Below are 658,588 nucleotides of genomic sequence, written 5' to 3' on the forward strand. Positions count from 1 at the left end.
AGACCCGGTCTACCGCAAAATGGAAAGCGATATGCATAACCTGCAACCCGCGATTGGCGAAGTGAATGGCGATCGCGGCAACTTTATGTATAGCCAGTGGAACGGCGGCGAAGGTCAGTACGGGCAGTGCGCCATGAAAGTAGATTTCAAAGCGAAGCTCGCCGAGCCGCCCGCCCGCGCCCGTGGCGCAATCGCCCGCACTTATTTTTATATGCGCGACCAATACCAACTGAAACTTTCCCGCCAACAAACGCAGCTTTTTAACGTCTGGGATAAGCAGTACCCCGTTACCGCCTGGGAGTGCGAGCGCGATGCGCGTATCGCGAAGGTCCAGGGTAATCATAATCCCTATGTGCAACGCGCTTGCCAGGCGCGAAAGAGCTAACCTACACTAGCGGGATTCTTGTTAACCCATGCCCTGGATAGCCAAACGCCGGGGCCATGACGCGGATTTTTTTATTATGCGTATTCCCCGCATTTATCACCCTGAATTGTTAACGTCCGGTACGCAGATTTCGTTATGCGAAGATGCGGCCAACCATATTGGTCGTGTACTGCGCATGGGAGCGGGACAAGCGTTACAGCTGTTTGACGGCAGTAATCAGGTATTCGATGCTGAAATCATTAGCGCCAGTAAGAAAAGCGTTGAAGTGCAAGTGATGAAAGGCGAAATCGACGATCGTGAATCGCCGCTACATATCCATCTGGGCCAGGTGATGTCGCGCGGTGAAAAAATGGAATTTACTATCCAGAAATCGATCGAACTAGGTGTAAGCCTCATTACGCCACTGTTCTCTGAGCGCTGCGGCGTTAAACTGGATAATGAACGTCTGAACAAAAAGCGCCAGCAGTGGCAAAAGATCGCCATCGCCGCCTGCGAACAATGCGGGCGTAACCGGGTGCCGGAAATTCGCCCGCCGATGGCGCTGGAAGCCTGGTGCGCCGAGCAAGATTCCGGGCTGAAGCTCAATCTTCATCCGCGCGCCCATGCCAGCATCAACACTCTGCCGCTGCCGGTTGAACGCGTCCGACTGCTGATCGGCCCGGAAGGCGGGCTGTCGGCGGACGAAATCGCGATGACCGCGCGCTATCAGTTTACTGATATTCTGTTAGGACCTCGCGTTCTGCGTACTGAGACAACCGCGCTCACCGCCATTACCGCGCTACAGGTGCGTTTTGGCGACTTAGGATGAAGCGTTAACGGAGAAAATAATGATCAAGCTCGGCATCGTGATGGACCCCATCGCACACATCAACATCAAGAAAGACACCAGTTTCGCTATGCTGCTGGAAGCCCAACGTCGTGGTTATGAACTTCATTATATGGAGATGGCCGACCTTTATCTGATTAACGGCGAAGCCCGCGCCCGCACGCGAACGTTGAGCGTGGAGCAAAATTACGATAAATGGTACGAGTTCGGCAGCGAGCAGGAGATTAAACTCGCCGATCTGGACGTCATTTTGATGCGCAAAGATCCGCCGTTTGATACCGAGTTTATTTATGCGACCTATATTCTGGAACGCGCTGAAGAAGAAGGGACGCTGATCGTCAACAAACCGCAAAGCCTGCGCGACTGTAATGAAAAACTGTATACTGCCTGGTTTGCCGACCTGACCCCGGAAACGCTGGTAACGCGCAATAAAGCGCAGCTCAAAGCGTTTTGGGAAAAGCACGGCGATATCATTATGAAACCGCTGGACGGTATGGGCGGCGCGTCCATTTTCCGCGTTAAGGAAGGCGATCCTAACATAGGCGTTATCGCCGAAACGCTGACCGAGCTGGGCAACCGCTACTGCATGGCGCAGAACTATTTGCCCGCGATCAAAGATGGCGATAAGCGCGTACTGGTCGTCGACGGCGAGCCGGTGCCTTACTGCCTGGCGCGTATTCCGCAGGGCGGCGAAACCCGCGGCAACCTGGCGGCTGGTGGTCGCGGCGAACCCCGTCCGTTGAGCGAAAGCGACTGGGAAATCGCCCGCCGCGTTGGACCAACGCTTAAAGCCAAAGGGCTTATTTTCGTCGGTCTGGATATTATCGGCGACCGCTTAACGGAAATTAACGTGACCAGCCCAACCTGCGTGCGTGAAATCGAAGCGGAATACCCGATCTCTATCACCGGGATGTTGATGGACGCCATCGAAGCGCGTCTGGCGAAGTAAACGTTTATTGCCCGGTGGCGTGCGCTTACCGGGCCTGAGCAATCACGCCGCCCCGGTCGGATAAGGCGGCGCGTCAGCATCGCCATCCGGCAGTCTATTGCCCGATAAGGCCGCCGTCCTTTGGCAAAAGACGGCTTATATGAGTGACAACCGTCCGCTTTCCCCACATACTGAACGCTGTCGTTTTTTTGAACCAGGAAACAGAACCTCTGACAATGAATTTACAGCATCACTTTCTTATTGCCATGCCTGCGCTCCAGGACCCGATTTTCCGCCGTTCCGTAGTGTATATTTGCGAGCACAACCAGGACGGCGCTATGGGGATTATTATTAATAAGCCTTTGGAAAATCTGCAAATTGAAGGGATTCTGGAAAAACTAAAAATTACGCCGGAACCGCGCGATTCGGCAATTCGTCTTGATAAAGCCGTGATGCTCGGCGGCCCGCTGGCGGAAGATCGCGGATTTATTCTCCATACTCCGCCGTCACGTTTCGCCTCCAGCATTCGTATCTCAGACAATACCGTGATTACCACCTCCCGCGATGTGCTGGAAACGTTAGGTACCCAACAACAGCCTTCCGATGTGCTGGTCGCGCTGGGCTACGCCTCCTGGGATAAAGGCCAGCTTGAACAAGAGTTGCTTGATAACGCCTGGCTTACCGCGCCCGCCGATCTCAATATTTTGTTCAAAACACCCATTGCCGAGCGCTGGCGCGAAGCGGCAAAACTTATTGGCATTGATATTCTGACCATGCCTGGCGTTGCGGGGCACGCCTGATGAGCGACACCTTACTGGCCTTTGACTTCGGCACAAAAAGCATCGGCGTTGCAATAGGACAACGCATTACCGGCACCGCCCGTCCGCTTCCGGCAATCAAAGCACAGGACGGCACGCCCGACTGGATGCTCATTGAGCGTTTGCTGAAAGAGTGGCAGCCGGACGAAATTATTGTCGGGCTACCGCTCAATATGGATGGCACTGAACAACCGCTGACGGCGCGCGCCCGTAAATTCGCCAACCGTATTCATGGGCGCTTCGGGGTAACTGTCACGCTGCACGATGAACGACTCAGCACCGTTGAAGCACGCTCCGGTCTGTTTGAACGAGGTGGGTATCGCGCGCTGAACAAAGGCAAAGTGGACTCGGCCTCCGCCGTGATTATCCTCGAAAGCTATTTTGAACAGGGGTATTAAAGCCGTTTTTGTCAGCAGGCGGGTAACGCGGTCACGGTTGCCAGGCTTACTGGGCAATAAGCTGGTTTAGTGCCTTCAGCGCCTGTAAACGCGCAGCCGCCTCCGCCTCCGCCTCATCAATCCGCCACATTCCCGCAAAGGCCAGCGCTGCGGCGTGCTTGCCTAGCGGTTGCGCCATAGAAACTTCACCATCAGCGTGATGCCACAGCACGTATCCCCGCTGGCGCTGCTGCGCCACATGCGGCGCCAGATTACGCCATTGCTCCGGAGTAAAACGCTGCATTAGCGCCTCATCGCTTTCTGCCGCCAGTAACACCACCCCAGGTACCGACTGCCAGGCAGGGTACATGCGAAACCCCGCCAGCGCCTGACTTCCCTGCGAACCCGGCGTAGAGTGATAAATATAGATAATCTGGTCTTCCCATAGCACGCCTAATGCCACCACGATGTCTTTGGGCGCATGGCGCTCAAGGATAGGCAACGCATGGGAGAACAGCGCTGAACCGCGAATCGCCTGCGCCGCCAAAGCATGAATGCCTGGCCCGGGTAAATAGCGTCGGTGCTCATCCTGCATCGTGAGTCCAATAGAGGCCATCGTCATTAACAGGCGATTAACGCGCGTGGTATTAATATCCATCAGCCGGGCAAGCTCGCGACATCCGATAGCACGGTCGCTGGAGACCAGATATTGCAGACAGCGAATGCCATCTATCAGGCTTTGATTCGGTTGTGATGACATCGTTAAATGGCTTCGCTGTGGTTTTAACAAAGCTGCGATTTTAACGCCGGTTCGCCAGGATACAAGCCTGCATGCCGTTCAATCCACCGCGCCAGTCAACACTTTACACCCCCCCTACGCCGCCATCTTCGCTACAGTCGTCCCTGCGCCTGACGCCATTGCGCGCTCTGGGCGAATGTCATCATCCCCTGCTGCTGCCCGGTTTGTATCACGTGGGCCAACTGATGGAGTTTGCCTTCACGGATCAAATTCCCTGTGGCTGGCGTATTAATCAGTAATTCAAACAACGCCACGCGCCCATCCTGTCTGTCGACCTCCAGTTTTTGTGATAGTACGGCGCGCAGACTACCCGCCAGTTGGCTGCGTACCGGTTCTTTTTCCTGCGCCGGAAAACTATCCACTAATCTTTCCACCGCCTGCGCCGCACCGCGAGTATGCAGGGTTGCCAGTACCAGATGCCCCGTTTCCGCCGCCGTCAGCGCCAGGCGAATGGTCTCGCTGTCACGCAGCTCTCCCAGCAAAATGACATCAGGATCTTCACGTAACGCTGCGCGCAGCCCGGCGGCAAAAGTGGCGCAATGCTGGCCGATTTCCCGCTGCTGTATCAGGCAACGCTTGCTGGTGTAACGGTACTCAATAGGATCTTCCAGCGTCAGGATGTGTTTATCGGCATGTTGATTAAGATATCCCACCATCGCCGCCAGCGTGGTGGACTTCCCGCAGCCAGTAGCGCCAGTGACCAGAATCAGTCCGTTCTCGCTGGCAAGCAGTGCGGGTACTATCGGCGGCGTCTGGATTTTCGCCAGATCAGGACAGCGCTCGGGCAATAGCCGTAGCGCCAGCGACGTTCCCTGTTGATGTGTGAACGCACTGGCGCGCAGGCGCCGCGTGCCAGACAGCGAGACGGCGAAATCAAGCTGGCCGTGCGTTCGCCACTGATATTGTTGCGCGTCATTAAGCCAATCAAGCAGAAGCCTGTCGACATCTGGCGCGGTAAAAGGCGCTGTCTCCATGCGTCCTTGTTTGCGCCATCGCGCAGGCCAGGCGTTACACAGGTGTAGATCCGAGACGTTATGCTTTACACTAAGCGTCACAATTTCTTCCATATTCATATAAACATCCTCGGAAAATGAACGATATCGCGCATAACCTGGCATACATCCGGGACAAAATCTCCGCCGCGGCGACGCGTTGCGGCCGCTCTTCAGAAGAAGTTACGTTGCTTGCAGTGAGTAAAACCAAACCTGCGAGCGACATCGCAGAAGCCATTGCCGCCGGACAACGGGCATTTGGTGAAAATTATGTACAAGAGGGGGTGGAAAAAATCCGCCACTTTCAGGAAGCGAAAGTGGAAGGCCTGCACTGGCACTTTATTGGCCCTTTACAGTCCAACAAAAGTCGGCTGGTGGCCGAGCATTTTGACTGGTGTCATACCATCGATCGCCTGCGTATCGCCTCGCGGCTGAGCGAACAGCGCCCGGATAATCTGCCGGCGCTAAATGTTCTGATCCAAATTAATATCAGCGATGAAAACAGCAAATCAGGCATTCCGCTGGCGGAACTGGATGAGCTGGCCGCTGCGGTGGCTACACTGCCGCGTCTGCGGCTTCGCGGACTGATGGCGATCCCGGCGCCAGAGTCAGATTATGTAAGGCAGTTTGAAGTCGCACGTCAAATGGCTGTAGCATTTGCCGGGCTGAAAGCGCGCTACCCTGACGTTGATACCTTATCTCTGGGTATGAGCGACGATATGGAAGCCGCGATTGCGGCAGGTAGCACAATGGTGCGCATCGGCACCGCTATCTTTGGTGCTCGTGATTACACAAAAAATTAAGGAAAACTGAGGAACGCCATGAATACGTTGACCTTCCTGCTCTCAACGGTAATTGAGCTGTATACCATGGTGCTATTATTGCGCGTGTGGATGCAGTGGGCCCGCTGTGACTTTTACAACCCTTTCTCCCAGTTCGTGGTGAAAATTACGCAGCCCATCATCGGACCGCTGCGTCGTATTATCCCGCCAATGGGGCCGATTGACAGCGCTTCCCTGCTGGTGGCGTTTATTCTTAGCGTTATTAAGGCGATAGTGCTGTTTAAGGTCATTACGTTTCAGGCGATTATCTGGATTGCCGCGGTGCTTATCTTGCTTAAAACAATCGGCCTGCTGATCTTCTGGGTGCTGCTGGTCATGGCTATCATGAGCTGGGTGAGCCAGGGTCGTAGCCCGATTGAATATGTATTGATTCAGCTTGCCGAGCCGCTGCTCAGCCCGATTCGCCGTATACTGCCTGCGATGGGCGGCATCGACTTCTCGCCGATGGTTCTGGTGCTGCTGCTGTATGTCGTTAATATGGGGATCGCTGAAGTCTTACAAGCGACAGGCAACATGTTGCTGCCGGGGCTGTGGATGGCGCTATGAGTGCTGTGACTCGCTGCGAAGACGGTCTGGTGTTACGGCTTTATATTCAGCCGAAAGCCAGCCGCGACAGTATTGTGGGCTTACATGGCGACGAGGTGAAAGTCGCCATTACTGCCCCGCCGGTTGACGGTCAGGCAAACAGCCATCTGACCAAGTTTCTCGGTAAACAGTTTCGCGTGGCGAAAAGTCAGATCGTCATCGAAAAAGGCGAGCTGGGCCGTCACAAACAGGTAAAAATTATTCACCCGCAACAGATCCCGCCGGAAATTGCGGCGTTAACTGAGTAGGTACTCCATGCAAAAAGTTGTTCTCGCAACCGGCAACGCCGGTAAAGTGCGCGAGCTCGCGTCGCTGTTAAGCGATTTTGGGCTTGATGTGGTAGCGCAAACGGAACTGGGCGTTGACTCCGCGGAAGAAACCGGCCTGACGTTTATTGAAAACGCGATTCTCAAAGCGCGCCATGCCGCCAAAATGACCGGTCTGCCCGCCATTGCCGATGACTCCGGTCTGGCCGTTGACGTTTTAGGCGGCGCGCCGGGTATCTATTCCGCGCGCTATTCTGGCGAAAACGCGACAGATCAGCAAAATCTGGAAAAACTGCTGCATACTCTACGAGATGTTCCGGACGACAAACGCCAGGCGCGATTCCATTGTGTACTGGTTTATTTGCGTCATGCCGAAGATCCCACACCGATAGTCTGTCACGGTAGTTGGCCTGGCGTCATTACTCGCCAGGCGGCCGGAAATGGCGGATTTGGCTATGATCCCATTTTCTTCGTACCGTCTGAAGGCAAAACCGCCGCAGAACTGACCCGTGAAGAAAAAAGCGCGATTTCCCACCGTGGACAAGCGCTCAAGCTGCTGCTGGATGCGTTACGCAATGGCTAAACTACCGCCGCTCAGTCTTTATATTCATATTCCCTGGTGTGTACAAAAATGTCCATATTGCGACTTCAATTCCCATGCGTTGAAGGGCGAGGTGCCGCATGACGACTACGTCCAGCATCTGTTAAGCGATCTGGACGCCGATGTCGCCTGGGCGCAAGGGCGTGAAGTAAAGACCATTTTTATTGGCGGCGGTACGCCAAGCCTGCTTTCCGGGCCGGCGATGCAAACGCTGCTGGACGGCGTGCGTGCGCGCCTGAATCTGGCGGCGGATGCGGAAATTACCATGGAAGCGAACCCCGGCACGGTCGAAGCCGACCGCTTCATCGACTATCAGCGCGCCGGCGTAAACCGGATCTCCATTGGCGTGCAGAGCTTTAGTGAGCCTAAGCTGAAACGTCTTGGCCGTATTCACGGTCCACAAGAGGCGATGCGGGCAGCAAGACTGGCAAATGGGCTTGGGCTACGCAGCTTTAACCTCGACTTGATGCATGGATTGCCGGACCAAACGCTGGAAGAGGCGCTGAACGATTTGCGACAGGCGATTGCGCTTAATCCGCCGCATCTCTCATGGTATCAATTGACGATTGAACCCAACACTCTGTTCGGTTCGCGTCCGCCGGTTTTACCGGACGATGATGCTCTGTGGGATATCTTTGAGCAGGGCCACCAGTTATTAACCGCCGCGGGCTATCAGCAATACGAAACGTCGGCCTATGCCAAACCCGGTTATCAGTGCCAGCATAATCTGAACTACTGGCGCTTTGGCGACTATCTGGGTATTGGCTGCGGCGCCCACGGTAAAGTCACCTTCCCGGGCGGCAGGATCTTGCGCACCACCAAAACCCGTCACCCACGCGGTTATATGCAGGGACGTTACCTGGAAAGCCAGCGTGACGTGAGTGATGACGATAAACCCTTTGAGTTCTTTATGAATCGTTTTCGGTTGCTGGAGCGCGCGCCTCGCGCCGAATTTGTCGACTACACCGGGCTTACGGAAGCGGTTATTCGTCAGCCAATCGACGAGGCTATTGCCCAGGGCTACCTGACCGAATGCGAGCAATACTGGCAGATTACCCGTCACGGTAAACTGTTTTTAAACTCTCTTCTTGAGTTGTTTCTCGCGGAATAACAAGGAATAAGCCTGTCGCGCCAGCGGGTAAAATACCTGATGGCGCGACGCTTACCGACCTGTGGCGGTTAATGCGCCGCCGGCAAGCGCATTATTTAATAACCCCTTTACGACGCAAATCGTCCGTATCTTTTTTCCAGCGCTCGTAACCGTCATTAATATCCATAATTTTCAGACGGATATCACTCTGTTGCATCTGAAGTTTCTGTACCGCTATATTCAGCGGATATTGTCCTTTCTCTAACGTTATCCAGTCATTCTGCGCTTTTCGACGCAGCTCTTCTGATTTCAAAAATACCTGCCGCCGTTGCTCGTGTATGTCTAAATCTCTTTTCTGCTGAATAGCCGCTTCATTGCACGGCTCACTCTGCTTACGGCACGCGTCTAATGCCGGTTGATAGACCTCTTTTTCGTATTTCTCGGCATATACGCTGCTATCGTTGGCTTTTACATAATCATCGCGCTCTTTTAACGTCTTTTTAAACGCCTCGGCGCGGGTCAACGGTTTCCCATCAGCGCCTTTTCCCCAATACACGTCCGCTTCTTTTTTAGCTACCGCTATTTTCTTATCCAGGGCAGAGAGTTGTTCTTCAAGACCGGGGATCGACGCTTTCTGCGCACGCCAGGAGGCTTCAATGTTGCCAAACCGATAGTTAAAGTCATCACTGTTGACGATCAGGTATTTATCATTCGTTTTAATGTCGTCAATAGCCCGGCCCTGATCGCTGGCTGCCATTTGTAATGAGTAATAGTTCACCGTCCAGCCAGAGGCTGGCGTCCCTTTACTGGTTAACATGGCAGAAAATTTAACGGGACGATCTTTGGTCCAGGTTTTTTCAACAAAATAATAATCCGCCGCCATACCAACGCCGGTATACATATCTTCACGGGAAGAAATATCCCCTTCGGCAGACCAGGTGGCCTGATTGCCCGTCGAATCAAGATTTTTTAAGGTAATGGAATCCAGTTTAAGTATGCCGTGGTACTGCTTACTAAACTGTTCTTTTAAGATGTTATCGGAGGGTTGAGCAACCTCTGCCCAACTATAGCCTGAAATCAGGGCAAACAGCGCTGCGCCAGCAATCCATTGTCGAACCACTTGTGGACCTCCCGTCCAGAGACATGACACCCACGATTATCATAACCAGGATGATAATTAGCAAGATAATAGTGTTGGTTGTGCGAGAGGTCTTCCAAAGATGGCCCCGGCCTTCCGACCGGGGCATTATCTTTAATACTGATTGAACATCGTCTGGATCTGTTTTGGATCTTTAGTCTGGGTTAACGCCAGTTGCAGTAAGACACGCGCTTTTTGCGGGTTCAGCGTGCCGGAAGCGACAAAGCCGTATTTTGCATCGTCAACTTCCACATCCTGCGTGGTTGCGCCAGTCGGCACACGTGAAGAACGCACCACTACCGTACCGTTGTGCGCGGCGGTCGCCAAGGTATCAAAGACCGTTTTATACAGGTTGCCGTTACCCACGCCTGCGCTCACGATCCCGTCATAACCCGCATCTACCAGCGCTTTTGCCGGCAGATCGGACGCATTCGCATAGTTATAAACGATACCGACTTTCGGCAACGCGGTCAGCTTCGACACGTCGAACGGGGTGGAGGTGGTATGTTTACGCTCTGGCGTACGCTGGTAGTCAATTTTACCGTTGTGGATATAACCCAGCGGGCCGTAGTTAACCGCTTTAAACGTCGCCACGTCAGTCGTATTGGTCTTAGTGACGTCGCGTCCGTCCATAACGGTATCATTCATTACCACCAGCACGCCGCGGTTGGCAGACTGTTTATCAGCCGCTGTTACTACCGCATTATAGAGGTTGAACGGGCCATCTGCGCTCATTGACGTGGAAGGACGCATCGCGCCGACCAGTACCACCGGTTTATTGCATTTCACGGTCAGATCGAGGAAATAAGCGGTCTCTTCCATCGTATCAGTACCGTGGGTGATCACGAAACCGTCGGTGCTGTCGCACTCGGTATTGATTTTTTTCGCCAGCGTGAGCCAGACTTCATCGTTCATATCCTGCGAGCCAATGTTAACGACCTGCTCGCCTTTCACTACCGCAATGTCCTTCAATTGAGGAACGGCATCCACCAGATTTTCGACGCCGACTTTACCTGCCGTATAATTTGATTTTGTTGCTGAATCACCACCGCCAGCGATCGTTCCGCCGGTCGCTAAGATGGTGATATTCGGTAAAGCGAACGCTGCGCCGCTGAAACCCATTACCAGAGCAGCTAATGCCGTTTTCCTGAAAAACTCCATGTTATATCTCCAGTTATGTCAACTGGTCGCATTATCTCTATATTGCAGACGAATAATGTGACGCCATACGATTAACCAGAGATATATATCCGACAGAGAGTATTTTTTAGAGATGGATAACAAAATGCAGGAAAAAACAGAATAAAAAGGCGCAGATACGATCTGCGCCATTGTTTAAAAAGAAAAGATTACTTCAGGCTGCCAACCAGCGCTTTGCGGCTATCTTCTAAGGTCACTACGCGGCTACAGACATCTTTGCCAAACTGCTGGAAATCTTTCTCCTGGTTTTTCCATTCGTTCTGGATAGCGGTTTGCAAACCACCGAGGCTGCCCATCACACCCTGTAAAGGATTGCCGCCGCCTTTAAGCACCGCTTTGGCGCCCATTTCGTTAATGCTGTCCTGCAAAATACCGCCCATCGCCTGATTCACCAACTGCTGACCGTCGGCACGCACCTGGTCGATAGCTTTATAGTGGAACGTCAGGCCGTCCGTACGATGTTCGATAATGCGGTTCATTTGCGCTTTTAATTGCGCATCAAGCTTCGTCAGACGGCTACGCATGTTGCTGCTTTCGCCCACCTCTTTAGCGATGATTTTATCCAGCGCCACGCGGCCTTTTTCGACGCGCGATCGGGCGCCCTCATCAATCCACGGCAGCGCGCTTCGCAGCTCCGCCTGGTAATCTTTCGCTTGCTCGCGCTGCGCGGCGCTAAGGGTGTACTGCTTACCGTTGTACATCACATTGCCGTCCGGCGTGATCACCAGGTTGCCATTTTCACCTTTCACCTGCACCGTTTGTGGACTCAGGATCACATCGTCACGCGGCGTGACGCTGCATTTGTAATCTGCATGAGCGGCCATCGCCGTAAAAGTTAGCACTGCCGCCAGCAGCGTTTTGCGCATCATAACTTTCCCTCAAGACAAAGCGGGCCGGCATTTGCCGACCCTGTACTTATTAGTCCCACCAAACGTCGAAAAGTTCGCTGGTTCGGACTTCTTCAAGGTTGCGCGCTTCCAGCCACTTACGCACAATCGCCTGATGTTCTTCGGTACATTTACCGATTTCCTGCATACAAATCAGCCCTTCCCAGGCCAGGTAGCCGCTGCCGTCAAACGCCAGTTTATTAGGCTCAATAACGTCATTAATAAAGTCATCGACAGTCTTATCGACCTGCTCTTCAGATGTACCTTCCGGAAAACGCCATGCCACCGAAAATCCTAATTCCTGGAATTCGTCAATGTGCATTTTTTTACGCAGACGACGACTACGGTTCTTTGCCATTATTTCACCCTCTCGAACATTAAGTCCCATACGCCATGACCAAGACGATGGCCACGTTGTTCAAATTTCGTTACCGGGCGCGATTCCGGGCGCGGTACATAATCATTGCTCTCTGACAGATTTTTGTACCCGTCGATAGAAGACATGACTTCAAGCATGTGTTCCGCATACGCTTCCCAGTCGGTCGCCATATGGAAAACGCCGCCCAATTTCAGCTTGCTCAATACCAGTTCAGCAAACGGCACCTGAACGATACGGCGTTTATTATGACGCGCTTTATGCCACGGGTCAGGGAAAAAGAGCTGAACCATCGATAAAGAATTGTCAGGAATCATTTTATGCAACACTTCTACCGCGTCGTGGCACATGACGCGCAGGTTTTCAACGCCCTCTTCATGAGCGGACGCCAGACACGCGCCGACACCGGGTGAATGCACTTCAATGCCGAGGAAATTCTGCTCCGGGCGCGCTTTCGCCATCGCCACGAGAGACGCCCCCATGCCAAAACCAATCTCCAGCGTCACCGGCGCTTCGCGACCAAACAACGTGGCGAAATCTACCGGCGCTTCGCTGAACTCGACGCCCATCACCGGCCAGTAGTTTTCCAGCGCGTGTTCCTGCCCCTTTGTCAGTCGCCCCTGGCGACGAACAAAACTACGAATACGGCGCAGCGGGCGACCGTTTTCATCAAATTCCGGTGAAATGACGTCGTTTTTCATAAAAGTGTAGTCTGCTGTGTTTGAGTTCTGAAAACGGGCATTATCCAAAGTTAGTTGCCGGATGCAAGCATGAAGCGCACTGCGGAAAGTTCCGGTTTACACCCTGCGGCCTCTGTGCTGCAATCTTGCCCCCGGCAATAATGAATGAGTTTCCATGCAAGCGTCTCAATTTTCAGCCCAGGTTCTGGACTGGTACGACAAATACGGGCGGAAAACGCTGCCCTGGCAAATTAACAAGACGCCTTACAAAGTATGGCTCTCGGAAGTCATGTTGCAACAAACGCAGGTGACGACGGTGATTCCTTACTTTGAGCGATTTATGGCGCGCTTTCCCACAGTGACGGATTTAGCGAATGCGCCGCTGGATGAAGTACTCCATTTATGGACCGGGCTCGGCTATTACGCCCGCGCACGTAATTTGCATAAAGCGGCGCAACAGGTGGCGACGCTTCACGGTGGAGAATTCCCACAAACTTTTGCCGAAATCGCCGCGCTACCCGGCGTCGGGCGTTCAACCGCCGGCGCAATTCTCTCCCTCGCGTTAGGTAAACATTATCCGATTCTTGATGGAAACGTTAAACGTGTGCTGGCTCGCTGTTATGCTGTTAGCGGCTGGCCTGGAAAAAAAGAGGTGGAGAATACGCTGTGGACGCTGAGCGAGCAAGTGACGCCCGCACACGGCGTGGAGCGTTTTAATCAGGCGATGATGGATCTGGGCGCGATGGTTTGTACGCGTTCAAAGCCAAAGTGCACCCTGTGTCCGCTGCAAAACGGTTGTATCGCCGCTGCGCATGAAAGCTGGTCATGCTATCCGGGTAAGAAACCGAAACAGACGTTGCCGGAGCGGACGGGTTACTTTTTATTGTTACAGCATAATCAGGAGATTTTCCTGGCGCAGCGCCCTCCCAGCGGTTTATGGGGCGGACTCTACTGCTTTCCGCAGTTCGCCAGCGAAGATGAATTACGTGAATGGCTGGCGCAACGGCATGTTAACGCTGATAATTTGACCCAGCTTAACGCGTTTCGCCACACATTTAGCCATTTCCACCTGGATATTGTGCCTATGTGGCTTCCCGTGTCGTCACTGGACGCCTGCATGGATGAAGGCAGCGCGCTCTGGTATAACTTAGCGCAACCGCCGTCAGTCGGACTGGCGGCCCCCGTGGAGCGCTTGTTACAGCAGTTACGTACCGGAGCGCCAGTTTAACGCCCCGGTCGATGAAGAGGATGACTTATGAGTAGAACGATTTTTTGTACTTACCTGCAACGCGACGCTGAAGGGCAAGATTTTCAGCTCTACCCTGGCGAACTAGGAAAACGTATCTATAACGAGATCTCTAAGGACGCGTGGGCGCAGTGGCAGCATAAGCAGACCATGTTGATTAACGAGAAAAAGCTCAACATGATGAACGCCGAGCACCGTAAGCTGCTGGAACAGGAGATGGTGAGCTTCCTGTTCGAAGGCAAAGACGTTCATATCGAAGGTTATACGCCGGAAGATAAAAAATAGGCCCGTTGCTGAATGAAGCTGCGCTTATTCGGCCTGTGAGTTATGCCGGATAAGCCCTTAGCGCCGCTGCCCGGCAACATGGCATAACGACAACACAACATGCACTCCCGGAATGATGAAAAAATTACTCGCGCTTGCTGTTATTGCGCCGTTGCTCATCTCCTGCTCCAGTTCGACCAAAAAAGGCGAGACGTATAATGAAGCCTGGGTCAAGGATACCAACGGCTTTGATATTTTGATGGGGCAATTTGCCAACAATATTGAAAATCTGTGGGGATATAAGGAAGTCCTGATCGCCGGGCCGAAAGACTACGTCAAATATACCGATCAGTTCCAGACCCGTAGCCACATCAACTTTGATGATGGGACCATTACCGTTGAAACCATCGCCGGGACGGAACCTACCGCACATCTGCGCCGGGCCATTATTAAAACGTTGCTCATGGGTGACGACCCAACCTCCGTCGATCTTTACTCCGATGTCGATGACATAAAAATTTCTAAAGAACCCTTCCTGTATGGTCAGGTCCTCGACAATACCGGCCAGCCTATTCGCTGGGAAGGCCGCGCCACGGCATTCGCGGATTACTTGCTGAAAACGCGGCTCAAAAGCCGCAGTAACGGCCTGCGTATTATTTACAGCGTCACCATTAATCTGGTGCCGAACCACCTTGATAAACGCGCGCATAAATACATTGGCATGGTACGCCAGGCCTCCCGTAAATACGGCGTTGACGAGTCGCTGATTCTGGCGATTATGCAAACGGAGTCCTCGTTTAACCCGTATGCGGTCAGCCACGCGGATGCGCTGGGCCTGATGCAGGTGGTGCAACACAGCGCCGGGAAAGATGTTTTCCGTTCTCAGGGTAAGTCCGGCACGCCAAGCCGTAACTTCCTGTTCGACCCCGCCAGCAATATCGATACCGGCACAGCGTATCTGGCAATGTTGAATAATGTCTATCTGAGCGGTATTGAGAATCCGACGTCGCGGCGCTATGCGGTCATTACCGCCTACAATGGCGGCGCAGGCAGCGTATTACGCGTATTCTCGAACGATAAGATTCAGGCCGCGAATATGATTAACCGCATGTCGCCGGGGGATGTGTACCAGATATTAACCACCCGACATCCATCTGCGGAGTCGCGCCGCTATCTGTATAAGGTGAATTCCGCCCAGCGATCGTATCGCCGCCGATAAACCATCGCATCCCGCCTCTGGTTGGCAAATGACAGAGGCGGGAAAGATAAAAGTGTTAACTCCGTCACCCTTTTGCTTTGCAATCAGAAATTGTTTGCAAATATTTGTCACAGGTAACAAAAAAAGCCCGCCTCTCATTGATAGAATCACACCAAATCACAACGGCAAATGTGCCTTTTAAAACATTCATTCGCTCTCAGGCGTGAGGAAATTAACATGAATCTTAAGCTGCAGCTTAAAATACTCTCTTTTCTGCAGTTCTGTCTGTGGGGAAGCTGGCTCACTACCCTGGGCTCGTATATGTTCGTCACCTTAAAATTTGACGGCGCATCTATTGGCGCAGTTTATAGTTCATTGGGGATTGCCGCCGTCTTTATGCCGACCTTGCTAGGCATTGTGGCTGACAAATGGCTGAGCGCGAAATGGGTCTATGCCCTGTGTCATGTTGTCGGCGCCATCACGCTATTCATGGCCGCGGAAGTCACTACGCCTGGGGCGATGTTCTTTGTGATCCTGCTTAACTCGTTGGCCTATATGCCGACGTTGGGCTTGATCAATACCATATCGTATTACCGCCTGCAGTCTGCCGGCATGGATATTGTGACTGACTTCCCGCCTATCCGTATCTGGGGCACCATTGGCTTTATTCTGGCGATGTGGGGCGTGAGTTTCTCCGGTTTCGAGCTGAGCCATATGCAGCTTTATATCGGCGCGACGCTTTCCGTTCTGCTGGTACTGTTTACCTTTACCCTGCCGCACATTCCGGTGGCGAACCAACAGAAAAACCAGAGCTGGACATCAATGCTGGGCCTTGACGCTTTTGCGCTGTTTAAAAATAAGCGGATGGCGATTTTCTTCATCTTCTCCATGATGCTGGGCGCGGAACTGCAGATCACCAACATGTTTGGCAACACCTTCCTGCATAGCTTTGATAAAGATCCGCTATTCGCCAGTAGCTTTATCGTGCAGCACGCCTCGGTGATGATGTCGATTTCGCAGATTTCTGAAACGTTATTCATCCTGACCATTCCGTTCTTCCTGAGCCGTTATGGTATTAAGAACGTTATGCTTATCAGTATTGTGGCGTGGATGCTGCGTTTCGGCCTGTTCGCTTATGGCGACCCGACGCCGTTTGGTACCGTTCTGCTGGTATTGTCGATGATTGTGTACGGCTGCGCCTTCGACTTCTTCAACATTTCTGGCTCGGTGTTTGTCGAAAAAGAAGTACGCCCGGAAATCCGCGCCAGCGCGCAGGGGATGTTCCTGATGATGACCAACGGCTTCGGCTGTATCCTGGGCGGCATTGTGAGCGGTAAAGTGGTGGAGTATTACACTCAAAACGGCATTACCGACTGGCAGACCGTGTGGCTCATCTTCGCAGGCTACTCGCTGGTGCTGGCCTTTGCGTTCGTAGCCTTGTTCAAATACAAACACGTTCGCGTTCCGGCAAGTTCGCAACCCGTTGCACATTAATCCTTGCCCTGTTTCGCAGGCCGGATAAGGCGTAAATGCCTTATCCGGCCTGCAGGCAACGTTACTTTAAAACATATCCGTACAAGCGTTGAATTCCATCGGCATCGGTCTCGCTATATACCCCCTGCAATTCCGGCGAAAAACCGGGCAACAGATTGATGCCCTCTTCCAGCGCCAAAAAATAACGCTGCGCCGCGCCGCCCCAAATCTCCCCGGGCACCACGCACAGTACGCCCGGCGGGTATGGCAATGCCCCCTCGGCAGCAATACGCCCGCCCGCCTCGCTGATACGCACCAGTTCTACATCGCCGCGAATAAAGGCGCTGTTGGCGTCCTGTGGGTTCATCGCCACATGCGGCAGGCTTTCTTTGCGGAACATCGCTTTTTGCAGATCCTTAACGTCAAAGCTAACGTACAGATTGTGCATCTCCTGACATAGCTCACGCAGGGTGTAATCGCGGTAGCGCACCGGGTATTTCTGAAAAACCGTCGGCAATACATCCGCAAGCGGCGTATCGTCTTCAATGTGCCGTTCAAATTGCGCCAGCATCGCGACCAGCCGCGCCAGTTTCTCTTCGCTCTCGGCGGGTGTCAGCAAGAACAGAATCGAGTTGAGATCGCATTTCTCAGGCACAATACCGTTCTCACGCAGATAGTGGGCGAGAATGGTCGCCGGGATGCCGAATTCGGTGTACTGCCCGCTATCGGCATCAATACCTGGCGTGGTCAGTAACAGTTTACAGGGGTCGACAAAATACTGGTCATCCGCATAACCCTCAAAGCTATGCCATTTCGCCCCGGGCTCAAAACTGAAGAAACGACGATTGCTGGCAATGGTCTCCGTCGGATATGCCTGCCACGGCTTGCCGTCAACCACCAGTGGGATAAAGGGCTGAAGCAGTTTGCTACGGGCGAGAATGGCTTTACGCGCGTCAATGCCCAGCGCAACGCACTCCGCCCACAGGCGGCGACCGCTCTCCCCTTCGTGGATTTTGGCATTGATATCCAGCGCCGCAAACAGCGGGTAGAACGGACTGGTCGAGGCGTGCAACATGAAGGCGTTGTTCAGGCGTTTGTGCGGGCAAAAACGCGCCTGGCCGCGAATATGGTTATCTTTTTTGTGGATCTGCGAGGTTTGTGAGAACCCCGCCTGTTGCTTATGTACCGATTGGGTCACAAAAATCCCAGGGTCGTTTTCATTAAGCTCCAGCCGCAACGGCGAGGTATCCGCCATCATATTGATAAACTGCTCATAGCCTACCCACGCGGAGTCAAACAGAATGTAATCGCAGAGATGCCCGATTTTATCCACCACCTGACGGGCGTTGTAAATAGTGCCGTCATAGGTACCCAGCTGAATGATCGCCAGGCGGAACGGACGCAGCGCATCGGCGCTTTCCGGCATCACGTCACGAATCTGGTCGCGCAGGTACGTTTCATCAAAACAGTGCGCATCAATACCACCGATAAAACCAAACGGGTTACGCGCCGCTTCAAGATAGACCGGCGTCGCCCCGGCCTGAATCAGGGCGCCGTGGTGGTTGGATTTGTGATTATTACGATCAAACAGCACCAGATCGCCGCGCGTCAGCAGGGCGTTGGTGACCACTTTATTCGCCGCCGAAGTCCCATTCAGCACAAAGTAGGTTTTATCCGCATTAAACACTTTTGCCGCAAATTTCTGCGCGTGTTTGGCAGAACCTTCATGTATTAGCAGATCGCCAAGTTTCACATCGGCGTTACACATATCCGCACGAAACAGGTTTTCACCAAAAAAGTCATAAAAATAACGGCCTGCGGGATGTTTTCTAAAAAACTCGCCATGCTGGTGCCCCGGGCAAGCAAAGGTACTATTCCCCATGTCGACATACTGGGTCAGGGTGCCATAAAAGGGCGGCAGAAGTTCCGCTTCGTAGCGACAGGCAGCGTTTTCCAGCTCCAGCCATTCCTGCGCGTTCCCGCCGATTACCGCCGTAACGCCGACAGGCGCGCTGACGGGTTCATCCGCAAGCATAAATACCGGCAGGTGAAAACCGGTGCGTTTAAGCAACGCCAGAATACCGCTACGGCTGTCGGCAGTGGTAATGACGACTGCGGCCACATCGGTAAAGTCGGTACTGTCCAGCGCCACTACGTTTCGGTGGGTGGAGAGACGGGGAATGAGTTCACCGCTGGCGGCAATATTCATTGATTTCATAAGCGCAAATACCCGTTTCGGGAGTAGAGTAACCCCAGACAAGGCCCGATGCCTTGCCCAACGAGATGCCGGGTCAAACTGGATACCAGCTCCGACCGCCAGACATCAGTAAAAACAGACTGTTTCTGATTTTACTGTTGTCCTGCAGTGAGCGTGCGCTGCCCTCACCGCATAGCGGGGATGACAAAAAAAAGGAAAGAAAGGGGCAAACCTCGCGCAGTCAGGCGACAGTGAAGACAATATAAAGGCGCTATGTTCATCCCGGCGAGCCCCATGCTGGCAGGAGAAATTTCGCGCAATCATGGCACCTTTCACCAGACGGCGCAAGGTAAAATCAGCGCTCTATACGTCACAGATAATCAAGCTATTAACAGCTTAATCGCGTGATAATAAGGCAATTTGAAAGACAAATAACAGGAGTCATTGTGGTAATTGGACCTTTTATTAACGCTGGCGCAATTTTATTCGGCGGCGTTATTGGCGCGCTGTTAAGTCAGCGTCTGCCAGAACGGATTCGCGTCTCAATGACGTCTATTTTTGGTCTGTGCTCTCTGGGAATTGGCATTCTGCTGGTGATGAAGTGCGCTAATCTCCCGGTGATGGTGCTGGCGACGCTGGTCGGCGCGCTCATCGGCGAGTTTTGTTTGCTGGAAAAAGGCATTAATGGCGCAGTCGCGAAAATCCAACAATTATTTATAGCATCGGGTAAGAAGCCGACACACGACTCATTTATTCAAAGTTACGTCGCTATCATTGTACTTTTTTGCGCCAGCGGCACCGGTATTTTCGGCGCGATGCATGAAGGGATGACCGGCGATCCAAACATTTTGATCGCTAAATCTTTTCTGGATTTTTTCACTGCCATTATTTTCGCCTGTTCGCTTGGCATCGCCGTTTCGGCGATTTGCGCACCGATGTTGATTATCCAGTTAACGCTTGCCGCCTGCGCCACCCTCATTCTTCCACTGACCACGCCGGCAATGATGGGCGACTTTAGCGCCGTGGGCGGACTGCTGCTGGTGGCGACCGGCTTGCGTGTATGTGGAATCAAAATGTTTCCGGTAGTGAATATGCTCCCGGCGCTGTTGCTGGCGATGCCGATCTCCGCCGCATGGGCGATGTTTTTTGCCTGATTCTGCGTGCAATAACAACAAAGTGGTGATAGATTGTGCAGTCTACGTTGATTTGAAGAAATTTCATTGACGAAGCGAGGCGATTACGGTTTAATGCGCCTCGTTGCCCGGATAGCTCAGTCGGTAGAGCAGGGGATTGAAAATCCCCGTGTCCTTGGTTCGATTCCGAGTCCGGGCACCACCTTTCTTTTTTTATGCTTTCTTATGAATACCTCGATGTCTTCAAGTCAATAAGTTTGAACATAGACTCTTTCCAGAAATTATTGCCATATGATCTCCATTAGACCAATATAAACGAATGCGTGATCATAATAAAGGCAGTAATAGTAAGTTTTAACATTAAACATACTGCGAAATTTCAATTAAGTTTCCATCAGGGTCCCTGATGTAGATAGACATTATCTCGCCTGTGGCTCCAGTTCTCTCAACCGGGCCTTCAACAATGGGAATGCCTGCCTGTAAGATCTCAGACACAACATCATTTATCGGTGTCGATGTAATAAAACATAAATCGGCAGATCCCGGCGTTGGTCTACTCGCTTTTGGTTCGAACTCCATTTCTTGCTGATGGAGGTTAATTTTTTGCGCTCCAAATATTAACGCTTTTCTGTTTTGTTTAAATGTTACCGCAGAAAAACCAAGTACCTCTTCGTAGAATCTTATTGTGGTTGATATATCAGATACCGTTAATACAAGGTGATCAATTCTGTCAATTATCATTTGAATAGACTCATGATGTTTATATTTTAGGGATGCTACATTAAAAAATAGCATTAACCTACTTTTAAATCAGATGCATTTTTTTTGCATCTACTCTAAGTTGCTGCCGAAAATTGGGATGTGCCAATTCAATGATGCTGAGCGCACGCTCGGTTGAAGAGAGCCCCTTCAGGTTTACGGAGCCAAATTCAGTGACTATCCAGTGCGTATCCGTTCGTGGGGTTGTTACAGGCCCCTCAAGGCGGGGAACAATACGAGAAATCGTATCATTCGCGGCCGTTGAGCGGGTCGTAATAATGGAACGACCTCCTTTAGATGCATATGCGCCTCTGACAAAATCCAATTGCCCTCCTGAAGCGCTGTACTGGTGTCCAAACAAATATTCAGAGTTACAGGCACCAGTGAGATCGATTTGTAAGGTAGCGTTAATGGAGACAACATTCTCATTTTGCGCAATGATCCCCGGATCGTTAACATAATCGACAGGCCGACTAAAAAAAGAGGGGTTGTCGTTGAGATAGTCATACATATCCTTTTGTCCCATAGCAAAAGTAAATACAGACATTCCCCGGTCGATATTTTTACGCTGGTTGGTAACGACGCCTTGTTGAATCAAACTTACCAACCCCGGATTCAGTGCCTCTGTATGGACCCCCAGATCATTATGTTCCTTGAGCGCATTACAGATGAGCTCCGGTAATGCGCCGACCCCCATCTGGAGACAAGCGCCATCTGGCACAAGAGAGGCGATAATCTGACTGATAGCAATATCTTCGGCTACGGCAGTACGTATTGGTAGTTCAATTAAAGGGACATGGTTTTCAACAATGGCGTCAATTTCTGAAATATGGATTGCAGCACCTTCTCCATGAACGCGTGGCATATATTTGTTAACTTCGACAATAAGCTTTTTAGCTGTCCTCGCAATCCGGGTGGAATAATCGTTTCCAGTTCCAAAATTAAAATAGCCATACTTATCCATAGGGGACACGGTGTGAATAAAGGTATCAATACCAATATCATCAGCCAGTAATCGCGTCGCCTGATGAAAATTTGAAGGTACATAGTTAACTATTTTTCGCCCGGAACTCTCAATCCCCTGACGTATTAAAGCCCGTTCAATACCGGTAATAAACATACTGTAGAGATGAATATAGTCACTTAGCTCATAACGGAAAATAGTGTTCCCGGCAATGCTGGCTGTTTCATAACAGTAAACCCGCAGATCGTTGATTTCTCCCCTTTTCGCTCGCTTTGCCAGCGCATTCAGCAAAGCTGGAGGCTCTGCTGCAAACATTCCCATAGAGAGGTGACTGCCGGAGGTAATTAAAGTAACCGCCTCGTCAGGCGTCACGCATTTTTCGGCATACACTGCATTAACATTCATCATGACTCTAAACCTCAGGGCGATTTCTCAATAAGCGGCGTCTTCTTCAGGCGAACATCCACAGCAATAAACTAACATTGTTCGTTCGAAGCGCATGACCTCTACACCATTCTGGTTAATACCACATGTCCGAACGGTAACGATGCCTTGTCCCGGGCGACTATTTGACAGGCGTTTGCTGAGTACAGTGCTTTCAGCATAAAGTGTATCCCCTGCGAAAACCGGATGGACGGCTTGTACCTTATCCCAGCCAAGATTGGCCACGACCTTGGCGCTGACAGTACGCACGCTCATACCGGTTAAAAGCGCCAGAGTGAACGTTGAATCAACCAGTAACTTTTTCCATTCCGTTTTGCTGGCGTAAGCCGCATCGAAATGGACCGGCTGCACATTGAGAGTGAGCAGGGTAAACCACACATTATCAGCGTCCAGAACCGTCCGGCCGGGACGATGTTCAAAAACATCACCGGGATGAAAATCCTCCCAGTAAAGACCCGAAATTTCTCGGTAGCGCCCCTCGCTAATGGTTTTATAAGCGGGTAATAACGTGTTCATAATCAATTCCTCTGTTAATAAAATCAGGAAAAGATCCCTGCCCGGGCGAGTAATCTCCGGGCCTGACGGGCAACGGCTGCATCTATCATCATGCCGCTAACGATCCCGACGCCTTTGGCATTCTCTGTCAGTACTGCACGAGCATGATTAATTTCTGCCGTTGTAGGAGTAAATGCGGCGTTGATTACACTAATCTGAGCGGGGTGAATAGCCGATTTTGCAGAAAAACCAAAACTGAGCGCCTGCAGCGTTTCCTCTTTCAGACCTGAAAAATCGCCTATATCAAAGAAGGGAGCATCTATTGCAAGAAGCCCTTTCATAGCGCAGGCAGCCACTATTCTGGCCCGCGCCAGCGCAAGAGGCTCCCAGGCGGGTGTGGCGCCAATGTCAGCCGCCATATCTGCGGCGCCAAACATCAACCCGCAGAGTCTGGGGGTGGCGTCCGCAATAGACTCTACGGCATTAAGCCCAACAACTGACTCAATAATGCCAATAAGGCGAGTATCAGAACCAGCCATCATGATAAGACTATCCACGATTTGCAGGTGCGCGGCTGACTCTGTTTTCGGAAGAATAATGTAATCAGGAAAAAAACGGCATTCCAGTAACATATGCAGGTCTTCAATGCCAGCATGAGTATTCATTCCATTAATTCTTAATGCTATTTTCAGCGATGAGTTTGGTCGGGATGAAAGGAACTGCATCGCAATTTTCCGGGCCTGCGCCTTGTCATTCGGGGTGACGGAATCTTCAAGATCGATAATAGAAATGTCCGCCGCACTTTCAACTGCTTTTATGAAACGTTCTGGTCGAATTGCTGGGGTAAAAAGCCAGCTACGTGTCGGTGTATGAGAAATATCGGGCATATTGCACCTCCTGTTAACCTCACTATGCGCTCGCTGGTTTCATTCTTCCAATATATGATGGTGCCATTCTTAATTGCTTTTGGAGATGAGGATGGAACTGCGCCATATTCGCTATTTTCTCGCCGTCGCTGAAGAGCGGCATTTCACGCGGGCTGCGACAAAATTAGGCATAGGTCAGCCGCCGCTAAGCCAACAGATTAAGGATCTGGAAAGAGAGCTGGGAGCGCAGCTATTCCGGAGAGTGCCTCATGGCGCGGAATTAACCGAGGCTGGAAAAGCATTTTATGATGTTGTTAAAGGGATGCCTGCTACCGCGACAAAAGCCGTGCTGGCGGCGCAGCGTGTCGCCAGGGGGGAGTCGGGCGTGTTAAAGGTGGGGTTTACTGCCTCTGCGGCATTTAACAGTGTGGTGCCCGGCGCAATCCGTACTTTCAAGCGGGCTTATCCTGACGTTCGTTTGCAGCTTGAGGAAGGAAATACAACCCAACTGGCTAATGAATTGAATGAAGGATCGCTGGATGTTGCCTTTCTGAGACCCGGTTTTACAGGCAATGAACGGTTCCAGCTCAGGTTACTGTCTGAAGAGCCAATGGTTATTGTGCTGGCAGAAACGCATCCTGCTGCGGCGTGTAAACAGATTGCACTCTCGATTCTCAAAGATGAGTTTTTTTTACTCTTCCCACGTGAAATCGGCCTGTCGCTTTATGACGCAGTGATCAAGGCCTGCGGTAAAGCGGGCTTTGAACCGAAAATTGGTCAACTCGTGCCGCAAATTTCGTCAGTCATTAACCTTGTGTCGGCAGAGATGGGCGTGTCGATGGTTCCAGATTCAATGAGACAGGTTAATGTCAAGGGAGTAGTATACCGCCCCGTTGCAGACCAGATGCCCGTCGCAAAACTGGCTCTGGCATACCGGCGCGGCGATACATCGCCAACGCTGAGAAACTTCATCCTGAAAGTCACTGGCTGAATGCAGTTACGTGAGCGTTGAATAATCATTTGAAACGTAACCAATAATTATTGGTCCGATTTTGTGTCTAAAGGAATCGCTAACGGAGCAGGAACTGGCTGCAATGTCTGTGGATCGACAGCCAGATAACGCCCGGTTTTACTGTCGATACCCACATAATCGATAAGCTTGCCTTTGGCATAAAGCACCATTGTCTGTTTTGCAAATGCCTCATATGCACTGCTCAGTATTTTCACTTTATCCACATAATCTGCTGCGAGATTATGCGTTTCCAGGGGGTCACGTTGCAGGTTGAATAATTCCCATGGAGCATTACCCGCCTGTGGGAATACTGTGACAAGACGACGCAATTTCCATTCCCCATCTATCCAGGCCGCCTGATTATGGAGTTCAACACCATATTGTGTGCGAGGCGCGTGCAGACTTTCACCGGTCAGATAGCGTTTAAAACTCACGCCGATCATTGGCAGTGTCGGTCTTTCAGATAATGATTTACTGGCATCAATACCTGCAAATTCATAGAGCGTGGGCGCAACATCATACGCCGCCATCGTGGCGTTATCTATGGCGCCATGATGGATGATACCAGGACCGGAAATCATAAAACTGGTATTAATTCCCCCCTGACCGCTGGTCGTTTTGTGATAGCGACCATAAGGCGCATTGCTGACATCAGCCCAGTGGGGACCATAAGAGATAAATGAATTTTTACGACCAATATTTTCGTAACGATTATCGAATTGCTTCCAAAAATCTGGTTCAGATTCATAGTGAAAGCCCTCTGCCGGATTCACCCCATTATCACTTAAGAAGACCAGAATCGTGTTTTTATCGCGCCCGGTCTTTTTTAATGTCTCAATAACGGTGCCAATCTGTGCATCCATATTGGCGATCATAGCAGCGTAAACCTGCATCACCTTCGCCGTATATTTCTGCTGTTCCCGGGTCATCGCCTGCCATTCTTTATCAAGTTCCAGTCCTGGCAGAGGTATGTCATCACGCAGGAAACCCAGTTTCTTCAAACGAGCAATACGCTGACGATAGACGTCTGCATAGCCCTGTTCATACTGACTTTTAAAACGACTAATCCATTCATCCGGCGCCTGCAGAGGATCATGTGGCGCAGTAAAGGCCAACCACGCGAAGATAGGTTGTTCCCGTGGCGTCTCGCTGATCCAGCGATTAATCTGGCTGGCATAGGCTTCGCTGGAGTAAAAACTGGAGGGCAGTGAAATGCGCTGATTGTCACGGGTATAATAGGTATGAAATATCTCCACGGTTCCCAGCGGCACGGCATCATCAAAGTGACTGGCGCCTCCCCCCATCAAGGCGAAAGAATGACGAAAGCCCCGCTCTTTTGGCGTCGAGCCTGGCGTAAAACCAAGATGCCATTTACCCGCCATCAGCGTATTGTAACCAGCATCTTTAAAGCGTTCAGCCATGGTCGTCACCCGATCAGTCAGGCGCAATTCATAGCCTTCCTTACCTATGGTATTTTCATACCACCACATACCGCCTATACCCGCTTGCTGACTGGTGTTCCCGGTTAATAGCATCGCACGGGCGGGAGCAGACATGGGAGACGTGTAATATTGACTCATCCGCACGCCGTTCTCAGCCATCGCCTGCAAATTAGGCGTTGGGATTTCCCCACCGAAGGAAGTGATATCAGAATATCCCATATCATCAGCGATAATCACGATAATATCAGGACGTTCGTTTTGCGTACTGTGTGCCGTACCGGAGAAGATAATGCTGAGTGTGGCAAGTGTTACTTCTTTTTTCACGGCTTATTCTCCATTTCAGACTACGGATGTTGTACAAGAGCGGCAGGCAAATGCGGCAAGAGGGACCATCAGCCCGAAAATCTGCCCATAACGTCAGCACGCCAGGCCTTCAGTCCATTCAGATTCCGGGGCCAGGCGCGTAGCGGAGCCAGAATCTCCGTGAAAAAAGAGTAATAGCCGCTACAAAGTCGGTTGTAGCCGGCACTGTTGATATGTGCGGGGCAGCCTCCCTGGCAGACTATTTTCACAGAACACCGTTGACACTCCCGGCGCTGGCTTTTCTTGATACCAAAGGGAAGCCGGGTTGCGGAATCTACGGCTGGCGCTAACGTATTATTAGCAAGCTGTCCCAGGTAATGCTGGCTATTAATCAGATGATCGCAGGCATAGAGTTTGCCGTCCGGCTCCATGACCAGATTCGTTCCGCAGCGGGCGGAATGGACACAGGTGGCGCTGATATGCGTAAAATATTGTGCCCATGCCTGGTCAATGTTGATCACAAAAACCCGTCCCATATCACCGCGTTTGCGCCATTGACGCCAGATATCAATCATGAAACGTCCCCAGTTATCCGCACTCAATTGGTAACGTTGCTGTAGGGCGTTGCCTTCGTTCATCAGTGGCTGAAATTGCAGATAACGAGCGCCAAGGCTAACAACATGATCGTAGATGGCTGCCGCATGGCGAGCCATGTCATCATGCACGACAATCAGTACATTAAAATCGACTCGATAGTGTTGTAACAATGTGATTCCCCGCAACACCGCCGGATAGCTGGCCTCGCCGCGTTTGCCCGGACGATGATGATTTTGCAAGTCTTCACTGCCCTCAAGACTGATGCCAATAGTAAAATTATTGTCGCGAAACAGACGGCACCAGGCATCGTTTAACAACGTCGCATTCGTTTGCAGACTATTACTGATCGTCACGCCGTCAGGCGCATATCGTTGTTGAAGCGCTATTACCTTTTTATAAAAACCGATTCCGGCTAAAAGCGGTTCACCGCCTTGCCAGACAAAATTAATTTCACGCGCACTGGCAGGTTGCGCCGCAATATAGCGACAAATAAAAACCTCCAGCGTTGATTCATTCATTTTTTCTACGGGCGTTTCGCCCTGTGGGTAATAACAATAGCGGCAGGCCAGATTACATGCAGGGCCTATGGGTTTTGCCAATATATGAAAGGGTATCTGCGCGCGATATTCCGTCATTACGGGGATTTGTTGTTGCCGTAATGTGTTGAGATTCAACATTATTCTGTCCTGTAATTATCATTTCTGATGCGGAGACATGACTCACATTTCGCAATAGCGTTCGTCTGGCGCTGCGGGCAGAATGCCGAGAGCAGGCTGTATCTATTGATACGCCGGTTTTCTGCATAGCGCATGACGCTATTGAAATGTTATTTAGCAAATCCTGTCTGAGCCAGAAATTAAGTCTCTGTTAACCTGCGCTATTACAGAAAATCATAGAACAGGCGTCTCAAAAGAATATCGTCCTGAAGGACGAGAACTCACGGCATTTTCAGGAGATGAGTCAACCGCGACAGAAAAAATTATATTAATAATTTTAAATTATTTTTTAGAAAACCAGACAGGATTTAAATTAAAATCATTTATTTTCAATATGTTATAAAAAATACCGCAACATACGTCACATTATTAACATGTGAATGATTGTGTTAACCGAATGTAAATTGTATGTTTCAACATACCACTATTTTACTGCGCCCCGACGCGCTCATCCGGATGGAAGGAGATAACATGTCAGCCTTATCAACTACTGGCCATAATGACGGGATCACTCTCCATTGCTTACAGAGCATTGCGCAACTCATTCCTCTGTCGTCGGCGGTTTTTTATCGTGTTAATGCTTATTTAAAGCCGGAAGCCTATGTTTTACATAATATTTCTAATAGCACACACCAACAATATCTGGAGCATTTTCAACCATTAGACCCGCTATCGCCTTCCCGATTCGGCCAACAGGTTATTACAGTAGCGACGATGACGCCCGGCATCTGTGCTCGTCATCGCCATTATTATCATGAATTTATGCTACCTAATCATGTGTGCGACATGATTGAGATCTTTATTCGTCGGGGCCATCGTATTATCGCGGGCATTTCATTAATGCGCGATATACCTTTTTCCAGCGAAGAGCGTTTGCGAGCCCAGGCAGTACAACCATTACTGGGACTGGCAATTCATGATTCTCTTCAGGAAAACAACGATCTGGCGTCAATATTGACCGCCAAAGAGCGTGAAATTGTGGGAATGGTCTGCGAAGGGGCCAGCAACAAATTGATTGCCCGTCAGTTGAATATTTCTCTCTCAACAGTGAAAACGCATTTACGTAATATTTTTGCTAAAACAGAAGTGATAAATCGCACGGAACTGGTTTCCCGAACCAGAATGTCCTCGGTACAACATTCACTGAATATGTGAAAGCGTTCTTTTTAACCCGCGTCAATTGCGGGTCTTTTCCCCATATGTCATATATGCCTGAATTAATACCACCCTCTGAGCTGATGCCGCAATAAAATGTCATATTATCTGGCGTCGGTATCCTGTTGCAGCCATTGATTCATGGCCTGATTGATCATATTTATCACACTAAGCAGAAGAACACGCTGGTGCCGCTCAAGCCGCAGATAACGGCGCAGCGGCGGCATTTTACAAACCACTTCGCTCGCAGCCCATAGCTCAACGCTGCAATACCATTCCTTATGATGTAAAACCAGCGTGAACCGACGATAATCCAGTTCACTCAGAGCCTGTTGTAAATTGGGGAAACGATTAAGATAGTTAATCAGCCCGGCGGAACTTTTGCTGCCAGTAAAAATGACGGGATAACGTTTCAGCCATCCGGGCTGATGAACGCGAATTTTGCCCTGCAAAGGATAATTGATTGTGCCTTTCACCCTGAATTCACAACTGTGAATACTGGCCATGAATAACCGTTTTTGCTGAACATGGCAGATAACCTGGGTAAATGCATTCAGATGCAGCACGGCGCTATGTTCGGTCAATTTTTCACAACGCCAGCCGCTCAAATCACGTAACACCATATTCATTAATGCGTTCTTAAACCAGGGGACGGAGGACATCTGGCGTCATCTCTTCATTGTTTCGCTTTTCATAATTGCCCATCGCCCGTTCCACGACCTCTTCTACCGGAAGCGGGAGGAAAGGATTAACCCGTTGCACACATAATGTCCAGAATAAGGCATAGGCGGCAGTCAATCCAAGCATAATACCGAATGGTATAAGTACATCCCGACTGTTCATTCCTGGAGGCGCGATATTAATAATGGCGATAATAATACCCACGCTCGAAATAATCTGAGGTAAGGGAAACCAGGGGGCCCGGTAAGCGCGTGGTAAATCGGGGCGCCGAATACGTAAGATAACGACCGATAACGTTACCAGCAGATAAGCTACTCCCCAGGCGCAGACCGCAGCGAGGATCAGCGGAACAATGTGGTCGATATCACCGTTCAGATACCAGGCATGTAAACAGGGAATCGCAACACCGAATGCGATGGCGATAACCGGTGTTTTAAAGCGGGGGTGCAACCAGGTCAGAAACCGCGGCAAAGCGCCGTCCAGCGCCATGCCGTATATAATACGCGGTACTGCCGCCATTAGCGTATTAATCGTCGCACATCCCGCTAACAACAACCCCACGCCCAGCCAGTATTGCCCGACATGTCCCATGACACGATTGGCAAAGGCGGGAATAGCCATCGGCGTATCCAGTAAAAAGATATGGTTTGCCGCATCGACCACCACATTATTTACCTGCCGGTTAATCGCAGCGCCATAGAGGAACATACAACCTGCCACCGCTAAAAGGCCAAGCGCCATTGCTCTGGGAATCGTACGATGCGCTTTTTTAATTTCCGGCGCCATTGGCGTGACCAGTTCACAACCGACGAACATAAACATCGCCATGCCTATATAACCAAACAGACCAGAAAGATTACTGACATCAAGCGGTGCGCCAAACCACCCGGAATGATGAGTGACCGGGGATAACAGGATCCCGCATAAACCGAAGATGGTCAGGGTAGTCCACATACCGAATGTAAGAAACACTTCCACCTTGCCAAATACTTCAACACCAATGGCATTCAGTAACCCGAAAACCACTACCATGCCGACGCCAACCATCCAGGTATTGTGCTGCATGGCCACGTGTTCGCTAACAGACTCAAAGTTCACCAGCGCCATGACGCCAGCGAGAATCGTTTCTGCCGTGCCGGCAAAAATGTGTACGATCAGGTAAGCGCAAAGCGCACCGGTGATAGCGAAAAAACGCCCCATCCCGCAGGAGATATAGTCGTAGACGGAGCCAGTCGTGGGAATGAGCGTTGCCGCTTCGGCAAAGGTGGTAATCTGCGCTTGCATCATAATAAATGCCAGTAATACCGCAAGAGCAAAGGTATCTCCCCCTGAGCCAAAACCACTGGTCACGGTCAGGATCACCGGGCTTGCCATAATCAGCCCAACGGAGCTGGCAAGCGTCGTGGGGAAACCAATAACGCCACGTTCAAGATGGCTGGCAAGTCTGTTTTTAAACATGGTCAACCTCTTCACTATTATTACAACAATAAATTACCGCTCCGGAATAACGCTTATTTATGGCAGGCACCGTATCTAACAGGTATCGTCCTGAAGAGGGATAACGGTAAATAACGTTGTGACGCCGTCCCCGCATGCGTTAATAGCAAGTGGGGAGCGCGTTATTCTCCCCAGTGATGCCAACGCTACTGACGAACAATTAAAGGATTCAACCCTGTTTATGGCTTTCAACGTTTGCCAGATAATGTTTTACAAAACGGGGCGTTAAAACTTTCCATGCCACTTCGGTTCCCTGTTCAACAAACCAACTATCGCCCGGTGAAAAACGTATCGGTTCCTGACCCGCGACAGTGAGTTCCACTTCCCCTTCCAGCACGGTTGCGTGCTCGGTAAAGGGATAAATCATCGTGAAACCGCCGCGGGTCGATGAAAACAGTCCACAGGTAAATACGTCCTCAGGTTTACCGTAAATCATCGCAACGGCGACCTGGGGATCGCCTTCTGTTGGCAACGCCCCCAACAGGCTGACACTCCCGATTGGCTGTAATTCAGGAACAGGTTGATTGAGTTTAAAAGCGTGCATTAATGTTCTCCTGGTTAATTCCGGCCTTTCCAGAAACCGGCTGTTTGATGTATCAGTTTTCCCGCACTGACCAGCAATAGACGTAGACTGTCGCGACCATAAATTGTCGCGTGGGGAATGCTACTCATCAGACGATACCGCTCGGAACCGCCATTTACTCCTTCGGCCAGGATTTTGCATACAATATGGGAAGGCGTGACGCCAAATCCGGAATAACCCTGAACATAAAAAACATTATTGTGTTCACGAAGCGTGCCAATCTGCGGAAACAGATTCGCGCTACAGGCCATCGGTCCGCCCCAGGCAAAATCGATTTTAACGTCTTTCAAATAAGGGAAGACCTCCGTCAACAGAGTGCGGTTCCAGGCAGCAAAATCGTGCGGGGTATATTCAAGAAACCTTGTGGCGCTGCCAAACAGCAGACGGTTTTCTTTTGTGAGACGGTAGTAATTTATCACCGGGCGGATATCGCTAAAAGCCCCGCGCAAGGGACTGATCCGCTCAACAAGCTCGCTGGAGAGAGGTTCTGTAGAGACCTGATAAGAATAAGTAACCAGCGTTTTCTTATAAATTTCTGGTTCCAGATTATTGAGAAAACTATCACAGGCCCACAGCAATTTGGCTGCTTTTACGCTGCCCATCGCAGTACGTACCCGCACAGTTTTACCGTAACTGACCTCAACCACAGGTGAATATTCGAATATCTTCACCCCCAGCGAATTCGCAGCCTGAGCGGAGCCCAGCAATAAATTCAGCGAGTGGACATGCCCTCCCCCCATATGCTTGAGAACACCGCAGTAGACGTCGGAACCGATAACCTGCTGCACGTCTTTACCGGTATAGAGTTCAATATCGTCTTCCGGCGTAGCGGCTTTGAATTCTTTTTCCCATTGTTGCAGCGTTTTTAACTGCCGCTGGTTGTAGGCCAGATAACCATATCCGGGGACAAAATCAGCATCAATATGGTATTTACGAATTCGCTCCCGAATAATGCCTGCGCCGAGGTTCGAGATTTTAAACAGCGTCTCCATTCCCGCTGCGCCTACATATTTTTTAACGGCTTCGATGTCGTGACCTATACCGGCCATTACCTGACCGCCGTTTCGTCCGGTGCCGCCATACCCAAGATGACGGGCTTCCAGAACGACAACATTAGTGATCCCCTGCTCCGCCAGTTCCAGCGCTATATTGATGCCTGAAAAGCCACCGCCAATGATCACCACATCGGCATCAATATCGTCTTGCAGAGCAGGAAAATGCAACGGGTATTTTTTCGTCGCGCCGTAGTAATTCAACGCATCGATTTTTGTATTCATCGCGTTACCTTGTCATCACGCTTGACTAAGACCGCTATCACAGCACGGTAACGTTTTACAAAATATCGTCCGGAAGAATGACGTTCTTTGGAACGATATTCAGTTCCAGGCAAGTATGTTGAGATAGAAAAACGTACATTCCTGACCTACAGGCACTTCTGATGAGCGACGTGACATTACTTGCCGAAGTAACGACTTTTTTACGCCAACGACACGGACAATTTATTGCAGGTGAACGTCAGGCCGGAAACGGCACGAACTTCTCGGTCACTAACCCAGCCACCGGCAAAATCATCGCCGACGTTGTGTCGGCAACCCCTGCGCAGGCAGAAGAGGCCATGCAGAGCGCCAGACGGGCGTTTGATGTCTGGCGTAAAATGCCAACGTTACAACGCGGCGCATTACTGCTGAAACTGGCTGATATTCTTGCCGCTCATCGTGAAGAGTTAGCTCAACTGGAAAGCGTCTGTTCAGGTAAAACGATTACGCTGTCGCGCGGTCTTGAACTCGCTCAGTCAGTGGCCTTCCTGCGTTACTTTGCCGGTTGGGCAGGAAAAATAACCGGTGAAACGCTGAATGTCTCCCTGCCATCAATGGGAGAAGAGAGATACACCGCGTTTACCCAACGCCAACCCATTGGTGTGGTCGTCGGTATTGTGCCGTGGAATTTCTCAATTATGATTGCTATCTGGAAACTGGCCGCAGCGCTGGTATGTGGCTGCACCATCGTCATTAAACCAAGTGAATATACCCCGCTGACACTGCTGCGAGTCGCTGAACTGGCGAAAGAGGCAGGTTTCCCTGATGGCGTAATTAACGTGGTAAACGGTGCTGGCGGTGAGATAGCGCAACAGCTGATCGCGCATCCAGATTGCGCCAAAGTGAGTTTCACCGGGTCAGTCGCGACAGGTGAGAAAGTCCGGCGTTCGGCAACATCGTCAGGAAAACGCGTTACCCTCGAACTGGGAGGGAAAAATGCGGCGCTGTTTCTCAATGATCTCACGGCACAAGCCATGGTCAACGGTATTCTTGAAGCCGGTTATCTGAATCAAGGGCAAATTTGTGCTGCCGCAGAGCGTTTTTATCTGCCCCAGGAAAAACTGGATACGGTCATGACGCTCCTCAGACAACGGTTATCGGAGATCGTGCCCGGCTCGCCTTTAGATGAAAAAACGGTGATGGGCCCGCTGGCGAATCAGGTTCAGCTTGAAAAAGTGCTGCGTCTGATTCAACGTGCACGGGAAGAAGGGGATACCATTGTTTATGGCGGTGAAACTTTACCCGGCGGAGGGTTCTTTTTACAGCCGACAGCGGTAAAAGTGCGTAGTAAAAACAGTACGCTGATGCACGAGGAGACCTTTGGCCCTGTCTGTAGCTTTATTGGTTATCAGAATGAAAAAGAGGCGCTTTCGCATATCAACGCTTCGCCATTCGGCCTTGCTGCAAGTGTGTGGTCGGAAAATATGTCTAAGGCATTACGCTACGCTGAAGATATTGATGCTGGCATGGTGTGGGTCAATATGCATACCTTCCTCGATCCCGCGGTACCCTTTGGAGGGATGAAAGGATCGGGTAGTGGTCGTGAATTTGGCAGCGCGTTTATTGATGACTATACCGAACTTAAATCGGTCATGGTCCGTTATTAACCATCCTGAAAATGATGCAGGCAGATCAACCATACCGAAAGGTGGACTGTCTGCCTGATTATCAGGTTCGCTCGCTGCGTTTTTTTGCTTTTGGGATAATGTTAAACGCCCGGCCCGGCGTTCCTTCCTGCATTACTAGCGCCATCTACCGTTAGAGTAGGCTATCTCCAGCCTTAACGGTTCAGACTCGTCCTGTAACGTCGCTTCCAAAGACAACGCCAGCGTCTGATGATGGGCATCTTTTACACTGACTTTCAGCATGTTGATGCTCGGTTCATAACGTAAAATAGCAGCGCGAAGCTCACGGCAAAACCAGTTGAGAACCCGTTTGTCACCCACATTCACCTCGTGCCATTCCGGCATACCCTGAGTGAGCAGCGGCGGTAATGTCTCGCCACCTGCCACAACGCAAGAGTTGAATAAACACATTAACTTGCGGCGTACCAATTCATGTGGGCTTATCCCCTCAACCAAGAGCCTGTCGAATAGCGCGACCGGAATGGCTGGTGTCATCATCATTTCCCTATCTGGCCCATCGCCAGATCCCATACTGACGTTCTGGACTCCTGTTGAGCGCTGTCTGATTTCTCGGCAGTGATTTGCCATTTGATTTTCGTGAAGTTCAGCGACATCGTTTCCACCGGCTTACCGCCGGCGCCGCCGCTAACACTGAGTTGTGATATCAGCACGTTTGTCAGGGTATAAACGATAAGCGACCGCATTTTGCCGTCGTCATTGCGGCACAACGTCAGCACTGCGGTTCTAATTAGCCTCCCGCTACAGCAGTACTCATTGAGCACAGGCGTGGCGAGGTCGACAAATTTGGTGAGCGACATTTCACCAACATGCGCACGCCCGGAAGTCCGCTCAGTGAGGCTAACATCGTTATTTACCTGCATTGCCACATTGTGGCTATAAGACATGATCTCTATCTGATCTTCAAAGCCTTCAATCTGGCTTTCGCCTTTGATATTGTCGAGCTTTAAAAAAATCGCATCCATGATTTATCTCCTTGTTGATCAGGTGGCAGTTCCGCAGCCAGACGAATACCGGCGGCCAACGCTTGTGACTCTTATTAAAAGCGCAACTACCAAAAAACACAGCGTGAAAAGCGCCAGGTTTGCAGGGATTTTGCCAACGTTTACCCACGTCTGATGAACGTTATTCCACTGGTTGCAATGCAATAGAGGGTTTTGGCCCGCTGTGGCCAAATACAATTGAGGTTATACTGAACGCTCTCTGCCATATTCAATCCCTTTTATCGCAAAGTATCCCTGGTGCCGGTATCACAGCGTCATTATTCAAAAATTGACATTTCAGAATAATAATCAGTTATATATAAAAAACACATCAAAAAGCAAATATCAACTTAATTTTTACTTATTTAATAAAAAAATACAAATTGATTTATATCAATTAACACATATAAAAACATTAAAAATCAAAGCGTTAAATAAAAATCAATCACTATGAAAATTTTATTTTTCTTAATACTCACATTATAAATGTTATTTGCTTATTTTCCTGTAAACACTAAAAAATGATTTAAATCAAAAAAACAAACTATTCTCGTTGATTAACGTTTTGACCGAAATAAAAAAGATTTTATACGTCCCGGGATAATCTCCCTTTCTGATGGACAATATGCATTAACAAGCGGGCAAACAGGTAACTTCTGCCCGGGTAATCCGTTACCCGACTGATATTAACATTGTCATGAGGTGATATCATTTGCCTGGCCAGCCATAATCATCCGGAACCGGCGCTACGCCACGAACATCAGGACGGAGCATTTTTTGTCGATCCTCTTCGTCATCCACCCAGACACTGGCTATCTCTTCACAGGTTGCAAACCATACGCCATCATGCCCTTTAATATGTTCAATCAAACGTGACAACATCATCATATGATGCCCATGACCGATTATCTGCGGATGAAGAGCCATCGCATATAAACCGTTTTCCTGATGGTTATAAGCATAGGTAAAAATATCCTTCCAGCGTCGCAGAACACCGTCAGTATCGCTCATCCCCTCCTGGTTACCGGTATACGCCAGTGCGGGAAAATCATCCAGATACCAGCTAACAGGAATTTCCAGAATCGCGCTGGCCGGGCCTGCGATATTTCCCGTTTCCCAATTCACCTGCCAACGTTGAGGATGGTAAGGCACAAGATCTCTCGCCATCAGGCTACTGTCATAGAGAAAACCGGCTTCCTCCAGAAGATCCAGCGTATTCTCGCTATAATCCCAATAGGGAGAACGGTATCCCACAGGGCGTATGCCGAAATGTCTTTTATAACAGGCGAACGCCAGATCCATAAGTCGGCGTTCTGTATCACGATTCACCAGAGTCGGATTTTCATGATAGTAGCCATGGTGAGCGATTTCATGCCCGGCATCAAAAATTGCTTTACTGATTTCCGGGAAGGTGTCTACAGTGTGTCCGGGAATAAAAAAGGTGGTTTTGATATTATTTTCTTTGAACAATTTCAGAAGCCTTGGTACGCCAACTTGTGCACCAAACTCTCCTCGTGACATAAAGGATGGCGATGGTCGATTAAATCCGCCCAGCCATAAAGACTGAGCATCTACATCGACACCAAGATTGACCGCAATCCTTTTACCCTCAGGTAATTTTAAATATCCCATAACGACCTCCAGCTAATACATAGAAGGGACACATTCTGTTATTTAATGTGTGATGGCCAGATATTATATATGCCTGCTTTTCTGCGTCTGTCCTTGAACGTTGTTGCTGCCCCCCCAAGTCTATTTTCATATAGAACATCGAGGTTAATTTCTCCTGAAATGACATCCTCTTGATTGACGTGCGCCTCTGCGATAATACCTTGTGGATTTTTCCACACGACATCACAGGGGCTTAAAATTGAACTTCGGGCCCAGCAGCCTGGCAGTGGCCCGCCCGGGTTTCCGCCCAGGCAACAGTGAACAAGATAAATTTGATTTTCAATACAACGTGCATGGCAACAATGCCTGACTCGCCAAAATCCCTGTTCAGTAAACGTAGCGGAAGGCGTTAAAATTAACTCTACACCCTGTTCCGCCAGCGTCGCGGCACACTCCGGTATTTCTGCTTCATAACAAATATTAAAACCCACCCTTGCAAATGGCAGTTGAAAAACAGCCATTTTATCGCCTTCCTGAGTATACCAACCCCGTTCAGCCGGGAAGATATGCGACTTACTGTGAGCATAATGTTCGCCATCGGGTCCCCATATATGCGCAACATTCTCATAGCGATCTGCTCCGGTCTGCTCCAGATGAGAGCCAGCAATAATGAACTGTCCTCTTTCTTTCGCTTCCTGTTGAAAAAGCTGCTTATAGGCATCCGTGAACTGATCAATTAAAGTAAGGTGTGAAATGGGTCTTTCTTGCCATTTTTTCAATAATGTAAATAACTCAATGGTAAATAGCTCCGGGAAGATAACGACATCAGCCCCCTGACTTTTATTAAGAAGTATCCTTACCTTTGTTATGAAATCTTCAAAAGTGTTTATTTCGGTAACAATATACTGACAGGCTGAAACAGTAAAATTACGTGACATCGTGATATCCCCGGCATGAAATTTAAACTTAAATTAACGTATAGAGCATGGAGAATATTAGGGAGTGGACATTACGACATCAGGTTATTTTTTGTGAAGCTGCGCAAAATATATGGAGAAAAGAGTAGAAGCATTGAACCTTTATTTACATAAAGGGGACTTTATCGATGATCGCAGCGAGACAGAGAGTCGATAAAAATCCAGGCGAAAAACAATAACCCTTACCACAATATTATTTTCAGCATCTGAAAATAATCAGGCAAACTAAATGATAACGCGCTGGTATAAAACCAACGCGTATTTTTACCGATAAGGGTAATGAAGACGGCCACCCGAAGGTGGCCGTTAGAACCCGGTAGCGCTTCGCTTATCAGGCCAGTGAAACCGAGACAGCTTTAGCGGTGAGACGCCAGCGGCTGTTCCGTCATTGGCGGGTGGTGCTTTTCTGGATCTTTAATCAGTACCCACAGGATGATGGCGCCGATAATATCGAACAGACTGAGTGCAATGAAGAACGGGCCGTAACCGATAATAGCGACCAATGCCCCCATAAACAGGTTGAAGCTTAACTGTCCCATCCATGCCGCAGATCCTGCCAGACCGGCAACCGTCGCGACCTCATTTTTCTTGAACAGGTCAGCGCTCATGGTAATCACGACGGTAGACAGCGTCTGGTGCGCAAAACCGCCAATACTCATCAATGCAATGGCGACATACGGGTTAGTCGTAATGCTGACAAAACCGATCGAAATCATCAAAACAGCGCCGATGGTAAAGCTACAACGACGCGCATTGATCGTGGTCATGTGCATCTTTTCCATGAAGAACTTCGCCAGGAAACCGCCTGCAACGCAGCCAAAGTCCGCCGCCAGGAACGGCAGCCAGGCAAACATGGCGATCTCTTTTAACGGCAGATGCATCACGTTAATCAGATACAGCGGCATCCAGAAACTCAGCGTTCCCCATGCCGGGTCAGCCAGAAAACGGGTAATCGCCAACGCCCAGAAGTTACGCTTTTTAACGATCTCTTTAACGGCCGGTTTTTTATTATCGTCCTGGAGATAGCTTTCCTGGCCGTCTTCGATATAACGCAGCTCTTTGTGGGTGATCCACGGGTGTTTATTTGGCGAGTTATAAATCAGGAACCAGGTGATGGCGAACAGCACGCCGATCCCACCGGTAATCACAAACGCCATTTCAGTACCGATGCCGCTATCAGCAAAGGTCAGCATCGCCCAGACCACCAGCGGCGGCGCCAGCATCGCGCCAATTGAAGTACCGATATTAAACAGGCCCCCCGCAATACCGCGTTCTTTCGTCGGGAACCATTCGGCGCTGGCTTTAATCCCGGCCGGAATCGCTGACGCTTCGGTTAGCCCCATCAGACCACGCAGAAATGCCAGACTTATCCAGCCGCCGGCCAGCGCGTGCGCCATGTTAATCAGCGACCATAACAAGGCAAAGATAAAGAAGCCGATTTTCAGTCCGATGACATCCATCAAATAGCCGGTGATCGGCTGCGCAATGGTGTAACAAAGCTGGAAGGCGCTCACCACCCAGGAATATTGTTGCTCATCAAAATGGAGTTCTTTCATCATCGCTGGCGCCGCAACGCTAAGCGAGCTACGGGACAGGTAGTTTACGATGGTCCCTACGCAGACCAGGCCGATAATCCACCATCTTAATTTTGTCATCTTCATGATAAAGCCTCGTTAAAAAACATTAGCTCCGCGCCGTCTGACCTGTAGCGGGAAAACTGAAATCACAAAATTGGTTGACCAATCAATATTTTCTCATCCGGACCGGTCAAAATCTGGCGGCAACTCCCGCCCTTAATATTCTTGAAATAAATACATCAACTCATTTCAAGTTGAATGGTGAATGCTTTTCACCCAGCAAAAATTGACACAGATCAAATAAATAAAATTGGCAGACCGTGAATGATGATATTTGTGATTTGGTTAGCCAATTTAGACAATAAGGTTGACATGAGAAAAATTTTGGTTGAATTTAGGGGGCAGAACGGGTTTACAAAGCACGTTTCGATGTTGGCTGGCAATGGGTCAACCACGAAGACGTTATCGCAAGAAGAGGAAACGAGATATGAAACAAACCTGGCGCTGGTACGGACCTAACGACCCGGTAACGCTGTCAGATGTACGCCAGGCTGGCGCAACCGGCGTGGTAACGGCGTTACACCATATCCCGAATGGAGAAATTTGGTCGGTAGACGAGATCCAGAAACGTAAAGCTATCGTTGAAGAGGCGGGTCTGGAGTGGTCTGTGGTAGAGAGCGTACCTATCCACGAAGATATCAAAACCCACACCGGTCAGTACGATTTATGGATCAAAAACTACCAGCAAACGCTGCGTAACCTGGCGCAATGCGGTATCTATACGGTTTGCTATAACTTTATGCCGGTACTGGACTGGACACGTACGGATCTGGAATACGTATTACCGGATGGTTCCAAAGCGTTGCGTTTTGACCAGATTGAATTCGCCGCGTTCGAACTGCATATCCTGAAGCGTCCGGGAGCAGAAGCCGACTATACGGCAGAAGAGATTGCTCAGGCAGAGCGGCGTTTCGCCACCATGAGCGAGGAAGACAAAGCACGTCTGACCCGCAACATTATTGCCGGTTTACCTGGCGCGGAAGAAGGCTATACGCTGGATCAGTTCCGTCAACACCTGGCGACGTATAAAGATATCGATAAAGCAAAACTGCGTGAACATTTTGCCTATTTCCTGAAAGCCATTATTCCGGTTGCCGACGAGGTTGGCGTGCGTATGGCCGTTCACCCTGACGATCCGCCGCGCCCTATTCTCGGCCTGCCGCGCATTGTCTCTACCATTGAAGACATGCAATGGATGGTGGAAACCGTTAATAGCATGGCGAACGGCTTCACCATGTGTACCGGATCTTACGGCGTGCGCGCCGACAACGATCTGGTTGATATGATCAAACAGTTTGGTCCGCGCATCTACTTTACGCATCTGCGCTCTACGCTGCGCGAAGAGAATCCGAAGACCTTCCACGAGGCCGCCCATTTGCACGGCGATGTGGATATGTATGAAGTCGTTAAAGCGATTGTGGAAGAAGAGCACCGTCGTAAAGCCGAAGGTAGCGACGATCTGATCCCAATGCGCCCGGACCACGGTCATCAGATGCTGGACGATCTGAAGAAGAAAACGAATCCGGGTTATTCCGCCATTGGCCGTCTGAAAGGGCTTGCGGAAGTCCGCGGCGTCGAACTGGCTATCCAGCGCGCTTTCTTTAGCAAATAACCTTCTTTCGCATGGCGCGACGCGTCATGCGATTTCCCCTACTCAATGCAATAGCAACATGCCTCGCCCCGGAGATCGCGGGCGAAGACGTCGAATGACAGGAGTTTGCAATGGAACAGAATATCGCCACCGCCCAGGTTTCCGTCGCCCGCCCAAACTGGGACAAATCACGTCTGGTATCCCGTATTGTGCATCTGGGCTGCGGGGCGTTTCACCGCGCGCACCAGGCGCTCTTTACCCATCATCTACTGGAAAAGAGCGACAGCGACTGGGGCATTTGTGAAGTGAACCTGATGCCGGGTAACGACGCGCGGCTGATCGCGAACCTGAAAGCGCAAAATCTGCTGTACACCGTTGCAGAACGCGGCGCAGAAAGCACCGAACTGAAAATTATCGGTTCAATGAAAGAAGCGCTACACCCTGAATTCGACGGTCATGCAGGGATTCTGGCGGCAATGGCGCGCCCGGAAACCGCCATCGTCTCCTTAACCGTGACCGAAAAAGGCTACTGCACCGACCCCGCCAGCGGCGAGCTTGATGTCAATAACCCGCTGATCCAAAACGATCTTGCCCATCCACAGCAGCCTAAATCCGCCATTGGCTATATTGTCGAAGCGCTAAACATGCGCCGGGAGCAAGGACTGAAAGCTTTTACCGTGCTGTCGTGCGATAACGTGCGCGAGAATGGTCACGTCGCGAAGGCTGCCGTCCTCGGCCTGGCAAAAGCTCGCGATGCCGCCCTCGCCGCATGGATTGCCGACAATGTGACCTTCCCCTGCACCATGGTTGACCGCATTGTTCCGGCAGCGACCGAAGAGACGCTACAACTGGTTGCCGACCAGTTAGGCGTTTATGATCCCTGCGCTATCGCCTGCGAACCCTTCCGCCAGTGGGTCATCGAAGATAACTTTGTGAATGGTCGCCCGGACTGGGATACCGTCGGCGCGCAATTCGTTGCAGATGTCGTACCGTTTGAGATGATGAAGCTGCGTATGCTTAACGGCAGTCACTCTTTCCTCGCCTATCTGGGTTATCTCGGCGGGTATGACACTATCGCCGATACTATGACTAACCCGGCTTACCGTCGCGCGGCGCTGGCGCTGATGCTTGATGAACAAGCGCCGACGTTGTCAATGCCGGAAGGCACCGATCTGGAAGGGTATGCGAATTTGTTGATTGCGCGTTTCACTAACCCCTCGTTGAAACACCGCACCTGGCAGATCGCGATGGATGGCAGTCAGAAACTGCCGCAGCGTTTGTTGGACCCGGTACGTCTGCACTTGCAACAGGGCGATGACTATCGCCGCCTGACGCTGGGCGTCGCCGGATGGATGCGTTATGTCGGCGGTGTCGATGAGCAAGGTAAAACCATTGATGTCGTCGATCCGCTGCTTGCACAGTATCAGGCGATTCATCAGCAATATCAGACGCCGGAAGAACGCGTTCGCGGGCTACTGGCCATCGAGTCTATCTTTGGCAACGACCTGCCGAAGAACCACGAATTTGTGCAAGCCGTTACCGACGCTTACCAACAGCTATTGCAGAATGGCGCGAAAGCCACGGTAGAAGCGCTGGCTAAGTAAGGAGATAAATCATGGCTACGTTTATGACTGAAGATTTTCTACTGAAAAACGACATTGCCCGCACGCTGTACCATAAATACGCCGCGCCCATGCCGATTTATGACTTCCACTGCCATTTAAGTCCGCAGGAAATCGCCGACGATCGCCGTTTCGATAACCTCGGTCAGATCTGGCTGGAAGGCGACCACTATAAATGGCGAGCGCTACGAAGCGCAGGCGTGGATGAGTCGCTGATCACCGGCAAAGAGACCAGCGATTATGAAAAATATATGGCCTGGGCCAATACCGTACCAAAAACTCTGGGTAATCCGCTGTATCACTGGACGCACCTTGAACTACGCCGTCCATTTGGCATTACAGGTACGCTGTTCGGACCGGATACCGCGGAAAGTATCTGGACGCAGTGTAATGAGAAACTGGCGACACCGGCCTTTTCCGCGCGTGGTATTATGCAGCAGATGAATGTGCGGATGGTCGGAACCACCGACGACCCGATAGATTCTCTGGAATATCACCGCCAGATAGCCGCCGACGACAGCATTGATATTGAAGTCGCGCCAAGCTGGCGCCCCGACAAAGTTTTCAAAATCGAACTGGACGGCTTTGTCGATTATCTGGGGAAACTGGAAGCGGCGGCAGATGTCAGCATTACCCGTTTCGACGATTTACGTCAGGCGCTCACTCGCCGTCTCGACCATTTCGCCGCCTGCGGCTGCCGCGCGTCCGATCATGGCATTGAAACGCTGCGATTTGCGCCGGTGCCCGACGACGCGCAGCTTGACGCCATTCTGGGCAAACGTCTGGCTGGCGAAACGTTGAGCGAACTTGAGATCGCCCAGTTTACCACGGCGGTGCTGGTCTGGCTGGGCCGTCAGTACGCCGCGCGCGGCTGGGTGATGCAGCTACATATTGGCGCGATCCGTAACAATAATACCCGTATGTTCCGCCTGCTGGGGCCGGATACCGGCTTTGACTCCATTGGCGATAATAACATTAGCTGGGCGCTCTCCCGTTTGCTCGACAGTATGGATGTGACCAATGAACTGCCCAAGACTATCCTCTATTGCCTGAACCCACGTGATAACGAAGTCCTGGCGACCATGATCGGTAACTTCCAGGGGCCGGGAATTGCCGGAAAAGTACAGTTTGGTTCCGGCTGGTGGTTTAACGATCAGAAAGACGGGATGCTGCGCCAACTGGAGCAACTGTCGCAAATGGGACTGTTAAGTCAGTTTGTCGGGATGCTGACCGACTCCCGCAGTTTCCTTTCTTATACGCGACATGAATATTTCCGTCGTATTCTCTGTAACCTGCTGGGACAGTGGGCGCAGGACGGAGAGATTCCTGATGATGAAGCGATGCTAAGCCGTATGGTTCAGGATATCTGCTTCAATAATGCCCAGCGTTATTTCACGATTAAATAATCGCTATTAATCTGTGAGCACAGGTTTCAGGTATTTCGAGGAGCAGGAAGGCGGTAAGAGAGTGAGAAATTTAGCAGTAACGCACTTTTCCAGCCAAAGTCTGGCCGCCGATAAAAAGCAAAGAGGTTGCTGATTAATCCCGAATCACTTACTAAAGTAAGTGATTCGGGTAAACAAACACAGCCATCTTCTGCGTCATGCTTTTTTTCTCTGTCCGGAATAACTCCAGTGCAGAAAGTGTGATACATCAGTCCTGTTGATGATGGCTCCTGTTGGTTATACGGTAATAACTCATGACTTCACAGTGTGGTTTCTTTTAATAAATCGACAGCCAGCATTTCCAGCTGGTTAACCACCTCATGACTGGAACGCTCCATTCTGTCGAGTTCTTGCGACATCGCATTCATATCGCCTGCGGTAAAATAGTTCAGCGCAGAGTGACCAGCGCTATGCACCTCTTTATGCGGCGCTTCCAGACTACGGAAACTGTAGTAATTGCTAAACTGCTGCCCTTCAAAACCGTAGTACCATTTCCCCAGCCGACACTGATCGTGCATCGTTATTTTGCTGTTTATGTCTTTATTTAAGAGTAATTTGTAGACTTCCATTTTCCAGATAACATGGTCAACTTTAACAATATTCAAAAACTGCACCGTAGAGATGTACTGCATGACCGATTTCATGCTCAGCGATTTATCGATGACGATGCCAATAGACTCCACAATTTGATTTATGTTAGTCGTAATATTATCAATAACCGGCTGTTGGTTATCCAGCACCTCACTCACTCTGGCCGTATTATCTTTGATTACAGAGGTTAACGTACTGACGCTTTTCGAACTGTGTTTAACATCTTCGGACAGGTTTTTCACTTCTTTCGAAATAACGCTAAAACCACGCCCGGCATCCCCTACGCGCGCGGCCTCGATCGCGGAGTTAATCGCTATCAAATTGGTCTGGTTAGCGATCTTCTGTATCTCTTTAATACACGCATTAATTTGCGTTAAGGAGGTATTTAAGTCGCCCATACGACAGCCAATATCCGATGAAGTCGTGCCAATTTCGGTGATAAATTCCACGAGCGATTTTAATGAACTTCTGGCTTTATCATTCTGTTCGTTAAGTTCATTAATGCGTTCTTTTTCAATGTTGAGCTGCTCACAGGACTTAATGATGGCATTACGAATGATATCGATCGTCGAGATCCCCATCAGAATTTTTTGACACAGTATCCGCTCATAAGGCTCAGGAGTATCCACCACCACGTCAGACGCATTAGCGCCAGATTCTGCTGCTGGCGGCGGTATTTTTACAACATTATTATTCCAGTGGCGCAAGCCTAATACTTTTTTAAACATATACCATTCTCCTTATTATATGTGGACATCCTGATCTATGCCTGGATAAAGTATTATCAACTCATGCTAACATAATGAAAAATCGGCTGTCATCTGCCATAACCATACGCTCACCAGAATAAGACAAAACGTCCACCAAACTTAAATAATTACAAGGTAAACTATTCAACAATACCATTAATAGTCATGATGGAAGTCGCTTCGCTTTATACGGAAATATTATTTACAAGGCTGACAACAATAGCTGAATAATAATTAACTGCATTTACTTAGGTGTAGCTATATCTCGCCACGAAGATTGCAGACAGGGTTTAAACGCAAACTTTTGCAATAGAAAAATAACCTAACGTAAACTTTTTATATGACCAATAATATCATTTGGACTCATCAATATATTATGCTGTCCGTTTACCAGCCAAACAGGCATGACCTAAATCCAAAGGAATGGGGGCAGCGTAACCAGCCGCAAAAAGTATCGAGTAGTCGAAAATCAGGAAACGGATGCGCCAACGCGGCGAGCGTCACCGCCTGCGTCAGAAAAGTTAAGAATAATTTGTGATATTATTTCTCATATGTTACCAGTAAATGGCAGGCTGATAGCCGTTCGCTGGTAAACACAACAGGCGGGATATCGGCACCCACGCCGATATCCCGACGAGAATGACCCCGTTACGCTTTGATGACGATTAACGGTTCAATATCGCTCTCTTTTTTAATGACTAATGAATCATCGCCGCGCAGGCACGTACCGCCGTAGTTACCGCCCACGGTAAACGTACAGACCTGAATATACTTCCCGGCGACCTTCGGCAGGCACCACAACTGCTGATAGATATTTTTCTGCGTGGCGAACTTGCCGCTGGTTTTATCCAGGAGCTCTTCCTGATGGCTCACCAAATCAATATTACTACCGCAACGTCCGGCAATCGGTTTTACCGCATAGCCGGTCTGCACCAGCTCATCGTTAACGGTAAAATCCGTGTCGAGCAAATAGCGATGATGCGGGAAGAGCGACCACAGGATGGGCAGGATCGCTTTGTTACCCGGGATCACCGTCCACAGCGGTTCAAACACCAACACTTCCGGGCGCAGTAATACATCAATCAGCCGGACTTCATTTTCCGGGTGCCCGGTACGAATAGGCACTGCGGCATACTCCGTCTCGCTGACTTCGCGTATCTGCTCCATCGCCGTTTCCCACGCCCAGGTTTTCCAGACACAATTCACCAGCCGTCCGTCGCCATCGATCAACTGCCCGGCGTCATCCCAGCGCAACTCGCCCAGCCCGCGGAGAATTTTGCTCGCGAAACCGGCCTGATGCAGCGCCTGCTGCATAAACTGCGCGTGATAGTCCTCCTCGATATCATCATCCTGCATGATATGGACGAAAGGACGCGCTTTACTGTGTTTCCAGGCGCCTGCCAGCTCGTTAATTAAGCCCTCCGCCGGGTTATGCCCTTTACCGGTATAGCCCTGCTCAGCCCATTTTTCGAGAATTAATCCCGCTTCGGTATGGCATGATGCGGAATCGGCATTGTATTCATAGACTTTCAGCCCGCGTTCATCCATGCAGAAATCCATACGACCGGTGATCATATGGTGACGACGGCGCTGCCAGGAGAGACGCAGGCGCGGCCAAAGAATTTTGGGGATATCGAATAGCGCCAGCAGATTATCGTCTTTTAAAACTTTGTCCGTGGCGTGCAGGTACATCAAATGCAACTCATTGGTCGCTTTGATAAGCTCCTGTTCAGCGCTCTCGGTGATGGTAAAATACTGGTACGGGTCCTGATTGATAACGTGTCCGTTCGCCTGTACATAGGCTTTTTGTAACGGATCGCGCTCATCCAGCCACTGACCGTCAAACTGACCTTTCTCTGGCAGTCTTGCGCCACGAATCGCCAGCGACTGATTCGCGATGTCAGGCTGTGACAAACTGTATTGCGTGTCGTCGGTCTGGATCATCCAGCCTAAAATCGTCGTGTCATCAAAGGTGTCGCGCAGGGTGTAACACCCGTTTTCTACGACCATTTCCAGTTCGCGAGTCCACTGCTGCCCTGGAGGCAATGGCGTGTGGATAACGTTTTGCTCAGCAATACGAATTTTGTTATCCAGGAGTTGGGTGATAATCGCGACGTGCCCGGTTTCGTTAAACTCGCCACCCTTTTGCCAGATGAGCAGCGCCCCGGCCTCCGGCGCGCGCGGCGAACCGTTCGGGAAGGCCTGCAAAGGTAAAATATTGTCATTCACGACCTCGCGCAGAAAACGCAGCGAGAAGATCTCCCAGGCCATGCCGACGTCAGTAAAAACAACGCCATAATTCAGAAAGAGAAAACGGCGGGCAAATTCCACGCACTGCCATTTATGCCCCATGTATTCATCGTCGATGTAGCTACGAAAAGCTGCGTCGTCGTCCCACGGATCGAGGGAATTGTAATCTGAAGAGTAGATCGCTACGCCGCCGGGGGCGTAACCCAATAATGTCCCGAAGGGGGCATCCTGACTGGTGGTTCCTTTGCTCATGCACTTACCTCAAAACAAGACCGCCTGAGCAGCCTGGCGTGATTTCGCTCTGATTGTCTGCTCTGTGACACTAACCGGACAGAGGTCGACATAATCATACACCTCAATAAGGCACACTGAGGCCAGAAGGTTAAAATTTCACTCGCCGGAATGTCCCAATAGGTTAAATGTCCGGTTAGCAAGCTGCTACACTGCTTCAACACCACCACTGTGAAGGCAGGTCAATATGGCAGATAATACTTATCAACCCGCAAAAGTCTGGACGTGGGATAAATCCGGCGGCGGCGCGTTCGCTAACATTAATCGCCCGGTTTCCGGCCCGACGCACGACAAAACGCTGCCCGTCGGCAAACATCCGTTACAGCTTTATTCGCTGGGGACGCCTAACGGCCAGAAAGTGACCATTATGCTGGAAGAGCTCCTGGCGCTGGGCGTGACCGGCGCCGAATATGACGCCTGGTTGATTCGCATCGGCGAGGGCGATCAGTTCTCCAGCGGCTTTGTTGACATCAATCCGAACTCAAAAATTCCGGCGCTGCGCGATAACTCACACAACCCGCCGATTCGGGTTTTTGAGTCGGGCGCAATTCTTGTTTATCTGGCGGATAAGTTTGGCCATTTCCTGCCGCAGGATCTGGCTAAGCGCACAGAAACCCTTAACTGGTTGTTCTGGCTACAGGGCGCGGCGCCGTTCCTCGGCGGCGGTTTCGGTCACTTCTATCATTATGCGCCGGTAAAAATTGAGTACGCCATTAATCGCTTCACCATGGAAGCCAAACGTCTGCTGGACGTGCTGGATAAGCAGTTAGCTCACCACCCGTATGTCGCGGGAGAAGAGTACACTATTGCCGATATGGCCATCTGGCCGTGGTTCGGCAACGTGGTGCTGGGGAATGTCTATGATGCAGCGGAGTTTCTGGATGCCGGAAGTTATCAAAACGTACAACGCTGGGCGAAGCAGGTAGCCGAACGTCCGGCGGTAAAGCGGGGGCGCATTGTCAACCGGACCAACGGCCCATTGAACGAACAGCTTCACGAACGCCATGACGCCAGCGACTTCGAAAACAATACCGAAGATAAACGTCAAAGTTAAACCATGATGCCGGATGAGGTAGTAATGTCGTCATCCGGCATGGTATTCCCTGCTGACGCTTCGCTTATCAGTTCTGCGAGTGTGTCATATTCGGCGCTTCACTAAACCCATGTTGCATGAGAATCAACCTCGCCCGTGCTGACAGTAAAAAGTCGGCAAGCGTTTTTCCCTGCTCGCTCAGGCAGGCAAAGCCATATTCAGCCACGGGATTATAAGGTTCCGGGATATCAACCACTCGCAGCGAATTAACCTGCCGTAGCTAGGGAGCATAGCTGGCATAGCCGATAAAGATATCGGTGTAATCATGATTGATGAGCCATTCCGCTGCCAGCCGGCCCGCCGGTAACGGCAAAGTCTGCCTGCCGCCAACCAGCGCTACCGCGCGTTTTCGGACCGCTTCGCCCTCCTTGCCCATCCGCGAAAAAAGCTGCTGCGTATAATCGCCGGAAGGATCGCAACCTGCTGTTGAGGTGCCGATCCGCAGATCCCGCCGGGTTAATAGCGACAGCCAGTCCTCGCCTTCACGCATCGCCTGTGCCCGCACGCTCAGACACAAACGGTTCGTCGTAAAAGGCGCGACCCGCAGCGCCCGCCCGCTTTCCAGCAGCGCCTGCGGATGCGCCAGGTTCGCCGAAGCAAAAAAGTCGCACGCTTCGCCCGCTTCGATGCGTTCACGTAACAGCCCCGCCGGACCGAAATCACATACCGCATCCGCCTGAAACGCCGTCATTAGCTGCGGCCAGACGACGCGCAAGCTCCCCGCAGCCAGTATTCGCATCACTGTACGCCCTGATAGTCAGTACGGTAAAAACGTTGATACCAGTCGTTAGCGGCCTTTTGCATGTCAATATCGTGGAATTTTTCCGGATAGAGTTTTTTCGCCATCCATAGTTCGCCGATTCCCACCGCCTCCGGCATCGGATATCCCCAGGCTTTGGCATAATCCGGCATCAGGTAAACCCGATGATGCTTCACCGCGTCAATGACCTGCCACTGGGGATTGTGCAGGATCTCATTGACGACCTTTGGATAGCGATTCTGGACAAAGATCACCTGCGGATCCCAGGCGATCACCTGCTCCATTGTCACCTGCTTAAAGCCTTTCACCGAGGATGCCGCTACATTCAGCGCCCCCGCATGGGCCATCATCAGACCGGTATATTTACCGGAACCGTAGGTGGTCAGCTCCGGATTCGCCATATAGGCGCGAACCCGCTCATTTTCAGGAACCGACTGCAAACGGTCGCTGACCATCTTGCGACCTTTATCCATCGCCTCAATCAGCGCTTTCGCCTCTTGCGGTTTATTGACGATATCGCCAATCAGCGTTATTCCTTCACGCAGCCCGCGATTATAAGCCTGCTCTTCATCGGCCAGGGTCGGGTTCATTTTAGCCTGCTCGCCAGCAATATCATGGCGCAGCGAAATCGCCACTACCGGAATGCCAAGACGGCTGATCTTGTCGATCATCTCCTGCGGAGCGTAATTCGTGACAAACACCACCTGCGGGCGCAGCGCCACCAGTTTTTCAGGATCAACGTGCGTTAGATCGCCCAGCGAGGCTTTTTGCGCCAGTTCCGGCGCCAGACGCGCATAGCCGTCGCCTAATTGCTGTTTCCAGTTCGCCATGACCCCAACGATTTTGTCAGTGGCATTCATCTGTACAAGGAGATTGAGCGTTTGATGCTGGAGCACCACCACTCTGTCGACGGTGTCCGGAACCGTGACCTGGCGGCCAATTTGATCGGTAAAAGTACGCGCCGCCTGTGACATTAACGGCCAGCAAAAAAGCAACGCCAGCAGAGAGAGCTGGCGCAAAAATTTATTCATAGGTTTCGCCCCATAATCGATATATAAATAATTATATAACGATTATAGAGCGATATAATAGAGGTGATTAAGGGATCACGCGCTGGTTATGTCGTACTCCATGCGGCGCAGCGCATCTAACGTGGCTTTCGCTTCGTCTTCGTCAATGATGCTCATCGCAAAACCAACGTGTACCAATACCCATTGCCCTATCAGATCGGCTGGCTTACCTTCACAAATCAGAGCAATATTGACATCACGTTTGATGCCACACACTTCCACCTGCGCAAGCTGGTGAATATCATCTCCGACGGCCAGCACCTGACCGGGGACGCCAATACACATAATTAACCACCTGAAATAAAATGCGGGTTATTCGACCTCAATACTTTTTACTTTCAACGAATCGCCGGTATCCACCCGCAGGCGATCGCCATGACAATGCGGACATTGCGCGTCATGCCTGAGAATTTCCACCACCTGACTGCAATCCCAGCACCAGGCCTGGGCCGGTCTGTAGTCGATGTGCAATTCGCACCCTTGCGCTAAAGTCCCCTGGCAGGCGATGTCAAAGCTGAAACGAACCGCGCGCTCTTCAACGCACGAAAGCGCGCCTATCTCCAGCCATACGCCGGTGACGCGCGCCACGCCGTGCTGTTCTGCCTGCTGCTGAATAATTTCAACGGCGCTTTGGCAAAGAGACAGCTCATGCATTCTCACAGCTCCGACGGCCAAACAGCAACGCACGCCGGCTTGTCTGCGGCGCATCAGGATTGCTTACCGGCAGGGATAACAGCATCCGCGCGCAGTCATCCGCCAGCCGGACGCCCTCTTCCGGCGACAGGCTACGGGAAAGCGGCGACATCAACGAGCAGGCAAGATATTGCGAAACGCCTTCCAGTTCGCCAACGGTAAAGGTCATCGTGCCATAAGGCAGTTGCAGACCGAGTTTTTCACCGACGGTACGCCCGGGCCAGATCTGGTCCGGGCCAGGGAGGATTAATGCGCTTAACATCCACGGCGTAATTACCGTGCCCGTCCATTGTCCTTCAAACAACGTAAAATCAGAGACATGCACAGGCATAGTCGGATGCAGAAACGAAAGATCGTGCATCGAACGATGGGCTATCTCTTCAAATGCCGCCTGAACCCGGGCGACGGGCGCCGTGTCGAATCCGGAAAACGTTTCAGACATGCGCCGTCTCCTTAGGAATTGCTTCGACGCCGGACTCACGCAGCGCAGCAAGAACCTGCTCAAGCGCAGGTTCAATCATCGCTTCTACGGTTGGCGTTAAGCCGATGTGCGGTTCCAGCGACTGTGGAATAACGCCGACCAGGGTCAGTTTCTTCGGAAACTCGCCGGTAAAGCGGAGGGCCGACAATACGTCGGCCAGTCCAAGCTGATGGGGGGAGATTTTGTTGGTGAACAGCGCCGGAACTTCATCGTCGCGCAGTACCATAATGGTTCCCGGCGCGTTCTTTTTCGACACGATGGCGTCGGCAATGATCAAATGATCACGATTCGCCATATCGCCAAGAAGTTCCATTCCCGCCGTACCGCCATCCAGAATCTCAACGAAATCCGGCAGGGTGTATCGTTGCTCTAACGCTTCAACAATACGCACCCCGATGGCTTCATCGGTCAGCAAAATATTGCCGACCCCTAAGACTAATATCCGCATTACAAAACCTTCACCGAGACCACTTCATTGCCATCGGCGTCCACCACGTGTACCGCGCACGCCATGCAAGGGTCGAAGGAGTGGATGGTACGTACCACTTCCAGCGGCTTCGCCGGATCGGCGATCGGCGTACCGACCAGCGACTGTTCGTACGGCCCCACGTCATCGTTGAAGTTACGCGGACCTGAGTTCCAGGTCGATGGCACCACTGCCTGATAGTTACTGATAATACCGTCTTTAATCACCATCCAGTGAGACAGCATACCGCGCGGCGCCTCCAGGAAGCCCACGCCCTTGAACTCGCCCGTCGCCGGAATGTTCGGCTTCACAAACGTGGTGTAATCACCTTTGCCGATATTTACAATCAGCGCGTTGTATTGATCCTGCAATATGTTTTGCAGTTCACAACAGTGAACGGTACGCCCGATGATACGACCCAGCGTAGAGTGAAGTTGCGCCATTTCCAGCGTTTTGCCGGTCAGCTTCTGATAAAGCGCAATGATTTCATTGAGCTTGGTCTGGGTGGATTCACGACCTGCAGCCAGTTTACACAGCATGTTCGCCAGCGGCCCGACTTCGACGGTTTTGCCGTAGAATGTCGGCGACTTGACCCATGAGTATTTACCGTCATCCGACCAACCGTCGTAAGCCGGGATCGTAGTGCCTTCCCACGGCGCCTGCGGCGCTTCATCTTTGTACCAGGCGTGCTTCGCGCTCTCCTGAATACCTTTAATCAGGAACTCGTCGGAGTGAGAGGTGATCGGACGGTATGTCGACAGATCGGCATTGGTAATGTAACCGCCCGGGAACAGGAAACTGCCGTTTTTACCGTCGGTCGGGAATTCCGGCGCGCTCAGGTAGTTCACCGCGCCTTTGCCGCGCTCCAGCCATTCCGGATAGTAGGCCGCGATGACTGCGGTATCCACTTTATACACCTGCTCGACAAAATCGCTCAGCTTATCGATAAACGATTTGATGTACATCAGGCGTTCAAGGTTCAACGTACCGATACTGTCGAGATTGATCGGGTTCGCCACCCCACCGACCGCCAGGTTCTGGATATGCGGCGATTTACCGCCCAGCAACGCCACCACGCGGTTAGCGTCACGCTGACATTCCAGCGCCTGCAGATAGTGGGCGACCGCAATCAGGTTGACCTCCGGCGGTAACTGCATTGCCGGGTGCCCCCAGTAGCCATTGGCGAAAATACCTAACTGACCGCTGGCGACAAGATCCTTGATCTTGTTCTGAACTTTCGTGAACTCTTGCGCGCTGTTCAGGTGCCAGCTCGACACGCCATCCAGCATCGCAGAAGCTTTTTCCGGATCGGCTTTCAGCGCAGAGGTAATGTCCACCCAGTCCAGCGCAGAGAGCTGGTAGAAATGGACAATGTGGTCATGGGTGGTATGCGCCGCCAGAATAATATTACGGATATACTGCGCGTTGACGGGAACATCAATATTCAGCGCGCTTTCTGCCGCACGAACAGAAGAGATCGCGTGAGTTGTCGTACAAACGCCGCAAATACGCTGCACAATCATCCACGCATCGCGCGGATCGCGGTTCTTCACGATCTCTTCCATACCGCGCCACATGGTGCCGGACGCCCATGCTTTGGATACGACGCCGTTCTCAATTTCGCAATCAATGCGTAAATGACCCTCAATACGGGTTACCGGATCAATAGTAATTCTCTGGCTCATGCTTTGCTCGCCTCATGACGATTATGATCGTTTTGTTTTAAAGGAGGAAGTATCGGCAGTAGACGAATGAGTACGATGTATGCACAAATCTCAATAGCCACAAAACCAATAGAAATCAACAATTCTTCCCAGGTTGGGAAGTAGTGGTAGCCGCCACCCGGGTTGAATGCCACCAGCGAATAGGTCAGACGCCACGTCGCGCAGCCCAACAGCGCGCTCAGCGCCGACAGGTACAGCATACGAGAGTCATTACGCAGTTTCGCCACACGCAGCACCACTAACGGGAAGACCATCAGGACGACTTCAATCCAGAACATAGCGGAGTAAAAATCGCCGGCAAACGCATAGGACAGCTTGTCGCGATAAATCAGTTCGCCAAAACGCAGGACGACGAAAATCGCCAGCAGCACGCTGATGGTATTCGTCAGCTTAACAAACAAATTTTTCTCATCCGGACCGTTTCCTTTCAGGCCTGCCTGAACCAGCGACCCCTCAAATATGACAATGGAGAAGCCCATGATAAACGCGGTCAGAACCGAGAACAGCGGCAGCATTTCATAGCTTTGCCATAGCGGATGCACTTTATAGCCCGCCGAGATCATCAATGACCCCATTGAGGACTGGTGCATCGTCGGCAGCAGCGCGCCCAGCGCGATAATAAAGAACATCACCTTATTCAGACGCTTGAGCGACACTTTCCAGCCCAGACGTTCAAACAGGGCAGGCGCAAACTCCAGCGCCATCACGCCGATGTAGATGGTCATACAGACCGCCGTCTCAAACAGTACCGAGTTCACGTTGAAGTGACCTGGAATGTAGAAGTACGGCAGGTTCCAGTAACGACCGACGTCGATAGTGATCGACAGACCGCCCAGCGAGTAACCAAACAAGCTTGCCAGCAACGCCGGGCGCACCAACGGATGGTATTGCCCACGGTTAAAGACATATACCGCCCATGCCAACGCCCAACCGCCGCAGGCAAAGCCGGTGCCGATCAACAGGTCAAAGGCAATCCAGACGCCCCACGGGAAACCGCCGTTCAGGTCGGAAACGGAGCCCAACCCGAAGACCAGACGCTTCACGATAAGGAGCATACACAGGACGATTAACGGTCCAAAAATAATGACCGGTTTACTGATGATTTTTCCGCCCAGCGGTTTTGGATCATGACTCATGATCGTCTCCTCCATCGTGATGGTCGTTTTTGCTATTACGACGAACCAGCACGGTTAAGCCCGCCAGCGCAGCCAGGGGTAGTATCATGCCTTTATAAAGCGTGTGTTGAACATGCTCGGAGCGCGCTCCGGTTGAAAGGTCATCCAGCTTCGGCAGATCCAGATCTTCATAAGGAACGCCTGTCAGCACCAGCACCTGAGTACCACCGCCCTCTTTTTCACCGTAGAGGTGTGGGTAGTATTTAGGCACCGTATGCAGATAGGTGTCGTCCGTTTTCAACGTCTGGCGCGGATAGTGATATTCACTGCCTGGTTTGAGGGCCAGACGTTTTTTCGCTTCCGCCATCAGCTCTTCACGAGTACCGAAAATGACGGCCCCTGCCGGACAAACTTCCACACACCCAGGCAAACCGCCTTTATCCAGACGCTCAACGCCTTTCTGGTTACACAACTCACACTTGTGAAGCGCGCCAAACGGGTTGTTGTAGTCGTACTTAGGTACGTTATACGGGCAGGCAACCATACAGTAACGGCAGCCGGTGCAGACATCTTTGTCATAGTGGACGATGCCGGTTTTCGGATCTTTTTTCAGCGCCGACACCGGGCAAACGGAAACGCAGTTAGGATCGACGCAGTGCATACACTGTTTCTTGATGTAGGCATAGCCGTTCTCTTCCTGATCTTTGTTCACGCCCGTACCGCTACGCCATACCTGAATAATGTTATTGGTATACGGCGACAGCTTGTCGTTGTTCGACCAGGTCTGCTCCCCTTCCGGGTTACGCGCCGGGAAGTTGATATCCTGACACTTTGTGACGCAGGCCTGACAGCCCACGCACAGAGTGGAGTCATACAGCATACCCAGCGAACCTGGAATCGGCGGACGGTTTTCTGCAGCCGCATGGCTGACAGACGGCGCGGCGCCCAACAGCAATGCTCCACCGGAGGCTGCTTTAATAAAGTCACGTCTGTTCACGGTTATTCTCCCCGTGAGTCAGCGTTATCTTTCTTTTGCTGACGCCCCAGTTCACGTACCGCCATCACGCTGACGCCGGCAACCAGACCGACTACGCCGCCAAGCAGACCGACAGCGCCCGCAGAGATATTGCCGCCTTCTTTCATATTGACGTCAGGTTTCTCTGAACGCGGAGTTTGGTTTTCGACATGAGCAAGCTGGTGAATGCCCTTATGGAAGCCGATACCTTCTTCGTTACAGCCATAGCAAGGATGACCGATCGCCACTGGCCAGACGCCGCCAACGTCACAGAACTGTAACGTAGAACAGTTGCCCCAGGTTTCCGGCCCTTTACAGCCAAGATGGTAGAGACACCAGCCCTGACGGTGGCCTTCGTCGCCAAATTCTTTGGCAAAACGGCCTGCGTCGAAGTGTGGACGACGTTCGCAATGCTCATGAATCAGACGGCCATAGGCAAAGGTTGGACGATTTTTCGCATCCAGCTTCGGCGGCGTGCCGTAAGTGATGATATGCGCGACGGTCGCCAGGAAGTTATGCGGGTTTGGCGGACAACCTGGAATATTGATAACCGTTTTGCCCGGTAAGACTTCCTGCAGACTGACAGCGCCGGTTGGGTTTACGCCAGCCGCAGCAACGCCGCCCCATGCCGAGCAGGAACCGATAGCGATAATCGCGGCTGCGCCATCAGCGGCTTTGCGGATGTGATCCACGATCGGCTCGCCGGCAACCATGCAGTAGATACCGTTATCTTTTAGTGGGATAGAACCATCCACCACCAGAACATATTGCCCTTTATACTTCTCCAGAGCGTTATGTTTGTTTTCTTCGACCTGGTGACCGAATGCGGCGGAAAGTACCTCGTGGTATTCCAGAGAGATAGTCTCCAGAACGAGGTTTTCAACGGTTGGGTGTGTAGCACGAAGCAGTGATTCGGTACAACCGGTACACTCCTGAGCGCCAATCCAGATAACGGGCGGACGCTGTGGATTGGATACCGATTCTGCCATTTCTGCGGCGGCTTTGCTACTGAGCCCCATAGTAGCGGCCAGTGCTGCACAAAGCTTCATGAAATCACGACGGTTAATGCCGTGAGAAGTGATGAGAGTATTATCTCCAGTCATTTTATAGTTATTCCGTTACGAAGACCTGGCTTTTATTTTGCACTGTTCGCGAAGAAGTTATTGCGATCGGTACGCCATTTACCACACTTTTTTTATGGTTATGTGCGCCATAATACTTCGACGGAACAGTAAAACGAAGGGAAGAGGCGATAGTGTAATTAATTAAAGCAAGATAATACCCCTGTTGGATCAACCTTCGAGTCGATAACCGGCCATAAAGAAGCGAACCGCCATCCCGGAATGATTCTCTTTAAAGAAATCCATCACCATTTCTTTATCCAGACCATAGCGACGCGTTAGAATTCCGGCCTCCCACGCGCTAAGTTGACGATCGCCGGTCTTTTCGAACATACGGTGTGTAAAACCCAATACAAAGCCACGTTTATACTCAGAACAGAAATTCACCGCATGATGCGCGCTATATGCATATGGCGCGTGCAACCCAGCCATTAACCCTTTCCCAAAATGATTATTCATCTGACCTCCTTAGTCGCTATATAATAAATTATATAGCGACTAATTAAATGAAGGCCAGCGCATTACGCGCTTTTTTGCTTCACATCAGAAGGAAACCCATTCATCAGTAGACTGTGCGGGAGCCGACGCCATTCTCTGAACGCCAGGCGCCGCTTTCGCCGTTACGCGTTGTTGCGGCTCACTAGCGGAAAGCCGGAACTGCTGTACGGAGCGTTGCAAATCCTCCGTCTGCCGTTCCAGCGCCGCCGCCGCCGCGGAAACCTGCTCAACCAGCGCGGCGTTTTGTTGCGTAACGCTATCCATTTGCGTGATCGCCACGCCAACCTGAGAAATACCTTTACTCTGTTCTTCGGAGGCGGACGCGATCTGTTTCATAATCGTCGTCACTTCCGTGACGCCGCGCAGGATGGCGTCCATCGTCGCGCCGGTCTCCTGGACCAACTGCGCGCCCTGCGCTACGCGACGTACCGATTCGCCAATTAAGGCTTCAATTTCTTTCGCCGCCCCCGCGCTGCGGCTGGCCAGGTTACGTACCTCACCGGCGACCACCACGAAGCCGCGTCCCTGCTCGCCCGCTCTGGCCGCTTCTACCGCTGCGTTCAAGGCCAGAATATTGGTCTGGAAAGCAATACTATTAATTACGGTAGTAATTTCCGCGATCTGCTGCGAACTGGCGGAAATACCGTTCATTGTTTCTACCACATCGGAAACCAGTTCACCGCCTTTTCCTGCCGTTAGCGAGGCGGCATCCGCAAGCTGACTCGCCTGGCGAGCGTGTTCGGCGTTCATTTTCACCGTTGCGGTAAGCTGTTCCATGCTGGCGGCAGTTTCTTCCAGCGCGGCGGCCTGTTCTTCCGTTCGGGAAGAGAGATCGTTATTACCGGTAGAAATTTCCGTCGCGCCGCGCCAGATATTGTCGCTTCCGGCGCGGATCGTACTCACGGCTTCGCGTAAACTGTCCTGCATCGCGCGCAGTAGCGGCACCAACCGGCCTACGCAGTTACGCCCCAACGCTTCAATCGGCTGGCTAAGATCGCCTTGCGCGATACGCTGAAACTGCTGACGGATACGCTCCAGCGGTTTCACCATCATTGCAACCAGATAGCGATCGGTAAAAATCAGGATAGCAATGCCCAGAATCACCGCCGTGATAAGCAGGATGCGGATGGTATAGGTTTTACCATCGACCATCACACGTGTGTTATCCAGCATGGCGCCAGCTTCATGACTAAACCGTTCCGCGCTGGCGCCGAACGCGCGACTGAGTGCGGGCGTGACCGTACTGGCATGTTCGCTCCAGGCGGTCAGCGATCCTTGCTGCGCCAGTTGCATTTGAGGAACGACGCCTTTCTCCAGCAAGGCCTGCCAGTTGGACAAGACCTCCCTTGAGATATCAGGGTTCATCGGCCCTGGCGATAGCGCTTTCATCTCCTCCAGCTTCTGACGCATATTCTCGAGCGACTGCCGGGCGGGCGCAAAATCGGGCGTGCCGCCGCCGATTTTTACATCCATCGCGCGGCTAAGGCGGGTAACAAAGCGGAAATATTGATCGTTACCCTGGCTTAGCACCGTCATTTGCCGCACAAGATGCCGGTCAATATCATTTCCTTCCGAAACTTCGGATAAAGCATGGACGCTGTATAACCCCACCCCCGACCAGAGTAGACAAAAAAGTCCCAGTATCGTCAGCATGACCATACGAATAATAAAGTTTTGCAGCAAACGCATATGAATTTCCTTGCTGAATATAAGAGATTAGTCATCAGACGATGACGCACTCTCGTTATCGGCAAGGCGCGGAGAATATATAATGCATTCTCCATTTTTTTACAGTTATCGCCGTTCACGTACCCGCAGATGTTATATATCTGTGAACGCAGAGAAAATCTTTTAGTCTTATTACTGGGTAAATGAATAGATGTAGTAAAAATATTGCGTAAGGCTGCAGGAAGACGGTTATCCGCCGTTAAAGAAGCGCTGTTTTACAGCCGGGCTCAGCGTCCTTTGCCCAACTGCCCCGCCGTTGACGGCGGCTCAATGGTTATGCCGCGTCAATCTGTCCAGATAGCCCATCACAAACGCCGACAGGACAAAGGTCAGATGGATGATGACATACCACATTAATTTGTTATCCGGGACGTTTTTCGCGTCCATAAACACGCGTAACAGGTGAATGGAAGAGATAGCGACTATCGATGCCGCCACCTTATTTTTTAGCGACGTCGCATCCATTTTCCCCAGCCAGTTCAGCTTCTCCTTGCCCGCAGAGATATCCAGCTGAGAGACAAAATTCTCATACCCGGAGAACATGACCATTACCAGCAACCCGCCGACCAGCGTCATATCAACCAGCGATAACAGCACCAGGATCAGATCGGCCTCCGCCAGGGCAAAAACGTTCGGCAGAACGTGTAGAATTTCCTGGAAAAATTTTAGCGCTAAAGCGATCAGCGCCAAAGAGAGGCCAAAATACACCGGCGCGAGCAGCCAGCGAGACGCATACATTACATTTTCAAGAAAGCGTTCCATAGGGACCTGTCAGGTAACTAAAACCAGCAACAGTATATCTCAACCATGCAACATCAGATCAACATGCAGTTAAGAGCCTATCCCACCAGGCGTTATTGGCGCAGCCAGTTTGGACACGGACAGCGCGCAAAAACCGGAGCGTACACGTAGTACGTGAGGTTTGACTCGCTACGCTCGCCCTTCGGGCCGCCGCAAGCGGCGTTCAAAACGCTAACGCGTTTTGGCGAGCACTGCCCAGGTCCAAAATGGCAAGTAAAATAGCCCTAATGGGATAGGCTCTAAGTCTCATCCGGGTTAACCTGTGGGCGCTGATATTCCGGCCATACCAGCTCGACCAACGCCGGGTAGGCTTCAAGACTGAACTCACGAAAACACTGGCGTAAATTAAGGACGTCCAAATCCGAATACGGCACCTTTTCTCCGTTCAGACAACGCTTCTTAATATTGTCGTAATACTTATAAACGGCAGAGTTAAGGTCGCTGCAACGACGCTGTGCGTCAAATAATCCAGGCGTTTCATTCAACTCAGTCATTGTCATTCGTTTTATCGTTGCATGAAGGAAATCGATATATTCATGGTTAACGCGCCAGTACCATACCGGCGTTATCGAATTCATTAATACTGAGAAATGATCTTCGCCCTCTTCCTTTGTCATGGGTTCAGTTTGATTTAAATTTACGATTTTTCCACCAGGACGTTTTTTATTAACCTCCCACATCAGGAAGATGTATCGCGCCGGTCAGTAATAGCAATATAATAACAGAATAAAAAATACTGTTCATAGCAGGCTCCATTTTTTTTGATTTTAAAATTACGCCATGTTATTGTCAACGAAACCTACACTATTAAAAATAGTATACCACTGATCGTAAAGGATATTTAGTCATGCTTCCTGAGCATCTGGTTTCCTCTCATTTTCGCCTGTCATCGCCGCCCCCTGAAGCCACAGAAAACAGTAAAAATTTGCCTAAGGGAAAGACAAAACTCAGCGATTACGAGCCCGATATTTTAATTAGCGCTAACGCTGCCGGGCAACACAGAAACGTATTATTTGAAGAACGCGACCGTCATATTAAAGAACGTCTGTATTGTGTGGCTAAAATTGAAACGTTTGCCCGCCTGATAAACGCACTACAGGCAGAAGGCGATATTGATGCCCAAACGCTAAGTAAAATACTGGCGGATAAAACCGCAATGATAAATGAAAAAGGCAATGCCATTTGGCTTAATTTAATCACTCGCGAAACCGATATGCCGCTATTTTATTCACTGGAAGATAAAGATGAAAGAAGTTGAAGACAATAACGTTTATTTGGCTTTAGACAACCATAAAAGTGATGAATTTATCTTAAAGCAAAATCTTGCAGCGCTAATCGCCAGCAAAAATGCCACCCTGGAAAAGGTAACGCAGGAGGTGGTATCCATACCGGCGGCGTTAGTACGCCTGAAGTGGCAAAACCGACGGGAGATGTATGCGTTACAGGTCAAAGAGGAGATTTATGGCGCGACCATCAATGCCATTATCGAGCAGCATCCTGAATTACGAGACAAAATTATGTCTCGTCTTGAAAGTGACTGGCAGCATCTGCTGGCTCGCGAGACGGCAACCCTACGTCTGACGCGTAAGCTTTCCGATGGCGACTACCGGACGCGCAACGTCACCACCGTCGCACGGCGAGAAAAATAACCTTCATGGCTAGTTAACTCTGTTGTGAATACGGGCGAAGCATAAGGATCGTTCTGATTCTCCCTCTTACGGTAGTAAAAGTGTCTACGCTTAAAGGGTGTTCAACCTGAAGGGAGAAGCTCAATGTCTCATCTATACGACCCTACCACGCAGTATTACACCGGCGAGTATCCTAAGCAAAAACAGCCGGCGCCCGGCGTCCAGGCGAAAATGACGCCTGTTCCTGACTGTGGTGAAAAAAGTTATGTCGGCAGTGGTCGCCTTAAAGATCGTAAGGCGCTGGTGACAGGGGGCGACTCCGGGATTGGGCGCGCTGCCGCTATCGCTTACGCGCGTGAAGGCGCAGATGTCGCGATCAACTATCTGCCAGCGGAAGAAGAGGACGCCCAGCAGGTTAAAGCGCTGATTGAGGAGTGCGGCCGTAAAGCGGTGTTATTGCCAGGCGATCTTAGCGACGAATCTTTCGCCCGTTCGCTGGTCCATAAGGCGCGTGAAGCGCTGGGCGGGCTGGACATTCTGGCGCTGGTGGCCGGTAAACAGACGGCAATCCCGGAGATAAAAGATCTGACCAGCGAGCAATTTCAGCAAACCTTCGCCGTTAACGTTTTTGCTCTGTTCTGGATAACCCAGGAAGCGATTCCGATGCTGCCAAAAGGCGCCAGTATTATCACAACGTCGTCTATCCAGGCGTATCAGCCCAGTCCGCACCTGCTGGATTATGCGGCAACCAAGGCGGCAATCCTCAATTACAGCCGTGGCCTGACGAAACAGGTGGCGGAAAAAGGAATTCGTGTGAATATTGTCGCGCCTGGCCCTATCTGGACAGCGCTGCAAATTTCCGGCGGTCAAACCCAGGATAAAATTCCGCAGTTTGGTCAGCAGACGCCAATGAAGCGGGCCGGCCAACCGGTAGAGCTGGCGCCGGTGTATGTCTATCTGGCAAGCCAGGAATCCAGTTACGTTACCGCAGAAGTGCACGGCGTGTGCGGCGGGGAGCATTTAGGCTAACGCATGAAGTCGATTAAGGTGGCGCAATTCTGTTAAGCAAGGCGCCACTTTAGGCAATAAAAAAGCCGGGTGGCGACTTCGCCTTACCCGGCCTACAGCGTCAGCAGAATACTTATTTCGCTTTCGCGGTCTCTTCGCCGACCAGACCAATTTTGAGATAGCCCGCCTGATGCAGCATATCCATCACTTTCATCAGGGTTTCATACTCTACGGTTTTATCCGCGCGGAAGAAAATCGTAGTATCCTTTTTCCCTTCCGTCAGGGCCGTTAGCTCGGCAATCATAGTATCATCCGTCACCGGATCGTTACCGATAAACATGGTGTTATCCGCTTTCACCGACAGATAAACCGGTTTTTCCGGACGCGGCTGTGGCGTACTGGTAGAAGCGGGCAGATTCACCTTGACGTCCACCGTCGCCAGCGGCGCAGCCACCATAAAGATAATCAGCAGAACCAACATGACATCGATAAACGGCGTCACGTTGATTTCATGCATTTCGCCGTTGTCATCCAGGTTCTCGTTAAGACGCATTGCCATGACGCATTACCCTACCCGTAATTTCTGCGCGGCGCGTACCGGCTGCGCACTGGCGCTCGCATTCAGATCGAGATCGCGGCTTTGCAGCAGCAATACCTGCGCCGCCACGTCGCCCAGCGTCGCTTTGTAACTGCCTATCTGACGTGCGAAGATGTTGTAAATGACGACCGCCGGGATCGCGGCTACCAGCCCAATCGCCGTCGCCAGCAGCGCTTCCGCAATACCAGGAGCAACCACCGCCAGGTTGGTGGTCTGCGTTTGCGCAATACCGATGAAGCTATTCATAATGCCCCATACGGTGCCAAACAACCCGACGAAGGGGGAAATGGCGCCGATCGTCGCCAGATAACCGTTGCCTCGTCCCATGTAGCGGCCAACTGCCGCGACGCGACGTTCCAGACGGAAGCCGGTACGTTCTTTAATCCCTTCGTTATCTTCGCTGCCCTGAGAGAGTTCCAGTTCATTCTGCGCTTCATTGATGAGTTGTGCGCTGAGGCTTTTTGCGCTGAAACCTGCCGCAATGTCGGAAGCCTGATCTAAGGAGCGCGCATCGGCTAATTGCAATTGTTCGCGCTTTAAGCGGCGCTTTTGCGTGAAAAATTCAACGCTTTTACTGAAGAAGATAGCCCAGGTGACGACTGACGCCAGAATCAAACCAATCATCACGCACTTCACGACAATATCGGCGTGCTGATACATGCCCCAGACGGAAAGATCCGTCTGCATCAAATTATTACCCACTCTGTATCTCCAGGACGCAAATCACAAAATCTGAGCATAATAATATCAAAACAACGTCGAATTGATAGTCGTTCTCATTACTATTTACATACTGCCGCACCTTTACTGCTTTTTCTTTGCGCTTACGCATTAAAAAAGCCACCTGTTTTTATTTTGGCAAATGACCCGTCCTGAATAGCGTTGACACGTTCCAGACTTAAATCCGGAGAACGTGATGATGACTGAGTTCAAACGCACCCAACGCGATTATCCTCTATCCTTTAAAATAGCCGTCGTTGAGCAGGTCGAAAAAGGCGAGATGACCTATAAACAGGCCCAGCAGCGATATGGCATTCAGGGGCGCTCCACCGTACTTGTCTGGCTGCGTAAATATGGCCGGCTTGACTGGAGACCCGGACTTCCTGACCTGGTGAAGAGGAAACTGCCTGTGGCTCAGACAACTATCCCGCTGACACCCGAGCAAAGAATCAGGGAACTTGAAGAACAGCTTGAGCTGGCAAACCAGAAAGCTGAGTTTTTTGAGTCCGTTATCAACGTCCTGAAAAATGATTACGGGGTAAGTGTTGTAAAAAAGCGGCCCGGCAAGTCCTCACGCAAAGTCAGGCCCCCAAAATAACAGTTACGCGTGCATGTCAGTTCCTGGGGCACAGCAGACAGGCGTGGTACCAGTACAATACAAGATGTAATAAACGGCAGGAGCATCATGCTCAGGTTCTTGATTTTGTTGCCCGTACCCGGTGCCGCCAGCCGCGAATCGGTACGCGTAAACTGCACTATCTGCTGAACATGCAGGCCGATAAAACGCTGAATATCGGACGGGACCGTCTGTTTAATCTGCTGGGTGAATACCGGCTCCTGGTCCCCGTGAAACGGGCATATCACAAAACCACCAACAGCCATCATCGCTTTTACCGGCATCCTAATCTGCTGAAACCCGGCCCTGAACAGGTTACCGCCCTTGAGCCAGAGCAGGTCTGGGTCGCCGATATTACTTACCTTCCACTACGCAGCGGCACGGCCTATCTGAGTCTGGTCACCGATGCCTGCTCCAGAAAAATCGTGGGTTACCATGTCGGGGAAAACCTGCAGACAGAAAATGTGGTAAAGGCGTTCAGGCAGGCTCTGAGGCGGAGAAAAACGACAGGTCCGCTGGTACATCGCTCTGACAGAGGACTGCAATACTGTTCGGTACTTTATCAGTCAGTTCATGAGCGAAACGGAATAACCTTTTCAATGACCGATGGTTACGACTGCTACCAGAATGCGCTGGCTGAGAGAATAAACGGGATACTGAAAAATGAGTTTTTACTCTCGCGTCCTGCAGACCTGGAGCAAGCGCGGGAAATAGTAAAAGAGTCCGTGGCAATTTATAACCATGAACGGCCACACCTGGCCCTGAAATACAAAACGCCCGATGATGTTCATCAGGCGTTTTACAGACAAAAAACTGTCAACCTATATCAGGACTAGTCAAAAATTTTCATCTGTATCACACGTCGCCAGGGTGCAGATGGTTATATTCATGCTAGTTTAGACATCCAGACGGTTAAAATCAGGAAACGCAACATGACGGATAAACAGTTGGATACCAAACTGGTAAACGCAGGACGCAGCAAAAAATACACGCTTGGCTCAGTGAATAGTGTGATTCAACGCGCTTCTTCACTGGTGTTTGACACCGTCGAGGCCAAAAAACACGCTACCCGCAATCGCGCCAACGGCGAATTATTTTACGGACGCCGGGGAACGCTGACCCACTTTTCGCTCCAGGAAGCCATGTGTGAACTGGAAGGCGGCGCCGGATGCGCGCTCTTCCCGTGCGGCGCGGCGGCGGTCGCCAACACCATTCTGGCATTCGTTGAGCAGGGCGACCACATCCTGATGACCAACACAGCCTATGAACCCAGCCAGGATTTCTGCAGCAAAATTCTCGGCAAACTGGGCGTGACGACAAGCTGGTTCGACCCGCTCATCGGCGCTGATATCACGCAACATATTCAGCCGAACACGAAAGTCGTATTTCTGGAATCCCCCGGTTCTATTACCATGGAAGTACATGATATTCCTACCATTGTCAGTGCGGTCAGACGCGTCGCGCCAGAAGCCGTCATCATGATTGATAATACCTGGGCGGCTGGCGTTCTGTTCAAAGCTCTGGAATTCGATATTGATATCTCTATCCAGGCGGGCACTAAATATCTGATTGGTCATTCTGATGCGATGGTCGGGACTGCCGTTGCAAATGCGCGCTGCTGGGAACAATTGCGGGAAAACGCCTATCTGATGGGGCAAATGCTCGACGCCGACACGGCTTATATGACCAGCCGCGGTCTGCGCACACTCGGTGTCCGACTGCGCCAGCATCAAGAAAGCAGCCTCAAAATCGCCGCATGGCTGGCGAACCATCCTCAGGTCGCGCGCGTTAATCATCCGGCCCTGCCGGGTAGCAAAGGTCATGCGTTCTGGAAACGAGACTTTACAGGCAGCAGCGGTCTGTTCTCCTTTGTGCTCAATAAAAAGCTGACCGAGGCAGAATTATCAGCCTATCTGGATAACTTTTCGCTGTTCAGTATGGCCTACTCCTGGGGAGGCTACGAATCGCTGATTATTGCTAATCAGCCGGAACAGATCGCCGCGATTCGTCCCGCAGGCGGCGTAGATTTTACCGGTACGCTGATTCGGGTGCATATTGGTTTAGAGAGTGTTGATGATTTGATCGCTGATTTAGCCGCCGGCTTCGCCAGAATTGTGTAAAGTTGCCGGGGATGGACATATATGCAGACAATTTCCGTGGAAAAGTCTGCGTTTGTTGCGTCCGGGATCAAGGCATCCCGGACGATTCAGGAGTACAATAGGCAGATAAAAGCGTAAATGCTGTTCCACAGGAAAGTTCATGGCTGTCATTCAAGATATTATCGCTGCGCTCTGGCAACATGATTTTGCCGCGCTGGCGAATCCACACGTTGTTAGCGTCGTCTACTTTGTCATGTTCGCCACGCTATTTTTAGAAAACGGTCTGCTGCCAGCGTCATTCTTACCTGGCGATAGTCTGCTGCTACTGGCAGGCGCGTTGATCGCCCAGGATGTGATGCATTTTTTGCCGACGATTGGCATTCTCACCACCGCGGCCAGTCTCGGCTGCTGGCTAAGTTATATCCAGGGACGCTGGCTCGGTAATACGCGTACCGTCAAAGGCTGGCTGGCGCAGCTTCCGGCAAAATATCATCAGCGCGCCACCTGCATGTTTGACCGTCACGGTTTGTTAGCGTTACTTGCCGGGCGCTTTCTGGCGTTTGTCCGCACTCTGCTGCCAACAATGGCGGGTATTTCCGGCCTGTCCAACCGCCGGTTTCAGTTTTTTAACTGGTTAAGCGGCCTGCTGTGGGTGACTGTCGTGACCAGCTTCGGCTACGCGCTCAGTATGATCCCGTTTGTTAAGCGCCATGAAGACCAGGTAATGACATTTTTAATGATCCTTCCCGTCGCGCTACTGGTCGCCGGGCTGTTAGGTACGCTGGTCGTGGTGATTAAAAAGAAATACTGTAACGCCTGACGTATCCATAATCGGCCAGGATGGCCCGATTACGCTTCGTTGACCCGTGGCGGGATGCCCCACTTAGCTCCCTTGCATTGTCCGCATTCTTGCCGCATCTTCGCCCGGCGTAACGTCAAAATAACGTTTAAACTCCCGGCTAAACTGCGATGCGCTCTCATAGCCGACCCGCATCGCCGCGGCGCTGGCCTTCATACCATCGTGAATCATCATCATCCGCGCTTTATGCAGTCGGTAGCTTTTTAAATACTGCAACGGCGAGGTGCTGGTGACCGCCTTAAAATTATGGTGAAACGCCGACACGCTCATGTTCGCTTCTGCCGCCAGTTGCTCAACGTTCAGGTTCTCGGTGTATTTCATTTCGATCTGTTTAAGTACGCGACTGATCAGGCTAAAGTGCGTCTGGCGACTAACCAGCGCAAGCAGCGCCCCGCCGCGCGGCCCCATCAGCACATGATAAAGAATTTCGCGAATAATCTGTTTTCCCAGAATCCGCGCATCCAGCGGGCGCTCCATCACATCCAGCAATCTTTCCACCGCGCATAAAATCTCGTCCGACAGCGTGGCGGAGTTAATCCCGCTGGCCGCCATCGGCAACTGGAAACGCTCATCTTCGCCAATGTCCATGAGCAACTCTTGCAGTTGCAGCACATCAATGTCGAGCCGAATACCGGCCAACGGTACCTCCGGCGTCGCCCAGGTCTCGCATTCAAAAGGGAGCGGCACGGTCAGTAAGAGATATTCATTAGCGTCATAACGAAACTTGCGCTTGTTAATATAGCCAATTTTATGGCCGGAAAAGAGAAATATGATGCCAGGCTGATACATGACCGGCGTGCGCGGCCCCGGTTCAACACCATACAACAGACGAATGCCCGCCAGCCGCTCGCTGATTATTTTATCATTATTTTTTAAATGATTAATTTTATCAGCCAACTGTAAGCAAATTGCTTCACGATTCATAACGCGCCATTTTTTTATCAAATCCACTCCGCTGGATTGTGCGCATTTTTAGCGATTTTCTCCAGCATTCTGGAGAAATAGGCAAAACATTGGCAGAAATGTGCATTGAGAGACATCTCTCACAAGACCACAATGATGACCATCAGGCAGACAGCCGCCTGCCCTCTTTTTACCCACATAAGGGAATGAGCAATGAAAAATTTCAAATTACATACCCCTACCCGCATTCTGTTTGGTAAAGGCGCTATCGTCGATCTCCGCGATCAGATCCCGCAGGACGCCCGCGTGCTGATTACCTATGGCGGCGGTAGCGTGAAAAAGACCGGCGTACTGGCGCAAGTTCAGGACGCGTTAAAAGGACTGGATGTTCGGGAGTTTGGCGGTATTGAACCGAACCCGTCCTATGAAACGCTGATGAAGGCCGTGCAGCTTGTGCGCGACGAAAGTATTACCTTCCTGCTGGCCGTTGGCGGCGGTTCCGTACTGGACGGCACCAAATTTATCGCCGCAGCGGCGCAGTATACGGACGGCGTCGATCCGTGGCACATTCTGGAAACCGGCGGTACTGAGATTCGTAGCGCAATCCCGATGGGGTCTGTGCTGACCCTACCGGCAACCGGCTCAGAATCGAACGCCGGCGCAGTCATTTCCCGTAAAACTACTGGCGACAAACAGGCCTTCCACTCCTCGTTCGTGCAACCGGTGTTTGCCGTACTGGATCCGGTCTACACCTATACATTGCCGCCGCGCCAGGTTGCGAACGGCGTCGTGGATGCTTTCGTCCATACCGTTGAGCAGTACGTCACTTACCCGGTTAACGGCAAAATTCAGGATCGTTTCGCCGAAGGCATTTTACTCACACTGATTGAAGAAGGTCCCAAAGCGCTGCAAGAGCCTGAAAACTATGACGTCCGCGCTAACGTGATGTGGGCCGCTACTCAGGCGTTAAATGGCCTGATTGGCGCTGGTGTTCCGCAGGACTGGGCGACGCATATGCTGGGCCATGAGCTTACCGCGATGCACGGTCTCGATCATGCCCAAACGCTGGCTATCATTCTGCCTGCGCTATGGAACGAAAAACGAGACGTTAAACGCGCAAAACTCCTGCAATATGCTGAACGTGTATGGAATATCACCGACGGTTCCGACGACGAGCGTATTGATGCCGCCATTGCCGCCACCCGCCGTTTCTTTGAACAGATGGGCGTGCCTACCCACTTGTCCGATTACGGTCTGGATGGCAGCACTATTCCGGCGCTACTGGCTAAACTTGAGGCGCATGGATGCACAAATTTAGGTGAAAATCAGGATATTACGCTGGATGTCAGCCGTCGGATTTATGAAGCGGCGCGCTAAGGTTTTTTCGCCTCTGACTTTCGTTTTTGGCCATTTCGTCCAGACTTAAGTCACTTAGTCTCGCCGGACCCGACTCCGGCGAGCCAATTAAAAGAGGAACACATCATGGCTAATCCAACCATTATCAGGCTACAGGATGGCAACGTAATGCCACAACTTGGGCTGGGAGTCTGGAAAGCAAGCAATGAAGAGGTGATCGCGGCGATTCATAAAGCGCTGGAGGTGGGCTATCGATCGATTGATACCGCCACAGCATATCAGAATGAAGAAGGCGTCGGCAAAGCGCTAAAAGCAGCGAGCGTGGCGCGGGAAGAGCTGTTTATCACCACTAAGTTGTGGAATGACGATCAAAAACGTCCCCGCGAAGCCCTGCAGGAGAGTCTGAAAAAACTGCAACTTGATTATCTCGATCTCTATCTGATGCACTGGCCCGTACCGGCTATCGATCACTATGTCGACGCCTAGAAGGGCATGATCGCGCTGCAAAAAGAGGGGCTGGTAAAGAGTATCGGGGTCTGTAACTTTCAGATCCATCACCTCCAGCGTCTGATCGATGAAACCGGCGTTACCCCTGTGATCAACCAGATCGAGCTTCACCCCTTGATGCAACAGCGCCAGCTACATGCGTGGAATGCGACGCATAAAATCCAGACCGAGTCCTGGAGCCCGCTGGCGCAGGGTGGCGAAGGCGTATTCGATCAGAAAGTGATTCGCGAACTGGCGGATAAATACGGCAAAACGCCCGCCCAGATTGTTATTCGCTGGCATCTGGACTGCGGGCTGGTCGTCATTCCGAAATCCGTCACCCCTTCCCGTATCGCGGAAAACTTTGCTGTCTGGGATTTCCGTCTCGATAAAGATGAATTAGGCGAGATCGCAAAACTGGCTCAAGGAAAACGCCTCGGCCCCGATCCGGATCAGTTCGGCGGTTAAGCCGGATTTATCGCACGCCATGCCCGACGATGTCGTCGGGCTTTTTTGCATTCCGAAACATTAAGAAACAATTACGCGCATTTAACAGTATATTTCCCCCACACACAAGCGCATAATTATTCTAATTTTGTGAATAATTATTCATATTTATTATGAATTTACTTAATGCATATAAAATATTTATGGATGTGTGATTGTGGCGGAAAAAAAATCTCAGGGCGTCAAATGGCTCCCATTCATTCTTATTCTGGTTATCGCCGCCGGACTGTGGCAGCTAACGCCCCCTTCCGGGTTAAGCGCGCCGGCCTGGCATTCCGCGATTATTTTTGTCGCGACGATCGCCTCTATCGTGGCGAAAGTGCTGCCTATTGGCGCGGTCGGTATTATTGGTATCACCGTCTTTGCGCTCGCCTATGCTGCCGGCGACAAAACGGCCAGCGGCGCGATTACCACGGCCTTGAGCGAGCTGAACAGTTCGCTGATCTGGCTTATCGTCGTCGCCTTTATGATTGCCCGTGGGTTTATCAAAACCGGGCTGGGTCGGCGTATCGCCCTACAAATGATCCGTCTGTTAGGTAAACGAACGCTGGGTCTGGCTTATGGTCTGGCGTTTGCCGATCTGATCCTCTCCCCCGCGATGCCCAGTAACACCGCGCGCTGCGGCGGCGTGATTTACCCGATCGCCGACTCGCTGGCGCGCAGCTTTGATTCACATCCGGAAGATGAGTCTCGCAGCAAAATCGGCACCTTTCTGATCACCTGTATTGGCAATGTTAACGACGTCACTGCCGCACTGTTTATGACCGGTTATACGGGTAACCTGCTGGCGGTAAAACTGGCGGCGAACGCCGGCGTTACGTTGAGCTGGGGAAGTTGGTTTATCGCCGCGCTCCTGCCTTGCCTGGTCTCTTTTCTTATCGTCCCGCTGCTGGTCTACTGGCTGACGCGTCCGGAAATTAAACATACGCCGGATGCGCCGGATTTGGCGCGCAAAGAGCTGGCGCAAATGGGCAGTATGACGCGCGGCGAGTGGCTCATGCTGGCGACCGTCGGCGTGTTGCTGGTGCTATGGATTTTTGGCAGCTCGCTCGGCGTGGATGCCACGACGGCCTCTTTTGTCGGTCTCTCGATTTTATTACTGAGCGGCGTGCTCACCTGGGAAGACGTTAAAAGCGAAAAAGGCGCCTGGGATACGTTGATTTGGTTTGCCGCGCTGCTGATGATGGCTAACCAGTTGAAGAAACTAGGATTCACCAGTTGGTTTGGCAACCTGATTGGCGACAGCATCGGCAGTACGATGCATGGAACCAGTTGGATAATCATCCTGCTGCTGCTTAACGCAGCCTATTTTTATACCCACTATTTTTTCGCCAGCGGCAACGCGCAAATCGCCGCGCTGTATGCGGTGTTTCTGGGTGTCGGTCTGCATCTGAATATCCCGGCGGCGCCGATGGCGCTCATGCTGGCGTTTACCAGCAGCCTGTACTGCTCTCTTACGCAGTATACCCACGCACGCGGCCCCATTCTATTTGGCGCCGGCTATGTACCGACGGGCGTCTGGTGGCGAACGGGATTTATTATCAGTCTCTTTAATCAGGCGGTCTTTTTGACAGTCGGCCTCGCATGGTGGAAAGTGTTAGGGTTGTATTAAACGCTTAACTCATCGATAAGCCCCTCGGTTAACGGAGAAATGGAATGACCTGCATTTTCTGTCAAATAGTTGAAGGTAAAGCACCTTGTCATAAAGTTTGGGAAGATGAGCATCACCTGGCTTTTTTGTCGATTTTTCCGAATACCGATGGGTTTACCGTAGTGATCCCGAAAAAACATTACCCCAGCTACGCGTTCGATCTACCGCCGCAGGCGTTAGCGGACCTGATGCTGGCGACCCAAAAAGTGGCTAAGAAACTGGATAAGGCTTTCCCGGATGTCAGTCGTACGGGAATGTTCTTCGAAGGTTTCGGCGTAGACCATGTGCACAGTAAATTAAGCCCCATGCACGGTACTGGCGATTTAACCCACTGGAAACCGATTGAATCGCGGCAGAATAAATTTTTCGAACAGTATGAAGGATATCTGTCGTCACACGATCATGAACGGGCTGATGATGAAAAACTGGCCGCGCTGGCGGCCAGAATTCGTGAGGCATAAATACGGAGCACTTCTGCCGGATGGCGGTGTAAGCACCTTATCCGGCCTACAAAACTGTGCTATTCATAGACCTGATAAGCGCAGCGCCGTCAGGCATTATACCTTAGATTATATACTTCTTATCTATTTTAATATATCAACCCTGGTAGGTTAAATATTACGGCGCGTGGCTAAATATTTCGTACAAAAACCATCCAGGAATAGCGGCAATAACACCCATTAAAATTATCCCTGCAAGAGTCATTTGCCTGTCTTCACGTTTTTCCATATTACATGCTTTAATAGCCATTATGAATATAACAACAGCTATTATAGCAATTACGATAAAACAGGGAATAATAATCATACCCATGATATCCCCTCCTCTGGGGCTGTATACAAGCATCATGCCTTAATCATTAAGGTAATATATAATTAATTTATACAATCAATAATATTTAAATAAAATATAAAGCTCCCCGTAATTTAGCAATTACTAAAGACCGACACAATATATTTAGATGTCTGTTACTTCCAGAAACATTAGCTTCCAGAAGCAACAGATTCAAAGGTAATTAACGCCCTGCGCCTTTCCCGCGCTTCTTATTCGCAGCAAGCCCCTGCCGCTGATGTTCCACCGGCGTATGCTTGGTCAACGCCGGGCGCGTGTTGCGGTTCTGGCGACGCGCTTCGCGCATCTCTTCAATGGTCGGCGCAGGCACCAGACACTCACGGCGACCGCCAATCAGGTGCTTTTTCCCCATCGCTTCCAGCGCCTGGCGAATCAGCGGCCAGTTCGCCGGATCGTGATAACGCAGCAGCGCCTTATGCAGGCGACGTTGCCTGTCTCCCTTCGGCACCACCACTTCTTCACTCTTATAACCAATTTTACCCAGCGGGTTTTTGCCGGTGTAATACATGGTGGTCGAATTCGCCAACGGCGACGGGTAGAAGTTCTGCACCTGATCCAGACGGAAGCGGTGGCGCTTGAGCCACAGCGCCAGATTCACCATATCCTCGTCCCGCGTGCCCGGATGCGCGGAGATAAAATACGGGATCAGATACTGCTCTTTTCCGGCCTGTTTAGAGTAAAGGTCAAATAACTCTTTAAAGCGATCGTAGCTGCCCATACCCGGCTTCATCATTTTCGACAGCGGACCTTCTTCAGTATGCTCCGGCGCAATCTTCAGATAGCCGCCCACATGATGGCTCGCCAGCTCTTTAATGTAGCGAGGATCTTCTACGGCGATGTCGTAGCGCACGCCGGAGGCAATTAAGATTTTCTTAATGCCTTTCAGCTCACGGGCGCGGCGATAAAGATTGATCGTCGGCGTATGGTCAGTATCCATATGCGGACAGATATCCGGATAGACGCATGACAGGCGACGACAGGTCTGCTCCGCACGCGGCGACTTACAGCGCAGCATATACATGTTCGCGGTAGGACCGCCCAGATCGGAGATCACGCCGGTAAACCCCGGCACCGTGTCGCGGATCGCTTCGATCTCGTTGATAATAGAGTCTTCCGAGCGGCTCTGAATGATGCGCCCTTCATGTTCAGTGATCGAGCAGAAAGAGCAGCCGCCAAAGCAGCCGCGCATGATATTGATCGAAAAGCGGATCATCTCATAGGCCGGAATACGGGCATTGCCGTAAGCCGGGTGCGGCACACGCTGATACGGCAGCGCAAACACGCTATCCATCTCTTCAGTGGAGAGCGGTATGGCGGGCGGGTTGATCCAGACATAGCGGTCGCCGTGTTTTTGCATCAGCGCCCGCGCGCAGCCAGGGTTAGTTTCGTGATGCAGAATACGCGACGCATGGGCGTACAGCACCTTGTCGCCTTTCACCTTTTCAAAGGATGGCAGCAGGATATAGGTTTTTTCCCACGGCTTCGGACGCGGCGGCTGCACGGTAATCGCTTTAGCTTCCTGCTTTTTCGGCGCGACCGGCTTGTTATCCGCGCACGGCAGATCCTCACCATAGGGATGGGGAATTGGATCGATTTTACCCGGCGTGTCCAGACGAGTGGAGTCGACGCCGCTCCAGCCAGGCAGCGCTTCTTTAACCATAATCGCAGTGTTACGCACGTCGCGAATCTGATCGATGGTTTCGCCCATTGCCAGACGGTGCGCCACTTCCACCAGCGGACGCTCGCCGTTGCCAAACATCAGCATGTCGGCTTTGGAATCGACTAACACCGAACGACGCACAGTATCAGACCAGTAGTCGTAATGCGCGGTACGGCGCAGACTGGCCTCAATGCCGCCAAGGATCACCGGGACATCTTTCCACGCTTCTTTGCAACGCTGGGTATAGACCAGCGTGGCGCGGTCCGGGCGTTTGCCCGCGACGTTATCCGGGGTGTAGGCGTCGTCATGGCGCAGCTTACGGTCGGCGGTGTAGCGGTTGATCATCGAGTCCATGTTGCCGGCGGTGACGCCGAAGAACAGGTTCGGTTTTCCCAGACGCATAAAGTCGTCTTTGCTGTTCCAGTCAGGCTGGGCGATGATCCCCACGCGGAAGCCCTGCGCTTCCAGCATACGACCGCAAATCGCCATGCCGAAGCTCGGATGGTCGACGTAGGCGTCGCCGGTTACCAGAATAATGTCGCAGCTATCCCAGCCAAGTTGATCCATCTCGTCACGTGACATCGGCAAAAACGGCGCCGGCCCAAAGCAGGCGGCCCAGTACTGCGGCCAGGAGAAAAGGTCGCGATCCGGTTGGATCAGGGAGATAGCGCTCATATTGCTTCCAAAACGATTGGCAAAAAAATAATCAAAGGTCGGGGATTATAAGCCGTATCTATAGCGAAAATGAAGGAGATTATCGCCTTATATGCAGGGCTGGCGCGAAATAGAAACAACTTTAAACGGCCTGGCCTGATGTGTTTGAAATTGGTCTTATGAATATCTCCAAATTGGTATGCAATTAATTATACCCACGTCTAAAAACGCAGTATCGCCATAACAACAAAAAGTAAAAAAAATATCATATCATCAGTAATATATAAAAAAACTTCGCTGAATTGCTCACGGCACTGTTTTTACCATGACTTTCTTCTGTGAACCAGATCTCTTTCTTTGGTCTATTGATTAAATTAAATTGGCTGACAGAGTTCAGGGGATAAAGAACACCATCACCACGCCTTTCCCCTACGCAATACCTTACGTATCAGCAGGTTATTAATTAATCAACGATAACCACAGGAATCCCAACCTATAAGGAAGCAGATATGAAAAACACACGTTCATTCACAACATCAGCGGTATTACTGGCCGGCTGTTTGCTACTGGCATTTCCAGCGCTCGCCAAAACCACGCTGAAACTGAGCCACAATCAGGATAAAAGCCACGCCGTTCACAAAGCGATGAGCTATCTGGCCGATAAAGCGAAAGCCTATTCGGACGGCGAATTAAATATTCGTATTTACCCCAACGCCACGCTGGGCAACGAACGTGAATCGCTGGAATTGATGAACTCCGGCGCTCTGCAAATGGTGAAAGTCAATGCGGCATCGCTGGAGTCTTTTGCGCCGGAATATAGCGTGTTTAGCCTGCCGTTTTTATTCCGCGACCGCGATCACTACTACAACGTACTGAAAAGCGACTTAGGGAAACGCATTCTCGCGTCCTCCGAAAGCAAAGGCTTCGTCGGCTTAACCTGGTACGACGGCGGCGCCCGCAGTTTTTACGCTGGTAAGCCCATCACTCAACCCGACGATTTAGCCGGTATGAAAATCAGAGTGCAGCAAAGCCCCAGCGCTATCGCGATGGTGAAAGCGCTCGGCGGCGTGCCGACGCCGATGGCGCAAGGCGAACTCTATACCGCGCTTCAGCAAGGCGTGGTCGATGGCGGCGAAAACAACCCCGTGGTTTATGCCGATATGCGTCATGCGGAGGTGGCGAAATTCTATTCCCGCGACGAGCACACGATGGTGCCGGATGTCCTGGTCATCAGTACCAAAGTACTTAACAAATTGAGCGATAAAGAGCGGAAAGCGTTATATAAAGCCGCAGATGAATCCATGCAGCAAATGAAAGACGTCATCTGGCCCGCCGCGGAAAAAGAGGCTTATGAGAGCATGAAGGCCATGAATGCGACCGTTGTTGATATTGATAAATCCGCGTTCAAACAGCGTGTTAAGCCCTTGTTTGATGAGTTCCGCGCGAAAGATGCTCAATCAGCGAAGGATCTGGAATACATCGAGAATATGTAAATCTGCCGGGCAGGGTTCTCCTGCCCTTTACAGGATGTAATATGCGAATACTCACCAATGCACTGAACAAAATACTGGCCGGGTGCTGCTGTATTATTCTGGCGATCATGGTTGCCTGCGTATCCTGGCAGGTGGCGGCGCGCTTTATATTCAACGCGCCAAGCAGCACGCTCGACGAATTCACCCAGATTCTTTTTATGTGGATGATTCTGTTAGGCGGCGTCTATACCGCCGGATTAAAAAAACATTTAGCTATCGATTTGTTAGCGCAAAAACTCTCCCGAACGCCCGCCCTCGTGCTCGACAGTATCATTCAGGTGATTATTACCGTGTTCGCGCTGATTTTTATGGTGTACGGCGGTGATATTATTGTTGAAAAAGCGGCGCACGTCAGCCAAATGTCCCCGGTATTAAAATGGCCTATGGATAAAGTCTATTGGGTCATGCCGATTAGCGGCGTCATCCTGGTGTACTACACCATTGTGAACGTTATTGATAATTATCATCAGCGCCATCTTCGCTAACGAGGGGTATATGGACTTTGAATATATTTACCCAATAATTGTTTTATTTGGCAGCTTTGCCATTATGCTGGCGGTCGGCGTTCCTATTACATTCGCTATCGGGCTGTCGTCCTTATTCTCAATCCTGATAGCCCTTCCCCCGGATGCGGCAATCTCGGTTATTTCGCAAAAAATGACCGTCGGTCTCGATGGCTTTACGCTGCTGGCGATCCCCTTTTTTGTGTTAGCCGGCAATATCATGAATACCGGGGGAATCGCCCGGCGCCTGGTGAATCTGGCTCAGGCGTTAGTTGGCCGCCTTCCCGGTTCGCTGGCGCACTGCAATATTCTGGCGAACACCCTGTTTGGCGCGATATCCGGCTCGGCTGTCGCTTCTGCGGCCGCGGTGGGCGGCATCATGTCGCCATTACAGGAAAAAGAGGGCTACTCTCCGGCGTTCTCTACGGCGATCAACGTCGCTTCGGCGCCGATTGGCCTGATGATCCCGCCCAGCAATGTGCTAATTGTCTATTCGCTGGCTAGCGGCGGCACCTCTGTCGCCGCCCTGTTTTTGGCGGGCTACCTGCCCGGCATCTTAACCGAGCTGGCTTTAATGACGGTAGCGGCGCTGTATGCCCATCGCCACCATTACCCGGTTGCCGAACGCATCAACCTGCGGCAGTTTCTGTCGGTATTCCGCGATTCATTGCCCAGCCTGTTGCTGATATTTATTATTATCGGCGGCATTATCGGCGGCGTATTTACGCCAACAGAGGCCTCTGCGATCGCGGTAATCTATAGCCTGGCGCTGGCGGCCATTTATCGAGAAATTAATGTGAGTAAGTTGCGCGATATTCTGCTGGATTCGGTAGTAACCAGCTCTATTGTTCTCTTACTGGTCGGCTGCTCAATGGGAATGTCATGGGCGATGACCAATGCTGATGTTCCTGAACTGATTAATGAAATGATTACCAGCGTGTCCGAAAATAAATGGGTCATCTTGCTGATTATCAATCTCATTTTGTTACTCGTCGGGACGTTTATGGATATTACCCCGGCTATTCTGATCTTTACGCCTATTTTCCTTCCCATTGCTCAACATCTGGGAATCGACCCTGTCCATTTTGGCATTATTATGGTTTTCAATTTAACCATCGGACTGTGTACGCCCCCGGTAGGCACTATTTTGTTCGTCGGTTGCAGTATCGGCAAAATCAGTATTGATAAAGTCGTCAAACCGCTATTACCGATGTTTCTGGCACTCTTTGTGGTCATGGCGATGATTTGCTACTTCCCGCAGTTGAGTCTGCTGCTTCCCACGCTGTTTGCTCCTTCCTGAAAACCCTGACGGGTCTGCGCTATTCAGACCCGTACTCGGACGCTTTACGACGCCGGATTCACCAGCATTTGCCCAATCGAGCCGCGGTCAGCCATTTCCAGCGTCTGGCTGTTGAAATAGAACGGGAAGTGCGGCCAGGACGGCTGACCGTAATAGACCAGCAATTCGACTTGCCCATCCACCCAGACGGTATCTTTCCAGCCTCTATCTTCCGGGAACGGCATAGCGCCGTTGACGTTACGAATCAGGAAAGAGACGCCCTCAATATGGAACGACTGCGGCATATCGGCGCGTACCGTCCAGCGCTCCCAGGTGCCTTGTTGGGCGGTAATATCAATGCGATTCACATCCCACAGTTGGCCGTTAATCCCCGGATCGTCGCCAAGACTGATGTCCCGACTGCGGACAGGCGCGCCGCTCATGATCTCCGTCGGCAACAGACGCATCGGCAGATTATCGGTCACCAGCGGCAGCAATCCGGTTGGCCGTAACGTCAGCACCAGGGTCGAAACCAGAATACTGGAAGGCTCAAAGAAACCGCGAATCCGATCGACTATGCTGGCCGCTTCCCCGCAGGTGATCGAGACTTCGTCGCCGTTGGTCATATCAACCAGGATTTCACGTCGCTCGCCGGGCGCCAGTGACAACTGTTTGACGGAAACCGGCGCAGGTAAAAAGCCCTGATCGCCTGAAATCACATGCAGCGCCCGGCCATCGCTCATCTGAAGCTGATAGCGCCGCGAGTTCGAGGCGTTCAACAACCGTAACCGCACCCAGCCGCGGGACACTTCGACATAGGGGCTTTGCGCGCCGTTCACCAGCAGCGTATCGCCGACAAAACCACCGCTTCCCGGTTCGCTGTACTCCGGCGTCCCAAAGTTATCCAGCCGTTTATCCTGGATAATGACGGGAAAATCATCCACGCCGTAATGGTTCGGAATGGGCAGCGTTTTACTAATGTCGTCTTCGACCAGCCACATTCCGGCCAGGCCGTTATACACCTGCTGCGCAGTGCGGTTAGGCGTGTTAGCGTGATACCACAGCGTCGCGGCGCTCTGACGAATCGGCAACACCGGCGCCCAGTCCGCGTTCGGCGACATCATACGCGCCGGGCCACCCATCAGCGGCCCCGGCACCAGTAAACCAGCAACCGTCATGGAGACATTTTCCGCCAGGCGGTTGCTATAGATGAGTTTAACGTCATCGCCTTTCCAGACGCGGATTGTCGGCCCCAGATAACGACCGTTCACTCCCCAGACCGGCGCGCGCGTGCCTTGCGTAAAGGACCAGTGCGCTCGCTGTAGCGTCATAAACAACGGCTGCCCGCGACGGGACTCCAGCAACGGCGGAACAGGCAACGGCTGTTGCTGACCGGCAGCATTCGCCCTGAGGGGAATCGCGCCTGCACATAGTGCGATTCCCGATGCCTGAAGAAACTGACGCCGACTGAATGACATATAAGCTCCATGTAAAACAGGCTAAAGAGTTGTGCCTGAAAAAATGATTTCTACAATAACAGAGTAAGACTGCTTAAACCTTACCGGTCGCTTCACGTTCCGCAACCTCTTTATCAAGTTCCGCGATTTTTTGCTCCATTAACGCACGACAGTGGGCCGCCAGCTCGCGAACCTGATCTTTACCATATTCGCTGACGTCGACTGGCGGCAGCATTTCCACAATAACCAGTCCGTTGTTCAGGCGGTTTAGATTGACTTTGTTAGAGGTGTTGGAAACGCAGACAGGAATGATCGGCACACCAGCCGCGATAGCCGCATGAAACGCGCCGGTTTTAAACGGCAGCAGACCGCGTCCCCGGCTACGCGTACCTTCAGGGAACATCCAGATAGAAATACGGCGCTTTTTAAAATGGTTAACCACTGCCGCAATGGTGCTATGCGCTTTGGCGCGGTTATTACGGTCAATCAACAGATTACCGGTCAGCCAGTACAGTTGCCCAAAAAACGGGATCCAAAGCAGGCTTTTTTTCCCCACCGTCACCGTTGGCGGCTGCACAATATTCGCCGCCGTGACCATATCATAATTATTCTGGTGGTTAGCAATATAGATAGCATTGCCATAGTTTTCCGCGTCGGCGGGTTTGCGGCACTCCACTTTCAGGCCAAACAGCGGGGCCAGACGGCCGAACATATGTCCAAACGTCGCCACGTGTTTTGGGTTACGTGGGCTGAAAAGGCAGTAAATAGAACCGAAAACACAGACCAGAATGGAGTAAATAACGGTAACAATAAGACGAAAAATATATAGCATAACAACCTCTGAAGGTCTAAGAGCCCGGCATTCTACGTCACCTGAAATTCAGGTTAGGATTTTGGTAAGTGTGGCTCTCTGGAAAAACGTATTGTTAATCGCAATGCACGAATAAACAACGGTTTTACGGGAAATTTTAATGTTAATCCGATCTGAAACCGTAGGCCGGATAAGACGCTACTGCGTCGTCATCCGGCAACGGCAGAGCGCCGGATGGCGGCTTAGATGCCTTGTCCGGCCTACGGGCGCCCCTCTCTTACTCTTCGCTGTCGCCATGACTTACGCGATGCGGCGAATCAATCTCAATGCGATCGATACGCTGCAGGCCGCGCATTAATGTGCCACGGCGTCCGCGTTCGCCGACCACCTTTTGTAACTCTTCAGGGCGCAGTTTGATTTTGCGCTTCCCGACATGGATAGTCAGAGTGCTTTGTGGCGGCAGCACGTACAGGTGCGCCAGTCCATCATCGCCTTTCGCCGCTTCCGCAGAGGGGATATTAATAATCTTATTCCCTTTGCCTTTCGACAGCTGCGGCAGAGAGTCTACCGGGAACATCAACATCCGTCCGGCCTGGGTAATCGCCAGCAGCATATCGTGCTCGTCTTCAATCACCAGCGGCGGCATGACGTGCGCATTTTCCGGCAGTGTAATCAACGCCTTACCGGCACGGTTACGGGCAACCAGATCGTTAAACGTACAAACGAAGCCGTAGCCCGCATCCGACGCCATCAGCAGTTTCTGGTCATCGCCTTCCATCAGCATATGCTCTACGGTCGCCCCCGGCGGCAGCGTGAGTTTGCCGGTCAGCGGCTCGCCCTGCCCACGCGCCGACGGAAGCGTAATGGGATCAATAGCATAGCTGCGCCCGGTGGTATCAATAAACACCACCGGTTGATTACTCTTACCTTTCACCGCGGCTTTAAAGCTGTCGCCCGCTTTATAGTTAAGCCCCGGCGCATCAATATCATGACCTTTGGCGCTGCGCACCCAGCCCATCTGCGACAGCACGATAGTCACCGGTTCGGACGGCAGCATGTCGTGTTCGCTCATCGCTTTAGCTTCTTCGCGCTCACGCAGCGGAGAACGGCGATCGTCGCCATAGGCATCGGAATCTGCCTGTAGCTCTTTTTTCAGCAAGGTATTCATTTTGCGTTCGGACGCGAGAATGCCCTGCAACTGGTCACGCTCTTTTTCCAGCTCGTCCTGCTCGCCGCGAATTTTCATCTCTTCCAGTTTGGCGAGATGGCGCAGTTTCAGTTCGAGAATCGCTTCCGCCTGGGTTTCGCTGATGCCGAAACGCGACATCAGCGCGGGTTTCGGCTCATCCTCGTTACGGATAATCTCAATCACTTCGTCGATGTTGAGAAACGCCACCAGCAAACCTTCGAGGATATGCAGGCGCTTAAGCACTTTCTCCAGACGATAGTTCAGACGACGGCGCACCGTGTCGCGGCGGAACGCCAGCCACTCGGTGAGGATCTCCAGCAGGTTTTTCACCGCCGGACGACCATCCAGACCGATCATGTTCAGGTTAATACGGTAGCTTTTTTCCAGATCGGTGGTGGCGAACAGATGGTTCATCACCTGTTCCATATCCACACGGTTGGAGCGTGGCACAATCACTAAACGCGTCGGGTTTTCGTGATCCGATTCATCGCGCAGATCGTCCACCATCGGCAGTTTTTTATTACGCATCTGCGCAGCAATCTGCTCCAGCACTTTCGCGCCAGAGACCTGATGCGGCAGCGCGGTGATCACCACGGCGCCGTCTTCTTTGGTCCATACCGCGCGCATACGCACGGAGCCACGCCCGTTTTCGTAAATTTTACGAATTTCCGCACGTGGGGTAATGATCTCCGCTTCGGTCGGGTAATCCGGCCCCTGGACGATATCCAGCAACTGATCCAGCGTCGTTTTCGGCTGCTCAATCAGCGTAATCGCCGCTTTCGCCACTTCGCGCAGGTTGTGCGGCGGGATATCTGTTGCCATGCCCACCGCTATACCGGTGGTGCCATTCAGCAGGATGTTCGGCAGACGCGCCGGTAACATTTTCGGCTCCTGCATCGTGCCGTCGAAGTTTGGCACCCAGTCCGCCGTCCCCTGACCGAGTTCGCTTAACAGCAGCTCGGCATATTTGGACAGGCGAGATTCGGTATAACGCATTGCCGCGAATGACTTCGGATCATCCGGCGCGCCCCAGTTTCCCTGGCCATCGACCAGCGGGTAACGGTAAGAGAACGGCTGCGCCATCAGCACCATGGCTTCATAGCAGGCGCTGTCGCCGTGCGGATGATACTTACCCAGTACGTCACCGACGGTACGGGCGGATTTTTTAAATTTAGCGCTGGCGTTCAGCCCCAGCTCTGACATCGCATAGACGATGCGGCGCTGTACCGGCTTCAGGCCGTCGCCAATAAACGGCAACGCACGATCCATGATCACGTACATGGAGTAGTTTAAGTAGGCGTTTTCCGTAAATTCATGTAGCGCAAGGCGCTCTGCCATATCGCTCATTAACAGGGGATCCTCAATCTGCATGCTGACCGTTCGGACGGCAATATTGCCGCAGATAATACCCTATCTCACGGTCTGAGTCACAAACCGTGAGCCAGGTGACGAGGAAGTTAACGAAGCGGCAGATAGATATCCGTCAGCAGCTCATGTTCCGCCACCTCATTGACGAAATTCAGGTACTGGAAGAAGACCGGAAAATCGCGCAGCGTCTCGCCGCTGGCCGGTAGCCATTCGCGGAATAAATACCACACGCTCTCCGGGAGGCTGTCGAGCGATCCCTGATGGCGTACCACCGCGCAGCGCCCGCCAGGAATCTCGCTATTCACCACGCCAACGTCATTTTCGGCTATCGGCTGGTGGACGCTGCCGCAGATATCAAAGCGGAATTGATCCGGCGGCGTCGTCTGCGGGTCGTGCCAAGCAATACCAAAAGTTTGACTGCTGGCAATCGGCGACTGCCCCGTTTCGCGCCGCCATGCAATAAATTTCGCCGCGCTGGCGTTGACCTTATCCGGATGCCCCAGATGCGTCAGCATCGCGACGCGGGTAGGTGGAAATTCAACGATTTTTACGTCCATGACATGCTGCTCCTGTAACGCAAGTTTAGGAACGCGTTGGTGCCAGGCCAGCCAGTCCGGCGATTGCCGAAACCGGCGCGGGCTTTGACCAAACGCGGTTTTGAAAGCACGTGTGAACGACTCCGGATTCTGAAACCCGGCATCCAGCGCGATATCGATAACTTTATCCTGCGGGTTAAACGCCAGCCGCCATGACGCGCGGCGCAAACGCAACCACTGGATATAGCGATAGAGCGGAAGCCCGCTCCAGGTGGTAAACTGCCGGTGAAAATGAAACGGCGAGCTGTGCGCCATCCGGCTTAACGCCTCAAGCGACAGAGGCTCATCCAGATGACGCTCAATGTGGTCGCAAACGCGCCGCAGACGTTCGGAATAAGCCGCGCTGATCAGGTCATTCATCACTGCCTCCTTGTGGCCTATTCTGCCCACCGGGCGGCTGTGAATCCTGACCGATCTTGCGCAATGTGGGATTACGGATTCACTTTACGAATCTGTTTTACGTCGATTTCGACAGAGTTCCAGTCTTTATCCACTTCGCCCTGAATTTCAACGGTATCCTGCGGGGTTACGGTCAGGCCGTTCCAACACTTGTGGTCAATATCCACATTGATAGTACCGGTCGCATCTTTAAACACATACAGGTCGTCGGAAATGCGCTCGACGATATTCCCGCGCAGCGTTACCCACGCATCGTCACGCAGCGATTTAGCGCTCTCTACCGTCGTGCTGCTGCCGTTCGGGCCGACAAATCCGCCGCCTTGCGTTTGCGTCGCCGACGGGCCGGAGAAACCGCCCTGCTGAGCCGCCAGAACCGGGGTAGAACACAGTGCCATAACGGCAACGATTGCAGCTAATTTTTTCATGATTACTTTTCCCTTTCATGTCGTTTCAGATCCATTTAATAATGGTAATCCTTAACAACTTCTTAAGGCAAAAAAAGAATCTTTTTTTCTGTACATCGTCTGCGGCGACAAGGTTAACTGACGGTAACGCGAGTTACCGCAAGGAAGAACAGATGCGAATTTTACTGGTAGAAGATGACACACTTATTGGCGATGGCATAAAAGCGGGCCTGAGTAAAATGGGTTTCAGCGTCGACTGGTTTACCGAGGGACGCCCGGGCAAAGAGGCGCTTTACAGCGCGCCTTATGATGCGGTTATTTTAGATTTGACGCTGCCAGGCATGGACGGACGGGATATTTTGCGCGAATGGCGCGAAAAGGGTAAACAGGAACCGGTACTGATCCTGACGGCGCGCGACGCGTTAGCAGAGCGCGTCGAGGGGCTACGTCTGGGCGCCGATGACTATTTATGTAAACCTTTCGCGCTCATTGAGGTCGCCGCCCGTCTGGAGGCGCTGGTACGCCGCGCCAGCGGTCAGGCCAGTAGCGAATTGCGCCACGGCCAGGTGACGCTCAATCCAGGCAATCTCGTCGCGACGCTTGCCGGCGAACCGCTGGCCTTAAAACCAAAAGAGTTCGCGTTGCTGGAACTCTTACTGCGCAACAAAGGTCGCGTGCTGCCGCGCAAGCTTATTGAAGAGAAGCTGTATAACTGGGATGACGACGTGTCCAGCAATGCAGTGGAAGTCCATGTTCATCATTTACGCCGCAAGCTCGGCAGCGAATTTATTCGCACCGTACACGGCATCGGCTACACCCTGGGTGACGCATGAAATTGACGCAACGTCTCAGCCTGCGCGTCAGGCTGACGCTTATTTTCCTGATTCTGGTCTCCATCACCTGGGCAATCTCCAGTTTTGTGGCCTGGAGAAAGACGACGGATAATGTCGACGAGCTGTTTGACACACAGTTGATGTTGTTCGCCAGACGGCTTAGCACCCTTGATCTTAACGAGATCAACGCCCCGCAGCGCATGGCGCATACGCCAAAGAAATTAAAACATGGGCATATCGATGACGATGCGCTGGCGTTCGCCATCTTTTCCGCTGATGGCAAAATGTTGCTGCATGATGGCGACAACGGCCAGGATATTCCGTATCGCTATCGCCGGGAAGGTTTCGACAATGGCTATCTGAAGGATGACAACGACCTCTGGCGTTTTTTGTGGTTGAACTCGGCGGACGGCAAGTATCGTATCGTCGTCGGTCAGGAGTGGGATTACCGCGAAGATATGGCGCTGGCGATCGTGGCGGCGCAATTAACGCCGTGGCTGATCGCCCTTCCCTTCATGCTGCTGATTTTATTGCTCCTGCTTCACCGCGAGCTCAGACCGTTGAAAAAACTGGCGCAGGCGCTACGCTTCCGGTCGCCGGAATCGGAAACGCCGCTCGACACCAAAGGCGTACCGAGCGAGGTTCGCCCACTGGTCGAAGCGCTTAATCAGCTTTTTAGCCGCATCCACTCCATGATGGTGCGCGAACGGCGATTTACCTCCGACGCCGCCCATGAATTGCGCAGCCCGCTGGCCGCGCTGAAAGTACAAACCGAGGTGGCGCAGCTCTCGGGCGACGATCCGCTATCGCGTGATAAAGCGCTGACCCAGCTCCATGCGGGGATCGATCGCGCCACGCGGCTGGTCGATCAGCTACTGACGTTATCGCGTCTCGACTCGCTCAATAATTTGCAGGATGTAGCGGAGATTTCGCTGGAAGAGCTACTGCAGTCCGCGGTAATGAATATTTATCATCCGGCGCAGCAGGCGAATATCGACGTGCGTTTACAGCTTAACGCCCATGACGTCATACGTACCGGCCAGCCGCTACTCTTAAGCCTGTTAGTGCGTAACCTGCTGGATAATGCGATTCGCTACAGTCCGCAAGGCAGCGTCGTCGACGTTACCTTACATGCCCGCAGCTTCACCGTCAGAGATAATGGCCCCGGCGTAGCGCCAGAGATTCTGACGCATATCGGCGAACGTTTTTACCGCCCGCCTGGCCAAAGTGTGACCGGCAGCGGTCTGGGATTATCAATCGTCCGTCGCATCGCTACGCTGCACGGCATGACGGTGTCGTTTGGCAACGCCGCGGAAGGTGGATTTGAGGCCGTAGTACGCTGGTAGCAGAGATTTTTGCCAAAAACGCAAAAGACTTTGCACATTTTGCTAATTTCACCGCACCGCCCGTCAGCGTAGAATCAGCAGCAAACGCATTTCTTGAGGACACAAAATGAGTAACATCCTGATTATCAACGGGGCGAAAAAATTCGCGCACTCCAACGGCCAGTTAAATGACACCCTGACCGAAGTTGCCGATGGGCTGCTGCGCGATCTGGGTCATCAGGTTAAGATCGTCCGCGCCGACAGCGACTATGACATTAAAGAAGAGGTGCAGAATTTCGTCTGGACTGACGTGGTGATTTGGCAGATGCCAGTCTGGTGGATGGGCGCGCCATGGACAGTAAAAAAATATATGGATGATGTCTTTACCGAAGGTCACGGCACGCTCTATGCCAGCGATGGCCGCACGCGTTCCGATGCCGCTAAAAAGTACGGTTCCGGCGGTCTGGTGCAGGGGAAAAAATATATGCTGTCACTGACGTGGAACGCGCCGATGGAAGCATTTACCGAAAAAGATCAGTTTTTCCACGGCGTAGGCGTAGATGGCGTCTATCTGCCCTTCCATAAAGCCAACCAGTTCCTGGGCATGGACGCGCTGCCAACGTTTATTGCCAACGACGTGATTAAAATGCCGGATGTTCCGCGCTATACCGCAGAATATCGCAAGCATCTGAGCGAAATTTTTGCTTAACTGGTCATCCTGGAATTAGAAGGAGTTAACCATGCTTACCGTCATTGCCGAAATTCGCACGCGTCCGGGCCAACATCACCGTCAGGCCGTCCTCGACCAGTTTGCGAAAATTATTCCAACCGTTCTTAAAGAAGAGGGGTGCCACGGTTACGCGCCGATGGTGGATCATGCCGCGGGCGTGAGTTTTCAGACTCTGGCGCCTGACTCGATCGTGATGATTGAACAGTGGGAAAGCGTTGCGCACCTTGAGGCGCATCTGCAAACCCCGCATATGAAAGCCTACAGCGACGCGGTAAAAGACGATGTGCTGGAAATGAATATTCGTATTCTGGAATCCGGCGTTTAAGTTATTACCCTCGTCTGACGTCTCCCTGATGCGATGCGCAAGTGTCGCCATCAGGCTGCGGCGTCATGTCGGATTCGCTTATCCGGCCTGCGCCACGCAGACCGGATAAAGCGTGCAACAACCGTTACACGTCGAGATCCGCGAGATCGCCTTTTTCCTGTAGCCAGTTGCGTCGATCTTCAGAACGTTTCTTCGCCAGCAGCATATCCATCATCGCGTTAGTACGCTGATCGTCTTCATCGCTAATGGTGAGCTGCACCAGGCGGCGAGTATTTGGATCAAGCGTGGTTTCGCGTAACTGCATCGGGTTCATTTCACCCAGGCCTTTGAAACGCTGTACGTTCGGCTTGCCTTTCTTACGCTTCAGTTGTTCCAGTACGCCCGCCTTCTCTTCTTCCGTCAGCGCGTAATAGACCTCTTTACCCAAATCGATACGGTATAGCGGCGGTAGCGCGACATAGACATGACCATTCTTCACCAGCGCGCGGAAATGTCTGACAAACAGCGCGCAAAGCAGCGTAGCGATATGCAAACCATCGGAGTCCGCATCCGCCAGGATACAGATCTTGCCGTAGCGCAGCTGACTCAGATCGTCGCTGTCCGGATCGATACCGATCGCCACGGAAATATCATGCACCTCTTGCGAGGCCAGCACTTCATCGGAAGAGACTTCCCAGGTGTTAAGGATCTTACCTTTGAGCGGCATGATCGCCTGATATTCGCGATCGCGCGCCTGCTTGGCGGAACCGCCTGCCGAATCCCCTTCCACAAGGAACAGCTCGGTCCGATTAAGATCCTGCGCGGTACAGTCCGCCAGTTTCCCCGGCAACGCCGGACCGCTGGTGAGCTTTTTGCGCACCACTTTTTTTGCGGCGCGCAGTCGCCGCTGCGCGCTGGCAATCGCCATCTCTGCCAGTTGTTCCGCCGCCTGCACGTTCTGGTTCAGCCACAGGCTGAAGGCATCTTTCACCACGCCGGAAACAAATGCCGCACATTGACGCGACGACAGACGCTCTTTGGTCTGCCCGGCAAATTGCGGGTCCTGCATTTTCACGGAAAGCACATAAGCGCAGCGATCCCAGATATCTTCCGCCGACAGTTTGACGCCGCGCGGCAGAATATTGCGGTATTCGCAAAATTCGCGCATCGCGTCGAGCAGGCCCTGGCGCAGACCGTTGACGTGCGTCCCCCCCTGCATGGTCGGGATCAGGTTGACGTAGCTTTCCGTCAGTAATTCGCCGCCTTCCGGCAGCCACAATAGCGCCCAGTCAACCGCTTCCGTTTCACCGTTAAAATTACCGATAAACGGCTTTTCCGGCAGCGTCGGCAGGCCGTTTACCGCTTCGCCCAGATAGTCGTTCAGACCATCCTGGTAGCACCAGCGCTGCTCGCTGTTATTCACTTCATCTTTAAAAGTGATTTCCACGCCGGGACACAGCACCGCTTTTGCTTTCAGAACGTGCATTAAGCGAGAGACAGAAAAACGCGGGCTGTCGAAGAAACTTTCGTCCGGCCAGAAATGGACGCTGGTTCCAGTATTACGTTTACCGCAGGTGCCGACAACCTGCAAATCCTGCACTTTTTCGCCGTTTTCAAACGCGATGTTATAGACCTGACCGTCGCGGCGCACGGTCACTTCCACGCGCTTTGACAGGGCATTTACTACCGAAATCCCCACCCCATGCAGACCACCAGAGAACTGATAGTTCTTATTGGAGAATTTACCGCCGGCATGAAGTCGACAGAGGATCAGTTCTACCGCCGGAACCCCCTCTTCCGGATGGATATCCACCGGCATCCCGCGTCCGTCGTCAATCACTTCCAGCGATTGATCGGCATGTAAAATGACATCCACGCGTTTGGCGTGACCTGCCAGTGCTTCATCCACACTATTATCAATCACTTCCTGACCCAAATGGTTGGGGCGGGTCGTATCGGTGTACATCCCCGGGCGGCGGCGTACCGGCTCAAGCCCAGTGAGTACCTCAATGGCATCAGCGTTATAAGTTTGCGTCATGGTTTAATTAGCAATTCGAATTGATTGTCAGCAACTGTGCAGTCCAAGAAAATCGACAATCTGGTTGAAATAATCTTCGAAGCCCGTGAATGCGTGATTACCACCCTCGGTCACTGTCTGACGGCAGGAGGCGTAATATGCCACCGCCTGGCGGTAATCCAGCACTTCATCGCCCGTCTGTTGCAGTAGCCAGATCAGGTCCGGCGCTTCCAGCGGGTCAATCTGCATGACTTTAAGATCATAAATATGGCGAGACTCTAGCACATATTGCTGCCCGGTGTAGGGGTTCTCGTTCTGACCGAGATAGTCGGTCAGTAATTCAAAGGGCCGCACGGCGGGATTCACCACCACAGCCGGCAGCATAAAACATTGCGACAGCCAGGTGGCGTAATAACCACCCAGCGACGATCCTACCAGCCCTAATGGCGCACCGCCATGCTCAAGCACGAGAGATTCCAGCAACTCCGCCGCATCGGCAGGATACGGCGGTAGTTGAGGGACGATCATCTCAACATGCGGATGACGCTCCGCCAGCCAGTTTTTTAGCTGGCACGCTTTTGCCGAGCGAGGGGAACTGTTGAATCCGTGCAAATAGAGAAGCGTAGACATCAGTATCCTTCCGAAGCGGTATCGGGTCGGAACCGGGTATCCTGCAGGCGATGCACTTCCGTCTCCAGGACGCCGTTCGCCCGGAGCTCCAGCGTACGCCAGCCCGGCGCGATAGTATCCAGCGTAAAGTTCGCGCAGTGCGGTTTGAACTGTACGCAGGTTGACGGCGACGCCAGCAGACGGCGTCCGTTCCAGTCGAGATCCAGCTCCTGGTGAATATGTCCGCATAACAGATATTTTACACGCGGGAAATTCGCCAGCACGCTATCCAGCTCGCCGGCATTACGCAAGCTGTGCTGATCCAACCAACTGCACCCTGCCGGCAACGGATGGTGGTGCAAAAGGAGCAATGTCTGTCTCTCTGGCGCATCGGCGAGCTTACGCTCAAGCCATTCCAGTTGGAACTCGCTCAGTTCGCCATGCGGGACGCCAAACACCTGGCTATCCAGCAACAAAATCTGCCATTGTTCACCGATTAACACGCGTTTAGCCGGGGAAATCCCCGCCTCTTGCAGCGCGCTGTACATTGCCGGCTGAAAATCATGATTGCCCGGTAGCCAAACGCAAGGCGCGCGAAAGCTTGCGATACCCTCAGCAAAATGCTGATAAGCCGCAGCGGATTGATCCTGCGCCAGATCGCCGGTGGCCACGATCAGATCATATTCATACTGTTGCGCCCGAATAGCCTCCAGCACGGCCTGGTAACTTTCCCAGGTATTGACGCCTAACAGCGTTTCATGCTTTTCGGCAAACAGGTGAGTATCTGTAATTTGTAAAATCCTGACTCGGGCCTCACCAGCCAGAGGTAGGGTTAACAGGCTTTCCAAATGGTGTCCTTAGGTTTCACGACGCTAATAAACCGGAATCGCCATCGCTCCATGTGCTAAACAGAATCGTAGCCAGTCGGCCAGAAACTGATTAATTTGATGCTTTTCGTCGCGTTGATGCAACTTTTTATTTGGATAATCATACCGCGCTTTGAAGCGAAAGATCTGCTGGCTTGAACACACTTCAGCCACCATCGCATCATGGTAGAGGCGCACCGTCAGCGACGGCAGGCTCCAGTAGGTGATGGCTGGCGCCGTTTGCTCGATCGTTACAAGCGTAGTGTATCGGGTCGATTCCACAATCGTTAACCGATATTGTACGTTGCCCACCTGATAGCTCACCGTTTCACCGGGGGCGTCATTGCGCGGCAGCAGGCGGCGCAATTGCGAAAAATTGGTTTCGCACAAACGCATCATTTCTGGGAAGTCAGGTGTATAACGCTTCATTTTTTCCACTCGTTTTTTAACTCTTGATGATGCAACTGAAGCCATTGCAAAGCGATGACTGCGGCTGCGTTGTCGATTTTCCCCTCTTCTACCCACTGGTATGCCTGTTCCCGGCTTACCACATGAACCCGAATATCTTCGTTTTCATCCGCCAGACCATGAATACCTGCCGCGGTCGTGGCGTCCACTTCACCCACCAGAATAGATGAGCGCTCGCTGGTTCCTCCTGGGCTCGCCAGGTAACTGATGACCGGTCGGGTGCGGCCTACGGTCAGCCCCGCTTCTTCCATCGCCTCCCGCCGGGCGACCGCCTCAATGGTTTCGCCTTCTTCTATCATGCCAGCGACCATCTCCAGCAGCCACGGCGTAACGCTTGTGTCATACGCGGCAATACGAATCTGTTCGACCAGCACCACCTCGTCGCGTTCAGGGTCAAAGGGTAGCAAGACGGCGGCGTGCCCGCGCTCAAAAATTTCGCGCTTTACCTCGCCACTCATTTCTCCGTTGAATAAACGATGGCGGAATCGATACACATCCAATGAAAAAAAACCGCGATAGCGCGTTTCCCGTGCAATAATTTCTACATCGCTTTTGGTGAAAGTAACTGGCAAGTTGTCTGATTTACGCATTGTGCTGCCCTGCTAGCAATAATGATTAAATGATGAATTTCAAGGGTGGTTGACTGCTGTTTTATCACCCTTGTGGTAAATTGGTGCCAATTAAGGCTCGTATGGCACGTAACGCCAACTTTTTGCAGTGGCGGATTCTGCTAGAATCAGCAATTATTTTTACAAATTGATCAGCGCTAAATACTGCTTCACAACAAGGAATGCAAATGAAGAAATTGCTCCCCATCCTTATCGGCCTGAGCCTGTCGGGGTTCAGCACACTAAGCCAGGCAGAGAACCTGATGCAAGTTTATCAGCAAGCACGCCTGAGCAACCCGGAATTGCGTAAATCCGCTGCCGATCGCGATGCTGCATTCGAAAAAATTAACGAAGCGCGTAGTCCTTTACTGCCGCAACTGGGTTTAGGTGCCGACTACACCTACAGCAACGGTTATCGCGATGCGAACGGTATCAACTCCAATGAAACCAGCGCTTCCCTGCAATTAACGCAGACGCTATTTGATATGTCGAAATGGCGTGGGCTCACCCTGCAAGAAAAAGCAGCAGGCATTCAGGATGTCACCTATCAGACCGATCAGCAGACGCTGATCCTCAATACCGCGAACGCGTATTTTAAGGTATTGAACGCTATTGATGTGCTTTCCTATACCCAGGCGCAAAAAGAGGCTATCTACCGTCAGTTAGATCAAACGACGCAACGTTTTAACGTGGGTCTGGTCGCCATTACCGACGTGCAAAACGCCCGTGCGCAATATGATACCGTACTGGCGAATGAAGTGACCGCCCGCAACAACCTGGATAACGCGGTAGAAGAGTTGCGCCAGGTGACCGGCAATTATTACCCGGAGCTGGCGTCGCTTAACGTCGAGCATTTTAAAACCGACAAACCCAAAGCTGTTAATGCGCTGCTGAAGGAAGCGGAAAACCGTAACCTGTCGCTGTTGCAGGCGCGTTTAAGTCAGGATCTGGCGCGCGAGCAAATCCGTCAGGCGCAGGATGGCCATCTGCCGACGCTGAATTTAACGGCCTCAACCGGCATTTCTGATACCTCTTATAGCGGTTCTAAAACCAACTCCACCCAGTACGACGATAGCAACATGGGGCAGAATAAAATCGGCCTTAACTTCTCCCTGCCGCTGTATCAAGGTGGAATGGTTAACTCGCAGGTAAAACAGGCGCAGTATAACTTCGTCGGCGCAAGCGAACAGCTGGAAAGCGCGCACCGTAGCGTGGTGCAGACCGTACGTTCTTCCTTTAACAATATTAACGCCTCCATCAGCAGCATCAACGCGTATAAACAGGCAGTCGTTTCCGCGCAAAGTTCTTTGGATGCAATGGAAGCCGGTTACTCGGTCGGTACACGTACCATTGTTGATGTACTGGATGCCACCACCACTCTGTATGATGCCAAGCAGCAACTGGCCAACGCGCGTTATACCTATTTGATTAATCAGTTAAATATCAAATATGCGCTCGGTACGCTGAACGAGCAGGATCTGCTCGCGCTTAACAGTACGTTGGGTAAACCTATCCCGACGTCGCCGGAAAGCGTAGCGCTGGAAACGCCAGATCAGGATGCCGCCGCAGACGGTTATAATGCCCATAGCGCCGCGCCGGCAGTACAGCCGACCGCCGCTCGCGCCAACAGCAATAACGGCAATCCATTCCGGCATTGATAAGTTATTCGCTGGCGCTGCGCTTATCAGACCTGTGCCCTTGTAGGTCTGGTAAGCGCGGCGCTACCTGTCATAAAGCCGCACCTGAACGTAAGACAACGTAAAGATCCTGCTATTCCGCCGCATTCTCGCCTTTTCTCGCTTCAATTTCGACCAGTCATCCTCTATTCTGAACGCATGTTGTATTTACCACTGGGTCCTGGAAGACAAATATGAAACGGACAAAATCCATCCATCACGCATCATTTCGCAAAAGCTGGAGCGCGCGGCATTTAACGCCGGTCGCCCTGGCGGTTACGGCTGTTTTTATGCTGGCTGGCTGTGAAAAAAGCGATGAAACCGTATCGCTGTATCAAAACGCTGATGACTGTTCAGCGGCGAATCCGGGCAAAAGCGCGGAATGTACAACCGCGTATAACAATGCGCTGAAAGAGGCCGAACGTACTGCGCCTAAGTACGCTACACGCGAAGATTGCGTCGCTGAGTTTGGCGAAGGCCAGTGCCAGCAAGCGCCCGCACAGGCTGGCATGGCGCCGGAAAATCAGGCGCAGGCCCAACAATCCAGCGGCAGTTTCTGGATGCCGCTTATGGCAGGTTACATGATGGGGCGTCTGATGGGCGGCGGCGCAGGCTTTGCGCAACAGCCGCTGTTTAGCTCGAAAAACCCGGCCAGCCCTGCATACGGCAAATATACCGATGCGGCAGGTAAAAACTACGGCGCGGCGCAACCGGGCCGGACAATGACCGTACCGAAAACCGCGATGGCGCCGAAACCTGCCACCACAACAACCGTTACCCGCGGCGGTTTTGGCGAATCCGTCGCCAAACAGAGCACCATGCAGCGTAGCGCTGCCGGTACTTCAACACGTTCGATGGGCGGCTGATACGCATGGAAAGAGTCAGTATTACCGAGCGCCCGGACTGGCGCGATAAAGCGACTGAATACGGGTTTAATTTTCACACTATGTATGGTGAACCGTACTGGTGTGAAGACGCTTATTACAAGTTAACGCTCGCCCAGGTGGAAAAACTGGAAGACGTTACCGCCGAGCTGCACCAGATGTGCCTCAAGGTAGTAGAACGCGTCATCGCCAGCGATGAGCTGATGACGAAGTTTCGTATTCCAAAACATACCTGGGGTTTTGTTCGCCAGTCCTGGCAAACGCAACAACCGTCGCTCTATTCCCGCCTCGATTTGGCCTGGGACGGCATCGGCGAGCCTAAGCTGCTCGAAAATAATGCCGACACGCCAACATCGCTGTATGAAGCGGCGTTTTTTCAGTGGATTTGGCTGGAAGATCAGATCAACGCGGGCAATCTGCCGGAAGGCAGCGATCAGTTTAATAGCCTGCAGGAAAAGCTGATTGAACGCTTTGCTGAACTTCGCGAGCAGTACGGTTTTCAGTTGCTGCATCTCACCTGCTGTCGCGATACGGTTGAGGATCGCGGCACCATTCAGTATTTACAGGACTGCGCGGCCGAAGCGGAAATCGCCACCGAATTTCTCTATATCGACGATATTGGTCTGGGGGAAAAAGGCCAATTTACGGATCTGCAGGATCAGGTCATTGCGAACCTGTTCAAGCTCTATCCGTGGGAATTTATGCTGCGCGAGATGTTTTCCACCAAGCTGGAAGATGCCGGCGTGCGCTGGCTGGAACCGGCCTGGAAAAGCATTATCTCCAATAAAGCGTTATTGCCGCTGTTGTGGGAGATGTTCCCGGACCATCCGAATCTGTTGCCTGCGTATTTCGCCGAAGACGAACATCCACAAATGGATAAATATGTCGTGAAACCGATCTTCTCCCGCGAAGGGGCGAACGTATCGATTATTGAGAACGGTAAAACGATCGAATCCGTGGAAGGCCCGTATGGTGAAGAGGGTATGATCGTGCAACAGTTCTATCCGCTGCCAAAATTCGGCGACAGTTACACCCTGATTGGTAGCTGGCTGATTAACGATCAGCCCGCCGGAATTGGTATCCGTGAAGATCGGGCGCAGATCACCCAGGATCTCTCCCGCTTCTATCCGCATATTTTTGTCGAAGGATAGATTCTCCTGTAAGCCCGATGCGCGTAGCGCCATCGGGCAATCATTCAGCGCCTTATCCGGCCTACCCCACCTGCACCGACAACATACTTATACTGCCCATCTCAATACCGTCGACCGGGATGGTGATAGGTTCCTTGCCGTCCCAGGCGCCAAGTACATACAGCAAAGGTAAAAAGTGCTCCGGCGTCGGGTTCGATAAGGCCCCCCCTTCATGTTGCAGATAATTCACCAGCGGGTGCTGTTCTACCGGCCCCTGCCACGTCAGATTGGCTTTCACAAAGTCATTAAATGACGCCGCCCAGGGATACGGTATATTGTCACCGTGCCAACGCACAGTCCGCAGGTTATGAACTACATTCCCGCTGGCCACCAGCATCACGCCTTCGTCACGCAGCGTCGCCAGTTTACGGCCCACCTCAAAATGCCATGCCGCCGGTTTGGTACTATCAACACTAAGCTGCACCATCGGGATATCCGCATTCGGGTACATCTTGATCAATACGCCCCAGGAGCCGTGATCAAATCCCCACGCTTCTTTATCGAGCGCGACGGGAACGGGAGCCAACAGTTCAACCAGACGCTGCGCCAGCGCAGGCGATCCAGGGGCCGGATAATGCGTGTCATACAGCGCCTGCGGAAAACCGCCAAAATCATGGAGAGTTTGCGGCCTTTCCATCGCTGTGACGCCCGTCCCGCGGGTATAATCATTATCGTCCAGCACGTTCATCGGGCTGCCATGCCCCAAAAACAATGCTGGCATACACGTTAAAGACATGATGTTATCCTTACAGGAAAGACATTTTGTTAACATCACCATACGCTTTCTTCACAGAGGAAGAACTCAGATAACTATGATGAAGATCATCAGTTATTTTGAAGGTCAGGTTCGGACGGCAAATTGATAAGGAGTAATGGATGTCAGTACCACTTATTCTGACCTTACTGGCGGGCGCCGCCACCTTTATTGGCGCGTTTCTTGGCGTTCTCGGCCAAAAACCGTCTAACCGCGTGCTGGCTTTTTCGCTGGGCTTCGCCGCAGGGATCATGCTGCTCATCTCGCTGATGGAGATGCTGCCCGCCGCGCTTGATACCGAGGGGATGTCGCCTGTACTGGGCTACGGAATGTTTATTATCGGCCTGTTGGGCTACTTCGGGCTGGACCGCCTGCTTCCTCACGCTCATCCGCAGGATCTGATGCAAAAAAGGCAGCAGCCGCTTCCCGGCTCGATAAAACGCACTGCGATTTTATTGACGCTCGGCATTAGCCTGCATAACTTTCCGGAAGGGATCGCCACCTTTGTCACTGCCAGCAGCAATCTTGAACTGGGTTTCGGCATCGCACTGGCGGTGGCGTTGCACAATATTCCTGAAGGTCTGGCGGTTGCCGGTCCGGTTTATGCCGCGACGGGCTCAAAACGTACCGCGATTTTTTGGGCCGGTATCTCCGGCATGGCGGAAATTCTTGGCGGCGTGCTGGCGTGGCTGATTTTGGGCAGTCTGGTTTCGCCAATCGTTATGGCGGCTATCATGGCGGCAGTCGCCGGTATTATGGTGGCGCTCTCCGTCGATGAACTGATGCCGCTGGCAAAAGAGATCGATCCTAACAATAACCCCAGCTATGGCGTGCTTTGCGGTATGTCCATCATGGGGCTCAGTCTCGTCATTTTGCAGACTATAGGTATCGGTTAAGAGAAACGTCGCGCCGGATGCAGGCCTTTAGCCAGGCAACATCCGGCTTCCCGTCAAGGATATGCGCTATTTCTGCTCATTCATCACGCTGTCGCCTTCGCTCGTCTGGCGAAAACGTTTCGTTCGCGCTTCAAGTAATGCATCTCTGTCTTGCCGAAACGCTCTGCAATAACGCTTCATATGGCAAATATACCCTACTACCACCAGAACGATTAATATTATCCAATACCAGGCAATAAACATCCTTTTTACCCTTAAAATTTAACATCACTAAACATTTAACGTTAAAATTCTACATACCCTTATTTTGACGTATTCATATACTGGCATATTTGTGGAACAAATAAATGATTTTGATCATATAAATCAGTGGTGAAACACAATAATGAAAGAGGTATTAAGCAGAAAACAATGTCGATAAGATCACACTTCGTACTAATTTATATTGTTCTTAAAATATCACACTCCTACTATCGACTCACTCAGGCAATTAAAAAATATTGATACAGAATATACTTTAAAATAAGTAACAGCATCATGACTTATATTTAAAGACCAATCATTTACCTCATTTATTATTCATAAAAACATAGTATATTCAGAAGTATTATATTTAGAAGTTGTATATAAGGAGATATATCCATGTTTGACCAATACCGGAAAACAATACTTGCCGGCGCCGTCGCACTGACATGCGGACTCACCGCAGCCAGTACGTTTGCCGCAGGTTTTCAACCGGCGCAGCCCGCAGGGAAATTAGGCGCAGTCGTTGTCGATCCTTACGGTAATGCCCCTCTCACCGCACTGGTGGAATTAGATAGCCACGTTATTTCAGACGTTAAAGTTACTGTACATGGCAAAGGGGAAAAAGGCGTTCCTGTTACTTATACCGTTGGGAAAGAATCTTTAGAAACCTATGACGGTATTCCTATTTTTGGCCTTTATCAGAAATTTGCCAACAACGTCACGGTAGAATATAAAGAAAACGGCAAAGCCATGAAGGATGACTATGTGGTGCAGACGTCCGCCATCGTCAACCATTATATGGATAACCGTTCTATTTCAGATCTCCAGCAAACGAAAGTTATTAAAGTCGCGCCAGGATTTGAAGATCGCCTTTATCTGGTAAATACCCATACCTTTACGCCGCAGGGCGCTGAATTTCACTGGCACGGCGAAAAAGATAAAAATGCGGGCATTCTTGATGCCGGTCCGGCGGGCGGTGCTTTGCCTTTCGATATCGCCCCTTATACGTTTGTGGTCGACACCCAGGGTGAATACCGCTGGTGGCTGGATCAAGATACCTTCTACGACGGCCACGATATGAATATCAACAAACGCGGCTACCTGATGGGTATTCGTGAAACGCCTCGCGGCACCTTTACCGCGGTGCAGGGCCAACACTGGTACGAGTTTGACATGATGGGGCAAATTCTTGCCGATCATAAACTGCCGCGCGGGTTCCTGGATGCGTCTCATGAATCCATCGAAACCGTGAACGGCACCGTACTGCTGCGCGTCGGCAAACGCGATTACCGCAAAGAAGACGGCATACATGTTCATACTATTCGTGACCAAATCATTGAGGTCGATAAGTCTGGCCGCGTAGTAGACGTTTGGGATTTAACCAAAATCCTCGACCCTATGCGTGATGCGCTGCTCGGCGCGCTGGATGCGGGCGCAGTATGCGTGAACGTCGATCTGGCCCATGCCGGACAGCAGGCGAAACTTGAACCGGATACGCCGTATGGCGATGCGCTTGGCGTTGGTGCCGGTCGTAACTGGGCGCACGTCAACTCTATCGCTTATGACGCGAAAGACGACTCCATCATCCTTTCTTCCCGCCATCAGGGTATTGTAAAAATTGGTCGCGATAAGCAGGTGAAATGGATACTGGCACCGTCTAAAGGCTGGAATAAGCAGCTAGCCAGTAAATTGCTGAAACCGGTAGACGATCATGGTAAGCCGTTGACCTGTGACGAAAACGGCAAGTGTAAGGACACCGATTTCGATTTCACCTATACCCAACATACGGCATGGCTTTCCAGCAAAGGCACGTTAACGGTCTTTGATAACGGCGATGGTCGCGGCCTGGAGCAACCGGCTCTACCGACCATGAAATATTCCCGTTTTGTCGAATATAAGATCGATGAGAAGAAAGGCACCGTACAACAAGTTTGGGAATACGGTAAAGAACGTGGATATGATTTCTATAGTCCTATTACCTCGGTTGTTGAATATCAAAAAGACCGCGACACCATGTTCGGCTTTGGCGGTTCTATTAACCTGTTCGACGTTGGTAAACCAACAGTCGGCAAACTGAATGAGATTGACTATAAAACGAAAGAAGTGAAAGTTGAAATTGATGTGCTGTCGGATAAGCCCAACCAGACTCACTATCGTGCGTTACTGGTTCATCCAACGCAAATGTTTAAATAAATCACGGGAAGGAATTAATATGTCATCTAAATGGATTACCTCTTTATTTAAAAGCGTAGTATTAACCGCGGCATTGGTCACTCCTTTTGCGGCATCGGCTTTTACCGAGGGCACAGATTATATGGTTCTGGAGAAACCGATTCCTAATGCGGATAAAACGCTGATTAAGGTATTTAGCTACGCCTGCCCTTTCTGCTACAAATATGACAAAGCCGTAACAGGTCCGGTTTCTGATAAAGTAGCCGATCTCGTTACGTTCACTCCGTTCCACCTGGAAACAAAAGGCGAATATGGCAAACAGGCCAGCGAAGTATTTGCAGTCCTGATCGCCAAAGATAAAGCTGCCGGGATTTCGTTATTTGATGCTAAATCACAATTCAAAAAAGCGAAGTTCGCCTGGTATGCGGCTTACCATGATAAGAAAGAGCGCTGGTCAGATGGGAAAGATCCGGCGGCATTTATTAAAACCGGGCTGGACGCCGCAGGCATGAGCCAGGCTGATTTTGAAGCGGCGCTGAAAGATCCTGCCGTTCAGGAGACGCTGGAAAAATGGAAAGCCGCCTATGACGTTGCCAAAATTCAGGGTGTTCCGGCTTACGTCGTCAACGGCAAGTACCTTATCTATACCAAAAACATCAAATCCATCGATTCTATGGCTGAACTCGTTCGGGAACTGGCCACTAAAAAATAAGCAGGGAAACGATTATGGATTTTATTAAGGGATTATGGCGAGACCTACGCGCAAGACCAGTAGATACGCTGGTGAGATGGCAGGAACAGCGCTTTCTGTGGCTGTTAATGGACATCGCGATGGGAAGGTTAATTATCCTGGCGCACTCGTTCTTCCAAATCTATCTCTACATGGCGCCGTGCGAACAGTGTGTTTACATTCGTTACGCGATGTTTGTGATGGTAATTGGCGGGGTGATTGCGGCGATAAATCCCAAAAATATCGTGCTGAAGCTGATTGGCTGCATCGCGGCGTTTTATGGCAGCATTATGGGCATTAAGTTTTCTATTAAGCTTAATGGTATCCATCATGCGGTACATAATGCGGACCCCGATTCACTTTTTGGCGTGCAAGGATGTTCGACTGACCCGACCTTTCCTTTCAACTTACCGTTGGCGGAATGGGCACCGGAGTGGTTTAAACCTACCGGAGACTGCGGTTATGACGCGCCTATCGTCCCTGATGGCGTAACGCTCAGTAGCGTACAGCAGTGGTTTGTCGATCTCTACCAGCAGTCCGAAGGCTGGTATCTGCTTCCGCCCTGGCACTTTATGAACATGGCGCAGGCATGTATGTTGGCCTTTGGGTTGTGCCTGATTCTGCTGCTGGTGATGAGCGGCGCCTGGGCATTGAAACTGGCCAGAGGCAAATAACCTGAATAGATAAACCAAAGCAGAGGTCTGCATTCAGGCCTCTGCTTTTCTCACAATAATTTTACCATTCAGCTTATTCGTCGTTCTTTGAAACTGAACAATATGGCACCGAAGGAATACAAAAAAGCCGATGACATCTCATCGGCTTTTTTCAACCATGTGACCCGTCCTGAATAGCGTTGACACGTTCCAGACTTAAATCCGGAGAACGTGATGATGACTGAGTTCAAACGCACCCAACGCGATTATCCTCTATCCTTTAAAATAGCCGTCGTTGAGCAGGTCGAAAAAGGCGAGATGACCTATAAACAGGCCCAGCAGCGATATGGCATTCAGGGGCGCTCCACCGTACTTGTCTGGCTGCGTAAATATGGCCGGCTTGACTGGAGACCCGGACTTCCTGACCTGGTGAAGAGGAAACTGCCTGTGGCTCAGACAACTATCCCGCTGACACCCGAGCAAAGAATCAGGGAACTTGAAGAACAGCTTGAGCTGGCAAACCAGAAAGCTGAGTTTTTTGAGTCCGTTATCAACGTCCTGAAAAATGATTACGGGGTAAGTGTTGTAAAAAAGCGGCCCGGCAAGTCCTCACGCAAAGTCAGGCCCCCAAAATAACAGTTACGCGTGCATGTCAGTTCCTGGGGCACAGCAGACAGGCGTGGTACCAGTACAATACAAGATGTAATAAACGGCAGGAGCATCATGCTCAGGTTCTTGATTTTGTTGCCCGTACCCGGTGCCGCCAGCCGCGAATCGGTACGCGTAAACTGCACTATCTGCTGAACATGCAGGCCGATAAAACGCTGAATATCGGACGGGACCGTCTGTTTAATCTGCTGGGTGAATACCGGCTCCTGGTCCCCGTGAAACGGGCATATCACAAAACCACCAACAGCCATCATCGCTTTTACCGGCATCCTAATCTGCTGAAACCCGGCCCTGAACAGGTTACCGCCCTTGAGCCAGAGCAGGTCTGGGTCGCCGATATTACTTACCTTCCACTACGCAGCGGCACGGCCTATCTGAGTCTGGTCACCGATGCCTGCTCCAGAAAAATCGTGGGTTACCATGTCGGGGAAAACCTGCAGACAGAAAATGTGGTAAAGGCGTTCAGGCAGGCTCTGAGGCGGAGAAAAACGACAGGTCCGCTGGTACATCGCTCTGACAGAGGACTGCAATACTGTTCGGTACTTTATCAGTCAGTTCATGAGCGAAACGGAATAACCTTTTCAATGACCGATGGTTACGACTGCTACCAGAATGCGCTGGCTGAGAGAATAAACGGGATACTGAAAAATGAGTTTTTACTCTCGCGTCCTGCAGACCTGGAGCAAGCGCGGGAAATAGTAAAAGAGTCCGTGGCAATTTATAACCATGAACGGCCACACCTGGCCCTGAAATACAAAACGCCCGATGATGTTCATCAGGCGTTTTACAGACAAAAAACTGTCAACCTATATCAGGACTAGTCAATGATCCGTTCGATCAGCTGGCTTTGCGCTCATGCGCCTGGCGGTAAGCCACCAGATCTTCAATCGTGACTACCGCCATATTATGCTGGCCTGCAAACGCGATACACTCCGGCGCGCGCGCCATCGTCCCATCGTCGTTAGTCAACTCGCACAGTACACCTGCAGGTTTAAAACCGGCCAGCGTCATCAGATCGATGGTCGCCTCCGTATGACCGCCGCGCGTCAGCACGCCGCCCGCCTGAGCGCGCAGTGGGAAAACGTGCCCCGGACGGTTAAGATCGGACGGTTTTGCGCCATCCTTAATTGCCGCACGCACCGTAGTGACACGGTCAGCGGCGGAAACGCCGGTGGTCACGCCTTCTGCGGCTTCAATGGTCACGGTAAAACCGGTGCCGTAGGCGCTGGTGTTGTTTTCCACCATCATTGGCAAGTCGAGCTGCTTACGACGATCTTCAGTAATACACAGGCAAACAATACCGCTACCGTGACGAATGGTTAACGCCATCTGTTCTACGGTCATCGTCTCTGCGGGGAAAATCATATCGCCTTCGTTTTCACGATCTTCATCATCAAGCACCATCACACCGCGTCCTTCACGCAGCGCATCCAGTGCAAGTTCAACACGTTCAAAAGGCGTACCAAAAGAGGAAAGTAGCGTCTGATTCATGGTAAAAAAACCTCATTAACATTATGGTTACCAGAATCAGGGCAGTCTTAGGAGTGCCGACAAGCGGCAAAAAAATAACGTGAGCGGGTCCATGCCCGACTGGATCGTTACCCTCTCCCATCCGGACTTTAACCGTCGGCCCCGGAATTACACCGGATCTGCTGACCTTTTCGCTATGGCAAAAAGCGCTCGCGGGCTTTCAACCTGCTCTCCGCGTTCCGTCACGGCGCGCCGTGATGAGAAATGCGTTAAACATCGCTGATTTACCGCCGGTGGGGAATTTCGCCCCGCCCTGAGAATAAGCGGGTTAACTATAACGCTATTGATTACCTTCATCAACGCCTTTACTCCGTATGACGTCACACAATTCTGGTTTATGGCGTCCACATATCGCACTACAATAAGAGCTAACACTTACCAGTTCAGGGAAACCACAATGATTGACCCGAAAAAAATTGAGCAAATCGCACGCCAGGTTCATGAGTCAATGCCGAAAGGTATTCGCGAGTTCGGGGAAGATATCGAGAAAAAAATCCGTCAAACGCTGCAATCTCAGCTGACGCGTCTCGATCTGGTGAGCCGCGAAGAGTTTGATGTCCAGACTCAGGTCTTGCTGCGCACCCGGGAAAAACTGGCGCTGCTGGAGCAACGCCTCAGCGAACTGGAAGCTCGCGACAAACCTGAAGAAGTAAAACCTGCGCCCGCCATCCCGCCAGTCGATCCACAAGAGTAAAAACGTGAACGGGCCTGACGGCCCGCTCATATAAGATCTGAATAATGCCCTGCACCTGTAAAGGGAGCCTGCATTAGTGTTCTAATTCTAACCTTTTCGCCTGAGTCGCCTGCTGGCAGTAAAGCGCGTAACGCTTGCAAAACCAGTCGCGGTGCTCCTCGTCCATATTGCCGGTTACCGCCTGGATATCAACAGGACGCCCCTCCGCCTGCATTCTGGCAAAACTGCGCGCCAGAAAATCGAAATTATTTAATGAATAGACGTTATTGTTGTTCATCAGCATACCCTCCAGTTATTGAATTCTGTTAAGGCTATATGCTTTTTCTAATTTCAGTATTTCCCTATATGTACGGCGGTTTTATACATAACGTGCGCAAATTTAATGCGCAAAATCACAATATTCACCAAAGATAACGACGGATAAATCGCTTTTCGGACTTAAGGAGATATGGGTCACATGATATTGTAACGCAATGAAATAACAAGCATGAAAATTATCACGCGAACCCCCTTCTGAAGGCGGCGACAAGGATAGAAAATATGACCTTATTTGCGGAGTATAACAGCCCCTATCTGTTTGCCATCGCGTTCGTTTTCTTTATCGGCGTGCTGGAGATGATTTCGCTGATTTTTGGCCACTTTCTTTCAGGCGCGCTCGACGCCCATCTCGATCATTATGACGCCCTGTCATCCGGCCCTGCGGGCCAGGCGCTTCATTATCTGAATATTGGACGCGTTCCCGCCCTGGTCGTCCTCTGTCTATTGGCCGGTTATTTCGGCCTCTTCGGTATCCTCATCCAGCATGGCGGGATCATGCTCTGGCAAGCGCCGCTCAGCAATCTGCTGCTGGTCCCGTTGAGCATTGTCCTGTCGGTCTTTGCCGTGCATTACAGCGGAAAAATCCTCGCGCCCTGGCTACCCAGAGATGAAAGCTCCGCCCTCCGGGAAGAGGAATTTATCGGCGGCATGGCGATAATTACCGGCCACGCCGCCGTCGCCGGTACACCTTGCGAAGGAAAATTTACCGATAAGTTCGGCCAGATTCACTATTTACTGCTGGAACCTGAAAAGGGAAAAGAATTTAAAAAAGGAGACAAAGTGCTGATTGTCTGCCGACTTTCCGCAACGCGTTATTTGGCTGAGCGTAACTTCTATGTCTAATTGAGAGGAACTTACATAATGGATGATGTTTTTGGCATATTGCCATCATGGATGTTTACCGCCATCGTTGCGGTTATCGTCTTACTAATTATCGGGATCATTTTTGCTCGCCTCTATCGCCGCGCATCTGCGGAACAGGCGTTTGTCCGTACCGGGCTTGGCGGGCAAAAAGTGGTGATGAGCGGCGGCGCTATTGTGATGCCAATCTTTCACGAAATTATTCCGATCAATATGAATACCCTAAAACTTGAAGTTAGCCGTGCTACCGTCGATAGCCTGATCACCAAAGATCGTATGCGCGTTGACGTGGTCGTTGCTTTCTTCGTGCGTGTAAAACCCTCTGTTGAAGGTATTGCTACCGCCGCACAAACGCTTGGCCAGCGAACGCTGTCGCCGGAAGATCTGCGTATGCTGGTTGAGGATAAATTCGTTGACGCCTTACGCGCTACCGCGGCCCAGATGACGATGCATGAGCTACAGGATACGCGTGAAAACTTCGTTCAGGGCGTACAAAACACCGTTGCGGAAGATTTGTCGAAAAACGGCCTGGAACTGGAAAGCGTCTCATTAACCAACTTTAACCAAACGTCCAAAGAGCATTTCAACCCAAACAACGCCTTTGATGCCGAAGGTCTGACGAAACTGACGCAGGAAACCGAACGCCGCCGTCGTGAACGTAATGAAGTGGAACAGGATGTGGAAGTGGCGGTGCGCGAAAAGAACCGCGACGCGCTTGAACGCAAGCTGGAAATCGAGCAGCAAGAAGCCTTTATGACTCTGGAGCAGGAGCAACAGGTTAAAACCCGCACCGCCGAACAAAACGCCAAAATTGCCGCTTTTGAGGCCGAGCGCCATCGTGAAGCAGAACAGACGCGCATTCTTGCTGAGCGGCAGATCCAGGAGACGGAGATCGAACGTGAGCAAGCAGTACGGTCCAGGAAAGTTGAGGCCGAGCGTGAAGTACGTATTAAAGAGATAGAACAGCAACAGGTGACAGAAATCGCCAACCAGACGAAATCTATCGCCATTGCCGCCAAATCCGAGCAGCAATCGCAAGCGGAAGCGCGCGCCAACGACGCGCTGGCCGATGCGGTTCGCGCCCAGCAAAACGTAGAAACCACCCGCCAGACCGCCGAAGCGGATCGCGCCAAGCAGGTCGCTCTGATCGCCGCGGCGCAGGATGCGGAAACCAAAGCGGTCGAACTGACCGTTCGGGCAAAAGCAGAGAAAGAAGCGGCAGAATTGCAAGCCGCCGCCATCATCGAACTGGCGGAAGCAACGCGTAAAAAAGGTCTGGCGGAAGCCGAAGCGCAACGGGCGCTGAATGACGCTATCAACGTGCTTTCTGACGAACAAACCAGCCTCAAATTTAAACTAGCGCTCTTACAATCGTTGCCTGCTGTTATTGAGAAGTCTGTTGAACCGATGAAATCCATCGACGGCATTAAGATTATTCAGGTCGATGGCCTCAATCGCGGCGCGACGGCGGGCGACGTCGCCGCTGGCGGCGCTAACGGGGGAAACCTGGCGGAACAAGCGTTATCTGCCGCGCTCACCTATCGTACCCAGGCACCGCTGATCGATTCGCTGTTAAACGAGATTGGCATCGCTGGCGGCTCGCTAAAGGCGCTGACCACGCCGTTGGTTTCATCGGCAACGGATGAGATTAATCGCGAAGCAACGATAAAAGAGCAATAACCCCCCGCCATATCTCCTGTCCCTGGTCATAAGACCGGGGATTTTTTTATCTTTTTTCCACCTTGTCTGTACAAAGCGTTATGACCAGCAGGCCATTTTGCGTGGGCGATCCAGTAACGCAAAATCGGCGGGAGAAAGCCCTTGCGCCAGACAGGCACTCACCAACAATCGCGATGTCAGCAAGGGGCTGAAACGGGAAAGCCCCTCCCGAGGAAGGGGCTTTAATAAGGAAAGGGTTATGATGCACCAGGTCATCATACTGATTGTTCTGTTACTGATAAGTTTCGCAGCTTACTAACAGACAATCAGAGGGGGGAGAGATCCCCTCTCACCCTTATTCCTTTACTTTAGGTCGAAAAAAAAGCAGCGTCAACCGCGAGATACGCGTCGAAACAAAATGTCCGACGCGCCTTCAAAATCAGCGCCCGCCGCGTCTGTAACGCCTGATGTCGCGGTTTTACTTCTCGCTCTCGGTCTGGATCTTTTTGATGATATTGGTCGTGGAACAACCATCTTCGAAGTTCAGCACCATGACTTCGCCGCCGTTGGCCCAGACCTCTTCGCTGCCCGCGATCTCTTCCGGCTTATAGTCGCCGCCTTTTACCAGCAGATCCGGCAGAATACCGGCAATCAGTCGTTGCGGCGTATCCTCTTCAAAAGAGACAACCCAGTCGACCGACTCCAGCGCGCCCAGCACGATCATACGCTGTTCGAGCGGATTAACCGGACGGCTTTCGCCTTTCAGGCGTTTAGTCGAGGCGTCACTATTGACCGCAACAATCAGGCGGTCGCCCAATTTGCGCGCGTTCGCCAGATAAGAGACGTGGCCCGCGTGCAGAATATCGAAAACGCCGTTGGTCATGACCACTTTCTCGCCACGCTTACGCGCGCTGGCGACGGCCTGTCTCAACTCCTCTTCGGTCATGACGCCGAAGCCGGTATCCGCGCGTCCGCGCACTGCGTTTTCCAGCTCAATAGGGGAAACCGTTGACGTCCCGAGTTTACCTACCACTACGCCCGCCGCCGCATTGGCGAAATAACACGCCTCTTCCAGGGTATTTCCCGCCGCCAGCGTCGCCGCCAGCACGCCGATCACCGTATCGCCCGCACCGGTAACATCATAAACTTCCTGCGCCTGCGTCGGCATATGTAGCGGCGCTTTATTCGGTTGCAGCAGCGTCATTCCCTGTTCGGAACGCGTGACCAACAGCGCGGAAAGGTCGTAATCGGCAATGAGTTTCATGCCACGTTCAACCAGTTCGTCTTCGCTTTTACATTTCCCCGCGACCGCCTCAAATTCAGAAAGGTTTGGCGTCAGCAGCGTGGCGCCGCGGTAACGTTCAAAATCCGTTCCTTTCGGATCGATGAGCACCGGCACGCCCGCCTGGCGCGCCAGGGAAATCATAGTCTGCACGCTGGTCAGAGCGCCTTTGGCATAATCGGACAATACCAGCGCGCCGATCGATCCCAGCGCCTGGTTGATACGCTCATGCAACGGCTGCGGGTCCACCCCCTCAAAGCCTTCTTCAAAATCAAGACGAATGAGCTGCTGATTACGTGATAGCACGCGCAGTTTGGTAATCGTCGGATGCGTCGGCACCGAGACGAAGTCGCACTTCACATTGACCTCCGCCAACGTTTTGCTCAGCGCGCGCGCGGCGTCATCAATACCCGTCAGGCCGACCAGACGGGCGTTCGCTCCCAGAGACGCAATGTTCATCGCCACGTTCGCCGCGCCGCCCGGACGTTCCTCAACGGTATTTACCTTAACCACGGGCACCGGCGCTTCCGGTGAAATACGGCAAGTGGGGCCATACCAATAGCGATCCAGCATTACATCACCCACAACCATGACGCCTGCACGTTCAAACGCTGGCAGATTTACTTTCATTCCTGTCTCCTGAGAGATTCAAAATTTGCGCGCGATAATAGCATAATTCAAACGGCTACCAGCCACTTCCGCCAGCTTGCCTGCACCAGCGCGCGCTCTTTGCTAAAACACGTCTGCGCCACATGACCGGGAAGCTCCTGCAACGCCAGGTGGTGCAGTTCATCACGCAGTGTGGTGTAGGCTACCGTCAGCGCCTGCGCCTCGTGTTCATCCATAATGCCGTTTTGCGCCAGAAGCTCCAGGATGCGCACGTTATCAGACCAGCGCGTTAATTTAGGTTTTTCATGAGCGTAGCGCAGTACCAGATATTGCGCGATAAACTCAATATCCGTAATACCGCCTTCATCAGCTTTAATATCAAAACGATCACGATGCTTATTGCCGAGATGCGCCCGCATTTTCTCGCGCATTTCACGCACTTCAGTCTGCAATGTCTTGCCGTCGCGCGCCGTCGTCATGATAGTGCGGCGTACCGCATCAAACTGTGAGGTAAGCTGCGGGTCGCCATATACCACGCGAGCGCGTACCAACGCCTGATGTTCCCAGGTCCAGGCTTCATGCTGCTGATAATCGGCAAACGCGTCCGCTGAAGTCACCAGCATTCCCGCCGCGCCAGAGGGGCGTAGACGCGCATCCACCTCATACAAAATGCCGGAGGAGGTGCGCGTACTGAACAGATGCATAATGCGCTGCGCCAGGCGCAGATAAAACTGCCGCCCGTCGATTTCGCGTTCGCCGTTGGTCATGACGTCCATCGGACAGTCATGCAGGAAGATGAGATCCAGATCGGAACTGTAGCCCAGCTCCCATCCGCCCAACTTGCCATAACCGACAACCGCAAACCCCCGCCCCTGGCGCTCGTCCAGATGCGCTGGCTGACCATAACGCGCAACCATTTGCGTCCACGCCTGCTGCACCACAGCATCAATCATCGCCTCCGCCAGCCATGTGAGGTGATCGCTCACTTTCATCACCGGCAGCGTACCGGCAATATCCGCCGCCGCAATCCGCAAAAGCTGTGCCTGTTTAAACTGGCGTAATGCCTCCAGTTGTTGTTCTTCGTCTTCTTCCGGCACGCGCAGTAAATATTGACGTAATTCGTCGCGGTAAGCGTCGGTAGCCGTCGGCTGATAAAGCGTGCCGGGGTCGAGCAGTTCATCAAGCAACAACGGATAACGCGCCAATTGGCTCGCTATCATTGGCGAAGCGGCGCAGAGCATAATCAGGTGTTTCAGCGCGCCGGGAAATTCGCTCAGCAGCTCCAGATAGGTGGTGCGAGTGACAATCCCCGCCAGCAACGGCGTTATCCGCGATAGCGTAACAGCGGCGTCTTCGCGAGAACAGACATCAGCAAGCAGGTGCGGCATCAGTTGGTCCAGCACTTGCCGCCCGCGCGGGCCGATAGGGCGTTTATCCAGTTCCTTACGGAAGTCAGCGATGAGGGTCAGAACCTGTCGCCGATCCTCATCGGCTAAATGCGCCAGCACTGGCGTCGAATCATCCTCCTGTAGCGCATCCTGCCATACTTCACGCCACGGCTCTGAACGTTCTTCCTCCTGCGGGGTATCGGCTTCATCATCGCCAATTAATTCGTTGAATACGCGGCGTACATTAGCCATATGATCCGTCAGTTCGCCAACAAGCTGCGGCCAGTTCTCCGCCTTCATTCCCCAGGCCAGCCGCGCCCGATTCAGATCGTCGGCAGGCAACGTTTGCGTCTGTTCGTCATTGATGCTTTGCAGCAGATTCTCCAGACGACGTAGAAAAAGATAGGCCACGCGCAGTTGCGCCACGTCATTCTCAGGCAGCAAATGCAGCGCAGCGATAGCATCCAGCGTTGGCAGTAACGAACGCGACTGTAGCGACGGCTCGCGTCCGCCGCGGATGAGCTGGAATACCTGCACGATAAACTCAATTTCACGAATACCGCCCGCGCCAAGTTTAATGTTGTCTTTCAAACCGCGGCGTCGCACTTCGCGGGCGATCATCCCTTTCATATTACGTAGCGACTGGATGACGCTGAAATCGATATAGCGGCGAAAAACGAAAGGCCGCAGCATGGCGCGTAATTCACGAGACCAGGCGTCGTCGTTATCGCCCATTAGCCGCGCTTTCACCATGGCGTAGCGTTCCCAGTCGCGTCCTTGCTCCTGATAGTAATCCTCCAGCGCGGCAAAACTCAGTACCAGCGGGCCGCTGTCGCCAAACGGTCGCAGGCGCATGTCCACCCGATAGACAAAACCATCCATTGTGGGCTGATCCAGCGCTTTGATCAGCCGCTGCCCGAGACGCGTAAAAAACTGGGCGTTATCGAGTTCACGACGCCCGCCCCGGGTCTCGCCATGTTCCGGCCAGGCGAAAATCAGATCGATATCAGACGAAAAATTCAGTTCGCCGCCGCCCAGCTTGCCCATGCCTAAAATCAACAGCGGCTGCGGAACGCCCTGCGGGTTACAGGGGGTTCCCCATTCGCGGCAACAGGCGGCATACAGCCAGTCGCGCGCCCCCACAATGAGCGTCTCCGCCAGATGGCTCAACTGTTGTAAAATAGTCTCATCGTCCACCAGCGACAGCGTCTGCGCCCAGGCGATGCGTACCATGATGCGACGACGAAAAAACCTCAGTTCACGCATCAGCGAGGCGTCGTCACAGACACCTGCCAACGCCTCCTGTAACCAGCCAGCATAATGTCGCCATTCATCAGCCTGCGGCGATGCGGATTCCAGTTCGGCAAGCCACTCCGGATGCGCTATCACGCTATCCAGCGCAAAATCGCTAAATGTAAGTACTGACTTCGCCTGCACGCTAAGCGATGTCTCAGTAAATCCTTCTGGTAGGCGCTCAACAACGGTCTGCCAGTACTGCGATAAGGGTGAAGAGAGCGGCGTCATTTAGGGGATATCCTTTAAATAATGCCGGATGGCGGCGTTTCGCCTGACCCGGCCTACAAGTCCGCATACCGTAAGCCTGATAAGCGCAGCGTCATCAGGCGCTTTCTACGGTTCTGATTATCGTTTTCCGCTGTGCAACCAGAACGGCTGCTGGTTAATGGCCTCATTACGGAAATGTTCAATTTCAATACGTTGCCCGGTAATAATAGCGTGACGCAATCCCTGCCAGTTCTCCAGCCATGCCTGCGCGATCATCGCATCATAATACCCAGCCAGCAGTAAAACGCTGTCGATATCGCGAGTCAAACGCGGCAACTGGTCGCGATACTTATCACCCAGCGGTTGTCCAAAAACTTTTTTTAATTCAGCAGCATGACGAGAAAGATGAATGTCGGCGAAACGCTTAAAAGAATCGGCCATTTTGGCCTGCGCCTTCGCGTCCAGAAATGGCTGCCAGGCTTTCGTCACCAGCCATTCCGTCAATGCCAGTTTCGCCATCGCCGTTTGCGTACTATAAACGGCTGTGACGGCGGACACCGCGGATGTCATCGTCGCTTCCGCCAGGGTAAGTAGATCACGTAAGTGAGCGCTCGCTTTACGCGGAACAATGCCACCAAAAAGCATTAAGGCATGGCGCACTAATCCCATAGCATCCAGCACGTGTTCTTTCGCCGACTCGTCGCCGCGCAGCCAGAGCTCTTCATGGTACTGCCACTGTGACAACGCCAGATCCAGCGAGGCCTCCAGCCCTTGCTCTACCGTGGCTTTCGCGGCAGTCCGCAGAATTGCCGTTGGTGTATTCTCTCGCGGCGCATTCCCCTGCGCCAGGTGATAACCTCGCGCCGCCTTACTCAGACTGCCCTGACGCAAACCGGTTTGCGACAGCAGTTGCTTCGCCAGTTTTAACACGGCGCGCGTATCGCCGCGAAGCAACTCAAGCTCCAGCTCACAAATCGGTTCGGCAAACTCGCCCGCTTTTACGTCGCCGAGATCGAGCGCAATTTCAATCCTGCTGCCGTCAACGTCCAGACACCATTTTTCCCGGTAAAAATCGGTACTGAACAGCGGCTGTACGCTTGATGCCAGGCCGACAGGCAGTTTGCCATCCGGCCAGACCTCCGCCGGAAGTTGCGTCAGATCCAGCACGGGTTCGCTTAGCGCAACATTGTATTCGGGTCGCTGGTGCAGCCCGCCCGTTACCCGGCCGGCAATTTTCATGGTCATTTCATAGCGCCCATTTTCACCACGAATACGCAGCCCCATATCATGGCGGCGTAGCCAGTTATCAGGCGTTTCGAAGTAGATATTCAGCAACTGGCTGGGCGCATGATGCTCGCCGCCGAGCGTATGAAGATGATTTCGCAGCGCATCTACGGCGTCGTGATTGACGATAAACTTTAATTCGATTTCCTGAGCCATGGCCTTGTACTTATGGGTTATGTCACATCTGGGAAGATTCTTGGCGAACTTACCCGCATTATTTTTGTCAGTAGATAGTATTTTGCGCCAAATTGCCATGCAACGAGCAATTTGACGGGCGTAAAAGTTTGACGTAGCGGCAAAGGCGACACAGATGATTCCGATTGATGTCGACTACTTTGCGTAGCGACACTGATGCCGTTACTATCGTTCCACTTTCTCTGACAATAACGACAGCCTGATGCCAAAATTACGCCTGATTGGACTAACTTTACTTGCGCTTAGCGCCACCGCCGTCTCTCATGCTGAAGAGACGCGTTACGTTTCTGATGAACTGAATACCTGGGTCCGCAGCGGTCCGGGAGATAATTATCGCCTTGTGGGTACCGTCAACGCCGGCGAGGAAGTCACGCTCTTACAGAGCGATGCCAACTATGGTCAAATTAAAGACAGTTCTGGTCGTACTGCCTGGATACCGTTAAAAGAACTGAATACCACGCCAAGCCTGCGTACCCGCGTGCCGGATCTGGAAAATCAGGTCAAAACGTTGACCGATAAACTCAACAATATTGATACCACGTGGAATCAGCGCACCGCCGATATGCAGCAGAAAGTGGCGCAAAGCGACAGCGTCATCAACGGGCTAAAAGAAGAGAACCAGAAGCTGAAAAACGAGCTGATTGTCGCGCAGAAAAAAGTTAGCGCCGCGAATCTGCAACTGGATGACAAACAGCGCACCATTATTATGCAGTGGTTTATGTATGGCGGCGGCGTATTGGGTATTGGCTTGCTGTTAGGGCTGGTGCTGCCGCATATGATCCCAAGCCGTAAACGCAAAGACCGCTGGATGAACTAAATCGCCTTCTCTGCGGCACTGTCTTATCATTAGAGGATGATCGTTTTTAAAAGGAAAGTGGCGTGAAGATTTATCTGGTCGGTGGTGCGGTTCGGGATGCGTTGTTAGGGCTACCGGTTAAAGATAAAGATTGGGTCGTTGTCGGCGCCACGCCGCAGGAGATGCTTGATGCGGGCTACCAGCAGGTAGGCCGTGATTTTCCTGTGTTTCTCCATCCGCAAACTCACGAAGAATACGCGCTGGCGCGTACTGAGCGTAAATCCGGTTCCGGCTACACGGGCTTCACCTGTTATGCCGCGCCGGACGTTACCCTGGAAGCCGATCTCCAGCGTCGCGATCTGACCATTAATGCTCTGGCGCGCGACGATGACGGCCAGATTATCGACCCTTACCACGGGCGCCGGGATCTGGAGGCGCGTCTACTGCGCCATGTCTCTCCCGCGTTTGGCGAAGATCCCTTGCGCGTATTGCGCGTGGCGCGTTTTGCCGCCCGTTACGCTCATCTTAGTTTCCGTATCGCCGATGAAACACTGGCGCTAATGCGCGAAATGACCGCGGCAGGCGAGCTGGAACATCTGACGCCGGAACGGGTATGGAAAGAGACGGAAAATGCGCTTACCACCCGCAATCCGCAGGTTTACTTCCAGGTATTGCGCGACTGCGGCGCCCTGCGCGTCCTGTTTCCGGAAATCGACGCCCTGTTTGGCGTGCCCGCGCCGGCAAAGTGGCATCCGGAAATTGATACCGGAGTTCATACGTTGATGACGCTGTCGATGGCCGCCATGCTCAGTCCGCAGCTTGATGTCCGTTTCGCCACGCTTTGTCATGATGTGGGCAAAGGCTTAACGCCGAAAAACCTCTGGCCACGCCATCATGGCCACGGCCCGGCGGGCGTGAAACTGGTCGAACAGTTATGCCAGCGTTTGCGCGTCCCCAATGACCTGCGTGATTTAGCTAAACTGGTCGCCGAGTACCACGATCTGATCCACACCTTTCCGATACTCCAGCCGAAAACGATCGTTAAGCTGTTTGACGCCATTGATGCATGGCGTAAACCGCAGCGCGTCGAGCAGATTGCGCTGACCAGCGAGGCCGATGTCCGTGGACGTACCGGCTTTGAAGCGTCGGATTACCCGCAGGGGCGCTGGCTGCGCGAAGCCTGGCAGGTAGCGCAGGCGGTACCGACTAAAGAGGTGGTGGAGGCCGGATTTAAGGGCATCGAGATTCGCGAGGAGCTGACCAAGCGACGAATTGCAGCGGTCGCCAACTGGAAAGAGAAGCGCTGCCCGAACCCCGCCAGCTAAACGCCATCCGGCACGATAAATTGCCTGATGGCGCTGCACTTATCAGACCGACAAAACAGTTAGGCCGGACAAGGCGGTACGCCGCCATCCGGCAGGTCAATCATCAGAAGAAAACAACGTAAACGGCAGCCGCCACCACAAAGCGGTAAATCGCAAACGGAATAAACGAGATACGCTTAATCAGTTGCAGGAAGGTCTTGATGGCGATCAGCGCCACCACAAACGCCGTCACAAAGCCCACTGCGAACATCGGAATATCCGCTGCGGTCAGGAATGACCAACTTTTGTAGAGATCCAGAACCGTTGCGCCCATCATCATCGGCACAGCCAGTAAGAACGAGAACTCAGAGGCGGCGTAACGGCTGACGCCCATCAGCATCCCACCGGAAATGGTCGCTCCGGAACGCGAGAAGCCCGGCCACAGCGCCAGACACTGGAAACAGCCAATCATAAACGCCTGACGATACGTCATATCATCCAGCCCCGGCGCGCGCGGTTCTTTCGGCTTCAGGCACTCGGCGGCAATCAGCAACAGACCGCCTACCACCAGCGCGTACATCACGTTAATCGGGTTAAATAGCGACTTGATCGTGTCATGAAAGACTAACCCCAGCACCACCGCCGGAATCATGCCCAGCAGGATGTGAATCAACGTTAATCGACCTTTACTTTCACCTTCACGCTGTAGCGGGCGGCCAAAGTGAATACCGATGAGGCCAAACAACCGCCGCCAGAACATCACCACGACCGCCAGAATAGATCCAAGTTGAATCACCACTTCGAATGTCTTGGCCGTATCGCCTTCAAACCCCAGCAGATGACCCACAATAATCATATGGCCCGTGCTGGATACCGGCAAAAACTCCGTCAATCCTTCGACCACACCCAAAATTGCCGCTATCAGCAGCGAGTGCATATCGCTCATCAATAAACCCCTAAAATGAAAAACACTGCAAAAATGGATCTCGCGTTAAGACCCCATATATAACCGTTTGGTTTAAAAAATATAAAATTATTTATTTTTATTTCAGATTATTGCCACGCTCAATAATTACCCCTACGTTCGCCGCGCGCGCGACGGCGCCAGGCTTGCTCAGTTTGATGCGAACCCACGGAGAATTGAATCGGCTAAGCAGCAGATCCGCCACCTCTTCCGCCACGCGCTCGACCAGAGCAAAACGCCCGCCTTCGACATGATTTCTCACCGTGTCGGCGATATCCGCGTAACTTAGACAATCTGCGACATCATCGCTTTTCGCCGACTTGCGGTTATCCCATGCCATTTCGATATCGAACACCAGTTTTTGCTCGATAGTCTGTTCCCAGTCGTAAACACCGATAGTGGTGATTACCGAAAGTTGCTCTATAAATACAATATCCATCACGACCTGCCTGCTTTTTGGCTAACCCGGATACCACTTCCGGCGAAATGTGCGTATTATCCACAGAAATAGTAAATAAAACGACACTTTCAATACGGAACAGCTTATGAGTGCAATCGCGCCTGGAATGATCCTCTTCGCGTACCTCTGCGGCTCAATTTCCAGTGCCATTCTGGTTTGCCGCATCGCCGGGCTGCCCGATCCGCGAGAAAGCGGCTCCGGCAACCCGGGCGCGACGAACGTATTACGAATCGGTGGCAAGGGAGCGGCTGTCGCGGTACTTATTTTTGACATCCTTAAAGGCATGTTGCCCGTCTGGGGCGCGTATGCGTTAGGCGTTACCCCTTTCTGGCTTGGGCTTATCGCTATCGCCGCCTGTCTGGGGCATATCTGGCCGGTCTTTTTTGGCTTTAAAGGCGGGAAAGGCGTAGCAACCGCGTTTGGCGCCATTGCGCCCATCGGCTGGGATTTAACCGGCGTCATGGCTGGCACCTGGCTGCTGACGGTCCTGTTAAGCGGTTATTCATCGTTAGGGGCGATTGTCAGCGCCTTGATTGCGCCGTTTTACGTCTGGTGGTTTAAACCGCAGTTCACCTTCCCGGTATCGATGCTGTCATGTCTCATTTTGCTGCGCCATCATGACAACATCCAGCGTCTGTGGCGTCGCCAGGAGACGAAAATCTGGACGAAGCTGAAAAAGAAACGCCAGAAAGATTGAGCTGGAACTGCGTCTGGAAGAGGGCCTCAACCGTCTGGGGATCGGCTCACAAGGGTTGACCGGCAATAGCTTGGTGATGGGCGTACATATCGAATCCGCCGCGCGTCCCCCTTCCACCATTGGCGTGGTTAGGCGCGATTTTCGGCCTGATCTTCCTGGTGCTGCTGATCGTCTCCAGGCTGTTGTGGATGCCCGTCGTTTTGCTGTAAACCCGTTGGGGCGGCATGATGTCGCCCCCTTTCTCCGCTTTTACGCCGCCGGCAGCTCGGCCAGCGGCCAGCGCGGACGTACCGTTACGCCAAGATCCGCCGTAACGCCCGCCTTAAACCGCACCATTCCGGCATAGGCGATCATCGCCCCGTTGTCAGTACAAAACTCCGGACGCGCATAGAACACTTCGCCGCGGCGTTTTTGCATCATTTCGGCAAGCTTCGCACGCAGCGTGCGGTTAGCGCTGACGCCGCCCGCCATGACCAGACGCTTAAAACCGGTGCTTTCCAGCGCGCGCTTGCACTTGATCATCAGCGTATCCACGACCGCATCTTCAAAAGCGCGCGCGATATCAGCGCGAGTTTGTTCGTCGCCGCCATTACTACGAATGGTGTTAGCGGCAAAGGTTTTCAGACCGGAAAAACTAAAATCCAGCCCCGGGCGATCGGTCATCGGGCGCGGAAAGACAAAACGTCCCGCCGTCCCCTGCGACGCCATTTTCGACAGCATCGGGCCACCAGGATAATCCAGCCCCAACAATTTGGCAGTTTTATCAAACGCTTCGCCGGCGGCATCGTCAATCGACTCGCCCTGCAGTTCGTACTGACCAATTCCGGTCACGCTAATGAGCTGCGTATGTCCGCCGGAGACCAGCAGCGCCACAAACGGGAAATCCGGGGGATTATCTTCCAGCATCGGCGCCAGCAGATGCCCTTCCATATGGTGTACAGGAATGGCCGGCACATTCCAGGCAAATGCCAGCGAACGCCCGACGGTTGCGCCGACCAGCAGCGCGCCGACCAGGCCCGGGCCTGCGGTATAGGCCACCGCGTCGATATCGCTCGCCGTCAGACCGGCTTCTTTTAATGCCGCCTGAATCAGCGGCACGGTTTTACGCACATGATCGCGGGAAGCCAGTTCAGGCACTACGCCGCCGTAGTCAGCATGTAATTTCACCTGACTATACAATTGGTTGGCTAACAGACCCTTTTTGTCGTCGTAAATAGCGATGCCGGTTTCATCGCAGGATGTTTCAATACCCAGTACACGCATGACTTGTTTTACCTCGCTCTAATACCGCGCAGTGTAGGTCGAATGCGGGTGGATGTATACCCTCAGTCCCGACTTCGTGTATACTCCCTCACCTTATAAAAGTCCCGTTCAAAAAAGGCCGCGGTGCTTTACAAAGCAGCAGCAATTGCAGTAAAATTCCGCACCATTTTGAAATAAGCTGGCGTTGATGCCAGCGGCAAACCGAATTAATCAAAGGTGAGAGGCACATGCCGGTAATTAAAGTACGTGAAAACGAGCCGTTCGACGTAGCTCTGCGTCGCTTCAAGCGTTCCTGCGAAAAAGCAGGTGTTCTGGCGGAAGTTCGTCGTCGTGAGTTCTATGAAAAACCGACGACCGAACGTAAGCGCGCTAAAGCTTCTGCAGTGAAACGTCACGCGAAGAAACTGGCTCGCGAAAACGCACGCCGTACTCGTCTGTACTAATCTTTTGAGAGCGGGCTGCTCTCAATTCAGATCGAGTTGTAGTTGTAAGGCCGTGCTTCCGAAAGGAATGCGCGGCTTGTTTTCGTTTATGCATTAGCATATACACAAAATCATTCATGCTGCGTCCAGGCGGCAAGAGAGCAAGTCCCGGCGCTTACGCAAGTCAGCGACAGGGGTGAGCAAACGTAGCCAACACTACGGCAGCCTGAAGAATGACGTGTATAAAAGGGGCATATGGCTGGACGAATCCCACGCGTATTCATTAATGACCTGCTGGCGAGAACCGATATCGTCGATCTGATCGACGTGCGCGTAAAACTCAAGAAACAGGGCAAGAACTATCACGCGTGTTGTCCATTCCATAATGAGAAAACCCCTTCTTTCACCGTAAACGGTGAAAAACAGTTTTATCACTGCTTTGGATGCGGCGCGCATGGCAATGCGATCGACTTTTTGATGAATTACGACAAGCTCGAATTTGTCGAAACCGTCGAAGAATTAGCGGCCATGCATAACCTGGAAATTCCCTATGAAGCAGGCACCGGGCTTAGCCAGATAGAGCGCCATCAACGGCAAAACCTCTATCAGTTGATGAATGGTCTGAATGACTTTTATCAGCAGTCGCTTACCCATCCTGCGGCAAAACCTGCGCGTGACTATCTGCAAAAGCGCGGTCTGAGCGCTGAAATTATTCAGCGTTTCGCCATTGGCTTCGCGCCGCCTGGTTGGGATAACGCGTTAAAGCGCTTCGGTAATAACAGCGATAACAAGGCATTGTTGCTGGATGCCGGAATGCTGGTCAATAACGAGCAGGGCAGCACTTACGATCGTTTCCGTAATCGGGTCATGTTCCCTATTCGGGACAAACGCGGCAGGGTGATTGGTTTTGGCGGTCGAGTACTGGGGAACGACACGCCGAAATACCTTAACTCTCCGGAAACGGACATTTTCCATAAAGGCCGCCAGCTATATGGTCTTTATGAGGCTCAGCAATATAGTGCTGAACCGCAACGCTTGCTTGTGGTCGAAGGTTATATGGATGTCGTCGCACTAGCGCAATACGACATTAACTATGCGGTCGCTTCGCTGGGTACCTCAACCACGGCAGACCATATGCATATGTTATTCCGGGCGACGAACAACGTGATTTGCTGTTACGACGGCGACCGGGCTGGCCGTGATGCCGCCTGGAGAGCGCTGGAAACAGCAATGCCTTATATGACCGACGGTCGGCAGGTACGCTTTATGTTTTTACCTGACGGCGAAGACCCGGATACGCTGGTGCGTAAAGAAGGCAAGGCGGCTTTTGAAGCGCGGATGGAGCAGGCGCAGCCGCTCTCTACGTTTCTGTTTAATAGCCTCCTGCCGCAGGTGGATTTAAGCTCGCCGGATGGCAGCACGCAGTTAGCCGCGCTGGCGCTGCCGCTCATTAATCAGGTGCCTGGCGACGCGCACCGTATTCAGCTGCGCCAGACGTTGGGGCTGAAGTTAGGCATTTTCGATGATAGTCAGCTTGATCGTTTAGTGCCAAAACAGGCGGAAAGCGGCGTTTCCCGCCCGGCTCCGCAGCTAAAACGCACGACCATGCGTATACTGATAGGATTACTGGTGCAAAATCCGGATCTCGCGCCGTTAGTGCCGCCCTTAGACGCGCTGGATCAGAATAAGCTGCCTGGACTTGGCTTATTTAAAGAATTGGTCAAAACTTGTTTGGCTCAGCCAGGTCTTACTACCGGACAACTTCTGGAACTCTACCGTGGCACAAATGATGCTGCGACCCTTGAAAAATTATCGATGTGGGACGATATAGCAGACAAGGCGATTGCCGAAAAGACCTTTACCGACTCACTCAACCATATGTTTGATTCGCTGCTGCAACTGCGACAAGAAGAGCTGATCGCTCGCGATCGCACTCACGGTTTAAGCAACGAAGAACGCCGAGAGCTCTGGACGTTAAACCAGGAGCTGGCCAGAAAATGAATTTAACGGCTTAAATGCCGCATATCGATCGGGAAGCCCCCGACAGCCGCAGTGAGAGGCAGCGGCCAAAATATAAGTATGCCCTCGCTTTAAATGTCGACAGCTATACCGTCGACACCAATCAAACGAATAAGTGTGGATACCGTCTTATGGAGCAAAACCCGCAGTCACAGCTGAAACTTCTTGTCACCCGTGGTAAGGAGCAAGGCTATCTGACCTATGCTGAGGTCAATGACCATCTGCCGGAAGATATCGTCGATTCAGATCAAATTGAAGATATCATCCAAATGATCAACGACATGGGTATTCAGGTAATGGAAGAAGCGCCTGATGCCGATGATCTGCTGCTGGCTGAAAATACCACCAGCACCGATGAAGATGCGGAAGAAGCTGCTGCACAAGTTCTGTCCAGTGTTGAGTCTGAAATCGGTCGTACGACTGACCCGGTACGCATGTATATGCGTGAAATGGGCACTGTTGAACTGTTGACCCGGGAAGGCGAAATCGACATCGCTAAACGTATCGAAGACGGGATCAACCAGGTTCAATGCTCCGTTGCCGAATACCCGGAAGCCATTACCTATCTGCTGGAACAGTACGATCGCGTTGAGGCTGAAGAGGCTCGTTTGTCCGATCTTATCACCGGCTTTGTCGATCCGAACGCGGAAGAAGAGATGGCGCCGACCGCAACTCACGTCGGTTCTGAACTCTCCCAGGAAGACCTGGATGATGACGAAGACGAAGATGAAGAAGACGGCGACGATGACGACAACAGCATTGACCCTGAACTGGCACGCGAAAAATTCGCTGAGCTGCGCGCGCAATACGTCGTTACGCGCGACACCATCAAAGCGAAAGGCCGCAGCCATGCTGCCGCGCAGGAAGAGATTCTGAAGCTGTCTGAAGTGTTCAAACAGTTCCGTCTGGTACCGAAGCAATTCGACTATCTGGTCAACAGTATGCGCGTGATGATGGATCGCGTGCGTACCCAGGAACGTCTGATCATGAAGCTCTGCGTCGAGCAGTGCAAAATGCCGAAGAAGAACTTTATCACGCTGTTTACCGGTAACGAAACCAGCGAAACCTGGTTCAACGCCGCTATCGCGATGAACAAACCGTGGTCGGAAAAACTGCACGATGTCGCGGAAGAAGTGCAACGCTGTCTGCAAAAACTGCGGCAGATTGAAGAAGAGACCGGTCTGACCATCGAACAGGTGAAAGACATCAACCGTCGAATGTCCATCGGGGAAGCGAAAGCCCGCCGTGCGAAGAAAGAGATGGTTGAAGCGAACTTACGTCTGGTTATTTCTATCGCTAAGAAATACACCAACCGTGGCTTGCAGTTCCTTGATCTGATTCAGGAAGGCAACATCGGTCTGATGAAAGCGGTAGATAAGTTTGAATACCGTCGCGGCTACAAGTTCTCCACCTATGCAACCTGGTGGATCCGTCAGGCGATCACCCGTTCTATCGCGGATCAGGCGCGCACCATCCGTATTCCGGTGCATATGATTGAGACCATCAACAAGCTCAACCGTATTTCTCGCCAGATGCTGCAAGAGATGGGCCGCGAGCCAACGCCGGAAGAGCTGGCTGAACGGATGCTGATGCCGGAAGATAAAATTCGTAAGGTGCTGAAGATTGCCAAAGAGCCAATCTCCATGGAAACGCCGATCGGCGACGATGAAGATTCGCATCTGGGTGATTTCATCGAGGATACCACCCTCGAGCTGCCGCTGGACTCTGCCACTACCGAGAGCCTGCGTGCCGCCACTCACGACGTTTTGGCTGGCCTGACCGCTCGTGAAGCGAAAGTGCTGCGTATGCGTTTCGGTATCGATATGAACACCGACCACACGCTGGAAGAAGTGGGTAAACAGTTCGATGTTACCCGCGAACGTATCCGTCAGATCGAAGCGAAGGCGCTGCGTAAACTGCGCCACCCGAGCCGTTCTGAAGTGCTGCGCAGCTTCCTCGACGATTAATTCGCCCCACACGTATAAACGCCGCCGCAAGGCGGCGTTTTTTTATCAGGCCATGCGCAAGCGCCCTATTTGGCCTGCAGAATTTCTACACAGCGCGAGTATTCGCGCCCTCATTCCCCATTGCTATAGCCCACGCATAATGAGCGCTTGATCCAGTTCGCGATAGGCCTCGACCAGTTTTTCCGTTTTAATTCGGTTTAAGCCACTGGGATTCGGCAACACCCACACCATCGTCGCGCCAATGGCGATCTTTTGTTTACCCCAGGCGATACCGCGCTGGCTGAATCCCTGTTCAAAAGCCTGTTTACCAAGCACTGCCAGCGCCGCGGGCTGGTAGTCCTCTATCTTTTCAATCAGGTTTCGTCCGCCGCTACGTAATTCATGCAACTTCACCTCAGTCGCTTGTACCGTCGGTCGATCGACGAGTTTCGTTACCCCGCAGCGAAAATCCAGTAATTTTTCCGCCTCTTCTGGTTTCAACTGTCGATCGGTGAAACCGGCCAAATGAATAACTTTCCAAAAACGATTCGCGGGATGCGCAAACGGAAAGCCGGTATTCGCCGAGGAGAGTCCCGGATTGATGCCGCAAAAAACCACCCGTAGCCCTGGCGCCAGTATGTCCTTAACCATTATTACTCCTGAGCAATACAACGTTCTTTAAGTATAACGGGTTGAAAACACATTGTTTATAAAAACAGCACCCGCACGGTTACGGCTGGATTACAGCGTAAAGTTACATTATAATCCACCGCCACGGCCCCTTAGCTCAGTGGTTAGAGCAGGCGACTCATAATCGCTTGGTCGCTGGTTCAAGTCCAGCAGGGGCCACCAAATTTTAGCTTTAAAATCATATAATTAAGCCACTCTAAAGAGTGGCTTTTTTGTTTCTGACAGGGCTCGCCCCATACCGCTATTTACGATGCCAATAGGCTGCCGCACGTACCAGGTGTGGATCAAACCCCTTTTCAAAGCACTGACTTAAACGTTTTACCGTTTTGCCTTCGCCAGTAATCCAGATGAAATAGTCTGATTCTGGTATTGTCAGCTGCGACAGGCGCGTTTGCATTGCCTGTTCATCGCCGCCAACAACATATTCCACAGTAATATCCGTCAAATGGGCGAGATAATCGCGGTATGCCGCATCCTGAATGCTCACCAGCGCGGTTACCGCAGGGCGCACAGGCAGACGGCTAAGCGATTCCAGACGACGACGTAGCGCAGGCATACCGGACTCATCGCAGACATAAACCTGACAGGCATACTCTTCCGGCACCACCAGCGAACCGCGCGGCCCGCCGATCGTCAGTGTATCGCCTTCACGGGCTTCCATTGCCCAACGGCTGGCTACGCCGCCATCGTGGATAAAGAAATCCAGCGCCAGCTCGCGACGCGCCTCGTCATACAGCGGCGTGTAATCCCTGGAGACCGGGCGAACGCCCTCCCCCCAGATAATGCCTTCCTCAGTGACTGTCGGAGGCGTAAAGCGACAGCCTGGCTCAGGGAAAAAAACTTTCGTGTGATCGTCAAAGCCCAGGGAGATGAAACCGTCCAGCGCCTCGCCGCCAAGTACGATCCGCTGAAATCCTGCGCTAATACGTTCTACCCGCAGAACGATCAGCTCGCGAAAACGCAGCTCATTACGAACACGCTGTGGGTAGCGTACGGATGATGTCGTCATTTTTTGCCTTCGTGAAGTAATACGATATATCTAAATTAAAATTTTAAATGATAATGATTGTTAATCAGTAAAAATGCAACTGTTTTTTGATAGTGTTCTGGCAACACATCGCTAATCACAACTTCAAAATAAAACGTTATAAATTAATAGATTATATCAACAAGCGCTTTTATCCTTGCTAAAAACCATCATTTAGATATAAATTAGATATATCTAAATAAGCAGGAGGCAATGATGCAAAATCAACATGAAGGGTGTTGCAAAAACCGGGATCATATGCACGATGGTTGCTGCAAAGATCGAGAACATCAGCATGAAGGCTGCCATAGCGCGCATCAGCATGAGAACGCCAGTTGCGGCGGCGAGCACCGTCACGGACACGGCTGTGGTCGTCATGGACAGGGCGGTGGTCGACGTCAGCGATTTTTTGGCCACGGGGAACTTCGGCTGGTCATTCTTGATATCCTGACCCGGGACGCCAGCCACGGCTATGAACTGATTAAAGCGATAGAAAACCTGACGGGGGGCGGCTATACGCCAAGCGCTGGCGTGATCTACCCTACGCTGGATTTTTTACAGGATCAGCAATTTATCACGATTAGCGACGAAGAGGGCGGGCGGAAAAAAATCGCGATTACCGCGAACGGCGCGCAATGGCTTGATGAAAATCGCGAACACCTGACGCATATTCAGGCGCGGCTAAAAGCCCGTTGTGTGGGCATGGAGTTACGTAAAAATCCGCAGATGAAGCGGGCGCTGGATAACTTCAAGGCCGTGCTGGATCTGCGGATAAACCACAGCGATATCAACGACGCGCAAATCAAACGCATTATCGGCGTGATTGATCGCGCGGCGCTGGAAATCGCCGAACTGGATTAAGCGGGCTGCGTGTCCTCTTCGCGGACGCGGAACACGTTAACCAGCTCTTTTAAATGTAACGCCTGTTCGTTCAGCGACGCCGCGGCGGCAACAGACTCTTCCACAAGGCAGGAGTTTTGTTGCGTGGCGGCGTCAATCAGGCCAATCGCGCTGTTAATCTGCGAAATACCGTCAGTTTGCTCGCGGCTGGCCTGCCCAATCTCACGTAATATCACATCCATCTCTTCGACGTTATCCACCATGCCATTAATCAGGGCGCTGGCTTTCTCCACCAGGTGCATCCCTTCCTGAGTCTGACTGGTTGAATCTTCAATCAAATTACGGATTTCACTGGCTGACGAGGCGCTCTTTTGCGCCAACTGGCGAACCTCTCCGGCGACAACGGCAAAACCACGTCCATGTTCGCCCGCGCGCGCCGCTTCAACCGCCGCGTTCAGCGCCAGAATATTGGTCTGAAAGGCAATGGAATCAATGATATTGATGATATCCGACATACGATTTGCCGTATCGTTAATGACGCGCATTTTCTGCGTCACTTGATTCATCATCTCCCCATTGTTTTTCACTACGCTGGCGGCGCCGGCAGAGAGTTTGGTCGCTTCACTGGTATGGTCAGCCGTATTTTTAACCGTGGCGGTAATCTGTTCCATCGACGCCGCCGTTTCTTCAACCGGGCTGGCCTGCTCTTCCGTACGCGCCGCCAAATCCTGGTTACCGGCGACAATTTGCGCCGCCGCTGTGGAGATACTTTCCGAACCGTTTTGCACTTCCTGTACGATATCCAGTAGACGCGTTTTCATCGCCATTAACGCTTGCAGTAGTACGCCTGTTTCATCTTTATAGTCGGTGGTGATATGGCGAGTCAGATCGCCATCGGCAATCGCCTCGGCAAAGCGTACCGCTTCATCAAGCGGCCGGGTAATGGAACGTACGATATACCATCCCATTACGCATCCGGCAGCGATGCTTATCAGCGCCAGGGTAATTAACAGCGTCCGGTTAGTTTTAAAATCTCCTTCGACCTGCACGCCCGCGTTGTGCATCTGCGCATCCTGAACGGCGATAAGTTCCTGAACTTTGTCCTTATAGACCTTTTGCACCTGCACCGTTCTGGTCATCATCTCCTGAATGGCCGCCTGACGATTATTGCTTTGAATATCTTTCAAAATACGGAATCTGGACTCCAGGTATTGCTGGCGCGCTTCACGGATCTCGGTAATGATTTTCTGCGAAGCCGCATCGTGACGATTGCTGGAAAGCTCATCCAGTAACGCCGTAATACGCTGGCTTATTTCATCCAGCTCTTTCTGCGAACTCTGGCTCCAGCGCCCCTCTTCATCCAGTAACATGAGCTGCTGCGCGATGATGAAATCATTAAAATTATCGATTAACAGATTGGCTTTTACCGTGGTGGGATAATCATTGGTAATAATGTTCTGCATACCCGTATTAGCCCGATCAAGGCTAAACAAAGACAGAGCGGAACTCACCACCATGAGAACAATGAATAAGCCAAAGGCCATAAATAATTTTGAACGTATTTTAATGTTATGCAAAAACATATTTTCTCCCTGGGATTGCATATCCTCATACAGGAAGATTTATCGGCAATAATGTTACTAACTTTATGATATTGATCGCTTTTTATTTCGGAACATTATTAGTAAGTAATATTTATTGTTCACAGAAAGATGAACCAAAAGTGACATAAATTGGCACTAATAATGAAAGAAATACGCTAAAAGGTTAACCATTTCTTATTTATTAACTGAGTTTATACCTATTAATAGGTAGACAAGGGAGAAGGAATAAATATCACATTATTTTTAACATCACAGGCCACTGGTACTCTCTATGATGGCAGGCACCGCCTTCTATCAGAGCACATCCGCCCGGTAAGCTTGTTGCTACCGGGCGGATGTCATTACCGTTGCAACCTACAAATAAACTTAATGCAGTACCGTGACCGCATCCTCCAGCCGGCTGGCACGGTGTTTTACCATCGCGGAGACTTGTGCGCTCTCTTCCACCAGCGCCGCATTCTTCTGGGTTATGCGGTTCAACTCGTCCACGGCGCGAGTCAGGCTGGAAAGCCCATCTGTCTGTTCCTGCGTCGACTGGCTGATCCGTGCGATAAGCAGGGTGACATTTTGCACCTGGGCTACAATGTCATCCATGGTACGGCCTGCGGCGTGAACCTGCTCGGAGCCTGACTGCACCTTTGTTGCACTGGCGTCAATTAATTTACGAATATCGTTCGCCGCATTAGCGCTACGGCTGGCAAGATGGCGTACCTCGCCAGCAACCACGGCAAACCCTTTCCCCTGCTCGCCCGCTCTCGCCGCTTCTACCGCCGCATTCAGCGCCAGGATATTCGTCTGAAAAGCGATATCGTTAATTAGCGTGGTGATCGTCCCGATACGTTGCGTACTGTGAGCGATATCATCCATCGTTTTAATCACCGTATCCATCGCCTCACCTCCCTGAGTCGCCGCGCTACTGGCCGCCATGGAAAGCTTATCCGCAGCGGAAGCCGTCTCGGAATTGAGCTTCACGGACTCCGCCATCTGGTTCATGGTCGTTACCGTTTCCTGAACATTCTCCACGGTCTGACGGGTGTGTTCGTTCAGATCATTGTTACCCTTCGCCAGCCTTTCACTGCCGTTTCTGACGCTGGAAACCTGACTTGATACGTCATTGATCAGCCAGCGGCACATCAAGCCAAGCTGCCCCACGGCCCTCAGCGTCAGCCCCAACTCATCGCTACGATTAAGGTGTTGTACGCTGTTGCGTTCGCCGGTCGCCACTTTCAGCGCCTGCGTCGCCACATTTTCAATGGGACGCACAATTTGCCATTCAAATAGCGCCGTACCTGCCAGCATCGCCAACGCGCCCAACAGCAACGCCTGCCATGACGCATCCGTACCGAACAGCGCCAACACCAGCATTACGGCCATTAGCCCCATAATGCTACGCACTCGCCAGCGAACAGGCATAGCGGGCAGTTTGCCCAGCAAGCCCTGACGAACCACCAAGCCTTTATGAATACGTTTACTACACCGCCCTTCATTTAGCGCCTGATATAAAGGCTCGACGGCGGCAATCTCATCATCCGTGGCGCGGGTACGGATCGACATATATCCCGTCACACGCCCTTCACGTATCATCGGTACCGCGTTGGCCCTCACCCAATAATGGTCGCCGTTTTTACGCCGGTTTTTCACAATGCCGCTCCACGGTTCGCCCTGTTTTAGGGTATACCACATATCTGCGAAGGCAGCTTTCGGCATATCCGGATGACGCACCAGATTATGTGGCTGCGCCAGTAACTCGTTTAACTGATAGCCGCTCACCTGGACAAAAGTGTCATTGGCGTGAGTGATATAGCTTTCCAGGTCGGTCGTAGACATCAGAGTGGTATCATCATCCAGCGGGGTATTTAGCTGGCTGACGTAGGGATGAGAAGACATGATAGCGTCCTGTGCAGGTTATCTGGATGTTAATTTTTCGCTCAGATGTTATTTCGGCGCTAATCTATTTATCTTTAGTTGTTAAAATTGCTCTGGATCGCAATTTGCGATTAATCCTTAATATTTGTACGATTTTCACCTCATCCTGCGCCTTATTTTCATTATGAAATTGTTTAGCGTGGACAACCTTTTTCTTTAAAATATGCCCTGGCTCACCTTTTTCTCACGCCGCCTCTAACGCAACACACCGTAAAACAAGATCTGCTCAAAATGCATCCAATTGTTAACACATGACATTAAATGTTGTGTAAATGTGATTATTCCTGGTGTTTATCCCGATTTTCACTATGGGCTTAGACCCCCGCTAATCCCTGCAATACTTAATTCAGTATCATGTGATACACGGCCCTCTGGAGCTCATTTTGAACAGGTTACCTTCCAGCGCATCGGCTTTGGCCTGTAGCGCGCACGCACTGAATCTCATCGAGAAGCGAACGCTAAACCATGAGGAAATGAAAGCACTAAACCGAGAGGTCATTGACTACTTTAAAGAGCATGTAAATCCAGGATTTCTGGAATACCGGAAATCTGTTACCGCCGGCGGGGATTACGGAGCCGTAGAGTGGCAAGCGGGCAGTTTGAATACGCTTGTCGACACCCAGGGGCAGGAGTTTATCGACTGTCTTGGGGGGTTTGGCATCTTTAACGTGGGGCACCGTAATCCTGTTGTGGTATCCGCCGTCCAGAATCAACTCGCAAAACAACCTCTCCACAGCCAGGAGTTACTTGATCCCTTGCGGGCGATGCTGGCAAAAACGCTGGCGGCGCTGACACCGGGGAAACTCAAGTACAGCTTTTTCTGTAACAGCGGCACCGAATCCGCCGAAGCGGCGCTAAAACTGGCAAAAGCGTATCAGTCGCCGCGCGGCAAGTTTACCTTTATCGCCACCAGCGGCGCATTTCATGGCAAATCATTGGGCGCGCTCTCCGCCACGGCCAAATCCACCTTCCGCAGACCCTTTATGCCTTTACTGCCGGGCTTCCGCCATGTGCCGTTTGGCAATATCGACGCGATGAGCATGGCATTTAGCGAAGGCAAAAAAACGGGCGACGAGATAGCAGCCGTGATTCTGGAGCCTATTCAGGGTGAAGGCGGCGTGATCCTGCCGCCGCAGGGATACCTGACAGAGGTACGTAAGCTCTGTGACGAATTCGGCGCGCTGATGATTCTGGATGAAGTACAAACCGGCATGGGGCGTACCGGCAAGATGTTTGCCTGTGAGCACGAAAATGTGCAGCCTGATATTCTGTGTCTGGCGAAAGCCCTGGGCGGCGGCGTGATGCCGATTGGCGCCACCATCGCGACTGAAGAGGTGTTTTCGGTTCTGTTCGACAACCCCTTCCTGCATACCACCACTTTTGGCGGTAATCCGCTGGCTTGTGCTGCCGCGCTGGCGACCATTAACGTCCTGCTGGAACAAAATCTCCCGGCCCAAGCGGAACAAAAAGGCGATACGCTCCTGGATGGTTTTCGACAACTTGCGCGTGAGTATCCCAATCTGGTACACGATGCGCGCGGCAAAGGTATGTTGATGGCCATTGAATTTGTCGATAACGAAACGGGCTACCGTTTTGCCAGTGAGATGTTCCGTCAACGCGTGCTGGTCGCTGGTACGCTGAATAATGCGAAAACAATTCGTATTGAGCCACCGCTCACGCTAACCATTGAACTGTGCGAACAGGTATTGAAATCAGCGCGTAATGCGCTGGCGGCGATGCAGGTGAGCGTTGAAGAGGTTTAAAAACGATGCCGGATGGCGCTATGCTTATCCGGCCTGTTTTCCCCGGGTCGCGGCCTCTTTTTTGAATCCCATCACAATCACCACATTCCCCTTTTCCCTTTTACCTCGCGACGGCTACAGTAGTAACTCATCCGACCACATAACAATAATTTTACATACTGGATACGCTTATGAGCTACCCGTCGCTGTTCGCCCCGCTCGATCTGGGCTTTACTACTCTCAGAAACCGCGTGCTGATGGGATCGATGCACACGGGTCTGGAAGAACATCCTGATGGCGCTGAGCGCCTGGCGGCATTTTATGCCGAGCGCGCGCGACACGGCGTAGCGTTAATCGTCACCGGCGGTATTGCGCCCGTTCCCTCCGGGGTCGTGATGACCGGCGGCGCGATGCTGAACGATGCCAGCCAGTTAACGCCTCACCGCGTGGTGACCGATGCAGTACATGCGGAAGGAGGTAAAATCGCGCTGCAAATTCTGCACACCGGGCGTTACAGCTATCAGCCGCACCTGGTCGCGCCGTCGGCAATTCAGGCGCCAATCAACCGCTTTATGCCGCATGAACTGACGCATGATGAAATCTTGCAGTTAATCGACGACTTCGCGCATTGCGCGCAACTGGCGCAGGAAGCAGGCTACGACGGCGTAGAGGTGATGGGATCAGAGGGCTATCTGATTAATGAATTTATCACGCGGCGAACTAACCATCGCGATGACGAATGGGGCGGCGACTATGCCAGCCGTATGCGCTTCGCGGTTGAGGTAGTACGCGCGGTACGCCAGCGGGTAGGGAACGACTTTATTATTATCTATCGCCTGTCGATGCTCGATCTGGTGGAAAATGGTGGCACGTTCGACGAAACGGTACAACTGGCGCAAGCCATTGAAGCCTCAGGCGCAAGCCTAATTAATACCGGCATTGGCTGGCATGAGGCGCGAATCCCGACCATCGCCACGCCAGTACCGCGTGGCGCCTTTAGCTGGGTGACGCGGAAACTCAAAGGTCATGTGTCGGTTCCACTGATCGCGACCAATCGCATTAACGATCCGCAGGTCGCCGAGACGATCCTGACGCGCGGCGATGCCGATATGGTGTCGATGGCGCGTCCCTTCCTTGCCGATGCTGAATTCCTGACTAAAGCGCAATCCGGACGCGCAGATGAGATCAATACCTGTATCGGCTGTAATCAGGCCTGTCTGGATCGGATCTTCATCGGCAAAGTGACCTCCTGTCTGGTGAACCCGCGCGCCTGTCACGAAACCCACATGCCGATAACGCCGGCCATACGCAAAAAGAACCTGGCCGTTGTCGGCGCAGGCCCGGCGGGGCTGGCTTTCGCGATTAACGCCGCGTCGCGCGGCCATCATGTCACGCTGTTTGACGCTCAGAGTGAAATTGGCGGTCAGTTTACTATCGCCAGGCAGATCCCGGGTAAAGAGGAGTTTTACGAAACGCTGCGCTACTACCGTCGAATGATCGATGTTACTGGCGTTACGCTGAAACTGAACCAACGGGTGAACGCAGAGGATCTTCAGCCGTTTGACGAAGCGATCCTCGCCTGCGGAATAGTACCGCGCCGCCCGCCGATAGACGGTATCGATCATCCAAAAGTATTGACCTACCTGGAGGTATTGCGCGATAAAGCGCCGGTTGGTAAGCGAGTGGCGATCATCGGCTGCGGCGGGATCGGTTTTGACACGGCCATGTATCTGAGCCAGCACGGCGAATCCACCAGCCAAAATATTGCTGAGTTTTGTACGGAATGGGGAATTGATACCAGCCTGCAGCAGGCAGGCGGTCTGCGTCCGGAAGGCCCGCGCCTGGCACGTAGTCCACGGCAAATCGTCATGCTGCAACGCAAAGCCAGCAAGCCGGGCGAAGGATTAGGAAAAACCACCGGCTGGATCCATCGCGCGACGTTACTGGCGCGCGGCGTGAAGATGATCCCGGCGGTCAGTTACCAGAAGATCGACGACGACGGATTACATCTCTTGATCGGCGGCGAACCGCAGTTGCTGGAAGTGGATCATGTGGTGATCTGCGCCGGACAGGAACCTCGCCGCGAGCTGGCGGACCCGTTACGCGCCGCAGGTAAAACGGTACATCTTATCGGCGGATGCGATGTCGCGATGGAGCTGGATGCCCGACGGGCGATTGCCCAGGGCACCCGACTGGCGCTGGAGATTTAACGACTTTGCCTGATGGCGCTGCGCTTATCGGGCCTATGCCGTCATACCGGTTTTATAGGCCGGTATGACGCTTGAGCGCCTTATCGACGGCGTCCCTGCTTCACCGCTTTCAAAATAACAAACTTATTGTTGGTTGCTATCGTCGCGCAATTACCGAAAATCTTCTTCAGCTTGTGGAAATAGTCCAGATGGCGGTTCGCCACAATATACAGTTCGCCGTTGATTTTCAGGCAGCGGCGGGCGTGATGGAACATCTCCCAGGCGATATTGTCCGTCAGCGCATGTTTCTGGTGGAACGGCGGGTTGCAGAACACAGCGTTAAAACGGAACGGCTCCACGCCGGAGAGCGCGTTGTTGATCATAAATTCGCAGCGTTCGAATGCTTCCGGCAGGTTCGTTTCTACATTCAAACGGCTGGAATCTACCGCCATCGGCGATTCATCGACAAATACCACGTTCGCCTGCGGATTTTTCGCCAGTAAGCCCAGGCCAATCACCCCATTGCCGCAGCCGAGATCGACAATCTCCCCGTCGAGGTTTTCCGGCAAATGCTGCATAAAGAAGCGCGCGCCGATATCCAATCCGGTACGAGAAAACACATTCGCGTGGTTGTGAATCGTCCAGCCTGTATCTTCCAGTTTCCAGCTTAGCGTTTGCGGCGCGTCGGCCAGTTGCGGATGACTGAAGGTACAGTTAATCAGGCGCGCTTTCTTCCACGCCAGCGTCGTCGTGGTTGGGCCCAGCACTTTTTCAAACAGTTCCAGCGTAGAGGTATGAATATCACGCGCTTTCGCGCCGGCGATAATACGCGTTTGCGCCGTAACGACCTTACGCAAAGCGCGTAACTGCTGTTCCAGCAACGCCAGCGTTTTCGGTACCTTAATCAATACCACGCCCGGCGCCTGCGGGTAGTCAGCGGTACTGTCGAGAAACGTTACGCTGGACTCCGCGATGCCGTTATGGCGTAAATTCTCTCGCGTACCCAGTTCGCTTAAATACGAATCGCCAATACTGTATGGCGAATGCTCCGCCAGCGCACAGCTTAGCGCGCCAAACGTATCATTCAGGATCAGCACCGGGCCGCGAATTTCCGTCTCATCCAACTGTTGCAGCAGATACTCATCGGCCGCCTCCCACGCCAGAAGCGGGTTAACATCATCCGTTTGCGGAAAACGTTTCAGCGTCAGTGAACGGAAACCGTCGTCTACGTGGCTCATTAGGCCTCCTGAATGGTAAAATTGCGGCGTTATCCCTGAAAAGGGTGCGTGAGTATACACTTTTTATCAGCAACATGGAGCTTTGATGACCTCACTAACTTACCTTCAGGGGTATCCGGAACATCTCCTTGCCCTGGTGCGCACCTTAATCGCCGAGCAGCGCCTGGGAGCGGTGCTGGAAAAACGTTATCCCGGCGCGCATGATTACGCCACTGACAAAGCGCTATATCACTATACTCAGGAACTGAAAAGTCAGTTTCTGCGCAATGCGCCGCCCATCAATAAAGTGATGTATGACAGCAAGATCCATGTGCTGAAAAATGCGCTGGGACTGCATACCGCTGTCTCGCGCGTTCAGGGCGGCAAGCTCAAGGCAAAGGCGGAGATCCGCGTCGCTACCGTGTTTCGCAACGCTCCGGAGCCATTCTTACGGATGATTGTGGTTCACGAGCTGGCGCACCTGAAAGAGAAAGATCATAACAAAGCGTTTTATCAGCTCTGCTGCCATATGGAGCCGCAGTACCATCAACTGGAGTTTGATACGCGACTGTGGCTGACGCATCAGGCGCTGTCGGCACAATAAATTCTGAAAATGCCCCTTCCCCCGTATCTTTTTAACGGCGTGGGCATAAAATCGGCGCGTTCACATTTCGCTCATTTCCTGCCGCCACGTCAAGGATGACGATCTGTAGAGGGTATTTTTTATCCACCGCCAACGGAACCGCGCAACAACCATGCTCTCACAATGTGCCCGTTTTATCCGCCGCCTCTGTTTTACACGCCGGGCGTTAACAGTGGCGTGTTTTCTGCTTGTCGCAGCAGGCGTCGCGCTTTTCTATTCCAACTGGCTTATCGTCAACGCCTCGCAGCATCTGACATGGAATGATATTCAGACCGTTCCCGCCCGCAACGTCGGGCTGGTGTTAGGCGCTAAACCCGGCAATCGGTATTTTACCCGGCGGATTAATACTGCCGCCGCGTTGTATCACGCCGGTAAAGTGAAGTGGCTGTTAGTCAGCGGCGATAATGGCAAAAAAGAGTACGATGAACCTTCGGCGATGCAGCAGGCGCTGATAGCGAAAGGTGTGCCGGAAGCGGCCATTTTTTGTGATTATGCCGGATTCTCCACGCTGGACTCCGTAGTTCGCGCCCGGAAAGTGTTTGGCGAAAGCCGCATTACGATTATCTCGCAAGCATTCCATAATCAACGGGCGATCTGGCTGGCGCAACAATATGGCATTGACGCTATCGGCGTTAACGCGCCGGATCTGAATAAAAGGCACGGAACCTACACACGACTTCGGGAAAAGCTGGCGCGGGTTAGCGCGGTGCTGGATGCCAAAATTTTGCACCGTCAGCCTAAATATCTGGGCGCTGGCGTCACTATTGGGGCTGATAGCGCACACGGGTGCCCTTCTCGCCAGTAAAATGCCAGAGTGCGTCGCAGCGCACTGGCAAGGGCGGAAAGGCGTGCTACATTGACGAAAAATCCCTTTCTGGAGTCCGCTGACGTTTATGATACGTTTCGCTGTAATTGGGACTAACTGGATCACGCGCCAGTTTGTCGACGCCGCCCATGAAACCGGCAAATTCAGGCTCGCCGCCGTTTACTCCCGTAGTCTTGAACAGGCGCAGTCTTTCGCAAATGATTATCCCGTCGAGCATCTGTTTACCTCGCTGGAAGCGATGGCGCAAAGCGACGCGATTGAGGCGGTTTATATCGCCAGCCCGAATTCCCTGCATTTCTCCCAGACGCAGCGCTTTTTGCAGCATAAAAAACATGTCATGTGCGAAAAGCCGCTGGCTTCTAACCTGGCGGAGGTTGATGCCGCTATCGCCTGCGCGCGCGATAATCAGCGGGTACTGTTTGAAGCCTTTAAAACCGCCTGCCTGCCCAATTTCCTGCTGCTGGGGGAATCGTTGCCGAAAATCGGCAGAATGCATAAAGCATTCCTAAATTACTGCCAGTACTCTTCTCGTTATCAGCGCTATCTGAACGGTGAAAACCCGAATACATTTAATCCGGCCTTCTCCAATGGTTCGATTATGGATATCGGGTATTACTGTCTGGCGTCGGCGATCGCGCTATGGGGCGAGCCGCGCAGCGTTCAGGCGTCGGCGAATTTATTGGAAAGCGGAGTAGATGCGCACGGCGTCGTGGTTATGGATTACGGCGATTTTAGCGTCACGCTACAGCATTCCAAAGTCAGCGACTCGGTACTGGCCAGTGAAATTCAGGGCGAGAGGGGATCGCTGGTCATTGAAAAGCTGTCGGAATGCCAGAAAGTGTGTTTTGCGCCGCGCGGCGCGCTGATGCAGGATCTGACCCAGCCTCAGCATATTAATACCATGCTGTATGAAGCCGGGGCGTTTGCCCAGCTTATTGAAAACCACGCCGTGGAACATCCGGGGTTGTCGCTAAGTCGCGCCACGGCAAAATGGCTGACAGAAATACGCCGTCAAACCGGGGTCATCTTCCCGGCGGACGATCTGACTCATCCCCTTACTGCGTAAAATTATGTAAATCATATGTTACAAGCCATTGACTCTACGCGTGGCCTGTCATACTTTGTTACGCGCAAAGGGGAGTAACTTCATTGCCGGTCGATCGTCATTACGATGTATGCAAAACCACATCCGGTCACCGGGCAGCCATAAAGGAATGCGTCAGCGTATTCCTTTATTGTTGTAAGTGAGACCTTGCCGAATGGCAAGGTCTATGCATAAAAGCAGCGGCTAATGCCATTCGGCGTTAGCCGTTTTTTTTGCATAGGGAGAAATAATGAATACTGTCGGTACGCCATTATTATGGGGTGGATTCGCGGTTGTTGTGGTGATAATGCTATCCATCGACCTGTTGTTGCAGGGGCGCCGCGGCGCACATGCGATGTCGATGAAACAAGCGGCAGGATGGTCAATCCTGTGGGTAACGCTCTCGCTACTGTTTAACGCCGCTTTCTGGTGGTATCTGGCTGAAACGCAAGGGCGCGAAGTTGCTGACCCGCAGGCATTGGCGTTCCTTACCGGCTATCTGATTGAGAAGTCGCTGGCCGTAGATAACGTCTTTGTCTGGCTGATGCTGTTTAGCTATTTCTCCGTCCCTCCGGCTCTGCAACGCCGGGTGCTGGTGTATGGGGTTCTTGGCGCGATCGTGTTGCGTACTATCATGATTTTCGCCGGTACCTGGCTTATCACTCAGTTCGAATGGCTGCTGTATGTGTTCGGCGCCTTCCTGCTGTTTACCGGCGTAAAAATGGCGCTGGCGAAGGAAGACGAATCCGGCATTGGCGAAAAACCGATGGTGCGTTGGCTGCGCGGGCATCTGCGCATGACTGATACGATCGAGAACGAGCACTTTTTCGTACGTAAAAACGGCCTGCTGTATGCCACGCCGCTGCTGCTGGTGCTGATTATGGTTGAGTTCAGCGATGTGATCTTCGCCGTTGACAGTATTCCGGCGATCTTTGCGGTCACCACCGACCCGTTCATCGTACTGACCTCTAACCTGTTTGCCATCTTAGGACTGCGCGCGATGTACTTCCTGCTGTCCGGCGTGGCGGAACGCTTCTCGATGCTGAAATATGGTCTGGCGGTCATTCTGGTCTTTATCGGCATTAAGATGCTGATCGTCGACTTCTACCATATTCCTATCGCGATTTCGCTGGGCGTAGTGTTTGGTATTCTGACCATTACGCTGGTGATTAACGCCTGGGTTAACCATCAGCGCGATAAGAAACTACGGGCGCAATAATCTTTTATCGGGGTAAACCTGCCCCGTCAAAAACGCCCGACAGCGCACACCTGTCGGGCGTTTTTGTTTAACATGTCACAATACTGTTAATATAAAGTTATAAAACATGATCACAGCAAAAAATCCAGGATATTTCGCTTCCCGAACCTTCAACTTTCCTTATACTCAACCAGGCAAACACTTTGTTACATCCTGAAAGATGCGCCGTAAGAGCGTGCAGGGGATGACCAGCAACACAATACAAGGAACATGAAATGGCTACGCAACGAGCATCAGGGCTACTGCAGCGTTTAGCGCAAGGCAGTCTGGTTAAACAAATTTTAGTGGGTCTGGTACTGGGGATTTTACTGGCATGGATTTCTAAGCCTGCGGCAGAAGCGGTTGGCTTGCTTGGCACCCTGTTCGTCGGCGCCTTAAAAGCGGTCGCCCCCGTTCTGGTGCTGATGCTGGTAATGGCCTCGATCGCCAACCACCAGCACGGCCAAAAAACCAATATTCGCCCTATTCTCTTTCTTTACCTGCTAGGCACCTTTTCAGCCGCGCTGGCGGCCGTTGTGTTCAGCTTCGCCTTCCCTTCAACCCTGCATTTGTCCAGTAGCGCCCAGGATATCGTGCCGCCGTCCGGCATTGTAGAAGTCCTGCGCGGTCTGCTGATGAGCATGGTGTCGAACCCCATCGACGCGCTGCTGAACGCTAACTATATCGGGATTCTGGTATGGGCCGTCGGTCTGGGATTTGCCCTGCGTCATGGTAATGAAACCACCAAAAACCTCGTGAACGATATGTCTAACGCCGTGACCTTTATGGTGAAACTGGTGATCCGTTTCGCGCCAGTCGGTATTTTTGGTCTGGTTTCATCAACGCTTGCAACCACCGGCTTCTCCACCCTGTGGGGCTATGCGCACCTGCTGGTCGTCTTGATTGGCTGTATGCTGCTGGTCGCGCTGGTGGTCAACCCGCTGTTGGTATTCTGGAAAATTCGTCGCAACCCTTATCCGCTGGTGTTCGCCTGCCTGCGTGAAAGCGGCGTTTATGCCTTCTTTACCCGCAGCTCTGCCGCCAATATTCCAGTGAATATGGCGCTGTGCGAAAAGCTGAATCTGGACAGGGATACTTACTCCGTTTCCATTCCGCTGGGCGCCACTATCAATATGGCCGGCGCGGCAATTACCATTACGGTTCTGACGTTGGCGGCAGTTCATACGTTAGGCGTCCCGGTGGATCTGCCTACAGCGCTGCTGCTGAGCGTGGTGGCCTCGCTGTGTGCTTGCGGCGCCTCCGGCGTGGCAGGCGGTTCATTGCTGCTGATCCCGCTGGCGTGCAACATGTTTGGCATCCCGAACGATATCGCGATGCAGGTAGTAGCGGTCGGCTTTATTATCGGCGTATTGCAGGATTCGTGTGAAACGGCGCTGAACTCATCTACCGATGTTCTGTTCACTGCGGCAGCCTGCCAGGCAGAGGACGAACGTCTGGCGAATAACGCCTTGCGTAGCTAAGTGATTATCGATGCCGGATGGCGTATGCCATCCGGCGTAACGATAGATCTGAATCTCCCAATCCGTAGGCTGTGACGTAAAGCGAATTTATATCCACACGCAACATCCTCGCGTAACGTTATATGTAGATGGCGTCTGCCGCGGCGCTCGGTCAGCGTAAAGTATAAAGTGTCAGCCTGTGTAAATCCTCTCGCCACCCTCCCTTGCGATAAGCAAAATCAAAGCTCAACGACGCGTAATTTCTATAACGGACTTCGTTGACCTTTGTTACAATTAGATGCATTTTGAATTTTTGTGTGTTAGTGCTTGCTTACTTCACAACTTAACAAGGAATAGTTCAGGCCGCGAATTTGCCGTTTCCGCAACGCTGATAAAAACTCCAACTCTGTTGCGGCAGTGCAAACCTCAGATCACCGGCGTGACGTTAACCGATTCTCCAGGAATACTGAATGGAACTACTGACTCAATTGCTGAATGCCCTGTGGGCTCAGGACTTTGAAACACTGGCCAATCCTTCCATGATTGGCATGTTATATTTTGTGTTATTTATGATTTTGTTTCTGGAAAATGGGCTGCTCCCTGCCGCCTTTTTGCCTGGCGACAGCCTGTTGATCCTGGTCGGCGTGCTGATCGCCAAAGGCGCGATGGGTTATCCACAAACCATTTTGCTGCTTACCGTCGCGGCCAGCCTGGGTTGCTGGGTCAGCTATATTCAGGGCCGCTGGCTGGGGAATACCCGCACCGTGCAAAACTGGCTCTCTCATCTCCCCGCACATTATCATCAACGCGCCCATCACCTTTTCCATAAACACGGCCTGTCGGCACTATTGATAGGCCGTTTTATCGCGTTTGTCAGAACGCTGCTGCCCACCATTGCCGGCATATCCGGTCTGAATAACGCGCGCTTTCAGTTCTTCAACTGGATGAGCGGCTTGTTGTGGGTGCTTATCCTGACGTCGCTGGGCTATCTGCTGGGCAAAACGCCCGTCTTTATGAAGTATGAAGATCAGTTAATGTCATGCCTGATGCTGCTGCCCGTGGTGCTGCTCTTTTTTGGCCTGGCGGGTTCACTGGTCATGCTGTGGAAAAAGAAGTATGGGAGCCGGGGATAACTTATGCTTAAACCACGCATAACTGCCCGACAACTCATTTGGATCAGCGCTTTTCTACTGATGCTGACCATACTCATGATGACGTGGTCAACGCTGCGTCAGCAAGAGTCGACGCTGGCCATTCGCGCGGTTAACCAGGGCGCCAGTATGCCAGACGGCTTCTCAGTTCTGCATCATCTGGATGCGAACGGCATTCATTTTAAAAGCATTACGCCTAAAAATGACATGTTGCTCATTACCTTCGATTCCCCTGCGCAAAGCGCCGCAGCAAAAACAGTGCTTGATCAAACGTTACCACACGGTTATGTCGTCGCTCAGCAGGACGATGACAACGAAACGGTACAGTGGCTGTCCCGCTTACGGGAAAGCTCACACCGCTTTGGCTAATCTCCAGGAATCCGAATCATATCACTCACTTTGGTGATTTCATTGTTTAATGACTATGATTAATAAAGCGGTGTTTAACCCACCGCGTTATTATCGGGATCACCGCCCCGGACAACGGGTCCGAACATAAGGGAAAGTTCAGGAATGAAATACCGCATCGCTTTGGCTATCACGCTTTTTACGCTTAGCGCCGGCAGCTACGCTAATTCGCTTTGTCAGGAAAAAGAGCAGGATATACAAAAGGAAATTAGCTACGCTGAAAAGCACAACAATCAGCGCCGTATTGAGGGTCTGAACAAGGCGCTCAGCGAAGTACGCGCCAATTGTACTGACAGCAAGCTGCGCGCCGAGCATCAGAAAAAGATCGCTGAGCAAAAAGAAGAGGTAGCCGAACGCCAACGTGATTTAGCCGAGGCAAAAGCAAAAGGCGATGCGGATAAAATAGACAAACGTGAACGTAAGCTGGCCGAGGCTCAGGATGAGCTAAAAAAACTTGAGGCCAGAGACTACTAAATTAACGCCGAATGTAAATACTCACTCACCTGGAGAAAACTATGTCGAAAGATAACACTACGGAACATCTGCGCGCTGAGTTGAAATCCCTGACCGATACGCTTGAAGAAGTGCTGAGCTCTTCGGGCGAAAAGTCGAAAGAAGAGTTGAGTAAGATTCGTAGCAAAGCCGAGCGCGCGCTGAAAGAGAGCCGTTACCGCCTGGGCGAAACGGGTGATGTGATTGCCAAACAGACTCGCGTCGCCGCCGCCCGCGCCGATGATTATGTGCGCGAAAATCCCTGGACAGGCGTAGGCATTGGCGCCGCTGTCGGTCTGGTGTTGGGCGTACTGCTGACGCGTCGTTAATTATGGCGGACTCTCGACAGGCACAAGGACCAGGCAAAAGCGTACTGGGTATCGGGCAGCGGATTGTCACCATTATCGTTGAGATGGTGGAAACCCGGCTGCGACTGGCGGTAGTAGAACTGGAAGAAGAGAAAGCGAACCTCTTTCAGCTTTTGCTGATGGTAGGTCTTACCATGCTCTTCGCGGCGTTTGGCTTAATGAGCCTGATGGTTCTGGTCATCTGGGCTATCGATCCTCAGTACCGTTTGAACGCGATGATCGCTACCACAGTTGTGCTGTTAGTGCTTGCGCTAATCGGCGGCATCTGGACTTTGCGCAAAGCGCGTCAGTCCACGCTATTGCGCCATACGCGGCACGAACTGGCTAACGATCGGCAAATTCTGGAGGACGATCAGTCGTGAGCAGCAAAGGCGAACGCGAAAAACGTAAAGCGCTGCTTCTCAGTCAGCTCCAGCAGCAACGGCTGGATCTGTCCGCCAGCCGTCGCGACTGGCTGGAGACCACCGGCGCGTACGATCGCGGCTGGAATACGGTGTTAAGCCTGCGCTCCTGGGCGCTGGTCGGTAGCAGCGTAATGGCCATCTGGACCATCCGTCATCCTAATATGTTGGTACGCTGGGCGAAACGCGGCCTGGGTATCTGGAGCGCCTGGCGCCTAGTAAAAACTACCCTCCGTCAACAACAGCTCCGCGGTTAATATCTTTTCTTTTATAGCATCGCGCCATCAGGTTATCACCTGGTGGCGCGATACTTTTATGCATATCGTCTCTTTAGCAATCACTCAAATTTTTTGAAAAAATTTGGCAATTTTCCTTGCTAACAATTCCTGCACGCCACGTTTATGATTCTCTCCAGCGATAACAATGATGCGCCAAACCGCGTCATTGCTCATGAAAATAGCAGCAGCCGCCGAATCGGCCCTCTGGAGAATAAAATGAAAAAATTAGAAGATGTTGGTGTACTGATAGCGCGTATTTTAATGCCAGTTCTGTTTATTACCGCAGGATGGGGAAAAATTAGCGGCTATGCGGGCACACAGCAGTATATGGAAGCGATGGGCGTACCAGGATTCCTGCTGCCGCTCACCATACTGCTTGAGTTCGGCGGCGGTCTGGCGATTCTGCTGGGGTTCCTCACCCGCACCACTGCGCTTTTTACCGCTGGTTTTACGTTGCTGACGGCATTGATCTTCCATAGCAATTTTGCAGAAGGTGTAAACTCGCTGATGTTTATGAAAAACCTGACCATTGCCGGCGGATTCTTATTACTGGCGTTAACCGGGCCTGGCGCGTTCAGCCTTGACCGTCTGCTGAATAAAAAGTGGTAAGCAATCTATACTCAATTAAAAAGCGAGGGAATAGCGCCTCGCTTTTGTCATCTGAAGGAGAGAGACATGGGACAACTGATCGATGGCGTCTGGCACGACACCTGGTATGACACCAAATCTTCCGGGGGGAAATTTCAGCGTTCAGCGTCGGCTTTCCGCAACTGGCTTACCGCTGACGGCGCGCCCGGACCTTCCGGCGAAGGCGGATTCGCCGCAGAAAAAGATCGTTACCATCTGTACGTTTCCCTTGCCTGCCCCTGGGCGCATCGCACGCTCATTTTCCGTAAACTGAAAGGTCTGGAGCCGTTTATTCCGGTTTCCGTCGTGAATCCATTGATGCTGGAAAACGGCTGGACGTTTGATGATACTTTTCCGGCGGCCACCGGCGATACCCTCTATCAGCATGAATTTCTCTACCAGTTGTATCTGCACGCCGATCCACACTACAGCGGCCGCGTCACCGTACCGGTCTTATGGGATAAAAAAAATCATACTATCGTCAGCAACGAGTCCGCCGAAATCATTCGTATGTTTAACTCCGCCTTCGATGGGCTGGGCGCTAAAGCCGGGGATTACTATCCCCCCGCGCTGCAAAGCAAAATTGACGAGTTAAACGGCTGGATTTATGACAACGTTAATAACGGCGTTTATAAAGCAGGCTTCGCCACCAGCCAGCAAGCGTATGATGAAGCGGTAGACAAGGTATTTACTGCGCTGGCGCGCCTGGAACAGATTCTCGGACAGCACCGCTATCTGACGGGCGACCAGTTGACCGAGGCGGATATCCGCTTATGGACGACTCTGGTACGCTTTGATCCGGTTTACGTGACTCATTTCAAATGCGACAAATACCGAATCAGCGACTACCTGAATCTGTACGGTTTCCTGCGCGATATCTATCAAATACCGGGCATTGCTGAAACCGTTAATCTTGACCATATTCGTCACCACTATTTCCGTAGCCATAAAACGATTAACCCCACAGGTATCATTTCTGTCGGACCGTGGCAGGATCTGCTCGAACCTCACGGGCGCGACGTGCGCTTTGGCTAATTTCAGGCGTCCTCCGGGATGCCTTATTAATAAATACCACAAATATTTACCAACATTTCATTCGCGGCTATTCTTAGTTTGATTACTTTAAAAACAAGTGATTGAACCATTATTGAGGCGAAAATGGATTGGTATTTAAAGGTTTTAAAAAATTATCTGGGATTTGGCGGCCGCGCGCGACGCAAAGAGTACTGGATGTTTATTCTGGTCAATATCATCTTTACCTTTGTGTTGGGCCTGCTGGACGCCATGCTTGGCTGGCAACGCGCCGGGGGTGAAGGCGTTCTGACCACCATTTACGGCGTTCTGATCTTTTTACCGTGGTGGGCCGTGCAGTTCCGTCGTCTGCATGACACTGACCGCTCCGCATGGTGGCTACTGTTGCTACTTATCCCCATTATCGGCTGGCTTATCATCATCGCGTTCAACTGCCAGAATAGTACGCCGGGCAACAACCGCTTCGGCCCCGATCCGAAACGTTTTTCCTGAGGGCGGCGCGGCGCCGCTTTTAAAGCGCCGCGCGCTATTTATTTTCCGGCGAATAGCTTAGGTATTTCCCGCAGGCACCAGGCTTTTGCCTCTCCCATACTGTCGCGCCGCCAGGCCATAATAATATCGATTTCGCTGGTCGATTCCGGGCTTACCACGCGTAGCCGCCCTTCGGCAATATCCTGTTCCACCATCGAATATGGCATGGTCGCGACGCCAAGCCCGGCCAGCAGCGCCTGACGTTTATCTTCAATCGTGCTTACCGTCAGACGTGGCTGCTTATCCAGCAGTTGCACCGTTAATACCGGCCGCTCGCGCGCGGTATCCGCTACCGCTACGCCGCGGTATTTAACCCGCGTCACTTCCGAAAGCGGCTCCGGCTCCTGATGAATAGGGTGGTCAGGCGCGGCGACATACACATTCATTAACGTATACAACTTACGGGAGTTAATTTCCGACGACGATCGAAAATGCATATCCGGGGCGATAACGATATCCGCCCGTCCCTGCTCAAGCCGCTCCCATGCGCCAGCCAGTACTTCGGTAATCAATGAAAGCTGCGTATTGGCTTTAGCGGCCAGCCGGTCGATCAGCGGAAAAAAAGCAGGCGTCGGTACCAGAGCTTCAGTGACCAGCGTCAGATGCGTTTCCCAACCGCGGGCCAACGCTTCAGCATCCGTCGTTAACTTGTCTGCCGCTTCCAGCAATACCCGCCCGCGTTCCAGCAGCATACGTCCGACGTTGGTGAATTTTGTACGATGGCCGGAGCGATCGAACAGTACAACGTCCAACTCTTCTTCCAGCTTCTGCATGGTGTAACTCAGCGCGGAGGGCACCCGCCCCAACTCATCAGCCGCTGCGGCAAAACTGCCCCGGCGGTCAATGGCGTCCATCACACGCAATGCTTCAAGCGTCAGCGCTCTCTCTTTAGCCATAACGTTCTCATTCAGGAAATTTGAACATACCGGGCAGAATATCTGGCTAACAATGCAGCGTCCAGCCCCTTAACATAAAAGGAAGTAAAGAGAGGTTAATAACGATGATTACGACCCGAACCGCCAAACAATGTGGACAGGCAGACTACGGATGGCTACAGGCCCGCTATACCTTCTCCTTTGGACACTACTTCGACCCTACACTGCTGGGCTACGCGTCGTTGCGCGTACTGAACCAGGAAGTGCTGGCGCCGGGCGCCTCTTTTCAGCCTCGAACTTATCCAAAGGTGGATATTTTAAACCTGATTCTGGACGGCGAAGCGGAATACCGCGACAGCGACGGCAACCATGTACAGGCTAAAGCGGGCGAAGCGTTGCTGCTCGCCGCGCAGCCGGGCATTAGCTACAGCGAACATAACCTCAGCAAAGTTAAGCCGTTAACCCGAATGCAACTGTGGCTTGACGCCTGTCCTGAACGGGAAAACGCGCTGGTACAAAAAATCCCACTCTCGACGGCGCAACAACAGCTTCTTGCCTCGCCCGACGGTGAGCAAAACAGCTTACAACTGCGCCAACAGGTCTGGGTACATCATATTACGCTGGAGAAAGGCGAATCGCTTAATTTCCAGCTTCACGGGCCGCGCGCCTATTTGCAGTCGATTCACGGTACGTTCCACGCGATGACGCACAACGAAGAACGCGAGGCGTTAACCTGCGGAGATGGCGCATTTATTCGTGATGAACCTAACATTACGCTGGTTGCCGATACGCCGCTGCGCGCATTACTGGTAGATTTACCGGTGTAGCCAGCCAGAAAAGGAGTCGCAAGATGAGCAAAAAATCGGCGAAGAAACGTCAGCCCGTGGTAAAACCTGCCGTACAGGAGGCGATGAGCGCCACTGTGCCGCTGGGCTATGAAGAGATGCTAACCGAACTGGAAGCCATCGTGGCGGACGCCGAAGCCCGGCTGGCAGAAGAAGAGGCCGCAGCCTGAAATCATGCCGGATGGCGGCGCAAGCGCCCGCTCCGGCTGATAACAGGTAGACCCGATAAGCGCAGCGCCATCGGGCAACACGCTGCCCCGACGTCATGCCGGGGCGTGATTATTAATGCGCTTTACTGGCCATAATCTCGATGATCTGCTTGTCGGTCTGCTGCATTGAGCGACACGCCAGCGAACACAAATTCGCAATAGATTGTTCGACATTGTGCGCCACAATCCCTTCGTTTCCGGTCACCGCCGTATCATCCAACGCCATCAGTACGGCTTTCCACGCCGCCGACGCGCTGGTAGAGACTTTCATCGCGCAGCTATTCGACGCGCCATCGCAAATCATCCCGCTGACATCGCCAATCATACTGCTGATAGCCATTGCGATAGTGTCGTAACGACCATCTATCAGCCACGCCATACCCGCTGCCGCGCCCATCGCCGCCGTAGTTGCCGCGCACAGCGCCGACAAACGCGGAAGCTGATGGTGAATATAGATAGCGCTCAAATGCGATAACATTAGCGCGCGCGCCAGGCGTTCGTCATCGGCGCCGACATGTTCAGCAACCACCATGACTGGCACCGTGGCGGTAATCCCCTGGTTGCCGGAGCCGGAGTTGCTCATCGCGGGCAACGTGGCGCCGCCCATTCTGGCGTCTGACGCCGCGCTGGTACGGATCAAAATCGCCGTGGAGAGATCTTTCGCCAGCAGACCGCGATCGCACTGTTTGGCCAGCGTCGAACCAATATGCAGCCCCCAGGAACCACGCAGTCCCTCCTGCGACAACGCGCCGTTTAGCCTGGCCGCATCGAGAATAAAGCGGATAGCGTCAAAGGGCACCGCATTCACAAACGCCAGGATCTCTTCCAGCGAGGTATGAGACAGCACTCCCAGTGGCGAGGTTTTTTCTTCTTCCTGCGCATTATCGGCCTGGGTAAATACCACGCCCTTGTCGGTTTCTATCCGCACAATGTTTGTATGATCGCCGACGATCGTGACACATGCCCAGCTATCGCCGCTATACACTTTCGCCCGTGAAAACAGGATATCGTTACATGGCTCCTGCAACATCACTGCGACATGTCCGGCGGCCAGCATCGCTTTTGCATCGGCAACGGCTTTAGCGGAAGCGTCTTTTAACACCTCCAACCCGGCTTTCGCATCACCGCCCAACGCGCCAAGCGCCGCGGCGATCGGTAGCCCTACCATTCCCGTTCCTGGAACGGTAACGCCCATACCATTTTTCATCAGATTAGGCGAAACCCACGCGTCAATGCGTTCAACTGTGCCGTCAAGTTCAGCCGCCGCCGCCGCTGCCGCCAGCGCCAGTGAAATTGGCTCAGTACACCCCAGCGCCGGTTTTACTTCTTCCTGTACGGCCAAGATAAAACTTTGCCACAATGGATTTATTTTAGATTCAAACATAACAACAACCTTAATCTCAGGTATATCAAGAGAATGCCAGGAACGGAGAAACGCATAGCAGCAGACCGGTAATAATAATCAGGTACAACGAAGCGCCTTTATATTTGTGCAATGCGGGAACCTTGTAGACCAACCATGCCGGAATTAAACAGCCCACCATACCGATTTAATCAGCAGGGCCATCGGCGGCAGCGCGCCAATGTTATACAGATGCCACATACCCACCATAGAGACGCCCAGCGCCGCCACTACCAGTAGCTTGGTCAGCACCATGCCGGTGGAGATTTTGAACAGTAATTTTTCACCGCGTGAGGAAATCGCTACCAGGATGCAGATCAGCACCAGACCATAAAATGGACTATCGGAAAGCAATCCTTCCGTTACGCCGAAAGTATGCAGATAAGAGGCGCTGTCGTTAGTAATCGCCGTAGAATAGACGAACATCCAGATGACGAGCATCACAAAGTACAGCGCGCCTAATAAAATACCCCAGTTTTTGCCCAGATAGCCGCTGATCACGCAGGGGTAGTCTTTACATTCCGGGGATTCCGCCAGCGTATTAATAAACAGCCGCTGGAACAGGTACATGGCCGGATAGCCAATAATAGAAGAGAGTAAAAAGACCCAAAGTCCCATCAGGCCAACCTGGACAGGAAGAAAAACGATCCCTGCGCCGATCGCCATCCCGATACTCATAATAACCCAACCGGTGTCGGTACTATCAAATTTGATGGCTTCACGCCATTCGCTTTCTGTCATCCCTGCCCGACGCGCCGGGGCTGATGCGTCGAGGATTACGCTGGTATTACTAGCCGATTCCATAGAATTCTCGCTCAATGTGTAGGTAGAGGTTTTTTTATTTTTCGTGCCGCAGCAAGGCGATATGCAGAACGTGAGGTGCAGGTACTTTCTTGTAATAAGAAAATCATACGGCACCGATTTTTCTACGTCGTGCGACTGACCAAAACGCTCCTCTTCGACAATAAAGCCGCCGCCAATAGAGTAATACGTTTTGTGTAAAAGCGGCGCTTGTCCGTTCCAGGCGGTAATACGCATACCGTTTTCATGGCGCGCCAGGGTTTCAGCGTGAAAGAGAATACTGTCGGCGACGGGAAAATCCACCACATGCGCGCCACCCGCCACCGATAAACGGCTGCTGCGGGCAACCTCCTGGATAAACGCCGGAATGCTATCAATATTGACATCCTGCGGCGTATTGCCCGCAAGCCCCATAATGATGGCGGTATCGGTCGCGTGGCCTTTGCCCGTCAGCGATAGCGATCCGTAAAGATCAACCGTGATGCGCGTCGTTCGCGGCAGGTCGCCGCTGTCGATCAGCCGATCGATAAAACATTTTCCTGCATTCATTGGCCCTACGGTATGGGAGCTTGAAGGTCCAATGCCAATCTTAAAAATATCAAATGCGCTAATCATATCTCCCCCTAAGATTACCGTTCAGTGAAGATCCGTCGCGGGGCGATCCACACGATCGCCCCGTTCACGTTACATCGCCTGAGTAAAGGTGCGCGAAATAACGTCCTGTTGCTGCTCACGAGTCAGCGCATTGAAGCGCACGGCATAGCCGGAAACGCGGATCGTCAGGTTCGGGTAGTTTTCCGGATGTTCAATCGCATCCAGCAACATTTCACGGTTCATGACATTGACGTTCAGATGCTGCCCGCCTTCTACCTGTGCTTCATGATGGAAATAGCCGTCCAGCAGGCCGACAAGATTGGTTTTCCGCACCGCATCTTCTTTCCCGATCGCCGCAGGCACAATCGAGAAGGTGTACGAAATACCGTCTTTGGCGTAGGTAAACGGCAGTTTCGCCACCGACGTCAGCGAGGCTACCGCCCCTTTGCGGTCACGACCGTGCATCGGGTTCGCCCCCGGCGCGAACGGCGTTCCGGCGCGGCGTCCATCCGGCGTATTGCCGGTCTTCTGCCCGTACACGACGTTCGAGGTGATGGTCAAAATGGACTGCGTCGGCACCGCATTGCGATACGTCGGCAACACGCTAATTTTTGCATAAAGCGTTTCACCAGGTCGCAGGCGATGCTGTCCACGCGCTCATCGTTGTTGCCGTACTGCGGATACTCGCCTTCAATAGCAAAGTCGATGGCAAGGCCATTTTCGTCGCGAATCGGCTTCACCTGAGCGTACCTGATGGCGGACAGGGAATCCGCCGCCACCGACAGTCCGGCGATGCCGCACGCCATCGTCCGATACACATCACGGTCGTGCAGCGCCATCAGCGAAGCTTCATAGCTGTACTTATCGTGCATGTAGTGAATGATGTTCAGCGCGCTAATGTACTGCACCGCCAGCCAGTCCATAAAATGGTCGAGGCTCTCCATTACTGCGTCATAATCCAGCACCTCATCCGTTAACGGCGCGGTTTTCGGCCCGACCTGGATTTTCAGTTTCTCATCAACGCCGCCATTGATAGCGTACAGCAACGTTTTGGCAAGGTTGGCGCGCGCGCCGAAGAACTGCATCTGCTTACCGATGACCATCGGGCTGACGCAACAAGCGATGGCGTAATCGTCGCTGTTAAAGTCGGTACGCATTAAATCGTCGTTTTCATACTGCAAAGATGAGGTCACGATGGAGACCTGCGCAGCATATTTCTTGAATGCCACCGGCAACGCTTCTGACCACAGTATGGTCAGGTTCGGCTCCGGCGCTGGTCCCATCGTGTGCAGGGTATGCAGATAACGGAAGGAGTTTTTCGTCACCAGAGTGCGGCCATCGAGCCCCATCCCTCCAATAACTTCGGTGGCCCAGATCGGATCGCCGGAAAAGAGCGAATCAAATTCCGGCGTGCGCAGGAAGCGCACCATGCGGATCTTCATGATGAAATGGTCGATCAGCTCCTGCGCCTGCTGCTCTGTCAGAAGGCCCGCGTTGAAATCGCGCTCAATGTAGATATCAAGGAACGACGCGGTTCTTCCCAGCGACATTGCACCGCCATTTTGCGATTTTACCGCTGCCAGGTAGGCGAAGTAGAGCCACTGTACCGCTTCCTGCGCGTTCCGCGCCGGGCGGGAGATATCATAGCCGTATTTCGCCGCCATCTCCTGCATTTGCAGCAGCGCGCGACGGTGCTCCGCCAACTCCTCACGCAGGCGAATCGTCGCCTCAAGATTCTGTCCCTGCTCCAGATTCGACTGCAGGTCGGCGAATTGCAGCTCGCGTTCGCGTACCAGATAACGGATGCCATACAGCGCGACGCGACGATAATCGCCAATAATGCGCCCGCGACCATAACCATCCGGCAAACCGGTTAATACGCCGGATTTACGGCAGCGCAGCATATCCGGCGAGTAAACATCGAATACGCCCTGATTATGGGTTTTCCGCAGGTCGGTAAAGGTATATTCAAAATCGGCGTCCATTTCGCGGCCATAAGCGTGGAATGAACTTTTGATCATGTTAACGCCGCCAAACGGATGCAAAGCGCGTTTAAGCGGCTTATCCGTTTGTAAACCGACGATTTTTTCCAGATCTTTTTCAATATACCCCGCATCGTGCGCGGTAATCGTCGTCGCGATGTTGGTATCGAAATCCACCGGCGCATGGGTCGCGTTCTCGATACGTATTCCCGCCATCACCTTTTCCCACAACGCCGTGGTCGTTGGCGTCGCGTCGGCGAGAAAAGATTCATCCCCCTCATAGGGCGTATAGTTATGCTGAATAAAATCACGGACATTAATTTCTTCTTTCCAGTCCGTACCTTTAAAATCACGCCATGCTTCGGCATACAGCATATCGCTGGTATCGATATTTACCTTCATGAAAAATAATCTCTCTACAGAACAGCCGTTAAGTTATGCAAATTCCACTGGTGCTTTCACGTTGCCTAAATGAATGGCATCAAGGGCAATCATTTTCTCTTCATTCGTGGGAGTAACAGCGCAAATAACCTGAGAAGGGTTAGCGGAAATAATGCGCTCGCCGTGAGAATTCGGCTGCTTATTCATTTCAACGTCTAACGTAAGCCCCAGCACGCCCAAATGTTCAATGACCAACTGGCGAATTAATACTGAATTTTCACCAATACCGCCGGTAAAAATAATGCCATCCAGCCGATGTAACGATGCCGCGTGACCGGCAATATGACGGGCGATACGGTGGACAAACGTTTTTATCGCTAACCGGGCGCGCTCATGTCCTTCGTGCCATGCTTTTTCCAGGGCTCTAAGGTCGGATGACAACCCGGAGATGCCGAGCAAACCGGACTCTTTATTCACCACTCGCTCCAGATCGCTCAACGTCTGCCCGGTTTCTTTGGCTATCCACGTCATCGCGCCGAAATCAACGTCGCCGCTGCGAGTGCCCATCATCAGCCCCTCAAGCGGCGTCATCCCCATTGAGGTATCCACGCTCTGACCATTGCGTACCGCGCAGATAGACGCCCCATTGCCCAGATGCGCGACAATCAGACCCGAGTTTTTTTCATCGAGGTCAAGCAGTTCATACGCGCGCCGCGAAACATAGCGATGCGACGTACCGTGAAAGCCGTAGCGACGCACACCCAGGCTGGAAAAATATTCCCACGGCAATCCGTATAAATAGGCTTCCGGTGCCAGCGTCTGGTGGAAACTGGTATCAAATACCGCCACCTGACGCACGGCCGGGAAAAGGCGCCGCGCCGCGTCAATGCCGCTTAAATTAGCGTAATTATGCAGCGGCGCTAAAGGTGATACCCGACGAATATTATCGATAATCTCATCGGTAATAATGACGGACTGCGTAAATAGCTCTCCACCGTGCGCGATACGGTGGCCAATTAATGCCACGCTATCCGTTAAATCACGTTTTTCCAGCTCAAAGGCAATGGCTTTTAACGCGTCCTCATAATTAGAGTGCGCGAGGTTTATCGGCTTATCGCCATTAATAGATAAAAAGGCGTTTTCAGTATTCATTCCATCTGCTATTCCCGCCATTAAAACATCACAGGTAGCGACATCCAGTACAGAGAATTTGATAGAAGATGATCCGCAATTAATGACCAGAACGACCGGAAATTCATTCATGTAGTGCCTCCGTCGATGTCAGCCTGCGTCCGCGCCCTGGGGCGGAACGCAAGCTAAACGTGAGGATTAGAACAATTTGTAGACAATATTCAGGATGGTCAGCAGACCAATCAGGGTGACGAACACGTTATCCAGACGACCACGGTACTTCGCCAGCGACGGCGCTTTACGAATGGCGTACATCGGCAGCAGGCATAACAGCGAGGCGATAATCGGCGCGCCCATCGCTTCAATCAGGTCCAGAATGTTCGGGTTTGCGTAAGCTACGACCCAGGTAGACCCCATAATGAAGATCATGCTGATGGTATTAAGCTTGCCCATAGAAACTTTGGTTTTATCGCCTTTATAACCGAATTTCAGCACCAGGCCGTTCAGCCCTTCCAGCGTCCCCAGGTAGTGACCGAAGAAAGATTTGAAAATAGCAACCAGCGCGATGATAGACGCGCCATACTCCAGCACCGTTGCAAAAGTAGATTTTGTCCCCGACAAAGAGGCGAAATGGTTGGCCAGGTAGGAAAGTACCGGAATGTTCTGCGCTTTCGCATCCGCCATGTTCTGTGGAGAGAGCGTAAACAGGCAGCTAAAGGCGAAGAACATCACCACGGCGACCATCAGCATACTGGCGCGCGAGATGATCTGTGAACATTTACGCTCGGTAAATTCGCGGCCAAACTCTTTCTCATACTCTTCCCGCTTAGACACCACGAAGGAAGAGACGATGGGCGAAAAGTTAAAGGAGAACACCATGATAGAGATTCCCAGCCACACCGTAACCAGTATGCCATCGTGCCCGGTCAGCGCGATATTACTGAGATCAACCTGATCGATAACCGCCGAGTTCCAGTAAGGAATCAGCGATAATGAGATTAGTACCAGACTGGCGATAAACGGCCATACCAGGTAACTCATCACCTTAACCATCAGATCTTTACCAAACCAGATCACAAAGGCCATCAGCAGCAGCAAGAACAGCGCCACGAAACCGCGATTCAACGCTGGCATCTGCAGCTGGTTTTCCCAAAACGTCATGAACGTGTTAGTAATGGTGACGCCATAAATCCACAGCAGCGGACAAATCGCAAAGAAGTAAAGGAACGTGATAACTACCCCGCCCGTTTTACCAAAGTGCTCTTCGACCGTTTCCGTAATATTGCCGGACGGATTAGATCCGGATAAACACAGACGCGCCAGCGCCCGGTGACAATAGAACGCAATGGGGTAAGCTAAAACCAGCATCAGAAGAATGGGGATAAGCCCGCCAAACCCGGCGCGGATAGGGAAAAACAGCACCCCGGCGCCGATGGCGGTACCAAATAAACCCAGCGTCCACGTCGTGTCCGATTTACGCCATGACGACTGTTTTGCCTGGCTGGATACAATGCTATCAGTAGTACTCATATCCTATCCTCACGAAAAGATTAAGCGTCAACTAAACCCGTAATTTGTGATACACGAGAAAGATCGATATTGCCGCCAGAAATAATACTGACCGTTTTTCTGTTCTGAATATGGCTATCTAATTTCCCACTTAATAGTGCGGCGCAAGCCAGAGCGCCAGCGCCTTCAGTAATAACCTTATTGCGCTGAATTAAAGCGATCATGCTGTTACGAATTTCATCTTCGCTAACCAGGACAATGTCATCGACTAATTCACGAACGATTTCATAGGTTAAATTACCCGGGCGGGAGACATCACAACCATCCGCCAGGGTGCCGGTCGTTCGGTGCGTGGTTATTTCGCCAGTGTAATAAGACGCCGCCATACCGTGAACATTTTCGGCCTGTACGCCGATAACTTTAATGGTCGGGTTAATCGATTTAATCGCAATGGCAATACCTGCAATTAAACCGCCGCCGCCAATAGGCACGATGACATTATCGACATCGTACAGATCTTCCATAATTTCCAGACCAATAGTGCCCTGTCCGGCAATGACTTTTGGATCGTCGTAAGGCGGAATAAAAATGCGGCCTTCGGTTTCGACAATTTCACTCACCTTAGCAATGGTGTCATTGAAGTTGTCACCGTGGAGCACCACTTCCGCCGAATAATCACAGGTGGCCGCCACTTTTGACTTTGGCGCGCCCTTCGGCATCACGACTTTGCCGTCAATACCCAGCATTGCGCAAGAAAGAGAAACGCCCTGTGCATGATTACCTGCGGAACAGGCCACGACGCCTTTACGTTTTTCCGCCTCCGTTAACGAGCTAAGTTTGTTAAAAGCGCCACGAATTTTAAATGAACCCGTACGCTGCATATTTTCAAACTTGAGAAATATTTCGCCTTTGCAACGTTCACTAAAATAGTTAGAGCGAGGCATTCCCGTTTTATATATCTTCCCCGCCAGTCTTTTTTTCGCTTCGAGGATATCTTCAATTGCAACCGGGAGATCGTATGTAATGTGCATTATAACCTCTTAACCTGGGTATTAAAAATAAGTTACCGTTGCCCACTGTTCAAAAGAACCAGGTGGCGTCAATTTCGCTAAATATGTTTATTCCATATCATTCAATTTCTATTAACTGCCTGCGTCTGCATCCATTATATGATGAATATTGCTTAGCCAATTCTACTAATACTGAAGCAGCTTTTTTGATACGATAATTTTTAGACCATACCGCCGCATAACGTGCGACGGGTAACGTGTCTTTGATTGGTATCGTGATAAATTGATTAGAGCCAAAAGGCGTGGTCATATCGCAGGGAATAACAGTTAAGAAATCAGCATTGAGAACAAGATTATATATTGTGACAACGGAATCTGTTTTAACAATGTTTTCGATGCTGATGCCATTTCGTTGTAGAGTGGTGAGTAATTCGCTGTAGTAGCCCATATTCGTTTGCGGCAACACCCACTGTTCGTCCTTTAACGATTCCAGTGTGATGGTGCCGGTGCATGTTCGGGGCTTGCTGGCTACCAGGACAAACTCTGATTCAAACAGCGGCTCGACATGCAGATCCTGTAGTTGCATTTCATTACTGAGCGTACCGATAGCAAAGTCCAGCCGCCCGTCGCGCAGGGCCGGCAGGAATGAAGAGAGCTGGGCTTCGTACATGGATACCTGCGCTTTTGGAAAGACCTCTTTGAACTTATGAATCATATCGGACATGAAGGTAAAGCCAATCAGCGAAGGAAAGCCAAACGAGACGTCGACAATGGTATTGCACGTCATACTGTTCATCTCGTTGATCATGTTTTTCATTTCGCGGGTGATAGATTCAGACTAGGAAAGCAGTACCTGTCCCGCTTCGGTCAACGTAACGCCGGTATTTTTACGTACAATTAGCTCAACGCCAAAATAGGCCTCAACATCGCTAATGATTTTACTGACGGCGGGTTGGGTTAACCCTAACGATTTTGCGGCAGAACCGATAGAACCACTTCTAATGACTTCCTGAAAGACCACCAAATGCTGTGTTTTAGGGAGAGCAAGAGTATTCATATCTACCTCTCTGAAATAACATTGTGAACGGCAGGAAGTGTAGCAAATTAAATCTTAAAGGTTATGTGAGACCACTCACAAATTAACTTACCACAATTTTTACATGGTTTTTATTAAATAAAGAAAACCTGATATTTCAATAGGTTACAAAAATAAAGCAGTAACTTAGCCTGATTTCAATCAAAAAACAGGGGCGGGATAACGATATATTATGGCGATAACCAGCCTATTTTATCTCCTATTTTTGATATCCCATGAAGACGATATTTCAATCAATTACGGGACATTTTATCGGCAATTCCAGCGTTAAATTTAAAGCATAATTTCTCAAATTTAAGTATAAACCGAAGGTAAATGCGCTTAAAAACCGTTACGCGTCACATTTTTTTACCTTATTTGTTTGTAAAGAAACATTTAATAAAATTTTAACCAAAATATTTCATACATTTAATTTTCATTTACAACAAATAATTTACACCGCTTTCTTGCTGTTTTTCAGGATGTAATTTTGTGAAAGAAATAGATTGCTTTTCACTTCAACTAAAAATAGCGCAATCCATAGCGTTTTGTGTTTCTCATCACAAAAACGAATAATATTATGTCACCACGGCTGTCAATTAATTGCCGGATGGTGACGCTGGCGTCTTCTGCAACCTCTATACCCTTCACCGGCCTGATAAGCAAAAACCCGCCAGCTTACACTGACGGGTTTTATGAAGAGATGATACTGACCGATAAGCCGCTTTCTTTTGGGTATAGCGTCGTGGACAGTCATTCATCCTGTCGCCCGGTAAAAGCAAAAACCCGCCAGCTTACACTGACGGGTTTTATGAAGAGATGATACTGACCGATAAGCCGCTTTCTTTCGGGTATAGCGTCGTGGACAGTCATTCATCCTGCCGCCCTGTAAAAGCAAAAACCCGCCGAAGCGGGTTTTATGAAGAGGTGAAACTGACCGATAAGCCGCTTTCTTTTGGACATAGCGTCGTGGACAGTCATTCATCCTGCCGCCCTGTAAAAGCAAAAACCCGCCGAAGCGGGTTTTATGAAGAAGTGAAGCTGACCGATAAGCCGGGTTCTGTCGTGGACAGTCATTCATCTAGGCCAGCAATCGCTCACTGGCTCAAGCAGCCTACCCGGGTTCAGTACGGGCCGTACCTTATGACCCCCTATTTGGCCTTGCTCCGGGTGGAGTTTACCGTGCCACGGACTGTTACCAGCCGCGCGGTGCGCTCTTACCGCACCCTTTCACCCTTACCTGATCCCACTTGCGTGGGCCATCGGCGGTTTGCTCTCTGTTGCACTGGTCGTGGGTTTCCCCCCCAGGCGTTACCTGGCACCCTGCCCTATGGAGCCCGGACTTTCCTCCCCTCCGCCCGTCTCCCCGAAAGGACGACGACGAAGCGGCGACTGTCTGGTCAGCTTCGGCGCGAAGTATAGAGGGTTCGCGCGACTTTGTCACCCTGCGCTGCGCATTCCTATCGCCAGAGCGGCAGCAACATTTCTGGATGCCCGATAAATATTGTCAAAAGCGCCCCGAAAAGCCTCCTCCAGCGTCACGATGCGCGTGAGTACGCTAAAGACAGCGTCGATGCCATAATGATGCACTATCCCTACATCGTGCGTCAGGCTGCCGGCAATGCCAATCACTGGCTTATGATATTTTTTCGCCACATTCGCGACGCCAATCGGCACTTTACCGCGAATACTTTGGCTATCAATCCGCCCTTCTCCCGTCACCACCAGCGTACAGTCGTGGATATGCTCCTCCAGGTTCAGTGCCGCCGTGACAATTTCGATCCCGCTGCGTAATTCCGCACCGAGAAAAGCCATTAACGCCGCCCCCATACCGCCTGCCGCGCCTGCGCCGGGCGCCGCCTTTACGTCGACATTCAGCGATTTTTTTATGATGTCGGCATAGTGAGCAAGATTTCTGTCCAGCTCAACAATGTTCTCTTCGGTCGCGCCTTTCTGCGGCCCAAAAATTCGTGATGCGCCGTTGTCGCCGATCAGAGGATTAGAGACATCGCAAGCGACACGAATAGCGCAGAGTTTTAAACGGGGATCGAGCTCTGAAATATCAATGTCACTTAGACAATGAAGGCTTCCGCCACCGTAACCAATATCCGCGCCGTTTGCATCGCGCAGTTTTGCGCCTAACGCCTGCATCATCCCTGCGCCGCCGTCATTTGTCGCGCTGCCGCCAATGCCGATAATGATATTGCTTGCGCCGCTTTCCAGCGCCTGCAATATCAGCTCCCCCGTTCCCCGCGAGGTTGTAATCAAAGGGTTGCGTTTTTCTGGCGGAACCAGCGCCAGTCCGCTGGCCGCCGCCATTTCAATAAACGCGGTTTTACCATCCCCGGACATTCCCCAGCAGGCTTTCACTTTTTCACCCAACGGCCCGGTCACCCATGCGGCGCGTTCAACGCCCTGCGTCGCGGCAATCATGGCTTCGACCGTTCCTTCGCCGCCATCGGCAACCGGAACAGAGACATATTGCGCATCGGGGAAAATTTCCCGAAATCCTTTTTCTATCGCCTGCGCTACCTCGGCGGCAGAAAGGCTTTCTTTGTAGGAGTCGGGGGCAATTACGATTTTCATAGCGGTAGCCTGTTACTGCACAACGCCGGATGGCGTTTCACTTATCCAGCCTGAAATTCAGGCCCGGATCGCTACACGCCATCCGGGCACAACGTCGTTAGCGAGTGACTTCCACTTTCGCCAGTTTTTCGTAGTAGCACGCCAGCGCGCTATGGTCGTCATTACCGTGTCCATCCGCGCGTAACGCCTGCATCATTTCCATAACGGCGGCGGTCAGCGGGAGCTGCGCGCCAACGCCGTGGGAGGTATCCAGCGCATTCGCCAGATCTTTAATGTGCAGATCGATACGGAAACCTGGTTTAAAGTTTCGGTCCATGACCATCGGCGCTTTCGCATCCAGTACCGTGCTGCCAGCCAGACCGCCGCGAATCGCCTGATAGACCAGATCCGGGTTGACGCCCGCTTTAGTCGCCAGCGTCAGCGCTTCAGACATGGCGGCGATATTCAACGCCACGATCACCTGGTTAGCCAGTTTTGTGACGTTGCCTGCGCCGATATCGCCGGTATGCACCACGGAACCCGCCATCGCTTTCATCAGGTCGTAGTACTTGTCGAAAATGGCTTTATCGCCCCCCACCATCACCGACAGCGTGCCATCAATCGCCTTCGGCTCGCCGCCGCTGACCGGCGCATCCAACATCTCAACGCCCTTCGCCTTCAGCGCATCGCTGATTTCACGGCTTGCCAGCGGCGCGATAGAACTCATATCAATCAATACGGTTCCCGGCTTCGCGCCTTCGATGATACCGTTCTCGCCCAGCGCAACCTCTTTCACATGCGGAGAGTTAGGCAGCATCGTGATGATGACGTCACACTGTTCAGCGATCGCCTTCGCCGTAGAGGCCGTTTCCGCGCCTGCGGCAATGACGTCAGCAATCGCTTCAGGATTACGATCGGACACCACCAGCGAATACCCTGCTTTCAGTAAGTTTTTGCTCATGGGCTTACCCATGATGCCTAAGCCAATAAAGCCAACTTTCATCGTCATAGCGTTCTCTCTTTCCATACCAGGATTATTTTTTAAAGGTGTCGGCAAGCTTCTGCGTGCTGGCGCGGAAGGCGCCTAAATCGCTGCCAACGGCGACAAAGGTCGCGCCCCATTCCAGATAACGGCGGGCATCCGCCTCTACCGGCGCCAGAATGCCGCACGGTTTACCGTGCGCTTTAGCGCGGGCGAAAATATGTTGAATCGTCTGCTGCACGTCAGGGTGAGAAGCATTGCCGAGATGACCCAGCGCGGCGGCCAAATCGCTTGGGCCGACAAAAATGCCATCAACGCCTTCCGTTGCGGCGATGGCATCAACATTGTCGACACCCAACTGGCTTTCGATTTGAACAATAATGGTGATGTTTTTGTTCGACTGCGCAAAGTAATCAGGCACCGTACCGAACATATTCGCGCGGTGAGAAACGGAGACGCCGCGAATGCCTTCCGGCGGGTAACGCGTCGAGGCGACGGCGCGAGCCACTTCCTCTTGCGTTTCAACAAAGGGGATCAGGAAATTATAAAACCCAATATCCAGCATCCGTTTGATAATGACCGGTTCATTGGTTGGCACACGTACCACAGGCGCGCTGGCGCTGCCTTTCAATGCCATTAACTGCGGAATTAAGGTGGTCACATCGTTCGGCGCATGTTCGCCATCCAGCACCAGCCAGTCAAATCCCGCCAGACCAAGAACTTCGGTGGTGATTGGGCTTGCCAGTGCAGACCAGCAGCCAATCTGCACCTGTTGCGCCGCCAGCGCCGCTTTAAACTTATTCGGGAAAATAGCGTTATTCATCGCTTATACCTTCGCTTATTTCTTTAATTCTCTACATGTGATGCCGCCACCATAACTTATAGCAACGACAATAAAATGCTTATCTGAAATCAGAATGGGTCTCCGCATTCTATTTCTAATGTGGTACACATCCTGTAGCACAATATACCGTTCTGATATCTTTATCGTCTTTTATTATTATCATGGTATTTTCAAATAACTCGTCAGATACACTGAATTCGCCATTCAGTATAAACAGCCTATGGCGGATAATCATTGTGCAAACGCTCATTAAAAAGGGATTATTTAACGCTTATTTTTGAGCATACGCCCATGATACTGGGCGCTAATGCACACATTTACGCTTTACCCGGCCTACATAAAAAATTTCATAATTTGCGGTGATCTGGATCACATTCTTATATTTATACTCCTGTCATTCTTATTTCATTATGCATGAACTTTATTTCTTATATTGAGATTTAACGATTTAACCATAACCAAAATAGATAATCCTATTTCTATCATCCAGGCTGGAGAATGTTGAACAATGGCCAATATCGAAATTCGCCAGGAATCGCCATCGGCGTTTTATATAAAAGTACATGAAACCGATAATGTCGCAATTATTGTTAATGACCACGGTCTTAAAGCCGGGACACGTTTTCCGGATGGCCTGGAACTGACTGAACATATTCCGCAAGGCCATAAAGTCGCTCTGACGGATATCCCCGCTCACGGCGAAATCATCCGTTATGGCGAAGTCATCGGTTATGCGGTACGCGACATCCCGCGCGGAAGCTGGATCGACGAGTCGCTGGTTGAACTGCCAAAAGCGCCGCCGCTGAATACGCTACCGCTGGCGACCAAAGTACCGGAACCGCTGCCGCCGCTGGAAAACTACACGTTTGAGGGCTATCGTAACGCCGATGGCAGCGTCGGCACCAAAAATCTGCTTGGCATTACCACCAGCGTGCACTGTGTGGCGGGCGTGGTCGATTATGTGGTGAAAGTAATTGAGCGCGATCTCCTGCCCAAATACCCGAATGTCGATGGCGTTGTAGGGCTAAACCATCTGTACGGCTGCGGCGTGGCAATCAACGCGCCGGCGGCGGTCGTGCCGATTCGCACGATTCATAATATCGCGCTCAACCCCAATTTTGGCGGCGAAGTGATGGTGATTGGCCTCGGTTGCGAAAAACTGCAGCCGGAACGACTGCTGGAAGGCACCGAGGATATTCCCGCCATCGCCGTTGAAAGCGCCAGTATTGTGCGTTTACAGGACGAGCAGCATGTCGGTTTTAAATCAATGGTCGACGATATTTTACGGGTCGCCGAACGCCATCTGACGAAACTGAACCAGCGCCAGCGCGAAACCTGCCCGGCCTCCGAGCTGGTCGTCGGGATGCAATGCGGCGGCAGCGATGCGTTTTCTGGCGTCACGGCAAACCCGGCGGTGGGTTATGCTTCCGATCTGCTGGTACGCTGCGGCGCGACCGTCATGTTCTCGGAGGTCACCGAAGTGCGCGATGCCATTCATCTTCTGACGCCGCGCGCCATCAACGAAGCCGTGGGTAAACGCCTACTGGATGAAATGGCCTGGTACGATAACTACCTTGATATGGGGAAAACCGATCGCAGCGCTAACCCGTCCCCCGGCAACAAAAAAGGCGGCCTGGCGAACGTCGTGGAAAAAGCGCTGAGCTCTATCGCTAAATCGGGTAAGAGCGCCATTGTCGAAGTATTGTCGCCGGGCCAGCGCCCCACCAAACGCGGCCTGATTTACGCCGCGACGCCCGCCAGCGATTTCGTCTGCGGCACGCAGCAGGTCGCTTCCGGCATTACCGTACAGGTCTTTACCACCGGACGCGGCACGCCGTACGGGCTGATGGCGGTGCCGGTCATTAAAATGGCGACGCGTACCGAGCTGGCGAACCGCTGGTATGACTTAATGGATATCAATGCAGGCACCATCGCCACGGGTGAAGAGACAATCGAAGATGTGGGCTGGAAGCTATTTCACTTTATTCTCGATGTCGCCAGCGGCCGGAAAAAGACTTTCTCAGATCAATGGGGATTGCATAACCAGCTGGCAGTGTTTAACCCGGCACCTGTGACCTGATCTATTCTGGAAAGCGCCTCGCAAAACATGGCTTAAGGGCCATGTTTTCATATGTTTGATAAACTGCGCCATGTTCATACCGGATATGGCAAAAACATCTAACCCACCATAAAACCATTCAAATTCAATAAATTGAAATTCTATGCCAGGCGCAACCTTACGTTTCTCACTAATTTGAGTCGCAGCACATGCAATTTGAGGTATGTCGAATATAACGACAGCCTATTAATCACCTTTACTTAATTCTGCTGCCTCATCAATTCTTTAATTTGTGCCAGCGTGGACGTGCCTTCCATCGGCCCACGCGCAGAGATAGCCAGCGATCCTGCGGCATTAGCATGGGCTAAAGCATCGGGTACGGAATATCCCGCAAGAAACAGGCTGACAAAGGTTGCGCCAAAGCAATCGCCAGCGCCTGTAGGATCAACCACCTTCACCGGATACCCAGCCACATGATGTTGTTCGTCTTTTGAATAGTAACTGGCTCCACGGGCGCCACGTTTAATGATGACATGGGCAATTCCACGCTTGTGAAGCCTTGCGACAATTTTCTCTTCATCGCGGGATTTGCTCAGGCCGAAATAATCCAGTTCGCCATCGCTTGGCAGGAAGAAATCCGTGTAGTCAAGAATATATTCAAAGGCCTGCGACATTTCGCGGATCTTTAGCATCTCTTTACGGATATTAGGATCGAAAGAAATTGTGCCACCATTTTCTTTTACAATGCTAATCGCCTTGCGTACGGCATCGATCAAACGAAAGGAAAATAATGACGATCCCATAATATGAAAGTGGCGATATTGCCTGAGTAATGTTTCATCAAGGTGGTCGGCACTCAGCAAACCGCACGCACTGTCCGGCATGTTGAAAATAAAATCTCGCTGGGCCTGGCTTCGGTAGCTGACAAAAGCACTACCTGTTGTGGCGTTCGGCAGTACGGAAATTCCCTGTACATTTACGCCATCGCGCGACAATCGGGTAATATTCATAACGCCAAAGGCATCGTTGCCAACACAGCTAAACAACAATGAACGAAAACCAAGTTTAGCAACCTGATCGGCAAATATGGCAGGCGCCCCACTGGGATACGGCCCCCAAAATTCCCCCGGTGAGGAAAATCCTTGGTTCTCTTTTTTTGCCAGAAACTCGACGAGCAATTCACCCAATGTTGCGATTGTTATGTTCATGCGTTGTCCTTCATCTTGCCTGATGCAGGGTCGGGTTTATCCAGGTCAGACATTCGTTATTGGTATAGCTGTTGGTTAAGCCGTCGGCCAGAAACCGTGAGTGGTACTCAGCGGCGACAATCTGTGGCGTAATAATCGCGCTCAGCGTATTCAGTTTTCCTACCGGATAACGCGCCACATCATGAATCGGACGCTGCGCCACCACGGCAATACTCTGTCCACTAAGGCGCAGGCATTCACTTAGCAAAGCAGCTGCACTTTCGTTTTTCACGTTGAGCGTGCCATCCTCGCTGATATGGTCCACCATCACCAGACAACATGACGGTTGAAATTGTTGCAAAGATTGGATGGCGATTTCGCCCCCCAGCGCCTGACCACTGCGCCCCAGTACACCGCCCAACAACACAATTTCACCATCGATATAATCACGGGCCGGTGCAACATGGCTAAGATCGTTGATGATAAGGCACAGATCCCGATAATCGCCCAGGAAAGGAAGCGCTTTACGCAACACCTCTCCGGCCCCCAGAAACACGGTATCGTCGTCGCAGACCAGACGGGCAACTTGCTTAGCCAGTTCAAGCTCGACGCTATGCTCTAACGCCTGCGACTGCACCACTTCATGGCTTACCGCTGCTCTGACGGGTTGGGCCGTGTAAATCGCTCCGCCAAAGGAGCGTTTCAGATAGCCTTGCTGCTCCAGGTAATTGAGATCATTACGGATCGTTACCCCTGAAACCGATAACATTTCAGCCAAATCGTCTACTTTTATTTCGCCGTTTTTACGGACGATTTCGGCAATGTCCAGACGCCTTTTCAACAGGCTGGTAGATGGTTTTGCCACAACATACCCTTTTTTTCCGCTTCGTCGGGAAGTTATCCCGTGCTTTAACTTTCATTTTTAAACTTCTGACAGGGGATGTCAATTTTGCACCACGTCACCGAATGCTCAATGGGAAACATCACAATAAAATCAATCAATTATAGAATTTTCACATCCCCTATTTACTTACAAAACAAAATTTAAATCCACATATTTGCTTTCATTTAAGAAAAATTATCCTGCTTTTGTGTTGATGATCACAATCATGTGTGGCAATGATCGTTACATTACTTTCAAAACGAAGGTTATTTTTATTTTGGACTTTAATTTCGAAAGTTATAAACGGAGACCACTATGTTCATTATTTCCAGTAAAAATATGCTCCAGAAGGCCCAGCATGCAGGCTATGCCGTGCCAGCCTTTAACATCCATAACCTGGAAACCTTGCAGGTGGTGGTAGAAACCGCCGCAGAAATGCGCTCACCGCTGATCGTTGCCGGAACACCAGGCACGTTTAGCTATGCCGGAATGGGTAACATTGTGGCGATCGCGGGCGATCTGGCTCGTGAATACAATCTGCCACTGGCCATTCATCTGGATCATCATGAATCGTTAGCCGATATTGAAAGCAAAGTTATGGCAGGGATCCGTTCAGTCATGATCGATGGTTCCCACTTTCCCTTTGAAGAGAATGTGGCGCTGGTGAAAAGCGTGGTCGATTTTTGCCATCGCTACGACACCAGCGTGGAGGCAGAACTGGGCCGCCTTGGTGGGATCGAAGATGATTTAGTGGTAGACAGCAAAGATGCCCTTTACACCAATCCACAGCAAGCACGTGAGTTTGTGGCGCGCACCGGCATTGATTCGCTGGCGGTTGCTATCGGCACGGCACACGGCATGTATGCCGCTGAACCTAAACTTGATTTTGAGCGACTGGCAGAAATACGCGCTCTGGTGGATATCCCTCTGGTATTGCATGGGGCATCTGGTTTGCCGGAAAGCGATATTCGCCAGGCCATCAGCCTTGGGGTATGCAAAGTCAATGTTGCCACCGAACTGAAAATCGCCTTCTCCGACGCCTTAAAAGAGTATTTCCTACAAAACCCGAAAGCCAATGATCCCCGCCACTATATGCAACCAGCAAAACAGGCGATGAAAGAGGTGGTACGCAAAGTAATTCATGTTTGCGGCTGTGAAGGGCAACTGTGAGGAATCGCCTGTGATCTACACGCTAACACTTAATAGCGCGATTGATATGAATATATTTAGCGATCCTTTACAGCCAAATATTGTCAATCGCACTCACCACACCGAGTTTTGCCCAAATGGTAAAGGGGTAAATGTTGCGCTGGTTCTGGATCACTTTCAAATACCTGCGCATATATTAGGCATTTTTGGTGGTTTCACCGGGCATTATATTGTAGAAAGCCTGCGTACCCGAAAAATGCCAGTCACACCAGCATGGGTAGAAGAACCCACGCGGATTAATATTTTCATTCATGACGGTAAGCAGGAATATAAACTGGTCAACCCTGGCTCATATATTCCAGATGAATGTAAACAACAAATTATCACGATTATTTCGCAACTGCCCGATGCAGACTATCTGGTGATAAGCGGCAGCCTGCCACAAGGTATTGAAAGCCGCTTTTACGCAGAAATTATGCATATTTGTCAGCAAAAAAATATCGGCGTAATTTTAGATATTAGTCATCCGTCATTACGTCAGTTACTGGAGTTCAAACCGTTATTAATTAAACCAAATGATGAAGAGGTTAAAGCAATATTCGGTTTAACTGTCTCTGACGACAATGATGCGAAAAATACTCTAACCACTTTACATGCACTTGGTGCACAAAATGTTCTGCTAACCCTTGGCGCTAAAGGAATGTATTTCTCCAATGGGATTGATTACTGGTTTTGTAGCGCGCCAACGGTTGATTTGGTGAGCTCCGCCTGTGCAGGCGATGCTGCACTGGCCGCCTTTCTCAGCCAGTGGTTATCTACAGGAGAAGTGGAATATGCCTTATCTCTTGCCAGTGCAACAGGAGCTGATGTCGCAAGTTCTGCCGGACTAGGCCAACTTGCGGCAATAGAAACCTTACTTTCGCAAATCCACGTCAGAAAGCTGTAGGTTAAATTACAATATAAGGTCTGCTTATGAAAAAGATCATTGCAGTGACCGGCTGCCCTACCGGTATTGCGCATACATTTATGGCTGAAGAAGCCTTAAAAAATGCCGCGAAAAAATTATCTGTTGAAATAAAAGTTGAAACCAATGGTGCCAGTGGCGTTGAAAATGCTATTCAACCTGCTGATCTGGTAGATATTGCCGGAGTCATTATTGCGGCGGATAAAGATGTCTTACCTGATCGCTTTAATGGTTTACCGGTTATTGAAGTACCGGTAAAAGAAGCAATCCATCATCCTGCGGAGCTGATTAACAAAGTTATTAATGGTGAAGCCCCAATACGTAAAGGCGAATCAACCACCAGCACGGAAATTATCGAAAAAGAATCACTGGGGCGACAAATTTATAAGCACCTGATGAGTGGTGTTTCAAATATGCTACCTTTTGTAGTTGCCGGAGGCATATTAATTGCGGTGTCGTTTTTATGGGGGATTTATTCCGCTGATCCTAATTCAGCTGAATACAATGCAACCGCCGCAATGCTAATGAAAATCGGTCAGCAAGCCTTTTCGATTATGGTTCCGGTCTTTACCGCTTATATTGCATTCTCTATTTCTGGCAGACCAGGGATGGTGGCTGGATTTGTCGGCGGCTTACTGGCAAATGCTACCGGCGCAGGATTTCTTGGTGGGATAATTGCCGGATTCGCCGCCGGTTACCTGATGTTATGGGTAAAGAATCGACTCGAAGGCTTACCGCGTCAGTATGAAGGCCTGAAATCGATTTTTATTATGCCGCTCATTGGCGTACTGGTTATTGGCGTGTTGATGTCGCTGCTTGGGCAACCTGTCGCAGCTATCAATAATAGCATGATGAACTGGCTGGCATCGCTACAGGAAGCGAATCCAATATTGCTGGGTATTGTGGTGGGTGCAATGTGCTCCTTTGACTTTGGCGGCCCGGTAAACAAAGCCGCTTATGTCACCGGCACGCTTTTACTGGGCCAGGGCAACTTCTACTTTATGGCTGGTGTGTCTGCCGCATGTATTACTCCACCACTGGTAATTGCTCTGGCGACCACCTTCTTTCCAAAAGGTTTTAGCGAGGAAGAACGTGCCGCAGGCATGGTTAACTATATCCTCGGTTGTACACACATCACTGAAGGCGCGATTCCTTTCGCAGCGAAAGATCCTTTGCGTGTCATCCCGATGATGATGATTGCTTCCAGCATTTCCGCAGTACTTAGCTACAGCTTGCGTATTCAGGTTCCGGCTCCTCACGGCGGCTTCTTAATTTTACCTTTGGTGAGTCAGCCGCTGGCCTGGGTGTTATGTATCCTTGCGGGCTCTGCATGTGGTGCGGTGATGCTTGGCCTATGGAGATTGTGGGCTGTGCGCAAAAATTCAGTCAACACAACTCCTGTAGCAAAGGCTGGAGGTCAGAATGCAGCTCTGTGAACACGATATTTTTATCAGCGATGAGCGCCTCGATAAAGTCACCGCTCTGCACCGTGTGGTGGAAAAGTTATCTGCGGCTGGCAATACCACGACTGACTATTTACGCGGCATGTTGGATCGCGAAGCACAGATCTCCACTTATCTGGGAAATGGAATCGCGATCCCACACGGTACGCCAGAGTCTCGCGATGCGGTATTACAAACCGGTGTAAAGGTAATCGTTTTTCGCCACGGCGTTGACTGGGGTGACGGCAATACCGCGTATCTGGTCACCGGAATTGCCGCGCGCTCCAATGAACATCTTGAGATTTTGCGCCAACTGACTCGCGTGCTCAGCGATGACGCTATTCTGCAAGCACTGGCTAAAGCCGAATCCCCCAGTCAGGTTTTAGCGCTACTGACTGGATCGACGACCAATACGCCAGCAGCCGTGGAGTTGCAGGAGGGTGAGCAGGCAACGTTTGTCATCCATAATCCGCATGGTTTACATGCCAGACCCAGTGCGGTACTGGTGAAGTTTATCAAACAGTTTCAAAGCCACATTACGGTAGAAAATCTGGATAGCGCCTCCGGCCCGGTGGACGGGAAAAACCTGATGCGAGTGGTGTCGCTCGGCGCGAAAAAGGGGCATCGCTTGTTGTTCCGGGCGCAGGGCGAAGATGCACAGCAGGCACTACGTGAAATCGGGGAGCTTATCGCCTCTGGTGCAGGCGAGATGATCACCGTTCCCGTTACCCCACCACCAGAAGTCATGCAGCCAAAGCGCAGTTGGCTATCTCGATTGTTTAATTAGCCTTCATTTGTTCCTCCGTGCCCGCTCCGGCGGGTACGGTTTTTCATGACAAAGTGAAGTTACAGACATTACACACCATTTCGTTACCTTACATTTCCTTTCGCAACTTTCATTTATCAGATCAAAATCACAAAACAACATTACGAAAGCCTATAAATTCTTTCGAAGAAGAAAAACGAAAGAACTCGGAGATAAAAGTGAAAGAAATAATTGCTCGTCATAAAGCAGGAGAACATCTGGGCATCTGTTCAGTTTGTTCTGCTCATCCCCTGGTTATCGAATCAGCTCTGCTTTTCGATCTCAATACTGACAACAAGGTATTGATTGAAGCCACATCCAATCAGGTGAATCAGTTTGGCGGTTATACCGGAATGAAACCGGCTGATTTTCGTGATTTTGTTTATGGCATTGCTCAGGAAGTGGGATTTCCACGTGAGCGGTTGATTCTTGGTGGCGATCATTTAGGGCCTAACTGCTGGCAGAACGAACCGGCAGCGGCGGCAATGGAAAAGTCGGTTGAGTTAATAAAAGCGTATGTCGCCGCTGGTTTTAGCAAAATTCACCTGGACGCGTCAATGTCCTGCGCTGACGACCCGACACCGTTGGATCCGATGGTCGTTGCACGCCGTGCCGCCGTGCTTTGTAAAGCAGCAGAAGAGACCGCAAACGAAGAACAAAAATGCCATCTGACTTATGTCATCGGCACGGAAGTGCCCGTTCCTGGCGGTGAAGCCAGTACCATCGGCAGCGTTCATGTCACCCGCGAAGTCGATGCTGCACGTACGCTGGAAACTCACCAAATCGCGTTTCGTGAATCAGGTCTGGAAGAAGCACTGTCACGCGTGATCGCCATTGTGGTAAAGCCGGGCGTTGAATTTGATCATACCCAGATTATTCATTATCAGCCGCAGGCGGCACAGGCGCTCTCCGCATGGATAAAAGAAACGCCGATGGTCTATGAAGCGCATTCGACTGATTATCAGACGCGACAGGCCTACCGTGCGCTGGTACGCGATCATTACGCCATTCTGAAGGTCGGCCCGGCGCTCACTTTCGCGCTGCGCGAAGCCATTTTCGCACTTGCGCAAATGGAAAACGAGCTGATCTCCCCGGAACAACGTAGTCGGGTACTGGAGGTCATTGATGAAGTTATGCTAAACGAACCGGGCTACTGGAAAAAATACTACCGTCCAACCTGGAGCCAGGCGATGGTCGACATCCACTTTAGTTTGTCTGACCGTATTCGCTATTACTGGCCGCACCCGCGTATTCGTCAAAGCGTAGAGAAGTTAATCGCCAATCTGAACAACGTCACATTGCCGCTGGGATTAATTAGCCAGTTTATGCCCGTACAGTTTGAACGCCTGTCTGAGGGCGTGCTCACCCCTACGCCGCATAACCTGATTATTGACAAAATTCAGGATGTTCTGCGCGCTTATCGCTTCGGTTGCACGCCGGATGTCGCCTGAATAATGGAGAATTTATGAGCCAACTATTTGTCCGAACCGGAATCACATTCGACTCGAGCCAACAGGCGCTGGCGCACATTGGCAAAGAGATGCTGGCGAAAGGCGTGGTACATGATAGTTATCCGCAGGCGCTGGTGGAACGTGAAGCGTCTTTTCCTACCGGCATTGCGCTGGAGCGTCACGCCGTCGCTATCCCTCATTGCGAGGCGGTTCATGCGAAATCACCCGCTATCTATCTGATTCGTCCAGATAAGCCGGTCATGTTTCAACAGGCGGATGATGACGAAGAGATTTCCGTTTCGTTAATCATCGCCTTAATCGTTGAAAACCCGGCGGCACAGCTAAAACTTCTGCGCCGCCTGTTCGGGGCATTACAAATCCCGGACACCATAGAAGCCTTACTGAGCGCCCCGGATGCCGAACTGGCGTCGTGCTTTGAGCACAAAGTCCTTACGGCTGAGCAGTGCGTCCAGGTTTGATAATAAATTGATAATAATGAGGAATACCCTATGAAACGTAAAGTAATTGTGGCCTGTGGCGGTGCGGTTGCAACCTCAACGATGGCTGCGGAAGAAATTAAAGAGCTGTGTGATGCCAACCATATTGAGCTCGACTTAGTGCAATGCCGGGTCACCGAAATCGAAACCTATATGGACGGCGCCGATCTTATCTGTACCACTGCCAGGGTCGATCGCGCCTTTGGCAATATTCCCGTCGTTCACGGTATGCCTTTTGTTTCCGGCGTGGGTATTGAAGCATTACAGCAAAAAATTCTGTCCATTCTCATGGGGTAACGTATGTTTAGCGAAATAATGCGTTATATCCTCGACTTAGGCCCAACGGTGATGCTGCCTCTGGTGATCATCGTGTTCTCTAAACTGCTGGGAATGAAGCTTGGGGATTGTTTTAAATCGGGTTTGCATATTGGTATCGGCTTCGTGGGTATTGGTCTGGTCATCGGCCTGATGCTGGATTCTATCGGCCCCGCGGCGAAAGCCATGGCGGAACATTTCCAAATCAATCTCCACGTTATTGACGTCGGCTGGCCGGGTTCATCGCCCATGACCTGGGCGTCACAAATCGCGCTGGTCGCGATCCCTGTCGCCATCGGGGTTAACGTCCTGATGCTAGTGACCCGCATGACCCGCGTGGTGAATGTCGATATCTGGAATATCTGGCACATGACCTTCACGGGCGCCATGCTGCATCTGGCGACCGGTTCATACTGGCTGGGGATTCTGGGCGTTGTGGTTCATGCCGCCTTTGTCTACAAACTGGGGGACTGGTTTGCCAAAGATACCCGCGACTATTTTGGCCTCGAGGGGATTGCTATCCCACACGGCTCATCCGCGTACCTGGGCCCCGTGGCGGTGCTCGTTGATACCATTATCGAAAAAATTCCGGGCCTCAATCGTATTCACTTTAGCGCAGATGATGTCCAGAAACGCTTCGGACCGTTTGGCGAGCCGGTGACTGTCGGCTTCGTGATGGGGCTGGTGATTGGTGTACTGGCAGGCTACGACGCTAAAGCCGTTCTGCAACTGGCGGTCAAAACTGCAGCGGTGATGCTGCTTATGCCACGCGTCATTAAACCTATTATGGATGGCCTAACGCCTATCGCGAAACATGCGCGTAAACGTCTACAGGCCAAATTTGGCGGGCAGGAGTTCCTGATAGGCCTTGATCCAGCGCTACTGCTCGGTCATACCTCTGTTGTCTCCGCGAGCCTGATATTCATTCCGCTGACCATCCTGATTGCCGTCTTAGTACCGGGAAACCAGGTGCTGCCGTTCGGCGACCTCGCCACCATCGGTTTCTTTATTGCGATGGCGGTCGCGGTACACCAGGGCAACCTGTTCCGCACGCTGATTTCAGGTGTCATTATCATGGGTATCACCCTGTGGATAGCCACCCAGACGATTGGCCTGCATACCCAACTGGCTGCCAATGCCGGAGCGCTAAAAGCAGGCGGACAAGTCGCCTCGCTGGATCAGGGCGGTTCTCCCATCACCTGGCTGCTGATTCAACTTTTTACCTGGCAGAATATCGTCGGCTTCGCCGTCATTGCCATTATCTATCTGGCCGGCGTACTGCTGACCTGGCGTCGCGCCCGACAGTTTGTCGCGGCTGAGAAAGCCACGGCGCTACAGCAAAGTCAAATCGCCTCTTAATTTTAGGGGAGCAATCGCTCCCCTCACCTTCCTGGAGAATGTTATGAAATCAGTGGTTATTCACGCTGAGGGAGACGTGCGCGTTGAAGAACGTCCCTTACCACAACTGCAAGCCGAGGACGATGTGTTGGTCAAAGTCGTTAGCTCAGGGCTTTGCGGGTCGGATATCCCGCGTATTTTCGCGCAGGGCGCCCATTATTATCCTATTACGTTAGGTCATGAATTCAGCGGCTACGTTGAATCCTACGGCACAGGCGTAACGGATATGCAGCCCGGCGATGCCGTCGCTTGTGTCCCGCTTCTTCCCTGCTTTCACTGTCCGCAATGCGAACGCGGTTACTTTTCTTTATGCAAACAGTATCAGTTTGTAGGATCGCGCAGCGAAGGCGGTAATGCGGAATATGTGGTGGTCAAACGGGCCAATCTTTTCCGCTTGCCGTCTGATATGCCAATTGAAGATGGCGCGTTTATCGAACCGATTACCGTGGGCTTACACGCCTTTCATCTGGCGCAGGGCTGCGAGGGGAAAAACGTAATTATCGTCGGGGCCGGGACAATTGGCCTGCTGGCCTTACAGTGCGCGCGGGAACTGGGCGCGCGAAGCGTAACGGCGATTGATATCAATCCGCAGAAACTGGAACTGGCGAAAGCGCTCGGCGCAACGCATACCTGTAATAGCCGGGAAATGACCGCCGACGACATCCAGACCGCGTTGTCCGACATTCAGTTTGATCAACTGGTTCTCGAAACGGCAGGAACTCCCCAGACCGTCTCGCTGGCTATCGATATCGCCGGGCCGCGCGCGCAACTGGCGCTGGTGGGGACGTTACATCACGATCTCACCCTGACAACGCGTACATTCGGGTTAATTTTGCGTAAAGAGCTCACGCTCCTCGGCAGTTGGATGAACTACTCCGCGCCATGGCCAGGAGAGGAATGGGAAACCGCAGCGCGCCTGTTGGCTGAAAAACGTCTTCAACTGGCCCCTCTCATTGCCCATCGCGGCGATGCGGAAAGCTTTGCAGAAGCAGTCAAAGCGCTTAATGGCGCGCCCATGCAGGGCAAAATTTTACTTCAACTTTCCTGATGGTACGAGCCAGCAACCTGCGCTGGCTCACATTTCCTTTCGAAATTTAGCGTTCACCTTTCGCAATCCTTCGTTTAAACTAGTTACAGTTAATTATCAGGCAAATCAATATGAACTCATTTGAGCGAAGAAATAAAATTGTCGACCTGATTAATACGCAAGGCAGCGTGCTGGTGATGGACCTTTCAAATACCTTTGGTATTTCTGAAGTGACTATCCGTGCTGACCTGCGTCTGCTGGAAGAGAAAGGCCTTGTCACCCGTTTTCATGGCGGCGCGGCAAAACCGGGAAGTCATCTGGCGGAAGGCGACAATCAGGAAGTCATTCTGGAAGATCGGTATCAACTCGCCAGCGATCCGAAAAAGCGGATTGCCCAGGCGGCTGCGGCAATGGTTGAAGAAGGAATGACCATCATTCTGGATAGCGGGAGCACAACATTACTGATTGCGGAAGCGCTCGCGCGAAAAAGCAATATTACGGTGATCACTAACAGCTTGCCTGCCGCTTTTACGCTATCAGAAAATAAAGATCTCACGCTGGTGGTCTGCGGCGGTACGGTACGGCATAAAACCCACTCAATGCACGGCACGATTGCGGAACGATCGCTACACGGCATCAGCGCCGATGTCATGTTTGTCGGGGCGGATGGTATTGATGCGACAAACGGTATTACCACGTTTAACGAAGGTTATTCCATTAGCGGCGTCATGGCGGCGGCGGCACACAAAGTTATCGCGGTACTGGACGCGACCAAATTTAACCGTCGCGGCTTTAACCAGGTATTGCCGATGGACAAGATCAACTGTGTGATAACCGATGACACCATCAGCAAACAGGATAAAGCGGCATTAGCGAAAACAGGCGTGGAACTAATGATCGTCTAAAAAGGAGTCGGTTATGCGTTGCTGATCGCGAGAGTAAGCCCGAAGGAAAGGTCCGGTCCGCTATCACCGCCCAATGCCCCCATCACTTTACCCACATCAATCACCTGATTGAGTATTAACGCGATGGCGATAAAAGGCGGTTCCCGGGCGCTCGCTTTTATTCTTCCTGCTGCTCCAGCGCATACTTATACAGCGCATTTTTCTTCACGCCGTGAATTTCTGCTGCCAGCGCCGCCGCTTTTTTCAGCGGCAGTTCTGCCTGTAGCAGCGCCAGCGTGCGCAGCGCGTCGGCGGGCAGGTCGTCTTCTTGCGCTTTATGGCCTTCGACAATCAGCACCATTTCGCCTTTGCGACGGTTTTCATCCTCTTTGACCCACGCCAGCAGCTCGCCGACCGGCGCGCCGTGAATGGTTTCCCAGGTTTTGGTCAGCTCACGCGCCAGCACCACATAACGGGATTCTCCCAATACCGCGACGATATCTTCCAGGCTATCTAACAGGCGGTGGGTTGACTCATAAAAAATCAGCGTTCGCGGTTCCGTTTCAATGGCTTTTAGCGCATCACGGCGGCCTTTGGATTTCGCCGGTAAAAAGCCTTCATAGCAGAAACGGTCAGATGGCAGGCCAGCGGCGCTCAGGGCGGCAATCGCCGCACACGGCCCCGGTAGCGGCACCACGCGAATCCCCGCTTCACGGCAGGTACGCACCAGGTGGTAGCCGGGGTCATTAATTAGTGGCGTACCGGCGTCGGAAACCAGCGCAATGTTCTGCCCTTCTTTTAGCTTCGCGACCAGCGTTTCCGCTTTTTGTTGTTCGTTATGGTCGTGCAGCGCGAACAATCGGGCATTAATCCCAAAATGTTGCAGCAATAAACCGGTGTGACGAGTATCCTCGGCGGCAATCAGATCTACAGCCTGTAACACCTCCAACGCACGCTGGGTAATATCCGCCAGATTACCGATAGGAGTAGGTACAATAAAGAGTTGGCCCTGAGAATTATCCGCCGATTCGTTTTGTTTCATTGTGTCGTCCGTATTGCCGATTTAATATTGAGCATTGCGTAAAAAAATATCACTGGATACAGTATGGTACCCTCAACATTTTCTCGTTTGAACGCCGCACGCGCGCTGCCTGTCGTCCTGGCTGCGCTACTTTTCGCCGGGTGCGGCACCCAGGCGCCAGATCAAAGCGCAGCCTATATGCAGGGTTCAGCGCAAGCTGACTCCGCCTTTTACCTGCATCAGATGCAGCAAAGCGCAGATGATAGCAAGACCAACTGGCAATTACTCGCCATTCATGCACTGCTGAAAGAAGGAAAAAGCCAGCAGGCCGTCGACCTGTTCAACCAACTCCCGCAAAATCTGAACGATACCCAGCGTCGCGAACAGTCTTTATTAGCGGTAGAAATCAAACTGGCGCAAAAAGATGTCGCAGGCGCGCAGGCCTTGCTGGATAAACTAAAACCCGCCGACTTTGCGCCACATCAGCAAGCGCGTTACTGGCAGGCGCAGATCGTTGCCAGCCAGGGACGCCCGTCGCTTACCCTGTTGCGGGCGTTAATCGCCCAGGAACCGCTACTGGCGGCGAAAGATAAACAAAAAAATATCGACGCCACCTGGCAGGCGCTCTCCGCCATGACGCCGGATCAGGCCAGGACGCTGGTTATCAACGCCGATGAAAATGTGCTTCAGGGCTGGCTGGATCTGCAACGCGTCTGGTTTGACAACCGCAACGATCCGGACATGCTGAAAGCCGGGATCGCCGACTGGCAAAAACGCTACCCGCAAAATCCGGGGGCGAAAATGCTGCCGACGCAGCTCGTCAATGTACAACGTTTTAAACCAGCTTCCACCAGCAAAATCGCTCTGCTGCTGCCGCTGAACGGTCAGGCTGCCGTGTTTGGCCGTACCATCCAGCAAGGTTTCGAAGCCGCGAAAAACCTCGGCACCCAGGCGGTGGAGATGCAGCCTGCCGCCGCTCCTGACGCGCCGGTCGAACCTGGCGTGGAGGAGACGCAACCACAAATGACCAACGGCGTCGCCAGTCCGTCGCAGGCCTCGATGAGCGATCTGACTGATGACGCTCCATCCCAGTCCGCTACGCCAGTCAGCGCGCCACAGACTCCCCCTGCTACAGCAAGCGCGCCGGCGGATCCCTCCGCTGAATTAAAAATCTATGATACCTCTTCCCAGCCGTTGGATCAGGTGCTTGCTCAGGTTCAGCAAGACGGCGCCAGTATCGTGGTCGGGCCGCTGTTGAAAAACAATGTGGAAGCGCTGATGAAAAGCAACACGCCGCTCAACGTGCTGGCGCTCAACCAGCCGGAAACGGTACGTAGCTTCCCTAATATCTGCTATTTCGCGCTCTCTCCAGAAGATGAAGCCCGTGACGCGGCGCATCATATTTATGACCAGGGCAAGCAGTCGCCGCTACTGTTGATCCCACGCAGCACGCTTGGCGATCGCGTGGCGAACGCCTTCACCCAGGAGTGGCAAAAACTGGGCGGCGGCATCGTGTTACAGCAAAAATTCGGCTCCGTAGCCGAGCTGAAAATGGGTGTGAACGGCGGCGCGGGTATCGCGTTGACGGGCAGTCCGGTCGCCGCCAGCGTGCCTGCGCAGCCTGGCGTCACCATTGGCGGTCTGACCATCCCTGCGCCGCCGACCGACGCGCAAATCACCGGCGGCGGACGCGTAGACGCGGTCTATATTCTGGCTACGCCGGAAGAGATTGGCTTTATCAAACCGATGATCGCCATGCGTAACGGCACTCAGAGTGGCGCGACGCTGTATGCCAGCTCCCGCAGCGCGCAAGGCACCTCCGGCCCCGACTTCCGTCTGGAAATGGAGGGTTTACAATACAGTGAAATTCCTATGCTGGCAGGCGGCAATATGCCGTTGATGCAGCAGGCGCTGAGCGCTGTACATAACGACTATTCTCTGGCGCGGATGTACGCCATGGGCGTGGATGCCTGGACGCTGGCGAACCACTTTTCGCAGATGCGTCAGGTGCAGGGGTTTGAGATCAATGGTAATACCGGCGCATTAACCGCCAGCCCGGATTGTGTGATTAACAGGAAGTTATCATGGCTCAAATACCAGCAAGGGGAGATTGTTCCCGCCAGCTAACGCGTAAACAGGCTGGCGACGCGTGGGAAGCTGCCGCGCGTCGCTGGCTGGAAAGCAAAGGACTGCGGTTTATCGCCGCCAACGTGCGCGAGCGCGGCGGCGAAATCGATCTGATCATGCGCGACGGAAAAACGACGGTTTTTGTTGAGGTCCGCTATCGGCGCTCCGGGCTTTATGGCGGCGCGGCGGCTAGTGTGACCCGCAGCAAGCAACACAAATTATTACATACTGCCCGCTTGTGGCTCGCCCGCCAGAATGGGAGTTTTGATACTGTGGATTGTCGGTTCGATGTGTTAGCCTTCACCGGAAATGAGATTGAGTGGTTTCGGGATGCGTTTAACGACCACCCATAATTGAAGATTTTAAGGATTAGCGTGCTCGAAAGAATCAAAGTTTGCTTTACAGAAAGCATTCAAACTCAAATTGCTGCGGCGGAAGCGCTTCCGGATGCCATTTCCCGCGCCGCCATGACGCTGGTTCATTCCCTGCTTAACGGCAACAAAATCCTCTGTTGTGGAAACGGGACGTCCGCGGCCAACGCACAGCATTTTGCTGCCAGCATGATTAACCGCTTTGAAACGGAGCGACCCAGTTTACCCGCCATTGCACTAAATACCGATAATGTGGTCTTAACTGCGATCGCTAACGATCGCCTGCACGATGAAGTTTATGCAAAACAAGTCCGGGCGCTGGGACATGCAGGCGATGTTTTATTGGCGATCTCTACGCGTGGTAATAGTCGCGATATCGTAAAAGCCGTTGAAGCAGCCGTCACACGTGACATGACCATTGTGGCGCTAACCGGGTATGACGGGGGCGAGCTGGCCGGACTATTAGGGCCGCAGGATGTCGAAATTCGTATCCCTTCACACCACAGCGCGCGCATTCAGGAAATGCATATGCTGACGGTAAACTGCCTGTGCGATTTGATCGATAACACGCTTTTTCCTCACCAGGATGATTAAGGAGTACACATGAAGGCATTTTCGCCGCTCGCAGTCCTTATTTCTGCGTTGCTATTGCAAGGTTGCGTCGCCGCCGCGGTAGTGGGTACGGCAGCCGTCGGCACCAAAGCCGCAACCGACCCGCGTAGCGTGGGCACCCAGGTGGATGACGGAACGCTGGAACTGCGTGTCAGCAGCGCGCTGTCGAAAGATGAGCAAATCAAAAAAGAGACGCGCATCAATGTCACGGCTTATCAGGGCAAAGTTTTGTTAGTGGGCCAGTCGCCAAACAGCGAACTCTCCGCACGCGCGAAACAGATAGCGATGGGCGTTGAAGGCACCACCGAGGTCTATAACGAGATTCGCCAGGGTCAGCCTATCGGCCTGGGGACCGCCTCTAACGATACCTGGATCACCACGAAAGTTCGCTCACAGCTACTGACCAGCGATCAGGTAAAATCGTCAAACGTGAAAGTCACCACCGAAAATGGCGAAGTGTTCCTGCTGGGCCTGGTGACTGAACGTGAAGGTAAAGCGGCAGCGGACATCGCCAGCCGGGTGAGCGGCGTGAAACGCGTGACCACCGCCTTTACGTATATTAAGTAACCGGTGTGCCGGGTGGCGATAAAAATGTGTAAACCGCGTCGCCATCCGGTAAATCATCCGGCTTCGCTATTCCGCTTTTTCCCGCAGTTGCGATGAGGTCAGAATCGTCACGCCTTCTTGTGCTGGCGCCAGCGCTTCCGCCAGCATGGCCCGCGCCACATCCCGCACATCAATCGATTTCCAGTTTCCGGGCAGCAGCCGGAATAGCGGAGCGAAAAGCGTTTCATTCACCCGCCGCGTTGTTCTGTCGCCGAGCAGCATAGAAGGCCGGGCAATCGTCAAACGAGGCCAATTTTGCGCGATTAACGCCTCTTCCATTTATCCTTTCACCCGATTGTAGAAAAACGGAGAGTGCGCGTTTGCTCCCATTGCGCTGACCACCAACATGTGCTGCGCGCCCAGTCGACGCCCGGTCAGCGCGGTATCAACCACCAGCGTATAATCCGCATGAATAAACGCCGCTTTACTTCCCGCTTCACGCCGGGTCGTGCCCAGGCAGCAAAAAACAATATCCACCGGGTCGGTCACCTGAGCTAACGCGTCGGTAAGCTGCGGATCGTGAGGGTTATAAACGCCGACAATATCCGTCAGCGGGCGACGCGTCGGCGCGGCGATAGCGCTCACCTGCGGCGTGTTGATTAACATTCTCAGCAGATGTCCGCCGACCAGTCCGGTCGCGCCGGTAATCAGTACCTGACTCATCCTCGCTCCTTTACAGATTTGTCCACCTTGCACTCTCGGCCCTATCGACCAAGCTTAATAATCTACGAGGTAAGTATCCATCATTGTGGAAAATTTGCCTTACCCGACGCCACCACTGCGGAGGAAACGCATGAGTAAGAAAATTGCCGTTTTGATTACCGATGAATTTGAAGATTCAGAATTTACCTCGCCGGCAGCAGAATTCCGTCAGGCCGGCCATGAGGTCATCACCATCGAAAAAGAGGCGGGTAAAACGGTGAAAGGAAAAAAAGGCGAGGCCAGCGTCACCATTGATAAGGCTATTGATGACGTTCGTCCCGACGAGTTCGACGCCTTGCTATTGCCGGGAGGTCATTCGCCGGACTACCTGCGCGGCGACAGCCGTTTCGTGGATTTTACCCGCGATTTCGTTAACAGCGGTAAACCGGTTTTTGCCATTTGCCACGGCCCGCAGTTGTTGATCAGCGCCGATGTCATTCGTGGCCGCAAACTCACGGCGGTGAAACCGATTATTATCGATGTGAAGAACGCGGGCGCGGAATTTTACGATCAGGAAGTCGTCGTCGATAAAGATCAGCTGGTGACCAGCCGCACGCCTGACGACCTGCCGGCATTTAACCGCGAGGCGCTACGTCTGCTGGGCGCGTGAGTCGCGTAACCAGTGCAGTTTTTTACCAAACCCCAGCGTGTTGTCGGTGAATTTAATTTCATCCAGCCGGATTTCCCATACCGGCGCTGGCAGCACCCTGGCGACCGGGAAGCGACGAAGGTAAGCTTTACGCGCGGCGTCGCTCTCCTGCCCCTCCAGACGGCGAATTTCCCCTTTAAACTGTACGCCGCGAATGCGCGCCACCGTTTTCGGCTGACCATTGACCGTTCCCGCAACTGGCGCGCACGCGCCGGACATTTGCGCATGGCGGGTTTTATCATCCGTTAACAGATACAGCGCGACGTTTTGCGCATCAAACAAATAAAACGCATTGGCGCACCACAGCTCTCCCTCATGGTGTACGCACCAGGTCACCACGTGTTGTTTCGCCAGCCAACGGCCAATAGCGGTAAGTGTGTCCATCTTTATTCTCGCTTATACTGGGAACCTGAAAATTATCATGCTGATGGCGACAATGACACCCTGGTATCTGTATCTGATTCGTACTGCAGACAATGCGCTTTACACCGGAATAACCACCGATGTGGCGCGTCGTTACAGGCAGCATCAAACGGGAAAAGGCGCAAAAGCATTACGGGGAAAAGGCGAGTTAACGCTGGCGTTTGCGGCGCAGGTTGGCGATCGCTCGCTGGCCCTGCGCATAGAGTATCGCATCAAACAGCTCACAAAGCGCCAGAAAGAGCGCCTTGTGACGGAACGCGAAGCGTTTGAGGCGCTGCTGTCCAGCCTGCAAACGCCGGTGCTTAAAAACGATTGAAGTGGTCGTGATACTCCACCAGCCCCGTCACGCCCTCCAGCGCATCCTCAGCCAAACGGTGTACCTGGAAAGCGCTTTCCGTACCGGGCCAACGGCAGTGAAGATCGTAATGTGCGGCCAGTTCAAAACCGAAGCGGCTATATAACGCCGGATCGCCCAGCGTCACGACCGCCGCGTAGCCGAACTCGTTGAGCGAATCCAGCCCTTCATACACTAACTGGCGCGCCAGCCCTTGCCCGCGATACTTTTCATCGACCGCCAGCGGCGCCATGCCGACCCACTGTAAATCTTCGCCCTGCACATCAACCGGGCTAAAGGCGACATAGCCCACCACCTGACCTTCATCATCCGTGGCCACCAGTCCGAGCGTCAGAAAACCATCTTCACGCAAATCGTGAACCAGCTTCGCTTCCGCATCGCTTTCGAATGAACGGCGTAACAGCGCATCAATACCAGGCGCATCAATAGGAATTTCTACTCGAATTAGCATGGTTCACCTACCGAGGTCTGTTTGGTTTCCGGCGAGTTTTTCATTCCCGCCTCAACAAAATCCGCCAGTTGCAGCAGCATAACGCGTAACGCTTTCGGCATCTGCTCCAGTTCGATGGCGTCCATCAGATTCTTCACATACAACCCTAACTCAGTATCGCCTTCAATGACCAGTCGACGCTGGAAAAAGAGCGTATCCGGGTCCTGTTTACGGGCAGCTATCATTAGCAGATCGCTGGCGTCGGCGCTAAAACTGACGTCAGCATCCGCCTGCTGGCTAACGATCAGCTTTTCATTTTCAACCGTGGTATACCATTTTAAGTCGATGTCACGAACATGAATGCTTAACCAACGACCTTCGAGGAATTCCAGCTCTCCATCGGCCAGCGCCTGACGAAACTGCCAGCTCAGAACCTGTTCCAGAACCTGGCGCTTTAGCGCAAAGGGCGTCAGTTTAACCGGTACACTCATCAGAGACGGGCCAGCATGGACTAAGCGTGAACGCAGTTTATCTAACACGAGCTTTACTCCCTGTTTCAATAGTCCTGTTATTTTGCCATATCCAATAAATCACATGGCGGCGTAAATCAACAATTGGGTCTGATTTTCTACCCCATTATTGGTGTTACCAATACGCCTTTAACTGCCTTAAATCAAAAATTGTCGCAGCAAGGTTAACTAAAATCCCTGTTCGTTAACAATTTTGCGTCTCAGACGTAACCCTCAGGATAAATTATGGAGCTGCTCTGCCCTGCCGGAAATCTCCCGGCGCTGAAGGCGGCCATCGAAAACGGCGCTGACGCCGTTTATATCGGGTTAAAAGACGATACCAATGCCCGTCATTTTGCCGGCCTTAACTTTACCGAAAAAAAATTGCAGGAAGCGGTGAGTTTTGTTCACCAGCATCGCCGCAAATTACACATCGCCATTAATACTTTTGCGCATCCGGACGGCTATGCCCGCTGGCAGCGCGCCGTGGATATGGCGGCGCAGCTTGGCGCCGACGCGCTGATTCTTGCCGACCTCGCTATGCTGGAATATGCCGCAGAGCGTTACCCACATATTGAGCGCCATGTTTCCGTTCAGGCCTCGGCAACCAACGAAGAGGCGATTCGCTTTTATCACCGCAACTTTGATGTCCACCGCGTAGTACTGCCGCGTGTACTGTCGATTCACCAGGTAAAACAACTGGCCCGCGTCACGCCGGTGCCGCTGGAGGTATTCGCGTTTGGCAGCCTGTGCATTATGGCGGAAGGTCGCTGCTATCTTTCTTCCTACCTGACGGGGGAGTCGCCCAATACCGTCGGCGCCTGCTCTCCCGCCCGCTTTGTCCGTTGGCAGCAAACGCCGCAGGGGCTGGAATCGCGCCTGAATGATGTCCTGATTGACCGTTACCAGGATGGCGAAAACGCGGGCTACCCAACGCTGTGCAAAGGCCGCTATTTAGTGGACGGCGAGCGCTATCACGCGCTGGAGGAGCCAACCAGCCTGAACACGCTGGAACTGCTGCCGGAGCTCATGGCGGCGAACATCGCTTCGGTGAAGATCGAAGGCCGCCAGCGCAGCCCGGCCTACGTCAGCCAGGTGGCGAAAGTGTGGCGCCAGGCGATCGATCGCTGCAAAGCCGCCCCGCAAAACTTCGTTCCACAGCGCGACTGGATGGAGACGCTCGGCGCGATGTCCGAAGGCACCCAAACCACGCTTGGCGCATATCACCGTAAATGGCAGTGAGAGGAGCTATGAAATATTCCTTAGGACCGGTGCTTTATTACTGGCCGAAAGAGACGCTGGAAGATTTTTATCAGCAGGCCGCAAAAAGCAGCGCTGATGTCATTTATCTGGGCGAAGCGGTGTGCAGCAAGCGTCGCGCGACCAAAGTCGGCGACTGGCTGGAAATGGCGAAATCCCTCGCCGCCAGCGGTAAGCAGGTGGTGCTCTCCCCCCTGGCGCTGGTACAGGCGTCATCTGAATTAAGCGAGCTGAAACGCTATGTGGACAACGGCGATTTTCTGCTGGAAGCCAGCGATCTTGGCGTGGTGAATCTGTGCGCCGAGCGCAAACTGCCGTTTGTCGCCGGCCATGCGCTGAATTGCTACAACGCGGTCACGCTGCGCCGGTTGCTGAAAGAAGGCATGGTACGCTGGTGTATGCCGGTGGAGCTCTCCCGCGACTGGCTGGTGAATTTGCTTAATCAGTGCGATGAACTGGGCATCCGCAATCAGTTTGAAGTGGAAGTGTTGAGCTACGGGCATCTGCCGCTGGCCTACTCCGCTCGCTGCTTTACCGCCCGTTCGGAAGACCGCCCGAAAGATGAGTGCGAAACCTGCTGTATCAAGTATCCAAACGGTCGTGACGTGCTCTCGCAAGAGAATCAGCAGGTGTTTGTGCTTAACGGTATTCAGACCATGAGCGGCTATGTCTATAACCTTGGCAACGAACTGACGTCGATGCAGGGATTGGTCGATATCGTGCGGCTGTCGCCGTTGGGGACGGAGACATTTGCCATGCTTGATGCCTTTCGCGCTAACGAAAACGGCGGCGCGCCATTACCGCTTGCCGCGCATAGCGACTGTAACGGCTACTGGAAGCGGCTGGCAGGTCTGGAGCTACAGGCCTAGCCGGATGGCGGCATAAAGACCTTATCTGGCCTACAAATAGCGATCCCGTAGGCCCGATAAGCGCAGCGCTATCGGGCATTGTTTTTGCCGTCAGTCTCATAAAGCTCACTTTGTTAACAACATTCGCTAATCTTTAATGCAGTATTAAAAGATTAACCGGTAACAAAGTGAGCCGTTATGACTGACAAAACTATTCCGTTCTCGGCGCTGGATCTGGCGCCGATCCCTGAAGGAGCTTCGGCAAAAGAAGCCTTCACGCACTCGCTGGATCTCGCACGGCTGGCTGAAAAGCGCGGTTATCACCGCTACTGGCTGGCAGAACATCACAACATGACCGGTATCGCCAGCGCGGCGACCTCGGTATTGATTGGTTATCTGGCGGCCAATACCACAACATTACATCTTGGCTCCGGCGGCGTGATGCTGCCTAACCATTCACCGCTGGTGATTGCCGAGCAGTTCGGCACGCTGAATACGCTCTATCCGGGACGTATCGACTTAGGGTTGGGACGCGCGCCGGGTAGCGATCAGCCGACGATGCGCGCGCTACGTCGCCATATGAGCGGCGATATCGATAACTTTCCACGCGATGTCGCAGAGCTGGTGGACTGGTTCGACGCTCGCGACCCTAATCCGCATGTGCGCCCGGTGCCCGGCTACGGCGAGCAGGTCCCGGTCTGGCTGCTGGGCTCCAGCTTGTATAGCGCACAGTTGGCGGCCCAGCTTGGCCTGCCGTTCGCCTTTGCTTCGCATTTCGCGCCGGATATGTTGTTCCAGGCGCTGCATCTGTACCGTACCCAGTTCAAACCTTCAGCGCGGCTGGAAAAACCGTACGCGATGGTGTGTATCAATATTATCGCCGCCGACAGCAACCGCGACGCCGAATTCCTGTTTACCTCCATGCAGCAGGCTTTCGTGAAGCTACGCCGTGGGGAAACCGGCCAACTGCCGCCGCCGATTGAGAATATGGAGACCTTCTGGTCGCCATCCGAGCAGTATGGCGTGCAGCAGGCGCTGAGTATGTCGCTGGTCGGTGATAAAGCGAAAGTCCGCCACGGGCTGGAATCCATCCTGCGGGAGACCCAAGCGGATGAAATTATGGTAAACGGGCAGATTTTCGACCACCAGGCACGCCTGCATTCGTTTGATTTAGCGATGGATGTTAAGGAAGAGTTGTTGGGCTGATTTTATAACGCCGATTTTCAACGGTGATGGTTGGCAATCGGCGATTTTTTTCGAAGTAATCATAGCCGGGCTTCAACATACGCCAGAAATTATATTCCGGCCATGCTTGCGCCTGGCGCATATTTTCGTCATTCATCGTAAATGGGAAGATATGGACAGGCACGCTCTTCTGCCCGCTGTTTAGCGCCTGCGCCACCAGTTGATAAATCTCTTCAATACCGGCATCGGTCATGGCATAGCAACCGGCCGAAACGCAGTTCCCGTGAACCATAATGAAATCACCGGTGTAGCCATTTGCCCGATCGTAAGCATTCGGGTAGCCAATATTAAATGCCAGATGATAGCGGCTGTTTGGGTTAAGCAACCCTTTGTTGGTGGCATAAAAGCCTTCCGGGCTTTTACCATCTCCCTGTTTATGTTTTGGCCCTAAGCCACCAGACCATGCGCATATAGTCCAGGTTTTGTAGAGTTTGTAAGGCTTGTTATTGGCGCTTGCCCACAGTTCCAGCTTATCTTCCGCTTTCAGAATGCGGATAAATAACTGGTCGCCGGGGTGAATGATTTTTAAAGACGATGCGACAGGTTTTTCCACTGGCAGGTAAACGTCTTCATCGTACGGAGTGAGCCAGAAAAATTTTAAAATAAAAGCGATAAACAGGCTCAATAATACAATAGCGAGTAGTCCTTTACACCCCATTTTCGTATTCCGCTTATTCTGAACCAGTTCAAGTATATATTTTCCTATGATATGAAATAGAGGAAAGGTCCAGTTCTGTACTTTTATAAAATAGTAATCGTTTTATCATGGCCGAACAGGGATATGAATAAATCGACTTATTACCAGAGAAAATCATCATGAGTGAACCTGCTTCCTTTTTTCTTCATGCACATATTACCGAGAGTAACCTCAAGAAATTTTTCCGTTCACCGGCAACAAATATTAAAGACTATGACGACTGGTTGCCATGGTTTACTGAGGAGCAAAGGTTGTACGGCGATCCTGCAAAAATGCTTAACAATCTTGCCACATGTAATTCTGGTGAAAGTGAAAAGAATATTTATGCTGAACATATCAACTTTAATAAAGAAACACAGATAGTCACGATGGATCACATATTTCTCTCAGAGAGCTATGAAATCTTCATGCCACTCATGGCCTGTGTGCGGGGAATCGAGAAATTTATTACGCCAGGGGAAAATAATTTTGCGCTAATTTATTATTACTGGTGGGGTTCGGAGATCGCCATCGCGCTCGAATTTGACGCCAATGGTAGCAGAATAACGGCAAATCCTAAGGCAGAAAATTTAACTATCGCCGATGCTTTTTTCGATGAACACGGGGAAGCACTCGCCGAAGAACTTTATAATAAACAGGGTTTTATTTGATACCATTTCGCGGACTTGTGAAATATTGCCGGATGAAAACAGCTCATCCGGCTCGTTCAATTACTGGTACACCGGCAGCAAATTAAAGCTCGACAGAATATGGATAACCGCGTTGCCAACACCGAAGACCAAAATCAGGGCAATCATCGGTTTACCGCCCCAGACGCGGAATTTCGGGCTGCCGAAACGTTCGCGAGATTTACGTGCCAACAGCGCAGGCACAATGGCCGCCCAGATAGTTGCAGCTAAACCTGCATAGCCAATGGCGTACAGAAAACCGTTCGGGTACAGCAGGCCACCAATCATCGGCGGCAGGAAAGTCAGCAGCGCCGTTTTAAAACGCCCCATTGCCGAGTCATCAAAACCAAACAGATCCGCCAGATAGTCAAACAGCCCCAGCGTCACGCCAAGGAAGGAACTGGCGACCGCAAAGTTAGAGAACACCACCAGCAGCAGATCCAGGCTGCGGCTGTTCAGCACGCCGCTCAACTCCTGTACCAGCACATCAATATTGCCGCCTTTCTGCGCAATGCCGATAAATTCCGGACGCGGGATGTTGCCCATCGTCCCCAGCAGCCAGACGGAATAGAGCACCAGCGCCAGTAACGTCCCATAAATCAGGCATTTGACGATGGTACGCGGATCTTTGCCGTAATATTTCATCAAGCTCGGTACGTTACCGTGATAACCAAAAGAGGCCAGACAAAATGGCAGCGTCATCAGCAGGTACGGCGTATATGACGCGTGGCTTTCAGCCACGTTAAACAACGTGGCAGGCTGAACGTGCCCCAACAGGCTGCCGAAGGTCAGGAAGAAGGTAATCACCTTCGCGCCCAGTACGATGGCCGTCATGCGGCTCACCGCTTTAGTACTCAACCAGACAACAAACGCCACCAGCAGCGCGAAGACAAAGCCTGCTGCTCGTGCCGGCACGTTCAGCGACATCTCAGCAAAGGTATGGTGCAGAATCGAGCCGCTCGCCGAAATGTAGGCGTAGGTCAGGATATAGAGCACAAAGGCAATAGAGATGCCGTTTACCACGTTCCAGCCTTTGCCCAACAGGTCTTTGGTGATGGTGTCGAAACTCGAACCAATGCGGTAGTTAAGGTTGGCTTCGAGGATCATCAGCCCGGAGTGCAGCATACAAAACCAGGTAAAGACCAGCGCCGCCATCGACCAGAAGAACCACGCCCCGGACATGACCACCGGCAGGGAGAACATCCCCGCGCCAATGATGGTGCCGCCGATAATCACCACGCCGCCAAGCAGCGAAGGTGACGTTTGGGTGGTGGTAAGTGTTGCCATTCAGCTCTCTCTCCAGTCATTTATAATGTGACTATCTCTCAATACGTTGCACTGTACCAGTACACGAGTACAAAAGAAATAAAAAAAAGCCCCGATTGTGACGATCGGGGCTGTATATTTTACTTTACGCTGTGAATGCGCAGGTCAGCGAGAGTTACGCATCACCGCCGAAACGACGGCGACCGGTAGAGTCATCACGACGCGGACCACGGCTTTCACGACGTTCGCCGCCCGCGTGCGGAACCGCATCACCCAACAGCTGCATATTCATCGGCTTGTTCAGAATGCGGGTACGCGTGAAGTGCTGCAACACTTCGCCCGGCATACCTTTCGGCAGCTCGATGGTGGAGTGAGACGCGAACAGCTTAATGTTACCAATGTAACGGCTGCTAATGTCGCCTTCGTTAGCGATAGCGCCCACGATATGACGAACTTCAACGCCGTCATCACGGCCCACTTCAATGCGGTATAACTGCATATCGCCAACGTCACGACGTTCACGACGCGGACGTTCTTCACGATCGCCACGCGGGCCACGGTCATTACGATCGCGCGGACCACGGTCGTCACGGTCACGGAATTCACGCTTAGGACGCATCGGCGCATCCGGCGGCAGAATCAGCGGACGCTCGCCCTGCGCCATTTTCAGCAGTGCGGCGGCCAGCGTTTCGAGATCCAGCTCTTCACCTTCGGCAGACGGCTGGATTTTCGCCAGCAGCGCACGGTACTGATCCAGATCGCTGCTTTCCAGTTGCTGCTGAACTTTCGCGGCGAATTTTTCCAGACGGCGTTTACCCAGCAGTTCTGCGTTCGGCAGTTCCACTTCCGGAATGGTCAGCTTCATGGTGCGTTCGATGTTGCGCAGCAGACGACGCTCGCGGTTCTCAACGAACAGCAGCGCGCGACCGGCGCGACCCGCACGACCGGTACGACCGATACGGTGAACGTAGGACTCGGAGTCCATCGGGATATCGTAGTTCACCACCAGGCTGATACGTTCAACGTCCAGACCACGTGCCGCAACATCGGTGGCGATCAGGATGTCCAGACGACCATCTTTCAGGCGTTCCAGAGTCTGCTCACGCAGCGCCTGGTTCATATCGCCATTCAACGCGGCGCTGTTGTAGCCGCTACGTTCCAGCGCTTCTGCTACTTCCAGGGTCGCGTTTTTGGTACGTACGAAGATAATCGCCGCATCAAAGTCTTCCGCTTCCAGGAAACGCACCAGCGCTTCGTTTTTACGCATGCCCCAGACAGTCCAGTAGCTCTGGCTGATGTCAGGACGGGTAGTCACGCTGGACTGAATGCGCACTTCCTGCGGCTCTTTCATAAAGCGGCGGGTAATGCGACGAATCGCTTCCGGCATGGTGGCGGAGAACAGAGCGGTCTGATGACCTTCCGGGATCTGCGCCATAATAGTTTCAACGTCTTCGATGAAGCCCATACGCAGCATTTCGTCGGCTTCATCCAGCACCAGACCACTCAGTTTAGAGAGGTCGAGAGTGCCACGTTTTAAGTGATCAAGCAGACGTCCCGGCGTACCGACAACGATCTGCGGCCCCTGACGCAGGGCGCGTAACTGCACGTCATAACGCTGACCGCCGTACAGGGCAACCACGTTTACGCCGCGCATGTGTTTAGAGAAATCCGTCATGGCTTCGGCAACCTGTACCGCCAGTTCGCGGGTTGGCGCCAGCACCAGAATCTGAGGTGCCTTCAGCTCAGGATCAAGATTGTTGAGCAGCGGTAAAGAGAACGCTGCGGTTTTGCCGCTACCGGTCTGGGCCATGCCCAGCACGTCGCGACCGCCCAGCAGATGCGGAATGCACTCTGCCTGGATTGGAGATGGTTTTTCGTAACCCAGATCGGTAAGGGCTTCAAGGATAGGAGCCTTCAGCCCCAGATCTGCAAAAGTGGTTTCGAATTCAGCCATGTAGTACGTGTGCCTCAAAATTAATGGCGGCCAGTCTACATAACTCATCATGAAATTGATCTGCAATTTTCATTGAAAAGTGTGAACCGGCTCAAAGTAGGTGTATTAACGAACAACAACGCCCTCACCCGCGAAGGTGATGGCAATCAAAAAGATTACGGGCTGATATGTTCGTCAGCTATTGCTGGTCCGATTCTGCCAGGTCATCTTGGTCCTGGCCCAGGAGCGATAATTCCAACAATGCGTATCGGTGCTCAACAAAGTTATGAACGTTGTTGGCCACCGCCAGTTTGAACAGAGCCGTGGCGCTGTCCAAATCCCCCAGACTTAGGTAATACTTACCTAAATAGAAGTTGGTTTCACTGAGATGCTCAGCGAGCGAGGTGTTATCCGTTGCGTCCGCCTTGAGCCTTTCCATCAGCGTTGCTTCGCTAATGTCGCCCAGGTAGAACTCGACAATGTTCCATCCCCATTGCTCTTTATCCGATTTTTCAAAGCGTGCTTTTAACGCTTCTTTCGCCTGCTTCTCATTAAGCTTCTGCTCAACAAGATACAGCCACAGGCTGCGGTAAGGATCATTGGGATCGTCTTGATAAAACGCCAGCAGATCATCTTGCGCTAACTTATCACGGCCGCCGTAATACAATGCGATACCGCGGTTTAAGTGCGCGTAGTTGTAAGTTGGATCAAGCTCTAGTACAGAATCAAACGCTTCATAGGCAGCATCAAAATTGCCTGCCTGCGTTAAATAAATGCCTAAGTAATTGAATACTTCAGGCATATCCGGTCTGATTGCCAGCGCTTGTGAAAAATCATTTCGCGCTAATGCCCTCAAACCAAGACTATCATACAACACTCCGCGCTCATATAAAAGCTGTGCGCGTTCGTCATCGGTTAAAGCCCGACTGGCAAGAATCTGTTCCATACGCGCCAGAATCACTTCCTGCTGTAAAGTCGGTTGCAATGGTACTGCGAGGACTTCACTTTTACGCCAGGCGGAATTACTGCATCCTGCAAGCGTAAGTGCTGTCGCAACGAAACACCAGCGCAAAAAAGGCTTCATTTCCCACTCCCGAAGACAACGATTGAATGAACGTCCTGTTCCCCGGTGGCTCAACAAGGCGTCCAGCCAGGTCTAAAGCCCTCCGCACTGCGGAGGGCAAAAGGCTACCTTACTCGGCCTGTTCGCTCGCCGGAGCTTCCGGCGCAGCCGCAGGTTGAGACTGCTCGGTTGCTTCTTTAATGCTCAGACGTACACGGCCCTGGCGGTCAACTTCCAGAACCTTAACCGGGACTTCCTGACCCATCTGCAGATAATCGGTCACTTTCTCTACACGCTTATCCGCGATTTGAGAGATGTGAACCAGACCTTCTTTACCGCCGCCGATGGCAACAAACGCGCCAAAGTCAACGATACGGGTCACTTTACCATTGTAGATACGGCCGACTTCGATCTCCGCGGTAATCTCTTCGATACGACGGATAGCGTATTTCGCTTTTTCACCGTCGGTCGCCGCGATCTTCACAGTACCGTCATCTTCGATTTCGATGGTGGTGCCGGTCTCTTCAGTCAGCGCGCGGATCACAGAACCGCCTTTACCGATCACGTCTTTGATCTTGTCCGTGCTGATCTTGATGGTATGGATACGCGGCGCGAATTCAGAGATATCGCCGCGCGGCGCGTTGATCGCCTGTTCCATCACGCCCAGGATGTGCAGACGCGCGCCTTTAGCCTGGTTCAACGCAACCTGCATGATCTCTTTGGTGATACCTTCAATTTTGATATCCATCTGCAGCGCAGAGATACCGTCGCGGGAACCCGCCACTTTGAAGTCCATATCGCCCAGGTGATCTTCGTCGCCCAGAATGTCAGACAGTACAACGTAGTTGTCGCCTTCTTTCACCAGACCCATAGCGATACCTGCTACGGCGGCTTTAATTGGCACGCCAGCGTCCATCAGCGCCAGAGAAGCGCCGCACACGGAAGCCATAGAAGAAGAACCGTTGGATTCGGTGATTTCAGACACCACGCGAACGGTGTACGGGAATTTATCCATGTCCGGCATCACTGCCAGCACGCCGCGCTTCGCCAGACGACCGTGACCAATTTCACGACGCTTCGGAGAACCGACCATGCCGGTTTCGCCTACGGAGTACGGAGGGAAGTTGTAGTGGAACAGGAAGCTGTCAGTACGCTCGCCCATCAGTTCATCAAGCACCTGCGCGTCACGGGCAGTACCCAGAGTTGCGGTAACCAGCGCCTGCGTTTCACCACGGGTAAACAGAGCGGAACCGTGAGTACGCGGCAGTACGCCAGTGCGCACGTCCAGACCACGGATCATGTCTTTTTCACGGCCATCAATACGCGGCTCGCCTGCCAGTACGCGGCTACGCACCACGTTTTTCTCGATAGCGTGCAGGATTTCGCCCAGCTCGTTAGCATCCAGAGTTTCATCTTCTGCAATAAGCTGCTCGATGGTTTCGGATTTGATTACGTCAACCTGAGCATAGCGCTCTTGTTTATCGGTGATGCGGTACGCGTCGCTCAGACGAGATTCAGCCAGCGCAGCAACACGCGCGTTCAACGCGTCGTTGACGGCTTCCGGCTGCCAGTCCCAACGCGGTTTACCGGCTTCTTTCACCAGATCGTTGATCGCCTGGATAACAACCTGCTGCTGCTCGTGACCGAATACCACCGCGCCCAGCATAGTGTCTTCGCTCAGCAGTTCAGCTTCGGATTCCACCATCAGCACAGCCGCTTCGGTACCGGCAACCACCAGGTCCAGCTTGCTTTCTTTCAGCTCGTCCTGGGTCGGGTTCAGCACGTACTGGTCATTGATGTAACCTACGCGCGCCGCGCCGATTGGGCCGTTGAACGGAATGCCGGACAGCGACAGCGCAGCAGATGCGCCGATCATGGCAACGATGTCTGGGTTAACCTGCGGGTTAACGGAAACGACGGTCGCAATAACCTGCACTTCGTTAACGAAGCCTTCCGGGAACAGCGGACGAACCGGGCGGTCAATCAGACGCGCGATCAGGGTTTCGCCTTCGCTTGGACGGCCTTCACGACGGAAGAAGCTGCCCGGGATACGACCAGCAGCGTAGGTACGCTCCTGATAGTTAACGGTCAGTGGGAAGAAGTCCTGGCCTGGCTTGGCTTTTTTCTGGCCGACAACGGTAACGAATACGGCGGTGTCATCCATGCTTACCATAACAGCGGCAGTGGCCTGACGCGCCATCATGCCAGTTTCCAGCGTAACGGTATGCTGACCGTACTGGAATTTACGAACGATCGGATTAAGCAAAATAATATCCTTTCCAATTTTTGACGGCATAATACGCGCCGTCGTTAATACCCGATCTTCTGCGCATCCTCGCGACTAATGACAACCCTAACCCTGATATGGGTAAAGCCTCTCATTAGCCGCGCGAACCTCTGCAACGGAAGATCATTCATAGCAACAATACATTAGTTTCCAGCGAATTGCTGCCATCTGCTGGAAAAAAGGGGCCATGAAGGCCCCCTCTTTCTGAAACTCGAAAGAATTAGCGACGCAGACCCAGACGCTCAATCAGCGCGGTGTAGCGTGCAACATCTTTACGTTTCAGGTAGTCGAGCAGTTTACGACGCTGAGAAACCATACGCAGCAGACCACGACGGCTGTGGTGATCTTTTTTATGCTCTGCAAAGTGACCCTGCAGGTGGTTAATCTGTGCAGTCAACAGAGCAACCTGAACATCGGTAGAACCGGTGTCGTTTGCGTCACGACCGAACTCAGAAACGATTTTAGCTGTAGCTTCAGTACTTAGAGACATTTTAAAACTCCAAAGTATTTAAGAATGAGAGGACGCCGATCTCTAATTCAGCGATCCCAGTGTACGCCGCGTAAACTGTTAAATAATTTACGCGACGTTAAGCGGCGGTATTCTACTCGCAGCGCTCTCTTATCGCAAGACGAAGCGACATTACGCTGGGTACTCTACTACCAGCCGACGAGGCGCGACACGGCCTTCGTCGTCAATTTCGCCCATACCGATAAATTTATCGTCTTCACCTTCCGTCACACGAACCAGTCCCTTCAACGGCGCGCCCGTGGTACGAACCGGGTTGCCATTTTTGAAGTATACCGAAGATGTTAACGGCAGATTAACAACAGGATAGTCCGAAGCTGGACTGTCCATTGGCATCAATAATGGATCGAGCAACTGCGCCGCCGGAACGCCCTGCTGCTCCGCCTGTGCTACCAGCGTCTGCAAATGCTCCAGCGTCACCATACGATCCACCGGATACTTGCTGACCGTCAGACGACGCAGGTACGTTACGTGCGCGCCACAGCCCAGTTTCTCACCTAAATCATCAATAATGGTACGAATATAGGTGCCTTTGGAGCAATGAACTTCCAGCTCCAGCTCGTTACCTTCATGGCGAATAAACAGCAGCTCATAGACGGTAATCGGGCGGGCTTCGCGCGGCACTTCGATACCCTGGCGGGCATATTCGTACAGCTTCTTGCCCTGATACTTCAGCGCCGAATACATCGAGGGAATCTGTTCGATATCCCCACGAAAGGTCTCCAGCGCGCTCGCAAGCTGCTCAGCGCTGAAAGTCACCGGACGCTCCTGCACGATTTGACCATCGGCGTCAGAGGTATCCGTGCGCTGCCCCAGACGGGCAATAACACGATAGCGTTTGTCAGAATCCAGCAGGTACTGCGAAAATTTTGTCGCTTCGCCGAGGCAAATCGGCAACATGCCGGTCGCCAGCGGGTCCAGCGCGCCGGTATGCCCGGCGCGGTTGGCATTGTAGATGCGCTTAACTTTCTGCAGCACGTCATTGCTGGACATACCCTGCGGCTTATCCAGCAGCAGAACGCCGTGAATGTCGCGGCCACGACGACGAGGACGACTCATCAGTCCTCCTTGCTGTCGTCCGGGTTCACACGACGTTCTTCGTCATGTTTCACCACGTTAGTTACCAGGTTGGACATACGCATCCCTTCCACCAGCGAGTTGTCGTAGAAGAAGGTCAGTTCCGGCACGATGCGCAGACGCATCGCTTTACCCAGCAAGCTGCGGATGAAACCAGACGCTTCCTGCAACGCTTTGATGCCCGCTTTTACTGCGTCTTCATCTTTGTCGTTCAAAAAGGTGACAAACACTTTGGCATAGGCCAGGTCACGGGACATTTCGACACCGGAGACGGTAGTCATCATGCCCAGGCGCGGGTCTTTAATTTCGCGCTGCAGGATGATTGCGATCTCTTTTTGCATCTCTTGCGCTACGCGCTGAGGGCGACCAAATTCTTTCGCCATAATAAATTCTCCAGACAAAAAAGGGGCTATCAGCCCCTTTTTGAAATTAATACGGTATTCAGGCTGTAGACCTGATAAGCGCTAGCGCCATCAGGCATAACATTGCCGGATGGCGACGTAAACGCCTTATCCGGCCTACACCCAACCAACCTTAAGCGATGGTACGTTGGATCTCGATGATTTCGAATACTTCAATCATATCGCCAACGCGAACGTCGTTGTAGTTCTTCACGCCGATACCACATTCCATGCCGTTACGGACTTCGTTAACGTCATCTTTGAAGCGGCGCAGGGATTCCAGCTCGCCTTCATAGATAACCACGTTGTCACGCAGAACGCGGATTGGGTTATGGCGTTTAATCGTACCTTCGGTAACCATACAGCCCGCGATCGCGCCGAATTTCGGCGATTTGAACACATCGCGCACTTCAGCCAGACCGATAATCTGCTGTTTCAGTTCCGGAGACAGCATACCGCTCATCGCCGCTTTCACTTCGTCGATCAGGTTATAGATGACGGAGTAGTAACGCAGATCCAGGCTTTCAGATTCGATCACTTTACGCGCAGAGGCATCGGCACGAACGTTGAAGCCCACCAGAATGGCGTTGGACGCCGCAGCCAGGGTCGCGTCGGTTTCGGTGATACCACCTACGCCAGAACCGATGATCTTCACTTTCACTTCGTCGGTAGACAGTTTCAGCAAGGAGTCGGAGATCGCTTCCACAGAACCCTGTACGTCGGCCTTCAGCACGATGTTCACTTCGTGAACTTCGCCTTCGGTCATGTTGGCGAACATGTTCTCAAGTTTAGATTTCTGCTGACGCGCCAGTTTAACTTCACGGAATTTACCCTGACGATACAGAGCAACTTCACGCGCTTTCTTCTCGTCGCGAACGACGGTCACTTCGTCACCCGCAGCCGGAACGCCGGACAGGCCGAGGATTTCCACCGGAATGGACGGCCCCGCTTCCAGCACTTCCTGACCCAGTTCGTTACGCATCGCACGCACGCGGCCGTATTCGAAGCCACACAGCACGATATCGCCCTTATGCAGCGTACCTTCGCGTACCAGAACGGTAGCCACCGGACCACGACCTTTATCCAGGAAGGATTCGATCACCGCACCGCTCGCCATACCTTTACGAACGGCTTTCAGTTCCAGAACTTCGGCCTGCAGCAGGATAGCGTCCAGCAGTTCGTCGATACCGGTGCCCGCTTTCGCAGACACGTGAACGAACTGGCTCTCGCCGCCCCACTCTTCCGGCAGAATGCCGTACTGGGACAGTTCGTTCTTAACGCGATCCGGATCGGCTTCCGGCTTATCGATTTTGTTCACCGCAACCACGACCGGCACACCTGCCGCTTTCGCGTGCTGGATAGCTTCGATAGTCTGCGGCATCACGCCATCGTCTGCCGCTACCACCAGAACCACGATATCCGTTGCCTGCGCACCACGAGCACGCATCGAGGTAAACGCGGCGTGACCCGGGGTGTCCAGGAAGGTGATCATCCCGTTGTCAGTTTCAACGTGGTAAGCACCGATGTGCTGGGTAATGCCGCCCGCTTCGCCAGAGGCCACTTTCGTGGAACGAATGTAGTCCAGCAGAGAGGTTTTACCGTGGTCAACGTGACCCATGATGGTCACAACCGGGGCGCGCGGTTCAGCCGCAGCGCCGGTATCACGGTCGCTCATTACCGCCTCTTCCAGTTCGTTTTCACGACGCAGGATAACTTTGTGGCCCATCTCTTCGGCAACCAGCTGTGCGGTTTCCTGGTCGATGACCTGGTTGATGGTGGCCATGGCGCCCAGCTTCATCATCGCTTTGATGACCTGAGAACCTTTCACCGCCATCTTGTTCGCCAGTTCGCCAACGGTGATGGTTTCACCGATCACCACGTCGCGGTTAACGGCCTGAGCGGGCTTCTGGAAGCCTTGCTGTAAAGAAGACCCTTTACGCTTGCCGCCTTTACCGCCGCGAACCGCAGCACGCGCTTCTTCGCGATCGGCTTTGGATTCGGCATGTTTGCCTTTTTTCGCCGGACGCGCCGCTTTTGCATTACGGCCACGACCACGACCGCCTTCTACTTCACGATCGTTTTCGTCTTCGGCCTGGCGAGCGTGCTGAGAAGTGGTGACATGATAGTCACTGGTGTCTTCTACTGGCTCAGGCGTTGCGGTCCATTTGTTTTCTTCCGCCATGCGGCGAGCTTCTTCTGCTACACGACGCGCTTCTTCTTCGAGTTTGCGACGTGCTTCTTCTTCCGCTTTACGCTTCAGCTCTGCAGCTTCATTCTCACGGCGGGCTTTTTCGGCCTGGGCGGTTTTGGTCATATCGTCAGTCTGTTGATTGCTCACTTTGTCTTTTTCCGCAGCTTCACGTTTCGCTTTTTCAGCGGCTTCACGCTTAGCTTGTTCTGCGGCCTCGCGTTCAGCTTTTTGTTGCGCCTCGCGTTTGGCCTGTTCTTCTGCCTCACGACGGGCTTGCTCTTCCGCTTCACGCTGCGCCTGCTCTTCCGCGGCCAGGCGTTCAGCCTCTTGCGGATCGCGTTTCACAAAGGTGCGCTTCTTGCGGACTTCGATTTGTACCGATTTACTTTTTCCACCGGTACCTGGAATGTTCAGGGTGCTGCGCGTCTTACGCTGCAGCGTCAGTTTATCGGGACCAGAAACCGCTTCGCGGTTCAGGTGCGCCAGTAAAGTCTGTTTTTCTTGTGCGGACACAGAGTCGTCAGCAGATTTCCGGATACCTGCATCAGCAAACTGCTGTACCAGGCGATCCACGGAAACCTGTCTCTCTGCGGCCAGCGCTTTTAGGGTTACATCTGTCATGCTGTTCCTTCCTGCTACAGTTTATTACGCTTCGTCGCCGAACCAGCAAATATTACGGGCAGCCATAATCAGCTCACCGGCTTTTTCGTCGGTCAACCCTTCGATATCAGCCAGATCATCAATGCCCTGGTCGGCGAGATCTTCCAGCGTACAAACACCACGAGCCGCCAGTTTGAAAGCCATATCGCGATCTAATCCTTCCAGATTCAGCAGATCGTCAGCCGGTTTGTTATCACCGAGGCTTGCTTCCTGGTCCTGCGCCAGAGTGGCCAGTGCGTTTTTAGCACGCTCGCGCAGTGCTTCAACGGTCGGCTCATCAAGGCCGTCAATTTCCAGCAGTTCTTTCATTGGCACATAGGCCAGTTCCTCGAGCGTGGAGAAACCTTCTTCTACCAGAACGGTCGCGAACTCTTCATCAATATCAAGATATTTAGTAAAAATCTCGATAGCGGCATGTGCTTCAGCCTGATGTTTAGCCTGCAAGTCATCAACGGTCATTACGTTGAGTTCCCAGCCGCTCAATTGCGAAGCCAGGCGGACGTTCTGACCATTACGTCCGATCGCCTGCGCCAGATTACCGGCTTCAACGGCGATATCCATGGTATGTTTATCTTCGTCCACCACGATAGACGCGACGTCTGCCGGCGCCATCGCATTAATGACGAACTGCGCCGGGTTATCATCCCACAGCACGATATCAATACGCTCACCGCCCAGTTCGGTAGAGACCGCCTGAACGCGCGCGCCGCGCATCCCCACGCAAGCGCCGACCGGATCGATACGTTTATCGTTGGTTTTCACTGCGATTTTCGCACGAGAACCCGGATCGCGAGCCGCCGCTTTAATTTCAATCACTTCTTCGCCGATTTCCGGCACTTCGATGCGGAACAGTTCGATCAGCATTTCCGGCTTGGAACGGGTGACGAACAGCTGCGCGCCACGCGCTTCCGGTCGAACAGCATACAGCACGCCGCGAATACGGTCGCCAGGGCGGAAGTTTTCGCGCGGCAGCATATCTTCACGCAGAATCACCGCTTCAGCGTTACCGGCCATCCCTTCGGATTTAATTTCCAGAGAGATATTGTCGCGGTTCACTTTCTTCACCACGCCAGTGACAATTTCGCCTTCCTGGTCGCGGAACTGATCGACAACCATCGCGCGTTCAGCTTCACGGACCTTCTGTACGATAACCTGTTTCGCAGTCTGCGTGGTGATACGGTCAAAGGTGACAGATTCAATCTGATCTTCAACATAGTCGCCGACATTCAGGCTTTCGTCTTCAAAACGCGCCGCTTCCAGCGTAATTTCCTTCGTCGGCATGGTCACTTCTTCAACGATCAACCAACGGCGGAAAGTATCAAAATCACCGCTTTTACGATCGATTTCTACACGAACATCGATCTCCTGCTCATATTTTTTCTTTGTTGCTGTCGCCAGCGCACTTTCCAGCGCTTCAAAAATTTTTTCGCGTGGCAGCGCTTTTTCGTTGGAGACGGCTTCAACAACAGCCAAAATTTCTTTGTTCATCGCGGGCTTTTCACCTCATCCAGACTGTTAAAAGTGGGGAACCAGGTTCGCCTTCTGGATATTACTCAGCGCGAACACTTCATCTTTGCCTTCGACTGTGACGGTAATCATTTCACCGTCCACCGCTTTGATAATGCCCTGCCACTTGCGACGGTTCTGTACCGCCATGCGAAGAACCAGCGCGACTTCTTCACCCTGGAAACGCGCATAATGATCGGCAGTGAACATAGGACGGTCGAGACCCGGTGACGAGACTTCAAGGTTGTAAGCCACGGAGATAGGATCTTCAACGTCCAGCACCGCGCTTACCTGGTGGCTCACATCAGCACAATCATCAACATTGATGCCATCTTCACTATCAATATAGATGCGCAGTGTGGATGTGCGACCGCGAATAAATTCGATGCCGACCAGCTCGTAGCCTAAGGCTTCAACTGGCGCTGTAATCATCTCTGTTAATTTTTGCTCTAATGTGGACAAGCCCACCCCCAAGACATAAAAAAAGGGCCTAAAGCCCAGTTATTCTGTAGTCAGATAACAAAAAACCCCGATAAATCGGGGCTTTAGATAACTGAACCCTATAACCGCAACGGCGGTCTGGTGTACCTTCCGAAAGAATTTTTTTCAAATCCAGCTACGAAGGACATAATCTTCACAGTATATTTGAAAAAGAACTCTAAGGGAAAGTGGTTGCAGGGGCCGGATTTGAACCGACGACCTTCGGGTTATGAGCCCGACGAGCTACCAAGCTGCTCCACCCCGCGCCTGAAACGTGGCAAATTCTACTCGTTTTGGGCAAAATTTGCAAATACTGCTGGGATTTGGTACCGAGGACGGGACGTAAAATCTGCGCACAGTATAGTGACCAGGCATGAGTTATGTCAACCCTATTCCCAATATGCAGATGAATGAATATCACTCTTCGTTATACTCATCCCACCTCTCCGGCTTATACACGCATTTCACAACGTTATTTCAGTAAACCTTCACTAAACGCTTCCTGTTTCTGCTAAAAGATGATTAAATGAAAACTCATTTATTTTGCATAAAAATGCACTAAAGCAGAAACCGATCTCATTATCAGTCAATCAAGCAGGGTTCTATTCTATGACGACGATTCTTAAGCATCTTCCAGCAGGTCAACGTATTGGTATCGCTTTTTCCGGCGGTCTGGACACCAGCGCCGCGCTGCTGTGGATGCGACAAAAAGGAGCTGTCCCATATGCCTATACTGCGAATCTGGGACAACCGGATGAGGATGACTATGACGCCATTCCTCGTCGCGCAATGGAGTATGGCGCAGAGAATGCTCGCCTGATTGATTGCCGCAAGCAGTTGGTTGCAGAAGGGATCGCAGCGATTCAGTGCGGCGCTTTCCATAATACGACTGGCGGACTGACCTATTTCAATACCACGCCGCTGGGCCGTGCCGTGACCGGCACGATGCTGGTCGCCGCGATGAAAGAAGATGGCGTAAATATCTGGGGCGACGGCAGCACCTATAAAGGCAACGATATTGAACGTTTCTATCGTTACGGCTTGCTGACCAACGCCGAGCTGCAGATTTACAAACCGTGGCTGGATACCGACTTTATCGATGAGCTGGGTGGTCGCCATGAGATGTCTGAATTTATGATTGCCTGCGGCTTCGACTATAAGATGTCAGTCGAAAAAGCCTACTCCACCGACTCCAACATGCTCGGCGCCACGCATGAAGCGAAAGATCTGGAGTTTCTTAACTCCAGCGTCAAGATCGTCAACCCGATTATGGGCGTGAAGTTCTGGGACGAGAGCGTGAAGATCCCGGCAGAAGAGGTGACCGTCCGCTTCGAGCTGGGCCACCCTGTTGCCCTGAACGGTAAAACCTTCAGCGATGATGTTGAGATGATGCTGGAAGCAAACCGCATCGGCGGCCGTCACGGCCTGGGCATGAGCGACCAGATCGAAAACCGCATCATTGAAGCAAAAAGCCGCGGTATTTATGAAGCCCCGGGGATGGCGCTGCTGCACATCGCTTACGAGCGTCTGTTGACCGGTATTCACAACGAAGACACCATTGAACAGTATCATTCTCATGGTCGTCAGCTGGGTAAACTGCTGTATCAGGGCCGCTGGTTCGACTCTCAGGCGCTGATGCTGCGTGACGGCCTGCAACGTTGGGTCGCCAGCCAGATTACCGGTGAGGTCACACTCGAGCTGCGTCGCGGCAACGACTACTCCATCCTGAACACCGTGTCTGACAATCTGACCTATAAGGCTGAACGTCTGACCATGGAGAAAGGCGAGTCCGTGTTCTCACCGGACGATCGTATCGGTCAGTTGACCATGCGTAATCTGGACATTACCGATACCCGCGAGAAACTGTTCGGCTACGCGAAAGCCGGTCTGTTAACCGCCTCTTCCGCGACCGGTCTGCCGCAGGTTGAGAATCTGGAAAACAAAGCGAAGTAAACATTTATCATTTTAAGGCCGCGAAAGCGGCCTTTTTTATGCGCGGAATATAAGGTGTCTGTAGGCCTGATAAACGTAGCGCCATCAGGCGTTGTAATAATGTCGGATGGCGGCGTAAACGCCTTATCCGACCTACAGAAAATCACAAATAACAGACGAAAAAAAAGACGCTTTTCAGCGTCTTTCTTTCGGAATATTGGTACCGAGGACGGGACTTGAACCCGTAAGCCCTATTGGGCACTACCACCTCAAGGTAGCGTGTCTACCAATTCCACCACCTCGGCACGGATACTGCTATTAGCGCGGGATATCACTGGTCGGCTGGGCCGGTGCAGCAGGTTGAGTCTGCTCGGTCTTCGCCGGCGCGCTCAGATTTTCCCACTCGCTTCCTTTATTGGTTTTGTTGCTATTGATATTACCCAACACCAGACTGATGATGAAGAACAACGTCGCCAATACCGCCGTCATTCGGGTCATGAAGTTACCAGAACCACTTGAACCAAATAGCGTAGCGGAAGCGCCTGCTCCGAAGGAGGCTCCCATATCAGCGCCTTTACCTTGCTGCAGCATGATCAGACCTACAAGGCCAATTGCCACAATAAGGAAAACAACTAAAAGAGCTTCGTACATAATCAACCTGTTCCTTGCGGAGTTGCCGCGTACCAATGCTTCTACCAATAAAGCGGGATTTTTACTGTTTCCCACTGAAGCGGGTGTGAATACTAACCAAAGCGAATGACCTTCGCAAGGGCAATTTAAGCGCATTGTATCAACTGCGGAAAAAAACAGCAAAAGCGTTGTTTTTTGCGGGCAGTAAGGCGGCAACCGCCGCCTTTTTAGTCACTTAAACGCTTAAACGGCTTTTACCGCATCCGCGATACGATGGGCGAAAGCCGTAACCTGCGCTTCATCCTCGCCTTCAACCATCACGCGAATCAGCGGTTCGGTACCGGATTTACGTAGCAGTACCCGCCCACGATTGCCGAGCGTGGCTTCTACGTCCGCCGTTACCGCTTTCACCGCATCATTTTCCAGCGGATCGCCGCTACCGGCGGTGTAACGCACGTTAACCAGAATCTGCGGGAACATTTTCATACCGCTGCACAGATCGTGCAGACTCATATGATTACGCACCATCGCCGCCAGAACTTGTAGCCCCGCTACAATACCGTCGCCAGTGGTCGTTTTATCCAACAGAATAACGTGACCAGAGTTTTCCGCACCGATGCGCCAGCCTTTTTCCTGCAATTTTTCCAGCACGTAGCGGTCGCCCACTTTCGCCCGGGCAAACGGAATGCCAAGCTGCTTGAGCGCCAGCTCCAGCCCCATATTGCTCATCAGCGTCCCCACCGCGCCGCCGCGCAGTTGCCCCTGGCGCAGCCCTTCGCGCGCGATGATATACATGATCTGATCGCCATCGACTTTATTGCCTTCATGGTCAACCATGATGACCCGGTCGCCGTCGCCGTCAAGCGCGATGCCGAGGTCCGCCTTCTCCGCCAACACGCGCGCCTGCAACGCGCGCACGTCGGTCGCGCCCACTTCTTCGTTAATGTTGACGCCGTTTGGCTCACAGCCGATGGCGATAACGGTCGCGCCCAGCTCGCGCAGCACATTCGGCGCGATATGGTAGGTAGCGCCGTTGGCGCAATCCACAACCACTTTCAGGCCGTTGAGGCTCAGTTCGTTCGGGAAGGTGCCTTTACAGAACTCAATATAGCGTCCGGCGGCATCGACGATGCGGCTCGCTTTCCCCAGCTCGGCGGAGTCTACGCAGGTGATCTCTTTTTCCATTTCGGCTTCGATGGCTTCTTCCACATCGTCAGGCAGTTTCGTACCGTCGATAGAGAAGAATTTAATGCCGTTATCATAGAACGGGTTATGCGAAGCCGAGATAACGATACCCGCCTCCGCGCGGAAAGTCCGCGTCAGATAGGCGACGGCTGGCGTTGGCATAGGTCCGGTAAACGAGGCCGACAGTCCCGCAGCGGCAAGGCCCGCCTCCAGCGCGGACTCCAGCATATAGCCGGAAATACGCGTATCTTTACCGATAATGATTTTACGCGAGCCATGACGCGCCAGCACTTTTCCGGCAGCCCAACCCAGTTTAAGCACGAAATCAGGTGTAATGGGGGCATTGCCTACACGTCCGCGAATCCCATCGGTACCGAAATATTTACGATTACTCATAGCGTTTGTTTCCCTTTGCAGACAGAGTGGCTTCCACCACCCGCATTGCCTCTACGGTTTCTTTGACGTCATGGACGCGAATGATCTGCGCGCCCTGCATCGCGGCAATTACCGCGCACGCAAGGCTACCGTTCAGACGGTCTGATGGTCCCACGTTAAGTAACTGACCAACCATCGTTTTACGTGACATGCCCACCAGCAGCGGCAGGTTAAAATGATGAAACTCACCCAGTCGCGCCAGTAAGGTATAATTGTGAGAGAGATTTTTACCGAAACCGAATCCTGGGTCGAGCAACAATTTCTCTTTTGCGATGCCGGCCTTCTCACAACGTGCTATTTGCTCAATAAAGTAGCGATTCACCTCGGCAAAGACATCGTCATATTTCGGCGCCTCCTGCATGGTTTTGGGGTTGCCCTGCATGTGCATAAGACTGACCGGCAAGCCGGTTTCCGCTGCCGCTTCCAACGCGCCGGGTTCGGAGAGTGAACGGACATCATTGATAATATGCGCGCCCGCCCTTGCCGCTTCACGGATCACCTCGGGTTTAGAGGTATCCACAGAAATCCACACTTCAAAACGTTGCGCGATTGCTTCCAGTACCGGAATAACGCGAGCCAGCTCTTCTTCCACGCTCACTTCTGCCGCGCCTGGTCGCGTTGATTCCCCCCCCACATCAATAATTGTCGCCCCGGCATTCACCATTAAATTCGCATGTTTCACCGCCTCAATCAGCGTGTTATGCGCGCCGCCGTCGGAGAACGAATCCGGCGTTACGTTCAGGATCCCCATAACATGCGGATGAGTGAGATCGAGCGTGGCGCCCTGAGCGAAGAGTTTCATGGTCAAAATCCCTGTTTTATTTATGGTGAGTTAAAAAAAGAAAAACCCCGGGGCAAGCCCCAGGGTTTCGGTGAGCGCTAAACATAATGTTGTAAAACAAATACTTATTTGTCGCCCAGCTGCTCTGACATCGTGTTGCCCGGGTTCGGCGTGCGTGGTTCATCAACCGGACGCGGCGCCTGAGGCGTACCATTGCTGTCAGAGTTATTGGTGCCGTTTGGATCTTCCCAGCCCGCAGGCGGACGCACTTCACGACGCGCCATCAGGTCATCAATCTGCGGCGCATCGATGGTTTCATATTTCATCAGCGCATCTTTCATCGCGTGCAGAATATCCATATTGTCAGTCAGGATCTGACGAGCGCGATTGTAGTTACGTTCAATCAGCGCTTTCACTTCCTGGTCGATGATACGCGCAGTTTCATCAGACATATGTTTCGCTTTTGCGACGCTACGGCCGAGGAACACTTCGCCCTCTTCTTCCGCGTACAGCAACGGACCGAGTTTCTCCGAGAAGCCCCACTGGGTGACCATGTTACGCGCCAGGTTAGTCGCGACTTTAATGTCGTTCGACGCGCCGGTAGAAACATGCTCAACGCCGTAGATAATCTCTTCCGCCAGACGGCCACCGTACAGCGTGCTGATTTGGCTTTCCAGCTTCTGACGGCTGGCGCTGATCGCGTCGCCTTCAGGCAGGAAGAAGGTCACGCCCAGCGCACGACCGCGCGGGATAATCGTCACTTTGTGCACCGGATCGTGTTCCGGCACCAGGCGACCGATAATCGCGTGGCCCGCTTCGTGGTACGCGGTCGACTCTTTCTGCGCTTCCGTCATCACCATGGAGCGACGTTCGGCGCCCATCATGATTTTGTCTTTCGCTTTCTCGAACTCAACCATCGACACAACGCGCTTGTTACCACGAGCCGCAAACAGCGCCGCTTCGTTCACCAGGTTCGCGAGGTCAGCACCGGAGAAGCCCGGCGTACCGCGCGCAATGATCGCCGCATCAATATCCGTCGCTAACGGTACGCGACGCATATGCACCTTCAGAATCTGCTCACGACCGCGAACATCCGGCAGGCCTACCACCACCTGACGGTCAAAACGACCTGGACGCAGCAGCGCCGGGTCCAGAACGTCCGGACGGTTGGTTGCCGCGATAACGATGATACCTTCGTTACCTTCGAAGCCGTCCATCTCAACCAGCATCTGGTTCAACGTCTGCTCACGTTCATCGTGACCACCGCCCAGACCTGCGCCACGCTGGCGGCCTACGGCGTCGATTTCATCGATGAAGATAATGCACGGCGCCGCTTTCTTGGCCTGTTCGAACATGTCACGCACTCGAGACGCGCCGACACCGACGAACATTTCCACAAAGTCAGAACCGGAAATCGTAAAGAATGGCACCTTCGCTTCACCCGCAATGGCTTTTGCCAGCAGGGTTTTACCGGTACCCGGCGGGCCGACCATCAGGACGCCTTTCGGAATTTTACCGCCCAGCTTCTGGAAACGGCTCGGTTCACGCAGGTATTCGACCAGTTCCGCCACTTCTTCTTTCGCTTCGTCACAACCCGCGACGTCAGCAAACGTGGTTTTGATCTGATCTTCCGTCAGCATACGCGCCTTGCTCTTACCGAACGACATGGCGCCTTTGCCACCGCCGCCCTGCATCTGACGCATGAAGAAGATCCAGACGCCGATCAGCAACAGCATCGGGAACCAGGAAATGAAGATAGAAGCCAGCAGGCTTGGCTCTTCAGGTGGTTCGCCAACAACCTTGACGTTTTTAGTCAGCAGGTTATCAAGCAGCTTCGGATCATTAATCGGAATGTAAGTCGTGTAACGGTTACTATCTTTCTTGGTAACGTTGATCTCACGTCCGTTGATACGCGCTTCGCGAACCTGGTCCTGATTGACCTCTTGCAGGAAGGTAGAGTAATCCACCTTACGGCCATTAGACTCGCTGGGCCCAAAGCTCTGGAATACTGACATCAGCACAACGGCAATGACCAGCCAGAGTATTAGGTTTTTCGCCATGTCACTCAAGGGATTAACCTCTTATTACAACTGTGTTAAAAACAGCGTCAGGATACTCTATATCCAGTTTCTTTCAAACCTTACGTCTGAAATCTGCCGGTTATCACTTTCGCCCGGTCGCTACAATGTACACTTCACGCGAACGCGCACGCGAAGAGTCCGGCTTACGAACTTTAACCTTCGTAAACAGGGAGCGAATTTCCCTTAGATACTCATCGAAACCTTCGCCCTGGAACACCTTCACTACAAAACTTCCGCCTGGCGCCAGCACATCGCGGCACATCTCTAACGCCAGCTCCACCAGATACATGGCGCGGGGGATATCCACCGCCGGTGTTCCGCTCATGTTTGGTGCCATATCCGACATGACAACTTGTACTTTACTGTCACCCACGCGTTCCAGTAACGCTTTCATGACAAGTCCATCACGAAAATCGCCCTGAAGAAAGTCCACACCAACGATAGGATCCATAGGTAAAAGATCACAAGCGATGATGCGGCCTTTGCCGCCAATCTGCGTGACCACATACTGTGACCAGCCTCCTGGCGCAGCGCCGAGATCGACTACCGTCATTCCCGGCTTAAAAAGTTTGTCACTTTGCTGTATTTCATCAAGTTTAAACCAGGCACGGGAGCGTAGCCCCTTTTTCTGCGCCTGTTGAACATATTTATCGCTAAAGTGTTCCTGAAGCCAGCGGCTTGAGCTGGCAGAACGCTTTTTACCTGTCATTTAACTTTCCCGTCGGGGCAGTTCATCGTAGCCAATGGCGTAAATTTCTACACGCCTATTTGGCGATATAAGGGAGATGGCGGTAGAATGACCCGTTTTCAATCCCAACGTAAGCAAAAATATACGATGAATCTGAGTACTAAACAAAAACAGCACCTAAAAGGTCTGGCACATCCGCTCAAGCCTGTTGTTATGCTTGGCAATAATGGTTTGACCGAAGGGGTACTGGCCGAGATTGAACAAGCGTTAGAGCACCATGAACTTATCAAGGTGAAAATCGCCTCGGAAGATCGCGAAACAAAAACCTTGATCGTGGACGCTATCGTGCGCGAAACCGGCGCCTGTAACGTACAGGTCATCGGTAAAACGCTGGTGCTGTATCGCCCAACTAAAGAGCGTAAAATCTCGCTGCCGCGTTAAGGATATCCTAAAGTCGAACACAAAATCTGTGTAAAACGAGGGGTTTTCCACGAGCAGGAGAGCAAAATGCCACGCTCTCTCCGTTGATAAAAGGCCGCTATGCGGCCTTTTTCCTTTCTTTACAATACACCAACAATTTGCGTATTGAGTACTACTTAAAGGTATTCCACTTTAAGCACTTCGTATTCCACATCGCCGCCAGGCGTTTTAATCACCACGACGTCATCCTGCTCTTTGCCGATCAGGCCGCGAGCGATTGGCGAGTTTACCGAAATGAGATTTTGCTTAAAATCCGCCTCATCATCGCCAACAATACGATAGGTCTGCTCTTCGTCGGTGTCCAGGTTCAGCACCGTGACGGTAGCGCCGAAAATCACGCGACCATTGTTCGGCATTTTGGTAACGTCAATCACCTGCGCATTCGACAGTTTTGCTTCGATATCTTTAATGCGCCCTTCGCAGAAACCCTGCTGTTCGCGTGCAGCATGATACTCCGCGTTTTCTTTTAAATCGCCATGTTCGCGCGCTTCGGCGATAGCGGCGATGATTTCAGGACGGCGCACAGATTTCAGAAAATCCAGCTCTTCGCGCAGTTTTTCGGCTCCGCGTAAGGTCATCGGAATAGCTTGCATTTGTTATACCTCTTGAACATTCCTGTAGGGGGCAATGAACTCTACCCCGGCTGCTAAGCCAGCCCCGGCATATGCCATACTAGGGTCAGAAGCAAAAAAACACCAACCCGGGCGCGCAGTCCCAGGTCAGCTACAATTTCCTCTTTGATAACCATTTTACCCTGGAGTTCCCTATGGGTCATCGTTTACTTTTTAGGGCGTTGCGCCGTAGTATGACGGCTTGTTTCCAGGGTGTTAGCGCGAGATTATGCGATTTTCCAGATTTATCATCGGATTGACCACCAGTATAGCGTTCAGCGTTCAGGCCGCGAATATTGACGAATACATCAAACAGCTTCCGGCCGGCGCCAACCTCGCGCTGATGGTGCAAAAGATTGGCGCGCCCGCGCCGGCTATTGATTATCATAGTCAGCAGATGGCGCTTCCCGCCAGTACCCAAAAAGTGATTACCGCGCTGGCGGCGCTGATTCAACTCGGCCCGGATTTCCGTTTTACGACCACGCTGGAGACTAAAGGCAACGTCGATAACGGTATCCTGAAAGGTGACTTAATTGCGCGCTTCGGTGGCGATCCAACGCTAAGACGTCAGGATATTCGCAATATGGTCGCGACGCTGAAAAAGTCCGGCGTCACGCAAATCGACGGTAATGTGCTTATCGACACGTCGATTTTCGCCAGCCACGATAAAGCGCCAGGCTGGCCGTGGAACAACCTGACGCAGTGTTTCAGCGCGCCTCCCGCCGCCGCCATTGTTGACCGCAACTGTTTTTCTGTGTCGCTTTATAGCGCGCAAAAACCAAACGATTTAGCCTTTATTCGCGTGGCCTCTTATTATCCGGTAACGATGTTCAGCCAGGTACGGACTCTGCCGCGCGGTTCGGCAGAAGCGCAGTATTGCGAGCTGGATGTTGTGCCTGGCGATTTGAACCGTTATACGCTTACCGGCTGTTTACCCCAGCGCGCCGACCCGCTGCCGCTGGCCTTTGCTATTCAGGACGGCGCCAGCTACGCGGGCGCGATCCTCAAGCAGGAACTGAAAGAGGCCGGGATAACTTACCGCGGCACGCTGCTGCGCCAGACGCAGGTTAACGAGCCCGGAACGATCGTCGCCAGTAAACCGTCGGCGCCACTGCACGATCTGCTTAAGATTATGCTGAAAAAGTCAGACAACATGATCGCCGATACTGTTTTTCGGATGATTGGTCATGTCAGGTTTAACGTGCCTGGCACCTGGCGGGCGGGATCGGATGCCGTTCGCCAGATCCTGCGCCAACAGGCGGGAATTGATATCGGCAATACCATTATTGCCGACGGTTCCGGTCTTTCTCGCCATAACCTGATCGCTCCCGCCACGATGATGCAGGTGCTGCAATATATCGCCCAACACGATAACGAGCTGAACTTTATCTCTATGCTGCCGCTGGCGGGCTATGATGGTTCATTACAATACCGCGCCGGGCTGCATCAGGCGGGCGTAGACGGTAAGGTTTCGGCGAAAACCGGATCACTGCAGGGCGTGTATAATCTGGCGGGCTTTATTACCACCGCAAGCGGACAACGGATGGCATTTGTACAGTATTTGTCCGGCTACGCGGTTCCACCTGCCGATCAGCGTAATCGCCGAATCCCGCTGGTACGCTTCGAGAGTCGGTTGTATAAGGATATTTATCAGACTAACTGAGTGCATTATTGCCGGATGGCGGCGCTAACGCGTCTTATCCGGCCTACAACGAACATAATAAAATGGGCCGCAAATGCGGCCCGTTGGCTTTTGTAGGCCGGATAAGCTTTAGCGCCATCCGGCTACGAGATTAACGTTTGTAGATGAATTCGACGCCTTCTTCGTCGTCTTCATCCCAGTCGTCATCCCAGTCATCGTCTGCGTCTTCTTCCACTTCAGCCAACTGCTGGCGATGATAATCGTCCCACATGAACTCGACTTTTTCCGGCTGTTTTGCTTCTTCAGCCTGCGCGATCGGATTCTCGATGATAAAGGTCATCACATCCCAGCAGAGATCTTTCACCCCTAGCTGACTGGCGGCGGAAATCAGATAGTATTTCCCTTCCCAGCCCAACGCTTCGGCGATCGCTTTCGCTTTCTCTTCCGCTTCGGTTTTATCCATCAGATCGATCTTGTTGAACACTAACCAGCGCGGTTTAGCCGCCAGATCCTGGCTGTATTTTTCCAGTTCGCCAATAATGATACGGGCGTTTTCCACCGGATCGGAACCGTCGATCGGATCGATATCAATGAGGTGCAGCAGTACGCGGCAACGTTCGAGGTGCTTCAGGAAGCGAATCCCCAGGCCCGCGCCTTCCGCCGCGCCTTCGATCAACCCCGGAATGTCGGCCACCACAAAACTCTTTTCGCTGTCCATACGTACCACGCCCAGGCTCGGCACCAGCGTGGTAAACGGATAGTCCGCGACTTTCGGTTTTGCTGCCGATACCGCGCGAATGAACGTTGATTTACCGGCGTTTGGCATCCCCAGCATCCCGACATCCGCCAGCAGCATCAGTTCCAGCAGCAGGTCGCGCTTATCGCCCGGCGTACCATTGGTTTTCTGGCGCGGCGTACGGTTAACCGAGGATTTAAAACGGGTATTGCCTAGCCCATGCCAGCCGCCCTTCGCGACCAACAGACGCTGACCGTGTTTGGTCATGTCGCCCATCGTTTCACCGGTTCCCTGGTCGATAACGCGCGTACCGACCGGCACTTTGATGGTCACGTCTTTACCGCGTTTACCGGTACAGTCGCGGCTCGCGCCATTCTGACCACGTTCAGCGCGGAACGATTTTTCAAAGCGGTAATCGATCAGCGTATTCAGGTTTTCATCGGCTTCCATCCAGACGTCGCCGCCGTCGCCGCCATCACCGCCGTCCGGGCCGCCTTTCGGGATATATTTTTCGCGGCGGAAGCTCACACAGCCATTACCGCCATCGCCTGCAACGACCAGAATCGATGCTTCATCAACAAACTTCATTTTATTCTCCGTAAATCATTCGCCTGAGCGGGGTTGCGAAACCACCGTTTCATGCTTGCGTAAACCGCCCCAAATACGATGACCAATGGCGGAATACATCGCGCCCGCAACCACGACAAACGCACCGAGATAACCTAAAAGGTTTAACATCGGTCTGGCGAAGAAATCGGGCCAGGCCATAGATAAAAGATCTGAAAACAGCAGGGTAAATAGCGGTGTAAGCGTGATTATCGCGCTCACCTGCGCCGCCTGCCAACGCGCCATCGCTTCCGCCAGGGCGCCATATCCTACCAGCGTATTTAGCCCGCAGAAAATCAAACAGGCGAGCTGCCAGTCGCTCAGTTGCGCTATCACCATCGGTTTTGCCAGCGGCAAGAGCGCTATCGTACATAAAGTGTACAGTAAAAACAGGATCTGCTGCGAGGCCAGACGTCGCAATAATACTTTTTGCGCCACGCCATAGCTCACCCACACCATCGCCGCGCCTACGCCAAAAATAACGCCCCAGGTGTAGTCGGTCAGTCGGGTAAAAATCTCGATCAGACTGGTGTTAAAAAACATCACCAGCCCGCTCAATAACATCAGCGCGCCAATCACCTGCGTACCGCGCATCTTTTCTTTCAGAATAAAGACGCTGGCGACCATCATGCCAACCGGCGAGAGCTGGCCGATAACCTGCGACGCGGTTGGGCTTAAATATTGCAGGGAAGAACTGAACAAAATGAAATTACCGAACAGTCCGCAGGTCGCTATCGCCAATAACACCAACCAACGCGGCTTACGAAAAATACGCAGCGGCGGCAGCTTTCTTTTTACTGCCAGTATCGCCCCGAGGCCAATACTGGCCATTAAGAAGCGGTAGAAGACAATGGTTGAAGGCTCCATCACCTCCAGCACTTGCTTCATTGCTATTGGCAACGCTCCCCAGCACATCGCGGTAGTGAGCGCTAAAAGAATGCCAATGCCTGCCTGCTGCTTCATGCCGTGTTCCCTGCAAAGACCCGTTAACGGCATTCGCACAGCCACACGGGTATATTTTAGTCGGCCATCGAATGTAAAAAGCCCCGCAACAGGTGCGGGGCTTTCATCCGTTACCGGACCACAAAAAACTTACTCAGCAACGATGCTGATGTATTTACGGTTTTTCGGGCCTTTAACTTCGAATTTCACTTTACCGTCTGCTTTAGCAAACAGAGTGTGGTCACGACCGCAACCAACGTTGGTACCAGCGTGGAATTTAGTACCACGTTGACGAACGATGATGCTGCCTGCCAGAACTGCTTCACCGCCAAAGCGTTTTACGCCCAGACGTTTAGCTTCAGAATCGCGACCGTTACGAGTCGAGCCGCCAGCCTTTTTATGTGCCATTTAATCTGCTCCCCTAATCTTAAGCGCTGATGCCGGTAATTTTCACATCAGTGAACCACTGACGATGGCCCTGCTGCTTACGGTAGTGTTTACGGCGACGAAACTTAACGATTTTAACTTTCTCGCCACGACCGTGGGCAACAACTTCAGCTTTGATTACGCCGCCATCAACGAAAGGAACGCCGATTTTGACTTCTTCACCGTTTGCGATCATCAGAACTTCAGCGAACTCGATAGTTTCGCCAGTTGCGATGTCCAGCTTTTCCAGGCGAACGGTCTGACCTTCGCTTACTCGGTGTTGTTTACCACCACTTTGGAAAACCGCGTACATAAAAAACTCCGCTTCCGCGCACACCTTTCAATGATTCAGAGCGCGCTATAAATATTCACAATAGGGCGCGAATATTACGCAAATTGCACGGCTTTGACAAGTGCTACCATCAATACATGAAGAAAAAAAACACAACGCATACGGTAACGTTTATCTGCGGCGTTTTTTCAGTACAATCAGGGTATATTTCTAACCATAAACCCTACGTTACCTCATTCAGACATGGGATAATCGGGGCGATAAGCCCGGCTTTTGCGATGAATTTAGAAAAAATCAACGAGTTAACCGCGCAAGATATGGCGGGTGTCAATGCGACAATCCTTGAACAGCTTAATTCCGACGTTCAACTGATTAATCAGCTAGGATATTACATTATTAGCGGCGGCGGAAAACGCATTCGTCCGATGATTGCCGTTCTTGCCGCGCGCGCGGTGGGTTATCAGGGTAACGCGCACGTGACTATCGCCGCTCTGATCGAGTTTATCCACACGGCGACGCTGCTACATGATGATGTGGTGGATGAATCTGATATGCGTCGCGGCAAAGCGACGGCAAATGCCGCTTTCGGTAATGCCGCCAGCGTGTTGGTCGGCGACTTTATCTATACCCGCGCCTTCCAGATGATGACCAGCCTCGGCTCGTTAAAAGTGCTGGAAGTGATGTCGGAAGCGGTCAACGTGATTGCAGAAGGCGAAGTGCTGCAATTGATGAACGTGAATGACCCGGACATTACCGAAGAAAATTACATGCGGGTGATTTACAGTAAAACGGCCCGTCTGTTCGAAGCCGCCGCCCAGTGCTCCGGTATTCTTGCCGGTTGTACGCCTGAGCAAGAGAAAGGGTTGCAGGACTATGGCCGCTACCTTGGTACGGCTTTCCAGCTCATTGACGATGTGCTGGATTACAGTGCCGACGGCGAGCATCTCGGTAAAAATGTGGGTGATGACCTCAATGAGGGCAAACCTACCTTACCGTTGCTTCACGCCATGCGCCACGGTACGCCAGAACAGTCAGCGATGATCCGTACCGCTATTGAACAAGGCAATGGCCGTCATCTTCTGGAACCGGTTCTGGAAGCGATGACCACCTGCGGTTCGCTGGAATGGACGCGTCAGCGAGCGGAAGAAGAAGCCGACAAAGCGATATCCGCGTTGCAGATATTGCCGGATACTCCATGGCGTGAGGCGCTAATCGGTCTCGCACACATCGCGGTGCAGCGCGATCGTTAATGCCATTCTCTTATCCCGCGCACTGCGCGGGATATCCCATTAAGTTCTAATAAACTCCAGATACCCTATTGCCTGTCTTTTCGTATATTCATATACGGCTTCCCCTGGCATATTCTGAATATTGCCGCCACTTACATGAACTTTTTAGAATATTCCTTCACGAAGCGTTATAGTATCGAACGTCGTCGGGTTGTTAAAACCGTAAGTGATTAACCTAAGGAGTGATGGATGTATGGAAAGCAAGCTTATTGACTGGCATCCGGCCGATATCATTGCCGGACTACGTAAAAAAGGGACTTCAATGGCCGCTGAGTCACGTCGGAATGGATTGAGTTCATCCACGCTGGCCAATGCATTAACGCGCCCGTGGCCGAAAGGAGAGTTGATTATTGCGAAAGCATTGGGAACGGAACCCTGGGTTATTTGGCCATCGCGTTATCACGATCCGCGCACGCATGAGTTTATCGACAGAACGCGGCTTATGAGAGCGCGTAATAAAGACAAACAGAATGTAGAGTAAGCGCCTGTAAAATAACCCCCGCAATCGCGTTCGCGGGGGTTATTCAGCGTACAGAAGGTTATTCGCCTTTCACGCGTTCAATATTCGCGCCTAGCGCGCGCAGTTTGTCTTCGATGCGCTCATAACCGCGATCGATGTGATAAATGCGATCCACAATCGTCGTGCCTTCCGCAATACAGCCCGCCAGCACCAGGCTCGCAGATGCTCGCAGATCTGTCGCCATGACCTGGGCGCCAGAGAGCGTTTCTACGCCATGGCATATGACGGTATTGCTTTCAATTTCCGCACGCGCGCCCATGCGACTGAGTTCAGGCACGTGCATAAAACGGTTTTCAAAGACGGTTTCAGTGATAAAGCCCGTCCCTTCCGCCACCAGGTTCAGCAACGTGAACTGCGCCTGCATATCGGTCGGGAATGCCGGGTGTGGCGCGGTACGGACATTGACCGCCTTCGGTCGTTTGCCGTGCATGTCCAGACTAATCCAGTCCTCGCCCACTTCGATATCCGCGCCAGCATCGCGCAGTTTCGCCAGTACCGCGTCCAGAGTGTCCGGTTGCGCGTTACGGCAGAGGATTTTGCCGCGAGAGATCGCTGCCGCCACCAGGAAAGTCCCCGTTTCGATACGATCCGGCAGCACACGATAAACGCCGCCGCCCAGACGCTCTACGCCCTCGATCGTAATACGATCGGTGCCCTGCCCGGCGATCTTCGCCCCCAGCGTAACCAGGAAGTTAGCGGTGTCGACAATTTCCGGCTCGCGCGCGGCGTTTTCAATGATGGTCGTCCCTTCCGCCAGCGTAGCGGCGCACATAATGGTGACGGTCGCGCCGACGCTGACCTTATCCATCACGATATGCGCCCCTTTAAGACGCCCTTCTACGGAGGCCTTTACGTAGCCCTCTTCCAGCTTGATGGTCGCACCCAGTTGTTCCAGACCGGTAATATGCAGATCAACCGGACGCGCGCCGATAGTACAGCCCCCCGGCAGAGAGACTTGTCCCTGACCAAAACGGGCAACCAGCGGCCCCAGCGCCCATATCGAGGCGCGCATGGTCTTAACCAGATCATAAGGCGCGCAGAACACGTTCACCTGGCTGGCGTCAATGTGTACCGATCCATTGCGTTCCACTTTCGCGCCTAATTGGCTCAGGAGCTTCATCGACGTATCCACGTCTTTCAGTTTTGGAACGTTTTGGATCTCTACCGGTTCTTCTGCCAGCAGAGCGGCGAACAGGATCGGCAGCGCGGCGTTTTTGGCGCCGGAAATTGTGACTTCGCCCTGGAGCGTCGTTGGCCCCTGTACACGAAATTTATCCATTATTGTATTCTCAGTTAAGCATTCATCTCCGCTACCGGCAGGTTACCCGTAGCTTAAAATCCGTTAAGTTTACGATCGCGCGCCCATTCCGCCGGGGTATATGCTTTGATCGATACGGCATGGATACGGTTGTCCGCAATGTACTCCATTAGCGGCCCATAGACCGTTTGCTGTTTCTTGACCCGGCTCATGCCGTCAAACATCTCTCCCACGGCAATAACCTGAAAGTGACTGCCATCGCCGGAGACGTGGACTTCCTGGAGGGAGAGGGCATTCATCAGCACACTCTGAATTTCATGATTTTCCATGGGTTCTTTATTCGTCAAATAGTGAAAACAGCCCAACATCTTAGAGCAAAGTCGCGCCGTCTTAAATAAGCAAAAGATTACGCTGATAAATCAGCGCGGTAAAAGTGCCGGATGGTGCTGCTAACGCAACTTATCCGGCCTACGGGGATCATGCGAAGTGTAGGCCGGATAAACCATCCGGCATTCATTACATACGGGGAAGTACGTCTTCGGGCAAGTTATATAATTGCGCCAGCGCGTAAACCTTGTCGTTAACGCCAGACAGCGACACGGCATTGCCCTGCTTTTTTGCCTGGTTCACAAGGTGCGCCAGCAGCGCCAGTCCCCCCGTATCTACCCTGGAGATCTGGCTCAGGTCGATACGGGTAACGCCATTCATCGCTTCTACGCGCGCGTCCCATAGCGGCGCCAACACGTCCTGATCCAGCTCTCCCGCCAGCACCAGAGTGTCCGCCTCACGCGTCCAGGTGAGTTGCGGCGTCATTACTGTTTCTCGTCCAAAGTAATTTTCTGTTGAGAGATAGATTTCAGTTGTGCGGTCAGGCCGTCGATGCCTTTAGTACGCAGCAGATCGCTCCACTCATTTTGCTTGGTGGTGATCATGCTGACGCCTTCCGCAATCATGTCATACGCCTGCCAGTTGCCGGTCTGGGTGTTTTTGCGCCACTGGAAATCCAGGCGTACCGGCGGACGACCGTTGGGATCGATAATCGTTACACGGATAGGCACAATGGTCGCATCGCCCAGCGGTTGCTCAGGCGCTATCTGGTAAGTCTGGCCGTGGTACATCGCCAGCGCCTGACCGTATGCCTGTTTGAGGTATTCGCGAAACGCGGCAAAATAGGCTTCACGCTGCGCCGGAGTCGCCTCTTTGTAATAGCGGCCCAACACCAGCGCGCCGGCATATTTTACCTGCACGTACGGCAGAAGTTCCTGATCAACAACGTCGCGCAGGTAATCCGGATTGGCACGAATTTTCGGCTGTTCGTTTTTCAGGCGATCAAACGTTTTCTGCGCCGCCTCGTTCATCAGTTTATAAGGATTGCTCTGATCCGCTGCCGTTGCTGCGCTTAATGGCGCAATGACCAGCAGGGCCACCATCATCAGTCGTTTAAACATGCCTCAATTCTCCTGAGATTATTTCGTTTCGCCCGCGGGCGTTGTGGCTTCAGTATGGCCTTCCGTTGCGGCTGGCGCATCGCCAGAATTCTTATTGTCGTCGCCTTTGCTGTTATAAAGGAACTGGCCAATCATATCTTCCAGCACCATTGCAGACTTGGTGTCCTGAATCGTACTCCCATCTTTGAGAATAGACGTTCCCAGCTCAGGATCTTCAAAACCGACGTTTAATGCCAGATATTGCTCCCCCAGCAGTCCGGAAGTTCGAATACTCAACGAGCTGGTATCGGGAATATGGTTATAACGCTCTTCGATGTCGAGCGTTACGCGCGGCAGGTATGTTTTCGGATCAAGCGAGATATCTTCAACCCGCCCGACAACCACCCCGCCGATGCGTACCGGGGAACGCACTTTCAGACCGCCGATGTTATCGAAGGTCGCATAAACCTTATAGGTCGGCTCCGTGCGCATAGAGGTCACATTTGCCGCCTTCAGGCAAACAAACAGCGCCGCCAGCAACGCTACCAGCAAAAAAACGCCTACCCAAATTTCATTTTTTTTCGTTTGCATGAACTCAATTCCCAAACATCAGTGCGGTCAGCACAAAATCCAGCCCCAGAACGGCCAACGATGCGTGAACCACGGTACGCGTCGTTGCCCGGCTAATCCCGGCAGAAGTCGGTATTGCGTCATAACCGTTGAATAACGCAATCCATGTTACCGTAATGGCGAACACCACGCTCTTTATCAGACAGTTCACCAGGTCCATACGCCAGTCGACGGCATTCTGCATCGCGGACCAGAAGAACCCGGCGTCGATTCCCTTCCAGCTTACGCCGACCAGCGAGCCGCCCCAGATACCGACCGCCACAAAGATAATGGTCAGTAGCGGCAATGAAATCACGCCCGCCCAAAAGCGCGGCGAAATCACCCGGCGCAATGGATCGACCGCCATCATCTCCATACTGGAGAGCTGCTCCGTCGCCCGCATCAGGCCGATTTCCGCCGTCAACGCCGACCCGGCCCGCCCGGCAAACAGCAACGCCGCGACCACCGGCCCCAGCTCGCGCAGCAGCGAAAGCGCCACTAACATGCCAAGACTGGTCTCCGCGCTGTAAGTGGTCAGAACCAGATAGCCTTGCAGCCCCAGCACCATACCGATGAATACGCCGGAGACAATAATGATAAGCATCGACAAGACGCCCACATTATAAAGCTGGCGCACCAGCAGCGGCGCATGTTTGCGAAACTCCGGCTTACCGATAATCGCATTGAATAACATTAACCCGGCGCGCCCGAACGTCCTGACGGTTTTGATCCCGCTGTGTCCGAGTGCTGCCAGCGCATTTAACAGCATGAGTGGCTTAACTCCCTGTTTCGAGTAAATCAAGGTGATAGTCGCCCGCCGGATAGCGGAACGGAACCGGCCCGTCGGCAATGCCGTCAAGGAACTGACGCACGCGCGGGTCCGTATTCTCCTGCAACGCCTGAGCGCTACCGTGAGCGACGATTTTTTTGTCCGCCATGATCCAGGCGTGATCAGCAATACTGAGCACCTCTGGCACATCATGCGAGACCACCACGCAGGTCACGCCCAGCGCGCTGTTCAATTCTGAAATCAGCTTCACCAGAACGCCCATGGTAATCGGGTCCTGGCCGACAAACGGCTCATCGAACATGATGAGATCCGGTTCCAGAGCGATGGCGCGCGCCAACGCGGCGCGGCGCGCCATCCCACCGGAGAGCTCGGAAGGCATCAGTTTTGCCGCGCCGCGCAGCCCGACAGCTTCCAGTTTCATCATCACGACGCTTTTTAGCAGCGGCGCGGGTAAATTGGTGTGCTCCCGTAGCGGATAGGCCACATTGTCAAACACGTTCATGTCGGTAAACAGCGCTCCCGACTGAAACAGCATACTCATACGTTTGCGGACGGTGTAGAGCCGCGAACGGGACATGGCCGACACATTCTCGCCATCAAATAAGATCTCGCCCTTATCCGGCGGGATCTGTCCGCCAATCAGGCGCAACAGCGTGGTTTTACCGATGCCCGACGGCCCCATGATCGCCGTGATCTTCCCGCGCGGCACCGTCAGGGAAATATTATCGAAAATGCAGCGTTCGCCACGGGAAAAGCTGACGTCGCGCATATCGACTAAATTGGCCGCAGACTGACCCATTGATTCATCCTTCGTATTTCCTTGTTGAGGTAACCATGGCGCTGAATTTAACCATGGGTTCGACATAATTACAGAATATTAACTGACAGGGTTAGCGAAAGCTGGCATTCGTTTTACTTTTTAGCCGCATAAAGTCAAAATTAGGACTTCGTTACGGCTTCCAGATATCCCTTCCAGGGGACCGGCGAGTATACCTGAAGAAAGGACTTTAGATGCTTTTAGCGATGGCGCTACTCATAATTGGTTTGCTTCTGGTGGCCTACGGCGCCGATCGTCTGGTGTTTGCGGCCTCTATTTTATGCCGTACATTCGGTATTCCCCCGCTGATCATCGGGATGACGGTCGTGAGTATCGGCACCTCGCTGCCGGAAATTATTGTGTCGGTCGCCGCATCGCTACACGGTCAGCTCGATTTGGCCGTCGGCGCGGCGCTCGGTTCTAACATCACCAATATTTTGCTGATCTTAGGGCTGGCGGCGCTGGTTCGTCCATTTACCGTGCATTCCGATGTTTTACGTCGCGAATTGCCATTAATGTTATTTGTTAGCGTGGTAGCCGGTTCCGTACTGCATGACGGACAGTTAAGCCGCAGTGATGGTATCTTTCTCCTGCTTCTGGCTGTGCTATGGCTGTTATTCATTGTTAAAATCGCGCGTCTGGCCGAACGCCAGGAGAATGACAGCCTCACCCGCGAACAACTGGCGGAGCTGCCACGCGAAGGCGGGCTCCCCGTCGCGTTCTTATGGCTGGGCATTGCGCTGGTCATCATGCCGATGGCGACGCGCATGGTAATCGATAACGCTACGGTGCTGGCGAACTATTTCGCCATGAGTGAATTAACGCTCGGTCTGATAGTCATCGCTGTCGGCACCAGTCTGCCAGAGCTGGCGACGGCGATTGCCGGCGTGCGAAAAGGCGAAAATGATATTGCCGTTGGTAATCTCATTGGCGCCAATATTTTTAATCTCGCCATCGTGCTGGGACTGCCTGCGCTGATCGCGCCGGGGGAGATCAACCCGCTGGCGTTTGGGCGAGATTATAGCGTGATGTTGCTGGTTAGCGTGGTTTTCGCTTTACTTTGCTGGCGGCATCCGCGCCAGATTGGTCGGGGCGCAGGTATACTGCTGACCGGCGGGTTTATCGTATGGCTGGCGATGCTCTATTGGCTATCGCCACTTCTTGTTGGATAACTGGAAACGGATTATGTCGCATTTAGCGTTGCAACCGGGGTTTGACTTTCAGCAGGCAGGCAAAGATGTCCTGGAAATTGAACGTGAAGGCCTGGCGGAGCTTGATCAATACATCGATCAGAATTTCACCCTGGCCTGTGAAAAAATGTTCAACTGCACCGGAAAAGTGGTGGTCATGGGGATGGGAAAATCCGGTCATATCGGACGGAAAATGGCCGCCACGTTCGCCAGTACCGGCACCTCTTCCTTTTTTGTACATCCGGGCGAAGCCGCGCACGGCGATTTGGGGATGGTTACGCCGCAGGATGTGGTTATCGCTATCTCCAACTCCGGCGAATCCAGCGAGATCGCGGCGCTAATACCGGTACTTAAACGTCTGCACGTGCCGTTAATTTGCATTACCGGGCGACCGGAAAGCAGCATGGCGCGTGCGGCAGATGTGCATCTGTGTGTTAAAGTGCCCAAAGAAGCGTGTCCGTTAGGCCTGGCGCCTACCAGTAGTACCACCGCAACGCTGGTGATGGGCGACGCGCTCGCCGTGGCGTTATTAAAAGCGCGCGGCTTTACCGCCGAGGATTTTGCTCTGTCGCATCCTGGCGGCGCGCTGGGACGTAAGCTACTGCTGCGCGTAAGCGATATTATGCATACTGGCGATGAGATCCCGCATGTTAATAAACATGCCACCCTGCGTGATGCGCTGTTAGAAATTACGCGTAAAAATCTCGGTATGACCGTCATTTGCGATGAATCCATGAAGATCGACGGTATCTTCACCGACGGCGATTTACGTCGCGTGTTCGATATGGGCGGCGATATGCGCCAGTTGGGGATCGCCGAGGTGATGACGCCAGGGGGCATTCGCGTGCGTCCCGGTATTCTCGCTGTCGATGCGCTGAATTTAATGCAGTCCCGCCATATCACCTCCGTACTGGTTGCTGATGGCGACCAGTTACTCGGTGTGTTACATATGCATGATCTCCTGCGTGCAGGCGTCGTGTAGAAACTCAAGGATAATTAACGATGAGTAAAGCAGGTGCGTCGCTTGCGACCTGTTATGGCCCCGTCAGCACCCATGTCATGACCAAAGCGGAGAATATCCGCCTGCTCATCCTGGACGTGGATGGCGTATTGTCTGACGGCCTGATTTATATGGGCAATAACGGCGAAGAGCTGAAGGCTTTCAACGTTCGTGACGGCTATGGTATTCGCTGTGCTTTGACCTCCAATATCGAGGTTGCCATTATTACCGGACGAAAGGCTAAACTTGTAGAAGATCGCTGCGCCACGCTGGGGATTGTCCATCTTTATCAGGGACAGTCGAATAAGCTGATCGCCTTTAGCGATCTGCTGGAAAAACTGGCCATTGCGCCGGAAAATGTTGCCTATGTCGGCGATGATCTGATTGACTGGCCGGTGATGGAAAAAGTGGGGTTAAGCGTTGCCGTTGCGGATGCGCATCCGCTGCTGATCCCCCGCGCTGACTATGTGACGCACATTGCCGGCGGGCGCGGCGCGGTACGTGAGGTGTGCGACTTGCTGCTGCTGGCGCAGGGCAAGCTGGATGAGGCCAAAGGGCAATCGATATGAGTAAAACCAGACGTTGGGTTATCATTCTACTGTCGCTGGCCATTCTGGTACTGATTGGTATCAATCTGGCGGATAAAGACGATCCTGCTGCCGTGATGGTCAACAGCAACGATCCCACGTATAAAAGCGAGCATACGGATACCGTCGTGTACAGTCCGGAAGGCGCGTTAAGCTATCGTCTGATCGCGCAGCACGTTGAATATTTTTCCGATCAGGCGGTCTCATGGTTTACGCAACCGGTATTAACCACCTTTGATAAGGATAAAGTGCCGACATGGTCGATCAAGGCCGATAAAGCCAAATTGACTAACGATCGGATGCTCTATCTGTATGGCCATGTTGAAGTCAACGCCCTGGTGCCTGACGCTCAATTACGCAGAATTACCACCGATAACGCGCAGATTAATCTGGTGACGCAGGATGTTACCTCGAACGATCTGGTGACGTTATACGGCACAACATTTAACTCCAGCGGACTGAAAATGCGCGGTAACTTACGCAGCAAGAACGCCGAGCTGATTGAAAAGGTTAGAACCTCTTATGAAATTCAAAACAAACAAACTCAGCCTTAATCTTATGCTTGCCGGCTCGCTGCTGGCCGTCAGCATTCCGGCTTTCGCCGTCACGGGCGATACCGAACAGCCTATTCATATTGACTCGGATCAACAGTCGCTGGATATGCAAGGCAACGTCGTGACCTTTACGGGCAACGTGGTGATGACCCAGGGCACGATTAAGATCAACGCCGATAAAGTCGTGGTTACCCGCCCTGGCGGCGAACAGGGGAAAGAGGTGATCGACGGTTACGGCAATCCGGCCACCTTCTACCAGATGCAGGACAACGGTAAGCCGGTGAAAGGCCACGCTTCCCATATGCACTACGAGCTGGCGAAAGATTTTGTGGTGCTGACCGGCAACGCTTATCTGGAGCAGCTTGACAGCAACATTACCGGCGACAAAATCACCTACCTGGTGAAAGAGCAGAAAATGCAGGCCTTCAGCGAGAAAGGCAAACGCGTCACCACCGTTCTGGTGCCGTCGCAGTTGCAAGACAAAAACAAAGGCCAGACTCCGGCGCAAAAGAAGAGTAACTAATTCGTTATGGCAACATTAACTGCAAAGAATCTGGCGAAGGCCTATAAAGGCCGTCGCGTAGTGGAAGATGTCAGTCTGACCGTTAACTCCGGGGAGATTGTCGGGCTGCTCGGTCCAAACGGCGCGGGTAAAACCACCACCTTTTATATGGTCGTCGGTATCGTGCCGCGTGACGCGGGCAATATCATCATCGATGATGAAGATATCAGTCTGCTGCCGCTGCACGCGCGCGCGCGCCGCGGTATCGGCTATTTGCCGCAGGAAGCCTCTATTTTCCGCCGTCTCAGCGTATTTGATAACCTGATGGCGGTACTGCAAATTCGTGACGATTTGACCGCAGAACAGCGAGAAGACCGCGCCAACGAGCTGATGGAAGAGTTTCATATTGAGCATCTGCGCGACAGCATGGGACAGGCGTTGTCCGGTGGTGAACGCCGTCGTGTAGAAATTGCCCGCGCGTTGGCCGCTAATCCCAAATTTATCCTGCTGGATGAACCCTTTGCCGGCGTTGACCCGATTTCCGTTATCGACATCAAACGCATTATCGAGCATCTGCGCGATAGCGGGCTCGGCGTGCTGATCACCGACCATAACGTCCGTGAGACGCTGGCAGTCTGTGAACGTGCCTATATCGTGAGCCAGGGCCACCTTATTGCCCACGGTACGCCGACAGAAATCCTGCAAGACGAACACGTTAAGCGTGTATATCTTGGGGAAGACTTCAGACTCTGATAGGGTAGAGGGCTATGCTGCTCTAGCGGGAGAAAACGACTCTGAATATGAAGCAAGGTTTGCAACTCAGGCTTAGCCAACAACTGGCGATGACGCCTCAGCTACAACAGGCCATCCGTCTGTTGCAGTTGTCTACGCTGGAACTTCAGCAGGAACTCCAGCAAGCGCTGGAAAATAACCCGCTGCTTGAGCAAACCGATCTTCATGACGAAATCGACACTCAGCAACCTCAGGATAACGATCCTCTCGATACCGCCGACGCGCTCGAACAAAAAGAGATGCCGGAAGAGCTGCCGCTTGACGCCAGTTGGGATGAAATTTACACCGCCGGGACGCCGTCCGGCCCCAGCGGCGATTATATCGACGATGAGCTGCCCGTCTATCAGGGCGAAACGACGCAGTCGTTGCAGGATTATCTGATGTGGCAGGTTGAGCTAACGCCCTTCTCGGATACCGATCGCGCTATTGCGACATCCATTGTCGATGCGGTAGATGATACCGGTTATCTCACCGTATCCCTGGACGAAATTCGCGAAAGCATGGGCGATGTAGAGGTGGATCTCGATGAGGTCGAAGCCGTCCTGAAGCGTATTCAGCGTTTTGATCCGGTAGGCGTCGCGGCAAAAGATCTTCGCGACTGTCTGCTGATCCAGCTTTCACAATTCGACAAATCCACGCCGTGGCTGGAAGAGGCGCGGCTTATTATCTGCGATCACCTTGATCTGCTGGCCAACCACGATTTCCGCACGTTGATGCGCGTTACCCGACTGAAAGAAGAGGTGCTGAAAGAGGCGGTAAACCTGATTCAGTCGCTCGATCCCAGACCCGGTCAATCGATCCAGACCGGCGAGCCGGAGTACGTTATCCCGGATGTGCTGGTACGCAAGCATAACGGTCGCTGGACGGTGGAGCTTAATAGCGACAGTATTCCCCGTTTACAGATTAACCAGCACTATGCCGCCATGTGCAATAGCGCGCGCAACGATGCCGACAGCCAGTTCATCCGCAGTAATTTACAGGATGCGAAGTGGCTGATAAAAAGCCTTGAAAGCCGCAACGACACGCTGCTGCGTGTCAGTCGCTGCATCGTCGAGCAACAGCAAGCCTTTTTTGAACAGGGCGAAGAATATATGAAACCGATGGTACTGGCGGATATCGCCCAGGCCGTCGAGATGCACGAATCCACTATATCCCGCGTGACCACGCAGAAGTATTTGCACAACCCGCGCGGTATTTTTGAACTCAAATATTTCTTTTCCAGCCACGTCAATACCGAAGGCGGAGGCGAAGCCTCTTCCACCGCGATTCGCGCGCTGGTGAAGAAGTTAATTGCGGCGGAAAACCCCGCGAAACCACTGAGCGACAGCAAGTTAACCTCTCTGCTGTCAGAACAAGGTATCATGGTGGCACGCCGCACTGTTGCGAAGTACCGAGAGTCTTTATCCATTCCGCCGTCAAACCAACGCAAACAGCTGGTTTGACCCAACCGATAAGGAAGACACTATGCAGCTCAATATCACCGGACATAATGTCGAAATTACTGAAGCCCTGCGTGAATTTGTGACGACAAAATTCGCCAAACTTGAACAGTATTTTGAGCGGATTAATCAGGTATACGTGGTGTTGAAAGTGGAGAAGGTCACGCACATCTCGGATGCGACGCTACACGTTAACGGCGGCGAAATTCACGCCAGCGCGGAAGGCCAGGATATGTATGCCGCCATTGACGGCTTGATTGATAAACTGGCAAGGCAGTTAACCAGGCATAAAGATAAACTGAAACAACACTAATTGTCCGGGCAGTTAGCCAGTGCAGGACGGCCTGTTGTGTGACACAACGGGCCATTTGTACAGTTAGCGCTCCGAACCTGGCCATCAACCTGACAGGACAGGTTCTTAGGTGAAATTATGATAAATAACGATACGACTCTACAACTGAGCAGTGTACTTAACCAGGAGTGTACGCGTAGCGGCGTTCATTGTCAGAGTAAGAAACGCGCGCTGGAAATCATCAGCGAACTGGCGGCAAAACAGCTCAGTTTACCTCCTCAGGTCGTGTTTGAAGCCATTCTGACACGCGAAAAAATGGGCAGTACCGGTATTGGTAATGGTATCGCCATCCCGCACGGGAAACTGGAAGAAGATACCTTACGCGCCGTCGGCGTGTTCGTTCAGCTCGAAACGCCGATCGCGTTCGACGCCATCGATAACCAGCCGGTCGATCTCCTCTTCGCCCTGCTGGTGCCCGCCGATCAAACTAAAACGCATCTGCACACGCTGTCGCTGGTGGCGAAACGTCTGGCGGATAAAACGATCTGCCGCCGCCTGCGCGCGGCGCTGAATGATGAAGAGCTGTATCAAATCATTACTGACACCGAAGGTGAGCAGAATGAGGCATAACAACTCAATGGCATTTATTTCTGTCGTTGTGAGGAGAAACGGTACATGGTACTGATGATCGTCAGCGGGCGTTCCGGATCAGGTAAATCTGTCGCTCTGCGCGCGCTGGAAGATATGGGATTTTACTGCGTGGATAACCTCCCCGTCGTGCTGTTGCCCGATCTGGCGCGAACGCTGGCCGATCGCCAGATTTCCGCCGCCGTCAGCATTGATGTGCGCAATATGCCTGAATCACCTGAGATTTTTGAACAGGCGATGAATAATCTGCCTGGCGCTTTCTCGCCGCAATTGCTGTTTCTTGATGCCGACCGCAATACCTTGATTCGCCGCTACAGCGACACGCGCCGTTTGCATCCGCTTTCCAGCAAAAATCTTTCTTTAGAGAGTGCGATCGATAAAGAGAGTGACTTGCTGGAGCCGTTACGCTCACGTGCGGATCTGATCGTCGACACTTCAGAAATGTCCGTCCATGAGCTGGCGGAGATGCTGCGTACCCGGCTGTTGGGCAAACGCGAGCGCGAACTGACGATGGTATTTGAGTCCTTCGGCTTTAAACATGGTATCCCGATTGATGCGGACTATGTGTTCGATGTCCGCTTTCTGCCCAACCCGCACTGGGATCCAAAACTGCGCCCCATGACCGGGCTTGATAAGCCGGTAGCCGCGTTTCTTGACCGACACACAGAAGTTCACAATTTTATCTATCAGACTCGCAGCTATCTTGAGCTATGGTTACCGATGCTGGAGACCAACAACCGCAGCTACCTTACCGTCGCTATCGGTTGTACCGGCGGGAAACACCGTTCGGTGTATATTGCAGAACAGCTGGCAGACTACTTCCGCTCGCGCGGTAAAAATGTCCAGTCTCGCCATCGCACGCTGGAAAAACGCAAAACATGACCGTAAAGCAAACAGTTGAAGTCACCAATAAGCTGGGCATGCATGCCCGGCCTGCCATGAAGCTTTTCGAACTGATGCAGGGTTTTGACGCCGAGGTGCTATTACGCAATGACGAAGGCACCGAAGCAGAAGCAAATAGCGTCATCGCTCTGTTAATGCTCGACTCCGCCAAAGGGCGTCAGATCGAAATTGAAGCCACCGGCCCGCAAGAAGTTGAAGCGCTGGCGGCGGTTATCGCGCTGTTCAATTCCGGCTTTGACGAAGACTAAACCTCCCCCTCTATACCCTATTTTCCCCCAACGCCGTCCCGGTATTTGATGACAGTCACCCCAAAACCGGGCGTGTTACGCCTGCCTGCCACTTGTCCCGCAGCCCCACCCTTTCGTAAGATTTGTACATTTCGTGCGCTTTACCTATGCATAAAAACATTAATAAAACCTTAAAAAATTTCGTTTAGGTTTTGTTTAAGTTCTTTGTCCATACTAAATTTATGTGAATAAATTTTTCCAGGACTTGCCATGATCCTTTTATCCGAACAGACTCCGCTGGGCGCTGGTCGACATCGTAAATGCTATACGCATCCGGATAATGCCCGGCGTTGCATAAAAGTTATTTACAACCGTGACCACGGCGGTGATAAAGAGATTCGGCGTGAACTGAGCTACTATGCGCATCTGTCCCGCTACCTGACGGACTGGAGCGCTATCCCCCGTTATTACGGCACGGTAGAAACCGATTGCGGCACCGGCTATGTCTACGACATGATTACCGATTTCAACGGCGCGCCCTCTATTACCCTGACCGAGTTCGCCGCGCAATGTCGTTATGAAGAGGATGTCGCTGTCCTGCGGCGGCTACTGAAAAAACTGAAACGTTACCTGCTGGATAACCATATTGTGACGATGTCGCTGAAGCCGCAAAATATCCTGTGCCAGCGTATCAGCGAGTCAGAAGTGGTTCCGGTGGTTTGCGACAATCTGGGGGAAAGTACCTTTATCCCGCTGGCGACCTGGTCAACATGGTGCTGTGAACGCAAACTGGAGAGAGTGTGGCAGCGGTTTATCGCCCAGCCTGCGCTGGCCGTTGCCCTGGAGAGGGACGCGCAGCCAAAAGACAAGAAACGGCTGGCGCTTACTTCTCACGAAGCTTAATGACCTGTGCTTATCAGGCCTGGACGACACAGATCGCAGGCCGGATAAGGCGTTCGCGCCGCCAATCGGCAAAATTAATTAAGCTGGTTGCGCGTCATAAAAGATTCCCCGCCCAGTTGGCGCATCTGGCGCATAATCCACGCCTGCCGGCTACGCACATAGCCGGAAGGCGCATTCGCCTTATAGCGTAACGGATTTGGCAATACCGCCGCCAGTAACGCGGCTTCGGACATATTTAAGCGGCTGGCGGGTTTATGAAAATACCGTTGTGCCGCAGCCTCCACGCCAAAAATACCATCGCCAAACTCCGCGATATTCAGATAAACCGTGAGAATGCGTTTTTTGCTCCAGACAGTTTCAATGCCCAGCGTTAGCCCAGCCTCCAGACCTTTGCGCACCCAACTGCGTCCATCCCATAAAAAGAGATTTTTCGCCGTTTGCTGCGAAAGCGTAGAGGCGCCGCGAATACGGCTCTCATTCCGCTCATTATGCGCCAACGCTTTTTCAATCGCCGGAACATCAAAGCCCCAGTGCTCAGGGAACTTCTGGTCTTCCGCCGCAATTACCGCCAGCCCCATCCACGGCGAGATATCCGCCATACTGACCCAGTCAGAATGCGCCACATAACCAAATTCTCCACTTAGCCAGGCGCTAATCTGCCGTTCCGCCATCACCGCCGAAAAAGGCACCGGAACCACGCTAAACAGCGCAATGCCGCCGCCCCAAAAGACGGCGAGCGCAGCAAGGATACGTAAAAGTAGACGGCGCAAAAACGTTAACGGCGCGATGCGTCGTTTGCTCATTCCGCCAGAACCAGCACGCGCGACACTAATTTATCAATGCCGCTTGCCGCCTGAGCGATATCCTGCGCCAGCATATAGGCAGGGGTGGTCACGACCTTGTTATCCTCGTCCACAACGATATCATCAACCGGGCAAGGTACGTGTTCGGCGCCCATCTCTTCAAGTACTTCAGCGGTATCAATATCCGTCCCTATTGTCAGACGTAGCGGGAAGTCAAAGATTTTCGGCAACATTGCGGGCGCGATACAGATGAATCCCAGCGGCTTGCCGGACTGGTGCATGGCCTTCGCCAGCGCGACGACATCGCTATCCACCCGGCATTCGCTCCCCTGGCTGGCGAAATTACTCAGGTTCTTCGCCGCGCCGAAACCACCGGGCACAATGAGCGCATCCAGTTCCTCTGGCTGCGCCTGGGACAGGGGACGAATATCGCCCCGCGTAATACGCGCCGCCTCAATCAGAACGTTACGCGTTTCCGCCATCGCTTCGCCGGTCAGGTGATTAATAACATCCGCTTGTGGTTTATCCGGCGCGAAGCAGACAGCCTGCGCGCCGCTGCGGGCAATGGCCAACAGCGTCAGAACGGCCTCATGAATTTCGGTGCCGTCATAGACGCCGCATCCGCTGAGCACTACGCCAATTTTTTTCATGGTGAACATCCTCCTGCAACCGACTCAAGCCCATTAATAATTTTGATTAAAATGCTACGCTTCACACATTTAAATGATTCATGTAACAAATCATTTAGGATTTGCTATCTTAACTGCGTGCGGCCTGAAAACAGGACTGCGCCTTTGACATCATCATAATAAGCACGGCGCAGCCACGATTTCCCTGGTGTTGGCGCAGTATTCGCGCACCCCGGTCAAACCGGGGTCATTTTTTTTCCGCGTTTGCCACCCAGGCTTTCAGCACCGCGACATCGTGCTGCCACTCCTGCTTCATCTCTTCAATCCATTCCGCGACATTATCTTCCCAGGCGGGAAGATCCGGCGACTGGATTTGCTGGCCAAGCTGTTGCAGATGACGCAGCCCTACCGAACCGGCGGCGCCTTTAATCTTATGCCCTTCCTCAACGACGCCTTTTTTGTCACGCGCCGTCAGATTGGACTCCAGCACGCTTAAATAGCCAGGCATCATTTTTTCAAACACCGCGAGACCGTCGGTGATCAATTTAGGCCCAACCAACTCGATGTATTGTTCCAGCATCGGGATATCCAGCAGCGCTTGCGCTTTATCGCTCTCTTCAGGCGTCACGGTACTCTCCTCTTTATCGGTGGCATCCCAGAATTTTTTAATCATCGCGGTTAAGGCTGGCACCGACAGCGGCTTACTCAGCACATCGTCCATACCAGCGTCCAGATACTCTTTTTTATCTTTCAGAACGTTAGCCGTAAGCGCTACCAGCGGCGGTAAATCTTCCCGCGTGTGGCGACGGGTCAGTTCTCTGGCAATATCCAGACCCGTCATATCCGGTAGCTGAATATCCAGTAAGACCAGGTCATATTCGCCCGGCGCGAACATCTCCAGCGCCGCCTTGCCGGTCATCGCGACATCCACGCTGTTACCCAGTTTTTCCAGTACTGAACGCGCCACAATCACGTTCAGTTCAATATCTTCGACCAGCAGAACATGCAGCGCGGGCAGCGGCATGTCGTCTTCATCAAAGGCGTCCTCCACCTCTTCCGCCACCGCTGGCGCATGAACCGTTAGCGTAAAGGTCGATCCTTTGCCCGGCAGACTGGAAACGGTAATATCGCCGCCCATATTTTTCGCCAGCCGACGGGAGACCGCCAGCCCGATACCGGTCCCCGTCGCCGGCTTACCGCCATGACTGTCTTTTACCTGATAATACATGGCGAAAATTTTATCCTGCTCATCCTGCGGAATGCCGATCCCGGAATCTTCCACTTCAAAGTGCAGCATGTCGCCTTCATCATAGCGCGCCCGCACCGTCACCTGGCCCTGCTGAGTAAACTTCACCGCATTGCTGATCAAATTCCATAAAATCTGGCGCAGACGCGTTCCGTCGGTAATGACTTTGTGCGGCAGCGGCAGCGTCGGCTCAAGCACAAAACGTAGCCCTTTTTGCTGCGCCTGCAAACCGGAAAGGTTTTCCAGATCGGCCATAAAGCTGGTGAAATCAACCGGTTGGTTATCAAGCTGAGCCTTACGCCGCTCCATCTTATCCATATCAATGATATCATTGAAAATATTGCCTAACGTCACGGCGGAGACATGGATTGTTTTAAGGTATTTTTCCTGTTCGACGGTGAGATCGGTATCCAGCAGGATGCGGCTTAAACCGACGATGCCGTTAAGCGGAGTGCGCAGCTCATGACTGATGGTAGAGATAAATGTGGTCTTGTCGCGGCTGGCGCGCTCCAGCGCGTCCTGATAACGCTTACGTTCGGTAATATCACGACCAAATCCCATCAGGCCATGACGTTTACCGACACGGTCGTAATAAGGCACTTTACGAATTTCAAAGCAGGCCTTTCGTCCGTCCGGATAATCCAGCCACTGTTCGTAGGTCAGGGAGACGTTATGGCGGAATACTTTTTCATCGGTTTCAATGACTTTCTCCGCCGCTTCGGGAGAGTACACATCTTCCGGCTTCAAATGCACCAGCTGTTTTTCGCTCTTGCCGGTTAGCAATTCCATTGCGCGGTTACAGCCGGAAAATTCTTTATCCTCATTACGATAAAAAACCAAATCCGGCGAGGCGTCCAGAAAGGAGCGCAGAAAAGAGGATTGCTGTTCTAGCTGGATTTGCGCCTCTTCACGCTCTTTAATTTCTACTTTTAGCTGTTCAAATGTCTCTTGCAGCTCCGCTTCCGCTTTTTCGCGATCGGCAATTTCCTGATTAAGCTGGGCAATATTGTCCTTCAACTGTACGTTAAGCTTGAGATCGCGCTCGCGCATCTCCTCCAGCTTTTGCACCAGACGCGACAGTCGCTGCCTTGACTCTTCCAGTTGTTCAACAACAACGGATAAGAAATAGACCGCCCAGGGCGTAATTAACAGGCCAAAAAAGATGGAGCGAATAACGTCGATACTTTCAACCTGACCATGCAACACCATGGTCACCGCCATCTGCACGACAATCGCCAGCACCACCAATGCCAACGCCAGGAGCATGGAAAAGCGCACCAGACCCAATTTCATCATCAGGTCGACATAGTATTGCGCCAGCATACGAATTTGCTTCATAGAGGATTCCTTCACCACAACTTCGCACATAATACCCAATTATGGGAACCGCGTTGAATATTGTGCGAAATATGCGTAGCGCCCCTCATCACGCTACGCTACAGGTGGTATCCAGGGACGGGCCAGCGCAGAGCCCTGTACGCCATGCTCATTCAGGTATTTGTCCAGCTCAACCATCCCCGTCCAGCGATTCTCGCACCACAGCGGGGCAAGCAGCGTCGGACGGCGAGCGCTGGCTGAAATTCGGTGATAAATCACCTCCGGCGGCGTATGACGAATCATCTCACCTGCCGTTAGCGTGTAGTCGTCCAGTTCGATGCCGTTCAGCCGCCCCGCTTCCCAGGCTTTGGCCATCGTACTGCCTTTCACAATATGCAGCGGATGCAGCTTAAGGCCGTCAACGCCCGTCTCCACCACACGCTCCATGGTTTGCAGGCATTCACTCTGGCCTTCGCCCGGCAGCCCCACAATCAGATGCGCGCACACTTTCAGCCCGCGCTCCCGGGCAATCCGGGTGGTACGCTGATAGCAGGCGAAGTCATGCCCGCGGTTAATTCGGTGCAGGGTTTTATCGTGCGCGGTTTGCAATCCCAGTTCCAGCCACACCTCGTAGCCTTGATCTTTATATTCACACAGTAAATCTACTACTGACTGCGGGACGCAATCCGGACGCGTACCGACGCATAACCCGACGATACTGGCCTGGCTGACCGCCTGTTGATACATGGAACGCAGCACCTGCACTTCTGCAAAGGTGCTGGTGTAGGCCTGGAAATAGGCCAGATAGCGTTTAGCGCGGTTCACCAGATGCGCCTGATGCGCAAGCTGCTCGGCAATCGAATGATGCTGCTGCGCCTCATCGGCAAAAGAGGCGACATTACAGAAGGTGCAACCGCCACGCCCGATGGTGCCGTCGCGGTTAGGGCAGCTAAAACCGCCATGAAGCGTCAGCTTATGAACCTTTTGCCCATACCGACGTAAAAGATCCCCACCAAACATATTGACTAATTTCTGTAACTGCATAATCTGATAGACCGCCTCTTAAAAAGAGGCCAAAGCCTGCCATTTTTAGTCTCCTTTGGCGATGACCTGGATCAATCGTCCCGGAAGGCTTTTACCCATTGCATAATCAAGCAAAATAAACGACATTTCATTCATAATCCCGCTGATGATTTTTCCTGATATTCCCCTCTTTTTTCAGCGTCTGCTGGGTCATCGATAAAAACAGTAGCATTCAATACTGCTCACGCTTAAAACAGCATAAAATGCCAAGATTTTTGAAAAAACAAGGTCAGATAACGTCTGGCGAGCGGCCCTTATAGTGAGACAGATCACAGGCTTTCTGCCGCTCCGTATTAGCAGCCACTCTATAAAAAACCTTTTAATTTCAATAGATTCAAAAAGTTATCTGTGCTACAGCACACTTTTGCATAAATCAGTTTGCCATTTGACCTGGGTGTGGATTCCCGATAAGTTGGGAATCCGCTGGAAGCTTTCTGGATGAGCCGTCTGCTCATCATATTTATGCAGTAATTGAGATTCCCTCTTAACCGTATTTACCAATGCGCAAAGGACACAAAGAGGGCGAATGCGAGGTAAGCGTATGATGCGCCAGCCCCGTCGCCATGCTCTTGCTGTGCCCGCGCGCCATCGGTTGGGAGAGCGTCCCGTAGAGCCTGGGGAGGTTCACTGATATGTTGTACGATAAATCCCTTGAGAAGGATAACTGTGGTTTCGGCCTGATCGCCCACATAGAAGGCGAACCTAGCCACAAGGTAGTGCGTACCGCCATACACGCGCTGGCCCGGATGCAGCACCGTGGCGCGATCCTTGCCGACGGTAAAACCGGCGACGGTTGCGGCTTGCTGTTACAAAAACCTGACCGTTTCTTTCGCATCGTGGCCGAAGAGCGCGGCTGGCGCTTAGCCAAAAACTACGCCGTCGGGATGATCTTTTTAAATAAAGATCCTGAACTGGCCGCCGCGTCACGCCATATTGTCGAAGAAGAATTACAGCAGGAAACCCTGTCGATTGTCGGCTGGCGCGATGTGCCCACCAATGAAGGCGTGCTCGGTGAAATCGCCCTCTCCTCCCTGCCGCGTATTGAGCAGATTCTTGTCAACGCTCCGGCGGGCTGGCGTCCGCGTGATATGGAGCGCCGTCTGTTTATCGCCCGCCGACGCATTGAAAAACGCCTGCAGGACGACAAAGATTTCTACGTATGCAGCCTGTCGAACCTGGTCAACATTTATAAAGGTCTGTGTATGCCGGCGGATCTGCCGCGCTTCTACCTGGATCTTGCGGATCTGCGTCTGGAATCGGCCATCTGCCTGTTCCACCAGCGCTTTTCCACTAACACCGTGCCACGTTGGCCGCTGGCGCAGCCGTTCCGCTACCTGGCGCATAACGGCGAGATTAACACCATCACCGGCAACCGCCAGTGGGCGCGCGCCCGTACCTATAAATTCCAGACGCCGCTGATCCCGGACTTACAGTCCGCTGCGCCGTTTGTTAACGAAACCGGTTCGGATTCCAGCTCGCTGGACAATATGCTGGAACTGCTGCTGGCAGGCGGGATGGACATCATCCGCGCCATGCGCCTGTTGGTGCCGCCCGCCTGGCAGAACAACCCCGATATGGACCAGGATCTGCGCGCCTTCTTTGACTTTAACTCCATGCATATGGAGCCGTGGGACGGTCCGGCAGGCATCGTGATGTCCGACGGGCGCTTCGCCGCCTGTAACCTTGACCGTAACGGCCTGCGCCCGGCACGCTATGTCATTACCAAAGATAAGCTGATCACCTGCGCCTCCGAAGTCGGTATCTGGGACTATCAGCCGGATGAAGTGGTCGAGAAAGGCCGCGTCGGCCCAGGCGAGCTGATGGTGATCGACACCCGCGGCGGACGTATTCTGCATTCCGCGGAAACCGATGACGATCTGAAAAGCCGCCATCCATATAAAGAGTGGATGGAGAAAAACGTCCGCCGCCTGGTGCCGTTTGAAGAGCTGCCTGATGAAGAAGTTGGTAGCCGCGAACTGGACGATGACCTGCTCGCCAGCTATCAGAAACAGTTTAACTACAGCGCCGAAGAGCTGGACTCGGTTATCCGCGTATTGGGCGAAAACGGCCAGGAAGCCGTCGGTTCAATGGGCGACGATACCCCCTTTGCCGTGCTCTCCAGCCAGCCGCGTATTATTTACGACTACTTCCGCCAGCAGTTCGCGCAGGTCACTAACCCGCCTATCGACCCGCTGCGTGAAGCGCACGTCATGTCGCTCGCCACCAGCATCGGTCGCGAAATGAACGTCTTCTGCGAAGCGGAAGGTCAGGCCCATCGCCTGAGTTTTAAATCGCCAATTCTGTTGTACTCCGATTTCAAACAGCTCACCACCATGAGCGAGCATCACTACCGCGCCGACTGGCTTGATATTACCTTTGATGTCACCGAAACCACACTGGACGCGACGGTTAAAGCGCTGTGCGATAAAGCGGAACAGATGGTGCGTAACGGCACCGTGCTGCTGGTCCTCTCGGATCGCAATATCGGTAAGAATCGCCTGCCGGTCCCCGCGCCGATGGCGGTGGGCGCGGTGCAGACTCGTCTGGTAGAACAAAGCCTGCGCTGCGACGCCAACATCATCGTAGAAACCGGAAGCGCCCGCGATCCGCATCACTTTGCGGTACTGCTCGGCTTTGGCGCAACGGCTATCTATCCGTACCTGGCCTACGAAACGCTGGGGCGTCTGATTGATACCCAGGCCATCGCCAAAAACTACCGTACCGTGATGCAGAACTACCGTAACGGCATCAACAAGGGGCTGTACAAGATTATGTCCAAAATGGGCATTTCGACCATTGCCTCTTACCGCTGCTCCAAACTGTTTGAAGCGGTCGGACTGCACGATGATGTGGTAAACCTGTGCTTCCAGGGCGTGGTCAGCCGTATCGGCGGCGCGAGCTTTGATGACTTCCAGCAGGATCTGCTGAATCTCTCCAAACGCGCCTGGCTGGCGCGCAAACCCATTAGCCCGGGCGGCCTGCTGAAGTACGTCCACGGCGGCGAATATCACGCCTATAACCCGGATGTCGTGCGTACCCTGCAACAGGCGGTACAGAGCGGCGAGTACAGCGATTATCAGGAATACGCCAAACTGGTCAATGAGCGTCCGGCGGCAACGCTGCGCGATCTGCTGGCGATACATCCAGACGGCGAGGCGGTGACTATCGACGAGGTTGAGCCCGCCAGTGAGCTGTTTAAACGCTTTGATACCGCAGCCATGTCTATCGGCGCATTAAGTCCGGAAGCGCACGAAGCGCTGGCGGAAGCGATGAACAGCCTCGGCGGCAACTCCAACTCCGGCGAAGGCGGCGAAGACCCGGCGCGCTACGGCACCAATAAAGTGTCGCGTATCAAACAGGTGGCCTCCGGTCGCTTTGGCGTGACGCCGGCCTACCTGGTCAATGCCGATGTGATTCAGATTAAAGTCGCGCAGGGCGCGAAACCGGGCGAAGGCGGTCAGTTGCCGGGGGATAAAGTCACTCCGTATATCGCTAAACTGCGCTATTCAGTGCCGGGCGTGACGCTGATCTCCCCGCCGCCGCACCACGATATCTACTCTATCGAGGACTTAGCGCAGCTCATTTTCGACCTCAAACAGGTCAACCCGAAGGCGATGATCTCCGTGAAGCTGGTGTCCGAACCGGGCGTCGGCACCATCGCGACCGGCGTGGCGAAAGCCTATGCGGATCTGATCACCATCGCTGGCTACGACGGCGGTACCGGCGCCAGCCCGCTCTCTTCGGTGAAATATGCGGGCTGTCCGTGGGAACTCGGACTTGTTGAAACCCAGCAGGCGCTGGTCGCCAACGGTCTGCGTCACAAGATTCGTCTGCAGGTGGACGGCGGTCTGAAAACCGGCGTCGATATCATTAAAGCGGCAATTCTCGGTGCGGAAAGTTTCGGCTTCGGCACCGGCCCGATGGTGGCGCTGGGCTGTAAATACCTGCGCATTTGCCATCTGAACAACTGCGCAACCGGCGTGGCGACGCAGGATGAAAAACTGCGTAAGAACCACTATCACGGCCTGCCGTTCAAAGTAACCAACTACTTTGAATTTATCGCCCGCGAAGTGCGCGAGCTGATGGCTTCGCTTGGCGTGACCCGCCTGGTGGATTTGATTGGCCGCACCGACCTGCTGAAAGAGCTGGAGGGCTTCACCGCTAAACAGCAGAAGCTGGCGCTGTCTCGTCTACTGGAAACCGCTGAACCTCATCCGGGTAAAGCGCTGTACTGCACCGAGAATAACCCGCCGTTTGATAACGGCGTGCTGAATGCGCAACTGTTACAGCAGGCGAAACCGTTTGTCGATGCGCGCCAGAGCAAAACCTTCTGGTTCGACATCCGCAACACCGATCGTTCCGTCGGCGCGTCGCTTTCCGGCTACATCGCACAGACCCACGGCGATCAGGGGCTGGCTTCCGATCCGATTAAAGCACACTTCAGCGGTACCGCAGGCCAGAGCTTTGGCGTGTGGAACGCGGGCGGCGTAGAGTTATATCTGACTGGCGATGCCAACGACTATGTCGGTAAAGGTATGGCAGGCGGTTTGATCGCCATCAGACCACCGGTAGGTTCCGCCTTCCTCAGCCATAAAGCCAGCATCATCGGCAACACCTGCCTGTATGGAGCGACCGGTGGCCGTCTGTACGCGGCGGGGCGCGCGGGCGAACGTTTCGGCGTGCGTAACTCCGGGGCGATTACCGTAGTAGAGGGCATCGGCGACAACGGCTGTGAATACATGACCGGGGGCATCGTCTGCGTGCTGGGTAAAACCGGCGTTAACTTCGGCGCGGGGATGACCGGCGGCTTCGCCTATGTGCTGGACGAAGATGGCGAATTCCGTAAACGCGTGAACCCGGAACTGGTAGAAGTACTGGACGTTGATTCGCTGGCTATCCACGAAGAGCATCTGCGCGGCCTGATCACCGAGCACGTGCAACATACTGGTTCGCAACGCGGCGAAGAGATCCTGTCCAGGTGGTCAAGCTTCTCAACCCAATTCGCGTTAGTTAAGCCCAAGTCCAGCGATGTCAAAGCCCTGTTGGGCCACCGTAGTCGTAGTGCGGCAGAATTGCGCGTGCAGGCGCAGTAAGGAATTGAAATGAGCCAGAATGTTTATCAATTTATCGACCTGCAGCGCGTTGATCCGCCGAAGAAACCGCTGAAGATCCGTAAGATCGAGTTTGTTGAAATCTACGAACCGTTTTCCGAAGGTCAGGCGAAAGCCCAGGCGGATCGCTGTTTGTCCTGCGGTAACCCCTACTGCGAGTGGAAATGCCCGGTACATAACTACATCCCGAACTGGCTGAAACTGGCTAACGAAGGGCGTATTTTTGAGGCGGCTGAGCTATCGCACCAGACCAACACCCTGCCGGAAGTGTGTGGCCGCGTCTGCCCGCAGGACCGCCTGTGCGAAGGCTCCTGTACGCTGCACGATGAGTTCGGCGCAGTGACCATCGGTAACATTGAGCGCTATATCAACGATAAAGCGTTTGAGATGGGCTGGCGCCCGGATATGACCGGCGTACGCCAGACGGACAAACGGGTAGCGATAATCGGCGCAGGTCCGGCAGGGCTGGCGTGCGCCGACGTGCTGACCCGCAACGGCGTGAAGGCGGTGGTCTTTGATCGCCATCCGGAAATCGGTGGTCTGCTGACCTTCGGTATCCCGGCCTTCAAGCTGGAGAAAGAAGTCATGACCCGCCGCCGTGAGATCTTCACCGGCATGGGTATTGAGTTCAAACTTAATACCGAAGTGGGTCGTGATGTACAGCTTGAAGATCTGCTGAAAGATTACGATGCGGTATTCCTTGGCGTCGGCACCTATCAGTCGATGCGCGGCGGGCTGGAAAATGAAGATGCGGACGGGGTTTTCGACGCTCTGCCGTTCCTGATCGCCAATACGAAGCAGATCATGGGGTTTGGCGAAACCAGCGACGAACCATATGTCAGCATGGAAGGCAAACGCGTGGTGGTGCTGGGCGGCGGCGATACCGCAATGGACTGCGTACGCACTTCCATACGCCAGGGCGCAACGCACGTAACCTGTGCTTATCGTCGTGATGAAGAGAACATGCCGGGTTCCAGACGCGAAGTGAAGAACGCGCGCGAGGAAGGTGTCGAATTTCAGTTTAACGTTCAACCGCTGGGCATTGAAGTCAATGCCAACGGCAAAGTGAGCGGCGTAAAAATGGTGCGCACTGAAATGGGCGAACCGGATGCCAAAGGCCGTCGGCGGGCGGAGATCGTCGCCGGTTCCGAGCATGTGGTTCCGGCTGATGCGGTGGTGATGGCGTTTGGTTTTCGTCCACACAGCATGGAATGGCTGGCGAAACACAGCGTGGAACTGGACTCGCAGGGACGAATTATCGCGCCGGAACGCAGCGATAATGCTTTCCAGACCAGCAACCCGAAAATCTTCGCCGGTGGCGACATCGTGCGCGGTTCCGATCTGGTGGTGACGGCGATTGCCGAAGGCCGTAAGGCGGCTGACGGGATTATGAACTACCTCGAAGTGTAACCCTTCCGGCTCCCCGGTCGATGCCTTGTGCTGATGGCTGGGGAGCCGATATTCCTCTCCTCAATATCTCTCCTGCCGATTCTGGAAACCCGCTCGTAAATCGAGATGTAATGCCATGTAAAATCCGTTCATGGATTGATCCGTTTACGCCTGAAGCGTATTGATAGCGTTCTAATTTCACAATGAAACTATCACGTAAGGGATGACATGACGAATCCAACTTTAGCGCCACAGTCTGATGAATATCAGCAAATTCATGACGGTATTATTCGTCTGGTCGATACGGCACGTACCGAGACCGTGCGCAGCATCAATGCCATTATGACTGCCACCTACTGGGAAATTGGCCGACGTATTGTCGAATTTGAACAGGGAGGAGAAGCGCGAGCGGCCTATGGCACCCAGCTTATCGAACGATTATCGGTAGATTTAAGTCAGCGCTATAAGCGCGGTTTTTCCACCAGAAACCTATGGCAAATTCGTACATTTTATCTTTGTTTTCAACACATTGAAATTCCGCAGACACTGTCTGCGGAATTTTCAAATCTCATACCGCTCGCCAAAACATTCCCACTCCCCTGGTCGGCGTATGTCCGCCTCTTGTCGGTAAAAAATCCCGATGCCCGCACTTTTTACGAGAAAGAGACGCTACGTAACGGCTGGTCCGTACGGCAGCTCGACAGGCAAATCGCCACTCAGTTTTACGAACGAACGCTACTGTCCCACGACAAATCCGCCATGCTGCAGCAACCTGCACCCGCCGAGCCAAACGTTTTGCCGGAGCAAGCTATACGCGACCCGTTCATTCTGGAATTTCTTAACCTGAAGGACGAGTATTCCGAATCAGATCTCGAAGACGCGCTGCTCAGCCACCTGATGGACTTTATGCTGGAGCTCGGTGACGATTTTGCTTTTGTTGGCCGCCAACGCCGACTACGCATAGACGATAGCTGGTTCCGCGTCGATCTGCTGTTCTTCCATCGTCGCTTGCGCTGCCTGTTGCTCGTTGACCTGAAGGTAGGCAAATTCGGTTATGCGGATGCCGGGCAGATGAATATGTACCTGAACTATGCCAAAGAGCACTGGACAATGCCCGGAGAAAACCCGCCAGTCGGCCTGGTTTTGTGCGCAGGGAAAGGCGCGGGGGAAGCGCATTACGCGCTGACTGGCCTGCCAAACACCATCATGGCGAGCGAGTACAAAGTGCAGTTGCCCGACGAAAAATTACTCACAGACGAACTTATTCGTTCGCAAACCATGCTGGAAACTCAACTCACACGCGGTGGTTCACTGACAACGGAGAAAAACTAGCGAACAATTAATGCCATGAATAATTATCAAAAAAATATCATACGAAAACGTTTGCTTTATTCTGAGAACTGTATATTATGCGGCGGATTTTTTGGGCAAAATTCATGGAGGCGTTGTGTCGCAGGACAACAATTATAGCCAGGGCCCCGTCCCTCTGGCGGCGCGGAAGGGCGTGATTCCACTGACGTTTGTCATGTTGGGTTTAACGTTTTTTTCCGCCAGTATGTGGACCGGAGGGACACTCGGCACCGGTCTTTCTTATAATGATTTCTTCCTCGCAGTTCTCTTCGGTAATCTCCTCCTCGGTATCTACACTGCATTTCTTGGTTACATCGGCGCAAAAACCGGACTCTCCACCCACCTCCTTGCACGTTACTCCTTTGGCGTTAAAGGATCATGGCTTCCCTCGCTGCTGCTAGGCGGCACACAGGTAGGCTGGTTTGGCGTTGGCGTAGCGATGTTCGCTATTCCGGTCAGTAAAGCGACGGGCATTGATGCCAATATTCTGATTGCCGTTTCGGGTCTACTGATGACCCTGACCATTTTTTTCGGCATCTCGGCGTTGACCATTTTGTCTATCATTGCCGTACCCGCGATCGTTATACTGGGCAGCTACTCCGTCTGGCTGGCGATCAGCGGCGTGGGTGGGCTGGAGCATTTAAAAACGATAGTGCCGCAGACGCCGCTGGATTTTTCCAGCGCGCTGGCGCTGGTGGTGGGATCGTTTGTCAGCGCCGGTACATTGACCGCCGACTTCGTCCGCTTCGGGCGTCATGCCAAAAGCGCCGTACTGATTGCGATGATCGCTTTTTTCCTCGGCAACTCGCTGATGTTTATCTTTGGCGCGGCAGGCGCTGCCGCCGTCGGTCAGGCGGATATCTCTGACGTGATGATAGCGCAGGGGCTGCTGCTGCCCGCGATTGTGGTGCTTGGCCTGAATATCTGGACCACCAACGATAACGCGCTGTACGCATCGGGTCTGGGCTTCGCCAATATTACCGGTCTTTCCAGCCGCACGCTGTCGGTGGTGAACGGGATTATCGGTACCGTGTGCGCGCTGTGGCTTTACAATAATTTTGTCGGCTGGCTGACGTTCCTGTCATCTGCCATCCCACCGATTGGCGGAGTGATTATTGCCGACTATCTGTTGAACCGCCGCCGCTATGCCGACTTCAACACCGTGCGCTTTATTCCCGTTAACTGGATTGCTATTCTTTCCGTCGCGCTGGGCATCGCCGCCGGACATTATGTTCCTGGTATTGTGCCCGTCAACGCCGTACTCGGCGGCGTCTTCAGCTATATCCTGCTGAATCCACTTTTCAACCGCAGCCTTGCTAAATCACCAGAGGTCAGCCATGCAGAACAATAACATCACTATTCGTCAGACGCGTCTGCAGGGACACGAAGGATTATGGCAGATTACGATTGAAAACGGGCGCTTTAGCCGGATTGAGCCTCAGGAAGCCGCATCGTTACCGCAGGGCGAAGTGCTTGATGCCGAAGGCGGCCTGGCTATTCCACCGTTTGTTGAGCCACATATCCACCTGGATACCACGCAAACGGCGGGTGAACCGAGCTGGAACCAGTCCGGCACACTGTTTGAAGGGATTGAGCGCTGGGCAGAACGTAAAGCAATGCTCACGCATGAAGATGTGAAAGCGCGCGCGATGCAGACCCTGAAATGGCAGATGGCTAACGGCATCCAGTACGTTCGTACTCACGTTGACGTTTCAGATCCTACGCTCACCGCGCTGAAAGCCATGCTGGAAGTGAAGCAAGAGGTTGCGCCGTGGGTAGACCTGCAAATTGTCGCCTTTCCGCAAGAAGGTATTCTGTCTTATCCTAACGGTGAAGCGCTGTTAGAGGAAGCCGTGCGTTTGGGCGCTGACGTTATTGGCGCCATTCCGCACTTTGAGTTCACGCGGGAATATGGCGTTGAATCGCTGCACAAAACCTTCGCCCTGGCGCAGAAATACGATCGCTTGATCGATGTGCACTGCGACGAAATTGATGACGAGCAGTCTCGCTTTGTCGAAACGGTCGCGGCGCTGGCGCATCGTGATGGCATGGGGGCGCGCGTGACCGCCAGCCATACCACGGCTATGCACTCGTACAACGGCGCGTATGCGTCACGCTTGTTCCGCCTGTTGAAAATGTCGGGGATTAACTTCGTTGCCAACCCGCTGGTGAATATTCATCTGCAAGGACGGTTTGACACTTACCCGAAACGTCGTGGCGTCACGCGGGTGAAAGAGATGCTGGAAGCGGGGATCAACGTCTGCTTTGGCCATGATGACGTCTTCGACCCGTGGTATCCATTAGGCACCGCCAATATGCTGCAGGTGCTGCATATGGGGTTACACGTTTGCCAGTTGATGGGGTATGGGCAAATCAACGACGGGTTAAATCTGATCACTATCCACAGCGCAAAAACTTTGCACCTGCAGGACTACGGTCTGAGCGTCGGCAATGCCGCGAATCTGGTTATCTTACCCGCTGAGAATGGATTCGACGCGGTACGTCGCCAGACGCCTGCCCGTTACTCGATTCGCCACGGGCGGGTAATTGCCGAGACGGTGCCGAGCCAGACGACGCTGCACCTGACCCAGCCGGAAGCCGTGACGTTTAAGCGTTAACCCGTCATACCCGCGCTCTCCGGCACATTCACCACGCAGCCCCGTAAGGGGCTGCGTTCGGAAGACTGCTCCGGCAAGAGATTCAGGCCGCCAGCAGACTGGCGCGTACTTTCACTACCACTTTCTTGATGTCATCCGGCTCACCCACTGCACATCCCGGTTTATGCGGTTCTCCCGGCATAAACACAGCAAACATCCCCGCTTGCAGCGTAATAGTCTGCTCGTCGACAATTTGACTACAAAGCTGGTAATCCTCTTCAACGTGCATCTCCTCGCACTGGCGAGCGGCACCGGACATCCCAAACGCAATACGCTCGACGCCGGTTAGTAGTAGCTGAATATCAATGTATTGTTCATGCAATTCCGCTTTCTTCTCGGCCGGCATTTGCGTCGTTAACTGCATTACATTCATAAAGACATTGTCGCCCTGCAATTCATAGCGCCCCGGCGCTTTCTCCTGCGGCCTTGCCGCCAGCGCGAGAGTCAAGGCATCCAACAATCGCGGATGCAACCCGCAAGAAGGCAACGACTGTACTTCCCCCATCATCATAATGTGTCTCCTTGAGCTAACAACGCAGCGCCTAATAATCCTGCGTCATGCCGATAGCGAGCGGCGCTCAGCGCCACGTGATAAGGCGCAGGCTCTTGCATCAAAAACGCGCGAACCTGCTCCAGGTATCCCTCAGCTAACCCTACGCTGCCGCCAATGACCACACACTGGCAGTCGGTAGTCGCTTTCACATCGGCGATCATTCGCGCTATTACCTGCGCGGATTGGCTTACCAGATGTCGCGCCTGCTGATGACCTTCGCCAGCGCGAATAAATAGGGTTTTGGCGTCGCATCCCGCCAGATCGTCCCGCGCCGCCGCGGCCATCCCTCGTCCAGAGGCGATGGCCTCTACGCAGCCAACGCGTCCACAGCCGCATACGGGCCCGTGTGGGTCCGCCAGGGTGTGTCCCAGGTGCCCGGCCAGACCGCCTTTTCCGGTAAGGAGCTTGCCGTCGCAGACAACGCCGCCGCCAACGCCGGTTGAAACGGTGATAAATACCATATCGCGGATATCATCAGGGAGCGCGTGATACTCCGCCCAGGCCGCCGCCTGCGCGTCGTTCACCGCCAGCGTCGGCAGGCCAGCGATCGTTTCCAGTGTTTGCACTAACGGAAAGTGTAGCAAGCCGCCCAGATTATGGGGGTTTAGCGCCAGCAGCATCCCTTCCTGAATGATCCCGGTAGAAGCTATCGCTACCTGACGCGCCTCTGTCCGTAGCGGTTCAACCAGCGCCTTTAATGCTTCACGTAATGCGTCCGGCGTTTTGCTCGCGGGGGTCGGCAGCTCGCGACGCTGGCTAATGCGCAAGTTGTTGTCGATGAGCGCGGCGGCAAGTTTAGTCCCGCCAATATCGATTGCTAACGTAGTCATGACGCCGCCTTTTTTAATGCGTCGTTATACCATCCACAGATATGTTCCAGACGGGTAATGGCGGACCCTACCGTCACCGCCCATGCGCCATAACGGATCGCCTCCGCCGCCAGTGCTGGCGAGTTATAGCGTCCTTCGGCTATCACCCGACATCCGGCGTCATGCAACGCTTTGACTAAGGGCAGATCGGGTTCCTCCGGCGTATCGGGGGTGGTGTAGCCGGACATCGTCGTGCCGATAATGTCCGCGCCCAACCGTTGGCAGGCAAGTCCATCGTCCACGGATGAGCAGTCGGCCATCGCCAGTAGATGGTGGTGATGAATGCGCGCCAACAACGCCTCAACGGCTACCGGCCGTTGCCGAGCGGTTCCATCAACGGCGATAATATTTGCGCCGGCCTGCGCCAGCGCATCTACATCGTCGAGAAAAGGGGTAATGCGCACTGGAGAGTCGTCCAGATCGCGTTTGATAATACCGATAATGGGTACCGAAACGAGCGAGCGGGCCATACGCAGGTTGTCTATGCCTTCAATACGCACCGCAACCGCGCCCGCCTGTTCCGCTGCCAACGCCATTGCCGCTACAATCTCCGGCTTATCCAGCGGACTGCCCGGAACGGGCTGGCAGGAGACAATCAGGCCGCCAGAAGCGGCAATATTTTTATCCAGTTGTTCAAGTAACGACATACTACTCCCTTACAAATATTGCCCGGTTGAAAACCGGGCAAGCGGATTAACTTTTCGTTTTTACAAAGGCACCTTTACCACTGCCAAGCGGTACGGCTCCGCTGAACGGTTTGTCGTCGATAGCATCGTGGGTGCGTAACGCTTCCGGACGTAGCCAACGCTGTACGCGAGACGGCATATCAAGCCCAATAAGCAGGATCACGACAAACGTCAGGCTGAAAGAGAGCGATGCCAGCGCAGTGCCCAAATCCAGACGTTGAGCGATCAGCGCTCCCAGGATCGGCGCCAACGCGCCGCCGAGCGCGCCGACGTTATAAGTAAAGCCCAGCCCCGCCGCGCGCTGATCGGTATCGAAGTAACCGCCGATCAGTTTCGGCAGAATCCCGGCAATCCCCTGCCCCAACATCTGTTGGAAAAACAGTAGCAGACCCAGAACCCAGACGTTTGTGCCGCCAATCGCAAAGACCGGAATAATGAGGATTTGCGAGGCCAGCAGGCTACAGACATATGCTTTACGCGTTCCCAGCCAGTCGCCAAGAAAACCGCCTACGCAGCAACCAACCGCCGCGCCAAATCCGCTAAAGAACAGGACATTCGCCACCGTATGCGGATCGTAGGCCAGCTCGGTTTTCAGATAAGTGGGTAATAGCGCCTGAATCGGCCAGGAATAGAGGAAAGCAAACAGTACCACCAGCATCAGCATGACGCCAGTGGGCCAGCGTTTACCGCTGCTCTGCACCATAAAGCTGGTAAAGATAACCGCGCACAGTAGTCCCAGCCCCGCCACAATCGCAGCATTTTGTAGGTTACCGGCAAAACAGAACCACAGCGCAGCGGCGGCGGCGAAAGTCATTAAAATGTTGATGATGCGATGTTCGCCCCGATAAAGAATGTCGACCATCGTACGTACCGGCGCTTTACCCGCGTGTTTCTCTTTCCAGTCTTCCGCTTCCGGAATGTTTTTCCGCAGCCAGAGAGCGAAGATAATTGGCAAAATGCCAATGAAAAACAGCGCGCGCCAGCCCCAGACAGGCACCACCAGGCTGTACACCTGCGCGGCAACGACCGCGCCGACGGAGAAGCCGGAAATCAGAAAACCGCTGGCTTTATTGCGTAAATGTTTTGGCCAGCTTTCAATCACATAGGTCGCGCTGGAACCATATTCGCCCGCCATGCCCATACCAATCACCAGTCGGGCGATGAACATGGTGGTGTAACCGGGCGCAAACCCGCATGCCAGGGTTCCCACCGAAAACAGAATGATGCTGCTGACCATCGCCAGACGACGCCCATAGCGATCGCCCATCGCGCCCAGTAATAACCCGCCGAACCAGCGAGAGATAAAAGCCGCAGAAATCAGGCTTGCCGCCTGTACCGTCGTCAGCCCAAATTCGCTTTGTACCTCAGTCAGTACAAGAGCAATCAACACAAAATCAAAACCATCAAGCAGATATCCCAGCCAGGCAGCGGAAAATGCCCGCCATTGCGCCCGGTTGAGATGGCGATACCACGGGATGTTCTGGGTAGAAGTACTCATTTTACTCTCCCGACGATTTTTGTTGTCGTTATGCCGAATGGCGGCTCCGCCTTATCCGGCCTACTGTTCGCACTGTTGTAGGCCGGGCAAGCGTAGCGCCCCCGGCATTATGCTGTTACGCCTTTTCTTCCATCAGTTGTTGAGCCAGCGCCTTGAGCGCCGGCAGGTATTTTTCATCAACAGGCGCAAACGGTTCACGACACAGCGGCACCGATAGCACGTCCATATAATGCAGGACCGTTTTCAGGCCGCGGAATACGCCGGTTTTAATCAGTAAATCAATAACCTTATTGCACTCGGTTTGCAGGCGCTGCGCTTTCGCCACATCGCCCTCACGTAATGCCTGAACAATCCCATGATAACGCCAGCCCATAATGTTGTATGTGCTGCCGATACCGCCGTCCGCGCCCGCCAGCAGGCCGGAAGCGAAGATTTCGTCATAACCGTTGTACAGCACCAGATCCGGATGCGCGCGGCGGATCTGCTCCATCTGGAAGAGATCGCCGGAGGTTTGCTTCAGCGCGCTCACGCCCGGTAATGTCACCAGCGTATTGATCTGATCGAGGGTAAGTTTTACGCCGCTTAACGCCGGAATGTTGTATACCACCATCGGCAATCCATCTGCGGAATCAATGATTGCCCGATAGTGGTCACAGTGCTCTTCAAAACTGAAAGGGTAATAAAAAGGCGTCACCGCAGAGACCGCATCAAAACCGTAACGCTTTGCGGCGCTGGCAAGCTGCTGGCTTTCTGCGGTGCTTACCGTCCCGACATGGGCGATCAACGTGATTTTTCCCTTCGCCTCTTCGGCGACAATCTCCAGTACCTGCTCTCTTTCAGCAAGGCTCTGTACGAATGCTTCCCCGGTGGAACCGCCAACGTACAGCCCGTCGATACCCTGCCCGATGTTAAAACGCACCAGACGGCGCAGGCTTTCGCTATCCAGTTGCTGCTGATAATCAAATGGGGTCAACAACGCCGCCATTACGCCTTGCAATGCTTTTGCCATACCTACCTCTACGGATGATGAATATATTAACTACCTACCTTTATACCTGTTATACCAGATCAAATAAGCAGCAAATAATACAGAACGCTTATAGTGCGATCTGCTTCACTAAACCGGGATCGGAGGTGCGATCGCTACCGCATTTTTTGACTTTTTTTACCGAGCGCGTGCCAGGTAGCGGAAACGCTATTGAGGTGGGTTTGCAGAGCGCGATCCGCTTTATCGGGATCTCGCTGGCGAATGGCATCAACAATCACAATATGTTGTTGATAACTCACGTTATTATGTTCATGCAGCTCACGATCGGGAACGCTTGGGCGAGCGGCGATTAGCCAGTCCAGCAGAGCAACATGAATAGCCATAAAGATCGGATTGCCGGGAATTTCAGCCAGCACCCGGTGAAACTCGACATCTGAACGAATAAACAGCGCGTTGTCATCCAGCGACTGGCTATTAATTTCCAGCGCTTTCGTTAACAACGCGATCTGCTCGTCGGTAGCATGTTCCGCCGCATAGCGTACCAGGCTGGATTCAAAGAAAAGCCGTAGCTGTTCAAAGTGAGCGATGCCGCCAGGATGAGTAAGAAAATCTTTCGCCATACCCGACAGTTCACTGATGATGGTATCAGCGGAGGGGCGCGAGACGCGGGCGCGTTCGCCGTTATTGATTTGCACCAGACCTTTACGCTTCAGCGCAGCTAACGCTTCACGCACGGAGGGACGTCCCACATTGAAGAAGGCCATTAATTCACGTTCAGACGGTAGCTGTTCTCCCTCGCCAAACTCATGACGGCGGATCATCTGCTCCAGCTCTTCCTCAACCATTTCAGACAGTTTTTTACGCGCCAGCGGGCGGCGGCGCAAACTACGCCCGAGGGATGTCGGAGAATCTTCTGCTTGCGAATCAAATGCGTTCATAACGTCCATTCATGAGTGGTCGGTGGCAAATAATAGCAAGCTTATCGTAACACAGCTTTAAAAGCAGGGTGAACCCGAGAGGAGACCAAACAAAACAGGCCCTTCAGGGCCTGTTGATTATTTTACTACACGCAGCGCCGGACGTCCGCCACGCGGCGGAGGCGGCTCGTCATCAGGACTACTGTCGTCATCGTGGTCGGGCTTATCACCATCAATGACGGACATCACGGTCTCGCTTTCCGCGCCTGCGGTATTGTCATCATCATTTAAGCTGACAACGTCTTCATCATAGGCGGCTTCAGGCTCAAACATGGTGCCTGCGCCATTTTCACGGGCGTAAATCGCCAGCACCGCAGCCAAAGGCACAGAAACCTGACGGGGAACGCCGCCGAAGCGCGCATTAAAACGCACTTCATCATTAGACAGCTCCAGATTACCTACCGCTCGCGGCGCAATATTGAGGACGATTTGCCCATCGCGCGCATATTCCATAGGGACATGCACGCCAGGCAGCATCACATCCACCACCAGATGCGGGGTCAACTGGTTATCCAGCAACCACTCGTAGAAAGCACGCAACAGATAAGGACGACGCGGCGTCAACTGTGACAAATCCATACAGGTTAACCCCGACCGAGGCGCATTTCACGTTCAGCTTCGGTTAAAGAAGCCAGGAAAGAATCACGTTCAAAGACGCGGGTCATATAGCCTTTCAGCTCTTTCGCCCCTGCGCCGCTGAATTCAATACCCAACTGCGGTAAACGCCACAGGAGAGGCGCCAGGTAGCAATCAACCAGGCTGAATTCGTCGCTCAGGAAATACGGTTTCTGACCAAATACCGGCGCAATCGCCAGCAGCTCTTCACGCAGTTGTTTACGCGCAGAGTCGGCCTCGGAAGCAGACCCGTTTACGATGACGTTCATCAGCGTATACCAGTCTTTTTCAATACGGTGCATGTACAGACGGCTTTCACCGCGCGCGACCGGATAAACCGGCATCAGCGGCGGATGAGGGAAACGCTCATCCAGATATTCCATAATGATGCGAGATTCCCACAGGGTCAGCTCACGATCCACCAGTGTCGGAACGCTTTGATTCGGGTTGAGGTCAATCAGATCCTGAGGTGGATTGTCCTTTTCCACATGTTCGATCTCAAAACTAACACCCTTTTCAGCCAACACAATGCGGACCTGATGGCTATAGATGTCAGTAGGACCAGAAAACAGCGTTATTACCGAACGTTTGTTGGCAGCGACAGCCATGAAAACCTCCAGGTATATTCAGAATTTTTACTGCTACCAGCCACAATGTGACCAGCCAGATGTTATGTCACCCAAGGCGAAAAAAGCCATCATTGCTCAGAAACGAGACAAAAAATGAACATTCCCCGCTATTTGGGCAGAAAATTGGATGATAGTTTACCAGATTTTGTGACCTTTGTGGTGAGTCGATTCTGGAAATGAGGAAAAAGAGATATTCCTGGTCTGAAATGCTCGCCCCACCTGAGATATTGTCTTTCGCCTGTTATGCCTGTACTACCGGTGCGCCCCAGCCATCAAAACTGCCGCCATGTTTTTCAGCCAGATCGGTAAGCTGGCAAGTGATTTCTGTCATATGCCATTGTTGCGGAGCATCGGTGCTGATAAAAGACGCCATAAACTCCTGTTGCGGGTCATTCATTCGAATACTGACCAGCGTTATGCCATACGGTAATGCAGCAATATCTTGCGCCAGGTCGCGCGCGGCGACTTCTGTAGGCAATGTCGCATAATAATCAATAGCGCGCGGAAGCGTCAGATCATCACCTTGTTCCTGTAATCCCCGGCACACGCGGGAATCGTGTATCCAGTTCCAGTCGTATCGGGTTGGATACAAGAACTGGCGGTAAAAGTTTCCTTTATCATTGTGACTCTCTCTATAACTAAAAGAGATTTCCGGGCCACCAGCGAGCAATTTATCCAGCGTCTTTTCCCAGTTAAGATCCTCTTCCGACATGAACACAAAATCGCGCCAGCCTTGTTGGGTAACCACACCCACCAGCCAGATCGGAAACGTCTTCCCCTTTTCATCAAGCCAGTCCTCTATACGATTTAAACGCTGTGTTTCATCGGGCTGCGGCAAACCATTTTCATAACAGTTGGTGTAATGAACACGTAAGAACCCGGTATGGATAAGGCGATCAAATTTTTCATCCTGGATGGCGCCGATATCCACACGTATCCCCGTAACATGGTCATCCACCGTTGTTATAAAGAATTCCCATTTATTCGACAGCATTAACGACTCTTTCTTAGTAAACAATGCGTTAAAAAATCCCACTGTGACTTCCTTTTCTCTGAGCGTGCATGAAAAATGAATAAGATGAGAATAATGCTAAAGATAGGGAGGAAAAGAGACTGGATTCGGACTTTAGCCATAAAAAAACCCGCCGAAGCGGGTTTTTTCGCTAACAGTTGTCTGCCGAAGCAGAACCCCATTAACGTTTGGAGAACTGCGGACGACGACGTGCTTTACGCAGGCCGACTTTCTTACGTTCAACCTGACGAGCGTCACGAGTAACGAAGCCAGCTTTACGCAGTTCGCCACGCAGGGACTCGTCGTACTCCATCAGAGCGCGGGTGATACCGTGACGGATCGCACCAGCCTGACCAGAGATACCACCACCTTTAACAGTGATGTACAGATCCAGTTTCTCAACCATGTCGACCAGTTCCAGCGGCTGACGAACTACCATGCGGGCAGTTTCACGACCGAAGTACTGTTCCAGAGAACGTTGGTTGATAACGATTTTACCGTTGCCCGGTTTGATAAACACGCGAGCTGCGGAACTTTTGCGGCGACCAGTGCCGTAGTATTGATTTTCAGCCATTGCCTATAATCCCGATTAGATGTCAAGAACTTGCGGTTGCTGTGCCGCGTGGTTGTGCTCGTTGCCCGCGTAAACTTTCAGTTTACGGAACATAGCACGACCCAGCGGGCCTTTTGGCAGCATGCCTTTAACCGCGATTTCAATCACACGCTCAGGACGGCGGGCAATCATCTCTTCAAAGGTCGCTTGTTTGATACCACCGATGTGGCCGGTGTGGTGATAGTACACTTTGTCAGTACGCTTGTTGCCGGTTACAGCAACTTTGTCAGCGTTCAGAACAATGATGTAATCACCGGTATCTACGTGCGGAGTGTATTCCGCTTTGTGCTTACCGCGCAGGCGACGAGCCAGTTCAGTAGCCAGACGGCCCAGAGTTTTACCGGTCGCGTCAACAACATACCAGTCGCGTTTTACGGTTTCTGGTTTAGCTGTAAAAGTTTTCATTAAAAGCTTACCCAAATAAATAAGTTACACGTTGGTGAACACCCAAACGTTTTAAATAGTTGAGGTTCACACGACAAAGTCCGGTAAACCTACCCCCTCGGATATGTTTGGCCGGCACAGAGAAAGTTTGGGAAAAAACTCTCTTGTAACGTGGGGTCGCAGGATTATAGAGAAGTCCAGGTCAAAGATCGACCCCTTTTTGCGATTTGCCGCGGGTTTTGTTCAGGCCTGGTTCCCCCTCGGTCGGGGAGGTTGCACAGATATAATACCGCATAATGCCGGGGCGCTGCGCTTGTCCGGCTTACGGCATATGCTCCCGCTTGAGGTACTCCGCACTCTGCATCTCTTGCAGGCGTGACAGACAGCGCTGAAATTCAAACTTGAGCCGTTCCCCCTGATAAATTTCATATAACGGTGCGGCGGCGCTGACCACCAGCTTAACGTGGCGCTCGTAAAACTCATCCACCAGCGCAATAAAGCGGCGCGCTTCGTTCTCCATCAGCGGCGTCATGACCGGCACGTCAAACAGCAGAACCGTGTGAAATAACCTTGAGAGCGCAATGTAATCATGCTGGCTGCGGGCCTCGACGCACAGCGTAGCGAAAGAGACCGCTAGCGTTTGGTTTTCAACGCCCAGGGTGGATAAAGAGCGATGATTGATTTCCAGCGTCGGAGCGTGCTCGCGCGCGGCCCCCGCTAACGCCAGCCACAGTTTATCCATTTGCCGCCGGGTTTCATCATTAAGCGGCGTTAGCCATAAATGGGCCTGCGTCAGCGTCCGCAGCCGGTAATCGACGCCGGCGTCCACATTCATAATGTCGCAGTGCTGTTTAATGGCATCGATAGCCGGCAGGAAGCGGGCGCGTTGCAAACCGTTGCGGTAGAGTTCATCCGGCGGAATATTGGAGGTCGCGACCAGCGTAATGCCGCGTGCAAACAGCGCTTTCATTAAACCGCCCAGCAGCATGGCGTCGGTAATATCGGTGACGAAAAACTCATCGAAACACAGTACGTCCGTCTCGGTTTTAAACCGATCGGCAATAATGTCTAACGGATCGATCTGTCCCTGTAGCGCGGTAAGTTCTTCATGCACGCGCAGCATAAGCCGATGAAAATGCAGGCGTAATTTTCGCTCACCCGGCAGGCTGTGGTAGAAGAGATCCATGAGCCAGGTTTTGCCGCGACCCACGCCCCCCCACATATACAGCCCGCGAACCGGTATTTGCGCGTCCGGTTCGTTTTTGCCTAATAATTTCCCCAGTCGCGCTATCAGTCCGCCGGGTGGCGTAGCCGACGATTTTTTCGCGGTGAGCGCCTGATAAAGGGTTTCCAGACGGTCGACCGCCTCTTTCTGTACGTCGTCAGGCTGATGGGTGCCTTCGTTGAGTGCCTGGAGATAACGCGATGTAGGGGAAAGGCTTTGCATAATGTTATTGTTATTCCTTGAAAATCGATGTGCCGTCGTTCACGGCTGACGAAAAAAAGGCCGTTCTACACTACGCGATATGCTGTCGGGATTCCACTTCTACGGAATTAGCGGTTATAGTGGCATAATCAGGCGCGGGCATGGAGCCTGGAGCCAACACCCTACGGAAACATAAGACAACGGGAGATGTTCATGACCTGGGAATATGCGCTAATTGGATTAGTCGTCGGTATCATCATTGGTGCCGTGGCCATGCGTTTTGGTAATCGTAAGTTACGTCAACAGCAGGCATTGCAGTACGAACTGGAAAAAAACAAAGCTGAGCTGGAAGAGTACCGTGAAGAGCTGGTTAGCCACTTTGCTCGCAGCGCGGAACTGCTGGATACCATGGCGCATGATTACCGCCAGCTGTACCAGCATATGGCGAAAAGCTCCAGCAGCCTGCTGCCGGAAATGTCTGCGGAGTCGAATCCGTTCCGTAACCGTCTGGCGGAGTCTGAGGCGAGCAACGATCAGGCGCCAGTACAAATGCCACGTGATTATTCTGAAGGCGCGTCTGGCCTGTTACGTAGCGGCGCAAAGCGCGATTAATCGCACGCCGTTAAGAAATTTATCGGGCGCATCGCTTGCGCCCTCTCTCTATCTTTCCTGTCCCAGCTATTATCATTGTTACCAGGCTGAAAATTCAATAACATCAATCTGTTTTGAATTGTCTATCCGTTCATTCAAGGTACGAGAGCAGCATCCATGAAAAAACACACCCAGCTGTTAAGTGCATTAGCGTTAAGTGTCGGGTTAACTCTTTCGGCGCCGTTTCCAGCCCTTGCATCGATACCAGGCCAGGTGCCAGGCCAGGCGACGCTGCCAAGCCTTGCCCCTATGCTGGAGAAAGTGCTGCCTGCTGTCGTCAGCGTAAAAGTCGAGGGAACCGCCGCCCAGAGCCAAAAAGTGCCGGAGGAGTTTAAAAAATTCTTTGGCGAGGATCTGCCAGACCAGCCGTCCCAGCCGTTTGAAGGACTCGGTTCGGGGGTGATTATCGATGCCGCGAAAGGCTATGTATTAACCAATAATCATGTGATTAATCAGGCACAGAAGATCAGTATTCAACTGAATGACGGACGCGAATTCGACGCGAAGCTGATCGGCGGCGACGACCAGAGCGATATCGCTCTGTTACAAATTCAGAATCCCAGCAAGTTAACGCAAATTGCCATCGCCGATTCCGACAAACTCCGCGTCGGCGATTTCGCCGTGGCGGTCGGTAATCCGTTTGGTCTTGGACAAACCGCCACCTCCGGGATTATTTCAGCGCTGGGACGCAGCGGGCTTAATCTGGAAGGGCTTGAGAACTTTATTCAAACCGATGCCTCTATTAACCGCGGCAACTCCGGCGGCGCGCTGCTTAACCTGAACGGCGAGCTGATCGGGATTAATACCGCGATCCTCGCGCCAGGGGGCGGGAGCATCGGCATTGGCTTTGCTATTCCTTCCAATATGGCGCAGACGCTGGCGCAGCAGTTGATTCAGTTCGGCGAAATCAAACGCGGATTGCTGGGAATTAAAGGCACTGAAATGACCGCTGATATCGCCAAGGCATTCAAACTGAACGTTCAGCGTGGCGCTTTTGTCAGCGAGGTTTTACCCAATTCAGGTTCGGCGAAGGCCGGGGTGAAATCCGGAGACGTGATTATCAGTCTTAACGGTAAGCAGCTGAATAGCTTTGCCGAACTGCGTTCACGTATCGCCACCACCGAACCGGGCACGAAAGTGAAGCTGGGCCTGCTGCGCGATGGTAAGCCGCTGGAGGTGGAAGTCACGCTGGATTCCAATACCTCTTCTTCCGCCAGCGCCGAAATGATCGCCCCGGCGTTGCAAGGCGCGACGTTGAGCGACGGCCAACTGAAAGACGGGACGAAAGGCGTTAAGGTTGATAGCGTCGAAAAAAGCAGTCCTGCCGCGCAGGCCGGTTTGCAAAAAGATGATGTTATCATCGGCGTTAATCGCGATCGCATCAGTTCTATCGCCGAAATGCGCAAAGTGATGGCGGCAAAACCGTCCATCATTGCTCTTCAGGTAGTACGCGGCAACGAGAACATTTATCTATTGCTGCGCTAATCCTGTCTTAAACCGGGCATCAGCCTGCGATGTGATGTCCGGTTAACTCATGGTATGCTGCTGCCGTTCCCTTTTTTAACGACGCCTCCATCATGTTTGTGAAGCTCTTACGTTCGGTCGCAATAGGTTTAATTGTCGGCGCTATTCTGTTGGCCGTCATGCCTTTTTTGCGCAAAATTAATCCTATCACCGTCCCGCAATTCGACAGTACCGATGAGACGCCAGCCAGTTATAATTTTGCGGTTCGCCGCGCCGCGCCTGCCGTCGTCAATGTCTATAACCGCAGTATGAACAGTACCGCGCATAATCAACTGGAGATCCGCACGCTGGGTTCCGGCGTGATCATGGATCAACGCGGTTATATTATTACCAACAAGCACGTGATTAACGATGCCGATCAGATTATCGTCGCGCTACAGGATGGCCGCGTCTTTGAAGCGCTACTGGTTGGCTCCGATTCGCTTACCGACCTGGCGGTGCTGAAGATCAACGCCACTGGCGGGCTGCCTACCATCCCGATTAATACAAAGCGTACACCGCATATTGGAGACGTCGTACTGGCTATCGGCAACCCATATAATCTGGGACAGACCATCACCCAGGGGATCATCAGCGCAACGGGTCGTATCGGCCTGAACCCGACGGGGCGACAGAATTTTCTCCAAACCGACGCCTCGATTAACCACGGTAATTCCGGCGGCGCGCTGGTCAACTCGTTAGGCGAACTGATGGGGATCAACACCCTCTCTTTTGATAAGAGTAACGATGGCGAAACGCCGGAAGGCCTTGGTTTTGCGATTCCCTTCCAGCTAGCCACGAAAATTATGGATAAGCTTATCCGCGACGGTCGCGTGATTCGCGGCTATATCGGTATTGGCGGACGAGAAATCGCGCCGCTGCACGCGCAGCAGGGTAGCGGCATGGACCCGATTCAGGGCATTGTCGTTAATGAAGTGACGCCAAACGGCCCCGCCGCGCTTGCCGGTATTCAGGTTAATGATTTGATTATTTCGGTCAATAATAAACCCGCCGTGTCCGCGCTGGAGACGATGGATCAGGTGGCGGAAATTCGCCCGGGCTCCGTCATTCCGGTCGTGGTAATGCGGGATGATAAGCAGCTCACGTTCCAGGTGACGGTGCAGGAATACCCGGCGTCGAACTAAAACGACGCGGCTTTTGCCCGCGTCGTTCGACGACTAGTCAATAAAGACTGGCCCTGCCGGAAAATGCGCCAGGAAACTCGTGAAGATCAGCAGAGCGGGGAGACTTTTCTCCCCGACGGCTTCTTCACGCAGCGCCTTATCCAGTACAAGCAGGCTATGCTCCCCCCCTTCCCCCAAAATGCCGCCCATCCAGAGCAGTCGTTGCGCCTGTTGACGCGCATACTGCGATGCGCTTTTCCAGGCGACCAGATGCAGCAACGTTTGTAACAGCAGGACCCGAGACGCGTGACCATCGCGTTGCAATCGCCTGAATACGGGTAATGCAATACTACGTACCGTCGAGAAACCGCTCGCCGCCTCCCCCTCAATCGGCGATAAACCAACAGCCGCCTGTTTGACGAAATCGCATAACTGATTGTGTGTTAATGGCCGCTCGCCTGCGCTCATATACCCTGCGGCAAAACAGAGTAACCCGATACCCTGAGCCCAATCGGTTGATGGCAGAATCCCCTGCGGAACATTCGGTGCCGACGTCTGTGCGGCACAAAGCCCCTCGTCGTAACACTGTGCAAAACGTTGCTCATGTATTGCTGAGTTGACGCCGGACCACGGCAGCAAATGCAGCGCTGGCTCAAGCTCAGTTATCTGATTCACCGTCTCAACAACATAGCGCAAGATGGTTTCTCTGGATGGCATGGATGTACCTTGCCGAAACGCAACCATTTCACTCATTACTGTGTCCTCATTTTGCGGGAGCAGAATCACTGCCCCCGGTTAGATTGGATTACATCGCCAGCACGTATTTCAGCATCACGCCCGCCGCAATGGCCGAGCCAATCACCCCGGCCACGTTCGGCCCCATCGCGTGCATCAGCAGGAAGTTCTGCGCGTCTGATTCCAGGCCCACCTTGTTCGATACGCGGGCCGCCATCGGCACCGCCGACACGCCGGCCGAACCGATAAGCGGGTTGATTTTGTTCTTACTGCACAGGTTCAGCAGCTTCGCCATCAGCACCCCGGCCGCCGTCCCGATACCGAACGCAATCACCCCCAGCAGCAGAATGCCCAGCGTCTGCGGCTGCAGGAACTTATCCGCGACCAGCTTCGCGCCCACCGACAGCCCGAGGAAAATGGTGACGATATTAATCAGCCCGTTCTGTACCGTGTCGCTCAGACGCTCCACCACGCCGCTTTCGCGCATCAGATTGCCAAAGCAGAACATCCCCAGCAGCGGCGCGGCGTCCGGCAGCAGCAGCGCCACCAGCAGTAACAGCACCACCGGGAAGAGGATTTTTTCCCGCTTACTCACCGTGCGCAGCTGCACCATGCGGATTTTCCGCTCTTTCTCGCTGGTCAGCGCGCGCATAATCGGTGGCTGGATTAACGGCACCAGCGCCATATACGAGTACGCCGCCACCGCGATGGCTCCCAGCAGCTCCGGGGCCAGCTTGCCCGACAGATAAATCGCCGTCGGGCCGTCCGCGCCGCCGATAATGCCGATGGCCGCCGCCTGCGGCAGGGTGAAGGAAATCAGGCCGAAGTAGTTCAGCGTCAGCGCCCCCAGCACGGTGGCGAAGATGCCGAACTGCGCCGCCGCGCCGAGCAGCAGGGTGCGCGGGTTGGCCAGCAGCGGGCCGAAGTCGGTCATCGCGCCCACGCCCATAAAGATGACCAGCGGCGCGACACCGGAGCCAATCGCCACTTTATAGAACAGCGCCAGCACCCCCGGCGTGTAGCCCATGTCCACCGCCAGGTTCTCCATCTGGCTCTGCACCGACGGCAGCGCCAGCGCTAATGCCTCTTTAATGGCGTGCACGTCCGGCGCGCAGTTCAGCTTCGCGGCAATCACCGCCAGCTGCCCGGCGTCGTGATGCGCCAGCAGGCTTTCCAGCGCGGTCAGCGCCATGCCCGCTTCCGGGATGTTGGAGAGCAGCCCGCCGAAGCCTATCGGCAGCAGCAACAACGGTTCGAACTTCTTCGCTATCGCCAGCCACAGCAGCAGCAGGCTGACCAGCAGCATGATGGCCTGGCCTGCGCCAAGGTGCATCAGCCCCATGCCCTGAAGCAGGGCGTTCAGACTTTCCATTTCCGCTCCTCGTCCTTACGCCAGCGTCATCAGGGTGTCGCCGACGGAGACCGCATCGCCGGACTTCACCGCGATACCGCGTACCGTCCCGGCCTGCGCGGCGCGAATTTCGGTTTCCATCTTCATGGCTTCCAGAATCAGCAGCACATCGCCTTCGGCCACCGTCTGGCCCTCGGTGGCAATCACCTTCCAGATGTTGCCCGCCAGCGGCGCGGTGACCGGGGTGCCGGCGCCTGCGGGAGCGGCAGCCTGAACCGGTGCGGAAGAGGCTGCCGGAACAGCCGCAGTAAGCTGGCTGATATCGCCGCCGTCGCTGACCTTCACCACAAAGGCTTTGCCTTCCACTTCCACGGTGTAGATACCGGAGGCGGCAGGCTTCTCTGCTTTTGCCACCGGCTGCGCGGCTTCCGCCTGCGGCACCGGCTCAAACGCCGCCGGGTTGTGGCGGTTCTCAAGGAATTTGAGGCCGATTTGCGGGAACAGCGCCACGGTGAGCACGTCGTCGATGGCGTTTCCCGCCAGAGTGATGCCCTTCTCCTGCGCCTGGCGCCTGACGTCCGCTTCCAGTTCAGCCAGTTCCGGTTTGAGTAAATCCGCCGGACGGCAGGTCACCGGAGCGCCCCCTTCCAGCACGCGGGCCTGTAACGCGGAGTTCACCGGCACCGGGGTGTGGCCGTATTCGCCTTTCAGAATGCCAGCGGTTTCTTTGGCGATGGTTTTGTAGCGCTCGCCGGTCAGGACGTTGAGCACCGCCTGGGTGCCGACAATCTGTGAGGTGGGGGTCACCAGCGGGATAAAGCCGAGGTCCTCGCGCACGCGGGGGATTTCCGCCAGCACCTGGTCGAGTTTGTCCGCCGCGTTCTGCTGCTTCAGCTGGCTTTCGAGGTTGGTGAGCATTCCGCCCGGTACCTGGGCCACCAGAATACGGCTGTCGTAGCCCTTCAGCTGGCCTTCAAAGGCGTGATACTTTTTGCGCACCTCGCGGAAGTACGCGGCGATATTTTCCAGCTTCAGGATATCCAGCCCGGTGTCGTGCTCAGTACCTGCCAACGTCGCCACCAGCGCTTCGGTGGCCGGGTGGCCGTAGGTGGCGCTCATGGACGAAATTGCCGTGTCGACGCCGTCGACGCCCGCCTCGATAGCCTTCAGCAGGGCCATCTCCGCCATCCCGGTGGTGGCGTGACAGTGCAGGTGCAGGCGCACGTCATAGCGTTTTTTGATTTCGCTGACCAGGTCATACGCCGCCACTGGCGTCAGGATACCGGACATATCCTTGATGGCAATCGAGTCAACGCCGGTTTCCAGCAGTTGCTCCGTTAAATCCAGCCAGGTCTGCAGGGTGTGCGCCGGGCTGGTGGTGTACGAGAGCGTGCCCTGGGCGTGCGCGCCGTGGCTGCGCACCGCCTGCAGTGCGGCTTTCATATTGCGCGGGTCGTTCATGGCATCGAAGACGCGGAACACGTCCATGCCGTTTTTCACCGCCCGCTCAATGAAGCGTTCCACCACGTCATCGGCGTAGTGGCGATAACCGAGCAGGTTCTGACCACGCAGCAGCATCTGCAGCGGGGTTTTGGGCATGGCTTTTTTGAGTTCGCGCAGGCGCAGCCACGGGTCTTCGCCGAGAAAGCGGATACAGGCGTCAAAGGTGGCGCCGCCCCAGCACTCCAGCGAGCCGTAGCCCACGTCGTCGAGCTGAGCGGCAATCGGCAGCATGTCATCAAGGCGCAGGCGGGTGGCGAACAGGGACTGGTGGGCGTCACGCAGGACGACGTCGGTAATGGCAATGGTCATGGATCCCTCCGGGAAATTAAACGTGGTGGCGGTGATGGTGAATGGCGGCGGCAATCACCGGCTTTAAGCGGGTGAAGTCGTCCACGGCGGGAACGGCGCGCGGTGCGGGCGCGGCGACGGGTTCCGGGAAGAAGCGAGTAATCACGGCAGACATGCCGCGAATGGCGAAAATCAGCAGGAACAGAAACGCCAGCACGAACCCCATGCCGAGGAACATCAGGGTGAAGCCTTCACCTAATAGCAGAGCTGCATTAGTCATAAAATAGCCTTCAGGCAGGAGGCACGATAATGGGGCTATTTATGACGATGAAATAATAAGGGTGGATTTCCCTGAGCCGCCCCCGGCCAGAGCCCTTGGTTATTATTATCGTCATAACGTATTACCACCATTATCGTGCAATTTACGTAATCAGGTTTATTTGATGAAACTTACGTTCTGGCATATTTCATCAGCGACGATCTCTTTACGCTGATTAAAAATAATTTTGTTCTGTTCAAACAGATTATTCCCATGGGTATCAATAGAAACAATCAGCGGGCCAAACTCTTTAACCCGACAGACCCACAGAGTTTCCGGCATCCCCAGATCGCGCCATTGGGCATCTTCAATTTCTTCCACGCACACGGCGGCTACAACCGCACAACCGGCAGGGAATACGCAGTGCAGCGCTTTGTGTTCAGCACAGCCCTCTTCGGTACCTTTACCCATACCGCCTTTACCAACAATTAATTTCACGCCGGTCTGCGCAATAAATTCTTTTTCGAATTTCTCCATACGCATGCTGGTGGTTGGTCCAACGGAGACCATTTCAAACTTATCGTCTTCGCCTTTAATTGGGCGGACAATGGGGCCAGCGTGTAAAATAGCGCCGCCGCGAACATCTACCGGAAGCTCGCGACCACCTTCAATTAAACGGCGATGGGCTACGTCACGGCAGGTAACAATATGACCATTGAGATAAATAATATCGCCAGCCTTAATATCCGCTAAATCTTCATCTTTAATTGGCGTAGTCAGGATTTTTTTAGTCATCAGAAATTCACTCCGCTGTGAGACGTAATGGTGTAATTCAAATCTTTATCGAAAACGATATGCCCTTTACGGTGCGACCAGCAGCCGACGTTTACCGCCACGCCGATGGTAGAAGGATGACGCGCGGTGTTTTCAATGTTCACGCCCATAACGGAGGTATTACCGGACATCCCCTGCGGCCCCAGGCCAATTTTGTTAATGCCGTCTTCCAGCATTTTTTCCAGCGAGGCTGCACGCTCATTCTCGTTATGCGAACCGATCGGACGCATCAGCGCTTTTTTCGATAGCAGTGCCGCCGTTTCAACAGAGGTCGCTACGCCCACGCCAACCAGCAGCGGCGGACAAGCGTTGAGGCCGTAGCTGGTCATCACATCCAGTACAAAGCGGGTCACACCTTCATAGCCTGCACCCGGCATCAGCACCATCGCTTTCCCCGGCAGAGAACAACCACCGCCCGCCATATAGGTATAAATGCTGCACTGATCGGAATTGGGAACGATTTCCCAGAAGACCGTCGGCGTACCTTTACCCACGTTTTTACCGGTGTTGTATTCATCAAAAGTTTCTACGCTGTTGTGGCGCAGCGGAGAATCTACAGTTGCTTTGATCACCGCCTCACGCAACAACGCTTCCAGCTCGCCAATCAGCGGAAAGTTCGTCCCGCACTCCACCAGAAACTGAATGACACCGGTGTCCTGGCAGGAAGGTCGATCCAGCTCTTTCGCCAGACGCTGGTTCTCAATCATGGTAGTAAAGATGACGTCGGCCAGTTTACTGGTCTCTTTCTTATGCAAATCTTCCAGTTTTGCAGTGACATCATCAGGCAAAACTTTGCCGGTATATCCCACAAACTTGGCCATAACGTCGGTCATATGGGATATCTGTTCACTTTTACTCATAAATGCTCCTTAGTCAGAACAGCTTCAGTTAATTACGGATGAAAAGGGAAAAGGATTGGCAGCAGGATCAAGCTGACAATGGTTGAAACGATAATCAGGGGGATACCGGCCTTAGCGTAGTCGACAAATTTATAGCCACCCGCGGAGAGCACCATCATGTTGGCAGGCATACCGATAGGGGTTGCGTAGGCGCAGGAACCGCCAATGACCGTCGCCATCAGAACCGCACGCGGGTCGGCCCCCATGCCTGCGGCAATGGACAAACTCACCGGCACCAATAGCGCTGTCGTTGCGGTATTGGACATAAAGTTGGTCATCACAACGGATAAGGCGAAAACGGCGATCAGCAACATGAACGGTGAGGAGTTTTGCCCCAGCATGCCGATTACATAGTCCGCAACCAGCTTGCCTGCCCCGGTCATTTCCAGCGCTTTTGCCAGCGCCAGGGTGCCGCCAAAGATAAAAATAGTCTGTGAATCAATGGCTTTATAGGCCTGTTTTCCCGTGAGTACGCCGCTTACTACCAGCACAAGAGCGCCAATACAACCGGTCACGGCCAGGCTGACACCGATCTTCTTCTCAAAGATCATGCCGAGGATCGTTGCGATCAACACCACCAGTGAGAGCCGTTGTTTCCACTGTGGAACATGGCTGTAGTCACGTTGCTCCCCGACGCTCCCCACCTCACCGCCGGTCGCATTATTCGGCAGAAAGCGATAGCCAATAGTCAGGAAGTAGAGAATGCCGCAGATGAGCATCGGGAGACCGATTTTTGCGTATTCAAAAAAGCCAAAGCCGCCGCCAATATTCTGTAGCGCAGACTGCGCGATAAGATTTCCCGGCGCGCCAATTAACGACAGGTTACCGCCCAACGCAGCGGCGAAAACCAGCGGCATCAGTAGACGAGAACGCGAGAAGCCCGATTTTGCCGCCACGCCGATCACCACCGGAATCAAAACCGCAGCGGTACCGGTGTTAGAAAGGACGCCAGACATCAAACCCACCACCACCATAATGGTGAAGATCAGCTGTTTTTCTGTTTTCGCGAAGCGCGTGATGACGCCGCCCACTTTGTTTGCCATACCGGTCTCGAACAACGCGCCGCCCACGATGAACATCGCGACAAAGAGGATGACGTTAGTGTCGATAAAGCCAGCAAAGGCCTGTTTGATATTCAGAACTCCGGTGATCACTAAGGCCACGCAGACAATCATGGAAGTGACGGCCAGTGGCACTTTTTCCCATACAAACATGACGATAGCGAACACCAATAAACATAAGGTAAGGGTAATGGGTTCCATATTTATAATTATCCAATCAATGATATATGATATTGTATCCAATGTTGACAGGGAGAAATTATTCCCATACAAAAACTAAGTCAAATCGTTTCTCAGGAAAGATGCAGGAGTGGGATCTACATCAAGATCGTGGTTAGATCGTTACTGGACGTGATTAATAGAATTGAAGAATTGGTTGAAGCGCCTGCGATGCTCACGCAGGCGAAAAGATCAGGCAGAAGGGTCACCAACATAGCGGGTCAGCATATTCTCCATTGAGCGAATAATGTGTTCGCGCATGCGCTGGCGTGCCAATGTTTCATCATGAAGTTCAAGAGCTTGCAGAATACTTTTATGTTCCTGAATGGAAATCACGGCATACTCTTCTTCGGTGACCTTATGGCCCATCGACAGGCCGTTCCACATATTACAGAGCAACATTTTCATTTTTTCGTTGCCAGCAACATTCCATATTTCCATATGAAATGCCTGATTCAGGTCGGAGTATTCCGCCGAGTTATTTTCCGCGAGAGCCTTTTCAGCGGCATAATGCACCTGGGCTATCCGCGAGATATCGGTGCCAGGACGAGAAGCTTTAGCCACCGCCTCACTTTCTAACAGCGCGCGAATTTCATAGTGTTCACGGATCGTTTGTTCATTGATGCCCAACACCACCGCCCCTTTATTAGGGCGCACTTTTATCAGCCCATCCGCCGCCAGAATCTGAAACGCCTCGCGCACTGGCATACTGGACACGCCGACCATTCTGGCAATGCCTTCTAACGTAATCTCTTGCCCTTCCACTAACTCCCTCGAAAGAATCGCTTTACGCAGCACTGCCGCGACCTGTTCTTTCGCTGAAAGAAGCTTAATCTTCCCTAACTTAGGCTTCTGCACTTTCCCAATCCTTCATATGTTGACGCATTATTTCTGCTAAAGAGAGGAAATAACGCTGCATAACTTGCCCAATCTCATCACGCCGCCCCTGGCGTATGACGTCAGCCAGTTCAGCGAAAAGCTGCGCCGACTCCTGATTATCTTTTTTCAGATGCAAAATAACATAAGAGACATAACCGTCCAGGAACTGCTGATACACCTTTTCCAGATAGCGGTTATTCACATAAGAAATCAGCATCGCATGACACTCCAGTTCGCAGGATTTGTCTTCTGCGACAGCCAGCGCTTGCGCACGTATCAGGAGGGCATCGCCTACTTCGCTGGGTATCAGCGAAAACATTTCGGCGGCCATCGCGGCAATCACGCGAAAAATATGACTCACGCGATCGGCCTCAAGATGCGCGACCTGCATGTGCCTGTTGGGCAGTCGGATTAAAAAACCTTCCTGTTCGAGTGACTGTAGCGCTTCTCGAACCGGCATTCGTGAAAGACCAAGCTGCTCCGCAATACTTTCCTGCGCGAGTTCTTCTCCCGCTTTTATATTGCCGGAAAGAATTTCATAGCGAAGCATTTGCGTAATGTGATCGCGGGTTTGCGTTCTTTGGATCTTTTTCACGACGTTCTCGTTAATAACCGATAAGACGTGAGGAGTTTAGCAGATTTAGTACTTGATTTCGTGGCTTGTTTACAGTCAAAGAAGCCGGAGCAAAAGCCCCGGCATCGGGCAGGAACAGCTTATTTATTAATAAAATCTTCACCCAACTGAATATCTTTTTTCAGCGTATCCAGCATAGCGTCCAGCGAATGTTGCTCGAAAGCGCTCAGTGTGCCGATGGATTTACGCTCTTCTACACCGTTTTTACCCAGCAGCAGCGGCTGAGAGAAGAAACGGGCATACTGACCGTCGCCTTCCACATAGGCGCATTCCACCACGCCTTTTTCGCCCTGCAGAGCGCGAACCAGAGAAAGACCGAAACGCGCGGCAGCCTGGCCCATAGAGAGGGTTGCCGATCCGCCGCCGGCTTTCGCCTCGACGACTTCAGTACCGGCGTTCTGAATACGTTTAGTCAGCTCGGCCGCTTCTTGTTCGGTAAAACTTACGCCTGGAATCTGCGACAGCAGCGGCAGAATCGTCACGCCGGAGTGTCCGCCAATCACCGGAACTTCAACTTCCGTTGGCAGCTTACCTTTCAGCTCTGCGACAAAGGTATTAGAGCGGATGATATCCAGCGTGGTAACGCCAAACAGTTTGTTTTTGTCGTATACGCCTGCTTTTTTCAGCACTTCCGCCGCAATCGCAACGGTGGTGTTCACCGGGTTGGTGATAATGCCCACGCACGCTTTCGGGCAGGTTTTAGCGATCTGCTGCACCAGGTTTTTCACGATGCCAGCGTTAACGTTAAACAGGTCGGAACGGTCCATACCCGGCTTACGCGCCACACCCGCAGAAATCAGTACTACGTCAGCGCCTTCAAGCGCCGGGGTTGCGTCTTCACCGGAGAAACCTTTGATTTTTACAGCGGTGGGGATGTGGCTCAAATCAACGGCCACACCGGGAGTCACTGGAGCGATGTCGTACAGGGAGAGTTCTGAACCTGAAGGCAGTTGGTTTTTTAAAAGTAATGCCAGCGCCTGACCGATACCACCAGCAGCGCCGAGGACTGCGACTTTCATCCTAAACTCCTTATTATATGATTAGCTAAGTGTCTATTGCTCCGCGGCGGCGACCTTAATTCACAAATTCAATGATTACAATCCTCACTCATCAAGAATGCGGAGTCGCGCAATTTTGGCTTTTATGCATTTAATTTGCGTAATCCGGATCGACTGCAACCAGAGAGCAACGTTCCTACAGGTGGTGACAATATACCCTACTATCCTCTCAAAACAACATCATTTTGATAACAATTAATTTACTTTTAATCTTATTTGCGAGGCGTGACACAGGCATGTTTCTTGATAACGAAATTTGATAAAATTCCGCTCTTTCATAACATTATTTCAGCCTTAAACAAGGCAGACTGTTTGCATAAAAATTCATCTGTATGCACAATAATGTTGTTTCTACTGCCATATTACGGGTGACTTATGCGAAGCTCGGCTAAACAAGAAGAACTAGTAAGAGCGTTTAAAGCGCTCCTCAAAGAAGAAAAATTCAGCTCACAGGGCGAAATCGTCCTCGCGTTGCAGGATCAGGGCTTTGAAAATATCAATCAGTCCAAGGTCTCGCGCATGTTGACTAAGTTCGGCGCAGTGCGTACACGTAACGCAAAAATGGAAATGGTGTACTGTCTTTCGGCTGAACTGGGCGTCCCAACAACATCCAGTCCGTTGAAAAATCTGGTGCTGGATATCGACTATAACGACGCTGTCGTGGTGATTCATACCAGCCCCGGCGCGGCACAACTCATCGCGCGCCTGCTGGATTCACTGGGGAAAGCAGAAGGTATTCTCGGCACGATTGCCGGCGACGATACTATCTTCACTACGCCTGCCAGCGGCTTTTCCGTAAGAGATCTGTACGAAGCCATTCTGGAACTTTTTGAACAAGAGCTTTAGTCCCACTTCCTCCGTCGTCGTACGGCGGAGGCACCTTTTTGTCCTCTCCCCTCGCCGCTTTCCTGTACAGCTATCATTTGGCAAATCATGCCCTTAAACATTCACCACATGAATGACAAATCAAAAAAACGCACAAAATGTCAAATTTTTTAACCGATTGATTTTCTTTTATTTTTTAAACAGCAGCGGCGAAAAACAGCAATTTTAATTCCATAACGTTATAAAAAATAAAATTTTTAATGTCTTTAAAAAGCAGAAACAATTAGCGTGGTATTAATTAATCACGTGATTAGTGTATACTTAATTTTGTGATGAGAGTCACGAAACAAAGACCCCAGTAAAGGAATTCGACGAGGTAAAAATCATGAAAATCAAAACCACTGTTGCAACATTAAGTATTCTGTCCGTTCTCTCTTTTGGCGCTTTCGCCGCAGAACCTATCAGCGCAGAGCAAGCGCAAAACCGTGAAGCAATCGGATCGGTTTCAGTCAGCGCTATCGGCTCATCGCCTATGGATATGAACGCCATGCTGAGCAAAAAAGCGGATGAACAAGGCGCTACGGCCTACCACATTACCGAAGCGCGTAGCGGCAGCAACTGGCATGCCACTGCCGAACTGTACAAATAAAATTCATCTGCCATCGCATATAACGTGTCGTTACTTCGCGGAGATATCGCATAAGAAAAGCCCATTAATCCGCGAGGTTGACCCTATAAAGGAATAAAAGACCATGAAAACGAAATACATTATCGCATCACTCGGCCTGGCCACTCTGCTCTCTTTCGGCGCAAATGCCGCAGTACACCAGGTCAACGCGGAACAGGCGCAGAATCTGCAACCGATAGGCACCATTTCCGTCTCGCAGATTGGCAGTACGCCAATGGATATGCGCCAGGAGATCGTCGCTAAAGCCGAAAAAGCAGGCGCTAATAGCTATCGCATCATCGAATTAAAAGAAGGTGATAACTGGCACGCCACCGCCGAGTTGTATAAGTAAACCCTCGTCGTCTAACCCGACGACTTGCCCCCGCCTGTCGGGGGCTTTTTTATGCTTTTTCAATGCCGGACATTAAACCGTAGCCGCCCCTCCAGCTCTTCTTCCGCTTCATCAAAGAGTAAAATCAGCGCCCCGTAGCGCCTGCGCAGTTTATCAGGCAGGTGAACGAACTCAATCTCTAGCGGTAGGGGTAAGATATCGCTCATTACCGCATCCCATAATGTATCAAGATCGCTTACTTTCTCACTGGCAAGACCAAACGTCTGCGTAAACTCGCGATAAAAATCGCTTTGGTTTTTAATATCATTAAAATCAAAAGTATAGACATTCATAGCCAGCCACCATCCCCGACAGACAATTGTCTGTTTTACTACTAAGCATCATTATGCAGAGGTTTCACTTCCAGAAACGCTTTTAGCCCCGGAGCACTCTTGCGCTGTTTTTGTATCTCAAATAAGTATAGTCATAAAAAAACCGACGCTTTTGGCATCGGTTCTTGTGGGTTAGCTATCGGTAAGCGCGTTCTGGTATTTATGTAACATGCCCGTCAGGCGTTTAACCGGTTCCGTCACCTGCGGCGGCGCCTCCCAGATACGTAATTTCTCCTGATAGATATCCAGCTCATCCAGCAACTGACCAAAGTAGCGTCGCCGTTTATCATCGCTTCCGGCGGAAATAACATGGTCTGCGGTACGACGAAGCTGGCGGTGGAACACTGACAGGTCTTCATTAACCGGTATCGGCGCGTCGCGCAGACGTTGATGAGCAATGATCATCGTTAGCGCCAGGCGAAACTTCGGCAAATCGCCTGGGAATTTATTCATCAGCAAAAAGAGTTGCTGATATAACGCAGGCAGACGGTTTTCTTTACGACGTACCACGTTAGTCGTCATTGCCGAGACCGCAGCGGAAACAAACTGATTAAGCAGCACGCGACCGGTTCGATCTTTGGATTTATCACGCACCAGCAGGATGACGATAAACGCCAGCATACAGCCGACTATTTGCCCCAACGCGCTATCGAGGAACTGGCTGAAATGGAACGTCATCGGATTATCCAACACAATAATGTTAATCGTACTGGCCAGCGCCCCCATTGACCCCAGACGCCGTTTCTGGACCTCAATGCCGATAAAGAACCCCAATACCGCCAGGCTCAAACATAACAACAGCATACTTTGCTGCGTATTGGGAATAATCACCAGGAAATAGAGCAATCCCAGCGGCAACGCCGCCAGAGTGCCATAAATAAAATCAATGCAGACCATGCGCGGATTGGGTAAACGCATCGCCAGCGAGGTCACCACGGCAATCATCACCATCGCGCCATTACCCGATGTCCAGCCGGTCCATAGCCAGAATAATGTCCCCAGAATGCAGGAAAGCGTGGTGCGCCAGAAGTTCACCATCGCATGGTGGCGTTCAGCGGATTCCACTTTAACTACGGGCTCGCCTTGCAGGATCTCTTCTTCCGTCGCGCTGATTTTGGTGTTACTGATCACGCCGCGTTTAAGCAATAGATAGCGCGTCGCAGCGCCTACCCAGCTATAAAGCGTGACGGGCGTTTCGCGCTCGCCGGTCCAGACAATGACACGCCGCATCCGTTTTAACTGTCTGTGGACGTCCTGTACCGTTTCAACCGGCGTCTCGAACAGTTCCCGGAATGTATCGGTAATCAGTTCCGGCCGCGTGTTTTGAATAAGATAAGTTTCACAGGATTGCGTAATCAGCGTGAGCGAAAGCGTATTCAACGCTTTCAGGCGGCGGTTAGCGCGTACCCAGCGCGAAGATTCCATATTCAGATTACTTCGCATCCCCTCCAGCGCCGCCGTGCGTCGCACCAGATCGCCCCAGGCGTTGTCGACTTCTTCGCTGTCGCCATGCTTAATACAAAGTTGCATTAGCTGATATTGCGCTACCAGTAAACTGTCCAGTTCGCGATCAACCTCCTGCTTTATCGATCGCGGCGAGAAAAGCAGATCCGCTAAAATAGCGCAGCCAATGCCGATGACGATTTCGCTACAGCGTTCAAGCGCAAATTGCGGCGTGAGTAGCGGCTCCGTCTGAATGGTAATCACAATGATCAGCGCAGTATAACCTGACAGTCCCCACGCATAAGAGTTTTCGATCCGTACTAAAGAGGAGATCCAGGTACAAAAACCGGCCCAGACACAGCACACCAAAATCATCAATAGCGGCGCGCGGATCATAGAGATAATAATGATAAGCGCGGCGATACAGCCAATAAACGTCCCGATAATACGCAACATTCCGCGATAACGGATAGCGCCGGAATAGGGTTCCCCGCCGGCGGCAAATGCCGGGCCTGCCGCCACGATCGCGGCGGTCAGCACCGCCCAACGCGGCGTCTCCAGTTGAAAATGGAAGCCGATAAATAATGCCAGCACAATGGCGCACGCCAGCTTTACCGCAAAACGAATGTGCTGGTTGGCAATGGAGAAAATGCCCATGACGATTAACCGAATTCGCGCAGCCGGTGCGCCAGTTTACGGAAGAAGGAGTCCTGGCTTGCGTCACGATCCTGCTTACCGGTGATCACGACGGTTGCCGTCGTACCGGCAGGCCACAAATTCCCCTGCTGCTCGTCGAGCCGGATACGCACCGGGACACGCTGGGCCAGACGCACCCATTCGAGGTTAGAGTCTATCGTCGCCATCCCTTTCGCATCGCTGGTACTGCTGGCATTCGTTACCCCTGCCGCCACGCTATCGACGGTACCTTTTAATACCCGGTTGCTGCCAAGCGGCGTGATTTCGGCACGATATCCCGGACGCACGCCTTCCAGCTTGGTCTCTTCCATATAGGCCTGCACATAAAAAGAGTTCTTTTTCACCAGGGCGACGGCTGTGGAACCGCGGGTAATAAATTCACCGGCATAAACATTAAGGTTAGTCACCCAGCCGTCGGCAGGCGCGCGAATGACGGTACGCTCCAGATCGAGTTTAGCCAGATCGCGCGTCGCCTGGGCTTTAGCCAGTTGATGCAGTACCGTCTGCAAGACGTTGTTCGCCTGATCGATCTCTTCCCGGGACATCGCCTGTACGCCGAGGCGATTACGGCGACCGGCTTCCTGGCGTTTTTCCTGCGCCAGTACCTGATAATAGGCTACATCAGCTTCCGCTTCCGCCAGCGCTTTTTGATAGCGTGGCTGATCGATGGTAAACAGGACCTGATCCTTTTTCACCAGTTGGTTATCATGCACGTTTACATGGGTAATCAGGCCCGCGACATCCGGGGCAATAGCGACGGCATCGGCGCTAAAACGCGCGTCGCGCGTCCAGGGAGATTCGGTGTAATACACCCAGGCGCGGAAAATGGCGATAAAGGCCAGAATAACCAGTACGAGGGTAATGGCCGTACGGGAGAGTTTTCTTGTTAGTGTTTTCACTTCAACCTCAAACGAACAGGCGCGATATTAAATAAAACAGACAACAATACAGCGCGGTATTGAACAAAGCCGGATGCCAGACAAAATCATAGATACCCGTCGGCACAAGCATCCGACGCACCAGCCAAAAAATAGCCAGTGACAAAAGCAATTCGAAAAATATCGGTGGGAAGGAAAGACCAAACACCACGATAACGGGAAACAGACTCATGTTGACCTTGATTTCTGAGAGAGAGCAGGCGATAGCTTGTTAAGCTACATCGCCGCAGAGAAGGGCAAGAGACGCCAGGCGAGAGCGACATAGCTCTTATTCGAATAATAGTATATTAACGTAATTGTTATGCTGTTATCTATATTATGTGATCTAAATCACTTTTAAGCCAGAGTGAATAATGGAACGATTAAAACGAATGTCGGTATTCGCCAAAGTTGTCGAGTTTGGCTCTTTTACCGCCGCAGCCAGACAGCTGCAAATGAGCGTATCGTCCATCAGCCAGACTGTGGCGAAACTGGAAGATGAGCTTCAGGTTAAATTGCTCAACCGCAGCACACGCAGCATTGGGCTCACCGAGGCTGGAAAAATCTATTATCAGGGCTGTCGTCGTATGCTGCATGAAGTGCAGGATGTTCACGAGCAGCTTTACGCTTTTAATAACACGCCTATCGGTACATTGCGTATCGGCTGTTCTTCAACCATGGCGCAAAATGTGCTGGCCGGGCTTACCGCAAAATTATTAAAAGAGTATCCCGGTCTGGCGGTCAATCTGGTGACAGGAATTCCGGCCCCGGATTTAATTGCCGACGGGCTGGACGTGGTGATCCGCGTGGGCGCGCTGCAAGACTCCAGCCTGTTTTCCCGTCGACTCGGCGCGATGCCGATGGTTGTGTGCGCCGCCAAGCCGTACCTCGCTCAGTACGGCGTCCCGGAAAAACCCGCCGATCTCAGTAGCCATTCCTGGCTGGAATATAGCGTGCGCCCGGATAATGAGTTTGAACTTATCGCGCCGGAAGGAATTTCTACCCGACTGATTCCACAGGGGCGGTTCGTCACTAACGATCCGATGACGCTGGTACGCTGGCTGACCGCCGGAACCGGAATCGCCTATGTGCCGCTGATGTGGGTGATCGATGAGATCAATCGTGGCGATCTGGAGATCCTGCTGCCTCGCTATCAGTCCGATCCTCGTCCGGTGTACGCGCTGTACACCGAAAAAGATAAGCTGCCGCTTAAAGTGCAGGTAGTGATTAACGCGTTAACTGACTATTTTGTCGATGTCGCACACCTGTTTCAGGGAATGCACGGGCGAGGGAAAGAAAAATAAAAACACCGGGTAATTGCTGAAGACGATTGTAGGTCAGATGCCACCCGACGCAGACATTGCCTGGTGGCGCTGCGCTTATCAGGCCTGGGGGCACATACCACAGGCCTGATAAGGCGGACAGTTATGCGGTGCCGCCAACCGTCAGGTTATCGACTTTCAGCGTCGGCTGGCCTACGCCTACCGGCAGGCTTTGGCCCTCTTTACCGCAGACCCCCACCCCGTTATCCAGCTTAAGGTCGTTGCCGACCATGGAGATCTGTTGCATCGTTTCAATGCCTGATCCAATCAACGTCGCGCCCTTCACCGGCGTCGTGACTTTGCCGTTTTCAATCAGATACGCTTCCGAGGTAGAGAACACAAACTTGCCGGAGGTGATATCCACCTGACCGCCGCCAAAGTTAGGCGCATAGATGCCGTACTCAACGGATTCGATAATTTCCTGCGGCGTTGACTGCCCCGCCAACATATAGGTATTCGTCATACGCGGCATCGGCAGATGCGCATAAGATTCGCGACGCCCGTTACCGGTCGGCGCAGCGCCCATCAGGCGCGCGTTCAGCTTGTCCTGCATGTATCCTTTCAGTACGCCATTTTCAATCAATACGTTGTACTGGCCTGGCGTACCTTCATCATCGATAGCAACGGAGCCGCGACGGTTCATCATTGTGCCGTCATCCACTACGGTGCAAAGCGCGGAGGCAACCTGCTCGCCGATCTGACCGCTAAACACAGACGTTCCACGACGGTTGAAATCACCTTCCAGCCCGTGCCCGACCGCTTCATGCAGCAATACGCCCGGCCACCCGGCGCCCAGAACCACCGGTAACGTCCCCGCTGGCGCAGCGACCGCGGAGAGATTAACCAGCGCCATGCGTACCGCTTCTTTCGCCCACGCGTCGGCGCGAATCTCGCCGTCGAGATCGGCAAGAAAATACTCATAACCAAAGCGACCGCCGCCGCCGCTGGCGCCGCGCTCGCGTTTACCGTCTTCTTCCACCTGCACGCTAACGGACAAACGCACCAGTGGACGGACATCCGCCGCCAGCGTCCCGTCGGTCGCCGCCACGAGGATTAATTCATATACGCCGGTCAGGCTGGCGTTAACTTCCTGCACGCGTTTATCGGCTTCTCGCGCCGCTTTATCAACGCGTCTGAGGATATCCAGCTTCTCTTCGCGGCTCATACTTTGCAGCGGATCAAGGGGGGTGTAGAGCGGCTGATGCGCTACGGCGGCGAGCGTTTTTACCTTGCCTTCGCCGTTCTCGCGTACAATGGTTCGCGCTGCCTGCGCACTCTGCTCCAGCGCGAGGAGGCTTATCTGGTCAGCATAAGCAAAACCGGTTTTTTCGCCGCTAATGGCGCGAACGCCAACGCCCTGGTCGATATTATATGAGCCATCTTTAATGATGCGGTCTTCTAAAACCCAGGATTCGTGATAGCTCGACTGAAAATAGAGGTCGCCATAATCAAGACGGCGTTCGGCCAGTTGGCCCAAAATAGCGAACAGATCCTGATGGTTCAGGCCATTCGCCGCTAGCAATTGTTCACTTACCAGGTTCAGACTCATCGTTTTTGCTACTCGTTGATTTCTGCCGGATGGCGGTTCACGCCTTATCCGGACTACGTTGTTAGATTGTACAAACCGGATAAACGCAGCGCCGTCCGGCATGACTATTTACTGAGAGTGGGGCAATTCCTCGCCCCCGTCAAATCATTGCTGGCTTTCTTTTCTCGGTTGGCGCAGAACTTCGTTGATCTGCGGCGCATCGACCGGGCCGGTAATGCGATAACGCAGAATGGAGACCTTGCTCCATAGCGGCCCCAACACTTTACTGGCGGCAAATACCGCCGCGCCGACAATCGGGTTAACGGCAAACGCGGCGGCGACGCCCACGGTGGCGGAAATTTCCGGCGCGACAACGGCCTCCATATCAAGACGACGACGCACCAGATCAACAGAACCTTTCATTGCAATATCCGCTTCCAGCCCATCCACCAGCGTATCGTCAGTATGCAGGACGCCATCTTTAATCCACGCGGTACTATGAATAGAGTCGAAATAGAAGCCCTCGCTAAAGGTATCTCTGAAGTCAAACCGAAGCTTACGCAGCAACGCATCAAAACTGAGCAGCCGCAGTAGCTGTCCGGCATGGCCGCTACTGAGATCAGTAAACTCGCCTTTGCCCAGACGCGTACGTAAAATCCCGTTGAGCGTGGCTTCATCAGGTTGCCAGGGCGGGTTTCGCCAGTGCAGATCGTAATCTACGTTAAAAGACGCGTTCTGGATTGGCGTCGAGATGCCGAAGAACCCGGCAGCCGTGTCGAGGTTACTACCATGCAGACTACCTTTCAGCGAGGTTCGTTCATTACCCGGCGCATTCACCCACTCGCCGTTCGCTTTCAAACGGGCGAATCCGGTATCGATCAGGCCATTCGCCAGAGTCAGCGTATTGCCTTTGATGGCGAAATCGCCATCAATACGCCCATATTTTTGCCCCCACAGCCAGCACTCTTCGCAGCGAAGCTGTAAGTCCGGCCAGCCGCGGAAGCTAATCGTGTTCGCCGAAGCCAACGGCGATGTCGGCGTTGGTGACGAGGCGTGCGTTTTTGCGACGCCAGGGTTGTAGTACAGGTACTTAATGTTCGCCAGCCACGGCGCATGGTTGCGCATGAGCAGCGTGGCGTTCACCTCACGGCCCTGCGCTTCAATTTTTGTTCCGTTCAGCGAGGGGGCTGAAACGACGCTCAAATTGTTCCACTGCTGGCCGCCCAGCGATAGCGCGGGAGTACGCAACGTGACGCGTTGAGGAAACTCGGCCGAACTGCTCACGTTATCCGCCGCGCCTTTCTGGAATAACGCCAGCCATTGCGCGCCATCCAGCGCCGGCAGATTGAGTTCAACGCCTTGTTGAGCAGGTAATGGTGGAATCGTCCGGCTGTCCGTCGTCCAGATAGCCCGATCCAACGTCAGCTTCTGATTTAATAACCAGCGGCTGTTAAAGTGATTTTTACTCCCTGCGCTCCCCGTTAGCGCAAAACTTTTCAGGTTGCCGTCAGCCTGAATGTTCACCGGAATGGCTTCGCCTGCGGGTTTATTTAGCGGAGAAGGTAAGTGACTACTCACATTTCTCAGATCGCCGTTCAGCTCGATGTGATAAGTGGTGTCAGCGTGATACGGAAGATCGATGCCGACTTTACCATTCCACGTCACGCTGCCGCTCAGGGCATCATTCAGTTGCGGCGGTAAGACGCCCATACGCGTTGGCTGCCAGTTACCGTTCAGGTTGACGGCGACCTGATAGGCTTTTGCCCCTTCCGTCGTACTGAAATCCAGGTTCAGCGGCTGATTAAACCAGTTTGCCGTCAGCGGCCCGCTTTTTAGCGCGCCATTCACAAAGCTGAATTTACCGTTCAGATTTTTGAGCGTGCTGTTTAGCGGCTTAATAAACAGGCTGTTGTTACGCAACGAGACATCGCCCTCAGCGGTAACCTGTTCGCCATCCAGCGGAATATCAAGATGTAAGCGAGCATTCACATCGCCATCTAATTGGAGCTCCGCCAGCGTCGAGCCAAGCGAGTCTTTTAGCGGAGTCTCGTCAAAATAAGGCCCAACGGCTTTTCCCGGCCCGTTAATATCGGCATCAATGAGCAGTTTCTCTTTGGAATAATCCGGAATCGCCGCCGCGAGTTTACTGGCCTTCACCCCGCCCAAATCGACGCTATCCGAACGCATCCACAGGCCGTCGTTCAGGAAATCCAGTTCAATGTTGAGATTTTTTAGCGCCGGCCAGTCGGGTTGAAAAGCAAACGTCGCATTGCGTAGCGGCACCAGCACTTCAAACTGACCTTCGTTATGCTTATAGGGAAAGAGGTGCGGGTTACCACCGTAAACCAACGTGGCGTTATCCGCCTCGCCGCCCTGAATCGCGCCGCTAAGGTAATCGACCAGCGCTTTGCCCATCAGGTTTTCCGGAAAATAGCGCCACGCCTGAGATCCATCGTCGGTACTGATTCCGGCCAGAATACCCAGCCACGGTTCGTCGCCCGTCGGTTGCAGATAGCGGAACCCGCCGCGCGCATGTACCGCCTTTGCTTTGACGTCAATGTCGCGGCCATCAAGCTGAAAGCCGTTCTCATTCTTCAACCAGCTAAGCGTCGCGACGCCATTTTCAATTTCCAGCGGCGCGCGAAAAACGGTTTCATAGGGCATCTTAGCCTGCTGCATCGCAACCTTCATCTGCCCGTCTTCTACGCTTCCCGCCAGCGTACCGGAAAAATGTTCCGCGCCGGGCAACAGCTTCCACTGTTTCCAGGCAAGATTTTCCCACGATGCCTGAAAACGCGTTTTTTCGGTCGCCTGTAGCGGAATATCCAGCGCCAGTGTGGCGATCTTTCCGCTCGGCTGCGTAGCCTGCCATATTTCGCCCAGCACAGGCGACAGTTTAGCCGCCAGCGGACGTAATGCTTCCAGCCCCGCCAGTTCAAGATTACTGGCGCGAATGCGTAGCTCATCGCTACGTGTGTGATTCTCGCCGCCGACGTCCTGCTGCGGGAGCCAGGCCACGGTTAAGGCTCCGCTCGGCCAGGGTTTGCCATCAAGCGTAATCCGTGTGTCCGGAATATAAAACTGCCAGCCCGGCTGCTCGCGGCTAATCTGCGCCGTCAGGTTATCGACATACAGCGTGTGCGTCGTGTTATCGCCCAGCCAGCTTGCGCCGCCCTGTTTCAGCCAGACGTCTCCTCCGGCGATTTCGCCTTTACTGAGCGTCATCCAGCCTTCCAGACTGAAACGCGCCGTCTGGAGCGCCACATTATCCTGCATCCATTTGCCCAGCCACGGCTTGACGTCAATATCGTCGGCCTGTAACCAGACTCTGCCGTTATTCAGCAAACCGTCGTCATCGCGTAAATCCATCCGCACCTGCATCACGCCGTGCTGCCCGGTCAGGCTGGAGAGGCTGACCTCGCCTTCGGCGCGGTGCCGCTCTTTGCCGTTTAGCCAGGTAAGCTGTAGGATCGCCAGCTCCGCGCGTTGTCCGGAAAGCGTCAGAAAACTGATTTGGCTATCGCGCAGATCGAAATGATCGAACTGACGCAGGAAAAGATCGCTTAAACGGCTGGTTTCGATGCCTTCGCCGTCGCTGCTTTGAAGAGGCGTGTTGGTGCGGAAATTGAGTTGCCAGAAGGTCAGGTCGCGAAACTGCCAGCGCATATGCAACAGGCTTTGCCAGACGTCCAGCGCCAGCGTAACGCGTTTTATCGACAGTTCGCCGCCATCTTTCAGGGCGGCATGAATATTATGCGCTTCCAGCGTAGGGCCAAAATTTTGCCAGCTTGCGGAGAGTTGGCTGGCGGCCACCGGCACGCCGGTCACAGACTCAATTTTATTCAGGATAGCCGGACGCCAGGCGTCAAGATGAGGCAACGCCAGGCGCAGCCCGCTAACCAGCAGCGCTGCAATGACGATGAGCGCGGCTCCAGTGAGCAATAAAATCCCCGGCAATCGCCTCACGCGTCTCTCCTTGTCTGCCAAAAAATACGACTCACAACCTTGCTTTGCCGGACGGCGGCGTGAACGCCTTATCCGGCCTGCAAATGCTCGTACGGGTCGCGGTCTTTTACATCATTACGACGTCAAACTGCTCCTGGTTATAAAGCGGTTCGACCTGAACTTTAACCTGTTTGCCGACAAAGATTTCGACTTCCGCCAGCGCGTGTGATTCTTCGCCTTTCAGCGCTTCCGCCACCGCAGGAGAAGCATAAACCAGGAAGCGATCGGAGTCATAAGCGTGATGAACACGTACAATTTCACGCATGATCTCATAGCAGACGGTTTCCACCGTTTTTACCGTCCCGCGGCCATGACAGGTTGGACATTCGTTACAAAGCACATGTTCCACGCTTTCACGAGTCCGTTTACGGGTCATTTCCACCAGCCCCAGCGGCGAAAAACCGTTAATACTGGTTTTCACGCGATCCTTACTTAACGCCTGTTCCAGCGAATGCAGCACCCGGCGGCGATGATCTTCATTATTCATGTCGATAAAATCGATAATGATAATGCCGCCCAGATTACGCAGGCGTAGCTGGCGGGCAATGGCCTGAGTCGCTTCAATATTGGTATTAAAAATGGTGTCGTCGAGATTACGGTGTCCGACAAACGCGCCGGTATTGATATCTACCGTCGTCATCGCTTCGGTTTGGTCGATAATCAGATAACCGCCGGACTTGAGTTCAACCTTACGCTCCAGCGCGCGCTGGATCTCATTTTCCACGTCATAAAGATCGAAGATCGGCTGATGGCCACTGTAATGCTCCAGCTTACTGGTCATTTCCGGGATGTATTCTGCGGTAAACTCCAGCAGCGACTCATAGGTCAGACGTGAGTCGACGCGAATTCGGTCCAACTGCGCATCGGCGAAATCGCGCAGCACGCGCTGCGCCAGCGCCAGTTCGCCATACATCTGGTAGCGTGTTTGCGGACGCTTTTTGCGCTCCATGACTTTCGTCCAGACGCGCTTGAGATAGGCGGCGTCAGACGCGAGATCCTCTTCACACACGCCTTCCGCCGCGGTGCGGATAATAAACCCGCCCTGTTCGTCGCAGTATTCCGCCACCACCTTTTTCAGGCGCTCGCGTTCACTTTCGCTTTCGATACGCTGGGAAACGCCAACGTGTGACGCGCCGGGCATAAAAACAAGGTAACGGGAGGGCAACGTGATGTCCGTGGTCAAACGCGCGCCTTTCGTGCCGAGCGGATCTTTCACTACCTGCACCATCAGATCCTGTCCCTGACGCACCAGTTCGGAGATATCGCGCACGGTAAACTGTTTTTGCTCGTCGCCCGCCACGCATTCGGTATGCGGCATAATGTCGGAAGCGTGAAGAAATGCGGCCTTATCCAGCCCAATATCTACAAAAGCCGCCTGCATACCTGGAAGTACACGACTTACACGACCTTTGTAGATATTGCCTACGATTCCGCGTCGCGCTTCGCGCTCAATATGGATTTCCTGAAGAATACCGCCATCAATGTACGCCACGCGCGTTTCCGATGGCGTTACGTTTACCAACAATTCAGCCGTCATGTTTATCCCTTTTATCACGCAGTGCGTTAAAATGACTCAACAACTCATACGTTTCAACCAGCGGTAAGCCGACCACGGCGTGGTAGCTGCCATTTATCTTCCTGACAAAACAGCCACCCTGCCCCTGAATACCGTATGCACCTGCTTTATCTAAAGGCTCGCCGCTGGCGACATAGCCAGTAATATCCTGCGCAGAAAGCGTGCGGAAAGTCACCTCCGTTACCACCACACAATCCAGCGTCTGCTGCGAGTCCGCAAGCGCAACAGCAGTCATCACCTGATGCGTATTTCCGGAAAGCAAACGCAGCATTTCTGCGGCATGAGCGGCGTCGCGCGGCTTTTCCAGCACCTCGCCGTTTAACACGACTATCGTATCCGCGCCCAACACCGGCAGATCACGGGGAACCAGCGCCACGCCAGCCTGCGCCTTTTCGCGCGCCAGCCGAACAACATACTGCTGCGCGCTTTCCTGAGCACGCCGTTGCTCTTCAATACCAGGCACGACCTGCTCGAATGAAAATCCAAGTTGAGTCAATAATTCCTGGCGACGCGGGGAACCGGAAGCAAGATACAGAGTTGTCATATCGACCTTTATTGCACAGCAAACTGCTGGCGTACTTTACGCATCAGCAAAAAGAGCCAGGGCCACAGCACGCCATTGACTACACTACTCCAGAACACTTCCGGTCTGAAAGAGACGTTGATCACTAAAAACTCGGCCCAGAAAACAATAATGTCCACGGCCAGTGAAAGCAACATTACCACCAGCGCCTGCTGCCAGAGCGCCAGGTTACGGAAGAGCTGGAATTTCAGAGCGACCAGATAGGCGACAATACTCATCGACAGAGCGCGCACGCCAAGTGTGGAACCGCTGATGAGATCAAGTATGACACCCATCACAAATCCCGTCCCCACATTTACGCGGTGCGGCAGGGCCAGAATCCAGTACAGTAAGATGAGCAAAACCCAGTTTGGCCGGAAAACAATGATGTCGTCCGGCCAGGGCATGATTTGCAGCAACAGCGCAATAAGAAACGAGAGCCAGATAACCCAGCGCCCCTGGCTACGATAGCTCGCCACCATTACCCTCCCGGCGCACGCGCAGGCGGCGTGGTCGCGCCCGAAGGCGATGGTTGCGTTGATACCGGCGCAGTCTGGCCCGCAGATGGCTGAGTAATCCCCGTCGCCGGGTCCGGCACTGGCGCCGGCGGCCCCATCGCATCCGGAGAAGGCAACACCTGCGGCATCATCTGCATCAGGCGCTCATTGGCGACGCGGTGAACCTCTTCCGGCGTCATCGGATTGGCGCCGTTACGATCGGCTCCCCACAACAGCAGCAGATAGCGTAAACGCTGCAAACCCGCGGTTGGACGTGCCTGAATGACGGTATAGGCGCGCTGAGTGTCCAGCTTGACGGAGGAGACCACCGCCACCGGATACCCTTCCGGGAAACGCCCACCAAGTCCGGACGTTACCAGCACATCGCCGACGCGAATATCGGTATTGGCGGGCAGATGTTCAAGCTGAAGATCGTCAGTGCAGCCGTTACCGGCGGCAATCACGCGGATGTCATTGCGCAGTACCTGAATCGGCAGCGCATGAGTCGCATCGCAAATCAGCAGTACGCGGCTGGTCAGTTTCGCCACGGCGACAACCTGCCCTACGACGCCTTTGTCGCTAATGACCGGTTGACCTTCATATACGCCATTAACGCTGCCTTTATCGATAACGACCTGATCGCTGTAAGGATCGTTAACCGTTGAAATAACCTGCGTCACCATTTTCTGCTCGTCCTGACGCAGCGGCGACCCCAGCAGCTCGCGCAACCGCGCGTTCTCCTGTTTGTACTGCCCCAGCATCAGCAGGTCGCTGTTTTTTAGCAGTAATTCCTGGCGCAGCGCCCGGTTTTCCAGCTCAAGCTGGTCGCGAGAAGCCAGCGTTTGCGACACGCTGTCGAGCAGTTCACGAGGGCCGTTTGAAATAAAATAGAAAGGACTGACGGCAGTGTCCATGTACGTTCGGATTTGACTGAACGTCCCCAGGCGGCTGTCGGCAATGATAACGCCGAGCGCCACCAGCACCGCCAGAATAAGGCGAATCTGTAGCGACGGGCCACGGCTAAAAATTGGCTTCATAGGCTATGCGTATTCTCGCGTCGGAGAGGCAGGATAATCCAGGGATAATCCTGCCCGTATCCAACTACTCTTCGCTGAACAGGTCGCCGCCGTGCATATCGATCATTTCCAGCGCCTTGCCGCCGCCGCGCGCCACACAGGTCAGCGGATCTTCAGCAACCACGACAGGAATGCCCGTCTCTTCCATTAACAGACGGTCAAGGTTACGCAACAGCGCGCCGCCGCCGGTGAGCACCATACCGCGCTCGGAGATGTCTGACGCCAGCTCCGGCGGACACTGTTCCAGCGCCACCATTACCGCGCTGACGATACCGGTCAACGGTTCCTGCAACGCTTCCAGAATCTCGTTTGAGTTCAGGGTAAAGCCGCGTGGAACGCCTTCCGCCAGGTTACGGCCACGCACTTCGATCTCGCGGACTTCGTCGCCCGGATAAGCGGAACCGATTTCGTGTTTAATACGTTCTGCGGTGGCTTCACCGATCAGAGAACCGTAGTTACGACGAACGTAATTAATGATGGCTTCGTCGAAGCGGTCACCACCAATACGGACAGAAGAAGAGTAAACCACGCCGTTCAGGGAGATCACGGCAACTTCAGTGGTACCACCACCGATATCCACAACCATTGAACCGGTTGCTTCAGAAACTGGCAGACCTGCGCCGATCGCGGCCGCCATCGGCTCCTCGATCAAAAAGACTTCACGGGCGCCTGCGCCCTGAGCGGATTCACGAATCGCGCGGCGTTCTACCTGCGTCGCGCCGACCGGCACGCATACCAGTACGCGCGGGCTTGGGCGCATAAAGCTGTTGCTGTGCACTTGTTTAATAAAGTGCTGGAGCATTTTTTCGGTCACAAAGAAGTCAGCGATAACGCCGTCTTTCATCGGACGGATCGCAGCGATATTGCCCGGAGTACGGCCCAGCATCTGCTTCGCATCATGACCGACTGCAGCCACACTTTTCGGCGAACCGGCACGATCCTGACGAATGGCCACAACGGAAGGCTCATTCAATACGATGCCTTGTCCTTTTACATAAATGAGGGTATTCGCGGTACCCAGGTCAATGGACAGGTCATTGGAAAACATGCCACGAAATTTTTTCAACATACTAAGGGATAATCCTGAAAGCTGGGGCGGAAAACAAAATCCGCTTACTTTACCAACCACACGCAGCAGCGACAAGGCGCAAAAATCATCTGCTACGGTGAAAATTAGTGCAGTTCGTTTCCTTTGTTACAAATCTCGGCCTGAGTCCCTCAGGGCTGAAAAAATCAGCAGCAATCCTCGCCTTCGTTTGCAACCTGTCAAAGGTCATTCACCTGCATATTTGCTGCAACAATCTGGCGAGCAGACAAGCCCCCCCCCATGAGGCGCAGCGCGCGTTATTCTACGTGAAAACAAATTAAACGGCAGGTTAAACCGAGTATCTTTGCGAATATTTTTCACGTTTGTGTCAAGTAGTTGGGAGGAGGCAAAAAAATCACCCTGCCCGCCAGCCACGCCGCGTTTTGTCAGCGTCTGCCACTCGCCGCGCGAACGGACGCCCGTCGCGTAAACCTGCGTAGGCGTGCCCGCGCAGGCCTCTACCAGACTTTGAACCAGAAGCTGGTTTTCCGTTCGCTTCTCAATGTTTCTGACCAGACTCGGATGCAGCTTGAGTAATTCCACATTGAGCGCTTTAATCCAGCTCGTGCTAACCAGCGTCAAACCCGCCTGTGTCACCGCCACCCGAACGCCAAGCGCATTGACTAAGCGAAGGATGGGTTGTAACCGGCTGATGTGTTGACAAACATCTGCCTCCGCAAGTTCAATAATTATGCGATTTCGCTGTGATTTTTCACACTGCATTAACGTATCGCGCAACCAGCGCTGAAAACGCGGACGAATCAGCGACTCAACCGTCAACTGCATTGCCAGATTTTCATCCGGCCAGTAGCCCAGCAACGTAATCAGGCGGCTAATTTGTAATCTGTCATACTCTTCCGATAAACCAAATTGCAGCACCATCGGCATATACTCCGCCGAGCTCACCTCTTCTTTACCGTCATAGATACGACACATCAATTCCCGATGATGTACGCGACCTTCTCGCGTGACCGCTGGTTTTTGATAAAGTCGCGGTCCGCCCCGGTTCAGCATCTGCTCAATCAATGTGCGCCAGCGCACATTGCCGCGCCCTTTTTCCGGCAGAGTGTCGTCGTAGATAGCCCAGCTATTTCCCCCCTGCAGGGCGGCATTCCGCGCCGCGGCTTCAGCATGTTCCATCACCTGCTCGGTGGACTGTCCGCTGCGCCAGGCGCAAATGCCGATATGTACCATATCGTCACGATCGAGCATTTTGTTAGCCGGTAGCGCATCGACAGCTTTTAAAAGTTGTCCGGCAATACTTTCCGCTTCTTTCAGCGTTCGATGCGGTAGCAGCACGGCAAAGTCGCTGCGGTGATAACGCGCCAGCAGCGAGCCTGGGTAACGCATAATAAATGTCGATAGCAGATTGATAAGCATAAACATCTGCTCTTCCGCCTGATTGCCTCCCAGGCTGTCGCGCAGAAGATTGAAGTCTGGCAAGCGGATCATCATCACCACGCCATGCACTCCCACTTTTTCCTGATCTTCCAGCAGCGTCGCCAGTTGGTTATCAAAGAACAGTCGGTTACCGAGTCCGGTTTTGGTGTCCTGCGCGGCGTAGGAGCGAATGAGGGTGTCCAGGCGACTACGCTGTTCGTGAGCAAACTGAATTTCGGAAAGCAATACATCAAGCGCGCTACTGGTGCGCGCTGGCCATTCGTAAACAGAACCGCGGACATTCGCCCCGCGTTCGCCGTTCAGAATACGCGTTGAGCGAATTTCCAGAAGCTCCTGCCCGGAAAGCTGCCGCTGCAGCCAGCGCACCGATAAAAACAAAATCAGAACGATAAAACCGATCGCCAGCGTCAGCGGCGCCGTGGTGATCAGTGAGTGAAAATAGTTACCCATCGGGTCCTGATAAACCAGACGTAGCGACATTCCTGGATGTTTTATCAGCGGTACGACCAGCTCGCGATACATGTCGCTGGTGCCGGCTGGCCGATAACCTCTGGCGCGAGAATGGCTGTAGACGCTGCGCTCCCCCTGCAACAGATCGACACGCACAATATCGGAAGCGATCATGAGTTCGTCGATTCGCGGCGTCAGCGAGACAATATCATGGGTCACCAGGTGCGTATCAATGGCTGTCGCCGTCGCCTGCACACGGCTGACATACTTATACTGTACGGCGTTATAAAAGCTTAGCGAACAACCTATCAGAGTCACGAAGATCGTTAACCCCGTGAGCAGCGTGATAAAAGCTGAGAATTTCGTCGTTAATCGCATCCTTGAGTTAACTCCGACGGTTATAAACAGTATGAAAAAGCGAATCTGAAGGCGGAATTCGCCACGGCGCGCAATGAAGCAGGCATACTACCAAAATAGATCTATCTGGCAATTTATTGCGTTGCATCGGCATCACGTTTTAATTAGCGAGTATAGTCTTCGTAGCTATTTTTCCAATCTACCATGTAAAGTGAGGACAGGTTATGCAGGCGTTGATCTTAGAACAGCAGGACGGTAAAACCCTCGCATCCGTGCAACATCTCGAAGAGAGTCAACTGCCGGCAGGTGATGTGACGGTGGATGTCCACTGGTCCAGCCTGAATTATAAAGATGCTCTGGCTATCACCGGAAAAGGGAAAATTATCCGTCATTTTCCGATGATTCCTGGTATTGATTTCGCCGGCACCGTTCACGCAAGCGAAGATCCTCGCTTTCATGCAGGCCAGGAAGTACTACTGACTGGCTGGGGCGTGGGCGAAAACCACTGGGGCGGCCTGGCCGAACGCGCACGCGTTAAAGGCGACTGGCTGGCCGCGCTGCCTGCAGGACTGAGCAGCCGTAACGCCATGATCATCGGCACCGCCGGTTTTACCGCCATGCTGTGCGTCATGGCGCTTGAAGATGCAGGTATTCGCCCGCAAGACGGTGAGGTTGTCGTCACCGGTGCCAGCGGCGGCGTGGGCAGCACTGCCGTTGCATTACTGCATAAGCTGGGCTATCAGGTTGCAGCAGTATCAGGACGTGAAAGCACCCACGGCTATCTTAAGAGCCTGGGAGCTAACCGTATTCTCAGCCGCGATGAGTTTGCTGAATCTCGCCCGTTGGAAAAACAGCTGTGGGCCGGTGCAATTGATACCGTTGGCGATAAAGTGCTGGCGAAAGTGCTGGCACAGATGAACTATGGCGGTTGCGTGGCCGCCTGCGGCCTGGCGGGCGGCTTCGCGCTGCCGACCACCGTTATGCCATTCATTCTGCGTAATGTGCGTTTGCAAGGGGTGGACTCGGTGATGACCCCACCGGCACGTCGCGCAGAAGCCTGGGCGCGTTTGGTTAAGGATCTGCCGGAATCGTTCTATGCTCAGGCCGCCACAGAGATTACGCTGGCGGATGCGCCGAAGTTCGCCGATGCCATCATCAATAATCAGGTTCAGGGGCGTACGCTGGTGAAGATAAAATAACGTCACGTATAAAAAAATTTACACTTAATTAACTATTTATTTTTACACATTGACACACTCCCTGTCATATTCACTACACGCCATGTTGTGGTGGGTAGACCGGGAGTCTGTGATGAAAAAGATACGTCCATTAACAGAAGCCGATGTGACTGCGGAATCGGCTTTTTTTATGCAGCGCCGACAGGTGCTAAAAGCATTAGGCATCAGCGCGGCCGCCTTATCCTTACCCTCAACGGCGCAGGCCGATCTCTTCAGTTGGTTTAAAGGCAACGATCGTCCGAAAGCGCCTGCCGGTAAACCGCTTGAGTTTAGTCAGCCTGCCGCCTGGCGAAGCGATTTAGCGTTAACGCCGGAAGATAAGGTGACGGGCTACAACAATTTCTATGAGTTTGGCCTTGATAAAGCCGACCCGGCGGCCAATGCCGGAAGTCTGAAAACCGAACCGTGGACGTTGAAAATCAGCGGGGAAGTCGCGAAGCCATTTACGCTGGATTATGACGATTTAACACATCGTTTCCCATTAGAAGAGCGTATCTATCGAATGCGCTGCGTCGAAGCGTGGTCCATGGTCGTGCCGTGGATTGGTTTCCCTTTATATAAGCTACTCGCGCAGGCACAGCCCACCAGCCACGCTAAATATGTGGCATTCGAAACGCTATACGCGCCGGATGATATGCCAGGACAGAAAGATCGTTTTATTGGCGGCGGACTGAAATACCCTTATGTCGAAGGGCTACGTCTGGACGAAGCCATGCATCCGCTGACTCTGATGACCGTTGGCGTCTATGGTAAGGCGTTACCCCCGCAAAACGGCGCGCCTATTCGACTCATCGTTCCATGGAAGTATGGTTTTAAAGGTATTAAATCTATTGTCAGCATTAAACTCACCCGCGAACGTCCGCCAACCACCTGGAATTTGTCGGCTCCCAACGAATATGGTTTTTACGCCAATGTGAACCCGCATGTGGATCATCCACGCTGGTCTCAGGCTACCGAACGCTTTATTGGTTCAGGCGGTATCCTCGATGTACAAAGGCAGCCGACGCTGCTGTTTAACGGCTATGCCAATGAAGTCGCTTCGCTGTATCGCGGTCTCAATTTGCGGGAGAATTTTTAAGTGCGTCTGACAGTAAAACAGATAACCTGGCTAAAAGTTTGTCTGCATCTTGCCGGTTTTTTGCCGCTTCTATGGCTCTTTTGGGCGATAAATCACGGTGGACTCAGCGCAGACCCGGTAAAGGATATCCAACACTTTACCGGTAGAACCGCGCTCAAATTTTTGCTCGCCACCTTGCTGGTTTCACCGCTGGCGCGCTACGCTAAACAGCCATTATTGATACGCACACGCCGCCTGTTAGGATTATGGTGTTTCGTTTGGGCGACACTGCATTTAACCAGCTATGCCTTGCTGGAACTGGGGATACATAACCTAGCGCTGTTAGGAAGCGAGTTGATTTCACGCCCTTATTTGACGCTTGGGGTCATTAGCTGGCTGGTGTTACTAGCGCTGACGTTGACCTCAACGCAATTTGCGCAGCGTAAATTGGGCAAACGCTGGCAAACACTGCATAACGTCGTCTATCTTGTCGCGATCCTGGCTCCCATACATTACCTGTGGTCGGTAAAGATTTTATCACCGCAACCGGTCATCTACGCGGCATTAGCGTTAGCCCTTTTAGCGTTGCGTTACCGGAAGTTTCGCCAGTGGTGGCGCTAGTTTGGTGAACTGTACGGTCGATTGCAAAACGCAAAACAGGTAATGTCCTTTTTATGTTTCGGGTTGATTATCTTCCCTGATAAGACCAGTATTTAGCTGCCAATTGCGACGAAATAGTTATAATGTGCGACTTTACATTGCCCAACGGCGATTTTCGTTCGCAGAAAGGGTGACAATCGAGCAATGAAGGTATATTTTGTTTTTTGCCCGAAAATGGCAGAAGATAGCCACACAATGACTGGCAAATCATGAATTTCACCTTCGGGTGCTACGGCATAACAGGCAAATCAAAGATGCGCGGTATTTTACCCGCGGCAGTCATTCACATGCTTTACAGACGGCGCTAAAACGCCTGTCACAATCACACTAAACAAAGAGTACGGAACCCACTCATGGATATTCGTAAGATTAAAAAACTGATCGAGCTGGTTGAAGAATCAGGTATCTCCGAACTGGAAATTTCTGAAGGCGAAGAATCTGTTCGCATCAGCCGCACAACGGCAAACGCCGGTTTTCCGGTGATGCAGCAGGCTTATGCGGCGCCGATGATGCAGCAACCCGCTCTGTCTAACGCTGTCGCGCCAGCGGCTACTCCAGCAATGGAAGCGCCTGCCGCAGCGGAAATCAGTGGTCACATCGTACGCTCCCCAATGGTTGGTACTTTCTACCGCACCCCAAGCCCGGACGCGAAAGCGTTCATCGAAGTGGGCCAGAAAGTGAACGTGGGCGATACCCTGTGCATCGTTGAAGCCATGAAAATGATGAACCAGATCGAAGCTGACAAAGCAGGTACTGTGAAAGCGATTCTGGTCGAAAGTGGTCAACCGGTAGAATTTGACGAGCCACTGGTCGTCATCGAGTAACGAGGCGAACATGTTGGATAAAATTGTCATCGCCAACCGCGGCGAGATCGCACTACGTATTCTTCGAGCCTGTAAAGAACTCGGCATCAAGACCGTCGCTGTGCACTCAAGCGCGGATCGCGATTTAAAACACGTATTGCTGGCGGATGAGACGGTCTGTATTGGCCCGGCACCGTCCGTAAAAAGTTATCTGAACATCCCGGCTATCATTAGCGCCGCTGAAATCACCGGCGCGGTGGCAATCCACCCGGGTTACGGCTTCCTTTCTGAGAACGCCAATTTTGCCGAGCAGGTTGAACGCTCCGGCTTTATCTTTATCGGCCCGAAAGCGGACACCATCCGCCTGATGGGCGATAAAGTGTCCGCGATTACCGCGATGAAAAAAGCGGGCGTGCCGACCGTACCAGGATCTGACGGCCCGCTGGGCGACGATATGAATGCGAACCGCGCTCATGCCAAACGTATTGGCTATCCGGTGATCATCAAAGCGTCCGGCGGCGGCGGCGGCCGCGGTATGCGAGTGGTTCGTAGCGATGCTGAACTGGCGCAGTCCATCTCCATGACCAAAGCGGAAGCGAAAGCGGCTTTCAGCAACGACATGGTATACATGGAAAAATACCTGGAAAATCCACGCCACATCGAAATTCAGGTGCTGGCGGACGGCCAGGGCAACGCTATCTATCTGGCGGAACGCGACTGTTCCATGCAGCGTCGCCACCAGAAAGTGGTTGAAGAAGCCCCGGCGCCAGGCATTACGCCGGAACTGCGTCGCTATATCGGCGAACGCTGCGCGAAAGCGTGCGTAGACATCGGCTATCGCGGCGCAGGGACGTTCGAATTCCTGTTCGAAAACGGCGAGTTCTATTTCATCGAAATGAACACCCGTATTCAGGTTGAACACCCGGTGACTGAAATGATTACCGGCGTCGATTTGATCAAAGAGCAGTTGCGCATCGCGGCGGGTCAGCCGCTGTCGATCACACAGGACGAAGTTGTCGTTCGAGGCCATGCGGTAGAATGCCGTATCAATGCCGAAGATCCGAACACCTTCCTGCCAAGCCCAGGCAAAATCACGCGCTTCCATGCGCCTGGCGGCTTTGGCGTTCGTTGGGAATCCCATATCTACGCGGGCTACACGGTGCCGCCGTACTATGATTCCATGATCGGCAAACTCATCTGCTACGGTGAAAACCGCGACGTGGCGATTGCCCGTATGAAAAATGCCCTGCAGGAACTGATTATCGATGGTATCAAAACCAATATCGATCTGCAGACCCGCATCATGAATGACGAGCACTTCCAGCACGGTGGAACCAACATCCACTATCTGGAGAAAAAACTCGGTCTTCAGGAAAAGTAATCGCACGTTAATCTCAAAAGGCCGGTGAATCCGGCCTTTTTTATTTCTGGGGATAGCGATGCCCCATCATGTACAATTCCCGCTTTCTTCACCCATAAGGGACAAAAAATGGACGCTCGTTTTGTTCAGGCCCATAAAGAGGCGCGCTGGGCGCTGTGGCTGACCCTTTGCTATCTGGCGGCATGGTTAGTGGCTGCTTACTTACCTGGAGACTCTCCGGGAATTACCGGTCTGCCGCACTGGTTCGAGATGGCCTGCTTATTGACGCCGCTGGTCTTTATTTTGCTGTGCTGGGCGATGGTGAAATTCATTTATCGCGACATTCCGCTGGAGGATGACGATGCAGCTTGAGGTCATTCTACCGCTGGTAGCCTATCTGGTCGTGGTCTTCGGGGTCTCGATTTACGCTATGCGCAAGCGTACCGCCGGCACCTTTTTAAACGAATATTTTCTTGGCAGCCGTTCGATGGGCGGGATCGTGCTCGCGATGACGCTTACCGCCACCTATATTAGCGCCAGTTCATTTATCGGCGGTCCCGGCGCGGCTTATAAATACGGTCTGGGCTGGGTCTTGCTGGCGATGATCCAGCTTCCCGCCGTCTGGCTTTCACTGGGTATTCTGGGTAAAAAATTCGCTATCCTGGCGCGTCGCTATAATGCCGTCACGCTTAACGATATGTTATTCGCTCGTTACCAAAGCCGCCTGCTGGTGTGGTTGGCAAGCCTGAGTTTATTGGTCGCGTTTATTGGCGCAATGACCGTACAATTTATCGGCGGCGCGCGACTGCTGGAAACTGCGGCGGGAATTCCCTACGAAACCGGCCTGCTGATATTTGGCGTCAGTATCGCACTCTATACGGCGTTTGGCGGCTTTCGCGCCAGCGTACTTAACGATACGCTACAGGGCCTGGTGATGCTGGTCGGCACGATAGTGCTGCTGGTGGGCGTGGTGCATGCGGCGGGCGGTCTAAGTCAGGCCGTTGACACGCTGCACGCTCTCGACCCCAAACTGGTAACGCCGCAGGGCGCCGATGACATACTTTCTCCCGCCTTTATGACCTCTTTTTGGGTACTGGTCTGTTTTGGTGTGATTGGCCTGCCGCATACGGCGGTGCGCTGCATCTCCTATAAAGACAGTAAAGCGGTACACCGGGGCATTATTATCGGTACGATTGTCGTGGCGATTTTAATGTTCGGGATGCACCTTGCCGGCGCGCTGGGTCGCGCGGTGCTTCCGGATCTGACGGTGCCGGATCTGGTGATCCCAACGCTAATGGTGAAAGTTTTGCCGCCGTTTGCCGCCGGGATCTTCCTTGCTGCGCCAATGGCGGCGATCATGTCAACAATTAACGCCCAACTGCTGCAAAGTTCCGCGACGATCATTAAAGATCTCTATCTCAACCTGCGCCCCGATCAGATGCAAAATGAGATCCGGCTGAAGCGTATGTCGGCAGTGATTACATTACTGCTAGGCGCGCTGTTGCTACTGGCCGCATGGAAACCGCCAGAGATGATCATTTGGCTCAACCTGCTGGCGTTTGGCGGCCTGGAAGCGGTGTTCTTATGGCCGCTGGTATTGGGTCTTTACTGGGAGCGGGCAAACGCGGCAGGCGCATTAAGCGCCATGATCGTGGGCGGCGTGCTATATGCCCTGCTTGCCACATTTAATATTCAGTATCTGGGCTTTCATCCGATTGTGCCCGCGTTACTGTTAAGTTTATTGGCTTTTTTGATCGGAAACCGATTCGGCTCTTCCGCTTCGCAAGCCACCGTATTGTCTACTGATAAATAAAGAGTTTTGCCATGCCATGGATCCAATTGAAACTGAATACCACCGGCGCGAATGCTGAAGAGCTGAGTGATGCGCTGATGGAAGCGGGCGCCGTTTCCATTACCTTTCAGGATACGCACGATACGCCGGTTTTTGAGCCGTTGCCGGGCGAAACCCGTCTGTGGGGCGATACCGATGTGATCGGTCTGTTCGACGCCGAAACCGACATGAAAGACGTTGTCGCGATTCTGGAGCAACATCCGCTGCTGGGTACCGGATTTGCCCATAAAATCGAACAACTGGAAGATAAAGACTGGGAACGCGAATGGATGGATAATTTCCATCCGATGCGTTTTGGCGAGCGTCTGTGGATCTGTCCCAGCTGGCGTAACATTCCGGACGAGAATGCCGTCAACGTGATGCTCGACCCGGGACTGGCGTTCGGTACGGGTACGCACCCCACCACCTCTTTATGTCTGCAATGGCTGGACGGGCTCGATCTCAACGGCAAAACAGTGATCGACTTTGGCTGCGGTTCAGGCATTCTGGCAATTGCCGCGCTGAAACTGGGAGCGGCAAAAGCGATTGGTATTGATATCGATCCGCAAGCTATTCAGGCCAGTCGCGATAATGCCGAACGCAACGGCGTGTCTGACCGGCTGGAGCTGTACCTGCCGAAAGACCAGCCAGAAGCCATGAAAGCCGACGTGGTCGTCGCTAACATCCTGGCAGGCCCATTACGCGAACTGGCCCCGTTAATCAGCGTACTGCCCGTTGAGGGCGGTCTGCTGGGGCTTTCAGGTATTCTCGCCAGCCAGGCGGAAAGCGTCTGTGATGCTTACGCCGAGCTTTTCACTCTCGACCCGGTCGTCGAAAAAGAAGAGTGGTGCCGCATTACTGGCCGTAAGAAATAATTCTTGTCAGCGTGGTCGCCCGGCCACGCTTTTCTCCACACAACTGCCTTAACGCCTTTCAGGCACCGAGACATCATTAAATTCATCAAATGAATGCCTGAAATGACTTCTTTGTCACTATCCGTCTGGATAAACAGCTGCTACCAGCGGACAAAAGGTACTGGCGTTTTAACGGGTCGCAGCCATCGCCCTCGTACTTAGTAATGCTGTCCGGGTTGTTCTGCAGCATCCGCTAACGCGCTCTTCAGCACAGCTGGAAAAATTTATGCGTGCCATTCATGAACACAAAAGCGCATCTGTGCGCCCCCTTCCGACTGGCAATGGAGAAAAGTCACGCGCAGCGGGAAGTGATCTTGTCCTGAAACGAGACGGCGATCCCATTCATTTGGGGTAATTAGCTTATAAAAAAAGCAGATTATTCCGCTTATCTTGTTTCTGGACGAAGAAATAGAGAGAAGTTACGGGAATTTGTAAGCGCGTACAAAACCGCCGACAATAAATAACCCTATGATTTTACTGAATTATAAATTTATTTTGCTGTTTTTAAGCACGATTCATTGATCTACAACAGTGGATTGTTCAAAGTTTGGCCTTTCATCTCGTGCAAAAAATGCGTAATATACGCCGCCTTGCAGTCACAGTATGGTCATTTCTTAACTCATGCGCATCGGACAATATCAGCTCAGAAATCGCCTGATCGCAGCGCCCATGGCTGGCATTACTGACAGACCTTTCCGGACGCTGTGCTATGAGATGGGAGCAGGATTGACAGTATCCGAGATGATGTCTTCTAACCCGCAAGTGTGGGAAAGCGATAAATCTCGTTTACGGATGGTGCACGTTGATGAGCCAGGAATTCGCACGGTGCAAATTGCCGGTAGCGACCCTGTTGAGATGGCCGATGCCGCACGTATTAACGTGGAAAGCGGCGCCCAGATTATTGATATCAATATGGGGTGCCCGGCGAAGAAAGTGAATCGTAAGCTGGCAGGTTCAGCCCTCTTGCAGTACCCGGATTTAGTGAAGTCTATACTCATCGGGGTCGTAAACGCAGTGGACGTTCCTGTGACTCTCAAGATTCGCACCGGCTGGGCGCCGGAACACCGTAACTGCGTAGAGATTGCCCAACTGGCTGAAGATTGTGGTATTCAGGCTCTGACCATTCATGGCCGCACCCGCGCCTGTTTGTTCAACGGAGAAGCTGAATACGACAGTATTCGGGCAGTTAAGCAGAAAGTTTCCATTCCGATTATCGCGAATGGCGACATTACTAACCCGCATAAAGCCAGAGCTGTTCTCGACTATACAGGGGCGGATGCCCTGATGATAGGCCGCGCAGCTCAGGGAAGACCCTGGATCTTTCGGGAAATCCAGCATTATCTGGACACTGGGGAGCTGCTTCCGCCGCTGCCGCTGGCAGAGGTAAAGCGCTTGCTTTGCACGCATGTTCGGGAACTGCATGACTTTTACGGTCAGGCAAAAGGGTACCGAATCGCGCGTAAACACGTCTCCTGGTATCTCCAGGAGCACGCTCCAGACGACCAGTTTCGGCGCACATTCAACGCTATTGAGGACGCCAGCGAACAGCTGGAGGCGTTGGAGGCATACTTCGAAAATTTTGCGTAAACAGAAATAAAGAGCTGACAGAACTATGTTCGAACAACGCGTAAATTCTGACGTACTGACCGTATCTACCGTTAACTCTCAGGATCAGGTAACCCAAAAACCCCTGCGTGACTCGGTTAAACAGGCACTGAAGAACTATTTTGCTCAACTGAATGGTCAGGACGTTAATGACCTGTATGAGCTGGTACTGGCTGAAGTAGAACAGCCCCTGTTGGACATGGTGATGCAATACACCCGTGGTAACCAGACCCGTGCTGCTCTGATGATGGGCATCAACCGTGGTACGCTGCGTAAAAAATTAAAAAAATACGGCATGAACTAATTTCGATTAGCTAACTGCTTGTTTAAAAAGGCGCTACTCGGCATGGGGAAGCGCCTTTTTTATACGCATCACATGGAATTTGGTCATGAAAGCGGAATGTGAACCTCAGTACTTTGGCGATGAATCGAAGAAGATTATTCACGGTGACGCGCTAACAGAACTTAAAAAACTGCCTTCTGAAAGCATTGACTTAATTTTTGCCGATCCGCCTTACAATATCGGAAAAGATTTCGACGGTATGGTGGAATCCTGGGACGAAACGTCTTTTCTGGCCTGGCTGTATGAATGCATTGATGAGTGCCACCGCGTACTGAAGAAACACGGCACCATGTACATCATGAATAGCACAGAAAATATGCCGTATATCGATCTCAAATGCCGAACGCTTTTTACCATCAAAAGCCGTATCGTCTGGTCCTATGATAGTTCCGGGGTGCAGGCGAAAAAATACTTTGGTTCTATGTATGAACCGATCCTGATGATGGTAAAAAACCCGAAAAGCTATACCTTTAACCGTGATGCGATTCTGGTCGAAACCACCACGGGCGCTAAGCGCGCGCTAATCGATTATCGAAAAAACCCGCCCCAACCATACAATCAGAAAAAAGTGCCGGGCAACGTTTGGTCATTTCCTCGCGTACGTTATCTGATGGATGAATATGAAAACCATCCTACGCAAAAGCCCAGCGCGCTGTTAAAACGGATCATACTGGCCTCTTCTAACCCGAGCGATACCGTATTGGACCCTTTCGCAGGCAGTTTCACCACAGGCGCTGTCGCAGCGGCGTCAGGTCGTAAGTTTATCGGTATTGAACTCAATAATGAGTACGTAAAAATGGGGCTCAGAAGATTGAGCGTCACTTCGCATTATTCAGAAAATGAACTTGCAAAAGTCAAAAAGCGAAAAACACAAAACCTGTCCAAAAAGCAGCGAAATGTCGGGATAAACGCGCTATCTTCAGAGAAGTAAAAGCATTGTAAGTCCGCTTTTCAGCGTCAAAATTTCATGTATATTCCCAGCACGCATGGGCATGAATACACAGGATTTGACGATGATACGTAAGTATTGGTGGCTGGTTGTTTTTGCCGTCTCCGTTTTTCTTTTTGATGCGCTTTTGATGCAATGGATCGAATTGATGGCGACTGAACAGGATAAGTGCCGAAACATGGATTCGGTTAACCCTCTTAAATTGATCAATTGTACCGATCTGGAGTAGCGAACCGGGCGATTTAACCTATGATTATTTATCACCCGGATTTCTTTTATCCCTTATAAAAACAGGGAATTAAAACACGTTGAGGATAAAAGAAGGGGTGATACTGTCTCGTCCTGTTCTTTTCCTGCATAACCAATGAGCTAATGATACATGCCGGTTAGTGAGTACAACCACATCCTTGTGGCGGTTTCATTTGCTGTCGCTATTTTTGCGTCCTATACCGCATTAAATATGGCCGGACGCGTAGCCGGAAGCGCCCGATCAAACGCCAGAATATGGCTAATGGGCGGCGGCTTCGCGCTGGGCGTCGGTATTTGGGCGATGCATTTTGTCGGGATGCTGGCGATGGATCACGCGATGAACATGCGCTTCGATCCGTTCCTCACCGGCCTCTCCATGCTGATCGCGATCGGCTCCTCCCTGTTTGCGCTATGGCTGGTTAGCGCTGAAAAACTGCGCCTGCGCCGTTTACTGCCGGGCGCGCTGGTGATGGGACTGGGCATCAGCGCAATGCATTATACCGGGATGGCGGCGCTGCAATTTGCTTCCATTATCGTCTGGAATAGCGCGTGGGTTGCCCTCTCTATCATTATCGCGCTACTGGCGTCCTGCGGCGCGCTGTGGCTCACGTTCCGCCTGCGTCATGAGGGAACAGATGTCGCCCTGAGGCGAGCAGGCGCCGCGGTATTAATGGGGATAGCTATCGCCGGCATGCATTACGCCGGCATGAAGGCCGCACACTTTCCCCAAAACTGGCCGATGGAGCATCGTGGCGTCGATAGCAACTGGCTGGCCGTTCTTGTCAGCGTGGTCGCGCTGACTATCCTGGGTATTACTCTGCTGGTTTCTTTATTTGACGCCCGGCTTCAGGCCCGTACCGCACTACTTGCCTCTTCGCTGGCGCAGGCGAACCAGGAACTGGCGCAGTTGGCGCTGCATGATACGCTCACCCGTTTACCAAACCGGGTACTCCTTGAGGATCGTCTGGAACAGGCCATCAGCAAAGCGAATCGGGAAAGCACGTCTTTCGCGCTACTGTTTATGGATCTGGATGGCTTTAAAGCCGTTAATGACGCTTATGGTCATGATATCGGCGATAAGCTACTGGTAGCGGTCACGCATCGTCTGAACCAACCGCTGAGCGGTCAGTTTACCCTGGCGCGGATTGGCGGCGACGAATTTGTGCTGCTTGCAGAAGTCAGCGCGCCTGACGAAGCGGCTTCCCTTGCCAGCGCGCTGGTACATTCGATAGATGCGCCCTTTACGATAGATCCGTATGAACTGGTCGTCACCCTTAGCGTGGGAATAGCGCTCTATCCGCTGGACGGAAAAAACGAACGGGAACTGATGTTCAACGCCGATGCCGCAATGTACCACACGAAACATACGGGGCGTAACGGATACCATTTCTTTCAGCCATCAATGAATATGCTGGCGCAAACCCAACTTCAGCTAATGAATGACCTGTGGCTGGCGCTGGAAAGACAAGAGCTCAGGCTGGTGTACCAGCCTAAATTTCAGGCCCCTGCCGGCCCCATTGTAGGATTTGAGGCCCTGTTGCGCTGGTATCATCCAAAACAAGGCGTACTGAATCCTGACCAGTTTTTACCGCTGGCGGAAAAAACGGGTCTTATCGTCACTATCGGTAGCTGGGTGATAGACGAGGCGTGTCGACAGCTCCGCGAGTGGCACTTACAGGGATACGCCTTATGGTCAGTGGCGGTAAATCTGTCCGCCTTACAATTTGAGCAGCCCGGGCTTGTGGACACCATTACGCGGAGCCTGGCCCGACACAGTATCCGTCCCGATTTATTGATTCTGGAAATCACCGAAACCACGGCGATGAACAAGCCAGAGCAAAGCGTCGCTATACTCACCAGATTAACGGAAATGGGGGTTAAGGCCTCTATTGACGACTTTGGCACCGGTTATTCCAGCCTTCTCTATCTGAAACGTCTTCCGGCGTGCGAACTAAAAATTGATCGCGCTTTCGTACATGAACTCAGCGAGGCAGGCGACGGCGCGACCATTGTTGCGGCTATTGTCGCGCTGGCGAAAGCGTTAAATCTGCAAATTGTGGCAGAAGGGGTAGAAAATGAAACGCAGCAACAATTTTTGACCCAGTTAGGATGCCATACGCTTCAGGGGTTCCTGCTTGGCAAGCCGCGTACGGCAGAGGAAATTGCTCGCGATATTCGGGACCCTGCCAATATATTCACAAGGTCAATATATAATATCAACTCAAAATAATCTCAGGCTTCTTCCGCCTGTTGTTCATTTGGCATTAATTGCCTCACACTGCCATCCGGGCTTAGCATTTTTAATACATTATCGACTAATGCAGGCGCCTGCTTATAAAGATCATAACTTGTGGGATTCATTAACCAGTTCTTTACTATTCCGCTAAAACTACCATGCAGAATAATTAATATGACATCCAGATCAAGACTGCCTGAGATCAGCTTTTTATCCATACATCGCTGTAATACTTCAAGCAGCGACTGATGATGGAAACCCATCTTCTCCCGAATGGCCTGTTCCGATATCATACCATTATGGAATTCACATTTATGATATAAAATCTGCATTAATGCCTGCTGACGAGGCACTGCCGCAATATATTGTAAGGCTGCAATAAATTTCTCTCGTAGATCCTGTAAAGGATTATCATTCCAGCATCCCGTAAGCCTATCCTGAATAAGTTCGCGTAAAGGTGGTTGCTGTAACCAAACCTCATTAAACAACTGCGTTTTATTCTCAAAGTGCCAGTAGATGGCGCCCCGCGTGACATCAGCGGCATCAGCGATATCATTCAACGTCGTGTTGGCAACGCCGCGCAAAGCGAACTGCGCAATAGCGGTTTCAATCAAATGTTGCCGCGTTTTAAGCGCATCCGCCTTCGTTTTCTTCGCCATAATTAAGATATCCTGGACCATAAAAACGATAAATACGCTGATAAAATACTCAGCACAAAAAACAACTTTACCATGTCCTTTTTAGTCAGACGAGAGACAGCCATTTTTATTTCGCACAATATCGCCAAATCAATAATAAAAACAAATAAATCAATAAAACATATTCATATAAAATATATATTTCTAATTATGTTATTCAACATCATGATTTTACTAATCGGGACATTATGAAACGACAGGGAATAGTTCTTTTTTTTTGCTTTTATGTGCCGTGAACCCCATCCCAAAATAAGTATTGCTTACATCACAAGCTAATAATTTGTAGGATACCCCACTGCTATTCTATTTTTCGCGCGTTAACGCCTTACCGTTATCCGGTGAATAACGAGCTTTCGGTTTTTTAAGGAACAGTAATGACGAAACATGCCAGGTTTTCACTCCTGCCCTCATTCATCATATTCTCTGCTGCGCTGCTGGCCGGTTGTAATGACCAGGGAGATACCCAAGCTCATGCCGGCGAGCCGCAAGTCACCGTCCATGTGGTCGAAACAGCGCCGCTAGCCGTAACGACCGAACTTCCCGGACGTACGTCCGCATTTCGCATTGCGGAGGTTCGCCCCCAGGTGAGCGGGATCGTGCTTAAAAGAAACTTCACCGAAGGTAGCGATGTAGAGGCCGGACAGTCGCTTTATCAGATCGATCCTGCCACTTATCAGGCCGATTATGACAGCGCTAAAGGCGAACTTGCTAAAAGCGAAGCGGCTGCGGCTATCGCGCACCTGACGGTCAAACGCTATGTTCCACTGGTCGGCACAAAATATATCAGCCAACAGGAATATGATCAGGCGATTGCCGACGCCCGCCAGGCCGATGCCGCCGTTGTGGCGGCAAAAGCCGCTGTTGAAAGCGCGCGTATTAACCTTGCGTATACCAAAGTCACCTCACCCATCAGCGGGCGTATAGGAAAATCTAATGTGACTGAAGGCGCGCTGGTGACTAATGGTCAGTCAACTGAACTGGCTACCGTGCAACAACTCGATCCGATTTATGTCGACGTGACGCAATCAAGCAACAACTCGATCCGATTTATGTCGACGTGACGCAATCAAGCAACGACTTTATGCGACTCAAGCAATCCGTCGAACAAGGTAACCTGCATAAAGACAGCGCCAGTAGCACGGTTCAACTGGTAATGGAAAATGGTCAGGTCTACCCGATTAAAGGCACGCTGCAATTTTCCGACGTTACCGTAGATGAAAGCACCGGCTCTATCACGCTCAGGGCGGTGTTCCCTAACCCGCAACACAGTCTGCTTCCCGGTATGTTTGTTCGCGCCCGCATTGATGAAGGCGTCCAGCCCAATGCCATCCTTGTCCCCCAGCAGGGCGTGACCCGCACGCCGCGCGGCGACGCAATGGTGATGGTGGTTAACGATAAAAGCCAGGTCGAAGCCCGCAATGTCGTGGCGGCGCAGGCTATTGGCGATAAATGGCTCATCAGCGAAGGGTTAAAACCGGGCGATAAGGTCATCGTCAGCGGCTTACAAAAAGCGCGACCGGGCGTCCAGGTGAAAGCCACTACCGATGCTCCTGCAGCGAAAACGGCGCAATAAGGTAACCGTACATGGCAAACTTTTTTATTAGACGTCCTATTTTCGCCTGGGTTCTGGCCATTATCCTGATGATGGCTGGCGCACTGGCAATAATGCAACTTCCCGTTGCGCAGTATCCAACCATTGCGCCGCCAGCGGTTTCTATTTCTGCAACCTATCCTGGCGCGGATGCGCAGACGGTACAGGATACGGTTACTCAGGTTATCGAACAAAATATGAACGGTATCGATAACCTGATGTATATGTCCTCTACCAGCGACTCTGCTGGTAGCGTGACCATCACCCTGACCTTCCAGTCCGGAACCGATCCGGATATCGCGCAGGTTCAGGTGCAAAATAAATTGCAGCTCGCCACGCCTTTACTGCCGCAAGAAGTCCAGCAGCAGGGGATTAGCGTTGAAAAGTCCAGCAGCAGCTTTTTGATGGTCGCCGGATTCGTCTCGGATAATCCGAACACTACCCAGGACGACATCTCTGACTATGTCGCCTCTAACATTAAGGATTCTATCAGCCGTCTGAATGGTGTGGGCGACGTTCAGCTCTTTGGCGCACAGTACGCCATGCGTATCTGGCTGGATGCGAATCTGCTAAATAAATACCAACTCACGCCAGTTGACGTCATCAACCAGTTAAAAGTACAGAACGACCAGATTGCGGCAGGCCAACTGGGCGGTACGCCAGCATTACCGGGCCAGCAACTTAACGCCTCAATCATCGCCCAAACGCGTCTGAAAGATCCGGAAGAGTTCGGCAAAGTTACGTTGCGTGTCAATACCGACGGTTCTGTCGTCCATCTCAAAGATGTCGCGCGTATTGAGCTTGGCGGTGAAAACTATAACGTTGTAGCGCGCATTAACGGTAAACCGGCCTCCGGTCTCGGTATTAAACTGGCGACCGGCGCTAACGCGCTGGATACCGCAACCGCAATCAAAGCGAAACTGGCGGAGCTGCAGCCTTTCTTCCCTCAGGGAATGAAGGTGGTTTATCCTTATGACACAACGCCCTTCGTAAAAATATCTATCCACGAAGTGGTAAAAACGCTGTTTGAAGCGATTATTCTGGTGTTCCTGGTAATGTATCTGTTCTTACAGAATATCCGGGCACCCCTGATTCCTACCATCGCTGTTCCTGTCGTGTTGCTAGGCACTTTTGCGGTACTCGCCGCCTTTGGCTATTCCATCAATACCCTGACGATGTTTGGTATGGTACTGGCGATAGGGCTGTTGGTTGACGATGCGATAGTGGTCGTAGAAAACGTTGAACGTGTAATGATGGAGGATAACCTTTCTCCCCGAGAGGCGACGGAAAAATCCATGTCGCAGATTCAGGGAGCGCTGGTTGGTATCGCGATGGTACTGTCTGCGGTATTTATCCCGATGGCCTTTTTTGGCGGCTCGACCGGGGCAATTTATCGCCAGTTCTCTATTACTATTGTTTCAGCAATGGCGCTATCCGTTCTGGTTGCGTTGATTCTGACGCCAGCACTGTGCGCTACGCTGCTTAAACCCGTATCTGCTGAACATCACGAGAAAAAAAGCGGCTTCTTTGGCTGGTTCAATACCAGGTTTGACCACAGCGTTAACCACTATACTAACAGCGTAAGCGGCATCGTGCGTAATACGGGTCGCTATCTCATTATCTATCTACTTATTGTAGTCGGAATGGCGGTTCTGTTTTTACGCCTCCCGACCTCCTTCCTGCCGGAAGAAGATCAGGGGGTATTCCTGACCATGATTCAGCTCCCCTCTGGCGCTACGCAAGAACGTACGCAGAAAGTGCTGGATCAAGTCACTCATTACTACCTGAATAATGAAAAAGCGAACGTCGAAAGCGTGTTTACCGTAAACGGCTTTAGCTTTAGCGGTCAGGGACAAAACTCAGGGATGGCATTTGTCAGCCTTAAACCCTGGGAAGAGCGTAACGGTGAAGAAAATAGCGTCGAAGCCGTTATCGCCAGAGCGACACGCGCCTTCAGCCAGATTCGCGACGGGTTGGTGTTCCCCTTCAACATGCCGGCAATTGTCGAGTTAGGTACCGCGACAGGTTCCGACTTTGAACTGATTGATCAGGGAGGACTCGGTCACGATGCGTTAACAAAAGCGCGTAATCAACTCCTGGGTATGGTCGCGAAGCATCCTGATCTATTAGTGCGCGTACGCCCGAACGGGCTGGAAGACACGCCACAGTTCAAGCTGGATGTCGATCAAGAAAAAACGCAGGCGCTCGGTGTTTCGCTGTCTGATATCAACGAAACCATCTCCGCGGCGTTGGGCGGCTATTACGTTAACGACTTTATCGATCGCGGACGAGTGAAAAAAGTATACGTTCAGGCTGACGCTCAGTTCCGTATGCTGCCGGGAGATATCAACAATCTTTATGTACGCAGCGCCAATGGCGAGATGGTGCCCTTCTCTACCTTTAGCTCAGCACGGTGGATTTATGGTTCGCCACGCCTGGAACGCTATAACGGGATGCCGTCAATGGAACTGCTCGGTGAAGCAGCGCCCGGACGAAGTACCGGTGAAGCCATGTCGTTAATGGAAAACCTGGCTTCACAGCTGCCAAACGGTATTGGCTATGACTGGACAGGTATGTCGTATCAGGAACGGTTGTCAGGTAACCAGGCGCCGGCGCTGTACGCAATCTCACTCATTGTCGTTTTCCTCTGCCTTGCCGCTCTGTATGAAAGCTGGTCAATTCCGTTCTCGGTAATGCTGGTCGTACCGCTCGGCGTGGTTGGCGCTCTGCTTGCAGCGTCATTGCGCGGTCTGAACAATGACGTTTACTTCCAGGTTGGCTTGTTAACCACTATTGGCCTTTCTGCTAAAAACGCCATCCTGATTGTTGAGTTCGCCAAAGATCTCATGGAAAAAGAAGGACGTGGATTGATTGAAGCGACGCTGGAAGCATCCCGTATGCGTTTACGTCCTATTCTAATGACCTCGCTGGCCTTTATTCTCGGGGTAATGCCGTTAGTTATCAGTCGTGGCGCAGGTAGTGGTGCACAGAACGCAGTAGGCACAGGGGTTATGGGGGGAATGTTAACCGCAACCTTATTAGCTATCTTCTTCGTGCCAGTATTCTTCGTTGTTGTAAAACGCCGATTTAATCGCCATCATGATTAACCGGTAAACAGAGGCGTCTTCGGACGCCTTTTTAAACGGTACGTCTTTATCTCCGCTATTCCCCCTCTCCGCTTACCTCTGCATTCTCCATAGTTTTTACAATTCACATGAATTGAGATGATTCCTCATGTCGGCCATTTTTTCTGTGGTGGTAAAATAACTCTCGTTTTCGCAGCGGTTAGAGCCAGCATTTACGTTGCTGTACTTTGCGAAACGCTGATTAATGAGGTAACACCATGAAAAGACTAATTCCAGTTGCATTGCTTACCACCTTATTGGCAGGTTGTGCACATGATTCTCCCTGCGTACCGGTTTATGACGATCAAGGGCGACTGGTTCATACCAATACATGTATGAAAGGTACAACGCAGGATAACTGGGAGACAGCAGGCGCTATTGCTGGCGGCGCTGCGGCGGTAGCAGGGTTGACGATGGGTATCATTGCGCTTTCTAAATGATACATGCAGGCGCGGCAATGCCGCGCTTTCAGTAATAATATAAAGGTCGTAAGGATACTCAGCGACGTAATCTGTTCAGCCTATCCCCCGAAAGTTAACACGATAAAACGCTCTCTTTTCTTACTCGCCCATCCCGATGGTATTTATTCTATTCCTTGTCCGATGCAGACAAAATTGTAGCTTGATAGCATCGTAAGCCGCATTACAAACACGCTTTATACAGTAAGACTTAGAGCGTGGTCATTAGGCGTAAATTATTACAGACAGTCTGGATATAAACCGGAGCATACACGTAATACATGAGGATTTTGAGCACTGCCCCAGGGCCAAACTGGCAAATAAAATAGCCTAATGGGCCAGATTCTTAGTCCTCAGCGAATATCTCTATTGCTTATTAGAGGCGTAAGTAAAAGCCGTTTGTACATCTACTTCAGCACGGTTCACATTCGATGGTTCAGGCGGATATATGGCGGGAAATCACGTTGACTAAAACGGTTTTTATCTACTCTACGAAGATGTTTAAAACGCGTCGGCGTCATTACCCGATAACTTTTTCCATAGAGAGATATGACTAGTCCTGATATAGGTTGACAGTTTTTTGTCTGTAAAACACCTGATGAACATCATCGGGCGTTTTGTATTTCAGGGCCAGGTGTGGCCGTTCATGGTTATAAATTGCCACGGACTCTTTTACTATTTCCCGCGCTTGCTCCAGGTCTGCAGGACGCGAGAGTAAAAACTCATTTTTCAGTATCCCGTTTATTCTCTCAGCCAGCGCATTCTGGTAGCAGTCGTAACCATCGGTCATTGAAAAGGTTATTCCGTTTCGCTCATGAACTGACTGATAAAGTACCGAACAGTATTGCAGTCCTCTGTCAGAGCGATGTACCAGCGGACCTGTCGTTTTTCTCCGCCTCAGAGCCTGCCTGAACGCCTTTACCACATTTTCTGTCTGCAGGTTTTCCCCGACATGGTAACCCACGATTTTTCTGGAGCAGGCATCGGTGACCAGACTCAGATAGGCCGTGCCGCTGCGTAGTGGAAGGTAAGTAATATCGGCGACCCAGACCTGCTCTGGCTCAAGGGCGGTAACCTGTTCAGGGCCGGGTTTCAGCAGATTAGGATGCCGGTAAAAGCGATGATGGCTGTTGGTGGTTTTGTGATATGCCCGTTTCACGGGGACCAGGAGCCGGTATTCACCCAGCAGATTAAACAGACGGTCCCGTCCGATATTCAGCGTTTTATCGGCCTGCATGTTCAGCAGATAGTGCAGTTTACGCGTACCGATTCGCGGCTGGCGGCACCGGGTACGGGCAACAAAATCAAGAACCTGAGCATGATGCTCCTGCCGTTTATTACATCTTGTATTGTACTGGTACCACGCCTGTCTGCTGTGCCCCAGGAACTGACATGCACGCGTAACTGTTATTTTGGGGGCCTGACTTTGCGTGAGGACTTGCCGGGCCGCTTTTTTACAACACTTACCCCGTAATCATTTTTCAGGACGTTGATAACGGACTCAAAAAACTCAGCTTTCTGGTTTGCCAGCTCAAGCTGTTCTTCAAGTTCCCTGATTCTTTGCTCGGGTGTCAGCGGGATAGTTGTCTGAGCCACAGGCAGTTTCCTCTTCACCAGGTCAGGAAGTCCGGGTCTCCAGTCAAGCCGGCCATATTTACGCAGCCAGACAAGTACGGTGGAGCGCCCCTGAATGCCATATCGCTGCTGGGCCTGTTTATAGGTCATCTCGCCTTTTTCGACCTGCTCAACGACGGCTATTTTAAAGGATAGAGGATAATCGCGTTGGGTGCGTTTGAACTCAGTCATCATCACGTTCTCCGGATTTAAGTCTGGAACGTGTCAACGCTATTCAGGACGGGTCAATAAATGCAAAAAGGCCCAATCTTTCGATTGAGCCTTTTGCTTTATTTGATGTCTGGCAGTTTATGGCGGGCGTCCTGCCCGCCACCCTACGGGCCGTTGCTGCGCAACGTTCAAATCCGCTCCCGGCGGATTTGTCCTCCTCAGGAGAGTACTCACCGACAAACAACAGATAAAACAAAAGGCCCAGTCTTTCGACTGAGCCTTTTGTTTTATTTGATGTCTGGCAGTTCCCTACTCTCGCATGGGGAGCCCCCACACTACCATCGGCGCTACGGCGTTTCACTTCTGAGTTCGGCATGGGGTCAGGTGGGACCACCGTGCTACTGCCGCCAGACAAATTCTTTTTCAAATGCCGAACTTTAACCGTATTAAGTGGTGCTGATACCCAGAGTCGAACTGGGGACCTCACCCTTACCAAGGGTGCGCTCTACCAACTGAGCCATATCAGCACACTAAATTTGATGCCTGGCAGTTCCCTACTCTCGCATGGGGAGACCCCACACTACCATCGGCGCTACGGCGTTTCACTTCTGAGTTCGGCATGGGGTCAGGTGGGACCACCGCGCTAGTGCCGCCAGGCAAATTCTTTGTGCTCTGTACGCAATTCTTTATCGCATCAGCGGCGTTGCCTGCGCTCGTAAACTCAGTCACATACTTCTGTATGCTCCTTCCTTTCCTTCGCTTGCCGCCTTGCTGCTGCGCAAATTATTGCGTACTCAACTCTGAATCAGTGCTGAAAATCATCTCTCAACCGCCAAAACATCTTCGGCGTTGTAAGGTTAAGCCTCACGGTTCATTAGTACCGGTTAGCTCAACGCATCGCTGCGCTTACACACCCGGCCTATCAACGTCGTCGTCTTCAACGTTCCTTCAGGAGACTTAAAGTCTCAGGGAGAACTCATCTCGGGGCAAGTTTCGTGCTTAGATGCTTTCAGCACTTATCTCTTCCGCATTTAGCTACCGGGCAGTGCCATTGGCATGACAACCCGAACACCAGTGATGCGTCCACTCCGGTCCTCTCGTACTAGGAGCAGCCCCCCTCAGTTCTCCAGCGCCCACGGCAGATAGGGACCGAACTGTCTCACGACGTTCTAAACCCAGCTCGCGTACCACTTTAAATGGCGAACAGCCATACCCTTGGGACCTACTTCAGCCCCAGGATGTGATGAGCCGACATCGAGGTGCCAAACACCGCCGTCGATATGAACTCTTGGGCGGTATCAGCCTGTTATCCCCGGAGTACCTTTTATCCGTTGAGCGATGGCCCTTCCATTCAGAACCACCGGATCACTATGACCTGCTTTCGCACCTGCTCGCGCCGTCACGCTCACAGTCAAGCTGGCTTATGCCATTGCACTAACCTCCTGATGTCCGACCAGGATTAGCCAACCTTCGTGCTCCTCCGTTACTCTTTAGGAGGAGACCGCCCCAGTCAAACTACCCACCAGACACTGTCCGCAACCCGGGTAACGGGTCCACGTTAGAACATCAAACATTAAAGGGTGGTATTTCAAGGTCGGCTCCACGCAGACTGGCGTCCACGCTTCAAAGCCTCCCACCTATCCTACACATCAAGGCTCAATGTTCAGTGTCAAGCTATAGTAAAGGTTCACGGGGTCTTTCCGTCTTGCCGCGGGTACACTGCATCTTCACAGCGAGTTCAATTTCACTGAGTCTCGGGTGGAGACAGCCTGGCCATCATTACGCCATTCGTGCAGGTCGGAACTTACCCGACAAGGAATTTCGCTACCTTAGGACCGTTATAGTTACGGCCGCCGTTTACCGGGGCTTCGATCAGGAGCTTCGCTTGCGCTGACCCCATCAATTAACCTTCCGGCACCGGGCAGGCGTCACACCGTATACGTCCACTTTCGTGTTTGCACAGTGCTGTGTTTTTAATAAACAGTTGCAGCCAGCTGGTATCTTCGACTGACTTCAGCTCCGTGAGTAAATCACTTCACCTACGTGTCAGCGTGCCTTCTCCCGAAGTTACGGCACCATTTTGCCTAGTTCCTTCACCCGAGTTCTCTCAAGCGCCTTGGTATTCTCTACCTGACCACCTGTGTCGGTTTGGGGTACGATTTGATGTTACCTGATGCTTAGAGGCTTTTCCTGGAAGCAGGGCATTTGTTGCTTCAGCACCGTAGTGCCTCGTCGTCACGCCTCAGTGTTAAAGTGAACCGGATTTACCTGGAACACACACCTACACGCTTAAACCGGGACAACCGTCGCCCGGCCAACATAGCCTTCTCCGTCCCCCCTTCGCAGTAACACCAAGTACGGGAATATTAACCCGTTTCCCATCGACTACGCCTTTCGGCCTCGCCTTAGGGGTCGACTCACCCTGCCCCGATTAACGTTGGACAGGAACCCTTGGTCTTCCGGCGAGCGGGCTTTTCACCCGCTTTATCGTTACTTATGTCAGCATTCGCACTTCTGATACCTCCAGCATGCCTCACGACACACCTTCACAGGCTTACAGAACGCTCCCCTACCCAACAACACATAGTGTCGCTGCCGCAGCTTCGGTGCATGGTTTAGCCCCGTTACATCTTCCGCGCAGGCCGACTCGACCAGTGAGCTATTACGCTTTCTTTAAATGATGGCTGCTTCTAAGCCAACATCCTGGCTGTCTGGGCCTTCCCACATCGTTTCCCACTTAACCATGACTTTGGGACCTTAGCTGGCGGTCTGGGTTGTTTCCCTCTTCACGACGGACGTTAGCACCCGCCGTGTGTCTCCCGTGATAACATTCTCCGGTATTCGCAGTTTGCATCGGGTTGGTAAGCCGGGATGGCCCCCTAGCCGAAACAGTGCTCTACCCCCGGAGATGAATTCACGAGGCGCTACCTAAATAGCTTTCGGGGAGAACCAGCTATCTCCCGGTTTGATTGGCCTTTCACCCCCAGCCACAGGTCATCCGCTAATTTTTCAACATTAGTCGGTTCGGTCCTCCAGTTAGTGTTACCCAACCTTCAACCTGCCCATGGCTAGATCACCGGGTTTCGGGTCTATACCCTGCAACTTAACGCCCGGTTAAGACTCGGTTTCCCTGCGGCTCCCCTATTCGGTTAACCTTGCTACAGAATATAAGTCGCTGACCCATTATACAAAAGGTACGCAGTCACCCCACCACTAAGCCCCCTCTGCTTCTTTTGAGGTTGAACGTCGCTTTCGCTCCGTTAACCGTATCCTCAGCAAAGGATGCGTATGTGGAGTTCACCACTGGCTTAGTGGTGGGGCTCCCACTGCTTGTACGTACACGGTTTCAGGTTCTTTTTCACTCCCCTCGCCGGGGTTCTTTTCGCCTTTCCCTCACGGTACTGGTTCACTATCGGTCAGTCAGGAGTATTTAGCCTTGGAGGATGGTCCCCCCATATTCAGACAGGATATCACGTGTCCCGCCCTACTCATCGAGCTCACAGCACATGCGCTTTTGTGTACGGGGCTGTCACCCTGTATCGCGCGCCTTTCCAGACGCTTCCACTAACACACATGCTGATTCAGGCTCTGGGCTCCTCCCCGTTCGCTCGCCGCTACTGGGGGAATCTCGGTTGATTTCTTTTCCTCGGGGTACTTAGATGTTTCAGTTCCCCCGGTTCGCCTCATTAACCTATGGATTCAGTTAATGATAGTGTGACGAGTCACACTGGGTTTCCCCATTCGGGTATCGCCGGTTATAACGGTTCATATCACCTTACCGGCGCTTATCGCAGATTAGCACGCCCTTCATCGCCTCTGACTGCCAGGGCATCCACCGTGTACGCTTAGTCGCTTAACCTCACAACCCGAAGATGTTTCTCGCGATTCATCATCGTGTTGCGAAAATTTGAGAGACTCACGAACAACTTTCGTTGTTCTGTGTTTCAATTTTCAGCTTGATCCAGATTTTTAAAGAGCAAATATCTCAAACGTGACTCGTAAGTCAGTTTTGAGATATTAAGGCAGGTGACTTTCACTCACAAACCAGCAAGTGGCGTCCCCTAGGGGATTCGAACCCCTGTTACCGCCGTGAAAGGGCGGTGTCCTGGGCCTCTAGACGAAGGGGACGTATCAGTCTGCTTCGCAAGACGCCTTGCTATTTACTTTTCATCAGACAATCTGTGTGAGCACTGCAAAGTACGCATCTTTAAGGTAAGGAGGTGATCCAACCGCAGGTTCCCCTACGGTTACCTTGTTACGACTTCACCCCAGTCATGAATCACAAAGTGGTAAGCGCCCTCCCGAAGGTTAAGCTACCTACTTCTTTTGCAACCCACTCCCATGGTGTGACGGGCGGTGTGTACAAGGCCCGGGAACGTATTCACCGTGGCATTCTGATCCACGATTACTAGCGATTCCGACTTCATGGAGTCGAGTTGCAGACTCCAATCCGGACTACGACGCACTTTATGAGGTCCGCTTGCTCTCGCGAGGTCGCTTCTCTTTGTATGCGCCATTGTAGCACGTGTGTAGCCCTGGTCGTAAGGGCCATGATGACTTGACGTCATCCCCACCTTCCTCCAGTTTATCACTGGCAGTCTCCTTTGAGTTCCCGGCCTAACCGCTGGCAACAAAGGATAAGGGTTGCGCTCGTTGCGGGACTTAACCCAACATTTCACAACACGAGCTGACGACAGCCATGCAGCACCTGTCTCACAGTTCCCGAAGGCACCAATCCATCTCTGGAAAGTTCTGTGGATGTCAAGACCAGGTAAGGTTCTTCGCGTTGCATCGAATTAAACCACATGCTCCACCGCTTGTGCGGGCCCCCGTCAATTCATTTGAGTTTTAACCTTGCGGCCGTACTCCCCAGGCGGTCTACTTAACGCGTTAGCTCCGGAAGCCACGCCTCAAGGGCACAACCTCCAAGTAGACATCGTTTACGGCGTGGACTACCAGGGTATCTAATCCTGTTTGCTCCCCACGCTTTCGCACCTGAGCGTCAGTCTTTGTCCAGGGGGCCGCCTTCGCCACCGGTATTCCTCCAGATCTCTACGCATTTCACCGCTACACCTGGAATTCTACCCCCCTCTACAAGACTCAAGCCTGCCAGTTTCGAATGCAGTTCCCAGGTTGAGCCCGGGGATTTCACATCCGACTTGACAGACCGCCTGCGTGCGCTTTACGCCCAGTAATTCCGATTAACGCTTGCACCCTCCGTATTACCGCGGCTGCTGGCACGGAGTTAGCCGGTGCTTCTTCTGCGGGTAACGTCAATTGCTGTGGTTATTAACCACAACACCTTCCTCCCCGCTGAAAGTACTTTACAACCCGAAGGCCTTCTTCATACACGCGGCATGGCTGCATCAGGCTTGCGCCCATTGTGCAATATTCCCCACTGCTGCCTCCCGTAGGAGTCTGGACCGTGTCTCAGTTCCAGTGTGGCTGGTCATCCTCTCAGACCAGCTAGGGATCGTCGCCTTGGTGAGCCGTTACCTCACCAACTAGCTAATCCCATCTGGGCACATCTGATGGCAAGAGGCCCGAAGGTCCCCCTCTTTGGTCTTGCGACGTTATGCGGTATTAGCCACCGTTTCCAGTAGTTATCCCCCTCCATCAGGCAGTTTCCCAGACATTACTCACCCGTCCGCCACTCGTCAGCGAAGCAGCAAGCTGCTTCCTGTTACCGTTCGACTTGCATGTGTTAGGCCTGCCGCCAGCGTTCAATCTGAGCCATGATCAAACTCTTCAATTTAAAAGTTTGATGCTCAATGAATTAAACTTCGTAATGAATTACGTGTTCACTCTTGAGACTTGGTATTCATTTTTCGTCCGGGGACGTTAAGAATCCGTATCTTCGAGTGCCCACACAGATTGTCTGATAAATTGTTAAAGAGCAGTGCAACGCGGCTTTCGCTCACCGTTGCGAGGTGGCGTATATTACGCTTTCCTCTTTCAGAGTCAACCCTGAATTTCAGGATTTTTCTCTTCAACCGACCGGCTGTTTGTGTGAAGTGATTCACATCCGCCGTGTCGATGGAGGCGCATTATAGGAAGTTCTCTGCTGACCGCAATAGAAAAATTGCAGAAAAATGACTGTTTGCTGCATTCCCCAGCAACCCCCCTGGTTATACCCATTTACGCACAGACTTATCCACATAATGCGTGTTCATTTCCTGGATCTTCTCACTCTGCAAACGATCTTTCAGGGATAAAAGCCGGGCCAGAATTTAAAAAGAAAAATTCGCGAGCGTTGCGCAAACGTTTTCGTTACAATGTCGCCGCAAAATGAGAATGCCCCATAAGGGGCGTTAGCTGAGTTTTTCACGAAAAATTCAGCTAACGCTCTCTGTAATCGTCAAATCCAGGGGATTTACCATGCAACAACGTCGTCCAGTCCGCCGCGCTCTGCTCAGTGTTTCTGACAAGGCCGGTATCATCGAATTCGCCCAGGCACTTTCCGCACGCGGTGTGGAGCTGCTGTCTACGGGGGGCACCGCCCGCCTGTTAGCAGAAAAAGGCCTGGCGGTGACCGAAGTTTCCGATTACACCGGTTTCCCGGAAATGATGGATGGACGCGTAAAGACCCTGCATCCAAAAGTACACGGCGGCATCCTCGGTCGTCGCGGCCAGGACGATGCCATTATGGAACAGCACCACATCGCCCCTATCGATATGGTTGTCGTTAACCTGTATCCGTTCGCCGAAACCGTAGCACGCGAAGGTTGCTCGCTGGCAGATGCAGTAGAGAACATCGATATCGGCGGCCCGACCATGGTGCGCTCCGCCGCGAAGAACCATAAAGACGTCGCTATCGTGGTGAAGAGCAGCGACTACGACGCCATTATTAAAGAGATGGATGCTAACGAGGGCTCTCTGACCCTCGACACCCGTTTCGATCTCGCGATTAAAGCCTTCGAACACACCGCCGCCTACGACAGCATGATTGCCAACTACTTCGGCAGCATGGTTCCGGCTTATCACGGTGAGAGCAAAGAAGCCGCCGGTCGCTTCCCGCGTACGCTGAACCTGAGCTTCATTAAGAAGCAGGATATGCGCTACGGCGAGAACAGCCACCAGCAGGCTGCCTTCTATATAGAAGAAAATGTGAAAGAAGCGTCCGTTGCCACCGCAACCCAGGTTCAGGGTAAAGCCCTCTCTTATAACAACATCGCCGATACCGATGCGGCGCTGGAATGCGTGAAAGAGTTCAACGAGCCGGCCTGCGTGATCGTCAAGCACGCCAACCCGTGCGGCGTGGCGGTAAGTACCTCTATTCTCGACGCTTACGACCGCGCATACAAAACCGACCCGACCTCCGCCTTCGGCGGCATCATCGCCTTCAACCGCGAGCTGGATGCCGAAACCGCGCAGGCCATCATCTCCCGTCAGTTCGTGGAAGTGATCATCGCCCCATCCGCAAGCGAAGAAGCGCTGAAAATTACCGCTGCCAAGCAGAACGTCCGTGTTCTGACCTGCGGACAATGGGCAAGTCGCGTTCCGGGCCTGGATTTCAAACGCGTTAACGGCGGCCTGCTGGTTCAGGACAGGGATCTGGGTATGGTGAGCGAAGCTGAACTGCGCGTGGTTTCCAAACGCCAGCCGACCGAGCAGGAACTGCGCGATGCGCTGTTCTGCTGGAAAGTGGCGAAGTTCGTGAAATCCAACGCCATTGTGTATGCCAAAGAGAACATGACTATCGGCATAGGCGCAGGCCAGATGAGCCGCGTGTACTCCGCCAAAATCGCTGGCATTAAAGCAGCTGACGAAGGTCTGGAAGTGAAAGGCTCCGCGATGGCCTCTGACGCCTTCTTCCCGTTCCGTGACGGTATTGATGCCGCTGCCGCTGTCGGCGTGAGCTGCGTTATCCAGCCTGGCGGCTCTATCCGTGATGATGAAGTCATTGCCGCCGCCGACGAACACGGCATTGCGATGATCTTCACCGACATGCGCCACTTCCGCCATTAATTCAGGGAGCAGACGATGAAAGTTTTAGTCATTGGTAACGGCGGGCGCGAGCACGCGCTGGCCTGGAAAGCCGCACAGTCGCCGCTGGTTGATACCGTTTTTGTCGCACCGGGTAACGCCGGTACCGCGCTGGAGCCTGCGTTGCAGAACGTGGCTATCGGCGTCACCGATATTCCGGCGCTGCTGAGCTTTGCCCAGAACGAGAAGATTGATCTGACCATCGTCGGCCCGGAAGCGCCGCTGGTGATTGGTGTGGTCGATGCGTTCCGCGCGGCGGGTCTGAAGATCTTTGGTCCAACCGAAGGGGCCGCGCAACTGGAAGGCTCCAAAGCGTTCACCAAAGATTTCCTCGCTCGTCACCAGATTCCGACGGCGGAATACCAGAATTTCACCGAGATTGAGCCTGCCCTGGCTTATCTGCGTGAGAAAGGCGCGCCGATCGTCATCAAGGCCGATGGTCTGGCTGCGGGCAAAGGCGTTATCGTGGCGATGACGCTTGAAGAAGCCGAAGCCGCCGTTCATGACATGCTGGCAGGCAACGCCTTTGGCGACGCGGGCCACCGCATCGTGATTGAAGAGTTCCTCGACGGCGAAGAAGCGAGCTTTATCGTGATGGTCGACGGCGAGCACGTGCTGCCGATGGCCACCAGCCAGGACCACAAACGCGTAGGCAACAGCGATACCGGCCCGAATACTGGCGGCATGGGCGCCTACTCACCGGCGCCGGTGGTGACTGATGAAGTGCACCAGCGCACCATGGAACGCATCATCTGGCCAACCGTGAAAGGCATGGCGGCGGAAGGTAACACCTATACCGGCTTCCTGTATGCGGGTCTGATGATCGACAAGCAGGGTAATCCGAAGGTTATCGAGTTCAACTGCCGCTTCGGCGATCCGGAAACCCAGCCGATCATGCTACGCATGAAGTCGGACCTGGTGGATCTTTGCCTCGCCGCCTGCGACGGCAAGCTGGATGAGAAAACCTCCGAGTGGGACGAGCGCGCTTCATTAGGCGTGGTGATCGCCGCGGGCGGTTATCCGGGCAACTACAACACTGGCGATGAGATCCACGGCCTGCCGCTGGAGGAAGTGGCTGACGGCAAAGTCTTCCACGCTGGCACTAAGCTCGCCGACGACGACCGCGTGCTCACCAGCGGCGGACGCGTCCTGTGCGCGACCGCGCTGGGTCACACCGTGGCTGAGGCGCAGAAACGCGCTTACGCCCTGATGACCGACATTCGCTGGGACGGCAGCTTCAGCCGTAACGACATCGGCTGGCGCGCCATCGAGCGTGAGCAAAACTAACGGCTGAGTTTAGCCAGCAGCGTTTTGCGCGTAATGCCCAATTGGCGGGCGGCTTCCGTTTTGTTGCCGCCCGTTTTTTCCAGCGCCGCCAGAATCACCTCTTTTTCGACGTCCACCAGCGGTTGGATCTCACCACTGTATTCCGTTTTTATCGGCGTCGCGGCAATGGCCATTGGCAGCTCGCGTTCAGAAATATATTCCCCCGTTAGCAGCACCACCGAGCGCTCAATCGCATTTTCCAGCTCACGAATATTGCCCGGCCAGTCGTAGTGGATCAGCAGATCCATCGCCTGCGGAGTAAAGCCTTTCACCGCTTTTCGGTTACGTGCGGCAAAGCGCTGGAGAAAATATTCGGCTAACAGCGGAATATCTTCACGACGCTGGCACAGCGCTGGCATTTCGATGGTGACCACGTTCAGACGGTAGTAGAGATCCTGACGAAAGCGTCCGGCACTCACCTCTTCCGCCAGGTCGCGGTGGGTAGCGGCAATCAATCGAACATCTACAGATATCGTCTGGTTACTTCCCACGCGTTGCACTTCGCGCTCCTGAATCGCCCGCAGCAAACGTACCTGCATTAACGGCGAGATATCGCCGATTTCATCAAGAAACAATGTCCCGCCGTCAGCTTCGACAAAGCGTCCTTCCCGACGTTTATCCGCGCCGGTAAACGCGCCTTTTTCGTGTCCGAACAGCTCGGACTCCAGCAGCGATTCATGAAGCGCCGCGCAGTTGAGCGTGACCAGCGGTTTATCGCTCCGGGCGCTACAGGCGTGTAGCGCCCGCGCCACCAGCTCTTTACCCGTGCCGGAGTCTCCGTGAATCAATACCGTGGCGTCTGATGGTGCGACCATCGCGATTTCATTCAGTAAATGTTGCATCGCCGGACTGCTGCCAATCATGCCAAATTGCGCAGCCGACGCCGATGGCAATTCAGCGCCCGTTTCCCGCGTATGCGCCAACGCCTTTTCCAGCGTCTCCTGCAGACGGTCAAAATCCAGCGGTTTAATTAAATAGTCGAGCGCGCCGGCTTTCAACGCCTCTACCGCCGTTTCCACGCTGGAGAATGCCGTCATAATCAAAATCGGAATGGCGGGGTTGAGCGCTTTAATCTCCTTCAGCGTGGCGATACCGTCCATCTCCGCCATACGCACATCGCACAGTACCAGATCAAAGACTTTCTCACGCACCTGAGCCAACGCATCATGCCCACTGTAGGCCAGAGCGACGTTATAGCCCCAGCCCCGAAGCAGCGCCTGTAAAATCGTGCAGTGGCTTACATCATCATCCACAACCAGAATATCGATTTTTCCGCGTATCACCCTTGTTAATCCTGTTGTCTCGCTATCACTGGCAACCAGATAGTAAAGACCGCGCCTTTACCCTCAATACTTTTCACCTTAATCGCACCGCCATGCTGTTCGATGATATTTTGCACCACCGCCAGCCCCAGGCCTGTCCCGTCAGCTTTGGTCGTAAAATAAGGTGTAAAAATCGCCTCCAGCTGATCCGGGGCGATCCCTTTCCCGCTATCGGTAACAGTGATGATAACGCGGTCGGTCCCACTTTCTTTTGCCTCTACGGTAATCGTTCCCTGGCGGCCAATCGCATGAATAGCGTTCAGGTACAGATTCAACAGCACCTGAGTCAGCCTGTCCGGGTCAGCCTGAATACGCTTAAGCGTCTCATTCGCCGTGAATCTCAACTGAATCTCTCTGCTTTGGGCATCCTGACTGACCAGATTCAGGGAGTGAGTAATAATATCATTGAGGTTAACCGTCTGGAGCGTCAGATGCGCGGGCTTTACCAGTTCGAGCAATTCGCTTACCACCCGGTTCAAACGGTCGGCCTCTTTGGCCATCACCTGCGCCAGTTCATGCGACTCGCCGCCGGCAGGCGTGCGCTCGGCAAAGTATTTCGCCAGCCCTTTGATGGACGAGAGCGGGTTACGAATTTCGTGCGCGACGCCCGCCGCCAGATGCCCCATCGCCACCAGCTTTTCTTTACGCTTCATTGCATCAAGCAGTTCTCTGTGCGAGCGCTGATAACGCTGATGCCAAAAAAACGCCAGTAACGTTGCCAACAGCACCGCCGCTAACGCAGACAAAACAATCAGCGTATTACGCCACTCCCTTGCCTGTGTTGCGGCCAGCTCGCTGGCGTCAAAGGCAATAAAAATAGTTTGTTTCGCTGGTTCGTCGTCATTGGCGCTACGCGCCATGCCGTGCCCCCTCATACCGTGACCTCTCATACCGAAAAGCGGCTGGAACTGACGGTAAATTTCCAGCGCAGGCACCGTCTCGCCGTTAGCAGCAACGTCGACACGCCGCCAACGCTCCTGCGGCCCGGGGTTTAGTTGATGCATTTCAGATGCGGAATAGAGCGATTTGCCCACCATGCCAGGGTTGCTATGAGTGATGATTACCCCCTGCGCATCCGTTACAGCGAACCACAACACGCCTGGCTGACCCGCCATCTCTTCCAGCAATGTCTGCTGCTGCGCGTGATGCATCCGCATTCCCATACCTACTCGCGTGCCGGACTCCAGTGCGCGAATGAGTACATTTCCCTTTTCCAGCAGCGTCTGCCTGGCGGCAGCGCTCTCACGGCCATAGTCGCGAATGACCATAATGGAAAATAGCCCCACCAGAATGAAGATCGCCGCAGGTAACAGCCGACTCAACCACATTGCAGCGGCATCTTTATGTAATCGTATAAAACTCACAGGCTTCCCCGGCTCGTTTTTATTTTCCTTACTTAAGCAGAGATCATGCCATTCTTCGCTCCGCATAACCGCGCGGTGTCGCACACCCTTTCGGATACGGGTGGGTAAAAATGACTCGCCAGGCGGGTCATGCGAGTCATTTTTACTCGCTTTTTGCCGCCTGAAGCGGGTTAACTCGCTGCCCGACAAGGAATAGTTACCTGGCACGGAAGATGCAAGAGAGAGGATAAGATGAGCAACAGGAGAACGCAAAATGAAACGGAACAATAAATCAGCTATCGCGCTAATCGCCCTCTCTCTTTTGGCCCTGAGCTCCGGCGCCGCCTTCGCTGGGCATCACTGGGGCAACAATGACGGTATGTGGCAACAGGGAGGTAGCCCGTTAACTACGGAACAGCAGGCGACGGCGCAGAAGATTTATGATGATTACTATACGCAGACCAGCGCGCTGCGCCAGCAACTGATATCCAAACGTTATGAATACAACGCGCTACTGACCGCCAGTTCGCCGGATACTGCGAAAATTAACGCGGTTGCCAAAGAGATGGAGTCATTAGGCCAGAAGTTAGATGAGCAACGCGTGAAACGGGATGTCGCGATGGCGCAGGCTGGCATACCACGCGGCGCAGGAATGGGCTATGGCGGTTGCGGCGGCTATGGCGGCGGTTATCATCGCGGCGGCGGTCATATGGGTATGGGAAACTGGTAAAGCATGTTTGCCGAATGGCGGCTTCGCCATTCGGTATTCCATCAAAAGGTTTTCGCTTGCGGCTGCCAGTGACAGAAATCTGAATTCGCCACCAGCAAAAGTTGCGAGCCTTCCGGCGCCTCCAGCCATGCTACGCTCACCTCTACCGATGAGTGGTTCTGGCGGCGCTCAATGTGGCTTATTGCCCAGGAATCCAGATCCGGTTTCAGCGTTTCACCTTCACAGGTGGTTACCGTATGGTCGGCGTGCCAGCGTCCCTGGCGTAGTATGACCCGCCCCAGGCGCAAGGCGTCGCTGGTCTGACGGATTTGTTCGGCGCGATAGCGATACAAGGCAATCTGATCGTTGGAAAGCTGCTGCTTCTGCCCCCCGACTTCACGCTGCATAAAACTGAGTTCGCCATGAGCGTCGAAACGCGCGCGAATATGTTCTGGCGGTTTGCTGTAAATATTGAGTTCAATAAGCGAAAGCGTATCACCCTGCCAACGATATTCGCTGGTCGTCGTGCTGCCGCTATGCCACGGGCTAAAAACAGAAAGCAGATGGACTTCATCGTTCGTATCTTTACGCCAGATACGCACCGCGCCGTGATCGCCGGCAAAGCCGCTGGCAGTAAACGGAGGCGGTGAAGCGTTATGACTACAGGCAGTCAGCAACAGCGCGCCAGAAAACAGAAACGCGCGACGCCAGACAGACAAAAGGGGCTGACGAGCCCCTTCGATAAAACTGTTCACAGCTACGCGTCTTACTTAACTGCGTCTTTCAGAGCTTTACCAGAAACAAACGCCGGTACGTTAGCGGCGGCGATTTTGATTTCTTTACCGGTCTGTGGGTTACGGCCAGTGCGCTCAGCACGGTGGTTCACTTTGAAGGTACCGAAACCAACCAGTTGTACAGCATCGCCTTCTTTCAGAGACTCAGTAATAGCAGCCAGAGTGGATTCCAGAGCAGCTTTAGCCTGGGTTTTGGACAGTTCTGCTTTGTCTGCAATTACATCAATCAGTTGAGTCTTGTTCATAAGTTATCCTTACAATGTGTTTATCGCTTGCTAAGCATCGAGTGCGACGGAAATGCCAGAAAAGCACTCTCCTGCATACACGCACCGATAGCCACTTTTTTTCGCCTCCCAAATGTAGACCAGACGGGGGGCATAAGGGAAGCCTTATGGCACGACAAATCAGACGTTAAATCACGTTTTCTGGTGTCATTGCTGAAAATTTATACCGATATTGCTCTCACCAGCCTCGCGCAGGTCTGCCCTGAGCCCTTTTATCAGTTCAATATCGCGTTCTTCGCAGTCGGCTAAAAGTCGGAATATTTCCCACTGAATATCCCATTCCTGTTCAACGGCAGGGTTCGTTTTGAGCTCCTCATCGGTCATTTCCCGACCAGCCTGAGTCATTTCCAACATCGCCACCGTAGTAATGGAAGTCTTACTAACCTCAATAGCGTGTTCCAGCGTTTCGCCGCTAAGACGAGAATGCATTAATTCGCTTAATGCGACGCAGGCATCAATCGCCGGGTAAACGCCGTACAGATCATAGTCGTCAGCTGCCGGAATTGCCTCTTCAAACTTCTCCAGTTGGCTATCGAAATTGACCTTTGCATCTTTCACCGTCAGGGTTTCCCAGATCAGATCCAGAATGCGACGGTAGATCTGTCCGTCGCCGAATTCCGTCTGCTTGCAAAACATGGCGTAGTTCGGGTACATGCGCTCGCACAAGCAGGCCATAAAAGTAACGTGCTGCCAGCTTTCCAGCCGCTCCAGACGCAAATGAATCGGGTTTTGTAACATGATGGAATCTCGAATCGGAAATTAGCGGCAGTTTACCTGAATCAGCGCTGAATTTCTTGCCAACGAACAAACGCCGGACGCCCGGAAGCGACGGCATCCGCCCAGCGCGTCGGCTCCGGCAGGCGATACCCTTTCATACAGCGCTGTACCCACGCCAGCGCGCTGTCAGTACTGACCCGGTGCCCCGTCGCGATAAACAGCGGATTACAGCGCGCCTTGCTGCGCCATACCCACGCCAGTTGCTCGCCTTTATCCATTAAGGGGCTAAGTGCGCCAGGTTCGGTGGAAAGTGGTTCAAATTTACCGCATAGCCGTTTTTTCGCCACGCCGATGGTCGGCACGTCCACCAACAGTCCAAAATGACTGGCGACGCCAAGCCGACGCGGATGCGAAATACCGTGACCGTCCACAAACAGCAAATCGGGCTTTTGCGAGAGCTGTTCCCACGCCGCCAGCAGCGCAGGATATTCACGAAAAGAGAGGAAGCCGGGGATATACGGCATGGTGGTGGCAATACGTGCCACCTTGTACTCTACCAGTTCAAGCGACGGATATTTCAACAATACCATCGCCGCCCGCGTCACCTCGCCCCCCTGCTCAAAACCGACGTCCGCCCCGCCGATAAACGCTGGCGGATCTTTGTCCAACCGATCTTCGCGGCAAACCGATGAAGCAAGTTCTATCTGTTGAGCGCGTAGCGACGCGAGATCCATACTAACTCCTTAGTTGTGATACTGCGCAGAAAGTCGGTGCACTGCCTCCACAAATGCGCCAGCATGTTCTGGCGGCACATCCTGATGGATGCCATGTCCAAGGTTAAAGACGTGCCCTTCTCCCTGACCGAAACCAGCAAGTATAGTCGCTACTTCGTCTTCGATCCGTGCCGGCGGCGCATACAGCATCGAGGGGTCCATATTGCCCTGCAGCGCCACTTTATGACCAACGCGACGGCGCGCATCGGCGATATCTGTCGTCCAGTCGAGACCCAGCGCGTCGCAGCCGGTTTCCGCCATCGCCTCCAGCCACTGACCGCCACCTTTAGTGAACAGCGTTACCGGCACGCGGCGACCGTCGTTTTCACGCAGCAGGCCATCGACGATTTTATGCATGTAGTAGAGGGAGAATTGCTGGTAATCGCGGCCAGTCAGCACGCCGCCCCAGGTATCGAAAATCATCACCGACTGCGCACCCGCTTTAATCTGCGCGTTGAGGTACAGCGTGACGCTTTTCGCCAACTTATCCAGCAGCAGATGCAACGCCTGCGGGTCAGCGTACATCATCTTTTTAATCACCGTGAAGGCTTTGCTACTGCCGCCTTCCACCATGTAAGTCGCCAGCGTCCACGGGCTGCCGGAGAAGCCGATCAGCGGAACCTCGCCTTTTAGTTCGCGGCGAATCGTACGCACCGCATTCATCACGTAGCCCAGTTCACCTTCTGGATCCGGAATCGGCAGTTTTTCAACGTCGGCTTTGCAGGTGACAGGGGCTGTAAAGCGCGGGCCTTCCCCAGCTTCAAAATAGAGCCCCAGGCCCATCGCGTCCGGAATCGTCAGGATATCCGAGAAAAGGATCGCCGCATCAAGCGGATAACGGCGCAGCGGCTGTAAAGTGACCTCGCAGGCCAGTTCGGCATTTTTGCACAGCGACATAAAATCGCCCGCCTGAGCGCGAGTGGCTTTGTACTCCGGTAGATAACGGCCCGCCTGGCGCATCATCCACACTGGCGTAACATCAACGGGCTGGCGCAGCAGCGCACGTAGATAACGATCGTTTTTGAGTTCGGTCATTTTTACATTCCTTTAGCGTTGATGCGCCCAGTGTAACATGTCAATCATATTCAGCCCGACACATTGCCACCGTATCTTCGATCAAACGGCGCGCGACGGTGCCCGGTGGCGGTAGTAGCGGCAGATCGTCATAACGGTACCAATTTGCTTCCAACAGTTCTTTCGGGTCGATGACAATCTCGCCGCTGTCATACTCCGCCATAAAAGCGGTCATCAACGACTGCGGGAAAGGCCACGGCTGGGAAGTCACATAGCGCAGATTTTTCACCTTAATCCCGCTCTCCTCCATTACCTCTCGCGCGACCGCCTGTTCTAAGGTTTCGCCGACTTCAACAAACCCGGCCAGCACGGTATGCACGCCGTTGCGGTGGCGAACGTGCTGGGCAAGGAGGATCGAATCCTCACGGCGGATCGCGACGATAATGCAAGGGGCGATTTGCGGGTAGTAACGCTCGCGGCAATGGCTGCACAGCATCGCCCATTCGGTTTTACTCGGGTGCATAGGGTGCCCGCAATAGCCGCAAAATTTATGCGATCGGTAAAACTCCGCCAACTGTACGCCACGTCCCGCCAGTTGGAACAGCCCTGCATCCTGATCGATAACCTGGCGAACCGATCCCATATCATGGCGTCGATGCTGTAACACCAGCCAGACGGGCTCGCCTTGCCATTCACCTATCCGGAGTGCGCGCTGCCCCACAAGATCGAAATTTGCTGCCAGCCCGTGTGGTAATTCCCCATACGGCAACCATAATTTTTGTTCATGGCTGACGATCCACCAGCCACTCTCTAATTTTTCAATTATACGATCCATAGCTCTTGCACTACCTTTGCTTCACTGGCATGTTGTTAACATTATTTTTACATTCATGGCGAGCAGCCTTTATCTAACTTGCGGAGACAATCATGCTAAACCAGCTGGAAAACCTGACGGAGCGCGTTGGCGGAAGCAACAAACTGGTCGATCGCTGGCTGGATGTACGTAAGCACCTGCTCGTGGCTTACTACAACCTGGTTGGCATTAAGCCTGGCAAAGAATCGTACATGCGGCTGAATGAAAAAGCGCTGGATAATTTTTGTCAGAGCCTGGTCGATTACCTTTCCGCCGGGCACTTCAGTATTTATGAACGTATTCTCCATAAATTGGAAGGAAACGGTCAGCTTTTACATGCGGCAAAAATCTGGCCGCTGCTGGAAGATAATACGCAGCGCATTATGGATTATTACGATACCAGCCTGGAAACTGCCATCGATCACGATAATTGTCTCGAATTTCAACAAGCTCTGTCAGATATCGGCGAAGCGCTGGAAGCCCGCTTTGTGCTGGAAGACAAGCTGATTATGCTGGTGTTTGACGCGATGCACGACGGCGCCAGAGTCAAACGTCCCGCTTGAGTTCTGCGCGAGTAACGGGTAGTTTACTTCAGCCCCCTCTTCGGAGGGGCGGTTATCTTGTCGGAGTGCTAATTTTCCACAAAAGCGTTCGTGATGCGTCAAGGCGGCAAGTCGGTGAATCTCCAGGAGCTTACATAAGTAAGTGAATGGAGTGAGCGGACGAAGCCAACGAAGAGGCAGCGCGAAGGATGAAGTGGAAAAGGCTGAGACCGTTAATTCGGGATCCGCGGAACCTGATCAGGTTAATACCTGCGAAGGGAACAAGAGTAATTCTGCTTTATGCTGCTGCCTTTACGGGCGGCGCACATCCATTACTCCATCCGTCGTCTGACAAGCCACGTCCTTAATTTTTTGGAATGAGCTATGTCTACAACAACGTTAACCCGCCGCGAGCAGCGCGCTAAAGCCCAGCATTTTATCGATACGCTGGAAGGCACCGCGTTTCCCAACTCGAAACGCATCTACGTGACCGGTTCGCAGCATGATATTCGCGTACCGATGCGCGAAATTCAACTTAGCCCCACGCTCATCGGCGGCAGTAAAGACAACCCGCAGTTTGAAGAGAACGAAGCCGTACCGGTATACGACACCTCCGGCCCCTATGGCGATCCTGAGGTGGCGATTAACGTCCAGCAGGGTCTGGCGAAACTGCGCCAGCCATGGATTGACGCACGTAACGATAGCGAAGAATTAGACGACCGTAGCTCGGCTTATACCAGAGAACGTCTGGCCGACGATGGCCTGGACGATCTGCGTTTTACCGGCCTGCTGACGCCAAAACGCGCTAAAGCGGGCAAGCGCGTCACCCAGTTACACTACGCCCGCCAGGGGATCGTCACTCCCGAAATGGAGTTCATCGCCATCCGTGAAAATATGGGCCGCGAGCGCATTCGCAGTGAAGTGCTGCGCCACCAGCATCCGGGGATGAACTTTGGCGCGCGCCTGCCGGAAAACATCACCCCGGAATTCGTGCGTGATGAAGTCGCCGCGGGCCGCGCGATTATTCCCGCCAACATCAACCACCCGGAATCCGAGCCGATGATTATCGGCCGCAACTTCCTGGTGAAGGTCAACGCCAATATCGGTAACTCGGCGGTCACCTCCTCCATCGAAGAAGAGGTGGAAAAACTGGTGTGGTCAACCCGCTGGGGCGCGGATACGGTTATGGACCTCTCCACCGGCCGCTATATCCACGAAACCCGCGAATGGATCCTGCGTAACAGCCCGGTACCGATCGGCACCGTCCCGATCTACCAGGCGCTGGAGAAGGTCAACGGGATCGCCGAAGATCTTACCTGGGAAGCGTTCCGCGACACGCTGCTGGAGCAGGCCGAACAGGGCGTCGACTACTTCACCATTCACGCGGGCGTGCTGTTGCGCTACGTGCCGATGACCGCCAAACGCCTGACCGGTATTGTCTCGCGCGGCGGTTCGATCATGGCGAAGTGGTGCCTCTCGCATCACAAAGAGAACTTCCTGTTCGAACATTTCCGCGAGATCTGCGAAATCTGCGCCGCCTACGACGTTTCCCTGTCGTTGGGCGACGGCCTGCGCCCCGGCTCCATTCAGGACGCCAACGACGAAGCGCAGTTCTCCGAGCTGCATACGCTGGGCGAGCTGACCAAAATCGCCTGGGAATACGACGTGCAGGTGATGATTGAAGGCCCGGGTCATGTACCCATGCATATGATTCAGCGCAACATGACCGAAGAGCTGGAGAGCTGCCATGAAGCACCGTTCTACACCTTAGGGCCATTGACCACCGATATCGCGCCGGGCTATGACCACTTCACCTCCGGGATCGGTGCCGCGATGATCGGCTGGTTTGGCTGCGCGATGCTGTGTTATGTGACGCCGAAAGAGCATCTCGGCCTGCCGAACAAAGAAGATGTGAAGCAGGGGCTAATCACCTACAAAATCGCCGCCCACGCCGCGGATTTAGCCAAAGGACATCCGGGCGCGCAGATCCGCGATAACGCCATGTCGAAAGCGCGCTTCGAATTCCGCTGGGAAGATCAGTTTAACCTCGCGCTCGACCCGTTCACCGCCCGCGCTTATCACGATGAAACCCTGCCGCAGGAGTCCGGCAAAGTCGCCCACTTCTGTTCCATGTGCGGGCCGAAATTCTGCTCGATGAAAATCAGCCAGGAGGTCCGCGACTACGCCGCCGCGCAAGCCATTGAAGTCGGCATGGCGGATATGTCGGAGAACTTCCGCGCCAAAGGCGGCGAAATTTATCTCAAACGGGAGGAAGCCTGATGTATCAGCCTGATTTCCCGACCGTGCCGTTCCGCCTCGGGCTTTACCCGGTGGTGGACAGCGTTGCATGGATTGAGCGTCTACTGGAGGCGGGCGTGCGCACGATCCAGCTGCGTATCAAAGATAAACGCGATGAAGAGGTGGAAGCGGATGTTATCGCTGCCATCGCGCTGGGGCGTCGTTATAACGCCCGTCTGTTTATCAACGACTACTGGCGTCTGGCAATTAAGCACCGCGCTTACGGCGTGCATCTGGGTCAGGAAGACCTTGAAACCACCGACCTGAAAGCGATTCAGGCGGCGGGCTTACGCTTGGGCGTATCTACCCACAATGATATGGAGATAGACGTCGCGCTGGCCGCTAAGCCTTCTTATATCGCGCTGGGTCATGTCTTCCCCACGCAAACCAAGCAGATGCCTTCCGCCCCGCAGGGGCTGGCGCAGCTGGCCAGTCATATTGAACGACTGGCGGATTACCCGACCGTGGCAATTGGCGGCATCAGCCTTGAACGCGCTCCGGCGGTACTGGCGACCGGCGTCGGCAGCATTGCCGTGGTCAGCGCTATTACTCAGGCTGCAGACTGGCGTGAAGCCACTGCAGAGCTGCTGGCAATCGCAGGAGTCGGCGATGAATGACCATGATTTTATGCGTTATAGCCGCCAGATCCTGCTCGGCGATATCGCGATTGAAGGCCAGCAAAAGTTGCTCAATAGCCATGTATTGATTGTCGGCTTAGGCGGATTGGGTTCGCCTGCCGCGCTGTATCTGGCGGGAGCAGGCATCGGCAAACTAACGCTGGTAGACGATGACGACATTCATCTGAGCAATTTACAGCGCCAGATTCTATTTACCACTGATGATATCGCGCGTTCAAAATCTCAGGTTGCCCAGCAGCGCCTGACACGGCTCAACCCGGATATCGAACTGGTCTCGCTCCAGCAGCGACTAAAAGGCGATGCGCTCCGGCATGCGGTCTCGCGAGCCGACGTGGTGCTCGACTGTACCGATAACATGGCCACGCGCCAGGAAATCAACGCCGCCTGCGTAGCGCTCAATATCCCACTCATCACCGCCAGCGCCGTCGGCTTTGGCGGTCAGTTGATGGTACTCACGCCGCCGTGGGAACAAGGCTGTTACCGCTGCCTGTGGCCGGACGATGTCGAGCCTGAACGCAACTGCCGTACCGCCGGTATCGTCGGACCGGTTGTTGGCATGATGGGCACTTTGCAGGCGCTGGAGGCGATTAAATTACTCAGCGGTATTGAGACGCCCAGCGGAGAGCTACGCCTGTTTGACGGTAAAACCAGCCAGTGGCGCAGCCTGGCGCTGCGTCGTGCCAGCGGCTGTCCGGTATGCGGAGGGCGACATGCAAATTCAATTCAATGACGAGCCGATGCAGTGCGCCGAAGGGCAAACCGTCAGCAGCCTGCTCGCTACGCTTAATCAGCTTAAACCGGGCGTGGCGCTAGCGCTCAATCAGCAGATCCTGCCGCGCGAGCAGTGGCAGCAGCAAATCGTGCAGGAAGGCGACCAGATCCTGCTTTTTCAGGTTATTGCAGGGGGTTGATATGTTACGTATTGCCGACAAAACGTTTGATTCACATCTGTTCACCGGTACCGGGAAGTTTGCCTCATCGCAACTGATGGTCGAGGCAATTCGCGCCTCCGGCAGCCAGTTGGTGACACTGGCGATGAAGCGCGTGGATTTACGTCAGCACAACGACGCTATCCTGGCGCCGCTGATTGAAGCGGGCGTCACGCTGCTGCCCAATACCTCCGGGGCGAAAACCGCCGAAGAGGCAATCTTCGCCGCCCAACTGGCGCGCGAAGAGCTGGGAACCCACTGGCTGAAATTAGAAATCCATCCGGACGCCCGCTGGCTGCTGCCGGATCCGATCGAAACGCTAAAAGCCGCCGAGGCGCTGGTGAAGCAGGGTTTTGTGGTGCTGCCCTACTGCGGCGCGGATCCGGTGTTGTGCAAGCGGCTGGAAGAGGTCGGCTGCGCGGCGGTGATGCCGCTCGGCGCGCCTATCGGTTCGAATCAGGGGCTGGAAACCAAAGCGATGCTGGAGATTATTATCCAGCAGTCCACCGTGCCGGTGGTGGTTGATGCGGGCATTGGAGTGCCCAGCCATGCGGCGCAGGCGCTGGAAATGGGCGCTGATGCGGTGCTGGTCAACACGGCGATTGCCTTGGCGGACGATCCGGTAATGATGGCAACCGCTTTCCGCCTGGCTGTAGAAGCGGGAGTACTGGCGCGTCAGGCGGTGCCGGGTAATCGTAGCACCTACGCCAGCGCCACCAGCCCGTTCACCGGATTTCTGGAGGCCCTGTCATGAAAACCTTCAGCGACCGTTGGCGGCAACTGGAGTGGGACGATATTCGCCTGCGCATCAACGGTAAAACCGCCGCCGACGTGGAGCGCGCGCTAAACGCCGCGCATCTTAGCCGGGACGATTTGATGGCGTTGCTCTCCCCCGCCGCCGCCGATTATCTGGAACCGATGGCGCAGCGGGCACAAAGGCTGACCCGACAACGCTTTGGCAACACCGTCAGTTTCTACGTGCCGCTTTATCTCTCAAACCTCTGCGCCAATGACTGTACCTACTGCGGTTTTTCGATGAGCAACCGCATTAAGCGTAAAACGCTGGATGAGGTGGATATTCAAAGGGAGTGCGATGCTATCCGTAAACTGGGCTTTGAGCATCTGTTGCTGGTGACTGGCGAACATCAGGCCAAAGTAGGAATGAACTATTTTCGCCGCCATTTACCGGCTATCCGCCGTCAATTTTCATCATTACAGATGGAAGTCCAGCCCTTGTCGCAAGAAAACTACGCGGAGCTCAAAACGCTGGGGATCGATGGCGTGATGGTTTATCAGGAAACTTACCATGAGGCAATCTATGCACAGCATCACCTGAAGGGAAAGAAACAGGACTTTTTCTGGCGGCTGGAAACGCCGGATCGGTTAGGCCGGGCAGGTATCGACAAAATCGGTCTTGGAGCGCTAATTGGTCTGTCGGACAACTGGCGGGTGGATTGCTATATGGTGGCGGAGCATCTGTTGTGGATGCAGAAACACTATTGGCAGAGTCGCTATTCTGTTTCCTTCCCGCGTCTGCGTCCGTGTACTGGCGGTGTGGAACCCGCATCTGTGATGGATGAAAAGCAACTGGTGCAAACGATTTGCGCTTTCCGGTTACTGGCGCCAGAAATTGAGCTATCGCTTTCTACCCGCGAATCGCCCTGGTTCCGAGACCATGTGATTCCTCTGGCAATCAACAACGTCAGCGCCTTCTCAAAAACGCAGCCCGGCGGCTACGCTGACGATCATCCGGAACTGGAGCAGTTTTCTCCCCACGATGCCCGTCGGCCTGAAACAGTAGCAAGCGCGTTAAGCGCGCAAGGATTGCAGCCCGTCTGGAAAGACTGGGACAGTTGGCTGGGGCGCGCTTCGCAAACGCGGTGAACCCGTATGTAAACGCATTAGTATTTCACGAACGAGTACATAATGCGAAAAACGGGAGATTGTTATCGACCTCCCGTTTTTTTATGTCCGTTCTGAACAGCACTGCGATTTTAAAGTTGGCTGTAGTAGAGAAAACTGAGCATCAAATATTTTTTCGCCGAAACTTGATAGTTTATGCCAATATTTTATGTATTCAATAGCATGATTATTGCCATTTCCACTACTGCACATGCCTAGCCCATGAACTTTGCGTAAACTGACTGGTATTCATTATAATGTTATCATGCTTAAACTCAATAAAATCGCAAAAAGAATTATAATCTTCATTTAAAGAATAATTAAAATGTTTTCTAATTCCATTACATACACCATCGGAATAGGGATCAGCATCAAATTTAGTATGCATTATTTCCAATCCAGCAAGTAAAGCCGGGTGGTTATTGCGATCAACAGCTATTATCCCGTTCTCCATAGAAGCACGGCCATCTATCCTTTCTACATGAACAGCGATTCCATCCGGAATATATATACCCCCCAGTTTTTCCGTGATAATCATATCAGCATCGAGATATATACACCCACTATTTGTTGATAAATCATAACACCCAACCTTATCCGCCTCCAAAAATAACTGACCAGCCTTTAACATAGCCATATTCCTGTAAAAATCAAACCATCCATGGCCTTCATCCAGTAAGTAAGATTTAATTAATGAATCATTACCCTCTTGAATATCACTCAATTCTTTTTTTAATAGCTGCAGTAAATGATAATCCCTTTTTTCTTCTGGCATGGACTATTGCTTAGAAATATTTTCCATATAAATTTCTGATAATTTTTTATCGTACATGCTAAAGTCAATATCATTTCTATATATGACTTTTATGTTTTCATAGTCATACTCAAGTTTTGAAAAAGCATCCTTTTGTCCTGGAAAAAAATCACCATCTACAAAAATACCTATAAGACGTTCTTTTTCAATTGTTGCTGCTTTAATGATATTGTTAAGGTAGGGGTTTTTCTCTGTGTTAATTATAGGTATATCATTTTTCCCAAAGCGAGTAGGATTCCGCTCAAACCACTGGAAAAGAAGAGGGGTTTTCTCATCTAAAAAGCACAAGGGATAATCTTTTCCATTAAAACTTGTAAACTGAATGCCCCTGTTGGTAACAGTTTTAACCAATTCATTTTTTGAAAGCGCGGGAACATATCTATTTAATGGTGGAATCATAACAATTAAATGCTCCATGCTTACTTCATTACATATTTTACATGATGATTATTAGCACATGTTTTTTAGCGTTGCAATCGCTGTCAGCTAAAAGATGCTAAATTAAGCATTAACCGGTGGATACATAAATACCCTACTAGTGAGCAATTAAATAAATAGCTTGTTAACTTTATTTTTATTCCAGAAATGACATCATATTTATAATTCCTGTAATAAGGTAAAACAAAGACCTTAATGGAATTAAATGCTTCATTTAATGATTTAAAATTTCCCGCGTAAACAACCAATAAAACAGGTTTATCATTTAATGTATGAACAGCAGGCATTTTATAATGGCGAGCCAATAGACTTTAATAACTTAGATTTATGGGATAAATTTAAAGTCACATTTGGACACAATGTTACAGAAAAAATCAAACCCAATGGTAAAAAATTTCAATTTTGAGTATTGTGGATTCTCTACTTTTATTACGCCGGTTGATGGCGTTGGCGGGATTTTAGCAAAGTGGCTCTCAAACAAACATAATGTGATTGTCCCAACGCCTTATACATTCGGTCAAGACCCCATTCCTGGCGTCAATCTTTATCGTAATACAAAAGCAAAATTTGTTATGGCTAACGGCGGTAATAGTCTTCCCTGTGCGATGGCAAAATATAATGCAACAACTGGACAATTTATTCATATAACCAGTGACAATGAGTTTTCACAAATAATGCGAGAAACAAGAGTCATGAAAAAATAATTCATTTATTCATTAAATTTATAATTACAGATAAAATCAAGAGCCAGCATGGCATTGAAAAATAAAATACGGCTTTTTTATCCGCGCTGGTTTTGACTTGATGAAGAATAACGGTGGCGACAATAATAATAAGACAATAAATAAATATAAGTAATGATTTATGGTGAAGTATATATAACGATAGAAACAATAAAAAAGCGGACAGAACGTTTGAAATGGTTATCTTTTTTGTAAATACCAAAAGACTAAACATTAAATAGATTAATGAAATAATCGCTGGCATTTTCTTTCCTTGTAGGCAAGCGACCCGGAATTCGGCATCCAGCATGAAGCTGGTGGAGGGACAAATACCCCTCCACCATTTAACGATTACTCGTTATCAGAACCGCCCAGACCTGCGTTCAGCAGCTCTGCCAGGCTTGCAGATGCATCTTCCGCAGTGACCTGCGGTGTTGCTGGCTGCTCGCCCGCGGCGCGACGGCGCATACGATCCTGGTGGTACGCATAACCGGTACCGGCCGGAATCAGACGACCCACGATAACGTTCTCTTTCAGGCCGCGCAGTTCGTCGCGTTTACCCGCAACGGCTGCTTCGGTCAGGACACGCGTGGTCTCCTGGAACGATGCGGCAGAGATGAACGATTCGGTTGCCAGAGACGCTTTGGTGATACCCAGCAGATCGCGGGAGAAGGTAGCCCCCACTTTGCCGTTCGCTTCCAGCTCGCGGTTAGCGATCTTGACGCGAGAGTATTCAACCTGTTCGCCTTCCAGGAAGTCGGAACTACCGGCGCTTTCGATGGTCGCTTTACGCAGCATCTGACGAACGATAACTTCGATGTGTTTATCGTTAATCTTAACGCCCTGCAGACGGTATACATCCTGAACTTCGTTAACAATGTAACGCGTCACAGCATGAACGCCACGCAGACGCAGAATGTCGTGCGGCGCTTCCGGACCATCGGAAATCACATCACCACGTTCTACACGTTCACCTTCGAACACGTTGAGCTGACGCCATTTCGGAATCATCTCTTCGTACGGGTCACTACCATCAACCGGCGTAATCACCAGACGACGTTTGCCTTTGGTTTCTTTACCGAAGGAAACGATACCTGCGATTTCAGCAAGGATTGCCGGTTCTTTCGGACGACGCGCTTCGAACAGGTCGGCAACGCGCGGCAGACCACCGGTGATATCCTTGGTACCGCCGGATTCCTGCGGAATACGCGCCAGGGTGTCACCAGAACTGATCTGTACGCCATCTTCCAGCTGTACAATCGCTTTACCCGGCAGGAAGTACTGCGCAGGCATATCGGTACCCGGGATCAGAACGTCATTACCCTGAGCATCAACGATTTTCAGCGCCGGACGCAGATCTTTACCACCGGTAGTACGTTCAGCCGAATCCAGAACCACCAGCGAAGACAAACCGGTCAGTTCGTCGGTCTGACGCGTAATGGTCTGACCGTCGATCATGTCAGTGAAGCGGATGAAACCACTCACTTCGGTGATAACCGGCATGGTGTGCGGGTCCCAGTTTGCCACGGTTTCGCCGCCGGCAACCTGCTCGCCATCACCTTTCGCCATGACAGCGCCATAAGGCACTTTATAGCTCTCTTTGGTACGACCGAATTCGTCGATCAGCTTCAGTTCGGTGTTACGGGAAGTGATAACCAGTTTACCGCTGGAGTTCACAACCGACTTCACGTTGCTGAGCTTGATGCTACCTTTGTTCTTAACCTGGATGCTAGATTCAGCAGCCGCACGCGATGCCGCACCACCGATGTGGAACGTACGCATCGTCAGCTGTGTACCCGGTTCACCGATGGACTGTGCCGCGATAACGCCGATAGCTTCACCTTTGTTGATGATGTGGCCACGCGCCAGGTCACGACCATAGCAGTGCGCACATACACCAAAGTCGGTGTCGCAGGATACAACGGAACGCACTTTAACGGCGTCAACGGAGTTTGCTTCCAGCAGGTCACACCACTGTTCGTGCAGCAGCGTGTTGCGTGGAACCAGAATGTCCGCGGTACCCGGTTTCAGCACATCCTCCGCCGTCACACGACCCAGAACGCGGTCACGCAGCGGCTCTTTCACGTCGCCACCCTCGATAACCGGGGTCATCAGGATACCTTCGTGCGTACCACAGTCATCTTCGGTCACCACCAGATCCTGCGCGACGTCAACCAGACGACGGGTCAGATAACCGGAGTTCGCGGTTTTCAGTGCGGTATCCGCCAGACCTTTACGCGCACCGTGCGTGGAGATGAAGTACTGGAGTACGTTCAGACCTTCACGGAAGTTCGCGGTGATTGGCGTTTCGATGATGGAGCCATCCGGCTTCGCCATCAGACCACGCATACCGGCCAGCTGACGAATCTGTGCCGCAGAACCACGCGCACCGGAGTCGGCCATCATGTAGATGCTGTTGAAGGAAACCTGCTGCTCTTCCTGGCCATCACGGTTAATCACGGTTTCGGTTTGCAGGTTATCCATCATCGCTTTGGATACACGATCGTTCGCCGCAGCCCAGATATCGATAACTTTGTTATAGCGTTCGCCAGCGGTTACCAGACCGGACTGGAACTGCTCCTGGATCTCAGCAACTTCAGCTTCCGCCTCAGAGATGATCTCGTGTTTTTTCTCCGGGATGACCATGTCATCAATACCAACGGACGCACCTGAACGCGCTGCATAAGCAAAGCCGGTGTACATCGTCTGGTCCGCAAAAATAACGGTCGGTTTCAGGCCCAGAATACGGTAGCAAGTGTTCAGCATTTTGGAGATCGCTTTCTTGCCCAGCGCCTGGTTGACGATGGAGAAAGGCAGACCTTTCGGTACGATCATCCACAGAATGGCGCGACCAACGGTCGTGTCTTTCAGGCTGGTGTGCGCAACGAATTCGCCGTTTTCATCTTTTTCATATTCAGTGATACGCACTTTAACGCGCGCATGCAGAGAGGCCAGACCTGCGCGATAGATACGCTCAGCTTCTTTCGGGCCAGTCAGCACCATGCCTTCGCCTTTGGCGTTAACACAGTCACGGGTCATGTAGTACAGACCCAGTACCACGTCCTGAGACGGAACGATGATAGGTTCGCCGTTCGCCGGAGACAGGATGTTGTTGGTAGACATCATCAGCGCACGCGCTTCAAGCTGGGCTTCCAGCGTCAGCGGTACGTGAACAGCCATCTGGTCACCATCGAAGTCGGCGTTATAGGCCGCACACACCAGCGGGTGCAGCTGGATAGCTTTACCTTCGATCAGTACCGGTTCAAATGCCTGGATACCCAGACGGTGCAGAGTCGGCGCACGGTTCAGCAGTACCGGGTGTTCGCGGATAACTTCGTCCAGGATATCCCAAACGACAGCTTCTTCACGCTCAACCATTTTCTTCGCGGCTTTGATGGTGGTGGCAAGGCCACGCAGTTCCAGCTTGCCGTAGATGAACGGTTTGAACAGCTCCAGCGCCATTTTCTTCGGCAGACCGCACTGGTGCAGACGCAGGTATGGACCTACGGTGATAACAGAACGACCGGAGTAGTCAACACGCTTACCGAGCAGGTTCTGACGGAAACGACCTTGTTTACCTTTGATCATGTCGGCCAAAGATTTCAGAGGACGCTTGTTAGAACCGGTGATCGCACGACCGCGACGACCGTTATCCAGCAGGGCGTCAACCGCTTCCTGCAGCATACGTTTTTCGTTACGTACGATGATGTCCGGCGCAGCCAGATCCAGCAGACGCTTCAGACGGTTGTTACGGTTGATCACGCGACGATACAGATCGTTCAGATCTGACGTGGCGAAACGACCACCATCCAGCGGAACCAGCGGACGCAGATCTGGCGGCAGAACCGGCAGAACGGTCAGGATCATCCACTCTGGCTTGTTGCCAGACTGTACGAACGCTTCCAGCAGTTTGATACGCTTGGTCAGCTTTTTACGCTTGGTTTCGGAATTGGTTTCATTCAGCTCTTCGCGCAGAGTTTCACACTCTTGCTCCAGATCCATGCTCTTCAGCAGGGCCTGGATAGCTTCCGCACCCATCTTCGCGTCGAATTCGTCACCGAACTCTTCCAGCGCGTCCAGATACTGCTCTTCAGTCAGGATCTGTTGACGTTCCAGGTTGGTCATACCGCCTTCGATAACCACATAAGATTCGAAGTACAGTACGCGTTCGATATCACGCAACGGCATATCGAGCAGCAGACCGATACGGGACGGCAGCGATTTCAGGAACCAGATGTGAGCAGTCGGAGACGCCAGCTCGATGTGGCCCATACGCTCACGGCGTACTTTGGTCTGGGTCACTTCAACGCCGCACTTCTCACAAATAACACCACGGTGTTTCAGGCGCTTGTACTTACCGCACAGGCACTCGTAGTCTTTTACCGGCCCAAAGATACGGGCGCAGAAAAGGCCGTCACGCTCAGGTTTGAACGTACGGTAGTTGATGGTTTCCGGCTTTTTAACTTCACCGAAAGACCATGAACGGATCATGTCTGGCGAAGCCAGAGCAATTTTGATCGCATCAAACTCTTCGGTTTTAGTCTGCGCTTTCAGAAACTTTAATAAATCTTTCACGGATTTGCTCCCGTCGGAGTTAGCACAATCTGGTGTCGGGTTTTATCCCGACACCAGTGACCTGTTTGAGCGAGAATTACTCGTCTTCCAGTTCGATGTTGATGCCCAGCGAGCGGATTTCTTTCAACAGAACGTTGAAGGATTCCGGCATACCCGGTTCCATCTGATGGTTGCCGTCCACGATGTTCTTATACATCTTGGTACGACCGTTCACGTCATCAGACTTAACGGTGAGCATTTCCTGCAGGGTGTAGGCGGCGCCGTAAGCTTCCAGCGCCCACACTTCCATCTCCCCGAAGCGCTGACCACCGAACTGCGCCTTACCACCCAGCGGCTGCTGAGTAACCAGGCTGTAAGAACCGGTAGAACGCGCATGCATCTTGTCATCAACCAGGTGGTTCAGTTTCAGCATGTACATGTAACCGACGGTTACCGGACGTTCGAACTGTTCACCCGTACGGCCATCGAACAGGGTGATCTGACCGGAGGTCGGCAGGTCACCCAGTTTCAGCAGCTCTTTGATTTCCGCTTCTTTCGCACCGTCGAACACTGGTGTGGCAATCGGCATACCTTTACGCAGGTTTTCTGCCAGACGCAGCACTTCATCATCGCTGAAGGTGCTCAGGTCGACTTTCTGACGAACGTCGGCGCCCAGATCGTAGGCACGCTGGATGAATTCGCGCAGTTTGGCGACTTCCTGCTGCTGTTTCAGCATGGCGTTAATCTTGTCGCCAATACCTTTCGCAGCCATACCCAGGTGGGTTTCCAGAATCTGACCGATGTTCATACGAGACGGTACGCCCAGCGGGTTCAGTACGATGTCTACCGGCGTGCCGTTTTCATCGTAAGGCATGTCTTCGATCGGGTTGATCTTAGAGATAACACCCTTGTTACCGTGACGACCTGCCATCTTATCACCCGGCTGGATACGGCGTTTAACGGCCAGATAGACCTTCACGATCTTCAGCACGCCCGGCGCCAGATCGTCGCCCTGGGTGATTTTACGGCGCTTCGCTTCAAGTTTTTTCTCGAACTCGTGTTTCAGTTCGTCATACTGCTCAGCCAGTTGTTCCAGCTGATTTTGTTTCTCTTCGTCGGTCAGACCGAGTTCCAGCCAGCGGTCGCGCGGCAGTTTGTCGAGCTTCTCAGCTTCAACGCCGCCGGACACCAGCACCGCACGGATACGGCTAAACAGGCCCGCTTCGAGGATCTGCAGTTCTTCAGACAGGTCTTTTTTCGCCTGCTTGAGCTGCATCTCTTCGATTTCCAGAGCACGTTTGTCTTTTTCTACGCCATCGCGAGTAAAGACCTGAACGTCGATAACCGTACCGGAGACACCGTTAGGTACGCGCAGAGAAGAGTCTTTAACGTCAGACGCTTTCTCACCGAAGATCGCACGCAGCAGTTTCTCTTCCGGCGTCAGCTGGGTTTCACCTTTCGGCGTCACCTTACCGACCAGAATGTCGCCGCCGGTCACTTCCGCGCCGATGTAAACGATACCGGATTCATCCAGTTTGGAGAGCGCAGCTTCACCCATGTTCGGGATATCAGCGGTGATCTCTTCCGGCCCCAGCTTGGTGTCACGGGACACGCACGCCAGTTCCTGAATGTGGATGGTGGTGAAACGGTCTTCCTGAACCACACGCTCGGATACGAGGATGGAGTCTTCGAAGTTGTAGCCGTTCCACGGCATGAACGCCACGCGCATGTTCTGACCGAGCGCCAATTCACCGAGGTCGGTGGACGGACCGTCTGCCAGCACGTCGCCGCGTTCAACCGGCTCGCCCAGAGACACACATGGCATCTGGTTGATACAGGTGTTCTGGTTAGAGCGGGTGTATTTGGTCAGGTTATAGATGTCGATACCCGCTTCGCCCGGGTACATCTCGTCTTCGTTAACTTTGATAACGATACGGGATGCATCCACGTACTGAACAGTACCGCCACGTTTAGCTACTGCAGTAACACCGGAGTCGACGGCGACAGCACGTTCCATACCGGTACCCACCAGCGGCTTATCAGCACGCAGAGTCGGAACCGCCTGACGTTGCATGTTCGCACCCATCAATGCACGGTTGGCGTCATCGTGTTCCAGGAACGGGATCAGGGACGCACCGACGGAGACCACCTGCTGGGTGGAAACGTCCATGTAGTCAACCTGGTCACGGCTGAACAAGCTGGATTCGCCTTTGCTACGGCACGTTACCAGGTCTTCTACAAAGTGGCCTTCGTCATCCAAGTTGGAGTTCGCCTGAGCGATAACGTAGTTGCCTTCTTCGATAGCAGACAGGTAATGAATTTCGTCAGTGACCACGCCATCAACCACACGACGGTACGGCGTCTCAAGGAAGCCATATTCGTTAGTCTGTGCGTACACGGACAAGGAGTTGATCAGACCGATGTTCGGACCTTCCGGAGTTTCGATAGGACATACGCGACCGTAGTGCGTCGGGTGTACGTCTCGAACTTCGAAGCCTGCGCGTTCGCGGGTCAGACCGCCTGGGCCGAGTGCGGAGATACGACGTTTGTGCGTAATCTCAGACAGCGGGTTGTTCTGGTCCATAAACTGAGACAGCTGGCTGGAACCAAAGAACTCTTTCACTGCGGCGGAAATCGGCTTGGCGTTGATCATATCCTGAGGCATCAGGGTATCCAGATCGCCCAGAGACAGACGCTCTTTCACCGCACGCTCTACACGCACCAGGCCAACGCGGAACTGGTTTTCCGCCATTTCGCCGACGGAACGGATACGACGGTTGCCGAGGTGGTCGATATCATCCACTTCGCCTTTACCGTTACGGATATCGATGAGCTTCTTCATGACATCAATGATGTCGTCTTTGCTCAGGATACCGGAACCTTCGATTTCGTCGCGCAGCAGAGAACGGTTGAACTTCATACGACCCACCGCAGACAGGTCATAGCGGTCTTCGGAGAAGAACAGGTTCTCGAACAGGCTTTCAGCCGCTTCGCGTGTCGGCGGCTCACCAGGGCGCATCATGCGGTAGATTTCTACCAGCGCGCTCAGACGATCGTTGGTTGGGTCGACGCGTACCGTTTCAGAAATGTACGGGCCGTGGTCCAGATCGTTGGTAAACAGCGTTTCGATACGCTTGTGGCCGGACTGGCTCAGCTTAGCCAGCAGATCCAGGCTCAGCTCCATGTTCGCCGCGCAGATCAGCTCGCCAGTGGATTCGTCAACGTAGTCTTTAGAGACGACTTTACCTGCGATGTACTCAACCGGAACTTCGATATGCTTGATATCGTCTTTTTCCAGCTGACGGATATGACGCGCGGTAATGCGACGGCCTTTTTCAACGTACACCTTGCCGTTAGCTTCGATATCGAACGACGCGGTTTCGCCGCGCAGACGTTCTGGAATCAGCTCCATCTGCAGCTTGTTGTCGCGAATTTCGAAGACGACTTTCTCAAAGAACAGGTCAAGGATCTGCTCAGTGGTGTAGTTCAGCGCACGCAGGATGATGGTCGCAGGCAGTTTACGGCGACGGTCGATACGCACGAACAGGTTGTCCTTCGGATCGAATTCGAAGTCCAGCCAGGAACCACGGTAAGGAATGATGCGCGCGTTATACAGCACTTTACCCGAAGAGTGGGTTTTACCTTTGTCGGAGTCAAAGAAGACGCCCGGACTACGGTGCAGCTGAGAAACGATAACACGCTCAGTACCGTTGATAACAAAGGTACCGTTGTCGGTCATGAGCGGAATTTCGCCCATGTAGACTTCTTGTTCTTTAATGTCTTTAACGGTGCCTTCCGGCGCTTCGCGCTCGTAGATCACCAGACGCAGTTTTACGCGCAGCGGTGCGGAATAGGTCACGCCACGGATCTGACATTCCTGAACGTCAAACACCGGTTCGCCAAGGCGGTAGCTGACGTACTGCAGCTCGGAATTACCGCTGTAGCTCTGAATCGGGAACACGGAACGGAAGGCTGCTTCCAGGCCGTACTGCCCTTCAGGATCTTGCTCGATAAACTTCTGAAACGAGTCAAGCTGGATAGAAAGGAGATAAGGTACATCCAGAACTTGTGGACGTTTACCAAAATCCTTACGAATACGTTTTTTCTCGGTATAGGAGTAAACCATAGGGTTCCTCAGCTCGCTGACAAGTCGACCCATCTGTCCTGCGGGGGACAGTTTGTGCAACACTATTTTGTTGACCGGAAAATGGATACTTTCCGCAATGCCTGTTGCTATCACGCTTAAACCATTTCATTGCGATTTACACAGAACGTACGCTCTGTCGCAGTATATTAAGTCGTCGATAGAAACAAGCATTGAAAGGCACAGCAGTAGTCAAACAGTGTGAAACGCTACTGGCGCCTTACAGCGCAAAAAGGCTGGTGACTAAAAAGTCACCAGCCATCAGCCTGATTTCTCAGGCTGCAACCGGAAGGGTTGGCTTATTTAACTTCAACTTCAGCGCCAGCTTCTTCCAGAGATTTTTTCAGTGCTTCAGCGTCATCTTTGCTCACGCCTTCTTTCAGAGCGGCCGGAGCAGATTCTACCAGGTCTTTAGCTTCTTTCAGACCCAGGCCAGTTGCGCCACGTACTGCTTTGATAACAGCAACTTTGTTAGCGCCAGCAGCTTTCAGAATTACGTCGAATTCAGTTTTTTCTTCAGCAGCTTCAGCCGGGCCAGCAGCTACAGCTACAGCAGCAGCAGCGGAAACACCGAATTTTTCTTCCATTGCAGAAATCAGTTCTACAACGTCCATTACGGACATAGCGGATACTGCTTCAATGATTTGATCTTTAGTGATAGACATTTAAATTGTTCCTGAATATCAGAATAAGTTTATACGTAAGCAAATGCTTGATAAAGACAACTGCGATTACGCAGCTTCTTTTGCATCGCGTACAGCAGCCAGTGTGCGAACCAGTTTGCCAGCCGAAGCTTCTTTCATGGTTGCCATCAGGCGTGCAATTGCTTCTTCGTAGGTCGGCAGAGTTGCCAGGCGGTCGATCTGAGACGCCGGGATCAGCTCACCTTCAAAGGCTGCAGCTTTGACCTCAAATTTTGCATTCGCTTTCGCGAACTCTTTGAACAGACGAGCAGCAGCGCCCGGGTGTTCCATAGAGTATGCAATCAGGGTCGGACCAACAAACGTGTCTTTCAGGCACTCGAACTGAGTACCTTCAACGACGCGGCGCAGCAGGGTGTTACGAACAACACGCATGTATACGCCAGCTTCACGACCTGCTTTACGCAGTTCAGTCATTTTATCTACAGTTACGCCACGGGAATCCGCAACTACTGCAGACAGCGCGCCTTTGGCTACTTCGCTGACTTCAGCAACAATCGCTTGTTTGTCTTGAAGATTTAAAGCCATTAGCTTTGCTCCTGGATGTTTGCCGGAACTCATGTTCCGGAACTCACTTCACTCATCTCAACGAGAAGAGCGTCTTAATACGGTGAGCAGAAACAAGCCAGAGTATCAAAAATAATCTTAGCGTTCTGTCACCGTCTACGCAGGGGATTAAGCCTCTTGCGAGACGCCTGCGGTCTTCGACGGAGGCCTGGATAGGCCAGGCTCCAACGAACAAATTCTTTCTATGACTTCATCCTTTGAACCGCAGCTGTGTTAGCTGCGCTCGTTCACACCAGTCACATAGTTAACTATGCTCCTGGCGACTCACTCACTTGCTGCCTTGCTGCAATTCAAATGACTCGTATAGTGCTCTGTTATATTTCAACAGAATCGTGGGGGTAATATTGTAGACAAAATCACCGCCCACGTAAAGACTAATCTTAGTTCGCAGATGCGCTCAGACCAGCCTGATCAACGGCAACGCCAGCACCCATGGTGGTGGAGATGCTAACTTTCTTGATGTACACGCCTTTCGCCTGGCTCGGTTTTGCTTTTTTCAGCGCAACCAGCAGAGCTTCCAGGTTTTCTTTCAGTTTGTCAGCGTCAAAGTCCACTTTACCGATGGTGGTGTGGATGATGCCGTTTTTGTCGTTACGGTAACGAACCTGACCTGCTTTAGCGTTCTTAACCGCTTCAGCAACGTTCGGAGTTACGGTACCGACTTTCGGGTTTGGCATCAGGCCGCGCGGACCCAGAACCTGGCCCAGCTGGCCAACAACGCGCATTGCATCCGGGGATGCGATAACAACGTCGAAGTTCATTTCGCCTTTCTTGATCTGGTCAGCCAGATCTTCCATACCTACCAGCTCAGCGCCAGCAGCTTTAGCTGCTTCAGCGTTCGGGCCCTGGGTAAATACGGCAACGCGAACAGAACGGCCAGTACCGTGCGGCAGTACAGTCGCGCCACGAACGCTCTGGTCAGATTTACGAGCGTCGATGCCGAGGTTAACGGCAACGTCAACGCTTTCGTTGAATTTAGCAGTGGCCAGCTCTTTCAGCAGGGCAATAGCTTCGTTGATGTCGTACTGTTTGGTCGCATCAACTTTTTCACGGATCACGCGCATACGCTTGGTCAGTTTAGCCATTTCTTAGTCCTCCACTACCAGGCCCATGGAACGTGCAGTACCTTCGATGGAGCGAGTCATCGCTTCAATGTCGGCACCAGTCATGTCGGCAGCTTTGGTCTGCGCGATTTCCTGCAGCTGAGCGCGGGAAATTTTACCTACTTTGTCTTTGTTCGGCTTGCCGGAACCAGACTTGATACCAGCCGCTTTTTTCAGCAGAACAGCTGCCGGAGGCGTTTTGGTAACAAAGGTGAAAGAACGGTCAGCGTAAACGGTAATAACAACCGGAATCGGCAGACCTTTTTCGATGGAATCCGTTTTTGCGTTGAACGCTTTGCAGAATTCCATGATGTTCACACCCTGCTGACCCAGTGCTGGACCAACCGGCGGACTCGGGTTCGCCATACCAGCTGCAACCTGCAGCTTGACGTAGGCTTGTACTTTCTTAGCCATTCTAAATTCCTCGAATTGGGTAGTATCGCTTCAAAGAAGCTCCCCGTGATAAATATCGCTTTATGGGCATAAGGCCCATAAAAACAAAAGGCGCGAAATTGTATGTCAATTTCGCGCCCTATGCAACGATTAGATCGCTGCTTTTTTGATCGCAGCCTTACGCTTTCTCAACCTGGCTGAAGTCCAGCTCTACCGGGGTCGCACGACCGAAGATAGAAACAGACACTTTCAGGCGAGACTTCTCATAATCAACTTCTTCGACAACGCCGTTAAAGTCTGCGAACGGACCGTCGTTAACACGAACCATTTCACCCGGTTCAAACAGAGTTTTCGGCCGCGGCTTATCGCCAACCTGCTGCAGGCGGTTCATGATCGCATCGACTTCTTTGTCGCTGATCAGCGCCGGACGGTCAGAGGTACCGCCGATAAAGCCCATCACACGCGGCACGCTGCGCACCAGGTGCCAGCTTGCGTCGTTCATGACCATCTGGACCAGAACGTAACCCGGGAAGAATTTGCGTTCGCTTTTGCGACGCTGGCCGCCACGGATCTCAACGACTTCTTCAGTCGGCACCATGACTTCGCCAAACAGCTCTTCCATATTGTGTAATTTGATATGCTCGCGCAGCGATGTGGCTACGCGGCCTTCAAAACCGGAAAACGCCTGAACGACGTACCAGCGCTTTTTAGGTGCTTCAGACATCTCAGAACCTCAGGCCAGTGATAAAGGATACCAGGCGAACCAGAATACCATCCAGTCCCCACAGGATCAGTGACATAACTGCGGTAACCGCAGCGACGATCAGCGTGGTGTGCAGCGTTTCCTGGCGAGTCGGCCAAATGACCTTACGGACTTCGGTTCTCGCTTCACGGGCAAAAGCAACGGTTGCTTTACCTTTTGTCGTCAACAGCGCGACACCACCCGCTGCAGCAATCAGAATTACTACGGCCAGCGCACGCAGCGGCAGCATCATGTCGCGATAGAGGTAGTTGCCGACGATTGCGACGATCAGCAATATGGCAACAACTATCCACTTCATCGCTTCCAGGCCGCGCCCGCTCCCTTGAGCTTCGGTATTCGCACTCATAAACCAACCTGTCAGAAGTATTCTACAAACATTTTCACCCCGCAATCGCGAGGCAATCCAAATCGAAACGCTTATTCGCCTTTCGGATTATACGCCCTCTACAGAGCCTGTCTCAGCAATGATTATGACAAATAAAATCACTGATGAGCCAGGTTCTGGTGTGAAAGCGTGCAAAAAGGGCATCAAATGATGCCCTTTTATTGCGCATTGCGTCAAATGTTATCAGCGATTAGCCGAGAACTTTAGCAACAACGCCCGCGCCAACGGTACGGCCGCCTTCACGGATTGCGAAACGCAGACCGTCGTCCATCGCGATCGGGTGGATCAGGGTAACAACCATTTTGATGTTGTCGCCCGGCATTACCATCTCTACGCCTTCCGGCAGTTCGATGGTGCCAGTCACGTCAGTAGTACGGAAGTAGAACTGCGGACGGTAGCCTTTGAAGAACGGAGTATGACGGCCGCCTTCATCTTTGGACAGAATGTACACTTCAGATTCGAACTTGGTGTGCGGCTTGATGGTGCCCGGCTTAGCCAGTACCTGACCACGTTCGATTTCTTCACGTTTGATACCACGCAGCAGAACACCTACGTTCTCACCGGCACGGCCTTCGTCCAGCAGTTTGCGGAACATTTCAACGCCAGTACAGGTAGACTTCTGAGTCTCTTTGATACCAACGATTTCAACTTCTTCGCCCACTTTGATGATACCGCGCTCTACACGACCGGTAACAACGGTACCACGACCGGAGATGGAGAATACGTCTTCGATCGGCAGCAGGAACGGCTTGTCAATCGCACGCTCTGGTTCCGGAATATAAGAATCCAGGAAGCCAGCCAGTTCGATGATTTTCGCTTCCCACTCTGCGTCGCCTTCCAGCGCTTTCAGAGCAGAACCACGAACGATCGGAGTGTCGTCGCCCGGGAAGTCGTACTGAGATAGCAGTTCGCGAACTTCCATTTCAACCAGTTCCAGCAGCTCTTCGTCATCAACCATGTCGCATTTGTTCAGGAACACGATGATGTACGGAACGCCTACCTGACGACCCAGCAGGATGTGCTCACGGGTCTGCGGCATCGGACCGTCAGTCGCAGCAACAACCAGGATCGCGCCGTCCATCTGAGCAGCACCGGTGATCATGTTTTTAACATAGTCGGCGTGCCCCGGGCAGTCTACGTGTGCGTAGTGGCGGGTCGGGGTATCGTATTCAACGTGAGAAGTGTTGATGGTGATACCACGCGCTTTTTCTTCCGGCGCGTTATCGATCTGGTCGAATGCGCGAGCGGCACCGCCGTAGGTTTTAGCCAGTACGGTAGTAATGGCAGCGGTCAGCGTTGTTTTACCATGGTCAACGTGGCCGATAGTACCGACGTTAACGTGCGGTTTTGTACGTTCAAACTTTTCTTTAGACATCGATTGTCCCTCTAAGACACGGATAAATCGGTGATATCACCACATCAACCAGGCAACACGCCCGACTTGTTGAATGCTAATAAACAGAAGAGAAAAACAGGAAGGAGAAAAGAAGTGGTGCTGATAGGCAGATTCGAACTGCCGACCTCACCCTTACCAAGGGTGCGCTCTACCAACTGAGCTATATCAGCACATCTTGGAGCGGGCAGCGGGAATCGAACCCGCATCATCAGCTTGGAAGGCTGAGGTAATAGCCATTATACGATGCCCGCATCCTGGAACTCGGCTACCTGATTTTCATTCTGCACTGAATATCGAGAGAAACTCTCTTTATTCGAGCCGGTAAGCGAACTTATCGTCTCGGGCTGCGCCATCGCGCGGCCGAAAATGGTGGTGGGGGAAGGATTCGAACCTTCGAAGTCTGTGACGGCAGATTTACAGTCTGCTCCCTTTGGCCGCTCGGGAACCCCACCGGACTTGATGGTGCCGACTACCGGAATCGAACTGGTGACCTACTGATTACAAGTCAGTTGCTCTACCTACTGAGCTAAGTCGGCATCAAGTAGCGCGCATTCTATGGAGACCTGCGTGCTCATGCAACTAAAAAATTGCATAAAATGTTCTATCGCTCACATTTTGCGCTATAAGAGACAAAAATGCTCTAATTTCAAACAAGAGAGCATAAATTTTCGGCATTTTACCGACCGTCTGACCAGGATACGACGCGGCATTTCAACGTTCCGTCGATAGAAAGCAATCTTCTGTATCTGGTATATTCGTCACATTGCTTCTCAGGGATAGCTTTCACAGCGAGATTTTTTCTTATTATTCCTCCCCATCTGGTGTTACCCTCCTGCCCATTGTCCAAATTAACTTAAATGTGACGTGCCGTTGCATGTCAGGGATGGCCCTCGTTCATCGCTGAACTGATGTAGCAATAGCAGCCAGAAACATGCTTATGAGTATAAAAGAGCAATCGTTAATGACGCCTTACCTACAGTTTGATCGCAGCCAGTGGGCTGCGCTTCGCGATTCTGTGCCGATGACCCTGACCGAGGATGAGATCGCGCAGTTAAAAGGCATTAATGAAGATTTATCGCTGGAAGAAGTTGCAGAAATATATTTACCTCTCTCCCGTTTGCTAAATTTCTATATCAGTTCAAATCTGCGTCGTCAGGCTGTCCTGGAACAGTTTCTGGGCACTAACGGCCAGCGAATCCCTTACATCATCAGTATCGCGGGCAGCGTCGCAGTGGGTAAAAGCACGACAGCACGCGTTCTGCAAGCGTTGCTGAGTCGCTGGCCGGAACACCGCCGTGTTGAATTGATTACCACAGACGGCTTCCTCCACCCAAACCAGGTGTTGAAAGAACGCGGGTTAATGAAGAAAAAGGGGTTCCCCGAATCGTATGATATGCACCGACTGGTGAAATTCGTTTCTGACCTCAAGTCGGGCGTACCGAACGTGACGGCGCCAGTCTATTCTCATTTGATTTACGATGTTATTCCTGAAGGGGATAAAACCGTCGCTCAACCTGATATATTGATTCTTGAAGGTTTGAATGTTTTACAAAGCGGTATGGATTATCCTCACGATCCGCATCATGTATTTGTCTCTGATTTCGTTGATTTCTCTATTTACGTTGATGCGCCAGAAGAACTTCTTCAGACGTGGTATATCAATCGCTTCCTGAAATTCCGCGAAGGGGCGTTTACCGATCCTGACTCTTATTTCCACAATTATGCGAAATTATCTAAAGAAGAAGCTGTTAATACAGCGACTTCGCTTTGGAAAGAAATTAACTTGTTGAATTTAAAACAAAATATTTTACCCACGCGAGAACGTGCCAGCCTTATTATGACCAAGAGCGCTAACCATGCGGTGGAACAGGTAAGATTGCGGAAATAACAGAAAAAAGGGGAGCACCGACTCCCCTTTTTTACTATTCGGCGCTTCGCAGCGATATTTCTCCGCCCATCCAGGGTTTTATCACGCCATCCTGTTCAAGCAATAATGCGCCTTGAGTATCAATGCCGCGAGAAATACCAAATATTTCTTTGTCGCCAATAATTAGTTTTACCGGACGATCAATAAAATTATCCAGTTTTTTCCAGCGCGAAAGATAAGGAGAAAGTCCTTCTTGCTCAAAAAGCTCAAGCGCAGCACGTAACTTATAAATCAGCTTTGCGGCCAGCATATTGCGGTCGAGCGTAATTCCGGCCTCTTGTAGTGTGATCCATCCCTGATTTATCACGTCCTCTTCTACGCGACGCATTGCCATGTTAATACCAGCGCCAATCACTATTTGTGCGGCATCGCCCGTTTTACCGGTTAACTCGACCAGAATACCCGCCAGTTTGCGGTCCAATAGGTAAAGGTCGTTAGGCCACTTCACACGAACTTTATCTGCGCCCAGTTCACGCAGCACTTCCGCCATCACAATTCCAATGACCAGACTCAAGCCTATTGCCGCCGCAGGCCCCTGCTCCAGACGCCAGTACATTGAAAGATATAGATTCGCACCAAACGGTGAGAACCATTTACGCCCGCGACGACCACGCCCCGCCTGTTGGTATTCTGCTACACAGGCATCACCTGAACGCAGCTCGCCAATTCGATCAAGTAAATACTGATTGGTTGAATCGATAACGGGCAATACCTCCACGTTTCCGCTATCCAGTTGGCTATGTATACGGTCAGCATCCAGTAACTGGATGGGTTCCGGTAAGCTATATCCTTTCCCGGGAACGGTAAATACATCTACTCCCCAGTCGCGTAATGTCTGGATATGTTTATTAATAGCCGCGCGGCTCATTCCCAGCCGTTCACCCAACTGCTCGCCTGAGTGAAACTCTCCGTCGGCAAGTAGTGAGATCAGCGTCAGGGGAACGGTAGTATCTTTCATGCAATGCTCTCCACAGCGTTCACCTCTCCGGACCGACCAATAAAGCGAACCTCAGGCTCCAGCCAGACATTAAATTTTTCACCCACTTTTTGCCGGACATGATGCGCCAGCGCCACCACATCTTTACTTGTCGCATCATTCGCATTAATCAATACCAGCGCCTGTTGGCGATGCACCGCAGCGCCGCCAATGGTGACGCCTTTCAACTGACATTGATCTATCAGCCAGCCTGCCGCCAGCTTCACTGAGCCGTCTGCCTGAGGGTAATGCGGCGCGTTGGGAAATCGTTCTAACAGTTCCATAGCGATATCGGCTGCGACAACGGGATTTTTAAAAAAGCTGCCCGCATTGCCATTCACTTTAGGATCCGGCAATTTTGTGGTGCGCATATGGCATACAGCATCAAACACCTGTTGCGCGGTGACCGTTTTCGGGTCCAGACGAGTAAGATCGCCATAGGTCAACACCGGCTGCCATTGCTTTGACAAACGCAGACCCACCGCGACGATCGCAACGCGATCCTGATATTCATTTTTGAAGATACTGTCACGATAGCCGAAACGGCATTCCGCCGCGGACAAACGCAGACGTTTTCCCGTTTCCAGTTCAACGCAGTCAACGTAGTCGCAGACGCGCTGTAGTTCTACGCCATACGCGCCAATATTCTGTATAGGCGAGGAACCAACGCAGCCAGGGATGAGCGCCAGATTCTCCAGGCCGGGCATGTTGTTGTCCAGCGCGTAGCGAACCAGCTGATGCCAGTTTTCGCCTGCGCCGACGTGTAGGTGCCAGGCGTCCGCGGTTTCATTGACCTCAATGCCTTTCAGGCGGTTAAGGATCACGGTGCCGGCGTAATTTTCCAGAAACAGGACATTGCTTCCTTCACCCAGGATCATAACCGGCAGTCCCTCACGAGTTGCTTGCTGCCAGGCGCTCAGTAGTTGTTGTTCGTTTTCAGCGCATGCGATGTGCTTTGCACAATGATCAATGCCGAAGGTATTCCAGGGTTTTAGGGAGTGGGTCATGGCTGCTTTCCTGATACTCAATCGGCAATAGTTTACCGTATCTGTGTTGGGAAGGCTTGTGGTTATATTGAGGGTGGATCGGCGCGTCCCTGTAGGCTGGATAAGGCGGAGCCGCCATCCGGCAGACTACAGATAAAACAAAAGGCCCTGTCTTCCGACAGGGCCCTTCGTTTTATTTGATGCCTGGCAGTTCCCTACTCTCGCATGGGGAGACCCCACACTACCATCGGCGCTACGGCGTTTCACTTCTGAGTTCGGCATGGGGTCAGGTGGGACCACCGCGCTAGTGCCGCCAGGCAAATTCTTTGTGCTCTGTACGCAATTCTTTATCGCATCAGCGGCGTTGCCTGCGCTCGTAAACTCAGTCACATACTTCTGTATGCTCCTTCCTTTCCTTCGCTTGCCGCCTTGCTGCTGCGCAAATTATTGCGTACTCAACTCTGAATCAGTGCTGAAAATCATCTCTCAACCGCCAAAACATCTTCGGCGTTGTAAGGTTAAGCCTCACGGTTCATTAGTACCGGTTAGCTCAACGCATCGCTGCGCTTACACACCCGGCCTATCAACGTCGTCGTCTTCAACGTTCCTTCAGGAGACTTAAAGTCTCAGGGAGAACTCATCTCGGGGCAAGTTTCGTGCTTAGATGCTTTCAGCACTTATCTCTTCCGCATTTAGCTACCGGGCAGTGCCATTGGCATGACAACCCGAACACCAGTGATGCGTCCACTCCGGTCCTCTCGTACTAGGAGCAGCCCCCCTCAGTTCTCCAGCGCCCACGGCAGATAGGGACCGAACTGTCTCACGACGTTCTAAACCCAGCTCGCGTACCACTTTAAATGGCGAACAGCCATACCCTTGGGACCTACTTCAGCCCCAGGATGTGATGAGCCGACATCGAGGTGCCAAACACCGCCGTCGATATGAACTCTTGGGCGGTATCAGCCTGTTATCCCCGGAGTACCTTTTATCCGTTGAGCGATGGCCCTTCCATTCAGAACCACCGGATCACTATGACCTGCTTTCGCACCTGCTCGCGCCGTCACGCTCACAGTCAAGCTGGCTTATGCCATTGCACTAACCTCCTGATGTCCGACCAGGATTAGCCAACCTTCGTGCTCCTCCGTTACTCTTTAGGAGGAGACCGCCCCAGTCAAACTACCCACCAGACACTGTCCGCAACCCGGGTAACGGGTCCACGTTAGAACATCAAACATTAAAGGGTGGTATTTCAAGGTCGGCTCCACGCAGACTGGCGTCCACGCTTCAAAGCCTCCCACCTATCCTACACATCAAGGCTCAATGTTCAGTGTCAAGCTATAGTAAAGGTTCACGGGGTCTTTCCGTCTTGCCGCGGGTACACTGCATCTTCACAGCGAGTTCAATTTCACTGAGTCTCGGGTGGAGACAGCCTGGCCATCATTACGCCATTCGTGCAGGTCGGAACTTACCCGACAAGGAATTTCGCTACCTTAGGACCGTTATAGTTACGGCCGCCGTTTACCGGGGCTTCGATCAGGAGCTTCGCTTGCGCTGACCCCATCAATTAACCTTCCGGCACCGGGCAGGCGTCACACCGTATACGTCCACTTTCGTGTTTGCACAGTGCTGTGTTTTTAATAAACAGTTGCAGCCAGCTGGTATCTTCGACTGACTTCAGCTCCGTGAGTAAATCACTTCACCTACGTGTCAGCGTGCCTTCTCCCGAAGTTACGGCACCATTTTGCCTAGTTCCTTCACCCGAGTTCTCTCAAGCGCCTTGGTATTCTCTACCTGACCACCTGTGTCGGTTTGGGGTACGATTTGATGTTACCTGATGCTTAGAGGCTTTTCCTGGAAGCAGGGCATTTGTTGCTTCAGCACCGTAGTGCCTCGTCGTCACGCCTCAGTGTTAAAGTGAACCGGATTTACCTGGAACACACACCTACACGCTTAAACCGGGACAACCGTCGCCCGGCCAACATAGCCTTCTCCGTCCCCCCTTCGCAGTAACACCAAGTACGGGAATATTAACCCGTTTCCCATCGACTACGCCTTTCGGCCTCGCCTTAGGGGTCGACTCACCCTGCCCCGATTAACGTTGGACAGGAACCCTTGGTCTTCCGGCGAGCGGGCTTTTCACCCGCTTTATCGTTACTTATGTCAGCATTCGCACTTCTGATACCTCCAGCATGCCTCACGACACACCTTCACAGGCTTACAGAACGCTCCCCTACCCAACAACACATAGTGTCGCTGCCGCAGCTTCGGTGCATGGTTTAGCCCCGTTACATCTTCCGCGCAGGCCGACTCGACCAGTGAGCTATTACGCTTTCTTTAAATGATGGCTGCTTCTAAGCCAACATCCTGGCTGTCTGGGCCTTCCCACATCGTTTCCCACTTAACCATGACTTTGGGACCTTAGCTGGCGGTCTGGGTTGTTTCCCTCTTCACGACGGACGTTAGCACCCGCCGTGTGTCTCCCGTGATAACATTCTCCGGTATTCGCAGTTTGCATCGGGTTGGTAAGCCGGGATGGCCCCCTAGCCGAAACAGTGCTCTACCCCCGGAGATGAATTCACGAGGCGCTACCTAAATAGCTTTCGGGGAGAACCAGCTATCTCCCGGTTTGATTGGCCTTTCACCCCCAGCCACAGGTCATCCGCTAATTTTTCAACATTAGTCGGTTCGGTCCTCCAGTTAGTGTTACCCAACCTTCAACCTGCCCATGGCTAGATCACCGGGTTTCGGGTCTATACCCTGCAACTTAACGCCCGGTTAAGACTCGGTTTCCCTGCGGCTCCCCTATTCGGTTAACCTTGCTACAGAATATAAGTCGCTGACCCATTATACAAAAGGTACGCAGTCACACAGGTAAACCTGTGCTCCCACTGCTTGTACGTACACGGTTTCAGGTTCTTTTTCACTCCCCTCGCCGGGGTTCTTTTCGCCTTTCCCTCACGGTACTGGTTCACTATCGGTCAGTCAGGAGTATTTAGCCTTGGAGGATGGTCCCCCCATATTCAGACAGGATACCACGTGTCCCGCCCTACTCATCGAGCTCACAGCACATGCGCTTTTGTGTACGGGGCTGTCACCCTGTATCGCGCGCCTTTCCAGACGCTTCCACTAACACACATGCTGATTCAGGCTCTGGGCTCCTCCCCGTTCGCTCGCCGCTACTGGGGGAATCTCGGTTGATTTCTTTTCCTCGGGGTACTTAGATGTTTCAGTTCCCCCGGTTCGCCTCATTAACCTATGGATTCAGTTAATGATAGTGTGACGAGTCACACTGGGTTTCCCCATTCGGGTATCGCCGGTTATAACGGTTCATATCACCTTACCGGCGCTTATCGCAGATTAGCACGCCCTTCATCGCCTCTGACTGCCAGGGCATCCACCGTGTACGCTTAGTCGCTTAACCTCACAACCCGAAGATGTTTCTCGCGATTCATCATCGTGTTGCGAAAATTTGAGAGACTCACGAACAACTTTCGTTGTTCTGTGTTTCAATTTTCAGCTTGATCCAGATTTTTAAAGAGCAAAACTTCGCAGTGAACCCTTTCAGGTACACTCTGAAGTATTTTTTCGTAAACACTCACGAGATGGTGGAGCTATGCGGGATCGAACCGCAGACCTCCTGCGTGCAAAGCAGGCGCTCTCCCAGCTGAGCTATAGCCCCATCGTGTAGTCAGAACCTCTTTACCGATAATTTTTCCTGAGACAAGGCGTGGAATAACGAAGCATACATCAGTATGTGAGTTATTTCACAACGCAGTATTCAGGGAAAATTTGGTAGGCCTGAGTGGACTTGAACCACCGACCTCACCCTTATCAGGGGTGCGCTCTAACCACCTGAGCTACAAGCCTGTAGAGGTTTTACTGCTCGTTTTTCATCAGACAATCTGTGTGAGCACTGCAAAGTACGCATCTTTAAGGTAAGGAGGTGATCCAACCGCAGGTTCCCCTACGGTTACCTTGTTACGACTTCACCCCAGTCATGAATCACAAAGTGGTAAGCGCCCTCCCGAAGGTTAAGCTACCTACTTCTTTTGCAACCCACTCCCATGGTGTGACGGGCGGTGTGTACAAGGCCCGGGAACGTATTCACCGTGGCATTCTGATCCACGATTACTAGCGATTCCGACTTCATGGAGTCGAGTTGCAGACTCCAATCCGGACTACGACGCACTTTATGAGGTCCGCTTGCTCTCGCGAGGTCGCTTCTCTTTGTATGCGCCATTGTAGCACGTGTGTAGCCCTGGTCGTAAGGGCCATGATGACTTGACGTCATCCCCACCTTCCTCCAGTTTATCACTGGCAGTCTCCTTTGAGTTCCCGGCCTAACCGCTGGCAACAAAGGATAAGGGTTGCGCTCGTTGCGGGACTTAACCCAACATTTCACAACACGAGCTGACGACAGCCATGCAGCACCTGTCTCACAGTTCCCGAAGGCACCAATCCATCTCTGGAAAGTTCTGTGGATGTCAAGACCAGGTAAGGTTCTTCGCGTTGCATCGAATTAAACCACATGCTCCACCGCTTGTGCGGGCCCCCGTCAATTCATTTGAGTTTTAACCTTGCGGCCGTACTCCCCAGGCGGTCTACTTAACGCGTTAGCTCCGGAAGCCACGCCTCAAGGGCACAACCTCCAAGTAGACATCGTTTACGGCGTGGACTACCAGGGTATCTAATCCTGTTTGCTCCCCACGCTTTCGCACCTGAGCGTCAGTCTTTGTCCAGGGGGCCGCCTTCGCCACCGGTATTCCTCCAGATCTCTACGCATTTCACCGCTACACCTGGAATTCTACCCCCCTCTACAAGACTCAAGCCTGCCAGTTTCGAATGCAGTTCCCAGGTTGAGCCCGGGGATTTCACATCCGACTTGACAGACCGCCTGCGTGCGCTTTACGCCCAGTAATTCCGATTAACGCTTGCACCCTCCGTATTACCGCGGCTGCTGGCACGGAGTTAGCCGGTGCTTCTTCTGCGGGTAACGTCAATTGCTGCGGTTATTAACCACAACACCTTCCTCCCCGCTGAAAGTACTTTACAACCCGAAGGCCTTCTTCATACACGCGGCATGGCTGCATCAGGCTTGCGCCCATTGTGCAATATTCCCCACTGCTGCCTCCCGTAGGAGTCTGGACCGTGTCTCAGTTCCAGTGTGGCTGGTCATCCTCTCAGACCAGCTAGGGATCGTCGCCTTGGTGAGCCGTTACCTCACCAACTAGCTAATCCCATCTGGGCACATCTGATGGCAAGAGGCCCGAAGGTCCCCCTCTTTGGTCTTGCGACGTTATGCGGTATTAGCCACCGTTTCCAGTAGTTATCCCCCTCCATCAGGCAGTTTCCCAGACATTACTCACCCGTCCGCCACTCGTCAGCGAAGCAGCAAGCTGCTTCCTGTTACCGTTCGACTTGCATGTGTTAGGCCTGCCGCCAGCGTTCAATCTGAGCCATGATCAAACTCTTCAATTTAAAAGTTTGATGCTCAATGAATTAAACTTCGTAATGAATTACGTGTTCACTCTTGAGACTTGGTATTCATTTTTCGTCTTGCGACGTCAAGAATCCGTATCTTCGAGTGCCCACACAGATTGTCTGATAAATTGTTAAAGAGCAGTGCCGCTTCGCTTTTTCTCAGCGGCGCGGGGTGTGCATATTACGCTTTCCCGCTTCAGAGTCAAGCGTTTATTTTCGCTTTTCTCCGTGAGGTTCTGGTCTGAACCCCGCTGACCCGGCGGCCTGTGTGCCGTTGTTCCGTGTCAGTGGTGGCGCATTATAGGGAGTTATTTCTGCCTGACAAGAGGAAATTTAAAATAATTTCTCAAGTGCCTGGTATTTACCCAAAACGCCATTAAACCGCCAGTTTTTCGAGCGTTTCAAAGCCATAACGCTGTAAAACGGGTAATAATTGTTCAGCTCCTGGCGTCATTGCCATGCAATAAGCAATATTGGCATCGGTTGATTTCGCATCCGGCGCTTCATGTTCCAACAGCCAGGCTGTACGACGCGCTATCGCCGCGCCGGAATCCACTAACCTCGTCCCTTCAGGCAGGACTTGCAAAAGCTCGTCCCGTAATAGAGGGAAATGCGTACACCCCAGAACGACCGTGTCAGGCGGCTCCGGCATTCGTAGCCATGGGCGTAATATGCGGCGCAGCTCTTCCAGCGATACCGAGTCGCCATGTAGTTTAGCTTCCGCCAGTTCCACCAGTTCTGCCGACCCCAACATCGCTATCTGACATTCATTGGCGAAGCGCGCAATCAGCTCGTGAGTATAAGGACGTTTGACCGTGGCTCTCGTCGCCAGTAGCCCGACGACGCCATTTGCGGTCAGCCGCGCCGCTGGTTTAATCGCAGGCACAACGCCCACCACCGGGAAGGCAAACTTTTCACGTAATGCGGGAAGTGAGACCGTACTGGCGGTATTACAGGCAATCACCGCCAGTGAAAGGGGATAGCGCTGCTGTACCGCGGTCACAATCTCGACAACGCGCTCAACGATAAACGTTTCGCTCTTTTCCCCGTAGGGGAAAGCCACGTTATCGAAAGCATATATATAGTGGAGATCCGGCAGGAGCCGCCGAATCTCATCATAGACCGACAATCCACCGACGCCGGAATCAAATACCAGCACGGTGGGACGTGGTTCAGAAGGTGTAGCTGCCAGACAAGGTGTATTCTCGTCCTGCAGTTTGGTAGCCATAAACTGTCTCGTAATCTTTGTCGAACAGGTTGGCTATTTTACCACGAACTGTCAGATGTGAGGTGACCGGATATGCAACCGTAAGATCCCATAAACTGACGCCGCCCATTTTTACTGTCCGGTATGGGTAAGCGGAGTAATCCGAATCATAGCGGGAACCAAGGTATTGATATGTCACCCCCCAGTCAAAATCGTAAACGTCCCAGTCAAGTTGATATTTTGCCATCTGTTTGGAACGCCGCGGTAATGGCGTATCGGTAATCGCATTACGCGCATCAACGTAATCGTAACTGACCGTATGCGTTAACGGTCCGGTATCGAAATTCGCCGTCGCCTCAATACCTTTAATGCGCGCCTTACCTTCGTTGTAATATTTTTGCAGATGATCGTCATAATCGATCATGTCATTAATATCGTTACGATAACCTGAAATACGCCAGCTGACGCCAGCGGTTAGCCCTTCAAATGCGCCTTCCCACTGTTTACTCTTTTCAGGATTCAGGTTCGGATTACCGTAATAACCATACAGTTGGCCCAAATTAGGCGCTTTGTAGGAGGTTCCGTAGGAGGCAATAAAGCGATAACCTTCTATAAACTCCCATCCCGCGCTGGTTTGCCATGTACCATGACGACCAAACTGGGAGTTGTCATCACTGCGCGCCGCCGCTTCCAGAGTGAAGTCACCCAACTGTTGTAATCCTGTCAGGTAAACCCCGGTATTACGCTGGTCATATCCCTCGGGCACATAGCCGGTACCTGGCGTGGTAGTCTGTTTCTGCCAGTCTACGCCCGCCCCAACATTATCGTGCCCCACGACCACACTGTTGGTCCATTGAACATTGTACTGTTTCATCTCATCCAGCGTGGCGGAGGTATCATACCGGCCATAGTGCGGATCATAGTTGTAATCTTTACTGTGGCTATAGCTTGAAACCAGCTGAGACTGAATACGTTCGCCATTAAAGCGCAGCCCGGCGTCCCAGCTTTGGCTATAAAGTTTGCGTGTATCAATCAGCGGCGAGCCCGGCGAGTAATAGGCGTCGTAATCGGTACGGTTATCGTAGCCATAACCACGCACGAATCCGCTCCAGCGATCAGAAAAAGTATGCTCTAACGCGCCATAAAGCGTTTTACTCAAAAAGCCGTCCCGGTCAGGCTGCGCCTGCATCCCGGTACCGCCTTTCGCTACCACGTCAAACCCTTTGGTGTATTCGTAATCGCCGATCAACGTCGCCCGCGTGTTTTCGCCAAGTTGCTGTTGCGTCGAGAGGTCGTAATTCTGGTAGCTATTGCTTCCCCATCCAGCGGTTAATTCTGTGCCTGGGTTATCGCGCGTCGTAATGATATTCACTACGCCGCCGATAGCATCGGAACCATAAATAGCGGAGCGCGGACCGCGAATATATTCAATGCGCTGTACCAGCGACACCGGGAACTGGCTGAGATCGGCGGACCCGCTCACGCCTGCTAAATTCAGACGCACGCCGTCAATCAATACCAGTACATGGCTGGAGTTGGTGCCGCGAATGAAAATGGAGGAGTTTTGTCCGGCGCCGCCGCTCTGCGCAATATCGACGCCAGGCAAACGGCGCAGAACATCATTTACGGAGGTCGATTGCCAGCGTTCAATATCCTGACGCGTCACGATGGTAACGGGCGCCAGAACCGCGCTGCGCGGCTGCTGAAAACGGTTGGCGGTGACAACCAGGGTATCCGGGCTAGTGTCCTGCGCCCAAGCGGAAAAGGCCGTGACGGAGAACGCCGTCAGCAGCGTAGCTTTTTTAATCATTGTAAAGCATCCACAATATAAGAAGGATGCCGCAGGCTTCATCGATAGTACGCGATGATGAAAAACCAGATGCGACGTTAGCCGGCAGGTCTTCGGGCTTGGAGGGTTATCCGTTGACTGGATAGCAGAAATGATGACTTCCCGCCGGAGGCAGTGTCTGCTTACGCTCTCATCTCACCTTTCCTTACCGCTGCGCGTCAGCTCCAGATTTTCACTGAATTCCCTATTAACTCACAGGACCGGCCCACGGATGCTACCGTCTGTCACAACACCCTGTCCAGACCGCGCATCACAAATCAGAAATCATCAATAGCTGGACATCCACTGAGCAATCCCTACAATCCCCGCGTACTTTTATTATTCAGGATGCGATATGACCCCCGAACATCTTCCGACAGAACAGTATGAGGCGCAGCTAGCCGAAAAAGTGGCGCGCTTGCAGAGTATGATGGCGCCGTTTTCTGACCTGGTTCCGGAAGTATTTCGCTCGCCGGTCAGTCACTATCGTATGCGTGCGGAATTTCGCCTGTGGCATGACGGCGATGACCTGTACCACATTATGTTTGATCAGCAGACCAAAAGCCGGATTCGCGTTGACACCTTCCCGGCGGCCAGCCAACTGATTAATACCTTAATGAAGGCGATGATTGCCGGCGTGCGCGATAATCATGCACTGCGGCATAAGCTGTTCCAGATGGATTATCTCACGACCTTGAGCAACCAGGCGGTAGTGTCGTTGCTGTACCATAAGAAGCTGGACGAAGAGTGGCGTGAAGCTGCCACTGCGTTACGCGATGCTTTACGCGCGCAAGGTCTGAACGTACACCTGATTGGCCGGGCCACTAAAACCAAAATCGAATTGGATCAGGATTATATTGATGAGCGTCTGCCTGTGGCAGGTAAAGAGATGATCTACCGCCAGGTCGAAAACAGCTTTACGCAGCCAAACGCCGCCATGAATATTCAGATGTTAGAGTGGGCGCTGGAGGTGACGAAAGACTCAAAAGGCGATCTGCTTGAGTTGTATTGCGGCAACGGCAATTTTTCTTTAGCGCTGGCGCGCAATTTTAACCGCGTGCTGGCAACCGAAATCGCCAAACCGTCCGTCGCTGCCGCACAGTACAATATTGCCGCTAATCATATTGATAATGTGCAAATTATTCGCATGGCGGCGGAAGAGTTTACCCAGGCGATGAATGGCGTTCGTGAGTTTAACCGCCTGCAGGGGATCGACCTGAAGGGCTATCAGTGCGAAACCATTTTTGTCGATCCGCCGCGCAGCGGTCTGGACAGCGAAACGGAAAAAATGGTGCAGGCTTATCCACGTATTCTGTACATTTCCTGCAATCCGGAAACGTTGTGCAAAAACCTGGAAACGTTAAGCCAGACGCACACGGTGTCTCGCCTGGCGCTATTCGATCAGTTCCCGTATACACATCATATGGAATGCGGGGTATTACTCACCGCAAGGTAAAATGTACGTCGGATGGCCGGTTATACCGCCATCCGGCATTCGCACACTATTCCGCGGTGTCCTCCTTGCGGTTACGCAGTTTAAAGCCAATCCAGAATACCAGAATCACCGACAGCACCGCCGGGAAGAAATTAGAGCCAATATCCGGATATTCTGCACGCACGACGGTGCTATACAGTAAAACGCCAAGAATGAAACAAGCGGCGGCCAACCCCGGCAAACCTACCGGCATAGTACGATTTTGGTAGCGCTGATGCAGGCAATATACCGTCAGCACCAGCGAGATAACCGGGAATACGGAGAACGGCACAATAGCGCTAAACAGCGCCGCGAATGTGCCGTTAATCGATAAGCCAGCGATGAGCGCCAGCAACAGCGTACCTTTATCTTGACCTGACTGTTTCATTACTCGTCCTTCACGTTATTCGGAATGATGTGCTATTTTCTCTTGCTCACGGCGATACCAGTAATACGCCCCTTTCGCAATCATGCGCAGTTGCAATACCAGCCGCTCTTCTAATTGCCGACGCTGTTCAGCGCCGATGTCCAACGCCTCTGCGCCCGCGCTAAAGACAATAGTCACCATCGCTTCGGCCTGGGCTTCAGTAAACGCGCGCGGCATATGGTTTTCGAGTTCCAGATAGTCGGCAAGTTCCGCAATAAAATGCTGAATCTCCCGCGCGACGGCGGCACGAAACGCCGCTGAAGTGCCGGAACGCTCGCGCAACAACAGACGGAAGGCGTTGGGGTTGTTGCCGATAAACTCCATAAATGTGGAGACCGACGTGCGAATGACGCTGCCGCCTTTCGCGATGCGCTGTCGCGCCTGACGCATCAACTGACGCAGCATCAGACCGCTTTCATCCACCATCGTCAGACCGAGTTCATCGACATCGCGAAAATGACGGTAAAACGACGTTGGCGCAATGCCCGCTTCACGCGCCACCTCACGCAAACTCAGGCTGGCAAAACTCCGCTCAGCGCTCAGTTGGCTGAATGCGGCTTCCACCAGCGAACGCCGGGTTTTTTCTTTTTGTTGCGCTCTAACACCCATCACAATGTCTGAATCCTTCCATATGCCTTATTCGGCACTATACCAGAGAATAAAAGTAACGGGTTCACACTGGATTGTGAATGATTGTTTACAGACAGTTTGTGCTCCGGCTTCGCAAAAAAGCACAACGATAATTGGGTTAAAGCTGGGCAAATGTTATCATCGTGTTTATTTTATGTATAAAAACAGGTGAGTAATACCATGCCACATTCCTGGGATTATGATGCAGTCGTCATAGGGTCAGGCCCCGGCGGTGAAGGCGCTGCAATGGGTCTGGTTAAGCAAGGAGCACGCGTCGCGGTGATTGAGCGTTATCATAACGTTGGCGGCGGATGTACCCACTGGGGCACCATCCCATCCAAAGCCCTTCGCCACGCCGTCAGCCGCATTATTGAATTTAATCAAAACCCGCTCTATAGCGACCACTCCCGTCTCCTTCGTTCTTCTTTCACCGACATCCTTAATCATGCCGATAACGTGATTAATCAACAAACGCGTATGCGTCAGGGGTTTTATGAGCGTAACCACTGTGAAATATTGCAGGGCAACGCCCATTTTATTGACGAACATACCCTGGAGCTGGAATGCCATGACGGCACGGTTGAAACCCTGACGGCAGAAAAATTTGTTATTGCCTGTGGTTCGCGTCCTTACCATCCCAGTGATGTGGATTTCTCGCATCCGCGCATTTATGACAGCGACTCAATCCTGAGTCTCCACCATGAACCGCGCCACGTTATTATTTACGGCGCCGGCGTTATCGGCTGCGAATATGCGTCCATCTTCCGCGGTATGGATGTGAAAGTGGATCTGATCAACACCCGCGATCGCCTGCTGGCCTTTCTCGATCAGGAGATGTCCGACTCTCTCTCTTACCATTTCTGGAATAGCGGCGTGGTTATTCGCCACAATGAAGAGTATGAGAAAATCGAAGGCTGCGATGATGGCGTCATCATGCACCTGAAATCCGGCAAAAAACTGAAGGCTGACTGCCTGCTCTATGCTAATGGCCGTACCGGTAACACCGATTCGCTGGCGCTGGAGAATATTGGTCTGGAAACAGACAGCCGTGGACAGCTCAAAGTCAACAGTATGTACCAGACCGCCCTGCCGCACGTCTATGCGGTGGGCGACGTGATTGGCTATCCCAGTCTGGCCTCCGCCGCTTACGATCAGGGGCGTATTGCAGCGCAGGCGCTGGTGAAAGGCGAAGCGACCGCACATCTTATCGAAGATATCCCCACCGGGATTTATACCATTCCGGAAATCAGTTCTGTCGGCAAAACCGAGCAGCAGTTAACGGCAATGAAAGTGCCTTACGAAGTGGGCCGCGCGCAGTTTAAGCATCTGGCGCGAGCGCAAATCGTCGGCATGAACGTCGGCACGCTAAAAATTCTCTTCCACCGCGAAACCAAAGAAATTCTGGGGATTCACTGCTTTGGCGAACGCGCCGCCGAAATTATTCATATCGGCCAGGCGATCATGGAGCAGAAAGGTGGCGGTAACACCATTGAATACTTCGTTAACACCACCTTTAACTACCCAACCATGGCGGAAGCTTATCGGGTTGCGGCGTTGAACGGCTTAAACCGCCTGTTTTAACGCCTTGTCGAAATGGCCATCCATTGCGCCACGGATGGCCTCTGCCAGTTGCTCATAACGGCTACGCAGCGGCGATCCCGGGCGATAAACCAGCCCCACGGTACGACGCGGCTCCGGCTTAATGCATGGCAGATAAACCACGCCGTCGCGCTTACGCTCCTGCGGTACGGCCAGCGCGGGGAGTAGTGTAATACCACTGCCCGCCGCCACCATGTTGCGCAGCGTTTCCAGACTGGTCGCCCGGAAATGGGTATCTTCATCCGCTCCCGCTTCAAAACAGAACCCCATCGCCTGATCGCGCAGACAGTGGCCATCTTCCAGCATCAGCAATTTCTCGCCCGCCAGATCGGACATCGGCACGCGATCGCGATTCGCCCACGGATGATCCTCATAAATAGCCAGCATCATGGGCTCATCAAACAGCGGCACTTCGATAAACGCCTCGCTCTCTTTCACCAGCGCCAGAATAGCGCAGTCAAGCTTGCCGCTATCGAGTTGCGCTAACAGCTGATGCGTTTGCGCCTCATGCAGATACATTTCCAGCTTCGGGAAAGTCTGGTGCAACATTGGAATGATAAGCGGCAGCAAATAGGGACCAATTGTTGGGATTAAACCAATATGCAGCGGGCCGGACATCGTCTCGCCTTGTTGGCTTGCCATCTCCTTGAGCACCTTGACCTCACGCAGTACGGTACGCGCCTGATCCACCAGCAGTAAGCCCGCCTGGGTAAACAGCACTTTACGGCTCGTACGCTCCAGCAGCATAACGCCCAGCTCATCTTCCAGCTTACGTATTTGCCCACTAAGGGTTGGCTGGCTGACGTGACAGGAGTCCGCCGCTCGCCGGAAATGGCGATGTTCGGCTAACGCCACCAGATATTCAAGATCACGAATATTCATTATTCATCCTCCGTCGCCACGATAGTTCATGACGATAGGTAGCATAGCAACGAACGATTATCCCTATCAACCTTTCTGATTAATAATACATCACAGAACGGAGCGGTTTCTCGTTTAACCCTTGAAGACACCGCCCGTTCAGAGGGTATCTCTCGAACCCGAAATAACTAAAGCCAACGTGAACTTTTGCGGACCTCTGGTCCGCTTTTTTTTTGCGTAAAAAAGCCCGGCGTCGCTGATGCTCGGCCGGGCAGTATTGCCTGATAGCGCTACGCTTATAAGGCCTACAACGCGAGGCGCGCCCTGGCATCGTCGATGGCCTGCGCCACCTGCTGCGGAGAAACGCCGCCTTTTGCCGCCCGTTTATCCAGACACGACTGCAAAGACAATATCGGATACACATCGTCGCCAATCACGCGGCTGAATTTCTGTAAATCGGCCAGCGGCAACGCTTCCAGCGGCTTACCCTGGCGAATAGCTTCTACCACCGCTTCGCCGACAATATGGTGCGCTTCGCGGAACGGCACGCCTTTCGCGACCAGGTAATCCGCCAGCTCCGTGGCGTTGGCATACCCCTGTTGCGCCGCGTCCTGACAACGTGGGCGTTTCACCTGAATACCGTCCAGCACCAACGCCGCCATATGCAGGCAGTCAAGCCAGGTATCGAGCGCATCGAACAGCCCTTCTTTGTCTTCCTGCATATCTTTGTTATACGCCAGCGGCAGACCTTTTAAAGTCATCATCATGCCGGTTAGCGCCCCTTGTACGCGACCGCACTTACCGCGAATCAGCTCCAGCGCGTCCGGGTTTTTCTTCTGCGGCATTAACGATGAACCGGAAGTCACGCGGTCAGAAAGCTCTACAAAGCCCGCTTCACCAGAATTAAAGAAAATCAGATCTTCCGCGAAGCGTGACAGATGCACCATGCCGATAGCCGCATCAGAAAGCAGTTCCAGTACGTGGTCACGATCGGACACGCTGTCCAGGCTGTTGCGGGTCGCAGACGTAAAGCCCAGCCAGCCTGCCAATTGTTCACGGTCAATTTCATAGGCCGTGCCCGCCAATGCGCCGCAGCCTAGCGGACTCACGTCCAGACGTTTAAGCGTGTCCTGCAGGCGGCTTTCATCGCGCGCCAGCATTTCGACATACGCGAGACACCAGTGGGCGAAAGTCACTGGCTGCGCGCGTTGCAGATGGGTATATCCCGGCATTACCGCGTCCTGGTTCGCCCGCGCGTTTTCCACCAGCGCGCTCTGTAGCTGGCGGTTAGCGGTAAGCAGTTCCCTCACCGTCTCTTTGCACCACAGTTTCAGGTCCGTCGCCACCTGATCGTTACGGCTGCGTCCGGTGTGCAGCTTTTTACCCAACTGACCCACTTTGTCGATGAGCTTACCTTCCACCCAGCTATGGATATCTTCCGCATCGCTTTGCAGGATTTGCTGCGGATTCGCGCGAACCTCTTCCAGCAACACGTTCAGCGCTTCTTCCAACTGTCGTTGCTCATCGGCAGTCAGTACGCCTACCGTGACCAATGCTTTAGACCAGGCCACAGAACCGATAATATCCTGCTCCGCCAGACGGTAATCGAAGCGCAACGAATCATTGAATTGTTTAAACCGCTGGTCTGCCGCCTGTGTAAAACGCCCACCCCAAAGTGCCATAATAGACTTCCTTAAATTCTTCGAATTTCACTGCCGGATGGCGCTACGCTTATCCGGCCTACAATTTCTGTTCACGCAGGCCCGATAAGGCGCAGCCGCCATCGGGCGAACAAATAGTTAAGCCAGAATACGCGTGCCAATCGGCGTACCGTTAAACAGCGCCGGCAGTTGCTCCGCATGACGCCAGGAAGCGATATCCACCGGGCGACCCAGCGCCCGCGCAGCATCGAGAGCCGCATTCACTTTCACAATCATCCCGTCGGTAATAATGCCCTGGTCGATAAGCTGCTCGGCTTTGGACGCCGTCATTTCGGCGATACGCTGGCCTTTGCCGTCCAGAATACCGCTCACGTCGGAAAGCAGGATCAGATCGGCCCCCAGCGTCGCCGCCAGCGCGGTTGCCGCCTGATCGGCGTTGACGTTCATCAGTTGACCGTCGTCTGTTACGCCAATGGAGCTGACCACCGGCAGAAAGCCGTTTTCCAGCAGCATGTTAATCAGCTTCGGCGACCCCGGCTGCGCCAGCCCGACGTGGCCTAACGCTTCATCGAGTTGAGTCACGTTTACGCTGTCGCCATCGCCCAGAAACAGACCAACAGAGGCGATATGGTGTTTCTTCGCCCAGGCCAGCAGAGTTTTGTTAGCGGTTCCCGCCAGCGCGCCGGTAATGATGCCAATCTGATCGGCAGGCGTCACGCGCAGGCCGTCTTTCTTTTTCACTGGCAAATTAAGCCCTTTCATCAGCTCATCCACCACGCAACCGCCGCCGTGAACAATCACCAGCGGACGCTGATGGGACTCACGATAGTTGACCAGCGCGGTAAAAAGACGTTCCAGAGCCTCTTCGCTATCCAGTAATACGCCACCCAGCTTGATAATTAATGGATTCATCATTTCACCCTTAAATAAGAGACTGCGTTTCAGCGAAGCCAAAACGAATATTAGCGCACTGCACCGCCTGCGCCGCTGCGCCTTTCAACAAGTTGTCTTCGGTTGCCACCACAATCAGATGTTCGCCCTGGACGGCAAAACCAATATCGCAGAACGGCAGCCCGACGACGTTCTTTAACGCCGGAACGCCTTTGTCATACAGGCGCACCAGCGGTTTGTCGCCATAGGCTTTTTGCAACACGTCGGCGACCTGCGCATGGGTTACTCCCGCTTTCAGGCGGCAGGTAATGGTTTCCAGAATCCCGCGCGGGAAATTCCCCAGATGCGGGGTGAAGATGACCTCCGCGCCCAGATGGGCAGCGATTTCCGGCTGATGACGATGCGTAAACACGCCATACGGTTGCAAACTCACTTCACAGAAACTGTTCGATATTGCCGCCTTGCGCCCCGCGCCGCTCACCCCGCTGGTGGCATTAATTACCGGCCACTGCGTCAGATCGAGAAGCCCGCCGTCAATCAGCGGTTTTAGCGACAACTGCGCTGCGGTTGGATAGCAACCAGGAACCGCAATCAGATTCGCCGTGTTCAGTTTATCGGCATTCCACTCCGCCAGACCGTACACCGCCTGCTCCAGCAGCTCAGGATATTGATGAGTAAATCCGTAGTACTTTTCATAGAAGGCGCGATCGTTTACCCGAAACGCGCCGGAAAGATCGAATACGACGCATCCGGCCTGTAAAAATTGCGGCGCCAGATCGTGGCTCACTTCATGCGCTGTCGCCAGGAACACCACATCAACATCTGCACTAAAATCACGTACATCCGACATCGGTTGCAATGGCAGGTCGACAATCCCTTTTAACTGCGGATGTAAATCAGAAATTAACTTTCCTGCATCATTGCTTTGCGCTGAGACGGTCAAAGCGGTTATGGTCATATGTGGGTGGCGATTTACGTAGCTTACAAGCTCTGCGCCCGCATAACCGCTAGCGCCTACAATCAGCGTATTCAACATCGGGTTCCTTTATGCTCAACGTTAATGTATTTTTATTCATAATTAATGCATGAATATTGATACTATCATGACCTGAGGTGTGTCAACAATGAAAAACGTTTTACCGCCATTTATCGAGATTTACCGCGCTTTGATTGCCACACCGTCGATAAGCGCAACCGAAGAATCCCTGGATCAAAGTAATGCGTCTTTAATCACTTTGCTTGCAGGCTGGTTCAGCGATCTTGGTTTCAACGTAGAGGTTCAACCGGTTCCAGGAACGCGAAACAAATTTAATATGCTCGCCAGCACCGGACATGGCGCGGGCGGTTTGCTGCTGACCGGCCATACCGACACGGTTCCCTTTGATGACGGACGCTGGACGCGCGACCCGTTCACGCTGACCGAGCATGACAATAAGCTCTATGGCCTGGGCACTGCGGATATGAAAGGCTTCTTCGCTTTTATTCTGGACGCGCTACGTGACGTTGACGTCACAAAGTTGAAAAAGCCGCTCTACATTCTGGCGACCGCCGATGAAGAGACCAGCATGGCGGGGGCGCGTTATTTTTCCGAAACTACGGCATTACGTCCGGACTGCGCGATCATTGGCGAACCGACGTCGTTGCAACCGATACGCGCGCACAAAGGGCATATCTCTAATGTCGTTCGCGTCCTGGGGCAGTCCGGTCATTCCAGCGACCCGGCGCGTGGGGTTAACGCCATTGAACTGATGCACGATGCGATTGGCCATATCATGCAACTGCGTGACTCGCTGAAAGCGCGGTATCACTACGAGGCGTTTACCGTTCCGTATCCAACGCTGAATCTGGGCCATATTCACGGCGGCGATGCCTCAAACCGTATCTGCGCCTGCTGCGAATTGCATATGGATATTCGTCCACTGCCGGGCATGACGTTAAACGACCTTAATGGACTGCTTAACGACGCGCTGACCCCGGTAAGCGAACGCTGGCCGGGCCGCCTGACGGTGGCGGAATTACATCCGCCGATTCCAGGTTATGAGTGTCCACCGGACCACCAACTGGTTGAAGTAGTAGAAAAACTGTTGGGAACAAAAACCGACGTGGTGAACTACTGTACTGAAGCGCCGTTTATGCAGACATTATGCCCAACGCTGGTGCTTGGTCCGGGCTCAATTAATCAGGCGCATCAGCCGGATGAATATCTCGAAACGCGTTTTATTAAGCCAACCCGGGAATTGATTACCCAGGTAGTACACCATTTTTGCTGGCATTAATGCATATTGCCCGGTGACGTGATGTTTACCGGGCCTCCCCCGTCTTGTAGGCCGGATAAGCGCAGCGCCATCCGGCATCTCTACGCCACATGTTCATAAGCATTTCTTATTTGGCACGATGCGAATTAACTTTAATAAATTACCGCCATTTTTTCGTTTGCTGAACCGATTTCGCAGTAATTGACGCCACGGGTTTTACGTGGCTTTATAAAAGACGGCTAAAAAGCAAAGTCCGAAAAATTTCACGTTACAGCAAGGCGGCAAACGAGCCCATTCCGCAGAACTGGCATACGGGCGAGCGCAGCCACTGCCGCTGTGGCATGAAAGAGACAGGGCAATTACATTAAAGATGGGGTGTCTGGGGTCATATGAACGAACAATATTCCGCGTTGCGTAGTAATGTCAGTATGCTCGGCAAGGTGCTGGGAGAAACCATCAAGGATGCGCTGGGAGAACACATTCTTGATCGCGTAGAAACAATCCGTAAGCTATCCAAATCTTCACGCGCCGGCAATGAAGCTAATCGCCAGGAGCTGCTCACCACGCTACAAAATTTGTCTAATGACGAGCTGCTGCCAGTTGCGCGCGCGTTTAGTCAGTTCCTGAACCTGGCCAATACTGCCGAGCAATACCACAGCATTTCGCCAAAAGGCGAAGCCGCCAGCAACCCGGAAGTGATTGCCCGCACTCTGCGTAAACTGAAAAACCAACCGGACCTCAACGACGCAACCATCAAAAAAGCGGTAGAGTCGCTGTCTCTGGAGTTGGTGCTAACCGCCCATCCGACAGAAATTACCCGCCGTACGCTTATTCACAAAATGGGTGAAATCAACAACTGTCTGAAACAGCTTGATAATACCGATATCGCCGACTACGAACGCCACCAGGTAATGCGTCGCCTGCGCCAGTTGATTGCCCAATCCTGGCATACGGATGAGATCCGCAAGCAGCGTCCAAGCCCGGTGGATGAAGCCAAATGGGGCTTCGCCGTGGTTGAGAACAGCCTGTGGCAGGGCGTACCTAACTATCTGCGTGAACTGAACGAACAGCTGGAAGAAAATCTCGGCTACAAATTGCCGGTGGATTTTGTGCCGGTACGTTTTACCTCCTGGATGGGCGGCGACCGTGACGGCAACCCGAACGTGACGGCGGATATCACCCGCCACGTACTCTTGTTAAGCCGCTGGAAAGCCACCGATCTGTTCCTGAAAGACATTCATGTTCTGGTATCAGAACTGTCGATGGTCGATGCCACGCCGGAGCTGCTGGCGTTAGTGGGCGAAGAAGGCGCGTCTGAGCCGTATCGCTATCTGATGAAAAAATTGCGCGCCCGTCTGATGGCGACCCAGTCCTGGCTGGAAGCGCGTCTGAAAGGCGAGAAGCTGCCCAAACCGGCTGGCCTGCTGACGCAAAACGAGCAGCTCTGGGAACCTCTGTACGCCTGCTACCAGTCGTTACAGGCCTGCGGCATGGGCATTATCGCCAACGGCGAGTTACTCGACACGCTCCGCCGCGTGAAGTGTTTCGGCGTACCGCTGGTGCGTATTGATATCCGTCAGGAGAGCACCCGCCATACCGAAGCGCTGGGCGAAATTACCCGCTACCTTGGTATTGGCGACTACGAAAGCTGGTCGGAAGGCGACAAGCAGGCCTTCCTGATCCGCGAGCTGAACTCCAAACGTCCGCTGCTGCCGCGTAATTGGGAGCCGAGCAACGATACCCGCGAAGTGCTTGAAACCTGCAAGGTTATTGCCGAAGCGCCAAAAGGGTCGATCGCCGCCTACGTAATTTCAATGGCGAAAACGCCGTCTGATGTGCTGGCTGTGCATCTGCTGCTGAAAGAGGCTGGTATCGGCTTTGCCATGCCGGTCGCGCCGCTGTTTGAAACCCTCGACGACCTGAACAACGCCGACGACGTGATGACCCAGTTGTTGAATATCGACTGGTATCGCGGGCTGATTCAGGGTAAGCAGATGGTCATGATCGGCTACTCCGACTCGGCAAAAGACGCCGGCGTCATGGCCGCGTCATGGGCGCAGTATCAGGCGCAGGACGCCCTGATCAAAACCTGTGAAAAAGCCGGCATCGAGCTTACCCTCTTCCACGGCCGCGGCGGTTCTATTGGCCGTGGCGGCGCGCCAGCCCACGCGGCGCTGCTTTCGCAACCGCCAGGCAGTCTGAAAGGCGGTCTGCGCGTGACCGAGCAGGGCGAGATGATCCGCTTCAAATACGGCCTGCCGGAGGTCACCGTCAGCAGCCTCTCGCTCTACACCAGCGCAATTCTGGAAGCAAACCTGCTGCCGCCGCCGGAACCGAAAGACAGCTGGCGTCATATTATGGATGAGCTTTCCGTCATCTCCTGTGAAACCTACCGCGGCTACGTGCGCGAAAATAAAGACTTTGTACCGTACTTCCGCTCCGCGACGCCGGAGCAAGAGCTGGGCAAATTGCCGCTCGGCTCACGTCCGGCGAAACGTCGTCCAACTGGCGGCGTCGAATCGCTGCGCGCGATTCCGTGGATCTTCGCCTGGACGCAAAACCGCCTGATGCTGCCAGCCTGGCTGGGCGCGGGTACTGCGCTGCAAAAAGTGGTGGAAGACGGTAAACAAAGCGAACTGGAAGCCATGTGCCGCGACTGGCCGTTCTTCTCCACGCGTCTTGGGATGCTGGAAATGGTATTCTCGAAAGCCGACCTGTGGCTGGCCGACTATTACGATCAGCGTCTGGTGGCGAAAACGCTATGGCCGCTGGGCAAAGAGCTACGAGACCTGCTGGAAGAAGACATTAAAGTGGTGCTGGCGATTGCCAACGATTCGCACCTGATGGCCGACTTACCGTGGATTGCGGAGTCCATTCAGTTAAGAAACGTTTATACCGATCCATTAAACGTGTTGCAGGCCGAGTTGCTGTATCGTTCCCGTCTGACTGAAGAGCAGGGCAAATCGCCCGATCCTCGCGTCGAACAGGCGTTGATGGTCACGATTGCGGGCGTCGCTGCCGGTATGCGCAACACCGGCTAACGCCAAAAGAAAGCCGCCCTCACGCAGTTATGTGGGGGCGGCATGAAATACTGCTGTCATCCTCGTCATTTTTTCAATATATTCCTGTCTGCATTTTATGCATTTATAAATCTTTCTTAGCAAAACGTGCGGCATAAAGCAGGTTTGCTTCAGATTCTTTTAAGGTTCAGGCGTTACGTTTGGCGCTACGATTAAAGACAGGCTCTCATTATGCAATCCACATTACTCCAGACTAAACCCGCGTTTAGCTGGAAAGCCTTGGGCTGGGCACTGCTCTACTTTTGGTTCTTTTCCACCCTCCTGCAGGCCATTATTTATCTCACCGGATACAGTGGGACAAACGGTCTGCGGGATTCGCTACTGTACAGCTCACTGTGGCTGATCCCGGTCTTTCTGTTTCCAGGCCGCATCCGGGTTATTGCTGCCGTTATTGGCGTCATACTCTGGGCCGCCTCGCTGGCGGCGCTGAGCTATTACGTAATCTACGGGCAGGAGTTCTCGCAAAGCGTGCTGTTTGTGATGTTTGAAACCAACGCCAATGAAGCCAGCGAATATTTAAGCCAATATTTCAGTCTGAAAATTGTTCTTGTCGCCCTGGCTTATACGGTAGCGGCGATTCTGCTGTGGACACGTCTGCGCCCGGTTTATATTCCATCCCCCTGGCGCTATCTGGTGTCGTTTGCCCTGCTGTACGGGCTGATCCTCCATCCCATCGCGATGAATACCTTTATCAAGCATAAGTCGATGGAGAAAACGCTGGATAGCCTGGCGTCACGAATGGAGCCCGCCGCGCCGTGGCAATTTATTACTGGCTACTATCAGTACCGTTTACAGCTCGCTTCGCTGAATAAACTGCTGAATGAAAACGATGCCCTGCCGCCGCTGGCTAACTTCAAAGACCACTCCGGCGATGCGCCGCGCACGCTGGTACTGGTGATTGGCGAATCGACCCAGCGTGGCCGTATGAGTCTGTACGGTTATCCGCGCGAAACCACGCCGGAACTGGACGCGCTGCATAAAACCGACCCCGGGCTGACCGTGTTTAATAACGTGGTAACTTCGCGACCGTACACCATTGAGATTCTGCAACAGGCGCTAACGTTCGCGGACGAAAAGAACCCGGACTGGTATCTGACGAAGCCATCGCTGATGAATATGATGAAACAGGCCGGGTATAAAACCTTCTGGATCACTAACCAGCAGACGATGACGGCGCGTAATACCATGCTGACCGTGTTCTCTAAGCAGACTGATAAGAAGTTCTATATGAACCAGCAGCGCACTCAAAGCGCACGCGAATATGACAGCAACGTGCTGGCGCCGTTTAAAGCGGTGTTAGCCGACCCGGCGCCGAAAAAATTCATTATTGTGCATCTGCTGGGAACGCACATTAAATACAAGTTCCGCTATCCAGAAAACCAGGGCAAGTTTGATGGTAAAACCGACCATGTTCCGCCGGGATTAAGCAGCGACGAACTGGAATCGTATAACGATTACGACAACGCGAACCTGTATAATGACTATGTTGTCGCCAGCCTGATTAAGGACTATAAAGCGACCGATCCGAACGGTTTCCTGCTCTACTTCTCCGATCACGGTGAAGAAGTGTATGACACGCCGCCGCATAAGACGCAGGGACGAAACGAAGATTCGCCAACCCGTCATATGTATACGGTGCCGTTCCTGCTGTGGACCTCAGAGAAATGGCAGGCAGCGCATCCGCGCGACTTCTCACAGGATGTCGATCGTAAGTACAGCAGTTCCGAGCTTATCCATACCTGGTCGGACTTAGCGGGCCTGACCTATGATGGCTACGACCCGACGCGTTCCATCACCAACCCGCAGTTCAAAGAGACCACGCGCTGGATTGGCAACCCGTATAAGAAAAACGCGCTGATTGATTATGATACGTTGCCGTATGGCGATCAGGTCGGTAATCAATAGCCTATATGCTGCCCGATAACGCTAACGCTTATCGGGCCTGGCGTTCTTCTCTCCCGTAGTCCGGATAAGGCGCAAAGCGCCGCCATCCGGCAATAATCGCTTGAGGACATCGGTTTTCGACGTTACTGTTTCCTCTGTTTGCGATCGGCAGGGGATTATCATGTATCACGACGTCAGCCACCTTCTCTCCCGTCTCATCAACGGCCCGCTGCCGCTGCGCCAGATTTATTTTGCCAGCGCCAGCGGCCCAGCGCCGGAACTGGCGTACCAGGTGGATTTTCCGCGGCTGGAGATTGTGCTGGAGGGCGAGCTTACTGACATGAGCATTACCGCCCCGCTCATTCCTTGCGATGTTCTCTACGTTCCGGCTGGCGGCTGGAACATCCCGCAGTGGCAAACGCCCGTCACCACCCTGAGCATTCTGTTTGGCAAACAGCAGTTAGGTTTCAGCGTAGTCCACTGGGATGGTCAGCAGCATCAAAACCTCACGAAACAGCACGTTGCGCGCCGTGGCCCGCGTATCGGCTCTTTCCTGTTACAAACGCTTAATGAGATGCAGATGCAGCCGCAAGAGCAGCAAACGGCCAGATTGATTGTCGCCAGCCTACTAAGCCATTGCCGCGATCTGCTCGGCAGCCAAATCCAGACCGCCTCCCGCAGCCGCGCGCTTTTTGAAGCCATTCGGGAGTATATTGATGAACGCTACGCCGCGCCGTTGACGCGTGAATCGGTAGCACAGGCGTTTTATATCTCGCCAAATTACCTCTCGCACCTGTTCCAGAAAACGGGGGCCATCGGCTTTAACGAATACCTGAACCATACGCGACTGGAACACGCCAAAACGTTGCTGAAGGGCTATGACCTGAAAGTGAAAGAGGTGGCGCACCGTTGCGGCTTTGTCGACAGTAACTATTTCTGCCGCCTGTTTCGCAAAAATACGGAACGCTCGCCGTCGGAGTATCGCCGCCAGTATCACAGCCAGCTAACGGAAAAGCAGATTACTCCAGGATAAGGTGGGTATGTTGCGGCGCGGAAAGGAGTTTACGCACAGCGCTCATTACCCGCTGTGGCTCCCGCAAAAAAGCGCTGATCCCCGACTGGACATAGCGACTCCGGGTAAATCGCTCCACGCCCGCCAGCTCGATATCGGTAATGAGCAACACGACATCGGCACGGCGGATATCCTCTTCCGTTAAGCGGTTCTCTGTACCGAGTGCCCCCTGGGTTTCAATCTTGATGCTCCACTTCTCCTGCTGGCAAAGTTTTTCCAGCCGTTCAGCAGCCATATAGGTATGCGCTACACCGCTCACGCAGGCGGTCACTGCCACCAGATGCCGTACAGGTACTGCCATATTAGCCTCCTGTGGTGACCTGAAATCCTGCTTGCTCCGCCATCTCCCGAAACAGAGCGATCTCTTGCACCGACGGCGCGGGAATATCTTTCATCATCCATGATTTTCCAAGCAGCCGGTATTTCGGCTCGCCGTACTGATGAAACGGTAGCAGGTGAACCTGCTTTATTCCTAATGATCTCAACAATGTTAACGCGCACTGCAGATTCTCTGCGTTAAGCGTAAAGCCAGGAATCAACGGCAAACGAGGGATCACCGTGATTCCCTCGCTAACCAGTAACCGTAAATTCTCCAGTACGCGCGGCAGATTCATGTTGATCACCTCGCGCGCCCGCTCCGCATCCATAATTTTCAGATCAAACAATACCTCATCACACGCCCTTGCCAACGGCAGTAGACGGCTGGCCGACGTATCGCCAGCCGTTTCAATAGCACAAGGAACGCCCCAACGCCGCAATCGCTGTAAGAAGCGCGTGGCGAACGGCGCCTGCATCAGCACTTCGCCGCCAGAAAGCGTCACCCCGCCGCCGGAAGTACGAAAGAAGATGTCGTCTTTCAGCACTTCGCGTTCCAGTTCATCCAGCGTAATATCACGCCCAATACGCTCAAACGCGCCGGAAGGACATTCGTCGGCATCCCGCAGACACGGCGTGCAACGCAGGCATTTATTTTCCCGGCGCACCGTTTCAATGCGCGGCGAGATAGATTCCGGATTAGCGCACCACGGACAGGTATGCGGACAGCCCTTAAAAAAGACCACCGTACGAATCCCCTGCCCGTCATTCAGCGAATAGCGCTGGATATTGAAGATACGCGCGGTCTCCTCATCGCGCGCCCCCACAACCTCACAACTGATGCGCGGTGCGGCGAATAATGTCATCCTGAATCTCCTTCGACAGCTCGACAAAGAAGGCGCTGTAGCCCGCCACGCGCACCACCAGCCCAGCGAAATCCTGAGGCCGTAGCTGCGCTTCGCGCAATGTGTCGGCATTCACCACATTAAACTGGATGTGCTGCAGTTTGAGCTGGGTAAACGCGCGCAGGAAATCCGCCAGCTTGCGCAGTCCCGCCTCTCCTTCCAGAGTCGCAGGAGTAAACTTCACGTTCAGCAACGTACCGTTCGACAGCAGCGTGTTATCCAACTTACTTACTGATTTTAGTACCGCCGTCGGCCCTTGCATATCCTGTCCGAGCATCGGCGACAGGCCGCCATCCGCCAGCTGTTCTCCGGCAACACGCCCGTCCGGTGTCGCGCCGACCACCGCTCCCAGCGGCACATGCGCGGAAACCGTGTATGAACCCGGCGTAAACTGGCCGCCGCGCGGATTCTGGTATTTTTCCACCTCTTTGCAGTAATACCGCAGCAGTTCGGCGCTGATGTTATCGACATTATCAATGTCGTTGCCATATTTTTCGAAGCGGTTGATAAGCCTGGCGCGGATCTTTTCCCCTTCTGGCGTGGCGAAGTTGTTTTTCAGGATCGACAGCAGCGCATCAAAACTCAGGCGCTGCTGATCGAATACCAGCCCATTGAGCGCATGAAGGGAATCACTCAGGTTGGCGATACCGATGCCCTGTACGCCCGAAAAGTTATAGCGCGCGCCGCCGTCGGTGATGTCTCGCCCTTTCTCCAGGCAGTCGCTGATAAACGAAGAGAGCAGCGGCACCGGCGCCCAGTCACGATGGCCGATATCGCAAATATTGCTGCCTTCTACCATTAGTGTAATGTAGTGACTGATTTTGGCGCGAATATGCGCCAGCAACGCCTCATAAGTAAGAGTGTCGTTGCCCTCATTTTCATACAAGCTGATTTCCATCACTTTCAGCAGATTAAACATGGCGATGTCATGCAGCCCGTAGGTTCTGCCCGGAATCGACAGCTCAACACATCCCACCACCGCATAATCGCGCGCATCCTCCAACGACACGCCACGGTTAAGGAACGCGGGAACCACCACTTCGTCATTGAAAATCTGTGGAATGCCGGTACCGAGGCGAATGGTCTCGGCGGTCTTGAGCAGGAACGGCGTATCAATCAGCGCGTTAGTGCGCACGCCGAGATTCGGCTGCGGCAACTGCACGCTCTGGTAGGCATCCAGGCAGAGAAAAGAGAGCACGTTTACCGCGCTGCGTCCGCTTTCCGTCAATCCGCCCAGCAGCGCGGTGTAACCCGTCGGGAAACCGGCAAAATAGCGCGCGCTACTGGTGGAACGCAGCAGCACGATATCGTTGCATTTCACCCACAGCGACTCGAGCAACTCTTTCAGGAACGCCGGATCGTCGCCCTGAGTGAGCGAAGTCTGATAAAACGGCAGCATGTACTGGTCGAAGCGCCCGAGCGACAGCGAACTGGCGTTGGACTCGTACTGCAAAATAATGTTCATGTACCAGAACAGCTGACATGCTTGCCAGAACGTCTGTGGTTTGTGCTGCGCGTTATGCCGCGAATTGGCGGCAATGGTGAGCAGTTCCTGACGACGACGAGCGTCCGGGCAGCGCTCCGCCTGCTGTTCCGCCAGTACGGCATAACGCAGGATGTGGCGTTGCGATGCCTCAAGTAACAACAGCGCGGCCTGATAAAAGTCGTTTTCCGGCTGTTGCTCGCAGCGCGCGCGCATCTGCGCCGCCAGTTCACCCAGCCCGTTATTGAGCAAGCGTGGATAATCAATAATGATATGCCCCTGCCCTTTATCCGTCTGGTTAATGCTAAAAATCTGGGTGCTGACGGCGGCTTTCACCTCATCGGTCATCTGCCCGTTAATAAAATCTTTCATCGACCGTTTTTCCCAGTACGGGAATAGAACCTCACGATAGAGGCGCTTATCCTCTTCGCTGATATCAAAACGGTCCTGCGGACGCGTCGGGAACCGATCCAGCTCGTTAAGCAGCCAATACGGGTCCATTTCCGGCGACATAATACCCGCGCGCGGCTTAACGGTTCGGTTTCCGGCAATCAGCTCCTCGTCACGAATCGAAATTTCAACATGTTCAAGGATATACGCCGTCGCTTTGGCGCGGCGCAAAATGACCGGTTCGCCCTCCGTCTGCTGATGGCTGGCGGTATAAAGCAGCGCGCGCTCCAGAGAAATTTCACGGTGATTCTGAAACAGAGCGGCTTTGAGGCGTTGAATACGATGGGTCATGAGGAGCTCCTGTGGACACGAGCGCCGGATGGCGGCATAAATCTCTTATCGGGCCTGTGAGCAGGCCCGATAAACTTGCGCCATCGGACATTTTAACGTTACGCGGTTTGCGAAAGATGGGCGTCAATCTTGTTCATAATGGCGTCGGCGCGTTTTACCGCGTCGCTGATATTGACGCGAACGATAGTTTTACCCGCAAACCGCTCTTCGAACTTGATGCCGATATCTTTAGTCAAAATCACCATATCGGCGCTCGCCACATCCTCTGCCGTCAGTTCATTTTCCAGCCCAATCGAGCCCTGAGTCTCCACTTTTACATCCCAACCTTTCGCTTTGGCTGCGCTTTCCAGCGCTTCAGCCGCCATATAGGTATGCGCAACACCAGAAGGACACGCGGTTACTGCAATAATTTTAGTCATGGCTTATTCCTCGCTTAATTCATCTCAAAATCTAAATCCAGGTCGTCTTCTTTTTCGTCAACTTGCGACACATTCTTACGCGTCAGGCTTTTCAGCACGTTAACGCAGACTGCCGTTACCACCGCGCCCACGGCGACTGCCGCGACATAACCCAGCTTGCCTTCCACGACTGGCAGAACAATTAAACCGCCCCAACCGGCATAACACTGCGCGCCAAACAGCGCGGCCATTACCGCACCGCAAGCGGAGCCCACCATAATGGATGGGATCACGCGCAGCGGATCGGCAGCGGCGAAAGGAATCGCCCCTTCCGTTACGCCCACGCAGCCCATGACCAGCGCGGCTTTACCGGCTTCGCGCTCTTCAACAGAAAAATTCTTGCGGCCAATCAGCGTCGCCAGCCCCAGTCCCAGTGGCGGTACGCAGATGCTCACCGCGGCGATAGCCACCACGGTATATACGCCCTGCGCCACGCAAATCAGCATGAACGCATAAGCGACTTTGTTAACCGGGCCGCCCATATCAAAAGCCAGCATCAGCCCCATGATCACCGCCAGCAGCACGATGCTGCCCTGCTGCATCCCTTGCAGCCATTGGGTCAGGCTGCTTGTCAGCGCACCGATCGGTTCGCCCAGCCCCCACATCATGATGCCCGCGGTGATAAAAGTGCCAACGATGGGAATCACAAAAATAGGCATCACAGAACGCAGCACCTTATGCACCGGGATTTTCTTCAAGTAATGCACCACGATCCCGCCGATAAGTCCGGCGATAAGTGCCCCGAAAAAGCCCGCGCCGAAGCTGTTACCCACCCAGGCACCAATCGCGCAAGGAGCCAGCGCGGAGCGTTCGGCAATGGAGTAGCCGATGTATGCGGCGAGGAAAGGCACCATCAGCGTCAGCCCGGCGACACCGATATCAAACAGTTTTTTAAGATTCGGATCGGTGGCGGCATCGGGTACGGCGCCCTTGCCATATAGCATGACGGAGACTGCCAGCAAAATTCCGCCAGCCACCACAAAGGGGATCATATGCGAAACACCGGTCATCAGGTGCTGGCGGGTATTTTTCAGGATCTGTACCAACTCTTTCATAAGTCGCTCCCGGGCTGGATAAAGCCCATGTCCATAAAGTTACTGCGGAAAACAATAGGCAATCCATTGTCGCGCAGACAGTGGATAAAAAGGCCATTTACTGGATTTTTGTAATATCAGTATAAAAATGCGATCCGCTTCATAACTTCTGAAAAAGGTAAAACCTGCGCTACCACGCTAAGTTGTGAGACAACTCGCACTTTTTGCGCTACATTACATTTATCCAGCTTTTGACAGATTTGTCACATGGCGTATTCCGGCTACCTCCTTTTATGCTGTAGCGAGAGAATCGTTATGGGAGAGAGGCAATGCCCCTGATTGTGGAATTTACCTGTGAACTGCCGAATGGCGTACATGCGCGCCCGGCAAGCCACGTAGAAACGCTGTGTAATACCTTCACGTCGCAAATTGAGTGGCACAACCTGCGCACCGATCGCAAAGGCAGCGCCAAAAGCGCGCTGGCGCTGATTGGCACCGACACGCTGGCTGGCGACCACTGTCAGCTGGTGATTTCCGGTGCCGATGAACAGGTTGCCTGCCAGCGTCTGAGTCAATGGCTGCGCGATGAATTCCCACTCTGCGACGCGCCGCTGGCGGAGATTAAAAACAGCGAACTGGAGCCACTTCCGGCGTCGTTGACCCAGCTGAATCCGCAGATTTACCGCGCCCGTAGCGTGTGTAGCGGCAGCGCGGGCGGCGTACTGACGCCACTCTCTTCCCTGGATCTCAATGCGCTCGGCGAACTCCCGACCGCCAACGACACAGAGACGGAACAAGCCGCGCTGGACAATGGCTTAGCGATGTTGATAAAGCATATTGAGTTTCGTCAGCTCGACAGTGACGGTGCCGCCAGCGCGATTCTGGAAGCCCATCGTTCGCTGGCAGGCGACGCTTCACTGCGTCAGCATTTACTGGACGGCGTTCTGCGCGGTTTAAGCTGCGCGCAGGCAATCGTGGAAAGCGCGAACCATTTCTGCAATGAGTTCGCTCGCGCCAGCAGCAGCTATTTACAGGAACGCGCGCTGGATGTTCGTGACGTTTGCTTCCAGTTACTGCAACACATTTACGGTGAGCAGCGCTTTCCGGCGCCGGGCCAGTTGACCCGGCCATCTATCTGTATGGCGGAAGAGTTGACGCCAAGCCAGTTCCTCGAACTGGATAAAACCTTTCTCAAAGGTCTGCTGTTAAAAAGCGGCGGCACCACTTCGCACACGGTGATTCTCGCCCGCTCATTCAACATTCCCACCCTGGTTGGCGTGGAGATTGAGGCCTTAACACCGTGGCGTCAGCAGACGGTTTATATTGACGGCAACGCAGGCGCGATTGTCGTTGCGCCTGACGAGCCTGTCACTCGTTACTATCAGCAGGAAGCCCGCGTGCAAGACGCCCTGCGCGAACAGCAGCGCATCTGGCTGACCCAGGAAGCGCGCACCGCTGACGGCATCCGCATGGAGGTCGCCGCCAACATCGCGCACTCCGTCGAGGCGCAAGCGGCCTTTAGTAACGGCGCGGAAGCGGTTGGCCTGTTCCGCACAGAAATGCTGTATATGGACCGCGCCTGCGCGCCGGACGAAAACGAGCTGTACAATATTTTTTGCCAGGCGCTGGAGTCCGCAAAGGGACGCAGCATTATTGTGCGCACAATGGATATAGGCGGCGATAAGCCCGTTGATTATCTGAATATTCCTGCCGAAGCCAACCCATTCCTCGGCTATCGCGCCGTCCGTATTTATGAAGAGTACGCTTCTCTGTTTACCACCCAGCTACGCTCGATCCTCCGCGCGTCCGCCCACGGCAACCTGAAAATCATGATCCCGATGATCTCCTCTATGGAAGAGATTCTGTGGGTCAAAGAGAAGCTGGCGGAAGCCAAACAGCAGCTGCGTAATGAACATATCCCGTTCGATGAGAAGATCCCACTCGGCATTATGCTGGAAGTGCCGTCGGTGATGTTCATCATCGATCAATGCTGTGAAGAGATTGATTTCTTTAGTATTGGTAGTAACGATCTAACACAATACCTGCTGGCGGTAGACCGTGATAACGCCAAAGTCACTCGTCACTACAACAGCCTGAATCCCGCCTTCCTGCGCGCGTTGGATTTCGCGGTGCAGGCGGTACATCGTCAGGGCAAATGGATTGGTCTGCGCGGCGAACTGGGGGCCAAAGGTTCGGTTCTGCCATTGCTGGTAGGTCTGGGGCTGGACGAGATCAGCATGGGCGCGCCGTCGATTCCCGCCGCCAAAGCGCGGATGGCACAACTCGACAGCCGAGCCTGCCGCCAGTTGTTGAATCAGGCGATGGCCTGCCGCACCTCGCTGGAGGTGGAGCATCTGCTGGCGCAGTTCCGCATGTCGCAGCAGGATGCCCCGCTGGTTACCGCCCAATGCATAACGCTTGATAGCGACTGGCGCAGCAAAGAGGAGGTGATTAAAGGCATGACCGACAATCTGCTGCTGGCGGGCCGCTGCCGCTACCCGCGCAAACTGGAAGCCGATCTATGGGCGCGCGAGGCGGTATTCTCCACCGGACTGGGCTTTAGCTTTGCCATTCCGCACAGCAAATCGGAACATATCGAACAGTCCACCATCAGCGTGGCGCGCCTGAACGCGCCGGTACGCTGGGGAGATGACGAGGCGCAGTTCATCATTATGCTGACGCTTAACAAACACGCCGCGGGCGACCAGCATATGCGTATTTTCTCGCGCCTGGCCCGCCGCATCATGCACGAAGAATTCCGCAACACGCTGGTTAACGCCGCTTCCGCCGACGCTATCGCCAGCCTGCTGCAACATGAACTTGAACTGTAAAGGAAAGACTATGGAACTCTATCTGGATACCGCTAACGTGGCGGAAGTTGAACGTCTGGCGCGCATTTTCCCGATTGCCGGCGTCACCACCAATCCAAGCATTGTGGCAGCCAGCAAAGAATCTATCTGGGATGTGCTGCCCAGGCTGCAAAACGCCATCGGCGAAGAAGGCACTTTATTTGCGCAGACCATGAGCCGCGACGCGAAAGGGATGGTGGAAGAAGCCAAACGACTGAATAACGCCATCCCCGGCATTGTGGTTAAAATTCCGGTGACCGCCGAAGGTCTTGCAGCGATTAAATTGCTGAAAAAAGAAGGCATCGTGACGCTGGGCACCGCCGTCTACAGCGCATCGCAGGGCCTGCTGGCGGCGCTGGCGGGCGCAAAATATGTCGCTCCCTACGTCAACCGCGTTGATGCGCAGGGCGGCGATGGCATTCGTATGGTTCAGGAGCTGCAAACGCTACTGGAACATCACGCGCCCGACAGCATGGTACTGGCGGCCAGCTTTAAAACGCCGCGGCAGGCGCTGGATTGCTTACTGGCAGGTTGCCAGGCGATTACCCTTCCTTTAGATGTAGCGCAACAAATGCTCAATACGCCTGCGGTAGAGTCGGCAATAGAGAAGTTTGAGCAAGACTGGAAAAACGCTTTTGGTAATCTGAACCTGTAGGAGAGAAATGTATGGATCGCATTATTCAGTCACCAGGTAAGTATATTCAGGGTGCAAACGTCATCGCGCGTCTTGGCGATTATTTAAAACCAATGGCGAACAACTGGCTGGTTGTGGGCGATAAATTCGTGCTGGGATTTGCCGAAGAGACGCTGCGCAAAAGCCTGACGGATGCCGGTTTGTCAGTAGAAATCGCCCCGTTTGGCGGCGAATGTTCGCAAAATGAGATCGACAGGCTGCGCGCCGTCGCCGAAAAAAGTCAGTGTGGCGCCGTACTGGGTATCGGCGGCGGTAAAACGCTGGATACCGCCAAAGCGCTGGCGCACTTTATGAACGTCCCGGTCGCTATCGCGCCGACCATCGCCTCTACCGACGCACCGTGCAGCGCACTCTCGGTTATTTATACCGATGCCGGTGAGTTTGACCGTTATCTGCTGCTGCCGCATAACCCGAATATGGTTATTGTCGATACGCAGATAGTGGCGGGCGCGCCGGCGCGTCTGCTGGCAGCCGGTATCGGCGATGCGCTGGCGACCTGGTTTGAAGCGCGCGCCTGCTCACGCAGCGGCGCCACCACAATGGCGGGCGGCAAGTGTACACAGGCCGCGCTGGCGCTGGCGGAGCTATGCTATAACACGCTGATCGAAGAAGGCGAAAAAGCCATGTTGGCCGCCGAACAGCACGTCGTCACGCCAGCGCTGGAACGCGTCATCGAAGCCAACACCTACCTGAGCGGGGTCGGTTTTGAAAGCGGCGGTCTGGCCGCAGCGCACGCGATTCATAACGGTTTAACGGCGATTCCGGATGCGCACCACTATTATCACGGTGAGAAGGTCGCTTTCGGTACGCTGACGCAACTGGTGCTGGAAAACGCGCCGGTCGAAGAAATCGAAACCGTTGCGGCGCTGTGCCATTCCGTTGGCCTGCCGATTACGCTGGCGCAACTGGATATTAAACAGGATATCCCGGCCAAGATGCGCACCGTCGCGGAAGCCTCCTGCGCAGAAGGTGAAACTATTCATAACATGCCTGGCGGCGCAACGCCGGATGAAGTGTACGCCGCGCTGCTGGTCGCCGACCAGTACGGTCAACGCTTCTTGCAGGAATGGGAATAAGGTCTGAGCAATACTCCTGACGATAGTCAGGAGTATTTCAGCTTGCTGACACAACAGAATTCATTTGCCGAATGTCGACACAGGCACCTTATCTGGCCTTGTTATCCAATCATCCAGGCCAGGTAAGCGAAGCGCCATCATCAGGTATTCCATAGCCTGGAATCAGTCCATTTTGTCCTGAAATAGACTTTTTTATCACGCACCATTCTCTCCGCGGAAAGTCAAATGACGTACTGACACACTTCACGGACGAAGAAGATGAAATTCGCACAGGCGCTTATCGGTATTCTTGCTGCTTTTTTTATTAGCCATATCTCTCATCATTCGCCACGCTCTGATACCAGACCAATAACCGTTCAGGCGCAAACTAATGCTGCAATCGCCCAAAGTGCCGGGACGCAAATAGGTAAGACGCTATTTTATGATGCTGCCTATGTTCGTCTGGATTATCCGAATGGCGATCTTCCGCTGGAGCGTGGGGTATGTGCAGATGTCGTCATCCGCGCGCTACGCAGTCAGCAGGTTGATTTACAGAAACGGGTACATGAAGACATGCAGGCACATTTCTCTGCCTACCCGAATAACTGGAAGCTGAAACGCCCGGACAGCAATATCGACCATCGCCGCGTTCCGAATCTGGAAACCTGGTTCCAGCGCCACAACAAAGCGTTGCCGGTGACAGATAAATATAGCGATTATCAACCGGGAGATATTGTCTCCTGGCGACTGGATAACGGCCTTGCGCATATTGGCGTGGTATCCCTGAACGTCACGCCTGAAGGGGTGCCGCTGGTTGTGCATAACATAGGCGCGGGAGCACAGGAGGAAGATGTATTATTTAACTGGAAAGTCACGGGGCATTTTCGTTATTTTTCGCATTAAACGCGGAAAACGTCAGCGACTACCGAATAGCAGCCGCTGACGAATTAACCCATCAGATTATTGCAGATCGAAACGGTCCAGGTTCATCACTTTCACCCATGCCGCGACGAAGTCCTTCACAAACTTCTCGTGCGCATCGCTACACGCGTAAACTTCCGCCAGCGCGCGCAGTACGGAGTTGGAACCAAACACCAGATCGGCGCGGGTCGCCGTGTATTTCACCTCGCCAGTCAGACGATCCCGGCCTTCGAACAGCTCATTAGATTCGTCGGTCGGTTTCCACTCGTAACGCATATCCAGCAGATTAGCGAAGAAGTCAGTGCTGAGCACGCCCGGTCTGTCAGTAAAGACACCGCTCTGGCTGCCGTCAAAGTTGGTTCCCAGCACACGCATCCCGCCAACCAGTACCGTCATTTCCGGCGCGGTCAACGTTAACTGCTGCGCTTTATCAATCAACAGCGATTCGGTCGTCGACACATCCAGACGCGCACGATAGTTACGGAATCCATCGGCAATCGGTTCAAGCAGCGAGAACATCTCGATGTCGGTCTGATCCTGACGCGCATCCACCCGGCCCGGCGCAAAAGGTACGCTGATGCTGACACCCGCAGCAGCGGCCGCCTGCTCGATACCGACCACGCCCGCCAGCACAATAATATCGGCCAGCGAAGCTTTATTCGTCGTTTTCTGGAGCGCTTCTAATACCGGCAGAACGCGAGCCGCAACGGCGTTGACCTCCCAGTCGCGCTGAGGCGCTAATGCCAGACGCGCGCCGTTAGCGCCGCCACGCTTATCGCCGCCGCGGAAAGTAGACGCGGATGCCCAGGCAACCGAAACCATCTCGCTAATAGAAAGCCCGGATGCAGCGATCGCCGCTTTCAGGTTGATAATGTCTTCCTGCGTTGGCTGGTAGAGCGGTTGCGGCAACGGGTCCTGCCAGATCAGATCTTCTTTCGGCACTTCCGGTCCGATGTAACGCGCTTTTGGTCCCATATCTCTGTGCGTCAGTTTGAACCAAGCACGAGCAAAGGCTTCATTAAAGGCCTGCGGATCGTTAAGGAAACGACGGGAAATCTTCTCGAACTCCGGATCAAAACGCAGCGTCAGGTCGGTGACCAGCATGGTTGGCTTACGTTTTTTCGACGGATCGAACGGGTCCGGGATGATATCCGGCGCGTCTACCGCTTCAAACTGGATAGCGCCAGCCGGACTACGGGTTTGTACCCACTCATATTTGAACAGGTTCTCGAAGAAATAGTTGCTCCACTGGGTCGGCGTCTGCGTCCAGACCACTTCCAGCCCGGAGGTGATAGCATCCGCGCCAACGCCGCTACCATAGCTGCTGGCCCAACCTAAGCCCTGCGCTTCAATCGGCGCGGCTTCCGGATCGGCCCCTACATGGGATGCCGCTGCCGCGCCGTGGGTTTTACCGAGGGTATGCCCGCCAGCGATCAACGCCACGGTTTCTTCGTCGTTCATCCCCATATTGCCAAAGGTAGCGCGAATAGCGGCGGCGGCAGAAAGTGGTTCGCCGCTGTGATCCGGCCCTTCCGGGTTAACGTAGATAAGGCCCATCTCGGTCGCGCCCAGCGGCGCTTTTGCCAGCGCTTCAGGGTGTCGGTGAGTCAACCAGGCTTTTTCATCGCCCCAGTTCACATCCAGATCCGGTTCCCAGACATCTTCACGCCCGGCGCCAAAACCGAAGGTACGGAAGCCGGAGTTTTCCAGCGCCACGTTACCCGCCAGAATAAACAGGTCGGCCCAGGAAATTTTCTGGCCATATTTCTGCTTAATCGGCCACAACAAACGACGCGCTTTATCCAGGCTGACGTTATCCGGCCAGGAGTTAAGCGGCGCAAAACGCTGTTGACCACGACCCGCGCCGCCACGACCATCAATAGAACGGTAGGTGCCAGCGCCATGCCAGGCCATACGAATAAACAAACCGACATAGCTGCCCCAGTCGGCAGGCCACCACGGTTGTGAATCGGTCAGCAGCGCCTTGAGATCCCCTTTCAGGGCGGAGTAGTCTAACTTGCTAAACTCTTTGCGGTAGTCAAAGTCTTCACCCAGCGGGTTAGAACGGTTGGAATGTTGATTCAAAAGATCCACGCGAAGCTGGTTCGGCCACCAGTCGCGGCTGGCAGTCCCTGCGCCTGCGCTTCGGTCATGCCCCCCCTGATGGAAAGGACATTTTCCAGTGGATAACGTGTTATGGGTATCGTCGGTCGTGCTCATATCTCAGCTCCCTTTTAAAGTGTTACCGTTACGATATACACCAGGAGCAAATAGATATAGTTGAATTAATCCACAGATTCGATAGCTAATACCTTTTATATTTTTAGTTACAGAGATGTAGATCAATATGAGTTGTAATAAAGCTCCCGGCAGGGAGCTGGAGGTTATAAACCCGGTCTTACGCCCAACGTGTGGCAAATGGCATAACTCATTTCCGCACGATTCAACGTGTAGAAGTGGAAATCCTTCACTCCTTCACGGCTTAAAATTTTCACCATGTCCATCGCAATGTTAGCGCCCACCAGCTTGCGGGTTTCTGCGTCATCATCCAGCCCCTCAAACATCAGCGACATCCAGGACGGAATGCGGACATTGGTCATATCGGCAAATTTTTTCGCCTGTTTAAAGTTAGACACCGGTAAAATGCCGGGAATAATTTCTACGTCGATACCGGCGGAAACACAGCGGTCACGAAAACGCAGGTAGCTTTCCACATCGAAGAAAAATTGGGTTATCGCGCGGTTAGCGCCAGCATCCACTTTACGCTTCAGATTAAGCAGATCGGCCTGCGCGCTTTTCGCTTCCGGATGTACCTCCGGATAGGCCGCTACTGAAATATCGAAATCGGCCACCTCTTTGAGCAAACCAACCAGATCGGCGGCGTACATCTCCGGCTTACCGCTGCCCGGCGGCAAATCGCCGCGCAAAGCGACAATGTGGCGGATACCGTTATTCCAGTAGTCGCGGGCGATGGTGCGCAGTTCATCGCGCGTGGCGTCAATACAGGTAAGGTGCGGCGCGGCCTCAAGCCCAGTACGCTCTTTAATGCCTTTAATAACGCTATGGGTGCGGTCGCGTTCCCCGGAGTTGGCGCCATACGTTACCGAAACAAACTTCGGTTTCAGACTGCTCAGGCGATCGATGGAGTTCCACAGGGTTTGCTCCATTTCACTGGTGCGCGGCGGGAAAAATTCAAACGAAACGTTAATCTGACCCTGTACTTCCGCCAGGCTCTGATTCAGGGCTTCCCGCTGGTTGGCGTGAAAAAAGCTCATACCTTACCTCATCAATCGCATGTTATTATTTGTTGTGTTGTAAACATCTATCCGTTTAGACGTCCAGATGTAAAAATGACGGAAAAGCGGAAGGACGTCAACTGAAAAATCACGCCAAAGAATGAGGAATATTCAGCAAAGTTGAATTTTCTTCATGTCACGCCGCGGCACTGAACGCGCCGCGGCAGGGGAAATTACTTCTTCACATCCGCAACGCGCATCCCTTTGAGCTGCTCATCCGTGATGGTGTTGCCCGCCTTAAAGTAATCGACTATCGCATTCGACACATAGTAGCCGCCGGAGGTATTCCGCGCCTGGCCTTCCGTGAATGCCGCAAAACCGTCGCCGCCGTCGGCAAGGAAGCTGTTGGTAGCGATGTGATAAACCGCCGCATCATCAATCGGCTTGCCATTGAGCGTCAGCACGGTAACCCGCTGGCCGACAGGTTTGCTGCTGTCATACTTCATCTCCAGCCCTTTAGACACCTGCAATACGCCGTTGCTTAAGCCAGCGCCATGCTCCATCAGGCTGCGCAATTGCTTACCGGTTAAATCCATCGTGACCAGTTCATTAGGGAACGGGAAGGTACTGATTACCGCCCCCATCGTCACCGCGCCAGCCGGGATTTCGTTGCGGATACCGCCAGAGTTAGTAAGCGCTAACTGGGTGTCTTTCCCCGCCGTAAAAAGCAGCGCATCCGCCGCCAGATTCCCCAGCGACGACGATTCGCCATACGCGCGGGTCAGCTCAACCGGCGACTGGGCCACCGTTTGCTGCACGACTTTATCGAGCTTTTTATTCCAGCCGTCGATCACCTGTTTCGTTTGCGGATCGGGCTTCCACTCATCAGCAAAAATGGTCTTCAGCTCGAAGTTCTTCACGGTAAAGTGGTGTGGTTTCTCTTTGTAATCCAGCACCAGTTTACCCACATCAATACCGCCGCTGTCCGTTGAGAGGATCAGCGTATTACCGACTTTAATCGGTTCCGGCGTACCGACATGCGCGTGGCCGGTAATCAAAATATCCAGCCCTTTTACCTGACTTGCGGTCTGAATATCTTTATCCAGCGCGCGTCGCACATCGGTATTCCCCATGCTGGACTGGCGGGCCGGGGTGCCTTCGTGGATCAGCGCGACGGTCAGATCGACTTTACCTTTAAGTTCATCAATGTAACGTTGCAGCCACTTAATTTCATCGCGTGCCTCAATGCCCACGCGCGTCGCGGCAGAAACCGTATCATTAAAAGCAAAGACACCGTGTAAGCCGATTACGCCAATCTTGACGCCATCTTTTTCAACAATGGTGTACGGCTTATCCCAGAAGGATTTACTGCTGTCCTCATAAAAAATATTGCCCTGTACGATAGGGAATTTCGCCCGGCTCAGTTGCAACAATGTATTGTCCCAGCCATGATCGAACTCATGATTACCGATAGTGGCAGCGTCATACTGCATGGTATTCAAAATATCGATAATCGCTTTACCCTTCGTCAGGCTGCTGATATACGGTCCGGTAAAGTAATCTCCGGCATCAAAAAACCACGTCGCCTTATTTTTGGCTTTTTCCTGCTTCACCAGCGTGGTGATATTGGCCCAACCGCCAATATCGCGTTTACCGTCAGCAATCCACGGTACTTTATAAGGCTCCACATGGGCGTGTAGATCGTTGGTGTAAATAATGGTGACATCTTTGGCGCAGGCCCAGAACGGCAGCGTGAACAAAATACCGGCAGCAAGCAGTTTTACTTTCATAAATAAGTCCCTTTCAGTCATATAAAGATTCGCTACGTTACGTTCTGAAAGGTTTTTTTATGTGAGAGTCCTCACACCCGCGTACCGTTTTATGAAGGCAGAATCAACGACCTGCCAAAATCGTTGGTAAAATGTATGCCGCCTCTGTTCACCATTAATGCCTGCAAAAGCGCTGGTTGTCGCAATCTTGGGCTGCCTGACTCGCCGGATTATGTGTGGCCGGACTATCGCCTGGGTTATCCGGCATTGCATTGTCGAGCCTGCGGCAGTTATCCGCCGCTCTTCAACGAGGGGGAATTTCGCCGCTGGGCGTCTGCTTATATCGCGCAATATGCCAAAGAGCATGGTCACTTTTGCCCCGACTGCTATCAAAAAACATGGATTCGTTATGGACGTAATCCCGGCGGAACGCAGCGACTTCAGTGCCAGTACTGTAAGAAAGTCTGGACGCCAAAACAGCACGCGCTGAATGTCGCCGAAACGCCGGAACAGATTTGCAGTATTCCGCTGCTCGTACCGTTTCAGGGAGCGAATGCCTTCCAGCAATTGTACTTTTTATTCAGTTTTGATGCTGTTCGCGGCAATATTCTTCACCTTTCCAGCAATTTCACGTTACTGTCTGCCGGAAAAAGTTTGCATTACCACTGGAAAGGAATTGCGCCGCCCGAGGGCGAGAAGGGCGATATTATTCACCGTATCGCCATTAAAGAACGGCAATTTTTACAGCGCAGTCAGTTCGATGAGATTCAGTATGGCCCGGCGGCGCTTAAACGTAACGCGCAAGGAACAATACTTCGCCCGGTCATTACGGCGCATGGTCATTTTCGGGTGCTGAAAAACCGCTTTCCTGATGTCGCGACACACATCATTGCCCATGAGTGTTTTTTGCGCGGCGCGGTCATTACGGCATGGGCGGAGCGGTTTCGCCAGCGTCTCTCCTCGCTGTGGTTCGTTGAGGAAGAGATAAACGATGACGATTGCCGCGCAGAGTGGCAACTGTTAGGCAAAACATGGCAGGGATGGTGGCAAAATCAGTGGCAACTCTGGGGGCAAGGTCACAACCGCAAAATGGTCTGTTCGTTAACCGGTTCCCACTTAGAACAAGGTGTCGCCGTTAATCTGGCGGCCAGTCGCCGCTTTGTTACCTGGCTATGGCAACAACCTGAATTCCAGCAAAGCGCCCACTATTCCGCCAAACGCGTCACACAAATTCTGTATTTGCTGACGGAAAAATATAACTCACAATGGAATCACATTTAACCCAATGATGTAATGCCACGCATAAAAAATCACAGATTATCATTCAGAAGGCGCTATAGATTTAATCACCTCACATCCTGCTTTTACACGCTGAAAAAGAATAGAACTATTTGATAAAATGGCCCTTCGTTTTAAGTTAAGATCGGCTATAAACGTTATTCACATAATCAATATTTATTATCAATTTGAATAGCTCTATACATTCTTATTTTCTATGGAAAACAAGGGATAAATATGGAAATTACTTTACCGTCAATGTCAGATAAAAAATGGACCTGCGCCGATCTCCTGAGTAGCTATCGATTCTGGGGGATCACTTTTTTCTTTTTGGTGCTCTCTTTTATCGGTTCGCTGGGATCGTCGTATGGTGTTTATTTTTGGAGTAAATCTCTGTCTATTCCAGCCGATCATATTGGCGCCATTCTCGTTGGCGGCCAACTGGGATACCTCCTGGGTATGGTTGCCAGCTGGTTTGTCTGCCGTATAAAAAATTGTTACCCCTTCTACTTTGTTGCGCTCCTGTTAATCATTGGCGTGGTCTGTTCCTTCTGCATAAATGGCCCGTCTGACGTAGTCAGGCTTATCATAGCGCAGTTTTTAATTAATCTGGGTGTGGGGATCATAACGCTGTTAGTCCCCATGCTGCTTTTCAGCGCTATCGGCAGTGCTCAGACATTTGTTATTTTATTTAGCCTCTGCTTACTGTTCAAATTTATCATCGCTGGCTATCTGTCTATATTTATATACTCAATTCCTTATATAGGAATAATCGTAATTACTTTAGCGGTTATCGCGCTTTTGCTACTATTACCGCTCAAAAAAGAACTTTTCTATATTGCACCGCCCAAAAGGTTCTCATCAACCCAGCGACCTGAGTACGCAGAACCCCTTGTCGTCGCATTATTGGCCTTTTTCATTCCATTTTATATTATTTATTGGTTCTTCAGAATTCACCGGGAAATGCAATTTGTGGCGCCTTCGCCCCGACTCATGACCGCATGTGGCGCGGGATGGCTGTCAGCCATTATGCCGTTTGGCACAGCCATATTGTGTCTGACGCTTAGCGACGAAATCCGCGATCTGATACGAACCGGCTGGACACTATTCTGGGCGTTACTGCTACCACCCGTCGGCGCGGCGATTATCCAGGCAAAAATGAACCGTTTTATTACCGCTAATACCGCGGATACTGCTGACAGAGGATAAACATGGAAGGTTTTGAGCTATTTCCAAAAATTAAAGGCGCGATCAAATGGATGGCCGAGCACAGTGACTCGGTAATTCATTTTGGCTGGAATGTTGTTGCCGCCATCATTCTACTTTTCATCGGTAAGTTAATAGCTCGCTTACTATCGAGGGGGCTGGAAAAATTACTTCTCAGGCGGCAAGTGGATGCCACTATTGTCCACTTTTTCTCCGCGCTGGTTCGCTACATCACGATAGCTTTCACGGCAGTAGCCGCTCTTGGCCGTATCGGTATAGAAACCTCCTCAATTATTGCCGTTATCGGCGCGGCGGGTTTAGCCATTGGTCTGGCGTTGCAAGGGTCACTTTCCAACTTTGCCGCAGGCGTACTGCTTGTCTCCCTGCGTCCTTTCCGCGCCGGGGAAATTGTACAAATTGGCCTGGTTATCGGCACAGTAGAAAAGGTCCATATTTTCTCCACCACTCTGCTCACTGCGGATAGCAAAGAAGTTGTCATCCCGAATGGTAAAATTATTGCTGATAATATTATCAACTATTCACGACACCCCTATCGACGTATTGATCTGATTATTGGCGTGGATTACCAAAGCCGTATTGCTGACGTAAAAAGCGTGATACATCGTATTATTGAGCAAGATCAGCGCATTGATAAAACCCGCGATATTACGGTCCGCCTGGGCGAACTTGCGCCCTCTAGCCTGAATTTCTATGTTCGCGTATGGGTGCCCAACGCTCAGTACTGGAGTACTTACTACGATCTTCTGGAAAATATCAAGGAAGCAATGGATGAAAATGGCATCAATATTCCTTACCCCCGGATGGATGTCCGGGTTGAGAATGTAAAAAGCATCACGCCATAATGTTTCGTCAGCAATCGGATGGCGCTTCGTATATCAGTATCTACAGAATGACAGCATAACGTATTGAAACGTATTGATGAGGGAGCGAAGCGCAACCCGGCGCTTCGCTCACGAACTTGCCTTTATTACAGCAACTGCGCCAGGCGGTTGATATCCGACTGAATCGCCCCGGCGGTCACATCGCGACCCGCGCCCGGCCCACGGATCACCAGCGGGTTATCGCGATACCAGCGGCTTTCAATAGCAAAGACATTATCGCACGGCAGCAGCGCCGCCAGCGGATGTTCCGGACGCACCGCTTCAACGCCGACGCGCGCTTTGCCATTGGCGTCGAAACGCGCCACGTAACGCAACACCAGCCCCAGTTCGCGGGCTGCCTCCAGACGCTGCACCATCTGTTCATTCAGCGCGTCGCCGTTTTCGAAAAAGTGATCGATAGACCCTTCTTCACAATGCGCCGGCACCAACGATTCTACACGCACCTGATCCGGCTCGATGTCGTATCCCGCCTCGCGCGCCAGAATCACCAGCTTACGCATGACATCTTTTCCGGAAAGATCGACGCGCGGATCGGGTTCGGTCAGCCCCTGCTGCCAGGCCTGATCCACCAGATCGGTAAACGGCACCGTACCGTCAAATTGCAGGAACAGCCAGGATAGCGTCCCGGAGAAGATCCCGCTGATCGAGAGAATCGTATCGCCGCTGTCAATCAGATCCCGCACCGTGTGGTTGATCGGTAATCCCGCGCCCACGGTGGCGTTATACAGCCAGTAACGCCCGGTTTTTTCAAACGCGTCATGAATCTGGCGATACTTATCGCTGGCGCTTGCGCCCGCCAGTTTATTGGCGCTAATCACATGAAAACCGTGGCTGGCGAAATCCAGATACTGATCGGCCAGTTGCTCGCTTGCTGTCACATCCAGCACCACTAAATCATCATACGGATGCGCACGCATCCACAGGAATAGCGACTCTTCGTCCTGCTCAACGGCTTCATCATCAAAGAATGCCAGCGCGCGGCTGGCGTCCAGCCCCTCATAATTCAGCAGGCTACGGCGGCTATCCACCACGCCCGCCAGCACAAATTCAAAACCAGTACGCGCGGAAAGCGTGCTTTGTTCACGGGCAAACAGTTCCAGCCAACGGGAGCCGATGTTCCCCTTACCGAACAGCATCAGGCCAATGCGTTTTTCGGCGCGGAAAACAGACTGGTGCAGCCCCTGAATCAGGCTCTCAGTCGGGCCGGTACGCAGCACCGCCACCAGACTGATGCCCTCCTCCGACTGCCAGGTAAACTCCACTGGCTGACCTTTCAACTGCTGCCAGAAGCGATGGCAGTGTAGCGGATTGCGAGTGACGCCCGCACCGACCATCGCCACCAGCGCCAGCCCCTGCCGCAGGCGCAATTCGCCCGGCAGCCCGACATCGTCAAGGAGTTTCAGTACGCTATCCGCTACCTCGGCGGTATAACAGAACTGTAATAACTGGCGATCGCGATGCACGCCCACCGCCAGAGGACGCACCTGCGCCCGTTTTAAAATGTGGTCGAGCTCTTTATGCGCCAGCCTGAAATCCTGGCTGGCAGGCACCTGAAACTCAATCAGACAGATATCATCGTGACTGGTCACGATACGCGCGCCCGTCCCGGAAGCCAGCACTCGTTCAATTCGGGTTGACCCTTGATCCGGCGTGTAGCTACAGCGCAACTGCAAATCGATATCGCTGCCGGACACTGGCTGTAGCGTGCGGGCGTGCAGAACAGGCGCCGCCAGACGCGCCAGCTCGCTGGCTTCGTCCAGACGCAGCAACGGCAGCAGGCAGGCATCTTTCACTTTGCGCGGGTCGGCGCTATAAACGCCCGCGACATCGCTCCAGATGGTCACGCGGGAAACGCCCGCCAGCGCGCCGATTTGCGTGGCGGAATAGTCGGAACCGTTCCGGCCTAACAGGACTGTTTCGCCGTCATGATTGCGGCTGATAAAGCCGGTCACGACCAGACGTTTGCCCGGATGCTGCGCCAGTAGCTGCTGCAATAAAGGATAAGATAGCCCTTCATCAACCTGCGGCTGTGCGGCGCGTTCGGCGCGTAAAAATGCGCGCGCGTCCAGCCAGGCGGCATCCAGCCCCTGCTGATTCAGGACGGCGGACATCAATCTCGCCGACCAAATTTCGCCGTGTCCGACGATCTCAGCATAGACGGCATCCGTTACGCCGCCGTCGAGCAAGGCGGCAAGACGTTCCAGATCGCTAATAAAAGCGCTGGTTAAATCATCTGCCGCGTCGGCGGGAAGCAGCCCGCTAATCAGATCGCACTGATAGCGGCGTAACGTCTGTAATACCTGATGCGCAGAAAGGCGATCGGTCTGGCTTAACTTGAGCCAGCTAATCAACTGGTTGGTGGTACTGCCTGCGGCGGACACTACCATCATATCGTCAGGCTGCGAATACTCCGCCATAATGCCTACGACACGCAGGTAACACTTCACATCCGCCAGACTACTGCCGCCAAATTTATGCAGTTGACGACCTTTCGCCCCTGCCTGCGCAATCACACTCATGTTTACCCCTTGTTTGCAGCCCGGAAGCCATTTTCCAGGTCGGCAATTAAATCTTCGCCATCTTCAATACCGGTGGAGATACGCAGTAGCGTTTCGGAGATCCCGGCGGCGGCACGCGCCTGCGGCGACATACCGGCATGCGTCATGGTGGCGGCGTGAGAGATCAAACTTTCCACTCCCCCTAAAGATTCCGCCAGCGTAAACAGCGACAGCCCGCCCAGAAAACGACGCAGCGTCTCCTCATCCCCATCCAGTTCAAAACTCAACATTGCGCCAAAGCCTTTTTGCTGGCGCGCGGCAATTTCATGCCCCTGATTTTCCGGCAGCGACGGGTGATACAGTTTTTTCACCAACGGCTGGGTTTGCAGATATTTCACAATCGCCTGCGCGTTGCGCTGCGCCAGCTCCATACGCGGCACCAGAGTTCGCAAACCGCGCAGCAGCAGATAGCTATCAAACGCCCCGCCGGTCACGCCAATATTATTCGCCCACCACGCCAGTTCAGTGACCACTTCCGGATCTTTCGCAATCACCACGCCGGCCACGACATCCGAATGACCGTTGAGATATTTCGTGCATGAATGCAACACCAGATCGGCACCCAACGCCAGCGGATTTTGCAGCGCCGGGCTTAAAAACGTGTTATCAACGACGCTCACTGCGCCCGCCTCGCGCGCCAGCCGACAGATTTTCGCAATATCCACCACGCGTAACAATGGATTACTTGGACTTTCTACCAGTACCAGCTTCGGTTTTTCTTCCAGCGCCGCCTGTAAGGCGCGTTCATCGCCCTGATCGACAAACCGCACACGATAACAGCCGCGTGTCGCCAGACTGTCAAACAGACGATAACTGCCGCCATAGCAATCATGCGGCGCGACCAGCAGATCGCCCGGCTTGAGGAAAACGGTGGTGACCAGATGAATCGCCGACATGCCGGTATTCGTCAATACCGCGCCCGCGCCGCCTTCCAGTTCCGCTAATGCGCGCTGAACAACATCACGCGTGGGATTACCGCGGCGGGAATAATCATGCGCGCGCGGCTCATTGAAACCGGTAAAGTTATAAGTACTGGAGAGATGGATTGGCGGCACAACGCAGCCGTATTGTTCGTCATCGTTTAATCCGCTACGCACTGCGATAGTGGCCTGTTTACGCGTCATATGAAGATATTCCTGGCTGAGTCGGTGAAAGTCAGGCCACAGATTAACCACTACCACAATAGACGTCAATACATCTGGACATCTAAACTTCTTTGCGTATAGATTGAGCAAACCGCAAATAGCCGTTAAAATTATATGCATTAGCGCACATCTGCGACCGCTAACTTCGTGTCAGGGCCGCGCCACTACGGTAAACTACGCGCGATTATGGTCCGGGCTCAGGTTCAGACCTCAATATTAATGACGAAGAGGATTAAGTATCTCATGGCTGAATGGAGCGGCGAATATATCAGCCCATACGCTGAGCACGGTAAGAAGAGTGAGCAAGTCAAAAAAATTACGGTTTCCATTCCTCTGAAGGTGTTAAAAATCCTCACCGATGAACGTACGCGTCGTCAGGTGAACAACCTGCGCCACGCCACCAACAGCGAGCTGTTGTGTGAAGCATTTCTGCACGCCTTTACCGGGCAACCCTTGCCGGATGATGCCGATCTGCGAAAAGAGCGCAGCGATGAAATCCCGGAAGCGGCAAAAGAGATCATGCGTGAGATGGGGATTGACCCGGAAACGTGGGAATACTGATAACAAAGCATGCGGTCAGAACGCCTCTGGCCGCGCTTTTTTAACGATTTCCCCTGTACACGGCTATCTCCGACATTGTTCTAAACGTTCATCTTCCCGAATAGCCCTCGGTGGATAAATTTGTCAGACATGATAAGTTTCTCTTCGTTATTTTCCTGAAAAAATTCCCGGCATGCCATAATCGATATAATTTTATTATATTTAAACTTCCAATATTTATTTAATGTTTCACGTAGCAAAGCGTACATGAATAATAATACACCGCCATATATTTACTGAATAAATAGTACAACGATGATTATTGTTAAAAAGACCATGAACACCTCATATTTGTGACCAACATCATTATTCCCCTCCGCGGATTGTTTTACTTTTTTAAATGTTTTTTCATCTCCGATAAATAAGAAGGTTAATATACATTCATTTTATCGATAATATCGAATGGGGAAATAAATATGTTATTTACAAGGAAAGTCTTACCTGTATTATGCTGCCTGTGTTTGAGCGGCAGCGTTTTGGCCTCAGGTGTTTTAGACCCAAACAGGCCAATGGTCGCATCAGCAGATGTCATTCCAGTCCATGAGGGGCCATTAGGTATGGTCGATGTCGCCCCCTACGGCGGCGTTTTCCCATTAACAGCAATCATTAATAAAGCCAATCATAATGTACAGAACGTGAAGGTTACCGTTTTAGGGAAAGGGGAAAAAGGTATCCCGATCAGTTATGATGTCGGCCCGCAGGCTATAAATACCCATGACGGCATACCTGTATTTGGCTTGTATCCAGATTATGTCAATAAGGTTAAAGTTGACTGGACTGAAGAAGGTAAAAAACAAACTTATACGTGGTCCATTTACGCCGCACCGGTATCATTACCCTCTACTACCGGGCAAACTGCCGTTCTTCCTACGGTAGAACCGGTTAAAGTCGATAGCTCGCTTAAAAATCGCTTATATCTTTTTAACCATATAACGGGGATGCCAAGAGCCGGCCACATTATGCATGTCGCAGGCGGCGCGGCGAACTGGGATTATACCGGTATCAACTGGATTAGCGATACGAATGGCGATGTTCGTGGCTATATGAATATTGATAAATTCCGTAACCAGGATGATATAACGCGTTTTGGTTCCATGATGAGCTTCCATCAGGTTAACGATGGCAATCTTATTTTTGGCCAGGGTCAACGTTACTTTAAATATGATTTCTTAGGCCGCGTTATTTCTGATAAACGACTGCCAAAAGGATTTATTGATTTTTCGCACGCCATTACCGAAACGCCGAAAGGCACCTACCTGCTGCGTGTCGCAAAAGAAAATTATCCATTAAATGGTAAATACACCATCAATACTGTGCGTGATCATATTCTTGAAGTTGACCAGAACGGCGATACCGTCGATTACTGGGATCTGCCAAAAATCCTCGACCCCTATCGTGACGACGTTATTCTGGCGATGGATCAGGGAGCGGTATGTTTGAGCGTCGATGCCGAACATTCCGGTCAGGTCATGACCAAAGAGCAGCTTGCAAAACAACCCTTCGGCGATATCGCGGGCTCCGGCCCGGGCCGCAACTGGGCGCATGTTAACTCCGTCAGCTACGATCCTCGCGACGACAGCATTATCATTAGCTCGCGCCACCAGTCTGCCATCATCAAAATTGGCCGCGATAAAAAAGTGAAATGGATACTCTCCGATCCATCCGGCTGGAAAGGCGAACTGGCGAAAAAAGTGCTGAAACCCGTAGACAGCAACGGTAAACCGCTAACCTGCGAAGCTCACCACTGCGACGGTGGATTTGACTGGACATGGACACAACATACCGGTTGGTTAGTGCCATCCAAAAGCACCGGAGGTAAAACCGTCGTGACCGCCTTTGATAACGGCGATGCGCGCGGCATGGAACAACCGGCCATGCCATCAATGAAATATTCCCGCGGCGTGGAATATCAGATTGACGAAAAAAATATGACGGTTTCCCAAATGTGGGAATATGGTAAAGAGCGCGGTTTTGACTGGTACAGCGCCATTACTTCCGTCACGGAATATCGCCCGGAAACCAAAACGATGTTCATGTACTCGGCCACAGCGGGAATGAGCGGTACAAAACCGATCGTTTCCGTTCTGGATGAAGTCAAAGACGGTACTCAGGATGTGATGCTGGAGCTAAAAGTACACAGTAACCGTGCCGGTATGCTAGGTTATCGGGCGCTGATTATCGATCCAGAGCAGATGTTTAAAAAATAAAGCGAGATAGTAAAAGTAAAACAGGCGGAAGCTAACTTCCGCCTGAATGGTTAAAACGTATTGTAGTTATGACATTCGCCTTATTGCCCTCGAAGAGGAATGCAAAAATATCAATGAATTACCAATCCGGCACCGACCCGATAAGCGCAGCGTCATTAGACAAACGCCACAACATACCGCGCCTTTGCTGGTGATATGTCATGAAAAATCTCTTTATCGCCTGGTTAAGTTTATTGCTATATGGCTGCACAACCTTTCCACAAGCCGTAAAACCTACGACAGGCGGACAGCCCTACCCGACGGAAATCTATATCGTCAGTCATGGCTGGCACACGGGAATTATTGCGCCGGCCCATGATGTTAATACCGTTCTGCCACAGCTTAAAAAACGGTTCGCTCAGGAGACGCAGTGGTATGAAATCGGCTGGGGCGATAAGGGCTTTTATCAGTCACAAGAAATAACCACCGCGCTTACGCTCCAGGCCATGTTCTGGTCATCCGGCGCGGTTATGCACATCGTCGCCTTTTCCGGTAAACCAGAACGCTATTTCGCCGGTAGCGAGATAAAATCACTGCTCCTGCACACAAACCAGCGTAACAGTCTGATGCGCTATCTGGGCCGCAGCTTTGCGCGTGACGAAGAGGGTAATCTGATTCCGTTAAAACAAGGAATTTACGGCGATAGCCAGTTTTACGCCGCGAATGGCCGCTACGGCATACTCAATACCTGCAATAAATGGACAGCGAAGGGGCTGGAAAGCGCGGGACTAACTATAAATCCTTCGTTAAAACTCACGGCAGGAAGCGTAATGAAAGCGATTACGGATCACAGAATGTGTCTGAACAAATACTGTTATCCCTAGAAAACAAAAAAAGCGCCCTGCGGCGCTTTTTTTCTGGCGGTAACTTATTTGCTGCCAGGGATGCTGAAGCGCTTGTTGAAGCGCTCAACACGACCACCGGTATCAACAACACGCTGCTTACCAGTGAAGAACGGGTGGCATTTGCCGCACACGTCCAGGTTCAGGTCGTGACCCACGGTAGAGTGGGTTTTGATAACATTACCGCAAGAACAGGTTGCAGTAATTTCTACGTAATTCGGGTGAATACCTTTTTTCATGGGGAACCTCAGTGTAAGGCCGCGTCGCTCTTCCAGCCCTAACGCCAGACACCACGCGAAGTTAATAGTAAAGGGTTTGATGCTCACAACACGCACCAAAGGCGGCGAATCATACAGAATTTGACCACCGTATGCAAACTGATCCGCGCTCCCTTATCGTAATGTGTATACTACCCGACGAAATTTCAAGTCAGGAAGATGCTATGTCCGTCGCGCACGTTGCCTTGCCCGTTCCGCTTCCCCGAACCTTTGATTACCTGCTGCCGGAAGGCGGGGTCACCAAAGCCGGGTGCCGCGTGCGCGTGCCGTTCGGCAAGCAGCAAGAGCGCGTGGGCATTGTCGTCTCGGTTAGCGACCACAGCGAATTGCCGCTTGATGAATTAAAATCGGTCATTGAAATCCTGGATAACGAGCCAATCTTTTCTCCCTCCATCTGGCGCTTACTCCTCTGGGCGGCGGATTACTACCACCATCCCCTCGGCGACGTTCTGTTTCACGCTCTGCCGGTTTTATTACGTCAGGGAAAACCAGCCAGCAACGCGCCCCTGTGGTATTGGTTCGCCACCGAAGAGGGGCAAGCCGTCGACATCAACAGCCTGAAACGCTCCGCCAAACAACAACAGGCGCTGGCGGCGCTACGGCAAGGAAAGATCTGGCGCTATCAGGTAGCCGAGCTTGATTTTACTGACGCCACGCTGCAAACGCTGCGGCGTAAGGGGCTTTGTGAGCTTGCCAGTGAAGCGCCCGCGTTTACCGACTGGCGGGAGCATTATGCCGTCGCAGGAGAGCGCCTGCGGCTGAATACCGAACAGGCGACAGCAGTCGGCGCGATTCACAGCGCGTCGGACGGTTTCTCCGCCTGGTTGCTGGCAGGCGTAACCGGTTCCGGCAAGACCGAAGTGTATCTGAGCGTGCTGGAAAACGTCCTCGCCCAGGGCAAACAGGCGCTGGTGATGGTGCCGGAAATCGGCCTGACGCCGCAAACGATCGCCCGTTTTCGCGAACGTTTTAACGCGCCGGTGGAAGTGCTGCATTCCGGGCTAAACGACAGCGAGCGTCTTTCGGCATGGCTGAAAGCGAAAAACGGCGAAGCGGCGATTGTCATCGGCACGCGTTCCTCGCTGTTTACGCCGTTTAAAAATCTTGGCGTGATTGTCATCGACGAAGAGCACGACAGCTCTTATAAACAGCAGGAAGGGTGGCGCTACCACGCCCGCGATTTGGCAGTGTATCGCGCCCATAGCGAGCAGATCCCGATTATTCTCGGCTCCGCCACCCCAGCCCTGGAAACGCTATGTAACGTGCGGCAGAAAAAATACCGGATGCTGCGTCTGACGCGGCGCGCAGGCAACGCCCGCCCAGCTCTGCAGCATGTGCTGGATTTAAAAGGCCAGCGTCTTCAGGCGGGACTGGCGCCCGCCCTTATCGCCCGTATGCGCCAACATCTCCAGGCCGACAATCAGGTAATTTTATTTCTTAACCGCCGGGGATTCGCGCCCGCGCTGCTTTGCCACGACTGCGGCTGGATTGCAGAGTGCCCGCGTTGCGATCACTACTACACGCTGCACCAGGCGCAGCATCATTTACGCTGTCATCACTGCGACAGCCAGCGTCCGGTACCGCGTCAGTGCCCCTCCTGCGGCTCCACACATATGTTACCGGTTGGGTTAGGGACGGAACAGCTGGAGCAGGTGCTGGCGCCCTTCTTCCCCGGCGTGCCGATCTCACGAATCGACCGTGATACCACCAGTCGTAAAGGCGCGCTGGAGCAGCATCTGGCGGAAGTTCACCGCGGCGGAGCACGCATCCTGATAGGCACACAAATGCTGGCGAAAGGCCATCACTTTCCGGATGTCACGCTGGTGGCGTTGCTGGATGTCGATGGCGCGCTTTTTTCCGCAGATTTTCGTTCGGCGGAACGCTTCGCCCAGCTCTACACTCAGGTTTCCGGCCGCGCCGGGCGCGCGGGCAAACAGGGCGAAGTGGTGCTCCAAACGCACCATCCTGAGCATCCCCTGCTGCAAACGTTACTGTATAAAGGCTATGATGCGTTTGCGGAGCAGGCGCTGGCGGAACGGCAAACGCTCCAGCTTCCGCCGTGGACCAGCCACGTCATTATTCGCGCAGAGGATCACAACAATCAGCAGGCGCCCGTCTTTCTCCAACAGTTGCGTAATCTGATTCAGGCCAGCCCGCTATCAGACGATAAGCTGTGGATCTTAGGTCCGGTTCCAGCCCTCGCGCCAAAACGCGGCGGCCGCTATCGCTGGCAAATTTTACTTCAGCATCCTTCACGGATTCGCCTGCAACACATCATCAGCGGCACGCTGGCGTTGATCAATACGCTCCCGGAAGCGCGGAAAGTTAAATGGGTTCTGGACGTCGATCCGATTGAAGGATAGTCCTCACGATGCGAGGCGGATCGTAAAATTAAAGATCCATCACACTTTTTATGAAAATTCTGTAACCGCTTCCACGCACTATCTGATAAAAATGTTTTCGATGAGTGTTACCAGGGATAGATCTGCGCCAGCAGTTCCCAGGCGAGGAGAAAGAGTGAAATCGAACAAGCAGGTTACTGCCGCTACGATGAAGGATGTTGCGTTGAAGGCGAAAGTCTCTACAGCAACCGTATCCCGCGCGTTAATGAACCCCGATAAAGTCTCCCAGTCGACCCGTAGCCGGGTTGAACAGGCCGCGCTTGAAGTGGGTTATTTCCCGCAGTCGATGGGGCGAAATGTAAAACGCAATGAATCCCGTACGATTCTGGTGATTGTCCCGGATATTTGCGATCCCTTCTTCAGTGAAATTATCCGCGGTATCGAAGTGACCGCGGCAGAACAGGGGTATCTGGTGCTGATTGGCGATTGCGCCCATCAAAACCAGAAAGAAAAAACCTTTCTTAATCTCATCATCACCAAACAGATCGACGGCATGGTACTTCTCAGTTCCCGACTGCCCTTTGACGCCAGCGTTGAGGAGCAGCGCAATTTGCCTCCGATGGTGATGTCGAATGAGTTCGCGCCGGAGCTTGAACTGCCGACGGTACATATCGATAACCTCACCGCCGCGTTCAATGCCATGAACTACCTGTTGGATTTGGGCCACAAGCGGATTGGTTGTATTGCGGGGCCGGAAGATATGCCGCTCTGTCACTATCGCTTACAAGGTTACGTACAGGCATTAAGACGCAGTGGCATTGTGGTCGATCCGCATTACATCGCCCGTGGCGACTTTACCTTTGAAGCCGGGGCAAACGCATTAAAGCAGTTGCTTGAGCAACCGTTGCCGCCTACCGCCGTCTTTTGTCATAGCGACGTAATGGCGCTGGGCGCCCTCTCCTGGGCCAAGCGCCAGGGTCTGAAAGTGCCTGACGATCTGTCGATTATCGGCTTTGACAATATCGCGCTGGCCGAGTTTTGCGACCCTCCGTTGACAACCGTGGCGCAGCCGCGTTTTGACATTGGTCGCGAGGCGATGCTGCTGTTGCTCGATCAGATGCAGGGGCAAAATGTGAGCAGCGGCTCGCGTTTAATGGATTGCGAGCTGATTATTCGCGGTTCTACGCGCGCTTTACCCTAAAGTAAATAGCTTTAAGACTCACCTGTCTGGTCAAAGGCCCGCCGCTTCAGTAACATGACGGGCTGACGAACGAATAAATACAGCGAAACGATAGTGGCACAACGAGATTATGTACGTCGCGGCCAACCGGCTCCTTCGCGGCGCAAAAAGAGCACCTCACGGAACTCACGGAAGAAGCAAAGCAACATGCCTGCCGTCTCGCCGGCAATGGTCGCGATTGCGGCAGCCGTCCTTGTGACCTTTATCGGCGGTCTGTACTTCATTACTCACCATAAGAAAGAAGAGTCCGAAACGCTACAAAACCAGAAAGTCACCGGCAATGGGCTTCCGCCAAAACCGGAAGAGCGCTGGCGTTACATCAAAGAGCTGGAAAGTCGCCAGCCGGGCGTGCGTACGCCAACGGAACCGTCCGCCGGCGGCGAAGTCATGAATCCGAATCAGCTCACCAGCGAGCAGCGTCAACTCCTGGAACAGATGCAGGCGGATATGCGTCAGCAGCCGACGCAACTTAACGAAGTGCCGTGGAACGAGCAGACGCCAGAACAACGCCAGCAAACGCTACAGCGCCAGCGTCAGGCGCAGCAGCAGCAGCAGCAGCAGCAGCAGCAGCAGTGGACTCAAACGCAGCCTGTTCAGCAACCACGCACGCAGCCGCGGGTAAACGAGCAGCCGCAAACGCGCACGGTACAGTCCGCCCCGGCGCAACCCGCGCGCCAAAGTCAGCCGCCGAAGCAGACGGCCTCGCAGCAACCTTATCAGGATTTGCTGCAAACGCCGGCGCATACCAGCGCGGCAGCGCCAAAAGCCGCGCCAATTACGCGCGCGCCTGAAGCGCCGAAGGCGACAGCAGAGAAAAAAGATGAACGTCGCTGGATGGTGCAATGTGGTTCATTCAAAGGCGCTGAGCAGGCAGAAAGCGTCCGCGCTCAGCTGGCATTTGAAGGCTTTGACTCCAAAATTACCACCAATAACGGCTGGAATCGCGTGGTTATCGGGCCGGTGAAAGGTAAAGAAAATGCCGACAGCACCATTAACCGTCTGAAGATGGCGGGCCATACAAACTGCATTCGACTCGCCACCGGGGGTTGAAACCCTCAAAATCTCCCCCATCTATACTTGCATTATGCCCCGTACGCCGTACGGGGCCGCAATTCAGCATTAGTAACCAAGGGGTCTGCTCGTGACAACAATAGTAAGCGTACGCCGTAACGGCCACGTGGTAATCGCCGGTGATGGTCAGGCCACACTGGGTAACACAGTAATGAAAGGCAACGTGAAGAAAGTCCGCCGCCTCTACAACGACAAGGTCATTGCGGGCTTTGCGGGCGGTACTGCGGATGCATTCACGCTGTTCGAGCTGTTTGAACGTAAACTGGAAATGCATCAGGGGCACCTGGTCAAAGCTGCCGTTGAACTGGCGAAAGACTGGCGTACCGACCGTATGCTACGCAAACTGGAAGCGTTGCTGGCCGTCGCGGATGAAACCGCCTCGCTCATCATCACGGGTAACGGCGATGTCGTGCAACCTGAAAACGATTTAATTGCTATCGGCTCCGGCGGTCCTTATGCCCAGGCTGCCGCTCGCGCTCTGTTGGAAAATACCGAGCTCGGCGCGCGCGAAATTGCTGAAAAGGCGTTGGATATTGCAGGCGATATCTGCATTTACACCAACCATTTCCACACCATTGAAGAATTGACCGCCAAAGCGTAAGGACCTCTCATGTCTGAAATGACCCCACGCGAAATTGTCAGCGAACTGAACAAACACATTATCGGCCAGGATAACGCAAAGCGTTCCGTGGCGATTGCATTGCGTAACCGCTGGCGTCGTATGCAGCTTGATGAAGAGCTGCGCCACGAAGTGACGCCGAAAAATATTCTGATGATTGGCCCGACCGGCGTCGGTAAAACCGAAATCGCCCGTCGTCTGGCAAAACTCGCCAACGCGCCGTTCATTAAAGTCGAAGCCACCAAATTCACCGAAGTGGGCTACGTCGGGAAAGAAGTGGACTCTATCATCCGCGATCTGACCGATGCCGCGGTGAAAATGGTTCGCGTACAGGCTATCGAGAAAAACCGCTATCGTGCGGAAGAGTTGGCGGAAGAACGTATTCTCGACGTGCTGATCCCACCCGCAAAAAATAACTGGGGCCAGGCCGAACAGCAGCAGGAGCCTTCTGCCGCCCGTCAAACGTTCCGCAAAAAACTGCGCGAAGGCCAGCTCGACGATAAAGAGATCGAGATTAACCTCGCCGCCGCGCCGATGGGCGTAGAGATTATGGCGCCTCCGGGCATGGAAGAGATGACCAGCCAGTTGCAGTCTATGTTCCAAAACCTGGGCGGTCAGAAACAGAAACCGCGTAAGCTGAAAATTAAAGACGCGATGAAACTGTTGGTTGAAGAAGAAGCGGCTAAGCTGGTCAACCCGGAAGAGCTGAAACAGGACGCTATCGACGCGGTTGAACAGCACGGCATCGTGTTTATCGATGAAATTGACAAAATTTGTAAGCGTGGCGAAACCTCCGGCCCGGATGTTTCACGCGAAGGCGTACAGCGCGACTTACTGCCGCTGGTAGAAGGCTGCACGGTTTCGACCAAACACGGGATGGTCAAAACGGATCATATTCTGTTTATCGCCTCTGGCGCGTTCCAGGTGGCGAAGCCGTCTGATCTGATCCCGGAACTGCAGGGCCGCCTGCCGATTCGCGTTGAGCTTCAGGCGCTGACCACCAGCGATTTCGAACGCATTTTGACCGAGCCAAACGCCTCCGTCACCGTGCAGTATAAAGCGCTAATGGCAACTGAAGGCGTCAATATCGAGTTCACCGATTCCGGTATTAAACGTATTGCCGAAGCCGCCTGGCAGGTTAACGAAACCACCGAAAACATCGGCGCGCGCCGTCTGCATACCGTACTGGAGCGTCTGATGGAAGAAATTTCCTATAACGCCAGCGATCTGCACGGCCAAAACATCACAATTGATGCGGAATATGTGAGCAAACATCTGGATGCGCTGGTCGCAGATGAAGATCTAAGCCGTTTTATCTTATAATCGCGTCCAATGCATTTTCATCACTGTTGATGGGGCTGAAAAGCCCCATTTTTATTGGCGCTAAATATGACTGAACAACAACAAATTAGCCGCACCCAGGCCTGGCTGGAAAGCTTACGACCCAAAACCTTACCCCTCGCCTTCGCGGCGATTATCGTCGGTACGGCCCTGGCATGGTGGCAAGGCTATTTCGATCCTCTGGTTGCACTGCTGGCCCTTATCACCGCCGGGCTGTTGCAAATTTTATCCAACCTCGCCAACGATTACGGCGACGCTGTCAAAGGCAGTGATAAACCAGATCGCATCGGGCCGCTGCGGGGGATGCAAAAAGGCGTCATCACCCGGCAGGAGATGAAGCGGGCGTTAATCATTACCGTCGTGCTGATCTGTATCTCCGGACTGGCGCTGGTGGCGGTCGCGTGCCATACGTTAACCGATTTTGTCGGCTTCCTGATTTTGGGCGGGCTGTCGATTATCGCCGCCATCACCTACACCGTGGGTAATCGGCCCTACGGCTATATCGGGCTGGGTGATATCTCTGTCCTGGTATTCTTTGGCTGGCTAAGTGTCATGGGGAGCTGGTATCTCCAGGCGCATACGCTGATTCCGGCGCTGATTCTCCCGGCCACCGCCTGCGGTTTACTGGCGACGGCGGTGCTGAATATTAATAACCTGCGCGATATTAATAGCGACAGAGAGAACGGCAAAAACACCCTTGTGGTACGACTGGGCGATGTCAACGCGCGTCGTTATCACGCCTGCCTGTTGCTAGGCGCGCTGCTCTGTCTGGCGCTGTTTAATCTGCTCTCGCTACACAGTCCGTGGGGATGGTTGTTTATTCTGGCCGCGCCATTGCTCATTAAACAAGCGCGCTACGTAATGCGCGAAAGGGAGCCTGCGGCAATGCGCCCGATGCTTGAACGTACCGTTAAAGGCGCGTTGTTAACCAACCTGTTATTTGTGATTGGGATACTCTTAAGTCAGTGGGCCGTTTAACTGACAAATATCAATTAACAATTGATGATTTTGCCAACAGTATACTTAGCGCGATATACTAAAAATTCTCGCAGCAACTGAACGTTAAGCCTATGAAATACGATACTTCCGAGCTTTGTGACATCTATCAGGAAGATGTCAACGTCGTGGAACCGCTGTTCTCTAATTTTGGAGGGCGGTCGTCGTTTGGCGGACAAATCATCACGGTAAAATGTTTCGAGGACAACGGGTTGCTGTACGATCTGCTCGAACAAAATGGCCGTGGTCGGGTTCTGCTGGTCGATGGCGGCGGTTCTGTCCGTCGTGCATTAGTCGATGCGGAGCTGGCGCGTCTGGCCACGCAAAATGAATGGGAAGGGCTGGTTATCTATGGCGCGGTGCGTCAGGTGGACGATCTGGAAGAGCTGGATATCGGCATTCAGGCGATCGCCGCCATTCCGGTTGGCGCCGCAGGTGAAGGCATTGGGGAAAGCGATGTGCGCGTCAATTTCGGCGGCGTGACGTTCTTCTCCGGCGATCATCTCTATGCCGACAACACCGGGATTATCCTTTCCGAAGACCCACTTGATATCGAGTGATCAAAAAAGGCGCCGTAAGGCGCCTTTTTTATGCGTTGTCGCTGATTGCCGGATGGCAGCTTACGCCTTATCCGGCCCACCGGTGTCCGCATTCTAAATCCTCTATAGATTTCGCGTCAGGGCAAGGCGGCAAGTAAGTGAATCCCCAGGAGCATAGGCCACTATGTGACTGGGGTGAACGCACGCAGCCAACGCAGCCATAACGTGAAATATGACGAGGATTAGACTTCTTCCATACGACCAAGCAGCGCCTGCAAACGTTCCTGCCAGCCGCTCTGCTGTTCCTTCAGAGAATTATTTTCACGCTCGAGTTCTTCACGCTGATGCTGTGCAGACTGCACTTCCTGCGTCAGGCTGTTGTTCTTTTCTTTCAGCTCTTCAATTTCCATCTGTAACAGGGTGATGGTGTCAATCGCCTGCTGTACTTTTGCTTCCAGTTTCTCAAACACTTCTAAAGACATGATCTTACCTCTCCTGAATTGCAAGGCGACGCTTCACGTAAACGCGCACAATATATAGTGTCGATTGTATGAAGCCCCGCTCTCGCTGTCCAGCGACATACCGCGTAGATCGCGGTTTGCAGCAATTTTCATCCATCTCCTGGTAACATTCATTCAATAACTTAAAAGTGTTAACATATTGGTTAATGAAATGATTCAATTCACTCTCTTCTGCTGTCTCAAAATGCGCTTCATGGCGCGATAACGCTCATTTTATTGACGCAGTACACACATTTTGATTTTGATATTTCTCGTTTTTGCTCGTTAACGATAAATTAACAGTGTGCCTACAGGGCATCGTGGATGTCCATGACCTCCTCGCATACCAATAATCATTACATACTCTTCAGGATCCGATTATGAGTCAAACATCAACCTTAAAAGGCCAGTGCATTGCTGAATTCCTCGGTACCGGGTTGTTGATTTTTTTCGGTGTGGGTTGTGTCGCTGCGCTTAAAGTTGCCGGAGCTACTTTTGGACAGTGGGAAATCAGCGTCATCTGGGGTCTGGGGGTAGCGATGGCTATCTACCTGACGGCAGGTGTTTCTGGCGCACACCTGAACCCAGCAGTGACCATCGCACTCTGGCTATTTGCCTGTTTCGACAAACGTAAAGTTGTTCCTTTTATTATTTCTCAAGTTGCCGGCGCCTTTTGCGCAGCGGCGTTAGTTTACGGGCTTTATTACAATCTTTTTGTGGACTTCGAACAAACCCACCATATCGTCCGTGGCAGCGTTGAAAGTCTCGATCTCGCAGGCATTTTCTCAACTTACCCGAATCCTCATATCAATTTTGTGCAGGCCTTCGCGGTTGAAATGGTGATTACCGCTATTCTGATGGGGCTGATTCTGGCGCTGACCGACGACGGTAACGGCGTACCTCGCGGTCCGCTTGCGCCACTGCTCATTGGTTTACTGATCGCCGTTATCGGTGCCTCTATGGGGCCGTTGACCGGGTTTGCGATGAATCCGGCGCGTGACTTTGGCCCCAAAATGTTCGCCGGGCTTGCCGGCTGGGGTGAAATTGCGTTTACCGGCGGTAGAGACATTCCTTACTTCCTGGTGCCACTGTTTGGCCCCATCGTCGGCGCCATTCTGGGCGCGTTTGCTTATCGCAAATTTATTGGCCGTCATTTGCCGTGCGATATCTGCGTCGTGGAAGAGAAGGACTCCACCGCGACCACACAACAAAATGCTTCGCTGTAATCTGATTACGGGACAAAATTATGACTGAAAAAAAATATATCGTTGCGCTCGACCAGGGTACCACCAGCTCCCGCGCGGTCGTTATGGATCATGACGCGAATATCGTCAGCGTATCACAGCGTGAATTTGAGCAAATTTATCCTAAGCCAGGCTGGGTAGAACACGACCCGATGGAAATTTGGGCGTCTCAAAGCTCAACGCTGGTAGAAGTGCTGGCTAAGGCCGATATCAGTTCCGATCAGATTGCCGCTATCGGTATCACCAACCAACGTGAAACCGCGATCGTCTGGGAACGTGAAACCGGCAAACCGATATACAACGCTATTGTCTGGCAGTGCCGTCGTACTGCCGATATTTGCGAACAGCTTAAACGCGACGGCCTGGAAGATTACATCCGCGACAATACCGGTCTGGTCGTCGACCCGTACTTCTCTGGCACTAAAGTGAAATGGATCCTTGACCATGTGGAAGGTTCGCGCGAACGCGCGAAGCGTGGCGAGCTGCTGTTCGGTACGGTGGATACCTGGCTTATCTGGAAGATGACGCAGGGCCGCGTCCACGTTACGGATTACACCAACGCCTCACGAACCATGCTGTTCAACATCCATGATTTGGACTGGGACGATAAAATGCTGGACGTGCTGGATATCCCACGCGCGATGCTGCCCCAGGTACGTAAATCCTCCGAAGTCTACGGCCAGACCAATATTGGCGGTAAAGGCGGTACACGTATTCCTATCGCCGGGATTGCCGGGGATCAGCAGGCTGCGCTATTCGGCCAACTGTGCGTAAGGGAAGGAATGGCAAAGAATACCTACGGCACCGGCTGCTTTATGCTGATGAACACCGGCGAGAAAGCGGTAAAATCGGAAAACGGCCTGCTGACCACCATCGCCTGCGGCCCAAGCGGCGAAGTCAACTATGCGCTGGAAGGCGCGGTGTTTATGGCGGGAGCGTCCATTCAATGGCTGCGTGATGAAATGAAGCTCATCAGCGACGCGTTCGACTCCGAATATTTCGCCACGAAAGTGAAAGATACCAACGGCGTCTACGTGGTTCCGGCCTTCACCGGTCTGGGCGCGCCGTACTGGGACCCGTATGCCCGCGGCGCCATTTTTGGCCTGACCCGCGGCGTGAACTCTAATCACATTATCCGCGCGACGCTCGAATCCATCGCTTACCAGACCCGCGACGTACTGGAAGCAATGCAGGCCGACTCCGGTATCCGCCTGCACGCTCTGCGTGTGGACGGCGGCGCAGTAGCCAACAACTTCCTGATGCAGTTCCAGTCAGATATTCTCGGCACGCGGGTGGAACGCCCGGAAGTGCGCGAAGTGACCGCGCTGGGCGCCGCCTATCTGGCTGGTCTGGCCGTCGGTTACTGGCAGAACCTGGACGAGCTGCAGGAAAAAGCCGTCATTGAGCGAGAATTCCGCCCCGGCATTGAAACCACCGAGCGTAACTACCGTTATAGCGGCTGGAAGAAAGCGGTTAAACGCGCAATGGCGTGGGAAGATCACGACAAGTAAGGTCGCCATCCGGCAAAATCTTTGTGCGGGGGCAACTCCGCACACACATCAATTATTCCCTCCTTCCCCTGTGCTACACTGCGCGCCACTCCTTTTTGCTACGAGTTTGTTATGAGACGAGAACTTGCCATCGAATTTTCCCGTGTGACCGAAGCGGCGGCGCTGGCTGGCTACAAATGGCTGGGACGCGGCGATAAAAATACCGCGGACGGCGCGGCGGTCAACGCCATGCGTATCATGCTCAACCAGGTCAACATTGACGGCACCATCGTGATTGGCGAAGGCGAAATCGACGAAGCCCCGATGCTCTATATCGGCGAGAAAGTCGGTACCGGCCACGGCGATGCGGTAGATATCGCCGTCGATCCGATTGAGGGCACGCGCATGACGGCGATGGGTCAGGCGAACGCGCTGGCGGTGCTGGCGGTCGGCGATAAAGGCTGTTTCCTGAATGCGCCCGATATGTATATGGAAAAACTGATTGTCGGTCCGGGTGCCAAAGGGGCGATCGATCTCAATCTGCCGCTGGCGGATAATTTGCACAACATCGCGGATGCGCTGGGTAAACCGCTTGGCGATCTGACCGTGACCATTCTGGCAAAACCGCGTCATGACGAGGTCATCGCAGAGATGGCCAAACTGGGCGTACGCGTGTTTGCCATTCCTGACGGCGACGTCGCGGCCTCAATTCTGACCTGTATGCCGGATAGCGAAGTCGACGTGCTGTACGGGATTGGCGGCGCGCCAGAAGGCGTGGTATCCGCAGCGGTGATCCGCGCGCTGGACGGCGATATGCAGGGTCGTCTGCTGGCGCGCCATGATGTGAAAGGCGACAGCGAAGAAAACCGCCGCATTGGCGAACAGGAACTGGCGCGCTGCAAAGCAATGGGCATTGAAGCGGGCAAGGCGTTATGCCTGGGCGACATGGCGCGTAGCGATAACGTTATTTTCTCCGCGACCGGCATCACGAAAGGCGATCTGCTGGAAGGAATTAGCCGAAAAGGCCATATCGCCACGACGGAAACGCTGCTGATCCGCGGCAAATCACGCACCATCCGCCGCATTCAGTCGATCCACTATCTTGATCGTAAAGATCCGGATGTGCAGGCGCATATTCTCTAGCGCATTTGTTAGTTAGAGCCTTCCAGCCTCGCGGGGCTGGAAATCTTTCTCCTGACGAACGAAGATAAGGTTAGCGATTCAGAACAGGAGAAAACCATGGCCGATTGGGTAACAGGTAAAGTCACTAAGGTGCAAAACTGGACTGACGCACTGTTCAGCCTGACCGTTCACGCCCCCATTAATCCTTTTACTGCAGGCCAATTTACCAAACTCGGACTGGAGATCGATGGCGAGCGCGTTCAGCGCGCGTATTCCTATGTCAATGCGCCTGACAATCCGAATTTAGAGTTTTATCTGGTGACGGTGCCGCAAGGAAAGCTCAGCCCGCGGCTGGCGGCGCTAAAACCTGGCGATGAGGTGCAAGTGGTCAGCGACGCGTCGGGTTTCTTTGTACTGGATGAAGTGCCTGACTGCGAGACGCTATGGATGCTGGCAACCGGAACCGCTATTGGCCCGTATTTGTCTATTCTGCAATATGGCCAGGATGTCGCGCGCTTTAAAAATCTGGTCTTGGTCCACGCCGCACGCTTCGCCGCCGATTTAAGCTATCTGCCGCTAATGCTGGAACTGCAACAGCGTTATGAAGGCAAGCTGCGCATCCAAACGGTGGTCAGCCGGGAGAGCGTGCCAGGCTCGCTTACCGGGCGCGTGCCTGCGCTCATTGAAAACGGCGAGCTGGAAAAAGCCGTTGGATTGCCGATGGATAAAGAGACCAGCCACGTCATGCTGTGCGGGAACCCGCAGATGGTGCGCGATACGCAGCAACTGCTGAAAGAGACCAGACAGATGACTAAACATCTGCGCCGCCGACCGGGGCAGATGACGGCTGAACATTACTGGTGATGTTTTACCGAATGGCGGCTGGGGCTTATCCGGCCTGCAAATCATCACCAATCTGTGGGCCCGGTAAGCGTCAGCGCCACCGGGCAAATTACGGTTTACCGCCCGTTACAGCTCTGCCTTAAACTTCACGTCCTGTGTCGCTTTCCCAAACTTATTTTCCCCCTGAACACCGACAAACGCGCCCAGATCGATAAGCATCATCACCAGGATCAGCGTCGGAATAAATCGCCCGACGACCCACTGCCACATCCCCGGCAGCATCACCCAGTTTCCGGCCAGCAGCATCCACGCCAGAATCATTAGCAACGCCCACGCGCCGGAACGTCCCCGGTCATGCAGACGTTTGACCATGACGGCGGCGGTCGGCCACAGCAGACACACCAGGCAAAATGCCGCCGTTTGGATATCAAGCAGGTTTTTCCCCGCCAGCGAAAATAGCGCCAGCATCCCGGCAAACCAGAGGCCGATCCAAATCCAGAAGTCACGGCGTCCGATACGCCCTTTAAATGAGAATAACCATTGCTGTATGGTCATGTAAGTTCCTTATATTTTGCCTTCCGCTACAGTTTACCCTTTTGACAAGCCCGACAGTTATCGTTTTAATCGTGAGCAGTCCTAACGAAAGGTAAGATTGATGAAGCCAGGATGTACTCTGTTTTTACTGTTGTTTTCTGCTCTCACCGCCAGCATAACGGCGCACGCGCAGCTCTCTTCATCGACCACGACAGCGCCCTATCTGCTGGCGGGCTCGCCAACCTTTGATCTTTCTATTAGCCAGTTTCGTGAGAACTTTAACCGCCAGAATCCCGATCTGCCGCTCAATGAATTTCGCGCCATTGAGAATAGCCGCGATAAGGCGAATCTGACCCGCGCCGCCAGTAAGATTAACGAAAATCTGTATGCCTCCACGGCGCTGGAGCGCGGTACGCTCAAAGTGAAAAGTATGCAGATTACCTGGCTGCCCATTCAGGGGCCGGAACAGAAAGCGGCGAAAGCGAAAGCGCTGGAATATATGGCCGCCATTATTCGCACTGTCGCCCCGTTGCTGACAAAAGAGCAAAGCCAGAAAAAACTGCAAAAGATGCTTATCGCCGGTAAAGGTAAACACTATTACGCCGAGACCGAAGGCGCGGTACGTTATGTTGTCGCAGATAACGGCGAAAAGGGGCTGACCTTCGCGGTTGAACCGATTAAGCTGGCGTTATCTGAAAATCTGGAAGGGGCGAATTGATGACAAAAAGCAAAGCCTTTCCGGGGATGAATCTCTATACTGTTTCACAGACCATGCTGCTCTGACGAGCGGCCATCTTCCTTAATTCGCTGACTAAGCGTGGAGAAATGAAATGCGACATCCTTTAGTGATGGGTAACTGGAAACTGAACGGCAGCCGCCACATGGTAAACGAACTGGTGGCTAACCTGCGTAAAGAACTGGCGGGCGTAGCAGGCTGCGACGTGGCAATCGCTCCGCCGGAAATGTATATCGATCTGGCGAAACGCGCTGCTGCCGGCAGCCACATCATGCTGGGCGCGCAGAACGTTGATCTGAATCTGTCTGGCGCATTCACCGGTGAAACTTCGGCTGAAATGCTGAAAGATATCGGCGCGCAGTACATTATTATCGGCCACTCCGAGCGTCGTACTTATCACAAAGAATCTGACGAGCTGATCGCCAAAAAATTCGCCGTACTGAAAGAACAAGGTCTGACGCCGGTACTGTGCATCGGTGAAACCGAAGCGGAAAACGAAGCGGGCAAAACAGAAGAAGTGTGCGCACGCCAGATCGACGCGGTACTGAAAACGCAGGGCGCGGCAGCCTTTGAAGGCGCGGTTATCGCTTACGAACCCGTATGGGCGATCGGTACCGGTAAATCTGCAACTCCTGCGCAGGCGCAGGCAGTTCACAAATTCATCCGTGACCACATTGCTAAAGCTGACGCAAAAATCGCTGAACAGGTCATTATCCAGTACGGCGGTTCTGTTAATGCCTCCAACGCAGCCGAACTGTTCGCGCAGCCGGACATCGACGGCGCACTGGTAGGCGGCGCTTCTCTGAAAGCTGACGCCTTCGCGGTGATCGTGAAAGCAGCAGAAGCGGCTAAGCAAGCTTAATTGCCAATCAATGTCTGATGGCGCTGCGCTTATCAGGCCTACCAGCCAAGTGCTTATGTAGGCCTGATAAGGTAAAGCCGCCATCCGGCATTTATGCTGTGGAGGGTAAGAAAGTAGTATCCCCGGCAACCTTAAACATCGCCCTCCAGCTCCGCGTATTCTCAACCAGCCGATCATCACGAAATAACGCACTACCAGAAACAACACGATCGATGCCCTGTGCAATCAACGAAGGCAATTGATCCTGCGTTAACGACCCATCAATAACGATAATTTTACCTTCGCGTTTATCACCAAGTAGACAGAGAAGCTGTGCCACGCGCTCATGCAAATCACTGGAGCGCATTTTACTGCCGTATCCAGGGTTCACTGCCAGTAGTTGAATAACCTCAACGTCGCTCAGAATAGGGATAATGACATCCAGAGGCGTTGCCGGGCATAAACTAATCCCCCGAATCACCGGCATTTCACCGCCGATAACGGGCACGGTCTGCTGACCAAGCCAGCTTAGCGTATGATGCAGATGAATATCGCCTTCAGCCTGAAGCGTGATGCAGTGTGCGCCCGCCTTCACGCAGGCTTGCGCCGCCGTCCATTGATCCGCTACCATCAAATGAACATCTTTGATAAAGGTTTGCGGCAGTTGCCCAACTGCCCATGGCCCAACGGTAAACTGCGGGCAAAATTGACCATCCATCAAATCCAAATGCAACAGCGGCTGGTTTAACGCTTCCAACTGTTGCAGATAGCGATGCAACGCAATCCACTGCCCTGCCAGAATACCCACACTAAGCGGATATGACGCTAACAATGCCACACATGCTTCGCGCGTTAATCCGGCAAACTGGCTGTTCATGAGCACTCCTTAAGGCATCAAACCCATAAAAACTTTTTTTGTCCGCGGACCGGTCATCAACGGTTCAAGCTGCTCCACGCAAGTTTTATAGTGTGGCGTTGTCTTGTGAAAAGCGACGGCCTGTTCATCAACGTAGGCTTCATAAATATAAAATCGCGTAGGCACCTGCGGATCCTGCAGAACATCAAAACGCAAGTTACCCAGCTCTTTAATTGAGCCCAGATGATTCTGCCGAAAAACATCGATAAATTGTTCAACCTTGTCATCATGAACGTTAATTTCAACCAGCGTAACGTGCATCATTAACCCTCTGATTATTCCAAATAAAATAACAGTCATCCCCATCTCCTCGCATCGGTAAAAGATGGGGAAGCGATCTCATTTAACCTTTCTCACTCAAAAACAGCTCATAAGCACGCTCTGCTGTTTCGTTATGATGAACGACAGCATGTACCGCTTTAATCATGGCTACCGGATCTTCTGACTGGAATATATTACGCCCCATATCTACGCCAGAAGCCCCCTGGTCAATCGCCTGATAGCACATTTCCAATGCTTCACGTTCAGGCAGTTTTTTACCGCCGGCGATGACAATCGGCACCGGACAACCTGCCGCAATACGCTCAAAACCTTTATCGACATAATACGTTTTGATAATTTGCGCCCCCATTTCCGCAGCGATACGCGTTGCCAGTGAAAAATAACGCTGGTCGCGAGCCATATCTTTACCCACCCCGGTCACTGCCATTATTGGCATCCCGACGCGTAACCCGGCATCAATCAGTTGAATAATATTTTTAATCGACTGATGTTCATGCTCACTACCAATATAAACCTGTGCGGCAGCAGCACAGCTATTCAACCGCACAGCGTCATCCATCGCCACCGCAACCGCCTCATTGCTTAATTCAGTGAGAATAGAATTCGCCCCGGACGCACGTAAAACGACTGGTTTATTGATTGCCGGAGGTACCACACTGCGTAATATGCCGCGAGTACACATTAAGACATCAGCATATTCAAAGAGCGGCGCAATATTGATATCAATACGCTCAAGTCCGGTTGTCGGCCCCTGGAAATATCCATGGTCAAAGGCCAGCATGACCGTTTTTCTGGTCTTGGGATTAAAAATCCTCGCCAGTCTGGACTGCATTCCCCAATCCAGCGCGCCACAGCCTTTTAATGCGAACAAAGTGTTAGTTTGTGGTTTATCGGTGTGAAAATCTTTGCCATCTTTAATATCATCTAAATCAGCCATTCTTTACTCCGTCGATACATAACAGTTATCAGAAATCATATTTGTCGATATTGTCTTTGTTGAAAATGACACGCTCCGGCAATAACACAATGCCGTTACCTTTTGCCTCATAGTGATATCCCTGCTCACTATTAGGTGAAACGGTGACTTTGCCGATGCCGGGAATATCCAGTGAATCACCGACATTCATTGGCATATTTTTCAGCAACGCATTGGCGACATATACGGAAATTTTTCCCTGTTGGACGACATCCCACAGGCCAAACTCTTTAACAGTGCCGCGCTGAACATAAGGGCGCATTACATTCGGCGTACTAAAACCAACAATCGCGAGATTATTGCGTTTAAGGTTCTCCGCCGCCTGTGCCGCAGCAGGTAAAGCGTTAGCGTCAGGCGCGATGATGGCATCCAGATCGGGATACGCTTTGATGATACCTTCCGCCGTCTGGAGCGATTTCGTGGCATCGTTATAGCCAAACTGGGTAGTGACTATCTCCCACCCCGGATGTTCCTGGCTAATTTTGGCTTTAGCTTCTTTTACCCACTGGTTCTGGTCGGTCACCGTTGGGCTGGAATAGAAGAAAGCGACTTTCGCTTTCTCTTTGTCCACCTGATGAGCGGCCATCTCTACCAGCATGCTGCCGAGCTGTTTTGGCGTCCCTTGATTAATATAGTAAGAACGGCACTCCGGCTTGGTATCGGAATCCCAGGTTAATATTTTCACGCCTCTTTGCATTGCCCGCTTCAACGCCGGGCACAGGCCGTCAGGCGAAACGGCAGAAACGATAATGGCGTCATACCCCTGATTGACAAAGTTATTCACCAGTTGAACCTAGCCTGAGACGCTGGGCTCTGTAGGGCCATCGTAAGTTACGTCAATGCCCAGCGCTTTTCCCGCTTCCTGCGCGCCATTGCCGCCGCTGGTAAAAAAGCCCACGCCAACCAGTTTGGGAATAAAAGCAATCCGCTCTGCCGCCTGCACGGTCATTGCCGCAGATGCCAGACCAAACGCAGTGAGTAAGGCGATCATTTTAATGCTGTGTCTTGCCATTTTTTTCTCCATAAATTTCAAAAGGAAATCATGCCTGATGCGCATTGCGACGGCGTGAGCACCATTCAAGGATTTGGTGACGATGCAAACTGACGGAACGACCAACGACAACAACAATGAGAAGCGCACCGGACAATGCGCTGGAAATTTGATTCGGCACTCCGGCCATCTGTAGCCCCTGCTGTAAAAATCCCACCAGCAGCGCCGCCAACGCGGACCCCATAATCGACCCGGAGCCGCCATAAATATTGGCGCCTCCCAGCACAACCGCCGTAATGGCCGGCATCAGGAAAGAGGCGCCCAAATCCGAACGTGCGGAGCCAAAGTAAGAAACCAGTAATACGGCGGCGATAGCGGAGGCGCATCCGGTCATGGCATACACGGTATACAACGTGCGATTCACCGGGATCGCGCTGTACTGCGCGACACGGGCGCTCTGGCCAATCAGGAAAACGTTGCGTCCCATATGCGTGCGATGCATGAGCAGCCAGAAAAACAAACAGCACACAAGAAAAAAAATAAGCGGCATAGGAATACCAAGAAATGAAATATTGGCAAAGTCAGTGAACGCTGTGGGAAATCCACCAATACCTTCATAACCTGTGGCGCCAGCCATACCAGATAACAATAATGCGCTACCACCAAATAAATACATGGTTCCCAGGGTAATCACCAACGGGTTTACGCCGGTATAAATAATAAGTCCGGCATTTATCAGCCCACATATTGCGCCAAGTAGTAGGGTAATAATAATCGCTAAAGGTAGCGGCATACCGAGCTGAAACAGCACACCCAGGGTAATCGCGCATAGCCCGATTGTAGAACCAAATGAAATATCCATACCACCGCTGACAATAACCATTGTTAGCGGCAAAGCGACAATACCGATACAAATAAAATCGCTAGTGCTAAAAAGTAAGACATTAATATCTAATAAACGTGGATTAATCACACCGAAAGCCAGAATTTCAAAGATCAATAAGGCTGCCAGCGCAATTTCCCAGCTATAGCGTCGCCATGGATTCATCATGCCACCTCTTTGTTTTTATTCTGTTGTGCGTGCGTTTTTGCTTCCGCCTGTAGTGGAGTGGGTGGTGATATAAAACGGGCATATTTCTGGCGGCGCAGATTGCGTTGTAATGCGCAACGCAGCCGCCCATCGAATACCAGTACGCCCAACAATACCAGGCCAGCAATAAAATCGTTCCACCAGGCGGGGATGCGCAGCAGCACTAACACACTATCGATTTGCGTAAGAAAATAAGCGCCGAGAATAGCGCCGATGACCGTGCCTGACCCGCCTAACAGGCTAATTCCCCCCAATACGCAGGCCGCGATGGCTTTCATTTCCAGCCCCGTGCCGGTTTGATTGGGAATGAAGCCAATCTGCGAGGCAAACACGATTCCAGCCAATGCCGCCATACCGCCATTAAGTGAAAATGCCATGATGCGTACCATCTCGGTACGGACACCCAATTGCCGGGCGCCCTGCAGGTTATCGCCGGTGGCGTAAAAATTGCGGCCAAAGGCGGTTTTCGCCAGGAGCCAGGCCATAAGCAGCGCTAACACCAGGGTAAACCAGCCGATTGCGGAAATTCCCAGAAACACCGGAGCAGAGAGTTGCTTTAAGCCTGCGGGTAATCCTTCAATCCATTTTCCCCCTGTCCATAGCAGCATGATCCCACGATACAAGCCCAGCGTTCCCAGCGTGGCGACAATGGCGGGTATCTTCAACCAGGCAACCAGTACGCCATTAAAAAATCCGGCGACAATTCCTAATATTAGTGTGGCCAGGCAGGCGACCGGCAGGCTATAGCCGGCGTTTAACATCACTCCCAGCAATACCGCGCACATTCCTGTCGTCGAGCCCACCGATACATCAATATTGCGGGTGAGCATTACCATCGTCGCGCCAATCGCCAACAGCATCAAAATTTGCGCGCTACTGAAAACCATTGTCAGCGTTTGCACGCTCAAATACTGGCTATCCAGCGCGCCAGGAAACACGAATAAACAGACTATTGCCAGCAGTGCCGTCGCTTCCCGGTTATTTTGGATGAATTTCAACATGTTGCCTCCGACGCACCATGTTCGCCAAACGCAACGTGCATGATGGTATCAACGTTAATTTCCTCGCCGCATAACGCAGGCCCCCCCAGTTCCCCCTGGTGCATGACATATACGCGATCGGCCATCTGCTCTATCTCTTCCAGATCGGAGGAAATAAACAGCACCGCGACATTTTGTTGCGCGATACTGCGCAACAGCTGATAAATATCGCTGCGGGCGGAGACATCGACACCGCGGGTCGGTTCATCGACAATCAGTAATTGCGGAGAGGCCTCCAGGCATTTGGCAATCAATACTTTTTGCTGGTTACCGCCGGATAAAGTACGCGCCGCCTGTTCGGCATTATTGAGTTTGATATTTAACGCGCGGTGGTAACGTTCAAGGGTGGCGTTATCCCGCTGGGGCTTTATCCAAAATCCTTTTTGGTTGTGGGTCAGCGAACAGACATTCCATGTCAGGGAAGCATCAAGATACAGCCCGGATGACTGCCGATCTTCCGGCAAATAGACCAGGCCGAGTTGCAACCGCTGTTGGGTTGTCAGGGCGTTAATTTCTTCACCATTGAACAGCATCCGCCCCGCATTGACCGGTCTAATACCGTACAGCGTTTCAGCCAGTTCTGTGCGTCCCGCGCCGACCAACCCGGCCAGACCAAGGATTTCGCCTGCCCGCACCTCAAGGTTGATATTCATAAAACCTTCGCCCGTCAGTGACTCCAGCGCTAATACCGTCGCACCACGTTCGTTCTGCGGGCGGCTGCCAGGCAATTCCAGCCACAACTTTTGATTCGCGGAAAGACTGACGCCCTGCGTTGCCGGGGTGATAGCTTGAATAATCTCGTCGGTAGAAAGGTCATGCGTTTTTCCGAATAATGCGATTTTACCGTCACGCATCACGCTAACGCAGTGAGCTAACTGTCTAATTTCTGGTAGCTTATGAGAAATAAATACAATTCCGACACCCTTTTTCAGCAACTCTTGCAGACGCGTAAATAACCGATCAGTTTCGGCTGGCGTTAACGACGCCGTGGGCTCATCAAGAATTAAGATTCGCGAGTCGCGCATCAAGCCGCGCATAATTTCAACGATCTGGCGGTCTGCAACATCAAGCGTACCCGCAGCGCTCGCCGGATCGAGTTGGCATCCCATCGCCTTTAATAGCTGCTGCATTTTTTCCGTGGAGGCCTGACGTCCCTGCAAGCCAAACAAGATATTTTCCCGCACAGATAAACTCGGAAATAACAGAGGCTCCTGGGGAACCAGGTAAATGCCATACTGGTGCGCCTTCAGAGGCGTTAAATGACTGCAACGCACACCAGCAATATCGATAGTCCCTCCATCTGGCGGGACTATACCGGCAATAATCTTCATTAATGTTGATTTACCCGCACCATTGCCGCCAAGCAATGCGTGCACCTCTCCCGCATGCAGAGTAAAGTCAATTCCCTTTAGTACTTCGACGCCGGAATAACTTTTATAAATGTTCTGCACACAAATCAGAGGGGATGCAGTATTGTGACTGATTTGCATGTTGCCTCCGCTCCCTCAATGTTGACTGACGGGACTGAACAAATGTTTTTTGAAAAAGAAATTGTTCAAAACGGTAGTAGTTATTTGGTCAAAAAACTCTCATCCAGATCACGTTTTCTGAATAAATGAATTTTTAGATGATAAATGTTCAGACTTGGCGCGTTTTTGTGGCGTTAATCACGGTTATTTCGGAGTGATAACTGAACAATTGTGTTAATGATTTAGAAATGTTCAAAGTAAAGCCAGGTTATGACAATGAGCGATAATACGTTGGTATCTGATTATGGAATGTGCGAAGAAGAGCAGGTGGCGCGTATTGCCTGGTTCTACTATCACGATGGATTGACGCAGAGTGAAATCAGCGAGCGTCTGGGGCTAACCCGGCTAAAGGTTTCTCGTCTGCTGGAGAAAGGGCATCAGTCCGGTATTATTCGCGTACAAATCAACTCCCGTTTCGAAGGGTGTCTTGAGTATGAAAATGCCTTGCGTAACCACTTCGCATTGCAGAATATCCGCGTGCTGCCGGCATTACCCGATGCCGATATTGGTCTGCGCTTAGGAATCGGCGCCGCCCATATGTTGATGGAGTCACTGCGGCCACAGCAACTGCTGGCCGTCGGCTTTGGCGAAGCCACGATGACCACATTAAAACGCCTCAGCGGATTTATCTCGGCGCAACAAATCCGCCTGGTCACGTTATCCGGCGGCGTGGGGCCGTATATGACCGGAATAGGCCAGCTTGATGCCGCTTGTAGCGTAAGTATTATGCCCGCGCCGCTGCGCGCATCATCGCAGGAAATTGCCTGCACGCTGCGCAATGAAAATAGCGTGCGGGATGTGATGCTCACAGCGCAAGCTGCCGATGCCGCCATCGTGGGGATTGGGGCAATTAACCAGAAAGATCAAGCCAGTATCTTAAAATCCGGCTATATCACTCAGGGTGAACAACTCATGATTGGCCGCAAAGGCGCAGTAGGCGATATTCTGGGCTATTTTTTTGATGCTCATGGCGAAATTATTCCAGACATCAAAATCCATAACGAATTAATTGGCCTGAAGTTAAATTCACTTTCCACGATCCCAACCGTGATTGGCGTCGCCGGCGGCGAACAAAAAGCAGAAGCTATTATTGCCGCTATGCGCGGTAACTATATCAATGCGCTGGTTACCGATCAGAAAACCGCAGGGAAAATAATTCAACTTATTGAAAAATAAAAAATAAAATAACACTTACCTCAATTCAATAAACAATAACTGACAGGATTTTATGTAACGATGTAAAAATAGCCGAGGATAAAAAAATGGCTCGACTCTGTACCCATACTGAATCAGGACATTACCTGATGGCTCTTGACGCCGGTACCGGTAGCGTCAGAGCAGTAATTTTTGATCTACAAGGAAAGCAAATAGCTGTCGGTCAAGCGGAATGGCAGCATCTGGCCGTGCCGGATGTGCCTGGTTCGATGGAGTTTGATCTTGCCAAAAACTGGCAACTGGCTTGCCAGTGTATCCGTCAGGCACTACAGAAAGCCGCCATCCCTGCAACGGCTATCGCTGCCATATCGGCCTGTTCGATGCGTGAAGGCATTGTTATTTATGACAGTAACGGCGAACCCATTTGGGCCTGCGCTAATGTTGACGCCCGCGCGGCGCACGAAGTCAGTGAATTAAAAGAGCTGCACGATAACACCTTTGAGGAGGAAGTTTATCGTTGCTCCGGGCAAACGCTGGCGCTCAGCGCTATTCCGCGTCTGCTCTGGCTTGCCCACCATCGTCCGGATATTTATCATCGCGCGTCAACCGTCACTATGATCAGCGACTGGATGGCCTTTATGCTCAGCGGCGAACTGGCGGTCGATCCCTCCAACGCAGGCACGACGGGGTTATTGGATCTGGTGACCCGCAACTGGAAACGTAGCCTGTTACAGATGGCGGGCCTGCGTTCTGACATTCTCTCGCCGGTAAAAGAAACCGGGACGCTGCTCGGTCACATTTCACAGAAAGCGGCTGAACAGTGCGACCTGCAAGCGGGTACGCCGGTCATCGTTGGCGGCGGCGATGTGCAGTTAGGCTGTCTGGGGCTGGGCGTCGTACGCCCGGCGCAAACGGCCGTGCTGGGCGGAACCTTCTGGCAACAGGTCGTCAATCTTCCCGCGCCGGTCACCGACCCAAACATGAACGTTCGCATCAATCCTCATGTGATCCCCGGTATGGTACAAACCGAGTCTATTAGCTTTTTTACTGGGTTAACGATGCGTTGGTTCCGCGACGCCTTTTGCGCCGAGGAAAAACTAATCGCTGAAAGGTTAGGTATTGATGCGTATTCCCTGCTGGAAGATATGGCCAGCCGGGTGCCTCCCGGCGCGTACGGTGTGATGCCCATCTTCTCTGACGTTATGCGTTTTAAACGCTGGTACCATGCCGCGCCGTCGTTTATCAATCTGTCTATCGATCCTGAAAAGTGTAATAAAGCGACCCTATTTCGCGCGCTGGAAGAGAATGCCGCCATTGTTTCCGCCTGCAATTTACAGCAAATTGCCGCGTTTTCCGGCGTACAGGCCGACTCGCTGGTTTTTGCCGGCGGAGGATCTAAAGGCAAATTATGGAGCCAAATCCTTGCCGACGTTACGGGACTCACCGTTCACGTACCTGTCGTCAAAGAAGCTACCGCGCTAGGGTGCGCTATTGCCGCAGGCGTTGGCGTGGGTGTCTGGCCATCGCTGGCGGAAACGGGAGAAAAGCTAGTGCGCTGGGATCGGGAGCATAAACCTAATCCTGAAAATTTCGCTGTCTATCAGCAGGCCAGAGAAAAATGGCAGGCCGTTTATCAGGATCAACGCGCGCTGGTCGATGGTGGCTTAACGACATCCCTCTGGAAAGCGCCAGGCCTGTAACAGGAGAATAAGCATGCAAAAAACGAATGAGAAGAATCATGAATACCGCTTTGGCGATAATGGTCCTAAATACTTAATCCGTGGGCCGGGCTGCGATATGGGCGTCGTCATACTACAACCAGGGCAGTCATTCCCTAACCATCGCCATAATACCGCTTGTGAGGTTTTTTATACCCTAAGCGGTGAAGTGTGCCTGTATCTGGAAGGAACACCTCATATCCTGCAAACTGGAGATGTTTTACAGTGCGAACCTGGGGAGGCGCATTATCTCATTAATAACGGCGATAAACCCTGGAAAGGCGTGTTTATTAAATCGCCCCATCTGGAAAATGACAGCCACCCCGCAGATCCACCGGCCTGGTAACGCCCGCGCCATCGCCAGATTTTGCCGGATAGCGCCACGAGAGCCTTGTCCGGCCTCCAAACGGTATTCGTTAATGCAATATCAAGCTGTCATTTGATGACCTGTTGGTTCAAGATATCACACTGATGATCCTGAATTTCCTCGACAGAAGCGCGATTGAAGATCAGTAAATTACGCTCGGTCGCCAGCAGGACAAAAGAGCCATCGCTTTGGCGTACCACCGCCAGCGCGATACATCAATGATGAAAGGAAGGAACAGAGGATGGGACAACCAGAGCGACATACCTGTCTCCTGACGATTTTTTCAGCAAGAATACGACGGACAGTCAGGCAGGTAAACGCCAGATATAGTGGGGTTATCGCAAGATTAAGCGGACAGATCAGTGATAATGAATTTCACCAAAGTATTCAGACAGCACGTAATAGCGGCAATACTCAAAAGGGCTGTCCTTCCCGGCCTGAAACGTCTGTCTGGCGACGGATAACAGCGGTTTATTGGCGGCGATTTGCAATTTTTCGCACAGGTCAGCGGAAGGTAAAATCGCCTCAACTTTTTCTATCGCCGAGTCGCTTGTGACGTTTAATAACGAATAAAGCGACGTATGCTCCAGCGCCTGCGGTGTGAGTTGCAGATTGGGAAAGAAGCTAAGATCGAGATAGATCTTTTCATGGTTAAACGGACGGTTATTCAGGCAACGAATACGCGAAATATAGAGATAGTGATGCTGTGCGGGCAGGCTCAAGCCGTCTGCCTGAGCGTCGCGCGCGCGGCGCGGCGCGATTTCCAGAATACGGTTCTCAATCGCCACGCTGGCGTCCTGGAGATCGCGGGTAATACCGCGAAACGTGTGCCCGTAGCTCACGCCTTCCGGTACCGAGCACACCACCGAACCGCTTCCGCGCTGGGAGGAAATAATGCCCGCATTGATTAATTCGCTCCAGGCCTGTTTAACCACAATCAGCGAGACGTTGTAGGCTCTGGCAATCTCTTTTTGCGTCGGCAGTTGGCTGCCTAAAGGCAGGGATCCATTTTGGATCTGCTGACAGATGATAAAAAATAGTTGCTTATAAAGCGGAGTAAAGCTCGTTTTATCAACCTGCAAGCTGCGCACCTCACGTCTTCGTCAGCAGGGGACGTTTTACCGTCCCCGGCAGGGTGAATTCGCTACCCTGCGATTTGCCTGGCCAGTTCTGCCAAATCGAAATGATTCATACGATCCAAGGTCGTTAAATAATCGGCGGGAAAAGCCTCCACGCCATGGAATGCGCCGGAAATCGCCCCAACCATGGTGGCGACAGTATCAGTATCATTGCCGATATTAACGCCGGAGATAATAGCATCTACCGCAGAATTCGGACAACACGCGAACAGGCCAAAGGCCGCGGGCACCGCTTCACTCACGTGCAGCCCGGAGCCAATAATATCGGCAATATCCACTATCGCCGTTTCCCAATGGCGATGACGTTTACCGATATCTACGGCCAGCTCAATGCGTCGGGCAACGGAAGGCCCGGCCACCATCATCGCCCCTTGCTCCTGCGCCAGCAGATAGCCCCTTTGCGCACCGTAAATACCGGCGGCAATAATGCTGTCTGCATTGGTCTGCGCTCTTAACGCCTCGCTGGTTGCCGCCGCCATCGCCGCTGCGCCGGACATCGCCAGCACGTTATTATGGGTAAAGCGGCAAATCTGCAGCGCGCAGGCAATCGCCGCGTCAATATCACCCGGATGCAGCACCGCCGCTGGCCAAATCTTCATGGCGGCGCCGTTCGTTGCCTCCGCGTTACCCTTATTAATAATCTGTACCGACTGTTTCTCGCCTTCCAGCTCACCCTGTAAAGAGGCGCGGTTATCATTGAATATTGCCTTCATTGCCGCACGCGTCGTCGGGCCGGTAAAGTTGGCGTAGTACGGGTAATCCAGCCACTGCTGAAAAGCCTCGCGCATCGCCTCGTCGCTAACCTGGCGTTGATGGCGCAGCAGCGCATCCATGATGTACTTCGCCTGAATAAAATCATCCGTGCACATCCCCGCTTCGTTGCAGCGGCCAAACGTGTCCGCTGGCGGTTTTTGAAAGGTCGTCACCCAGCCGCCAAAATAGTCTTTTATTTGCTGCTGGGTGCGTACTTCCGTCGCGGCTCCCATCGCGTCCGCGGCGGCGGCGCCCACCAGGCATCCCAGTATTTTGTTTTGATCAACGTGCATGATGACTCCTTATTTCACGGTCATGGCTTGTGCCAGCGAATGGCTGGAAAGAAAAGTGTTTAGCTGCTCAGGAAACGGCAGAGCGGTCATTGCGCCTTTTGCCGTCACCGCCATAGCGCCGCAGGCGTTGGCATTGCTGATGGCCTCCGCCAGCAGGGCATGATCCCAGCAATTTGCGCGGGAAAGGGTGAACAGCAGGCCGCCGACAAAAGCATCGCCTGCCCCGGTGGTATCGACGACATCGACGCGCGGTGCGGGGAAATGGAACTCCCCCTCGGCGGTAATCAACAGAGCGCCATCGGCCCCCAGCGAAATGATGGTGGTGTCGCAGCCCAGATCGCGCAGGTAATAACGCGCATCCTGCCAGTGGCTGGCCCCGCTGAGCTGGCACAGCTCATCTGCCGAGACTTTGCAGATAGAAGCCAATGCGGCGGACCGGGCGATCAGTTCAGGGATTTCATCGGTATTGCGCCACATCTTGCTGCGTAAGTTGACGTCAAACAGTACGTAACCACCCGCTTCACGCATTCTTCTCGCTCCCTCAAGGCACGCCTCGCGAGCGGGCCTGTCGGTGAGGCCAATTGAGCTGAAGTAAAACCATTCGTGCTGCCTGAACGGCGGCAGGTCCTGCGGCGAGACGTAGGTATCAGCCCCCGGATGCACCAGATAGGTAAAGCTGCGCTCCCCATCAGCCGTCAGGTTAACGATCAGCACCGCGCTGGTCAGGTCCGCATCCAGCCGCAGCGAAGAGACATCAACGCCGTTATCCTCGAAAACCTGGCGCAGGAAGCGGCCGGCGTCATCGTCGCCAAGACAGCCGATAAAACCGCACTCTCCGCCCAGCCTGGCAACGCATACCCCCACATTCGCCGACGCTCCGCCGGGGCATTTCAGATAGCTGTTCTGTTTTTCCGGCACCAGATCAACGGAGGCATCGCCGATAACCCAAACCTTATTCATGGCCTTCATTTGCGCCTCCTTATGCCTGTTTCTGCGCCAGGGCGAGCTGAATATCACGATAATATTCGTTGTTAATCAGATACTTTTTCATAAGCAGCCCAACCGCAAGGTGGAACAGAGCAGGAATGAGCGTCATCATCAGCGCAATACCGGTGAGTGAACGCGCGGTCTGTTCAGCATCGGCCTGGTAACCAAAGTGGCTCAGCAGGAATCCAAGTACGCCTCCCGCAATCCCCATCCCAAACTTCTGGAAGAAGAGGATGCCGCCAAACGCCAACCCGGAAACGCGCAGACCGGTTTTCTTTTCTCCGTAATCCACCGCTTCGGCGATAGAGGACCAGAACACCGGCATTTGCATATCGCAGAAGAAATTAATAAGAAAATAGAACGCAAAGGCGAGGACAAGATTTTCACGCCCGACGGAGAAATACATCAGCGCGCTCAGGATAAAGGTAATAATCTGGGTGTAGCGGAACATCTTAATTTTGTCCCAGAACTTGGTTATCCAGGTGGTAGCGATCATCGCTAAAATAGAGGCAACGACGCCGGTAGTCAGGAAGGGTGAAATCAGGCTATCTCCGCCGTTCAGATAATACTTAGCGTAATAAGCGGCAACGGAACCGCGAATAACATAACCGCACATCAGCAGCAGAATAACAACGCCGAGAATAATCCACTGATCGTTGCGTAACAGATACTTAAACTGTTTCCCCACCGATAACGAGGTAATTTCCGGCTCGCTGCGTTCACGCGTGGTAAGAAAACAGAAGATAAACAGCAAGGCGCCCATCGCCCCCATCAGCCCCATCGAAAACTGGTAACCCAGCGCCTTGTTGCCCTGCCCCAGCCAGACGGCAAGCATCGGTACGACGATAGTCACCAGGAAAGCGGCAATCTTGGTCATCACAAAACGATAACCGTTGGCGCTTAACCGTTCGACGGGGTCGCTGGTAATCACGCCAATCATCGAAATATAGGGAATGGTGATCGCGGTATAGACCAGGGTCATAAGAATATAGGTGCCATAGGCCCACGCCAGCTTGGCCATATAAGCCATATCAGGCGTAATAAACATCAAATACACGGCGAAACCAAAAGGAATGGCAAACCACAGCAGCCACGGGCGGTAACGCCCCCAGCGCGTATTCAGTTTATCGGTCAGAACCCCCATGGCCGGATCGATAATGGCATCAATCATCCGCACAACCACAAACAGTACGCCAACATCAGCGGCGCTCAGGCCGTAGATATCGGTATAGAAATAGGCGAGGAGCAGCTGCATGGCGATAATCACAACGTTTATCGCCATATCTCCCGCGCCGAAGCCGATTTTTTCCACGATAGAAAGTTTCATGTTGATATTCCTTTACGCTTAACAGCGCAAATCTGGTGAACAATTAATGATGTCACTACATGAAATAAAAACGTTTTTATATATAAGCCATCCACCAGACAATCTATGGAGGCTATGAAGAGAGTGTAACGAACCATCAAAAGATATAAAGGTATACCTTTATATCTTTTGATGGTTTCACATATTTTTATAGACACGATCTTACCCCAGTTTTAAACCGGGATAAGAATCAATAAGATAATGAGCAGGGGGGTGTAACGAAAATCAGCGGGAAGACAAAATGGCGCAACTATGGTCCTGAATCTCTTCCGCCGATGCGCGATTAAGCGTCAGCAGGTTACGCTCGGTCGCCAGCAGAACAAAAGAGTCGTCGCTTTGGCGTACCACCGCCAGCGCATAGCGTCCCATATGATCGCGCGCTTCCGGCACCTCTTCCGCCAGCATCATAAACGGACTACGCTGCGCCAGTTCGCTCTCGGTTACCCGGCGCGCCAGGTATTCATGCCCCATCAGGTCGCCCGGTAGCGGAAGCCAGCGAGTGCTGATGCGCGTGAGATCGTTATCCAGTTGCTCCCGAACGTCAGGACGGATGCAAGAAATATGGATATGCAAATGGTCCTGTGAACGACCAAGCCGCGAATTAATCGCCAGCGAGACCGCGCTATCCGGAATATCATGCCCGTATTTTTTACTCATATAGCCGCGAGCCTGCCAGGCCAGCCAGAAAAAGTTGGGCGTAGCGGGTTCCAGCAATAGCGGGCTTTCTGTACCGTTGATACGGTAGGTGGGCATCAATAAATATTGCAATGGACCGTGACGATCTTTAAAGACGACATAGCCGGCGCGAGGTTTGACTTCCGCGCAAGGCGCTGGGTTTTGATGCTGTAACTGATCGGGCAGGCACTGTTCAAGCACGATTTCCCGTAATGCATCAGGATTGCCGGAAAATTTCCAGTAACCGACGCCCGCCGCGGCGACAATCACTATCACCGCCAGTAAAAAGTAGCCTGTTTTTTTCATGATATGCGTTCCCTGTGACCCATAGACGGGGAAGAGTAACGCAAAATTGTGGCAAAGAAAAAACCCGGTAACATAATACGTTACCGGGTTTATAAACGGTTTAGCGTTTGCTAATTTGGTCGAACGTACCGCCATTAGCGAAGTGATCTTTTTGCGCCTTCGCCCAGCCGCCAAACACCTCGTCAATGGTGAACAGCTTCAGCTTCGGAAACGCATCGTCGTATTTTTTCGCCACGTCAGCATCGCGCGGACGGTAGAAGTTTTTCGCTGCTATCTCCTGCCCTTCCGGCGAGTAGAGATACTTGAGATAGGCTTCCGCTACCGCTTTGGTGTCTTTCTTTTCCACCACTTTGTCGACCACGGAAACGGTCGGCTCTGCGAGAATAGATTCACTCGGGGTCACTATCTCGAATTTATCTTTACCCAGTTCGTTCGTCGCCAGTAGCGCTTCGTTTTCCCAGGCGATCAGCACATCACCGATACCGCGTTCAACGAAAGTATTGGTTGAGCCACGCGCGCCGGAGTCCAGCACTTCAACGTTTTTAAACAGGGCTTTGACAAAGTCCTGCGCTTTGGCCTGATCGTTATTGTTGTGGTGCAGAGCGTAGCCCCATGCCGCCAGATAGTTCCAGCGGGCACCGCCAGAGCTTTTCGGGTTTGGCGTAATAACGGACACGCCCGGTTTAATCAGATCGTTCCAGTCATGAATTTGTTTTGGATTGCCTTTGCGGACCAGGAAAACGATGGTGGAGGTGTAAGGTGCTGAGTTATCCGGCAGACGCTTAATCCAGTTTTTATCGATACGACCACGTTCAGCAATAGCGTCCACATCGTAAGCCAGCGCCAGCGTCACGACATCGGCTTCAATGCCGTTAATGACGGAAGTCGCCTGTTTACCCGAACCGCCGTGCGATTGGCGGATCACGACGTTGTCGCCGGTTTCCTGCTTCCAGTGCGCGCTAAACGCTTTGTTGTACTGCTCGTACAGCTCACGCGTTGGATCGTACGATACGTTAAGTAACTGAATATCCTTTGCCAGAATGCTGGTTGACGCCAGCAATAATGTGAACCCCACGCCCCACTTTTTCATCGCCCGACTCGCTTATGTTGTGTTGTGATGAGCAAAGCGTGCCAGAAAGAGATCCAAACATTAAAGAATAAAAAAGGATTGGCTATAACTTCGAGGAATAAATCTGAGGGATTGCCGGATGGCGGCTAGCGCCTAATCCGGCCTACACGTTTCTGCAACCTGTAGGCCTGATAAGCGTAGCGCCATCAGGCGCGCAAAAACAATCAGTACAGTTTTTTCGCGCACTCCATCCAGTCGCTTTTGAACGGACGCTTCATGTTTTCAATCGCATCGATGATGTCATGATGAACAAGCTGCTCGTTCTGGATACCGACACAACGACCGCCATGGCCTTCCAGCAGCAGGTCAATAGCATACGCGCCCATACGGGAAGCCAGAATGCGATCGTAAGGTACCGGGGAACCACCGCGCTGAATGTGGCCAAGCACTGTCGCACGCGTTTCACGGCCCGTTTCTTTTTCAATAAAGTGCGCCAGTTCGTCAACATCGCACATATGCTCAGTAATAGCGACGATAGCGTGTTTTTTCCCTTTCGCGATCCCGGCTTTGATTTCCGCCACCAGATCTTCGCGATTAAATTCAACTTCCGGCACCACGATAAACTCACAACCGCCAGCAATAGCCGCCGCCAACGTCAGGTCGCCGCAATAACGGCCCATCACCTCAACGATAGAGATACGCTGGTGAGAAGAGGAGGTGTCACGCAGACGGTCAATCGCTTCCACTACAGTGCCGAGAGCAGTGAAGTAGCCGATAGTGTAGTCAGTGCCTTTGATGTCGTTATCGATAGTGCCTGGCAGACCGATGCACGGGAATCCCATTTCAGTCAGACGTTTTGCACCCATATAAGAACCGTCGCCGCCAATAACTACCAGCGCATCGATACCGCGTTTTTTCAGGTTTTCGATCGCGACAGCGCGAATATTTTCGTCACGGAATTCCGGGAAACGGGCGGAACCGAGGAAAGTACCGCCACGGTTGATCATGTCAGATACGCTGTAACGGTCAAGCTGCACCATACGATCTTCATACAGGCCCAGATAGCCGTCATAAATGCCCATGACTTCCAGCCCTTCCGTCAACGCTGCGCGCACAACACCGCGGATTGCCGCGTTCATGCCCGGCGCATCACCGCCGCTTGTCAACACACCGATTTTCTTAATCATGACTACCTCTGAACTTTGGAATGCAAAATGAAATCTATTGCCGGAAGCCGATTTCGCACTTCGAAACGATCCAACGAATATACAGATAGTATAACAATCCCTTCCTGCTGAATTGATTCAGGTCAGGCCAAATGGCGGTAATTTATACACAAAATGCTGGCCTGGCTCACTTTTTAACAATCAATTATACAAGCTCGAACTTCTTGCCTTCCCTGGGGACGACTGAACAGGGATCCTGATGAATAATGACATCTGAACCCGGAAAACGCCGTAAAATCGCCTGCTCTACCTGGTCAGCCACAAAATGCGCCTGAACGAGCGGCAGATTATCTTCCATTTCCAAATGAATCTGAATAAAGCGGGTCGGCCCTGACTGCCGCGTGCGGAGATCGTGCGCGCCGCTGACTCCCGGCCATGACGTCACGATATCAATAATTTCCTGTCGTTCCGCATCGGGCAGCGCGCGATCCAATAATGACTGCACCGCCTCATACCCCATACGTAACGCGCTATACAAAATATAGATGCCGATACCTAACGCAAACAGGGCATCCGCACGATGCCAACCGTACCAGGATAACCCAAGCGCGATAAGAATCGCTCCGTTCATCATAACATCAGACTGATAATGAAGCATATCCGCCCGTACCGCCTGACTTTGGGTCTTGCGTACCACCCAGCGCTGAAACGTGACCAGTATAATAGTGCATATCAGAGCGATGACGGTAACGCCAATCCCCACGCCGGGGTCGTTCATTGGCGTCGGCTTAATCAGATTCTGAATACTGGTCAAAAACAGAAACAACGCCGAACCGGAAATAAACATACTTTGCGCCAGCGCCGCCAGCGACTCCGCTTTACCGTGCCCAAACGTGTGTTCATCATCTGCGGGTTGCAGCGAATAACGCACGACCAACAAATTCGTCAATGACGCGGCAATATCCACCAGCGAGTCCACCAACGCCGCCAGAATACTCACCGATCCCGTATACCACCACGCAAAAATTTTGATCAAAAGTAACGCTGATGCCATCGCCGTTGCCGCGATAGCCGCCCGGCTAACCAGCCGTCCATAGGTTTGATTCATAAATACTCCCGCTATCTTCTGCCGGTAGTATAACGGATGGTTTAAAACAGTAAGCTAATAACAGAATGACAAACTGGAGATAAAAAAAACCCCCACATCATGTGGGGGAAGACAGGGATGGTGTCTATGGCAAGGAAAACAGGGTTGTTACTGGGAACGTGAGTTGCTACTACTCAATAATTTCAACGATGAACTTTTTTGCCATTGCGCCACGTCGCGCAGTTGCTCCATTCGTTGCTGATGCTTTTCATTCAAAACCGCTTGCTGCTCCGGCGTTAACAGGCGATACATCTGGTTACGCACGCGGGCCATTTCGACCTGGCGGGCAACCTGCTCTTGCGCCATTTTTTCTGCCTGAGCGCGCACAGCGCTTTCATCAAATTTTTCTGCGGTGACAAGCCGATGCATTGTCTCCATTTCGCTAACATTAACAGGAGGCTGTTCGTGCCTTGCCTGTTGCATAAGATCTCGCATCTGCTGACGCTGATGTTCGGTTAAACTTATGCCGTCAAACATATGATTTTGCGCGCTACGCTGCGTGGCCCCGTCACCGGGGTGCCAGTTATCGCTTGTAACAACTTCAGCTGCGTGGCTTAAAAAACTGAATGCCAGCGTTGAGGCCATAACAGCAGCGGTAACTTTGCGCATCGCTTGCTCCCAAAATCTTTTCTGTCGCGATTCAACGAGAGACAGTTTACGATTCGGGCTGCAAACATGCGTCAGGGGGTGTAAAACAACGTAAAGTCATGGATTAGCGACGCCTGATGACGTAATTTCTGCCTCGGAGGTACGTAAACAATGAATAAAATCCTGTTAGTTGATGATGACCGAGAGCTGACTTCCCTGTTAAAAGAGCTCCTCGAAATGGAAGGTTTTAATGTCCTGGTGGCCCACGACGGCGAGCAGGCGCTTGAGCTTTTGGATGACAGCATCGATTTACTTTTGCTTGACGTCATGATGCCGAAGAAAAACGGTATCGATACGTTGAAAGCGCTTCGCCAGACACACCAGACGCCTGTCATTATGCTGACCGCGCGCGGCAGCGAGCTGGATCGCGTTCTCGGCCTTGAGCTGGGCGCGGACGACTATTTACCCAAACCATTTAACGACTGCGAGCTGGTAGCGCGCATCAGGGCTATTTTGCGCCGTTCCCACTGGAGCGAACAGCAGCAGAGCAGCGACAACGGCTCGCCGACGCTGGAAGTTGATGCGCTAAGCCTTAATCCGGGTCGCCAGGAAGCCAGTTTCGATGGCCAAACGCTGGAGCTGACCGGTACGGAATTCACCCTGCTCTATTTGCTGGCGCAACACCTCGGCCAGGTGGTTTCCCGTGAACATTTAAGCCAGGAAGTGCTGGGTAAGCGCCTGACGCCGTTCGATCGCGCCATTGATATGCATATTTCTAACCTGCGCCGCAAACTGCCGGAACGCAAAGACGGTCACCCGTGGTTTAAAACATTGCGTGGTCGCGGCTATCTGATGGTTTCCGCTTCATGATAGGAAGTTTAACCGCGCGCATCTTCGCCATCTTCTGGTTGACGCTGGCGCTGGTGCTAATGCTGGTACTGATGTTGCCCAAGCTCGATTCACGCCAGATGACCGAGCTGCTGGACAGCGAACAGCGCCAGGGATTGATGATAGAGCAACATGTAGAAGCTGAACTTGCGAACGATCCGCCCAACGACCTGATGTGGTGGCGTCGCCTGTTCCGCGCGATCGATAAGTGGGCGCCGCCTGGACAGCGGTTATTACTGGTGACCTCTGAAGGACGCGTGATCGGCGCTGAACGCAGCGAAATGCAGATCATTCGTAACTTCATTGGTCAGGCGGATAACGCCGATCATCCGCAGAAGAAAAAATATGGCCGCGTAGAGATGGTGGGGCCGTTCTCCGTTCGTGACGGAGAGGATAATTACCAGCTTTACCTGATTCGACCGGCCAGCAGTTCGCAATCCGATTTTATTAATCTGCTGTTTGACCGCCCGCTCCTGTTGCTCATTGTCACGATGCTGGTCAGTTCGCCGCTCTTGCTATGGCTGGCATGGAGTCTGGCGAAACCGGCGCGTAAGTTGAAAAACGCGGCTGATGAAGTGGCGCAAGGCAACCTGCGTCAGCATCCGGAGCTGGAGGCGGGTCCGCAGGAGTTCCTCGCCGCTGGCGCCAGTTTTAACCAGATGGTGACGGCGCTGGAACGGATGATGACCTCGCAGCAGCGTTTGCTGTCAGACATCTCCCATGAGCTGCGAACGCCCCTTACGCGCCTGCAACTGGGTACCGCGCTGCTGCGTCGTCGTGGCGGCGAAAGCAAAGAGCTGGAGCGTATTGAAACCGAAGCGCAGCGTCTGGACAGCATGATCAATGACCTGCTGGTGATGTCGCGTAACCAACAGAAAAATGCGCTGGTCAGCGAAACGATGAAAGCCAATCAGCTATGGGGCGAAGTGCTGGATAACGCCGCCTTTGAAGCCGAACAGATGGGCAAGTCGTTAACGGTAAATTATCCGCCGGGGCCGTGGCCGCTCTATGGCAACCCAAACGCGCTGGAAAGCGCGCTGGAAAATATAGTTCGTAATGCGCTGCGCTATTCACATACGAAGATTGAAGTCGGCTTCTCGGTGGATAAAGACGGTATTACGATCACGGTCGATGACGACGGGCCGGGCGTCAGCCCTGAAGACCGCGAGCAGATCTTCCGTCCGTTCTATCGCACTGATGAGGCGCGCGACTGCGAGTCTGGCGGCACCGGGCTGGGGCTGGCGATTGTCGAAAGCGCCATGCAGCAGCACCGCGGCTGGGTGAAGGCTGACGATAGCCCGCTGGGTGGGTTGCGGCTTACGCTGTGGCTACCGCTGTACAAGCGAACCTAATGTTATTCATGGCTCAGTAATACTTTCTCTTACCGAGCCTTAACCATTTAAAGCGTATCGAGGATACTGTCCAATTCATCACCATTCACGCCATACTTTTCCGTTATGAACTTAAACTGTTGATACAACTCAGCTAAAAAATCCTCATCCAGAGACCGCTCCCAAAGCTCCTCGATAGATTTGAGGTGATACTCTTCGAATAAGATGTGCTTAACTTCTTCCGTACAAGCCTCGAGAATATGTGCGTCCATAATTTACATATCTTTTGTGAATAATTAATAGGTTACCAGCGGAATAAGGCAAACGCCGTCATCCGGCAATGTACACCTGACGGCGCTACGCTTATCCGGCCTACGCACCACGCTATCGGGAGATTTCCGGCGCCAGAATCCACTCAGCGCTGTCATTCCACACGTCCATCCGGGTAATTTTGCCATCGCGCACTTCGAAACGGTCAATAAAGCGGTTATCGGCAAACGGGCGACCGTCGGGCCATTCGCCATACAACGTACCGTTGGAATAAATCACAACGTAATCATCATGCTGCACCGCATCAAACTCGCCCAGCGCCTTCTTCACCCACTTGTAGCGAGCGCCGTTAAACTGCGCGATATCTGCCGCGCCCGCCATCGCCCGGCCTCCGGTGAAGGTAATTTTCACCTCCGGGTGCATATACGTTGCGGCGCGTTCAGCATCGGGAATCATCGAGGCCACCAAAAATTCTTTTACGATCGCCACCGCATTTTCAGCTTCAGTCATAATCCTTCCTTTCATTTTGGCGGAGTTTTATCCCCCCACAGTCGTCTGGCGCTATCTTCAATTTTGCCGCTCAAACGACGCTTTTGCATGGTGCGGCTCCAGCTCGCCGACAGCCCGGCGGCGCTCAACAGCCGGTGATATTGTTCGTCATCAAACGGCATAGACCAGGCGATAACACCCGCTTCATGAACCGAGACATCGCTCAGACGCGACGCCAGTTCCAGCGGCGCATCGCTGGAGACCTTACCTGGCGCAATGACCCGATACAGCCAGCCGGTTTTTCCGCTGTTCTGCATAAGGAGGGCCATGTCGCTGATGGCAAAGTGGAAATTAAGTTTAAAGCATGGAGAGCGCGGCTGAGTGACCTGGATCAACACCTCGCCCCAGCGGTAGATGTCGCCAATAAACACGTTGTGTTCGGTCATTCCGTCCGTCGACAGATTCTCGCCAAACGCCGGGGCGCAAAACAGCGTCGCCTGCTCGGGGAACTGGCGAATCCAATCAGCATAGTGTTCGCGGGGGTAATGGCATAGCGCGCGATCGGGGCCGCCGTGGATTTTCTTTTCGGCCTGCTGATCGCCTGCCAGACCCAGCTCGGTCAGCATGAGTTCGCCGTCGATTTGCACCTTGGCGATAGCGCTCGGGCGGCTGCCGTCATAGTCACGAATTTTGCCAATAAACACGTCAACCGGATAATGCATCTGCTGCTCCTTACGCGGATACAAAAAAAGCGAGTCATCAGACTCGCTTCTACAGACGTGCAATGCAAATTATTTTTTAGCGGCGAAACGCGCTGCTGCTTCGTCCCAGTTCACCACGTTCCAGAACTCTTTGATGTAGTCCGGGCGGCGGTTCTGGAATTTCAGGTAGTAAGCGTGTTCCCACACGTCCAGGCCCAGGATCGGGAAGCCGGAAGCGCCGGAAATGGCTTCACCCATCAGCGGGGAATCCTGGTTTGCGGTAGAAACCACAGCCAGTTTGTCGCCTTTCAGCGCCAGCCACGCCCAGCCGGAGCCGAAACGGGTTGCTGCTGCTTTTTCGAATTCAGCTTTGAAGTTGTCAACGGAACCGAAGTCACGCTCGATAGCCGCTTTCAGATCGCCCTGCAGAGTGGTGCCTTTTTTCAGCCCTTTCCAGAACAGGCTGTGGTTAGCGTGGCCGCCCGCGTTGTTACGCAGCACGGTTTTTTTGTCCGCTGGCACCTGATCCAGTTTAGTAATCAGTTCTTCAACCGGCAGGTCAGCAAACTCAGGCAGGTTTTCCAGCGCCGCGTTAGCGTTGTTGACATAGGTTTGATGGTGTTTGGTGTGGTGAATCTCCATCGTCTGCTTATCGAAGTGCGGTTCCAGTGCATCATAAGCGTACGGCAGGGATGGCAGTGTATAACTCATAATCATCTCCATTATTGTCGAGCGGCACAGTGTTAACGCCGCGTAAGCAGTTGGTTCATTATAGTTAATTAAATGATATTGAAAATGATTATCAATGCCGTACTTTTTCCAGGGTTATAAACGTTACGGCATCCGCTGAAAAAAATCGTTTTTTACGCCTCCAACCGAAACCGCCTGTTGATGAATTCCTGGAAATCATGAAATGTGAAACAGGGTTTCAAAATCTTTCTTTTGGTGCCAATTTTTGTCAGCGGTGGCAAAATCAAGAAGGTTATAATTTCACCATGCAATTACATTCCCGGTAAATTATTACAATTGCGAGGGAATTATGAAGCAACCTGGTTTTATACGTCTGGCTACGTTGGCCTTACTCTCCACACTCTCTTTCTTCTCCCACGGCGAAACCATTTTGCGCCTGGCCTACGCTGAAAATAGCCAGCCGGTAAAAGATGCGTTGCACTTCCTGGGGCAGCAAGTTGAAGAGAAAACGGGCGGCGATATCAAAGTACAGTACTTCCCGGACGGACAGCTTGGCGGAGAGCGCGAACTGGTGGAGTTGACGCAGGTCGGCGTCGTCGACATCACTAAAGTGTCGTCCGGGCTGATGGAGAGTTTTTCGCCTGAGTACGGCGTGTTCTCACTTCCCTACCTGTTTGCCACCGTCGATGAATACTACCGCGTAATGGATAACCCACAGGTGATGGAGCCTGTTTATCAGTCCACCGCCGCGCAGGGGTTTGTCGGCGTAGGCTGGTATGATTCCGGCGCGCGTAATTTTTATATGAGCAAAGCGCCGATTAAACGCATTGAGGATTTACGCGGGAAAAAGATCCGCGTCATGCAGAGTGAGACGGCGATCCAAACCCTCAAACTGCTGGGCGCTTCGCCTATCGCCATGAGCCAAGCGGAGGTCTATATCTCATTACAACAAGGCATTCTCGACGGCGCGGAAAACAATGAATTCGCTCTCACCATCGCCCGCCACGGCGAAGTCGCCCGTTATTACACCTACGATATGCACACCCGCATTCCCGATATCCTGCTAATGAGTACCCTCACGCTGGAAAAGCTGACGCCGGAACAGCAGCGCATCGTCGAAGCCGCCATCAAGGCGTCGATCGAATTTGAGAAAGCCGCATGGGACAAGGAAATAGAGAAAACCAGGCTGGCGGCGGTAAAAGATTTCAACGTTGAATTCTACGAGATCGACAAAAAACCCTTCCAGGAGGCAGTACAGCCTATTTACGACGGTCTGAAAAACAAACCGCGGCTTTACGGGCTGTATCAACGTATCCAGACAGCAAAAAATTAATCTAATCAGGAAATTAAGATGAACACATTCAGAAAAGGACTTGATTTATTGCTGGGCGCTATCTGTTGCCTGGTGCTGGCGATAATGGTGGGCATCGCCTGCTGGCAGGTGGTGAGCCGCTACATTCTGGGCGTTCCCAGCACCCTTACCGAAGAGATGCTGCGATTTCTCCTGGTATGGGTATCAATGCTGGGCATGGCTTTTGTCGCTGGTCAGAAACAGCATATCAGCCTGACTCTCTTACTGGATAAGGTGTCGCCGACGATTCGCGGCTGGTGGGATATTATTCTGCAGGTCATTTTTATCGCGTTTTCCATTTGGGTATTGATTATCGGCGGCTTAAAGATTTCTGCGATTTCTATGCTGCAAATCTCCCCTGCGCTGGGCATTCCGATGGGGAAAATTTATTACGCGCTCCCCTGCGCAGGCGTACTGATCATCCTCTATGGGCTGCTGAATATCGTTGACGCCCTGAAAGCTATCCATTCCGCCACGGATACCACTGAGCACACTCTGGAGAAATCACATGATTGACCCTATTTTTGCGTCCTGTACGCTAATTGCCGTCTTTGTTGTTTTACTGGCCATGGGCGCGCCTATTGGGATCTGCATCGTTATCGCCTCTTTCAGCACCATGATGCTGGTACTGCCTTTCGATATTTCGATGTTCGCCACCGCGCAAAAAATGTTCTCCAGCCTGGACAGTTTTGCCTTGCTGGCCGTGCCGTTCTTCGTTTTGTCCGGGGTGATCATGAATAGCGGGGGAATTGCCGCCCGGCTGGTCAATTTTGCCAAACTGTTTACTGGCAAACTGCCCGGCTCGCTCTCTTATACCAACATCGTCGGCAATATGATGTTCGGTGCAATTTCCGGATCGGCGATTGCCGCCTCAACCTCCATCGGCGGCGTGATGGTGCCGATGAGCGCGCGCGAAGGTTACGATCGCGGCTTTGCGGCCGCGGTGAATATCGCCTCCGCGCCGACGGGAATGTTAATTCCGCCCACCACGGCTTTTATCCTTTATGCGCTGGCAAGCGGGGGAACATCGATTGCCGCTCTGTTCGCCGGCGGTCTGGTTGCGGGTGTGCTGTGGGGCGTTGGCTGTATGCTGGTCACGCTGGTGGTCGCTAAGCGTCGAAATTATCGGGTTTTCTTCACCGTCCAAAAAGGCATGGCGCTAAAAGTTGCCGTTGAGGCCATTCCCAGCCTGCTGCTGATCGTGATTATCGTCGGCGGCATTGTGCAGGGGGTTTTCACCGCCATTGAAGCCTCCGCGATTGCCGTGGTGTATACGTTATTGCTGACGATGGTGTTTTACCGCACGCTGAAAATTAAGGATTTGCCTTCGATTTTGCTCCAGACAGTGGTAATGACCGGGGTCATCATGTTCCTGCTGGCAACCTCTTCGGCGATGTCCTTCTCGATGTCGATCACCAATATTCCTGCGGCGCTGAGCGATATGATCCTCGGTATTTCCGCCAATAAACTGGTTATCCTGTTAGTCATTACCGTCTTTTTGTTGATTATCGGCGCATTTATGGATATCGGTCCGGCCATTCTGATTTTTACCCCGATTCTGCTGCCGATCATGGCTAAACTGGGCGTCGATCCGGTGCATTTCGGCATTATCATGATCTATAACCTGGCGATTGGCACCATTACGCCGCCAGTTGGCAGTGGTTTATATGTCGGGGCGAGCGTCGGTAAGGTCAAAGTTGAGGAAGTGATTAAACCGTTGCTGCCTTTTTACGGCGCGATTATCGGCGTTCTGTTATTAATTACCTACATTCCGGAAATCACACTGTTCTTACCCCGTCTACTGGGCATCATGTAAGCGCATAGTTTCCTGCACATCTCGTTGCCGGATGGCGATTCGCGTCTTATCCGGCCAACGCACGATAATAATTATCCGCAGGTCATAACCAGGTAAAAAAAACCGGCTACCTATAAAGTAGCCGGAAAAGGGAATAAATAATAAACAGGGATAATGATTAGAATGTGTAGCCTATACCCACGCGGAAACGGGTTTGTCTTTCATCGCTGTTGCTATTGACGGAAACATTACCTACCTCAACGAATGGCGACCATTGATCAATAATATAGGCAGTTCTGAAGTTATATTCATAGTTATCTTTGCCGCCATCGTAAAGATCATATTTATCGGCTTTCTTATAAATTCCTTCGATTGTCCAGTCAAAGTTGTTCCATTTATAACCCGCCCAGACATCCATACGATTGATGGTATCATCATCACGGATATCAGAAGAACGGCGTACATATTCAAAACGATAGCGCGCACCAACCCACCAGCTTTCATTTAATGTCCACGTCGCGCGGAAGTAAGGCTTATAGGTAGAGTAACCGTTGCCTGTTTCCAGCACAAAACCCGGTTGCCAGGCGACATCACCGGTTTTAAATTGGTAGCTTATCGTATATTCGTTGCCCTGTGTTTCCAGGTCATTAAACGCTTTATTGGTGTCATCCCCGCCTGATTTTGAGATAGCTTCTATCGCAAAACCAACACCATTCGCAAACCGATGAGAAATATACGCACGGTCATAGTTAGCTTTACTATCATCAAGATATTCATGACGAACATCGACATATACTGCATGCGCATTTGTTACAATAAGAGGTAATAGTAAGAAAAGAGTTTTTCTCATAACAGAATCCATTTAATTTAAAATTAAAACGTTGTTTCATGTCAGACCATTACAACCATAATACGCAATGTGAATGGCGACAATATAGACAAAGTTCTTTAATTTAAAATTGGGATAATGTTCAAAAAGCAAAATAAAATAAATGAAATTCATATTCGTCATATAAAATAAAAATCAAAGCACCATCAACAACGCCAATATAGGGATTTCCTTATATTTATATTTCATTGATTCCTAACGTTAATTTCAATATATTTAAATTGTAAATACAAATAAAACAACTAAATAATTACTGTATAACTACCCTTTTATCAAACGGTAAGTCAGACTATTCCCATTATGTGATCTCACGCAGCGTTTTCTTTGCATTGTTGCCAGCTAAGTCGTTTCGTGTCGTTATGATGAAGGTATTTTAGAAAACAAATATTACCCACTGATTTAAATAACATCCAGACGGTCACGATGCGCTCCGACTTTTTTAAAACGTGAAGTTAATCACTTCATTAACGTGCTGATTGCCAGAATACACCCAACGGCGGCAATCGTTATAAGGTTACCAGGCTGCGTAATTTTTAAACTCATGCAAACGGAAGGGGTATCCCGTCCATAAAAAATAATGAGGAACATGTCATGAGTAACGCGATTACGATGGGTATTTTCTGGCATTTGATAGGGGCGGCCAGTGCAGCCTGCTTCTATGCCCCGTTCAAGCAAGTGAAACAGTGGTCATGGGAAACCATGTGGTCAGTGGGCGGCATCGTCTCATGGCTTATTCTGCCGTGGACAATTAGCGCTCTGTTACTGCCTGATTTCTGGGCCTATTATGGGCAGTTTAACCTCTCCACCCTTTTACCGGTTTTTCTGTTCGGCGCCATGTGGGGCATCGGCAATATTAATTACGGTCTGACCATGCGTTATCTCGGGATGTCGATGGGTATCGGCATCGCTATCGGCATTACGCTTATCGTCGGCACGCTGATGACGCCTATCATCAACGGTAACTTCGATGTGTTAATCCATACCGAAGGGGGACGCATGACGCTACTTGGCGTTTTTGTCGCGCTGATCGGCGTCGGGATTGTGACGCGCGCCGGACAGTTAAAAGAACGCAAAATGGGCATTAAAGCGGAGGAGTTCAATCTGAAGAAAGGGCTTCTGCTGGCAGTGATGTGCGGTATTTTCTCGGCGGGGATGTCTTTTGCCATGAACGCCGCGAAACCGATGCATGAAGCTGCTGCCGCGCTTGGCGTTGACCCGCTCTATGTCGCGCTGCCGAGTTACGTGGTGATTATGGGCGGCGGCGCGCTGGTGAACCTCGGTTTCTGTTTTATCCGCCTGGCAAAAGTGCAAAATCTGTCGATAAAAGCCGACTTCTCGCTGGCAAGACCGTTGATTATCAGCAATATTCTGTTGTCCGCGCTTGGCGGTCTGATGTGGTATTTACAGTTCTTTTTCTATGCCTGGGGTCACGCGCGCATTCCCGCGCAATATGACTACATGAGCTGGATGCTGCACATGAGCTTCTATGTGCTGTGCGGGGGGCTTGTCGGTCTGGTGCTAAAAGAGTGGAAAAATGCTGGCCGCCGTCCCGTTGCCGTATTAAGCCTCGGCTGCGTGGTAATTATTATCGCGGCGAATATTGTCGGTTTAGGCATGGCCAGTTAATCGCTTTGATTACTGAGATGACGCCATTGGCTCGGCGTCATCCCGGTTTCCCGCGTGAACACCACTGAAAAATAATTACTATCTTCAAAACCGCACTGCATCGAAATCTCGCTAATCATCAGCGGGCTATGCTGAAGCAGATACTGCGCGTGGCAAATACGGACCTAGCGTAAATATTGATTAATGGTCATCCCGGTTTGGGCGCGAAACTGCTGCCGCAGCACCCGTTCGCTGCATTGTTCCTGCTGGCAAAACGCATCCAGCGCAAAGGGACACTCAAGGCTATTAGCCAAAGCGGTAATTAATTTATCCAACAGGGTTTCTCGGGAGGTTGCCGGAAGATCGTCGGTCGCGTAGCGATGCCGTTTTAACGTCATCACCAGTTGACCAAACAGCAATTCCGCCATCTCATTCGCCAGCGGATCGCGTCCATTACTCTCATGTTCAAGCTGGTTAATGACCTGCCGCGCCTGATTCATTCCCATACTGCCCAGCCGCCAGTGAGGATGCCACTGCGCTCCCTGAAAGCCGGGAATCATCGCCTGCCAGTTTACATTGAGTTTCAAACGCTCCGGGCAGTAAATAATATTTTGCAGCACCAGATCGTTAACGGAAGTATAGGAGTGTTTGTCTTCAGCACGAATGTAAAACAGATCGCCGCGGGTAATTCTGTATGGGCGCTCATTAAGAACGTGTAGGCCATTGCCCCGCCAGACCATCACCAGTTCACAAAACTCATGCGTATGTTCCGCAAAAACATCCTGTGGATAGCGATCGGCAACCGTAACGGCCTGCTGCTCATCAGTAAAAAAATCTTTTTTCAAAAGGATTAACTGATTTGCCACCGCAGCACCTCATGTTGAATGCTTGCCGGCTGGCGCTACGCTTATTCTGTCTACCGCTCGCCGCCGTAGGCCAGGTAAGGCGCAGCCGCCATCCGGTATTAAAGGGTATAATTATCAGCATATTGGCGACGAAAACGTTGATAGCGTTCGCGTTACTGGATTATCGCATCGCGTCCCTGACGGATATCCCGCGGCGACCAGTTAAATTCTCGGCGAAACAGAGTCGAAAAGTGGTTACTGTCGCCAAAACCGCAGCGGTACGCGATTTCTGTCACGCTATGATCGCTATGGCGCAATAAATGCCGGGCTTTGATCAAACGCAGGCGATTAAGGTAACGTTGCGGCGTCAGCCCGGTATGCTGTTTAAGCTGACGATGCAGCGTGCGTAGCGACAGCGAAAACTGTTCGGCTACCGCCTCCCAGCAAACCTCCTCCGCAAAATGGTCTTCCAGCCATGCCATCAGTTGGTTGAGTTTGGCGTCGTTATTGGTCGCGCCTTCCATCAGGCTACTGCGGCGTAACAACACCAGTAGTTGCATAAACAAAATTTCGCGATTCGCCACGGCAGGCGCATCCATGCCGTCTCCGGCGTGCTCCATCAGACCGACCAACTGGCGCACCTGCTGCAACACACTCTGATTCACCCGCCAGTGCGAAGGATAGTAACCATCCTGCTCCTGCGGCAGCAATTGATCCAACCCCGCCAGGAACTGGAAGGCGTCCGGCGAACGCCACAGTACATTCGTCAGGCATAGGTTGTCGGTATGTTCATATAAATGCCGGTCGTGATCGCGAACAAAACACACGGTACCGCCGCTGATGGTATACGGCTGCCCGTTGAATACATGAATGCCCGTACCGTGTTCCACAATCACGATTTCATGAAAATCATGATGATGTTCAGGGAAAGCGGCTTGCGGCAGACGAGGTTCAATCGCCACGGGCGCTTTACCTGATGGAAAAAAATCCACGCTATGCAGTACGGTCATGGTTGCTTCCTCCTGAATTCAACATGTCCGAATAGTAATTAAGGGTTATCGGCCTCACCTTAAATTTTTGACGCTAAAGCGCGCAAACATGGTCTTTTTTTCAAGAAAAGGCGGGAAAAAGCGGGAAATGCGGACGACATCACACCGGCCTATTAGTAGAAACTGTGAACGCTATCACGTTCATCTTTGCCTTGTTGCCAGCGGCTCATTTTCCTGTCAGTAACGAGAAGGTAGGTCTTTGAGGGCTTTTTTAGACTGTGCGCAATGACTCTAAGAAGGACCTGATTATGACTTTTCGCCATTGTGTCGCGGTTGATCTCGGCGCATCCAGCGGGCGCGTGATGCTGGCGCGTTACGACAGCAAACACCGTACCCTGACGCTACGTGAAATTCACCGTTTTGTGAACTGCCTACAAAAAACAGACGGGTTTGACACCTGGGACATCGACAGTCTGGAAAAGGATATCCGTCTTGGTCTGAAGAAAGTCTGCAATGAAGGCATTCTTATCGACAGCATCGGCATCGACACCTGGGGCGTCGATTATGTCCTGCTGGATAAACAAGGTCAGCGTGTCGGCCTGCCGGTCTCCTACCGCGATAACCGTACCACGGGCATCATGCCGCAAGCGCTGGTCCAGATCGGCAAAAGCGAAATCTATCGCCGCAGCGGGATTCAGTTTCTGCCGTTTAACACCATCTATCAGCTACGCGCGCTGACGAAACAACAGCCTGAGTTAACGGCGCAGGTCGCTCATGCGCTGCTGATGCCCGATTATTTCAGCTACCGCCTGACCGGTGAAATGAACTGGGAATACACCAACGCCACGACCACCCAGTTGGTCAATATCAATACCGATGACTGGGACGATACCCTGCTGGCGTGGACCGGCGCGAAAAAGAGCTGGTTCGGTCGCCCCTCGCACCCTGGCAATGTTATCGGCGACTGGATTTGCCCGCAGGGCAACCGTATTCCGGTGGTAGCCGTCGCCAGCCACGATACCGCCAGCGCCGTTATTGCCTCTCCGCTGGCAAATAAACATAGCGCTTACCTGTCTTCAGGCACCTGGTCATTGATGGGTTTTGAAAGCAAAAAACCCTACACCACTGATGAGGCGCTGGCCGCCAATATCACCAACGAAGGCGGCGCGGAAGGGCGTTATCGGGTACTGAAAAACATTATGGGTTTGTGGCTGCTCCAGCGCGTGCTGAAAGAACGGCGCATTACCGATCTGCCTGCGCTTATCGCCCAAACAGAAGCGCTGCCGGCCTGCCGTTTCCTGATTAACCCGAATGACGATCGCTTTATCAATCCTGACGATATGCGAGCTGAAATCCAGGCAGCCTGTCGCGAGACCGACCAGCCCGTTCCCGTCAGCGATGCCGAACTGGCGCGCTGCATTTTCGACAGTCTGGCGCTGTTGTATGCCGACATTCTGCACGAACTGGCAAATCTGCGCGGCGAAAAATTTACCCAACTGCATATTGTCGGCGGCGGATGCCAAAACGCGCTACTCAACCAGTTGTGCGCCGATGCATGTGGTATTCGCGTGATGGCCGGGCCGGTTGAAGCCTCCACCCTTGGCAATATTGGTATTCAGCTTATGACCCTCGACGAATTAAACAACGTCGATGACTTCCGTCAGGTCGTCAGCGCTAACTACGACCTGACAACCTATATCCCTAATCCTGATAGTGAAATTGCCCGCCACGTTGCGCAGTTTCAACCCAAACGACAGACAAAGGAGCTTTGCGCATGACCACTCAACTGGAACAAGCCTGGGAACTGGCAAAACAACGTTTCGCCGCAGTAGGTATTGATGTCGAGGAGGCGCTGCGCCAGCTCGATCGCCTGCCGGTTTCCATGCACTGCTGGCAGGGCGACGATGTTGCCGGATTCGAGAACCCGGAAGGTTCGTTGACGGGCGGAATTCAGTCGACCGGCAACTATCCTGGCAAAGCGCGTAACGCCACCGAACTGCGCGCCGATCTGGAACAGGCGCTGCGTCTGATCCCAGGACCAAAACGGCTGAACCTGCACGCCATTTATCTTGAGTCGGATACGCCGGTTGCTCGCGACCAGATCAAACCGGAGCATTTTAAAAACTGGGTGGAGTGGGCGAAAGCGAACCGGCTGGGGTTGGATTTCAACCCCACCTGTTTTTCTCATCCACTGAGCGCTGACGGTTTTACCCTCTCTCATCCCGACGCGAAAATTCGCCAGTTCTGGATCGATCACTGCAAAGCCAGCCGCCGCGTCTCGGCATACTTTGGTGAGCAGCTCGGTACGCCGTCGGTGATGAACATCTGGATTCCGGACGGCATGAAAGACATTACCGTCGACCGTTTAGCCCCGCGCCAGCGCCTGTTGGAAGCGCTGGATGAGGTCATTAGCGAGAAATTCGACCCGGCGCACCACATCGACGCCGTTGAGAGCAAACTGTTTGGCATCGGCGCGGAAAGCTACACCGTCGGCTCCAATGAGTTCTACATGGGCTACGCCACCAGCCGTCAGACCGCGCTGTGCCTGGATGCGGGCCACTTCCATCCCACTGAAGTGATTTCCGACAAAATTTCTGCCGCCATGCTCTACGTGCCACGGCTGCTGCTGCACGTCAGCCGCCCGGTACGCTGGGATAGCGACCACGTGGTGCTCCTGGACGATGAAACCCAGGCAATTGCCAGCGAGATCGTCCGTCATAACCTGTTCGACCGTGTGCATATCGGCCTGGATTTCTTCGACGCCTCTATCAAACGTGTCGCCGCGTGGGTTATCGGTACCCGCAACATGAAAAAAGCGCTGCTGCGCGCTCTGCTGGAACCCACAGATCAACTGCGTCAGCTTGAAGCCAGCGGCAATTACACCGCGCGTCTGGCGCTGCTGGAAGAGCAAAAATCTCTGCCGTGGCAGGCCGTCTGGGAAATGTATTGCCAGCGTCACGACACGCCGGCTGGCAGCCAGTGGCTGGACAGCGTTCGCGTCTATGAAAAAGAGATCCTGAGCAAACGTAGCTGACAGCGACACCTGATCTGTAGGCCGGATAAGACGCCCGCGTCGCCATCCGGCAATAAATGAAACACGATTGCCGGATGGCGCTGCGCTTATCCGGCCTACGTAAGACCCGAATAACCTTCGGGCAATAAATGGGAACACGAACATGCAAAATATTACCGATTCCTGGTTTGTCCAGGGCATGATTAAAGCCACGTCTGATGCGTGGCTGAAAGGGTGGGACGAACGTAATGGCGGTAACCTGACGCTACGTCTCGATGAAGCCGATATCGCGCCTTTTGCGACTAATTTTCACGAAAAACCACGCTATATCGCGCTAAGTCAACCCATGCCGCTGCTGGCGAATACGCCGTTTATCGTTACCGGTTCCGGCAAATTCTTCCGCAACGTGCAGCTCGATCCGGCAGCCAATTTAGGCGTGGTCAAAATCGACAGCGACGGCGCAGGCTACCACATTCTGTGGGGCTTAACCCACGACGCGGTACCCACCTCTGAACTCCCGGCGCATTTCCTCTCCCACTGCGAACGCATCAAAGCCACCCACGGCAAAGACCGCGTCATTATGCATTGCCATGCGACTAACCTGATCGCCCTCACCTACGTACTGGAAAACAACACTGCGCTGATCACCCGCAAACTGTGGGAAGGCAGCACCGAATGCCTGGTGGTATTCCCGGACGGTGTCGGCATTCTGCCGTGGATGGTGCCAGGCACCGATGAAATCGGCCAGGCTACCGCGCAAGAAATGCAGAAACATTCGCTGGTACTGTGGCCGTTCCACGGCGTGTTCGGAAGCGGACCTACGCTGGATGAAACCTTCGGTTTGATAGATATCGCAGAGAAATCCGCTGAGGTATTAGTCAAAATCTATTCGATGGGCGGTATGAAGCAGACCATCACGCGCGAAGAACTGGTCGCACTCGGCAAACGTTTTGGCGTGACACCGCTGGCCAGCGCCGTAGCGCTGTACTGATACCTCCCAACTCAACGCCGGATGCGGCTTTGCCTTATCCGGCCTACAGGCCGGTGCGCATTTTACCGTAGGCCCGATAAGCGTAGCGCCATCGGGCAACAGGGAATTTTTTTAAGGAGAATAGTGATGAGCTTTATGTTGGCACTGCCAAAAATTAGCCTGCATGGCGCTGGAGCGATTGCCGATATGGTGAACCTCGTGGCGAATAAGCAATGGGGCAAAGCGCTGATCGTTACCGATGGTCAACTGGTAAAGCTGGGCCTGCTGGATAGCCTGTTTAGCGCACTGGATGAACATCAAATGTCTTACCACCTGTTTGATGAGGTGTTCCCAAACCCGACAGAAGAGCTGGTGCAGAAAGGTTTTGCGGCGTATCAGAGCGCAGAATGTGACTACATTATCGCCTTCGGCGGCGGCAGCCCGATCGATACCGCAAAAGCGGTGAAAATTCTGACCGCCAACCCAGGTCCATCTACCGCCTACTCCGGCGTCGGCAAAGTGAAAAACGCCGGCGTACCGCTGGTAGCGATTAATACTACGGCAGGTACCGCGGCAGAGATGACCAGCAACGCGGTGATTATCGACTCTGCCCGTAAGGTCAAAGAGGTGATCATCGACCCGAATATCATCCCGGATATTGCCGTGGATGACGCCAGCGTCATGCTGGAAATCCCGGCGTCTGTGACCGCCGCAACCGGCATGGATGCCCTGACCCATGCGGTGGAAGCCTATGTCTCCGTTGGCGCGCATCCGCTCACCGACGCTAACGCGCTGGAAGCGATTCGCTTAATCAATGTGTGGCTACCGAAAGCGGTTGACGATGGCCATAACCTCGAAGCCCGTGAGCAAATGGCATTCGGCCAGTACCTGGCGGGTATGGCGTTCAACAGCGCCGGTTTGGGGCTGGTTCACGCGCTGGCGCACCAGCCGGGCGCAACCCACAACCTGCCGCACGGCGTCTGCAACGCTATCCTGCTGCCAATTGTCGAGAACTTTAACCGTCCGAATGCCGTCGCGCGTTTTGCCCGTATCGCACAGGCGATGGGCGTGGAGACGCGCGGTATGTCTGACGAGGCCGCAAGTCAGGAAGCGATTAACGCTATCCGTACGCTGAGCAAACGCGTCGGCATTCCAGAAGGTTTCAGCAAGCTGGGCGTCACAAAAGAAGATATCGAAGGCTGGCTGGATAAAGCCCTCGCCGACCCGTGCGCGCCGTGTAACCCGCGCACCGCCAGCCGCGATGAAGTTCGCGAGCTGTACCTGGAGGCGTTATGATCCGCAAAGCCTTTGTGATGCAGGTAAATGCCGACGCGCACGAGGAGTATCAGTGTCGTCATAACCCAATCTGGCCGGAGCTGGAAGCCGTATTAAAATCTCACGGCGCGCATCACTACGCGATTTATCTCGATCAGGAGCGCAATCTGCTGTTCGCCACCGTTGAGATTGAATCCGAGGAGCGCTGGAACGCCGTTGCCAGCACCGACGTTTGCCAGCGTTGGTGGAAACATATGCGTGACGTTATGCCCGCGAATCCGGATAACAGCCCGGTCAGCGCAGAGCTAAAAGAGGTGTTCTATCTGCAGTAAATCGTGTGCCCGGTGGCGCAAGCTTACCGGGCCTACGGTTTTATTTTTTGTCGGCCGGATAAGGCGGTTACGCCGCCATCCGGCAAGTTCAATTCTGCTCCGCTACCAGGATAGCCTGAGTATCCGGTTCCAGCGCTTTAAAGATATGCGTCTGGTCGCCGGGATAACAAATGTAATCGCCCTCCGCCAGCTCTTCCGGCGCCTCGGTTAAGCCGACGAGGGCTTTTCCCTGCGTAACAATAATATGTTCCACCGACCCCGGCGGATGCGGATGAGAGATCCGGTCGGCCCCCGGCTGCGTCAACAGCAGATAGATATCACGCCGCGCGCCGGGCGGACACGCCGCCAGTAATATCGCCTGATAATGCGCCTGCTCCGCCACCACTTTGGTGCCTTCTCCGCGGCGAATCACCTGCGTTTTTTGTACCTGCGGCTCCAGCAGCCTGGCAAAGGGAATGTCGAGCGCGACGCATAGCGACCATAACGTCTCCAGGCTGGGGTTGCCGTTCCCTGCTTCCAGTTGTGAAAGCGTAGATTTAGCGATGCCTGCGCGCCGCGCAATCTCCGCCAGCGACAGTCCGGTTCGCTGGCGTTCGCGTACCAGGCTTCTGGCAATGACGCTAATAGGTTGTGTCATAAAGCATCCAACGTTCACTATAACGAACGAAATGTTCGTCTTGTAAAGCAAATCTGTTCCGTTCATTATAATGAAAATTCGTTCGATATGACTAAAGAAGATGAAACACTATTTTTCCTGTCTCAAGGGAGACACGATAAAAGCGATATTTTTAGTGTGCCTGGCCGTGGGCGTCGTCGGCATGTCCTATGGCTCACTGGCGATGGCCTACGGTTTCCCACTGTGGGTGCCGTTTGTCCTCTCTATTTTTGTACTGGCGGGCGCGTCCGAATTTATGTTTATCGGCATTGTTGCCAGCGGCGGCAATCCGTTAGCGGCGGCGGCGGCAGGACTACTGGTGAATGCGCGCCACGTGCCGTTTGGCGTAACGGTGCGCAATTTGGTTGGCACCCGCGCCGCCAGCTTTTTCGGCTGCCATATTATGAATGATGAGAGCGTGGTGTTCGGCCTGTCGCAAAAAACACCCGAACAACGTAAAGCCGCCTACTGGCTATGCGGTCTGGGCGTCGCCCTATTCTGGCCGATTGGCACACTGATTGGCGCTGGTGTCGGCAAACTGCTCCCTGCCCCAGAAACCATCGGTCTGGATGCCGTATTCCCGGCAATCTTACTGGCGCTGGTGATCCCGGCGTTTAAAAACCGCACCACATTGATTCGTGGTTGCAGCGGCGCCGCGCTGTCGCTTGCCGCCGTTCCCTTTGTGGCTGCCGGATTGCCGGTGTTGCTTTCGCTGCTTGGCCTACTGGCGAGGAAAAAATAATGGGCAATATGACGCTATTTATTATCGGTATTGCTCTTTTGTCTGCGGGAACCTATTTGATGCGCCTCGGCGGCGCGAAACTTGGCAGCCGTCTGGCGCTGTCTGAGCGTTCGCAGGCGCTGCTCTCGGATGCGGCAACGGTGCTGCTATTCTCCGTCGCGCTGGCGACCACCTTTTACGAAGGCGAACATTTTGCCGGAATGGCGCGCGTATTGGGCGTCGCCTTCGCCGTATTTTTAGCCTGGCGTAAAATGCCGCTTATTGTGGTGATTATCGCCGCTGCGGTAGTGACAGCACTGCTGCGGCTGGCGGGTATTAATTAACGTCTTACAGAATAGTTGGACGTGACACCCTATAAGTGATGAAAGCTGGGCCGCCCTATGCTGAAGTGGCTCAGAATTTTCGCATCAGGCGAGATAAATGCTTTCCATATAAATGCCGATCCTCAATTACACTACCAGTACCTTCCAGCGTGACGTCAACATCTTGTGATAGCTTCAGATTACTGGTTTTTCTAATAGCTCTCTTTAGTTAATGTTTACGTCAGCTATTTTTACAGATATTGCCTGATGAAGAATACATAAACGAAAAAAGCGCCTGATCGGCGCTTTTTATTGGCGTTATAGCGTAATTTTATAGGCACTTGCGCCAGCCTGCGCTCAGTTAATGTGCCGTCACTCAACGCAGGCGGTTATAATCATCCACCATCTCGTTATAACTTCTCAACGACGCCGGATAAGAATCCGCAACCATCCATCCTGTTGCAGGGTCCTGCACCCGTTTCTTTTCAAAATCAGAATACTCAACATTGTCTCTGATGCGACGAATATATTTTTTAGCTTGTAGCTGATAATCAGCCGCAGAGATGATGAAAGAAGAATTACGGCCATCAGTATTCACTTCTTTCAATTGCGCAATCATTGTTTCCAGTTCCGCGACTTTTTTCATCATCGCTTCGGCATCAAAGGTATCGGCAGAAATAACCTTGTTGATCTGCTTTGCCGAAATCATGACAGCCAGAGAATAATAGTTAAATGTTTTGCCTTCCGCTTCTTCTATTCTCTTCAACTGTGTCAATTGCCGCCTGTCATTTACTTCCTGAATAGCCTCATGATATTTTTCCGAGACGGGTTTAAAATCCTCGATATTCTTCAGTAATGTCTGATGCAGCGCCTTACCTTTAGCAAAGGCATCATCTTTATAGTTTTCCTGGGTATAATATTTTTCCATTTCGTTAATGGTATTACCCAGCGCGGCGGCGCTATCAATATAGCTAACGGCAACGCCATCAATAGGCTCAAGTAATGGCGTTAAGGCGGCCACCTGTTTCATCTCTTTCTGGCAATTCGTTATGTAAGACTCCGTAATACCATAAATGCCATAAACCAGGCTCTCTTTCCCTGTCGGACCTTTTTTAAAGTCTTTCACCCAATCCGCGTAACGCGCCAGACTGCGCTGAACGGGCAATTGAAGTTTATTAAAACAATCGATATAGACATCCATTTTTTCACTATAAACTTCTTCAGCGTCAACCTCCGGCTGAGCTGGCGTTTCTGGCTTCGCCGCCGGGGGCTGAGTTGCCGTTTCTGGCTTCGCTGCTGGGGGCTGCGCTGGACTTTCGTCAGATTGCGTTTCCGGCGTCTGAGAAGGCGCTGTCGTCGCAGGCTGACTGCTGGCGGCCGGCGTCGCCTCGGTTTTAACATTATTGTCATCACATCCTGTTGCGCCCAGGGTCATTAGCGCAATGATTATCGCTGAGGATAATAAATTCCTTTTCATTTAATTGCCTTTTGTATATTTACGTTGGGGTTCTCTTATTTTAACGAACACATTGATATTGATAATGTTAATTATAATGAAATATGGATTAAGTATTTTTTGTGTTGAATAAATCACATACCTGTTTTTTTCATTAAAATGAATCTGTAAATTTCAATGATATTATTTATAGGTTATTCTAATGAAAAAGGATTTGTTATCATCAATTATTATCGCTATGCTGATGACTGCCGGGCTAAGCGCTTGTGATGAAAAAAAAGCGGACGAACAACCTGTAGCTCAGAGTGCGGATTCATCAGCGAGCAATACACAATCCACATCAGCGGAAAGCGCAGATGCGAACGATGTTCTTAACCAAAAGCTGAATGTTTACATTGATTGTTATAATAATCTCCAGGCAGATATTTACCGTGCTGTAAATCGTTATGCTAACACATTCGACGATTTCCGCACCGGTCCTACCGGTAAGGAAGACGATCCCTCTCCGCTGGTTCCTGTGTATCCTGCATTTATCCAGGACTGCCGGAAAGACATCAAGGCGGCGGCTGAATTAAAGCCGGCGTTTGCCTCTCTGGATAGTGCTGCTCTGGCATTTATTAATGCGGCTGGGCCACTAGCTGAAACAATCAATAGTATGAATAAATACTATGATCAAGATAACTTCAAGGATGATGCCTTTGCTGGCGCTAAAGCGTTCCATAAAACGTTTATAAAACAGTTCGATGAGTTTGATCCCATTGCGAAGAAATATATCGCCGAGATTACCATTATGAGTGGGCAGCATGCGGCTAATGAAATTAAGGCGACCGAGAAGAAAGAAGGTAAATCCATTAAGTACTATACGCTTTTGACGATGCAGGAAGCCGAGACGCTTAATGACGCTGTAGCTGATGATTCTTTTGATGTGGCGGCAGTAAGCAAACAGCTCGCTGATTTTGAAGAGCATACTCAGAAGCTAAACGAGAAGATCAACGTTGATATAGATAAACATCGTAGCTTCCCTGGTTTTATTTCTGAGCTGGAAAAATTCCAGGGCAAGGTGAAAAAACGCATTCGGCGCGTGCGCGATAACGTGGCGTATACCTCGCATGAGCAGGACTACCTCAATAGCGGCAGCGGCGATATGGTAGATGGTTCTTATGAGGCTGTGGTTAAAGCTTATAACGAACTCATCGATACCTATAATGGCTATCATCTTGAGCGTGAGTTCTAAGCTTTTCACGCTGCAAATCGCGTGCATATGACCGCTGAACTGAGCAAATAAGTCGTTAGCGACTGTCGAAAGAGCGCCCCAAGGGCGCTTTTTTCGCTCGAAGTACCGGGTAGCAAGCGCTTCGTGAATGGCTGGAATAAGCTGCGGCCCAGCATAAAAACGATTAAAACCTGTATGGCCTCGCCACTATACGTGATTCCGTTATCAAGAGAGGCTGTAAAATTGAGAAAATATATATTTTACGCAAATGTAGAGGGTACTATTTTAGTCTGCGATTAACCGCTGCGGATGGGTATAAATCGTCGCCCGACCCGGCTTACAGAACCCCACCAGCGTAAGATTACACCGTTCAGCGACGTCAACCGCGAGCGTGGTGGCAGCAGAAACCGCAAACAAAATTTCCACACCGCACATCGCCGACTTCTGCACCATTTCGTAACTCGCACGACTGGAAACCAGCGCCGCGCCTTGCCGCCATTCCTCACCTTCCGTAGCGCGGCGGCCGAGCAGTTTATCCAGCGCAACGTGGCGTCCGACATCTTCATGGCCCCCCGCCAGTTCACCCGACGGCATGACCCACGCCGCAGCGTGCGTACAACCCGTCAGCTTACCCGTCGGTTGAAAATCATTCAGATGTTTTAACGCGCGATCAAGGTTACCGAGATTAAACGTTTGGCTAAACGGCAGCGGTTGCACCGGCTTACCGATGTCATTGAGCTGTTCCACGCCACATACGCCGCAACCGGTACGTCCGGCCAGCGCGCGACGACGCGCTTTCAGCCCCATAAATCGACGGCTGGAAAGATCAATCTGCACTTCAAGTCCGTTACAAGACGGCACAACGTCCATGCCATAGATTTCACGCGGGCTGTCAATGATCCCTTCCGACAGAGAAAACCCTATTGCGAAATGCGTCAGATCTTTCGGAGAGGCCATCATAACGACATGCGAAATACCGTTATACACCAGTGCCACTGGCACTTCCTCGGCAACATCATCAAGTTGGGGGGACTGCAAATCCTCGCGTTTCCAGAGAGTCAACTGGCGTGAGGTTGTGAAATCAGTCACATTTAGGACTTCTTCAGACAGTATATTGTTCACTTTCTTTTAACCATATAAGAACACACACACCAACATTATGGTATTCTGTTACAACTCCTCCCGGATGGAGGAAAATTTATCCAATTCTGAACCTTTGCGGGCCCGTCCGCAAAGAAAAATAACAACCACTCCCTGAGCGTTTCGGATAGAGAAATGTGAAAGAGAAGTGACAATGTCGAAACAAGGAGCAAACCATGCAGGTCAGCAGAAGGCAGTTCTTTAAGATCTGCGCTGGCGGTATGGCAGGCACCACGGCGGCGGCACTGGGCTTCGCGCCCGGCGTAGCGCTAGCGGAAACACGGCAATATAAACTGCTGCGCACCCGCGAAACCCGTAACACCTGCACCTACTGTTCCGTTGGCTGCGGGCTGTTGATGTACAGCCTCGGCGACGGTGCGAAAAACGCCAAAGCATCTATTTTCCATATCGAAGGGGACCCGGATCATCCGGTAAGCCGTGGCGCGCTGTGCCCGAAAGGAGCCGGTCTGGTGGACTTTATCCACTCTGAAAGCCGCCTGAAATTCCCGCAATACCGCGCGCCGGGTTCAGATAAGTGGCAACAGATCAGTTGGGAAGAAGCGTTTGACCGCATCGCTAAACTGATGAAGGAAGATCGCGACGCCAACTATCAGGCGCAGAACGCCGAAGGCGTTACCGTTAACCGCTGGCTCACCACCGGGATGCTGTGCGCTTCCGCATCCAGTAACGAGACGGGTTATTTAACGCAAAAATTCTCCCGCGCGCTGGGTATGCTCGCGGTCGACAACCAGGCGCGTGTCTGACACGGACCAACGGTAGCAAGTCTTGCTCCAACATTTGGTCGCGGTGCGATGACCAACCACTGGGTCGACATCAAGAACGCCAACCTCGTCGTGGTGATGGGCGGTAACGCCGCAGAAGCTCACCCGGTCGGGTTCCGCTGGGCGATGGAAGCCAAAATTCACAACGGCGCGAAGCTGATTGTGATCGATCCGCGCTTTACGCGTACCGCGTCGGTGGCCGATTTCTATGCGCCAATACGCTCTGGTACTGACATTGCCTTCTTGTCAGGCGTGATGCTGTATCTGCTGACCAACGAAAAATACAACCGTGAATACACCGAGGCCTATACCAATGCCAGCCTGATCGTGCGTGAAGATTTTGGCTTCGATGATGGTCTGTTCACCGGCTATGACGCCGACAAGCGGCAGTACGATAAAACCAGTTGGCACTATGAGCTGGACGAAAACGGTTTTGCCAAACGCGATACGACACTGCAACACCCGCGCTGTGTCTGGAATCTGTTGAAACAGCATGTCTCACGCTATACGCCGGACGTGGTAGAAAATATCTGCGGTACGCCGAAAGCGGACTTCCTGAAAGTGTGCGAGTACATTGCAGAAACCAGCGCAAAAGATAAAACCGCGTCGTTCCTGTACGCGCTGGGCTGGACGCAGCATTCCATCGGCGCGCAGAACATCCGTACTATGGCAATGATCCAGCTTCTGCTCGGTAACATGGGGATGGCGGGCGGCGGCGTTAACGCCCTGCGCGGTCACTCCAACATTCAGGGACTGACCGACTTAGGACTGCTGTCGCAAAGTCTGCCGGGCTACCTGACGCTGCCGAGCGAAAAACAGACCGACCTGCAAACCTATCTGGCTGCCAATACGCCGAAGCCATTGTTGAAGGATCAGGTCAACTACTGGGGCAACTATCCGAAATTCTTCGTCTCAATGATGAAGGCCTTCTTTGGTGATAAAGCGACAGCGGAAAATAGCTGGGGCTTCGACTGGCTACCGAAGTGGGACAAAGGCTACGACGTGTTGCAGTACTTCGAGATGATGAAACAGGGCAAGGTCAACGGCTATATCTGCCAGGGCTTTAACCCGGTGGCCTCATTCCCGAACAAAAACAAAGTGGTCGCGTCGCTTTCCAAACTGAAGTACCTGGTGACTATCGATCCGCTCAACACCGAAACGTCCACCTTCTGGCAAAACCACGGTGAGTCGAACGACGTTGATCCCGCAAAAATCCAGACCGAAGTGTTCCGTCTGCCTTCCACCTGTTTTGCCGAGGAAAATGGTTCCATCGTTAACTCCGGTCGCTGGTTACAGTGGCACTGGAAGGGCGCGGACGCCCCGGGAATTGCCATGACCGACGGCGAAATCCTCGCCGGTATCTTCTTACGCCTGCGTAAGATGTACTCTGAACAGGGCGGCGCCAACCCGGAACAGGTGCTGAATATGACCTGGAACTACACCAAACCATACGAACCCGCCTCTGAAGAAGTGGCGATGGAAAGTAATGGTAAAGCGCTGGCCGATCTTATCGACCCGGCAACCGGCGCGGTGGTAGTGAAGAAAGGTCAACAGCTCAGTTCGTTCGCGCAACTGCGTGATGACGGTACGACGTCCAGCGGCTGCTGGATTTTCGCCGGTAGCTGGACGCCGGAAGGCAACATGATGGCGCGTCGTGATAACGCCGACCCGTCTGGTCTCGGCAACACGCTGGGCTGGGCATGGCCGCTTAACCGCCGCATCCTCTATAACCGCGCCTCCGCCGATCCGCAGGGTAATCCCTAGGACCCGAAACGTCAGCTACTGAAATGGGAAGGCGGAAAATGGGCCGGATGGGATATTCCGGACTACAGCGCCGCCGCGCCCGGCAGCGACGTCGGACCGTTTATCATGCAGCCGGAAGGGATGGGCCGCCTGTTTGCTATCGATAAGATGGCGGAAGGGCCGTTCCCGGAACACTACGAGCCGTTTGAAACGCCGCTGGGCACTAACCCGCTGCACCCGAACGTTATCTCTAACCCTGCCGCCCGTATCTTTAAAGACGATGCCGACGCGCTGGGTAAAGCGGATAAGTTCCCGTATGTCGGAACCACTTACCGTCTGACCGAGCACTTCCACTACTGGACCAAGCACGCGTTGCTTAACGCTATCGCCCAGCCGGAACAGTTTGTGGAAATTGGCGAGAAGCTGGCGAATAAGCTCGGTATCGCGCATGGCGATACCGTGAAGGTCTCCTCGAACCGCGGCTATATCAAAGCCAAAGCGGTGGTGACCAAGCGTATTCGCACGCTGAAAGCGGACGGCAAGGATATCGATACCATCGGTATTCCTATTCACTGGGGCTACGAAGGCGTGGCGAAAAAAGGCTTTATCGCCAATACGTTAACGCCTTTCGTCGGTGATGCGAACACGCAAACGCCGGAGTTTAAATCCTTCCTTGTGAACGTGGAAAAGGTGTAACGGAGACGACCTATGGCTTATCAATCGCAAGACATCATTCGTCGTTCCGCCACTAACGGTTTCACCCCCGCGCCCCAGGCGCGGGACCACCAGGAAGAGGTGGCGAAACTCATCGACGTCACCACCTGTATCGGCTGTAAAGCGTGTCAGGTGGCGTGCTCCGAGTGGAACGACATCCGTGATGAAGTGGGCAATAACGTCGGGGTGTATGACAACCCGGCTGATTTGACCGCGAAATCCTGGACGGTAATGCGCTTCTCGGAAGTGGAACAGAACGACAAACTGGAATGGCTGATCCGTAAGGATGGCTGTATGCACTGCGCCGATCCCGGCTGCCTGAAGGCCTGTCCGGCGGAAGGGGCAATCATTCAGTACGCTAACGGTATTGTCGACTTCCAGTCCGAGCAGTGTATCGGCTGCGGCTACTGTATCGCTGGCTGCCCGTTCAACGTGCCGCGCCTCAACCCGGAAGACAACCGCGTCTATAAATGTACGCTGTGCGTTGACCGTGTGGTGGTCGGCCAGGAACCGGCCTGCGTGAAGACCTGTCCAACCGGCGCCATTCATTTTGGCTCGAAAGAGGATATGAAAACGCTGGCGGGCGAGCGGGTGGCGGAACTAAAAACCCGTGGTTATGACAACGCGGGTCTGTACGATCCGGCGGGCGTAGGCGGTACGCATGTCATGTACGTGCTGCATCATGCCGACAAGCCGAATCTGTATCACGGTCTGCCGGAAAACCCGGAAATCAGCGAAACCGTTAAGTTCTGGAAAGGCGTCTGGAAACCGCTCGCCGCGTTCGGTTTTGCCGCGACCTTTGCCGCCAGCGTCTTCCACTATGTCGGCGTCGGCCCGAACCGCGCGGAAGAGGAAGATGACAACCTGCATGAAGAGAAAGACGAGGTGCGCAAATGAAACGACGTGACACCATCGTGCGCTATACGGCGCCGGAACGCATCAACCACTGGATCGTCGCCTTCTGCTTCGTGCTGGCGGCGGTGAGCGGGCTGGGCTTTTTATTCCCATCCTTCAACTGGTTGATGCATATCCTGGGCACCCCACAACTGGCGCGAATTCTGCACCCGTTTGTGGGCGTGGTTATGTTTGCCTCGTTCATCATCATGTTTTTCCGTTATTGGCACCACAATCTAATCAATCGGGATGATATCTTTTGGGCGAAGAATATTCGTAAGATCGTCGTCAACGAGGAAGTGGGTGACACCGGGCGTTATAACTTCGGTCAGAAATGCGTATTCTGGGCGGCGATTATCTTCCTGGTGCTGCTGCTGGTGAGCGGGGTAATTATCTGGCGTCCGTACTTTGCGCCTGCTTTCTCAATCCCGGTGATCCGATTCGCGTTAATGTTGCATTCTTTTGCCGCAGTAGCGTTAATTGTGGTTATCATGGTGCATATCTACGCCGCCCTTTGGGTGAAAGGCACCATTACCGCGATGGTGGAAGGCTGGGTAACCCGGTCGTGGGCGAAGAAGCATCACCCACGCTGGTACCGAGAAGTCCGCAAGACAACGGAAAAAGAAACTGAATGAGTATTCGCATAATCCCGCAAGATGAGCTGGGGTCGAGCGAGAAACGTACGGCGGATATGATTCCGCCGTTATTGTTCCCCCGACTCAAAAACGTCTACAACCGCCGTGCCGAACGTCTGCGCGAGCTGGCTGAAAATAACCCGCTGGGCGATTACCTGCGCTTTGCCGCGCTTATCGCGCACGCGCAGGAAGTGGTGCTGTACGACCATCCGCTGGAGATGGATCTGACCGCACGCATTAAAGAAGCGAACGACCAGGGCAAGCCGCCGCTGGATATCCACGTGTTGCCGCGTGATAAGCACTGGCAAAAACTGCTGCATTCGTTAATTGCCGAGCTAAAACCCGAGATGAGCGGCCCCGCGCTGGCGGTGATTGAGAACCTGGAGAAAGCCTCAGAGCAGGAGCTGGAGCAGATGGCCAGCGCGCTGTTTGCCTCGGATTTTGCCTCCGTCAGCAGCGATAAAGCCCCGTTTATCTGGGCCGCGCTCTCCCTTTACTGGGCGCAAATGGCCAGCTTGATTCCAGGCAAAGCCCGCGCGGAATACGGTGAAGCGCGCCAGTATTGCCCGGTGTGCGGTTCGATGCCGGTCTCCAGCATGGTGCAGATCGGCACCACGCAGGGGCTGCGTTATCTGCACTGTAACCTGTGCGAAACCGAATGGCATGTCGTGCGCGTAAAATGCAGTAACTGCGAACAGAGCCGCGACTTACACTACTGGTCGCTGGAAAATGAGCAGGCTGCGGTGAAAGCCGAAAGCTGCGGCGATTGCGGGACTTACCTGAAGATTCTCTATCAGGAAAAAGACCCGAAAGTGGAAGCAGTGGCCGACGACCTCGCCTCGCTGGTGCTGGACGCGCGCATGGAACAGGAAGGGTTCGCCCGCAGTTCCATCAACCCGCTCCTGTTCCCGGTGGAAGGGGAATAAGTTCTCTGGTATACCGGCTAGCAATCTACGTTAGCCGGATCATTGCTCAATAACGCAATGCTTGTATAACGTTTCTCGGGTCGTTGGCAATGGCGCGAAGTAACGCTTTGGCTGGCCCTGTCGGTGAACGTCTTCCTTGCTCCCAGTTGCGCAGCGTATCCACGTTGACCGAAATCAGTTCTGCAAACTTAGATTGCGACAACCCAGATGCCTGCCGTATTTCTTTAATCTTCATTGCATCAATATGAAAGGTACGAGAAGGCTCACGGGTCCCTTCAATGATTTCATTCATTTGAGACATACTTTGAGTTAATCGCTCAAATAACACTTTATCCATCTACCACCTCTCATTCAGCATACGAAGCACCGCTTTTTCCTGCGGCGTGAGATCATCTTTAATGCCTTTTTGATAAATCAGAAGCAAGCGAATCTTATACCGTTGACTACGGTGAAAATAGATAATTCGCACGCCACTACGCTTTCCTTTGCCTCGCGCTCCCCAGCGCATTTTTCTCAGGCCGCCCGTTTCCTGAATGACATCACCACAATCTGGATGCTGAGCCATAAAAACCTGAAGCTTATGGTATTCATCATCATCGAGCAGTTTTTTAACATCTTCAGTAAAGAGTTCCGTTTCTATAAATTGCATATTCCATACGCCATTGGCTTATAGTAGTGAAAATAATCTATACGTCAATGGCGTATAGCATCATCATTTCACAGTACAAAAATTAAAAACCCAGCGCCAACCGCATTCCATTTTTTGCGAACCTCTATCCAGAATCATCATCCCCTCGTTTCACCACTTTCCATCCCCAACGAACCAGGTTACAAACTGTACATACATACAGTCAAAGGAGCGTTATATGCCACTGGAAAAAGGAATTGCCGAACTGGTCGCTGGGTTTATCGCCGCGGGCCGTCCCTCTTCACGAGAGCAGAATATTGATGACCGGAGAGCGGGCTATATTGCCAGCACAACGCTGGCGGGTGAGAAAGAAATTCGGGTGAGTTCGGAAGATATCGTGCTGGAAGGGATGACATTTCGCGTCGTTTCGCCGCCAAACGCATCCGGTTCTCTACCCTGTATCCTCTACTATCACGGCGGCTGTTTTGTTAGCGGCGGCTTTCTGACTCATGACCCCCAGCTACGGCAACTGGCCTGGAAAAGCGGCTGTAAGGTGATTGCCATTCAGTATCGCCTTGCGCCAGAGCACACCTTCCCTGCGGCTCATGACGACGCTGAACGCGGGGCCAATATCGTCCATCAATACGCGGAGCAGTTAGGCATCGATCGTGAACGTATCACGCTTGCTGGCGACAGCGCAGGCGGGCACCTGGCATTGGTCAGCGCGCTACGCCTGAAATCCACCGCCCACTGGTCTCCGGCGAAGCTGCTGTTGATCTACCCGATGCTTGACGCTACTGCCAGTTTCCCCAGCTATGCCAGCAACGGGCAAGACTACATCATCACCCGCGATACGCTGCTATCGGGTTTCGAAATGTATCTCCAGGATACCGACCTCCGCCACCCGGAAGCCAATCCGATATGGCGTGAAGATTTTGCCGGTTTACCGCCGGTGCATATCCTCACCGCAGAGTTCGACCCACTGCGTGATGAAGGCGAAGCGCTATATCATCGTCTGAACGACCAGGGCGTGGCGTGTACTTGCCAGCGCTATCTCGGTGTCATCCATGGCTTTTTCCAGCTCGGAGGCGTGAGCCAGGCGGCACGAAGCGCCATGCGAGATGTGGCCTGGCGTGTTGTAAGTCCATCAACAGGCAAAATGACCTAAAATTCAATTTTGTTTTCAACTTGAAAACTTTATGACGTTGCGCTAAATTGTTTTCAGGTTGAAAACTTTGTAATGGAACTACATTGTGCATGTTATCAGCCGAAAACCGTTCAATGAAGCGATGCTCATGTATCCAAACCATGAGCTTGCTCTCACTGAGTTGCTGAATGTTCTGGAGAAAAAAACATTCACTCAGCCTGAAGAGATGAAGCGGTATATTCCTTCACTGGATAATTTTAAGTACAGAGATAAATGGTGGGTGATTGATGTTTCTGGTAACAGCCTGAGACTCATTTCCTACATAGATTTCAGGTTACATAAGATATTTGTGAAACATATCGTTTCCCATGCCGAATATGACAAACTGACCGCATATTATCGGGGTAATAAAGAATGAGAACTCATCGTCAGATGGATGCAACCAGCGCAAAAAAGATCGTTGATACCTTCAGCGATGCGGTAAAAACCGTCCCACTGATGGGGGAAGACCGAAATGACAATGAGTATCGCAGGGCACTAGCGCTAGTGGAGTTTCTGGTCGACCACGACGATCTTGAAAACCCACTATTTGAATTACTCTGTGCCCGAATCAGTGAATACGAAAAACATGCGCCGGAATTCAAAGCACTCAACCAACACCTGGAGAAAACGCCCCCTGGCGTTTCAGTATTGCGAACGCTCATGGATCAATACGGTCTCAAAGCAGCAGATCTTGCCAACGAACTTGGTTCTAAATCGAACGTCAGCAACATCTTAAATGGCCGCAGAGCACTAACGGTTAATCATATTAAAGCGCTTACACAACGCTTTAAACTACCAGCGGATGCCTTCATCGAGTAGTTGGATATGTCCAGCTACTCTTCCTCATTCCCGCCCTCTTCATACGGGCCGAACGGTTTCGCAGGTAGTACGATATAAATGCCTTCGAAAATTGCCCCGGCGGTCTCGCCGCCCAACAGTTCAACCTGCAACTGGACACGCGCTTTTTTACCCCGCGCCAGCCTGTCCAAATCACCGCTTAGCGACCCCAAATCAGCCACGGCGTTTGGCTTTCCGCTAATGGGTTTACTGTAGCGAATATGGGCGTCAGCAAGAATAATCGTCCCGCCCAGGTGGCGTTCACGGAGCATCAGCCAGATAAGTCCCCATCCGGTCAGCGTCGCCAGGGAGAACAGGCTGCCGGCAAACACCGTGTGATGCGGATTTTGATTACCGGTTTCCGGCATCGTGGTGATAAATTTTTGCCCGGTGTACTGCTGAATGCGCACCCCCATTTTTTCACTCAATGGAATGTGCTCATACCAGGCCTGCTGAAGCTGCCCGCACCAGTCGCCGCGATGCAGGATATCATCCAGCGATGCTACCGGTTTAATCATCAGAAAATGGCGGATTGGCGTGGTTGTGGGCGTAGTAATCTCCCCCTGATTGACAAACCCGAGTTTGGCAAAGAACTCAACCGCATCTTCGCGCGCGCTGCAGGTGACGCGCTTAACGCCTTCCTGGCGGGCGACAGACTCCAGGGTCATCGCCATTAATGTCCCCAGCCCTTTATCCTGTACCGAGGGATGTACAGCCATAAAACGGATAGACGCCTCGTTATCTGCATTGATATACAGGCGGCCCACTGCAACTAAGTTTCCTTCTTCGTCCACCACCATTTGATGGTGCGCCAACGCATCCCAGCCATCCCGTTCCGACCCTTTCGGCTGGTGCAGCGGTTTACGCAGCATCTCCCAGCGAAACTGGTAGTAACGTTCTAATTCTTCTTCTGTTTGCGGAACTCGAAGGTGATACATAGCCGTACTCTCTCTTGTTATCCGCGGCCACGCCGGAAGCTGACTCATACCTGGAGCCAGAATGTCACGGGACCGTCATTAACCAGCTCAACCTGCATATCGGCAGCGAAGCGTCCGGTTTGCGTGTTTATCGCCTGCTGGCGGCAGCGTTCGACAAAATATTCATAAAGCGCCTGCGCGCGATCCGGCGCAGCCCCGCCAGAAAAGCTTGGTCGCATACCGCGCTCGGTATCTGCCGCCAGCGTAAACTGCGACACCACCAGCACGCTGCCGCCAGCCTGTTGTACATTCAGATTCATCTTGCCGTCAGCATCGCTGAAGATACGGTATCCCAGCACGCGCTCGCACAGACGATTCGATTTTTGTTCGTCATCTTCTTTTTCGACACCCAATAACACCAAAAGTCCTGGGCCGATTTCACCCGTCACCTCATCCTCCACGGTGACGCTGGCACGGGTTACGCGTTGAATTAATGCAATCATGGTTGGTCAGCTTCTTCTTGTTCTGCGGCTTGTTTGAGTTTTCGGTATTCCCCGAGAGTGACAGTTATTTCTGCGCCAAGCAAGACTATACACCAGGTCCAGTATACCCAGACAAACAGGATAGGGATCACTGCCAGTACGCCATAAATGAGCTGATATGACGGGAACATGGTGATATAAAGCGCGAAACCTTTCTTTCCGGCCTCGAACAGCAACGCTGCGACAAACGCGCCGACAAGGGCGTCACGGTTCGGTACGCGAGTTGTTGGGACAATACTGTAAAGTAACCAGAATGAGATCCACGAGAGCAGCAGCGGAAGGATGCGCAATACATTGTCGATGACCGTATTCAGATCGCTGGCCCAGCGTAAAGAAAGCAGGTAGGAGCTGATTGCCAGGCTGGCGCCGGCGAGAAGCGGGCCGAGCGTGAGGATCATCCAGTACACCGCAAAAGAGTACACTTTTGGCCGTGTGCGTTTTCTGCGCCAGATAGTGTTTAAGGCGCTATCAATGGCGTACATCAACAGCAATGCCGTCACAATCAGTCCACAGGCGCCCACCGCCGTCATTTTGTTGGAGTTAGCGACAAACTGCTCAATATAGCGCTGAATCACGTCTCCGGTGGCTGGCATAAAGTTAGCAAAAATAAAATGGCGTAACTGAATGCTGACATCAGAAAACATCGGAAAAGCAGCGAAAAGGGCAAAAACGACGGCAATAAGCGGTACTAAGGAGAGTAATGAGACATAGGCGAGATTTCCCGCCAGAGTCGTCATATTATCCTCATCGATACGCTGCCATAATAGCTTGAGCCAAGCCCGAACAGGGCGCGTATGGCGTCCAGCTTTTTGGTGAACGGTTTTTAGCATAACAGCTTCGCGAAATAGTCAGGGATGGTGGCTTTATCCTTCACCAGAATGCTGGTGATCCCCAACTGGTTGGCCCCTTCTATATTATCGGCATTGTCGTCGAAAAAGACCGCATCGGCAGCGGAAAAACCTTCTTTCTGCAGGACGTGCTGATAAATACGCGCTTCCGGCTTACGCATTCCCAAGTCCTGCGATAAATAGATATGGTCGGCGGCAGCGCGCACCTCCGGGTATTCCTCCGGCCAGAAGTGGGTATGCAGTCGGTTAGTATTGGATAGCACCACCACGCGATGCCCCTGCTCGCGCAGTTTATGCATGATAGCAATCACTTCGGGCCGTAACCCGACAAATACCGCCTGCCAGCCGTGTGCAAATTGTTCATAACTGAGCGATAACGCCATTTCATGACAGAAAGCTTCAGCAAACGCTTCGTCCGTTATCTCACCGCGTTCATGTTGGTGAAAAGTCTCGCCCATCGTAAATTTTTGCTTCAGCGAAGCCAGCGGTACTCGACTCAGGTCGCTCCACACACCTAATACGCGGTTAAAGTCGATGTCGACAATCACATTACCTAAATCAAAGATGTAGAGCATGTCATTCTCCTTGCTAACCGGGGATGAATAACTGTAGCGGGAAAGGAGAAGTTTGACTATGTATCCCTTTATAAATCAATTAACAAAAAGACAATAGAAACGCAGACGATGTTCAATATCGCCTGCATCACAGCGCCGTTTTATTGGCCGGATAAAGCGCTGACGCGACCATCCGGCGCAAGGGCGCTTGTCACGCTGAAACGGCGTCGTCCAGCGAAGGACTCACCTGAACCACTTCGATTTGCTGGGATTGAAGTAAATTCTGTAATGCCGGACCTGGATACTCGTCCGTAAACAGAGCGGTAATCTGTGACACATTGCCGATCTCAACCGCCGCAGAAGCATGGTATTTCGTATGATCGGCGGCCAGCAAAATATGTCGCGAGTGGGACATCATGGTTTTCACTACGCTGGCTTCGTTGACATCAAACTCCAGTAACGCGCCATCGCTCTCTATCGCGCCTACGCTGGTGACGAGATAGTCCGCCCGGAACCCCGCCACAAACGCCGCCGCGGATGGCCCGATAATGCCGCTATTATGCGGGCGCAGCGTGCCGCCAGGCACCATCACTTCAAAACGAGGGTTATTATAAAGAATGTGCGCGACGCGCAGGCTATTGGTGATAATGCGCAGATGATTATGGTTGAGCAGCGCGCGCGCCACCTGCTCAACCGTCGTTCCAATCGTGATAAATATCGTGGAGCCATCCGGAATCAGCGTCTTCGATGTTAATCCCGACGCCGTACAGCGTCTGGTAGACAAAGGCGCGCAGCCTGCAAGCAGCCCGGCTCAGGCAACCATCGGCGCTGAATTTGTTATCACCATGCTCCCGAACGGCGATCTGGTTCGTTCCGTTTTGTTTGGCGAGCAAGGCGTTTGTGAAACCCTTTCCCGTGAAGCGCTGGTCATTGATATGTCCACTATTCATCCGTTGCAAACCGATAAGCTGATTGCCGACATGCAGAGCAAAGGGTTCAGCATGATGGATGTGCCGGTAGGCCGGACATCCGACAACGCGATTACCGGCACATTGTTGCTGCTGGCAGGCGGTACGACGGAGCAAGTAGAGCGCGCTACCCCTGTTCTGATGGCGATGGGTAATGAGCTGGTCAACACCGGCGGCCCGGGAATGGGTATTCGCGTAAAACTGATCAACAACTACATGAGTATTGCGCTAAATGCGCTCTCCGCCGAAGCCGCCGTGCTGTGTGAAGCGCTGGGGCTTTCCTTCGACGTGGCTTTAAAAGTGATGAGCGGCACTGCCGCAGGCAAAGGGCATTTCACCACCACCTGGCCGAATAAAGTGATGAAAGGGGATCTGTCTCCCGCCTTCATGATCGATCTGGCGCACAAAGATCTTGGCATCGCGTTGGATGTCGCCAATCAACTGCACGTACCGATGCCGCTCGGCGCCGCCTCCCGTGAAGTTTATAACCTGGCGCGGGCCGCAGGCCGCGATCGGGAAGACTGGAGCGCCATCCTGGAACAGGTGCGCATCAGCGCCGGGCTGACCGCCAACGTAAAAAAGTAACGACTGTATAAAGGAAAATTGAATGAACAACTACACCATCAAAGACATTACGCGAGCGTCCGGCGGGTTTGCCATGCTGGCTGTCGATCAGCGCGAGGCGATGCGTTTAATGTTTGCTGCTGCTGGTGCGAAAACACCCGTTGCCGATAGCGTGCTGACGGATTTCAAAGTGAATGCGGCGAAAATTCTTTCCCCGTATGCCTCTGCCGTTCTGCTGGATCAGCAGTTCTGTTATCGCCAGGCCGTAGAACAAAACGCGGTCGCTAAAAGCTGCGCCATGATCGTCGCGGCGGATGATTTCATCCCGAGCAACGGTATTCCCGTTGATAACGTGGTCATTGATAAAAAAATTAATGCGCAGGCGGTAAAACGGGATGGCGCGAAAGCCTTAAAACTGTTGGTGCTGTGGCGCAGCGATGAAGACGCGCAGCAGCGTCTGGATATGGTCAAAGAATTCAATGAATTATGTCACTCCAATGGTTTGCTGAGCATTATCGAACCGGTTGTTCGTCCGCCGCGCTGCGGCGACAAGTTCGATCGCGAGCAGGCGATTATCGATGCGGCCAAAGAGCTGGGCGACAGCGGCGCCGATCTTTATAAAGTTGAAATGCCGCTCTACGGCAAAGGCGCGCGTTCCGATCTTCTTACCGCCTCACAACGCCTGAATGGGCATATCAATATGCCGTGGGTCATCCTCTCTTCCGGTGTGGACGAAAAACTGTTCCCTCGCGCGGTCAGGGTCGCCATGGAAGCTGGCGCATCCGGGTTCCTGGCGGGACGCGCGGTCTGGTCATCAGTGATTGGTTTACCGGATACCGAGCTGATGCTACGTGATGTTTCTGCGCCTAAGTTGCAACGTCTGGGCGAGATCGTCGATGAAATGATGGCAAAACGTCGTTAATACGAGGATGAAAGAATGAAATGGTTTAACACGTTGAGCCACAACCGCTGGCTGGAGCAGGAAACCGACCGCATCTTTAATTTCGGTAAAAACGCCGCGGTGCCGACAGGCTTCGGCTGGCTGGGAAATAAAGGGCAAATCAAAGAAGAGATGGGCACCCATCTTTGGATCACGGCGCGTATGTTGCACGTTTATTCCGTGGCGGCGTCGATGGGCCGACCGGGCGCTTATGATCTGGTCGATCATGGCATCAAAGCCATGAACGGCGCACTGCGCGACAAAAAATACGGCGGCTGGTATGCCTGCGTTAACGATCAGGGCGTGGTAGATGCCTCTAAACAGGGTTATCAACACTTCTTCGCCTTGCTGGGCGCGGCCAGCGCCGTCACGACCGGGCACCCTGAAGCCAGAAAATTGCTGGATTACACCATAGAAGTGATTGAGAAATACTTCTGGAGTGAAGAAGAGCAGATGTGCCTGGAGTCCTGGGATGAAGCCTTCAGCAAAACCGAAGACTACCGTGGCGGCAACGCCAATATGCACGCCGTCGAAGCGTTCCTGATTGTTTATGACGTTACCCATGACAAAAAATGGCTGGATCGCGCGCTGCGTATCGCGTCGGTAATTATTCATGATGTGGCGCGCAACGGTGATTACCGCGTCAATGAACACTTCGATTCACAGTGGAACCCTATCCGCGACTACAACAAAGATAATCCTGCCCACCGTTTTCGCGCCTACGGCGGTACGCCAGGTCACTGGATTGAGTGGGGCCGTCTGATGCTCCATCTCCATGCTGCGCTGGAGGCCCGCTTCGAAACGCCGCCCGCCTGGCTGCTGGAAGACGCGAAAGGTCTGTTCCATGCCACTATCCGCGACGCCTGGGCGCCAGATGGCGCAGACGGTTTTGTCTACTCAGTCGACTGGGACGGTAAACCTATCGTACGTGAACGCGTGCGCTGGCCGATTGTGGAAGCGATGGGTACGGCCTACGCCCTCTACACCCTGACGGGCGATAGCCAGTATGAAGAGTGGTATCAGAAATGGTGGGACTACTGCATTAAGTACCTGATGGACTATGAAAATGGTTCCTGGTGGCAAGAGCTGGACGCCGATAACAAAGTGACCACCAAAGTGTGGGACGGCAAGCAAGATATTTACCATCTGCTGCACTGTCTGGTCATTCCTCGTCTGCCACTGGCGCCGGGCCTGGCTCCGGCGGTCGCGGCGGGTCTCCTGGATATCAACGCGAAATAGGTCATGAGGATGGCAGCCATGCACAGCGGTGGAAAAACTATTCAGCTTAATGCGGGCCATTACCAGGCGAAAATCGTCACGGTTGGCGCAGGTCTGGCGGAACTGACCCATCATGGACGCCATGTGGTCATCCCGCATAAACCGGAAGAAATACCCATGGCGCATCTGGGGAAAGTATTGATTCCCTGGCCCAATCGCGTGACAAATGGCTGCTACTCCTATAACGGCAAGGTTTTCCAGCTTGCCATTAACGACCCGGTTTCGCAGACCGCCATTCACGGTCTGTTAGCCTGGCGAGACTGGCAGATTAATTATCAGTCGGCGACGGAAGCGTCGCTAACGATTTTTCTGCCGCCCTCTTACGGCTATCCCTTTGCGTTGATATCGGAAGTGATTTATCGGTTAGATGCCGCCAGTGGGCTGCACGTATTTATTCGTACGCAAAACATTGGCGATGAATCAGCCCCTTATGGCGCGGGCGCACATCCTTATTTGACTTGTAATCTGCAAAGCATCGATAGCTGTGTATTAACACTGCCTGCAAGCGAAGAATTGCCCGCAGGCAGGGATTTTTCCGCATCATGCCTGCTCGGCGAAACGCGCCTTGATCATGCGGTTAAGACCGCGACTGCCCCGGCGGAGTGGGAGGTCAGACTTACCAGCCCAACGCAGAACATGTCTACATTTTTACGCAGCACCCAGCCCTGGCTACAGATCTATACCGGCGAAAAACTCAGCCGAAAAGGTCTCGCGGTAGAGCCTATGAGCTGCCCGCCCGATGCATTTAATTCCGGGATCGCACTGATTCATCTTGCCCCAAAAGCGATCCATCAACTGCATTTTTCCATCGGCTGCGACTAGCCCAAATGGATTACCGAATTACCCTACATTCACGGAGATTACAATGAATTCTCTACCACAACGGTCAACCGATTTTGAACTGACAACATCACAGGATGGTTTTGCGCTTAGCTGGCAACAGCGCCTGATTTTACGTCACAGCGCCGAAAATCCCTGTCTGTGGATTGGCGCGGGCGTTGCCGACATTGATATGTTCCGCGGCAACTTCAGCATCAAAGACAAACTTAACGAGAAGATTGCATTAACGGAGGCCACGGTCAGCGAGCTACCCGACGGCTGGCTGGTACAATTCAGCCGTGGCGCAACAATTAGCGCCACCCTTCGCATCTCCGCCGATGAGGCGGGACGCCTGAAGCTGGATCTGCAAAACGACGACCTGCACCATAACCGTATCTGGTTACGCCTCGCGGCTAATCCAGACGACCATATCTACGGCTGCGGCGAACAGTTCTCTTATTTCGATTTGCGCGGCAAGCCGTTCCCGCTGTGGACCAGCGAACAGGGCGTTGGCCGTAATAAAACCAGCTATGTCACCTGGCAGGCAGACTGTAAAGAAAACGCCGGCGGCGACTATTACTGGACCTTCTTCCCGCAACCGACCTTTGTCAGCACGCAGAAGTATTACTGCCACGTCGATAATAGCTGCTATATGAATTTCGACTTCAGCGCGCCGGAGTATCACGAGCTGGCGCTGTGGGAAGATAAAACTACGCTGCGTTTTGAGTGTGCCGACACCTACATCGCCCTGCTGGAAAAACTGACTGCGCTGTTAGGCCGCCAGCCGGAGCTGCCGGACTGGGTTTATGACGGCGTCACGCTAGGCATTCAGGGCGGTACGGAAGTTTGTCAGCAAAAACTGGATACCATGCGCAACGCAGGCGTAAAAGTGAACGGTATTTGGGCGCAGGACTGGTCCGGTATCCGCATGACCTCCTTTGGCAAGCGCGTGATGTGGAACTGGAAGTGGAATAGCGACAACTATCCACAGCTGGATAGCCGGATCAAACAGTGGAAAGAAGAAGGCGTCCAGTTCCTCTCTTATATCAACCCATACGTCGCCAGTGATAAAGACCTCTGCGCCGAGGCGGCGAAACACGGCTATCTGGCGAAAGACGCCACGGGCGGCGACTATCTGGTCGAGTTTGGCGAATTCTATGGCGGCGTGGTCGATCTGACCAATCCTGAAGCTTACGACTGGTTCAAAGACGTCATCAAAAAGAACATGATCGCGCTCGGCTGCAGCGGCTGGATGGCGGATTTCGGCGAATATCTGCCGACCGACACGTATCTGCACAACGGCGTCAGCGCCGAGATCATGCATAACGCCTGGCCTGCGCTGTGGGCGAAATGTAACTACGAAGCGCTACAGGAGACCGGCAAGCTCGGCGAGATCCTGTTCTTTATGCGTGCGGGTTACACCGGCAGTCAGAAATATTCCACCATGATGTGGGCAGGCGACCAGAACGTTGACTGGAGCCTTGATGATGGTCTGGCCTCTGTAGTGCCTGCGGCATTGTCGCTGGCGATGACCGGCCATGGTCTGCATCACAGCGATATCGGCGGCTACACCACCCTGTTTGACATGAAACGCAGCAAAGAGTTGCTGCTGCGCTGGTGCGATTTCAGCGCCTTTACGCCGATGATGCGCACCCATGAAGGCAACCGCCCCGGCGATAACTGGCAGTTCGACGGCGACGCGGAAACTATTGCCCACTTTGCCCGTATGACCACCGTCTTCACCACCCTGAAACCGTATCTCAAACAGGCCGTCGCGCAAAACAGCGCCACCGGTCTGCCGGTAATGCGCCCGCTATTCCTGCATTACGAAGACGATGCGCGCACCTACACCCTGAAGTATCAGTACCTGCTGGGACAAGATTTGCTGGTAGCGCCGGTTCACGAACAGGGACGCAGCGACTGGACGCTGTATCTGCCGGAGGATAGCTGGGTCAATGTCTGGACCGGGGAAACTTACCAGGGGGGTGAAATTACCGTGGACGCGCCGATTGGCCAGCCTCCGGTGTTTTATCGGGCGAAGAGTGAATGGGCGTCACTGTTTGCCACTTTACGCAACATCTAATACGGCTCGCCCGCAGGGAAACCTGCGGGCAGATGGAGAAGAATAATGAGTCAAACATCATCGAATCCGGCAACCCTACGCTTGCCGTTTAAAGAAAAACTTGCCTATGGACTGGGGGATTTAGGTTCCAATATCCTGTTAGATATCGGGACCCTCTATTTACTCAAATTTTATACCGATGTGCTGGGTTTACCAGGGACTTACGGCGGGATCATTTTCCTGATCGCCAAATTTTTTACCGCATTTACCGATATGGGTACCGGCATTATGCTCGACTCGCGGCGTAAAATTGGTCCGAAGGGCAAATTCCGCCCGTTCGTGCTTTACGCGGCATTTCCGGTAACGCTACTGGCGATTGCTAACTTTGTCGGCACACCGTTTGAGGTGACGGGAAAAACCGTCGTCGCAACGATGCTGTTTATGCTGTACGGGCTGGTTTTCAGCATGATGAACTGCTCGTATGGCGCGATGGTGCCCGCGATTACCAAGAACCCGGATGAACGCGCCTCGCTTGCCGCCTGGCGTCAGGGCGGCGCCACTCTCGGCCTGCTGCTGTGTACCGTTGGCTTTGTGCCGGTCATGAACCTGATCGAAGGCAATGCCCAGCTCAGCTATATTTTCGCCGCCACGCTATTTTCATTGTTTGGCCTGCTATTTATGTGGCTGTGCTACGCCGGCGTTAAAGAGCGCTACGTCGAAGTGAAACCTGTCGATAGCGCGCAAAAGCCCGGATTATTGCAGTCGTTCCGCGCCATCGCCGGTAACCGTCCGCTGTTTATTCTGTGTATCGCCAACCTTTGTACTCTCGGCGCCTTCAACGTCAAACTGGCGATTCAGGTTTATTACACCCAGTACGTTCTTAACGACCCGATCCTCCTCTCCTGGATGGGCTTCTTTAGCATGGGCTGTATTTTTATCGGCGTCTTTTTGATGCCCGGCGCAGTCAGGCGTTTTGGCAAGAAGAAAGTCTATATCGGCGGGCTGTTAATATGGGTGGCGGGCGATCTGCTCAACTACTTCTTTGGCGGCGGCTCGGTCAGTTTTGTCGCCTTCTCCTGCCTGGCGTTCTTCGGTTCCGCCTTCGTCAACAGCCTGAACTGGGCGCTGGTTTCCGACACGGTGGAGTACGGTGAATGGCGCACCGGCGTCCGCTCGGAAGGGACGGTTTACACCGGCTTCACGTTCTTCCGTAAGGTCTCCCAGGCACTGGCAGGGTTCTTCCCCGGCTGGATGCTGACGCAAATCGGTTATATCCCGAATGTGGTGCAATCGGCAGGCACCGTCGAAGGCCTACGCCAGTTGATCTTTATTTATCCTTGCGTGCTGGCGGTCATCACCATTATTGCGATGGGCTGTTTCTACAACCTCAACGAGAAGATGTACGTGCGAATTGTGGAAGAGATTGAGGCCCGGAAACATACGGTTTAACAACAATAAAATATAACGTCCTGCGGGGCGTTTTGAGAGGCGATTATGTCTAATCATGATCCGCTAACGCTAAAGTTGAGCCTGCGGGAAAAATGCGCCTATGGCGTGGGCGATTTCGGCTCAAATCTGATGCTGTGTATCGGTACGCTGTATCTACTGAAGTTTTATACCGATGAACTCGGGATGCCTGCATATTACGGTGGAATTATCTTTCTGGTGGCGAAATTCTTCACCGCTTTTACCGATATGCTCACCGGCGTATTGCTGGATTCACGCCGTAATATTGGCGCAAAAGGAAAGTTTCGGCCTTTTATTCTGTATGCGTCATTTCCGGTGGCTCTGGTTGCTACTGCGCAATTCTTTGCCACTCACTTTACTTTACCCGTTAAAACAGCCTTCGCGACGGTGCTGTTTATGTTGTTCGGTCTGTTCTACAGCCTGATGAACTGCTCATACGGCGCGATGGTACCCGCTATTACCAAAAATCCGCATGAGCGCGCCCAGCTCGCCGCATGGCGACAAGGCGGCGCTACCATTGGCCTTCTTCTTTGTACCGTAGGTTTTATGCCCATTCAGGCGCTGTTTACCCGTTCCCCTTCGCTGGGTTATCTGATTGCAGCAGTCATTTTTTCGGTCTGCGGGCTGTTCAGCATGTAGTGGTGCTTTAGCGGGGTGAAAGAACGGTATATCGAAACCGTACCTGACACGCATAAACCCAGCATATTGAAGTCCTTCTGCGCGATTTTTCGTAATCCGCCGCTGCTGGTGCTCTGCGTTGCCAATTTGTGCACGCTGGCCGCCTTTAATATCAAGCTGGCCATTCAGGTTTATTACACTCAATACGTGCTGAACGATATTCATTTGTTGTCATGGATGGGTTTTTTCAGCATGGGCTGTATCCTGATTGGTGTTTTATTAGTACCTGCTGCGGTAAAACGCTTCGGGAAAAAATAGGTTTATCTTGGTGGTCTGATATTGTGGGCCGTTGGCGATATCCTGAATTTTATCTGGGGTGGAACGTCATTCCTGTTTGTTATTTTCTCTTGTATCGCCTTCTTCGGTACCGCTTTCGTCAACAGCCTGAACTGGGCACTGGTTCCGGATACGGTTGACTACGGTGAATGGAAAACGGGTATTCGCGCTGAAGGCTCGGTGTATACGGGTTATACCTTTTCCCGCAAAATTTCCGCTGCGCTTGCTGGCTTTTTGCCAGGTATTATGCTGACGCAAATCGGTTATATCCCCAACATAGCTCAAAGTGACACCACGTTGCTTGGTTTGCGTCAGCTCATTTTTTTATGGCCTTGCGGTCTTGCCATTATCGCAGCACTAACGATGGGCTTTTTTTATAAGCTCAATGAACAACGTTTCGCTTTTATTATCGAGGAAATTGCCCAACGAAAGAAAACAGGTAATCAAATTGTCGCGACTAATAATAAACAAAGTATTTCTACTGTAAATAATTAAACGACGCTTGCCGCTTTATCCATCCCGATGGATGGCGGCTTCCCTATATTTGAAAAATGGATTTATTATGAAATCTCTGAATACTCTAGTGATATTAACTTCTGTAATATCCACCTCTGTTTTTGCTGGCGCTTATGTAGAAAACCGTGAGGCCTATAACCTGGCGTCTGACCAAATGGAGTTTATGCTGCGCGTCGGCTATAACTCCGATATGGGGGCCGGAATTATGTTGACCAATACCTATACGCTACAGCGTGATGATGAATTAAAGCACGGTTATAATGAGATTGAGGGCTGGTATCCATTATTTAAACCTACAGATAAATTAACCATCCAGCCTGGGGGGTTAATAAACGACAAAAGCATTGGTTCCGGCGGCGCCGTCTATCTGGATGTTAACTATAAATTTACCCCGTGGTTTAATCTTACGGTACGTAACCGATATAATCACAATAATTATAGTTCAACCGATTTGAATGGCGAACTGGATAATAATGACAGCTATGAAATCGGTAACTATTGGAATTTTATCATTACCGATAAATTTTCTTATACCTTTGAACCACACTATTTTTATAACGTTAATGATTTTAATAGTAGTAATGGTACGAAGCATCATTGGGAAATCACTAATACCTTCCGTTATCGTATCAATGAACACTGGTTGCCCTACTTTGAATTACGCTGGTTAGATCGTAACGTGGGCCCCTACCATAGAGAGCAAAACCAGATTCGTATCGGGGCGAAGTATTTCTTCTGATATTATTGCCTCTATTTTACGAATCAGCATCACAGCGGGTAGTTGTTCTGCCCGCTCATTCATCCTGAATCGGACTCCCGATATCCCGCCCCTAAGCGCCATGATAATATTCACAAAGCGTTTTACCGTATTCATGCTTATAGAGAAGGGAAACAAATGAATAAGCGATTTAATATTGATTGGGACAATGAATTAACCCAGGAACAGCTCATTAATTTAATTTTAACCGATGAAGATCTGCCAAAGCTTCGCTCGCTGACCATTGGTAACTGGGGTGATTGTTGGGAAGACGAAACCTGCCAGCCTATTATTGATATGATTGTGGAGAACGCCCCCCGCTTTGCTCACCTAGAATCACTGTTTATCGGTGATATGGAGAGCGAAGACTGCGAGATCTCCTGGATTAAACAAGGTGACTATTCCAGGCTCTATGCAGCGTTACCCAATCTGAAAGAACTGATTATTAAAGGCGCGTCGGATCTGCGACTGGGCGCTATACATCATGAGAAACTGGAGCACCTGGAAATCATTTCCGGCGGCATCCCTTCTAACGTGCTTGCCGAACTACAAAATGCGCAGCTCCCTGCATTAAAAACGCTGAAGCTCTTCCTGGGCGTAGAGGAATACGGTTTTGACGGTTCGCTGGATAACGTGATGGCGCTGGCATCCAAAGATCTTTTCCCTCAGCTCACCCATCTGGGGTTGATGAACAGTGAAGAGCAGGATGATATCGTCCGCCGGGTGCTGGAAAGTAATATCCTGCCGCAGCTTAACGTGCTGGAACTCTCATGCGGTACCTTAACGGATAGCGGCGCAGAGGCGCTGCTGGAGCATAAAGACCGAATTGCGCATCTGGAAACACTCGATCTCCACCACCACTATTTGACGCCGGAGATGCAGGAAAAGCTAAAAGCCGCGCTGCCGATACCGCTGAATCTTTCAGAAGCGCTGGAGCCTGATGATTACGATGGCGATATTTATATGAATGCGATGTACACCGAGTGATTGTGTAGGGGAATGTGCACATTCCCCTACACACCGATAAAGGGATTTATTGTGATTACGCTCATTGGCCCCCGTCAGAGCAAGCGCACGCATTATTTTATGCAGGCTGCCGCCGTACTTGGGGAACCCGTCACGGCGCTGACTCATCCGCACGCGCTGGACGCTTCGCTGACCTCTGGCATCGTTAAAATCGACCCGCCAGTACACAGTGAAACTGACATCCGCAAAATAAACGCGATCGGTCTGGACTATATCCATTTTTTGCAGAACATGGCGGCGCGTCCTGGCGTCACCTGGCTTAACCATCCGGCGGGCCTCATTCACCTGCTGGATAAAAAACGCTGCAAGCGGCACTTACTGGAACACGGCATCCCCACGCCGCCGTTGGTAGCGGAAGACGTAAAAAGCTTTGCACAGCTCACCGCCATCATGCAGGAAAAAAAGGTCGCCAGCGTGTTCATCAAGCCCTCGCTGGGTTCTGGCGCGGCGGGCGTTATCGCTTTGCGCCGCCACCCTGATGGCATAAAGCAGGTGCTTTACAGCGCGATTGCCATATCAGGACAACAGCTATTTAACAGCAAAAAAATCCAACAGTATCGTCAGAAAGAAGATATCCAGCTCATTATTGATGGCGTTCTTCAGCAGGAAAACCTCGTCGAACAGTGGCTGCCCAAAGCCAGCGTAAAGCATAAAACCTATGATTTACGCATCGTCTGCCTGGATGGCGAAATTATCTGGCGAGTGGTCAGAACCTCCTCGCAGCCCATTACTAACTTACATCTGCAAAACCAGGCTTGCCGCTTCGAAAGTCTGGAGTTATCTGCCGCAAAAGTGACTGAGATCGATACGCTCTGTCAAAATGCCATGCGACTTTTTCCTGGCATTCGCTTAGCGGGTATTGATGTTTTACTTACCACCAGCCTGACGCCGTATATTATTGAAATTAATGGCCAGGGTGATTTAATTTATCAGGATGCGCAGCAGAACAATCTAATTTATCAGGCGCAGATCCGGGCCATGAGGAAGCAAAATGTATAATTCAATGGATGAAGTCCCCGTCTCGCTGCACGCGTCGATTGACACAGGCGATGGCGAATTCGATATGAATGCGCTAATTAGTAATAACGCTCATATTCTTTTTATTGTGCTGGACTCGTTACGCTACGATATTGCGCTTCAGGAACAAACCGCCGGAAATACGCCAAACCTTAATCATTATGGACAATGGACGAAATGCGAGGCGGCCGGTAATTTTACCTGGCCTTCGCATCACGCCATGTTTTCAGGTTTTATGCCAAAACCTATTGATGATACCGTTAATCAGACCATGCTGTTTTTCCCAAAAGATATCGGACTTGGTCGTAAAGGGCCGAAAAATGCATTTGCCTTTGATGACGCAACATGGATAAAAAGTCTGGAAAATAAAGGCTACCAGACCATCTGTATTGGCGGCGTCTCTTTCTTTAATAACCGCTCCGGCATGGGAAAAGTGTTCCCGTCGATGTTTAAAGAGAGTTACTGGCATCCACGCTTTGCCTGTACGGTTAAAGAAAGTATGGATAACCAAATCCATTATATCCAGAAAATCATGGCCGAGCGTGCTGGCAACCAACCGGTCATGATGTATATCAATATCGACACGATTCATTACCCTAACCATTTTTACGTTGAGGGCGCGGCCCCTGGCGATACCGTTGAGACCCATGCCGCCGCGCTACGCTATATCGACGCCCGCATCGACGGATTACTGAACATTTTCCGCCAAACCGGCGGCGAAACGTTCGTTATTGTCTGTTCCGATCACGGTACCTGCTATGGCGAAGACGGGAAATATTTCCATAGTTTTAATCATCCGATCGTTAATACCGTTCCTTATATGCATTTCTTGTTGAGCGGTAATCATTAATATGAATAACAATGATATTTATCGTCAGTATATGTACAGTTATCCGCATAAGACGGCTTATCGGGAGCTGGAGAACGTCAGCTTTAGCGAAGTAAAACCACGGATTTACGAGCACGACACACATCTGTATGTTCATATGCCGTTTTGTCAAAGTCGCTGCGGGTTCTGTAATTTATTTACCTGCACAGGCGCAGATAATACGTTCATTGATAGCTATATCGACGCGATTATTACCCAGGGCCAACAAATGGCGCTGGCGCCCGTCCACTGGGGAAGCTTTACCGTAGGCGGCGGCACACCTCTGCTATTAAACATTGCGCAATTAGAGAAGTTATTTTTTTCCGTCTTTGATGTGCTCAATGTTGACTGGAATATTTATAAAACAATTGAAACTTCCCCTACGGATACCACAGCAGAAAAAGTAGCGCTATTAAACGCCTTTTCCGTTAATCGCGTCAGTATTGGCGTACAAAGTTTTCATGACAGCGAGTTACATACGCTGCACCGCCGCCACAATGCCGCCAGCGCGCACCAGGCGCTGGAATGGCTAAAGGCGGATCATTTTCCATCACTCAATATTGATATTATTTACGGCATTCCCGGACAGACTCACGCAAGCCTGACGGAATCGTTACATCAGGCGCTCGTTTATCAACCGGAAGAGCTGTTTCTTTATCCGCTTTATAATATGCCTCGCCAGGAAAATATGCATAGCTACTACGTTTTAGCCCGCGATCTTTTACGCAACGCGGGCTACACCCAAACGTCCATGCGCCGTTTCGTCCTTAATCCAGCGCCATCCGCCGCGGCGGAAAGCTGCGGATTTGAAAACTCACTGGCGCTCGGCGCGGGCGGCAGAAGTTATCTTGGCAATCTGCATTACTGTTCACCGTGGTCGTCGAACCTGCAAACATCACGAAAAATCATTCAGGCGTTTATCGACAGCCCGGATAAAACCGTCATTAATCACGGTTATCTGCTCCCCCCTGATGAAATGAAACGCCGCTTTATCATTAAAAATCTATTTTTCTGGCAGGGACTTTCTCTTAGCGATTATCAGCAATATTTTGCCAGCGATGCGCCAAGGGATTTCCCCGACCTGGAACGCTTTATACAGCAAGGCTACTGTTACCAGAATGGCAGTCGCCTCCGGCTAACGGAGACCGGTATGGCATTATCCGATTGCCTTGCTCCTGTGTTCGTTTCGCCTGAGGTGATGCTACGGGAGAATCGGCAGAGATGAGTACCCCCGCCCTGCGCGATATTCACACGCTGTTTTATCGCGGCTATCTTAAATCGTGTAATTATCATTGCGGCTATTGCCCGTTCCATAAACACGCCCGTAACGATAAAAAACGGGACGAAGCCGCGCTATGGCGCATGGTTGACCATTTGCCTCTTTTAGGTACGCCGTTGAATGTGATGATTACGCCCTATGGCGAGGCGCTACGCTTGCGTTATTACATGGCGGCGCTGGCAGAAATTAGCCGCTATCCTCATGTTCAGGCGGTCGGCATACAAACTAACGCCTCTTTTTCGTTAATGTCATTGCTGGAGGCATTTCGTGCTGGCGGCGGAGATATCTCAAAGCTTCGGTTATGGTGTTCTTTTCATCCCTCACAAATTACCGCTGAGCGCTTTCTCCAGCAGTGTTTAGCGCTCTCTGCCGCCGGAATAACCTGGTGCGCGGGGGCTGTCGCCAGTATGAAAGATATCGACCAGTTTCGTTGGCTCCGCCAGCAGTTGTCTGACCAGAATTATTTTTGGTTTAACGCCAACGAGTGTGCCAATACCCGGCATATCGTTGAGGAAACCATCGCCTTCGGCGAACTCGATCCGCTGTATGTGATTGAAACGCAGCAGTGGCCAGCGCAGCTGGATATCTGTACCGCAGGAAGAAAAAGTATTTTTATGAATGCAGAAGGCGATCTTTTTGCTTGTCATATCAGCAAAATTAAAATGGGTAATTTATATCAGCAACGGCTCAATTCTCCCGCCTGCCAGGCAAAACAATGCCACTGTTTTCTCGCTTATCAGCACCGTCTCGATATTCCATTGCTGAATCACCTGGATGCCTCACGCTGTTTTAGGATCGGGCGCTCATGCGATATCGTTTAATCGCTTTTGATCTTGATGGAACGCTGCTAAACCGTAATAAACAAATTCTGCCAGAGTCGCTAACCGCCATCCGTCAGATGCAGGACATGGGCTGACGAATAATGCTTGTCACCGGCCGCTCTCATCGTGAAGCCTATGCGTATTATCAAACGCTGGCGCTCACCGAACCGATGATCTGTTGTAACGGAAGTTATATTTATCAACCGGCTCAACAGCAGGTCCTTCACCCGCTGCCGCTGACGCACTTACAAACGGAAAAAATACTGGCGCGGGTATATCCGCTTAAACCGACAATTCGTGCTGATGATAAAATAATCTTTCAGGCTGATGAGCTAAGCAGTAGGGAGAATATCTGGCAAATCAGCGTCGTTCATCGGCACATAAAACAACTACAAAATATTGCTGAGTTTATACAGCATGAATTACAGCTAAGCTGTACCTGGTCCTGGCATCATCAACTGGATATTCTCCAGAAGGGGTGTAGCAAAGGACAAAGCCTCGCCAGATATGCACAGCAACAGCATATCGCAATGCGCGAAGTGATGGCGTTTGGCGATAATGATAACGATGCGGAAATGCTACGTTTAGCCGAATTGGGCGTCGCGATGGGGAATGCCAGCGCTCGGGCAAAGGTGTATGCGGATAGCGTCATTGGTCGGCATAATACGCCAGCGATTGCTGATTTTTTGGTAACCTTATCCCTTTCTCAACGTGAATAAAAAAACCCCGCCGAGCTTTCATTTCGGCAGGGTTTTTATCCGTAAGAGCGTTAATTACTCTTCTTTCTGACCACGGTTCGCACGGCGGCGATCGTTTTCCGTCAGGTGACGTTTACGGATACGGATAGAGGTTGGGGTGACTTCTACCAGTTCGTCGTCATCAATGAACTCCAGCGCTTGCTCAAGGCTCATTTTAATTGGCGGAACCAGAATCACCGCTTCATCCGTACCGGACGCACGCATGTTGGTCAGTTTCTTACCGGTCAGGCAGTTTACCGTCAGGTCGTTGGAGCGACTGTGAATACCAATAATCTGGCCTTCATAAACTTCCGCGCCGTGACCCAGGAACAGCTTACCGCGATCCTGCAAACCGAACAGCGCAAACGCCACCGCTTTACCCTGACCGTTGGAGATCAGTACGCCGTTCTGACGCTGGCCCACTTCACCCGGACGAATATCGTCGTAATGGCTGAAGGTGGAGTACAGCAGACCCGTACCGGAAGTCATGGTCATGAATTCTGAACGGAAACCAATCAGCCCACGGCTTGGGATCACGTAGTCGAGACGTACGCGGCCTTTACCGTCCGGATTCATGTTTTTCAGGTCGCCTTTACGCTCGCCCAGCGCCTGCATGACAGACCCCTGGTGCTGCTCTTCGACGTCCAGCGTCACGTTTTCGTACGGCTCTTGTTTACGACCGTCGATTTCACGGAAGATAACTTTCGGACGGGAAACCGCCAGTTCGAAACCTTCACGACGCATGTTTTCAATCAGCACGGACAGGTGCAGTTCGCCACGACCGGATACACGGAACGCATCCGCATCTTCGGTTTCTTCAACGCGCAGCGCCACGTTATGCACCAGCTCTTTGTTCAGACGGTCAAGAATCTGACGAGAAGTCACAAACTTACCTTCTTTACCGCAGAACGGCGAGGTGTTAACGCAGAAGAACATAGACACGGTCGGCTCATCAACGGACAGCGCCGGCAGCGCTTCAACGTTCTGCGGGTCGCAGATGGTGTCGGAAATGTTCAGCTCGCCCAGACCGGTGATCGCAATGATATCGCCCGCTTCGGCGATATCGCTGTCGATACGCTCCAGACCCAGATGCGTCAGCACTTTACCTACTTTCGCGTTACGGGTTTTCCCTTCACTATCGATGATAGTGACCTGCTGGTTCGGCTTCACTTTGCCGCGTTTGATACGGCCGATGCCGATAACGCCAACGTAGTTGTTGTAGTCCAGCTGGGAGATCTGCATCTGCAACGGACCATCGAGGTCAACGTCCGGCGCCGGAACATGATCAATGATCGCCTGATACAGCGGGGTCATGTCTTCCGCCATATCTTCGTGGTCCAGACCCGCGATACCGTTCAGCGCCGAAGCGTAGATGATCGGGAAGTCCAGCTGTTCGTCGGTCGCGTCGAGGTTAACAAACAGGTCGAATACCTGGTCAACAACCCAGTCAGGGCGCGCGCCAGGACGGTCAACCTTGTTGATAACCACAATAGGTTTCAGGCCATGAGCAAAGGCTTTTTTGGTCACGAAGCGCGTTTGCGGCATCGGGCCGTCAAATGCGTCAACCACCAGCAGCACAGAGTCAACCATGGACATGACGCGCTCTACTTCACCACCGAAGTCAGCGTGCCCGGGAGTATCAACGATGTTGATACGGTAATCATTCCATTTAATAGCGGTGTTTTTAGCGAGGATAGTAATACCACGCTCTTTCTCCAAATCGTTGGAGTCCATCACTCGCTCTTGAGTTTCGGCACGCGCGTCGAACGTACCGGATTGCTGGAGCAGCTTATCAACCAGGGTAGTTTTACCATGGTCAACGTGCGCGATGATGGCGATGTTACGCAAATTTTCGATCACAACTTTGCCTCAGGCATTAGAAATAGCGCGTTATTGTACACGGATTAATCGCACTACAAAACAGGATCACAAACATCCTCCGCAAACAAGTATTGCAGAGTCTCTTTGTGATCGCTTTCACGGAGCGTTAAAAGGGTGGCTTGCGTTCTATTGCACCAATGCGGTGCTTAATGTTCACATTAAAGCACTATTTTGGTGCAACATAGTCACCGTGGTGCAGCCCTTTTGCACGATGGTGCGCATGATAACGCCTTTTGGGGGCAATGTGAAAGTTGGCACAGATTTCGCTTTATATTTTTACGGCGACACGGCCAGCAGAATTGAAGATCTCGTTACCACGACGACCGACCATGACCAATCCGGGAGAGTACAAGTATGTCCGCTGAACACGTTTTGACGATGCTGAACGAGCACGAAGTGAAGTTTGTCGATCTGCGCTTCACCGATACCAAAGGCAAAGAACAGCACGTCACGATTCCTGCTCATCAGGTAAATGCCGAATTCTTTGAAGAAGGCAAAATGTTTGACGGCTCCTCTATCGGCGGCTGGAAAGGCATTAACGAATCCGACATGGTGCTGATGCCCGATGCGTCCACTGCGGTTATCGACCCGTTCTTCGCGGACTCCACCCTGATTATCCGTTGTGACATCCTGGAGCCTGGCACTCTGCAAGGTTATGACCGTGACCCACGTTCCATCGCAAAACGTGCGGAAGACTACCTGCGCGCGACCGGTATCGCCGATACCGTCCTGTTTGGGCCGGAACCTGAATTCTTCCTGTTCGACGACATCCGCTTCGGCGCATCTATCTCCGGCTCACATGTGGCGATTGACGATATTGAAGGCGCCTGGAACTCCTCTACCAAATATGAAGGCGGCAACAAAGGCCATCGTCCGGGCGTGAAAGGCGGTTATTTCCCGGTTCCGCCAGTTGACTCCGCGCAGGATATCCGTTCTGAAATGTGTCTGGTCATGGAGCAGATGGGCCTGGTCGTTGAAGCGCACCACCACGAAGTAGCTACCGCAGGTCAGAACGAAGTGGCGACCCGCTTTAACACCATGACCAAAAAAGCCGACGAAATTCAGATTTACAAATATGTCGTGCATAACGTGGCTCACCGCTTCGGTAAGACCGCGACCTTTATGCCAAAACCGATGTTCGGCGATAACGGTTCCGGTATGCACTGCCACATGTCGCTGGCGAAGAACGGCACCAACCTGTTCTCTGGTGACAAATATGCCGGCCTGTCTGAACAAGCGCTGTACTACATCGGCGGCGTCATCAAACACGCCAAAGCCATCAACGCCCTGGCGAACCCGACCACCAACTCCTACAAGCGTCTGGTCCCGGGTTACGAAGCGCCGGTGATGCTGGCCTACTCCGCCCGTAACCGTTCCGCCTCCATCCGTATTCCGGTGGTGGCGTCTCCGAAAGCGCGCCGTATCGAAGTTCGCTTCCCGGACCCGGCGGCTAACCCGTATCTGTGCTTTGCCGCCCTGCTGATGGCCGGTCTGGACGGGATTAAGAATAAGATTCACCCGGGCGAAGCCATGGACAAAAACCTGTATGACCTGCCGCCGGAAGAAGCGAAAGAGATCCCACAGGTAGCGGGTTCTCTGGAAGAAGCGCTGAACGCGCTGGACCTGGACCGCGAGTTCCTGAAAGCAGGCGGCGTGTTCACTGATGAAGCGATCGATGCGTATATTGCGCTGCGTCGCGAAGAAGATGACCGCGTGCGTATGACCCCGCACCCGGTAGAGTTTGAGCTGTACTACAGCGTTTAATCGTATATTAAGAATCCGACGAATTTCGCGTTGCTGCAAGGCGGCAACTGAGCACATGCCCAGGAGCATAGATAGCGATGTGACTGGGGTAAGCGAAGGCAGCCAACGCAGCAGCAGCGTGAAAGGCGTCAGGAGTTTTTGAGTTGCCGTGGAAACTTTCAGCCCATCCCAGGATGGGCTTTTTTCTCCACCAACAATCTGATCTCACGCGCTTTTTAGTGGTAAAAAGCTATAATGCACTAAAATGGTGCAACCTTTTCCAGGAGACTGCTGAATGGCAAGCGGCATACAGCCCGATGCTGGGCAGATCCTCAATTCGTTAATCAACAGCGTGCTGGTGGTCGACGACGCGCTGGCAATCCATTACGCCAATCCTGCCGCGCAGCAGTTGCTCGCGCAAAGCTCACGCAAACTGTTCGGGACGCCGTTACCTGAACTGTTGAGCTATTTTTCGTTAAACATTGACCTGATGCGCGAAAGTTTAGCGGCAGGACAAGGCTTTACCGATAACGAAGTGACGCTGGTGATTGATAGTCGCTCGCATATTCTCTCTTTGACCGCCCAACGTCTGCCCGACGATTTTATACTGCTCGAAATGGCGCCGATGGATAACCAGCGTCGTCTGAGTCAGGAGCAGTTGCAGCACGCGCAGCAAATCGCCGCCCGCGATCTGGTGCGCGGTCTGGCGCACGAAATCAAAAATCCGCTCGGCGGCCTGCGCGGCGCGGCGCAGCTACTCAGCAAGGCGCTGCCCGACCCGGCGCTAATGGAATATACCAAAGTCATCATTGAACAGGCCGACAGGCTACGCAACCTTGTCGATCGTTTGCTGGGGCCGCAGCACCCGGGAATGCACATTACCGAGAGCATACATAAAGTCGCGGAGCGCGTGGTGGCGCTGGTGTCTATGGAACTGCCGGATAATGTCCGGCTTATCCGCGATTACGACCCCAGTCTGCCAGAACTGCCGCACGATCCGGAACAAATTGAGCAAGTACTGCTGAATATTGTCCGCAATGCCTTGCAGGCGCTGGGGCCGGAAGGCGGCGAAATTACGCTGCGTACCCGTACCGCCTTCCAGTTAACGCTGCATGGCGAACGCTATCGCCTGGCGGCGCGTATAGACGTTGAAGACAATGGGCCGGGCATTCCTCCCCATTTACAGGATACGCTGTTCTACCCGATGGTCAGCGGTCGCGAAGGCGGCACCGGGCTTGGGTTATCTATCGCCCGCAATCTTATTGATCAACACGCCGGCAAAATTGAATTTACCAGTTGGCCGGGGCATACCGAGTTTTCGGTTTACCTGCCGATTCGGAAATAGAGGTGTTTATGCAACGAGGAATAGTCTGGGTCGTCGATGATGATAGTTCCATCCGTTGGGTGCTTGAGCGTGCTCTCGCCGGGGCAGGGTTGACCTGTACCACCTTTGAGAATGGTAATGAAGTACTGGCTGCGCTGGCCAGTAAAACGCCGGACGTCTTGCTGTCGGATATCCGAATGCCGGGAATGGACGGGCTGGCGCTATTAAAGCAGATTAAACAGCGTCACCCGATGCTTCCGGTCATCATTATGACCGCGCATTCCGATTTAGATGCCGCCGTGAGCGCCTATCAGCAGGGGGCGTTTGATTATCTGCCTAAACCGTTTGATATTGATGAAGCCGTCGCTCTGGTCGAGCGCGCGATTAGCCACTATCAGGAGCAGCAGCAGCCGCGTAATATCGAGGTTAACGGCCCGACAACAGACATGATAGGCGAAGCGCCCGCCATGCAGGATGTGTTTCGCATTATTGGTCGGCTGTCGCGTTCTTCGATTAGCGTGCTGATTAACGGCGAATCAGGAACCGGTAAAGAACTGGTCGCCCATGCGCTACATCGCCATAGCCCACGCGCCAAAGCGCCGTTTATCGCGCTCAATATGGCGGCCATCCCGAAAGATTTGATTGAATCCGAACTGTTTGGCCATGAGAAAGGCGCTTTTACCGGGGCGAATACCATCCGGCAGGGCCGTTTCGAGCAGGCTGACGGCGGCACGCTGTTTCTGGACGAAATTGGCGATATGCCGCTGGATGTCCAGACTCGTCTGTTACGCGTGCTGGCTGACGGACAGTTCTACCGCGTGGGCGGGTACGCGCCGGTAAAAGTGGATGTGCGCATTATCGCCGCCACCCACCAGAACCTCGAACGACGCGTTCAGGAAGGGAAATTCCGCGAAGACCTGTTCCACCGCCTGAACGTGATTCGTATCCATCTTCCGCCGTTGCGTGAACGCCGTGAGGATATTCCGCGCCTGGCGCGCCATTTTTTGCAGGTCGCCGCCCGTGAATTAGGTGTGGAAGCCAAATTATTACATCCGGAAACCGAAACGGCGTTAACGCGCCTGGCATGGCCTGGTAACGTGCGTCAGTTAGAAAATACCTGCCGCTGGCTCACCGTCATGGCCGCCGGACAGGAGGTATTGATCCAGGATTTACCGGGCGAACTGTTTGAAGCCTCGGCGCCGGATAGCCCGTCCCACCTGCCGCCGGATAGCTGGGCTACATTACTGGCGCAATGGGCGGACCGCGCCTTGCGATCCGGTCATCAAAACCTGCTTTCTGAAGCGCAGCCAGAACTGGAAAGAACGCTACTGACCACGGCGTTACGCCATACGCAGGGTCATAAACAGGAAGCCGCCAGGCTGCTCGGTTGGGGGCGAAACACCCTAACGCGGAAGTTGAAAGAGCTGGGAATGGAGTAAACATTACCCGCGAGTGTAAAGATTAATAATTGAGCGCAAAACGCTGCTATTTTGCGCTTTACTGTTCCGATGAGTTCAGTATGATCATGCCCGGCAAACGGGGGGATTCATTATGTTAGAATCTATTATTAATCTGGTATCGAGTGGAGCGGTCGACAGCCACACGCCACAAACTGCGCTAGCCGCCGTGTTGTGTGCCGCGCTGGTAGGACTGTTCAGCTGACAATGTGCCGGATGGCGCTAATGCTTATCCGGCCTACAGGTTGTCGCAACGTGTAGGCCCGGTAAGCGCAGCGCCACCGGGCAACCCGGCTAAATGACGCGCGAGAACTGCTGCATCCGCGCTTTCTGGCGCAGATACGCGTCAAAGCACATGCAGATATTGCGGATCAGCAAACGACCTTCCGCCGTCACCTGAATTCCCTTCTCGCTAATATCCACCAGCCCATCTTTCGCCAGCGGCGACAGTAACTGCAAATCTTCGGCAAAATACTCAGCGAAATGCAAACCCCACTGCTGTTCGACAGCGTTAAAATCCAGGCGGAAGTTACAAATCAGCGCCTTGATAACATCGCGACGAATGCAATCATCACGGGTCAGCGTAATACCACGCCATAGCGCATTGCCCCGCTCATCCACTTGCTGGTAATAACGCTTCAGCTCTTTCTGGTTCTGCATGTAGCCATCGCCAATCATGCTGATAGCAGAAACCCCCATCCCCAGCAGATCGGTATCGCCCTGGGTCGTATAGCCCTGAAAATTACGGTGCAGCACGCCTTCGCGCTGCGCGACGGCCAGTTCGTCGTCCGGACGGGCAAAATGGTCCATCCCGATAAACTGATAACCGGCCTGAGTAAGCGATACGATGGTCTCCTGCAAAATATCCAGTTTCTGCTGCGCACTGGGTAAATCGGCATCTTTAATTTTACGCTGGGCGGCAAAAAGCGTTGGCAGATGCGCATAGTTAAAGACGCTCAAACGATCGGGGTTCAGCTCCGTCACACGCTTCAGCGTGAAAGCGAAGCTTTCCGGCGTCTGTTTCGGTAGACCGTAGATCAAATCGATATTGGTCGAGGTAAAGCCGATATCGCGGGCGTGATTAAGCAGCGCAAAGATGAATTCTTCATCCTGCTCGCGGTTAACCAGGCGCTGCACCTCTTTATTAAAGTCCTGCACGCCCATACTCAGGCGGTTAAAACCTTCCGCACGTAAATGATCGAGCACATCCAGCTCAATTTCACGGGGATCGACTTCGATCGAGATTTCCGCGTCGGTATTAAAGTGGAAATTTTCACGCAACAGCGTCATTAAGCGGCTGATTTGCTCTTTATTCAGGTAAGTAGGCGTACCGCCGCCCCAGTGAAGCTGGCTGACATGACGGTTTGCAAACAGCGGCGCGCGATGACGAATTTCCTGCTCAAGCGCGTCAAGATACTGGTCAGCTTTATGCTGTTGGCGGGTGACAATCTTGTTGCAGCCGCAGAAATAACACAACTTGTGACAAAACGGGATATGCACATACAGCGAGAGCGGACGTTCAGGATAACGCGCCACAGCCTGCAAGAATGCGGCGTCCTCGAAGTCTTCAGAAAACTCCAGCGCGGTTGGGTACGAGGTATATCGTGGCCCGGAATAGTTATATTTCTGGATCAGGGCCAGATCCCAGTCTATTTGCTGTTCAGACATGCTCACTCCTTCCGATGGCGTCTCTGGCGGGTACGGCGTACCGGCTTCACGCCATGACGGGCGGCAAGCCGGCTGCGCAGCCATTTCTGTCGCCGCGACAATCGCTGTAGTTTAACGAATAACCACACCAGATAACATATAACCGGAAGGGTTATAAGCAGGACGGGCAAGCCCACGGTGTAAACCCGTTAGTTGCCGCCTCTTAGCAGGCGCATCATATCTTCCTGCTTCTCGTCCTCTTCGTCGTCTTCTTCGTCGTCATCGTAAGACAGACCAAGCTTCTGCATCAGTTCATCAATACGATCCAGTTTGGCATCTACCCAGGCTTGATCTTCCGCACTCAGGGTTTCGCCCGCTTCCAGACGTTCTAACAGCGCATCCAGGCGCTCATCCGTTTCCAGTAAATCCAACTCCGCCTGCGGTGAAAGCATAGGTTTCTCACTTTTCGGTTTATGCTGTTGGGTCACTTTTTCAGTCACGCCCAATGGAACAGGTGTTTTACTGCCAATACGTGGATCTTTTTGTTGATTCTGATTGCCGCCGCCCGAAGCGGAATTGCCGCCCGCCGCGCGACTTCCCGGCGCATGACCGCGATGTTTTTTCAGGCGTTTACGGTCGCGCGCCTCCTGGTTTAACTCTTCACGCGTTTTACGACGCTGTTTGCCAAAGGCTTTACTGCGCGGTGCAGAGGTTGGTTTTTTCATGATGTCAGATCTTTAAGCCGTTTTATTCAGTATAGAATTGAGGTGGAATCTAGCAGAAAGCAAGCAAAGAAAAAAGGCGACAGAGTAATCTGCCGCCTTTTTTCTTGACTCACGACCCTTAACGGGTTCCACCATCCCTGTTGGCTATCAACACGCCCTGTTTTTCCCTTAGCCTGGAACATTCCATGTTGTTTCCATTTCCTTTTACTAACGTCTCCGGACGTTTGTCTTCCTGACAATCCTGTGTCTTCGCCTCCTGGCGCTCCTGACCCTCATCCTGAGTCGTTGATCCTGTTAGCGTCCTCGCTATGTGCATTACTTTACTCTTTTGGGGTAAACTCACAAGATACCGACACGGCAAATCCTTTTTTTCAGACAATTACCTTTCTATAAATTCATGATTTAACTATATTAACTGACTTTGAGCCTGACAACGACTCTGTCATGTCGCATAAGTGCAATGGTCAATGTCTCACAAAGCGTATGGCTTTTACTTACAGCACCGCCGCGCCGAAAAATCCGTCTTTTGCTGGCGTTCAGGTATAATCGCCACAATGCTTTGACTGACGGAGACGACCGCTTTGACTAACCTGAATTATCAACAGACGCATTTTGTGATGAGTGCGCCTGATATTCGCCATTTACCTTCCGATTGCGGAATTGAAGTGGCTTTTGCTGGCCGTTCCAATGCAGGCAAATCCAGCGCCCTGAACACGTTGACCAACCAAAAAAGCCTGGCGCGCACCTCTAAAACGCCGGGCCGTACCCAATTGATTAACCTGTTTGAAGTCGTAGAGGGCAAACGGTTGGTCGACCTGCCGGGCTATGGCTATGCGGAAGTCCCGGAAGAGATGAAACGCAAGTGGCAACGCGCGCTGGGGGAATATCTGGAGAAACGTCAAAGCCTACAGGGCTTAGTCGTTTTAATGGATATCCGCCATCCGTTGAAAGACCTCGACCAACAGATGATCCAGTGGGCTGTAGAGAGCAATATCCAGGTTCTGGTTCTGCTGACCAAAGCGGACAAACTGGCCAGCGGCGCGCGCAAGGCGCAGTTGAATATGGTACGTGAAGCCGTGCTGGCTTTTAATGGCGATGTGCAGGTAGAAGCGTTTTCCTCGCTGAAAAAGCAGGGCGTGGATAAGTTACGTCAGAAGCTGGATAGCTGGTTTAGTGAACTGGCACCGGTCGAAGAGATTCAGGACGGGGAATAATCACCCGCTATGCCGGATGGCGCCGCTGCGCGTCTTATCCGGCCTACGGTGTGAGCGAAACTTTTCTTGCGCACAATAAAAAACGCCCCAGTCATAAACTGACTGGGGCGGCTAAAATATTCAGCCAAATCCGATTACGTGAAGTAAAAGGTCTGAAAGATAGAACATCTTACCTCTGTACCCTACGTGAATAACTTTACTCTTTTTTGAGCAACACAGAAAGACCTTTTCGTAATTTTTTTTTCATTCTTTACATAGGGAATTCTAATACCCATCACAAAACCCCCGTGCTTATGTTGCTTAATTACGAAAAAAGCGCGTTATTCCTTAAATGCTTAGTGCGCTTGATCCCAATTTTCTCCGCTACCGACTTCCACCAGCAACGGCACATCAATACGCGTGCAGTTTTCCATCAACTGATGGATACGTTTTGCTACCGCATCTAAGTCGTCTTTATGCACCTCGAACACTAATTCATCGTGTACCTGCATAATCATCCGCACGCGTGGCTGCTCGGCCTGTAGCCAGGCATCGACGGCAATCATGGCGCGCTTGATGATATCGGCAGCCGTTCCTTGCATGGGAGCATTGATCGCCGCGCGTTCCGCCCCCGCGCGCCGCGCCGCGTTGCTGGATTTAATATCCGGCAGGTAAAGGCGGCGCCCCTCCAGAGTTTCCACATAGCCTTGTTCTTTTGCCTGAGCGCGGGTGCGCTCCATGTATTCCAGCACGCCAGGATAGCGTTCGAAGTAGAGATCCATATACTTCTGCGCCTCTTTACGCGGAATATTAAGCTGGCGAGAAAGACCGAAGGCGCTCATCCCGTAAATCAGGCCAAAGTTAATGGCTTTCGCACTTCGGCGCTGTTCCCCGGTCACGCTATCCAGCGGCAAGCCAAAGACTTCCGCCGCCGTTGCACGGTGAATATCTTTCCCTTCGGCGAACGCCGTGAGCAGCCCTTTATCACGGGAAAGATGCGCCATAATACGCAGCTCAATCTGTGAATAGTCCGCAGACACGATGAGATAATCCTCAGGCGCAATAAATGCCTGACGAATGCGGCGGCCTTCTTCATTGCGCACCGGAATATTTTGCAGGTTCGGATCGGTGGACGATAAACGTCCCGTCGCCGTTACCGCCTGATGATAGGACGTATGGACGCGCCCGGTTTTCGGGTTAATCATCAGCGGCAGCTTATCGGTATAGGTGGATTTTAGCTTCGCCAGACCACGATACTCCAGAATCACTTTCGGCAGCGGATAGTCCAGCGCCAGCTCTTCCAGCACCTCTTCCGACGTTGACGGCGCGCCGCCAGGCGTTTTCTTCAGCGGCTTAATACCCTGCTTTTCAAACAGGATGGTCTGCAACTGCTTCGTCGAGGACAGGTTGAACGCCTCGCCCGCAATGTCATGCGCTTTCTTTTCCAGTTCCGCCAGACGTAGCGTGATTTCTTCCGAATGTTTGTGCAGGACGGCAGGATCGATTTTTACGCCATTGCGCTCAACGCGTGACAGTACAGGCACCAACGGCATTTCGATGTTTTCGAAAACATTCAGCGGGCCTTTGTGCTGCTGGAGCTCAGGCCACATTTTGAGATGCAACTGTAACGTGACATCCGCATCTTCTGCCGCATAGCGCCCCGCTTCCTCCAGTGCGATCTGGTTAAAGGTGAGCTGGTTTTTACCTTTACCGGCAATGTCTTCAAAGGTGATAGTTTTGTGCTTCAGCCAACGATCGGACAAGCTGTCCATATCATGGCGTCCGGCGACGCTGTTCAGAATGTAAGACTCAAGCATGGTATCGAAGGCGATACCGCGCAGCTCAATACCGTAATTTTGCAAGACGCCGCGATCGTACTTGAGGTTTTGCCCCACTTTGCGCACTTTTTCATCTTCCAGCAGCGGCTTCAGCAGTTCCAGAGCACGCTGGCGGGAGATTTGATCCGGAGCGTCCAGATAATCATGTGCGACAGGTACATACGCGGCAACGCCAGGTTCGATGGCAAACGAGAGGCCCACCAGGTTGGCGGCGATATTATCCAGGCTGTCGGTCTCCGTGTCGAAAGCAAAAACTGGCGCTTTTTTCAGCTTTTCAATCCAGCTTTCCAGCGTAACGTCGTCCAGAATAGTGACATAATTTTCATAAGAGAGCGCCGCTGCCGGTTCGCTGGGCGATTCATCAATAACGACCGTTTCCTGCGGTTTGGCCGCCGGTTTCGCGCCCTTTGCCTGTAGCCACTTGCCTGACTCGACGTCCGCCGTCCAGCGCTTAAACTCATATTTTTTAAACAGGCCCAGCAGTTCATCCGCAATCGGCTGCTGCACTTCAAGCTGTTCGCAGGTCAGCTCCAGTTCAACATCCGTTTTAATGGTGGCGAGTTTATAAGACAGGTACGCTACGTCTTTATTCTGCGCTAATTTACCGGCCATCGTTTTGGCGCCGCGGAAAGTGAGGCCGGCAATTTTTTCCGGCTCGGCGTACAGCGTATCCAGGCCGCCCAATCCCTGAAGCAAGGCTTGCGCCGTCTTCTCACCCACGCCTGGTACGCCTGGAATATTATCCGAGGAGTCCCCCATCAGCGCCAGAAAGTCGATAATCAGCTCAGGCGGCACGCCGTACTTATTAACGACTTCATCCGGGCCGAGGATGGTGTTAGTCATGGTGTTGATCAGCGTAATATTCGGCGTCACCAACTGTGCCATATCTTTATCGCCGGTGCTGATTAATACCGGACGCCCCACCTTCTCCGCTTCTCGCGCCAGTGTACCGATAACGTCATCCGCTTCTACGCCAGAGACCGCCAGCAGAGGTAACCCCATGGCTTTAACCATGGCATGTAACGGCTCTATTTGCGCACGCAGATCATCCGGCATCGGAGGACGATGCGATTTGTAGTGTTCAAAGAGCTCATCACGGAAGGTTTTTCCTTTGGCGTCAAACACCACCGCAGCATGCGTCGGCTGATACTGCATGATCAGGCTGCGCAACATGTTGAGGACACCATACATTGCGCCCGTAGGTTCTCCCGCGCTGTTGGTTAACGGCGGAAACGCATGATAGGCGCGATAGAGATAGGATGAGCCATCTACGAGAATAAGTGGGTTTTCTGGGATCTGAACCATAATGTCCGTGCCTGTTTAACAGATTATGGTTAAAGGATGCCACATACAGGAGGAAAACTTGAGTTTTTCGCCGCATTTGCGGAAAAGTTTTGTCGATCTTCAGGATCGCTCGCAAAACAACCTGTGGATAACTTTGTGTGTAAATTCTTACCATTACTTTAAAATCAGCGCGATAGCCTTCTCATCTTAATAATTACCCATTATTTTCAATGAGTTGTTAACATCACGTTTTTCTGATTATCTGATTCATGCCGTTATCATAATGTGGATAGTTGTTACGAGTGTTTCTATTTCACTCAGCGCCATCATTAGCATCGTTTTCTGATAGAATCAGCCCCTTGCGCCCTTTTCGCGCACCGTTTATGGCTAACTTTTGAATAATTTATTATGACGAGAATACTCGCGGCTATCACGCTCCCATTGAGTATCGTATTGACCATCCTGGTCACTATTGTTTGCTCAATACCGATCATCGTTGCCGGTATGGTAAAGCTCCTTTTGCCTGTTCCCGGTATCTGGCGCAAGGTCTCCATTTTCTGCAATTTCATGATGTATTGCTGGTGTGCTGGTCTTGCAGCGCTGTTACGCCTTAATCCGCACTTGCAATGGGATGTAGAAGGGTTAGAAGGGCTGAGCAAGAAAAATTGGTATTTACTGATTTGTAATCATCGCAGCTGGGCCGATATCGTTGTGCTTTGCGTTCTGTTCCGCAAGCATATCCCAATGAATAAGTACTTTCTTAAACAGCAATTGGCCTGGGTGCCGTTCATCGGCCTGGCGTGCTGGGCATTAGATATGCCGTTTATGAAGCGCTACTCCCGTAGCTACCTGCTCCGACACCCCGATCGACGCGGCAAAGATGTTGAAACAACTCGTCGCTCTTGCGAAAAGTTTCGTCGGTATCCCACCACTATCGTTAACTTTGTTGAAGGCTCGCGATTTACGCATGAGAAACGTCAGCAAACGCATTCACCTTATCAACATCTGTTGCCGCCAAAAGCAGCCGGTATTGCAATGGCGATTAATGTTTTAGGCTCACAGTTCGATAAGCTGCTTAATATTACGTTGTGTTACCCAAACAACGATCGTCACCCCTTCTACGATATGCTAAGCGGTAGGCTGACGCGTATTGTTGTTCGGGTGCAACTGGAACCCATAAATGAAGAACTGCACGGCGATTACGTGAACGACAAAACATTCAAACGCCGTTTTCAACGTTGGCTTAATACGCTGTGGGATAAGAAAGATATACAGATAGAAGAGATTAAAACATCTTATAAAAACGCCGGTCAGTGACCGGCGTTCTTTTTATTTTTTATCAACCAAATATTTAACGGTATCAGCATACTGCTGAACAAAAACATCCATGCTGCTGGTATCCATGCCTTGTGGGTTAATCTGGTATTTGCCATTGACGAACATCGCCGGAACGCCCTGCAGTTGCAGGTCAGCCGCGGCTTTCTCCTGTTGCGCAACCAGTGATTTCACCACGAAGCTGTTCCATGCCGCATCGTAATCTTCGCCTTTGACGCCCGCATCAACGAACACTTTACGGATATCCGCGGCAGATTGTACTGTCTGGGTTTTCTGTACGGCTTCAAACAGCGGGACCGTGACTTTATCTTCTACACCCAACGCCATCGCCACCGCCCATGCCTGGGTGAGCTCCTTGCCCAACGGCCCCAGGAACTCAACGTGGTACTTGGTCATCTTGGTGCCTTCCGGCAGCTTTTTCTTCACATTGTCAGACACATGAAGCACTTCTTCAAACTGATAACAATGTGGGCAGTAGAAGGAGAAAAACTCCAGTACCTGGGGTTCGCCAGCGACCGGTTTATCCAGCGTGATATACTGTTTACCGTCGCTGATCTGTGCTGCCGAGGCGCTAAAAGCTAAAACCATACCAGCCAGCGCCAGCCAAATCTTTTTCATGATCAACTCTCTCCGATTAATACATTGGCGTTAATTGTAAAGGGAGTTCGTGCAAAATTTTAGTCTGCTCAATAAAAGTCGCTGTCTGTCGCTGCCAGTAATCTTCCCCTGTTAACCAGGGAAAGTTTTTTGGAAACGCAGGATCGCCCCAACGACGAATCACCCAGGCAAGATAATAAACTAAACGCATGGCGCGTAAAGGTTCAATGAGACCAATTTCAGCCGTATCGAACCCACTAACTTCTTCATAAGCTTCAATAATGGTTTCAAGCTGCATTCGCTGTTCGGCTTTGTCGCCGTTCAGCAGCATCCATAAATCCTGTATCGCCGGGCCGTTACGGGCATCATCTAAATCGACAAACAGCGGTCCATCACGCCATAGAATGTTGCCGGCATGACAATCGCCGTGCAATCGCAGCGTGGCGAAATCGGTGCGCCAGCATTCGGTAACTGCAGACAGTAGAGTATCAGTGGCTTTCAGGAAAGCCGCTTTTTGCCCGGAGGGAATCAGTGCGGCATCTTCGAATACCTGGCGAGGTTCAAAAAGATACTCTGCAAGCCCAATGTCAGGCCGGAAAGTGAAAGGACGTTTTCGCCCCGTCTGATGCAATCGACCAAGATAAAGCCCTACCGCCTCCATCTGATCGATATTATCTGCTTCAAACTGACGACCGCCTACGCTGGGGAAAATGGCATAATGATAGCCCTGATGCGCTAACAGCGTCTGGCCATTAAACGCGAGCGGAGCGGCAACCGGAACCTCATCCTTCACCAGTTCAAGCGCAAATTGGTGTTCTTCCCGAATTTGATCAACAGACCAGCGCTCAGGACGATAAAACTTAACGACAAAACGTCGACGGTCTTCATCCTGAAACTGATAGACGCGGTTTTCATAACTGTTTAGTGGAGTCAGCCCGGAATCCACCCTGATCCCCTGTTCAAACAGCGCATCCATGATGGTTTCCGGGTGTAGCGTCTGGAAAGTAAAAGCGTTGTCGTTCATCCCATCATCCGGAAAATACTACGAATGATTCAGGATATCATTTCGTGGCGATTTCGGTGGCGCCGCTTACAAGGTTTTACTCTTTAATAACGCCGCGGGCGCGTAAAAGCGCCGTTTTAAAGTCCTCTTCATAGTCTTTTTGAATCCCTGGAATGGCGGCGTCTTTGGCGGAATCGCGCATTTTCAGATGGTAGATCAGGATATCATCAGTTAAATCTTCCAGTTTGCCGTCAAAACCTGACTCTTTCGCCAGTTTCTGCAAAAATTGCGTCAGATTAAGATCAGGCTCTTTCTGCCAGGCTGGCTGGAGGAGTTCAATGACTTCATTCAGGCGTTTACATTTCATAGCTGTGCTCCTTATTCTTGATACAGACACGGTAGCAGGGTCAATCCCACAATAAAAGAGGCGATATCGGTGAATCTGGATGAAGTAATAACCGGCGTGGTGCTGGCAGGCGGTAAAGCCCGGCGGATGGGAGGTGCGGATAAAGGTCTGCTTGAACTGAACGGGAAACCGCTCTGGCGACACGTTGCCGACGCGCTCGCGCCACAACTTGCAACGGTCGTCATTAGTGCTAATCGCCATCTGGATATCTACCAGGCCAGCGGCCTGAAAGTCATTCCGGATTCAATCGCTGACTTTCCCGGTCCGCTGGCGGGTATGCTTTCCGTTTTTCAGCAGGTAGCAGGCGACTGGTTTCTGTTTTGTCCCTGTGACAATCCCTGTATCCCCCCCAACCTGGTCGATCGTTTAGCAACGCAGCGTCATGGCGCACCCGTGGTTTGGGTTCATGATGGAGAGCGCGATCATCCAACGATCGCGTTGATTAATCGTGCCGTTGAGCCCCAGTTGACAGCTTATTTGCAAGCAGGCGAGCGGCGGGTAATGATTTTTATGCGCCAGGTAGGCGGACACGCCGTTGATTTCAGCGATTGTAAAGAGGCATTTGTGAACGTCAACACGCCGGAGGAACTCGCGCAATGGCAAAAGAGACCATGATACCGCTACTCGCCATTGCCGCGTGGAGCGGCACGGGAAAAACAACACTGCTGAAAAAACTGATCCCAGCACTTTGTGCGCACGGTATTCGGCCAGGGCTGATTAAGCATACCCATCATGATATGGATGTTGATAAACCGGGTAAAGATAGCTACGAATTACGTAAGGCCGGGGCAGCACAAACGCTGGTTGCCAGTCAGCAGCGCTGGGCGTTAATGACTGAAACGCCGGGGCAAGAAGAGTTGGATCTGGCATGGCTGGTGAGCCGGATGGATGCATCAAAGCTGGATATGGTGCTGGTAGAAGGGTTTAAACACGAGGCAGTTGCGAAGATCTTACTTTTTCGTCAGGGATGTGGGCACAGCGAGGAAGAATTAATTCTTGATGAGCATGTTATTGCGGTTGCCAGTGATATTCCACTTGCCGTAGCGGTACCCGTTTTGGATCTTAATGATGTATCGCAGATTTCTGCCTTCATTTTGCGGTGGTTAGAGAAAGCACGTTCCTTGTAGGCCGAATAAGGCGGAGCCGCCATCCGGCAGACTACAGATAAAACAAAAGGCCCTGTCTTCCGACAGGGCCCTTCGTTTTATTTGATGCCTGGCAGTTCCCTACTCTCGCATGGGGAGACCCCACACTACCATCGGCGCTACGGCGTTTCACTTCTGAGTTCGGCATGGGGTCAGGTGGGACCACCGCGCTAGTGCCGCCAGGCAAATTCTTTGTGCTCTGTACGCAATTCTTTATCGCATCAGCGGCGTTGCCTGCGCTCGTAAACTCAGTCACATACTTCTGTATGCTCCTTCCTTTCCTTCGCTTGCCGCCTTGCTGCTGCGCAAATTATTGCGTACTCAACTCTGAATCAGTGCTGAAAATCATCTCTCAACCGCCAAAACATCTTCGGCGTTGTAAGGTTAAGCCTCACGGTTCATTAGTACCGGTTAGCTCAACGCATCGCTGCGCTTACACACCCGGCCTATCAACGTCGTCGTCTTCAACGTTCCTTCAGGAGACTTAAAGTCTCAGGGAGAACTCATCTCGGGGCAAGTTTCGTGCTTAGATGCTTTCAGCACTTATCTCTTCCGCATTTAGCTACCGGGCAGTGCCATTGGCATGACAACCCGAACACCAGTGATGCGTCCACTCCGGTCCTCTCGTACTAGGAGCAGCCCCCCTCAGTTCTCCAGCGCCCACGGCAGATAGGGACCGAACTGTCTCACGACGTTCTAAACCCAGCTCGCGTACCACTTTAAATGGCGAACAGCCATACCCTTGGGACCTACTTCAGCCCCAGGATGTGATGAGCCGACATCGAGGTGCCAAACACCGCCGTCGATATGAACTCTTGGGCGGTATCAGCCTGTTATCCCCGGAGTACCTTTTATCCGTTGAGCGATGGCCCTTCCATTCAGAACCACCGGATCACTATGACCTGCTTTCGCACCTGCTCGCGCCGTCACGCTCGCAGTCAAGCTGGCTTATGCCATTGCACTAACCTCCTGATGTCCGACCAGGATTAGCCAACCTTCGTGCTCCTCCGTTACTCTTTAGGAGGAGACCGCCCCAGTCAAACTACCCACCAGACACTGTCCGCAACCCGGGTAACGGGTCCACGTTAGAACATCAAACATTAAAGGGTGGTATTTCAAGGTCGGCTCCATGCAGACTGGCGTCCACGCTTCAAAGCCTCCCACCTATCCTACACATCAAGGCTCAATGTTCAGTGTCAAGCTATAGTAAAGGTTCACGGGGTCTTTCCGTCTTGCCGCGGGTACACTGCATCTTCACAGCGAGTTCAATTTCACTGAGTCTCGGGTGGAGACAGCCTGGCCATCATTACGCCATTCGTGCAGGTCGGAACTTACCCGACAAGGAATTTCGCTACCTTAGGACCGTTATAGTTACGGCCGCCGTTTACCGGGGCTTCGATCAGGAGCTTCGCTTGCGCTGACCCCATCAATTAACCTTCCGGCACCGGGCAGGCGTCACACCGTATACGTCCACTTTCGTGTTTGCACAGTGCTGTGTTTTTAATAAACAGTTGCAGCCAGCTGGTATCTTCGACTGACTTCAGCTCCGTGAGTAAATCACTTCACCTACGTGTCAGCGTGCCTTCTCCCGAAGTTACGGCACCATTTTGCCTAGTTCCTTCACCCGAGTTCTCTCAAGCGCCTTGGTATTCTCTACCTGACCACCTGTGTCGGTTTGGGGTACGATTTGATGTTACCTGATGCTTAGAGGCTTTTCCTGGAAGCAGGGCATTTGTTGCTTCAGCACCGTAGTGCCTCGTCGTCACGCCTCAGTGTTAAAGTGAACCGGATTTACCTGGAACACACACCTACACGCTTAAACCGGGACAACCGTCGCCCGGCCAACATAGCCTTCTCCGTCCCCCCTTCGCAGTAACACCAAGTACGGGAATATTAACCCGTTTCCCATCGACTACGCCTTTCGGCCTCGCCTTAGGGGTCGACTCACCCTGCCCCGATTAACGTTGGACAGGAACCCTTGGTCTTCCGGCGAGCGGGCTTTTCACCCGCTTTATCGTTACTTATGTCAGCATTCGCACTTCTGATACCTCCAGCATGCCTCACGACACACCTTCACAGGCTTACAGAACGCTCCCCTACCCAACAACACATAGTGTCGCTGCCGCAGCTTCGGTGCATGGTTTAGCCCCGTTACATCTTCCGCGCAGGCCGACTCGACCAGTGAGCTATTACGCTTTCTTTAAATGATGGCTGCTTCTAAGCCAACATCCTGGCTGTCTGGGCCTTCCCACATCGTTTCCCACTTAACCATGACTTTGGGACCTTAGCTGGCGGTCTGGGTTGTTTCCCTCTTCACGACGGACGTTAGCACCCGCCGTGTGTCTCCCGTGATAACATTCTCCGGTATTCGCAGTTTGCATCGGGTTGGTAAGCCGGGATGGCCCCCTAGCCGAAACAGTGCTCTACCCCCGGAGATGAATTCACGAGGCGCTACCTAAATAGCTTTCGGGGAGAACCAGCTATCTCCCGGTTTGATTGGCCTTTCACCCCCAGCCACAGGTCATCCGCTAATTTTTCAACATTAGTCGGTTCGGTCCTCCAGTTAGTGTTACCCAACCTTCAACCTGCCCATGGCTAGATCACCGGGTTTCGGGTCTATACCCTGCAACTTAACGCCCGGTTAAGACTCGGTTTCCCTGCGGCTCCCCTATTCGGTTAACCTTGCTACAGAATATAAGTCGCTGACCCATTATACAAAAGGTACGCAGTCACACAGGTAAACCTGTGCTCCCACTGCTTGTACGTACACGGTTTCAGGTTCTTTTTCACTCCCCTCGCCGGGGTTCTTTTCGCCTTTCCCTCACGGTACTGGTTCACTATCGGTCAGTCAGGAGTATTTAGCCTTGGAGGATGGTCCCCCCATATTCAGACAGGATACCACGTGTCCCGCCCTACTCATCGAGCTCACAGCACATGCGCTTTTGTGTACGGGGCTGTCACCCTGTATCGCGCGCCTTTCCAGACGCTTCCACTAACACACATGCTGATTCAGGCTCTGGGCTCCTCCCCGTTCGCTCGCCGCTACTGGGGGAATCTCGGTTGATTTCTTTTCCTCGGGGTACTTAGATGTTTCAGTTCCCCCGGTTCGCCTCATTAACCTATGGATTCAGTTAATGATAGTGTGACGAGTCACACTGGGTTTCCCCATTCGGGTATCGCCGGTTATAACGGTTCATATCACCTTACCGGCGCTTATCGCAGATTAGCACGCCCTTCATCGCCTCTGACTGCCAGGGCATCCACCGTGTACGCTTAGTCGCTTAACCTCACAACCCGAAGATGTTTCTCGCGATTCATCATCGTGTTGCGAAAATTTGAGAGACTCACGAACAACTTTCGTTGTTCTGTGTTTCAATTTTCAGCTTGATCCAGATTTTTAAAGAGCAAAACTTCGCAGTGAACCCTTTCAGGTACACTCTGAAGTATTTTTTCGTAAACACTCACGAGATGGTGGAGCTATGCGGGATCGAACCGCAGACCTCCTGCGTGCAAAGCAGGCGCTCTCCCAGCTGAGCTATAGCCCCATCGTGTAGTCAGAACCTCTTTACCGATAATTTTTCCTGAGACAAGGCGTGGAATAACGAAGCATACATCAGTATGTGAGTTATTTCACAACGCAGTATTCAGGGAAAATTTGGTAGGCCTGAGTGGACTTGAACCACCGACCTCACCCTTATCAGGGGTGCGCTCTAACCACCTGAGCTACAAGCCTGTAGAGGTTTTACTGCTCGTTTTTCATCAGACAATCTGTGTGAGCACTGCAAAGTACGCATCTTTAAGGTAAGGAGGTGATCCAACCGCAGGTTCCCCTACGGTTACCTTGTTACGACTTCACCCCAGTCATGAATCACAAAGTGGTAAGCGCCCTCCCGAAGGTTAAGCTACCTACTTCTTTTGCAACCCACTCCCATGGTGTGACGGGCGGTGTGTACAAGGCCCGGGAACGTATTCACCGTGGCATTCTGATCCACGATTACTAGCGATTCCGACTTCATGGAGTCGAGTTGCAGACTCCAATCCGGACTACGACGCACTTTATGAGGTCCGCTTGCTCTCGCGAGGTCGCTTCTCTTTGTATGCGCCATTGTAGCACGTGTGTAGCCCTGGTCGTAAGGGCCATGATGACTTGACGTCATCCCCACCTTCCTCCAGTTTATCACTGGCAGTCTCCTTTGAGTTCCCGGCCTAACCGCTGGCAACAAAGGATAAGGGTTGCGCTCGTTGCGGGACTTAACCCAACATTTCACAACACGAGCTGACGACAGCCATGCAGCACCTGTCTCACAGTTCCCGAAGGCACCAATCCATCTCTGGAAAGTTCTGTGGATGTCAAGACCAGGTAAGGTTCTTCGCGTTGCATCGAATTAAACCACATGCTCCACCGCTTGTGCGGGCCCCCGTCAATTCATTTGAGTTTTAACCTTGCGGCCGTACTCCCCAGGCGGTCTACTTAACGCGTTAGCTCCGGAAGCCACGCCTCAAGGGCACAACCTCCAAGTAGACATCGTTTACGGCGTGGACTACCAGGGTATCTAATCCTGTTTGCTCCCCACGCTTTCGCACCTGAGCGTCAGTCTTTGTCCAGGGGGCCGCCTTCGCCACCGGTATTCCTCCAGATCTCTACGCATTTCACCGCTACACCTGGAATTCTACCCCCCTCTACAAGACTCAAGCCTGCCAGTTTCGAATGCAGTTCCCAGGTTGAGCCCGGGGATTTCACATCCGACTTGACAGACCGCCTGCGTGCGCTTTACGCCCAGTAATTCCGATTAACGCTTGCACCCTCCGTATTACCGCGGCTGCTGGCACGGAGTTAGCCGGTGCTTCTTCTGCGGGTAACGTCAATTGCTGCGGTTATTAACCACAACACCTTCCTCCCCGCTGAAAGTACTTTACAACCCGAAGGCCTTCTTCATACACGCGGCATGGCTGCATCAGGCTTGCGCCCATTGTGCAATATTCCCCACTGCTGCCTCCCGTAGGAGTCTGGACCGTGTCTCAGTTCCAGTGTGGCTGGTCATCCTCTCAGACCAGCTAGGGATCGTCGCCTTGGTGAGCCGTTACCTCACCAACTAGCTAATCCCATCTGGGCACATCTGATGGCAAGAGGCCCGAAGGTCCCCCTCTTTGGTCTTGCGACGTTATGCGGTATTAGCCACCGTTTCCAGTAGTTATCCCCCTCCATCAGGCAGTTTCCCAGACATTACTCACCCGTCCGCCACTCGTCAGCGAAGCAGCAAGCTGCTTCCTGTTACCGTTCGACTTGCATGTGTTAGGCCTGCCGCCAGCGTTCAATCTGAGCCATGATCAAACTCTTCAATTTAAAAGTTTGATGCTCAATGAATTAAACTTCGTAATGAATTACGTGTTCACTCTTGAGACTTGGTATTCATTTTTCGTCTTGCGACGTCAAGAATCCGTATCTTCGAGTGCCCACACAGATTGTCTGATAAATTGTTAAAGAGCAGTGCCGCTTCGCTTTTTCTCAGCGGCGCGGGGTGTGCATATTACGCTTTCCCGCTTCAGAGTCAAGCGTTTATTTTCGCTTTTCTCCGTGAGGTTCTGGTCTGAACCCCGCTGACCCGGCGGCCTGTGTGCCGTTGTTCCGTGTCAGTGGTGGCGCATTATAGGGAGTTATTTCTGCCTGACAAGAGGAAATTTAAAATAATTTTCTGAGTGCGCACTTTTTATTCTTTGCGTTTATTTTGCCGACGATTTGTTGGTTAAATGGGCTATTTCACGGGCAAAGTGCGCAACCTGCTCCCAGTCGGTGTACACCACTTCTTTACTGGTATCCGTTTCGCCGCCCGACATCTTCATAATAAGCTTGATCATCAGACGGTCATACCAGCGATAACGGGGATAGCGAAGCGCGCCTGCAATGACGGCACAGTAGTCAGGTCGCCACGGAGAGCTCATTAAAAACTTCCGCGCGTAGCTGTTAGTCTGCGGCGTCCGTTTTTCAGCTTTACGCGCCACCAGGTTAACGGAATAAAAGGCGCTCGGCATTCCGTTCAACCGCGTGGCGTATTTCTTAACAAACTCCTGAAAGGCGCTGTGGTAATGACCATAACGAATAGACGCGCCAATCACTACGCGATCATAGCTATCCCAGTCCGGCTCTTCTGAGCGATGCAGATTAACGACATCGGCCCAGATCCCCATCTCTTTGAGTTCAGAAGCCAGATAAGAGGCAATTTCGCGCGTTTGTCCGTCCCGGGTAGAGAAAAGAATCAATGTTTTCACTTGTTACTCCATTATTCACGCCAGAAAGTCGGGGTAAAAAGTACCAGCAAAGTGAATACTTCCAGACGACCAAATAGCATGTTGGCGATGAGTATCCATTTCGCAACCGGATTCATACTGGCGAAGTTATCAGCAACCACCCCCAGCCCCGGTCCCAGGTTATTAAGCGTAGCCACTACCGAGGCGAAAGCCGAGAAATCATCTACGCCTGTAGCGATAATAGCCAGCATACTGACGATAAATACCAGCGCGTAGGCAGAAAAGAATCCCCAGACGGCTTCCAGAATACGCTCTGGCAGCGCCCGGTTCCCCAGCTTAATACTGTAAACGGCATTCGGATGCACCAGACGTTTGAGTTCGCGGTTCCCCTGTTTAAACAACAACAGAATACGGATGACCTTTAACCCCCCGCCCGTTGACCCGGCGCAACCGCCAATAAACGCGGAACATAGCAGCAAGACGGGCAAAAACAGCGGCCAGCGCGCAATGCTGTCCGTGGTAAACCCTGCCGTTGTCGCCATCGACACAACCTGGAAGAATGCCTGATTTAGCGTTGTCAGCGCCGAGTCGTAGATATTATGGAACCACAGTACCAGCGTGCAGATTACCACCAGCGTCAACTGTACGCCGATGAACATGCGGAATTCCGGATCGCGCCAGTATACCTTCAGGCTACGCCCGCTTAATAAAGAGAAATGCAGGCCATAGTTACAACCGGAGATCAGCAGGAAAATAGCGATGATGGTATTAATAGTGGGACTATCAAAATAGCCTACGCTGGCGTCATGCGTTGAGAAGCCGCCGATAGCGATAGTGGAGAAGCTGTGTCCGATAGCGTCAAACGCGGGCATCCCTGCAAACCATAGCGCCAGCGCGCAGGCTACCGTTAGCAAAACATAGATAAGCCACAGCGTTTTCGCCGTCTCGGCAATACGCGGGCGCATTTTGTTATCTTTGAGCGGCCCCGGCATTTCTGCCCGATAGAGCTGCATCCCCCCGACGCCGAGGATAGGGAGAATCGCCACCGCCAGCACAATGATCCCCATACCGCCAAACCATTGCAGCATCTGACGATAAAAGAGAATGGCGTGCGGTAATGAATCCAGCCCCACCAGCGTAGTGGCACCCGTGGTGGTTAACCCGGAGAACGATTCAAAAAAAGCATCGGTAATGGTGAGGTTTGGGCTTTCCGAGAAAATAAACGGCAGCGCACCCACGCTGCCCAGCACGGTCCAGAACAGCACCACGATAAGAAATCCTTCGCGGGATTTCAGCTCGCCCTTTTCCCTACGGTTTGGCCACCACAGTATGGAACCGATCGCCAGCGCGACAAAAAAGGTCTGCGTGAACGCTCTTCCTGCGCCATCACGATATATTAGCGCTACCAGTCCCGGGAGAATCATTGTCCCCGAAAATAAGATAACCAGTAGTCCAACGATTCGGGTAATGGCGCGAAAATGCATCTCTGCCGCTTCCTTTATTCTTAAAAATGAGGTGGGGATTATTCTTCAATCGCTAACAATTGCAATGAACCACGGCTAAAATCCGCCAGTTTTGTGGAAAATACATTCACATGAGCAAAAGGAAGCGCCACCCTGAGCCGAACAGACGCCTGATAATCGCTGGAAACGATCTTCCCGGCAAACTGTCCTAATAATGCTTCGATTCCGGCCAACTGACCGTACTCACACTGCAAAGTATATTCGGTTAATGGCGTCTTGCGTTGTGTGGCAAGCTGACGTAATGCCTGATTCACACCGCCGCCATAGGCTTTTACCAGCCCGCCCGTACCCAGCAGAATACCACCATAGTAGCGCACGACGACGGCAGTAATTTCTCCGACGCCGCTGCCCATCAATTGCGCAAGCATCGGCTTGCCTGCCGTTCCCGCCGGTTCGCCGTCGTCTGAAAAGCCCAGTTGCTGTGAGTCGTCCGGCGCACCCGCCACCCACGCCACACAATGGTGGCGCGCATCAGGGTGCTCAGCTCTGACTGACTCAACAAACGCTTTCGCCGCGTCTACGCCATCGGTATGCGCCAATAGCGTAATAAAGCGGCTTTTTTTGATCTCTTCAACAACGGTGACCGGCGCTGCAGGGATTAACCAACTGTCCATTACGCCAGTTTTAAATCCCGCGTCATGTTTTCCACGCCGTTTTCGTGGATGACCACGTTATCTTCAATGCGAATACCGCCGAAAGGCTTGAGCGCTTCAATTTTCTGCCAGTTGAAGTGCTTGCTGAACGGCCCTTCGCGCCACGGCGCTAACAGCGATTCGATGAAGTAAATCCCCGGTTCGATGGTCAACACCATTCGCGGCTGTAACACACGCGTGCAGCGCAGATACGGGTATTTGGACGGCGCGGCGAGATGCGTACCGGAATCATCCTGCATAAACCCGGCCACATCGTGTACCTGCAGACCCAACGGATGACCAATACCGTGCGGCATAAACGGCCCGGTGAGATCATTTTCCACCATCGCCTCTTCACTCATGTCGGTAATGATTTGATGTTTACGCAGCAGCTTCGCGATGCGCTGATGGAACTGAATATGATAATCCACATAGCTGACGCCCGCCTTCATGGTAGCGATCAGCGCCAACTGTTCGTCGTTAACATCTTTCACCAAGTGGGCGTAGTCGTTATCGCTTTTCGCCGACCAGGTTCGCGTCAGATCCGCCGCGTAGCCGTTGTATTCCGCGCCCGCATCCAGCAGGAAACTGCGCATTTCAGACGGTGCCTGATGATCCAGTTTCGTGTAATGCAGCACGGCGGCATGTTCGTTCAGCGCCACAATGTTGCTGTATGGAACATCGGTATCGCGATGTCCCGTGGCGGTCAGGTACGCCAGGTTGATGTCGAACTCACTCATGCCGGAACGGAAGGCCTCTTCCGCCGCCCGATGACCGCTCACCGCCATTTTCTGCGCTTCGCGCATACAGGCCAGTTCATAATCCGTTTTATAGGCGCGGTAGTAATGCAGATAGTCGATAACACCTTTCGGGTTGATGTTGCTGGCGGCGATATCCAATTGTAGCGCGCGCTCAGGAACCGGGCCGATATAGCCGATATTGCCACGCGCGGCAGGCAGTTGGCTGCCGATGCCATCCGCTTTCGGTAAGGCGACGACCTCGACTTCTTCTGTCCAGAATGACGTTGGCAGCGGTTCAACGTTATGCCAGTAATCGACCGGCAGATAAAACCACAATTTGGGTTTGTTGACGCCATCGACCAGCAGCCAGCAATTTGGAACCTGAGTTACCGGCACCCACGCTTTAAACTGCGGATTGACCTTAAACGGATAAGGGTGATCGTCGAGAAAGACGTTGAAAAGCTCGCCGGAATGAATAAGTAACGCATCCAGCTTAAAGCGCGCCAGAACATCGCGCGTCCGTTCTTGTAAGGTAACAATATGATTTTTATAGAGCGCGGCCAGTGATTCCATTTTTTACCCTTCTGTTTTTTTGACCTCAAGTTTCCGCATCTTAGCACATCGCCCCACGAGAGCGTGATCTCTGCCGAGCGTGATCACATCGGCATTTCTTTAATCATTTATTTGCATTTTATTAACACAAAATACACACTTCGCTTCATCTGGTACGACCAGATCACCTTGTGGATTCAGGAGATTGACATGCTTTATAAAGGCGACACCCTGTACCTCGACTGGCTGGAAGATGGCATCGCCGAACTGGTGTTCGATGCTCCAGGCTCGGTCAATAAACTCGACACCGCAACCGTCGCCAGCCTCGGCCAGGCGCTTGAGGTGCTGGAAAAGCAACACGATTTAAAAGGGCTGCTGCTGCGCTCTAATAAAGCGGCCTTTATTGTCGGCGCGGACATCACCGAATTTCTTTCACTGTTCCTCGTCCCCGAAGAGCAGTTAAGCCAATGGCTGCATTTCGCTAATAGCGTCTTTAACCGTCTGGAAGATTTACCCGTACCGACCCTTGCCGCCGTAAACGGCTATGCGTTGGGCGGCGGGTGCGAATGCGTGCTGGCCACCGATTACCGTCTGGCGACGCCAGACCTCCGTATCGGTCTGCCGGAAACTAAACTGGGCATCATGCCGGGTTTCGGCGGCTCCGTTCGTCTGCCGCGTATGCTGGGCGCAGACAGCGCGCTGGAGATTATCGCGGCAGGTAAAGATGTCGGTGCTGAGCACGCGCTGAAAATCGGCCTTGTGGACGGCGTGGTCAAACAAGAGAAGCTAATTGAAGGCGCGATAGCGGTGTTACGCCAGGCCATTACCGGCGATCTCGACTGGAGAGCTAAACGCCAGCCGAAACTGGAACCGTTGAAACTCAGTAAGATTGAAGCGGCGATGAGCTTTACCATCGCTAAAGGCATGGTCGCACAAACGGCGGGTAAACATTATCCGGCGCCGATGACCGCAGTGAAAACCATTGAAGCCGCCGCGCGTTTTGGTCGTGAAGAAGCGTTGAATCTGGAAAATAAAAGCTTTGTTCCGCTGGCGCATACCAATGAGGCTCGTGCGCTGGTCGGTATCTTCCTCAACGATCAATATGTAAAAGGTAAAGCCAAAAAGCTGACCAAAGATATTGAGACGCCGAAACAGGCAGCCGTACTGGGCGCGGGCATTATGGGCGGCGGTATCGCTTACCAGTCGGCCTGGAAAGGCGTACCGGTCATCATGAAAGATATCAACGATAAATCGTTGAACCTCGGCATGACCGAAGCGGCCAAGCTGCTGAACAAACAGCTGGAGCGCGGCAAGATCGACGGTCTGAAGCTGGCGGGCGTCATTTCGACCATCCACCCGACTCTCGATTATGCCGGTTTCGATCGCGTAGATGTTGTTGTCGAAGCGGTAGTCGAAAATCCGAAAGTCAAAAAAGCGGTACTGGCGGAAACCGAGCAGAAAGTGCGCCCGGAAACCGTGCTGGCCTCAAATACCTCCACCATCCCAATTGGCGAACTGGCAAGCGCCCTGGAACGTCCGGAAAACTTTTGCGGAATGCACTTCTTCAACCCGGTACACCGGATGCCGCTGGTTGAAATCATTCGCGGCGAGAAGAGTTCAGACGAAACCATTGCCAAAGTCGTCGCCTGGGCCAGCAAAATGGGCAAGACACCGATTGTAGTCAACGACTGCCCCGGCTTCTTTGTTAACCGCGTGCTGTTCCCCTATTTCGCCGGTTTCAGTCAACTGCTGCGCGACGGCGCGGATTTCCGCAAAGTCGATAAAGTGATGGAAAAACAGTTCGGCTGGCCGATGGGCCCGGCCTATCTGCTCGACGTGGTGGGTATTGATACCGCCCACCACGCGCAGGCGGTAATGGCGGCAGGCTTCCCGCAACGGATGCAGAAAGAGTATCGCGACGCGATCGACGCATTGTTTGACGCCAGCCGTTTTGGGCAAAAAAACGGTCTGGGCTTCTGGCGCTATAAAGAAGACAGCAAGGGTAAGCCGAAGAAAGAAGAAGATGCCGCGGTGGATGACCTGCTGGCAAGCGTCAGCCAGCCGAAACGCGACTTCAGCGACGACGAGATAATCGCCCGTATGATGATCCCGATGATTAACGAAGTGGTTCGCTGTCTGGAAGAAGGCATTATCGCAAGCCCGGCGGAAGCCGATATGGCGCTGGTCTACGGCCTGGGCTTCCCTCCATTCCACGGCGGCGCATTCCGCTGGCTGGATACACAGGGCAGCGCGAAATATCTTGATATGGCGCAGCAGTATCAACACCTCGGCCCGCTGTATGAAGTGCCGGAAGGGCTGCGTAATAAAGCGCGCCATAACGAACCGTATTATCCCCCGGTTGAACCAGCCCGTCCGGTTGGTTCTCTGAAAACGGCTTAAGGAGTCACAATGGAACAGGTTGTCATTGTCGATGCTATTCGCACCCCGATGGGCCGTTCGAAGGGCGGCGCGTTTCGCAACGTGCGGGCAGAAGATCTCTCCGCCCACTTAATGCGTAGCCTGCTGGCGCGTAATCCGTCGCTTACAGCGGCGACCCTCGATGATATTTACTGGGGCTGCGTACAACAAACGCTGGAGCAAGGCTTCAACATTGCCCGTAACGCCGCGCTGCTGGCAGAAATTCCCCATTCGGTACCGGCGGTCACCGTCAACCGTCTGTGTGGTTCCTCGATGCAGGCGTTACACGATGCAGCGCGAATGATCATGACCGGCGATGCGCAGGTTTGTCTGGTTGGCGGCGTGGAGCATATGGGGCACGTGCCGATGAGTCACGGCGTGGATTTTCACCCGGGTCTGAGTCGCAACGTCGCCAAAGCGGCAGGGATGATGGGGCTAACGGCGGAAATGCTCTCCCGCCTGCACGGCATTAGCCGGGAAATGCAGGACCAGTTCGCCGCGCGTTCTCATGCTCGCGCCTGGGCCGCCACGCAGTCTGGCGCATTCAAAACGGAGATTATCCCGACTGGCGGTCATGATGCAGACGGCGTGTTGAAGCAGTTTAACTACGATGAAGTGATCCGCCCGGAAACCACGGTCGAAGCGCTATCAACGCTGCGTCCGGCATTTGATCCGGTTAGTGGCACGGTCACGGCGGGCACCTCATCCGCGCTTTCCGATGGCGCAGCCGCCATGCTGGTAATGAGCGAAAGTCGTGCCCGTGAGCTGGGCCTGAAACCTCGCGCCCGTATTCGCTCAATGGCAGTGGTGGGTTGTGATCCGTCAATTATGGGTTACGGGCCGGTTCCGGCGTCAAAACTGGCGTTGAAAAAAGCGGGACTGTCAGCCAGCGATATCGATGTGTTTGAGATGAACGAAGCGTTTGCCGCACAGATCCTGCCATGCATTAAGGATCTGGGATTGATGGAGCAGATAGACGAGAAGCTCAACCTCAACGGCGGCGCGATCGCGCTTGGTCATCCGCTCGGCTGCTCCGGAGCACGTATCAGCACCACGCTTATCAACCTGATGGAGCGCAAAGACGCGCAGTTTGGTCTGGCGACGATGTGTATTGGTCTGGGTCAGGGCATCGCCACAGTGTTTGAGCGGGTTTAATCAAAGATAATATCCCCTAAATAACTCGCATTGCAGCGCAGCGGCAACTGAGCGAATCCCCGGGCACATAGATAACTATGTGCCCGGGATGAGCAAAGGCAGCCAACAAAGAGGCTGCGCGAATTATGACGGGAAACAGTTTAGTTGCCGTTTTTCCCGCCCGTCAGGGGCGGGTTTTTTCACCGTATGGCCCGTTCTACTCAGTAAGCGCTTTGGTCAGGCTAAATGGCATAGCCTGATATCCACGCGCACCATGTATTTGCATTTCGACCGCAGGCTCTTTTTCTCCCCATTTGAACTCTTCCAGATACGGATTAGGCAAGCTGGTAAATGCGCCTACCGACAAATCAAACGCACCACCTGCTGTTGCGGAATACACGAACACAGAATTCTTGTCAGTCTGGTACTCGGTGATAGAGGTTACCGGGCTAAACCACTCGTTCCCGCGCTCTTTACCGTATTGCCAGATCTGTTGGACTGTCTTGTTTTTCTGGTCGATTTTGTAAATCACGGAGCGGCTGTATTTCATACTCTGCATAGCAGGCTGTTCTAAGCCGCGGCCATCGCCATTGTCGAAAGCGGAAAGGTATAAGATATCGCCTTTACTCTTACTATCAATTTTAAAGGCCGTATGTTGCGTCCATGTCCAGTCGAAGTCACCCTCGCAGCCACTGTCCTGGCAAGCAATTTTTTGGCCTTTGCTATCCACTGGCGTCAGAATTGCGGCATTAAATGGCGCTTTCCAGCCAGCAGGCGTACCCAGTATCCACTTCACTTTCTTATCGCGGCCGATTTTGATAATCGCACTCTGGTGGCGGGAGCTGATGATGATGGAATCATCTTCACTGTCATAGTCGACGCTGTTGACATGCGCCCAGTTGCGGCCAGCCCCACTACCCACGATATCCCCGAATTTGTCGGAGGAGTCCAGCGCCGCCAGATCTTCTTCGCTCAACGTATGGCCGGACTGGCTGGCGTCGATATTCAGGCACACAGCGCCCTGATCGAGGGTTTTCATTATCACATCACGATAAGGATCGAGGATATCAAACAGACGCCATTCATCCACTACCACGCCGTTCTGATCAACTTCGGCAATCACATCACGCACGGTACGAACATTTTTCCCATCAGGGCGTTTATAGTTAGAGCTGGCTACACGCAGGAAGTAGTGACCGTTGGCCGCGTTATCCATTGAGTGTGAAAAATCGTTATAATTATCCGGCAGACGGCGGTTAAAGATTTCACGCCCCATGATATCGTATTTCACATAACGCTGACCGTAGCCCCACGATAGTGCGCCATCCTGGTTTTGTTTAAAGCCCATCATAACGCCAGCACGATAAATTGACTTTAAATCATAAATTGAACTTGGATTCATAAACCAACGAATATCACCGGAGGTGTCGATAATAGCGTTAGCTGTAGTGAAGTTCCATTCTAATGCACCCCCAGTAGGGTTGTTCCAGACAGTACGCGTTCCATTCCCAGACTTATCTTTCGTATTATTCAAAAGATACAAGCGATCTTTAAATTCTGGGGAAACCTTTTTAACATCGATAGTAAAGAGTGCTGATTGTTCTTCTTTTGTACCCGCTGATTCAATATAGGCAGGCGGCGCATACATTTTATAGCTTTCTTTTACATTTTCGGTTTTACTACCCTGGATCCTTGTATATTCAACTTCAACGGTATTGACATAATCCGGGTAAAGACCAAAGACGGGAATACCGCCATACGTTAAAAGGTATTTATTATTAACTTTATACGCGATCTCCTGGCCATTTTCTTTGGGTACAATCCGTACATGCACGTCACGTAACTGGTAACCGCCATTACGAATAACGGCGGTTAGCGGCGCGATATCATAGGGGTTCATAACAACTTCGCCAATTTTTCCCTGGACCTGATAGTCCACTTTAGCGCCGCTGGCGCCGCCGATGGCGAAAGCAGTAGAAGGTACTGATGACAAAATTGCAACAGATAATGCGAGAGAAGTTAAAGCATATTTAAATTTCATAACACTCTCCATCTTATAAATAAATAACTTTCCATTTTATGTTTCTTTTATAAAAATAAATGAAGCATATATAATTAACTATTTTTATTGATAGTCTCAGGACATAATATTACTTAATTTATTACACGCAATACAAAGCCTGTAGATATTCAATATCATAACGTTTTATAGTTGACGATTAATTAATATTTAAGAGGACTTTTAGGTAGGCTAACGTAAAAAGGGACGCTACTGCGTCCCATAAAATAGTTAAATAAATGCGAACGCATCGCCAAACAGACGATCTTCCCGCGCGTTACGCTCATGACAGAACAGATCGCGGGCGATTTTCGCCATCTCAAAACGTCCGGCAATATAAATATCGTGCCCCGCCAGCGTACCATAATCCTGCAATACCGCCGTAAGTACCGTTCCTGTACGTCCACGCCAGCCTTCTTCCGGCTGCTCGACAACAGGTTCAATACGCAAATTCGGATGGTTAACAGAGAGTGCTTCCAGCTCAGAGAGATCATAGAGGTGCTTTTCTTCGCGACCACCCCAGTAAATGGTAACATCGCGGTTCGGGTTGCGCGCTAACGCCGTCAACAGGATGGAGCGCACATAAGAAAAGCCCGTACCGCCCGCGATCAGAATCAACGGACGCTCTTCATCGTCACGTAGCCAGGCGTCGCCATGCGGAATATCGACGACGATTTCCCGGTCTTTCAGAATTCGATCCATGACCGCCATCGCATACAGATTGAGCTCGGAGGCGCCAATGTGTAATTCAATAAACCCTTTCTCGTCCGGCGTTGAGGCCATCGAAAACGGGCGTTTGTCACGCTCGTCCATTACGACCATCAAATACTGACCAGCGCGGAATGAAAACGCCGCGTCCGGCACTAAACGAACCCGATATACGGTATCGGTGATAGCTTCTACCGAGGTCACTTTACAGCTTAAGGTTGTCATGCGCTCCCTCTGTCGGGTGTCGGGTCAATACCGACATTTTTCAAGCCGAGTCGCCGCAGCCTGAAATGTCGATGTCCGCTTTCAGTTATTTAAAGATAGCCAGCTCATCCCAAATCGCATCAATACGCGCGGTAACTTCAGGATCTTTAACAATAGGACGACCCCACTCGCGTTGGGTTTCGCCCGGCCATTTGTTTGTGGCATCCAGCCCCATTTTTGAACCCAGCCCGGAGACCGGCGAGGCAAAATCCAGGTAGTCAATCGGCGTATTTTCAACCAGCACCGTATCCCGCGCAGGGTCCATACGGGTGGTAATCGCCCAGATCACATCATTCCAGTCGCGTGCGTTAACGTCATCATCGCAAACGATAACAAATTTCGTATACATAAACTGGCGCAAAAACGACCAGACGCCCATCATGACGCGTTTCGCATGACCAGCGTACTGCTTTTTCATCGTCACTACCGCCAGGCGGTAAGAACACCCTTCCGGCGGCAGATAAAAGTCGACGATTTCCGGAAACTGTTTTTGCAGAATAGGCACGAAGACTTCATTGAGCGCCACCCCTAATACCGCAGGCTCATCGGGCGGACGCCCGGTATAGGTGGAGTGATAGATGGCATCCTCACGCTGCGTAATATGCGTGACGGTAAAGACCGGAAAGTTATCCACTTCATTATAATAGCCCGTATGATCGCCATACGGCCCTTCCGGCGCCATCTCTCCCGGCTCAATGTAACCTTCAAGGATAATCTCGGCGCTGGCAGGCACTTCCAGATCGTTAGAAAGACATTTAACCACTTCAGTTTTCGTGCCGCGCAGCAGGCCCGCAAAGGCATACTCCGACAGAGTATCGGGAACTGGAGTCACGGCGCCAAGTATCGTCGCCGGATCGGCGCCCAATGCGACGGAGACCGGGAAACGTTCACCCGGACGCGCGGCTAACCACTCCTGAAAATCCAGCGCGCCGCCGCGGTGAGACAGCCAGCGCATAATCAGCTTATTTTTACCTATCAACTGCTGACGATAAATGCCCAGGTTTTGCCGTTCTTTGTGCGGGCCACGCGTTACCGTCAGTCCCCAGGTAATCAACGGCGCGGCGTCGTCCGGCCAACAGGTCATGACAGGAAGACGCGTTAAATCGACATCATCGCCAGACGCGATTTTCTGCTGGCAAGGCGCGCCGCGTAACCGTTTCGTCGGCATATTCAGCACTTGCTTAAACTGCGGCAGCTTGTCAAACAGATCGCGAAAGCCTTTCGGCGGCTCAGGTTCTTTCAGAAACGCTAATAATTTACCCACTTCCCGTAATGCGGAAACATCATCCTGCCCCATGCCCATCGCCACGCGTTTTGGCGTGCCAAAAAGGTTGCACAGCACCGGCATGGCGTAACCTTTAGGATTTTCAAACAGCAACGCCGGTCCACCGGCACGCAGCGTGCGGTCAGCGATTTCCGTGATTTCCAGATGAGGATCCACAGGTAGCGTGATGCGTTTTAGTTCCCCCTGCTGCTCAAGTAGCGTCAGGAAGTCGCGTAAATCGTGATATTTCATGGCGTCCATTGTAGCCTCTTGGTAAGCGCATCATTATACGGCGTTCATCATCGGGATGCTGTATTTTTGTTAAATTAGCGTGAACTCTGGCAACCAACGCTAATCCAGATACGGCTTAAAGGATGAAGTGTATAATTAACTTCGCGCATGGCTTTTGCTATGCTTGCGCCCCGAACAAGCGGATAAGAGTCATTATGCAATCCTGGTATTTACTGTACTGCAAACGCGGGCAACTTCAGCGTGCTCAGGAACACCTCGAAAGACAAGCGGTAAGTTGCCTGACACCGATGATCACCCTGGAAAAAATGGTACGCGGAAAACGTACCTCCGTCAGCGAACCGCTCTTTCCTAATTATCTGTTCGTTGAATTTGATCCGGAAGTGATACATACCACTACAATCAACGCCACGCGCGGCGTCAGCCATTTTGTGCGCTTTGGCGCGCATCCTGCGATCGTGCCTTCCAGCGTTATTCATCAGCTTTCTATCTACAAGCCCGAAGGCGTTGTCGATCCTGAAACCCCCTATCCCGGCGATAGCGTCATCATCACGGAAGGCGCATTTGAAGGGCTGAAAGCGATTTTTACCGAACCGGATGGCGAAACGCGTTCGATGTTACTGCTTAATTTACTCAATAAAGAAGTGAAGCAGAGCGTAAAAAACACCGGTTTTCGCAAGATTTAGCGATCATTCAGAATACAACCTCAAATAAGGTTCTGGCGTTGGCATCTGTCATCGCCGCTAACCATTGCGGATCTTCACCACGCCATAGCGCTATGCGCTCCAGGATGTGAGGCAGATACGCGGGCTCGTTGCGTCGTGACGTTGGTTTCGGCGTAAGATCGCGGGGCAACAGATACGGCGCGTCGGTTTCTATCAGTAGCTTTTCCGCTGGAATAAACGGTAAGAGTTCACGTAGCTCAAGCCCGCGTCGTTCGTCGCAAACCCACCCGGTAATACCGATATAGAGCCCTCTGTCCACACAGGCCTGCATTTGCTGGCGTGAACCGGTAAAGCAGTGCAGTATTGCACCAGGAAGACTATCCAGCCAGGGATCAAGCAATGCCAGAAATCGCTCATGCGCGTCCCGGCAGTGCATAAAGATTGGCATCTGCAATTCGGCGGCAATTTGTAGCTGCGCCTGAAAGGCACGCTCCTGCTCCTGCGGCGTGGAAAAATTGCGATTGAAATCCAGCCCGCACTCACCGATAGCGACGACTTCCGGCTGGTTCGCCAGCGCAATAATGGCGTCTTCAGACGCGGGTGACCACTGACTACTGTCATGGGGATGGACGCCAGCCGTCGACCAACAATGGGGGTAGCGCCGCGCCAGTTTTAATGCCTGCTGACTTTCATGGATGTTCGTTCCGGTCAGTAGCATACCTTTTACTCCCGCCGCAAACGCACGGGCGACCACATCATCACGATCTTTTGCAAACTGGCTACTGGTTAAATTAACGCCAATATCAAACATGCTTGCCCCCATATGACAACCGCCCTGGCGGGCGGTTGTGTTTAGTCTTCAGTGTGCTCGGCCTTTTCGGTTTCGGCCTCGTTATCTTCGTCGCGCGTCCGTCGCTTACCGACATAAAAGCGTGAGCAGAAAACGCCAATTTCAAACAGGCAGTACATCGGTATCGCCAGCAACGTTTGCGAGAAAACATCTGGCGGCGTAAGCAGCATTCCCACAATGAATGCCCCGACCAAGATATAAGGCCGTTTTTTACGCAAATCTTCTGGCGTGGTGATGCCCATCCAGCACAGCAACACAATCGCCACCGGCACTTCAAAGGCTACGCCAAAGGCCATAAAAAGCGCCATAACAAAGCTAAGATAGCTGGCGATATCTGTCGAAACCTGTACCCCTTCCGGCGCCGTATGCGTCAGGAAACCAAAGGCCAAAGGGAATACGACAAAATAGGCGAAGGCCATACCAATGTAGAAAAGCAGCGAGCTGGATACCAGCAGCGGTACGACCAGACGACGCTCATGCTTATACAGCGCCGGGGCGATAAAGGCCCAAACCTGGTACAAAATGACAGGCGCGGATAAGATCAAAGACACCATGAAGGTGAGTTTGATAGGCGTAAAAAACGGCGACGCCACATCCGTCGCAATCATTGTCGCCCCTTGCGGCATCTGTTTAATCAGCGGTGCGGCGACTAAATGATAAATATCATTGGCGAAATAAATTAACGCCAGAAAAATCAGAAGTACTGCGACGATGCAGTTTAGCAGGCGCTTACGCAACTCGATCAGATGCGTGATAAGCGGTTGAGTATCTTCTACAGCCATGTTTACGGTTTATCACTCGACGAGGGGGAAGATTCGACAACAGGCGCAGCGGATTTCTTCTCGGCGTCTATCGTGGCTACGGAAGCGGTTTCCGTCGACTCAGGCACGTTAGCTTTAACGGGCTCCGGCTTTTGTTCCGGCGCGCTCGCCTGTGTTTCAGCGGCGGCAGGGGTGACGCCCTCATGCTGCGTTTCGTTCCCTTTTACCACCGGATTATGGATGGTATGCGCTTCATCGCTCGCTTGTTCGGGATCGTTAGCGCTGTAGGTGCGTTTCATCGACTCCGCCGCCTGACGCAGTTCATCCATAGATGCTTTCAGTTCGGGAGTCAGATTTTCCAGGCTCGCCTTTTCGACTTTTTTCAGACTGTCCTGGAACTCCTGAAGTTTCAGTTCCTGAGTCAGTTCATTCTGAACCGTTGTCGCAAGGGACCGCAACGCGCGAATCCAGCCCGCTACCGTTTTTACCGCTACTGGCAATCGTTGCGGCCCCAACACAATGAGGCCGATAACGAACACTAACAGCAGTTCGCTAAAACCGATATCAAACACGGATTATACCTGCTCTTTATGTTGGCTTTTAGCGTCTTCCTTTTTCGCTTCGCCTTGCTTATCCGCGATAGATTTAGCGGTAAAATCAGCGTCCTGACTGGTTTTATCCTGTTTGGCATCATCATCGCTCATGGCCTTTTTAAAGCCTTTGATAGACGCGCCAAGATCGGAACCAATGGAACCGAGTTTTTTGGTGCCGAACAGCAGTACGACGATAACGGCAACAATCAACAACTGCCAAATACTGATACCACCCATACATGTTCCTCTGTGATAGATGATGAATTAATAGGGCCGCATTATACACATTATCCTTCGCGCTGCCTCTTTGTTAGCCGCTTTCGCCCGCCCTATTCACATACTTTTACATACGACCGGGACGACATTGACTTGCGGCCTGAGTACTGCCTCGAGTGATAATATGTACCTGCGTGACACAACCGGCGTTGAGCGATAAAAAATCTCAACGAGTTTTACGCCAGCCAACCAGCCAGACAACTACGCCGCCGACCATGAGCCAGCCAGGCATCAATCCCCATTCAGGGCGGTTGACGAGTAAGAATGACCCGCTCAGTAACAGCGTTGCGCCAATTCCCAATAAATAACGAGACTGACTTTGGCGCACATGGTTTACCTGTAACTCGCGCGCAATCTTATCAACACTGTGCTGTAAATATTTGCCCTGGCGCAAACTGTCGTACACCAGTTCAGGTATTTCTGGCATTTTTTCGACCCAGAACGGCGCTTTCTCTTTAAGAGCCCGCGTGAGAGCCGGAATACCCACCTGATCTTTGATCCAGGACTCAAGAAACGGCTTCGCCGTTTTCCACAAATCAAGCTGAGGATAAAGTTGTCGCCCAACCCCTTCAACATACAATAATGTTTTCTGCAACAACACCAGTTGCGGCTGGACTTCCATGTTAAATCGACGCGCTGTATTGAAAAGGTTTAACAACACATGACCAAACGAGATTTCCGCGAGCGGCTTTTCAAAGATAGGTTCACAGACGGTGCGGATGGCAAACTCAAAATCTTCAACGTTGGTATCTGGCGGAACCCAACCTGAATCGACATGCAGTTCTGCCACCTTTCGGTAATCGCGATTAAAAAACGCGATAAAGTTTTCAGCCAGATAGCGCTTATCTTCTTTGTTTAGCGACCCGACGATACCGCAGTCAATGCCGATATATTGCGGATTTTCAGGGTGTTCATGACTGACAAAAATATTTCCCGGATGCATGTCCGCATGGAAAAAGCTGTCGCGGAAAACCTGGGTGAAGAAAACTTTAACCCCGCGTTCCGCCAGCAGTTTCATGTTGGTGCCGTTCTTTTCCAGCGCTGCCACATCCGAAACCGGAATGCCGTATATCCGCTCCATCACCATCATATTCTGGCTACAGTAATCGGAGTACACCTCCGGGATATACAGCATGGGACTATTTTCAAAATTGCGGCGTAACTGAATCGCGTTGGCCGATTCCCGCAGCAGATTCAGCTCATCGATCAGCGTTTTCTCATACTCACGCACCACTTCCGTCGGGCGCAGACGACGCCCATCCGGTAACAGGCGTGGTACCCAGCGAGCAAGGCGATAAATCAGTTTCAGGTCTGCCTGAATTACCGGCAAAATATCCGGGCGAATGACCTTAATAACCACTTCTTTACCGTTTGATTTCAATCGCGCGGTATGTACCTGGGCGATTGACGCCGACGCTAAAGGCTGGATATCAAAGTCGTCAAACCAGGCTTCGACAGGTAGCCCCCCCATCGCCTCTTCAATCTGGGCTTTCGCCAGCCGACCATCGAATGGCGCGACTTTATCCTGGAGCAAAGCGAGCTGATCGGCGATTTGCGGCGGGAACAGGTCACGGCGCGTGGAGAGCATCTGACCAAATTTGATCCAGACCGGTCCCAGCTCTTGCAACGCCAGTCTTAATCGTTCACCCAGCAATTTATCTTTATGCCGGTTTGGCATCCAGAACAGCGAATAGCGCCATAATCGGAGTGGCAATGTAAGACGCATTCGGGGGATGAGTTCATCAAGGCCGTAGCTTAAAAACGTGCGGATGATGAAATATAGGCGCCGTACTTCACCTGGCGTCATTTGGCCTCCAGTTTTTCCAGCCGTGTGGTCAGAGCATCTACGGCGCGCTCAACAGCCGCGGTTTCTTCGGCAAACCATGCGACTTCCAGCGGGCCAGGCGCCATACGCCACTCTTCAGTGATCGCTTCAGCGGCATAACGCTGCTGACGTTGAAACCCGTGGCGCAGGAATTTAGCCCCGCCACGCACGACCTTACCGATACTTTCCGCCGCAATATCACCCGTGTATGGCGCCAACAGCTCCGCAGGATCGAATTCGGCGAGATCGGCGAGCGCCACAAAATTTTGCACGACCTGAATATCGCCCTGCACTTCCAGTTCGCCGCTGCGAATAAGCGCGGCCAGCTGCTGACGATCGCGTAGTTTTGGCAAAACGCTAGCTTGAGTGATTACCGTACAGTCCGCTTCGCCTTCCCATGCCCCCAGCACATCAACCTGGCGTTCGCTGAATACCAGGACTAATGGCGTCGAAAATCCCTTTAGTTTCACACACAGTACTTTTCCCTGTAAGCGCGTTCTGGCTGATTTCAGCGCTGGCGAACGATACAGAAACGTATTGAGGAGACCTTCAATTCCTGCGGTCACTAAGGGTTTAAAAGGCATTCCACCCTCCTAGAATTTATAACCACGGTGCAATGCCACAACACCCGCCGTCAGATTGTAATAATCCACGCTCTCAAATCCGGCGTCCTGCATCATGGCTTTTAAGGTATCCTGATCGGGATGCATACGGATGGATTCCGCGAGATACCGATAGCTATCCGCATCGTTCGCGACCATCGAGCCAATACGCGGTAAAATATGGAAAGAATAGGCGTCATACGCTTTACTCAGCGGCTCAATGATAGGCTTGGAAAATTCAAGCACCAGTAAACGTCCGCCGGGTTTCAACACACGGAACATTGACCGCAGCGCTTTTTCTTTTTCCGTTACATTGCGCAAACCAAACGAAATGGTAATGCAATCAAACGTATTATCAGGGAAAGGCAAAGCTTCGGCATTCGCCTGCACATACTCTACGTTGCCGATCACGCCGATATTACGCAGCTTCTCACGCCCCATTTTGAGCATGGAATCATTAATATCCGCCAGGATAACTTTGCCAGTTTCCCCGACCATACGTGAAAATTTCGCGGTAAGATCGCCCGTACCACCCGCTAAATCGAGAACGGTTTGTCCACGACGCACGCCACTGCAATCAATGGTGAAGCGCTTCCACAAACGATGAATGCCAAATGACATTAAGTCATTCATCACATCGTACTTTGACGCCACAGAATGAAAAACGTGAGCCACCATGTCAGCTTTCTGCTCTTTAGCGACGGTCTGAAAGCCAAAGTGCGTCGTTTCTTGTGAATCTTCCACCATCTCAGTGCCTGCTTATCGATAAAAATGTTCAAGAAGTGTAACAGATTGGGCCAATTTGCCCTACTCTGCGCCAGGACTAAACTACTCCGTATGGGTTAACTTAACTGCTGCTTCACCCGTTCATCATTGGGATAATGTTCATCCTGCCGCCCTTCAGGGATCGATCGTAAACGATATTCTTCATCTTGCGTAACGGCCTGTTCCGCTAAATCCGGATTAATCTCGCGTTTGATTTCCACGCCTAGCCCCCGGAAGGCCTCCGCCTGCGCCAAAACGTTGCCACGCCCCGACGCAAGTTTTTTCATCGCCTGACGGTAGTTATCCTGCGCTTTATCCAGACTCTGACCGATCGCTGACATATCATCAACGAACAACCGCATTTTATCGTAGAGCTTACTGGCTCTGTCTGCGATGTGCTGCGCATTGCGGCTCTGGTGTTCATAGCGCCACAGGTTGGCGATTGTCCGTAACGCCACCAGCAGCGTCGTGGGGCTTACCAGCATAATGTTATTTTTCAGCGCCTCGGTTATCAGTTCGGGCTGTTTATCTAACGCCAGCAGGAAAGCGGGTTCTACGGGGATAAACATCAGAACATAGTCCAGCGAGCGGAGGCCGGGAAGCTGCTGGTAGTCTTTACGCCCCAGTAAGCGAATATGATTGCGCACCGAGGCGATGTGCTCTTGTAAAGCGGCCTCGCGCGTGTAGTCATCTTCAGCGTTAAAGTAACGCTCGTAGGCGACCAACGTCATTTTAGCGTCGATGACCACATCTTTGCCCTGCGGCAAGCGGACGATGACATCCGGCTGCATCCGCGAGCGCGCATCGTTCTCAATATTGACCTGGGTTTCGTATTCGTAGCCTTCACGCAGTCCGGATGCCTCCAGCACCCGCGCCAGCACAACTTCGCCCCAGTTTCCTTGCGCCTTATTGTCCCCTTTCAGGGCGCGCGTCAGGTTGATCGCTTCCTGCGCCATTTGCGCGTTAAGCTGCTGCAAATTACGAATTTCGTGCGCCAGCGTATGCCGCTCCTGCGCTTCTTTGCCAAAACTCTCCTGAACCTGGCGGCGAAAACCGTCCAGTTGCTCACGCAGCGGCGTCAGCAGGCTATTCAGGCTTTGTCGGTTTTGTTCGTCTACGCGACGATTACTGTGTTCAAAGATACGATTCGCCAGATTTTCAAACTGCTCGCTTAAACGCTGTTCGCTGTTGATCATCTGACGGATTTTGTCTTCCGCGTGTTGCTGAGTCGCTTCCAGACGGGTCGTGACTTCACGCAGATCGGCTTCCAGGGAGGTATTAATACTGTGCAGGCTACGCAGTTCGTTATTAAGTAACTCGCATTCACTGCGCCAGTGCGCTTCTTGCGCTAATTGCTGCCGGGCCGCGCTAAGTTCGATATCCAGCTCACGCCGTTCTTCGATAAGATCGGCGCGGATTTGATCGGCGTGCGCTTTCGTCGCCAGCCAGCCAATCACCGCCCCAGCCGCCAGCGCCACGACGGCGCTTATCATAAGAGTAATATCCACAACACCTCTCCTGGAACCACACTGTCCTGCACAAAATAGAATTGTGCTGTATAAACGTCCAGTTTAAAAGGGATTTCCTGCGAGGCGCCACGCAAAAAGAAAAGGCCGAACGCGTCGGCCTTTGCAAAAGAGAGGAGAATTACAGCAGACGACGGGCCGCTTCCACGACGATTTTCACCGCGTGGCTTTCAGTTTGTTTCATCGTTTCCGCATTCGGAATCTCTTGTTGGGTACGGTTGACGATAACACCCGCCACCATACCTGCGCGTAACCCCTGGCTTGCGCACATGGTTAACAGCGTAGCGGATTCCATTTCGTAGTTCATTACGCCCATCGCCTGCCACTCTTCCATAGAGCCTTTGAAGCGACGCACAACGCGGCCAGAATAGGTGTCGTAACGTTCCTGACCCGGATAGAAAGTGTCGGAAGAGGCGGTTACGCCAACGTGAGTCGTGGCGCCAATCGATTTCGCGGCTTCAACCAGCGCAGTGGTGCAGGCAAAGTCGGCAACCGCCGGGAATTCCATCGGCGCAAAATGCAGGCTCGCCCCATCCAGACGAACGGATGCGGTCGTTACCAGAACGTCGCCGACGTTAATGTGCGGCTGAATAGCCCCCGTGGTGCCGATACGCAAGAAGGTACGAATACCCAGTTGCGCCAGTTCTTCCACGGCAATAGAGGTAGACGGGCCGCCGATACCGGTAGAGCAAACGATAACTGCTTTGCCATCCAGCTCAGCGCGCCAGGAGGTGAATTCGCGGTGAGATGCCAGCTTAACCGGCTTATCCATCAGCGCGGCGATCTTTTCCACACGCTCAGGATCGCCAGGGACGATGGCGAGCTGGGCCCCTTGTAAATCGTTTTTGGTGAGGCCGAGATGAAAAACATCAGACTTGGACATATGAAACTCCTCTGTGAATCGGGTTTGTCAGAAGAAGCAAAAAGACACTTTACCTAAGGCATAAAGATATTTTCGTGACAGCCATCACTATGGCGTAAAACAATTGCACTCAATTACCATTAAAAAGTGATTCACATCACAATAAATAATCAATATCGCCAGGCATTGCACAAAAGATAGCCGCTTTAAGGCAATGTGGTTTGTTACACACTGTCTATAGTTAAGATTGCGCTATTTTTTAAGGGTACGGAGAATACCATGACAACGACACATCCATCCGGCTTTGCACCTGCAGCTTCCCCACTTGCCCCTACGATGATTCATACGCCTGATGGGGCCATTAGCGCGGGGATAACGTCGATTCCCTCTCAGGGCGACGATATGCCAGCCTATTACGCCAGACCAAAAGCGAGCGACGGCGCGCTGCCTGTGGTCATTGTGGTACAGGAAATTTTTGGCGTACATGAACACATTCGCGATATTTGCCGACGACTGGCGCTGGAAGGCTATCTCGCTATCGCGCCGGAGCTCTATTTCCGCGAAGGCGACCCCAATGATTTCGCCGATATACCCACATTATTGAGCGGGCTGGTGGCTAAAGTACCCGATTCGCAAGTCCTTGCCGACCTGGATCACGTCGCCAGTTGGGCTTCGCGCAACGGCGGGGATGCGCATCGGCTGATGATCACCGGTTTTTGTTGGGGAGGCCGGATTACCTGGCTGTACGCCGCGCACAACCCACAGTTAAAAGCGGCGGTAGCATGGTACGGCAAGCTGGTGGGCGACACGTCACTCAATTCGCCGAAGCATCCCGTTGATATCGCCACCGATCTTAACGCGCCGGTACTGGGTTTATACGGCGGGCAGGATACCAGTATTCCACAGGAGAGCGTGGAAACCATGCGTCAGGCGCTACGCGCCGCTAATGCGAAGGCGGAAATCGTGGTCTATCCCGATGCAGGGCACGCGTTTAATGCCGATTATCGTCCGGGCTACCACGAAGCCTCAGCGAAAGACGGCTGGCAAAGAATGCTGGAATGGTTCGCGCAGTACGGTGGGAAAAAAGGCTAACCACAGCGCATTACGATGTTTGTTGGGCCTACGAGACCGGAGTCGGTGTAGGCTCAACAAAGCGTCATCGCCACGTTAGCTATGCTTTACCACAGCATTTTTTATATTTTTTACCGCTGCCGCAGGGACAGGGATGGTTACGACTGACGGCTCCTGTGTCTTTACGCGCGTCCTGCGCCAGCCAGCGCATGATCGATGCCATCGGATAGCCTTGCGCCAGCAGCTCCCGCCAGACATTCATATACGGCGTAACGTGCTGGAAAAAATGCTTATAGCCCGCACACAAGTAATTATGCGCAGGATGACCGGACGGCGAGACGGCAAAGCGATGCTTCGGACAGCCGCCATGACACGCAAAGCGGTAGTCACAGCGACGACAATCGGCGGTCAGGGTCTCCCGCTTGGCTTCGCCAAAGGCAATAGCCCGCTCGCTATTATTTAAGGTTTTGATGCTGTGCTGGTGGATATTCCCCAGCAGATGCTCCGGATAGACAAAGTGGTCGCAGTTGTAGAGATCGCCGTTCGACTCCAACGCGAAGGCATGTCCACAAGTCTCGGAATGTACACACAGTACCGGCTGCTGCGCCGTCCAGGCGGCTAACGCCACGTCAAACATCTGCACATAGACGCGGTCTACGTCGCGACGAACCCAGATATCAAAGATCTGGTTGAGAAATTCGCCATATTGCCACGACGGTACCGTCCATGGCGCCAGCGTCGCCGCGCTTTCGCCGGGCATCACCAGATTAAGTACCGATGAGTTATCGGTGCTCATTCGCTCCACCAGCGGGATAAACTGAATAAAACGCGATCCCGCCGCCAGAAGAAATTCGTAGACGTCTGCTGCATGACCGACGTTATGTTTTCCCACGACGGTTAAGGTATTAAAGTCGACATGGTGCGCTTTAAGCCGCGCCATTGCTGCGACGACCTGTTCATGAGTTCCTTTTCCAGCGCGATTAAGCCGATAGTGGTTGTGTAACGACGCCGGGCCGTCGATAGAGAGACCGATGAGAAAATGCTGTTCAGCGAAAAAGCGCGCCCACTCGTCATTCACCAGGATGCCGTTCGTCTGCAACGCATGAGTGATTTTTCGCCCATCGCCGTACTTTTCACATAATGCGACAACCCGGCGGAAAAACGGTAGCCCCATCATGGTCGGTTCGCCGCCCTGCCAGGCAAAGTCAATGCGGTCGCCACTCTGCGCGGCAATATGCTGGCGTATAAACTGTTCCAGCGTCTCGTCCGACATTCGCCAGTTTTTATTGCGTTCCGGGTACAGCGCCTCTTTTTCAAGATAGAAGCAATATGTGCAATCAATATTGCAGATCGCGCCGCCGGGTTTGGCCATTACGTGACAACCTGCTACCGCCATGTCAGACATCTCCGTTAAAAAATAAGGTTCACCAGCGCCATGAGACAATGCGACGTTTATCGTCGCCAGGGAACATAACAGAATGGAAAACCTCGTTTTGTGCTATGAGAGCGCTGGGCGATCATGACAGGAAAAACGATCTGCGAGGCAATAAAATCCGCCGCGCTGCTTCCGGGGACGCTATCCGCCTGGTTGTCATTCATACGGAGAACCTTTTTATTATCAAGATCGCCAAATAGCCAGATCCTGAAAAAGACAGCGCGGAAAATAAGAAAAAGGGAAATGAGAAAAAAGAGGAGATAGAGGCGCTGTTAATCAGGTCAGGCACGGGCGCTACCCGTCAAAGGGTAGCGCCGCATTGCTGCCGGATAAACGCAGCGGCCAGGATGGGTTATTTCGCCTGACGCAGATTGTGCGCCGCTTTGACCATGTTCGCTAACGCCGCGCGGGTTTCCGGCCAACCGCGAGTTTTCAGACCGCAGTCCGGATTCACCCACAGGCGTTGTGCCGGAATACGTTGTGCCGCCTTCTTCAGCAGGGCTTCAATCCACTCGACGCTCGGCACGTTCGGCGAGTGAATATCGTACACGCCCGGCCCGATTTCGTTCGGGTAGTCGAACGCTTCGAACGACTCCAGCAACTCCATATCCGAGCGGGAGGTCTCAATGGTGATCACATCCGCGTCCAGCGCGGCGATCGAATCCATAATGTCGTTGAACTCGCAGTAACACATGTGGGTGTGGATCTGGGTTTCATCCTTCGCCACCGCCGCGTTGATGCGGAAGGCTTCCACACCCCATTCCAGATAGGCGTCCCAGTCGCTGCGACGCAGCGGTAAACCTTCACGCAGCGCCGGTTCGTCAATCTGAATAATCCCGATCCCCGCCGCCTCCAGATCCGCGACTTCATCACGCAGCGCCAGCGCAATCTGTTTCGCAATCGTTTCGCGGGTCACGTCTTCGCGGGGGAATGACCAGCAAAGAATAGTCACCGGGCCGGTCAACATCCCTTTTACCGGCTTGTCGGTCAGCGACTGGGCATATTTCGCCCACTCCACGGTAATCGGTGCCGGACGGCTGATATCGCCAATCACTACCGGCGGTTTCACACAGCGGGAGCCATAGCTTTGCACCCAACCATTCTGGGTAAAGACGAAGCCGTCCAGATGCTCGCCGAAGTATTCCACCATGTCGTTTCGCTCGGCTTCGCCATGTACCAGCACATCCAGCCCTAAACGCTCCTGCTCGATGATAGCCTGTTTGATATGTTCGGCGATGCCAGTGCGGTAGTTATTCGCGTCGAGATTGCCCTTTTTGAAGTCCAGACGCAGACCGCGAATCTCCGTGGTTTGCGGAAACGAACCGATAGTCGTCGTCGGCCAGGCGGGAAGTTTAAAGCGGGCGCGTTGCGCTTCAGAGCGCACCTCATACGGATTCTCACGCTGGCTGTCCTGCGCGGTGATCGCCGCCAGGCGTTTTTCTACCGCGGCATTATGTACGCGGCGGGAGTGACGACGAGCCTGAATCGGTGCGATCCATTCCTCAAGCGCCGCCGTTTCGCCGCTGTTCAGCGCATCGCGCAGCAACGCCAGTTCACCGCATTTTTGCAGCGCAAAGGCAAACCAGCTTTTAACTTCCGTATCCAGACGCGTTTCGACGCTGAGATCGATCGGGCTGTGCAGCAAAGAGCAGGAGGATGCTACCCACAGCGCGCGTTTGCCCACAATGGCATTAATCTGCGCGTATTTTTCGGTCAAATCGGCGCGCCAGACATTACGCCCGTTAATCAAGCCTGCGGAGAGCAGCCAGTCGACCGGCAGACGTTGATGCAGTTCCGCTACATCATCTTTGCCATGAATGAGGTCAACATGTAGCCCCTGTACCGGTAGCGCGATAATAGTGTCCAGGTTTGGCGTCACGCCTTCAAAATAGGTCGTCAGCAACAGCTTCACCTGGCCGGCGAGCGCGTCGTAAGCCGGTTTGAAGGCATCCAGCCACGCCTGCGGCAGTTCCAGCACCAGTGCTGGCTCATCAATTTGGACCCACTCAATACCACGTTTTGCCAGTTCAGCCAGTACGTGCTGATACACCGGCAAAATGTCTTTCAGCAACGTCAGGCGGTCAAACGGCTCGCCTTTCACTTTACCCAGCCACAGATACGTGACAGGCCCCAGCAGTACAGGTTTGATCTTATGCCCCAGCGCCAGCGCTTCGTCCACTTCCTCCAGCAACTGTGTCCAGGTGAGTCTGAACTGCTGGCCTTTGCTGAACTCCGGTACTATGTAGTGATAGTTAGTATTAAACCATTTGGTCATTTCCGCTGCCGCCGCCGGTTCGCCGGTTGGCGCGCGACCGCGGCCAATGCGGAACAGAGTGTCGATGTCCACGGAACCGTCGTTGTTCTGATGACGAGCCGGCACATTGCCTAACAGCAGGCTGGTGGTCAGAACATGGTCGTACCAGGCAAAGTCGCCTACCGGTAACAGGTCAATACCCGCTTGTTTCTGCTGCTCCCAGTGACGCGCGCGCAGTTCGCGCCCCACCGCCAGTAACGCTTCACGCGTTGAGTTCCCCGCCCAGTAGCTCTCTTGCGCTTTTTTCAACTCGCGACGCAGGCCAACGCGAGGAAAACCGAGGGTATGAGTCAATATTGTCATTTTACTTCCTCTCTTATTTTATTGAATCTGAAAGTAAAACTCTAAATAGTTCGGCTTGCAGGAAGGCGGCGACACAGCGCATCCCCAGGAGCTTACTGAAGTAAGTGACTGGGGTAAGCAAGGAAGCCAACGCATCTGCAAGTCGAAATATGACGAGTTTTAGACGTCTGGATGTTTACACATCCATAATGTAAAGGTACTGTATATTCCTCAAGCGCAATTTGTTCATGGCGAAGTGAAGGACTTTCATGATCGAAATTAAACATCTGAAAACACTCCAGGCATTGCGGAATAGTGGATCGCTGGCTGCCGCGGCGGCGGTGCTGCACCAGACTCAATCCGCTCTGTCTCATCAGTTCAGCGATCTGGAACAACGCCTTGGCTTCCGCCTGTTCGTGCGTAAAAGCCAGCCGCTGCGCTTTACGCCGCAGGGGGAAGTTCTGCTGCAACTGGCAAACCAGGTGCTGCCGCAAATCAGCCGTGCGCTGCAAGCGTGCAACGAACCGCAGCAAACTCGTCTGCGCATCGCTATTGAATGTCATAGCTGTATTCAGTGGCTGACCCCGGCGCTGGAAAACTTCCGTGCAAGCTGGCCGCAGGTAGAAATGGATTTCACATCCGGCGTCACTTTTGATCCGCAACCGGCCTTGCAACAAGGCGAGCTGGATTTGGTGATGACGTCGGATATTTTGCCGCGCAGCGGGCTGCATTATTCGCCGATGTTTGATTTTGAAGTCCGACTGGTGCTGGCGCCCGACCATCCGCTGGCCAGCAAAACGCAGATTACGCCGGAAGATTTAGCCAGCGAAACGCTGTTGATTTACCCGGTGCAGCGCAGCCGACTGGATGTCTGGCGACATTTCCTGCAACCGGCGGGTATCAGTCCGCTGCTGAAAAGCGTGGATAATACGCTACTGCTGATTCAGATGGTGGCGGCCAGAATGGGTATTGCCGCCCTGCCGCACTGGGTGGTGGAAAGCGTTGAGCGCCAGGGTCTGGTGGTGACCAAAACCCTGGGCGATGGTCTGTGGAGCCGCCTGTATGCCGCCGTGCGCGACGGCGACCAGCGTCAGGCGGTGACCGAGGCGTTTATTCGCTCGACGCGGGATCACGCCTGCGATCATCTGCCGTTTGTGCGGAGCGCGGAGCGACCCATTTTCGATGCACCCACAGCGAAGCCAGGATCACAGCCGCGCCTGTAATAAAGCTTGGCCAGTGGGGCTGCTGATGCCAGATGGCAAGATTAACCAGCAGTCCTGCGGGAACATGCATGTTATTCATGATACCCAGCGTCCCGGCGTCTACCTGGGTAGCGCCATAGTTCCACATAAAGTAGCCAATGCCTGACGCCACCACGCCGAGAAACACCAGAATGCTCCATTGCAGCGTGGTTTCCGGCAGCTTTTGCGCGTTCCCCAACAGCGACCACGCCACCGCCGCCACCAAAAACGCCCCCAGATAGAACCACGCAAAGGCGTTGTGCTGCGGCATGGGACGGGTCTCCATCAGACGTTTATACCCCACCATTCCGATAGCGAAACTGATATTAGAAAGCTGCACCAGGAGCAAACCGACCCAAAAATGGTCGGTCACGCGATCGTAGCGAATAATCCCGGCGCCAATCACCGCCAGCAACGCGCTAAATGCATAGCCCCAGCGCAAACGACGCTGACTCATCACATCGTAAATCAGCGTGATATAGAGCGGCGTCAGAACGGTAAACAGCAGCAGTTCGGATACGGTCAGGTAGAGGTAAGCATGGAAGCTCAACATATACATGATGCCAAGCTGCATCGCCCCCACCAGCATATACAGGCTGATGGTTTTTAGGTTGTGCCCGCGAGAACGCAAAAACGGCAGAAAAACGAGCGCCGCCAGCCCAACGCGTATCAGCACCGCGAAATAGCTATCGACATGCCCGGCAAGATACTCGCCAAATAGACTAAAGGAGAAAGCCCACAGGATAGTGGTAATGATGAGTAGCGCCACAATGGATGTCTCTTAAAACAGGGAACACCCATTGTAGCGGAGAGTGAAGTTGACAACTGGTCAACTAACAAACAATCACATCAGCGTAAGAAAAGATCGCGCAGGTAATGCGGCACGGCGTTATCCGCGTTGATGCCGATCACCTCAAGTTCGGGATACAGGTCTTTCAGACGCTGGTGCGCATTGCCCATGATGCAGCCTTTGCCCGCCATCGTGAGCATTTCAGCGTCGTTCATTCCGTCGCCAAAGGCGATACACTCTTTCAGGCTGTACCCCATCGCCTGAGCGACCGCTTCCAGCGCATGACCTTTCGACACTCCGCCCGCCATCACTTCCAGACAGGTTAGCGTAGAGAAGCTCACGTTTACCCGATCGCCCCAGCGCGCGTTAATCGCCTGCTCCAGCGGCAACAACTTTTCATGAGTGTCGCTGGTGAAAAACACTTTGCTGACGCCCTCCGGCTCCAGCAGCGCAGGCTCAAACAGCGAGTAGTTAAATACCGCCTCTTTGAAAAAACGCATTTCATCGGGGCGATGACGATTCATAAACCATTCGTCGTCGCGATAAACGTTAGTCACGATGTCCGGGTTCGCATTCACCACCCCGAACAGGTCGCTGGCAATGTCGCTGTCCAGATTATGCGTAAAAACCAAATTCCCGTCGGTATCGTGCACTCGCGCGCCGTTGGAGGTGATCATGTAAGACTTGATTTCAAGGTTATCGCGGATTTGCCCTACATCGACATGATGACGACCAGTGGCAAAGACAAAATGGATGCCGCGTGCGGTCAACAGCTTCAGAGTCTCTTTGGCATAAGGGGACAACGTATGGTCGGGGGAGAGCAGCGTGCCATCTAAATCAGACGCAACAACCTGATACATAATAAAATTTAACCTCTAAGCAAAGCGATTTCCGCTGGATAAATTAGGCTTGTTGAAAAATTCAACAATGGCGTTAAGCGCGACTGAGCGCATGGCGTCCTTTTCAAAAAGGATCTCATGGTACGCGCCTTTGATAACCAGCGGTTTTCCCCCTTCACAAGGGTATCCCGCCGCGGCGCGAATTTCACAAAAACGATCGTGGGTGCGGTTATCCACTACCCGCTCTTCTTCCGCCTGAATCAGTAGCGTAGGCGTCGTGTCATCGCTCGCCCCAGCCAGAACCTGCTCACCCGCCAGAATGCCTTCGCGTACCCAATGCCAGGTGGGGCCGCCAACGCGCAGCTGCGGCTCGTCGGCATAAAATCGTAAGTTGCGCTGATAACGCTGGCGGCTGTGGGTCAGCGCATTCATCCCAAACGGCAACGCCCGCCACTGACCGGTACCAATAGCGTAATCTTCACGGATACGCTGGTGCCCCTCGGCCCAGTCGAGAATATGGCGCACCATAAAGGAAGGCAAGCGTATCACAATACCAAACATCGGCGCGGTGAGCGCAATAGCGTCGCACCGCACACGATGGCGTTGCAGGAACAGGGTGGCTATCGCGCCTCCCATTGAGTGCGCCAGGATATAACGCTTACGCCACGGCCCCAGCTCAATTTCCTGCTGCCAGAACGCCGCTAAGTCCTCAACATAATCGTTAAAATGATCAACGTGGCCCCGATGCGGGTCCGATAACATCCGCCCGGAGCGCCCTTGACCACGGTGGTCGATGATGAAGATATCAAAACCGAGATGAAAAAGGTCATACGCCAGTTCAGCGTATTTTACATAACTCTCAATGCGGCCAGGACAAATGACGATCGTCCGATCGTTAGAATCATTCCGAAAACGGACAAAGCGCACCGGAATGTTACCCACGCCGATAAACTCCGCCTCTTCCCGCTGACGCCAGAAATCGGTCAGCGGCCCCATAGCAAAAGCGGCAAACGCATTTTCTCTTGTTTCCCAGTCATTTTGCTGCTGAAACATCGGGTTTTCGGCCTCGTTTACCAGGTAAAATCGTTTTTTGCGTCGTGCCTGACACAACACAGCGGCAGTAGCGTATTGTGGCACAAAAACAGACAACCAGGGAGTTTCGCATGACCTTTGAATGGTGGTTCGCCTATCTACTGACCTCAACTCTGCTGAGTCTTTCTCCGGGTTCAGGCGCCATCAATACCATGACGACGTCTATCAACCATGGATATCGTGGCGCAGCGGCTTCTATCGCCGGACTCCAGACCGGACTGGGGATACATATCGTACTGGTGGGCGTCGGACTGGGTACGCTCTTTTCGCGCTCGCTCCTCGCTTTTGAAATTCTGAAATGGGCTGGCGCGGCTTATCTTATCTGGCTGGGTATCCAGCAATGGCGCGCCGCAGGCGCTATCGATCTGCATACTCTCGCCCAGACGCAATCGCGGGGTCGGCTGTTCAAACGGGCGATATTTGTCAATCTAACCAATCCCAAAAGTATTGTCTTTCTTGCCGCCCTGTTTCCGCAATTCATCATGCCGCAGCAACCGCAACTGGCGCAGTACCTCATTCTCGGCGTCACCACGATTGTGGTGGATATGATTGTGATGACCGGTTACGCCACACTGGCGCAGCGCATTGCCGCCTGGATTAAAGGACCAAAGCAGATGAAGGCGCTGAATAAAGCGTTTGGTTCGTTGTTTATGCTGGTAGGCGCGCTCCTGGCGTCGGCAAGACACGCGTGATAGTCGTGCCGGATGATGTTTATCCGGCCCGGAGGTAAATTAGCGCGAAATAATCAGGTGAATACCAAAGCCCGCAAACAAAGCGCCGGCAAAGCCATCAATCCATTTCGCCAGACGCTGATAGCCGCGGCGCATTTTCGGCAGCGCGAACAGGCTGGCGACTACGGTAAACCAGGCCAGCGTTTCCAGGGTGATTAACGCGAAAATACCCCAGCGCGCCGCAGCGCCGACGTTATCGCCGACAAACAGTGAAAAAACGGAACCAAAATAGATAATCGCTTTAGGATTCGACAGATTGGTCAACAGCCCTTTGAGAAAACTGCGCCCGCTCTGCGCCAGTTCAATGTGCGGAGAAGACGCCGCCGCATCCTGTTTTTTCAGCGCGCCGCGCAGCATCTGATAGCCCATCCAGCACAGGTACAGGCCGCCGCCTACCATAATGATCGTATGCAGCCAGGCCATTTTTTCGATGATGAGATGCAGGCCAAGCAGCGCCACGCCCGCCCATACCATCACGCCGCAGGTAATGCCCAGTACGCCCATCATCGCTTCTTTACGCGAACGGCTGACAGCAGTTTGAGACACGAAGAAAAAGTCGGGGCCGGGGCTCATTAGCGCAACGATGTGCACCATTGCCACGGTGAAAAATAGCATCAACATAAAAATGGCTCGCGGGGAAATAGTTCAGTGAGTCACCATCCTGGCACTTTTTTGCCGGGCTGACTACTCTTCGTCATCACCATCGACATGCGCGCGGATGAGCGCCATGAATTCTTTCCCGAAGCGCTCCAGTTTGCGCATCCCAACCCCGTTAACGCTTAACATCTCGCTGGCGGAAACCGGCATCTGTTCCGCCATTTCTATCAACGTGGCGTCGTTAAAGACCACATACGGCGGGATATTCTCTTCATCAGCGATAGCTTTACGCAGCTTGCGCAACTTAGCGAACAATTTGCGATCGTAATTACCGCCGAACGATTTCTGCATCACGCGGGGTTTGAGGGCGACGATGCGCGGCACCGCAAGCTTTAGCGGAACGTCTCCACGGAGTACCGGACGCGCGGCATCCGTCAACTGTAATGCGGAGTGCTGCGCAATATTTTGCATTACTAGCCCCAGATGAATGAGCTGGCGAATCACGCTCACCCAGTGCTCATGGCTCTTTTCGCGTCCCATGCCATAAACCTTGAGTTTGTCATGACCGAAATCGCGGATGCGTTGGTTATTCGCGCCGCGGATCACCTCGACAACGTAGCCCATGCCAAAACGCTGGTTAACCCGACCAATGGTAGAAAGCGCAATCTGGGCATCGTTTAAGCCATCATATTGTTTGGGCGGATCGAGACAGATATCGCAGTTGCCGCACGGTTCTTGTCGGCCTTCGCCAAAGTAATTAAGCAATACCAGGCGACGGCAGGTTTGCGCTTCAGCAAAAGCGCCCATCGCATTCAGTTTATGCCGTTCAATATCCTGAAGCTGTCCGGCTGGTTTCTCTTCCAGACAACGACGTAGCCAGGCCATATCAGCCGGATCGTAAAATAGCATGGCTTCCGCAGGCAGTCCGTCGCGCCCGGCGCGGCCCGTTTCCTGATAGTAGGATTCAATATTGCGCGGGATATCGAAATGCACAACGAAACGTACGTTAGGTTTGTTTATGCCCATTCCAAAAGCGACGGTCGCCACCACGATTTGCAGATCGTCGCGCTGAAATTTTTCCTGCACATCGGCGCGAATAGCGTTTTCCAGCCCCGCATGATAGGCCGCCGCGCTAATGCCGCGACTTTGCAAGCGCGCAGCGGTATCTTCCACTTTCGCCCGACTGTTGCAGTAGATGATACCCGATTTGCCGCGTTGCTCCTGAACATAGCGCATTAGCTGGTCGAGCGGCTTAAACTTCTCCATCAGCATGTAGCGGATATTCGGTCGGTCAAAGCTACTGATCTGGATTAACGGATCGTTAAGCCCAAGCAGACGAATAATATCCTGGCGCGTGGTGTCGTCGGCGGTGGCGGTCAATGCCATAAACGGCAAAGCGGGAAAACGCTGGCGAAGCTGACCGAGCGCCGCATATTCCGGACGGAAATCATGTCCCCACTGCGAGATACAGTGCGCTTCATCCACCGCCAGCAATACCGGATTCCAGTGCGCCAGATGATCAAGAAAGTTGTCCAGCATCAGGCGTTCCGGCGCAATATACAGCAGACGAATCTGTCCGGTACGGCACCCCGCCATCACCTCAAGCTGCTGCTCGCGGCTTTGAGTGGAGTTCAGGCACGCCGCCGCCACCCCGTTCGCCAGTAGCTGATCGACCTGGTCTTTCATCAACGAGATCAGGGGCGAAACGACGACGGTCAATCCGTCCAGCAACAACGCGGGGATTTGATAGCACAGAGATTTGCCGCCGCCGGTGGGCATGACGACCAGACAGTCGCGACCGGAGAGCGCAGTATCAATAATCGCTTCCTGGCCCGGGCGAAACTGTTGGTAGCCAAAGGTTTCCTGCAAAACCTGTTTGGCCCCTGATTCCAGATTCAACACTTCCGCCTGCGCCACATTAACCCCGTTCACCATAAATCAAAACAGGCGCTATTTTCAGCGCCTGCGAGAGAAACTGCAATGTTTAAAACACAATCCAATCAGAAGATATCGTTAAGCATCACGCCGACGCCGACACGTGTCTGATTAAAATTATAGTCGATCAGCGATTCGCCATAGCCGCTGTACACCTGGGTATAAAGCCGGACATGTTTAGTGACCGGATAGCTTAATCCAACTTCCGCGCCGCCGTAGCCTGTATTCCAGTTGTACTGGCCTTTGGCGCTTAATACCGCCTCGCCCAGGTGATAACCGATTTTAAGCTGGTAATAACCCATATATTTGGTGATGTCCGGATTATCGTCGGTACTGCCAATCACGTACCACGGTTTGACCTCTACCAGCCAGTTACCGTTTTCGGCCATCAGACGGGTATACAGACGGTTCCAGCTACGCGAGGTGGGGTCCGAACGTCCGTTAGAGTCATGATTGTAGCCCATCTCTACGTCGCGCAGCGTCCAGCCGGCAAAGCGATAATCGGTAGCAAAACCAAGAAAAAGCTGCGGTTCGTAGTTGGTTTCGCGAAACGGCGAAGACTCTTTACTGTTGGAAAGCTGCCACCAGGATTTCTGCGTATAGGAAGCGCCCAGTACCGAGTTCGGCCCCAGTATTCCGCGCCACAGCGGAAACGCCAGGCTCAACTGAAATTTCACTTCATCTTTACGTGCGTTTTCAGACCAGTTGTAGGTACTTATGGCCTCTTTGTTCAGATCGCTGGTGTTCGTGTAGATCAAGTAGTTAGTGTCATAAGGGTAAAGCGTAAAAGGGTTATCATGCTCCTGTAGCATGTTAGCGATGATACTTCCCCGTACTGCAGGCGCATCATGAACCTCTTTTATCGTAGCTTCTTGTGCATATGCCGCTAATGGCAGTAGCGTGGCTGGCAACAACCCTCTCAAAATCGCCCGCATTCTTGACGTTCTCCTGACGAAGTATTTTCAGCTTGAATCATTCTCTGCCAACCATTTTTACATATTTACACACATAGCCGTTAGTTATCCCTTCTTAAAGTAGAAAACAACAATTAAGAAGCATGATATCAACATTTCATTAACCAATGAGGTGTCAGGAATCTATGTCCGCTGTACTTACCGCTGAACAAGCTCTGAAATTAGTGGGTGAAATGTTTGTCTACCACATGCCGTTTAATCGGGCGTTAGGGCTGGAGCTGGAACGCTATGAAAAAGCGTTCGCCCAACTGGCCTTCAACAACCAGCCGATGATGGTCGGCAACTGGGCGCAAAGCATTTTACACGGCGGCGTGATCGCCTCTGCGCTGGATGTCGCCGCCGGACTGGTATGCGTCGGCAGCACGCTAACTCGCCACGAAACCATCAGCGAAGATGAACTACGCCAGCGCCTGTCGCGGATGGGTACGATTGACCTGCGCGTCGATTACCTGCGTCCGGGCAGAGGCAACCGCTTTACGGCCACCAGTAGCCTGCTGCGCGCAGGGAATAAAGTGGCCGTCGCCCGCGTGGAATTACACAATGAAGATCAGCTGTACATCGCCAGCGCCACCGCTACTTATATGGTGGGATAAAAGCAGGTAAACTGTTGTTACACTTCAGATACGAGTTTTCCGGATGGACGCAAAACAAACACGGCAGGGCGTATTACTCGCTCTTGCCGCCTATTTTATTTGGGGGATCGCCCCCGCGTATTTCAAGCTGATCTATTACGTTCCCACAGATGAGATCCTGACGCACCGCGTGATTTGGTCATTTTTCTTTATGGTGGCGCTGCTTAGCGTCAGTCGGCAGTGGCGACAGGTTAAGCGCCTACTGAAAACGCCAAAGAAGATTTTCCTGCTGGCCCTGTCCACCGTACTGGTCGGCGGTAACTGGCTATTGTTCATTTGGGCGGTAAATAATCACCATATGCTGGAGGCCAGCCTGGGTTATTTCATTAATCCGCTGGTTAACATCTTGCTGGGGATGATTTTTCTTGGCGAACGCTTCCGTCGAATGCAGTGGCTGGCGGTGATTCTGGCGGTGTGCGGCGTGCTGGTGCAACTCTGGACCTTTGGTTCACTGCCGATTATCGCGCTGGGGCTGGCGTTTAGTTTTGCGTTTTACGGCCTGGTGCGTAAGAAGATCGCCGTTGAAGCGCAGACGGGTATGCTGGTCGAAACGCTATGGCTGTTGCCGGTCGCGGCGATTTATCTGTTTGGCATCGCCGATAGCCCTACCAGCCATATGGGGCAAAACGCACTATCGTTGAACTTGCTGTTAATGGCGGCGGGTGTAGTCACTACGATTCCGCTGCTGTGCTTCACCGGAGCGGCTACGCGTCTGCGTCTTTCTACACTGGGCTTTTTCCAGTATATCGGCCCAACGCTGATGTTTTTACTGGCGGTGACGTTTTATGGCGAAGTGCCGGGCGCGGATAAGATGGTGACATTTGCGTTTATCTGGGTCGCGCTGGCGATTTTCGTGATGGATGCGATTTATACGCAGCGTAAAAAATAACGCGACTATTATTCTAAATATAATCTGAAAAAATATGCCTCCCCTTGTAAGGGGGGTAGCATATTGTCATGCTAACGACGTAACCCAACATATGGATGTGAAATTAATGTTAAGTGTTTTTATTCCTTCATCTGAGAGATGTGTTTCCAGATGTCGTTATTTATTATCATTCGCGCTAATAAATATAATATTTTCCATTTTGGTTGGGGTGTTATTACATTTAAGCTTTGTGATACTGGCAATTTTATTCACAATTTTACTACATTATCTCGTCATTAATTTAAACTGTCAGCGATTCAGAGACAGTGGCTTTGAATATATAAAATTCTATGTATGGGGTACGCTTGTAATCTATATTGCCTCCTTCGTGATAATGGTTGCTGAAGATTTCGCTTGCGATGGCTTTGGTATGCCTCTTTTTCTAATCTGGTATTTTGCAACCTTTTCTCTGCTACTTCTGGCCCCCCCGGATTCGAATTCACTCAACAAGTAATTTAATGGAGTTTACATGGACAAGGATTATATTAATGATGGTTCGCTATCTGAAAAATGGAAATACCGTTTTTCATTTTACGATCAACATGGTTTCCCTGGATTTTGGAAAGTAAGCCCAGAATATAAACAGGCATTTAAAGCATTAAAGCCCCGACAACGGTTGACTATTCAAATAAACTTTATTGCCTTTTTCTTCTCATGGATTTATTTGTTTGTACTGGGTCTGTGGAAAAAAGCAATTATAGTTATTTTATTAGGGATCGTTGCAATATTTATTGGAGCATTAATCGGCGTTAACATACTTGGACTTGTTGTCGCAGCTTATGTCGGCGTCAATACAAATAAGTGGTTCTATGAGAAAGAGGTTAAAGGTATCAATACCTGGAGCCTGTAACTTTTCAGGGTGGTTCAGCCGCAGCTGAATCACCCTGGCCTTAATGTCTTACAGCCAGTTCTTGCGCTTAAAGTACAGATACGGCGCAAGCCCCGCCAGAATCATAAAGATAATCGCGCCTGGATAACCAAAGCTCCACTTCAGTTCCGGCATAAACTCGAAGTTCATCCCATAGCTGGAAGCGACCAGAGTCGGCGGCAGGAACACCACGGAAACCACCGAGAAGATTTTGATAATGCGGTTCTGCTCGATGTTGATAAAACCCATCGCCGCCTGCATCAGGAAGTTCACCTTCTGGAACAGCGATTCATTGTGCGGCAGCAGAGATTCGATATCGCGCAGGATCTCACGCGCCTGCTCCAGCTGTCCGCCCGGTAAGCGCGCCTTGCGCACCAGGAAGTTCAGCGCGCGTTGGGTATCCATCAGACACAGGCGTACCTTCCAGCCGATATCTTCCAGTTCCGCCAGCGTGGAGAGCGCTTCGTCGTATTCATCGCCCTGATGCCCTTCCATAATGACGCGGCTCAGTTTTTCCAGATCGCTGTAAATGTTTTCGATCTCATCCGCTAGCTGTTCAATTTTGGTTTCGAACAGATCGAGCAGTAATTCATAAGCATTACCGTCGACCATCGCCTGGCTGCGGGCGCGCATACGATACAAACGGAAGGCGGGCAGTTCACGTTCACGCAGCGTAAACAGACGGCCATCGCGAATAGTGAATGCCACCGTAGAGTTACCGGCATGATCTTCCGCATCTTCGAAGAAGAAGAAGGAGTGGATATGCAGTCCGTCTTCGTCTTCAAAGAAGCGCGCGGATGCTTCGATATCTTCCAGTTCAGGACGCGTCGCCAGACTCTGGCCCAGCTCAGATTGTACGCGCAATCGCTCGTCGTCGTCCGGTTCGACCAAATCGACCCATACGGCATCAATCAGGCTTTGTGACTCCTCGACTTCCAGCCGGGTCAGTCGGTTTTTTTCCAGTTGAAATGCGCTCAGCATGACCGGGACTCCCAATGCGTAAAAATATCGGACAGTTCAGATGGGCACACAGAAACAAATTGGGTTTCAGACCATTAAACAGCCTGACTCAACGCGACGGGAAAAAATGAAAGGTCGCTGACAACCGCTAAGGCTATCAGCAAAAAGGGATAGCCTTAGGAGTTGCTCCTGGATGACAGGATAATGAGCCAGTATCTACTGGGTGTGTCCAAGGCGAATGTCCTCTTAGCGTAATCGTGGGCGCATGTTACGCCAGCAAAAATTTGCCGTCAACACGCAACGAAACGCGAAAAAGCAATAATTTCCCCTTATGCAGAAAGGTTAGCAGAGTGAGAGTATTTATCTATGATTTCAGAATATTAACATCAATATATCGCCGGATGGCGGCTTCGCCTTATCCGGCCTACAAATCAAAATGTTAGCCAGCACGTAGGCCGGATAAGAGGTGCCATCCGGCAATATGAGAGCCGGTCAAACCGTTTCCAGCTTCGCATACGCGGCAACCAGCCATTTGATCCCTTGCCCCTGAAAAGCCACCTGCAACCGGCTATGCTCGCCGCTGCCCTCCAGGTTGACAATAGTTCCCTCGCCGAACTTCGCATGGCGCACGCGTTGGCCGAGTTTGTAGCCTGTGTCGTTTTCCGCCAGCGGCGTTCCCATTCGTTGATGGCTCACCGGACGACTGACGGTGGCGCGCAGACGGACCTCTTCCACGCACTCCTCCGGCAACTCGCCGATAAAACGCGACGGGCGATGGTAGACCTCTTTACCATACAGACGGCGAGTTTCGGCATAGGTTAGCGTCAGTTTCTGCATGGCACGGGTAACGCCGACGTAGGCCAGACGACGCTCCTCTTCCAAACGCCCGCCCTCATCCAGCGACATCTGGCTGGGGAACATCCCCTCTTCCATCCCGACGATAAACACCTGCGGGAACTCCAGCCCTTTGGCCGAGTGCAGCGTCATCAGCTGTACCGCATCCTGCCAGGTATCCGCCTGCCCCTCGCCCGCTTCCAGCGCCGCGTGAGAGAGGAAGGCCTGCAATGGCATTAAATCTTCATCTTCGTCGTTGTAGCTGAACTGCCGCGTCGCCGTCACCAGTTCCTCTAAGTTTTCGATGCGCGTCTGGCCTTTCTCGCCTTTTTCTTGCTCATACATGGTGCGCAGGCCGGAATCTTTGATCACCCGGTCAGTCTGCACATGCAGCGGCATGTCGGCAGTTTCCTGCGCCAGAGCGTCGATCAGTTCCATAAAGCGTTGCAGCGCGCTGGCCGCACGCCCGGCCAGGGCTTTTTCCTGTAACAATTCACGGCACGCCTGCCACAATGTTAGCTGGCGATCGCGCGAGGTCTGGCGCACCACGTCCAGCGTGCGGTCGCCGATACCGCGCGTTGGGGTATTCACCACGCGTTCAAAGGCGGCATCATCGTTGCGATTGGCAATCAAACGCAGATAAGAGAGCGCATCTTTGATCTCCTGGCGTTCGAAGAAGCGCATACCGCCGTAAATCCGGTACGGCATACTGGCCTGTAATAACGCTTCTTCCAGCACGCGCGACTGGGCGTTGCTGCGATAAAGGATGGCGCATTGCGCAAGCGCGCCGCCGTTGTCCTGCCAGGTTTTGATACGGTTAACCACAAAGCGCGCTTCATCCAGTTCGTTGAAAGCGCAGTACAGCGATATCGGTTCGCCATCAACGCCGTCAGTCCACAGCTTTTTACCCAAACGCCCATTGTTATTCTCAATCAGAGCGTTCGCCGCGCTAAGGATGTTGCTGGTCGAGCGGTAATTCTGCTCCAGACGAATGGTCTGCGCGCCGGGGAAATCATTGAGGAAGCGCTGGATGTTCTCTACCTGGGCCCCGCGCCAGCCGTAAATCGACTGGTCATCGTCGCCGACAATCATCACCTTACCGGTATCGCCCGCCAGCAGACGAACCCAGGCGTACTGAATGTTGTTGGTATCCTGGAATTCGTCCACCAGGATGTTAGTAAACCGCTCGCGATAGTGTTGCAGGATGTGCGGCTTGTTCAGCCATAGTTCATGAGCGCGCAGCAGTAGCTCGGCGAAATCCACCAGACCAGCGCGATCGCACGCTTCCTGATAGGCCTGATACACCTTCTGCCAGGTCTGTTCCACCGGATTGCCATAGCTTTGGATATGGTGCGGGCGTAGCCCTTCGTCTTTCTGGCTATTGATGTACCACATCGCCTGACGCGGCGGCCACTGCTTCTCATCAAGATTCATCGCCTTAATCAGGCGTTTAAGCAAACGCATCTGATCTTCGCTGTCGAGAATCTGGAAATCCTGCGGCAAATTAGCGTCCATATGATGCGCGCGCAGCAGGCGGTGCGCCAGACCGTGGAACGTCCCTACCCACATTCCGCCCTGGCTGGTCCCCATCAACTGGCCAATACGATGGCGCATTTCCGCCGCCGCTTTATTGGTAAAGGTCACCGCCATGATGGAGTATGGCGAATTGTTTTCTACGCTCAGTAACCAGGCGATACGGTGCACCAGCACGCGGGTTTTCCCGCTTCCCGCGCCCGCCAGCACCAGCATGTTGCTACGTGGCGCGGCCACCGCTTCGCGCTGTTTATCATTAAGGCTGTCGAGCAGGTAAGAAACGTCCATTGGCACCGCCGCGTAAAAACATGAAAACTAAAAACGCCCGGTGGCGCTTCGCTTACCGGGGCTACTTATCGTAGGGCGGATAAGCATAGCGCCATCCGCCAGAATAACTGGGAATTTATACAGAACTACTGGTGATTATATCAGCGAGGTGAGAGATGCCAACCGCGAAATTTCGATATGCGGCAGTAAACGGCTGTCCTGCGTCCGCATCAGGTCGGCATTTTCAGGTTTAATCCAGCAGGCCTGCATCCCACAGCGAATAGCGCCAGCCACATCGGTAGTCAGATCGTCGCCGACATGCAGGATCTCGCCGATCGGCACATGCAGTTTTTCCGCCGCCAGGAAATACATGTCGCTAAACGGCTTGGAACGCCCATCCGGGCCGGCGCGCAGTACAAACTTAAAGTAATCGCCGAGGCCAAACAGTTCCGGCTGGGCATTGCCGTTAGTGATCGCCACCAGCGGCCATTTTTTCGCAAGCTGCTGTAACGTCTCATGGGTAGCCTGCGGAACCTCAATCTGGCTGCGCCATTTGGCAAAATGCATCATCGCCGCATTCGCGCCGGCAATGGCCTCCTGCGCCGATAATCCCGCATCCCGCATGGCCTGCTCTATCGCACGATGGCGCCAGCGGGTAACGTCATGATAGATTTCCGGCTCCGCTTCACGCACCGCCTGCCGTATCCGCTGTAAATCGACGTTTTGAAACGAACGTAGCGACGGGTGATAATTTTGCATAAAAGCGAGCGCTTCCTGCTCAGTACGCAAAATCACCGGACGGTTATCATAAAGGGTATCATCCAGGTCAAAGGTGAGCGCGGCAATACGCCCCAAAGGCCGGTAAAAACGCATTATTTCCCCCGTTTAGCGCGCGGATGCGCCGCGTCGTACACTGAAGCAAGATGTTGAAAATCAAGATGAGTATAAATTTGGGTGGTGGAAAGGTTGGCATGACCCAGCAGCTCTTGCACGCCGCGCAGATCGCCGCTCGATTCCAGCATATGGGTCGCGAACGAATGGCGCAGCTTATGTGGATGCACGTGGCTGTTTAGCCCCTGCTTTATGCCCCATTCGGCGAACCGTTTTTGGACATTGCGCGCGGAGATACGCTTGCCGAGCTTCGACAGGAATAACGCCTCTTCATCGCTGGCGAACAGGCCGCGCAGATCCAGCCAGTGCTCAATCCACGTCACCGCGTTACGGCCAATCGGCAGGCGTCGCTCTTTGCTGCCTTTACCCATTACCCACACTTCGCCGGTATCAAGATCGAGGTGCTTTATATCCAGGCCAACCAGTTCGGATAAACGCAGCCCCGCGCCGTACATGACCTCCAGCATCGCCCGGTCACGTACGGCGAGCGGATCGTTAAGATCGATGTCCAGCAGGCGGTTAACGTCGTCGACATCAATATTTTTCGGCAGATGACGCGGCGCTTTCGGTGCGGAGACGCCCTTCGCCGGGTTAGCTTTCAATTCGCCCTGACTGACTAACCAGTCAAAAAAGCTTCGCAATGCCGAGAGACGTAGCGCCAGACTGGCAGGGCCAAGCCCTTTGCGCCGACTGCGCACCGCAAAACTGCGCACAATCGCAGCGTCACATTGTTGCCAGCTTTTCAGCCCGGTTTCTCCGGCTAAAGCGATAATGGCATCAAGCTGACGCTGGTAGTTCAGCAGGGTAATGGGGCTAAGCTGGCGCTCCACGCCTAAATAGCGCAGGAACCGCGAGACGTCCTGAGAAAGCGCGACATCCGTCATACGCGTTTAATCCAGCGTTCCAGCAGTTCCGGCAGCATCAGCGCGATCTCCTGTAAAAGCTGCGTCCCCTGTCCCGGCTGATAGTGGTGCGGGTCACGGCTGCTGAAGAGAATCACCCCGAGGTCGCCATCGCTGCCCATCATCGACATGGCTACCGAGCCCACAGCCTTCGCCTCCGGCAAGACCACCAGCAGTTCCGGGCCGTTTAGCGGGCCAAGATAATGCTGCGACTGTCCCAGTCGTTGAATACGCAGCGACTCGAAGGCCTGACGGTTTAAAGCCAGATGCGTATAGCGCGATGGCGCGCCAAGACGCCACCGATCCGGGAACAAACGCAGCGTCGCGCCGGCAAGCCCCAAATCGCGCGCCCAGCGGTGAAACCGCATCAGCATCTCATCCAGACTATCCGCGGCGACCAGACGGCTTTGCAGATGCAGCAAGCGATAAAACAGGCTTTCATTGGCATGAGCCTGTTCCATCAGCAGCGTCATATTTTCTTCAAGCACATTGATGTGATTACGCGCGCGGGCCATATGCCACTCAACGAGCGAAACCGTTCCCCGCACGGGATGTGGAACACGCATCGCTTCCACGGCATGGGCGTTACGGATAAAAAACTCAGGGTGATAGCGCAGGTAATCGACGACCGCTCGATCGTCCAGTTCCGTGAGCGTTTCCTGTAGTTCTTCCTCTGGTTGCTTCATAAATGGATAAATCCGTCGTAGATATGTGCCGCCGGACCAGTCATGTATAACGGATGACCCGGACCTTTCCAGGCGATATCCAGCCGACCGCCCGGTAATTCCACGCGTACTTCTTCAGCCAGCAGCCCCTGCTGAATCCCCACGGCAACGGCAGCGCACGCGCCGCTGCCGCACGCACGGGTCTCCCCTGCGCCGCGTTCATAGACTCGCAGCCGGATATGCTCACGTCTTACAACCTGCATAAAACCAATGTTGGCACGTTCCGGAAAACGCTCATGGCTTTCCAGAACCGGCCCCAGTGTTTCAACGGCCGCCGTGTCGACGTTATCAACCTGAATGACACAGTGCGGATTGCCCATTGAAACCACGCCGCACAGTATGGTCTGTTCCGCCGCTCGCATAATATACGTCTTTTCCGCTTTGTTGGCGCGAAAAGGCACCTGCGCGGGTTCAAAGTTTGGCTCGCCCATATTGACGCGTACCAGTTCATCTTCCGTGACGCTCAGTACCATCCGGCCATTCGCGGTACTGACCCGAATGTCGCGTTTATTGGTTAGCCCTTTCAGGCGAACAAATCGCGCGAAACAGCGCGCGCCATTGCCGCACTGCGAGACTTCACTGCCGTCGGCGTTGAAGATGCGGTAATGAAAGTCCAACTCAGGATCATAGGGCGGCTCAACCACCAGCAGCTGATCGAACCCTACGCCCAAGTGTCTGTCGGATAGCCGACGAATCAGTTCCGGCGAAAAAAAGACATTCTGCGTTACCGCGTCGACGACCATAAAATCGTTGCCAAGGCCATGCATTTTAGAGAATTGCATCATTCACTCCGTTCACGCGGGGACAGAAAACTATCCTCAGTAATTGACCTGGGACGGGCCATCTCCCGTTGCGCGATCGTTCTTATCGGGCATCGTGGACTGCGTTTGCGAATCGACTTTTTTCGTCGGCGGCGGCGCATTTTTATCGGCTGGCGGGAAATAAAGCGGCCCTTTCAAACCGCAGCCCGTCAGGCTGAACAGAGTCAGAAGTACAGCGAGTGTCTTAAACACGTTTTTCATTATGGATTGCCTGTAAGTTCATGCTTTCTATTTTCTATCATCGCAGGAGAAGGCGTAAAAGCAAGCGTTTAGGGGCTCTTTATAAAATCTGAAAAGCGGCGCGTTGCCATGATTATTGCGCATTTACATCAGGAAACATGCTTTGCTCATCACTTTAGGTTTACGTACCACGTCCGGATGACCTTATGCAATATCGTAATTTGTTTTGCCTTTTTTCGCTTTCACTTCTGCTACCTCCCGCCTGGGGATGCCGGCTGAGTGAATCTCCGCACAATATTTATCAACGGCAAGGCAGCGGCGTGGTTTATCTCCAGCCAGAAGAGGAGAACAATCTTTCGTTGCCGGAGGTGAATTTCAAACGCCTGCGTCGATTACCCAATTCATTGATTAACCCGGCAACTCAGGGCTGGAACTGGATAGCGCAACCCCCTTCCTGAACCGGGAAATTAACGCCGGAAAAGAGCATGGCTATTTTATGCGTGATAGCCAGCAAGGTCAGGGTATTCAGGTCTTTAGCATCAATGGGCCGCTAAAAGTCACCGAGCGTTTTGCGTATGACAACCGCTAGTTTATACGTGGATTGGCAGCCAGCTTTACCGAACAGCATCCCCCTGCCCGGATAAGACGCATACTCTGAATAGGAACGTCATGTACACCAACAATAAAGACATCATCATCATAACGCAGGCACCGGAATGCCAAAAATGACGCCGCTAAACCGTTTTGCGCACTTGATTAAACATTTGAAAAACGCCCTTCGGGGCGTGGGGATCGGTTCATGCATTTACGTCATTATTGAAAGCATTATGCACGGCACGATAAACGGTGTTGAAGCTGCCGGAGTCCTGACGATAAGCGCGGTACTCGGTCTGCTTAGCGCTCTTTTGGATATCAAAGCAAAGCCGCGCGCCCCCTTAATCCTGTTGCATTTTCTCCTCTGCGGCGGCTGCGTCGCACTGATGGTGGCAATGCTGTCGGCTCTGAACCATTTCCCGGTTAACGCGTCCGTCATACTTATCACCGGTGCGCTATTTATCGTCATTTACCTACCGCTGAGTTTTATCCTTTACCGCTCACAACGGTAATTCGTATCGGTTCCAGAAGCTGACGCTTCCCCTTATACTGGCGCTATCACTCAATAGCGGGATAAAACAATGAACGACAGTGAATTTCATCGCCTGGCTGACGCCCTGTGGCTCACCATTGAAGAACGCCTCGATAGCTGGGACGGCGACAGCGATATCGACTGCGAAATCAACGGCGGCGTGCTGACCCTCAGCTTTGAGAACGGCAGTAAGATCATTATTAACCGTCAGGAGCCGTTGCACCAGGTGTGGCTGGCGACCAAACAGGGCGGCTATCATTTCGATCTGAAAGGCGACGAGTGGGTTTGCGATCGCAGCGGCGAAACCTTCTGGGATCTGCTGGAGCAGGCGGCAACGCAACAAGCGGGTGAAAAGGTGAGTTTTCGTTGATTTATTTGCCGGATGCGCTTTGCTTATCCGGCTTACTGTAGGCCCGGTAAGGCGTAGCCGCCACCGGGCGAAAATCCTCAGGAGAAATACTGCTGCAATAGCGGCGCGTCATGATCCTGGTTTGCTGGCGGCACGGTGTTGATAGGCTGCGTACGGAATGGGATCACCTGCGCACGGCCATCGGTTTTCACTATCTGGTAGAACTGCGGCAGGTTGAAGTTGATAAAGCTGGAGCCATACGTGAAGCGATCGTGCGATGACGAATAGAAGCGACTGACGTCGCGCACCAGTTCTTCCTTGCTACCCTCGCAGTGGTGATACACTTCCGCCCGGTTACTTTCATCCAGAATATAAATATTAAAGCCTTTCTCATCGCCCGTTTCTTCAAAGAAGAACTGGATGATCCCTTCGCTGGCGAAGCCATCCACCACTGACGGCAATTTCACCTGGTTGGTTTCCACCTGTACCGACAGCCCGTGCAGCTTGTTATGCGAAATCGCGCCGTAGAATTCGATAGCGTTCTCCAGCTTCTGCACCGAGACATTCAAGCGTTCGAAGAATAGTCCCCACGTCTGCCCGGAAACCCGCAGCGCCTTGAAGCGACCGGTCTCCTGACGGGTGCTGGAAAGACGTAGCTCGATACATTCGGAGACCAGTTGCTGCACGCGGGTGCGAATCAGACCGCGAAGATGCTGACTATAGCAGAACACTTCGACGCTATCCGGCGGCGCGGCATCCTGGTGCATTTTCCCCAGAATCGTTTTCAGCGCTTCGATCATCGCCTGCTCGCCGTTAAAGTGCAGAGTACGCACTTCGTTCCACGAGTTGCGATATAACAAGTCGATACTGCCTATCAGACAGTTTTGCTCTTCGCCAAAGCTGAAAACGTCCAGCTTACGGAAGTCAAAATGGACCACTTTATTGCGAAACGCCGCCGTCGGGTCATATTCGAGGTTAACGATAATCGCCAGATGGCGAATTTCACAGGGGCTGTAGAGCGCTTTCGGCGTCGGAGCAGGCAAGCGCAGCGGGAAATGGTGCGAAACATCGGCGACCATCTCCTGCAACTTAGGCAGGTCGACAATACCGTTGCCCTTAATAAACAGATGCGTTCGCGACGTCAGCAGGCCGTTGAACCACGCCCACGCGACCAGCTTATTAAGATAACGGTTATATTCCAGCGGCTGATGGCTGATGATGGAGTCCATGTTCGGCGCGCGGTTGTAGAGATACCAGCCTGAACGGTTGGCGCGTCCCGGCGGCACATGGATAAAGGTTAAATTCGGCTCGGACAGATCCGGCGATATCTGCGGGTTCACCAGCGTGACTTTACCCGGCAACGTTTCAAAAGCCGCGTACAGCTTACGCGTCAGTACGCCGATATCCTGCGGGCTGGCACTCACGCTGAGGTTGTTGCGCCGCGCAAAGCGAATCAGATTACGATAGCTCTGCATCATGGCGTCGAGCAATTCGTTGTGGGCTTCGCGCACCTGATCGATTTTCCAGTTTGCGCGATTATCGAGCATGGTCAGACGCGCGTCGTCCCATCCCCACTCGCTGACTAACTGGCTTAATACTTCCCGACGCCAGCCTACGCAGGCACGCTCGCGACTTAATTTCTCGCACACTTTCAGGTAAAAGCAGCGGCGGACTAAATCCAGCCGCGTCGGATCTTCAATCGCCGTCAGGTATTCAGTGACCCGTTCCAGCATCATGCAGTAGGGATCGAGTCCAAACGATACGATTTCACCGTCATGCAGACGTTGTTTAATATCTTTCGCCAGCAGACGTGGGTTGGGATATTCCCATGAGTAGGCTTCCAGCAGCAGCGTTTTCAGCACCGCTTTGTACGGCGAGTCAATGCTCTTGTATAGCTGCCACAGGCTGGCGCCAAAGTACTCTTCGGCGGAGAGCGAGCTTAAGCCCCCCAGATCCAGCCATTCGTTTGGCGTTAATACGCCCTGCGCGTAGAGCGTCATGACATAGTCGTCGTAATGCTCTTCTTCGTCGCACGGCACCATACTCCACAGGATACGCTTCCCGGCCAGGCGCACAGCGGTACGATAAAACTCATCAAGCAACAGGATATGCTGCGTAGAACCACAGTCTTCCCCGCCCAGACTGCCGCTTTCGTTATGGCGGAAACGGTTCTCGTCGATCAGGAAGAAGCTCACCTCAACGCCAAGCGAGGCGGCCCAGCTTTCCAGCAGGCTACACTTACGTTGCAGCAACTGACGCTCTTCACCGTCGAGCCAGGACTGATGGCACACCCAGATATCCAGGTCGGACGAGCAGCTCTGCCCGACCGAGGAGGTGCTGCCCATGGTGTAAACACCGGTAATCGGCAGCTCGCCCTTCGGCGGGTCCTGCGGCGTCATACCGCGGTACAGCTCAAGTTCGTTCAGATAGTGGCGTTGGGTTTCATCAGGCGTGTAGAAGCAAATACCGCTGGGAACGTTACCATCAAGGTAACCCGGCATCAGTGGATGGTGATAGTGCAATAATGTCGGCAGAAGACTGTAAACCTGCTGAAAAGCGGGTCCCATGGCAGCAAGCGCGCGATCCACACGCAGTTGATTTATGGCATCCAGTCTCTGTTTCAGAGTCTCAATATAGAGGTACAAGACGTATCGCCTGATGTTGCTACCCGTCATGGTGCAGGTCAGTACTTGACCGTCGCCATTCGGGATAAACCGTATGTCAAAAATAACCGTTACCCTTTCTCGTCTGCATATTTTTATCTAATACCGACGAAAAAATGGTCTAAAACGTGATCAATTTAACACCTTGCTCATTGACCGTAAAGAAAGATGCGCTACATACAAGTGTAGCACCGTTCGCTGCGTGTAAATTCTTAAATACGGGCTGGCGGTTTCTCGTCATTATTCACTGTCATTGACGACACTGCGCCTTATCCTCTCACTCACGGTGACCGGAAAACTAACATACTCTCTATAAGGATGTTAGGATGGTCAATGATTGATAATGACGGTAACAAGCATGTTAGACAATGTTTTAAGAATTGCCACACGCCAAAGTCCCCTTGCGCTTTGGCAGGCACATTATGTCAAAGACGCATTGATGGCAACCCATCCGGGACTGACGGTAGAACTGGTGCCGATGGTCACACGCGGCGACGTGATTCTCGATACTCCCCTGGCGAAAGTGGGCGGTAAGGGACTGTTTGTTAAAGAGCTTGAAATCGCGCTGCTGGAAAAACGCGCTGATATCGCCGTGCACTCTATGAAAGACGTTCCGGTGGCCTTCCCGGACGGTCTCGGTCTGGTGACCATTTGCGAGCGCGAAGATCCGCGCGACGCGTTTGTCTCGAATAAATATCACAGTCTGGACGATCTGCCCGCGGGTAGTATCGTCGGGACGTCCAGTTTGCGTCGTCAGTGTCAACTGGCGGAACGCCGTCCGGACCTCATTATCCGTTCGTTGCGTGGCAACGTTGGCACACGTCTCGGCAAGCTGGACAACGGCGACTATGACGCCATTATCCTGGCCGTGGCCGGTCTGAAACGCTTAGGTCTGGAGTCGCGCATTCGCACAGCCTTGCCGCCCGACGTTTCACTTCCTGCCGTAGGCCAGGGCGCCGTCGGGATTGAGTGTCGTCTTGACGACGCGCGAACGCAGGCGCTGCTCGCACCGTTGAATCACTCGCAAACCGCGCTGCGCGTAACGGCGGAACGCGCTATGAACACCCGCCTGGGAGGCGGGTGTCAGGTGCCAATTGGCAGCTATGCAGAAATCATCAACGGTGAAATTTGGTTACGCGCGCTGGTTGGCGCACCGGACGGTTCGGTGATGGTGCGCGGCGAACGTCGTGGTTCTCCCGAGCAGGCGGAGCAAATGGGCATCTCGCTTGCAGAGGAACTGCTGGAAAACGGCGCACGCGCGATTCTGACGGAAGTTTATAACGGCGAGACGCCCGCATGAGTATTCTGATCACCCGCCCCTCTCCCGCAGGGGAAGCGTTAGTGAGCCGTCTGCGCGCACTGGGGCAGGTGGCCTGGAGTTTTCCACTGATTGAATTTGTCGCCGGTCGGGAGCTACCCACCCTGGCCGACCGCCTGGCGACGCTGACGGAAAACGATCTGGTTTTTGCCCTTTCACAGCACGCTGTCGCCTTTGCTCACGCCCAGCTCCAGCGGGATGGTCGAAACTGGCCTGCGTCGCCGCGCTATTTCGCGATTGGCCGCACCACGGCGCTCGCCCTTCATACCGTTAGCGGGTTCGATATTCGTTATCCATTGGATCGGGAAATCAGCGAAGCCTTGCTACAATTACCTGAATTACAAAATATTGCGGGCAAACGCGCGCTGATTTTGCGTGGCAATGGCGGCCGCGAACTGCTGGGCGAAACCCTGACAGCTCGCGGAGCCGAAGTCAGTTTTTGTGAATGTTATCAACGATGTGCGAAACATTACGATGGCGCGGAAGAAGCGATGCGCTGGCATACTCGCGGCGTAACAACGCTTGTTGTTACCAGCGGCGAGATGTTGCAACGGCTCTGGTCGCTGACTCCCGAGTGGTATCGTGAGCACTGGTTACTACGCTGTCGGCTATTGGTCGTCAGTGAACGTCTGGCGCACCTTGCCCGGGAGCTGGGCTGGCAAGATATTAAGGTCGCTGATAACGCCGACAACGATGCGCTGTTGCGCGCATTACAATAACTCTCATAATGGGATGCCATAATGACGGAACAAGAAAAATCCTCCGCCGTGGTTGATGAGACCAGGGAGAGCGTGGAAACCACGCCACAGCCAGTTAATACCGAGAAAAAAAGTAAGAACGGCGCCGCGCTGGTATTAAGCGCGGTGGCGATTGCGATTGCCCTGGCGGCAGGTATTGGGCTTTATGGCTGGGGGAAACAGCAAGCAACCGCGCAAACGGAAACCAGCGATGCGCTGGCGACGCAACTAACCGCCTTGCAAAAGGCGCAGGAGAGCCAAAAAGCGGAGCTGGAAGGGATTATCAAAAAACAAGCGGCGCAGTTAGATGACGCGAATCGCCAACAGGCGGCGCTGGCGAAACAGCTTGATGAAGTACAACAAAAAGTCGCCACTATTTCCGGCAGCGATGCTAAAACCTGGCTGCTGGCGCAGGCTGATTTCCTGGTGAAACTCGCCGGACGTAAGCTGTGGAGCGATCAGGACGTCACTACCGCCGCTGCGCTGCTCAAAAGCGCTGACGCCAGTCTGGCGGACATGAATGACCCCAGCCTGATTACCGCACGACGCGCGATTACTGACGATATCGCCAGCCTGTCATCCGTTGCGCAGATCGACTACGACGGCATTATTCTCAAGCTCAATCAGCTCTCTAACCAAATCGATAACTTGCGTCTGGCGGATAACGATACCGATGGTTCGCCGATGGATTCAGACAGCAGCGAGCTGTCCAGCTCGCTAAGCGAATGGCGCGTTAACCTGCAAAAAAGCTGGCAGAACTTTATGGACAGCTTTATTACCATTCGCCGCCGCGATGATACCGCCGTACCGCTGTTGGCGCCCAACCAGGACGTCTATTTACGCGAAAATATTCGCTCCCGCCTGTTAGTCGCCGCGCAGGCCGTGCCACGCCATCAGGAAGAAACATACCGTCAGGCGCTGGATAACGTTTCGACCTGGGTTCGCGCTTATTACGATACTGACGACGCCGCGACAAAAGCCTTCCTGGAGGAGGTCGATAAATTAAGCCAGCAAAATATCACGATGGATCTGCCGGAAACTCTGGGAAGCCAGGCGATTCTTGAAAAACTGATGCAAACCCGCGTGCGTAATCTGCTGGCGCAACCGACAGTCTCTACGGCAGCGCCTGCCACACAGACAGACGCTCCGGCAGCCGCGCCGCAAGGAGAATAATGATGCTAAAAGTATTATTGCTCTTTGTGTTGTTGCTCGCGGGTATCGTGGTCGGCCCGATGATAGCCGGTCACCAGGGCTATGTGTTAATCCAGACCGATACCTACAACATTGAAACCAGCGTCACCGGCCTGGCGATCATTCTCATCGTCGCTATGGTGGTACTATTCGCCATTGAGTGGTTACTACGCCGTCTGTTTCGTACCGGCGCGCACACCCGCGGTTGGTTTGCCGGTCGTAAACGCCGTCGCGCTCGCAAGCAGACCGAACAGGCGCTGCTGAAGCTGGCGGAGGGCGACTATCAGCAGGTTGAAAAGCTGATGTCAAAAAATGCCGACCATGCTGAACAACCGGTGGTAAATTATCTGCTGGCGGCAGAAGCGGCGCAGCAGCGCGGCGATGAAGCACGCGCTAATCAGCACCTTGAACGTGCGGCAGAGCTGGCGGGGAACGACACCATCCCGGTCGAGATCACGCGCGTGCGCTTACAGCTGGCGCGCAATGAAAATCACGCAGCGCGTCACGGCGTGGACAAACTGCTGGAGGTCACGCCGCGTCACCCGGAAGTTCTGCGTCTGGCGGAGCAGGCCTATATTCGCACCAGCGCATGGAGTTCTTTACTGGATATCATCCCATCCATGGCGAAAGCGCACGTTGGCGATGAAGCGCATCGCGCCATGCTCGAACAACAGGCGTGGATAGGACTCATGGATCAGGCGCGTGCCGAGCAGGGCAGCGAAGGATTACGCACCTGGTGGAAAAACCAAAGCCGTAAAACCCGCCATCAGGTGGCGCTGCAGGTCGCGATGGCCGAGCATCTAATCGAGTGTGACGATCATGATATGGCGCAGCAGATTATCATCGACGGTCTGAAACGCCAGTATGACGATCGGCTGGTGCTGCCCATTCCTCGCTTCAGAACCAATAATCCGGAACAACTGGAGAAAGTGCTGCGCCAGCAAATCAAGACGGTAGGCGATCGCCCGCTGTTATGGAGCACGCTCGGCCAGTCGCTAATGAAACACGGTGAATGGCAGGAGGCGACTCTGGCTTTCCGCGCCGCGCTGAAACAACGCCCGGACGCGTATGATTATGCCTGGCTTGCCGATGCGCTTGATCGACTGCATCAACCGGAAGAGGCTGCCGCCATGCGGCGCGACGGCTTGATGCTGACATTACAGAACACTCCCCCGCAGTAATTCCCTCTTGCCCGGTGGCGCTTCGCTTACCGGGCTTACCGCCTACACAAAATCATTCGGGATGCATAAAAAAACGCCTGCCCGGTTAAGGGGCAGGCGTCAAAACAGGTCTGTATGACAACATAAAGGGGTGCTTCACTCAACGTTGTGTCCAGGGTGTTTGATGAGGCGTAAGCGACATCTGTCAGTGGACGATAAGCACCGTAAACGGCTCTGCATCATTCCTGAGTTTATGAGGCCAGAAGGCGAACATAAGAGATGGAATGAGCATCTACCCGTACATTATTGCACATAACGTGCCATCTTTGCACCGCTAAAAAACAGGCGCAGGCATTAAAAAAACGTAGAGAATTCACGCGATTGTCATCCCCCCGCCGCTGGCGAGGTTTTAGCGTGTCGCCCGGTGGAGACAGAACAGGATGCTTTTTACAAAGTGATTATAAATCAATAGATTACTCGTCACCGAATAGCGACAAATGAAGCCTGGGATATCGCCAACAAATCATAATGGCAACACGTGCGGGATAAGGGGTTGAAAAGGAACAGAAAACAAAAAACCCCGCCGAAGCGGGGTTCAAAATTGGTCGGCGAGAGAGGATTCGAACCTCCGACCCACTGGTCCCAAACCAGTTGCGCTACCAAGCTGCGCTACTCGCCGATATACTGCTTTTTTGAATTTTTAGTTCAATTCATTGAGTCGTGGTGCGAGGGGGGGGACTTGAACCCCCACGTCCGTAAGGACACTAACACCTGAAGCTAGCGCGTCTACCAATTCCGCCACCTTCGCGTTTCACAACTCTATATTAATGGGGTGGCTAATGGGATTCGAACCCACGACAACTGGAATCACAATCCAGGGCTCTACCAACTGAGCTATAGCCACCACTGAAACTTTTTACGCGGTATTAAACCACCGCAGCTCAAGCACCTAAATAAATGGTACGCCCGACAGGATTCGAACCTGAGACCTCTGCCTCCGGAGGGCAGCGCTCTATCCAGCTGAGCTACGGGCGCTTAGCGCCGTTGCGGGGGTGGATAATACGGACTTCACACCCCGCTGTCCAGTGCCTTTTTAAATAAAATGCGCGTTTGGTTATGCTTTGCGCATTTTGGCGCTTATTCCCCCACCTTGTGGGCGGTTCCGTGACGATTCAGACCGAAAACTTTGTAGACCAGCGTGACGGCCAGCAGGAAGATGACGCCGACAAACAGCGACATGCGCGTATCTTCATTAAAGTACATGCCGATTAAAACGCAAACCAGAAACGCCATCGTCAAATAGTTCGCCCACGGAAACATAATGGAACGAAAAGGATGATCCGCAATCGCTTCTTTATGCGCCCGACGAAAGCGCAGTTGGCTAATCAGAATGACAAACCACGGCACCATCCCCGGCAGTACGCTGGCGCTATAAACGTAAACAAAGACGCGCTGCGGATTGGGGATGATGTAGTTCAGGCAAGAACCTACCAGCAAAATCAAAATAGAGAGCGCCACGCCCGCGACCGGCACGCCGTGGCGAGAGACTTTCGCGACTGCCGCCGGCAGTTGACGGTTTTTCGCCAGCGCGTAAAGCATACGCCCACAGCTATACATTCCGCTGTTACAGCCGGAGAGCGCCGCCGTCAGCACGACAAAGTTGATAATGCCTGCCGCGGCGGTGATGCCGATTTTCGCGAAGGTGAGCACAAAGGGACTGCCGTTGCTGCCAATCTCATTCCACGGGAAAATGGTGACGATCACGAAAATCGCGCCAACATAAAAAATCAGGATACGCCACAGCACTTTACCCACCGCGCTACGCAACGTCACCTGCGGATTCTTCGCTTCACCGGCGGTAATACCGATCAACTCAACCCCTTGATAAGAGGCCACTACGATACATAATGCGGTCAGAAAGCCTTTCCAGCCGCCGGCAAAAAAGCCGCCATGCTCGGTCAGATTACCAAAGCCAATCGCCTGGCCTCCGTTACCAAAGCCGAAGAAAATCACCCCCAAACCGATGATGATCATCACAATAATCGTGGTGACTTTGATCATCGCAAACCAGAACTCGATTTCACCATACAGGCGCACCGCAGCCAGATTCGCCAACGCGACCAGTCCGACGGCAATCAGCGCCGGTATCCACTGCGCCATCTCCGGAAACCAGAACTGGACGTAGACCCCAATGGCGGTAATTTCCGAGATCCCGACCGCCATCCACATAAACCAGTATGACCAGGCGGTAAGATAGCCAAAAAAAGGACTCATATACCGGTGGGCGTACACGGCAAAGGAGCCGGTAACAGGTTCCAGAAAGAGCATCTCCCCCATCGAGCGCATGATGAAAAAGACGAACAATCCGGCGATGATATACGCCAGCAGCACTGACGGGCCCGCCCATTTCAGCGTACTGGCGGCGCCCATAAAGAGTCCGACGCCGATGGTGCCCCCGAGGGCAATCAATTCAATATGACGAGCTTCCAGCCCACGCTGTAGCTCCGGTTTTTTCTCTGCCATAAATCCTCATGTCGTGTTTGCAACGGTTCCGGTAGTACCGGTTATTGTTATGGGTACATCGATTGTTGCGAATATTTTCTTAAATTTGGACAAATGGCAAATGGAGCATTAAAAAAATGCATTTATTGTGTAAGAAATCATCGATTATGTTGTAAATGAGCAGCGCCATAAGCACAATCCGCTGCTCAAGTCATCAGAAGGGAGAATTAGAGATCGCCAGTATAGTGCCAGCGAAGGTAGCGCAGCAGACGCATCTGGCGGGTAATACGCTTCGGTTGCGAAAGCAGACGATACAACCACTCCAGCCCCAGGTTCTGCCATATTTTTGGGGCGCGTTTGACGTGACCGGTAAACACATCATAGGTCCCGCCCACCCCCATATATAACGCATGGGGATGCACTTCCCGACAATCGCGCATGAGTAATTCCTGTTTTGGCGATCCCATCGCGACGGTGACAATTTTCGCGCCGCTGACATGGATACGCGCAAATAGCGCCTGACGCTGCTCCGGCGTAAAGTAACCATCCTGGCTACCCACAATATTGACGTTCCACTGCGTCCGCAGTTTTGCTTCTGTCTGCGCCAGCACCTCAGGCTTGCCGCCGACAAGAAATACCGGTGTGCCTTCTTTCCCCGCGCGCGCCATTAACGCTTCCCAAAGGTCAGCGCCAGCCACACGAGAAACCTGCGCCTGCGGAAATTTTTTACGTATTGAACGCACCACGCTGATGCCATCGGCATATTTAAATTCCGCCGCTGCTATCAACGCGCGGACTTCCGGATTATCTTCCGCCGTCAGCAGCTTTTCGGCGTTGATCGCCACCAACGTGCCTTGCTTCAGTTGACCATCGGCAAACAGATAATTCAGCGCATGTGACATGTCGCGCCAGCCAATCAGAGGTAATCCACGCAGCGAGTAAAGGGGCGCAGCGGCATTATTGGTCATAGTTTTCCTTCCACCTGTGCCTGAGGGAGCGAAGTTGTACGTTTATGAATCAGTCCGGCGCTATCAAATAACCAGAACAGAAGCTTAGCGACCAGCAGGCTGGCGCCAAAAACCACCAGGAAGAAAACCACGCGCGAAACAAACGAATCCAGCCCTTCTCGCGCCAGCACAATCATATTAAAGATGGCGCCAAAGCAGAAACTGTGCAGAATCGCCGCCTTATAGCGATTGGGCTCCCGGTTACCCAGTTCATACAGCCAGTCGAACCATTTGATAATCAGCCCGACGACGATCGCGCCGAGCGGAATAAACAGCGCCCCGCCCATGACCACCAGCGATCCGATAAGCGTTGGCGATATCGCCAGGCCAGAATGGTTGTTCAGGACTTCCCAGGTGAAGTAATTCGCAGAATTCAGCACGATACTGGGTCGTCCCGGCCATAACCAGGTGGGAATAAAGACGTAGAAATCACGCACGATAGGGGCCAGCCCCTGAAAATCGATATTGTGGTAATTTTGCAACAGCAGCGCCAGATTCTCCCACGGCGAAAAGGTATCGCGCGTCAGATAAAGAAACGTATAGAACGCCTCATCGCCGCTCACATTTAATCCGTAGCGTTTGAGCGCCAGCCAGAACATACCGACAATCCCCAGCACGCCCGCCGCTGCCAGCATCCACAGGCTGATCCAGCCCCGAATAATGCCGATAAACAGGAAGATAGCAAACGCAATAATGATGTTAGCGCGCGTGCCGCCGACAATCATGTAGGTCAACAGACCAAACGCGACGGTGCTCACCAGAAAGAACAGCCACGCTTTGCTGTCCTGGCGCAGGAAATAGACCACCAGCATCGCCGGAATGAAGAAATAGAAGAACCGTTTTAACGCCACGCCGGAGACTTCGCTGGAAAAGATCTGGCTGTAGGAGTGCAGCCGGAACAGCAAAAAGCCGTTATGCATAAAGAAAATCGCCACGCTCACCAGCGCGATGCCCATCAGGATCACCCAGGTAAGGTGGGTTTCCACCCGGTTCATGGTAAATAGCGGCTTGCGTGGTACATCCACAACGCGTTTGCGTAAACGCGTTTTATAGGTCACGTAATACACGCCGTAGAAACAGGCGGCGGATAATAGAGCCTGCAATAAGATTTCCGGCGGCGCGACGCCAACGTCGAAACGAAATACCAGCACGCTGGTTAGCGGAAAACCAAAAAAGAAGGTCAACAAAAACAGCAACGAAAAGAAAACGTTGAAGTTAAAACGCACGCGGCGGAATTCAAACCAGGTCAGCGTGGCGATAAACAGCGTAGAGAGCAGCCAGACCACCAGCAGCCCGCTGAATTGCATTAAACTCATTCGGCTTCTCCTGCGGCGATTCTCAACGCATTATGCCACGGTTGCAGGTAGTTGGGGCTAAAGAAGGTGATGCCGCTTTTATCTACCGATGCGAGCTGACGCTGCGCCTCGCGCACGACCTGCTCATTAAGATCGTCCGTGGTAAACAGGACGGGCAGATGCTGTTCCGCCATATCCTGCCAGAAAGGATTGTCGCGATTCAGTACGCACGGGATATCGGCCTGAATTAGCAGACATAACGTCCCGATCCCCTGTTGGCGGGCAAAAATAAAATAACCGAGGTCGCACTGGCGCAACAGCGCAAGATAGGCATCAAATTCCATTTTTTCGCTAAGAATTTGTAAATTTTCGGCGCTAAATAGCGCCAGACCGGCCTGACGAACCTCATCAATATAGGCCTGGTTATTGGCCGGATAGCCCATCGGCACCACCACGTTTACCGTATCGCCAAACTGCTGATACACCGCCCGTAACGCCGCAATATGTTGGTTACTGCGATCGCCGGAGTTCCCTACTAAAATGGTCAATTTTCCCGCACGTTGGCGCTCTTTTGCCATAGCATTCAGGGAAGGATCCATGCGCGTCGGGAAATAGAGCAACTCGCCGCGTACGTCCGGATGCTGGCGCGCAAAATAGCTGAGATCGCCGCGCGTCGCGAATACGCACCCTACTCGCCCCTGCGCGATACGACGAAGCGGGTAGAAAAGGCGGAATTTCAGCCCGTGGGACACTTCGTAGAGATCCGCGCCCCAGATATGCCAGTAAAACTGAGCTGGCTTAATACCGCCGCTTAACAGCGCCAGCCACAGGCTGGTGTTGAACTGACCGTGAAAGAAGAATCTCTGTCGACGATTTGCTTTCGCTTTGGCGATAACCGCCTGCGCCAGCGCTTTCTTACTGCCATAAAAACGAAGCGAGAGCGCCGGGCAGCTTTCCGTGAAGCCGTTATCTTCACCGGCAACCATAAATTCGCGCGCGTGCTCGCTTGTGGCGGCCAGCGTATCATTGAAAAACCGCAGCACGGTGTGGTTATGGTGAGGGATATCCGATCCCAGGACGTGAATCAGTACAGTCATGCTCGCCTACGCCAGAGTAAAAATACGCCGCAACAAAGTGAAAAATAGACAATATAGGTGGCCATATAAGCCTGTGCCGCACCCAGCGCGCCGTGAGCGGGAATCAGCCAGTGAGCGAACGCCGTTAACAGAATGAACTGGCTAATTTCGGCCAGAATGTAAAATCGCAACGACGCTTTGGCAATCACCAGATAACCGAAAACATAGGCGCCGACTTTCAGCACGTCGCCCACTAACTGCCAGGCGAACAGATCGCGCATCGCGGTGAATTTGGCGGAAAAAAGCAGCCAGATAGCAAAATCGCGCAGTAGCCAGACGGTAAAACTCGCCGCCGCAACCGCCGGTAAAACAAATTTCAGCGCTTTTACCACTTCACGCGTAATGTCCTGTTTTTCCGTCAGGCGTGAGAGCGTGGGTAACAGGTAAACGCTGAAGGAGGCGGTGATAAATTGCAGATAGGCGTCAGAAATACTGCTTACGCCCTGCCAGATCCCGACATCGCTCCAGCTATAGTGCGCGGCCAGTTGGTTTCGCATCATCACATAGGCAACCGGCATCGTAACGGAGGTAATCAGCGCCATCAGGGTAAATTTACTGAGCTGCCCTGCCAGACCGTTGTCCCAGGAGGGCTTGAGATAGCGTAGCGGGACGGTGCCGCGCTTAATCAGTATTATACCGGCTGGCACTACCACCAGCGCCGGCACCAGCGCCAGGCCAAGCAGAGCGCCTTCATAGCCGCCGACACGGTAGCAGAGATACCAGGCGGCGACGCCCAAAAAGCTGCCGACAATTAACGATAAGGCATTACCCGACGCGTCACGAAAGCCCTTCATTAGCGCCAGCAGCAGGTTCGCCCAGGCGATCCCCATTTGTACCAGCGCAACCAGACGCACCAGCCCTTGATAGTCCGTATGACCGAACAATCCCTGGCTAATCGGCGCCGCCGCCAGCAAGAAGACCAGCGCCAGCAGCGTAGAGAACCCCAATACCATCGCGGAGGAGGTTCCCACCACGGTACGTAACTGCGCCGGGTTATCATGATGTTGTGCGACAAGTTTGGTAACGCCGTTAAATATCCCGGCGCCAGCCAATACGCCCAGCACGGTAATCATCTGGCGGAAGTTACCCGCTTGTCCGACGCCCGACGGACCAAAAGAGACGGCCAGTAGTTTCACCACCAGCAGTCCGGCGCCAATTTTTACCAGCGTACTGACCGCCGTCCACAGGGAGGCTTTAGCAAGCGACATATCAGGAGAAATAATTTAGCAAGGTAGTAATCACCGTTCGTTGATCGACGGGCGCAAGGTTATAAAACAGCGGCAGACGCAGCAAACGTTCGCTCTCTTTTGTGGTGTAGACATCGTCCCCGATAAACTCGCCGAATTTATCGCCCGCCGGACAATCATGCAGCGGAATGTAATGGAATACCGCCATGATTTCCGCCTCTTTCAGGAAATTAATCAGCGCGCTGCGATCGGCGATATCCCGCAGTTTGATGTAAAACATATGGGCATTATGCCCGCAGTTTTCCGGAATAGAAGGCAGCTCGATACGCCCGGCGCGCGCCAGCGGCGTTAACGCATCGTAGTAAGTCTGCCACAGCGACAGACGCTGTTGATTGATACGATCGGCGGCCTCCAGTTGCGCCCACAGATAGGCAGCCTGCAGATCGGACATCAAATAACTGGAGCCGATATCCCGCCAGGTGTATTTGTCCACCTGACCACGGAAGAACTGGCTACGGTTGGTGCCTTTTTCGCGGATGATCTCCGCGCGTTCAATTAGCGTACGATCGTTGATCAGCGTCGCGCCGCCTTCGCCGCCAGCGGTGTAATTTTTGGTTTCATGGAAGCTAAAACAGCCGATGTGACCGATCGTCCCTAACGCGCGCCCTTTGTACGTGGACATCACACCCTGGGCGGCATCCTCGACAACGAACAGATTATACTTATCCGCCAGCGCCATGATGACGTCCATTTCACAAGCGACGCCAGCGTAGTGTACCGGCACGATAGCACGGGTTTTATCAGTAATCGCCGCCTCAATCAGCGTTTCGTCAATATTCATCGTATCCGGACGAATATCGACAAATACAATTTTCGCGCCACGCAGGACAAAAGCGTTAGCGGTGGAGACAAACGTAAAGCTCGGCATGATCACTTCATCGCCGGGCTGAATATCCAACAACAGAGCCGCCATCTCCAGCGATGCGGTACAGGAAGGCGTCAGCAACACCTTCACGCTGCCGAAATGTTGCTCCAGCCACTGCTGGCAACGACGCGTAAAGCCGCCGTCGCCGCACAGTTTGCCGCTGCTCATTGCAGACTGCATGTATTCGAGTTCGGTTCCCACCACCGGCGGCGCATTAAAAGGAATCATGTTGTCACCTGTATAACCAGTACGCAGTGCTTTCGATGTTGGCACCGCTTTGTATGTAACGTTTAAGCGCGGCGGTGTTGCCCAACTGGGTCGCCACCCGCAATGTTGCTTTGCCGCGACTCTGCGCCCAACAGATCGCCGCCTGCATAAGTTCCGCTCCCGCGCCGCGTCCGGCCAACAGACCGATGCGCGCGTCGGTATCATTCAATTCCCGCAGCGAGACGTAACCGCGGATAGCGCCTGTTTCCGTGCGAAGCACCAGGCATTGGTGATCAAACGTGCCGCGTACCGCATTCTCAATCCACTGGGCGTAAAAACGAGCGCTGGCGTCGGGCGCATACCACGGCGCGCGAAAACGACTCTGCGTAAACGCCTCTCCGGCCAACTGACGCAAAGCAGGAATGTCTTTAAGGTGTGCAATTTCCGCGCCATGCTGGTCGCGATGCCCTTTTACCGGCAACGCAAAATCCACCTCGCCTTCAACCAAAGAGAATCCCAGCGATTGCAACGCCGACAGCCAGGCGATGTTTTCAGCCGGCACTTTTACCTGCACGCGTTGCCACGCCTGCAGCGCTTCTGGCGTTAATTCGGGCGCTGAGGCATCGATACGCACAATGCCGCTATTCACGCCAAAAAACGTATTTTCCCAGAGTAACGGTTCAATACTGGCGCGGACGGGCACGGAGCAACTCCAGTAAATATTGGCCATAGCCGGTTTTTTCAAGCTGACTGGCGGCGCGTTTCAAACCATCATCATCCAGCCAGCCGTTGCGCCAGGCAATCTCCTCCAGACAGGCAATTTTGAAGCCCTGGCGCTTTGATACGCCGCGCGTAATGGAATGCAACCGGGTACCGGAACCTCCCGCCAGAATGATGCCTTTCATTCGTTTCTCCTCCAGGAGTAAGAACCTGTCGTTTAGCGTTTCAGTCCTAAGCGTTCGCCCTGATAACTGCCATCCTGCACGGGTTTCCACCAGGCCTCATTGGCGAGATACCACTGAACGGTTTTTCGCATCCCACTTTCGAAGGTTTCCTGCGGCGTCCAGCCCAGCTCGCGGGCGATTTTCGACGCGTCGATGGCATAGCGTAAGTCATGGCCGGGTCGATCGTCGACGAAGGTAATCAGATCGTGATAATTCGCCACACCCTGCGGTTTTTGCGGGGCCAGTTCCTCCAACAGAGCGCAGATCGTCCTGACCACATCCAGATTTTTACGTTCGTTATGACCGCCGATATTATACGTTTCGCCCACCGCACCGTTCGTCACCACGTGATACAACGCACGGGCATGATCCTCTACATACAGCCAGTCGCGAATTTGCTGACCGTTGCCATAGACCGGCAATGGTTTACCCGCCAGCGCGTTCAGAATCATCAGCGGGATCAGTTTTTCCGGGAAATGGTAGGGCCCGTAGTTATTAGAGCAGTTGGTGACAAGCGTAGGCAGACCGTAGGTACGTAACCAGGCGCGTACCAGATGGTCGCTGCTGGCTTTGGAGGCGGAATAAGGACTGCTTGGCGCATATGGCGTGGTTTCGGTGAAGAAATCGTCTGCAGTATGCAGATCGCCATACACTTCATCGGTGGAGATATGGTGGAAGCGGAACGCCGCTTTAGCGTCCGCGTCAAGCGCGGACCAGTAAGCGCGAGCGGCTTCCAGCAAGGTGTAAGTACCAACTATATTCGTTTCAATAAACGCCGCCGGGCCGTCGATGGAACGGTCTACATGGCTTTCCGCCGCCAGGTGCATCACGCTATTGGGCTGATACTGCTGGAAGACTCGCTCCAGTGATGCCCGATCGCAGATATCCACCTTCTCAAAGGCGAAACGGTCGCTTTGCGTCACCGATGCCAGAGACATCAGGTTGCCCGCATAGGTGAGTTTATCCACCACCACCACCGCGTCTGCCGTTTCATGGATGATATGCCGCACCACCGCAGATCCGATAAAGCCTGCGCCGCCGGTCACCAGAATGCGTTTCATCAGCGCCAGACTCCTTTGGTATCAACCACATAACGTTGATGAACCGCATCGCCGGGAATCGCTTTAAATTCGTCGTGATCGACCAGCATCACCAGCACATCGGCGGCGGTCAGCGCCGCGTCCAGTTTCGCCAGCGTGCAAAGTCCGTCCAATTTTTTCGGCAACTGACGGATATTCGGTTCGACGACCAGGGTTTCGCCGCTGTGCCAGCGGGCGATACTTTGGGCGATCCCCATCGCCGGGCTTTCGCGCAGATCGTCGATATTCGGCTTAAAGGCCAGCCCAAAACAGGCGATTTTCACTTCGCTGGCGCGTTTATCGGTGGCCGCCAGGCAATCTGCGACCGCGGCTTTTACCTGATCGACTACCCAGTGCGGTTTGCCGTCGTTCACTTCACGCGCGGTGTGAATCAGTCTCGCCTGCTGCGGATTTTGCGCCACAATAAACCACGGATCGACCGCAATGCAGTGCCCGCCAACGCCTGGTCCCGGCTGCAAAATATTGACGCGCGGATGGCGGTTCGCCAGGCGGATCAATTCCCAGACGTTAATCCCCTGTTCGGCGCAAATCAGCGACAATTCATTCGCAAAGGCGATATTCACATCACGGAAGCTATTTTCCGTCAGCTTGCACATCTCTGCGGTGCGCGAGTTGGTGACAACGCATTCGCCCTCAAGGAAAATTTTGTACAGCGCGCTGGCGCGAGCCGAACATACTGGCGTCATACCGCCAATCACGCGGTCATTTTTAATAAGTTCCACCATCACCTGACCCGGCAGCACACGCTCCGGACAATAGGCAATATTCACGTCGGCCTGCTCGCCCGCCTGCTGGGGAAAGGTCAGATCCGGGCGCATCCCGGCCAGCCAGCCAGCCATTTGCTCCGTTGCGCCGACCGGCGATGTTGATTCCAGAATCACCAGTGCCCCTTTTTTTAATACCGGCGCAATGGATTTTGCCGCGGCTTCCACATAGGCCATGTCAGGGTCGTGCTCGCCTTTGAATGGCGTCGGCACGGCAATCAGGTACGCATCGGCCTCGACAGGTGTCGTCGTCGCACGCAGAAAGCCACCCTCCACCGCCATCTTCACCACATTGCCCAACGCCGGCTCCACGATGTGAATTTCACCGCGATTTATGGTGTCTATCGCATGTTGGTTGATATCCACGCCGATAACCTGCTTCTGGCGGGAAGCAAAAGCGGCCGCAGTCGGTAATCCGATATACCCCAGCCCAATAACAGAAATGGTCGTAAAACTCATAACGATACCCGATAACTTTTTAACGCCTGTAAAATGCGCGCGCATGATTGCCCGTCACCATAAGGATTATGGGCGCGGCTCATGGTTTGATATTCATTTTCGTCGTGCAGCAGACGCATAACTTCCGCCACAATGCGCCGGGAGTCCGTGCCGATCAGTCTTACCGTACCAGCGGTAATGGCTTCCGGACGCTCTGTGGTTTCACGCATGACCAATACCGGCTTACCTAATGACGGCGCTTCTTCCTGAATACCGCCGGAATCGGTCAGAATGAGCCAGGCGTGATTCATCAGCCAGACAAAAGGTAAGTAGTCCTGCGGCTCAATCAGTACCACGTTTTCAACATGGCCGAGGATACGGTTGACAGGTTCGCTGACGTTGGGATTGAGATGCACCGGATAGACAATTTGCACATTCTGGTTCGCGGCGGCGATTTCCGCCAGCGCCTGGCAGATATGCTCAAAGCCCTGACCAAAGCTTTCACGCCGATGACCGGTCACCAAAATCATCTTCTTATTCGCGTTGAGGAAAGGATACTGCTCGGCCAGTTCAGCCTGTAATGTATCGCTCGTCAGAACGCGATCGCGTACCCAGATCAGCGCGTCGATAACGGTATTGCCAGTGACAAAAATGCGCTCATCCGGAATGTTCTCCCGCAACAGATTCTGCCGCGAGTTTTCCGTCGGCGCAAAGTGGTACATCGCCAGATGTCCGGTCAGCGTGCGGTTTGCCTCTTCCGGCCAGGGGGAATAGAGATCGCCGGTTCGCAACCCGGCTTCTACGTGCCCTACCGGAATTCGTTGATAGAAAGCCGCCAGGCTGGTAGCAATCGTAGTGGTGGTATCGCCATGAACCAGCACCACATCAGGTTTAAAATCTGCCAGGATCGGCTTTAATCCCTCCAGAATTCGGCAGGTAATTTCCGTCAACCCCTGTCCCGGCTGCATAATGTTGAGATCGTAATCAGGCACAATAGAAAAAAGAGTTAATACCTGATCAAGCATCTCCCGATGCTGCGCAGTAACGCATACTTTGGCCTCGAAATGAGGATCTTTTTCCAGCGCATGGACCAGAGGCGCCATCTTAATGGCCTCCGGTCGTGTACCAAATACAGTCAGAACTTTCACATCGATTCTCTTCGAATAGACAGTAGGGGCCCAGCCCCCTACTGCAGAGGTGTTGCTAAATCGTGCGGCGACGGGTTAAGGCAACGCCCGCACCGATTAGCGCCCCAACGATACCCCACATGATCATCAGGAAGGCTCGGCGTGGGCTATCACGTTTTACCGGTTCTTCCGGCGTACGCAAATAACGATAGGTCTGAAAACGAGGGTCCAGGGTCGGCCCCACATTAAGCGTATTCAACATTGCCCGATTTTGAAAGTAGTCCAAATCGAACGCAGGGCCAACCGCTTGCAGATTTTCAAGACGCGCCTGCAACATAGGGCGACCGAGTAAAAAAAGCTCTGAGTCCGGTAATTCATCCGCCGGGACATCCGTCGCGCTACGAGAAATATTATGTTGTTCCGCAATTTTGAGCGCCTGCTCAATACTGTTTACACGACGCGAATAGATCGCTTTCGCAACCTCCTCCTGCCGTTTGACCTGGGCTTTCATCTGCACGGTACGCGCAGCCCAGGCACCTTTTAATTCATCATTCAGATGGCTCGCCGCCCGCTGGCTGGCGAATGCGACATACTGACGCAGCAGATTATTGGCGTCCGGCGCAGTTTCAGCAATCAGCTTCACATTGTCGTTGATGGCGCGTGTAAAATCGCCGGGCGTAAACTGTATGTTATTGATCAGTTCATCAAGCATCGCCGCATCAGCTTTGCTATTCCCGACCATTCGCTGCTTGTAATAGTCCGTCTGTAACCAGAAATCGCGACGCGTATCCCAGGAGGCAAGTTGCATGATGAACTCTTTATACGCTTCATCCATCACCGAGGGCTTATCAGAAGAAGCAGGATCGGTCTTAATATCCAGGTTGCGCAGAAACTGCTGCTGGGAGTAATAACCGCCCAACATATTTACGGTTGGGCGATCGGTGATCGCCGTCGCACTCCACTCCTGACGAGCAAAAAAGGTATAGGCTAACGCGATAAGGGCAAATAGCAGGCCAATGCCGATAATCCAGAATTTGCCAGCCCATAAAGTACGAAACAACCCGCGAATATCCAGTTCATTTTCAGCGCTCACCGCGCGTGCCCCCGGTAATGGTTGTGTCATCGTATCCTCATTTACTTGGTTAAGTTTGGCCGGTTCTCACGTTGCCTGCGCAGGCGACGCTTCACACGCTTAATAAATCTCGCCACCTTCCAGGCCCGCTTAATGCAGTAGCCATAGAGGAAGAATGCTAGCAAAAAGAGCACCAACATAACCCATTCAGGAACAAAATGAGAGTATTCTGCCGTTACGCCTACTCCCGCCAGAATCGCCGCTGCGAGCGTAATAAGAACAAATGCTTGGCGGGAAGTAAACCCTGCTCGCATAACCAAATGATGAATATGTTGGCGATCAGGGGAAAAGGGGCTCATCCCTTTACGCAGACGGCGATACATAATCGCCACCATATCCATCAATGGAATAGCGATAATCCATAGCGCGGTAACCGGGCTGATAGAGTGAGTTTTCCCCTGCGTCGTTTCCAGTAAGAGCCAGATGACGGTAAAGCCAATCAGTGTACTACCGGCATCGCCCATAAAGACTTTGTAACGCCGCCCCAAAATACCGAGATTAAGCATAATGTAAGGCAGAATCGCGGCGATCATGGCAAAGCACCACATTGCCAGACTAGTCTGACCATCAAACCATAAAATCAGCCCCATCGCCGCAAATGAGACGCTGGATAACCCACCCAGCAGGCCGTCAATACCGTCCACCATATTGAAAGCGTTGATCGCCGCCCATACCGCAAACAGAGTAAGGAAATAGCCAAAGGGGCCAAGCACTAACTCCCAAGGCCCAAAGATGTAACCAAGGCTACCTAAGTGAAGTTTTGCGATAACCATCATTACAACCGCAATAACAGCCTGAACCACAGCACGAATTTTTACACTGATATCAAAACGGTCATCCATCGCACCAACAAAAACCAATACACCAGCGCAAATAAGATATAGCGATAAGTGCGGTATGTAGTAATCCGAGAGGCCAAACATAAAGCAGATTCCTGCAAACACAGAAATCCCGCCGACTAATGGGATAACACCCTGATGTCGTTTACGAAAGTTTGGTTTATCCACTAAACCAATTTTTATGGCTACTTTTCGCGCAAGAAAAATAAAAATGGTCGTGAATAAAAAAATACTGATTAGCTCAGATAAAGCGGTGAGTAACTTCACAGTGTATGTGCTCTCAGCATATATCATTTCCTTAAAGTATAATGCGTTACGCCAGCTCCTAGAAGAGACCTGTTAGAACATTACACTTTTTACCGCAAACAATGTGTATTGTGCATGGTGTTACTCTGTAGCGCATATCCCGATGACCAGTTTATATGACATGACGCCAGGATGAATCGCAAAACAAAAACGCCACGTAAAAACGTGGCGTTTTCAGGTAAAGACCAGGTTATGAGCGCTTCATCATCTCGAAAAAGTCGTCATTAGTTTTGGTCATCGCCAGTTTGTTAATGAGGAATTCCATCGCGTCAATTTCACCCATCGGATGGATGATTTTACGCAGGATCCACATTTTCTGCAGCTCTTCCTGAGTGGTGAGCAGCTCTTCTTTACGGGTACCGGAACGGTTGTAGTCGATAGCCGGGAAGACACGTTTTTCAGCGATCTTACGCGAGAGATGCAGCTCCATGTTACCGGTGCCTTTAAACTCTTCGTAGATAACTTCGTCCATCTTGGAACCGGTATCGATTAGCGCCGTCGCGATGATAGTCAGGCTACCGCCCTCTTCCACGTTACGCGCCGCGCCGAAGAAACGCTTCGGACGATGCAGGGCGTTAGCGTCCACACCACCGGTCAATACTTTACCGGAAGCCGGCACCACGGTGTTGTAGGCGCGCGCCAGACGGGTGATGGAGTCGAGCAGGATGATAACGTCTTTCTTGTGTTCAACCAGACGCTTCGCCTTCTCGATAACCATTTCGGCAACCTGAACGTGGCGGGATGCCGGTTCGTCAAAGGTAGAAGCAACCACTTCGCCTTTCACCAGACGCTGCATCTCGGTCACTTCTTCCGGACGTTCGTCAATCAGCAGCACCATCAGCACGCAGTCCGGGTGGTTATACGCGATGCTCTGCGCGATGTTCTGCAGCAGCATGGTTTTACCCGCTTTCGGCGGCGCGACAATCAGACCGCGCTGGCCGCGACCGATCGGCGAAGCCAGATCCAGAACGCGCGCCGTTAAGTCTTCGGTAGAACCGTTACCACGCTCCATACGCAGACGAGAGTTTGCGTGCAGCGGGGTTAAGTTCTCAAAGAGGATTTTGTTACGGGCGTTTTCCGGTTTGTCGTAGTTAACTTCGTTAACTTTCAACAGCGCAAAATAGCGTTCACCTTCTTTCGGCGGGCGAATCTTACCAGAAATGGTATCACCAGTGCGGAGGTTGAAACGGCGGATTTGGCTGGGGGAAACGTAGATATCATCAGGACCGGCGAGGTAGGAGCTGTCTGCAGAACGGAGGAAACCAAATCCATCCTGCAATATCTCCAGCACACCGTCGCCAAAGATATCTTCGCCACTCTTTGCGTGCTGCTTCAGGATGGCAAAAATAATGTCCTGCTTGCGCATACGGGCCAGGTTTTCCAGCCCCATACTTTCGCCGAGAGTGATCAGCTCAGAAACCGGCGTATTCTTTAATTCGGTAAGATTCATAATGGTGTGAGTTCTTAAACTTGGGGTAAATCTCGAACTTAATGTTGTGAATGGTATGGCAGGGTCATCCATGCCTGTTTACGGCTATCAACTCATGTCTGTTCGCTGTCTGGTCACAGGAAAGTACGCAGAACTGAAACAACAAGACGGAATGAGCGAAGAGCCAGGAATCTTTCCACTTCTCGTGCGAGAAAAAACGGGAAGTGACGGATAAAACCAGATTCAAACTTAATAAGGTATGTTTAATTCGAAGTCAATACTAACTTAGCACGACTCAGACCGGGCGTCCAGAGATCCTGACAATTTAAGAATAACGTAAGGACAACAGACGCCACGAAACTGCCTGATACCTTAATCATTCATCGAATGACAGACGCCTGACCATACAGCGCCTTTGTCATTCGACGTATAAAAGGTATTACGCCAGATTGGCGTCGAGAAACTCTTTCAACTGACCTTTAGACAGTGCGCCTACTTTGGTTGCCGCCACTTCGCCGTTTTTAAACAGCAGCAGAGTCGGAATACCGCGGATGCCATATTTAGGCGCAGTACCTGGGTTCTGGTCAATGTTCAGTTTGGCAACGGTCAATTTGCCCTGATATTCGTCAGCGATTTCATCCAGAATCGGAGCGATCATTTTACACGGCCCGCACCACTCTGCCCAGAAATCAACGAGGATAGCCCCGTCCGCTTTGAGTACATCCGTGTCAAAACTGTCGTCAGTCAGGTGAATAATTTTATCGCTCATATATAACTCCACAGGAATAAGCCTGGCGTGTTGGTGTAGCATTAACCAACGAGGTGCTGATGTTAACTTCGCCAACAAAGGTTGACTTTATTTCACCGGATACGCTTTCGTAAAGCAATAGTAAGCTGATATTCTACCACACTATGAGCAAAACACATTTAACAGAACAGAAGTTTTCCGACTTCGCCCTGCACCCACAGGTGGTTGAAGCCATTGAAAAAAAAGGGTTTTATAATTGTACGCCCATTCAGGCACTGGCCCTTCCGCTAACGCTGGCGGGTCGTGACGTTGCAGGGCAGGCGCAAACCGGTACCGGGAAAACGATGGCGTTTCTGACGTCAACGTTTCATTATTTACTTTCTCATCCCGCGATCGACGATCGCAAGGTGAACCAGCCGCGCGCGCTGATCATGGCGCCGACGCGTGAATTAGCCGTACAAATTCACGCAGACGCGGAGCCGCTGGCGCAAGCGACAGGCTTAAAATTAGGCCTGGCTTACGGCGGCGATGGTTACGACAAGCAGCTTAAAGTGCTGGAAAGCGGCGTTGATATTCTTATTGGTACGACGGGCCGACTGATCGACTACGCCAAACAAAACCACATTAACCTCGGCGCCATTCAGGTCGTCGTACTCGATGAAGCCGATCGCATGTACGATTTGGGCTTTATTAAAGATATCCGCTGGCTGTTCCGTCGTATGCCGCCGGCTGCACAGCGTCTGAACATGTTGTTCTCCGCCACCCTGTCTTATCGGGTTCGCGAGCTGGCGTTTGAACAGATGAACAACGCCGAATATGTTGAAGTGGAACCGGAGCAAAAGACCGGCCACCGCATTAAAGAAGAGCTTTTCTACCCCTCTAATGAAGAGAAAATGCGTTTACTGCAAACGCTGATCGAAGAAGAGTGGCCGGATCGCGCCATTATTTTCGCCAACACCAAGCATCGTTGCGAAGATATCTGGGGACATCTGGCGGCAGATGGCCATCGTGTTGGTCTGCTGACCGGCGACGTCGCGCAGAAAAAGCGCCTGCGGATTCTGGATGAGTTCACCCGCGGCGATCTGGATATTCTTGTGGCGACCGATGTCGCGGCGCGCGGGTTGCATATCCCCGCCGTAACGCACGTCTTTAACTACGATCTGCCAGACGATTGTGAAGACTATGTTCACCGTATCGGTCGTACCGGTCGCGCTGGCGCCAGCGGGCATTCCATCAGCCTGGCTTGCGAAGAGTATGCGCTGAATCTGCCCGCCATTGAGAGCTATATCGGCCACTCGATTCCGGTCAGCAAATACAATCCGGAAGCGCTCATGAACGATCTGCCCAAGCCGTTGCGCCTGACGCGTTCGCGTCCTGGCAATGGTCCGCGCCGCGCTGGCGCTCCGCGTAATCGTCGTCGTTCAGGTTAAGAAAAGTTATGCCATACACAAAATCATTTAGCCTGTATCAAGGCGGCAAGAAAACAAATCCCGATGAGCGTACTTTAGTAAATGATTCAGGGGAGTGTACGCAGCCAACACGGATACAGGTTGAAGGATGAAGTGTATGAATTCCACCTCGTTGTATGCCGCCATTGATCTCGGTTCCAATAGTTTTCATATGCTGGTCGTGCGCGAGGCGGCGGGAAGCATCCAGACGCTGACCCGAATAAAACGCAAGGTGCGTCTGGCCGCGGGTCTGAACAACGACAACCACCTTTCAGCCGAAGCGATGGAACGCGGCTGGCAATGCCTGCGTCTGTTTGCTGAACGTTTGCAGGATATCCCGCAGCCGCAAATCCGCGTGGTTGCCACCGCAACATTGCGTCTCGCCGTTAATGCGGGGGAATTTATCGCGAAAGCGCAGACTATCCTTGGTTGTCCGGTGCAGGTTATCAGCGGCGAAGAAGAGGCGCGGCTGATTTATCAGGGAGTCGCTCATACCACCGGCGGCGCAGATCAGCGACTGGTGGTGGATATCGGCGGCGCCAGCACTGAACTGGTTACCGGCACTGGCGCGCAAACCACGTCGCTGTTTAGCCTGTCGATGGGCTGCGTAACGTGGCTTGAACGCTATTTTAGCGATCGTAATCTGGCGCAAGAAAACTTTGATGATGCGGAGAAAGCCGCGCGCGATGTACTGCGTCCGGTCGCCGATGAACTGCGTTTTCATGGCTGGAAGGTCTGCGTGGGTGCCTCCGGCACCGTACAGGCATTGCAGGAAATCATGATGGCGCAGGGGATGGACGAGCGCATTACGCTCGCCAAACTACAGCAGCTGAAACAACGCGCGATACAGTGCGGACGTCTGGAAGAGCTGGAAATCGAAGGCCTGACGCTGGAGCGCGCGCTGGTTTTCCCAAGCGGGCTGGCTATTCTGATCGCCATATTTACCGAGCTGAACATCCAGAGCATGACGCTGGCAGGCGGCGCGTTACGCGAAGGGCTGGTGTATGGGATGTTGCATCTGGCGGTAGATCAGGATATCCGCAGCCGCACGCTGCGAAACATTCAGCGTCGGTTTATCGTCGATACCGATCAGGCAAATCGCGTAGCGAAGCTGGCAGATAACTTCCTCAAACAGGTAGAAAATGCCTGGCATATTGAGCCTATCAGTCGTGAACTGTTGCTTAGCGCTTGCCAGTTGCATGAGATCGGTCTGAGCGTTGATTTTAAACAGGCGCCCTATCATGCCGCCTATTTAGTACGCCATTTGGATCTGCCTGGCTATACGCCCGCGCAGAAAAAATTGCTCGCCACCCTCTTACTGAATCAGACCAATCCGGTCGATCTCTCTTCGCTTCATCAGCAAAACGCGGTACCGCCCCGTGTTGCGGAACAGCTATGCCGTTTGCTGCGACTGGCGATTCTTTTTGCCGGTCGCCGTCGTGACGATCTGGTACCAGAAATTACGCTACAGGCGCTAAATGAAAATCTGACGTTAACCTTGCCTGGCGACTGGCTGGCACATCACCCGCTGGGTAAAGAGTTGATTGATCAGGAAAGCCAGTGGCAAAGCTATGTACACTGGCCGCTGGACGTTCGCTAACCGTGGTCTGATTGCCGGATGACGCTTCGCTTATCCGGCCTACGATTTCGCTCGCTTTGCCTCCATCATGGCTTTCAGATTAGCCAGGTGACTTTGCCCTTTTTGCATTCGCTCCTCAGCGCTTACCACTTTGCGCTCCTGCTCCCAGATTAAATCATCCTGCGGCAGTTCTAACAGGAAGCGGCTGGGTTCCGGGCGCACCAGTTCCCCATACTGACGGCGCTCTTTACATAATGTAAAGGTGAGCTCTTTCTGCGCGCGAGTGATCCCAACATAGGCCAGCCGACGCTCTTCCTCAATATTATCTTCGTCAATGCTGCTTTGATGCGGCAAAAATCCTTCTTCCATTCCCACCATATAGACATACGGGAATTCCAGTCCTTTCGATGCATGGAGCGTCATCAACTGTACCTGATCCAGCTCTTCTTCGCTCTCGCCACGCTCCATCATATCGCGCAGCGTAAAGCGTGTAACCACCTGGGTCAGCGTCATCGGCTCATCGAGTTCGTTGCCTTCCAGCATCTCAGTCATCCAGCTAAAGAGCTGGTTAACGTTTTTCATACGCATTTCCGCCGCTTTGGGGCTCGGCGAGGTTTCGTACAACCAGGATTCATAGTCAATACCGTGGATGAGATCGCGCACGGCGGCGACAGGCTCGCGTTCGGCCAGACGCTGGATTTCCCCCAGCCAGTGGGTAAAACGCGTCAATGAATCGTAACCACGTCCGGTCAGCTTTTGGCTAAGTCCCATATCAAAGCTGGCGGTAAACAGGCTTTTATTACGCGTCATTGCCCATTCACCCAGCTTTTGCAGCGTGGCCGGACCGATTTCGCGTTTTGGCGTATTCACGATGCGCAGGAAAGCGCTGTCATCATCCGGGTTGGTCAACACCCGCAGGTAGGCCAGCAGGTCTTTAATCTCCGGACGGGAGAAAAATGAGGTGCCGCCGGAAATTTTGTACGGAATACGGTTCTGCATGAGGAATTTTTCAAATACCCGCGACTGATGATTCCCGCGATACAGAATGGCGTAATCCTTGTACTGGGTCTTGTTCACAAAGTGATGGGCAATCAGTTCGCCGGTAACGCGCTCAGCTTCATGCTCTTCATTGTTTGCGCTTAACACTTTGAGTTCCGCGCCGTAACCGAGCTCGGAAAAGAGGCGCTTTTCAAAGACGTGCGGATTGTTGGCGATGAGAATATTCGCCGCTTTCAGGATGCGGCCCGAAGAACGATAGTTTTGCTCCAGCTTAATCACCTGCAGCGCCGGAAAATCCTGGCTCAGTAACACCAGGTTTTGCGGACGCGCCCCGCGCCAGGAGTAGATAGACTGATCGTCATCGCCTACGACCGTAAAGCGCGCGCGTTGCCCGACCAGCAGCTTAACCAACTCATACTGGCTGGTGTTAGTATCCTGATATTCATCCACCAACAGATAACGAATTTTATTCTGCCAGCGCTCGCGCACCTCGTCATTGCGTTGCAGCAGCAGCGTCGGCAGCAAAATCAAATCATCAAAATCGAGAACGTTGCATGCCTTCATATGGGCGTCGTAAAGCCCGTAGCAGTGGGCAAAAATACGATCGCGTTCGCCTTTCGCCCCGGCCGCCGCCTGCGCTGGCGTTTTGAGATCGTTTTTCCAGTTGGAGATCGTGGAGATCAGCTGTTGCAACAGAACCTTGTCGTCTTCGATCAGGCCTTCGGTCAGCTCTTTGAGCAAAGCGACCTGGTCGGTATCGTCAAACAATGAAAAGTTCGATTTCATCCCCAGCGCAGCGTACTCGCGCTTAATAATATCCAGCCCTAATGTATGAAAGGTGGAGATCATCAAACCGCGCGCTTCCTTACGGCCGAGCGTCTGCCCGACGCGTTCTTTCATCTCACGCGCTGCCTTGTTGGTAAACGTCACCGCCGCAATATGCCGGGCCTGATAGCCGCATCCGCGGATCAGGTGGGCGATTTTATTGGTAATTACGCGAGTTTTACCAGAACCCGCTCCTGCCAGCACCAGGCAGGGTCCGGTGACGAATTCGACAGCGTGTTGTTGGCCGGGATTTAAACGCATGGGAATAGTGCTCAATCTTCGAACGGGGGAGGGATTGTAGCAGAAAGCGAGGCCCAGAGAAGACCTGGCTGCCTTTTCAGGCAGCCAGGAAAAGGTCAATCAGCAGGCTCTGGCGGCAAGCGGCGTATAGCCATTACGCTGTGCGCTCTTGATCCAACTGAAAGAACCCATTAGCGCGATCGCCGTCAGCAGAACATACTCAAGCGACATCGCATAAACGCCCTGTACTGCATGATTTCCAACGGGCAGTATTTGAGTAATTCATAGAGCACTGGGTCGCGTACGACCTGGCGTAGCCCTAAAAGCCAGTCGTCTGGAAATTCTGCGTTTTTCATTATGTTCATGGTATCTCGCCCCTTGTCAGAAAGGACAGGACCGCCGTCCCGCACATCCGAAATACGCCTGCTAAAAATGCCGCTTATCTCCCGGTTCATTAAATCAGGCGGGACATCTGTCCTGTAATGGCGAAGAGTATATGTCTGACGGCCTAAGGAGTGATAAAGTGACGGCCAATCTTTGCGACGTGAGAACACAATAATGGCAAAAATGGCAGCAGCACTGCATATCCTTGTAAAAGAAGAGAAACTGGCATTGGATCTTCTGGAGCAAATTAAAAACGGCGGCGATTTTGAGAAGCTGGCGAAGAAGCATTCTATCTGCCCATCCGGTAAAAAAGGCGGTCATTTAGGCGAATTTCGTCAGGGCCAGATGGTTCCGGCATTCGATAAAGTAGTCTTTTCCTGCCCGGTACTGGAGCCAACCGGCCCATTGCACACCCAGTTCGGTTATCACATCATTAAGGTATTGTATCGCAAATAAAAAGCCGGGTGGCGGCTACGCCTTACCCGGCCTACATCGTCTGCTTGATTTTGTAGGTCGGGTAAGCGCTAGCACCACCCGACAAGGTATATCAACCCGCTACCGCAATACGCTTCATATCCGTCATATAGCCGCGCAGTTTCTTACCTACCTGCTCAATCGCATGGCTACGAATCGCGTCGTTCACGTCGCGAAGCTGTGCGTTGTCTACCGCGCCTTCCGGGATAGCACTACCCAGATCGCCCGGTTGCAATTCCGCCATAAATGGTTTCAGCAGCGGTACGCAAGCGTAAGAGAACAGGTAGTTACCGTATTCTGCGGTATCGGAAATAACCACGTTCATTTCGTACAGGCGCTTACGGGCGATGGTGTTGGCGATCAGCGGCAGTTCGTGCAGTGATTCGTAGTAAGCGGATTCTTCGATGATGCCGGAATCGACCATGGTTTCGAACGCCAGCTCAACGCCCGCTTTCACCATCGCAATCATCAGCACGCCTTTATCGAAGTACTCCTGCTCGCCGATTTTACCTTCAAACTGCGGCGCGGTTTCGAACGCGGTTTTACCGGTCTCTTCACGCCAGGTCAGCAGTTTCTTATCGTCGTTAGCCCAGTCAGCCATCATGCCGGACGAGAATTCGCCGGAGATGATGTCATCCATGTGTTTCTGGAACAGCGGCGCCATGATCTCTTTCAGCTGTTCGGACAGCGCGTAAGCACGCAGTTTCGCCGGGTTAGACAGACGGTCCATCATTAGGGTGATGCCGCCCTGCTTCAGCGCTTCGGTGATGGTTTCCCAGCCGAACTGAATCAGTTTTTCGGCGTATGCCGGGTCGGTGCCTTCTGCCACCAGCTTGTCGAAGCACAGCAGAGAACCGGCCTGCAACATACCGCACAGGATGGTCTGCTCGCCCATCAGGTCAGATTTCACTTCTGCAACGAAAGAAGATTCCAGTACGCCCGCACGGTGACCGCCGGTGGCCGCTGCCCAGGCTTTAGCAATCGCCATGCCTTCGCCTTTCGGATCGTTTTCCGGGTGAACGGCGATCAGCGTCGGCACGCCGAAACCACGTTTGTACTCTTCACGCACTTCGGTGCCCGGACACTTCGGTGCCACCATCACCACGGTGATGTCTTTACGGATCTGCTCTCCCACTTCCACGATGTTGAAGCCGTGGGAGTAGCCCAGCGCTGCGCCGTCTTTCATCAGCGTCTGTACAGAACGCACCACGTCGGAGTGCTGTTTGTCCGGCGTCAGGTTAACCACCAGGTCAGCCTGCGGGATCAGCTCTTCGTAGGTACCCACTTTGAAGCCGTTTTCGGTCGCTTTACGCCAGGAAGCACGCTTCTCAGTAATGGCTTCTTTACGCAGGGCGTAGGCAATGTCCAGACCGGAGTCACGCATGTTCAGGCCCTGGTTCAGACCCTGAGCGCCGCAGCCGACGATGACCACTTTTTTACCCTGCAGGTAGCTCGCGCCGTCGGCGAATTCGTCGCGGCCCATAAAGCGGCATTTACCCAGCTGTGCCAGCTGCTGGCGCAGATTCAGTGTATTAAAGTAGTTAGCCATGATGGTGTACTCCGTGATGTTGTGTTGTCGCGCTTATTGTTCGGTTTACAGATTGCTATCTGTGCGAATGAACCCACATTACAACAGGAAATTTATTGCGGAAATTGATATATTCACAACGTTATGTTGCGGTTTATGCAACGTCAAAAACCGGAGGTCTGTCTGTGGATTTACGCGATCTAAAAACCTTCCTGCATCTGGCGGAAAGCCGCCATTTTGGCCGCAGCGCGCGGGCGATGCATGTCAGTCCTTCCACCCTTTCCCGACAGATTCAGCGGCTGGAAGAAGACCTCGGCCAGCCGCTGTTTGTGCGTGATAACCGCACGGTCACGCTGACCGAAGCGGGTGAAGAGCTGCGAGTGTTTGCCCAACAGACGCTTTTGCAATATCAGCAGTTGCGCCATACCCTCGATCAGCAGGGGCCGTCCCTTTCCGGCGAACTCCATATCTTCTGTTCAGTGACCGCGGCATACAGTCATCTGCCGCCGATCCTCGACCGTTTTCGCGCCGAACACCCTTCTGTTGAAATCAAATTGACGACCGGAGACGCCGCCGATGCGATGGAAAAGGTGGTAACGGGAGAAGCGGACCTGGCAATCGCCGGCAAACCAGAAACGCTGCCTGGCGCGGTGGCGTTTTCGATGCTGGAGAATCTGGCAGTGGTGCTGATCGCCCCGGCGCTGCCCTGCCCGGTGCGCAATCAGGTTTCGGTTGATAAGCCCGACTGGTCGACGGTGCCGTTTATCATGGCCGATCAGGGGCCGGTACGCCGCCGCATTGAGCTGTGGTTTCGCCGCCATAAAATCAGCAATCCGCAGATTTACGCTACCGTCGGCGGTCACGAAGCGATGGTCTCAATGGTGGCGCTGGGCTGCGGCGTGGCGCTGCTGCCGGAAGTGGTGCTGGAAAACAGCCCGGAGCCGGTGCGCAACCGGGTAATGATTTTAGAACGTAGTGATGAAAAAACGCCGTTTGAGCTTGGCGTCTGCGCGCAAAAAAAGCGGCTGCATGAGCCGCTAATTGATGCGTTCTGGAAAATTTTACCGAATTAGTTTTACGGCCCTACCGTTACCCGAACAGGCTTCCCAATACGGCTAAGCATATTCACCAGAGCATCAATGGTGAATTTGCTGCATTTCTTGTTGACGATATCCGAAACGCGCGGTCGGGATATATGCAAAACTGTAGCAACCTCGGCTTGCTTCATCTGGTTTCGCGTAATCCAGAGGGTAATTTCTTCCATGAGCTGTTGTTTAATGGCTAACGTGTTTTCGATTTCACTCAGGGAATCAGCGTAAAACTTTTCTGCGTCCTGCTTATGAAACCCCAAATCAGCAAAAACATTACCGCCAGATGGCGTCACATGGCGAATATCACTATCAGTTTTGGCAATCACAAGCTGTTTCTCCGTTGTTGCACCACCCGGTTATAACGCGTTCTGGCGATGTTTTTATCGTGCTGACTGGTTTGTTGCGTCTGTTTTTGGAAACTATGCAAAACGTAGAGTGCTTCTTCAAACTTAGCGACATACATAACGCGATAGATACCATTGTTGTCACGAATCCGAATTTCATTTACCCCAGCCCCAATTTCTGAAAACGGTTTCCAGTCATCGGGTTCAATTCCATACTGAATTTTGTGAAGCTGATAACCGACTGCTTTACGTACCGTTATGGGAAAAGCCAGGAGATCCTCCAGAGAAGATCCCACCCATCGAATTTCTTTTTCATTGGAGAGAGCTCGGGTGAGTAACATAACATTCTTGTGTATAAAATTTTATACATTGTTTTTAACAGGTGCAAGTGATGGCGGTGCTAACGATATGGTGAGCCGAGTTTCACCACAAGCAGATTGGGCGCCTTCTGGAAAACGTCTCGCAAAATTAAATGAGTGGATGCTCCGGGCTGGCAGAAAAGCCCAATAACTGAGGGAAGATCATATCTGGATATCAGGCCCACTTTACTTTGTGGGCCTGAAAAACTAGACGCTGAATTAACCCGCCAGAAAGAACCGAAACGCCGGGTTATTGCTCTCATCATGGCATTCATAGCCCAGCTCATGCAGCCGGGTTTCGAAATCCGGCTCATGATCGCCTAACTCGAACGCCGCCAGCACGCGGCCATAATCGGTACCGTGGCTGCGGTAATGGAATAGCGAAATATTCCAGTGCGTGCCAAGCGTATGCAGGAATTTGAGCAACGCGCCGGGCGACTCCGGAAATTCGAAACTATACAAACGCTCCTGTAATGGCTTGGAGGGGCGCCCGCCGACCATATAGCGCACATGCAGCTTCGCCATTTCATCGTCGGAGAGATCCACTACGCTATAACCGCCGTCGCACAGTTGGGTGATAATCTCTTTTCGTTCCTCCAGCCCCTGACTGACGCGTACGCCGACAAAAATACAGGCATTTTTCGCGTCGGCAAAACGGTAGTTAAATTCGGTGACCATACGCCCGCCAAGCAACTGACAGAATTTGAGGAAGCTCCCCTTTTCTTCCGGAATGGTCACCGCCAGTAACGCTTCGCGCTGTTCCCCCAGCTCGCAGCGTTCAGACACATAGCGCAAGCCGTGGAAGTTGACGTTGGCGCCGGAAAGGACGTGTGCCAGGCGTTCGCCGCGAATATTGTGCTGGGCGATATATTTTTTCATCCCCGCCAGCGCCAGCGCGCCGGAGGGCTCCGCCACCGCACGCACATCTTCAAACAGGTCTTTCATCGCCGCGCAGATAGCGTCGCTATCCACGGTGACAATATCATCAAGGTATTCCTGACACAGCCGGAACGTTTCGTCGCCGATGCGTTTTACCGCTACGCCTTCAGCAAACAACCCAACGCGCGGGAGATCCACTGGATGACCGGCTTCCAACGCCGCTTTCAGGCAGGCGGAATCCTCCGCTTCGACGGCGATAACTTTGATTTGCGGCATCAATTGTTTGATCAGTACTGCTACGCCCGCCGCCAGGCCGCCGCCGCCAACCGGCACAAAGACACGATCGAGATGCGAATCCTGCTGAAGCAGTTCCAGCGCCAGCGTGCCCTGCCCGGCGATCACCATTGGGTGATCAAACGGCGGCACCCAGGTAAAACCCTGCTGCTGCGCCAGTTCAATAGCTTTCGCTTTCGCTTCATCAAAATTAGCGCCGTGCAACAGCACTTCGCCGCCAAAACCGCGTACCGCATCGACTTTAATATCCGCCGTTGCTTTTGGCATGACGATCAGCGACTTCACGCCAAGCCGCGCGGAGGAGAACGCCACGCCCTGCGCATGATTGCCCGCCGACGCGGTAATCACGCCGTGGGCTTTTTGTTCTTCGGTCAATCCGGCCATCATCGCGTAAGCGCCGCGCAGCTTAAAGCTATGTACCGGCTGCCGGTCTTCGCGTTTGACGAGAATAACGTTGTCCAGACGTGACGAGAGCTTTTCCATTTTTTGCAGCGGCGTCACCTGCGCCGCTTCGTATACTGGCGCGCGTAGCACCGCGCGCAGATACTCCGCCCCTTCCGGCGCGACTGACAGTGGTTGAGATTCCGCCATTATCAACCTCCCAGTTTCGATTTATCGCGCACCGCGCCTTTATCGGCGCTGGTCGCCAGGCTGGCGTAGGCACGCAGGGCAAACGAAACCTGACGCTGACGATTTTTCGGCGTCCAGGCTTTGTCGCCACGAGCTTCCTGCGCCTCGCGGCGTGCGGCGATTTCAGCCTCACTCAACTGCAACTGAATGCTGCGGTTCGGGATATCAATCGCAATAGTGTCGCCATCTTCAATCAACGCAATAGTGCCGCCGCTGGCCGCTTCCGGCGAAACGTGGCCAATAGAGAGACCGGAAGTCCCGCCGGAAAAACGCCCATCGGTGATGAGCGCACAGGCTTTGCCCAGCCCCATCGACTTCAGGAAACTGGTCGGATAGAGCATTTCCTGCATTCCCGGCCCGCCTTTCGGCCCTTCGTAGCGGATCACGACTACATCGCCTTCCACTACTTTGCCGCCGAGAATCGCCTCTACCGCCTCGTCCTGACTTTCATACACTTTCGCCGGGCCGGTGAATTTAAGGATGCTGTCATCGACGCCCGCGGTTTTAACGATGCAGCCGTTTTCGGCGAAGTTGCCATACAGCACCGCCAGACCGCCGTCTTTGCTATAGGCATATTCCAGCGAGCGGATGCAACCCGCTGCGCGGTCGTCATCCAGCGAATCCCAGCGACAATCCTGCGAGAACGCCTGAGTAGTACGGATACCGGCAGGGCCAGCACGGAACATTTTTTTAACCGCTTCGTCCTGCGTAACCGTGATGTCGTACTGTTCCAGCGTTTGCGGCAGCGTCAGGCCTAATACGTTTTTCACGTTGCGGTTCAGCAGCCCGGCGCGATCCAGCTCGCCTAAAATACCCAGCACACCGCCGGCACGGTGAACGTCTTCCATATGGTATTTCTGGGTACTTGGCGCCACTTTACACAGCTGCGGCACCTTGCGGGACAGCTTGTCGATATCACTCATGGTGAAGTCGATTTCCGCTTCCTGCGCCGCCGCCAGCAGATGCAGAACGGTATTGGTCGAACCGCCCATCGCAATATCCAGCGTCATCGCGTTTTCAAACGCGGCTTTGCTGGCGATGTTACGCGGCAGTGCACTTTCGTCATCCTGCTCGTAATAGCGTTTAGTCAGTTCAACAATCCGCTTACCGGCATTGAGGAACAACTGCTTACGGTCAGCGTGAGTTGCCAGCAGCGAACCGTTGCCCGGCTGCGACAGGCCCAGCGCTTCGGTCAGGCAATTCATGGAGTTAGCGGTAAACATGCCGGAGCAGGAGCCGCAGGTTGGACAGGCGGAGCGTTCAACCTGGTTACTTTGATCGTCAGAGACTTTCGGGTCCGCTCCCTGAATCATGGCATCAACCAGATCCAGCTTGATAATTTTGTCTGAAAGCTTGGTTTTCCCGGCTTCCATCGGGCCGCCGGAGACAAAGATCACCGGAATATTCAGGCGCAGCGAGGCCATGAGCATCCCTGGGGTGATTTTGTCGCAGTTGGAGATACACACCATCGCGTCAGCGCAGTGAGCGTTCACCATGTACTCCACGGAGTCGGCGATCAGCTCGCGCGACGGCAGTGAATAGAGCATACCCCCGTGCCCCATGGCAATCCCGTCATCCACGGCAATAGTGTTGAACTCTTTCGCCACCCCGCCGGAAGCTTCAATCTGTTCGGCGACCAGCTTACCGAGATCGCGCAGATGAACGTGACCCGGCACAAACTGAGTGAATGAGTTCACCACGGCGATAATCGGTTTGCCAAAATCACTGTCGGTCATTCCGGTGGCGCGCCACAGCGCGCGGGCACCCGCCATATTACGACCATGGGTGGTGGTGGCGGAACGGTACTTAGGCATGCTTTATTTACTCCCCATCTTTTCCCTTCATACTTCACGCCACAGGTGCGTTGGCTGCCTCACTCACCCCAGTCACTTACTACAGTAAGCTTCTGGGGATTCGCTGCGTTGCCGCCTTCCTGTGACGCAAATTATTTTGGGAAAATATTAATTTTATTTATTATGAATTTACCGGATCCAACCAGCCCCATTTATCCTCGGTTTCTCCAGTGAAGAGACCAAAGAAGGCTTGTTGAATACGCTTGGTAACAGGGCCGCAACGGCCTTCACCTACCTGGATACCATCAACGCTGCGTACCGGAGTAATTTCTGCCGCGGTTCCGGACATAAACACTTCGTCGGCCAGATACAGCGATTCACGGGACAGCACCTGCTCACGCACTTCAATACCCAGTTCTTTCGCCAGTTTGATGATCGCATCGCGAGTAATGCCTGGCAGCGCGGAAGAGGTAAACGGCGGAGTAAACAGCACGCCATCTTTTACCTCAAACAGGTTTTCGCCTGCGCCTTCGGAGATATAGCCGTTTACATCCAGGGCGATGCCTTCCTGATAGCCGTGGCGGCGCGCTTCGCTACCCACCAGCAGTGAGGAAAGATAGTTCCCGCCCGCTTTCGCGGCGGTCGGAATGGTGTTCGGCGCAGCGCGATTCCAGGAAGAAACCATCGCATCGATCCCCTGATCCAGCGCTTCGGCGCCCAGGTATGCCCCCCACGGGAACGCGGCGATGATGACGTCAGTGGTGTATCCCGGGGGCGGGTTAACGCCCATACCGACATCGCCGACAAATACCAACGGACGGATATAGGCGCTGGTCAGATTATTTTTACGAATTACGTCGCGGCAGGCTTCCATCAGCTCATCAATGCTCTGGGAAACCGGAAAACGATAAATTTTTGCTGAGTCGCGCAGGCGCTGCATATGTTCACGATGACGAAACACTACTGGGCCTTTGTGAGAGTCGTAGCACCGAATCCCTTCAAATACCGACGTACCGTAGTGCAGCGCGTGAGACATTACGTGAACCTTCGCGTCTTCCCAGCGCACCATCTCGCCATTGAACCAAATGTAATCAGCTTTTTTCGTCGTCATTTTTCTTCCTTTTGCGCTCAGGCGCGGATTTGTTGTGATGTGGCAGCGCTCTGGCAGATCGCGACATGCGCAACATCTACCAGTTTACTTAACTGACTAAACAGTAAGTCGACCGACCGGGGACTGGCAACGGTCAATTCAATATTTATATTCTGCGCATCGGTCGCGGCTTCCATATTCATGGAGCACACCTGAAAACCACGATGGCGCACCACGCGTAAAACACGTTCTAAAGTTTCTGGATTAAAGCGTGCCGATACATTGACCTGATGTTGCATCATGATAATTTCTCCAGCATTTCAGAGTTACTGGCTCCAGGCGGCACCAACGGCCAGACATTTTCAAGTTCGTCGATTGAGACGTGAAGCAGGTACGGCCCTTCGCTTGCCAACATAGTGTCGAGTGCCGCTTCAACCTGGTCTTTACGAGTAATGTGCTGGCCTGGAATGCCGAAGGCGCTGGCCAGCATGAGGAAATCGGGGTTATCGGTCAGAGTGGTTTCGCTATATCGCTCCTGGAAAAACAGTTGCTGCCATTGTCGAACCATCCCTAACCGCTGGTTGTCGAGTAAGACTATCTTCAACGGTAACTGCTTGCGTTTTACGGTGCCCAACTCCTGAACATTCATCATGAAGGAGCCGTCACCGGAGATACAGATAACGGTATCATTCGGTCGCGCTACCTGCGCGCCAACGGCCGCCGGTAAGCCGAATCCCATCGTCCCCAGACCGCTGGAGGTGATGAAGTTATCCGGGCGGGTGTAAGTCATATGCTGGGCTGACCACATCTGATGCTGCCCCACATCCGTCGTCACCACGCTGTCTGCGGGTTTGCGTTCCGACAATTGCTTCAACAATAACGGCGCATAGATAGTCTCGCCAGGATGGTCATAGCGCCAGGCGTGTTCTGCGCGCAGCTCTGCACAGGACTGACGCCATGCGTCGATCTTCAGCGGTTGCTGTAATGCCGGCAACAGCGAATTTAAATCTCCCTGCAACGCGACGTGTGCCTGACGCAGTTTGTTCATTTCCGCCAGGTCGATATCCATATGGATTACGCTGGCGTTCGGCGCAAACGTATTCAGCTTACCGGTCACCCGGTCATCAAAACGTGCACCAACGGCGATCAGTAAATCACACTCTTGCACCGCGAAATTAGCCGCTTTAGTACCGTGCATTCCCAGCATGCCCAGATAGTACGGATAATCAGCTTCAACAGCCCCCAGCCCTTTCAGCGTGCAGGTAACTGGCATTTGCGTTACCGCGATAAATTTACGCAGCGCCGGAACTGCCTGCGCCATACCAACACCACCGCCGACGTACAGCATGGGTTTTTTCGCCTGTTCCAGCATCTGGCGCGCCTGTTCAACATCAGCCTGCGGGAAGGTCGCTTCGTTATCAACGGTAGTAAACCAGGGTTCCAGCTCACCGCTGGCCAACTGGATATCTTTCGGGATATCCACCAGAACCGGGCCAGGACGGCCAGCGTTGGCGACTTCAAAAGCCTCCGCCATGATACGAGGCAGCTCTGCCAGCGACTGCACCAGGAAGCTGTGTTTGGTACAGGCCAGCGACAGGCCTAACACATCCACCTCCTGGAACGCATCAGTGCCGATGAACGGGGCGGAAACCTGACCCGTGATCGCGACGACGGGGACCGAATCTAACAACGCATCCGCCAAGCCAGTGATCAGGTTAGTGGCGCCAGGGCCGGAAGTGGCGATACAAACACCGGTTTTGCCGGTAGAACGGGCATAACCGATTGCCGCCATTGCGGCACCCTGCTCGTGTCGGCACAACAAATGCTCCACACCACCGTCATACAACGCGTCGTAAACCGGCATAATTGCGCCGCCAGGATAACCAAATACGGTTTTCACCCCCTGCGCTCGCAAAGCATGTACCACCCACTGTGCCCCGTTCATAGTTACATCCCCGTCGTAAATCTTGAGAAACAGAATTTTATGCTGTTATTCACGCTCTGCTCCTCGCTTAAGTTTTTCAGGCCAAAAAAAACCCCCGGACCTTTCGGTGCGGGGGTCTTAGTTCGTTAAGGCTTGATTTCTAAGCCTTTCCTCGTCCAAGTGCAGCCCCGCACGGTGGGATAATAATCACCACCACGCTAATCACGACCAGGCTAATCACTCGTAGAAGGGCTGTCATTTTTGTCTATTCTTGCATCTTGTTCGAAGGAATACCTAAAGAGTTACCATAGGTTTTGCCAATAGCACAAGATATTTTTTTAACCACGTTTCAGATAATGCAGGTGAATGCCTAAAAGTGCTTTGTTTTTTATAAGAAAAATTAGCAACTGAAAAATTTTCACGTTTTCCTCCCCCTTTTGGCGCGCTTTACACCCTGTTTTCCTTCTTTTCGCTTCTGCGAGCGTTCTTCCAGTTTGATGTTTCTTACCTGAAAATGACGCCAAAATTCAGGAATCAGCCGCTAAAAAACAAAAAGTCAGTAATTCGATTTTCTCTTCTATTCCGCATAATCCACGTAACAGGAGGGATTATGTCACTGGCGATTGTTCATACTCGCGCCGCACTTGGCGTCAATGCGCCGCCTATCACTATAGAGGTGCATATCAGTAATGGATTACCGGGATTAACCATGGTTGGCCTACCGGAAACCACGGTAAAAGAGGCGCGTGACCGGGTACGTAGTGCGATTATTAATAGCGGATATGAATTTCCGGCTAAAAAAATAACCATTAACCTTGCTCCAGCCGATCTACCGAAAGAGGGCGGAAGGTATGACCTGCCTATTGCTGTTGCGCTTCTGGCCGCGTCTGAGCAGCTTACAGCGTCGAATCTTGAGGCATATGAGCTGGTGGGTGAGTTAGCGCTTACAGGCGCATTACGCGGCGTTCCTGGCGCAATATCAAGTGCAACGGAAGCCATCAAGGCCGGCAGAAATATTATCGTCGCAACAGAGAACGCGGCGGAGGTTGGGCTTATCAGCAAAGAAGGTTGTTTTATCGCCGATCATCTACAAACCGTCTGCGCCTTTCTGGAAGGGAAACACGCCCTGGAAAGACCTTTAGCTCAGGATATGGCATCGCCTACCGCAACTGCCGATCTTCGCGATGTGATCGGTCAGGAGCAGGGTAAACGCGGCCTGGAGATTACAGCGGCAGGGGGACATAATCTGCTATTGATCGGCCCGCCGGGTACGGGTAAAACCATGCTGGCCAGTCGACTGAGCGGGATTCTTCCACCATTAAGCAATGAAGAGGCGTTGGAAAGCGCCGCGATCCTCAGTCTGGTTAATGCCGATACGGTACAAAAACGATGGCAGCAACGCCCCTTTCGCTCACCTCATCATAGCGCCTCACTTACTGCTATGGTCGGCGGCGGCGCAATACCCGCCCCGGGAGAGATATCGCTGGCGCACAACGGAATTTTGTTCCTTGATGAATTGCCTGAATTTGAACGACGCACACTGGATGCGCTACGTGAACCTATAGAATCCGGTCAAATTCATTTATCCCGTACCAGAGCGAAAATAACGTACCCTGCCAGGTTCCAGTTAATCGCCGCAATGAATCCCAGCCCGACCGGACATTATCAGGGAAACCATAATCGCTGCACGCCAGAACAGACACTACGTTACCTTAATCGGTTGTCAGGCCCGTTTCTTGATCGTTTTGACCTTTCGCTTGAGATACCGCTTCCACCGCCCGGGATTCTTAGCCAACACGCCTCAAAGGGTGAGAGCAGCGCTACAGTAAAAAAGCGGGTCATCGCCGCCCATGAACGGCAGTACCGACGCCAGAAGAAGTTAAACGCGCGTCTGGAGGGTCGCGAAATCCAAAAATACTGTGTTTTGCACCACGATGACGCCCGCTGGCTTGAAGACACGCTGGTGCATCTTGGATTATCCATTCGCGCCTGGCAGCGTTTACTAAAAGTGGCCAGAACCATTGCCGACATAGAACTGGCTGACCAGATCTCGCGTCAGCATTTGCAGGAGGCGGTAAGCTATCGGGCGATAGACAGGTTGTTAATTCATTTGCAAAAGCTGCTGGCGTAAAAAAAGGGCATTACGCCCTTTTTATTAATCATCAGCTTCGGTGTAGTCTTCTGCGCCTTCAACTTGCGGCTTGCCGCCAGACAAGGTGTGGAAGCGTTTTGGACGCTTGATACGCGTCATATACTTGGACCAGACGCGTTCTGCATCCGTTACCGGCTCGCGTTCACCGCGACATACCGCTACAAACAGCTTCTCTTCTTCAGTCACAGGCTCACGCTTGCCAAGATCCAGATCATTAAAGGCATGACCATGACGCTCAAGCAGTTGTGCCTCTTTAATCGTGAAATCACCGTGACGAGAGAATCCACGTGGATAATGTTTATTGTCAAAATATCGATTAGTCGTCGTAAAGCTTTCCGCCATCCTGCACGCTCCTAATTCTTTGTCTGAGCTATTTATGGCGCGGAGTATTAGTTACGCTTGACAGAGTGTAAAACAAAACATTTAAATCATAACGACAAATAATTTTGTGGAGAGCACAGTGGATACGGAATTGTTAAAAACTTTCCTGGAAGTTAGCCGGACACGCCATTTCGGGCGGGCCGCAGAAGCACTTTACCTGACGCAATCCGCGGTGAGCTTTCGTATCAGGCAACTGGAGAATCAACTGGGCGTAAACCTTTTTACGCGGCACAGAAACAATATCCGTTTAACCACGGCTGGCGAAAAACTTTTACCGTATGCGGAAACGCTGATGAATACGTGGCAGGCGGCACGTAAAGAGGTGGCGCATACCTCACGCCATAACGAGTTTTCCATCGGCGCCAGCGCGTCTTTATGGGAGTGTATGCTTAACGCCTGGCTGGGGCGACTGTACCAACTACAGGAGCCGCAAAGCGGCCTGCAGTTCGAAGCCAGAATCGCTCAACGGCAATCGCTTGTGAAGCAACTTCATGAACGCCAGCTTGATCTCCTCATTACTACCGAAGCGCCCAAAATGGATGAGTTCAGCAGTCAGCTGTTAGGGCACTTCACTTTGGCGTTATATTGCAGCAGCCCTGCCCGTAAGAAATCAGAACTCAATTATCTGCGGCTGGAGTGGGGACCAGACTTCCAACAGCATGAAACAGGGCTGATCGCAGCAGATGAAGTGCCGGTATTAACAACCAGTTCAGCCGAACTCGCCCGACAGCAGCTTAGCGCATTAAATGGCTGTAGCTGGCTTCCTGTAAACTGGGCAAATGAAAAGGGCGGATTACATACCGTTGCCGACAGCGCAACGCTTTCACGGCCACTATACGCTATTTGGCTGCAAAACAGCGATAAATACTCGCTGATCTGCGATCTGTTAAAAACGGATGTGCTGGATGAACAATGAAAATGATGAAAAGAAAAAGAAGGGAACTTACGATTACCTGATCAGATAATCAGGTAATTTTAGGCAAAAAAAAAATCCTTAGCAGATGCTAAGGATTATTTCTGGCAGGGGCGGAGAGACTCGAACTCCCAACACCCGGTTTTGGAGACCGGTGCTCTACCAATTGAACTACGCCCCTAATTAGGGTGGCGGAACGGACGGGACTCGAACCCGCGACCCCCTGCGTGACAGGCAGGTATTCTAACCAACTGAACTACCGCTCCACCGAATTCTTTTACAACCACTGATTTTTACATCAGTTTACTGATTAATTTGATGCCTGGCAGTTCCCTACTCTCGCATGGGGAGACCCCACACTACCATCGGCGCTACGGCGTTTCACTTCTGAGTTCGGCATGGGGTCAGGTGGGACCACCGCGCTAGTGCCGCCAGGCAAATTCTTTTGTGCTCTGTACGCAATTCTTTATCGCATCAGCGGCGTTGCCTGCGCTCGTAAAGTCAGTCACATACTTCTGTATGCTCCTTCCTTTCCTTCGCTTGCCGCCTTGCTGCTGCGCAAATTATTGCGTACTCAACTCTGAATCTGAGCTGAAAATCGTCTCTCATCCGCCAAAACATCTTCGGCGTTGTAAGGTTAAGCCTCACGGTTCATTAGTACCGGTTAGCTCAACGCATCGCTGCGCTTACACACCCGGCCTATCAACGTCGTCGTCTTCAACGTTCCTTCAGGAGACTTAAAGTCTCAGGGAGAACTCATCTCGGGGCAAGTTTCGTGCTTAGATGCTTTCAGCACTTATCTCTTCCGCATTTAGCTACCGGGCAGTGCCATTGGCATGACAACCCGAACACCAGTGATGCGTCCACTCCGGTCCTCTCGTACTAGGAGCAGCCCCCCTCAGTTCTCCAGCGCCCACGGCAGATAGGGACCGAACTGTCTCACGACGTTCTAAACCCAGCTCGCGTACCACTTTAAATGGCGAACAGCCATACCCTTGGGACCTACTTCAGCCCCAGGATGTGATGAGCCGACATCGAGGTGCCAAACACCGCCGTCGATATGAACTCTTGGGCGGTATCAGCCTGTTATCCCCGGAGTACCTTTTATCCGTTGAGCGATGGCCCTTCCATTCAGAACCACCGGATCACTATGACCTGCTTTCGCACCTGCTCGCGCCGTCACGCTCGCAGTCAAGCTGGCTTATGCCATTGCACTAACCTCCTGATGTCCGACCAGGATTAGCCAACCTTCGTGCTCCTCCGTTACTCTTTAGGAGGAGACCGCCCCAGTCAAACTACCCACCAGACACTGTCCGCAACCCGGATCACGGGTCCACGTTAGAACATCAAACATTAAAGGGTGGTATTTCAAGGTCGGCTCCACGCAGACTGGCGTCCACGCTTCAAAGCCTCCCACCTATCCTACACATCAAGGCTCAATGTTCAGTGTCAAGCTATAGTAAAGGTTCACGGGGTCTTTCCGTCTTGCCGCGGGTACACTGCATCTTCACAGCGAGTTCAATTTCACTGAGTCTCGGGTGGAGACAGCCTGGCCATCATTACGCCATTCGTGCAGGTCGGAACTTACCCGACAAGGAATTTCGCTACCTTAGGACCGTTATAGTTACGGCCGCCGTTTACCGGGGCTTCGATCAGGAGCTTCGCTTGCGCTGACCCCATCAATTAACCTTCCGGCACCGGGCAGGCGTCACACCGTATACGTCCACTTTCGTGTTTGCACAGTGCTGTGTTTTTAATAAACAGTTGCAGCCAGCTGGTATCTTCGACTGACTTCAGCTCCGTGAGTAAATCACTTCACCTACGTGTCAGCGTGCCTTCTCCCGAAGTTACGGCACCATTTTGCCTAGTTCCTTCACCCGAGTTCTCTCAAGCGCCTTGGTATTCTCTACCTGACCACCTGTGTCGGTTTGGGGTACGATTTGATGTTACCTGATGCTTAGAGGCTTTTCCTGGAAGCAGGGCATTTGTTGCTTCAGCACCGTAGTGCCTCGTCGTCACGCCTCAGTGTTAAAGTGAACCGGATTTACCTGGAACACACACCTACACGCTTAAACCGGGACAACCGTCGCCCGGCCAACATAGCCTTCTCCGTCCCCCCTTCGCAGTAACACCAAGTACGGGAATATTAACCCGTTTCCCATCGACTACGCCTTTCGGCCTCGCCTTAGGGGTCGACTCACCCTGCCCCGATTAACGTTGGACAGGAACCCTTGGTCTTCCGGCGAGCGGGCTTTTCACCCGCTTTATCGTTACTTATGTCAGCATTCGCACTTCTGATACCTCCAGCATGCCTCACGACACACCTTCACAGGCTTACAGAACGCTCCCCTACCCAACAACACATAGTGTCGCTGCCGCAGCTTCGGTGCATGGTTTAGCCCCGTTACATCTTCCGCGCAGGCCGACTCGACCAGTGAGCTATTACGCTTTCTTTAAATGATGGCTGCTTCTAAGCCAACATCCTGGCTGTCTGGGCCTTCCCACATCGTTTCCCACTTAACCATGACTTTGGGACCTTAGCTGGCGGTCTGGGTTGTTTCCCTCTTCACGACGGACGTTAGCACCCGCCGTGTGTCTCCCGTGATAACATTCTCCGGTATTCGCAGTTTGCATCGGGTTGGTAAGCCGGGATGGCCCCCTAGCCGAAACAGTGCTCTACCCCCGGAGATGAATTCACGAGGCGCTACCTAAATAGCTTTCGGGGAGAACCAGCTATCTCCCGGTTTGATTGGCCTTTCACCCCCAGCCACAGGTCATCCGCTAATTTTTCAACATTAGTCGGTTCGGTCCTCCAGTTAGTGTTACCCAACCTTCAACCTGCCCATGGCTAGATCACCGGGTTTCGGGTCTATACCCTGCAACTTAACGCCCGGTTAAGACTCGGTTTCCCTGCGGCTCCCCTATTCGGTTAACCTTGCTACAGAATATAAGTCGCTGACCCATTATACAAAAGGTACGCAGTCACACAGGTAAACCTGTGCTCCCACTGCTTGTACGTACACGGTTTCAGGTTCTTTTTCACTCCCCTCGCCGGGGTTCTTTTCGCCTTTCCCTCACGGTACTGGTTCACTATCGGTCAGTCAGGAGTATTTAGCCTTGGAGGATGGTCCCCCCATATTCAGACAGGATACCACGTGTCCCGCCCTACTCATCGAGCTCACAGCACATGCGCTTTTGTGTACGGGGCTGTCACCCTGTATCGCGCGCCTTTCCAGACGCTTCCACTAACACACATGCTGATTCAGGCTCTGGGCTCCTCCCCGTTCGCTCGCCGCTACTGGGGGAATCTCGGTTGATTTCTTTTCCTCGGGGTACTTAGATGTTTCAGTTCCCCCGGTTCGCCTCATTAACCTATGGATTCAGTTAATGATAGTGTGACGAGTCACACTGGGTTTCCCCATTCGGGTATCGCCGGTTATAACGGTTCATATCACCTTACCGGCGCTTATCGCAGATTAGCACGCCCTTCATCGCCTCTGACTGCCAGGGCATCCACCGTGTACGCTTAGTCGCTTAACCTCACAACCCGAAGATGTTTCTCGCGATTCATCATCGTGTTGCGAAAATTTGAGAGACTCACGAACAACTTTCGTTGTTCTGTGTTTCAATTTTCAGCTTGATCCAGATTTTTAAAGAGCAAATATCTCAAACGTGACTCGTAAGTCAGTTTTGAGATATTAAGGCAGGTGACTTTCACTCACAAACCAGCAAGTGGCGTCCCCTAGGGGATTCGAACCCCTGTTACCGCCGTGAAAGGGCGGTGTCCTGGGCCTCTAGACGAAGGGGACGTATCAGTCTGCTTCGCAAGACGCCTTGCTATTTACTTTTCATCAGACAATCTGTGTGAGCACTGCAAAGTACGCATCTTTAAGGTAAGGAGGTGATCCAACCGCAGGTTCCCCTACGGTTACCTTGTTACGACTTCACCCCAGTCATGAATCACAAAGTGGTAAGCGCCCTCCCGAAGGTTAAGCTACCTACTTCTTTTGCAACCCACTCCCATGGTGTGACGGGCGGTGTGTACAAGGCCCGGGAACGTATTCACCGTGGCATTCTGATCCACGATTACTAGCGATTCCGACTTCATGGAGTCGAGTTGCAGACTCCAATCCGGACTACGACGCACTTTATGAGGTCCGCTTGCTCTCGCGAGGTCGCTTCTCTTTGTATGCGCCATTGTAGCACGTGTGTAGCCCTGGTCGTAAGGGCCATGATGACTTGACGTCATCCCCACCTTCCTCCAGTTTATCACTGGCAGTCTCCTTTGAGTTCCCGGCCTAACCGCTGGCAACAAAGGATAAGGGTTGCGCTCGTTGCGGGACTTAACCCAACATTTCACAACACGAGCTGACGACAGCCATGCAGCACCTGTCTCACAGTTCCCGAAGGCACCAATCCATCTCTGGAAAGTTCTGTGGATGTCAAGACCAGGTAAGGTTCTTCGCGTTGCATCGAATTAAACCACATGCTCCACCGCTTGTGCGGGCCCCCGTCAATTCATTTGAGTTTTAACCTTGCGGCCGTACTCCCCAGGCGGTCTACTTAACGCGTTAGCTCCGGAAGCCACGCCTCAAGGGCACAACCTCCAAGTAGACATCGTTTACGGCGTGGACTACCAGGGTATCTAATCCTGTTTGCTCCCCACGCTTTCGCACCTGAGCGTCAGTCTTTGTCCAGGGGGCCGCCTTCGCCACCGGTATTCCTCCAGATCTCTACGCATTTCACCGCTACACCTGGAATTCTACCCCCCTCTACAAGACTCAAGCCTGCCAGTTTCGAATGCAGTTCCCAGGTTGAGCCCGGGGATTTCACATCCGACTTGACAGACCGCCTGCGTGCGCTTTACGCCCAGTAATTCCGATTAACGCTTGCACCCTCCGTATTACCGCGGCTGCTGGCACGGAGTTAGCCGGTGCTTCTTCTGCGGGTAACGTCAATTGCTGCGGTTATTAACCACAACACCTTCCTCCCCGCTGAAAGTACTTTACAACCCGAAGGCCTTCTTCATACACGCGGCATGGCTGCATCAGGCTTGCGCCCATTGTGCAATATTCCCCACTGCTGCCTCCCGTAGGAGTCTGGACCGTGTCTCAGTTCCAGTGTGGCTGGTCATCCTCTCAGACCAGCTAGGGATCGTCGCCTTGGTGAGCCGTTACCTCACCAACTAGCTAATCCCATCTGGGCACATCTGATGGCAAGAGGCCCGAAGGTCCCCCTCTTTGGTCTTGCGACGTTATGCGGTATTAGCCACCGTTTCCAGTAGTTATCCCCCTCCATCAGGCAGTTTCCCAGACATTACTCACCCGTCCGCCACTCGTCAGCGAAGCAGCAAGCTGCTTCCTGTTACCGTTCGACTTGCATGTGTTAGGCCTGCCGCCAGCGTTCAATCTGAGCCATGATCAAACTCTTCAATTTAAAAGTTTGATGCTCAATGAATTAAACTTCGTAATGAATTACGTGTTCACTCTTGAGACTTGGTATTCATTTTTCGTCTTGCGACGTCAAGAATCCGTATCTTCGAGTGCCCACACAGATTGTCTGATAAATTGTTAAAGAGCAGTGCCGCTTCGCTTTTTCTCAGCGGCGCGGGGTGTGCATATTACGCTTTCCCGCTTCAGAGTCAAGCGTTTATTTTCGCTTTTCTCCGTGAGGTTCTGGTCTGAACCCCGCTGACCCGGCGGCCTGTGTGCCGTTGTTCCGTGTCAGTGGTGGCGCATTATAGGGAGTTATTTCTGCCTGACAAGAGGAAATTTAAAATAATTTTCTGAGTGTCTCTTTTTTCATCAATGGCGTGCTTAACGTGCCATAAAATAAGCAAATTGCCGTTATTGCAACTGCAATCACACTTCCAGGTGGCATACTAATAACCAAACGAAAGAGAAAGGAAGAACATTCATGCCTTTAAGCGCACAACAATTAGCCGCACAGAAAAATCTATCCTATGTTCTGGCTGAAAAGCTGGCGCAGCGGATATTAAAGGGTGACTACGCCCCCGGTACGATTCTTCCCGGCGAAATAGAACTGGGCGAGCAGTACGGCGTAAGTCGAACGGCAGTTCGCGAAGCGGTGAAAACGTTGACGGCTAAAGGTATGGTGCTACCCCGTCCGCGCATTGGTACGCGGGTGATGCCGCAGGGAAACTGGAACTTTCTGGATCAAGAGCTGCTGACCTGGTGGATGACGGAAGAAAATTTTCATCAGGTGGTAGATCATTTTCTGGTGATGCGTATTAGCCTGGAGCCGCAAGCCTGCCTGCTGGCGGCGACTCTTGGCACACCGGAGCAGAAAGCGCGGCTTAATGCCTTAATGGAAGAGATGGTCGCGCTGAAAAAGCATTTTAAGCGTGAACGCTGGATTGAAGTGGATATGGCGTGGCACGAGCATATCTACGAAATGAGCGCCAATCCCTTTCTAATCTCTTTTGCTACGCTATTTCATTCGGTTTATCACACTTACTTTACCTCAATCACCTATAACGAGGTGGTAAAGCTGGATTTGCACCAGGCCATTGTTGATGCCATCGCTGATGGCGACGGCGAACGCGCTTTCCAGGCCTGCCAGGCGTTGTTAATAGCGCCCAATGAGAGACCAGATAATTAACAGGATATTGAATGACCAGCAAAAAAGCGCGCAGTATGGCTGGCCTGCCGTGGATCGCGGCGATGGCCTTCTTTATGCAGGCGCTAGACGCCACCATTTTGAATACCGCTTTACCGGCTATTGCGCATAGTCTTAACCGTTCCCCACTCGCCATGCAGTCCGCTATTATCAGTTATACCCTGACAGTAGCCATGTTAATTCCGGTAAGCGGCTGGCTGACCGCTTCGGTACGCGTCGCGTCTTTATGGTTGCCGTAAGTCTGTTTACGTTAGGCTCGCTGGCCTGCGCGCTCTCCAGTTCACTATCTGAATTGGTTATTTTTCGCGTCGTACAAGGCGTCGGCGGAGCGATGATGATGCCAGTGGCGCGACTGGCGTTATTGCGAGCCTATCCGCGTAGTGAGCTGCTGCCCGTTCTTAACTTTGTCACTATGCCGGGGCTGGTAGGTCCGATTCTGGGGCCGGTATTAGGCGGCGTACTGGTGACCTGGGCAAGCTGGCACTGGATCTTCCTGATTAATATTCCCATTGGGGTTGCAGGCATTCTGTATGCCCGCAAATATATGCCCAACTTCACCACGCCGCGTCGCAAGTTTGACATGACCGGCTTCTTTCTTTTTGGATTAAGTCTGGTTTTATTTTCCAGCGGAATGGAACTGTTTGGCGAAAAGATTGTGGCGACATGGATCGCATCCGCCATTATTTTTTGCAGTATCGTTCTACTATTGGCCTATATCCGCCACGCCCGCCGTCATCCGACACCGTTAATATCACTATCGCTGTTTAAGACACGCACATTTTCCGTCGGTATTGCCGGCAACCTCGCCACGCGTCTGGGGACAGGCTGCGTACCTTTTTTGATGCCGTTAATGCTACAGGTTGGTTTTGGCTACCCGGCTCTGATCGCCGGCTGCATGATGGCGCCGACAGCTTTGGGTTCTATTATCGCGAAATCGACCGTAACGCAGGTTTTGCGACGTTTGGGATACCGGAAGACTCTGGTCGGCATTACGGTATTTATCGGTCTGATGATTGCCCAGTTTTCGTTTCAATCTCCCGCCATGCCGATCTGGATGCTCGTGCTGCCGCTATTCATTCTTGGAATGGCGATGTCCACTCAATTTACGGCAATGAATACGATTACTCTTGCGGATCTGACAGACGATAACGCCAGCAGCGGCAACAACGTTCTGGCGGTTACGCAGCAATTGTCTATCAGTTTAGGCGTGGCGATCAGCGCGGCGGTGTTACGTATTTATGAAGGTTTTGCGGGCACCAGTACCGTGGAACAGTTCCACTATACCTTTATCACGATGGGGGCGATCACTATCGTGTCCGCGCTGATGTTTATGCTGCTAAGAGCCAAAGACGGCAACAATCTGATTAAAGAACGGCATAAATCTAAACCGACCCACGCACCGTCAAAACCGGAGTAAGCTGAAGTCGCTGTTGTTGCAAGGCGGGCTGCGCCATCCGATGAATCAACACATCAATAGCCAGCTCGCCCAATTCATCTTTCGGCTGATGGATAGTCGTCAGCGGCGGCGTCATATAGCGCGCCAGCTCAATATCATCATAGCCAATGACTGCCATATCCTGCGGAATACGAAGCCCCGCCTGATATAGCGCCTGATAGGCGCCGACAGCCATCGCATCGTTTCCGGTAAAAACCGCTTGCGGTCGCTGTTGATGGGCGAGTAACGCCTGCATGGCGTCAAAGCCGCCGCCAAATTCAAAATCGCCGGTGATCTCATAGCCTTGCGGAATAGCCAGCCCTGCGCGTTTCATCGCCGCCCGATACCCTTCCAGCCGCAAACGCGCTGGCGTTTTGTCCAGCGGGCCGGTAATACAGGATATTCGGGTAAATCCTTTATCGATAAGGTGTTGGGTGGCAAGATCGCCGCCTAACAACGAATTATCCTGAATGAGATCGCTATCGCCCTCACCATCAAACGGCGACCAGTCCATCATGACGGTAGGAATAGACGGATAACGCTCCATGATTTCACGAGAAGGCTGATGCGTTTCGGTACACAGCAGCAGTAAACCGTCTACCCGTTTTTGCATCAGCGTCTCCAGGTTGCGGTTCATCCGTTGCTCGTCGCCTTCGGTATTGCACAGCACCAGACTATAACCGCGCTCAAAACAGCTTCGCTCAACGCCGCGCACCAGTTCGGAATAAAAAGGGTTGGTACTGGCGGTAATTAGCATACCAATCGTGCGGGTCTGGTTTAACTTGAGGCTTCGCGCCAGCGCAGAAGGCGCATAGTTAAGCGATTTAATCGCCGCTTCAACTTTTTCGGTTATCGTCTCACTCACAAAGCGATCTTTGTTAATAACGTGAGAGACCGTCGATGTAGAGACTCCCGCCAGGCGGGCAACATCTTTCATAGTAGCCAAGCGTTACCCCTGCTGATGTAAAAACGCTTCTATCTCTTCGCGCCACGGAACGGAAGGTTGCGCGCCTTTACGCGTTACGGCAATCGCGGCGGCGGCATGGGCAAAGCGAATCGCTTCCGGCAACGGCGTCTCCTCCAGTATCGCGGTGATAAAGGCGCCGTTAAACGTATCTCCGGCGGCAATGGTATCGACAGCCTCAACGCTAAATCCAGGAACGCGGCGGCCCTCGCCGTTTACGCTGGCCCAGACGCCACGGCTTCCTAAGGTAATTAATACGGTTCGAATGCCTTTATCATGCAAAACCTGCGCAGCTTTCGCGGCATCGTCGTCATTTTCCACACGCACGCCCGTCAGCTTTTCAGCTTCCGTTTCATTTGGCGTGATGATGTCCACCAGCGCCAGCAGTTCATCCGGTAGCTCACGGGCAGGCGCCGGGTTAAGCGCAACAGTAGTATGATGTTGATGGGCGATTTTCGCCGCCGCCAGTACGCTTTCCAGCGGCGATTCCAGCTGCATCAGTAACGCATCCGCCTGCGCGATACGTTCACGTTGCGCATCAACCAACGCCGGCGATAATGCGGCATTCGCTCCGGCATGAATACCGATGACGTTCTCGCCTTCGCCGTTAACGAAAATCAGCGCCACCCCGGTAGACTCGCCTTTAATAACGCTAACTGGCGCGATATCAATACGATCGCTGACTAATTGTTTACGAATACTGTCGCCAATATCGTCATCGCCCGTGCAGGCGATAAACGCAATATTTGCCCCGCTACGTCCCGCAGCAACCGCCTGATTCGCGCCTTTCCCGCCAAACGCGACCTGATAATGGCTACCGGTTACCGTTTCACCCGGGGTAGGGAAGGACTCAAGATTAAGGATATGATCGGCATTAATGCTGCCAAGGACGATGAGATTACCTGCGGTTTTCATATTCGGGGTTCCACGTCAAAGTGCGCCACCGGTTAGGGTGGCGCGTGCCCTGCTTTTCTTTTTTTACGTTCACCTCAGCGGAGGCTCGCGTATTTCTGTCGCCATCAGGCCATAGTTGACCCGTGTCGTTTATTACTGCTTGATGACCAGTTTCAGGTCAACCGGATATTTGGCCTGAACTTTTTCGCCTTTCAGCACCTTATCCGCCACTTCAACGCCTTTGGCGCCGATTTGATCCGGTAACTGAGCGATAGTCGCTGCCAGTTTGCCATCTTTTACGGCCTTTTCGCCATCCGGCGTACCGTCAAATCCAACCACCATCACATCTGCTTTACCGGCAGTTTGCAGCGCGCGCAGTGCGCCCAGCGCCATTTCATCGTTCTGGGCGAAGACAGCCTGAACATCCGGATGCGCGGTCAGCAGGTTCTGCATGACGTTCAGACCCTTAGTACGGTCGAAATCGGCAGGCTGGCTGGCCAGGACATTAAATTTGTGAGCGGCTACCGCCTGCTGGAAACCTTCGCCACGCTCACGCGCCGCAGATGTTCCGGCAATGCCTTGCAACTCAATCACTTTGGCGCCTTCGCCAGCTTTTTTCGCGATATAGTCGCCAGCGATCTTACCGCCCAGCACGTTATCAGACGCGATATGGCTGACGACATCACCTTTGGTTGCCTGGCGGTCAAGCGTGATAACCGGAATCTTCGCCTGGTTAGCCATCTTCACCGCGTTACCCACCGCATCGGAGTCAGTCGGGTTGATCAGCAGAATTTTGGTCCCGCGAACGGTTAAATCCTGCACGTTCGCCAGCTCTTTGGCAGGGTTGTTCTGGGAGTCCAGCACCACCAGGTTATAACCCAGTTTATCCGCCTCTTTTTGCGCCCCGTCTTTTAACGACACGAAGAAGGGATTATTGAGGGTAGAGATCACCAGCGCAATGGTGTCCTTCGCCATTGCATTCGCGCTCACGGTGGCGCTCAGCGCAACAGCAGATACCAGGGTAGCCAGTTTTTTCATGTTCATATTTCAGATGTCCTGTAGTCGTTGTTACTGCTTTTTGTTGTCTACCAGTACCGCCAGCAAAATCACCACCGCTTTGACGATCATCTGGTAATAGGAGGAAACACCTAACAAATTCAAACCATTATTAAGGAAGCCGAGAATCAATGCGCCGATCAATGTCCCAACAATGCGTCCTTTACCGCCTGCAAGGCTGGTGCCGCCCAGCACCACGGCGGCAATAGCATCCAGCTCATAGCCGGTACCCGCCGTCGGCTGCGCGGAAGAGAGGCGCGCCACTTCAATGATGCCCGCCAGCGACGCTGTCAGGCCGCAAAGTGAATAGACGATAATTTTCACTTTGCTCACGCTAATGCCAGACAGGCGCGTCGCCGCTTCGTTACCGCCCAGCGCGTAGATATAGCGTCCCAGACGGGTGTGATGCAGCATATACCAGGCGGCGATAAAGACGATAGCCATGATCCAGACCGGCGTAGGAACGCCCAACGGACGGCCGATACCGAACCAGCCAAACAGATCGGCGTTATCGGTAAAGCCGGTGTTGACCGGACTACCGTCGGTGTAAACCATCGTCACGCCGCGCAGTAGCAGCATCATCACCAGCGTAGCGATAAACGCCTGTACGCGGCCTTTCGCGACGATAACACCAGTGACGGCGCCAATCGCAGCGCCCAGCGCCAGCGCGGCGGCAACCGCGACCAGCGCATTCACTTCAACGCCGACGATTGAAGCGGCAACCGCGCCGGTGAGCGCCAGCAGGGAACCGACGGACAGATCGATCCCCGATGTCAGAATCACCAACGTCATCCCCACCGCCATAATGGCGTTGACGGAGGTCTGTTGAAGAATATTGAACAGATTATTAACGGTAAAAAAGTTGGGGCTCAACGTCGAAACAATCGCGATCAACACCAGCAGGGCAATGAGCGACTTCTGCTCAAGAAGCCACGCTTTAGTGAAATAACGGCGACCAGAAACAGCCTGGGTTGTCATCTTTTTTACTCCTGATTCACGCGATTAAGCTTGCCCACTGCGGCAGCCATTAACACTTCCTGGGTGGCCTGCTCGCGAGTAAATTCACCGCTGAGATGCCCTTCATGCATGACGATGATGCGATCGCTCATGCCTAATACTTCTGGCATCTCAGATGAGACCAGAATGATGCTCAGGCCGTCGGCCTTAAACTGGTTGATAAGCTGATAAATCTCTTTCTTGGCGCCGACGTCCACGCCGCGGGTCGGCTCGTCGAGAATGAGCACTTTCGGGCGCGTCATCAACCCGCGGGCAATCGCCACTTTTTGCTGATTACCACCGGAAAGCAGGCCTATCGCCTGTTCCATTGACGGCGTCTTGACGTTGAACAGACGGATAAAATCCCCCACCGCCTGCTGCTCATCTTTGTGTTTCAGGCTTCCGCCAGCGCGGCTGAAATAATCCAGCGCCGTCAGCGACATATTCTCTTTAACTGACATGCCGAGCACCAGTCCATCGCGCTTACGGTCTTCAGAGATATAAACGATGCCATTGGCCAGCCCGTCCTGCGGAGAACGCGTCACCACTTCGTGTCCATCGAGCGTCACGTAACCGCTGGTTCGCGGCATCGCGCCGTACAATACTTTCATCAGCTCGGTGCGACCGGCGCCCATCAGGCCGGAAATGCCAAGAATCTCGCCTTTTCGCAGCACAAAAGAGACATCATTCACGCCCGGTCCGCACAGATTATCGACCTTCAGGCGAATCTCACCCGGCGCGTTATCCAGATGCGGGTACTGATCTTCCAGCTTACGTCCCACCATCATTTCGATAAGAGAATCTTCGGTCAACGTGGCCACTTCACGCTCGGCGATAAATTGCCCATCGCGGAAGACCGTCACGTCATCGCAAATTTCGAAGATCTCTTTCATACGGTGGGAGATATAGACAATGCCGCGCCCCTGCGATTTTAATTCGCGGATAACGCGGAACAGAGAGTCGGTTTCAGTGTCGGTCAGCGCATCGGTCGGTTCATCCATAATGATGACTTTGGATTCGAAGCTCAGCACTTTAGCGATTTCCACCATTTGCTGATCGCCGATAGAGAGTTCGCCCACCAGCTTATCGCTCTTAAAGCGCAGATTGAGTTTGGCTAAGAGCTGGTCGGCTTCGGCATACATCTTTTTCCAGTCGATTTTGCCAAAGCGATTCACAAACTCACGGCCCAGGAAGATATTTTCCGCAATGGTCAACTGCGGAATCAGGTTCAGTTCCTGATGAATAATGCCGATCCCGGCTTCCTGAGACGATTTAGGCCCATTAAAGGTGGTCTCTTTACCCAGCCATAACAACGATCCCGCATCTCGCGTATAGATGCCGGTTAATACTTTCATCATGGTGGATTTTCCGGCGCCGTTTTCCCCCACCAGCGCCATAACGCGGCCAGGATAAACGTTTAACGCGGCGCCGGAGAGAGCCTTCACGCCGGGGAACGCTTTATCGATCCCTTTGAGTTGCAGTAATGCGTCCATAGCGGCCTCAGAAAGTGACGCCAGCGCAAAGAATGACGTTCGCATACGGGGAACACTCCCCGCTGCGAATCACCGCCTGACTGTCTGCAGTCAATTTTTTGAATTGTTCGTGTGTCGTATAACTAATTTTTATGGTGTTTCCCTGGTGTTGCTGCAGTTGCTCAAGGTGAGTGAGCAACGTTTCGTGGAGCTGCGGATTCTGTTGTTTGATTTCCGTTGCAAGAATCGCCGCCTCAACCTGCATTTCCCGGGTCACGACATCCACCACCTGCATAAAAGAAGGTACGCCCTGGGTTAGTGCCATATCGATACGCGCGGTGCTATTCGGGATGGGTAAACCCGCATCACAGACTACCAGAGTATCAGTATGCCCCAGACGGGAAATGACCGACGAGATTTCAGAGTTGAGTACGGTGCCTTTCTTCATTTTTCTGCTCCACTAGCGAAACGTTTCGCTGGCCGCAGTGTAACCCCGGATGTGTTCATAAAACCATCATGACGTAACAGAATTGTGATCGCCGTCGAAACGTTTCGCTAGCGGAAATCAGGCGATTATCTTGTGGGAATCTACGGATTGGCCAGGCCGGGTAAGCCAACGCGGCCCCCGGCATGTTGATGGGAGGTTAAATCTCGACCTGCGTACCTAACTCAATCACGCGGTTAGGCGGGATCTCGAACTGATCCGGCGCGCGCAGGGCATTGCGTTGCAACAACAAATACAGCTTGCCACGCAGACGCAAATACCACGGGCGTTTGCCGACAATCAACGACTCGTGCGACATAAAGAACGACGTTTCCATCATCCGACAGCTAAGGCCTTCCAGACCGCAGCGGTGGAACACCTCTTCAACGTTTGGCGTTTCGCGCCAGCCGTAGCTGGCCACCACGCGCCAGAATGTCGGAGACAACTGCTCAATCTTCACCCGGCGAACGTTATGCACATAAGGCGCATCTTCCGTACGCAACGTCAGTAAGATTACGCGCTCATGCAACACTTTGTTGTGCTTCAGGTTATGCAATAAAGCAAAAGGGATCACACTGAGCGCGCGCGACATGTATACGGCAGTACCCGGCACCCGAACCGGCGGTGATTTCTCCAGTGAAGCAATCATCGCTTCCAGCGAATTACCGTGTTCATGCATACGACGCAACAGACGGAAACGCTCGCTCTTCCAGGTGGTCATGATCGTGAACATGATCAGGCCCAGGCTCAGCGGCAGCCAACCACCGGACAACAATTTATCGAGGTTAGCCGAGAACAGCGGGATATCCACGCACAGGAACGCGATGAGGATCAGCGCGACAAAATATTTGTTCCAGTGCCAGTTCTTACGCGCCACGGTCGTAGAAAGAATAGACGTCAGCACCATCGTGCCGGTCACGGCGATACCATAGGCCGCCGCCAGGTTGCTGGAGTGCTCAAAGCTAACAATAACAACCACGACCGCGAAATAAAGCAGCCAGTTAACGAAAGGGATATAGATCTGACCGGACTCCATCTCGGAGGTATGGATAATGCGCATTGGCGACAAATAGCCAAGACGCACGGCCTGACGCGTCAGCGAAAAGACGCCAGAAATAACCGCCTGGGAGGCGATCACTGTCGCCAGCGCGGCCAGAATCAGCAGCGGAATTAACGCCCAGTCCGGCGCCAACAGGAAGAAGGGGTTTTTAATCGCTTCCGGATGCTTAAGTAGCAATGCGCCCTGACCAAAGTAGTTCAGTACTAACGACGGCAATACCACGGTAAACCACGCCAGGCGAATCGGGAACTTACCGAAGTGTCCCATATCGGCGTACAACGCCTCTACGCCGGTAATCGACAGCACCACCGCGCCCAACGCAATAAATGATACGGTTTTATATTCAAGGAAAAAACGTACCGCCCAGACAGGATTCAGCGCATGTAACACTTCGGGATTGGCGATAATACTGCGCAGGCCAAGTACCGCCAGGATTAAAAACCAGGTCAGCATGATCGGCGCAAAGAGTTTTCCTACCATTCCCGTACCGTGCTTCTGAATCATAAACAACAGAGTCAGCACAATAATGGAGAGCGGGACAATCCAGGTATCCAGCTGCGGCGCGACAATCTCCAGGCCTTCAATCGCCGACATCACCGAAATCGCCGGCGTAATCACCACTTCGCCATAGAAAAAGCTGCCGCCTATCAGTCCCATGATAACTAACATGGATGTGGTGCGCGCCGAGGTATTACGCCCGGCAAGCGACATCAGTGTCAAAATTCCACCTTCACCCGCGTTATCGGCGCGCATCACGAAGGTGAGATATTTGATGGAAACCACAAAGATGAGTAGCCAGAAGATCAGCGACAGAAAACCAAACACGGCATCTCGTTCAACGCCAAAACCAAACTGACCGGACAAACATTCACGAAGCGTATAAAGCGGGCTGGTACCAATATCACCGTAGACAACCCCAATAGCTGCGAGGGTAATCGCAGGCAACGATTGCTTATTATCAGTGCTCATAGACTCATCTTTCGTTTATACACGTCACCCTTCACACTACCTCCTTGTCGGCTGCATTCGCTTACCCCAGTCACACGTTTAAGTCAGTGCCAGGGGATTCACTCCTTTGCCGCCTTGATGTAGTTTGAATGAATGAGTGTATAGATATGAAATGTGTGCTTAGTCCCTTGGCCCACAAAAAAGCGCACAGTATGCACGATTAATCATAAAATCGTACCCCTAAATGAAGCCAGATTAACCTGGCTCAAAGAAAAATAAACAGCGCGTCAGACGATTACAGCCCCGGTGGTGAAACGTCTATACTCGCAATTAGCATGATCCATTTGTCGAAAGGACGCCTCTTTATTATGGCTCACCCACATTTATTAGCGGAAAGAATTTCCCGTCTGAGCAGCGCCCTTGAGAAGGGGCTGTATGAACGTAGTCATGCCATACGCCTTTGCCTACTGGCGGCGTTAAGCGGTGAGAGCGTCTTTTTGTTGGGCCCGCCCGGTATCGCCAAGAGTCTGATTGCCCGCCGCCTGAAGTTTGCTTTCCAGCGCGCCCGCGCTTTTGAATATCTGATGACACGCTTTTCCACGCCGGAAGAGGTGTTTGGCCCGCTCTCTATTCAGGCGCTGAAAGATGAAGGTCGCTATGAACGCTTAACGACCGGCTACCTTCCCGAAGCCGAAATCGTTTTTCTGGATGAAATCTGGAAAGCCGGGCCCGCTATCCTGAACACATTGCTGACCGCCATTAACGAACGCCATTTCCGCAACGGCGCATTTGAGGAAAAAATTCCGATGCGGCTGCTGGTGGCGGCCTCTAACGAACTGCCCGAAGCGGACAGCAGCCTGGAAGCCTTGTACGACCGAATGTTGATTCGCCTGTGGCTGGATAAAGTTCAGGATAAAGCCAATTTCCGCTCCATGCTGGTTAGTCAGCAGGATGAGAGTGATAACCCGGTCCCCGCCTCGTTACAGGTTAGCGACGAAGAATATCAACAGTGGCAAAAAGATATCGGCACGATTTCACTCCCTGATCCGGTCTTTGAGCTGATATTTACTCTGCGCCAACAGCTGGATAATTTGCCGAATGCGCCTTATGTCTCCGACCGTCGCTGGAAGAAAGCCATCCGCCTGTTACAGGCCAGCGCCTTCTTTAGCGGACGCGACGCGGTTGCGCCGATTGACCTTATCCTGCTAAAAGATTGCTTGTGGTATGACGCGCAGAGTCTGAATCTCATGCAACAGCAACTGGAAATATTGATGACCGGACACGCCTGGCAGCAGCAGGCCATGCTGACTCGCCTCGGCGGTATCGTCCAGCGCCGCCTCCAGTTGCAGCAACAGCAAAGCGATAAAACCGCCTTCACCGTCATTAAAGAAGGCGGTATGTTCAGCCGCCGCCCGCATTACACTTTACCGCCGGAAGCCAGTGCATCAACGTTGACGTTATTGCTACAAAAACCGCTAAAACTGCATGATATGGAAGTGATCCATATTACTTTTGACCGCAGCGCGCTGGAACTTTGGCTGACCAAAGGCGGCGAGATCCGCGGCAAACTGAACGGGATCGGCTTTGCCCAAACGTTGAATATGGAAGTCGATAACGCTCAACATCTGGTGGTGCGCGACATCAGTCTACAAGGTACCCGTCTGGCGTTACCGGGAACGGCTGAAGACAGTATGCCTGCGGAGATCAAACAGCAGCTGGAAACGTTAGAAAACGACTGGCGCCAGCAGCATACCCGCTTCAGCGAACAGCAACATTGCCTGTTTATTCACAGCGACTGGTTAGGGCGCATTGAGGCCAGCCTGCAGGATGTAGGAGAACAGATCCGCCAGGCGAAACAATGCTGACGCTGGATACGCTAAATACCATGCTGGCCGTCAGCGAAGAGGGAATGGTCGAAGAGATGATCCTCGCGCTACTGGCTTCCCCACAACTGGTCATTTTCTTTGAAAAGTTTCCGCGTTTAAAAAACGCCGTGACCGCCGATCTCCCGCGCTGGCGGGAAGCGCTACGCAGCCGTCTTAAAGACGCACGCGTTCCGCCGGAACTCACGGAAGAGGTCATGTGTTATCAGCAAAGCCAACTTCTCTCTACCCCACAGTTCATCGTGCAACTGCCGCAAATACTGGCGTTGCTTCACCGCCTGCATTCACCGTATGCCGCGCAGGCGAAGCAGTTGACGGAGAGCAACAGTACCTTTACCCCTGCGCTACACACGCTTTTTTTGCAACGCTGGCGGTTAAGTCTGGTCGTGCAGGCCACCACGTTAAATCAGCAACTACTGGAAGAAGAGCGCGAGCAGTTGCTGAGTGACGTTCAGGAACGGATGACGCTGAGCGGGCAACTGGAACCGACGCTGGCGGAAAATGATAATGCCGCAGGCCGCCTGTGGGATATGAGCGCGGGCCAGCTTAAACGTGGTGATTATCAACTGATCGTAAAATACGGCGAATTTCTCGCCGCCCAGCCGGAGCTAATGCAACTGGCGGAACAACTGGGACGTTCGCGGGAAGCCAAATCGGTACCGAAAAAAGACGCGCCGATGGAAACCTTTCGTACACTGGTACGCGAACCCGCAACGGTGCCGGAGCAGGTTGACGGTATTCAGCAAGGCGATGATATTCTGCGCCTGTTGCCGCCAGAGCTGGCGACGCTCGGCATCACCGAGCTGGAATATGAATTTTACCGCCGGTTAGTGGAAAAACAGCTCCTCACCTATCGCCTGCATGGCGAAGCGTGGCGTGAGAAAGTGACCGAACGGCCGGTAGTACACCAGGATGTCGACGAGCAGCCGCGCGGACCGTTTATTGTCTGCGTCGATACTTCAGGCTCGATGGGAGGATTTAACGAGCAGTGCGCAAAAGCGTTCTGCCTGGCGTTGATGCGCGTTGCGCTGGCGGATAACCGCCGCTGCTTTATTATGCTGTTTTCCACTGACGTTGTGCGCTATGAACTCTCCGGCCCGGAAGGTATCGAGCAGGCCATCCGCTTTTTAAGTCAACGTTTTCGCGGCGGCACGGATATCGCCAGCTGTTTTCGCGCCATTATTGAAAGAATGCAGGGACGGGAATGGTTTGATGCCGATGCGGTGGTCATTTCGGATTTTATCGCCCAGCGCTTGCCGGATGACGTGGTGAGCAAAGTGGGAGAGTTGCAGCGTCTTCACCAGCATCGATTCCATGCGGTGGCGATGTCGGCGCACGGCAAACCCGGCATCATGCGCATTTTCGATCATATCTGGCGCTTTGACACCGGGATGCGAAGCCGCCTGCTGAGACGCTGGCGGCGCTAACGGCTTATAAAATAGCAGGAATGCTTTCGCGAACCTGCGCGGGCCATACGCCGCACTGTACCTGACCAATATGCGGCAATTGCAGCAGCAACATCGTCAGACGCGACTGCCCAATCCCGCCGCCGATGGTCTGCGGCATTTCGCCGCGCAGCAGCGCCTGATGCCACTCCAGTTGCAGACGATCTTCATCACCGGTCAACGCCAGCTGGCGCATCAGCGTATCGGCATCTACGCGAATACCCATAGAGGAAAGCTCAAACGCATCTTCCAGCACCGGGTTCCACACCAAGATATCGCCGTTCAGACCGGCGTAGCCCAGCTCAGATGCGGAGCTCCAGTCATCATAATCCGGCGCGCGTACATCATGGCGGTGGCCATCGCTCAGTTTACCGCCGATCCCCACCAGAAAAACGGCGCCAAGTTCTTTGGCGATCGCGCGTTCGCGCCCTTTCGCATCCAGATCCGGATAGCGAGACAACAGCTCCTGGCTGTGAACAAACTGAATTTGCTCTGGCAGGAACGGCGCCAGACCAAACTGTTTATGCACTTCTGCTTCCGTCGCCTTAATTCCAGCCCATATAGCCTCTACTGTGCTTTTCAGGGTGGAAAATTGGCGCTCGCCATCGCCCATGACACGCTCCCAGTCCCACTGATCCACATAGACCGAGTGGAGCGGAGAGAGTCGGTCTTCATCGGGGCGAAGGGCTTTCATGTGCGTGTACAGCCCTTCGCCCGCGCTGAAGTCATGTTGCCCCAGGGTTTGACGTTTCCACTTCGCCAGTGAATGCACCACTTCGAACTGGGCGTCAGGCAACGCTTTCACTTTTACCTGCACCGCTTTTTCACAGCCGGACAAATTATCCTGCGTACCATCCCCTACGCGACTCAGGATCGGCGCCTGGACCTCAATCAGACCCAGACGCTCCTCCAGCTGGCGAGAGAAATGTGATTTCACGAAGCTAATTTGACGTTGTTTGGCAATGTAAGCGGTTTTCATTTTTTTACTCCTGCGTCCTGTTGCCTATGATTAAGCAACAAAACGAGAGCACTATTCAATAATCAACAGATAAAAAGCTAACTTCGGTTTTGATTCGTTAAAAATAATGGCTAAAATAGAGATAATCATTAATCTGCATAAGAAAAAGCGATGGAAAATTATCAGATCGACAATCTGGACCGCGGCATCCTTGACGCCTTAATGGGAAATGCCCGCACCGCCTACTCCGAACTGGCCAAACAATTTGGCGTTAGCCCTGGAACCATTCACGTTCGCGTCGAGAAAATGAAGCAGGCCGGGATCATTACGGGCGCACGGATTGACGTCAGCCCTAAACAGCTGGGCTACGATGTGGGCTGCTTTATTGGCATCATCCTCAAAAGCGCCAAAGACTATCCCTCCGCACTGGCCCGGCTGGAAAGCCTGGATGAGGTGACGGAAGCGTATTACACCACCGGTCACTACAGCATCTTTATAAAAGTGATGTGCAAATCAATCGACGCGCTTCAGCACGTACTTATCAACAAGATCCAAACAATTGATGAAATTCAGTCCACTGAGACACTGATCGTCTTGCAGAACCCGATCATGCGCACCATCAAGCCATGATCGGCTTTTTTAATCCCACATTTTTCCACAGGTAGATCCCAGCTCGTTCACAGAGTACAATGCAGCCTCTTTACCTGAGCGAGCGATCAATGGCAGACATTACTCTTATCAGCGGCAGCACCCTGGGCGGCGCCGAATACGTCGCGGAACATCTGGCGGAAAAGCTGGAAGCTGCCGGTTTTTCAACCGAAACGGTGCACGGTCCGTTATTAGAGGATCTGTCAACTTCCGGGATCTGGCTGATAATCAGCTCAACGCACGGCGCCGGAGACATTCCGGACAACCTGACCCCTTTCTATGAAGACCTTCAGACGCAGAAACCCGATCTTTCCGCGGTACGTTTCGGCGCAATTGGCATTGGCAGTCGAGAATACGACACGTTTTGCGGCGCGATTGAGAAAATAGAAGCGGAACTGAAAGGCGCTGGCGCAAAACAGGTTGGGGAAACACTGAAGATCAACATCCTTGAGCATGAGATTCCGGAAGATCCAGCGGAGATTTGGCTCGGATCCTGGATTAATTTACTCAAATAAGTGTAAATATCGTGCGATCCATTGTGGATAAATCTGGTGGAAAGCTTGGATCAACCGGTAGTTATCCAAAGAATAACCGTTGTTCACTTTTTGAGTTGTGTATAAGTACCCGTTTTGATCCCAGCTTATACGGGCCACGATCACCGATCATTCACAGCTAGTGATCCTTTCCAATGCATTGATCTTTATTACAGGATCCGGGTTATCCACAGCCTGGCGCGATCCTAATAAGAGATCACAATAGAACAGATCTCTAAATAAAAAGATCTTCTTTTTAATAGCCCGGATCCCGGGGCTTTCTCCATCGGCTAAAGTTGAGTAGAATCCACCGCCCGGGCTTCAATCCATTTTCACACCGCGTTATGCGAGGCAATTACCATGTTTTATCAGGATCCTTTTGACGTCATTATTATTGGCGGGGGTCATGCAGGCACTGAGGCCGCGATGGCCGCAGCGCGTATGGGTCAACAGACTCTGCTTTTGACACACAATATTGACACGTTGGGACAGATGAGCTGCAACCCGGCGATCGGCGGTATTGGAAAGGGACATCTGGTAAAAGAGGTGGATGCGCTCGGCGGTCTGATGGCGAAAGCGATCGATCAGGCAGGTATTCAGTTTAGGATACTAAACGCCAGCAAAGGTCCGGCCGTTCGCGCTACCCGGGCTCAGGCGGATCGAGTCTTATATCGCCAGGCGGTGCGTACCGCGCTGGAGAATCAGCCGAATCTGATGATCTTCCAGCAAGCTGTTGAAGATCTGATTGTCGAAAACGATCGAGTTGTCGGCGCCGTGACCCAAATGGGGCTCAAATTCCGCGCGAAAGCGGTGGTACTGACCGTCGGAACCTTCCTGGATGGCAAAATTCATATTGGTCTGGATAACTACAGCGGCGGTCGTGCTGGCGATCCGCCATCCATCCCGCTGTCTCGCCGTCTGCGTGAGCTTCCGCTACGCGTCAGCCGCCTGAAAACCGGCACACCGCCGCGTATTGATGCGCGTACTATCGATTTCAGCGTGTTGGCTCAACAGCATGGCGATAACCCGATGCCGGTTTTCTCGTTTATGGGGAATGCTTCTCAGCATCCGCAACAGGTGCCGTGTTACATCACGCATACCAATGAGAAAACCCATGACGTGATTCGTAATAACCTCGATCGTAGCCCAATGTACGCTGGCGTGATCGAAGGGATCGGCCCACGCTACTGTCCTTCGATCGAAGACAAGGTGATGCGTTTTGCCGATCGTAACCAGCATCAGATCTTCCTTGAGCCGGAAGGACTGACCTCTAACGAGATTTACCCTAACGGTATCTCCACCAGCCTGCCGTTTGACGTGCAGATGCAGATTGTCCGTTCCATGCAGGGTATGGAGAACGCGAAGATCGTTCGCCCTGGTTACGCGATTGAGTACGATTTCTTCGACCCGCGCGATCTGAAACCGACTCTGGAAAGTAAATTTATTCACGGCCTGTTCTTTGCTGGTCAAATCAACGGTACTACCGGCTATGAAGAGGCTGCGGCGCAGGGCTTGCTCGCTGGTCTGAATGCCGCGCGTCTTTCCGCCGACAAAGAGGGCTGGGCGCCTGCGCGTTCTCAGGCTTATCTCGGCGTGCTGGTGGACGATCTCTGTACGCTGGGCACCAAAGAGCCGTATCGCATGTTTACCTCCCGTGCCGAATATCGTCTGATGCTACGTGAGGACAATGCCGATCTGCGTCTGACTGAAATGGGCCGCGAGCTGGGTCTGGTGGATGATGAACGCTGGGCGCGCTTCAACGAGAAGCTGGAAAATATCGAACGCGAACGTCAGCGGCTGAAATCGACATGGGTAACGCCGTCTGCGGAATCCGCCGATGAAGTGAATGCGCATTTGACCACGCCTCTCTCCCGTGAGGCCAGCGGCGAAGATCTGTTGCGTCGTCCGGAAATGACCTACGCGCAGCTCACTTCGCTTGCCGCATTCGCGCCTGCGCTTGAAGATGAGCAAGCCGCTGAGCAGGTGGAAATCCAGGTCAAATACGAAGGCTATATCGCTCGCCAGCAGGATGAGATTGAAAAACAACTACGTAACGAGAATACGTTGCTACCTGCCACGCTGGATTATCGTCAGGTTTCCGGTCTGTCGAACGAAGTTATCGCCAAGCTGAACGATCATAAACCGGCGTCTATCGGCCAGGCATCGCGTATCTCCGGCGTTACGCCAGCGGCAATCTCCATTCTGCTGGTATGGCTGAAAAAACAAGGTATGCTGCGTCGTAGCGCTTGATAACACTAATTTGGCGGGGGCGCTTCGCTTGCCCGCCCTACAAATTTGTAGGCCCGATAAGCGAAAGCGCATCGGGCATTTGATTATTAACAGGTAATGACCGTGCTCAACAAACTCTCTCGTCTGCTGGCTGATGCCGGTATTTCTCTTACCGATCACCAGAAAACGCTGCTGGTCGCCTACGTTGATATGCTGCACAAATGGAACAAAGCATACAACCTGACGTCAGTGCGGGATCCCAACGAAATGTTGGTACGCCATATTCTCGACAGCATAGTCGTTGCGCCGTATCTTCAGGGACAGCGTTTTATCGACGTAGGAACAGGACCGGGGCTGCCGGGCATCCCGCTGGCTATTGTTCTCCCTGACGCGCATTTCACCTTACTCGACAGCCTGGGCAAGCGGGTACGTTTTCTGCGTCAGGTCCAGCACGAACTGAAACTGGAAAACATCACGCCGGTTCAAAGCCGCGTTGAAGCCTATCCCTCCGAACCGCCGTTTGATGGCGTTATCAGCCGCGCTTTCGCATCGTTGAATGATATGGTGAGCTGGTGTCACCATCTGCCGGGAGAGAAAGGGCGTTTTTATGCCTTAAAAGGGCAATTGCCAGGGGATGAAATTGCATCACTACCTGACAATTTTAGCGTCGAATCTGTTGAAAAATTACGCGTTCCGCAACTGGAAGGCGAGCGGCATCTGGTGATTATTAAGTCAAACAAAGTTTAATTTTTATCAAAAAAAATAGAAAAAAAACGACGCGGCTTGTGTTAAAAATCGACAGGTATAACGCATTTCAGCGTTGTTACATTTAACTCTGGATTTACGGTTTCGTTTCAACATGACAACGTCGCTTCTTTTGTTAAAACAGAGAGTAATCAACTTTGTAAATATCAGTCTGCTAAAAATCGAATCGAAAAATCACTTTTGCTTGTTAAATTTTTATTATAAATGTCAATGGGGCGTTTTTAAGGTGTAAGCTGGTATTTTTAAAACAGTACTTGGTTTTACGCTTAAATATCAAAAAGATGAAAAGGCATGAATTGACACGTAAATGAATTGCGTAAGCATGAATATGTTTAATGTGTGATCTGGTGCACGCTTTATCGCCAGTGTTTTCGCGCTATTTGCAGTTTTGTACGATCGTTCACACTTTGGCTAAAAGTTAAAAATGCGGGCCAGAGAAAAATATTTAAACATTTATTCACCTTTTGGCTACTTATTGTTTGAAATCACGGGGGCGCACCGTATAATTTGACCGCTTTTTGATGCTTGACTCTAAGTCTTAAAGAACGTTTTATACGACACGCGGCATACCTCGAAGTGAGCAGGAGTAAAAACGTGATGTCTGTGTCGCTCGTGAGTCGAAACGTTGCTCGTAAGCTTCTGTTCATTCAGTTTCTGGCGGTAATAGCAAGTGGATTGCTGTTTTGCCTCAAAGACCCCTTCTGGGGCATCTCCGCAGTATGTGGGGGATTGGCAGTGGCACTGCCTAATATGTTGTTTATGATATTTGCCTGGCGTCACCAGGCGCATACACCTGCTAAGGGCCGCGTGTCCTGGACTTTCGCCTTCGGTGAAGCCTTCAAGGTGTTAGCGATGCTGGTTTTACTGGTGGTGGCGTTGGCGGTTTTAAAGGCGGTGTTTTTGCCGCTGATCGTTACGTGGGTTTTGGTGCTGGTGGTTCAGATACTGGCGCCGGCTGTAATTAACAACAAAGGGTAAAAGGCATCATGGCTTCAGAAAATATGACGCCGCAGGAATACATAGGACACCATCTGAATAACCTTCAGTTGGACCTGCGTACTTTCTCGCTGGTGGATCCGCAGAACCCCCCAGCCACCTTCTGGACGCTCAATATTGACTCCATGTTCTTCTCGGTGGTGCTGGGTCTGTTGTTTCTGGTGATGTTCCGTAGCGTTGCTAAAAAAGCGACCAGCGGCGTGCCAGGCAAGTTTCAGACCGCGATTGAGCTGATAGTCGGCTTTGTGCATGGCAGCGTCAAAGACATGTACCATGGCAAAAGCAAGCTGATTGCGCCGCTGGCCCTGACGATTTTCGTCTGGGTATTCCTTATGAACCTGATGGACTTACTGCCTATCGACCTGCTGCCGTATATCGCTGAGCATTGGCTGGGTCTGCCGGCAACGCGCGTGGTGCCGTCTGCTGACGTGAACATCACCCTGTCGATGGCGCTGGGCGTATTCATCCTTATTCTGTTCTACAGCATCAAAATGAAAGGCATCGGCGGCTTCGCAAAAGAGTTGACGCTGCAGCCGTTCAATCACTGGGCGTTCATTCCTGTCAACTTAATCCTTGAAGGGGTAAGTCTGCTGTCCAAACCGGTTTCTCTCGGTCTGCGACTGTTCGGCAACATGTATGCCGGTGAGCTGATTTTCATTCTGATTGCTGGTCTGTTGCCGTGGTGGTCACAGTGGATTCTGAATGTGCCGTGGGCCATTTTCCACATCCTGATTATTACGCTGCAAGCCTTCATTTTCATGGTTCTGACGATTGTCTATCTGTCGATGGCGTCCGAAGAGCATTAATTTACCAACACTACTACGTTTTAACTGAAACAAACTGGAGACTGTCATGGAAAACCTGAATATGGATCTGCTGTACATGGCTGCCGCTGTGATGATGGGTCTGGCGGCAATCGGTGCTGCGATCGGTATCGGCATCCTCGGGGGTAAATTCCTGGAAGGCGCGGCGCGTCAACCTGATCTGATTCCTCTGCTGCGTACTCAGTTCTTTATCGTTATGGGTCTGGTGGATGCTATCCCGATGATCGCTGTAGGTCTGGGTCTGTACGTGATGTTCGCTGTCGCGTAGTAAGCGTTGCTTGAATTAAGAGCAATATCAGAAGGTTAACTAGATAGAGGCATTGTGCTGTGAATCTTAACGCAACAATCCTCGGCCAGGCCATCGCGTTTATTCTCTTTGTCTGGTTTTGCATGAAGTACGTATGGCCGCCGTTAATGGCAGCCATCGAGAAACGTCAGAAAGAAATTGCTGACGGTCTCGCTTCTGCTGAACGAGCACATAAGGATCTTGACCTTGCAAAGGCCAGCGCGACCGACCAGCTGAAAAAAGCGAAAGCGGAAGCTCAGGTAATCATCGAGCAGGCAAACAAACGCCGCGCTCAGATCCTGGACGAAGCCAAAACTGAAGCAGAGCAGGAACGTACTAAAATCGTGGCGCAGGCGCAGGCGGAAATTGAAGCCGAGCGTAAACGCGCCCGTGAAGAGCTGCGTAAGCAAGTTGCTATCCTGGCTGTTGCTGGCGCCGAGAAGATCATCGAACGTTCCGTGGATGAAGCTGCTAACAGCGACATCGTGGATAAACTTGTCGCTGAACTGTAAGGAGGGAGGGGCTGATGTCTGAATTTGTTACGGTAGCTCGCCCCTACGCCAAAGCAGCTTTTGACTTTGCCGTTGAACACCAAAGTGTAGAGCGCTGGCAGGATATGCTGGCGTTTGCCGCCGAGGTAACCAAGAACGAACAAATGGCAGAGCTTCTCTCTGGCGCGCTGGCGCCGGAAACGCTCGCTGAGTCGTTTATCGCAGTCTGCGGTGAGCAGTTAGACGAAAACGGTCAGAACCTGATTCGGGTGATGGCTGAAAATAATCGTCTGAACGCGCTCCCGGATGTTCTGGAGCAGTTTATTCATCTGCGTGCCGCCAGTGAAGCTACCTCCGAGGTAGAAGTTACGTCGGCAACCGCATTGAGTGAAGAGCAGCTTTCGAAAATCAGCGCCGCGATGGAAAAACGTCTGTCACGCAAAGTGAAGCTGAATTGCAAAATCGATAAGTCTGTAATGGCAGGCGTTATCATCCGGGCGGGTGATATGGTCATTGATGGCAGCGTACGCGGCCGTCTTGAGCGCCTTGCAGACGTCTTGCAGTCTTAAGGGGACTGGAGCATGCAACTGAATTCCACCGAAATCAGCGAACTGATCAAGCAGCGCATTGCTCAGTTCAATGTGGTGAGCGAAGCTCACAACGAAGGTACTATTGTTTCTGTCAGTGACGGTGTTATCCGCATTCACGGCCTGGCCGATTGTATGCAGGGTGAAATGATCTCCCTGCCGGGTAACCGTTACGCTATCGCACTGAACCTGGAGCGCGACTCCGTGGGTGCGGTAGTCATGGGTCCATACGCTGACCTTGCCGAAGGCATGAAGGTTAAATGTACGGGCCGTATCCTGGAAGTTCCGGTTGGCCGCGGCCTGCTGGGACGTGTGGTAAACACCCTGGGTGCGCCAATCGACGGTAAAGGTCCGGTTGATAATGACGGCTTCTCTGCCGTTGAAGCGATTGCGCCGGGCGTTATCGATCGTCAGTCTGTCGATCAGCCGGTGCAGACCGGCTATAAAGCCGTTGACTCCATGATCCCAATCGGTCGTGGTCAGCGTGAACTGATCATCGGTGACCGTCAGACCGGTAAAACCGCACTGGCTATCGACGCCATCATCAACCAGCGCGACTCCGGCATCAAATGTATCTATGTCGCTATCGGCCAGAAAGCGTCCACCATCTCTAACGTGGTGCGTAAACTGGAAGAACACGGCGCGCTGGCTAACACCATTGTTGTGGTGGCGACCGCGTCCGAATCCGCTGCGCTGCAATATCTGGCGCCGTATGCCGGTTGCGCAATGGGCGAATACTTCCGTGACCGCGGCGAAGATGCGCTGATCATTTACGATGACCTGTCTAAACAGGCTGTTGCTTACCGTCAGATCTCCCTGCTGCTCCGTCGTCCGCCAGGACGTGAAGCATTCCCGGGCGACGTATTCTACCTCCACTCTCGTCTGCTGGAGCGTGCTGCGCGTGTTAACGCCGACTACGTCGAAGCCTTCACTAAAGGTGAAGTGAAAGGGAAAACCGGTTCACTGACTGCGCTGCCGATTATCGAAACGCAGGCAGGTGACGTTTCCGCGTTCGTTCCGACCAACGTAATTTCCATTACCGATGGTCAGATCTTCCTGGAATCTAACCTGTTTAACGCCGGTATTCGTCCTGCGGTTAACCCGGGTATCTCGGTATCCCGTGTAGGTGGCGCAGCCCAGACCAAGATCATGAAAAAACTGTCCGGTGGTATTCGTACCGCGCTGGCGCAGTATCGTGAACTGGCGGCATTCTCTCAGTTTGCATCCGACCTTGACGATGCCACCCGTAAACAGCTTGACCACGGTCAGAAAGTGACCGAACTGCTGAAACAGAAACAGTATGCGCCGATGTCCGTCGCGCAGCAGTCTCTGGTTCTGTTCGCAGCAGAACGTGGTTATCTGGCGGATGTCGAACTGGCGAAAATCGGTAGCTTCGAAGCCGCACTGCTGGCTTACGTCGACCGTGATCACGCTCCGCTGATGCAAGAGATCAACCAGTCCGGTGGCTATAACGACGAAATCGAAGGCAAGCTGAAAGGCATCCTCGATTCCTTCAAAGCAACCCAGTCCTGGTAACGTCTGGCGGCTTGCCTTAGGGCAGGCCGTAAGGCATTGAGGAGAAGCTCATGGCCGGCGCAAAAGAGATACGTAGTAAGATCGCAAGCGTCCAGAACACGCAAAAGATCACTAAAGCGATGGAGATGGTCGCCGCTTCCAAAATGCGTAAATCGCAGGATCGCATGGCGGCCAGCCGTCCTTATGCAGAGACCATGCGCAAAGTGATTGGTCACCTTGCGAACGGTAAGCTGGAATATAAGCACCCCTACCTGGAAGAGCGCGACGTTAAACGCGTGGGCTACCTGGTAGTGTCGACCGACCGTGGTTTGTGCGGTGGCTTGAACATTAACCTGTTCAAAAAGCTGCTGGCGGATATGAAGGCATGGTCCGATAAAGGCGTTCAGTGCGAACTCGCAATGATCGGCTCTAAGGGCGTGTCATTCTTTAATTCCGTAGGCGGCAACGTTGTCGCTCAGGTGACAGGTATGGGGGATAACCCTTCTCTGTCCGAACTGATCGGTCCGGTTAAAGTGATGTTGCAGGCCTACGACGAAGGCCGTCTGGACAAGCTTTACATTGTCAGCAACAAATTTATTAACACCATGTCTCAGGTGCCGACGATCACTCAACTGCTGCCGCTGCCGGCGTCAGAAGATGATGATCTGAAGCGTAAAGCCTGGGATTACCTGTATGAACCAGACCCGAAAGCGCTGCTGGATACTCTCCTGCGTCGTTATGTGGAGTCTCAGGTTTATCAGGGCGTGGTAGAAAACCTGGCCAGCGAGCAGGCCGCACGAATGGTGGCGATGAAAGCCGCAACCGATAATGGCGGCAGCCTGATTAAAGAGCTGCAGTTGGTATACAACAAAGCTCGTCAGGCCAGCATTACTCAGGAACTCACCGAGATCGTCTCGGGGGCCGCCGCGGTTTAACCAGGTTATTTCGTAGAGGATTTAAGATGGCTACTGGAAAGATTGTCCAGGTAATCGGCGCCGTGGTCGACGTCGAGTTCCCTCAGGATGCCGTACCACGCGTGTACGATGCCCTTGAGGTGCAGAATGGTAATGAGAAGCTGGTGCTGGAAGTTCAGCAGCAGCTTGGCGGCGGTATCGTGCGTACCATCGCGATGGGGTCTTCTGACGGTCTGCGTCGCGGTCTGGATGTAAAAGATTTCGAACACCCGATCGAAGTCCCGGTAGGTAAAGCCACGCTGGGTCGTATCATGAACGTCCTGGGCGAACCGGTCGACATGAAAGGCGAGATCGGCGAAGAAGAGCGTTGGGCGATTCACCGCGCAGCACCTTCCTACGAAGAGTTATCAAACTCTCAGGAACTGCTGGAAACCGGTATCAAAGTTATCGACCTGATGTGTCCGTTCGTGAAGGGCGGTAAAGTCGGTCTGTTCGGTGGTGCGGGTGTAGGTAAAACCGTAAACATGATGGAGCTTATCCGTAACATCGCGATCGAGCACTCCGGTTACTCTGTGTTTGCGGGCGTAGGTGAACGTACTCGTGAGGGTAACGACTTCTACCACGAAATGACCGACTCCAACGTTATCGATAAAGTATCCCTGGTGTATGGCCAGATGAACGAGCCGCCGGGAAATCGTCTGCGCGTTGCATTGACCGGTCTGACCATGGCGGAGAAATTCCGTGACGAAGGTCGTGACGTACTGCTGTTCGTCGATAACATCTATCGTTACACCCTGGCCGGTACGGAAGTATCCGCACTGCTGGGCCGTATGCCTTCCGCGGTAGGTTATCAGCCGACTCTGGCGGAAGAGATGGGCGTTCTGCAGGAACGTATCACCTCCACCAAAACCGGTTCTATCACCTCCGTACAGGCGGTATACGTACCGGCGGATGACTTGACTGACCCGTCTCCAGCCACCACCTTTGCGCACTTAGATGCAACCGTGGTACTGAGCCGTCAGATCGCATCCCTGGGTATCTACCCGGCCGTTGACCCGCTGGACTCCACCAGCCGTCAGCTGGATCCGCTGGTTGTTGGTCAGGAACACTACGACACCGCGCGTGGCGTTCAGTCCATCCTGCAGCGTTATCAGGAACTGAAAGACATCATCGCCATCCTCGGTATGGATGAACTGTCTGAAGAAGATAAACTGGTGGTAGCACGCGCGCGTAAAATTCAGCGCTTCCTGTCCCAGCCGTTCTTCGTGGCGGAAGTATTTACCGGTTCTCCGGGCAAATACGTCTCCCTGAAAGACACCATCCGTGGCTTTAAAGGCATCATGGAAGGCGAATACGATCACCTGCCGGAGCAGGCGTTCTACATGGTCGGTTCCATCGACGAAGCCGTGGAAAAAGCCAAAAAACTTTAACGCCTTAATCGGAGGGTGATATGGCAATGACTTACCACCTGGATGTCGTCAGCGCGGAGCAACAAATGTTCTCCGGTCTGGTCGAGAAAATCCAGGTTACGGGTAGCGAAGGCGAACTGGGGATTTACCCGGGGCACGCGCCGCTACTCACCGCCATTAAGCCTGGTATGATTCGCATCGTTAAGCAGCACGGTCACGAAGAGTTTATCTATCTGTCCGGCGGCATTCTGGAAGTGCAGCCTGGCAGCGTGACCGTTCTGGCGGATACCGCGATTCGCGGTCAGGATCTCGACGAAGCGCGAGCCCTGGAAGCGAAGCGTAAAGCCGAAGAGCACATTAAGAGCTCGCACGGTGACGTGGATTACGCTCAGGCGTCTGCGGAACTGGCCAAAGCGATCGCTAAACTGCGCGTTATCGAGTTGACCAAAAAAGCGATGTAACACCGGCTTGAAAGCATAAAACCAGTCTGATTGCGGACTGGTTTTTTTTTATCCTCTCAATTTTTATTCGATAAACTAGCAACGACAAAAACAAGCGGCTGAAGGCGATGCGTTTTCAGCGACAGCGCTGTTTTCATTAAATCCTTCTTTCTGGCATTGGCATCTGCACATTGTGCGAAGAAGGAAGGAATGGATGCGTTTTTATTGCATAAAATGAGGGATTATTACTATGTCATTTCAGCCATCCTTTGCGGGTCCACAACCCGACTCAAGGATTGATCGTACTACCTTTATTCGTCGCGCTTATCTTCATCTCGCCGTCGCCATCGTCGGTTTTATCGTGTTGAGCGCGGCGTGGAGTTTTATAGGGGTCGGGGAGTATGCGCTTGATGTGCTGCTGGCTGGTGGAAGATATAGCTGGTTGGTTGTTCTCGGCGCTTTTATGCTGGTGGGAATGCTGGCGACCCGTCTGGCGGATAATGCGGGGACTAATCAAACGCAACTTATCGGGCTGGGGATTTATGTGTTGGCAGAATCCCTGATTTTTGCCCCCCTGTTAACGGTGGCGGCGTATATTAACCCGTCGAGCATTGGCGCGGCGGCAATAACGACTCTGTTGCTGGTTGGCGGTCTGACGTTTACCGCTTTTTCCATAAAAAAAGACTTTTCTTTTCTGTGCTCGTTTCTGACTATGGCTGGGTTCATTGCTTTTGGCGCGATTATTGCCAGCGTCATCTGCGGCTTCTCGCTGGGCGTCTGGTTTTCTGCGCTAATGGTACTGCTGTGCGCCGGGTTTATACTTTACGATACTTCTAACATTATTCACCATTACCCTACCGATCGCCCAGCTGGCGCGGCATTACATCTGTTTGCTTCTATCGCGACCATGTTCTGGTATATTTTGCGGATTTTTATGTCGCGTAATTAAGTAAAAAATATGCGCAACGGAAAACCAGCGGCCTCTGTCGCTGGTTTTTGCTTTTCTGACTCCCCTGCGCTTTATTACGTTATCTTCTTTATTTATGGAGTAAAAAAACAGCAAAAACATCGGACTACGTTGCCAATACGCGGGTGTTTTTACTTTTCAGGAGACAAGAGGCGCGGTAATGAACGAAAATGATTCATTAGCAGGCGGGGATTTTATCCCGGTGAGCGTTTTATCCTTCTTCCATTTTACGATGAAAAAAATGTAGTATTTTCAACGTGAAACAGTATAAATTCGTTCTCAAATTACAGTCAGGACGCGTATGTTAAATAGTGCTATGAGCGTAGTGATCCTTGCCGCAGGTAAAGGCACACGCATGTATTCCGATATTCCTAAAGTGCTGCACACGCTGGCGGGTAAACCCATGGTGCAGCATGTCATTGATGCAGCTACTAAATTAGGGGCCGCACAGGTTCATCTGGTCTATGGCCACGGTGGCGAGTTGTTAAAACAGACCCTGAAAGATGACAAGCTGAACTGGGTGCTTCAGGCGGAACAGTTGGGAACAGGTCACGCAATGCAGCAGGCCGCGCCCTTTTTTAGCGACGATGAAGATATTTTAATGCTTTACGGCGACGTGCCGCTGATTTCGGTTGAAACCTTACAGCGCCTGCGCGATGCCAAACCGCAGGGTGGTATTGGGTTATTAACCGTGAAGCTGGACGATCCGAGCGGCTATGGCCGTATTACGCGTGAAAACGGTAAAGTGACCGGCATCGTTGAACATAAAGACGCCACTGATGAACAGCGTCAGATCCAGGAAATTAACACTGGTATTCTGATCGCCAACGGCGCGGACCTGAAACGCTGGTTGTCTAAGCTGACTAACAATAATGCGCAGGGTGAATATTACATCACAGATATCATCGCGCTGGCTTATCAGGAAGGACGGGAGATCGCCGCGGTGCATCCGGCTCGCATCAGCGAAACGGACGGCGTGAATAACCGTCTACAGCTTTCTCGTCTGGAGCGTATTTACCAGGCCGAACAGGCGGAGAAACTGCTGTTATCCGGTGTTATGTTGCGCGATCCGGCACGTTTTGATCTTCGCGGCACCCTTCATTGTGGAATGGATGTGGAAATTGACGCTAACGTTATCATCGAAGGTTATGTAACGCTCGGTCACCGCGTGAAGATCGGCGCGGGCTGCATTATTAAAAACAGCGTTATTGGCGATGACTGCGAAATTAGCCCATACAGCGTGGTGGAAGATGCGCATCTGGAAGCGGCCTGCACCATTGGTCCGTTTGCTCGCCTGCGTCCCGGCGCGGAGCTGTTAGCGGGCGCTCACGTCGGCAATTTCGTTGAAATGAAAAAAGCGCGTCTCGGTAAAGGTTCTAAAGCCGGCCATCTGACCTACCTGGGCGATGCGGAAATTGGCGACAACGTGAATATCGGCGCGGGGACCATCACCTGTAACTATGATGGCGCGAACAAATTCAAAACGGTTATTGGCGACGATGTGTTTGTCGGCTCCGATACCCAACTGGTGGCGCCGGTTACTGTTGGTAAAGGGGCCACCATCGCCGCAGGGACTACCGTCACCCGTAATGTAGCCGACAATGTACTGGTATTAAGCCGCGTGCCGCAGGTGCATAAGCAAGGCTGGCAGCGTCCGGTGAAGAAAAAGTGATTTTGTAGGTCGGATAAGCGTCAGCGCCATCCGGCAGACCGGAGATGAGAGGATAAAATAATCCTCCGCTCCATGAGCAGTACTTATAAAAATAACCCCACTCTCTACAAGGCTCGGGGCGCCCGCAACGACGGGCATACAGGTCAGCGACAACGCATGGCGTAATGCCATAATCAGGAAATAAAACTATGTGTGGAATTGTTGGCGCTATCGCGCAGCGTGATGTAGCTGAAATCCTTCTCGAAGGTTTACGTCGTCTGGAATACCGCGGATATGACTCTGCCGGTCTGGCCGTGGTGGATGCAGAAGGTCATATGACCCGCCTGCGTCGCCTCGGTAAAGTCCAGATGCTGGCTCAGGCAGCGGAAGAACATCCTCTGCATGGCGGCACTGGTATTGCTCACACTCGCTGGGCGACGCACGGTGAACCTTCAGAAGCTAACGCGCATCCGCATGTTTCTGAACACATTGTGGTGGTGCATAACGGCATCATCGAAAACCATGAACCGCTGCGTGAAGCGTTAAAAGCGCGTGGCTATACCTTCGTTTCTGAAACCGACACCGAAGTGATTGCACACCTGGTAAACTGGGAACTGAAACAGGGCGGTACTCTGCGTGAGGCTGTTCTGCGTGCTATCCCGCAACTGCGTGGTGCGTACGGTACAGTGATCATGGATACCCGTCACCCGGATACCCTACTGGCGGCACGTTCTGGTAGCCCGCTGGTGATTGGCCTGGGTATGGGCGAAAACTTTATCGCTTCTGACCAGCTGGCGCTGTTGCCAGTGACTCGTCGCTTTATCTTCCTTGAAGAGGGCGATATCGCTGAAATCACTCGCCGTTCGGTAAATATCTTCGATAACACCGGCGCGGAAGTAAAACGTCAGGATATCGAATCCAATCTGCAATATGACGCGGGCGATAAAGGTATTTACCGCCACTACATGCAGAAAGAGATCTACGAACAGCCGAACGCGATTAAAAACACCCTTACCGGGCGCATCAGCCACGGTCAGGTGGATTTAAGCGAGCTGGGGCCGAACGCCGACGAACTGCTGTCGAAGGTTGAGCATATTCAGATCCTCGCCTGCGGTACGTCTTACAACTCCGGTATGGTTTCCCGTTACTGGTTTGAATCGCTGGCAGGTATTCCGTGCGACGTTGAAATCGCCTCTGAATTCCGTTATCGCAAATCTGCCGTGCGCCGTAACAGCCTGATGATCACGCTCTCCCAGTCTGGCGAAACCGCAGATACCCTGGCTGGCCTGCGTCTGTCGAAAGAGCTGGGATATTTGGGTTCTCTGGCCATTTGTAACGTGCCGGGCTCTTCGCTGGTGCGTGAATCCGATCTGGCGCTGATGACCAACGCGGGTACGGAAATTGGCGTAGCATCTACCAAAGCCTTCACCACCCAGTTAACCGTGCTGTTGATGCTGGTGGCGAAACTGGCGCGTCTGAAAGGTCTGGATGCGTCCATTGAGCATGATATCGTGCATGGCCTACAGGCGCTGCCGAGCCGTATTGAACAGATGCTGTCGCAGGACAAACGTATTGAGCTGCTTGCAGAAGATTTCTCCGACAAGCATCACGCGCTGTTCCTGGGGCGTGGCGATCAATATCCGATTGCGCTCGAAGGCGCGCTGAAGCTGAAAGAGATCTCTTACATTCACGCGGAAGCCTATGCTGCAGGCGAGCTGAAACACGGTCCGCTGGCGCTGATTGACGCCGACATGCCGGTGATTGTGGTGGCACCGAACAACGAACTGCTGGAGAAACTGAAATCCAACATCGAAGAAGTTCGCGCGCGTGGCGGTCAGTTGTACGTCTTCGCCGATCAGGATGCGGGTTTTGTGAGCAGCGACAACATGCACATCATTGAGATGCCGCATGTGGAAGAAGTGATCGCGCCTATCTTCTACACCGTTCCGCTGCAACTGCTGGCGTATCACGTGGCGCTGATTAAAGGCACCGACGTTGACCAGCCGCGTAACCTGGCGAAATCGGTTACCGTAGAGTAAGTACAAATGTAGTACCAGGCAGAAGGCTGTCGATAGACGGCCTTTTTTTGTGCGCTGTGACAGGCGCTGTTCTTTCTCTATGGTGGCTGAAGAGCGACTAAGAGGTGCTACGCCTGCCTGCGCTACGGGCACCCGGTCACATTCTCTTCTTTAAGGCCCTGGCTCAATCCAGGTGGATCGGAAGTCAAACCACCCCAGGTTATTCAGGTGGATCCCCCTGGCCCGGTCGGGGCTTTTGAGTCGCATCCAGTGGTGAAAAAGCGGTTGTAGCCAGCCTGAACGGGTGGTTTCCCTGACCAGTTGTTCCGCGCTGATGGTTTCGGCATGCCACTGGGTTTCCCATTGGGCCAGCAGCGCATCATCCCCACCGCTGATGGCGTGGCGCAGTAAAGGGGAGCCCAGTAGCCATGTACCGACGTTCCACTCTTCGGGAATGGGGAAATTGACCGTCCCCAGCCAGAGATCCACATTGGCTTTGCCATTCGCCCAGTCATCATAATTCAGCTCAACGCCCTCAAGTAAAATGCCCTGCTGGCGCATGATCTCTTGCATGATATCCAGGAGCATTGGAAATTCAGGGTGCTGATCGTGATAGGCCAGACGCAGTTTTGCGTAGGGCGACGACGAGATAAAAGATGAACAGGCCGGGCCCGCCTCAATAGTATGAAACCAGGAGGACAGCAGGCTGCCGCCCGGTACCCAGAAGGGGCGAATTGCCTTACTCAGATGCTGGAGTATGGCGTAAGGGCTGAGTGTTTCCCGCAGCCAGCGGCGATGTTCGGCGGTATGCCAGTGCGGGGAGCGGCTGTCGCATAATAAAAAATATCCTCCACGCTCGAGAAACATCTCGCGCAGGTTGTCAGAAGGTTTGCCTGATACCTGGCTAAGCCGTCCGGAAACGTAATCCTCATCGCTCAGGCTGGAGCTGAGCCAGGCTGCCGTGTCGTTATCCGACAGCGATTCCGCCAGGTTGTCTGTCTCCGTTAAATTCGGCCAGATAAAGACCTCCACTTCATCCAGCAGCCCGCGCAGACCGAAATAGTGGTCAAAGGCCTTCATTTGCAGATGAAAGCCATTGTTTTCCACCACCTCATAAGGGCCAGTCCCCACAGGATGTGCCGGGAAATCAGCGCGTTGTGTATGGTCAGGCGGTAGGATCATGGCATCAATGTGGCTGAGCAGCAGCGGCAGTCGGTTATCCGGGTGCGCCAGCGTAATTTCAAGGCTCAGCGGCCCGGTGGCCTGAATGGTCTGCAAGTGCGAGAACAACGGCAGCTTAGCGCTGCGGGTCAGTGAAGCGATAACCGCGTCGATCGTCAGCTCCTGACCATCATGCCAGAGGACGGCGGGGCGCAGATAAAAACGCCAGCGCAGTGGATCAATCTGCCGCCAGTGGTGGGCAAGATCGGCTTCGACTTCACCTTTTTCCTCATTTATGCGCGTCAGGCCGCTAAAAATCTGCCTGACCAGATGCTGCTCAGAGCGACGCAACGGTATGCCGGGGCACAGCGACGGCATTGTCCGATAATAGGGGATGCACAGCCGCTGATAGTCTGCCCGCACGCTATAGCCCAGCTTTGAACGCAGCAGTTGCGCCACCTGGTGCTTATTTTTACCCAGCAGCTGAATGGCCTGATCAATATGACCAGACTCCAGTAACTGCTCCGCCTTTTCGCTTAACAGCTGTTCTGGTTTATAGCGCAGGTGAAGCCGGGCGCGATGCCCACGTCCGGCCTGTGATTGCCAGATGAGCCACTTTGCCTCCTGCATCTGAAGCAACAGATTACGCATATGCCGTCGGGTGCAGAACAACACATCCGCCAGCTCCTGTAATGTCACGCTAACAGGCTTGTCGCCATAGTGCTGGAGTAGCTTTAAGTATTTTTGTTCAGTGTGCCGGGTTGTCATAAAAGGTGAAATTTCCCGAACGGGAATGAGCAATTTTTAATATCCCCTTTTTAGCCGATGATTTTCTCTATCGCAACTTCTATGAGGATTCATCATGACAAAGCGCATTAATAAAGACACTCAGGTCTGCATGTCCCTGGCGGCACGCCCAAGTAACTTCGGTACACGCTTTCACAACTATCTGTACGAAGCGCTGGATCTCAATTATCTCTACAAAGCTTTCTCGCCGACCGATCTTACGCAGGCCATTAGCGGCGTGCGCGGTCTGGGGATCCGTGGGTGCGCGATCTCTATGCCGTTTAAAGAAGCCTGCATTCCGCTGGTGGATGAACTGGATGCTTCTGCTCAGGCCATTCACTCAGTTAATACCATTGTGAATACCAATGGCCATCTGAAGGCGTACAACACCGATTACATTGCAATAGCTCGCTTGCTGGCGAGTTACAAGGTCTCTCCCGACCTGGTGTTTGCTTTGCGTGGCAGCGGTGGTATGGCAAAGGCGGTGGCCTGCGCGCTGAAGGATGCGGGGTTTACCCGTGGTTATATTGTCGCGATTGATGAAGCGTCAGGTAAACAACTGGCCGAACTCTATGGCTATGAATGGCGCCCGGATACCGACGGTATTGAAGCCGATTTGTTAATTAACGCCACGCCTATCGGAATGGCTGGCGGTAATGATGCCGACAAACTCTCTTATTCCGAACAGGAAGTGGATAAGGCGAGCGTTATCTTTGATGTGGTGGCGCTACCGCCCGTCACGCCGCTGATCCGCTACGCCCGTGAACGCGGTAAAACCGTGATTACCGGTTCCGAAGTGTTTGCTATTCAGGCCGTGGAACAATTTGTCCTTTATACCGGGATTCGCCCGGACGACGCGCTGTTCCAGAAAGCCGCGGCCTGGTCACGCCTGTAACATTTTTTCCCGCTTTTTCTTTAAATTAAAAGAACAGGGTACCCTACTATGACTAAAAAAATTGTTGCTGTGACGGCCTGTCCGACGGGCGTCGCCCATACCTTTATGGCGGCAGAAGCGTTGGAAATTGAAGCCCGCAAGCGTGGTGACTGGATCAAGGTTGAAACCCGCGGTTCCGTCGGGGCGAAGAACACGCTGACCGCGGAAGAGATAGCGCAAGCGGATGTGGTGATTATCGCGGCGGATATTGAGCTGGATCTGTCAGGCTTTGTTGGCAAAAGACTCTATCGCACCAGTACCGGCGCGGCGCTAAAAAAGAGTGCGCAGGAAATGGATAATGCTTTCAATAGCGCCGAGGTCTATCAGGGGAGTGCCGGGCGATCTTCTTCAGATGGTAAAACAGAGCTACCTGGCGTTTATAAGCATTTAATGACCGGCGTATCCCATATGCTTCCTTTGGTGGTGGCGGGAGGGTTGTGTATCGCACTCTCTTTTGTCTTCGGTATCCAGGCCTTCAACGAGCCGGGCACGCTGGCGGCTGCGTTATTTCAAATTGGTGGTAAGGCGGCCTTTGCGCTGATGGTGCCGGTACTGGCTGGGTTTATTGCCTTCTCAATTGCCGATCGTCCGGGTCTGGCCCCGGGGCTTATTGGCGGGATGTTGGCCAGCCTGTGCGGCGCCGGTTTCTTGGGTGGGATTGTGGCCGGTTTTCTGGCCGGTTACAGCGTACGGTTTCTGGCGCAAAATATTAAGCTGCCAGCGTCAATGGAAGCGCTTAAGCCTGTGCTGGTTCTGCCGCTACTGTCTACGCTGGTTACCGGCCTTATCATGATTTACGTGGTGGGTGGCCCCGTTTCTGCGGTGATGGAAGGGCTGACGACGTTCCTGGGGAATATGACCTCTACGAATGCTATCTTGCTGGGAATGTTGCTGGGCGCAATGCAAGGTTTTGACCTTGGTGGGCCGGTGAATAAAGCTGCGTATACCTTCGGCGTCGGTTTACTGGCTTCTCATTCTTATATGCCAATGGCGGCCATTATGGCGGCAGGGATGGTACCGGCATTAGGAATGGGCGTCGCAACCTGGGCGGCCAGAGCGAAATTCACTGCCTCTGAGCATGAAGCGGGTAACGCATCCTTTATCCTGGGGCTGTGCTTTATCTCTGAAGGGGCGATTCCCTTCGCTGCGCGTGACCCGATGCGCGTCATCCCTTCCACGATGGTCGGTGGCGCAATCGCCGGGGGACTGTCCATGTATTTCGGTTGTACACTGATGGCACCACACGGCGGTCTCTTTGTCCTGGCGATCCCGCATGCGGTAGAACATGTGATGCAGTACCTGCTCTCGATTGCCCTGGGCACGATTGTCTGCGGCCTGATGTACGCGCTGTTGAAACCGTCTGCGGTTGCGCAAACAGTCTAATTCATCTCCCCCTGCAGGCTGGTCTGGTGTCTCCCCGGGCCAGCTTTTTTTATTTCCATTGTCATCAAACCGTCATAATCAAGACATATAACTGTCATCAATTTGTCCTATTTTGCTCATCGTAGCAACTCAAACAACGATTTACCGAAACCGTGCAGGAGACATTATGAAAGTTATGCGTACCACTGTCGCAACTGTTGTCGCCGCGACCTTATCGATGAGCGCGTTCTCTGCCTTTGCAGCAGCAAGCCTGACAGGTGCCGGTGCAACGTTTCCTGCGCCGGTGTATGCCAAATGGGCGGATACCTACCAGAAAGAAACCGGTAACAAAGTCAATTACCAGGGGATAGGCTCTTCCGGCGGCGTGAAACAAATTACCGCGAATACCGTTGATTTTGGCGCTTCCGATGCGCCGCTGTCTGACGAAAAACTGAATCAGGAAGGCCTGTTTCAGTTCCCGACAGTGATCGGCGGCGTGGTGCTGGCGGTGAATATTCCAGGCCTCAAATCCGGCGAACTGGTGCTGGATGGTAAAACGCTGGGTGACATCTACCTCGGTAAAATCAAGAAGTGGGATGATGAAGCCATCACCAAACTGAACCCAGGCGTGAAGCTGCCCTCACAGAATATCGCTGTGGTGCGTCGCGCTGACGGTTCCGGTACCTCCTTCGTGTTCACCAGTTACCTGGCGAAAGTCAACGACGAGTGGAAATCGAAAGTGGGCGCGGGTTCTACCGTGAACTGGCCAACCGGTCTGGGCGGTAAAGGTAACGACGGCATCGCGGCATTTGTACAGCGTCTGCCAGGCGCTATCGGCTACGTTGAATACGCTTACGCTAAGCAGAACAACCTGGCCTACACCAAACTGGTTTCTGCCGACGGCAAACCGGTAAGCCCGACGGAAGAGAGCTTCTCTAATGCGGCGAAAGGCGCAGACTGGAGCAAAACCTTCGCGCAGGATCTGACCAACCAGAAAGGTGACGATGTGTGGCCAATCACCTCCACCACGTTTATCCTGGTCCACAAAGCGCAGAAGAAACCTGAGCAGGGTGCTGAAGTGTTGAAGTTCTTCGACTGGGCCTACAAAAATGGCGCTAAGCAGGCGAATGATCTGGACTACGCCAGCCTGCCGGATAACGTTGTTGAGCAGGTTCGTACCGCCTGGAAGACCAGTATAAAAGACAGCAACGGTAAAGCGCTGTATTAATTAACGAATTGGCGGATGGCGCTACGCTTATCCGCCCTACGGTTTCGACCGCAGGCCCACGTTGTAGGCCGGATAAGCGTAGCGCCATCCGGCAGGGGCAACGTCGTAAAACGCGTTTAATGGAAAGAGTAATTTATGGCTGCAACCAAGCCTGCTTTTAACCCGCCGGGTAAAAAAGGCGACATGATTTTCAGCGCGCTGGTAAAACTGGCTGCGCTGATTGTGCTATTGATGTTGGGCGGTATTATCGTCTCATTGATCATCTCCTCCTGGCCAAGTATTCAGAAATTTGGTTTCTCATTTCTTTGGACTAAGGAATGGGACGCGCCAAACGATATCTACGGCGCTCTGGTGCCCATTTATGGCACGCTGGTGACCTCCTTTATCGCACTGCTGATCGCCGTTCCGGTCAGTTTCGGCATTGCCCTGTTTTTAACCGAGCTGGCGCCAGGCTGGCTAAAGCGTCCGCTCGGCATCGCCATTGAACTGCTGGCGGCGATCCCCAGTATCGTGTACGGCATGTGGGGGCTGTTTATCTTCGCGCCGCTGTTTGCGACGTACTTCCAGGAGCCGGTCGGCAATATTCTTTCCAACATTCCGTTTGTCGGCGCGCTGTTCTCCGGCCCGGCCTTTGGTATCGGCATTCTGGCGGCGGGCGTCATCCTCGCCATCATGATCATCCCCTACATTGCGGCGGTTATGCGCGACTTCTTCGAGCAAACACCGGTAATGATGAAAGAGTCCGCTTACGGTATCGGCTGTACTACCTGGGAAGTTATCTGGCGCATCGTGCTACCGTTCACCAAAAATGGCGTGATCGGCGGCATTATGCTGGGGCTGGGCCGTGCTCTGGGTGAAACGATGGCGGTCACTTTTATCATCGGCAACACTTACCAGCTCGACAGCGCGTCGCTGTATATGCCGGGCAACAGCATCACTTCCGCGCTGGCGAACGAATTCGCTGAGGCGGAATCGGGCCTGCACGTGGCAGCGTTGATGGAGCTGGGGCTGATCCTGTTTGTGATCACCTTTATCGTCCTGGCGGCGTCTAAGTTCATGATTATGCGTCTGGCGAAGAACGAGGGAGCACGTTAATGGCTACGCTTGATATGCAGAACACCGCGCAGCTCGCGGAATCCCGTCGCAAGATGCAGGCGCGTCGCCGCATGAAGAACCGTATCGCACTAACGCTCTCAATGGCGACGATGGCATTTGGCCTGTTCTGGCTGATCTGGATTTTGATGTCCACCATCACGCGCGGCATTGATGGTATGTCGCTGGCGCTGTTTACCGAAATGACGCCGCCGCCGAACACGGCGGGCGGCGGGCTGGCGAACGCCCTGGCGGGGAGTGGATTGTTGATTCTCTGGGCTACCGTATTGGGTACGCCGCTGGGGATTATGGCGGGTATTTACCTGGCCGAGTATGGCCGTAAATCCTGGCTCGCCGAAGTCATTCGCTTTATTAACGACATTCTGCTTTCCGCGCCGTCAATTGTTGTGGGGCTGTTTGTTTACACCATCGTGGTGGCGCAGATGCAGCACTTCTCCGGTTGGGCTGGGGTGATTGCACTGGCGCTGTTGCAGGTACCGATCGTTATCCGTACCACTGAAAACATGCTCAAGCTGGTACCGGATAGCCTGCGTGAAGCCGCTTATGCGCTGGGTACGCCGAAGTGGAAGATGATCTCCGCGATTACGCTGAAAGCCTCTATCTTCGGCATTATGACCGGTATTCTGCTGGCAATTGCCCGTATTGCCGGGGAAACGGCGCCATTGTTGTTTACCGCGCTCTCGAACCAGTTCTGGAGCACCGACATGATGCAGCCGATCGCCAACCTGCCGGTGACCATTTTTAAATTCGCGATGAGTCCGTTTGCCGAATGGCAACAATTAGCCTGGGCGGGCGTGCTGATTATTACCCTGTGCGTACTGCTGCTGAATATTCTGGCGCGTGTTGTTTTCGCGAAGAAAAAACACGGTTAAAGACATTGTAGGCCTGATAAGCGTAGCGCCATCAGGCATTATTTTACGGCGTGGCGGATGCGGCGCTGGATGAGGAAAAGAGTGAAATGAGTATGGTTGAAACTGCCCCGAGTAAGATTCAGGTTCGTGATTTGAACTTCTACTACGGCAAATTCCATGCCCTGAAGAACATTAATCTGGATATCGCGAAGAATCAGGTAACGGCATTTATCGGGCCATCCGGCTGCGGTAAATCAACGCTACTGCGTACCTTCAATAAAATGTACTCGCTTTATCCGGAGCAGCGCGCGGAAGGTGAAATTCTGCTGGATGGCGACAATATTCTCACCAACACCCAGGATATCGCGCTGCTGCGCGCAAAAGTGGGGATGGTATTCCAGAAGCCGACGCCGTTCCCGATGTCCATCTATGACAATATCGCCTTTGGCGTGCGTCTGTTTGAGAAGCTGTCTCGTGCCGATATGGACGAGCGCGTGCAGTGGGCGTTGACCAAAGCCGCATTATGGAACGAAACCAAAGATAAATTGCACCAGAGCGGGTACTCTCTCTCCGGTGGTCAGCAGCAGCGCCTGTGCATTGCGCGCGGTATCGCCATTCGCCCGGAAGTGCTGCTGTTGGATGAGCCATGCTCAGCTCTGGACCCGATCTCTACCGGGCGTATTGAAGAGCTGATCACCGAGCTGAAACAGGATTACACCGTGGTGATCGTGACCCACAACATGCAGCAGGCGGCACGTTGCTCCGATCATACGGCGTTTATGTACCTGGGCGAGTTGATTGAGTTCAGCAACACGGACGATCTGTTCACCAAGCCCGCGAAGAAACAAACAGAAGACTATATCACCGGTCGTTACGGTTAATTCAGGAGTGCGTAATGGACAGTCTGAACCTTAATAAACATATTTCCGGCCAGTTCAACGCCGAACTGGAAAGCATCCGCACTCAGGTAATGACCATGGGCGGCATGGTGGAGCAGCAGCTTTCTGACGCTATCACCGCCATGCACAACCAGGACAGCGAGCTGGCGAAGCGCGTGGTAGAAGGCGATCATCAGGTTAATATGATGGAAGTCGCCATCGATGAAGCCTGCGTGCGTATTATCGCCAAGCGCCAGCCGACGGCGAGCGATCTGCGTCTGGTAATGGCGATTATCAAAACCATCGCCGAACTGGAGCGCATTGGCGACGTGGCGGATAAAATCTGCCGTACCGCGCTGGAGAAATTCTCCCAGCAGCACCAGCCGCTGCTGGTCAGCCTGGAGTCGCTGGGCCGCCACACCGTGCAGATGCTGCACGACGTGCTGGATGCGTTCGCGCGCATGGATCTCGATGAAGCGGTGCGTATCTATCGTGAAGATAAGAAAGTTGACCAGGAATATGAAGGCATCGTGCGTCAGCTGATGACCTACATGATGGAAGACTCGCGCACCATTCCCAGCGTGTTGACCGCGTTATTCTGCGCGCGCTCTATCGAGCGTATCGGCGACCGCTGCCAGAATATCTGTGAATACATCTTCTACTTCGTGAAAGGGCAAGATTTCCGTCACGTGGGCGGCGATGAGCTGGATAAGCTGCTGGCGGGGAAAGACCCAAAAGAGTAAATCTCATTCTTTTGCCCGGTGGCGCTGCGCTTACCGGGCCTACAGGTACAGATGCTGTAGGCCAGATAAGCGTCAGCGCCATCCGGCATTTCAGTTAACGCGTAATCTCCCACCCGCGCGCTTTCCACAATCCCGGCAACTGCGCCAAATCGGTAAAAGTCGTCACGTTAGGGTGATCGATCGGCTTGTTATGCGGATCGGCGCAGAAATAAAACACTTCCATTCCCGCCGCAATTCCTGACTGCGCGCCTGCGCTGGAATCATCCACCAGAATACACTTCTCAACATTGACCTTCATGGCGTTCGCCGCGTGGAGCATCAGCGCCGGATCGGGCTTCCAGCGTTGAATATCGTAACCGCTAAACAGCAAATCGGGAAAATAATGCAACATGCCCAGTTTACCCAGCGAATGCTGCATCTTACTGACCGGTCCGTTGGATACCACGCACATGGGCGTCTTAATGCTCTCCAGCAGGGTATTTGCGCCCGCGATCGCTTCCAGTTCGGTATCGAACAGGCGCGCCACTTCCGCGCGGTACACCGGCTCCAGCTCCGCCTTTGCCAGCGCAACGCCATGCTCTTTACTGATGGTATCGATAATTTCGTAGAGCTTTACGCCTTTAAAGCGTCTGAATACTTCCGTGAGCTCAAGCGTAATGCCGAACTGCCGGAACATAGTGACATAGGCGCGCGAGCAAATTACTTCACTGTCGACCAGCGTGCCGTCACAGTCAAAAAACACCGCTTCGATTTGGGACATGTCATTTCCATTTTAACAAGTTTAACGTTTACGTAATGCTGAATGAGGGGACGCAATCGTTGCCGTACTAACAAATTGAGTGAAAAAAATTACCACACAACTGCGCCAGATGTCGCATTTTGGTATAGGATAACGGCGAATTTTCCCTCCTTTCTCCGGAAATTGATAATGAGTCAACAACACACCACCCAGGCTTCTGGTCAGGGTATGCTGGAACGCGTGTTTAAACTGCGCGAACATGGCACGACGGCACGAACCGAAGTGATCGCAGGTTTTACCACTTTCCTGACGATGGTTTATATCGTTTTTGTTAACCCGCAAATTCTGGGCGTAGCTGGCATGGACACCAGCGCCGTCTTTGTGACCACCTGTCTGATTGCGGCCTTTGGCAGTATTCTGATGGGCCTGTTCGCTAACTTGCCGGTGGCGCTGGCGCCCGCGATGGGGCTGAATGCGTTCTTTGCCTTCGTGGTTGTGCAGGCAATGGGACTGCCGTGGCAGGTAGGCATGGGCGCCATTTTCTGGGGCGCTGTTGGTCTTTTATTGCTGACTATCTTCCGCGTGCGTTACTGGATGATCGCCAACATTCCGGTCAGCCTGCGCGTGGGCATCACCAGCGGCATCGGCCTGTTTATCGGCATGATGGGGCTGAAAAACGCCGGCGTGATCGTCGCTAACCCGGAAACGCTGGTCAGCATCGGCAACCTGACCTCGCACAGCGTGCTGCTGGGGGTTCTCGGATTCTTTAGTATTGCGATTCTCGCTTCGCGCAACATTCATGCGGCGGTGCTGGTGTCTATCATCGTCACGACGCTGCTTGGCTGGATGATGGGTGATGTACACTACAACGGCATTGTCTCCGCGCCACCAAGCGTCACCAGCGTGGTAGGGCATGTCGATTTGGCAGGCTCGTTCAATCTTGGCCTGGCGGGGGTTATTTTCTCCTTCATGCTGGTAAACCTGTTTGACTCCTCCGGTACGCTGATTGGCGTGACTGATAAAGCCGGCCTGGCGGATGAGAAAGGCAAATTCCCGCGCATGAAGCAGGCGCTGTTTGTTGATAGTATCTCTTCTGTCACTGGCGCATTTGTCGGAACGTCTTCTGTGACCGCTTATATTGAGTCCTCTTCCGGCGTTTCGGTGGGCGGTCGCACCGGTTTAACGGCGGTGGTGGTCGGTATTTTGTTCCTGCTGGTTATCTTCCTGTCGCCGCTGGCGGGCATGGTGCCGCCTTACGCGGCGGCGGGCGCGCTGATTTACGTCGGCGTGCTGATGACCTCCAGCCTGGCGCGGGTAAACTGGCAGGATTTAACCGAATCGGTCCCGGCGTTTATTACGGCGGTAATGATGCCGTTTAGCTTCTCGATCACCGAAGGTATCGCGCTGGGCTTTATCTCTTACTGCGTGATGAAAATTGGTACCGGTCGCCTGCGCGACCTTAGCCCGTGCGTAGTGATTGTCGCGCTGTTATTCGTGCTGAAGATTGTGTTTATTGACGCACACTGATGAAATGAACCCTCGCCCCATCGGGGGGAGGGTTTTTAACGAACTTACGCTTTAACGCGCTGAATATACTCGCCAAATGCGGTCAACTGACCAGTCAAATGATCTAACGTTCCCTGATCCACCACTTCTCCAGTCTGCGGATCGACTTTATTCTGAATCACGCCGCCCATAAACTCCGGTTTATTCATCACCATCGCATCAAGGAACACCAGAATCTGACGCAGATGATACTGGCAGCGCGCGCCGCCAATCGCCCCCATTGAGCTGGTCTGGATAAGAACGGGCTTACCCGCCAGCGGCTGCTCAGGCAGACGGGATAGCCAGTCGATGGCATTTTTCAGGCCGCCGGGAACGGAATAGTTATATTCCGGCGTCACAATGACGACGCCGTCGGCGTTGCGAATCTGCTCCGCCAGCGCCTCTACGCTGGCTGGAAATCCCTCGTCCTGCTGGATATCGGCGTCATACAGCGGAATATCCCCGATCGAAGGCAGCGGCGATACCGTCATTCCTGCCGGCGCGACTTTAGGCAGCGTACGCGCCACCATCCCGTTAAAGGAACCTTTGCGTAAACTTCCCAGCAGTGTAACCACATTCAGCGTTTCAGACATACGTGCCCCTTTTTTCATTATGAACGATTAAGCGTATACGATTTGGCGGCGGGGAGTTGGGCGAATCGCATCAGACGACCGGTTGGCTCATTGGCGCGCGTCTGGATATCGGGCAGGCTTTTCCAGCCCAGTTTGCCATCGAACTCCCACACTTTTAATTTTTCTATCGCTGGCGTAACGGTTACGGACCATACCAGTACATCTTCCGCATCGCATACGGCTTCAAGCTGCGTGACATGCGCGCACTTCAGGCGTCCGGCAACGGGTAAAAGTTGCAGCTCCCGCGGATCGTCATTCATGACATCGCCGGTGAGTTTTAACACGCTCTGGCGCAATGTAATGAGTTGCGCTCGCGCTTCGTTGGGATCGTTTTGATTGGCTACCCATAAGTTTTCATTACGGGAGAAAGGGTGGCGTTCGAGCGAATGCGGATGGTGAAAGCCGCGGGAGGTGCGCTGTAATTCCATATCCAGCCCGCACTCTCCTTCGGTGGTCAACGCCACGCCAACCATATTTCCGGCGTAGGAGATAGAAAAGCCTGGCAGATTTTTGTCACGAAACGCGGGTTTACCTTTCGCCTGAATAATGATTTCCGGCAGCTCGCTAATTCCGTACAGCATAAACATCAGTTCGGCAAGAAGGCCTCTGGAGGCAAGAAAACGCGTTCGTCGGTGAGCAGGCAGGTTTCTGGCTTCAATATGGCAAGACGAAGAGAGACGAATTGAAACCAACTGTCCCTCCGTAAGTATCCCTCTGGCAAAGTGAGTCGCCATTTTTCGCTCCGTGATTAATGGGCCGTGATAATGACGAGAGTAACATTAACGTAAATTATGGACAGGTTTTACGCGCTAAAAATTCAATTTCAGAAGGTTCTTTAATCAGACGGTGACATTTCTGGTAAGAGTAAGGTTAATTTATCAACACAGGTGGTCAGATAAGGCGACGGCAGAGCGTGTTGATAGCCTGTCGTAGCCACACAATCTTGGGATTATGACTATTACGTTTGTGCCATAATAGGGTAAACGGCACCATCAGCTTTTCCCGCTGTTGCGCATCAAAAGGCAGGGGGCGCGCCACTAACGGTAGCTGGTGGAGCTGATTGTAGTGCTGGCAATAGCGCGGCGCTATTGCTATCAGGGTGTGATCCGGCTGGGCGGCCATAAAGAGCGACTGCTCGAACCCCGGCAGGCTCAACGCAATATGGCGTTTGCGTCCCATTTCTTGCAGGACATCATCCAGCGCCCAGGTATCGCTTTGCTCCCAGCAAATACTGATATGCGGGTAGCGCAGAAAAGTGTCCAGATCCCACGCTTCGCGCAGCGCCGGATGATCTTCCCGCAGCCAGACCCACGGTAAATCGCTAAACAGTACCTCAAAATCAATCGCGAGCGGCAACAGACTGAGCAATTCTCGCGAGCGGGGATGGCTTTCGCGTCCGGTAAATCCGATATCGACTTCCCCACGCATAATCGCCTCCAGCGAGTCATAATCCCAGTTGCGAACCTTAATGGTAGCCTGCGGATAGCGCTGATAAATCTGCTGCGACAGTGAATTAAACATAATCATCATCAGCGGCGACTCTGCTGCCAACTCAAATTTTAAACCGCGCGGCGTTTGATGATGCGGTTTATCAAGCAGTTGATTCCCCATCTGCATCCAGTCCGCCAGACTTTGCTCCATACTGACCATCAGCGGCGTCGGCGCCAGGCCCAGCGGCGTATTGACGAACAGCGGATCGTCAAACCATGCCCGGAGTTTCGCCAGCGATTTGCTGACCGCCGAGGGCGTTACGTTCATCCGTTTTGCAGCTTTAGTGACGCTGCGCTCCTGCATGAGTAACTGTAGGCATAACAGCAAATTAAGGTCGAGATTGGTAAGGGATTTCTTCATGCTCGGCTACGGACCTGTTGGGCGTGACGGAGAAGATCAGCAGAATACTCACTATGCTACAACCAATCAGAATCCCGATCAGCATATTCATCGCGCTGATACCGAGTATTGCCGCCAGCCAAATCCACAGTGATGAACCGCAAACCTGCGCGATACCCAGCGTGGAACTGGCCACTCCGGCGCGCAGCGAAAACGGCCCCAGCGCCTGGCTCATCGCGACGCCAAAACCAACCGAGAATCCGGCGCAGATAAGCGTCAGGCCAAAGAGCGTGACGGTATTGGTATAAGCAAGGCTTAACGTCATGCCAGCCGTCAAAAACAGCCCCTGTGAGACGAGCATTAAGGTTCGCGGCTTAAATAACCCAAGCGCAAAAGGGGTAGAAAAAGAGACGACCATGCTGACGCCTGCGGTGAGCGCCATGGTAATGGCATAGTCGCCACGGCTAAATCCCATCACCTCCATCAGCAGCACTGGAGAGGCATTGACGAAGGTCAGGATCACCGACACGCTAAGGGTGGTGATCGCCAGTCGACTAACGAAAAAACGGTTAACCAGCGACTCGGCGGCGGGCGACGATCGTGATAAATCGCGTGGAGCCAGCCTTGCCGGGCGCGTCTCGCGCAGGATAAACAGTGATAACAGGCCCACAATAATGCCCATCGCGGACATCGTATAGAACAGACTTTGCCAGGGGAAACGCAGCATAATCAAATGCCCCATCACCGGGGCGAGTACCGGCACAATACAGGTAATCCCATTCAATAATGACAGCACTTTCGCCCGGCGATGCTCGTCGAGCGTGTCGCGCAGAATGGCGAACGCCACCACATAGCAGCCGCCTGCTCCTACCCCCTGAAGAAAACGCCCACTCAGAAATAGCGAGCCTTCCGACGCCCGTGAACAAAGCAGTGAGGCCATCATAAAGACGATCGCGCCGACGATCGCGACCGGCTTGCGGCCTGACTGGTCGGCTATCTTCCCGGCAAACAGCATGGCCGTCGCCATTCCGGCCAGGTAAACGGAGAAGGCGATATGCAACTGCGACTCACTGGCGTTCAGATCGACGGCTATACGCGGTAAACCGACCAGATACATATCAATACCGGCAGGATAGAGTAAAACCAGGGTAAAACTACACAGTAGAAAACGTTTCATAGCGGCCTCACGAAAAGTGTGGCGCTAAGAATACGGGGCGACGTTGCGCGAGACGAGTTGCCATTTGGACAACAGTGATTTCCGCATGGGAAATCATTGCTGCCGGATGGCGGCATAAACGCCTTATCCGGCTTACGGGTTTTGTAGGCCCGGTAAGCATTGCGACACCGGGCAATACAACGTTACTTACCAATACAGAAGCTGGAGAAAATCCGTCCCAGCAGGTCGTCGGAGGTAAACTCGCCGGTAATCTCGCTTAAGCTTTGCTGCGCCAGGCGCAACTCTTCCGCCAGCAGTTCCCCCGCCCATGCGCCTAATAACTGCGCTTTGCCCTGCTCAAGATGTTCAGCGGCTTCCGCCAGCGCCTGTAGGTGACGGCGGCGGGCCAGGAAGCCGCCTTCCATATTGGTATCAAACCCCATGCTCTGCTTGAGGTGGTTACGCAACACGTCGACGCCTTCGCCGGTACGCGCCGAGAGGCGAACCAGTGAGTGACCATTTACTTCACTAATACCCAGCGTTTCGCCGGTGATATCCGCCTTGTTACGTACCACGGTAATCGGTAAATTTTTGGGCAGACGGGCGATAAAGTCCGGCCAGATGTCGGCAGGGTCAACGGCGTCCGTCGTGGTGCCATCCACCATAAACAGCACGCGATCGGCCTGTTCAATCTCCTGCCAGGCGCGTTCGATGCCGATACGCTCAACTTCGTCGCTGGCGTCGCGTAGTCCGGCGGTATCGATGATATGCAGCGGCATCCCGTCGATGTGAATATGCTCGCGCAACACGTCGCGCGTGGTACCGGCGATATCGGTAACAATGGCCGCTTCACGGCCTGCCAGCGCATTCAGCAGGCTGGATTTCCCGGCATTCGGGCGTCCGGCAATCACTACCTTCATCCCTTCGCGCAGCAGGCTGCCCTGGCGCGCTTCGGTGCGCACGGCGTCAAGATCGGCGATGACGCCATTGAGCTGCGCTTCAATTTTGCCGTCAGAGAGAAAGTCGATCTCCTCATCCGGAAAATCGATAGCCGCTTCGACGTAGATTCGCAGGTGAGTAAGTGCTTCCACAAGGTGGTTAACGCGGGCGGAAAATGCCCCCTGTAATGAGTTTAGCGCCGAACGCGCCGCCTGTTCGGAACTGGCATCGATCAGGTCGGCAATGGCTTCCGCCTGGGCTAAATCGAGCTTATCGTTGAGGAACGCTCGCTCGGAGAACTCGCCCGGTCGGGCAATTCGCACGCCTGGAAGCGTCAGGATACGTTTTAACAGCAGGTCCAGGATCACCGGACCGCCGTGCCCTTGTAGCTCCAGCACATCTTCACCGGTGAAGGAGTTTGGGCCGGGAAACCACAGCGCAATACCCTGATCCAGCGCGCTGCCGTCAACGTCTTTAAACGGCAGGTAGTCGGCATAGCGCGGCTTCGGCAGCTTGCCCAGCACCTCTTGCGCAACGTCGCGCGCCTTCAGACCAGAGATACGCAGGATACCCACGCCACCGCGTCCCGGTGGGGTTGCCTGGGCGACGATAGTGTCGTTATGGCTCATGGTTAGTCTCAACTTTGTTGCAATAAAAAAAGGCGGTCATATGACCGCCTTTTGATTGTAGGCCTGATAAGCGTTAGCGCCATCAGGCTGACCGGCGCGCCTTGCCGGATGGCGGCTTCGCCTTATCCGGCCTACACCGAATCAGGATTTTTTCTTCTCGCGGCTATGCAGACCACGCTTCTCCAGACCACGGTAGATCAGCTGCTGCTGAATGATGGTGACCAGGTTGCTGACGATATAGTACAGCACCAGACCTGACGGGAACCACAGGAAGAACACCGTAAAGATGACCGGCATAAAGGTCATGATCTTCTGCTGCATCGGGTCGGTCACGGTGGTCGGCGACATCTTCTGAATGAAGAACATCGTTACGCCCATCAGGATCGGCAGAATGTAGTACGGGTCCTGTGCGGACAGGTCATGAATCCACAGCGCGAACGGCGCATGACGCAGTTCAATGGAACCCATCAGCATGTAGTACAACGCCAGGAAGATAGGCATCTGGATGATCAGCGGGAAGCAGCCGCCCAGCGGGTTAACCTTCTCCGCTTTGTACAGGGCCATCATCTCCTGGCTTTGGCGCTGTTTATCATCGCCAAGACGTTCGCGCATCGCCTGAATTTTCGGCTGCAGCATACGCATCTTCGCCATTGACGTGTATTGCGCTTTGGTCAGCGGGTACATGATACCGCGAACGATAAAGGTAATGATGATAATGGAGAAGCCCCAGTTGCCCACAAAGCTGTGGATCCACTTCAGCAACTTGAACAGCGGCTGAGAGATGAACCACAACCAGCCGTAGTCCACGGTCAAATCCAGGTGCGGTGCAACAGCCGCCATTTTATCCTGAATTTCCGGGCCGACCCACAGGGTGCTGGTCATCGCGCCAGTCTGGCCTGGCTGTACCAGTACCGGCTGCGCTTTATAGCCGATAGCGACAATGCCGTTGCCCAGATTGGCGGTGTAGAAATTGTTGGTGCCGTCGTTACGCGGAATCCATGCGGTAGCGAAATACTGCTGCAACATTGCCACCCAACCGCCTTTGGAGCTGACGTTGAGGTTTTCGTTATCGGCAATAGTGTCGAATTTGTATTTCTCATACTTCTCATCCGGCGTGGAGTACGCTGCGCCGCGGAATGTATGCAGCGCAAAGTTGCTGCTGCCGGTGTCGCGATGAGGAGGCAGGTTGACGGATTGTTTTAACTGACCAAAGGTGGAGACTTCCAGCGGTTTTTCGCCGGTGTTCTGCACGCTATAGTTCACGTTAACCGCATAATCGCCACGCTTAAAGACAAACGTTTTGGTAAACGTGTTGCCTGCGGCGTCAGTATAAGTCATCGGAACCTGCAGTTCGTTCTGACCGTCGGCCAGTACAAACGCATCTTTCTCGACGTTGTACAGCGGACGCGGGCCGTTCGCCGGGTTATCCGGGCCGTCGCGGCCTGTCAGGCCGCTTTGCGCCTGATAGATAAACTGCGGGGTGGTTTCCAGCAGCTGGAACGGTTCGTTGGAACCCAGTTCTTTCGGGTAAGCCGGGAGCAAGGCCTGCTCGACATCACCACCACGGGTGTTGATAGTCAAATCAAGCACATCGGTTTTCACCGTAATCATTTTCCCCTGGCCACTGGCTGGTACGCCCTGGTCGGCGGCGCTACCCGCTGCGGTGGTCGTTGTCTGCGTGGTCTGTTGAGTCTGAGGTTGCGGATTTTTATCCTGCTCCCAGGCTTGCCAGATCATGAAAGACACGAACAGCAAAGCGATGACTAAAAGATTGCGTTGCGAATCCATCGTTAGTGTTCTCTGGTATCAAATGGTCCGGGCGGGACGGGATCGTCACCACCAGGGTGTAAAGGGTGGCATTTTAATACGCGTTTCACCGTCAACCAACTGCCTTTTATCACTCCAAACCTGCGCAATGCCTCAATTCCGTAGCTTGAGCACGTTGGCGTGAAACGACAATGCGGCCCAAGCAGCGGACTGATCAGGCGTTGATAGACCCGAATAAGGGCTATCAGGACCCGCGAGCCAGGCGACAGTGGCGGCGCCATAATTTTTCCAACGCTTCCGAGAGAGCACGGTTATCGAGGTCGGCAACCCCTTTTTTCGCCACCACCACGAAATCCATTGCAGGAAGTTCATGCTGGCGCAGACGGAAGCTTTCACGCGTCAGACGTTTAATCCGGTTGCGTTCATGCGCACGTCGAACGTTTTTCTTGGCGACGGTAAGACCGATACGGGGATGCCCCAGCGAATTCAGGCGGCCGAGGATGGTGATTTGCGGCGTGCCAGCCCGTTGAGGTTGCTGGAAGACGAATGTGAAATGAGCGGGAGTTAACAAACGTAACTCCCTGGGAAATGCGAGCTTAACCACTCAGGGGTTAGCTTTATTACTTGGAAACGGTCAGACGAGCGCGGCCTTTAGCACGACGACGTGCCAGAACCTGACGACCATTTTTAGTAGCCATACGAGCACGGAAGCCGTGAGAACGGTTGCGCTTCAGTACAGACGGTTGAAAAGTGCGTTTCATGGCGATTTCTACCTAAACTTGAATAAATTCACTGACTTTTGCGTATACCCGAACAAACTTTGAACGACTTACGCCACAGTGTGGGTGATTAAAGAGGCCGGATTGTAATAATTGTACACTCCGGAGTCAATTCTCTTTCCTTATTTTCCCGCGATTTTCCACGCCTTTTTGTGCGGAAAATAAGCAGCGTTGACGCCATATGACGGGCATTGCGCGACGGGTGGAGAATTATACGGACTGCCAGGTAAAGCGCAAGGATCGCCCTGGATCTTTATGCGATCTTTTAGGCGTCTGCTCACCTTTACATATTAATTTTTTCAATATGCGCGCGAAAGCGTACAGGAGTTCCCCTGGATCGATTACACTTATCCTTTCCTGGAAAGCCCTGTGGATAAATCGGGAAGAATCTGTGAGAAACAGAAGATCTCTTGCTCAGTTTAGGCTATGATCCGCGGTCCTGATCGTTTCAAACGATCCTGGTCAGGCATGAACACGGAATCTTTCAGGCTGCGTGAAATCGCGATCGTTTGAAAGATCCGTGAAAACCGCAGACAGCGGTTCGTGCGTCACCCTTCATGCAGGGTCTTATCGACGTGCGCCAACAATCATTAATGTATCAGCCTTTGTCATTTATCGACTTTTGTTCGAGTGGAGTCCGCC

580 protein-coding genes, 21 tRNA genes, 13 rRNA genes, 1 other RNA gene, 27 pseudogenes and 3 riboswitches (1 of these 645 cut by a window edge) are annotated in these 658,588 nt (G+C 52.7%); of the genes and pseudogenes, 287 read left to right on the forward strand and 355 right to left on the reverse strand.

Translation table 11 applies throughout. The annotated features are described in order from the left end of the window. From endA to ruvX, 5 genes are all read left to right on the forward strand, one after another. Positions 1–385 carry the 3' portion of a deoxyribonuclease I gene (gene endA / locus ACFK9X_RS19945; protein ID WP_151117489.1) on the forward strand. Its footprint begins 323 nt before the window's first position, so the window shows 385 of its 708 coding nt (coding positions 324–708); its start codon lies off the left edge, out of view; it ends in the stop codon at positions 383–385. Positions 386–461: 76 nt separating this feature from the next. Then, the gene (gene rsmE, locus ACFK9X_RS19950; protein WP_001675718.1) at positions 462–1,193 is read left to right on the forward strand and encodes a 16S rRNA (uracil(1498)-N(3))-methyltransferase; all 732 of its coding nucleotides are present in this window, start codon (positions 462–464) and stop codon (positions 1,191–1,193) included. A gap of 19 nt (positions 1,194–1,212) precedes the next feature. Then, entirely contained in the window at positions 1,213–2,160 is a 948-nt protein-coding gene (gene gshB, locus ACFK9X_RS19955; RefSeq protein ID WP_000593248.1) for a glutathione synthase, read from the forward strand. A gap of 215 nt (positions 2,161–2,375) precedes the next feature. Next, on the forward strand, positions 2,376–2,939 hold the full coding sequence (locus ACFK9X_RS19960) for a YqgE/AlgH family protein (protein ID WP_001053167.1): 564 nt from the start codon (positions 2,376–2,378) through the stop codon (positions 2,937–2,939). Continuing rightward, a complete protein-coding gene (gene ruvX / locus ACFK9X_RS19965; RefSeq protein WP_001285490.1) occupies positions 2,939–3,355 on the forward strand; it encodes a Holliday junction resolvase RuvX in 417 nt (138 codons plus the stop codon). The genes ACFK9X_RS19960 and ruvX overlap by 1 nt, the downstream gene beginning before the upstream one ends. Before the next feature lie 46 nt (positions 3,356–3,401). Here ruvX and ACFK9X_RS19970 read toward each other — a convergent pair whose 3' ends face one another. Both ACFK9X_RS19970 and ACFK9X_RS19975 read right to left on the reverse strand, forming a co-directional pair. Further along, complete coding sequence (locus tag ACFK9X_RS19970; RefSeq protein WP_151117492.1) at positions 3,402–4,094, reverse strand: IclR family transcriptional regulator; 693 nt, start codon at positions 4,092–4,094, stop codon at positions 3,402–3,404. 131 nt (positions 4,095–4,225) lie between these two features. Continuing rightward, positions 4,226–5,206: a type IV pilus twitching motility protein PilT gene (locus tag ACFK9X_RS19975; RefSeq protein WP_045901825.1), complete on the reverse strand. Its 981-nt coding sequence runs from the start codon at positions 5,204–5,206 to the stop codon at positions 4,226–4,228. A 17-nt stretch (positions 5,207–5,223) separates the two neighbouring features. On the opposite strand from ACFK9X_RS19975, the gene ACFK9X_RS19980 reads away from it, so the two are divergent. From ACFK9X_RS19980 to hemW, 5 genes are read left to right on the forward strand one after another with little or no spacing between them, the layout of a single operon-like run. Then, positions 5,224–5,928, forward strand: a complete 705-nt coding sequence (locus ACFK9X_RS19980) for a YggS family pyridoxal phosphate-dependent enzyme (RefSeq protein ID WP_000997812.1) — start codon at positions 5,224–5,226, stop codon at positions 5,926–5,928. An 18-nt stretch (positions 5,929–5,946) separates the two neighbouring features. Next, positions 5,947–6,513 (forward strand): YggT family protein, encoded by a 567-nt coding sequence (locus ACFK9X_RS19985; protein WP_001094848.1) that lies wholly within the window; start codon positions 5,947–5,949, stop codon positions 6,511–6,513. Further along, positions 6,510–6,800, forward strand: a complete 291-nt coding sequence (gene yggU, locus ACFK9X_RS19990) for a DUF167 family protein YggU (RefSeq protein WP_001277205.1) — start codon at positions 6,510–6,512, stop codon at positions 6,798–6,800. Before ACFK9X_RS19985 ends, yggU begins: the two co-directional genes overlap by 4 nt. Before the next feature lie 7 nt (positions 6,801–6,807). Then, positions 6,808–7,401 carry an XTP/dITP diphosphatase gene (locus ACFK9X_RS19995; protein WP_001174769.1) on the forward strand — a complete coding sequence of 198 codons (594 nt, stop codon included), beginning with the start codon at positions 6,808–6,810 and terminating at the stop codon, positions 7,399–7,401. Continuing rightward, on the forward strand, positions 7,394–8,530 hold the full coding sequence (gene hemW, locus ACFK9X_RS20000) for a radical SAM family heme chaperone HemW (RefSeq protein WP_001096532.1): 1,137 nt from the start codon (positions 7,394–7,396) through the stop codon (positions 8,528–8,530). Before ACFK9X_RS19995 ends, hemW begins: the two co-directional genes overlap by 8 nt. 91 nt (positions 8,531–8,621) lie before the next feature. Here hemW and ACFK9X_RS20005 read toward each other — a convergent pair whose 3' ends face one another. The 5 genes from ACFK9X_RS20005 to trmB all read right to left on the reverse strand — a co-directional run bounded on the left by ACFK9X_RS20005 (position 8,622) and on the right by trmB (position 12,811). Then, entirely contained in the window at positions 8,622–9,629 is a 1,008-nt protein-coding gene (locus ACFK9X_RS20005) for a DUF1202 domain-containing protein (RefSeq protein WP_151117494.1), read from the reverse strand. A 132-nt stretch (positions 9,630–9,761) separates the two neighbouring features. Beyond that, positions 9,762–10,808, reverse strand: coding sequence for an L-asparaginase 2 (gene ansB / locus ACFK9X_RS20010; protein WP_151117496.1), 1,047 nt, complete (start codon positions 10,806–10,808; stop codon positions 9,762–9,764). A 188-nt stretch (positions 10,809–10,996) separates the two neighbouring features. Then, the gene (locus ACFK9X_RS20015; protein ID WP_000984827.1) at positions 10,997–11,716 is read right to left on the reverse strand and encodes a DUF2884 domain-containing protein; all 720 of its coding nucleotides are present in this window, start codon (positions 11,714–11,716) and stop codon (positions 10,997–10,999) included. 49 nt (positions 11,717–11,765) lie between these two features. After that, positions 11,766–12,092 (reverse strand): YggL family protein, encoded by a 327-nt coding sequence (locus ACFK9X_RS20020; RefSeq protein WP_001107574.1) that lies wholly within the window; start codon positions 12,090–12,092, stop codon positions 11,766–11,768. Further along, positions 12,092–12,811, reverse strand: a complete 720-nt coding sequence (gene trmB, locus ACFK9X_RS20025) for a tRNA (guanosine(46)-N7)-methyltransferase TrmB (RefSeq protein ID WP_000786890.1) — start codon at positions 12,809–12,811, stop codon at positions 12,092–12,094. The genes ACFK9X_RS20020 and trmB overlap by 1 nt, the downstream gene beginning before the upstream one ends. A gap of 154 nt (positions 12,812–12,965) precedes the next feature. Here trmB and mutY point away from each other — a divergent pair, with 154 nt between their 5' ends. The 4 genes from mutY to ACFK9X_RS20045 all read left to right on the forward strand — a co-directional run bounded on the left by mutY (position 12,966) and on the right by ACFK9X_RS20045 (position 16,992). After that, positions 12,966–14,018 carry an A/G-specific adenine glycosylase gene (gene mutY, locus ACFK9X_RS20030; protein ID WP_023238624.1) on the forward strand — a complete coding sequence of 351 codons (1,053 nt, stop codon included), beginning with the start codon at positions 12,966–12,968 and terminating at the stop codon, positions 14,016–14,018. Positions 14,019–14,045: 27 nt separating this feature from the next. Beyond that, the gene (locus tag ACFK9X_RS20035; RefSeq protein WP_000091706.1) at positions 14,046–14,321 is read left to right on the forward strand and encodes an oxidative damage protection protein; all 276 of its coding nucleotides are present in this window, start codon (positions 14,046–14,048) and stop codon (positions 14,319–14,321) included. Positions 14,322–14,433: 112 nt separating this feature from the next. Continuing rightward, positions 14,434–15,519, forward strand: a complete 1,086-nt coding sequence (gene mltC / locus ACFK9X_RS20040; RefSeq protein ID WP_151117498.1) for a membrane-bound lytic murein transglycosylase MltC — start codon at positions 14,434–14,436, stop codon at positions 15,517–15,519. Positions 15,520–15,735: 216 nt separating this feature from the next. Next, positions 15,736–16,992, forward strand: a complete 1,257-nt coding sequence (locus ACFK9X_RS20045) for a nucleoside permease (protein WP_001049804.1) — start codon at positions 15,736–15,738, stop codon at positions 16,990–16,992. Between the two features lie 61 nt (positions 16,993–17,053). Here the strand turns inward: ACFK9X_RS20045 and ACFK9X_RS20050 are convergent, their stop codons facing one another. Further along, entirely contained in the window at positions 17,054–19,189 is a 2,136-nt protein-coding gene (locus ACFK9X_RS20050; protein ID WP_151117501.1) for an ornithine decarboxylase, read from the reverse strand. 425 nt (positions 19,190–19,614) lie between these two features. On the opposite strand from ACFK9X_RS20050, the gene ACFK9X_RS20055 reads away from it, so the two are divergent. Then, a complete protein-coding gene (locus ACFK9X_RS20055; RefSeq protein ID WP_000234462.1) occupies positions 19,615–20,322 on the forward strand; it encodes a DUF554 domain-containing protein in 708 nt (235 codons plus the stop codon). Positions 20,323–20,427: 105 nt separating this feature from the next. Continuing rightward, positions 20,428–20,503 (forward strand) — tRNA-Phe (locus ACFK9X_RS20060). Between the two features lie 158 nt (positions 20,504–20,661). Here ACFK9X_RS20060 and ACFK9X_RS20065 read toward each other — a convergent pair. The 4 genes from ACFK9X_RS20065 to ripC form a co-directional block, all read right to left on the reverse strand. Then, complete coding sequence (locus ACFK9X_RS20065; protein WP_000582672.1) at positions 20,662–21,042, reverse strand: VOC family protein; 381 nt, start codon at positions 21,040–21,042, stop codon at positions 20,662–20,664. A 64-nt stretch (positions 21,043–21,106) separates the two neighbouring features. Further along, a complete protein-coding gene (gene ripA, locus ACFK9X_RS20070; protein WP_000982336.1) occupies positions 21,107–22,432 on the reverse strand; it encodes an itaconate CoA-transferase RipA/Ict in 1,326 nt (441 codons plus the stop codon). A 24-nt stretch (positions 22,433–22,456) separates the two neighbouring features. Next, positions 22,457–22,984 (reverse strand): (R)-specific enoyl-CoA hydratase RipB/Ich, encoded by a 528-nt coding sequence (gene ripB / locus ACFK9X_RS20075; protein ID WP_001094307.1) that lies wholly within the window; start codon positions 22,982–22,984, stop codon positions 22,457–22,459. Between the two features lie 23 nt (positions 22,985–23,007). Further along, positions 23,008–23,850 carry an itaconate degradation C-C-lyase RipC gene (gene ripC, locus ACFK9X_RS20080; RefSeq protein ID WP_001112897.1) on the reverse strand — a complete coding sequence of 281 codons (843 nt, stop codon included), beginning with the start codon at positions 23,848–23,850 and terminating at the stop codon, positions 23,008–23,010. A gap of 91 nt (positions 23,851–23,941) precedes the next feature. Between ripC and ripR the strand changes: the two genes are divergently transcribed. Continuing rightward, complete coding sequence (ripR, locus tag ACFK9X_RS20085) at positions 23,942–24,820, forward strand: itaconate degradation transcriptional regulator RipR (RefSeq protein WP_151117503.1); 879 nt, start codon at positions 23,942–23,944, stop codon at positions 24,818–24,820. Between the two features lie 47 nt (positions 24,821–24,867). Here the strand turns inward: ripR and ACFK9X_RS20090 are convergent, their stop codons facing one another. Together ACFK9X_RS20090 and ACFK9X_RS20095 are read right to left on the reverse strand one after the other, a co-directional pair. Then, positions 24,868–26,607 (reverse strand): arylsulfatase, encoded by a 1,740-nt coding sequence (locus ACFK9X_RS20090; RefSeq protein ID WP_151117505.1) that lies wholly within the window; start codon positions 26,605–26,607, stop codon positions 24,868–24,870. A gap of 68 nt (positions 26,608–26,675) precedes the next feature. Continuing rightward, positions 26,676–27,860 carry an anaerobic sulfatase maturase gene (locus ACFK9X_RS20095; protein ID WP_151117507.1) on the reverse strand — a complete coding sequence of 395 codons (1,185 nt, stop codon included), beginning with the start codon at positions 27,858–27,860 and terminating at the stop codon, positions 26,676–26,678. Positions 27,861–28,370: 510 nt separating this feature from the next. Between ACFK9X_RS20095 and ACFK9X_RS20100 the strand changes: the two genes are divergently transcribed. Next, complete coding sequence (locus ACFK9X_RS20100; RefSeq protein WP_151117510.1) at positions 28,371–29,054, forward strand: LuxR family transcriptional regulator; 684 nt, start codon at positions 28,371–28,373, stop codon at positions 29,052–29,054. A gap of 104 nt (positions 29,055–29,158) precedes the next feature. Here ACFK9X_RS20100 and ACFK9X_RS20105 read toward each other — a convergent pair whose 3' ends face one another. From ACFK9X_RS20105 to ACFK9X_RS20120, 4 genes are all read right to left on the reverse strand, one after another. Next, a complete protein-coding gene (locus tag ACFK9X_RS20105) occupies positions 29,159–29,716 on the reverse strand; it encodes a DUF3156 family protein (RefSeq protein WP_151117511.1) in 558 nt (185 codons plus the stop codon). Then, a complete protein-coding gene (locus ACFK9X_RS20110; protein WP_000475960.1) occupies positions 29,694–31,193 on the reverse strand; it encodes an APC family permease in 1,500 nt (499 codons plus the stop codon). The genes ACFK9X_RS20105 and ACFK9X_RS20110 overlap by 23 nt, the downstream gene beginning before the upstream one ends. A 208-nt stretch (positions 31,194–31,401) precedes the next feature. Then, a complete protein-coding gene (locus tag ACFK9X_RS20115; RefSeq protein WP_000542980.1) occupies positions 31,402–31,776 on the reverse strand; it encodes a cupin domain-containing protein in 375 nt (124 codons plus the stop codon). A 14-nt stretch (positions 31,777–31,790) separates the two neighbouring features. Continuing rightward, positions 31,791–33,092: an FAD-binding oxidoreductase gene (locus ACFK9X_RS20120; protein ID WP_151117513.1), complete on the reverse strand. Its 1,302-nt coding sequence runs from the start codon at positions 33,090–33,092 to the stop codon at positions 31,791–31,793. Positions 33,093–33,253: 161 nt separating this feature from the next. Between ACFK9X_RS20120 and ACFK9X_RS20125 the strand changes: the two genes are divergently transcribed. Further along, complete coding sequence (locus ACFK9X_RS20125) at positions 33,254–34,738, forward strand: NAD-dependent phenylacetaldehyde dehydrogenase (RefSeq protein ID WP_151117516.1); 1,485 nt, start codon at positions 33,254–33,256, stop codon at positions 34,736–34,738. A gap of 135 nt (positions 34,739–34,873) precedes the next feature. On the opposite strand, the gene iraD is transcribed toward ACFK9X_RS20125, so the two are convergent. From iraD to ACFK9X_RS20150, 5 genes are all read right to left on the reverse strand, one after another. Further along, positions 34,874–35,254 (reverse strand): anti-adapter protein IraD, encoded by a 381-nt coding sequence (gene iraD, locus ACFK9X_RS20130; RefSeq protein ID WP_151117974.1) that lies wholly within the window; start codon positions 35,252–35,254, stop codon positions 34,874–34,876. Next, on the reverse strand, positions 35,254–35,739 hold the full coding sequence (locus tag ACFK9X_RS20135; RefSeq protein ID WP_079787274.1) for an Hcp family type VI secretion system effector: 486 nt from the start codon (positions 35,737–35,739) through the stop codon (positions 35,254–35,256). The genes iraD and ACFK9X_RS20135 overlap by 1 nt, the downstream gene beginning before the upstream one ends. Positions 35,740–36,465: 726 nt before the next feature. Next, on the reverse strand, positions 36,466–37,389 hold the full coding sequence (locus ACFK9X_RS20140; RefSeq protein ID WP_000540892.1) for a polysaccharide deacetylase: 924 nt from the start codon (positions 37,387–37,389) through the stop codon (positions 36,466–36,468). A 38-nt stretch (positions 37,390–37,427) separates the two neighbouring features. Then, positions 37,428–38,306, reverse strand: coding sequence for a carbon-nitrogen hydrolase family protein (locus tag ACFK9X_RS20145; protein WP_023181548.1), 879 nt, complete (start codon positions 38,304–38,306; stop codon positions 37,428–37,430). Positions 38,307–38,701: 395 nt separating this feature from the next. Continuing rightward, positions 38,702–40,006 (reverse strand): MFS transporter, encoded by a 1,305-nt coding sequence (locus ACFK9X_RS20150; protein ID WP_000784371.1) that lies wholly within the window; start codon positions 40,004–40,006, stop codon positions 38,702–38,704. A 403-nt stretch (positions 40,007–40,409) separates the two neighbouring features. Here ACFK9X_RS20150 and uxuA point away from each other — a divergent pair, with 403 nt between their 5' ends. From uxuA to uxaC, 3 genes are all read left to right on the forward strand, one after another. Then, positions 40,410–41,594, forward strand: a complete 1,185-nt coding sequence (gene uxuA, locus ACFK9X_RS20155) for a mannonate dehydratase (RefSeq protein ID WP_000815487.1) — start codon at positions 40,410–40,412, stop codon at positions 41,592–41,594. A 110-nt stretch (positions 41,595–41,704) separates the two neighbouring features. Beyond that, positions 41,705–43,177: a fructuronate reductase gene (locus ACFK9X_RS20160; RefSeq protein WP_000437132.1), complete on the forward strand. Its 1,473-nt coding sequence runs from the start codon at positions 41,705–41,707 to the stop codon at positions 43,175–43,177. Between the two features lie 11 nt (positions 43,178–43,188). Continuing rightward, positions 43,189–44,601, forward strand: a complete 1,413-nt coding sequence (gene uxaC / locus ACFK9X_RS20165; protein ID WP_000190180.1) for a glucuronate isomerase — start codon at positions 43,189–43,191, stop codon at positions 44,599–44,601. A 299-nt stretch (positions 44,602–44,900) separates the two neighbouring features. On the opposite strand, the gene ACFK9X_RS20170 is transcribed toward uxaC, so the two are convergent. Next, positions 44,901–45,959 (reverse strand): methyl-accepting chemotaxis protein, encoded by a 1,059-nt coding sequence (locus tag ACFK9X_RS20170; RefSeq protein ID WP_151117518.1) that lies wholly within the window; start codon positions 45,957–45,959, stop codon positions 44,901–44,903. A gap of 669 nt (positions 45,960–46,628) precedes the next feature. Continuing rightward, positions 46,629–48,482 carry a bifunctional glutathionylspermidine amidase/synthase gene (gene gss / locus ACFK9X_RS20175; RefSeq protein WP_050187064.1) on the reverse strand — a complete coding sequence of 618 codons (1,854 nt, stop codon included), beginning with the start codon at positions 48,480–48,482 and terminating at the stop codon, positions 46,629–46,631. 226 nt (positions 48,483–48,708) lie between these two features. Between gss and yghU the strand changes: the two genes are divergently transcribed. After that, positions 48,709–49,575 (forward strand): glutathione-dependent disulfide-bond oxidoreductase, encoded by an 867-nt coding sequence (gene yghU, locus ACFK9X_RS20180; protein ID WP_000774853.1) that lies wholly within the window; start codon positions 48,709–48,711, stop codon positions 49,573–49,575. Positions 49,576–49,642: 67 nt separating this feature from the next. Here the strand turns inward: yghU and ACFK9X_RS20185 are convergent. The 14 genes and pseudogenes from ACFK9X_RS20185 to ACFK9X_RS20250 all read right to left on the reverse strand — a co-directional run bounded on the left by ACFK9X_RS20185 (position 49,643) and on the right by ACFK9X_RS20250 (position 61,830). Further along, a pseudogene (locus ACFK9X_RS20185) lies at positions 49,643–50,353 on the reverse strand (molybdate ABC transporter substrate-binding protein). Continuing rightward, positions 50,353–51,405, reverse strand: a complete 1,053-nt coding sequence (locus tag ACFK9X_RS20190) for an ABC transporter substrate-binding protein (protein WP_001032007.1) — start codon at positions 51,403–51,405, stop codon at positions 50,353–50,355. Before ACFK9X_RS20190 ends, ACFK9X_RS20185 begins: the two are co-directional and overlap by 1 nt. Before the next feature lie 75 nt (positions 51,406–51,480). Further along, positions 51,481–51,729: a hydrogenase maturation factor HybG gene (gene hybG, locus ACFK9X_RS20195; protein WP_000334887.1), complete on the reverse strand. Its 249-nt coding sequence runs from the start codon at positions 51,727–51,729 to the stop codon at positions 51,481–51,483. A 27-nt stretch (positions 51,730–51,756) separates the two neighbouring features. After that, a complete protein-coding gene (gene hypA / locus ACFK9X_RS20200) occupies positions 51,757–52,098 on the reverse strand; it encodes a hydrogenase maturation nickel metallochaperone HypA (protein ID WP_000544945.1) in 342 nt (113 codons plus the stop codon). Beyond that, the gene (gene hybE / locus ACFK9X_RS20205) at positions 52,091–52,579 is read right to left on the reverse strand and encodes a hydrogenase-2 assembly chaperone (protein ID WP_151117520.1); all 489 of its coding nucleotides are present in this window, start codon (positions 52,577–52,579) and stop codon (positions 52,091–52,093) included. Before hybE ends, hypA begins: the two co-directional genes overlap by 8 nt. Further along, positions 52,572–53,066, reverse strand: coding sequence for a HyaD/HybD family hydrogenase maturation endopeptidase (locus ACFK9X_RS20210; protein ID WP_001221960.1), 495 nt, complete (start codon positions 53,064–53,066; stop codon positions 52,572–52,574). Before ACFK9X_RS20210 ends, hybE begins: the two co-directional genes overlap by 8 nt. Beyond that, complete coding sequence (hybC, locus tag ACFK9X_RS20215; protein ID WP_000083044.1) at positions 53,066–54,769, reverse strand: hydrogenase 2 large subunit; 1,704 nt, start codon at positions 54,767–54,769, stop codon at positions 53,066–53,068. Before hybC ends, ACFK9X_RS20210 begins: the two co-directional genes overlap by 1 nt. Further along, on the reverse strand, positions 54,766–55,944 hold the full coding sequence (hybB, locus tag ACFK9X_RS20220) for a Ni/Fe-hydrogenase cytochrome b subunit (protein WP_000017678.1): 1,179 nt from the start codon (positions 55,942–55,944) through the stop codon (positions 54,766–54,768). Before hybB ends, hybC begins: the two co-directional genes overlap by 4 nt. Beyond that, positions 55,934–56,920 carry a hydrogenase 2 operon protein HybA gene (gene hybA, locus ACFK9X_RS20225; protein WP_001081721.1) on the reverse strand — a complete coding sequence of 329 codons (987 nt, stop codon included), beginning with the start codon at positions 56,918–56,920 and terminating at the stop codon, positions 55,934–55,936. Before hybA ends, hybB begins: the two co-directional genes overlap by 11 nt. 2 nt (positions 56,921–56,922) lie before the next feature. Then, entirely contained in the window at positions 56,923–58,041 is a 1,119-nt protein-coding gene (gene hybO, locus ACFK9X_RS20230; RefSeq protein ID WP_000145429.1) for a hydrogenase 2 small subunit, read from the reverse strand. 189 nt (positions 58,042–58,230) lie between these two features. Next, complete coding sequence (locus tag ACFK9X_RS20235) at positions 58,231–58,518, reverse strand: DUF2623 family protein (RefSeq protein ID WP_001059119.1); 288 nt, start codon at positions 58,516–58,518, stop codon at positions 58,231–58,233. 84 nt (positions 58,519–58,602) lie between these two features. After that, positions 58,603–60,246 carry a methyl-accepting chemotaxis protein gene (locus ACFK9X_RS20240; RefSeq protein WP_151117522.1) on the reverse strand — a complete coding sequence of 548 codons (1,644 nt, stop codon included), beginning with the start codon at positions 60,244–60,246 and terminating at the stop codon, positions 58,603–58,605. Positions 60,247–60,552: 306 nt separating this feature from the next. Continuing rightward, positions 60,553–61,047, reverse strand: coding sequence for a TIGR00645 family protein (locus tag ACFK9X_RS20245; RefSeq protein ID WP_000439335.1), 495 nt, complete (start codon positions 61,045–61,047; stop codon positions 60,553–60,555). A 278-nt stretch (positions 61,048–61,325) separates the two neighbouring features. After that, a pseudogene (locus ACFK9X_RS20250) lies at positions 61,326–61,830 on the reverse strand (ESA_00282 family adhesion-associated protein). 103 nt (positions 61,831–61,933) lie between these two features. On the opposite strand from ACFK9X_RS20250, the gene ACFK9X_RS20255 reads away from it, so the two are divergent. The 3 genes from ACFK9X_RS20255 (at position 61,934) to ACFK9X_RS20265 (ending at position 63,743) form a co-directional block, all read left to right on the forward strand. Further along, positions 61,934–62,344: a hypothetical protein gene (locus tag ACFK9X_RS20255; RefSeq protein ID WP_000936444.1), complete on the forward strand. Its 411-nt coding sequence runs from the start codon at positions 61,934–61,936 to the stop codon at positions 62,342–62,344. Further along, entirely contained in the window at positions 62,331–62,735 is a 405-nt protein-coding gene (locus ACFK9X_RS20260; RefSeq protein WP_000665658.1) for a hypothetical protein, read from the forward strand. Before ACFK9X_RS20255 ends, ACFK9X_RS20260 begins: the two co-directional genes overlap by 14 nt. A 123-nt stretch (positions 62,736–62,858) precedes the next feature. Next, the gene (locus tag ACFK9X_RS20265; protein ID WP_151117524.1) at positions 62,859–63,743 is read left to right on the forward strand and encodes an SDR family oxidoreductase; all 885 of its coding nucleotides are present in this window, start codon (positions 62,859–62,861) and stop codon (positions 63,741–63,743) included. Positions 63,744–63,855: 112 nt separating this feature from the next. On the opposite strand, the gene exbD is transcribed toward ACFK9X_RS20265, so the two are convergent. Continuing rightward, on the reverse strand, positions 63,856–64,281 hold the full coding sequence (gene exbD / locus ACFK9X_RS20270; protein WP_001251476.1) for a TonB system transport protein ExbD: 426 nt from the start codon (positions 64,279–64,281) through the stop codon (positions 63,856–63,858). 6 nt (positions 64,282–64,287) lie between these two features. Further along, positions 64,288–65,022 carry a tol-pal system-associated acyl-CoA thioesterase gene (gene exbB / locus ACFK9X_RS20275; protein ID WP_000527859.1) on the reverse strand — a complete coding sequence of 245 codons (735 nt, stop codon included), beginning with the start codon at positions 65,020–65,022 and terminating at the stop codon, positions 64,288–64,290. Positions 65,023–65,236: 214 nt separating this feature from the next. Here exbB and ACFK9X_RS20280 point away from each other — a divergent pair. The 3 genes from ACFK9X_RS20280 to yghB all read left to right on the forward strand — a co-directional run bounded on the left by ACFK9X_RS20280 (position 65,237) and on the right by yghB (position 68,575). Continuing rightward, positions 65,237–66,492, forward strand: a protein-coding gene (locus ACFK9X_RS20280) for an IS3-like element ISSen1 family transposase (RefSeq protein WP_151117527.1) whose coding sequence is annotated in 2 segments (ribosomal slippage) — positions 65,237–65,588 and positions 65,588–66,492 — 1,257 coding nt in all. Because the reading frame shifts where the segments join, the coding sequence is not laid out codon by codon here. A gap of 96 nt (positions 66,493–66,588) precedes the next feature. Next, complete coding sequence (gene metC / locus ACFK9X_RS20285; protein WP_023259267.1) at positions 66,589–67,776, forward strand: cystathionine beta-lyase; 1,188 nt, start codon at positions 66,589–66,591, stop codon at positions 67,774–67,776. A 139-nt stretch (positions 67,777–67,915) separates the two neighbouring features. Then, entirely contained in the window at positions 67,916–68,575 is a 660-nt protein-coding gene (gene yghB / locus ACFK9X_RS20290) for a DedA family general envelope maintenance protein YghB (protein ID WP_000268444.1), read from the forward strand. Between the two features lie 63 nt (positions 68,576–68,638). On the opposite strand, the gene ACFK9X_RS20295 is transcribed toward yghB, so the two are convergent. After that, on the reverse strand, positions 68,639–69,538 hold the full coding sequence (locus ACFK9X_RS20295; protein ID WP_151117529.1) for an AraC family transcriptional regulator: 900 nt from the start codon (positions 69,536–69,538) through the stop codon (positions 68,639–68,641). A 192-nt stretch (positions 69,539–69,730) separates the two neighbouring features. On the opposite strand from ACFK9X_RS20295, the gene yqhD reads away from it, so the two are divergent. The 4 genes and pseudogenes from yqhD to ACFK9X_RS20315 all read left to right on the forward strand — a co-directional run bounded on the left by yqhD (position 69,731) and on the right by ACFK9X_RS20315 (position 73,978). Continuing rightward, complete coding sequence (gene yqhD, locus ACFK9X_RS20300; protein ID WP_000787713.1) at positions 69,731–70,894, forward strand: alcohol dehydrogenase; 1,164 nt, start codon at positions 69,731–69,733, stop codon at positions 70,892–70,894. A gap of 105 nt (positions 70,895–70,999) precedes the next feature. Then, positions 71,000–71,827: pseudogene (gene dkgA / locus ACFK9X_RS20305) on the forward strand (2,5-didehydrogluconate reductase DkgA). A 165-nt stretch (positions 71,828–71,992) separates the two neighbouring features. Next, a pseudogene (locus tag ACFK9X_RS20310) lies at positions 71,993–73,478 on the forward strand (DASS family sodium-coupled anion symporter). Between the two features lie 44 nt (positions 73,479–73,522). Next, positions 73,523–73,978, forward strand: a complete 456-nt coding sequence (locus ACFK9X_RS20315) for an HIT family protein (protein ID WP_000128242.1) — start codon at positions 73,523–73,525, stop codon at positions 73,976–73,978. A 157-nt stretch (positions 73,979–74,135) separates the two neighbouring features. Here ACFK9X_RS20315 and ACFK9X_RS20320 read toward each other — a convergent pair whose 3' ends face one another. Next, positions 74,136–74,330 carry a hypothetical protein gene (locus tag ACFK9X_RS20320; RefSeq protein ID WP_000525382.1) on the reverse strand — a complete coding sequence of 65 codons (195 nt, stop codon included), beginning with the start codon at positions 74,328–74,330 and terminating at the stop codon, positions 74,136–74,138. 202 nt (positions 74,331–74,532) lie between these two features. Next, complete coding sequence (locus ACFK9X_RS20325; protein WP_001626724.1) at positions 74,533–76,704, reverse strand: YgiQ family radical SAM protein; 2,172 nt, start codon at positions 76,702–76,704, stop codon at positions 74,533–74,535. A gap of 488 nt (positions 76,705–77,192) precedes the next feature. Here ACFK9X_RS20325 and ACFK9X_RS20330 point away from each other — a divergent pair, with 488 nt between their 5' ends. From ACFK9X_RS20330 to ACFK9X_RS20340, 3 genes are read left to right on the forward strand one after another with little or no spacing between them, the layout of a single operon-like run. Further along, positions 77,193–78,176 carry a TRAP transporter substrate-binding protein gene (locus ACFK9X_RS20330; protein WP_000799367.1) on the forward strand — a complete coding sequence of 328 codons (984 nt, stop codon included), beginning with the start codon at positions 77,193–77,195 and terminating at the stop codon, positions 78,174–78,176. Positions 78,177–78,217: 41 nt separating this feature from the next. Beyond that, entirely contained in the window at positions 78,218–78,700 is a 483-nt protein-coding gene (locus ACFK9X_RS20335; RefSeq protein ID WP_001221825.1) for a TRAP transporter small permease, read from the forward strand. 10 nt (positions 78,701–78,710) lie between these two features. After that, a complete protein-coding gene (locus tag ACFK9X_RS20340) occupies positions 78,711–80,018 on the forward strand; it encodes a TRAP transporter large permease (protein ID WP_151117532.1) in 1,308 nt (435 codons plus the stop codon). A gap of 44 nt (positions 80,019–80,062) precedes the next feature. Here ACFK9X_RS20340 and ftsP read toward each other — a convergent pair whose 3' ends face one another. The 5 genes from ftsP to ACFK9X_RS20365 all read right to left on the reverse strand — a co-directional run bounded on the left by ftsP (position 80,063) and on the right by ACFK9X_RS20365 (position 86,242). Continuing rightward, complete coding sequence (gene ftsP, locus ACFK9X_RS20345; protein WP_000010658.1) at positions 80,063–81,475, reverse strand: cell division protein FtsP; 1,413 nt, start codon at positions 81,473–81,475, stop codon at positions 80,063–80,065. Positions 81,476–81,548: 73 nt separating this feature from the next. Then, entirely contained in the window at positions 81,549–82,286 is a 738-nt protein-coding gene (plsC, locus tag ACFK9X_RS20350; RefSeq protein WP_000965730.1) for a 1-acylglycerol-3-phosphate O-acyltransferase, read from the reverse strand. A 256-nt stretch (positions 82,287–82,542) separates the two neighbouring features. After that, a complete protein-coding gene (parC, locus tag ACFK9X_RS20355) occupies positions 82,543–84,801 on the reverse strand; it encodes a DNA topoisomerase IV subunit A (RefSeq protein WP_001281861.1) in 2,259 nt (752 codons plus the stop codon). A gap of 110 nt (positions 84,802–84,911) precedes the next feature. Beyond that, complete coding sequence (locus ACFK9X_RS20360; protein WP_023201106.1) at positions 84,912–85,778, reverse strand: GyrI-like domain-containing protein; 867 nt, start codon at positions 85,776–85,778, stop codon at positions 84,912–84,914. A 71-nt stretch (positions 85,779–85,849) separates the two neighbouring features. Continuing rightward, positions 85,850–86,242 (reverse strand): YgiW/YdeI family stress tolerance OB fold protein, encoded by a 393-nt coding sequence (locus tag ACFK9X_RS20365; protein ID WP_151117534.1) that lies wholly within the window; start codon positions 86,240–86,242, stop codon positions 85,850–85,852. 152 nt (positions 86,243–86,394) lie between these two features. Here ACFK9X_RS20365 and qseB point away from each other — a divergent pair, with 152 nt between their 5' ends. From qseB to ACFK9X_RS20385, 4 genes are all read left to right on the forward strand, one after another. After that, on the forward strand, positions 86,395–87,054 hold the full coding sequence (gene qseB / locus ACFK9X_RS20370; protein WP_001221574.1) for a quorum sensing response regulator transcription factor QseB: 660 nt from the start codon (positions 86,395–86,397) through the stop codon (positions 87,052–87,054). Then, positions 87,051–88,400 (forward strand): quorum sensing histidine kinase QseC, encoded by a 1,350-nt coding sequence (qseC, locus tag ACFK9X_RS20375; RefSeq protein WP_151117536.1) that lies wholly within the window; start codon positions 87,051–87,053, stop codon positions 88,398–88,400. The genes qseB and qseC overlap by 4 nt, the downstream gene beginning before the upstream one ends. Before the next feature lie 106 nt (positions 88,401–88,506). Further along, a complete protein-coding gene (locus ACFK9X_RS20380; protein ID WP_151117539.1) occupies positions 88,507–89,088 on the forward strand; it encodes an NAD(P)H-dependent oxidoreductase in 582 nt (193 codons plus the stop codon). A gap of 31 nt (positions 89,089–89,119) precedes the next feature. Beyond that, entirely contained in the window at positions 89,120–89,434 is a 315-nt protein-coding gene (locus ACFK9X_RS20385; RefSeq protein ID WP_000958587.1) for a putative quinol monooxygenase, read from the forward strand. A 124-nt stretch (positions 89,435–89,558) separates the two neighbouring features. Here ACFK9X_RS20385 and parE read toward each other — a convergent pair whose 3' ends face one another. Genes parE through nudF form a run of 5 tightly spaced genes read right to left on the reverse strand, consistent with a single transcriptional unit; the run spans position 89,559 to position 93,963 of the window. Beyond that, a complete protein-coding gene (gene parE / locus ACFK9X_RS20390; RefSeq protein ID WP_000195318.1) occupies positions 89,559–91,451 on the reverse strand; it encodes a DNA topoisomerase IV subunit B in 1,893 nt (630 codons plus the stop codon). Positions 91,452–91,478: 27 nt separating this feature from the next. After that, positions 91,479–92,060 carry an esterase YqiA gene (gene yqiA, locus ACFK9X_RS20395; RefSeq protein ID WP_000105725.1) on the reverse strand — a complete coding sequence of 194 codons (582 nt, stop codon included), beginning with the start codon at positions 92,058–92,060 and terminating at the stop codon, positions 91,479–91,481. Beyond that, positions 92,060–92,887, reverse strand: coding sequence for a 3',5'-cyclic-AMP phosphodiesterase (gene cpdA / locus ACFK9X_RS20400; protein WP_000444735.1), 828 nt, complete (start codon positions 92,885–92,887; stop codon positions 92,060–92,062). Before cpdA ends, yqiA begins: the two co-directional genes overlap by 1 nt. A gap of 24 nt (positions 92,888–92,911) precedes the next feature. Beyond that, complete coding sequence (locus ACFK9X_RS20405) at positions 92,912–93,334, reverse strand: DUF1249 family protein (RefSeq protein ID WP_000833404.1); 423 nt, start codon at positions 93,332–93,334, stop codon at positions 92,912–92,914. Next, a complete protein-coding gene (nudF, locus tag ACFK9X_RS20410) occupies positions 93,331–93,963 on the reverse strand; it encodes an ADP-ribose diphosphatase (protein ID WP_001231950.1) in 633 nt (210 codons plus the stop codon). The genes ACFK9X_RS20405 and nudF overlap by 4 nt, the downstream gene beginning before the upstream one ends. A 200-nt stretch (positions 93,964–94,163) precedes the next feature. On the opposite strand from nudF, the gene tolC reads away from it, so the two are divergent. From tolC to ACFK9X_RS20425, 3 genes are all read left to right on the forward strand, one after another. After that, positions 94,164–95,639 (forward strand): outer membrane channel protein TolC, encoded by a 1,476-nt coding sequence (gene tolC / locus ACFK9X_RS20415; protein ID WP_151117541.1) that lies wholly within the window; start codon positions 94,164–94,166, stop codon positions 95,637–95,639. Positions 95,640–95,851: 212 nt separating this feature from the next. After that, positions 95,852–96,523 (forward strand): DUF1190 family protein, encoded by a 672-nt coding sequence (locus tag ACFK9X_RS20420; protein WP_000831528.1) that lies wholly within the window; start codon positions 95,852–95,854, stop codon positions 96,521–96,523. Positions 96,524–96,528: 5 nt separating this feature from the next. After that, positions 96,529–97,692, forward strand: a complete 1,164-nt coding sequence (locus tag ACFK9X_RS20425; RefSeq protein ID WP_151117543.1) for a glutathionylspermidine synthase family protein — start codon at positions 96,529–96,531, stop codon at positions 97,690–97,692. Between the two features lie 61 nt (positions 97,693–97,753). Here ACFK9X_RS20425 and ygiD read toward each other — a convergent pair whose 3' ends face one another. Further along, a complete protein-coding gene (gene ygiD / locus ACFK9X_RS20430; RefSeq protein ID WP_191964508.1) occupies positions 97,754–98,467 on the reverse strand; it encodes a 4,5-DOPA dioxygenase extradiol in 714 nt (237 codons plus the stop codon). Between the two features lie 140 nt (positions 98,468–98,607). Between ygiD and zupT the strand changes: the two genes are divergently transcribed. Continuing rightward, the gene (gene zupT, locus ACFK9X_RS20435; RefSeq protein WP_000115871.1) at positions 98,608–99,381 is read left to right on the forward strand and encodes a zinc transporter ZupT; all 774 of its coding nucleotides are present in this window, start codon (positions 98,608–98,610) and stop codon (positions 99,379–99,381) included. 66 nt (positions 99,382–99,447) lie between these two features. Here zupT and ACFK9X_RS20440 read toward each other — a convergent pair whose 3' ends face one another. Next, positions 99,448–99,624: a hypothetical protein gene (locus ACFK9X_RS20440; RefSeq protein ID WP_000469259.1), complete on the reverse strand. Its 177-nt coding sequence runs from the start codon at positions 99,622–99,624 to the stop codon at positions 99,448–99,450. 399 nt (positions 99,625–100,023) lie between these two features. Here ACFK9X_RS20440 and ACFK9X_RS20445 point away from each other — a divergent pair, with 399 nt between their 5' ends. From ACFK9X_RS20445 to ACFK9X_RS20460, 4 genes are all read left to right on the forward strand, one after another. Continuing rightward, on the forward strand, positions 100,024–101,820 hold the full coding sequence (locus ACFK9X_RS20445) for an aryl-sulfate sulfotransferase (protein ID WP_000460265.1): 1,797 nt from the start codon (positions 100,024–100,026) through the stop codon (positions 101,818–101,820). Between the two features lie 19 nt (positions 101,821–101,839). Next, the gene (locus ACFK9X_RS20450) at positions 101,840–102,511 is read left to right on the forward strand and encodes a thiol:disulfide interchange protein DsbA/DsbL (protein ID WP_000096230.1); all 672 of its coding nucleotides are present in this window, start codon (positions 101,840–101,842) and stop codon (positions 102,509–102,511) included. A 14-nt stretch (positions 102,512–102,525) separates the two neighbouring features. Then, positions 102,526–103,203 (forward strand): protein-disulfide oxidoreductase DsbI, encoded by a 678-nt coding sequence (dsbI, locus tag ACFK9X_RS20455; RefSeq protein ID WP_151117548.1) that lies wholly within the window; start codon positions 102,526–102,528, stop codon positions 103,201–103,203. Between the two features lie 213 nt (positions 103,204–103,416). Then, positions 103,417–104,672 (forward strand): IS3-like element ISSen1 family transposase gene (locus ACFK9X_RS20460; RefSeq protein ID WP_151117527.1). Its coding sequence is split into 2 segments (ribosomal slippage): positions 103,417–103,768 and positions 103,768–104,672, totalling 1,257 coding nucleotides; the frame shifts between segments, so codons are not numbered across the junction. A 16-nt stretch (positions 104,673–104,688) separates the two neighbouring features. Here the strand turns inward: ACFK9X_RS20460 and ribB are convergent. Next, entirely contained in the window at positions 104,689–105,342 is a 654-nt protein-coding gene (ribB, locus tag ACFK9X_RS20465; protein ID WP_001076978.1) for a 3,4-dihydroxy-2-butanone-4-phosphate synthase, read from the reverse strand. 105 nt (positions 105,343–105,447) lie between these two features. Beyond that, positions 105,448–105,646, reverse strand: a riboswitch (FMN riboswitch). Between the two features lie 132 nt (positions 105,647–105,778). Between ribB and ubiK the strand changes: the two genes are divergently transcribed. Continuing rightward, entirely contained in the window at positions 105,779–106,075 is a 297-nt protein-coding gene (gene ubiK, locus ACFK9X_RS20470; RefSeq protein ID WP_000566824.1) for a ubiquinone biosynthesis accessory factor UbiK, read from the forward strand. A 73-nt stretch (positions 106,076–106,148) separates the two neighbouring features. On the opposite strand, the gene glgS is transcribed toward ubiK, so the two are convergent. Then, complete coding sequence (gene glgS, locus ACFK9X_RS20475; protein WP_000928927.1) at positions 106,149–106,358, reverse strand: cell surface composition regulator GlgS; 210 nt, start codon at positions 106,356–106,358, stop codon at positions 106,149–106,151. Between the two features lie 257 nt (positions 106,359–106,615). On the opposite strand from glgS, the gene ACFK9X_RS20480 reads away from it, so the two are divergent. The 3 genes from ACFK9X_RS20480 (at position 106,616) to ACFK9X_RS20490 (ending at position 109,232) form a co-directional block, all read left to right on the forward strand. After that, positions 106,616–107,236 (forward strand): OB-fold-containig protein, encoded by a 621-nt coding sequence (locus ACFK9X_RS20480; RefSeq protein ID WP_000171738.1) that lies wholly within the window; start codon positions 106,616–106,618, stop codon positions 107,234–107,236. A gap of 18 nt (positions 107,237–107,254) precedes the next feature. Further along, positions 107,255–108,934 carry a flotillin family protein gene (locus ACFK9X_RS20485; RefSeq protein ID WP_000342878.1) on the forward strand — a complete coding sequence of 560 codons (1,680 nt, stop codon included), beginning with the start codon at positions 107,255–107,257 and terminating at the stop codon, positions 108,932–108,934. A gap of 238 nt (positions 108,935–109,172) precedes the next feature. Further along, a complete protein-coding gene (locus ACFK9X_RS20490; protein ID WP_001804776.1) occupies positions 109,173–109,232 on the forward strand; it encodes a type I toxin-antitoxin system Ibs family toxin in 60 nt (19 codons plus the stop codon). 159 nt (positions 109,233–109,391) lie between these two features. Here ACFK9X_RS20490 and hldE read toward each other — a convergent pair whose 3' ends face one another. From hldE to ACFK9X_RS20505, 3 genes are all read right to left on the reverse strand, one after another. Further along, the gene (hldE, locus tag ACFK9X_RS20495) at positions 109,392–110,825 is read right to left on the reverse strand and encodes a bifunctional D-glycero-beta-D-manno-heptose-7-phosphate kinase/D-glycero-beta-D-manno-heptose 1-phosphate adenylyltransferase HldE (protein WP_000867682.1); all 1,434 of its coding nucleotides are present in this window, start codon (positions 110,823–110,825) and stop codon (positions 109,392–109,394) included. 47 nt (positions 110,826–110,872) lie between these two features. After that, entirely contained in the window at positions 110,873–113,716 is a 2,844-nt protein-coding gene (gene glnE / locus ACFK9X_RS20500; RefSeq protein WP_000188306.1) for a bifunctional [glutamate--ammonia ligase]-adenylyl-L-tyrosine phosphorylase/[glutamate--ammonia-ligase] adenylyltransferase, read from the reverse strand. Positions 113,717–113,833: 117 nt separating this feature from the next. Beyond that, entirely contained in the window at positions 113,834–115,135 is a 1,302-nt protein-coding gene (locus tag ACFK9X_RS20505; RefSeq protein ID WP_151117552.1) for an inorganic triphosphatase, read from the reverse strand. A 241-nt stretch (positions 115,136–115,376) separates the two neighbouring features. On the opposite strand from ACFK9X_RS20505, the gene ACFK9X_RS20510 reads away from it, so the two are divergent. The 3 genes and pseudogenes from ACFK9X_RS20510 to ACFK9X_RS20520 form a co-directional block, all read left to right on the forward strand. Next, on the forward strand, positions 115,377–115,991 hold the full coding sequence (locus tag ACFK9X_RS20510) for a TIGR04211 family SH3 domain-containing protein (protein WP_001125344.1): 615 nt from the start codon (positions 115,377–115,379) through the stop codon (positions 115,989–115,991). A 62-nt stretch (positions 115,992–116,053) separates the two neighbouring features. Further along, positions 116,054–117,295, forward strand: coding sequence for a multifunctional CCA addition/repair protein (locus ACFK9X_RS20515; RefSeq protein WP_000708450.1), 1,242 nt, complete (start codon positions 116,054–116,056; stop codon positions 117,293–117,295). 20 nt (positions 117,296–117,315) lie between these two features. Beyond that, positions 117,316–117,400: pseudogene (locus ACFK9X_RS20520) on the forward strand (hypothetical protein); the annotation flags it as partial. Here ACFK9X_RS20520 and bacA read toward each other — a convergent pair. Continuing rightward, positions 117,399–118,220: an undecaprenyl-diphosphate phosphatase gene (gene bacA / locus ACFK9X_RS20525; RefSeq protein ID WP_001281933.1), complete on the reverse strand. Its 822-nt coding sequence runs from the start codon at positions 118,218–118,220 to the stop codon at positions 117,399–117,401. The pseudogene ACFK9X_RS20520 and the gene bacA overlap by 2 nt on opposite strands. 97 nt (positions 118,221–118,317) lie before the next feature. Then, positions 118,318–118,677 carry a bifunctional dihydroneopterin aldolase/7,8-dihydroneopterin epimerase gene (folB, locus tag ACFK9X_RS20530; RefSeq protein WP_023195111.1) on the reverse strand — a complete coding sequence of 120 codons (360 nt, stop codon included), beginning with the start codon at positions 118,675–118,677 and terminating at the stop codon, positions 118,318–118,320. 106 nt (positions 118,678–118,783) lie between these two features. Between folB and plsY the strand changes: the two genes are divergently transcribed. Both plsY and ACFK9X_RS20540 read left to right on the forward strand, forming a co-directional pair. Further along, the gene (gene plsY / locus ACFK9X_RS20535; protein ID WP_001272784.1) at positions 118,784–119,395 is read left to right on the forward strand and encodes a glycerol-3-phosphate 1-O-acyltransferase PlsY; all 612 of its coding nucleotides are present in this window, start codon (positions 118,784–118,786) and stop codon (positions 119,393–119,395) included. Then, positions 119,379–119,522: pseudogene (locus tag ACFK9X_RS20540) on the forward strand (fumarate hydratase); the annotation flags it as partial. The gene plsY and the pseudogene ACFK9X_RS20540, both read left to right, overlap by 17 nt. 122 nt (positions 119,523–119,644) lie before the next feature. Here the strand turns inward: ACFK9X_RS20540 and tsaD are convergent. Then, a complete protein-coding gene (tsaD, locus tag ACFK9X_RS20545) occupies positions 119,645–120,658 on the reverse strand; it encodes a tRNA (adenosine(37)-N6)-threonylcarbamoyltransferase complex transferase subunit TsaD (RefSeq protein ID WP_151117554.1) in 1,014 nt (337 codons plus the stop codon). A 227-nt stretch (positions 120,659–120,885) separates the two neighbouring features. Between tsaD and rpsU the strand changes: the two genes are divergently transcribed. The 3 genes from rpsU to rpoD all read left to right on the forward strand — a co-directional run bounded on the left by rpsU (position 120,886) and on the right by rpoD (position 125,066). After that, positions 120,886–121,101, forward strand: coding sequence for a 30S ribosomal protein S21 (gene rpsU, locus ACFK9X_RS20550; RefSeq protein ID WP_001144069.1), 216 nt, complete (start codon positions 120,886–120,888; stop codon positions 121,099–121,101). A gap of 234 nt (positions 121,102–121,335) precedes the next feature. Beyond that, complete coding sequence (gene dnaG, locus ACFK9X_RS20555) at positions 121,336–123,081, forward strand: DNA primase (protein WP_023236995.1); 1,746 nt, start codon at positions 121,336–121,338, stop codon at positions 123,079–123,081. Between the two features lie 149 nt (positions 123,082–123,230). Beyond that, positions 123,231–125,066, forward strand: coding sequence for an RNA polymerase sigma factor RpoD (gene rpoD, locus ACFK9X_RS20560; RefSeq protein ID WP_139328060.1), 1,836 nt, complete (start codon positions 123,231–123,233; stop codon positions 125,064–125,066). 123 nt (positions 125,067–125,189) lie between these two features. On the opposite strand, the gene mug is transcribed toward rpoD, so the two are convergent. Further along, a complete protein-coding gene (mug, locus tag ACFK9X_RS20565) occupies positions 125,190–125,696 on the reverse strand; it encodes a G/U mismatch-specific DNA glycosylase (protein WP_000237776.1) in 507 nt (168 codons plus the stop codon). A 125-nt stretch (positions 125,697–125,821) separates the two neighbouring features. On the opposite strand from mug, the gene ACFK9X_RS20570 reads away from it, so the two are divergent. Beyond that, positions 125,822–125,897: transfer RNA gene (locus ACFK9X_RS20570), tRNA-Ile, on the forward strand. 79 nt (positions 125,898–125,976) lie between these two features. Here the strand turns inward: ACFK9X_RS20570 and ACFK9X_RS20575 are convergent. Beyond that, positions 125,977–126,744: a siderophore-interacting protein gene (locus tag ACFK9X_RS20575; protein WP_000213760.1), complete on the reverse strand. Its 768-nt coding sequence runs from the start codon at positions 126,742–126,744 to the stop codon at positions 125,977–125,979. Positions 126,745–126,975: 231 nt separating this feature from the next. Between ACFK9X_RS20575 and ACFK9X_RS20580 the strand changes: the two genes are divergently transcribed. Continuing rightward, on the forward strand, positions 126,976–127,623 hold the full coding sequence (locus tag ACFK9X_RS20580) for a PadR family transcriptional regulator (RefSeq protein ID WP_000983441.1): 648 nt from the start codon (positions 126,976–126,978) through the stop codon (positions 127,621–127,623). Here ACFK9X_RS20580 and ACFK9X_RS20585 read toward each other — a convergent pair. Continuing rightward, a complete protein-coding gene (locus ACFK9X_RS20585) occupies positions 127,620–129,185 on the reverse strand; it encodes a methyl-accepting chemotaxis protein (RefSeq protein WP_151117557.1) in 1,566 nt (521 codons plus the stop codon). The genes ACFK9X_RS20580 and ACFK9X_RS20585 overlap by 4 nt on opposite strands. Positions 129,186–129,572: 387 nt before the next feature. Next, entirely contained in the window at positions 129,573–131,093 is a 1,521-nt protein-coding gene (locus ACFK9X_RS20590) for a PAS domain-containing methyl-accepting chemotaxis protein (RefSeq protein ID WP_000094649.1), read from the reverse strand. A 422-nt stretch (positions 131,094–131,515) separates the two neighbouring features. Between ACFK9X_RS20590 and ygjG the strand changes: the two genes are divergently transcribed. Then, on the forward strand, positions 131,516–132,895 hold the full coding sequence (gene ygjG / locus ACFK9X_RS20595) for a putrescine aminotransferase (protein ID WP_191964509.1): 1,380 nt from the start codon (positions 131,516–131,518) through the stop codon (positions 132,893–132,895). A gap of 170 nt (positions 132,896–133,065) precedes the next feature. Continuing rightward, on the forward strand, positions 133,066–135,084 hold the full coding sequence (locus ACFK9X_RS20600) for an NADPH-dependent 2,4-dienoyl-CoA reductase (RefSeq protein WP_151117561.1): 2,019 nt from the start codon (positions 133,066–133,068) through the stop codon (positions 135,082–135,084). Between the two features lie 80 nt (positions 135,085–135,164). Here ACFK9X_RS20600 and rlmG read toward each other — a convergent pair whose 3' ends face one another. After that, complete coding sequence (rlmG, locus tag ACFK9X_RS20605; protein ID WP_151117564.1) at positions 135,165–136,301, reverse strand: 23S rRNA (guanine(1835)-N(2))-methyltransferase RlmG; 1,137 nt, start codon at positions 136,299–136,301, stop codon at positions 135,165–135,167. A gap of 85 nt (positions 136,302–136,386) precedes the next feature. Here rlmG and ACFK9X_RS20610 point away from each other — a divergent pair, with 85 nt between their 5' ends. The 14 genes from ACFK9X_RS20610 to ACFK9X_RS20675 all read left to right on the forward strand — a co-directional run bounded on the left by ACFK9X_RS20610 (position 136,387) and on the right by ACFK9X_RS20675 (position 146,779). Then, positions 136,387–136,884 carry a M48 family metallopeptidase gene (locus ACFK9X_RS20610; RefSeq protein ID WP_151117566.1) on the forward strand — a complete coding sequence of 166 codons (498 nt, stop codon included), beginning with the start codon at positions 136,387–136,389 and terminating at the stop codon, positions 136,882–136,884. A 151-nt stretch (positions 136,885–137,035) separates the two neighbouring features. Continuing rightward, positions 137,036–137,728, forward strand: a complete 693-nt coding sequence (locus ACFK9X_RS20615; RefSeq protein ID WP_000951045.1) for a vancomycin high temperature exclusion protein — start codon at positions 137,036–137,038, stop codon at positions 137,726–137,728. 88 nt (positions 137,729–137,816) lie between these two features. Next, the gene (locus ACFK9X_RS20620) at positions 137,817–138,815 is read left to right on the forward strand and encodes a Gfo/Idh/MocA family protein (RefSeq protein ID WP_115276167.1); all 999 of its coding nucleotides are present in this window, start codon (positions 137,817–137,819) and stop codon (positions 138,813–138,815) included. A 268-nt stretch (positions 138,816–139,083) separates the two neighbouring features. Further along, positions 139,084–140,052 (forward strand): TerC family protein, encoded by a 969-nt coding sequence (locus ACFK9X_RS20625; RefSeq protein WP_001098833.1) that lies wholly within the window; start codon positions 139,084–139,086, stop codon positions 140,050–140,052. A 254-nt stretch (positions 140,053–140,306) separates the two neighbouring features. After that, positions 140,307–141,551 (forward strand): serine/threonine transporter SstT, encoded by a 1,245-nt coding sequence (gene sstT, locus ACFK9X_RS20630; protein WP_000235363.1) that lies wholly within the window; start codon positions 140,307–140,309, stop codon positions 141,549–141,551. A 449-nt stretch (positions 141,552–142,000) separates the two neighbouring features. Beyond that, positions 142,001–142,663, forward strand: coding sequence for a DedA family general envelope maintenance protein YqjA (gene yqjA, locus ACFK9X_RS20635; RefSeq protein WP_000422143.1), 663 nt, complete (start codon positions 142,001–142,003; stop codon positions 142,661–142,663). Positions 142,664–142,666: 3 nt separating this feature from the next. Then, positions 142,667–143,050, forward strand: a complete 384-nt coding sequence (mzrA, locus tag ACFK9X_RS20640; protein ID WP_000917516.1) for an EnvZ/OmpR regulon moderator MzrA — start codon at positions 142,667–142,669, stop codon at positions 143,048–143,050. Positions 143,051–143,194: 144 nt separating this feature from the next. After that, positions 143,195–143,563, forward strand: a complete 369-nt coding sequence (locus ACFK9X_RS20645) for a DUF1090 domain-containing protein (RefSeq protein WP_000877297.1) — start codon at positions 143,195–143,197, stop codon at positions 143,561–143,563. A gap of 41 nt (positions 143,564–143,604) precedes the next feature. Then, a complete protein-coding gene (locus ACFK9X_RS20650) occupies positions 143,605–143,910 on the forward strand; it encodes a YqjD family protein (RefSeq protein WP_000031219.1) in 306 nt (101 codons plus the stop codon). 2 nt (positions 143,911–143,912) lie between these two features. Continuing rightward, entirely contained in the window at positions 143,913–144,311 is a 399-nt protein-coding gene (locus tag ACFK9X_RS20655) for a phage holin family protein (RefSeq protein ID WP_000785626.1), read from the forward strand. Further along, the gene (locus ACFK9X_RS20660) at positions 144,308–144,607 is read left to right on the forward strand and encodes a YqjK-like family protein (RefSeq protein WP_052934858.1); all 300 of its coding nucleotides are present in this window, start codon (positions 144,308–144,310) and stop codon (positions 144,605–144,607) included. Before ACFK9X_RS20655 ends, ACFK9X_RS20660 begins: the two co-directional genes overlap by 4 nt. A 237-nt stretch (positions 144,608–144,844) precedes the next feature. Continuing rightward, positions 144,845–145,237, forward strand: coding sequence for a DoxX family protein (locus tag ACFK9X_RS20665; RefSeq protein WP_001592732.1), 393 nt, complete (start codon positions 144,845–144,847; stop codon positions 145,235–145,237). Positions 145,238–145,303: 66 nt separating this feature from the next. Next, a complete protein-coding gene (locus ACFK9X_RS20670) occupies positions 145,304–146,290 on the forward strand; it encodes a glutathione S-transferase family protein (protein WP_023221320.1) in 987 nt (328 codons plus the stop codon). A 123-nt stretch (positions 146,291–146,413) separates the two neighbouring features. Next, on the forward strand, positions 146,414–146,779 hold the full coding sequence (locus ACFK9X_RS20675; RefSeq protein WP_151117569.1) for a DUF805 domain-containing protein: 366 nt from the start codon (positions 146,414–146,416) through the stop codon (positions 146,777–146,779). A gap of 38 nt (positions 146,780–146,817) precedes the next feature. Here ACFK9X_RS20675 and yhaJ read toward each other — a convergent pair whose 3' ends face one another. After that, positions 146,818–147,714, reverse strand: coding sequence for a DNA-binding transcriptional regulator YhaJ (gene yhaJ, locus ACFK9X_RS20680; RefSeq protein ID WP_001041026.1), 897 nt, complete (start codon positions 147,712–147,714; stop codon positions 146,818–146,820). A 104-nt stretch (positions 147,715–147,818) separates the two neighbouring features. Between yhaJ and ACFK9X_RS20685 the strand changes: the two genes are divergently transcribed. Both ACFK9X_RS20685 and ACFK9X_RS20690 read left to right on the forward strand, forming a co-directional pair. After that, positions 147,819–148,520: a pirin family protein gene (locus ACFK9X_RS20685; RefSeq protein WP_000633552.1), complete on the forward strand. Its 702-nt coding sequence runs from the start codon at positions 147,819–147,821 to the stop codon at positions 148,518–148,520. 23 nt (positions 148,521–148,543) lie between these two features. After that, positions 148,544–148,708, forward strand: coding sequence for a hypothetical protein (locus ACFK9X_RS20690; protein WP_000039326.1), 165 nt, complete (start codon positions 148,544–148,546; stop codon positions 148,706–148,708). 112 nt (positions 148,709–148,820) lie between these two features. On the opposite strand, the gene ACFK9X_RS20695 is transcribed toward ACFK9X_RS20690, so the two are convergent. The 8 genes and pseudogenes from ACFK9X_RS20695 to tdcA form a co-directional block, all read right to left on the reverse strand. Beyond that, positions 148,821–150,131 carry a serine dehydratase subunit alpha family protein gene (locus ACFK9X_RS20695; protein WP_000463070.1) on the reverse strand — a complete coding sequence of 437 codons (1,311 nt, stop codon included), beginning with the start codon at positions 150,129–150,131 and terminating at the stop codon, positions 148,821–148,823. Positions 150,132–150,156: 25 nt separating this feature from the next. Beyond that, positions 150,157–150,953: pseudogene (locus tag ACFK9X_RS20700) on the reverse strand (hypothetical protein). Positions 150,954–151,052: 99 nt separating this feature from the next. Beyond that, positions 151,053–151,565, reverse strand: a pseudogene (locus ACFK9X_RS20705) (serine dehydratase beta chain); the annotation flags it as partial. A 69-nt stretch (positions 151,566–151,634) separates the two neighbouring features. Further along, positions 151,635–153,928: pseudogene (gene pflB, locus ACFK9X_RS20710) on the reverse strand (formate C-acetyltransferase). 33 nt (positions 153,929–153,961) lie between these two features. Next, positions 153,962–155,170: a propionate kinase gene (gene tdcD / locus ACFK9X_RS20715; RefSeq protein WP_151117571.1), complete on the reverse strand. Its 1,209-nt coding sequence runs from the start codon at positions 155,168–155,170 to the stop codon at positions 153,962–153,964. A 66-nt stretch (positions 155,171–155,236) separates the two neighbouring features. Beyond that, the gene (gene tdcC, locus ACFK9X_RS20720; RefSeq protein ID WP_000108129.1) at positions 155,237–156,568 is read right to left on the reverse strand and encodes a threonine/serine transporter TdcC; all 1,332 of its coding nucleotides are present in this window, start codon (positions 156,566–156,568) and stop codon (positions 155,237–155,239) included. Positions 156,569–156,588: 20 nt separating this feature from the next. Continuing rightward, a complete protein-coding gene (gene tdcB / locus ACFK9X_RS20725) occupies positions 156,589–157,578 on the reverse strand; it encodes a bifunctional threonine ammonia-lyase/L-serine ammonia-lyase TdcB (protein WP_000548370.1) in 990 nt (329 codons plus the stop codon). 97 nt (positions 157,579–157,675) lie between these two features. Then, positions 157,676–158,614: pseudogene (tdcA, locus tag ACFK9X_RS20730) on the reverse strand (transcriptional regulator TdcA). 598 nt (positions 158,615–159,212) lie between these two features. Here tdcA and ACFK9X_RS20735 point away from each other — a divergent pair. Beyond that, positions 159,213–159,455 carry a hypothetical protein gene (locus tag ACFK9X_RS20735; RefSeq protein WP_137986715.1) on the forward strand — a complete coding sequence of 81 codons (243 nt, stop codon included), beginning with the start codon at positions 159,213–159,215 and terminating at the stop codon, positions 159,453–159,455. A gap of 210 nt (positions 159,456–159,665) precedes the next feature. On the opposite strand, the gene rnpB is transcribed toward ACFK9X_RS20735, so the two are convergent. The 4 genes from rnpB to garL all read right to left on the reverse strand — a co-directional run bounded on the left by rnpB (position 159,666) and on the right by garL (position 163,002). Next, positions 159,666–160,040: RNase P RNA component class A (gene rnpB, locus ACFK9X_RS20740), an RNA gene on the reverse strand. A gap of 32 nt (positions 160,041–160,072) precedes the next feature. Beyond that, positions 160,073–161,218: a glycerate 2-kinase gene (garK, locus tag ACFK9X_RS20745; RefSeq protein ID WP_000706458.1), complete on the reverse strand. Its 1,146-nt coding sequence runs from the start codon at positions 161,216–161,218 to the stop codon at positions 160,073–160,075. Between the two features lie 97 nt (positions 161,219–161,315). Continuing rightward, positions 161,316–162,206 (reverse strand): 2-hydroxy-3-oxopropionate reductase, encoded by an 891-nt coding sequence (garR, locus tag ACFK9X_RS20750; protein ID WP_000178106.1) that lies wholly within the window; start codon positions 162,204–162,206, stop codon positions 161,316–161,318. A gap of 25 nt (positions 162,207–162,231) precedes the next feature. Further along, a complete protein-coding gene (garL, locus tag ACFK9X_RS20755; RefSeq protein ID WP_151117573.1) occupies positions 162,232–163,002 on the reverse strand; it encodes a 2-dehydro-3-deoxyglucarate aldolase in 771 nt (256 codons plus the stop codon). Between the two features lie 529 nt (positions 163,003–163,531). On the opposite strand from garL, the gene garD reads away from it, so the two are divergent. Further along, positions 163,532–165,103 carry a galactarate dehydratase gene (gene garD, locus ACFK9X_RS20760; RefSeq protein WP_151117575.1) on the forward strand — a complete coding sequence of 524 codons (1,572 nt, stop codon included), beginning with the start codon at positions 163,532–163,534 and terminating at the stop codon, positions 165,101–165,103. Positions 165,104–165,342: 239 nt separating this feature from the next. Here the strand turns inward: garD and ACFK9X_RS20765 are convergent, their stop codons facing one another. Both ACFK9X_RS20765 and ACFK9X_RS20770 read right to left on the reverse strand, forming a co-directional pair. Beyond that, positions 165,343–166,290: a sugar kinase gene (locus tag ACFK9X_RS20765; protein WP_001027807.1), complete on the reverse strand. Its 948-nt coding sequence runs from the start codon at positions 166,288–166,290 to the stop codon at positions 165,343–165,345. Between the two features lie 10 nt (positions 166,291–166,300). Next, the gene (locus ACFK9X_RS20770; protein WP_001118368.1) at positions 166,301–167,134 is read right to left on the reverse strand and encodes a DeoR/GlpR family DNA-binding transcription regulator; all 834 of its coding nucleotides are present in this window, start codon (positions 167,132–167,134) and stop codon (positions 166,301–166,303) included. 333 nt (positions 167,135–167,467) lie between these two features. Here ACFK9X_RS20770 and ACFK9X_RS20775 point away from each other — a divergent pair, with 333 nt between their 5' ends. From ACFK9X_RS20775 to ACFK9X_RS20820, 10 genes are all read left to right on the forward strand, one after another. Continuing rightward, a complete protein-coding gene (locus ACFK9X_RS20775; protein ID WP_000469985.1) occupies positions 167,468–168,322 on the forward strand; it encodes a tagatose bisphosphate family class II aldolase in 855 nt (284 codons plus the stop codon). A 10-nt stretch (positions 168,323–168,332) separates the two neighbouring features. Beyond that, positions 168,333–169,247, forward strand: coding sequence for a 1-phosphofructokinase (gene pfkB, locus ACFK9X_RS20780; protein WP_001520582.1), 915 nt, complete (start codon positions 168,333–168,335; stop codon positions 169,245–169,247). Between the two features lie 26 nt (positions 169,248–169,273). Continuing rightward, positions 169,274–170,701 (forward strand): PTS fructose transporter subunit IIC, encoded by a 1,428-nt coding sequence (locus ACFK9X_RS20785; protein ID WP_000719916.1) that lies wholly within the window; start codon positions 169,274–169,276, stop codon positions 170,699–170,701. Next, complete coding sequence (locus ACFK9X_RS20790) at positions 170,688–171,494, forward strand: HPr family phosphocarrier protein (RefSeq protein WP_001175243.1); 807 nt, start codon at positions 170,688–170,690, stop codon at positions 171,492–171,494. Before ACFK9X_RS20785 ends, ACFK9X_RS20790 begins: the two co-directional genes overlap by 14 nt. Before the next feature lie 197 nt (positions 171,495–171,691). Next, on the forward strand, positions 171,692–172,963 hold the full coding sequence (gatZ, locus tag ACFK9X_RS20795) for a tagatose-bisphosphate aldolase subunit GatZ (protein WP_151117578.1): 1,272 nt from the start codon (positions 171,692–171,694) through the stop codon (positions 172,961–172,963). A gap of 14 nt (positions 172,964–172,977) precedes the next feature. Further along, positions 172,978–173,442, forward strand: a complete 465-nt coding sequence (gene gatA / locus ACFK9X_RS20800) for a PTS galactitol transporter subunit IIA (RefSeq protein WP_151117580.1) — start codon at positions 172,978–172,980, stop codon at positions 173,440–173,442. A gap of 30 nt (positions 173,443–173,472) precedes the next feature. Continuing rightward, positions 173,473–173,757: a PTS galactitol transporter subunit IIB gene (gene gatB / locus ACFK9X_RS20805; RefSeq protein ID WP_000824294.1), complete on the forward strand. Its 285-nt coding sequence runs from the start codon at positions 173,473–173,475 to the stop codon at positions 173,755–173,757. Positions 173,758–173,760: 3 nt separating this feature from the next. Next, positions 173,761–175,134 (forward strand): galactitol-specific PTS transporter subunit IIC, encoded by a 1,374-nt coding sequence (locus ACFK9X_RS20810; protein ID WP_000490601.1) that lies wholly within the window; start codon positions 173,761–173,763, stop codon positions 175,132–175,134. A gap of 43 nt (positions 175,135–175,177) precedes the next feature. Continuing rightward, positions 175,178–176,221, forward strand: coding sequence for a galactitol-1-phosphate 5-dehydrogenase (gene gatD, locus ACFK9X_RS20815; protein ID WP_000844173.1), 1,044 nt, complete (start codon positions 175,178–175,180; stop codon positions 176,219–176,221). A 110-nt stretch (positions 176,222–176,331) separates the two neighbouring features. Continuing rightward, a complete protein-coding gene (locus tag ACFK9X_RS20820; RefSeq protein ID WP_001083900.1) occupies positions 176,332–177,105 on the forward strand; it encodes a DeoR/GlpR family DNA-binding transcription regulator in 774 nt (257 codons plus the stop codon). Positions 177,106–177,262: 157 nt separating this feature from the next. Here the strand turns inward: ACFK9X_RS20820 and rsmI are convergent, their stop codons facing one another. Further along, complete coding sequence (gene rsmI / locus ACFK9X_RS20825) at positions 177,263–178,126, reverse strand: 16S rRNA (cytidine(1402)-2'-O)-methyltransferase (RefSeq protein WP_000812288.1); 864 nt, start codon at positions 178,124–178,126, stop codon at positions 177,263–177,265. Positions 178,127–178,189: 63 nt separating this feature from the next. Between rsmI and ACFK9X_RS20830 the strand changes: the two genes are divergently transcribed. The 4 genes from ACFK9X_RS20830 to dolP are packed head-to-tail and all read left to right on the forward strand — an operon-like array spanning position 178,190 to position 181,782. After that, the gene (locus tag ACFK9X_RS20830; RefSeq protein WP_151117582.1) at positions 178,190–180,232 is read left to right on the forward strand and encodes a penicillin-binding protein activator; all 2,043 of its coding nucleotides are present in this window, start codon (positions 178,190–178,192) and stop codon (positions 180,230–180,232) included. After that, positions 180,190–180,585 (forward strand): YraN family protein, encoded by a 396-nt coding sequence (locus tag ACFK9X_RS20835; RefSeq protein ID WP_151117584.1) that lies wholly within the window; start codon positions 180,190–180,192, stop codon positions 180,583–180,585. The genes ACFK9X_RS20830 and ACFK9X_RS20835 overlap by 43 nt, the downstream gene beginning before the upstream one ends. A 21-nt stretch (positions 180,586–180,606) precedes the next feature. Beyond that, positions 180,607–181,197, forward strand: a complete 591-nt coding sequence (diaA, locus tag ACFK9X_RS20840) for a DnaA initiator-associating protein DiaA (RefSeq protein WP_000893481.1) — start codon at positions 180,607–180,609, stop codon at positions 181,195–181,197. Between the two features lie 9 nt (positions 181,198–181,206). Further along, positions 181,207–181,782 carry a division/outer membrane stress-associated lipid-binding lipoprotein gene (gene dolP, locus ACFK9X_RS20845; RefSeq protein ID WP_000643280.1) on the forward strand — a complete coding sequence of 192 codons (576 nt, stop codon included), beginning with the start codon at positions 181,207–181,209 and terminating at the stop codon, positions 181,780–181,782. 66 nt (positions 181,783–181,848) lie between these two features. Here the strand turns inward: dolP and ACFK9X_RS20850 are convergent. Next, a pseudogene (locus ACFK9X_RS20850) lies at positions 181,849–182,484 on the reverse strand (NAD(P)H-binding protein). A 130-nt stretch (positions 182,485–182,614) separates the two neighbouring features. Between ACFK9X_RS20850 and yhbO the strand changes: the two are divergent. Beyond that, on the forward strand, positions 182,615–183,133 hold the full coding sequence (gene yhbO, locus ACFK9X_RS20855; RefSeq protein ID WP_000037599.1) for a protein/nucleic acid deglycase: 519 nt from the start codon (positions 182,615–182,617) through the stop codon (positions 183,131–183,133). Here yhbO and ACFK9X_RS20860 read toward each other — a convergent pair. Beyond that, the gene (locus tag ACFK9X_RS20860) at positions 183,113–183,556 is read right to left on the reverse strand and encodes a YhbP family protein (RefSeq protein ID WP_151117586.1); all 444 of its coding nucleotides are present in this window, start codon (positions 183,554–183,556) and stop codon (positions 183,113–183,115) included. The genes yhbO and ACFK9X_RS20860 overlap by 21 nt on opposite strands. A gap of 37 nt (positions 183,557–183,593) precedes the next feature. Between ACFK9X_RS20860 and ACFK9X_RS20865 the strand changes: the two genes are divergently transcribed. Next, on the forward strand, positions 183,594–183,911 hold the full coding sequence (locus ACFK9X_RS20865; RefSeq protein ID WP_000928379.1) for a GIY-YIG nuclease family protein: 318 nt from the start codon (positions 183,594–183,596) through the stop codon (positions 183,909–183,911). On the opposite strand, the gene ACFK9X_RS20870 is transcribed toward ACFK9X_RS20865, so the two are convergent. After that, entirely contained in the window at positions 183,898–184,401 is a 504-nt protein-coding gene (locus ACFK9X_RS20870; protein ID WP_000908562.1) for a GNAT family N-acetyltransferase, read from the reverse strand. The two genes, ACFK9X_RS20865 and ACFK9X_RS20870, sit on opposite strands and share 14 nt — an antisense overlap. Then, a complete protein-coding gene (locus tag ACFK9X_RS20875; RefSeq protein ID WP_000884721.1) occupies positions 184,395–184,919 on the reverse strand; it encodes an SCP2 domain-containing protein in 525 nt (174 codons plus the stop codon). Before ACFK9X_RS20875 ends, ACFK9X_RS20870 begins: the two co-directional genes overlap by 7 nt. A gap of 216 nt (positions 184,920–185,135) precedes the next feature. Between ACFK9X_RS20875 and ACFK9X_RS20880 the strand changes: the two genes are divergently transcribed. The 3 genes from ACFK9X_RS20880 (at position 185,136) to ACFK9X_RS20890 (ending at position 188,203) form a co-directional block, all read left to right on the forward strand. Next, complete coding sequence (locus ACFK9X_RS20880; RefSeq protein ID WP_000421309.1) at positions 185,136–186,131, forward strand: peptidase U32 family protein; 996 nt, start codon at positions 185,136–185,138, stop codon at positions 186,129–186,131. Next, the gene (locus ACFK9X_RS20885) at positions 186,122–187,018 is read left to right on the forward strand and encodes a U32 family peptidase (protein ID WP_151117589.1); all 897 of its coding nucleotides are present in this window, start codon (positions 186,122–186,124) and stop codon (positions 187,016–187,018) included. The genes ACFK9X_RS20880 and ACFK9X_RS20885 overlap by 10 nt, the downstream gene beginning before the upstream one ends. Positions 187,019–187,195: 177 nt before the next feature. Continuing rightward, positions 187,196–188,203, forward strand: a complete 1,008-nt coding sequence (locus tag ACFK9X_RS20890; protein WP_000130410.1) for an LLM class flavin-dependent oxidoreductase — start codon at positions 187,196–187,198, stop codon at positions 188,201–188,203. On the opposite strand, the gene ACFK9X_RS20895 is transcribed toward ACFK9X_RS20890, so the two are convergent. Continuing rightward, entirely contained in the window at positions 188,181–188,900 is a 720-nt protein-coding gene (locus ACFK9X_RS20895; RefSeq protein WP_151117591.1) for a murein L,D-transpeptidase family protein, read from the reverse strand. The genes ACFK9X_RS20890 and ACFK9X_RS20895 overlap by 23 nt on opposite strands. Before the next feature lie 158 nt (positions 188,901–189,058). Between ACFK9X_RS20895 and ACFK9X_RS20900 the strand changes: the two genes are divergently transcribed. Then, complete coding sequence (locus ACFK9X_RS20900; RefSeq protein ID WP_151117593.1) at positions 189,059–189,589, forward strand: cytoplasmic protein; 531 nt, start codon at positions 189,059–189,061, stop codon at positions 189,587–189,589. A gap of 60 nt (positions 189,590–189,649) precedes the next feature. Here the strand turns inward: ACFK9X_RS20900 and mtr are convergent, their stop codons facing one another. The 12 genes from mtr to ACFK9X_RS20960 form a co-directional block, all read right to left on the reverse strand. Further along, on the reverse strand, positions 189,650–190,894 hold the full coding sequence (mtr, locus tag ACFK9X_RS20905) for a tryptophan permease (protein WP_151117595.1): 1,245 nt from the start codon (positions 190,892–190,894) through the stop codon (positions 189,650–189,652). 154 nt (positions 190,895–191,048) lie between these two features. Further along, entirely contained in the window at positions 191,049–192,827 is a 1,779-nt protein-coding gene (locus tag ACFK9X_RS20910) for a DEAD/DEAH family ATP-dependent RNA helicase (protein WP_151117598.1), read from the reverse strand. Next, on the reverse strand, positions 192,820–192,900 hold the full coding sequence (yrbN, locus tag ACFK9X_RS20915) for a protein YrbN (RefSeq protein ID WP_010723222.1): 81 nt from the start codon (positions 192,898–192,900) through the stop codon (positions 192,820–192,822). The genes ACFK9X_RS20910 and yrbN overlap by 8 nt, the downstream gene beginning before the upstream one ends. A gap of 105 nt (positions 192,901–193,005) precedes the next feature. After that, the gene (gene nlpI, locus ACFK9X_RS20920; RefSeq protein WP_000802069.1) at positions 193,006–193,890 is read right to left on the reverse strand and encodes a lipoprotein NlpI; all 885 of its coding nucleotides are present in this window, start codon (positions 193,888–193,890) and stop codon (positions 193,006–193,008) included. Positions 193,891–193,999: 109 nt separating this feature from the next. Next, a complete protein-coding gene (gene pnp / locus ACFK9X_RS20925; RefSeq protein ID WP_001670767.1) occupies positions 194,000–196,135 on the reverse strand; it encodes a polyribonucleotide nucleotidyltransferase in 2,136 nt (711 codons plus the stop codon). Between the two features lie 241 nt (positions 196,136–196,376). Further along, entirely contained in the window at positions 196,377–196,646 is a 270-nt protein-coding gene (gene rpsO / locus ACFK9X_RS20930) for a 30S ribosomal protein S15 (protein WP_000059465.1), read from the reverse strand. A gap of 150 nt (positions 196,647–196,796) precedes the next feature. Next, a complete protein-coding gene (gene truB, locus ACFK9X_RS20935) occupies positions 196,797–197,741 on the reverse strand; it encodes a tRNA pseudouridine(55) synthase TruB (RefSeq protein WP_000089674.1) in 945 nt (314 codons plus the stop codon). Next, on the reverse strand, positions 197,741–198,142 hold the full coding sequence (rbfA, locus tag ACFK9X_RS20940) for a 30S ribosome-binding factor RbfA (RefSeq protein WP_001040199.1): 402 nt from the start codon (positions 198,140–198,142) through the stop codon (positions 197,741–197,743). The genes truB and rbfA overlap by 1 nt, the downstream gene beginning before the upstream one ends. A gap of 151 nt (positions 198,143–198,293) precedes the next feature. Next, on the reverse strand, positions 198,294–200,972 hold the full coding sequence (gene infB, locus ACFK9X_RS20945) for a translation initiation factor IF-2 (RefSeq protein WP_000133064.1): 2,679 nt from the start codon (positions 200,970–200,972) through the stop codon (positions 198,294–198,296). 24 nt (positions 200,973–200,996) lie between these two features. Continuing rightward, positions 200,997–202,499, reverse strand: coding sequence for a transcription termination factor NusA (gene nusA / locus ACFK9X_RS20950; protein ID WP_001031038.1), 1,503 nt, complete (start codon positions 202,497–202,499; stop codon positions 200,997–200,999). A 27-nt stretch (positions 202,500–202,526) separates the two neighbouring features. Further along, complete coding sequence (rimP, locus tag ACFK9X_RS20955; RefSeq protein ID WP_000105461.1) at positions 202,527–202,979, reverse strand: ribosome maturation factor RimP; 453 nt, start codon at positions 202,977–202,979, stop codon at positions 202,527–202,529. A 207-nt stretch (positions 202,980–203,186) separates the two neighbouring features. Next, positions 203,187–203,263, reverse strand: a tRNA-Met gene (locus tag ACFK9X_RS20960). A 343-nt stretch (positions 203,264–203,606) separates the two neighbouring features. On the opposite strand from ACFK9X_RS20960, the gene argG reads away from it, so the two are divergent. Then, entirely contained in the window at positions 203,607–204,950 is a 1,344-nt protein-coding gene (gene argG, locus ACFK9X_RS20965) for an argininosuccinate synthase (RefSeq protein ID WP_161126781.1), read from the forward strand. 197 nt (positions 204,951–205,147) lie between these two features. Here the strand turns inward: argG and ACFK9X_RS20970 are convergent. The 6 genes from ACFK9X_RS20970 to rlmE form a co-directional block, all read right to left on the reverse strand. Further along, a tRNA-Leu gene (locus tag ACFK9X_RS20970) sits at positions 205,148–205,234 on the reverse strand. Between the two features lie 13 nt (positions 205,235–205,247). Next, positions 205,248–205,580 (reverse strand): preprotein translocase subunit SecG, encoded by a 333-nt coding sequence (secG, locus tag ACFK9X_RS20975; protein WP_000272680.1) that lies wholly within the window; start codon positions 205,578–205,580, stop codon positions 205,248–205,250. A 222-nt stretch (positions 205,581–205,802) separates the two neighbouring features. Further along, positions 205,803–207,140 (reverse strand): phosphoglucosamine mutase, encoded by a 1,338-nt coding sequence (gene glmM, locus ACFK9X_RS20980; protein WP_000071167.1) that lies wholly within the window; start codon positions 207,138–207,140, stop codon positions 205,803–205,805. Beyond that, on the reverse strand, positions 207,133–207,981 hold the full coding sequence (gene folP, locus ACFK9X_RS20985; protein WP_135400883.1) for a dihydropteroate synthase: 849 nt from the start codon (positions 207,979–207,981) through the stop codon (positions 207,133–207,135). The genes glmM and folP overlap by 8 nt, the downstream gene beginning before the upstream one ends. A 104-nt stretch (positions 207,982–208,085) precedes the next feature. Next, a complete protein-coding gene (gene ftsH / locus ACFK9X_RS20990; RefSeq protein ID WP_001107481.1) occupies positions 208,086–210,020 on the reverse strand; it encodes an ATP-dependent zinc metalloprotease FtsH in 1,935 nt (644 codons plus the stop codon). A 103-nt stretch (positions 210,021–210,123) separates the two neighbouring features. After that, positions 210,124–210,750 carry a 23S rRNA (uridine(2552)-2'-O)-methyltransferase RlmE gene (rlmE, locus tag ACFK9X_RS20995; RefSeq protein WP_151117602.1) on the reverse strand — a complete coding sequence of 209 codons (627 nt, stop codon included), beginning with the start codon at positions 210,748–210,750 and terminating at the stop codon, positions 210,124–210,126. Positions 210,751–210,876: 126 nt separating this feature from the next. Here rlmE and yhbY point away from each other — a divergent pair, with 126 nt between their 5' ends. Further along, positions 210,877–211,170 (forward strand): ribosome assembly RNA-binding protein YhbY, encoded by a 294-nt coding sequence (gene yhbY, locus ACFK9X_RS21000; RefSeq protein ID WP_001592995.1) that lies wholly within the window; start codon positions 210,877–210,879, stop codon positions 211,168–211,170. Positions 211,171–211,325: 155 nt separating this feature from the next. Here yhbY and greA read toward each other — a convergent pair whose 3' ends face one another. After that, the gene (greA, locus tag ACFK9X_RS21005; RefSeq protein ID WP_001148008.1) at positions 211,326–211,802 is read right to left on the reverse strand and encodes a transcription elongation factor GreA; all 477 of its coding nucleotides are present in this window, start codon (positions 211,800–211,802) and stop codon (positions 211,326–211,328) included. Positions 211,803–212,049: 247 nt separating this feature from the next. Between greA and dacB the strand changes: the two genes are divergently transcribed. Then, a complete protein-coding gene (dacB, locus tag ACFK9X_RS21010) occupies positions 212,050–213,483 on the forward strand; it encodes a serine-type D-Ala-D-Ala carboxypeptidase (protein ID WP_151117604.1) in 1,434 nt (477 codons plus the stop codon). Positions 213,484–213,613: 130 nt separating this feature from the next. Here dacB and cgtA read toward each other — a convergent pair whose 3' ends face one another. The 4 genes from cgtA to rplU all read right to left on the reverse strand — a co-directional run bounded on the left by cgtA (position 213,614) and on the right by rplU (position 216,485). After that, on the reverse strand, positions 213,614–214,786 hold the full coding sequence (gene cgtA, locus ACFK9X_RS21015) for an Obg family GTPase CgtA (RefSeq protein ID WP_000673556.1): 1,173 nt from the start codon (positions 214,784–214,786) through the stop codon (positions 213,614–213,616). 15 nt (positions 214,787–214,801) lie between these two features. Further along, positions 214,802–215,767: a DMT family transporter gene (locus tag ACFK9X_RS21020; RefSeq protein ID WP_000813052.1), complete on the reverse strand. Its 966-nt coding sequence runs from the start codon at positions 215,765–215,767 to the stop codon at positions 214,802–214,804. A 129-nt stretch (positions 215,768–215,896) separates the two neighbouring features. Next, positions 215,897–216,154 carry a 50S ribosomal protein L27 gene (gene rpmA / locus ACFK9X_RS21025; protein ID WP_000940593.1) on the reverse strand — a complete coding sequence of 86 codons (258 nt, stop codon included), beginning with the start codon at positions 216,152–216,154 and terminating at the stop codon, positions 215,897–215,899. Positions 216,155–216,173: 19 nt separating this feature from the next. After that, positions 216,174–216,485, reverse strand: a complete 312-nt coding sequence (rplU, locus tag ACFK9X_RS21030; RefSeq protein WP_000271396.1) for a 50S ribosomal protein L21 — start codon at positions 216,483–216,485, stop codon at positions 216,174–216,176. Between the two features lie 257 nt (positions 216,486–216,742). Here rplU and ispB point away from each other — a divergent pair, with 257 nt between their 5' ends. Both ispB and sfsB read left to right on the forward strand, forming a co-directional pair. Beyond that, positions 216,743–217,714, forward strand: coding sequence for an octaprenyl diphosphate synthase (ispB, locus tag ACFK9X_RS21035; protein WP_151117606.1), 972 nt, complete (start codon positions 216,743–216,745; stop codon positions 217,712–217,714). Positions 217,715–217,946: 232 nt separating this feature from the next. Beyond that, positions 217,947–218,234 carry a DNA-binding transcriptional regulator SfsB gene (gene sfsB / locus ACFK9X_RS21040; protein WP_000444167.1) on the forward strand — a complete coding sequence of 96 codons (288 nt, stop codon included), beginning with the start codon at positions 217,947–217,949 and terminating at the stop codon, positions 218,232–218,234. Positions 218,235–218,292: 58 nt separating this feature from the next. On the opposite strand, the gene murA is transcribed toward sfsB, so the two are convergent. From murA to mlaF, 7 genes are all read right to left on the reverse strand, one after another. Then, positions 218,293–219,552, reverse strand: coding sequence for a UDP-N-acetylglucosamine 1-carboxyvinyltransferase (gene murA, locus ACFK9X_RS21045; RefSeq protein WP_000357288.1), 1,260 nt, complete (start codon positions 219,550–219,552; stop codon positions 218,293–218,295). A 53-nt stretch (positions 219,553–219,605) separates the two neighbouring features. After that, entirely contained in the window at positions 219,606–219,860 is a 255-nt protein-coding gene (gene ibaG, locus ACFK9X_RS21050; protein WP_001518349.1) for a BolA family iron metabolism protein IbaG, read from the reverse strand. A gap of 187 nt (positions 219,861–220,047) precedes the next feature. Continuing rightward, complete coding sequence (mlaB, locus tag ACFK9X_RS21055; protein WP_000188843.1) at positions 220,048–220,344, reverse strand: lipid asymmetry maintenance protein MlaB; 297 nt, start codon at positions 220,342–220,344, stop codon at positions 220,048–220,050. Further along, on the reverse strand, positions 220,344–220,979 hold the full coding sequence (gene mlaC, locus ACFK9X_RS21060; protein ID WP_000476475.1) for a phospholipid-binding protein MlaC: 636 nt from the start codon (positions 220,977–220,979) through the stop codon (positions 220,344–220,346). Before mlaC ends, mlaB begins: the two co-directional genes overlap by 1 nt. Positions 220,980–220,997: 18 nt before the next feature. Continuing rightward, the gene (mlaD, locus tag ACFK9X_RS21065; RefSeq protein ID WP_001193591.1) at positions 220,998–221,549 is read right to left on the reverse strand and encodes an outer membrane lipid asymmetry maintenance protein MlaD; all 552 of its coding nucleotides are present in this window, start codon (positions 221,547–221,549) and stop codon (positions 220,998–221,000) included. Between the two features lie 4 nt (positions 221,550–221,553). Next, complete coding sequence (mlaE, locus tag ACFK9X_RS21070; RefSeq protein ID WP_000925786.1) at positions 221,554–222,336, reverse strand: lipid asymmetry maintenance ABC transporter permease subunit MlaE; 783 nt, start codon at positions 222,334–222,336, stop codon at positions 221,554–221,556. Positions 222,337–222,343: 7 nt separating this feature from the next. After that, a complete protein-coding gene (mlaF, locus tag ACFK9X_RS21075; protein WP_151117610.1) occupies positions 222,344–223,156 on the reverse strand; it encodes a phospholipid ABC transporter ATP-binding protein MlaF in 813 nt (270 codons plus the stop codon). Between the two features lie 212 nt (positions 223,157–223,368). On the opposite strand from mlaF, the gene ACFK9X_RS21080 reads away from it, so the two are divergent. The 12 genes from ACFK9X_RS21080 (at position 223,369) to yrbL (ending at position 232,211) form a co-directional block, all read left to right on the forward strand. Beyond that, complete coding sequence (locus ACFK9X_RS21080) at positions 223,369–224,346, forward strand: calcium/sodium antiporter (RefSeq protein ID WP_151117612.1); 978 nt, start codon at positions 223,369–223,371, stop codon at positions 224,344–224,346. A 13-nt stretch (positions 224,347–224,359) separates the two neighbouring features. Next, positions 224,360–225,346 carry an arabinose-5-phosphate isomerase KdsD gene (gene kdsD, locus ACFK9X_RS21085; RefSeq protein ID WP_023206689.1) on the forward strand — a complete coding sequence of 329 codons (987 nt, stop codon included), beginning with the start codon at positions 224,360–224,362 and terminating at the stop codon, positions 225,344–225,346. A gap of 20 nt (positions 225,347–225,366) precedes the next feature. Beyond that, the gene (gene kdsC, locus ACFK9X_RS21090) at positions 225,367–225,933 is read left to right on the forward strand and encodes a 3-deoxy-manno-octulosonate-8-phosphatase KdsC (RefSeq protein WP_000030029.1); all 567 of its coding nucleotides are present in this window, start codon (positions 225,367–225,369) and stop codon (positions 225,931–225,933) included. Continuing rightward, complete coding sequence (gene lptC, locus ACFK9X_RS21095; RefSeq protein ID WP_000047845.1) at positions 225,930–226,505, forward strand: LPS export ABC transporter periplasmic protein LptC; 576 nt, start codon at positions 225,930–225,932, stop codon at positions 226,503–226,505. Before kdsC ends, lptC begins: the two co-directional genes overlap by 4 nt. Next, positions 226,474–227,028: a lipopolysaccharide ABC transporter substrate-binding protein LptA gene (lptA, locus tag ACFK9X_RS21100; protein WP_151117614.1), complete on the forward strand. Its 555-nt coding sequence runs from the start codon at positions 226,474–226,476 to the stop codon at positions 227,026–227,028. Before lptC ends, lptA begins: the two co-directional genes overlap by 32 nt. A gap of 6 nt (positions 227,029–227,034) precedes the next feature. Next, entirely contained in the window at positions 227,035–227,760 is a 726-nt protein-coding gene (gene lptB / locus ACFK9X_RS21105) for an LPS export ABC transporter ATP-binding protein (RefSeq protein ID WP_000224104.1), read from the forward strand. Positions 227,761–227,807: 47 nt separating this feature from the next. Beyond that, complete coding sequence (gene rpoN / locus ACFK9X_RS21110; protein ID WP_151117617.1) at positions 227,808–229,241, forward strand: RNA polymerase factor sigma-54; 1,434 nt, start codon at positions 227,808–227,810, stop codon at positions 229,239–229,241. Between the two features lie 22 nt (positions 229,242–229,263). Beyond that, complete coding sequence (gene hpf, locus ACFK9X_RS21115; RefSeq protein ID WP_001176589.1) at positions 229,264–229,551, forward strand: ribosome hibernation promoting factor; 288 nt, start codon at positions 229,264–229,266, stop codon at positions 229,549–229,551. Positions 229,552–229,668: 117 nt separating this feature from the next. Then, positions 229,669–230,160: a PTS IIA-like nitrogen regulatory protein PtsN gene (ptsN, locus tag ACFK9X_RS21120; RefSeq protein WP_000609332.1), complete on the forward strand. Its 492-nt coding sequence runs from the start codon at positions 229,669–229,671 to the stop codon at positions 230,158–230,160. Between the two features lie 45 nt (positions 230,161–230,205). Continuing rightward, on the forward strand, positions 230,206–231,060 hold the full coding sequence (gene rapZ, locus ACFK9X_RS21125; protein WP_000243749.1) for an RNase adapter RapZ: 855 nt from the start codon (positions 230,206–230,208) through the stop codon (positions 231,058–231,060). Next, positions 231,057–231,329 carry a PTS phosphocarrier protein NPr gene (gene npr, locus ACFK9X_RS21130; RefSeq protein WP_000216797.1) on the forward strand — a complete coding sequence of 91 codons (273 nt, stop codon included), beginning with the start codon at positions 231,057–231,059 and terminating at the stop codon, positions 231,327–231,329. Before rapZ ends, npr begins: the two co-directional genes overlap by 4 nt. Before the next feature lie 249 nt (positions 231,330–231,578). Next, positions 231,579–232,211, forward strand: coding sequence for a PhoP regulatory network protein YrbL (gene yrbL, locus ACFK9X_RS21135; protein WP_000602192.1), 633 nt, complete (start codon positions 231,579–231,581; stop codon positions 232,209–232,211). Between the two features lie 74 nt (positions 232,212–232,285). Here yrbL and mtgA read toward each other — a convergent pair whose 3' ends face one another. The 4 genes from mtgA to ACFK9X_RS21155 all read right to left on the reverse strand — a co-directional run bounded on the left by mtgA (position 232,286) and on the right by ACFK9X_RS21155 (position 237,250). Further along, positions 232,286–233,014, reverse strand: a complete 729-nt coding sequence (gene mtgA / locus ACFK9X_RS21140; RefSeq protein WP_000044655.1) for a monofunctional biosynthetic peptidoglycan transglycosylase — start codon at positions 233,012–233,014, stop codon at positions 232,286–232,288. Continuing rightward, positions 233,011–233,664: an isoprenoid biosynthesis glyoxalase ElbB gene (gene elbB, locus ACFK9X_RS21145; protein ID WP_000719822.1), complete on the reverse strand. Its 654-nt coding sequence runs from the start codon at positions 233,662–233,664 to the stop codon at positions 233,011–233,013. The genes mtgA and elbB overlap by 4 nt, the downstream gene beginning before the upstream one ends. A 226-nt stretch (positions 233,665–233,890) precedes the next feature. Continuing rightward, complete coding sequence (arcB, locus tag ACFK9X_RS21150; RefSeq protein WP_151117619.1) at positions 233,891–236,227, reverse strand: aerobic respiration two-component sensor histidine kinase ArcB; 2,337 nt, start codon at positions 236,225–236,227, stop codon at positions 233,891–233,893. A 93-nt stretch (positions 236,228–236,320) separates the two neighbouring features. Continuing rightward, positions 236,321–237,250 carry a TIGR01212 family radical SAM protein gene (locus ACFK9X_RS21155; protein ID WP_023200520.1) on the reverse strand — a complete coding sequence of 310 codons (930 nt, stop codon included), beginning with the start codon at positions 237,248–237,250 and terminating at the stop codon, positions 236,321–236,323. A 671-nt stretch (positions 237,251–237,921) separates the two neighbouring features. Between ACFK9X_RS21155 and gltB the strand changes: the two genes are divergently transcribed. The 5 genes from gltB to ACFK9X_RS21180 all read left to right on the forward strand — a co-directional run bounded on the left by gltB (position 237,922) and on the right by ACFK9X_RS21180 (position 247,757). Then, the gene (gltB, locus tag ACFK9X_RS21160; protein WP_151117622.1) at positions 237,922–242,382 is read left to right on the forward strand and encodes a glutamate synthase large subunit; all 4,461 of its coding nucleotides are present in this window, start codon (positions 237,922–237,924) and stop codon (positions 242,380–242,382) included. 9 nt (positions 242,383–242,391) lie between these two features. Continuing rightward, a complete protein-coding gene (gltD, locus tag ACFK9X_RS21165; RefSeq protein WP_000081635.1) occupies positions 242,392–243,810 on the forward strand; it encodes a glutamate synthase subunit GltD in 1,419 nt (472 codons plus the stop codon). 207 nt (positions 243,811–244,017) lie between these two features. Then, positions 244,018–245,121, forward strand: coding sequence for a YhcG family protein (locus tag ACFK9X_RS21170; protein ID WP_020899289.1), 1,104 nt, complete (start codon positions 244,018–244,020; stop codon positions 245,119–245,121). A gap of 115 nt (positions 245,122–245,236) precedes the next feature. Continuing rightward, on the forward strand, positions 245,237–246,490 hold the full coding sequence (gene codB / locus ACFK9X_RS21175) for a cytosine permease (protein ID WP_000076261.1): 1,254 nt from the start codon (positions 245,237–245,239) through the stop codon (positions 246,488–246,490). After that, on the forward strand, positions 246,477–247,757 hold the full coding sequence (locus ACFK9X_RS21180) for a cytosine deaminase (RefSeq protein ID WP_001180685.1): 1,281 nt from the start codon (positions 246,477–246,479) through the stop codon (positions 247,755–247,757). The genes codB and ACFK9X_RS21180 overlap by 14 nt, the downstream gene beginning before the upstream one ends. 82 nt (positions 247,758–247,839) lie before the next feature. Here the strand turns inward: ACFK9X_RS21180 and nanQ are convergent, their stop codons facing one another. The 12 genes from nanQ to zapE all read right to left on the reverse strand — a co-directional run bounded on the left by nanQ (position 247,840) and on the right by zapE (position 258,067). Beyond that, positions 247,840–248,307 carry an N-acetylneuraminate anomerase gene (gene nanQ, locus ACFK9X_RS21185; RefSeq protein ID WP_000979905.1) on the reverse strand — a complete coding sequence of 156 codons (468 nt, stop codon included), beginning with the start codon at positions 248,305–248,307 and terminating at the stop codon, positions 247,840–247,842. Beyond that, positions 248,304–249,179, reverse strand: coding sequence for an N-acetylmannosamine kinase (gene nanK, locus ACFK9X_RS21190; protein ID WP_058116077.1), 876 nt, complete (start codon positions 249,177–249,179; stop codon positions 248,304–248,306). Before nanK ends, nanQ begins: the two co-directional genes overlap by 4 nt. After that, entirely contained in the window at positions 249,176–249,865 is a 690-nt protein-coding gene (locus ACFK9X_RS21195) for an N-acetylmannosamine-6-phosphate 2-epimerase (RefSeq protein ID WP_023193808.1), read from the reverse strand. The genes nanK and ACFK9X_RS21195 overlap by 4 nt, the downstream gene beginning before the upstream one ends. A 46-nt stretch (positions 249,866–249,911) precedes the next feature. Beyond that, complete coding sequence (gene nanT, locus ACFK9X_RS21200; protein WP_151117624.1) at positions 249,912–251,402, reverse strand: sialic acid transporter NanT; 1,491 nt, start codon at positions 251,400–251,402, stop codon at positions 249,912–249,914. A gap of 115 nt (positions 251,403–251,517) precedes the next feature. Further along, the gene (gene nanA, locus ACFK9X_RS21205; protein ID WP_151117628.1) at positions 251,518–252,411 is read right to left on the reverse strand and encodes an N-acetylneuraminate lyase; all 894 of its coding nucleotides are present in this window, start codon (positions 252,409–252,411) and stop codon (positions 251,518–251,520) included. 134 nt (positions 252,412–252,545) lie between these two features. Next, the gene (gene nanR, locus ACFK9X_RS21210) at positions 252,546–253,337 is read right to left on the reverse strand and encodes a transcriptional regulator NanR (protein WP_000382926.1); all 792 of its coding nucleotides are present in this window, start codon (positions 253,335–253,337) and stop codon (positions 252,546–252,548) included. A gap of 108 nt (positions 253,338–253,445) precedes the next feature. Next, positions 253,446–253,946, reverse strand: a complete 501-nt coding sequence (gene sspB, locus ACFK9X_RS21215) for a ClpXP protease specificity-enhancing factor (protein WP_000366112.1) — start codon at positions 253,944–253,946, stop codon at positions 253,446–253,448. A 5-nt stretch (positions 253,947–253,951) separates the two neighbouring features. Then, the gene (gene sspA / locus ACFK9X_RS21220; RefSeq protein ID WP_151117631.1) at positions 253,952–254,590 is read right to left on the reverse strand and encodes a stringent starvation protein SspA; all 639 of its coding nucleotides are present in this window, start codon (positions 254,588–254,590) and stop codon (positions 253,952–253,954) included. A gap of 262 nt (positions 254,591–254,852) precedes the next feature. Beyond that, positions 254,853–255,605 carry a DUF695 domain-containing protein gene (locus ACFK9X_RS21225; protein ID WP_151117634.1) on the reverse strand — a complete coding sequence of 251 codons (753 nt, stop codon included), beginning with the start codon at positions 255,603–255,605 and terminating at the stop codon, positions 254,853–254,855. Positions 255,606–255,804: 199 nt separating this feature from the next. Further along, complete coding sequence (gene rpsI, locus ACFK9X_RS21230; RefSeq protein WP_000829815.1) at positions 255,805–256,197, reverse strand: 30S ribosomal protein S9; 393 nt, start codon at positions 256,195–256,197, stop codon at positions 255,805–255,807. Between the two features lie 15 nt (positions 256,198–256,212). Further along, positions 256,213–256,641: a 50S ribosomal protein L13 gene (rplM, locus tag ACFK9X_RS21235; protein WP_000847559.1), complete on the reverse strand. Its 429-nt coding sequence runs from the start codon at positions 256,639–256,641 to the stop codon at positions 256,213–256,215. Positions 256,642–256,942: 301 nt separating this feature from the next. Then, complete coding sequence (zapE, locus tag ACFK9X_RS21240) at positions 256,943–258,067, reverse strand: cell division protein ZapE (RefSeq protein ID WP_079970259.1); 1,125 nt, start codon at positions 258,065–258,067, stop codon at positions 256,943–256,945. A 192-nt stretch (positions 258,068–258,259) separates the two neighbouring features. Here zapE and zapG point away from each other — a divergent pair, with 192 nt between their 5' ends. The 3 genes from zapG to degS all read left to right on the forward strand — a co-directional run bounded on the left by zapG (position 258,260) and on the right by degS (position 261,345). After that, positions 258,260–258,658, forward strand: a complete 399-nt coding sequence (gene zapG / locus ACFK9X_RS21245) for a Z-ring associated protein ZapG (RefSeq protein WP_001519074.1) — start codon at positions 258,260–258,262, stop codon at positions 258,656–258,658. Between the two features lie 156 nt (positions 258,659–258,814). Further along, on the forward strand, positions 258,815–260,182 hold the full coding sequence (gene degQ / locus ACFK9X_RS21250; RefSeq protein ID WP_000716692.1) for a serine endoprotease DegQ: 1,368 nt from the start codon (positions 258,815–258,817) through the stop codon (positions 260,180–260,182). 92 nt (positions 260,183–260,274) lie between these two features. After that, positions 260,275–261,345 (forward strand): outer membrane-stress sensor serine endopeptidase DegS, encoded by a 1,071-nt coding sequence (gene degS, locus ACFK9X_RS21255; RefSeq protein WP_151117635.1) that lies wholly within the window; start codon positions 260,275–260,277, stop codon positions 261,343–261,345. 33 nt (positions 261,346–261,378) lie between these two features. On the opposite strand, the gene ACFK9X_RS21260 is transcribed toward degS, so the two are convergent. The 10 genes from ACFK9X_RS21260 to mdh all read right to left on the reverse strand — a co-directional run bounded on the left by ACFK9X_RS21260 (position 261,379) and on the right by mdh (position 271,005). Then, on the reverse strand, positions 261,379–262,110 hold the full coding sequence (locus tag ACFK9X_RS21260) for a triphosphoribosyl-dephospho-CoA synthase (RefSeq protein ID WP_024792581.1): 732 nt from the start codon (positions 262,108–262,110) through the stop codon (positions 261,379–261,381). A 19-nt stretch (positions 262,111–262,129) separates the two neighbouring features. Further along, entirely contained in the window at positions 262,130–263,431 is a 1,302-nt protein-coding gene (locus ACFK9X_RS21265; RefSeq protein WP_000444885.1) for an oxalacetate decarboxylase subunit beta, read from the reverse strand. A gap of 15 nt (positions 263,432–263,446) precedes the next feature. Beyond that, positions 263,447–265,222, reverse strand: coding sequence for a sodium-extruding oxaloacetate decarboxylase subunit alpha (gene oadA / locus ACFK9X_RS21270; RefSeq protein ID WP_151117636.1), 1,776 nt, complete (start codon positions 265,220–265,222; stop codon positions 263,447–263,449). A gap of 16 nt (positions 265,223–265,238) precedes the next feature. Continuing rightward, positions 265,239–265,481 carry an oxaloacetate decarboxylase subunit gamma gene (locus ACFK9X_RS21275; protein WP_000180119.1) on the reverse strand — a complete coding sequence of 81 codons (243 nt, stop codon included), beginning with the start codon at positions 265,479–265,481 and terminating at the stop codon, positions 265,239–265,241. Between the two features lie 156 nt (positions 265,482–265,637). Further along, positions 265,638–266,255 (reverse strand): L(+)-tartrate dehydratase subunit beta, encoded by a 618-nt coding sequence (gene ttdB, locus ACFK9X_RS21280; protein WP_000162405.1) that lies wholly within the window; start codon positions 266,253–266,255, stop codon positions 265,638–265,640. Next, positions 266,255–267,154, reverse strand: coding sequence for a L(+)-tartrate dehydratase subunit alpha (ttdA, locus tag ACFK9X_RS21285; RefSeq protein WP_000045349.1), 900 nt, complete (start codon positions 267,152–267,154; stop codon positions 266,255–266,257). Before ttdA ends, ttdB begins: the two co-directional genes overlap by 1 nt. Before the next feature lie 32 nt (positions 267,155–267,186). Beyond that, positions 267,187–268,455, reverse strand: a complete 1,269-nt coding sequence (locus ACFK9X_RS21290; RefSeq protein ID WP_151117637.1) for an SLC13 family permease — start codon at positions 268,453–268,455, stop codon at positions 267,187–267,189. A 210-nt stretch (positions 268,456–268,665) separates the two neighbouring features. Beyond that, on the reverse strand, positions 268,666–269,331 hold the full coding sequence (locus tag ACFK9X_RS21295) for a GntR family transcriptional regulator (RefSeq protein ID WP_001171585.1): 666 nt from the start codon (positions 269,329–269,331) through the stop codon (positions 268,666–268,668). Further along, positions 269,318–269,947 carry a GntR family transcriptional regulator gene (locus ACFK9X_RS21300; RefSeq protein ID WP_000723776.1) on the reverse strand — a complete coding sequence of 210 codons (630 nt, stop codon included), beginning with the start codon at positions 269,945–269,947 and terminating at the stop codon, positions 269,318–269,320. The genes ACFK9X_RS21295 and ACFK9X_RS21300 overlap by 14 nt, the downstream gene beginning before the upstream one ends. 119 nt (positions 269,948–270,066) lie before the next feature. Beyond that, positions 270,067–271,005, reverse strand: coding sequence for a malate dehydrogenase (mdh, locus tag ACFK9X_RS21305; RefSeq protein WP_000861586.1), 939 nt, complete (start codon positions 271,003–271,005; stop codon positions 270,067–270,069). Positions 271,006–271,419: 414 nt separating this feature from the next. On the opposite strand from mdh, the gene argR reads away from it, so the two are divergent. The 3 genes from argR (at position 271,420) to yhcN-B (ending at position 272,888) form a co-directional block, all read left to right on the forward strand. Then, positions 271,420–271,890 carry a transcriptional regulator ArgR gene (gene argR, locus ACFK9X_RS21310; protein ID WP_147120847.1) on the forward strand — a complete coding sequence of 157 codons (471 nt, stop codon included), beginning with the start codon at positions 271,420–271,422 and terminating at the stop codon, positions 271,888–271,890. 364 nt (positions 271,891–272,254) lie between these two features. After that, a complete protein-coding gene (gene yhcN / locus ACFK9X_RS21315; RefSeq protein WP_000695693.1) occupies positions 272,255–272,518 on the forward strand; it encodes a peroxide/acid stress response protein YhcN in 264 nt (87 codons plus the stop codon). A 103-nt stretch (positions 272,519–272,621) separates the two neighbouring features. After that, positions 272,622–272,888, forward strand: coding sequence for a DUF1471 family stress response protein YhcN-B (gene yhcN-B, locus ACFK9X_RS21320; RefSeq protein ID WP_079960379.1), 267 nt, complete (start codon positions 272,622–272,624; stop codon positions 272,886–272,888). A gap of 59 nt (positions 272,889–272,947) precedes the next feature. Here the strand turns inward: yhcN-B and ACFK9X_RS21325 are convergent, their stop codons facing one another. The 4 genes from ACFK9X_RS21325 to aaeX form a co-directional block, all read right to left on the reverse strand. Next, positions 272,948–273,220: a hypothetical protein gene (locus ACFK9X_RS21325; protein ID WP_001103887.1), complete on the reverse strand. Its 273-nt coding sequence runs from the start codon at positions 273,218–273,220 to the stop codon at positions 272,948–272,950. Positions 273,221–273,391: 171 nt separating this feature from the next. Beyond that, positions 273,392–275,359 carry a p-hydroxybenzoic acid efflux pump subunit AaeB gene (gene aaeB / locus ACFK9X_RS21330; protein WP_000510913.1) on the reverse strand — a complete coding sequence of 656 codons (1,968 nt, stop codon included), beginning with the start codon at positions 275,357–275,359 and terminating at the stop codon, positions 273,392–273,394. A 5-nt stretch (positions 275,360–275,364) separates the two neighbouring features. Beyond that, entirely contained in the window at positions 275,365–276,297 is a 933-nt protein-coding gene (gene aaeA / locus ACFK9X_RS21335) for a p-hydroxybenzoic acid efflux pump subunit AaeA (protein WP_151117638.1), read from the reverse strand. 7 nt (positions 276,298–276,304) lie between these two features. Continuing rightward, positions 276,305–276,508, reverse strand: a complete 204-nt coding sequence (gene aaeX / locus ACFK9X_RS21340) for a p-hydroxybenzoic acid efflux pump operon protein AaeX (protein ID WP_000051840.1) — start codon at positions 276,506–276,508, stop codon at positions 276,305–276,307. 181 nt (positions 276,509–276,689) lie between these two features. Here aaeX and aaeR point away from each other — a divergent pair, with 181 nt between their 5' ends. Continuing rightward, positions 276,690–277,619, forward strand: a complete 930-nt coding sequence (gene aaeR, locus ACFK9X_RS21345; RefSeq protein ID WP_000440300.1) for an HTH-type transcriptional activator AaeR — start codon at positions 276,690–276,692, stop codon at positions 277,617–277,619. Positions 277,620–277,740: 121 nt separating this feature from the next. On the opposite strand, the gene tldD is transcribed toward aaeR, so the two are convergent. The 8 genes and pseudogenes from tldD to csrD form a co-directional block, all read right to left on the reverse strand. Next, entirely contained in the window at positions 277,741–279,186 is a 1,446-nt protein-coding gene (gene tldD, locus ACFK9X_RS21350; RefSeq protein WP_151117641.1) for a metalloprotease TldD, read from the reverse strand. A 144-nt stretch (positions 279,187–279,330) separates the two neighbouring features. Then, a complete protein-coding gene (yhdP, locus tag ACFK9X_RS21355) occupies positions 279,331–283,131 on the reverse strand; it encodes an AsmA2 domain-containing protein YhdP (RefSeq protein ID WP_151117643.1) in 3,801 nt (1,266 codons plus the stop codon). Positions 283,132–283,237: 106 nt separating this feature from the next. Continuing rightward, positions 283,238–284,707, reverse strand: coding sequence for a ribonuclease G (gene rng, locus ACFK9X_RS21360; RefSeq protein WP_000123188.1), 1,470 nt, complete (start codon positions 284,705–284,707; stop codon positions 283,238–283,240). Continuing rightward, complete coding sequence (locus ACFK9X_RS21365) at positions 284,697–285,290, reverse strand: nucleoside triphosphate pyrophosphatase (RefSeq protein ID WP_000210307.1); 594 nt, start codon at positions 285,288–285,290, stop codon at positions 284,697–284,699. The genes rng and ACFK9X_RS21365 overlap by 11 nt, the downstream gene beginning before the upstream one ends. 8 nt (positions 285,291–285,298) lie before the next feature. After that, a complete protein-coding gene (mreD, locus tag ACFK9X_RS21370) occupies positions 285,299–285,787 on the reverse strand; it encodes a rod shape-determining protein MreD (RefSeq protein WP_161126833.1) in 489 nt (162 codons plus the stop codon). Positions 285,788–285,789: 2 nt separating this feature from the next. Then, entirely contained in the window at positions 285,790–286,842 is a 1,053-nt protein-coding gene (mreC, locus tag ACFK9X_RS21375; RefSeq protein ID WP_000802538.1) for a rod shape-determining protein MreC, read from the reverse strand. Positions 286,843–286,906: 64 nt separating this feature from the next. After that, positions 286,907–287,950: a rod shape-determining protein MreB gene (gene mreB / locus ACFK9X_RS21380; protein WP_000913396.1), complete on the reverse strand. Its 1,044-nt coding sequence runs from the start codon at positions 287,948–287,950 to the stop codon at positions 286,907–286,909. A gap of 307 nt (positions 287,951–288,257) precedes the next feature. Continuing rightward, positions 288,258–290,197, reverse strand: a pseudogene (gene csrD, locus ACFK9X_RS21385) (RNase E specificity factor CsrD). A 203-nt stretch (positions 290,198–290,400) separates the two neighbouring features. On the opposite strand from csrD, the gene ACFK9X_RS21390 reads away from it, so the two are divergent. The 13 genes from ACFK9X_RS21390 (at position 290,401) to ACFK9X_RS21450 (ending at position 303,415) form a co-directional block, all read left to right on the forward strand. Further along, the gene (locus ACFK9X_RS21390) at positions 290,401–291,375 is read left to right on the forward strand and encodes an MDR family oxidoreductase (protein ID WP_151117650.1); all 975 of its coding nucleotides are present in this window, start codon (positions 290,401–290,403) and stop codon (positions 291,373–291,375) included. A 112-nt stretch (positions 291,376–291,487) separates the two neighbouring features. Next, complete coding sequence (msrP, locus tag ACFK9X_RS21395; RefSeq protein WP_000723876.1) at positions 291,488–292,492, forward strand: protein-methionine-sulfoxide reductase catalytic subunit MsrP; 1,005 nt, start codon at positions 291,488–291,490, stop codon at positions 292,490–292,492. Beyond that, entirely contained in the window at positions 292,493–293,092 is a 600-nt protein-coding gene (gene msrQ, locus ACFK9X_RS21400) for a protein-methionine-sulfoxide reductase heme-binding subunit MsrQ (RefSeq protein WP_001241497.1), read from the forward strand. Positions 293,093–293,484: 392 nt separating this feature from the next. Beyond that, positions 293,485–293,955 (forward strand): acetyl-CoA carboxylase biotin carboxyl carrier protein, encoded by a 471-nt coding sequence (accB, locus tag ACFK9X_RS21405; RefSeq protein WP_000354626.1) that lies wholly within the window; start codon positions 293,485–293,487, stop codon positions 293,953–293,955. A 10-nt stretch (positions 293,956–293,965) separates the two neighbouring features. Next, entirely contained in the window at positions 293,966–295,315 is a 1,350-nt protein-coding gene (gene accC / locus ACFK9X_RS21410; RefSeq protein WP_000884627.1) for an acetyl-CoA carboxylase biotin carboxylase subunit, read from the forward strand. A 108-nt stretch (positions 295,316–295,423) separates the two neighbouring features. Continuing rightward, the gene (locus tag ACFK9X_RS21415; protein WP_000340016.1) at positions 295,424–295,666 is read left to right on the forward strand and encodes a YhdT family protein; all 243 of its coding nucleotides are present in this window, start codon (positions 295,424–295,426) and stop codon (positions 295,664–295,666) included. Then, complete coding sequence (panF, locus tag ACFK9X_RS21420) at positions 295,656–297,107, forward strand: sodium/pantothenate symporter (protein WP_001175750.1); 1,452 nt, start codon at positions 295,656–295,658, stop codon at positions 297,105–297,107. Before ACFK9X_RS21415 ends, panF begins: the two co-directional genes overlap by 11 nt. An 11-nt stretch (positions 297,108–297,118) precedes the next feature. Further along, positions 297,119–298,000 carry a 50S ribosomal protein L11 methyltransferase gene (gene prmA, locus ACFK9X_RS21425; protein WP_151117652.1) on the forward strand — a complete coding sequence of 294 codons (882 nt, stop codon included), beginning with the start codon at positions 297,119–297,121 and terminating at the stop codon, positions 297,998–298,000. Between the two features lie 660 nt (positions 298,001–298,660). Further along, positions 298,661–299,626 (forward strand): tRNA dihydrouridine synthase DusB, encoded by a 966-nt coding sequence (dusB, locus tag ACFK9X_RS21430; protein WP_001219664.1) that lies wholly within the window; start codon positions 298,661–298,663, stop codon positions 299,624–299,626. Between the two features lie 25 nt (positions 299,627–299,651). Continuing rightward, entirely contained in the window at positions 299,652–299,948 is a 297-nt protein-coding gene (gene fis / locus ACFK9X_RS21435; RefSeq protein ID WP_000462905.1) for a DNA-binding transcriptional regulator Fis, read from the forward strand. A gap of 85 nt (positions 299,949–300,033) precedes the next feature. Further along, positions 300,034–300,918 carry an adenine-specific DNA-methyltransferase gene (gene yhdJ / locus ACFK9X_RS21440; RefSeq protein WP_000642613.1) on the forward strand — a complete coding sequence of 295 codons (885 nt, stop codon included), beginning with the start codon at positions 300,034–300,036 and terminating at the stop codon, positions 300,916–300,918. Between the two features lie 82 nt (positions 300,919–301,000). Next, on the forward strand, positions 301,001–301,165 hold the full coding sequence (locus ACFK9X_RS21445; protein ID WP_000620015.1) for a DUF2556 family protein: 165 nt from the start codon (positions 301,001–301,003) through the stop codon (positions 301,163–301,165). A gap of 150 nt (positions 301,166–301,315) precedes the next feature. Further along, positions 301,316–303,415 carry a bifunctional diguanylate cyclase/phosphodiesterase gene (locus ACFK9X_RS21450; protein WP_023209038.1) on the forward strand — a complete coding sequence of 700 codons (2,100 nt, stop codon included), beginning with the start codon at positions 301,316–301,318 and terminating at the stop codon, positions 303,413–303,415. Positions 303,416–303,417: 2 nt separating this feature from the next. Here the strand turns inward: ACFK9X_RS21450 and envR are convergent, their stop codons facing one another. Next, on the reverse strand, positions 303,418–304,080 hold the full coding sequence (envR, locus tag ACFK9X_RS21455; RefSeq protein WP_001085725.1) for an acrEF/envCD operon transcriptional regulator: 663 nt from the start codon (positions 304,078–304,080) through the stop codon (positions 303,418–303,420). Positions 304,081–304,493: 413 nt separating this feature from the next. Here envR and ACFK9X_RS21460 point away from each other — a divergent pair. The 3 genes and pseudogenes from ACFK9X_RS21460 (at position 304,494) to ACFK9X_RS21470 (ending at position 309,275) form a co-directional block, all read left to right on the forward strand. After that, a pseudogene (locus tag ACFK9X_RS21460) lies at positions 304,494–305,692 on the forward strand (efflux RND transporter periplasmic adaptor subunit). A gap of 11 nt (positions 305,693–305,703) precedes the next feature. Continuing rightward, positions 305,704–308,817 carry an efflux RND transporter permease subunit gene (locus tag ACFK9X_RS21465; RefSeq protein WP_151117654.1) on the forward strand — a complete coding sequence of 1,038 codons (3,114 nt, stop codon included), beginning with the start codon at positions 305,704–305,706 and terminating at the stop codon, positions 308,815–308,817. Between the two features lie 236 nt (positions 308,818–309,053). Beyond that, positions 309,054–309,275: a membrane protein gene (locus ACFK9X_RS21470; RefSeq protein WP_000825645.1), complete on the forward strand. Its 222-nt coding sequence runs from the start codon at positions 309,054–309,056 to the stop codon at positions 309,273–309,275. A gap of 571 nt (positions 309,276–309,846) precedes the next feature. On the opposite strand, the gene ACFK9X_RS21475 is transcribed toward ACFK9X_RS21470, so the two are convergent. The 7 genes from ACFK9X_RS21475 to ACFK9X_RS21505 all read right to left on the reverse strand — a co-directional run bounded on the left by ACFK9X_RS21475 (position 309,847) and on the right by ACFK9X_RS21505 (position 316,833). After that, positions 309,847–311,102 (reverse strand): IS3-like element ISSen1 family transposase gene (locus ACFK9X_RS21475; protein WP_151117656.1). Its coding sequence is split into 2 segments (ribosomal slippage): positions 309,847–310,751 and positions 310,751–311,102, totalling 1,257 coding nucleotides; the frame shifts between segments, so codons are not numbered across the junction. Positions 311,103–311,374: 272 nt separating this feature from the next. Next, positions 311,375–311,490 (reverse strand): 5S ribosomal RNA (gene rrf, locus ACFK9X_RS21480). A gap of 39 nt (positions 311,491–311,529) precedes the next feature. Next, positions 311,530–311,605: transfer RNA gene (locus tag ACFK9X_RS21485), tRNA-Thr, on the reverse strand. Between the two features lie 14 nt (positions 311,606–311,619). Continuing rightward, positions 311,620–311,735: ribosomal RNA gene (rrf, locus tag ACFK9X_RS21490) — 5S ribosomal RNA — on the reverse strand. 196 nt (positions 311,736–311,931) lie between these two features. Then, positions 311,932–314,937, reverse strand: a 23S ribosomal RNA gene (locus ACFK9X_RS21495). A 193-nt stretch (positions 314,938–315,130) separates the two neighbouring features. After that, positions 315,131–315,206 (reverse strand) — tRNA-Glu (locus tag ACFK9X_RS21500). Between the two features lie 85 nt (positions 315,207–315,291). After that, positions 315,292–316,833, reverse strand: a 16S ribosomal RNA gene (locus ACFK9X_RS21505). Together the 16S, 23S and 5S rRNA genes with 2 tRNA genes alongside form the textbook arrangement of a ribosomal RNA operon. A 623-nt stretch (positions 316,834–317,456) precedes the next feature. On the opposite strand from ACFK9X_RS21505, the gene purH reads away from it, so the two are divergent. Both purH and purD read left to right on the forward strand, forming a co-directional pair. Continuing rightward, positions 317,457–319,046: a bifunctional phosphoribosylaminoimidazolecarboxamide formyltransferase/IMP cyclohydrolase gene (gene purH / locus ACFK9X_RS21510; protein ID WP_151117659.1), complete on the forward strand. Its 1,590-nt coding sequence runs from the start codon at positions 317,457–317,459 to the stop codon at positions 319,044–319,046. Positions 319,047–319,061: 15 nt separating this feature from the next. Beyond that, positions 319,062–320,351 carry a phosphoribosylamine--glycine ligase gene (purD, locus tag ACFK9X_RS21515; RefSeq protein WP_151117661.1) on the forward strand — a complete coding sequence of 430 codons (1,290 nt, stop codon included), beginning with the start codon at positions 319,062–319,064 and terminating at the stop codon, positions 320,349–320,351. Here the strand turns inward: purD and zraR are convergent. Further along, entirely contained in the window at positions 320,348–321,673 is a 1,326-nt protein-coding gene (gene zraR / locus ACFK9X_RS21520; protein ID WP_151117663.1) for a sigma-54-dependent response regulator transcription factor ZraR, read from the reverse strand. The two genes, purD and zraR, sit on opposite strands and share 4 nt — an antisense overlap. Before the next feature lie 5 nt (positions 321,674–321,678). After that, positions 321,679–323,076 (reverse strand): two-component system sensor histidine kinase ZraS, encoded by a 1,398-nt coding sequence (zraS, locus tag ACFK9X_RS21525; RefSeq protein WP_001621492.1) that lies wholly within the window; start codon positions 323,074–323,076, stop codon positions 321,679–321,681. A gap of 253 nt (positions 323,077–323,329) precedes the next feature. On the opposite strand from zraS, the gene zraP reads away from it, so the two are divergent. Next, positions 323,330–323,785, forward strand: coding sequence for a zinc resistance sensor/chaperone ZraP (gene zraP, locus ACFK9X_RS21530; RefSeq protein ID WP_000828129.1), 456 nt, complete (start codon positions 323,330–323,332; stop codon positions 323,783–323,785). 41 nt (positions 323,786–323,826) lie between these two features. On the opposite strand, the gene ACFK9X_RS21535 is transcribed toward zraP, so the two are convergent. The 6 genes from ACFK9X_RS21535 to nudC form a co-directional block, all read right to left on the reverse strand. Further along, the gene (locus ACFK9X_RS21535; protein ID WP_001083931.1) at positions 323,827–324,519 is read right to left on the reverse strand and encodes a DUF1481 domain-containing protein; all 693 of its coding nucleotides are present in this window, start codon (positions 324,517–324,519) and stop codon (positions 323,827–323,829) included. Positions 324,520–324,530: 11 nt separating this feature from the next. Continuing rightward, the gene (hupA, locus tag ACFK9X_RS21540) at positions 324,531–324,803 is read right to left on the reverse strand and encodes a nucleoid-associated protein HU-alpha (RefSeq protein WP_001044509.1); all 273 of its coding nucleotides are present in this window, start codon (positions 324,801–324,803) and stop codon (positions 324,531–324,533) included. 186 nt (positions 324,804–324,989) lie between these two features. Beyond that, on the reverse strand, positions 324,990–325,580 hold the full coding sequence (locus tag ACFK9X_RS21545; RefSeq protein ID WP_000940092.1) for a YjaG family protein: 591 nt from the start codon (positions 325,578–325,580) through the stop codon (positions 324,990–324,992). A gap of 41 nt (positions 325,581–325,621) precedes the next feature. Next, the gene (gene nfi / locus ACFK9X_RS21550) at positions 325,622–326,293 is read right to left on the reverse strand and encodes a deoxyribonuclease V (RefSeq protein WP_000362363.1); all 672 of its coding nucleotides are present in this window, start codon (positions 326,291–326,293) and stop codon (positions 325,622–325,624) included. Positions 326,294–326,302: 9 nt separating this feature from the next. Then, on the reverse strand, positions 326,303–327,367 hold the full coding sequence (gene hemE, locus ACFK9X_RS21555; RefSeq protein ID WP_000137623.1) for a uroporphyrinogen decarboxylase: 1,065 nt from the start codon (positions 327,365–327,367) through the stop codon (positions 326,303–326,305). Between the two features lie 40 nt (positions 327,368–327,407). Continuing rightward, positions 327,408–328,181: an NAD(+) diphosphatase gene (nudC, locus tag ACFK9X_RS21560; protein ID WP_000373958.1), complete on the reverse strand. Its 774-nt coding sequence runs from the start codon at positions 328,179–328,181 to the stop codon at positions 327,408–327,410. Between the two features lie 92 nt (positions 328,182–328,273). On the opposite strand from nudC, the gene rsd reads away from it, so the two are divergent. The 7 genes from rsd (at position 328,274) to thiH (ending at position 334,490) form a co-directional block, all read left to right on the forward strand. Then, positions 328,274–328,762: a sigma D regulator gene (gene rsd, locus ACFK9X_RS21565; protein WP_000934317.1), complete on the forward strand. Its 489-nt coding sequence runs from the start codon at positions 328,274–328,276 to the stop codon at positions 328,760–328,762. 52 nt (positions 328,763–328,814) lie between these two features. Further along, positions 328,815–329,039, forward strand: a riboswitch (TPP riboswitch). A gap of 86 nt (positions 329,040–329,125) precedes the next feature. Next, positions 329,126–331,021, forward strand: coding sequence for a phosphomethylpyrimidine synthase ThiC (thiC, locus tag ACFK9X_RS21570; RefSeq protein ID WP_000108420.1), 1,896 nt, complete (start codon positions 329,126–329,128; stop codon positions 331,019–331,021). Next, complete coding sequence (gene thiE, locus ACFK9X_RS21575) at positions 331,021–331,656, forward strand: thiamine phosphate synthase (protein WP_000284640.1); 636 nt, start codon at positions 331,021–331,023, stop codon at positions 331,654–331,656. Before thiC ends, thiE begins: the two co-directional genes overlap by 1 nt. Next, complete coding sequence (locus ACFK9X_RS21580; protein ID WP_000997751.1) at positions 331,649–332,407, forward strand: molybdopterin-synthase adenylyltransferase MoeB; 759 nt, start codon at positions 331,649–331,651, stop codon at positions 332,405–332,407. The genes thiE and ACFK9X_RS21580 overlap by 8 nt, the downstream gene beginning before the upstream one ends. Beyond that, positions 332,388–332,588: a sulfur carrier protein ThiS gene (gene thiS, locus ACFK9X_RS21585; protein WP_001166847.1), complete on the forward strand. Its 201-nt coding sequence runs from the start codon at positions 332,388–332,390 to the stop codon at positions 332,586–332,588. The genes ACFK9X_RS21580 and thiS overlap by 20 nt, the downstream gene beginning before the upstream one ends. A 1-nt stretch (position 332,589) precedes the next feature. Next, positions 332,590–333,360 (forward strand): thiazole synthase, encoded by a 771-nt coding sequence (gene thiG / locus ACFK9X_RS21590; protein WP_151117667.1) that lies wholly within the window; start codon positions 332,590–332,592, stop codon positions 333,358–333,360. Then, complete coding sequence (gene thiH, locus ACFK9X_RS21595) at positions 333,357–334,490, forward strand: 2-iminoacetate synthase ThiH (protein ID WP_020437389.1); 1,134 nt, start codon at positions 333,357–333,359, stop codon at positions 334,488–334,490. Before thiG ends, thiH begins: the two co-directional genes overlap by 4 nt. A gap of 220 nt (positions 334,491–334,710) precedes the next feature. Here the strand turns inward: thiH and ACFK9X_RS21600 are convergent. After that, positions 334,711–335,739: pseudogene (locus ACFK9X_RS21600) on the reverse strand (type III secretion system effector arginine glycosyltransferase SseK1). 380 nt (positions 335,740–336,119) lie between these two features. On the opposite strand from ACFK9X_RS21600, the gene ACFK9X_RS21605 reads away from it, so the two are divergent. Continuing rightward, the gene (locus ACFK9X_RS21605) at positions 336,120–336,464 is read left to right on the forward strand and encodes a hypothetical protein (protein WP_001583962.1); all 345 of its coding nucleotides are present in this window, start codon (positions 336,120–336,122) and stop codon (positions 336,462–336,464) included. 1 nt (position 336,465) lies between these two features. Here the strand turns inward: ACFK9X_RS21605 and ACFK9X_RS21610 are convergent, their stop codons facing one another. The 14 genes from ACFK9X_RS21610 to ACFK9X_RS21675 all read right to left on the reverse strand — a co-directional run bounded on the left by ACFK9X_RS21610 (position 336,466) and on the right by ACFK9X_RS21675 (position 351,024). Beyond that, entirely contained in the window at positions 336,466–336,792 is a 327-nt protein-coding gene (locus tag ACFK9X_RS21610; protein WP_077906257.1) for a hypothetical protein, read from the reverse strand. A 41-nt stretch (positions 336,793–336,833) separates the two neighbouring features. Continuing rightward, positions 336,834–341,057 carry a DNA-directed RNA polymerase subunit beta' gene (gene rpoC / locus ACFK9X_RS21615; RefSeq protein WP_000653965.1) on the reverse strand — a complete coding sequence of 1,408 codons (4,224 nt, stop codon included), beginning with the start codon at positions 341,055–341,057 and terminating at the stop codon, positions 336,834–336,836. 76 nt (positions 341,058–341,133) lie between these two features. Then, on the reverse strand, positions 341,134–345,162 hold the full coding sequence (gene rpoB / locus ACFK9X_RS21620) for a DNA-directed RNA polymerase subunit beta (RefSeq protein WP_151117669.1): 4,029 nt from the start codon (positions 345,160–345,162) through the stop codon (positions 341,134–341,136). Positions 345,163–345,479: 317 nt separating this feature from the next. Further along, positions 345,480–345,845: a 50S ribosomal protein L7/L12 gene (gene rplL / locus ACFK9X_RS21625; protein ID WP_000028882.1), complete on the reverse strand. Its 366-nt coding sequence runs from the start codon at positions 345,843–345,845 to the stop codon at positions 345,480–345,482. A gap of 66 nt (positions 345,846–345,911) precedes the next feature. Next, positions 345,912–346,409: a 50S ribosomal protein L10 gene (gene rplJ / locus ACFK9X_RS21630; RefSeq protein ID WP_001207203.1), complete on the reverse strand. Its 498-nt coding sequence runs from the start codon at positions 346,407–346,409 to the stop codon at positions 345,912–345,914. 419 nt (positions 346,410–346,828) lie between these two features. After that, positions 346,829–347,533 (reverse strand): 50S ribosomal protein L1, encoded by a 705-nt coding sequence (rplA, locus tag ACFK9X_RS21635; protein WP_076926005.1) that lies wholly within the window; start codon positions 347,531–347,533, stop codon positions 346,829–346,831. Between the two features lie 3 nt (positions 347,534–347,536). Continuing rightward, complete coding sequence (gene rplK / locus ACFK9X_RS21640) at positions 347,537–347,965, reverse strand: 50S ribosomal protein L11 (RefSeq protein ID WP_001085926.1); 429 nt, start codon at positions 347,963–347,965, stop codon at positions 347,537–347,539. 157 nt (positions 347,966–348,122) lie between these two features. Next, positions 348,123–348,668 (reverse strand): transcription termination/antitermination protein NusG, encoded by a 546-nt coding sequence (gene nusG / locus ACFK9X_RS21645; protein ID WP_117053070.1) that lies wholly within the window; start codon positions 348,666–348,668, stop codon positions 348,123–348,125. A 1-nt stretch (position 348,669) separates the two neighbouring features. Further along, positions 348,670–349,053, reverse strand: coding sequence for a preprotein translocase subunit SecE (gene secE, locus ACFK9X_RS21650; RefSeq protein WP_001275691.1), 384 nt, complete (start codon positions 349,051–349,053; stop codon positions 348,670–348,672). A gap of 229 nt (positions 349,054–349,282) precedes the next feature. Continuing rightward, positions 349,283–350,467, reverse strand: coding sequence for an elongation factor Tu (gene tuf, locus ACFK9X_RS21655; RefSeq protein ID WP_000031748.1), 1,185 nt, complete (start codon positions 350,465–350,467; stop codon positions 349,283–349,285). 115 nt (positions 350,468–350,582) lie between these two features. Then, positions 350,583–350,658 (reverse strand) — tRNA-Thr (locus tag ACFK9X_RS21660). A 6-nt stretch (positions 350,659–350,664) separates the two neighbouring features. Next, positions 350,665–350,739, reverse strand: a tRNA-Gly gene (locus ACFK9X_RS21665). Between the two features lie 116 nt (positions 350,740–350,855). Beyond that, positions 350,856–350,940: transfer RNA gene (locus tag ACFK9X_RS21670), tRNA-Tyr, on the reverse strand. A gap of 8 nt (positions 350,941–350,948) precedes the next feature. Next, a tRNA-Thr gene (locus ACFK9X_RS21675) sits at positions 350,949–351,024 on the reverse strand. Between the two features lie 19 nt (positions 351,025–351,043). Here ACFK9X_RS21675 and ACFK9X_RS21680 point away from each other — a divergent pair. Both ACFK9X_RS21680 and coaA read left to right on the forward strand, forming a co-directional pair. Further along, positions 351,044–351,217 carry a hypothetical protein gene (locus ACFK9X_RS21680; RefSeq protein WP_001621476.1) on the forward strand — a complete coding sequence of 58 codons (174 nt, stop codon included), beginning with the start codon at positions 351,044–351,046 and terminating at the stop codon, positions 351,215–351,217. Positions 351,218–351,425: 208 nt separating this feature from the next. Continuing rightward, positions 351,426–352,376 (forward strand): type I pantothenate kinase, encoded by a 951-nt coding sequence (gene coaA, locus ACFK9X_RS21685; protein ID WP_072104245.1) that lies wholly within the window; start codon positions 351,426–351,428, stop codon positions 352,374–352,376. 34 nt (positions 352,377–352,410) lie between these two features. Here coaA and birA read toward each other — a convergent pair whose 3' ends face one another. The 9 genes from birA to btuB form a co-directional block, all read right to left on the reverse strand. Beyond that, positions 352,411–353,373, reverse strand: coding sequence for a bifunctional biotin--[acetyl-CoA-carboxylase] ligase/biotin operon repressor BirA (birA, locus tag ACFK9X_RS21690; protein ID WP_151117671.1), 963 nt, complete (start codon positions 353,371–353,373; stop codon positions 352,411–352,413). Beyond that, positions 353,370–354,398, reverse strand: a complete 1,029-nt coding sequence (murB, locus tag ACFK9X_RS21695; protein ID WP_000149783.1) for a UDP-N-acetylmuramate dehydrogenase — start codon at positions 354,396–354,398, stop codon at positions 353,370–353,372. Before murB ends, birA begins: the two co-directional genes overlap by 4 nt. Before the next feature lie 181 nt (positions 354,399–354,579). Then, a 5S ribosomal RNA gene (gene rrf, locus ACFK9X_RS21700) occupies positions 354,580–354,695 on the reverse strand. Positions 354,696–354,891: 196 nt separating this feature from the next. Continuing rightward, a 23S ribosomal RNA gene (locus ACFK9X_RS21705) occupies positions 354,892–357,798 on the reverse strand. Positions 357,799–357,980: 182 nt separating this feature from the next. Continuing rightward, positions 357,981–358,056 (reverse strand) — tRNA-Ala (locus tag ACFK9X_RS21710). 111 nt (positions 358,057–358,167) lie between these two features. Then, a tRNA-Ile gene (locus ACFK9X_RS21715) sits at positions 358,168–358,244 on the reverse strand. Between the two features lie 69 nt (positions 358,245–358,313). Then, positions 358,314–359,855 (reverse strand): 16S ribosomal RNA (locus tag ACFK9X_RS21720). 379 nt (positions 359,856–360,234) lie between these two features. Then, the gene (murI, locus tag ACFK9X_RS21725) at positions 360,235–361,086 is read right to left on the reverse strand and encodes a glutamate racemase (RefSeq protein WP_000201804.1); all 852 of its coding nucleotides are present in this window, start codon (positions 361,084–361,086) and stop codon (positions 360,235–360,237) included. Further along, positions 361,031–362,875, reverse strand: coding sequence for a TonB-dependent vitamin B12 receptor BtuB (gene btuB / locus ACFK9X_RS21730; RefSeq protein ID WP_151117673.1), 1,845 nt, complete (start codon positions 362,873–362,875; stop codon positions 361,031–361,033). The genes murI and btuB overlap by 56 nt, the downstream gene beginning before the upstream one ends. 65 nt (positions 362,876–362,940) lie before the next feature. Continuing rightward, a riboswitch (cobalamin riboswitch) is annotated at positions 362,941–363,134 on the reverse strand. Between the two features lie 114 nt (positions 363,135–363,248). On the opposite strand from btuB, the gene trmA reads away from it, so the two are divergent. Beyond that, positions 363,249–364,349: a tRNA (uridine(54)-C5)-methyltransferase TrmA gene (trmA, locus tag ACFK9X_RS21735; protein ID WP_000186971.1), complete on the forward strand. Its 1,101-nt coding sequence runs from the start codon at positions 363,249–363,251 to the stop codon at positions 364,347–364,349. A 46-nt stretch (positions 364,350–364,395) separates the two neighbouring features. On the opposite strand, the gene ACFK9X_RS21740 is transcribed toward trmA, so the two are convergent. Beyond that, positions 364,396–364,755, reverse strand: a complete 360-nt coding sequence (locus ACFK9X_RS21740; protein ID WP_000813837.1) for a YijD family membrane protein — start codon at positions 364,753–364,755, stop codon at positions 364,396–364,398. 15 nt (positions 364,756–364,770) lie between these two features. After that, positions 364,771–365,406, reverse strand: a complete 636-nt coding sequence (fabR, locus tag ACFK9X_RS21745; protein WP_000971958.1) for an HTH-type transcriptional repressor FabR — start codon at positions 365,404–365,406, stop codon at positions 364,771–364,773. A 198-nt stretch (positions 365,407–365,604) separates the two neighbouring features. On the opposite strand from fabR, the gene sthA reads away from it, so the two are divergent. Further along, a complete protein-coding gene (gene sthA / locus ACFK9X_RS21750; protein WP_151117676.1) occupies positions 365,605–367,005 on the forward strand; it encodes a Si-specific NAD(P)(+) transhydrogenase in 1,401 nt (466 codons plus the stop codon). On the opposite strand, the gene oxyR is transcribed toward sthA, so the two are convergent. The 4 genes from oxyR to argC all read right to left on the reverse strand — a co-directional run bounded on the left by oxyR (position 366,988) and on the right by argC (position 371,472). Further along, the gene (gene oxyR / locus ACFK9X_RS21755) at positions 366,988–367,905 is read right to left on the reverse strand and encodes a DNA-binding transcriptional regulator OxyR (protein WP_001025919.1); all 918 of its coding nucleotides are present in this window, start codon (positions 367,903–367,905) and stop codon (positions 366,988–366,990) included. The genes sthA and oxyR overlap by 18 nt on opposite strands. Positions 367,906–368,189: 284 nt before the next feature. After that, the gene (gene argH, locus ACFK9X_RS21760; RefSeq protein ID WP_151117678.1) at positions 368,190–369,566 is read right to left on the reverse strand and encodes an argininosuccinate lyase; all 1,377 of its coding nucleotides are present in this window, start codon (positions 369,564–369,566) and stop codon (positions 368,190–368,192) included. Between the two features lie 117 nt (positions 369,567–369,683). Next, positions 369,684–370,460, reverse strand: coding sequence for an acetylglutamate kinase (gene argB, locus ACFK9X_RS21765; protein ID WP_001575262.1), 777 nt, complete (start codon positions 370,458–370,460; stop codon positions 369,684–369,686). Positions 370,461–370,467: 7 nt separating this feature from the next. Further along, complete coding sequence (gene argC / locus ACFK9X_RS21770) at positions 370,468–371,472, reverse strand: N-acetyl-gamma-glutamyl-phosphate reductase (RefSeq protein ID WP_000935332.1); 1,005 nt, start codon at positions 371,470–371,472, stop codon at positions 370,468–370,470. Between the two features lie 88 nt (positions 371,473–371,560). On the opposite strand from argC, the gene argE reads away from it, so the two are divergent. The 4 genes from argE to ACFK9X_RS21790 all read left to right on the forward strand — a co-directional run bounded on the left by argE (position 371,561) and on the right by ACFK9X_RS21790 (position 378,688). Continuing rightward, entirely contained in the window at positions 371,561–372,712 is a 1,152-nt protein-coding gene (gene argE, locus ACFK9X_RS21775; RefSeq protein ID WP_064239807.1) for an acetylornithine deacetylase, read from the forward strand. Between the two features lie 368 nt (positions 372,713–373,080). After that, entirely contained in the window at positions 373,081–375,732 is a 2,652-nt protein-coding gene (gene ppc / locus ACFK9X_RS21780; protein WP_023260241.1) for a phosphoenolpyruvate carboxylase, read from the forward strand. A 210-nt stretch (positions 375,733–375,942) separates the two neighbouring features. Beyond that, on the forward strand, positions 375,943–377,676 hold the full coding sequence (locus ACFK9X_RS21785; RefSeq protein ID WP_151117681.1) for a phosphoethanolamine transferase CptA: 1,734 nt from the start codon (positions 375,943–375,945) through the stop codon (positions 377,674–377,676). 160 nt (positions 377,677–377,836) lie between these two features. Next, positions 377,837–378,688: an AraC family transcriptional regulator gene (locus ACFK9X_RS21790; protein WP_000274596.1), complete on the forward strand. Its 852-nt coding sequence runs from the start codon at positions 377,837–377,839 to the stop codon at positions 378,686–378,688. On the opposite strand, the gene ACFK9X_RS21795 is transcribed toward ACFK9X_RS21790, so the two are convergent. From ACFK9X_RS21795 to ACFK9X_RS21815, 5 genes are all read right to left on the reverse strand, one after another. Next, positions 378,675–379,028, reverse strand: a complete 354-nt coding sequence (locus ACFK9X_RS21795; protein ID WP_000290522.1) for a PTS fructose-like transporter subunit IIB — start codon at positions 379,026–379,028, stop codon at positions 378,675–378,677. The two genes, ACFK9X_RS21790 and ACFK9X_RS21795, sit on opposite strands and share 14 nt — an antisense overlap. 1 nt (position 379,029) lies before the next feature. After that, positions 379,030–379,908 carry a [formate-C-acetyltransferase]-activating enzyme gene (locus ACFK9X_RS21800; RefSeq protein WP_000171724.1) on the reverse strand — a complete coding sequence of 293 codons (879 nt, stop codon included), beginning with the start codon at positions 379,906–379,908 and terminating at the stop codon, positions 379,030–379,032. Further along, complete coding sequence (locus ACFK9X_RS21805) at positions 379,874–382,171, reverse strand: formate C-acetyltransferase (protein ID WP_151117684.1); 2,298 nt, start codon at positions 382,169–382,171, stop codon at positions 379,874–379,876. Before ACFK9X_RS21805 ends, ACFK9X_RS21800 begins: the two co-directional genes overlap by 35 nt. A gap of 98 nt (positions 382,172–382,269) precedes the next feature. Then, on the reverse strand, positions 382,270–382,590 hold the full coding sequence (locus ACFK9X_RS21810; RefSeq protein ID WP_000161258.1) for a PTS fructose-like transporter subunit IIB: 321 nt from the start codon (positions 382,588–382,590) through the stop codon (positions 382,270–382,272). A gap of 14 nt (positions 382,591–382,604) precedes the next feature. After that, a complete protein-coding gene (locus ACFK9X_RS21815; protein ID WP_000661597.1) occupies positions 382,605–383,684 on the reverse strand; it encodes a PTS fructose transporter subunit EIIC in 1,080 nt (359 codons plus the stop codon). A 308-nt stretch (positions 383,685–383,992) separates the two neighbouring features. Between ACFK9X_RS21815 and ptsP the strand changes: the two genes are divergently transcribed. From ptsP to ACFK9X_RS21835, 4 genes are all read left to right on the forward strand, one after another. Then, positions 383,993–386,494, forward strand: coding sequence for a phosphoenolpyruvate--protein phosphotransferase (ptsP, locus tag ACFK9X_RS21820; RefSeq protein ID WP_151117686.1), 2,502 nt, complete (start codon positions 383,993–383,995; stop codon positions 386,492–386,494). A gap of 10 nt (positions 386,495–386,504) precedes the next feature. Further along, positions 386,505–387,167 (forward strand): fructose-6-phosphate aldolase, encoded by a 663-nt coding sequence (gene fsa, locus ACFK9X_RS21825; protein WP_000424866.1) that lies wholly within the window; start codon positions 386,505–386,507, stop codon positions 387,165–387,167. An 11-nt stretch (positions 387,168–387,178) separates the two neighbouring features. Then, positions 387,179–388,282 carry a glycerol dehydrogenase gene (locus ACFK9X_RS21830; RefSeq protein WP_000374031.1) on the forward strand — a complete coding sequence of 368 codons (1,104 nt, stop codon included), beginning with the start codon at positions 387,179–387,181 and terminating at the stop codon, positions 388,280–388,282. Between the two features lie 258 nt (positions 388,283–388,540). Further along, a complete protein-coding gene (locus ACFK9X_RS21835; protein WP_000666688.1) occupies positions 388,541–389,164 on the forward strand; it encodes a DUF1287 domain-containing protein in 624 nt (207 codons plus the stop codon). Positions 389,165–389,221: 57 nt separating this feature from the next. Here ACFK9X_RS21835 and katG read toward each other — a convergent pair whose 3' ends face one another. The 3 genes from katG to ACFK9X_RS21850 all read right to left on the reverse strand — a co-directional run bounded on the left by katG (position 389,222) and on the right by ACFK9X_RS21850 (position 394,208). Further along, entirely contained in the window at positions 389,222–391,402 is a 2,181-nt protein-coding gene (gene katG, locus ACFK9X_RS21840) for a catalase/peroxidase HPI (protein WP_151117689.1), read from the reverse strand. A gap of 164 nt (positions 391,403–391,566) precedes the next feature. Further along, positions 391,567–392,457, reverse strand: a complete 891-nt coding sequence (metF, locus tag ACFK9X_RS21845) for a methylenetetrahydrofolate reductase (protein ID WP_000007507.1) — start codon at positions 392,455–392,457, stop codon at positions 391,567–391,569. A 194-nt stretch (positions 392,458–392,651) separates the two neighbouring features. Then, positions 392,652–394,208 carry a bifunctional UDP-sugar hydrolase/5'-nucleotidase gene (locus ACFK9X_RS21850; RefSeq protein ID WP_000865251.1) on the reverse strand — a complete coding sequence of 519 codons (1,557 nt, stop codon included), beginning with the start codon at positions 394,206–394,208 and terminating at the stop codon, positions 392,652–392,654. Between the two features lie 135 nt (positions 394,209–394,343). Between ACFK9X_RS21850 and ACFK9X_RS21855 the strand changes: the two genes are divergently transcribed. The 3 genes from ACFK9X_RS21855 (at position 394,344) to mscS (ending at position 397,534) form a co-directional block, all read left to right on the forward strand. Continuing rightward, entirely contained in the window at positions 394,344–395,468 is a 1,125-nt protein-coding gene (locus ACFK9X_RS21855) for a hypothetical protein (protein WP_001134808.1), read from the forward strand. A 234-nt stretch (positions 395,469–395,702) separates the two neighbouring features. Then, entirely contained in the window at positions 395,703–396,674 is a 972-nt protein-coding gene (locus ACFK9X_RS21860) for a sugar porter family MFS transporter (RefSeq protein ID WP_151117691.1), read from the forward strand. A 2-nt stretch (positions 396,675–396,676) separates the two neighbouring features. After that, a complete protein-coding gene (gene mscS / locus ACFK9X_RS21865) occupies positions 396,677–397,534 on the forward strand; it encodes a small-conductance mechanosensitive channel MscS (RefSeq protein WP_000398245.1) in 858 nt (285 codons plus the stop codon). Positions 397,535–397,659: 125 nt separating this feature from the next. On the opposite strand, the gene ACFK9X_RS21870 is transcribed toward mscS, so the two are convergent. Both ACFK9X_RS21870 and metB read right to left on the reverse strand, forming a co-directional pair. Further along, a complete protein-coding gene (locus tag ACFK9X_RS21870) occupies positions 397,660–400,092 on the reverse strand; it encodes a bifunctional aspartate kinase/homoserine dehydrogenase II (protein ID WP_151117695.1) in 2,433 nt (810 codons plus the stop codon). A 2-nt stretch (positions 400,093–400,094) separates the two neighbouring features. Beyond that, positions 400,095–401,255, reverse strand: coding sequence for a cystathionine gamma-synthase (metB, locus tag ACFK9X_RS21875; protein WP_000197216.1), 1,161 nt, complete (start codon positions 401,253–401,255; stop codon positions 400,095–400,097). Between the two features lie 264 nt (positions 401,256–401,519). On the opposite strand from metB, the gene metJ reads away from it, so the two are divergent. From metJ to ACFK9X_RS21890, 3 genes are all read left to right on the forward strand, one after another. Then, positions 401,520–401,837: a met regulon transcriptional regulator MetJ gene (metJ, locus tag ACFK9X_RS21880; protein WP_000852811.1), complete on the forward strand. Its 318-nt coding sequence runs from the start codon at positions 401,520–401,522 to the stop codon at positions 401,835–401,837. Positions 401,838–402,292: 455 nt separating this feature from the next. Continuing rightward, positions 402,293–404,083 (forward strand): aryl-sulfate sulfotransferase, encoded by a 1,791-nt coding sequence (locus ACFK9X_RS21885; RefSeq protein WP_000899644.1) that lies wholly within the window; start codon positions 402,293–402,295, stop codon positions 404,081–404,083. Between the two features lie 200 nt (positions 404,084–404,283). Further along, complete coding sequence (locus tag ACFK9X_RS21890; protein ID WP_000792803.1) at positions 404,284–404,946, forward strand: TIGR02117 family protein; 663 nt, start codon at positions 404,284–404,286, stop codon at positions 404,944–404,946. Between the two features lie 44 nt (positions 404,947–404,990). Here the strand turns inward: ACFK9X_RS21890 and rpmE are convergent, their stop codons facing one another. Next, positions 404,991–405,203, reverse strand: coding sequence for a 50S ribosomal protein L31 (gene rpmE, locus ACFK9X_RS21895; RefSeq protein ID WP_000715284.1), 213 nt, complete (start codon positions 405,201–405,203; stop codon positions 404,991–404,993). Between the two features lie 203 nt (positions 405,204–405,406). Between rpmE and priA the strand changes: the two genes are divergently transcribed. From priA to rraA, 7 genes are all read left to right on the forward strand, one after another. Next, complete coding sequence (gene priA, locus ACFK9X_RS21900) at positions 405,407–407,605, forward strand: primosomal protein N' (RefSeq protein WP_151117697.1); 2,199 nt, start codon at positions 405,407–405,409, stop codon at positions 407,603–407,605. A gap of 154 nt (positions 407,606–407,759) precedes the next feature. Continuing rightward, complete coding sequence (cytR, locus tag ACFK9X_RS21905; protein WP_000841337.1) at positions 407,760–408,785, forward strand: DNA-binding transcriptional regulator CytR; 1,026 nt, start codon at positions 407,760–407,762, stop codon at positions 408,783–408,785. 93 nt (positions 408,786–408,878) lie between these two features. Then, complete coding sequence (gene ftsN, locus ACFK9X_RS21910) at positions 408,879–409,874, forward strand: cell division protein FtsN (RefSeq protein WP_000068797.1); 996 nt, start codon at positions 408,879–408,881, stop codon at positions 409,872–409,874. 91 nt (positions 409,875–409,965) lie between these two features. Further along, entirely contained in the window at positions 409,966–410,496 is a 531-nt protein-coding gene (hslV, locus tag ACFK9X_RS21915; protein WP_000208240.1) for an ATP-dependent protease subunit HslV, read from the forward strand. A gap of 9 nt (positions 410,497–410,505) precedes the next feature. Further along, positions 410,506–411,837, forward strand: coding sequence for an HslU--HslV peptidase ATPase subunit (gene hslU, locus ACFK9X_RS21920; protein ID WP_001293360.1), 1,332 nt, complete (start codon positions 410,506–410,508; stop codon positions 411,835–411,837). A 66-nt stretch (positions 411,838–411,903) separates the two neighbouring features. After that, the gene (gene menA, locus ACFK9X_RS21925; protein WP_000139639.1) at positions 411,904–412,833 is read left to right on the forward strand and encodes a 1,4-dihydroxy-2-naphthoate polyprenyltransferase; all 930 of its coding nucleotides are present in this window, start codon (positions 411,904–411,906) and stop codon (positions 412,831–412,833) included. Between the two features lie 92 nt (positions 412,834–412,925). Further along, complete coding sequence (gene rraA, locus ACFK9X_RS21930; protein ID WP_000872918.1) at positions 412,926–413,411, forward strand: ribonuclease E activity regulator RraA; 486 nt, start codon at positions 412,926–412,928, stop codon at positions 413,409–413,411. 221 nt (positions 413,412–413,632) lie between these two features. On the opposite strand, the gene zapB is transcribed toward rraA, so the two are convergent. Further along, positions 413,633–413,872: a septal ring assembly protein ZapB gene (zapB, locus tag ACFK9X_RS21935; protein ID WP_000051370.1), complete on the reverse strand. Its 240-nt coding sequence runs from the start codon at positions 413,870–413,872 to the stop codon at positions 413,633–413,635. 398 nt (positions 413,873–414,270) lie between these two features. On the opposite strand from zapB, the gene ACFK9X_RS21940 reads away from it, so the two are divergent. From ACFK9X_RS21940 to fpr, 4 genes are all read left to right on the forward strand, one after another. Next, positions 414,271–415,116 carry an MIP/aquaporin family protein gene (locus ACFK9X_RS21940; protein WP_076737588.1) on the forward strand — a complete coding sequence of 282 codons (846 nt, stop codon included), beginning with the start codon at positions 414,271–414,273 and terminating at the stop codon, positions 415,114–415,116. 20 nt (positions 415,117–415,136) lie between these two features. After that, positions 415,137–416,645: a glycerol kinase GlpK gene (gene glpK / locus ACFK9X_RS21945; protein WP_151117700.1), complete on the forward strand. Its 1,509-nt coding sequence runs from the start codon at positions 415,137–415,139 to the stop codon at positions 416,643–416,645. Positions 416,646–416,756: 111 nt separating this feature from the next. Next, positions 416,757–417,767, forward strand: a complete 1,011-nt coding sequence (glpX, locus tag ACFK9X_RS21950) for a class II fructose-bisphosphatase (protein WP_001250617.1) — start codon at positions 416,757–416,759, stop codon at positions 417,765–417,767. A gap of 96 nt (positions 417,768–417,863) precedes the next feature. Further along, entirely contained in the window at positions 417,864–418,610 is a 747-nt protein-coding gene (gene fpr / locus ACFK9X_RS21955; RefSeq protein ID WP_000796304.1) for a ferredoxin--NADP(+) reductase, read from the forward strand. Positions 418,611–418,715: 105 nt separating this feature from the next. Here the strand turns inward: fpr and ACFK9X_RS21960 are convergent, their stop codons facing one another. Beyond that, positions 418,716–419,144, reverse strand: a complete 429-nt coding sequence (locus ACFK9X_RS21960; protein WP_000155236.1) for a DUF805 domain-containing protein — start codon at positions 419,142–419,144, stop codon at positions 418,716–418,718. 100 nt (positions 419,145–419,244) lie between these two features. Between ACFK9X_RS21960 and ACFK9X_RS21965 the strand changes: the two genes are divergently transcribed. Continuing rightward, positions 419,245–419,841 (forward strand): YiiQ family protein, encoded by a 597-nt coding sequence (locus tag ACFK9X_RS21965; protein WP_000802241.1) that lies wholly within the window; start codon positions 419,245–419,247, stop codon positions 419,839–419,841. Between the two features lie 112 nt (positions 419,842–419,953). Beyond that, on the forward strand, positions 419,954–420,721 hold the full coding sequence (gene tpiA, locus ACFK9X_RS21970; protein WP_001216335.1) for a triose-phosphate isomerase: 768 nt from the start codon (positions 419,954–419,956) through the stop codon (positions 420,719–420,721). 91 nt (positions 420,722–420,812) lie between these two features. Here tpiA and ACFK9X_RS21975 read toward each other — a convergent pair whose 3' ends face one another. The 7 genes and pseudogenes from ACFK9X_RS21975 to lsrA all read right to left on the reverse strand — a co-directional run bounded on the left by ACFK9X_RS21975 (position 420,813) and on the right by lsrA (position 427,485). Beyond that, the gene (locus ACFK9X_RS21975; protein ID WP_001088049.1) at positions 420,813–421,577 is read right to left on the reverse strand and encodes an epimerase; all 765 of its coding nucleotides are present in this window, start codon (positions 421,575–421,577) and stop codon (positions 420,813–420,815) included. A 9-nt stretch (positions 421,578–421,586) separates the two neighbouring features. After that, on the reverse strand, positions 421,587–421,877 hold the full coding sequence (gene lsrG / locus ACFK9X_RS21980) for a (4S)-4-hydroxy-5-phosphonooxypentane-2,3-dione isomerase (protein WP_151117976.1): 291 nt from the start codon (positions 421,875–421,877) through the stop codon (positions 421,587–421,589). An 82-nt stretch (positions 421,878–421,959) separates the two neighbouring features. Continuing rightward, positions 421,960–422,835, reverse strand: coding sequence for a 3-hydroxy-5-phosphonooxypentane-2,4-dione thiolase (gene lsrF / locus ACFK9X_RS21985; protein ID WP_000774146.1), 876 nt, complete (start codon positions 422,833–422,835; stop codon positions 421,960–421,962). Between the two features lie 28 nt (positions 422,836–422,863). Further along, positions 422,864–423,886, reverse strand: a pseudogene (gene lsrB / locus ACFK9X_RS21990) (autoinducer 2 ABC transporter substrate-binding protein LsrB). Between the two features lie 28 nt (positions 423,887–423,914). Then, positions 423,915–424,916, reverse strand: a complete 1,002-nt coding sequence (lsrD, locus tag ACFK9X_RS21995) for an autoinducer 2 ABC transporter permease LsrD (protein WP_151117703.1) — start codon at positions 424,914–424,916, stop codon at positions 423,915–423,917. Continuing rightward, positions 424,913–425,956 (reverse strand): autoinducer 2 ABC transporter permease LsrC, encoded by a 1,044-nt coding sequence (lsrC, locus tag ACFK9X_RS22000; RefSeq protein WP_000911133.1) that lies wholly within the window; start codon positions 425,954–425,956, stop codon positions 424,913–424,915. The genes lsrD and lsrC overlap by 4 nt, the downstream gene beginning before the upstream one ends. Then, entirely contained in the window at positions 425,950–427,485 is a 1,536-nt protein-coding gene (gene lsrA / locus ACFK9X_RS22005; protein ID WP_151117705.1) for an autoinducer 2 ABC transporter ATP-binding protein LsrA, read from the reverse strand. The genes lsrC and lsrA overlap by 7 nt, the downstream gene beginning before the upstream one ends. Positions 427,486–427,740: 255 nt before the next feature. Between lsrA and lsrR the strand changes: the two genes are divergently transcribed. The 3 genes from lsrR (at position 427,741) to ACFK9X_RS22020 (ending at position 430,743) form a co-directional block, all read left to right on the forward strand. Beyond that, the gene (lsrR, locus tag ACFK9X_RS22010) at positions 427,741–428,700 is read left to right on the forward strand and encodes a transcriptional regulator LsrR (RefSeq protein WP_001283049.1); all 960 of its coding nucleotides are present in this window, start codon (positions 427,741–427,743) and stop codon (positions 428,698–428,700) included. Between the two features lie 86 nt (positions 428,701–428,786). Next, complete coding sequence (gene lsrK / locus ACFK9X_RS22015; protein WP_151117707.1) at positions 428,787–430,379, forward strand: autoinducer-2 kinase; 1,593 nt, start codon at positions 428,787–428,789, stop codon at positions 430,377–430,379. Between the two features lie 13 nt (positions 430,380–430,392). Then, positions 430,393–430,743: a cupin domain-containing protein gene (locus tag ACFK9X_RS22020; RefSeq protein ID WP_001173083.1), complete on the forward strand. Its 351-nt coding sequence runs from the start codon at positions 430,393–430,395 to the stop codon at positions 430,741–430,743. Positions 430,744–430,832: 89 nt separating this feature from the next. Here the strand turns inward: ACFK9X_RS22020 and ACFK9X_RS22025 are convergent. The 10 genes and pseudogenes from ACFK9X_RS22025 to cpxP all read right to left on the reverse strand — a co-directional run. Continuing rightward, a pseudogene (locus ACFK9X_RS22025) lies at positions 430,833–430,973 on the reverse strand (CDP-diacylglycerol diphosphatase); the annotation flags it as partial. Positions 430,974–431,123: 150 nt separating this feature from the next. Then, positions 431,124–431,846, reverse strand: a complete 723-nt coding sequence (locus ACFK9X_RS22030; protein WP_151117712.1) for a GntR family transcriptional regulator — start codon at positions 431,844–431,846, stop codon at positions 431,124–431,126. Positions 431,847–431,908: 62 nt separating this feature from the next. After that, the gene (locus ACFK9X_RS22035) at positions 431,909–432,949 is read right to left on the reverse strand and encodes an ADP-ribosylglycohydrolase family protein (RefSeq protein ID WP_023238473.1); all 1,041 of its coding nucleotides are present in this window, start codon (positions 432,947–432,949) and stop codon (positions 431,909–431,911) included. Positions 432,950–432,958: 9 nt separating this feature from the next. Next, positions 432,959–433,918 carry an aminoimidazole riboside kinase gene (locus tag ACFK9X_RS22040; RefSeq protein WP_151117714.1) on the reverse strand — a complete coding sequence of 320 codons (960 nt, stop codon included), beginning with the start codon at positions 433,916–433,918 and terminating at the stop codon, positions 432,959–432,961. A gap of 10 nt (positions 433,919–433,928) precedes the next feature. Beyond that, positions 433,929–435,263, reverse strand: a complete 1,335-nt coding sequence (locus ACFK9X_RS22045) for an MFS transporter (RefSeq protein ID WP_000777318.1) — start codon at positions 435,261–435,263, stop codon at positions 433,929–433,931. A gap of 264 nt (positions 435,264–435,527) precedes the next feature. Next, the gene (locus ACFK9X_RS22050) at positions 435,528–436,283 is read right to left on the reverse strand and encodes a CDP-diacylglycerol diphosphatase (RefSeq protein ID WP_000750755.1); all 756 of its coding nucleotides are present in this window, start codon (positions 436,281–436,283) and stop codon (positions 435,528–435,530) included. A gap of 100 nt (positions 436,284–436,383) precedes the next feature. After that, positions 436,384–437,373, reverse strand: coding sequence for a sulfate ABC transporter substrate-binding protein (locus ACFK9X_RS22055; protein ID WP_000758711.1), 990 nt, complete (start codon positions 437,371–437,373; stop codon positions 436,384–436,386). 203 nt (positions 437,374–437,576) lie between these two features. Then, a complete protein-coding gene (gene pfkA, locus ACFK9X_RS22060; RefSeq protein WP_000591793.1) occupies positions 437,577–438,539 on the reverse strand; it encodes a 6-phosphofructokinase in 963 nt (320 codons plus the stop codon). 184 nt (positions 438,540–438,723) lie between these two features. Further along, a complete protein-coding gene (fieF, locus tag ACFK9X_RS22065; protein ID WP_023193407.1) occupies positions 438,724–439,626 on the reverse strand; it encodes a CDF family cation-efflux transporter FieF in 903 nt (300 codons plus the stop codon). 147 nt (positions 439,627–439,773) lie between these two features. Then, entirely contained in the window at positions 439,774–440,274 is a 501-nt protein-coding gene (cpxP, locus tag ACFK9X_RS22070) for a cell-envelope stress modulator CpxP (protein ID WP_001233463.1), read from the reverse strand. Between the two features lie 150 nt (positions 440,275–440,424). On the opposite strand from cpxP, the gene cpxR reads away from it, so the two are divergent. Next, the gene (gene cpxR / locus ACFK9X_RS22075; RefSeq protein WP_151117717.1) at positions 440,425–441,123 is read left to right on the forward strand and encodes an envelope stress response regulator transcription factor CpxR; all 699 of its coding nucleotides are present in this window, start codon (positions 440,425–440,427) and stop codon (positions 441,121–441,123) included. After that, positions 441,120–442,493 carry an envelope stress sensor histidine kinase CpxA gene (gene cpxA, locus ACFK9X_RS22080; protein WP_151117719.1) on the forward strand — a complete coding sequence of 458 codons (1,374 nt, stop codon included), beginning with the start codon at positions 441,120–441,122 and terminating at the stop codon, positions 442,491–442,493. Before cpxR ends, cpxA begins: the two co-directional genes overlap by 4 nt. 47 nt (positions 442,494–442,540) lie before the next feature. Here the strand turns inward: cpxA and ACFK9X_RS22085 are convergent, their stop codons facing one another. The 4 genes from ACFK9X_RS22085 to sodA all read right to left on the reverse strand — a co-directional run bounded on the left by ACFK9X_RS22085 (position 442,541) and on the right by sodA (position 444,643). Beyond that, positions 442,541–442,744, reverse strand: coding sequence for a hypothetical protein (locus tag ACFK9X_RS22085; protein ID WP_000338671.1), 204 nt, complete (start codon positions 442,742–442,744; stop codon positions 442,541–442,543). 112 nt (positions 442,745–442,856) lie between these two features. After that, positions 442,857–443,252 (reverse strand): nuclear transport factor 2 family protein, encoded by a 396-nt coding sequence (locus ACFK9X_RS22090; RefSeq protein WP_000133442.1) that lies wholly within the window; start codon positions 443,250–443,252, stop codon positions 442,857–442,859. 11 nt (positions 443,253–443,263) lie between these two features. After that, positions 443,264–443,953 (reverse strand): 6-hydroxyaminopurine reductase, encoded by a 690-nt coding sequence (yiiM, locus tag ACFK9X_RS22095; protein WP_023204364.1) that lies wholly within the window; start codon positions 443,951–443,953, stop codon positions 443,264–443,266. A 69-nt stretch (positions 443,954–444,022) separates the two neighbouring features. Continuing rightward, a complete protein-coding gene (gene sodA, locus ACFK9X_RS22100) occupies positions 444,023–444,643 on the reverse strand; it encodes a superoxide dismutase [Mn] (RefSeq protein WP_151117721.1) in 621 nt (206 codons plus the stop codon). A gap of 328 nt (positions 444,644–444,971) precedes the next feature. Between sodA and ACFK9X_RS22105 the strand changes: the two genes are divergently transcribed. Genes ACFK9X_RS22105 through ACFK9X_RS22115 form a run of 3 tightly spaced genes read left to right on the forward strand, consistent with a single transcriptional unit; the run spans position 444,972 to position 447,789 of the window. Then, positions 444,972–445,955, forward strand: coding sequence for a TRAP transporter substrate-binding protein (locus ACFK9X_RS22105; RefSeq protein WP_151117723.1), 984 nt, complete (start codon positions 444,972–444,974; stop codon positions 445,953–445,955). An 18-nt stretch (positions 445,956–445,973) separates the two neighbouring features. Next, positions 445,974–446,489 carry a TRAP transporter small permease gene (locus ACFK9X_RS22110; protein ID WP_001091413.1) on the forward strand — a complete coding sequence of 172 codons (516 nt, stop codon included), beginning with the start codon at positions 445,974–445,976 and terminating at the stop codon, positions 446,487–446,489. Next, positions 446,482–447,789: a TRAP transporter large permease gene (locus tag ACFK9X_RS22115; protein WP_000566804.1), complete on the forward strand. Its 1,308-nt coding sequence runs from the start codon at positions 446,482–446,484 to the stop codon at positions 447,787–447,789. Before ACFK9X_RS22110 ends, ACFK9X_RS22115 begins: the two co-directional genes overlap by 8 nt. Positions 447,790–447,946: 157 nt before the next feature. On the opposite strand, the gene ACFK9X_RS22120 is transcribed toward ACFK9X_RS22115, so the two are convergent. Further along, entirely contained in the window at positions 447,947–448,630 is a 684-nt protein-coding gene (locus ACFK9X_RS22120) for an oligogalacturonate-specific porin KdgM family protein (RefSeq protein WP_151117725.1), read from the reverse strand. A 618-nt stretch (positions 448,631–449,248) separates the two neighbouring features. Between ACFK9X_RS22120 and rhaT the strand changes: the two genes are divergently transcribed. Beyond that, positions 449,249–450,283, forward strand: coding sequence for an L-rhamnose/proton symporter RhaT (rhaT, locus tag ACFK9X_RS22125; protein ID WP_000063541.1), 1,035 nt, complete (start codon positions 449,249–449,251; stop codon positions 450,281–450,283). On the opposite strand, the pseudogene rhaR reads toward rhaT, so the two are convergent. Beyond that, positions 450,280–451,128 (reverse strand): annotated as a pseudogene (rhaR, locus tag ACFK9X_RS22130) (HTH-type transcriptional activator RhaR). The gene rhaT and the pseudogene rhaR sit on opposite strands and share 4 nt — an antisense overlap. 152 nt (positions 451,129–451,280) lie before the next feature. Further along, positions 451,281–452,117: an HTH-type transcriptional activator RhaS gene (gene rhaS / locus ACFK9X_RS22135; RefSeq protein ID WP_000217109.1), complete on the reverse strand. Its 837-nt coding sequence runs from the start codon at positions 452,115–452,117 to the stop codon at positions 451,281–451,283. Positions 452,118–452,404: 287 nt separating this feature from the next. Here rhaS and rhaB point away from each other — a divergent pair, with 287 nt between their 5' ends. The 5 genes from rhaB (at position 452,405) to rhaM (ending at position 457,686) form a co-directional block, all read left to right on the forward strand. Beyond that, positions 452,405–453,874, forward strand: coding sequence for a rhamnulokinase (gene rhaB / locus ACFK9X_RS22140; RefSeq protein WP_000143959.1), 1,470 nt, complete (start codon positions 452,405–452,407; stop codon positions 453,872–453,874). Beyond that, positions 453,871–455,130, forward strand: a complete 1,260-nt coding sequence (gene rhaA / locus ACFK9X_RS22145; RefSeq protein ID WP_151117728.1) for an L-rhamnose isomerase — start codon at positions 453,871–453,873, stop codon at positions 455,128–455,130. The genes rhaB and rhaA overlap by 4 nt, the downstream gene beginning before the upstream one ends. A gap of 142 nt (positions 455,131–455,272) precedes the next feature. Continuing rightward, positions 455,273–456,100: a rhamnulose-1-phosphate aldolase gene (rhaD, locus tag ACFK9X_RS22150; protein ID WP_151117730.1), complete on the forward strand. Its 828-nt coding sequence runs from the start codon at positions 455,273–455,275 to the stop codon at positions 456,098–456,100. Positions 456,101–456,226: 126 nt separating this feature from the next. Then, a complete protein-coding gene (gene fucO, locus ACFK9X_RS22155) occupies positions 456,227–457,375 on the forward strand; it encodes a lactaldehyde reductase (protein ID WP_000009253.1) in 1,149 nt (382 codons plus the stop codon). Continuing rightward, a complete protein-coding gene (gene rhaM, locus ACFK9X_RS22160) occupies positions 457,372–457,686 on the forward strand; it encodes an L-rhamnose mutarotase (protein ID WP_151117732.1) in 315 nt (104 codons plus the stop codon). The genes fucO and rhaM overlap by 4 nt, the downstream gene beginning before the upstream one ends. A gap of 88 nt (positions 457,687–457,774) precedes the next feature. On the opposite strand, the gene ACFK9X_RS22165 is transcribed toward rhaM, so the two are convergent. Continuing rightward, positions 457,775–458,323 carry a helix-turn-helix domain-containing protein gene (locus ACFK9X_RS22165; protein ID WP_023238467.1) on the reverse strand — a complete coding sequence of 183 codons (549 nt, stop codon included), beginning with the start codon at positions 458,321–458,323 and terminating at the stop codon, positions 457,775–457,777. Positions 458,324–458,423: 100 nt separating this feature from the next. Here ACFK9X_RS22165 and ACFK9X_RS22170 point away from each other — a divergent pair, with 100 nt between their 5' ends. Together ACFK9X_RS22170 and ACFK9X_RS22175 are read left to right on the forward strand one after the other, a co-directional pair. Continuing rightward, positions 458,424–459,083, forward strand: coding sequence for an AzlC family ABC transporter permease (locus ACFK9X_RS22170; RefSeq protein ID WP_151117735.1), 660 nt, complete (start codon positions 458,424–458,426; stop codon positions 459,081–459,083). Beyond that, positions 459,083–459,406 (forward strand): AzlD domain-containing protein, encoded by a 324-nt coding sequence (locus ACFK9X_RS22175; RefSeq protein ID WP_000527673.1) that lies wholly within the window; start codon positions 459,083–459,085, stop codon positions 459,404–459,406. The genes ACFK9X_RS22170 and ACFK9X_RS22175 overlap by 1 nt, the downstream gene beginning before the upstream one ends. A gap of 355 nt (positions 459,407–459,761) precedes the next feature. Here ACFK9X_RS22175 and ACFK9X_RS22180 read toward each other — a convergent pair whose 3' ends face one another. After that, the gene (locus tag ACFK9X_RS22180; protein WP_151117738.1) at positions 459,762–460,862 is read right to left on the reverse strand and encodes a YiiG family protein; all 1,101 of its coding nucleotides are present in this window, start codon (positions 460,860–460,862) and stop codon (positions 459,762–459,764) included. Between the two features lie 181 nt (positions 460,863–461,043). Between ACFK9X_RS22180 and ACFK9X_RS22185 the strand changes: the two genes are divergently transcribed. Continuing rightward, the gene (locus ACFK9X_RS22185; RefSeq protein WP_000710967.1) at positions 461,044–462,075 is read left to right on the forward strand and encodes a YiiG family protein; all 1,032 of its coding nucleotides are present in this window, start codon (positions 461,044–461,046) and stop codon (positions 462,073–462,075) included. A gap of 264 nt (positions 462,076–462,339) precedes the next feature. On the opposite strand, the gene fdhD is transcribed toward ACFK9X_RS22185, so the two are convergent. Further along, a complete protein-coding gene (gene fdhD / locus ACFK9X_RS22190) occupies positions 462,340–463,176 on the reverse strand; it encodes a formate dehydrogenase accessory sulfurtransferase FdhD (protein ID WP_001059739.1) in 837 nt (278 codons plus the stop codon). Positions 463,177–463,370: 194 nt separating this feature from the next. Between fdhD and fdnG the strand changes: the two are divergent. From fdnG to fdhE, 4 genes and pseudogenes are all read left to right on the forward strand, one after another. Next, positions 463,371–466,415: pseudogene (gene fdnG, locus ACFK9X_RS22195) on the forward strand (formate dehydrogenase-N subunit alpha). A gap of 12 nt (positions 466,416–466,427) precedes the next feature. Beyond that, on the forward strand, positions 466,428–467,330 hold the full coding sequence (fdxH, locus tag ACFK9X_RS22200; RefSeq protein ID WP_000331364.1) for a formate dehydrogenase subunit beta: 903 nt from the start codon (positions 466,428–466,430) through the stop codon (positions 467,328–467,330). Further along, complete coding sequence (gene fdoI / locus ACFK9X_RS22205; RefSeq protein WP_000829025.1) at positions 467,327–467,962, forward strand: formate dehydrogenase cytochrome b556 subunit; 636 nt, start codon at positions 467,327–467,329, stop codon at positions 467,960–467,962. Before fdxH ends, fdoI begins: the two co-directional genes overlap by 4 nt. Next, the gene (fdhE, locus tag ACFK9X_RS22210) at positions 467,959–468,888 is read left to right on the forward strand and encodes a formate dehydrogenase accessory protein FdhE (protein WP_151117741.1); all 930 of its coding nucleotides are present in this window, start codon (positions 467,959–467,961) and stop codon (positions 468,886–468,888) included. The genes fdoI and fdhE overlap by 4 nt, the downstream gene beginning before the upstream one ends. Positions 468,889–468,934: 46 nt before the next feature. On the opposite strand, the gene ACFK9X_RS22215 is transcribed toward fdhE, so the two are convergent. Both ACFK9X_RS22215 and ACFK9X_RS22220 read right to left on the reverse strand, forming a co-directional pair. Then, positions 468,935–469,225, reverse strand: a complete 291-nt coding sequence (locus tag ACFK9X_RS22215; RefSeq protein ID WP_000362050.1) for a DNA-binding transcriptional regulator — start codon at positions 469,223–469,225, stop codon at positions 468,935–468,937. Next, the gene (locus tag ACFK9X_RS22220; RefSeq protein ID WP_151117745.1) at positions 469,226–469,537 is read right to left on the reverse strand and encodes a type II toxin-antitoxin system RelE/ParE family toxin; all 312 of its coding nucleotides are present in this window, start codon (positions 469,535–469,537) and stop codon (positions 469,226–469,228) included. It lies immediately after the preceding gene. 217 nt (positions 469,538–469,754) lie between these two features. On the opposite strand from ACFK9X_RS22220, the gene ACFK9X_RS22225 reads away from it, so the two are divergent. The 3 genes from ACFK9X_RS22225 (at position 469,755) to ACFK9X_RS22235 (ending at position 471,524) form a co-directional block, all read left to right on the forward strand. Further along, entirely contained in the window at positions 469,755–470,684 is a 930-nt protein-coding gene (locus ACFK9X_RS22225) for an alpha/beta hydrolase (protein ID WP_151117748.1), read from the forward strand. Between the two features lie 85 nt (positions 470,685–470,769). Further along, positions 470,770–471,081 (forward strand): type II toxin-antitoxin system HigB family toxin, encoded by a 312-nt coding sequence (locus tag ACFK9X_RS22230; protein ID WP_000558166.1) that lies wholly within the window; start codon positions 470,770–470,772, stop codon positions 471,079–471,081. Next, a complete protein-coding gene (locus tag ACFK9X_RS22235; RefSeq protein WP_001259011.1) occupies positions 471,078–471,524 on the forward strand; it encodes a type II toxin-antitoxin system HigA family antitoxin in 447 nt (148 codons plus the stop codon). The genes ACFK9X_RS22230 and ACFK9X_RS22235 overlap by 4 nt, the downstream gene beginning before the upstream one ends. Positions 471,525–471,538: 14 nt before the next feature. Here the strand turns inward: ACFK9X_RS22235 and fabY are convergent, their stop codons facing one another. From fabY to ACFK9X_RS22260, 5 genes and pseudogenes are all read right to left on the reverse strand, one after another. Further along, positions 471,539–472,480 carry a fatty acid biosynthesis protein FabY gene (fabY, locus tag ACFK9X_RS22240; protein WP_001518251.1) on the reverse strand — a complete coding sequence of 314 codons (942 nt, stop codon included), beginning with the start codon at positions 472,478–472,480 and terminating at the stop codon, positions 471,539–471,541. Positions 472,481–472,524: 44 nt separating this feature from the next. Beyond that, positions 472,525–472,962, reverse strand: a complete 438-nt coding sequence (dtd, locus tag ACFK9X_RS22245; protein WP_151117751.1) for a D-aminoacyl-tRNA deacylase — start codon at positions 472,960–472,962, stop codon at positions 472,525–472,527. Continuing rightward, entirely contained in the window at positions 472,959–473,831 is an 873-nt protein-coding gene (locus tag ACFK9X_RS22250; RefSeq protein WP_151117754.1) for a virulence factor BrkB family protein, read from the reverse strand. The genes dtd and ACFK9X_RS22250 overlap by 4 nt, the downstream gene beginning before the upstream one ends. Further along, positions 473,825–474,424, reverse strand: a complete 600-nt coding sequence (gene yihX, locus ACFK9X_RS22255) for a glucose-1-phosphatase (protein WP_000965695.1) — start codon at positions 474,422–474,424, stop codon at positions 473,825–473,827. The genes ACFK9X_RS22250 and yihX overlap by 7 nt, the downstream gene beginning before the upstream one ends. Before the next feature lie 190 nt (positions 474,425–474,614). Further along, positions 474,615–475,139 (reverse strand): annotated as a pseudogene (locus ACFK9X_RS22260) (DeoR/GlpR family DNA-binding transcription regulator); the annotation flags it as partial. Between ACFK9X_RS22260 and yihU the strand changes: the two are divergent. The 14 genes and pseudogenes from yihU to ACFK9X_RS22330 all read left to right on the forward strand — a co-directional run. After that, positions 475,138–475,956: pseudogene (gene yihU, locus ACFK9X_RS22265) on the forward strand (sulfolactaldehyde 3-reductase); the annotation flags it as partial. The pseudogenes ACFK9X_RS22260 and yihU sit on opposite strands and share 2 nt — an antisense overlap. Positions 475,957–475,978: 22 nt before the next feature. Continuing rightward, positions 475,979–476,857 carry a sulfofructosephosphate aldolase gene (yihT, locus tag ACFK9X_RS22270; protein ID WP_151117757.1) on the forward strand — a complete coding sequence of 293 codons (879 nt, stop codon included), beginning with the start codon at positions 475,979–475,981 and terminating at the stop codon, positions 476,855–476,857. Positions 476,858–476,872: 15 nt separating this feature from the next. Then, positions 476,873–478,114, forward strand: coding sequence for a sulfoquinovose isomerase (gene yihS / locus ACFK9X_RS22275; RefSeq protein WP_000870934.1), 1,242 nt, complete (start codon positions 476,873–476,875; stop codon positions 478,112–478,114). Positions 478,115–478,117: 3 nt separating this feature from the next. After that, positions 478,118–478,975 (forward strand): aldose-1-epimerase, encoded by an 858-nt coding sequence (locus ACFK9X_RS22280; RefSeq protein ID WP_151117760.1) that lies wholly within the window; start codon positions 478,118–478,120, stop codon positions 478,973–478,975. Between the two features lie 43 nt (positions 478,976–479,018). Beyond that, the gene (locus ACFK9X_RS22285) at positions 479,019–481,055 is read left to right on the forward strand and encodes an alpha-glucosidase (RefSeq protein ID WP_151117763.1); all 2,037 of its coding nucleotides are present in this window, start codon (positions 479,019–479,021) and stop codon (positions 481,053–481,055) included. A gap of 45 nt (positions 481,056–481,100) precedes the next feature. After that, positions 481,101–482,483: an MFS transporter gene (locus ACFK9X_RS22290; protein ID WP_000084251.1), complete on the forward strand. Its 1,383-nt coding sequence runs from the start codon at positions 481,101–481,103 to the stop codon at positions 482,481–482,483. 45 nt (positions 482,484–482,528) lie between these two features. Beyond that, positions 482,529–483,950 (forward strand): annotated as a pseudogene (locus ACFK9X_RS22295) (MFS transporter). Between the two features lie 67 nt (positions 483,951–484,017). Further along, positions 484,018–484,710: a porin OmpL gene (ompL, locus tag ACFK9X_RS22300; RefSeq protein ID WP_000838828.1), complete on the forward strand. Its 693-nt coding sequence runs from the start codon at positions 484,018–484,020 to the stop codon at positions 484,708–484,710. A 156-nt stretch (positions 484,711–484,866) separates the two neighbouring features. Next, positions 484,867–485,715 (forward strand): STM4015 family protein, encoded by an 849-nt coding sequence (locus ACFK9X_RS22305; RefSeq protein ID WP_001042076.1) that lies wholly within the window; start codon positions 484,867–484,869, stop codon positions 485,713–485,715. 12 nt (positions 485,716–485,727) lie between these two features. Then, positions 485,728–486,753, forward strand: coding sequence for an STM4014 family protein (locus ACFK9X_RS22310; protein ID WP_151117766.1), 1,026 nt, complete (start codon positions 485,728–485,730; stop codon positions 486,751–486,753). Next, positions 486,746–487,621: an STM4013/SEN3800 family hydrolase gene (locus ACFK9X_RS22315; protein ID WP_000282791.1), complete on the forward strand. Its 876-nt coding sequence runs from the start codon at positions 486,746–486,748 to the stop codon at positions 487,619–487,621. Before ACFK9X_RS22310 ends, ACFK9X_RS22315 begins: the two co-directional genes overlap by 8 nt. Position 487,622: 1 nt before the next feature. After that, complete coding sequence (locus ACFK9X_RS22320; RefSeq protein ID WP_151117769.1) at positions 487,623–488,864, forward strand: STM4012 family radical SAM protein; 1,242 nt, start codon at positions 487,623–487,625, stop codon at positions 488,862–488,864. After that, positions 488,861–489,739, forward strand: a complete 879-nt coding sequence (locus ACFK9X_RS22325; RefSeq protein ID WP_151117772.1) for an STM4011 family radical SAM protein — start codon at positions 488,861–488,863, stop codon at positions 489,737–489,739. The genes ACFK9X_RS22320 and ACFK9X_RS22325 overlap by 4 nt, the downstream gene beginning before the upstream one ends. Then, positions 489,724–490,458: pseudogene (locus ACFK9X_RS22330) on the forward strand (Cof-type HAD-IIB family hydrolase). Before ACFK9X_RS22325 ends, ACFK9X_RS22330 begins: the two are co-directional and overlap by 16 nt. Positions 490,459–490,512: 54 nt before the next feature. On the opposite strand, the gene typA reads toward ACFK9X_RS22330, so the two are convergent. Continuing rightward, positions 490,513–492,336: a ribosome-dependent GTPase TypA gene (typA, locus tag ACFK9X_RS22335; RefSeq protein ID WP_000572060.1), complete on the reverse strand. Its 1,824-nt coding sequence runs from the start codon at positions 492,334–492,336 to the stop codon at positions 490,513–490,515. Between the two features lie 375 nt (positions 492,337–492,711). Between typA and glnA the strand changes: the two genes are divergently transcribed. From glnA to ACFK9X_RS22355, 4 genes are all read left to right on the forward strand, one after another. After that, positions 492,712–494,121 carry a glutamate--ammonia ligase gene (gene glnA, locus ACFK9X_RS22340; RefSeq protein ID WP_001271699.1) on the forward strand — a complete coding sequence of 470 codons (1,410 nt, stop codon included), beginning with the start codon at positions 492,712–492,714 and terminating at the stop codon, positions 494,119–494,121. A gap of 274 nt (positions 494,122–494,395) precedes the next feature. After that, the gene (gene glnL / locus ACFK9X_RS22345; protein ID WP_000146190.1) at positions 494,396–495,445 is read left to right on the forward strand and encodes a nitrogen regulation protein NR(II); all 1,050 of its coding nucleotides are present in this window, start codon (positions 494,396–494,398) and stop codon (positions 495,443–495,445) included. An 8-nt stretch (positions 495,446–495,453) separates the two neighbouring features. Further along, complete coding sequence (glnG, locus tag ACFK9X_RS22350) at positions 495,454–496,863, forward strand: nitrogen regulation protein NR(I) (RefSeq protein ID WP_001188782.1); 1,410 nt, start codon at positions 495,454–495,456, stop codon at positions 496,861–496,863. 112 nt (positions 496,864–496,975) lie between these two features. Further along, positions 496,976–497,086 (forward strand): YshB family small membrane protein, encoded by a 111-nt coding sequence (locus ACFK9X_RS22355; protein WP_001578131.1) that lies wholly within the window; start codon positions 496,976–496,978, stop codon positions 497,084–497,086. 89 nt (positions 497,087–497,175) lie between these two features. Here the strand turns inward: ACFK9X_RS22355 and hemN are convergent, their stop codons facing one another. The 3 genes from hemN to ACFK9X_RS22370 all read right to left on the reverse strand — a co-directional run bounded on the left by hemN (position 497,176) and on the right by ACFK9X_RS22370 (position 499,596). Then, positions 497,176–498,549, reverse strand: coding sequence for an oxygen-independent coproporphyrinogen III oxidase (gene hemN, locus ACFK9X_RS22360; protein ID WP_151117775.1), 1,374 nt, complete (start codon positions 498,547–498,549; stop codon positions 497,176–497,178). A 188-nt stretch (positions 498,550–498,737) separates the two neighbouring features. After that, positions 498,738–499,253, reverse strand: a complete 516-nt coding sequence (gene yihI / locus ACFK9X_RS22365; protein WP_000743292.1) for a Der GTPase-activating protein YihI — start codon at positions 499,251–499,253, stop codon at positions 498,738–498,740. A gap of 118 nt (positions 499,254–499,371) precedes the next feature. Beyond that, positions 499,372–499,596, reverse strand: a complete 225-nt coding sequence (locus ACFK9X_RS22370; RefSeq protein WP_001541209.1) for a hypothetical protein — start codon at positions 499,594–499,596, stop codon at positions 499,372–499,374. A 238-nt stretch (positions 499,597–499,834) separates the two neighbouring features. Here ACFK9X_RS22370 and yihA point away from each other — a divergent pair, with 238 nt between their 5' ends. Beyond that, positions 499,835–500,467, forward strand: coding sequence for a ribosome biogenesis GTP-binding protein YihA/YsxC (gene yihA, locus ACFK9X_RS22375; RefSeq protein ID WP_000183331.1), 633 nt, complete (start codon positions 499,835–499,837; stop codon positions 500,465–500,467). 335 nt (positions 500,468–500,802) lie between these two features. Here the strand turns inward: yihA and polA are convergent, their stop codons facing one another. Further along, positions 500,803–503,589 (reverse strand): DNA polymerase I, encoded by a 2,787-nt coding sequence (polA, locus tag ACFK9X_RS22380; RefSeq protein WP_000249972.1) that lies wholly within the window; start codon positions 503,587–503,589, stop codon positions 500,803–500,805. 387 nt (positions 503,590–503,976) lie between these two features. Between polA and ACFK9X_RS22385 the strand changes: the two genes are divergently transcribed. Beyond that, positions 503,977–504,885, forward strand: coding sequence for an acyltransferase (locus tag ACFK9X_RS22385; protein ID WP_151117778.1), 909 nt, complete (start codon positions 503,977–503,979; stop codon positions 504,883–504,885). A 12-nt stretch (positions 504,886–504,897) separates the two neighbouring features. Here the strand turns inward: ACFK9X_RS22385 and dsbA are convergent, their stop codons facing one another. From dsbA to ACFK9X_RS22400, 3 genes are all read right to left on the reverse strand, one after another. Then, a complete protein-coding gene (gene dsbA, locus ACFK9X_RS22390; RefSeq protein WP_000725364.1) occupies positions 504,898–505,521 on the reverse strand; it encodes a thiol:disulfide interchange protein DsbA in 624 nt (207 codons plus the stop codon). Between the two features lie 16 nt (positions 505,522–505,537). Continuing rightward, positions 505,538–506,524 carry a serine/threonine protein kinase gene (locus ACFK9X_RS22395; protein WP_151117781.1) on the reverse strand — a complete coding sequence of 329 codons (987 nt, stop codon included), beginning with the start codon at positions 506,522–506,524 and terminating at the stop codon, positions 505,538–505,540. A 76-nt stretch (positions 506,525–506,600) separates the two neighbouring features. Further along, positions 506,601–506,870, reverse strand: a complete 270-nt coding sequence (locus tag ACFK9X_RS22400; RefSeq protein WP_000649858.1) for a YihD family protein — start codon at positions 506,868–506,870, stop codon at positions 506,601–506,603. A gap of 69 nt (positions 506,871–506,939) precedes the next feature. Here ACFK9X_RS22400 and mobA point away from each other — a divergent pair, with 69 nt between their 5' ends. Together mobA and mobB are read left to right on the forward strand one after the other, a co-directional pair. Then, positions 506,940–507,524 (forward strand): molybdenum cofactor guanylyltransferase MobA, encoded by a 585-nt coding sequence (gene mobA, locus ACFK9X_RS22405; protein WP_151117784.1) that lies wholly within the window; start codon positions 506,940–506,942, stop codon positions 507,522–507,524. Continuing rightward, on the forward strand, positions 507,521–508,036 hold the full coding sequence (gene mobB / locus ACFK9X_RS22410) for a molybdopterin-guanine dinucleotide biosynthesis protein MobB (protein WP_010989085.1): 516 nt from the start codon (positions 507,521–507,523) through the stop codon (positions 508,034–508,036). The genes mobA and mobB overlap by 4 nt, the downstream gene beginning before the upstream one ends. An 86-nt stretch (positions 508,037–508,122) precedes the next feature. Here mobB and rrf (ACFK9X_RS22415) read toward each other — a convergent pair. The 9 genes from rrf (ACFK9X_RS22415) to pepQ all read right to left on the reverse strand — a co-directional run bounded on the left by rrf (ACFK9X_RS22415) (position 508,123) and on the right by pepQ (position 517,768). Further along, a 5S ribosomal RNA gene (gene rrf / locus ACFK9X_RS22415) occupies positions 508,123–508,238 on the reverse strand. Positions 508,239–508,434: 196 nt separating this feature from the next. Beyond that, positions 508,435–511,341: ribosomal RNA gene (locus ACFK9X_RS22420) — 23S ribosomal RNA — on the reverse strand. 182 nt (positions 511,342–511,523) lie between these two features. Next, a tRNA-Ala gene (locus ACFK9X_RS22425) sits at positions 511,524–511,599 on the reverse strand. A 111-nt stretch (positions 511,600–511,710) separates the two neighbouring features. Beyond that, positions 511,711–511,787, reverse strand: a tRNA-Ile gene (locus ACFK9X_RS22430). A gap of 69 nt (positions 511,788–511,856) precedes the next feature. Then, a 16S ribosomal RNA gene (locus ACFK9X_RS22435) occupies positions 511,857–513,398 on the reverse strand. Between the two features lie 377 nt (positions 513,399–513,775). Beyond that, positions 513,776–514,321, reverse strand: a complete 546-nt coding sequence (hemG, locus tag ACFK9X_RS22440) for a menaquinone-dependent protoporphyrinogen IX dehydrogenase (RefSeq protein WP_151117788.1) — start codon at positions 514,319–514,321, stop codon at positions 513,776–513,778. 11 nt (positions 514,322–514,332) lie between these two features. After that, complete coding sequence (gene trkH / locus ACFK9X_RS22445) at positions 514,333–515,784, reverse strand: Trk system potassium transporter TrkH (protein WP_000545688.1); 1,452 nt, start codon at positions 515,782–515,784, stop codon at positions 514,333–514,335. 38 nt (positions 515,785–515,822) lie between these two features. Continuing rightward, on the reverse strand, positions 515,823–516,437 hold the full coding sequence (locus ACFK9X_RS22450; RefSeq protein WP_000378898.1) for an IMPACT family protein: 615 nt from the start codon (positions 516,435–516,437) through the stop codon (positions 515,823–515,825). Then, on the reverse strand, positions 516,437–517,768 hold the full coding sequence (pepQ, locus tag ACFK9X_RS22455; protein ID WP_000444529.1) for a Xaa-Pro dipeptidase: 1,332 nt from the start codon (positions 517,766–517,768) through the stop codon (positions 516,437–516,439). The genes ACFK9X_RS22450 and pepQ overlap by 1 nt, the downstream gene beginning before the upstream one ends. Positions 517,769–517,957: 189 nt before the next feature. On the opposite strand from pepQ, the gene fadB reads away from it, so the two are divergent. Both fadB and fadA read left to right on the forward strand, forming a co-directional pair. After that, complete coding sequence (gene fadB / locus ACFK9X_RS22460) at positions 517,958–520,147, forward strand: fatty acid oxidation complex subunit alpha FadB (RefSeq protein WP_000966001.1); 2,190 nt, start codon at positions 517,958–517,960, stop codon at positions 520,145–520,147. Between the two features lie 9 nt (positions 520,148–520,156). Beyond that, positions 520,157–521,320: an acetyl-CoA C-acyltransferase FadA gene (gene fadA, locus ACFK9X_RS22465; protein WP_151117791.1), complete on the forward strand. Its 1,164-nt coding sequence runs from the start codon at positions 520,157–520,159 to the stop codon at positions 521,318–521,320. 196 nt (positions 521,321–521,516) lie between these two features. On the opposite strand, the gene ACFK9X_RS22470 is transcribed toward fadA, so the two are convergent. From ACFK9X_RS22470 to ubiD, 3 genes are all read right to left on the reverse strand, one after another. After that, the gene (locus ACFK9X_RS22470) at positions 521,517–523,340 is read right to left on the reverse strand and encodes an aryl-sulfate sulfotransferase (protein ID WP_000669901.1); all 1,824 of its coding nucleotides are present in this window, start codon (positions 523,338–523,340) and stop codon (positions 521,517–521,519) included. A gap of 249 nt (positions 523,341–523,589) precedes the next feature. After that, the gene (fre, locus tag ACFK9X_RS22475; RefSeq protein ID WP_000209832.1) at positions 523,590–524,291 is read right to left on the reverse strand and encodes an NAD(P)H-flavin reductase; all 702 of its coding nucleotides are present in this window, start codon (positions 524,289–524,291) and stop codon (positions 523,590–523,592) included. Between the two features lie 85 nt (positions 524,292–524,376). Then, complete coding sequence (ubiD, locus tag ACFK9X_RS22480) at positions 524,377–525,855, reverse strand: 4-hydroxy-3-polyprenylbenzoate decarboxylase (protein WP_000339760.1); 1,479 nt, start codon at positions 525,853–525,855, stop codon at positions 524,377–524,379. 185 nt (positions 525,856–526,040) lie between these two features. On the opposite strand from ubiD, the gene rfaH reads away from it, so the two are divergent. Next, entirely contained in the window at positions 526,041–526,529 is a 489-nt protein-coding gene (gene rfaH, locus ACFK9X_RS22485; RefSeq protein WP_001192410.1) for a transcription/translation regulatory transformer protein RfaH, read from the forward strand. A gap of 7 nt (positions 526,530–526,536) precedes the next feature. Here the strand turns inward: rfaH and tatD are convergent, their stop codons facing one another. The 9 genes from tatD to udp form a co-directional block, all read right to left on the reverse strand. Further along, complete coding sequence (tatD, locus tag ACFK9X_RS22490; RefSeq protein WP_000459637.1) at positions 526,537–527,319, reverse strand: 3'-5' ssDNA/RNA exonuclease TatD; 783 nt, start codon at positions 527,317–527,319, stop codon at positions 526,537–526,539. A 41-nt stretch (positions 527,320–527,360) separates the two neighbouring features. Beyond that, positions 527,361–528,140 carry a Sec-independent protein translocase subunit TatC gene (gene tatC / locus ACFK9X_RS22495; RefSeq protein WP_000257554.1) on the reverse strand — a complete coding sequence of 260 codons (780 nt, stop codon included), beginning with the start codon at positions 528,138–528,140 and terminating at the stop codon, positions 527,361–527,363. Positions 528,141–528,142: 2 nt separating this feature from the next. Beyond that, positions 528,143–528,691, reverse strand: coding sequence for a Sec-independent protein translocase protein TatB (gene tatB, locus ACFK9X_RS22500; RefSeq protein WP_000459612.1), 549 nt, complete (start codon positions 528,689–528,691; stop codon positions 528,143–528,145). Positions 528,692–528,694: 3 nt separating this feature from the next. Then, complete coding sequence (tatA, locus tag ACFK9X_RS22505; protein ID WP_151117794.1) at positions 528,695–528,949, reverse strand: Sec-independent protein translocase subunit TatA; 255 nt, start codon at positions 528,947–528,949, stop codon at positions 528,695–528,697. Between the two features lie 205 nt (positions 528,950–529,154). Further along, positions 529,155–530,795, reverse strand: coding sequence for a ubiquinone biosynthesis regulatory protein kinase UbiB (gene ubiB, locus ACFK9X_RS22510; protein ID WP_000187559.1), 1,641 nt, complete (start codon positions 530,793–530,795; stop codon positions 529,155–529,157). Further along, complete coding sequence (gene ubiJ, locus ACFK9X_RS22515; RefSeq protein ID WP_001116092.1) at positions 530,792–531,397, reverse strand: ubiquinone biosynthesis protein UbiJ; 606 nt, start codon at positions 531,395–531,397, stop codon at positions 530,792–530,794. Before ubiJ ends, ubiB begins: the two co-directional genes overlap by 4 nt. Before the next feature lie 9 nt (positions 531,398–531,406). Further along, positions 531,407–532,162, reverse strand: a complete 756-nt coding sequence (gene ubiE / locus ACFK9X_RS22520) for a bifunctional demethylmenaquinone methyltransferase/2-methoxy-6-polyprenyl-1,4-benzoquinol methylase UbiE (RefSeq protein WP_000229009.1) — start codon at positions 532,160–532,162, stop codon at positions 531,407–531,409. A 95-nt stretch (positions 532,163–532,257) separates the two neighbouring features. After that, complete coding sequence (gene rmuC, locus ACFK9X_RS22525) at positions 532,258–533,688, reverse strand: DNA recombination protein RmuC (protein ID WP_151117797.1); 1,431 nt, start codon at positions 533,686–533,688, stop codon at positions 532,258–532,260. A 139-nt stretch (positions 533,689–533,827) separates the two neighbouring features. Next, positions 533,828–534,589: a uridine phosphorylase gene (gene udp, locus ACFK9X_RS22530; protein ID WP_000045169.1), complete on the reverse strand. Its 762-nt coding sequence runs from the start codon at positions 534,587–534,589 to the stop codon at positions 533,828–533,830. A 258-nt stretch (positions 534,590–534,847) separates the two neighbouring features. Here udp and ACFK9X_RS22535 point away from each other — a divergent pair, with 258 nt between their 5' ends. Then, positions 534,848–535,660 (forward strand): dienelactone hydrolase family protein, encoded by an 813-nt coding sequence (locus ACFK9X_RS22535; protein WP_000213959.1) that lies wholly within the window; start codon positions 534,848–534,850, stop codon positions 535,658–535,660. Positions 535,661–535,739: 79 nt separating this feature from the next. On the opposite strand, the gene ACFK9X_RS22540 is transcribed toward ACFK9X_RS22535, so the two are convergent. Together ACFK9X_RS22540 and metE are read right to left on the reverse strand one after the other, a co-directional pair. Further along, a complete protein-coding gene (locus tag ACFK9X_RS22540; protein WP_000017949.1) occupies positions 535,740–537,083 on the reverse strand; it encodes an anaerobic sulfatase maturase in 1,344 nt (447 codons plus the stop codon). A gap of 343 nt (positions 537,084–537,426) precedes the next feature. After that, entirely contained in the window at positions 537,427–539,691 is a 2,265-nt protein-coding gene (metE, locus tag ACFK9X_RS22545; RefSeq protein ID WP_151117800.1) for a 5-methyltetrahydropteroyltriglutamate--homocysteine S-methyltransferase, read from the reverse strand. A gap of 248 nt (positions 539,692–539,939) precedes the next feature. Here metE and metR point away from each other — a divergent pair, with 248 nt between their 5' ends. Next, positions 539,940–540,893 carry an HTH-type transcriptional regulator MetR gene (gene metR, locus ACFK9X_RS22550; RefSeq protein WP_000569786.1) on the forward strand — a complete coding sequence of 318 codons (954 nt, stop codon included), beginning with the start codon at positions 539,940–539,942 and terminating at the stop codon, positions 540,891–540,893. Here the strand turns inward: metR and ACFK9X_RS22555 are convergent. The 3 genes from ACFK9X_RS22555 to pldB form a co-directional block, all read right to left on the reverse strand. Beyond that, positions 540,781–541,680: a carboxylate/amino acid/amine transporter gene (locus ACFK9X_RS22555; protein ID WP_001196254.1), complete on the reverse strand. Its 900-nt coding sequence runs from the start codon at positions 541,678–541,680 to the stop codon at positions 540,781–540,783. The genes metR and ACFK9X_RS22555 overlap by 113 nt on opposite strands. Before the next feature lie 80 nt (positions 541,681–541,760). Further along, complete coding sequence (gene yigL, locus ACFK9X_RS22560) at positions 541,761–542,561, reverse strand: sugar/pyridoxal phosphate phosphatase YigL (protein WP_000285338.1); 801 nt, start codon at positions 542,559–542,561, stop codon at positions 541,761–541,763. Positions 542,562–542,576: 15 nt separating this feature from the next. Further along, positions 542,577–543,593: a lysophospholipase L2 gene (gene pldB / locus ACFK9X_RS22565; RefSeq protein WP_000487682.1), complete on the reverse strand. Its 1,017-nt coding sequence runs from the start codon at positions 543,591–543,593 to the stop codon at positions 542,577–542,579. A 110-nt stretch (positions 543,594–543,703) separates the two neighbouring features. On the opposite strand from pldB, the gene rhtB reads away from it, so the two are divergent. Beyond that, a complete protein-coding gene (gene rhtB / locus ACFK9X_RS22570) occupies positions 543,704–544,324 on the forward strand; it encodes a homoserine/homoserine lactone efflux protein (protein WP_000142523.1) in 621 nt (206 codons plus the stop codon). 39 nt (positions 544,325–544,363) lie between these two features. Here rhtB and rhtC read toward each other — a convergent pair whose 3' ends face one another. The 3 genes from rhtC to pldA form a co-directional block, all read right to left on the reverse strand. Then, positions 544,364–544,984, reverse strand: a complete 621-nt coding sequence (gene rhtC, locus ACFK9X_RS22575; RefSeq protein ID WP_000928814.1) for a threonine export protein RhtC — start codon at positions 544,982–544,984, stop codon at positions 544,364–544,366. A 63-nt stretch (positions 544,985–545,047) separates the two neighbouring features. After that, complete coding sequence (gene recQ / locus ACFK9X_RS22580; RefSeq protein ID WP_001533487.1) at positions 545,048–546,877, reverse strand: ATP-dependent DNA helicase RecQ; 1,830 nt, start codon at positions 546,875–546,877, stop codon at positions 545,048–545,050. 83 nt (positions 546,878–546,960) lie between these two features. Next, the gene (gene pldA, locus ACFK9X_RS22585) at positions 546,961–547,830 is read right to left on the reverse strand and encodes a phospholipase A (protein ID WP_001201692.1); all 870 of its coding nucleotides are present in this window, start codon (positions 547,828–547,830) and stop codon (positions 546,961–546,963) included. A gap of 164 nt (positions 547,831–547,994) precedes the next feature. Between pldA and yigI the strand changes: the two genes are divergently transcribed. The 4 genes from yigI to ACFK9X_RS22605 are packed head-to-tail and all read left to right on the forward strand — an operon-like array spanning position 547,995 to position 550,279. Then, on the forward strand, positions 547,995–548,462 hold the full coding sequence (gene yigI, locus ACFK9X_RS22590; RefSeq protein WP_001277136.1) for an acyl-CoA thioesterase YigI: 468 nt from the start codon (positions 547,995–547,997) through the stop codon (positions 548,460–548,462). Between the two features lie 43 nt (positions 548,463–548,505). After that, complete coding sequence (rarD, locus tag ACFK9X_RS22595; protein WP_151117803.1) at positions 548,506–549,390, forward strand: EamA family transporter RarD; 885 nt, start codon at positions 548,506–548,508, stop codon at positions 549,388–549,390. A gap of 34 nt (positions 549,391–549,424) precedes the next feature. After that, on the forward strand, positions 549,425–549,883 hold the full coding sequence (locus tag ACFK9X_RS22600) for a membrane protein (RefSeq protein WP_001538085.1): 459 nt from the start codon (positions 549,425–549,427) through the stop codon (positions 549,881–549,883). 15 nt (positions 549,884–549,898) lie between these two features. After that, entirely contained in the window at positions 549,899–550,279 is a 381-nt protein-coding gene (locus ACFK9X_RS22605; RefSeq protein ID WP_000356594.1) for a DUF2628 domain-containing protein, read from the forward strand. Between the two features lie 48 nt (positions 550,280–550,327). Here the strand turns inward: ACFK9X_RS22605 and corA are convergent, their stop codons facing one another. The 8 genes from corA to ACFK9X_RS22645 form a co-directional block, all read right to left on the reverse strand. After that, entirely contained in the window at positions 550,328–551,278 is a 951-nt protein-coding gene (gene corA, locus ACFK9X_RS22610; RefSeq protein WP_000947139.1) for a magnesium/cobalt transporter CorA, read from the reverse strand. Between the two features lie 155 nt (positions 551,279–551,433). Beyond that, positions 551,434–551,490: a YsgD/CorL family protein gene (gene ysgD, locus ACFK9X_RS22615; RefSeq protein WP_213053634.1), complete on the reverse strand. Its 57-nt coding sequence runs from the start codon at positions 551,488–551,490 to the stop codon at positions 551,434–551,436. A 259-nt stretch (positions 551,491–551,749) separates the two neighbouring features. Continuing rightward, positions 551,750–553,912, reverse strand: a complete 2,163-nt coding sequence (gene uvrD / locus ACFK9X_RS22620) for a DNA helicase II (RefSeq protein ID WP_000383436.1) — start codon at positions 553,910–553,912, stop codon at positions 551,750–551,752. Positions 553,913–554,047: 135 nt separating this feature from the next. Continuing rightward, a complete protein-coding gene (gene yigB / locus ACFK9X_RS22625; RefSeq protein ID WP_001213560.1) occupies positions 554,048–554,764 on the reverse strand; it encodes a 5-amino-6-(5-phospho-D-ribitylamino)uracil phosphatase YigB in 717 nt (238 codons plus the stop codon). After that, entirely contained in the window at positions 554,764–555,666 is a 903-nt protein-coding gene (gene xerC, locus ACFK9X_RS22630; protein WP_000132874.1) for a tyrosine recombinase XerC, read from the reverse strand. Before xerC ends, yigB begins: the two co-directional genes overlap by 1 nt. Then, positions 555,663–556,370 (reverse strand): DUF484 domain-containing protein, encoded by a 708-nt coding sequence (locus ACFK9X_RS22635; protein WP_151117806.1) that lies wholly within the window; start codon positions 556,368–556,370, stop codon positions 555,663–555,665. Before ACFK9X_RS22635 ends, xerC begins: the two co-directional genes overlap by 4 nt. Next, positions 556,367–557,191 (reverse strand): diaminopimelate epimerase, encoded by an 825-nt coding sequence (dapF, locus tag ACFK9X_RS22640; RefSeq protein WP_001160671.1) that lies wholly within the window; start codon positions 557,189–557,191, stop codon positions 556,367–556,369. The genes ACFK9X_RS22635 and dapF overlap by 4 nt, the downstream gene beginning before the upstream one ends. Before the next feature lie 36 nt (positions 557,192–557,227). Continuing rightward, positions 557,228–557,431: a lipoprotein gene (locus ACFK9X_RS22645; RefSeq protein ID WP_000799903.1), complete on the reverse strand. Its 204-nt coding sequence runs from the start codon at positions 557,429–557,431 to the stop codon at positions 557,228–557,230. Positions 557,432–557,616: 185 nt separating this feature from the next. Here ACFK9X_RS22645 and ACFK9X_RS22650 point away from each other — a divergent pair, with 185 nt between their 5' ends. The 4 genes and pseudogenes from ACFK9X_RS22650 to cyaY all read left to right on the forward strand — a co-directional run bounded on the left by ACFK9X_RS22650 (position 557,617) and on the right by cyaY (position 558,906). Next, positions 557,617–557,868, forward strand: a complete 252-nt coding sequence (locus ACFK9X_RS22650; protein ID WP_151117809.1) for a hypothetical protein — start codon at positions 557,617–557,619, stop codon at positions 557,866–557,868. Further along, a pseudogene (locus ACFK9X_RS22655) lies at positions 557,838–558,139 on the forward strand (hypothetical protein); the annotation flags it as partial. The gene ACFK9X_RS22650 and the pseudogene ACFK9X_RS22655, both read left to right, overlap by 31 nt. Continuing rightward, entirely contained in the window at positions 558,127–558,516 is a 390-nt protein-coding gene (locus tag ACFK9X_RS22660) for a DUF3021 family protein (RefSeq protein ID WP_001125556.1), read from the forward strand. The pseudogene ACFK9X_RS22655 and the gene ACFK9X_RS22660, both read left to right, overlap by 13 nt. Before the next feature lie 69 nt (positions 558,517–558,585). Then, the gene (gene cyaY / locus ACFK9X_RS22665) at positions 558,586–558,906 is read left to right on the forward strand and encodes an iron donor protein CyaY (protein ID WP_000999930.1); all 321 of its coding nucleotides are present in this window, start codon (positions 558,586–558,588) and stop codon (positions 558,904–558,906) included. Between the two features lie 77 nt (positions 558,907–558,983). On the opposite strand, the gene cyaA is transcribed toward cyaY, so the two are convergent. Beyond that, positions 558,984–561,530, reverse strand: coding sequence for a class I adenylate cyclase (gene cyaA, locus ACFK9X_RS22670; RefSeq protein ID WP_151117812.1), 2,547 nt, complete (start codon positions 561,528–561,530; stop codon positions 558,984–558,986). Between the two features lie 376 nt (positions 561,531–561,906). Here cyaA and hemC point away from each other — a divergent pair, with 376 nt between their 5' ends. The 4 genes from hemC to hemY are packed head-to-tail and all read left to right on the forward strand — an operon-like array spanning position 561,907 to position 565,975. Beyond that, on the forward strand, positions 561,907–562,848 hold the full coding sequence (gene hemC, locus ACFK9X_RS22675; RefSeq protein WP_151117815.1) for a hydroxymethylbilane synthase: 942 nt from the start codon (positions 561,907–561,909) through the stop codon (positions 562,846–562,848). Then, a complete protein-coding gene (gene hemD / locus ACFK9X_RS22680; RefSeq protein WP_000025494.1) occupies positions 562,845–563,585 on the forward strand; it encodes a uroporphyrinogen-III synthase in 741 nt (246 codons plus the stop codon). Before hemC ends, hemD begins: the two co-directional genes overlap by 4 nt. A gap of 21 nt (positions 563,586–563,606) precedes the next feature. Then, positions 563,607–564,776 (forward strand): uroporphyrinogen-III C-methyltransferase, encoded by a 1,170-nt coding sequence (hemX, locus tag ACFK9X_RS22685; protein WP_000138962.1) that lies wholly within the window; start codon positions 563,607–563,609, stop codon positions 564,774–564,776. Between the two features lie 2 nt (positions 564,777–564,778). Further along, on the forward strand, positions 564,779–565,975 hold the full coding sequence (gene hemY / locus ACFK9X_RS22690) for a protoheme IX biogenesis protein HemY (RefSeq protein ID WP_161126827.1): 1,197 nt from the start codon (positions 564,779–564,781) through the stop codon (positions 565,973–565,975). A 581-nt stretch (positions 565,976–566,556) separates the two neighbouring features. Here the strand turns inward: hemY and ACFK9X_RS22695 are convergent. From ACFK9X_RS22695 to trxA, 19 genes and pseudogenes are all read right to left on the reverse strand, one after another. Further along, positions 566,557–566,633 (reverse strand) — tRNA-Pro (locus ACFK9X_RS22695). Between the two features lie 42 nt (positions 566,634–566,675). Then, a tRNA-Leu gene (locus tag ACFK9X_RS22700) sits at positions 566,676–566,762 on the reverse strand. A 20-nt stretch (positions 566,763–566,782) separates the two neighbouring features. Then, positions 566,783–566,858: transfer RNA gene (locus tag ACFK9X_RS22705), tRNA-His, on the reverse strand. Positions 566,859–566,912: 54 nt separating this feature from the next. Continuing rightward, positions 566,913–566,989, reverse strand: a tRNA-Arg gene (locus ACFK9X_RS22710). Positions 566,990–567,091: 102 nt separating this feature from the next. Then, positions 567,092–568,477, reverse strand: a complete 1,386-nt coding sequence (locus tag ACFK9X_RS22715) for an amino acid permease (RefSeq protein WP_000818378.1) — start codon at positions 568,475–568,477, stop codon at positions 567,092–567,094. Positions 568,478–568,683: 206 nt separating this feature from the next. After that, the gene (gene wecG / locus ACFK9X_RS22720; protein ID WP_000183623.1) at positions 568,684–569,424 is read right to left on the reverse strand and encodes a lipopolysaccharide N-acetylmannosaminouronosyltransferase; all 741 of its coding nucleotides are present in this window, start codon (positions 569,422–569,424) and stop codon (positions 568,684–568,686) included. Continuing rightward, positions 569,421–570,779, reverse strand: a complete 1,359-nt coding sequence (gene wzyE / locus ACFK9X_RS22725) for an ECA oligosaccharide polymerase (RefSeq protein WP_000055605.1) — start codon at positions 570,777–570,779, stop codon at positions 569,421–569,423. Before wzyE ends, wecG begins: the two co-directional genes overlap by 4 nt. Next, positions 570,776–571,855 (reverse strand): TDP-N-acetylfucosamine:lipid II N-acetylfucosaminyltransferase, encoded by a 1,080-nt coding sequence (locus ACFK9X_RS22730; RefSeq protein ID WP_023208486.1) that lies wholly within the window; start codon positions 571,853–571,855, stop codon positions 570,776–570,778. Before ACFK9X_RS22730 ends, wzyE begins: the two co-directional genes overlap by 4 nt. Then, positions 571,852–573,102, reverse strand: a complete 1,251-nt coding sequence (wzxE, locus tag ACFK9X_RS22735; RefSeq protein WP_023201045.1) for a lipid III flippase WzxE — start codon at positions 573,100–573,102, stop codon at positions 571,852–571,854. The genes ACFK9X_RS22730 and wzxE overlap by 4 nt, the downstream gene beginning before the upstream one ends. Before the next feature lies 1 nt (position 573,103). Beyond that, entirely contained in the window at positions 573,104–574,234 is a 1,131-nt protein-coding gene (rffA, locus tag ACFK9X_RS22740) for a dTDP-4-amino-4,6-dideoxygalactose transaminase (protein WP_001749238.1), read from the reverse strand. Between the two features lie 4 nt (positions 574,235–574,238). Beyond that, positions 574,239–574,916, reverse strand: coding sequence for a dTDP-4-amino-4,6-dideoxy-D-galactose acyltransferase (gene rffC, locus ACFK9X_RS22745; RefSeq protein ID WP_001145154.1), 678 nt, complete (start codon positions 574,914–574,916; stop codon positions 574,239–574,241). Further along, positions 574,894–575,058 (reverse strand): annotated as a pseudogene (locus ACFK9X_RS22750) (glucose-1-phosphate thymidylyltransferase); the annotation flags it as partial. The pseudogene ACFK9X_RS22750 and the gene rffC, both read right to left, overlap by 23 nt. Before the next feature lie 92 nt (positions 575,059–575,150). Then, a complete protein-coding gene (gene rffG / locus ACFK9X_RS22755; protein ID WP_000822154.1) occupies positions 575,151–576,218 on the reverse strand; it encodes a dTDP-glucose 4,6-dehydratase in 1,068 nt (355 codons plus the stop codon). Beyond that, on the reverse strand, positions 576,218–577,480 hold the full coding sequence (wecC, locus tag ACFK9X_RS22760) for a UDP-N-acetyl-D-mannosamine dehydrogenase (protein WP_151117821.1): 1,263 nt from the start codon (positions 577,478–577,480) through the stop codon (positions 576,218–576,220). The genes rffG and wecC overlap by 1 nt, the downstream gene beginning before the upstream one ends. Beyond that, positions 577,477–578,607, reverse strand: coding sequence for a non-hydrolyzing UDP-N-acetylglucosamine 2-epimerase (gene wecB, locus ACFK9X_RS22765; RefSeq protein ID WP_000866685.1), 1,131 nt, complete (start codon positions 578,605–578,607; stop codon positions 577,477–577,479). Before wecB ends, wecC begins: the two co-directional genes overlap by 4 nt. Before the next feature lie 55 nt (positions 578,608–578,662). After that, positions 578,663–579,709 (reverse strand): ECA polysaccharide chain length modulation protein, encoded by a 1,047-nt coding sequence (gene wzzE, locus ACFK9X_RS22770; RefSeq protein ID WP_000193413.1) that lies wholly within the window; start codon positions 579,707–579,709, stop codon positions 578,663–578,665. Positions 579,710–579,720: 11 nt separating this feature from the next. Then, positions 579,721–580,824: a UDP-N-acetylglucosamine--undecaprenyl-phosphate N-acetylglucosaminephosphotransferase gene (gene wecA, locus ACFK9X_RS22775; protein WP_000771937.1), complete on the reverse strand. Its 1,104-nt coding sequence runs from the start codon at positions 580,822–580,824 to the stop codon at positions 579,721–579,723. A gap of 229 nt (positions 580,825–581,053) precedes the next feature. Then, positions 581,054–582,313, reverse strand: coding sequence for a transcription termination factor Rho (rho, locus tag ACFK9X_RS22780; protein WP_001054532.1), 1,260 nt, complete (start codon positions 582,311–582,313; stop codon positions 581,054–581,056). Between the two features lie 418 nt (positions 582,314–582,731). Further along, positions 582,732–583,061 (reverse strand): thioredoxin TrxA, encoded by a 330-nt coding sequence (trxA, locus tag ACFK9X_RS22785; protein ID WP_001280776.1) that lies wholly within the window; start codon positions 583,059–583,061, stop codon positions 582,732–582,734. Between the two features lie 143 nt (positions 583,062–583,204). On the opposite strand from trxA, the gene rhlB reads away from it, so the two are divergent. Both rhlB and gppA read left to right on the forward strand, forming a co-directional pair. After that, positions 583,205–584,470 (forward strand): ATP-dependent RNA helicase RhlB, encoded by a 1,266-nt coding sequence (gene rhlB, locus ACFK9X_RS22790; protein ID WP_058649116.1) that lies wholly within the window; start codon positions 583,205–583,207, stop codon positions 584,468–584,470. 136 nt (positions 584,471–584,606) lie between these two features. Beyond that, positions 584,607–586,088, forward strand: coding sequence for a guanosine-5'-triphosphate,3'-diphosphate diphosphatase (gene gppA, locus ACFK9X_RS22795; protein ID WP_001089447.1), 1,482 nt, complete (start codon positions 584,607–584,609; stop codon positions 586,086–586,088). Positions 586,089–586,127: 39 nt separating this feature from the next. Here the strand turns inward: gppA and rep are convergent, their stop codons facing one another. The 3 genes and pseudogenes from rep to ACFK9X_RS22810 form a co-directional block, all read right to left on the reverse strand. Next, positions 586,128–588,152 carry a DNA helicase Rep gene (rep, locus tag ACFK9X_RS22800; RefSeq protein WP_151117824.1) on the reverse strand — a complete coding sequence of 675 codons (2,025 nt, stop codon included), beginning with the start codon at positions 588,150–588,152 and terminating at the stop codon, positions 586,128–586,130. Positions 588,153–588,251: 99 nt separating this feature from the next. Beyond that, positions 588,252–588,389, reverse strand: a pseudogene (locus ACFK9X_RS22805) (nicotinamide riboside transporter PnuC); the annotation flags it as partial. After that, positions 588,341–588,496 (reverse strand): annotated as a pseudogene (locus tag ACFK9X_RS22810) (Crp/Fnr family transcriptional regulator); the annotation flags it as partial. The pseudogenes ACFK9X_RS22810 and ACFK9X_RS22805, both read right to left, overlap by 49 nt. Positions 588,497–588,689: 193 nt before the next feature. On the opposite strand from ACFK9X_RS22810, the gene ppiC reads away from it, so the two are divergent. Further along, on the forward strand, positions 588,690–588,971 hold the full coding sequence (gene ppiC, locus ACFK9X_RS22815) for a peptidylprolyl isomerase PpiC (RefSeq protein WP_001096806.1): 282 nt from the start codon (positions 588,690–588,692) through the stop codon (positions 588,969–588,971). Positions 588,972–589,062: 91 nt separating this feature from the next. On the opposite strand, the gene ilvC is transcribed toward ppiC, so the two are convergent. Then, complete coding sequence (ilvC, locus tag ACFK9X_RS22820; RefSeq protein ID WP_151117827.1) at positions 589,063–590,538, reverse strand: ketol-acid reductoisomerase; 1,476 nt, start codon at positions 590,536–590,538, stop codon at positions 589,063–589,065. Between the two features lie 164 nt (positions 590,539–590,702). Here ilvC and ilvY point away from each other — a divergent pair, with 164 nt between their 5' ends. After that, on the forward strand, positions 590,703–591,590 hold the full coding sequence (gene ilvY / locus ACFK9X_RS22825; RefSeq protein WP_000365798.1) for an HTH-type transcriptional activator IlvY: 888 nt from the start codon (positions 590,703–590,705) through the stop codon (positions 591,588–591,590). A gap of 2 nt (positions 591,591–591,592) precedes the next feature. On the opposite strand, the gene ACFK9X_RS22830 is transcribed toward ilvY, so the two are convergent. The 9 genes from ACFK9X_RS22830 to ilvL all read right to left on the reverse strand — a co-directional run bounded on the left by ACFK9X_RS22830 (position 591,593) and on the right by ilvL (position 599,180). Then, positions 591,593–591,934 (reverse strand): helix-turn-helix domain-containing protein, encoded by a 342-nt coding sequence (locus ACFK9X_RS22830; protein ID WP_000560828.1) that lies wholly within the window; start codon positions 591,932–591,934, stop codon positions 591,593–591,595. Beyond that, on the reverse strand, positions 591,931–592,248 hold the full coding sequence (locus ACFK9X_RS22835) for a type II toxin-antitoxin system RelE/ParE family toxin (RefSeq protein ID WP_000535852.1): 318 nt from the start codon (positions 592,246–592,248) through the stop codon (positions 591,931–591,933). Before ACFK9X_RS22835 ends, ACFK9X_RS22830 begins: the two co-directional genes overlap by 4 nt. A 282-nt stretch (positions 592,249–592,530) precedes the next feature. Further along, positions 592,531–594,075: a threonine ammonia-lyase, biosynthetic gene (gene ilvA / locus ACFK9X_RS22840; protein ID WP_001524959.1), complete on the reverse strand. Its 1,545-nt coding sequence runs from the start codon at positions 594,073–594,075 to the stop codon at positions 592,531–592,533. A 2-nt stretch (positions 594,076–594,077) separates the two neighbouring features. Next, positions 594,078–595,928 (reverse strand): dihydroxy-acid dehydratase, encoded by a 1,851-nt coding sequence (gene ilvD / locus ACFK9X_RS22845; protein ID WP_023994054.1) that lies wholly within the window; start codon positions 595,926–595,928, stop codon positions 594,078–594,080. Positions 595,929–596,088: 160 nt separating this feature from the next. Continuing rightward, positions 596,089–597,018: a branched-chain-amino-acid transaminase gene (ilvE, locus tag ACFK9X_RS22850; RefSeq protein WP_000208528.1), complete on the reverse strand. Its 930-nt coding sequence runs from the start codon at positions 597,016–597,018 to the stop codon at positions 596,089–596,091. A 17-nt stretch (positions 597,019–597,035) separates the two neighbouring features. Next, positions 597,036–597,299, reverse strand: coding sequence for an acetolactate synthase 2 small subunit (gene ilvM / locus ACFK9X_RS22855; protein ID WP_000983260.1), 264 nt, complete (start codon positions 597,297–597,299; stop codon positions 597,036–597,038). Next, entirely contained in the window at positions 597,296–598,942 is a 1,647-nt protein-coding gene (gene ilvG / locus ACFK9X_RS22860) for an acetolactate synthase 2 catalytic subunit (protein WP_151117830.1), read from the reverse strand. Before ilvG ends, ilvM begins: the two co-directional genes overlap by 4 nt. 2 nt (positions 598,943–598,944) lie before the next feature. Continuing rightward, positions 598,945–598,995: a peptide IlvX gene (gene ilvX / locus ACFK9X_RS22865; protein WP_192930503.1), complete on the reverse strand. Its 51-nt coding sequence runs from the start codon at positions 598,993–598,995 to the stop codon at positions 598,945–598,947. Between the two features lie 86 nt (positions 598,996–599,081). Then, on the reverse strand, positions 599,082–599,180 hold the full coding sequence (gene ilvL / locus ACFK9X_RS22870; RefSeq protein WP_001311244.1) for an ilv operon leader peptide: 99 nt from the start codon (positions 599,178–599,180) through the stop codon (positions 599,082–599,084). 351 nt (positions 599,181–599,531) lie between these two features. Between ilvL and ACFK9X_RS22875 the strand changes: the two genes are divergently transcribed. Further along, entirely contained in the window at positions 599,532–601,052 is a 1,521-nt protein-coding gene (locus tag ACFK9X_RS22875) for a YifB family Mg chelatase-like AAA ATPase (RefSeq protein WP_000050210.1), read from the forward strand. Between the two features lie 24 nt (positions 601,053–601,076). Here ACFK9X_RS22875 and maoP read toward each other — a convergent pair whose 3' ends face one another. After that, complete coding sequence (maoP, locus tag ACFK9X_RS22880; RefSeq protein WP_000840996.1) at positions 601,077–601,415, reverse strand: macrodomain Ori organization protein MaoP; 339 nt, start codon at positions 601,413–601,415, stop codon at positions 601,077–601,079. A 106-nt stretch (positions 601,416–601,521) separates the two neighbouring features. Here maoP and hdfR point away from each other — a divergent pair, with 106 nt between their 5' ends. After that, on the forward strand, positions 601,522–602,370 hold the full coding sequence (gene hdfR / locus ACFK9X_RS22885; RefSeq protein ID WP_001541181.1) for an HTH-type transcriptional regulator HdfR: 849 nt from the start codon (positions 601,522–601,524) through the stop codon (positions 602,368–602,370). Between the two features lie 102 nt (positions 602,371–602,472). On the opposite strand, the gene ACFK9X_RS22890 is transcribed toward hdfR, so the two are convergent. The 6 genes from ACFK9X_RS22890 to ACFK9X_RS22915 all read right to left on the reverse strand — a co-directional run bounded on the left by ACFK9X_RS22890 (position 602,473) and on the right by ACFK9X_RS22915 (position 607,803). Further along, positions 602,473–602,548: transfer RNA gene (locus tag ACFK9X_RS22890), tRNA-Trp, on the reverse strand. 8 nt (positions 602,549–602,556) lie between these two features. Further along, positions 602,557–602,633: transfer RNA gene (locus ACFK9X_RS22895), tRNA-Asp, on the reverse strand. Positions 602,634–602,687: 54 nt separating this feature from the next. Next, positions 602,688–602,803, reverse strand: a 5S ribosomal RNA gene (gene rrf / locus ACFK9X_RS22900). Positions 602,804–603,000: 197 nt separating this feature from the next. Next, positions 603,001–605,907: ribosomal RNA gene (locus ACFK9X_RS22905) — 23S ribosomal RNA — on the reverse strand. A 193-nt stretch (positions 605,908–606,100) separates the two neighbouring features. Beyond that, positions 606,101–606,176, reverse strand: a tRNA-Glu gene (locus ACFK9X_RS22910). Between the two features lie 85 nt (positions 606,177–606,261). Next, a 16S ribosomal RNA gene (locus ACFK9X_RS22915) occupies positions 606,262–607,803 on the reverse strand. A gap of 480 nt (positions 607,804–608,283) precedes the next feature. Between ACFK9X_RS22915 and ACFK9X_RS22920 the strand changes: the two genes are divergently transcribed. Together ACFK9X_RS22920 and mdtD are read left to right on the forward strand one after the other, a co-directional pair. Next, positions 608,284–608,988, forward strand: coding sequence for a FadR/GntR family transcriptional regulator (locus ACFK9X_RS22920; protein WP_001131144.1), 705 nt, complete (start codon positions 608,284–608,286; stop codon positions 608,986–608,988). Between the two features lie 11 nt (positions 608,989–608,999). Then, a pseudogene (gene mdtD / locus ACFK9X_RS22925) lies at positions 609,000–610,423 on the forward strand (multidrug transporter subunit MdtD). Here mdtD and rbsR read toward each other — a convergent pair. The 7 genes from rbsR to kup form a co-directional block, all read right to left on the reverse strand. After that, on the reverse strand, positions 610,389–611,387 hold the full coding sequence (gene rbsR / locus ACFK9X_RS22930; protein WP_151117836.1) for a ribose operon transcriptional repressor RbsR: 999 nt from the start codon (positions 611,385–611,387) through the stop codon (positions 610,389–610,391). The pseudogene mdtD and the gene rbsR overlap by 35 nt on opposite strands. Before the next feature lie 3 nt (positions 611,388–611,390). After that, positions 611,391–612,320 (reverse strand): ribokinase, encoded by a 930-nt coding sequence (gene rbsK, locus ACFK9X_RS22935; RefSeq protein ID WP_000844730.1) that lies wholly within the window; start codon positions 612,318–612,320, stop codon positions 611,391–611,393. A gap of 132 nt (positions 612,321–612,452) precedes the next feature. Then, positions 612,453–613,343, reverse strand: a complete 891-nt coding sequence (rbsB, locus tag ACFK9X_RS22940; protein ID WP_001056260.1) for a ribose ABC transporter substrate-binding protein RbsB — start codon at positions 613,341–613,343, stop codon at positions 612,453–612,455. A gap of 24 nt (positions 613,344–613,367) precedes the next feature. Further along, complete coding sequence (gene rbsC / locus ACFK9X_RS22945; RefSeq protein ID WP_000211345.1) at positions 613,368–614,333, reverse strand: ribose ABC transporter permease; 966 nt, start codon at positions 614,331–614,333, stop codon at positions 613,368–613,370. A 5-nt stretch (positions 614,334–614,338) separates the two neighbouring features. Further along, on the reverse strand, positions 614,339–615,844 hold the full coding sequence (rbsA, locus tag ACFK9X_RS22950; protein ID WP_000339366.1) for a ribose ABC transporter ATP-binding protein RbsA: 1,506 nt from the start codon (positions 615,842–615,844) through the stop codon (positions 614,339–614,341). Positions 615,845–615,851: 7 nt separating this feature from the next. Then, positions 615,852–616,271, reverse strand: a complete 420-nt coding sequence (gene rbsD / locus ACFK9X_RS22955) for a D-ribose pyranase (RefSeq protein ID WP_000715944.1) — start codon at positions 616,269–616,271, stop codon at positions 615,852–615,854. A gap of 196 nt (positions 616,272–616,467) precedes the next feature. Then, the gene (gene kup / locus ACFK9X_RS22960) at positions 616,468–618,336 is read right to left on the reverse strand and encodes a low affinity potassium transporter Kup (protein ID WP_151117838.1); all 1,869 of its coding nucleotides are present in this window, start codon (positions 618,334–618,336) and stop codon (positions 616,468–616,470) included. Positions 618,337–618,683: 347 nt separating this feature from the next. On the opposite strand from kup, the gene ravA reads away from it, so the two are divergent. Together ravA and viaA are read left to right on the forward strand one after the other, a co-directional pair. After that, positions 618,684–620,180, forward strand: a complete 1,497-nt coding sequence (gene ravA / locus ACFK9X_RS22965) for an ATPase RavA (protein ID WP_151117840.1) — start codon at positions 618,684–618,686, stop codon at positions 620,178–620,180. After that, the gene (gene viaA, locus ACFK9X_RS22970) at positions 620,174–621,625 is read left to right on the forward strand and encodes an ATPase RavA stimulator ViaA (RefSeq protein ID WP_000956588.1); all 1,452 of its coding nucleotides are present in this window, start codon (positions 620,174–620,176) and stop codon (positions 621,623–621,625) included. The genes ravA and viaA overlap by 7 nt, the downstream gene beginning before the upstream one ends. Before the next feature lie 4 nt (positions 621,626–621,629). Here viaA and asnA read toward each other — a convergent pair whose 3' ends face one another. After that, positions 621,630–622,622: an aspartate--ammonia ligase gene (gene asnA, locus ACFK9X_RS22975; protein ID WP_000845123.1), complete on the reverse strand. Its 993-nt coding sequence runs from the start codon at positions 622,620–622,622 to the stop codon at positions 621,630–621,632. Between the two features lie 150 nt (positions 622,623–622,772). Between asnA and asnC the strand changes: the two genes are divergently transcribed. From asnC to glmS, 16 genes are all read left to right on the forward strand, one after another. After that, positions 622,773–623,231, forward strand: coding sequence for a transcriptional regulator AsnC (gene asnC, locus ACFK9X_RS22980; RefSeq protein WP_151117843.1), 459 nt, complete (start codon positions 622,773–622,775; stop codon positions 623,229–623,231). Between the two features lie 89 nt (positions 623,232–623,320). Further along, positions 623,321–623,764 (forward strand): FMN-binding protein MioC, encoded by a 444-nt coding sequence (mioC, locus tag ACFK9X_RS22985; protein ID WP_000763722.1) that lies wholly within the window; start codon positions 623,321–623,323, stop codon positions 623,762–623,764. Between the two features lie 378 nt (positions 623,765–624,142). After that, a complete protein-coding gene (mnmG, locus tag ACFK9X_RS22990) occupies positions 624,143–626,032 on the forward strand; it encodes a tRNA uridine-5-carboxymethylaminomethyl(34) synthesis enzyme MnmG (RefSeq protein WP_000499872.1) in 1,890 nt (629 codons plus the stop codon). Positions 626,033–626,134: 102 nt separating this feature from the next. Then, a complete protein-coding gene (rsmG, locus tag ACFK9X_RS22995) occupies positions 626,135–626,758 on the forward strand; it encodes a 16S rRNA (guanine(527)-N(7))-methyltransferase RsmG (protein ID WP_001519938.1) in 624 nt (207 codons plus the stop codon). A 615-nt stretch (positions 626,759–627,373) separates the two neighbouring features. Then, positions 627,374–627,754: a F0F1 ATP synthase subunit I gene (gene atpI, locus ACFK9X_RS23000; RefSeq protein WP_000116685.1), complete on the forward strand. Its 381-nt coding sequence runs from the start codon at positions 627,374–627,376 to the stop codon at positions 627,752–627,754. An 8-nt stretch (positions 627,755–627,762) separates the two neighbouring features. Continuing rightward, entirely contained in the window at positions 627,763–628,578 is an 816-nt protein-coding gene (gene atpB, locus ACFK9X_RS23005; RefSeq protein WP_000135632.1) for a F0F1 ATP synthase subunit A, read from the forward strand. Positions 628,579–628,624: 46 nt separating this feature from the next. Beyond that, positions 628,625–628,864 (forward strand): F0F1 ATP synthase subunit C, encoded by a 240-nt coding sequence (gene atpE / locus ACFK9X_RS23010; protein ID WP_000429386.1) that lies wholly within the window; start codon positions 628,625–628,627, stop codon positions 628,862–628,864. A gap of 59 nt (positions 628,865–628,923) precedes the next feature. Next, a complete protein-coding gene (atpF, locus tag ACFK9X_RS23015; protein WP_001052212.1) occupies positions 628,924–629,394 on the forward strand; it encodes a F0F1 ATP synthase subunit B in 471 nt (156 codons plus the stop codon). A 14-nt stretch (positions 629,395–629,408) separates the two neighbouring features. Then, a complete protein-coding gene (atpH, locus tag ACFK9X_RS23020; RefSeq protein WP_001288957.1) occupies positions 629,409–629,942 on the forward strand; it encodes a F0F1 ATP synthase subunit delta in 534 nt (177 codons plus the stop codon). A 12-nt stretch (positions 629,943–629,954) separates the two neighbouring features. Next, positions 629,955–631,496, forward strand: a complete 1,542-nt coding sequence (gene atpA, locus ACFK9X_RS23025; RefSeq protein ID WP_001176751.1) for a F0F1 ATP synthase subunit alpha — start codon at positions 629,955–629,957, stop codon at positions 631,494–631,496. A gap of 50 nt (positions 631,497–631,546) precedes the next feature. After that, positions 631,547–632,410: a F0F1 ATP synthase subunit gamma gene (gene atpG, locus ACFK9X_RS23030; protein ID WP_151117846.1), complete on the forward strand. Its 864-nt coding sequence runs from the start codon at positions 631,547–631,549 to the stop codon at positions 632,408–632,410. Positions 632,411–632,436: 26 nt separating this feature from the next. Beyond that, positions 632,437–633,819 (forward strand): F0F1 ATP synthase subunit beta, encoded by a 1,383-nt coding sequence (atpD, locus tag ACFK9X_RS23035; protein WP_151117857.1) that lies wholly within the window; start codon positions 632,437–632,439, stop codon positions 633,817–633,819. Between the two features lie 20 nt (positions 633,820–633,839). Then, positions 633,840–634,259, forward strand: a complete 420-nt coding sequence (locus tag ACFK9X_RS23040; RefSeq protein ID WP_001251971.1) for a F0F1 ATP synthase subunit epsilon — start codon at positions 633,840–633,842, stop codon at positions 634,257–634,259. Positions 634,260–634,488: 229 nt separating this feature from the next. After that, entirely contained in the window at positions 634,489–635,187 is a 699-nt protein-coding gene (locus ACFK9X_RS23045; protein WP_151117860.1) for a Bax inhibitor-1 family protein, read from the forward strand. Between the two features lie 319 nt (positions 635,188–635,506). Next, positions 635,507–636,877, forward strand: a complete 1,371-nt coding sequence (gene glmU, locus ACFK9X_RS23050) for a bifunctional UDP-N-acetylglucosamine diphosphorylase/glucosamine-1-phosphate N-acetyltransferase GlmU (RefSeq protein WP_151117863.1) — start codon at positions 635,507–635,509, stop codon at positions 636,875–636,877. 188 nt (positions 636,878–637,065) lie between these two features. After that, positions 637,066–638,895 (forward strand): glutamine--fructose-6-phosphate transaminase (isomerizing), encoded by a 1,830-nt coding sequence (gene glmS / locus ACFK9X_RS23055; RefSeq protein ID WP_000334061.1) that lies wholly within the window; start codon positions 637,066–637,068, stop codon positions 638,893–638,895. A 150-nt stretch (positions 638,896–639,045) separates the two neighbouring features. Here glmS and sgrR read toward each other — a convergent pair whose 3' ends face one another. Further along, entirely contained in the window at positions 639,046–640,803 is a 1,758-nt protein-coding gene (sgrR, locus tag ACFK9X_RS23060) for an HTH-type transcriptional regulator SgrR (RefSeq protein WP_151117866.1), read from the reverse strand. A 94-nt stretch (positions 640,804–640,897) separates the two neighbouring features. Here sgrR and ACFK9X_RS23065 point away from each other — a divergent pair, with 94 nt between their 5' ends. The 7 genes from ACFK9X_RS23065 to phoU all read left to right on the forward strand — a co-directional run bounded on the left by ACFK9X_RS23065 (position 640,898) and on the right by phoU (position 647,930). After that, entirely contained in the window at positions 640,898–641,716 is an 819-nt protein-coding gene (locus tag ACFK9X_RS23065) for a shikimate 5-dehydrogenase (protein ID WP_000166716.1), read from the forward strand. Positions 641,717–641,764: 48 nt separating this feature from the next. Beyond that, a complete protein-coding gene (locus ACFK9X_RS23070; RefSeq protein WP_151117869.1) occupies positions 641,765–643,138 on the forward strand; it encodes a fructose-specific PTS transporter subunit EIIC in 1,374 nt (457 codons plus the stop codon). 166 nt (positions 643,139–643,304) lie between these two features. Then, entirely contained in the window at positions 643,305–644,345 is a 1,041-nt protein-coding gene (pstS, locus tag ACFK9X_RS23075; protein WP_000867131.1) for a phosphate ABC transporter substrate-binding protein PstS, read from the forward strand. A 135-nt stretch (positions 644,346–644,480) separates the two neighbouring features. Further along, on the forward strand, positions 644,481–645,440 hold the full coding sequence (gene pstC, locus ACFK9X_RS23080) for a phosphate ABC transporter permease PstC (RefSeq protein ID WP_151117871.1): 960 nt from the start codon (positions 644,481–644,483) through the stop codon (positions 645,438–645,440). Then, complete coding sequence (gene pstA / locus ACFK9X_RS23085) at positions 645,440–646,330, forward strand: phosphate ABC transporter permease PstA (RefSeq protein ID WP_151117873.1); 891 nt, start codon at positions 645,440–645,442, stop codon at positions 646,328–646,330. The genes pstC and pstA overlap by 1 nt, the downstream gene beginning before the upstream one ends. A gap of 86 nt (positions 646,331–646,416) precedes the next feature. Further along, complete coding sequence (pstB, locus tag ACFK9X_RS23090) at positions 646,417–647,190, forward strand: phosphate ABC transporter ATP-binding protein PstB (RefSeq protein ID WP_000063118.1); 774 nt, start codon at positions 646,417–646,419, stop codon at positions 647,188–647,190. 14 nt (positions 647,191–647,204) lie between these two features. After that, complete coding sequence (gene phoU, locus ACFK9X_RS23095; RefSeq protein ID WP_000377800.1) at positions 647,205–647,930, forward strand: phosphate signaling complex protein PhoU; 726 nt, start codon at positions 647,205–647,207, stop codon at positions 647,928–647,930. A gap of 94 nt (positions 647,931–648,024) precedes the next feature. On the opposite strand, the gene yieH is transcribed toward phoU, so the two are convergent. After that, entirely contained in the window at positions 648,025–648,690 is a 666-nt protein-coding gene (yieH, locus tag ACFK9X_RS23100; RefSeq protein ID WP_000078082.1) for a 6-phosphogluconate phosphatase, read from the reverse strand. Positions 648,691–648,858: 168 nt separating this feature from the next. Here yieH and adeP point away from each other — a divergent pair, with 168 nt between their 5' ends. Further along, positions 648,859–650,196 carry an adenine permease AdeP gene (gene adeP, locus ACFK9X_RS23105; RefSeq protein WP_151117875.1) on the forward strand — a complete coding sequence of 446 codons (1,338 nt, stop codon included), beginning with the start codon at positions 648,859–648,861 and terminating at the stop codon, positions 650,194–650,196. A gap of 44 nt (positions 650,197–650,240) precedes the next feature. Here adeP and ACFK9X_RS23110 read toward each other — a convergent pair whose 3' ends face one another. The 9 genes from ACFK9X_RS23110 to rpmH all read right to left on the reverse strand — a co-directional run bounded on the left by ACFK9X_RS23110 (position 650,241) and on the right by rpmH (position 657,928). Further along, positions 650,241–650,825 (reverse strand): NADPH-dependent FMN reductase, encoded by a 585-nt coding sequence (locus ACFK9X_RS23110; RefSeq protein ID WP_001576451.1) that lies wholly within the window; start codon positions 650,823–650,825, stop codon positions 650,241–650,243. Continuing rightward, entirely contained in the window at positions 650,825–651,580 is a 756-nt protein-coding gene (locus ACFK9X_RS23115) for a 4'-phosphopantetheinyl transferase superfamily protein (RefSeq protein ID WP_000190678.1), read from the reverse strand. The genes ACFK9X_RS23110 and ACFK9X_RS23115 overlap by 1 nt, the downstream gene beginning before the upstream one ends. A gap of 157 nt (positions 651,581–651,737) precedes the next feature. Beyond that, the gene (gene yidZ, locus ACFK9X_RS23120; protein WP_151117877.1) at positions 651,738–652,697 is read right to left on the reverse strand and encodes an HTH-type transcriptional regulator YidZ; all 960 of its coding nucleotides are present in this window, start codon (positions 652,695–652,697) and stop codon (positions 651,738–651,740) included. Next, positions 652,666–653,853, reverse strand: coding sequence for an MFS transporter (locus ACFK9X_RS23125; protein ID WP_151117879.1), 1,188 nt, complete (start codon positions 653,851–653,853; stop codon positions 652,666–652,668). The genes yidZ and ACFK9X_RS23125 overlap by 32 nt, the downstream gene beginning before the upstream one ends. Positions 653,854–654,035: 182 nt before the next feature. Next, positions 654,036–655,400, reverse strand: a complete 1,365-nt coding sequence (gene mnmE, locus ACFK9X_RS23130; protein ID WP_000019081.1) for a tRNA uridine-5-carboxymethylaminomethyl(34) synthesis GTPase MnmE — start codon at positions 655,398–655,400, stop codon at positions 654,036–654,038. Between the two features lie 141 nt (positions 655,401–655,541). Continuing rightward, entirely contained in the window at positions 655,542–657,188 is a 1,647-nt protein-coding gene (gene yidC / locus ACFK9X_RS23135) for a membrane protein insertase YidC (RefSeq protein ID WP_000378278.1), read from the reverse strand. Positions 657,189–657,190: 2 nt separating this feature from the next. Next, positions 657,191–657,448, reverse strand: coding sequence for a membrane protein insertion efficiency factor YidD (gene yidD, locus ACFK9X_RS23140; RefSeq protein ID WP_001307474.1), 258 nt, complete (start codon positions 657,446–657,448; stop codon positions 657,191–657,193). Then, positions 657,412–657,771: a ribonuclease P protein component gene (gene rnpA / locus ACFK9X_RS23145; RefSeq protein WP_000239725.1), complete on the reverse strand. Its 360-nt coding sequence runs from the start codon at positions 657,769–657,771 to the stop codon at positions 657,412–657,414. Before rnpA ends, yidD begins: the two co-directional genes overlap by 37 nt. A 16-nt stretch (positions 657,772–657,787) precedes the next feature. Continuing rightward, positions 657,788–657,928, reverse strand: coding sequence for a 50S ribosomal protein L34 (gene rpmH, locus ACFK9X_RS23150; RefSeq protein WP_000831330.1), 141 nt, complete (start codon positions 657,926–657,928; stop codon positions 657,788–657,790). Positions 657,929–658,588: the final 660 nt, after the last annotated feature.

This window comes from Salmonella sp. WC3 (assembly GCF_042932255.1).
GTDB lineage: Bacteria > Pseudomonadota > Gammaproteobacteria > Enterobacterales > Enterobacteriaceae > Salmonella > Salmonella enterica.

Bases quoted from the DNA above. Each gene is read 5' to 3' on its own strand.
- rsmE (WP_001675718.1), top strand. From the start codon at position 462: ATGCGTATTCCCCGCATTTATCACCCTGAATTGTTAACGTCCGGTACG.
- gshB (WP_000593248.1), top strand. From the start codon at position 1,213: ATGATCAAGCTCGGCATCGTGATGGACCCCATCGCACACATCAACATC.
- ACFK9X_RS19960 (WP_001053167.1), top strand. From the start codon at position 2,376: ATGAATTTACAGCATCACTTTCTTATTGCCATGCCTGCGCTCCAGGAC.
- ruvX (WP_001285490.1), top strand. From the start codon at position 2,939: ATGAGCGACACCTTACTGGCCTTTGACTTCGGCACAAAAAGCATCGGC.
- ACFK9X_RS19970 (WP_151117492.1), bottom strand. From the start codon at position 4,094: ATGTCATCACAACCGAATCAAAGCCTGATAGATGGCATTCGCTGTCTG.
- ACFK9X_RS19975 (WP_045901825.1), bottom strand. From the start codon at position 5,206: ATGAATATGGAAGAAATTGTGACGCTTAGTGTAAAGCATAACGTCTCG.
- ACFK9X_RS19980 (WP_000997812.1), top strand. From the start codon at position 5,224: ATGAACGATATCGCGCATAACCTGGCATACATCCGGGACAAAATCTCC.
- ACFK9X_RS19985 (WP_001094848.1), top strand. From the start codon at position 5,947: ATGAATACGTTGACCTTCCTGCTCTCAACGGTAATTGAGCTGTATACC.
- yggU (WP_001277205.1), top strand. From the start codon at position 6,510: ATGAGTGCTGTGACTCGCTGCGAAGACGGTCTGGTGTTACGGCTTTAT.
- ACFK9X_RS19995 (WP_001174769.1), top strand. From the start codon at position 6,808: ATGCAAAAAGTTGTTCTCGCAACCGGCAACGCCGGTAAAGTGCGCGAG.
- hemW (WP_001096532.1), top strand. From the start codon at position 7,394: ATGGCTAAACTACCGCCGCTCAGTCTTTATATTCATATTCCCTGGTGT.
- ansB (WP_151117496.1), bottom strand. From the start codon at position 10,808: ATGGAGTTTTTCAGGAAAACGGCATTAGCTGCTCTGGTAATGGGTTTC.
- ACFK9X_RS20015 (WP_000984827.1), bottom strand. From the start codon at position 11,716: ATGATGCGCAAAACGCTGCTGGCGGCAGTGCTAACTTTTACGGCGATG.
- ACFK9X_RS20020 (WP_001107574.1), bottom strand. From the start codon at position 12,092: ATGGCAAAGAACCGTAGTCGTCGTCTGCGTAAAAAAATGCACATTGAC.
- trmB (WP_000786890.1), bottom strand. From the start codon at position 12,811: ATGAAAAACGACGTCATTTCACCGGAATTTGATGAAAACGGTCGCCCG.
- mutY (WP_023238624.1), top strand. From the start codon at position 12,966: ATGCAAGCGTCTCAATTTTCAGCCCAGGTTCTGGACTGGTACGACAAA.
- ACFK9X_RS20035 (WP_000091706.1), top strand. From the start codon at position 14,046: ATGAGTAGAACGATTTTTTGTACTTACCTGCAACGCGACGCTGAAGGG.
- mltC (WP_151117498.1), top strand. From the start codon at position 14,434: ATGATGAAAAAATTACTCGCGCTTGCTGTTATTGCGCCGTTGCTCATC.
- ACFK9X_RS20045 (WP_001049804.1), top strand. From the start codon at position 15,736: ATGAATCTTAAGCTGCAGCTTAAAATACTCTCTTTTCTGCAGTTCTGT.
- ACFK9X_RS20050 (WP_151117501.1), bottom strand. From the start codon at position 19,189: ATGAAATCAATGAATATTGCCGCCAGCGGTGAACTCATTCCCCGTCTC.
- ACFK9X_RS20065 (WP_000582672.1), bottom strand. From the start codon at position 21,042: ATGATAATTGACAGAATTGATCACCTTGTATTAACGGTATCTGATATA.
- ripA (WP_000982336.1), bottom strand. From the start codon at position 22,432: ATGATGAATGTTAATGCAGTGTATGCCGAAAAATGCGTGACGCCTGAC.
- ripB (WP_001094307.1), bottom strand. From the start codon at position 22,984: ATGAACACGTTATTACCCGCTTATAAAACCATTAGCGAGGGGCGCTAC.
- ripC (WP_001112897.1), bottom strand. From the start codon at position 23,850: ATGCCCGATATTTCTCATACACCGACACGTAGCTGGCTTTTTACCCCA.
- ripR (WP_151117503.1), top strand. From the start codon at position 23,942: ATGGAACTGCGCCATATTCGCTATTTTCTCGCCGTCGCTGAAGAGCGG.
- ACFK9X_RS20095 (WP_151117507.1), bottom strand. From the start codon at position 27,860: ATGTTGAATCTCAACACATTACGGCAACAACAAATCCCCGTAATGACG.
- ACFK9X_RS20100 (WP_151117510.1), top strand. From the start codon at position 28,371: ATGTCAGCCTTATCAACTACTGGCCATAATGACGGGATCACTCTCCAT.
- ACFK9X_RS20105 (WP_151117511.1), bottom strand. From the start codon at position 29,716: ATGTCCTCCGTCCCCTGGTTTAAGAACGCATTAATGAATATGGTGTTA.
- ACFK9X_RS20110 (WP_000475960.1), bottom strand. From the start codon at position 31,193: ATGTTTAAAAACAGACTTGCCAGCCATCTTGAACGTGGCGTTATTGGT.
- ACFK9X_RS20115 (WP_000542980.1), bottom strand. From the start codon at position 31,776: ATGCACGCTTTTAAACTCAATCAACCTGTTCCTGAATTACAGCCAATC.
- ACFK9X_RS20120 (WP_151117513.1), bottom strand. From the start codon at position 33,092: ATGAATACAAAAATCGATGCGTTGAATTACTACGGCGCGACGAAAAAA.
- ACFK9X_RS20125 (WP_151117516.1), top strand. From the start codon at position 33,254: ATGAGCGACGTGACATTACTTGCCGAAGTAACGACTTTTTTACGCCAA.
- iraD (WP_151117974.1), bottom strand. From the start codon at position 35,254: ATGATGACACCAGCCATTCCGGTCGCGCTATTCGACAGGCTCTTGGTT.
- ACFK9X_RS20135 (WP_079787274.1), bottom strand. From the start codon at position 35,739: ATGGATGCGATTTTTTTAAAGCTCGACAATATCAAAGGCGAAAGCCAG.
- ACFK9X_RS20140 (WP_000540892.1), bottom strand. From the start codon at position 37,389: ATGGGATATTTAAAATTACCTGAGGGTAAAAGGATTGCGGTCAATCTT.
- ACFK9X_RS20145 (WP_023181548.1), bottom strand. From the start codon at position 38,306: ATGTCACGTAATTTTACTGTTTCAGCCTGTCAGTATATTGTTACCGAA.
- ACFK9X_RS20150 (WP_000784371.1), bottom strand. From the start codon at position 40,006: ATGAAGATGACAAAATTAAGATGGTGGATTATCGGCCTGGTCTGCGTA.
- uxuA (WP_000815487.1), top strand. From the start codon at position 40,410: ATGAAACAAACCTGGCGCTGGTACGGACCTAACGACCCGGTAACGCTG.
- ACFK9X_RS20160 (WP_000437132.1), top strand. From the start codon at position 41,705: ATGGAACAGAATATCGCCACCGCCCAGGTTTCCGTCGCCCGCCCAAAC.
- uxaC (WP_000190180.1), top strand. From the start codon at position 43,189: ATGGCTACGTTTATGACTGAAGATTTTCTACTGAAAAACGACATTGCC.
- ACFK9X_RS20170 (WP_151117518.1), bottom strand. From the start codon at position 45,959: ATGTTTAAAAAAGTATTAGGCTTGCGCCACTGGAATAATAATGTTGTA.
- gss (WP_050187064.1), bottom strand. From the start codon at position 48,482: ATGAGCAAAGGAACCACCAGTCAGGATGCCCCCTTCGGGACATTATTG.
- yghU (WP_000774853.1), top strand. From the start codon at position 48,709: ATGGCAGATAATACTTATCAACCCGCAAAAGTCTGGACGTGGGATAAA.
- ACFK9X_RS20190 (WP_001032007.1), bottom strand. From the start codon at position 51,405: ATGAATAAATTTTTGCGCCAGCTCTCTCTGCTGGCGTTGCTTTTTTGC.
- hybG (WP_000334887.1), bottom strand. From the start codon at position 51,729: ATGTGTATTGGCGTCCCCGGTCAGGTGCTGGCCGTCGGAGATGATATT.
- hypA (WP_000544945.1), bottom strand. From the start codon at position 52,098: ATGCATGAGCTGTCTCTTTGCCAAAGCGCCGTTGAAATTATTCAGCAG.
- hybE (WP_151117520.1), bottom strand. From the start codon at position 52,579: ATGTCTGAAACGTTTTCCGGATTCGACACGGCGCCCGTCGCCCGGGTT.
- ACFK9X_RS20210 (WP_001221960.1), bottom strand. From the start codon at position 53,066: ATGCGGATATTAGTCTTAGGGGTCGGCAATATTTTGCTGACCGATGAA.
- hybC (WP_000083044.1), bottom strand. From the start codon at position 54,769: ATGAGCCAGAGAATTACTATTGATCCGGTAACCCGTATTGAGGGTCAT.
- hybB (WP_000017678.1), bottom strand. From the start codon at position 55,944: ATGAGTCATGATCCAAAACCGCTGGGCGGAAAAATCATCAGTAAACCG.
- hybO (WP_000145429.1), bottom strand. From the start codon at position 58,041: ATGACTGGAGATAATACTCTCATCACTTCTCACGGCATTAACCGTCGT.
- ACFK9X_RS20235 (WP_001059119.1), bottom strand. From the start codon at position 58,518: ATGAATAATCATTTTGGGAAAGGGTTAATGGCTGGGTTGCACGCGCCA.
- ACFK9X_RS20240 (WP_151117522.1), bottom strand. From the start codon at position 60,246: ATGCGTTTGCTGCAAAACTTTATTATTCGTATGGTCATGCTGACGATA.
- ACFK9X_RS20245 (WP_000439335.1), bottom strand. From the start codon at position 61,047: ATGGAACGCTTTCTTGAAAATGTAATGTATGCGTCTCGCTGGCTGCTC.
- ACFK9X_RS20255 (WP_000936444.1), top strand. From the start codon at position 61,934: ATGCTTCCTGAGCATCTGGTTTCCTCTCATTTTCGCCTGTCATCGCCG.
- ACFK9X_RS20260 (WP_000665658.1), top strand. From the start codon at position 62,331: ATGAAAGAAGTTGAAGACAATAACGTTTATTTGGCTTTAGACAACCAT.
- ACFK9X_RS20265 (WP_151117524.1), top strand. From the start codon at position 62,859: ATGTCTCATCTATACGACCCTACCACGCAGTATTACACCGGCGAGTAT.
- exbD (WP_001251476.1), bottom strand. From the start codon at position 64,281: ATGGCAATGCGTCTTAACGAGAACCTGGATGACAACGGCGAAATGCAT.
- metC (WP_023259267.1), top strand. From the start codon at position 66,589: ATGACGGATAAACAGTTGGATACCAAACTGGTAAACGCAGGACGCAGC.
- yghB (WP_000268444.1), top strand. From the start codon at position 67,916: ATGGCTGTCATTCAAGATATTATCGCTGCGCTCTGGCAACATGATTTT.
- ACFK9X_RS20295 (WP_151117529.1), bottom strand. From the start codon at position 69,538: ATGAATCGTGAAGCAATTTGCTTACAGTTGGCTGATAAAATTAATCAT.
- yqhD (WP_000787713.1), top strand. From the start codon at position 69,731: ATGAAAAATTTCAAATTACATACCCCTACCCGCATTCTGTTTGGTAAA.
- ACFK9X_RS20315 (WP_000128242.1), top strand. From the start codon at position 73,523: ATGACCTGCATTTTCTGTCAAATAGTTGAAGGTAAAGCACCTTGTCAT.
- ACFK9X_RS20320 (WP_000525382.1), bottom strand. From the start codon at position 74,330: ATGGGTATGATTATTATTCCCTGTTTTATCGTAATTGCTATAATAGCT.
- ACFK9X_RS20325 (WP_001626724.1), bottom strand. From the start codon at position 76,704: ATGAGCGCTATCTCCCTGATCCAACCGGATCGCGACCTTTTCTCCTGG.
- ACFK9X_RS20330 (WP_000799367.1), top strand. From the start codon at position 77,193: ATGAAAAACACACGTTCATTCACAACATCAGCGGTATTACTGGCCGGC.
- ACFK9X_RS20335 (WP_001221825.1), top strand. From the start codon at position 78,218: ATGCGAATACTCACCAATGCACTGAACAAAATACTGGCCGGGTGCTGC.
- ACFK9X_RS20340 (WP_151117532.1), top strand. From the start codon at position 78,711: ATGGACTTTGAATATATTTACCCAATAATTGTTTTATTTGGCAGCTTT.
- ftsP (WP_000010658.1), bottom strand. From the start codon at position 81,475: ATGTCATTCAGTCGGCGTCAGTTTCTTCAGGCATCGGGAATCGCACTA.
- plsC (WP_000965730.1), bottom strand. From the start codon at position 82,286: ATGCTATATATTTTTCGTCTTATTGTTACCGTTATTTACTCCATTCTG.
- parC (WP_001281861.1), bottom strand. From the start codon at position 84,801: ATGAGCGATATGGCAGAGCGCCTTGCGCTACATGAATTTACGGAAAAC.
- ACFK9X_RS20360 (WP_023201106.1), bottom strand. From the start codon at position 85,778: ATGAATGACCTGATCAGCGCGGCTTATTCCGAACGTCTGCGGCGCGTT.
- ACFK9X_RS20365 (WP_151117534.1), bottom strand. From the start codon at position 86,242: ATGAAAAAATTAGCTGCAATCGTTGCCGTTATGGCACTGTGTTCTACC.
- qseB (WP_001221574.1), top strand. From the start codon at position 86,395: ATGCGAATTTTACTGGTAGAAGATGACACACTTATTGGCGATGGCATA.
- qseC (WP_151117536.1), top strand. From the start codon at position 87,051: ATGAAATTGACGCAACGTCTCAGCCTGCGCGTCAGGCTGACGCTTATT.
- ACFK9X_RS20380 (WP_151117539.1), top strand. From the start codon at position 88,507: ATGAGTAACATCCTGATTATCAACGGGGCGAAAAAATTCGCGCACTCC.
- ACFK9X_RS20385 (WP_000958587.1), top strand. From the start codon at position 89,120: ATGCTTACCGTCATTGCCGAAATTCGCACGCGTCCGGGCCAACATCAC.
- parE (WP_000195318.1), bottom strand. From the start codon at position 91,451: ATGACGCAAACTTATAACGCTGATGCCATTGAGGTACTCACTGGGCTT.
- yqiA (WP_000105725.1), bottom strand. From the start codon at position 92,060: ATGTCTACGCTTCTCTATTTGCACGGATTCAACAGTTCCCCTCGCTCG.
- ACFK9X_RS20405 (WP_000833404.1), bottom strand. From the start codon at position 93,334: ATGAAGCGTTATACACCTGACTTCCCAGAAATGATGCGTTTGTGCGAA.
- nudF (WP_001231950.1), bottom strand. From the start codon at position 93,963: ATGCGTAAATCAGACAACTTGCCAGTTACTTTCACCAAAAGCGATGTA.
- tolC (WP_151117541.1), top strand. From the start codon at position 94,164: ATGCAAATGAAGAAATTGCTCCCCATCCTTATCGGCCTGAGCCTGTCG.
- ACFK9X_RS20420 (WP_000831528.1), top strand. From the start codon at position 95,852: ATGAAACGGACAAAATCCATCCATCACGCATCATTTCGCAAAAGCTGG.
- ACFK9X_RS20425 (WP_151117543.1), top strand. From the start codon at position 96,529: ATGGAAAGAGTCAGTATTACCGAGCGCCCGGACTGGCGCGATAAAGCG.
- ygiD (WP_191964508.1), bottom strand. From the start codon at position 98,467: ATGTCTTTAACGTGTATGCCAGCATTGTTTTTGGGGCATGGCAGCCCG.
- zupT (WP_000115871.1), top strand. From the start codon at position 98,608: ATGTCAGTACCACTTATTCTGACCTTACTGGCGGGCGCCGCCACCTTT.
- ACFK9X_RS20440 (WP_000469259.1), bottom strand. From the start codon at position 99,624: ATGTTTATTGCCTGGTATTGGATAATATTAATCGTTCTGGTGGTAGTA.
- ACFK9X_RS20445 (WP_000460265.1), top strand. From the start codon at position 100,024: ATGTTTGACCAATACCGGAAAACAATACTTGCCGGCGCCGTCGCACTG.
- ACFK9X_RS20450 (WP_000096230.1), top strand. From the start codon at position 101,840: ATGTCATCTAAATGGATTACCTCTTTATTTAAAAGCGTAGTATTAACC.
- dsbI (WP_151117548.1), top strand. From the start codon at position 102,526: ATGGATTTTATTAAGGGATTATGGCGAGACCTACGCGCAAGACCAGTA.
- ribB (WP_001076978.1), bottom strand. From the start codon at position 105,342: ATGAATCAGACGCTACTTTCCTCTTTTGGTACGCCTTTTGAACGTGTT.
- ubiK (WP_000566824.1), top strand. From the start codon at position 105,779: ATGATTGACCCGAAAAAAATTGAGCAAATCGCACGCCAGGTTCATGAG.
- glgS (WP_000928927.1), bottom strand. From the start codon at position 106,358: ATGCTGATGAACAACAATAACGTCTATTCATTAAATAATTTCGATTTT.
- ACFK9X_RS20480 (WP_000171738.1), top strand. From the start codon at position 106,616: ATGACCTTATTTGCGGAGTATAACAGCCCCTATCTGTTTGCCATCGCG.
- ACFK9X_RS20485 (WP_000342878.1), top strand. From the start codon at position 107,255: ATGGATGATGTTTTTGGCATATTGCCATCATGGATGTTTACCGCCATC.
- hldE (WP_000867682.1), bottom strand. From the start codon at position 110,825: ATGAAAGTAAATCTGCCAGCGTTTGAACGTGCAGGCGTCATGGTTGTG.
- glnE (WP_000188306.1), bottom strand. From the start codon at position 113,716: ATGACGCCGCTCTCTTCACCCTTATCGCAGTACTGGCAGACCGTTGTT.
- ACFK9X_RS20505 (WP_151117552.1), bottom strand. From the start codon at position 115,135: ATGGCTCAGGAAATCGAATTAAAGTTTATCGTCAATCACGACGCCGTA.
- ACFK9X_RS20510 (WP_001125344.1), top strand. From the start codon at position 115,377: ATGCCAAAATTACGCCTGATTGGACTAACTTTACTTGCGCTTAGCGCC.
- bacA (WP_001281933.1), bottom strand. From the start codon at position 118,220: ATGAGCGATATGCACTCGCTGCTGATAGCGGCAATTTTGGGTGTGGTC.
- folB (WP_023195111.1), bottom strand. From the start codon at position 118,677: ATGGATATTGTATTTATAGAGCAACTTTCGGTAATCACCACTATCGGT.
- plsY (WP_001272784.1), top strand. From the start codon at position 118,784: ATGAGTGCAATCGCGCCTGGAATGATCCTCTTCGCGTACCTCTGCGGC.
- tsaD (WP_151117554.1), bottom strand. From the start codon at position 120,658: ATGCGTGTACTGGGTATTGAAACATCCTGCGATGAAACCGGCATCGCT.
- rpsU (WP_001144069.1), top strand. From the start codon at position 120,886: ATGCCGGTAATTAAAGTACGTGAAAACGAGCCGTTCGACGTAGCTCTG.
- dnaG (WP_023236995.1), top strand. From the start codon at position 121,336: ATGGCTGGACGAATCCCACGCGTATTCATTAATGACCTGCTGGCGAGA.
- rpoD (WP_139328060.1), top strand. From the start codon at position 123,231: ATGGAGCAAAACCCGCAGTCACAGCTGAAACTTCTTGTCACCCGTGGT.
- mug (WP_000237776.1), bottom strand. From the start codon at position 125,696: ATGGTTAAGGACATACTGGCGCCAGGGCTACGGGTGGTTTTTTGCGGC.
- ACFK9X_RS20575 (WP_000213760.1), bottom strand. From the start codon at position 126,744: ATGACGACATCATCCGTACGCTACCCACAGCGTGTTCGTAATGAGCTG.
- ACFK9X_RS20580 (WP_000983441.1), top strand. From the start codon at position 126,976: ATGATGCAAAATCAACATGAAGGGTGTTGCAAAAACCGGGATCATATG.
- ACFK9X_RS20585 (WP_151117557.1), bottom strand. From the start codon at position 129,185: ATGTTTTTGCATAACATTAAAATACGTTCAAAATTATTTATGGCCTTT.
- ACFK9X_RS20590 (WP_000094649.1), bottom strand. From the start codon at position 131,093: ATGTCTTCTCATCCCTACGTCAGCCAGCTAAATACCCCGCTGGATGAT.
- ACFK9X_RS20600 (WP_151117561.1), top strand. From the start codon at position 133,066: ATGAGCTACCCGTCGCTGTTCGCCCCGCTCGATCTGGGCTTTACTACT.
- rlmG (WP_151117564.1), bottom strand. From the start codon at position 136,301: ATGAGCCACGTAGACGACGGTTTCCGTTCACTGACGCTGAAACGTTTT.
- ACFK9X_RS20610 (WP_151117566.1), top strand. From the start codon at position 136,387: ATGACCTCACTAACTTACCTTCAGGGGTATCCGGAACATCTCCTTGCC.
- ACFK9X_RS20615 (WP_000951045.1), top strand. From the start codon at position 137,036: ATGCTCTCACAATGTGCCCGTTTTATCCGCCGCCTCTGTTTTACACGC.
- ACFK9X_RS20620 (WP_115276167.1), top strand. From the start codon at position 137,817: ATGATACGTTTCGCTGTAATTGGGACTAACTGGATCACGCGCCAGTTT.
- ACFK9X_RS20625 (WP_001098833.1), top strand. From the start codon at position 139,084: ATGAATACTGTCGGTACGCCATTATTATGGGGTGGATTCGCGGTTGTT.
- sstT (WP_000235363.1), top strand. From the start codon at position 140,307: ATGGCTACGCAACGAGCATCAGGGCTACTGCAGCGTTTAGCGCAAGGC.
- yqjA (WP_000422143.1), top strand. From the start codon at position 142,001: ATGGAACTACTGACTCAATTGCTGAATGCCCTGTGGGCTCAGGACTTT.
- mzrA (WP_000917516.1), top strand. From the start codon at position 142,667: ATGCTTAAACCACGCATAACTGCCCGACAACTCATTTGGATCAGCGCT.
- ACFK9X_RS20645 (WP_000877297.1), top strand. From the start codon at position 143,195: ATGAAATACCGCATCGCTTTGGCTATCACGCTTTTTACGCTTAGCGCC.
- ACFK9X_RS20650 (WP_000031219.1), top strand. From the start codon at position 143,605: ATGTCGAAAGATAACACTACGGAACATCTGCGCGCTGAGTTGAAATCC.
- ACFK9X_RS20655 (WP_000785626.1), top strand. From the start codon at position 143,913: ATGGCGGACTCTCGACAGGCACAAGGACCAGGCAAAAGCGTACTGGGT.
- ACFK9X_RS20665 (WP_001592732.1), top strand. From the start codon at position 144,845: ATGAAAAAATTAGAAGATGTTGGTGTACTGATAGCGCGTATTTTAATG.
- ACFK9X_RS20670 (WP_023221320.1), top strand. From the start codon at position 145,304: ATGGGACAACTGATCGATGGCGTCTGGCACGACACCTGGTATGACACC.
- ACFK9X_RS20675 (WP_151117569.1), top strand. From the start codon at position 146,414: ATGGATTGGTATTTAAAGGTTTTAAAAAATTATCTGGGATTTGGCGGC.
- yhaJ (WP_001041026.1), bottom strand. From the start codon at position 147,714: ATGGCTAAAGAGAGAGCGCTGACGCTTGAAGCATTGCGTGTGATGGAC.
- ACFK9X_RS20685 (WP_000633552.1), top strand. From the start codon at position 147,819: ATGATTACGACCCGAACCGCCAAACAATGTGGACAGGCAGACTACGGA.
- ACFK9X_RS20690 (WP_000039326.1), top strand. From the start codon at position 148,544: ATGAGCAAAAAATCGGCGAAGAAACGTCAGCCCGTGGTAAAACCTGCC.
- ACFK9X_RS20695 (WP_000463070.1), bottom strand. From the start codon at position 150,131: ATGTTTGAATCTAAAATAAATCCATTGTGGCAAAGTTTTATCTTGGCC.
- tdcD (WP_151117571.1), bottom strand. From the start codon at position 155,170: ATGAATGAATTTCCGGTCGTTCTGGTCATTAATTGCGGATCATCTTCT.
- tdcC (WP_000108129.1), bottom strand. From the start codon at position 156,568: ATGAGTACTACTGATAGCATTGTATCCAGCCAGGCAAAACAGTCGTCA.
- tdcB (WP_000548370.1), bottom strand. From the start codon at position 157,578: ATGCACATTACATACGATCTCCCGGTTGCAATTGAAGATATCCTCGAA.
- ACFK9X_RS20735 (WP_137986715.1), top strand. From the start codon at position 159,213: ATGTCACCACGGCTGTCAATTAATTGCCGGATGGTGACGCTGGCGTCT.
- garK (WP_000706458.1), bottom strand. From the start codon at position 161,218: ATGAAAATCGTAATTGCCCCCGACTCCTACAAAGAAAGCCTTTCTGCC.
- garR (WP_000178106.1), bottom strand. From the start codon at position 162,206: ATGACGATGAAAGTTGGCTTTATTGGCTTAGGCATCATGGGTAAGCCC.
- garL (WP_151117573.1), bottom strand. From the start codon at position 163,002: ATGAATAACGCTATTTTCCCGAATAAGTTTAAAGCGGCGCTGGCGGCG.
- garD (WP_151117575.1), top strand. From the start codon at position 163,532: ATGGCCAATATCGAAATTCGCCAGGAATCGCCATCGGCGTTTTATATA.
- ACFK9X_RS20765 (WP_001027807.1), bottom strand. From the start codon at position 166,290: ATGAACATAACAATCGCAACATTGGGTGAATTGCTCGTCGAGTTTCTG.
- ACFK9X_RS20775 (WP_000469985.1), top strand. From the start codon at position 167,468: ATGTTCATTATTTCCAGTAAAAATATGCTCCAGAAGGCCCAGCATGCA.
- ACFK9X_RS20785 (WP_000719916.1), top strand. From the start codon at position 169,274: ATGAAAAAGATCATTGCAGTGACCGGCTGCCCTACCGGTATTGCGCAT.
- ACFK9X_RS20790 (WP_001175243.1), top strand. From the start codon at position 170,688: ATGCAGCTCTGTGAACACGATATTTTTATCAGCGATGAGCGCCTCGAT.
- gatA (WP_151117580.1), top strand. From the start codon at position 172,978: ATGAGCCAACTATTTGTCCGAACCGGAATCACATTCGACTCGAGCCAA.
- gatB (WP_000824294.1), top strand. From the start codon at position 173,473: ATGAAACGTAAAGTAATTGTGGCCTGTGGCGGTGCGGTTGCAACCTCA.
- ACFK9X_RS20810 (WP_000490601.1), top strand. From the start codon at position 173,761: ATGTTTAGCGAAATAATGCGTTATATCCTCGACTTAGGCCCAACGGTG.
- gatD (WP_000844173.1), top strand. From the start codon at position 175,178: ATGAAATCAGTGGTTATTCACGCTGAGGGAGACGTGCGCGTTGAAGAA.
- ACFK9X_RS20820 (WP_001083900.1), top strand. From the start codon at position 176,332: ATGAACTCATTTGAGCGAAGAAATAAAATTGTCGACCTGATTAATACG.
- rsmI (WP_000812288.1), bottom strand. From the start codon at position 178,126: ATGAAACAAAACGAATCGGCGGATAATTCTCAGGGCCAACTCTTTATT.
- ACFK9X_RS20830 (WP_151117582.1), top strand. From the start codon at position 178,190: ATGGTACCCTCAACATTTTCTCGTTTGAACGCCGCACGCGCGCTGCCT.
- ACFK9X_RS20835 (WP_151117584.1), top strand. From the start codon at position 180,190: ATGGCTCAAATACCAGCAAGGGGAGATTGTTCCCGCCAGCTAACGCGT.
- dolP (WP_000643280.1), top strand. From the start codon at position 181,207: ATGAAGGCATTTTCGCCGCTCGCAGTCCTTATTTCTGCGTTGCTATTG.
- yhbO (WP_000037599.1), top strand. From the start codon at position 182,615: ATGAGTAAGAAAATTGCCGTTTTGATTACCGATGAATTTGAAGATTCA.
- ACFK9X_RS20860 (WP_151117586.1), bottom strand. From the start codon at position 183,556: ATGGACACACTTACCGCTATTGGCCGTTGGCTGGCGAAACAACACGTG.
- ACFK9X_RS20865 (WP_000928379.1), top strand. From the start codon at position 183,594: ATGCTGATGGCGACAATGACACCCTGGTATCTGTATCTGATTCGTACT.
- ACFK9X_RS20870 (WP_000908562.1), bottom strand. From the start codon at position 184,401: ATGCTAATTCGAGTAGAAATTCCTATTGATGCGCCTGGTATTGATGCG.
- ACFK9X_RS20880 (WP_000421309.1), top strand. From the start codon at position 185,136: ATGGAGCTGCTCTGCCCTGCCGGAAATCTCCCGGCGCTGAAGGCGGCC.
- ACFK9X_RS20885 (WP_151117589.1), top strand. From the start codon at position 186,122: ATGGCAGTGAGAGGAGCTATGAAATATTCCTTAGGACCGGTGCTTTAT.
- ACFK9X_RS20890 (WP_000130410.1), top strand. From the start codon at position 187,196: ATGACTGACAAAACTATTCCGTTCTCGGCGCTGGATCTGGCGCCGATC.
- ACFK9X_RS20895 (WP_151117591.1), bottom strand. From the start codon at position 188,900: ATGGGGTGTAAAGGACTACTCGCTATTGTATTATTGAGCCTGTTTATC.
- ACFK9X_RS20900 (WP_151117593.1), top strand. From the start codon at position 189,059: ATGAGTGAACCTGCTTCCTTTTTTCTTCATGCACATATTACCGAGAGT.
- mtr (WP_151117595.1), bottom strand. From the start codon at position 190,894: ATGGCAACACTTACCACCACCCAAACGTCACCTTCGCTGCTTGGCGGC.
- ACFK9X_RS20910 (WP_151117598.1), bottom strand. From the start codon at position 192,827: ATGGCTGAATTCGAAACCACTTTTGCAGATCTGGGGCTGAAGGCTCCT.
- yrbN (WP_010723222.1), bottom strand. From the start codon at position 192,900: ATGAAAATTGCAGATCAATTTCATGATGAGTTATGTAGACTGGCCGCC.
- nlpI (WP_000802069.1), bottom strand. From the start codon at position 193,890: ATGAAGCCTTTTTTGCGCTGGTGTTTCGTTGCGACAGCACTTACGCTT.
- rpsO (WP_000059465.1), bottom strand. From the start codon at position 196,646: ATGTCTCTAAGTACTGAAGCTACAGCTAAAATCGTTTCTGAGTTCGGT.
- truB (WP_000089674.1), bottom strand. From the start codon at position 197,741: ATGAGTCGTCCTCGTCGTCGTGGCCGCGACATTCACGGCGTTCTGCTG.
- rbfA (WP_001040199.1), bottom strand. From the start codon at position 198,142: ATGGCGAAAGAATTTGGTCGCCCTCAGCGCGTAGCGCAAGAGATGCAA.
- infB (WP_000133064.1), bottom strand. From the start codon at position 200,972: ATGACAGATGTAACCCTAAAAGCGCTGGCCGCAGAGAGACAGGTTTCC.
- nusA (WP_001031038.1), bottom strand. From the start codon at position 202,499: ATGAACAAAGAAATTTTGGCTGTTGTTGAAGCCGTCTCCAACGAAAAA.
- argG (WP_161126781.1), top strand. From the start codon at position 203,607: ATGACGACGATTCTTAAGCATCTTCCAGCAGGTCAACGTATTGGTATC.
- secG (WP_000272680.1), bottom strand. From the start codon at position 205,580: ATGTACGAAGCTCTTTTAGTTGTTTTCCTTATTGTGGCAATTGGCCTT.
- glmM (WP_000071167.1), bottom strand. From the start codon at position 207,140: ATGAGTAATCGTAAATATTTCGGTACCGATGGGATTCGCGGACGTGTA.
- folP (WP_135400883.1), bottom strand. From the start codon at position 207,981: ATGAAACTCTTCGCTCAGGGCGCCACGCTCGATCTCACTCATCCGCAT.
- ftsH (WP_001107481.1), bottom strand. From the start codon at position 210,020: ATGGCGAAAAACCTAATACTCTGGCTGGTCATTGCCGTTGTGCTGATG.
- rlmE (WP_151117602.1), bottom strand. From the start codon at position 210,750: ATGACAGGTAAAAAGCGTTCTGCCAGCTCAAGCCGCTGGCTTCAGGAA.
- yhbY (WP_001592995.1), top strand. From the start codon at position 210,877: ATGAATCTGAGTACTAAACAAAAACAGCACCTAAAAGGTCTGGCACAT.
- greA (WP_001148008.1), bottom strand. From the start codon at position 211,802: ATGCAAGCTATTCCGATGACCTTACGCGGAGCCGAAAAACTGCGCGAA.
- dacB (WP_151117604.1), top strand. From the start codon at position 212,050: ATGCGATTTTCCAGATTTATCATCGGATTGACCACCAGTATAGCGTTC.
- cgtA (WP_000673556.1), bottom strand. From the start codon at position 214,786: ATGAAGTTTGTTGATGAAGCATCGATTCTGGTCGTTGCAGGCGATGGC.
- ACFK9X_RS21020 (WP_000813052.1), bottom strand. From the start codon at position 215,767: ATGAAGCAGCAGGCAGGCATTGGCATTCTTTTAGCGCTCACTACCGCG.
- rpmA (WP_000940593.1), bottom strand. From the start codon at position 216,154: ATGGCACATAAAAAGGCTGGCGGCTCGACTCGTAACGGTCGCGATTCT.
- rplU (WP_000271396.1), bottom strand. From the start codon at position 216,485: ATGTACGCGGTTTTCCAAAGTGGTGGTAAACAACACCGAGTAAGCGAA.
- ispB (WP_151117606.1), top strand. From the start codon at position 216,743: ATGAATTTAGAAAAAATCAACGAGTTAACCGCGCAAGATATGGCGGGT.
- sfsB (WP_000444167.1), top strand. From the start codon at position 217,947: ATGGAAAGCAAGCTTATTGACTGGCATCCGGCCGATATCATTGCCGGA.
- murA (WP_000357288.1), bottom strand. From the start codon at position 219,552: ATGGATAAATTTCGTGTACAGGGGCCAACGACGCTCCAGGGCGAAGTC.
- ibaG (WP_001518349.1), bottom strand. From the start codon at position 219,860: ATGGAAAATCATGAAATTCAGAGTGTGCTGATGAATGCCCTCTCCCTC.
- mlaB (WP_000188843.1), bottom strand. From the start codon at position 220,344: ATGACGCCGCAACTCACCTGGACGCGTGAGGCGGACACTCTGGTGCTG.
- mlaC (WP_000476475.1), bottom strand. From the start codon at position 220,979: ATGTTTAAACGACTGATGATGGTGGCCCTGCTGGTCATTGCGCCATTA.
- mlaD (WP_001193591.1), bottom strand. From the start codon at position 221,549: ATGCAAACGAAAAAAAATGAAATTTGGGTAGGCGTTTTTTTGCTGGTA.
- mlaE (WP_000925786.1), bottom strand. From the start codon at position 222,336: ATGCTGTTAAATGCGCTGGCAGCACTCGGACACAGCGGGATCAAAACC.
- mlaF (WP_151117610.1), bottom strand. From the start codon at position 223,156: ATGGGTCAGTCTGCGGCCAATTTAGTCGATATGCGCGACGTCAGCTTT.
- ACFK9X_RS21080 (WP_151117612.1), top strand. From the start codon at position 223,369: ATGCTTTTAGCGATGGCGCTACTCATAATTGGTTTGCTTCTGGTGGCC.
- kdsD (WP_023206689.1), top strand. From the start codon at position 224,360: ATGTCGCATTTAGCGTTGCAACCGGGGTTTGACTTTCAGCAGGCAGGC.
- kdsC (WP_000030029.1), top strand. From the start codon at position 225,367: ATGAGTAAAGCAGGTGCGTCGCTTGCGACCTGTTATGGCCCCGTCAGC.
- lptC (WP_000047845.1), top strand. From the start codon at position 225,930: ATGAGTAAAACCAGACGTTGGGTTATCATTCTACTGTCGCTGGCCATT.
- lptA (WP_151117614.1), top strand. From the start codon at position 226,474: ATGAAATTCAAAACAAACAAACTCAGCCTTAATCTTATGCTTGCCGGC.
- lptB (WP_000224104.1), top strand. From the start codon at position 227,035: ATGGCAACATTAACTGCAAAGAATCTGGCGAAGGCCTATAAAGGCCGT.
- rpoN (WP_151117617.1), top strand. From the start codon at position 227,808: ATGAAGCAAGGTTTGCAACTCAGGCTTAGCCAACAACTGGCGATGACG.
- hpf (WP_001176589.1), top strand. From the start codon at position 229,264: ATGCAGCTCAATATCACCGGACATAATGTCGAAATTACTGAAGCCCTG.
- ptsN (WP_000609332.1), top strand. From the start codon at position 229,669: ATGATAAATAACGATACGACTCTACAACTGAGCAGTGTACTTAACCAG.
- rapZ (WP_000243749.1), top strand. From the start codon at position 230,206: ATGGTACTGATGATCGTCAGCGGGCGTTCCGGATCAGGTAAATCTGTC.
- npr (WP_000216797.1), top strand. From the start codon at position 231,057: ATGACCGTAAAGCAAACAGTTGAAGTCACCAATAAGCTGGGCATGCAT.
- yrbL (WP_000602192.1), top strand. From the start codon at position 231,579: ATGATCCTTTTATCCGAACAGACTCCGCTGGGCGCTGGTCGACATCGT.
- mtgA (WP_000044655.1), bottom strand. From the start codon at position 233,014: ATGAGCAAACGACGCATCGCGCCGTTAACGTTTTTGCGCCGTCTACTT.
- elbB (WP_000719822.1), bottom strand. From the start codon at position 233,664: ATGAAAAAAATTGGCGTAGTGCTCAGCGGATGCGGCGTCTATGACGGC.
- arcB (WP_151117619.1), bottom strand. From the start codon at position 236,227: ATGAAGCAAATTCGTATGCTGGCGCAATACTATGTCGACCTGATGATG.
- ACFK9X_RS21155 (WP_023200520.1), bottom strand. From the start codon at position 237,250: ATGCAGTTACAGAAATTAGTCAATATGTTTGGTGGGGATCTTTTACGT.
- gltB (WP_151117622.1), top strand. From the start codon at position 237,922: ATGTTGTACGATAAATCCCTTGAGAAGGATAACTGTGGTTTCGGCCTG.
- gltD (WP_000081635.1), top strand. From the start codon at position 242,392: ATGAGCCAGAATGTTTATCAATTTATCGACCTGCAGCGCGTTGATCCG.
- ACFK9X_RS21170 (WP_020899289.1), top strand. From the start codon at position 244,018: ATGACGAATCCAACTTTAGCGCCACAGTCTGATGAATATCAGCAAATT.
- ACFK9X_RS21180 (WP_001180685.1), top strand. From the start codon at position 246,477: ATGCAGAACAATAACATCACTATTCGTCAGACGCGTCTGCAGGGACAC.
- nanQ (WP_000979905.1), bottom strand. From the start codon at position 248,307: ATGATGATGGGGGAAGTACAGTCGTTGCCTTCTTGCGGGTTGCATCCG.
- nanK (WP_058116077.1), bottom strand. From the start codon at position 249,179: ATGACTACGTTAGCAATCGATATTGGCGGGACTAAACTTGCCGCCGCG.
- ACFK9X_RS21195 (WP_023193808.1), bottom strand. From the start codon at position 249,865: ATGTCGTTACTTGAACAACTGGATAAAAATATTGCCGCTTCTGGCGGC.
- nanT (WP_151117624.1), bottom strand. From the start codon at position 251,402: ATGAGTACTTCTACCCAGAACATCCCGTGGTATCGCCATCTCAACCGG.
- nanA (WP_151117628.1), bottom strand. From the start codon at position 252,411: ATGGCAAAAGCATTGCAAGGCGTAATGGCGGCGTTGTTGACCCCATTT.
- nanR (WP_000382926.1), bottom strand. From the start codon at position 253,337: ATGGACGTTATGAACGCATTTGATTCGCAAGCAGAAGATTCTCCGACA.
- sspB (WP_000366112.1), bottom strand. From the start codon at position 253,946: ATGGATTTGTCACAGTTGACGCCGCGTCGTCCTTATCTGTTGCGTGCT.
- sspA (WP_151117631.1), bottom strand. From the start codon at position 254,590: ATGGCTGTCGCTGCCAACAAACGTTCGGTAATAACGCTGTTTTCTGGT.
- ACFK9X_RS21225 (WP_151117634.1), bottom strand. From the start codon at position 255,605: ATGCTGTCGAATAAATGGGAATTCTTTATAACAACGGTGGATGACCAT.
- rpsI (WP_000829815.1), bottom strand. From the start codon at position 256,197: ATGGCTGAAAATCAATACTACGGCACTGGTCGCCGCAAAAGTTCCGCA.
- rplM (WP_000847559.1), bottom strand. From the start codon at position 256,641: ATGAAAACTTTTACAGCTAAACCAGAAACCGTAAAACGCGACTGGTAT.
- zapE (WP_079970259.1), bottom strand. From the start codon at position 258,067: ATGCAAAGCCTTTCCCCTACATCGCGTTATCTCCAGGCACTCAACGAA.
- zapG (WP_001519074.1), top strand. From the start codon at position 258,260: ATGACCTGGGAATATGCGCTAATTGGATTAGTCGTCGGTATCATCATT.
- degQ (WP_000716692.1), top strand. From the start codon at position 258,815: ATGAAAAAACACACCCAGCTGTTAAGTGCATTAGCGTTAAGTGTCGGG.
- degS (WP_151117635.1), top strand. From the start codon at position 260,275: ATGTTTGTGAAGCTCTTACGTTCGGTCGCAATAGGTTTAATTGTCGGC.
- ACFK9X_RS21265 (WP_000444885.1), bottom strand. From the start codon at position 263,431: ATGGAAAGTCTGAACGCCCTGCTTCAGGGCATGGGGCTGATGCACCTT.
- oadA (WP_151117636.1), bottom strand. From the start codon at position 265,222: ATGACCATTGCCATTACCGACGTCGTCCTGCGTGACGCCCACCAGTCC.
- ACFK9X_RS21275 (WP_000180119.1), bottom strand. From the start codon at position 265,481: ATGACTAATGCAGCTCTGCTATTAGGTGAAGGCTTCACCCTGATGTTC.
- ttdB (WP_000162405.1), bottom strand. From the start codon at position 266,255: ATGACTAAAAAAATCCTGACTACGCCAATTAAAGATGAAGATTTAGCG.
- ttdA (WP_000045349.1), bottom strand. From the start codon at position 267,154: ATGAGTAAAAGTGAACAGATATCCCATATGACCGACGTTATGGCCAAG.
- ACFK9X_RS21290 (WP_151117637.1), bottom strand. From the start codon at position 268,455: ATGGAACCCATTACCCTTACCTTATGTTTATTGGTGTTCGCTATCGTC.
- mdh (WP_000861586.1), bottom strand. From the start codon at position 271,005: ATGAAAGTCGCAGTCCTCGGCGCTGCTGGTGGTATCGGTCAGGCGCTG.
- argR (WP_147120847.1), top strand. From the start codon at position 271,420: ATGCGAAGCTCGGCTAAACAAGAAGAACTAGTAAGAGCGTTTAAAGCG.
- yhcN (WP_000695693.1), top strand. From the start codon at position 272,255: ATGAAAATCAAAACCACTGTTGCAACATTAAGTATTCTGTCCGTTCTC.
- yhcN-B (WP_079960379.1), top strand. From the start codon at position 272,622: ATGAAAACGAAATACATTATCGCATCACTCGGCCTGGCCACTCTGCTC.
- ACFK9X_RS21325 (WP_001103887.1), bottom strand. From the start codon at position 273,220: ATGAATGTCTATACTTTTGATTTTAATGATATTAAAAACCAAAGCGAT.
- aaeB (WP_000510913.1), bottom strand. From the start codon at position 275,359: ATGGGCATTTTCTCCATTGCCAACCAGCACATTCGTTTTGCGGTAAAG.
- aaeX (WP_000051840.1), bottom strand. From the start codon at position 276,508: ATGAGTCTGTTTCCCGTTATCGTGGTGTTTGGTCTTTCCTTCCCACCG.
- aaeR (WP_000440300.1), top strand. From the start codon at position 276,690: ATGGAACGATTAAAACGAATGTCGGTATTCGCCAAAGTTGTCGAGTTT.
- tldD (WP_151117641.1), bottom strand. From the start codon at position 279,186: ATGAGTCTGAACCTGGTAAGTGAACAATTGCTAGCGGCGAATGGCCTG.
- rng (WP_000123188.1), bottom strand. From the start codon at position 284,707: ATGACGGCTGAATTGTTGGTAAACGTAACGCCATCGGAAACGCGCGTG.
- ACFK9X_RS21365 (WP_000210307.1), bottom strand. From the start codon at position 285,290: ATGACAACTCTGTATCTTGCTTCCGGTTCCCCGCGTCGCCAGGAATTA.
- mreC (WP_000802538.1), bottom strand. From the start codon at position 286,842: ATGAAGCCAATTTTTAGCCGTGGCCCGTCGCTACAGATTCGCCTTATT.
- mreB (WP_000913396.1), bottom strand. From the start codon at position 287,950: ATGTTGAAAAAATTTCGTGGCATGTTTTCCAATGACCTGTCCATTGAC.
- ACFK9X_RS21390 (WP_151117650.1), top strand. From the start codon at position 290,401: ATGCAGGCGTTGATCTTAGAACAGCAGGACGGTAAAACCCTCGCATCC.
- msrP (WP_000723876.1), top strand. From the start codon at position 291,488: ATGAAAAAGATACGTCCATTAACAGAAGCCGATGTGACTGCGGAATCG.
- accB (WP_000354626.1), top strand. From the start codon at position 293,485: ATGGATATTCGTAAGATTAAAAAACTGATCGAGCTGGTTGAAGAATCA.
- accC (WP_000884627.1), top strand. From the start codon at position 293,966: ATGTTGGATAAAATTGTCATCGCCAACCGCGGCGAGATCGCACTACGT.
- ACFK9X_RS21415 (WP_000340016.1), top strand. From the start codon at position 295,424: ATGGACGCTCGTTTTGTTCAGGCCCATAAAGAGGCGCGCTGGGCGCTG.
- panF (WP_001175750.1), top strand. From the start codon at position 295,656: ATGCAGCTTGAGGTCATTCTACCGCTGGTAGCCTATCTGGTCGTGGTC.
- prmA (WP_151117652.1), top strand. From the start codon at position 297,119: ATGCCATGGATCCAATTGAAACTGAATACCACCGGCGCGAATGCTGAA.
- dusB (WP_001219664.1), top strand. From the start codon at position 298,661: ATGCGCATCGGACAATATCAGCTCAGAAATCGCCTGATCGCAGCGCCC.
- fis (WP_000462905.1), top strand. From the start codon at position 299,652: ATGTTCGAACAACGCGTAAATTCTGACGTACTGACCGTATCTACCGTT.
- yhdJ (WP_000642613.1), top strand. From the start codon at position 300,034: ATGAAAGCGGAATGTGAACCTCAGTACTTTGGCGATGAATCGAAGAAG.
- ACFK9X_RS21445 (WP_000620015.1), top strand. From the start codon at position 301,001: ATGATACGTAAGTATTGGTGGCTGGTTGTTTTTGCCGTCTCCGTTTTT.
- ACFK9X_RS21450 (WP_023209038.1), top strand. From the start codon at position 301,316: ATGCCGGTTAGTGAGTACAACCACATCCTTGTGGCGGTTTCATTTGCT.
- envR (WP_001085725.1), bottom strand. From the start codon at position 304,080: ATGGCGAAGAAAACGAAGGCGGATGCGCTTAAAACGCGGCAACATTTG.
- ACFK9X_RS21465 (WP_151117654.1), top strand. From the start codon at position 305,704: ATGGCAAACTTTTTTATTAGACGTCCTATTTTCGCCTGGGTTCTGGCC.
- ACFK9X_RS21470 (WP_000825645.1), top strand. From the start codon at position 309,054: ATGAAAAGACTAATTCCAGTTGCATTGCTTACCACCTTATTGGCAGGT.
- purH (WP_151117659.1), top strand. From the start codon at position 317,457: ATGCAACAACGTCGTCCAGTCCGCCGCGCTCTGCTCAGTGTTTCTGAC.
- purD (WP_151117661.1), top strand. From the start codon at position 319,062: ATGAAAGTTTTAGTCATTGGTAACGGCGGGCGCGAGCACGCGCTGGCC.
- zraP (WP_000828129.1), top strand. From the start codon at position 323,330: ATGAAACGGAACAATAAATCAGCTATCGCGCTAATCGCCCTCTCTCTT.
- hupA (WP_001044509.1), bottom strand. From the start codon at position 324,803: ATGAACAAGACTCAACTGATTGATGTAATTGCAGACAAAGCAGAACTG.
- ACFK9X_RS21545 (WP_000940092.1), bottom strand. From the start codon at position 325,580: ATGTTACAAAACCCGATTCATTTGCGTCTGGAGCGGCTGGAAAGCTGG.
- nfi (WP_000362363.1), bottom strand. From the start codon at position 326,293: ATGGATCTCGCGTCGCTACGCGCTCAACAGATAGAACTTGCTTCATCG.
- hemE (WP_000137623.1), bottom strand. From the start codon at position 327,367: ATGACCGAACTCAAAAACGATCGTTATCTACGTGCGCTGCTGCGCCAG.
- nudC (WP_000373958.1), bottom strand. From the start codon at position 328,181: ATGGATCGTATAATTGAAAAATTAGAGAGTGGCTGGTGGATCGTCAGC.
- rsd (WP_000934317.1), top strand. From the start codon at position 328,274: ATGCTAAACCAGCTGGAAAACCTGACGGAGCGCGTTGGCGGAAGCAAC.
- thiC (WP_000108420.1), top strand. From the start codon at position 329,126: ATGTCTACAACAACGTTAACCCGCCGCGAGCAGCGCGCTAAAGCCCAG.
- thiE (WP_000284640.1), top strand. From the start codon at position 331,021: ATGTATCAGCCTGATTTCCCGACCGTGCCGTTCCGCCTCGGGCTTTAC.
- ACFK9X_RS21580 (WP_000997751.1), top strand. From the start codon at position 331,649: ATGAATGACCATGATTTTATGCGTTATAGCCGCCAGATCCTGCTCGGC.
- thiS (WP_001166847.1), top strand. From the start codon at position 332,388: ATGCAAATTCAATTCAATGACGAGCCGATGCAGTGCGCCGAAGGGCAA.
- thiG (WP_151117667.1), top strand. From the start codon at position 332,590: ATGTTACGTATTGCCGACAAAACGTTTGATTCACATCTGTTCACCGGT.
- thiH (WP_020437389.1), top strand. From the start codon at position 333,357: ATGAAAACCTTCAGCGACCGTTGGCGGCAACTGGAGTGGGACGATATT.
- ACFK9X_RS21605 (WP_001583962.1), top strand. From the start codon at position 336,120: ATGTTACAGAAAAAATCAAACCCAATGGTAAAAAATTTCAATTTTGAG.
- ACFK9X_RS21610 (WP_077906257.1), bottom strand. From the start codon at position 336,792: ATGCTGGATGCCGAATTCCGGGTCGCTTGCCTACAAGGAAAGAAAATG.
- rpoB (WP_151117669.1), bottom strand. From the start codon at position 345,162: ATGGTTTACTCCTATACCGAGAAAAAACGTATTCGTAAGGATTTTGGT.
- rplL (WP_000028882.1), bottom strand. From the start codon at position 345,845: ATGTCTATCACTAAAGATCAAATCATTGAAGCAGTATCCGCTATGTCC.
- rplJ (WP_001207203.1), bottom strand. From the start codon at position 346,409: ATGGCTTTAAATCTTCAAGACAAACAAGCGATTGTTGCTGAAGTCAGC.
- rplA (WP_076926005.1), bottom strand. From the start codon at position 347,533: ATGGCTAAACTGACCAAGCGTATGCGCGTGATCCGTGAAAAAGTTGAT.
- rplK (WP_001085926.1), bottom strand. From the start codon at position 347,965: ATGGCTAAGAAAGTACAAGCCTACGTCAAGCTGCAGGTTGCAGCTGGT.
- nusG (WP_117053070.1), bottom strand. From the start codon at position 348,668: ATGTCTGAAGCACCTAAAAAGCGCTGGTACGTCGTTCAGGCGTTTTCC.
- secE (WP_001275691.1), bottom strand. From the start codon at position 349,053: ATGAGTGCGAATACCGAAGCTCAAGGGAGCGGGCGCGGCCTGGAAGCG.
- tuf (WP_000031748.1), bottom strand. From the start codon at position 350,467: ATGTCTAAAGAAAAGTTTGAACGTACAAAACCGCACGTTAACGTCGGT.
- ACFK9X_RS21680 (WP_001621476.1), top strand. From the start codon at position 351,044: ATGGAGACCTGCGTGCTCATGCAACTAAAAAATTGCATAAAATGTTCT.
- coaA (WP_072104245.1), top strand. From the start codon at position 351,426: ATGAGTATAAAAGAGCAATCGTTAATGACGCCTTACCTACAGTTTGAT.
- birA (WP_151117671.1), bottom strand. From the start codon at position 353,373: ATGAAAGATACTACCGTTCCCCTGACGCTGATCTCACTACTTGCCGAC.
- murB (WP_000149783.1), bottom strand. From the start codon at position 354,398: ATGACCCACTCCCTAAAACCCTGGAATACCTTCGGCATTGATCATTGT.
- murI (WP_000201804.1), bottom strand. From the start codon at position 361,086: ATGGCTACCAAACTGCAGGACGAGAATACACCTTGTCTGGCAGCTACA.
- btuB (WP_151117673.1), bottom strand. From the start codon at position 362,875: ATGATTAAAAAAGCTACGCTGCTGACGGCGTTCTCCGTCACGGCCTTT.
- trmA (WP_000186971.1), top strand. From the start codon at position 363,249: ATGACCCCCGAACATCTTCCGACAGAACAGTATGAGGCGCAGCTAGCC.
- ACFK9X_RS21740 (WP_000813837.1), bottom strand. From the start codon at position 364,755: ATGAAACAGTCAGGTCAAGATAAAGGTACGCTGTTGCTGGCGCTCATC.
- sthA (WP_151117676.1), top strand. From the start codon at position 365,605: ATGCCACATTCCTGGGATTATGATGCAGTCGTCATAGGGTCAGGCCCC.
- oxyR (WP_001025919.1), bottom strand. From the start codon at position 367,905: ATGAATATTCGTGATCTTGAATATCTGGTGGCGTTAGCCGAACATCGC.
- argH (WP_151117678.1), bottom strand. From the start codon at position 369,566: ATGGCACTTTGGGGTGGGCGTTTTACACAGGCGGCAGACCAGCGGTTT.
- argB (WP_001575262.1), bottom strand. From the start codon at position 370,460: ATGATGAATCCATTAATTATCAAGCTGGGTGGCGTATTACTGGATAGC.
- argC (WP_000935332.1), bottom strand. From the start codon at position 371,472: ATGTTGAATACGCTGATTGTAGGCGCTAGCGGTTATGCGGGCGCAGAG.
- argE (WP_064239807.1), top strand. From the start codon at position 371,561: ATGAAAAACGTTTTACCGCCATTTATCGAGATTTACCGCGCTTTGATT.
- ppc (WP_023260241.1), top strand. From the start codon at position 373,081: ATGAACGAACAATATTCCGCGTTGCGTAGTAATGTCAGTATGCTCGGC.
- ACFK9X_RS21785 (WP_151117681.1), top strand. From the start codon at position 375,943: ATGCAATCCACATTACTCCAGACTAAACCCGCGTTTAGCTGGAAAGCC.
- ACFK9X_RS21790 (WP_000274596.1), top strand. From the start codon at position 377,837: ATGTATCACGACGTCAGCCACCTTCTCTCCCGTCTCATCAACGGCCCG.
- ACFK9X_RS21795 (WP_000290522.1), bottom strand. From the start codon at position 379,028: ATGGCAGTACCTGTACGGCATCTGGTGGCAGTGACCGCCTGCGTGAGC.
- ACFK9X_RS21800 (WP_000171724.1), bottom strand. From the start codon at position 379,908: ATGACATTATTCGCCGCACCGCGCATCAGTTGTGAGGTTGTGGGGGCG.
- ACFK9X_RS21805 (WP_151117684.1), bottom strand. From the start codon at position 382,171: ATGACCCATCGTATTCAACGCCTCAAAGCCGCTCTGTTTCAGAATCAC.
- ACFK9X_RS21810 (WP_000161258.1), bottom strand. From the start codon at position 382,590: ATGACTAAAATTATTGCAGTAACCGCGTGTCCTTCTGGTGTTGCGCAT.
- ACFK9X_RS21815 (WP_000661597.1), bottom strand. From the start codon at position 383,684: ATGAAAGAGTTGGTACAGATCCTGAAAAATACCCGCCAGCACCTGATG.
- ptsP (WP_151117686.1), top strand. From the start codon at position 383,993: ATGCCCCTGATTGTGGAATTTACCTGTGAACTGCCGAATGGCGTACAT.
- fsa (WP_000424866.1), top strand. From the start codon at position 386,505: ATGGAACTCTATCTGGATACCGCTAACGTGGCGGAAGTTGAACGTCTG.
- ACFK9X_RS21830 (WP_000374031.1), top strand. From the start codon at position 387,179: ATGGATCGCATTATTCAGTCACCAGGTAAGTATATTCAGGGTGCAAAC.
- ACFK9X_RS21835 (WP_000666688.1), top strand. From the start codon at position 388,541: ATGAAATTCGCACAGGCGCTTATCGGTATTCTTGCTGCTTTTTTTATT.
- katG (WP_151117689.1), bottom strand. From the start codon at position 391,402: ATGAGCACGACCGACGATACCCATAACACGTTATCCACTGGAAAATGT.
- metF (WP_000007507.1), bottom strand. From the start codon at position 392,457: ATGAGCTTTTTTCACGCCAACCAGCGGGAAGCCCTGAATCAGAGCCTG.
- ACFK9X_RS21850 (WP_000865251.1), bottom strand. From the start codon at position 394,208: ATGAAAGTAAAACTGCTTGCTGCCGGTATTTTGTTCACGCTGCCGTTC.
- ACFK9X_RS21855 (WP_001134808.1), top strand. From the start codon at position 394,344: ATGCCGCCTCTGTTCACCATTAATGCCTGCAAAAGCGCTGGTTGTCGC.
- ACFK9X_RS21860 (WP_151117691.1), top strand. From the start codon at position 395,703: ATGGAAATTACTTTACCGTCAATGTCAGATAAAAAATGGACCTGCGCC.
- mscS (WP_000398245.1), top strand. From the start codon at position 396,677: ATGGAAGGTTTTGAGCTATTTCCAAAAATTAAAGGCGCGATCAAATGG.
- ACFK9X_RS21870 (WP_151117695.1), bottom strand. From the start codon at position 400,092: ATGAGTGTGATTGCGCAGGCAGGGGCGAAAGGTCGTCAACTGCATAAA.
- metB (WP_000197216.1), bottom strand. From the start codon at position 401,255: ATGACGCGTAAACAGGCCACTATCGCAGTGCGTAGCGGATTAAACGAT.
- metJ (WP_000852811.1), top strand. From the start codon at position 401,520: ATGGCTGAATGGAGCGGCGAATATATCAGCCCATACGCTGAGCACGGT.
- ACFK9X_RS21885 (WP_000899644.1), top strand. From the start codon at position 402,293: ATGTTATTTACAAGGAAAGTCTTACCTGTATTATGCTGCCTGTGTTTG.
- ACFK9X_RS21890 (WP_000792803.1), top strand. From the start codon at position 404,284: ATGAAAAATCTCTTTATCGCCTGGTTAAGTTTATTGCTATATGGCTGC.
- rpmE (WP_000715284.1), bottom strand. From the start codon at position 405,203: ATGAAAAAAGGTATTCACCCGAATTACGTAGAAATTACTGCAACCTGT.
- priA (WP_151117697.1), top strand. From the start codon at position 405,407: ATGTCCGTCGCGCACGTTGCCTTGCCCGTTCCGCTTCCCCGAACCTTT.
- hslU (WP_001293360.1), top strand. From the start codon at position 410,506: ATGTCTGAAATGACCCCACGCGAAATTGTCAGCGAACTGAACAAACAC.
- menA (WP_000139639.1), top strand. From the start codon at position 411,904: ATGACTGAACAACAACAAATTAGCCGCACCCAGGCCTGGCTGGAAAGC.
- rraA (WP_000872918.1), top strand. From the start codon at position 412,926: ATGAAATACGATACTTCCGAGCTTTGTGACATCTATCAGGAAGATGTC.
- zapB (WP_000051370.1), bottom strand. From the start codon at position 413,872: ATGTCTTTAGAAGTGTTTGAGAAACTGGAAGCAAAAGTACAGCAGGCG.
- ACFK9X_RS21940 (WP_076737588.1), top strand. From the start codon at position 414,271: ATGAGTCAAACATCAACCTTAAAAGGCCAGTGCATTGCTGAATTCCTC.
- glpK (WP_151117700.1), top strand. From the start codon at position 415,137: ATGACTGAAAAAAAATATATCGTTGCGCTCGACCAGGGTACCACCAGC.
- glpX (WP_001250617.1), top strand. From the start codon at position 416,757: ATGAGACGAGAACTTGCCATCGAATTTTCCCGTGTGACCGAAGCGGCG.
- fpr (WP_000796304.1), top strand. From the start codon at position 417,864: ATGGCCGATTGGGTAACAGGTAAAGTCACTAAGGTGCAAAACTGGACT.
- ACFK9X_RS21960 (WP_000155236.1), bottom strand. From the start codon at position 419,144: ATGACCATACAGCAATGGTTATTCTCATTTAAAGGGCGTATCGGACGC.
- ACFK9X_RS21965 (WP_000802241.1), top strand. From the start codon at position 419,245: ATGAAGCCAGGATGTACTCTGTTTTTACTGTTGTTTTCTGCTCTCACC.
- tpiA (WP_001216335.1), top strand. From the start codon at position 419,954: ATGCGACATCCTTTAGTGATGGGTAACTGGAAACTGAACGGCAGCCGC.
- ACFK9X_RS21975 (WP_001088049.1), bottom strand. From the start codon at position 421,577: ATGAACAGCCAGTTTGCCGGATTAACGCGCGAAGCATGTGTGGCATTG.
- lsrG (WP_151117976.1), bottom strand. From the start codon at position 421,877: ATGCACGTTACGCTGGTTGAAATTAACGTTCATGATGACAAGGTTGAA.
- lsrF (WP_000774146.1), bottom strand. From the start codon at position 422,835: ATGGCTGATTTAGATGATATTAAAGATGGCAAAGATTTTCACACCGAT.
- lsrD (WP_151117703.1), bottom strand. From the start codon at position 424,916: ATGATGAATCCATGGCGACGCTATAGCTGGGAAATTGCGCTGGCAGCC.
- lsrC (WP_000911133.1), bottom strand. From the start codon at position 425,956: ATGTTGAAATTCATCCAAAATAACCGGGAAGCGACGGCACTGCTGGCA.
- lsrA (WP_151117705.1), bottom strand. From the start codon at position 427,485: ATGCAAATCAGTCACAATACTGCATCCCCTCTGATTTGTGTGCAGAAC.
- lsrR (WP_001283049.1), top strand. From the start codon at position 427,741: ATGAGCGATAATACGTTGGTATCTGATTATGGAATGTGCGAAGAAGAG.
- lsrK (WP_151117707.1), top strand. From the start codon at position 428,787: ATGGCTCGACTCTGTACCCATACTGAATCAGGACATTACCTGATGGCT.
- ACFK9X_RS22020 (WP_001173083.1), top strand. From the start codon at position 430,393: ATGCAAAAAACGAATGAGAAGAATCATGAATACCGCTTTGGCGATAAT.
- ACFK9X_RS22035 (WP_023238473.1), bottom strand. From the start codon at position 432,949: ATGCACGTTGATCAAAACAAAATACTGGGATGCCTGGTGGGCGCCGCC.
- ACFK9X_RS22040 (WP_151117714.1), bottom strand. From the start codon at position 433,918: ATGAAGGCCATGAATAAGGTTTGGGTTATCGGCGATGCCTCCGTTGAT.
- ACFK9X_RS22045 (WP_000777318.1), bottom strand. From the start codon at position 435,263: ATGAAACTTTCTATCGTGGAAAAAATCGGCTTCGGCGCGGGAGATATG.
- ACFK9X_RS22050 (WP_000750755.1), bottom strand. From the start codon at position 436,283: ATGAAAAAAACAGGCTACTTTTTACTGGCGGTGATAGTGATTGTCGCC.
- ACFK9X_RS22055 (WP_000758711.1), bottom strand. From the start codon at position 437,373: ATGAAAAAGTGGGGCGTGGGGTTCACATTATTGCTGGCGTCAACCAGC.
- pfkA (WP_000591793.1), bottom strand. From the start codon at position 438,539: ATGATTAAGAAAATCGGTGTGTTGACAAGCGGCGGTGATGCGCCGGGC.
- fieF (WP_023193407.1), bottom strand. From the start codon at position 439,626: ATGAATCAAACCTATGGACGGCTGGTTAGCCGGGCGGCTATCGCGGCA.
- cpxP (WP_001233463.1), bottom strand. From the start codon at position 440,274: ATGCGCAAAGTTACCGCTGCTGTTATGGCCTCAACGCTGGCATTCAGT.
- cpxR (WP_151117717.1), top strand. From the start codon at position 440,425: ATGAATAAAATCCTGTTAGTTGATGATGACCGAGAGCTGACTTCCCTG.
- cpxA (WP_151117719.1), top strand. From the start codon at position 441,120: ATGATAGGAAGTTTAACCGCGCGCATCTTCGCCATCTTCTGGTTGACG.
- ACFK9X_RS22085 (WP_000338671.1), bottom strand. From the start codon at position 442,744: ATGGACGCACATATTCTCGAGGCTTGTACGGAAGAAGTTAAGCACATC.
- ACFK9X_RS22090 (WP_000133442.1), bottom strand. From the start codon at position 443,252: ATGACTGAAGCTGAAAATGCGGTGGCGATCGTAAAAGAATTTTTGGTG.
- yiiM (WP_023204364.1), bottom strand. From the start codon at position 443,953: ATGCATTATCCGGTTGACGTGTTTATTGGCAAAATTCGTGACTATGAC.
- sodA (WP_151117721.1), bottom strand. From the start codon at position 444,643: ATGAGTTATACACTGCCATCCCTGCCGTACGCTTATGATGCACTGGAA.
- ACFK9X_RS22105 (WP_151117723.1), top strand. From the start codon at position 444,972: ATGAAGCAACCTGGTTTTATACGTCTGGCTACGTTGGCCTTACTCTCC.
- ACFK9X_RS22110 (WP_001091413.1), top strand. From the start codon at position 445,974: ATGAACACATTCAGAAAAGGACTTGATTTATTGCTGGGCGCTATCTGT.
- ACFK9X_RS22115 (WP_000566804.1), top strand. From the start codon at position 446,482: ATGATTGACCCTATTTTTGCGTCCTGTACGCTAATTGCCGTCTTTGTT.
- ACFK9X_RS22120 (WP_151117725.1), bottom strand. From the start codon at position 448,630: ATGGATTCTGTTATGAGAAAAACTCTTTTCTTACTATTACCTCTTATT.
- rhaT (WP_000063541.1), top strand. From the start codon at position 449,249: ATGAGTAACGCGATTACGATGGGTATTTTCTGGCATTTGATAGGGGCG.
- rhaS (WP_000217109.1), bottom strand. From the start codon at position 452,117: ATGACCGTACTGCATAGCGTGGATTTTTTTCCATCAGGTAAAGCGCCC.
- rhaB (WP_000143959.1), top strand. From the start codon at position 452,405: ATGACTTTTCGCCATTGTGTCGCGGTTGATCTCGGCGCATCCAGCGGG.
- rhaA (WP_151117728.1), top strand. From the start codon at position 453,871: ATGACCACTCAACTGGAACAAGCCTGGGAACTGGCAAAACAACGTTTC.
- rhaD (WP_151117730.1), top strand. From the start codon at position 455,273: ATGCAAAATATTACCGATTCCTGGTTTGTCCAGGGCATGATTAAAGCC.
- fucO (WP_000009253.1), top strand. From the start codon at position 456,227: ATGAGCTTTATGTTGGCACTGCCAAAAATTAGCCTGCATGGCGCTGGA.
- rhaM (WP_151117732.1), top strand. From the start codon at position 457,372: ATGATCCGCAAAGCCTTTGTGATGCAGGTAAATGCCGACGCGCACGAG.
- ACFK9X_RS22165 (WP_023238467.1), bottom strand. From the start codon at position 458,323: ATGACACAACCTATTAGCGTCATTGCCAGAAGCCTGGTACGCGAACGC.
- ACFK9X_RS22170 (WP_151117735.1), top strand. From the start codon at position 458,424: ATGAAACACTATTTTTCCTGTCTCAAGGGAGACACGATAAAAGCGATA.
- ACFK9X_RS22175 (WP_000527673.1), top strand. From the start codon at position 459,083: ATGGGCAATATGACGCTATTTATTATCGGTATTGCTCTTTTGTCTGCG.
- ACFK9X_RS22180 (WP_151117738.1), bottom strand. From the start codon at position 460,862: ATGAAAAGGAATTTATTATCCTCAGCGATAATCATTGCGCTAATGACC.
- ACFK9X_RS22185 (WP_000710967.1), top strand. From the start codon at position 461,044: ATGAAAAAGGATTTGTTATCATCAATTATTATCGCTATGCTGATGACT.
- fdxH (WP_000331364.1), top strand. From the start codon at position 466,428: ATGGCTTATCAATCGCAAGACATCATTCGTCGTTCCGCCACTAACGGT.
- fdoI (WP_000829025.1), top strand. From the start codon at position 467,327: ATGAAACGACGTGACACCATCGTGCGCTATACGGCGCCGGAACGCATC.
- fdhE (WP_151117741.1), top strand. From the start codon at position 467,959: ATGAGTATTCGCATAATCCCGCAAGATGAGCTGGGGTCGAGCGAGAAA.
- ACFK9X_RS22215 (WP_000362050.1), bottom strand. From the start codon at position 469,225: ATGGATAAAGTGTTATTTGAGCGATTAACTCAAAGTATGTCTCAAATG.
- ACFK9X_RS22220 (WP_151117745.1), bottom strand. From the start codon at position 469,537: ATGCAATTTATAGAAACGGAACTCTTTACTGAAGATGTTAAAAAACTG.
- ACFK9X_RS22225 (WP_151117748.1), top strand. From the start codon at position 469,755: ATGCCACTGGAAAAAGGAATTGCCGAACTGGTCGCTGGGTTTATCGCC.
- ACFK9X_RS22235 (WP_001259011.1), top strand. From the start codon at position 471,078: ATGAGAACTCATCGTCAGATGGATGCAACCAGCGCAAAAAAGATCGTT.
- fabY (WP_001518251.1), bottom strand. From the start codon at position 472,480: ATGTATCACCTTCGAGTTCCGCAAACAGAAGAAGAATTAGAACGTTAC.
- dtd (WP_151117751.1), bottom strand. From the start codon at position 472,962: ATGATTGCATTAATTCAACGCGTAACCCGTGCCAGCGTCACCGTGGAG.
- ACFK9X_RS22250 (WP_151117754.1), bottom strand. From the start codon at position 473,831: ATGCTAAAAACCGTTCACCAAAAAGCTGGACGCCATACGCGCCCTGTT.
- yihX (WP_000965695.1), bottom strand. From the start codon at position 474,424: ATGCTCTACATCTTTGATTTAGGTAATGTGATTGTCGACATCGACTTT.
- yihT (WP_151117757.1), top strand. From the start codon at position 475,979: ATGAACAACTACACCATCAAAGACATTACGCGAGCGTCCGGCGGGTTT.
- yihS (WP_000870934.1), top strand. From the start codon at position 476,873: ATGAAATGGTTTAACACGTTGAGCCACAACCGCTGGCTGGAGCAGGAA.
- ACFK9X_RS22280 (WP_151117760.1), top strand. From the start codon at position 478,118: ATGAGGATGGCAGCCATGCACAGCGGTGGAAAAACTATTCAGCTTAAT.
- ACFK9X_RS22285 (WP_151117763.1), top strand. From the start codon at position 479,019: ATGAATTCTCTACCACAACGGTCAACCGATTTTGAACTGACAACATCA.
- ACFK9X_RS22290 (WP_000084251.1), top strand. From the start codon at position 481,101: ATGAGTCAAACATCATCGAATCCGGCAACCCTACGCTTGCCGTTTAAA.
- ompL (WP_000838828.1), top strand. From the start codon at position 484,018: ATGAAATCTCTGAATACTCTAGTGATATTAACTTCTGTAATATCCACC.
- ACFK9X_RS22305 (WP_001042076.1), top strand. From the start codon at position 484,867: ATGAATAAGCGATTTAATATTGATTGGGACAATGAATTAACCCAGGAA.
- ACFK9X_RS22310 (WP_151117766.1), top strand. From the start codon at position 485,728: ATGTGCACATTCCCCTACACACCGATAAAGGGATTTATTGTGATTACG.
- ACFK9X_RS22315 (WP_000282791.1), top strand. From the start codon at position 486,746: ATGTATAATTCAATGGATGAAGTCCCCGTCTCGCTGCACGCGTCGATT.
- ACFK9X_RS22320 (WP_151117769.1), top strand. From the start codon at position 487,623: ATGAATAACAATGATATTTATCGTCAGTATATGTACAGTTATCCGCAT.
- ACFK9X_RS22325 (WP_151117772.1), top strand. From the start codon at position 488,861: ATGAGTACCCCCGCCCTGCGCGATATTCACACGCTGTTTTATCGCGGC.
- glnA (WP_001271699.1), top strand. From the start codon at position 492,712: ATGTCCGCTGAACACGTTTTGACGATGCTGAACGAGCACGAAGTGAAG.
- glnL (WP_000146190.1), top strand. From the start codon at position 494,396: ATGGCAAGCGGCATACAGCCCGATGCTGGGCAGATCCTCAATTCGTTA.
- glnG (WP_001188782.1), top strand. From the start codon at position 495,454: ATGCAACGAGGAATAGTCTGGGTCGTCGATGATGATAGTTCCATCCGT.
- ACFK9X_RS22355 (WP_001578131.1), top strand. From the start codon at position 496,976: ATGTTAGAATCTATTATTAATCTGGTATCGAGTGGAGCGGTCGACAGC.
- hemN (WP_151117775.1), bottom strand. From the start codon at position 498,549: ATGTCTGAACAGCAAATAGACTGGGATCTGGCCCTGATCCAGAAATAT.
- yihI (WP_000743292.1), bottom strand. From the start codon at position 499,253: ATGAAAAAACCAACCTCTGCACCGCGCAGTAAAGCCTTTGGCAAACAG.
- polA (WP_000249972.1), bottom strand. From the start codon at position 503,589: ATGGTTCAGATCCCAGAAAACCCACTTATTCTCGTAGATGGCTCATCC.
- ACFK9X_RS22385 (WP_151117778.1), top strand. From the start codon at position 503,977: ATGACGAGAATACTCGCGGCTATCACGCTCCCATTGAGTATCGTATTG.
- dsbA (WP_000725364.1), bottom strand. From the start codon at position 505,521: ATGAAAAAGATTTGGCTGGCGCTGGCTGGTATGGTTTTAGCTTTTAGC.
- ACFK9X_RS22395 (WP_151117781.1), bottom strand. From the start codon at position 506,524: ATGAACGACAACGCTTTTACTTTCCAGACGCTACACCCGGAAACCATC.
- ACFK9X_RS22400 (WP_000649858.1), bottom strand. From the start codon at position 506,870: ATGAAATGTAAACGCCTGAATGAAGTCATTGAACTCCTCCAGCCAGCC.
- mobB (WP_010989085.1), top strand. From the start codon at position 507,521: ATGATACCGCTACTCGCCATTGCCGCGTGGAGCGGCACGGGAAAAACA.
- trkH (WP_000545688.1), bottom strand. From the start codon at position 515,784: ATGCATTTTCGCGCCATTACCCGAATCGTTGGACTACTGGTTATCTTA.
- ACFK9X_RS22450 (WP_000378898.1), bottom strand. From the start codon at position 516,437: ATGGACAGTTGGTTAATCCCTGCAGCGCCGGTCACCGTTGTTGAAGAG.
- pepQ (WP_000444529.1), bottom strand. From the start codon at position 517,768: ATGGAATCACTGGCCGCGCTCTATAAAAATCATATTGTTACCTTACAA.
- fadB (WP_000966001.1), top strand. From the start codon at position 517,958: ATGCTTTATAAAGGCGACACCCTGTACCTCGACTGGCTGGAAGATGGC.
- fadA (WP_151117791.1), top strand. From the start codon at position 520,157: ATGGAACAGGTTGTCATTGTCGATGCTATTCGCACCCCGATGGGCCGT.
- ACFK9X_RS22470 (WP_000669901.1), bottom strand. From the start codon at position 523,340: ATGAAATTTAAATATGCTTTAACTTCTCTCGCATTATCTGTTGCAATT.
- fre (WP_000209832.1), bottom strand. From the start codon at position 524,291: ATGACAACCTTAAGCTGTAAAGTGACCTCGGTAGAAGCTATCACCGAT.
- ubiD (WP_000339760.1), bottom strand. From the start codon at position 525,855: ATGGACGCCATGAAATATCACGATTTACGCGACTTCCTGACGCTACTT.
- rfaH (WP_001192410.1), top strand. From the start codon at position 526,041: ATGCAATCCTGGTATTTACTGTACTGCAAACGCGGGCAACTTCAGCGT.
- tatD (WP_000459637.1), bottom strand. From the start codon at position 527,319: ATGTTTGATATTGGCGTTAATTTAACCAGTAGCCAGTTTGCAAAAGAT.
- tatC (WP_000257554.1), bottom strand. From the start codon at position 528,140: ATGGCTGTAGAAGATACTCAACCGCTTATCACGCATCTGATCGAGTTG.
- tatA (WP_151117794.1), bottom strand. From the start codon at position 528,949: ATGGGTGGTATCAGTATTTGGCAGTTGTTGATTGTTGCCGTTATCGTC.
- ubiB (WP_000187559.1), bottom strand. From the start codon at position 530,795: ATGACGCCAGGTGAAGTACGGCGCCTATATTTCATCATCCGCACGTTT.
- ubiJ (WP_001116092.1), bottom strand. From the start codon at position 531,397: ATGCCTTTTAAACCCTTAGTGACCGCAGGAATTGAAGGTCTCCTCAAT.
- ubiE (WP_000229009.1), bottom strand. From the start codon at position 532,162: ATGGTGGAAGATTCACAAGAAACGACGCACTTTGGCTTTCAGACCGTC.
- udp (WP_000045169.1), bottom strand. From the start codon at position 534,589: ATGTCCAAGTCTGATGTTTTTCATCTCGGCCTCACCAAAAACGATTTA.
- ACFK9X_RS22535 (WP_000213959.1), top strand. From the start codon at position 534,848: ATGACAACGACACATCCATCCGGCTTTGCACCTGCAGCTTCCCCACTT.
- metE (WP_151117800.1), bottom strand. From the start codon at position 539,691: ATGACAATATTGACTCATACCCTCGGTTTTCCTCGCGTTGGCCTGCGT.
- metR (WP_000569786.1), top strand. From the start codon at position 539,940: ATGATCGAAATTAAACATCTGAAAACACTCCAGGCATTGCGGAATAGT.
- yigL (WP_000285338.1), bottom strand. From the start codon at position 542,561: ATGTATCAGGTTGTTGCGTCTGATTTAGATGGCACGCTGCTCTCCCCC.
- pldB (WP_000487682.1), bottom strand. From the start codon at position 543,593: ATGTTTCAGCAGCAAAATGACTGGGAAACAAGAGAAAATGCGTTTGCC.
- rhtB (WP_000142523.1), top strand. From the start codon at position 543,704: ATGACCTTTGAATGGTGGTTCGCCTATCTACTGACCTCAACTCTGCTG.
- rhtC (WP_000928814.1), bottom strand. From the start codon at position 544,984: ATGTTGATGCTATTTTTCACCGTGGCAATGGTGCACATCGTTGCGCTA.
- pldA (WP_001201692.1), bottom strand. From the start codon at position 547,830: ATGCGGGCGATTTTGAGAGGGTTGTTGCCAGCCACGCTACTGCCATTA.
- yigI (WP_001277136.1), top strand. From the start codon at position 547,995: ATGTCCGCTGTACTTACCGCTGAACAAGCTCTGAAATTAGTGGGTGAA.
- rarD (WP_151117803.1), top strand. From the start codon at position 548,506: ATGGACGCAAAACAAACACGGCAGGGCGTATTACTCGCTCTTGCCGCC.
- ACFK9X_RS22600 (WP_001538085.1), top strand. From the start codon at position 549,425: ATGCCTCCCCTTGTAAGGGGGGTAGCATATTGTCATGCTAACGACGTA.
- ACFK9X_RS22605 (WP_000356594.1), top strand. From the start codon at position 549,899: ATGGACAAGGATTATATTAATGATGGTTCGCTATCTGAAAAATGGAAA.
- corA (WP_000947139.1), bottom strand. From the start codon at position 551,278: ATGCTGAGCGCATTTCAACTGGAAAAAAACCGACTGACCCGGCTGGAA.
- uvrD (WP_000383436.1), bottom strand. From the start codon at position 553,912: ATGGACGTTTCTTACCTGCTCGACAGCCTTAATGATAAACAGCGCGAA.
- yigB (WP_001213560.1), bottom strand. From the start codon at position 554,764: ATGCGTTTTTACCGGCCTTTGGGGCGTATTGCCGCGCTCACCTTTGAC.
- xerC (WP_000132874.1), bottom strand. From the start codon at position 555,666: ATGACGGATGTCGCGCTTTCTCAGGACGTCTCGCGGTTCCTGCGCTAT.
- ACFK9X_RS22635 (WP_151117806.1), bottom strand. From the start codon at position 556,370: ATGAAGCAACCAGAGGAAGAACTACAGGAAACGCTCACGGAACTGGAC.
- dapF (WP_001160671.1), bottom strand. From the start codon at position 557,191: ATGCAATTCTCTAAAATGCATGGCCTTGGCAACGATTTTATGGTCGTC.
- ACFK9X_RS22645 (WP_000799903.1), bottom strand. From the start codon at position 557,431: ATGAAAAACGTGTTTAAGACACTCGCTGTACTTCTGACTCTGTTCAGC.
- ACFK9X_RS22650 (WP_151117809.1), top strand. From the start codon at position 557,617: ATGCAATATCGTAATTTGTTTTGCCTTTTTTCGCTTTCACTTCTGCTA.
- ACFK9X_RS22660 (WP_001125556.1), top strand. From the start codon at position 558,127: ATGCCAAAAATGACGCCGCTAAACCGTTTTGCGCACTTGATTAAACAT.
- cyaY (WP_000999930.1), top strand. From the start codon at position 558,586: ATGAACGACAGTGAATTTCATCGCCTGGCTGACGCCCTGTGGCTCACC.
- hemC (WP_151117815.1), top strand. From the start codon at position 561,907: ATGTTAGACAATGTTTTAAGAATTGCCACACGCCAAAGTCCCCTTGCG.
- hemD (WP_000025494.1), top strand. From the start codon at position 562,845: ATGAGTATTCTGATCACCCGCCCCTCTCCCGCAGGGGAAGCGTTAGTG.
- hemX (WP_000138962.1), top strand. From the start codon at position 563,607: ATGACGGAACAAGAAAAATCCTCCGCCGTGGTTGATGAGACCAGGGAG.
- hemY (WP_161126827.1), top strand. From the start codon at position 564,779: ATGCTAAAAGTATTATTGCTCTTTGTGTTGTTGCTCGCGGGTATCGTG.
- ACFK9X_RS22715 (WP_000818378.1), bottom strand. From the start codon at position 568,477: ATGGCAGAGAAAAAACCGGAGCTACAGCGTGGGCTGGAAGCTCGTCAT.
- wecG (WP_000183623.1), bottom strand. From the start codon at position 569,424: ATGACCAATAATGCCGCTGCGCCCCTTTACTCGCTGCGTGGATTACCT.
- wzyE (WP_000055605.1), bottom strand. From the start codon at position 570,779: ATGAGTTTAATGCAATTCAGCGGGCTGCTGGTGGTCTGGCTGCTCTCT.
- ACFK9X_RS22730 (WP_023208486.1), bottom strand. From the start codon at position 571,855: ATGACTGTACTGATTCACGTCCTGGGATCGGATATCCCTCACCATAAC.
- wzxE (WP_023201045.1), bottom strand. From the start codon at position 573,102: ATGTCGCTTGCTAAAGCCTCCCTGTGGACGGCGGTCAGTACGCTGGTA.
- rffA (WP_001749238.1), bottom strand. From the start codon at position 574,234: ATGATTCCTTTTAATGCGCCGCCGGTGGTGGGAACCGAACTCGAATAC.
- rffG (WP_000822154.1), bottom strand. From the start codon at position 576,218: ATGAAACGCATTCTGGTGACCGGCGGCGCAGGCTTTATCGGATCTGCG.
- wecC (WP_151117821.1), bottom strand. From the start codon at position 577,480: ATGAGTTTTACGACCATTTCTGTTATTGGGCTGGGGTATATCGGATTA.
- wzzE (WP_000193413.1), bottom strand. From the start codon at position 579,709: ATGACACAACCATTACCGGGGGCACGCGCGGTGAGCGCTGAAAATGAA.
- rho (WP_001054532.1), bottom strand. From the start codon at position 582,313: ATGAATCTTACCGAATTAAAGAATACGCCGGTTTCTGAGCTGATCACT.
- trxA (WP_001280776.1), bottom strand. From the start codon at position 583,061: ATGAGCGATAAAATTATTCACCTGACTGACGACAGTTTTGACACGGAT.
- rhlB (WP_058649116.1), top strand. From the start codon at position 583,205: ATGAGCAAAACACATTTAACAGAACAGAAGTTTTCCGACTTCGCCCTG.
- gppA (WP_001089447.1), top strand. From the start codon at position 584,607: ATGAATTCCACCTCGTTGTATGCCGCCATTGATCTCGGTTCCAATAGT.
- rep (WP_151117824.1), bottom strand. From the start codon at position 588,152: ATGCGTTTAAATCCCGGCCAACAACACGCTGTCGAATTCGTCACCGGA.
- ppiC (WP_001096806.1), top strand. From the start codon at position 588,690: ATGGCAAAAATGGCAGCAGCACTGCATATCCTTGTAAAAGAAGAGAAA.
- ilvC (WP_151117827.1), bottom strand. From the start codon at position 590,538: ATGGCTAACTACTTTAATACACTGAATCTGCGCCAGCAGCTGGCACAG.
- ilvA (WP_001524959.1), bottom strand. From the start codon at position 594,075: ATGGCGGAATCTCAACCACTGTCAGTCGCGCCGGAAGGGGCGGAGTAT.
- ilvD (WP_023994054.1), bottom strand. From the start codon at position 595,928: ATGCCTAAGTACCGTTCCGCCACCACCACCCATGGTCGTAATATGGCG.
- ilvE (WP_000208528.1), bottom strand. From the start codon at position 597,018: ATGACGACGAAAAAAGCTGATTACATTTGGTTCAATGGCGAGATGGTG.
- ilvM (WP_000983260.1), bottom strand. From the start codon at position 597,299: ATGATGCAACATCAGGTCAATGTATCGGCACGCTTTAATCCAGAAACT.
- ilvG (WP_151117830.1), bottom strand. From the start codon at position 598,942: ATGAACGGGGCACAGTGGGTGGTACATGCTTTGCGAGCGCAGGGGGTG.
- ilvL (WP_001311244.1), bottom strand. From the start codon at position 599,180: ATGACAGCCCTTCTACGAGTGATTAGCCTGGTCGTGATTAGCGTGGTG.
- ACFK9X_RS22875 (WP_000050210.1), top strand. From the start codon at position 599,532: ATGTCACTGGCGATTGTTCATACTCGCGCCGCACTTGGCGTCAATGCG.
- maoP (WP_000840996.1), bottom strand. From the start codon at position 601,415: ATGGCGGAAAGCTTTACGACGACTAATCGATATTTTGACAATAAACAT.
- ACFK9X_RS22920 (WP_001131144.1), top strand. From the start codon at position 608,284: ATGCCTTTAAGCGCACAACAATTAGCCGCACAGAAAAATCTATCCTAT.
- rbsK (WP_000844730.1), bottom strand. From the start codon at position 612,320: ATGAAAACCGCAGGTAATCTCATCGTCCTTGGCAGCATTAATGCCGAT.
- rbsB (WP_001056260.1), bottom strand. From the start codon at position 613,343: ATGAACATGAAAAAACTGGCTACCCTGGTATCTGCTGTTGCGCTGAGC.
- rbsC (WP_000211345.1), bottom strand. From the start codon at position 614,333: ATGACAACCCAGGCTGTTTCTGGTCGCCGTTATTTCACTAAAGCGTGG.
- rbsA (WP_000339366.1), bottom strand. From the start codon at position 615,844: ATGGACGCATTACTGCAACTCAAAGGGATCGATAAAGCGTTCCCCGGC.
- rbsD (WP_000715944.1), bottom strand. From the start codon at position 616,271: ATGAAGAAAGGCACCGTACTCAACTCTGAAATCTCGTCGGTCATTTCC.
- kup (WP_151117838.1), bottom strand. From the start codon at position 618,336: ATGAGCACTGATAATAAGCAATCGTTGCCTGCGATTACCCTCGCAGCT.
- ravA (WP_151117840.1), top strand. From the start codon at position 618,684: ATGGCTCACCCACATTTATTAGCGGAAAGAATTTCCCGTCTGAGCAGC.
- viaA (WP_000956588.1), top strand. From the start codon at position 620,174: ATGCTGACGCTGGATACGCTAAATACCATGCTGGCCGTCAGCGAAGAG.
- asnA (WP_000845123.1), bottom strand. From the start codon at position 622,622: ATGAAAACCGCTTACATTGCCAAACAACGTCAAATTAGCTTCGTGAAA.
- asnC (WP_151117843.1), top strand. From the start codon at position 622,773: ATGGAAAATTATCAGATCGACAATCTGGACCGCGGCATCCTTGACGCC.
- mioC (WP_000763722.1), top strand. From the start codon at position 623,321: ATGGCAGACATTACTCTTATCAGCGGCAGCACCCTGGGCGGCGCCGAA.
- mnmG (WP_000499872.1), top strand. From the start codon at position 624,143: ATGTTTTATCAGGATCCTTTTGACGTCATTATTATTGGCGGGGGTCAT.
- atpI (WP_000116685.1), top strand. From the start codon at position 627,374: ATGTCTGTGTCGCTCGTGAGTCGAAACGTTGCTCGTAAGCTTCTGTTC.
- atpB (WP_000135632.1), top strand. From the start codon at position 627,763: ATGGCTTCAGAAAATATGACGCCGCAGGAATACATAGGACACCATCTG.
- atpE (WP_000429386.1), top strand. From the start codon at position 628,625: ATGGAAAACCTGAATATGGATCTGCTGTACATGGCTGCCGCTGTGATG.
- atpH (WP_001288957.1), top strand. From the start codon at position 629,409: ATGTCTGAATTTGTTACGGTAGCTCGCCCCTACGCCAAAGCAGCTTTT.
- atpA (WP_001176751.1), top strand. From the start codon at position 629,955: ATGCAACTGAATTCCACCGAAATCAGCGAACTGATCAAGCAGCGCATT.
- atpG (WP_151117846.1), top strand. From the start codon at position 631,547: ATGGCCGGCGCAAAAGAGATACGTAGTAAGATCGCAAGCGTCCAGAAC.
- atpD (WP_151117857.1), top strand. From the start codon at position 632,437: ATGGCTACTGGAAAGATTGTCCAGGTAATCGGCGCCGTGGTCGACGTC.
- ACFK9X_RS23040 (WP_001251971.1), top strand. From the start codon at position 633,840: ATGGCAATGACTTACCACCTGGATGTCGTCAGCGCGGAGCAACAAATG.
- ACFK9X_RS23045 (WP_151117860.1), top strand. From the start codon at position 634,489: ATGTCATTTCAGCCATCCTTTGCGGGTCCACAACCCGACTCAAGGATT.
- glmU (WP_151117863.1), top strand. From the start codon at position 635,507: ATGTTAAATAGTGCTATGAGCGTAGTGATCCTTGCCGCAGGTAAAGGC.
- glmS (WP_000334061.1), top strand. From the start codon at position 637,066: ATGTGTGGAATTGTTGGCGCTATCGCGCAGCGTGATGTAGCTGAAATC.
- sgrR (WP_151117866.1), bottom strand. From the start codon at position 640,803: ATGACAACCCGGCACACTGAACAAAAATACTTAAAGCTACTCCAGCAC.
- ACFK9X_RS23065 (WP_000166716.1), top strand. From the start codon at position 640,898: ATGACAAAGCGCATTAATAAAGACACTCAGGTCTGCATGTCCCTGGCG.
- ACFK9X_RS23070 (WP_151117869.1), top strand. From the start codon at position 641,765: ATGACTAAAAAAATTGTTGCTGTGACGGCCTGTCCGACGGGCGTCGCC.
- pstS (WP_000867131.1), top strand. From the start codon at position 643,305: ATGAAAGTTATGCGTACCACTGTCGCAACTGTTGTCGCCGCGACCTTA.
- pstC (WP_151117871.1), top strand. From the start codon at position 644,481: ATGGCTGCAACCAAGCCTGCTTTTAACCCGCCGGGTAAAAAAGGCGAC.
- pstA (WP_151117873.1), top strand. From the start codon at position 645,440: ATGGCTACGCTTGATATGCAGAACACCGCGCAGCTCGCGGAATCCCGT.
- pstB (WP_000063118.1), top strand. From the start codon at position 646,417: ATGAGTATGGTTGAAACTGCCCCGAGTAAGATTCAGGTTCGTGATTTG.
- phoU (WP_000377800.1), top strand. From the start codon at position 647,205: ATGGACAGTCTGAACCTTAATAAACATATTTCCGGCCAGTTCAACGCC.
- yieH (WP_000078082.1), bottom strand. From the start codon at position 648,690: ATGTCCCAAATCGAAGCGGTGTTTTTTGACTGTGACGGCACGCTGGTC.
- adeP (WP_151117875.1), top strand. From the start codon at position 648,859: ATGAGTCAACAACACACCACCCAGGCTTCTGGTCAGGGTATGCTGGAA.
- ACFK9X_RS23110 (WP_001576451.1), bottom strand. From the start codon at position 650,825: ATGAAAAAAGGGGCACGTATGTCTGAAACGCTGAATGTGGTTACACTG.
- ACFK9X_RS23115 (WP_000190678.1), bottom strand. From the start codon at position 651,580: ATGGCGACTCACTTTGCCAGAGGGATACTTACGGAGGGACAGTTGGTT.
- yidZ (WP_151117877.1), bottom strand. From the start codon at position 652,697: ATGAAGAAATCCCTTACCAATCTCGACCTTAATTTGCTGTTATGCCTA.
- ACFK9X_RS23125 (WP_151117879.1), bottom strand. From the start codon at position 653,853: ATGAAACGTTTTCTACTGTGTAGTTTTACCCTGGTTTTACTCTATCCT.
- mnmE (WP_000019081.1), bottom strand. From the start codon at position 655,400: ATGAGCCATAACGACACTATCGTCGCCCAGGCAACCCCACCGGGACGC.
- yidC (WP_000378278.1), bottom strand. From the start codon at position 657,188: ATGGATTCGCAACGCAATCTTTTAGTCATCGCTTTGCTGTTCGTGTCT.
- yidD (WP_001307474.1), bottom strand. From the start codon at position 657,448: ATGGCGCCGCCACTGTCGCCTGGCTCGCGGGTCCTGATAGCCCTTATT.
- rpmH (WP_000831330.1), bottom strand. From the start codon at position 657,928: ATGAAACGCACTTTTCAACCGTCTGTACTGAAGCGCAACCGTTCTCAC.